This is a genomic window from Vibrio tubiashii, from assembly GCF_028551255.1.
In the GTDB taxonomy this organism is placed as follows: Bacteria; Pseudomonadota; Gammaproteobacteria; order Enterobacterales; family Vibrionaceae; genus Vibrio; species Vibrio tubiashii_B.
The window spans coordinates 2,478,730-3,300,914 of the sequence record NZ_CP117029.1; the positions used below are offsets into that span (position 1 = coordinate 2,478,730).

At 45.5% G+C, this 822,185-nt stretch carries 703 protein-coding genes, 50 tRNA genes, 19 rRNA genes, 2 other RNA genes, 3 pseudogenes, 4 riboswitches and 1 other annotated feature (1 of these 782 running past the window's edge); of the genes and pseudogenes, 228 read left to right on the top strand and 549 right to left on the bottom strand.

What is annotated here, in order from left to right; genetic code table 11:
* A protein-coding gene (locus LYZ37_RS11385; protein ID WP_272785552.1) for a proline--tRNA ligase crosses the window boundary here: on the top strand, positions 1-1,028 show its 3' portion. 688 nt of this gene lie to the left of the window's left edge; only the last 1,028 of its 1,716 coding nucleotides appear in the window; its start codon lies off the left edge, out of view; the stop codon is at positions 1,026-1,028.
* A gap of 48 nt (positions 1,029-1,076) precedes the next feature.
* On the opposite strand, the gene LYZ37_RS11390 is transcribed toward LYZ37_RS11385, so the two are convergent.
* The 3 genes from LYZ37_RS11390 to lpcA form a co-directional block, all read right to left on the bottom strand.
* Positions 1,077-2,474 (bottom strand): serine hydrolase domain-containing protein, encoded by a 1,398-nt coding sequence (locus LYZ37_RS11390; protein ID WP_272785553.1) that lies wholly within the window; start codon positions 2,472-2,474, stop codon positions 1,077-1,079.
* 117 nt (positions 2,475-2,591) lie between these two features.
* On the bottom strand, positions 2,592-3,437 hold the full coding sequence (locus LYZ37_RS11395) for a class II glutamine amidotransferase (RefSeq protein ID WP_239825229.1): 846 nt from the start codon (positions 3,435-3,437) through the stop codon (positions 2,592-2,594).
* Between the two features lie 106 nt (positions 3,438-3,543).
* Positions 3,544-4,125 carry a D-sedoheptulose 7-phosphate isomerase gene (lpcA, locus tag LYZ37_RS11400; protein ID WP_004744815.1) on the bottom strand — a complete coding sequence of 194 codons (582 nt, stop codon included), beginning with the start codon at positions 4,123-4,125 and terminating at the stop codon, positions 3,544-3,546.
* A 307-nt stretch (positions 4,126-4,432) separates the two neighbouring features.
* Here lpcA and fadE point away from each other — a divergent pair, with 307 nt between their 5' ends.
* Positions 4,433-6,886 (top strand): acyl-CoA dehydrogenase FadE, encoded by a 2,454-nt coding sequence (fadE, locus tag LYZ37_RS11405; protein ID WP_272785554.1) that lies wholly within the window; start codon positions 4,433-4,435, stop codon positions 6,884-6,886.
* Between the two features lie 171 nt (positions 6,887-7,057).
* Here fadE and LYZ37_RS11410 read toward each other — a convergent pair whose 3' ends face one another.
* A complete protein-coding gene (locus tag LYZ37_RS11410) occupies positions 7,058-8,308 on the bottom strand; it encodes a TIGR03503 family protein (RefSeq protein ID WP_171322912.1) in 1,251 nt (416 codons plus the stop codon).
* Between the two features lie 8 nt (positions 8,309-8,316).
* The gene (gene dnaQ / locus LYZ37_RS11415) at positions 8,317-9,054 is read right to left on the bottom strand and encodes a DNA polymerase III subunit epsilon (protein WP_272785555.1); all 738 of its coding nucleotides are present in this window, start codon (positions 9,052-9,054) and stop codon (positions 8,317-8,319) included.
* 56 nt (positions 9,055-9,110) lie between these two features.
* On the opposite strand from dnaQ, the gene rnhA reads away from it, so the two are divergent.
* Positions 9,111-9,575, top strand: a complete 465-nt coding sequence (gene rnhA / locus LYZ37_RS11420) for a ribonuclease HI (RefSeq protein ID WP_171322916.1) — start codon at positions 9,111-9,113, stop codon at positions 9,573-9,575.
* Positions 9,576-9,581: 6 nt separating this feature from the next.
* Here rnhA and LYZ37_RS11425 read toward each other — a convergent pair whose 3' ends face one another.
* Entirely contained in the window at positions 9,582-10,319 is a 738-nt protein-coding gene (locus LYZ37_RS11425) for a class I SAM-dependent methyltransferase (RefSeq protein ID WP_272785556.1), read from the bottom strand.
* A gap of 52 nt (positions 10,320-10,371) precedes the next feature.
* Here LYZ37_RS11425 and gloB point away from each other — a divergent pair, with 52 nt between their 5' ends.
* The 3 genes from gloB to LYZ37_RS11440 all read left to right on the top strand — a co-directional run bounded on the left by gloB (position 10,372) and on the right by LYZ37_RS11440 (position 13,446).
* Positions 10,372-11,130 carry a hydroxyacylglutathione hydrolase gene (gene gloB / locus LYZ37_RS11430; RefSeq protein WP_272785557.1) on the top strand — a complete coding sequence of 253 codons (759 nt, stop codon included), beginning with the start codon at positions 10,372-10,374 and terminating at the stop codon, positions 11,128-11,130.
* 70 nt (positions 11,131-11,200) lie between these two features.
* Positions 11,201-12,763, top strand: coding sequence for a LysM peptidoglycan-binding domain-containing protein (locus tag LYZ37_RS11435; protein ID WP_272785558.1), 1,563 nt, complete (start codon positions 11,201-11,203; stop codon positions 12,761-12,763).
* Positions 12,760-13,446: a YIP1 family protein gene (locus LYZ37_RS11440; RefSeq protein ID WP_069667046.1), complete on the top strand. Its 687-nt coding sequence runs from the start codon at positions 12,760-12,762 to the stop codon at positions 13,444-13,446. Before LYZ37_RS11435 ends, LYZ37_RS11440 begins: the two co-directional genes overlap by 4 nt.
* Here the strand turns inward: LYZ37_RS11440 and LYZ37_RS11445 are convergent.
* The 21 genes from LYZ37_RS11445 to rpsB all read right to left on the bottom strand — a co-directional run bounded on the left by LYZ37_RS11445 (position 13,443) and on the right by rpsB (position 35,903).
* Positions 13,443-14,294, bottom strand: coding sequence for an endonuclease/exonuclease/phosphatase family protein (locus LYZ37_RS11445; protein WP_272785559.1), 852 nt, complete (start codon positions 14,292-14,294; stop codon positions 13,443-13,445). The genes LYZ37_RS11440 and LYZ37_RS11445 overlap by 4 nt on opposite strands.
* A 55-nt stretch (positions 14,295-14,349) precedes the next feature.
* Complete coding sequence (gene glnB, locus LYZ37_RS11450) at positions 14,350-14,688, bottom strand: nitrogen regulatory protein P-II (RefSeq protein ID WP_004415234.1); 339 nt, start codon at positions 14,686-14,688, stop codon at positions 14,350-14,352.
* Positions 14,689-14,789: 101 nt separating this feature from the next.
* Positions 14,790-15,104 carry a c-type cytochrome gene (locus LYZ37_RS11455; protein ID WP_171322927.1) on the bottom strand — a complete coding sequence of 105 codons (315 nt, stop codon included), beginning with the start codon at positions 15,102-15,104 and terminating at the stop codon, positions 14,790-14,792.
* A 50-nt stretch (positions 15,105-15,154) separates the two neighbouring features.
* Entirely contained in the window at positions 15,155-16,474 is a 1,320-nt protein-coding gene (gene tilS, locus LYZ37_RS11460; RefSeq protein ID WP_272785560.1) for a tRNA lysidine(34) synthetase TilS, read from the bottom strand.
* 93 nt (positions 16,475-16,567) lie between these two features.
* Positions 16,568-17,527: an acetyl-CoA carboxylase carboxyl transferase subunit alpha gene (accA, locus tag LYZ37_RS11465; protein WP_004744802.1), complete on the bottom strand. Its 960-nt coding sequence runs from the start codon at positions 17,525-17,527 to the stop codon at positions 16,568-16,570.
* A gap of 38 nt (positions 17,528-17,565) precedes the next feature.
* Positions 17,566-21,045, bottom strand: a complete 3,480-nt coding sequence (dnaE, locus tag LYZ37_RS11470; RefSeq protein ID WP_272785561.1) for a DNA polymerase III subunit alpha — start codon at positions 21,043-21,045, stop codon at positions 17,566-17,568.
* A gap of 90 nt (positions 21,046-21,135) precedes the next feature.
* Positions 21,136-21,753 carry a ribonuclease HII gene (gene rnhB / locus LYZ37_RS11475; protein WP_272785563.1) on the bottom strand — a complete coding sequence of 206 codons (618 nt, stop codon included), beginning with the start codon at positions 21,751-21,753 and terminating at the stop codon, positions 21,136-21,138.
* On the bottom strand, positions 21,746-22,900 hold the full coding sequence (gene lpxB, locus LYZ37_RS11480) for a lipid-A-disaccharide synthase (protein ID WP_272785564.1): 1,155 nt from the start codon (positions 22,898-22,900) through the stop codon (positions 21,746-21,748). The genes rnhB and lpxB overlap by 8 nt, the downstream gene beginning before the upstream one ends.
* 92 nt (positions 22,901-22,992) lie before the next feature.
* Positions 22,993-23,781 carry an acyl-ACP--UDP-N-acetylglucosamine O-acyltransferase gene (lpxA, locus tag LYZ37_RS11485; protein ID WP_272785565.1) on the bottom strand — a complete coding sequence of 263 codons (789 nt, stop codon included), beginning with the start codon at positions 23,779-23,781 and terminating at the stop codon, positions 22,993-22,995.
* A gap of 1 nt (position 23,782) precedes the next feature.
* Complete coding sequence (gene fabZ, locus LYZ37_RS11490) at positions 23,783-24,235, bottom strand: 3-hydroxyacyl-ACP dehydratase FabZ (protein ID WP_139152290.1); 453 nt, start codon at positions 24,233-24,235, stop codon at positions 23,783-23,785.
* A 96-nt stretch (positions 24,236-24,331) separates the two neighbouring features.
* The gene (lpxD, locus tag LYZ37_RS11495) at positions 24,332-25,363 is read right to left on the bottom strand and encodes a UDP-3-O-(3-hydroxymyristoyl)glucosamine N-acyltransferase (RefSeq protein WP_272785566.1); all 1,032 of its coding nucleotides are present in this window, start codon (positions 25,361-25,363) and stop codon (positions 24,332-24,334) included.
* Between the two features lie 7 nt (positions 25,364-25,370).
* The gene (locus tag LYZ37_RS11500; RefSeq protein WP_272785567.1) at positions 25,371-25,880 is read right to left on the bottom strand and encodes an OmpH family outer membrane protein; all 510 of its coding nucleotides are present in this window, start codon (positions 25,878-25,880) and stop codon (positions 25,371-25,373) included.
* Positions 25,881-25,897: 17 nt separating this feature from the next.
* Positions 25,898-28,309 carry an outer membrane protein assembly factor BamA gene (gene bamA / locus LYZ37_RS11505; protein ID WP_272785568.1) on the bottom strand — a complete coding sequence of 804 codons (2,412 nt, stop codon included), beginning with the start codon at positions 28,307-28,309 and terminating at the stop codon, positions 25,898-25,900.
* Positions 28,310-28,346: 37 nt separating this feature from the next.
* A complete protein-coding gene (rseP, locus tag LYZ37_RS11510) occupies positions 28,347-29,705 on the bottom strand; it encodes a sigma E protease regulator RseP (protein WP_272785569.1) in 1,359 nt (452 codons plus the stop codon).
* On the bottom strand, positions 29,702-30,910 hold the full coding sequence (ispC, locus tag LYZ37_RS11515; RefSeq protein WP_272785570.1) for a 1-deoxy-D-xylulose-5-phosphate reductoisomerase: 1,209 nt from the start codon (positions 30,908-30,910) through the stop codon (positions 29,702-29,704). Before ispC ends, rseP begins: the two co-directional genes overlap by 4 nt.
* A 41-nt stretch (positions 30,911-30,951) precedes the next feature.
* A complete protein-coding gene (locus LYZ37_RS11520; protein WP_272785571.1) occupies positions 30,952-31,794 on the bottom strand; it encodes a phosphatidate cytidylyltransferase in 843 nt (280 codons plus the stop codon).
* A gap of 11 nt (positions 31,795-31,805) precedes the next feature.
* Positions 31,806-32,561, bottom strand: coding sequence for an isoprenyl transferase (locus tag LYZ37_RS11525; protein ID WP_272785572.1), 756 nt, complete (start codon positions 32,559-32,561; stop codon positions 31,806-31,808).
* A gap of 96 nt (positions 32,562-32,657) precedes the next feature.
* Positions 32,658-33,215, bottom strand: coding sequence for a ribosome recycling factor (gene frr, locus LYZ37_RS11530; RefSeq protein ID WP_004744789.1), 558 nt, complete (start codon positions 33,213-33,215; stop codon positions 32,658-32,660).
* A gap of 101 nt (positions 33,216-33,316) precedes the next feature.
* A complete protein-coding gene (gene pyrH / locus LYZ37_RS11535) occupies positions 33,317-34,048 on the bottom strand; it encodes a UMP kinase (RefSeq protein WP_004744788.1) in 732 nt (243 codons plus the stop codon).
* A gap of 152 nt (positions 34,049-34,200) precedes the next feature.
* Positions 34,201-35,043, bottom strand: a complete 843-nt coding sequence (gene tsf / locus LYZ37_RS11540) for a translation elongation factor Ts (RefSeq protein ID WP_004744787.1) — start codon at positions 35,041-35,043, stop codon at positions 34,201-34,203.
* 131 nt (positions 35,044-35,174) lie between these two features.
* Positions 35,175-35,903 carry a 30S ribosomal protein S2 gene (gene rpsB, locus LYZ37_RS11545; RefSeq protein WP_004744786.1) on the bottom strand — a complete coding sequence of 243 codons (729 nt, stop codon included), beginning with the start codon at positions 35,901-35,903 and terminating at the stop codon, positions 35,175-35,177.
* 350 nt (positions 35,904-36,253) lie between these two features.
* Here rpsB and map point away from each other — a divergent pair, with 350 nt between their 5' ends.
* The 3 genes from map (at position 36,254) to LYZ37_RS11560 (ending at position 40,377) form a co-directional block, all read left to right on the top strand.
* Positions 36,254-37,132, top strand: coding sequence for a type I methionyl aminopeptidase (gene map / locus LYZ37_RS11550; RefSeq protein ID WP_272785573.1), 879 nt, complete (start codon positions 36,254-36,256; stop codon positions 37,130-37,132).
* Positions 37,133-37,230: 98 nt separating this feature from the next.
* Positions 37,231-39,852 carry a bifunctional uridylyltransferase/uridylyl-removing protein GlnD gene (gene glnD, locus LYZ37_RS11555; RefSeq protein WP_272785574.1) on the top strand — a complete coding sequence of 874 codons (2,622 nt, stop codon included), beginning with the start codon at positions 37,231-37,233 and terminating at the stop codon, positions 39,850-39,852.
* Positions 39,853-39,993: 141 nt separating this feature from the next.
* On the top strand, positions 39,994-40,377 hold the full coding sequence (locus LYZ37_RS11560) for a DUF3461 family protein (RefSeq protein ID WP_004744783.1): 384 nt from the start codon (positions 39,994-39,996) through the stop codon (positions 40,375-40,377).
* Positions 40,378-40,732: 355 nt separating this feature from the next.
* Here LYZ37_RS11560 and pgpA read toward each other — a convergent pair whose 3' ends face one another.
* The 14 genes from pgpA to LYZ37_RS11630 form a co-directional block, all read right to left on the bottom strand.
* Positions 40,733-41,239, bottom strand: a complete 507-nt coding sequence (gene pgpA / locus LYZ37_RS11565) for a phosphatidylglycerophosphatase A (RefSeq protein WP_272785575.1) — start codon at positions 41,237-41,239, stop codon at positions 40,733-40,735.
* Between the two features lie 12 nt (positions 41,240-41,251).
* Complete coding sequence (gene thiL / locus LYZ37_RS11570; protein ID WP_272785576.1) at positions 41,252-42,217, bottom strand: thiamine-phosphate kinase; 966 nt, start codon at positions 42,215-42,217, stop codon at positions 41,252-41,254.
* Between the two features lie 74 nt (positions 42,218-42,291).
* Positions 42,292-42,759, bottom strand: a complete 468-nt coding sequence (gene nusB / locus LYZ37_RS11575; RefSeq protein ID WP_005473507.1) for a transcription antitermination factor NusB — start codon at positions 42,757-42,759, stop codon at positions 42,292-42,294.
* Positions 42,759-43,229: a 6,7-dimethyl-8-ribityllumazine synthase gene (gene ribH / locus LYZ37_RS11580; protein ID WP_004415274.1), complete on the bottom strand. Its 471-nt coding sequence runs from the start codon at positions 43,227-43,229 to the stop codon at positions 42,759-42,761. The genes nusB and ribH overlap by 1 nt, the downstream gene beginning before the upstream one ends.
* Before the next feature lie 208 nt (positions 43,230-43,437).
* The gene (ribBA, locus tag LYZ37_RS11585; RefSeq protein ID WP_004744879.1) at positions 43,438-44,547 is read right to left on the bottom strand and encodes a bifunctional 3,4-dihydroxy-2-butanone-4-phosphate synthase/GTP cyclohydrolase II; all 1,110 of its coding nucleotides are present in this window, start codon (positions 44,545-44,547) and stop codon (positions 43,438-43,440) included.
* A gap of 66 nt (positions 44,548-44,613) precedes the next feature.
* A complete protein-coding gene (locus tag LYZ37_RS11590) occupies positions 44,614-45,264 on the bottom strand; it encodes a riboflavin synthase (protein WP_171322962.1) in 651 nt (216 codons plus the stop codon).
* A gap of 2 nt (positions 45,265-45,266) precedes the next feature.
* Positions 45,267-46,373: a bifunctional diaminohydroxyphosphoribosylaminopyrimidine deaminase/5-amino-6-(5-phosphoribosylamino)uracil reductase RibD gene (ribD, locus tag LYZ37_RS11595; protein ID WP_272785577.1), complete on the bottom strand. Its 1,107-nt coding sequence runs from the start codon at positions 46,371-46,373 to the stop codon at positions 45,267-45,269.
* Positions 46,374-46,385: 12 nt separating this feature from the next.
* Entirely contained in the window at positions 46,386-46,835 is a 450-nt protein-coding gene (gene nrdR / locus LYZ37_RS11600) for a transcriptional regulator NrdR (RefSeq protein ID WP_004744882.1), read from the bottom strand.
* A gap of 104 nt (positions 46,836-46,939) precedes the next feature.
* Complete coding sequence (locus tag LYZ37_RS11605; RefSeq protein WP_272785578.1) at positions 46,940-48,190, bottom strand: glutamate-5-semialdehyde dehydrogenase; 1,251 nt, start codon at positions 48,188-48,190, stop codon at positions 46,940-46,942.
* A gap of 11 nt (positions 48,191-48,201) precedes the next feature.
* A complete protein-coding gene (gene proB / locus LYZ37_RS11610) occupies positions 48,202-49,335 on the bottom strand; it encodes a glutamate 5-kinase (protein ID WP_004744884.1) in 1,134 nt (377 codons plus the stop codon).
* A gap of 167 nt (positions 49,336-49,502) precedes the next feature.
* Positions 49,503-49,892, bottom strand: a complete 390-nt coding sequence (crl, locus tag LYZ37_RS11615; protein WP_171322968.1) for a sigma factor-binding protein Crl — start codon at positions 49,890-49,892, stop codon at positions 49,503-49,505.
* 103 nt (positions 49,893-49,995) lie between these two features.
* Positions 49,996-51,243 (bottom strand): esterase FrsA, encoded by a 1,248-nt coding sequence (gene frsA, locus LYZ37_RS11620; RefSeq protein ID WP_272785579.1) that lies wholly within the window; start codon positions 51,241-51,243, stop codon positions 49,996-49,998.
* A 100-nt stretch (positions 51,244-51,343) separates the two neighbouring features.
* Positions 51,344-51,808 (bottom strand): oxytetracycline resistance phosphoribosyltransferase domain-containing protein Tet(34), encoded by a 465-nt coding sequence (tet(34), locus tag LYZ37_RS11625; RefSeq protein WP_004744887.1) that lies wholly within the window; start codon positions 51,806-51,808, stop codon positions 51,344-51,346.
* Positions 51,809-52,045: 237 nt separating this feature from the next.
* Positions 52,046-53,335 (bottom strand): NCS2 family permease, encoded by a 1,290-nt coding sequence (locus LYZ37_RS11630; protein WP_004744888.1) that lies wholly within the window; start codon positions 53,333-53,335, stop codon positions 52,046-52,048.
* Positions 53,336-54,367: 1,032 nt separating this feature from the next.
* On the opposite strand from LYZ37_RS11630, the gene LYZ37_RS11635 reads away from it, so the two are divergent.
* The 4 genes from LYZ37_RS11635 (at position 54,368) to LYZ37_RS11650 (ending at position 58,502) form a co-directional block, all read left to right on the top strand.
* Positions 54,368-55,840, top strand: coding sequence for an aminoacyl-histidine dipeptidase (locus tag LYZ37_RS11635; protein WP_272785580.1), 1,473 nt, complete (start codon positions 54,368-54,370; stop codon positions 55,838-55,840).
* A gap of 265 nt (positions 55,841-56,105) precedes the next feature.
* On the top strand, positions 56,106-56,546 hold the full coding sequence (locus tag LYZ37_RS11640) for an ATP-dependent zinc protease family protein (protein WP_239825204.1): 441 nt from the start codon (positions 56,106-56,108) through the stop codon (positions 56,544-56,546).
* On the top strand, positions 56,546-57,451 hold the full coding sequence (gene rimK, locus LYZ37_RS11645) for a 30S ribosomal protein S6--L-glutamate ligase (protein ID WP_272785581.1): 906 nt from the start codon (positions 56,546-56,548) through the stop codon (positions 57,449-57,451). Before LYZ37_RS11640 ends, rimK begins: the two co-directional genes overlap by 1 nt.
* A complete protein-coding gene (locus LYZ37_RS11650; RefSeq protein WP_272785582.1) occupies positions 57,411-58,502 on the top strand; it encodes a succinylglutamate desuccinylase/aspartoacylase family protein in 1,092 nt (363 codons plus the stop codon). The genes rimK and LYZ37_RS11650 overlap by 41 nt, the downstream gene beginning before the upstream one ends.
* Positions 58,503-58,576: 74 nt before the next feature.
* On the opposite strand, the gene LYZ37_RS11655 is transcribed toward LYZ37_RS11650, so the two are convergent.
* From LYZ37_RS11655 to LYZ37_RS11670, 4 genes are all read right to left on the bottom strand, one after another.
* On the bottom strand, positions 58,577-59,941 hold the full coding sequence (locus LYZ37_RS11655) for a sodium-dependent transporter (protein WP_272785583.1): 1,365 nt from the start codon (positions 59,939-59,941) through the stop codon (positions 58,577-58,579).
* A 111-nt stretch (positions 59,942-60,052) separates the two neighbouring features.
* Positions 60,053-61,606 carry a sensor domain-containing diguanylate cyclase gene (locus LYZ37_RS11660; protein WP_272785584.1) on the bottom strand — a complete coding sequence of 518 codons (1,554 nt, stop codon included), beginning with the start codon at positions 61,604-61,606 and terminating at the stop codon, positions 60,053-60,055.
* A 118-nt stretch (positions 61,607-61,724) separates the two neighbouring features.
* Complete coding sequence (locus LYZ37_RS11665) at positions 61,725-62,468, bottom strand: YggN family protein (protein ID WP_272785585.1); 744 nt, start codon at positions 62,466-62,468, stop codon at positions 61,725-61,727.
* A gap of 55 nt (positions 62,469-62,523) precedes the next feature.
* A complete protein-coding gene (locus tag LYZ37_RS11670) occupies positions 62,524-63,000 on the bottom strand; it encodes a transcription elongation factor (RefSeq protein WP_272787170.1) in 477 nt (158 codons plus the stop codon).
* A gap of 79 nt (positions 63,001-63,079) precedes the next feature.
* On the opposite strand from LYZ37_RS11670, the gene LYZ37_RS11675 reads away from it, so the two are divergent.
* Entirely contained in the window at positions 63,080-65,017 is a 1,938-nt protein-coding gene (locus LYZ37_RS11675; protein ID WP_272785586.1) for a RecQ family ATP-dependent DNA helicase, read from the top strand.
* A gap of 12 nt (positions 65,018-65,029) precedes the next feature.
* Here the strand turns inward: LYZ37_RS11675 and dinB are convergent, their stop codons facing one another.
* Positions 65,030-66,097: a DNA polymerase IV gene (dinB, locus tag LYZ37_RS11680; RefSeq protein WP_272785587.1), complete on the bottom strand. Its 1,068-nt coding sequence runs from the start codon at positions 66,095-66,097 to the stop codon at positions 65,030-65,032.
* Positions 66,098-66,249: 152 nt separating this feature from the next.
* Here dinB and LYZ37_RS11685 point away from each other — a divergent pair, with 152 nt between their 5' ends.
* On the top strand, positions 66,250-67,464 hold the full coding sequence (locus tag LYZ37_RS11685; RefSeq protein WP_272785588.1) for a GGDEF domain-containing response regulator: 1,215 nt from the start codon (positions 66,250-66,252) through the stop codon (positions 67,462-67,464).
* Positions 67,465-67,537: 73 nt separating this feature from the next.
* On the opposite strand, the gene nqrM is transcribed toward LYZ37_RS11685, so the two are convergent.
* The 9 genes from nqrM to bolA form a co-directional block, all read right to left on the bottom strand.
* Positions 67,538-67,771, bottom strand: coding sequence for a (Na+)-NQR maturation NqrM (gene nqrM, locus LYZ37_RS11690; protein WP_004744900.1), 234 nt, complete (start codon positions 67,769-67,771; stop codon positions 67,538-67,540).
* 21 nt (positions 67,772-67,792) lie between these two features.
* Positions 67,793-68,797: an FAD:protein FMN transferase gene (locus tag LYZ37_RS11695; RefSeq protein WP_272785589.1), complete on the bottom strand. Its 1,005-nt coding sequence runs from the start codon at positions 68,795-68,797 to the stop codon at positions 67,793-67,795.
* A gap of 190 nt (positions 68,798-68,987) precedes the next feature.
* Positions 68,988-70,214, bottom strand: a complete 1,227-nt coding sequence (nqrF, locus tag LYZ37_RS11700; RefSeq protein WP_272785590.1) for an NADH:ubiquinone reductase (Na(+)-transporting) subunit F — start codon at positions 70,212-70,214, stop codon at positions 68,988-68,990.
* Positions 70,215-70,247: 33 nt separating this feature from the next.
* Positions 70,248-70,844, bottom strand: a complete 597-nt coding sequence (gene nqrE, locus LYZ37_RS11705) for an NADH:ubiquinone reductase (Na(+)-transporting) subunit E (RefSeq protein ID WP_004744903.1) — start codon at positions 70,842-70,844, stop codon at positions 70,248-70,250.
* A gap of 7 nt (positions 70,845-70,851) precedes the next feature.
* Positions 70,852-71,484, bottom strand: coding sequence for an NADH:ubiquinone reductase (Na(+)-transporting) subunit D (locus tag LYZ37_RS11710; protein WP_004415330.1), 633 nt, complete (start codon positions 71,482-71,484; stop codon positions 70,852-70,854).
* The gene (locus LYZ37_RS11715) at positions 71,484-72,254 is read right to left on the bottom strand and encodes a Na(+)-translocating NADH-quinone reductase subunit C (protein ID WP_272785592.1); all 771 of its coding nucleotides are present in this window, start codon (positions 72,252-72,254) and stop codon (positions 71,484-71,486) included. Before LYZ37_RS11715 ends, LYZ37_RS11710 begins: the two co-directional genes overlap by 1 nt.
* The gene (locus LYZ37_RS11720) at positions 72,244-73,488 is read right to left on the bottom strand and encodes an NADH:ubiquinone reductase (Na(+)-transporting) subunit B (protein WP_171322992.1); all 1,245 of its coding nucleotides are present in this window, start codon (positions 73,486-73,488) and stop codon (positions 72,244-72,246) included. The genes LYZ37_RS11715 and LYZ37_RS11720 overlap by 11 nt, the downstream gene beginning before the upstream one ends.
* A 5-nt stretch (positions 73,489-73,493) precedes the next feature.
* Positions 73,494-74,834: a Na(+)-translocating NADH-quinone reductase subunit A gene (locus LYZ37_RS11725; protein ID WP_272785593.1), complete on the bottom strand. Its 1,341-nt coding sequence runs from the start codon at positions 74,832-74,834 to the stop codon at positions 73,494-73,496.
* 434 nt (positions 74,835-75,268) lie between these two features.
* Positions 75,269-75,577 (bottom strand): transcriptional regulator BolA, encoded by a 309-nt coding sequence (bolA, locus tag LYZ37_RS11730; protein ID WP_272785594.1) that lies wholly within the window; start codon positions 75,575-75,577, stop codon positions 75,269-75,271.
* Between the two features lie 137 nt (positions 75,578-75,714).
* Here bolA and LYZ37_RS11735 point away from each other — a divergent pair, with 137 nt between their 5' ends.
* The 4 genes from LYZ37_RS11735 to LYZ37_RS11750 all read left to right on the top strand — a co-directional run bounded on the left by LYZ37_RS11735 (position 75,715) and on the right by LYZ37_RS11750 (position 79,487).
* On the top strand, positions 75,715-76,845 hold the full coding sequence (locus LYZ37_RS11735) for a methyltransferase (RefSeq protein WP_272785595.1): 1,131 nt from the start codon (positions 75,715-75,717) through the stop codon (positions 76,843-76,845).
* A gap of 62 nt (positions 76,846-76,907) precedes the next feature.
* Positions 76,908-77,477, top strand: a complete 570-nt coding sequence (locus LYZ37_RS11740; RefSeq protein WP_004744909.1) for a YajG family lipoprotein — start codon at positions 76,908-76,910, stop codon at positions 77,475-77,477.
* Positions 77,477-78,022: a peptidylprolyl isomerase gene (locus tag LYZ37_RS11745; protein ID WP_272785596.1), complete on the top strand. Its 546-nt coding sequence runs from the start codon at positions 77,477-77,479 to the stop codon at positions 78,020-78,022. Before LYZ37_RS11740 ends, LYZ37_RS11745 begins: the two co-directional genes overlap by 1 nt.
* A 73-nt stretch (positions 78,023-78,095) precedes the next feature.
* Entirely contained in the window at positions 78,096-79,487 is a 1,392-nt protein-coding gene (locus LYZ37_RS11750) for an AmpG family muropeptide MFS transporter (protein WP_272785597.1), read from the top strand.
* A gap of 51 nt (positions 79,488-79,538) precedes the next feature.
* Here LYZ37_RS11750 and LYZ37_RS11755 read toward each other — a convergent pair whose 3' ends face one another.
* Genes LYZ37_RS11755 through LYZ37_RS11765 form a run of 3 tightly spaced genes read right to left on the bottom strand, consistent with a single transcriptional unit; the run spans position 79,539 to position 81,420 of the window.
* The gene (locus LYZ37_RS11755) at positions 79,539-80,201 is read right to left on the bottom strand and encodes a ChrR family anti-sigma-E factor (protein ID WP_272785598.1); all 663 of its coding nucleotides are present in this window, start codon (positions 80,199-80,201) and stop codon (positions 79,539-79,541) included.
* A 1-nt stretch (position 80,202) separates the two neighbouring features.
* On the bottom strand, positions 80,203-80,781 hold the full coding sequence (locus tag LYZ37_RS11760) for a sigma-70 family RNA polymerase sigma factor (RefSeq protein ID WP_069667092.1): 579 nt from the start codon (positions 80,779-80,781) through the stop codon (positions 80,203-80,205).
* 57 nt (positions 80,782-80,838) lie between these two features.
* Positions 80,839-81,420: an LON peptidase substrate-binding domain-containing protein gene (locus tag LYZ37_RS11765; protein ID WP_272785599.1), complete on the bottom strand. Its 582-nt coding sequence runs from the start codon at positions 81,418-81,420 to the stop codon at positions 80,839-80,841.
* Positions 81,421-81,764: 344 nt separating this feature from the next.
* Between LYZ37_RS11765 and LYZ37_RS11770 the strand changes: the two genes are divergently transcribed.
* From LYZ37_RS11770 to csdA, 4 genes are all read left to right on the top strand, one after another.
* Positions 81,765-82,541: an outer membrane protein OmpK gene (locus tag LYZ37_RS11770; RefSeq protein WP_272785600.1), complete on the top strand. Its 777-nt coding sequence runs from the start codon at positions 81,765-81,767 to the stop codon at positions 82,539-82,541.
* 105 nt (positions 82,542-82,646) lie between these two features.
* Entirely contained in the window at positions 82,647-83,534 is an 888-nt protein-coding gene (gene panE / locus LYZ37_RS11775) for a 2-dehydropantoate 2-reductase (protein ID WP_272787171.1), read from the top strand.
* Positions 83,534-84,133, top strand: coding sequence for a DJ-1 family glyoxalase III (locus LYZ37_RS11780; RefSeq protein WP_272785601.1), 600 nt, complete (start codon positions 83,534-83,536; stop codon positions 84,131-84,133). Before panE ends, LYZ37_RS11780 begins: the two co-directional genes overlap by 1 nt.
* Positions 84,133-85,344 (top strand): cysteine desulfurase CsdA, encoded by a 1,212-nt coding sequence (gene csdA / locus LYZ37_RS11785; RefSeq protein WP_272785602.1) that lies wholly within the window; start codon positions 84,133-84,135, stop codon positions 85,342-85,344. Before LYZ37_RS11780 ends, csdA begins: the two co-directional genes overlap by 1 nt.
* A 176-nt stretch (positions 85,345-85,520) precedes the next feature.
* Here the strand turns inward: csdA and radA are convergent, their stop codons facing one another.
* Positions 85,521-86,900 carry a DNA repair protein RadA gene (gene radA, locus LYZ37_RS11790; protein WP_171323012.1) on the bottom strand — a complete coding sequence of 460 codons (1,380 nt, stop codon included), beginning with the start codon at positions 86,898-86,900 and terminating at the stop codon, positions 85,521-85,523.
* A 154-nt stretch (positions 86,901-87,054) separates the two neighbouring features.
* Here radA and LYZ37_RS11795 point away from each other — a divergent pair, with 154 nt between their 5' ends.
* A complete protein-coding gene (locus tag LYZ37_RS11795; RefSeq protein WP_272785603.1) occupies positions 87,055-89,400 on the top strand; it encodes a PilZ domain-containing protein in 2,346 nt (781 codons plus the stop codon).
* 46 nt (positions 89,401-89,446) lie between these two features.
* On the opposite strand, the gene serB is transcribed toward LYZ37_RS11795, so the two are convergent.
* Complete coding sequence (gene serB / locus LYZ37_RS11800; RefSeq protein WP_272785604.1) at positions 89,447-90,427, bottom strand: phosphoserine phosphatase; 981 nt, start codon at positions 90,425-90,427, stop codon at positions 89,447-89,449.
* Positions 90,428-90,531: 104 nt separating this feature from the next.
* On the opposite strand from serB, the gene LYZ37_RS11805 reads away from it, so the two are divergent.
* Positions 90,532-91,137: a YtjB family periplasmic protein gene (locus LYZ37_RS11805; protein WP_272785605.1), complete on the top strand. Its 606-nt coding sequence runs from the start codon at positions 90,532-90,534 to the stop codon at positions 91,135-91,137.
* A 254-nt stretch (positions 91,138-91,391) separates the two neighbouring features.
* Here LYZ37_RS11805 and deoD read toward each other — a convergent pair whose 3' ends face one another.
* From deoD to LYZ37_RS11855, 10 genes are all read right to left on the bottom strand, one after another.
* Positions 91,392-92,111, bottom strand: coding sequence for a purine-nucleoside phosphorylase (gene deoD, locus LYZ37_RS11810; protein WP_171323020.1), 720 nt, complete (start codon positions 92,109-92,111; stop codon positions 91,392-91,394).
* 89 nt (positions 92,112-92,200) lie between these two features.
* Positions 92,201-93,421, bottom strand: coding sequence for a phosphopentomutase (locus LYZ37_RS11815; RefSeq protein ID WP_272785606.1), 1,221 nt, complete (start codon positions 93,419-93,421; stop codon positions 92,201-92,203).
* 188 nt (positions 93,422-93,609) lie between these two features.
* Positions 93,610-94,938, bottom strand: coding sequence for a thymidine phosphorylase (gene deoA, locus LYZ37_RS11820; protein ID WP_272785607.1), 1,329 nt, complete (start codon positions 94,936-94,938; stop codon positions 93,610-93,612).
* 114 nt (positions 94,939-95,052) lie between these two features.
* Complete coding sequence (gene deoC, locus LYZ37_RS11825) at positions 95,053-95,829, bottom strand: deoxyribose-phosphate aldolase (RefSeq protein ID WP_004744927.1); 777 nt, start codon at positions 95,827-95,829, stop codon at positions 95,053-95,055.
* A gap of 266 nt (positions 95,830-96,095) precedes the next feature.
* Positions 96,096-96,266, bottom strand: coding sequence for a XapX domain-containing protein (locus tag LYZ37_RS11830; protein ID WP_004744928.1), 171 nt, complete (start codon positions 96,264-96,266; stop codon positions 96,096-96,098).
* Positions 96,267-96,690: 424 nt separating this feature from the next.
* Positions 96,691-97,953, bottom strand: a complete 1,263-nt coding sequence (locus LYZ37_RS11835; protein WP_272785608.1) for a NupC/NupG family nucleoside CNT transporter — start codon at positions 97,951-97,953, stop codon at positions 96,691-96,693.
* Positions 97,954-98,157: 204 nt separating this feature from the next.
* Entirely contained in the window at positions 98,158-98,931 is a 774-nt protein-coding gene (locus LYZ37_RS11840; protein ID WP_272785609.1) for a TatD family hydrolase, read from the bottom strand.
* Positions 98,931-99,077 (bottom strand): DUF5363 family protein, encoded by a 147-nt coding sequence (locus LYZ37_RS11845; RefSeq protein WP_161945476.1) that lies wholly within the window; start codon positions 99,075-99,077, stop codon positions 98,931-98,933. Before LYZ37_RS11845 ends, LYZ37_RS11840 begins: the two co-directional genes overlap by 1 nt.
* Positions 99,078-99,093: 16 nt before the next feature.
* Positions 99,094-99,867 (bottom strand): peroxide stress protein YaaA, encoded by a 774-nt coding sequence (yaaA, locus tag LYZ37_RS11850; protein WP_272785610.1) that lies wholly within the window; start codon positions 99,865-99,867, stop codon positions 99,094-99,096.
* A gap of 102 nt (positions 99,868-99,969) precedes the next feature.
* Positions 99,970-101,400, bottom strand: coding sequence for an alanine/glycine:cation symporter family protein (locus LYZ37_RS11855; RefSeq protein ID WP_272785611.1), 1,431 nt, complete (start codon positions 101,398-101,400; stop codon positions 99,970-99,972).
* A 707-nt stretch (positions 101,401-102,107) separates the two neighbouring features.
* Here LYZ37_RS11855 and LYZ37_RS11860 point away from each other — a divergent pair.
* A complete protein-coding gene (locus LYZ37_RS11860; protein ID WP_004744935.1) occupies positions 102,108-102,290 on the top strand; it encodes a DUF3545 family protein in 183 nt (60 codons plus the stop codon).
* A 42-nt stretch (positions 102,291-102,332) separates the two neighbouring features.
* Here LYZ37_RS11860 and LYZ37_RS11865 read toward each other — a convergent pair whose 3' ends face one another.
* From LYZ37_RS11865 to nfo, 3 genes are all read right to left on the bottom strand, one after another.
* Positions 102,333-102,884: a hemerythrin domain-containing protein gene (locus tag LYZ37_RS11865; RefSeq protein WP_272785612.1), complete on the bottom strand. Its 552-nt coding sequence runs from the start codon at positions 102,882-102,884 to the stop codon at positions 102,333-102,335.
* 100 nt (positions 102,885-102,984) lie between these two features.
* Positions 102,985-103,671 (bottom strand): uracil-DNA glycosylase, encoded by a 687-nt coding sequence (ung, locus tag LYZ37_RS11870; protein WP_272785613.1) that lies wholly within the window; start codon positions 103,669-103,671, stop codon positions 102,985-102,987.
* Positions 103,672-103,916: 245 nt separating this feature from the next.
* Positions 103,917-104,810, bottom strand: coding sequence for a deoxyribonuclease IV (gene nfo / locus LYZ37_RS11875; RefSeq protein ID WP_272785614.1), 894 nt, complete (start codon positions 104,808-104,810; stop codon positions 103,917-103,919).
* Positions 104,811-105,133: 323 nt separating this feature from the next.
* Between nfo and grcA the strand changes: the two genes are divergently transcribed.
* The gene (gene grcA, locus LYZ37_RS11880) at positions 105,134-105,511 is read left to right on the top strand and encodes an autonomous glycyl radical cofactor GrcA (protein ID WP_004744938.1); all 378 of its coding nucleotides are present in this window, start codon (positions 105,134-105,136) and stop codon (positions 105,509-105,511) included.
* Positions 105,512-105,607: 96 nt separating this feature from the next.
* Positions 105,608-106,486, top strand: a complete 879-nt coding sequence (locus LYZ37_RS11885) for a LysR family transcriptional regulator (protein ID WP_272785615.1) — start codon at positions 105,608-105,610, stop codon at positions 106,484-106,486.
* On the opposite strand, the gene LYZ37_RS11890 is transcribed toward LYZ37_RS11885, so the two are convergent.
* The 6 genes from LYZ37_RS11890 to secA all read right to left on the bottom strand — a co-directional run bounded on the left by LYZ37_RS11890 (position 106,483) and on the right by secA (position 116,590).
* Complete coding sequence (locus LYZ37_RS11890; RefSeq protein WP_272785616.1) at positions 106,483-107,265, bottom strand: TSUP family transporter; 783 nt, start codon at positions 107,263-107,265, stop codon at positions 106,483-106,485. The two genes, LYZ37_RS11885 and LYZ37_RS11890, sit on opposite strands and share 4 nt — an antisense overlap.
* A 181-nt stretch (positions 107,266-107,446) precedes the next feature.
* Positions 107,447-110,677, bottom strand: a complete 3,231-nt coding sequence (gene carB, locus LYZ37_RS11895) for a carbamoyl-phosphate synthase large subunit (RefSeq protein ID WP_272785617.1) — start codon at positions 110,675-110,677, stop codon at positions 107,447-107,449.
* A 16-nt stretch (positions 110,678-110,693) separates the two neighbouring features.
* Positions 110,694-111,833 (bottom strand): glutamine-hydrolyzing carbamoyl-phosphate synthase small subunit, encoded by a 1,140-nt coding sequence (gene carA / locus LYZ37_RS11900; protein ID WP_272785618.1) that lies wholly within the window; start codon positions 111,831-111,833, stop codon positions 110,694-110,696.
* 482 nt (positions 111,834-112,315) lie between these two features.
* Complete coding sequence (dapB, locus tag LYZ37_RS11905) at positions 112,316-113,125, bottom strand: 4-hydroxy-tetrahydrodipicolinate reductase (RefSeq protein ID WP_171381838.1); 810 nt, start codon at positions 113,123-113,125, stop codon at positions 112,316-112,318.
* 107 nt (positions 113,126-113,232) lie between these two features.
* Positions 113,233-113,631 carry an 8-oxo-dGTP diphosphatase MutT gene (gene mutT / locus LYZ37_RS11910; protein WP_272785620.1) on the bottom strand — a complete coding sequence of 133 codons (399 nt, stop codon included), beginning with the start codon at positions 113,629-113,631 and terminating at the stop codon, positions 113,233-113,235.
* Between the two features lie 229 nt (positions 113,632-113,860).
* Entirely contained in the window at positions 113,861-116,590 is a 2,730-nt protein-coding gene (secA, locus tag LYZ37_RS11915) for a preprotein translocase subunit SecA (protein ID WP_272785621.1), read from the bottom strand.
* A 585-nt stretch (positions 116,591-117,175) separates the two neighbouring features.
* Here secA and LYZ37_RS11920 point away from each other — a divergent pair.
* Positions 117,176-117,634, top strand: a complete 459-nt coding sequence (locus LYZ37_RS11920; RefSeq protein WP_272785622.1) for a DUF721 domain-containing protein — start codon at positions 117,176-117,178, stop codon at positions 117,632-117,634.
* A gap of 91 nt (positions 117,635-117,725) precedes the next feature.
* Here LYZ37_RS11920 and lpxC read toward each other — a convergent pair whose 3' ends face one another.
* The 16 genes from lpxC to rsmI form a co-directional block, all read right to left on the bottom strand.
* The gene (gene lpxC, locus LYZ37_RS11925; RefSeq protein ID WP_171323049.1) at positions 117,726-118,643 is read right to left on the bottom strand and encodes a UDP-3-O-acyl-N-acetylglucosamine deacetylase; all 918 of its coding nucleotides are present in this window, start codon (positions 118,641-118,643) and stop codon (positions 117,726-117,728) included.
* A gap of 97 nt (positions 118,644-118,740) precedes the next feature.
* The gene (gene ftsZ, locus LYZ37_RS11930; protein ID WP_004744949.1) at positions 118,741-119,976 is read right to left on the bottom strand and encodes a cell division protein FtsZ; all 1,236 of its coding nucleotides are present in this window, start codon (positions 119,974-119,976) and stop codon (positions 118,741-118,743) included.
* 30 nt (positions 119,977-120,006) lie between these two features.
* Positions 120,007-121,269, bottom strand: a complete 1,263-nt coding sequence (ftsA, locus tag LYZ37_RS11935) for a cell division protein FtsA (protein WP_069667120.1) — start codon at positions 121,267-121,269, stop codon at positions 120,007-120,009.
* Positions 121,262-122,044: a cell division protein FtsQ/DivIB gene (locus LYZ37_RS11940; RefSeq protein WP_171323051.1), complete on the bottom strand. Its 783-nt coding sequence runs from the start codon at positions 122,042-122,044 to the stop codon at positions 121,262-121,264. The genes ftsA and LYZ37_RS11940 overlap by 8 nt, the downstream gene beginning before the upstream one ends.
* Positions 122,045-122,229: 185 nt before the next feature.
* Positions 122,230-123,690, bottom strand: a complete 1,461-nt coding sequence (murC, locus tag LYZ37_RS11945) for a UDP-N-acetylmuramate--L-alanine ligase (protein WP_004744952.1) — start codon at positions 123,688-123,690, stop codon at positions 122,230-122,232.
* 11 nt (positions 123,691-123,701) lie between these two features.
* Positions 123,702-124,763, bottom strand: coding sequence for an undecaprenyldiphospho-muramoylpentapeptide beta-N-acetylglucosaminyltransferase (gene murG / locus LYZ37_RS11950; protein WP_272785623.1), 1,062 nt, complete (start codon positions 124,761-124,763; stop codon positions 123,702-123,704).
* Positions 124,750-125,946, bottom strand: coding sequence for a cell division protein FtsW (gene ftsW / locus LYZ37_RS11955; protein WP_272785624.1), 1,197 nt, complete (start codon positions 125,944-125,946; stop codon positions 124,750-124,752). Before ftsW ends, murG begins: the two co-directional genes overlap by 14 nt.
* 14 nt (positions 125,947-125,960) lie before the next feature.
* Entirely contained in the window at positions 125,961-127,283 is a 1,323-nt protein-coding gene (gene murD, locus LYZ37_RS11960) for a UDP-N-acetylmuramoyl-L-alanine--D-glutamate ligase (protein ID WP_272785625.1), read from the bottom strand.
* Positions 127,284-127,297: 14 nt separating this feature from the next.
* Positions 127,298-128,380 carry a phospho-N-acetylmuramoyl-pentapeptide-transferase gene (mraY, locus tag LYZ37_RS11965; protein WP_069667126.1) on the bottom strand — a complete coding sequence of 361 codons (1,083 nt, stop codon included), beginning with the start codon at positions 128,378-128,380 and terminating at the stop codon, positions 127,298-127,300.
* The gene (gene murF / locus LYZ37_RS11970) at positions 128,377-129,735 is read right to left on the bottom strand and encodes a UDP-N-acetylmuramoyl-tripeptide--D-alanyl-D-alanine ligase (protein WP_272785627.1); all 1,359 of its coding nucleotides are present in this window, start codon (positions 129,733-129,735) and stop codon (positions 128,377-128,379) included. Before murF ends, mraY begins: the two co-directional genes overlap by 4 nt.
* Positions 129,732-131,216, bottom strand: a complete 1,485-nt coding sequence (murE, locus tag LYZ37_RS11975; RefSeq protein WP_272785628.1) for a UDP-N-acetylmuramoyl-L-alanyl-D-glutamate--2,6-diaminopimelate ligase — start codon at positions 131,214-131,216, stop codon at positions 129,732-129,734. The genes murF and murE overlap by 4 nt, the downstream gene beginning before the upstream one ends.
* An 11-nt stretch (positions 131,217-131,227) precedes the next feature.
* Positions 131,228-132,952 carry a penicillin-binding transpeptidase domain-containing protein gene (locus LYZ37_RS11980; protein ID WP_272785629.1) on the bottom strand — a complete coding sequence of 575 codons (1,725 nt, stop codon included), beginning with the start codon at positions 132,950-132,952 and terminating at the stop codon, positions 131,228-131,230.
* Positions 132,949-133,266: a cell division protein FtsL gene (gene ftsL, locus LYZ37_RS11985; protein WP_239825166.1), complete on the bottom strand. Its 318-nt coding sequence runs from the start codon at positions 133,264-133,266 to the stop codon at positions 132,949-132,951. The genes LYZ37_RS11980 and ftsL overlap by 4 nt, the downstream gene beginning before the upstream one ends.
* Positions 133,267-133,269: 3 nt before the next feature.
* A complete protein-coding gene (gene rsmH / locus LYZ37_RS11990; RefSeq protein ID WP_272785630.1) occupies positions 133,270-134,220 on the bottom strand; it encodes a 16S rRNA (cytosine(1402)-N(4))-methyltransferase RsmH in 951 nt (316 codons plus the stop codon).
* 183 nt (positions 134,221-134,403) lie between these two features.
* Positions 134,404-134,834: RNase P RNA component class A (gene rnpB, locus LYZ37_RS11995), an RNA gene on the bottom strand.
* Positions 134,835-135,085: 251 nt separating this feature from the next.
* Positions 135,086-135,949: a 16S rRNA (cytidine(1402)-2'-O)-methyltransferase gene (gene rsmI / locus LYZ37_RS12000; protein WP_272785631.1), complete on the bottom strand. Its 864-nt coding sequence runs from the start codon at positions 135,947-135,949 to the stop codon at positions 135,086-135,088.
* Positions 135,950-136,012: 63 nt separating this feature from the next.
* Between rsmI and LYZ37_RS12005 the strand changes: the two genes are divergently transcribed.
* The 4 genes from LYZ37_RS12005 to LYZ37_RS12020 are packed head-to-tail and all read left to right on the top strand — an operon-like array spanning position 136,013 to position 139,346.
* Positions 136,013-137,827, top strand: a complete 1,815-nt coding sequence (locus LYZ37_RS12005) for a penicillin-binding protein activator (protein WP_272785632.1) — start codon at positions 136,013-136,015, stop codon at positions 137,825-137,827.
* Positions 137,769-138,179 (top strand): YraN family protein, encoded by a 411-nt coding sequence (locus LYZ37_RS12010; protein ID WP_272785633.1) that lies wholly within the window; start codon positions 137,769-137,771, stop codon positions 138,177-138,179. Before LYZ37_RS12005 ends, LYZ37_RS12010 begins: the two co-directional genes overlap by 59 nt.
* Before the next feature lie 3 nt (positions 138,180-138,182).
* Positions 138,183-138,773 carry a phosphoheptose isomerase gene (locus tag LYZ37_RS12015; RefSeq protein ID WP_004744965.1) on the top strand — a complete coding sequence of 197 codons (591 nt, stop codon included), beginning with the start codon at positions 138,183-138,185 and terminating at the stop codon, positions 138,771-138,773.
* Positions 138,774-138,776: 3 nt separating this feature from the next.
* Positions 138,777-139,346: a BON domain-containing protein gene (locus LYZ37_RS12020; RefSeq protein WP_171323076.1), complete on the top strand. Its 570-nt coding sequence runs from the start codon at positions 138,777-138,779 to the stop codon at positions 139,344-139,346.
* Between the two features lie 45 nt (positions 139,347-139,391).
* On the opposite strand, the gene sspB is transcribed toward LYZ37_RS12020, so the two are convergent.
* From sspB to zapE, 8 genes are all read right to left on the bottom strand, one after another.
* Positions 139,392-139,886, bottom strand: a complete 495-nt coding sequence (gene sspB / locus LYZ37_RS12025; protein WP_004749088.1) for a ClpXP protease specificity-enhancing factor — start codon at positions 139,884-139,886, stop codon at positions 139,392-139,394.
* An 11-nt stretch (positions 139,887-139,897) separates the two neighbouring features.
* Entirely contained in the window at positions 139,898-140,533 is a 636-nt protein-coding gene (gene sspA, locus LYZ37_RS12030) for a stringent starvation protein SspA (protein ID WP_004744968.1), read from the bottom strand.
* Positions 140,534-140,630: 97 nt separating this feature from the next.
* Positions 140,631-141,368: a cytochrome c1 gene (locus LYZ37_RS12035; RefSeq protein WP_272785634.1), complete on the bottom strand. Its 738-nt coding sequence runs from the start codon at positions 141,366-141,368 to the stop codon at positions 140,631-140,633.
* Positions 141,365-142,630, bottom strand: a complete 1,266-nt coding sequence (locus LYZ37_RS12040; RefSeq protein ID WP_004744970.1) for a cytochrome b — start codon at positions 142,628-142,630, stop codon at positions 141,365-141,367. The genes LYZ37_RS12035 and LYZ37_RS12040 overlap by 4 nt, the downstream gene beginning before the upstream one ends.
* Positions 142,630-143,223, bottom strand: coding sequence for a ubiquinol-cytochrome c reductase iron-sulfur subunit (petA, locus tag LYZ37_RS12045; protein WP_004744971.1), 594 nt, complete (start codon positions 143,221-143,223; stop codon positions 142,630-142,632). Before petA ends, LYZ37_RS12040 begins: the two co-directional genes overlap by 1 nt.
* Positions 143,224-143,553: 330 nt before the next feature.
* Positions 143,554-143,946, bottom strand: a complete 393-nt coding sequence (rpsI, locus tag LYZ37_RS12050; RefSeq protein WP_004415472.1) for a 30S ribosomal protein S9 — start codon at positions 143,944-143,946, stop codon at positions 143,554-143,556.
* Between the two features lie 16 nt (positions 143,947-143,962).
* Entirely contained in the window at positions 143,963-144,391 is a 429-nt protein-coding gene (rplM, locus tag LYZ37_RS12055; protein WP_004744972.1) for a 50S ribosomal protein L13, read from the bottom strand.
* Between the two features lie 245 nt (positions 144,392-144,636).
* Positions 144,637-145,743, bottom strand: coding sequence for a cell division protein ZapE (gene zapE, locus LYZ37_RS12060; protein WP_272785635.1), 1,107 nt, complete (start codon positions 145,741-145,743; stop codon positions 144,637-144,639).
* Between the two features lie 152 nt (positions 145,744-145,895).
* On the opposite strand from zapE, the gene zapG reads away from it, so the two are divergent.
* The 3 genes from zapG (at position 145,896) to degS (ending at position 149,038) form a co-directional block, all read left to right on the top strand.
* Entirely contained in the window at positions 145,896-146,354 is a 459-nt protein-coding gene (gene zapG / locus LYZ37_RS12065; RefSeq protein WP_272785636.1) for a Z-ring associated protein ZapG, read from the top strand.
* 123 nt (positions 146,355-146,477) lie between these two features.
* Positions 146,478-147,845 (top strand): DegQ family serine endoprotease, encoded by a 1,368-nt coding sequence (locus LYZ37_RS12070; RefSeq protein ID WP_272785637.1) that lies wholly within the window; start codon positions 146,478-146,480, stop codon positions 147,843-147,845.
* Between the two features lie 128 nt (positions 147,846-147,973).
* Complete coding sequence (degS, locus tag LYZ37_RS12075) at positions 147,974-149,038, top strand: outer membrane-stress sensor serine endopeptidase DegS (RefSeq protein ID WP_171323085.1); 1,065 nt, start codon at positions 147,974-147,976, stop codon at positions 149,036-149,038.
* A 53-nt stretch (positions 149,039-149,091) separates the two neighbouring features.
* Here degS and parC read toward each other — a convergent pair whose 3' ends face one another.
* From parC to nudF, 6 genes are all read right to left on the bottom strand, one after another.
* Positions 149,092-151,374 (bottom strand): DNA topoisomerase IV subunit A, encoded by a 2,283-nt coding sequence (gene parC / locus LYZ37_RS12080; RefSeq protein WP_004744977.1) that lies wholly within the window; start codon positions 151,372-151,374, stop codon positions 149,092-149,094.
* Positions 151,375-151,377: 3 nt separating this feature from the next.
* Positions 151,378-153,258, bottom strand: coding sequence for a DNA topoisomerase IV subunit B (parE, locus tag LYZ37_RS12085; protein WP_004744978.1), 1,881 nt, complete (start codon positions 153,256-153,258; stop codon positions 151,378-151,380).
* Between the two features lie 225 nt (positions 153,259-153,483).
* The gene (gene yqiA / locus LYZ37_RS12090; protein WP_272785638.1) at positions 153,484-154,065 is read right to left on the bottom strand and encodes an esterase YqiA; all 582 of its coding nucleotides are present in this window, start codon (positions 154,063-154,065) and stop codon (positions 153,484-153,486) included.
* A gap of 9 nt (positions 154,066-154,074) precedes the next feature.
* The gene (gene cpdA / locus LYZ37_RS12095) at positions 154,075-154,896 is read right to left on the bottom strand and encodes a 3',5'-cyclic-AMP phosphodiesterase (protein WP_272785639.1); all 822 of its coding nucleotides are present in this window, start codon (positions 154,894-154,896) and stop codon (positions 154,075-154,077) included.
* Positions 154,897-154,906: 10 nt separating this feature from the next.
* Entirely contained in the window at positions 154,907-155,347 is a 441-nt protein-coding gene (locus LYZ37_RS12100; protein WP_004744981.1) for a DUF1249 family protein, read from the bottom strand.
* Entirely contained in the window at positions 155,335-155,964 is a 630-nt protein-coding gene (nudF, locus tag LYZ37_RS12105) for an ADP-ribose diphosphatase (RefSeq protein ID WP_171381856.1), read from the bottom strand. The genes LYZ37_RS12100 and nudF overlap by 13 nt, the downstream gene beginning before the upstream one ends.
* Positions 155,965-156,196: 232 nt before the next feature.
* On the opposite strand from nudF, the gene tolC reads away from it, so the two are divergent.
* Entirely contained in the window at positions 156,197-157,522 is a 1,326-nt protein-coding gene (gene tolC, locus LYZ37_RS12110) for an outer membrane channel protein TolC (protein ID WP_272785640.1), read from the top strand.
* Between the two features lie 76 nt (positions 157,523-157,598).
* On the opposite strand, the gene LYZ37_RS12115 is transcribed toward tolC, so the two are convergent.
* From LYZ37_RS12115 to LYZ37_RS12130, 4 genes are all read right to left on the bottom strand, one after another.
* The gene (locus LYZ37_RS12115) at positions 157,599-158,045 is read right to left on the bottom strand and encodes a hypothetical protein (RefSeq protein ID WP_272785641.1); all 447 of its coding nucleotides are present in this window, start codon (positions 158,043-158,045) and stop codon (positions 157,599-157,601) included.
* 17 nt (positions 158,046-158,062) lie between these two features.
* Positions 158,063-160,408, bottom strand: coding sequence for an aerobic respiration two-component sensor histidine kinase ArcB (gene arcB, locus LYZ37_RS12120; RefSeq protein ID WP_272785642.1), 2,346 nt, complete (start codon positions 160,406-160,408; stop codon positions 158,063-158,065).
* 83 nt (positions 160,409-160,491) lie between these two features.
* Positions 160,492-162,240 carry a diguanylate cyclase domain-containing protein gene (locus LYZ37_RS12125; RefSeq protein ID WP_272785643.1) on the bottom strand — a complete coding sequence of 583 codons (1,749 nt, stop codon included), beginning with the start codon at positions 162,238-162,240 and terminating at the stop codon, positions 160,492-160,494.
* A 63-nt stretch (positions 162,241-162,303) separates the two neighbouring features.
* On the bottom strand, positions 162,304-163,251 hold the full coding sequence (locus tag LYZ37_RS12130) for a TIGR01212 family radical SAM protein (RefSeq protein ID WP_272785644.1): 948 nt from the start codon (positions 163,249-163,251) through the stop codon (positions 162,304-162,306).
* Between the two features lie 532 nt (positions 163,252-163,783).
* Between LYZ37_RS12130 and gltB (LYZ37_RS12135) the strand changes: the two genes are divergently transcribed.
* The 5 genes from gltB (LYZ37_RS12135) (at position 163,784) to LYZ37_RS12155 (ending at position 176,651) form a co-directional block, all read left to right on the top strand.
* Positions 163,784-168,331: a glutamate synthase large subunit gene (gene gltB, locus LYZ37_RS12135; RefSeq protein WP_272785645.1), complete on the top strand. Its 4,548-nt coding sequence runs from the start codon at positions 163,784-163,786 to the stop codon at positions 168,329-168,331.
* Positions 168,331-169,800 carry a glutamate synthase subunit beta gene (locus LYZ37_RS12140; protein WP_272785646.1) on the top strand — a complete coding sequence of 490 codons (1,470 nt, stop codon included), beginning with the start codon at positions 168,331-168,333 and terminating at the stop codon, positions 169,798-169,800. The genes gltB (LYZ37_RS12135) and LYZ37_RS12140 overlap by 1 nt, the downstream gene beginning before the upstream one ends.
* A 429-nt stretch (positions 169,801-170,229) precedes the next feature.
* A complete protein-coding gene (gene gltB, locus LYZ37_RS12145) occupies positions 170,230-174,693 on the top strand; it encodes a glutamate synthase large subunit (protein WP_272785647.1) in 4,464 nt (1,487 codons plus the stop codon).
* A gap of 21 nt (positions 174,694-174,714) precedes the next feature.
* Positions 174,715-176,127 (top strand): FAD-dependent oxidoreductase, encoded by a 1,413-nt coding sequence (locus tag LYZ37_RS12150; RefSeq protein WP_272785648.1) that lies wholly within the window; start codon positions 174,715-174,717, stop codon positions 176,125-176,127.
* Positions 176,128-176,222: 95 nt separating this feature from the next.
* On the top strand, positions 176,223-176,651 hold the full coding sequence (locus tag LYZ37_RS12155) for a DUF1499 domain-containing protein (protein WP_272785649.1): 429 nt from the start codon (positions 176,223-176,225) through the stop codon (positions 176,649-176,651).
* Positions 176,652-176,809: 158 nt separating this feature from the next.
* Here LYZ37_RS12155 and truB read toward each other — a convergent pair whose 3' ends face one another.
* From truB to ubiT, 10 genes are all read right to left on the bottom strand, one after another.
* Positions 176,810-177,757 (bottom strand): tRNA pseudouridine(55) synthase TruB, encoded by a 948-nt coding sequence (truB, locus tag LYZ37_RS12160; RefSeq protein WP_272785650.1) that lies wholly within the window; start codon positions 177,755-177,757, stop codon positions 176,810-176,812.
* The gene (gene rbfA / locus LYZ37_RS12165) at positions 177,757-178,164 is read right to left on the bottom strand and encodes a 30S ribosome-binding factor RbfA (protein ID WP_005472794.1); all 408 of its coding nucleotides are present in this window, start codon (positions 178,162-178,164) and stop codon (positions 177,757-177,759) included. Before rbfA ends, truB begins: the two co-directional genes overlap by 1 nt.
* Before the next feature lie 114 nt (positions 178,165-178,278).
* Positions 178,279-180,966, bottom strand: a complete 2,688-nt coding sequence (gene infB, locus LYZ37_RS12170; protein WP_272785651.1) for a translation initiation factor IF-2 — start codon at positions 180,964-180,966, stop codon at positions 178,279-178,281.
* A gap of 20 nt (positions 180,967-180,986) precedes the next feature.
* Positions 180,987-182,474, bottom strand: coding sequence for a transcription termination factor NusA (gene nusA / locus LYZ37_RS12175; RefSeq protein ID WP_171323121.1), 1,488 nt, complete (start codon positions 182,472-182,474; stop codon positions 180,987-180,989).
* Between the two features lie 24 nt (positions 182,475-182,498).
* Positions 182,499-182,954: a ribosome maturation factor RimP gene (rimP, locus tag LYZ37_RS12180; RefSeq protein ID WP_004744998.1), complete on the bottom strand. Its 456-nt coding sequence runs from the start codon at positions 182,952-182,954 to the stop codon at positions 182,499-182,501.
* 221 nt (positions 182,955-183,175) lie between these two features.
* Positions 183,176-183,252, bottom strand: a tRNA-Met gene (locus LYZ37_RS12185).
* 56 nt (positions 183,253-183,308) lie between these two features.
* A tRNA-Leu gene (locus LYZ37_RS12190) sits at positions 183,309-183,392 on the bottom strand.
* Positions 183,393-183,423: 31 nt separating this feature from the next.
* Positions 183,424-183,756 carry a preprotein translocase subunit SecG gene (secG, locus tag LYZ37_RS12195; protein WP_171323123.1) on the bottom strand — a complete coding sequence of 111 codons (333 nt, stop codon included), beginning with the start codon at positions 183,754-183,756 and terminating at the stop codon, positions 183,424-183,426.
* Positions 183,757-183,979: 223 nt separating this feature from the next.
* On the bottom strand, positions 183,980-184,483 hold the full coding sequence (locus tag LYZ37_RS12200; RefSeq protein WP_272785652.1) for a GNAT family N-acetyltransferase: 504 nt from the start codon (positions 184,481-184,483) through the stop codon (positions 183,980-183,982).
* Positions 184,467-184,994, bottom strand: a complete 528-nt coding sequence (ubiT, locus tag LYZ37_RS12205; protein ID WP_239850910.1) for a ubiquinone anaerobic biosynthesis accessory factor UbiT — start codon at positions 184,992-184,994, stop codon at positions 184,467-184,469. Before ubiT ends, LYZ37_RS12200 begins: the two co-directional genes overlap by 17 nt.
* 195 nt (positions 184,995-185,189) lie before the next feature.
* Here ubiT and LYZ37_RS12210 point away from each other — a divergent pair, with 195 nt between their 5' ends.
* The 3 genes from LYZ37_RS12210 to LYZ37_RS12220 all read left to right on the top strand — a co-directional run bounded on the left by LYZ37_RS12210 (position 185,190) and on the right by LYZ37_RS12220 (position 189,273).
* Positions 185,190-187,229, top strand: coding sequence for a sensor domain-containing protein (locus LYZ37_RS12210; RefSeq protein ID WP_272785653.1), 2,040 nt, complete (start codon positions 185,190-185,192; stop codon positions 187,227-187,229).
* Between the two features lie 117 nt (positions 187,230-187,346).
* Positions 187,347-188,360 (top strand): ubiquinone anaerobic biosynthesis protein UbiU, encoded by a 1,014-nt coding sequence (ubiU, locus tag LYZ37_RS12215; protein WP_171323131.1) that lies wholly within the window; start codon positions 187,347-187,349, stop codon positions 188,358-188,360.
* Positions 188,361-188,394: 34 nt separating this feature from the next.
* On the top strand, positions 188,395-189,273 hold the full coding sequence (locus LYZ37_RS12220) for a U32 family peptidase (protein WP_272785654.1): 879 nt from the start codon (positions 188,395-188,397) through the stop codon (positions 189,271-189,273).
* Positions 189,274-189,322: 49 nt separating this feature from the next.
* Here the strand turns inward: LYZ37_RS12220 and LYZ37_RS12225 are convergent, their stop codons facing one another.
* The 5 genes from LYZ37_RS12225 to rpsO all read right to left on the bottom strand — a co-directional run bounded on the left by LYZ37_RS12225 (position 189,323) and on the right by rpsO (position 195,019).
* On the bottom strand, positions 189,323-190,660 hold the full coding sequence (locus tag LYZ37_RS12225; protein WP_272785655.1) for an MATE family efflux transporter: 1,338 nt from the start codon (positions 190,658-190,660) through the stop codon (positions 189,323-189,325).
* Positions 190,661-190,705: 45 nt separating this feature from the next.
* Positions 190,706-191,116, bottom strand: a complete 411-nt coding sequence (locus LYZ37_RS12230) for a MarR family winged helix-turn-helix transcriptional regulator (RefSeq protein WP_272785656.1) — start codon at positions 191,114-191,116, stop codon at positions 190,706-190,708.
* A gap of 108 nt (positions 191,117-191,224) precedes the next feature.
* On the bottom strand, positions 191,225-192,154 hold the full coding sequence (gene nlpI / locus LYZ37_RS12235) for a lipoprotein NlpI (protein WP_272785657.1): 930 nt from the start codon (positions 192,152-192,154) through the stop codon (positions 191,225-191,227).
* Positions 192,155-192,287: 133 nt separating this feature from the next.
* Positions 192,288-194,420 carry a polyribonucleotide nucleotidyltransferase gene (pnp, locus tag LYZ37_RS12240; protein WP_171323139.1) on the bottom strand — a complete coding sequence of 711 codons (2,133 nt, stop codon included), beginning with the start codon at positions 194,418-194,420 and terminating at the stop codon, positions 192,288-192,290.
* A 329-nt stretch (positions 194,421-194,749) separates the two neighbouring features.
* Positions 194,750-195,019 carry a 30S ribosomal protein S15 gene (gene rpsO / locus LYZ37_RS12245; protein ID WP_004745010.1) on the bottom strand — a complete coding sequence of 90 codons (270 nt, stop codon included), beginning with the start codon at positions 195,017-195,019 and terminating at the stop codon, positions 194,750-194,752.
* A 134-nt stretch (positions 195,020-195,153) separates the two neighbouring features.
* Here rpsO and LYZ37_RS12250 point away from each other — a divergent pair, with 134 nt between their 5' ends.
* The 5 genes from LYZ37_RS12250 (at position 195,154) to LYZ37_RS12270 (ending at position 198,732) form a co-directional block, all read left to right on the top strand.
* Positions 195,154-195,330 carry a hypothetical protein gene (locus LYZ37_RS12250; RefSeq protein WP_272785658.1) on the top strand — a complete coding sequence of 59 codons (177 nt, stop codon included), beginning with the start codon at positions 195,154-195,156 and terminating at the stop codon, positions 195,328-195,330.
* A 221-nt stretch (positions 195,331-195,551) separates the two neighbouring features.
* The gene (gene mtnN / locus LYZ37_RS12255) at positions 195,552-196,247 is read left to right on the top strand and encodes a 5'-methylthioadenosine/S-adenosylhomocysteine nucleosidase (RefSeq protein ID WP_272785660.1); all 696 of its coding nucleotides are present in this window, start codon (positions 195,552-195,554) and stop codon (positions 196,245-196,247) included.
* A gap of 14 nt (positions 196,248-196,261) precedes the next feature.
* Positions 196,262-197,215, top strand: coding sequence for a cobalamin biosynthesis family protein (locus LYZ37_RS12260; protein ID WP_272785661.1), 954 nt, complete (start codon positions 196,262-196,264; stop codon positions 197,213-197,215).
* Complete coding sequence (btuF, locus tag LYZ37_RS12265) at positions 197,216-198,037, top strand: vitamin B12 ABC transporter substrate-binding protein BtuF (protein ID WP_272785662.1); 822 nt, start codon at positions 197,216-197,218, stop codon at positions 198,035-198,037.
* Positions 198,038-198,111: 74 nt separating this feature from the next.
* A complete protein-coding gene (locus LYZ37_RS12270) occupies positions 198,112-198,732 on the top strand; it encodes a TRIC cation channel family protein (protein ID WP_171323147.1) in 621 nt (206 codons plus the stop codon).
* A gap of 224 nt (positions 198,733-198,956) precedes the next feature.
* On the opposite strand, the gene thrC is transcribed toward LYZ37_RS12270, so the two are convergent.
* The 3 genes from thrC to thrA are packed head-to-tail and all read right to left on the bottom strand — an operon-like array spanning position 198,957 to position 203,668.
* Positions 198,957-200,240: a threonine synthase gene (thrC, locus tag LYZ37_RS12275; RefSeq protein ID WP_272785663.1), complete on the bottom strand. Its 1,284-nt coding sequence runs from the start codon at positions 200,238-200,240 to the stop codon at positions 198,957-198,959.
* Positions 200,237-201,193, bottom strand: coding sequence for a homoserine kinase (gene thrB / locus LYZ37_RS12280; protein WP_004743205.1), 957 nt, complete (start codon positions 201,191-201,193; stop codon positions 200,237-200,239). The genes thrC and thrB overlap by 4 nt, the downstream gene beginning before the upstream one ends.
* A gap of 15 nt (positions 201,194-201,208) precedes the next feature.
* Positions 201,209-203,668, bottom strand: a complete 2,460-nt coding sequence (thrA, locus tag LYZ37_RS12285) for a bifunctional aspartate kinase/homoserine dehydrogenase I (RefSeq protein ID WP_272785664.1) — start codon at positions 203,666-203,668, stop codon at positions 201,209-201,211.
* 30 nt (positions 203,669-203,698) lie between these two features.
* Positions 203,699-203,818 (bottom strand) — a sequence feature (Thr leader region).
* Between the two features lie 284 nt (positions 203,819-204,102).
* Between thrA and LYZ37_RS12290 the strand changes: the two genes are divergently transcribed.
* Positions 204,103-204,564, top strand: a complete 462-nt coding sequence (locus tag LYZ37_RS12290; RefSeq protein ID WP_069667178.1) for a hypothetical protein — start codon at positions 204,103-204,105, stop codon at positions 204,562-204,564.
* On the opposite strand, the gene LYZ37_RS12295 is transcribed toward LYZ37_RS12290, so the two are convergent.
* Together LYZ37_RS12295 and LYZ37_RS12300 are read right to left on the bottom strand one after the other, a co-directional pair.
* A complete protein-coding gene (locus LYZ37_RS12295; protein ID WP_272785665.1) occupies positions 204,561-205,046 on the bottom strand; it encodes a putative 4-hydroxy-4-methyl-2-oxoglutarate aldolase in 486 nt (161 codons plus the stop codon). The genes LYZ37_RS12290 and LYZ37_RS12295 overlap by 4 nt on opposite strands.
* Positions 205,047-205,083: 37 nt before the next feature.
* Positions 205,084-205,473, bottom strand: a complete 390-nt coding sequence (locus LYZ37_RS12300; protein WP_272785666.1) for a DUF3293 domain-containing protein — start codon at positions 205,471-205,473, stop codon at positions 205,084-205,086.
* Positions 205,474-205,799: 326 nt separating this feature from the next.
* Here LYZ37_RS12300 and arcA (LYZ37_RS12305) point away from each other — a divergent pair, with 326 nt between their 5' ends.
* The gene (gene arcA / locus LYZ37_RS12305; protein WP_038202903.1) at positions 205,800-206,516 is read left to right on the top strand and encodes a two-component system response regulator ArcA; all 717 of its coding nucleotides are present in this window, start codon (positions 205,800-205,802) and stop codon (positions 206,514-206,516) included.
* Positions 206,517-206,633: 117 nt separating this feature from the next.
* Here arcA (LYZ37_RS12305) and hldE read toward each other — a convergent pair whose 3' ends face one another.
* The 3 genes from hldE to LYZ37_RS12320 form a co-directional block, all read right to left on the bottom strand.
* The gene (hldE, locus tag LYZ37_RS12310) at positions 206,634-208,064 is read right to left on the bottom strand and encodes a bifunctional D-glycero-beta-D-manno-heptose-7-phosphate kinase/D-glycero-beta-D-manno-heptose 1-phosphate adenylyltransferase HldE (RefSeq protein WP_272785667.1); all 1,431 of its coding nucleotides are present in this window, start codon (positions 208,062-208,064) and stop codon (positions 206,634-206,636) included.
* 52 nt (positions 208,065-208,116) lie between these two features.
* The gene (gene glnE / locus LYZ37_RS12315) at positions 208,117-210,957 is read right to left on the bottom strand and encodes a bifunctional [glutamate--ammonia ligase]-adenylyl-L-tyrosine phosphorylase/[glutamate--ammonia-ligase] adenylyltransferase (RefSeq protein WP_272785668.1); all 2,841 of its coding nucleotides are present in this window, start codon (positions 210,955-210,957) and stop codon (positions 208,117-208,119) included.
* A gap of 111 nt (positions 210,958-211,068) precedes the next feature.
* Positions 211,069-212,325: a methyl-accepting chemotaxis protein gene (locus tag LYZ37_RS12320; RefSeq protein WP_272785669.1), complete on the bottom strand. Its 1,257-nt coding sequence runs from the start codon at positions 212,323-212,325 to the stop codon at positions 211,069-211,071.
* Positions 212,326-212,436: 111 nt separating this feature from the next.
* On the opposite strand from LYZ37_RS12320, the gene LYZ37_RS12325 reads away from it, so the two are divergent.
* Entirely contained in the window at positions 212,437-213,204 is a 768-nt protein-coding gene (locus tag LYZ37_RS12325) for a potassium channel family protein (RefSeq protein ID WP_272785670.1), read from the top strand.
* 15 nt (positions 213,205-213,219) lie between these two features.
* Here LYZ37_RS12325 and LYZ37_RS12330 read toward each other — a convergent pair whose 3' ends face one another.
* Positions 213,220-214,737 (bottom strand): CYTH and CHAD domain-containing protein, encoded by a 1,518-nt coding sequence (locus LYZ37_RS12330; protein WP_272785671.1) that lies wholly within the window; start codon positions 214,735-214,737, stop codon positions 213,220-213,222.
* A 206-nt stretch (positions 214,738-214,943) separates the two neighbouring features.
* On the opposite strand from LYZ37_RS12330, the gene LYZ37_RS12335 reads away from it, so the two are divergent.
* The 3 genes from LYZ37_RS12335 to LYZ37_RS12345 all read left to right on the top strand — a co-directional run bounded on the left by LYZ37_RS12335 (position 214,944) and on the right by LYZ37_RS12345 (position 217,802).
* Positions 214,944-215,624 carry a TIGR00153 family protein gene (locus LYZ37_RS12335; protein ID WP_069667294.1) on the top strand — a complete coding sequence of 227 codons (681 nt, stop codon included), beginning with the start codon at positions 214,944-214,946 and terminating at the stop codon, positions 215,622-215,624.
* A 132-nt stretch (positions 215,625-215,756) separates the two neighbouring features.
* Positions 215,757-217,016 (top strand): inorganic phosphate transporter, encoded by a 1,260-nt coding sequence (locus LYZ37_RS12340; protein ID WP_272787172.1) that lies wholly within the window; start codon positions 215,757-215,759, stop codon positions 217,014-217,016.
* A 174-nt stretch (positions 217,017-217,190) separates the two neighbouring features.
* Positions 217,191-217,802, top strand: a complete 612-nt coding sequence (locus LYZ37_RS12345) for a TIGR04211 family SH3 domain-containing protein (RefSeq protein ID WP_272785672.1) — start codon at positions 217,191-217,193, stop codon at positions 217,800-217,802.
* Positions 217,803-217,883: 81 nt separating this feature from the next.
* Here LYZ37_RS12345 and LYZ37_RS12350 read toward each other — a convergent pair whose 3' ends face one another.
* Together LYZ37_RS12350 and LYZ37_RS12355 are read right to left on the bottom strand one after the other, a co-directional pair.
* Positions 217,884-218,687 carry a general secretion pathway protein GspB gene (locus LYZ37_RS12350; RefSeq protein ID WP_272785673.1) on the bottom strand — a complete coding sequence of 268 codons (804 nt, stop codon included), beginning with the start codon at positions 218,685-218,687 and terminating at the stop codon, positions 217,884-217,886.
* The gene (locus LYZ37_RS12355; protein ID WP_272785674.1) at positions 218,680-220,302 is read right to left on the bottom strand and encodes an ExeA family protein; all 1,623 of its coding nucleotides are present in this window, start codon (positions 220,300-220,302) and stop codon (positions 218,680-218,682) included. The genes LYZ37_RS12350 and LYZ37_RS12355 overlap by 8 nt, the downstream gene beginning before the upstream one ends.
* 88 nt (positions 220,303-220,390) lie before the next feature.
* Between LYZ37_RS12355 and LYZ37_RS12360 the strand changes: the two genes are divergently transcribed.
* Positions 220,391-221,599 carry a multifunctional CCA addition/repair protein gene (locus tag LYZ37_RS12360; protein WP_272785675.1) on the top strand — a complete coding sequence of 403 codons (1,209 nt, stop codon included), beginning with the start codon at positions 220,391-220,393 and terminating at the stop codon, positions 221,597-221,599.
* 250 nt (positions 221,600-221,849) lie between these two features.
* Here the strand turns inward: LYZ37_RS12360 and eno are convergent, their stop codons facing one another.
* The 5 genes from eno to rlmD form a co-directional block, all read right to left on the bottom strand.
* Positions 221,850-223,148, bottom strand: coding sequence for a phosphopyruvate hydratase (gene eno / locus LYZ37_RS12365; RefSeq protein ID WP_272785676.1), 1,299 nt, complete (start codon positions 223,146-223,148; stop codon positions 221,850-221,852).
* Between the two features lie 77 nt (positions 223,149-223,225).
* The gene (locus LYZ37_RS12370; protein ID WP_272785677.1) at positions 223,226-224,866 is read right to left on the bottom strand and encodes a CTP synthase; all 1,641 of its coding nucleotides are present in this window, start codon (positions 224,864-224,866) and stop codon (positions 223,226-223,228) included.
* Positions 224,867-225,012: 146 nt separating this feature from the next.
* Entirely contained in the window at positions 225,013-225,825 is an 813-nt protein-coding gene (gene mazG, locus LYZ37_RS12375; protein ID WP_272785678.1) for a nucleoside triphosphate pyrophosphohydrolase, read from the bottom strand.
* 322 nt (positions 225,826-226,147) lie between these two features.
* On the bottom strand, positions 226,148-228,367 hold the full coding sequence (gene relA / locus LYZ37_RS12380; RefSeq protein ID WP_004744749.1) for a GTP diphosphokinase: 2,220 nt from the start codon (positions 228,365-228,367) through the stop codon (positions 226,148-226,150).
* Positions 228,368-228,439: 72 nt separating this feature from the next.
* A complete protein-coding gene (gene rlmD, locus LYZ37_RS12385) occupies positions 228,440-229,759 on the bottom strand; it encodes a 23S rRNA (uracil(1939)-C(5))-methyltransferase RlmD (RefSeq protein WP_272785679.1) in 1,320 nt (439 codons plus the stop codon).
* 183 nt (positions 229,760-229,942) lie between these two features.
* On the opposite strand from rlmD, the gene barA reads away from it, so the two are divergent.
* Positions 229,943-232,735 carry a two-component sensor histidine kinase BarA gene (gene barA, locus LYZ37_RS12390; RefSeq protein WP_272785681.1) on the top strand — a complete coding sequence of 931 codons (2,793 nt, stop codon included), beginning with the start codon at positions 229,943-229,945 and terminating at the stop codon, positions 232,733-232,735.
* A 51-nt stretch (positions 232,736-232,786) separates the two neighbouring features.
* Here the strand turns inward: barA and acpS are convergent, their stop codons facing one another.
* The 11 genes from acpS to rpoE all read right to left on the bottom strand — a co-directional run bounded on the left by acpS (position 232,787) and on the right by rpoE (position 242,122).
* Positions 232,787-233,167 (bottom strand): holo-ACP synthase, encoded by a 381-nt coding sequence (acpS, locus tag LYZ37_RS12395; protein ID WP_272785682.1) that lies wholly within the window; start codon positions 233,165-233,167, stop codon positions 232,787-232,789.
* 2 nt (positions 233,168-233,169) lie between these two features.
* Entirely contained in the window at positions 233,170-233,901 is a 732-nt protein-coding gene (gene pdxJ, locus LYZ37_RS12400) for a pyridoxine 5'-phosphate synthase (RefSeq protein ID WP_272785683.1), read from the bottom strand.
* A complete protein-coding gene (recO, locus tag LYZ37_RS12405) occupies positions 233,898-234,620 on the bottom strand; it encodes a DNA repair protein RecO (RefSeq protein WP_272785684.1) in 723 nt (240 codons plus the stop codon). The genes pdxJ and recO overlap by 4 nt, the downstream gene beginning before the upstream one ends.
* A 112-nt stretch (positions 234,621-234,732) precedes the next feature.
* A complete protein-coding gene (gene era / locus LYZ37_RS12410) occupies positions 234,733-235,710 on the bottom strand; it encodes a GTPase Era (RefSeq protein WP_239825117.1) in 978 nt (325 codons plus the stop codon).
* Positions 235,703-236,380: a ribonuclease III gene (gene rnc, locus LYZ37_RS12415; RefSeq protein WP_272785685.1), complete on the bottom strand. Its 678-nt coding sequence runs from the start codon at positions 236,378-236,380 to the stop codon at positions 235,703-235,705. The genes era and rnc overlap by 8 nt, the downstream gene beginning before the upstream one ends.
* Positions 236,381-236,455: 75 nt before the next feature.
* The gene (lepB, locus tag LYZ37_RS12420; RefSeq protein ID WP_272785686.1) at positions 236,456-237,352 is read right to left on the bottom strand and encodes a signal peptidase I; all 897 of its coding nucleotides are present in this window, start codon (positions 237,350-237,352) and stop codon (positions 236,456-236,458) included.
* A 201-nt stretch (positions 237,353-237,553) separates the two neighbouring features.
* Positions 237,554-239,347 carry a translation elongation factor 4 gene (gene lepA, locus LYZ37_RS12425; RefSeq protein WP_004744758.1) on the bottom strand — a complete coding sequence of 598 codons (1,794 nt, stop codon included), beginning with the start codon at positions 239,345-239,347 and terminating at the stop codon, positions 237,554-237,556.
* A 127-nt stretch (positions 239,348-239,474) separates the two neighbouring features.
* Positions 239,475-239,945, bottom strand: a complete 471-nt coding sequence (locus LYZ37_RS12430; protein ID WP_239850857.1) for a SoxR reducing system RseC family protein — start codon at positions 239,943-239,945, stop codon at positions 239,475-239,477.
* Complete coding sequence (rseB, locus tag LYZ37_RS12435; RefSeq protein WP_272785687.1) at positions 239,942-240,907, bottom strand: sigma-E factor regulatory protein RseB; 966 nt, start codon at positions 240,905-240,907, stop codon at positions 239,942-239,944. The genes LYZ37_RS12430 and rseB overlap by 4 nt, the downstream gene beginning before the upstream one ends.
* A complete protein-coding gene (locus LYZ37_RS12440) occupies positions 240,904-241,518 on the bottom strand; it encodes an RseA family anti-sigma factor (protein ID WP_004744761.1) in 615 nt (204 codons plus the stop codon). The genes rseB and LYZ37_RS12440 overlap by 4 nt, the downstream gene beginning before the upstream one ends.
* A gap of 25 nt (positions 241,519-241,543) precedes the next feature.
* Positions 241,544-242,122, bottom strand: a complete 579-nt coding sequence (gene rpoE / locus LYZ37_RS12445) for an RNA polymerase sigma factor RpoE (RefSeq protein WP_004744762.1) — start codon at positions 242,120-242,122, stop codon at positions 241,544-241,546.
* A gap of 414 nt (positions 242,123-242,536) precedes the next feature.
* Between rpoE and nadB the strand changes: the two genes are divergently transcribed.
* On the top strand, positions 242,537-244,150 hold the full coding sequence (nadB, locus tag LYZ37_RS12450; RefSeq protein ID WP_171323194.1) for an L-aspartate oxidase: 1,614 nt from the start codon (positions 242,537-242,539) through the stop codon (positions 244,148-244,150).
* A 174-nt stretch (positions 244,151-244,324) separates the two neighbouring features.
* On the opposite strand, the gene LYZ37_RS12455 is transcribed toward nadB, so the two are convergent.
* Both LYZ37_RS12455 and LYZ37_RS12460 read right to left on the bottom strand, forming a co-directional pair.
* On the bottom strand, positions 244,325-244,642 hold the full coding sequence (locus tag LYZ37_RS12455) for a protein YgfX (RefSeq protein WP_272785688.1): 318 nt from the start codon (positions 244,640-244,642) through the stop codon (positions 244,325-244,327).
* 49 nt (positions 244,643-244,691) lie between these two features.
* Positions 244,692-244,952, bottom strand: coding sequence for an FAD assembly factor SdhE (locus LYZ37_RS12460; protein WP_004744765.1), 261 nt, complete (start codon positions 244,950-244,952; stop codon positions 244,692-244,694).
* Positions 244,953-245,152: 200 nt separating this feature from the next.
* On the opposite strand from LYZ37_RS12460, the gene ygfZ reads away from it, so the two are divergent.
* The 3 genes from ygfZ to LYZ37_RS12475 all read left to right on the top strand — a co-directional run bounded on the left by ygfZ (position 245,153) and on the right by LYZ37_RS12475 (position 247,439).
* The gene (gene ygfZ, locus LYZ37_RS12465) at positions 245,153-246,121 is read left to right on the top strand and encodes a tRNA-modifying protein YgfZ (protein WP_272785690.1); all 969 of its coding nucleotides are present in this window, start codon (positions 245,153-245,155) and stop codon (positions 246,119-246,121) included.
* Positions 246,114-246,590, top strand: a complete 477-nt coding sequence (locus LYZ37_RS12470) for an aminoacyl-tRNA deacylase (RefSeq protein ID WP_272785691.1) — start codon at positions 246,114-246,116, stop codon at positions 246,588-246,590. Before ygfZ ends, LYZ37_RS12470 begins: the two co-directional genes overlap by 8 nt.
* Before the next feature lie 642 nt (positions 246,591-247,232).
* Positions 247,233-247,439 (top strand): DUF1107 domain-containing protein, encoded by a 207-nt coding sequence (locus LYZ37_RS12475; RefSeq protein ID WP_004744768.1) that lies wholly within the window; start codon positions 247,233-247,235, stop codon positions 247,437-247,439.
* Positions 247,440-247,478: 39 nt separating this feature from the next.
* Here the strand turns inward: LYZ37_RS12475 and LYZ37_RS12480 are convergent, their stop codons facing one another.
* Genes LYZ37_RS12480 through LYZ37_RS12490 form a run of 3 tightly spaced genes read right to left on the bottom strand, consistent with a single transcriptional unit; the run spans position 247,479 to position 250,501 of the window.
* Positions 247,479-248,711 (bottom strand): FAD-dependent 2-octaprenylphenol hydroxylase, encoded by a 1,233-nt coding sequence (locus LYZ37_RS12480; RefSeq protein WP_239850845.1) that lies wholly within the window; start codon positions 248,709-248,711, stop codon positions 247,479-247,481.
* A 24-nt stretch (positions 248,712-248,735) separates the two neighbouring features.
* A complete protein-coding gene (gene ubiH / locus LYZ37_RS12485; RefSeq protein ID WP_272785693.1) occupies positions 248,736-249,911 on the bottom strand; it encodes a 2-octaprenyl-6-methoxyphenyl hydroxylase in 1,176 nt (391 codons plus the stop codon).
* Between the two features lie 11 nt (positions 249,912-249,922).
* Entirely contained in the window at positions 249,923-250,501 is a 579-nt protein-coding gene (locus tag LYZ37_RS12490) for a YecA/YgfB family protein (protein ID WP_272785694.1), read from the bottom strand.
* Between the two features lie 236 nt (positions 250,502-250,737).
* Here LYZ37_RS12490 and zapA point away from each other — a divergent pair, with 236 nt between their 5' ends.
* The 5 genes from zapA to serA all read left to right on the top strand — a co-directional run bounded on the left by zapA (position 250,738) and on the right by serA (position 254,108).
* The gene (gene zapA / locus LYZ37_RS12495; RefSeq protein ID WP_004744772.1) at positions 250,738-251,046 is read left to right on the top strand and encodes a cell division protein ZapA; all 309 of its coding nucleotides are present in this window, start codon (positions 250,738-250,740) and stop codon (positions 251,044-251,046) included.
* A gap of 19 nt (positions 251,047-251,065) precedes the next feature.
* Positions 251,066-251,248: non-coding RNA, 6S RNA (ssrS, locus tag LYZ37_RS12500), on the top strand.
* A 33-nt stretch (positions 251,249-251,281) separates the two neighbouring features.
* Positions 251,282-251,869, top strand: coding sequence for a 5-formyltetrahydrofolate cyclo-ligase (locus LYZ37_RS12505; protein ID WP_272785695.1), 588 nt, complete (start codon positions 251,282-251,284; stop codon positions 251,867-251,869).
* Positions 251,870-251,969: 100 nt separating this feature from the next.
* Positions 251,970-252,626 carry a ribose-5-phosphate isomerase RpiA gene (gene rpiA, locus LYZ37_RS12510; protein ID WP_171323212.1) on the top strand — a complete coding sequence of 219 codons (657 nt, stop codon included), beginning with the start codon at positions 251,970-251,972 and terminating at the stop codon, positions 252,624-252,626.
* Positions 252,627-252,878: 252 nt separating this feature from the next.
* On the top strand, positions 252,879-254,108 hold the full coding sequence (gene serA, locus LYZ37_RS12515) for a phosphoglycerate dehydrogenase (protein ID WP_171323214.1): 1,230 nt from the start codon (positions 252,879-252,881) through the stop codon (positions 254,106-254,108).
* Between the two features lie 65 nt (positions 254,109-254,173).
* Here serA and ilvN read toward each other — a convergent pair whose 3' ends face one another.
* The 6 genes from ilvN to LYZ37_RS12545 all read right to left on the bottom strand — a co-directional run bounded on the left by ilvN (position 254,174) and on the right by LYZ37_RS12545 (position 261,739).
* Positions 254,174-254,668 (bottom strand): acetolactate synthase small subunit, encoded by a 495-nt coding sequence (gene ilvN, locus LYZ37_RS12520; protein ID WP_004744777.1) that lies wholly within the window; start codon positions 254,666-254,668, stop codon positions 254,174-254,176.
* Position 254,669: 1 nt separating this feature from the next.
* The gene (locus tag LYZ37_RS12525) at positions 254,670-256,394 is read right to left on the bottom strand and encodes an acetolactate synthase 3 large subunit (protein WP_239826463.1); all 1,725 of its coding nucleotides are present in this window, start codon (positions 256,392-256,394) and stop codon (positions 254,670-254,672) included.
* Positions 256,395-256,831: 437 nt separating this feature from the next.
* Positions 256,832-258,640, bottom strand: coding sequence for an AMP-dependent synthetase/ligase (locus tag LYZ37_RS12530; RefSeq protein ID WP_272785696.1), 1,809 nt, complete (start codon positions 258,638-258,640; stop codon positions 256,832-256,834).
* A gap of 163 nt (positions 258,641-258,803) precedes the next feature.
* Complete coding sequence (gene leuO / locus LYZ37_RS12535) at positions 258,804-259,763, bottom strand: transcriptional regulator LeuO (RefSeq protein ID WP_069667218.1); 960 nt, start codon at positions 259,761-259,763, stop codon at positions 258,804-258,806.
* 398 nt (positions 259,764-260,161) lie between these two features.
* Positions 260,162-261,208, bottom strand: a complete 1,047-nt coding sequence (locus LYZ37_RS12540; RefSeq protein WP_272785697.1) for an MJ1255/VC2487 family glycosyltransferase — start codon at positions 261,206-261,208, stop codon at positions 260,162-260,164.
* A gap of 3 nt (positions 261,209-261,211) precedes the next feature.
* Positions 261,212-261,739 carry a phosphatase PAP2 family protein gene (locus LYZ37_RS12545; protein ID WP_272785698.1) on the bottom strand — a complete coding sequence of 176 codons (528 nt, stop codon included), beginning with the start codon at positions 261,737-261,739 and terminating at the stop codon, positions 261,212-261,214.
* A 499-nt stretch (positions 261,740-262,238) separates the two neighbouring features.
* Here LYZ37_RS12545 and leuA point away from each other — a divergent pair, with 499 nt between their 5' ends.
* The 5 genes from leuA to LYZ37_RS12570 all read left to right on the top strand — a co-directional run bounded on the left by leuA (position 262,239) and on the right by LYZ37_RS12570 (position 268,229).
* Positions 262,239-263,786, top strand: coding sequence for a 2-isopropylmalate synthase (leuA, locus tag LYZ37_RS12550; RefSeq protein ID WP_272785699.1), 1,548 nt, complete (start codon positions 262,239-262,241; stop codon positions 263,784-263,786).
* A 69-nt stretch (positions 263,787-263,855) separates the two neighbouring features.
* Positions 263,856-264,947, top strand: coding sequence for a 3-isopropylmalate dehydrogenase (leuB, locus tag LYZ37_RS12555; RefSeq protein ID WP_272785700.1), 1,092 nt, complete (start codon positions 263,856-263,858; stop codon positions 264,945-264,947).
* 197 nt (positions 264,948-265,144) lie between these two features.
* Positions 265,145-266,545 carry a 3-isopropylmalate dehydratase large subunit gene (leuC, locus tag LYZ37_RS12560; RefSeq protein ID WP_239825102.1) on the top strand — a complete coding sequence of 467 codons (1,401 nt, stop codon included), beginning with the start codon at positions 265,145-265,147 and terminating at the stop codon, positions 266,543-266,545.
* Between the two features lie 11 nt (positions 266,546-266,556).
* Positions 266,557-267,159: a 3-isopropylmalate dehydratase small subunit gene (gene leuD, locus LYZ37_RS12565; RefSeq protein ID WP_272785701.1), complete on the top strand. Its 603-nt coding sequence runs from the start codon at positions 266,557-266,559 to the stop codon at positions 267,157-267,159.
* A gap of 287 nt (positions 267,160-267,446) precedes the next feature.
* A complete protein-coding gene (locus LYZ37_RS12570) occupies positions 267,447-268,229 on the top strand; it encodes a DUF547 domain-containing protein (protein WP_272785702.1) in 783 nt (260 codons plus the stop codon).
* A gap of 529 nt (positions 268,230-268,758) precedes the next feature.
* Here LYZ37_RS12570 and LYZ37_RS12575 read toward each other — a convergent pair.
* From LYZ37_RS12575 to LYZ37_RS12630, 12 genes are all read right to left on the bottom strand, one after another.
* A tRNA-Asp gene (locus LYZ37_RS12575) sits at positions 268,759-268,835 on the bottom strand.
* Positions 268,836-268,905: 70 nt separating this feature from the next.
* Positions 268,906-269,021, bottom strand: a 5S ribosomal RNA gene (rrf, locus tag LYZ37_RS12580).
* Between the two features lie 57 nt (positions 269,022-269,078).
* Positions 269,079-269,154 (bottom strand) — tRNA-Thr (locus LYZ37_RS12585).
* Between the two features lie 65 nt (positions 269,155-269,219).
* Positions 269,220-269,335 (bottom strand): 5S ribosomal RNA (rrf, locus tag LYZ37_RS12590).
* A 90-nt stretch (positions 269,336-269,425) separates the two neighbouring features.
* Positions 269,426-272,315 (bottom strand): 23S ribosomal RNA (locus tag LYZ37_RS12595).
* A 276-nt stretch (positions 272,316-272,591) separates the two neighbouring features.
* Positions 272,592-272,667, bottom strand: a tRNA-Ala gene (locus LYZ37_RS12600).
* Positions 272,668-272,710: 43 nt separating this feature from the next.
* A tRNA-Ile gene (locus LYZ37_RS12605) sits at positions 272,711-272,787 on the bottom strand.
* Positions 272,788-272,853: 66 nt separating this feature from the next.
* Positions 272,854-274,406: ribosomal RNA gene (locus LYZ37_RS12610) — 16S ribosomal RNA — on the bottom strand.
* The 16S, 23S and 5S rRNA genes sit together here with 4 tRNA genes alongside, the layout of an rRNA operon.
* Before the next feature lie 500 nt (positions 274,407-274,906).
* On the bottom strand, positions 274,907-276,169 hold the full coding sequence (locus LYZ37_RS12615; RefSeq protein ID WP_272785703.1) for an HD-GYP domain-containing protein: 1,263 nt from the start codon (positions 276,167-276,169) through the stop codon (positions 274,907-274,909).
* Between the two features lie 119 nt (positions 276,170-276,288).
* On the bottom strand, positions 276,289-276,696 hold the full coding sequence (locus LYZ37_RS12620; RefSeq protein WP_272785704.1) for a VOC family protein: 408 nt from the start codon (positions 276,694-276,696) through the stop codon (positions 276,289-276,291).
* Positions 276,697-276,900: 204 nt separating this feature from the next.
* Positions 276,901-278,676 (bottom strand): methyl-accepting chemotaxis protein, encoded by a 1,776-nt coding sequence (locus LYZ37_RS12625; protein WP_272785705.1) that lies wholly within the window; start codon positions 278,674-278,676, stop codon positions 276,901-276,903.
* A gap of 629 nt (positions 278,677-279,305) precedes the next feature.
* Positions 279,306-279,390 (bottom strand) — tRNA-Leu (locus tag LYZ37_RS12630).
* 257 nt (positions 279,391-279,647) lie between these two features.
* Here LYZ37_RS12630 and LYZ37_RS12635 point away from each other — a divergent pair.
* Positions 279,648-280,418: a substrate-binding periplasmic protein gene (locus LYZ37_RS12635; protein WP_272785706.1), complete on the top strand. Its 771-nt coding sequence runs from the start codon at positions 279,648-279,650 to the stop codon at positions 280,416-280,418.
* Positions 280,419-280,541: 123 nt separating this feature from the next.
* Positions 280,542-281,018, top strand: a complete 477-nt coding sequence (locus tag LYZ37_RS12640; protein WP_272785707.1) for an RDD family protein — start codon at positions 280,542-280,544, stop codon at positions 281,016-281,018.
* Positions 281,019-281,082: 64 nt separating this feature from the next.
* Here the strand turns inward: LYZ37_RS12640 and luxS are convergent, their stop codons facing one another.
* The 23 genes and pseudogenes from luxS to LYZ37_RS12755 all read right to left on the bottom strand — a co-directional run bounded on the left by luxS (position 281,083) and on the right by LYZ37_RS12755 (position 299,969).
* Complete coding sequence (gene luxS, locus LYZ37_RS12645) at positions 281,083-281,601, bottom strand: S-ribosylhomocysteine lyase (protein WP_272785708.1); 519 nt, start codon at positions 281,599-281,601, stop codon at positions 281,083-281,085.
* A 24-nt stretch (positions 281,602-281,625) separates the two neighbouring features.
* The gene (locus tag LYZ37_RS12650) at positions 281,626-282,225 is read right to left on the bottom strand and encodes a transglycosylase SLT domain-containing protein (protein ID WP_038197165.1); all 600 of its coding nucleotides are present in this window, start codon (positions 282,223-282,225) and stop codon (positions 281,626-281,628) included.
* A 9-nt stretch (positions 282,226-282,234) separates the two neighbouring features.
* The gene (gene gshA, locus LYZ37_RS12655) at positions 282,235-283,803 is read right to left on the bottom strand and encodes a glutamate--cysteine ligase (RefSeq protein WP_272785709.1); all 1,569 of its coding nucleotides are present in this window, start codon (positions 283,801-283,803) and stop codon (positions 282,235-282,237) included.
* A 108-nt stretch (positions 283,804-283,911) separates the two neighbouring features.
* Complete coding sequence (locus tag LYZ37_RS12660; RefSeq protein ID WP_272785710.1) at positions 283,912-286,770, bottom strand: M16 family metallopeptidase; 2,859 nt, start codon at positions 286,768-286,770, stop codon at positions 283,912-283,914.
* Positions 286,771-286,779: 9 nt separating this feature from the next.
* The gene (locus LYZ37_RS12665) at positions 286,780-287,241 is read right to left on the bottom strand and encodes a YqaA family protein (protein ID WP_272785711.1); all 462 of its coding nucleotides are present in this window, start codon (positions 287,239-287,241) and stop codon (positions 286,780-286,782) included.
* Positions 287,235-288,185, bottom strand: a complete 951-nt coding sequence (locus LYZ37_RS12670) for an NADP-dependent oxidoreductase (protein WP_272785712.1) — start codon at positions 288,183-288,185, stop codon at positions 287,235-287,237. Before LYZ37_RS12670 ends, LYZ37_RS12665 begins: the two co-directional genes overlap by 7 nt.
* A gap of 122 nt (positions 288,186-288,307) precedes the next feature.
* Complete coding sequence (locus LYZ37_RS12675) at positions 288,308-289,438, bottom strand: sodium ion-translocating decarboxylase subunit beta (RefSeq protein WP_069667473.1); 1,131 nt, start codon at positions 289,436-289,438, stop codon at positions 288,308-288,310.
* A gap of 9 nt (positions 289,439-289,447) precedes the next feature.
* Positions 289,448-291,232, bottom strand: a complete 1,785-nt coding sequence (gene oadA, locus LYZ37_RS12680) for a sodium-extruding oxaloacetate decarboxylase subunit alpha (protein WP_272785713.1) — start codon at positions 291,230-291,232, stop codon at positions 289,448-289,450.
* Positions 291,233-291,263: 31 nt separating this feature from the next.
* Complete coding sequence (locus LYZ37_RS12685) at positions 291,264-291,521, bottom strand: oxaloacetate decarboxylase subunit gamma (protein WP_272785714.1); 258 nt, start codon at positions 291,519-291,521, stop codon at positions 291,264-291,266.
* Between the two features lie 449 nt (positions 291,522-291,970).
* A tRNA-Arg gene (locus LYZ37_RS12690) sits at positions 291,971-292,047 on the bottom strand.
* Between the two features lie 64 nt (positions 292,048-292,111).
* Positions 292,112-292,188: transfer RNA gene (locus LYZ37_RS12695), tRNA-Arg, on the bottom strand.
* Positions 292,189-292,252: 64 nt separating this feature from the next.
* Positions 292,253-292,329, bottom strand: a tRNA-Arg gene (locus tag LYZ37_RS12700).
* A 64-nt stretch (positions 292,330-292,393) separates the two neighbouring features.
* Positions 292,394-292,470 (bottom strand) — tRNA-Arg (locus tag LYZ37_RS12705).
* Positions 292,471-292,534: 64 nt separating this feature from the next.
* A tRNA-Arg gene (locus LYZ37_RS12710) sits at positions 292,535-292,611 on the bottom strand.
* A gap of 96 nt (positions 292,612-292,707) precedes the next feature.
* A tRNA-Ser gene (locus LYZ37_RS12715) sits at positions 292,708-292,800 on the bottom strand.
* A gap of 25 nt (positions 292,801-292,825) precedes the next feature.
* Positions 292,826-292,902 (bottom strand) — tRNA-Arg (locus tag LYZ37_RS12720).
* A gap of 74 nt (positions 292,903-292,976) precedes the next feature.
* Positions 292,977-293,069, bottom strand: a tRNA-Ser gene (locus LYZ37_RS12725).
* A 183-nt stretch (positions 293,070-293,252) separates the two neighbouring features.
* Positions 293,253-293,450, bottom strand: a complete 198-nt coding sequence (csrA, locus tag LYZ37_RS12730) for a carbon storage regulator CsrA (protein WP_004415691.1) — start codon at positions 293,448-293,450, stop codon at positions 293,253-293,255.
* Positions 293,451-293,542: 92 nt separating this feature from the next.
* Positions 293,543-294,730 (bottom strand): aspartate kinase, encoded by a 1,188-nt coding sequence (locus LYZ37_RS12735; protein ID WP_272785715.1) that lies wholly within the window; start codon positions 294,728-294,730, stop codon positions 293,543-293,545.
* A 196-nt stretch (positions 294,731-294,926) separates the two neighbouring features.
* Complete coding sequence (gene alaS / locus LYZ37_RS12740) at positions 294,927-297,509, bottom strand: alanine--tRNA ligase (protein ID WP_272785716.1); 2,583 nt, start codon at positions 297,507-297,509, stop codon at positions 294,927-294,929.
* Between the two features lie 141 nt (positions 297,510-297,650).
* Positions 297,651-298,115 (bottom strand): recombination regulator RecX, encoded by a 465-nt coding sequence (gene recX, locus LYZ37_RS12745; protein ID WP_272785717.1) that lies wholly within the window; start codon positions 298,113-298,115, stop codon positions 297,651-297,653.
* Between the two features lie 78 nt (positions 298,116-298,193).
* Positions 298,194-298,628: pseudogene (recA, locus tag LYZ37_RS12750) on the bottom strand (recombinase RecA); the annotation flags it as partial.
* 120 nt (positions 298,629-298,748) lie between these two features.
* Complete coding sequence (locus LYZ37_RS12755) at positions 298,749-299,969, bottom strand: hypothetical protein (protein WP_272785718.1); 1,221 nt, start codon at positions 299,967-299,969, stop codon at positions 298,749-298,751.
* A 149-nt stretch (positions 299,970-300,118) separates the two neighbouring features.
* Here LYZ37_RS12755 and LYZ37_RS12760 point away from each other — a divergent pair, with 149 nt between their 5' ends.
* Positions 300,119-301,363, top strand: a complete 1,245-nt coding sequence (locus tag LYZ37_RS12760; protein WP_272785719.1) for a chromosome partitioning protein ParB — start codon at positions 300,119-300,121, stop codon at positions 301,361-301,363.
* A 234-nt stretch (positions 301,364-301,597) separates the two neighbouring features.
* Here the strand turns inward: LYZ37_RS12760 and LYZ37_RS12765 are convergent, their stop codons facing one another.
* From LYZ37_RS12765 to LYZ37_RS12790, 6 genes are all read right to left on the bottom strand, one after another.
* Positions 301,598-302,779, bottom strand: a complete 1,182-nt coding sequence (locus LYZ37_RS12765) for a hypothetical protein (RefSeq protein ID WP_272785720.1) — start codon at positions 302,777-302,779, stop codon at positions 301,598-301,600.
* Positions 302,780-302,847: 68 nt separating this feature from the next.
* A complete protein-coding gene (locus tag LYZ37_RS12770; protein WP_272785721.1) occupies positions 302,848-303,732 on the bottom strand; it encodes a hypothetical protein in 885 nt (294 codons plus the stop codon).
* A gap of 261 nt (positions 303,733-303,993) precedes the next feature.
* A complete protein-coding gene (locus tag LYZ37_RS12775) occupies positions 303,994-307,218 on the bottom strand; it encodes a type I restriction endonuclease subunit R (RefSeq protein ID WP_272785722.1) in 3,225 nt (1,074 codons plus the stop codon).
* A gap of 16 nt (positions 307,219-307,234) precedes the next feature.
* Complete coding sequence (locus LYZ37_RS12780; protein WP_272785723.1) at positions 307,235-308,164, bottom strand: COG2958 family protein; 930 nt, start codon at positions 308,162-308,164, stop codon at positions 307,235-307,237.
* Positions 308,164-309,393 carry a restriction endonuclease subunit S gene (locus LYZ37_RS12785; protein ID WP_272785724.1) on the bottom strand — a complete coding sequence of 410 codons (1,230 nt, stop codon included), beginning with the start codon at positions 309,391-309,393 and terminating at the stop codon, positions 308,164-308,166. Before LYZ37_RS12785 ends, LYZ37_RS12780 begins: the two co-directional genes overlap by 1 nt.
* Positions 309,383-311,083, bottom strand: coding sequence for a type I restriction-modification system subunit M (locus LYZ37_RS12790; RefSeq protein WP_272785725.1), 1,701 nt, complete (start codon positions 311,081-311,083; stop codon positions 309,383-309,385). Before LYZ37_RS12790 ends, LYZ37_RS12785 begins: the two co-directional genes overlap by 11 nt.
* Before the next feature lie 438 nt (positions 311,084-311,521).
* Between LYZ37_RS12790 and LYZ37_RS12795 the strand changes: the two genes are divergently transcribed.
* The 3 genes from LYZ37_RS12795 (at position 311,522) to LYZ37_RS12805 (ending at position 315,048) form a co-directional block, all read left to right on the top strand.
* Positions 311,522-313,129: a hypothetical protein gene (locus LYZ37_RS12795; protein ID WP_272785726.1), complete on the top strand. Its 1,608-nt coding sequence runs from the start codon at positions 311,522-311,524 to the stop codon at positions 313,127-313,129.
* A 192-nt stretch (positions 313,130-313,321) separates the two neighbouring features.
* Entirely contained in the window at positions 313,322-314,203 is an 882-nt protein-coding gene (locus tag LYZ37_RS12800; RefSeq protein WP_272785727.1) for a hypothetical protein, read from the top strand.
* A 53-nt stretch (positions 314,204-314,256) separates the two neighbouring features.
* On the top strand, positions 314,257-315,048 hold the full coding sequence (locus tag LYZ37_RS12805; RefSeq protein ID WP_272785728.1) for a hypothetical protein: 792 nt from the start codon (positions 314,257-314,259) through the stop codon (positions 315,046-315,048).
* 191 nt (positions 315,049-315,239) lie between these two features.
* On the opposite strand, the gene LYZ37_RS12810 is transcribed toward LYZ37_RS12805, so the two are convergent.
* The 12 genes and pseudogenes from LYZ37_RS12810 to pncC form a co-directional block, all read right to left on the bottom strand.
* Positions 315,240-315,710, bottom strand: coding sequence for a hypothetical protein (locus LYZ37_RS12810; protein WP_272785729.1), 471 nt, complete (start codon positions 315,708-315,710; stop codon positions 315,240-315,242).
* Positions 315,711-315,823: 113 nt separating this feature from the next.
* Complete coding sequence (locus LYZ37_RS12815; protein WP_272785730.1) at positions 315,824-316,381, bottom strand: hypothetical protein; 558 nt, start codon at positions 316,379-316,381, stop codon at positions 315,824-315,826.
* Positions 316,382-316,488: 107 nt separating this feature from the next.
* Complete coding sequence (locus LYZ37_RS12820; protein WP_272785731.1) at positions 316,489-316,989, bottom strand: hypothetical protein; 501 nt, start codon at positions 316,987-316,989, stop codon at positions 316,489-316,491.
* Between the two features lie 134 nt (positions 316,990-317,123).
* On the bottom strand, positions 317,124-317,660 hold the full coding sequence (locus tag LYZ37_RS12825; protein ID WP_272785732.1) for an AAA family ATPase: 537 nt from the start codon (positions 317,658-317,660) through the stop codon (positions 317,124-317,126).
* Positions 317,661-318,112: 452 nt separating this feature from the next.
* On the bottom strand, positions 318,113-318,247 hold the full coding sequence (locus tag LYZ37_RS12835; RefSeq protein ID WP_272785733.1) for a class I SAM-dependent methyltransferase: 135 nt from the start codon (positions 318,245-318,247) through the stop codon (positions 318,113-318,115).
* A 294-nt stretch (positions 318,248-318,541) separates the two neighbouring features.
* Complete coding sequence (locus LYZ37_RS12840; RefSeq protein ID WP_272785734.1) at positions 318,542-319,927, bottom strand: hypothetical protein; 1,386 nt, start codon at positions 319,925-319,927, stop codon at positions 318,542-318,544.
* A 12-nt stretch (positions 319,928-319,939) separates the two neighbouring features.
* Complete coding sequence (locus LYZ37_RS12845; protein ID WP_272785735.1) at positions 319,940-320,473, bottom strand: hypothetical protein; 534 nt, start codon at positions 320,471-320,473, stop codon at positions 319,940-319,942.
* Position 320,474: 1 nt separating this feature from the next.
* Positions 320,475-322,778: a tyrosine-type recombinase/integrase gene (locus tag LYZ37_RS12850; protein ID WP_272785737.1), complete on the bottom strand. Its 2,304-nt coding sequence runs from the start codon at positions 322,776-322,778 to the stop codon at positions 320,475-320,477.
* On the bottom strand, positions 322,778-324,814 hold the full coding sequence (locus LYZ37_RS12855; RefSeq protein ID WP_272785738.1) for a hypothetical protein: 2,037 nt from the start codon (positions 324,812-324,814) through the stop codon (positions 322,778-322,780). The genes LYZ37_RS12850 and LYZ37_RS12855 overlap by 1 nt, the downstream gene beginning before the upstream one ends.
* Complete coding sequence (gene recA / locus LYZ37_RS12860; RefSeq protein ID WP_272785739.1) at positions 324,814-325,860, bottom strand: recombinase RecA; 1,047 nt, start codon at positions 325,858-325,860, stop codon at positions 324,814-324,816. The genes LYZ37_RS12855 and recA (LYZ37_RS12860) overlap by 1 nt, the downstream gene beginning before the upstream one ends.
* Before the next feature lie 185 nt (positions 325,861-326,045).
* Positions 326,046-326,663 (bottom strand): annotated as a pseudogene (recA, locus tag LYZ37_RS12865) (recombinase RecA); the annotation flags it as partial.
* Between the two features lie 191 nt (positions 326,664-326,854).
* Positions 326,855-327,349 (bottom strand): nicotinamide-nucleotide amidase, encoded by a 495-nt coding sequence (gene pncC, locus LYZ37_RS12870; protein ID WP_272785740.1) that lies wholly within the window; start codon positions 327,347-327,349, stop codon positions 326,855-326,857.
* A 127-nt stretch (positions 327,350-327,476) separates the two neighbouring features.
* Between pncC and mutS the strand changes: the two genes are divergently transcribed.
* Positions 327,477-330,014, top strand: a complete 2,538-nt coding sequence (gene mutS / locus LYZ37_RS12875; protein ID WP_272787173.1) for a DNA mismatch repair protein MutS — start codon at positions 327,477-327,479, stop codon at positions 330,012-330,014.
* A gap of 90 nt (positions 330,015-330,104) precedes the next feature.
* Here the strand turns inward: mutS and lptG are convergent, their stop codons facing one another.
* Together lptG and lptF are read right to left on the bottom strand one after the other, a co-directional pair.
* Positions 330,105-331,175 (bottom strand): LPS export ABC transporter permease LptG, encoded by a 1,071-nt coding sequence (gene lptG / locus LYZ37_RS12880; protein WP_272785741.1) that lies wholly within the window; start codon positions 331,173-331,175, stop codon positions 330,105-330,107.
* Between the two features lie 3 nt (positions 331,176-331,178).
* Positions 331,179-332,282 carry an LPS export ABC transporter permease LptF gene (gene lptF / locus LYZ37_RS12885; RefSeq protein WP_004747275.1) on the bottom strand — a complete coding sequence of 368 codons (1,104 nt, stop codon included), beginning with the start codon at positions 332,280-332,282 and terminating at the stop codon, positions 331,179-331,181.
* A gap of 190 nt (positions 332,283-332,472) precedes the next feature.
* On the opposite strand from lptF, the gene pepA reads away from it, so the two are divergent.
* From pepA to LYZ37_RS12905, 4 genes are all read left to right on the top strand, one after another.
* On the top strand, positions 332,473-333,981 hold the full coding sequence (gene pepA / locus LYZ37_RS12890) for a leucyl aminopeptidase (RefSeq protein WP_004747273.1): 1,509 nt from the start codon (positions 332,473-332,475) through the stop codon (positions 333,979-333,981).
* A 61-nt stretch (positions 333,982-334,042) separates the two neighbouring features.
* Positions 334,043-334,492: a DNA polymerase III subunit chi gene (locus tag LYZ37_RS12895; RefSeq protein ID WP_272785742.1), complete on the top strand. Its 450-nt coding sequence runs from the start codon at positions 334,043-334,045 to the stop codon at positions 334,490-334,492.
* A gap of 377 nt (positions 334,493-334,869) precedes the next feature.
* Positions 334,870-337,743 carry a valine--tRNA ligase gene (locus LYZ37_RS12900; protein ID WP_272785743.1) on the top strand — a complete coding sequence of 958 codons (2,874 nt, stop codon included), beginning with the start codon at positions 334,870-334,872 and terminating at the stop codon, positions 337,741-337,743.
* A gap of 153 nt (positions 337,744-337,896) precedes the next feature.
* The gene (locus tag LYZ37_RS12905) at positions 337,897-338,634 is read left to right on the top strand and encodes a substrate-binding periplasmic protein (protein WP_272785744.1); all 738 of its coding nucleotides are present in this window, start codon (positions 337,897-337,899) and stop codon (positions 338,632-338,634) included.
* A gap of 12 nt (positions 338,635-338,646) precedes the next feature.
* On the opposite strand, the gene LYZ37_RS12910 is transcribed toward LYZ37_RS12905, so the two are convergent.
* From LYZ37_RS12910 to rapA, 3 genes are all read right to left on the bottom strand, one after another.
* Positions 338,647-339,609 carry a D-2-hydroxyacid dehydrogenase gene (locus tag LYZ37_RS12910; RefSeq protein WP_272785745.1) on the bottom strand — a complete coding sequence of 321 codons (963 nt, stop codon included), beginning with the start codon at positions 339,607-339,609 and terminating at the stop codon, positions 338,647-338,649.
* A gap of 37 nt (positions 339,610-339,646) precedes the next feature.
* Positions 339,647-340,384, bottom strand: a complete 738-nt coding sequence (rluA, locus tag LYZ37_RS12915) for a bifunctional tRNA pseudouridine(32) synthase/23S rRNA pseudouridine(746) synthase RluA (protein WP_272785746.1) — start codon at positions 340,382-340,384, stop codon at positions 339,647-339,649.
* 135 nt (positions 340,385-340,519) lie between these two features.
* Positions 340,520-343,429, bottom strand: a complete 2,910-nt coding sequence (gene rapA, locus LYZ37_RS12920) for an RNA polymerase-associated protein RapA (protein ID WP_272785747.1) — start codon at positions 343,427-343,429, stop codon at positions 340,520-340,522.
* 475 nt (positions 343,430-343,904) lie between these two features.
* On the opposite strand from rapA, the gene LYZ37_RS12925 reads away from it, so the two are divergent.
* From LYZ37_RS12925 to LYZ37_RS12945, 5 genes are all read left to right on the top strand, one after another.
* Entirely contained in the window at positions 343,905-345,281 is a 1,377-nt protein-coding gene (locus LYZ37_RS12925) for a PhoH family protein (protein WP_272785748.1), read from the top strand.
* A gap of 119 nt (positions 345,282-345,400) precedes the next feature.
* Positions 345,401-346,405: an ornithine carbamoyltransferase gene (gene argF / locus LYZ37_RS12930; RefSeq protein WP_272785749.1), complete on the top strand. Its 1,005-nt coding sequence runs from the start codon at positions 345,401-345,403 to the stop codon at positions 346,403-346,405.
* A gap of 251 nt (positions 346,406-346,656) precedes the next feature.
* On the top strand, positions 346,657-347,586 hold the full coding sequence (pyrB, locus tag LYZ37_RS12935; RefSeq protein ID WP_272785750.1) for an aspartate carbamoyltransferase: 930 nt from the start codon (positions 346,657-346,659) through the stop codon (positions 347,584-347,586).
* Between the two features lie 13 nt (positions 347,587-347,599).
* Positions 347,600-348,061, top strand: coding sequence for an aspartate carbamoyltransferase regulatory subunit (pyrI, locus tag LYZ37_RS12940; protein WP_272785751.1), 462 nt, complete (start codon positions 347,600-347,602; stop codon positions 348,059-348,061).
* Positions 348,062-348,201: 140 nt separating this feature from the next.
* Positions 348,202-348,591, top strand: a complete 390-nt coding sequence (locus LYZ37_RS12945; protein ID WP_004747250.1) for a RidA family protein — start codon at positions 348,202-348,204, stop codon at positions 348,589-348,591.
* 62 nt (positions 348,592-348,653) lie between these two features.
* On the opposite strand, the gene LYZ37_RS12950 is transcribed toward LYZ37_RS12945, so the two are convergent.
* Both LYZ37_RS12950 and mdh read right to left on the bottom strand, forming a co-directional pair.
* Entirely contained in the window at positions 348,654-348,845 is a 192-nt protein-coding gene (locus LYZ37_RS12950) for a hypothetical protein (protein ID WP_272785752.1), read from the bottom strand.
* Between the two features lie 115 nt (positions 348,846-348,960).
* Complete coding sequence (gene mdh / locus LYZ37_RS12955; protein WP_004747247.1) at positions 348,961-349,893, bottom strand: malate dehydrogenase; 933 nt, start codon at positions 349,891-349,893, stop codon at positions 348,961-348,963.
* Between the two features lie 333 nt (positions 349,894-350,226).
* On the opposite strand from mdh, the gene argR reads away from it, so the two are divergent.
* From argR to LYZ37_RS12980, 5 genes are all read left to right on the top strand, one after another.
* Positions 350,227-350,697 carry a transcriptional regulator ArgR gene (argR, locus tag LYZ37_RS12960; protein WP_004747246.1) on the top strand — a complete coding sequence of 157 codons (471 nt, stop codon included), beginning with the start codon at positions 350,227-350,229 and terminating at the stop codon, positions 350,695-350,697.
* Positions 350,698-351,027: 330 nt separating this feature from the next.
* Entirely contained in the window at positions 351,028-351,996 is a 969-nt protein-coding gene (locus LYZ37_RS12965) for a TAXI family TRAP transporter solute-binding subunit (protein ID WP_171324963.1), read from the top strand.
* A gap of 233 nt (positions 351,997-352,229) precedes the next feature.
* Positions 352,230-354,809 (top strand): TRAP transporter permease, encoded by a 2,580-nt coding sequence (locus LYZ37_RS12970; protein WP_272785754.1) that lies wholly within the window; start codon positions 352,230-352,232, stop codon positions 354,807-354,809.
* 101 nt (positions 354,810-354,910) lie between these two features.
* Positions 354,911-355,351: a universal stress protein gene (locus tag LYZ37_RS12975; protein ID WP_272785755.1), complete on the top strand. Its 441-nt coding sequence runs from the start codon at positions 354,911-354,913 to the stop codon at positions 355,349-355,351.
* 143 nt (positions 355,352-355,494) lie between these two features.
* Entirely contained in the window at positions 355,495-355,887 is a 393-nt protein-coding gene (locus tag LYZ37_RS12980; RefSeq protein WP_272785756.1) for a DUF2061 domain-containing protein, read from the top strand.
* On the opposite strand, the gene LYZ37_RS12985 is transcribed toward LYZ37_RS12980, so the two are convergent.
* Entirely contained in the window at positions 355,884-356,687 is an 804-nt protein-coding gene (locus LYZ37_RS12985) for a glycosyl hydrolase 2 galactose-binding domain-containing protein (protein ID WP_272785757.1), read from the bottom strand. The genes LYZ37_RS12980 and LYZ37_RS12985 overlap by 4 nt on opposite strands.
* A gap of 136 nt (positions 356,688-356,823) precedes the next feature.
* Entirely contained in the window at positions 356,824-357,234 is a 411-nt protein-coding gene (gene rraB / locus LYZ37_RS12990) for a ribonuclease E inhibitor RraB (RefSeq protein ID WP_004747235.1), read from the bottom strand.
* A 566-nt stretch (positions 357,235-357,800) separates the two neighbouring features.
* Here rraB and arcA (LYZ37_RS12995) point away from each other — a divergent pair.
* Positions 357,801-359,021 carry an arginine deiminase gene (gene arcA, locus LYZ37_RS12995; RefSeq protein ID WP_004747231.1) on the top strand — a complete coding sequence of 407 codons (1,221 nt, stop codon included), beginning with the start codon at positions 357,801-357,803 and terminating at the stop codon, positions 359,019-359,021.
* 307 nt (positions 359,022-359,328) lie between these two features.
* Here the strand turns inward: arcA (LYZ37_RS12995) and tldD are convergent, their stop codons facing one another.
* From tldD to LYZ37_RS13125, 26 genes are all read right to left on the bottom strand, one after another.
* Entirely contained in the window at positions 359,329-360,774 is a 1,446-nt protein-coding gene (gene tldD / locus LYZ37_RS13000; protein ID WP_272785758.1) for a metalloprotease TldD, read from the bottom strand.
* A gap of 9 nt (positions 360,775-360,783) precedes the next feature.
* Positions 360,784-361,602 (bottom strand): carbon-nitrogen hydrolase family protein, encoded by an 819-nt coding sequence (locus tag LYZ37_RS13005; RefSeq protein ID WP_272785759.1) that lies wholly within the window; start codon positions 361,600-361,602, stop codon positions 360,784-360,786.
* A 12-nt stretch (positions 361,603-361,614) separates the two neighbouring features.
* Positions 361,615-365,490, bottom strand: a complete 3,876-nt coding sequence (locus tag LYZ37_RS13010) for a YhdP family protein (protein ID WP_272785760.1) — start codon at positions 365,488-365,490, stop codon at positions 361,615-361,617.
* A gap of 9 nt (positions 365,491-365,499) precedes the next feature.
* Positions 365,500-366,969 (bottom strand): ribonuclease G, encoded by a 1,470-nt coding sequence (gene rng / locus LYZ37_RS13015; protein WP_004747224.1) that lies wholly within the window; start codon positions 366,967-366,969, stop codon positions 365,500-365,502.
* A gap of 20 nt (positions 366,970-366,989) precedes the next feature.
* A complete protein-coding gene (locus tag LYZ37_RS13020) occupies positions 366,990-367,550 on the bottom strand; it encodes a Maf family protein (protein WP_272785761.1) in 561 nt (186 codons plus the stop codon).
* Positions 367,551-367,552: 2 nt separating this feature from the next.
* On the bottom strand, positions 367,553-368,041 hold the full coding sequence (mreD, locus tag LYZ37_RS13025; RefSeq protein ID WP_004747222.1) for a rod shape-determining protein MreD: 489 nt from the start codon (positions 368,039-368,041) through the stop codon (positions 367,553-367,555).
* A 2-nt stretch (positions 368,042-368,043) separates the two neighbouring features.
* Positions 368,044-368,916, bottom strand: coding sequence for a rod shape-determining protein MreC (gene mreC / locus LYZ37_RS13030; protein ID WP_272785763.1), 873 nt, complete (start codon positions 368,914-368,916; stop codon positions 368,044-368,046).
* A gap of 54 nt (positions 368,917-368,970) precedes the next feature.
* Positions 368,971-370,014, bottom strand: coding sequence for a rod shape-determining protein (locus LYZ37_RS13035; protein ID WP_004747218.1), 1,044 nt, complete (start codon positions 370,012-370,014; stop codon positions 368,971-368,973).
* A gap of 152 nt (positions 370,015-370,166) precedes the next feature.
* Positions 370,167-373,460, bottom strand: a complete 3,294-nt coding sequence (locus LYZ37_RS13040) for a DUF6701 domain-containing protein (RefSeq protein WP_272785764.1) — start codon at positions 373,458-373,460, stop codon at positions 370,167-370,169.
* Between the two features lie 3 nt (positions 373,461-373,463).
* Positions 373,464-373,883 carry an MSHA biogenesis protein MshP gene (locus LYZ37_RS13045; RefSeq protein ID WP_272785765.1) on the bottom strand — a complete coding sequence of 140 codons (420 nt, stop codon included), beginning with the start codon at positions 373,881-373,883 and terminating at the stop codon, positions 373,464-373,466.
* The gene (locus LYZ37_RS13050; protein ID WP_239853054.1) at positions 373,873-374,598 is read right to left on the bottom strand and encodes a PilW family protein; all 726 of its coding nucleotides are present in this window, start codon (positions 374,596-374,598) and stop codon (positions 373,873-373,875) included. The genes LYZ37_RS13045 and LYZ37_RS13050 overlap by 11 nt, the downstream gene beginning before the upstream one ends.
* On the bottom strand, positions 374,598-375,143 hold the full coding sequence (locus LYZ37_RS13055; protein ID WP_272785766.1) for a type IV pilus modification PilV family protein: 546 nt from the start codon (positions 375,141-375,143) through the stop codon (positions 374,598-374,600). Before LYZ37_RS13055 ends, LYZ37_RS13050 begins: the two co-directional genes overlap by 1 nt.
* Positions 375,143-375,619 (bottom strand): type II secretion system protein, encoded by a 477-nt coding sequence (locus tag LYZ37_RS13060; protein WP_272785767.1) that lies wholly within the window; start codon positions 375,617-375,619, stop codon positions 375,143-375,145. The genes LYZ37_RS13055 and LYZ37_RS13060 overlap by 1 nt, the downstream gene beginning before the upstream one ends.
* 161 nt (positions 375,620-375,780) lie before the next feature.
* The gene (locus LYZ37_RS13065) at positions 375,781-376,311 is read right to left on the bottom strand and encodes a type II secretion system protein (RefSeq protein ID WP_272281174.1); all 531 of its coding nucleotides are present in this window, start codon (positions 376,309-376,311) and stop codon (positions 375,781-375,783) included.
* 33 nt (positions 376,312-376,344) lie between these two features.
* Positions 376,345-376,911, bottom strand: coding sequence for a prepilin-type N-terminal cleavage/methylation domain-containing protein (locus tag LYZ37_RS13070; protein ID WP_069667435.1), 567 nt, complete (start codon positions 376,909-376,911; stop codon positions 376,345-376,347).
* 78 nt (positions 376,912-376,989) lie between these two features.
* Complete coding sequence (locus LYZ37_RS13075; RefSeq protein WP_272785768.1) at positions 376,990-377,469, bottom strand: MSHA biogenesis protein MshF; 480 nt, start codon at positions 377,467-377,469, stop codon at positions 376,990-376,992.
* Entirely contained in the window at positions 377,453-378,673 is a 1,221-nt protein-coding gene (locus LYZ37_RS13080; protein WP_272785769.1) for a type II secretion system F family protein, read from the bottom strand. The genes LYZ37_RS13075 and LYZ37_RS13080 overlap by 17 nt, the downstream gene beginning before the upstream one ends.
* An 8-nt stretch (positions 378,674-378,681) precedes the next feature.
* A complete protein-coding gene (locus LYZ37_RS13085; RefSeq protein WP_272785770.1) occupies positions 378,682-380,406 on the bottom strand; it encodes a GspE/PulE family protein in 1,725 nt (574 codons plus the stop codon).
* Positions 380,396-381,442, bottom strand: coding sequence for a tetratricopeptide repeat protein (locus LYZ37_RS13090; protein ID WP_272785771.1), 1,047 nt, complete (start codon positions 381,440-381,442; stop codon positions 380,396-380,398). The genes LYZ37_RS13085 and LYZ37_RS13090 overlap by 11 nt, the downstream gene beginning before the upstream one ends.
* A 3-nt stretch (positions 381,443-381,445) precedes the next feature.
* On the bottom strand, positions 381,446-382,285 hold the full coding sequence (locus LYZ37_RS13095; RefSeq protein WP_272785772.1) for an ExeA family protein: 840 nt from the start codon (positions 382,283-382,285) through the stop codon (positions 381,446-381,448).
* A 5-nt stretch (positions 382,286-382,290) separates the two neighbouring features.
* Positions 382,291-383,955: a pilus (MSHA type) biogenesis protein MshL gene (mshL, locus tag LYZ37_RS13100; RefSeq protein ID WP_272785773.1), complete on the bottom strand. Its 1,665-nt coding sequence runs from the start codon at positions 383,953-383,955 to the stop codon at positions 382,291-382,293.
* Positions 383,956-383,970: 15 nt separating this feature from the next.
* Entirely contained in the window at positions 383,971-384,276 is a 306-nt protein-coding gene (locus tag LYZ37_RS13105; RefSeq protein WP_420794631.1) for an MSHA biogenesis protein MshK, read from the bottom strand.
* 10 nt (positions 384,277-384,286) lie between these two features.
* Positions 384,287-384,937: an MSHA biogenesis protein MshJ gene (locus LYZ37_RS13110; RefSeq protein WP_272785775.1), complete on the bottom strand. Its 651-nt coding sequence runs from the start codon at positions 384,935-384,937 to the stop codon at positions 384,287-384,289.
* Positions 384,937-386,379: an MSHA biogenesis protein MshI gene (locus tag LYZ37_RS13115; RefSeq protein WP_272785776.1), complete on the bottom strand. Its 1,443-nt coding sequence runs from the start codon at positions 386,377-386,379 to the stop codon at positions 384,937-384,939. Before LYZ37_RS13115 ends, LYZ37_RS13110 begins: the two co-directional genes overlap by 1 nt.
* An 8-nt stretch (positions 386,380-386,387) precedes the next feature.
* Positions 386,388-388,406, bottom strand: a complete 2,019-nt coding sequence (gene csrD, locus LYZ37_RS13120; protein ID WP_272785777.1) for an RNase E specificity factor CsrD — start codon at positions 388,404-388,406, stop codon at positions 386,388-386,390.
* Between the two features lie 164 nt (positions 388,407-388,570).
* Complete coding sequence (locus LYZ37_RS13125; RefSeq protein WP_069667424.1) at positions 388,571-389,107, bottom strand: single-stranded DNA-binding protein; 537 nt, start codon at positions 389,105-389,107, stop codon at positions 388,571-388,573.
* Between the two features lie 283 nt (positions 389,108-389,390).
* Between LYZ37_RS13125 and LYZ37_RS13130 the strand changes: the two genes are divergently transcribed.
* The 4 genes from LYZ37_RS13130 (at position 389,391) to LYZ37_RS13145 (ending at position 395,841) form a co-directional block, all read left to right on the top strand.
* The gene (locus LYZ37_RS13130) at positions 389,391-390,041 is read left to right on the top strand and encodes a LuxR C-terminal-related transcriptional regulator (protein ID WP_272785778.1); all 651 of its coding nucleotides are present in this window, start codon (positions 389,391-389,393) and stop codon (positions 390,039-390,041) included.
* Positions 390,042-390,158: 117 nt separating this feature from the next.
* The gene (gene galU, locus LYZ37_RS13135; protein WP_272785779.1) at positions 390,159-391,034 is read left to right on the top strand and encodes a UTP--glucose-1-phosphate uridylyltransferase GalU; all 876 of its coding nucleotides are present in this window, start codon (positions 390,159-390,161) and stop codon (positions 391,032-391,034) included.
* A 140-nt stretch (positions 391,035-391,174) separates the two neighbouring features.
* Complete coding sequence (gene uvrA, locus LYZ37_RS13140; protein ID WP_272785780.1) at positions 391,175-393,997, top strand: excinuclease ABC subunit UvrA; 2,823 nt, start codon at positions 391,175-391,177, stop codon at positions 393,995-393,997.
* Between the two features lie 68 nt (positions 393,998-394,065).
* Complete coding sequence (locus LYZ37_RS13145; protein WP_272785781.1) at positions 394,066-395,841, top strand: PglL family O-oligosaccharyltransferase; 1,776 nt, start codon at positions 394,066-394,068, stop codon at positions 395,839-395,841.
* A gap of 64 nt (positions 395,842-395,905) precedes the next feature.
* On the opposite strand, the gene LYZ37_RS13150 is transcribed toward LYZ37_RS13145, so the two are convergent.
* Positions 395,906-397,027, bottom strand: coding sequence for a pyridoxal-phosphate-dependent aminotransferase family protein (locus LYZ37_RS13150; RefSeq protein WP_272785782.1), 1,122 nt, complete (start codon positions 397,025-397,027; stop codon positions 395,906-395,908).
* A gap of 233 nt (positions 397,028-397,260) precedes the next feature.
* Positions 397,261-397,438: riboswitch (Lysine riboswitch) on the top strand.
* Between the two features lie 117 nt (positions 397,439-397,555).
* Here LYZ37_RS13150 and lysC point away from each other — a divergent pair.
* Positions 397,556-398,908: a lysine-sensitive aspartokinase 3 gene (gene lysC, locus LYZ37_RS13155; protein WP_272785783.1), complete on the top strand. Its 1,353-nt coding sequence runs from the start codon at positions 397,556-397,558 to the stop codon at positions 398,906-398,908.
* A gap of 212 nt (positions 398,909-399,120) precedes the next feature.
* On the opposite strand, the gene pmbA is transcribed toward lysC, so the two are convergent.
* On the bottom strand, positions 399,121-400,464 hold the full coding sequence (pmbA, locus tag LYZ37_RS13160; protein WP_272785784.1) for a metalloprotease PmbA: 1,344 nt from the start codon (positions 400,462-400,464) through the stop codon (positions 399,121-399,123).
* Positions 400,465-400,573: 109 nt separating this feature from the next.
* On the opposite strand from pmbA, the gene yjgA reads away from it, so the two are divergent.
* Positions 400,574-401,101, top strand: a complete 528-nt coding sequence (gene yjgA / locus LYZ37_RS13165; RefSeq protein ID WP_272785785.1) for a ribosome biogenesis factor YjgA — start codon at positions 400,574-400,576, stop codon at positions 401,099-401,101.
* A 206-nt stretch (positions 401,102-401,307) separates the two neighbouring features.
* Here the strand turns inward: yjgA and thiQ are convergent, their stop codons facing one another.
* The 5 genes from thiQ to mpl form a co-directional block, all read right to left on the bottom strand.
* Positions 401,308-402,012, bottom strand: a complete 705-nt coding sequence (thiQ, locus tag LYZ37_RS13170) for a thiamine ABC transporter ATP-binding protein (protein WP_272785786.1) — start codon at positions 402,010-402,012, stop codon at positions 401,308-401,310.
* Positions 401,996-403,600, bottom strand: coding sequence for a thiamine/thiamine pyrophosphate ABC transporter permease ThiP (gene thiP / locus LYZ37_RS13175; protein ID WP_272785787.1), 1,605 nt, complete (start codon positions 403,598-403,600; stop codon positions 401,996-401,998). Before thiP ends, thiQ begins: the two co-directional genes overlap by 17 nt.
* Before the next feature lie 9 nt (positions 403,601-403,609).
* Positions 403,610-404,596: a thiamine ABC transporter substrate binding subunit gene (gene thiB, locus LYZ37_RS13180; RefSeq protein WP_420794632.1), complete on the bottom strand. Its 987-nt coding sequence runs from the start codon at positions 404,594-404,596 to the stop codon at positions 403,610-403,612.
* A gap of 67 nt (positions 404,597-404,663) precedes the next feature.
* Positions 404,664-404,785, bottom strand: a riboswitch (TPP riboswitch).
* Between the two features lie 142 nt (positions 404,786-404,927).
* On the bottom strand, positions 404,928-405,554 hold the full coding sequence (locus LYZ37_RS13185; protein WP_272785788.1) for a flavin prenyltransferase UbiX: 627 nt from the start codon (positions 405,552-405,554) through the stop codon (positions 404,928-404,930).
* 14 nt (positions 405,555-405,568) lie between these two features.
* The gene (gene mpl, locus LYZ37_RS13190; RefSeq protein ID WP_272785789.1) at positions 405,569-406,921 is read right to left on the bottom strand and encodes a UDP-N-acetylmuramate:L-alanyl-gamma-D-glutamyl-meso-diaminopimelate ligase; all 1,353 of its coding nucleotides are present in this window, start codon (positions 406,919-406,921) and stop codon (positions 405,569-405,571) included.
* A 305-nt stretch (positions 406,922-407,226) separates the two neighbouring features.
* Between mpl and fbp the strand changes: the two genes are divergently transcribed.
* Positions 407,227-408,243, top strand: coding sequence for a class 1 fructose-bisphosphatase (gene fbp / locus LYZ37_RS13195; protein ID WP_038197930.1), 1,017 nt, complete (start codon positions 407,227-407,229; stop codon positions 408,241-408,243).
* A gap of 50 nt (positions 408,244-408,293) precedes the next feature.
* Here fbp and LYZ37_RS13200 read toward each other — a convergent pair whose 3' ends face one another.
* The 4 genes from LYZ37_RS13200 to tamA are packed head-to-tail and all read right to left on the bottom strand — an operon-like array spanning position 408,294 to position 414,552.
* The gene (locus LYZ37_RS13200; RefSeq protein WP_272785790.1) at positions 408,294-408,653 is read right to left on the bottom strand and encodes a DUF2799 domain-containing protein; all 360 of its coding nucleotides are present in this window, start codon (positions 408,651-408,653) and stop codon (positions 408,294-408,296) included.
* Between the two features lie 43 nt (positions 408,654-408,696).
* Positions 408,697-409,044, bottom strand: a complete 348-nt coding sequence (locus tag LYZ37_RS13205) for a gamma-glutamylcyclotransferase family protein (protein ID WP_272785791.1) — start codon at positions 409,042-409,044, stop codon at positions 408,697-408,699.
* 28 nt (positions 409,045-409,072) lie between these two features.
* A complete protein-coding gene (gene tamB, locus LYZ37_RS13210; protein ID WP_272785792.1) occupies positions 409,073-412,840 on the bottom strand; it encodes an autotransporter assembly complex protein TamB in 3,768 nt (1,255 codons plus the stop codon).
* Positions 412,837-414,552 (bottom strand): autotransporter assembly complex protein TamA, encoded by a 1,716-nt coding sequence (gene tamA, locus LYZ37_RS13215; RefSeq protein WP_272785793.1) that lies wholly within the window; start codon positions 414,550-414,552, stop codon positions 412,837-412,839. The genes tamB and tamA overlap by 4 nt, the downstream gene beginning before the upstream one ends.
* Positions 414,553-414,669: 117 nt before the next feature.
* Between tamA and msrA the strand changes: the two genes are divergently transcribed.
* Positions 414,670-415,296, top strand: coding sequence for a peptide-methionine (S)-S-oxide reductase MsrA (gene msrA / locus LYZ37_RS13220; protein ID WP_272785794.1), 627 nt, complete (start codon positions 414,670-414,672; stop codon positions 415,294-415,296).
* An 80-nt stretch (positions 415,297-415,376) separates the two neighbouring features.
* Here msrA and LYZ37_RS13225 read toward each other — a convergent pair whose 3' ends face one another.
* Positions 415,377-415,577 carry a DUF1107 family protein gene (locus LYZ37_RS13225; protein WP_004747146.1) on the bottom strand — a complete coding sequence of 67 codons (201 nt, stop codon included), beginning with the start codon at positions 415,575-415,577 and terminating at the stop codon, positions 415,377-415,379.
* A 207-nt stretch (positions 415,578-415,784) separates the two neighbouring features.
* On the opposite strand from LYZ37_RS13225, the gene LYZ37_RS13230 reads away from it, so the two are divergent.
* The 7 genes from LYZ37_RS13230 (at position 415,785) to LYZ37_RS13260 (ending at position 421,257) form a co-directional block, all read left to right on the top strand.
* Positions 415,785-416,336: a YtfJ family protein gene (locus tag LYZ37_RS13230; protein WP_272785795.1), complete on the top strand. Its 552-nt coding sequence runs from the start codon at positions 415,785-415,787 to the stop codon at positions 416,334-416,336.
* 77 nt (positions 416,337-416,413) lie between these two features.
* Positions 416,414-416,704: a DUF2607 family protein gene (locus LYZ37_RS13235; protein ID WP_272785796.1), complete on the top strand. Its 291-nt coding sequence runs from the start codon at positions 416,414-416,416 to the stop codon at positions 416,702-416,704.
* Between the two features lie 82 nt (positions 416,705-416,786).
* A complete protein-coding gene (gene zrgA, locus LYZ37_RS13240; protein ID WP_272785797.1) occupies positions 416,787-417,539 on the top strand; it encodes a zinc uptake protein ZrgA in 753 nt (250 codons plus the stop codon).
* A 57-nt stretch (positions 417,540-417,596) separates the two neighbouring features.
* The gene (locus LYZ37_RS13245) at positions 417,597-418,304 is read left to right on the top strand and encodes an ABC transporter ATP-binding protein (RefSeq protein WP_272785798.1); all 708 of its coding nucleotides are present in this window, start codon (positions 417,597-417,599) and stop codon (positions 418,302-418,304) included.
* Positions 418,301-419,560 carry an ABC transporter permease gene (locus tag LYZ37_RS13250; protein ID WP_272785799.1) on the top strand — a complete coding sequence of 420 codons (1,260 nt, stop codon included), beginning with the start codon at positions 418,301-418,303 and terminating at the stop codon, positions 419,558-419,560. Before LYZ37_RS13245 ends, LYZ37_RS13250 begins: the two co-directional genes overlap by 4 nt.
* 27 nt (positions 419,561-419,587) lie before the next feature.
* Positions 419,588-420,061: a DUF3299 domain-containing protein gene (locus tag LYZ37_RS13255; protein ID WP_415668821.1), complete on the top strand. Its 474-nt coding sequence runs from the start codon at positions 419,588-419,590 to the stop codon at positions 420,059-420,061.
* A 299-nt stretch (positions 420,062-420,360) separates the two neighbouring features.
* Entirely contained in the window at positions 420,361-421,257 is an 897-nt protein-coding gene (locus LYZ37_RS13260; protein ID WP_272785801.1) for a TIGR03899 family protein, read from the top strand.
* Positions 421,258-421,748: 491 nt separating this feature from the next.
* Here the strand turns inward: LYZ37_RS13260 and pgi are convergent, their stop codons facing one another.
* Positions 421,749-423,401 carry a glucose-6-phosphate isomerase gene (gene pgi, locus LYZ37_RS13265; RefSeq protein WP_272785802.1) on the bottom strand — a complete coding sequence of 551 codons (1,653 nt, stop codon included), beginning with the start codon at positions 423,399-423,401 and terminating at the stop codon, positions 421,749-421,751.
* Positions 423,402-423,698: 297 nt separating this feature from the next.
* Here pgi and LYZ37_RS13270 point away from each other — a divergent pair, with 297 nt between their 5' ends.
* On the top strand, positions 423,699-424,124 hold the full coding sequence (locus LYZ37_RS13270) for a secondary thiamine-phosphate synthase enzyme YjbQ (RefSeq protein ID WP_272785803.1): 426 nt from the start codon (positions 423,699-423,701) through the stop codon (positions 424,122-424,124).
* A gap of 58 nt (positions 424,125-424,182) precedes the next feature.
* On the opposite strand, the gene LYZ37_RS13275 is transcribed toward LYZ37_RS13270, so the two are convergent.
* Together LYZ37_RS13275 and LYZ37_RS13280 are read right to left on the bottom strand one after the other, a co-directional pair.
* Positions 424,183-424,503 (bottom strand): AzlD domain-containing protein, encoded by a 321-nt coding sequence (locus tag LYZ37_RS13275; RefSeq protein WP_272785804.1) that lies wholly within the window; start codon positions 424,501-424,503, stop codon positions 424,183-424,185.
* A gap of 1 nt (position 424,504) precedes the next feature.
* Positions 424,505-425,237 (bottom strand): annotated as a pseudogene (locus LYZ37_RS13280) (AzlC family ABC transporter permease).
* Between the two features lie 250 nt (positions 425,238-425,487).
* Between LYZ37_RS13280 and LYZ37_RS13285 the strand changes: the two are divergent.
* From LYZ37_RS13285 to LYZ37_RS13295, 3 genes are all read left to right on the top strand, one after another.
* Entirely contained in the window at positions 425,488-425,868 is a 381-nt protein-coding gene (locus tag LYZ37_RS13285) for a Rid family detoxifying hydrolase (protein WP_004747122.1), read from the top strand.
* A gap of 11 nt (positions 425,869-425,879) precedes the next feature.
* A complete protein-coding gene (locus LYZ37_RS13290; RefSeq protein WP_272785806.1) occupies positions 425,880-427,160 on the top strand; it encodes an L-cysteine desulfidase family protein in 1,281 nt (426 codons plus the stop codon).
* 64 nt (positions 427,161-427,224) lie between these two features.
* Complete coding sequence (locus tag LYZ37_RS13295; protein ID WP_272785807.1) at positions 427,225-427,875, top strand: helix-turn-helix transcriptional regulator; 651 nt, start codon at positions 427,225-427,227, stop codon at positions 427,873-427,875.
* A gap of 68 nt (positions 427,876-427,943) precedes the next feature.
* Here LYZ37_RS13295 and LYZ37_RS13300 read toward each other — a convergent pair whose 3' ends face one another.
* Genes LYZ37_RS13300 through LYZ37_RS13310 form a run of 3 tightly spaced genes read right to left on the bottom strand, consistent with a single transcriptional unit; the run spans position 427,944 to position 431,623 of the window.
* A complete protein-coding gene (locus tag LYZ37_RS13300; protein ID WP_272785808.1) occupies positions 427,944-429,119 on the bottom strand; it encodes a BamA/TamA family outer membrane protein in 1,176 nt (391 codons plus the stop codon).
* Between the two features lie 2 nt (positions 429,120-429,121).
* The gene (alr, locus tag LYZ37_RS13305; RefSeq protein WP_272785809.1) at positions 429,122-430,207 is read right to left on the bottom strand and encodes an alanine racemase; all 1,086 of its coding nucleotides are present in this window, start codon (positions 430,205-430,207) and stop codon (positions 429,122-429,124) included.
* A 3-nt stretch (positions 430,208-430,210) separates the two neighbouring features.
* Positions 430,211-431,623: a replicative DNA helicase gene (locus LYZ37_RS13310; protein WP_004747112.1), complete on the bottom strand. Its 1,413-nt coding sequence runs from the start codon at positions 431,621-431,623 to the stop codon at positions 430,211-430,213.
* 215 nt (positions 431,624-431,838) lie between these two features.
* On the opposite strand from LYZ37_RS13310, the gene LYZ37_RS13315 reads away from it, so the two are divergent.
* Positions 431,839-432,561, top strand: a complete 723-nt coding sequence (locus LYZ37_RS13315; protein ID WP_420794633.1) for a DUF481 domain-containing protein — start codon at positions 431,839-431,841, stop codon at positions 432,559-432,561.
* Between the two features lie 84 nt (positions 432,562-432,645).
* Here LYZ37_RS13315 and rplI read toward each other — a convergent pair whose 3' ends face one another.
* Genes rplI through rpsF form a run of 4 tightly spaced genes read right to left on the bottom strand, consistent with a single transcriptional unit; the run spans position 432,646 to position 434,064 of the window.
* Positions 432,646-433,098, bottom strand: coding sequence for a 50S ribosomal protein L9 (gene rplI / locus LYZ37_RS13320; RefSeq protein ID WP_004747108.1), 453 nt, complete (start codon positions 433,096-433,098; stop codon positions 432,646-432,648).
* 30 nt (positions 433,099-433,128) lie between these two features.
* Positions 433,129-433,356 (bottom strand): 30S ribosomal protein S18, encoded by a 228-nt coding sequence (rpsR, locus tag LYZ37_RS13325; protein ID WP_000090472.1) that lies wholly within the window; start codon positions 433,354-433,356, stop codon positions 433,129-433,131.
* A 16-nt stretch (positions 433,357-433,372) separates the two neighbouring features.
* Positions 433,373-433,675 carry a primosomal replication protein N gene (gene priB / locus LYZ37_RS13330; RefSeq protein ID WP_171324820.1) on the bottom strand — a complete coding sequence of 101 codons (303 nt, stop codon included), beginning with the start codon at positions 433,673-433,675 and terminating at the stop codon, positions 433,373-433,375.
* Positions 433,676-433,683: 8 nt separating this feature from the next.
* A complete protein-coding gene (rpsF, locus tag LYZ37_RS13335; RefSeq protein ID WP_005451516.1) occupies positions 433,684-434,064 on the bottom strand; it encodes a 30S ribosomal protein S6 in 381 nt (126 codons plus the stop codon).
* Between the two features lie 394 nt (positions 434,065-434,458).
* Here rpsF and LYZ37_RS13340 point away from each other — a divergent pair, with 394 nt between their 5' ends.
* On the top strand, positions 434,459-436,090 hold the full coding sequence (locus tag LYZ37_RS13340) for a phosphoethanolamine transferase (RefSeq protein WP_272785811.1): 1,632 nt from the start codon (positions 434,459-434,461) through the stop codon (positions 436,088-436,090).
* Positions 436,087-436,446, top strand: coding sequence for a diacylglycerol kinase (locus LYZ37_RS13345; RefSeq protein WP_004747100.1), 360 nt, complete (start codon positions 436,087-436,089; stop codon positions 436,444-436,446). Before LYZ37_RS13340 ends, LYZ37_RS13345 begins: the two co-directional genes overlap by 4 nt.
* A gap of 89 nt (positions 436,447-436,535) precedes the next feature.
* Here LYZ37_RS13345 and bfr read toward each other — a convergent pair whose 3' ends face one another.
* The 11 genes from bfr to fkpA all read right to left on the bottom strand — a co-directional run bounded on the left by bfr (position 436,536) and on the right by fkpA (position 445,038).
* Positions 436,536-437,018 carry a bacterioferritin gene (gene bfr, locus LYZ37_RS13350; protein WP_171324812.1) on the bottom strand — a complete coding sequence of 161 codons (483 nt, stop codon included), beginning with the start codon at positions 437,016-437,018 and terminating at the stop codon, positions 436,536-436,538.
* Between the two features lie 73 nt (positions 437,019-437,091).
* On the bottom strand, positions 437,092-437,280 hold the full coding sequence (locus tag LYZ37_RS13355) for a (2Fe-2S)-binding protein (RefSeq protein WP_272785813.1): 189 nt from the start codon (positions 437,278-437,280) through the stop codon (positions 437,092-437,094).
* A 308-nt stretch (positions 437,281-437,588) separates the two neighbouring features.
* Positions 437,589-438,773: an elongation factor Tu gene (gene tuf / locus LYZ37_RS13360; RefSeq protein ID WP_272785814.1), complete on the bottom strand. Its 1,185-nt coding sequence runs from the start codon at positions 438,771-438,773 to the stop codon at positions 437,589-437,591.
* A 150-nt stretch (positions 438,774-438,923) separates the two neighbouring features.
* Positions 438,924-441,026, bottom strand: a complete 2,103-nt coding sequence (gene fusA, locus LYZ37_RS13365) for an elongation factor G (RefSeq protein ID WP_272785815.1) — start codon at positions 441,024-441,026, stop codon at positions 438,924-438,926.
* A gap of 156 nt (positions 441,027-441,182) precedes the next feature.
* Entirely contained in the window at positions 441,183-441,653 is a 471-nt protein-coding gene (gene rpsG / locus LYZ37_RS13370) for a 30S ribosomal protein S7 (protein WP_004415829.1), read from the bottom strand.
* 97 nt (positions 441,654-441,750) lie between these two features.
* Positions 441,751-442,125, bottom strand: a complete 375-nt coding sequence (gene rpsL, locus LYZ37_RS13375) for a 30S ribosomal protein S12 (RefSeq protein ID WP_004399892.1) — start codon at positions 442,123-442,125, stop codon at positions 441,751-441,753.
* 188 nt (positions 442,126-442,313) lie between these two features.
* A complete protein-coding gene (gene tusB / locus LYZ37_RS13380) occupies positions 442,314-442,589 on the bottom strand; it encodes a sulfurtransferase complex subunit TusB (RefSeq protein ID WP_272785816.1) in 276 nt (91 codons plus the stop codon).
* Between the two features lie 7 nt (positions 442,590-442,596).
* Positions 442,597-442,953, bottom strand: coding sequence for a sulfurtransferase complex subunit TusC (gene tusC / locus LYZ37_RS13385; RefSeq protein ID WP_272785817.1), 357 nt, complete (start codon positions 442,951-442,953; stop codon positions 442,597-442,599).
* Entirely contained in the window at positions 442,950-443,345 is a 396-nt protein-coding gene (tusD, locus tag LYZ37_RS13390; RefSeq protein WP_272785818.1) for a sulfurtransferase complex subunit TusD, read from the bottom strand. The genes tusC and tusD overlap by 4 nt, the downstream gene beginning before the upstream one ends.
* Positions 443,342-444,064, bottom strand: a complete 723-nt coding sequence (locus LYZ37_RS13395) for a helix-turn-helix transcriptional regulator (protein ID WP_004743174.1) — start codon at positions 444,062-444,064, stop codon at positions 443,342-443,344. Before LYZ37_RS13395 ends, tusD begins: the two co-directional genes overlap by 4 nt.
* A gap of 185 nt (positions 444,065-444,249) precedes the next feature.
* Positions 444,250-445,038: an FKBP-type peptidyl-prolyl cis-trans isomerase gene (gene fkpA / locus LYZ37_RS13400; RefSeq protein WP_004743173.1), complete on the bottom strand. Its 789-nt coding sequence runs from the start codon at positions 445,036-445,038 to the stop codon at positions 444,250-444,252.
* Positions 445,039-445,168: 130 nt separating this feature from the next.
* Between fkpA and LYZ37_RS13405 the strand changes: the two genes are divergently transcribed.
* Together LYZ37_RS13405 and LYZ37_RS13410 are read left to right on the top strand one after the other, a co-directional pair.
* The gene (locus LYZ37_RS13405) at positions 445,169-446,149 is read left to right on the top strand and encodes a WD40 repeat domain-containing protein (protein WP_069667380.1); all 981 of its coding nucleotides are present in this window, start codon (positions 445,169-445,171) and stop codon (positions 446,147-446,149) included.
* 19 nt (positions 446,150-446,168) lie between these two features.
* Positions 446,169-446,396, top strand: a complete 228-nt coding sequence (locus LYZ37_RS13410) for a SlyX family protein (protein WP_272785819.1) — start codon at positions 446,169-446,171, stop codon at positions 446,394-446,396.
* 10 nt (positions 446,397-446,406) lie between these two features.
* Here LYZ37_RS13410 and LYZ37_RS13415 read toward each other — a convergent pair whose 3' ends face one another.
* The 9 genes from LYZ37_RS13415 to tsaE form a co-directional block, all read right to left on the bottom strand.
* Positions 446,407-446,592: a DUF2065 domain-containing protein gene (locus tag LYZ37_RS13415; protein ID WP_004743170.1), complete on the bottom strand. Its 186-nt coding sequence runs from the start codon at positions 446,590-446,592 to the stop codon at positions 446,407-446,409.
* A gap of 63 nt (positions 446,593-446,655) precedes the next feature.
* A complete protein-coding gene (gene hflC / locus LYZ37_RS13420; RefSeq protein ID WP_239854663.1) occupies positions 446,656-447,633 on the bottom strand; it encodes a protease modulator HflC in 978 nt (325 codons plus the stop codon).
* A 2-nt stretch (positions 447,634-447,635) separates the two neighbouring features.
* Entirely contained in the window at positions 447,636-448,826 is a 1,191-nt protein-coding gene (hflK, locus tag LYZ37_RS13425; RefSeq protein WP_272785821.1) for an FtsH protease activity modulator HflK, read from the bottom strand.
* Between the two features lie 45 nt (positions 448,827-448,871).
* Positions 448,872-450,161, bottom strand: a complete 1,290-nt coding sequence (hflX, locus tag LYZ37_RS13430; RefSeq protein WP_069667377.1) for a ribosome rescue GTPase HflX — start codon at positions 450,159-450,161, stop codon at positions 448,872-448,874.
* A gap of 40 nt (positions 450,162-450,201) precedes the next feature.
* On the bottom strand, positions 450,202-450,465 hold the full coding sequence (hfq, locus tag LYZ37_RS13435) for an RNA chaperone Hfq (RefSeq protein ID WP_004743153.1): 264 nt from the start codon (positions 450,463-450,465) through the stop codon (positions 450,202-450,204).
* Between the two features lie 189 nt (positions 450,466-450,654).
* The gene (gene miaA / locus LYZ37_RS13440; RefSeq protein ID WP_004743154.1) at positions 450,655-451,605 is read right to left on the bottom strand and encodes a tRNA (adenosine(37)-N6)-dimethylallyltransferase MiaA; all 951 of its coding nucleotides are present in this window, start codon (positions 451,603-451,605) and stop codon (positions 450,655-450,657) included.
* A complete protein-coding gene (gene mutL, locus LYZ37_RS13445) occupies positions 451,602-453,566 on the bottom strand; it encodes a DNA mismatch repair endonuclease MutL (protein ID WP_272785822.1) in 1,965 nt (654 codons plus the stop codon). Before mutL ends, miaA begins: the two co-directional genes overlap by 4 nt.
* Before the next feature lie 14 nt (positions 453,567-453,580).
* Positions 453,581-455,305, bottom strand: coding sequence for a LysM peptidoglycan-binding domain-containing protein (locus LYZ37_RS13450; RefSeq protein ID WP_272785823.1), 1,725 nt, complete (start codon positions 455,303-455,305; stop codon positions 453,581-453,583).
* Positions 455,299-455,763 carry a tRNA (adenosine(37)-N6)-threonylcarbamoyltransferase complex ATPase subunit type 1 TsaE gene (gene tsaE, locus LYZ37_RS13455; RefSeq protein ID WP_004743157.1) on the bottom strand — a complete coding sequence of 155 codons (465 nt, stop codon included), beginning with the start codon at positions 455,761-455,763 and terminating at the stop codon, positions 455,299-455,301. The genes LYZ37_RS13450 and tsaE overlap by 7 nt, the downstream gene beginning before the upstream one ends.
* 198 nt (positions 455,764-455,961) lie before the next feature.
* Between tsaE and queG the strand changes: the two genes are divergently transcribed.
* Positions 455,962-457,074, top strand: a complete 1,113-nt coding sequence (queG, locus tag LYZ37_RS13460) for a tRNA epoxyqueuosine(34) reductase QueG (protein WP_272785824.1) — start codon at positions 455,962-455,964, stop codon at positions 457,072-457,074.
* A gap of 610 nt (positions 457,075-457,684) precedes the next feature.
* On the opposite strand, the gene LYZ37_RS13465 is transcribed toward queG, so the two are convergent.
* The 10 genes from LYZ37_RS13465 to LYZ37_RS13510 all read right to left on the bottom strand — a co-directional run bounded on the left by LYZ37_RS13465 (position 457,685) and on the right by LYZ37_RS13510 (position 458,780).
* Positions 457,685-457,760 (bottom strand) — tRNA-Gly (locus LYZ37_RS13465).
* 38 nt (positions 457,761-457,798) lie between these two features.
* Positions 457,799-457,874 (bottom strand) — tRNA-Gly (locus tag LYZ37_RS13470).
* Positions 457,875-457,876: 2 nt separating this feature from the next.
* Positions 457,877-457,953 (bottom strand) — tRNA-Met (locus tag LYZ37_RS13475).
* A 41-nt stretch (positions 457,954-457,994) separates the two neighbouring features.
* A tRNA-Gly gene (locus LYZ37_RS13480) sits at positions 457,995-458,070 on the bottom strand.
* Positions 458,071-458,088: 18 nt separating this feature from the next.
* A tRNA-Met gene (locus LYZ37_RS13485) sits at positions 458,089-458,165 on the bottom strand.
* A 38-nt stretch (positions 458,166-458,203) separates the two neighbouring features.
* Positions 458,204-458,279 (bottom strand) — tRNA-Gly (locus LYZ37_RS13490).
* Between the two features lie 94 nt (positions 458,280-458,373).
* Positions 458,374-458,450, bottom strand: a tRNA-Met gene (locus LYZ37_RS13495).
* Positions 458,451-458,491: 41 nt separating this feature from the next.
* Positions 458,492-458,567 (bottom strand) — tRNA-Gly (locus LYZ37_RS13500).
* Positions 458,568-458,585: 18 nt separating this feature from the next.
* Positions 458,586-458,662 (bottom strand) — tRNA-Met (locus LYZ37_RS13505).
* A 42-nt stretch (positions 458,663-458,704) separates the two neighbouring features.
* A tRNA-Gly gene (locus LYZ37_RS13510) sits at positions 458,705-458,780 on the bottom strand.
* 318 nt (positions 458,781-459,098) lie between these two features.
* Between LYZ37_RS13510 and LYZ37_RS13515 the strand changes: the two genes are divergently transcribed.
* On the top strand, positions 459,099-459,809 hold the full coding sequence (locus LYZ37_RS13515; RefSeq protein ID WP_239846360.1) for a hypothetical protein: 711 nt from the start codon (positions 459,099-459,101) through the stop codon (positions 459,807-459,809).
* A gap of 40 nt (positions 459,810-459,849) precedes the next feature.
* Here LYZ37_RS13515 and orn read toward each other — a convergent pair whose 3' ends face one another.
* On the bottom strand, positions 459,850-460,395 hold the full coding sequence (orn, locus tag LYZ37_RS13520) for an oligoribonuclease (RefSeq protein ID WP_272785825.1): 546 nt from the start codon (positions 460,393-460,395) through the stop codon (positions 459,850-459,852).
* A 127-nt stretch (positions 460,396-460,522) separates the two neighbouring features.
* Between orn and rsgA the strand changes: the two genes are divergently transcribed.
* The 7 genes from rsgA to LYZ37_RS13555 all read left to right on the top strand — a co-directional run bounded on the left by rsgA (position 460,523) and on the right by LYZ37_RS13555 (position 470,338).
* Positions 460,523-461,578 carry a small ribosomal subunit biogenesis GTPase RsgA gene (gene rsgA / locus LYZ37_RS13525; protein ID WP_171326028.1) on the top strand — a complete coding sequence of 352 codons (1,056 nt, stop codon included), beginning with the start codon at positions 460,523-460,525 and terminating at the stop codon, positions 461,576-461,578.
* Positions 461,579-461,689: 111 nt separating this feature from the next.
* Positions 461,690-462,568: an archaetidylserine decarboxylase gene (gene asd, locus LYZ37_RS13530; RefSeq protein ID WP_272785826.1), complete on the top strand. Its 879-nt coding sequence runs from the start codon at positions 461,690-461,692 to the stop codon at positions 462,566-462,568.
* 170 nt (positions 462,569-462,738) lie between these two features.
* Entirely contained in the window at positions 462,739-464,154 is a 1,416-nt protein-coding gene (locus tag LYZ37_RS13535; RefSeq protein WP_171326032.1) for an SLC13 family permease, read from the top strand.
* Between the two features lie 294 nt (positions 464,155-464,448).
* On the top strand, positions 464,449-466,329 hold the full coding sequence (locus tag LYZ37_RS13540) for a methyl-accepting chemotaxis protein (RefSeq protein WP_272785827.1): 1,881 nt from the start codon (positions 464,449-464,451) through the stop codon (positions 466,327-466,329).
* Between the two features lie 72 nt (positions 466,330-466,401).
* Positions 466,402-467,289: a DMT family transporter gene (locus LYZ37_RS13545; RefSeq protein ID WP_272785828.1), complete on the top strand. Its 888-nt coding sequence runs from the start codon at positions 466,402-466,404 to the stop codon at positions 467,287-467,289.
* Between the two features lie 227 nt (positions 467,290-467,516).
* Positions 467,517-469,049 (top strand): 2,3-bisphosphoglycerate-independent phosphoglycerate mutase, encoded by a 1,533-nt coding sequence (gene gpmM, locus LYZ37_RS13550; RefSeq protein WP_272785829.1) that lies wholly within the window; start codon positions 467,517-467,519, stop codon positions 469,047-469,049.
* Between the two features lie 152 nt (positions 469,050-469,201).
* Entirely contained in the window at positions 469,202-470,338 is a 1,137-nt protein-coding gene (locus LYZ37_RS13555) for a murein hydrolase activator EnvC family protein (protein ID WP_272785830.1), read from the top strand.
* 51 nt (positions 470,339-470,389) lie between these two features.
* On the opposite strand, the gene LYZ37_RS13560 is transcribed toward LYZ37_RS13555, so the two are convergent.
* The 4 genes from LYZ37_RS13560 to nudC form a co-directional block, all read right to left on the bottom strand.
* Positions 470,390-471,349, bottom strand: coding sequence for a DHHA1 domain-containing protein (locus LYZ37_RS13560; protein WP_272785831.1), 960 nt, complete (start codon positions 471,347-471,349; stop codon positions 470,390-470,392).
* 75 nt (positions 471,350-471,424) lie between these two features.
* On the bottom strand, positions 471,425-472,060 hold the full coding sequence (locus LYZ37_RS13565) for a TetR/AcrR family transcriptional regulator (RefSeq protein ID WP_069667361.1): 636 nt from the start codon (positions 472,058-472,060) through the stop codon (positions 471,425-471,427).
* A gap of 107 nt (positions 472,061-472,167) precedes the next feature.
* Complete coding sequence (gene hemE / locus LYZ37_RS13570) at positions 472,168-473,235, bottom strand: uroporphyrinogen decarboxylase (RefSeq protein ID WP_069667360.1); 1,068 nt, start codon at positions 473,233-473,235, stop codon at positions 472,168-472,170.
* A 257-nt stretch (positions 473,236-473,492) separates the two neighbouring features.
* On the bottom strand, positions 473,493-474,278 hold the full coding sequence (gene nudC, locus LYZ37_RS13575) for an NAD(+) diphosphatase (RefSeq protein ID WP_272785832.1): 786 nt from the start codon (positions 474,276-474,278) through the stop codon (positions 473,493-473,495).
* A 178-nt stretch (positions 474,279-474,456) separates the two neighbouring features.
* On the opposite strand from nudC, the gene LYZ37_RS13580 reads away from it, so the two are divergent.
* The gene (locus LYZ37_RS13580) at positions 474,457-474,951 is read left to right on the top strand and encodes an Rsd/AlgQ family anti-sigma factor (RefSeq protein WP_004747616.1); all 495 of its coding nucleotides are present in this window, start codon (positions 474,457-474,459) and stop codon (positions 474,949-474,951) included.
* A 365-nt stretch (positions 474,952-475,316) separates the two neighbouring features.
* Here LYZ37_RS13580 and rpoC read toward each other — a convergent pair whose 3' ends face one another.
* The 13 genes from rpoC to LYZ37_RS13645 all read right to left on the bottom strand — a co-directional run bounded on the left by rpoC (position 475,317) and on the right by LYZ37_RS13645 (position 489,362).
* A complete protein-coding gene (rpoC, locus tag LYZ37_RS13585; RefSeq protein WP_272785833.1) occupies positions 475,317-479,522 on the bottom strand; it encodes a DNA-directed RNA polymerase subunit beta' in 4,206 nt (1,401 codons plus the stop codon).
* 92 nt (positions 479,523-479,614) lie between these two features.
* Positions 479,615-483,643 (bottom strand): DNA-directed RNA polymerase subunit beta, encoded by a 4,029-nt coding sequence (gene rpoB, locus LYZ37_RS13590; protein ID WP_004747613.1) that lies wholly within the window; start codon positions 483,641-483,643, stop codon positions 479,615-479,617.
* Positions 483,644-483,874: 231 nt separating this feature from the next.
* A complete protein-coding gene (rplL, locus tag LYZ37_RS13595; RefSeq protein ID WP_004747612.1) occupies positions 483,875-484,243 on the bottom strand; it encodes a 50S ribosomal protein L7/L12 in 369 nt (122 codons plus the stop codon).
* A gap of 57 nt (positions 484,244-484,300) precedes the next feature.
* Positions 484,301-484,795 (bottom strand): 50S ribosomal protein L10, encoded by a 495-nt coding sequence (gene rplJ, locus LYZ37_RS13600; protein ID WP_006957114.1) that lies wholly within the window; start codon positions 484,793-484,795, stop codon positions 484,301-484,303.
* A gap of 300 nt (positions 484,796-485,095) precedes the next feature.
* Positions 485,096-485,800 carry a 50S ribosomal protein L1 gene (gene rplA, locus LYZ37_RS13605; RefSeq protein ID WP_004747603.1) on the bottom strand — a complete coding sequence of 235 codons (705 nt, stop codon included), beginning with the start codon at positions 485,798-485,800 and terminating at the stop codon, positions 485,096-485,098.
* Between the two features lie 4 nt (positions 485,801-485,804).
* The gene (gene rplK / locus LYZ37_RS13610) at positions 485,805-486,233 is read right to left on the bottom strand and encodes a 50S ribosomal protein L11 (RefSeq protein WP_006957115.1); all 429 of its coding nucleotides are present in this window, start codon (positions 486,231-486,233) and stop codon (positions 485,805-485,807) included.
* Positions 486,234-486,416: 183 nt separating this feature from the next.
* Positions 486,417-486,965, bottom strand: a complete 549-nt coding sequence (nusG, locus tag LYZ37_RS13615) for a transcription termination/antitermination protein NusG (protein WP_004415884.1) — start codon at positions 486,963-486,965, stop codon at positions 486,417-486,419.
* 13 nt (positions 486,966-486,978) lie between these two features.
* On the bottom strand, positions 486,979-487,359 hold the full coding sequence (gene secE, locus LYZ37_RS13620) for a preprotein translocase subunit SecE (protein WP_004747599.1): 381 nt from the start codon (positions 487,357-487,359) through the stop codon (positions 486,979-486,981).
* Positions 487,360-487,633: 274 nt separating this feature from the next.
* On the bottom strand, positions 487,634-488,818 hold the full coding sequence (gene tuf / locus LYZ37_RS13625) for an elongation factor Tu (RefSeq protein ID WP_272785814.1): 1,185 nt from the start codon (positions 488,816-488,818) through the stop codon (positions 487,634-487,636).
* 134 nt (positions 488,819-488,952) lie between these two features.
* A tRNA-Thr gene (locus tag LYZ37_RS13630) sits at positions 488,953-489,028 on the bottom strand.
* A gap of 13 nt (positions 489,029-489,041) precedes the next feature.
* Positions 489,042-489,116 (bottom strand) — tRNA-Gly (locus tag LYZ37_RS13635).
* A gap of 35 nt (positions 489,117-489,151) precedes the next feature.
* Positions 489,152-489,236, bottom strand: a tRNA-Tyr gene (locus tag LYZ37_RS13640).
* Between the two features lie 50 nt (positions 489,237-489,286).
* Positions 489,287-489,362 (bottom strand) — tRNA-Thr (locus LYZ37_RS13645).
* Between the two features lie 206 nt (positions 489,363-489,568).
* Here LYZ37_RS13645 and coaA point away from each other — a divergent pair.
* Complete coding sequence (gene coaA / locus LYZ37_RS13650) at positions 489,569-490,492, top strand: type I pantothenate kinase (protein ID WP_004743326.1); 924 nt, start codon at positions 489,569-489,571, stop codon at positions 490,490-490,492.
* A gap of 253 nt (positions 490,493-490,745) precedes the next feature.
* On the opposite strand, the gene LYZ37_RS13655 is transcribed toward coaA, so the two are convergent.
* Together LYZ37_RS13655 and LYZ37_RS13660 are read right to left on the bottom strand one after the other, a co-directional pair.
* Positions 490,746-491,171: a DUF805 domain-containing protein gene (locus LYZ37_RS13655; protein ID WP_171325662.1), complete on the bottom strand. Its 426-nt coding sequence runs from the start codon at positions 491,169-491,171 to the stop codon at positions 490,746-490,748.
* A 49-nt stretch (positions 491,172-491,220) separates the two neighbouring features.
* Positions 491,221-491,568 carry a 5-carboxymethyl-2-hydroxymuconate Delta-isomerase gene (locus LYZ37_RS13660; RefSeq protein WP_239827293.1) on the bottom strand — a complete coding sequence of 116 codons (348 nt, stop codon included), beginning with the start codon at positions 491,566-491,568 and terminating at the stop codon, positions 491,221-491,223.
* A gap of 271 nt (positions 491,569-491,839) precedes the next feature.
* Here LYZ37_RS13660 and tpiA point away from each other — a divergent pair, with 271 nt between their 5' ends.
* Together tpiA and LYZ37_RS13670 are read left to right on the top strand one after the other, a co-directional pair.
* Positions 491,840-492,610, top strand: coding sequence for a triose-phosphate isomerase (gene tpiA, locus LYZ37_RS13665; RefSeq protein WP_004743323.1), 771 nt, complete (start codon positions 491,840-491,842; stop codon positions 492,608-492,610).
* Positions 492,611-492,724: 114 nt separating this feature from the next.
* Positions 492,725-494,068, top strand: a complete 1,344-nt coding sequence (locus LYZ37_RS13670) for an MATE family efflux transporter (protein ID WP_272785834.1) — start codon at positions 492,725-492,727, stop codon at positions 494,066-494,068.
* A gap of 50 nt (positions 494,069-494,118) precedes the next feature.
* Here LYZ37_RS13670 and rraA read toward each other — a convergent pair whose 3' ends face one another.
* The 3 genes from rraA to efp all read right to left on the bottom strand — a co-directional run bounded on the left by rraA (position 494,119) and on the right by efp (position 496,321).
* Positions 494,119-494,643, bottom strand: coding sequence for a ribonuclease E activity regulator RraA (gene rraA / locus LYZ37_RS13675; RefSeq protein ID WP_004743321.1), 525 nt, complete (start codon positions 494,641-494,643; stop codon positions 494,119-494,121).
* A 76-nt stretch (positions 494,644-494,719) separates the two neighbouring features.
* On the bottom strand, positions 494,720-495,637 hold the full coding sequence (locus tag LYZ37_RS13680; protein WP_004743320.1) for a 1,4-dihydroxy-2-naphthoate polyprenyltransferase: 918 nt from the start codon (positions 495,635-495,637) through the stop codon (positions 494,720-494,722).
* Positions 495,638-495,754: 117 nt separating this feature from the next.
* On the bottom strand, positions 495,755-496,321 hold the full coding sequence (gene efp, locus LYZ37_RS13685; protein WP_004743319.1) for an elongation factor P: 567 nt from the start codon (positions 496,319-496,321) through the stop codon (positions 495,755-495,757).
* Positions 496,322-496,353: 32 nt separating this feature from the next.
* Here efp and epmB point away from each other — a divergent pair, with 32 nt between their 5' ends.
* The 4 genes from epmB (at position 496,354) to LYZ37_RS13705 (ending at position 499,948) form a co-directional block, all read left to right on the top strand.
* Positions 496,354-497,376, top strand: coding sequence for an EF-P beta-lysylation protein EpmB (gene epmB / locus LYZ37_RS13690; RefSeq protein WP_272785835.1), 1,023 nt, complete (start codon positions 496,354-496,356; stop codon positions 497,374-497,376).
* Positions 497,376-497,870, top strand: coding sequence for a type II secretion system protein (locus tag LYZ37_RS13695; protein WP_272785836.1), 495 nt, complete (start codon positions 497,376-497,378; stop codon positions 497,868-497,870). The genes epmB and LYZ37_RS13695 overlap by 1 nt, the downstream gene beginning before the upstream one ends.
* Positions 497,871-497,959: 89 nt before the next feature.
* A complete protein-coding gene (locus LYZ37_RS13700) occupies positions 497,960-498,451 on the top strand; it encodes an MgtC/SapB family protein (protein WP_272787174.1) in 492 nt (163 codons plus the stop codon).
* Positions 498,452-498,622: 171 nt separating this feature from the next.
* Positions 498,623-499,948: an anaerobic C4-dicarboxylate transporter gene (locus LYZ37_RS13705; protein ID WP_004743315.1), complete on the top strand. Its 1,326-nt coding sequence runs from the start codon at positions 498,623-498,625 to the stop codon at positions 499,946-499,948.
* Between the two features lie 68 nt (positions 499,949-500,016).
* Here LYZ37_RS13705 and pfkA read toward each other — a convergent pair whose 3' ends face one another.
* The 3 genes from pfkA to LYZ37_RS13720 form a co-directional block, all read right to left on the bottom strand.
* Positions 500,017-500,979: a 6-phosphofructokinase gene (gene pfkA, locus LYZ37_RS13710; protein ID WP_004743314.1), complete on the bottom strand. Its 963-nt coding sequence runs from the start codon at positions 500,977-500,979 to the stop codon at positions 500,017-500,019.
* A 258-nt stretch (positions 500,980-501,237) separates the two neighbouring features.
* Positions 501,238-502,146: a CDF family cation-efflux transporter FieF gene (fieF, locus tag LYZ37_RS13715; RefSeq protein ID WP_272785837.1), complete on the bottom strand. Its 909-nt coding sequence runs from the start codon at positions 502,144-502,146 to the stop codon at positions 501,238-501,240.
* Between the two features lie 108 nt (positions 502,147-502,254).
* Entirely contained in the window at positions 502,255-502,758 is a 504-nt protein-coding gene (locus LYZ37_RS13720; protein WP_272785838.1) for a CpxP family protein, read from the bottom strand.
* Between the two features lie 184 nt (positions 502,759-502,942).
* Between LYZ37_RS13720 and LYZ37_RS13725 the strand changes: the two genes are divergently transcribed.
* From LYZ37_RS13725 to trmL, 4 genes are all read left to right on the top strand, one after another.
* Positions 502,943-503,638, top strand: a complete 696-nt coding sequence (locus tag LYZ37_RS13725; RefSeq protein WP_272785839.1) for a response regulator — start codon at positions 502,943-502,945, stop codon at positions 503,636-503,638.
* Complete coding sequence (gene cpxA / locus LYZ37_RS13730) at positions 503,638-505,023, top strand: envelope stress sensor histidine kinase CpxA (RefSeq protein WP_272785840.1); 1,386 nt, start codon at positions 503,638-503,640, stop codon at positions 505,021-505,023. Before LYZ37_RS13725 ends, cpxA begins: the two co-directional genes overlap by 1 nt.
* Before the next feature lie 74 nt (positions 505,024-505,097).
* Positions 505,098-505,706 carry a superoxide dismutase gene (locus tag LYZ37_RS13735; protein ID WP_272785841.1) on the top strand — a complete coding sequence of 203 codons (609 nt, stop codon included), beginning with the start codon at positions 505,098-505,100 and terminating at the stop codon, positions 505,704-505,706.
* A gap of 102 nt (positions 505,707-505,808) precedes the next feature.
* Positions 505,809-506,285 carry a tRNA (uridine(34)/cytosine(34)/5-carboxymethylaminomethyluridine(34)-2'-O)-methyltransferase TrmL gene (gene trmL / locus LYZ37_RS13740; RefSeq protein WP_272785842.1) on the top strand — a complete coding sequence of 159 codons (477 nt, stop codon included), beginning with the start codon at positions 505,809-505,811 and terminating at the stop codon, positions 506,283-506,285.
* 409 nt (positions 506,286-506,694) lie between these two features.
* Here trmL and trpS read toward each other — a convergent pair whose 3' ends face one another.
* The 12 genes from trpS to pilM form a co-directional block, all read right to left on the bottom strand.
* On the bottom strand, positions 506,695-507,732 hold the full coding sequence (gene trpS, locus LYZ37_RS13745) for a tryptophan--tRNA ligase (protein ID WP_008077776.1): 1,038 nt from the start codon (positions 507,730-507,732) through the stop codon (positions 506,695-506,697).
* Between the two features lie 116 nt (positions 507,733-507,848).
* Positions 507,849-508,529: a phosphoglycolate phosphatase gene (locus tag LYZ37_RS13750; RefSeq protein WP_272785843.1), complete on the bottom strand. Its 681-nt coding sequence runs from the start codon at positions 508,527-508,529 to the stop codon at positions 507,849-507,851.
* Between the two features lie 4 nt (positions 508,530-508,533).
* On the bottom strand, positions 508,534-509,205 hold the full coding sequence (gene rpe, locus LYZ37_RS13755; RefSeq protein ID WP_171325640.1) for a ribulose-phosphate 3-epimerase: 672 nt from the start codon (positions 509,203-509,205) through the stop codon (positions 508,534-508,536).
* Between the two features lie 106 nt (positions 509,206-509,311).
* Positions 509,312-510,139 carry a Dam family site-specific DNA-(adenine-N6)-methyltransferase gene (locus tag LYZ37_RS13760; protein WP_272785844.1) on the bottom strand — a complete coding sequence of 276 codons (828 nt, stop codon included), beginning with the start codon at positions 510,137-510,139 and terminating at the stop codon, positions 509,312-509,314.
* A 93-nt stretch (positions 510,140-510,232) separates the two neighbouring features.
* Positions 510,233-511,753, bottom strand: coding sequence for an SPOR domain-containing protein (locus tag LYZ37_RS13765; RefSeq protein ID WP_272785845.1), 1,521 nt, complete (start codon positions 511,751-511,753; stop codon positions 510,233-510,235).
* A gap of 92 nt (positions 511,754-511,845) precedes the next feature.
* Positions 511,846-512,934, bottom strand: coding sequence for a 3-dehydroquinate synthase (gene aroB / locus LYZ37_RS13770; RefSeq protein ID WP_272785846.1), 1,089 nt, complete (start codon positions 512,932-512,934; stop codon positions 511,846-511,848).
* 28 nt (positions 512,935-512,962) lie between these two features.
* The gene (gene aroK / locus LYZ37_RS13775; RefSeq protein ID WP_004743301.1) at positions 512,963-513,481 is read right to left on the bottom strand and encodes a shikimate kinase AroK; all 519 of its coding nucleotides are present in this window, start codon (positions 513,479-513,481) and stop codon (positions 512,963-512,965) included.
* 176 nt (positions 513,482-513,657) lie between these two features.
* Positions 513,658-515,352 (bottom strand): type IV pilus secretin PilQ, encoded by a 1,695-nt coding sequence (locus LYZ37_RS13780; protein WP_272785848.1) that lies wholly within the window; start codon positions 515,350-515,352, stop codon positions 513,658-513,660.
* 13 nt (positions 515,353-515,365) lie between these two features.
* The gene (locus LYZ37_RS13785) at positions 515,366-515,869 is read right to left on the bottom strand and encodes a pilus assembly protein PilP (RefSeq protein WP_272785849.1); all 504 of its coding nucleotides are present in this window, start codon (positions 515,867-515,869) and stop codon (positions 515,366-515,368) included.
* Entirely contained in the window at positions 515,859-516,446 is a 588-nt protein-coding gene (locus tag LYZ37_RS13790; protein WP_272785850.1) for a type 4a pilus biogenesis protein PilO, read from the bottom strand. The genes LYZ37_RS13785 and LYZ37_RS13790 overlap by 11 nt, the downstream gene beginning before the upstream one ends.
* On the bottom strand, positions 516,433-516,996 hold the full coding sequence (locus LYZ37_RS13795) for a PilN domain-containing protein (RefSeq protein WP_272785851.1): 564 nt from the start codon (positions 516,994-516,996) through the stop codon (positions 516,433-516,435). The genes LYZ37_RS13790 and LYZ37_RS13795 overlap by 14 nt, the downstream gene beginning before the upstream one ends.
* On the bottom strand, positions 516,986-517,981 hold the full coding sequence (pilM, locus tag LYZ37_RS13800; protein WP_272785852.1) for a type IV pilus assembly protein PilM: 996 nt from the start codon (positions 517,979-517,981) through the stop codon (positions 516,986-516,988). The genes LYZ37_RS13795 and pilM overlap by 11 nt, the downstream gene beginning before the upstream one ends.
* Positions 517,982-518,121: 140 nt before the next feature.
* Between pilM and LYZ37_RS13805 the strand changes: the two genes are divergently transcribed.
* Positions 518,122-520,641, top strand: a complete 2,520-nt coding sequence (locus LYZ37_RS13805; protein WP_272785853.1) for a penicillin-binding protein 1A — start codon at positions 518,122-518,124, stop codon at positions 520,639-520,641.
* Positions 520,642-520,708: 67 nt separating this feature from the next.
* On the opposite strand, the gene oxyR is transcribed toward LYZ37_RS13805, so the two are convergent.
* On the bottom strand, positions 520,709-521,599 hold the full coding sequence (gene oxyR / locus LYZ37_RS13810) for a DNA-binding transcriptional regulator OxyR (RefSeq protein ID WP_272785854.1): 891 nt from the start codon (positions 521,597-521,599) through the stop codon (positions 520,709-520,711).
* Between the two features lie 172 nt (positions 521,600-521,771).
* Between oxyR and LYZ37_RS13815 the strand changes: the two genes are divergently transcribed.
* Positions 521,772-522,503: a glutathione peroxidase gene (locus LYZ37_RS13815; protein ID WP_239827314.1), complete on the top strand. Its 732-nt coding sequence runs from the start codon at positions 521,772-521,774 to the stop codon at positions 522,501-522,503.
* Positions 522,504-522,568: 65 nt separating this feature from the next.
* Here LYZ37_RS13815 and LYZ37_RS13820 read toward each other — a convergent pair whose 3' ends face one another.
* A complete protein-coding gene (locus LYZ37_RS13820) occupies positions 522,569-522,916 on the bottom strand; it encodes a RidA family protein (protein ID WP_004743292.1) in 348 nt (115 codons plus the stop codon).
* A 65-nt stretch (positions 522,917-522,981) separates the two neighbouring features.
* Between LYZ37_RS13820 and LYZ37_RS13825 the strand changes: the two genes are divergently transcribed.
* The gene (locus tag LYZ37_RS13825) at positions 522,982-523,242 is read left to right on the top strand and encodes a DUF3624 domain-containing protein (protein WP_272787175.1); all 261 of its coding nucleotides are present in this window, start codon (positions 522,982-522,984) and stop codon (positions 523,240-523,242) included.
* Between the two features lie 302 nt (positions 523,243-523,544).
* Here LYZ37_RS13825 and argH read toward each other — a convergent pair whose 3' ends face one another.
* From argH to argC, 4 genes are all read right to left on the bottom strand, one after another.
* Positions 523,545-525,419, bottom strand: a complete 1,875-nt coding sequence (argH, locus tag LYZ37_RS13830) for an argininosuccinate lyase (RefSeq protein WP_171325616.1) — start codon at positions 525,417-525,419, stop codon at positions 523,545-523,547.
* 247 nt (positions 525,420-525,666) lie between these two features.
* A complete protein-coding gene (locus tag LYZ37_RS13835; RefSeq protein ID WP_171325614.1) occupies positions 525,667-526,881 on the bottom strand; it encodes an argininosuccinate synthase in 1,215 nt (404 codons plus the stop codon).
* A 117-nt stretch (positions 526,882-526,998) separates the two neighbouring features.
* A complete protein-coding gene (gene argB, locus LYZ37_RS13840) occupies positions 526,999-527,790 on the bottom strand; it encodes an acetylglutamate kinase (protein WP_004743287.1) in 792 nt (263 codons plus the stop codon).
* Positions 527,791-527,811: 21 nt separating this feature from the next.
* Complete coding sequence (gene argC / locus LYZ37_RS13845; protein WP_272785855.1) at positions 527,812-528,816, bottom strand: N-acetyl-gamma-glutamyl-phosphate reductase; 1,005 nt, start codon at positions 528,814-528,816, stop codon at positions 527,812-527,814.
* 153 nt (positions 528,817-528,969) lie between these two features.
* Here argC and argE point away from each other — a divergent pair, with 153 nt between their 5' ends.
* From argE to LYZ37_RS13860, 3 genes are all read left to right on the top strand, one after another.
* Positions 528,970-530,106, top strand: a complete 1,137-nt coding sequence (gene argE / locus LYZ37_RS13850) for an acetylornithine deacetylase (RefSeq protein ID WP_272785856.1) — start codon at positions 528,970-528,972, stop codon at positions 530,104-530,106.
* 511 nt (positions 530,107-530,617) lie between these two features.
* On the top strand, positions 530,618-533,251 hold the full coding sequence (gene ppc / locus LYZ37_RS13855; RefSeq protein WP_272785857.1) for a phosphoenolpyruvate carboxylase: 2,634 nt from the start codon (positions 530,618-530,620) through the stop codon (positions 533,249-533,251).
* Between the two features lie 423 nt (positions 533,252-533,674).
* The gene (locus tag LYZ37_RS13860) at positions 533,675-534,214 is read left to right on the top strand and encodes a PadR family transcriptional regulator (RefSeq protein WP_004743283.1); all 540 of its coding nucleotides are present in this window, start codon (positions 533,675-533,677) and stop codon (positions 534,212-534,214) included.
* Positions 534,215-534,463: 249 nt separating this feature from the next.
* On the opposite strand, the gene cysE is transcribed toward LYZ37_RS13860, so the two are convergent.
* The 5 genes from cysE to epmA form a co-directional block, all read right to left on the bottom strand.
* Positions 534,464-535,285: a serine O-acetyltransferase gene (gene cysE / locus LYZ37_RS13865; RefSeq protein ID WP_004743282.1), complete on the bottom strand. Its 822-nt coding sequence runs from the start codon at positions 535,283-535,285 to the stop codon at positions 534,464-534,466.
* A 61-nt stretch (positions 535,286-535,346) separates the two neighbouring features.
* Entirely contained in the window at positions 535,347-536,378 is a 1,032-nt protein-coding gene (gene gpsA, locus LYZ37_RS13870) for an NAD(P)H-dependent glycerol-3-phosphate dehydrogenase (RefSeq protein WP_004743281.1), read from the bottom strand.
* Between the two features lie 172 nt (positions 536,379-536,550).
* Positions 536,551-537,018 carry a protein-export chaperone SecB gene (secB, locus tag LYZ37_RS13875; RefSeq protein WP_004743280.1) on the bottom strand — a complete coding sequence of 156 codons (468 nt, stop codon included), beginning with the start codon at positions 537,016-537,018 and terminating at the stop codon, positions 536,551-536,553.
* 158 nt (positions 537,019-537,176) lie between these two features.
* The gene (locus LYZ37_RS13880) at positions 537,177-537,611 is read right to left on the bottom strand and encodes a rhodanese-like domain-containing protein (RefSeq protein WP_004743279.1); all 435 of its coding nucleotides are present in this window, start codon (positions 537,609-537,611) and stop codon (positions 537,177-537,179) included.
* A gap of 274 nt (positions 537,612-537,885) precedes the next feature.
* On the bottom strand, positions 537,886-538,857 hold the full coding sequence (epmA, locus tag LYZ37_RS13885; protein WP_272785858.1) for an elongation factor P--(R)-beta-lysine ligase: 972 nt from the start codon (positions 538,855-538,857) through the stop codon (positions 537,886-537,888).
* Positions 538,858-539,261: 404 nt separating this feature from the next.
* Here epmA and frdA point away from each other — a divergent pair, with 404 nt between their 5' ends.
* The 4 genes from frdA to frdD are packed head-to-tail and all read left to right on the top strand — an operon-like array spanning position 539,262 to position 542,619.
* The gene (frdA, locus tag LYZ37_RS13890) at positions 539,262-541,079 is read left to right on the top strand and encodes a fumarate reductase (quinol) flavoprotein subunit (RefSeq protein WP_065740847.1); all 1,818 of its coding nucleotides are present in this window, start codon (positions 539,262-539,264) and stop codon (positions 541,077-541,079) included.
* Positions 541,079-541,843 carry a succinate dehydrogenase/fumarate reductase iron-sulfur subunit gene (locus LYZ37_RS13895; RefSeq protein WP_045975826.1) on the top strand — a complete coding sequence of 255 codons (765 nt, stop codon included), beginning with the start codon at positions 541,079-541,081 and terminating at the stop codon, positions 541,841-541,843. The genes frdA and LYZ37_RS13895 overlap by 1 nt, the downstream gene beginning before the upstream one ends.
* 2 nt (positions 541,844-541,845) lie before the next feature.
* On the top strand, positions 541,846-542,229 hold the full coding sequence (gene frdC / locus LYZ37_RS13900; RefSeq protein WP_004743268.1) for a fumarate reductase subunit FrdC: 384 nt from the start codon (positions 541,846-541,848) through the stop codon (positions 542,227-542,229).
* Positions 542,230-542,241: 12 nt separating this feature from the next.
* Positions 542,242-542,619: a fumarate reductase subunit FrdD gene (gene frdD, locus LYZ37_RS13905; RefSeq protein WP_239866970.1), complete on the top strand. Its 378-nt coding sequence runs from the start codon at positions 542,242-542,244 to the stop codon at positions 542,617-542,619.
* A 69-nt stretch (positions 542,620-542,688) separates the two neighbouring features.
* Here the strand turns inward: frdD and hslU are convergent, their stop codons facing one another.
* The 5 genes from hslU to priA all read right to left on the bottom strand — a co-directional run bounded on the left by hslU (position 542,689) and on the right by priA (position 549,121).
* Positions 542,689-544,023: an HslU--HslV peptidase ATPase subunit gene (gene hslU, locus LYZ37_RS13910; RefSeq protein ID WP_272785860.1), complete on the bottom strand. Its 1,335-nt coding sequence runs from the start codon at positions 544,021-544,023 to the stop codon at positions 542,689-542,691.
* A gap of 50 nt (positions 544,024-544,073) precedes the next feature.
* A complete protein-coding gene (hslV, locus tag LYZ37_RS13915) occupies positions 544,074-544,616 on the bottom strand; it encodes an ATP-dependent protease subunit HslV (RefSeq protein WP_004743263.1) in 543 nt (180 codons plus the stop codon).
* A 270-nt stretch (positions 544,617-544,886) separates the two neighbouring features.
* On the bottom strand, positions 544,887-545,435 hold the full coding sequence (gene ftsN / locus LYZ37_RS13920) for a cell division protein FtsN (RefSeq protein ID WP_272785861.1): 549 nt from the start codon (positions 545,433-545,435) through the stop codon (positions 544,887-544,889).
* 118 nt (positions 545,436-545,553) lie between these two features.
* Complete coding sequence (gene cytR / locus LYZ37_RS13925) at positions 545,554-546,561, bottom strand: DNA-binding transcriptional regulator CytR (RefSeq protein WP_004743261.1); 1,008 nt, start codon at positions 546,559-546,561, stop codon at positions 545,554-545,556.
* Positions 546,562-546,919: 358 nt separating this feature from the next.
* Positions 546,920-549,121: a primosomal protein N' gene (gene priA, locus LYZ37_RS13930; protein WP_272785862.1), complete on the bottom strand. Its 2,202-nt coding sequence runs from the start codon at positions 549,119-549,121 to the stop codon at positions 546,920-546,922.
* Between the two features lie 283 nt (positions 549,122-549,404).
* Here priA and rpmE point away from each other — a divergent pair, with 283 nt between their 5' ends.
* Positions 549,405-549,623, top strand: coding sequence for a 50S ribosomal protein L31 (rpmE, locus tag LYZ37_RS13935; protein ID WP_004743259.1), 219 nt, complete (start codon positions 549,405-549,407; stop codon positions 549,621-549,623).
* 256 nt (positions 549,624-549,879) lie between these two features.
* A complete protein-coding gene (locus LYZ37_RS13940) occupies positions 549,880-551,157 on the top strand; it encodes a malic enzyme-like NAD(P)-binding protein (RefSeq protein WP_272785863.1) in 1,278 nt (425 codons plus the stop codon).
* Positions 551,158-551,261: 104 nt separating this feature from the next.
* Here LYZ37_RS13940 and metJ read toward each other — a convergent pair whose 3' ends face one another.
* Positions 551,262-551,579, bottom strand: a complete 318-nt coding sequence (gene metJ, locus LYZ37_RS13945) for a met regulon transcriptional regulator MetJ (protein ID WP_004743257.1) — start codon at positions 551,577-551,579, stop codon at positions 551,262-551,264.
* A gap of 219 nt (positions 551,580-551,798) precedes the next feature.
* Here metJ and LYZ37_RS13950 point away from each other — a divergent pair, with 219 nt between their 5' ends.
* The 3 genes from LYZ37_RS13950 to metF all read left to right on the top strand — a co-directional run bounded on the left by LYZ37_RS13950 (position 551,799) and on the right by metF (position 556,497).
* Positions 551,799-552,965: an O-succinylhomoserine (thiol)-lyase gene (locus LYZ37_RS13950; RefSeq protein ID WP_272785864.1), complete on the top strand. Its 1,167-nt coding sequence runs from the start codon at positions 551,799-551,801 to the stop codon at positions 552,963-552,965.
* Entirely contained in the window at positions 552,965-555,376 is a 2,412-nt protein-coding gene (locus LYZ37_RS13955) for a bifunctional aspartate kinase/homoserine dehydrogenase II (protein WP_272785865.1), read from the top strand. The genes LYZ37_RS13950 and LYZ37_RS13955 overlap by 1 nt, the downstream gene beginning before the upstream one ends.
* 230 nt (positions 555,377-555,606) lie before the next feature.
* Positions 555,607-556,497, top strand: a complete 891-nt coding sequence (metF, locus tag LYZ37_RS13960; protein ID WP_171325589.1) for a methylenetetrahydrofolate reductase — start codon at positions 555,607-555,609, stop codon at positions 556,495-556,497.
* Between the two features lie 98 nt (positions 556,498-556,595).
* On the opposite strand, the gene zapB is transcribed toward metF, so the two are convergent.
* Positions 556,596-556,838 carry a cell division protein ZapB gene (gene zapB, locus LYZ37_RS13965; RefSeq protein WP_171325587.1) on the bottom strand — a complete coding sequence of 81 codons (243 nt, stop codon included), beginning with the start codon at positions 556,836-556,838 and terminating at the stop codon, positions 556,596-556,598.
* Between the two features lie 313 nt (positions 556,839-557,151).
* Here zapB and glpX point away from each other — a divergent pair, with 313 nt between their 5' ends.
* The gene (glpX, locus tag LYZ37_RS13970; RefSeq protein WP_054963432.1) at positions 557,152-558,159 is read left to right on the top strand and encodes a class II fructose-bisphosphatase; all 1,008 of its coding nucleotides are present in this window, start codon (positions 557,152-557,154) and stop codon (positions 558,157-558,159) included.
* 671 nt (positions 558,160-558,830) lie between these two features.
* On the opposite strand, the gene LYZ37_RS13975 is transcribed toward glpX, so the two are convergent.
* The 10 genes from LYZ37_RS13975 to LYZ37_RS14020 form a co-directional block, all read right to left on the bottom strand.
* Positions 558,831-558,907 (bottom strand) — tRNA-Asp (locus LYZ37_RS13975).
* Between the two features lie 69 nt (positions 558,908-558,976).
* A 5S ribosomal RNA gene (gene rrf, locus LYZ37_RS13980) occupies positions 558,977-559,092 on the bottom strand.
* Positions 559,093-559,182: 90 nt separating this feature from the next.
* Positions 559,183-562,072: ribosomal RNA gene (locus tag LYZ37_RS13985) — 23S ribosomal RNA — on the bottom strand.
* Between the two features lie 309 nt (positions 562,073-562,381).
* Positions 562,382-562,457: transfer RNA gene (locus LYZ37_RS13990), tRNA-Ala, on the bottom strand.
* Between the two features lie 43 nt (positions 562,458-562,500).
* Positions 562,501-562,577: transfer RNA gene (locus tag LYZ37_RS13995), tRNA-Ile, on the bottom strand.
* A gap of 66 nt (positions 562,578-562,643) precedes the next feature.
* Positions 562,644-564,196 (bottom strand): 16S ribosomal RNA (locus LYZ37_RS14000).
* A 316-nt stretch (positions 564,197-564,512) separates the two neighbouring features.
* A 5S ribosomal RNA gene (gene rrf, locus LYZ37_RS14005) occupies positions 564,513-564,628 on the bottom strand.
* Positions 564,629-564,719: 91 nt separating this feature from the next.
* A 23S ribosomal RNA gene (locus LYZ37_RS14010) occupies positions 564,720-567,609 on the bottom strand.
* Positions 567,610-567,886: 277 nt separating this feature from the next.
* Positions 567,887-567,962, bottom strand: a tRNA-Glu gene (locus tag LYZ37_RS14015).
* Positions 567,963-568,026: 64 nt separating this feature from the next.
* Positions 568,027-569,579 (bottom strand): 16S ribosomal RNA (locus LYZ37_RS14020).
* 552 nt (positions 569,580-570,131) lie between these two features.
* Between LYZ37_RS14020 and LYZ37_RS14025 the strand changes: the two genes are divergently transcribed.
* A complete protein-coding gene (locus LYZ37_RS14025; RefSeq protein WP_004745067.1) occupies positions 570,132-570,581 on the top strand; it encodes an RNA recognition motif domain-containing protein in 450 nt (149 codons plus the stop codon).
* Here LYZ37_RS14025 and murI read toward each other — a convergent pair.
* From murI to LYZ37_RS14040, 3 genes are read right to left on the bottom strand one after another with little or no spacing between them, the layout of a single operon-like run.
* Complete coding sequence (murI, locus tag LYZ37_RS14030) at positions 570,547-571,347, bottom strand: glutamate racemase (protein WP_272785866.1); 801 nt, start codon at positions 571,345-571,347, stop codon at positions 570,547-570,549. The two genes, LYZ37_RS14025 and murI, sit on opposite strands and share 35 nt — an antisense overlap.
* A gap of 46 nt (positions 571,348-571,393) precedes the next feature.
* Positions 571,394-572,065 (bottom strand): ATPase, encoded by a 672-nt coding sequence (locus LYZ37_RS14035; protein ID WP_272785867.1) that lies wholly within the window; start codon positions 572,063-572,065, stop codon positions 571,394-571,396.
* A gap of 55 nt (positions 572,066-572,120) precedes the next feature.
* On the bottom strand, positions 572,121-573,944 hold the full coding sequence (locus LYZ37_RS14040; protein ID WP_272785868.1) for a TonB-dependent receptor domain-containing protein: 1,824 nt from the start codon (positions 573,942-573,944) through the stop codon (positions 572,121-572,123).
* Between the two features lie 55 nt (positions 573,945-573,999).
* Positions 574,000-574,201, bottom strand: a riboswitch (cobalamin riboswitch).
* Between the two features lie 199 nt (positions 574,202-574,400).
* On the opposite strand from LYZ37_RS14040, the gene trmA reads away from it, so the two are divergent.
* On the top strand, positions 574,401-575,507 hold the full coding sequence (gene trmA / locus LYZ37_RS14045; protein ID WP_272785869.1) for a tRNA (uridine(54)-C5)-methyltransferase TrmA: 1,107 nt from the start codon (positions 574,401-574,403) through the stop codon (positions 575,505-575,507).
* Positions 575,508-575,797: 290 nt separating this feature from the next.
* Complete coding sequence (locus tag LYZ37_RS14050; protein WP_272785870.1) at positions 575,798-576,685, top strand: LPD25 domain-containing protein; 888 nt, start codon at positions 575,798-575,800, stop codon at positions 576,683-576,685.
* 144 nt (positions 576,686-576,829) lie between these two features.
* On the opposite strand, the gene LYZ37_RS14055 is transcribed toward LYZ37_RS14050, so the two are convergent.
* The 11 genes from LYZ37_RS14055 to LYZ37_RS14105 all read right to left on the bottom strand — a co-directional run bounded on the left by LYZ37_RS14055 (position 576,830) and on the right by LYZ37_RS14105 (position 588,531).
* On the bottom strand, positions 576,830-577,129 hold the full coding sequence (locus tag LYZ37_RS14055) for a hypothetical protein (RefSeq protein WP_272785871.1): 300 nt from the start codon (positions 577,127-577,129) through the stop codon (positions 576,830-576,832).
* Positions 577,130-577,259: 130 nt separating this feature from the next.
* Positions 577,260-578,993 (bottom strand): hypothetical protein, encoded by a 1,734-nt coding sequence (locus LYZ37_RS14060; protein ID WP_272785872.1) that lies wholly within the window; start codon positions 578,991-578,993, stop codon positions 577,260-577,262.
* A gap of 15 nt (positions 578,994-579,008) precedes the next feature.
* Positions 579,009-579,314, bottom strand: a complete 306-nt coding sequence (locus LYZ37_RS14065) for a hypothetical protein (protein ID WP_272785873.1) — start codon at positions 579,312-579,314, stop codon at positions 579,009-579,011.
* A 237-nt stretch (positions 579,315-579,551) separates the two neighbouring features.
* Complete coding sequence (locus LYZ37_RS14070; protein ID WP_272785874.1) at positions 579,552-582,650, bottom strand: type I restriction endonuclease subunit R; 3,099 nt, start codon at positions 582,648-582,650, stop codon at positions 579,552-579,554.
* A 20-nt stretch (positions 582,651-582,670) separates the two neighbouring features.
* Positions 582,671-583,795, bottom strand: a complete 1,125-nt coding sequence (locus tag LYZ37_RS14075) for an AAA family ATPase (protein ID WP_272785875.1) — start codon at positions 583,793-583,795, stop codon at positions 582,671-582,673.
* A 1-nt stretch (position 583,796) separates the two neighbouring features.
* Positions 583,797-585,056 carry a restriction endonuclease subunit S gene (locus LYZ37_RS14080; protein ID WP_272785876.1) on the bottom strand — a complete coding sequence of 420 codons (1,260 nt, stop codon included), beginning with the start codon at positions 585,054-585,056 and terminating at the stop codon, positions 583,797-583,799.
* Positions 585,057-585,070: 14 nt separating this feature from the next.
* A complete protein-coding gene (locus LYZ37_RS14085; RefSeq protein ID WP_272785877.1) occupies positions 585,071-586,636 on the bottom strand; it encodes a type I restriction-modification system subunit M in 1,566 nt (521 codons plus the stop codon).
* Between the two features lie 243 nt (positions 586,637-586,879).
* Positions 586,880-587,047 (bottom strand): helix-turn-helix transcriptional regulator, encoded by a 168-nt coding sequence (locus LYZ37_RS14090; protein WP_272785878.1) that lies wholly within the window; start codon positions 587,045-587,047, stop codon positions 586,880-586,882.
* Between the two features lie 57 nt (positions 587,048-587,104).
* The gene (locus tag LYZ37_RS14095; RefSeq protein ID WP_272785879.1) at positions 587,105-587,605 is read right to left on the bottom strand and encodes a phage N-6-adenine-methyltransferase; all 501 of its coding nucleotides are present in this window, start codon (positions 587,603-587,605) and stop codon (positions 587,105-587,107) included.
* Positions 587,606-587,618: 13 nt separating this feature from the next.
* Positions 587,619-588,272, bottom strand: a complete 654-nt coding sequence (locus LYZ37_RS14100) for a YagK/YfjJ domain-containing protein (protein ID WP_272785880.1) — start codon at positions 588,270-588,272, stop codon at positions 587,619-587,621.
* Complete coding sequence (locus tag LYZ37_RS14105) at positions 588,262-588,531, bottom strand: helix-turn-helix transcriptional regulator (protein WP_272785881.1); 270 nt, start codon at positions 588,529-588,531, stop codon at positions 588,262-588,264. Before LYZ37_RS14105 ends, LYZ37_RS14100 begins: the two co-directional genes overlap by 11 nt.
* 154 nt (positions 588,532-588,685) lie before the next feature.
* Between LYZ37_RS14105 and radC the strand changes: the two genes are divergently transcribed.
* From radC to LYZ37_RS14130, 5 genes are all read left to right on the top strand, one after another.
* Positions 588,686-589,150, top strand: a complete 465-nt coding sequence (radC, locus tag LYZ37_RS14110) for a RadC family protein (protein ID WP_272785882.1) — start codon at positions 588,686-588,688, stop codon at positions 589,148-589,150.
* A complete protein-coding gene (locus LYZ37_RS14115) occupies positions 589,147-589,581 on the top strand; it encodes a DUF2787 family protein (RefSeq protein ID WP_272785883.1) in 435 nt (144 codons plus the stop codon). The genes radC and LYZ37_RS14115 overlap by 4 nt, the downstream gene beginning before the upstream one ends.
* 100 nt (positions 589,582-589,681) lie before the next feature.
* On the top strand, positions 589,682-590,128 hold the full coding sequence (locus LYZ37_RS14120; RefSeq protein ID WP_272785884.1) for a DUF2787 domain-containing protein: 447 nt from the start codon (positions 589,682-589,684) through the stop codon (positions 590,126-590,128).
* Positions 590,129-590,210: 82 nt separating this feature from the next.
* On the top strand, positions 590,211-590,984 hold the full coding sequence (locus LYZ37_RS14125; protein WP_272785885.1) for a hypothetical protein: 774 nt from the start codon (positions 590,211-590,213) through the stop codon (positions 590,982-590,984).
* Positions 590,985-591,365: 381 nt separating this feature from the next.
* Entirely contained in the window at positions 591,366-591,653 is a 288-nt protein-coding gene (locus LYZ37_RS14130; RefSeq protein WP_272785886.1) for a hypothetical protein, read from the top strand.
* 45 nt (positions 591,654-591,698) lie between these two features.
* On the opposite strand, the gene LYZ37_RS14135 is transcribed toward LYZ37_RS14130, so the two are convergent.
* Positions 591,699-591,962 carry a helix-turn-helix transcriptional regulator gene (locus LYZ37_RS14135; RefSeq protein ID WP_272785887.1) on the bottom strand — a complete coding sequence of 88 codons (264 nt, stop codon included), beginning with the start codon at positions 591,960-591,962 and terminating at the stop codon, positions 591,699-591,701.
* 468 nt (positions 591,963-592,430) lie between these two features.
* Positions 592,431-593,879 (bottom strand): hypothetical protein, encoded by a 1,449-nt coding sequence (locus LYZ37_RS14140; protein WP_272785888.1) that lies wholly within the window; start codon positions 593,877-593,879, stop codon positions 592,431-592,433.
* Positions 593,880-594,054: 175 nt separating this feature from the next.
* Between LYZ37_RS14140 and LYZ37_RS14145 the strand changes: the two genes are divergently transcribed.
* Positions 594,055-594,675 carry a hypothetical protein gene (locus LYZ37_RS14145; RefSeq protein WP_272785889.1) on the top strand — a complete coding sequence of 207 codons (621 nt, stop codon included), beginning with the start codon at positions 594,055-594,057 and terminating at the stop codon, positions 594,673-594,675.
* Between the two features lie 6 nt (positions 594,676-594,681).
* Here the strand turns inward: LYZ37_RS14145 and LYZ37_RS14150 are convergent, their stop codons facing one another.
* The 3 genes from LYZ37_RS14150 to fabR form a co-directional block, all read right to left on the bottom strand.
* A complete protein-coding gene (locus LYZ37_RS14150) occupies positions 594,682-595,941 on the bottom strand; it encodes a tyrosine-type recombinase/integrase (RefSeq protein ID WP_272785890.1) in 1,260 nt (419 codons plus the stop codon).
* A 285-nt stretch (positions 595,942-596,226) separates the two neighbouring features.
* On the bottom strand, positions 596,227-596,616 hold the full coding sequence (locus LYZ37_RS14155; protein WP_004745062.1) for a YijD family membrane protein: 390 nt from the start codon (positions 596,614-596,616) through the stop codon (positions 596,227-596,229).
* A complete protein-coding gene (fabR, locus tag LYZ37_RS14160) occupies positions 596,616-597,257 on the bottom strand; it encodes an HTH-type transcriptional repressor FabR (protein WP_004745061.1) in 642 nt (213 codons plus the stop codon). The genes LYZ37_RS14155 and fabR overlap by 1 nt, the downstream gene beginning before the upstream one ends.
* A gap of 288 nt (positions 597,258-597,545) precedes the next feature.
* Here fabR and sthA point away from each other — a divergent pair, with 288 nt between their 5' ends.
* Positions 597,546-598,946 carry a Si-specific NAD(P)(+) transhydrogenase gene (gene sthA, locus LYZ37_RS14165; protein ID WP_004745060.1) on the top strand — a complete coding sequence of 467 codons (1,401 nt, stop codon included), beginning with the start codon at positions 597,546-597,548 and terminating at the stop codon, positions 598,944-598,946.
* Between the two features lie 66 nt (positions 598,947-599,012).
* On the opposite strand, the gene fghA is transcribed toward sthA, so the two are convergent.
* The 6 genes from fghA to LYZ37_RS14195 form a co-directional block, all read right to left on the bottom strand.
* Positions 599,013-599,852, bottom strand: a complete 840-nt coding sequence (fghA, locus tag LYZ37_RS14170) for an S-formylglutathione hydrolase (protein ID WP_272785891.1) — start codon at positions 599,850-599,852, stop codon at positions 599,013-599,015.
* A gap of 75 nt (positions 599,853-599,927) precedes the next feature.
* Complete coding sequence (locus tag LYZ37_RS14175) at positions 599,928-601,076, bottom strand: S-(hydroxymethyl)glutathione dehydrogenase/class III alcohol dehydrogenase (protein ID WP_272785892.1); 1,149 nt, start codon at positions 601,074-601,076, stop codon at positions 599,928-599,930.
* Positions 601,077-601,287: 211 nt separating this feature from the next.
* On the bottom strand, positions 601,288-602,625 hold the full coding sequence (gene dinF / locus LYZ37_RS14180) for an MATE family efflux transporter DinF (protein WP_272785893.1): 1,338 nt from the start codon (positions 602,623-602,625) through the stop codon (positions 601,288-601,290).
* 41 nt (positions 602,626-602,666) lie between these two features.
* The gene (locus tag LYZ37_RS14185) at positions 602,667-603,479 is read right to left on the bottom strand and encodes a class I SAM-dependent methyltransferase (protein WP_171802199.1); all 813 of its coding nucleotides are present in this window, start codon (positions 603,477-603,479) and stop codon (positions 602,667-602,669) included.
* An 89-nt stretch (positions 603,480-603,568) separates the two neighbouring features.
* Positions 603,569-604,189 (bottom strand): transcriptional repressor LexA, encoded by a 621-nt coding sequence (gene lexA, locus LYZ37_RS14190; RefSeq protein ID WP_272785894.1) that lies wholly within the window; start codon positions 604,187-604,189, stop codon positions 603,569-603,571.
* A gap of 109 nt (positions 604,190-604,298) precedes the next feature.
* Positions 604,299-604,661, bottom strand: coding sequence for a diacylglycerol kinase (locus LYZ37_RS14195; protein ID WP_272785895.1), 363 nt, complete (start codon positions 604,659-604,661; stop codon positions 604,299-604,301).
* 204 nt (positions 604,662-604,865) lie between these two features.
* Here LYZ37_RS14195 and plsB point away from each other — a divergent pair, with 204 nt between their 5' ends.
* On the top strand, positions 604,866-607,301 hold the full coding sequence (gene plsB / locus LYZ37_RS14200) for a glycerol-3-phosphate 1-O-acyltransferase PlsB (protein WP_171325751.1): 2,436 nt from the start codon (positions 604,866-604,868) through the stop codon (positions 607,299-607,301).
* Between the two features lie 46 nt (positions 607,302-607,347).
* On the opposite strand, the gene ubiA is transcribed toward plsB, so the two are convergent.
* Positions 607,348-608,202 carry a 4-hydroxybenzoate octaprenyltransferase gene (ubiA, locus tag LYZ37_RS14205; RefSeq protein ID WP_272785896.1) on the bottom strand — a complete coding sequence of 285 codons (855 nt, stop codon included), beginning with the start codon at positions 608,200-608,202 and terminating at the stop codon, positions 607,348-607,350.
* Between the two features lies 1 nt (position 608,203).
* Positions 608,204-608,743 carry a chorismate lyase gene (locus tag LYZ37_RS14210; RefSeq protein ID WP_171325755.1) on the bottom strand — a complete coding sequence of 180 codons (540 nt, stop codon included), beginning with the start codon at positions 608,741-608,743 and terminating at the stop codon, positions 608,204-608,206.
* 165 nt (positions 608,744-608,908) lie between these two features.
* Here LYZ37_RS14210 and LYZ37_RS14215 point away from each other — a divergent pair, with 165 nt between their 5' ends.
* On the top strand, positions 608,909-609,316 hold the full coding sequence (locus LYZ37_RS14215) for a flagellar basal body-associated protein FliL (protein WP_171325757.1): 408 nt from the start codon (positions 608,909-608,911) through the stop codon (positions 609,314-609,316).
* A gap of 45 nt (positions 609,317-609,361) precedes the next feature.
* Here the strand turns inward: LYZ37_RS14215 and glpG are convergent, their stop codons facing one another.
* The 6 genes from glpG to ftsY form a co-directional block, all read right to left on the bottom strand.
* Positions 609,362-610,192 carry a rhomboid family intramembrane serine protease GlpG gene (gene glpG, locus LYZ37_RS14220; protein WP_272785897.1) on the bottom strand — a complete coding sequence of 277 codons (831 nt, stop codon included), beginning with the start codon at positions 610,190-610,192 and terminating at the stop codon, positions 609,362-609,364.
* Positions 610,193-610,196: 4 nt separating this feature from the next.
* Positions 610,197-610,523 (bottom strand): thiosulfate sulfurtransferase GlpE, encoded by a 327-nt coding sequence (gene glpE, locus LYZ37_RS14225; RefSeq protein WP_004745048.1) that lies wholly within the window; start codon positions 610,521-610,523, stop codon positions 610,197-610,199.
* Positions 610,524-610,938: 415 nt separating this feature from the next.
* Positions 610,939-611,796: an RNA polymerase sigma factor RpoH gene (gene rpoH, locus LYZ37_RS14230; RefSeq protein WP_004745047.1), complete on the bottom strand. Its 858-nt coding sequence runs from the start codon at positions 611,794-611,796 to the stop codon at positions 610,939-610,941.
* Positions 611,797-611,979: 183 nt separating this feature from the next.
* Complete coding sequence (ftsX, locus tag LYZ37_RS14235) at positions 611,980-612,948, bottom strand: permease-like cell division protein FtsX (RefSeq protein ID WP_239854326.1); 969 nt, start codon at positions 612,946-612,948, stop codon at positions 611,980-611,982.
* On the bottom strand, positions 612,938-613,612 hold the full coding sequence (gene ftsE, locus LYZ37_RS14240; RefSeq protein ID WP_272785898.1) for a cell division ATP-binding protein FtsE: 675 nt from the start codon (positions 613,610-613,612) through the stop codon (positions 612,938-612,940). Before ftsE ends, ftsX begins: the two co-directional genes overlap by 11 nt.
* Before the next feature lie 161 nt (positions 613,613-613,773).
* Positions 613,774-615,030: a signal recognition particle-docking protein FtsY gene (ftsY, locus tag LYZ37_RS14245; RefSeq protein ID WP_272785899.1), complete on the bottom strand. Its 1,257-nt coding sequence runs from the start codon at positions 615,028-615,030 to the stop codon at positions 613,774-613,776.
* A gap of 210 nt (positions 615,031-615,240) precedes the next feature.
* On the opposite strand from ftsY, the gene rsmD reads away from it, so the two are divergent.
* Positions 615,241-615,840, top strand: coding sequence for a 16S rRNA (guanine(966)-N(2))-methyltransferase RsmD (rsmD, locus tag LYZ37_RS14250; RefSeq protein WP_272785900.1), 600 nt, complete (start codon positions 615,241-615,243; stop codon positions 615,838-615,840).
* A gap of 13 nt (positions 615,841-615,853) precedes the next feature.
* Positions 615,854-616,120 (top strand): DUF1145 domain-containing protein, encoded by a 267-nt coding sequence (locus LYZ37_RS14255; protein WP_004745042.1) that lies wholly within the window; start codon positions 615,854-615,856, stop codon positions 616,118-616,120.
* 51 nt (positions 616,121-616,171) lie between these two features.
* Here the strand turns inward: LYZ37_RS14255 and LYZ37_RS14260 are convergent, their stop codons facing one another.
* From LYZ37_RS14260 to LYZ37_RS14275, 4 genes are all read right to left on the bottom strand, one after another.
* Positions 616,172-616,756 (bottom strand): YhgN family NAAT transporter, encoded by a 585-nt coding sequence (locus LYZ37_RS14260; RefSeq protein WP_004745041.1) that lies wholly within the window; start codon positions 616,754-616,756, stop codon positions 616,172-616,174.
* 149 nt (positions 616,757-616,905) lie between these two features.
* On the bottom strand, positions 616,906-617,142 hold the full coding sequence (locus tag LYZ37_RS14265; protein WP_239854322.1) for a YecH family metal-binding protein: 237 nt from the start codon (positions 617,140-617,142) through the stop codon (positions 616,906-616,908).
* A 62-nt stretch (positions 617,143-617,204) separates the two neighbouring features.
* Positions 617,205-617,828, bottom strand: coding sequence for a lysoplasmalogenase (locus tag LYZ37_RS14270; protein WP_171325772.1), 624 nt, complete (start codon positions 617,826-617,828; stop codon positions 617,205-617,207).
* Positions 617,829-618,751: 923 nt separating this feature from the next.
* Positions 618,752-619,117, bottom strand: coding sequence for a DUF4145 domain-containing protein (locus LYZ37_RS14275; RefSeq protein WP_069668076.1), 366 nt, complete (start codon positions 619,115-619,117; stop codon positions 618,752-618,754).
* A 266-nt stretch (positions 619,118-619,383) separates the two neighbouring features.
* Between LYZ37_RS14275 and LYZ37_RS14280 the strand changes: the two genes are divergently transcribed.
* A complete protein-coding gene (locus tag LYZ37_RS14280; RefSeq protein WP_004745037.1) occupies positions 619,384-619,716 on the top strand; it encodes a DUF2500 domain-containing protein in 333 nt (110 codons plus the stop codon).
* Here LYZ37_RS14280 and LYZ37_RS14285 read toward each other — a convergent pair.
* From LYZ37_RS14285 to rhtB, 7 genes are all read right to left on the bottom strand, one after another.
* Positions 619,713-620,726: an acyltransferase gene (locus LYZ37_RS14285; protein WP_272785902.1), complete on the bottom strand. Its 1,014-nt coding sequence runs from the start codon at positions 620,724-620,726 to the stop codon at positions 619,713-619,715. The two genes, LYZ37_RS14280 and LYZ37_RS14285, sit on opposite strands and share 4 nt — an antisense overlap.
* 100 nt (positions 620,727-620,826) lie before the next feature.
* Entirely contained in the window at positions 620,827-622,047 is a 1,221-nt protein-coding gene (arsJ, locus tag LYZ37_RS14290) for an organoarsenical effux MFS transporter ArsJ (protein ID WP_239854319.1), read from the bottom strand.
* A 71-nt stretch (positions 622,048-622,118) separates the two neighbouring features.
* Complete coding sequence (locus LYZ37_RS14295; RefSeq protein ID WP_272785903.1) at positions 622,119-622,610, bottom strand: cyclin-dependent kinase inhibitor 3 family protein; 492 nt, start codon at positions 622,608-622,610, stop codon at positions 622,119-622,121.
* 74 nt (positions 622,611-622,684) lie between these two features.
* Complete coding sequence (locus LYZ37_RS14300) at positions 622,685-623,686, bottom strand: ArsJ-associated glyceraldehyde-3-phosphate dehydrogenase (protein ID WP_272785904.1); 1,002 nt, start codon at positions 623,684-623,686, stop codon at positions 622,685-622,687.
* A gap of 24 nt (positions 623,687-623,710) precedes the next feature.
* Positions 623,711-624,052, bottom strand: a complete 342-nt coding sequence (locus tag LYZ37_RS14305; protein WP_004745032.1) for a metalloregulator ArsR/SmtB family transcription factor — start codon at positions 624,050-624,052, stop codon at positions 623,711-623,713.
* A gap of 97 nt (positions 624,053-624,149) precedes the next feature.
* Entirely contained in the window at positions 624,150-625,376 is a 1,227-nt protein-coding gene (locus LYZ37_RS14310) for an EAL and HDOD domain-containing protein (protein WP_272787176.1), read from the bottom strand.
* Between the two features lie 21 nt (positions 625,377-625,397).
* Positions 625,398-626,015 (bottom strand): homoserine/homoserine lactone efflux protein, encoded by a 618-nt coding sequence (gene rhtB, locus LYZ37_RS14315; protein WP_272785905.1) that lies wholly within the window; start codon positions 626,013-626,015, stop codon positions 625,398-625,400.
* An 86-nt stretch (positions 626,016-626,101) separates the two neighbouring features.
* Here rhtB and LYZ37_RS14320 point away from each other — a divergent pair, with 86 nt between their 5' ends.
* Both LYZ37_RS14320 and LYZ37_RS14325 read left to right on the top strand, forming a co-directional pair.
* Complete coding sequence (locus LYZ37_RS14320) at positions 626,102-627,088, top strand: alpha/beta fold hydrolase (protein ID WP_272785906.1); 987 nt, start codon at positions 626,102-626,104, stop codon at positions 627,086-627,088.
* A 108-nt stretch (positions 627,089-627,196) separates the two neighbouring features.
* The gene (locus tag LYZ37_RS14325; RefSeq protein WP_272785907.1) at positions 627,197-628,024 is read left to right on the top strand and encodes a Cof-type HAD-IIB family hydrolase; all 828 of its coding nucleotides are present in this window, start codon (positions 627,197-627,199) and stop codon (positions 628,022-628,024) included.
* A gap of 62 nt (positions 628,025-628,086) precedes the next feature.
* Here the strand turns inward: LYZ37_RS14325 and LYZ37_RS14330 are convergent, their stop codons facing one another.
* Positions 628,087-628,557 carry an EVE domain-containing protein gene (locus tag LYZ37_RS14330; RefSeq protein WP_272785908.1) on the bottom strand — a complete coding sequence of 157 codons (471 nt, stop codon included), beginning with the start codon at positions 628,555-628,557 and terminating at the stop codon, positions 628,087-628,089.
* Between the two features lie 38 nt (positions 628,558-628,595).
* Between LYZ37_RS14330 and LYZ37_RS14335 the strand changes: the two genes are divergently transcribed.
* Together LYZ37_RS14335 and LYZ37_RS14340 are read left to right on the top strand one after the other, a co-directional pair.
* Entirely contained in the window at positions 628,596-630,128 is a 1,533-nt protein-coding gene (locus tag LYZ37_RS14335; protein WP_272785909.1) for a COG3650 family protein, read from the top strand.
* On the top strand, positions 630,125-630,742 hold the full coding sequence (locus LYZ37_RS14340; protein WP_272785910.1) for a tRNA-uridine aminocarboxypropyltransferase: 618 nt from the start codon (positions 630,125-630,127) through the stop codon (positions 630,740-630,742). The genes LYZ37_RS14335 and LYZ37_RS14340 overlap by 4 nt, the downstream gene beginning before the upstream one ends.
* Here the strand turns inward: LYZ37_RS14340 and LYZ37_RS14345 are convergent.
* From LYZ37_RS14345 to lptM, 7 genes are all read right to left on the bottom strand, one after another.
* On the bottom strand, positions 630,739-633,213 hold the full coding sequence (locus LYZ37_RS14345; RefSeq protein WP_272785911.1) for a bifunctional diguanylate cyclase/phosphodiesterase: 2,475 nt from the start codon (positions 633,211-633,213) through the stop codon (positions 630,739-630,741). The two genes, LYZ37_RS14340 and LYZ37_RS14345, sit on opposite strands and share 4 nt — an antisense overlap.
* Before the next feature lie 96 nt (positions 633,214-633,309).
* A complete protein-coding gene (gene yigB, locus LYZ37_RS14350) occupies positions 633,310-634,032 on the bottom strand; it encodes a 5-amino-6-(5-phospho-D-ribitylamino)uracil phosphatase YigB (protein WP_272785912.1) in 723 nt (240 codons plus the stop codon).
* Positions 634,032-634,961, bottom strand: a complete 930-nt coding sequence (xerC, locus tag LYZ37_RS14355) for a tyrosine recombinase XerC (RefSeq protein WP_004745022.1) — start codon at positions 634,959-634,961, stop codon at positions 634,032-634,034. Before xerC ends, yigB begins: the two co-directional genes overlap by 1 nt.
* Positions 634,933-635,637 carry a DUF484 family protein gene (locus LYZ37_RS14360; RefSeq protein ID WP_004745021.1) on the bottom strand — a complete coding sequence of 235 codons (705 nt, stop codon included), beginning with the start codon at positions 635,635-635,637 and terminating at the stop codon, positions 634,933-634,935. Before LYZ37_RS14360 ends, xerC begins: the two co-directional genes overlap by 29 nt.
* Before the next feature lie 48 nt (positions 635,638-635,685).
* Positions 635,686-636,516, bottom strand: a complete 831-nt coding sequence (dapF, locus tag LYZ37_RS14365) for a diaminopimelate epimerase (RefSeq protein ID WP_272785913.1) — start codon at positions 636,514-636,516, stop codon at positions 635,686-635,688.
* Between the two features lie 10 nt (positions 636,517-636,526).
* Entirely contained in the window at positions 636,527-637,780 is a 1,254-nt protein-coding gene (gene lysA / locus LYZ37_RS14370; RefSeq protein ID WP_272785914.1) for a diaminopimelate decarboxylase, read from the bottom strand.
* A 30-nt stretch (positions 637,781-637,810) separates the two neighbouring features.
* Positions 637,811-637,930 carry an LPS translocon maturation chaperone LptM gene (gene lptM, locus LYZ37_RS24355; RefSeq protein ID WP_004745018.1) on the bottom strand — a complete coding sequence of 40 codons (120 nt, stop codon included), beginning with the start codon at positions 637,928-637,930 and terminating at the stop codon, positions 637,811-637,813.
* Positions 637,931-638,005: 75 nt separating this feature from the next.
* Here lptM and cyaY point away from each other — a divergent pair, with 75 nt between their 5' ends.
* Positions 638,006-638,320 carry an iron donor protein CyaY gene (gene cyaY / locus LYZ37_RS14380; protein ID WP_004745017.1) on the top strand — a complete coding sequence of 105 codons (315 nt, stop codon included), beginning with the start codon at positions 638,006-638,008 and terminating at the stop codon, positions 638,318-638,320.
* Positions 638,321-638,373: 53 nt separating this feature from the next.
* Here the strand turns inward: cyaY and LYZ37_RS14385 are convergent, their stop codons facing one another.
* Positions 638,374-640,902 (bottom strand): class I adenylate cyclase, encoded by a 2,529-nt coding sequence (locus LYZ37_RS14385; RefSeq protein ID WP_272785915.1) that lies wholly within the window; start codon positions 640,900-640,902, stop codon positions 638,374-638,376.
* 335 nt (positions 640,903-641,237) lie between these two features.
* Here LYZ37_RS14385 and hemC point away from each other — a divergent pair, with 335 nt between their 5' ends.
* The 6 genes from hemC (at position 641,238) to LYZ37_RS14415 (ending at position 646,342) form a co-directional block, all read left to right on the top strand.
* Positions 641,238-642,176 (top strand): hydroxymethylbilane synthase, encoded by a 939-nt coding sequence (gene hemC, locus LYZ37_RS14390; protein WP_171802218.1) that lies wholly within the window; start codon positions 641,238-641,240, stop codon positions 642,174-642,176.
* 6 nt (positions 642,177-642,182) lie between these two features.
* On the top strand, positions 642,183-642,923 hold the full coding sequence (locus LYZ37_RS14395; protein WP_272785916.1) for a uroporphyrinogen-III synthase: 741 nt from the start codon (positions 642,183-642,185) through the stop codon (positions 642,921-642,923).
* A gap of 6 nt (positions 642,924-642,929) precedes the next feature.
* Positions 642,930-644,144 carry a uroporphyrinogen-III C-methyltransferase gene (locus LYZ37_RS14400; protein ID WP_272785917.1) on the top strand — a complete coding sequence of 405 codons (1,215 nt, stop codon included), beginning with the start codon at positions 642,930-642,932 and terminating at the stop codon, positions 644,142-644,144.
* Entirely contained in the window at positions 644,144-645,331 is a 1,188-nt protein-coding gene (locus LYZ37_RS14405) for a heme biosynthesis protein HemY (protein WP_272785918.1), read from the top strand. Before LYZ37_RS14400 ends, LYZ37_RS14405 begins: the two co-directional genes overlap by 1 nt.
* A 158-nt stretch (positions 645,332-645,489) precedes the next feature.
* Positions 645,490-645,822 (top strand): c-type cytochrome, encoded by a 333-nt coding sequence (locus tag LYZ37_RS14410; RefSeq protein WP_272785919.1) that lies wholly within the window; start codon positions 645,490-645,492, stop codon positions 645,820-645,822.
* 73 nt (positions 645,823-645,895) lie between these two features.
* A complete protein-coding gene (locus LYZ37_RS14415; protein WP_272785920.1) occupies positions 645,896-646,342 on the top strand; it encodes a hypothetical protein in 447 nt (148 codons plus the stop codon).
* A 6-nt stretch (positions 646,343-646,348) separates the two neighbouring features.
* Here LYZ37_RS14415 and LYZ37_RS14420 read toward each other — a convergent pair.
* From LYZ37_RS14420 to trxA, 18 genes are all read right to left on the bottom strand, one after another.
* A tRNA-Asp gene (locus LYZ37_RS14420) sits at positions 646,349-646,425 on the bottom strand.
* A gap of 31 nt (positions 646,426-646,456) precedes the next feature.
* Positions 646,457-646,572, bottom strand: a 5S ribosomal RNA gene (gene rrf / locus LYZ37_RS14425).
* An 88-nt stretch (positions 646,573-646,660) separates the two neighbouring features.
* Positions 646,661-649,547: ribosomal RNA gene (locus LYZ37_RS14430) — 23S ribosomal RNA — on the bottom strand.
* 331 nt (positions 649,548-649,878) lie between these two features.
* Positions 649,879-649,954 (bottom strand) — tRNA-Val (locus LYZ37_RS14435).
* 30 nt (positions 649,955-649,984) lie between these two features.
* A tRNA-Lys gene (locus LYZ37_RS14440) sits at positions 649,985-650,060 on the bottom strand.
* 2 nt (positions 650,061-650,062) lie between these two features.
* A tRNA-Glu gene (locus LYZ37_RS14445) sits at positions 650,063-650,138 on the bottom strand.
* 88 nt (positions 650,139-650,226) lie between these two features.
* Positions 650,227-651,779, bottom strand: a 16S ribosomal RNA gene (locus tag LYZ37_RS14450).
* 316 nt (positions 651,780-652,095) lie between these two features.
* A 5S ribosomal RNA gene (gene rrf, locus LYZ37_RS14455) occupies positions 652,096-652,211 on the bottom strand.
* Positions 652,212-652,299: 88 nt separating this feature from the next.
* Positions 652,300-655,197, bottom strand: a 23S ribosomal RNA gene (locus LYZ37_RS14460).
* Between the two features lie 289 nt (positions 655,198-655,486).
* Positions 655,487-655,562, bottom strand: a tRNA-Ala gene (locus LYZ37_RS14465).
* A gap of 43 nt (positions 655,563-655,605) precedes the next feature.
* A tRNA-Ile gene (locus LYZ37_RS14470) sits at positions 655,606-655,682 on the bottom strand.
* 66 nt (positions 655,683-655,748) lie between these two features.
* Positions 655,749-657,310: ribosomal RNA gene (locus LYZ37_RS14475) — 16S ribosomal RNA — on the bottom strand.
* 496 nt (positions 657,311-657,806) lie between these two features.
* Entirely contained in the window at positions 657,807-658,520 is a 714-nt protein-coding gene (gene fre / locus LYZ37_RS14480; RefSeq protein WP_272785921.1) for an NAD(P)H-flavin reductase, read from the bottom strand.
* Between the two features lie 13 nt (positions 658,521-658,533).
* The gene (locus LYZ37_RS14485) at positions 658,534-658,803 is read right to left on the bottom strand and encodes a 2Fe-2S iron-sulfur cluster-binding protein (RefSeq protein WP_004745490.1); all 270 of its coding nucleotides are present in this window, start codon (positions 658,801-658,803) and stop codon (positions 658,534-658,536) included.
* Positions 658,800-660,656 (bottom strand): 4-hydroxy-3-polyprenylbenzoate decarboxylase, encoded by a 1,857-nt coding sequence (ubiD, locus tag LYZ37_RS14490; protein ID WP_272785922.1) that lies wholly within the window; start codon positions 660,654-660,656, stop codon positions 658,800-658,802. The genes LYZ37_RS14485 and ubiD overlap by 4 nt, the downstream gene beginning before the upstream one ends.
* Positions 660,657-660,748: 92 nt before the next feature.
* On the bottom strand, positions 660,749-661,744 hold the full coding sequence (locus tag LYZ37_RS14495) for a hypothetical protein (RefSeq protein WP_272785923.1): 996 nt from the start codon (positions 661,742-661,744) through the stop codon (positions 660,749-660,751).
* Positions 661,745-661,848: 104 nt separating this feature from the next.
* Positions 661,849-663,108 carry a transcription termination factor Rho gene (rho, locus tag LYZ37_RS14500; RefSeq protein WP_004745495.1) on the bottom strand — a complete coding sequence of 420 codons (1,260 nt, stop codon included), beginning with the start codon at positions 663,106-663,108 and terminating at the stop codon, positions 661,849-661,851.
* 200 nt (positions 663,109-663,308) lie between these two features.
* Positions 663,309-663,635 (bottom strand): thioredoxin TrxA, encoded by a 327-nt coding sequence (gene trxA, locus LYZ37_RS14505; RefSeq protein WP_004745500.1) that lies wholly within the window; start codon positions 663,633-663,635, stop codon positions 663,309-663,311.
* A gap of 111 nt (positions 663,636-663,746) precedes the next feature.
* Between trxA and rhlB the strand changes: the two genes are divergently transcribed.
* Both rhlB and gppA read left to right on the top strand, forming a co-directional pair.
* Entirely contained in the window at positions 663,747-665,048 is a 1,302-nt protein-coding gene (gene rhlB, locus LYZ37_RS14510) for an ATP-dependent RNA helicase RhlB (protein WP_171325820.1), read from the top strand.
* 7 nt (positions 665,049-665,055) lie between these two features.
* Positions 665,056-666,546 (top strand): guanosine-5'-triphosphate,3'-diphosphate diphosphatase, encoded by a 1,491-nt coding sequence (gppA, locus tag LYZ37_RS14515; RefSeq protein WP_272785924.1) that lies wholly within the window; start codon positions 665,056-665,058, stop codon positions 666,544-666,546.
* 81 nt (positions 666,547-666,627) lie between these two features.
* Here the strand turns inward: gppA and LYZ37_RS14520 are convergent, their stop codons facing one another.
* The 3 genes from LYZ37_RS14520 to recQ form a co-directional block, all read right to left on the bottom strand.
* Positions 666,628-667,299 (bottom strand): 7-cyano-7-deazaguanine/7-aminomethyl-7-deazaguanine transporter, encoded by a 672-nt coding sequence (locus LYZ37_RS14520; RefSeq protein WP_272785925.1) that lies wholly within the window; start codon positions 667,297-667,299, stop codon positions 666,628-666,630.
* A gap of 201 nt (positions 667,300-667,500) precedes the next feature.
* On the bottom strand, positions 667,501-667,821 hold the full coding sequence (locus LYZ37_RS14525; protein ID WP_171325824.1) for a DUF3630 family protein: 321 nt from the start codon (positions 667,819-667,821) through the stop codon (positions 667,501-667,503).
* A complete protein-coding gene (recQ, locus tag LYZ37_RS14530) occupies positions 667,814-669,652 on the bottom strand; it encodes an ATP-dependent DNA helicase RecQ (RefSeq protein ID WP_272785926.1) in 1,839 nt (612 codons plus the stop codon). Before recQ ends, LYZ37_RS14525 begins: the two co-directional genes overlap by 8 nt.
* 162 nt (positions 669,653-669,814) lie before the next feature.
* Here recQ and rarD point away from each other — a divergent pair, with 162 nt between their 5' ends.
* From rarD to tpx, 5 genes are all read left to right on the top strand, one after another.
* Positions 669,815-670,729: an EamA family transporter RarD gene (rarD, locus tag LYZ37_RS14535; protein ID WP_272785927.1), complete on the top strand. Its 915-nt coding sequence runs from the start codon at positions 669,815-669,817 to the stop codon at positions 670,727-670,729.
* A gap of 73 nt (positions 670,730-670,802) precedes the next feature.
* Positions 670,803-671,597, top strand: a complete 795-nt coding sequence (locus LYZ37_RS14540; RefSeq protein WP_272785929.1) for an AraC family transcriptional regulator — start codon at positions 670,803-670,805, stop codon at positions 671,595-671,597.
* Between the two features lie 73 nt (positions 671,598-671,670).
* Complete coding sequence (locus LYZ37_RS14545) at positions 671,671-672,342, top strand: LysE family translocator (RefSeq protein WP_272785930.1); 672 nt, start codon at positions 671,671-671,673, stop codon at positions 672,340-672,342.
* Between the two features lie 109 nt (positions 672,343-672,451).
* The gene (ggt, locus tag LYZ37_RS14550; RefSeq protein WP_272785931.1) at positions 672,452-674,200 is read left to right on the top strand and encodes a gamma-glutamyltransferase; all 1,749 of its coding nucleotides are present in this window, start codon (positions 672,452-672,454) and stop codon (positions 674,198-674,200) included.
* Between the two features lie 763 nt (positions 674,201-674,963).
* The gene (gene tpx / locus LYZ37_RS14555; RefSeq protein WP_272785932.1) at positions 674,964-675,461 is read left to right on the top strand and encodes a thiol peroxidase; all 498 of its coding nucleotides are present in this window, start codon (positions 674,964-674,966) and stop codon (positions 675,459-675,461) included.
* 74 nt (positions 675,462-675,535) lie between these two features.
* Here the strand turns inward: tpx and uvrD are convergent, their stop codons facing one another.
* Positions 675,536-677,707, bottom strand: coding sequence for a DNA helicase II (uvrD, locus tag LYZ37_RS14560; protein ID WP_272785933.1), 2,172 nt, complete (start codon positions 677,705-677,707; stop codon positions 675,536-675,538).
* Positions 677,708-678,033: 326 nt separating this feature from the next.
* Between uvrD and LYZ37_RS14565 the strand changes: the two genes are divergently transcribed.
* The 4 genes from LYZ37_RS14565 to LYZ37_RS14580 all read left to right on the top strand — a co-directional run bounded on the left by LYZ37_RS14565 (position 678,034) and on the right by LYZ37_RS14580 (position 680,460).
* Positions 678,034-678,294, top strand: coding sequence for a BufA1 family periplasmic bufferin-type metallophore (locus tag LYZ37_RS14565; protein WP_004745517.1), 261 nt, complete (start codon positions 678,034-678,036; stop codon positions 678,292-678,294).
* 72 nt (positions 678,295-678,366) lie between these two features.
* Positions 678,367-679,224 carry an MNIO family bufferin maturase gene (gene bufB, locus LYZ37_RS14570; RefSeq protein WP_272785934.1) on the top strand — a complete coding sequence of 286 codons (858 nt, stop codon included), beginning with the start codon at positions 678,367-678,369 and terminating at the stop codon, positions 679,222-679,224.
* Positions 679,221-680,003 (top strand): HvfC/BufC N-terminal domain-containing protein, encoded by a 783-nt coding sequence (locus LYZ37_RS14575; RefSeq protein WP_272785935.1) that lies wholly within the window; start codon positions 679,221-679,223, stop codon positions 680,001-680,003. The genes bufB and LYZ37_RS14575 overlap by 4 nt, the downstream gene beginning before the upstream one ends.
* Positions 680,004-680,007: 4 nt before the next feature.
* Positions 680,008-680,460: a DoxX family protein gene (locus LYZ37_RS14580; RefSeq protein WP_272785936.1), complete on the top strand. Its 453-nt coding sequence runs from the start codon at positions 680,008-680,010 to the stop codon at positions 680,458-680,460.
* Here LYZ37_RS14580 and LYZ37_RS14585 read toward each other — a convergent pair.
* Together LYZ37_RS14585 and prlC are read right to left on the bottom strand one after the other, a co-directional pair.
* Positions 680,457-680,669, bottom strand: coding sequence for a hypothetical protein (locus LYZ37_RS14585; RefSeq protein ID WP_272785937.1), 213 nt, complete (start codon positions 680,667-680,669; stop codon positions 680,457-680,459). The two genes, LYZ37_RS14580 and LYZ37_RS14585, sit on opposite strands and share 4 nt — an antisense overlap.
* 95 nt (positions 680,670-680,764) lie before the next feature.
* Positions 680,765-682,807, bottom strand: coding sequence for an oligopeptidase A (gene prlC / locus LYZ37_RS14590; RefSeq protein ID WP_272785938.1), 2,043 nt, complete (start codon positions 682,805-682,807; stop codon positions 680,765-680,767).
* Positions 682,808-683,024: 217 nt separating this feature from the next.
* Here prlC and LYZ37_RS14595 point away from each other — a divergent pair, with 217 nt between their 5' ends.
* From LYZ37_RS14595 to LYZ37_RS14635, 9 genes are all read left to right on the top strand, one after another.
* On the top strand, positions 683,025-683,864 hold the full coding sequence (locus LYZ37_RS14595; RefSeq protein WP_272785939.1) for a 23S rRNA (adenine(2030)-N(6))-methyltransferase RlmJ: 840 nt from the start codon (positions 683,025-683,027) through the stop codon (positions 683,862-683,864).
* Between the two features lie 155 nt (positions 683,865-684,019).
* Positions 684,020-684,718 (top strand): glutathione S-transferase family protein, encoded by a 699-nt coding sequence (locus LYZ37_RS14600; protein ID WP_272785940.1) that lies wholly within the window; start codon positions 684,020-684,022, stop codon positions 684,716-684,718.
* Between the two features lie 220 nt (positions 684,719-684,938).
* Positions 684,939-686,297, top strand: coding sequence for a glutathione-disulfide reductase (gorA, locus tag LYZ37_RS14605; protein ID WP_272785941.1), 1,359 nt, complete (start codon positions 684,939-684,941; stop codon positions 686,295-686,297).
* Positions 686,298-686,394: 97 nt separating this feature from the next.
* Positions 686,395-687,720: a tyrosine-type recombinase/integrase gene (locus tag LYZ37_RS14610; protein ID WP_272785942.1), complete on the top strand. Its 1,326-nt coding sequence runs from the start codon at positions 686,395-686,397 to the stop codon at positions 687,718-687,720.
* Positions 687,713-689,458, top strand: coding sequence for a hypothetical protein (locus LYZ37_RS14615; protein ID WP_272785943.1), 1,746 nt, complete (start codon positions 687,713-687,715; stop codon positions 689,456-689,458). Before LYZ37_RS14610 ends, LYZ37_RS14615 begins: the two co-directional genes overlap by 8 nt.
* Positions 689,458-691,506 (top strand): hypothetical protein, encoded by a 2,049-nt coding sequence (locus tag LYZ37_RS14620; protein ID WP_272785944.1) that lies wholly within the window; start codon positions 689,458-689,460, stop codon positions 691,504-691,506. The genes LYZ37_RS14615 and LYZ37_RS14620 overlap by 1 nt, the downstream gene beginning before the upstream one ends.
* Positions 691,507-691,508: 2 nt before the next feature.
* Positions 691,509-691,967 carry a hypothetical protein gene (locus LYZ37_RS14625; protein ID WP_272785945.1) on the top strand — a complete coding sequence of 153 codons (459 nt, stop codon included), beginning with the start codon at positions 691,509-691,511 and terminating at the stop codon, positions 691,965-691,967.
* Positions 691,968-692,624: 657 nt separating this feature from the next.
* Positions 692,625-693,218: a hypothetical protein gene (locus LYZ37_RS14630; RefSeq protein ID WP_272785947.1), complete on the top strand. Its 594-nt coding sequence runs from the start codon at positions 692,625-692,627 to the stop codon at positions 693,216-693,218.
* A 488-nt stretch (positions 693,219-693,706) separates the two neighbouring features.
* Positions 693,707-693,928: a hypothetical protein gene (locus LYZ37_RS14635; RefSeq protein WP_272785948.1), complete on the top strand. Its 222-nt coding sequence runs from the start codon at positions 693,707-693,709 to the stop codon at positions 693,926-693,928.
* Positions 693,929-694,047: 119 nt separating this feature from the next.
* Here LYZ37_RS14635 and LYZ37_RS14640 read toward each other — a convergent pair whose 3' ends face one another.
* The 4 genes from LYZ37_RS14640 to LYZ37_RS14655 all read right to left on the bottom strand — a co-directional run bounded on the left by LYZ37_RS14640 (position 694,048) and on the right by LYZ37_RS14655 (position 698,218).
* The gene (locus LYZ37_RS14640) at positions 694,048-694,686 is read right to left on the bottom strand and encodes a hypothetical protein (protein WP_272785949.1); all 639 of its coding nucleotides are present in this window, start codon (positions 694,684-694,686) and stop codon (positions 694,048-694,050) included.
* 16 nt (positions 694,687-694,702) lie between these two features.
* Positions 694,703-695,824: a hypothetical protein gene (locus tag LYZ37_RS14645; protein ID WP_272785950.1), complete on the bottom strand. Its 1,122-nt coding sequence runs from the start codon at positions 695,822-695,824 to the stop codon at positions 694,703-694,705.
* Positions 695,817-696,887, bottom strand: a complete 1,071-nt coding sequence (locus LYZ37_RS14650; RefSeq protein ID WP_272785951.1) for a hypothetical protein — start codon at positions 696,885-696,887, stop codon at positions 695,817-695,819. The genes LYZ37_RS14645 and LYZ37_RS14650 overlap by 8 nt, the downstream gene beginning before the upstream one ends.
* A 434-nt stretch (positions 696,888-697,321) precedes the next feature.
* Positions 697,322-698,218, bottom strand: a complete 897-nt coding sequence (locus LYZ37_RS14655; RefSeq protein ID WP_272785952.1) for a response regulator — start codon at positions 698,216-698,218, stop codon at positions 697,322-697,324.
* 104 nt (positions 698,219-698,322) lie between these two features.
* Here LYZ37_RS14655 and LYZ37_RS14660 point away from each other — a divergent pair, with 104 nt between their 5' ends.
* Positions 698,323-699,081 (top strand): chromosome partitioning protein ParA, encoded by a 759-nt coding sequence (locus tag LYZ37_RS14660; RefSeq protein ID WP_272785953.1) that lies wholly within the window; start codon positions 698,323-698,325, stop codon positions 699,079-699,081.
* Between the two features lie 23 nt (positions 699,082-699,104).
* Here LYZ37_RS14660 and LYZ37_RS14665 read toward each other — a convergent pair whose 3' ends face one another.
* The 10 genes from LYZ37_RS14665 to LYZ37_RS14710 all read right to left on the bottom strand — a co-directional run bounded on the left by LYZ37_RS14665 (position 699,105) and on the right by LYZ37_RS14710 (position 707,266).
* Entirely contained in the window at positions 699,105-700,025 is a 921-nt protein-coding gene (locus LYZ37_RS14665) for an SPOR domain-containing protein (RefSeq protein WP_272785954.1), read from the bottom strand.
* Between the two features lie 171 nt (positions 700,026-700,196).
* Positions 700,197-701,135, bottom strand: a complete 939-nt coding sequence (locus LYZ37_RS14670) for an ABC transporter permease (protein ID WP_004745529.1) — start codon at positions 701,133-701,135, stop codon at positions 700,197-700,199.
* 2 nt (positions 701,136-701,137) lie between these two features.
* On the bottom strand, positions 701,138-702,115 hold the full coding sequence (locus tag LYZ37_RS14675) for an ABC transporter permease (protein WP_004745530.1): 978 nt from the start codon (positions 702,113-702,115) through the stop codon (positions 701,138-701,140).
* A gap of 165 nt (positions 702,116-702,280) precedes the next feature.
* Positions 702,281-703,834 (bottom strand): ABC transporter substrate-binding protein, encoded by a 1,554-nt coding sequence (locus LYZ37_RS14680; RefSeq protein ID WP_272785955.1) that lies wholly within the window; start codon positions 703,832-703,834, stop codon positions 702,281-702,283.
* An 87-nt stretch (positions 703,835-703,921) separates the two neighbouring features.
* A complete protein-coding gene (locus LYZ37_RS14685) occupies positions 703,922-705,637 on the bottom strand; it encodes a dipeptide ABC transporter ATP-binding protein (RefSeq protein WP_272785956.1) in 1,716 nt (571 codons plus the stop codon).
* A gap of 960 nt (positions 705,638-706,597) precedes the next feature.
* Positions 706,598-706,674, bottom strand: a tRNA-Pro gene (locus tag LYZ37_RS14690).
* A gap of 152 nt (positions 706,675-706,826) precedes the next feature.
* A tRNA-His gene (locus LYZ37_RS14695) sits at positions 706,827-706,902 on the bottom strand.
* 46 nt (positions 706,903-706,948) lie between these two features.
* Positions 706,949-707,025 (bottom strand) — tRNA-Pro (locus tag LYZ37_RS14700).
* Between the two features lie 54 nt (positions 707,026-707,079).
* Positions 707,080-707,155 (bottom strand) — tRNA-His (locus LYZ37_RS14705).
* A gap of 34 nt (positions 707,156-707,189) precedes the next feature.
* Positions 707,190-707,266, bottom strand: a tRNA-Arg gene (locus tag LYZ37_RS14710).
* 307 nt (positions 707,267-707,573) lie between these two features.
* Here LYZ37_RS14710 and LYZ37_RS14715 point away from each other — a divergent pair.
* A complete protein-coding gene (locus LYZ37_RS14715; RefSeq protein WP_171802241.1) occupies positions 707,574-707,987 on the top strand; it encodes a c-type cytochrome in 414 nt (137 codons plus the stop codon).
* A gap of 66 nt (positions 707,988-708,053) precedes the next feature.
* Here the strand turns inward: LYZ37_RS14715 and rep are convergent, their stop codons facing one another.
* On the bottom strand, positions 708,054-710,072 hold the full coding sequence (gene rep / locus LYZ37_RS14720; RefSeq protein WP_272785957.1) for a DNA helicase Rep: 2,019 nt from the start codon (positions 710,070-710,072) through the stop codon (positions 708,054-708,056).
* Positions 710,073-710,301: 229 nt separating this feature from the next.
* Between rep and LYZ37_RS14725 the strand changes: the two genes are divergently transcribed.
* From LYZ37_RS14725 to ubiK, 4 genes are all read left to right on the top strand, one after another.
* Positions 710,302-710,868 (top strand): TetR/AcrR family transcriptional regulator, encoded by a 567-nt coding sequence (locus LYZ37_RS14725; protein WP_272785958.1) that lies wholly within the window; start codon positions 710,302-710,304, stop codon positions 710,866-710,868.
* A gap of 18 nt (positions 710,869-710,886) precedes the next feature.
* Complete coding sequence (locus LYZ37_RS14730) at positions 710,887-711,993, top strand: efflux RND transporter periplasmic adaptor subunit (protein ID WP_272785959.1); 1,107 nt, start codon at positions 710,887-710,889, stop codon at positions 711,991-711,993.
* An 11-nt stretch (positions 711,994-712,004) separates the two neighbouring features.
* The gene (locus LYZ37_RS14735; RefSeq protein WP_239851374.1) at positions 712,005-715,127 is read left to right on the top strand and encodes a multidrug efflux RND transporter permease subunit; all 3,123 of its coding nucleotides are present in this window, start codon (positions 712,005-712,007) and stop codon (positions 715,125-715,127) included.
* A gap of 191 nt (positions 715,128-715,318) precedes the next feature.
* Complete coding sequence (gene ubiK, locus LYZ37_RS14740; RefSeq protein WP_004745538.1) at positions 715,319-715,570, top strand: ubiquinone biosynthesis accessory factor UbiK; 252 nt, start codon at positions 715,319-715,321, stop codon at positions 715,568-715,570.
* A 438-nt stretch (positions 715,571-716,008) separates the two neighbouring features.
* Here the strand turns inward: ubiK and ilvC are convergent, their stop codons facing one another.
* Positions 716,009-717,493, bottom strand: a complete 1,485-nt coding sequence (ilvC, locus tag LYZ37_RS14745) for a ketol-acid reductoisomerase (protein ID WP_004745409.1) — start codon at positions 717,491-717,493, stop codon at positions 716,009-716,011.
* A gap of 145 nt (positions 717,494-717,638) precedes the next feature.
* Here ilvC and ilvY point away from each other — a divergent pair, with 145 nt between their 5' ends.
* Positions 717,639-718,529 carry an HTH-type transcriptional activator IlvY gene (gene ilvY, locus LYZ37_RS14750; protein WP_272785960.1) on the top strand — a complete coding sequence of 297 codons (891 nt, stop codon included), beginning with the start codon at positions 717,639-717,641 and terminating at the stop codon, positions 718,527-718,529.
* A 199-nt stretch (positions 718,530-718,728) separates the two neighbouring features.
* On the opposite strand, the gene hemN is transcribed toward ilvY, so the two are convergent.
* The 5 genes from hemN to LYZ37_RS14775 form a co-directional block, all read right to left on the bottom strand.
* On the bottom strand, positions 718,729-720,117 hold the full coding sequence (gene hemN, locus LYZ37_RS14755; RefSeq protein WP_272785961.1) for an oxygen-independent coproporphyrinogen III oxidase: 1,389 nt from the start codon (positions 720,115-720,117) through the stop codon (positions 718,729-718,731).
* A gap of 184 nt (positions 720,118-720,301) precedes the next feature.
* On the bottom strand, positions 720,302-720,790 hold the full coding sequence (locus LYZ37_RS14760; RefSeq protein WP_272785962.1) for a DUF2489 domain-containing protein: 489 nt from the start codon (positions 720,788-720,790) through the stop codon (positions 720,302-720,304).
* 9 nt (positions 720,791-720,799) lie between these two features.
* Complete coding sequence (gene yihI, locus LYZ37_RS14765) at positions 720,800-721,363, bottom strand: Der GTPase-activating protein YihI (protein WP_272785963.1); 564 nt, start codon at positions 721,361-721,363, stop codon at positions 720,800-720,802.
* Positions 721,363-722,001, bottom strand: coding sequence for a class I SAM-dependent methyltransferase (locus LYZ37_RS14770; protein ID WP_171325942.1), 639 nt, complete (start codon positions 721,999-722,001; stop codon positions 721,363-721,365). The genes yihI and LYZ37_RS14770 overlap by 1 nt, the downstream gene beginning before the upstream one ends.
* A 726-nt stretch (positions 722,002-722,727) precedes the next feature.
* Positions 722,728-723,345: a c-type cytochrome gene (locus LYZ37_RS14775; RefSeq protein WP_171325940.1), complete on the bottom strand. Its 618-nt coding sequence runs from the start codon at positions 723,343-723,345 to the stop codon at positions 722,728-722,730.
* A 148-nt stretch (positions 723,346-723,493) separates the two neighbouring features.
* Here LYZ37_RS14775 and yihA point away from each other — a divergent pair, with 148 nt between their 5' ends.
* On the top strand, positions 723,494-724,159 hold the full coding sequence (gene yihA, locus LYZ37_RS14780; protein ID WP_272785964.1) for a ribosome biogenesis GTP-binding protein YihA/YsxC: 666 nt from the start codon (positions 723,494-723,496) through the stop codon (positions 724,157-724,159).
* A 505-nt stretch (positions 724,160-724,664) separates the two neighbouring features.
* Here yihA and LYZ37_RS24375 read toward each other — a convergent pair.
* The 4 genes from LYZ37_RS24375 to hemB all read right to left on the bottom strand — a co-directional run bounded on the left by LYZ37_RS24375 (position 724,665) and on the right by hemB (position 729,877).
* The gene (locus LYZ37_RS24375; protein WP_438356636.1) at positions 724,665-724,712 is read right to left on the bottom strand and encodes a hypothetical protein; all 48 of its coding nucleotides are present in this window, start codon (positions 724,710-724,712) and stop codon (positions 724,665-724,667) included.
* 193 nt (positions 724,713-724,905) lie between these two features.
* Positions 724,906-727,698: a DNA polymerase I gene (polA, locus tag LYZ37_RS14785; protein WP_272785965.1), complete on the bottom strand. Its 2,793-nt coding sequence runs from the start codon at positions 727,696-727,698 to the stop codon at positions 724,906-724,908.
* Between the two features lie 607 nt (positions 727,699-728,305).
* Entirely contained in the window at positions 728,306-728,761 is a 456-nt protein-coding gene (locus LYZ37_RS14790) for a GNAT family N-acetyltransferase (protein ID WP_272785966.1), read from the bottom strand.
* Between the two features lie 72 nt (positions 728,762-728,833).
* Positions 728,834-729,877, bottom strand: a complete 1,044-nt coding sequence (gene hemB, locus LYZ37_RS14795; RefSeq protein WP_004745392.1) for a porphobilinogen synthase — start codon at positions 729,875-729,877, stop codon at positions 728,834-728,836.
* A gap of 147 nt (positions 729,878-730,024) precedes the next feature.
* Here hemB and LYZ37_RS14800 point away from each other — a divergent pair, with 147 nt between their 5' ends.
* A complete protein-coding gene (locus tag LYZ37_RS14800; protein WP_272785967.1) occupies positions 730,025-730,786 on the top strand; it encodes a TatD family hydrolase in 762 nt (253 codons plus the stop codon).
* Positions 730,787-730,864: 78 nt separating this feature from the next.
* Here the strand turns inward: LYZ37_RS14800 and tatC are convergent, their stop codons facing one another.
* From tatC to rmuC, 7 genes are all read right to left on the bottom strand, one after another.
* Complete coding sequence (tatC, locus tag LYZ37_RS14805; RefSeq protein WP_171325930.1) at positions 730,865-731,614, bottom strand: twin-arginine translocase subunit TatC; 750 nt, start codon at positions 731,612-731,614, stop codon at positions 730,865-730,867.
* A gap of 64 nt (positions 731,615-731,678) precedes the next feature.
* Positions 731,679-732,107: a Sec-independent protein translocase protein TatB gene (gene tatB / locus LYZ37_RS14810; protein ID WP_004745388.1), complete on the bottom strand. Its 429-nt coding sequence runs from the start codon at positions 732,105-732,107 to the stop codon at positions 731,679-731,681.
* 3 nt (positions 732,108-732,110) lie between these two features.
* Positions 732,111-732,353 carry a Sec-independent protein translocase subunit TatA gene (tatA, locus tag LYZ37_RS14815; protein WP_171325926.1) on the bottom strand — a complete coding sequence of 81 codons (243 nt, stop codon included), beginning with the start codon at positions 732,351-732,353 and terminating at the stop codon, positions 732,111-732,113.
* 50 nt (positions 732,354-732,403) lie between these two features.
* On the bottom strand, positions 732,404-734,038 hold the full coding sequence (gene ubiB / locus LYZ37_RS14820) for a ubiquinone biosynthesis regulatory protein kinase UbiB (RefSeq protein ID WP_272785968.1): 1,635 nt from the start codon (positions 734,036-734,038) through the stop codon (positions 732,404-732,406).
* Positions 734,035-734,640 carry a ubiquinone biosynthesis accessory factor UbiJ gene (locus tag LYZ37_RS14825; protein ID WP_272785969.1) on the bottom strand — a complete coding sequence of 202 codons (606 nt, stop codon included), beginning with the start codon at positions 734,638-734,640 and terminating at the stop codon, positions 734,035-734,037. The genes ubiB and LYZ37_RS14825 overlap by 4 nt, the downstream gene beginning before the upstream one ends.
* A gap of 11 nt (positions 734,641-734,651) precedes the next feature.
* A complete protein-coding gene (ubiE, locus tag LYZ37_RS14830; protein ID WP_004745381.1) occupies positions 734,652-735,434 on the bottom strand; it encodes a bifunctional demethylmenaquinone methyltransferase/2-methoxy-6-polyprenyl-1,4-benzoquinol methylase UbiE in 783 nt (260 codons plus the stop codon).
* 56 nt (positions 735,435-735,490) lie between these two features.
* Positions 735,491-737,041 carry a DNA recombination protein RmuC gene (rmuC, locus tag LYZ37_RS14835; RefSeq protein WP_239827144.1) on the bottom strand — a complete coding sequence of 517 codons (1,551 nt, stop codon included), beginning with the start codon at positions 737,039-737,041 and terminating at the stop codon, positions 735,491-735,493.
* A gap of 167 nt (positions 737,042-737,208) precedes the next feature.
* On the opposite strand from rmuC, the gene LYZ37_RS14840 reads away from it, so the two are divergent.
* Positions 737,209-738,114, top strand: coding sequence for a DMT family transporter (locus LYZ37_RS14840; protein ID WP_272785970.1), 906 nt, complete (start codon positions 737,209-737,211; stop codon positions 738,112-738,114).
* Between the two features lie 25 nt (positions 738,115-738,139).
* Here LYZ37_RS14840 and LYZ37_RS14845 read toward each other — a convergent pair whose 3' ends face one another.
* Together LYZ37_RS14845 and LYZ37_RS14850 are read right to left on the bottom strand one after the other, a co-directional pair.
* The gene (locus LYZ37_RS14845) at positions 738,140-738,964 is read right to left on the bottom strand and encodes an HDOD domain-containing protein (RefSeq protein ID WP_272785971.1); all 825 of its coding nucleotides are present in this window, start codon (positions 738,962-738,964) and stop codon (positions 738,140-738,142) included.
* A gap of 88 nt (positions 738,965-739,052) precedes the next feature.
* Positions 739,053-739,877 (bottom strand): AraC family transcriptional regulator, encoded by an 825-nt coding sequence (locus tag LYZ37_RS14850; protein WP_272785972.1) that lies wholly within the window; start codon positions 739,875-739,877, stop codon positions 739,053-739,055.
* Between the two features lie 111 nt (positions 739,878-739,988).
* Here LYZ37_RS14850 and LYZ37_RS14855 point away from each other — a divergent pair, with 111 nt between their 5' ends.
* Positions 739,989-740,465 carry a YHS domain-containing (seleno)protein gene (locus LYZ37_RS14855; protein ID WP_272785973.1) on the top strand — a complete coding sequence of 159 codons (477 nt, stop codon included), beginning with the start codon at positions 739,989-739,991 and terminating at the stop codon, positions 740,463-740,465.
* Between the two features lie 75 nt (positions 740,466-740,540).
* Here LYZ37_RS14855 and LYZ37_RS14860 read toward each other — a convergent pair whose 3' ends face one another.
* From LYZ37_RS14860 to ftnA, 3 genes are all read right to left on the bottom strand, one after another.
* Positions 740,541-741,734: an NAD(P)/FAD-dependent oxidoreductase gene (locus tag LYZ37_RS14860; protein WP_272785974.1), complete on the bottom strand. Its 1,194-nt coding sequence runs from the start codon at positions 741,732-741,734 to the stop codon at positions 740,541-740,543.
* 105 nt (positions 741,735-741,839) lie between these two features.
* On the bottom strand, positions 741,840-742,163 hold the full coding sequence (uspB, locus tag LYZ37_RS14865) for a universal stress protein UspB (protein ID WP_045954504.1): 324 nt from the start codon (positions 742,161-742,163) through the stop codon (positions 741,840-741,842).
* Positions 742,164-742,234: 71 nt separating this feature from the next.
* Positions 742,235-742,762, bottom strand: coding sequence for a non-heme ferritin (ftnA, locus tag LYZ37_RS14870; protein WP_004745366.1), 528 nt, complete (start codon positions 742,760-742,762; stop codon positions 742,235-742,237).
* Between the two features lie 156 nt (positions 742,763-742,918).
* Between ftnA and uspA the strand changes: the two genes are divergently transcribed.
* Positions 742,919-743,344 carry a universal stress protein UspA gene (gene uspA, locus LYZ37_RS14875; protein WP_004745364.1) on the top strand — a complete coding sequence of 142 codons (426 nt, stop codon included), beginning with the start codon at positions 742,919-742,921 and terminating at the stop codon, positions 743,342-743,344.
* Between the two features lie 45 nt (positions 743,345-743,389).
* A complete protein-coding gene (locus LYZ37_RS14880; RefSeq protein ID WP_272785975.1) occupies positions 743,390-744,274 on the top strand; it encodes a carboxylate/amino acid/amine transporter in 885 nt (294 codons plus the stop codon).
* 61 nt (positions 744,275-744,335) lie between these two features.
* Here the strand turns inward: LYZ37_RS14880 and LYZ37_RS14885 are convergent, their stop codons facing one another.
* The 3 genes from LYZ37_RS14885 to LYZ37_RS14895 form a co-directional block, all read right to left on the bottom strand.
* Positions 744,336-744,893, bottom strand: coding sequence for a hypothetical protein (locus tag LYZ37_RS14885; RefSeq protein ID WP_272785976.1), 558 nt, complete (start codon positions 744,891-744,893; stop codon positions 744,336-744,338).
* Positions 744,894-744,993: 100 nt separating this feature from the next.
* Positions 744,994-745,773, bottom strand: a complete 780-nt coding sequence (locus tag LYZ37_RS14890) for a class I SAM-dependent methyltransferase (RefSeq protein ID WP_272785977.1) — start codon at positions 745,771-745,773, stop codon at positions 744,994-744,996.
* Positions 745,774-745,847: 74 nt separating this feature from the next.
* Entirely contained in the window at positions 745,848-748,970 is a 3,123-nt protein-coding gene (locus LYZ37_RS14895; RefSeq protein WP_272785978.1) for an EAL domain-containing protein, read from the bottom strand.
* A 101-nt stretch (positions 748,971-749,071) separates the two neighbouring features.
* On the opposite strand from LYZ37_RS14895, the gene asnC reads away from it, so the two are divergent.
* Positions 749,072-749,536, top strand: coding sequence for a transcriptional regulator AsnC (asnC, locus tag LYZ37_RS14900; protein WP_045954511.1), 465 nt, complete (start codon positions 749,072-749,074; stop codon positions 749,534-749,536).
* Between the two features lie 42 nt (positions 749,537-749,578).
* On the opposite strand, the gene tsrA is transcribed toward asnC, so the two are convergent.
* A complete protein-coding gene (tsrA, locus tag LYZ37_RS14905) occupies positions 749,579-749,863 on the bottom strand; it encodes an H-NS-like global regulator TsrA (RefSeq protein ID WP_004745357.1) in 285 nt (94 codons plus the stop codon).
* An 82-nt stretch (positions 749,864-749,945) separates the two neighbouring features.
* Positions 749,946-751,139 carry a multidrug effflux MFS transporter gene (locus LYZ37_RS14910; RefSeq protein ID WP_272785979.1) on the bottom strand — a complete coding sequence of 398 codons (1,194 nt, stop codon included), beginning with the start codon at positions 751,137-751,139 and terminating at the stop codon, positions 749,946-749,948.
* A 105-nt stretch (positions 751,140-751,244) separates the two neighbouring features.
* Here LYZ37_RS14910 and LYZ37_RS14915 point away from each other — a divergent pair, with 105 nt between their 5' ends.
* Both LYZ37_RS14915 and LYZ37_RS14920 read left to right on the top strand, forming a co-directional pair.
* Positions 751,245-752,186: a LysR family transcriptional regulator gene (locus LYZ37_RS14915; protein WP_272785980.1), complete on the top strand. Its 942-nt coding sequence runs from the start codon at positions 751,245-751,247 to the stop codon at positions 752,184-752,186.
* Between the two features lie 99 nt (positions 752,187-752,285).
* The gene (locus tag LYZ37_RS14920) at positions 752,286-754,076 is read left to right on the top strand and encodes an aminopeptidase P family protein (RefSeq protein WP_272785981.1); all 1,791 of its coding nucleotides are present in this window, start codon (positions 752,286-752,288) and stop codon (positions 754,074-754,076) included.
* Positions 754,077-754,162: 86 nt separating this feature from the next.
* On the opposite strand, the gene thiH is transcribed toward LYZ37_RS14920, so the two are convergent.
* From thiH to LYZ37_RS15020, 20 genes are all read right to left on the bottom strand, one after another.
* Entirely contained in the window at positions 754,163-755,281 is a 1,119-nt protein-coding gene (gene thiH / locus LYZ37_RS14925) for a 2-iminoacetate synthase ThiH (protein WP_272785982.1), read from the bottom strand.
* An 18-nt stretch (positions 755,282-755,299) separates the two neighbouring features.
* Positions 755,300-756,067, bottom strand: coding sequence for a thiazole synthase (locus LYZ37_RS14930; protein ID WP_272785983.1), 768 nt, complete (start codon positions 756,065-756,067; stop codon positions 755,300-755,302).
* 5 nt (positions 756,068-756,072) lie between these two features.
* A complete protein-coding gene (thiS, locus tag LYZ37_RS14935) occupies positions 756,073-756,327 on the bottom strand; it encodes a sulfur carrier protein ThiS (RefSeq protein ID WP_272787177.1) in 255 nt (84 codons plus the stop codon).
* 62 nt (positions 756,328-756,389) lie between these two features.
* The gene (thiF, locus tag LYZ37_RS14940; protein WP_272785984.1) at positions 756,390-757,178 is read right to left on the bottom strand and encodes a thiazole biosynthesis adenylyltransferase ThiF; all 789 of its coding nucleotides are present in this window, start codon (positions 757,176-757,178) and stop codon (positions 756,390-756,392) included.
* A complete protein-coding gene (locus LYZ37_RS14945; RefSeq protein WP_272785985.1) occupies positions 757,168-758,544 on the bottom strand; it encodes a thiamine phosphate synthase in 1,377 nt (458 codons plus the stop codon). The genes thiF and LYZ37_RS14945 overlap by 11 nt, the downstream gene beginning before the upstream one ends.
* Entirely contained in the window at positions 758,544-760,484 is a 1,941-nt protein-coding gene (gene thiC / locus LYZ37_RS14950; RefSeq protein WP_272785986.1) for a phosphomethylpyrimidine synthase ThiC, read from the bottom strand. Before thiC ends, LYZ37_RS14945 begins: the two co-directional genes overlap by 1 nt.
* A gap of 163 nt (positions 760,485-760,647) precedes the next feature.
* Positions 760,648-760,746, bottom strand: a riboswitch (TPP riboswitch).
* 69 nt (positions 760,747-760,815) lie between these two features.
* A complete protein-coding gene (gene crcB, locus LYZ37_RS14955; RefSeq protein ID WP_239827162.1) occupies positions 760,816-761,199 on the bottom strand; it encodes a fluoride efflux transporter CrcB in 384 nt (127 codons plus the stop codon).
* Positions 761,200-761,305: 106 nt separating this feature from the next.
* A complete protein-coding gene (locus tag LYZ37_RS14960) occupies positions 761,306-762,688 on the bottom strand; it encodes a multicopper oxidase family protein (RefSeq protein WP_272785987.1) in 1,383 nt (460 codons plus the stop codon).
* Between the two features lie 285 nt (positions 762,689-762,973).
* Positions 762,974-763,050: transfer RNA gene (locus LYZ37_RS14965), tRNA-Trp, on the bottom strand.
* 170 nt (positions 763,051-763,220) lie between these two features.
* A tRNA-Asp gene (locus LYZ37_RS14970) sits at positions 763,221-763,297 on the bottom strand.
* Between the two features lie 32 nt (positions 763,298-763,329).
* Positions 763,330-763,445, bottom strand: a 5S ribosomal RNA gene (gene rrf, locus LYZ37_RS14975).
* A gap of 91 nt (positions 763,446-763,536) precedes the next feature.
* Positions 763,537-766,426, bottom strand: a 23S ribosomal RNA gene (locus LYZ37_RS14980).
* A 289-nt stretch (positions 766,427-766,715) separates the two neighbouring features.
* Positions 766,716-766,791, bottom strand: a tRNA-Val gene (locus tag LYZ37_RS14985).
* Positions 766,792-766,804: 13 nt separating this feature from the next.
* Positions 766,805-766,880, bottom strand: a tRNA-Ala gene (locus LYZ37_RS14990).
* Between the two features lie 14 nt (positions 766,881-766,894).
* Positions 766,895-766,970, bottom strand: a tRNA-Lys gene (locus LYZ37_RS14995).
* Positions 766,971-766,972: 2 nt separating this feature from the next.
* Positions 766,973-767,048 (bottom strand) — tRNA-Glu (locus LYZ37_RS15000).
* A gap of 88 nt (positions 767,049-767,136) precedes the next feature.
* Positions 767,137-768,689 (bottom strand): 16S ribosomal RNA (locus LYZ37_RS15005).
* A 453-nt stretch (positions 768,690-769,142) separates the two neighbouring features.
* Positions 769,143-769,670, bottom strand: coding sequence for a menaquinone-dependent protoporphyrinogen IX dehydrogenase (hemG, locus tag LYZ37_RS15010; protein ID WP_272785988.1), 528 nt, complete (start codon positions 769,668-769,670; stop codon positions 769,143-769,145).
* 9 nt (positions 769,671-769,679) lie between these two features.
* Positions 769,680-771,137, bottom strand: a complete 1,458-nt coding sequence (locus LYZ37_RS15015; RefSeq protein WP_004743564.1) for a TrkH family potassium uptake protein — start codon at positions 771,135-771,137, stop codon at positions 769,680-769,682.
* 40 nt (positions 771,138-771,177) lie between these two features.
* Complete coding sequence (locus LYZ37_RS15020) at positions 771,178-771,807, bottom strand: YigZ family protein (protein WP_272785989.1); 630 nt, start codon at positions 771,805-771,807, stop codon at positions 771,178-771,180.
* Positions 771,808-772,056: 249 nt separating this feature from the next.
* On the opposite strand from LYZ37_RS15020, the gene fadB reads away from it, so the two are divergent.
* Both fadB and fadA read left to right on the top strand, forming a co-directional pair.
* Complete coding sequence (gene fadB, locus LYZ37_RS15025) at positions 772,057-774,228, top strand: fatty acid oxidation complex subunit alpha FadB (protein WP_272785990.1); 2,172 nt, start codon at positions 772,057-772,059, stop codon at positions 774,226-774,228.
* A gap of 12 nt (positions 774,229-774,240) precedes the next feature.
* Entirely contained in the window at positions 774,241-775,416 is a 1,176-nt protein-coding gene (fadA, locus tag LYZ37_RS15030) for an acetyl-CoA C-acyltransferase FadA (RefSeq protein ID WP_272785991.1), read from the top strand.
* Positions 775,417-775,461: 45 nt separating this feature from the next.
* On the opposite strand, the gene punR is transcribed toward fadA, so the two are convergent.
* The gene (gene punR, locus LYZ37_RS15035) at positions 775,462-776,364 is read right to left on the bottom strand and encodes a DNA-binding transcriptional activator PunR (protein ID WP_272785992.1); all 903 of its coding nucleotides are present in this window, start codon (positions 776,362-776,364) and stop codon (positions 775,462-775,464) included.
* 154 nt (positions 776,365-776,518) lie between these two features.
* Between punR and punC the strand changes: the two genes are divergently transcribed.
* Positions 776,519-777,718, top strand: coding sequence for a purine nucleoside transporter PunC (punC, locus tag LYZ37_RS15040; protein ID WP_272785993.1), 1,200 nt, complete (start codon positions 776,519-776,521; stop codon positions 777,716-777,718).
* A gap of 55 nt (positions 777,719-777,773) precedes the next feature.
* On the opposite strand, the gene LYZ37_RS15045 is transcribed toward punC, so the two are convergent.
* Positions 777,774-778,550 carry a transporter substrate-binding domain-containing protein gene (locus LYZ37_RS15045; RefSeq protein ID WP_272785994.1) on the bottom strand — a complete coding sequence of 259 codons (777 nt, stop codon included), beginning with the start codon at positions 778,548-778,550 and terminating at the stop codon, positions 777,774-777,776.
* 91 nt (positions 778,551-778,641) lie between these two features.
* On the opposite strand from LYZ37_RS15045, the gene LYZ37_RS15050 reads away from it, so the two are divergent.
* Positions 778,642-779,382 carry an amino acid ABC transporter permease gene (locus LYZ37_RS15050; RefSeq protein ID WP_272785995.1) on the top strand — a complete coding sequence of 247 codons (741 nt, stop codon included), beginning with the start codon at positions 778,642-778,644 and terminating at the stop codon, positions 779,380-779,382.
* 80 nt (positions 779,383-779,462) lie between these two features.
* Here the strand turns inward: LYZ37_RS15050 and glmU are convergent, their stop codons facing one another.
* The 16 genes from glmU to LYZ37_RS15130 all read right to left on the bottom strand — a co-directional run bounded on the left by glmU (position 779,463) and on the right by LYZ37_RS15130 (position 794,061).
* A complete protein-coding gene (gene glmU, locus LYZ37_RS15055) occupies positions 779,463-780,824 on the bottom strand; it encodes a bifunctional UDP-N-acetylglucosamine diphosphorylase/glucosamine-1-phosphate N-acetyltransferase GlmU (protein WP_272785996.1) in 1,362 nt (453 codons plus the stop codon).
* A gap of 151 nt (positions 780,825-780,975) precedes the next feature.
* Entirely contained in the window at positions 780,976-781,398 is a 423-nt protein-coding gene (locus tag LYZ37_RS15060) for a F0F1 ATP synthase subunit epsilon (RefSeq protein WP_004743573.1), read from the bottom strand.
* 18 nt (positions 781,399-781,416) lie between these two features.
* Positions 781,417-782,820 carry a F0F1 ATP synthase subunit beta gene (gene atpD, locus LYZ37_RS15065; protein WP_272785997.1) on the bottom strand — a complete coding sequence of 468 codons (1,404 nt, stop codon included), beginning with the start codon at positions 782,818-782,820 and terminating at the stop codon, positions 781,417-781,419.
* Positions 782,821-782,855: 35 nt separating this feature from the next.
* Complete coding sequence (gene atpG, locus LYZ37_RS15070; protein ID WP_272785998.1) at positions 782,856-783,722, bottom strand: F0F1 ATP synthase subunit gamma; 867 nt, start codon at positions 783,720-783,722, stop codon at positions 782,856-782,858.
* A 42-nt stretch (positions 783,723-783,764) separates the two neighbouring features.
* The gene (atpA, locus tag LYZ37_RS15075; protein ID WP_004743576.1) at positions 783,765-785,306 is read right to left on the bottom strand and encodes a F0F1 ATP synthase subunit alpha; all 1,542 of its coding nucleotides are present in this window, start codon (positions 785,304-785,306) and stop codon (positions 783,765-783,767) included.
* A 13-nt stretch (positions 785,307-785,319) separates the two neighbouring features.
* Complete coding sequence (gene atpH, locus LYZ37_RS15080) at positions 785,320-785,853, bottom strand: F0F1 ATP synthase subunit delta (protein WP_272785999.1); 534 nt, start codon at positions 785,851-785,853, stop codon at positions 785,320-785,322.
* 14 nt (positions 785,854-785,867) lie between these two features.
* Entirely contained in the window at positions 785,868-786,338 is a 471-nt protein-coding gene (gene atpF, locus LYZ37_RS15085; RefSeq protein WP_004743578.1) for a F0F1 ATP synthase subunit B, read from the bottom strand.
* A 73-nt stretch (positions 786,339-786,411) separates the two neighbouring features.
* Positions 786,412-786,669, bottom strand: coding sequence for a F0F1 ATP synthase subunit C (gene atpE / locus LYZ37_RS15090; RefSeq protein ID WP_004411110.1), 258 nt, complete (start codon positions 786,667-786,669; stop codon positions 786,412-786,414).
* Between the two features lie 44 nt (positions 786,670-786,713).
* Positions 786,714-787,526: a F0F1 ATP synthase subunit A gene (gene atpB, locus LYZ37_RS15095; RefSeq protein WP_004743579.1), complete on the bottom strand. Its 813-nt coding sequence runs from the start codon at positions 787,524-787,526 to the stop codon at positions 786,714-786,716.
* Positions 787,527-787,534: 8 nt separating this feature from the next.
* Positions 787,535-787,924 (bottom strand): F0F1 ATP synthase subunit I, encoded by a 390-nt coding sequence (locus LYZ37_RS15100; RefSeq protein ID WP_004743580.1) that lies wholly within the window; start codon positions 787,922-787,924, stop codon positions 787,535-787,537.
* 187 nt (positions 787,925-788,111) lie between these two features.
* Positions 788,112-788,993 carry a ParB/RepB/Spo0J family partition protein gene (locus LYZ37_RS15105; RefSeq protein WP_239827208.1) on the bottom strand — a complete coding sequence of 294 codons (882 nt, stop codon included), beginning with the start codon at positions 788,991-788,993 and terminating at the stop codon, positions 788,112-788,114.
* Between the two features lie 24 nt (positions 788,994-789,017).
* Positions 789,018-789,791: a ParA family protein gene (locus LYZ37_RS15110; RefSeq protein WP_004743582.1), complete on the bottom strand. Its 774-nt coding sequence runs from the start codon at positions 789,789-789,791 to the stop codon at positions 789,018-789,020.
* 14 nt (positions 789,792-789,805) lie between these two features.
* The gene (gene rsmG / locus LYZ37_RS15115; RefSeq protein WP_272786001.1) at positions 789,806-790,438 is read right to left on the bottom strand and encodes a 16S rRNA (guanine(527)-N(7))-methyltransferase RsmG; all 633 of its coding nucleotides are present in this window, start codon (positions 790,436-790,438) and stop codon (positions 789,806-789,808) included.
* On the bottom strand, positions 790,438-792,333 hold the full coding sequence (gene mnmG / locus LYZ37_RS15120) for a tRNA uridine-5-carboxymethylaminomethyl(34) synthesis enzyme MnmG (RefSeq protein ID WP_272786002.1): 1,896 nt from the start codon (positions 792,331-792,333) through the stop codon (positions 790,438-790,440). The genes rsmG and mnmG overlap by 1 nt, the downstream gene beginning before the upstream one ends.
* Before the next feature lie 465 nt (positions 792,334-792,798).
* Positions 792,799-793,233 carry an FMN-binding protein MioC gene (gene mioC, locus LYZ37_RS15125; RefSeq protein ID WP_272786003.1) on the bottom strand — a complete coding sequence of 145 codons (435 nt, stop codon included), beginning with the start codon at positions 793,231-793,233 and terminating at the stop codon, positions 792,799-792,801.
* 444 nt (positions 793,234-793,677) lie between these two features.
* Positions 793,678-794,061 (bottom strand): hypothetical protein, encoded by a 384-nt coding sequence (locus LYZ37_RS15130; RefSeq protein WP_272786004.1) that lies wholly within the window; start codon positions 794,059-794,061, stop codon positions 793,678-793,680.
* Positions 794,062-794,164: 103 nt separating this feature from the next.
* Between LYZ37_RS15130 and LYZ37_RS15135 the strand changes: the two genes are divergently transcribed.
* The 3 genes from LYZ37_RS15135 (at position 794,165) to LYZ37_RS15145 (ending at position 796,562) form a co-directional block, all read left to right on the top strand.
* A complete protein-coding gene (locus LYZ37_RS15135) occupies positions 794,165-794,491 on the top strand; it encodes a helix-turn-helix domain-containing protein (protein WP_272786005.1) in 327 nt (108 codons plus the stop codon).
* A gap of 436 nt (positions 794,492-794,927) precedes the next feature.
* Positions 794,928-795,785, top strand: coding sequence for a hypothetical protein (locus tag LYZ37_RS15140; RefSeq protein ID WP_272786006.1), 858 nt, complete (start codon positions 794,928-794,930; stop codon positions 795,783-795,785).
* A 63-nt stretch (positions 795,786-795,848) separates the two neighbouring features.
* Positions 795,849-796,562, top strand: coding sequence for a hypothetical protein (locus LYZ37_RS15145; RefSeq protein WP_030000706.1), 714 nt, complete (start codon positions 795,849-795,851; stop codon positions 796,560-796,562).
* A gap of 190 nt (positions 796,563-796,752) precedes the next feature.
* Here LYZ37_RS15145 and LYZ37_RS15150 read toward each other — a convergent pair whose 3' ends face one another.
* On the bottom strand, positions 796,753-797,190 hold the full coding sequence (locus LYZ37_RS15150) for a hypothetical protein (protein ID WP_108654355.1): 438 nt from the start codon (positions 797,188-797,190) through the stop codon (positions 796,753-796,755).
* Between the two features lie 527 nt (positions 797,191-797,717).
* Between LYZ37_RS15150 and LYZ37_RS15155 the strand changes: the two genes are divergently transcribed.
* The gene (locus LYZ37_RS15155) at positions 797,718-798,023 is read left to right on the top strand and encodes a hypothetical protein (protein ID WP_130197584.1); all 306 of its coding nucleotides are present in this window, start codon (positions 797,718-797,720) and stop codon (positions 798,021-798,023) included.
* A 259-nt stretch (positions 798,024-798,282) separates the two neighbouring features.
* On the opposite strand, the gene LYZ37_RS15160 is transcribed toward LYZ37_RS15155, so the two are convergent.
* From LYZ37_RS15160 to LYZ37_RS15205, 10 genes are all read right to left on the bottom strand, one after another.
* Entirely contained in the window at positions 798,283-798,792 is a 510-nt protein-coding gene (locus LYZ37_RS15160; protein ID WP_272786007.1) for a hypothetical protein, read from the bottom strand.
* Positions 798,785-799,363: a conjugative transfer protein MobI(A/C) gene (gene mobI / locus LYZ37_RS15165; protein WP_272786008.1), complete on the bottom strand. Its 579-nt coding sequence runs from the start codon at positions 799,361-799,363 to the stop codon at positions 798,785-798,787. The genes LYZ37_RS15160 and mobI overlap by 8 nt, the downstream gene beginning before the upstream one ends.
* 561 nt (positions 799,364-799,924) lie before the next feature.
* Complete coding sequence (locus LYZ37_RS15170; RefSeq protein ID WP_272786009.1) at positions 799,925-800,959, bottom strand: virulence RhuM family protein; 1,035 nt, start codon at positions 800,957-800,959, stop codon at positions 799,925-799,927.
* A gap of 17 nt (positions 800,960-800,976) precedes the next feature.
* The gene (locus LYZ37_RS15175) at positions 800,977-802,995 is read right to left on the bottom strand and encodes an ATP-binding protein (protein ID WP_130269883.1); all 2,019 of its coding nucleotides are present in this window, start codon (positions 802,993-802,995) and stop codon (positions 800,977-800,979) included.
* Positions 802,992-804,371 carry a Shedu immune nuclease family protein gene (locus LYZ37_RS15180; RefSeq protein WP_263933705.1) on the bottom strand — a complete coding sequence of 460 codons (1,380 nt, stop codon included), beginning with the start codon at positions 804,369-804,371 and terminating at the stop codon, positions 802,992-802,994. The genes LYZ37_RS15175 and LYZ37_RS15180 overlap by 4 nt, the downstream gene beginning before the upstream one ends.
* Before the next feature lie 9 nt (positions 804,372-804,380).
* On the bottom strand, positions 804,381-805,598 hold the full coding sequence (locus tag LYZ37_RS15185; RefSeq protein ID WP_272786010.1) for a restriction endonuclease subunit S: 1,218 nt from the start codon (positions 805,596-805,598) through the stop codon (positions 804,381-804,383).
* A gap of 2 nt (positions 805,599-805,600) precedes the next feature.
* Positions 805,601-807,079 carry a class I SAM-dependent DNA methyltransferase gene (locus LYZ37_RS15190; RefSeq protein ID WP_272786011.1) on the bottom strand — a complete coding sequence of 493 codons (1,479 nt, stop codon included), beginning with the start codon at positions 807,077-807,079 and terminating at the stop codon, positions 805,601-805,603.
* 3 nt (positions 807,080-807,082) lie between these two features.
* Positions 807,083-808,786 carry an AAA family ATPase gene (locus LYZ37_RS15195; RefSeq protein WP_272786012.1) on the bottom strand — a complete coding sequence of 568 codons (1,704 nt, stop codon included), beginning with the start codon at positions 808,784-808,786 and terminating at the stop codon, positions 807,083-807,085.
* A gap of 73 nt (positions 808,787-808,859) precedes the next feature.
* Complete coding sequence (hsdR, locus tag LYZ37_RS15200; RefSeq protein ID WP_272786013.1) at positions 808,860-811,175, bottom strand: EcoAI/FtnUII family type I restriction enzme subunit R; 2,316 nt, start codon at positions 811,173-811,175, stop codon at positions 808,860-808,862.
* A 21-nt stretch (positions 811,176-811,196) separates the two neighbouring features.
* Positions 811,197-811,412, bottom strand: coding sequence for a helix-turn-helix domain-containing protein (locus LYZ37_RS15205; protein WP_005458449.1), 216 nt, complete (start codon positions 811,410-811,412; stop codon positions 811,197-811,199).
* Positions 811,413-811,815: 403 nt separating this feature from the next.
* Here LYZ37_RS15205 and LYZ37_RS15210 point away from each other — a divergent pair, with 403 nt between their 5' ends.
* The 3 genes from LYZ37_RS15210 to LYZ37_RS15220 are packed head-to-tail and all read left to right on the top strand — an operon-like array spanning position 811,816 to position 814,089.
* Entirely contained in the window at positions 811,816-812,007 is a 192-nt protein-coding gene (locus LYZ37_RS15210; protein ID WP_005458475.1) for a helix-turn-helix transcriptional regulator, read from the top strand.
* Between the two features lie 12 nt (positions 812,008-812,019).
* Positions 812,020-813,693 carry a DUF927 domain-containing protein gene (locus LYZ37_RS15215; protein WP_272786014.1) on the top strand — a complete coding sequence of 558 codons (1,674 nt, stop codon included), beginning with the start codon at positions 812,020-812,022 and terminating at the stop codon, positions 813,691-813,693.
* Positions 813,694-813,753: 60 nt separating this feature from the next.
* On the top strand, positions 813,754-814,089 hold the full coding sequence (locus LYZ37_RS15220) for a helix-turn-helix domain-containing protein (RefSeq protein ID WP_147733236.1): 336 nt from the start codon (positions 813,754-813,756) through the stop codon (positions 814,087-814,089).
* A gap of 22 nt (positions 814,090-814,111) precedes the next feature.
* Here LYZ37_RS15220 and LYZ37_RS15225 read toward each other — a convergent pair whose 3' ends face one another.
* The 9 genes from LYZ37_RS15225 to LYZ37_RS15265 all read right to left on the bottom strand — a co-directional run bounded on the left by LYZ37_RS15225 (position 814,112) and on the right by LYZ37_RS15265 (position 821,782).
* Entirely contained in the window at positions 814,112-815,287 is a 1,176-nt protein-coding gene (locus tag LYZ37_RS15225; RefSeq protein ID WP_272786015.1) for a site-specific integrase, read from the bottom strand.
* A 171-nt stretch (positions 815,288-815,458) separates the two neighbouring features.
* Positions 815,459-816,820: a tRNA uridine-5-carboxymethylaminomethyl(34) synthesis GTPase MnmE gene (gene mnmE, locus LYZ37_RS15230; protein ID WP_272786016.1), complete on the bottom strand. Its 1,362-nt coding sequence runs from the start codon at positions 816,818-816,820 to the stop codon at positions 815,459-815,461.
* 119 nt (positions 816,821-816,939) lie between these two features.
* Complete coding sequence (gene yidC / locus LYZ37_RS15235; protein WP_171325423.1) at positions 816,940-818,559, bottom strand: membrane protein insertase YidC; 1,620 nt, start codon at positions 818,557-818,559, stop codon at positions 816,940-816,942.
* Positions 818,560-818,561: 2 nt separating this feature from the next.
* The gene (yidD, locus tag LYZ37_RS15240; RefSeq protein ID WP_004743588.1) at positions 818,562-818,819 is read right to left on the bottom strand and encodes a membrane protein insertion efficiency factor YidD; all 258 of its coding nucleotides are present in this window, start codon (positions 818,817-818,819) and stop codon (positions 818,562-818,564) included.
* Positions 818,786-819,109 (bottom strand): ribonuclease P protein component, encoded by a 324-nt coding sequence (gene rnpA, locus LYZ37_RS15245; protein ID WP_230300094.1) that lies wholly within the window; start codon positions 819,107-819,109, stop codon positions 818,786-818,788. Before rnpA ends, yidD begins: the two co-directional genes overlap by 34 nt.
* Before the next feature lie 46 nt (positions 819,110-819,155).
* Positions 819,156-819,290 (bottom strand): 50S ribosomal protein L34, encoded by a 135-nt coding sequence (gene rpmH, locus LYZ37_RS15250; RefSeq protein WP_004411068.1) that lies wholly within the window; start codon positions 819,288-819,290, stop codon positions 819,156-819,158.
* A 229-nt stretch (positions 819,291-819,519) separates the two neighbouring features.
* Positions 819,520-820,257: an amino acid ABC transporter ATP-binding protein gene (locus tag LYZ37_RS15255; protein ID WP_239852373.1), complete on the bottom strand. Its 738-nt coding sequence runs from the start codon at positions 820,255-820,257 to the stop codon at positions 819,520-819,522.
* On the bottom strand, positions 820,254-820,925 hold the full coding sequence (locus tag LYZ37_RS15260) for an amino acid ABC transporter permease (RefSeq protein WP_004743592.1): 672 nt from the start codon (positions 820,923-820,925) through the stop codon (positions 820,254-820,256). Before LYZ37_RS15260 ends, LYZ37_RS15255 begins: the two co-directional genes overlap by 4 nt.
* Positions 820,926-821,035: 110 nt before the next feature.
* A complete protein-coding gene (locus tag LYZ37_RS15265) occupies positions 821,036-821,782 on the bottom strand; it encodes an amino acid ABC transporter substrate-binding protein (protein WP_272786017.1) in 747 nt (248 codons plus the stop codon).
* Positions 821,783-822,185 lie beyond the last annotated feature (403 nt).

An 822,185-nucleotide genomic window follows, 5' to 3' on the forward strand; every position in this document is an offset into this window, starting at 1 on the left:
CAGCGAACATCGAAAAAGCCGAAGCACTTGCTCTGGCTGACGAAGCTGCGGCTCCAACTCAAGAGATGACGCTAGTTGACACGCCAAACGCAAAGACAATTGCTGAGCTTGTTGAACAGTTTGAGTTGCCAATCGAGAAGACGGTTAAGACTCTATTTGTTAAAGCATCTGATGAAGTTGACACTGACCTAATCGCACTTATCATTCGTGGCGACCACGAACTGAACGAAGTGAAAGCGGAAAACCTTCCTCAAGTTGCCGCTCCTCTAGAGATGGCAACAGAAGAAGAGATCCGTGCCCTAATCGGCGCTGGCCCTGGCTCACTAGGCCCTGTTGGTCTTAAACTGCCATTCATCGTTGACCGCACTGTTGCTGTAATGAGTGACTTTGGCGCAGGCGCTAACGTAGACGACAAGCACTACTTCGGTATCAACTGGGGTCGTGATGTTGAGCTTGGCCAAGTTGAAGACTTACGTAATGTAGTTGAAGGTGATCCAAGCCCTTGTGGTAAAGGTACCATCGCACTGAAACGTGGTATCGAAGTAGGTCACATCTTCCAACTAGGTAATGTTTACTCTCAAGCAATGAACTGTGGCGTTCTTGGTCCAGACGGTAAAAACGTTATCCTAGAAATGGGTTGTTACGGTATCGGTGTTTCTCGTGTTGTTGCGTCTGCAATTGAACAGAACCACGATAAGTACGGCATCATCTGGCCTGACGCACTTGCACCTTTCCAAGTCGCGATCGTTCCAATGAACATGCACAAGTCAGAAGAAGTGAAAGAAGCGGCTGAGAAACTGTACGCTGAACTGACGGCAATGGGCATCGAAGTGCTATTCGACGACCGTAAAGAGCGCCCTGGCGTAATGTTCTCTGATATGGAGCTAATCGGCGTTCCTCACACTATCGTCATTGGCGACCGTTCAATGAAGGAAGGCAACTTCGAGTACAAGAACCGCCGTTCTGGTGAGAAGACCGCTGTCGCAATGGCTGATATCGTTGAGCATGTTAAAGCTCAGCTAGCGTAAGTTAGCCCCTAGAAAGACAGAAGGCCGATGGAGACATCGGCCTTTTTTCTATTTTACTTTTTTGGCAAAGCCATTATAAAACGGCGCCTCTTGGGTTAGCCCTGTCAGTTTGCCAGTTTTACTGAACCTAAAGTAAAACGTCGATTCAAACTCCAGTGGCTTGAAATGATTTTCTGCTACTTTGTGTAACGCATAGGCGTCTTGCTGGTAACCTTGAATATAGAGCAACCCATTACGAATAAAGACATCAGCATAAAAGTCCTCACTGTATTGATACCTTCCAATCAATGGCTTTAACTCCTCAAGATCCACTTTCAACACTTCGGTTTGATAGAGTGGAAAGTCAACCCAACCTTCTGTAAGCGAAACCGCGCGTAATATCTCTTGCGCAAGCTGATCGCCTCTTTGACCATTGGTCAAAACTACCGCCCCGGTACCAAGCTTCGGATAGAGGACAAAGTGCCCTTCAAAGCCGTGGTTGATGCCGCCGTGGAATACATAGCCTTCTTTGCTACTATGATTACGGAAAAAACCAAGTCCCATAAAGCTTGTCCCAGGGTAATCAATTTGCTGGATACTCTCTTGGCTTAGCCAGGACTCGTCGTCTCCAATGTAGGCTTGGTGAACGGCCAGAAGCATACGAGTCAGATCTGTAGGTGTTGTCCACAAACCAGCCGCACTTTTAGCCGCGTATTTGTGCCACCCTTTTGCAACCCATTCGCCATATCGGTGAGCGTGGGCAAACTTTGTGTTCTCTTGCTTTTCTGTAGGCTGAACAAAACTAGAGTTGACCATTTTTAATGGCTCAAACACTTCCTGATCCGCTATCACTTCGAACGGCTTATCGTAAACCTGTTCAAGAATGTGCTGGACGAGAATGTAACCGCCATTGGAGTAATGATAGTCCCCCACTACAAACTCTTGCTTTAAAACACCAAGCTTGGAATCGCTACGAGTAAAGATAGTCAACTTAGGGAGCGCTTGATCGCTCTCGACCCCCATATAACCAGTATGGTTAAAGCCCGCTTTATGTGACAATAACTGACGCAGCGTAACAGGAGACTTCACGGCTTTTGCAAACTCTGGTGCAAGCAGGGGTTGGATGTACTCATCTAATGTTAGTAAACCTTTCTCTATGGCTCTCAAAGTGATCAAAGTGGTGACAGGCTTACTCATTGAGGCCACTTGATATCGGGTATCAGTGTTAACTAGTTGACCTGATTCATGACTCAAACCATGGCTAAATTGCCACTCTTTTTGACCCTCTTTGAATGTACTAACACTCACACTGGGGATCTGCCAAAAGGCCATTCGTTCATCTAATGAGTAGCGTAACTCGGGATTAGACGCATACTTATAACTGGCGACTAAGTTAGAAAATGCCTCTGGCTGCTGTGCCAGTACCGACGAGCTGAACAGCACAATGGACAGTAAAAAGCCTCTCATAAACACCTACCTTAAATAATAAAAAACCCATTGATATTATTTTGATATCAATGGGTTAAATATAAACTTTCGACTTGTTCTCAATGATTTTAGAAGCACATCTCGAAATTTGGTTTATTACTCTAACGGTTCGGTAGGTGCCTGACTGGCCACTTTTTTGGGCGCATATGCGACATCAGCCAGTTCATCGGCATTACCATCGATCAGCTCACCAAAATGAAAAATGCCAAACTCGCCCGGCTTCATTCGGTGCCATGTTTCATTGCCCGTCAGCGGTTGAGTCACAATAACAGACACGATGTCATTAGGCGTTGTTTCTTCTTGGAAGTTAATTTCCACATCTTCATCAAGTAACGCGGCTTTACCAAATGGCGCACGACGGGTTATCCAATAAAGGTGGTTAGTACAGTAGGTCATGACATACTCACCGTCTGAAAGCAGCATGTTAAACACGCCCTTCTCTCTCAGCTTGTCACAGCACTCGGCAACAAAACGAAACACCCCCACCATATCTTGCGGTGGTTCTGGATACTCATCTTCCATCTGCTTAAGCAACCAGCAAAATGAGAGCTCACTATCTGTTTGCCCAACAGGGCGATGTCTACCCGTTACTAAGTCTTGATAATCGCTCAATTGACCATTGTGAGCAAAGGTCCAATAACGTCCCCACAGTTCACGGGTAAAGGGGTGGGTATTTTCAAGATTCACTGCACCGCGATTCGCCTGACGAATATGGCTTATCACCGCACAGCTTTTAATCGGATAATTCTGTACCAGCTCAGCAATCTTTGAATCGCAACTTGGGTTCGGATCTTTGAAATTACGAAAGCCTTTACCCTCGTAGAAAGTGATTCCCCAACCATCGCGATGCGGACCGGTGTTACCGCCGCGCTGCATCAGCCCGGTAAAACTAAAACAGATATCGGTTGGCACATTGGCGCTCATTCCGAGCAGTTCACACATGGTTTACTAAACTCCCTTAATCCTTGCGTGCGGTTTCTTCTTTAATAGCATAAGCGCCAGCGAATTCGCTAGCGCTTATAGTTATAAGTAAAAACAGTAACGACAATTAAGCGTTTTCCATCTCTTTTTCGATCAGTTGAATCACAATGTGAATGATCTTAATGTGAATCTCTTGAATTCGGTCAGCGTAACCAAAATGAGGAACACGGATTTCGATGTCCGCTAGGCCTGCCATTTTGCCGCCATCTTTACCCGTTAGGGCGATGGTTTTCATGCCTTTAGCTTTCGCTGCATCAATCGCTTTTAAGATGTTACCTGAGTTACCCGAGGTTGATAGGCCAAATAGCACATCACCTTTGGCACCCACGGCTTCAACATAACGAGAAAATACGTGGTCGTAACCAAAGTCATTACTTACACATGATAAGTGGCTTGGATCAGATATAGCGATACCTGGTAAACCCGGACGATTTTCGCGATAGCGACCCGTTAGCTCTTCTGCAAAGTGCATGGCATCACAGTGTGAACCGCCGTTACCACAAGAAAGCACTTTACCACCTTGCTTAAATGAATCAGCCAGCATCTTCGCTGCCGCTTCAATTTGCGCAATGTTGTTTTCATCGCTTAAAAACTTATTCAGAACGTCAGCAGCTTCGGTCAATTCGTTTTTAATTAGGTCCTGGTACATAGGTTAATCTCTAATTTTTGTAATAAATAGTTCTGTGTGAAATACAGAAAACGTTACCTACAGAGTTTACTCAAACAATTCTCACTGTCGATAGCTTGCTGATAACAATTCCCGCTTTGTTGCAAATCTTGGTTCACAAAAACCGCATAGCCCATCATTTTTAGACTTTTCACTCTACTTAGATCACTTTTTAAGCAAATACCGGTTTTACATTTTATTAATATTTTGATTACACTTAACTGGTTAGACCTCTTACATGTTATCGGCATAAAACAGATTAAATTCCGCCGTAATAAGGAACATAAATATGGACATCTTGCTCTCTCTACTTGGCTTTACCGCAGTTCTCGCGATCTGCTTGTACCACCGCAGTTCACTGCTGCTCTCCATCGCTGCATTAACTGCCACAATGGTTGTGCTCTCTATCTTTGGTAGTGCTGGCTCTCTTAGTTGGATCTTATTCGTCGCTGCCATTGCGACCCTAGCAGTCCCATCCATCAGACAGTCACTAATCAGTAAAAAAGCCCTCGCTCTATTTAAGAAAGTGCTTCCTGCTATGTCGCAAACAGAAAAAGAAGCGCTTGATGCCGGTACCGTTTGGTGGGAAGCAGAGCTGTTCAAAGGTAAGCCTGACTGGAAAAAGCTGCACGACATTCAAAAGCCTCAGCTAAGCGCCGAAGAGCAAGCCTTCTTAGATGGCCCAGTGAACGAAGTCTGCGCTATGGTCAATGACTACAAAGTGACTCACGAGCTAGCCGACCTCCCACCTGAAGTTTGGCAATACCTGAAAGACAATAAGTTCTTCGCCATGATCATCAAGAAGAAATACGGTGGCCTTGAGTTTTCTGCTTACGCTCAGTCTCTGGTATTGCAAAAGCTAACAGGTGTCTCTAGCGTGCTTTCTTCGACGGTTGGTGTACCTAACTCATTAGGCCCAGGCGAACTGCTGCAACACTACGGTACAACAGAGCAAAAAGATTACTACCTACCTCGTCTTGCAGAAGGTAAAGAGATTCCATGTTTTGCTTTGACCAGCCCTGAAGCTGGATCAGACGCAGGCTCTATTCCTGACTTCGGTGTGATATGTAAAGGACAATGGGAAGGCAAAGAAGTATTGGGTATGCGCCTGACATGGAACAAGCGATACATTACTTTAGCGCCTGTTGCGACTGTTTTGGGCCTCGCCTTTAAACTGCGTGACCCTGAAGGATTACTAGGCGAGCAACAAGATCTAGGTATCACCTGTGCTTTGATCCCGACCCATCTAAAAGGTGTTGAAATCGGCAATCGTCATTTCCCACTTAACGTTCCATTCCAAAACGGTCCAACACGCGGTGAAGACCTATTTGTGCCACTCGACTTTATCATTGGCGGCCCGAAAATGGCCGGACAAGGCTGGCGTATGCTGGTTGAGTGTCTGTCAGTAGGCCGTGGTATCACTCTACCGTCAAACTCTACCGGTGGGATTAAAACCGCTGCATTAGCAACAGGGGCTTATGCAAGAATTCGTCGTCAGTTCAAACAACCTATTGGCCACATGGAAGGGGTTGAAGAGCCATTAGCACGTTTAGGTGGTAATGCCTACGTAATGGATGCGGCAAGTACTTTGACCGTTGCAGGTATCGACCTTGGCGAAAAACCATCAGTTATCTCAGCGATCGTCAAATATCACTGTACTCACAGAATGCAACGTAGCGTTATTGATGCGATGGACATTGTTGGTGGTAAAGGTATCTGTATGGGGCCAGCAAACTTCCTTGCGCGTGGCTATCAAGGTGCACCAATTGCCGTTACTGTTGAAGGCGCAAACATCTTAACCCGCTCTATGATTATCTATGGTCAAGGCGCGATTCGCTGTCATCCATATGTACTCGAAGAAATGAACGCCGCCTACTCAGATTCTTCCGATGCTCTAGATAAGTTTGATAGTGCTTTGGCAGGCCACGTGAGCTTCACCATGAGTAATCTTGTTCGCAGCCTGTGGTTAGGTCTAACTGATGGTCGTTTCTCTGATGCGCCAGTGAAAGATTCAACCACTCGTTACTACCAGCAATTGAACCGCTACAGCGCTAATATCGCCTTCCTTTCAGATATTTCAATGGCTGTTCTAGGTGGCTCACTGAAACGTAAAGAGCGCTTATCTGCACGCTTAGGCGATATTCTAAGTCAACTGTACTTAAGCTCGGCAACGCTAAAACGCTATGAAAGTGATGGTCGTATTGTCGAAGACCTTCCGCTGGTACATTGGGGTCTACAAGATAGCCTGAAACAGACCGAAATCGCTGTCGATGAGTTCTTAGCTAACTTTCCGAATAAATGGCTGGGCAAAGCACTGCGCGTTTTAATTATGCCATTTGGTCGAGTACGCAAAGCACCGAGCGACAAGCTAGATAGCCAAGTAGCTCAGATCCTACAAACGCCAAGTGAAACTCGCTCTCGCATTGGCCGTTACCAGTACTTTGAAGCGAGTGAATTCAATGCTGTTGGTCGTATCGAGCAAGCGCTTGAAATCATCCTTAAAGCAGAGCCAGTTTTCGATAAGATTTGTAAAGAGACAGGCAAACGCCGCCCATTCTTGCGTCTAGATGAGGTGGCAGCAATCGGGCTAGAAAAAGGGATTATCGATACTAACGAAGCGAAACTGCTGCGTGAAGCTGAAGAGCAACGACTATATGTCATCAATGTTGATGATTTCAGCCCTGAGGAGTTAGCAGCAAAGCCTCAACCGCAGCTTTCTTCAGCAATGGATGAAGTCGCGTAAATCATTAATTAAGACGGAACACATTAGTACGAACAAGGGCTGCATTTGCAGCCCTTTTTAGTGAGTAAACCCTAACGTTTATCATTTTAACTGAACGAGAAACTAGGGTCTGTTGACCTTAACCACGTCAGATTTTACTTATTGAACACGGCGCTTGGGTCGCTAAACAGGTTACTTCTTCGGCATTTCCAATTGCATCTCAGGTATCGCTTGCTTACTCGCCTTAAGCTTACGTCTAACAAACCAGACCACTAAGCCGAGAATAACCACCACAACGTTACCGACGCCAATAACAATCATAGTACGAGTACGCTTTTCTTCGCGCATTTGAATCAGTTGCATTTCTTCTAACAGCTTCTGCTGCTTAAGGCGCTCTTCTTCCTGCAATCGGCGCGTCTCCGCCATATCAACTTCCGCCACCACACTATAGGTGTGATCTGTTAAAGGGAAAATCAGCGGTCGCTCAGACCCCATCTCTGTCGCAAACGCTTCGCCAGTCCATGAGTAAAGGCCAATCGCCTCACTATACGGAATTTCCAGTTCAAGTTTATTGCTTTCCGCTTGTGCCGAACCTTGCACAGACGTTAGTTCACCACTAGGGGAAGTATGCTCAACATGGCCTGCGATTGAACCGGGCAAAATCATCCCCTGCTCGCCAGCCATAACAATACGGTTAGGACTCATTGCGTCGCGAGATTGGATAAAGGTGGTTTGCAAAGGTGTCGGATAAACCAGTACTTCTTGCTCTTGAGCGCGCAAGAACACACCATTACCCGAAGTAATTCTTACTCGATACTTACCCGGAGCACTCGTAATCGGCAAAGAGACCGTGAATATACCGTCACCCGCTACTTCATCAAGCCCTTGCCCATCATCGGCAAATTCACCAATCACTTCTGGGATAGGTTTAGCTTCTTTAATCAGCTCATCTTCATTTTCAATATATTTGGTAAAGGTTACTTTAAGTTTGACCCGGTCAAGGAAGTCACGCAGTACCAAAGGTTGGTCATCTGACGTCAATCTGGCGTTAAACTTAATCGACTCCCCTTGGAAAAGGCGATTAGGGAGTTGGTCGGTAGTCAACTCAAGGTGAGAGATGAGCTTAATTTTATTCTTCGGTGTGACTCGACCAATCGCTTGCCACGGCCCGGGCATTGGGTTATCAATCGAGACGATATCCATTGAGGACTCTTGATACCAACGGACATTATCTGGACTGCGCCACGCGTAATACTTTTTACCATCCGGTCTAACAAGGACCACTGGTTGAGAGCTTTTTGAACGATAGATAACGAAGGTAATCTGTTTGATCGAGGGATCAACTCTAAAACGGTTATCCAATAACGACATTGAGGACTCTTCAGCGCTATAACCTAACGCGCTAAACAACATAGCGACTATGGCAATCCAAATCCTCAACATCCTTTCTCCTATTGACGCCAGAGGCAGCTTCCGCTTTTCTCGACGATATCTAATCTACTTTGATGGGCTTCTATTTCATCGGCGCTTGCACGTAAAACCTTTAGCGCTTTTCGTCCACTTGCTGCACGTTTTATCGCTTCGCCGCCCTCTTCGTTGCCATTTCCGGCATTAAACTGCAAAGAAGTCTGCCCACCTGTCATTAACAGGTATACGTCGGCCAGAATCTCCGCATCGAGCAAAGCCCCGTGGAGCGTACGGTGCGAGTTATCAATGCCGTATCGATCACATAACACATCAAGGTTGTTTCGCTTGCCTGGGAAGATCTTCTTCGCCATGGCGAGCGTATCGGTCACCTTACAGTAGTCGACCGTTTTACCAATCTGCGGATCGAGCATTCCAAACTCATAATCCATAAAACCGACGTCGAAGGGCGCGTTGTGCGCCACCAGCTCAGCATCTTTAATGAATTCAAGAAACTCTGCGTGAACATCTTGGTACTCTGGCTTATCGACCAAGAATTCATCTGTAATACCGTGGACTTCTACTGCATCGGGTTGAATTTCTCGATCTGGCTTAATATACACATGAAAGTGTCGCCCAGTCAGCTTGCGGTCGATAATTTCAACCGCACCGATCTCGATAATGCGATGGTCTTGGTAATGAGGCCCGCCTTCGCGGTTCATACCGGTTGTTTCGGTATCGAGTACCACGATACGGTGTTGCTTAGAATTGTTGCTAGTATTCATAACAAAATGTGTGTCAGACTATGCCAATAATGTGCTTAACCCAATAGTATCAAATCATGACGAAACAGGTGGAAATTTTCACTGATGGTTCCTGCTTAGGCAATCCTGGCCCTGGTGGTTACGGTGTGGTTCTTCGCTACAAACAAACCGAAAAGACATTAGCCAAAGGTTATACGCTCACAACCAATAACCGTATGGAGATGCTTGCGACCATTGTTGCGCTGCAAGCCCTTAAAGAGCCATGCGATGTGATTCTCACCACAGATAGCCAGTATGTTCGCCAAGGCATTACCCAGTGGATTCATAACTGGAAAAAACGCGGCTGGAAAACCGCAGATAAAAAACCCGTCAAGAACGCCGATCTTTGGCAAGCACTCGACAAAGAAACCGAACGTCACAGCGTTGACTGGCGTTGGGTTAAAGGTCACGCTGGCCATCGCGAAAACGAAATGTGTGACGAACTAGCGCGAGCAGCTGCGGAAAACCCGACTGAAGAAGACAGCGGCTACAAGCCCAGCTAGCAAAACTCAATGACTTTGCTTATTCGACACTTTGTAATTGACGCTAACTGGCGTCAATTTTCTTTTTAACTTCCAATGTGGCTTAATCGGCTTAAGTGGATAAGTTCGTTTACGTGCGACAATAAAATACAAACTGCCCATCGGCGACGCCCAATCACCCAGGCTATTCTCAAGCCATGTCCACATCGTCCGATATTTCTGCATCGGGAACAGGGCATAGCTATCGCACTCAATCACTTGATAATTAAGTAACCCTAACCAGTCCTTAATTCGATTTGGCGTAAACATCCTGCCACTCCACGGAAGGTTGTTCCTTCTCCATGGCATCAAGCTCGCCAAGCCCGTCAAGCTGATTGGGTTGAATCCAGTGATAATCAAATAGCCATCATCAATCATCACCCTATCGACTTCGCGTAACATTCGATGCGGGTCATTACAGTAATCGAGCTGGTGTGCCATCAAAACCGCGTCGAAACTTTTTTCTAAAAAGGGCAAATCGTAGCCATCTGCGATGACATTATGCAACGGGTTCTGGATATCTAGATGAACTTGATGTTGAATATTACAATTGAAACTGGTTAACTCGCAGCTCAAGCCTCCCAGCTTTAGCAAATGATAACCGAACAGCTTAGGGCACCATTCGTCAACGCGGGTTTGAATCGATTCATTCACCCACTGACCATTTTTTAGCTGAGACCATGAATGAGGCTTTTCAAGCTTTTTGCTGCTACGTGCTGGCTTCATAGTTACCTGCTTCACCCAAGCGTCTGTTGACCGATATACTGGAGACACAACCATGTTGAATATCAAAAGCATACCTGCATTTAATGATAATTACATCTGGCTGATCGAAAATAGCGATCGCCGTTGTGCTGTTGTCGATCCAGGTGACTGTGCGCCTGTTTTGGCGTATCTCAAAGCGCATAACTTGAGTTTAGAAGCGATTCTAATTACCCACCATCACAATGACCATATCGGCGGTGTACCAGAATTAGTAAGACAGTTTCCAGATGTGGACGTTGTCGGCCCAGCTAATGAGCCCGTACCTACCTTGACGCATGCCGTTGATGCCGGTGACCAGATAGAGCTATTTGATGAGGTCTTCTTTGTGCTTGGCTTGGAAGGTCATACTCGCGGCCATATCGGTTATGTAGGGGATGGTAAACTTTTCTGTGGTGATGTGCTGTTTTCAGCCGGTTGTGGACGTGTCTTTGAAGGTACGATGAAACAGATGCACACTTCCCTCACCAAACTTGCCGCTCTGCCAGAAGAAACCGAGGTCTACTGCGCACACGAATATACTGCAAGTAACCTCGCTTTCGCTCTTGCGGTAGAGCCCGACAATGAGCTTCTACAGCAGTATCGTGACGAGGTTAATCGACTCAGAGCGCAGAACAAGCCCACCTTACCGACCACGATTCGACGCGAGAAATGGATCAACCCTTTTCTGCGTACCGATCAGCAAACTGTCATCCGTTCTGTCGCAAATCGTACAGTTCAAAGCGACTCACTCGCGATTTTTAGCGCATTACGTGAGTGGAAGAACGAATTTTAACGTTTTGCCGCTTGTCACCTACTAATTGAGGCAAGTATTATCAGCAGCCAATTAAAAAAAGGGCTGTGCAATGCGAGTGAAACACAGCTGGGTATTAGCGCTATTATTATCAGGTTGTCAGCTTACCCAGCCGACTGACTCTGGAGAAGCCGTCTCTCCGGAAACAAACAATCCAACAGTTAAGCAAACTGAGCCAAGCGCTCAACCAGCAAAACCTATCGTCAAATCCGAGCCAGTGGTGACTCCACAGACACAACAAGATGTCTGGAAGCGTATCGCTATGCAATTAGAGATGCCTATCCCTGACCACAAGCTCGTTGATTACTACCGTACATGGTATCTGAAACACCCTAACCACCTAAAAACTGTCTCACAACGTGCCGAACCTTTCTTGTATCTTATTACCGAGAAGATCGAGCAGCGTGATATGCCGTTAGAACTCGCGCTTTTGCCTGTGGTAGAAAGCTCTTTTGATGCTTTCGCTTACTCGCATGGCAGTGCTGCGGGTTTATGGCAATTCGTACCGGGAACAGGTAAACAGCAAGGCCTTAAGCAAAACTTTTGGTATGACGGACGTCGTGATGTCGCTGCCTCAACTGATGCCGCGCTAGATTACCTAACCTATCTCAACAAACGTTTTGATGGCGAATGGACTCACGCCATTGCTGCCTACAACAGTGGTGGCGGACGAGTGTCTAGTGCAATTCGCAAAAACACCAAACTTGGCAAGCCTACAGATTTCTTCTCGCTTGATTTGCCTAAAGAAACCAGTGGTTACGTACCAAAGCTGCTTGCTCTAGCAGACGTTGTCGCTAACCAAGAAAAGTATGGTATCAATATTCCAGCGATTGCTAACAAGCCTGTCGTTGAACTTGTTGACCCTAAAGAGCAACTTGACCTCGCCATAGCCGCTAACTACGCGGGTATCAGTGTTAAAGAGCTGCAAGGCCTCAACCCTGCATACAACCAATGGGCGACAGCACCGGACGGGCCTCACCAATTACTTCTTCCAAAAAATAGCGTCGCTAAGTTCAATCAAGCGGTAACAGAAAACCGCGGTAAAGGGATGAAGGTCGTTCGTTATAAGGTGAAGTCCGGCGATAGCCTGAGTGTCTTAGCACAAAAGTACAACACCACTGCCAACGTCATTCGCACTGCGAATAACCTCAGTGGCAACAATATTCGTGTCGGCCAACACTTGATGATCCCAACTTCGACACGAGACGACAAAGCTTATGCCCTTAGCGCGTCAAACCGTTTAGCTAAGACACAAGCTAAGTCTCGTGGTCAATTTAAGCTCACGCACACAGTTCGCTCGGGTGACAGCTTATGGTCGATTGCTCGCGCCAACAAGGTCTCACATCAGTCATTAGCAAAGTGGAATGGTATGGGACCAAGAGACACCTTGCGCGTTGGTCAAAAACTGGTGATTTGGAAAAACAGCTCAGACGGCGCGATCATCCGCACTGTGTTCTACAACGTACGCACTGGTGACACCATCAGTGGTATCGCGAGCAAATTTAAAGTCAAATCGAACGACATCGTTAAATGGAACGATCTCAGCAGACAAAAGTACCTTAAGCCAGGTCAGAAACTTAAGCTGTATGTAGACGTCACTAAGGTAAGTGTATGAACCCGTCAAGTAACCCGTTAATTATGCTAGTCGATATTTTCCGTTCGCCTAGCGCCTGTTTCTTAGCTCTCTACCAACGTGGTGCTTGGGGCTGGCAGCCGTACATTTTCTTAGTGCTCTCGCCATTTCTTTTCTGGGGCGCTTACTTCGACATGGTTGATTTCGAGTGGCTAAGGCAAGGACTTGCAGCGCAACTGGCAGAAACCAACCCAAAACAGTTAGAACTGCTTGATGCCAATACCTTGATGGCGAGTGAAATCATTAGTGATATTGCCGGTAGAACGTTGACCATTCTGATGCTCGCTTTCTGGTTTAACCTTGCGACAAAACCAAGCCAGCATCAGCATGGTTTCTGGAAATGGTTTGCAGCTAGCGCAGTGATCACTTTCCCTGCGATTATCGGTGACTTGGCAAGTTATGTAAGTGCGCTACTAAAACATGGCCAAGTCATGGTGTACGCCGCTGATTTAAATAGCCTTAACGGGTTGTTAAAGCTGCCACTAACTAATGAGTGGTCGCAGTTTGCCAGCTCATTCCCACTATTACTGCCTTGGTACATTGCCTTAGGTTACGCCGCGGTAGGTACTTGGACTGAATTTGAACGCGGTCAGGCACTGGTTATTTCCGCGCTGCCTTGGCTTGCTTACTACCTAATTTGGGCGCTTTATATCCTGATATTCTAGAGTGCTAAGCGAAAGCTAACTAAAATTGGATTATGATCAGAGGCGTCAGAGATTGGCGCCTCTGCTGTTTCCAGCGTTAAGCCACGATAAAAGACATGATCAAGTGGCAAGCCAGTCACAAACTGAGTGCGATTATCTGGTTGATAATCGACTTCTTCTAATCCTAGTGACGTTAGCGCTTTTGACATCACAGCAAAGCGCTCTTCGCTCCAACTATTGAAGTCTCCGGCAACAATTATCGGGCCGTGATGCTGACCCAGCTCTTTAGTCAATGCCGTTAACTGACGATGGTACTCTTTAGTACCGTAGGTGAAGTTAACCGCATGAATGTTGACCACAGCCAACTGCTCCCCAGAAGAAAGTGGATAGAGGGCGTATAGTGCCGATTTAGGTAAACGTAGCCAAGGCTCTAGTTCAGTGTAGGCACAGGCTTTGCTTGGCGTATTCATGGATAGGTTCAATACCCCTGCGGAAGTATCAAACGCTTTAAACGCATCAACCTGACTACCAAACCAACCCTGTTTCGCCACCCAATCGATGAGTTCAGGTGTCATGCTGGCTTCTTGCAACAAGACCAACTGCTTTCCATCCGACAGCTCGGCTAAACTTTGCTGCCAATTTTCTCTATTTTGCTTATAGATATTCCAGACCAGTAGCTTGAGCTCACCACGATTATCCAAAACAGGCGCTTGTTCATTACGATAGCATTGCAAAGATAACGCGACATTATTGCCTGAAATAGACGCGATCTGAGCTTGCTGAGTAAAGCTAAAGATCGATTGATAGCCGACAACGACCACTAAGGATAAGACCAGAGACAAGATGATGAAGTAAGCGCTTTTCTTCATTGCATTACCTAAACAAAAAAGAGCCTTACGGCTCTTTTTAAACAATACTTATGGGTTAGATGGCGTCTTCGTCTTCTTCGCCAGTACGAATACGGACAATACGCTCCACATCAGTGATAAAGATCTTACCGTCACCGATTTTTCCAGTTTGTGCCGTTTCGATGATGGTATCAACACATTGATCAGCCACTTCATCCGTAACTACGATTTCGAGCTTAACCTTAGGTAGAAAATCAACCATATACTCGGCACCACGGTATAGCTCTGTATGACCTTTCTGACGACCAAAGCCTTTAACCTCAGACACTGTCATACCTGTAATGCCCACTTCAGCGAGTGCTTCACGTACGTCGTCTAACTTAAACGGCTTAATGATGGCTTCAATCTTTTTCATGTTCTTCCCTTAAACTATTGTAACTAGCGTCATTATCCCATGTTCAATGGCTAATAAAAAGCCCGAGCTTTGTTGCTCGGGCTCGCAATCTATCTTATCGACTACTTCAAACTAGCGTAATAAGCCGCTAGGTTAGCAACATCGGCATCGCTTAGCATCGCTGCTTGCGCTTGCATTACGGCCGCAAGACCACCGTTACGCTCTTTGTTCTTGTATGCGTTGATCGAGGTAACAAGATACTGCTCATTTTGACCTTTTAGGTTTGGATAACCAGGGATCACAGCGATACCATCTGCACCATGACAAGCCGCGCACACTGCCGCTTTTGCTTGACCTGCTGCAACATCGCCTGCAGCTAGTGCGTTACCACTGAGTAGACCCATTCCAATTACCAGTCCTATAGCGATTTTCTTCATTGCTCTTCCTTATAATTCCATGCTAGTTGTACGTTTTTATGTATACAATTTTACATAAAGCGTGATCCCTTGTCCCAGACAAGTTCACAATCCTGACCTATAAAGTGGCGATCAATAAACATATCCCCTACGGCAACGACCCTATCACCACACATCAAGATAGGGGTTCTACGTCGCAACCAACTTGGCACACCATACTCTTGGAACAGCTTTTTCAGTTTGCGGCTATGCCCACGCTCTGCTGGATGCGCACTTAGTCCCTCTGGATTAAAAGTGACGCGCAGCGGACTTTGAGCTAACGCCTGTTGAGACAATCTCCCCTCACTCGAAGGGACGAGCACCAAGCTTCCTAATCCATCAGGCAAAGGACAAGGCTTATCAATATCGAGTGGTTGCTGCCACTCGGCAAGTGATTGCCAATCTCGAACGATGTAAAGCTTGTTTAAATAGCGGCGTACTTGCACCTCAGGAAGCTGCAGCTGTGGATTGGCATCCGCTTTCGCCTTTGCAACCTCTAACCAAACCTTACTCAATTGCTCACGGGTAGGCATACGCAGGTGATTTTGCTCAAGCCACATACGAATCAATCGTCCACAGATCAGAGTTGAAACGCTTTCCAACATCGTAATAGACAGGCTGCCATCATCACATAAACATTGCTGGTACTTCTCAGCCAAGAGTTCATCCAACAGCTGTTCCTGCTCAGAGCAAAGTTCGGCTGTACGCTGAACCGCTTGCCTAATATGAGGCCAACGCTCCACTAAAGCTGGCGTCAATGAGTGACGAACAAAATTACGCTCAAACCTCTGGTCTAGATTACTTTCGTCTTCTACCCAAGCTAATTGCCTAGCGTGAGCAAACTCTTCAATTTCATGCCGAGAGATAGTCAACAACGGACGCAGCAAATTCGCCTGACCAAATGGCATACTCTGCGCCATTGAGGACAAACCTTTTGGGCCGCTACCGCGCTTGAGAGCAAGGAAAAAGGTTTCGATCTGGTCATCAGCATGCTGACCAGTGAGCAGTAGATAATTCGGCTGCAGATGTTTTTTAAGTGCGGTATATCTGGCTTCACGAGCACTCTCTTCAATACTTCTGCCTTGAGTTGCCAGTTGAACCTTTTCTAACACAAATGGGATACCAAGCTCCTGACACCAATGTTCACATTGCTCAGCCCAACTGTCTGCATTCTCGCTTAGACCATGATGAACATGAACCGCCAGACATTCGAGCTTGCGCGAGTTACAGTAGCTTGCCATCAGTTCAAGCATGACCCGAGAGTCAAGCCCACCGCTTAGGGCAAGGACGATTCGGTTACCGGCTTGATAGTGTTGGTCGAGAGTGTGTTGAAAAATAGATTCGAGCTTCATAGCGAGTAACATTTGGAGTTATTAGTGCTAGTTTATCACTGGCAATAAAAAAGGCTGAACCTAAGTTCAGCCTTTTTCTAACATTTGTGCCGATTAACAGTAACCGTAGCTCATTAGACGCTGGTAACGACGCTCTAGCAAGGTGTCGTTATCAAACGCTTCTAGTTCTTCAAGCTGACGAACTAGGGTCGCTTTCATGTTCTGCGCCATCTGCAGGTGATCACGGTGTGCACCACCTAGAGGCTCGTCGATGATCTCATCGATCAGCTCTAGCTCTTTAAGACGTGGAGCAATCAGACCCATAGCTTCTGCTGCCTGTGGCGCTTTATCTGAATCACGCCATAGAATTGAAGCACAGCCTTCTGGAGAGATAACAGAATAGGTTGAGTATTGCAGCATGTTGACGTAGTCGCCTACACCGATCGCAAGTGCACCACCAGAACCGCCTTCACCGACAACGTTACAGATAACTGGCACTTTAAGACCCGCCATCACTTTTAGGTTAGTCGCGATAGCTTCAGATTGACCACGCTCTTCTGCACCAACACCTGGGTAGGCACCTGCTGTATCGATGAAAGTAATGATTGGCATGTTAAAACGCTCTGCCGTTTGCATCAAACGTAGCGCTTTGCGGTAACCTTCTGGCTTAGGCATGCCGAAGTTACGTTTAACTTTCTCTTTAGTCTCACGACCTTTTTGGTGACCAATGATCATTACTGGACGGCCATTAAGACGTGCCATACCACCTACGATCGCTTTGTCATCTGCGTAGTGACGGTCACCCGCCATCTCATCAAACTCTGTAAATACGTGCTCGATGTAATCAAGCGTGTAAGGACGCTGTGGGTGACGAGCAAGCTGGGCAGTTTCCCAAGCACCAAGATCGCTGAATGTTTTCTTTTTAAGCTCTAGGCTTTTCTTCTCTAGTTGTTCAATCTCTTTTTCAAGATCAACACCAGACTCACCGCCATGACGAGATACGTCACGAAGTGCTTCAATTTTTGCTTCTAGCTCTGCGATTGGCTTTTCAAATTCTAAAAAATTCAGGCTCATCTATAGATCCTTTATGATTCGGTGGCGTTTTACCGAACTTAGTTAAATTCGAGTTCTACCTGGCCTTTCCCAAGTAGTTGTTTTAAATCATCTAATAATGCGTCACTTGGCGTCACTCGCCATTCTGTACCCAACGTCAAACGCGCTCGTGCATCAGAGCGTTGGTAGTATACATGGACAGGAACGCTCCCCGCCCGATGAGGCTCTAGTATTTGACTAAAACGCTCAAAAAATCGGTCATTGATTTGAGATTGATCGATGGAAACTGATAATCCCCGTGCATATTTTTCACGAGCAGTCCCGAGATCCATAACCTCGCGCGCGGACATTTTAAGACCACCATTGAAATCATCAAAGCTGACCTGTCCAGAAACAACCAAAATTTTATCTTTTTCTAACAATTCTGCATATCGATCTAACGCATCGGAGAATAACATCACCTCCATACGCCCGCTTCGATCATCCAGTGTCATAATACCAATGCGCGTTCCACGCTTAGTGGTCATCACACGAGCCGCAATGACCAGACCCGCGACAGTGACACTTTGATCCCGTCTGGTTGGTGTTGCGTCTTTTAGTCGACAACTGGTGTACTTACCAAGTTCCTTTATGTAGGCATTTATTGGGTGCCCGGTCAAATAAAGGCCCAAAGTATCGCGCTCACCTTCAAGCCACACTTTTTCCGGCCAAGGTTCAACTTTGGTATATTTGTGCTCAACTTCTTCAGGTGCTTCGGTCAATACACCAAACAGATCGGTTTGACCAAAGGCTTCTGCTTGGTGATGTTGGCTCGCCGATTTTACCGCATCGTTCAGTGAAGCCATCATTGCTGCGCGGTGTGGACCAAGGCGATCCAGTGCGCCGGCGTAGATGAGTTTCTCAATGACTCGCTTATTAACCTTTTTCAGGTCGATGCGAGCACAGAAATCGAATAGGTCTTTAAAGTGGCCGTCTTTATTACGCGCTTCAAGAATGGCATCGATTGGGCCTTCACCTACCCCTTTGATAGCACCGATACCGTAAACAATCGCCCCATCTTCATCGACATTAAAGCGATACAAACCTGCGTTGATATCTGGCGGCAGAACTTTGAGTTTCATACGGAAACACTCATCGACCAGACCGACGACTTTCTCAGTGTTATCCATATCTGCGGTCATTACCGCAGCCATAAATTCCGCAGGGAAGTGAGTTTTGAGCCACAGCGTTTGATAAGAAACCAGTGCGTATGCTGCCGAGTGCGATTTGTTGAAGCCGTAACCTGCGAATTTTTCTACCAAGTCGAAGATCTTCATCGCCAATTCGCCATCTACGCCGTTGGCGACCGCACCTTCTTCAAACGTCGCACGCTGCTTAGCCATCTCTTCTGGCTTTTTCTTACCCATCGCACGACGAAGCATATCTGCGCCACCAAGCGTATAGCCCGAAAGAACCTGAGCGATCTGCATTACCTGCTCCTGATAGAGGATAATGCCGTAGGTTGGCTCTAGAATCTCTTTCAGTGATTCGTGCTGCCACTGTTCATCTGGGTAAGAAACCGCCTCGCGTCCATGTTTACGGTCGATGAAGTTATCTACCATGCCTGATTGAAGCGGCCCCGGACGGAACAGAGCAACCAATGCGATAATGTCTTCAAAACAGTCTGGTTGAAGGCGTTTGATCAGCTCTTTCATACCACGCGATTCAAGCTGGAATACCGCGGTGGTTTCTGAGTTTTGCAACAAATTGAAAGAAGCTTGGTCTTCCAATGGGATAGACTCAATGGCTACTGGGTCTTTGCCTTCCTTCTCTAAGCGTGGGTTAATCAAGCCCAGCGCCCAGTCAATAATGGTCAGCGTACGTAAGCCCAAGAAGTCAAACTTAACCAGACCCGCGGTTTCAACGTCGTTTTTATCGAACTGAGTCACCGGGAAGTGACCTTCCGCATCAGCATAAATCGGCGCAAAGTCTGTGATAGTGGTTGGCGATATTACAACACCACCCGCGTGCTTACCTGCGTTACGTGTACACCCTTCTAGGATGCGACACATATCAATCAGCTCTTTAATTTCTTCGTCGTTTTCGTACAGCTCAGGCAGTGCAGGTTCTGCTTTGAATGCTTTTTCTAGCGTCATGCCCGGATCTGGCGGAACCAGTTTCGAGATACGATCAACAAAGCCGAAACCATGACCAAGTACGCGGCCTACGTCACGAATTACCGCCTTCGCTGCCATAGTACCGAAAGTAATGATCTGCGATACCGCATCACGACCATACATTTCTGCAACGTGATCAATTACTTGGTCACGTTTATCCATACAGAAGTCGACATCGAAATCGGGCATGGAAACACGTTCTGGGTTAAGGAATCGCTCAAACAGAAGATCGTATTCTAGTGGGTCGAGGTCGGTGATTTTTAACGCGTAAGCCACCAAAGAACCGGCACCTGAACCACGGCCTGGGCCTACAGGGATGGCGTTATCTTTTGACCACTGGATGAACTCCATTACGATCAAGAAGTAACCTGGGAATCCCATGTTATTGATTACTCCCAGTTCAATTTTAAGACGATCATCGTATTCAGGTCGTCTTTCTGCACGTACCGCCGGATCAGGGAACAAGAACTCTAGTCGCTCTTCCAGACCTTCTTCAGACTTTTTAACCAAGAACTCGGTTTCTTCCATCCCTTCGGTTGGGAATGCAGGTAGGAAGTATTCACCCAAACGGACTGTCACGTTACAACGCTTAGCAATCTCTACACTATTTTCTAATGCTTCAGGGATGTCTGAGAATAGCTCGCACATCTCCTCTTCAGTACGAAGATATTGCTGAGCGCTGTAGTTTTTTGGTCGACGAGGATCTTCTAGTGTATAACCATCATGAATCGCAACACGAATCTCGTGCGCATCAAACAGTGTCTCATCAAGAATCACCACATCATTGGTGGCTACAACGGGTAAGTCATGTTGCTCTGCCAGCTCTAACGCAAAGTGAAGGTAAGTTTCTTCATCGGCTCTGCCAGTACGAACCAATTCAAGGTAGAAACGGTCTGGAAAATGGGTTTGGTAGAACTCAACGCACTGCTCGACAACTTTCTGGTTACCTTTCAATAGCGCTTTACCTATTTCACCACTCTTAGCCCCGGAAAGTACAATCACCCCTTCGGAGAGCTCAGCCAGCCACTCTTTATCAATCACTGGTTGATGCTGAACGTGGCCTCGTAGGTAGGCTTTTGAGATCAGTAAAGTCAGGTTCTTATAACCGACGTTATCTGCTGCAATCACGGTCAGCTTAGTCAGCTCATCACCAAACTCAGGTGATTGCATCACGAAGTCAGCACCTATGATCGGCTTGATGCCACAACCGTGGGCGGTGCCATAAAACTTCACTAGACCACATAAGTTAGTAAAGTCAGTCAGCGCCATCGCAGGCATGCCCAACTCGGCCACTTTCTTAACCAAGGGTGGCACTTTTGAAAGGCCATCGACCATGGAAAAGTCACTATGAACTCGAAGGTGGATAAACTTAGGGTCTGACATGGATAGAGTCCGGAACGGTTATAATTGATGGAGATATTTGGGGTATTTTAAGTGAAAAACTTCGACTTATATACCCCTGAAACAGTATTGCTACTCAATGCCAAGCGCACGCTTAACGGGTTTAAAACTCTTACGATGCTGATCAATGACGCCGTGTTGTTCAATCGCTTCAAAGTGCGCCTTGGTTGGGTAGCCTTTGTGCTTAGCGAAACCAAATTCAGGGTGAAGCTTATCAAGCTCCTCCATTTCTTGGTCACGCACCACTTTGGCGATAATCGAAGCAGCACTGATCTCCGCAACACGCAAATCTCCCTTAACCACCGCTTGAGATTCCATGGCTAACTCAGGGCAACGATTGCCATCAATCAATACCAAATCGGGTCGAACTTCTAGGCCTGCTACAGCTCTTTGCATCGCGACCATAGTGGCTTGAAGAATATTCAGTTCATCAATTTCCTCTGGAGAACAACGACCTACCGACCAAGCAAGCGCTTTTTGCTTAATTTCAGGCAATAACGCCAGACGTTTCTTCTCAGACAACTTTTTCGAGTCGTTTAATCCTTCAATCGGATTATTCGGGTCCAAAATGACCGCAGCGGTCACCACATCACCGACTAAAGGACCGCGCCCTACTTCATCAACACCAGCGATACGAAGGTATCCCTCAGGATATTCAAAAGGCGGCAATTCTTTGTTTTGTTTAGTCATCTTGTTTATCTCTGCCGATGAGCTTAAGTACAGCGTTAGCGGCTTGCACATCGGCATCTTTGCGAATCAGTTTGTGCATATCAGTAAAGCGGTCGATAAGTTCTTGGTTATCACTAGTTAGCATCTTATCGACGGCAGGAACTAAGTACTCAGGATCACATTCATCAAGAATAAATTCCTTCACCAACTCTTCTCCTGCCAAGATGTTAGGCAAAGAAACGTATTTGGTAATTGCCAGTTTCTGTACCAACCAACCTGTAAGTCGATTAACTTTATAACCCACCACCATCGGTCGCTTGAGCAACATACATTCTAGTGCCACGGTACCTGAGGCGAGTAACACAGCATCTGAGGCAGTGATAACGTTGCGTGCCGTATCTTGAACAATGACGAAATCGAGCTCTGGCGCCACAGATCGCCATATCTCTTCAAACTGCTGGCGACGCTTATCATTCACTGCAGCCACGACAAAGCCAATGTCTGGATGCTTTTGCTTAATTTCACGACAGGTTTGAATGAAGGGCTCCGCAATCAGGCCCACTTCACCACCACGGCTGCCAGGCAGTACAGCCAACCACTGCTTGTTTTGCTCAATGCCAAGTAAGTCTCGCGCCTGTTGTTGATCCGGTACAAGCGGGATAGCATCCGCTAAGGTATGACCAACAAACTCACACGCCACTTGGTACTTATCGTAGAAGGCTTTTTCAAACGGTAAAAAGGCCAGCACAAGATCGGTCGCCGCATCAATTTTAAAAATACGTTTTGGACGCCATGCCCAGACAGAAGGGCTGACATAATGCACTGTTTTGATGCCGTTTTTCTTCAAATCAAGTTCAAGGCGTAAGTTGAAATCTGGCGCATCAATACCGACAAAGACATCCGGTGGATTGTCGCTAAAATACTTTACCAACTGAGCTTTCACTTTTAACAGCCTTGGTAGTCGCCCCAACACTTCAACCAAGCCCATAACAGCGAGCTCTTCCATATCGAACAGAGACTCACAGCCTTGAGCAATCATCTTCGGACCACCAATGCCAACAAACTCTGCATCTGGATATTGGGCTTTGATCGCTTTGATAAAGCCTTCACCCAAAGTATCTCCTGACAGCTCGCCGGCAATAATGCCAATACGTAGTGGTTTTTCCATTGCTGAATGACCTACCTAATTTGTTGCTTTAAAAAGTAAAAAAAGACCGCAACCGTAAGATTGCGATCTTTTATGCAGCTGCACAAGTGTTATTAGCGAATAATACCGCGCTCAGAAATCTCTAGCATCTCTAGCATAGGTTTGATTGATTCAAACTCTTTCGCCATTTCAACTAGGCTTGCTTTTGCGTCTTCAAGCGTTTTACCCGAACGGTAAATTTCTTTGTACGCTTTCTGCAAAGCACGGATTTCTGGCTTCTCAAAACCGTTACGTTTAAGACCCACTAGGTTTAGGCCAAACGGTGTTGCATGGTTGCCTTGTGCAAGTACGTACGGAAGCACATCTTGAACAACAGCAGAACATCCGCCTGTGTATGAGTAAGCACCGATATTACAGAATGGGTGAATTGCAGAAAGTGCCATAACACCGGCATAGTCACCGACAGTAACGTGACCACCAAGGATAGCATTGTTACCAATGTGAGTATGGTTACCAAGGATAACGTCATGAGCGATGTGCGCGTTAACACACAGCAGGTTATCGTTACCAATCACGGTGGTTGCTTTATCTTGAGTCGTACCACGGTGGATTTGTACCGCTTCACGAATGACGTTGCGATCGCCGATCACTACCGTAGTCTCTTCTCCACCATATTTCTTGTCTTGGTTTTCTTCACCAATTACAGCGTGGGGGAAAATACGGTTCTCTTTACCTATGGTTGTATGACCTTTGATCACAACATGAGACATCACTTCAGTACCTTCACCGATCTCGATCGTTCCCGAGATATAGGTGAATGGACCAACAGTCACATTCGCTGCGATTTTTACATCACCTTCAATGACAGCAGAAGGGTGAATTTGAGCCGTTTCATGAATCATATTAAAACTCTCGACGAGCACATTTTAGTTCAGCAGAACATACTACTTCACCGTCAACTTTTGCTGTGCCTTTGAATGCAGCAATACCACGGCGCTCTTTTAAGAACTCTACTTCAATTACCAGTTGGTCACCTGGAACCACTGGTTTACGGAATTTAGCACCGTCTACACTTGCGAAATAGTATAGCTCGTTGTCTGAAGGGGCACCGAATGATTTGAATGCCAATAGACCAGTTGCCTGTGCCATTGCTTCAAGGATCAGTACACCTGGGAATACAGGTAGTTGAGGGAAATGACCTGTAAACTGAGGCTCATTCACTGAAACATTCTTAATCGCCGTTAGGTATTTCTCTTCTTGGAAATCAATCACGCGATCAATTAGTAAGAATGGGTAGCGATGCGGCAACAATTCCTGAATTTCAGTGATGTTCATCGTTTTGTTTTCAGTAGTCAAAGTCATATTCCTATGTTGAATGCTAATTTTGTATCTGGCGGGCATTATAGATGAAAAAGACCCGCAATACGCGAGCCTTTTTGATCCAACCTAGAGCTAAGCGTCTTTATCGCTCTCAAGCTGCTTTTCTAGCGCCTTAAGACGTTTATTCATGTCATCAATACGATGAACACGTGCAGCTGTTTTGCGCCACTCTTTGTTTGGCTGTAGTGGGATACCAGACGAGTACATGCCTTTCTCTTCAATGCCGCGCATGACCATGCCCATACCAGTAATGGTCACGCCATCGGCAATCTCAATGTGACCATTGATCACAGTACCACCACCAATAATACAGTACTTACCAATCTTAGTACTGCCCGCGACAATCGTACCACCCGCCATAGCCGTACCATATCCGATGTGTACGTTGTGAGCGATTTGCAGCTGGTTATCAAGAATGACGTTATCTTCAATCACAGTATCGTCTAACGCACCGCGATCAATCGTCGTGCATGAACCAATTTCTACGCGATTACCAATGCGCACCGAGCCAAGCTGAGGGATCTTAATCCACTCGCCTTTTTCATTGGCGTAGCCAAAACCGTCAGCACCAATCACTGTATTCGCTTGAACCAGACAGTCTGAGCCAAGTGACACTTGATGGTAAACCGAGACATTTGACCACAGCTTGGTATTACTACCGATCTTAGCATTCTTGCCAATAAAACAGCCCGCGCCAATAACAACGTTATCACCTAGCTCGACACCCGATTCAATCACGGCATTAGCACCGATTGAAACGTTGTTACCCAATTTAGCATCAGCAGCAATGACCGCTGAAGGAGCAATTTCATCGGCTGGCGATGGTGTAGTATCAAGGGCTTGCGCTACTTTAGCAAAAGCAACGTAAGGGTCATCAACCACAAGTACATTACCTGAACAAAGCTCACGTTGTGCTTCTTTCACCATCACAAGTGTCGCTTTACACTCAGCAAGATGTTTGGCGTATTTTGGATTGGACAGGAAAGTCACATGACCTTCCTGCGCAGCGTCCATCGGCGCTACCATAGTGACAACGGCTGTCGCGTCACCATGTAGCTCGCCCCCAGTAATCGTAGCCAATTCGGCCAAAGAAAGAGTTGTCATAAATCGTTTATTTTAGTGAGTCAATTACAGCTTTAGAAATATCGTTTTCTGGCTTAGAGAAGCGTACTGCTTGTTGCTCTAGAACCATATCAAAGCCTTTTTTCTCAGCAACCTTGTTAATTGCATCTTGAATTGTTTTAAACAGTTTTTGCTCTTCTTCTGCTTGGCGACGCTGTCTTAGCTTTTCGAAAGACTGAGCTTTTAGCTTAAGTTCATTCTCTAATTGACCAATTTCTAGACGTAGCTTGTCGATATCATCTTGGCTCATTAGTTCGCCATCACGCTTTAGCTTTTCAACCTTGCTTTTACCTTTAGCTTGAATCGCTTGAAGCTCTGCAGATTTGTCTTTGAACTCATCTTGTAGCTTTTGCGCTACCACTTCACGTTGTGGAAGAGCTTGGAATACTTGAGCAGTGTTTACATAACCAATTTTCTGCGCAGCTTCAGCAGCATTAGCAAAGAAAGAAGACGTCATTACTAGAAGGCCAAGACCAGCCGCTTTAATTGTTTTATTCACTGTATTTTCCTTTAAATTTAGAAGGTTCTGCCGATGGTGAAAGTGAAGAACTCTTCATCATCACCTTCGTAAGATTTAATTGGTTTCGCAATCGAGAAGACTAACGGCCCCATTGGAGACATCCACTGTAGCGCAGCACCGTAAGATGCGCGGTAGTTAGTTGGATCAGAGTAATCTAAGTAGTAACGATCGCCAGCGTATTTAGGATCATAGACAAATTCTGTATCCCAAACACTTGCTGCGTCGACAAACATACTGGTACGAATCTGACTTCTAAAGTCATCCGAAACAAACGGAGTTGGGACAATCAGCTCCATACTTGCCAATGCGATTGCGTTACCACCCACTGAGTCATCAGTTGCGGTCAAACAAGAGTCTGTATTACAACTTCCTGGGTTGCCGTTAACCGTGTAAACCGCTTTCGGGCCTGCACTATTGGAACGGAAACCACGTAGTGTAGTAAAGCCACCTGCGTAGTAGTTTTCATAGAATGGGAACAAGTTATCGTTACCATCTGTTTTGCCATAACCATTACCGTAGCCTAAACGACCACGCATCAGTAAGGTGAATTCATGTTTCTTGGTTAGCGGCACATATTGTCTAACATCATATTGCAGCTTGAAGTACTGCGCATCAGAGCTTGGTACGGTCGCTTTAGCAAAGGCACGTTGATAGTTACCAGCCGTTGGGAAGTAACCACGGTTTAGGTTGTTACGTGTCCATGAGACGTTAACATCAAAATCGTTGGTAATAATATCGCCGTTCGGTTGGCCGATACTTTGTGCAAACAACTGCGCTTGGTCGTATGTTGGTACGTTACCGATCTTGTTATGGGTTAAGCCCACACCAAATTCAAAACGGTTTAGCTCATCGAATGGGAAGCCCCAAGTTAAGCTCGCACCATAACTTTCGTTGGTATAGTCGACAATGTTCGCTTCAGATGCTTCAAACTGATTGTAGAAGATCTTACCACCAAGGCTGACGCCATCGAGGTTCCAGTATGGATCACGGTAGTCTAAGCTGATGTTTTTCTGGTAGTCGTTCATCATCGCGTTAATACCTACGCGGTTACCACTACCGGCAAAGTTATCTTGCTGTAGACCAACTTGGAAGCTGATACCTGATTCGGTACCATAACCAACACCAAAGTTGATACTACCCGAGTTGGCTTCTTTAACGTTGTAAACCAAATCGACTTGGTCTTCGCTACCCGGTACACGCACAGTTTGTACGTCTACGGTTTCGAAGTAACCTAAACGGTTAAGACGGTTCTTACCGGTTTCGATCGATTTAGAGTTTAACCAGCTGCCTTCCATCTGACGCATTTCACGACGCAGAACTTCATCTTTGGTAGCATTGTTACCCACAAAACGAATATCGCGTACATAAATACGTTTACCCGCTTCAACGTTGACCACCAGTGATACCGATTGGTTTTCATCATCGAACTCAGGGATAGTACGTACTTGAGGGTATGCGTAACCCGCTTCGCCTAACAGTCGCTTAACGTTTTCTTCTAGGCTTGTTACCGCTGAGCCGTTGTAGGTTTCACCCGGCTCAAACGTCACTAACTGTTCAAACTCAGCTTCTTTACCCAGCAGCTCACCACGGAATTTCACATCCTCAACGGTGTAAGGCAGTCCTTCGTTCAAGCCAAGCGTGATGTAAACACCTTTTTTGTCTGGCGAGATCGCAACCTGAGTTGAGTCAATTTGAAACTTAAGATAACCGCGGTCTAGGTAGTAGGATTTCAGCGCTTCGATATCACCCGCAAGAACTTGCTTCTGGTACTTGTCGTCAGCAAGGAAGTTCCACCATGCCACATCCACATTTAGCTCAAATCGGCTTAGCAGCTCTTCGTCAGCAAATTTTTCATTGCCGATAAAGTTGATTTGCTTGATCTTGGCAGATACGCCTTCAGTAAAGACAAATTTCAGGTCGCTACGATTACGAGGCAGTGGCGTCACAACCGCTTTAACGGTCGCATTGTACTTACCCACGCTGTAGTAGAAATCTTCTAGACCTTTTTCAATTGTCGACAGCGTTGTACGGTCAAGCGCTTCACCAACACGAATACCGGAAGCATCGAGGTTTTGTTGTAACTGCTCTTCTTTGATTGCCTTGTTGCCCGAAAATGAAATACTGGCAATGGTCGGTCGCTCTTTGACTTGTACAACTAGCACGTCGTTATCACGAAGTACCTTAATGTCTTCAAAGTTACCCGTCGCATACAGGGCTCTAATCACCTCAGAGACATCTTGGCTATCAACAGAGTCACCAATACGTACTGGCATTTTCAATAGCGCTGCACCAAGTGCCACACGCTGTAAGCCTTCAATTTTAATATCTTGAATTACAAAGTTTTCGGCACCGTTTGCGCTCACGCTTGTCGCTAACAGGGTCGCAAACAGAATATTTTTCATCGCCATTTTGTTCTAGTTATTCCTTTCTTCAACCTTTACCCGATTACAGACGGACAAAATCATTGAAAATTGCCACTGCCATAAGAGAGAAGATAATTGCACCGCCTACACGGTAACCCATTTCCTGAATTTTTTCTGGAACTGGACGTCTTATTACAGCCTCAATAGCAAAAAACAATAAATGTCCGCCGTCCAACATTGGCAACGGTACAAGGTTAATAATCCCTAAGTTCACACTGATTAATGCCAGGAACCCTAGGAAGTAAACTAAGCCATAATCGGCTGTTGTCCCGGCTCCTTTCGCGATCGAAATAGGCCCACTTAAATTATTCAGTCCGACATCACCAACAATCAGTTTTTTCAACATGCTGATGGTTAAATCGATGACTTGCCCAGTTTTCTCAACCGCCTTTCCGATTGATTCAATTACACCAAATTGAAGATCGAAGCGATAATTTTCTGGCCATTCTGCGACCTCAGGTGCGATTCCAGCAAAACCAATCACTCGGTCGTTTGATAGCTCACGACTGTCTGGTGTAATCGTTAAGACTAAACGCTCTCCATCACGCTCAATTTCAAGCGCTATTGGCGTGTTAGGGTTGTTCTGAATGCTCTCAACCACTTGCTGCCATTGAGTGATTTCGACACCACCGATCTTAGTCAGTAAGTCACCACTCATCAGCCCTGCTCTTTCACCTGCTCCACCTTCTGAAACATTGGTCAGCTTAGCGGTAATTTGTGGTGTAAAAGGAACAAACCCAAGCGCTGACATAGCAGACTCTTTCTCAGGGTCAAAGTTCCAATTGGTTAAGTCAAAAACCTTGGTTTGCTCGACACCGATACCGTCTGCCGGAGCAACCGTCATGGTTAACTGTTTATCACCAATATGAGAGATCAAACCCATATTGACCGATTCCCAATCCGCAGTTTTGACGCCAGAAACCGCTTTTAGTTCCATCCCAGACTCTAAACCTGCTTCAGCAGCTATTGAATATGGGGTCACTTGGCCAACCACCGGCTTAACCGCAGGCACGCCGATCAAGAAAACTAGCCAGTATGCAAAGATCGCAAACAAGAAGTTAAAGACAGGCCCTGCTGCAACGATAGCAGTGCGTTTCCAAAGTGGCTTACGGTCAAACGCAAACTCATGCTCACCTTGCGCCAAATCATCAACCCGGCCATCGAGCATTTTTACATAGCCGCCTAACGGAATGACTGAAATGCTGTATTCAGTACCGTCTTTCCCGACCTTGCTCCAAATGGATTTACCAAAACCGATCGAGAACTTTTCGACTTTAACTCCGCAGCGGCGGGCCACCCAAAAGTGACCGAACTCATGCACGGCAACTAAGATGCCAAGAGCAATGATAAAAGAAACAAAATTCCAGATGATACCCGTCATAGCTTACGCTCACTTATGGTATTGGCTGCTAACTCTCTTGCCATTCTATCTAGCTCAACAATGCTTTCCAAGTCACGACAGTGTGACGAGCTAACAGAGGCAGTCAGCTTGGTTAACACTTGTTCGTTAACCACTGCGATATCGGTAAATTTAAGTTGGCGTTGTAAGAAAGCTTCAACAGCCACTTCATTCGCCGCGTTGAGCAAGGTGGTCGCATGTTGTCCTTCGTAACAAGCATCAATCGCCAGTTTAAGACAGGGGTAACGAGCGAAATCAGGCTCAAGGAAGGTCAGTTCACCGACTTTAGTGAAATCTAATGGTGCTACACCTGCATTGACACGCTCAGGATAAGAGAGTGTGAGTGCAATAGGTGTGGCCATATCTGGCTCGCCCATTTGAGCGAGTACCGAGCCATCTCGATACTGCACCATAGAGTGAATCACAGACTGAGGATGAATCAAAACTTTAAGCTGCTCACGAGCGGTATTGAATAACCACTTAGCTTCAATGTACTCAAGACCCTTATTCATCATGGTCGCAGAATCTACCGAGATCTTTGGCCCCATTGACCAGTTAGGGTGAGCAATCGCCTGCTCCGGAGTCACACTAGCCAGCGAATCAATATCGCGATAGCGGAATGGCCCACCAGAGCCCGTTAGCAAGATATGAGAGATACCATGTGCGTTTAGATCGCAACGGCCAAGATTGGTTTGAATATCACTAGATAAGCACTGAAAAATAGCATTGTGTTCGCTATCGACAGGGAGAAGCTCAGCGCCATGCTTTTCAACTGCATCGATAAACAGCTTGCCAGACATCACTAGCGCTTCTTTGTTTGCAAGCAGTACACGCTTACCGGCTTCAACTGCCGCCATAGTCGGCAATAAGCCAGCTGCACCAACAATCGCTGCCATAACGGTATCAACCTCATCACAAGATGAAATCTCACACATGGCATCAACACCCGATCTCACTTCGGTGTTAATTTTTAGATCGATTAACTGAGCTTTTAGTTTCAATGCAGCTTGTTCGTCAGCCATCACTGCATACTTAGGTTGCCATTTCTGACACAGCTGACGCATTTTTTCGACGTTCTGCCCAGCAGCAAGCGCTACCACAGAGAACTTTTCAGGGTTTTGCTCGATGACTTTGAATGTGCTTGCTCCAATTGAGCCTGTCGCACCTAAAATCGTTAACTTACGCATAGCAAGAAACCGTTAATGAATAGGGCAAGCCGAAGCTTGCCTTAAAATGTGAAGTAGAGGAATGCGAACACAGGGAAAGCGGCGGTTAAACTGTCTATACGGTCAAGAACGCCACCATGCCCTGGGATAATATTGCTGCTGTCTTTAATACCAGCCACTCGTTTGAACATACTCTCAACCAAGTCTCCAAGCACTGAAATCACGACAGTAACAAGTGTAATACCGACCATGACCCAGCCATTGGCAAACTGAATATCGAACCAATAAGCCGTTCCCCAACCAACGAGAATTGCTGTAATAATCCCGCCGATTAAACCTTCAATGGTTTTATTTGGACTCACATGTGGCGCCATCTTGTTCTTGCCCAAGCTCTTACCGGCAAAATAAGCACCACTGTCTGCTGCCCAAACAATAAAGCAAACGTATAAAACCAGTCTAGCACCGTGATAAGGATCAGCCTCAATCGCTTCTGCACGTAACATGAGTACGCTCCAGAAAAACGGCAATAGAGTCAAAATGCCAAAGCTATAGCGAAGCAAGTTGGAGTTTTGCCATAGGCTCGACGATTTAGGATAAGTAACGGCAAGCGCACTGGCAGCCAACCACCAAATGCAGCCCAAGGCTAAAATGATGTAATGGGGTTGAGTGATAAGATTCAGACTCAGTGCATCTGAGGGCACTAACCAAATTGTCGCAGCACTCACTAATGCGGTTGGAATCAGTGCGATCATTCGAGAAGGAGCATCAACAAATTGAGTCCATTCCCAAAAACCAATCAAGGTCACTGCCGCGATGGCAATCATAAATAGAGGGAGAGAAAGTTTGAATATCCCTAATATTACCAATGGCGCTAAAATAAGTGCCGTTATAATTCTTTGTTTCAAACTTTGATCCTTTATTCGCTTTCCATTAGAGCTTTAACTTGCTCACCAGTACAGCCGAAACGGCGCTCACGGTTAACAAACCAAGTTACAGCTTCTATCAAGCTATTTTCATCGAACTCTGGCCAGTAAATCGGTGTGAAATACATTTCCGCGTAAGCCATCTGCCACAGCATAAAGTTACTGATGCGGCATTCGCCACTGGTTCGAATCATTAAATCAACTTCAGGTAAATCTGCCATTGTGAGGTGCTCTGTGATGAGTTCTTCACTAATCTCATCTTGAGTCAGTTCACCAGCGGCAACCTTAGCTGAAATTGCTTTCGTCGCCTGCATAATATCCCACTTACCACCATAGTTAGCCGCTATATTGATCACCATGCCCGTATTGCCTTCGGTCAAAGCCTCAGCTTGAGCAATCTTGTTTTGCAAGCGCTCATTAAAGCGCGAAGTGTCACCAATAACGCGTAAGCGTAAGTTGTTCTTGTGCAGTTTTTTAACTTCTGTAGAGAGAACTGTAATAAACAGCTCCATCAAGACACCCACTTCCTCTTCTGGACGACGCCAGTTTTCACTACTAAACGCAAACAATGTGATCGCTTTGATACCAAGTTTTGCAGACGTCGAAATCGCTTTACGTACAGCAGCGACACCATTCTTGTGACCAAAGACGCGCGGCTTACCTTGAGCTTTAGCCCAACGACCGTTGCCATCCATGATGATTGCGATATGTTTCGGGAGTAAATCAGGAGAGAGTAGTGAGTTTTGCATAAGACGTTGATTAATAATCAGCAGGGGACAGAGAGTAGCATAAAAAAGCGCTGTGCTGCGAGCACAGCGCTCTATATAGAGAAAGTTTATAGAGAATTAGACTTCCATCAACTCTTTTTCTTTTGCTGCTAACACTTCATCAACTTGTTTCACAGCTGCGTCAGTGATTTTCTGGATTTCGTCTTGACCTTTACGATCTTCGTCTTCAGAAATTTCTTTGTCTTTTAGTAGCGCTTTTAGTTCGCCGTTAGCGTCACGACGGATGTTACGGATAGCAACACGGCCACCTTCAGCTTCGCCACGAACGATTTTAACTAGGTCTTTACGACGCTCTTCCGTTAGCGGTGGAAGTGGAACGCGAATGATAGTACCTGCAGACATAGGGTTTAGACCTAGGTCAGACATCATGATCGCTTTTTCAACTTTAGGCGTTAGCTCTTTATCAAATACTGTGATTGCAAGCGTACGAGCATCTTCAGCAACGACGTTTGCTACCTGGTTTAGAGGCGTTGGTGCACCGTAGTACTCGACTGAAATGCCAGAAAGTAGGCTTGGGTGTGCACGGCCTGTGCGAACTTTAGAAAGGTTGTTTTTTAGCGCTTCAACGCTCTTATCCATGCGCTCTTGAGCGTCTTGTTTGATTTCGTTAATCACAATATCACCTTAATGTGTAAATCTTTCTTCAAGAAAGCTTAATAGGGAGTCTTCAAAAGGCAATACCGCAGCACAATTGATTTATGCTGCGGCGATTAGAATTACTCAGCGTCGCTGATTAGCGTGCCTTCTGCTTCACCCATAACCACGCGACGTAGTGCGCCTGGCTTATTCATATTGAATACACGGATTGGCATTTTGTGGTCACGTGCTAGTGTAAATGCTGCCAAATCCATTACTTTCAGTTCTTTTTCAAGAACAGCATTGAACGAAAGCTTATCATACAGCTCTGCGTCTGGGTTTGCTACTGGGTCAGCAGTAAATACGCCATCTACTTTTGTCGCTTTTAGAACTACGTCCGCTTCGATCTCGATTCCGCGCAAACATGCAGCAGAATCTGTGGTAAAGAATGGGTTACCTGTACCTGCTGAGAAGATAACAACGCGGCCTTGACGCAGTTCACGAATCGCATCTGCCCAGTTGTAGTCATCACAGACACCTTTTAGAGGGATTGCTGACATTACACGCGCGTTTACGTAAGCACGGTGCAGCGCATCACGCATCGCAAGACCGTTCATTACCGTCGCTAGCATACCCATGTGGTCACCAACAACACGGTTCATACCCGCTTCAGCAAGGCCTGCACCACGGAACAAGTTACCACCACCGATAACGACACCAACTTGAACACCAAGCTCAACCAACTCTTTTACTTCTTGGGCCATACGATCAAGGATTGCTGGATCGATGCCAAAACCTTCTTCGCCTTGAAGTGCTTCACCACTTAGTTTTAACAGAATACGTTGATATGCTGGTTTAGGGTTCGTAGTCATGGAGTTTACCTTCCAAAAGAGAGTTGTTGATTAACAGTCATGGATAAAGACTTATCAAAAGTCTGCATCCATCACAGCTAAAGGTGGTGCCTTTAGTCGTAAAAAGACCGCAGCCTTGGCTACGGTCTAAACTTTGTGCGTATCTCTAAGGATTAACCTTTTTGAGCAGCAGCTACTTCTTCAGCGAAGCTCATTTCTTCTGCTTTCTCGATACCTTCACCTACTTCTAGGCGAACGAATGTAGCAACAGAAGCGCCTTTTTCTTTCAGCATTTCGCCAACAGATTTCTTAGGCTCCATGATGAACGCTTGACCAGTTAGAGAGATTTCGCCAGTGAATTTCTTCATGCGGCCAACAACCATCTTCTCAGCGATCTCAGCAGGCTTGCCTTCGTTCATAGCGATTTCAACTTGAACTTCTTTCTCTTTAGCAACTACGTCAGCTGGTACGTCTTCTGGGTTAACGTACTCTGGCTTAGAAGCAGCAACGTGCATTGCAACGTGCTTAAGAGTTTCAGCGTCGCCTTCACCAGCAACAACTACACCGATCTTCTCGCCGTGACGGTAAGAAGCGATAGCAGAACCTTCAACGTATTGAACGCGACGGATGTTGATGTTTTCACCGATCTTAGCAACTAGAGCAACACGCTCTTCTTCGAATTTAGCTACTAGTTCTTCAACAGAAGCTTTAGATGCTAGAGCGTCAGCTGCAACTTTCTCTGCAAATGCAGTGAAGTTACCATCTTTAGCAACGAAGTCAGTTTGGCAGTTAACTTCAAGAAGAACAGCAACACCGTTTTCTTCTTTGATGATGATTGCGCCTTCAGCAGCTACGTTACCTGCTTTCTTAGCAGCTTTAGCAGCACCTGATTTACGCATGTTTTCGATTGCTAGTTCGATGTCAGCGTTTGCTTCAACAAGCGCTTTCTTACATTCCATCATGCCTGCGCCAGTACGTTCGCGCAGTTCTTTAACTAGAGCAGCAGTAACAGCCATTCTCTATTCCTCAGTTGATTCTGTATTTGGTAAAAAACAGGGGCCTACATTTTCGGCCCCTGCTGATAACTATAACTCAGTTTATGCTACAACTGGGTTGCACATAATCTAAGTGTGACTCGGAGCCGCTATTATTCAGCTTCTACGAAACCATCTTTTTCAGCAGCAACAGCTACGTCTTTGTTACGACCTTCAGTTACTGAAGTTGCAGCAGCGTTTAGGTAAAGCTGAACTGCACGGATCGCATCGTCGTTACCTGGGATGATGTAGTCAACGCCGTCTGGGTTAGAGTTAGTATCTACTACAGCGTAAACTGGAATACCTAGGTTGTTTGCTTCTTTAATCGCAATGTGCTCGTGATCAGCGTCGATTACGAATAGAGCGTCTGGTAGGCCGCCCATATCTTTGATACCACCAAGAGACTTCTCTAGCTTCTCCATTTCACGAGTACGCATTAGAGCTTCTTTCTTAGTTAGCTTATCAAAAGTACCGTCTTGAGCTTGAGCTTCAAGATCTTTTAGACGCTTGATTGACTGACGAACAGTTTTGTAGTTTGTAAGCATACCGCCTAACCAGCGGTTGTTTACGTAGAACTGGTTGCTTGCGATTGCAGCTTCTTTAACAGCTTCAGATGCAGCGCGCTTAGTACCAACGAATAGAACTTTACCTTTCTTCTCGCCAACTTTAGCTAGTTCAGCTAGAGCGTCGTTGAACATTGGTACAGTTTTTTCTAGGTTGATGATATGAACCTTGTTACGAGCACCAAAGATGAATGGCTTCATTTTTGGGTTCCAGTAACGAGTCTGGTGACCGAAGTGAACACCAGCTTTTAACATATCGCGCATTGATACAGTTGCCATTTTAAAATCCTCTATGGGGTTAGGCCTCCACATCCCCCATAACTCCGACTAGGCTTCTGCCCAGCACCCCGGAATATGTGACGGAATGTGTGTGATTTAAAGATATAAGTTAGTTGGAAGTAACCAGCTTCGCCACTGAGATGAACTTAGCAGAGAGAACTGACCACATTTCCGGCGCGCTTTATACCATATTTTCACCCATCCTGGCTAGTAAAAACTTTTCCACCTCTATTGAGTGCACTATTGCCAATACAGCACGTATTAGAAGAATCGTTCTCATTATGAGGTGTTCCTGATAGAATGCGCCCATTCGCACCTTAGAGTGCAACTAAATTAAGTAGAGAAAGCCAATGTCAATCAAGATTAAAACAGCTGAAGAAATCGAACGTATGAGACTCGCGGGCGCTTTGGCCGCTGAGATCCTAGAGATGATCGAACCTCACATCAAAGAGGGTGTGACTACAGATGAATTGAACCAGATTTGTCACGATTACGGGATTGAAAAAGGCGCCTACTCTGCCCCACTTGATTACCACGGATTTCCAAAATCAATCTGTACTTCAATCAACCATATCGTCTGCCATGGTATCCCTGCCTCTGAGGACGAAGTGGGTAGCAACGGTCAACTAAAGCCTGCGATCCTTAAGAATGGCGACATCATCAACGTCGACATTACGGTTATCATTCCAGATGATGAAGGTGCAGACCTAAGCGTTCGCCCACAAGGTTACCACGGCGACACGTCAAAAATGTTCTTTGTTGGCGATGTTTCTCCAGCGGATAAGCGCCTATGTATGGTGACTCAAGAGGCACTGTATGTTGGTATGCGTAAGGTGAAACCTGGCGCAACTGTGGGTGATATCGGCACTGCGATTGAAAAATACATCAAAGAAAACAACAAGAAGAACCCACGTAATAAGTTCTCTATTGTTAAAGATTTCTGTGGTCACGGCATTGGTAACGAATTCCATGAAGAGCCGCAAATTGTTCACTACAAGAACAACGACCGCCGCGTTCTAAAAGAAGGCATGTGCTTTACCATTGAACCAATGATTAACGCAGGTAAATTCGGTGTGAGCGTAGATGCTGAAGATGACTGGACAGTCTACACAGGCGACGGTAAGAAATCGGCTCAGTATGAGCACACCATTCTCGTCACCAAGACAGGTTGTGAAGTGTTAACACTGCGTAGCGATGACACTATCCCTCGAATGATGAACAACGCTTAACCTCCTTTCAATATCCCCGCATCGTCGGGGATATTTTTTTATTGATGCCATTTTGTTAGATTAGTTCTCACTAGGACTATTTTGCATGGATTCGCTGTATGCCCTTTCAATCGCCGCTCACACTCGAAGAGCAACAAATTTCCATTGGTGAGTTAAAAAACCAACTCGAAAATTTTGCCAATTATCAGAAGCAAGAGTTTCTCGCTCATCACCCTGTGACCAATTTAGTGCTCGGTCGAGCCGAATATATTGATTTACTGCTCAACCGCCTGTGGGACCACTTTGGTTTTTCTAACCTGCCGAACATCAGTCTTGTTGCAGTTGGTGGCTATGGCCGAGGTGAGTTACACCCTCTTTCAGATATCGACATTCTTGTCGTCTCTCGTAAAGCACTTCCTGACTCCCTTAAAGGCAAGGTTAGTGAGTTCATCACCTTACTGTGGGATTTGCGATTAGAAGTTGGTCACGCCGTTCGTAGTGTTGAAGAGTGTGCCGAGATTGGTAAAGACGACTTAACCGTAGCGACTAACTTACAGGAAGCTCGCCTACTCTGTGGTTGCGAAGATACCTTCCACCAGCTGAGGATGGTTATTCACTCTGAGTCGTTTTGGCCAAGTGAGGTATTTTACAAAGCGAAGGTCAAAGAGCAGCGTGACCGTCACGCGCGATACCATGACACCACCTACAACCTTGAGCCTGATATCAAATCCACGCCGGGCGGCTTGAGAGATATCCATACGCTAAGCTGGGTTGCACGTCGCCATTTTGGGGCCACTTCATTACTTGAGATGAGCCAATACGGTTTTCTCACCGATGCAGAATATCGTGAGCTCGTTGAATGTCAGGACTTCTTGTGGCGAGTCCGTTTTGCACTGCATATTGAGCTTAAACGTTACGACAATCGCCTCACCTTCGCCCACCAAGCACAAGTGGCCGAAAGCTTAGGCTTTGCTGGTGAAGGAAACCGTGGCGTTGAGATGATGATGAAAGAGTTCTATCGCACGTTGCGCCGCGTGGCAGAGCTCAACAAAATGTTGCTAAAGCTATTTGACCAAGCGATCTTAGAAAATGGCGTCGAGGCTGAACCAGTCGTTCTCAGCGAAGATTTCCAACGCCGCGGCCACTTGATTGAAGCGCGTAAACCTGCCTTATTCCAAGCTCGCCCGGAAACAATTTTGGATATGTTCCTACATATTGCCAACGATTCCACCATAGAAGGGGTCGCCCCTCCGACTATGCGCCAGCTGCGTACTGCAAGGCGAAGACTGAATAAGTTCCTGCACACGATTCCTGAAGCGAGAGAGAAGTTTCTCGATTTATGTCGTCACCCTAATGCGCTGCATAAAGCCTTTAGCTTGATGCACAAACTAGGCGTACTAGCTGCTTACCTGCCTCAGTGGAGCCAAATCGTCGGTCAAATGCAGTTCGACCTATTCCATGTTTACACCGTTGATGAACACAGTGTTCGTCTACTCAAGCACATCAATACTTTTAGCGATCCGAACAACCATGGTAAGCACCCAATCTGTTGCGAAGTCTACCCGCGCATTCAGAAAAAAGAATTGCTGATTATCGCCGCTATTTTCCACGATATCGGCAAAGGTCGCGGCGGTGACCACTCGGTGATAGGTGAAGGCGAAGCCTACGATTTCTGTATCGAGCATGGGTTATCTAAACCAGAAGCTAAACTAGTCGCTTGGTTGGTTAGGCATCACTTGTTGATGTCAGTGACCGCTCAACGCCGTGATATCTACGATCCTGAGGTGATTACTGAGTTCGCCAAAAAAGTTCGCGATGAGGAATACTTAGAGTATCTGGTCTGTCTAACTGTTGCCGATATCTGCGCCACCAACCCTGAGCTGTGGAACAGTTGGAAGCGAACCTTGCTTGCTGAGCTCTTTTATTCAACCCAACGTGCGCTGCGCCGCGGCTTAGAAAACCCTGTTGATGTTAGAGAGCGGATTCGTCACAACCAGCACTTGGCGTCAGCGCTCTTACGCAAAGAAGGGTTTAACGCGCGCGAAATTGAAGTGCTGTGGCAAAGGTTTAAAGCAGACTATTTCTTGCGCCATACCCATAAGCAAATTGCTTGGCACTGTTCTCATTTACTGCGTCACGATGATCACTCACAACCTCTGATCTTAATTTCAAAGAAAGCGACCCGTGGCGGTACGGAAGTGTTTGTTTATAGCAAAGATCAGCATGCGCTGTTTGCTACAGTGGTTGCAGAGCTTGACCGAAGAAACTTTAACGTCCATGACGCGCAAGTTATGACTAGTAAAGATGGCTACGTTCTCGATACTTTCATGGTACTCGACCAAAATGGTGATGTGGTTGATGAAAGCCGACATAAAGCGGTTATCAAACACCTTGCTCATGTACTGGAAGATGGCCGACCTACAAAAATCAAGACGCGTCGTGTCCCTCGAAACCTACAGCACTTCAAGGTCAAAACTCAGGTCGACTTCTTACCGACTAAAAGTAAGAAACGTACCCTACTTGAGTTCGTTGCCTTAGATACACCAGGCTTACTGGCCACTGTGGGGGCGACTTTTGCCGACTCGGGCGTTCACCTGCATGCCGCGAAAATCACCACCATAGGCGAACGCGCAGAAGATTTATTCATCATTACTAGTGAGAGTGGCGGTAAATTGAATGAAGAGCAGCAACAAGAGCTTAGAGATAAGCTCATAAAAAACGTCGCAGAACTAGCACCTTAAGCGATCTCGACCACAAGTTGCCAACTTGTTTCAAAAAGCGCTGTCTACCACGATCATAGGCTGCTACATTAATAGTGAATTGTTCATTCCCTGCTCATTTTTGGGGTAGGGATAATTACTGCAACACAATAGAGGTAGCCTATGTATCCACACCTCACTGGTTTAGGTATTCACGATCCTAAACAAATTGAGCGCTATTCCCTTCGTCAAGAAGCGCACAAGGATGTGTTAAAAATCTATTTTCGTAAGCAAAAAGGTGAGCTGTTTGCGAAAAGCGTCAAGTTCAAGTACCCACGACAGGTGAAAAATGTCCTCGTCGACAGCGGCAGTCACAAGTACAAAGAAGTCACGGAAATTAACCGTAACCTCACTCTCGTTATAGATGAGTTAAACAAACTGACGAAACCTGAAAAAGCGGTCGAAGTTGACGTTAAAGAGAAGATACTGTCTGACCTACGTCATCTAGAGAAAGTCGTTTCAAGTAAGATTGCAGAGATTGAAGCGGATTTAGATAAGCTTAAATAGGATGGAAGAACGCTGCGCTACGGGATTCGAGAGCGCTTCGCTTCAAGAAATCTAATTATTTCAGAGGGTTGATGTGAGAGCATCAATCCTTTTTGTTTGCGAACGCTGCGCTATGGATAACTGGATAACTGGATAACTCGATAACTGGATAACTCGATAACTGGATAACTCGATAACTCGATAACTCGATAACTCGATAACTCGATAACTCGATAACTCGATAACTCGATAACTCGATAACTCGATAACTAAAGTTGCTCCGCGATGGCAGAGTAGTCAATCTAGTTTTCCAGCAGGGCGAAGCCCGATCCCGTTCTCCCGAAACGAAGTGTTCCATAGGGCAACGCCCGCTCCCTTACATCAACCAGCCCGCGTATTTGCCGACCAGATAAAGCGCCACACCTGCCATCACGCCTGCGACGATATCATCAAGCATAATACCTAAGCCGCCGTGGACTCGCTTGTCGAGCCAGCCAATAGGCCAAGGTTTTACCATATCGAAGAAACGAAATAGCACAAACCCTGTCAGTAACCACTTCCAATCTGTCGCAGAAAGGTTAAACAGTGGCACCACCAGCATAGTGATCCAAAAACCTGCGAATTCATCCCAGACAATTGAGCCATGGTCATGCACGCCCATGTCATCAGAGGTGATTTGACAAATCTTGATACCAATAAAGCACGAGGCAATAACAGCAATCACATACAGAGGCAGTGGCAGCTGAACAAGTAGTAAATAAAAAGGGATAGCTGCTAAGGTGCCCATTGTGCCCGGGACAATTGGCGATAATCCGCTACCAAAACCGGTTGCCAATAAGTGCCACGGGTTCTTTAGAGAAATAAGAGTTAAGGGGTTATTCATAGTTAATACTGTTTACTTGAAGTGATCATAGCCACTCAGATCCCAATCAATCGGTTGGCCGCTGTTATGGAGTTCAAATGTTCCTTGTGGGCGAATTTGCCCAATACAGGTAACCTTAGCGCCGCAGTGGGCCAAAGCACTCTCAATTGAACCCTTGTTCTGCTCTGGTACGGTAAAACACAGCTCATACTCTTCACCGCTCGACAGAGCATATTGCTGAGCTTGAGAATCCGAACCCAAGAATTGAACAAGTTCATTAGAAATAGGCAAGCTTGAAACGTCAAGACTAACGCCAACCTGAGAGCGTTGCAAAATGTGTTTGATGTCTGAGACAACACCATCAGAAATGTCTATCGCCGAACTTGCTCGATCAAGCAGAGCCTGACCGACCAGCACTCTTGGCTCAGACAGGTAATGACGCTGCTCTAGCTCTTGCGCAAAGGGCTTGCTGCGCAGGTTTGAATCAAGAATAACATCTAGCCCAGCTTGGCTATCGCCTAAATTTCCTGTTACATAAACCCAGTCACCAACTTGCGCCCCATCTCGGCGCAGTGCTTTATCCGCATCAACCAAGCCTTGCACAGTTAAGGTTAAACTCAGTGGACCTTTGGTTGTATCGCCGCCAATCAGCTGGATACCGAAATAATCAGCCAGCGCAAAAAAGGCGTCACAAAATGGCGCTAGCCAAGCTTCGTCGGGTTCAGGCATTGTCAGGGCAAATGAAACCCAAGCAGGCGTCGCTCCCATCGCAGCTAAATCACTAATATTTGAAGCAAGTGCTTTGTGTGCTACCCATGCAGGGTTTGCGTTGGCAAGAAAATGAGTTCCTGCCACCAAAGTATCGGTACTAATAGCGACAGAAAGATTGTGTGGCACTTTAACCAAAGCGCAATCATCACCTGCGGCCAGCAAGACATCTTTACGCTGACTCTGGCGACCAACAAAGTATTTGTCGATTAAATTAAACTCACCTGACATATCTTTCTTTTTCTGAATTAGTTTTGCATATAAAAAAGGTCAGCAAATGCTGACCTTTTCATAATCTGAATCGACTATTTCTTACGTACGTGTGGTGCTGCTTTATCTAGCACACCATTGACGAATTTGTGGCTCTCTTCTGCAGCGAATACTTTTGCAAGTTCAATCGCTTCGTTGATTACCACTTTGTAAGGTACGTCTTCACGACGAGTCATTTCATACATAGCAAGACGAAGCAATGCTAGCTCCATCATGTCCAAGTCTTGCATTGGACGCGCTGTGTATGGACGAATCTTACTATCTAGCTCTGTGTGACTTAGCACAACACCTGTTAGTAGGTCACGGAAGTATGCAACGTCTGTGTCTGGAGTAGAAAGTGCCGGCTCTGAAGCATGATGTTCTTCTTCATCATACTTACCACCTGACAAAAATTGCTCCTCGATAGTAGCAACATTTTCTTTAGTAATTTGCCAAGAGTAGATCGCTTGTAGAGCGAATCGACGTGCATTACGACGTGCGGCTGGTTTCACACTGGCCCCCATTAGGAATCGATTTCTGAAAGAACGTTAATCATCTCAAGTGCGCTTAGTGCAGCCTCTGCACCTTTATTACCAGCCTTGGTTCCTGCGCGCTCAATTGCTTGGTCAATTGTATCAACAGTCAGTACGCCGAAAGCAACTGGAAGCGAGTATTCCAGTGAAACTTGCGCAAGACCTTTGTTACATTCACTACAAACATAGTCGAAATGTGGAGTGCCGCCACGAATAACAGTGCCAAGAGATACGATTGCATCAAATTTGCCTGTTTTAGCTACACGCTGAGCAACAAGTGGAAGTTCAACTGCACCTGGGCAGCGAACAACAGTGATGTTGTCTTCGCTAACTTGGCCATGACGTTTTAAAGTATCGATTGCACCAGACAATAGACTTTCGTTAATAAAACTGTTGAAACGAGAAATAACGATAGCAATTTTTGCGTTTGGCGCTGGGAAGCCACCCTCGATCACTTTCATAAGCCTTCCTTTAACTATGTTCATCAAGTGAGAATCGCCGGATTCTAGCACAAATCTGTGAGCAATATCTAATAGAAATTAGCACAAATGGGGTTGCCGAATAATTCCAAGCGAGAGATTAAGTTTCGCTTCATTGCCTGACAATGAAGCAACAAAATAAGAGCTTCGGCTAAAGTTTTGATTCCGCGAAGCTCCCTTGAGTAAATTGTTATTCGCAAACGTACTCAACAACGTTGAGACCAAAGCCACCCAATGCGTGATACTTCTTATTGGTTGACGAAAGTAGACGCATATCGTGTACACCAAGATCTTGCAGAATCTGCGAACCGACACCGACACGACGTGACGTGCCTTGTTTCTTAGCCAGTGTTGGCGCTTCGCCTTTATCTTGAGCTTCAAACATCTTAACGCGATGAATAAGTAGATCGGTTGACTCTTCATTACCAAGAATGACCAGTACCCCACCCTCTTTGCCAATACGGGTCATGGCTTTATCTAGTGTCCAGCTACGCTCAGCATTGCGGTCACTACGCAGTAAGTCTGTAAAAGTGTCTTGCAGGTGAACACGGACTAATGGCGTTTCATTTTCCACATCACCTTTGCGCAGTGCATAGTGAACTTGGTTATCAATAGTGTCGCGGTAAGTCACAAGATCGAACTCACCATATTCCGTTGGCAGTTTACACTCAGCTACGCGCTCAATGGTTGTCTCAGTATTGTTGCGGTACTCGATAAGGTCAGCAATCGTGCCGAGCTTAATGTCATGCTTTTCTGCAAAGATCTCTAAGTCAGGGCGACGCGCCATAGTGCCGTCATCGTTTAGGATTTCAACAATCACACCTGAAGGCTCCAAACCAGCAAGTTTTGCCAGATCACAGCCCGCTTCAGTGTGACCTGCGCGAGTTAGCACGCCACCTTCTTGCGCTGCTAACGGGAAGATATGGCCCGGCTGTACAAGATCCGAAGCCTTCGCATCTTTAGCCACTGCAGCTTGCACAGTTCGCGCGCGATCGGCAGCAGAAATACCCGTGGTAACACCTTCAGCCGCTTCAATAGATACCGTAAAGTTGGTTGTGTACTGAGCATTGTTGTCTTGCACCATTGGCGGCAAGCCTAAACGCTCACAACGCTCTTTAGTCATGGTTAAACAAATCAAACCACGACCATGGGTCGCCATGAAGTTAATCGCTTCTGGGGTAACATGCTCGGCAGCCATAATCAGATCGCCTTCGTTTTCACGATCTTCATCATCCATTAGGATGACCATTTTCCCTAAGCGGATATCTTCGATAATTTCTTGCGGCGTACTAATTGGCATCTTGGTATTCCTATTGTTATAGCTTGAGCGAATAAGTTTTATTGTCGGCAGCAGTTACACCGACATTTACGCGAAACCGTTTTGTTGTAAGAAGTCCATGGTAATACGGGACTCAGGTTGTTCTTGTTGGCTTGTCAGCAGGCGCTCCATGTAGCGGGCAAGGACATCCACTTCTAGATTAACTTTGCGCCCAACATGGAAGTCCGCAATGGTTGTCTCTTCGCCAGTATGTGGAACAATGGTCAGCTTAAATGCGTTTTTACGTAAATCGTTGACCGTCAGGCTGATACCATCAACAGTGATTGAACCTTTCTCGGCTACGTATTTAGCAATGTCCGCTGGCATCGCAACCCAAAACTCAATTGCGCGGCCTACCATATTACGTTCAACAATTTCACCCACACCATCAACGTGACCAGAGACAATGTGTCCACCAAATCGTGTGGTTGGCAACATGGCTTTTTCAAGGTTCACTTTGTCGCCGGCTTGATAGTCAGTAAAACCTGTTTTTTGCAAGGTTTCGAGCGACAAATCAGCGCTATAACTTGTTGCGTTATAGTCGACCACGGTTAAGCAAACGCCATTGGTTGCGATACTGTCACCCAATTTTACATCTGACATATCCAGTTTGCCGACTTCAACCGTCACACTGATGTCTTCGCCTTTTGGCGTTATCGCAGTTAGAGTGCCTACTGCTTCTACAATACCTGTAAACATGATTACGATTCTTTGTTGTTTAACGTAGCAATGATGCGGATATCTTTCCCCACCTGCCTTACATCTTGAATATTTAGGTCAAGGACATGCGCCATAGACTTTAAGCCTAGAGCACCAAATAGACCACGACCATCGCTTCCCATTATTTTAGGTGCGAGATAAATAACTAGCTCATCAACAAGGTTCTGTTTAATCAAACTGCTTGCCAATGTTGCCCCAGCCTCAACCCATAAGTGGTTGATATTATGCTGCTGAGAAAGTGCTTTAAACGTCGCGCTCAAATCCAACTGCTGATTCGCGTCAAGCTCAGGTGTGAGCTCTCCATTTGGTGCGACCGTGATGATCTCTCCATCCACCTTAAACAGTTTAAGATCGGGAGTCAGAGCTTGCTGTCGATCCAAGATAACACGAACAGGTTGACGTAGGTTTGCTTGGTCATAATGAGATTGGAGAGAAGGAGGTAAATCATCCCAACGAACATTGAGTGAAGCATTATCTTCAATCACTGTTTTGCTTGTCGATAAGATAGCGCCACTTTGGGCACGAAATTTCTGCACATCTTGACGTGCTTGAGGCGATGTAATCCATTGGCTTTGACCATTTTTCAAAGCGGTTTGACCATCTAAGCTAGCAGCCATTTTTAGCTGCACAAATGGCATGCCTGTTTTCATCTTCTTGATAAAAGCTGGGTTAAGCGCCAATGCATCTTGCTCTAAAAGACCAACCTCAACCTCGATACCAGCATCGCGCAACATTTTGATCCCACGCCCCGCCACAACAGGATTAGGGTCTTGCATCGCGCAAATGACTTTCGCCACTTTCGCCTTGATCAAACCTTCAGCACATGGAGGAGTGCGTCCGTAATGAGAACAAGGTTCTAGAGTCACGTAGGCAGTTGCACCAACTGTTTTCTCACCCGCCATTCGCATTGCATGGACTTCGGCGTGAGGTTCACCGGCTCGGAAGTGGAAGCCCTCACCAACAATCTGATCATTATTAACGATCACGCAGCCCACATTAGGGTTAGGTGCAGTGGTATAAATGCCGCCTTTCGCAAGATCAATCGCGCGCGACATCATTTGAATATCTTGGGAAGTAAATTGTGCCATAAGAGTCCGTGTCTAATCTTCGAGTCGGGCGATCTCTTCACCAAATTCGCGGATATCTTCAAAGCTACGATAGACCGATGCAAAACGAATATAAGCAACTTTATCGAGCTCTTTAAGCTGATCCATCACTAAGTTGCCAATCATTTCACTCGGCACTTCACGCTCACCTGTTGCACGTAGCTGAGATTTAATCAGGCTAATGGCAACATCTACGGCATCGGCGCTCACTGGGCGTTTTTCCAAAGCACGCTGCAAACCACCGACCATTTTATCTTCATTAAACGGCTCGCGATTGCCATTAGACTTGATCACTCTTGGCATCACTAATTCAGCCGTTTCAAAAGTCGTAAAGCGCTCACTACACGCTAAGCACTGACGACGACGGCGAACCTGATGGCCGTCAGCCACCAAACGAGAATCGATCACCTTAGTGTCATTCTCGGAACAAAAAGGACAATGCATATCACCTCCATATAAGTGACAGACAGTTTACCGGATTAAACAAAGCTAGCAAAAGCAAAAGGGGCTAGATAGCCCCTTTTTCAATCAATGTGTAGCAAGATTTGTTAACTGCGCGGCAAGTAGTTCGCTTTACCTACCCACTTGTAGCTGGTTAACTCTTCTAAACCCATAGGGCCACGAGCATGAAGCTTCTGAGTAGAGACCGCAACTTCAGCACCTAAACCAAATTGAGCACCATCAGTAAAACGCGTTGATGCATTGACATAAACGGCAGCAGAGCCAACCGAGTTAATAAACAGCTCTGAGTTCTCTAGGCTGTTAGTCATGATCGCATCAGAGTGGCTCGCATTGTGTACGCGCATATGATCAATCGCTTCCTCAACGCCAGAAACGACCTTTACGCCTAAAGTGAAACTTAACCATTCCGTATCGAAGTCACCTTCAGCCGCATCACGCAACTCTTTCGCATCGCCAAGTAGGGTCTTAGCTTTCGGCTCTGCAACCAGTGCCAACTTGTCATTTAAGCGAGCCACTAACATAGGCAAAAACTCTGCCGCAACTTGCTCATGAACAAGTAAGGTATCGAGTGCATTACATGCTGAAGGACGCTGTACTTTCGCGTTCTCGACCACTTCTAAAGATTTAGCGAGATCAGCACTTTCATCAACGAAGATATGACTAATACCAAAACCACCAATAATCACCGGAATCGTGCTGTTTTCCTTACACATCTTGTGCAGGCCAGCTCCGCCACGCGGAATAATCATATCCACGTAGTCATCCAGTTTTAGTAGCTGAGACACCAATTCGCGGTCTGGTTTCTCAATATACTGAACTGAAGCCGCCGGCAGTTCCGCTTTTGCCAAAGCAGATTGAATAACCTTAACCAACTCCATGTTAGAGAAGAAGGTCTCTTTGCCGCCACGAAGAATACTGGCGTTACCAGTTTTCAAACACAGAGCCGCGATATCAATTGTCACATTTGGGCGCGCTTCGTAGATAACACCCACCACGCCAAGTGGTACGCGGCGGCGAGACAAGGACATGCCATTTTCTAGCACTTTACTGTCTAGCTCACTGCCTACTGGGTCATTTAAGCTAATTACATTGCGCACATCATTCGCGATGCCCGTTAAGCGCTCGGTATTTAACAATAGGCGATCAAGTAGCGCTTCTGTCAGCCCTGCTTCGCGGCCTTTCTCAATATCTTTTGCGTTAGCGGCTAAGATAGTCTCAGCATTCGCTTCTAGTTCATCGGCGATAATTGCCAGAGCTTGGTTCTTTTGCGCTGTTGACGCTGTTGCTAGTTGGAAAGCCGCTTCTTTAGCCGCTTTACCCATTGAAATCAGTTCCACTTTCTCTTTCCTTACTCTTGGATTACGACCATATCATCACGGTGAAGCACTTCATTGCCGTAGTCGTATCCTAAAATTCCAATAATATCTTTACTATGCTTACCCACTATCTTCGCCATATCTTGGCTTGAGTAGCTTGCAATACCGCGAGCGATCAAGGTGCCTTTGTTATCGGTCACACGTACAACATCACCGCGAGCAAACTGTCCACTGACTTTGGTTAGGCCTTTGGCAAGTAAACTACTTCCTTTGCCCACCACAGCATTAACCGCACCATCGTCAATCACGATGTCGCCTGAAGCCGCAGGGCCTGCGAGAATCCAGCGTTTACGGTTTTCTAATGCTTCAGCACAAGGTAAGAAGCGTGTGCCTTGCGGATTGTCACCCAGTGAGTCAAACACCACATTTGGTGCACTACCCGCAGCGATAATCACTTCAATCCCCGCACGACGCGCAATGTCTGCCGCCTGTAGTTTGGTCGCCATACCACCCGTACCTAGCGTAGTGCCACTACCACCGGCAATTTTGCGTAAAGTATCGTCGATGGTTTTTACTTCCTTGATCAACTCTGCGTTAGGGTCTTTACGTGGATCCGCAGTGAATAGCCCTTTCTGGTCAGTTAACAGCAAAAGCTTGTCTGCACCGCATAAGATGCCAACCAATGCTGAAAGGTTGTCGTTGTCACCAACCTTGATTTCACTGGTTGCGACCGCATCATTTTCATTAACCACTGGAATAATGTCATTTTCTACCAGTGCATTGATCGTATCGCGTGCATTCAAAAAGCGCTCACGATCTTCAAGATCGGCGCGAGTTAGCAACATTTGGCCGATTTTTAGGCCATAAATAGCAAACAGTGATTCCCAAGTTTGAATAAGCTGGCTTTGGCCAACCGCCGCCAACAACTGTTTACTTGCCATAGAGTTGGGCAGTGCGGGGTATCCTAGATGCTCACGTCCGGCTGCGATTGCACCAGACGAAACCATAACCACTGAGTGGCCTTGTTTTTTCAGCTCAGCACATTGACGAACCAACTCAACCATATGAGCGCGATCCAACTCCAATGTGCCACCAGTTAAAACACTAGTACCTAGTTTAACCACCACAGTCTGAGACTGAGAGGCTTTTCCGCTTTGTTTAGTCATTGCCTTTCTACTATGAAAAAAATAAAAATCGTCACAATCAAGAATCGCATTCATTGGCGAGAAAGATTGATTAGACCTGATGTTTTAGCAATCTACTGATAAATTCACAAGCAGAAAAGGCGCTAAAAAGCGCCTTTTTGGTCAAGAAGAATGATAAGCAAAGAAATTTAGACGAATTCGACAGATTCTTCGTGCATATTGACTGCAATTTCAAACTCGCTGCTTAGTGTATCGACCAGTTTCTGGTGAAACACCTCTTGAGTTCGGGTCACATCTTCAACCGCTTTCTTAGGCAGAGACTTCTCTTGCCACTCACCGGTTGAATCATATAGACCAGAGCGATAACGCGCTTCAAACGCTTCACCATTGCGCTCCAGCTCTAACCACCAGCCCCAAAATTCACGCTGCTCTGGTGATTTCTTGTCATTGACGCATACGGATAAGCAGTCAAATAAATACGCGTCTTCCTTACTTTGTGATTCTCGTAAGTAAGGGCCAATAGCTCTCAGTGTCGACAATAAGCGGTAATGGGTCGGACTTTTCGTCTGTTCAGACATAATGAATCTCCATATTCATTTACTTATTTTTATACAGAGCGACTCCGGACTAGAAAGTCTGGGTAGCTCGTATATTTAAGTGTTGTCTAAATTAGTCGAAATGTCATCTAATTAGCTCCTCCTCCAACCACTTGATCGCTAAATCGAGGGATTGCTCATATCCTTGTGTAATTGTCTTGGAGCTAATTTTCTTCGCTTTACCATAGTCACTAAACAGCGCCACCATTTGGTTATCACTGTAGGGTGACACAGGATCGTTCTCTAAACTCATCGCTAAGATCGGCACGCGCGTCTTACGACTACCAAGAATACCTTGCACCTTGAGTGACCAAGCCATTAACTGCCCAGCCAAGCTATGAATATCAACCGCATTCTTACCTATACGTGATGCCAACATGTCTAAATACATCTTGGGCATTTTCTTCAGTTTTTCTGGTGAAGAGAGCACATCATGAATAGGCGCGCCAAGGGAGACACAGGCTTTAATTTTCTCTTGCTCGATAAACGATAGACGCACCATCGCATTGCCACCAAAGCGAAAACCAATCAAACCTACACGATGATGATCAACCCAAGGAATGTTGTACAACTCATTTAACACCGCTTGATGAAGGCAAGAAGTGTCTTCAGTCATATTCCAATGAGTGTTATGGCCTATTGAGGGCATATCAACCGTCAACATCGCGATATTCTTTTCAGCGAGGTAGTTTTTAAATAGGTTCCATAGATCCGTCTGCAAACTATCTAAACCTGCACTGACCATGACCACAGGTTGAGGCTTATCAGTGCTAGTTAAGTGTAAGTGAGCGACGATGTTTTTTCGCTGGTACGGGATTTCAATGCGCTTAACTATGTACTTGGTTTTGTTTGTCGCTTCGGTGTAAGCGCTGCTTGCTAACACTTGAGCCTGAGTCGCCAAGTTATCGTTCTTTAAGTGTGGGTAACCCGCAATACTAAAGCACAAAGAGGCATTAAACATTTCATCAGCGGCCTCTTCGCCTTTTAGCTGACCAGAGCGCTTTTGGTGCAGCATGCCCAATTTAATCCACTCATAAGTCCAGTTACCGCTGTGGTACCCCATCACGGTATCGAGCCACTCATCATGGGTACGTGAGTGCTTAGAAGCAGCAATTTTAGCTAGCACAGCTTCAATCTCGATAGGATCAAGGCCCTGCCAAGCCCATTGCATACGACGCAAATTGCGATACCACTTGAAGCCATCCTCTTCTCGTTTTTGATCTAAGAAGGTTTCACTGGTTGGCATATATTGCGTGAGCGCCGAAGTCTCTTTGGCTTGTTTATGATTAGCAAACAGAGACTCCGAGAGGTTCTTGCTGACTTCCTCAGACATGGGCGATGACCTAAATAATTACGTTTATTAAATAGTAATAAAAAAAATGACCCAAGAAAGGGTCATTTATCAAGAAAGTGTCGCTATGTTGCTCAATCAGTTACTTTTGCTTGCGATTGATTGGCTCAATGTACTGAATTGACATATCCCATGGCTGCTCGATCCATGTGTCTTGAGCAATATCAACCACGTAGTCGTCAAGTAGCTCAACACCTGCTGGCTTCGCACATACTGCGATCAGTTTTGCTTTCGGGTACATTTCACGCAGTTTACGTGCTGTATCACCGCTATCTACTAGGTCTTCAACGATTAGGAAACCTTCACCGTCACCCTCTGGTGCTTTTACAACAGTCATATCACGTTGGTGGTCATGGTCGTAGCTTGAGATACAGATAGTATCAACATGACGAATACCTAGCTCACGAGCCAAGATTGCGCCCGGTACTAGACCGCCACGGCTAACCGCCCAAATTCCTTTCCATTGCTCTGCTGGCATCTGTTTTTCCGCCAACTCACGACAAAGTGTGTGCATTTGGTCCCAAGTGATAATGAATTTTTTACTCATTGTAATAACCTAATAGTTTTAAAATCTGCATCCCCTCAACACGTCATTGAAGTTTGGACGATTGCAACAGGCAAGTCTGGGGAAAAGCTACGCAAACGTTTATTTTAACGCAGGCGCTATACAATACCAATGGGGAATTTATCTCTGTGGCAAAAATAATCGCCATAACAGAGACTCCGTTATGGCGAAAAATAGTGTGCTGCCGACATTTAGCGAACGAATTCGCTAAGGCGGAAATTAAGCCACTAAATACTTAATGATGAATACTGCTGATAGTACCCATACGCTGATCGACACTTCACGACCGCGGCCACTCAGTAGTTTAATTGCAGCGTATGAGATAAAGCCAAGCGCAATACCTTCTGCAATGGAGTAAGTCAGTGGCATAAGTAGACAAGTTACAACAACCGGTGCCGCTTCTGTTAAGTCACGCCAGTCAACACTAACCAGACCAGACATCATCAGAATAGCTACGTAGAAAAGTGCGCCTGCGGTAGCGTACGCTGGAATCATGCCAGCCAGTGGCGAGAAAAACAGAGCCAGAAGGAATAGCACGCCAACGACAACAGCAGTCAGACCTGTACGACCACCCGCGGCAACGCCTGCCGTAGACTCAACATAAGAAGTGGTGCTAGACGTACCAATCATTGCGCCCACAGAGGTCGCTGTCGAGTCAGCAAGTAGCGCTTTGCTTAGACGAGGCAGTTTGCCATCTTCTTTAATCAGATCCGCTTTTGTCGCAACACCAACTAAAGTACCCGCTGTATCAAATAGGTCGACAAATAGGAAAGCGAATACAACTGAAATCATGCCAACTTCGAAGACGTCAGCAATGTTCATTTGCATAAAGGTCGGAGCAACACTTGGTGGCGCTGACATAATACCGCCCCATTGAACGTCACCAACGATCAAACCCAATGCGGTGATCGCTAGAATCGCAATCATTACCGCGCCACGAACACCACGGTAAACCAAGCCAATTGTTAGGAAGAAGCCTAATGCCGCTAAGGCAGGTTGCAGTCCAGTGATATGACCAAGACCAACTAACGTCGCTGGGTTATCAACCACAATGCCTGAGTTTTGTAGGCCAATAAACGCAAGGAACAAGCCGATACCAGCCGAGATACCCGTACGTAATGACATAGGAATCGAATTAATGATCCACTCACGAACCTTGAAAATACTCAAAGCCATGAAGATGATACCGGAAACAAAAACGGCACCTAAAGCGACTTGCCATGAGTGACCCATACCGAGAACAACGCCATAGGTAAAGAAGGCGTTAAGTCCCATGCCTGGTGCAAGTGCAATTGGGTAGTTAGCAACGAAGCCCATGATGAAACAGCCAATCGCTGCAGCAAGACAGGTTGCAACAAATACAGCGCCTTTATCCATTCCAGCGTCTGCAAGCATCGCAGGGTTGACAAAGATGATGTAAGCCATCGTCAAGAAGGTGGTCACACCTGCAATGATCTCAGTTTTGACGTTTGTGCCGTTTTCACTGAGCTTGAACAGTTTTTCGAACATAATCGAATCCTAAAAGGGTAAAAAGTAAACGGTTGCGTAATCGATTGGCTCGAATTATAAAGTCATCAAATAGTAAATTCCAGATAGAATTAAGACTCTAATCAATATTTCTGCTGTTCATTGCCGCTTTCAAACAAGGGTCAGATGATGACATAAAGAAAAATACTTTATATTTCATAAAGTAAAATCATTGATGATTTGAATTTCAAAAAGGTGTTTTTTTATACCATGTCATAAACTTTCAATGGCATTTGGGATATTTATGCGTAAGGCAATATGTGTTTATGCGAATAAAATAGAGAGATAGGAGTTAGCGACAGGAAACCACAGAGTTTGTGGGCAAATTGTGAGCGCACTTTTGCTTAGATAAAAAAACGCCACTCAAATTGAGTGGCGGTTGAATCATGTCAGCAACTAAAGGCTGTAAAAAAATTCCAATAATAGGGGTGAACAAACTGTTCGAGTGTCACAAGCTAGAGTTTAGTAACCGAAGCTTGTTGGGTAAGTAAAGCTGCCTGTGTAAACAGAGCTGTTTAGCCAGAACGCTGCACTTGGTAAACCTTTCATAACTATCACCTTCTAAATCAATTAAAACAGATTACAAATATTGATTTCTCAGTTCCGTGGAGGCGACAAATCGGACTCATCCTTTGAGCATTTTCTCTTCGCTTTCGAAGTTGGTTACAAATATACCTCAAAGAAATTTAATTACAAGCATAAAAGTGATTAAAGTCACAAAAAGTTTAAAAACTGACTTAGATCAAATGAATATTGTAATTTAATTACATTTGTATCAATTTATTGTTTGGATTTAATACAAACACTACCCATTCAGTTGCACAGGGCGTGTCAACCAGAATCTACAATTTGTGATTGCACCGAAACATTTGCTTGCCGCTTTTACTACACCCTTTAGTCAGGGAGTGCTATTCTGTGCTCCTCTACCCAATAGGTCAGATTTAGGTTTTTGTTCCAGATTAATGGCAAAAACCAAACACATAATCTGGCATTATTCTTTTTAAGGAGTCATCCGTGTCTGAATTCCATTCTGAAATCAGCAGCTTATCACCTGCTCCACTTTGGCAATTTTTCGATAAGATCTGTTCTATCCCTCACCCTTCAAAACACGAAGAAGCCCTAGCACAATACATCGTTGATTGGGCTAAAGAGCAAGGCTTAGATGTTCGCCGTGATCCTACAGGCAACGTTTTCATCAAGAAGCCAGCTACGCCGGGTATGGAAAATAAGAAAGGTGTCGTTCTGCAAGCACACATCGATATGGTGCCACAGAAGAATGAAGACACAGATCATGACTTCACAAAAGATCCGATTCAACCGTACATTGACGGTGAATGGGTAACAGCGAAAGGAACCACACTCGGTGCCGACAATGGTATGGGTATGGCATCTTGTCTTGCGGTACTGGCTTCAACAGAAATCAAGCACGGTCCGATTGAAGTGCTGCTAACGGTAGACGAAGAAGCCGGCATGACAGGTGCATTCGGTCTTGAAGCGGGTTGGTTAGAAGGTGATATTCTTCTTAACACTGACTCAGAGCAAGAAGGCGAAGTCTACATGGGCTGTGCTGGCGGTATTGATGGTGAAATGACTTTCGATATCAAACGCGAAGCGCTTCCAGCAGGCTTTACAACTCGCCAGCTGATCCTAAAAGGTCTAAAAGGTGGTCACTCAGGCTGTGACATTCATACTGGTCGTGGCAATGCCAACAAACTACTTGCTCGATTCCTAGCAGGTCACGCACAAGAGTTAGATCTTCGTCTTGTCGAGTTCCGTGGTGGTAGCCTACGTAACGCTATTCCTCGTGAAGCGTTCGTAACGGTAGCAGTACCAGCAGAAAATGAAGCCAAGCTTGCTGAGTTGTTCGAGTTCTACACTAACCTACTTCGCACTGAACTAGGTAAAGTAGAAACAGACATCGTTTCATTCAACGAAGCGATCGACACAGAGACACAGGTACTAGCGGTTGCCGACCAGCAGCGTTTCATCGCCGCATTAAATGCATGCCCTAACGGCGTGATTCGCATGAGCGATGAAATTGAAGGCGTAGTTGAAACGTCTTTAAATGTGGGTGTCGTGAACACTGAAGCAAACCAAATCCAAGTGTTGTGCTTAGTTCGTTCTTTGATTGACTCTGGCCGTCAACAAGTAGAAGGCATGCTGACTTCTGTTGCTGAACTAGCAGGCGCTCAAATTGAGTTCTCTGGTGCTTACCCAGGTTGGAAACCAGACGCAGACTCAGAGATCATGGCTATCTTCCGTGACATGTACGAAGGCATCTACGGCCATAAGCCAAACATCATGGTTATTCATGCTGGTCTTGAATGTGGTCTGTTCAAAGAACCTTACCCGAATATGGACATGGTATCATTTGGCCCAACTATCAAGTTCCCACACTCACCAGATGAGAAAGTGAAAATTGATACGGTTGCCCTATTCTGGGATCAAATGGTTGCTCTACTAGAAGCGATTCCTGAAAAAGCGTAATTTCCATTACTAAATCTAATCCTAAAAGCCAGCTTGCATAAGCTGGCTTTTTTATTTTTAACCATAAATATTTTTTGTCGTCACGGTGATTTCTTTTCGTTAGTCAGCACGAATTATGGTTGCTACAGTCGCCCTCCTTGAAGCACCTAAGGGTAAATTCTCTGCCCTCTTCAGGCACTACACTCGGCATAAAACGACCGTGTTAAGTTGGGGATGCTCACTTCAATCGAGCATCTTAAATACTCTCTAAATTATTATTACTGCGATGAAAGAAAAACTACTTGTTGGTTGGCGAGAGACCCTCAGCCTACCGAGCCTTGGTATTGACAAAATTAATGCAAAAATCGATACCGGAGCCAAGACCTCGTGTTTACACGCATTCAAAGTAGAGAGCTTTAAGAAGGACGAAGCTCAATGGGTTCGCTTCTGGATCCACCCAATTCAGCATAATACGGACGTAGAAATTATGTGTGAATCTGAAGTCATTGATGAGCGTATCGTTCGCGACTCAGGTGGCCATGAAGAATCGCGTTATGTGATCAGCTCTGATTTGAGCATAGGTGGCGAAACTTGGCCAATTGAAATTACTTTAACCAATCGCGAAAACATGGCTTTTCGTATGTTGTTAGGCCGTACAGCAATGCACAACCGCATCGTTGTTGACCCTGTTGAATCGTTTTTAGTCCCTTTCGAGGAAAGCAAATAATGAAAATTGGTATTTTATCTCGTAACGCTAGCTTGTACTCAACCAAGCGTTTGATTGAAGCGGCAAAAAACCGTGGCCATGAGGTAAAAGTCATCGATGCACTTCGTTGCTACATGAACATCAACTCAGACAAGCCTGAAATTCACTTTAAAGGTGAAGAACTGTCTGGTTTCGATGCCATCATTCCTCGTATTGGCGCTTCTGTCACTTTCTATGGCACAGCGGTACTGCGTCAATTTGAAATGATGGGCGTTTACCCAGTCAACGAGTCGGTAGCCATCACTCGCTCTCGCGATAAGTTACGCTCTATGCAGCTGCTATCTCGCAAGGGTATCGGCATGCCAATCACTGGCTTTGCGAGTAAACCTGATGACGTGAAAGACCTGCTTGAAATGGTTGGCGGTGCGCCTGTTGTAATTAAGCTACTAGAAGGGACTCAAGGCATCGGCGTTGTACTGGCTGAGACTCGTAAGGCGGCAGAAAGTGTAGTTGAAGCATTTATGGGCCTGAAAGCCAACATCATGGTTCAGGAATACATTAAAGAAGCGGGCGGTGCTGATATTCGTTGCTTTGTGATTGGTGACAAAGTGATCGCTGCGATGAAACGTCAAGGTGCAGAGGGCGAGTTTCGCTCTAACCTCCACCGTGGTGGCAGCGCATCGTTAATTAAGATTACTCCAGAAGAGCGACGCACTGCGGTCGCGGCTGCGAAAATAATGGGTCTAAATGTGGCTGGGGTTGATCTACTAAGATCAGATCGTGGTCCATTAGTCATGGAAGTAAACTCATCTCCAGGTCTTGAAGGTATTGAGGCCGCAACTGGTAAAGACATTGCTGGAATGATTGTCGAATTTATTGAGAAAAATGCGGCAAGCAAAAGGACTAAAACTCGTGGCAAAGGCTAAAAAAAATAGCGCATTCGAATTTCTCGGCGAGTCTATCTCGCCGGGAGAGCGTAAGGTGATTGAGTTAGAAGCGGCAAAGCTTTACACCCATTCACCCTTATCGATCCCGGTCGAGATCATAAACGGTAAACAAGCTGGGCCCGTTCTTATGGTCAACGCAGCGATTCATGGTGATGAGCTTAACGGTGTTGAGATTGTGAGACAGTTAATCAACACCCTTGATGCAAACAAGCTCAAAGGCACCATCATTGCTGTACCCATTGTTAATGTGTTCGGCTTTATTCATAAGTCTCGTTACCTGCCAGATAGACGAGACTTAAACCGCTGCTTCCCGGGTAGTGAAAAGGGTTCCCTTGCTTCACGTATGGCAAGTACCTTTTTCTCTCAGGTCGCTAAGCGCTGTGACTACATTTTGGATTTACACACAGGTGCCATTCACCGCACCAACCTGCCACAGATTCGGGCAGATTTAAGTAATCCAGAAACACTTCGTATTGCTCAGGCGTTCGCTACGCCAGTGATCGTTGATGCTCCACTACGAGACGGCTCTCTGCGTAGCGAGGCTGAACGCCTGGGCATTCCGGTTTTAACCTATGAAGCGGGAGAAGCGCTAAGGTTTGAGCCTATTTGTATCAGTGCTGGCTTTATCGGGGTTCAGCGTGTCATGCAGGCAATTGGTATGCTGCGTTCAAGTCGCAAAAAGTTGCCAACACCGATGATCGCTAAGTCCACCAGCTGGTTGCGCGCGGAAAGTGACGGCATTTTGCGAACTGTGGTGACGTTAGGCGAAAAAGTAGAAAAAGGTCAGGTGCTGGCTTACATCAGTGCGCCGTTAGGCCACAGTGAGATAGAACTCACCGCACGTAAAGGCGGGATTGTTATCGGTCAGCAAACTTTACCTTTGGTTAACGAAGGTGACGCCATCTTCCATTTGGCTTACTTTGAACAAGACGATCAAGAAGTTGAGCAGGTAGTTGAAGAGTTTATCGAAGAAGTGATCGATGCTGATCTGGAGCCCTTAACCACAGGCCAGATCAACTCACCGTCTTAATCTGTGTATTGAGTAAAAAAATAGCCCGCATTTTGCGGGCTATCTAGGGTCTGTTGACCTTAATTTCGATTCGTTTAGCCAAAAGAGGCCCAAATCACCGTGGCGACTAAGATAGGACAAACGAACTTCACATAGGCAGGCCACAGTTTGCCAAACCAGCCTTGAGTAAATTCAGGACAACCTTGCTCTAACTCTTTAATCTTAGAGTGACGATTCCATACCCAACCGCCAAATAGGCAGAACAAGAGCGCCGCTGCAGGCTGAAGATATTGGGTTGCGACCATCGCCACCAAGCCAAACATAGCTGCAAAGTTGTAAACAATTACGACACTGAACAATGCAATCAAACCACCTAGCACCCAGCTTGTTGGTGTTCTCTTGGTGTTAAAGCGCTCGCTCACTAACGCAACCGGACACTCCAACATAGAGATAGATGATGTCAGTGCAGCGATGGTCAGTAGTAAGAAAAATACAATCGCAAACAATTGGCCAAGCAAGCCTAAGCTATCGAACATAAGTGGTAATACGGTAAACACTAGGGTATCGGAACTAAGCAGTGAGCCATCCTCAGCGTAAATCTGTACCCCTTTTTGCATCGCGACAAACATGGCAGGCATAACCACAAGGCCAGCAATAAAGGCAACGGCGGTATCGACCAAGGTAACATTCATTGCCATCTTAGGCAGGTTCTCTTTCTTGCTTAGATAAGAACCATAGATCAGCATCGAACAACCACCGATAGTTAGCGAGAAGAAGCCTTGCCCCATCGCCGCTAAGATCAGTTTACGATCCATCACTTTTTCAAAATCTGGAATCAAGTAGTGCTTCAAGCCTTCCATCGCACCATTTTGCGTCATGATGTAGATGAATAGCAGAGCAAACAAAACAAATAGCGCGGGCATCAGTCGAGTTGACCACTTTTCGATCCCCTGCTTAACACCACCTTGTACAATGAGCACAGTGAGAACGTAAAAAGTAATCGTACCGAAAAGGTTGCGCTCAACACTAAAGCCTTTAAACCAAGCGGTCGCAGCTTCCATACCTAAAACATCTGTAATGGCACCAAGTAAGAAACAAATCAACCAACCGCCGACGATGCTGTAGAAAGCAAGCACGGCACTTGGCACACTTAGGCCAATCCAACCAACAGCGGCACCGACGCGTTTTCCTGCTGGATTCGCCGTTAGAGAGCGCATACTGTCAACAGGGTTAGCTTGACCATGACGGCCTATCGCCATTTCAACAACCAACATAGGAAAAGCGACCACTAGGATCATCACGAGATAAACCAGTAAGAAGGCGCCGCCACCGTTACTTGCCGCTTGAGTAGGGAAACCCCATATATTACCTAAACCAACCGCGGCACCTGCTGCGGCAAGAATAAATCCGAGACGAGAACCAAAATGTTCGCGAGATTGAGAATTGTCTACTTGTGCCATACCACTTAAATTGCACCGATGAACTAGTTGACTAGTACATTAATACAAAACGCCAATATTCACAATTAAAATAGCAAATCGTTAGGTAGATAAGGTCAAGTTATAGCCGATTTAACTCGTAACGTTCAGTTTACGCGTTGACTCTACTAAGTAAGGCTTAATCTTCGCCCTATTTCTTCCACTGTGTTTAGCTTCATAGAGCGCACTGTCGGCCACTAGGAAAATATCGTGCTGATTATCGAGAGGTTGACTCGCGCAATCAGCAATCCCCACAGACACAGTGACATATTGCGCAGTAGGCGAATGTTCATGGGTAATGGCGAGGGTATTTATCGCTGAGAGCAACGCATCCGCTTCCTGTTTATTGTTAATCGGTTGCTCGGAGGAAAGGAGGATACAAAATTCTTCACCGCCATACCTAGCAATAAACTTGTCACAGCTCGATTTGGCATTAGATAAATGGGTCGCCACTTCACTTAAGATAAAATCCCCTTCAAGGTGACCATAGTTATCGTTGAAAGATTTAAAGTGGTCGATGTCAATTAAGACGACACTGACATACTGATTTTGAGAGCATGACTTGAGTTGCTGCCAATAGGCTTGGAGTCTACGACGATTACCGACTTTGGTCAGAGCATCATGGGTCGAAAGCCATTCCAGCTCGCTGCGATTTCGTTCTAACTCACCAAATACCTCATTGATTCGGCTAGCAAAATCTCGCATTTCATGAGAGATAAACTGATCTTCTTCGGTAAGAATTTTCCGGTCCTTGTTGAAATGAGATAAAGCAAATCGCGCTTGTTTTATCGGCTTGATCATCACGTGTACAACACATAAGTTAAAACCAAACATAAACACGGCAAACGCGAGAACGGCAGAAAGCTCTCCCCATGTGATAAACGAAGGCATAGTGACCGAGTGGTTAATCACGATGCAAACCGTCGACTTGTTTTGATAATCCAATCGTTCAAGAATGGTAATATTGTCGCGCTTCGCTACTTCAGCCGCCTCAGCTTGCTGCTTGGTGTAAATCTCAACATCGATCCCTGTCGCTTGTTTTAACATCCGACCAAAATTAACGCCAATCGGTTTAATAAACATCATAAAACCGCGGTCGCAATCCACTCCGTCACTGTTACACACTCTCGAAGTGGCAAGAAATGCTGGCTGGTTATTAAATACAAGAAACTTAACCAGCGGCATTATCTTGTCCGTTCTTGATTTCAAGCTATCGGCTAGCAGTGAGCCAAACTTATAACGAATCTCTTCAAAGGGGCGATCCCGCTGAGTTTTTGCATCGAAGTGCCTCCCCCAAATCAGACTCACATTGGGGTCGAAAATGAAGACGCCGCTCAGCTGCTGAGAAGTAAAGGTATGAGGGCTAAGACTACGGTCGGTAAACTCTTGCTCAGGAGACTGGATGAAATCTGTCACACTTTCCCACGCTGCGTAGTTGATTAACGAGCGAGCTAACTCGGATTTTTGTAGATCAATGACGGTTTTAACTCGGTTCACTTCCTCAGCCTGGAGGGACTCAACACGATCAACCGCCTCATCATAAGTCCAAATATAACGGAAGGAGAGATAACAAAATACAAAAACACTCGCCATCATCAATGAGGCGAGAACCGTTAGCTGTTTGAGAGAAAGGTGGGATATCTGCATTTAAACGTCATACCCTAAAAGCAAGAGCCCGAATTAAACACATTATTCACCAAGTTGTCTATAACAAGAGTGCCTAAGCACCCTGTTATGTGATCGCATACCTTGAGCAATCGTTACCTTAGATTGTAAAGAGCTGATAATCCTTAAGCTCAGGTATCTTCTTATGCAGTTGCTGCTCTTGTTCTGCCATCTGATCCAACGAGTCACAAAATTCTTCACTTTGCTGCTCAACCTCAACCGCATGTTGCTTTAAGCGCTCCGCGATACGCTCTTTCAGCTCACTCATAGCATTGGCCATCTCAGTTAAGTTTAAACCGCCTTCCGCCTTCATCTTTGCCGACATTGCGTTGAACGCACTGGTGATAAACTCTTCATTAAACAGCGCTTTCGCTTTTTCAAAATCTTCTGCCCATGTTTCGCGCAGTGAAGCGAAAGTGTCCGCTGGCAGTACGAGATCGCCATCATTGTAGTAACGCGCTTCCATATCTGCATAGAATTGCTTCATAGATTGCTTCACGCTATCGAACGCTTCTGGAGCATCAAAGCTCACCGCCACGTCATCGACGATATCATTGGCAAGCGCTAAACCGTCCTGAGCGATTTTTCTCACGCGCGGTAAGTAGTCATTCAGATTGTCACGGTACTGAGCAATCGCTTGCTGCTGCTCATTGTCTAGCTCTATCTTCTCACCGTGAATAAGTAAGTTGTTGTCAGCATCGACAACCGCTTTCTCACCACTGGTCTGCACGATTTCAATTCGCTCACCATTGAGATGAATCTCATTTTTTAAATCCACTTTACATTGCGCCGCATACGCTTGGCTTGAAAGCAGTATCGGTAAGGCAAGTATTACTTTCTTCATTGTCATCCCACTCAATTGATTGGTCACGAGCATATCAAAAATGGCTCAAAGTTTGTCAGCAGATGGTTTCTATCTCGTAGCTATGCTCGATGTCACCAACTCTATAACTGATTTCATCTTCCACTTGTTTCGCTTTTAGAGCCTGTCCAAGCGGAGAGTCAAACGTTACCAGCACGATTACATGTTGTTGAAACTCGACTTTGAGGCCGCCCGCACAAGGGGAAAGAAAGAACCAGTGGCAATCATCTTCCACATCAAGCAGTGACACTAAGCAACCCAACCCAACGGCTTGCGGTTCCTGCGGTAGTACCAAATTAGTCAGAGCCTGAATTTCTTGTTCACACTCCTGTACCCGCATCGCTTGACCATGCGCTAAATAAGACGCCTCTAGCGCTAATGTATCATATTTGTGCTCAGGGACCGTCTCTTCGTCGGTCGCGGACTCGATCGCTCTTTGTGCTGAGCTCACTGCAATCTCTAACTTACTTTGCAGTTGCGAGAGTATTACTTGCCGCAGCTCTAATTTATTCATACTAAAATCGTGTTCCATTGCTCTGATAGCCATTAGAATACCTGTGACCAACGCAGAAGAGAATAGCAGGAATAGCCCGATGGACAGTTCGCCCCACCAGTCAGCCATAGCACACACGCTTCAACACACATTTGGCTTCGAGAGCCTAAGAGGCGGACAGCAACAAGCGATTGAGACCATTTTGGACGGGCGATCCTGCGCAGCGATTTTTCCTACTGGTTCAGGGAAATCTTTGTGCTATCAATTACCGGCTACCCTGCTGCCAAACCTGACTTTGGTCGTCTCCCCTCTGCTCGCGCTAATGAAAGACCAACTCGCTTTTTTACATAGCAAGCAAATACCCGCAGCTTCGATCGACTCAAGCCAAAGCCGCGAAGAGACGCTCCAAGTGATGGAACAAGTCAGGCGTGGTGAGATTAAAATCCTCATGATCTCTGTTGAGAGACTGAAGAACGAGCGTTTTCGTCAGTTTATCTCTCAAGTACCAATCTCGCTGTTGGTGGTCGATGAAGCGCACTGTATTTCAGAATGGGGACACAACTTTCGTCCAGATTACCTAAAGCTGCCTCAGTACTTAAAAGAGTTTCAGATCCCTCAAGCATTACTGTTAACGGCAACAGCGACTCAGTCGGTGATTGAAGATATGAGAGACAAGTTTTCGATCGCTCAGCAAGATCTTGTTGTGACTGGCTTCTACCGAGCAAACTTAGATATCAGCGTTGTTCCTTGTGAAGAGGACGACAAAACAGAGCAGTTGCTCAACCTTATTGGCCCTGAACCTACCGCGCCGACGGTGGTTTATGTAACGTTACAGCAAAGCGCAGAAACAGTTGCTAAACAGCTGCTCAAGGGTGGTGTCAATGCTCACGCGTATCACGCAGGGATGAAACCCGAAGTTCGTGAATCTATCCAAGACCAGTTTATGCGTGGCGAGATTGACTGCATTGTTGCCACCATAGCGTTCGGCATGGGTGTCGATAAATCGGATATTCGTCGTGTCATCCACTTTGACCTGCCAAAATCCATCGAGAACTATGCTCAAGAAATTGGTCGAGCGGGTCGAGATGGCAAGCCGTCTGAGTGTATTTTACTCGCCAACCAAAACGGTCTCAGTACGCTAGAAAACTTTGTCTACGGTGATACCCCAGAGCTCGGTGATATCAACTCGGTGCTCAAGCAGGCTATAGAGAATACGCCACAGTGGGAAGTGGTCCTTTCGAGATTGTCTTCGGAAACCAATATTCGCCAGTTGCCATTAAAAACCCTGTTGGTTTACATGGAGATGGCGGGGCTTGTACAAGCCAAGTTCAGTTACTTCGCCGATTATCGATTCAAATTCATCAAAGACAAACAATTTATCATCAGTCAGTTTGATCCAGCTCGCCAGCAGTTTGTCTCCGCTCTGTTTGACTGTTCAAGCCAAGCTAAGGTCTGGTGTCAGGTTGATTTTGATGCCTTATGGAATCACTTCCAAGGTGAACGTCATCGCGCGGTTTCTGCCCTCGACTACTTTAACGAAAAAGGGTGGATTGAGCTCGAAAGCAAGCTGATGACCGAGGTCTATACAGTCAATAGCCCCGAGCAGAGTCTCGATGCGCTCTGTCAAAACTTGTGGTCACTGTTTAAAGACAAAGAACGTAGTGATGTAGAGCGAATTCACAATCTGCTTAACTACTTTCAATCTGAGCAATGTTTAAGTGCAGGGCTCGCACACTATTTCGCAGACTACAACGCCCCGACTGAGTGCGGTCACTGTAGTGTTTGTCGTGGCGCTATTGCCACTTTGCCTCAGCCTGTCGTAGCTGAGTACAGCTTTGAACAGGTCTCAACGTGGTTGAAGAACCTCGAAGACAAAGCTAAAGGAAAACTCTCACCTCATCTTAAAACTAAGTTCCTTTGCGGTATCACCACGCCACTTTTCACTAAGATCAAGGCTCGCTCTTTACCTGGGTTTGCCAAACTGGAGTCTACTCCATTTGCTGATGTCCTAGCGCAAGTCCAGAATATAGAAGGTTAGAGGCAGTTAAGACTAAAAGAAGCTGAGTTGTTTCGCCTGCTCTTCCGGTTTAAGCATAACGTTTAAGCCCAACAGGCGGATCTCTCGGCCCTGCTGGCGCTTCAAAATATCACTCAGTAGCTGCTTGAAATACTCCAGTTCAAGCTGCGGGTGAATGTGCTCAATGGTGGTTAATTGAAAATCAGCGAACTTCAGCTTAATACCTTGCTTGATGATGGCTTTGTCAGGCGAGGCTTTTTCTAAACGTTTTTCTAGCTCAGGAAACAGTTTTTCTTCAATAACCTGCCAGCACTCCTGATAGGAAGAAATATTTTGACTGAAGGTTCGCTCGACGCCGACTGATTTACGCTCGCGCTCAACAACCACTTCTCGGTTATCGATACCGTGGCTCTTATTCCACAGTGAAGCGCCCAAACGACCAAACCTAAGCAGCAAATCGCGATAGTTACTGTTTTTAATATCTTCGCCAGTATAAAAGCCAGCTTGGTGTAGCTTTTCCAAACTTACTTTACCGACGCCGGGTATTTTCTCTAGAGGAAGTTTATCGACCACCTCTTGTACCCTGTCTGGCGGGATGACAAATTGCCCATTGGGTTTATTCATGTCAGAGGCGACTTTGGCTAAGAATTTCACTGGAGCAATACCTGCCGAAGCGGTCAACGAAAGTTCATGCCAGATATCACGACGTATTGCTTCAGCTATCAGCGTGGCTGAACCCTGACACTGAGTACTTTCTGTCACGTCGAGAAAGGCTTCATCCAGAGATAATGGTTCGATCAATGAAGTGTAGCGAGAAAAGATTTCGCGGATCTGTTTTGAAACCTCTTTATAGACTTGCATCCTACCAGGCACAACGAGTAACTGTGGGCATAGTTGCAATGCACGAGCCGTTGGCATAGCGCTACGAATACCAAATTTTCTTGCCTCATAATTACAGGTACTTAGTACACCGCGCTGTTTCTCATGCCCACCTACAGCGAGCGGCCGTCCACGATAAGAGGGGTTGTCTCTCATCTCAACCGCGGCGTAAAAGCAATCCATATCAACATGGATGATTTTTCTCACCTTCTCGCTCGTCATTTTCGACAAACACCTAACGAAATAACTGTATATAAATACAGTTTAATTAAAGTTAGTCCGTTTTCCTAGCACAATTTGCCAGTAAATTATCCGCGCAAGTTTGCTAGATGGGTTTATTATTAAAATTATAACTACGACGAAGAGGCACGACTTTGAACAATAAAGTACTGGTTGTGGAAGATAGCCGTGCGTATCAAAACTACCTAAACCAACAGTTAACCGCGATTGGTTGTCAGGTTTATAGCGCAGAAACATTAGCAGAAGCCAAACAGCTACTCCAACAGCATCGTGAGTTTCGATTTGCCGTTTTGGATTATTGCTTACCAGATGCTGAGAATGGCGAAGTTATAGACCTTGTACTTGAACACCAGCATAAAGTCATCGTCCTAACCGCAACCTTCAATGATGAAACACGCGAACGCTTCATTGCTAAAGGTGTTGTCGACTACCTACTGAAAAATAGTATGGCCTCGGTCTCTTACCTTATCCCTCTTGCTAAGCGACTACTCAACAACGATAAGCATCACGCTTTGATCGTTGATGATTCTCCCACCGTTCGTGCACATGTTACCCAGCTACTGGAGCACCAGTACATCAAAACGACGCAAGCGGAAAATGGCCTCATAGGGCTAGAAAAGTTGAAACAAGATCCCACCATCACGTTTGTGATTACTGACCATGATATGCCTGAAAAAGATGGCATCACCATGATCCAAGAAATGCGTCAGTCTCATGACAACAACAGCCTAGGTATCATAGGATTATCGGGCAGTGACTCTAAAACGCTCACCGCTCAGTTTCTAAAAGCGGGTGCCAATGACTTTTTGACGAAACCCTTTAATCAAGAAGAGTTTTATTGCCGAGTGCATCAGCTACTCAATATGCGAGAGGCTACCGAAGAGCTGTATAAGCTCGCGAATCAAGACGCGCTTACCGGGCTTTGGAATCGGCGTTTTCTGTTTGCTCAAGCTTGCTCTACGTGCACAGATCGTAGTATCGCTATGCTGGATATTGACCACTTTAAATCAGTTAATGATACCTATGGCCATGATGGGGGAGATGCTGCACTGAAAGTCATTGCCAATATTCTAAAAATCTACTTCCCAGATGAAGTAGTGGCAAGATTCGGTGGGGAAGAGTTCTGTATTCAATCTCATATCCCCTTTGATGATTTCATTACCCGGATTGAAAATGTGCGGTTACGTATAGAAAAAACGCTCATCAAGCATGATTCGAATAGTATACAACTCACTGTTAGCATTGGGGTTTGTAATAGCCGCGCGAGTTTAAATGAGCAAATAAAATTGGCAGATGATAGGCTTTATGAAGCAAAAGCGGCGGGAAGAAATTGTACTATTTACAGCTAACGATGAGTTCATTCGAGTAGAAACAAAAACACCGACGTTATGTCGGTGTTTAGCTTGGAATAAGGCGCTTACATTAAGCGATACGATCTTTTTCCCATGCAGCCAACTTCTCAGCTCGCGCTGCTTCACGCGCTTCACGCTTTTTACGTGCATCACATGGTTCAGGGCAGTTACATACCTTGTCGATACCAACCGCACCCAGACCGCCACAGCTGCCCTTTACTACTTTCTTTTGGATGATATAGCCGATTGACATAGCGGCAATCACAGCCATAAACACACCAAAGGTAATTAAAAATGTACTCATAATGACATGCTCGTAATTTTATTATTGATTCATAAATGGCTTGTAAGCTTCAGAAGCTAACTCTTTAAAGCCATCTTGGGTTTTAACAATCATAAACGCAGGAATATTGTTTTCATTGGCTACCTGCATACCTAGCTCTTCACCAAGAACCATAAGGCCAGTCGCCAAACCATCTGCCGTCATGGATGACTTGTCTAGTACAGTGACTGACACCACCTTATGACGAATAGGCTTACCCGTTTGTGGGTTGATGATATGCGAGTATCGTACGCCATCACGCTCAAAATAGATACGGTAATCACCCGATGTCGCTACCGCCATGTCGCCTGGTTCAATAATCTCTTGAATTGCACGCTCGTCAGTGGATGGTTTTTCAATGGCGATTCGCCATTTCACGCCTTCACGGTTTAAACCTTTTAGACGCATTTCACCGCCGACTTCAACCATGTAGTTCTCAATACCTTGAGATTGAATGTAGTCTGCAACCACATCTACACCCCACCCTTTTGCAATTGTCGATAGATCAACATAAAGGTTAGGAATATCTTTTCTGAGTGTATTGCCTTCAACAGAAAGATGCTCAATACCTGTCATTGCTTTACGTGCTGCCAGCTCTTCATCACTTGGCACCACCTCTGGGCGAGCTTCTGGACCAAAGCCCCAAAGGTTAACCAATGGACCAACTGTCACATCTAACGCACCTTGAGTAAGACCGTTTAAACGGATTGCTTCTTTCACTACAGTAACTGTTTGTGGAGACACTTCGAATGACTCAGAAGATTGCAGTTGATTAAAGCGACTTAACTCAGAATCTTTGCGATAGGTCGACATCTGGTCATTGACCTCTTCAAGCAGACGATCGACTTCCTGCTGAAGCGTCTGTGGTGAAGGGATACCTTCCGCTGAGATGTATTTAATGTTGTAAGTCGTCCCCATTGTTGGGCCGCTTAGGTGAACCTGCTCTGCGGGCTTTTCACAGCCAGCCAAAACGAGTAGAGAAGCAAATGCAACAAGCCACTTTTTCACTTGTTAGACTCCTTAAATTCGAAACGGGAATAGCACATACGTTTTATATAGAACGCATCGACTATTACCACTCTTTAAAAAATAATGGCTGACTTAAAGCAGTCAGCCATCTTATATACGTAATTTCAAGTAGTTGGAGTTGTAGCTCAGCAGATTAACTCGTCAAGCTACAGCCCCAACTTACTGAAATTTAGCCGCCGAAGTCATCCAGTAGGATGTTTTCGTCTTCAACACCGAGATCTTTCAGCATGCCGATAACAGCCGCATTCATCATCGGTGGACCACACATGTAGTACTCACAATCTTCAGGAGCTTCGTGATCCTTCAGGTAGTTTTCGTACAGTACGTTGTGGATGAAGCCTGTGTAACCATCCCAGTTATCTTCTGGCATAGGGTCAGACAGTGCACAGTGCCACACGAAGTTTTCGTTTTCAGCTTGTAGGCCATCGAAGTCTTCAACGTAGAACATCTCACGCTTAGAACGCGCACCGTACCAGAAAGACATCTTACGAGTAGATTTAAGACGCTTAAGCTGGTCGAAGATGTGCGAACGCATTGGCGCCATACCAGCACCACCACCAACGAAGACCATCTCGTTGTCTGTGTCTTTCGCAAAGAACTCACCAAATGGACCAGAAATAGTACACTTGTCGCCCTCTTTAAGAGACCAGATGAACGAAGACATGATACCTGGTGGTACATCAGGATTATTAGGCGGCGGCGTAGCGATACGCACGTTTAGCATAATAATACCTTCTTCTTCTGGGTAGTTAGCCATAGAGTAAGCGCGGATTGTTTCTTCGTTTACCTTAGACTCGTAGCGGAACAGGTTAAACTTGTCCCAATCTTCACGGTACTCTTCTGGTACATCGAAGTCAGCGTATTTCACGTGGTGAGCAGGCGCTTCAATCTGGATGTAACCACCAGCACGGAAAGGTACTGATTCGCCATCTGGAATTTGTAGCTTAAGCTCTTTGATGAATGTTGCTTTGTTATCGTTAGAGATAACAGAACATTCCCACTTCTTAACGCCGAAGATCTCTTCAGGAAGTTCGATGTCCATGTCAGTTTTCATTGCAACCTGACACGCTAGACGCTCACCTTCACGCGCTTCACCTTTAGTAATGTGGTCAAGCTCGGTAGGTAGGATGTCGCCACCACCTGATTTAACTTTTACGCGACACTGGCCACATGAGCCACCGCCACCACAAGCAGAAGATACGAATACGCCAGCACCAGCTAGAGCACCCAGAAGCTTACTGCCTGGTTGTGTAACGATCGCCAGATTTGGGTCGTTATTCACAGAGATTGTAATGTCACCTGATGGTACTAGTTTAGATTTAGCGAATAGAATCACTAAAACTAGCGCCAAGATAATCAGGGTAAACATCACTACACCAAAAATAATAGTATTCATGACTATTCCTTTAATTGCTGCCGTTTACCCGACTTACAGTTGAACACCAGAGAAAGACATAAAGCCTAACGCCATTAGACCAACTGTGATGAACGTGATACCAAGACCACGTAGACCTGGAGGTACATCAGAGTACTTCATCTTCTCACGAATACCTGCAAGAGCAACGATAGCTAGCATCCAACCCACACCTGAGCCGAAGCCGTATACTACTGACTCTGCGAAGTTGTAGTCACGTTGTACCATGAAAGATACACCACCGAAGATCGCACAGTTTACTGTGATCAGCGGTAGGAAGATGCCTAGTGCGTTGTACAGAGGTGGGAAGAAACGGTCTAAGATCATTTCTAGAATCTGTACAAGAGCCGCGATTACACCGATAAAGGTAATGAAGTTTAGGAAGCTAAGATCCACACCTTCAAGTAACGCATTCTCTTTAAGAACTAGGTTGTAAAGTAGGTTGTTCACAGGTACTGCTACAGTCAGTACGAAAACAACGGCAACGCCAAGACCGAAAGAGGTCTTAACTTTCTTAGATACAGCAAGGAATGTACACATACCTAAGAAGAACGATAGTGCTAAGTTTTCGATGAAAATCGATTTAACTAGCAAGCTAATGTAGTGTTCCATGACGTCCTTACTCCTTCGCTTCTACTTGCTCTGGTTTCAGAATACGGATTGCCCAGATAAGGAAACCGATTAGGAAGAATGCAGATGGTGCTAGTAACATCAAACCGTTTGGCTGATACCAACCACCATTGCTCACTAGAGGTAGAACTTCCATGCCAAATAATTTGCCTGAGCCGAATAGCTCACGGAAGAAACCAACAGTGATAAGAACGAAACCGTAACCAAGACCGTTACCAATACCATCGATAAGTGATGGAAGAGGCTCAGACTTCATTGCGAATGCTTCAGCACGACCCATAACGATACAGTTCGTGATGATTAGACCTACGAATACTGATAGCTGTTTAGAGATATCGTATAGGTAAGCTTTTAGCACTTGGTCTACCACGATTACTAGAGATGCGATGATCGCCATTTGAACGATGATACGCACACTGTTAGGAATGTGGTTACGGATGACTGAAACGAAGAAGTTAGACAGTGCAGTTACAAAGATAACCGCTAGTGTCATTACAAAAGCCGTTTCTAGTTTAGTTGTTACTGCCAATGCAGAACAAACACCAAGAACCTGAAGCGCGATTGGGTTGTTATCCAATACTGGCGCTAATAGACTCTTCTTAACGTTTTGTGCGCTAGACATTAGTTCAGACCTCCGTCACGAACTTTTGCTAGGAATGGACCAAAGCCCATATCGCCTAACCAGAAATCAAATGTACCTTGAACACCGTTACCTGTTAGTGTCGCACCTGATAGGCCATCAACACCGTGTTCAGAACCTGCTGGAGCGCCACCTTTAACAATTTTAATTGCTGGTTTGTGGTTCTCATCAAACAGTTTCTTGCCTTCAAACTGAGCACGCCAAGAAGGGTTCTCAATTTCACCACCAAGTCCAGGAGTTTCACCCTGTTCGTAGTAAGTGATTGCAGAAACAGTGTTACCGTCAGTTTCTACTGCAACAAAAGCGTACATCATTGACCATAGACCCGTACCGTGAACAGGCAGGATGATCTTAGATACTGCATCGCCATCTTTCACTAGGTAAATAACACCCGTGTTTGCGCGACGTAGGATCTTCGCTTTGTCTTGGTCAGCGGTTAGCTTGATAGACTCAGCAGGATCTTTTGCAGCTTTACGTTGGTCGTATGACGCAGCGTCACCTTCAACGAAAGCGCCAGTATCGAAATCAACTAGACGAGGCTCGATGTACTCAGCGAATAGCTCTGGTACTTTCTTACCTGCAGCGTCGATACCTGCAACTTCAACGATCTTAGTTTGCTTATCTAGTACAGCGTTAGCTTTTTGCTTGTCACGTAGACCTACAGCTGCTGTTGATACGATGATTGAACAAACAAGGCTCAACCCGATAACAACACCCAGCGTCTTTTTAATGCTGTCGTTATTACTTGCCATAGCGTGCTAGTCTCCGCTTGATGTTCTTCTCGATAACTACATGGTCGAACAGAGGTGCAAACAGGTTCGCGAATAGAATCGCCAGCATCATACCTTCTGGGTAAGCTGGGTTTACTACACGAATTAGTACACACATCACGCCGATTAGTGCGCCGTACCACCATTTACCTTTGTTAGTAAATGAAGCGGATACAGGGTCTGTTGCCATAAAGAACATACCGAATGCAAAACCACCTAGAACTAGGTGCCAGTGCCATGGCATGTTGAACATTGGGTTAGTGTCAGAACCGATAACATTGAACAGAGTTGCTGTTGCAATCATACCGATCATCACACCTGCAATAATGCGCCATGAAGCAATTCGCATGTACACGATCATTGCTGCACCGATCATTAGAGCCAGTGTAGAAACTTCACCAATAGAACCAGGAATGTTACCGATGAAAGCGTCCATCCAAGTGATAGGAGCGCCTGTCACTGTATTCACTAGTGCACCGTTACCACCTTGTGCCCATTGGCTAAGCGCCGTTGCACCAGAGAAGCCATCAGCTGCAGTCCAAACTACGTCACCTGAGATTTGCGCAGGGTAAGCGAAGAATAGAAATGCACGGCCAGCAAGTGCTGGGTTAAGGAAGTTACGACCCGTACCACCAAAGATCTCTTTAGCAACAACAACACCGAAGGTAATACCTAGCGCCGCTTGCCATAGAGGAAGTGTTGGTGGAACGATAAGTGCAAATAGGATCGAAGTTACAAAGAAACCTTCGTTAACTTCGTGCTTACGCACCATACAGAACAGTACTTCCCAGAAACCACCAACGATAAATACCGTTGCGTAGATAGGTAGGAAGTAAGTTGCACCTAGGATCATCTTACTGCCAACGCCTGCATCGGCAGCTAAAGTGCCCCCAAGCATTTCCGTTAGCCAGTAGTGCCAGTTGCCAGCAACTACAGCTGCTAGCTGATCACCAGCATACATGTGATTAAGTGCTGAGATAGCTTGGCCACCCGCGTTGTACATACCCCAGAACATTGCTGGGAATACCGCGAACCAAACCATGATCATGATACGTTTTAGGTCAACGCTATCACGAACGTGCGAGCTTTTTTTCGTTACCAAGCCTGGCGTGTAGAAAAGTGTTGCTGCTGCTTCATATAAAGCAAACCACTTCTCATGCTTACCACCTGGCTCAAAATGATGCTCGATGTCTTCAATAAACTTTTTAAGAGCCATGAAAATTACCCTTCCTTCTCGATGGTATCTAGGCATTCACGAAGGAGTTCACCGTACTCGTATTTACCAGGACACACAAAGGTACACAATGCTACATCTTCTTCATCTAGCTCTAGCGCACCTAGTGCTGCTGCACTGTCAGTATCACCTGCACATAGATCACGAAGTAGCAGAGTTGGCTCCATATCTAGAGGCATTACGCGTTCGTAGTTGCCGATTGGAACCATTGAACGATCACTACCGTTAGTCGTCGTTGTCATGTTGAACAACTGACCTTTGAATACGTGACCAAGGAATGAGCGAGTAATTGAGAACTTGTTCTTACCTGGCATTGCCCATCCAAACAGTTCTTTTTCACGGCCTTCACGTAATACAGAAACCTGTACGTGGTAACGACCAAGGTATGCGTGAGGACCAGTTGCATGAGTACCAGTCAGTACTGAACCAGAAATCACACGAACTTCACCTGGCATTAGCTCGCTGTCCGTTACGTCATCAAGGCATGCACCTAGAGATGTACGAACTAGACGAGGGTTATTCACTACTGGGCCAGCCAGAGAAATAACACGGTCAGTGTAAAGTTCACCAGTTAGGAACAACTTACCGAACGCGATAACGTCCTGGTAGTTGATACTCCACGCCACATTTTCTGCATTCACTGGGTATAGGAAATGCATGTGGGTGCCAGCAAGACCTGCTGGGTGAGGGCCATCAAATACATGCTCTTCAACATTTGATTGAGAAGAACGAGGAAGACTTGTACCAGATTTACATACGTAAACCTTGCCATCAGTCAGAGTTGAAAGCAGATCTAAACCTGCAACAAACGCTTCTTGTTGTTCATTGATGATCAACTCAGGCTGAGCCGCTAGTGGATTAGTATCCATAGCAGTTACGAAAATAGCCTTAGTAGAAGATTCGATTGCTGGAACCTTGCTGAACGGACGAGTACGTAAAGCGGTCCAAAGACCTGATTCAACTAGTTGAGTTTTCACCGTTTCACGGTCAAGACCTGCTAGTTTATCAGCTTCAAACTTATCGAATGTCACCTGCTCTTCACCTGCCACTTCAATCACTACAGATTGAAGGACACGCTTAGCGCCACGGTTAATCTCGATCACTTTACCAGCTGCTGGTGAAGTAAATTTCACGCCTGGGTTCTTCTTATCTTCAAAAAGAACTTGAGCTTTCTTTACTTCATCGCCTACGCGGACATGCATAGTAGGACGCATGCCGACGTACTCTTCGCCAAGCAAGGCGACTTTTTTGATGGTCTTACCATCATTAATCACCTGGGTAGGAGTTCCTGCAACAGGAAGGTCCAAACCCTTCTTTATTGTAATCATACGCACTTGCACTACTTTTATCGGGAAAAAGATTCTTTGTTTGCGTAACTTTTAGACACGACACTAGTGTCCGGTTTTGGTGAAGTTTTAAACACCAAAATCGCAACATCCTATTAAAAATCTCGCTACAGGAATTAAGCGAGATTTATCAGGTGCGATAGTCTATCATCTTTTTGGAAGCCGATGCCATGATGAATACTATGATTAACAGAGATATTTCGTAGGAATAGGCGTCAAAAGGCTAAGGAATAGTCATAACTTTGAGCCACCGCACAAACATAAATCGGCATGCTATTTCCCATTCTTCTGATTCATTCACATCATGAAACATTCTGTTTTAAAACTAACCATCACGTTAATTTGTTTCCACATTGTTAATATCTAACTAGTCGCAACCATTAAAAAGGGTAGCAAACGCTACCCTTTTATGTTGTTTATTTTGAGCCGCCTAAGCACATTGGGCTATCTGGCGCGAGCTGATTCTGTTCTTTCCATTCATCAGCTGTATAGGTGTGCATAGACAGAGCATGGATTTGGTTCGCTAACTCTTCTGCAAGCACTTGATTTACTTGACGGTGACGTGCAATCAAGCGCGCCCCCTCAAACTTCGCACTCACAACAACCACTTTGAAGTGGCTTTCCGAGCCTGGCGGAACGTTATGCATGTAACTTTCGTTAATCACGCTTAAGTGGTCTGGATTGAAGGCCTCTTTGAGCTTGCTTTCAATGACTTCTTGGATCATCTGTTTCACCATCAGATATGAACAACACTTTAAGCCTAGATAATAATCACCTCTGCCATAAAGCTAAAGGTTTTAGTTTCCACAACCTTCAGCTTTTGCGACAATTTAGCAATTAATGACTCTCTAGCATTCCAAATATGAAAACTGATCTTACTTTACATGATCGTACCCTATCTTTGTTCCGGTACCCGAAAAGAAACAATGAAACCCTGCAAGCATGGGATGCTGGAGACGAGTACCTCATCAATCATCTTGAAGAAATGGCGTTACCAGCGGGTCAGAATATTCTGATTATTAACGATCACTTTGGTGCTCTGAGCTGTTGGTTTAGTCAGCAGCACAAAGTCACCTTGATGAGTGATTCATTTATCTCTCATCAAGGGGCAAACGCCAACCTCAAAGCAAACAACTGCCCGACGATCACTTACTTGACCACCATGGACAAGATTCCAAGTGATATCGATTTGGTGCTGTTTCAGTTACCTAAGAGTAATCGCCACTTAGTCTGGCTACTCAGTCAGTTGCGCGATTCGCTAGATAGCTCTGTCCCTGTGATTGCGGTCAACAAGGCCAAAGAGATCCACACTTCGACACTCAAACTGTTCGAAAAACACCTTGGCGAAACCAAAACATCGCTGGCGTGGAAAAAACACCGCCTTGTCTTTAGCTATGCCAACAGTTCAACACCAATCGAGGTTTCACCCGACACGCGTTGGTCCGTTGATAAAGAACAGATTGAACTTAACAATCTACCTAATGTTTATTCTGGAGAGAGCTTAGATCTTGGCGCTCGCTTTATGCTTGAGCACTTACCGCAAAACCCAGATCTTAAACACGTACTCGATTTAGGCTGTGGCAATGGTGTGTTATCAGTAAAAATGGGCCAACTGAATCCGCAGATCAAACTGACCTGCGTCGACGAGAGCTTTATGGCGGTGGAATCGGCGCAACAAAACCTTATCGCAAACTTAGGAAAACAGAGAGAATTCGACTGTATCGCCAATAACTGCCTCGATGGAATGCCGGCGAAAGATGTCGATCTGGTAATGTGTAATCCCCCTTTTCATCAGCAACAAGCGATTACGGATCACATTGCATGGCAGATGTTCTGTGATGCAAAGCAAATTCTTAGTGTCGGTGGACAATTATTAGTTATCGGTAACCGTCACCTCGGCTACGATGGAAAGCTATCTAGACTGTTTGGCAAGTCGAACGTAAAAGTTGTCGCTTCCAATAAGAAATTTGTTATTTTACAAGCGACTAAATAGTCCACTATTATCTGTCTATACGTTTCAGTAGGCTCGCAGAGTTAACAAGAAAGGAAATTACAATGAGAAAACTGGTTCTAGCCGCGTCAATGGCATTACTCACTGCGTGTTCAGCTCCGCAGCAAGAGCAAATCAACTTCATGCCTAAAGCGGTATTGAGCAACAGTGATATTGTTCAAGACGCAAGTTTTACTCTGACCAGTAAAGACATGCGTTCCGCGCAATATGTTGCTTTGGTAGACAGTGGACGTTCAAACATTGAACCGATTCACTCTAAGCAAAACGTTCGCATCTCAATCGAAAACGCACTGTTGGATCAGTTTAAGTCACAAGGTTTCCGTAGCACAGTTAACAGCGAAAACTCCGTGGAAGTGGAAGTTCAAGAAGCGCTAGTGTCTGTTAAGCACACCGTAATGGAAAACCAGATGGATGGAAAAGTGGTTCTGGAAATTACCGCAGAAACACCACAGGGCAAGCTTGTTAAGACTTACACGGGTACAGCAAAACGCACAGGTGCGCTTAGCGCTTCAAACGAAGAGATCGAAGAAGTACTTAATGATGTCATCAATCTTGTGCTGCAAGAAGTGTCTAACGATCGTGAACTTCAAAACTACATGCAGGAGCGATTCTAATGTGGAAAACAGCAATTGCCTCACTTGCGTTAGTTAGCAGTCTAGCATTTGCAGGTCCAAAGGTAGAATTCGAAACCAATCTTGGTTCTTTCACTGTTGAGCTAAACCAAGAGAAAGCCCCTATTACCGTGGCTAACTTTTTAAAGTATGTCGATGATGGCAGTTATGTTGGCTCTCAATTTCATCGCGTGATCCCTAACTTTATGGCTCAGGGTGGTGGTTTTGATCAAGAGATGAAGCCGCTCGCGACTTACTCACCGATCAAGAATGAAGCGTCGAATGGGTTGAAGAACAATACGGCAACGATTGCAATGGCGCGTACCAACAACCCAAATTCTGCAACTCGTCAGTTTTTTATCAACTTCGTCGACAATAACTTCCTTGACTATGACCAACGCCCACCAGGTTACGCAGTGTTTGGTAAAGTAACGCAAGGTTTTGACGTAATTAAAAAAATGGGTAAAAAACCGACCCACTCAGTAGGACGCTACCGCGATGTTCCTGTTGAGCCAATCATAATTACAAAAGCGACTCTTCTAAAATAATCCTCTTAGGCTCTAATCTCCACGGTTAGAGCCTTTCTTCTTGCATACCGGAAACTCAAACAAGGAATAGTGTATGTCTTCTGACTCCCCTTCACTGTCTTGGCGAGAAACAATTCAAAGCTACATGGATAGACGCCTGATGTGGGTGTTCATGCTCGGCTGCTCAAGTGGTTTTCCCTGGGTATTGATTGGTTCGAATATGTCTGGCTGGCTCAAAGATGCCGGGCTGACTCGCGCAGCAATTGGCTACTTTGGTAGTGTTTTCGCTGTTTACGCAATTAACTTTCTCTGGGCACCACTGGTCGACAGGGTTCGTCTGCCACTATTGCACGCCATGCTAGGTCAACGCCGAAGTTGGATATTCCTCTGTCAGTCAGTGGTTCTTGTTTGCACCTTATTTATTGCGGGGGTCGACCCGTCGCAAAATCTGATGCTCACTTCGATGTTAGCTCTGGGGATTGCTATCTCGTCAGCGACGCAAGACATCGCTATCGATGCCTTTCGTATCGATACTTTCCCTAAATCAGAACCTTCAAAACTGCCGCAAGCTTCTGCGATGGCAGTGATTGGTTGGTGGACGGGCTACTCAGTGCCTGGTTACCTTGCCTTTATCAATGCAGATTCTGTTGGTTGGAATGGCGTTTACTACGGTATGGCCGCCATTGTCGCCATTCTTATGGTCTTCACCTTACTCGTCGGTGAGCCAAAAACGCAGCGTGATTCATTGCAAGCGCAAGCGGAACAACGCCATAGCAAGGTGGTCGGCAATCGAGCCGTTGCATGGCTAACGGTAACTGTGGTGGAACCCTTCTTAGATTTCTTCAAACGTAATGGCTTTCGCGTCGCACTGACACTACTACTGTTCGTTTTCCTATTTAAGATTGGTGAGGCTTTCCTTGGCCGAATGTCGATTACCTTTTACAAAGAGATTGGCTTTAGTAACGAACAGATCGGTTATTACTCTAAGTTAATCGGCTGGGGACTAACAATTCTGTTCACTCTAGTTGGCAGTATGGTCAATGTGAAGTTTGGTATCGTACGCGGCCTGATGATCGGCGGCATTGCCATGGCGTCAAGTAACCTGATGTTTGCATGGATCGCTAAGGTTGGTCCAAATGAGCAACTGTTCTTAGCCACACTCGTGGTCGATAACTTTACCTCAGCGTTTTCGACCGTCGCCTTTGTCTCTTTCTTAACCGTAGTGACAGGGCAAGCTTTCTCGGCAACTCAATACGCCCTGCTCGCTTCACTAGGCAATTTCGGTCGAACGACACTTGCTTCATTCTCGGGCGAGTTGGTCGATTACCTCAACGACTGGTCTACTTTCTTTATCTTGACCGCAGTGATGGTGATTCCAAGCCTGATTATGCTCTACTCACTCAGGCACTATTTCTCCGATATGTTGGATAAGGCACGGGAGCGAGATAAGCAGGAATTGCAACAACAAAGCACAGAAAATAGTTGATAAAAAAAGGCTTGGTTCAAAAAAACCAAGCCTTTTTCATTCTATCTGTGTTTAAGGATACATGCCTTTACCAAACAGGTTAAACACTCTTGCCACACCTTGGGTAAAGAGCATCGGCTCTGTAAGAACAGTAAGGCATAAACAATCTTCACCGACTCTGGTGAACGGGCTGTGTTTCACCGAACCATCTTTAAGTAAGTAATCACCCACTTCATAATGTCCATCCTCATCACTAAACCCACCATGCAGCACTAGCGTTGATTCTAAACCTTTGTGCGTATGCTGTGGAATGGTGACATCTTCCGAGATGTACATCAGATTGATTCGCGCTTGCTCGGAAATATCTATTGAAGCGCTGTAGACCTTACCTCCATAGCTTTTCCACTCGCCTATTTTGTCTCTAAAGCGTGATAACGAAAGAGGAAGCCTGAATGTTTTGTCGTTTACTTCGATAAAAGTCGGTAGTCGCGGCGGTCTCAGTGGCTCGCTGTTTTGCTCTAAACAAACAATCTGATCAAACATTGAATCCAAATCTAGATTTGAATCGACACTTTCACTGACTAGCTCTTCTCCGCACTCGGCTTCAAACTGCTGAACTAGCTGCCTACATTTAGGGCAACTCTCAATATGAGTGGCAATTGTAAAGGCACTCACATCATCAAGAATGCCTTGAGCGTAAGCCTGCAACATTGATGTTTGTGGATGGAAACTCATACTACTCTGCCTCAATTGAATTGCGTAATTTCTCTACCGCCAATCGCAATCTCGATTTAACGGTGCCTAAAGGTATGTCGAACATATCAGCGACTTGCTGATGAGGAAGTTCTTCAAGGTAAACAGCTTTGACCACCTTCTTCTGAGCTTCGGGCAAAATATCGAGATACTTGATAATCTGCTGCTTCAAACGCTCCGTTTCAGGAGAATAGTGTTCAACCAAATCAGGTGGACAGTAGTCGTTGGGCCAAATATCTTCCGAGTGGATATGCGCTTCTCTCCCCTTCTGTTTACGCAGGGTGTCGAAACAGAGGTTACGAGCAATGGTGTAGATCCAAGTAGAAAGCGAGCTTTTACTACCATCAAACAATGCACTTTTTTGCCACACGGTTGCCATCGCTTCTTGAACGATTTCTAAAGCCACCTGCTCATTGCCCATATGCCTAAATGTAAACTGTTTTAAACGTGGGGAGAAATGAGAAAACACCAGAGCAAAGGCTTGTTTGTCTTGTTGTTTCACCTTCTCCATACACGACGCCCAGTCATTCTTTTTAAAAGCTTGGGTATCTATGTTGGCCATTTCGATATCCTTAATAACGCCCCTGAACTTTTTTATACGTCTGACAAACTATTTGGATCACTGTGTCAGCTCATCTCCTAAGGTTTTTGTTAGAAAGCTAACAGCACCTGCGCAATCTTTTTGACCAACTAAACGATCAAATTGCTGATTGGTCAGAGGGAGTATTTCTAACCAACGTTGACTAACCCAACTGGCATCATCAAAAAACTTTTGCTCGTAGAGATTACCAATATCAGGGAACTGCTGATAAACCCGATTTAAATAATGACAGATTGGCTCAATTTCTTTATCAACTGAAGAATACTCCCAACTTGGTAGCCATTTTACTCTGGCATATCGCAAACCATCGTATTCAACTCTGACATGCTTGATCTCGAACTTAGTTAAACCAGTAACTGAGATCCCAAGCAAACCGTCGTCAAGCTGTTCAAAATCAATCACCTTAACGAGAGTTCCGATTTTAGACAACTCACTATCATTTGGCTCCTCACGCTTTTCAAATAGACACAAACCAAAGGTTCCATCGCCTTTCATCGCTTGAGAAACCAACCTTTTATATCGTGGCTCAAAAATCCTTAGGCGCATTTTCCCTTCTGGCAACACAAATGAGCTCAAAGGAAAAAGCATAATCTCTGGCATAAATGTAACTCCTAATCTTTTTATTAACAGTTACGTTACAACACACCAACCCGATCATTCACCGAATATGTTGAATACATGATAAGCATAAAAATTTAGGCCAACGTTTGCGTAATCGATACCTATATCACTTTCTGTGCAATGCAATGAAAGTTCCGTTACATTTAAAATTTTAGTCTGTTAATGAGATCCCGATCACCAGTTTTATGTTTTTTTACATTAGTTGCACATGGCTTTTGAGATTTTTATCGATATTATTCCATCCCATAAAGCACAGCTAAGATTGTGCAACCAAGTAAATATCTACTGAATATTTAAATTAACAAACATAGAGAGTTCCCATTATGCGTAAATCACTTTTAGCTCTAGGTGTTGTTGCAGCGGTATCAGCTGCACAAGCACAAGCAGAATACTTATTCGGTTTCGGTGGTATGTATGTTGACTACCAAGCATGGAACCACGGTATCGGTAACGATAAAGACAACTTTGGCGGCGAAATCGAAGATCGTAACCAAGCGGTAATCGGTATTGAAGGTGGTGCGGTATTCGATTGGGGCCAAATCTACGGCTTCTACGATTACGAAGGTGTAGATCGTGCAGGTGATGACCGTGGTGCATCTACTAAAGGTACAATCCACTACAACCTAACTGACTCAGGTATCTCTCTATACGCTCAAGTATACAACACAGATACAGACAAAGGTTTCCACGAGCAAAACCGCGTGTTAGGTCTAGGTTACACAGGCCTTAAAGGCGATGGTTGGGGCTTCACTCCATTCATTGGTGTACACCAAATCAATTCTGGTGATATCAAAGGCAGCAACGGCGGTATGTTTGGCTACGTTGGTTACTACAACACAGATATTGCAGGTCAAAACTTTACCTTCTCTACTTGGAATGAGCTAGAATTTGCACGTAACGATGCGTACTCTACTCTTCAAAGCACAACTGCTGGCTCTAATGAAAGCTCAGAAAGCTGGGGTCTAAACGGCAGCCTAAATGCAATGTGGAATGTCACACAAAACTGGTCAACAGGTATCCTATACCGTTACACAGTGAACAAACTTGCACGTAAAGATTACCAAGATCTTGTAATCTATCGCGTACAATACAACTTCTAATTGTTGATGTATTGACTAAAAATGGCACCTTGGGGTGCCATTTTTATTGCTTTCCCCTTCACTGACATTATCCTTGGTGCAAAGTTATCTACTTGCGAGCGTTCAGTGAATATTCTTATCCTAGGCCCGGGAGCAATTGGCTCTTTATGGGCATCCAAGTTTCAAGCAGCAGGGCACAATGTATCTTTCTGGTCGACCTCTATCGAACCAAGAGTCACCCTTCAACTGGAACAGCAACCGCCGCAAACCTTTTCTAACCGCGACACCTACAGTGTTGAGCAAGCCGACCTGATTCTAATTACGGTAAAAGCGTGGCAAGTTGACGCGGCATTGACCCCGCTAATGCCACACATAAGCCCAGAGACCATTCTAGCGCTAATGCATAACGGTATGGGAACAGCTGAAGCCGTAGTGCGTAAAATGCCTAACAACCCGTTGGTACTGGCTACAACCACCCACGGCGCGTATAAACCAAGTAAGCAACAAGTTCTCCATACAGGCATAGGGCAAACACAGCTCGGCGGTTTCAATCCACTCGGCAACAAGTGTGCATTTCTGGAGGAAGTTTTTACTCATGCACTTCCTGTCGCAACTTGGAGTAACAATATTCACCACGCGCTATGGACTAAACTCGCGATAAATTGTGCAATAAACCCTCTCACGGCCATTCATCAAGTCAAAAATGGTCAGCTTGCCGCCCAAGATCACCAGCTTGAAGTGAATGGGCTACTGGATGAAATCCATCTAGTATTAGCCGCTGAACAGATCCCGCTTTCACGTGAGCAACTGTCGCAAACAGTCAATCAAGTGATAGAGGCAACCGCTGCAAATCACTCTTCTATGCAGCAAGATATTTTCCATCGACGCCCAAGCGAGATAGACTTTATTACTGGATACTTACTTGAGCGTGCGCAGCACCATGGCATCTCGACGCCCAAAAACCACAAACTGTATCAAGCCATCAAAAACATAGAACAAAGTTGGAATTCATAATGACTAAAAAAGTACTCGTCCCAATCGCTCCCGGTAGTGAAGAAATGGAAGCTATTACCATCATAGATATGATGGTTCGTGCGGGCTATGAAGTTGTTGTGGCTAGCGCAGACTTTGATGGCAATCTCACGATGAAAGCATCACGAGGTGTCACCCTTAGCGCTGATTGCAAGTTAGTCGACATAGCGGATGATGAGTTTGATGCCGTCATTCTACCGGGGGGTGTTGGCGGTGCAGAGGTATTCCGTGACAGTACCGTTTTGGTTGAGATTGTACGTCAGCAAATGTACGAAGGTAAGCTTGTCGCGGCAATCTGCGCTGCACCTGCGTTAGTGTTAGCGCACCATGGCCTGTACCCAGAAGCTTTAATGACTTGTCACCCTAGCTTCGAAAGTCATATTGAAAAGAAAAACTGGCGAGTAAAACGCGTCACTTATGATGTAAACCATAATTTGCTGACTAGCCAAGGGCCGGGCACTGCGCTCGAATTTGCGATGGAGATTATCATTAATCTATCAGGCAAAGCACACGCGTGGACAGTCGCAGAGCCTATGGTCACCATCCCTACCCTGCAATACCATAAACTGGGTGATGAATAATGTTCGACGCCAAGCTTATTGCTGATCAGTTCCCCGCTTTAAAGCAACAAATTAATGACCAGAGACTTGTTTACCTTGATAGCGCTGCGACAAGTCAAAAGCCTAACAGTGTCATCAAGGCGATTTCTGATTACTACAGCCAGCAAAATGCCAATGTCCATCGTGGCAGCCATAGCTTGACCGCCAAAGCGACCAGTGAATTTGAGAGCGCACGCGAAACGGTCGCTAACTTTGTTGGCGCAGCATCGGCTAGCGAGATTGTTTGGACTCGCGGTGCAACTGAAGCCCTAAACCTGATTGCTCAGACTTATGCTCGTTCAATGTTAAAACCAGGGGACGAGATACTAGTCAGTGAGATGGAGCACCACGCTAACATAGTGCCGTGGCAAATTGTTGCTGAGCAGACCGGAGCAAAAGTAGTCAGAATACCGATGACCCATGAATGTCGCTTTGACTTTGCCGCTTATCAACAGCTGATCACGAATAAAACCAAAATCGTCGCACTCGCACATATCACCAATGTGACTGGAACAAGGCAGCCTATCGAACAAGTCATAGAGCTTGCCCACCAGCACGATGCCATTGTGGTTGTTGACGGTGCTCAAGGTGTCGTACATGAGAAAGTCGATGTGCAAACGCTTGGAGCGGATTTCTATGTCTTCTCTGGGCACAAACTGTTTGCCCCTGCGGGGATTGGCGTGCTCTGCGGTAAACTTAGCTTACTAGAGTCCATGCCGCCTTGGCATGGTGGCGGGAAGATGGTTGAGAAAGTCTCTTTCAGTGGCACAACCTTCACTGGCGTTCCGGGTAAGTTTGAAGCAGGAACCCCTAACGTAGCGGGAGCAATCGCTTTAGCTACCGCGATCAATTGGTATTCATCATTGGATCAGCTTCAAGTTGAGCAACATATCCACCAGCTTGTCGAACAAGCTCACCAAAAACTCAGCCAACTCGAAGATGTGCAAATCTTAGGCTTTCAGCAAGGCGCATCGGTCATCTCTTTCGTCATTGACGGTGTGCATCATCAAGATGTCGCCACTCTACTTGATCAACAAGGCATCGCTGTACGAGCGGGCAACCACTGCGCCCACCCGCTAATGGATGCGTTAGGTGTGAAAGGCACTATCCGCGCCTCTTTTGCGGTTTACAACACCATGGAAGACGTTGATAGGTTAGTGGCTGCGGTTGAGAAAGCGGTGGATATGCTTTAGGCAAGAGCGGGAACGTTTTGCTATGGATGCGGGATTTGGGATTTTGGAACGGACTGCGTCCTACGGAGTGCTGGATAACTGGATAACTGGATAACTCTAGTTTTCCAGCAGGGCGAAGCCCGATCCAGTTCTCCCGCAACGAAGTGTTCCATAGGGCAACGCCCGTTCCCGCTTCCCTATAGCTCATCAAACGCTTCAATCGCTTCAGAAAGCTTTTTCACGCCGTGGATCTGCATACCTGGGATTCCGCCTTTTGGCATGTTGGCGGCCGGGACAATGGCCTTTTTAAAGCCATGCTTGAAGGCTTCATTTAAACGCTCTTGTCCACTCGGTACAGGGCGAATCTCACCTGCTAGACCAACTTCTCCAAACACCACCACATCCTTAGGTAGTGGTCTGTCTCTAAAGCTTGATAGTAGCGCCATCACTAGGGCTAAGTCTGCACTGGTTTCTGTTACTTTTACCCCACCGACGACATTAACAAATACATCTTGATCGGCCATTTGCAGACCACCATGTTTGTGTAGAACGGCAAGAAGTAACGACAGTCGGTTCTGCTCTAGACCAACTGCGACTCGGCGCGGGTTAGCCAATTGCGAATAATCGACCAAGGCTTGGATCTCTACCAAGAGTGGGCGCGTACCTTCCCATACCACCATAACCGAGCTGCCGGAGGTTTCTTCCTCGCCGCGCGATAAGAAAATCGCCGAAGGGTTGCTGACCTCTTTTAACCCTTGGCCCGTCATGGCAAATACGCCCAGTTCATTCACTGCACCAAAACGGTTTTTATGGCTGCGAAGGGTTCGAAAACGGCTATCTGTACCACCGTCGAGCAACACCGAACAGTCAATGATGTGTTCAAGTACCTTAGGGCCTGCCAAGGTGCCGTCCTTAGTAACGTGGCCAACAATAAACACCGAGACATTATTTTGCTTGGCATAACGAGTCAAAGCCGTTGCCGCTTCCCTTACTTGAGCCACACTGCCCGGTGAGGATTGAACATCCGAGACGTGCATAACCTGAATCGAGTCAATCACCATAATCTTAGGCTGTTCTTTTTCAGCAATTTGACAGATGCGATCGACATTGGTTTCTGACAACATCTTCAAATTGTCTTTGGGTAATCCTAAGCGAGAGGCACGCATTGCAACCTGCTGAAGAGATTCCTCGCCCGTGACATAAAGCGTCGGCATTTGCGATGCCAAGTAGCACATGGTTTGCAGCAAGAGCGTCGATTTACCTGCGCCCGGGTTACCACCGATGAGAATCGCAGCACCGGGAACCACACCTCCACCAAGTACTCGGTCGAGCTCTTTGAATCCACTCGTAAAACGGGGAACCTCTTGCAGATCGATCTCAGAAAGCGTTTGAACCTTCGCTTCTGTACTTGCCCCTGCATAACCTGCAAGACGCTCGTTGCGCGCGACTGTCGGTGATGCCGCTAAACGAACCTCACTGATGGTATTCCACGCTCCACACGCATTACACTGCCCTTGCCAACGGGGAAAATCTGCTCCGCAGTCATTACAAACGTATGCTCTCTTCGCTTTTGCCATGTAACCTCAGGCCTCTTAAAATATTGTATTTGTGACGCAAACATCGTCTACGCTTGCGTATCTCACCATCTCTACTTGATTCGCAGTAACATATCACTAAAGATCTTTATATCAAGGTCGATATTTTGAGTAAGGGATACTCTAACAAAAAAATATGCAGCAGCCAGAAATACTCTCTCTTGCGGAACGTTTGATTCCTGCTTACAACTCGGAAGATTTCGAATTTCTTCTTGGTCAAATGACTGAGGGAGACCCACCGTCTGTCAAAATCTTAGTTAAGATGGAACTTAACAGAGTTATGGCACCGTGCACTAAACCTATCGACCTTCGCGGACGAGTCAAAGGTGAATGTAGAGAATACGAACTCGATGGCCTTAAACATTGGCTCGATGACGTTGCATTCAATGCCTACCACAAGAACACGCGCAAATTTGGTGGTTACACCGAAGGGGTTTGGGAAGCGCTTTGCAATACTCATAATAATTTTAGAGTGATGCAAAAACGTGGCAAGCCACTAGGAACCGAGATCACCACCGATATCAATGGTATTGATGTTGAAGCGGTAGTGATGGGTTACGATCTGAAACGCAAAGAGAATCGCCTTAAAGTCTCTTCCCAGATCGAGATTGAATTGCTTAACGGACAGATTGTCCATGCTGTGACTGTCGATCTCTCGCCTTCGGGTGCTAAGTTTAAAGTGCCCTCTGCATTCAATTACAAACTTGGGGAAGTCATTGACGTTCGTCTGGTTGAACTGAGCAAAACCGTTGAAGTGGAAGGGATACACTCCGTCATTCCTTATCGCATTGTTGGTATTGATGAGTCTTACGAGAACGATGCCGTTAAGTATCTAAGGCTACTCAAGCTTGATACCACCAATATTATCGAAGAGGTGATTGAGCAACTGCTAAAAAGTGAAGGGCAAAAGACTCGCCACGATAACCAAGACAAGATTATTCGTGCTCGTTCACGCGGCTTTGAGCACACCTACTTAAAACACACCTGTAATCTACCGGTCTTCTTTAGCGGCAATGAGTTAAAACTTGCCCTAATGACAGAAAATAACCAGAAGATATGGCAGTACTGGCACGATGAGCGCAATCAGCAGAGTTTAACCAACTTATTCAACAACCAACGCATGTCTTTGCTCACCACTGAAGGCATGAAAGGCAGTAGTAACGTCATCTACTCCTTCACTCATGAGCATCAAGACAAAACCTTATTCTTTTCCATGATGATGCCTGAAGCGACTCGCGAACTGCGTCAGCTGTTTTGGCACATTGGTGCCAAGAAAGAGAGTTGGAAAGTATTTAGATTATCGGTGTTTGAGCTGTCTGCAGAAGAGAGAAACGAACTCTCAGCGCATACCAACGAACTTGGGCTTGAAACCTCTTCTTTGACGCATTGTGGCATCTTGCAAGAAATCGCCGATGACACCAGCCGTCAAGACTATCTATTGGCTGAGAAACCTCGCTTAGCGAGCAGTGAACTCAACCAATTTAGGCATGCCAGAAACCCAGAAAACAACCCGGTATGTATCTATTTTGATGCTCAGTCGCGTCGTAAAGAGCCGCGATACCAATTTAAATCGCCGATAATGCTCTCTGAGCCCGACACATCGACTTATGAAGGCATCAGCGTAGATATCTCCAAACATGGTGTTAGCGTCGCTCTGACAGCGCCGTGTAAACTGAAAGCGGGCGAAACTTGCTCAGTCAATTTCAAAGAACTTCAGCTCTATGACAAGAAGTTACCGCTTGGTGAAGTCCCTTACCGCGTGATTAGAGTGAGTCCCGGTGGGAAGCAGTTACAACTGGCTATCATTGAAGACAGCCAAATCATGCGCACCATCGCCTTCTTTGGCACTCTGATCGATCACAACCAAGATAAATTGATCGCCAAAAAAGAGCTGCTGCCAAGCAACGAGCTGCTCGAAGGTTTGCATGATATCTTGCTCGATAAAATGGTCAGTTCACCACTGTTTATCGAGAAGAAAGGCGGCAGCCTAAGACCAAAAGCAATTGGTATTAACTACCCGCTTAAACCTTACCTAACCATTTTGGCCAAATTGGGTGATGAGAAAAACTTCTCTCTTGGTCCAATATACAAAGGCCGCACCAATACGCTCCTTGCTCAACCGATGAAGCGAATTGAAGGTGCTCAGCCTCAATATCACGAGCTCTATCTCACTGCGGTTAAATTCGGAACACGTATCCAATCGGTTGATTCGAAACTAAGCAGCGACTTCGATAGCCTGAAAGAGCGGATGAACTTTGTCAAAAATGCCCAAGCAATGGGAGAGTTCTACGCGATTAGAATCTGTGGCGCACCCGTGTTTGATCCTATTACTGCCTTGGTACGCAAAGACCTCGACGAGCTAACTCATATCAGTTTGCACCATGCGCGCAATCTAGAAAAAGATATCCACAACATTGTTGGTTATGGCGAACTGACTGACATAACCGAAGAAGTGTTAATCCGTTTGGGCTTAACTCAATAAAAAAGCGAGGCATTGGTTGCCTCGCTTTGAATGCTTATGTTTATGGTTATGGTTGAGGCTTAAAGCTGACCCGCTTTTGCTTCACCAGCAGTGCCGATAGAATACATACGATGCCACCTAAGCCAGCATAGCGAACGGCACTCTTAGCTTGCTGCTCAACTTTCGGTTTCGCATGATAAGCAATGCCTAAGCCCGCCGCTTCCATCATCACCAAATCATTGGCCCCATCACCGACCGCTATCGTGTTGTGAGACTCAATATCGTATTGCTCTGCCAACTCTACAAGTATATCCGCTTTCGTTTGCGCCGAGACTACGTCACCAAGCACCTTACCAGTCAATTTACCTTTAACAATTTCCAGTTGGTTGGACTGAGCATGGTCAAGCGCTAACATCTGCTTGAGGTGGTCTGAAAAATAGGTAAAGCCGCCCGATGCAATCGCCGTTTTCCAGCCATACTGCTTTAGCGTGCCAATCAGCTCGGGTAAATCAGGCATCAGGGGTAACTCGGCGCGGACTTCACTCAAAATTGACTCATCAGCACCTGCAAGCTTGCCAACACGTTGACGTAAGCTCTGCTCAAAATCGAGCTCTCCTTGCATCGCACGTTCAGTAACTTCCGCTACTTCTTCACCCACACCCGCGAGTTTAGCGATTTCATCAATACACTCGATTTGAATCGCGGTCGAATCCATATCCAACACAATCAAGCCCGGTTTAGACAGATCTGGCATATCGACCAATGTTGAGTAATCTAGCTCTAAGCCTTGTAAAATCTCTTCATGCTCAGCAGTTAGTTCGCCAGCCATTAAGGCCACTTCATAACGACCAACCTTCCAAACGTCGACCACAGCATTGTAGTAACCAACGAAGAAGTCGATGTCTTCAAACTGACTTGGGCAGAGGTACTCACCAAAAACAACCCAACCTGCATTGGCTTTATCAAACTGGGTAGCAAGTCGAGATTCTGGTAGGCGGTTAATGAGGGGGATGTGTTTACGTATAGAGAGAGTCTTTAACGTGTCCATGTCTACTATTCCTAAAAAATCTCTCAACACGTTAACCTATTGCAATTTGGGTGCGCAAGTCTCAATATGCTCTAAAATATAATTAAGCTCTATTTAGGTGAAAAATGGACTCATCTCTGTTTTCTTTTCGTACTGCAATGAAAGTACTCGCGATTATCTCTTTGATTGCTATGGTGGCAACCATTGGGATTAATAGCGTCAAAATTACGAAGGGTAACGAAGAGATTCAGGCCAACCAACTAGAGACGCTAACCAATATTCTGATCTCACAGGCATCGCTTTCAGCCAGTGATATGATCATCAATCAAGACCAAGAACGCTTACTCAAACTATCGAATCAACTGGCTAAAGATGAGCTGGTAGTCGATGCCACCATCTATGACTCTGAAGGGGTAAAACTGGCTGCCAGTCAGGAAGCAAAGTCTGTACGAGAGATGCTTGGTCTAGATACTCCGCTACAAACTGCACGTATTGGCAAACAACAATTGGTAGAGCCCGTGTTACACGATGGCTCAGTGATTGGCTTTGTCCGCATCACCTTTGAAACCGGTAAACTGACTGCCTTCTCTGATCACTATTACCGTAAAAGCGATCGATACATGTACACCATGGTTGGCCTGAGTTTTATCGCCGGCCTGCTGCTTACTCTGATTGTTCGCCGTAAGCCAAACAAGCGTAAAGGTGAGAATTTGTTGCTTAAGGATATGTAGAGATTTTTAGAACGCTTCGCTCCTAGATGCGGGAACGGACTTCGTCCTACAGATAACTGGATAAAATAAAAAGGGTTGACGTGAATGCGTCAACCCTTTTTATTTATGAACGCTTTGCTATGGATTCGGGAAGCGGGAACGAAAACTCTAGAAAGGCGAAGTCATATCTCGACTCTCGGAACGCAGTGTTCTCGAAGGGCGAAGCCCGATCCCGTTTTCTCGCAGCGGAGCGATCTCAAGGACGTAGTCCGCCCCTACTCTGCGTCACCTAAAAGAACAGAGTCTAGAGCAACGATCATCATATCGTTGAACGTTGTTTGGCGCTCATCAGATGTCGTTTGCTCACCTGTCTTAATATGGTCAGACACAGTACAGATAGTTAGTGCTTTTGCACCGTACTCAGCACATACGCCGTAGATGCCTGCCGCTTCCATTTCAACACCTACGATGCCGTATTTGTCCATTACGTCGAACATCTCTGGATCTGGCGTGTAGAACAGTTCTGCCGAGAATAGATTACCGACTTTCACTTCGATACCGCGTGCTTTTGCTGCATCTTCTGCTGCGCGAACCATTTTGTAGTCAGCGATAGCCGCAAAGTCATGGCCTTTGAAACGAATACGGTTCACTTTCGAATCGGTACATGCGCCCATACCGATAACCACATCTCGCACTTTGATATCTTCACTTACCGCACCACAGCTACCGACACGAATGATCTTCTTCACGCCGAAGTCTTTGATTAGCTCTGTTGCGTAAATAGAACATGATGGGATACCCATACCATGACCCATTACCGATACTTTGCGGCCTTTGTAAGTGCCCGTGAAGCCGTACATATTGCGTACATCACATACCTGTACAACATCTTCCAAGAAGGTTTCTGCAATGTATTTTGCGCGTAGCGGGTCACCCGGCATGAGTACGACGTCTGCAAATGCACCCATTTCTGCGTTGATATGTGGAGTTGCCATGATTCAATTTCCTTTTATTAATCGGATATTAGTGAGAATGGACAAAATAATAGAGGGCTTAGCCCTCTATCTAATTTAGTCGATTTTGATTACAAGAAGTTTTTGCCGTAATCCATTGGTGAAGTACCAAAGTAGCTAGCCAAAGTTTGGCCGATATCAGCAAAGGATTCACGAAGGCCCAACGAACCTGCTGGCACTTTCTGACCGTAAACAATTACTGGAATATGCTCACGAGTATGGTCAGTACCTGGCCAAGTAGGATCACAGCCATGGTCAGCAGTTAGGATTAGCACATCGTCCTCTTCCATCATCTCCATCACTTCGTGGATACGGCCATCAAAGTACTCTAGCGCTGCTGCATAGCCCGCAACGTCACGGCGGTGACCATAAGCAGAATCGAAGTCAACAAAGTTGGTGAATACGATAGTGTTGTCACCCGCTTCTTTAATTGCCTCTTTTGTTGCTTCAAATAGAGCAGGAATACCTGTTGCTTTAGTCTTCTTAGTGATACCGCAGCCAGCGTAAATATCAGAGATCTTACCAATCGAGTGAACTTCACCGCCCTTCTCATCAACTAGCTTCTGAAGAATCGTTGCTGAAGGTGGTTCAACAGATAGGTCACGACGGTTACCCGTGCGTTCAAATTGACCTTTACCTGGACCAACAAACGGACGAGCGATAACGCGACCGATGTTGTAATCTTCAAGTTCTTCACGCGCGATCTGACAAAGTTCAAGTAGACGATCAAGACCAAACGTCTCTTCGTGACAAGCAATTTGGAATACAGAGTCAGCAGAGGTGTAGAAGATTGGCTGGCCAGTCTTCATATGCTCTTCACCCAAATCATCAAGAACTTGAGTACCCGATGCGTGACAGTTACCTAGGAAGCCTTCAAGACCTGCACGCTCAAGGATGCGGTCAGTTAGCTCTTTCGGGAAACTGTTCTCTTTGTCAGTGAAGTAGCCCCAATCAAACAGTACAGGTACACCTGCAATTTCCCAGTGACCTGATGGAGTATCTTTACCAGAAGAAAGCTCAGCCGCGTGGCCATAAGCACCGATGATTTCTGCGTCTGCATCAAGACCTGGTGCAAAACTACCTGTCGACTCTTTGTGTGCCATTGCTAGGCCAAGCTTAGATAAGTTAGGTAGCTTTAGTGCGCCGCTACGATCAGCGTTATCCGCTAAGCCCTTATCACACTGCTCAGCAATATGACCTAGGGTATCTGAACCAACGTCACCAAAGTCTTTCGCATCAGCTGTCGCACCGATCCCAAATGAGTCTAAGACTAAAATAAATGCTCTTTTCATTGCTCTCTTCCTTTGATTGGTCAAGAACAACAGCTCAATCGACCAATCTAATTAATATTATGTTAATCCCTAAATAATTGGAGTTGCAGCTAGGCGACAAGCAAATTCAGCCCTATGAGCATAGAGGCTCTATGTGATTAGGGTGAATTTGCGCCGTCAACAACGCTGCAGCTTCAAGTATGACGGGATTAAAGATCTTCAGCGCGAATCTGACGATACACCTCTGGTGTTGGTGTGTACTCACCACCAATCGTGATCGCGGCTTTCAGTGCTTGCGCTGCTTCTTGCCACTGCTCTTCATTGCGAGCGTGGATAACCGCTAGAGGCTTGTCACTTGATGCCTCTTCACCTAAGCGGATGAAGCTGTCAAAGCCCACTGCATAGTCAATAACGTCTGTTGCAACACGGCGACCACCGCCCATAGACACAACGGCCATACCAATTGCACGAGTATCCATCGCTGAGACAGTACCGCTTTGATCAGCGTATACTGGCTTGATGATGTCCGCTTTTTCAAGGTAGTTATCGTAGTTTTCAACAAAATCAGCAGGGCCACCAAGGCCAGCAACCATTTTACCGAAGCACTCTGCCGCTTTACCGTTGTCGAGTACTTCCATCAACTTGGCACGCGCATCTTCAGTGTTATCAGCAAGCTTGCCTAGAACCAACATCTCGGCACATGACGCCATCGTCACTTCAAGTAGACGAGGGTTACGGTACTCACCCGTTAAGAACTGAACGGCTTCACGTACTTCAACCGCATTACCTGCCGAAGAAGCCAGTACTTGGTTCATATCGGTTAGGATAGCCGTTGTCTTAGTGCCTGCACCATTTGCTACGGCAACAATAGATTTTGCTAGCTCTTCAGACGCTTCGTAAGTTGGCATAAATGCACCAGAGCCGACTTTTACATCCATCACTAGTGACTCAAGACCTGCTGCCAGTTTCTTAGAAAGAATTGAAGCGGTGATCAACGAGATGTTATCAACCGTCGCGGTAATATCACGTGTCGCGTATACGCGCTTATCGGCTGGTGCCAAGTCGCCGGTTTGACCGATAATTGCCACGCCCGCTTCTTTGGTTACATCACCAAACACTTCGTTAGTTGGGGTAATGTTGTAGCCAGGAATAGACTCAAGCTTGTCTAGCGTACCGCCAGTATGACCAAGACCACGACCAGAGATCATAGGTACAAAGCCACCACATGCAGCAACCATAGGGCCAAGCATTAGAGAGGTAACGTCGCCGACACCACCCGTTGAGTGTTTATCAACAATAGGACCGCCAAACTCTTTGTGGCTCCAATCTATAACCATACCAGAGTCACGCATGGCACAAGTGAGTGCAATGCGCTCAGGCATCGTCATTTCATTGAAAAAGATAGTCATAGCAAACGCTGCAATCTGACCTTCAGATACAGTGTTTTTCGCTACGCCTTGGATAAAGAAGTTAATTTCTTCCGCGGTAAGCACTTCGCCATCGCGTTTTTTACGAATGATTTCTTGAGGTAAGTACATTAGATCCTCCCATGCTTTAGCAAGCGATGGTTATAAGGTAAAGAGGTAATGTGGAGCAGCAGCTCGCTACTCCACCAAACAGACTTTGTTTTGATCTACTCTCGAACGAGAGAATTAGTAAGCTGCTGGATCAGCAGTTTCGTCTGTCACTTCTAATGTATTTAGTAGGTTTGTTAGCAGGCTTGACGCTCCGAAACGGTAGTGACGAGCATCAACCCAGTTATCACCTAGGATTTCATCAGCCATTGCTAGGTAGTCCGCTGCATCTTCAGCAGTACGAACGCCACCAGCTGGTTTGAAACCAACTGTTTGTGCAACACCCATATCACGAATCACTTCTAGCATCATGCGAGCGTATTCAGGTGTTGCGTTTACTGGCACTTTACCCGTTGAAGTTTTAATGAAGTCTGCGCCAGCTTTGATACAGATTTCAGATGCTTTCTTGATTAGTGCTTCTTCTTTTAGTTCACCCGTTTCGATGATTACTTTTAGAAGAATATCACCACAAGCTTCTTTACATTGCTTAACTAGCTCGAAGCCCACTTCTTCGTTACCTGCCATAAGAGCACGGTAAGGGAATACTACGTCTACTTCATCTGCACCGTAAGCTACTGCCGCTTTAGTTTCAGCAACCGCGATCTCGATATCGTCGTTACCGTGTGGGAAGTTAGTTACAGTTGCGATGCGAACTTCTGGCGTACCTTGCTCACGAAGTGTCTTCTTAGCAATAGGAATAAAGCGAGGGTAAATACAAATTGCAGCTGTGTTACCTACTGCTGATTTTGCGTCATGACATAGTGAAATAACTTTCGCATCAGTGTCATCATCATTCAGCGTAGTTAGGTCCATTAGTTTAAGTGCACGTAGTGCTGCTGCTTTTAAATCGCTCATTTCTATCTCCGATCAATATTCAAAAAAGTTACTGTTCTAAAAACGTTTTTTAGAACTGCAGTCATTTATGAACGGACTTGGTTCCCTGAAGACTCGGCATATACAGCGAGTTTTAATATGCCAATTGCTATCCTTGTCACCGCACAGTACCAGTTTGGTCTATGGCACAACAATCTGCGATTGCGGTGTCTAACGTATATGGGCAAACGCCCAAGCAACGGTATCGTTGCTGCCAGCGCCAATCATACTCCTTGTATTAATTATCGCTAGCTAAAAAACTTCTCAATAATCCATTGATAAGTTACGCCACCAAGATAAACACCAACGATGCCCATAACACCTGCTAATACAGGCGGGGCCGGTATCGGTAACTTGATAGCGGAAAACAGGACTCCAACGACAAAACCGGCTAAGGTTGCGAGGAAAACTTCATTCATGAGTTTTACCCTACTTTCTATAGATACCTACATTATAGATATTTGTCGCAGAACTGTAGTGGCTCATAGAGCGCAAACGGTTTGTATCTCAAAAAAGATTCTGCTTAACGTTTGCTCAATCTAATCGACGGCACAAACGTTATGAATCTTGTTGTCCGAACTCATTCCAGACCTTCGCACAATCCAACGAAAGCTCTCGTTGTCTTATGCTGATGTTTTTTCGAAATAGTCAGTGTGAGAGCAAGGCAACGAGGATTTGAATCCCTGGGAGCTTAGCTCGCTAAGTGACTAGGGTGAAAACCGCAGTTAACGCAGCTATCGCACTTACTATGCTGAAAAAACGAAAAAGCCCCGTAGTACATAGCAAGCTATGCAACTACGGGGCTTTATAAAACGGCGTCTATATAATCTTTCGCTTAATCTATTAGAAAGATAGGAAGAAGCCAGCGATTGTCGCCGCCATTAGGTTAGACAGTGTACCTGCACAAACCGCTTTCACACCCATACGAGCGATGTCGTGACGACGGTTTGGAGCTAGACCACCTAGACCACCTAGTAGAATCGCAATAGAAGAAAGGTTTGCGAAACCACATAGAGCGAATGCGATGATTGCTTGAGTCTTCTCAGACATTACTTGACCTGTTGCAGCAACAACTTGAGCGTTCTCACCAACGTAAGGTACAAAGTTTAGGTAAGCTACGAATTCGTTAACAACCAGTTTCTGACCGATGAACGAGCCAGCTACTGTTGCTTCTGCCCATGGCACACCGATTAGGAATGCTAGAGGTGAGAATAGGTAACCTAGTAGAATTTCTAGAGTTAGCTCTGGCATACCGAACCAACCGCCAACGCCACCTAGGATACCGTTGATTAGCGCGATTAGACCGATGAACGCTAGAAGCATTGCACCAACGTTTAGAGCTAGTTGTAGACCAACTGAAGCACCGCCAGCTGCTGCGTCAATAACGTTAGCAGGCTTGTCGTCACCACCGTCGATGTCTGCGCCTAGATCTTCGTTAGCCTGTTCTGTTTCAGGCTTGATGATTTTAGCGAACAGTAGACCACCTGGTGCTGCCATGAATGATGCTGCTACAAGGTACTCTAGAGGTACACCCATAGATGCGTAACCTGCTAGTACACCACCAGCAACAGACGCTAGACCACCACACATTACTGCAAATAGCTCAGATTGAGTCATTTTAGGAACAAACGGACGAACCACTAGAGGTGCTTCTGTTTGACCTACGAAAATGTTAGCTGCTGCAGACATAGACTCGGCACGTGAAGTACCTAGTGCTTTTTGTAGACCGCCACCAAGAATCTTGATAACCCACTGCATTAAACCAATGTAGTAAAGTACAGAGATAAGTGCAGAGAAGAAGATTAGCGTTGGAAGTACTTGGAACGCAAAGATGAAACCAATACCGTCAACTGAGAAGTTAACTAGGCTTCCGAATAGAAAACCAGTACCGTCTTTACCGTAGTCGATAACGTTTTGTACACCAGCTGAGAAACCAGCTAGAAGGTCACGACCCCATGGTACGTAAAGAACGAAACCACCGATGATGAATTGGATAGCAAATGCGCCACCCACAGTTCTTAGATTGATAGCTTTGCGGTTATCAGACAGTAGTAATGCAATTCCTAGCAATACTGCCATACCGACTAGGCTCATAAACAGGCTCATAGTTTATGATTTCCTTATATGTTATTTGTTGGCGTGTTACAAAATGGAGCTCAAAAGCGGAGGCAATTATACTCATCCGTCCATTGATAAAGTAATGCCGTCCTCACAGTTTCTAATAAGATTCATCATGTGTTCACTCATTAACGTGAAGCCGATCACCATTCACCATCTTCATAATCATTAAAAGAACAATTTATTTAGAATTTATTCACAAATACCGAACGCTGAATTGCTATTTTTCCAAACGTTTTCAGCAATCGTTTGCTTTGACATTCCTTTCAAGGATGCGAGACAGGACAATATTTGAGCTAACATCTTTGGCTGATTCATCTTGCCTTGATACCCATTTAGTGGCATGTCTGGCGAATCGGTTTCCAAGACGATGTACTCAAGCGGCAACTGAGTGATCGCTTGACGTGTCTTATTCGCTCTTGGATAGGTGATTCCTCCACCAACGCCAATGTAAAAACCCAAGTCTGTAAACTGTTTCGCTTGTTGAAAGCTGCCAGAAAAAGCGTGTAACACACCTCCATACGAGAAACGATTCTGTTTAAGCAATTGTAGTAGGCGATTGTGAGTTTTCCGAGAATGAAGGATAAGTGGCAGTTGGTAAGTTTGCGCCACCTCAAGCTGCTGAATAAAAACACGCTCTTGAATCTGGCTATCAACATCAACCATCGCATCTAGCCCACACTCCCCTACCGCAACACATTGTCCAGAGCGCTGACTGAGCAGTGCATCTAACTGATCGCGATGAGTGTGGCTGTCGGGACTAAGAAAATAAGGATGTATTCCCAATGCGTAGTAAATAGAGGAGTACTGCTTTGCAAGGGCCTCAACCCTGTTCCAGTTTGATGGGCCAATAGCGGGAATCAAAAAGCGTTCAACCCCAACTTGATTCGCTGACTTGATATGGTTCTCTAATCCGTTTGCGAATACGTCAAAGTCGAGATGGCAGTGGGTATCAAAAAGGCGCATTAACGCTGCGCCTTGTTGTTATTGCTTGTTGATGAAGTAGAGTCACTACGATAGGGTACACAACTGCGTTTATTTTCTGGCGTTAGCCCCATTGACTGACACCAAGCGTCATACTTCGCTAACCATTGCTTAAACCACTTGAGCATCAGCTACTCCTATCAATTATTGCTCTTCGCGCTTAAAGACCAATTCTGTCGGTGTCGATTCATCTTCAACAAAGTAATATCCCGCAGTATCAAACTTCGTCAGTTCAGCGACGCTCGAAATGCGATTTTCGATAATGTAGCGCGCCATCATGCCGCGGGCTTTCTTGGCATAAAAGCTGATCACCTTATATTGGCCATTTTTGCAGTCTTTAAATACCGGCGTAATCACTTGGGCATCGAGATTTTTCGGCTTAACCGCTTTAAAGTACTCATTAGACGCTAGGTTAACTAATACGTTATCACCTTGATTAGCAATCGCCTCGTTAAGCTTATCGGTGATCACATTGCCCCAAAAATGATAGAGATTGCTGCCTTTATCGTTAGCAAGCTTAGTCCCCATTTCAAGACGGTAAGGCTGCATTAAATCGAGTGGCTTAAGTAAACCGTACAAACCAGACAGCATGCGCAGATGGTTCTGCGCGTAATCAAAGTCTTGCTCAGATAATGACTGCGCATCTAACCCTGTGTAGACATCGCCCTTAAAAGCTAAGATCGCTTGGCGAGAGTTGTCTAGGGTAAATGTCTCGCTCCACTCTTGAAAACGACCAACGTTCAGGTCGGCGATTTTATCGCTAACCTTCATTAAGCTCGCAACATCAGCCGGTGTCAGTTTACGGCAAACATCAATAAGCTGCTTAGAGTACTCAATTAAATCCGGTTGAGTAGACTTCTCTGTTGCCAGTGGCGATTCATAATCTAAGGTTTTCGCAGGTGAAACGACGATTAGCATGACTTAACTCTATCTGTTTAATTATGTTGTTAGATATAGGTTACAAAAAAAGCCATGCAATGTCTGCATGGCTTTTTGAATCGTTTTAATAGAGGCTAACTATTAATCTTTTTTGCTCTGATCCCAAATACCATCCTCAAGCTGAGACTTCAGCTCTGGGAAGTCGTTTGAATCAAACGTCGGCACTTTACCTTCGTCTAGCTGGCGGTTGTAGTCTTTCGCTAGTTTAATAACGATGCCTGATAGCAGAATAATCGCCACCAAGTTAACAATCGCCATTAGACCCATAGAAACGTCTGCTAGAGCCCATACAACTGGTAGAGAAGCCACGGCACCAAACATCACCATACCCAAAACGATGATACGGAAGATACCAAGACCCGCTTTGTGGTTGTGCTCTAAGAAGATTAGGTTGGTTTCTGCATAAGAGTAGTTGGCAATGATTGAAGTAAAGGCAAAGAAGAAGATCGCCACAGCAACAAAGATGCCGCCCCACTCGCCGACTTGAGAACTCAAAGCCGTTTGCGTTAGTTCGATACCTGTTACTTCACCGTGTGGTACATATTCACCTGACATTAGGATAATAGCCACGGTTGCTGAACAGATAACGATAGTATCCATAAACACACCTAACATCTGCACGTAACCTTGTGATGCTGGGTGTGGAGGATATGGCGTCGCAGAAGCTGCTGCGTTTGGTGCTGAACCCATACCGGCTTCGTTTGAGAATAGACCGCGCTTAATACCGTTGATCATCGCCTGTGCGATTGCGTAGCCAAGGCCACCAGCAGCCGCTTCTTGCAAGCCAAACGCACTCTTAAAGATCAGAGTAAGAACGGCAGGAAGCTTCTCTAGGTTAGTCAGCATAACGAACATTGCTAGTAGTAAGTAAGCCAGCGCCATTAGTGGAACAACCAGCTCAGCCACTCTAGCAATACGCTTGATACCACCAAAAATAACAATCGATGAAATCAACACGACTGCGATACCTACGTAGGTATCTTCCCAACCGAAGGCATTGTTCATTGCATTAGCAATTGAGTTAGCTTGTACTGCATTGAAAACAAGGCCAAAAGCGATAATTAGGAATACTGAGAACAGTACACCCATCCAACGCATACCTAGACCTTTCTCCATGTAGTACGCTGGGCCACCACGGTAGTTGCCATCATCATCTTTGGTTTTGTACAACTGCGCTAAGGTACTTTCGGCGAATGATGTTGCCATACCTAACATAGCAATGAGCCACATCCAAAAAATGGCGCCTGGGCCACCCGCAGTCAGAGCGACAGCAACACCTGCCATGTTACCAGTACCGACACGTGCAGCTAAGCTTGTACAAAGTGCTTGGAAAGAAGAGATACCAGCTTTATCTGCTTTGCGGCTGTTTTTTAGAACAGAGAACATATGGCCAAAGTGGCGGAACTGAATAAAGCCCAGACGGACTGTAAAGTAGATTCCCACACCGACCAGAAGGTAAACAAGAATAGAACCCCATAGAAGGTCATTCATTAAATTGATTAAGTCTGTCATAACATCCTCATAGTGAGTTTTCGCTGACCTCTGCGTCCAAGCCATCCATCTAACTGCTCGACTAAGTGTCAAGATTGCTTAGCATTGATTTTGTTGTTTTATGCAGTTTAGACCTGTAAAACTCGCTTCGTGCTTCCATTTTACGTGTCAGCGTATTTTTTGACGGGCGGATAATGCAGTGAAGATGTGGAAAAATCAATATGAAAATAACTGCGTATAATTGTTATTTTTCACCATATCATCACCACCAATTAACACACAACAACACAAAAAACCAACAAACCACAAACAAACAATAAAAGAGATTACAACATCACGCATATTACGAAACATAATTTCATATGCGTCGCTAACCAATCGAATCCCCTTGCTAGATAAGGCGTCAAACCTCAATTACAAAATGAATGCCCGTAAAATAAGCTAACTTGGTGACTAAGGATGCTCACCTGATTGAATATCCACAATAGTGATAGTGATGTGCACACCGAGTTAACATTCTCAAATGTTCAATTTAATCGTTTTCGTCAGTTTAAGTGTTCAAAAAAACGCCAATATGATGGCCAAAATTTGTGACTTGCTCGCACAATATGCGTAAAAACTTCATTGAAACGTAACAAATGAGAAACGAATCAAGGTTACTGTTGTTTTGAATATGGTATTAAAAACCTGCCCCATTTAGAGGGATAAAAATCATAAAGAGGTAGCTTATGGAAGGCTTAAACTTTGAAGAACTATTGGAACAGGACTTTCCCAAAGGACGCACGGCTCGTTCTAAACCCGTAAAGCGCAAATGGCGTGAAATTGAGGCGATAAAAGACCGTCAGCGTCTACAAAAAGAGCTGATGGACATGGATATCGGCTTTGATGATCTAGATAAACTTGAGTATTAGAATTTAGAAAAGAGGCGATTGTTCGCCTCTTTTTTGTTTACGCTAGATACATTCATGCTCAGTTTGGTGGACTCGCTCCGCTAGCTGGGCGTATTGCTCTGCGATCGTTGCCCCGAACACTGGGTCGTCTTCACAAACGCTCCATTGCTCTTCGACTGCTTGCCAATCTTTGACCGTAAACGTCTCAATCAAATAGGGGAAGATACGCTTCTCTTCGGTTTCTAAATGCTGTTTTTGAGCATCGAGAAATGACTCCAACTGTTCGATAAACATATCCTGCGGGATCACCGCATCTTGCAGCACCATATCAACCACGTTTAAGAAAGCATGGGTCTTTTCCGATAATGTCTGATGCTCCAACTCTAGGTTGTCAATCTCATGGTGATGGCCATAGTGCTCAAGATAGTAACGGTAAAGGATGTCTTCTTTAGGGTGGTGAACTTTCTCTGAATGGTTAGCAAGGTAATCAACCAACTCTTTCAGAACCGCGTAGTTTACCTGACGCTCACTCTTTAGCATCGCCAACTTATGGCGAAGAAGCGCCAGTAAACGCACCATATAACCATGTTCGCGCCTAATCCTTTCAATCATCATAGCGTTTCTCCTTAACACCTACTTTTTATAAGTGTATAAGAGAAGCTACTGGCGTGCTTTGAACTTGTTCGAAAATTAGGCAAACATCATAGAAACCGAGTTACCCTTCTATATGTAAAGGTAGTCGCCATTCAATCATTGATTTACCTTGTTGCTGCAAAATTTGATTGGTCTGCGAAAAATGACGACAACCGAAAAAGCCTCTGTGAGCAGAGAGTGGAGAAGGATGCGGCCCCGCAAGCACAAAGTGTTTGTCGCGATCGATAAAGCGCCCTTTTTTCTGTGCATGCGCTCCCCAAAGTAAAAACACCACGCCCGATTGGTGCTGATTAAGCGCTTCAATCACTTTATCCGTAAAGGTTTCCCAGCCAGTTTTAGAATGTGAGTGCGCTTTACCCTGTTCTACGGTCAAGACAGTATTGAGTAGCAGAACCCCTTGCTCAGCCCAACTTTGTAAATAGCCGTGCTGCGGAATTTGAAAGCCTTCAATATCTTGTGCGAGTTCTTTGTACATATTGACCAAAGATGGTGGCGTCTTAACACCAGGTAGAACCGAGAAACAGAGTCCATGCGCTTGGTTTGGGCCGTGATAAGGATCTTGGCCGATGATTACGACCTTTACGTCTCCAAACTCAGTGGCGCGAAAGGCGTTAAAGACATCTGGCGCAGGCGGATAAACGACCTTACCTGCCGCTCTTTCTTGCTCAACAAACGCCAGAGTCTGCTGAAAGTACTCCTGCTGTTTTTCCGCTCCAATAACATCTTGCCAAGTTAAAGACGCACCCATGTTCTGTTCCTCTTACTGTATGCCTGCCTCGATTTTGGCAGAATATGTAAAAGGAACAAGGTATTTAGAGCTAAATTAGCTAGTTTCTCTGCGGGGTTCGATAGTGACCTTGACCGGTAATGTGGCGATTCGGCGCAGGTAAGCGCGCTGGGCGTACACTAATATTTCGGTATGAATATGGCATAGTGGCATCCTCATATTATCAATTTCATTAATGACTATGAAAAATTGATGCCACCTTTTACTTAGTTAGTTATTTCTGCTTGTACTTGTGCGTGAAAAGCACGTAATTGATCGATCTCATCAGGCCAAACCTCGGGCTCAATCGTTTCTAAGATCAATGGGATAGAATCAAAACGAGGATCTTTTGCTATGTATTCAAAACAGTCCCAACCAATTTCTCCTTTGCCTAGTGCGTGATGCCTATCGACCTTGCCGCCTAAGGCAATCTTTGAGTCGTTAATGTGCATTGCCCTTAAATAATGCATACCGACAACGCGGTCGAACTCAGCAAACGTTGCCTCGCAGGCATCAAAGCTGCTCAAGTCATAGCCTGCGGCAAAGGTATGGCAAGTATCAATGCAAACACCAACGCGAGACTTATCCTCTACCTGCTCGATAATCTCGGCTAGATGTTCAAATCGCCAACCAAGGTTCGTTCCCTGTCCTGCGGTGTTCTCAATCACAGCAATAACATTAGGCACCGTTTGATGGGCAAGATTAATCGACTCCGCTATTCGCGCTAAGCACTCTCTCTCAGATATCTTCTTTAAATGACTCCCAGGATGAAAATTGAGCAGGGTTAAACCCAACTGATTACACCTTTCCATTTCATCTATAAAAGCCGCGCGAGATTTGGCTAGTTTCTCTTCTTCTGGAGCACCAAGGTTGATGAGGTAGGAATCGTGAGGAAGTATCTGCTCACTACTGAAACCTAACATTTGGCAATTTGCCCGAAACGCTCGGATGGTTTTTTCTTCTAACGGTTTTGCCACCCATTGGCGTTGATTCTTAGTAAATAGAGCAAACGCATTCGCGCCAATTTCTCTCGCTCTTAGCGGCGCTTGATCGACACCACCAGCAGCAGAAACATGGGCACCAATATACTTATTACCAAACGGATTTTTACGCATTGTCATTTAATCACTTTATACTTTCAGACTATGAACCTATTTACAGCCACTTAGATGACCAAGTTCAATTTTTAGCCTCATTTTGTAGTAATATTACAACAAAATGAGTTATTAAATATTTTTTATATTATCAAATATATTGTAACCATATTGTTTTCAAAGATTTTATTGATTTAGAACAAGAAAATAACCTTTAGAAAAATGATGTTTTTGGTTGTTTTTTGACTTAAATCAATATTATCATAAGGGATATTCGCTATATAATACGTAGCTCAATAAAATTCGAAAATTAACACCAATAAACCACTAAAGTGGACTAGGAGATAGTGATGATCCAAGGTATTCAAATTACAAAAGCAGCTAACGACGATCTACTGAACTCAATCTGGCTTCTAGACAGCGAGAAGAACGAAGCGCGTTGTGTAGCAGCGAACTCTGGCTTCGAAGCTGATCAAGTTGTTGCGATCAACGAGCTAGGCGAATACGAAAGCCGTGAAGTTGCTATCGAAACAGCACCACGTATCGAGGGCGGTCAGCACCTAAACGTGAACGTTCTTAAGCGTGAAACTCTAGAAGACGCAGTGGCTAACCCAGAAAACTACCCTCAGCTAACTATCCGCGTTTCTGGCTACGCAGTACGTTTCAACTCTCTAACTCAAGAGCAGCAGCGCGACGTAATCGCACGTACTTTTACTGAGTCTCTATAATTCTCAGATAATCGATTTTAAAAGCGGCGCTCATTGAGCGCCGCTTTTTTATTGGGTACAGTATCACACCTGTTCGACTCTTTGGGATACGACGACATGCTGTTAGAAGGTATAGAAACACTGTTAGCGCTCAGTAAGGCCAAGACCATGAGCCGTACTGGTAGCCAACTCTATATCAGCCAATCAGCGGTCAGCAAACGCATTGCCAACCTTGAGAAGAAACTAGGTAAAAAGCTGATTGTTCCAGATGGAAGAAATGTTCAGCTGACACAAGATGCGCTCAATCTTATCGAGAGTATTGGCCCCACCTTCAATGAACTGAGAGGGCGTATCTATGAGCAACAATCGATGGAGGAGCAGAGCACAATAAGCGTCGATTGCTCTGAAACGTTAGTCGCCAGTTACCTTGCAGATATCCTTGGTGAGCACTTTAAAACTGATCCTTACATTCGCATCACCACCAATCATACACCGCGTATCGTTGAGCATGTTCAGTCTGGCAAAGCGCACTTAGGTATATGCGCGGGTTTGCTTCCTCCCCAGCATGGACTCAAAACATTTCACCTCGTCGACGAGCCGTTTTTTATAGTCGCCGATACTCCTCTTAAGCAGCTGCCGAGCACGATCATTACCAATGATCTTGCCAATACCGCTAACACCTATCAGCTAAAGATCCTCAACAATCTGGCTATGACACCAGTGATGGAGATGGACTCTTATGCTGCCGCAGCTCAGCTTGCCCTTTCTGGTATTGCCCCAGCTTTAGTGCCGTTATCCGTCATCCAAACGCTAAAAATCAAGCGACAGCATTGCCATCACTTCGAGCAGCTACAACCACTCTATCGCCCGCTGCATGTGTGCCTACGTGCTTCTTCGTATAAAAATCAACGAATTAAAATCCTAGTTGATAAAGTGGTCGCTTCGGTAGCCAAGTCAGCAAACACGTCACTTAATCCCAACTCACTAAAACCCTAAGCAATTAAAGAGAGTAACCACTGCGAATGCTCTTGCCACAATAACTTAGCTGCCATCAACATCGACATTGTTATCACTAATGGGCGAATCCATTGTTGTCCTTTTGTCACCACCACTTTAGCGCCGAGCCGCGCCCCAATGAATCCGCCAACAGCCATCACAAGCCCTAACTCCCAAATCGGCAAACCGGCAAAAATAAAGAACAGCAGCGCCGCAATATTGGAGGTGAAGTTAAGCACTTTAGTACGCGCCGTCGCATCCACTAGCGAGAAGTGACCTAGTGCAACAAAGCAAACTGTGAATATCGACCCTGTACCCGGGCCAAAGAAGCCATCATAAAAGCCGACGCCTCCGCCAACCGAGAAAGCAAACATGGCTTCAGATAATTTGGCCTCACCTTTGTGCTGTTTCGCTTTCGGCATCATGAGGAAGTAGAGCGAGATCGCAACCAACAAAATCGGAATTAGACTCGTCAGTACCCCGGCGTCTATGTACTGGACGGCTTCTGCCCCCACTGCCGAGCCAACAAAAGTACAAACAATCGCAAGGCGCATCTCTTTAATGCTGACAATCCCGTTGCGCACGAAATACCAACTGGCAGAAAAGCTGCCAAATGAACTCTGAAGCTTGTTTGTCGCGAGCGCTTGAGTCGGAGGGACACCCGCCGCCAGTAGCGCAGGCAGAGTAAGCAGTCCTCCGCCCCCTGCCATGGCGTCAATGAAGCCTGCAGCGGTCGCCACAAAGAAGAGTATCGTCAGTATTTCAAGTGTCAGTTCCATTCTCAATCAATCGGTTATCAGTTTCTATCAACCAAAATATCACCAAGTTAACAATTCTCTTAGAGAAAGATTAGACTTTAATTCATTCCAATTATTCATTAATGAGGACAAAAAAAGCCCACTCAAATGAGTGGGCTATGAGGTTGTCATATAAGCTCTCAGTTGAGCTTACTGATTTTTATTACGCTTCGTTCGCTTTCACTTTTGCGTGTAGCTCTTGAACCGATGCTACAGATGCACACGCGTCAGCAGTATGAGCCATAGAAGCTGCAAATGCTGCATTTAACGTTGTGGTGTAGTTCACTTTCTCTGCTAGTGCGCCACGGCGAAGTACTTTTGAGTCTTCAATCGCTTGACGACCTGCCGCCGTGTTAACGATGTAGGTGTACTCATTGTTCTTGATACGGTCAAGAATGTGCGGACGACCTTCGTGTACCTTGTTAACTAGACGTGGGTTGATACCCGCTTCACCTAGAATAACCGCTGTACCGTGAGTCGCATCCAGCTGGTAACCAAGCTTAGACAGCTTAGACGCTAGGTCTACAACACGCTCTTTATCGCCTTCACGAACAGACAGTAGCGCGCGGCCACCTTCTGGGTATACCTTGCCACAACCTAGCTCTGCTTTTGCGTAAGCTTCTGCGAATGTTGCACCGACACCCATTACTTCACCTGTTGAGCGCATTTCTGGGCCTAACAGAGGGTCAACACCTGGGAACTTGTTGAACGGTAGCACCACTTCTTTTACAGAGTAGTATGGTGGGATGATTTCTTTAGTGAAGCCTTGAGTTTCTAGAGATTGGCCCGCCATAACACGTGCCGCAATCTTAGCGATTGGTGCGCCTGTTGCTTTCGATACGAACGGTACAGTACGCGCTGCACGAGGATTCACCTCGATTAGGTATACTTTGTTGTTCTTAACCGCAAACTGCGTGTTCATCAGACCACGAACACCCAACTCGAACGCTAGCTTTTCAACTTGCTCACGCATTACGTCTTGGATTTCTTGGCTTAGCGTGTATGCAGGAAGAGAACATGCTGAGTCACCTGAGTGAACACCTGCTTGCTCGATGTGCTCCATGATACCGCCAATCACTACGCGCTCACCGTCACAGATAGCATCGATATCCACTTCAACAGCGTCGTCTAGGAAACTATCAAGAAGAACTGGAGATTCGTTCGATACGCTGACTGCTTCGTTGAAGTAGCGACGTAGATCTTGCTCGTCGTATACGATTTCCATCGCACGACCACCCAGTACGTATGAAGGACGTACAACTAATGGGTAACCAATTTCACGCGCTTTCTCTACCGCTTGTTCCATTGTTGTTACCGTCGCGTTCTCTGGCTGTAAAAGACCTAAACGGTCAACAGCAACTTGGAAGCGCTCACGGTCTTCTGCACGGTCGATAGCATCTGGGCTAGTACCGATGATAGGCACGCCTGCTGCTTCAAGTGCGCGAGCCAGTTTCAGTGGCGTTTGACCACCGTACTGAACGATAACGCCTTTTGGTTTCTCAACGCGAGCGATTGCTAGTACGTCTTCCAGTGTTACTGGTTCGAAGTACAGACGGTCAGAAGTATCATAGTCTGTTGAAACTGTCTCAGGGTTACAGTTAACCATGATGGTTTCGTAGCCATCTTCACGTAGTGCAAGTGATGCGTGTACACAACAGTAGTCGAATTCAATACCTTGGCCGATACGGTTAGGACCACCGCCAAGAATCATGATCTTCTCTTTGTCCGTTGGGTTCGCTTCACACTCGTCATCGTAAGATGAGTACATGTAAGCGGTATCAGAAGAGAACTCAGCCGCACAGGTATCTACACGCTTGTAAACTGGGTGGATATCGTACTGGTCACGTAGGCGACGGATTTCGCTTTCAGACACACCTAGAATCTTAGATAGGCGAGCATCTGCGAAACCTTTACGCTTCAGTTTTTGTAGTTCTTCTTTGTTCAGACCAGCAAAGCCTTTTGCTTTAAGCTCTTGCTCAAGCTTCACTAGGTCTTCGATTTGAACTAGGAACCAACGGTCGATTTGCGTTAGGTTGAATACACCATCAACAGACATACCTGCACGGAATGCGTCAGCGATGTACCAAATACGCTCAGCGCCCGCTTCTTTTAGTTCGTGACGAATAGTAGTTAGAGCATCTGGCGCATCTAGGTCAACCATTTCATCAAAGCCAGTCGCGCCAACTTCTAGGCCGCGAAGTGCTTTTTGTAGCGATTCTTGTTGGTTACGACCAATTGCCATAACCTCACCTACTGACTTCATCTGAGTCGTTAGACGGTCGTTAGCGCCAGCAAATTTCTCGAAGTTAAAGCGAGGAATCTTAGTCACTACGTAGTCGATAGTAGGTTCGAATGATGCAGGAGTTGCACCACCCGTGATATCGTTTTGTAGCTCATCAAGCGTAAAGCCAACAGCCAGTTTCGCTGCAATCTTAGCGATTGGGAAACCTGTCGCTTTAGATGCTAGTGCAGAAGAGCGAGATACACGAGGGTTCATCTCGATGATAACCATACGGCCATCTTTCGGGTTGATACCAAACTGTACGTTTGAACCACCTGTTTCTACACCGATCTCACGTAGTACCGCTAGAGAGGCATTACGCATCAACTGGTACTCTTTATCCGTTAGAGTCTGAGCTGGCGCTACTGTGATTGAGTCACCTGTGTGGATACCCATTGGGTCGAAGTTTTCAATCGCACATACGATGATACAGTTGTCCGCTTTGTCGCGAACCACTTCCATCTCGTACTCTTTCCAACCGATGAGTGATTCATCGATTAAAAGCTCGTTAGTTGGCGAAAGGTCTAGACCGCGACGACAAATCTCTTCGAACTCTTCTTTGTTATAAGCGATACCACCACCGGTACCACCCATAGTAAATGAAGGACGAATGATACAAGGGAAGCCAACCATCTCTAGGACGCCGTAAGCTTCTTCCATTGTTTTCGCCGTATCGGCACGTGGACACTCAAGGCCGATAGACTTCATCGCTTTATCGAAGCGAGAACGGTCTTCTGCTTTATCGATAGCATCAGCCGTTGCACCAATCATCTCTACGCCGAACTCTTCAAGTACGCCGTGCTTTTCTAGGTCTAGAGCACAGTTAAGCGCAGTCTGACCACCCATAGTTGGTAAAACCGCATCTGGGCGCTCTTTCTCGATGATCTTGCGAACCACTTCCCACTGGATTGGTTCAATGTAAGTTGCATCCGCCATGTCTGGGTCAGTCATGATGGTTGCAGGGTTAGAGTTTACAAGGATAACTCGGTAACCCTCTTCACGCAGTGCTTTACATGCTTGAGCACCAGAGTAGTCAAACTCACATGCCTGACCGATAACAATCGGGCCTGCACCTAGAATTAGAATACTTTTTAAGTCAGTACGTTTTGGCATTCTCTACTACTCCGAATTAAGCGCTGTGTTGTTTAATGAGTTCGATAAAGTGGTCAAATAGCGGTGCCGCATCTTCTGGACCTGGGCTCGCCTCTGGGTGACCTTGGAAGCTAAACGCTGGCTTGTCTGTACGGTGAATACCTTGCAGTGAGCCATCAAATAGCGATACGTGAGTGGCACGTAGATTCTCAGGCAGTGTTGCTTCATCCGCAGCAAAACCGTGGTTCTGAGAAGTAATCATTACAACGTTACGGTCTAGGTCTTTAACTGGGTGGTTTGCACCGTGGTGACCAAACTTCATCTTCACCGTTTGAGCGCCAGAAGCAAGCGCTAGGATTTGGTGACCAAGACAGATACCGAAAATTGGTAGGCCTTTTTCAAGGAATACTTTTGTCGCCTCAATCGCGTAAGTACATGGTTCTGGGTCACCCGGGCCGTTTGATAAGAACACACCGTCTGGGTTAAGAGCCAATACTTCTTCTGCTGAAGTTTCAGCAGGAACAACCGTTAGGCGGCAGCCGCGATCAACAAGCATACGCAGGATGTTGCGTTTTGCACCGAAGTCGTAGGCAACAACGTGATATGGCAGTTCGCTGTCGTCTTTCGCCTCAGGAAGTCCACCCTCAAGCGTCCACGAACCTTGTTTCCATTGATACGCTTCTTTTGTTGTAACTTCTTTCGCAAGGTCCATACCTTTTAGGCCAGGGAATTCTTTCGCTTTAGCTAGCGCTAGAGCCTCGTCTAGGTTGTTACCTGCTATGATACAACCGTTCTGTGCACCTTTCTCACGCAGAATGCGCGTGAGCTTACGCGTATCGATATCAGCAATGCCGACGATGTTTTGCGATTTAAGGTAGTCTGAAAGGGATTGTTCGTTACGGAAGTTAGAAGCGATAAGAGGAAGGTCGCGAATCACAAGGCCTTGTGCGTGGATTGAAGAGGATTCTTCATCTTCGGAATTGGTTCCGGTATTGCCAATGTGAGGGTAAGTAAGAGTAACAATTTGTTGAGAATAGGAAGGATCAGTGAGGATTTCTTGGTACCCCGTCATCGAGGTGTTAAAAACGACTTCACCGACAGCAGAACCATCTGCGCCAATGGATTCACCGTGAAATACTGTCCCATCTTCTAGGACTAGCAGTGCTGACTTGCTCAAGACAACCTCCGGAATAAAAATGCATTTAAATTGATTTAATTTGCAAATCTACCTTCCTGCAACACTCAAAAGTGCGTGTTTATGGAAATTAGACAAATTGGCGGTATTCTAATGATGGTTGTGATTTGTGTCAACAGAGTCGTGAAAATAAGTTAGACATTTAGGGCAGTTAAATCAAAAAAGGGTTTTAGATGGCTAAAAAACAAAGTTTAGTCAGAGCATTGGGAGGGTGAGATGAAAAATTTATGAATTGTGTCATTTTTCACTCATTACAGATCACAGTTTTGTTTTCACTTTTTGCGCAAACGTTGAACAAACTAAGTTAACCGGGATTTTTAAGAAGTTAAAACAAAAAATACATCAGAACAGCCAAAATAGGCACTAAAAATCCATATAACCAGCGTACTCCACCTGGTTTATTAAGCGAGCGTTACTGGCTAGATACAAAAAGCGCCGGGCAAGCCCAGCGCATAATTATTGATTTACAGTTCATTGAGCCCTAACACATCGGTCATGGTATAGAAGCCTGCTGGCTTCTCATTTAGCCAAACGGCGGCTTTAACAGCACCATTAGCAAAGGTCATACGGTCAGTCGCTTTATGGGTCACCTCAACACGCTCACCGATATCAGCAAACATTGCCGTGTGCTCACCAATAATGTCACCCGCTCGAATCGTAGCAAAGCCTATCTCATCTTTAGTACGCTCACCGGTAATACCTTCACGAGCATAGACAGCGACATCATTGAGCTTGTTACCCATCGCATCGGCAATCGCTTCACCCATGCCAATAGCCGTACCAGAAGGCGCATCTACTTTATGACGGTGGTGTGCTTCGACAATTTCAATATCGCAGTAATCACCCATCACCTTGGCCGCTTTCTCAAGAAGCTTAAAGACCAAGTTAACGCCAACCGAGTAGTTCGGTGCCATCACTACAGGTACTTCTTTGGCAATCGTATCGATGAGCTCTCGCTCTTGATCGGTGAACCCCGTCGTGCCAATAACAATGCTCTTACCGTGTTGACGACACAGCTCCAAGTTAACAAGCGTGCTTGCTGGCGCCGTGAAGTCGATGATGACATCAAAGTTTTCAATCTCTTTTGCTAGGTCGTCAGTCAGAACAACATCAAACTTACCTTCGCCGCACAGTTCACCGACATCCACACCCACGAGTGAAGATTCTGGTCGCTCTGAACCCGCGCCAACATGCGCCTGCTGATTTAGGTAAGTTGCTTTAACTAGGTTACGGCCCATTCGGCCTGCTGCTCCTGCAACTGCAATACGTACCATTGCATATCTCCGTTTCGAATAATCGTTTTTTTAGCCAATCCATTAAAACTAACAGTATTCACTACCGCTGGCTAGGGGGCTTTGATCGTTTAAGAAAATTTGATCGTTTAGGAAAACTCTTTAATCACGCGCTCTAGGATCGGGACATTGGCTTCAGGAAATGCATAGTTAGAGAGATCAGCGATCGCCGCCCACTCGCCTTGTTGCCCTTCTTTGCCATAAGGCTGACCTTCAAACTGTGTCACCGTCATAAAATCAAACTTCAACGACTTGTCAGGGTAGTCAAACTCAAGGTGTTCAAACAGCGCTTGCTCAGTCGTGATAATGCCAATCTCTTCTTCAAGTTCGCGAACCATGGCTTGCTCGATCGTTTCGCCCTGCTCGACCTTACCACCAGGAAACTCCCAAAAGCCGCCTTTATGTTTGTCATCAGAGCGCTTAGTAATAAACACCTGAGATTTATCTTGATTGAAGATAATTCCGGCGACGATATGAATTCGTTTCATCAGACTTCCTATTTACTTTCCATTGTCATGCCCTACATTGCGGCTGACTATTTTTGAGATAACCATTAGATATAAAAAGAGCCGCCTAAGCGACTCTAATTTAGTTGTATAAGTTTGCATGAAGCTAAGCTGTAACGCTATGAATGCAAGGCGATGGCACGGAGCTTACGCCAGTAAGTGAGTACCATCAACGCAGCAGTCATGAGTTACAGCAACGATTCATCAAACCTTATCCGATTTTGCCGTGACACTGCTTATACTTCTTACCGCTACCGCATGGGCAAGGCTCGTTACGACCAACTTTACGCTCTTCGCGAACCATAGGTTGGTGCGCGCCTTCGGCCTCTTCTCCACCATCTGCAAGCTGGCTTTGCGCTGATGCATGTTGCGCTTGGGCACGGCGAGCCGCCTCTTCAGCTTGAGCACGGCGCTGCTCTTCCATGCGCTCTACTTCTTCTTGCTGCTGTACGCGAACTTTAGACAGAATAGTAATCACATCTGACTTCAACGCATCAAGTAGACCTTCAAACAGTTCAAACGACTCGCGCTTGTACTCTTGTTTCGGGTTCTTCTGTGCGTAACCACGTAGGTGAATACCTTGGCGAAGGTGGTCCATTGCAGCTAGGTGCTCTTTCCAAAGCGTATCTAGCGTTTGTAGCATCACAGATTTCTCGAAGTTGCGCAGCACTTGCTCGCCAACCACTTCTTCTTTCTGTTTGTAAACAGTGATCGCTGTTTCGATGATCTTCTCACGCAGTGCTTCTTCGTAAAGTTTGTCATCTTCTTCAAGCCACTGTTTCACCGGCGCATCAAGATCGAAGTCATTCTTCAAGCGCTCTTGGAGACCTTCCACATCCCACATGTCTTCTAGAGATTGCGGTGGAATGTATTCATCGATAACTGAAGTTAGAACATCTTGACGGTTCTGCTCGATCATCTCACTGATGTCTTCAACTACCATCAATTCATCACGTAGCTCGTACACCACTTTACGTTGGTCGTTGGCAACATCATCGTATTCAAGTAGCTGTTTACGAATGTCGAAGTTACGACCTTCCACTTTACGTTGTGCTTTTTCGATTGAGCGAGACAGCATCTTAGATTCGATTGCCTCACCTTCATCCATACCGCTTTGAATCAAGCTTGCCATACGATCAGAGGTGAATATACGCAGTAGTGAGTCTTCCATCGATAGGTAGAAACGAGATGAACCCGCATCACCTTGACGACCAGAACGACCGCGTAGCTGGTTATCGATACGGCGAGATTCGTGACGCTCTGTACCAATAATGTGCAGACCGCCCGCTTCTAGCACTTGGTCATGGACCACTTTCCAGTCAGCTTTAATCTTGTCGATTTGTTCTTGAGTTGGGTTGTCTAGCTTCTCAACTTGAGCCTGCCAGCTACCACCCAACACGATATCGGTACCACGACCGGCCATGTTGGTTGCAATCGTTACTGCGCCAGGTGTACCTGCTTCTGCAACGATCTCCGCTTCTTTCTCGTGGAACTTAGCATTAAGTACGTTGTGCTTAATCTTAGCTTTCTTCAGGGCATTAGAAAGAAGCTCAGATTTCTCGATAGACACGGTACCCACAAGAGATGGCTGGCCTTTAGCAACGCGATCTTTGATATCTTCGATAATCGCATTGAACTTGTCCGCTTCGGTACGATAAACCACATCTGGCATATCGTTACGAATCATTGGTTTGTTGGTTGGGATAACAACCGTTTCCAATCCGTAGATAGACTGGAATTCGAACGCTTCTGTATCTGCCGTACCTGTCATACCTGACAGTTTTTCGTATAGACGGAAGAAGTTCTGGAAGGTAATCGATGCCAATGTTTGGTTTTCGTTTTGGATCTTAACGCCTTCTTTCGCTTCTACCGCTTGGTGAAGACCTTCAGACCAACGACGACCAGGCATAGTACGGCCCGTGTGTTCATCAACGATAACGACTTCGCCGTCTTCATTAACGATATAGTCTACGTTCTTTTCAAACAGTACATGGGCGCGAAGTGCTGCATTCACGTGATGCAGTAGGCTGATGTTGGCTGGAGAGTAAAGCGTATCGCCCTCTTCCATCAGACCATTTTTGATCATTAGCTCTTCAACAAACTCTTGACCAGTTTCTGTCAGGTGAACTTGCTTCGATTTTTCATCTACCGTGTAGTGACCATCACCGCGGTACTCTTCTGAGTCTTCCTGATCTTGCTTTTGCAGATGAGGAATCAAAGTATTGATACGAATGTATAGCTCAGAGCTGTCTTCGGCAGGGCCAGAGATAATAAGCGGTGTACGCGCTTCATCGATAAGAATCGAGTCCACTTCATCGACTACGGCGAAGAAACGTTCGCGTTGTACACGGTCTTCAGCGCGGAATGCCATGTTGTCACGTAGGTAGTCGAAACCAAATTCGTTGTTTGTACCGTAAAGAATATCCGCTAGGTAAGCTTCTTTTTTCTCTTGAGGAGGCATGTTCGGTACGTTTACACCAACAGACATACCTAAGAATTCGAATAGGGGGCGGTTGGTTTCCGCGTCACGCTTTGCTAGGTAGTCGTTGACGGTAACCACATGCACGCCTTTACCAGGCAGCGCATTGAGATAAGCAGGAAGTGTTGCAGTTAGCGTTTTACCTTCACCTGTACGCATCTCTGCAATTTGACCAGCGTTCAGTACCATACCACCGATAAGCTGAACGTCGAAATGACGCATGCCGTAAACACGCTTAGACGCTTCACGCACTGTCGCAAACGCTTCTGGTAGTAGTTTATCTAGAGTTTCACCCTGTTCTAAACGCTGACGGAACTCAACAGTTTTCGCTTTTAGCTCTTCATCTGAAAGTGCTTCAAATGTTGGTTCGTAGTTATTAATCTCTTTTACAATCTTTCTCAGACGGCGCAGTGTTCGGTCATTGCGACTACCAATCACTTTTGTCAGTAGCTTAGTTATCATTTGCTATGAATCTCTCTTTATCCAGATCGGGCCCGATCTACTTTTAATGCCTTCAGTCTCTAACAGTTTTGAACATAGGGCGAACTTACCTTTCGAGGTAAAATTTTGTTCGAGCTAAAAACGTTTTAGTCGCGGCGCAAGAAACGCAGTTTAGTACTCTAAATTAGTTTTTTGCAACAAAGAATAAAACGCTTTTAGCCGAACCCTTTGGGCAGTGTTTGTAACTTCATTCTGCTACGTTATCGCTTGCTTATGTAGGCTAGCTACTATGCGCAAGCTCTGCCTTGCATAATAAAGTTACAAACTACTGCAAAAATCATCTCGAAAGGTAAGTTCGCCCTGCAATACTGAGATAAATCACTTTCCTCAGATATTGTGATGACAACTATAGATTTCAAGGCTTATATCACTATAAGTGGCGCATAGTTTATGAAATTTTGCCTCTTACAACCAATAACAAGGTGATTTGTTTGAAGCATTCTTTATTTTTTCTCGTTATATGATGGAAGTTTATTCGCATTAAGCTCTATCTTCGCTCTAGAGCATTGACTAAAATAGAGTTGTCGATTTGATTAGAGGCTCAACATGAGAGATCACCGCCCGACGTTAGGGGATGAGATAATTGGGGATTCACGACTATCTCAATTGCAACAACATGCCAAAGAGATCATGTTGATCAACAAAGAATTAAAATCGATCCTACCAAGAGGTACGGAAGATCATTGCCGGGTGGCAAATATTCGCGATAACCAATTGATCCTCGAAGTGGCAAGTGCCGGGATCAAGATGAAAATTGATTACGAGCGATTAAGTATCTTGAATCAGCTAAGATCAAAAGGGTTTGCTCGCTTGATTGCGGTAAGCGTTCAGATCAACCCTGAACTGTATCGAAGTAAGAATCGCAGTGAAGATAAAGCAAAACCTCGTGACCCAATATCCGGTACCGCAGCGCAGTATTTAGAAATGATCGCAACAGGCGCCTCGCCTAAAGTCAAAGCGAGATTAGAGAGCTTGGCAAAACTGGCTAAAAAAGATCAAGATTAGCCGAGACAGGCAAGCAAAGCCTAAAGCTTATTTTGGAAAGGCCAGAAAACAAAAAAGCCAGACTTTCGTCTGGCTTTCTTAATCAATCTTGTTATGCCATAACCATGTTTGGTTCTGCAAATGCAACTGGAGAGGTTGCTTCTTCTTCGAAGGTTACCCATTCCCATGCTTCTTGGTCTGCAAGCACTGAACGAAGTAGTTGGTTGTTCAAACCGTGACCTGATTTAAACGCACGGAATTCACCAATAATTGGGTGACCACACATATAAAGGTCACCGATAGCATCCAACACTTTGTGAGTAACAAACTCATTGTCAAAGCGCAGACCTTCTTCGTTAAGAATGCGGTATTCATCCAGTACGATTGCACAATCGAAGCTACCACCTAGACATAGGTTTTGTGACTGTAAGTACTCAATATCGCGCATGAAACCAAAAGTACGTGCACGAGAGATGTCTTTAACAAAGCCTTGCGATGAGAAATCAAACAGTAGGTGCTGTTCATCAGATTCAATAGCTGGGTGGTTGAACTCAATTTCGAAATCCATACGGAAACCGTTGAATGGCACAAACTCTGCCCACTTATCGTCATCTTCAAAGCGCACTGGCTTTTTGATTCGAATAAAGCGTTTCGGTGCATTTTGCTCTTCGATGCCTGCTTGTTGGAGCAAGAATACGAACGGGCTAGCACTGCCATCCATAATTGGAATTTCTGGTGCATCAACTTCTACGACGATGTTATCGATACCCATTCCCGCTAGAGCTGCATTTAAGTGCTCAACAGTAGAGATACGTACACCTTCGTCGTTAACCAGTGCTGTACATAGCATTGTATCGCGTACAGACTCAGGGTCCGCAGGAAAATCAACTGGAGGATTCACATCGGTACGGCGATAAACGATGCCAGTATTTGCAGCAGCAGGGCGCAGAGTAAGCGTGACTTTACGACCAGAGTGGAGACCCACACCAGTTGTTTTCACTATTTCTTTCAGAGTACGTTGTCTGATCATCTACTTTGCCTCAGTAAAAATGCTACAAATCACGGTCAATTGCGACATTGACCGTGCATGCTACCACAAAATTGAACAGTGTCAAATTGTAGTTTTTTTAGTCAGCTTGACGACGTAAGAACGCAGGGATATCAAGATAGCCGCTTTCTTTATCTGCCTTAGGCGCTGCTGCACTTTGACCCGCACCCGAACCAGACGGTGTTGATGTCGTTGGCTGAGGAGTTACCTGAGGTTTCTCTTGCAAAGTTGGTGCCGCTTTTTCTTCCACTTTATTGACAGTCTGCTGAGCAGGTGCCGTTTGTGGTTGAGTCTGCGGTTGAGCAACAGGAGCGACTTTCGCTTTGCCACCCGCAACTAAAGTAATGTCAGGTTTCTTCTCGTTACCAATACCAGTAGCAACAACGGTCACACGGATTTCATCAGCCATATCAGGATCTAATGAAGTACCGATTACGACTGTTGCATTATCTGAAGCAAACGCTTTAACTGTGTTACCTACGGTTTCGAACTCATCTAGACGCATGTCTAGACCTGCCGTGATGTTAACCAACACACCGCGTGCTCCAGCAAGATCGATATCTTCTAGAAGTGGGCTAGAAATTGCCATTTCTGCCGCTTCTTCAGCGCGATCTTCGCCTTTAGCAACACCGCTACCCATCATGGCATGACCCATTTCTGACATCACTGTTCTTACGTCAGCAAAGTCGACGTTAATCATGCCTGGACGAGTAATCAGTTCTGCAATACCTTGTACTGCATTCTTTAATACATCGTTCGCGCTAGCAAAGGCTTCAAGTAGTGTAATACCACGGCCAAGTACCTTAAGAAGCTTCTCGTTAGGAATCGTAATTAACGAGTCCACGTGCTTAGAAAGCTCTTCGATACCTTGCTCAGCAAAAGCTAAACGCTTTTTGCCTTCGAAGCTAAATGGCTTAGTAACTACAGCAACCGTTAGGATGCCTAGCTCTTTTGCCACTTCTGCAATAACAGGAGCTGCACCTGTACCAGTACCACCGCCCATACCAGCTGCGATAAATACCATATCGGCACCGTTTAGCTCTTCTTTAATGCGATCGCGATCTTCGAGAGCTGCGTCACGTCCTACTTGAGGATTCGCACCAGCACCAAGACCTTTGGTCATATCACCACCAATCTGAATAACACTATTCACACTGGTTTTACGAAGCGCCTGAGCATCAGTATTAATACTAATGAACTCAACACCTTCGATGGATTCACGTACCATGTGTTCAACGGCGTTACCGCCACCGCCACCAACCCCAACGACCTTAATAACTGCGTCGTCAGACATTTCCATCATCGGTTCAAACATGTGTTATCTCCGTTTTTCCTGCCGCTCAGGTTAAAACTCTTTTTGTATCCAATTACGCAAACGACCAAACAACCCCGTTACTGACGAACGCGCTGGCTCGTTGTACTCAGTATCGTCGTTAATTTGACTGTCTCTTGCATAATGAAGTAAACCAACTGCCGTAGAATGATACGGCTCTTTTACATAATCCGTTAAGCCGCTTACCTCTAGAGGTTTGCCGACTCTGACTTGGTTGCGGAAAACGCGTTCCGCACACTCGACCAGTCCTTCAATCTGTGCCGCTCCACCAGTGAGCACCACACCTGCTGCTAGGTGATGTTTAATCCCTTCTTCGCGCAGCTTTTCTTGAACTGTATCGATGGTTTGATTAACCAGCCCCATAAGCTCAGTATAACGGGGCTCAATCACTTCAGACAGTGTCTGTCTTTGCAAACTGCGTGATGGACGCCCGCCAACGCTAGGAACGTTAACCGTGTCATCTTTACTGACTAGCTCACTAAGAGCACAGCCATATTTTACTTTTATCTCTTCCGCATCACTCACTGGTGTACCGAAAGCAAAGGCGATATCGCTTGTCACTGCGTTACCAGCATAAGAGAACACTTCAGTATGACGTAGCGCGCCGCCAGTCCAAATGGAAACATCCATAGTACCAGCACCAATATCAACTACACATACACCGAGCTCACGCTCATCTTCGGTAATCACAGCATTGCTTGCTGCTAAACCGGAATAGACTAGGTGTTCAACTTTAAGCCCGCAGCGCTCAACCGCTTTAATAATATTTCTTGCCATATCATTGTGACAAGAAATTAGGTGTACGCTGACTTCCATGCGCACTCCTGATAAACCTAGCGGATTTTTAATCCCTTCTTGGTAATCAATCGTAAATTCTTGAGGAATTACATGCAGAATGCGCTGTTCGTCACCAATTTTGATCGATTTTGCCGTATGGATTGCACGATCCATATCTTCTTGAGAAACCTCTTCATCAGAGATAGTTCCCATACCTTTTTCAATACGGCTCGCAATGTGGCGCCCTGAAAGCGAAATAAAAACATTGCTAATTTGGCACTCGGCCATCAATTCAGCTTGGTCAACGGCGCGCTGAACCGATTTTACTACCGATTCAAGGTCGTTAACGCCGCCCTTGTCCATCCCGCGAGACGGACTACTGCCTGCGCCAATAATGTTAATTTGACCATCAGGCAATACTTCGCCTACGAGAGCCGATACGGTAGCAGTGCCTATATCAAGACCAACAATAATGTTGTCATCAGCGGTCTTAGTCATCTGTAGTCTCTTGTGCTAACTCTTGTTCTGGGAACCATCCTATTGATGCTCCCGTATCATACCTGAGGTCTATGTAGCTCACTCGCTGAGTGTCACTACCCAAATTCTTGTAAAGAGAGATAAAGCGCTCTATTCGCTCTTCTAACGACTCTTTGCCAAGCTCTAAACGAATGCCATTATCGAGGATGATTTGCCACGCTCGACGATCATTTAAAACTAACGATGTGATCATTAGGTTAAGTGCTTCAAATCGCGGACTAATGTCTCGCCATACCTGAAGAACTTCTTCACTGGTGCCTTGCGGCCCGTATAGCTTGACGCGTTCTTCTTCCAGTTTGCCAATATCACCATCAAATACCTGACCGTAATCATTGAGCAAAGCATTCCCATTCCAGATCGCCTCTGCATGGTGCTCTGTCAGAAAAACTTTAACCGTGTCTGGCCACTGCTTACGAATAGAAGCATGAGAAACCCAAGGGATCGACTCCGCCATGTTCTGCAACACATCCACATCCTGAGACATAAATGTACCGACATGCTCAAGCCGAGCAAAAGCTCGTTGAACATCTAAAGCAGATACATAGTGTAATTCGCCCTGAAGCACGATTTTTGAAAGGGGTAGACGTTGATCGTCCCACATCCAAGTAATCGTTGAGTAGAGGAGGGAGCCAATTAACAACAAGACCACCAGCAAGAAACTACCACCGAGGGCATGCTCTTTTACTAGTGGCATAGCGGTTAAACGACGGCCTTCATTAAAAGCACTTTTAATCAAAGTCCATAGTCCTTGCCATTAGCTCGCTTATTTTTTCCCTATCCCAATTCGTATAATAGAGGCAAAAGCACTTACTTTAACCTTCGGATTATACTGGCGTCCTAGAAAGTATCAAACACTGAAAGTGATAAATCGCTACTTAAAATGCAATAAGTGACGCAAATACCCAAAATTCGATGTTTTAACTAGGCCTGAGTCATCTTATCGATACTTAACTCAAAAGCAGCAAGCTGTTTAGCTACTTTACCGACATCACCCGCGCCCTGAGTTAGTACTAAGTCACCATCTTGTAAAACATTAGCGAGAACTGAAGGTAACGCCTTGCTTTCAGGGACAAAAATTGGATCAAGCTTGCCACGACTGCGAATCGTACGGCATAGAGCCCGACCATCTGCCCCGGCAATTGGTTTCTCACCTGCCGAATAAACATCGAGCATGATCAGAACATCCACTTGCTCTAGAACATTGGCGAAATCATCGTAAAGATCGCGCGTTCGGCTATAGCGGTGAGGTTGGAAGATCATCACTAGACGCTTATCTTTCCAACCATTGCGTGCTGCTTGAATGGTCACATCGACTTCTGTCGGGTGGTGTCCGTAGTCATCAACCAACATTGCCTGACCATTACCCGTGTCAAACTCACCCAGATGGTCAAATCGACGGCCTGTGCCTTGTGTGCCCGCCATCGCATTCAAAATCGCTTCGTCTGCAATATCATCTTCGGTCGCAACCGCAATCGCAGCTGAAGCATTCAAGGCATTGTGGCGACCCGGAATATTGAGCGTAATATCGAGGTCTGCTTTGCCTTGACGGATAACCGTGAACTTACCTTGCTGACCTTCTTGACGGTAGTTATCAATGCGTACATCCGCGTCTTCAGAGAAACCATAGGTAATCACTTGGCGACTGATCTTCGGCACCAATTCTCGTACAACAGGATCGTCAATACAAACAATCGCTTGGCCGTAAAATGGCAGATTATGTAAGAAATCGATGAAAGTTTGCTTTAAGGTCTCGAAATCCCCACCATAAGTATCCATATGATCCGCTTCGATATTAGTTACGATGCTCACCATAGGTTGAAGGTGTAAGAAGGACGCGTCGCTCTCGTCTGCTTCCGCAATCAAGATACGGCTAGAACCTAAGCGCGCATTGGTACCTGCACTCTTAACCAATCCGCCGTTGACGAAGGTTGGATCGAGACCAGCTTCTGAGTAGATCTGAGTAACTAGCGCTGTGGTCGTTGTTTTACCATGCGTACCCGCAACGGCAATGCCGTGGCGGAATCGCATCAACTCTGCCAACATCTCTGCACGGCGCACCACCGGAATACGCGCTGCTCGCGCGGCAATAATCTCAGGGTTCTCTTCATTAATCGCGGTGGAAACCACCACTACGCTCGCTTTAGCAACGTTCTCTTCTGCGTGGCCGATATAGACAGTGGCACCTTTTTGCGTTAAACGCTCTGTCACTGGGTTTTCAGCGATATCTGAACCTGAGATTTGGTAGCCTTCGTTAAGCAGCACTTCGGCAATACCACTCATCCCTGCCCCACCAATGCCGATAAAGTGAATACATTTCACGCGGCGCATCTCTGGCACCATAGCGCGAATTTGAGCTAAATCTTGAGTATGTTGAATTGTCATAAATCTTCTCGTTATTTCGTCAATGCAACAATGGCTTCAGCCACCACTTTATCTGCATCTAACTTAGCAGCCCTACGAGCCTCGCTCGCCATAGCCTTTAGTTTGCTTCGATCCAGTGCCTTAATCTCAGACACTAGCTTGTCAACCGTCAGTTCAGGCTGCTCAATCATTTTTGCTGCGCCACATTCTACTAAGTGGTCAGCATTTAAAGCTTGTTGTCGGTCTTTATGCATAAATGGGATAAAGATTGCACCTACCCCAGCAGCAGAGACCTCTGATACCGTTAACGCACCTGAGCGGCAAACCAGTAAATCTGCCCAGTCATACGCCTTGGCGACATCGTCAATAAACTCTGTTACTTGTGCATTTTGCACATTATTTGCTTGGTATGCCTGCGTCACTTCATCGCGGTTGTTCTTACCCGCTTGGTGGCGAATCTCAAACTCATCGCCTAGCTTAGCCATTACATCAGGTAAGGTGCGGTTAAGTATTTGTGCGCCTTGGCTGCCACCCATGACTAGAATACGAACTTTGCCATCACGCTCAGCCATGCGTTGCTCAGGCTCGCTAATTGCAACCACATCTTCTCTCACTGGATTGCCAACAACCTCAGCATTAGGAAATGCGCCTGGGAACGCTTGAAAAACCTTCTTGGCAATCTTAGACAACCACTGATTAGTTAAACCCGCGACAGCATTCTGCTCATGCAACACCACAGGAATACCCAGTAGCCAAGCAGCAATGCCACCCGGCCCGCTAACGTAGCCGCCCATTCCTAGCACAGCATCTGGCTGCCAACGCTTCATATGCGCCCTAGCCTGCATAATTGCATTTAGGATCTGAAAGGGTGCTTTAATCAAGCGAGCAATACCTTGACCTCGTAGACCTTTTACCTTGATAAAGTCGATCTCAATGCCATGTTTGGGCACTAGGTCGGCTTCCATTCTGTCTGCGGTGCCTAACCAGCGGATCTCCCACCCTTGAGATTGAAGTTGTTTAGCAACCGCAAGACCTGGGAATACGTGACCGCCTGTACCACCAGCCATCACCATTAATCGTTTATTCTTTTTCATCGTTATCTGTGTTTTGTTGTGTTTCTGCACTGGCTATACGGCATTCATAATCAATGCGCAGCAATATCGATACAGCGACTGACATAATGATCAAACTTGAACCACCATAACTGATCAGTGGTAGTGTTAAACCTTTGGTTGGCACCATACCTGCCGCAGCGCCTACATTCACTAAGGTTTGAAAAGCAAACCAAATACCTATACCAAATGCCAAGTAACCGCCAAACAACTGGTTGTTATCAAAAGCTTTGCGACCAATAAATATCGCTTTCAGCACCAAGCTAAAAATCAGCATCAAGACTAAAACCACACCCACATAGCCCAACTCTTCGGCCAAAACAGCGAATACAAAGTCAGTATGTGCTTCAGGAAGATACTCTAGTTTTTGGATTGAGTTACCAAGACCTTGACCAAACCACTCACCGCGACCAAACGCCATTAAAGATTGGGTTAGCTGGTAGCCACTGCCGAACGGGTCTTCCCACGGGTCGAGGAATGAGGTGACGCGGCGCATACGATAAGGCTCGATGTAAATCAGAGTGGCAACCGAGAGTAGCCCAACCACCATCAAAGCCAGAAACTGAGTGAGTTTAGCGCCGGCAATAAACAGCATGCCAAACAGAGTCACCAACATTACGACCACTGTACCTAAGTCTGGTTGCAGTAGCAGTAAACTGGCTAAGGTAGCAAAAACAATAATAGGTTTAATAAAGCCACCGAAAAAGCTCGACCTCACTTCTTCATTTTTACGTACCAGATAACCGGACATAAAGATAAACAGTGATAGTTTGGCCACTTCAGCGGGTTGTAAGTTAAACAAGCCAAGGGGTATCCAACGTGACGCCCCATTTACTGACTTACCCGCCACCAGCACGACGAAGAGCAGAAATATCGATAGCAGCAACAACCAAGTGCTGTATTGCGCCCACCGCTTAGTCGGCACTTGTAGAATTACCGCAGACGTCGACAATGCCAAAACCAGAAAGATGGCGTGGCGGAACATAAAGTGGAACGGTTGCTCCGTTAGCCGTGAGCTAATTGGGAAAGAAGCAGAAGTCACCATCACTAAGCCTGTTAGCATTAGGCCTAATGAAATCCATACCAATTGACGGTCATACAAAGCCTCAGGTGAAGCTGAAGTCACCCAACGTTTAATACTGCCAAAGACGTTTTGAATCTGCATATATCTCGGTGAATTTAAGCGTAAGCTTTTGCAAGCTCGGTGAAGGCATCTCCGCGAGCCATAAAGTTATTAAACTGATCAAAGCTCGCACAAGCAGGTGATAATAGCACCATATCACCGGATGAAACTTGAGTGGCAACCCATTTGATGATTTCGTGCATGGTATCAAAACGTTTCGCACTACTGTGTAGCGGCATAAACTGTTCGCCATCTTCACCAAAGCAGCACAGCTGTACGTTGAGCGACTTTAAAATCGGGGCAAGTTCAGAGAAATCAGCACCTTTACCGACACCACCAACCAGCAAGTAGAGTTTACCTTCAAGCTCTAATCCTGCTAACGCTGCCATAGTGCTAGCAACATTGGTCGCCTTAGAATCATTGACCCACTTAACACCTTGATTATCGGCAACAACCTGGCATCTGTGTGTCAAACCGTTGTAAGACTTAAGTGCAGATAGCCCTTTCGCCACATCGACTCCAGCTTCGGTCAATAGGGCTAATACCACTAAAGCATTGGCGACGTTATGTCGACCAACTAAGGAAAGATCACCACTCGCACAAATAGGCTTGCCATCGATGGCTAAATATTCCGTATTGTCTTGATCGAGTAGCGAGAAGCGCGTCGCTTGGTTAAGACTAAACTCGACTAAATTACTGGCCTGTTCAGGATAGGTTGCTCGGTCATCAGCATTCACAATACAAGCACTAGCATGCTCGAAAATACGCAGCTTAGCTTGACGGTAATCCTCCATCCCTTGGTAGCGATCCATGTGGTCTTCGGAAAGATTAAGGAAAGCCGCCGCTTTCGGAGCGAGAGATGAGGTGGTTTCAAGTTGGAAGCTCGAAAGCTCCAATACATAAAGGTCAGCGTCTTGCCTTAGCAAATCTAAAGCAGGCACACCAATATTGCCGCCAACTCCAACCTTTAAACCTGTCGCTTGAGCCACTTGACCTGTCCAATCAGTCACGGTGCTTTTACCGTTTGATCCAGTAATCGCAATCACTGGCTTGTTGACTTGCCAAGCAAACAGTTCGATATCACCAACAACTGGAATCTTGGCATTAATGACTTGCTCAATCTCAGGTAGCGCAAGCGCTATACCTGGATTAGTCACTACCAAATCCGCCGCCATCAACCACGCTTGATTCCAGCCCCCTGAGTGCAGTTCAACACCATCAGGTAGAGCGTCACTGCCCGGAGGATTATCTCGGGTGTCGATAACGCGAATATCAAGTGTTTTAGGTAATTCTTGCAAGTGTTTAACGACAGAGAGCCCGGTAATACCGAGCCCTACAACCACCACTTTATCAATACCTTGCCAGCGGTCAATGGTCATTGTGTATGATTTCCTTATCGAACTTTAAGAGTCGCTAGACCAATAAGAACGAGAACAATAGAGATGATCCAAAAACGTACAATCACTCGTGGTTCCGGCCAGCCTTTTAGCTCATAGTGGTGATGGATCGGCGCCATACGGAAGATACGTTGACCACGTAGTTTGTATGAACCAACCTGAAGAATCACAGACAGAGTTTCCATAACAAAAACACCGCCCATAATAACCAAGACAAACTCTTGACGAACCAGTACCGCAATAGTGCCTAGTGCACCGCCTAAGGCTAGTGAACCCACATCGCCCATAAACACTTGAGCTGGGTAGGTGTTAAACCATAAGAACCCTAATCCGGCGCCAACAATTGCGGTACAAACGACCACCAATTCAGAGGCTTGCGGAATGTGTGGAATATGCAGGTAGTTAGCAAAGTTCACGTTACCTGTCGCCCACGCAATAGCGGCGAAACCTGCGGAAACCAGTACAGTCGGCATAATCGCCAGCCCGTCGAGACCATCGGTTAAGTTTACTGCGTTACTGGTACCCACGATAACAAAATAGGTAAGAACGATGTACATCAGCCCAAGTTGAGGCATCACTTCTTTAAAGAAAGGCACCACTAACTGTGTCGCGGCGGTATCTTTACCGTGAGCGTATAGAGCAAAGGCTACCACTAGCGCAATCGCCGATTGCCAAAAATACTTCCAACGGGCAATCAATCCATCGGTATTCTTGCGCACCACTTTGCGATAATCATCGACAAAACCAATCGCCCCATAGCCAAGCAGTACCGCAAGCACAGCCCAAACATAAGGGTTCGACAAATCAGCCCAAAGTAGTACCGTCGTCACGATGGCAGTCAAAATCATGATACCGCCCATAGTCGGTGTACCACGTTTGCTGAAGTGAGACTCTGGCCCTTCGTTACGCACAACCTGACCAATTTGCAGCAGTTGCAAACGCCTGATCATAATCGGGCCCATCCAGAGTGAAATGCCTAGTGCAGTTAACACACTGACAATCGCACGGAACGACAGGTATTCGAATAATCGGAAGAATGAAAAATATGGCTGTAGCAGCTCAGCAAGCCAAATAATCATGTATACATCTCCTTGACAGCAGTAGCAATTTTGCTCATTCCTGCACTATTAGCCCCTTTGACTAACAGTGTTTGAGCTTGTTGACTCTGTTCAATCTGCTGTTTTATATAATCAATCATGCTTTGGTGATCTTCAAAATGAATCCCACCACACTCTTCACTGATCGCTTTTGCGTCAGCGCCATAAGTAAGCACGTGTTCAAATTTGAATGGGGCAGCATGTTCCCCGACTTGACGATGAAGTGCAAGACTTTCATCACCTAACTCGGCCATATTACCCAAAATTAACCAACGTTCTCCGCTAAAGCCTGAAAGGAGGTCCGCAGCCGCTTTCATAGCAGGTACGCTGGCATTGTAGCTATCGTCGATAAGCTTGACCGTCTCACTTAACTCAACTAACTCGACACGGCCTTTGACTTTGCCAAGTTGAGCCAATCCGCTTTTAACCATCTCAAGTGATGCACCTAACTCTAACGCGAGTGCGGTTGCAGATAGCGCATTGGATACATTGTGCTGACCAATGATGCCCAGCTTAACTTCAACACTGCCAATCGGGGCCACAAGCGTAAACTTCGCTTCACCCATTTCATTGAGTAAGATGTTGCTGGCAAAGTAGTCCGCAGAAGCGTCATTAACCGAGAAAGTCTTAATGGTTTTGTCTGCTAATACAGCTTGCCAATAGTCACCACCGTGACTATCAAGGTTAACAATCGCAACAGAACCCGCTTTTAAACCTTGGTAGATTTCACCTTTAGCTTGCTTTACCCCATCCATCGAGCCAAAGCCCTCAAGGTGAGCAGCGGCAACATTATTAACCAGTGCGACATCAGGCTGAACCAGTTGGGTGGTGTAGGCAATTTCACCAATATGATTTGCCCCCATCTCAATCACAGCAAAATCATCTTCTGGCGTTGAGCGTAGCAAGGTCAGCGGAACACCAATATCGTTATTGAAGTTTCCAGCCGTGAATAACACGCGGCCTTTCTGCTCCATAATACTGGCAACCATCTCTTTTACTGTGGTCTTGCCGCAGCTCCCTGTAATCGCAACGGTAGGTGTTGAGCAAGTGTGGTGCACCAAAGAACCAAGCTGACCAAGAGCAAGCTTAGTATCTTTAACTAACAGTTGAGGGACATCAGCTTCAACAACGCGACTCACCAATAGAGCTCCCGCACCTGATTCCACTGCCTGATCAGCAAAATCGTGTGCATCAAATCGCTCGCCAACTAACGCAATAAACAATGCGCCAGTTTCGATGGCGCGTGTATCGGTTGATACTGAATTTATCACTAAATCATTACCGATCAGTTCAGCGCCTAGCGATTCAGCAATCTGGCTTAACATTAAAGAAATCATGCATTGTTCTCCAACAGTTGCTGTGCTGATTCACGATCCGAGTAGTGAACCGTTTCGTTAGCCATTACTTGATAATCTTCATGACCCTTACCCGCAAGTAAAATGATGTCGTCAGACAGACTATTCTCTAAAGCGTGTTTCAGCGCATCAAACCGGCTGTGCTGTACGATTGCGCTGTCAGGATTAGTCATGCCTGCGAGCATATCTTGGACAATCTTTTGCGGTGATTCACTGCGAGGGTTGTCATCGGTAAGAATGACATGATCCGCCAAGCGCTCACCAATTTCCGCCATCATCGGGCGCTTACCGGTATCGCGATCACCGCCACAACCAAAGATAGCCCAAAGCTTACCTTGGCAGTGAACTCGAAGTGCTTGCAGGGCTTTTTCTAGTGCATCTGGTGTGTGAGCGTAATCGACCACAACCTTAGCTTTTTCCTTGGCCGCAAACAGCTCCATACGACCAATTACAGGCTTTAGCGAACTTGCCGTTGCAATCAGCTCTTGCTTATCAATACCAAGACAAAGCAAAGTCACCATAGCGAGTAAGACATTATTGGCATTGAATTCCCCAATAAGAGGAACGCTAATCGTACCCGGGCCAAATGCGCCGGCAAAATCGAGGGTAATACCCGATTCAGAGTAACTCACCTGCTCCGCCCACACTGCACGTGAGTGCTCACTCGGCTTAAGGGTAACCGCAATCGCATTATCTAGGCGATTGAACCACTCCGCCCCAACCGCATCATCAATATTGAGCACCGCTTGCTTGCAGATATGTTGGCTAAATAGCGAGAACTTGGCTTCTGCGTACTCTTCCATCGTACCGTGATAATCTAAGTGATCACGGCTTAAGTTAGAAAAAGCACCAACCTCAAATTCCACGGCTCTAACACGCCCTTGAACCAAACCATGAGAAGAAACTTCTAAAGCGGTATAGTCAGCGCCTTGTTGCTCCAACGAATGTAAGGTTTGAAGAATCTCAATCGCGCTGCCCGTGGTGTTTTTCGCCACTTGAAGATCAGCAAGAAAACCGTTGCCTGTGGTACCCATCACCGCCGCTTTTTTCGCGACAAGATCAAGCCACTGAGCAATTAACTGTGTAATGGTGGTTTTACCATTTGTGCCCGTGACACCAATAAGCTTGTTGTGAGTTAATGGGTATAGACGCTTGGCAAGCGCAGATAAATGCTGCCCTAAGTTGCCAAGATAGATCACTGGAACATCTTCTTGCAGTTCAACCTGACCATGTGGGTGAGACTCACACGCCTCAGCAATAACCGCATTTGCGCCTTGTTCGATAGCGACAGGAATAAAACGTCGCCCATCGACTGTATGCCCTTTTACCGCCACAAAGATTGAACCCTGGGAAACGTTTCGGCTATCAAGTTCTAGGCTTTGAACAATCACACTTGCGCTTGAGTGGTCATAGATATCCAACCACGGAGAAAGTAACACGGCTAAGGTCAGTTCCTTCGACATAGTAAACTCACTTAATCTTGTTTAAATCTGTTCTCATCAGGGGCTACGTTGAGAATTTGCAACGTGCCCTTCAAAATTTCAGCAAAGACAGGTCCTGCCACTGAACCACCATAGTAGTTATCACCTTGTGGCTCATTGACTACCACCACTAGCGCGACCCTTGGGTCGCTCGCCGGAGCAACACCTGCGGTATAGGCGAAGTACTCGTCACCATAGCCACCAGCAATCGCTTTACGCGATGTACCCGTTTTCGCCGCAACTCGGTAGCCCGGTACTGCAGCCTTAGTCGCAGTACCACCCGGTTGCGTTACTGTCTCAAGCATGTTGAGCACTTTTTGCGCGTTGTCGTGGTCAATAACCTGCTTAGATAAATCTTGCTGATTGTTTTCGATGATATGAATCGGCTGATACTCACCAAGGTTACCTAGTGTCGCGTAGGCGTGAGCAAGCTGAAGAGGAGTAATGGTCAATCCGTAGCCGAACGACAGTGTGGCTATTTCAAACTTCGACCAACGGCGACGGTTAGGGAAAATACCCTGTGTTTCACCGACGAGGTTCAGACCGGAAACTTCACCAAAGCCGACAGAGCTATACATACCTAGCAAAGCTTCAAGCGGCATATCGAGGGCAAGTTTCGCCACCCCAATGTTACTCGACTTCTTCAAAATGGTTGTTAGATCAGCTTTGCCAACTTTGGACGTGTCACGTACGCGGCTTCCGCCAATTTGCATAATGCCGTTGCCAGTATCAATCACCGTCGCATCATCAGCAACACCATTTTCTAACGCAGCTAAAACAACAAAAGGTTTCACCGTTGAACCCGGCTCAAATGCATCGGTAATCACTCGGTTACGCATTTTTGCTGATTGAAGATCTGAGCGGTTGTTGGGGTTGTATGAAGGAGCATTGACCATCGCGAGCACTGCGCCTGTTTTTACATCCAGAATTACCGCAGAGCCTGACGTCGCTCGATAGTCCGCCACCGCTTGCTTTATCGCGCGGTAAGCAATCGCCTGAATACGCTGGTCAATGGTCAGCTCTAATGGTTTGCCTTCTTCACGCTCTTCAAGAGAGATGTTTTCCACCACGCGACCATAGCGATCTTTACGTATAATTCGTTTACCCGCTTCGCCCGTGAGCCACTTATCGTAACTGCGCTCAACACCTTCAAGGCCGTGGCCATCAATTCCTGTCACCCCAACTAAGTGAGCACTAACTTCACCGGCTGGATAGTAACGTCTCGATTCAGCTTTAAGACCAACGCCAGATAGCTTTAACTCGCGAATATAGTGCGCCATAGCAGGGCTTACTTGACGCTGTAGATAGATAAATCGCTTGCTCTTGTTGCGGTTTATTTTATCGATTAGGCCTTGGCGCTTAAGACCAAGAACATCAGCAAGAGCATGCCAACGGTCGACGTCGACTAGCCCACCCGCTTTAAAGATAGCAACCGGGTCAGCCCAAACCGCTTCGACCGGAACACTGACTGCTAGAGGCTCGCCATTACGATCAGAAATAATGCCGCGCGCAGAGTGAAGCGTCTTTGCTCGGATTGAGCGCAGATCACCCTGCTTGATTAAGTTGTCTGGTTCAACGATTTGGATGTAAGCAATACGGCCAGCAAGAGCCGCAAAAGCACAGAAAACAAAAAACAGCACCAAGTAGAAGCGCCAGCGGATTAATGTCGCTGGCGGCTGCTCGGTTTTAGGCTCGACAGGTTTGACTTTTTTGCTCATGGAAGGTTGATGATGACTTCTTTGTCTGAATCTGGGCGCTTCATTTCTAGCTCTGTCTTAGCAACAGCTTGTACGCGGCTATGCTCCGCTAAAGCTGTTTCTTCGATAAGCAAGTTACGCCATTCATTGTCCAATCTTTCACGCTCAACCAGTGCCTGATCTTTTTCGGTTATTGCCTGACGAGTGTGGTGGGTAGTAAAAACCACTCCCATCGCGCTACTAAAGATCAGCACCAAAAGAATCAGTGGCACTCGACCTACACTCAAAAGGTCGAGTGCTATCAGTTTAGCGAGATTAGGAGCAGGCTTACTCATGGGTTATAGTTTTTCGGCTAAGCGAAGTACAGAGCTACGTGAGCGAGCATTCACTTCTACTTCTTGTTTAGAAGGCTTGATCGCTTTACCAACAGGTTTCAAGTTGGCGCTGCCTAACGCTTTAATTTGATCTTCCGTCATAGGAATGCCATGAGGTACTTCTGGCCCTTTACTCTCTTTGCGAATAAAGCGCTTAACCATACGATCTTCTAGCGAGTGGAAGCTGATCACAGATAGGCGACCTTGAGGAGCCAAGATGCTTGCAGCCCCTTTTAGCGCCGTATCAATCTCTTCTAACTCACTATTGATGTAGATTCGGAATGCTTGGAACGCGCGAGTCGCTGGGTGCTTTTTCTCTTTAAAGCTCTTTGGCGCCGCTTCAGAGATTAATTTAGCCAGTTGACCAGTGCGAGTTAGCGGTTTGTTCTCTTCGTTTTCACGGTAAGCCACAATCGCTTTCGCAATACGGCGAGCATGTTTATCTTCACCAAACTCACGAATCACCCAAGTAATATCATCAAGGTCAGCTTCCAATAGCCATTGAGACACAGGAATGCCTGAGGTCGGGTCCATACGCATATCGAGCGGGCCGTCTTTCATAAAGCTAAAACCGCGCTCTGCATCATCTAACTGAGGTGATGACACACCAAGATCAAGCAATACGCCGTCAACTTTACCCACCAAATCGTACTCAGCGGCATATTCAGCCATACCCGAAAACGGGCCATGAATAATGGTAAAACGTGGGTCGTCAATTTTGTTCGCTTCAGCGATGGCTTGTGGATCGCGATCAATACTGTAAAGGCGACCGTTTTCACCGAGCTTAGAGAGAATTGTACGGCTGTGACCACCGCGACCGAATGTACCGTCAATGTAAATGCCGTCTGGTTTTATCGCTAAACCATCGATCGATTCATGAAGGAGTACAGATATGTGTTTGAATGCTTCGGTCATAGTTATCTCATGTGGCTGACGCATTGACGAATTCAGATTCTCCAGTGTACTGATTTAATGGCTTATCGCCACCACTAGCGAGTGAGAACACGTGATTTTGCGCTAAGTTTAATAGTTCGAAAATAAATTTGGTCAATAAAAAGCAAAAAACCCATCATAACAAAGTTACGATGGGTCTCGAATAGGTGGAGCCGACACATAAGCCGGGTTCTGTTCCGCTTGCGCGGCGGTAGCCATTCGTCTAGGCCAGCAATCACTCACTGGCTCAAGCAACCTACCCGCCTCCTTACGCGAGCAACGCAATGTGGAGGCCTATTTGGTCTTGCTTCAGGTGGAGTTTACCCTGCTACGAACTATTACTAGTCGTCCGGTGCGCTCTTACCGCACCCTTTCACCCTTACCTGTTCCCTTACGGGCCATCGGCGGTCTTCTCTCTGCTGCACTTGTCGTGGGCTTGCGCCCCCCAGGCGTTACCTGGCACCTTGCTCTATGAAGCCCGGACTTTCCTCCCCTTTGTCAGTCTCCCGAAGGACGTCAACGTCAGTCTCCTAAAAGGACCTCAACGTCAGTCTCCCGAAGGACATCAACAAAGCAGCGACTACCCAGTCGACTCCGAGGGCGGATTGTATAGAGTTCAGAGAGCAGTGTCTAGCGAGATCACAGATTTGCTGACATGAGGGTGTTAACTGAGTAAAAAGCGTGCAGTTAATTGTCAATAATTGGTCATTCCATAGAGCGACGAAGGAGTGAGTAGGGAATCTCCAACCAAAATAGAGATCCCCAACTCGTTCGTGCCTCACTCTTGAGGATGACGATATGAAGTGACAACTAGTTATCAAACTCGATTGTCATTTCCTGGAGCGACTTAGTCTAGATTCTCCAACCCCCACTTATACAGGGCGTTCTTTTTCAGGTTGTAGATTTCTGCTGCCATAGCTGCCGCTTTCTTTAATGGCAACTCTTTGGTCAAAATGGTCACCGTGCGCTTAACTTCTTCAGGGATAGAATCATCTTCTGCTGCTCGGTAGCCATGGATCAGTAGTGCCATCTCGCCACGTTGCTGGTTAGAGTCCGATTTGACCCATTCAACCAGTTCACCTAGCGGCATACCTTGGATGGTTTCGAAGGTTTTGGTTAGCTCCCGAGCCAATACCACTTCTCTGTCTGGGCCCAAGATTTCAAGCATGTCATCAAGCGAGTCTAAGATACGGTGCGGAGACTCATAGAAGACACAAGTACGCTCAACCTTGGCTATTTCAAGGAATTTATCCTTACGACCTTTGCTTTTAGCCGGTAAGAAACCTTCAAAGCTAAAGCGGTCAGAAGGTAGACCTGAAGCACTTAGTGCGGTGATGACCGCGCAAGCGCCAGGTAACGGAACAACTTTGACTCCCGCCTGACGACATTGAGTCACAAGATGGTAACCTGGATCACTAATTAATGGTGTACCTGCATCAGAAACTAATGCGATCGAGTGCCCAGCTAACAATTTATCGACTAACACTTGCGCTTTTTGCTGTTCATTATGATCATGAAGGGCAAAAGTTTTAGTTTGAATACTGAAGTGAGACAATAGTTTACCAGTATGACGAGTATCTTCAGCAGCAACGAGGTCTACATTGGATAAAACTTCAATCGCTCGTTGAGTTATATCGCCTAAATTACCAATCGGCGTAGGCACGATATAGAGAGTTGGAACCTCAGTTGGTAAGGTTTTGTTATCTGTCATTTGTTTACCATCACTTCAACGATTAATATAGACACAATCTTATACGGAATTAATAAAGAACTCATGGCCATGAATAACCACAAGCGTCTAAGTGTAACACGCTTACTGACTCCTGTAGCACTTGCTGTCACATTGGCAGCGTGTTCTTCTGCTCCTAAGACGCCGCGAAGTGTCGATATTACCCTAGATCCGAATCAATCGGTGCAAACCTACTTAATGCGCGCCGACAGCAGCCAGGGTAGCTTACAAAATGACTGGTTAATCATGGCACTAAAAGCCTCTATTGACTCAGGTGACCTTGTTCAATCTGAACTATTGATCAAGCGTTTAGCTCGCCAGTCTTTAAACGACATGCAGCAAGCCGAATGGCAACTCGCACGTGCCGAACTGCTCGTGACTCAAGGTAACCATGCCGAAGCATTGCAAATTCTCAACTTCAGACCGTCTTGGCAGTTAGGCGAAGACCAATGGCTTAACTACCACCAGTTACGCGCTTCACTGTTTACCAAGCAGGGTGACTTCTTCAACGCGACACGCGAACTCTCTTTGAGTAGTCGATACCTTCCAGAAAGTGAGCAAGCCTTTGTCGCACAGGGGATTTGGAATAACCTAAGTCAGTACTCAGCTTCGCAAATCGAAACGTTAAAACAGCAAGAGTCCGATCCAGTCATCTCTGGTTGGCTTGAGTTAACCGGTCTAACTAAGAGTCTGGCAAGCAATCTTCCACAGCTAAAATCTGGCCTTGAGCAATGGCTTGTAGATAACCCAACTCACCCCGGCGCTATCTACACCCCTCAAGCCGTAACTGACATTATCGCTTTAGAAATCACCAAGCCAGTGAACACGGCCTTGCTGCTACCACTGTCAGGCCAGTTTGCTAAGCAAGCTCAGTTGATTCGTGATGGGTTTATCCTTGAAATGATGAACGATGGTGAGCGCGATGAAAATGCCACACTAACGGTCATTGATACCAACGCTACTTCTATCGAAGAGCTTGAAGCAACATTGGTAGAAAAACAGATTGATTCAGTGGTCGGCCCGCTATTAAAAAGCAACATAGAGAAACTACAGCAAGCGCAAGCTAGCTTTGCCAACCCACTCCCAACGCTGGCACTTAACATTCCAGATGAAGTCGAAGCCGGTAACAACACTTGCTACTTAGCTCTGTCGCCTGAGCAAGAAGTGGCACAAGCGGCTAAGCATTTAGCGCAGCAAGGCTACCAGTATCCGTTAATCCTTGCGCCACAAGGTCGTTTGGGGTCACGAGTTGTCGAAGCGTTCGAGCAAGAGTGGCATAAGCACAGTGAGAATAAGGTTGCAGTAAACCTCTTCGGTGACAAGCGTCAACTCCAACGCGATATCAACAAAGTATTTGGGCTACAAAGTAGCCAACAACACATAGCCCAGATGGAATCACTACTCAACATTCCGTTAGAAAGCCAACCGCGTAGCCGCCGTGATATCGATGCAGTTTACATTGTCGCAAACGGCTCTGAACTTACGTTGATTAAGCCATTTATTGAAGTGGCGATTAACCCTGATACAGTGCCACCTAAACTCTACTCGAACTCACGCAGTAACAGTGGTCGCCAGCAATACGAAGATCTTTCGGGTGTGATGTACAGCGACATTCCACTACTAAATCAACCTGATGCGGCACTCAAAGCTCAAATGGACCAACTTTGGCCAAAAGATTCCAATGCTGAGAAGCGTCTTCAAGCATTGGGAATGGATGCTTACCGTTTAATGGAGCACCTGCCACAAATGAAAGTCGTGCATGATTACACGGTTGATGGCAACACGGGTGTGTTGAGCATTAATGAAGATTGTATCGTGCAACGTGAAATCAGCTGGGCGGAGCACAGTGCTACTCAGTAAACGCGCACAAGGGCAACATTACGAAGCTGCAGCTGAAAAGCATCTTATCAGTTGCGGCTTATCGCCAATTGAGAGAAACTTCCTTATCAAAGGAGGCGAACTCGACCTAATTATGAAAGATGGCGAGACGATCGTTTTTGTCGAAGTTCGCTACCGTAAAAGCCAAACTTATGGACATGCTGCGGAAACAGTGACCGCCAGCAAAATGAACAAGCTCATCAAAACCGCCACGCTGTGGCTGAGCAAAAATGGCTTATCTATCTATTCAACCGATTTTCGCTTTGACTTAGTGGCTATCCATCAGCAAGGCGCGCAAATCGAGTGGATCAAAAACGCAATTACTCAAGGATAATCAATGCTAGATAGCATTAAAGACAGCTTTACTGAAAGTATTCAAATTCAAATCGCAGCAGCCGAAGCGCTCCCTGATGCCATTACCCATGCAGCGCAAGCTATGGTAGCGAGCCTGCTCAACGGCAATAAAATTCTTTGCTGCGGCAACGGTGGCTCATCTTCAAACGCGCAACAGTTTGTTTCTTGTCTTCTCAACCGTTTTGAAACTGAGCGACCAAGCTTACCCGCGATGGCACTGACAGCTGATAACACCACCTTAACCGCAGTGGCAAATGACTACCACTACGAAGAGATATTCTCTAAACAGGTACGCGCTTTTGGTCAAACGGGTGACATCCTACTTGCTATCTCTACCAGTGGTAACAGTAAGAACATCATCAAAGCGATGGAAGCAGCGGTAACCCGAGATATGACCATTATTGCCCTAACTGGTAAAGATGGTGGCGAAATGGCTGGCTTGTTGGGTGAGAATGATGTTGAGATTCGTATTCCATCTCACAGAACCGCAAGAATTCACGAAGTTCATATGGTGACGCTACACTGCTTATGCGATCTTATCGACCAAGTATTGTTCCCAGCGCACGAAGAGTAAGTTATGAAGATGTTTAAAGGCTTATTGCTGTCATTTTTCGCCCTCAGCTTGACCGGTTGTGCAGGTCTGTTTGTCGCAGGTGCGGCAACAACAGCCAGTATTGTGATTGATCCAAGAACAACTCAAGAGATCTGGGACGACAATAACATTGAGTTTGAAATTGCAGGTATCGGCAACAAAGCACCGTTCAGAGGTAACGCACGTATTACTGCTAGCTCTTACAATGGCAGCGTAGTTTTAATGGGGCAAGCGAATACCGAGCAGCTTAAGCGTGAGATTGAAAGTCGCGCCCGTGATATAAAAGGCGTCGAGAACATATATAACCAACTGCGCGTTAAAGCGCCACTCTCTGTTGGCGAGATCAGTCACGACAGTTGGATCACCACTAAGGTTAAATCCGCTTTAATTGCCAACTCTGAATTAAGTGGAACCAAAATTAAGGTCATCACTGAAGATAAAGAAGTCTTCCTACTTGGCTACGTTTCAGATGAACATGCTGAAATAGCGATAGATATCGCCCGCAATACCTCAGGGGTAAAACAGGTGGTAAAAGCATTCCATCAGGGAAGCTAAGCGAATCGCAGATACAAAAAAGCAGCGCTAGGCGCTGCTTTTTTATTATTTAACGACTCTAAGACTCGGTCGACCTTTAGGTCTTGGCGGCTCGTCATCACCCACTGTCGCATCTGCGGTTTCTGGTTCTGGCTCCACCTCTGTCGCAACTGACAATGGTTGAGGCTCGTCAGATACCTCTTCAATGCCTTCTTCCTCGTACTCAGCCATGTAAGCCTCTTCAGGCTCAAACATCGTACCTGCGCCGTTTTCACGTGCGTAGATAGCTTGTACTGCATATAAAGGAACAATCACTGAGTGAGGGCGACCACTAAAGCGAGCATTGAAGGTAATCGCTTCGTTGCCTAACTCTAGATTACCCACCGCTCTCGGAGCGATATTAAGGATAATCTGACCGTCTTGAACAAACTCCAAAGGTACACGTACACCAGGTAGTTCTGCTGCCACGACCAAGTGTGGAGTTAAATCGTTATCCACCAGCCAATCATAGAATGCACGAAGCATGTATGGTCGGCGTGGTGTCATGTTTGCTATATCCATCTTCTCGCCAATTAACGAGCTAGACGCATTTCACGTTCAGCTTCAGTTAGAGAAGCTAGGAATGAATCACGTTCAAATACGCGGTTCATGTAAACTTTTAGTTCTTTAGAACCTGGGCCTACTAACTCGATACCAAGTTGAGGTAGACGCCATAGTAACGGTGCTAAGTAACAGTCAATTAGGCTGAACTCTTCGCTCATGAAATATTCGTACTCAGCAAAAACTGGGCCTAGAGTTAGCAGGTCATTACGTAGTTTGTTACGTGCTGCTTCTGCTTCCTCTGCGTTGCCTTTTACGATTTTCTCAGCAAGCGTGTACCAGTTTTTCTCAATACGGAAGATCATTAGACGGCTGTTACCACGAGCAACTGGGTAAACTGGCATCAATGGTGGATGAGGGAAACGCTCATCTAGGTATTCCATGATGATCTTTGAATCGTAAAGCGCTAGTTCACGGTCTACTAACGTTGGTACTGTCTTGTACGGGTTAAGTTCAATAAGCTCCGCAGGTAGATTTGCTTCATCTACGAGTTCTACTTCAACGCTTACACCTTTCTCTGCTAGAACAATACGTACCTGATGGCTATACATATCAGATGCACTTGAAAATAGAGTCATCACAGAACGTTTATTGGCAGCTACAGCCATGGAGCCCTCCAGCACACTTACAAATATAAAAACAATGGAGGCTAAGCCTCCATTGTTAAGTTCAAAAATTGGGAATTAGCACAGTATGATAGCACAATTAGTGCACATCACGCCAATACTCTTTCTTCAGTAGCACAACAACAATCGTGAAGATGACTAGGAAAGCCATTACCCACCAACCTAGCGCATGACGCTCTAGTTTCACTGGGTCACCTGAGTACTCTAAGAAGTTAACCAAATCGCGTACTGCTTGGTCGTACTCTTCATTGTTTAGCTCACCGGTACCATCAGCTTCAATGCCAACCACTTTTGTCACTTCTTTGTCATCTACGACATGAGTTTCAAAAACTGGCTTAGGAATGCCTTGCAGCTCTTCTAGTACATGAGGCATACCAACGCTTGGGAAAACAATGTTGTTAACGCCAAACGGACGGCTTGGGTCCTCATAGAATGAACGTAGGTATGTGTATAGCCAATCCGTACCACGAACACGAGCAACCAGTGTTAGATCTGGCGGTGGAGCACCAAACCATTTCGCTGCTGACTTCTCAGGAATCGAGTTTTCCATCAAGTCACCCACTTTCGCTTCTGGGTCAAAGATTAGATTTTCTTTAAGCAGTTCAACTGGGATACCAATGTCACGAGCGACACGCTCATAACGTTGGTATTGAGCTGAGTGACAGCCGAAACAGTAGTTCATAAACAGTTTCGCACCGTTTTGCAGTGAAGCTTGGTCACTCAGATCATTGTTTGCTTTATCAAGTGGTACGTTCGCACCCGCTGCCATCGCCAATGAAGGCAGCATTGCAAATAAAATTACAATCCATTTTTTCATTTGAATGTCACCCTTTCTGGTAGTGGCTTAGTCGCTTCGTTCTTACTGTAGAAGTACAGCAGTACGAAGAACATGAAGTAAGCTAAGCTGAAGATCTGAGCTAATAGCGTGTATGTTGGTGTTGCTGGTAGCGCACCAAGAATACCCAACGCGATAAAGCTGATCGTGAACTGGATGATATTGAATAAATGGAACTTACTGCGGTAGCGGTAAGAACGTACACGACAACGGTCTAACCAAGGTAGTACAAATAGAACCGCAATCGATGCACCCATCGCGATAACACCTAGTAGCTTATCCGGAACCGCACGTAGAATCGCGTAGAACGGAGTGAAGTACCATACAGGAGCAATGTGCTCAGGTGTTTTCAGTGGGTTTGCTGCTTCAAAGTTAGGTGGCTCAAGGAAGTAACCGCCCATCTCTGGGTTGAAGAACAGCACATAACAGAAGAAGAATAGGAAACCGGCTACACCAACCATATCTTTCACAGTCCCGTACGGGTGGAAAGGAATAGAATCGATGATGTCGTATTTCTTAGTGTAATCGTTATGGAATGGGAACTGAGTCTTGTAGTCATCGCCCATAGTACCTTTAGGTAGCTTAGTTTCGATACCATCAGGGTTGTTTGAACCTACTTCGTGCAGTGCTAGTACGTGAAGAACGATTAGCAGTAATAGAACGATAGGCAGAGCAATTACGTGTAGTGCAAAGAAGCGGTTTAGCGTTGCACCAGAGATAACGTAGTCACCACGAATCCATAGCGTTAGGTCATCACCAATAACAGGAATCGCACCAAATAGAGAAATGATTACCTGTGCACCCCAGTAAGACATCTGTCCCCAAGGAAGCAAGTAGCCCATGAACGCTTCTGCCATCAGCACTAGGAAGATAAGCATACCGAAGATCCACAGTAGCTCACGAGGCTTCTGATATGAACCGTAGATAAGACCGCGGAACATGTGCAGGTAGACAACAACGAAGAAGGCTGACGCACCTGTAGAGTGCATATAACGCAGCAACCAACCGTATTCAACATCACGCATGATGTATTCGATTGAGGCAAAAGCTCCGTCACCAGAAGGAACGTAGTTCATTGTTAACCAGATACCGGTTAGGATTTGGTTAACCAAGACAAGCATCGCTAGCGAGCCAAATAGATACCAGAAGTTAAAGTTCTTTGGCATCGGGTACTCAGAAAGGTGCTTCTTGTACGCATTCATTGCGGGTATGCGTTTTTCTACCCAATCAAGTAGAGCTTGCATTATGCCTCCCCTTCTTCGTCAACACCGATAATAATCTTGGTATCACTTAAGTATTGGTGTTTTGGAACAACTAGGTTTAATGGCGCTGGTACGCCTTGGAAAACACGACCTGCCATGTCGAACTTAGAGCCGTGACACGGACAGAAGAAACCTGATTTAACACCCTGAACTTGCTCATTAAAACTGTCAGGTAAATACGTTGGAGAACAACCAAGGTGTGTACAGATACCTACCGCAACAAAATACTCTGGCTTGATTGAGCGATAAGCATTCTGAGCATAAGTTGGTTGTTGTTCTTCTGCTGAAGATGGGTCACGTAGCTGACCATCGATAGCTTTTAATCCTTCAACTACAGACTGTGCACGACGGACAACCCATACAGGTTTACCACGCCATTCAACACGTACCATTTGCCCTTCTTCAAGTTTACCGATATCAACTTCAACAGGGGCACCTGCAGCTTTGGCTTTTTCACTTGGGTTCCAAGATTTAATAAAAGGAACGGCGACAGCAGCTGCTCCTAAACCACCCACAACGGCTGTTGTAGCGGTTAAGAAACGTCTGCGACCGTTATTTAAAGGCGCATTGCTCATCCAAACATTCTCCCATTTGCTCCTTGTGGATTTATTGTTATTCCGCTTAAAGAGCATGGCTAACAAAATACGAATTTAGTTGTATTTATTTGATGGCAAATGATAAATAAAACCCTACTTTTTGACAAGATAAAGCTACCTTTTTGTAACATTTGTGAAGCGAATCGCCAGTGAGGTCACAAAAGGAGGATAAGTAAGAGAAATCAAATGATAAGTGGCGCTAGGAAAGGATTTTTTTAACGGACAAAAACAAAAAAGCCTGGCGAGAAGCCAGGCTTTTGGTACCACGTTCCAATGTAAACATTGGAAGCGAATCTTTTCGAAAAAAGATTAACGCTTAGAGAACTGTGGACGACGACGTGCTTTACGTAGACCAACTTTCTTACGTTCAACGCAACGAGCGTCACGAGTAACGTAACCCGCAGCACGTAGAGTAGGACGTAGAGACTCATCGTATTCCATTAGAGCGCGAGTGATACCGTGACGGATAGCACCTGCTTGACCAGAAATACCGCCACCTTTAACAGTAACGTATAGGTCTAGTTTCTCAGTTAGTTCAACTAGCTCTAGAGGCTGTTTAACAACCATGCGAGAAGTTGGACGACCGAAGTACTCATCAAGGCTACGCTTGTTGATTACGATGTTGCCGCTGCCTGGTTTAACAAAAACACGTGCAGCTGAGCTTTTGCGACGGCCAGTACCGTAGTATTGATTATCTGCCATTGTTCGAAATCCCCGATTAGATGTCTAGTACTTGAGGTTGTTGAGCAACATGGTTGTGCTCAGCGCCAGCGTAAACTTTCAGCTTACGGTACATAGCACGGCCAAGAGGACCACGTGGTAGCATACCTTTAACTGCTAGCTCAAGAGCCATCTCTGGCTTGCGATCAATTAGCTTCTCGAAGCTGATTGATTTTAGGCCGCCAGGGAATTCAGTGTGACGGTAGTAAATCTTACCTTTAGCCTTGTTACCAGTTACAGTAACTTTCTCCGCGTTAACAACGATGATGTAATCACCAGTGTCACAGTGTGGAGTGTATTCAGCTTTGTGTTTGCCACGTAGGCGAGATGCAATTTCACTTGCTAGACGGCCAAGAGTTTTACCTTCAGCGTCTACAACGTACCAGTCGCGTTTTACAGTTTCTGGTTTAGCAACGAAAGTTTTCATGCTAATAATAACCCGTTCAATAATTAAATTTACACTTAAGGAGCTTTCGCTCCCACTGACTAAGAGTCCAGTTAACACCCCTTCGAGTGATTGGCACTCTCGACCCGTTATGTCGAAATACCTTCGATAATAAGGTCTGCAGTAACGGTGGGTCGCAGGATTATAGAGAAGTCAGTAGAAAAAATCACCTCTTTTCGCGTGAAAATTTCATTTTTTTTCAATTGAGCACAGTTCGCTTGCGCCAGCTATGCTAAATGTTCTTTCGCCAAGTAATCATGGCTTTGCATTTCAATCAAACGCGACTGACAGCGTTTAAATTCAAACTCCAATTGACCACCCGCATAAAGCGCTTCCAAAGGCACTTCCGCAGATATAATTAGTTTGACATGACGTTCATAGAACTCATCGACCAAAGCAATGAAACGTCTGGCAGCGTCATCTATGGTGCGATCCATAATTTGAACATCCGCCAGCAGTACGGTGTGGTAGATGCGCGACATCTCTATGTAGTCATTTTGGCTGCGCGCAGATTGGCATAGCTGTGCAAAGCTAGCATGTAACACATCTTCAGAAGCTTGAATAACATCAATCTCTCGATGGTTGATTTCGATACTCTGAGCCCCTTTCTTCCCTTCTCCAACGAGCTGTTCATAATAGTGGCGCAGGTTTTTATCGGCTTGCGCATCTAGCGGAGAGTGGTAGATCTCGGCTTGTTCTAGAGTTCTCAAGCGGTAGTCAATCCCACTATCAACATTCAACACGCGGCAGTTTTTCTCGATCAATTCAATCGCAGGAAGAAAACGAGCACGTTGCAATCCATTGCGATACAAATCTTGCGGTGGAATATTCGAGGTCGCAACTAAGATAACACCACGTTTAAACAGAGCTTGGAACAGAGTGCCCAGAATCATGGCATCGGTAATGTCGGAAACAAAAAACTCATCGAAGCATATGATCTCAGCCTCAGACTTAAATTTGTCAGCCACCAACTCTAGTGGGTCATTCACATCACCTAATGCATTTAATTCATCGTGGACACGATACATAAAGCGGTGAAAATGGACGCGCATTTTCTTTTCTGTCGGTAGAGCCTCAAAGAAGGTATCAACCAGATAGGTTTTACCACGCCCTACTCCACCCCAAAAATAGATCCCTTGGGGCGCTTGAGGTAGCTCAGGCGCTTTTTTACTAAACCAAGTTTTCCATCCACTCGGCTTTTCTACCGGCGTGTTAACGTAGTCGATGAATTCATGGTAGAGATTATCTAAGGCTGTAACCGCTTGAAGCTGTGCGGCATCCTTTTGAAAACCATGTTGTTTTATATCGTTGTTATAGATTTCTAATGGCGTCATTGCTTCTTTACCTACTCAAGAAGACTGTCAAACTGCTATGTAGAGCACATGCATTTTTCTTTATTGGCTTAAGTTCTCATAGTACCATGTCATTTGAACATGTGTAACTAACCAGTAAAAAACATGTTAAATAACAATGATAAGGAGCAATTATGCCTTGGATTTATGCCCTCGTAGGTTTGCTTGTTGGTATGGTTTTGGGTGTTGTGATTTCTCGCCTGACAACACCAGGATACAAGAAGCAAAAGAGCGTTCAAAAAGATCTCGACAACGCAAAATTTGAATTAGAGCAGCAAAAACAAGATCTTGCAGATCACTTTGCACAAACAGCGGAAATGTTGGATTCACTAGGTAAAGAGTACACTAAGCTGTATCAACATATGGCGAAGACGTCTTCAGAGCTTTTACCAAACATTCCCGAGCAAGATAACCCATTCGTGAAGAAGATCGCTCAGCAGTCTGATTCAGAATCAGTTGAAAATAACGATGTTGATATTCAACCGTTAAGCGAAGCACCTAAAGATTATGCGTCAGGTTCAACGGGTTTATTAAAAGAGCAGAAGAAAGAAATTTTAGATTCTCAAGACGTTGTTTCAGCTAAAGCGTCATAATTGAAATCTATCTTTGATGAACTTTGCAAAGGTTTTTAAGTCATAACTCCTACAAGTGACCATTGAAATCTGATTTTTCGCACAAATGTCAGTATTAGGTCCTTAACCAACTAGGAGTATCCGATGAAAAAACCTTTGCTTGCTTTAACCGTCCTGTCATTAAGCCTAAGTTCAATCATCACACCAATGCAGGCTACGGCCGCTTTGCCGTTTACGGTTGATGGCGAACAGTTACCAAGCTTGGCTCCGATGCTTGAAAAAGTGACCCCTGCTGTCGTCAGTATCTCAGTGGAAGGCACCCAAGTATCCAAACAACAAATTCCTGATCAGTTCCGTTTTTTCTTTGGACCTGATTTCCCAACCGAACAGCTCCAAGAACGCCCATTCCGTGGGTTAGGCTCGGGTGTCATTATTGACGCCAAGAAAGGCCACATCGTCACTAACTATCACGTCATCAACGGCGCAGAGAAAATCCGCGTTAAACTTCGAGATGGTCGCGAGTACGATGCTGAACTCGTCGGCGGCGACCAGATGTCAGACGTGGCACTGCTCAAGCTAGAAGAAGCGAAGAACCTGACCGAAATTAAGATCGCTGACTCAGACAAGTTGCGCGTCGGTGATTTCACCGTAGCCATTGGTAACCCATTTGGTCTAGGACAAACCGTAACTTCGGGGATTGTGTCTGCGCTAGGTCGTAGTGGTCTAAACCTAGAGAACTTTGAAAACTTCATCCAAACCGACGCAGCGATCAACAGCGGCAATTCTGGTGGCGCACTGGTTAACCTAAATGGTGAACTGATTGGTATTAACACCGCCATCTTAGGCCCTAACGGCGGAAACGTGGGTATCGGCTTTGCGATCCCATCCAACATGATGACCAATTTGACCGCGCAAATCCTAGAGTTTGGAGAAGTTAAGCGCGGCATGCTTGGCGTACAAGGTGGCGAAATCACCTCTGAATTAGCCGAGGCCCTAGGGTACGAATCGAGCAAAGGTGCTTTTGTTAGCCAAGTCGTGCCTGACAGTGCAGCGGATAAAGCAGGTCTTGAAGCAGGCGATGTCATTGTTTCTGTCAACGGCAAAGCAATTAATTCATTTAGTGAGTTAAGAGCTAAAGTCGCTACCTTAGGTGCGGGTAAAGAGGTCTCTCTCGGCGTCGTGCGCGACGGTAAGAAGAAATCATTCGATGTCACCTTAGGTGAACAGACTAACATCAAGACGACTGCTGATAAGTTACATGAAGGCTTATCTGGTGCGCAGCTAACCAACACCAATGCAAGCGACTCTGTACAAGGTGTTAAAGTCACCTCAGTAGAAAAAGGCTCTAATGCTGAAGCTTATCAGCTGCAAAAAGATGACATCATTATTGGCGTTAACCGTCAACGAGTGAAAAACCTTGCTGAGTTTAGAAAAGTGGTAGAGAAGCAATCAGGAGTACTTGCGCTCAATATCCAACGAGGAGAGCGTAGTATCTATCTTGTTATTCGATAAACACCATTGATAAAAAACGCGATATTGGCTTGAAAGGGCAGCGGTAGTACCCGCTGTCCTTTTGTTATTTTCTCATCTAGTGCTATTCTTCACCAACTTATCCATTTTATGACCTTGACGAGGAAAGCATGCTGCAATTTTTGTTGCGTTCTATTGGCTTAGGCTTAGCAACTGCTGCTCTGTTATTAATCGCTGTACCGTCTTTGCGGTCCAACATCCTTCCTCAAACCAATCAATCCACTGTAACTGACTATTCACAGGTTCAGGTGTCATTCAATCAAGCCGTTCGAAAAGCCGCTCCTGCTGTGGTGAATATTTATAGCCGTAAGTACCAAGAGAGCGATCGTTCCAAACTGCTTACCCAAGGGCTAGGCTCTGGTGTCATCGTCAGTGATAAAGGCTATATCATTACCAACTACCATGTCGTTGCACAGGCCGATCAAATTATCGTTGCGCTGCAAGATGGCCGAGTGGCTGCCGCTCAATTAGTTGGTAAAGACCGTAGAACCGATATCGCCATTCTGAGGGTTGAAGGCGATAACTTACCTGTTATTCCACTTAATCCTGAATACTCGCCGAAAGTCGGTGATATTGTTCTGGCAATTGGTAACCCGTACAACCTTGGTCAAACCACCACTTTCGGTATTATCTCTGCCACTGGCCGCTCCTCCATCAGTGCCGATGGTCACCAAGCGTTTATCCAAACCGATGCCGCAATCAATGAAGGTAATTCTGGTGGCGCCTTGGTCAATACGCGTGGCGAGCTAGTCGGAATTAACACTGCATCATTCCAACAAGCCACTGAGCTGGAAACTTACGGTATTTCGTTTGCCATTCCATACGCACTTGCTAATAAAATCATGCAGAAAATCATTGCCGATGGTCGAGTGATTCGCGGCTATATCGGAATTGATGGACAAGACATTAACTCCGTTACCTCACGACTATTAGGTAACGAACATCTCGGTGGTATTGTAGTATTAGGTATTGATCCCAACGGCCCTGCGGCAGATGCTGGATTTGAAGCTCAAGACATTATCTTGAAAATTGATGGTCAGAAGATCAATGGTCGTCAAAGCGTGATGGACATAGTGACCGAGTTAAGACCAGGTACAACGGTTGATGTGCTAGTACTGCGTAAAGGAGTCGAAAAAATCCTTAAAGTCACCATTGAAGAAGATACACGCGAATAATCTTTAATACGATGAACAATAAAAAACCCATGCTAGGCATGGGTTTTTTTGTTCTATTCAGACGCTTCGTTTTCCGGCTCTGGGGTTGAACCAGACTCCACCTCAATACGAGTTACGCGCTGAAGACCTCTAGGTAACAAGCCGCCTCGACGTCCACGCTCTCCGCGGAAGTTCTCTAGGTCAGCAGGTTTAAGACCAAGCTTACGTTTACCCGCATACAGAGTTACCGAGCTTCCTTGAGGCAATGCAATGAGGTGAGAAACAAGCTCTTCACGCTCTTTCGCTTTCGCCGCTGGAATGTTGATGATCTTATTACCCTTACCTTTACCAAGCTGCGGCAGATCCTTGATTGGGAACAGCAACATACGACCTTGGTTAGTAATCGCTAAGATTTCATCTGCATCTAAATTGCCCACTGTTTGTGGTGAAAGCACTTCAGAGTTCTGCGGCAGTGTCACCAGAGCTTTACCACTGCGGTTTTTCGACAGTAAGTCACTTCCCTTACAAACGAAACCATAACCCGCGTCAGAACCAACTAGCCACAATTGCTCTTCTTCACCCATAACAACATGGCGAATATTAGTGCCTGCGCTAATGTTCAAGCGGCCTGTAATTGGTTCACCTTGGCTACGTGCAGAGGGTAATGAGTGCGACTCTAACGAGTAGCTGCGGCCATCACTGCCAAGGAATACAGCTTGCTGATTGCTCTTACCACGAGCATGGGCAAGGTATTTATCGCCTGACTTATAGTTCAAGCCATCAGCATCAACCTCATGCCCTTTAGCATGACGAATCCAACCTTTCTCAGAAAGCACAACAGTGATAGGTTCGCTAGGAACTAAGTCACGCTCTGTTAGCGCCTTAGCTTCTGCACGCTCAACCATTGGTGAACGGCGATCATCTCCGTATTTGTCAGCATCCGCTTTGATTTCTTTCTTCAGAAGAGTATTAAGACGACGCTCGGAGCCTAATAGTTGCTCTAGCTTTTCACGCTCTTTCTCTAACTCATCCTGCTCACCGCGAATCTTCATCTCTTCCAATTTCGCTAAGTGGCGAAGTTTGGTATCGAGAATCGCATCAGCTTGAATATCGGTAATACCAAAACGTTCCATAAGCACCGCTTTAGGATCGTCTTCAGTACGAATGATCTCAATCACCTCATCAAGGTTAAGGTATGCAACCAACAAACCTTCCAAGATGTGCAAGCGAGCCATAACCTTATCTAAACGGTGTTGCAAACGACGTCGTACAGTTGCACGGCGGAATTCGATCCATTCAGAGAGAATTTGAACGAGTCCTTTGACCTGAGGACGATTGTCCAAACCAATCATGTTTAGGTTTACACGGAAGTTCTTTTCAAGATCGGTCGAGGCAAATAGATGATTCATCAACTGGTCACAGTCAACGCGGTTTGAGCGCGGTACAACAACGATACGAGTTGGGTTCTCGTGATCGGATTCATCACGCAGATCGTCAACCATAGGCAGCTTTTTAGCGCGCATTTGGTTAGCGATTTGCTCTAGCAGCTTAGCGCCAGACACTTGGTGTGGCAGAGCGGTAATGACGATCTCTGAACCTTCTTTGTGCCATACAGCACGCATTTTAATGCTGCCACGGCCAGTACGATAAATCTTCTCTAAATCGGCTTTAGGCGAAATGATCTCTGCTTCGGTTGGGTAATCTGGCCCTTGAACAAAGTTCATTACATCCGCAAGTTCAGACTTTGGATTATCGATCAGATGAATCGTTGCTTCTGCCACTTCACGTACGTTGTGTGGTGGGATATCCGTTGCCATACCTACCGCGATACCTGTCACACCATTAAGCAAGATATGAGGTAAACGCGCTGGTAACATTTGCGGCTCTTTCATCGTGCCGTCAAAGTTAGGCTGCCACTCTACGGTACCTTGACCTAGTTCGCCAAGCAAAACTTCGGCAAACTTAGAGAGTTTTGCTTCAGTATAACGCATTGCCGCGAATGATTTAGGATCATCAGGCGCACCCCAGTTTCCTTGACCATCTACGAGTGGATAACGGTAAGAAAATGGCTGAGCCATCAATACCATTGCTTCGTAACAAGCCGAGTCCCCATGCGGGTGGTACTTACCTAACACGTCACCAACAGTACGTGCCGATTTTTTGTATTTTGCCGCTGCCGAAAGACCAAGCTCCGACATCGCGTAGATAATACGACGCTGAACCGGTTTTAAACCGTCACCAATATATGGCAACGCACGGTCCATAATGACGTACATCGAATAGTTAAGATAAGCGTCTTCGGTGAACTTGCGCATTGGCAACTGTTCAACGCCATCAAATGTAATTTCAGTAGACATCCGTTAAACCTCTGCCATGTCGCCGTTGTTTTGTAACCAAGAGCGACGATCATCAGCACGCTTCTTACCAAGCAGCATATCCATCATTTCCATGGTCGCTTGGTTGTCATCAATGGTTAGCTGAACTAAGCGACGAGTATTTGGATCCATCGTCGTTTCGCGAAGTTGCAGTGGGTTCATCTCACCCAAACCTTTGAATCGCTGTACGTTGATTTTTGCTTTCTTCTTCGATAAACGCTCTAAAATGCCCTCCTTCTCATCGTCATCAAGGGCATAGAATACTTCCTTACCGCAGTCGATACGGTAGAGAGGAGGCATAGCGACATAGATATGACCCGCTTCCACCAGAGAGCGGAAGTGACGCGTAAATAGCGCACAAAGTAGCGTTGCGATATGCAGACCATCCGAGTCCGCATCGGCAAGGATACAGATCTTACCGTAGCGAAGGCCTTCAAGATTCTCGCTATCTGGGTCAATACCTAGTGCCACTGAGATATCATGGACTTCTTGAGAGGCGAGCACCTGATCAGGAGAGACTTCCCAAGTATTAAGGATCTTACCGCGCAGTGGCATTACCGCTTGGAACTCACGGTCACGAGCCTGCTTGGCTGAGCCACCCGCCGAGTCACCCTCGACGAAGAAGATTTCAGTGCGGTTTAAGTCTTGAACAGAACAGTCCGTCAGTTTGCCTGGTAGAGCTGGGCCTGAAGCCACTTTTTTACGCACCACCTTTTTGCTTGCGCGCATTCGGCGGTGTGCGTTTGCAATACACACTTCAGCCAGTTGCTCTGCTAATTGTGGTTTTTCATTTAGCCAAAGACTGAAGGCATCTTTAACCACACCAGAAACAAAAGCAGCGGTTTGGCGAGAAGACAAACGCTCTTTCGTCTGACCAGCAAACTGAGGGTCTTGCATCTTAACCGATAAAACGTAAGAACAGCGGTCGAAGACATCGTCACCGGTTAACTTAACACCACGTGGCAGCAGGTTGCGGAATTCACAGAACTCTCGCATCGCATCAAGCAAACCTTGGCGCAGACCATTAACGTGGGTACCACCTTGCGCGGTTGGGATCAGGTTAACGTAGCTTTCGGTGATCATCTCACCGCCTTCTGGCTGCCAGATAACCGCCCAGTTAGCCGCTTCGGTTTCCGCCGAGAATTCGCCCGTAAATGGTTCTTCAGGGAGAACGGTATAACCTTTAACGCCTTCCGCTAGGTAATCTTTTAAACCGTCTTCATACAGCCATTTATAGTCATTGCCATTTACTTTATCAGTAAAGGTAATTTCTAAGCCCGGACAAAGGACAGCTTTCGCGCGTAGGTTATTAACTAAACGAGTAACCGAGAAGTTTGCCGAGTCAAAATACTTCGCCTCAGGCCAGAAATGAACACTGGTGCCTTTATTGCGGCGGCCGCATGTCCCGGTAACCGTTAAGTCTGACACTTTATCGCCGTGTTCAAATGCAATTTCGTACACTTGACCATCACGACGTACCGTCACTTCGACACGCTTAGACAGGGCGTTTACCACCGAGATACCTACCCCGTGTAAGCCACCAGAGAACTGATAGTTTTTATTCGAGAACTTACCCCCTGCGTGAAGCTTACATAGAATAAGCTCCACACCAGAGACTTTCTCTTCTGGGTGGATGTCTACAGGCATACCACGACCATCATCGATCACTTCGAGTGATTGGTCAGCATGCAAAATTACTTGAACCTTTGAAGCGTGTCCGGCGAGCGCTTCATCGACACTGTTATCGATGACTTCTTGGCCCAAATGGTTTGGGCGCGCTGTATCCGTATACATCCCTGGTCGGCGACGTACTGGCTCCAAACCATTAAGAACCTCAATGGCTCCAGCATTATATTGTTCAGTCATAATACGGAATATCGTTATAAAGAATAAAAAGGTTACTTGTTGGGTGATGGATAAGGCGTTGGCTCACAATGGAGGCAGTGACTGTTGGCAGTCGTCCACGCGGCCACTATCTAATTGCGTCAAACCCACACAAGTACTGGTGAGACATAGTCTGGAACAGACCCAATTATGTCAAGAGAGATAACTAAGTAACAAGCAAAATTATGACTCTTCCCTCAATGAGGGTCAGAGTTGTAAGAATTCTATGATTTGAGCAGGATAGCGTTCGAAATCAACAAAGCTATGATCACCGCCCTGTTCGACGTTCTGTTTCGCCCCACAAAAGTGCTCAACCGCTTGCTTATAATCTAACACTTCATCTTCGGTTTGTTGCAACAACCAAAAATCAGACGGTGTGGCTATTTTGGGCGTATCAAGTGTTTTTAACTCTTCGATGTGTTTCGCCTCAAGCACATAGCGCTCTTTGGTGTATGGGTTTTCTTGCTCACCTAAGTAGTCGGCAAGCAGTTCATAGGGCTTCACCGCGGGGTTCACCACCACGGCCTTAAAGCCAAACTGTGCATTGAGCCACATTGACATGTAACCGCCTAAAGAACTGCCAACCAAGCCAATGGTATAGTCATCTTTATACTGGTTAACAATATCGAGTAGGTGCTGGGCAGCTTGCTGTGGAAAGCAAGGTAAACGCGGCGTCACTAATTTAATATCAGGTCGATTTTCTAGGCAATACTCCTTCATCACATTGGCTTTATGCGATAAAGGTGAGCTGTTAAAACCATGAATATAAAGTAGTAATGACGGCTTCATTGCGCTCCCTTAATAACCCGCTGAGTTAAAATCCGGTTGAAAACTGCCATAAGGCAGACGTTTGACTTGCGTGGTTAACTGGCCATCATTATGCAGCTCTAGCTCTCTCCAACCAGGGGAAAGCGTATCCAGAGCAAAATCATCGCTATTTGGCTTGAACTGCACACATGTTGAAGGGGTCGCCATAACACGTACTCCCTGATACAACACATTCATATCTTGATGAACGTGGCCACACAGTACCGCCTTAACGTTGCTGTGCTTTTCAACCACCTCCCAGAAATGATGAGCATCTTTTAGTGTGTGCTGATCTAACCAGCGACTGCCTACCAAGATTGGATGGTGATGAAGCAGTACCAAGGTATGTCTTTGTGGATATTGAGAAAGTTTATCTTCAAGCAGAGCGAGCTGTTGATCACTTAGGCGCCCATGCGGCACACCAACGACTTGCGAGTCTAGCAGTACCATTTGCCAATGTTCACCAAGTAAAACATGCTCAACTTGTTTAATTTGAGTCGATGGCAATACCGAGTTCATGCTTGGTTTAAAGTCATGATTGCCCGGTAACCAGAAACAGGTGTTCTTCAGCGGAGCAATGCCTTGCTCAAAACGCTGGTATGACTCAGCAGTGTGATCCTGAGAGATATCTCCGGTCGAAATAACCGCATCAAAGCTTTGATTTTCTTCGACGATCGCCGCTACCACAGCATTAAAACTGTCTAATGTATTTACGCTGAGCAGACTACCATCCACTGGCTCAAACAAATGAGTGTCAGTAATCTGAAGTAGCTTAATACTGTCGCTATTTGATGAACTTGACGTTACTTTCAAAACAAAAAACCTAAATATTCAATGGAGTGCGGCTAATACCCTGCTTTAAACAAAATGAAAGCCAATCGCCTAAAAAGCGGTTAAGTTGCACCTTCTCATCTTGTTGTAGCATTTTATCGTTCGGGTAATCATATCGGGCATTGACACGTTTCAAATGGTCACAAGCAGAGACTTCTGCTACGCGAGCATCGTGGTAGAGCCTGACAGACATTGTCGGCAATGGAAACACTGGAACGTCATCGCTTTGACAAATATCGACCAAAGTTGTGTACTTTGTGACTTCAACCACTTGAATCTGATAGGTCAAATAAGCAGCTTGATAGCAGCGTACATCACCCACACTCGGTTGATTGGGCAACAAAGCGTTAAGCTTGGCGTAATTTGTTTCGTAAGTCCGCATCAAATCAGCAAGATCAACATGATACGGTTTCTTTAATGCTACTTGTGCCATTGTTCCTGTAATCTGTGATGGTTTAACTCTAGCCACTGCAACGCAATGATAGAGGCACCATTTTCAAATTTTCCTTCTACTACCCATTGATACGCTTGTTGGCGGGAAATAACGTGTACACGAATATCTTCCCCTTCATAGTCTAAACCATGAACGCCATACGCTGTACTCGCATCCACTTGACCAACAAAAACATCTAATTTTTCAGAGCAGCCGCCCGAAGATGGGTAGTAAGAGGTCACTTTTTCTAGTTTCCCTACTTCAATGCCCGCTTCTTCTACGGCTTCGCGCCTTACAACGTCCTCGGCCTCTTCGCCTTTATCTATCATGCCTGCGACAATTTCTAACTGCCATGGGCTGCGGTGCTCTAAAGCACCAACACGAATTTGTTCAATAATGACAACCTGATCCCGAATGGGATCATAAGGCAACATTGCAGCAGCATGTCCACGCTCGAACATTTCGCGCTCTATCGGCTCACTCCACCCGCCTTCAAACAGCTTATGCTTGAAGCGATACTTAATCATTCTAAAAAAACCCTGAAACAGTGTTTCTTTTGAGATTATTTCCACATCTTGGGGAGTAAACTGCTGATGTTGGTTGTCAGACTGTTGCATTTGGCACCTCTCTGAGTGAATCTTATAGTTTACGCAGACAAAAGCTTAACTTCCAAGGACATGGCTCAACTTTTTATACAATTTTTATAGTTTAAGTTAAATTGATGAATTATTTTTATTGCACAACTGGACAGTTAAGTGTAAAACTTTGCAAAGTTTTTGAGTGAATTGCCATCAATTGAGTTAAACTCTTGAAGACAAATATTTTTCGCATTTGGCAGGAATAGGACCTATGAAAAAACTGCTTCCACTTATTATCAGTGCAGCACTAGGCAGCCTAAGCACAAGCGCTTTCGCTGACACTCTGACGGACATCTACAATCAAGCAAAAGAGAACGATCCAACGCTCCTAAGCGCTGCGGCAAAGCGTGATGAAGCCTTTGAAGCAGTGACTTCTAGTCGTGCAGCTCTATTGCCACAAATTAATTTAACTGCTGGCTACAACGTTACCCGCGGTGAAACAGAGCAATCAACCAGTACAATTGATAATGACAACGAAGCGCTATCTGCTGGTGTGACATTCTCTCAAGCTTTGTATGACCGCAGTAGCTGGATTACGCTAGATACAGCAGAAAAAAGTGCTCGTCAGAGCGATGCTTCTTATGCAGCAGCGCAGCAAGCACTCATTCTACGTGTTTCGACAGCCTACTTTGACGTACTACGCGCACAAGATAACCTAGTCTTTGTGCAAGCAGAAAAAGCAGCGGTTGGCCGTCAGCTAGAGCAAACTAAGCAGCGTTTTGAAGTAGGTCTATCTGCAATTACCGACGTACACGACGCGCAAGCTCAATACGATTCTGTGTTAGCCGATGAAGTTCTAGCACAAAACAGCCTAGTCAATAGCTACGAAGGTCTACGTGAAATCACAGGTCAAGAGCACTCTAACCTAGATATCCTTGATACGGCACGTTTCTCAGCACAGAAAACATCTGCAGCTATCGATGAACTAGTAAGAGAAGCAGAAGAAAAAAACCTAAGTCTTCTATCAGCGCGTATTACTCAAGATATCGCTAAAGATAAGATCTCTAACGCAAGTTCAGGTCACTTACCGAAATTAACTCTCGATGGTGGTTACAACTATAGCGATGTATCGAACGCGACTTCTTCAGATCCAACGACGAATGATTTCAAAGTAGGCGTAAACCTAAATGTTCCGCTATACACTGGTGGTGCAACAACCTCGCTAACCAAACAGGCTGAGTTTAACTATGTCTCTGCAAGCCAAGACCTAGAAAAAACTTACCGCAGCGTTGTTAAAGATGTTCGCGCATTCAACAACAACATCAGCGCTTCAATCGGTGCACTTCGCGCTTACGAGCAAACTGTGGTTTCTGCGCAGTCAGCTCTTGAAGCTACGGAAGCAGGTTTTGATGTAGGTACTCGTACTATCGTTGACGTTCTAGACTCAACTCGTCGTCTATACGATGCGAACAAAAACCTATCGAACGCTCGTTACGATTACATCCTAAGCGTACTGCAGCTACGTCAAGCCGTAGGTACTCTGAGCGAGCAAGATGTACTAGATGTGAATGCGGGTCTAAAGACAGCAAGCAACTAATCTAGCTGATTGAATGAAAAAGGCTTGTTCCGATGTGGATCAAGCCTTTTTTATTTATCTGTGGGCAGGTTAATCGCTAATAAACCGTATCAATCGTGACGTTCTTCTCTACCAACCATTCCACTTGACCGTTATTGTTGAGCATTAAAGCAACATTCACTGGTTTCGCTGCATCAATAGGGAACTGCCATACAAAGGCGACTTCCCACTGATTTTGATTGTGTGTACGTAGCTCAAGTAAATCACCATCAATCTGCCACGTTTCTTCACCCTGTTGAATAGAGATGCTTTCTACATCAAGCTCAGCCGGAAGGGTTTTATCAGACTCAAGATACAGAGCCCCATGTAGGGTGTTGTCTTGAACCTCACCGATAGTTGGCATTTTATTCAGCCAAAGGTTACTTTTCAGCGATACAGTCGCCTCAGAAATAACAACTTGATTGTCTTGTTCCCACCCAACTGGCTCTGAAGCACAACCTGCTAGTAGAGCGGCACTTAATGACACCAATGCTAATTTTTTCATCTCTTTCACCTCTGACGTTACGACTGTTGTCCTAACCATTCTTTAAGTATTTGAATATCATTTTTATATTCATTCTTCATTTCTTCAACCCAATCATCAATATTTTCCCACCAAGCAGGTAAATCTGGTGATTGTGCTTTCTGAGCGACGCTTTGAATGTGCTTTAATCCAATAGAGCCTGCCGCACCTTTAATCTTATGCGCTTCAGACACAATGCCTTCTTGATGCTTAGCGATCATGTTTGAGTCGAGAACTTGCAGATAGTCAGGCATCATCTCTTCAAACATAGTGATGCTATCCAGTACAGGCAGAGAACCGACAATGCCGACATACGACTCAAGCATATCAAGGTCAAGTACGCGAGAGTAGATCTCGCCTCCCTCAATAACAGGCTCTTCAATCACAACTTCAGCGACCTTATCTGCCACCTCTTGCTGAGTAAATTTGGCTAACACGTCCTGAACCGCAGTCACCGAAAGCGGCTTACTGATAGCATCGTCCATTCCTCTATCAAGGTATTCTCGTTTGTTTTTCAGCACATTGGCCGTTAGAGCAACCAGTGGCGGTAAATCAGAATAGGTACGTCTGAAGTACTCAGCAATATCGAAACCTGTCATATCTGGTAGCTGAATATCAAGGAACACTAAGTCATAGATTTCAGGGTCGAACATCTCCATCGCTTCAGCGCCATTCATCGCCACGGAAACTTCATGCCCCATACTCTCAAGTAATGAGCGAGCAACGGTAATATTGAGTTCAATATCCTCGACCATAAAGATATTCAGCTCTTGCGACTGATTGACGACATCCACAGTAGGTTGTTCGCTTTCTGCCAGTGGCACTCGAATCGTGACGGTGAAGGTACTGCCAAAGCCTTCTTCACTTGAAACGGTAATGTCACCATTCATCATATTGATAAGCTGTTTCGAAACCGCTAAACCAATCCCCGTTCCAACCGCATGAAGATTATCTTTGCCTGATTTCACCTGATAGTACATCGCGAAGATCTTATCCAGTTCAGCATCTGGGATACCAATCCCACTGTCCTCGATTTCCATCGTGATATGGGCATACTCTTCATCCACTTCAGAGCTGACCGTCATCACAACGCCACCTTCTTTAGTAAATTTCATCGCGTTGCTGATCAAGTTCCATAGCACCTGGCGCAAACGGGTCGCATCAACCTCAATCGCGGTCGGCAGTTCGCTCAAGCGCTCAAGATCAAATCGCAGCCCTTTTTGCGACGCCATAAGTGCGGAAATACTCTCCATTTCAGCGACAAACTCTTCGAAGTTCAGCGCCGCAGGGAAAAGCTCTAGCTTACGGCGATCGAATTTATCCATATCGATAATGTCATTGAAAATGTTACCTAGCGTAATCGCACTGACATTGATCGTTTGCATATGATTGCGCTGCTCGGCAGTCAACTGAGTATCAAGTAGCATGCGGCTTAAACCAACAATGCCGTTGAGCGGCGTTCTTAGCTCGTGACTGATTGTAGAAATAAAGGTTGTCTTATCACGGCTCGCCTTTTCAAGCGACTCTTCATGACGCTTACGCTCGGTAATATCACGACCAAAACCAACTAGCCCTAAGTGTCGACCATCTTTGCTGTAAAACGGCACCTTACGCAACTCGAAGTAGTTACGGCGACCATCTGGATACTCAAGCCACTGTTCATACGTAAGGGCTTGGTTGTCGGAGAAGACCTTTTGGTCAGTATCGACAATTTGCTGCGCGACCTCTTTGCTGTAGACATCCCAAGGAGTTAAGCCCACCAGCTGACTCTCTTTCTTGCCGGTCAACTCTTCCATTGCGCGGTTACAACCGGAGAAAACACCCTCAGCATTACGGTAGTAAATAAGATCGGGAGAGGCATCAATAAATGAGCGCAGCAGTGCGGTTCTTTCTGCAAGCTCGACTTGAGTTTTTTCACGCTGATAGACCTCATTCTCAAGATCTTTCATCGCTTCTTCGCGAGCTTCTTCCGCCTTGATCCTTTCTTCGATCTCTTGATTGAGCTTAGTGATATTTTGCTGCAGCTTATTGTTGAGCTCTTGGTCACGCGAGCGCATGTCTTTGAGCTTAGACACTAACTTTGAAAGTCGTTGACGTGACTCTTCCAGTTGATCAACGACCACAGATAAGAAATAAACCGCCCAAGGGGTAATCAGAAGGCCGAAGAATACTGAGCGAACAATATCAATATCATCGACATGACCACTCAAGACTAGGGTAATACCAACCTGCACCACAACAGCGAGAGCAACGAGAGCAAGAGCGAGAAGAATAGAGAAACGGAGGATGCCCAACTTAACCAGTAGATCGACATAGTATTGGGCAAGATTTTTAATCGGCTTCATTGAGAGCTCCGCACGAAAACATATGACTAAATACTACCTGTTTTCATAAACGACAGCTAAAAGAATCCTTAAATAAGAAAAACTTAATTCTCGGATGTGTGATGCACACAGGTTTGGTTACGGCCATCCGCTTTCGCTTGATACAATGCGCTGTCAGCCAAAGCGACGATTGAGTCACTATGATCCAAACGTTGAGGAATGATGGATACCAAGCCAATACTTATCGTCACTAAATCTGAAACTTTGGAAGAGTGATGTTCAAGCACTAAGCTTTTCACTTCCTCATGAACTTTTTCAGCCACCAGCAGCGCCCCTTCAACGGTTGTGTTTGGCAAAATAAAACCAAACTCTTCTCCTCCATATCGCGCCACACAATCACTGGAGCGGGTCAGTACTTTTCTAAACACTTCAGCCACTTTGATCAAAGCCTCATCACCACTTTGGTGTCCGTACGCATCGTTATACTCTTTAAAATAGTCGATATCACATAACATCACGCTTAAAGGCTGCTGCTCACGAATATGCAGGTACCACAATGTTTCTAGCTGCTCATCAAATCGACGTCGATTAGAGATTTGGGTTAAGCCATCAACAAAACTTAGCCTTTCAAGCTCTTGGTTCGCCTCTTCTAGTTTTTGCTCGGCAAGGTAACGCTCGGAGACGTCACGCGCCATAACCAGCACACCATTGGTTCCCGATGCGGGATCTCTAAAAGGTGATTTCACGACGTCATACCAAATGCATTGCCCTGTACTACTAATTACTTGGTCGATATAACGTAGTGACTTACCTTCATACAACACTTTCTTATCTGTCTCAGAGAGGCGAGCATAAGTTTCATTGGGAATCACATCTTGCAATCGCTTACCGATTAACTCATCAACATCGGCGATGCCTAACGCTTTAACAAAAGGTGGGTTACACGCTTGATAAACCATATTCTCATTAAAAATCCCGATTGAGTCTGGGCTCGATTCTAGGATGTTCTGCAATATGGTATCTCTTTGTGCAAGCGCCACTTCTGTGTCTTTACGCTTCTCCATTTCATCGCGTAAATTTTGCTGCATATCGTGCCAATCCGTAACATCATGGCTAATTCCCAAGGTACCTATCTTCTCCCCATCTGAAGAGATCAATACCCTTTGGTAGCTTTCTAACAGGCAGCTTCTTCCATCAGGATTGGTTGTCCAACGGCGTTTGCTGGCCCTGCCTTTAATGACACTCTGGATATCTGCCGCCCCTTCCTCTTCCCTGTTGTTCCAGAAACGTTGAAAGGCGCGATTACTAGAAATAATTTCACCTTGGTTATTTTTGATAAACACCAATTCCGACAAATTATCGAATGCGCTTTTGATCATTGAAAGTGAGTCGACCTCGCGCTTCAGTTCAAGATCCGTCACTTGAGAGGGAGTAAAGTAGAGTAACCACATAGTTCGTCGACGGTAAGTGGTTTTACGACCGCTGACTTTTAACTTAATGATACGGCTTTGTGAAATCGGCCAACTTAGTTTTTGCTCTTTGAAAGCATTTTCAGTGATAGGAGAAAAGATGGACAGGACGAATTGAGGTGTCACCATTTCAGGCAACATATAACTCTTACCCACCTTACGTACGCCCAAGACTTTATTTGCAGCTACGTTGGCTAACTTAAGTTCGCCAGTTTTACTGTCGACAATAATTAAGGCGGTAGGATTGTCTTTTAAAAGCTGGACTAAATGTATTTGGCTGCGGGTATAAAAAAACACGACCGCAACAATTGAGAGCAGAATGACAACAAGATCAAATCCATGCCCATGGGAGGTGTCCCACAACCAAACTAATACTTGCTCCATTCAGCTTCTCGAACCTATCTTTGACACGCTTTTGTAAGTGTATAAAAGATATCAGCTTATTGCTTAATTATCAGCCTTTAATATTGGTTTTGTATATATAAAGGGTTGATTTAACAAAGACCCTTGTGCACCTTGACGATTAAGTGCTCGGCCAATTTCTGTCATTGCTAGCCAGCGATTCTCACACCAAAGCGGGGCGAGTAAAGTCGGCCTACGAGCAGCAGAAGAGACTCGATGGTAAACCACCTCTGGAGGAGTCATGCGGATCATTTCACTCGCGATAGCGACATACTCTTCAAGTTCTGGCGCATCCAATTTACCCGCTTTCCACGCTTTAGCCATGGTGCTACCTTCAACGATGTGCAGCCCATGGAGCTTGATTCCATCGGTTCCCACGTCAAGCACCTTGTTCAGCGTCTCGATATTGTCTTCACGCGTTTCTTTGGGCAATCCAACAATAAGGTGAGTACAAACTTTAATACCAAGCTCGCGCGCACGCTGAGTAATTTCAGCATAACACTTAAAATCATGACCGCGATTAATGCGTTTTAAGGTTTGGTTGTTGGCGGTTTGCAGTCCAAGCTCAAGCCATATCTCATACCCCTGCTCTACGTAGCTAGATAGTAATTCCAACACAGCATCTGGCACACAGTCAGGTCGAGTACCGACACAAAGTCCGACAATATCAGCCGCTTTAAGTGCTTCTTCGTACATGTTCTTAAGCACCTGAACTTCAGCGTATGTACTGGTATAGGCTTGGAAATAGGCGAGATAGCGCTTGGCACGAACAATTTCTCCCGCTCTATCGGTTAACTGTTCATGAATGCTTTTGATCTGCGCTTCTTCATCTGCAAAAGAAGCAACATTACAGAAAGTACAGCCGCCACGACCAATCGTTCCATCTCGATTTGGGCAACTAAATCCACCATGTAACGTAAGCTTATGGACTTTTTCTCCATAACGGCGCTGAAGGTCTTGCCCTATGGTGTTGACCAACTCGTGAAGCTGCATGACTAACCTCTTATTAGATCGAAATGAATCTCATTAAGATCTATGTAATTAAATTACAATTCTGAAAAAAATAGAGGAGGAAAGGTAGCGATTTCAAACAGGCGAAGCATTAATCAATATCAATAAACATGCAAAAATAACGTGCCTCAGCCAGATTGTTACGCAAAAGTTAAACATAATATTCATTTATAACCCAAAAAAAGTGGGCAACAGCATCGAGTTTTGATTGCATTTCATCCTTACTAAATTGTAGGATACTTACAGATTTCGCTGTTTTTTGTGATTTTACTTACATAAAAACTCGGTGAAACGTCGGTGTTATCCCACTCCCACCTATATAAATCACTAGATTGTGATACTAAAAAACGGGATTCCACCAAGGATTGTTTTTCTCGCAATATTTTTCTGCGAGATACGGAAAGGAATCAAAGTCGCCAACCTAGGCTGACTTCGAATCAAAACTATAAAGGACAGGACGTAGAACTAGTTTCGACTAGCACATTTGCGCCTACTGAACTGGAAGGATGTATCTATGGTAGATAGAGAGCAAAATGCCCAAGGTCTATATACTCCGGAACTGGAGCATGACGCTTGTGGTATCGGTTTTGTTGCTCACCTTAAAAACCGTAAATCACACGAAGTAGTTACTCAGGCACTGGATATGCTAGCCCGTATGGAACACCGCGGTGGTCAAGGTTGTGACCCATGTAGTGGTGACGGTGCAGGTATCTTATTGCAAAAGCCCCATGAATTTCTGTTAGAAGAAGCAGTAAAGCTTGGTATCAAGCTGCCTTCTTTTGAGAAATACGGTGTCGGTGTTGTACTTTTCCCTAAAGATGAACACAAACGCGCACAATGTCGCGATATTTTAGAACGTAATGCAAAGCGTCTAGAGCTAGACGTTATTGGCTACCGCGTTCTACCTACTGACAACTCAATGATCGGCGCGGACCCTCTAAGCACCGAGCCTCAGTTTGAGCATGTGTTTGTCTCTGGCGGTCCAGGTATCACACCTGAAGAACTAGAGCGTAAGCTTTACGTACTGCGAAACTACACAGTTCGCGTATGTCTAGAAAGCGTTTCTAACATTGGCGATGACTTCTACATCAACTCTATGTCATACAAGACAGTGGTGTACAAGGGTCAGCTAACCACGGAACAAGTACCTCAGTACTTCCTAGATCTACAGAACCCAACCATGGTCAGCGCACTGGCACTGGTTCACTCTCGTTTCTCTACCAATACATTCCCGAAATGGCGTCTAGCACAGCCTTTCCGTTACATTGCTCACAACGGTGAAATCAACACAGTTCGCGGTAACCTGAACTGGATGAAAGCTCGTGAAGCAATCATTGAATCTGACCTGTTCACTCAGGCCGAGATCGACATGCTACTGCCTATCTGTCAGGAAGGTAGCTCGGATTCATCTAACTTCGATATGGCACTTGAGCTCCTAGTTCTATCTGGTCGCAGCCTGCCACATGCGCTAATGATGATGATCCCTGAAGCATGGCAAGAAAACAAAAACATGGATCCAACACGTCGCGCGTTCTATCAATATCACGCTAACGTGATGGAACCTTGGGATGGCCCAGCTTCAGTCTGTTTCACCGATGGTGTACAAGTTGGTGCAACACTGGACCGTAACGGTCTGCGCCCATCTCGCTACACTGTGACTAAAGATGACTTCCTAGTGATGGCTTCTGAGTCTGGCGTGGTTGAGATTGAGCCAGAGAACGTTGAGTTCCGTGGTCGTCTTCAGCCAGGTCGTATCTTCGTTGCTGACCTAGAACAAGGTCGCATCATTTCTGATGAAGAAGTGAAAGATGGTATTGCGTCGGCACAGCCTTACGAAAAGTGGGTTGAAGAAAACCTACTGAGCTTGAAGAAGCTGCCTGATGCAAGCAACGAATTCAACCAACCATCGCCAGAGAAGCTACTGCACAAGCAACAAGCATTTGGCGTGAGTTCTGAAGAAGTTAACGAGATCATCGTACCGATGGCGAAAGATGGCAAAGAGCCACTTTCTGCAATGGGTGCCGACTGGCCGTTAGCGATTCTTTCGCACCAGTCACAACATCTATCAAACTACTTTAAACAACTATTTGCTCAGGTAACTAACCCGCCAATCGACCCGATTCGTGAGCGTATGGTTATGTCTTTGAACACTTACCTAGGTAAAGATCAGAACCTACTTGCTGAGTCACCAGAGCACTGTCAAAAAGTAGAGCTTGAGTCTCCAGTTCTCTCTAACTCTGAGCTAGAGAAACTACGTGCAATCGATAACGAGCACCTGCAAGCCAAGACGCTAGACATCGTATTCCAAGCAAGCGAAGACGAAGGCAAGCTAGAGCGCGCACTTAAGCGTATCTGTCAGTATGCAGAAGATGCCGTCATCGATGGTTACTCAATCATCCTTCTGACAGACCGTGCAGTTAACTCTAACCATGCCGCAATTCCAGCTATGCTGGCGGTTGGCGCTGTTCACCACCACCTGATCCGTAAAGGTCTACGTGCCAAGTGTGACATCGTGGTTGAGACAGGTGACGCACGTGAAACGCACCACTTTGCAACATTAGTTGGTTACGGTGCAAACGCAGTCAACCCATACCTAGTTATCGAAACTATGGTTGAACTGCAGCGTACTAAGAAGCTTGATCCTGAAACCAATATTCGTGACCTATTTGAGAACTACCGTAAGTCTATCAACGGCGGTCTACTGAAGATCTTCTCGAAGATGGGTATCTCAACGCTGCAGTCTTACCATGGTGCACAGATTTTCGAAGCGCTAGGTATCAGCAAGTCTGTTGTCGATAAGTACTTCACAGGTACAGTTTCGCGTATCCAAGGTCTAACGATTGACGATATCGCGAAAGAAGTACTAGTGCGTCACCGTATCGGTTTCCCAACGCGTGAAATCCCAGTACAAGTGCTTGATGTGGGTGGTGTTTATCAGTGGAAGCAGCGTGGTGAAAAACACCTGTTTAACCCTGAGACTATTTCATTACTACAACAATCGACACGTAATAAAGATTACGCACAGTTCAAGCAGTATGCGAAAGCGGTCGATGACCAAGGTGATAACGCAGCAACACTGCGTAGCCAGCTAGACTTTGTTAAAAACCCAGCAGGTTCTATCCCGCTAGAAGAAGTCGAGCCAATCGAAAACATCCTTAAGCGTTTCGCAACAGGTGCAATGTCATTCGGCTCTATCTCGTACGAAGCACACTCAACGCTGGCTGTTGCGATGAACCGCATTGGCGCGAAATCGAACTCGGGTGAAGGTGGTGAAGATCCAACACGTTTCGAACGCAAAGAGAACGGTGATTGGGAACGCTCAGCAATCAAACAGGTTGCTTCAGGCCGCTTCGGTGTAACTTCTTACTACCTCACTAACGCAGATGAGCTACAGATCAAGATGGCTCAAGGCGCGAAACCAGGTGAAGGTGGCCAGCTACCAGGTGATAAGGTTGATGACTGGATCGGTGCAACACGTCACTCGACTCCGGGTGTCGGTCTAATCTCACCACCGCCACACCACGATATCTACTCAATCGAAGATTTGGCTCAGCTAATCTACGACTTGAAGAACGCGAACCGCTCAGGTCGTGTCAACGTTAAGCTCGTTTCGGAAGCCGGTGTCGGTACCATCGCCTCAGGTGTAGCGAAAGCGAAAGCAGACGTTGTCCTTATCGCTGGTTTCGATGGCGGTACTGGTGCATCACCAATGTCGTCTATCCGTCACACAGGTCTGCCTTGGGAACTTGGTCTAGCAGAAACGCACCAAACTCTCATCAAGAATGGTCTACGTAACCGTATCGTAGTTCAGTCTGATGGTCAGATGAAAACACCTCGTGACCTTGCAGTCGCAACGCTACTAGGTGCTGAAGAATGGGGCGTGGCAACAGCGGCATTGGTTGTTGAAGGTTGTATCATGATGCGTAAGTGTCACAAGAACACCTGTCCTGTTGGTATCGCAACCCAGAACAAGACTCTACGTGAGCGCTTTGATGGCCGCGTAGAAGACGTAGTGACATTCTTCCAGTACATGGCTGAAGGTCTACGTGAATTGATGGCTGAACTTGGCTACCGCACTATCGATGAGATGGTTGGTCAGTCGCACAAACTCAAAGTTCGTGAAGACATCAAACACTGGAAATACAAGAACCTAGACCTATCACCTGTGCTTCACATTGAGCAAGCACGTGAAGGCGATGGCATCTACAACCAAACAGAGCAAAACCACAACCTAGAAGAAGTTCTAGACCGTAAGTTGATTCAAGCGGCTATCCCAGCCCTTGAAAAAGGCGAAGCAGTTAACGCTGAATTCCCTATCATCAATACGGATCGCTCTGCAGGTACCATGCTGTCGAACGAAATCTCTAAGGTTTACAAAGACACAGGTCTACCACAACCGATGAACGTCAAGTTCACAGGTTCTGCTGGTCAGTCATTCGGAGCCTTCCTAGCTAAGGGCGTGAAGTTCGAAGTGGAAGGTGATGCGAACGACTACTGGGGTAAAGGTTTATCAGGCGGTACGCTTGTGCTTTACCCTGACGCGAAATCAACCATCGTTGCTGAAGACAACATCGTAGTGGGTAACGTTTGTTTCTACGGTGCAACATCAGGCGAGTCTTACATTCGCGGTATGGCAGGTGAACGTTTCTGTGTTCGTAACTCGGGTGCAAAAGTGGTTGTTGAAGGTGTCGGTGACCACGGCTGTGAATACATGACTGGTGGTGTCGCCGTTATCCTTGGCTCAACAGGTCGTAACTTTGCAGCAGGTATGAGTGGCGGTGTTGCTTATGTTTGGGACAAGTCTGAAGACTTTGAAACTAAGCTCAACCCAGAACTTGTCGACCTCGATCCAATCGAAGATGAAGATCGTGCATTACTGAAGGAGATGCTTACTAAGCATGTTGAGTTCACAGGAAGTGAAGTTGCTCAGTCTTTCCTAGACAACTTTGAAGCAAGCCTAGCCTCTATGGTTAAGGTCATGCCGCGTGACTACAAAGCGGTACTTCAAAAGCGTAAGGCTGAAGCAGAGCAAGCACAAACGGAACAGGCGGAGGCAGTATAATGGGTAAGCCTACTGGATTTTTAGAACATGGTCGCGAGCTTCCAAAGAAGCTCGACCCATCGGTTCGTATTGAAGACAACAAAGAGTTCGTTTTAAACGAAGAGTTTGGCGACAAGATCAATACTCAGGCTTCTCGTTGTATGGACTGTGGTGTTCCTTTCTGTCACAGCGGGTGTCCGATTGGCAACATCATTCCAGAATTTAACGATGCCGTTTATCGTGATAGCTGGGAAGAAGCGTGGAACATTCTAAGTTCTACTAATAACTTCCCTGAGTTTACAGGTCGTGTCTGCCCTGCTCCATGTGAAAGTGCATGTGTACTTGGTATCAACCAAGACCCAATCACTATCTGTAACATCGAGAAAACTATTGTCGAAACTGCGTATCGTGAAGGGTACGCAAAACCTAAAACACCTCGTTCTCGCACAGGTAAAACTATTGCAATCATAGGTTCTGGGCCAGCGGGTCTTGCGGCTGCCGAGCAGCTCAATAGTGCCGGTCACTCAGTGACAGTATTTGAACGTGACGAGAAAGTCGGTGGTCTACTACGCTTCGGTATCCCTGATTTCAAATTGGGCATGGATGTGATTGATCGCAAGATCAATTTAATGGCTGAAGCAGGCGTTGAGTTCAAAGTAAACCAACACATCGGTGTTGATGTCAATGCTCAGCAATTGCGTCAGGAATATGATGTCGTGCTACTAACAGGTGGTTCAACGGTTCCACGCGATCTCCCGGTTCCTGGGCGTGAGCTGAAAGGCGTTCATTTCGCAATGGAATTCCTAGGCCAAAACAACCGCCGTGCCAACGAGATGGATCTTAAAGGTGAAGAAATTCACGCCAAAGACAAACATGTTGTGGTTATCGGTGGTGGTGATACGGGTTCTGACTGTGTTGGAACCTCTAATCGCCATAAAGCCGCGAGCGTTACTCAGGTTGAGATCATGCCGATCCCACCAGAAAAGCGCCCAGCGAACATGCCTTGGCCTCAATACCCAATGATCATGAAAACAACCACTTCTCACGAAGAAGGTTGTGATCGTCACTGGAACATTCTGACTAAAGAGTTCATCGGTAACGATGACGGTCAGGTAACAGGTCTACGCATCGCTGATATCGTATGGAAAGATGCAGCACCAGGTGAGCGCCCTACTTTTGAAGAAGTAGCAAACTCGGAGCGTGTTATCCCATGTGATATGGCCTTCCTAGCCATGGGCTTCTTACACCCAGAACCAACAGGTGTACTTGCTCAACTTGATATCAAACTTGATGAGCGCGGTAACGTAGCAACTGAAGGCTTTGCAACCAACCAGAAAGGTGTCTTTGCAGCCGGTGATATGCGTACAGGCCAGTCTCTGGTAGTACGTTGCATCAATGAGGGACGTGAATGTGCAATTGCGATTGATGATTACCTAATGGGTAATTCGAATCTTGAAGCAAAAGCAGACTCACTGATGCTCTCAGCATAATGATTAGCCACCTAAGAAGCTCATTTAGTAGATTCTAGGTGGTTAAGCATAAACAATCATTCCTTCCAAACTTTTCCGATTGACCAGTACATTGTGCTGGTCTTTTTTATTTTCCCAAAACACCCTTTGTTGCAAAATTGTAACAATAAAAACCTTAAGCTTCTGAATTATATAGGTTATTACAGCGCATTCAGTGGTAAATCGCATATTGACGTGATATTCCACCAAGAACTTGACCTTTTTTACAATAACCTATACGTTGTGAAGTCGATGAAAATGAATTCGTCCAATTTTGTTAAATATTTTAAGAATATTTACTGCATATCTATCCGATATATAACAATTAGAACGCATAGTTAGTCATACATACCAACCCTTTTGATGTTGGTAGTTCTGTCGGGATGACAGAGAAGCAAAGGGAGAATTGCAATGGCTTTATATGATCCTCGTCTTGAAAAAGACAACTGTGGATTTGGCTTGATTGCACATATGGAAGGTGAGCCAAGCCATAAACTGGTACGCACCGCAATTTCAGCACTTGACCGCATGACCCACCGTGGTGGTATCGCCGCTGACGGTAAAACGGGTGATGGCTGTGGTCTTTTATTACAAAAGCCCGACTCATATCTTCGTCTTATCGCTGAAGAAAATGGTTTCAACCTCGGCAAACAATATGCCGTGGGTATGATTTTTTTCAATCAAGACCCTCTTAAAGCTCAACAAGCTAAAGACATTATTAATCAAGAACTTGCAAAAGAGACATTGACCGTCTCTGGTTGGCGAGAAGTGCCAACCAACTCGGCAGTGTTAGGCCCAATTGCGGCTGATTCACTGCCCAATATTCAGCAAGTTTTTATCTCAGCGCCTGCCGGGTGGCGTGAGCGCGACATTGAACGACGCCTGTATATCGCTCGCCGCCGAATTGAAAAACAGATCGTTGACGATAACGAGTTTTATATTTGTAGCTTGTCGACTCAAGTCATGGTGTACAAAGGTCTATGTATGCCAGCAGATTTACCGAGGTTCTATTTAGACCTCGCTGACCTACGCATGGAATCAGCTATCTGCTTGTTCCACCAGCGTTTTTCTACTAACACTCAACCGCGTTGGCCACTAGCACAGCCATTCAGGTATCTCGCCCATAATGGTGAGATCAATACGATTCAAGGCAATAGGCAGTGGGCGCGAGCGCGTGCTTATAAATTTGCTTCGCCGCTCCTACCCGACCTGCAAACGGCGGCTCCTTTCGTCAATGAAACGGGATCAGATTCATCAAGCTTAGATAATATGCTTGATCTGTTCTTAGCGGGTGGTATGGATATCTTCCGCGCTATGCGTATGCTTGTTCCACCAGCGTGGCAAAACCACCCAGATATGGATCCTGATTTACGCGCCTTCTACGATTTCAACTCGAAACATATGGAACCGTGGGATGGTCCGGCTGGTATCGTACTTTCCGATGGCCGATATGCAGCATGTAACTTAGATAGAAATGGCCTACGCCCTGCTCGTTATGTAATCACCAAAGATAAGCTGATCACTCTTGCATCAGAGGTTGGTATTTGGGATTACGCACCGGATGAAGTGGCGGAAAAAGGCCGTGTTGGTCCCGGTGAACTGCTCGTGGTAGATACTCGCCAAGGCAAGCTATGGCAATCAAGCGAAATTGATAATGATCTTAAAGGTCGCCACCCATACAAAGAGTGGATGGATAGTAATGTTCATAAACTTACACCATTCTCGCAGTTAGCCGAAGATCAAGTAGGTGAACGTAGCTTTGACGATGACCAACTTAAGACCTACCAAAAACAGTTTGCGATGAGCAACGAAGAAGTTGATCAGGTCCTTCGCGTTCTTGGTGATATGGGACAAGAAGCCGTTGGTTCAATGGGTGATGACACGCCAATGGCAGTGCTCTCTTCCAAAGAACGCCTTGTGACTGACTACTTCCGTCAAAAATTCGCTCAAGTGACTAACCCACCTATCGACCCATTGCGTGAAAAACACGTGATGTCGCTTGCAACCAGTATTGGTCAGGAGATGAATGTCTTCTGTGAAACCGATGGTCACGCCCACCGAGTTACCTTTGATTCGCCTGTTCTGCTTTATTCAGATATGAAGCAGTTGCTTGAGCTAAACGATCAACACTATGGCAACTCAGTACTGGATATTAACTACGATCCTCAAGAGAAAGATCTCGAAAAGGCCATCTTAGATCTTTGTGATCAGGCTGAGCAGGCGGTAAAAGATGGCTCTGTGCTCGTGGTTCTTTCTGACCGAGCATTACGCAAAGGCATGTTACCTATTCCAGCCGCGATGGCAGTAGGCGCAGTGCAAAGCCGCTTGATAGAGGCTAACTTACGCTGTGACGCTAACATCATTGCCGAAACAGGAACGGTGCGCGATCCGCATCAATTTGCGGTTCTACTTGGCTTTGGTGCAACCGCGGTTTACCCGTATCTCGCCTATGAAGCCTTAGGCAAAGTGATTGATGATGGTGCGATCGATAAGAGCTATCGCGAAGTGATGCAGAACTACCAGTACGGCATCAACAAAGGCCTGTACAAGATTATGTCTAAAATGGGCATTTCAACGGTCGCTTCATACCGTTGTTCGCAGTTGTTTGAAGCTGTCGGCCTAAGTCAGGAAGTTGTCGAGCTGTGCTTTAATGGTGTTACAACCCGAATTCAAGGTGCAAACTTTGAAGACTTTGAGCAAGACCTTTACAACCTTTCTCGCAAAGCTTGGGCGAAGCGCAAACCTATCGAACATGGTGGATTGCTCAAATATGTCCATGGTGGCGAGTACCACGCCTACAACCCAGATGTTGTAGGAACCTTGCAAACCGCAGTTAAGTCCGGTGACTCTTCCGACTATAAGAGTTTTGCCAAACAGGTCAATGATCGCCCTGTCGCGATGCTGCGTGACCTCATGCAGTTGAAAAAGTCTGATTCCCCGCTACCACTGGAACAGATCGAACCAAGCACTGAACTGTTCAAACGATTTGATTCCGCAGCGATGTCTATCGGTGCTTTAAGCCCTGAGGCTCATGAAGCTCTGGCAGCCGCCATGAACCGACTGGGTGGCTACTCAAACTCAGGTGAAGGTGGTGAAGATCCACGCCGTTTTGGTACTGAACGTAACTCTCGTATCAAGCAGATTGCCTCAGGACGTTTTGGCGTAACACCTCACTACTTAACTAATGCTGATGTCTTGCAAATCAAGGTTGCACAAGGGGCGAAGCCTGGTGAAGGCGGTCAGTTACCGGGGCATAAGGTCACGGCTGAAATCGCTAAACTGCGCTATTCAGTGCAAGGGGTAACCCTTATCTCCCCTCCTCCTCATCACGATATCTATTCGATTGAGGATTTGGCTCAGCTTATCTTCGACCTTAAGCAGGTCAATCCGAGTGCACTGGTATCGGTGAAATTGGTTTCTGAACCTGGTGTCGGTACGATCGCAACAGGGGTTGCCAAGGCTTACGCCGATTTGATTACCATTTCTGGCTATGACGGCGGTACGGCGGCAAGCCCACTCACCTCAGTAAAATATGCAGGTAGCCCATGGGAACTTGGCCTAGCAGAAACTCAGCAAGCTCTAGTTGCCAACGGTCTTCGCCACAAGATTCGCCTCCAAGTTGATGGCGGCTTGAAAACTGGCTTAGATGTCGTCAAAGCAGCAATTCTTGGCGCAGAAAGCTTCGGTTTTGGTACCGCGCCAATGGTCGCGATGGGTTGTAAGTTCCTACGTATTTGTCACTTAAACAACTGTGCGACAGGCGTTGCTACACAAGATGACACCTTACGTAAAGAATACTTCAAGGGTCTACCTGAGATGGTGATGAACTACTTTGTCGGTCTTGCTGATGAAGTGCGCGAGCTATTAGCCGAACTCGGTGTTGAAAAGCTCACCGATCTCATTGGTCGTACCGATCTACTGGAAGCAGTAGAAGGGATGACAGCCAAACAGAGCAAGCTCGATCTATCTAGTATTCTAGAAGCACCAGTGTCACCACAAAACCATCCGCTTTATTGGACCGAGCCAAACGCTCCATTTGATAAAGCAGAACTCAACCAAAAGATCGTTGAAGATACTTTAGCGGCTGTAGAAGCCAAGCAAGGGGCAGACCTCTTCTATAACGTCATTAACACTGACCGTTCAATTGGCGCTCGCCTTTCTGGTGAAATCGCCAAACGCTACGGTAACCAAGGTATGGCTGCCATACCGATTAAACTCCATTTAGATGGTACGGCAGGTCAGTCGTTTGGTGTCTGGAATGCGGGCGGTGTTGAACTCTATCTGACGGGTGATGCTAATGACTATGTCGGTAAAGGCATGGCTGGCGGTAAGATTGTTATCAAGCCGCACCAAGGTACCGCCTTTAGATGTAATGAGGCGACCATCATAGGCAACACTTGTTTGTATGGCGCAACAGGCGGCAAGCTATTTGCGGCAGGTACTGCAGGCGAGCGCTTCGGGGTGCGTAATTCTGGCACCATCTCTGTGATTGAAGGCGCTGGCGATAATGCTTGTGAATACATGACAGGCGGTATTGTTGCCATTCTTGGTGCGACTGGTGTGAACTTTGGTGCTGGTATGACAGGCGGCTTTGCTTACGTCTTGGATGAAAACGACGACTTCCAAGGTCGCGTGAACCAAGAATCGGTAGAGGCGGTTGCCCTATCTGAACTCTATATTCATCAGGAACATTTACGTGGCTTAATTGCAGAACACTTAGAAGAGACAGGATCTGCTCACGCAGAAAATATCTTAGCGAACTTTGATGAATGGATTCCAAAGTTCTACTTAGTGAAACCTCAAGCAGCAGACTTAAACACCCTGCTAGGCCATCAAAGCCGCAGTGCCGCAGAACTGCGCGTTCAAGTCCAATAATTCATGGAGGATGTTTGAATCATGAGTCAGAACGTATACCAATTTATCGACGTACAACGCGTAGATCCTGCGAAAAAGCCGATTAAAACTCGTAAGATTGAGTTCGTCGAAATTTATGAACCCTTTACTAAGCAGCAAGCCACTGCGCAAGCGGATCGCTGCCTAGATTGTGGTAACCCTTACTGTGAATGGAAATGTCCTGTTCACAACTATATCCCTCAATGGCTAAAGCTCGCCAATGAAGGACGCATCTTAGAAGCCGTTGAGCTCTCTCACCAAACTAACAGCTTGCCTGAAGTGTGTGGTCGAGTATGTCCTCAAGATAGGCTGTGTGAAGGCTCTTGTACCCTAAATGACGACTTTGGTGCCGTAACGATTGGTAATATTGAAAAGTACATTACCGATAAAGCGTTTGAGATGGGCTGGAAACCAGACATGTCCAAAGTCGAGTGGACAGATAAGAAGGTTGCCATTATCGGTGCAGGGCCAGCGGGCCTTGCAGCGGCAGACATCTTAGTTCGTAACGGCGTCAAGCCAGTTGTTTTCGACCGCTACCCTGAAATCGGTGGTCTACTCACTTTCGGTATTCCATCGTTTAAGTTGGAAAAAGGGGTAATGGAGAATCGTCGTCGAGTCTTTAGCGAAATGGGCGTCGAGTTCAAGCTCAACATTGAGGTGGGGAAAGACATCCAAATGCAGGAGCTTGTCGATGAGTATGACGCTGTTTTCCTTGGTGTCGGCACCTACAAGAATATGCGTGCGGGTCTAGACAACGAGGATGCTCCGGGTGTGTATGACGCTCTACCTTTCTTAGTATCAAATACCTATAAGGTAATGAGCTTAGAAGATGACCAGCCATTTATTGATATGGCAGGGAAAAAGGTTGTCGTCCTTGGTGGTGGTGATACGGCAATGGACTGTGTACGTACATCGATTCGTCAAGGTGCTGATAACGTCATTTGTGCTTACCGCCGTGATGAAGCCAACATGCCGGGCTCACGCCGCGAAGTGAAAAATGCCAAAGAAGAAGGGGTTAACTTTATGTTTAACCTTCAGCCACTAGGACTTGAAGTCGACAGTTCAGGCAAAGTCAGCGGTGTTAAAGTGGTCAAAACGGCACTAGGTGAACCAGATGAAGCGGGGCGCCGTCGCCCTGAGCCTGTAGAAGGCAGTGAACATGTATTGGAAGCCGATGCCGTTATCATGGCATTTGGTTTCCAGCCTCATCAAATGAGCTGGTTAGAGCCGTATGGCGTAGAACTCGATCAGTGGGGACGTATTAAAGCGCCGTCTGATCAAGAGTTTATGTTCCAGACGAGCAACAAGAAAATCTTTGCCGGAGGAGATGCCGTGCGCGGGTCTGATCTTGTTGTTACTGCGATTGATGAAGGGCGTAAAGCTGCTGAAGGCATACTTGATTACCTTGACGTATAGCCTTAACTCAACTCACAAAAGGATCCATTAATTGGATCCTTTTTTCATTTAAAACATATAATTGAATTCGATAAAAACAAGACAAGGTATTCAAAATGAAGAACGCCGCTCTCCTTTCAATCACCCTATTGGGTTTAACCGCTTGTAGCCAAGGAGTTCAAGAGATGCAAGATCGTACAGCTTCCCCTTGTGGTGACAAACCTAACTGCGTTTCAACACAAGATACTCGACCAGAGCATAACCTCGCGCCGTTTGAACTCAATGATGGCGTGACCTTAGATCAGATAGAAGCTGTGGTACTAAAAGAGCCAAGAACCAAAACTGCGGAAAAAAGCGCTGATTATTTACGAGTAGAATTTACCAGTAAGATCATGCGTTTCGTCGATGATTTAGAATTAAGAATAGAAGGGAACAGTCTGATTGTTCGCTCTGAATCTCGCACCGGTCACTCTGATTTTGGGGTTAACCGCAAACGCGCTGATGCACTGAGAGCCGCTCTGAGTGAGGCTAAGCTAATTAAATAGCCTCTTACACAAGAGTCCGGACGCCTTGGCAAACTTCGCAGCTTGAGTAACGACTGCTTGTTGCTATTGCATCAAGTATTCGTAGACATTACGCCACGCAGCTATAAAAAAACCGAAGCATTAAGCTTCGGTTTTAGGTTTTCACTAGCGGTAGCCTGTTACTCAGCTTCTTCGCGGAAGACAACTAGGCGCTTTGGTGCTACCTTGCCATCATCGTTCACTTCAGCAACACCAATGAACAACTTCTCTTCACCGGAAGTCATACGCAGCGGTGTGCCTTCTGGTGCGCCGAATACTTGCACTGGCATACCGTGTTGAACCAAATTGGTCAGTTCTGCATTAAGGTTTACTTCTGGTAAATCTTCTACCGCGGTATCCATAGGTAACAGCAGAGGATCAAGTAGCTCTTTCGGTGCAACTTCGTCACGATGTGCTTGCTCTAAAAGCTCATTAAGTTGCTCTAGAGTCACCATTTTCTCGTATGGATATTTGGCAACCCCAGTACGACGTAGCATAGTGACATGAGCACCACAGCCGAGCATCTCACCAAGATCATCAACGATGGTGCGGATGTAAGTGCCTTTAGAACAGTGGACTTCCATCTCGACTTCATCACCTTCAAAGCGATGCAGTACAATTTCATAAACCGTAATTTTGCGTGATTCACGCGGTACTTCAATACCTTTTCGTGCATACTCATACAAAGGCTTACCTTGGTATTTCAATGCCGAAAACATTGAAGGCACTTGATCAGATTCACCACGGAAGTTATCAATGCAGGCTTCAAGCTTGTCGAGAGACACGTCTATCGGACGAGTCTCAACCACTTCACCATCAGAATCTGAAGTATCCGTGCGCTCCCCTAACTTGGCGATCACTCGGTAGCGTTTATCAGAATCCAACAAGAACTGAGAAAACTTGGTGGCTTCACCAAGACAGATTGGCAGCATACCTGTCGCTAGGGGATCCAGAGCACCGGTATGACCTGCTTTCTCTGCAAAGTAAATGCGTTTTACTTTCTGCAGTGCATCATTAGATGAAATGCCTGTTGGCTTGTCTAAAAGGACAACACCATTAATTGGACGACCTTTACGACGACGAGCCATTACTCTTCACCTGCCTGATCTTCTTCACGACCAGCGTCATGCTGTTTACGCTTATCTTCGTTAACTACCTCTGACACTAGGTTTGACATACGCATACCCTCGACAAGTGTATTGTCGTAGTGGAAACGTACTTCAGGTGTTAGACGTAGGCGAATGCGTTTGCCTAGCATCATACGGATATGAACTTCATGCTCACGTAGTGCTTCTAGGCAAGATTCTGGCGTTTGCTCACCAACACATAGGAAAGTAACGAAAACTTTCGCGTATGCTAAATCACGTGACACTTCCACATCAGAAATCGTCACCATGCCTAGGCGAGAATCACGAACTTCGCGTTGAAGGATCATTGCGAGTTCTTTTTGCAGCTGCTGTGCAACACGCTGCGTGCGGCTAAATTCTTTTGACATATCTTTTCTCTTATTAGAAAGAATGGGGGGATGGATAAATTCCAGCCCCCCATGGCGTATTCAACAACCAATTACTGCTTATCTATCAATAAGTAAGCCAGCAATGTTAGTCAATTAGTCTAGAGTACGTTTAACTTCAACGATTTCGAAGACTTCGATTTGGTCACCAACGCGAACATCGTTGTAGTTCTTAACGCCGATACCACATTCGTAGCCGTTCTTAACTTCTTGTACGTCATCTTTAAAGCGACGTAGTGACTCTAGTTCACCTTCGTAGATAACAACGTTATCACGTAGTACGCGGATAGGGTTGTTACGCTTGATGGTACCTTCAGTAACCATACAACCTGCGATTGCGCCCAGTTTCGGTGACTTAAATACGTCACGAACTTCAGCAAGACCAATGATCTCTTGCTTGAATTCTGGAGCAAGCATACCGCCCATTGCTTGTTTCACTTCATCAATCAATTGGTAAATGATTGAGTAGTAACGAAGGTCTAGGTTTTCGTTTTCAACAGTACGACGAGCAGTTGCATCAGCACGTACGTTGAAGCCTAGGATGATAGCGTTAGAAGCTGCTGCTAGTACGGCATCAGTTTCAGTAATACCACCAACACCAGAACCTACGATGTTCACTTTCACTTCATCAGTTGAAAGCTTGATTAGTGAGTCAGAGATTGCTTCCACAGAGCCCTGTACGTCAGCCTTAAGAACAACGTTTAGTTCAGCAACTTCACCAGCAGCCATGTTAGAGAACATGTTCTCTAGTTTCGCTTTCTGCTGACGAGCCAGTTTCACTTCACGGAATTTACCTTGACGGTAGTTCGCTACTTCACGTGCTTTACGCTCATCACGTACTACTGTTGCTTCATCACCAGAAGCAGGTACACCAGAAAGACCTAGGATCTCTACTGGGATAGAAGGACCAGCAGTAGTGACTTCTTTACCGTTCTCATCGCGCATTGCACGAACACGGCCGTACTCTTGACCACAAAGAACGATATCGCCTTTGTTTAGCGTACCAGACTGAACAAGTACAGTTGCAACTGGACCGCGGCCTTTATCTAGGCGAGATTCAACAACCACACCAGACGCCATGCCTTCTTCAACTGCAGTTAGTTCAAGAACTTCAGATTGTAGAAGGATAGTTTCTAGAAGACCGTCGATGTTTGTACCCTGTTTCGCAGAGATGTGAACGAACATGTTCTCACCGCCCCACTCTTCAGGAATAACGTCGTACTGAGCTAGCTCGTTCTTAACGTTATCTGGGTTCGCATCTTCTTTATCGATCTTGTTCACAGCAACAATCAGAGGAACGCCTGCCGCTTTCGCGTGCTGGATCGCTTCGATTGTTTGTGGCATTACTCCATCGTCTGCTGCTACTACTAGAACAACGATATCTGTCGCTTGAGCACCACGAGCACGCATTGCAGTAAACGCTGCGTGTCCAGGAGTATCAAGGAAAGTGATCATGCCGTTGTCAGTTTCAACGTGGTAAGCACCAATGTGCTGTGTAATACCACCCGCTTCACCCGATGCAACGTGTGCTTTACGGATGTAGTCAAGCGTAGACGTTTTACCGTGGTCAACGTGACCCATGATAGTAACAACAGGAGCACGAGGAACTGCTTCAGCGTTGTTATCACGATCTGATAGTACCGCTTCTTCTAGCTCGTTCTCTTTACGCAGGATTACCTTGTGACCCATCTCTTCAGCAACAAGCTGTGCTGTTTCTTGGTCGATAACCTGGTTGATAGTCGCCATTGCGCCCATCTTCATCATTACTTTGATAACTTCCGTGCCTTTCACTGACATTTTGCTTGCCAGTTCAGAAACCACGATAGTTTCGCCGATTACAACATCAGCTTTAGCAACTGTTGCTGTCTTATCGAAACCTTGCTGCATTGAAGTTGGTTTAGCTAGCTTACCTTTGTTGCGGTTTCTGCCGCCACGCTGGTTACGGCCACCACGATTTTGGTCATCGTTGTTAGAAGCTTTTTTCTTCTTCTTACGACGGCCACCTTCTTCTTTACGGTCAGCCGCATCTTCAGCTTCACGAGCGTAAGTAGAAGTCGTTACATGGTAGTCAGAGTTTTCGAGCTCTTTCTTCTTCTTCTCTTCTTCAGTCCAACGAGCTTCATTTTCTTCAGCAAGTTTACGAGCTTCTTCAACAAGCTTAGCTGCTTCTTGTTCCGCTTTACGTTGGGCTTCTTCTTCCTGACGACGCTTCAGCTCGTCAGCTTCTTTCTTCGCTTGCGTATTAGCTTCCGCATTTTTTGCATTCATGTCTTTCTTAGCCTTATCAGCTTGGGCGCGTTTAGCCTTTTCTTCAGCGTCGCGTTTTGCATCCGCTTCTTGCTTCGCTTTCTCTTCGGCCTCGCGTTTTGCTTTCTCTGCAGCTTCACGTTTCGCTTGCTCTTCAGCCTCACGCTTCGCAAGCTCTTCAGCTTCACGCTTTGCTGCTTCCTCAGCCTCACGTTTCGCGTCGTCTTCGATAATGCTGCGCTTCACATAAGTGCGCTTCTTACGCACCTCTACTTGAACATCCTTACTCTTGCCACCACCAGCGTTAACGCTTAGTGTGCTGCGAGTTTTACGCTGTAGCGTTAAGCGAGTTGGCTCCGCGTCACCTGAAGTGTCACCGTGCTCTTTCTTAAGGTGAGTCAAAAGTTTCTGCTTTTCTTCATCAGTAACTTGATCACTACTCGCTTTCTTCATACCAGCGTCAGCAAGTTGTTCAATCAAGCGGTCCACTGGTGTACCAATTTCTTCACTCAGTGCCTTAACAGTAATTTGTGTCATCCGCTTCCTCCTTGCTGAAATTATTCGTCGTCGCCGAACCAACAAATGTTACGAGCAGCCATGATAAGCTCACCCGCACGTTCTTCGGTTAGACCTTCAATACCTTCGATATCATCGATACCCTGATCAGCTAGGTCTTCTAGTGTTGCAACACCTTTAGCTGCCAGTTTAAATGCCATCTCGCGCTCTAGACCTTCTAGACCAAGTAGGTCTTCTGCAGGCTCTACACCTTCGAAAGATTCTTCTTGTGCAAGAGCAAGAGTCGTTAGTGCATTCTTAGCACGATTACGTAGTTCTTCGACTAGATCTTCATCTAGACCGTCAACTTCAAGAAGCTCGTTTACAGGTACGTAAGCTACTTCTTCTAGAGTAGAGAAACCTTCTTCAACAAGCAGTTGAGCAAAGTCTTCTTCGATGTCTAGGTGCTTCATGAAGCTTTCGATTGCAGCTTGAGATTCTTCAGCGTGTTTCTTGTGAAGATCTTCAACTGTCATTACGTTTAGTTCCCAACCCGTTAGTTGAGATGCAAGACGTACGTTTTGACCGTTACGGCCGATAGCTTGTGCTAGGTTGTCTGCTTCAACCGCGATGTCCATTGCGTTTGCATCTTCATCAACGATGATAGAAGCAACATCAGCAGGTGCCATTGCGTTGATAACAAATTGCGCTGGGTTATCGTCCCAAAGAACGATATCGATACGCTCACCACCAAGCTCGCCAGAAACAGCTTGTACACGTGCACCACGCATACCAACACACGCACCAACTGGGTCGATACGCTTGTCGTTAGTTTTAACTGCAATTTTCGCGCGAGAACCAGGATCGCGAGCTGCACCTTTAAGTTCGATGATCTCTTCAGCGATTTCAGGTACTTCTACACGGAATAGCTCTGCTAGCATTTCAGGCTTAGAGCGAGTCACGAATAGCTGGAAGCCACGTGCTTCTGGTGCCACTTTGTAAAGTAGGCCACGCACACGGTCGCCTGGACGGAAGTTTTCACGAGGAAGTTGGTCGTCACGTAGGATAACCGCTTCTGCATTGTTACCTAGGTCTAGTACCACTGTTTCACGGTTAACTTTCTTAACCACGCCAGTCACTAGCTCACCTTCGTTGTCGATGAACTGCTCTACGATTTGCGCGCGCTCAGCTTCACGTACTTTCTGTACGATAACTTGCTTAGCCGTTTGAGTCGTAATACGGTCAAACGTTACTGATTCGATGTCGTCTTCAACGTAATCACCTAGTTCCAGCTCTTCGTTTTCGAATTTCGCTGCTTCTAGAGAGATTTCTTTGGTTGGGCTCTCAACTTCTTCAACAATCAACCAACGGCGGAATGTTTCAAACTCGCCAGTTTTACGGTCAATTTCAACACGAACATCAATTTCCATTTCGTGCTTCTTCTTGGTAGAAGTAGCTAGAGCAATTTCTAGGGCTTCAAAGATACGCTCACGAGGTACCGCTTTCTCGTTCGATACCGCTTCTACTACCGCTAAAATTTCTTTACTCATTTTAAATAGCCTCTAAGACTTTAATTAAAATTTAGGGATCAGGTTAGCTTTTGAAATGTTGCTTAGGGCAAACTCTTCTTCGTTACCTTCAACAGTAACTGAGATAGTTTCACCATCTACTGAGTGGATTACACCTTTCCACTTGCGACGGTTGCCTACAGCCATCTTCAAAACGATGCTTACCTCGTGACCAATAAACTGTTCATAGTGTGCAGCTTTGAATAGTGGTCTTTCTAAACCTGGTGAAGACACTTCAAGGTTGTAAGCCACTGTGATTGGATCTTCAACGTCCATTACCGCGCTAACCTGGCGGCTAACTTCAGCACAATCTTCAACATTAATACCGTTCTCGTGATCGATGAAGATACGTAATGTTGAGTGTTCACCTGCGCGAACAAATTCTAATCCAACTAACTCATAACCTGATGCCGCTACAGGAGCTTCAAGCATTTCAGTAAGTTGTCTTTCTAAACCAGTCATTTAAACCACTCCAGAAACAAAAAAAGGGCTCAGAGCCCAATTTAAATTCCAAGCAAAGCTCTAAATTCTCAATGAGAAAATTTAGATAACAAAAAACCCCGAAAAGTCGGGGTTTTTTGTTGCTGGACCCTGATACGTTAAGTGATATCGATGCCACTTAACTCGCAATATCTCTATTGCGCAAACTTGCCACATCTACTCTCTATAAAAGAGAAGAGATTTGGTTGCGGGGGCCGGATTTGAACCGACGACCTTCGGGTTATGAGCCCGACGAGCTACCAAGCTGCTCCACCCCGCGTCCGACTTGTCGAGCATTATACGCTCTCCAAGGTGTTTTACAAGTTTGTAAATCAATGGTGCCGAGAGAGGGACTCGAACCCTCACACCTAAGGCACTAGCACCTCATGCTAGCGTGTCTACCAATTTCACCATCTCGGCAGCTAATTCTATTTATCAGCTAGAAAATAGCTTATTGAGGAATTTCGTCGCCTTGAGGGGCTGGAATTTCACTCGCATCATCCGCTTGCTGAATCACTTGACCTTGCGAAGGGTCAACCCATTGAGATTCAGTTTTGTGTGTAGACATGTTGCCTAGCACTAAGCTGACGATGAAAAATACTGTTGCAAAAATTGCAGTCATTCGGGTTAGGAAGTTACCTGAGCCGCTTGCGCCAAACACTGTGTTTGATGCGCCTGCACCGAATGAGGCTCCCATATCTGCGCCTTTACCTTGTTGAATCAGCACTAGGCCGATTACACCAACCGCTGCCAACAGGTAAATCACAAGTAGAACTGTAAACATGATTTCCACCTATGTTCCAAATTGTTGAGCCAGCGCCGCTCGAAAACTTTTTATTGATGTTTTTGAACAAGGCTAGCGACCTCCTTATCGAAGGCCGAGCAATACTAGCGAAAGCCGATTACGCTGACAAGTAGATTTTTTCAAAAAAGTACACCTTGAGAGCTAAGCGGTCAAAAAAAGGACAAAACCACACATTAAGCACTCTATATTGGTGAATTTGAAATTAAAGCTCTGAAAATTCAGGACTGTACTCAATCAAACCGGAGCGTCCGTCAAACTCGCTACCTTCTAGCGCTAGGACTTGGAATGCCCCTTGAGGGACTTCCCATTGGCAATGCATTTGCTGATTTGCGCTATCCGCAAATCCAAAACGGCCATAATAAGCAGGATCACCTAACACAACACAAGCTGGGTAACCAAACTCACGTAATGAAGCTAGCCCTTCCTTAACCATGTCAGCCGCGAGACCTTGTCTGCGATACTTTTCATCGACAGCTAGCGGTGCAAGCCCCTGCCAATTATAGTCATTGCCGTCTAATGTCACTGGACTAAACAGAACGTAGCCAACCACCTCTCCTTCGTCATTACAAGCAACCAGAGATAAGGTACGACGACCGTTTTCTCTTAGCTTCATAACCAAGTCAGCTTCCGCTTCAGTTTCAAACGTTGATTTCAGTAATCGATCAATGGCAAGTATGTCTGCCGGCGCTTCAGTTCGAATAAGCATTTACAACCTCATTATGTGTTGCAGGCGATTGTAATCCTTTTTGCACAAAATCGGCTAGTTGATTTAACAAGGTTTGTAGAGGCTTAGGTAAAGACTCCAGATCGACACTGTCCATCAAGTTCTTCACTTCAAGGCCTAGTTCGGTATCCCCTTCGATGGTCAAACGGCGCTGAAAGAATAAAGTGTCTGGATCTTCTTTGCGTCCGGCAATCAATACCAGATCATTGAGGTTACCGCTAAACAAGACATCTTCTTTAACTGGTTTATCCGCGACAACAATTTGGTCATCCTGATAACTTATCAGCCAACTTAATTGCAGATCTTTTACCTCAACTTTTAACCACTTATCTTCGAGAAATTCAAAGTCGCCATCCTCAAGTGCTTCTTTAAAAACAGTTTTAAGCCCTTCAAGCAAGGCTTTTTTTTGAACAGTTTGAGGTAAGAAGTGGACTGGAGATCGCAAAATTGATGCGGCATTTTGAACTAGTTGAGTGCGAATCTTGTTAATCACGCGAGATATCCGTTACTTTGTTAGCTAGAATTACTCATCATAAAGGATGTTTAACTAGAGATTCCTGTTATTTATCAAAGAATCTACGCTAAGCCTTAACTCTTTAAAGTCTGGGCAAGGACAGTTATAGTTAATACATCACTCAAATTCACTACTTCGTGGATAGTTGCTCTTTGGAGAGTCGGAAAAAACTTGATGCTATCGCAACAATTACAGCACTGGTTTACAAAAATTACGGCCAATAGTCCGTTTTTTTTCGCCATTTTGGATAACCAGCATAACTATGCAATGGTTAATGGCCGCTATTGCGATATCGCAGGGCTAACTCCGACTGAACTTGTTGGTATGTGCGACAGCCAGATCATGGGGCAGCAGTTTTATGACCACCTCAAGCCCTACTACGATAGAGCCTTTAAAGGCGAATCCATCGAAGCGGAAATGAGCATGGGCGATCTCGACCTAGAGACGAGCCTCCATTTCAACATCTCGCCTATCGAAAACGAAGGCAAGATTGAACATGTCATTTTCCACGCTCTTGATACCTCTGAAAAACAAATTCTGATTCGCTCTCTTGAGGAATCGGAAGGCAAATTTTCAACACTGACTAGCTTATTGCCAGAAGGAATCTTTCTGGTTGAAGATGATTGTATTCTGTCAGCTAACCCATCCGCCTTGCGATTACTGGGCTTTGATTCGATTCAAGATGTGTTAGGTGAAAGCCTATCGCGCTTGTTTGTTGACGAGAAAACCAAGACCGTCTTTTCTGAATCGTTAGCCAGTATGCTTGGAGAAACGCCACTGACTTGTTTAACGAGTCCTCGCTGTGGCTTTGAGCGTAAGGTTCAACTTCAAGCAGATGCTGCCATGATTCTGGGTAGCGATTCACAGTTGATATTGATTCATGATGCGGAAGCAACGCCGACTACGCTTGCAACCAATAAACAGGAAGATATCCACCTTGATTCGTTAACAGGGTTGTACAACCGATTTGGCTTTACCAAGCGTTTGGAACAACTGATCCACAACGAAACCCCTTTAATCATGCTCTACCTCGACATTGATAACTTCAAAAATATCAATGACTCATTAGGTCACCATATTGGCGACAAAGTGATTAAAGAAGTCTCTTCGCGCTTGAAACGTTTGCTACCACAACAAGCGGTGTTAGGACATTTAGGTGGCGATGAGTTCGGCATTATCTTGCCTGAGCCTGAAAACAATCGCATGGCAGAAATGCTGTCTGAGCGAATTATCTCTCTGATTAATCAGCCCTTTGATCTACACCACTTTAGCAAACGCTTAGCGTGTTCAATTGGTAGTGTGGCTTATCCGGGAGATGGCAATGACGCACGCATTTTGCTGCAGAATGCCGACACGGCCATGTATGAAGCGAAAGATCGCGGTCGTAACCGTCTGATTAAATTCAATGATCAGATGAACAAAGAAGCACGCATGCGTCTGTGGCTGGAAATCGAGCTGCAAAAAGCATTGCAGCAAAATGGCCTTGAAGTTTGGTATCAACCAAAAGTTAATGCTCGTGATTTTAGCATCAACGGCGCTGAAGCCCTGATCCGTTGGAAGCACCCAGTCGAAGGCTATATCAGCCCTGGCGCTTTCATTCCGGTAGCTGAACGAGCAGGCTTGATTGAGCACTTAGGTCGCGTGGTAATGCGTGATGTATTTAGCACGGTTAAGCGCTGGAAGCTACAAGGTATCTTACCTGGGCGTGTGGCAATCAACTTGTCTCCAGAACAGTTCGGTAACCCAAAGCTTATCGACTATATGGAAAAGCTGCTACGTACCACCGAACTTGACCCAAGTTGCATCACTTTCGAACTGACAGAAAGTGCGGTCATGAGTGACAGCGAACATACCGTTCAAATGCTAAACGCAATTAAGAAGCTCGGCTTTGCATTGTCAATCGATGACTTCGGGACAGGCTACTCCTCGCTTTCCTACTTAGCTCGCTTCCCTATTGATGAGCTTAAAATCGACCGTGCGTTTATCTCTGATATTGATACGCTTCCTAAACAGATCACTGTTATCGAGAACATCATCAACCTTGGTAAGTCACTCGACCTTACAGTGGTTGCTGAAGGTGTCGAAACTCAGCAGCAAGCCACCCTACTGTCTAACCTTAACTGTAACTCTATTCAGGGTTTCCATTTCTACCGTCCTCAGCCTAGACAAGAGGTTGAAGAGTTGTTTGCGCAAAATCGCCGCCACAAAAACTAACCCTATTTGAGTAATTAGGCCAGAAAGTCACGCAAACCTGCTGTATATCAAATTTGCCGTTCATATTTCTTCATAAAATGCTCAGCAAATATAGAACAGACAGTCATGGTGCGAGCAATGGAACTCCTATGCCCAGCAGGTAACTTACCTGCCTTAAAAACGGCGATTGATTGTGGTGCTGATGCGGTGTACATCGGATTTAAAGATGACACCAATGCCCGCCACTTCGCTGGTTTGAACTTCACGGGTAAGAAACTCGAAAAAGCCGTTCAATACGTTCACGACAACAACAAGAAAATTCACGTTGCCTTAAACACCTTTGCTCATCCTGATGGATTCGAACGCTGGACAGAAGCAGTCGACCGCGCGGCGCAAAGTGGTGTAGATGCTTTGATCGTGGCAGACATTGCCGTACTGGAATATGCCGCGCGAAAATACCCACAGCTTGAACTTCATTTATCAGTGCAAGCCTCAGCAACCAATGTCGCCGCCATTGATTTCTACAAACAGAATTTCAATGTAAAGCGTGTTGTGCTGCCGCGTGTTCTTTCCATTCATCAGGTAAAGCAGCTATCACGCAACATCACCAGTGACGTTGAGCTAGAAGTATTCGCTTTTGGCAGCCTGTGTATCATGTCGGAAGGCCGCTGTTATCTGTCATCGTACATGACAGGTGAATCCCCTAATACCGTAGGTGCTTGCTCTCCGGCTAAATACGTTCGCTGGCAAGAAACGGAAAATGGCCTCGAATCTCGTCTTAATGACATCCTGATTGATCGCTACAGTGAAGGTGAAAATGCGGGCTACCCTACTTTATGTAAAGGGCGATTCACGGCGGACTTGGATGAGCAAACTAAGGCTTATCATGCACTGGAAGAGCCGACCAGCTTGAATACGCTATCTATGCTGCCCGAACTCTTTGCCGCTAATGTTGCCTCCGTCAAGATTGAAGGTCGCCAACGCAGCCCAGCTTACGTTGAGCAAGTGACCCGCACTTGGCGAGCCGCAATCGACCGTTACTTGGCAAACCCAGAGGGCTATCAAGTAGAGCCAAGCTGGAATGCAACACTCGCTAATGTATCAGAAGGTACGCAAACCACACTTGGCGCATACCACCGTAAATGGCAGTAGAGCTTTACTTGTAGAAAGAACAATGGAAAACAACATGAAATATGCACTCGGCCCGCTACTCTACTTCTGGCCAAAGCAAGATGTCGAAGCGTTTTATGAGCAAGCGAAAACCAGCTCGGCAGATATTATCTATCTGGGTGAGAGTGTCTGTTCAAAACGCCGCGAGATGAAACCAGCGCACTGGTTTGAGATAGCAAAGGAGCTCAGCAAGACTGGTAAGCAAGTCGTGTTGTCGACAATGGCATTGCTCGAAGCACCAAGTGAAGTCAACGTAATGAAGAAGTACATCGACAATGGTGACTTCGCTATTGAAGCCAACGATGTCTCTGCGATTCAACTTGCCTCTGAGCGTAAAGTGCCTTTCGTTGTCGGCCCTGCCGTGAATACCTACAATGCGCACACCTTAAACTTGTTCTTAAAACAAGGCATGACTCGTTGGTGTATGCCGGTAGAGCTATCTCGTGAGTGGCTAGGTAATGTGCTTAACCAATGTGATGAGATCGGTATTAAAGGTAAGTTTGAAGTCGAGGTATTCAGCCACGGTTATCTCCCCCTTGCCTACTCTGCGCGCTGCTTCACTGCCCGTGCAGAAAATAAGGCCAAGGATGATTGCGAGACTTGCTGTATCAAATATCCAACGGGCATTCAGGTAAGCAGCCAAGAAGGACAAGAGGTGTTTAATCTCAATGGTATCCAGACTCAGTCAGGCTACTGTTACAACCTCATTAATGATTTACCAAGCATGCAAGGATTGGTTGATGTAGTTCGCTTAAGCCCACTGGGTCTTGATACTTTCTCACAAGTAGATAAATTCCGAGCGAATGAGCAAGGAGCCAGCCCTAGCCAAATAGAAAGCAGACAGTGTAATGGCTACTGGCACCAACTAGCCGGTTTAGAAGTGAAAACTCTCTAGTTCTCTGTTGTCACAAATACTACAAAGGGCTCAACTGAGCCCTTTTCTATTAAGCAATCGCTTGTTCCGTTTGGTGAGTCCGATAACGACGTAGGTCTCTCATCAGAATCACAATAACGACCACACTCAGTGCAATATTGGACAGTGGGAAAGCAAGCCAGATACCGGGAACACCAAAAAACTTCGGCATGATGTAAAGGAAAGGCAATTGCACTAACATGTTTCCGATGGTAACAAACAAGGCTTTGCTTCCCTTATCAACAGCTTGGTAATACGCAGCAGCCACCACTAAGAAACCATCCAAGAATAGCGAGAAAATATGTAAGCGAATACCCAACACAGTATTCTCGATGAGTTGCGTATCGGTCGCATTAAACACCGACACAAACTCGCGTGGGAATAAGTTGAGTACAGCGACAAATGCTATCCCGACAACAATAGCGGTAGTCATTGCAACTTTAAGCAACTTGCTAATATTCTCTTGATTATTAGCTCCATGGTTATAACTGACTAACGGCTGCATGCCATTAGCAATACCTTCCGCAGTAAGATAGTAGACCGTAATGATGTAACCCAAGATTGCGTAAGCACCAATGATCAGCACGTCACCATACTGAGCAAATAGGTTGTTGTGCAGTGCCACCATCACAGAGCCATACGCATACATAAAGAAGCTCGGTAGACCGATCGCAAAGATTTTCGGCACAACCGTTATTTTTAAACGTAGATCTCTAACTGTTAGCTTTAGCTTCGCCCTATTGGAAAAGAAATAAGCCAAACCAAGCAAAGTAACTACTGCCTGCGCAATTGCAGTCGCCAAAGCCGCTCCGGTTAATTCCCAATCCCAGACTGCAATCATCAAGTAATCGAGAGCGATATTAATTACCGCACCGATCACCATTAGCAGCGTGGCAATATTGGGGCTGTCATCGTTACGCAGCAAAAACGGCATCGCAATTGAGCCTAAAGTAAATACGCTCGCACCTATCAAAATATCAAGGTACTGCATGCCAAGATCAAAGACTCGCCCTTCCGCTCCTTGCCAAATCAGAAAGTACTCTGAGAAGAAATAGAGCACACCAGAGACTACTGGGGTCAAAACCAATAGCAACATTAACCCAGTAGCCAAGATATGCTTAGCCGCAAGGTTGTCTTTCGCCCCTTGGCGTATTGAAGCGAGTGCACCAGTGCCAACTCCCAATAGCATACCAATGCCAAGAATCGAACCGATAACTGGCCAAGCGACATTAATACCCGCTAAACCATCGGCTCCTACATAGCGTCCAATAAATATTCCATCCACCACTTGATACAAACCATTGACTAGCATCGCTGCCACGGTTGGGATGGTATACTTCCAAAACTGTTTATAAATGGATGTTTGCATGTATTGTTACTCTAGTTAGCAAGGCTAACTAAATAGTTAAATGTATTACGACAGTGTTTTGTTTAACAAGCTAATTAGCTGTGCCGCTTCTTGATCGGATAACTTTGCATGCATCGTCTGCGCAACTTCTTTATAGACGACCTTTTCTAGCGACATAGCATTCATCGCATTTTCTGTTAGCACCACTTTCTTTGAACGCGCATCTTCATTACACGAGATGCGTTCTACCAATCCTTTCTTCTCTAGTCGTACGACCATATTTGAAGCAGAAGGCTTGGTCACTTTCATTTCGCTGGCTAAGTCCGTGATCCGTACCCCTTCAGGAAACGCTTGGACGACTCGTAAATAATCAAACTCATTAAAGCTCAACAGCGACAAGGGATCTTCTTTCGCATAGACGCGCCATGCTTTGGAACAAAAGCGCTCTAACTCTATTAAGCTGGTTTCTAAATTCATAGGTAAACTCATTTAGTTAGCCAAGCTAACAATATTAGCGACAGATTGGTTAACAAGCAATAAAAAAGCGCTGAAATCAGCGCTTTTCTGTACCAAGGAGTGTCGGCCCTATTGAGTTGGACTTGCGGCTTGCTTTGCTTTTGCCCTTGCAATGACCTGCGCTTGCAGGTCTTCATAGATATTAGTCAGCTCTAGTATTGCGTATCTGTGCTCGACATACTCAAAAACGTTGAACGAGATAGCAAGACGGTAGAATGAAATCGCTTTAGCAATATCTTGCTCTGAGTCGCTTTCTTGGTAACGCTTGCCTAGATAGAAGTAAGCTTCCGTCAGGTGTTGGGCAAGTACGACTTTATCGCGTGTGCTTTCGACAATCGCTTTGAATGCTTGCTTTTCAGAAATCTCACCCAAAGTAATCGCGACCATAATCCAACCCCACTTGTCATTGCGGTTTTGGTAACTCTGCTCAAGCTCTTGCCTAGCGATTTCCGGTGATATCTCTGACTTAATAATGTAGAGCCACAACGCGCTGAATGGATCACTCGGTTCTTGATTATAATGCTGCTGCATCTCTTCTAAAGCGAGATCAAAACGACCACCATAATAGAGCGCAATGGCTCTGTTACGTGCCGCATAACTATTATCTGGTGCCAACTCTAAAGCCGAATCAAAGGCATCGTAAGCTGCATCGAAATTGCGCTTTTCAGTAAAGTAGACACCCAGTAAGTTGAACAGATCCGCTTGCGCTGGATAAATAGCAAGAGACTGTTCGTAGTCTAATCTCGCTAGATTGCGTAAACCTACGCTGTCATAGTAGTTGCCACGTTCGTAGAGTATTTTCGCGCGTGTTTCATTGGGTAGATCTGTTCTGCCAAGAAGTTGGCTTAAACGTGCGATCTGAACCTCTTGCTGCAAGCTAGGTTGAAGCGCTTCTACCATAGGCGGCAGCACCCACTCAGCTTGTTGGTTCGATGTTGATGCACAGCCTGCTGTCACTAACAAGGCCAGGCTAAGCGTTGCGGTTTGAAACCATTTCACAAATAAATACTCCTGTTGCTAGGCTGCTACCTAGCGTCTTCCGCATAAAAAAAGGGAGCCTAATGCTCCCTTTATAACATGCTTTTAGCAAAATAGGCTAATTCGCAGAACCTGCCTATTTACTTAAATCGCATTATGCGTCAGTTGCTGGCTTCTCTTCTGAAGCTGCTTCTTCAGTCTTTTCAACTGCTTCTTTCATGCTTAGACGTACGCGGCCTTGACGGTCAATCTCAAGAACTTTTACTTGAACTTCTTGACCTTCAGCTAGGTAGTCAGACACTTTCTCAACACGCTTGTCAGCGATTTGTGAGATGTGTACTAGACCATCTTTACCTGGCAGGATAGTTACGAATGCACCGAAGTCTGCTAGACGCGCTACTTTACCTGTGTAGATGCGACCTACTTCAACTTCTGCAGTGATCTCTTCGATACGACGAATTGCTTCTTTCGCAGCTGTACCTTCAGTTGCAGCAATCTTGATTGTACCGTCGTCTTCGATTTCGATAGTAGTACCTGTCTCTTCAGTTAGAGCACGGATAACTGCACCACCTTTACCGATAACGTCTTTGATCTTCTCAGCGCTGATCTTCATTGTATGAATACGCGGAGCGAACTCAGAGATATCTTCACGAGCACCAGAGATAGCTTCATCCATTACAGATAGGATGTGCTTACGTGCACCTTGCGCTTGGTTAAGAGCAATTTGCATGATCTCTTTAGTGATGCCTTCGATCTTGATATCCATCTGAAGTGCAGTGATACCAGTGTTAGTACCTGCTACTTTAAAGTCCATGTCACCTAGGTGGTCTTCGTCACCAAGGATGTCAGAAAGAACAACGAAATCGTCGCCTTCTTTAACAAGACCCATTGCGATACCCGCAACAGAAGACTTGATTGGCACGCCAGCGTCCATAAGTGCTAGAGAAGTACCACATACAGAAGCCATTGAAGAAGAACCGTTAGATTCTGTGATTTCCGATACAACACGTACTGTGTATGGGAACTCATCAACAGAAGGCATTACTGCAGCAATACCACGCTTAGCGAGTTTACCGTGGCCGATTTCACGGCGCTTAGGAGAACCAACAAAACCTGTTTCACCAACACAGTATGGAGGGAAGTTGTAGTGTAGTAGGAAGTGATCTTTACGCTCACCTGTTAGCTCATCGATGATTTGAGCATCGCGCTGCGTACCTAGAGTCGCAGTTACTAGAGCCTGAGTTTCACCACGAGTAAATAGTGATGAACCGTGAGTACGTGGAAGAACACCAGTACGTACGTCTAGCGCACGAACCATATCTTTTTCACGACCATCGATACGTGGGTTACCAGCGATGATGCTGCGACGTACCACTGTCTTCTCTAGATCGTGGAAGATAGTGTGGATTTCTTTGGTGTTTGCTTCTGGATCTTCAGCAAGCAGTACTTCGTTTACTTCACCAGCGATCTCGTGGATGCGGTCGTAACGAGCCATCTTCTCAGTGATTTGGTAAGCTTCAACAAGTTTCGCTTCTGCTAGCTCAGCAATCTTGTTTACAAGCGCAGTGTTCTCTTCAGGAGCAACCCAATCCCAAGCAGGAGTAGCAACTTCAGCTTTGAATTCGTTGATTGCATTGATAACAGCTTGCTGTTGATCGTGACCAAATACTACCGCAGATAGCATCTCTTCTTCAGTTAGGTTGTCCGCTTCTGACTCAACCATAAGTACTGCTGATTCAGTACCTGCAACAACTAGGTCTAGCTTAGATGTTTCTAGCTCAGTGTTGCTTGGGTTAAGAACAAGTTGACCGTCAATGTGACCAACGCGCGCTGCACCGATAGGACCGTTGAACGGGATACCAGAGATAGCAAGTGCTGCTGAAGTACCGATCATTGTTGGGATATCTGGCTGTACGTCTGGGTTCACAGATACTACAGTTGCGATAACTTGTACTTCGTTTTTGAATGCATCTGGGAATAGAGGACGGATTGGACGGTCGATTAGACGAGCCGTTAGCGTCTCACCTTCAGAAGGACGGCCTTCACGCTTGAAGAAACCACCAGGGATTTTACCCGCTGCGTAAGTACGCTCTTGGTAGTTAACCGTTAGAGGGAAGAAGTCTTGACCTTCTACCGCTTCTTTTTTACCCACTACAGAAACGAATACTGCTGTATCGTCCATAGTAACCATTACTGCAGCCGTAGCTTGACGTGCGATAACGCCAGTCTCTAGAGTAACTGTGTGGTTACCGTACTGGAACGTTTTAACAACTGGTTTTTCGAACATTGTTATTCCTTTTGGGATAGCTCTGTTTAATAAGAGCAATTGTGTTAGCCCAAGGCATTACATGCTTAAACAGTCTAGAGTTTAGTTTGTAGCTCCCAATCGACCACTTACGACCGGAATCAAACGAGAAGCTAGAAACTAAATTCTATAACTGCATACGATGTAATTGTAATGCAATGAGCAAATAGAAAATGCCGATAGATATCGGCCGCCGTAGTATAGCGGGATTAATTCGGTTTGGCTAAGCTATAGCAACCAAAATAACTAACGGGCAACAAAAAAGGGGCTAAAAGCCCCTTTTTCGACAAACTGTTCTATGCAGCCGCTGATTAGCGACGTAGGCCTAGACGCTTGATTAGGTCTTGGTAACGAGAAAGGTTTTTGCCTTTCAGGTAGTCAAGAAGCTTACGACGGCTAGAAACCATGCGTAGAAGACCACGACGGCTGTGGTGATCGCCTTTGTGAGCTTTGAAGTGACCTTGTAGGTGGTTGATAGAAGCAGTCAGTAGAGCTACTTGTACTTCTGGTGAACCAGTATCGCCTTCAGAGCGCGCGTATTCTGCAACGATTGCTGCTTTAGTTTCTGCATTCAGAGACATAATTCTCTCCTAAATAAGAGTAGGTTGATATTTGTGCCAGCCAATCTCTGATTCAGCCGACACGAGAAGCGCGAATTATAGGGGATGTACACAGGTTAAGCAATAGGTATTTGTGCGCTTCGCTTGAGAAGCGGATGCAGGAGTTGGGAGGCGGGAACGGACTGCGTCCTACGGAGAACTGGAAAACTGGAAAACTGGAAAACTGGAAAACTGGAAAACTGGAAAACTGGAAAACTGGAAAACTGGAAAACTGGAAAACTGGAAAACTGGAAAACTGGAAAACTGGAAAACTGGAGGATTGTATTTTCTAGGAGAGAAGTTCTGTCAACACCTTCTAAGCCATCGGCTCTATCAACTTAGCCTCAACAGTCACCTCTCGTAGGGCGAAGCCCGATCCCGTTTTCCCGAAACGAAGTGTTCCATAGGACAAAGTCCGTTCCCTATTCCGTAGGGCGTAGCCCGTTCCCATCCTTCCCTTTTCTGTTACACTTAGCCTATCCAAACCTACCTATTTGAATTAACAGGATTCCTTATGAAAATCGGCATCATCGGTGCAATGGAGCAAGAAGTCTCTATTCTTAAGCAAGCTATTGAAAACTGCCAAGAAGTCTCTAAAGCAGGTTGTACTTTCTACGCGGGTCAGCTTAATGGTGTAGAGGTTGTACTCCTTCAATCAGGTATCGGTAAAGTTGCTGCTGCGGTAGGCACGACAATTCTTCTTGACGAATACAAGCCTGATGCCGTGATTAACACAGGTTCTGCAGGTGGCTTTGACTCTAGCCTAAACCTTGGCGACGTTGTTGTTTCAACTGAAGTTCGTCACCACGATGCAGACGTCACAGCATTTGGTTACGAAATGGGACAGATGGCACAGCAACCAGCGGCTTTCATGGCAGATGAAAAACTGATGGATGTGGCTGAAAAAGCACTGGCGCAAATGGAAGACAAACACGCGGTACGTGGACTAATCTGTACTGGTGATGCATTTGTAGCAAGCGCGGAGCGCCAAGCCTTCATTCGCAAACACTTCCCTTCGGTTATCGCCGTTGAAATGGAAGCTTCAGCTATCGCTCAAACCTGTCACCAATTCAAGGTCCCATTCGTTGTCGTACGTGCTATCTCTGACGTAGCCGACAAAGAAGCAGGCATGAGCTTTGATGAGTTCCTACCGCTAGCTGCTAAGAGTTCATCAGAGATGGTGGTAAAAATGGTTGACCTGCTGAAGTAAGCTAAAGCGATATCATGGAAGATATTTTCAATCAACTTTACTCAAATGGCGCGCTCCTCGTATTATGGGGTGCGCTTTTATTTCATCTAATCCTGCCCTTCCCACGTGAGGCACATCCCGCCATCTTGTGGCATAAGTTTGCTGAGCAATTAGCGGACAAGGTCAACGTTAATTCCAATTACTCGCAAAGCATTATCTCTGGCACTCTAGCTTGGTTATTAATGCTATTTCCAATGCTCGCTGTCTTGATTGCACTAAAACCACTAGTTTGGCAGCCAGAGTTGTTCGAATTGGCCTTTTTGCTGCTCGCGATTGATTGGCGTAATACTGATAAGTTTACCGCCCAATTTGTCGCTGCGATGGCACGCGAAGATAAAGAGCATGCCAAAATGCTCATCAAGCCACTCATCAATCGCTCGACCGCGCCTTTATCAATACTAGGGCTCGGCAAAGCGGGCGCAGAAACTCTGATCATGTCCTACGGCCGTAATGTCGTCGGCGTGCTTTTCTGGTATGCCATTGGCGGTGGTATCGGAGCGTTCATGTATCGCATGAGTGTAGAGTTGGCTCGGGCATGGTCACCAAGCAGACAACGCTTTTCACCATTTGGTATTCCCGCAGTTCGTGCAGTGGCAGTATTAGACTTTATCCCACTGAGGCTGTTTGCCATCATGATCACCTTAGGTCATAGGGCACAAGCAACCGCCCAACTACTTCAAGAACAAGCCAAATCGTGGCCTCTTCCTGGACCTGCCTGGCTATTGGTTTCCGTCGGTGCCAAGCTTGAACTCTCACTCGGCGGTCCGGCGATTTATGACGGGCACAAAGCGGTACGCGCTAAACTTGGTGGTCGCATTGCTCCATCAGCCATTCATATTGCTCAGGTACAAAAAACTCTGGCGTGGCGAATGTTGGCTTGGATTATTATCCAAAGCCTTATCATGGGCTTAATCTATCAAGGAATCTAAATGCGTTTCACCTTATTGCTCCTGACGGCTTTTGTTTCTCACTTTGCAGTATCAGCTCCTGCCGAGCGCGTTATCAGCTTGGCACCACACGCAACAGAACTTGCGTTTGCCGCAGGGCTTGGAGACAAACTTGTCGCCGTCAGTGAACGAAGTGATTACCCGGAACAAACGCAAAAAATAGAAAAAGTCGCGAACTATAAAGGGATCAAGATCGAGCGTATCATCGCCCTACAACCGGATCTCATTATCGCGTGGCCTTCTGGTAACCCGAATGGAGAGCTCGACAAGCTTAAGCAATTTGGCCTCAATATTTACTACTCTCAAACCCATTCACTAGAAGATATTGCTGCCAACATTGAGCAACTAAGCGAATATGCAGAAGATCCGAATGTCGGAAGAAAAAATGCGCAGGACTTCAGAGATCAGCTAGCAGAACTCAAAAATCGTTATGATACAGAGTCTAAAGTTCGTTACTTCTACCAACTGAGTGAGCAACCTATTATCACTTTGGCGCAAGGCAAATGGCCTAGTGAAGTATTTTCATTCTGTGGCGGTGAAAATATCTTTGAGAGCAGTGCTGCTCCTTACCCGCAAGTAGGGAAAGAGCAAGTCATCTTGCTGAACCCAGAAGTGATGTTTACTTCTCAGCATGCTATCGCCAATGGCAATATTTGGGCGCAGTGGAGTGAGCAACTTTCGGCGGTAAAGAACAACTATATCTGGTCTTTAAATTCAGACTGGATAAATCGCCCAACGCCAAGAACGCTCAAAGCTATCGAGCAAGTTTGTGAGCATTTCGAAACAGTAAGGCGAAATCGCTAACGGTTAAACGATGAGATCTCGTACAATCCCTCTTCGTTTTCTGTCCCCTTTCTTAAGTAAGAGATTTTAGTGTCATGGATTCCATGCTGCTTTATGTCGTCGACTTGTTCGGTACGGCTATTTTTGCAATTTCAGGTGTTCTATTAGCGGGTCGATTAAAAATGGACCCTTTTGGTGTTGCTGTACTTGGTAGTGTCACCGCGATTGGCGGAGGCACCATCCGTGATATGGCCTTGGGCGCGACGCCGGTTTTCTGGATCACCGATACCAACTATTTGTGGACCATCCTGATTACTTGCTTGCTCACCATGCTTATCGTCAGAAGACCTAAACGTCTCGCATGGTGGATCTTACCTGTCTGTGATGCCATTGGTCTCGCGGTGTTTGTCGGCATTGGTGTTGAAAAAACCATGGCTTACCAAGACTCTGCGCTAGTTGCGATCATTATGGGTGTGATAACAGGCTGTGGCGGCGGTATTATTCGTGACGTACTTGCCCGTGAAGTACCTATGGTTCTTAGAAGTGAAGTGTATGCGACCGCATGTATCATTGGCGGCGCATTCCACACCACCGCTTTAGCCATGGGACAAGACAGTGACACAGCCTTCCTAGCAGGCGTATTCTCAACGCTTCTGATTCGTCTCGGAGCAATTCGCTGGCACTTGTCACTGCCGACGTTTGCTTTGAATCGGTAGCGGGATTATTTCCAAAGGTTTACTTTAATTGTCATTCCTTAGAACGAAGAATGAGTGAGTAAGGAATCTCCAAATCCAATTCGACTTGCTTTAAGAGATCCCCAACTCGTTCGTTCCTCACTCTTGAGGATGACAGTAATAACACGTCTAGGAATGACAAGTAGGTAACGACCCAAATAAAAAAGGTCACCGAAGTGACCTTTTTCGTATTCAATAAGCGCGGATTACTTCTGCACTCGACGCAGTACTTGTTTTAGCAAGTCAAAGTCGTTCGCTAGGTCTTCAGATAGAAGCTCCATGGCTGCGTGCTTAGCAAGTGGCCCTGGAAGTTCGATATCTGAACCTAGTATATCATCGACCACTTCTTTGAACTTAGCTGGGTGTGCAGTACATAGGAACAGACCCGTCTCACCTTCTTGAAGCTGCTCGTCTAGAACGCGGTAAGCGATCGCACCGTGTGGCTCACATAGGTAGCCTTGCTCATGCAGCTCTTTAACTGATTCAGCACTTTGCGCATCAGTGACCGCACCCTTACCAAGCGTCTCTAAGCCCCACTCTTTTACGCGGCATAGCTCTTCGATACGTGGCCAGTTGTTTGGTTGACTAACATCCATCGCATTCGATGTTGTCGCCACTGTTGGCTTAGGATCCCACTCACCCGTTTCTAGGTAGCGTGGCACTGTATCATTAGCGTTAGTCGCGGCAATGAAACGTTTGATTGGCAAACCCAGTGCTTTAGCCAGTAGACCCGCCGTTAAGTTACCAAAGTTACCACTTGGCACAGACACAACTAGGTTTTCACGCTGCTCTTTGCTTAGCTGCGAAGCGGCTTCAAAGTAGTAACAAATTTGCGCCATTAGGCGTGAGATATTGATTGAGTTTGCTGAGTTTAGGCCAATCTCTTCACGCAATGCTGCATCATCAAATGCTTGCTTAACCAAAGCCTGACAAGCGTCGAAGTCGCCATCAATGGCTACTGTATGAATGTTCTTACCTAGGGTACAGAACAGCTTTTCTTGTAGTGGGCTGATCTTACCTTTTGGATATAGGATAACGACATTGATGTCTTCCATTCCATAGAAGGCATGAGCCACTGCTGCACCTGTGTCACCCGAAGTTGCAGTTAGGATGGTGATTTTACCGCCATCAGAAACAGCCGCGAGTGACTGCGCCATAAAGCGACCACCAAAGTCTTTAAACGCTAATGTTGGACCATGGAATAACTCTAGCGCGTATACGCCTTCTTTGACTTTGTTAATTGGCGCTGGGAATTGGAAAGCCGCATCCACTAGAGAGTTCACTTTCTCTTCCGCAAGCTCATCACCAATTAGCGCCGAAAGAATCTTTGTACTACGTGAAACAAAATCTTCTGCTAACAGGGCATCGATATCATCGAACTTAGGCAACTCTTGTGGGAAAAAAAGGCCTTGGTTACGACCTAACCCTTGGCGAACGGCTTGGCCAAAGGATACTTGTTCATCATTTTCTTTTATGTTGTACAGCTTCATAGCTCACTTCCTGTTACGTTCGAACCCTGTTTGTTGAGGCGACAAACATGGACGAATCCTTCTTCATTTTGTACGTAGTTCTGTTCAAGCCAGCGAGCAACTCGCTCAGCGACATCTTTATCTTTACAAATACTAAATAGTGTTGGGCCACTACCAGAAATGCCAGTAGCTAGAGCCCCGGCTGTAGCTGCATATTTACGTGCATCAGCAAAGCCTGGTAGCAGTTTCTCACGATACGGTTCAGCGATCACGTCTTTGATCATCTTCGCTGCCAATTCAGGTTGATTTGAATGACATGCATGGATAAAGCCAGCAAGGTGGCGACCGTGAGCAATGATATCTTGACGGCGATATTGAGAAGGCAAGATCTCGCGCGCTTCAGCGGTTGAAACCTTTATCCCTGGGTAAGCCATTACCCAGTACCAATCGTCAAAGCATGGCACTTCTTGGCTAATAATCCCAAGCTCTTCTAGCATAAGCTGCACGCCACCTAAGTAACATGGCGCAACGTTATCATAGTGGATGCCACCAGAAATTTGGCCTTCCATTTCACCCATGAGTGCGAGCAGTTCTGTCTCATTTAACGGCTCACCATGAAAACGGTTTAGTGCATCAAGCGCGGCAACAATCGAACAGGCACTAGAACCTAATCCAGAGCCGATTGGCATGTTCTTTTCTAACGTCATTTCCAACGCTAGCAGCGCTTCACCTTTTTTGTCTAGCTCTCTGGCAAATACTCGCCAACAGTCATAAACGATATTTTCTTTTGGATCCGCAGGCAGCTTAGAAACAAAGTTACCTGCTGTTTTCAAACTGAATGGTTCGCTACCTGATTTCACTAAAACTCGATCACCGAGCAAAGTGCCATCAATTGGGGACACAGCCGCCCCCAACACGTCGAAACCGACACTAACATTACCAATTGATGCTGGAGCGTAAACTGCTACATCCATACCACGGCTCATATTCTAAACTCCTAGCTTCCAACCTAATGTGCGCATCACGTCTGAGAAAACGCCTGCCGCTGTTACTTCAGTACCCGCACCGTAACCGCGTAATACAAGCGGAATTGGTTGGTAGTAGCGGCTGTAGAATGCCAGTGCGTTCTCACCATCTTTAATCTTAAACATTGGATCATTTTCATCTACTGCGGCAATGCTTACGCGGCATTGGCCATCTGCAATTTCACCCACATAACGCAGTACTTTGCCCTCTTCAGCGGCTTGAGCGGATTGCTGTTTAAAGTAAGCGTCCGCTTCTGGAAGGCGAGCCATAAACTCTTCTACGCTGCCTGAATCATCAAAGCCAGGTGGCAGTGCTTGATCGACGATCACATCTTCAAGCTCAAGGTTCATACCCGCTTCACGAGCAAGAATAAGTAGCTTACGCGCTACATCCATACCTGAAAGGTCATCACGTGGGTCAGGCTCTGTAAAGCCATTGTCTTTGGCAATGTTGGTCGCTTGGCTTAGCGTCATACCTTCATCAAGCTTGCCGAAGATGTAAGAAAGTGAACCAGATAAAATGCCACTAAAGCGTTCAAGTTCGTCACCTGCAGAAATAAGGTTCTGTAGGTTTTCGATAACTGGCAGGCCAGCACCTACCGTTGTTTCGTACATCAATTTGCGGCGAGAGCTACGCGCAACATCGCGCAATTGGTGGTAGTAAGCCATGCTCGACGTATTGGCTTTCTTGTTTGGTGTGACAACGTGGAAGCCTGCTGCCAAGAAATCTGCGTACTGATTGGCGATAGATTCACTTGAAGTACAATCCACCAGCACAGGGTTGATGATGTGGTTACGTTGAACAAGAGAGATCAAGCGAGCCAAAGTAAACTCTTCGGAAGCATCTTTCATGCGATCGCGCCAATGATCGAGCGGTAGCCCTTCGCTATCTAGCAATAAACCCTTGCTGTTTGCTAGGCCACATACTCGTAGGATAATGCCTTTTTCTGCCAATTTAGCTTGCTGACGCTGAATCTGATCCACCAGCTCACCGCCGACACCACCGACACCAACCACAAAGACATCGAGGAAGTGTTTCGAGTTAAATAGATTCTCATGACACGCTTTGATCGCTTCAGAGATCTTATCTTCCGGAATCACCGCTGAGATAGCACGCTCAGAAGAACCTTGTGCAATAGCGACAATGTTGACGTTCACTTCAGCTAGGGAAGAGAAGAATTGCGAAGCCACACCACGTGATGTGCGCATGCCGTCACCCACTAGCGTTACGATAGCCACGTCACTGATAAATTCGACAGGCTCTAGTAGACCGTCTTTAAGCTCAAGCTCGAAAGTCTCGCTCAGTGCTTGCTCAGCAATTTCTTTGTCTTGTGCTTCAATACAGAAACTGATGCTGTATTCAGAAGAAGACTGAGTAATCAGCACAATAGAGACACCTGCTGAGGACATTGCACCGAACACTCGGCTCGCCATGCCAACCATGCCTTTCATACCTGGGCCAGATACGTTAACCATTGTTAAGTCGCTAAGCGTCGTGATCCCTTTAATGGCTAGGTTGTCTTCACCTGTATCTTGACCGATTAAAGTCCCCGCTCCTTGTGGGTTAAAGCTGTTTTTAATCAAACAAGGAATGTGGAACTGAGCGATAGGCGCAATGGTTTTAGGGTGCAGAACGGAAGCACCAAAGTAAGAGAGTTCCATTGCTTCTTGGTAGCTGAGCGATTTAAGTAAACGCGCGTCATCTACTAGGCGAGGGTCACAGTTGTAGACGCCATCTACGTCGGTCCATATCTCACAGCAATCCGCGCGCAGACATGCAGCCAATACTGCCGCTGAGTAATCTGAGCCGTTTCGACCTAGCGTGACCAATTCGCCATCTTCATTACCCGCAGTAAAACCAGGCATGATGTTAACGTGACCTTGAGGAAGAGGATTTTGGCGGAAGTTTTGCGTTGAAACTTCAACATCAACCATAGCTTCTAAATGCTCACCGCGAGCAAATAGGTATTGAACAGGATCAATCAGACTCGCCGCTTGTCCTTTCGCTTCTAATACCGCCTTCATTAGTTGGATAGAAACGCGCTCACCTTTACTGATAATGCGAGCATTAACGTTGTCTGGGCACATGCCTAACAGGTTGATGCCATGAACGAATTGACGTAACTGGGTTAGAGAAGTTTTAACTTGGTTGTCGTAACCACTGCCATCAATGTTTGGCAGCACTTGTTTGATATCTTGGAAAAGGTCGCGGAAAGAATCTTCGAGCTCGGCAATTTGCAGCTCAGCCTCTCCATTTTTTAACGCGCCTTCAATCACAGAAACTAACTTATTGGTGGTTTTACCCGGTGCTGAAAGCACAACCGCCACTTCTTCTTGCTGGGCATTATTAGCAATGATATCTGCCGCTCTTAAAAAACGATCAGCATCCGCTAATGATGAACCTCCAAACTTTAAAACTCGCATCCCTTCCTCCAAATAGGTCATAAATTGGCATAAAAAAAGGCCTGTATCTGGTGGGATACAGGCCTTTTTTTAAAATTTCTTTCGCTTAGCAGCCTGCCCCAACAATAGCGATGTCGGTAATAATAATGGTTGTGGTCATTACTAGGCGTTGGTGCTGCATATTCTTAATTATCTTTACGATGTGTGTTTGCTTACCTATACGTTTACCTTATTTTTCCTGCTCTCGTCAACGAAAAGTTACTATTTTTTGTTCACACTCAGGCTCACTCGCATTCACAACATCTCATCATGTTAATCATCGATTGCAACAATCAATGAAACCATTAGCACATATCATAATAACTAATTGCTATATAAAACTTGCAACTAGTTCGTTCGTTTTATGCTTTAATTAGTTTTGCAGTGGAAAGCAGACAATAACAAAGGAGTGGCATATGAAAATAATCCTAAGCCTATCAGCGCTACTATGCGCCTGCCCGTTGTTTGCAACCGAACTGCCTCCCTTACCTTCTCAGCAATCCACTTCGCCACATAAGATCTTTTTATCGACTGAAAACGATCAGTATGATTTTGATTCTTGGAAAATTGATGGTGGCTACTCTTACAATCTGTTCGACAAAGTCGATCTTTATGTCGGTGCGCGACTTAACAATAACGATAAGATCAATGAGACAGGTTTCCTTAGTGGTGTGAGTTACCAATTGACACCAAGAGTTTCAGTACAAAGTACCTTGCACTCCTACAGCGATGAGACCTTATCAGAAGGGAAAGAATCCAGTATAGCGGCCGAAGTATCGAGCCGGATGAAACTCACAGACAACTTAGATGTGCATGCCACTCTCGACTACCAAGAGTGGCAAAAAGGAGTTGAAGTAGGGCTAGGCTTTAGGTTCTAGCTCCAATCTAGCAGTTCGGTAGACATTAAAACGCCATTCCAATCCGCATAGATATAATCGCCAGGTTGAATCATCTGGTTATGTATTGTCAGTGTGACATTCACTTCCCCAGCACCACGTTTCTCTGTCTTAAATGGACAAGTCCCCAAGGCTTTAATACCTAACTCCATTTCAGCCATCATGCCAACATCTCGAACGGCACCATTGACGATCACACCTTCCCAGTTGTTATCGATAGCCAAGATCGCCAGTTGATCGCCTAACAAGGCTTTCTGGCAAGAACCATGTCCATCAACAACCAGTACTTTTCCCGTACCATCTTGGCTCAGCATTTCTCTAACTTTTGAATTATCGTGATAGCAGCGCACCGTGACAATTTCGCCGTAAAAAGCAAATTTTTGACCAAAGCTGTGCAGAGGTAACTCTAGCAGAGTGACCTTTTCTTCATGCTTATCACAAATATCAGGGGTTATATCTTTCATTTTTCCTCCATGAACTTCCAAAATTAAAAATCGAATCCTATCGACAGCGGCTGCGCCAATTGCCTAGCGCGATCTTGCTTTGATCTTCTAAGCAGGAAAGGAGAAATAGCCTCTCTCCTTCGACATAATAGATGGCGTTTTGTTGGTATTTTCGCCCTAACTCTAACGCCTCGTATTGGCTAATCTGAACAGCAAAACTCTCTTCAAACCAAGAAAAATCCTCATTGCCCACTTGGACGCTACACCAACAAGTATGGCTCACTTCTTGAGCTAAGTGTTGATTATTTCTGTCATTATCACTTTTTGACAGCCAAATACTTTTCGGGTTCCAAGCTGTAACAATAGCAAACTGGCTGCACATTAGATGTCGCTCAAAACGAAAGTAAGGATCGCAGTAGGCCTGCCAGAGGTCAGAATCAATTGCCATAAAATCACAAGTTATACATTTAATAGATACTATTAATATTTGTTACATTCTAACTCTTGATATAAATCAACAAAGTGATTGGAATTAACATTTCTACGTTGTTAGCATGCTGTTAACATTATAGAATCCGCCTCAAAGACTAGTAGAATGTAGAGGATTAGGGACCTCTTCAGCGTAGAAAAGCAGCACCAAGGATGGCGGGCGATCAAAGAGAGTGTATTTTTACAGTCTTTGGTTTATTATCAACATCACATTACCTGTATGTTATGTTTTTGCCTAGAATTTATTCTATTAGCACAAATTTTTCACAAGTTTAGGTACCGCCAATGCAAACCCCGCACATTCTTATTGTTGAAGATGAGCAAGTAACTCGTAACACTCTAAAGAGTATTTTTGAAGCAGAGGGATACGCTGTTTTTGAGGCCAGTGACGGTGAAGAGATGCACCAGGTGCTGTCTGATAACCAAGTGAACTTGGTCATTATGGACATCAACCTACCAGGCAAGAATGGTCTACTGCTCGCTCGCGAACTGCGTGAGCAAGCTAACGTTGCACTAATGTTCTTAACAGGCCGTGACAATGAAGTTGATAAGATTCTTGGTCTAGAAATCGGTGCTGACGATTACATCACTAAACCGTTTAACCCACGTGAACTGACTATCCGTGCTCGCAACCTACTGAATCGCTCGATGAATTCAAGCGCAGTTAGCGAAGAAAAGCGCAGCGTAGAGAAATACGAGTTCAATGGTTGGGTACTTGATATCAACAGTCGCTCACTGGTTAGCCCAAGCGGCGATGGCTACAAGCTACCGCGTTCTGAGTTCCGTGCTCTACTTCACTTCTGTGAAAACCCTGGCAAGATTCAGACACGTGCAGACCTGCTGAAGAAAATGACAGGTCGCGAACTTAAGCCTCACGACCGTACTGTTGACGTAACGATTCGTCGTATTCGTAAGCACTTTGAATCAGTTTCTGGTACACCAGAAATCATTGCAACGATTCACGGTGAAGGCTACCGCTTCTGTGGTGATCTAGAAGAGTAATCAACTCTTTATCAAAAAATGGAGCCAATCGGCTCCATTTTTGTATATATTGGATATAAAAATGCTCGCTATTTAGCGAGCATTTTTTCATTCGTTGTTAGGGTCTGTTGACCTAGGTTAGCCGCGGCCACCTTTGATAGCATCGATGATCTCAGTCGTCGAACAACCATCTTCAAAGTTAAGCACTTTAACTTCACCACCATTAGCGATCACTTCTTTACCACCCGCAATCTCTTCAGGTTTGTAGTCACCGCCTTTTACTAGCAAGTCAGGTAGAACCTCAGAGATCAAACGCTGCGGTGTGTCTTCACCAAAAGGCACCACCCAATCAACCGCACCAAGACCTGCTAATACTGCCATACGACGATCAGTAGGGTTCACCGGACGGCCTGGGCCTTTAAGGCGTTTCACCGATTCATCGGTATTAACAGCAACAATCAAGCGATCGCCTAGCTCAGCAGCGTGGTTTAGGTAAGAGACATGACCTGCGTGAAGAATATCAAAACAGCCATTAGTCATGACAACCTTCTCGCCTTTTGACTGTGCTTTCTTAACCGCTTCAATCAGCGCCTGCTCACCAATCACACCAAAGTCGGTATCTTGGCTACCATGTACCGCTTCAGCAAGTTCAATAGTTGAAACGGTTGATGTACCGAGCTTACCAACAACAACGCCAGCTGCAGCATTGGCAAGTGCGCAAGCTTGATCCAACGGTTTACCCGCTGCGACAGAAGCTGCCAGTACAGAGATTACCGTATCACCCGCACCCGTTACGTCGTAGACTTCTTTCGCTTGAGTTGGAAGGTGGAAAGGTTCTTGATCACGGCGTAGTAGTGTCATGCCATGCTCACTGCGAGTCACCAGTAGTGCTTCGAAGTCAAATTCTTCAATCAGTGCTAAACCTTTCTCGACTAGCTCTTCATCCGTTTTTACCTTACCAACCACATGCTCAAATTCCGCCATGTTTGGCGTCAGTAGCGTCGCACCACGGTAACGTTCAAAGTCCGCACCTTTCGGGTCGATAAATACTGGCACTTTAGCGGCGCGTGCTTTTTGGATGAACTGCTGAACATGCTCTAGTGCGCCTTTAGCGTAATCAGATAGCACCACTGACTTCACTTTTGGTAGCGCTTGTTCCATACGATCGAGAATCAGCTCAGCATCAACGTTTTCAAATTTGTCTTCAAAGTCTAAACGAATCAGTTGCTGACCGCGGCTTAATACGCGCAGCTTAGTAATCGTTGGGTAGTTTGGCAATCCAACAAAATCACATTTCACTTTTAGAGCTGAAAGCGTCTCGTTAAGTACTTTGGCAGGTTCATCAATCCCTGTTAAACCAACAATATGAGCATGACCACCAAGTGAGGCGATATTCATCGCAACGTTGGCAGCACCACCAGGACGCTCTTCATTGTTTTCTACTTTTACTACAGGCACTGGTGCTTCAGGTGAAATGCGCCCTGTTGGCCCATACCAATAGCGATCTAACATCACGTCGCCGATAATAAGCACGCCAGAATCACTGTAGTTCGGTAGGATTGGCTTCATTGTGGTTCTCCAAATTCTAATTCGGGCAAGAGTTTAGCATAAAGGCTCGACGTTATTCTAACCACTCGTGCCATAGCTTAGTCACAAGCTCACGCTCTTTGACTAATTTTTCGTCTGCCACATCGGCATCGAGGTTTAATAAGTTGCGATGATGGATCTGATCTCGCATTGTCGTGTAGGCATAAGTGAGCGCCATAGCAGCCCCTTCATCCATAATGCCTTGTGCCATCATGCTTTCAAATATACGTACATTGTCACTCCAGCGAGTAAGCTTAGGCTTTTGATGACTGTAGCGTAAGACAAGGTATTGAGCTAAAAATTCAACGTCGGTGATACCGCCCGGATCTTGTTTGAGCATAAAGCGCCCTGCTTTCTTGCCGCCCAAGTGATCACGCATTTTGACCCGCATTTCAGAGACATCTTTAACCAGTTTAGCTTCATCACGCTCTAGGCAAAGAATATCGTGGCGTGTTTGTGCAAAAGCTTGCTGCAGAGGCGCATCCCCGTAAATCATCCGCGCCCGGACGAGTGCCTGATGCTCCCAAGTCCAAGCCTCATCACGCTGATACTCATCAAACGCGTCAGTAGGGCTTACCAATAAGCCAGAAGCGCCAGAAGGGCGTAAGCGAGTGTCGACTTCATACAGTATCCCTGATGCGGTTCGCGTAGAGAAGATATGAATCACGCGTTGCGCTAAGCGTAAGTAGAACTGGCGGCCATCAATCTCTTTTTTACCATCGGTATAAACGTGGACCGGGCAGTCATGCATAAAGACGATATCTAAGTCCGAGTTATAGCCAAGCTCCCAGCCCCCTACTTTACCGTAGCCAACCACTGCAAAGCCTTTGCCATCGCGTTCTTTAATATGAGTCGGCTCACCATATTTCTCGGTCATCTGTAGCCATGCTTGGTTGACTACCGACTCAACGATCGCTTCTGCAAGGTAAGTTAAGTGATCACTCACTTTCATCACAGGTAAAACACCCGCAATATCTGCTGCTGCAATTCTTAAGATACAGATCTGCTTAAACTGACGCAGCGCCTCCATCTGCTGCTCCATATCATCTTCTGGGATGCGAGCCAGGAAGTCGCGGAGTTCAGTGCGATAGCTTTCAAGTGGGACTGGGTTGTATAGCTGCTGTGGGTCAATAAGCTCATCAAGCAAGATAGGATAACGACCCAGTTGCTCAGAAATCATCGGGCTTGCGGTACACAAACGAACGAGCTGGACTAGAGCCGCTTGGTGCTCATCGAGTAGCTCTAAATAGGTTGTTCGAGTGACAATCTTATGCAGTAAATGCAACACGCGCGGCAGGCCAAACTTGGCATCTTGATGGCTATAGATGGCCGAGAAAATCTTCGGCATCAGCTTGTTGAGCACTTCACGGCCACGCGGACCAAGCGTTTTCTTAGCCAAATCTTGCTTAAATTGGATAATGGTTTGCGCCATTTGCTGCGGATCATCGGCTTGAATATCATGCTCTAAGATATGCTCAATCACATCTTGCTTAGCCGCCATATCCCACAGCTCGGTAAAGTGCTTGGCAATATCTTGCTGCTCTTCCTCTTCTTCACCAATCAAAGTGGCAAAAACGGCATGAACATTGGCCATATGCTGTTGCACATCAGCAATAAGATCTTGCCACTGGCTATAGCCCATCGCTACCGCTAGCTGAAGCTGTTCAGTGTCCGATTCTGGCAAGGTCTGCGTTTGCTTATCTGCCATTGCCTGCAGTAAGTTTTCTAAGCGACGTAAAAACTTATACGCATTGCGTAAATGATCGGTTTCTTTGGCACTCAGCTGTTCTAACTCTTCAATCGCATCAAGTGTATCTAACAAGCCACGTTGACGTAAGCTTGGTTCGCGGCCACCGCGGATAAGCTGAAACACTTGAGCAATAAATTCAATTTCACGTATGCCGCCCGCACCAAGCTTAATATTGTTGCTCAGCCCGCGGCGACGCACTTCGCTACTAATCATCGATTTCATACGGCGCAATGATTGAATCGCACTAAAATCAATGTAGCGACGGAAAACGAATGGGCGCAGCATCTGACGTAACTCTTGGTATTCAGGGTACATCTCGCGCCCCATCACACGCGCCTTGATCATCGCGTAACGTTCCCAATCGCGCCCTTGCTCTTGGTAGTAATCTTCTAGTGCTGCGTAACTCATCACTAGTGGTCCACTATCTCCAAACGGACGCAGGCGCATATCAACTCGGTAACAGAAACCATCGAAAGTCTGCTGATCGAGCGCTTTAATGATCCGTTGACCTAAACGAGTAAAAAATTGAGCATTGGCGATACTGCGACGAGCACCTTGAGTTTCACCGTTTTCTGGATAGGTAAAGATCAGATCGATATCCGATGAGAAATTAAGCTCCCCACCGCCAAGTTTACCCATACCAATAATCAGCATCGGCTGCGCTTCACCTTGCGCATTGGTCGGCGTTCCCCACAACTCACAACACGCTTTGTACTGCCATTGGTAGGTTTCGAAAATCATCGCTTCCGCAAGCTGCGATAGGTGCTCTAGGCTCTGCTCTAATGGCCATGACGCTGTAAAGTCTCGCCACGCAATATAAGTCATCTCTCGGTTACGAAACTGCCTTAACACCCGGTGACCTTGCATTTCATCACTACAAGGTTCAAGTAACTGTGATAAACGTTGTCGGTACTGCTCGCAGCGCGACTCTTCGGCTAACATGGCAGGAAGTGCCTGAACTAACTCTTCGTCGCTACTTAAAGTTTGGCTAATAAACTTACTCAAGCCAGTCACGTAGCCAAGCTGTTCTTTTAGAACCATTGGCCAACTATTTAACGCTTGAGAGGTAGAGAGTGATTCGAGAGCAGAGTGAGAAATTGCAGTAAGACTTTCGGGCAGTTGCATGATTCTTCCTTGTAGAGAAATACCAATCGAGAGAAGGGTAATCCCTTATTTATACCAATAAAAAACGCCCACTAGTAGCCAGTGAGCGTTTATAAGGAGTAAGTTGAGAAGCTAGACTTTAAATGAAGTGATCTTCTTATCTAACTCTTCCGCGTTTTGCTGCATAATTTCAGACGTTTCAAGTAGCTCAGAAACCACAGTAACCGAGGCCTCAACCAGTTCACGAACATTGGTTAGGTTCTGATTCATCTCTTCCGCTACGCTGCTTTGTTGACCGGCTGCCGTTGCAATTTGGAAGTTCATGTCGTTGATCTGGTGAACTTGACCAACAATGCCATCCAACTCGCTGCCCGCATTAGTTACAAGCTCTACCCCTTCTGCCGCTTCAACAACGCTCTTCTCCATCAATTCAACCGCCGAGTTGGCACTTGATTGCAATTGAGTGATCATCTCTTGAATTTCAACGGTCGCTTGTTGGGTACGCTGTGCTAGGTTACGTACTTCATCGGCAACCACAGCAAAGCCACGACCGGCTTCACCCGCACGGGCAGCCTCAATAGCAGCATTCAAAGCCAATAGGTTAGTCTGCTCTGAAATACCTTGAATGGTACCGACCACGCTACCGATAGAGTCAACGCTCTCTTCGACTTGGTTCACCGCTTGAGCAGAAGCAGAAATATCTTGTGACAGCTCACTAATCTTAACCACTGTATCTTGTACAAAACGCTGACCGGTTGCTGCCTGCCCTGACGCACTTTCCGTCAATGTTGACGCGTTTTGTGCATGATCCGCGACGGTTTGCACTGTCGAGGTCATCTCACTCATCGCCGTTGCCAGTTGGTCGATCTCATTGAATTCTTCCTGTGCCGACTCTTTGGTCTCGGACATACTAAGCGTCATCACCTCAGTTAGTCCCGCAAGCTCTTGAGAAGCACCAACCTGCAATTTGATCATCTCTTGCAGCTGTACTCGCGTTTTTTCTAGCTCACGTGCAACGTCACCGTACTCGTCTTTACATTCCATTTCGATTGGCACTGACAAGTCTTTCTCTGCCATGGTTCTAATCGAGTCGCTAAGGTATTGGGTCTGGCGCAGCATCACACGTGCAGCAAATAACAGAAGGATAACGAAGACCACGATCATGATGACGGTTTGCCATACAACCTGGACTAAATAGGCTTCATAGTGCTGTTGTGCTACTTGCGCATTTTGTGTCGCTGCTAGCAGTGCATCGTAAAATGTACTCGCATCCCACAACTGCTTGCCGATGATCAATAACGTACTGAACACCATCAGCATTACCATTTTAGGAACAAGGCGAATATCCGTGATCACGCGTTCCCATGGCTTAAATGCCATCTTGGTCATTGTCCATTCTCCATTTCGTCAATTTTATCTTTGCAGCGCTTTGTACTAGAGTGAGCGTAACTGAGACCCAATCCTCTGGTTTCACTGCAATTTATTTATTTCGAGCCTCGTATGAATAAAGATAATATCAAAGACGATACAAAACCGATGAGCTTGCTATCACTAATCCTGTCTTTTATGGCTCTAATTGTGATCTCTGGCTTATTGTTTTTTCCATTACGCCCAGAAACTCGACAAGTACTTATCGGCCTCGACTTTATAATCTGTAGCATATTCCTCCTACAACTCAGCGTAGATTTGATCCGTGCTCCAAATCGGATGCAATTTATGAAACGCCATTGGATAGACTTTGTGGCAAGTATCCCGATGATCGAACCACTACGCTACGCACGATTATTTTCAATTTTACGAGTGATCTTGGTTATTCGATCGAGTCGCAGCGTGATCAAGCAACTGCTCAAGAACAAGCATGAAACGACATTAGCGTCGATCTTATTGCTTATGGTGATCTTACTCACCGCGGGATCAAGCATGATGCTGTTTATTGAAGGCCACTCACCGGATGCCAATATTCATGATGGTGGCGATGCAATGTGGTGGGCGCTAGTGACAATTTCAACGGTCGGTTATGGGGACCACTACCCCGTCACCAACGCAGGACGAATTTTAGCGGCGGGGTTGATCATTTGTGGTGTAGGTTTGTTTGGTATGATTTCTGGCCTAGTTACCTCGATGATTACTTCCCCGTCAAAAGTACAGACCACGCGTTCAGAAAATAAAGAACGCTTGCTGCTTGAGTTAGTCGAAAAACAAAACCAAATACTTGAACGCTTAGATCAGTTGGAAAGAAATCAAGACAGACAAAAACGGGAACCCTGAGGTTCCCGTTATCAATTAATCTTGCCAGTATGGCTCGGCTTCGATGCAGATGACTCGCGTCTGCTCCATCGCATGTAAGATTGAGCTTTCTTGTCTTGCTAACCAGCGCTCTAATTGCTCACGCTCTTCACCTTCAAGCTTCTCAACCAGTTGTTCTAAGGTTTTTAGTTTAAGCAGGTCATCAGTACCATGCAGCAAATCACTCCACGGTAAGCGGAAGCTATCGCGCTCATCAAAATCGAACAGGCTCGCAAAACTTACCCCTGTATAGAGGTTACGCATCAAGCGGTATTGCTGCTCTATATAGTCGGCACTCGTTAGGCTTCTTTCTGGTGGAAAAGCTTCCATCAACTCAGCCCAAGTCCGGTCCAATTGCTGAACGGAAAAGTGCTCAATATTAAGTGACATCTTCTCACGGGATTTTTCATCTAAGAAAGGCTGCCAACCGCGCGTCAGGATCCAACGACTCAGATCGAGCAACAGACCTGTGTAGCGCGCAGAGTTGAGCAGCTCTAAAATCTGATCGCGACTTGGTAGCTGCTCTTGCATCAGTTTGAGCTCACCAACAAGGAATTTACGTGCGTCCAATTTACGCAGCGCATGGCCTTTGTCATCGAGAAGGTCATCTAAATAGTCGTAGTCATGCAACCATTCGAGGTCTTGCTCTAGCCATTTCAACTCTTGACGTAAGATAGCGCTCGCTCGACGAGGGACGACGCCACCATAAACGGTCAAGATCTGACGAATAAAGCTGATCGAGTTTTTGATTTCATGAACCGCTTCAATAGAATCACGCTCTGAAAAAATCTGCTCGTGGTAATGCCAATGAGACAGCGCATGCTCTAGAGAATTGATAAAGCAAGATTCAACCGTATCGCTTTTGTCAGTCTTAACCAAAGGCAGTGGCTTAACTTCATCACCTTGGTAATCCATCGCCAAACGGTAGCCTTTAGCCGCTTTACTTAAGTTACCAAGACGCATCCCACCTTGCTCAGAGAAACTTCTTGCCAACGTAAACAAGGCATCGGTTTGACCCGACTTCAACTCAAGCTCCACTTCACAAATAGGATCTTCTTTACCATTTGCTTCTACTTTACCTTGGTCAAAGGCCACTTCGACTTGGCTACCGTCAGGCATCCCAATCAACCATTGTTCACGGGTAAAGTTAGTGGCAAACAGTGGCTGTAGCTCAGCTTGTAACGTCGCTACATCTTTGCCTGCAGGCCAAATATCTAGTGGATGAAGGGTAAGCTCTGGGTCGTTGCTGTCGTGTTCAGCGTTGAATTCCGGTCTTTGATGTAGACCCGCAACCACGCGTCCGGCAGTTTTCACCGTTTGCACATAAACATCGTCAAAACGACGAATACGAAGGCCAATATCGTGTTGACGCAACCATTGGTCAGGCGTATCGAAATAGGTGTTACCTAACTCTCGACAACTGTGCTGAAGTACCTTGGTTTCTGATATTTTCTGACGCAAAGTCTCTGAAAATTCGGGAGAAACAAAAAACTTCAGTTCTATCTCGGTTTCCATAGCTATACCTTTCAAAGCAGATAGAGACAGGATATTGCCAATTTTCTTACTCGGCAAGAAAGAAATATCGCGCTAATGATGATCTAAAACAGTTTTAATGAGTGATTTAATGGGTTAACATGCGCGCCTTTATAGCCATCGTTCAACATTTCGCCATGAAATGGTGTATGTTAGTTTTTAGGTTATATTAATTGGGTTGAATGACCATGCCAGTAAATACAATTATGGGGTTATTTGCAAAGTCCCCTATTAAACCTTTGCAGCGCCACGTTGTGTGTGTAAACGAATGTTGCTCGCATCTCGTTAACTTCTTTGAAGTAAGTTCAAAGGGTGACTGGGAAAAAGCATCTGAAATTCGTGCACAGATTTCTCACCTAGAGAAAGAAGCAGACGTACTAAAGCGCGAAATTCGTCTTAAACTTCCTCGCGGTTTGTTTATGCCAGTAGATCGTAGCGATATGCTTGAACTACTTACTCAGCAAGACAAACTAGCAAACCTTGCAAAAGACATTGCTGGCCGAGTATATGGCCGTCAATTGACTATCCCTGCACCTCTTCAAGAAAACTTCATTGCGTACGTAAAGCGTTGTTTAGACGCAGCAGAACAAGCGCAGAAAGTTATCAATGAGCTTGATGAGTTATTGGAAACTGGATTTAAAGGCCGTGAAGTAACACTTGTGGCTGAAATGATCCACCAACTGGATGTGATTGAGGACGACACTGACGCGATGCAGATTCAACTTCGCCAAGACCTAATGGCGATTGAAGCGGATCTGAATCCGATTGATGTGATGTTCCTTTACAAAATTCTAGAGTGGGTAGGTGGTATTGCTGATCAGGCGCAACGTGTTGGTGCGCGTCTGGAAGTGATGCTATCTCGCTCATAAACATAAGTTAACCAAATAACGAAGAGCATCTAACTAGTTCACACCCCTGCTAGGCGATAAATACTGACGCGCTGAAGGGGTTTTGTCGTGCTGAATTTTTGCTCCGCTTGTTATCAACAACTAGGTATTACGATGGATATCCTTGCGAACTACGGCACTGTCCTGATTATTATTGCAGCAGCTTTCGGTTTTCTGATGGCGATTGGTATTGGCGCGAATGACGTTGCCAATGCGATGGGTACATCAGTAGGTTCAAAAGCATTAACCGTGAAACAAGCGATCATTATCGCGATGATCTTTGAATTTGCGGGTGCATATCTTGCAGGCGGTGAAGTAACCGACACTATCCGTAAAGGCGTAATTGAAACGTCCCTATTTGCTCATCAACCTGACGTACTTGTCTACGGTATGATGTCAGCACTTCTTGCAGCGGGTACTTGGCTACTGCTTGCCTCTTACATGGGGTGGCCTGTATCAACAACTCACTCAATCATCGGTGCGATCATCGGTTTTGCGTGTGTATCTGTTGGTACCGAAGCTGTGGACTGGGGCTCAGTACAAGGCATCGTCGGTAGCTGGATTATTACCCCGGTTATCTCAGGTTTCTTTGCTTACGTAATCTTTGTCAGCGCACAACGTTTGATTTTCGATACTGAAAAGCCGCTATTTAATGCTAAACGCTTTGTACCTGTATACATGTTTATCACCACTATGGTTATCGCTCTGGTAACCATCAAGAAAGGCCTTAAGCACGTTGGTCTGCACCTTTCAAACGGTGAAGCTTGGATGTGGGCAGCTGGTGTTTCTGCACTCGTTATGGCTGGTGGTTACTTCTACATTCAGAAGAAATTCGCTAGCCGCGAAGATGATCACGGCTTTGCTGGTGTAGAAGGTATCTTCAGCGTACTTATGGTTATCACAGCGTGTGCGATGGCTTTTGCACACGGCTCGAACGACGTAGCAAACGCGATTGGTCCACTATCAGCTGTTGTTTCAACAGTTGAACACATGGGTGAAATCACAGGTAAGAGCACAATCGCTTGGTGGATTCTACCTCTAGGTGGTTTCGGTATTGTTGTTGGTCTTGCGACTCTAGGTCATAAAGTAATGGCTACCGTAGGTACGGGTATCACTGAACTTACGCCAAGCCGTGGTTTTGCTGCACAGCTAGCAACGGCATGTACTGTGGTTCTAGCTTCTGGTACTGGTCTTCCTATCTCGACCACACAAACTCTAGTTGGTGCGGTGCTTGGTGTTGGTTTTGCTCGCGGTATCGCAGCGCTAAACCTAGGCGTAGTACGTAACATTGTCGCTTCATGGATTGTTACGCTACCGGCAGGTGCACTACTTGCGGTTGTGTTCTTCTACGCGATTCAAGCAATGTTCGTTTAATCAATAAGGTCAGTGATGTGTTAACTCACTGTCATTATTGACTCAAAACCGCATAAAGGGAGGCTCAGCCTCCCTTCTTTGTTGCAGTCAACCTAGAAACTACTTACTATTTGGCGTTAGCAAAGAAATAGATTTTGGGTTTGCAGACCCTCATAGACTGTTAAAGGATTTACCGTGAAAAAACTGGTTTGCTTCGTTCTGGCATCAATGCTTGCTGTCCCTGCAGCAATGGCTCAAGACCGCTACATCTCTGATAAGCTATTTACCTACATGCACTCTGGTCCTAGCAACCAATTCCGTATCATCGGCAGTGTCGATGCTGGTGACAAGGTGAAGCAAGTTTCAACCAACCGTGATACTGGCTACACACAAATTGAAGATGCGAAAGGTCGTAAAGGCTGGGTAGAGAGCCGTTTCGTTACTCGTCAAGAGAGCATGGCACTTCGTCTACCTAAGCTAGAAAAAGAGCTCGCTGATGTAAAAGAGAAACTTGCTAATGCTCGCTCAAATGCAGACCAAGAGAAAGCGGGCCTGATTGATTCTCTAGAGTCACGTAACACGCAAATAAACGAACTAGAGCAAGGCTACAGCGACATGAGTAAGCAGCTGTCAGCTTCGCAAGAAGAAGTTCGTAAACTGCGCGCTAAACTTGATACGCAAAAAGATGACCTACTGCTTAAATACTTTATGTACGGTGGCGGCGTTGCCGGCCTAGGTCTACTATTTGGTTTGATTCTTCCTCATATCATTCCACGTAGAAAGCGTTCACCGTCTGGCTGGGCATAAACGCTGCAACAAACAATAGATACTAAAAAAGGTCACCGAGGTGACCTTTTTTGATCCTCTGAATCGGCTCAACCTGGCCTGCTAGCCTTTCCAATCATACAGTGCAGGCACTTCGATTAACTCGCCATTAAAGCGTATCAAACAAGATTGCTGCTCAATGGCCACCAGCTCAATATTGTCACTCACCCAATCACCTTGGTTATACTCAACACCGTTGATCTTGACCCATCGTTTGCTTGGTTTGCTCGAATAGACGTGAGTTTGGAAATTTAAGGCGGGCAGCTTGCCATACCAACGTTCCGCTTGTTGAGACAGGTTCGAAGCTTCACTGTTTTGTCTGTTCGATTCTGGTTTAGCATTGCTACTCAGCGCAGACTCAAAACGCTGCGCTAACTCTGGCGATAGCTGCGACAAATCAAGCCCAGACAGCAGGTCATCACTGCCTTCAGAGATATGACTCTCTGTTGCATTGCTATCAACCTGACTGCCAACCGTGCTCGCCTGCTCTAAAACTTCTTGAGGTAATGAACTGTTATCCTGCTCAATTTGGTTCAACCAATCACTCTGCGCCGAACTGCTATTGTCACGATAAGTGACAGCCAAAGGGCCAAAATCAGGAGCTTGGCTAGCCGTGTATTCAAAAGGGACTTCAACTAGAACGGTTTCGGCAACATTATGCTCCAACCAACGCTGTTTCTCTGCTTGATAGGTTTGAAATGCCATTACCCCTGCAACCAATACAGGCGGAAGTAGCGCGAATGCGATGTTGCGTCCTCGGCGAGATTCTTTCTGCTGCTCGACAGCATGAGCAGGTGCTTGCTGTAGAGATGAAAGGTTTTGATGACTGCGCTCAGAGTGCTCTAAGGCTTGCATGACTTTAGACATTAGAACTGACCTCACGAGACGTTAATGTAGGCGCTTGTGGCTGAGAAAGCTTCTCCAAAAGACGTAGTGTTTTTCGCCCCGCAATACCATCCACCGTTAACCCTTGCCAACGTTGGAACAACTCAACTTTATGTTTAAGCTGCTCATTAAACTGACTTTTTCCAGAAGGCTGTTCCCCTAATACTTGGGAAAGGTGCTGATCTAACACCGCGATAGCCTCGCCGCTCATACCCGGTTTTAAGGTTTGGTTCCAATAGCCCTGCCATATCTCGCGATATTCGCCCTGCCAAATACTGCTTAGCCATTCACGCTCAAACTCGAAAACTTGATCGTTAGCTAACAGCTGAACATGGGAATCAGATAGCCCTAACAACACAGCGAAACGAGGTTGCTGGTCAATATTCAATGTCAGCACAACAGGCGCATTTTTCTCGGCAAGCTGTTCCAGAGAGCCGTTTTCAAGTGCACAGCGAAACAGCGCTTCGCCATTATCAAGACACAACTGATCCAATACTGAAGCTCGATATCCCCACACTTTATATAAAGCGGCAATCGCCGCTTCTTGATTGTTGGCTTGATTAAGTTGCGCCTTCAAAGCCTGGGGGAAGACATTTTTTTGCTGCTGTACGTTTTCAACCGCTGGGAATTGCTGTTGTAGATGATTAACGACAACGGGTGCTACAAGTGTCGGCGTCGCGTAGTATGCGCCAATCGACAAGATACTCCCGACGAGAATAGAAAGTACGCTCGGAGAAAGGGAAACTTTTTTACTAGAAACCCTACTCGCAGCAGGCGGCACTGAGCCAGTTTGAAAGCTCATTACATCATCGCAGGCTGCCACAACGGTATTATGTGTCGGCTGCGGTTCCCCAATGCTATAAGCTTGCTTAAGGCTCGCATCACACACCAAGTTAATCAGACGTGGAATGCCCTGCGTTTGCCGAGCAATATACTTAATTGATTGAACCGAGAAGAGTTCAGGATTACCACCAGCCAAAGCGAGACGAAACTTAATATAGTCTCTGGTCTCGTCTTGATTAAGAGGCAACAAATGATATCGGGCGGTAATTCGCTGTGCTAACTGCCTTAATTGCGGCATTTGCAGTTTCTGCTGTAACTCGGGCTGACCAATCAACAGCACCTTAAGTAGCTTTTGGCTTTCCGTTTCAAGGTTGGTCAGTAAGCGTAGTTGTTCGAGAACATCTGCCGATAAATGCTGAGCTTCATCAATCACCAATAGGGCTTGAACCCGATTAGCATGGTTATCCAATAGAAACTGGTGAATCAACTGATTAAGCTGCTTTAGAGACGCGTTTTCCTGATAATGGATATCGAACTCATCGCACACTGCTTCTAACAACTCAATATTTGAGAAAGTCGGATTTAAGATCAGCCCTGCGCGCGTGTTGTCTGCTAGAGTTTTAAGTATCGATTTTGCAATGGTCGTTTTACCGGTTCCCACTTCACCCGTCAGCATAGCGAAACCGCCACCTTCACCTAGCCCAGCTTGGATTTGAAAGATAGCTTCTTTATGGCGCCGACTCTGATAGAGGAAACGAGAATTAGGCACAATAGAAAATGGCAATTCTGTCAGTGCAAAATGTTGTTGATACATAACTCTCTTCTCTGGGAATTTAGTGCTAAGAAAAGTACCATTGCTGGCACAATTAGCCAATGCCAAACTGATGAAAAGGGAGAGCTAGGTGCAAAGATACCTTGTTGGCGGCGCAGTTCGCGATCAACTGCTAGATATTGATGTCTATGATAGAGACTGGGTTGTTGTTGGTTCAACCCCTGAAGAGCTACTTAACAAAGGCTATACCGCGGTTGGTAAAGACTTCCCTGTATTTCTTCACCCAGAGAGTAAAGAAGAACATGCACTTGCAAGAACTGAACGTAAAGTCGGCTCTGGCTATACCGGGTTTGAATGTTACTTTGCCGCCGATGTCACCTTAGAAGAAGACCTGCTCAGACGCGATCTGACCATCAATGCGATGGCGCAAGATCCTGATGGCAATATCATCGATCCCTTTAATGGTCAGCGAGATCTCAACGATCGGATCTTACGCCATGTTTCTCAAGCGTTTACCGAAGATCCTCTCCGCGTACTGCGAGTCGCGCGCTTTGCCGCTAAGCTTCATCACCTAGGTTTTAGCGTTGCCGATGAAACTATTGAGCTAATGCGCCACATTGCCAACTCTGGTGAGCTAGAACACTTAACCGCTGAACGAGTTTGGCAAGAGTGGCATAAGTCGTTATCAACCCAAGACCCGCAAGTATTTCTCTCCGTCTTAAAGCAGTGTGGTGCTCTAAAAGTTGTCTTGCCTGAGCTTGATGCCCTGTTCGGGGTTCCACAACCTGAAAAGTGGCACCCTGAGATTGATACAGGTATCCACACGCTGATGGTCGCTAAACAAGCCGCACTACTTAGCGAGTCTCTTCCAGTAAGGTTTGCCTCTCAAGTCCATGATCTTGGCAAAGGCATTACGCCTGAGTTTGAATGGCCGAGTCATAAGATGCACTGTCATACTGGACTGAAGCTGATTAAAGCGCTGTGCGAGCGAGTAAGAGTCCCTAATGAATATCGTCACCTCGCCTTGATGGTCTGTGAGCAGCACTCCAATATTCATCGAGCTGCCGAGCTTCGCCCAGAAACTAAACTCAAAGTACTGAACAAGTTCGATGTATGGCGCAAGCCGGAACGCTTACAAGACATTCTGATTTGTTGTATGGCTGATAGCCGTGGGCGCACTGGATTTGAAGATATCGACTACCCGCAAAAAGCCATTTTTGAACAGGCTTACAAAGCCGCACTTTCCGTCAACGTGCAAGACATTATTAAAGATGGGTTTAAGGGCGCTGATATTCGCACTGAGATGGAAAAGCGTCGGGTTGATGCGATAAAGGGCTAGAGAACTGGAGAACTGGAGAACTGGAGAACTGGAGAACTGGAGAACTGGAGAACTGGAGAACTGGAGAACTGGAGAACTAAATTACTGCGCTGTTATTGAGGGAGCAACTCTAGTTTTCTAGCAGGGCGAAGCCCGATCCCGTTTTCCCGAAACGAAGTGTTCTATAGGACGAAGTCCGTTCCCGTCTCCCAATAAAAAATGCCCCGCTATTGCGAGGCATTCAAAGCTTAGATTAATAATCTACGAGAGATTATTGACCTTTAACTTCTTTTAGACCGTTGTAAGGAGCTTTAGCACCTAGAGCTTCTTCGATACGGATTAGCTGGTTGTACTTAGCAACACGGTCAGAACGGCTCATAGAACCAGTCTTGATTTGACCTGCAGCAGTACCTACCGCTAGGTCAGCGATAGTTGCATCTTCAGTTTCGCCAGAACGGTGAGAGATTACTGCTGTGTAACCTGCATCTTTAGCCATCTTGATTGCTGCTAGAGTCTCAGTTAGAGAACCGATTTGGTTGAACTTGATAAGGATAGAGTTAGCTACGCCTTTCTCGATACCTTCAGCAAGGATCTTAGTGTTAGTAACGAATAGATCGTCACCTACTAGTTGAAGCTTGTCACCTAGTAGTTCAGTTTGGTGCTTGAAGCCAGCCCAATCAGACTCGTCTAGACCGTCTTCGATAGAAACGATTGGGAACTGGTTAGCTAGCTCAGCTAGGTAGTGGTTGAACTCTTCAGAAGAGAAAGTCTTACCTTCGCCCTTCATGTTGTAGATGCCTGCTTCTTTGTCGAAGAACTCAGATGCAGCACAGTCCATAGCTAGAGTTACGTCTTTACCTAGTTCGTAACCTGCAGCAGCAACAGCTTCTGCGATAACTTCTAGAGCTTCAGCGTTAGACTTAAGGTTAGGAGCGAAACCACCTTCGTCACCAACTGCAGTGCTGTAGCCTTTAGACTTAAGAACTTTAGCTAGGTTGTGGAATACTTCAGCACCGATACGTAGACCTTCTTTAAGAGTCTTAGCGCCAACTGGTTGGATCATGAACTCTTGGATGTCAACGTTGTTGTCTGCGTGCTCACCACCGTTGATGATGTTCATCATTGGTAGAGGCATAGAGAACTGACCAGCAGTACCGTTTAGTTCTGCAATGTGCTCGTATAGAGGCATGCCTTTAGCCGCTGCAGCAGCTTTAGCGTTAGCTAGAGAAACAGCTAGGATTGCGTTAGCACCGAACTTAGATTTGTTTTCAGTACCGTCTAGCTCGATCATTACTGCGTCGATTGCAGCTTGGTCTTTAGCGTCTTTACCAACTAGAGCTTCAGCGATTGCACCGTTTACAGCTTCAACAGCTTTAAGAACACCTTTACCTAGGAAACGAGCTTTGTCGCCGTCACGTAGCTCAAGAGCTTCACGTGAACCAGTTGATGCGCCAGATGGAGCAGCAGCCATACCTACGAAACCGCCTTCTAGGTGTACTTCAGCTTCTACAGTTGGGTTACCACGTGAATCGATGATTTCACGACCTAGAACTTTAACGATCTTAGACATTGAATGTTTCCTTCTCGTTGAATATATAATGTCAAAATTAAGGGCAGCAGCACTACTAACGCTACTGCCCGTATCCTTTACTTCTCTAATTCGTCGCGTTGGTATTCACCAGCCGCTTTCACGAAACCTGCAAACAGTGGGTGACCATCGCGAGGTGTTGAAGTGAACTCTGGGTGGAATTGAGCCGCTACAAACCATGGGTGAGCTGGGTTCTCAATGACTTCAACCAGTTTCTTGTCAGCAGACAGACCAGAAACTTTCAGGCCTGCTTTTTCAATCTGTGGACGAAGATTGTTGTTCACTTCGTAACGGTGGCGGTGACGTTCGTGGATTGTCGCGCTACCGTATAGTTCACGCGCTTTTGTCCCTTTCTCAAGGTGACATAGCTGTGAACCAAGACGCATTGTACCGCCTAGGTCAGACTTCTCAGTACGCTCTTCAACGTTACCATCACCGTCTACCCACTCAGTAATCAGACCAACTACAGGGTATTTAGTCTCTTTGTTAAATTCTGTTGAGTGTGCACCTTCCATACCCGCAACGTTGCGCGCGTATTCGATTAATGCCACTTGCATACCTAGACAAATACCTAGGTAAGGTACTTTGTTTTCACGCGCGTATTTAGCCGCAAGGATCTTACCTTCCACACCACGGTCACCGAAGCCACCTGGTACTAGGATCGCGTCTAGACCTTCTAGCGCTTCATTACCTTTGCTTTCTACGTCTTGTGAATCAACGTACTTAATCTTAACGCTTAGACGATTCTTAAGACCTGCGTGCTTAAGTGCTTCGTTTACTGATTTGTAAGCATCTGGTAGTTCGATGTACTTACCAACCATACCGATAGTCACTTCACCCGTTGGGTTCGCTTCTTCGTAGATTACCTGTTCCCATTCTGACAGATCTGCTTCAGGAGCAGTAATGCCGAATCGAGTACATACTAGGTCGTCTAAACCTTGAGATTTGATTAGTTGAGGGATCTTGTAGATTGAATCTACGTCCTTCATAGAGATAACCGCTTTCTCTGAAACGTTACAGAAAAGAGCGATCTTCTTACGTTCATTCGCAGGGATCATACGATCAGAGCGACAAACAAGAATATCTGGCTGGATACCGATAGAAAGCAGCTCTTTTACAGAGTGCTGAGTCGGTTTAGTTTTCACTTCGCCCGCTGCTGCTAGGTAAGGAACCAGTGTTAGGTGCATGAACATTGCACGTTCACGGCCTAGCTCTACTGCTAGCTGACGAATAGCTTCCATAAATGGCAGAGACTCGATATCACCTACCGTACCGCCCACTTCAACGATAGCAACATCATGACCTTCAGAACCTGCGATTACGCGGTCTTTGATAGAGTTAGTGATGTGAGGGATAACCTGAATCGTTGCACCTAGGTAATCACCACGACGCTCTTTAGCTAGAACGTCTGAGTAAACACGACCTGCAGTGAAGTTGTTACGCTTAGTCATTTTGGTGCGGATGAAACGCTCGTAGTGACCAAGGTCTAGGTCAGTTTCAGCGCCATCTTCAGTGACGAACACCTCACCGTGTTGAGTCGGGCTCATTGTGCCTGGATCAACGTTGATGTAAGGGTCAAGCTTCATCATAGTCACTTTAAGACCACGAGCTTCTAAAATAGCTGCAAGCGATGCTGCTGCAATACCTTTACCTAGAGAGGATACAACCCCGCCAGTAACAAAAATGTAATTTGTCGTCATGTTTAACCTGAAATTGGTTGAATGAGGGAAAATGGATTTCTTCTGGACGGGATATAAATATACCAGAAGCCCTTAACCGCCACAACGTGAAATCTATCACACTGCAATTTTTTATTTTTTGCTTCAAATCAAATTCGAGTAACGGATTAGTTGCCACTACCTTTATCTACTTCTAGCGCTTTTACTCTGTCCCAAAACGCATCTAACTGATCTAAATCGTAATCTATTAGTCGTTTACCTTGCTTGGCGACTATGGTTTCGACACCTTTAAATCGCTTAGCAAATTTAAGGTTGGCTTTACTCAGCGCGACCTCTGGGTCTTTACCTAAATGACGCGATAAGTTGACCGTTGCAAACAGCAGGTCTCCGAGCTCAAGTTCAATTTTTTCTTCATCAGGAGAGACTTGCAGGGCCTCTTCCATCACCTCTTCTATCTCTTCCTTAACCTTACCGACTACCGGGCCAAGCGAGTCCCAATCAAATCCGTGTTTCGCCACTTTCTTTTGTATTTTTGTGGCACGAGATAACGCAGGTAGAGAATTTGGTATTGAGTCTAGAATACTTTGTTCTTTTTTGCCTACCTGAGCTTTTTCTTTTGCTTTTTCCGCTTCCCAGTTGGCATTGATCTGCTCATCCGATTCAAACTCGACATCAGAGAAAACATGCGGATGACGACGGGTCAGCTTCTCATTGACGGTTTCGACCACTTCCGAGAAATCAAACAGTTGCTGCTCTTTAGCCAGTTGGCTGTAGAAGATAACTTGAAAGAGAAGATCACCCAGTTCCTCTTTTAGGTTCGACCAATCGCGATTCTGAATCGCATCAACAACTTCATAGGTCTCTTCAATGGTGTGAGGAACAATAGTGTCAAAGCTTTGTTTTAGATCCCAAGGGCAACCGCTTTCTGGGTCACGAAGCTGCGCCATAATCTGTTCTAACTGTTCAATCGGGTGACTCATATTCCTTCTTCCTTTAAATCTGCTATCTAAAGAACATTCATTTAAATAAAAAGGTGAGCAGCCAAAACCACTCACCTTTAAAATCATTATTGTCATCCTCAAGAGCGAATTATAAGCGAGTTGAGGATCTCTAAGCGTTTTAAGAGATTCCCTATCACGTTCGTTCCTCACTGTAGGGAATGACAATGTTTGCTTTTTTACTAAGTAGTTGGTTATTCTAGCAAGGCAGTAAACTTATGAGACTCCTGAGCATAGCTTGCCTATGTGATGGAGCGATATAAGTGCAACTAACGCCGCTAGAAAGCCAAATACAACGTAAAAATTAGCCTAGGCGCTTGACCGACATAACATCTTTAATCTGCTCAACTCGTTTAGAAACGCGTTGCAGAATCTCAACGTTGGTCACTTCCAAGTCAAAGTCCATGATCGACATTTGAGTACGATAATCAACACGACTCTTCATACTGGTCACTTTGATCTTCTCGTTAGCAAACAGAGTCGTGATGTCTTTAAGCAGTCCACCGCGCTCCATCGCTTCAACGCGAACGGTTAGGATGTAAGAGCCAACAAAGCCACTGCCCCACACCGTGTCGATAATACGCTCTGGTGCATGGTGGCGCAGTTCTTCAAGTTGTTCACAGTCTGCTCGGTGCACTGAAATGCCGCGACCTTGCGTGATGTAACCGGCGATCTCATCACCAGGGATCGGCTGACAACAACGGGCAAGGTGGGTCATTAAGTTATCGACACCTTCCACCACAACGGCATCTTTCTTCGGACGACTTTGCGCTGGTGCTTTGCTTTCTGCCTCTTGAAGCTTCTCAAGGGCCTGCTGATCTTCTTCTTCTGCGGTTGGCTTATTGACCAAGGCATTGATGTGGTTGATCACTTGGTTGATACGTAAATCACCGCTTCCGATGCCAACGTACAGCTCATCAGTGCTGTTGACGTTAAAACGCTTCAACGCATACTGCTCAGCATCTTTTAAAGTCGCACCAATTTTCTGCAATTCTACTTCGAGAATATCGCGACCAGCTTCGACGTTTTTCTCACGGCTTTGCTTACGGAACCACGCATTGATTTTCGCGCGTGCTCGGCCTGAAGTCACAAAGCCCATAGAAGGGTTTAGCCAATCACGAGATGGATTGGGCTCTTTAGAGGTGATGATCTCAACTTGATCACCCATTGCCAGTTTGTGGGTAAACGGAACAATACGCCCAGCGACCTTGGCACCAATACAGCGGTGACCGACTTCAGAGTGAATATGGTAAGCAAAATCGAGTGGTGTTGCTCCCATTGGTAGGTCGACCACATCACCACGCGGGGTAAAGGCATACACACGGTCATCAAATACCTGACTACGTAGTTCATCAAGCATTTCACCCGAGTCAGACATCTCTTCTTGCCAATCCAGTAGCTTACGCAGCCAAGTAATTTTCTCGTCGTAACCACTGCGGCCGCCGCCACCTTCTTTGTATTTCCAGTGCGCGGCAACACCTAGCTCAGAATCTTCGTGCATGTCTTTAGTGCGAATCTGAATCTCAATCGTCTTACCTTCTGGGCCAAGAATCACTGTATGAATTGACTGGTAACCGTTAGGTTTAGGGTTAGCCACGTAGTCATCAAATTCACTTGGCAGGTGCTTATACTTGGTATGCACAGTCCCGAGTGCCGCGTAACAATCTTGCAGCTTGTCGGCGATAATACGCACCGCTCGAACATCGAATAGTTCGTCAAACGCGAGGCCTTTCTTCTGCATTTTGCGCCAGATGCTGTAGATGTGCTTAGGACGCCCACTCACCTCTGCATTAATAGAAGAGCCTTTCATTTCAGACGTTAGGTCATCAACAAAGTCTTTGATGTACTGCTCACGGACAATGCGACGCTCAGAAAGCTGCTTAGCGATCTGTTTGTAGGTATCAGGTTGTTGGTAACGGAAAGCGTAATCTTCGATTTCCCACTTTAGCTGACCGATACCAAGGCGGTTCGCTAGTGGTGCATAGATGTTAGTACATTCTTGAGCGGCTGCTCGGCGTACCTCATCTGGCGCTTTTTTCACTTCAATTAGGTTACAGATGCGCTCGGCAAGTTTGATAACGACGCAGCGGAAATCATCCACCATAGCCAGTAGCATGCGACGTACGTTATCGACCTGAGAAGAGGCAGCACTGCCTTCAAGAGTCACGTTCAATTGACCAAGTGCGGCCATCTCTTCAACGCCATCAATCAGCTTAATGGTCTCTTTACCGAAATCTTCTTCGAACTGCTCTCGGCTATACGCGCCGCTCGACACCAGCGGAAACAACAATGCAGCGACAAGGGTCGCTTTGTCCATCGACAGAGTGATAAGAATTTCGATCATTTCACGCCCGCGCCACAAGAGTAGCTGGCCTTGATCGTTATCTTGTAAAATCGCCTCACCCTGGAGGTAAACTTCTTTTAAGCGCTTAGCCACTTTAGGGTCTTGCCCTAAGCTAGAAATCCACTTATCTAGCTCAAACTGTTCGTCTTGATTTAAATGTGCGCTTCTTACCGCAACCATTATTTTCGTCCTGTTATTTTTCTATTTTCGAACTGCCCCTGTTCAGACTGCCGACTAGTAGGGAAGTTCGTTTTAATCCTTTACAAAGAGCGCCATAGATTCTAAATGGCTTGTATGCGGAAACATATCGAGCATACCTAATTTTTGTAATTTGTAGCCTTGATTGAGCAAGCTTTGTGAATCTCTGGCAAGCGTCGCTGGATTACACGACACATATACCACTCGACTCGCACCCAAAACAGAAATCTGTTCGATGATACCACTCGCCCCTGCTCTTGCTGGATCAAGCAGTATTTTATCAAAATTTTCCGTTGCCCAGGGCTGACCAGACACATCTTGTTCCAAATTGGCCTGGTAGAAAGCGGTGTTATTGATACCGTTAACTTGGGCATTGTTGGCGGCTTTTTCAACCATGACATCGACGCCTTCCACCCCGACAACACTTGCCACTTGTTTTGCCATTGGCAAACTAAAATTACCCAAACCACAAAACAGGTCTAATACTCTGTCTTGCTCACTCAACTCAAGCCAAGACAGCGCTTGCTCAACCATGGCTTGATTGACGTTCTGGTTTACTTGAATAAAGTTGTTTGGCTCAAACGGTATTGTCACGCCCGCTTCTAGATAATGAGCCGATTCACCCACAACTCGATTAAGCAGATCGCTTTCCGGCATCAGATATAAGCTCGCCTGATTTTCTGCCGCGAACTGCTCCAGCAGTTTTTGCTCACTCTCTTTGAGAGCTTTTAGATGGCGCAGAACAATCACTTTAGTATTGTCGCCTTTAACTAGCTCCACATGGCCGATGTTCTCTTGGTTGGAGAAGCCACTGAGCAGCTCATAAAGTGGCGCTAATAAATTATCCAGTTCGATATCTAAAACAGGACAATGGGTCACAGTGACAATGTCTTTGCTCTGTTTCTTACGAAAGCCAAACTCAAGCTGGCGTGTCTTCTTGTTCAGCTTGATGCTGACGCGGGCACGACGACGATAGCCACGCTCATCTCCCACAACAGGGGCGCTTAGTGCAACGCTTTGCCCTGCAAATTTACTCATCAACTGACTCAGTGTCTGCTGCTTGTACTCTTGCTGCGCCTCTACAGATAAATGCTGCATATTACAGCCGCCACACTCTGCATAATGTTGGCAAAATGGCGCTATGCGTTGTTCGCTAGCTTTTTGAATCTTAATTAACTTGGCACGGGCAAACTTGCTCTTACTTTCTGTCAGCTGAGCGAGAACTTGCTCACCTGGCAAAGCACCTTCTATAAAAATGGGCTTTTTATTCTGGTAGGCCATGCCTGCGCCGTGATGATCCAACTTTTCAACCGTCAGCGATTGATGTTTGGTATTCAGTTGAGTTTTCTTCTTTGGTTGGAAAAAACGCGCCATGCTTTGTGCCTACTATTTATGACCTTACGGCCTATTGCTCGAATTGCTGCTTGTGTCCCAAGCTTTTACGCTTGAATCATTGTCTGAGCCGACTGAGTTGATTATGCTTAGGTGATTACTTCGACGGCTTCTTTTATTTTGGAAGTTATTTTCCCATATCCACACCACGATGTTTAGACAATAATGACAAGATATGGCTTACGCGCCCGCGTTATTACTCTTACCTTAGCGCCGACGTTAATTATCGGACTGCTTCTGAGTGCTTTTTTCTCTTTCAACCGCTATCACGACTTAGAAAAGCAGGTTATCAATTCAGGATTAAGTATTATCGAACCGCTGGCGATCGCCAGTGAAGATGGATTAAAGAATAACAGCCGCGAATCGGTGCGCCGTATCATCAGCTACGCCCATCGTAAGAATTCTAAATTTGTTCGCAGTATCGCGGTGTTTGACTACAACCACGAACTGTTTGTTACCTCTAACTTCCATCCCAACTTTGAATTACTGACGTTTCCGCGCAATGCGCCTATTCCGTTGTTAGTCAGTTCAGATTTACAAGAAAACACTCTCATTCTTCGCGCCCCTGTCATTGCTGAATCTGGACTTGTCGCGACGATGAAAGGGCCAAACGCTAACCCGGCTCTCGGCTATGTAGCTATTGAGCTCGATTTATCCTCGCTGCGTTTACAACAGTATCAAGAAATTTTCTCTGCGTTTTTAGTCTTGCTGATTGGCTTAGGCTTATCTGCCGTCTTTGCTTATCGCTTGATGTACGACGTGACAAGGCCAATCTCGCACATGAAAAACATGGTTGACCGGATTCGTCGTGGTCACCTCGATGTACGTATCGAAGGCAAGATGCACGGTGAGCTAGACTCGCTGAAAAACGGTATCAACGCGATGGCAGTGTCGCTGTCAGAGTACCATGTAGAAATGCAGCACAGTATTGACCAAGCGACTTCCGACTTGCGAGAAACCTTAGAGCAGTTGGAAATTCAAAACGTCGAGCTAGATATCGCGAAAAAACGCGCCCAAGAAGCGGCACGGGTTAAATCAGAGTTCTTAGCTAACATGTCCCATGAGCTGCGCACGCCACTTAATGGTGTAATTGGTTTCACTCGTCAAATGCTGAAAACGACCTTAACCAATAGCCAAACAGATTACCTACAAACGATCGAAAAATCGGCCAATAACCTGCTTAATATCATCAATGATATTCTCGACTTTTCGAAGCTTGAGGCGGGTAAACTGGCTCTGGAAAATATTCCATTTGATTTCCAAGGCTCGCTTGAAGAAGTGGTTAGCCTCCAAGCCACCAGCGCCCACGAAAAAGGGCTCGAACTGACACTGAAAGTTGATCCTAAGATCCCAACCGGACTGGTTGGCGACCCATTACGTATTCAACAGGTTCTGACTAACCTTGTCGGTAACTCGATTAAATTTACTGAACGCGGCAACATCGATATTAGCGTCGAGCTGCGCTCGCAACGAGATGATTCGGTTGAACTGCAATTTATGGTGCGCGATACAGGTATCGGTATTTCTGAGCGCCAGCAATCGCAGCTATTCCAAGCCTTTAGCCAAGCTGACGCCAGCATTTCAAGACGTTATGGCGGTACAGGATTAGGCCTTGTTATCACCCAAAAACTAGTCAGCCAGATGGGCGGTGAAATCAGCCTAACAAGCCGATTGCACCAAGGTTCGACGTTCTGGTTTACGCTGCGACTCTCTTCTACAGATATGCCAGTCAGCGACCTGATTGAAACCCAAGTGCTGCGCCAACGCACCTTGCTGTTAGTCGAGCCAAATATGCAAGCGGCGTCTGTTATTCAGCAAACCTTGGTTCAAGAGGGCTTGGTGGTGACCTATCGCTCATCCTTGCCAGAGGAAGCTGAAAGCTTTGACTATGTGCTTCTCAACCTTTCACCAAACAAAGACAACGACACCACCTCAGTTCAATTGATGGTTGAGCAAGCGATGCGCTGCGCACCTCATGTGGTCGTGGGCACACCAAGTACTGCGCTAGCGCTGTCAGATCACTTGATTCAGAAATACCATATTCACTGTATTACCAAGCCGTTATCGCGTCGTAAACTTCTGCAAACCTTAGCGGCAAACCAAGAGAGTATTCCTCTGCTTGAAAGCCCAGCAGAAAACCGCGAAACATTGCCGCTGCGAGTGATGGCTGTTGACGATAACCCAGCTAACTTGAAGCTGATCAGCGCCTTACTCCAAGAGCGAGTGGAAAGTGTGATTACTTGCACTAACGGCGTCGATGCAGTCAAGCAAGCGGAAGTTCAGCACTTTGATATCATCTTGATGGACATCCAAATGCCGCATATGGACGGTGTGACCGCATGTGGCAAGATCAAACAAACTGAGCTCAACGCGAACACGCCTGTCATAGCGGTAACCGCCCATGCGATGAGCGGTGAACGCGACCGCTTACTTCAGGCAGGCATGGATGATTATCTCACCAAACCAATCGAGGAACATGTGTTGCAACAAGTCCTGATGCATTGGAACCCGCACACCAACGAGCAAGAGTTAGAGAAACTCGAAATTACTTCAAGCCCTGTGACTATCGAAGCTCAAGAGGAAGAAGCGACTCCAATTGAACACAGCAATATGATCATTGACTGGCAAGCCGCCCTTAAACAGTCTGCCAATAAAGAAGATCTAGCACGCGACATGCTCAAGATGTTGGTCGATTACATTCCTGAAGTGAACGCGATTGTTGAAGGCGCTCTTGAAGATGATCATTTTGATACTGAACAACTCATTCATCACGTACACAAGCTCCATGGCAGCAGCTCTTATTGTGGTGTTCCGCGCTTGAAAAGTGTCTGCGCGACGATAGAGAAAACCCTTCGTTCAGGTGCTGCGATTGAGGATATTGAGCCCGAATTATTCGAACTGCAAGATGAGATGGAAAAAGTGGTGGCGAGCGCTCAGCCCTACTTATTAGGGAATTAGGGTACTGGAGAGCTAGAGAGCTAGAGAGCTAGAGAGCTAGAGAGCTAGATTTTAGCTCTCTAGAATAACCGTTGCGACTGCGTAGTGTCGCTCATCGGAAATAGACAGGTGGATATGATCCACCTGTTTTTGTTTGGCAATTTCCAGTGCCTTGCCTGTAAGGTTTAACACTGGTTTTCCCAACTCGTCGTTGGTTATTTCAAAGTCGTGGAAACTCACGCCCAACGCAATCCCAGTGCCTAGCGCTTTAGATGCGGCCTCTTTCGCGGCAAAGCGTTTTGCAAGAAATCTTCCTTGCTGCTTAAGCGTCAAAAACTTCTCTAATTCCGCTTGGGTCAAGATACGCTTAGCAAAAGGCTCACCACTTCGACCCAGAGCCTTTTCAACTCGTTCAATCTCCGCGATGTCTGTTCCTAGACCTACAATTGCCATGTTTAGCGACGCGCTTCAACCATGATGGCTTTCATGTCCGCAACCGCTTTATGTAAACCGTCGAACACTGCTCGGCCAATAATCGAGTGGCCGATGTTAAGCTCAAAAATTTCTGGAATCGCCGCAATTGGCGCCACGTTGTGGTAAGTCAAGCCGTGTCCTGCATTCACTGTGATACCTAGATCATCAGCATAGCTTGCGCCTGCTGCGATCTTCTTCAGCTCATCTTGCTGATCTTCTTCAGTTTCCGCGTCTGCATAGTGACCAGTGTGAAGTTCAATAAACGGCGCGCCACACGCTTTTGCTGCATCAATTTGCTCGCGGTCTGCATCAATGAACAGAGACACTTTAATGCCCGCTTCAGTAAGTGTTTGAGTTGCCGCTTTTACTTTCTCAAGATGCCCAGCAACATCCAAACCACCTTCTGTCGTTAGCTCTTCACGTTTTTCTGGCACAAGACATACGTATTCAGGCTTAGTCTTTAGAGCAATCTCAACCATTTCGTCAGTTACTGCCATTTCGAGATTCATACACGTTTGTAGCGTTTCACGCAGAATACGAACATCGCGATCAACAATATGACGACGGTCTTCACGCAGGTGAATCGTAATACCATCCGCGCCAGCACGCTCTGCAATTTCAGCGGCATGGACAGGATCTGGATACTTAGTACCACGTGCGTTACGTAACGTCGCGATGTGGTCGATATTAACACCTAGGTAGATTGAGCTCATTTTCCAATACTCCGTTTGGGAACCATGCTAAGAAAGAGTTCCCTGCTTTTTAATGGTTTGCCGCCAAGATACGGCTTTAATGCTATACGTGTAAAGCGTTTTGCCGCTTTAAGTTGTTCTTTTGTGGTAAATCTACGTTCACTGATTGCAATCAGTTCACTGCCATAGAAGGTAAGGTTGTCCTTGCGCACAGAAGCGATAAAACCTTTTTGCTCGCGATACCGATAAGTCATGTTGGCTTCTACCGGTTCTCCCGTCCCAGCACAGTGCATGAAATCAACGCCATAGCCCATCGCAGAGAGCAGTGCGAGTTCAAATCTTCTCAGGGCGGGTTCAGGATTTTCACACTGCGCGAGTTCCGTCAAAGCATGTAGATAATCATGAAATAACTCAGGCATGGCCACTTCAACCATCAGCACTCGCCCAACCAACTCATTCACATACATACCTGAATAGAGGTTGATGCCTGTCAGAGGTAACCCAAGGCTTATTGGCTCAGCTTGGCGCAAGGTCTTCATTGAACCATTCCCTGACCATTTAAGTAACAAGGGGGTAAAAGGTTGTAACGCACCTTTGAGGTTCGAGCGTTTGCTACGAGCCCCCTTGGACATTAAAGTCACACGTCCATACTCCTCACTAAATACATCGAGAATTAAGCTCGATTCGCTGTAAGGGCGGCGGTGTAACACAAAGCAGCGCTGTAAACCTTCAGAGGACATAAAATCTGCCAGAGAATTATTAAACCAATATGAATCGTTATAATAAAAAATAAGGAGCCAGATGGCTCCTTATTTCGTCATTTGCGGAGCGAAGCCTTTAGCCTCGCACGACTTATAGATCGTCAATGTAGCCAAGAGAGCGTAGTGCTCGCTCGTCATCCGCCCAACCTGATTTCACTTTTACCCAAGTCTCTAGGTAAACCTTACGGCCGAACAGTTCTTCCATATCTAGGCGTGCTTCACGACCAATCGTTTTGATCTTCTCGCCGCCTTTACCAATCACCATCTTCTTCTGGCCAAGGCGCTCAACCAAAATTAGGGCATTGATGTGGAAGCCGTCAGTCTCTGGGTTGTAATCGAAACGCTCAATTTCAACCGTCACAGAGTAAGGCAGCTCTTCACCAGTAAAACGCATCAGCTTTTCACGCACAATCTCTGAAGCCATAAAGCGCTGAGAACGGTCAGTCACGTACTCTTCAGGGAAGTGGTGCGTCGCTTTAGGTAGATGGTCACGTACATGCTTACGCAAAACGTCAATGTTCTTGCCGTGTTTAGCCGAGATAGGCACAACATCAACAAAGTCCATTTTGCTCGACATCTCTTGCATGTGCATCATGACTTCATTGCGGTCTTGAACAACATCGACCTTATTGACACAAAGTACGACAGGGAAGTTGGACTTCTGCAGCTTAGTCAGAACCATTTCATCATCAGCAGTCCAATGCGTACCGTCCACTAGGAAGAACACAAGGTTTACATCGCTGAGTGATGAGTTAGCCGCACGGTTCATCAAGCGGTTAATCGCACGCTTTTCTTCAATGTGCAGGCCTGGAGTATCAACAAAAATCGCTTGGTAATCCCCTTCCGTATCAACACCCATAATACGGTGACGAGTTGTCTGAGGTTTACGAGAAGTAATCGAAATCTTCTGGCCAAGGATACGGTTAAGAAGCGTTGATTTACCTACGTTCGGACGACCAACGATCGCCACAAAACCACAGTGTTGGTTTTCTGGCGAACTTGTTTGCTCGTCGCTCGATGAGAAAAACGCATCGATATCAAATTCGTTGTTGTCAGTTGAATCAGTCATTGGTCAATTGCTCTAGTGCTAATTCAGCAGCCGCTTGTTCTGCCTTGCGGCGGCTGGTGCCCTTACCAATAACAGGCTGTCCAATACCTGCCACTTCGCACGAAACCGTAAACTCTTGGTTGTGTGCTTCACCTTTAATATTAGTCACTGTGTAAGCAGGTAGCGGTTTTCTTCGCCCTTGAAGGAACTCTTGAAGACGCGTTTTCGGGTCTTTTTGTGAAACACCCGGCTTGATGGCATCAAGACGCGCTTTGTACCAGCTAAGAATAATGCCGCGCACTACTTCGATATCGCTATCAAGGTAGATGGCACCAATAATCGCTTCCACAGCATCGGCAAGAATTGAATCACGACGGAAACCGCCACTTTTTAATTCACCTGGACCTAATTTTAAGTGATCTCCTAGTTCGAATTCACGACCTAGTTCCGCCAGTGTATTCCCACGTACTAATGTGGCACGCATGCGGCTCATGTCCCCTTCATTCACTTTAGGGAAACGGTGATAAAGATCATCAGCAATGACAAAACTTAAAATTGAATCGCCCAGAAACTCAAGACGCTCGTTGTGTTTTCCATTAGCACTGCGGTGAGTCAGCGCTAAACTGATTAGCTCAGCATCGATAAATTGATAGCCGAGTTTTTTCTCTAGTTTTGCAGTAGGAGAATTCATGCTCTCTCAATAATTTAATTACAACTCTCAGAATAATTGGAGTAGCAGCTAGGCTACTCCAAACATTACAAGAATTTAGTTAATACCACCGATGCGGTTAAATCGCACACCAGTTGGAATCCAAGAAGGTAAAACGCTATCTGCACCACGCTCAAATTCAAAGCTGATCCAAATACCTACCGCCTTACCCACTAGGTTTGCTTCTGGAACAAAGCCCCAGTAGCGACTGTCAGCACTATTGTCACGGTTATCACCCATCACAAAGTACTGGCCTTCTGGTACTACCCACTCATTAACGCCGTTACGTGGTTGATACAGTTCAACGCGATCGCGACGTAGTGGGTTAACCAAAATTTGGTGACCTTTTTCACTCAATTGCTCATCCAACTGAATCAGTGGGATGCCATTTTGAATGAACTGGCTCTCTTCTACATTGGATAGTTTCACTGGCTTACAACTGGTATCGCCTTGAGACTGAATGCAGATTTCTTTTTTACTGTTGTAACGCACAGTGTCGCCCGGAAGACCAACGACACGCTTAATGTAATCAATGCTTGGCTGAGGCGGGTATTTAAACACCACGACATCACCGCGCTCTGGCTTACCGGTTTCAACTAGTTGAGTGCGCCATACCGGATCTTTCAAACCATAGGCATACTTTTCAACAAGGATGAAGTCACCGACCAGCAGCGTTGGCATCATAGAACCCGATGGGATCTGAAATGGTTCATAGATGAATGAACGTAGTACAAGTACTGCGGCAATCACAGGAAAAATAGAAACACTATTTTCAATCCACCATGGTTGCGTCTTCACTTTTTCTAGTACTGCGGTATCTAAGCCATTTGTTTGAGCTTCAACTTCAGCCAGTTTTTCTTGACGCTTTTTCGCAAAAACTAGCTTTTCTAGAACCCAGACAACACCCGTTACCAAGGTAACGATCACTAGGATGAGTGAAAATGTATTCGCCATTGACTTCCCTTATCTCAAAAATACGAAAGTGAAAGAGCCGAAACCCTTCCACTTACCAATTTAATTTGTTTCAGTAATCCCATAAATAGTTGGCGTTACAGCTAGGCGGCAAGCAAACTCAGCCCTATGAGCATAGAGGGTCTATGTAATTAGGGTGAGTTTGCGCTGGCAACAACGCTGTAGCGTCAAATATGACTGGGATTAGTCTTTGCCTACATGCAGAATAGCTAAGAACGCTTCTTGAGGCAGCTCTACATTACCGATCTGCTTCATACGTTTCTTACCTTCTTTCTGCTTCTTCAGTAGCTTCTTCTTACGGCTCACGTCACCACCGTAACACTTCGCGATTACGTTCTTACGTAACTGCTTAACTGTTGAGCGCGCGATGATGTGGTTACCAATCGCAGCCTGAATCGCGATATCAAACATTTGACGAGGGATGAACTCTTTCATCTTCTCTACTAACTGACGACCACGAGTTTGCGATTGATCTTTATGAGTGATCATTGCAAGCGCATCAACCGTGTCACCGTTTAGTAGAACATCAACACGCACCATGTTCGATGCTTCAAAACGCTGGAAGTTGTAATCTAGCGACGCATAACCGCGAGAAGTTGATTTTAGACGGTCAAAGAAGTCGAGTACCACTTCAGCCATCGGAATATCGTAAGTCACCGCGACTTGATTGCCGTGGTAAACCATATCAACCTGAACACCACGCTTTTCAACACAAAGCGTGATTACATTACCTAGGTACTCAGAAGGCACAAGAATGTTACAACGAGCAATGGGTTCGCGAATTTCTTCAATGTCGTTAACCGCAGGAAGCTTCGCTGGGCTATCAACATAAAGTAGGTTGCCGTTTGTTTCTTCAACTTCGTAAACTACTGTTGGTGCTGTTGTGATCAGATCTAAATCGTATTCACGCTCTAGACGTTCTTGGATGATCTCCATGTGCAGCATGCCAAGGAAGCCACAGCGGAAACCAAAGCCAAGAGCCGCTGAGTTTTCTGGCTCGTAGAACAGAGAAGCATCGTTAAGGCTAAGCTTACCAAGTGCATCACGGAAGTTTTCGTAATCATCAGATGATACTGGGAATAGGCCAGCGTAAACCTGTGGTTTCACTTTCTTAAAACCTGGTAGCGCTTGTTCACAGCCATGTTTCGCTAGTGTTAGCGTATCACCTACTGGTGCGCCTAGAATGTCTTTGATACCACAAACAACCCAACCTACTTCACCTGTACGTAGAATTTCAGTATCAACTTGCTTAGGTGTGAAGATACCAAGACGGTCAACACCCCAAACCTGACCTGTGCTCATTACCTTGATCTTGTCGTTCTTCTTCAGTTCGCCATTTTTGATACGAACCAATGAAACAACACCTAGGTAGTTATCGAACCAAGAGTCAATAATCAGTGCTTGTAGTGGCGCTTCTGGATCACCTTCTGGTGCAGGAATCGCAGATACAATGTTCTCTAGAACATCATCAACACCGATACCAGTTTTCGCACTACAACGAGTCGCTTCCATCGCGTCGATACCAACGATTTCTTCGATCTCTTCTGCGACACGCTCTGGATCGGCTGCTGGAAGGTCAATCTTGTTCAAGATTGGCACTACCTCTAGATCCATTTCGATCGCGGTATAACAGTTAGCAAGAGTTTGCGCTTCTACACCTTGGCCTGCATCAACCACCAGCAGTGCACCTTCACAAGCTGCGAGAGAACGTGATACTTCATAGGCGAAGTCAACGTGTCCTGGGGTATCGATGAAGTTAAGCTGGTACGTTTCACCATCTTTAGCGGTGTAGTTTAGAGTCACACTCTGAGATTTAATGGTGATACCACGCTCACGCTCTAGATCCATGGAGTCCAGAACCTGTGCGGCCATTTCACGGTCGCTCAATCCACCACATACTTGGATCAAACGGTCTGATAGGGTCGACTTACCATGGTCGATGTGGGCGATAATCGAAAAGTTACGAATGTGCTTCATGATTTGGTGTGACTAAACTCTTTAAAATAAGGACAAGAAAGCCGCTCCAACCATTGATTCAATTCAACGGTAACGACGGCATTTCAATCAAGTTGGCAGATTCTACCCAATTTCTAGCCACTTCGCACTAGCTAATTGGTTCGCCCAACACCCTTAATAGTATGACTTGTTGCGAAGATTGCTGCTCTAATTTCGCAGATAATCGTTTTGCGAGGAAAATGCCTGCAGTGGTTGCGAGCGCAGAGAACAAAATAACTAGCCCTTCCCCCAATGAAAGGAGTGGTGCCAACCACCACTGAGCCACCAATGCGCCCACTATCATGGCAAACAAAGGCACCAAATAAACCACAGCGGCAGATTGCAGTAAGCTCTTTTCAGGCAGACCAATTTCAACTACTTGGCCTGTTTTAACCAGCTTTTGGGTAATCAAATGCCAGTGTAAAGATTTGTTACCTACCGCTTTAGATACAATGCCGGTACCACAGCTCTTTTGTGAAGAGCAACTGCTACAACTGGTTTGTTGTTCGCAGCTCAGCTCAACGTCAAAGCCTGAAGCAACAGGCTTAACGCTCGATACTGTGGCTAATGCAGTCATCATTGTGTGGCACTCTCACTAGTATTAAAAGTGACTGACTGAGCGATACGCTTTGCGGTTGCTGGCGGAATATCACCAATCACAGAAATCTCCCTGTCTCCACGGACGAAGCTATGTAAGGTACGGCGACCTTGACGAACAAGCTGTCCTTTGAGAGACAAGTTATCACTGTCTGATACATATACCGAGAAACTGAACAGTCCATCGCTGTACATTTGGCTCTCAACCATACGCTCTGTATTGGTCATACGATAGCGATTAAGCTCTTTAGGTTCGAACCCATTAGGGATCCAACCCACAGTCCAGAAAGGGTTAGTAATCTGGCCTTTTGGCAGAGATAGGACTTCAGGCAATTTAACCTGATTCAGTCCACCGAGGATCTGAGTAATTCGATCATTTACGCTGTAAGAGATCGTTCTGTACTGCTCTAAGATCTCACCGTCACGATCGACAAGATCGGCACGTAAAGGTAATTTGCTCTTCTCGTCTACCCAAAGCACGTAAGAGTATCGCTGACCATCTTTTGGTACGACACGCAGAACCTGACAAGCTGCCCCTGCTTCACGAGCACGACCTACTTGGATAAAATCATAGAAATCACTTAGTTGGCCTACATCAGAGTTAAGTAGCGGTATCGTCGGTGCAACCATATTACCCGACTCAATGGTAAAAGGCTCAACTCCAGGTTCAATGTAACTCACTTCGTCGCCACGACGAATCACTTCACGTATTGGACCACTTAGATAGACAAGATGTGCGAGTTGTTGATCGTCTGCTTTGGCGTGACGATACAGCAGAGGTTCAATACTGTTTTTCTTTATCAGTATGTAAGACAGTTCGTAACTAAGTTGCTGACTGGCCTCGTTCATTTGATGCAACAAAGCCTCTGCAGCGTTGTCTTCTGCAAAGGCTATTGGTGTATTCAAACTGAACAGTGTCAGCGCACTGATCAGAAATTTTTTCATTCAACTACCGTTTCAGGATTATCGCTATATTCAATGGTTTTCTCACTGTTTAAGCGTAGTTGTAATTCGTAATCTTGTAACATCGCATTAATGCGGCGACGTTGCTCCTGAACATTAATCTCACTTGCTGGTTGTTCAACCGAAGAGCGCGTCAAGCTTACAGGCTCTGCGCTACCAGAAAATGGAATAGTTTGGAGAACAGGTAATGTTTCTGTTTCAGGTGAAGTCGTCGCATCAGAGCCGCCATACTGCTGAACACCTAAAATTACTGCTAAAGAAACACAGGCAGCCATTGCAACTTGACCAAATTGGTTCAACCAAGCAGGTAGTTGTCGGCGAGCTTGCGAAGGCGTCGGTTGAGACTCTTGCAAACGGTGTTGTTCCAACTGAGTTACCGTAGAGTGCGCAGGTTCATTATCGAGCGCTAACGCTACGCTTTCAGCTATATTCCACTCCGGTTTTTCCGGTGCTTCACCTCGCATTACATCACCAATTAAATGGTAATTTTGCCAAGTCTGTAGGCTATCTTGGTCTTTCTCTAATTCAGTAATTAGAGCTTTATCAACCAACTCTCCATCCATGAGTGCTGAAAGTTTCTCTTTGTCAGCCATTATTTTCACCATTAATGTTACTGGTCTAGCGTTGCAGAAGGGGTTGAATTTTCTTTTCAACCGCTTCACGAGCACGGAAGATACGCGAACGTACCGTTCCTACAGGGCAATCCATAACCGCTGCTATTTCTTCGTAGCTTAAGCCATCGAGCTCGCGCAACGTCATCGCGGTTTTTAAATCATCAGGCAGTGCTTCGATTGCACTGAAAACAACACGTTTCAATTCATTGGACAACGTTAAGTTCTCAGGGTTCGAAATTTCTTTTAATGCACTTCCTGTTTCGTAATATTCAGCATCATCAGTATCCACATCTTGTGCAGGCGGTCTGCGCCCTTGGGCAACAAGGTGGTTTTTTGCAGTATTAACGGCAATCCGATATAACCAAGTATAGAAGGCACTTTCACCACGAAAGCTTGGTATCGCTCGGTACGCCTTTATAAATGCTTCTTGCGCTACATCGGGAACATCACCAGGATTATTCACATAGCGAGAAATAAGATTGCAGACTTTGTTTTGGTACTTAGTGACCAACAAATTGAATGCTTGCTTATCCCCATTCTGAACTCGCTCAATTAATACTTGATCGGTCAGCTGCTCGTTCATTCGAGCGGGTACTCCTATCGTTATTCGCCCTTACCTTCTCAGACATGAGCATTAATTATGCAAAATGTAGTCTTGACACCACTGCTTACTTGAGCACTATTGTGACCTAGCAAATAAATATAAGTTCAAAAATTCTTCAAACTATTTTTGCGCAATGAAGCACCAATCTACTTCTTGTCACAGATTGTGAGGATCAAGGTAGAGAAAAGCAATGCTATTTACGAAGAATTGCATTTATGCAAAGCCACTCTCACAGTGGTACTATAGTGAGTTGACTCTTTTGTTTTCAGAGTCAACGTTGCAATTCATTGAAATATTTTAGAGCGGGATCGCTCTGCTACCGTGCCAAGCCAAGACGGTTTTTCGGGATGAAAATGGCACAGGTACAAATTAACTCGGGAATTTAAAAGTTTTATGAACGCAAACCGTGAACATCAATGTGATGTGTTAGTGGTGGGTAGTGGCGCAGCTGGACTCTCGTTAGCGTTACGTGTTGCAGAGTATGGTAAAGTGATCGTACTGAGTAAAGGTCCGCGTAGCGAAGGGGCCACTTACTATGCGCAAGGTGGTATCGCCGCTGTTTTCGACGAGTCGGACAGTATTGAATCTCATGTTCAAGATACCTTAGTAGCCGGTGCGGGCATCTGTGAACAAGATACTGTCGAGTTCATTGCTAAAAATGCCAAAGAATGTGTCCAATGGCTTATCGATGGCGGGGTTCCATTCGATCGCGAAGAAAACGACACTGATGAAGCACCTCGCTATCACTTAACTCGCGAAGGTGGGCACAGTCATCGTCGTATTCTGCATGCGGCTGATGCAACAGGTATGGCAATGCAAACCTCGCTGCAAGACAATGTTCATAATCACCCCAATATTACCGTTTTAGAGCGTCATAATGCGCTCGATCTAATTACTGAAGATAAAGTCGGTGGCGACGAGAAAAAAATCGTTGGTGCCTACATCTGGAACCGTAATCAAGAGCATGTAGAAACCGTTAGAGCTAAGTTTGTTGTTCTTGCTACTGGCGGAGCTTCTAAAGTCTATCAATACACGTCAAATCCAGATGTATCTTCTGGTGATGGTATTGCTATGGCTTGGCGCGCAGGCTGTCGCGTAGCCAACCTAGAATTTAACCAGTTCCACCCGACCTGTTTGTACCATCCTGAAGCGCGTAACTTCTTACTGACTGAAGCACTGCGTGGTGAAGGTGCCTATTTGCGTCGTCCTGACGGTTCTCGCTTTATGCCAGATTTTGATGAGCGTGAAGAGCTTGCACCACGTGATGTTGTAGCACGCGCGATTGACTTCGAAATGAAGCGTTTAGGTGCAGACTGCATGTACCTCGACATCAGCCATAAGCCGGCTGACTTTATCGAAAAGCACTTCCCAACAATTAATATGCGTCTACTCGATCTTGGCATCGATATGACCAAAGAACCTATCCCTGTTGTTCCGGCTGCACACTATACCTGTGGTGGCGTTATGGTTGATCAAACAGGGCAAACCGATCTATCACAGCTTTACGCTATTGGTGAGGTGAGCTATACCGGCCTGCACGGGGCGAACCGTATGGCGTCAAACTCACTATTAGAGTGTGTTGTTTACGCTTGGGCAGCAGCCAATGACATCATTGCCAACATAGACCAAGCAACGCTTCCACCAGCACTTCCAGCTTGGGATGAGAGCCAAGTTAGCTGCTCAGATGAAGAAGTCGTTATCCAACATAACTGGCACGAGTTACGTCTGTTTATGTGGGATTACATGGGTATCGTAAGAACCGATAAGCGCCTTGAGCGAGCACTACGTCGTATCCAACTACTCCAGCAAGAGACTCACGAGTACTACAGCAACTTTAAGGTTTCCAACAACCTGCTTGAGCTGCGTAACCTACTGCAAGTGGCAGAATTAATGGTTCGCTGTGCAATGGAGCGTAAGGAAAGCCGTGGTCTGCACTACACGCTAGACTACCCAGAGCTTGCTGAAGATAGCGGTCCAACCATACTGCTACCGGAAAAACAAAAATAGTAGAGGAAGCTTATACCAATCGGGATAAATAGATGCTCAGATAATTGCGCAGAAAAAATCGCTTAGAGCAAGGCATAGATTGCAGCTAGCTAGTTGTTCTACCTACAAAATCTATAACGATGCTATCAGCGATTTTAGCCAGCAAGAATGACCAGATATTTGTTCCGGTTGGTATCAATGCTCCCTTTTTAGTATCACGACTAAATGCCGATAGTCTTCTTCAGGCATGCTATCACGCCATAAAATAAATCGCTTCTTATCTTGGCGGGTAATAAGTAAACCAAAAGCCACACCGATAAAATTAACACTGCGAATTCGCTCTGTCCCTTGCGCCGTTTTATAAGTCGTGGGTGAGGTAAATTCTACTTCGCCCTGCATTGACGGCAGCAAGATGTCATTGGTTAATGCGCTCTTGATAAGCACAACTATCAAGACGAGAGAGGCGACGAGTGGAATAGATGATAAGACCACAATCAAAAAGACCAGCATCATAACTAAGATGCTGGTCATCGTTGCAGTATAAGAGGGGCTTAGGTAGAACCTAGCGCACTTTACTGAGGTTGTGTGCGACAATCTTATCCACCATAGACGCATGACCTAGATTCTCACTACGGCCATGACCCATAATCCATGTGAACAAGTCTGGATCATCACATTCTAACAAAGACACAAAGTCCTGTTGCTCATTATCTTTTAGGGCGTCAAAACATTCCTCAAAAAAAGGCATGATAACAACATCGAGTTCTAGCATTCCTCGACGACATGCCCATTTGATACGCGCTTTTTCTTCTGCGGTATACATTCTAATTCCTCACCTAATCGGTTGTTTGCGCCGAGTGTAACAAGCAATTTCGCTCACAACTAGGGCGCTAGTCACACTCCCGAGCAAGGTCATGATTTTCCATACCAAGACATGAAAAATTCGCCTACAACTCTAAAGGTTGTTTATCACTAGGATTCAGCGCTAACATACAGTTATTAAGTTTCTATTAGGTATCAATCATGGACTGGCAGAAAGAGTTTGCTCCCCTACAACTAGCGTCAAGCGATGCACTTCCTCAACTTTCAGTTGCGTTACTCCCATCATGGAGTGCGATCACAATGTTTGGCGATGACAAAAAATCCTACCTTCAAGGCCAAGTGACTTGTGACGTAGTGACATTAGATGAGCAAGACTCTACCTTTGGCGCCCACTGTGATGCTAAAGGTAAGGTATGGAGTGCATTTCGACTGTTTCACCACAACGGCGGCTACGCCATGTTTCAGCCTGCCTCTATTATCGATAAAGAGCTGACCGAGCTGAAAAAGTATGCGATTTTTTCTAAGGTAGAAATCAAGCAAACAGAAGATATCGCGCTAGGGCTAATGGGCGATTCTGCAACAAGCTTTATTGACTCTCTTTCATCCCAAACTGGTGATGTGCGCTCTATTGACGGTGGCACTGCGGTTAAAATTGACCAACAGCGTTGGCTACTCTTAATGGAACAATCTAGCGCCGAGCAATTGGTCGCGACTCTTCAAGCAGAGAAAGTGTCCGAAGAGCTTTGGACGTTACACGACATTCAAGCGGGCTTACCACTACTCAATGCCGAGCAGCAAAATGAACACATTCCACAAGCTCTAAACATTCAAGCGCTTGGGGGAATTAGCTTTACCAAAGGTTGTTATACAGGCCAAGAGACTGTCGCTCGCGCTAAATATCGCGGTATCAACAAGCGTGCACTGTTTATCGTTAAAGGCGATGCTGAAGCGGCGATTGACGCTAACGCAGAGCTAGAGCGAGCAGTCGGTGAAAACTGGCGTAGCGCGGGCAAAATTATTGCTAGCTACCGCTACAGCGACAATAAAGCGTTGGCTCTGGTTGTCTTGCCTAACAACCTAGAAGCAGATACTCAACTGCGCTTAAAAGAGCAACCTAACAGCGAATGGGCATTTTCGGCACTGCCATACTCGCTAGAAGATAATGACTGATCCTATCTCAACCCATATTACGCAATATCTAGAAGCGCAGCAGGTTCAGTTTCGCCTGCTGCCGCACCAGACTCCTGCGACAACCATAGAAGATGCGGCAAAGCAGCGAGGGATTAGACCAGAACAGATGGTTAAATCTATTGTGCTGCGTGATATGAGTAACCGCTACGCGATTGCCTGCGCCCCAGGAAACAAAGCGGTCGACCCGAAGAAAGTCCGTGCGCTGTTAGAATGGCGCCGGATGACCTGTGTATCTATGGAAGAGGTGGCGAGCCTGACTGGGTACAAGATTGGCACCGTTGTCCCTTTGCTACTGCGCACACCAATGGTAATTGTATTCGACCAGCAACTTTTGGCAGAGCCTGAAGTCACGATAAGCAGTGGCTCAAATATGGCTGGCATCGCCTTGAGTTGTGACGATCTTATTCAACTCAGCCAGCCTATTATTGGCAATATCTGCCGCGACTAAACGGTTTCTACCCATTAGTGGGTAGAAACCAGTTCCTCTTGTTGCAATCGATTTCATCAAACCATGACCGTTATCGCATCATTAGCCTTTTCTTAATTAAATTATTATTCACCAATAGAGCATAAGTAGTCATAATGAGTTTTTTGAAGTATGCTGTCTCTGTTGGTTAAAGTTCGCTCAGTTGCTTATACATGCTAAGCGACACAATCTTTCAATGAGTTGGTATGTGGCTCGAAAGGTATGTGAATCCTTCTCCAACTAAAAAAGTGAATCCACTGATTGTTTCAGGACATCCACTTTTTGTGTAATGCATCTGTGACTATTCGCCCGCCATGAAGCGGGCTTTTTTTTGATAAAATTTTACAATTCTTTTACACCCACTCTGAAAGTTAAACTATTCTTAAATGTGTCATATAACTAAGGCTTAATATTTCGCGATGGAACTCTTATACGAGTTCCGCTGTCAGAAGATAAGTGAGGTAATTATCACAATAAATTGGATATTTATCCGTGGTTTTGTCTACAGCAACACAAATATCCAAACACACCAGTTTCATCTGCATTTTCCACCATCATAATCACAATTTTCAGGGTGGGAAAAACGTATAATTTGCAGTGCTTGCTAAACATAAGGATAACTGTATGAGACTGTTTAAGCGCTATACACCAGGTATGATTGCTAAACACATTAGTCGGCTATTTAAGGGAAGGATCTACATTTACGGGGTTGGTAAGTTTGAATTTGATAATGGCAAGCTGATCTTGCCAGAAAAGGCTGAACGTAAGCACTTTCAAGCGGTAAAAGAAATTAATCAGGAAGTGATGAAACTCCGCTGCGCTTACGCATAATAGAATCAAGAAGGGTTGGCGATTGCCAACCCTTTGCATTTATACCGTTTGAGATTTGTGCCTTGATTGCTGGGCCAATTGAGGTAAATTCCCTTTCAAACCAAGTGCTCGCTTCATGATCTCATCTTTGGCTCCCGGTAATTGACCGGCAAGTTTCATCCCAATACCACGGATCAGTTTCTTCGCTGGGTTACTTCCTTCAAAAAGATCTTTAAACCCTTGCATTGCGGCAATCATTTTGGCCGCTTCAGACTTACGCCAACGCTCATAACTACGTAGATTGCGCTTAGAGCCAATATCTTCTCCCGCTTGCCAAAGCTGGAGCACTTCTTGGGCTAAACTTGCTGCATCCAGCAAACCGAGATTTACCCCTTGTCCCGCAAGAGGGTGAATGGTGTGCGCCGCATCGCCAACTAAAGCCACACGCTCTGCAACAAAATCACGCGCATAACGCATCTTCAGTGGGAAAGCAAAACGCTCCCCTTCGACTTTACACAGCCCCAAGCGATTATCGAATTCAGCCGTCAGCGCTTTGTTGAACTCCCCTGAAGACATGCTCACCAGTCGTTCAGCTCGACTTGGATCCGTCGACCAGACTATCGAACTGAGATTATCTTCACCTAATGGCAAAAAGGCTAATGGCCCTTGCGGGGTAAAAATTTGTCTTGCGACGCGTTGATGATCTTCTTTAGTACGGATATTGGCGACGATGGCACTGTGGCCGTAATCCCAATGGGTTAACGGAATATCTTGCTGCTTGCGAACCCAAGAGTTGGCCCCATCAGCACCTACCACCAGCTTAGCGGTTAAAGCCTGGCCGCTTTCCAAAGTTAACCAAGCTTCGCTCTCCCCTATCGCCATCGAAGCGCATTTCTCGGGCATAAACAGAGTCACATTGCTTTGCTGCTTAACTTGCTCAAGTAGCGCAAGCTGAATAACTCGGTTTTCAACGATATGACCGAGATCGGGCTGAGCTAACTGCTGAGCTTCAAATTCGATTCGAGCAAAGCTGTCTTGCTCCCACACTTCCATCGCCTGATAAGGTGCTGCTCTACGTTGAGTAATACCTTGCCATGCACCTAGGTTTCTTAACACCGTTTCACTCGAACGGCTCAGCGCTGACACTCGCACATCTGGCAAATCATTCAGCTCGCTCTCAGGCGCACGACTTTCAATCACAGCAATACGTAATTCAGTGTCTTTAAACGCTGCTGCGAGCGCCAAACCCACCATTCCACCGCCAACGATGGCGATATCTACACTTTGCATCATAATTTTGTATCCTTTTTAGCGTCTCTAGCGAGCCACTAAACCTAATGTTCTTCTTAACAAAGGAGTCTTAAGCATGGGCAGGTTATCCATACCGAACAACCCAAGATTTCGACCAACACGCAGTGATAGGTAATCGTTAGAGAAAATATGCACTAAGGCTGAGGTCATTGCGATGGTTGCATGACGATCATCACGACGAGCGTTCTTAAACTGTTTCAGAGTGCAATAGCTTCCAGGATCGTCACTGGATTGAGCAATGCTTTCTGCTAACGTCGCGACGTCACGAATTCCCAAGTTAAACCCTTGGCCAGCAATCGGATGTAGAGTTTGAGCTGCATTGCCAACAATGGCAAAGCGGTGCGAGACATTTTGCTCTCTGTAACGCAATAGCAAAGGGTAACTCGCTCGTTGACCCACTTTTTGTAATTTGCCGAGTCGCCAACCAAAAGCCTGTTGCAGTTCTGACAGAAACTGCTCGTCGCTATAGTTGATGATCTGTTGCGCTTTGTCAGGTCTTACACACCATACCAAGGACATCCGCCCTTGTGACATAGGCAATAACGCCACAGGCCCTGACTCAGTAAAACGCTCAAATGCTCGCCCATTATGAGGTGCCTGAGCACTAATATTGGCGATCACAGCAATCTGTTCAAAGTCATGCTCGTTAAGCTCTATACCGATTTGCTCACAACAAGTGGAGATCGCACCATCAGCGGCAACCAAAAGCTTTCCTTCAACAAGATTGCTATCACTTAACGTAATTGAGACCTTCTCTTCACTGCGCTCGACTTGCTCAACCGCGGCGTGTAGGACTGTAACATTGTTATCTTGCTCGACTTGCTGATGGTAAATACGCCCCACATCGGCAAGTTCAACGACGTAACCCAAAGCATCAACGCCCACTTCTTCAGTAGTAATGTCCGTCATACCCGCGTGAGAGCGATCAGAAACATGAATATGTTCAATGGGCGTTGCCACCTTCGCAATCTCTGGCCACAAGCCAAGCTGCTTTAAAATCGCAACCGTACCGTAGGACAGTGCAATCGAGCGTGAGTCAAAACCCGGATGAGCCGCGTGATCGACTTGAAACGGCTCAATGACAGCAACAGACAAAGGTTGCGGAGCAAGCTTATTGATTGCAAGGGCCAGCGTCATTCCCGCCATCGCACCACCAGCAATCACCACATCAAACTGCTTCATGGAGAATCCTTTTAGTGAATCGTTGGTGCTTGCTGAGGGTCAGCTTTTTTTTGCCCAAATTCAGCATGGATAGTTAATACACATGCTTTAACATGCTCAATGACTTGCTCTAGTAGTTGAGCCTGCTCTTCTAGATCGTCATCTTCGTCAATGCCGAGCTTAGCGATTTCTTCTAAATCAGCGAGCGCCTCTTTAACATCGCTTGACGCTTTCTTAAGTTCAGCATTCACCAAGCCTAAGCCTGAAATAAAATGGTTCACCCAATCAGCAAGACCATCGGCAATATCAAACAACGAAGCGCTAGCTTCTTCGTCTGGTAGTAGCATTTCGATATCCATACCAGAGCCCGTTAATTCAGCAATGCTTGCATCCAACGTAGCTTGTGCCAGTTGCAATACTTTACTTGGCCAGCCCATACCTTCGCTTACATAATCAAAAACCATCGGTTGCCAGCTTTTATCAGTCAAGCTTAAGCCACCACTTAACATTCCAGTTAATAATCCGTGCAACTCGGCAGGGTTCACTGCAAGCCCAGCAGACTGAAGCTCAGTGGCAAATGCTAAGTAATCAGGTAGTTTTGTTTCGCTCATTGGATTAGCCTAAATATGTCTAAATATCCTCAATCGTATCACTTACCATCGCGAGCGAAAACGAGCGATTAGCAATTGTGGGCAGCTTTTACACAAATTGCCCAATTACTGTGTTATTGCGCCCTGATTTGCTTATCGCTGTTCTGAAAAGCTTGAATCTTAATGGGCGTTTTCCTATAGTTTCTTCCTCGGTGATTATCTGCTTTATCACCTTAGGCAACAGATATAGAGTCGATATGAGTAATCAAGCGGTAGAAGTTGAAATCTTAGGCAAACTCACTCGGGTAAATTGTCCGGCAGGGCAAGAAGAGTCATTGATTAAAGCCGCAGAGCGTCTTGAAGAACGTTTACAAGACATGTCAGCCAAAACCAAGATTACTAATGAAGTTCAACTTTTGACCTTTGTTGCGTTAAACTTTTGTCATGAGCTTGAAGCTCGTGATAGTAATTCTAAGCAGGAACAAGATGCCATGTTTGAGCGAATGGAACTCCTTTCGGCATCACTAGACAGCGCGATTAGTAAAGTAAAGCCAGGACAGCAATAAACCTTTACACCGTCAAGAATTTACCCTGGAGTGTTCGTTAGGGGATTAAGTCCCTGAGCCGATAAGCAATACCTAAGGGTTAGTACTTGATAGCTATTGAGCAAGCTCGGCTTGTACCGAGAAGCCTACGGTTATCTCTGCTGATCCGCCTTGAACCAGCTGGTTCAAGGGTCCATTTCTCCAACGGCACTCTGGGGTATCCCTTTCACGATACCCTGCAACCATGGGTAACGTCATGACGCTTTCCAGACAAGACTTCCGTAAAAGCATCCGCCAAAAACGCAACCAATTATCCAGTGATGTGCAACATCTCGCCGGTTTAGACTTGGTGCGACAATTTTCACAGCTACCTGAGCTCGCGCAAGCACAACATATTGCCTTGTACCTTACGACTGACGGTGAACTTGAAACCATGCCCCTCATTGAGTGGCTATGGCAGCAAGGTAAAAAGACTTACCTGCCCGTCATTCATCCTTTTTCCAAAGGTCACCTGTTGTTTCTACACTATGACAGCTCAACCCCTATGGTGCTCAATCGCTATTCAATTGCTGAACCTAAGCTTGATCAAACCACAATCCTGCCGGCAAAGTCTCTCGACATCATTTGCACGCCATTGGTCGGTTTTGACTCGACAGGCCATCGCCTTGGCATGGGTGGCGGGTATTACGACCGCACTTTAGAACCTTGGTTTAAGACAGGTCAAGGCCCTATGCCTATTGGCCTAGCGCATGATTGCCAACACGTCGAGAAACTACCTATCGAGTCTTGGGATGTCCCTTTACCTAAAATTGTGACTCCAACCAAGATTTGGCAATGGGATTAACCCTGCTCGCTAGAATCCGCTAGCTTGGCTTCAAGTCTGCTAGAGATAGGGCTATAATCGCGCCGCAATCATTTTTATTACCGCCTTTAGGAGATGAGCAATGACTCAAGATGAAATGAAGAAAGAAGCTGGTTGGGCAGCACTTAAGTATGTCGAAAAAGGCAGCATTGTAGGTGTTGGTACGGGCTCGACGGTAAATCACTTCATCGATGCACTAGCAACCATGAAAGAAGAGATTAAAGGTGCGGTTTCAAGCTCTGAAGCGTCAACGAAGAAACTTGAAGAGTTAGAGATTAAGGTTTTCGACTGTAATGAAGTCGCGGGCCTAGATATCTATGTTGACGGTGCTGACGAAATCAACGCGACTCGCGATATGATCAAAGGCGGCGGCGCTGCCCTAACGCGTGAGAAAATCGTTGCTGCTATTTCAGACAAATTTGTTTGTATCGTCGACAACACGAAAGCGGTTGATGTACTGGGTAACTTCCCTCTACCTGTTGAAGTGATTCCAATGGCACGCTCATACGTGGCTCGCGAGTTAGTTAAGCTAGGTGGTGATCCTGCATACCGTGAAGGTGTTATCACAGACAACGGCAATGTGATTCTTGATGTTTACGGCATGCAGATTACTGATCCAAAAGATCTTGAAGATAAAATCAATGCCATCGCTGGCGTAGTTACCGTTGGTCTATTTGCCCACCGTGGTGCAGACGTAGTAATTACTGGCACGCCAGAAGGTGCAAAAATCGAAGAATAAGCGCTTCATTTTTGTCATTTCATTACAAACGGTGCCTATTGGCGCCGTTTTTTCATTTTACTCTATAAAAATTATGCCTTATTCCGTAATTTTCTTACCCAAAGTGTATTTTTTTTGTTAACTTAATGGTCAGAAGACGCACAAGGAAAACGTTTGCGTGCCACATAACGTCTACAAAAACGTTTGCTTTACCTGCTTTTGCTTAATGTGCGCCCGTTAAGCCCAAATTTCCCCACTTTAAGGAAGAAGACAATGGCCAAAGTTTCACTGGAAAAAGATAAAATTAAAATCCTCTTGCTTGAAGGTCTACACCCATCATCTGTAGAAGTTCTTCAGGCTGCTGGCTACACCAATATTGAATACCACAAAGGCTCGCTTCCAGAGGAAGAGTTACTTGAAGCGGTGAAAGACGTTCACTTTATCGGTATTCGCTCGCGCACTAATCTATCTCAGCAAGTGATTGACGCAGCAGAGAAACTGGTTGCGATTGGCTGTTTCTGTATTGGTACCAACCAAGTTGATCTTAAAGCAGCGGCGACTCGCGGCATTCCAGTGTTTAACGCACCATTCTCAAACACGCGCAGTGTGGCAGAGCTGGTTCTTGGACAAGTCCTACTGCTGCTACGTGGTATCCCAGAGAAGAACGCTTTAGCGCACCGTGGCATTTGGAAGAAAAGTGCCGACAACTCATACGAAGCTCGCGGCAAGCGCTTAGGTATTATTGGTTACGGCCATATCGGTACTCAGCTAGGCATTATCGCTGAAAACCTTGGTATGCGTGTTTACTTCTACGATATTGAAAACAAGTTATCACTCGGTAACGCTACTCAAGTTCATACTATGAGTGAACTGCTGAATAAGTGTGATGTTATTTCGCTTCATGTTCCGGAAACGGCTGGAACCAAGAACATGATGGGCGCGGAAGAGTTTGCTCGAATGAAGCCAGGTTCAATCTTCATCAACGCTGCTCGCGGTACTGTGGTAGATATTGAAGCGCTATGCCACAGCCTAGAAGCAGGTCACCTTGCTGGCGCGGCAATTGACGTGTTCCCAACAGAGCCAAAAACAAACGCAGACCCATTTGAGTCACCACTGCAGAAGTTTGACAATGTTATCTTAACGCCTCACGTTGGCGGCTCAACTCAAGAAGCGCAAGAAAACATTGGTGTTGAAGTGGCTGGCAAGCTAGCTAAGTACTCAGATAACGGTTCTACCCTATCAAGTGTTAACTTCCCTGAAGTGTCACTGCCAGAGCACCGCGACTGTTCACGCTTACTACACATTCACCAAAACCGTCCGGGTATCCTGACGCAAATTAACACCATTTTTGCTGAAGAAGGGATTAACATCGCCGGTCAGTACCTGCAAACGGCCGCAGATTTCGGTTATGTGGTTATTGATGTGGAAACAGAGCGCTCAGAAGAAGCACTTAAGAAACTTAAGAGCATCGAAGGGACTATCCGCGCACGTATCCTGCACTAATCCCGCTGTTAAGATCGAAAAAACCACCGACTTGTCGGTGGTTTTTTTGTTGGATTGTTAACAAGTTAAGGTTTTAGAGCACGCTCACCACGAGCAATGCCCACAACGCCGCTTCGCGCTACTTCAATCACTTCTGTCACTTCCGACAGTGCCTGAATAAAGGCATCAAGTTTCTCGCTAGTACCCGCCATTTGTACTGTGTACTGAGAGGCTGTGACATCAACAATCTGTCCACGGAAAATATCGGCTGTACGCTTAACTTCCGCGCGAGAGAATCCACTCGCCTTTACTTTTACCATCATCAATTCGCGTTCAATATGGTCAAGCTCAGAGACCTCTTGAACTTTAAGCACATCAATCAGCTTGTTTAATTGCTTCTGGATCTGCTCTAGCTCCATATCGTCTGAAATAGTGGTAATGTTCAGGCGCGATAAGGTTTCATCATCGGTTGGTGAAACGGTCAGAGATTCAATGTTGTAAGCGCGCTGAGAGAAAAGGCCAACCACGCGAGAAAGTGCACCGGGTTGGTTTTCCATTAGTAGTGAAATAATGTGTCTCATATTAAGTTCTCTCCGTCTTGCTTAACCACATTTTGTCCATGCCTTCGCCTTTGATCTGCATTGGGTATACATGCTCTGTTTCATCAACATTGATATCTACAAACACCAATCTATCTTTCATATCTAGCGCTTGCTTCAAACCAGCCTCAAGCTGATCTGGTGACTCAATGCGAATCCCCACATGTCCATATGCTTCTGCGATAGCTGCAAAATCAGGAACAGAACTCATGTAAGAGTTAGAGTGTCGACCTTGGTAAATAATGTCTTGCCACTGCTTTACCATGCCTAAGAATCGGTTGTTGAGGTTAATAATCTTAACCGGAATATCGTATTGCATTGCCGTCGATAGCTCCTGAATGTTCATCTGGATACTACCGTCACCGGTAACAACAACAACTTCTTCGTCTGGTTTAGCGAATTTCACACCCATTCCCGCAGGTAGGCCAAAGCCCATAGTGCCAAGACCACCAGAATTGATCCAACGACGCGGTTTGTTGAATGGATAGTACAGCGCAGCAAACATCTGGTGCTGACCTACATCAGAGGCAACGTAAGCATCACCATTGGTCAGTTTGTGCAGTGTTTCAATAACTTGTTGCGGTTTAATACGCTCCGGAGACGTTTCGTAAGACAAGCATTGACGTTCACGCCACACTTGAATCTCATCCCACCAGCGATTCAATGCTTCTTGATCATTGGTGCTGCCCTGCTCTTCTAGCAAGTTAACCATGCTCTCAAGGACTTTCTCAGCCGAACCTACGATGGGAAGATCGGCTTTTACGTTCTTTGAAATCGAAGAAGGATCGATATCAATATGCATCACTTTAGCATCAGGACAGTACTTTTCTAGGTTGTTAGTGGTTCGGTCATCAAAACGAACACCGACACCAAAAATCAGATCTGCATTGTGCATAGCCATGTTAGCTTCATACACACCGTGCATACCTAACATGCCTAAAGAATTCTTATGTGTGCCTGGAAACGCGCCAAGCCCCATTAAGGTACTGACCACTGGCAAGTTTAGCGCTTCGGCCAGTTTAGTAAGATGCTGCTCAGCTTCAGAAATGACCGCACCACCACCAACATAAAGTACTGGCTTCTTCGCTTCTAAAAGCGTCTTAAGACCTTTTTTGATCTGGCCTTTATGACCAGTAGTTGTCGGTTTGTATGAGCGCATCGACAATGATTGCGGGTATTCATATGGCAATTTTACCTGAGGATTCATGACATCTTTAGGTAAGTCGATCAAAACTGGGCCAGGTCTACCGGTAGTGGCAATATAGAAAGCTTTCTTCACTGTTTCAGGAATATCTTCTGCTTTCTTAACAAGGAAACTGTGTTTAACCACTGGGCGAGATACACCAACGATGTCACACTCTTGGAAGGCGTCGTTACCAATCATGTTGTTTGGCACGTTACCTGAGATAACGATCATTGGGATTGAGTCCATGTATGCGGTCGCAATACCTGTGATGGTATTAGTTGCACCAGGACCTGAACAGACTAGCACCACGCCAGGGTTGCCAGTCGCACGTGCATAACCATCAGCCATATGCGTAGCGGCTTGCTCATGACGTACTAGAACGTGTTTGATTTGGTCGGTTTTAGCGTGAAGCGCATCGTAAATATCAAGAACAGAGCCTCCTGGGTAACCAAAGATCTGTTCAACGTTTTCTTCGATCAGAGATTGCACAACCATCTCTGCACCGGACAACATTGCTGCCATATTATTCTCCTTAACCAGTTTTCCGCCACATAAGGTCAATGTGATGGACTGGTTTTTCATAGTTAGGTCTTATTCGTAGCCTAAATCGAAATACTTCCACTTTTTCGGCTATGTCTTGCTCACAGGTAACATAAAGCAAGGTCACGCAACAAATGTAACGTTTTATTATCAATGGGTCTAATGCGATTTCCATCTCACTTTAAACAATATGCTATTTATCAACATCAAGTTACAGAAACCGGCTAATAAGAAAACCAAAACTAGATAGTTAAACCATAAATACAAATAAATTCGGTTAATAATTTTAGACTAACTTTTCAATATTCAGCGAATCGTCGTGGTAAGTAAGCTGAAAAGCAGGATAAAAAAATCCCTCAGAAAGCAAATAATCTCTCTGAGGGATTTTTAAACAGTTGCGAAATTTACTAGCGAGAAAGTTACTTCTTCTCTACCTTATCGTTGTACATTTCTTCAATTTCATCCTGATATTTGTCGTTAATCACTTTGCGACGCAGTTTCTGTGTCGGTGTTAACTCACCAGCATCCATTGAGAAAGCCTTTGGTAGCAGTTTAAATTTCTTCACCTGCTCAAATTTAGCCAGTTCTTGCTGTAATTCGTTGACGCGTTTTTCTAGCATCTCCACCACTTGGTGGTGCTTAATTAGCTCAACGCGATCGTGGTATTTGATGTTTAGTTCTTTGGCATACTCTTCCAAAGAGTCGTAGCAAGGAACAATAAGAGCCGAAACAAACTTGCGCGTGTCTGCAATAACAGCGATCTGTTCGATAAAGTGATCTTTACCAATCGCACCTTCAATCATCTGCGGCGCGATGTATTTACCACCCGATGTCTTCATCAGCTCTTTAATTCGATCGGTAATAAACAGGTTACCATTTTCATCGATATGACCTGCATCACCGGTTTTTAAGAAGCCATGCTCATCGAACGTCTTAGCTGTCTCTTCCGGCATCTTGTAGTAGCCACGCATTACCATAGGGCCACGAACTAAGATCTCATTGTTTTCACCAATCTTAACCTGAGCACCTGGCATCGCCATACCAATCGAGTCTGGGTTAAAGCACTTATCATCCCAACACGATACGGTCGCAGTGGTTTCTGTCATGCCATAACCAAGCTTGACGTTGATCCCGATAGCATGGAAAAAACGACCTATGGTTTCGTCTAGCTTTGCGCCCCCACAAGGCATAAAGTTGATTTGTCCACCGAGTAGTGCTCGTAATTTCGATAGCACTAACTTATCCGCCAAAGCATGAGACTTCTTGAGTACGATTGAAGGTTTACGTCCTTCTTGATGACACACAGCCATCTTAGCGCCCATGTTGACTGCCCAAGTAAACAAGACTTTGCGAATAAATGGTGCTTTGGCGACTTTTTCATGAATGGCAGAGAAAATCTTTTCGTAAAAGCGCGGAACCGCACACATCACGGTTGGGCGTACTTCACTCAAGGCGTCACGAACCTGCATGGTATCTTGCAGATAGCAGTTGGTCGCCCCTCTATACAAAACGTAGAAAGTCCAAGCACGTTCAAATACATGAGAAAGAGGTAAGAAGCTAAGAGAAACATCGCTCTGCGATAAGCTTAAACGCTGATCATGTCCTTCAAGCTGAGCACCAATGTTGGCGTAATCTAGCATCACGCCTTTCGGTTGACCTGTAGTACCTGAGGTGTAAATCAAAGTAAGAAGATCATCAAGATTCGCTTGTTCTAAAAGGATATCAAGCTCTTGCTGATGCACTTTATCTACATTGGCAATCAGTCGCTGCCAACTAATGGCAAACTCATGTTCACCCACATCGATGTCATCAGACATCGCGACGATAAGTTCAAGCTGCTCACATTGGTCAAAAATAGACACGGCAGCGTCAAATTGAGGCTGCTCACCAACAAACAGCACTCGGACGTCAGCATCTTGCAAGATGTAAGCAGATTGAGCCGCCGTGTTGGTTGGGTAAATCGGTACGGTCACCGCACGAACTTGCAGAGCGGCAAAGTCTGCGATTGTCCACTGCGGCATATTGTTAGAGAAGATACCGATCTTGTCTTGAATTCGGATACCGTGAGCCAATAGAGCAAGTGACAAACCGTCCACTTGCTGACCAAACTGCTTCCAGCTAATGCCATTCCAAACATTGCCTACTTTATGCTTAAGCGCAATGCGATCATTGCCTTTTGCAATCTGGTCTCGAATACGTTTTACGATATGAAAATCTAGGTTGGCCATCTTTACTACCTTTAGCTTACACCTGTAAGCTTTAATCAGCGCACAAGTGTACATTTCGCTTTAGAAAAGGCAACTGATGAGCGTCAAAGTTATCAATATAAATAGTAAAAAACCTTGAATGGCGGGACCATTCAAGGTTTTAAATTGCAGTAAAATGTGACGATTAATCTAGTGCGACAACTTCGCCACAAATCATCATCAGTTGGTCACGAAGCCAAATGTGGCCTTTGTCTTTTTCGCTTGATTCGTGCCAGCTTAAGTAGCCGCTGATCTTGCCATTTTCGAATGGGAAGTCGATCACTTGTAGCTGCTCTTTGTTTGCTGCGTTCTCAACCATCCAACGAGGAGCAATCGTTACCAGTTCAGATTGACCAACAACGTAAAGGACGTTGCTCAGGCTTGTACCTTCATAGTATGCCTGAACGTCTAGGTCGCGGTATGCCTGCTCAGAGAAGCTACGCTGACCATGAACTTTAGAGAGCTTAGCATGACGCTCACGAACCAATAGGTCAGGTGTCACGACACCTTGAATACGAGGGTGAGCTTTAGAAGCAACAACAACTAACTCGTCTTGGAAGATTTCTGTGCTTGAGAAGCCTTGCTCATCAAAACGTGCGTAATCAATAACAAAGTCGATCTCTTGGTAACGCATACGCTCAGCTAGCTGACGATCAAACTCAGCATCAAGGTGAAGCTGAACATTTGGCGCTAGTTCATGAATAGTCGACATGATCTTTGGAGCAAAACGCATATCACATGGGCTACAGATCGCCAGTTTAAATAGACGCGTTGATGTTTCTGGAGAGAACACTGAGCTAGGTAGCTCGTTACGGATTAGTTGTAACGCTTGACGAACAGGACCAAACAATTGGCGAGCACGCTGAGTTGGCTGAATACCACGACCCTGACGCATAAATAGCTCATCGTTAAACATGACTTTTAGGCGAGCAACTGCATTACTAACTGCTGGTTGAGACATACCTAAGTTATGTGCAGCACGAGTGATATTTTGCTCTTGCATAACCGCATCAAACACAGTTAAAAGGTTTAGATCTACTCCACGTAAAGTACTTTCCATGCGGTAGCTAGCGATAGCACTCATAGACTCTTTCTTATCAATCATTGGGGATGCCTCTTTAAATTCTTCAGCGTATATGGTCGTTAAATTGAAATTTGAGTTAGGAATAGAAAACCCATTTCTCGCGTCATCTGTTGTATTTATTTGTTAGATGTTTGTCGGCGAACCATTACTATCAACGAATCATTCAGCGATTAGCAATAAGATTGACAATTAATCAGTATTTTTTACCTATAATCCTGAATAGTTATTAAATTACAAATAGTTAAATAGATTATAAAAAGTTATAAAGCACACTGTTTTATAGATATATATAGAAATTTGATATTAATTCCCCCTGTTAAAACTCAGTATCAGACATGAGCCAAAGCTATAATTCGAATAGTGGAAACAAAAACAGCATCAATAATTGATGCTGTTATTCGATATGAGTAAAACGTTTGCTATAGATTGGTGACGTAACTAGGAAAGTCGACTTTCTCCCATAAACTCTCCGTCAAGACAGATTTGTCTTCCCAATCACCCTGTTTAATCCAAGCGACAATGGCTTCTGCTACGTCTGGATAATTGACACTCTCAGCGCTCGATTCATCTAGCCAATTTCGTACCACAGCCGCATCTAAGATTTCCATACAAGTCGCTAAGCCCAAGTCTTCCAGAGTTGCCACGTTGCTCACTTGTTCAAACTGCCCCGTCAATGGCTTGAGTAACAGCTTCTTACCAAGAGTGAGTGCCTCAGAAGGAAGTTCAAAACCACCATTCGCAATCACCCCTTTGCAGCGCTGAAGGTGAAGTTGAAACGAGTATAAACTTAACGGCATAAACTCTATGTTGTCGATTGTCTTCGGTTCAATGACTTCGGGGTGATAACAGACAAAATGTTGACTGGTAAATCTCAGTAATAACTCAGTGATATCAGAAATACTCTCAAACGGTAAGTAGACCAGAACAAAGGCTTCCTCCACCGTATCACCGCTTGGAGTGTGAATAATGGGCGGCAAGATAGGCTGATCGAAATGATACCAATGCAAACCAATATGATGCTGCGCGGGAGCAAAGTGCTTTATCACCTTTTTATCCAACCAACTGGCCCCTTTTAGTGGCACTGAGTATCGGAACGCATTCTGATGACTAATACTGATCGATGGAACACCCTGTTTTTTCGCCGCCCATGCAGAGACAGGTTCAAAATCGTTGAGAACCAGATCGTAGCGAGATAAATCAAGTTCACTGACATCACGCCAGAACTGCCATAAGCTGTTAGAAATACAGGTTTTAAAGTAATTCACTCTGCCTTTGTCTGTTGCAAAGGTTAAACCTCGTCGAGTTTGATAATCACCAAACTGCTCCATACAGAAGTACTTACTCTCTTCTCGGCCAGTAAACAGATAATCGACCTGCATACCGGCTTCAGCCAAGCATTTCGACATTGCTCTAGCACGCGCAATATGCCCGTTGCCCGTCCCTTGCACTCCGTATAAGATTTTCATTGTTCAACTCCCGATTATGGTTAATGCTAATTGAGCACAACCAATACCAAGCAAAGCCCCTAACAAAACATCCGTCAGAAAGTGCACGCCAAGCAAAATACGTGAACTGGCTATCAAGGTTGCCCAGATAAGCGTGACGACTTCCAGATCAACGAAGTAATGACCTGTGATTGAAGCCATAAGAAAAGCAGCAGCAGTATGGCCAGAAGGAAGACTGTAACGATCTGAAGGAGTGATAAACGAGGTCACTAAGTCGCACAACTCTTGCGGGCGGCGACGTTTAAACGAGTTCTTAGCTAACCAATAGATTGGCAACTCCATTGCAAATGCCAGCAACCCAGCCAACAAAAACAACTTGCCTTCAATTCCTGCAAACAAGTACGCGAACACGCCAAAGGCAATGTATAGATGCCCATCACCAGTATGTGAAACAGCTTTACTGATACGCGAGACAGGATAATTAAATCTGTGCTGGAGACAGAACAGAGAGAACGCCAGATCAAACTTGGCAATAGGTTCGATTGAACGCATTACCGACTCCTTTTATTGACGGTGTTGCGATCACACTAAGTGGATTTAGTGACAGCTCGGTGAATGTTTTGCGGTAGTTCGGTTACACGGACTTAATATGGTTAGCCAAGCAAGACATTCACCTTTTCAATATAAAGAGGGCTTAAAAGCACCGATTTTGCGTGTTTTTAGGTTGAACTGATCTGACTTGAATAAAAAAACAACTTTAGGGTTGACGTTGACTCTTGAGTGCGGTACTAATTTGTTAACTTAAATTTGTGGATTATTTAACGCCCTTAAAGGAACCGTTAACAATGATGAACCGTTTTTCTATCCTGCTGAGCCTCCTCCTTATCGTGACACAATCGCGCGGGTAGGCTGTGGAAGAAAAATAACCACACAGAATTACACAAAACCCGCACTTAGATGCGGGTTTTTTTATACCTAGCTTTTTATTGCTAAGTAACGGAAGTAAACGATTAACAGATGTGAAAAACATCGAATCACTAAGGAAGCAAACATGAACGATCAAGTCATTATTTTCGACACCACTTTGCGTGATGGCGAACAAGCGTTGTCAGCAAGCTTGACGGTTAAAGAAAAACTGCAAATTGCCTACGCACTTGAAAGGCTCGGCGTTGATGTGATTGAAGCAGGTTTTCCTGTTTCATCGCCTGGTGATTTTGAATCTGTCCAGACCATTGCGCGCAACATCAAAAACAGCCGAATCTGTGGTCTTTCGCGTGCCGTTGCGAAAGATATTGATGCCGCAGCTGAAGCGCTAAAAGTTGCTGAACAGTTCCGTATCCATACCTTTATTTCTACTTCCACAGTTCATGTCCAAGACAAGCTTCGCCGTAGCTACGATGACGTAGTTGAAATGGGCGTTAAAGCGGTTAAGCATGCTCGCCAATACACCGACGACGTTGAGTTTTCGTGTGAAGATGCAGGTCGTACACCAATCGACAATTTGTGTCGTATGGTTGAAGCTGCGATTGACGCTGGCGCAAACACCATCAATATTCCTGATACTGTTGGCTACACAGTCCCTAACGAATTTGGCGGTATCATCCATACTCTATTTAACCGCGTACCGAACATCGACAAAGCGATCATCTCAGTACACTGTCATGATGACTTAGGTATGTCTGTTGCTAACTCAATTGCCGCAGTACAAGCAGGTGCGCGACAAATCGAAGGAACCATTAACGGAATCGGTGAACGTGCTGGTAACTGTTCTTTGGAAGAGATCGCGATGATCATCAAGACTCGCCAAGAGCTATTAGGTGTTCATACCGGCCTTAAACACGATGAAATCCATCGTACCAGTAAGTTGGTCAGCCAACTTTGTAATATGCCGATTCAGGACAACAAGGCTATCGTAGGTGCTAACGCATTCAGCCACTCTTCAGGTATTCACCAAGATGGCATGCTAAAGAACAAGAACACCTACGAAATCATGACGCCTGAGTCTATCGGCCTTAAGAACCAAGCACTAAACCTAACCAGTCGTAGTGGTCGCGCAGCTGTGAAAAGCCACATGGATACCATGGGCTACAAAGAAGATGAGTACAACCTAGATGCCTTGTATGAAGACTTCTTGAAGCTAGCCGACCGTAAGGGCCAAGTTTTCGATTACGATTTAGAAGCCTTGATGCATTTCTCAAATCTTCGCGAAGAAGATGATTTCTACAAACTTAACTACCTAAGCGTTCAGTCAGGTAGTGTCATGGCGACAACCAGTATCAAACTGCAGTGTGGTGATGAAGAACAATCAGAAGCCGCTGTGGGTAATGGTCCGGTCGATGCGCTTTACCAGTGTATCTATCGAGTAACCGGATATGATATTGTGCTAGATAAGTTTGATTTAACGGCAAAAGGGGAAGGTGAAGACGGTCTAGGTCAAGCCGATATCATCGCCAACTATAAAGGCCGTAAGTACCATGGTACAGGTGTTTCAACCGATATTGTTGAAGCATCAGGTCAAGCACTACTGCACGTAATCAATAGCATCCATCGTGCAGATAAGATTGCTGAAATCAAACAGAAAAAAATCGAAACCGTATAGATTTAAAAGACTCCAGGGACGCGAGTCGTCCCTTGAGCTTAAAAGAAATAAAAATACTCAAGGACTAACATGACAGACAAAACTTACAAAATTGCCGTTTTACCAGGAGATGGCATTGGCCCAGAAGTAATGGCTCAGGCACATAAAGTACTGGATGCGATCGAGAAGAAGCACGCTATCGAATTCGCTCGTGATGAACACGACGTAGGTGGCATCGCGATTGATAATCATGGCTGCCCGTTACCAGAATCGACAGTGAAAGCATGTGAAGAATCTGATGCTGTGCTTTTTGGCTCTGTAGGCGGTCCGAAATGGGAACACCTGCCACCAAACGATCAGCCTGAGCGTGGTGCCCTACTTCCGCTACGTAAGCACTTCCAACTGTTCTGTAATCTACGTCCTGCTCAAATCCACCAAGGCCTAGAAGCTTTCTCACCACTACGCGCAGATATCTCTGGTAACGGTTTTGATATTGTCGTGGTTCGTGAACTGACTGGCGGTATCTATTTCGGTCAGCCAAAAGGTCGTGAAGGTGAAGGTCCAAACGAGAAAGCGTTCGATACTGAGGTCTACCATCGTTTTGAGATTGAGCGCATTGCTAAGATAGCATTCGAATCAGCGCGTTTACGTCGCAAGAAAGTGTGCTCTATCGATAAAGCGAACGTACTTCAGAGCTCAATTCTATGGCGTGAAGTGGTCGAAGAGATCGCTAAAGATTACCCAGATGTAGAGCTATCACATATGTATATCGATAACGCAACTATGCAGCTAATCAAAGATCCTGCACAGTTTGACGTTATGCTTTGTTCAAACATCTTCGGCGATATCATCTCTGACGAGTGTGCGATGATCACAGGCTCTATGGGCATGTTGCCATCAGCGTCGCTAAACGAAAGTAAGTTCGGCCTCTACGAACCAGCGGGCGGCAGTGCTCCAGATATTGCAGGAAAGAACATTGCAAACCCAGTAGCGCAGATCCTATCAGCAGCGCTTATGTTGCGTTACAGCCTAGGTGAAGAAGCTGCAGCGCAAGACATTGAAGCGGCAGTGTCTAAAGCACTATCGGCGGGCGAGCTAACCGGTGACCTATCAGGTGACAAACCAGCACTATCGACCTCAGAAATGGGCCATAAGATCGCAGAGTACATCCTGAACTCATAATTACTAAATACACAAACACAACAGATTAAAGTCGTCATTAATAATACCAACCCAATGGCAGAGGTACTTCCTTTAAGTCATTGGTGCTGCAACAAGGCAGCGATATCAATCAGACTTGGGAGTTTAGCCCGCTAAATGACCAAGCTGATTGAGAGAAGCTAACGTAGTTGTGGTGACAAGGACGACGAGGAAGAGCAATGGGCAAAACATTATACGAGAAAGTCTACGACGCACACGTTGCCGTAGCCGCCGAGGGTGAAAACCCAATTTTATACATCGACCGCCACTTGGTTCATGAAGTAACCTCTCCACAGGCGTTCGATGGCTTGCGTGAAAAAGGTCGTCAGGTTCGTCAGGTAAGCAAGACGTTTGCAACCATGGACCACAACGTTTCAACGCAAACTAAAGACATCAATGCATCCGGAGAGATGGCGCGTATCCAGATGGAAACGCTATCTAAAAACTGTGAAGAGTTTGGTGTCACCCTTTACGACATCAACCACAAATACCAAGGTATTGTGCATGTTATGGGCCCTGAGTTAGGTATCACTCTACCAGGCATGACGATTGTTTGTGGTGACTCACACACAGCGACTCACGGTGCATTCGGTTCTTTAGCTTTTGGTATTGGTACATCAGAAGTTGAGCACGTTCTAGCAACTCAAACGCTAAAACAAGCGCGCGCAAAAACCATGAAGATCGAAGTGAAAGGCAAGGTAGCAGCGGGCATCACTGCGAAAGATATCGTCCTAGCTATCATCGGTGAAACAACCGCAGCGGGTGGTACTGGCTACGTAGTTGAGTTCTGTGGTGAAGCAATTACTGATCTTACGATGGAAGGTCGTATGACAGTGTGTAACATGGCTATCGAGTTAGGTGCTAAAGCAGGTCTGATCGCGCCAGATGAAACCACGTTCGAATACATCAAAGGCCGCAAGTTCGCGCCTCAGGGTCAAGACCTAGATGCGGCAATTGAATACTGGTCGTCTCTAAAAACTGACGATGATGCTGAGTTTGACGCAGTCGTAACGCTAAACGCAGCGGATATCAAACCTCAAGTCACTTGGGGGACAAACCCAGGCCAAGTGATCGCGGTAGATGAGCCAATTCCAGCACCAGAAAGCTTCGCAGATCCTGTAGAAAAAGCATCGGCAGAAAAAGCGCTGGCTTACATGGGTCTAGAAGCAGGCAAAGCACTATCTGACTACAAAGTAGACAAAGTTTTCGTAGGCTCTTGTACTAACTCTCGTATCGAAGACATGCGCGCTGCAGCTGAAGTAGCTAAAGGTCGCAAGGTCGCCGATAACGTACAAGCACTTATTGTTCCTGGCTCAGAGCAAGTAAAAGCTCAAGCAGAAGCAGAAGGATTAGACGTGATCTTTAAAGACGCAGGCTTTGAATGGCGTCTGCCGGGTTGCTCTATGTGTCTAGCAATGAACAATGACCGCTTAGGTCCGCACGAGCGCTGTGCGTCTACTTCAAACCGTAACTTTGAAGGTCGCCAAGGCCGTGATGGTCGTACCCACCTAGTGAGCCCTGCGATGGCGGCGGCAGCAGCAATTGCTGGTCACTTTGTTGATATTCGTGAACTAGATTAAGGAGCAAATACATGTCAGGTTTTAAACAACACACAGGCTTAGTTGTTCCTCTAGATGCAGCGAACGTAGATACCGATGCAATCATTCCTAAGCAGTTCCTGCAAAAGGTGTCCCGTCTAGGCTTTGGTAAACACTTATTCCATGATTGGCGTTTCCTTGATGACGCAGGTGAGCAGCCAAACCCAGAGTTTGTAATGAACGCACCTCGCTATCAAGGGGCTTCTATTCTGCTAGCTCGTGAAAACTTTGGTTGTGGTTCATCACGTGAACACGCGCCATGGGCATTAGCAGATTACGGCATCAAAGCGATGATCGCGCCAAGCTTTGCCGATATTTTTTACGGTAACTCGATCAACAACCAGATGGTTCCTGTACGACTAACTGAGCAAGAAGTCGATGAAATTTTCCAGTTCGTCGAAGCAAACCAAGGCGCAGAAGTTGAGGTCGACCTCGAAGCGAACCTAGTTCGTGCAAACGGTAAAGAGTACTCATTTGAAATTGATGAGTTCCGTCGCCACTGTCTACTAAACGGTTTAGACAACATTGGCCTGACTCTTCAGCACGAAGACAAAATTGCCGCTTATGAAGCAAATATTCCAAGCTTCCTGAAATAAGCAAAGTGAGCACTCTGATAAACAAAAGGTTGGCCTCGGCTAACCTTTTTTGTTGGGCCCTGAAACAAACTTGCTTTTCACTAGGTCTAGTAGTTATACCAATCACATTAATTAGATGTTCAGAAAATTGCGTAGGGAAAACCGCTTAGAACAAGGCAAAGATTGCAGCTAGCTAGTTGTTCTACCTACAAAAGCTTTAACGCAGTTATCAGCGGTTTTAACAAGCAAGAGTGATCAGATAATTGGTGTGATTGGTATCAAAACACTTTTACAAAGGACTTAACCTGATGATGCGTATTATTACTTTGCTACTGACTCTTATCTCTTTTCATTCACTTGCCGCACCAAAATCAGAGCTCTGGTCTTTTTGGCAGCAATCAAACCAAAGTAATACCACCGCGATTTCTCACCAGGAGTGGCAATCTTTTCTAGATAGCTACTTAGTCGAAGATGGAGACAATACCTTAGTCAAATACGGTTCTGTCTCACCTCAAGATAAGCAAAAGTTAAATCAGTATATCGCGACACTCGCTGCGGTTGATCCTAGAGAGTACTCCTCAAATGAGCAGTACGCCTACTGGGTTAACCTTTACAATGCGATTACGGTCGACTTGATCCTTGATGACTACCCTGTGAAGTCAATCACTAAGCTAGGTGGACTATTTAGTTTTGGTCCATGGGGGGATGAAGTGGTTACAATCGCCGGTAAGAAGCTCACTCTCAATGATATTGAACACCGCATTCTTCGCCCAATTTGGAATGACCCTCGTACTCACTATGCAGTTAACTGTGCCAGTCTAGGTTGCCCAAACCTCCAAACCCAAGCTTTTACTGCTGATAATACCGAGCAACTCTTAGAGCAAGCGGCTAAAGAGTTTATTAATAGTGATAAAGGTGTTCTTCAATTAAAAGGCAAGACTCAGCTTTCTTCCATTTACGACTGGTTTGCAGAGGACTTTGGTAACAAACAAGAGTTGATCCAACATCTAGTTAAGTATCGCCCAGAGTTAGCAAACCTAAACGGTAAGTTTAGTTATGAGTACGACTGGGATTTGAATGAGAAGAAATAGCGGAAGAGGATAAGGGGTGCGAGAACGGGCTTCGCCCTACGGAAAACTGGAAAACTGGAAAACTGGAAAACTGGAAAACTGGAAAACTGGAAAGTTTTTGAGGGTTGGCATATCATGCCAACCTTTTTTCAATGCATTACGTTGTCATCCTCAAGAGCGAGGAACGAGTGAGTTGGGGATCTCTAAAAGCGAGTCGAATACACTATGGGATTCCCTACTCCTTCCTTCGTCAGTCTATGGAATGACAGTTTACCTCTCAAAGGACGCTGTCTACCTTAGATTTTCAACGCGTAGCACTCCAGCAGGGCGAAGTCCGATCCCGTTTTCCCGAAACGAAGTGTTCCATAGGACGAAGTCCGTTCCTGCTCTCCAATACGCAGATACAAAAAGACCTCAGCATTTCTGCTGAGGTCTGGAATAAGTGGCGGACGGCCGGGCTTGCGCTCAAGCGGGACTCGTTCCCTGGAAGGGAAAATTACCTCGTTTTTAAACGACAAAGCCCAGTCCGAAGACTGGGCTTTTAAATAAGTGGCGGAGCGGACGGGACTCGAACCCGCGACCCCCGGCGTGACAGGCCGGTATTCTAACCAACTGAACTACCGCTCCGCACTGGTTAGACTCTTGAGTCTAAGTTTTTTGCCTTTAGATTTTTCTAAAATCTAAAAACAGAAAGGGAACCTGGCGATGTCCTACTCTCACATGGGGAAGCCCCACACTACCATCGGCGCTAATTCGTTTCACTTCTGAGTTCGGCATGGAATCAGGTGGGTCCAAATCGCTATGGTCGCCAAGTAAAATTCTTTACGTTTTGCTTTAGGCTCTTAAATAAAGCATAAAACAAACAGTAAATGGTGCTGATACCCAGACTCGAACTGGGGACCTCATCCTTACCAAGGATGCGCTCTACCACCTGAGCTATATCAGCATCAAGATGTCCCTTTAGGACTAAAAAAGCCCGTTTTTGCAAACGGGCTCTTTTATAAATTTAAAGCCTGGCGATGTCCTACTCTCACATGGGGAAGCCCCACACTACCATCGGCGCTAATTCGTTTCACTTCTGAGTTCGGCATGGAATCAGGTGGGTCCAAATCGCTATGGTCGCCAAGCAAATTCTTAAATTCGGAAAGCTGTTATTCTGTTCTCTACACATTCAATCTGTTCTTGCTTTGAGTCCATCAAAACCCTTTGGGTGTTGTATGGTTAAGCCTCACGGGCAATTAGTACAGGTTAGCTCAACGCCTCACAACGCTTACACACCCTGCCTATCAACGTTCTAGTCTCGAACAACCCTTTAGGACCCTCAAGGGGTCAGGGAAGACTCATCTCAGGGCTCGCTTCCCGCTTAGATGCTTTCAGCGGTTATCGATTCCGAACTTAGCTACCGGGCAATGCGTCTGGCGACACAACCCGAACACCAGAGGTTCGTCCACTCCGGTCCTCTCGTACTAGGAGCAGCCCCCTTCAATCTTCCAACGCCCACGGCAGATAGGGACCGAACTGTCTCACGACGTTCTAAACCCAGCTCGCGTACCACTTTAAATGGCGAACAGCCATACCCTTGGGACCGACTTCAGCCCCAGGATGTGATGAGCCGACATCGAGGTGCCAAACACCGCCGTCGATATGAACTCTTGGGCGGTATCAGCCTGTTATCCCCGGAGTACCTTTTATCCGTTGAGCGATGGCCCTTCCATACAGAACCACCGGATCACTATGACCTGCTTTCGCACCTGCTCGAATTGTCATTCTCGCAGTCAAGCGGGCTTATGCCATTGCACTAACCTCACGATGTCCAACCGTGATTAGCCCACCTTCGTGCTCCTCCGTTACTCTTTGGGAGGAGACCGCCCCAGTCAAACTACCCACCAGGCACTGTCCTCAACCCGGATAACGGGTCTAAGTTAGAACATCAACACTACAAGGGTGGTATTTCAAGGACGGCTCCACCGATACTGGCGTACCGGTTTCAAAGCCTCCCACCTATCCTACACATGTAGGGTCAATGTTCAGTGCCAAGCTGTAGTAAAGGTTCACGGGGTCTTTCCGTCTAGCCGCGGGTACACTGCATCTTCACAGCGATTTCAATTTCACTGAGTCTCGGGTGGAGACAGCGTGGCCATCATTACGCCATTCGTGCAGGTCGGAACTTACCCGACAAGGAATTTCGCTACCTTAGGACCGTTATAGTTACGGCCGCCGTTTACCGGGGCTTCGATCAAGAGCTTCGACTTACGTCTAACCCCATCAATTAACCTTCCGGCACCGGGCAGGCGTCACACCGTATACGTCATCTTACGATTTTGCACAGTGCTGTGTTTTTAATAAACAGTTGCAGCCACCTGGTATCTGCGACTCTCAATAGCTCCATCCGCAAGGGACTTCACCGTCAAGAGCGTACCTTCTCCCGAAGTTACGGTACCATTTTGCCTAGTTCCTTCACCCGAGTTCTCTCAAGCGCCTTGGTATTCTCTACCCGACCACCTGTGTCGGTTTGGGGTACGATTCCTTACAATCTGAAGCTTAGAGGCTTTTCCTGGAAGCATGGCATCAATGACTTCACATCCGTAGATGCTCGACATCGTGTCTCAGCCTTAAAGAGAGCCGGATTTACCTAACTCTCAAGCCTACGCACTTGAACCTGGACAACCGTCGCCAGGCCCACCTAGCCTTCTCCGTCCCCCCATCGCAATTGTAAGAAGTACGGGAATATTAACCCGTTTCCCATCGACTACGCCTTTCGGCCTCGCCTTAGGGGTCGACTTACCCTGCCCCGATTAACGTTGGACAGGAACCCTTGGTCTTCCGGCGAGGAGGTTTTTCACCCCCTTTATCGTTACTCATGTCAGCATTCGCACTTCTGATACCTCCAGCAAGCTTTACAACTCACCTTCAACGGCTTACAGAACGCTCCCCTACCCAATACAATAAATTGCATTGCCGCAGCTTCGGTTTATAGCTTAGCCCCGTTACATCTTCCGCGCAGGCCGACTCGACTAGTGAGCTATTACGCTTTCTTTAAATGATGGCTGCTTCTAAGCCAACATCCTAGCTGTCTAAGCCTTCCCACATCGTTTCCCACTTAGCTATAATTTGGGACCTTAGCTGGCGGTCTGGGTTGTTTCCCTCTCCACGACGGACGTTAGCACCCGCCGTGTGTCTCCCGGATAGTACTTACTGGTATTCGGAGTTTGCAAAGGGTTGGTAAGTCGGGATGACCCCCTAGCCTTAACAGTGCTCTACCCCCAGTAGTATTCGTCCGAGGCTCTACCTAAATAGATTTCGGGGAGAACCAGCTATCTCCAGGTTTGATTGGCCTTTCACCCCTAGCCACAAGTCATCCGCTAATTTTTCAACATTAGTCGGTTCGGTCCTCCAGTTGATGTTACTCAACCTTCAACCTGCCCATGGCTAGATCACCTGGTTTCGGGTCTATATCCAGCAACTCGACGCCCAGTTAAGACTCGATTTCTCTACGGCTCCCCTAGATGGTTAACCTTGCTACTGAATATAAGTCGCTGACCCATTATACAAAAGGTACGCAGTCACACCACGAAGGTGCTCCTACTGCTTGTACGTACACGGTTTCAGGTTCTATTTCACTCCCCTCACAGGGGTTCTTTTCGCCTTTCCCTCACGGTACTGGTTCACTATCGGTCAGTCAGTAGTATTTAGCCTTGGAGGATGGTCCCCCCATATTCAGACAGGATATCACGTGTCCCGCCCTACTCGATTTCACTGATGATGAGATGTCGGTTACGGGGCTATCACCCTGTATCGCGGCACTTTCCAGAGCCTTCACCTGTCTCATTAAAAGCTTAAGGGCTAGTCCAATTTCGCTCGCCGCTACTTTCGGAATCTCGGTTGATTTCTTTTCCTCGGGGTACTTAGATGTTTCAGTTCCCCCGGTTCGCCCTGTTAACCTATGTATTCAGTTAACAGTAACTGCTTATGCAGTTGGGTTTCCCCATTCAGAAATCCCAGACTCAAATGGTTGTTACTACCTAATCTGGGCTTATCGCAAGTTACTACGTCTTTCATCGCCTCTGACTGCCAAGGCATCCACCGTGTACGCTTAGTCACTTAACCATACAACCCCAAAGGGTCTTCTGTTTAAACAACCAAAGTTGTCTGCATTTTTATACATGTGCAGACACGATTTTGCCGGACTCAAATTTCCAAGAACACTTGAATGTGTGTTGGTACCTAATTCAAAGAATTAGGATTTGAGAACTTTTAATTGAATAACAACGCATCTCATAGAGATGGGGATTGTTGTTATTCGTCAGCTTTCCAAATTGTTAAAGAGCTAGATTCATTTAAGAACCATTTTTAAATATTCTCTATCGAGAAAACACTTAAAGATGGTGGAGCTAAGCAGGATCGAACTGCTGACCTCCTGCGTGCAAGGCAGGCGCTCTCCCAGCTGAGCTATAGCCCCATCAGGTGTTGATACTGTGTGCCAATTCTTCTGGGAGGAAGATTGGTGGGTCTGAGTGGACTTGAACCACCGACCTCTCGCTTATCAGGCGAACGCTCTAACCACCTGAGCTACAGACCCAGTATCGTCTCTTAACGTGTATAAACATATCAATCTGTGTGAACACTCATCGCAATAATCATCGTATAAGGAGGTGATCCAGCCCCAGGTTCCCCTAGGGCTACCTTGTTACGACTTCACCCCAGTCATGAACCACAAAGTGGTGAGCGTCCTCCCGAAGGTTAAACTACCCACTTCTTTTGCAGCCCACTCCCATGGTGTGACGGGCGGTGTGTACAAGGCCCGGGAACGTATTCACCGTGGCATTCTGATCCACGATTACTAGCGATTCCGACTTCACGGAGTCGAGTTGCAGACTCCGATCCGGACTACGACGCACTTTTTGGGATTCGCTCACTTTCGCAAGTTGGCCGCCCTCTGTATGCGCCATTGTAGCACGTGTGTAGCCCTACTCGTAAGGGCCATGATGACTTGACGTCGTCCCCACCTTCCTCCGGTTTATCACCGGCAGTCTCCCTGGAGTTCCCGACATTACTCGCTGGCAAACAAGGATAAGGGTTGCGCTCGTTGCGGGACTTAACCCAACATTTCACAACACGAGCTGACGACAGCCATGCAGCACCTGTCTCAGAGTTCCCGAAGGCACCAATCCATCTCTGGAAAGTTCTCTGGATGTCAAGAGTAGGTAAGGTTCTTCGCGTTGCATCGAATTAAACCACATGCTCCACCGCTTGTGCGGGCCCCCGTCAATTCATTTGAGTTTTAATCTTGCGACCGTACTCCCCAGGCGGTCTACTTAACGCGTTAGCTCCGAAAGCCACGGCTCAAGGCCACAACCTCCAAGTAGACATCGTTTACGGCGTGGACTACCAGGGTATCTAATCCTGTTTGCTCCCCACGCTTTCGCATCTGAGTGTCAGTATCTGTCCAGGGGGCCGCCTTCGCCACCGGTATTCCTTCAGATCTCTACGCATTTCACCGCTACACCTGAAATTCTACCCCCCTCTACAGTACTCTAGTCTGCCAGTTTCAAATGCAATTCCGAGGTTGAGCCCCGGGCTTTCACATCTGACTTAACAAACCACCTGCATGCGCTTTACGCCCAGTAATTCCGATTAACGCTCGCACCCTCCGTATTACCGCGGCTGCTGGCACGGAGTTAGCCGGTGCTTCTTCTGCAGCTAACGTCAAATGATAGTGCTATTAACACTACCACCTTCCTCACTGCTGAAAGTACTTTACAACCCGAAGGCCTTCTTCATACACGCGGCATGGCTGCATCAGGCTTGCGCCCATTGTGCAATATTCCCCACTGCTGCCTCCCGTAGGAGTCTGGACCGTGTCTCAGTTCCAGTGTGGCTGATCATCCTCTCAGACCAGCTAGGGATCGTCGCCTTGGTGAGCCCTTACCTCACCAACTAGCTAATCCCACCTGGGCATATCCTGACGCGAGAGGCCCGAAGGTCCCCCTCTTTGAGCCGAAGCTATTATGCGGTATTAGCCATCGTTTCCAATGGTTATCCCCCACATCAGGGCAATTTCCCAGGCATTACTCACCCGTCCGCCGCTCGACGCCGTTAACGTTCCCCGAAGGTTCAGTTAACTCGTTTCCGCTCGACTTGCATGTGTTAGGCCTGCCGCCAGCGTTCAATCTGAGCCATGATCAAACTCTTCAATTTAAGATTTTGTCGGCTCAATGAATACTGAACATTACATAAAGTAATGTTTGAATTGACTGTGCTGAATCCGAAGATTCAATGGTCACTTCGTATCATTGAAACCTAAATTGATACCCCTCTTTATTTAGAGAAATATCTATTTGGATTATCATCAACGAGTGCCCACACAGATTGATAGGTTTATATTGTTAAAGAGCTTTGCTTTGTGAGATGTTTTTCTCTCAAAGCGGAGGTGCATTCTAGCGAGTTAATTTGAAGAGTCAAACACTTTTTCAAATTTATTTCTCAGAAGCTTTTCACCTCTCTGACTATCGCTGAAGCCTTGTGGCGTCTGCCGTGTCAGTGGGAGCGCATTATAGGGAGTTCCATTTTTAAGGCAAGCAAAAAAGTGCATTTTTTTCATAAAAAAAGCCTGACTGAACACTTATCAATCAGGCTTTGATTTACACCCATTTTACACTCAACTTAACCAAGTGTTATCCACAAAATCCTGTGTATAACTAGTCATCTGAGTCGAAGAAATAAGAAATTCGCGAGCGCGGGTTTAAGTACTCTCTCACTTTATCTGGCAACTTGGTCGGTAGAATGGCATTAACTATCTTTATATCTTTCTCTGCCAAGTCGATAATCGGGGCTTGTGTTCTAGGAACTGACGGATCATAGATCAGTACATTAGGGTGAAGGATGTTTTGCGCATTTACTGAAATCACCAAACCAACCATATCATTCGATAACTGGACCACCGTTCCTGGCGGATAGATTCCCATAAACTTGATTAAGAGACTCAGGTTCTCATTGTTATAATGATGCTTACAGTTCTTATATAAGTGGGAAAGCGCAACATATGGAATCTTTTGCTCTGAAGGGATATTGCTATGACACAAATTATCATAAGCATTAGCCACAGAGACAATTTGAGTCAGTTCATCTATTTGTTCTTCTTTAAGACCTTCAGGATAACCTGACCCATCGTTTAGCTCATGGTGCTGAGCAATCACGGTTCTGGCACTCTCGGGAAAGCTATCCATATTAGCCGCGATTTCCAAACCATACTTGGTATGTAACTTAAGATAGTTTTTCTCAGGTTCCGTTAAAGGTGTCGGCTTACGTAATATTGCAGTGGGTACTTTTACTTTCCCCATGTCATGAAATAGAGAGGCAAAGGCTACCTCTTTAATCTGGTCCGCACTTAACTGCTTTGCCTTCGCGATCATCATTGCAACGACAGATACATTGAGAGAATGGAAATAGATGTCTTCAAACTCGCTCTTGCCATTCATAAGATGAAGCGTGACGTTATCATCACTCAACAGTTTATCGACTATATCGTTGACTAACTGGCTTGCTTCATCAACGGCTTGTTCAGGACGGTTACGAATCTTGTTCATCACCGCTCGCATTCTCGATAGAGAACGCTCAAACTCTTTTTCACAATTTATGACACGTCTACGATAAGCGCTGAGCTTTTCAATTCTATCTTGCTTTTCTTTCCACAGTTTTTGCGCCTCAAGATCGATTTCTTCATGCAGAACCAGCTCTACCCCCTCACTCACTTGTTCTTCAGCCACAGGCAGTGGCTGAGTATCACTCTGAGAAGGGTTAATAAAGACGTGTTTAATCCCCAAATGGCGAATCATGCGAATCTGGTCTTCGTCTTTTATCTTGAAACTATTAAATAAGAAGGGATGCTCATTCCATTTGACCGGAAGTCGAATATGCAACCCTGGCTGTAATCTATCTACTGTTATCTTGATGCTGGCCACGATCTATATACAACTTATCTTTTACTAACCAATTTATAATTTTAGATGATTGAAAACCTGAATTCATCACGAATAAATGTTAATGAGAGATCAATAACGCGTCAGTTTGTGTCTTTTTGTTACCTGACTAGGTCACAGTTAAGTATCCAACGAACTCCAAATTTATCTTCAACTTTGCCAAAGCGAGCTCCCCAGGGCGCATCGGCTAGTGGCATCATGATGTGTCCACCGTGGGACAACTTGTCAAAAACACGCGCCTGCTCGTCAAGGTCGCTCATCACAATAGCGAGCGCGATATTATTCCCACTACGCTCTTGAGCTAATATTCCGTCAGAGAGCATCAACTTCATGCCAAACGCTTCAAATTCCGCATGCATTACCCAGTTAGGGTCTGCTCCTTCTATTTGTTGAGGAGCATCTTTAAATAACTGCTTAGTAACTACGACACCAGCAAAGCACTTGTGGTAAAAATCGAGCGCTTCTTCACAACGACCAGCAAAAAATAAGTAAGGGGTAAGTTGGTACATTCTCTATCTCCATGTTGTTACTTTAAAGATAGACAAACTTTTTCTAACTAGCAGAAAATTTTAGCTTTTTCAGTAAAAGCCGTTACTCAATGCCAAGAAATCAAATCCCGAACCTTTTAGCCACAAACGTAAAAAAGACCGTACATTGACGGCCTTCATTAGAGATTTACTGGGCTTAGCCTATTTACCTAAATATAAATCTAATTATTGCAGTTTAAATTTACGAACGATTGCTGATAACTGTTGATTACTTTGTGCTAAATCGACAGTGCTTGCCATCGTTTGAGAACTATTTGACGTCAGTTCATCAACCATCCCTTGGATTGTGGTCATATTTCGGCTTACTTCTTCAGTGACAGAGTTTTGCTGTTCAGCAGCTGTTGCGATCTCTAAGCCTAAATCATTGATACGTACAATTGAGCTCACCATCAAGTCTAGGCTTTCATTCACGTTTTCTGTGGTTTCAGCAGTTTTGTGGCATCGTTGCTTGGTTTCATCCATCGCTTTAACAACCGTTCTAGTCCCTTCATTAAGGTTGGCAAGCATGTTATTGATCTCAGATGTGCTTTGCTGAGTTCTGGCCGCCAGTGCTCTTACTTCATCAGCAACCACTGCAAATCCACGTCCTTGCTCACCTGCTCTTGCCGCTTCAATGGCAGCATTGAGCGCTAATAAGTTAGTCTGATCCGCGATTTCACCAATAACAGTAAGTACAGAGCCAATCTTCTGAGAGTCTTCGTTCATTGATTGAATACTGTTAGCCATGGCCTCAACTTCTTCAATCAAATCCGCCACGCTGCGCACTGCACTTGCAACCACCAGCTTTGACTGCTCGGCTTCGTCGTTAGTCACTTTGGTAAATTCCGCTGTCTGCGAAGCACTTTGCGCCACGCTTTCCGCAGTCGAACTCATCTCGTTCATTGCAGTGACAACTTGAGTCGTTTCCATCGCATGGGAAGTCAGGACTTGATCATTACTTTCTGTCTGAGCATTCAGCAATTCAATATTGTCAGATATATGTTTAGAAGATTGAGACACTTCTATCATCATTGTTTGAAGGTTGCCTATGAAAGTATTCACAGCCTGAGCGATCTGACCCAAGTCATCTTGAGTATTCACATCTAAGCGACGAGTTAAATCTCCGTTGCCTTGTGAGAGATCTAATACGGTACTTTTCAGAGCGAGTATTGGTCTATATGCGTAGCTTAGGATGGCAAAGAAAATGACGAAAGAAACGACCAATAAAGTCAGAGCAGTATAGAGGGATGTTTTAAGTGCCTCATCAACTTCTGCATAAGCAATAGACTTGTTAACACCAACTAGTAGGTGCCAACTAACTCCATCATCTAGTGGCAGAGTCTGGAAGAAGGCAACTTTTTCGACACCACCTAAGCTGTAATCCATCATACCTGAACTTTGTGACAACAAAGCATCAGTTAAAGGATTGAGGTCAGAGAAATCATACAACTGAGTTTCACCTGGTACATCGACTTCACCATTCGATGCGATGGTAAGACTCGTCTGATCATACAATCCCATCATTGCCCCTGGGAATGGTGCCTTCCTTACTAGCTCATCAAGCAAACCTAATTCAATATCAGCTAACAGGACTCCTTTCAATTGACCTTGTGAGTAAAAAGGTTCAGCGACGCTCACCATTAAGCTCTTCGTTAAGGCATCACTATAAATGTCGGTAACAATTGTCGAACCTTTCTGCTTGGCCTTTTTGTACCAGTCACGAACCCTTGGATCATATTTTGTAAGATCCCTTTTACCACTGTTATTACCGTAGGAACGTCCATCTTCATAGCCAACTAGTATGTCAGATGCTGGAGATGTATTAGCAATCTGCCTAATCATCAACAGAATCTGGGCATCATTGTAATCGGGAACAAAGTCAGGTGCGTTCGACACCAAGCCAGATTTAATGGTATCTATCCAAGTCAAAATTGTGTCACTGGTCGTGCTAATTTTTAGCATCGAGTACTCATTCACTCGTTCATGGATGGACGAAGAGATTTGTCGATAAGAGAGGAAGCTGGATACTGTCAAAGACACCGTCAGTAATAGTATAACGACGGCAATGATTCTTCCTTTAAAGCTATGCAGAACATTCATATCATTTACCACTGTTTTATAAATGAGACGAATGTAACACCATGATTAAGTAATGCTCGCTATTTGCATTCAACTTTTAATATTGATCACACTATTAACAAACCTAACAACATACTGATAAGTTATTGTAAATATTGATTATTAAGCACTAGATAGTGTGGGAGTTTGAATTTTTGGCCCCGTAGATTGCAATGAGCCTGAATACTCCATCAATAGTGGGAATGTCACCCCTATATTTGACAGACCAGCAGAGCGGTAAAAAGCTTGTTTTGTTTCGGTATTTCGTTAGTTGGACTAGAGTTAAATAGGCTAGCCCTTTGGAATTAGCTAGTTTGCGAAAGAGCCGAAGAAAATTATAAAGCTCTCAAGAAGTCGGTCGAAGGAAAGTAGATTCAGCAACGATAGTTCAACAAGGGTGCTTGAACAACGCTGCTCAGTAGATATAAGCCCCAAAACGACGAAAGCCCTGCTAAAGCAGAGCTTTCTAAATATGGTACCGGTGGGCGGACTTGAACCGCCACGCCCGAAGGCAACGGATTTTGAATCCGTCGTGTATACCAATTTCACCACACCGGCATCTTAGGACTTTGTCCTTTGATGCTTCGCATTATACGTATGCATTTAAGCTCTGCAAGGAGAAAAACCTTAGATAACCGTTGTTTGCTGATAATTTCGCCACGTTTCTGCGATTTTTGTCTTGTTCGTTGAGTTTGTAGGTGTTTTGAGGCGTCTCTTTAGGACAGCAATATGACCGAAGGTAAGTGTTATTGAGCTTCTGTAAAAGGAGAAAAGCTCAGTAACCTTAAGTATGATTCTCACAAGAGGCGTAACTCATGAGATTGTTGAATGCCCAACTATTTGTTTTTAGTTTGCTCTACTCTACTTTCATTTCCGCTACCACGATAACCCTTGCTTATTCCGACATCGAGTCTTATCCGTATCAACTTGGTAACGGCAACTATACTCCAGAGCCTCCTGGTTTATCTTTAGATATCCTCAATCAAGTCGCCGCGCAATTAAACATAAAGATAAAGTACTTTCGATTACCAGGGAAAAGAGTACTAGAGTACATCGAGAGCGGTGAAGTCGATGGTGGATTTATATTTTCCTACAACCCGACTAGAGCCCAATACGCACAATACCCGATGAAAGGCGCACTTCCAGATGGTGAAAAGCGTATCGCAACACTGGGATACTATTTTTATAAGCTCAAAGGACAACCTCTTGAGTGGGACGGTGCAAATTTCTCAAAACTTGAAAACAATTTCATCGCGGCACATCTTGGATTTTCAATCACGAGTAAACTAAAACAAAATAATATCAAAGTGCATGAAGCAAAAACCACAGAGCAGCTTTTTGCGATGCTCAGATCACGTAGAATAGAAGCCATTGCAATCCAAAACACCATCGCTCAAGAATACCTTAGAGATAAACCATGGTCTGATGAAATCGAACAAGTTCTTCCCGCGATTACGACTAAAGATTACTTCCTTATTTTTAACCAGAGTTTTGCTAATTCTAGTCCGGACTTAGTGAATCAAATATGGCTAGTCATCAGTGAAATCAGAGATAAAGTGGTATCAGAGAAAAATGACAAATACTGATGTTATGATGATTATCCATTGCTCTCACTTCACGAATTGAAAAGTCTGTGGGCAAACTCTCTTTTCAGCGCTTTAGGGACACTATATTCTGTCGGCTTATTTTGTTTTAAGTAAGTGAGAGTTATGTCTGCAACAGAGGCATTGCCACCAGCAGGGCTTTTTCGCCGCCTTGGTGCGCTGTTATATGATGGATTAATTATCATTGCCGTAGAAATGATGGCGGCGGGTGTTGTCGTCGCAATTTTACATGCATTGATGGCAGTGGGACTATTTGGCCTTGGTGGTTTTGAGGATGTCAGTGATTTCCTAACTAATCATCCAATTTGGAGCCCTGTTTATACTGCTTACTTAGCCTTTGTTTGGATCTACTTCTTTGTCTTTTTCTGGACTCGCGCAGGCCAAACGTTGGGGATGCGAGCATGGAAACTGCACATGCGCAGTAATGATGGTTCTCCGGTGACTGTGACTCAGGCGCTGATTCGCATTGGCACTTCCGGTTTTGGCCTAGCGAATTTAACTGTACCAATCGACCCTAAAAAACGCGGTTTTCACGATATTTGGGCCAAAACCCAAGTCGTCGTACTACCAAAAGCCAACTAGCGTCTGGTTAAGTACATACAAAAAGGGAAAGCTAAACGCTTTCCCTTTCGCTTTAAATCGATCGCTAGTCTATTTTAAGCTCTTTTAGCATCTCTTCAGGCAGCGCTAGCTCATCATTTCTGTTAACTGAAACTCCGGCAGCAAGAATAGCTTCAGCAATCTGTTTCGCTTCATCTAGCGAGTGCATAGCCGCCGTACCACATTGGTACTCATTCAGCTCTGGGATTTTGTTCTGGCTTTCAACTTTTAACACATCTTGCATTGCAGATAGCCAAGCATCGGCAACTTGCTGCTCTTGCGGCGTACCAATCAGGCTCATGTAAAAACCTGTACGACAGCCCATTGGAGAAATATCGATAATTTCTACAGCATCACCATTCAAGTGATTACGCATAAAGCCCGCGTAAAGGTGCTCTAGAGTGTGAATACCTCTTTCTGACAGGATATCTTTATTTGGTGCGGTAAAGCGTAGATCAAACACCGTAATGGTGTCACCTTTTGGTGTCGTCATGGTCTTTGCCACACGAACGGCAGGTGCATTCATACGTGTGTGGTCTACGGTAAAACTATCTAGTAACGGCATTATACTTCTCCATGTTTACTGCTCTTAAAAGAACCAGCTTCTGTTATCTTCTAATTCTTGTCGGCACTGCTTAAGCTGCCAACCATAATCCTTTGCTTGCTGCTCCACTTTACGAGCAACTTTCACCAATGAGGGCTTACTTTGGTAGCTTTTTCTTTTAAAGCCTCCCCGCCCTTCATGATAAGCGAGATACTGATTGTAAGCATCCCACTTAGATACGCCCAACTGCTTTTGGGTGGCATCCGTATACCAACCAACGAACATCATTGCGTCTGAAAAATCGGTTCTCGAACCACCATGATTGGTCGCCTTCTGAAAATCTTCCCATGCAGGGTCTTGAGCCTGCGCATAACCATAAGCACTGCTCACACGGCCCCAAGGAATGATGCCTAGAATATAGTCTTTCGGCGGTCTGGCATCATGGCGATAGCTGCTTTCTTGCTTGATAAACGCCATGGCGACCTGAATAGGGGTTCCCCACTCTTCTTGCATGTCTAGCGCATCATCATACCAATCTGGTTTTTCACGAAATATTTCGCACAGGTTGGTCTGATTTTTTGGTGGCGCAGTGGCACAACCACCTAACACCACCAAACTAAGGATGACAACTAACGTCCTTATCACTTTGCTACCTTAAGCTTTTAAGTAAGCGAAATACTCTTCGAGGAACTCATCAAAGCTCTGTTTGTCTGCCGCTTCTACTTCTGTCTGGGCAACACGAGAACGCTCTACTTCTTGCTCCATCTCAGACTCACTATAGAGACGATACTGATGCCCTAGATGCTGCTGACGGTACTCTTTACCAAATTCACAGCCAACTTTACCTAAACCACCAAAGCGCTTGGTATCTTCAAGTAACTGACCAGAAATAGTTTGCTCTGGATTATCAATCCACGAAAGCAGTTTATAACAAACCGCCTGATATTCGTTACCACCATTCGCCGCATCCATTTTCTCAGCGATTTGGGCCAACTCCACAAACACACGTTTTGCCCAATCTTGTAGCGTTAGAATCTCACCTTTACAACCGATTTGCAGCTCTAAGCCATGTTTACGGCCTTCTACGATCACTTTATTCCAGTTCTCGCGCCAGCAAGCCTGTTCGCAGTGATCCATCGGCTCTGATTCTGTTAACGCTGCCCATGTTAAAAATAGATCTAAGAAGCGAACTTGATCCTCATTGATACCAATTGAGCTATATGGGTTTACATCAAGAGAGCGAACTTCGATATATTCCACACCACCACGAGCTAACGCTTCTGATGGTTTTTCGCCTGACTTAGCCACACGCTTAGGACGAATTGGTGCATAAAGCTCATTTTCGATCTGGAGTACATTGCTATTAAGCTGACGATACTCACCTTCAACCTTAACGCCGATTTCCGCAAACTCTGGCGACGGGGTACGAATCGCTTTGTTCAACCCTTCCAAATATTCGTCGAGGCTATTGAAGCCAATCTTGAGGGCACTTTGCGCACTGTTGGTGTAACCCAGATCGCTCAAGCGTAATGAGGTCGCATGAGGTAGGTACAGCGTGCCGCCAATACTTTCAAATGGTAATTTGGTTTCACGCCCTTGAATAAATGAACCACACAGAGCCGGAGAAGCGCCAAAGAAGTAAGGAATTAACCAGCCGAAACGGTAGTAGTTTCGGATCAGACCGAAATAAGCCTCAGACTTGCTATCTTGTCTGTCTTCATCGCTTTGCTCACCAAACAACTGATCCCAAAAAGACTCAGGGAATGAAAAATTAAAATGAACACCAGAGATAATTTGCATCAAGCTGCCGTAGCGATGCTTGAGACCTTCTCGATACAGGGTTTTCATTTTTCCAGAGTTAGAAGAACCGTACTGCGCTAGATTGATGTCATCTTCACTGCCAACGTAACAAGGCATAGAAAGTGGCCACATTTTCTCTTCACCCAATTTAGTTTGAGTAAAGTGATGAATGTCCTCTAGCTGAGCAGTTAGGGTGGAAATGTTGCTTGATACAGGCGTAATAAACTCCAGCAGCGACTCAGAAAAGTCAGTGGTGATCCAGTTATTGGCGTAAGCCGAGCCTAGCTCCACCGGATGAGGGGTTGTTGCGAGGTGACCATCTTGGTGGTATCGCAGCGTCTCACGCTCCACACCACGTCCAAAACTCTTAAATACTTCTTGGTTTTGTGCAACTCGCTCCAGTCGCGCAGCAAATTCAGTCAAAATGAGGTTCGCTTATATCTGTAGTTCGGTTGTGATACCAAACTGGCTAAACAAATTATAAAGGGTGACCAAAATCACCCTTTAGCTATGCACTATGTTATGTGTACTCTAGCGGATGATTTCAAGCTCTTCTATCGGAATCTGTAAACTTTCTAGCTGAGGCTTTAACGTTTTCGCATCACCAACGACAATAATCTGGTACTCATCAGGGGCAAACCATTTGCTTGCTAGCCCATCTAAGGTCTTCTTATTAACGGTTTCTACGATCTCGTTTCTCTGCTTTAGGTAATCTTCATCTAAGCTGTACGCCAGAATACTATTAAGTAGTCCTGTTTTCTGTGAAGGCGTTTCATACTTTAACGCATCTTGTTGACCGACTGCTAAGCGCAAAAATTTCATTTCATCATCGGTCATGCCATTTTTACTGTACTCTTCGAGCTCTTTTTGCATTTCGACAATTGAGGGCACCGTTGAGTCTGCACGAACTTGCGCTGAGAAAATTATCGCACCGACTTCTCGGTTTGCTGCGAGATAACCGCTTGCACCATAAGTGTAGCCTTTATCTTCACGCAAATTCTGGTTAATACGACTATTGAAGTTACCCGCCAAGTTGAAGTTAGCTAACTGAGTTAAATACACTTCGCCTGTCGCATCAAACGGTAACCCTTGACGAACCATACGTACCACACTTTGCGGAGCGCTCGGCTTATCGATGAGATAGATCTTCTGCTGATCGAGTGGTTTCACCAATTGCGGTCTTAACAAGGGAGCAAATTCACCTTGCCAGTTGTCGATAAAGGCCAGCTCTTTTTTCACTTGGCGCTTATTGATGTCGCCGACCACCACAATTTGCGCACCTTGTGGCGTGTAATGCTGTTTATAGAATTCTTTAACATCATCTAAGGTTAAGCTAGATACAGAAGCTTCTGTACCATCATTGGAACGTTGATAAATCGAACCAGCGAAAAGGACTTGTCGCGTCGCCTGAGAAGCCATCCAACTTGGTTTTTGATGCTGATAAACCAAACCTTCTAACATCTGTTTCTTCAAGCGGTCAAAGTCCTCTTGACGGAAAGCCGGTTTGAATAACACTTCCTCGACTATCTTTAGCGTTTCGGTAAGGTTCTTTTCCAGACTTGAAACAGAAATGCCAGTGGTATAGTTACCCGCATCAATCGAAACTGTACTACCTAAGGTATCTAACCGAGCTTGCAGCTCTTCCAAGCTAGAGTCGAGTGTCGCCTCTTGCATCATTGCAGCAGTTAGATTCGCCAGCCCTTCTTTCCCTTTCACCACATAACGCTCTCCGGCAGGGAAGCTAATATCCAATTGAACGGTTGGCGTTTCGGAGCTGACCGTACCAAGTAGCTCAGCGCCATTGTCGAAGTAAAGGTGATACAACTCTGGCATTTGAGCTTTCACCCCTTGAGCGACTTCAGGCATCACTGAGCGGTCAAAGGTATCTGTCGCACGACGATAAGCTAACTGCTCTTCGGTCACTTTTTGATACTCTGGTAGAGTTCTCGGTGGCGTAACAAAGGTAGCCGGTTTAGCCGCTAATTCAGTTTTTCCACGCGGAACGACACTGAGTGCCACTTTATGGTGACCGTTAACATAAGTTTTGTATGCTGCCATGACAGACTCTGGTGTCACCGCTCGGATTTGCTCTAGTTGGGTTTGAATCCGATCAGGCGTATCGAAGAAGGTTTCGTTGGAAGCAAGTTGAGTTACCTTGCCACGAACGCTTTGCAGTGCAAATACTGCGTTAGCTTCCGCCATACCGGTAATCTGCTCTAATCGTGCATCATCGACACCTTTCGCTTCAAATTCATTTAAGGTCTGCATCAACTCGTTATAAAGCGGCTTGAGCGCTCCTTTTTCTCCAGATGGTGCCATCGCATATACATAGAAAGTACAAGCCAGCTCTGCACAATCTTGGAAAGCCCCAGCATCTACAGCTTTTTGGGTCTTTACTAGCTTTTGATAAAGCAGACTGTTTGCCCCACTACCTAACACGTTAGCCAAAGCATTGATTGACGCCTGCTCTTCAGCCCCGTTGTATTTGGTTGGCCAACCAATCATCAACATCGGTTGTTGAATACGATCTTCTAATGTGATGTAACGATCTTCGCTCAGCTTGGCAGGCTGCTTAGGTGCGCGCTCAACTTCAGGCCCGGCAGGAATAGAACCAAAATATTTGTTTACCCACTCTAAGGTCTGCTCAACGTCAATGTCACCGCCTATGGTCAGTACCGCGTTGTTTGGTCCATACCAACGAAGAAAGAAGGCTTTAAGGTCATTCACATCGACCCTATCGAGATCTTCAACATATCCAATAGTTTGCCAAGAGTATGGGTGGCCTTCTGGATACATGGCTTCACCCATTCGCTCCCACATCAATCCATAAGGGCGGTTGTCATAGTTCTGTGCACGTTCGTTTTTAACCGTATCGCGCTGAATTTCAAACTTACGTTGTGAGACAGCATCAAGCAAAAAGCCCATTCGATCAGACTCAAGCCAGAGCATTTTCTCTAGCTGATTCGATGGCACAGTTTCAAAGTAGTTAGTGCGATCTCGGTTCGTCGTCCCATTAAGCGTTCCGCCTGCTTCGGTAATGATCTTAAAGTGCTGTTGGTCACCAACATTCTCACTACCTTGGAACATCATGTGCTCAAAAAAGTGAGCAAAGCCTGATTTACCAATCTCTTCACGCGCCGAGCCAACATGATAAGTCACGTCAAGGTGAACAAGTGGATCGGAATTGTCTGGTGATAGGATCACCGTCAGACCATTATCTAGCTGATATTTTGAGTATGGGATTGTTGCCTTACCAGGTTGAGCAGGTACTTCTTCAACGAGAGTAACGCCTTGTGGCAATGAAGATAAAAATGAAACAGAAGAGAGGTTGTTGGAGCTACAACCATAAAGTGCGACAAGAGAAATAGCACCAAGCCAAATCTTTCTCATGACATCCCCTTAGAAAAATCCGTAAAAAATTGCTGCAAGTAATGAGTATCGCAGCGCTTTGCCAATCAATATAAGCCAGAAACATGGCCAAAAGTGCATTCGAAGCCAACCTGCGGCTAAACATAAAGGGTCACCGATTATCGGTAACCAACTAAAAAGAAGCGACCAATAGCCGTATTTATTGAGCCATAATAAAGCTTTATGACCATGTTTTTCATTTTGAGTTCGGTTTGGTAACCATAAACCTAACCAAAAGTTGGTCAAGCCACCGAGCGTATTACCTAAAGTAGCGACAAGAATGATTAGGGGAGTTGAAAACTGATTGAGACTTAATGTGGCAATCAAGCCAGCTTCTGAACCACCAGGCAATAAAGTGGCACTGAGGAAGCCGCTTAAAAACAGAACCCACAGTGCCGAGTCAGAAAACCAAAGTGCGAAAGATTCAAAAGCGCTGTTAAACGCTTCTAGCATTGCATATCAAGTAAAACCTTGCCTCTCGTGTGCCCTGTTTCGATCTGTTTATGCGCTTCGACCACTTCAATCATTGGATAAACCTGTTGGATCTCTGTTTTCACTAAGCCAACGCTGACCATATACAATAAGGCATCGAGTTGCTCTGGGTTTGGATCAACCAGCATACCTGTTGCTTCAAAGCCAAGTAGTTTCGCTTTCTCACAGATAAGCTCGGCGGTAAGTGTTGGAACTGTCACGACTTTAGCACCATCTTTTAGGCATTTCAGTGCATCAAGCGCTGCATCACCACCAACCAGATCGATCAATACATCGGCTTCCTCTACACGCTCTGAAACAGGTGCAAATTGGTAGTTGACGGCATGGGCACCTAATGTCGCCATATAATCTAAGTTAGCTTCACTACAGGTGGTAAACACCTCCGCTTTTGCCGCCACAGCGACTTGGATCGCAATATGACCAACGCCACCTGCCCCAGCTAAAATCAGTACTCGATCCCCCTCATGTACACCTGCCTTATCCAAGGCTTGAACCGCTGTTTGACCAGCCAAAGGTAAAGCTGCCGCCGCTTCTAAAGTGACAGAATCAGGCACTAGGCTAAGTGCGCTCTCAGGCACACAAATATATTGGCTATAGCCACCACCAGTAAGAGGAAAGCCAACAAAACCCGCGACATTATCACCCACGGAGAATCGCTCACTGTTTTCGCCCAAAGAGGCTATTTGACCAGAGATGTCATAACCCGGAACCCAAGGCAAGTTATCTTTGTTTTCAGACGCGGCCCAGCCTAGCCCAGCTCGTGTTTTCACGTCGATAGGGTTTACGCCAGAAAAATGTACTTTAACCAGTACTTCACCTGCTTGTGGCTTTGGGATCGGTGAGGTCTGAGTAACGAGAACGTCTGGGTCACCAAATTGAGAGATTGCGATTTGTTTGTTTTCCATTTCTTCATTTCCCTATCGGTACAAAAAAGGAATGCGAAAGCATCCCTTTGAATATATACCATTTATTGGCAGCAAGTTAACCACTTGCTCTCAAATTAACCAATTACTAACGCTAAAGGCGATTAACCAACCAGTGCTAGCAGGATACCCGCGGCAACAGCAGAACCAAGTACACCTGCTACGTTAGGGCCCATTGCGTGCATCAGTAGGAAGTTTTGCGGGTTGGAATCCAAGCCGACTTTATTCACCACTCGCGCCGCCATTGGTACCGCAGAGACCCCCGCTGCACCAATAAGAGGGTTAATATCCTCTTTAGAGAACTTGTTCAGTAGCTTAGCCATAAGTACACCGCCAGCAGTACCAATACTGAACGCTACCGCACCTAAAGCCAAAATACCTAACGTCTCGACGTTAAGGAACTCTTCTGCTTGAAGTTTAGAACCAACACCTAGACCAAGGAAGATGGTTACGATATTGATCAACTCGTTCTGCGCTGTTTTTGATAAACGATCGACCACACCAGCTTCACGCATCAAGTTACCAAGACAGAACATACCAACCAGAGGAGTTGCCGCTGGCAAGAACAGAATCGTCATCAGCAATACCGCGAGTGGGAACAGAATCTTCTCAGCTTTACCCACGTGACGCAGCTGCGCCATCTGAATCTTACGCTCTTCTGGAGATGTTAACGCCTTCATAATTGGTGGCTGGATGATTGGCACCAATGCCATGTAGCTGTATGCAGCAACAGCTATCGCACCCAAAAGATCCGGTGACAATTGGCTCGCCAAGAAGATAGCAGTTGGTCCGTCTGCACCACCAATGATGGCGATTGAAGCCGCATCTGGCATGCTAAACTCCATGCCCGGCACATAGTTAAGCAAGATCGCACCGAATAGGGTGGCGAAAATACCAAACTGCGCTGCGGCACCTAACCAAAGCGTTTTTGGGTTAGCGATCAAAGCACCGAAATCGGTCATTGCACCTACACCCATAAAGATCAATAGCGGGAAGATCCCTGACTCGATCCCCACGTAGTAGACGTAGTAAAGCAAGCCGCCTTCATCGGTAAAACCCGCATTAGGAATATTGGCTAAAATAGCACCAAAACCAATGGGCAGCAGAAGTAGTGGCTCGAAGCCTTTACGAATAGCCAAAAACAGCAGAGCACAACCAACCAAGATCATACAGATCTGGCCAAACTCAAAGTTAGCGATGCCTGTTTCTGACCATAAGATCATTAATCCTTCCATGGTACTCCCTTACGCTAAGCTCAGTAGCGGAGCGCCAACGGTCACAGAGTCACCCTCTTTGACATGCAGATCTTGAATGATACCACCACGCGCTGCGCGCACTTCCGTTTCCATCTTCATCGCTTCAAGGATCAGTAACACGTCTCCTTCAGCCACTTGCGCACCACTTTGGACATGGACCTTAAAGATGTTACCGGCAAGAGGAGCAGGCACCGTTTCCGAGTTACCCGTTGGCGCAGCTGCAGGCGCTGCCGCTTGTTGCGGAGCTGCGGCTGAAGGAGCAACCGAAGTTAACTGACCCTGTGGGCCAACTTCAACATCGTAGACCTGACCATCAACTTTAACGCTGTAAGTTTCGATGCCACCTTGAGCAGGCTGAGCTTGAGGAGCAGCAGGCGATTCTTCTAGCCATGGCGCTGGTTCAAAGGCTTCTGGGTTACGGCGGTTCTTAAGGAATTTCAGACCTACTTGTGGGAAGAGCGCGTAGGTCAACACGTCATCAACCGTGTCTTCTGCGAGAGAGATGCCATCTTGTTTCGCTTTAGTCAGCAGCTCTTCAGTCAACGAGTTCATCTCTGACTCAAGCAAATCAGCCGGGCGACAAGTAATCGGCTCTGCGCCTTCCAGTACTTTGGCTTGCAGCTCTGCATTCACTTCTGCTGGCGCTGCACCGTACTCACCTTTCAGCAAACCCGCAGTTTCTTTGGTAATGCTCTTATAGCGTTCACCCGTCAGTACGTTGATCACCGCTTGGGTACCGACGATTTGAGAGGTTGGAGTCACGAGCGGAATATAGCCAAGATCCTGACGTACGCGTGGGATCTCTTCGAGAACTTCATCGAGCTTATCAGCTGCGCCCTGCTCTTTGAGCTGACCTTCCATATTGGTCAACATGCCACCTGGCACTTGAGCAATCAGGATACGAGAGTCAACACCCTTAAGTTGACCTTCAAACTTGGCATACTTCTTACGAACATCACGGAAGTAAGCAGCAATCGGCTCGATTTGATCGAGCTTAAGGTTGGTGTCACGCTCAGTGCCTTGCAGCATAGCGACCACTGTCTCTGTTGGTGTATGACCATAAGTACAGCTCATTGATGAGATAGCGGTATCAAGGATATCGACTCCAGCTTCTACCGCTTTTACAGCAGTCGCTGTTGATAGACCCGTTGTTGCATGACAATGAAGCGCTAAAGGAATATCAGTAGAAGATTTGATGCGAGTAATTAACTCTTCCGCTTCATATGGCTTAAGCAACCCTGACATATCTTTGATACACAATGAGTGACAGCCAAGGTCTTCAAGACGTTTAGCAAGATCCACCCAAGTATCTGTATTGTGTACTGGGCTAGTAGTATAAGAAAGCGTACCTTGAGCATGCGCGCCGACATCGACCGCTGCTTTTACTGCCTTCTCAAAGTTGCGCACGTCGTTCATCGCATCGAAGATACGGAAGACATCCATACCATTGGCATGGGCGCGTTCAACAAATTTTTCGACCACATCATCTGCGTAGTGGCGGTAACCCAGTAAGTTCTGGCCGCGCAGCAGCATTTGCATTGGTGTATTTGGCATCGCTTTTTTCAATGCACGCAAACGCTCCCAAGGGTCTTCCCCTAAGAATCGAATACAGGCATCAAACGTCGCACCGCCCCATGTTTCTAGAGACCAGTAACCGACTTTATCCAGTTCCTCTGCGATAGGTAACATATCCTCTAGACGCATACGAGTCGCAAACAGCGATTGATGGGCGTCACGAAGGACCACGTCCGTTAAAGCTAGTGGTTTAGACATGCTCATTAACTCCTTTTAATCCTGTCAAATGCTACTTAGCGGTAGAGGTACGATACTGATGTACCGCTGCGGAGATCGCCGCAACTACCTTCGGGCTAACAGCAGAAGATGGTGATTGAACTTTGTTATTTTGAATAGGTGTCACGATCGGCTCAGGTACTTCTTGTGGTACCAGTTTTGACATCAACCGAACGAGATAGACGAGAATAGTGAGGAATATAAATACTACAGCCATCCCTGTAAGCATCAGGGTTGCAGCATCTAATAGCAGGCTTCCAATATTATCCATTTTTGCATCCTTTCTTTGTCATCCTGACAACAGCATTAGGTATATCGCTAAAAACATCGTGTTTTATCATCGCTCAACGCTAAATTTAGCCAGCATCTTGCTAGCACTCTTGTTGCCAGAACATGCAGTAAAATCCTGACAAGAGGTCTAGGATTATCTCGATTGGTTAAACTTTGTCAATTTTGTTTAAGGTGCTATTGAGGATATTGCACAAATCTAGGGAATTATTCGTCACACAAATCACATAAATCTGCAATACATCTTCATATAAGCATAAATAACTGCGTGTTTTATGACGTTATGCCAAAACATGGTGCATTACTGCGATAGGCTTAAAAGAAATAGGAAAAGAGTCGTAGAAACAATAACTTGTAAATTCATTGTTTCAATAATGTTGCAAGAGTGTTAACAAAAAAGCCCTGCTATTTCTAGCAGGGCTTTAAAATAAGTGGCGCGTCCTGGAGGATTCGAACCTCCGACCGCCTGGTTCGTAGCCAGGTACTCTATCCAGCTGAGCTAAGGACGCACAGTTTTGATATCAACTCAAGGTCAATATCAGGATGACTTTGATAAAAAGAAACCCTAAAGAGTGGCGCGTCCTGGAGGATTCGAACCTCCGACCGCCTGGTTCGTAGCCAGGTACTCTATCCAGCTGAGCTAAGGACGCGCAGTTTTGATATCGACTCTAGATCAATATCAGGATGACTTTGATAAAAAGAAACCCTAAAGAGTGGCGCGTCCTGGAGGATTCGAACCTCCGACCGCCTGGTTCGTAGCCAGGTACTCTATCCAGCTGAGCTAAGGACGCGCAGTTTTGATATCAACTCTAGGTCAATATCAGGATGACTTTGATAAAAAGAAACCCTAAAGAGTGGCGCGTCCTGGAGGATTCGAACCTCCGACCGCCTGGTTCGTAGCCAGGTACTCTATCCAGCTGAGCTAAGGACGCGCAGTTTTGATATCGACTCTAGGTCAATATCAGGATTGCTTTGGTAAAAAGAAACCCTAAAGAGTGGCGCGTCCTGGAGGATTCGAACCTCCGACCGCCTGGTTCGTAGCCAGGTACTCTATCCAGCTGAGCTAAGGACGCGCAATGTTCTCTAAAACAAGAGATGTGAAGTATATCACACTAGTTCTTTGAAACAACAGGGCTTTAAAACAAAAAAATTGGCCATAAGCCAATTAATGGCGGTGAGGGAGGGATTCGAACCCTCGATACGGCTACAAACCGTATACTCCCTTAGCAGGGGAGCGCCTTCAGCCTCTCGGCCACCTCACCGTTTTATTCCCTGGTAAGGAAATTATGGCGCGTCCTGGAGGATTCGAACCTCCGACCGCCTGGTTCGTAGCCAGGTACTCTATCCAGCTGAGCTAAGGACGCGCTATGCTTTCTTGCTAAAGAAAGTTGTTTTAAAGCTGTTCCGAAGAACAATTCTTCCGAGGAAGAAGCAAGAATGGCGGTGAGGGAGGGATTCGAACCCTCGATACGGCTACAAACCGTATACTCCCTTAGCAGGGGAGCGCCTTCAGCCTCTCGGCCACCTCACCGTCTTGCGGAGGCACATATTACGATTTACCAAAAATATGTCAAACATTTTCTTGGCAAAAATAGCAAAAAGTCATTCAACCGTTGGCTATTTAATCAAAGCGATGTTAATTCGCTCTTTTTCCTATGTTTAGTTGCCTTTGTCGCACAAAAAAGGCTGACAAAATGTCAGCCTCTTCGTGTAATTAGTAGTTGCCTGATGCAACGTTACCATTACCTTTTTCTGCCTGAATGCGCATGTAGATTTCTTCACGGTGAACAGACACTTCTTTCGGTGCATTTACACCGATACGTACTTGGTTACCTTTAACACCTAGTACAGTTACTGTTACTTCATCACCGATCATGAGAGTTTCGCCAACGCGGCGAGTTAAAATTAGCATTCTGTGCTCCTTGAGTAATCTCTGATTTATCTTGCTACGCGGCTATTATCCAACAAAAGTTATATTTTCGTAAACTCTATTGTGGCTCGAATCTAGCCTAAAAAGGCATGTTTTTGTCGGCAGTCGACTGCCTCCGCAGAAGTTATGTAAGCATCATGCAGTATGTTAGCCGCTTTGTCGACACATTCTGGTAACAGGACAAGCATCAAAGATTGTGGATTGACTGTGTAGTGCTCAACCTTAATCCCCTGCTCCGTCAACAACGCGTAAGATCTTTCAACCAGTCCTTCGACATGTAGACCAACTGCTGTTAGTAAGCTTACTGACTCACTATTACGGATTTTGTCACCGAAAACCAGTTCCAGTTTTGCATAAGCGTCGTGTTTTATCACTACACCTATCCATTCTGCATGCTCGATCACATTCCAAATTGTGACGCCTAACATCTGACACTGCTTTTTCATACTAGCTAAGGCATCTTTTTCAATTCTGATCAAACACATATCGCGTTGAATGGCGACGCCACACACCGCAGACTGGCACTCTTCACCTTTGACCAAGCTGCCAGCGTTGACATCGAATGTTGATAATACCCGCAAAGGTACATTGTGTTTCCATGCATACTGGACTGAAGGTAGATGCAGAACTTTAGCCCCTTTACGAGCCATCTCCTCCATCGAAGGGAAATCGATGACATCTAATTTTTGAGCATTGGCGACCACGCGCGGATCGCAAGTATAAATACCGTCAACGTCAGTAAAAATCTGGCACTCATCCGCTTCAAGCGCTCCAGCAAGTGTTACCGCACTGGTATCTGAGCCACCTCGACCAAGAGTTGTGATATCCCCGTTATCATTAACACCTTGAAAACCGGCGACGATTACAACTTGGTCCTGTTCAAGGAGTTGAGTTATCGCGGTCGTGTCAATTTGTTTAATCGTTGCGTCATTGTGCTGATTGTCAGTCACAATACACGCTTGTGCTCCGGTAAGTGAACGTGCTGCATAGCCTAGTTTATTTAGAGCCATTGCAAGCAGTGCCATCGACACCTGTTCACCAGCAGAGAGCAAAACATCAAGTTCTCTCGCGGTAGGCACACTGTCTACCTGTTTAGCCAAGTCCATCAATCTGTTTGTTTCACCAGACATTGCCGATACGACTACGACAACTTGATTACCATCATTTTTCGCCTTTATGATGTGTTCAGCGACCTTATGAATTCTTTCTATTGAACCCACAGAAGTTCCACCAAACTTTTGCACGATAAGGGGCTTTTTCACCAGTCTTCACCTTCCCAAGACCAAAGTCTCATTCGAACCACACTCAACATGTTGAATATTGCTTGCAGTAGTTATAACAAAAACCAAGTGACTTACTTGATGTTCATAGTGAGCACCAATTAAAGCACTTGGTTGTCAGAAAAAAATTACGCTCAATCAAATAACTGATTGAGCGTAAGAATCGTTTAATTTTTAATTAAAGACGTTCTTCTAGCCATGGCTGAACTGTCTTCATTGCTTCAGGCAGAGCAGCAACGTCCGTACCACCCGCTTGAGCCATATCAGGACGACCGCCACCTTTACCACCAACTTGCTCAGCAACCATCTTCACTAGCTCACCGGCTTTTACTTTGCCGATAAGATCTTTAGTCACACCAGCGATTAAACCAATCTTGTCGCCGTTAACGTTGGCAATCATTACAACGCCGCTGCCCATTTGGTTCTTAGCATTGTCGACCATAGTACGAAGGTTCTTAGGATCCGCTCCTTCCATACCTGCGATAAGTACTTTAACGCCGTTGATCTCTTGAGCTTTCGCCATGATGTTGGCACTTTCAGCTGCTGCCATCTTGTCTTTAAGCTTCTGAATCTCTTTCTCTAGAGATTTTGCTTTCGATGCTGACTCTGCAAGTTTCTCTTCGAACTTAGCTTGTTGAGCTTCGATCGCGTCTAGTGCCGCTTCACCTGTTACAGCTTCGATACGGCGAATACCTGCTGCGATACCACCTTCAGAAGTGATCTTGAATAGGCCAATATCCCCCGTTTTTGATGCGTGGATACCACCACAAAGCTCGGTAGAGAACTCACCCATTGAGAGAACGCGAACCTCATCATCATACTTTTCGCCGAATAGTGCCATTGCACCTTTCTGCTTCGCTGACTCGATGTCCATTACGTTAGTTTCAATAACGTGGTTACGACGAACTTGAGCATTCACTAGGCGCTCAACTTCTTTTAGCTCTGCTGGCGTTACCGCTTCTAGGTGTGAGAAGTCAAAACGTAGGTTTTCAGGTTTAACAAGTGAGCCTTTCTGCGTAACGTGTTCACCAAGTACTGAACGTAGCGCTGCGTGTAATAGGTGAGTCGCAGAGTGGTTAAGAGAAATCGATGCACGACGCTCAGCATCAACAGTCGCTTCTACTTCATCACCCTTCGCTAGAACGCCTTCCGCAAGAACACCGTGGTGCGCAATTGCGTTACCTAACTTCTGAGTATCTTCAACTTTAAACAGACCAGATTCAGTCTTCAGCACACCAGCGTCACCACATTGACCGCCTGACTCAGCGTAGAATGGCGTTTCACCAAGGATGATGATCGCTTTGTCGCCTGCTGATAGAGACTCTACTACTTCACCCTCAACGAAGATTTCAGCAACATTACTCTTACCTTCGGTACCTGTGTAGCCACAGAACTCAGACTCTGCTTCCGTTTTGATTGTTGCGTTGTAGTCAGTACCAAACTGGCCTGCTTCGCGAGCACGTTGACGCTGCTCTTCCATCGCTTTCTCAAAACCCGCTTCGTCAATTGTAAAGTCACGCTCGCGAGCTACATCGTTAGTTAAGTCAGCAGGGAAACCGTAAGTATCGTAAAGCTTGAAGACTGTTTCACCGTCTAGCTCTTTGCCTTCAAGTGCGTCTAGTGCTTCATTAAGAATCACCATGCCGCGCTCTAGTGTGCGACCAAAGTTCTCTTCTTCGATGCGAAGTACTTTCTCAACAAGCTCTTGCTGTTTCTTCAGTTCTTCTGCAGCGCTACCCATCACTTCAGCTAGTACACCAACAAGTTTGTGGAAGAATACGCCTTGCGCACCCAACTTGTTACCGTGACGAACCGCACGACGAATAATGCGACGTAGGACGTAACCACGACCTTCGTTTGAAGGCATAACGCCGTCAGCGATTAGGAATGAACAAGAACGGATGTGGTCAGCAATAACGCGTAGAGACTGGTTTGATAGATCGTCGTGACCGACAACCTCAGCCGTCGCTTTAATTAGCTTTTGGAATACATCGATTTCGTAGTTTGAGTGAACGCCTTGCATGATTGCAGAAATACGCTCAATACCCATACCTGTATCAACAGCAGGCTTAGGTAGTGGCTCCATCGTGCCATCTGCATGACGGTTAAACTGCATGAATACGTTGTTCCAGATCTCGATGAAACGGTCACCGTCTTCTTCTGGAGTACCAGGACGACCGCCCCAGATATGCTCACCGTGATCGTAAAAGATTTCAGTACATGGACCACAAGGACCTGTATCACCCATCGTCCAGAAGTTGTCAGACTCGAACTTCTTACCGCCTTCTTTGTCGCCAATACGCACGATCTTGTCAGCAGGTACGCCTACTTTCTTGTTCCAGATCTCGAATGCTTCGTCATCTGTTTCGTATACCGTAACCAGTAGCTTCTCTTCTGGTAGACCAAGAGTCTTAGTCAGGAACTCCCAAGCAAACGCAATCGCGTCTTCTTTGAAGTAATCACCAAAGCTGAAGTTACCGAGCATTTCGAAGAAAGTGTGGTGACGAGCTGTGAAACCAACGTTCTCTAGGTCGTTGTGTTTACCACCCGCACGTACACAACGCTGAGCCGTAGTTGCTCGTGTGTAGGCACGCTTTTCGGCGCCTAAGAAGCAATCTTTAAATTGGTTCATACCTGCGTTTGTAAATAGCAGGGTTGGATCGTTATGCGGAACCAACGATGAACTGTCTACGATTTGGTGTCCTTTGCTTTCAAAGAACTTAAGGAACGCGTTACGAACCTCATCAGTGCTCATGTACATGCAGCTCTTCCTGAAAATAGTCGAGTTAGAATTTTGCGCTATTGTAGATCATGGTTAAGGCTACGACTAGTTTTCTCGCAGAAAAGAGCAGATTGATGTGTTAATTCATCGCAAATCTTTAAATTGATGAGTTATTTGACTTCAGTCCTCATCATTAGCGCTAAGCGCATAACTAATTTGTTCAAAGCTGTAGCCACGATATTGAAGAAAACGCACCTGTTTGGCGTACTCTTTTTGGTCTTTCGCTTTAATCCCTTTAAATTTCTTCTCTGCGGCTTGTTTTGCTAACTCGAACCAATCTTGCGGTTCTTCTTCCATTGCTTTGTCCACCACCGAGTCCGCGACTCTTTTCTGCTGCAATTCTTGTCGGATGCGCCTCTCTCCGTGGCCTTTGTAGACATGTTGGCGAACTTGGCTTTTGGCATAACGCAGATCATCAAGATAGTTGTGATCGATACAAAAGTTCACGGCCTCTTGAATAGCGTCTTCTTCATAACCTTTCAGGCTCAATTTCTGGTATAGCTCGTATTCGCCATGATCTCGGCGACTTAGCAATTGAATAGCGGCTTCTTTGCTCGATAATGTCGGTGGCTTTCTTTGAAACATCTGAAATAAATATCTAGATTCTAAATACAACAAAGCCCCGCACATAGGCAGGGCTTAAATTACTAATAATGAGGTAGCTTATAGCTCTTGCTCTGGCATCTCACCTAACTCAGCGTCATCTGGCTGAACTTCCGCTGGTGACAGTAGCATTTCACGTAGCTTAGCATCGATCGCTTGGGCAGCTTGTGGGTTCTCACGTAGGAATTTACCAGCGTTTGCTTTACCTTGACCAATCTTATCGCCATTGTAGCTGTACCAAGCACCGGCTTTTTCAACTAGCTTGTGCTTAACACCTAGGTCGATTAGCTCACCTTCACGGTTAAAGCCAGCGCCATATAGGATTTGCGTTTCCGCTTGCTTAAATGGTGCCGCAATCTTGTTCTTAACAACCTTGATACGAGTTTCGTTACCAACCACTTCGTCGCCTTCTTTGATAGAACCAGTACGACGAATATCAAGACGAACAGATGCGTAGAACTTAAGCGCGTTACCACCTGTGGTTGTTTCTGGGTTGAATGTACTATTAACTAAACAGCACTACAATGTCCGAATCGGCAGTTGAAAGCCTAAAGCAATTGAACGAGAAAATCCACAAGGGAAACTAACAAACGCAAAACAAACTCATTAACACTATTAGTTTGCTTTTTTATGTTCCCCTTTAAAAGAGTTTTTAAGAAGCTCCCCAAAATACTCAAACAACCCTACCCTAAACTGACGAGTCGAGTTTGCGGAGTTCTTGTAAATTCGACCTTTAGAGTCCAACTCCATAACCGAGCAGTCAGACCAATGTTTTGCATTTTTACTATAATCTAATTGCCCAAGAGCCTTACCCGCAGCTTTCAGCTTTTCACCTGAAGCACCATTCAATACTAGTTGGTGGATGGTTAACCCTAATGCTTGCCAAACTTGAGGGGATAATTGATAGCCTGAGCGGTTAGTAGTAAATGCCTCTCGCTGAGCTTCAAGCCACTCTCTCAAAAAAACAGTAATAAAATCAAGGTACCCATCTGAGAGTACAGAAGAGATTGTTTTTCCATTGGATAAAGTGATGTCCTTTGACATTTTACTGTATTCTTGCGTTCCAACTCCCGCAACGGCACCAACTATCGTTTTAAATAGAACATACGGAGTTGTTATGTAGCGCTCTGAGACTTTCACATGCTTTGAGTCAGTTTTAATGCCACCGAATGACTCCATATCTGAATCAGCAATGAGCTTATCCACAAAAGGCTTCAATGGATAATATTCATCTGATATCAGACCTTTGCTATCAACAACATGAGGTAAACTCATTGAAGAGTCGAAAAGTAGACTCTGTTTAAATAGCCCAATAACATCAGCACTATCTAAGCCACGTTGATCATCAAAAACCACCCGGACTTCTACATTTTCCATCGCTAAACGCTGCCTGAGTTCACTCTTAGAGTTCGCTTCTTTAACACTAAGTCTTGAGCTAAAGAGAAATGTTTTGAGTCCCAAGTTTTTGCATATAGCAACCAAGCCTAGAAGGTTACCAACGATAAAAGCATTCGAAGAATCATATTTTAAAAATGGGCTTCGACCCGAAGAATCTACGTAACTAGGCTTCCCCAAAATAGCGAATGTTAACGTCAATGGCGCGCTGATCGACTCATTCAACACTCCACTCTCTAGACTTGCTTGAATTGCTTGCACCCTTTCAACATTTGTTGCGTTCACAGCAGCGTCTGGAACCCATGCGAGGTCAGGCAGAAGCTTGCTCACACAGAAATAGGCTTCAAGTTCTATCATTGGCATAGTTGTAATCAGCGTTTTTAAAGTCCGCGTCTGTGAAGAGAGCAGCATTCCACTGATTTTTTTTTCTGAAAGTTTCAAGTCTTTTCATCCAGTTAACTAACTAGCAAAGTCTAAAGTAAAATTAAAATTTGATCCGACATGATTGTCGGATCAATAATTAGAAACAACATTGCTAGACATTCAAATTTAAATGTCTGTTTTTTAGCCGTAATACAGAGAACTGCCATATGACAAATAAAGCTAAGGACAACTTGAACGAAATCTCGGATGAGGCTTTAGAAATATCTATCGTTGATAGTCTTGTTGAGCGATACGAGGATAAAGAATGCACCAGTTATCTCGCTAGCTCGAAGAAGCTGGTCGAAACTGCAACAACAGTCCTCTCTTCAATACAAGTTGAAGACATCTTCAAATCCAAAGCGCGTTACTACTCAGGCGTCAGAGCTGTCAAGACAACCCTTAAACACCTCGTAATCTACATTTCACCTCAACTCGCCAGAGATATGCTGAAGTTTTCCCAAAGAGGTGCAATCAATGCAAAAAACAAAAATCGCAAACTGAATAAAGCGAAGGTCAAGAAATACGCCGAGGACATGAAAAACAATCAATGGTGCTTAACAGGGGAGCCCATTATCATTTCTGCCGACGGAGAAATTTTAAATGGACATCATAGATTAGAAGCATCATATCAAGCTGGAGTGGGGTTTATTGCCCCTATAACTTATGGCGTAACAGATGAGCTATCCTTCGCTCATATCGATGTCGGGAACATGCGCTCAAGGTCTCAAGTTCTGGAGATGGCCGGAGTCAAAGTAAATGCTAGTGTACTATCCCGTGTGGCTATGCTATCGAAAGCTTTTGAAATTACTTCTAACCCTTACGCATTTAGAGGAACTCAAGGAACTTCTTTCCAACCCGCAGAAATACTAGCTTACGTAGAAGAAAACGAAGAGCTTGCTTTGTCTGTCGACTTTGTAGCAAAAATCATTAAACGCCATAAACTGGAAAGCCAAGCATCAGAAGCTATCTATGCTTTTGCGCACTGTTTAATAAAACAAAAACTCAAAGATTATCCTCAAAATAAAGCTCTGCCTCTCTCCCCAGAGGCCTATCTAACACGAATCATTTCATCACTTGGATTAGAATCCGAAGATGATATTGAGTTTCAAGTTCGAAACTATCTTCAGTCACTCGTCACTGAATCTAGCTCTTACTCCTTGCTCTGTAAACTCTCAGCAATTTTCAAAGGATGGAACATGCATCTAGGGATTCCAGTCGTAGGAAATAAGGTTACTGTACGAAGAGTTGCGCGCTTTAGGAAAGATGAGGATGGAAACAAAATACCAGTTCCATCAGCAGGTAATATAAATGAAGCATTTACCATCCCATGCTTAGAAAAAGGCGTCACACCAAAGCGAATTTTGCAGCAAGCTAACATGAAAAACATAGGAAACGCTTCCCAATCAAACTAGTGCCACGAACACCTATTATTGAGATTTACCGAAGATTTGTGACTCTGATGCTGGCTGTGAAGTTTATCAAAGGTTGTGTCGTTATACATCAAACGAGCGATGCCCCTCGATGAAAGACAGATAATCCAAATCAATCGAGTGCTCAGATTCCTCTCTCGATGTCCACAAAAAAGCACCTACGATAGGTGCTTTGACAGTTTAATATGGGCTACTAAAATCTCACGTTTGCACTTATCAGTCGAGGTCTGCACGTGAGTAAACATTTTTTTGGTATAGTGTATTCCGCTTATTTGTATCGATATTGAAGTATGATATCGCTACACCAAAATTAAAACGAGAGCCTACGCTTTCAACATCAACGTACCTGTCTGAATTGTAATAGCGAGGGTATTTGTAAGCATCATAAACATCAAACTGATCGCGGAGGCTTTTCGAACTTATAGCTTGGGGAGGGATAGACAACTCCAAGTCCTTGATCGTATCAGCATTTTCACCCCAATAAACAGTAAAAGATTCTATGTTAATGAAGTTGTTCGTTTTATTTGTAACTTTAAGAACACCATTATCAATTACTGCTTGGATATTTTGATCTTTTGCTTCAAACACAACTGGTAACATGTCATACACGGCTGACTTAACTTGAACATCAACTTGATATTCGTCTCCGGCAGTTAGGCGATATGGCGAGTAATCATACTTAATGTTTTTAATTCGTTGATAGCTCGGTGGCAATTGAATTGACACCTCTATATAAGGCTCAACTAACTCAAGTCCTGCACCTTTAGAGTATTTAAGCTCACCCGAAACCATATTCAATCGAAGACCATCCTTAATCTGTTTACTTAGCTGCGCTGGATAAACTGATGAAGCATGAACATCAACGTTTATACGCTCAAGCGCAGAAGTTAACTCTGCCTCCATTATTTTTTTCTGTTGAACGGCTGAATCAGGCTGGGTAAGTACTTTGTTGTAAGTTTTCACAGACTCTTCGAGCAGTTCATCCACATACTCATTGAAACCATTGTCCAAGCATAGTAAACAGTCTCTGATTCTCTCTTGCTTGCCATGCCATTCTCTGCTCATAATTTCACGAACAACCTGATTATCATTGTTGATAGTAAAATCGTACTGATAATCCATATTGGTTCCCCCTAGGTAAGCAATACGACTTCCCGAATTATGCGATGAGCGCTCACTGCGACGTTGTGGGTGAGGGCTTGCCACAAATGGAGATGAATCATGAATTGCTTCGAAAATTATGGAAAACAGTTCATTTTTCTCTTCCAGAGCTAAGGGGGCTTCTGCAAGTTTTAGTGTTTCAATTTCTTTAAACTCTTCATTCGTAGTGCTTCCAGAGTTTGATGCACACCCTAGTAGTACAGTGGACAGCAACAATAATATTGTAATTTTTCCCATGAGAATCTTTATACTCCTATCGTTATATTCTCGCACACGAGCATTAATCGTTTCATACCCAGATGAAATTAATCTGGGACTTCAAACTTGTAAGCTTTTCCTTCAACCAAAACATATGGTGGCTGATTGTAAGTCGCGGTTTTATATTGAACAGCCCAATCAGGAAACTTATCTTTTAATGGTAAATTAAAACTGGCCTGAATCGCTTTTTCATTCTCTGTTATCCTGCTTAAGTTGAACGTCGCAAGGTCGGAAAAGTTTGCTACATCATATATCGAGACAGAAGGTGAGTTTCTTGACGCAATACTCCAAACCCAAGCCTTATAGCCCCCCAATATTTCAGGAGCGTAAGCAATTACAGGTTCCTTTACGCGAATTAGATAACGACATTGTGTATCAACTCGCTCACAGGTTGGATGTGTGAAGGGCTGTCCCACACCATAGTTATATTCGGAATCGATATCTTCTAGTTCCAACCCCATATTTTGCATTAAAGCGATAAAATGATTGAAAACGTATTTCCTAGCCTCTTCGGAACTATCTGCAAGCTCGTAAGGCAGGTAAAATGCCAAATTATCGTAGTCTCTTGCTGTTTTCTTTTCTGTAGAACCTGCCCCCAGAACAAAACTCGTCTGAGCGCTATCCGTTGCTAGATCGTGAGAGATTGAAGTTGGTAAGCCTAAAGACTTTGCGAGGGCAAAAGAGACCACATATCCCGCTAAACTACTATTAAGTCCTGCTTCAATCATCGCAGTTTCTCGACGTTTCAGCAGCTTCTCCGCTTCGCCTTTGGGAAGGTCAAAAGTATCATTGATTCCCATCGCTTGAGCGTAGTTTTGTGCAATAGAGTGCTCTGGGTTATACGTATAGGGGTGCTGAGGTAACTGGGTTGGTTTAACTGTACAACCAAGAATCAAGCTAGCCGATAGACTTACAGTTATTATATTTTTCAATTTTGTTCTTATCTGAAATGTTCAAAGAAGCAATCTTATGCAACCACTCAAATCATACAATTAAATTGTTTAGAAACAGTGATATAAAATACGAAATAAACTATAGATTGAGCACAAAACATTCAAGCAACATTGGTATTTCAACTAGTCTAAAACGAGCGTAAAACTCAAACTTTCACTCTAAAATTGCATTGATAATGAGGGGAGCATTCCGCCCTGAGACGAATAATCCATGCGTCTCAGGGGGTAAAGTTGGCGAAGCTATTGATACCATCCATCAGCCAGCACTTCAGCTTGCTCTAGCACAAGCTTGATTGCTTCTTCAGCCGCATCAGGTGGGTATTTCCAACGGCGCAATAAGCGACGTACAAGGTTACGCATCCTTGCTCGAACACTCTCACGTTTTTGCCAATCAACAGTCGCTGATTTACGTAGTTGCTGAGTAAGTTCGATAGCTAGTTGACGTAGGTTATCGTCGCCTAATGTCCTCACAGAGGCTTCATTTGCAACCAACGCTCGGTAAAACGCAATTTCATCGGTAGACAGGTTGAGCTTATCCATCATCTCGCTATCTGCCTGCATTTCTTTAGCCCATTGGATTAGCTCTTCAATTACCTGTGCTGTTTCGATATTGCGGTTATGGTATTTTTGCAGTGTTGACATGATACGGTCAGAATACTTTTTCTCCTGTACCACGTCGTTTTTCATCCGCGCTTTGACTTCATCACGCAGCAGCTTCTCAAGCAGCTCAACGGCAAGGTTCTTCTCTTTCATGTTCTTCACGTCTTCCAAGAACTCTTCAGAGAGCAAGCCAATATTGGGCTTATCTAAACCAACGGTTTTGAAGATGTCATCGACTCCATCCGCCACAATTGCGTTATTGAGGATCTGCCTCAAAGCAGAGTTTCGTAGCTCGTCATTACGTTTTTTATCGACTGTCGAATGCTTTAAGAATGCGGTCTTGATCGCTCCGTAAAAGGCGATTTCACTCTTATAACCATCAACCTCATCCAAGGTATTACACAGTGAGAAGGCTTTCATAAGCGCTGCCATAACATCAAGAAAACGGCGTTTTCCATCACGAACGTCTTCGCCTTTGCTGTTGCGGTGTGAAAGACCTGATATATGGTTCACGGCTCCCGGAAGCAGTTGCAGCGGTTTGGTTTCAAAATCTGGACGATAGTTGAAGATGTGCCCATCAACAGGCGTAGCAAACATGCCACGAATCACGTCTATTTTTTCCATGAAGACAGCGAAAGCTTCAGCAGTATCGACGGTAGGCTTGCCTTTCCCTTGGCTGTTGGTATAGGTCTTCAGTGCGTTTTTAAGCTCATTGGCGATACCAATATAGTCAACCACCAAACCTCCGGGCTTATCCTTAAACACACGATTCACACGCGCTATCGCCTGCATCAGGTTATGGCCTTTCATTGGCTTGTCGATATACATGGTATGGCAGCAAGGCGCATCAAAACCCGTTAGCCACATATCACGGACAATGACCAATTGCAGATCATCACTGGTGTCTTTATAGCGTTTCTCGAACAGCTTCTTGGTCTTCTTATCATGGATATGAGGCTGCATTTTTACTTTATCAGCGGCGCTGCCTGTCATGACGATTTTAATCGCGCCTTTATTTGGATCATCGCTATGCCATTCGGGTTTGATAGCCACAATAGCATCGTATAAATCCACACAAATCTCGCGGCTCATGGCAACGATCATAGCCTTGCCCGGAAAGGTTTCACAGCGAGTGGTAAAGTGCTCGACCAAATCTTGGGCAACTTGTTTGATTCGCGGCTCTGCACCAACCAGTTTCTCAAGTGCAGACCATTGTGATTTAATTTTCTCACGACTTTCCGTTTCTTCGTCTTCGCCTATTTCTTCTTCGACCTGATCGTTAAGCGCTTCGATTTCATCTTGGTTAATATCGAGCTTGGCTAAGCGAGATTCGTAATAAATCGGCACGGTTGCGCCATCATCGACCGCGTCTTGAATATCGTAGATAGAAACATAATCACCAAAGACACCGCGAGTATCTTTATCGTCCATCGATATCGGTGTACCTGTAAAACCAATAAAAGCGGCATTCGGCAACGCGTCACGCATGTATTTGGAATAACCATAAACATAACGCTGATCAACCACATTGCCATCTTCGTCTTTAACATCTACTAGGCGAGCTTTATTGCCATACTGGCTGCGGTGAGCCTCATCGGAAACCACCACGATATTCGAGCGTTCAGAAAGAATCGGATGTGCCATTTCTTCATCGAGCAGCGCAAACTTTTGTACGGTTGTGAAGATGATGCCACCGGATTGACGATTAAGAAGTAAATCGCGTAATGAATCACGATCTTCAGCCTGTTGAGGGATTTGCTTCAACGTTTCCTGCGCCATCGTAAAGGTGTTAAATAGCTGGCCATCTAGGTCATTACGGTCAGTCACCACTACTAAGGTTGGGTTATTCATTTCTGGTTGTTGCAGCAATTTACTTGCGTAACAGACCATCGAAATGCTTTTCCCGCTGCCTTGGGTATGCCAAACCACGCCAGCTTTTTTGCTTCCGGGCACCACCGTATTGGCATAGTTTGCTCGTGGCTCGGTGACTTGGTCAGAGGTTGTAGCCGCGATAACAGTCGCTTTCACCGCAGCACGCACGGCATGGAATTGGTGATAACCTGCGATTTTTTTGATGATCTTGTCGCCATCATTTTCGAACAACACAAAGTAACGAATATAATCGAGCAATAGTTCAGGCTTAAAGAAGCCACGTACCATGGTCTCTAATTGTAATTCGAGTAGTGGCTTATCGTCTTCATCCTCGATGGTTTTCCATGGCAAGAAACGTTCTTTATTAGCCGTTAACGAGCCGACTCGCGCCGTCCAGCCATCAGAAATGACCAGCGCTTCATTGAACACAAAGAGATCAGCGATTTCTTCTTTGTAAGTTTGGATTTGATTGTAAGCATTCCAAATATCGGCGTGATCATCGGCTGGGTTTTTCAGTTCAATGACCGCCATTGGCAAGCCATTGATAAAGACAATCACATCTGGCCTGCGGTTGACTTTGGTGCCCGTTATTGTGAACTGATTGACTACTAAGAATTCGTTATTCTCGCGGTTGTCAAAATCAATTAATCGAACATGGGTGTGTTTAGTTACCCATTGATCGTGCTCCATCACCGAGTATTCAACGGGCACACCTTCGATTAAATATTGGTGAAAAGCTTTGTTATTTTTGATCAGGACTGGCGTTTGCGGTGTGGCAACGATTTTCGCTACTTCGATTAAGGTGTCACTGGGCACATTTGGGTTTAAGGTTTCCAATGCCGACACTAAACGTGCTTGTAGCGTGACCTGCTGATAGTTTTCACGTTCAGGCGTATCACCATCTGGTGCGATGTCATAGCCATTTTGGTATTGGTAACCTAGCTCTTTAAACCAATCGAGGCATTGTTGTTCTAGTTGGTCTTCAGTAATCATTAAGCCTTTATCCTTATTATTTATTCCATGCGCTCTTAATCAACCGTCCGGTTTGGTTATAAATGCCAACCTGTTCAATGTAATGGTGGAAATCCCTATTTTCAGAGACGATTCGGTTTGCAGATTGCCAATCCACGTTGACTCTCTCTTGAGCTGGAATGAGTATTTGGCTATCAAACAAAGATTCAGTATCCAGAATCAGCACGCCAATCCCGTGCAAGCTCGACAACATTTGCAGCTCACCTTCAACGTCGCTATTTAAGCCTGTGGCAACAAGGTAGCCAAAATTGGCCCAACTCGAATTCGATACGGCTTGGAAAAAGTATTTTCGTACATTGCCTTTGGTAAGATGTTTCTTTACTTCAAAAGACCAAAGTCGAACCGAGCTGTGATTCCCACTGCGCACACAGCTTCTCACAATTTCATCCCAACCTTGGTCGAGCGGCTCTAGCGCCACCACATCAGGATGTAACCAGTGATTGCCACCGTTGCCATGAGAGTTTTTAGATTTACGCTCGTCAATGCGCTGACAGTAAAGACCCAAATCCTTGCTGAGGTACTCAATCAACATTGGGTAGAGATCGTGCTCGCTTAAGCTTTGCGGCACGAGAGGCGTATCGATGTCTGATTCATCTGCATCGCTAAGATCATCTTCCTGATGAGCAGATGTAAGCTTCTGCTCCCAGTAATAAACCCGAGGTCTTGGTTTGTCACGAGTGGCGACATTAGGACAAACGATTTTCGCTCTTTCAGTGCGTTCCCCACCAATTTCTGCCGCGAGCTGGGCGATAAGCTTTTCTTCGGTGTTGTATCGCGGGTTTGCTTGCTTCTCAGCGATTTCTTCTGGATAGCGACGCACAAATTCTTTGGCTAAATCCCGAGCAGTAAACTTCTTGTCGGGGTTCGCCTTGAGCGTTTCGATAATCATTTCTACTCGGGTTGCCATTATTCGACCTCTGCTAATTCTTGAGCTTGGCCTAACTCGATTTCGCCGGAAAGCAATTTAGGAAGCAACGTTTCACGAAGACTTTCTAAGTTATGATTCTCTTCAATATTGTGTGTCATTTTATCGAGCATTGTAGCGAGCAATTCTCCATACCTTTCCAGCACTGCATTAGATGGAATTGGTACTTCTAGACTATTTAGAACTTTCTGATTCAACAGTGGTTGTGCAGCTCCGCCAGCATGCTGATTTAGGTCAAGGAACTTCAACAAGTACAGCACAAATGGTAGCTGTGCTTTACCGCCTTTCGCTGTCGCAACTATAGTGTTATCTGATGCCCAGAACTGTGAATTGCAATATTCAATAGCCCCACAGTAAGCTCCTACACGACCAATGATGACAGCATCTTCAAACTTAGCTTCTTCGCTAAAACCAATTATTCCATTAGCTCCGTACAGAGGAAACTGACCGCTATCTGACTTCGTGCCTGACTTACCATTAGCAAACTTAATCAACTCTGATAGCTTACCGACAGGCCAACCTTCAGGAATCAAACCCAACTCAGACTCAACAAGCTTTTCGGGGAATAGCGAGGCAGTAGCAGCATCCATTCCCTCAGGCTGCTCACCATTCATCTTGGCTTTTACGGGGTCGAAATCGACAAACCACGATTTGAAGATGGCTTTCGCCATTTCTTCTAGGGTTTGGTTGGTAGCTTTATTTAGCTGCAACTTACGATCGATGGCGAGTAAAAAATTACCTATTGCTTGTTGATGTTCTCGGTTCTCGACAAATGAGACTTCCATTTCTTTGATTGAATCACGAGAAAGTTCCGTTTGACCAGTTGTTCCCGTGGCAAAGCTTTCAATCAAACGTTGCTTTGACTTCATCAAATAACCAAAAAATAATGGATCAATTACGTCCTTGTCTGGTCTTACAATAGTTACATGAGTATCTACCGTAAGATTAGCTTCATTACCTAAAAATTGACCTACACGCCCTAATGTTCCAACGCCTGTCGAATTTACAAGTACATCATATTTTTGCACTAATTTTTCTGTAGGCACCTTTCTCTTAGATAGATCATTTAAACGGGCGAGTTCGAGATTGACTTGATAATCTCGAATACACTTTTGATTAACTACAATAGCCGCCCCATCGATGATATCTGTGTACTTCGGGGCAATACCTCTCGAAACATAAGTTGTTAGCTCATCAGTTTTAAAGCGCATAACCCAACCCCGCTAGGTTCTTCTTGATCTCAGCTTCTAGCGTTGCTGATTCCGCAAACTGCTCGCTCAACTTGGCGGTTAGCGTTGCCATCTTCTCACCAAATGGAATGCCGTCATCCAGCTCTTCTGCGGCACCAACATAACGCCCCGGAGTGAGCACAAAATCGTGTTTTTTAATCTCTTCCAAAGTTGCTGATTTGCAGAAGCCCGCTTGGTCTTCATACGCTACGCCATTAACTTCTTCACCTGTTTTCCAAGCGTGGTACAGGTCAGCGACTTTCTGGATATCATCACGAGTGAAATCACGTAGTACACGGTCTTTCATATAGCCAAGGTTGCGCGCATCAATAAATAACACCTCACCTTTGCGATCACGCAGCTTACGACCTGATTTATCGGTACGTGCTTTTTTGTTTTTGGTTAAGAACCAGATACAAGCAGGGATCTGGGTGTTGGTAAACAGTTGCCCCGGAAGCACCACCATACACTCGACCAAATCGTTCTCGACTAAGGCCGCACGAATTTCACCTTCGTTGTTAGTGGTTGAACTCATCGAACCATTGGCAAGTAACAAGGCTTGAGAACCATCCGGTGCAAGGTGGTAAAGCATATGCTGCATCCAAGCAAAGTTAGCGTTGCCTGAAGGAGGTGTGCCATATACCCAGCGCGGATCGTTATCATCGACACCTGTATTCCACTCTTTCATGTTGAAAGGCGGGTTCGCCATGATGAAATCGGCACGTAAATCAGGGTGTTGGTCATTGGTGTAGGTACTGGCAGGCTCACCAAATTGACATTCTAGTCCCCGAATAGCCATATTCATCCCAGCAAGCTGCCAAGTGGTGTAGTTGTATTCCTGACCGTAAATCGAGATTCTTTGCTTTTGCGTGAGCGGGTCAATCTCTTTTTGGTTAGCGCGACGTTCAATAAATTTCTCTGATTGCACAAAGAAACCACCGGAACCCATTGCGGGGTCATACACACGGCCTTCAAACGGTTCAATCATCTCAACAATCAGCGAAACGATTGATGCAGGCGTATAGAACTGGCCGCCTTTCTTACCTTCAGCAAGCGCAAATTGGCCTAAGAAGTATTCGTAAATATGACCAAGAATATCTTTGCTGTTAAGCGACTTATGATTGAATGGAATGGTCGCGATTAGGTTAATCAGTTCATTAAGTTTTGACTGATCAATTTTTAGAGCGGCGTAGTGCTTGTTGAGCACACCTTTTAGCTTCTGGTTATCGCGCTCAATGCCTTCCAGCGCGTTATCAATCAGATGTCCAACAGACGTGATTTTTTTCGTCTTACCATCAATGACCAAATCGGCACCACCAATGACCATCGGGCCATTGTCTTGCAGGAACTTCCAACGAGATTCTGTCGGCAGCCAAAACACATTTTTCTCTTTGTAGTAATCGCGCTGTTCCAGCTCAATCGCGATTTCTTGTTCAAGTTCTTCTGCCGAGTAACCTTCAGGATCGAGGAAATACTCGTGGTCAGGGTTAGCGAAGTCTTGTTTTAGTTCTTCTTGGCGAAGCGTGAAGGCGTCAGACACGTACTTAACGAATATTAAGCCAAGCACCGCATGTTTGTATTGAGAGGCATCGAGTGACGCACGGAGTTTGTCTGCGGCTGTCCAGAGCTTGCTTTCCAGCTCTTTCAGGAATAGTTGTTCTTGTTCGTTCATTACGGGTTTCTTGAGTTCCAAAAATTGGCCTTATGATACCAGTAACTAAGTAAATAACCTCGATTTCTGGCTTACTTAGACATGTTTTTATGAAGTCAGGAGCACACAATGATAACTTAAAAAGAGCGAGAGTCGCCTAATCATCCCCTAAAAACTTCGTGTCGCCAAAATGCAGGTAGTGACAAACTAATAGCACCGTTACGCTGCTCTCTGAAATCACATAGTGTGGTTCTAAACAAACTGTTATGCCTGATTTTTAAGGAGACATAGAACATGGCAAAAGGTAAAAGCGGACGTGGTCCATCAAGTCATCCGGGTAATGGCGGAAACTGGCCCTCAACAACAGGAAATAAATCTGGGGGAGGTCGCGGAAACGCACCTTCGAAGAAAGGCTAAGCGAGTGAAGAACGGGCCTGTTTTCAGGCCCATAAAAATATCATGACAGTTAAACAATATCGTTTCCCCACTATCGGTGAAGTCGTTAAAGAGCTCTTTAATGCAACAGGAATTCTTCCACAAAAACACGCTCAGACTTCGGTTGTTATGGATGAAAAACACAAAAAAACCATCCAAAAAAGTCTAGAAAGACTAGCTAAAGAAGATTCAAAAATTGACTCGCAACTCGATGACGCACTCGATATTTTTTCTAATATTCTTTATGAGTTAGTAGAAGATGAGAAACTGACTTTAGCGTTTATGGCATCGGTACAAGATACACTTGCGCAATATAAGGACTTGGTTCGTGGTGAAGGGACGTATCTTTCTCTCGCAGACACTATCAGATGGGTCATTCCAAATAGGCTAATTGATCGTGTCCTAACCTGCCTATTTAAAAATAGTCTTGCCTTCCAAGTAAACCATTTTAATAGTGAGTTGCCTGATAACACATTTTGGTGGCTCCCTGAGTATGATCATCGGCGCGATAATTGGTGTTTTCCTCTAACCAAGACATGGCAATGGATATATACCACTCAAGGTATGTCTCAAACTAGATTTCATAATCCTATGAGAGATGACTCTTCTTATCAATTTGATAATGAGCTTATTGAGAAGTATAAGAAATATGAACGTAACCTTGAAAATGCACAACGATGGACGAGTGGTAAACAGTTACCTAACATCCATGCACTAGTCAAAAACTTAGATGAATCGTTGGCCGCTTCATCTTATTGTTTCGATGAAAACATGATGCAGTACAAGTGCTATAAAATGATGCTTTTAATCAGTAGGCTGACTACATCTATCACCAAATCAATTCAAAAAAGCTACGGTAATGATTTTCTGGTTCAATTGATTCGAGATATTAAAAAACAGCATCGCCGTTACAAAATAGAAACATTGAGCTTTGAAGTCGACATCCACAAGGCGCTCACCTCGGTCTCAACTCAACACACAGAATATCTACAAGCATGGCGTGACCTAACTCAATATTTTTGGGGGTTGCGTGCCGATAACCTCATAAAAAACCTATCAAAAGTTGAAAGATATTTAAAGCAGCATGGCTCTCAACTCAGTAAACATAGACGGACCAAAGTTTTAATCAATAATTTAGGTGCATCGAATGTTTACGCCCTAGTTAATCAAACCAAACATAGTCCGAAAGCGTCGATTCCGACAATGTTCCCGAATCTCTTTACACATGGGCTCAATTTAAAAAGCAAAGCAGTATCCTTACAAGAGATCCAAGGTTACAAGCAAGAGGTTGAATCTGCCAAGCTGCATGACAGGCTTGGCTGGATAGTAGAGTGGGCAACCGCCACTTACTACTACAGAAAGGAAGCTTATAACGATGCTCACTTACACTACTCACAGGCTTTTAAACTTGCGCGTTATGTGGCGGGGAACCAGCAACACCTTCTAGTGAATCAGTACATTGAGAGCTGCGCTAAAGTACAGGATTATCGGGAATTTAAGAAAGCGGTCGCATGGGCAAACTACCTTGACATTAAAGTTCGTTGGTTGCGATCTTTTAAGAACCCCGAAACAGAAGAGAACCTTCGTTTTTTATACCGTTTTATGGGAATAACTAGATATTGGAGGCTTTGACAGAGAACAATTGAGTAAAAATCTTTCGAACAAAATTTTGTTACATCAACTTAGTGTTCAAGTAAGTTGATGTAGAGTGATTTACTGATCTTGAGCCTCACATAACGACTTGAGTTTTCGTCAAAAACGTCAGATTTTTCTCAGAAGTGGGTATATATTAGTGCAACAAAATGCACTACTAGGATGGACACTATGTCATATACGGGTTACCAAGAAATATCCATAGAACAACTCGAAGAGCTTGAAAACGAAAGGCTAGAGCTTATTGAAGGCTTCAAAGAGCATCTTGCCTTGTTTTGTAAACTCCTAAACGTCGATTTAGACCAACAAGCAGCTGTAGATTCGATAAGTAGATCAACACAGGTGCGTCTTTCTTCTCATAAACATATTCCAGAGAAGAAAGATGGCATGCCTATCGCAGGCCAAGGTTACTTAAGCGTAAAAATGAGGGAAAAGGTCAAATCTGAGGCTTCAGCTATTGTTACCAACCTTGCCCGCGACATTGCAAACTCATCACAAAAGCTACTAGTCAACGATATCATCTTGCGAGGTTCACCTGAATCAATCGCCGAAAAGCTTACTCTTCATTGCCAGTTCGGCCATAAACGATTCTACGATGTAGACCCAATCCCCAACGTCCCATCTGTTCATCATTATGAGGTAGATGCTTTTTCTAAGCGCCATCTTCTGGATAAAGTAAAAGAGCACTATGTAAGCCGATATCACCGATATAGACTTTGGGATGGAAAGGCGATCGCCCACTTAACCAGCTATCTTTTTACCGAAAAAAGCCAAGCTCACCCTTTCCATCAAAGTCCTAACTTGATTCACCTGTTAGACGACGACCCGAATCCAATTCAAAAAGAATGGTTCAAACGTGAGTGTCTTGATTGCTGGTTAGAGTTTCAGGAAGCACCGCCTTCACATGCCTATACCGAGCTCGCGTACCCAGACGATAACGGTGTTATTTTCGACGAATATATACCTTTAACTATGGTTGGCGAAGACGTTTGGAATGCACTGTATGAGCGCTATCAAAACAAACTTGAAGAGCACATCAAGTATTCTGTTTAGTGCGCAATTACATACCCTATCAAGTGCTTTGAAGAGACTAAAAAGGACAATCAATGACAGCAACTATTTCTGTAACCAAAAGTGCAGTATTCGAATTAATCATGGCGGGCATAGAGGCATACGCAGTCAAACACCAAGGTAGCAAACATGTCTCTGTTGAAACGGGAGCTCTTCTATGGGGCTACGTTAATAAAACCCATCCATTTAAGTGTACGGTGAAGCATGTCTCTGTTGAGACTTCAGCGAAGCGCACAAGATCGTCAGTTGAATTCAGTAATGATTCACTGAGACTTAAAAAAGATATTGCCAAAGTGTTCGGAGAGCAACATCAATACATAGGCACAGCCCATTCTCATCCTTATCTACGGGAAGAGTTCGTTGATGCAGCAAAGATCAGGAAAGAAAAGAGATATCAGTTGTCTGCCCCTGACCATAACTGTGAGTACGGTAATCCAGAAATCGAAATCGGCGGCAAATCCTATAGCGTATCTCTTATACTCACTCTTCACGCGATGATGAAAGCGAACGATAAGAAAGATCAGTCTTCTATTGGAGAACCAATGATTGAGTTTTCCCTTGGTAATATCAAGTGCTGGCTCTATGGAAGAGTTTTCGAGCATAAAGTGAAATCGTCGCTTAGTGACGAAGAGCGCAAATCTTTTGGATGCTATGACCTCCCCCTAAGCAAATTCAGTGACGATGATATTGTTCCAGTGCCTATCAACACTGAGCTGAAAAGTGATGTTTTTATCGACACATTGTGGAAGGACTTTGGTAGATTGACCTTCTCCGGAAACAAGTCTGAATATGATGTAGCTGCTGTTTCAGAACGACGATGGAGATGAAAGCTATAGTATTGGATTCTGATTAAGTTCGAGAATAACGCTAGTTAAGGTGGCCTGAAATGTAGAGGTCGGGCGCCTTAATCAGCAAAGCAAGGGAGATTTACGGAGTAACAAAGGGGAGGCGGTTCAATGGTGTAAAAACACTACTTAGACAAAAAGAAACAACTCCGCTCCATTTATCTCAACAATAACTAGCAAATAGAACTCAAGGATCTGACTTTAGATATAAGCTCATCAGTGACACCAAGGCCCCAATTTGAAACCAGATAGCGTTCATCTACTAAATCGGGACCACAGTCCCCACAAGCATACCAAGACGCATTCAACGTAAACGCATGAGATAGCATTCTTCTCACAGGGTCACTATCATCCAAACGGCTTCTTATAGTTACATCTGGAGCCAATTCATCGGCATTAAACAACCCAGCCTCAATAAGCAGGGTTCGACTGTACTTGGTACCAAGGGGGTAGAGCTTAAATCCTGACTCTACAGCAGCCCTACGAAGCCTTTCAATACCTGCTAGGTCAGGTGTTACCGCATTGAGTAAGTTGACTGGAGAGCCACAACGCCACCTTTCATAGGCATGTAAAATGCTTTTGTCACTTCGTAAGTACTGTTGAGAATAGAAAAGGCTGAATGTATCAAAGTACAAAATTTTCATTGGTTAACTTTCTATAAACAGAGCATAGCCTTATCGTACACTCAACTTTGATAAGTAATACTAGATATTATACATCTACAGATTAGCCCGATTAGAGTTAACTGTATGTATTGTCACTTTAGTTCTTTACGAACCCAAGGAGCTTTCGCATGCTTGCCGTCACCTTTTGGTAGATCCTTTCGTGCAATCAGCTTCGCTTCAAACGTAAAGTCTGTAGATATTTTTACTATTAATAGCTTGTTGAAATTCCCTGCGCGTTTAACCCTAACTTCATCTTTGCTTTTCTCAGGAGATATAGTTTTTATCTCGATGAAGTCATTCCCTAGCTTTCCGTCAGAGCCTTTAGTGTGCGGTTTATGCCGCTTAATACCATACTCAATTTCAGCATATAACTCACCCAACTCACCCCAAATCTGTAAATAACGATTTGTAAGCTTGTAAAATGCTTCGGCACTGTCAACTAATTCTTCAAAAATCGACGCTAACTCAGGGTTAATTTCAGGTTTATCCAGACTGAAATTGCTATCTATGACTTCCCAATCATCAGAAGAATACCCAAAATCATCTGGGTCGAACTCATAAGGGTTATATCCACAGGCTGCTGCTTCTGCTATTTGATCAGCACTATAACCTTTGTTGTACATATCATGTAAATGCTCCCAGTCTCCCATATTCTCTCCTTTAGCTAAACCTGAACGTAAATCCCTAACGCCCTGTTAAGGTATGAGCAACGCATGGCAAAAATGCCAAGTGTTGCGAATCACTCTTAAAATGTTTGTCATGTTTTATTTACTACGAGTAAATCAAATGAGTACCGAGCAAAAATAGATAGTATTACGGCGACCCCAAGGAAATAAATGCTAGAAAGCAACCTTTCATAAGCCCCCTCCAATCCAAATTCTGGATAAAACTGTACTAGCCACAATCCGAATAGTAAGCCTGAAATTGTTCGAATTGCATTGAGCGGTTGATTGACAATAAACACATAGACTTTACGAAGCCTAGAACGCTCGATACGCTTGAACTTGTATGCTTTTGCGACAAACCAAACTACTATACTCAATGGTGCAGACAATACAAACCACATGTTGATACTATCCATATCAACGAGAACTTCAGACAAGAACCACTCAATCATAGTTGGAACAGTAGTCTCTAGCGTGATGTAACCGACTTGATAAGAAGCTAGAAAAATGCACACAAATGCTGGAAATGGCAACCATGTATACGTCATTTTAATCAGTTCTTTCTTCAGTTGTAGCTTTATGATTTTTCGCACTTTTCTCTCCTTAAAACATAACGTCAATTTAAGGTATGAACAACGCTAACATCTTATCTAACGAATTGTTTCCTAAATACTAAACCAACTTGAAATGAATGCGTCAAGCCTGTAAATCACTCTTAAATTTATTGTCAGCCATCGCTCATTTTGCTGATGATGAACTGTGCTCTTGCTTTGACTGAAATCTTAGGGACTTCAATTAAGTCATAGCCAAATTTAATATATGCACTCACTATTTCATGATATGTCGCTATTGCTTCAGCAAAGTCCTGCTTTCGCTCAGCGTCATTCTTGTAGATTTCTTCCCAAGGCGGAAAAATGAAAATTTTACGGCAATAAGTCAGTTCACCACATTTCGCTAACAAAAGATCCGATATAGGTATACGCTCAAACTTACTGTATCCATACGAGTCGATAATACTTCGGTCGAAAAACGTAATTTCAGTACCACCATAGTTTTCGTAATTGTCGATTTCTTCAATGACCATTTCGTCGCGGAATGCGGCCTTGTCCAACCAAGGTAATGCTGTGCCTTGCAATTCTACTTGGGCTTGGATAACTTTTCGCCCAACTTCAGGTGCACAGGCGTAACCCATTTGGCTCAGAAACTCGATAACTGAAGTCTTCCCTGACCCCGGACCACCTGTAAAAACTACTCGATTATTCAAACAAAACTCCATAGACGTATAACGGCCTGTTAAAAGATGAGCAACGTAATACCGAAGCAGCCGCAAACCACCTTAATCACAAAAACCAACGCATAGTGAAAATGTCACGCGTAGCGCCCACCCTGTTGAACAGTTTGTTAACTGCACTTTTTTGCAATAACTAAACCATGGTTGCTACTACCAAGCAATGATGGCTCTACATACGTAACAAGGTGATACTTCAACCAAGCTTGATACTGCAGCTCGCTAAGTTTGTTCATCTCTTGACCAACAAAACGAGCATAACCATCTGTTGCAACGTGATTTTCGACACTAAACCCAGTGTGAACGGCTAGAGATTCAATTTAAGTCGGTTTAGCAAAGTAACCAGTTCTAAAAATGGGCCTACGTCAGGTGACCTAACTAAGCTACTTGCATTTTAATCACTTCAAACAGTTGGAGGAGCTAAATCGTTAGACATTTTTGCGAGCAAACCTGAAACAAAGAAACGGCTGGTAGAGAGCCCCATTTGGTTTTAAAACTCGATGAGCTTCTCTCAGCACTGCCTCTCGGTCTGATTTTGATTGTATATGATAAAGCGGTCCCAATATTAATACGATATCGTGACTGTAACTCTCGATAAAGCCGACGTCTGCCCCATATTACGCTGAGTGGAAGTGTGTTGAATCAGTCTAAGCAAGTAATTAGCCAAGAACAATCTAGGGCTACCGTCAGATCTAGTGCATTGAGATTACGAAGCTGAACTAATATCAGGTTAACTAATAATAGTTCTACAAGAAATATTAACTTGCAATTCAATGAGTTAATAGTTTGGGTAAGAAGTGGTAAATTACTTACCAATTCTTACCCAAACTCTTCTCATCGCTTTCGAAAACAATAAACTAGTTAGTTGTCGAGTGAGAAAGAAGCCTAGATCTTAACTCTTCATTCTCTCTTTTAAGTTTCTCTATCTCACTCTCAGCTTCGTTAAGCTCACATTTCAACGTAACTGGGTTTTCCATTGTTGAAACTTCTAACTCTCGAAGAGCGTCTAGGTAATGCCTACGAAGTGTTGAACCATTCGTCTTATCGGAGTGGCCCGCATGCTCTGAAACTAACAATAAAATATCCCCTTCTCCAAGACCTTGTTTATGCAGACTTTGCACCATCTCCGATAACGAAAGTTTTCTACCGAGATGAGGAGAGATACCGTATTCTTTGAATATTCCATTTACTGAAGTCCTATTGAGCGCCTTACCCGTTTTTGCTGATGGAAATACAGGATCTGAAGGAGATGCTTCTCCGCCTTGCATTGCTTTAGGAAGAAGTTGCTTTCTAAACATCTTTATGAACTTTCTAATCTGCTTATCAAGCATCGCAGGAATTTCTACGTATCTGCTGACTTTGTGTTTACCCTTTGTCTTAGATGTTTTTATCCAAACCTTATTGCCAGATGTGTCATACTCTGGGTCACCTTGAAATTGAGATAACTCCAAGGTTATGTCTTCAGTATTTCGCAGGGAGCCTTCCCTTATTACCCTCAGTATCAACAAATTTCGGTAGTGTAAGGCCATATCCTTTGGAGTAGCTGATGAGTCCTTTTTAACCTGTAACTTTGTGTATGCCTCATCAATCCGCTTTTTTGCACCGTAAACTTTTCTACGACCTTTATCTTCAACCGTTAACTGATGAGGATTACTGTACTGGTAATGCTTGCTTTTTGTTGGTTCGAGGGCAACAGAAAACTCGTTATCACCATGTTCAGTTCGATCATTAATCCCCGTTAGCCAATAACTGTAATGGTTTTTCTCCGCCCACCATAGGAAACTAATGAAGTCACCCATTTTTCGGTTGATAGTCGAGTTCTGATTAGGGCTTATCTTCTCGCTATTGCTTAACATTAGCGAGAGCAGGGCATCGGTCGCTGATAGCCATGTCTGGTGAAAACTATCGCCATAAAGATTAAAACCAGAATCTAAATCTCGATCATGATTCATGTAGGAAGATGCATTATTATCCCGTGCTTCTTTCTCCACCTTCTTATCTTTCGCGTTGTCAGATATGTAAGTTTGGTCGAGTTGATTGAACAAACTCACAATATTCCTAGCAGCAGGCAGAATTGTAGACTCCGAGTCGTTCTTTTTTTTGAATGCGTGGTATTCACATAGAAATCTGTTGATTATCACATGAGGGTTGCCGTACTTATCCATAACAAATGGAAACTTTGGCAGCTTTTTTCCATCTAATTCAAATTCAGATGATAGCGTCTTTACAACCAACTTATTCATATGACCCACCACTTACCTAGGCTTATTGAAAGGGACAACATCAGCCTTTCTATTTAACTGCTCTTGCAGGCGTCTATTGGCTTCTTTACTGGCTTCAAGCTGCTTTTTAAGATGCTTAACTTCGCGGCTTAGCTTCCGGTCTAGACGCAGGTTGGCTTCCATCAAGTTCATATTTTCACGTTCAAGCTGTCCAAGCCTATCATTTAGCTCGTTAACTTCATCATCCACCTTCTTGGGGTTTTTGATGCGTTCAAAGAGGTCGTTGAGCCTTTTCTCAAACTTATCTTTGTTCCACTTCTGGTAATAGGTTCCCCGACCAAATGTCATCGATTCCAGATCAACATCACCTACAATCCAATCGTTACTATCTGTGAACTCTTTGAGCTTCTTCGGGAGACCTTCCATGCTAGCAAAGCTAGCCACCCTTTCGCTGACGATGTCTTCAAGAATGCTGATACGCCTCTCGATACGAGCTGAGGCAGCCGCCTTCTTTTCTTCTGAAGTATCGACATTCTTATGACCTTTGTTTGGTTTTTTGTTTGACATCTTAACCTGCCCGCTGTGTTAAATTTTTCAATATTGCCGACTCGCCGAATTCCTTCATTGGTTTCATCTCGCCTTTGGCGATTTCAGGAACAGTAATTTGTGCCGGGCAACCGCTGCACATCTTACTTGAAGCATCATGCTGCATCACAAAGCCATCTCTGTAGCAATTGCAGCCCTCAGAGAGCCAAGGAGTATTGCCAAGGCACAGGCCACTTGGGATGAAGTCGAAGACAAAATTGTTCTCTTCAACAGTCTCGATGGCAATTTCACGCATCATTTCAGGCACTGAAGCGACAGAACCTTCGAGTTTTTCTTTTAGTAGAGGAAAGCCCTCACCGCCTAAGTCGTCTCTAAGTGAATAGTCAACTAACCTATTTGAACGAGCCTTATTGTATTGTTGGTGTAGTTTCCTTAGGGCAGCGCCTGTCTCTTTCTCTGTGAGATAATGGGCAGTCATACTCCAATCAACGTGGGCTAGCTCATGCATGAGGGCATCAGCTTCACCTTTCTCGTAACGGTAATAGAACATGATTGCGAAGAACCTTCGAAACTGGTGCTCTGATAGCTTCCAGTGTTTGCCATTGTCGTCACGTTCAATGCCAATAAAATCAAAGAAGTCATCTGCAATTCTGTTAATCGACTTCATTGTTGTAGGTGGACGATCAAAGGTGTCATCAAATACGAAAATAGAGTTCGTGTTCTTTTTTTTACGGCCCTTTTCACTCAATCTTTCAAGTATTGATACCGCCTTTTCGACTAAAGATACCGCTGTGAAGTCAGCGTGTTTCTGCAAGGTTTTTGCGACAAAACTATTCAGCCACAAAAAACCATCAAGGTCTTTACTAACACACCCAACCTGCAAACCAAAAACTTCTGATTCTCGCCTTGCTGTTAAAGCGAAAATGATTACTACGCAGCAAAAAGGTAGGTACTGATACAAGGCTTTATGCAGAGAAACTTTCTTAGTCTGATTCGCCAAAATTGACAACCTTATTGAGTTGTATTGCCCACGAGTCAATTCACAAGCCTCCATAGACTTCATCCGCGAAACTCCGGCAGCCATGTTTTTTGCTATAGCTTCATAGACTTCGTTTGAGTGCTTTCGATTCCCTGAGCGATCCATAGCATGTTTATAGGCAGTCATAGGGAAGGGAGAGTGTAACCTCGTGTCATTGGCCTTATAGAGCCTGACCTTTTTATTCGTTTGTTTCCCAGCCTGATAAACATCACCGTTAAGTAACTTAAGCTCACGTGCATATATAGCTGAGAAGTGCTTTTCAGCCTCAAATAAGTCGTCGGCATAATCCAACACAAAGCGAGCGGCGGCGTCCATCATATCTATGAATATCAAGGGAGGTATGTCTCGTGTACGCTCGGACAAGTCAACCATCTCATTGAAGTCAGGGTATTCATACTCTGTAGCTACGCAAACTTCATCGACATCAAACGGAATTAGGTTGTAATTAAACAGCCCCCCGTAAACTGAATTAGCTTGCGAATAGGCACTTAGTGTTGCTAGGTAGTCTTTGTAAGATCTCTCATGCACCATCTTCTTTTCACTTATATCAGTCAAAGTTTCAGGGTATAAAACCTTAAATGTCTCTGCGCTATAGTGCCTTTCCAGCTCAAGGCTTTTTAATGCAACGATTCTTTTGGCAGCAGCACACTCCCTGAAGGCATACTGATTTATACCCAACTCATTAAAAATTCTAGTTGTATCTATTTTGGTTGATTGTTTCTTGTCTTCGCATCTAAGTATCGGAATTTCATGTAATTCCAAGCCATCAAAGTAATCTTCTAGTACCTTTACATAGTTCAGGTTGTAACCAAGTTTGTTACCTCCATTTTGGATTAGAAGGAAGAATTCACCATATGACAAGTTTTCTAGATTGGTAATATAAGGAGTTGCAAGCCCTTCTGCTACATAACGTTTCAGAGAGTCTACGAAGGCTTTAACTCGGCTGTTAGAACTGAGTTTTATCGCATTCTTAAAGTTGGCTGTGATTGTGATGGCAACAAACAATTTCATATCTTCGATAACCCTTGGGTTATCGGATATACGTCCGCCACCAAGAACGACCGTATCAAAGTGGATGTTGATGGGCTTTTTCAACTGCTTTGACGAAGAGTCCTTACTCGGCATAGATACGCGCCAAGTATTTTCCTTGTAGTCATTGAGCAGCCAAGGATAGTCATGCTCAATTAGATCAGATGGTTTTGTAAATTCATCTTTTCTGTTTAATGACTCCTTATCTTGGGGGCTGAGTGAAAGGTAGTCGATCAGCGAGATTTGGCTTGCAAGCATCAACTAATCTCTTTGAAATCAATTAATAGATATGGATTGTTGTGTTTCGACATTTGAATTTTGGCATCTGCTACAAGTGCTTTCTTATTCTCAACAGGTGAGTCAGTCAATCGACTCAATATTGTCTTAATAAAACTTAACCAGAAGTACCAGTTCAAGTCAGTGCCATCAATCTTATCCTCTTCAATAGCTTGATTTAATGCTTCTCGCCACATGAGCAGGTGCATAACGTTTTCAACCGATTCAATAAACACATGTTCTTTGTTCTTACAGGTTAGGCAACGAGCAACCTTATTACATACCTCACCATCTTCTACATCTTCTTGCGCTCCACCTCTAGGTTCAGAGCAAACTAAACCACCAAAGCCAGAGTCAATCATTTGCTCCATACGATCTTTGTACTCAGATGGGTCTACACCTAATTTTTCTGCGGCATTATCGATACGCATAGTAATCAAGGTTTGCAGCCACTCTTTGAACTCTCGCATGATTACATCATGCTTGGCTTTCATGGGGGCTCGATCAGCGTAGGCTGTGGAAGTTCTACCTCCCTTATGCTGCGCTTCATCTTTAAGTTTTGCTACTCCACCATTCATAGCTGATAGAAGTAGAACACTCTTCCTCACCATTTCTGCGGTAGCAAACCAGTTTCCATTGCTTATTTCGGTAATAGTAGCTTTCATCTGTAGAGTAAAGGTTGCGCCATCAGGTTTCCGAGGACGCATTACCTCGAATCTCTTGTCTTTGGTGTTTGCAAATGACAAGAACAAATTTTCTTTATCATCAGGAGAGATATCCATCTCCCTGTAAGGTTGAGTTACTCTTTTGACATGCCGTACAACATCAAAGCTAGAGACTTTGAGGCTACTGCTTATAGCTTTAAATAGCGTGCTTTTCGCACGATGTTTGTACCACTCGATGACAGGAGTGTCGCCAAGATCGTTTATGCAATCTATAGGAAGGTTAGTTGCTGGCGTAACGTTCATACAGTTGTCAAAGATCAACAATAATGCAGCAGGGGAATATAGCCGTGATGTACAGCCTAGACGATCAGCAAACCATAAGTCATTCCAGCCATAGACTTTAACATCCAAGCCTTCTTTTCTTCGAACCTCATTCAACTGCTTAGTCGCTGTGCGATAAGTTTTACCGTCTCTTTCCTTTAACTGAATCTTGCCATTGCAATACCAGAACCAAGCTAAAAGACCATATCGGAGTTCTTCATAAGTAAGCGCCCTAATGTCCTCTAACATTGGGTTGGTTTTACCGCTGCCACCGTTGAAATTTAGAAACTCATCAAGAAGAGGGCATATATGGCGGTGAGCACGAATGGCTACAAGCCCTTCTGCTCGAATCTTTCTGGCCTCAATAAACTTATCTTCTAGGCCTAGCCTCAAATCCGACAATCGCTTTGTTAGCAACCACTCGGCCTTTTTATCAAGATTCAGCTCTGCGAAACTGTCAGGAAGCTCATATTCTCCCATTACCTCTACAGCCTTTAAATTTGCAATCAAGCGACTCATTTCTGAATGATTATCACTCTCCAAGCCACCGATAGATTCTAGGATGTGAGGAGGGAGTGTTGCGTCAGCAACTGTGGCAGGTTTGAGATCACCAGTAGAATTACCAAATGAACTTAATTTATATAATCGAGGAATTTTGTTTTTGTGTGCTAACAAGTCTGTCCAAAAATGCATCCCACCTAAATAATTATTTTTGTTCGATGATGATTTGTACTTTTGGTCTACATGTTCTCGGAAAGAGATTAATGCCGACTGCCACTGTTCAAAGGAGCCGTAATCATCTAAAGAGGAGTGAATATGAATGCGCTCAAAAAGAGCATGATTGATATCTCGAATATAACCTAGAAACTCTCTTAAAGATAACCAGTGGCTATTGAAAGATTTTTTTGAAGCGTCAGTGAATCGTGGTAACCAACAGAGTGTATCAATAAATTCAGGGTGGAAATGGGCGGTGAACCCATATTTTTCAAAACAAAATTCACCGCCTTCTACCAAGAAATTAGTGCGCATCATTAAAATGCATCATCCTCGGCAACGTCTTTATTTTCAGTTTCTTCAAGCTGTTCTACTGCCGGAGTAAGAAGCAATTCTCGTAGCTTAATATCAAGTTCTTCAGCGATATGACTCTTTTCTTCAATAAACTTACATGCATTAGCCTTACCTTGACCAATCTTATCGCCTTGATAACTATACCAAGCACCAGCTTTCTCAACTAACTTGTGCTTTACACCTAGGTCAATCAGCTCACCATAACGGTTGAAGCCCTTGCCATACAAAATTTGAGTCTCAGCCTGCTTGAACGGCGCTGCAATTTTATTCTTAACAACTTTGATGCGAGTTTCATTGCCAACGACCTCATCACCTTCCTTGATGGATCCTGTACGGCGAATATCTAAGCGTACTGAAGCGTAGAATTTTAATGCGTTCCCACCTGTTGTAGTTTCAGGATTCCCGAACATTACGCCTATTTTCATGCGAATTTGGTTAATAAAAATGCACATGCAATTTGATTGTTTTAAGTTACCTGTAAGCTTACGCATCGCTTGAGAAAGCATGCGGGCTTGAAGCCCCATATGGCTATCACCCATCTCTCCTTCAATTTCTGCCTTAGGCGTTAACGCAGCCACAGAATCAACAACCAAAACATCAATAGCACCAGAGCGAGCTAGCGCATCACAGATCTCTAAAGCCTGCTCACCAGTATCAGGTTGAGAAACTAGAAGGCTATCAATATCAACACCAAGCTTTCGAGCATAAATTGGGTCCAGCGCATGCTCGGCATCAATGAACGCACAAGTTTTGCCTTGTTTTTGAGCGGCAGCAATCACTTCCAAAGTTAATGTGGTTTTACCTGAAGATTCTGGACCATAGATTTCAACGATACGCCCCATCGGGAGACCACCAGCGCCTAAAGCGACATCTAAAGATAGGGAACCTGTAGAGATAGTTTCTACGTCCATCGTGCGATTGTCGCCTAGCTTCATGATTGAACCCTTACCAAATTGTTTTTCAATTTGGCCTAGCGCAGCAGCTAATGCTTTTTGCTTATTATCGTCCATCGATCAAGTACCTTTAATTTGTTTCAAACTTGTAAAGTGATTAATAGGTTTTTTGCCTACCCTTTGTCAAATTTGATTCAAACTTGGCAAAAAGCACCGACTCAAACTGTATGCATCGGTATTATTACTAATAACACCTTATATATCAATATAAATACCGATACAAACAACTATGCAATAGCACATTCTGGGTTACCAAACATCACACCAATCTTCATACGAATTTGGTTAATGAAGATACACATACAGTTAGACTGCTTCAGGTTACCCGTTAGCTTACGCATTGCTTGAGAAAGCATACGTGCTTGAAGACCCATGTGGCTGTCGCCCATTTCACCTTCGATTTCAGCTTTAGGAGTTAGTGCTGCAACTGAGTCAACAACCATTACGTCGATAGCGCCTGAACGTGCTAGCGCATCACAAATCTCTAGAGCTTGTTCACCTGTATCTGGCTGAGAAACCAATAGCGCGTCGATATCAACACCTAGCTTCTTAGCATAAACAGGATCAAGAGCGTGCTCAGCATCGATAAAGGCACAAGTTTTACCTTGCTTTTGCGCTGCTGCAATACACTCAAGTGTTAGCGTCGTTTTACCTGAAGATTCTGGACCGTAGATTTCTACGATACGACCCATAGGTAGGCCACCAGCACCCAAAGCGATATCCAAAGAAAGTGAACCTGTAGAGATAGTTTCTACGTCCATTGCGCGGTTGTCACCAAGGCGCATGATTGAACCTTTACCGAATTGCTTTTCAATCTGACCTAGCGCAGCGGCGAGCGCTTTCTGTTTGTTCTCGTCCATCACTTTCTCCAAATGATTCATCTATTTCGTGCTGATGATTATCAATCTAATTCTTCCGTTCAGCTCAGTGACTGAACAATCAATGCAAGTCATTATACTGTTGATTCATACAGTGTCCATACCTGTATGGTTTTTTTTTAGCTTTTGGTGATATCCACCTAATTTTAAAAGCATTTAAATTATTGGGCAGATTATTTATTCCTTGTCGACAGTTCCACGTACAGTACTTTTAACGCGTGTTCGACTGCCTGTAGGCGAACTTGCGCACGGTCGCCTGAAAAGCACACTGTATCTACTTTTTTCCAATCGCTAGAATCAGCCCAAGCAAAACAAACGGTTCCTACCGGTTTTAGCTCAGTACCGCCTCCTGGCCCTGCGATACCGCTGATTGAAACGCCAATATTGGCATTTGAGTTCTGTATCGCCCCTTCAACCATCTCCACAACAGTTTGTTCACTCACCGCGCCAAATTGTTCGAGTGTTGCCGCTGACACCCCGAGCATCTCCATCTTGGCTTCATTGCTATAGGTGATAAACGCGCGATCAAACCAAGCTGAGCTTCCTGCAATATCAGTAATTGCCGCAGAAACACCGCCACCAGTGCAAGATTCAGCAGTGGTCATGACTAATTTATGATGATTTAGCAACTCACCTAACTGTTGAGAGAGATTTTGCTGTGATTCCATATCTAAAACCCTTTATTACACCTTTTCGCTCTTAGGCTATTCACGTATCCTAAGCCGCAATAGGAATAAACAAAAGATCTATACCGTGAAAGCGTTACCTGAAAAAGAAAAGCAAAAACACACGCCTATGATGCAGCAATATCTCAAGCTCAAAGCTGAGAACCCAGATATCTTGCTGTTTTATCGGATGGGAGATTTCTATGAGCTTTTCTACGATGATGCGAAGCGAGCATCTCAATTGCTCGATATTTCTCTAACTAAGAGAGGCGCTTCTGCTGGCGAACCTATTCCAATGGCAGGAGTACCATTTCATGCCGTGGAAGGTTATTTGGCAAAACTGGTTCAACTTGGTGAGTCTGTAGCGATTTGTGAACAGATTGGCGATCCTGCAACCAGTAAGGGACCAGTTGAGCGCGCTGTTGTTCGCATTGTTACACCGGGTACCGTCACCGACGAGGCACTGCTCTCTGAAAGGCTAGATAACCTGATTGCTGCCATCTATTACCACGATGACAAATTCGGCTATGCGACATTGGATGTCACGTCAGGTCGATTCCAATTAATGGAACCTGAAAGCGAAGAAGCGATGGCGGCAGAGTTGCAACGCACTTCGCCACGTGAACTGCTTTTCCCGGAAGATTTTGAACCTGTTCACCTGATGTCTTCGCGCAACGGTAATCGTCGCCGCCCTGTTTGGGAGTTTGAGCTCGATACCGCTAAGCAGCAATTAAACCAGCAATTTGGTACACGTGACTTAGTGGGCTTCGGAGTGGAACACGCGAAGCTCGGACTCTGCGCGGCAGGTTGTTTGATTCAATATGTCAAAGATACTCAGCGCACGGCACTACCACACATTCGCTCGTTGACATTTGACAGACAAGATCACTCTGTCATTTTGGATGCCGCGACGCGACGCAACCTAGAAATTACTCACAATCTGGCTGGCGGCACAGATAACACCTTAGCTGAGGTGCTAGATCATACTGCGACAGCTATGGGTAGCCGTATGCTCAAACGTTGGCTGCATCAGCCGATGCGCGACATCGACACGCTGAATCATCGTTTAGATGCCATTTCTGAATTAAAAGAAGTGTCACTGTTTGCTGATCTTCACCCTGTGCTAAAGCAGATCGGGGATATCGAACGTATTCTTGCTCGCTTGGCTCTACGCAGTGCAAGGCCTCGTGATATGGCTCGCCTTCGTTTTGCCATGCAGCAACTGCCTGAGCTAGCAGAATCGATGAATTCGTTGGCTCACCCATACTTATCCAAACTGGCTCAATACGCTGCGCCAATGGACGAAGTATGTGAGCTACTAGAGCACGCAATCAAAGATAACCCACCTGTGGTGATTCGTGATGGGGGGGTGATTGCTGAAGGCTATAACGCTGAACTCGACGAATGGCGTAAGCTAGCGGATGGGGCAACAGAATACCTTGAGCAAATGGAGCAGGATGAACGCGAACGTCACGGTATCGATAGCCTAAAAGTGGGCTACAACAACGTGCATGGTTTCTTTATCCAAGTCAGCCGTGGTCAAAGCCATTTAGTTCCTCCTCATTATGTCCGTCGTCAGACATTAAAAAATGCTGAGCGTTACATTATCCCAGAGCTCAAAGAGCATGAAGATAAAGTGCTTAACTCTAAATCGAAAGCACTCGCTCTGGAGAAGCAGCTTTGGGAAGAGCTATTTGATCTCTTATTGCCACATCTGGAACAGATGCAAAACGTTGCTTCAGCGGTATCACAAATCGATGTACTGCAAAACTTGGCAGAACGTGCAGACAGCCTAGATTACTGTCGTCCTACTTTGACTAAAGAAGTGGGCATTCATATTCAAGCAGGCCGTCACCCAGTGGTTGAACAAGTAATGGATGACCCATTTATTGCCAACCCTATTGAGCTAAACCCACAGCGTAAAATGTTGATCATTACTGGTCCGAATATGGGTGGTAAATCGACTTACATGCGCCAAACCGCATTGATTGCGCTGATGGCCCACATTGGTTCTTATGTACCTGCTGAGTCTGCTCAGATTGGCTCTATTGATCGCATATTTACCCGTATTGGCGCTTCTGACGATCTCGCCTCTGGTCGCTCAACCTTTATGGTTGAGATGACGGAGACAGCAAACATCCTCCACAACGCTACCGCCAATAGTTTAGTTTTGATGGACGAAATCGGTCGCGGTACCAGCACCTATGACGGGCTGTCTCTTGCTTGGGCTAGTGCCGAGTGGCTAGCTAAAGAGCTAGGCTCAATGACCCTGTTTGCGACTCATTATTTCGAGTTAACTGAGCTGCCAAATCAGATCCCACACTTAGCCAACGTTCATCTAGATGCAGTGGAACATGGCGACAGTATCGCCTTTATGCACGCAGTCCAAGAAGGGGCTGCAAGTAAATCTTATGGTCTAGCGGTAGCGGGTTTGGCTGGCGTACCTAAGAGTGTGATTAAAAACGCACGCGCTAAGCTGACACAGCTAGAACAGTTAGGCCAAGAAGGGGAAGGTGTACCTCGTTCAAGTGCTGTAGACATCGCCAACCAACTTAGTCTGATTCCAGAGCCAAGTGAGGTTGAAGAAGCACTATCTGCAATTGACCCTGATGACCTAACACCAAGGCAAGCATTAGAAGAGCTTTATCGACTGAAAAAGTTGATGTGACAACTAAGGTCTGTTGACTTAATGCCATAGAAAACAAAAACGGCAGCCAATTGGATTGGCTGCCGTTTCTTTATTGCGAAAACATTTAGCTTAGAGCTTCCTACGCAGTAGCAACAAGGCGACCGTTAAGAACACAATACTAGGCATCACTGCGCCAAATACTGGCGGGATGTTGTAAACCAAACTCAGTGGGCCAAAGAATTCACTCGATATATAGAAAGTAAATCCAGCAATCACACCCGATAGAATACGGGCACCCATAGTTACACTACGCAGTGGACCAAAGATAAATGACAGTGCCATTAACATCATCACCGCAATGGAGAATGGCTGTGTCACCTTACGCCAGAAGGCCAATTCATAACGAGATGGATCTTGCTCAGACGCTTTTAAATAAGTGACATAATCATACAGGCCACCTAGAGATAACTCTTCTGGTTTGACCGTCACTACCGCTAACTTATCCGGTGCCAGAGAAGTCGTCCAACTATACTCAGCGAGACTCTGCTTGGAGATTTCTACCTCGTCCACCATTTCAGTTAGCTGAACGTCTTTCATCATCCAAGTATTGTCTGACACATACTCGACTTCGGCAGCATAAACAACGCTTTCCAAGCGCTTGTCATCATCGTAGCGCCACATGTTCATGCCATAGATTTTGCTGTCCTCAACTTTACCAATAAAGATAAAGTCATTGGCGTCACGTGCCCAAACTCCGGTCCGTACTGACATAATTGCACCGCCCGAAGTGGCAAAAGCACGCAAATCACGCGCCGCTTTTTGCGCTTGAGGCGCACCCCATTGACCAAGCAAAGTAACCATAATCATCAGGGGTACAGCGGTTTTCAGTACCGATAAGCCAATATCTAGTTTCGAAAAGCCCGCCGCCTGCATAACCACTAGCTCAGAGCTAGAGGCCAACATACCAAGACCAATCAGAGCACCAAGCAATGCCGCCATTGGAAAGAACATTTCAATATCACGTGGAATACTGAGCAAAACGAACAGTAAAGCTTGCAAAAGGTCGTACGTCCCCTCGCCCACTTTACGCAACTGCTCAACGTATTTGATGATCGCAGAAAGGCCGACAAAGGTTGCCAATACCAAAGATGAGGTGGCAATAATGGTTCTACCTATGTAGAGATCGAGAATCTTAAACACGACTTACGCTGCCTTTTTTCTTTGTCTTAGTTTGTCTTTGAAGCGGCGAACAGGAATGCTGTCCATCGAGTTAATACCAATCGCGGTCAAGAGTAGCGCAGCATTTATTGGCCACATACCAACGAAGGTAGGAATAGAACCATCTTCAATCGCTGACTTAGTGGCACTTATTGCCAAGAAGTAAGCCAGATAGATCAAAATAGCCGGCCCCATTTTGGCAAAGCGCCCCTGACGTGGGTTAACCGCAGAAAGAGGCACAACCAACATCGTAAGCAAAGGAATACAAACAACCAGTGAGATACGCCATTGAACTTCTGCTTGTGCGCGAGGGTCTGGGTTCTTCATCAATTCAAGAGTAGGAATCGCTTCCCAGTCACGACCTTGAGGCTTTACATCACGCTGACCAATCAAACCTTCGTACTGATCGAAATCCGTCACCATGTAATCAACACGAGTCGGAACACCTTCATAACGAACACCATCGTACATACGAATCACTTGTCGTCCGTCGCTAAGCTCTTTCACTTCTCCTGATTGAGAAAAAGAGACACTCGGAAGAATGGAATCACGCGGGCGCATTTGGGCAACAAACACGTGCTTGAGTTTCTTGCCATCAATATCGTCAATGAAAACCACTGAAGAACCATCTGGCGTGCCTTGGAAGTGGCCTTTCTTCAGCAAATCGACACTGTTCTCTGCCGCTGTTTCTTCTTGCAGCTTAACCAGTTGGTCTTGGCTATAAGGAGCAAAAACGAAAGAGTTAAAACCCGCAATCGCACCGGTAATAACGGCTAGGTATAAAGCTGCTCGGATCAAGAACTTATTACCAATCCCCGTCGCATTCATCACGGTAATTTCACTTTCTGCGTATAAACGGCCAAAAGTGAGCAAGATCCCCAAGAAAAGACTCAACGGCAACATCAAAAGTCCCATTGAAGGCATGCTTAAAGCCACATAGTGCATGACCAAGCTGGCGGGAATATCACCATCCGACGCATCGGCCAAAACTTTGATCAATTTTTGGCTAAGGAACACTAAAAACAGGATAAAAAATATCGCTAATTGGCTTTTGAGTGTCTCGCGGATCAAATATCTAACAATAATCACGCTGAAATTACCTATACAAAACTTGTTTTTTTAATTGAATCACTATAATTTCCCGTTGAACCTTTTATTTTTAAATTTTTGGCTAACTGTTAATGCGCTTATTTAAGAATAGTTCCGAGTAAGGAATCAACAAGTAAGACGGCATTATCTAACATTTAGTTCTATTTGTCTTCAGGATGTAGGAGTACGCATGGAGTTCAGTGTAAAAAGTGGCAGTCCAGAGAAACAGCGCAGCGCATGTATCGTTGTGGGCGTGTTCGAGCCACGTCGCCTTTCTCCAGTTGCCGAGCAGCTAGATAAAATCAGCGATGGCTATATTAGTTCACTACTTCGCCGTGGTGACCTAGAAGGAAAACCGGGGCAGATGCTACTGCTTCATCAAGTACCAGGTGTACTGTCTGAGCGCGTTTTACTGGTTGGTTGTGGTAAAGAACGTGAACTGGGTGAGCGTCAATACAAAGAGATCATCCAAAAGACTATCAACACTCTTAACGAAACAGGTTCAATGGAAGCGGTATGTTTCCTAACAGAACTGCACGTTAAAGGCCGTGATACTTACTGGAAAGTTCGCCAAGCGGTTGAAGCAACAAAAGATGGTCTATACACCTTCGATCAGTTCAAGAGCCAAAAGCCAGAAACTCGTCGACCACTACGTAAACTGGTATTTAACGTACCAACACGTCGTGAGCTAAACCTAGGTGAGAAAGCGATCGCACACGGTCTTGCTATCTCTTCTGGTGTAAAAGCATCCAAAGATCTTGGCAACATGCCACCAAACATCGCTAACCCTGCTTACCTTGCTTCTCAAGCGCGTCGCCTAGCTGACGATTACGAGACAGTGACAACCAAGATCATTGGTGAGCAAGAGATGGAAAAACTGGGCATGACTTCATACCTAGCGGTAGGTCGTGGCTCTAAGAATGAATCTATGATGTCTATCATGGAGTACAAGGGCAACCCAGATCCAGAAGCGAAACCAATTGTCCTTGTTGGTAAAGGTCTTACTTTCGATTCAGGCGGTATCTCACTGAAACCTGGCGAAGGTATGGATGAGATGAAGTACGACATGTGTGGTGCGGCATCTGTATTCGGTACAATGAAAGCACTGGCAAAACTGAACCTACCAATCAATGTGGTTGCTGTTCTTGCTGGCTGTGAAAACATGCCGGGTAGCAACGCTTACCGTCCAGGTGACATTCTAACTACGATGTCAGGCCAAACCGTTGAAGTACTCAACACTGATGCTGAAGGTCGCCTAGTATTGTGTGACGCGCTGACTTACGTAGAACGCTACGAGCCAGAGTGTGTTGTAGACGTTGCAACGTTAACGGGTGCTTGTGTTATCGCACTTGGTCACCATATCAGTGGTGTTATCTCTAACCACAACCCACTGTCTCACGAGCTAGTGAATGCTTCTGAGCAAGCAAGTGACCGTGCATGGCGTCTACCTATGGCAGACGAATACCACGAGCAACTTAAGAGCCCATTTGCTGATATGGCAAACATTGGTGGTCGCCCTGGCGGTACTATCACTGCAGGTTGCTTCCTATCTAAGTTCGCCAAGAAATACCACTGGGCGCATGTTGATATCGCAGGTACTGCGTGGAAATCAGGTGCAGCGAAAGGCTCAACTGGCCGTCCGGTCTCAATGCTTGTCCAATTCCTGCTTAACCGCAGTGGCCAAGAGACAGAGGAATAATCCTCACAATCTTAAAAAGGGCCGCAAGGCCCTTTTTTGTATCTACTAACAGCGAGCAGATATGGCGAATGCAACCTTTTACATTATCAATCCAGACTCTCCTCAGGCTGAAGCTCAGGGGTTTGGTTTGTATGTATTGTTTCTTGCGCATCATTTCGCCAAGCAAGGTGCTAAGGTTTATCTCAATTGCAACGATAAATCTCACGCTGAACAAATCGCTGAATTTTTCTGGCAAGTCGATGCCAAACAATTTGTTGCCCATAATCTAGTGGGTGAAGGGCCAAGATACGGCACCAACATCGAGATTGGTTACCAAGGGGTTAAACCTTCTTGGAACCGACAATTGGTAATAAATTTGGCGGAAAATGAGACAACCTTTGCGAACAAGTTTGCTGAGGTGGTAGACTTCGTCCCTTGCGAAGAAAAAGCCAAGCAACTGGCGCGAGAAAGATATAAAATCTACCGCCAAGCGGGCTATCAGCTACAAACGATTGAGATCGAACACAAATAGGGTCTGTTGACCTTTCGAGCTGATTTTTGCAGCTGTTTGTGGAAAATTTATACAAGGCAGAGGCTTTGAAATGTAGCTTGCCTACATGAAAAGCCGATAACGCAGTAGAAATGAACCACAAACGCTGCCCGAAGGGTTCGGCTAAAATCGTTTTATGCTTTGTTAAGGGGTATTTACTTAGAATGCTAGGCTACACACCCCTTGCCGCGCCTAAAACGATTTTATCTCGAACAAAATTTAACCGCGAAAGGTCAACAGGCCCTAGCAACAAACACAACCGGTCAATCCTTATAGCTAAGGCGATCTTGTTAGAGATCCCTCACTTATAAAGATTGACTTAGAATTAAACCAGACCTATCAGCAGAATATCTATAGCTATGGAAAAGACATACAACCCAACTTCAATTGAACAAGCTTTATACCAAGCTTGGGAAGAGAAAGGCTACTTTAAGCCACACGGTGACACGACGAAAGAATCATACAGCATCATGATCCCGCCACCGAACGTCACTGGTAGCCTACACATGGGCCACGCGTTCCAAGACACCATCATGGATACTCTGATCCGTGCTGAACGTATGAAGGGCAAAAACACCCTTTGGCAAGTAGGTACTGACCACGCTGGTATCGCAACTCAAATGGTTGTTGAGCGTAAGATCGCGGCTGAAGAAGGCAAGACTAAACACGATTACGGTCGTGATGCTTTCATCGACAAAATCTGGGAATGGAAGAACGAATCTGGTGGCACAATCACTAAGCAGCTCCGTCGCCTAGGCGCATCTGTAGACTGGGACCGCGAGCGTTTCACTATGGATGATGGCCTATCAAACGCTGTTCAAGAAGTATTTGTTCGCCTGTACGAAGAAGACTTAATCTATCGTGGTAAGCGTCTAGTAAACTGGGATCCTAAACTGCACACAGCGATTTCTGATCTTGAAGTTGAAAACAAAGACAAAAAAGGTCACATGTGGCACTTCCGCTACCCACTAGCAAATGGTGTGAAAACAGCGGAAGGTAAAGACTACATTGTTGTTGCGACAACACGTCCTGAAACCATGCTTGGTGATACTGGTGTCGCTGTTAACCCAGAAGACCCACGTTACAAAGATCTTATCGGTAAAGAGATCCTACTTCCTGTCGTTAACCGTCTGATCCCTATCGTAGGCGATGAGCATGCAGATATGGAAAAAGGCACAGGTTGTGTGAAGATCACGCCTGCGCACGACTTCAATGACTACGAAGTTGGTAAGCGCCACCAGCTACCAATGATCAACATCCTAACTTTCAACGCAGACATCCGTGATGCGGCTGAAGTCTTCACTACTAACGGTGAAGCAAGCGATGTTTACTCAACTGAGCTACCTGCTAAATACCACGGTATGGAGCGCTTTGCTGCACGTAAAGCGATCGTTGCGGAATTTGAAGAACTTGGTCTACTAGACGAGATCAAAGATCACGACCTAACGGTTCCTTACGGAGACCGTGGTGGCGTGGTTATTGAGCCAATGCTAACTGACCAATGGTACGTACGTGCTGCACCTCTTGCTGAGCCTGCAGTTAAAGCGGTTGAAGATGGTGAAATCCAATTCGTTCCTAAACAGTACGAAAACATGTACTTCTCTTGGATGCGTGACATTCAAGACTGGTGTATCTCTCGTCAGCTTTGGTGGGGTCACCGTATCCCAGCTTGGTACGACAACGACGGCAATGTTTATGTAGGTCGTACTGAAGAAGAAGTACGTGCAAACAACAACCTTGCACCTGTTGTTGTTCTTCGCCAAGACGACGACGTACTTGATACATGGTTCTCTTCTGCGCTATGGACGTTCGGTACTCAAGGCTGGCCTGAGCAAACTGAAGACCTGAAGACATTCCACCCTTCAGACGTGCTAGTAACGGGCTTCGACATCATCTTCTTCTGGGTTGCACGTATGATCATGATGACCATGCACTTCAACAAAGATGAAAACGGTAAATCTCAAGTACCATTTAAGACTGTTTACGTAACGGGCCTAATCCGTGACGAAAACGGCGACAAGATGTCTAAGTCTAAAGGTAACGTTCTTGACCCGATCGACATGATCGATGGTATCGACCTTGAGTCTTTAGTAGAGAAGCGTTGTGGCAACATGATGCAGCCTCAGCTAGCGAAGAAGATCGAGAAGAACACACGTAAGACGTTCGAAAACGGTATCGAACCATACGGTACTGACGCACTGCGTTTTACTCTTGCTGCTATGGCTTCTACTGGCCGTGACATCAACTGGGATATGAAGCGTCTTGAAGGTTACCGTAACTTCTGTAACAAGCTATGGAACGCAAGCCGTTACGTACTAATGAATACAGAAGAGCACGATTGTGGCATGTCACTATCAGCTGAAGAGCGTGCAAACATGGAATTCTCTCTAGCGGACAAATGGATCGAGTCTCAGTTTGAACTAGCAGCGAAAGAGTTTAACGCTCACCTAGACAATTACCGTCTAGACATGGCAGCGAACACACTTTACGAATTCATCTGGAACCAATTCTGTGACTGGTACCTAGAGCTAACTAAGCCAGTTCTTTGGAAAGGTACTGAAGCTCAGCAACAAGCGACTCGCTACATGCTGATCACTGTGTTAGAGAAGACACTACGTCTTGCTCACCCAGTGCTACCTTACATCACTGAATCTATCTGGCAGAGCGTTAAGCCGCTAGTAGACGGTGTTGAAGGCGACACTATCATGACTCAAGCGCTTCCTCAGTTTAATGAAGAGAACTTCAACGCTGAGATCGTAGAAGACATCGAGTGGGTTAAGACTTTCATCACGGCTATCCGTAACCTACGTGCAGAGTACGACATTGCACCTAGCAAAGGTCTAGAAGTAATGATCAAGGTTGCGAACGAGAAAGACGCTGCACGTATCGAAGCAAACAAAGTTGTTCTGAACTCTCTTGCTAAGCTAGATAGCCTCACAGTGCTAGCTCAAGACGCTGAGACTCCTGCATGTGCGACTAAGCTAGTGGGTCAATCTGAACTGATGATCCCTATGGCAGGTCTTATCGACAAAGATGCAGAACTTGCTCGTCTTGATAAAGAAGTGCAAAAAACGCACGGCGAAATCAAGCGTATCGAAGGTAAACTAGGTAACGAAGGTTTCGTTGCTAAAGCACCTGAAGCGGTTATCGCGAAAGAGCGTGAAAAACTAGTGGGTTACCAAGAAACACTAGCCAAGCTTGAAGAGCAGAAAGCGACAATTGCTGCGCTTTAAGATAAGCAAATAAATGCTTAAAAGATACAAAGGCCAGTCATCATGACTGGCCTTTTTTGTTTACTTAAGCGTCGGGATGTTTTTGAACCTTGGCTTGGTCACTGGTAAATTATCTTCTAACTTTAATAGAGGACGAATGAAGCAGGAGCCTATATGCCGTACTACTTGCTATTATCAAGCGCTCTGCTTCTGTTGCTCTCTCCCTTTTCGTTTGCAAATGAACCTCCTAAAGTCATCAAAATTGCAGCTGGTAACTGGGCTCCCTTTATCGGCGAGAAGCTTGAAAACTACGGTTATGTTGGTCAAACCATCCAGCAAGTTTTTGCCAATAAGGGCTACCAGGTTGAGTTCCACTTTTACCCTTGGAAAAGAGCTTACAAAAAGGCGAGCGAAGGTGAGTACGTCGCGACTGCAGTTTGGATGTATGCCGAAGAGCGTACCGAATTCTTCATGTACAGCGATCCTGTTGCCCAAGAGCAGTTTGTCTTTTTTCATCTGCGCGAAAAGCCTTTCGATTGGCAAACTTTGGCTGACTTAGAAGGAAAGCTGCTTGGAGGCGGACTGGGCTACAGTTATGGCGCTGAGCTCGATCAGTTGCTAGAGAGCCAATCCATCAAAATGAATCGAGTTGAAAGCCCAACCAAAGCCTTTCAACTGCTTAAATATCGTCGAGTTGAACTTGTCCCAGAAGAGAAACATATTGGCATGTTCTCACTAAGTAAACTGCCGATAGAAACACAGCAGTTGATCACCTATAACCCAAAACCTTTCCTGACCAATGACAGCTATTTAATGTTTTCCAAAGCTCACCCCGAAGCGATGGCATTAATGGAGATATTTAATCAGGGCTTAACAGAGTTAAAAGCCGCTAAGGGAGAACTAGAGAACTAGAGAACTAGAGAACTAGACTACGCGGTTTTGCTCTCTGCCCTCAGTAAACGCAACAATGTTATCGATCAGAATATCGGCAAGCTTTTGAATCGAAGAGTCACTGCCCCACGCAACATGCGGGGTAAGAAGTAAGTTCGGTAGGTGCATGTTAGCAATCAAAGAGTTGGACTCATCCGCAGGCTCATCGGTAAACACATCAAACCCAGCGCCTCTTATCACACCATGCTTAAGTGCATCAATTAGGGCTTCTTCATCGACTAAGCCGCCACGTCCGGTATTGATGACAATACTTGAAGGTTTCATTGATGACAGCTCTTGGCGACCAATAAGGTGTTTTGTCTGCTCGTTCAATGGACAGTGCAATGTCAGGACATCAGAAACAGCTAACACCTGCTCGAAAGGTAAATAGCCCTCACGACACGCCTTCGTACCTTTGTGCTCAGCAAACAATACGTGCATGCCCAATGCCTTAGCTAACGCTGCTGTTGCTTGGCCTAACGCACCGCCGCCAATCACACCCATTGTCGAGCCCGCCGTATCACTGATTGGGTGAGTAAAAAAGCAAAACTGTTTATTGCGCTGCCACTCTCCGGCAGCGATATCGTTATGATAGCCTTTTAAGTTGCGCTTTAATGCGAACATCATTGCGATGACATGCTCTGGAACGGACTGTGTCGCATAACCTTGAACATTAGCCACCGCGATGCCGCGCTCTTTACAGCAAAGCGTATCAACATTGTTGAAACCTGTAGCCGAGACAGCGACAAGCTTTAGGTTAGGTAACTGAGCTAAGACACCTCGATCCAAAACGACTTTATTAGTAATGACGATTTGGGCATCTTTGGCTCTCTCGACAACTAATTCTGGTGCAGTGAAATCATACTCGATCCACTGATGATCGAAAGGTAGGTGAGGCAATTCAATTTGAGTTGGGATCGTAGCACGATCCAGAAAAACAACAGTAGACAGCGACATAAGATCTCCTTGCGCTGCCGAATCTATCCTTGAATTATTATGGGCGTGGCAGCAATTTATAATCTGGTAATTCTCGCACAAGTGGAAAATAGTTAAAGATCATCGCTTCTGCTTCAAGATAGAAATCACATGGAACAAAGCGAGTTTGCAATAACTCAGTATCCGGATGATAAAAACTAAGTTCAGCGGCATGAAGTTCTAAGCGCGAAGAAAACTCAAAGGCCTCTCCTTGTGAGTAAAACTCATCACCGACGATCGGGTAGCCCAATGCCTGCATATGTACCCGAAGCTGGTGGGAGCGACCCGTAATCGGTAGCAATCTAACAATCGTGGTTTTCTCTTCGTGTTTGACCACCTGATACAAAGTTTTTGAAGGCTTGCCGTGTTCAAAGCAAACTTTCTGCCTTGGACGGTTTTCCCAATCGCAAATCAAAGGCAGGTCAACTTCTCCCTCAGGCTGCTCAACATGCCCCCAGACACGCGCGTAGTAGACTTTGTGCGTCAAGCGATATTGAAACTGCTTCTTAAGCGAGCGTTCCGCTTGTTTATGTTTAGCCAACAGCATCAAGCCCGATGTATCCATATCGAGGCGATGTACCACTTGGATCTCAGGGTAGAGTTCAACTAAGCGCGACCACAAACTATCGTAATGCTCTGCTAAACGACCCGGCACAGACAAGAGTCCCGATGGTTTATTAGCCACCAAGATATGTTCATCTTCAAACACCACATCAACCCAAGGCTCTTGCGGCGGGTTGTATTCAGTCATTGCCATGACAGGCTCTCTTTCCCATAAGAACAGAAACGTCATTCCCGATAGCGACGAAGGAGTGTAGTCGGGAATCTCTGACGATTGGAGAGATTCCTGACATTTCGTTCCTCAATTCAGGAATGACGCGGACGACGAAAATCAGTTGTGACTGACGACTATCATACGTAACGAATCCAACTGATACTGAGCTTGGCCGATGTAGCCCGTAAGCTCTTTGATTTGCCCATCAATCGCTTCAATCTCTTCATCACGAATGTTTGGGTTAACCGCTTTCAAAGCTTGTAGACGTTCTAGCTCACTGTTCAAGCTCGCTTGCATCTCTTGCTGAGCCTGATTACGGATCGCATCAACTTTTTCAACAATCAGCTTTTCGCCAGCTTCAACCAATTGGTGGACTTGCGCCTGAACCGAAGCGACTAGCTTAGTTGCGATATGACGACCCACTGGGCTTAGCTGACGGTTGAAGCTCTCGAACTCAACCTGTGAGGATAAGTCGTTACCTTTACCATCAAGCATAATGCGGATAGGTGTTGTCGGTAAGAAACGGCTAATACCACTGCGCTTAGGTGCCTGAGCATCGACTTTGTAAACAAGCTCTAACAGCATGGTACCAACAGGCAGTGCTTTGTTCTTAAGTAGAGAAACCGCCGTCGTCCCCACACCTTCACTCATCAGTAAGTCGATGCCACCCTGAATCATCGGGTGCTCCCAGCTGATGAAGTTCATATCTTCACGAGAGAGTGCTGTTTCGCGGTCAAAGGTAATGGTGGCACCTTCGTACGGCAAACCAGGATAACTTGGCACTAGCATATGCTCAGATGGAGTCACCACGAGCGCGTTCTCACCTTTGTCATCTTGGTCTAAGCCAATCGTATCAAACAAGCTTAAAGCAAAGGTGACTAGGTTAGTATCACCATCGATCGCTGCAATCTTATCGACAATCGCTTGCGCTTTTTCGCCACCATTTGAGTGCATCTCAAGCAGACGGTCACGACCTTGCTCAAGTTGCGCTTTAAGATCTTTATTCAACGCCGCAGATTCTGCAATAACTTCATTAAGATCACTGGTATCACCGGATGCCAGCATCTCAATTAAACGCTCAGAGTACTTGTCGTAAACGGTACGTCCCGTTGGACACGTTTCCGCAAACGCATTTAATCCCTCTTCGAACCAACGCGCCAAAATAGCCTGCGACGTCCCTTCTAAGTAAGGCACATGGATATCAATATCTCGGTTCTGACCAATACGGTCTAGGCGACCAATACGTTGCTCAAGCAAGTCAGGGTTAAAGGGTAAATCGAACATCACCAGTTGGTTAGCAAACTGGAAGTTACGACCTTCTGAACCGATTTCACTACAGATAAGAACTTGTGCACCACCTTCTTCTTGTGCGAAGTAAGCTGCAGCTTTATCACGCTCAAGAATCGACATACCTTCGTGGAAAACTGTTGCTCGAATGCCTTCACGTTCACGTAACGCTTGTTCAAGTTGTAACGCGGTACTTGCGCGAGAAGCGATCACCAAGATTTTCTCGCTACGCTTCTCTTTAATCTTCTCTAGCAGCCAGTTCACACGACTATCAAACTGCCACCAGCTTGCATCATCGCCTTCAAACTCTTGGAAGATCTCCTCTGGGTAAAGGTTTTTCAAGGCGCGAGCTTCAGGACTAATCTTGCCACCAATCATGCCAGATACACGCATAGAGGTGGTGTACTGCTGTGGGATTGGCATTGGAAGTAGATGAACGTTACGCTGCGGGAAGCCTTTAATTGCCGCACGTGTGTTCCTAAACAAAACACGACCTGTGCCGTGACGATCCATCAGATTGTCGATTAACTCCTGACGCGCGGCCGCTTTGGATTCTTCATCTGAGTCGCTTTCGATGATGCGGAACAGTGGCTCGACGTCCTGCTCTGAAAGTAGCTCTGTAATTTGGTTCTTTGCTTCATTCTCTAGTGATTGACCTGAGAACAAGGCACTCACTGAATCGGCAACTGGTGCGTATTGCTCTTCTTCTTTGACAAACTCTTGATAATCAAAGAAACGGTCTGAGTCTAATAGACGTAGACGGGCAAAGTGACTTTCACGACCTAGCTGCTCTGGTGTAGCGGTTAGCAGCAAAACACCAGGAGTACGCTCAGCGAGTCCTTCAACCACTTGGTATTCACGACTAGGCTGTTCTGGGCTCCATTCAAGGTGATGCGCTTCATCCACAACAAGGAGATCCCATTCACCTTCTAAAGCTTGCTCGAAACGCTTACGACTCTTACGTAAGAAATCAAGGGAACACAGCACATATTGCTGAGTATCAAAAGGGTTGTCAGAGTCGGCAAATGCTTCGATACAGCGTTCTTCATCAAAGATAGAGAAATGCAGATTAAAACGACGCATCATCTCAACCAACCATTGGTGCTGTAGTGTTTCTGGTACCACGATTAGGATACGCTCGGCACGACCTGCTAGCACTTGCTGGTGAATGATCATCCCCGCTTCAATAGTTTTACCTAGACCCACTTCGTCGGCTAATAGAACGCGAGGTGCATGGCGGCGACCGACTTCATGAGCAATATAAAGCTGATGAGGAATTAAGCCTGCACGCATACCACACAAGCCACGCATTGGGCTTCTGTGCTGTTCATATTGGTTCATCAATGCACGATAACGAAGCACAAAGTTATCCATGCGGTCGATCTGACCGGCATACAGCTTATCTTGTGGCTTGTTAAAACGAATCTGGTTACTCAGCATAATTTCACGCAGAATGACACCTTCTTCACCGCTGTCTTCGCGTACACCAACATAGCTAAATAGCCCTTGGTCTTCGACCACTTGCTCAACTTTAAGAGACCATCCTTCTTGGCTATCAATTACATCGCCAACATTAAAGGTTACTCTGGTTACGGGCGCCTCATTTCGAGCGTAAACTCGGTTCTCTTCAGAAGCTGCAAACATTAGTGTCACAGTACGAGCATCCAATGCTACAACGGTTCCTAAACCTAGGTCGCTTTCCGTATCGCTGATCCAGCGCTGGCCCAAAGCAAATGTCATGAATCGACTACCTCATCTATTAATTCAAAAATGGGTCTATTTATTTTAGTAACTCTTACGCAACTTGAAAGGCAACTGACGAAGAAATAAAGGTGTCAGCCGTTGCGCAGAAAAAGGTCGCTAATCTTACTCGAAGCTGTGACATTGGTCACGTACAAAGGCCTCAAAAACCAACAATTTTTTGTCCAACATGAGGATGACATCAAAGTGTAAGAAATCAGTGGCACTTCTAAACAAGAGTGTTGAAAAACGTGCTTATACTTATTGATGAAAGTGCATCATTTAGCGTCAAGTTTCTGGCTGGCACGAGAGATGCATTTGATAGGATGACGATCAACACGGGTTTGCAGTTTTTGTAGTCAAACCATCAGCGTACTCTGATTGCCAGGCTACATTACTGCAAGCAACCGCAGGTAGACCACTTCATGCAAAAGTATGAGGGGTAAGCAAGCCGCAGCGCGGCAAGGAGACGCTTATGGGTGACACAGACCGGAAGCTTTTTGTCCTAGACACCAATATTCTGCTACACGAACCACTAGCCATCTACTCATTTCAAGAACACGATGTAGTCATCCCGATGACTGTCCTCGAAGAGCTCGACAGGATTAAAGACAGTAAACGCGACGTTGCTCGTGATGCCCGTGTGGCAATACGTGCACTCGAAGCTATGTTTAAAGACGCCACGCCAGACGAGATTTCGGAAGGCATTCCTATCAACAAAGACAAAGAGGCCACAGGTCATATCGCGATTTTGGCTGACTTTGAACTGCAAGAAACCGTTAAAGCCTTTGCCGATAAAGCCGGTGACAATCGCATTCTTAACGGAGTGCTATACCTACAAAATAAACGCGCTCCACGTGAAGTCATTTTGGTCACCAAAGACATCAATATGCGCCTACGCGCCAAAGGCGCAGGGGTGCGTTTTGTTGAAGATTATCGTACCGACCAACTGATTGATGATGTTCAGTATCTCACCAAGGGCTTTCAACAGATCGAAGGTGAGTTCTGGAGCAACATTGACAATGTAGAGAGCAAGAATCTGGCAGGCCGAACCTATCACACCTTAGATAGAGAGCCGTTCGAGCCCACTTATATCAATCAATATGTCATTGATGAAGAGAGTGACTTTGCCGGGCGAGTTGAAGAGATCGAAGCGGATAAAATCACCATCAAGGATCTTAGCCGTGAACGTATGATGCATCGCCGAGCTTGGGATATCACACCGAAAAATATCTACCAAGGTATGGCTCTGGATGCTCTCCTTGATCCTGATATCGATTTAGTGATCTTAACTGGTGCCGCTGGTAGTGGTAAAACCCTACTCGCTATGGCTTCTGCCCTAGAGCAAACCATAGAGAAAGGTATTTTTGATAAGATCATTGTTACCCGCAACACGCCTGATATTGGTGAAGCGATAGGTTTCTTACCCGGCAGTGAAGAGGAAAAAATGATGCCTTGGCTGGCGGCGGTGACCGATACCTTAGAGGCGCTACATAAGAATGATCATTGTACTGAAGGCTCGCTTAAATATATCTGCGATAAAGCCAATATTCAGTTTAAGTCGATCAACTTTATGCGCGGACGCTCAATCCAAAATGCCTTTGTTCTGCTCGATGAATGTCAAAACCTCACTGCATCACAGATCAAAACCATCATCACTCGCTGTGGTGAAGGCACCAAGATCGTCTGTTCAGGTAACTTAGCTCAGATAGATTCACATTACCTAACCCCTGTGACATCGGGTCTGACTTACATGGTCGAACGCTTCAAAAACTTTGAAGGCAGTGCCAACATTCACCTTAACGGTGTGGTTCGCAGTCGCTTAGCAGAGTTTGCCGAAGAGAATTTATAGTCACATTTGCCGAGATATAATTCATATCTCGGCACTTTATTAAAATAATTATTCACAAGCAGTGGTTAAATATGATTAACTAAAGCCATAATAATGAATGAACATTCAAGGACTGGAGCATGGCCTTTAATCTACGTAACCGAAACTTCCTTAAGCTACTCGATTTCTCCCCTAAAGAGATCCAGTTTTTACTCGATCTATCGGCTGACTTAAAAAAGGCCAAATACGCTGGGACTGAGCAAAAGAAACTGGTCGGCAAAAACATCGCTTTGATCTTCGAGAAAGCCTCTACACGTACGCGCTGTGCTTTTGAGGTCGCGGCATTTGATCAAGGAGCACAGGTCTCTTATATCGGCCCATCGGGTTCTCAGATCGGACATAAAGAGTCAATGAAAGACACTGCGCGTGTTTTAGGTCGTATGTACGATGGAATAGAGTATCGCGGCTTCGGCCAGCCAATCGTTGAAGAGCTTGGCGCTCATGCAGGCGTACCCGTATGGAATGGCCTCACCGACGAATTCCACCCAACCCAGATCCTAGCGGATTTCCTCACTATGCTTGAACACGGTCGTGGCAAGCAACTGCATGAGATTAAATTCGCCTACTTAGGTGATGCGCGCAACAACATGGGTAATTCCTTGTTAGTCGGTGCAGCTAAGATGGGAATGGACATTCGCCTCGTCGCACCAAAAGATTTTTGGCCAGAACAAGAATTGGTTACCACCTGCCAACAGATCGCACAGCATACTGGCGCCAAAATCACCCTTACTGAAAATGTCGAAGAAGGCGTCAAAGGTTGTGATTACCTCTATACCGATGTTTGGGTCTCAATGGGCGAAGCGCCGGAAGCCTGGGATGAACGTGTCGCCAAAATGACACCGTATCAGGTCAACATGGATGTGATTGCAAAGACAGGTAACCCACAGGTTAAGTTCATGCATTGCTTACCTGCCTTCCACAATGACGAGACCGTAATAGGTAAACAAGTCGCGGATAAATATGGCATGAATGGCTTAGAAGTTAGCGAAGAGGTATTTGAGTCAGAACACTCCATTGTTTTCGACGAGGCAGAGAATCGCATGCATACGATTAAAGCTGTGATGGTTGCCACACTTGGTGCTTAAGAGGCGGGACTAAACGACACTAAAACCCTCGATGTAATCGCTTGCGTTAACAAATCTTCAGCGTATAATGCTCGGCAATTTGTCTGGAGGTAGTAAAAACAATGCCACGTAATTCGTGCTCTACAAAGCGTCTTACATTGGGTAAGCCAACGTGCTTATCTGGACTGTTGTTTTCTATTTCCACCGATTTCTAAAGCCTCCCGTAATGGGGGGCTTTTTTGTGCCTAAAATTCATGACTGGGAAGATGATTATGACAAACACGCTTTATAACAAGCATATTATCTCAATTCCTGAGCTTTCTCGTGAAGAGCTGGAATTGATTGTCAAAACGGCGGGAGAATTAAAAGCCAATCCGCAGCCAGAGCTGATTAAAAACAAAGTCGTTGCAAGCTGCTTTTTTGAGCCATCTACCCGCACCCGTTTATCTTTCGAAACCGCTATTCAGCGAATCGGTGGTGATGTGATTGGCTTTGATAACGGCGGCAACACTTCTCTGGCTAAGAAAGGAGAAACGCTTGCAGACTCTGTACAAGTAATCTCTTCTTATGTTGATGCATTTGTAATGCGCCACCCTCAAGAAGGTGCTGCGCGATTGGCTTCTGAGTTCTCTAATGGTGTTCCAGTAATCAATGGTGGCGATGGCGCTAACCAGCATCCAACCCAAACGCTACTCGATTTGTTCTCTATCGCTGAAACGCAAGGTCGTCTTGATAACCTCAATGTTGCTTTCGTTGGTGACCTGAAATATGGCCGCACCGTTCACTCTCTGACTCAGGCACTGGCGAAATTTAGTAATGTTCGCTTTTTCTTTATCGCGCCAGAAGCACTCGCAATGCCAGATTACATCTGCGAAGAGCTAGATGAGTCAGGTATCGAATACAGCCTGCACACGGACATGGAGAGTGTGATTCCACAACTAGATGTGCTGTATATGACTCGCGTCCAGAAAGAGCGCTTCGACGAATCTGAGTATGCGCATATTAAGTCTGCGTACATTCTAAATGCAGCTCTACTGAAAGATGCGCGTGAGAACTTGAAAGTCCTTCACCCGCTACCACGTGTTGATGAAATTACGGTTGATGTCGATAAAACACCACACGCTTACTACTTTGAACAAGCAGAGAATGGGGTTTACGCCCGTCAAGCTCTACTCGCCCTTGTCTTAAACGAAACACTGTAATGAGGTAATCACCATGGCTAAAGAAACTCAATTGCAGGTTGAAGCAATTAAAAACGGTACTGTTATCGACCACATCCCGGCACAGATTGGTATCAAGGTGCTTAAGCTGTTTTCAATGCATAAGTCACAGCAGCGTGTCACTGTCGGTTTGAACCTGCCTTCATCAGCACTGGGGCACAAAGATCTGCTTAAGATTGAAAACGTGTTTATTAGCGAAGAGCAAGCGAGCAAACTCGCCCTGTATGCCCCGCATGCAACAGTCAATCAGATCGAAGATTACCAAGTGGTAAAGAAACTGCCTCTTGAGTTACCAGAGCAAGTTAACAACGTGTTTGAATGTCCAAACACCAACTGTATTACTCACGGTGAGCCGGTAGAAAGCAGCTTTAAGGTATTTGAGAAGAAAGAAGATATTCGTTTGAAATGTAAATACTGCGAGAAAGTCTTCTCACGTGAAATCGTCACTGAGCGTTAAACGAACTCGGGTTACTCAATAAGCATAAATTAACTCTCCTCGCTCGATTTGGGCGAGGATTTTTACTTTACCCAACCGCTATTTCGCGGCACACTGAATCCCCTAAATTCTGTTCACCCCTTAATAGATGGAACATAATAATGACTAAAGTACTTCACACAGAATCAGCTCCAGCAGCAATCGGCCCATACGTACAAGGTGTTGACCTAGGCAACATGGTACTGACTTCTGGCCAAATCCCAGTAAACCCAGCTACTGGTGAAGTATCTGCAGATATCGCAGAGCAAGCACGCCAATCTCTAGACAACGTGAAAGCAGTCGTAGAAGCGTCTGGCCTGTCTGTTACAGATATCGTAAAAATGACGGTTTTCGTTAAAGACCTAAACGACTTCGGTACTGTAAACGAAGTTTACGGTAAGTTCTTTGATGAGCACAATGTGGCAAACTACCCAGCACGTTCATGTGTTGAAGTCGCTCGTCTACCTAAAGATGTGGGTATCGAAATCGAAGCGATTGCAGTACGCAAATAAGCTTTCGCTATAGATTGAAAAAGCGAGCTGATTAGCTCGCTTTTTTGTTGGTGCTTTCAGCGCTAGTAGTACTTGTCGCACCCCTGATGAAGTTGAGGGTCTTCCATCAAATCCTTGATATCTACCTCGAATTTTTGGTGAGAATTCCGCTCTTCAATCACCACGGCTTCATGTTCCTGATCAACTTCAAGCACAGTTCCGATCCCTTGCTGGCACTCAACCAGCATGCCTTTCTCGATTTGACTGATCTCCATTGCGCACTCCTTGGCTAGAATCTATTGCCTCTCATTAAGTGTACATCTCGATAGGCAAAAAGGATCAAAAAAGCCGACTTAGAAAAGTCGGCTCTCAAATTAAGCTTCAGTTTGATTACTTAACGAAATCAACACCTGTTTGGATATCACCATTCAGTGTTTCTAGCATGCCATCTAGTGCAGACTTTTCAAAGTCACTTAGCTCACCGTAGCTTAGCACTTCTTCAACACCTTCTTTACCTAGCTTCACTGGCTGAGCGAAGAATGGTGCGTGCTCACCGTCACCTTCAACGTAAGCGTACTCAATCACGTCTTCACCTTGAAGCGCTTTAACAAGAGCAAGACCGAAACGACAAGCCGCTTGGCCCATAGATAGTGTTGCACTACCACCGCCAGCTTTCGCTTCAACAACTTCAGTGCCCGCGTTTTGAATACGCTTAGTCAGTGCTGCAACTTCTTCATCAGTGAACTCAACACCTTCAACTTGAGAAAGTAGAGGCAGGATAGTTACGCCCGAGTGGCCACCGATAACAGGAACGCGAACGTCACCTGGATCTTTGTCTTTTAGGTCAGCAACGAAAGTTTCAGAACGAATAACGTCTAGAGTGGTTACACCGAATAGACGACGCTTGTCATAAACACCCGCTTGCTTAAGAACTTCAGCAGCAATTGGCACAGTCGTGTTTACAGGGTTAGTGATGATTCCTACTAACGCTTTAGGACATACATCGGCAATTCTTTGCGCAAGAGATTTAACGATACCCGCATTCACATTGAACAGATCAGCGCGATCCATACCTGGTTTACGAGCAACACCCGCAGAGATAAGTACAACGTCAGCACCTTCTAGTGCTGGTGTTGGATCTTCACCTGCGTAACCTTTGATTGATACTGGCGTTGGGATGTGGCTTAGATCAGCAGCAACACCTGGAGTCACAGGTGCGATGTCATACAGTGCTAGATCTGAACCAGCTGGAAGACGGTTTTTTAGTAAAAGGGCTAGGGCTTGACCGATGCCACCAGCGGCACCAATAACGGCTACTTTCATCGTAGTTCTCCTTGAGACGATTCTCTTATATATGTTTTGTAGAGCGATTTGTAATCAACTAGGTCAAACTATAGTAATCACAACCTGATTACAATCAATTAACGTCAGCTTTGCGACCTTGCGCAATCCGACAAAAACGTGCCACACACAAGGGCGCCATTATGATCTCCTTCGCCAGTAATGACAAAGGTTTAAGCAAGATTTCTGTCAATAATTTCTGCCAGATTTACAGTGATATGCTAGACAGAAATCAGGCTTCACATTGGCACTATTTGCATAGCTATGCGAGAATATTCACTTGCTTTTTATAAAAACCAACATAGAAAGAGAACCATGCGCCATTCTGAAAAACAAGATAACCTCGTTCGCGCTTTCAAAGCCCTGCTAAAAGAAGAACGTTTTGGCTCCCAAGGCGATATTGTGGAAGCTCTTAAAAACGAAGGGTTTGAGAACATCAACCAATCGAAAGTATCACGCATGCTGACCAAGTTCGGTGCGGTACGTACTCGCAACGCAAAAATGGAGATGGTTTACTGTCTTCCTGCTGAGTTGGGCGTGCCAACTGTTTCGAGTTCACTTCGTGAACTTGTTTTAGACATCGACCACAACAACGCGTTAGTCGTGATTCATACCGGCCCGGGTGCTGCACAGCTAATCGCGCGTCTGCTCGACTCACTGGGTAAGGCGGAAGGCATTTTAGGTGTGGTTGCTGGTGACGATACCATCTTCATCACCCCGACTCTGTCGATCACCACAGAGCAGCTATTTGCCTCGGTTTGTGACCTATTTGAGTACACAGGTTAGTTTCATATAAAGGCCAGAATACAAATCACGCCGCCAAATTCGCGGCGTGATTGAGATCACATCTTAAAAAAATCATACCTTAGTCAAACCCTCAGTATAACCCAATGATTTTAAAGAACTTTAACCTCGAAACATTCCAACCATATTAGGTTAATAATCAGGTTTATTGTCTATATTCTTTAACATCCGTGTAATTATTTGCCAATTTTTTGCTATTATTCAGCCACTTTTTCAACATACGGATTGAAAAAGATGCCGTTTCCAGTAATAGGAAACGCCCAAAGCAACTACACTTGCTAGGGGTTAATAATGAATAAGGAAGGGAAATTCATGGCATTGAACAAACTTATTAAAGTTGGTGCGATTGCAGCTGCTGTAATGGGCGCTGGCGCAGTTAACGCTCAAGAGTTCATCACTATTGGTACTGGTTCTGTAACTGGTGTTTACTACCCAACTGGTGGTGCAATTTGTAAGCTAGTTAACAAAGGCCGTAAAGAACACAATATTCGTTGTTCTGTAGAGTCGACTGGTGGTTCGATCTACAACGTGAACACTATCCGTGCAGGTGAACTAGACTTCGGTATCGTTCAGTCTGATTGGCAGTACCACGGTTACAACGGTACAAGTAAGTTTGCTGAGCAAGGCCCGTACAAAGAGCTACGTGCAATGTTCTCTCTACACACAGAACCGTTCAACATCATCGCGCGCAGCGACGCTGGTATTGAAAACGTTTCTGACCTAAAAGGTAAACGTGTAAACATCGGTAACCCAGGTTCTGGTGACCGCGCAACAATGGGCGTTGTGATGGAAGCTATGGGTTGGACGAACGACGACTTCAAACTGGCTTCTGAGCTGAAAGGTTCTGAGCGTTCTCAAGCACTTTGTGACAACAAGATTGATGCGTTTGTTTACGTAGTTGGCCATCCGAATGGATCTATCAAAGAAGCAACAACTTCATGTGATGCGAAGCTAGTTTCTGCAACTGGTGCGAAGATCGATGAAATCGTTGCTAACAACCCTTACTACGCATACAGCACAGTACCTGCAGGCATGTACCGTGGTACAGACAAAGACGTAAACAGCTTTGGTGTTGCTGCAACTATGGTAACAACAACAGACGTTTCTGACGAAGTTGCTTACAACGTTGCTAAATCTGTATTTGAAAACTTCGATACGTTCAAGCGCCTACACCCAGCGTTTGCAAACTTGAAGAAAGAAGACATGGTGAAAGCTGGTCTTTCTATCCCTCTACACCCAGGTGCAGAGAAGTACTACAAAGAGATCGGTCTACTTAAGTAAGTTAAGTAAGCGCTCTTTACCAAGGAGGCAGATGCCTCCTTGGTTCGTAGTCGCAGCGACTAAACCGCTGCATTCAAATTTTGAGTTTCACACTCTTGAAACTCACCCTCGTTTTATACCTAAGAAAACCACACAACTGAGCAATATTTCATCTTTTCGCTACACTAAAAGATGCTAAATAAAGGTTCTCATAATCATAAATATACGGACCATTTATAATAAGGATTAAGTACATGTCGAAGACAACAGCTCCGTCTCAAGATGTGCAAGAAATGGTAGCTCAATCCGATACAGGTGCACGTGCCCCGCTAGGGCTTTCTGGTCGCATCTTATGGTTTGTGCCGCTATGTTGGTCACTGTTCCAACTTTGGTACGCATCCCCTCTGCCGTTCATTTTTAATTTTGGCGTACTCAACGATACTGAAGCGCGTTCAATTCACCTGATGTTTGCAGTGTTCCTTGCGTTTACAGCGTACCCTGCGATGAAAACCTCTCCTAGAGATCGCATTCCAGCGATAGATTGGTTGCTTGCTTTGGCAGGTAGTTTTTCTGCTGCTTATATCTACATTTTCTATACCGAGCTTGCGGGTCGTTCAGGCGCGCCAACAACGCTCGATATTGTTGTTGCCGTAATAGGCATGGTGTTACTCCTTGAAGCGACTCGTCGTGCTCTTGGGCCACCGTTAATGGTTGTCGCTGCAGTCTTCCTACTGTACACCTTTGGCGGTCCATACATGCCAGACGTGATTGCTCACAAAGGTGCTAGCCTTAACAAGGCGATGTCTCACCTGTGGCTAACTACCGAAGGTGTTTTCGGTGTTGCACTAGGCGTATCAACCTCATTTGTTTTCTTGTTTGTACTCTTTGGTGCCATGCTAGAGCGTGCCGGTGCGGGTGCTTACTTTATTAAAGTGGCGTTCTCGCTTCTTGGACATATGAAAGGCGGCCCTGCGAAAGCTGCCGTAGTCGCATCTGGCCTATCAGGGCTCGTGTCAGGATCTTCAATCGCTAACGTTGTAACGACGGGTACTTTCACTATTCCCCTAATGAAACGCGTTGGTTTCCCGGGAACAAAAGCAGGCGCGGTAGAAGTTGCCGCTTCAACCAACGGTCAGCTAACGCCACCTATCATGGGCGCAGCCGCTTTCCTTATGGTGGAATATGTCGGTATCTCGTATGTCGAGGTCATTAAGGCTGCGATTCTTCCTGCTCTAATCTCGTACATCGCTCTGATCTACATTGTTCACTTAGAAGCATGTAAAGCAGGGATGACTGGTCTTCCTCGTCGTCATAACCCAACACTGCTTGCTAGCTTACTTTCATTTACAGGCACCATTCTTGGTCTGTGCGTGATCAGTGCCGTGGTTTACTATGGTGTCGGCTGGACTAAAGACGTTTTCGGTGACGCAGCCACTCCAATTGTGACTGTCGCGCTGCTATTAGCTTATGTTGGCCTAGTCAATATCTCCGCTAGATACGCCAAAGAAGGCGCAATCGAGATCGATGCTGAACTGACCGAAGTACCAGATCCAGGTCCAACGATTAAGTCAGGCCTGCACTACCTACTGCCAATCGTCGTTCTAGTGTGGTGTTTGACAGTAGAGCGTTTCTCTCCTGGCTTATCCGCTTTCTGGGCAACGGTATTCATGATCTTTATCTTGATCACTCAACGCCCTCTAATGGCAGTCATGTCAAAGCAAGGCTCTATTGCCGAGCAAACAAAAGAAGGCTTTGTTGATCTGCTAGAAAGCCTTGTCTCAGGCGCACGTAACATGATTGGTATCGGTGTCGCGACTGCGGCGGCTGGTACAGTTGTAGGTGTTGTGACGCTAACGGGTATCGGTTTAGTGATGACGGACTTCGTCGAGTTTATCTCTGGCGGTAACATCATCCTAATGCTTCTGTTCACAGCCGTGATCAGTCTTATCTTAGGTATGGGTCTACCTACAACAGCAAACTATATTGTTGTATCGACTCTAATGGCTCCAGTTATCGTTACCCTAGGTGCACAAAGTGGTTTGATCATCCCTCTCATTGCCGTTCACCTATTTGTGTTCTACTTCGGTATCCTTGCGGATGATACTCCGCCTGTAGGTCTTGCTGCCTTTGCGGCTGCGGCAATTGCTAAGTCAGATCCAATCCGAACCGGTATTCAGGGCTTTACCTACGATATTCGAACCGCGATCTTACCATTTATGTTCATCTTCAATACTCAGCTCCTGTTGATGGGTATCGATTCATGGTGGCATTTGTTGCTCACGATCATATCTTCCGTGATTGCAATGCTGATATTCTCTGCTGCAACACAAGGCTGGTGGTTTACTAAAAACAAATGGTGGGAGACTGTCCTACTACTTGCTTTGACCTTTACCTTCTTCCGTCCTGGGTTCTGGTGGGATCAAATCTACCCAGCCAAAGTACTTTACCCGGGTACAGAGATCGCACAGATCACTGAAGGGCTCAAAGTCGGTGAAGAGATTGAGCTGCTTGTTGCCGGTGAAAACCTAGAAGGTGATTACATCTCTAAAACGGTTCGCCTACCGTTTGAAGATAAAGCAACAACAGCCGAAGATCGTATTGCTTCGATGGGCCTAATGCTAAACAATTCCAATGGCCGTATGTTGGTCGACATGGTTGAATTTGGTAGCCCTGCAGAGTCAGCCGGTGTTGATTTTGACTGGGAGATTCGTTCAGTCGTTGTTGAAGCGGATCGACCAATGAAAGAGTGGGTGTTTGTCCCAGCTCTACTCATCTTAATTGGCCTTGGTCTCAACCAAAAACGACGAGCTCGAAAGGAACAGATGAGCGCGTAACTTAGTCAGCCCTGCATTGTATGTGGGGCTACACTTAAACTAAGGATGCATTAACATCGCCTGTTGTCTGTAGCAACAGGTGACGAAATAGAGAAATAACAATGTATAAGCAAATTCTTGTTCCAGTCGATCTCAATGACAAAGGTTTCTCAGATAAAGCGGTCGAGCTGGCCGTTTGGCATGCTAAGCATTCCAATGCTGAAGTACACTTACTTAATGTGCTGCCTGGTATTCATATGTCGATGGTCGCGACCTATTTCCCAAAAGACGCGGCACTAAAAATGAAAGCTGATGTCGAAAGTCAGTTGAAAGACTTTGCGGTTAGGCATATCGATGAAGATGTGGTGTACAAAGTTCATGTTGCGGAAGGTAAACCTTACTCGACCATTTTAGACTTCGCCGAAAAACTAGGCGCGGATCTAATTGTGATGCCAAGCCATAAGCGCTCTAAGATTGATAAAGTCGTACTTGGTTCGGTTGCCAGTAAAGTGGTACAGAATTCACCGATTAATGTCTTGGTCGTCAAGCCACAAGGCTCATAAAATAGTAAACTTAACAAAAAGGCGCTCGGTGAGCGCCTTTTTAATAGGTATTGACTATTAATTGTATTGAAACAAGCCATTTCACTTAGTGCGAATAATTCTCAATAATAACCCTATCGCAAGACATTACACGGGTTATCAAGATGAAGAAAACAATCACATTCGCAACCATTCACTTTACGATTGCATTTACAGTCGCCTACTTACTGACTGGTGATATTCTGATTGGTAGCCTTATCGCTATGATTGAACCGTCAGTCAACACAGTCGCTTTCTACATCCATGAGCGCGTGTGGTCAAAGAGTAAGTTACTGTCCAATTTATCTCGCTCGACAAAAATCAAAACCACTAGCTTTGCCGTTGTTCACTTCAGTGTCGCGTTTGGTGTAGTTTATCTGATGACTGGCGATGCGTTTGTCGGTGGCATCATGGCAGCCATCGAGCCTTCAATTAATACCGTTGCCTACTATTTTCACGAAAAAGTTTGGCTACGCAAGCAGCAGGAGACTCAGTACTGGGGCTGTGCTCACGCTTAAAGCGGATAGTGAGAGACACACATATCTTTACTTAGCCCAATGTGAAAACGTTGGGTTTGACCATCGAGAGTCACCTCAAGCAAGTACAAGTCTTCGAGCTTGGGGTTTTCGTTATCGGCATAGATAGGCGCTTCAATCTGAAACAGTGCACTCGCATGAGTGTCTCGTACATCAATGGGCAGGTGGTAAGTCATACCATTAAACTTGACCGATGCGGAAACTAAGCCGGGAGAGTATGTCTTGTAGTGCAGATCGACCAAAAACTCACAGCCACCACCATGGTGCCAAATTTGCTCAGTGGTCACATGCTCTAGGCGGACGTTACGAATGAACTGAAGTCGTGGAGTATGCCAGATGCCTAGGCGTTCATCATGCTTGTGATATTCAGGCGCGCCAAGTTGGCAGAGGTCTTGGCCCTCTTCTTCACCGAGTAACCAATCCTCATCTTCCTGTAAAAAGAGAACTTCAAAACGATTTCGCCCCATCTGCAGATATGGGCGGATATCTTTCTTGTATTCTGCTTGAGTCTGATCGCAATCGAAGACCGCAACACCGTTAATACGGACTTCAGCGTGATAATCGACACCAGACATGATCAAATCAACGGATGGAAAAGCCAGCATGGCTTCATCGACCTCAATGTCATGCATGAGGTGCCATTCTTGTGCAACAATGTCAGATTCAGATAAGGAATCAGGCAGTACCTGACTTAGCGGTGCAGGAAAAGTAATATCATCCTGAGGGATAGATAAATCGGTCAAAGGTGACACTTGCCAAAGGCCTGCAAGGGAGAGTTCCATATATCTAAATCTTGTCCTAGATCAAAGTTGCCTGATTATAATGCCAACTCGATAAGAAAAGATATAAGTGGTTTAAGACAAAATAAAAATACCAGCCGATTGGCTGGTATTAAAAAAAACGGATTAAAAGAAGAGATTACTCTTCGTCATCTTCTTCTGGGTAAAGGGCATCTTCACCTTCATAGTAGGTGCCCCAACCGTCATAAATAATGTCGAACTTTTCAGCAAGGTGGACAAGCTTTTCAACTTGAGCGTCAATTGCTTCAGGGTTTAGAGCAGATTCCATCGTTGCATCACAGCAAAGTAGCTTCTTGCCGTCTTCATCTTCTGTCTCTTCTGCTTCAAGCACTTCGAAACCCATCTTGAAGGCTTCAACAACGGCTTTCTCTAGCGTGTTAAAATCTTCAGCGAACAGATGGTGCTCAATTTCGTACAGTGCATCTGGATCACTGCCGTCTTCTAATAAGGCTTGGATGATTTCGCGAGTCTCTTCCTTTTGAATCTCAATTAATTCTTCAACAGATAGATATTCATCTTCGTGAGACATATGTTGTGCTCCAGATAGTGACAAAGTTGATCATAATTTACCGCGACGAAATATCGCATGGATCCAAGCAAATTACTACCCAGAATGTAGTTCGATCCTGATCTTTCTTTGTCACTTCAACTTAGATCAAGTCAGATCCGCCGCTCAAGTAGAGAAATTAACAATTTTTTATCATGGGAGCGATTCAGCATTTTCTCTCAATTGATACATCTTCTCTTTAATCAAGGTAAGTGCGTTTTTATCTTAAGGCTGTGCATAGAGCCCTAAAGAGGGCAATTGCATAAAACCCATACTAATTTCATCCAAAGCGCTAAAATTCTGCATAGCTATGCTTTTCATGATTAAAAATTGGCAAATGAGCAGCAAAAACTGACCGCATAGCAACGCAACTTAGTCAGCAATCAATGATAAATACAAAATATCAAAAACGCTCACAAAAAACACAAAACACAGAAATTTAAGCCAATTTAACTTCAATTACTAGATAACTCATCCAATTAATCGACTTGCATCTTTATAACAAACTTGTCATAAATACGCTCTGGAACTAATTGTAAGGATACAAAATGAGTAAGTTGTACGTAGGCTCAGAAGTTGGTCAACTAAGACGAGTACTATTAAATCGTCCAGAGCGAGCACTCACCCACTTAACCCCATCGAACTGTCATGAACTCTTATTTGACGACGTGTTAGCGGTTGAAGCCGCGGGTGAAGAGCACGACAAGTTTGCCGAAACTTTACGTAGCCAAGACGTTGAAGTTTTACTGCTTCACGACCTACTTGTTGAAACTCTTGCTGTTGATGAGGCGAAAACTTGGCTCCTCAACACTCAGATTTCAGATTTCCGTTACGGTCCTACCTTTGCTAAAGACTTACGTCATTACCTGTCTGAAATGGACAACGAGCACCTAGCAACCGTATTGCTTGGCGGTTTGGCCTATTCAGAGCTACCGATTCAATCATCTTCAATGCTGCCGCGTATGCATCGCCCATTGGATTTCGTGATTGAGCCTCTTCCTAACCATCTGTTTACTCGTGATACATCTTGTTGGGTCTATGGTGGTGTGTCACTCAATCCAATGATGAAACCTGCTCGTCAGCGTGAAACTAACCATTTGCGCGCCATCTATCGTTGGCACCCAGTATTTGCAGGCCAAGATTTCATTAAGTACTTCGGTGATGAAGACTTGCACTACGACAACGCCAATATTGAAGGCGGTGACGTACTAGTGATTGGTAAAGGCGCAGTTCTTGTCGGTATGTCAGAACGTACTACAGCGCAAGGTGTTGAGAACTTGGCCGCTAGCCTGTTTAAACATGGTCAAGCTAAGCAAGTTATCGCTATCGAATTGCCTAAGCACCGTTCATGCATGCATTTAGACACCGTTATGACTCATATGGATATTGATACTTTCTCGGTGTATCCAGAGATCATGCGTAAAGACCTCAACACTTGGCGCCTGACTCCGAAAGATGACGGCGATATGAAAGTTGAGAAAGTACCAAGCTTTATCCATGCGATTGAAGAAGCGCTAGGCTTGGATTACCTTAAGATCATTACTACAGGCGGTGACAGCTACGAAGCTGAGCGTGAGCAATGGAATGATGCCAACAACGTATTAACCGTGAAACCAGGCGTTGTAATTGGTTATGAACGTAACGTCTACACCAACGAAAAGTACGATAAAGCGGGTATCAAGGTACTTACCATTCCAGGTAATGAACTCGGCCGCGGCCGTGGTGGCGCGCGCTGTATGAGTTGTCCGATTGAAAGGGATGGCATCTAGGGAAGCTGGATTCTGGAACGGGCTTCGCCCTACGTAGAGCTAGAGAGCTAGAGAGCTAGAGAGCTAGAGAGCTAGAGAGCTAGAGAGCTAGAGAGCTAGAGAGCTAGAGAGCTAGAGAGCTAGAGAGCTAGAGAGCTAGAGAGCTAGAGAAACTTTAAAGGGTTGGTACTATGTGCCAACCCTTTTTACTTCGGAACGCTTCGCTATGGATTCGGGATGCGGGAACGAAAACTCTCGAAGGACGAAGTCCGTTCCCGACTCTCGCGGGCAAGGCCCGATCTCGAAGCGGAAGCGTTCCCTCCTTCCCCTACTCCGTACCACCTACAGTGATAGAATCAAGCTTGAGCGTTGGCTGACCAACACCGACAGGGACACTCTGGCCTGCTTTACCACATACACCGACACCGCGGTCGATGCTGAGGTCATTACCGACCATAGACACTTGCTGCATGGCTTCAATACCTGAGCCAATCAGTGTTGCGCCTTTGACTGGGCGAGTAATTTTGCCATCTTCAATCAAGTAAGCTTCAGAAGCTGAGAACACAAACTTACCTGACGTAATATCAACCTGACCACCACCAAAGTTAGGCGCATACAGGCCTTTCTTAACCGTTGAGATGATCTCTTCTGGCGTGTGCTGACCTGGCAACATGTAGGTGTTAGTCATACGAGGCATAGGTAAATGCGCGTAAGACTCGCGGCGACCATTACCCGTTGGGTTCACGCCCATCAAACGGGCATTGAGCTTGTCCTGCATGTACCCTTTGAGTACACCATTTTCAATCAAGGTGTTGTATTGACCATTCACGCCTTCATCATCAACGTTTAACGAACCACGCAGATCTTTCAATGTACCGTCATCAACAATAGTACAAAGCTCAGACGTTACTTTCTCGCCGACCTTGCCACTAAATACCGAAGACTCTTTACGGTTAAAGTCACCTTCAAGTCCGTGACCAACGGCTTCATGCAGTAACACACCCGGCCAACCAGAGCCGAGCACCACAGGCATCATGCCCGCAGGGGCGGCATCCGCTTCAAGATTAACGAGCGCCATGCGGATCGCTTCGTCTGCGTAGTGATACGCGACCTTGGCACCCTCTTCTTCAGTGAGGAAAAAGTCGTAACCAAATCGACCACCACCACCAGAGCTGCCACGTTCACGGCGGTCACCTTTTTGAGCCAGCACGCTAATCGACAAGCGCACAAGTGGGCGCACATCGCCGGCATAAGTGCCATCAGTTGCTGCAACCAGCATTTGCTCATGCACACCGCTTAAGCTGATGGAAACTTCTTTGATCAATGGTTCCTTAGTACGAATATACGCATCAAGCTCTTTAAGCAACTGAGTCTTCTGCTCTTTCTCCCAGCTCTCTAGTGGGTTAGCAGCCGCATAGTAACTTTGATTATCGCTGCGCTTAAACGCCTGTACTTGACCGTTCTGACCTTGTTGGGCAATACCGCGAGCTGCAATAGCGCTTTGGGTCAAACCTTCAAGTTGGATTTGGTCTGAATAGGCAAAACCGGTTTTCTCGCCAGTGACAGCGCGAACACCGACACCACGATCAATGTTGAAAGAGCCATCTTTGATAATGCTATCTTCTAGCACGAGAGATTCATGCCAGCTCGATTGGAAATAGATATCAGCGTAATCAATTTGGCGAGTCGCAATACTCGCTAACGTATCTGCAATATCTTGTTCACTAAGTCCGGCTGGCTTTAGCAACGCATCTTCTACATGATTTATTGTCATAGTTTGCTCTTAATTTTGTAACTGGTTGCTGAATCGAGCATGCTGACCCACTGGCATCGCAGCTCTCAATTCTTGTACTTGGCTGAGGTCGATATCGACCAATAAATTACTTGCTTGATCGGCAAGAGTCGCGATCACTTCTCCCCATGGAGAGATAACCATAGAGTGTCCCCACGTTTCTCTTCCGCAAGGGTGAGTCCCGACTTGGTTAACAGCAATCAGCCAAGATTGAGTTTCAATCGCACGGGCACGAAGTAAGGTTTCCCAATGCGCCTTGCCCGTTACCGCCGTGAAAGCAGCAGGTACGAGTATCACGTTAGCGCCTAAGCGAGCTAACTCACTATACAAACTCGGAAAACGTACATCATAGCAGATACTCAGGCCAATATGGGCGAATGGAGTAGGATAAGAAACCACGCTCGATCCCGGCGTAAAGGTTTCTGACTCTCGATAACGTTTATGACCGTCTGCAACATCAACGTCAAACATATGCAGCTTGTCATATTCAGCCACTAACTTGCCTTCAGGAGAATAGAGTAAGCTGGTTGTCGTAACACCTTGCTCTCGCTGAATAGGCAGACTACCTATGACCAACCAAACCGCATGCTCGCGCGCGATTTCAGAGAGTGCAGTTTGCAATTCTCCACCTTCAATCGGCTCTGCTGATTGGTGGTAGTCTTTACGACTACCAAACACTAATGCGTTTTCAGGTGTCACGATAAACTTCGCCCCCTGCTCGGCTAAGGTCGTCACTTGTTGACGGATATAGGCCAAATTCTCACTTGGATTTGGCCCTGAGGTCATTTGAATTAACCCAACTCGTTCCATGAGTTCTATTCCTTACTTAGTCGATTCGCGTAGAGATTCCGGTAGTTTAAACTCCCCTTTACTACGTGAGAGCTCTTTAACCACCGGTGAATCAAGCGGTCCTTTTACTTCGTAGTTAACCTGAGTAAAGACTTCAACTACAGGCGAAATAACCGTAGTAATTGCCAACACATACAGTGCGGTTTGAGGAGTCACCGCAAAGGCGGTTAATACCGGAATACCAGAGGTAATATCTGGCGTAAACTTCACTTCTGCATCAACAGTACGAGAATTAAGGTTAGCTAGCCCTTTGATATTCATCTCACCGGCAACCGCATCCATCTTGATATCGTTAGTTAAGAAAATACCATTACGGATTGAGCCACTACCTGTAATTGAATTGAACGCCATCCCTTTATCAAATACGTCACTGAAATCGAGCTGCATCTTACGGATAATCGAATCTAGGCTAAAGATCCCAAGCAAGCGCGCTGCACCGCTGACATCAGAAATCATCCCCTTACCTAGCTTAGTCGACACTTCACCATTGAGCGTATCTACCTTGCCAGACCACGGAGAGCCGTCCCATTCAAGCTGAGTGCTAATTTCAAACGGGGCTCGTTGAATACCTGATGTAATACCGAAGCGTTCCATTACATCACTGTTATTTTCACCGGACATTTCAACATCGAATTTAGTGTGGCTTTCAGTTTCATTCATCCGCCACCAGCCTTTCATATCGACTTTGTTTGCACCGCTCTCAAAGGTCAGCTTCTTCCATTCCAACTTCTCGCCCTGACGTTGTAAATCAAGGTGAGTTTTGCCTACTTTGTATCCTTGTAACCAAAAGTCATTGATCGCTAAAGTGATATTTGGAATCTGCTCATGGAAAGTCCGTTCAAAATGACTGATAAGAGGCGCGTCGTTGTTTTCCGGCTCAAACATGCCCTTGTCTTTGTATTCTTTATCTAGCGCGGGAATGTAGACGTGTAAACGCTCTAAAGAAACCGATAAGTCATAAGGCTCAATGTAGCTGGCTTCACCTTTTGCTTCTTGGCTATCTAAGCTCATATACCAGCCGAGCCCTTTACGCTTGGCACTAAAATCGACATCGTTCCAGTCTATCGTGCCGAGAGTGAGCTCTTTAGCATCAAGGTCGACTCGGGTTGGCAATGGGATCTGTGGGGTATTCATCTGCGCGACAAGGGCTTCAGAAGGCCCTTCTTCAACAGCGAAACGTTCGAACCACTGATCCAAGTCGAGATCATCGACCACCACTTTTGCCTGATGGCCGGCTACTGGGCTGATCTTAAAGCTGCCTTTGCCTAATAATAAATAAGTATCAGTTAAGACAGGGACATCAGGTCGAATATCTATTTCAGTTTGATATTTAAAATTCGGTAGCTGGACTCGGGCAGTAATGCTCTCTTGGTTACCGGATGCTTCTAGGCGAGCCTTACCTGAGACGCCAGACGATTTATTTAGCGGTGCGGGGAAGTCACTTGCCAAAAACTTGAGATCTGCTTCAGTATTGATTTGATAGGTGAATCCAACATCGTTGAGCTGAATGTCCACATCCATACTCCACGGGGCGTGACCATTCAGTGGTTCAAGCCATTGCTTACCTAAATAGGGAACCAGAGGTTCAACTTCCCAATCACCAACAACATCTATCGCAACACCATAGCCTTGGTCGATATTTTCACCTTGGAAATCGATCGACACAGGTTGGTTAAGCAGTCCTGCGGACAAGCCCGCAGCACTGACAACATCATTATCAAATTCAACTCGACCTGAGACTTTCTCTAGTGTCATTGGCGGAGCATCAATAGTGACATGGTTGTCCTTAAGATCCGCATATCCCCACGCACGTGCTTCTTTGTCTTCGCTAAATGGAATATTAAGCTGGAAGCTGGACTCAACTCGTCCATCGACTTGCACTGCCGTTAGAGCAGCACCAACAGAGTCAACCAAAGGAGAGGCAGTCATGTAGTCACGCACTGCATTGCCTTGTGCAACGGCCTGCGCTTCTATCTCAATGTGCCCGCCTTCCGCTAATTCTGGAATACGACCAGTAATACGCTTGGCTTTTACATCCATCAGTGTCGCACTGCGCGAATCAAGATGCATGGCGTCATTTTGGAACAGCAGATCCAGTTGCAGGTCTGTGATCGGAGGCCAAGCGGTATCAAAACTAAACTTGGCCTGCTTTAAACCTACCCATGCTTGGAACATACCGTCATTATTATGATATGGAAAATCACCTAACTCGCCATACCAAAGCAGTTTCGCCGTATTAACTTTACCACCTTGAATCGCAGTGCTTAGGTAATCAGTAAGGTCACGGCCGAGCGCCAAGGTTGGCAAATAACGCCATGTCTCAGCGGCATTATATAAATCGGCTTCTGCGTAAAAGGATAAGAATGGGCTTTTGTCTTTAGGAAAGTCTAACTTAAAAGCGCCCAAAACTTGCAAATCTGGAGTCGCTGCGGTGACTTTATCTGCCCACAAGCTCCAACCTGATTCACTATTTTGCCAAACAATATCCACTTGCCCTTGCTTGATATTGAGCGGGGCTTGGAATACATCGCCATAAGGAAGCACATCGTCAATTAAGGTCACTTTGGCTTTGGCTTGTTGCAGATCGCCAGACACAGAAGCCGATAGATGATTTAGACCCGGTAGTAACTCCCATTGCGTCATCGAGGCACTGGAAAGCTGTGCTGAGTATTGCAAGCTATCTAACTCAGAGCCCATAGATACTCTGACATCTTCAATCGAACCACCAATAGCGAGCGATTTAAGGAAATCCGTCGTTGCTTTGGAGTTTGGCGCTAACTTAACTAAAGGCGTAATCGCTTCAATGTCGAGTTGCGAAACATTTAAACGCCATTCATCAGGCTGCCAGTCAAAGGCGATATCAAGGTCAGGCCATTTAGTCTCATCCGTCGTAAAGCTAAGTGAGTGAGCATTTACTTGCCAGCCATTTTTATAAGGCTCTAGCTCAACAACACCTGAATCTAACCATAACTCGTGCTGTTGCCCCTCCTGCCAACTGAGCTCTGAAGAATCAAACTCTAAGTAGGCGCTGGTAGGTTGGCTATGCTTTAACGTTAACCAGCTACTAAAGCTGATTTGGCCTTTATCTATACCCGATTCAGTTTTTACAAACTTAGTCAGCCAAGGCGTAATCAGGACGTTTTGCACTGAGAGATAAAACTCACCGCTCACCTCTTTTAGCGAGCCGTGATCAATGAAGTTCGCTTTGACTTGCGCCGAATTCAAGTTGCTATGGGCAAGACTAACTTCACCATCTGCAAGGTGATGGCGACCGTTGTTTTGCCAACGTAATTTTTTAATATCGAGTTCGCGGTTGGTGCCATCAATACCTAAGAAATGTATTTTCGACTCCGCTAAAGAAAAACCATCAAGCTGACGCAGTAACAGCTGATCAAGCTGCTGCATTACATCCTTCTGATCGCCCTGAGGCTGAAGCATAGGGGTTTCATCACTGCCAGTATTGATCCACTCAACCGATGAGATATCTAGATTGAGTTGATAGATATTGAGGTCTGCTACAACAGGCTGTTGTTGCAGTAAAGATTGAATAAGGTCGAGTTCAACTTCAACTTTATCGGCTGAAAAATGAATACCACTACTTGCAGGCGTCTTGGCTTTTACCTGTTGCAGTGAAAGTGAGGGGTGCGTATTGCGCCAAAAACCCTTAATTTCAGCAACCTCAAATTCAAGCCCTGTCCCTTGGTTAATCCAACTTTGAATTTGGGGCTGAAAGTGGTTGAGTTGAGGTAACGCAATACGCATCGCCGTCACCGCGATAGCCAGAATGACCAAAGCAGTAACGGTGAGCCAAAGTAGTAATCGAATAAGCCGAGTCGCTGTTGAAATCACAAACAACCTTTACATCATAACAACATCAAATTGCTCTTGAATATAGAGTGGCTCAGCTTGAATTTTCACCTGCTTGCCAATAAACACTTCAAGTTCAGCTAGGGCATGAGATTCGTCCCCTTGTAGCGTCTCTGCGACAGCAGGAGATGCATAGACCACGAACTTATCAGCGTCATAAGCGCGATTAACACGTGTAATCTCACGCAAGATCTCGTAGCAGACTGATTCCACCGTTTTGACACTGCCTCGCCCTTCACAAGTTGGACAAGTCGAACAAAGAATATGTTCAATGCTTTCACGGGTACGCTTACGTGTCATCTCGACTAAACCAAGTTGAGTAAAGCCATTGATGTTGGTTTTGACTCTATCTTTGTCCAATGCAGCTGCCAATGAAGTAAGTACACGCTCACGGTGCTCATCAGAAGCCATATCGATAAAGTCGATGATGATAATACCGCCAAGGTTACGTAGCCTTAATTGGCGAGCAATCGCTTGAGTCGCTTCAATGTTGGTATTAAAGATCGTCTCTTCTAGGTTACGTCTGCCAACAAACGCTCCAGTGTTAATATCAACCGTCGTCATTGCTTCGGTTTGGTCGATGATCAAATACCCACCAGATTTAAGCTCTACTTTACGCTCTAGAGAACGTTGGATTTCGTTCTCAGTGTCGTACATATCGAAGATAGGTTTATCACCTTCATAAAGCTCAAGCTTTTCTGTTAGTTCAGGAACATATTCAGAGGTGAACTCTTTGAGATTTTCAAATTCGGTACGTGAGTCAACTAGGATCTTGTTTAGCTCGGTACCAACAAAGTCACGTAGGATACGTTGCGACAGGCCTAGCTCACCATACAAAGTCGCGCGGGTTTTATACTTACTGCGGCGTTCAATCACCTTTGACCACAAGCGTTTCAAGAAAGCGGCATCTTGCGACAATTCTTTCTCGTCAGCACCCTCAGCGGCGGTACGAATAATGAAGCCACCATTCTCGTCACAATACTCACCCACCACCTTTTTAAGACGGTTGCGTTCTTGCTCACTTTCAATTCGTTGTGATACGCCGACATGGCTCGCGCCAGGCATAAACACGAGGTAGCGAGAAGGTAGAGTGATATCGGTTGTCAGGCGTGCGCCCTTTGTGCCAAGCGGATCTTTAACCACCTGAACAACAATATCTTGCCCCTGACGAACGAGCTCAGAGATATCGCGCACCTGAAACTGCTGTTTTTCATTTTCAGCCACACACTCAGTATGAGGAACAATATCTGACGCGTGAAGAAACGCAGCTTTTTCTAGTCCGATATCGACAAAAGCAGCCTGCATACCTGGTAAGACTCGACTGACCTTACCTTTATAAATATTCCCGACAATTCCGCGTTTTGCTTCACGTTCAACATGGATCTCTTGTAGGGTTCCCCCTTCAATCATGGCCACGCGAGTTTCACTCGGGGTCACGTTGATAATCAACTCTGCACTCATAAGAGTACCTCAAATTTTAATTATAAGAATTTGTGCAAGAGCTGGTCAGTTTCATACAGAGGCAAGCCAACGACTGCGTAATAACTGCCTTCAATGCGAGTTACAAATCGTCCGCCCAATCCTTGAATTCCATAACTACCAGCCTTATCGCAAGGTTCACCCGTGTGCCAGTATTGTTCTATTTCTTGCTCTGACAGGTTCTTGAACCATACGTCTGTAGATACCACTACAGTTTCTTGAATTTCTTTTGTGGCGACAGTCACTGCTGTCATCACTTGATGCGCTCTGCCCGAGAGGGCCATTAGCATTTGTTTAGCATGCGCTAAATCATCTGGCTTTTCCAATACCTGTTGATCGCAAACCACAATCGTATCAGAACCGATTACCACTGAATTTGGCTCAAGCTCTACTGCTGCCATCGCTTTATCTTTAGCAAGGCGAGAAACATAGTCAAATGCGCTCTCACCAGATTGGCGGCACTCTTCAACATCGGTTTTCACCACCAAAAAGGTATAGCCAAGTTGAGAAAGCAGCTCTTTACGTCTTGGCGAGCCTGAAGCCAAAATCAATGGTTTAGTCATTTTTACCGTATATGCCAGTGACGTCTTACACGACGCATTAATAGGAACATCCAAGGCCATAGAATGCAGTTAATCAAACCACTCCATAACGAGACCGGATTAAAGGTCACATCTTGGATTAAGTACTCGCCACAGAAGATCAGCACGTCGAGCAACATCGACATCACACCAATCAAAATGGCTTGTTGCCACAAGGCCATGTTGCGGATTACGAGGAAGTTGAGCGCAACGAGGTAAATCACTATCGACATCATCATGCCGCGGATACCCAGTGTTGAGCCAAGCAGTAGATCCCATAGCAAGCCCAAGATCAATGCCGAGCCAACATTCACTCTGTGTGGCAGTGCAAGCACCCAGTAGCAGGTCACTAACAGCAACCATGATGGGCGGAGCAGATCGAGCATTCCCGGCCAAGGTATTGTCTGTAACGTCAAAGCGATTAAGAACGAACAAGCAATGACAAACTTTCCTTTAAGTACGCTATTTGCCATTTCTATTGTTCCTCTAGATTCTCTGGTATCACTTGCTGGATTTTCTCCTGACGAGAATCATTCGGCCAGATAAGTAGTAGATAACGTAAGCGTTCAAAGTCGACCACAGGTTCTGCCTCAATAACGGCAAACTCTCGTGCGGTATCACGCTCTACTTCTGAAACGTGTGCAACTGGGAAACCTTCTGGATAGATACCACCGAGACCAGATGTCACCAGTAGGTCGCCTTCCTCGATATCTAAGCTGATTGGGATATGATCAAGGTTAATACGATCTGATTTACCTGTACCGGAAGCGATGATTCGAATATCGTTGCGGATCACTTGTACTGGGATAGCACTTAAGCTGTCGGTAAGCAGCAACACTCGACTATTGTGCGCCGAAACAAAGGTAACTTGCCCAACAATGCCCTTCTCGTTTGCAACAGGTTGACCGACATAAACGCCATCAATCTGACCTTTATCGATCACCACTTGATGACGATAAGGTGACGTATCTACCGCCATCACTTCGGTTACGACTTTGCGCTCATCGCGAATAAATGAAGAGCCGAGCAACTTACGCAATCTTTGGTTTTCTTCGCGATATTGATCAAGCAGTAGCAGGTCGTTTTTAAGACGCAGCACTTCACGTTTAAGTTTGCGAGTGCTTTCCATATAGTCTTGACGAATATTGAAACGCTCATAAGCGCCATCAAACATCACGCGAGGGACATCCGCCAAATACTGAATAGGTGCCACCATACTGTTAAGTAGGTAACGAACTTGAGCAAACGCACCTAAACGACTATCAGCCAGCATAAGGCTGGCTGATAGAATAACGGCAAAAAACAGGCGTAACTGTAGTGAAGGTCCTCGGCCAAAAATAGGCTTCATGGAATATGAGATCCTTATCTTGCCAATCTTGGCACTAGGCCAAGATCATTCAAATTACTCTTCGCTAAATAGATCGCCGCCATGCATGTCGATCATCTCTAACGCTTTACCACCACCACGAGCAACACACGTGAGTGGATCTTCAGCAATAACGACAGGAATACCTGTTTCTTCTGTTAGTAGACGATCAAGATCTTTAAGTAGAGCACCACCACCTGTCAGTACCATACCATTTTCTGAAATATCCGACGCTAGCTCTGGTGGACATTGCTCTAATGCAACCATTACCGCAGATACGATACCTGTTAGTGGCTCTTGCAACGCTTCTAGGATTTCGTTTGAGTTTAGGCTAAAGCTACGCGGCACACCTTCTGCTAGGTTACGACCACGCACTTCGATCTCTTCTACTTCATCACCTGGATAAGCAGAACCAATCTCGTGTTTGATCTTTTCAGCTGTCGCTTCACCAATCAAGCTGCCGTAGTTACGACGAACATAGTTGATGATCGCTTCATCAAAGCGGTCACCGCCGATACGAACTGAAGATGAGTAAACCACGCCGTTTAGTGAGATAACCGCGACTTCAGTAGTACCACCACCAATATCGACCACCATAGAACCAGTCGGCTCTGATACGCGTAAGCCTGCACCAATAGCCGCCGCCATAGGCTCATCAATTAGGTAAACTTCACGCGCGCCTGCACCCAATGCAGATTCACGAATTGCGCGGCGCTCAACTTGAGTAGAACCACAAGGAACACAAACCAATACGCGAGGGCTTGGTTTTAGCACGCTGTTGTCATGTACTTGCTTGATGAAATGCTGCAGCATTTTTTCAGTCACGTAGAAGTCAGCGATAACGCCATCTTTCATTGGACGGATAGCAGAGATGTTCCCCGGTGTACGACCCAACATTTGTTTAGCAGCATGACCAACAGCGGCTACGCTTTTACCTGCGCGGTTACGGTCTTGGCGGATGGCTACTACTGAAGGCTCGTCAAGAACGATACCCTGTCCTTTAACGTAGATAAGTGTGTTGGCAGTACCTAAATCGATTGATAGGTCATTAGAAAATATGCCACGAAGTTTTTTGAACATATTCTTCGCTCGTCCTGAAAGAATTAGAAGATAGAAAATTGCACTAAATGTACCAATGCCTTGCCGTCACAGCAAGGCATTGAAGTGTAAACATGGGCTGAAACACGCAATTTCTAACAGATTCCTAACGATAGGCAAAAAAATGACAAAAATTACTGGCCGGTTAATCCAGATTCACCACGGAAAATTACACGATCATTACCGCGGAAAATACCAAAGGTAACAACGGTAGAAGGATCTTCCTCCCCATTGACTTCAGTTCGATTAGCGTCTTGCCAACGGTATCGAAGCCAAGGGGCTATGTTTGCCCCTCTGTGCAAGTCTAACCACACTTGTGTTTGTTGTCTGACAGCAGCTGACTGTGAAACCGTAATGGTATTGGATGCGCCATTAGTAACCACACCGCCAGCCGCTAAGTTAACATTCGCCGCTGTAGCGCCGTTATCGACCCAGATAGTACGGTTATCACTAACCACATTGACGCCTGCTATGTTAGTCGTATCATCACCACTATGGGTAACAAAGCCTGAACCATTCCAAAACTCAATTCTGAGTGGAATGTTCATAGTACTGCTTGTCACTCCACCGATACTATCAAGCACAGCGCGACCAAAATAAATAGCAGGTTGGCTTGTCAGCAGTCTTGGCTGCCCACTTGATTGATAATCAATAGGGTCGGCGTTAACGTTGCCACTCACGGCATCAATAGAAATAGTTGAAGCAGTTCCGCCAGATGTATTGAATGGGCCATCTTCATAGCCATCAGCAGGTGTCGCTTTGGCCCAGCACAACTCATTAGCGCAAGTAGTAGAAGGCGAGTTTTCTTCTAGTTTAAAGGTACCAATACTCTTGCTCGAACTCACCGCCCAAGCCTTACTAGGCGTCCCTGAATGAAAACGACTGGTGTAGCTAGGGTTAGCTTCATACAAGGCAAAGCCCGCGGTATTACTAGCAACAAAGTTACCGTAGTTTTGTACCGAGTTACCCTGCAGGTTCAAAGCTTCTACATAAAACTCAACCCCATTAAACGGTTGATTCATATAAGCAAAGTTTTGCTCACTCGCTCCAACCCCAGGGTAATTCCAGATTGGCGTATTAATCACTTGGAAATACTTCGGATAGAAGCGGCCAACGTTCTGCGTATCAGGATCAACACTCATTGTGAGGTACGAGGCACTCGTTTGAAGGCTCAATGTCCCAACCTCGGTCCATGAATGATTGATCGTCTGCGTCTCACTATTGGTGCCAAAATTAGGTATAACACTTGGTGTGACAGTTCCGATTTGTGGGTTAGTCGTTGGATAACTCACGCTATAGGCTAGGTTGAGAGGACCATTATCAAGACTATAATTGCCTGTTAACGGATAATTACACTCATCACTCACTCCCCCATTGGAATCGCTATGCACAATGGGTTTGTATGTCGCAGAGAATCCCGTTCCTCCTGGCACAAAGCCCGGTGAACCGGTAGTCGTTGCAGGGTTAGCTTTATTACTGCCACCAGTTTCAGCCACATTACAGATGGCAATTTTCCATGGCCTAGAGTAGACATCAAACTGCCCTTTTAGTGCCCCACCTTCTACGGGGCAACGAACATCATCACAGACAAAGTTATTATCGGTAATGGTGACACGTATCTGACCAGATTCTTTGAAGTTGATGTCAGCCTGTCGATTTGAATTGGTCAGATTAGCACTAAAGCTCAAATCACCAGAAACAACCGCAGCGGATGTCGGCCTTTGATAGTTGAAGGTCGCGGTTGGGCTGCCTGTATAACCCAAGGTAATAAGCTGGTCGGTGATACTGCATGCTTTCACACTGACCGTAACCTGCTCATTTTTCCCAGCAACTAGATATTTATCGGTAACCTCAAATTTGTACGGCACATACTTAATTTGGTCGGTATCAGTAAAGGTTTGCCCGCCTGTGGTTAGGCTCGCTTTTAGGTCGTAGTTTCCAATACTTGAAGTCGTATTAGTCGTAACTCTGAACTTAGCTATACCATTCGCTTCAGAGATATAACTGATATTAAGATTCGAACCGTTTTCTTGCACTAGCGTTGGCGTCAGTCCAGCAACAGGAGCGCCATTGCTATCTAGCATATGGACTTCAACAATATTATTCGGCGTTGTTTCACAGGTCAGGTGATAGTTAAACGGCTTAATTACGATTGACGCAACTTCAGGAGCAGGTTGCGGATCACAGCTTAATGGGTAAATTTTGTTTTTTGCTCCACTTATCGCAATGCTATGCGCTGTAATCCCACCACGGATCTGGTTATTACTACCATTAATGATAAAGCCGTTGCTGTAGTTGTCTGCACTCGGGTCAACGTAGAAAAACGCATTGATGATGTAATTGCTATCCTCGGCTCCAAAACTGGGAATTTCAATCTCTGAATCATCCCCATGTCCAATAAATAGCAGGTCGTGACTACTTCCAGATTGATTGATTCGTACGTTCTGTTTAGAGAACGTTAGCTCTTTATAGTGAATAATACTGGGAGAGAGTACTTCAAGCTGCGCGTTCTCTTTGTCAAAATCAAGCTCATCAATCCAATACTCCCCACCAGTTAGCTGGAGCCTAGCATTTTTCTTGATTTTGACCTCATCATACGCACCACTTTCTAGCTGACATATCCGATTATTGTTACATGTTCTATCCGTGTTTCCTTCTACAAAGGTTGGCAGTGGTCGAGGTAAGGATGTGTGCTTTTTAGTTGCGTCGTAACTACATGGACCGATTAATCCATTGGGATGTTCACATAAGTCAGGCAACACTGTAATAGACTGAAATGAATATTGAGGATCGTTGTTGGATGGATATATTCTATTTTGAGCACCCGGCGTCACTTGCATTGCACCAAACGGGGCCTGCGGCGTACCCGCATAAATATTAGTTTGTAACCCATTTGGTACATATGGACATACATCGATTTCATCCGGAAATAGATCGATACAGTTGCCCGATGCAATACAATACTTACTTGAATCTCCAAACTCGTTACCAACTACATTCAAGCGTAACCATGGATTAAACTTATCAATCCCCATAAGGGTTGATAAGTTAAAGTTATTTATGGTTTGTTGTAAAACGCCATCAACATAGTAAGTCAATGTGCCCCAAATCCAACGCGAATTGTTTGATGCGCGGACAAACTTGACGCGGAACGTTCGTTCCTTTCGTTCGTTAATGTAGTTACGCTCATAAAACGCAGGGTTGTAGCCAAGGTATGCTATGTCATCTGTCCAAATTGGGTAATAGTAATAGCTTTCTAGTCGCACACGATTGGAACCATCAGAATCCATTTTAAATGTAATACAGAATCCCTTAGTTGCATCAACCCAACTACCGGCCGCTAAACACTGAGAAGCTAGCGCAGAGCTTGGCAACCAAGCAGCTATAGTTAGACTAAAAACCATTAACAGCTTAAATAACGCCTTCATCTGCTACTCCCTAATCCAAACTTCTTGGTTGCGCTGCATTTGGTTAATACCAGTGCCACATATCGCGGTTGAACTGACCACGTACATTTGCGTTCCGTCCGCCAATTGCCCTCCACGCGCCTGACAGCTCACCTGTACATCTTGGCAGTTAACCGTGGTATCAAACGTATTTACACTTACCCCATTAATAGCTGCACATTCAGTGCTGACTGGGTTGGTACTTGTAATTCCATAGATACGTTCTAGCGCCCACTCATTCCCCGAGTGTGCTAACAGCGCAGCCTGAGTACCGACAACATCTTTGGCATGACTGTCACTGTTCGACCAACTAATCTGGCTCAGTGTGGAGGCTAGAAAACCCATCACTACCAATACAAAGATAATGACTATGTATAAACTACCCTGCTGTTTATTACGGGACATTTAACACCTGTATCTCTTGTATAAAGTTAGTTGATTCATCACCAGCTGCATTGTTGAAGGTCATATTTACCTGGACGATACCATTGTTCTGCACGGTTGCAGGCGTATAAGTCAGCGCTCCTGTTATACCAGAATCCGATAGTGGTAACGCGCTAGCCCCACTCACACTACGGCGTAACTGACCCGCAACCAAACAATAGTTGACCATTCCATTGGGGTTATAGATGTAATGGCGATTGGATATTGAGCCACCAGCGATTGAAGCGGCTGCATCTGGCAAGATAAAAGTATTACTCGCACTGCTAACATTGGTTAACGCAAACACATTGGTAGTGGGGTTAGCCTGAGTTGGGTTAATCACCATGTTGAGTGTATTAATGTTAGCGACAGTCACACCATTGCGCCCTACTACAAAGTTGATATCCGCCCCTGAGACGGCGTAAAAACCTGACTCGACAATAGGAAAGAAGGAGATACAGCTAGTTGCCTGAGGAATCGCTAAGTCACTATTAAGCATATTCGGCACCGCATGGCGCACTTCACGAGACATCTTCTCCAGAATAAATTTGGCTTGAGTCTGTAGCCGCTGTCTATCAACCGTATCACTATAACCGCGAGCACCGAGCTCAACAAAACCGGCGATACCGAGCACTAAGATCGCCCCGACAATCAAGGTCACGACCATTTCGATTAAAGTAAAACCTTTCACTTTCATCAGTAGTTCCCTCGGTAAGCATTAAGCACGGTTGGGGTTTGATTAGAGGCACTCACTGTAAGCTGGATTCGTTTAAGTCGATTAAGCTCGGCGTATGTAACTTCAACATCAACTCGAAAGTTAAGGTAGCTATTCCCACCTACAAGCAAGTTAAGATCACGACAGCCATTGGTTGCCAAAGGCTCCCAGCAACCATGAAAGTCATCGACATCATTGTAAGTATCAGGGTTACTGTTTGTTTCACCTTGATCTGCATCTATACCAAAAGCCCTAGGGCCTGTAGGACCAGAACAAACTAGAGCACCAGCGTCACTTGATGAGCAACGCGGTATACCACCTTGATCGCCACTATTTTCGTCAAACTTGCGCGCCAATATCTGTGTCATTACGCTTTGCCCCAAAGCGGCAGCTCGCGTTTGGTAATGAGGATCTGCACTGCGTGATACTTGGGGGACCAAAAAGCTAGTAATGGTCAGCATGGCAATACCCATCACAACAATGACAACAATGCTTTCGATTAGTGTAAACCCGCGCGCTTGAGTCATTAGCAGCCCCCCGCAGGTGAAACGTAACCCACTGCATTGATTTGTACAGCAACACAAGTGCCGTCAGTCGAGGTCATTTGTATATTAACAGGAGTTGCGACACCATCAGGATTGCCTAGCAAATCAAAATTAACCAGTGCGCCAACATTGGAAGTGAAAGATACATCATTGAGAGACACCCAATCACTACGCCCATCGTCACGCGTAGCACAGGCCGCTTGAGAACCAATACAGTTACCTAACAGGCTAAGGGTAAAATTGGTACTACCGCTAATTGCATCCATATCAACATTCGACTGCATGCGATTCACTTGAACTTGGCGAATAACCGAGATCACTTGCTCTTGCGCAGCAAAAGGAGAGAAACCAGAACGCCCAGAATAACGGCTGGCAGCATAAACCGACACTATCGACACTAATAATATAACGACGATCAGTTCAATCAATGTAAAACCAAAGACTCTTGGCCTAGCCATAACCAGTTACCATGGGACGTATACTTAAAGTCAGTATATAACAGATCAGGTTAGGGCTGTTGTTTTTTAAGGATTTTTGAGAAGGGCTTAGAGGTGTCTTTTAGAAAAGAAAAAGGCCAGCTTTATGGGGTCACTTCACTTTTGCTGGCCTTTGTTCCTTATTATGGCGTCGGTAATCCACAAGCAGTACCAGCAGCACCATCAATCAAAGCAACTGTAGCTGGCGTAGTGGCATTCGTAGCGGCAGTGTACCTCACGCATCGCGTGTTAAAACCAGCAAGGCCTAGATCAATCGTTGTATTGGTTTGATCAGTGTTAGTACCAGATGATGATTGCAACACTACAAAATCTTGTGACAAATCAAGAGCTTGAACAATTCCTCCTTGGTTTGCTGTTGTATCACTTACAGCCGTTGGATAACCAAAATGATGTGCGATACCACCTACAACAGTTCCTGGATTAGCAGCATTCGTAAATGCTGTATATGTTGTTGCCTCAATACCATTAATTGCAGCACGACCATATGAAATTCCCATAGCACTGGCAACCGCTCCACGTAAACCTTCAAGTGAAGCCTCACGCGCATCACCCTGCAGGTTTAAAAATCTCGGCGCTGCAGTCACTGCAAGAATACCTAGAATAACAATTACCACCACTAGTTCAATTAGGGTGAAACCGCCTTGTCTTTTCATAGTAAAAATCTCTCTATGTTGTGGGCTGCAGAATTACTGCAAAGTTACGGTCACACGACCAGTTTCAATTTCATAAACAAACTGATGTTCACTGTTACCTTCTCGCTGAATATAAGTGCAAGTAGATTGAGCGTTATCAGCTTGTGCTGAATACTTAATATTAGAATCCGCTTGAGCCTGAGTTACCGTGCCCACTTTAGGTGGGTTTTGCAGTAAGTTCTCCATCAGCTCAACACAAATTGTGTCAGTTAATGCGGTAGGGAAATTCGTATCATTGGTGTTAATTGCAAATGGGTAACCATCTCTAAAGTTACCGCCAGATTGACTGGTACTGGTCAGCCAAAACTTAACACCATCATAATTTACCGTATTTCGTACAACGGAATCAATGGTCACAGAAGGTCTTGCTTCCGCTTCCCACTGTGCACGTGCAGAGAGTACCCCTGTTGCGTAGCCACCTGCTACTCCTTCAACACTGGCTTTTTTCGCTTCATCCGTCACATCCAAGAAGCGCGGTAAGGCAGCAACAGCGAGTAGGCCAACCACCACGATAACCACAACGAGCTCAACTAGTGAGAAACCAGACTGTTTGTTTGACATATATTTATCACCTACCGTTATGTACAGTGCATTATACGGAAATTGTACTAATTCGCTATATTGAGAGTGTCAATAACTCTACTGAGCTAAGAAACCCGTCTTAGCTATAAACCTATTATCCATCAAAGTGATAGAAATCAATCTGTCGTTGCTATACAGATAATCACAGTGATAATTGTTCGCTATCGTTTTGTTTTCAATCGCAACCGGCTGATTACCTAGAACTTCATGTTGCGGGTATAAGGTGTCTAGCCACATTAAGCAATCTACTTGCTGCGAATCACCCAAAGGTTTGGTCCACCCCATACTAGTATAGTTCAACGTACGACCTTCAATGGTTATCTCATTTTGTTGATCAGATAACAACCACTGCTGTTTATAGTAGCTTGCTCGCTCAACAATACTTTGACTCGCGAGCAAAAAAGCCGATTGATTGGCCTCTTTCACCACGTTCTGCCATACCAACATAAAGCTCATGATCAAACAGACAATAACCAGTAACCAAATCGCTAGCCGTGAGCGCTCTATGTAACTGATCAAATTAGCCTTTAATGGCATCTAACATTCCCCACATTGGTAGGAAGATACCTAGAGCCAGAATCAAAACCATACCCGCCACAATTACAAGCAAGATAGGTTCGATCCGTGCGGTTAGCGTCTTTAAATCATAATCGACTTCACGATCGTAAAAATCCGCCACTTCTAATAGCAGTTCATCGATACGCCCCGTCTCTTCACCGACACTAATCATCTGAATCACCAACGGGGTAAACACACCACTGTTTATCGCTGTTGAAGAGATGGTTCCGCCCGCTTCAATCGAGGATTTCATCTCTATCAGCCTGTTCTCTAGAAATTTATTGCCGAGAGCTTCCGCTGAGAGGGCTAAAGATTGGTTTAGTGGAACCCCCGCCTTAAGCATCAGAGCAAAGGTACGAGAAAAGCGTGACAGCAGGGCGCGATTTATCAGCTCGCCCACTACAGGCATTCTTAAGCGAAACTTATCCCACTTTTCTCTCCCATTGGCGGTACTTAACCAAGCTCTAAATCCAAACAGAGCCGCCACAATTCCTGCCACCATCATCACCCAGTAATTAACAAAAAACTCTGACGTCGTAATCAATATGCGAGTCGGCAAAGGAAGATCGACGCCAAAACGAGAGAACATACTGGAAAACTGCGGAATCACTTTGACGTTAAGAATAAACAGTGCAATGACAATAAAGCAGATAACAAAGGTCGGATAACGCATTGCAGTTTTGATTCGTTTACGCGTCTCTACTTCCTGTTCATAATAGTTCGCTAACTGCAGTAGCGCTTGATCCAAACGACCGGTATTTTCACCAACGTGGATCATAGAAACAAACAGCGGGCTAAACACCTTAGGGAATAGCTGCATAGAGGCCGACAAGCTGCGACCATTAGTCAGTTCTTGAGTCACATCTTCGAGCGCAGCTTGCAGCTGTTTATTGGCGCTATTTTGGCTCAAGCCTTTCATAGAACGCAGCAGAGGAACGCCTGCTTTGGTCAAGCTATACAGCTGACGACAGAAAATCACCAACACCTCTAAAGGAATCGCTGGCGTGAATAGCGCCTTAAGATCAAGATTCAACGGGCTTTTGCCACTATGGGCCGAGATATTAATTGGAATAATACCTTTGCCCATAAGCTGCTCTGCTGCGGCTTCTTGAGTGGGGGCTTCTACCAGCCCTGAAACTGCACTGCCATCAAGATTACGTCCTTGGTATCGAAAACTCTTCATCGCTTACCTTAGATATAAATCGCTTGTATGTGACCAGATGAATCACCTTCACCGAGACTCATCACTTCACTTAAGCTCACCGTCCCCTGCAGAGCTAACTCCATCGCTGATGCCAGCAGAGGTTTATAGTTTGGTGACTGACGCGCTACCTGAGAAAAGCCAACCGCATCATTGGCTCGCAGCATGTCCATCATCTCTTGTTCAAGCTCAAGCATCTCAAACACACCGATTCGACCTCGGTATCCGGTTAGATTACAGTTCTGACAACCGCGGCCTTTAACAAAGCTCGCCCCGACTTGATTTGGGAAACGTTGGGCAAGCCACTGCACTCTTGCATCGTCAAGCTGCTCTTCAGTTTTACAATCAGGACAAACTTTACGTACCAGTCGCTGCGCAACCACTGCTCGTACCGCACTCGCCACCAGATAACCTGGCGCCCCCATATCCATCATGCGCAGTGCGCTATCTATCGCGTCATTGGTGTGCAAAGTACTTAATACTAAGTGACCTGTAAGCGCCGCTCGCAAACCAATTTCGACCGTCTCTTGATCACGCATCTCACCAACAAGAATAATATCCGGATCTTGGCGAAGAAAGGTTCTCAGTACCGTCGAGAAATCAAGGTCGATCTTAGGGTTAACTTGCACTTGGTTAACGCGTGGTAGTCGATATTCGACCGGATCTTCTGCGGTAATAATCTTTTTGCCTGGCTCATTAAGCTCACTCAATGCACCATAGAGTGTGGTGGTTTTACCTGAGCCCGTTGGCCCAGTCACCAAAATCATGCCGTGTGGACGACGCAACTGACGTCTTAATTTATCAAGTAGGTGAGGCGGAATGCCCGACTCTTCTAATTTACGTACGCCTGAAGATTGGTTGAGCAGACGCATTACGACCGATTCGCCATACTGAACAGGCATAGTCGACATACGAATATCAACCGACTGACCTTTCGAGCGAATATTGAAGCGCCCATCTTGCGGCAAACGCTTTTCGGAAATATCCAGATTAGCCATCAACTTCAAGCGCAATACCAATGCAGAGGCAATATTAACCTCGTTAAGCAGTGTCTCGTGCAAAACACCATCGATACGCTGACGTAAGCGCAACACGTTCGAATCAGGTTCAATATGAATATCGGATGCTCCAACTTGAATCGCATCCTCAAACAACGAGTTGATCAGTTTTACAACCGTCACTTCTTCGCTATCGTCATCTTCAATACTGAAGTCAAATGCTTCGGTGACCTGGTGCTCAGCCTGTAGCTGCTCGGCAAAAGAGGCGATTTCCTTGGTGCGGCGATAATAGCGATCGAACCCTTCCACTAGTTGGCTTTCAGGTGCGATTACAAATTCAATACCATATTGAGCAAGCTGACCTAACAAGGCTTCTTGCGCGAAGAGATCAGCCGGGTCACTCATTGCAACACGCAATGTGTCCATATGACGGCCAATAACTAGCGCTCTCAGTCGTCTAGCATGTACTTCTGGAAGAAGCTGCACAGCTTCGACATCGACATCCGCACGACTAAGATCAATCAATGGAATATCGAGCTGCTGAGACAAAAATGACAACATCTGATGCTCAGTCAAAGCCCCAAGTTCTATCAGCGCTGCACCTAGTTTTCTACCTGTTGATTTTTGCGCACTCAGCGCCTGCTCAACCTGCTGCTCGGTAATAATACCTTCTTCAACCAGTAAGTCGCCGAGACGTTTTCTTAGTTTAATTTTCACTCGGCTGCTCCTCTAAGCTCTCAATCAAAGAAATTCGGTCACGTATAAACTGTTGCGATTGACTAGATAGACCCAGCTTCGTCAAGGCTTGTGAGTATGATGACTTGGCATCCGCTAGTTGGAATGCTCGCTCTTGTTGAATACCTAAGCCCATCCACCAGCGACCACTTTCCGGCTCTCGTTGAACGAGCTGTTGGTAGCTTTGTAATGCCAACTGATCTTGTTTCTCTTTTTGGGCTAATGCTGCGCGGAGAGAAAGGTATTCAACAGGAACTGATGCTGGGAGCGTACTTAATACAGTGAGTGCTACCGCGTTTTGTTGCTCTTTCATCAACATTTTGGCTAAAGAGAGGCGCAAGGTAGAATCATTGCTGTCTAATGCAATTCCCTTTTGCAGGATATCTGCCGCCTTGCGTACTTCACCCTTTCCATAGTAAAGGGCGGCGAGGCGTTTTCTTACCTGTTTATTCGCTGGCGTATAACGCAGTGAATCGGCGTAGTGATTAAGCGCATCGTTGAGGTTATTGCTGTCGAGCGCCTTTTTCGCCCGCTCTTGGGCTTTGGCTGAAAGCTGCTCTGGTGTCAGCTCAACTTGCTCTATCACCACTTCACCTTGAGTGGGAACAGGCTTTGAAGCCGAAACCTGCGTACTTGTAGCCGCTTTAGCAATCGCAACCGGTTTGGTTGGTTGCTTAGCTTGAGGTTGAACCGATGACGCGGGTTTCGAGCGAGGGGAAACGTCCTCTTCGACTAATGTTTGATAAACAGGTTGGTCTACAACAGCTACCTTTGTCGTAGGAGACTCCACAGTTTGTTGCTGGCTGTCAGTAGGAGTGATAGAGCTAACAACCACCTCTGGTGGCGATTGTTGCGAGAGCGCCCAGCCACCAACTGCCAAGCTTAGCGTGAAGCTCCCAACCACCCATGGCAATACGGCTCTTTGCTTTACTGGCTGCACATTCGCTTTGCAGATACCCTTGGCCAAAGTGGACTTGTCATCGGCTAGTTGGGACAGCGCATTATTAATCGCACTCATTGTTTAACTCCACCCCCATAACAGCGGGCTCTTAAATTTCGGTTTACTACTGTCGTAAGTGTCATGAATCGCATCGAACAAATGACCATTCGCTACCTGATCTTGTTTGTCGCTACTCGCCAGTAACAGAGCTTTATGGCAAATCTGATTAATCAGTCGTGGATAGCCCTTACTTGCCCGCCATATTGCCTTTTTGTGCGAGAGCAAAAATAGATTCTCGCTGCCGCCCGCTTTTTTCAAGCGACTCTCAATATAGGCGACGCACTCATCTAAAGTTAACCCACGCAGTTTGGCACTGAAGGTAATACGCTGACGAAACTGCCTTAGGTGATGACTGGCTAAACGCTCATCGAGTTCAGGCTGACCAAGCAAAATGGTCTGCAACAGCTTTTCTTGTTCTGTTTCTAAATTACCAAACAATCTGAGCACTTCTAACGCATCATCACTCAACGCCTGCGCTTCATCGACTAAAACCACCACCTGTTTTTGCTCTCTTTTGAGTTCAATCAGGCGCTTTTGAATTTCATCAACAATCGTCGCTTCATTGTCAGTGTTAAGACCCAGTTCACTTGCCACAGCTAAGCGCAACTGGCTACCATTCAAAGCAGGATTCGGCACAAAAACCAGTTGTACGCTCGGTTTAAAGTACTTAACCAGTACGCGGCAAATCATGGTTTTGCCTGTGCCCACCTCCCCAGTCACTTTGATCACACCTTCGCCCATTTCTAGCGCCGAGTTGACCATTTGAATCGCCTCATAATGTGGCGCTAACCCCAAAAACATCTCCGTATCTGGGGTGAGATGAAAAGGTAAACTTTCAAGGCCAAAGTGCTCAAGGTACATAGTGACTACTGCTCGTCAGGGAACCACTCTTGTAATAGATCTCGCGAGCGCTCAAGCTCTTTCTGCCATGTGTTAACGCCGACCACTGAAGGCTTAAGCAAAATAACCAGTTCTGTTTTTTGAGTTAACTTAGTCGTGTTACGGAATAAATGCCCCAGTGCTGGTACATCACCTAAAAATGGCACTTTCGATACTTGATCAAAGGTGTTGGATTTCATCAAGCCACCAATCACAACCACATCGCCATCTTGAGCGCGAATCACTGAGTCCGACTCACGGATCGAGCTAGTTGCTAGTGGTAGCGTTAGGTTGGTATTGCCATAGCTGATCTCTTTACGCTCTTCATTTACATCAATTACTGCAGGGTGAACATGCAGTAAGACATTGCCTTGATCATCAATTTGCGGCGTAACGTCTAGCGAGATGCCGGAAAAGAAAGGAGTCAGTTCAACATCTGTCGAGGTATTGGTCGATGAAGTACTGGTATCGGTATTGGATGAAAAATCAGTCACAAAGTAGCTGTCTGTACCTACCTTTATGACCGCTTTTTGGTTGTTTGAAGCCGTCACACGAGGGCTTGAAAGTACATTCAAATCACCTTGCGTTGCCATAAAGCTCAGTACCGCTTCGAAGCTACCACTAGAAATCACCAAGTTCGACTGACCGCCTAAAAGAGTGCCAATTGAGTCTAGCCCTGGAAGCGTAGCAGGCACAATCGCACCAGCGGCATTCTTAACAATCGAGCCCTGACCAAGTGAGTAGTTGGTGCCGTTAGAAGAGAATGCTTTTGACCAGTTGATCCCTTGCTGATAGCCGTCACTTAACGTCACTTCTAATATTTTCGCTTCCAAAATCACTTGGCGATGCATACGTTGCTGAGAGACACCTAAGAAGTTACGTACTTCTCGAATTTCATCGGGGAAAGCTCGCACTGTAATTACACTGGCTTGCGGAGTGACAACCACGCTTTGACCGTCACCTGAGCCAATCAGCTGCGCGACCGCTGTTTCTAGCTGAGGCCAAAAATCACTTTCACTGGTTGTTTCAATCTCAGTGCCACCCTTGACGTTGTTGCTACTGCGATTATTCGAGTTAGAGTTCGACGATGATGTGGTACTTGACGAGCTTGAGCTCGACGAATTGTTATCTGTGTTAGTGATTGTCCCCGTCGAGATAGAAGTGAGGGAGCGCCCCGCGCGTTTAAACTGTAGGTAGTCGACTGGAATGGTCACTGTTCTAAGACCCGCAGGATAAATCTGAATGACATTGCCTACTTTGTCGATGTCATAGCCATACATATCTTGTACAACTGACAACACTTCATCTAAAGAGACGTCATTTAGATTAACGGTAATATTGCCACTGACATTGGGGTGGATGGCCGCGCTGTACTGAGTGCCTTTGACTAAGCTGGCGAAAAAGGCTTTAGCATCAACACCGTTGGCTTTAATCCTAAAACGCTTAATGGTCTTAGATACCGCAGTCTCATCACTGCTAAGTTCAGGCATAAGATCAGCTTCAACCGAAGGTGGCAGCGTCTCTAGAGTACGGCTATTGTTTTCGTTAATCGCTTGATTAATTGCACCTTTCGCCTCGACAGGATCTCGATGTCCCATCGCACAACCGGCTAATAAGCTTGTAATCGTAATTGCTATCGCGAGTTTACGCATACGTTTCCACTGACCTTACTGTTTCACTTCCAGAGAGAAGAGATTTAATTTCCACTGCTTGCCACCTCTAACCAAGGTCACAACTTCTGGTTTTATTTGACTCACTTTGTAGCCGCTCACTTGCTCCCCAGCAAGTACAACCTGACCATTGATAATGGCGCTACACCCCCCCGCTTCCTCGCAGACGATACTTTGTAGCTTAGGCACTGGCTTACGCTTTACTATTGTTGCCTTGCTCTGCTGAGGGCTCTGCCACCCCAGGGGGGCGGTTGGGTCTTGCGATGCCATGACATTTAGAGAGAGCCCAACGGTAAGTAACATAACGATTGTTCTAACCACCAATAAACTCCTGCCTTGTTCCTAAGGTATACACCTCAAGCACTAAACGTGCTGTTGGGTACTCTTCTACTGAGTAATGAAAGCTGCGCCAATAATATTTTACTGGTAACGCTTCGAGCGCCTCTAAATAATCAACAATGGCAAAATACTTACCCGTCAGCTCTAATCTGACAGGGTGTACGTAGTAACTGGCCAAATTTGAATTGCTTTCATTGCTGGCGATAGGCTCTGCCGTTTGAGACTCTAAAGAGACTAAGTGCAAACCTTTAGAGTCTGCCAGTACTTGTTCCAATAGCTGAGCCATTTGACTCGGCGCAATCAGGTTTTCGACAATCGCAGCCAATTGAGTTGACAGTTCTTGGCTCTCTACCATCAGCTGTTTGTACTCTTGATTCAGCTCTTGGTCTGGATCTTTTTGCAACTTTGCGGTCATCAGCAAGATATCTGCTTCTAAGCGCTGCACATTAAGCTTAGTCGAGGTAATGCGCTGTGAGGTTGCTCGATTTTGATCAAAAGCAGGTTCAATCAGCAATGTCAGCAACCCAAGGATAATAATCACAAAACCACACACTGTGATTAAGCCCTTTTCTCTCGCGCTTAGTTGGACAAATCGATCACACCACTGCTGCCAGTACTGCTGCATTATTTACTCTCCTGCTCAGTAGTCTTAAGCTCAAAGGTAATGATGTTCTGCTCATTGCGGCCAATTTTTAGCTTTTCAAACGTTCGCCCAACAAGGTTCAACTCGGTTTTGAACTGATTGACCCAGTTTGGTATGGCTTTCGCTTCACGCGCTAAGCCATGCAAGTCCAACTGAGTGGCATTAATGGTGATGGAGTTTAATGAAATATCATTACGACCAAGTTGAGCTAACGAGCGCATCACCCCTGAGTAACCCAATTGTTGTGAGTCATCGAACTCGCCAACCGCTTGCAATGAATTACGCTTAGCCTCTATCTCTAGCTTAAGTCTAGCGACTGCGGCGACTTTTGCGGGTGTCGGTTTATGCTGAGCGACACGTTGAGTCAAGCTCTCTGCCTGCTGCTTAAACTCGGCTTCTTGCGACAAATAGGTTTTAAGCTCAGAGTCCATTTGACTGTGCTGATATTTTAGTCCGGCATAACCTAGCCCTAACATTAGCGCCGTAACAAGCCAACCTAGCGCAACGTTTTGCAAAGTGAAATACTCTTTGCTCGGCTTTAAGTCATCAGGAAATAAGTTAATTTCCGCTTGCTCTAGCTTATTAGCACTTTCCGCTAGCACAGCACCGGATTCTTGTTCCACATCGGCAAGCGCAGCGACTTTTACACTTAGGCTATCGCCCAAGTTCTGTATTAGTTGCTGCTGCTCTTCTTCATCACAGCATACTTGTAACTGATGAAGTGAAGCCCCCCGCATCTGAGAGGAGAGATAATCAATGGAACGTTGCAGCTCTAGGGCAAGACTATCAAGTTGTAGCGCGCTAGCCGCCATACCCGTCAAGGGGGCTACAACACCACGAATCGTCCTTTGAAAAGCGCATTGGGAGTCAACAAACGCGCTAATACGAAATGACCCTTGCTTACTTCTTTGCAGTAGCAAGAAGGTGGTCATATCCCCTGCGGAGTGTCCCCATACTTCGTCTTCAACCAATACTTCTGACAACTCAATCTTGAGTGCTTGCAAAGACTCATAAAGCCCAACAACCACTGCGCGTTGTAAGACGTAAACCTGAAGCTTGTTATTGACAGTAGTAGGGGCAGAATCGGCAACGATCTCTGTGACCTTTTCACTGATCAGATCTTTAACCAGGAACGGTAATGCACTTTTCAGTTCTTCAGGAGGAATGTTGGGCTTATCAAGCTGGAAGGTTTGATAAATATTGGCGTGCAAAACCACTTTTAGCGAGATGTTGGCAATATTCGCATCACGTAAGGTTTTCAGTAACGTCTCTTGCCATGATATGCCTTCGATTGCCACTTGGGTCGGTAAGGAGAAGTCTGCTGAAGCAGAGAAAAAAAGCGCACTAGGTTGCACCACGACACAAACACCTGCCGTAGCCTGATTGCTGCTTTTAAACTTTCCTATCAAAGATTGAATCTTCATCTTTATATCTACGCTTTGCGCCAACGGTTGCGGCGTCCAATTTGTACTTTGTTCTGCTTAACCTGCATAGGTTCTTTGCGCTCAACCACTTTTGGCTTAGGCAACATCTGCTGCTCCGCCGCCAAAAATCGCCCTTGAATGCCGTGAACACCAAGTTCAAGCATGGTTCTGTGCTCTTGTTTATTATCGACACCTACGGCGATAACCTGAGTTTTTAGTCCCGCACATGCCCCGAGTAAACTGCGAACAAACAACTGGTTTTCATGACGTTGGTCGATTTTCTTGATTAAACTTCGGTGTAGCTTCAGGTAGCTAACAGGGAACTCTTTTAGGTAGTGAGTACTCACAATAGAACGCCCAGCTTGACCAACAACAACGCTACTGCCTAAACCTGTAATCATTTTTGCAACCGGGCGAATATAATCTAAATGTTTAACCAAACGAGCTTCAGCAAATTCAAAAGATAGCCTAGCTCTTTGCTCGCTAGTCAGTTGCAGCAGCTCATCACGAAACCATTTAAAGAAACTCCGTTCGGCAAAAGGTATCACATGCAGGTTAATAGAGTAACTGTTTGAATCATTTGAATGTCTTATATGGCGAATTATTGTTTTCACCACAGCTTTATCTAGTGTTGCTTCATAGCCGATGGACTCAACCGCTGAGTTAAACCGAGAGGCCTTTATGACCCCTTTTTCAGGATCATTAATGCGCGCAAACAGTTCAAAATGTTCGACGGAGGGCTCATTCCGTTTATCTAACAAGTAACAAGGTTGGGAAAAGATATAGAGTTGATCTGGTTGTAGCGCAACATCCAATAGCGTGCGCCAACGAACACTGCCGCGCTCCTCATCCTGATTAACGTGTTTTTGAAAACGGCTCCATGTGTTGATTCTTTGCAGCTGAGCACTCTTCAATGCAGTCTCAGCTTCATCAAGAACCCGACCTTGGCTTTCGCCTTCGCGGTACATACTGACACCAATATGCACCCAATTGTCACTTTCTAATGGCGAAGGAGGCGCTAACTTAGCAAGTTGCTTAAGACATTGGGCAGCCACATTGGAGACTTCTTTACTCGAAAGATTTGGCGCAAAGATTGCGAAATCAGAGCTGTAATAACGCGACAAAATCACATCCGGGTAACGCTGTATCACATTACTCAACCCTTCACCGACACTGATGAGAAAATCATTGGCGACCTGTTTATCGTGCTCTTCTTCAATTTGCTCCCAATCATCTACTCTTAGGATCAATATCCCACCGCGAGAACCGTGTTCAGATAGTGCCGCTTCTAACTTGCTATCAAACAACACTCGGTTTGCCGCCCCGGTTAGCTGATCAAGAAACGTCTGGCTACGAATAAAGGTATCGAAACGGCTGCGCTCCTGGCGAGCATCTTGCAACTCTTCAATAAGTCGGTCTAGTGCCTGACTTGCGGTAAACGGCCACTCTTTTTCATCGCCAACCGAATGATCTTCTACTCTTCCAGCGAGAATCATCCTCCCGCGCTCTTCAAGTAGCTCGGACCCATGTAACTGCTCTTTTAGCCATTTGAGCCCTCTCACCAAGCAAAATACGATAAACGCAACCGCTAGGGTGATAGACCACAGAGCTTGGATTGAATAGCCATAACCGATATAAGGCGGTACCGCTTTGAAATGTATCCGATAACCTTGATTGCGCTCCAACGTATACTCAGCTTCGTAGAGTAATGCGGCGTCAACTTTTGACGACGTATCTTTAAAACGGTAAATCACACCAAACTCAGACAGCAGCTCCATCTCAACGATATTGGACGCTTGAAGCATTTTAGGCATCCATCTTTGCAGCGAGTAGGCGGCATCAGGGTCTTCCATCTCTTTATCCAGCACTTCCACAATGCCTTTGAGAGATTGATCTAGATATTCTTGACCAAGACGTTTAAACGATAAGGTGCCACCTAAGAAAAGGATAAACATTGCACTAATAACGATCATGGTTACAAAAGCAACCAGTCGAGTACTGAGCTTTAAGGTAGGGGTATACCTCATGAATCGAGAATTCCTTTTCTAAACAGACAATCGGTTTATTTATATTGAAGAGGCTAACAATCAACTTGGTAACAAATAGAAGCTGATGACGACAATAGCCTTAGCCCTCTATTTACTATATAAAAAAGCCGCGACTTGCGCGGCTTTTTTTCAATAACAGACACTTAGAATGGGATGTCGTCATCAAAATCCATTGGCGGCTCATTGTACTGAGGCTGAGCTTGTTGTGGTTGTGACTGCGGCTGTTGAGCAGGTTGATGCTGCATTGCAGGCTGCTGAGGTTGTCCCCATCCACCTTGCTGAGGTTGCTGCTGTTGGCCCATACCTTGACCTGGAGCACCACCTTGAGCACGGCCACCAAGCATTTGCATTACGCCGTTAAAGCCTTGAACGACAACTTCTGTTGTGTAGCGGTCTTGACCACTTTGATCTTGCCACTTACGAGTTTGAAGTTGGCCTTCAACGTAAACTTGAGAGCCCTTACGTAGATATTCACCAGCAACTTCAGCTAACTTGCCGAATAGTGCCACACGGTGCCATTCCGTTTTTTCACGCTGTTCACCAGTAGCTTTATCACGCCACGATTCAGACGTTGCGATAGTAATATTGGCTACAGCACCGCCACTTGGCATGTAACGTACTTCTGGGTCAGAACCCAGATTACCGACTAAAATAACTTTGTTAACTCCACGGCTAGCCATGTTTCGCTCCGTCTAACTTTGGTATTGATTAAGAAATAGCGCAATAGGATAACACGCTTTGCGCTCGGTACAAATCTCTGTCGCTACAATGTCTAGAATCGGGATCTTGCTATAACCTGCGCGGTGTAATTTTAGAGAAAACTCAAAACTTATCGAGATTGAGAAATCAGTTAATTACCGAATCACATGAAATAAAACGCAAAGCCTGCACCTCAATTCGCACATAGTTCCCCTTTAAGTCACTCTAAATAAAAACATAATCAATGTCAGTAACGAGGGACTTATGGCTAAAAACATCTATGCGCGAACTATTTACTTTCTCACAGAAAACAAGTCTGTAAATCCAATCATTGAACGCTTAGAGAGACGAATGGAGATCGCCATTCCGACAATGGCACCCAACGATTTGTTACTCGCCCTACAGCAGTATAAACATCGAATCTTAATCATTGATTATCAAGAATATACCCAACTGAAAAACGTGATTAGTGAACTCCCTTTGGCAGACAAGTCATTTGAAACCATCATTTTTAATGTCTCTCATCGCTTGACCACAGACGAACTATTGGCATTTGGTCATTTGAAAGCGGTCTTCTACCAAGATATAGACATAGAGCAGCTCGTCAAAGGGTATGAAGGGGTTATCAATGGTGAAACCTGGTTGCCAAGAAAAGTCACGGCACAATTACTGTTCCACTATCGTAATGTTGTTGACACCCATACCACGCCCGCAACCGTCGACTTAACTACTAGAGAAATGCAGATACTGCGTTGTTTAATGTCCGGGGCTTCCAATACCCAAATCGCCGACGATATGTTTATCAGTGAGTTCACCGTTAAATCTCATTTGCAGAAGGTTTTTAAGAAATTAAGCGTCAAAAATCGTGTTCAGGCTGCCGCTTGGGCCAAACAACATATGCGGCCAATGTCTTAATTCTAAAACCAAGTTATATTTGGTTGTTTTTCTAGATACTCGTTCATCAACAATTCACCTACCTTGTGGTATTGTTGCGCCAATTAAAGAATAAGTATCTATAGCAAAGGGTGAACCATGATTAAAAAATGCCTGTTTCCGGCAGCGGGTTACGGCACGCGTTTCCTACCAGCGACCAAATCAATGCCAAAAGAGATGATGCCGGTAGTCAACAAGCCGCTTATTGAATATGGTGTTGAGGAAGCAATCCAAGCAGGCATGAATGGGATGTGTATTGTGACCGGCCGTGGCAAGCACTCAATCATGGATCACTTCGACAAGAACTATGAGCTTGAGCACCAGATCAGTGGCACCAACAAAGAAGAACTGTTGGTCGATATTCGCGATATTATCGAAAGTGCTAACTTCACCTACATTCGTCAGCGCGAGATGAAAGGCTTAGGCCATGCAATTTTGACCGGCAAAGAGCTAGTCGGCGATGAGCCTTTTGCTGTCGTACTTGCAGACGACTTGTGTGTCAACGAACAAGAAGGTGTTTTGGCGCAAATGGTGGCACTGTTCAAGCAGTTCCGTTGTTCCATTGTCGCAGTGCAAGAAGTACCACAAGATGAGACCCATAAATACGGCGTCATCTCAGGTGAAATGATCAAAGACGACATCTTCCGTGTCGATGACATGGTTGAAAAACCAGAGCCTGGTACAGCACCAAGTAACTTAGCCATCATTGGCCGCTATATTCTTACTCCAGATATTTTTGAACTGATCGAAAACACTGAACCGGGTAAAGGTGGTGAGATTCAAATTACAGATGCGTTGCTTAAACAAGCCAAAGCAGGCTGCGTATTAGCATACAAGTTCAAAGGTAAACGCTTTGACTGTGGTAGCGTCGAAGGTTATATCGAAGCGACGAACTACTGTTTTGAAAACATGTATTTAAAAGACGCACATAAATCTGAGTTAGGTAAACAAAAGACAACCAAAGAAAGCGCTTAGTTCACTTAGATGTAGTCATCACTTATCAAGGCAGCCTAATCGCTGCCTTTTCTTTTACTGTTTTTTTATCCAGTATTTCTTTGCACAATTCTCACACTATGTAATACTTAGCCAACTTGTTGTTACCTAGAGTGTTGAGAATGGATCAGATAGAAGTCCGCGGTGCCCGCACCCATAACCTGAAAAATATTAACGTAACCATACCTCGTGATAAGTTGATCGTGATTACAGGTCTATCTGGTTCAGGTAAGTCATCACTCGCTTTTGATACCTTGTATGCTGAAGGACAACGTCGCTACGTCGAATCATTATCCGCTTACGCTCGCCAATTCCTCTCTTTAATGGAAAAACCTGATGTTGACCATATTGAAGGCCTGTCTCCAGCGATCTCAATCGAGCAGAAATCAACCTCGCATAACCCACGCTCAACCGTCGGTACCATTACTGAAGTCTACGATTATCTAAGACTACTCTATGCTCGTGTTGGTGAGCCACGCTGCCCTGACCACAAGGTTCCACTAGCTGCACAAACCGTATCTCAGATGGTGGATAAAGTACTTGAGCTGCCAGAAGGTGCCAAGATGATGCTACTGGCTCCCATCGTTAAGGAGCGTAAAGGTGAGCACGTCAAAACCCTAGAAAATCTTGCAGCTCAAGGTTTCATTCGTGCGCGAATTGATGGTGAAACCTGTGATCTTTCCGATCCACCGACGCTAGAACTGCATAAAAAGCACACCATTGAAGTGGTTGTCGACCGCTTTAAGGTGCGCGGTGATCTTCAACAGCGTCTTGCTGAATCGTTTGAGACCGCACTGGAGCTATCTGGCGGTATTGCTGTTGCTGCTGCTATGGACGGTGACGGAGAGGAAATCGTTTTCTCTGCAAACTTCGCTTGCCCACACTGTGGCTATAGCATGCAAGAACTAGAGCCTCGCCTATTTTCTTTCAATAACCCCGCTGGTGCTTGTCACACTTGTGATGGACTTGGCGTTCAGCAGTACTTTGACCCTGCGCGAGTGATCGTCGACGATTCATTGAGCCTAGCAGAAGGGGCAATCCGAGGCTGGGATCAGAAAAACTATTACTACTTTCAGATGCTCTCTTCTCTGGCCGAGCATTATAATTTCGATCTGAAAGCACCATTTAATTCACTACCAAAGAAAATCCGTGATGTCATTCTGACTGGCTCTGGACGTACTGAAGTTGAGTTTAAATACATCAATGACCGTGGTGATATTCGGGTTAAACGCCACCCATTTGAAGGGATATTAAATACCCTCGAACGCCGCTATCGTGATACTGAATCCAATGCTGTGCGTGAAGATTTAGCCAAATATATCTCGACCAAAACCTGTTCTAGCTGTGATGGCAGTCGCCTTCGTCTAGAAGCGCGCAATGTGTTTATTGGTAATACAACACTGCCCGAAATTGTTGAACTAAGCATTGCTGACGCATTAGGCTTCTTTGCTTCTTTGCAACTTGAAGGACAACGCGCTCAGATCGCCGAAAAAGTAATGAAGGAGATCAATGATCGCCTGCAGTTCCTGGTTAACGTCGGTTTGAACTACCTTAACCTCTCTCGCAGTGCAGAGACTTTGTCCGGTGGTGAAGCTCAACGTATTCGTCTTGCGAGCCAGATAGGTGCAGGGCTGGTTGGTGTGATGTACGTTCTCGATGAGCCTTCAATCGGCCTACATCAGCGAGATAACGAACGCCTACTTAAAACTCTGACTCACCTACGTGACCTAGGCAATACAGTGTTAGTAGTTGAGCATGATGAAGATGCCATTCGCATCGCTGATCATGTGATTGATATTGGCCCTGGTGCTGGCGTCCACGGTGGCAACGTGGTTGCAGAAGGGACAATGGATGAGATTATTACCAACCCGAATTCAGTAACCGGACAGTACCTCAGCGGCAAAAAAGAAATCTCTATCCCAAGCAATCGTACGCCTAAAGATAGCAAGAAGGTGGTCGAGCTGGTTGGCGCTTCAGGCAACAACTTAAAAGATGTCACCTTAGAGATTCCTGTTGGTTTATTTAGCTGTATTACCGGTGTGTCTGGTTCAGGTAAATCAACCCTTATCAACGACACTTTCTTTAAGATTGCCCATACCCAGCTAAACGGAGCAACGACAGCTATGCCGGCGCCATACAAGAAGATCAAAGGGCTAGAGCATTTTGATAAAGTGATCGATATCGACCAGAGCCCAATTGGTCGTACACCTCGTTCAAACCCGGCTACCTACACAGGTATTTTTACGCCAATTCGTGAATTATTTGCTGGAACTCAAGAGTCTCGCTCTCGTGGCTATAAGCCGGGTCGCTTTAGTTTCAATGTACGCGGTGGTCGTTGTGAGGCATGCCAAGGCGATGGCGTGATTAAAGTCGAAATGCACTTCCTGCCAGACGTTTATGTGCCATGTGATGTGTGTAAGGGCAAGCGTTACAATCGCGAAACCTTAGAGGTACGCTACAAAGGCAAGACAATCGATGAAGTACTGGAAATGACAGTCGAAGATGCACGCGAGTTCTTTGACCCAGTACCCGTGATTGCTCGCAAGTTACAAACCTTGATGGATGTGGGCTTATCCTACATTCGCTTAGGCCAAGCCGCGACGACCCTATCCGGTGGTGAAGCGCAGCGTGTCAAGTTAGCTCGTGAACTGTCTAAACGAGACACAGGTAAAACCCTATACATTTTGGATGAGCCAACTACTGGCTTACACTTCCACGATATTCAGCAATTACTCACGGTACTGCATCGTCTACGTGACCATGGTAATACGGTAGTGGTGATTGAACACAACCTAGATGTGATCAAAACCGCGGACTGGATTGTGGACTTAGGACCAGAAGGTGGCCAAGGAGGCGGTGAAATTATCGCTCAAGGCACGCCGGAAGATGTGTCACTCATCGAAGGCTCTCATACTGCCCGATTCCTCAAGCCTATGTTAAAATAGCAATTAATAGTAAAATTTACAGACCAGTGAGTATTTCGCTGGTCTGTTTGTTTGAGGTATCAAGATTTATGGCGACCACACATGTAGCAGGGACAGAGCTTGAATTAAAGGCGCCAAAGATCCCTTTAACCAGACCTTTCTTAGTCACCATCGGGATACTCTTCCTGTTAGCGATGCACTTTTTTATGCCCAATCCGGGGGGAGCTGGTCTTGCATTAGCCTTTAACCCCACGACTTGGTTTGTGGTGAGTTTCTCTATTGCGATCGGTTTATATCAGCTCGGTAGCTACGGCAGCTTAAGATACAACAAGCTCACAATAGGTTTGTTTATATGCTGCATTATGCTCACCTTACCCGCGATCTATTCAGGTTCGAATCTTGAGTTATCGCTAGGGAAACTTACTGGACTTTGGGCTGGTTATATTCTGTTTGTTGTCTTGCAGCAATTTCGCTTCAGCAACAAACAAAAGCAGCGTCTACTCTGGTTTATCACCATAGCAGTCTTTATCGAAGCTATTTTCGGTTGGGTACAGTATTTGGTCTTAGAGCCCAGTAACATATTCGGCTACAACACCGAATCAAACCGACCTTACGGCATCTTTCAGCAACCCAATGTAATGGCAAGTTTTCTCGCGACTGGATTAGCGCTATCTGGCTACTTGCTCACCCGTCATCCGACTAAGTACCAACGTAAAGTCAGTGAAGTCGCATTGCTGTATCTAATGCCCGTTGCGACTGTCCCACTGCTGGTTGTATTGGCTTCGCGCACGGGTTGGTTGGCCGCAGTTCTTTCTGTTGCCCTTTTGATTCCGTATGTATTTAGATTTGCAACCAAAAAGCGCTTTGTCGGTTGGATAGTGGCAATAATTGTGGGAACTGGGCTAGGCTTTTCAACCCCATTAATGACTGGGCAAGATGACTCTTTAGTGGAACAGAAGAGCAATCTAGAAAGCCCGAGAAGGTATACCTTTCCTCAGGCACTCGACATGCTGATCGAAAAGCCGTTTACAGGCTATGGTTATGGTCGATTTGAGCCAGAGTACATGGTGTACACAGCGAGACAACATCAGTTAAATCAGAGTTATAAGCCTGGTTTAGCGGCAATGGACCATCCACATAACGAATTGCTCTACTGGGGAGTGGAAGGTGGCTTACTACCACTACTCGCCATCATACTCGCAGCGCTATTTGTTCTTGCTAGGCTTTATCAAGCGAAGAAAGGTACACGCTTGGCAATGTTTGCCCTGTTTGTACCCATCGTACTGCACAGTCAGCTTGAGTATCCGTTTTATCACTCAGCGATTCACTGGATAACCTTTGTCATTCTGCTCTACTGGGTTGATCAAAGAGCGAGCAGTTATCGTCAAGCACCATTTAGTGTCATCTCCAAAACGGCACTACGAGTGTTCAGCTTAGTCATACCAATAGTGACAAGCTTCTATATGCTGACCACTTTGCATACCAATTATGTACTTACCCAGTTTGAGCGCTCACAGCCTAAAGATCCTGACATACTTAACCAAGTAACTAACCCTGTGGTTTGGAAAGACAGATACGATTGGGATATCTATAGCACCTATCTCAACATTGGCTTATACAAGCAAGATCCCCAGTTTATCCAGCCATACATAGATTGGTCACTGAAGATTATTAAAGATAAGCCTCGACCTGCTTTCTATAACAATCTGATCTTGGCCTATCAAGGATTGGGAGACAGTGTTAGAGCGGAGCAAATTCGCAGCGAAGCGCAGTTCCTATTCCCTGAGCAGGATTTCTCTGAGGTGCAGTACATCCCACCGAATATCGATGCTTTAAAGGCGGACAGTGAAAAAGAGACTAACTAGAGTCTACAGATATAATTAAGGCGACCACCTGGTCGCCTTATTAATTGATATGTTATGGAGACTGCTATTGCGTTAATGCCTCTTCGAGCGCTCTAAGACATAATGCGACATTCTCCGCGCGAGCACCGTAACCCATCAAGCCAATACGCCACGCTTTACCAGCTAACGCGCCTAAGCCCGCGCCAATTTCTAGGTTGTAAGTCTCTAGTAGGTGAGTTCTCACTTTAGCTTCATCAATGCCTTGCGGAACATAAATGGCGTTGAGCTGAGGTAAGCGAGAGTCCTGTTCAACAACGAACTCAAATCCTAGTTTCTCCAAGCCTTGTTTAAGTTTCTCATGCATATCTCTATGTCTCTGCCATGCGTTTTCAAGCCCTTCATTTTTTAGAATCAACAGAGACTCATGCAGAGCATATAAACTGTTGACCGGCGCAGTGTGGTGATAACTACGTTTTCCTTCACCGCTCCAATAGCCAAGCACTAAACTCTGATCTAGGAACCAACTTTGCACTGGTGTAGTTCGTGCTTGAATTTTCTCAATCGCAGCAGGAGAAAAGGTCACCGGAGAAAGACCCGGAACACAAGAAAGACACTTCTGACTGCCTGAATAAACCGCATCTAGTTGCCATTCATCGACCTTAAGCGGTACTCCACCTAACGAGGTCACAGCATCTACAATGGTCAGCAAGCCATATTGCTTCGCCAACTTACCCAAAGCCTCTGCATCACTGCATGCACCCGACGACGTTTCAGCGTGAACAAAAGCTAGGATTTTCGCATCAGGGTTGTCTTTTAACGCTTGCTCGACTTTATCGATAGAGACTGGCGCGCCCCACTCATCATCGACAACTGCGGCAATGCCGCCTGCACGTACAACATTTTCACGCATACGCTCGCCAAACACGCCATTGCGACAAACAATCACCTTTTCACCCGGCTCAATCAAGTTAACGAAACAAGTCTCCATCCCTGCACTACCCGGGGCAGAAACGGCAATCGTAAACTCATTGTCGGTTTGGAATGCGTACTTGAGCAGCGATTTAAGCTCATCCATCATGCCCACAAATAATGGGTCTAAATGACCAACTGTCGGGCGACTCAAAGCTTGTAACACTTGAGGAGATATATCTGAAGGCCCTGGCCCCATAAGAATACGGTGAGGGGGGATAAAACTTTGAATCGTCATTGGCAGCTCCTTTTTAATTATCACTATAGTTTTTGTATTATCTTTTACTTCCTTAAACCCACCTTAATTCAATTCTTTGTTGGCAGCAATTAGCCCAAAGTATTGAGGTCAAACCAGTGTCACAAGTTTGTTAATTATAAAAAGGCATAAAGTTACAAATTCTCATTGACATAGTTCACAGAAAAACGTTCAATGCGGATATGTGGCGAATATTTATGCCACATAGCAAATTATTTTGCAGAAGAGGAGCACTGCCCAGGTAGACGTGTTGTGGAGCCACAAATCCGATACAGCACATTGAGGGGGAGCAGTGCCGAGGTAGATCCGAAATGTCGGTTTGGATCTGTCGGTTGCTAGGGTTGAATCCCTACAACTGTCATCAGCCCAGTCTGATGATGAGCTTCTGAGGAAAGTCATACATATAAAAGACCCCCTCTCTTTCGCTCAACTCTCTTCATCAAAGCAAAACACTGGATGTTGGTATAGCTACCAAAAGTTTTTATTTTAGGAAGTCGTGGGAGAAATGCTGTGAGCAGTTTTAATGTAGCTAAATTTGGTGGAACAAGCGTTGCTAACTTTGAGGCAATGAGCCGTTGTGCTGCAATTATTGAAAGCAATCCAAATACAAAACTCGTTGTGAGTAGCGCTTGCTCAGGTGTCACTAATCTTCTGGTCGAGCTCGCAAATGGCGTACAAGACCAAGTTCGTCGCAGTGAGATTCTGACTAAACTGGCGCAAATTCATGATGCGGTACTCGAACAGCTTGAAGATGGAACCCAAGCTGCAAGCGATGTCTACGAGATTCTCGACACAGTGACTAGCCTTGCAGAAGCGGCATCGATCCAAGCAAGCCACAAACTGACAGACCACCTAGTCGCGTGTGGTGAACTGATGTCGACCCACCTACTTACTCAATTGATGAAAGAGCGCGGTATCAGCGCAGTACGTTTTGATATTCGTGACATTCTGCGCACCGACAGCAATTTCGGTAAAGCAGAGCCACAACTAGACCAGATCAGCGAGCTTGCTCAGCAGTCGCTAGTGCCGTTATGCCAAGATGCAGTAGTGATTACTCAAGGCTTTATCGGTTCTGACGCCGAAGGCAACACCACTACTTTAGGTCGTGGTGGTAGTGATTACAGTGCAGCCCTAATCGCCGAAGCCGTTGAAGCTTCTGGACTTGAGATTTGGACAGACGTTCCTGGTATTTACACCACAGATCCACGCATTGCGCCCAAAGCATCTCCAATTCCTGAAATTAGTTTTAGTGAAGCGTCAGAAATGGCTAATTTTGGCGCTAAAATTCTCCACCCATCGACGCTTCTTCCTGCACTACGCCACGATATTCCTGTGTTTGTCGGCTCATCGAAAGAGCCGCAGAAGGGCGGTACTTGGATTCGCCATCAGGTAGAAAGCTCACCGCTATTCCGTGCCCTAGCTCTGCGTTGTAACCAAACCATGGTAACACTGCGCAGCGCTAACATGTTCCATGCCTACGGCTTCCTCGCAAAAGTGTTTGAGATCCTTGCTAAACACAAAATCTCGGTAGACTTGATTACCACTTCAGAGATCAGTGTGTCGCTCACTCTAGACCAAACAGACACTGCTGGCGGCGCACCGCAACTTCCAGAAGCCGCACGAATTGAGCTCGAAGAGTTATGTACTGTCGAGGTAGAACACAACCTATGTTTAGTGGCTCTGATTGGTAACAATATGAGTGAGAGTAAAGGCTATGCCAAACAAGTTTTCAGCACTTTAGAAGATTTCAACCTGCGTATGATTTGCTACGGCGCGAGCCCACACAATCTGTGTTTCTTAGTTGATGAGTCTGTTTCAAAACAAGCGATTCAGAAACTGCATACAGAGTTGTTTGAGGAATAAAAGGGATTCGGGATTCGGGATTCGGGATTCGGGATTCGACGGATATTTTAAAGGGTTGGCATTTTTGCCAACCCTTTCGTTTTGGAGAGCTGGAGAGCTGGAGAGCTGGAGAGCTGGAGAGCTAAAGCTTCAAGACCTTGATAAATGAGTCAAGTCTAGTTCTCCAGCAGCGAAGCGGTCTAGCTATCCTTAGGACGTAGTCCGCTCCTTGTTTACTCCCCCGCAACCTTCATTGACTCAAGTAGGATCGAGCCAGTTTGGATCTGCGAGCGAGTCTCTACATCGTTGCCTACGGCAACAATCTGATTAAACATATCTTTGAGGTTGCTTGCGATGGTGATTTCAGACACTGGGAACTGAATTTCACCGTTCTCTACCCAAAAACCTGCTGCGCCACGAGAGTAATCGCCAGTCACGATATTAACGCCTTGGCCCATCACTTCTGTCACTAGTAAACCAGTACCTAGCTCTTTCAGCATTTGCTCAAAGTTCTGACCTGTCGATTGTACAAACCAGTTATGGATCCCACCCGCGTGACCAGTTGGCGTCATATCCATTTTACGCGCCGCGTAGCTAGTAAGCAGGTAAGTAGCAAGAACACCATCAGTAATGATCTCGCGATCTTGGGTAAACACCCCTTCACTATCAAATGGGCTTGATGCAAGACCACGCAACACATGCGGGCGTTCAGAGACATTAAACCACTCAGGCAGAACTTGTTTACCTAAGTGATCAAGCAAGAAAGAAGATTTACGGTAAAGGTTACCACCACTGATCGCCATCACTAGGTGACCAAGTAGGCCAGTGGCTACATCAGCCGCAAACATCACTGGATATTGGCCTGTTTTTAGCTTTTGTGCATCAAGACGGCTAACGGTCTTTTCCGCAGCTTTCTGACCGACAGTTTCTGGCGTCCAAAGCTCATCTTTATGGCGCGCCACTGTGTAGCTGTAATCACGCTCCATTTCACCGTTATTGCCCTGACCAATCACACAGCAGCTCGTGCTATGGCGGCTAGAAGCATAGCTAGCGAGCAGTCCATGGCTATTACCATAGACCTTCAAACCATAGTGGCTATCGTAGCTAGCGCCATCACTTTGCTTGATCTTATCGCTGTAAGAAAGAGCCTGTTGCTCGGCTGCAATCGCTACTTTCGCAGCATAGTCTGGATCTGGCGTATCAGGATGGAATAGATCAAGATCAGGCACCTCTTGCACCATTAGCTCTTTTGGAGCAGGGCCGGCATAAGGATCTTCAGAGGTGTATTGCGCAATATCGAGTGCCGCAAGAACAGTTTGTTGGATCGCTTTGTCACTCAGATCGGAAGTGGATGCGCTGCCTTTACGCTGATTACGGTAAACGGTAATCCCAAGCGCGCCATCACTGTTAAATTCAACGTTCTCCACTTCGCACATACGAGTCGAAACACTCAGACCCGTGGTCTTGCTGATCGCGACTTCGGCGGCATCTGACTTCTCTGCTGCCATCTCAAGAGCTTTGGCTACTGCCTCTTCTAACTCAACTCGCTGTTGAGCAACTTGCTGTCTTACGTCCATATTTTCTTTATTTCTTAAGATCAATTGCCTTTAGAATAACAAGAATTTCGCTTTCTCCCCACGATTCTTGTTAAAATAGAGAAATAGATGTTCAAATTAAGGCAGAAAAATGGCACGTAAGAATCAAAAAGCGCCATGGGAAGAGGAAGAAGAGATCATTTGGGTCAGTAAGACCGAATTGAAACGCGACATGGAAGAGCTACAAAAGCTGGGTGAAGAACTCGCAAGCTTGAAGCCGTCCGTGCTAGAAAAATTTCCCTTAAGCGAAGACCTTGCAGAGGCAATTAAAGACGCTCAGCGTTTCAAGAACGAAGCTCGTCGCCGTCAACTTCAGTACATCGGCAAGCTGATGCGTTTTGAAGATCCTGAGCCACTACAAGCGGCACTGGATAAAGTGCGTAACAAACACTCACAAGCTACTGCGGCACTGCATAAGCTTGAGCAGCTTCGTGACCGCGTGGTAGAAGAAGGCGATAGCGCAATCGGTGATGTTATGGAGCTTTACCCAGCGGCCGATCGTCAACGCTTACGCCAGCTTGCTCGTCAGGCAGCAAAAGAGAAAAAAGCAGGTAAGCCTGCAAAAGCATTCCGCGAAATCTTCCAAGTGTTAAAAGAGTTAAACGAAGAAGAGATTTAAGCTGGAGAGCTGGAGAGCTGGAGAGCTGGAGAGCTGGAGAGCTGGAGAGCTGGAGAGCTGGAGAGCTGGAAAATTTTGAGGGTTGACGTACAGCATCAACCCTTTTTTGTGGATACGGGATTTGGGAACGGGCTACGCCCTATGGATAACAAAATAGCTCTAGTTTTCCAGCGCAACGTTCCGTAGGACGAAGTCCGTTCCGCCCTTCACTCCCCCGCGCGCACAAAATCACTTAGCGCTTGATTAGCGTGACTCGATGACAGCTGTTCAATGTTATCCGCGACTTCAACTCGGCCATTGGCGACAAAGATAAAATCAGAAGCAATCGCCTTGGCGTCGCTGATATGGTGCGTCACCATAACCACTGTAATGTTTCTCTCTTTGGCTAACTTACTTACCAAGTTGAGCATCTCTTCTCGCAGGATGGGATCAAGGGCAGAGAAAGGCTCATCAAGCAGCCATATCTTGTGCGGTTGGACAAAACAGCGTGCTAACGCAACACGCTGACGCTGACCACCGGAAAGCTGCTCTGGTAAACGGTCGAGATAAGCTTCAACCCCAACTTGCTGCGCGGCTTGCTCAACTTGCGTTTGCTGCTCGGAAGTAAGTTTTAAGCCCGGGTGCAAGCCAAGCCCAATATTCTGGCGCACGGTTAAATGTGAAAATAGGTTATGCTCTTGAAACAGCATGGCGAATGGGCGTTGATGTGGCTCTTTACCAACAATATTGCTGCCTTCTACCTCAATAGTTCCCTCGGTCGGCTCAATAAAACCCGCAACCAAAGCCAATAGGGTCGATTTACCCGCACCACTTGGCCCCATCAAGGCAACAATCGACTGTGGTGAAATCGAAGTCTCAAAGTGAAACAATTCATTGTGATAGTAGTAATCGACATTACTTAAGGTCAGCATGATTCACCTTCGAGTTGGCGTTTAACAAGGTTTCAATGAGCGTAAAACAGCCGACGCTCAATAGTAATAGAGTTACAGATACTACGGCAGCAGATTCCATTTGATAGCTACCAAGCAGTTGGAATAGGTAAAGCGGTAAAGTGCGAAATTCTTGGCTACCAAACAAAGCAATCGCACTTAGATCACCAATTGCAAACATAAAGCTGATCGCAAAGGCATGAGCCATCGGTTTTTTCAGTGCCTTCCACTCAACCACTTTAAAACGATTCCAACCTTTCATGCCCAAACTGGCACAAACATATTGATACTGCTGCTCAACATGCAGCATTGGCTGAGAGAGCGTTTTAATCACATATGGCAGACCCATTAACGCATTCACGGCTACGACAACCACTAGCGCTAAGCTAAATACATCCGTCAATGAGCGCAGCAATAGAAACAGTCCGGTGGAAATCACGAGACCGGGTGTGACAAGAATAATGGTGCCAATCAACTCAATATGATCCGCACTCTTCTCGCGATAGTTAAGGCGCAATCTCCGGCTGGTTAACAAGATAGCAATGCCAGCAATCACTGCAATCACGCTTGCCATGGTCGCCACTTTCACTGACGCCCATAGCGCCTGCCAAAAGCGTTCATCAATGAAAACATCAACCGCATGGCTATTAAGGCCACTGAGCAGTACCATAAGTAGCGGTGGTAGCACCAACAGCATAGAAAAGGCTATCCATCCCCAATCCCAACACTTAGAAACAAACGAGTCTTTAGATAAGTAAATAATCTGTGTCTGAGAGCCAGAGGAAACTGAGATCGGTTTCGCTAGTCGCTGAATAGTCAACGCCATAACACCACACAGCATCATCTGCCAGATAGCCAATAACGCACCAGCTTGGAGATCGAAATCAAACTTAATTGCTTGATAGATGGCTAGCTCAATCGTGGTTGACTTAGGCCCACCACCGAGTGCCATCACGGTAGCAAAACTGGTAAAGCAGAGCATGAACACCAAGCCACTGACATGAGGTAATTGCTGTCGTAGACGCGGCCACTCAATCCAGCGAAATTTATCCCAGTGTCCCATGCCGAGATGGGCGCACAGTTTGTGCTGCTCCTGTGGAATAGAGTCTAATGCCTGCAACAGCAATCGGGTCGCATAAGGAAGATTAAAAAACACATGCGCCAGTAAAATGCCATTGAGCCCATAAATTGAGAACGGCAACTTGCTGTCTAGACTTTTGAACAAATCAGCAATCAAACCACTATTGCCATAAATGGCAAGCAGACCAAACACCCCGACTAAGACAGGCAACACCAGTGTTGTAGCAAACAGTTTGAGTAACAGGGATTTCCCCCTAAATCGACGGCGAGATAACGCATGCGCGACTGGGATGGCAAAACCAACACTGAGCAAGGTAGAGAGAAAAGACTGATAGAAACTGAATTTGGTGACATGTCGATAGTATGGATCACTCCATACCTGACTGATGTTTAACGATGGCGCGTTAACCAGTAAAGCACCGAGGGCAGAAACGACAAAGGTCGCGATGAATATCGCGACCCATAAGCCAATTTTTGGGGTATTACGCAAAAGAGCCTCTTAGAATGTCAGCGCACTTTGCCATTCGCGAATCCAAGACTTACGATTTTCGGCCACTTCGTCGGCGCTAAAGGTCAGTGCTTTGCTTGGTAGAGTCAGGCTTTCAAAACCTTCAGGCAGTGCAACGTCTGTGACTGGGTACATCCAGTTACCTGTTGGCATCGCTGATTGGAACTCATCACTAAGAATAAAATTCATAAACTCATCGGCTAGCTTTTGATTTTTAGACGCTTTTACCTTCGCAGCCACTTCCACTTGAGTGTAGTGACCTTCGGCAAAATCAGCGGCAGCATACTTGTTGTCACTCTCAGCAATCAAGTGATAGGCAGGCGATGTGGTGTAAGAGAGAACTAGATCAGACTCACCTTCGAGGAACATTGAATACGCTTCAGACCAACCTTTAGTGACGGTTACGGTTTTCTTGGCTAGATTTTGCCAAGCCTGAGTCACGTCATCACCGTAAACAGACTTCATCCACAGCATCAGACCTTGCCCAGGCGTTGAAGTTCGTGGATCTTGATAGATCACTTTCAGATCATCGCGAGATTCCACCAGCTCTTTCAAGCTTTTTGGTGGGTTAGCTAGCTTCTCTTTGTTGTAAACAAACGCAAAGTAGCCGAAATCATAAGGAACGAACGTTTTGTCTGCCCACCCATTTGGCAATGCAACCTTGCTAGTGTCTACGCTATGTTCAGCCAACAAACCTGTCTTTTTCGCTTCCGCCATCAGGTTGTTGTCTAAGCCTAAAATGATATCCGCTTTGCTGTTATCGCCTTCTAATCGCAGACGGTTAAGGATAGAGACACCATCGTCTAGCGCGACGAAATTAACATCACAACCACAATGCGCTTCAAACGCTTTTTCTACAACAGGACCTGGGCCCCAATCGGCGGCAAAAGAGTCGTAGGTATAAACGGTTAAACTGTTTTCTGCGGCTGTCGCTGAGAATGTCGCCAGCGTTGCTAACGCTAGGGTACTAATTGAAATGGTGCTTAGAGTGTTTTTCACTGCTCGCTCTCTCCTTGTCTGAGCGGCACAGGCTTGAGAAGCGGAGTTCAAATCCAAACTCAATTCCTACGCCAGCATTATCTGGTTCAGGTACACGGGTCCCAAGCGATAGCTCGATCTCAGCTGACGCTAACATAAGTTAGGTCAATAGCTCCCCGATGAGTAACGGTCGAATTGTAATATTAATAAACTGCAATATCTATCCCCTAAATAGTTGGAGTTGCAGCTAGGCGACAAGCAAATTCATCCCAATGAACATAGGTGTTCTATTTGATTTGGGTGAATTTGAGCAGTCAACAACGCTGCGGCTTCAAATATGACGGGGATCGTAGCCCCAGCGAGGAACCAATCCTTGCTCTATTCCTAAGTGGTCAAGAATACGCGCGACCATAAAATCAACCAGATCCTCTATCGATTTGGGTTGATGATAAAAACCTGGCGCAGCAGGCATGATGGTTACGCCCATTTGTGACAACTTGTGCATGTTCTCTAGATGCAGAGTAGAAAATGGGGTCTCACGAACCACTAGCAGCAGTTGGCCGCGCTCTTTCATCACCACGTCTGCGGCACGTTCAATCAGGTTATCCGACATGCCGTGCGCAATCGCTGCAACGCTTCCTGCTGAGCATGGACAGACGATCATCTGTTTCGGCGCTGCAGATCCAGACGCCACCGGAGAGAACCAATCATCTTTGCCGCATACAACCAGCTTGTCTGGGTCACAATTAAGGTGCTCGACCAAAGTTTGCTTAGCCGAATCAGGATTGGCAGGCAGTTTAAGGTCATGTTCAGTTGCTAGCACCACTCTCGCCGCGGACGAAACAAGCAGATAAACTTGATAATCAGCAGCCAGTAGGCACTCTAACAGGCGTAAACCATAAGGAGCGCCGGAGGCCCCAGTAAAGGCTAAGGTGATGGCTTTTTGTTGCTTGGTCATATTTAAAAACTACACTATTGAGCTAGCTTTGCCAGAAGCTTATTGTGAATACCTTCGAACCCGCCATTGCTCATGACCAGAATCTGATCACCTGAGCTAGCACTAGCAACAATTTGCTCCACAAGCTCATCGACATTATTGGAGGTTTGAGCAGGTTGGGCACATTGAGCGGCGATCTCTTCCACCGACCAATCAATCGAATCAGGTTGATACAAAAACACCTGATCGGCTTTTTGTAACGAAGCGACCAAAGTATCCTTGTGAACACCTCGCTTCATCGTAGCGCTGCGTGGTTCGAGTACAGCGATAATTTTGCTATCGCCGACCTTGTTACGTAATCCACCGAGCGTCAGTTCAATCGCGGTCGGGTGATGGGCAAAATCGTCGTAAACCGTGATGCCATTGACCTCACCCTTAAGCTCAAGTCGACGTTTGGTATTGATGAATTTAGCTAACGATTCGCAAGCTAGATCTGGGGTGACTCCGACATGACGCGCTGCAGCTATCGCCATCAAAGCGTTATCTACATTGTGATCACCAACGAGGTTCCAACTCACAATACCCACTTGCTCGCCTTGGAACAGTACTTTGAACTGCGAACCATCAATGTTTATTTTCTCCGCCTGCCAGTCAGCTTGCTCACCACTAAACTCGGTTTCGCTCCAACAGCCGCGCTCAAGTACATCTTGTAGTGCGCTATCTTGTTTTGGTGCAAAAATGCGCCCATTACCCGGAACTGTGCGAACAAGATGATGAAACTGACGTTTAATCGCTTCAAGATCGTCAAAGATGTCAGCATGATCGAACTCTAGGTTGTTCATGACTAAGGTGCGAGGATGGTAGTGGACAAACTTAGAACGCTTATCGAAAAAAGCACTGTCATATTCGTCGGCTTCAACGACAAAAAACATGCTTTCACCAAGACGGGCTGAGATACCGAAATTACCCAGTACACCACCGACTAAGAAGCCCGGTTTGTAACCACAGTCTTCTAAGATCCACGCCAACATACTGGAAGTGGTGGTTTTTCCATGAGTACCAGACACCGCTAATACCCAACGGTCATGAAGTAAGAACTCTTGTAACCACTGCGGGCCAGAGGTGTAACGCAGGTTATTATTCAGTACATATTCGACACATGGATTGCCGCGGCTCATCGCATTACCAATCACCACCAAATCTGGCGCAGGGTCGAGTTGTGACGGGTCAAAGCCTTCTATAATTTCAATACCTTGAGATTCGAGTAAAGTACTCATGGGCGGATAAACATTGGCATCACATCCTGTGACTTTATGTCCCAGCTGACGCGCTAATACAGCTGCACCACCCATAAAAGTGCCACAGATCCCCAGTATATGAATATGCATAGAAAAGCCTTGTTCTAAGCGGAAAATATTGCCCTCATTATGGCGACAATACCGCAAAAAGCGAACTACTTTAGCCACCTTAATACAGAGAATTGACTCACTGATTACGCTTTGTTCACTCTCTGATCTCTCATCGCTGTGAAAACTGTTGAAAGTTTACTAAAAAATTTGAGATCTAAGACAGTTAGTTCATTACCAATAAAAAGATCTAACTTTTACACTTATCTCGGGTAGTCATTAAAGCTCCGTTAGAGAACGAGACATCCCATTCCCCCTATCTATGAGCGACTTTTAAAGGAAAAACCATGTCTGGAATGCGCACCCTTGGCGAGTTCATTGTTGAAAAGCAAGCGGACTTCCCCCACGCTAGCGGTGATCTATCATCCCTACTCTCTTCAATTCGCCTTGCTGCAAAAATTGTTAACCGCGAAATTAACGCGGCCGGTCTAGGTGATATTACTGGTGCCGTAGGTACTGCAAACGTTCAAGGTGAAGATCAGCAAAAGCTCGATGTCTACGCGAACGACAAGTTTAAGGCCGCTCTTGAAGCCCGAGATCAAGTATGTGGTGTTGCCAGTGAAGAAGAAGACGAGGCGGTAGCGTTTAATAAAGAACTCAACAAAAACGCAAAATACGTGGTGTTAATGGATCCATTGGATGGCTCTTCTAACATCGACGTTAACGTTTCTGTGGGTACTATTTTCTCCATCTATCGCCGTGTATCACCAATCGGTACGCCACCAACAGAAGAAGATTTTCTTCAGCCTGGTCACAAGCAAGTTGCCGCTGGCTATGTCATTTACGGCTCTTCAACCATGTTGGTTTATACAACTGGTAATGGTGTTAACGGCTTCACTTACGATCCTTCATTAGGCACCTTCTGCCTATCACATGAAAATATGATGATTCCAGAAGATGGTAGTATCTACTCAATCAACGAAGGTAACTACATTCGCTTCCCTATGGGTGTGAAGAAGTACATTAAGTACTGTCAGGAAAGTGCACCAAGTGACAATCGTCCATACACTTCACGTTACATTGGTTCTTTGGTGGCTGACTTTCACCGCAACCTGCTGAAAGGTGGTATCTACCTCTACCCAAGCACAGAAAGCCATCCAAACGGTAAGCTGCGTCTGCTATACGAATGTAACCCTATGGCTTACATCATCGAACAAGCAGGTGGTGTCGCATCTGATGGTGTTCAGCGTATTATGGATATCAAACCAACAGAATTACACCAACGTGTGCCGTTCTTTGTTGGTTCGAAAAACATGGTTAAACAAGTCGAAGAGTTTTTAGAGCTGAATCGCGAAGAAAACTAACCTTCAAACGCTGAAAACAAAAGAGTCGCTTAATCGCGACTCTTTTACGTTTAAAAGGCTGAACCTGCGGTTGAATGACGCCCTGACATATAATCTTGCTGGAAGAAAGGATCGATGCGTTGGCAGATCCCTAAGTAAGGCTTACCTTTAACCCCTAGCATATAAGCACTTTGGTTGCAGTACTCGACTCTGCCTTGCTCATAGCCATCAGAGTATGCGAGATACAGCTCTGGGCTGAAGACGCCACCTTGATCTAGCTCGGCGAGTTTCGCTTCTGACTGTTTCAAAAAGCCTTGCTCGGCACGTTGCTTACCATAATCTGACCAGTCACCTTCGATATTGCTTAATGGAGGTGGTTGCGTGGCACATCCAGCTAACATTAATGCCACTAGAACAAATTGTAATTTCATCGCTCTCTCCTTAGTCAAGTTACCCATTCGCTATCGATAAGTATTACACTTTTTGACACCAATCACCGGAGGAAATTAACGACTCTAGTTGGTGGGCTTGCTGATAAATGTACATCCAAGCTAAGCCAAAAGGTGTGTCGATTTGCTCACGGCGATAGGTTATCGGCACATCTTCCAGTCGATCTAACTGGCGCAACGTCTGTTCATCGACCCGATAGACTTCACCATAAATCACGCTATGCCCATCTACTACGGCTGGATACGCGCCAAGATCATAAAGGCTGTAAATGGGAGGCGTCGCATGCTTGCCTAACCATTCTGAATGCGCCAACAAATGATGATTACTTTGCCCCTGACGCAATGTGCCATATACAAATACTAACTGCTGCATGACATCGACTCCCTTCGATGTTTACCGACTAATTAAATTCAAATTGATACAGAAGATCGACGGCGTTGGTCGCACCAGACAGTGCCTCAACATAGAGATCTTGCATCAAACGATAACGTACGGTGAACTCACCAACAGACTCAAAAATACCAACGCCATACTTAACTTTTAAGCCGGGTAAAATATAACCGCTTACTGTCACTTGAGAATCATTACCAGAGCCTGCGGTATCAACCTGAAGATCTTGCACCCCAAAGGCCTCGCCAATTTCCCCAACAACACGACCACTTTTCGCCAGACTTAAACCGATCAAGGTTGTTGTCATGGCATTGCCGCCCGTTTCGCCATCAATATCTTGGCCACGTAACAAATAAGATAAAGCGTTCGCCTGCGCCATCGCTGGCTCAGAGAAAATGGTCACTGTTGGCTCACTGACAGGCCCGGTCACTTTTACCCCAGCCGTCACATCATCTTTGGTGTTATCTGGGTTGCGAATAGCGGTAATTTGCAGGTACGGCTGATCCACCGGACCATTCATTAGCACCTTACCTTCTTTAATTAGCAGGTCTTGGCCAAACGAGCGGTATGAACCATCAACGATATTGACCTCACCAGTAACAAAAGGTCCCTTGTCTCTCTGGGCTACATTGAGATTACCAACTAACTCCCCCTCTAGACCAAACGCAGAGAGCTTAAAATCATCACCAATCTTAATATTGATATTGGATTGCACCGTGAAAGGCACTTGGTTCTTCTTATCAACAGGTTGCAGTTGATCGTTAAGAATGACCTGATCTTTGGAGACGCTAATCGCACTTGGCGGCAACTCTTCGACCACGACACGCCCCCATGGCAAAGCAATAGTGCCATCGATACGCGCCAATTTAGGTGAAGCAGAGATGGTCATATCCGGTTGTACTTTGATTTTCACCATAGGCGGCACATTGACTAGCAACTCCTCGGCAAAAACGCGTACATTGGTACTCCAATCATTCAAATCCTGCCAATCAGCGTCGCCCGCTAGCTCTAGTTTTCCATCTGGAGTGTGAATAGAGGCCGCTAAGGTCGCATCATAACCAGCAAAGTTAATGGTCAAACGCCCTGAGTCCACTTCTACCGGAGATATTTCACCTTTAAGCAAAATATCATCGACAACAAACTGGCCATTTACTTTAGGCTGCATCGCCGGGCCACTAATTGCGAGATCGGTGGTAATGTTCGATTTGAGCTTGCTGAACTCCCCGACAAGTGGTGCTAAGAAGTCTAAATTGAACGTTGTGAGCTTCAAACGACCATCGATTTGCTTGTCGTCACTGAGCACATCCGGAATAGTGGCATTACCAGAAACATCACCATTATCGGTGACATCAAGTAACCACTCTGCACTCAGCTTATTGTCTGCAAGTTGCGCCGTCAGTGTCGCGCTCTCCCAGCCCAACTCTAGCGGTTGTTCGAGCTTTTGAACCACTTCACCTTTGGCTAATTCAATCTTAGCCTTAACTTGAGGTGGCTGGCTGTCACCCCACTTGGCCCATACATTGGCGTCTGCTTGCCCTTGGAGTTGCGTTGCCTGAGGAATAAAGGTTTTGACCTGCTCAAAATCAAACTGACTTAACGCGAGCGCAGCTTCACCACTTTGTCCTACCTTGATGTCTTTCTCTAAACAGAGTGAAGAGTCGGCTTGCAGCCAACAATGGGCAGCAACAGAAACCTGCTCAGTTGCCATTTCAAAACCTAATGCGGTTGGCTGATTCAGTCGCCATTCACCTTGCTGCGAAGAGAGTCGCATTCGCTCAAGATTACCTTGCCAAACGAGTTCAGGCTTATCCGTCAGTGAGCCTGTTAGAGCCAAACTCGTCGACACGATATTCGAATTCACATCGAGATTAAGTTGGTGCTTTTGCTGAGAGCCAGTAAAGTTCAAGCTCACATCATCGATCACCTTGTCTTGATACTTAGCCTGATTAACCTTAAGTGCTAATTGACCACTTGGCGTTGGCAGTGGCGTGATATTCCCTTTTACACTGAGCTTGGCAATCTGCGCTTGCTGTTGCCAATCAACCCCTTTAGCGACAAGGTTTAGACCCACATCTGGCGCTTTCAAATCTCCGCGCAGGGCTACGTCACCAACAACACGTCCTTTTAAGTCAGGGATCGATTTGATTAAGTCAGGCAAATTGAGTTCAAGATCCATCCGCCACTGTTTATCTAGCTCCCCGCTAGCTTTAATACTGTTGGGGCCATGAGAAAGCACTAACTGCGGCGTTTTAACACTAAGCTCATTGTTGCCAGCCACATCAGCAGCGCTAACGCTACCCGCTATATTCAGTGGGTACTCTCGCAGAACACCATCAATATCGAGTTTCGGGACATCGACTTGCCAGCCACCCTGCTCTGTCAAACTGCCGGAGGTTGACACTTGCCCACTGATATCGCCTTCAGCTTCAGGCCACTGTAAGCCGGGCTGAATGTGAGCCAGTGTCAAGTTTGCCGCCCAGTTAATCGGCGCTTGCCAATCCGCCATCACATCACCGGAGATCGTTCCTCCTAGTGTGGCAATGTCCACTTGACTCAACTGGATATGGGAGAGATCGCCTTTACCCTGCAACGAGAGAGACAAATCAGGAAGTTGTGACCCTTTAAGAGCGGTATCTAGATTGAGGTTATAGCCCTTAAGAGAACCTTGAACTCGAAGCTTATCTATCGAGGCAAAGTAATCGCCCTTACCTTTCAATGGCCACTGGAGATCACCTTGAATTAAGCTCAAGTCAAAAGGCAATTCAGGTTTGAGTGGTTGCAGTTCGCCAGTCAGGAACGCTTTGGCTAACCCTGATAATTGAGCCGAGAGCTGCAACTTGGCCACACTGCCACCTGCTTTTAGGGAGAGCGTTTGTCCTGCAGCCATCTCTTCTTTGATTGTCGCATCTAGCTGCAAGTCGATTGGATAATCACCTTGCAGGTCAATGTCTGTTTTTAACTGCGCAGTCACCTGCGGCATATCTAGTTCAAGCGTTTTGACCACCACTCTAGAATCTTTAGCCTTGGCCGCTAATCCTAAATGGTTGACGATAACAGGCGTCGCTTGCTCTAGCTTAAAGTCGTGAACATCAAGGCGTACAAGATCAATTTGCAGCGGCAAAACGATATTGGGTAGGACAATTTCTGTTGGCGTTGACGCTTGATTCTCTGGCGCAGCAGCTTGCTCATTTTCAGCCGGACTTGCCGCTAACTTAACCACTGGCGTTTTAAGTTCGGTGGTATTGAGACGCAGGCGATTACCTTGAAATGACGCCCCAGAGGTCAATGAGTCCCACGTTATCTGATTACCTAAAATATCCAGCTGAATATCGCTTAGCGCCAATCGACTTAACTTGATAGGAATTGGAGAGGTAACTTTAGCTGACGATGACGCCTCATCTTGCTCTTGAGCCGGCGACGAACTTGGCGGTAACTCTGGCATAGCGAATGACAAACCATCAATCGCAAGTTCATCAATACAAACACCCGGCTCGGTAAAGCATGTCGCATTGACGGCAAGCGTTAGTGACCTTGCCTGGGTATCGACGTGCAAGTTGTCATCTTTAAAAACAACATTGCTAAGGGTAAATCGAGGAAAAATCGCCCCTTGACTCGATCCAACTTTAAGCTGAGGAACAAACTTCTCCGCCCCCCACAAAACAAGGTTCAAGCCCGGATTGGTAAACAGTAATCCGCCCAGCGCCACCAAAACGCTGAGGAGTAAAACGAGTAAAGTGAGTGAAAGCCATTTTGACCACTTAATCACAACACGGGTCATAGCTCAGGTCCTAAAGTAAAGTGGATTTTGAATTCGTCGCCTTTGTTCGCATCAAGCCCCCAAGCAAAATCAAGACGAATCGGGCCGACAGGGGAAGCCCAGCGCACACCAACACCCGTACCACGTTTAATATCTGGCTTATCATTAAACGCATCACCGACATCGTAAAAAGCCGCACCCCACCAATCACCATACACGCGATATTGATACTCGATGGAGCTAGTCAGCATATATTTGGCACCGGTTAATTTATCGTCGGAGTCTTTGGGCGAGATAGACTCATAACCATAACCACGCAGATTGTTATCACCACCCACAAAGAAACGTAATGATGGCGAGAGCTTACTAAACTCTTCAGAAAAGTTGGCGCCACCGTTAAGTTTGAAGATACCGCGGTGGTTTTGCCCTGCACTACGGATCCACGTTGTCGCACCAATCAAACGAGTTACTCTAGTTTCTGACAGCGCATTAGGATCGCCATACTCTAACGTAAAGCTCTGTCGATCACCCCAAGTAGGCATCGCGCCGCCTCGGACTCGGCTACGAGAAAAGGTTATCCCTGGTAACATAAACTGAGCCCTATCCTCTTGGTTACCTTGGGTGTAGTTCTCTAGCAAGTAACGAACATACAAGGTGCGGTGCCAACCGTTATCGAGCACCCAGTGCCTTTCTAGCGCTAAGTTGGATTCCAAACTTTCTGTATCACGCTGGTTGACGTTTTTCATGCCATATTGGATGCGATAGTACTCATTGAGTGCGTCTTCGAGTGGAATTCGGTAACCAGCAGTAATGGTTTGTTCAGGCTTTGAAATAGACAAACTACTATCAAAACTGTGACCGCGACTATTCACCCAAGGTTTCTTCCATTTGAGTGAACCTCTAACGCCAACATCCGTTGCATAACCGATACCGGTTTCAAGTTTATTTCTTGCTTGTGGCGCGAGGGAGACTTTCATCGGTAACTCGCGCCCTTCACCTATTTTACTCAGGTCTGGCTCGACAAAGACAGATGAAAACCAGTCGGTATTAGAGAGGTTCTGGTTGTATTCGCCAACTTGAGACGCCTGATAAGGGTCATTGGCCTGATACGGCGACAAAGACGCGACCCTATCTTGATCAATTTGGCTGCCTGTTATGGTATTGGCACCAAAGTGGTAACGCATCCCGCTGTCATAATGAAGATGGATAAAGGCTTGGTTGAGATCGGGAGCAACCTCCAATCGACTCACGGTAAAGTCCCCTTCAAAGTAGCCCTTTTGCAAAGCGAGGTTGCGAATCGAAGATTTCAAAGTGTCATACAAACTATGATTGAGTCGATCGCCCTGTTTTAAGCCACTATTTTCAACCAGTGCGGTGAACTGAGGGTCACTTTTCGCTTCACCTTCAATTTTAATGTCGATCTGCTGCAATATAACCGCAGGTCCAGGATTCACATTGACGATCAACTCTAATTCATCTGGTGTGACAGTAAAATCAATCTCCGGGTGGTAGTAACCTAAGGCGTTAAGCGCTTCGGTGATATTTTTCTCTACTCGCGCTTGGAAACGTAAACTGGTTTTATACTCAGTTTCAGGAATAGATGATAAGTAGGCTTCAACATTATCATTCAGCTCACCCTCTAGCCCTTCTATCGAGAGATCAACACTTTGTGCCCATACCGAAGGGGCAAAGGAAACAAGTGCGATTAGAACTGGTAAAGGTTTGCTGATCATGCTTAATTATCTGTCTACATCAAGTAAGGGAATAATACCGCCACTAAAATAATAAGTCTGTACGAAAACAGTTAATTAGGCGGTCTATATAAAAAATACTCCAACAAGGAAATCACGATGCTCGACAAACAAACCATGATTACCGCCCAACAAGCTCTCCCAGGACGAGAGACGCCACTTGCACTCGATGACACTCATTTCGTCAATCAAACCAGTTTGACTGCAGAACCCGCACAAGGTTGCGAGAAAATTCTGCTTGGAATGGGCTGCTTTTGGGGAGCCGAGCGCCTATTCTGGCAACTTGATGGGGTGGTAAGCACCTCAGTTGGCTACGCAGGAGGTTATACGCCTAACCCAACCTATGAAGAGGTATGCAGCGGACAAACTGGCCACACAGAGATTGTACGAGTCGTTTTCGATCCAAGTATCATTAGCCTAGAGCAACTCTTGCAGGCATTTTGGGAAAAGCACGATCCGACTCAGGGTATGAGACAAGGCAATGACCGCGGAACTCAATACCGCTCGGCCATCTATGTATACAGCGACGAGCAATACCAAGCAGCACTAGCATCTAAGCAGGCCTATCAAGCGCTACTCGGTGACGGTAATGGCGCCATCACCACAGAGATTTTACCCGCAGGTAAATACTACTACGCCGAGAACTACCACCAGCAATACCTCGCTAAAAACCCTAACGGCTACTGTGGCCTGGGGGGAACGGGGGTGTGTTTTCCACCTCAATAACCTATAAAACATAGGTAAACAAAAAGTCGCCAAATAGGCGACTTTTTAGAAACTCGATTGTTGAGACCAAATACTAAGATTTAGACTGGCAATAAAGCAATCGCCTGGTTGATCTCTTTATAGGTGGTTAGTTTTTGTGGGTCTTTTACATCTGGCAGTAACACTTTTCCGTTGTCGAAAGTAAACTTGCCAACCCCTGAGATAACAAACTGTCCTTTAAACAAAGTTTTAACAAAACGTGCAACTTGACGAGGACGATAAATAGTAAATTCACGCAGCATAACGACTCCAATATCCTTTTGTGATGCAATTCGAACTGATTGCTTGGTTCTATTCCTTAGAACTCGTAGGTATTATACCGGATGCGTATTTGATGTATAGCATTTTGTTAACAATGTGACATCAGACCAGTGTTATCTGAGAGAGTTTTCTCCGCTTCTTAAAATTGGGTATATACTTTTTGCGCACATTCAAAAGGAAATAACATAATGAAAAATAAAACCCTTCTAACTCTGGCAATCGCGTGCTCTCCAGCTTTCGCTTTTGCTCACAACATCACTGTCGGGCAAGCCGTGCCTGAGGTGGCGGTAGCAAGCCACGGTGAAATCGTACTGCAAGGCGACAAAACGGCCTTCCAAGCTTGGGCAACGACTGATATGCAAGGTAAAGTCCGCGTCATTCAAGCCATTGCTGGACGCAGCAGTTCAAAAGAGCTCAATGCGCCGTTAATGGCAGCGATCACCGAAGCGAAGTTCCCAGAGCAAAGCTATCAAACCACATCGATCATCAACCAAGATGATGCAATTTGGGGAACGGGATCATTTGTAAAATCTTCGGCGGAAGACAGCAAGAAAGAGTTCCCTTGGTCTTCAATGGTGCTGGATGAGGACGGGACGGTAGCCAGCGCTTGGCAACTGACTGAAGAGTCATCTGCCATCATAGTGCAGGATAAACAAGGTAAAGTACTGTTTGTAAAAGAAGGCGCGCTAGATGAAAGCGAGATTCAACAAGTACTTACACTAGTCAAAGAAAACCTTTAAACCCAGTTTGGTTTACTTCCCCCAGAAGTGGAGTTGTTATAGTATAACAACTCCGCTTTCTTTATTGTGCTTTCATCGTGCTTCAAAATCGCTTTCTTCTCCAACGCATTTCAGCGCTTGCATTTTTGGCAATCGCCCTTGTGCTATGGCTAAATTTTGCGTTTATTGATCATCAGTACGATCTTTCTTCTGCGCATCACAAAGAGCACCACTGCCAACTGTTTGCTAGTGGACTGCATGGTGCTACTCCTGCGCCCCTTGTCATCGCTCCACCAATAGTCAGTGAATATTTTGCTCCACTAGCGGCCTATCACTATACCGAGGCATTGAGTTTTGCCTACCTGCCGCGTTCACCGCCACTGTCCTGATATTGATTCATCATTTGCAATAAATCGTATTCACATTGGGTGGATAGCACAGCATTACTCAAATTTAAAATCAGGACTTAAAATGAAAAACGTAACTCCAATCGCTCTAGGAATCACACTGGCAATTAGCTCAATGGCACATGCAGAAGAAGGCTACCGTCAACACGGCGCTCATGTGCACGGTCAAGTGGAAATTAATATTGCCCAAGATGGCAAAGAGCTGCTGATGGAGATCACTGCTCCAGGCGCCGATGTGGTTGGTTTTGAGCACGCTCCAAAAACGGATGAGCAGAAACATCAGCTTGAAGATGCTGTCGCTAAGTTAGAGCAAGCTTCTAACATTTTCACGCTTGCTAAAGCAGCAGGTTGTAAAGTTGAACATCAATCGGTTAGCCACACTCTAGGTGGTGATGACCATGACGATCACAAAGGTCACGATCACCATGATGACCACGACCACGACCACGACCACGACCACGACCACGACCACGACCACGACCACCATGATGAGCATGCTCATGATAAACACAAGCATGAAGATGGCCATAATCACGACAGTCATGAGGGCCACGATCATCACGAAGGTCACGATCATGACCACGATGACCATAAAGGCCATGACCACCACGAAGGTCACGATCATGACCATGGCGGCCATGGAGAGTTCACTATTGAATACCACTTCGATTGCAGCGACGTGACGAAACTAAGCAGCATTGAAACTCAGTGGTTCTCACAGTTCCCAAGTACAGAGTCATTAAAAATCAACGTGCTAACTGATACCAAACAAGCTGCTCTTGAGCTTGGTAAAGGCGAGACTAAGATTTCTCTTTAATAGATAAAGCGGCTTAGCCATGCTGAGCCGCTCCTCTCTCACGATTGGAAACAAATAATGGATACTAAATGCCATCGACCAGTGGTTGAGCTCAATCAAGTCCAATTTACTTGGCCAGGTAATGAGTCTACCACACTAGAGATCCCCTCTCTAACGATTCAACAGGGCGAACACCTATTCATTAAAGGACCTAGTGGATGTGGTAAATCAACGCTGCTTGGCTTACTCACAGGGATAAACACCGCAACTTCCGGACAAGTGGCTGTACTAGGCGAAAACCTGACGCAAATGTCGGGTAGTCGACGAGACAAATTTCGCGCCAACCATATCGGTTATATCTTCCAGCAGTTTAACTTGCTACCTTATTTAAGCGTGATTGAAAACGTCACCTTGCCTTGTCAATTTTCCTCGTTACGTCGCCAACAAGTCGACGGAGACTTAGTGGCGAATGCTCGACAATTATTAGCGAAGCTACGTTTACCTTCGGCCTTGCTTGATAAGCCAGTGATCGAGTTAAGTATCGGTCAGCAGCAACGTGTGGCTGCCGCTCGCGCTCTAATCGGAAAACCTAAAATCATCATTGCGGACGAACCTACTTCATCACTTGATTATGACAACCGAACCGCCTTTATCGAACTGTTACTTGACCAAGTGAACCAAGCGGACTCAACGCTACTTTTTGTCAGTCATGACCCGACATTAGAGCCCTTGTTTGATCGCACCATCAATCTTCAGCAACTCAACCAAGCGGGAGGTAACCTATGACAGCCACACTTACCTTAGCTTGGAAAAGTGTTCGTAACCGTAAGGTAACCGCGATACTGACTATTCTGACGGTCGCCATTTCCGTCGTTTTGCTGCTTGGTGTCGAACGAATTCGCACACAGGCTAAAGAGAGTTTCGCCAATACGATTTCAGGCACAGACTTGATTGTTGGTGGCCGTTCTGGCCAAGTGAATCTGTTGCTTTATTCGGTATTTCGCATCGGTAATGCCACCAACAATATTGATTGGAAAAGTTACCAAGAATTTAGCCAGCATCGCGCAGTCAAGTGGGCAATACCCATTTCACTAGGCGACTCCCACAAAGGCTTTCGAGTCATGGGGACCAATCAGAGCTACTTTGAGCATTATCGTTATGGTCAGAAGCAAAATCTCGCGTTTAGCCAAGGCAAACCTTTTGAAGGACTTTTTGACGCTGTGATTGGTGCTGAGGTCGCACGCTCTTTGGATTACACCATAGGCAGCGAAATGATCATTGCCCATGGCATCAGTGATGTGGGCTTTAGCCGTCATGACAACACCCCATTTAGAGTGGTTGGCATCTTGGCTCCAACAGGGACCCCCGTCGATAAAACCGTGCACGTTTCATTGGAAGCGATTGAAGCAATTCACGTGGGCTGGGAGTCAGGCGCAAACTTAGGTAACAACCCAAGCGCAGAACAATTGGAAGCGATGAACTTCCAGCCCAAGCAGATCACCGCTATGTTGCTTGGCTTAAAGTCTAAGATTCAAACATTCGCCTTGCAGAGACAGATCAATACTTACCCTAAAGAGCCGCTCAGTGCGATTCTCCCCGGGGTCGCCCTCCACGAACTCTGGGGCATGATGTCCGTAGCAGAACAAGCACTTATGGCTATATCCGTCTTTGTTGTGATAGCAGGTCTGTTAGGTATGCTGTCTAGCCTGCTCACTAGTTTGCAAGAACGTCGCCGTGAAATGGCGATTCTTCGCGCGATGGGTGCAAGACCTAGGCATGTCTTTAGCTTACTGATTCTTGAAGCCAGTGTGCTGACTTTTATTGGCTTATTTGTCGGTATCGTCGGACTCTATGCGATGCTCTCTATTGCAGCTCCAATAATTCAACAGAGTTATGGCATTAACTTACAGATGAGCGCTTTATCCCACTATGAGTGGATACTGTTGGCGGCAGTACAACTGGCAGGTACTATTATCGGCTTTATTCCCGCATTTAGAGCATATCGCCAATCGCTCAGCGACGGTATGACAATAAGAGTTTAGATTATGAAAAGACTACTCATGATACTGATGACTGTGATGACCTTAGGTCTCGCAAGCGTCAGTAGTCACGCAGAAGATACACTTACCTTAGAATGGATTGATCTCATCCCAGAAAGTGAGCGCAACCAGTTTGATTCTTATGGTATGCCTGCCATCGATCACTCCGGCGGTAGCATGGAACAATCCATGGTCGGTAGTGTAAGACAGGAGCTAAACGGCAGTAAGGTAAAGATCCCGGGCTTTGTTATTCCTCTTGAAGGGGATGCAAATATGGTGACGGAATTTCTGCTCGTCCCGTATTTCGGGGCATGTATTCACGTGCCACCACCACCACCAAACCAAATTATCTACGTTAACTTCCCTAAAGGCGCACCGGTGCAGCAGCTTTGGGATGTGGTTTACGTGATAGGAACGTTAAAAACAGAAACGGTTAGCCATGAATTGGCGCAAACAGGATACGTCATACAAGGCACAGAGATCGCCGAGTACGATGACTACTAATTGTTAAAAAATTAAGCAGCCTGTTAATTGCCAATATTAGGACAAATAGCTAGAGAGATAGCTTAGTACACCTAGGTAAACTAGTAACAGTAGGGCAATTGACAGGTGCTTTTTCAGTTTATTCTCATTGAAATACTTCATAAGCCCCTCAAAATTAACGATAACAATTTTAACAACTTGTTATCATTTATGGTAGCGATATTTTTATAAACTGGCTCACAGTCTTTTTCTGGCAGGCTTACGCGTTCCGAGGTACAGTTAATACTTAACGTTAAGCATCTGATGGCTAAGGAAATAGCATGTCTGAGACGAGCAAGCCGGTGATCATTGAGCACCAATCGGAACAAACTAACCGACACGAAAAAAAGTCGAGTTACATCAAAGACAGCGCCAGTCGCGTGCTTAACATTGCCCAAACCTATGGTTTAGATGCCCTGCTGCAGAGTGATAAACCTGAAAAAAGTATGCTTGAGCGTGCTTTGATTCGCGAACGTAAGCGCAAAGAGCTAAGGCAGAAAAATCTCGAACAAATTCTTAAGCTTGCTCATATCTCATGTAAAGATGAAACCGCAGGTGATCCTGACCAAGATTGGCTGTACCGCTTTTTCGATATGGCGCAAGAAGTCCACAATCACTCCATGCAGCGCCTATGGGCTCAGGTGTTAAAACGTGAAGTAACCAACCCCGGTTCAACGTCAATGAAAGCGTTGAAAGTCCTGCAAGACATGACGCCAAAAGAAGCGCAAATCCTCCAACGTGCCGCTGCACTTGCCTGTAGTTTTGGCGGTGATAACAGCCGCAAGTTACTTGTCGGTTATCGCGCCCAAGGCGGCATTTTCAGTTTTGGTAAGCGCAATATCACCGGCAATATCAACGTCGGTAACTTCCAACTGCCCTACTCTAGTCTGCTTGTGTTATTTGAACTCGGTTTAATGCACGGCACAGAACTCGAATCGGGTGAAATTGAGCTCGACTCTCCACTTCCGTTAACCTACCAAGGCAAAAAGCTGTCACTTCAAGCCCATAGCAAGGGCGTACGCTTGCTTTACTATCGTTTCAGCCCAACTGGTAATGAGCTATGTAAATTGCTTGGCAACAAACCCAACATGCAATACTACGATCAAATGGTTGCCCTACTGAGCCAGAAATTTACTGCCAGCACAGATGCTCAGCCAAGTGTGGATACGACGGTTTAGGGGAGCTGGAGAGCTGGAGAGCTAGAGAGCTGGAGAGTCATCATTGCTTGAGGTTAGCAGGAAATCAATTCTCGTTTTCTAGCAGGACGAAGTCCGCTCCCGTTACCAGAAGCGCAGCGTTCGCGCTTCCCAAATCTTATTTAAATCTATTGATTTGTCATCCCCGAGAATGAGGAACGAGTGAGTTGGGGATCTCTTAAAGCAAGTCGAATACTCTATGAGATTCCCTACTCCTTCCTTCGTCAGTCTATGGAATGACAGCTTTTCTCTCGAAGGACGAAGTCCGACCCCGTTATCCAGAAGCGCAGCGTTCCCGCTTTCCAAAACAAAAAACGCCAACCCTAAGGTTGGCGTTATAAGATTTGGATAGCCTAAATAATTGGAGTGGCAGCTAGGCGACAAGTAAGTTCAGCCCAATGAGCATAGGGGCTCTATTCGATTTGGGTGAACTTACGCAATCAACAACGCTGCCGCTTCAAGTATGACGGCTATTAAGCTTTGAACGCTTTAAATGCGTTAATCAGGCCATTCGTCGAGCTATCGTGCGAGCTAATTGCCGACTCATCAGCAAGCTCAGGCAGGATTTGGTTAGCTAGCTGTTTACCTAGCTCAACACCCCACTGGTCGAAGCTGAAAATATTCCAGATAACGCCTTGAGCAAAAATCTTGTGCTCGTACATCGCAATCAAGTTACCTAGCGTACGCGGAGTAATTTGCTTCACTAGGATAGAGTTCGTTGGGCGGTTCCCTTCAAATATTTTGAATGGTGCTAGTGTCGCCGCTTCTTCTTCGCTCTTGCCTGCTTTGGCAAACTCCGCTTTCACTGTTGCTTCATCTTTACCAAATGCTAGTGCTTCTGTTTGAGCAAAGAAGTTAGACATTAGCTTCTGGTGGTGATCGCCTGCAGGGTTGTGGCTGATTGCTGGTGCAATGAAATCACATGGGATCAGCTTAGTACCTTGGTGAATTAGCTGGTAGAACGCGTGCTGACCGTTAGTACCTGGCTCACCCCAAATGATTGGGCCAGTTTGGTAAGTCACTGCGTTACCGTCACGGTCTACATACTTACCATTAGATTCCATGTTGCCTTGCTGGAAGTAAGCAGCAAAACGGTGCATGTACTGATCGTAAGGCAAGATTGCTTCAGACTCAGCGCCGTGGAAGTTGTTGTACCATAGACCAACAAGAGCAAGGATAACTGGAATGTTACTTTCTAGTTCAGTCGATGCAAAGTGGTTATCCATTTCATGAGCGCCATCAAGTAGCTCAATGAAGTTGTCGTAACCAACCGCTAGTGCAATTGACAGACCGATCGCTGACCATAGTGAGTAACGGCCACCAACCCAGTCCCAGAACTCAAACATATTGTCTGTATCGATACCAAATTCAGATACCGCTGATGCATTCGTTGATAGTGCAGCGAAGTGCTTAGCAACGTGCGCTTCATCGCCTGCCGACTCAAGGAACCAGTCACGAGCACTGTGCGCGTTGGTCATGGTTTCTTGCGTAGTAAATGTCTTAGAGGCAACCAAGAAGAGCGTCGTTTCTGGGTTTACTTTCTTTAGTGTCTCAACGATGTGAGTACCATCAACGTTAGACACGAAGTGCAGATTTAGGTGGTTTGTGTATGGTGCAAGCGCTTCCGTCACCATGTAAGGACCTAAGTCAGAACCACCGATACCGATGTTCACTACGTCAGTAATCGCTTTACCTGTGTAGCCTTTCCACTCACCGCCGATAACACGCTCAGTGAACGATTTCATTTTTTCTAGCACTGCATTGACCGCTGGCATCACATCTTCGCCACCAACCATTACAGGCTTGTTGCTACGGTTACGTAGTGCAGTATGAAGCACTGCGCGCCCTTCTGTTTGGTTGATCGCTTCACCACTGAACATCGCTTCGATTGCAGCTTTAAGCTCAGTCTCGTTTGCTAACGCGAACAGGTGTTTCATGGTCTCTTCATTGATTAGGTTTTTAGAGTAATCAACTAGAATGTCATTGCCGAAACGCGTAGAGAATTTATCAAAACGTGCTGCATCTTGTGCAAACAGATCTTTTAGATCCATATCTTGTGCAGATTCGAAGTGCGCCGTTAGCGCGTTCCAAGCTTGTGTTTGCGTTGGATTGATATTTTTCAACATGGTTACTATCCCGATGTTACAGTAGGTTTTATTCCATACAGCCTAGCGAAAACTGGTGGAATCCCCGATTAAGCAAAATAATAATATTAGGTATGTTAGGGCAAAATGCCACAAAACAAGACTTTGTAATTTTTTTTCAAGCGCACATTATGACGTAGGCGACTCTCACTCACATTGAGTTAGGTCACGTTCCCTGCTTCAAAACTAAACAAACGTCATATGAGCGCTTAGGATTGTATCACTAACCTAGAGCAAGCTTAACGAGAGCTCAAGTTCAAATTGTAAGCAGACATCCATATGTGGACTCAAAAAATCATTCAAATCCCAGCTAAGCAGCGCGGTTTTCATCTTATTACCGATGAAATTGAACAACAATTACCTCAAATATCTGATTATTCTGTCGGTTTATTACAGTTATTTATTCAGCATACCTCGGCAAGCTTAACCATCAATGAAAACGCTGATCCAACCGTGAGACACGATATGGAAAATCATTTCAATCACTCAGTTCCAGAGCGTGCACCTTATTACAAGCACACCTATGAAGGGGATGACGATATGCCCGCTCATATTAAAGCCTCGACATTAGGCTGTAGTGTGCTGATTCCGATTAGTCAGGGCAGACTGGCACTCGGGACTTGGCAGGGAGTCTATTTGGGAGAGCATCGCGATTATGGCGGCAGCCGGACAATTATTGCGACCTTACAAGGTGAGTTGTACTAACAAGAAAAACGGAGCCATTGGCTCCGTTTTCAGTGTAGGGTTAATAATTAGAAGTAAGTTATAGAATCGCTTGGAAGAAAAGTAGTGAGGCGACGCCACTCACCACGACCCAAACAAGGTCGAATCTTAGGCTAACTAGAGTACATACTATGGCAGCCAACACTTTAGGGTTTTCCAAGTTAAAGGCAATTTCGGATCCTGTACCCAGAATCTCTAGCGCAATAATGGCAGGTAACACGGTGACAGGAACAAAACGCAGCGTTTTCTTTAAACGTGGAGACATTTCAAATGACCCCGCAAAAGCAATCACACTAAAACGAATCGCGACAGTCACAATCGCCATAGACACAGTCAGTAGAATGAAGGTTGATGTTTCCATGTTATGCGCCCTCAGTTTGTGCTTTCAATGTAGTTTCAGATTCAAGTTGTTGCTTTTCAGTAGATAAATCCATTTGATAGCCAGCGAATACACCTAAAGCGGCAGCGATTACAAGACCTAATGAGTGAGGCAAACCAGAAAGCAAGATGCCCGCAAACGTCGCAACAAGCGCGGCGACAATACATTCGCGGCTTTTCACTTGTGGAATAACAATCGCGATAAAGGCTGCAACCATCGCAAACTCTAATCCGTAGTTGGTAATATCAGGGAAAGAGGCACCAATGAGTGCACCTGCACAGTTCGCTAGCACCCAGTTAGCCCAAAAGCCTCCCATCACCGCTAGGTAAAACCAATGTCGACCTTCTTTCTCTTTTTTCATTTCGGTGATGCTTGATGCATACACTTCATCCGTTAAGCCATAAGACATTAAGAAACGGATATGGAGTGGGTATTGTTTGACATGCTCAGACAAAGAAGCGCTATAGAGCACATGGCGTAAAATTGATAATAAAAGTGGTTAAAGCAATCACGGCAATACTCGCGCCATTTTGCAATAGCCCTAACGCCACCATTTGGGCAGAACCCGCAAATACAGTAAAAGACCAAAGAGTACTTTGTACGACATCCATTCCAGACTGAATACTCAGTGCGCCAACGATAAATGAAAATGGGAATGCCCCTAAGCAAAGTGGAGCAATCGCGGTTAAGCCCGCTTTGATTAATTTACCTTTCATAACAGTGTCTCTGTGTAAGTTTTGAGCGAATATATTCCACATCAAATAATTTTTCAATATAAAATATGCAAAATTATTTGAAAAGACAATCAAGATCAAAAAACACAACCAACCCTTTAAATAAAAGGAACTTAAAGAAACAGCATTGACTTAAATCAATTTCCAAGACTTGTTAAATGCAACTAAATTTGCAATATTACTTGAACACACAAGAAAAAGGTATTGTGTAATACCAAAATTAGGAACAAGTATGAAATCATTAGTAACCGCACCAAGTGCACCTGAAGCCATCGGCCCTTACTCACACGGTACGACATTTGAAAACCTCATTTTCACCTCGGGTCAATTACCAGTATGTAAAGCACTTGGTGGTGTAGTGGAAGGTGGTATTACTGAGCAATCGAAAAAGTCTCTTGAAAACTTAGTGGCCGTTCTAGAAGCAGCAGGTGGTAGTGCTGAAACAGTTCTAAAAACAACCTGTTACCTAGCTAACATTGAAGATTTCGCTGCGTTTAATGCTGTGTACGCAGAGGTATTCAAAACCGATTGCCCAGCACGCAGCTGCTTCGCAGTTAAAGATCTTCCTATGGGCGTCTTAGTCGAAGTTGAAGCAATCGCTCATAAAAAATAAGGGTTAAAACTATGTCAGAGCAATGGAACAAATACATCGAGATCATCAAGTCTGTAGTAAAGCCAGCTCTTGGCTGTACTGAACCAATTTCAGCGGCCTACGCTGCTGCTGTTGCAAGCGCTCGACTTGACAACCAACCACTTGAATCTCTTGAAATCAGTGTTTCCGACAACCTTTACAAAAACTCGATGGGCGTATTTGTCCCGCGTACGGGTAAGATAGGCCTACACATTGCGGCGGCTTGTGGCTATGTTGCAGGGGATGCAAATGCAGACTTACAAGTATTAGCCAATATCACTCCAAAAGATGTCGATAAAGCTCAGCGTCTTATTGATCAAGAGCTGATTAGGGTTAATCGCGTTGAAGCCGATGATTTTATTTTCTGCCGTGCGGTTGCTACTGCCGCTGGGAACACGTCAGAAATTATTATCAGTGGTGGTCACACTCGTATTATCGAAGAGCGTCTGAATGGTGAAATCACTTTTGCGATGCAAGTTGATAACGACGCTAGCTGCGCTGGAACCGCTTCTATCTGTGAAGGTGTCGATATCTCAATGAAACAAATTTATGATTTCGCAGTCAATGTTCCATTCTCTGATATTAGTTTTATGCTTGAGGCGAAAAACCTCAATATGGCGCTGTCCCAAGAAGGCATGGTCAACCAATATGGCCTTCAAGTTGGTCGTTCTATGGATGGCGATGACTTGATGTGTGGCACATCGCTAACAGAAAACATCGTCAAATACACTTCAGCGGCAAGCGATGCTCGTATGGGGGGCGCCTCACTGCCTGCGATGAGTAACTATGGCTCAGGCAACCAAGGTATTGCTGCGACCGTACCTGTGGTTTTTATGGCTGAGCACAAAAATGCGGATGATGAAAAGACCTGCCGTGCATTGGTGATGAGCCACTTAGGTGCCATCTACATGAAGTCATTTTACCCACCGTTGTCAGCATTTTGTGGTAACACAGTGACCAGTTCTGCAGCCGCTATGGCGATGGTCTATCTCGCGGGGGGGACATATGAACAATGCTGCTACGCAATTCAGAATGTACTTAGTGATACTTCAGGTATGGTTTGTGATGGGGCAAAAGCGACCTGTGCAATGAAAGTTGGAAGCTCCACAACCGCCGCGGTGAAATCTGTGATGATGGCAATGCGCAATCATGCAGCAGCTAACCAAGGTGTTATTTCTGACAACATTGAAACCACGATTCGCAACGTGGGTCGAATGATTAGCCTAGGAATGAACGTTACTGACAATCAGATCATTGAAATTATGTCTGCATAATACGATGATAAACCATCACTAAGTTAAGCCATCACTTTTTGTGATGGCTTTTTTTGAGGACATAATGTTAGTTAATCTTTCCGATTCAGATAAGGCAATTATCCGCTCTACCTACAATATTGTTGATGGTATTGCTGTAATGTATGGTGAGCACACTGAAGTGGCTCTGCATTCACTAGATATCGACAACCCATCGATAGTCAAAATAGCCAATGGCCATGTAACTGGACGTTCTGTTGGTGCTCCAATCACTAACCTCGCGATAGAAAAACTTAAAGATGGCAAGCAAGTCACAAAGCCTTACTTTACTCGCTCAATTTGCGGAAAGATGATTCGCTCTGTCACTACCATTATTTCTAACGACAAGGGGACTCCCATCGCAATGCTGTGCATCAACACTGACATGGATGCTCCAATGCATGCTGTGATCAGTGCCATGCTGCCAGCCGGAGTGTCTTTTGATGCCATTACTGAATCACCGGAAGTCTTTTCTCCGAGTGCCAATGATATGTTGGCTACTTCGATTGCTAAGTTTACATCGCAAGTCGACAGTATGGGGCTCACTAAGGCAAAGCGTACCAAAGAAATCGTTCGTAAAATGTATAGTGAAGGGTTGTTTAACGTTAAAGATGCCGTCTCGATAGCAGCACAAGAGATTGGAATCTCCCCTGATACTGTTTATCGCTACCTACGACAGTTTAAGAAAGAAGCGTAACTAAGCGAAGAAAATAGAAAGGGGCAGTCAGTTAACCGCCCCTTGCCTGAAAGTGGTGAATGAGTCGACTAGAAGGGCTGATTGATCATCACTCTGAAAGTGCCTTCATCGGCGCCTTGTGCGTACTCTGCACGTACAACGATCCCTTCTACTTGGAAGCGAACCGCCCCACCTAAGTTCCATTTCATATCTTTATGCAGCGTCTTAAGATCGTATTGATCGGCCACTCGACCTGCTTCGGCAAAAAACACCCATTGCCACCACGGTAAGTCGTAGTAATTGATCAGTGGGATCTCATCGAGAGGTTGCCATTCAGGGATCACTCGATACTCAGCAGAATAATGCACCGCACTTCGTCCGTGGAATCGCCCGCTGGTATAGCCGCGTAATCGATACAGCCCACCTAGACTCACCTGCTCTTGCTCTGGTGGTCTTTCGTTATTCCAGTTGGGTGTATCCGCAGTGTAAAAATCAAACGCTAGAACTTGTTGATCAAATAACTCACCAAGCGGGCCCAACGCAAAGTATTGGCTGTTCTGAAACTCAACCTTAGTCCAACGGTCTTCGCTTTGCCAGCTATGCGCCCCGACTGTTGTCGTCAACGCCGTGTGTGAGCCCTTAGTTGGATTACGCACACTGTCGCGGTTATCCCAATCAAGGATCAGTTCAAATCCAGTCGATTTTTCAGTGGTGTTATTGATGTCCAATCGGCGCGAGGAATAGAAAGGAGTCAGGCTAATTGAGCTCACACCAGATTCAAGTGGTGAGGCAAAACTGACATCACGAATAGGCTGAAAGACACCTAGCAAACCATTTTGTGCAACATTACCCCATGGCAATAGATACTTAAACTCTACCTCGTAGTTCTGCTCTAAGCCATTAGTGGTCGTCTTATCACTTGCTACGGAATCGTTGTTACCTTGATCACCGATGTAGTAAGGGTTTTGATTAAATTGCGCTTTATACAGCTGGGAGCTAACTAGTAGCTGATCAGTCAGTGCGTAGTTGAAAGCCGAAAGAAACGTGACATAGCTTTTTTTGTCTGTGTACAAGGCAGCCCCAAACAAGGCCGCTTGCGGTTGCCCTACCCCTTTGGCAACCCCTGCAATACCAACGGTATTACCTAAAGTTTCAGTACTGAAGTAAAACGGCAGAAAAGCCGAATCTTTCTCTTCACTTAATGCAGGGCTTGAGACAAAAAGGCTGGCACTTAAGGCCAGCACTGTCGTGATTTTTTGGTACATAGTCAGTTGGAATATTCCATATCAACACGTGACGTTAGCTTAGTCACCAGTTCGTAGGCAATAGTACCTATATGGCAAGCCACCTCTTCTGCGGGGAGGTCTTTACCCCACAGGATCGCTTCATCGCCCACTTTATCTTGTGCATCAGCCCCTAAATCAACGGTGAGCATGTCCATTGAGACTCGACCTGCAATCGGCACTTTACGTCCATTGACCAACACGGGTGTGCCATTTGGTGCCGTTCTTGGGTAACCATCACCGTAGCCAATCGCAATCACACCAACTTTAGTATCGCGCTGGCTAGTCCAAATTCCGCCATAACCGACGCTTTCACCGGCTTTTACATCACGCACCGCTATGAGATGCGACTTGAGTGTCATTACCGGTTGATAGCCCATCTGCTCAGCGGTTTTGTCATTAAACGGCGATACGCCATACATGATGATTCCAGGGCGAACCCAATCCAACTGGCTATCAGGCCAAGCAAGCAGTCCAGCCGATGCGGCTAATGAACGCTCGCCTTCACACCCTTCGGTCAAAGTTAGGAACAGTTCGGTTTGCTCATTGGTGGTCGCTCTATCTAGCTCATCAGCACAACCAAAATGGCTCATGTAACGTAGCGGCTTAGCGACATTGCGACACGCTTTTAAACGAGTGACAAACTCTGTGTACTGCTCTGGTCTGACACCCAGACGATGCATTCCGCTGTCAATTTTGAGCCAAACAACCACTGGCGTCTCAAGCTCAGCTTGTTCAAGCGCTTGTAACTGCTCTTCACAGTGAACCACAGTTTGAATGTTGTTAGTAACTAGAACGGGTAGATCGCCTTGAGAGTAAAAGCCCTCAAGCAATAAAATGGGCTTAACCACACCACACGCTCTTAGCTGTAGCGCTTCTTCAATGCGAGCAACACCAAAAGCATCCGCACCTTTGGCGTTCTTAGCAATGTGGCGCAGGCCATGACCGTAGCTATTGGCCTTTACAACCGCCATCACTTTGCTGTTTGGAGCTTGCTGTTTAATCTGTTTTAGGTTGTGCTCTAACGCTTCGAGATTAATAAACGCCGTCGCTGCTTTCATGTAGCTCATGCGTTATTCGTCATCCATATCAAACGCAGGACCTGCGTAGTTATCAAAGCGTGACCATTGGCCTTGGAAAGTTAAGCGAACCGAACCAATAGGACCGTTACGTTGCTTACCAAGAATAATCTCTGCCGTGCCTTTCATTGAACTATCTGGGTTATATACCTCGTCACGATAGATAAACATGATCAAGTCGGCATCCTGCTCGATAGAGCCTGATTCACGAAGGTCCGAGTTAACCGGGCGTTTGTCAGCACGTTGCTCTAGGGAACGGTTCAACTGCGAAAGTGCCACTACAGGGACATTCAATTCTTTTGCTAGCGCTTTAAGTGAGCGAGAAATCTCGGCGATTTCCAAGGTACGGTTATCAGATAGAGCAGGTACACGCATGAGCTGAAGGTAGTCGACCATGATCATTGATAGGCCACCATGATCACGTGCAATACGGCGAGCACGAGAGCGCACTTCCGTTGGCGTTAGGCCCGAGCTGTCATCGATGTACATGTTCTTCTTCTCCATCAGGATACCCATGGTAGAAGAGATACGCGCCCAATCCTCGTCATCAAGTTGACCGGTACGAATCTTGGTTTGGTCAACGCGAGAAAGCGATGCCAGCATACGCATCATGATCTGTTCCGCAGGCATCTCCAGCGAGAAAATCAGCACGGGCTTTTCTTGCACCATGGCCGCGTTTTCACACAAGTTCATCGCAAAAGTGGTTTTACCCATAGATGGACGCGCGGCAACAATCACTAAGTCAGAACCTTGCAGACCAGCAGTCTTCTTGTTGAGGTCAGTAAAACCTGTATCAACACCTGTTACCCCATCTTGTGGCGTTTTGTATAGCAGTTCGATACGTTCGAGGGTTTTTTCAAGAATATTATCGACGTTTTGCGGGCCTTCGTTCTCGTTAGTTCGAGACTCAGCAATAGCGAAGACTTTACTTTCAGCAAGATCAAGTAAGTCTTCAGAACCACGCCCTTGAGGGTCATAACCGGCATCCGCAATTTCGTTGGCCACACCAATCAGATCGCGAACCAAAGCACGCTCGGCAACAATCTCAGCATAAGCATTGATATTCGCCGCACTTGGCGTGTTTTTAACTAGGTCAGCAAGGTAAGCAAAACCACCTACGTCTTCAAGCTGCTCGCGCAGTTCGAGAAACTCTGAAAGGGTAATCAGGTCGAGCGGTTTGTTGTCTTCAAGAATCGCTTTCACGCCCTCAAAGATTAGGCGATGCGGACGACTATAGAAATCTTTTGCAACGACACGTTCTGCTACAGTATCCCAACGCTCATTATCTAGAAGAAGGCCGCCAATGACAGACTGCTCTGCTTCTAACGAATGGGGAGGAACTTTTATCGCATCAACTTGTGCATCGTTAAACTTTTTGTTTCGATTATCTACTTTCGCTTCGGCCATGGGTCTGCTCAACAACTTGCTATAGATCGCTAATTATAACGAGAATGAAGCACTTGTCTGTACTTATGCATTACTTTGTCGAGTTCTAATGTAGAATTAACCTCTTGTTGACGGGATTCAATCAATTTGAATCTACTATTGCGTCGTTGGTTTCATCAATATAGAGGTAGTGAGTGTCTAAATTTTGGCTAATGAGTGCAGGTCTAATGAGCTCTATGCTCGCCTATGCCGATGATGAAGGACATAACAACACGGATATTGAACTTCCTTCCCCTTGGAGCTCTGAAGTTGAATTTGGCTACCAGTCACACAGTGGAAACTCAGACTCTCGCTCGCTCAATTCTCGCCTCAGTGCTGAATATGTCAAAGGTCGCCACCGGACTAACGGTGAGTGGAAGTACTATCTTTTATACAAAGATGGTGAAGAGGATAAGCGCCAATCAAGCTACAGTGCACAAAGCGACTATAAGTTGGGCCCTAAGTCCTACCTCTATGGCAGTTTCAAAGGTGTTGACTCGCGCTACAGCGCTTACTTTAAGGATTACACTTTATCTGGTGGTTTGGGTTATCAATTTGCCAACACGGAAACCTTCTTACTGGAGTTCGAATTTGGTCCCGGTTTTCGCTATCAAGAGCCCAACAAAGATGAGATAGACGATGACGACATCATCTTCCCGGATATCGTTCAGGAAGGGATATTTCGTGGCAATCTCAATACAAAATGGCAAGCGTTAGACAACCTAGCGGTGACTGCATCCGTGACTGTCGTTTCAGGGCGAAGTAATACCCGAACAGATACGGACTTAAGTATCTCTAATGACATTACAGAAACTATTGCTCTTAAATTAGCCTACTCGCGTCAATACCACGATAAAGTCCCAGAAGGGCTGTTTAAAGCAGACAGCATGTTTTCAGTCAATCTGCTGTTTGCCTTCTAACCTCAAAGACCCTGACTTTCCTATCCTACAGATATAAAAAAAGCACCTCTAAGAGGTGCTTTTAAAATACGTCTTGATACTGAATTACTCAGCAGCAACAACTTGTAGGTTAACTGACGCGAAAACTTCAGAGTGAAGTTGAACGCTGATCTCGAACTCACCGATGTTACGTAGTGCGCCTTCAGGAAGACGAACTTCGCTCTTAACCACTTCAACGCCAGCTGCAGTGATTGCATCAGCGATGTCGCGAGTACCGATAGAACCGAATAGTTTACCTTCGTCACCAGCTTTAGACGCTAGAACAACAGCTTCAAGAGCGTTGATCTTTTCAGCGCGTGCTTCTGCAGCAGCTAGTTGCTCAGCAGCTTTAGCTTCTAGTTCAGCACGACGTGCTTCGAACATTTCAACGTTAGCTTTAGTAGCCATAACTGCTTTACCTTGAGGGATAAGGAAGTTACGAGCGTAGCCAGATTTAACGTTTACAGTTTCGCCTAGAGCACCTAGTTTACCGATTTTATCAAGTAGAATAACTTGCATTGTTTAATTCCTCTTTATAAAACGAACCGATTACTGATGCTTGTCAGTGTACGGAAGTAGAGCTAGGTAGCGTGAACGCTTGATAGCGCGAGCTAGTTGACGTTGGTACTTAGCGCTTGTACCAGTGATACGGCTAGGTACGATTTTACCAGCTTCAGTGATGTAGTTTTTAAGAGTTGCTACGTCTTTGTAATCAATCTCTTGTACGCCTTCTGCAGTGAAACGGCAGAATTTACGACGACGGAAGAAACGAGCCATGGGCTATCTCCTGATCTTAAATTTGAGTAATGTTGTCGGCATGAAGCACTAATTTACCAACGCCATTTCGGCCGGTTTGATAAGTGACAAAGCCACCTACCTTAATGCTACTGCCTTGTACTAAATTCTGAGTTAATGCTTGTGACCTTTGCCCGCTAACAACAACCGGCATACGACAATAAACTTGTCTCGGTAAGTCAGCTTCGATAACAGTAGAGCGATGCTCTAGCCAAAATCGACAGTGTTCTATGCCACCTGGGCTTTTACTACGAATGGGCGGCTTGGCAATGGTGCCAGAGAGCTCCATTCGATTGGTCATAAGATTGATTACTCAGCAGCTGCTTCTGGCTTAGCTTCAGCACGCTCTTCGCGACGAGGAGCACGCTCTTCTTTCTGCTTAAGCATGATAGATTGCTCAGTGATAGCCGCTTTAGTACGCATGATCATGTTACGTAGAACTGCATCGTTGAAACGGAAAGCAGTTTCTAGCTCATCGATTACAGCTTGGTCAGCTTCAACGTTCATTAGAACGTAGTGAGCTTTGTGAAGCTTGTTGATTGGGTAAGCCAGTTGACGACGGCCCCAGTCTTCTAGACGGTGGATTTTACCGCCAGCTTCAGTGATTGAACCAGTGTAACGCTCGATCATGCCAGCAACTTGCTCGCTTTGATCTGGGTGCACCATGAATACGATTTCGTAATGACGCATTGGTTGCTCCTTACGGATTATTCAGCTTCCACAAATGGCCCGGTCGTCCAGAGGAAGCAAGGAACTAAAGAAAATTGACCGAGTTTTAAGGAGCACGAATAGTACAGAAAGAAAGCAGTTTAAGCAAGAGAAAAAGAAGGTCGCGAGTTTAACTCACCAATCTCAACAGCTTAGCCTAACTAGCCAATGTCAAATCAACGCCTCAAGAACCGAGATGACTCAACCTGACAACCATTAAGATAAAGTACCTATCTAGATAAAAGTATCATTAGTTCTTTTATCTACTAACCAATTGGCATAAATTTGACACCAAACCACCTTCACTTTTCATCACTAATATGGATAATGGCGACAAATTTCATTTGGTATGACTTCTTACCTATTGGTGATAATAATGAAGATACGCATGAACAGTGTTACCTACACTCTAGTAATCGCCCTATTTTTTACTCTGTTCCAAAACATTGCACTTTGGGAAAGAGTCAATTCAATCTTTGCCACTATGCCCGAGGCCTCATGGGGGCTAAAGCTCACACTGCCAATTGTTGTCTTGGCGATCATGAATGTCCTCTTTACTCTACTGACCTGGCCTTTGATCCATCGCCTTATCGTTAGCGTCATTATACTTATCTCCGCTGCTGCCACTTACGCGATGCATCAGTACGGGATCGTACTCAGCTATGGGATGATTGTCAGTGTTATAGAAACAGACACTCATGAAGCAACCAGTTACCTTTCTATGTCAGCCTTCATTTGGTACTTCGCTCTCGCGATCTTACCGCTACTGCTGCTTAGCCGAGTTAAGGTTGAATTCCGCCACATAGGAAAAGAGCTACTGCTAAAATTCGCAAGCTTAATGGTATCTGTTTTAATTGTTGCTTGTATCGCTTCGGTCTACTTTAAAGACTATGCATCGCTGCTACGCAACAACAGCGAGCTTGGATCGGCTTTAAACCCAACCAACTATATAACAGCCACAGCGCGCGTTGTGAACAAGCGCTGGTACGAAGCAAATCTACCTTATGTTCAAATAGGCACTGACGCTGTAAACCGCAACCAAGATAATCCGCGCAAAAACCTAGTCGTGTTAGTGATCGGAGAGACCTCCCGTGCAGAAAACTCCTCTTTTAATGGCTATGAAAAAGAAACCAATGCGTTTTTAGCCAAGCAAGAAGGTGTGATCAATTACCCTAACGTCACCTCTTGCGGTACCTGCACTGCGGTATCTGTGCCATGCATGTTCTCGAACATGACCAAATCCTCTTACAACGCTTCTAAAGCACGCCGACAAGATAGTGTCGTTGATATCCTCGATCATGCGGGTGTCGACGTGTTATGGAAGAACAACAATAGTGGTTGTAAAGGTACGTGCGACCGTATTACTTATATTAATGGCCACGAACAAGTAAAAGTGCAAGAGAAGTATTGTCAGTGGGGAACTTGCTTTGACGGGATTCTGCTTGAAGGGTTAGATGAGCACATTAACTCACTGGATACCGACGGAGTTATTGTCCTGCACCTACTTGGTAGTCACGGGCCAACCTACTATAAGCGCTACCCTGAAGAATTTAGAAAGTTTACTCCAACCTGTGATACGGCGGACATCCAAAATTGTAGCCTAGAAGAGTTGATGAACACATATGACAACTCTCTGCTTTACACCGATTACCTACTTAGCCAGTTAATCGACAAGCTAAAATCACATGACGACAAGTTCAACACTGCGATGCTGTACGTCTCTGACCACGGTGAGTCTTTAGGTGAGAATGGTGTCTATCTCCATGGTATGCCGGCATCTATTGCACCCAAACATCAAACTCATGTTCCTATGATTACCTGGATGTCAGACAAATTTGTCACTAAACACCAGCTTGATGAACAATGTATGCAGAAAGTATCGAATGAAAAGCTATCTCATGATAACTTCTTCCACTCTGTATTGGGCTTGATGGATATTACGACCAGCGAGTACAACGCAGAGCTTGATATATTTGCCACTTGTTTAACCCAAGGAGAAAACCAATGAAGCCAGGTGCAACCGGTATCAAACGAATTATTGACGCTACTGGTTACTCAATAAAAGGGTTAACGGCAGCATGGCGTTACGAAGCTGCATTTCGCCAAGAGGTGATATTGCTGATCATCATGGCAACGGCGACCTTTTTCCTGCCTGTGACAAAACTTGAACAAGTGGTCATGATCGCAACGCTGTTTATTGTGGTTTTGGTTGAATTGCTTAACTCGGCGATAGAAGCGGTTGTTGACCGCGTAGGCTCTGAGTATCACGAGCTCAGCGGACGCGCGAAGGATATCGGCTCTGCTGCTGTATTTGTTGCTCTCTCTTTGGTGGTAGTCACTTGGGGTCTGATATTATTTGGCTAACCAAAGTATAAAATCCCTGACTAAATGAAGTGACCCCCAATAGTTGGACAGCAACTATTGGGGATCTTTTTATCTCTGCAAAGATGTAATCAATCTTCATCCTCATCGACATATTGCGCTTGTAGGTAGTTCTGAATACCTGTCATATCAATCAAGCCAAGTTGTGTCTCAAGCCAATCAACATGCTCTTCTTCGTCTTCTAGGATATCTTGGAACAGATCGCGAGAGACGTAATCGTGAATGTCTTCCGCATAAGCAATAGCGTTTTTCAGATCTGGAATTGCTGCCATCTCTAGTTTTAAATCGCACTCAAGCATCTCTTTGGCATCTTCACCAATCATCAGCTTCCCGAGATCTTGCATATTCGGTAGCCCTTCAAGGAACAGAATTCGTTCGATCAAATGATCCGCATGTTTCATTTCATCAATTGATTCGTGATATTCCTTGTCAGCTAAATGCTTAAGACCCCAGTCTTTATACATTCGTGCGTGGAGAAAGTATTGGTTGATAGCGATGAGCTCATTACCGAGCACTTTATTGAGATGTTGGATTATGATTGGATCGCCTTTCATGACATAAGCCCTCCTCTTTGGCTCTTATAAATCTAGTTCCAAATGAGAAGGTGTCAAAAAGCTCAGCGATAAATTAGCTGGCTTGTTTCACTTGTAAGTACGCTGTTTCGGCTAAAATTTCTTTGGTCATCTTAATGCACTTACCACATTGGCTACCCAATGCCGTACATTTTTTAATTCCTTTGATATCAGTTACGCCTTCATCAATCGCTAACTTCCTAATTTTCTTGTCTGAAATCCCATGACAAAGACATACGAACATAAAAATACTTCCACTTACTACTTGCGAGAATAAATATAAACAAGAATTGTTATCGTTACTAGTTGTATTGAAGAAATAACCAGAACATTTTGTTATATCGTTTTAGTGTGAGATGACGAGTTTCAAAGACTTAAACTGTAGAGAAACAAGTGTAGAAAAATGAAGACGTCTTTTCAGTGAGTTAGAGAAGTTAAAGCGAATCAAGCCTTATAACCAAAAACGATAAAGGGAAGCCGAAGCTTCCCTTTCTCTAATGCGCGTTCTTCAAAAAAGAAGAAGTGTGCAAGATTTCAAATAATTCCGAAGAATTAGTCGAAGATCTTAGCAACAACACCAGCACCAACTGTACGGCCACCTTCGCGGATTGCGAAACGTAGACCTTCGTCCATCGCGATTGGAGCGATTAGTTCAACAGTCATCTTGATGTTATCGCCTGGCATTACCATTTCTACGCCTTCTGGTAGCTCGATGTTACCAGTTACGTCAGTTGTACGGAAGTAGAACTGTGGACGGTAGCCTTTGAAGAATGGAGTGTGACGACCACCTTCATCTTTAGACAGTACGTATACTTCTGACTCAAACTTAGTGTGTGGGTTGATTGACTTAGGAGCAGCTAGTACTTGACCACGCTCTACTTCGTCACGCTTAGTACCACGTAGAAGTGCACCAACGTTCTCACCCGCACGACCTTCGTCTAGAAGCTTACGGAACATTTCAACACCAGTACATGTTGTTACTGTTGTCTCTTTGATACCAACGATTTCTACTTCGTCACCTACAGTTAGGATACCGCGCTCGATACGACCAGTTACTACTGTACCACGACCTTGGATAGAGAATACGTCTTCGATAGGCATTAGGAATGGCTGATCGATTGCACGCTCTGGCTCTGGGATGTAAGAATCTAGTGCTTCTGCAAGCTCAACGATCTTGTCTTCCCACTGCTTCTCGCCGTTTAGTGCGCCAAGTGCAGAACCTTGGATAACTGGTAGGTCATCACCTGGGAAGTCGTACTCAGATAGAAGTTCACGAACTTCCATTTCTACTAGTTCTAGTAGCTCTTCATCGTCAACCATGTCACATTTGTTCATGAATACGATGATGTATGGGATACCAACCTGACGGCCTAGTAGGATGTGCTCACGAGTTTGTGGCATTGGGCCATCTGTCGCAGCAACAACTAGGATACCACCGTCCATCTGTGCAGCACCTGTGATCATGTTTTTAACATAATCCGCGTGTCCTGGACAGTCTACGTGTGCGTAGTGACGAGTTGGAGTGTCGTACTCAACGTGAGAAGTTGCGATTGTGATACCGCGCTCACGCTCTTCTGGAGCGTTATCGATAGATGCGAAGTCTTTCGCTTCACCGCCGTACACTTTAGCTAGAGTAGTACAGATTGCAGCAGTTAGAGTTGTTTTACCGTGGTCAACGTGGCCGATAGTACCAACGTTAACGTGCGGTTTAGTACGTTCAAATTTTTCTTTAGACACGATCGTGTTCCTTCCTAGTTATGATTCGCCACGATCCGAATTGATCGAGACGCGCCAGAATTTGCTATTTTATGCGCCAACGCATGTCAGCGCAATATTTGGACGCATTGATCTTTAAAAAAAGCTAGACTTTTTTTCAGTTCAAGGCGTTTATACGTAACCACGGTCCGCCATGATTTTATCTGCAAAGTTTTTCGGTACTTCAGCGTACTCGTTAAACTCCATAGAGTAAGACGCACGGCCCTGAGTTGCAGAGCGAAGATCCGTTGCGTAACCAAACATCTCAGATAGTGGTACTTGAGCGCGGATGATCTTAATACCAGCCACACCATCGTCCATACCTTCGATCATACCGCGACGGCGGTTAAGGTCACCAACAACATCACCCATCCAATCTTCAGGAGTGGTTACTTCAACATTCATCATTGGCTCAAGAAGAACAGGCTGTGCTTCTAATGAACCCTTCTTGAATGCCATCGAGCCAGCGATCTTAAACGCCATCTCGTTAGAGTCAACATCGTGGTAAGAACCATCAAACAGAGTGGCTTTAATATCTAGCACAGGATAACCCGCTAGAACACCGCTGTTCATTTGCTCTTCGATACCTTTCGCTACCGAGCTGATGTATTCCTTAGGAACAACACCACCCACAATTTCGTCAACAAAGACAAAACCTTCGCCAGGTTCAGATGGCTCCAGTTTGATCCATACGTGACCATACTGACCACGACCACCAGATTGACGTACAAATTTACCTTCAACTTCCGCGCTGCCACGGATTGTTTCACGGTACGCAACCTGAGGTTTACCAACATTACAGTCAACGCTGAATTCACGTTTCATACGATCAACGATGATATCTAGGTGAAGCTCACCCATACCTGAGATCAGTGTCTGACCTGTTTCGTCGTCCGTTTCTACGCGGAATGATGGATCTTCTGCCGCTAGTTTACCTAGAGCAATACCCATCTTCTCTTGATCGGCAACAGAGCGAGGCTCTACCGCGATCTGAATTACCGGATCAGGGAACTCCATGCGTTCCAGAATCACTTTGTGGTTCTGGTCACATAGCGTGTCACCTGTTGTCACGTCTTTAAGGCCGATTGCTGCTGCAATATCGCCCGCGCGAACTTCTTTAATTTCGTCACGCTTGTTTGAGTGCATCTGTACGATACGACCAAAGCGTTCTTTCTTCTGCTTCACAGAGTTGTAGACTGCGTCGCCAGAGTTCACCACACCAGAGTAAACACGCATAAAGGTCAGCGTACCTACGAATGGGTCAGTTGCGATCTTGAATGCTAATGCTGAGAACGGTTCGTTGTCGTCTGCATGACGCTCAACTTCTTTCTCGTTGTCATCCACACCTTTAATCGCTGGAACGTCGATTGGTGATGGCAAGAATTCAACCACTGCATCGAGTACCGCTTGAACACCTTTGTTCTTGAACGCACTACCACAAGTGGCCAGTACGATTTCGTTATTTAGTGTGCGTGTACGCAGTGCTTGCTTGATTTCAGCTTCCGTTAGTTCGCCTTCTTCAAGATACTTGTCCATTAGCTCTTCGCTAGCTTCTGCCGCTGACTCAACTAGGTTGTTGTGCCACTCTTCAGCAAGCTCTTGCATGTCTGCTGGAATCTCTTCGTAAGTGAAGGTTGTACCTTGGTCAGCTTCACTCCAGTTGATCATCTTCATCTTGATTAGGTCAATCACACCCTTGAAGTCATCTTCCGCACCAACGTTAAGTTGGATAGGAACAGGGTTCGCACCAAGACGGTTTTTGATTTGATCAACAACGCGTAGGAAGTCAGCACCTGCACGGTCCATTTTGTTAACAAATACCATACGAGGAACGTGGTACTTGTCAGCTTGACGCCATACAGTTTCAGATTGAGGTTCAACACCCGATGAACCACAGAACACAACAACAGCACCATCAAGTACGCGCAGTGAACGCTCTACTTCGATCGTGAAATCAACGTGTCCAGGAGTATCGATAATGTTGATGCGGTGGTCTTGGAATTGTGCATCCATACCACGCCAGAAAGTAGTGGTTGCCGCAGAGGTGATTGTGATACCACGCTCTTGCTCCTGCTCCATCCAGTCCATGGTAGCAGCGCCATCGTGAACTTCACCGATTTTATGAGAAAGACCAGTATAGAACAGAATACGTTCACTTGTGGTTGTTTTACCTGCGTCTACGTGAGCGACGATACCAATATTACGGTAGCGCTCAATAGGTGTTTTACGAGCCACGATTGAATCCTCTTGAATTAGGGACTATTGCTATTTCTAGGCAGTTTTTATCCATAATAGACCAATTTTCACAGGCCCTAGATATAGCAATAGTTCCTAGGCTTGCGCATAGGAACTAGAGTAGCGCCGCGAGGGTTCCCGCGGCACTGAAAGGTATTACCAACGGTAATGTGCGAACGCTTTGTTTGCGTCAGCCATGCGGTGAACGTCTTCACGTTTCTTAACCGCAGTACCTTTGTTCTCAGACGCGTCTAGCATTTCAGCAGCTAGGCGTTGAGCCATAGATTTTTCACCACGCTTGCGCGCAGCTTCAACCAACCAACGCATAGCAAGTGCGTTACGGCGAACCGGACGTACTTCTACAGGTACTTGGTAAGTTGAACCACCTACACGGCGAGATTTAACCTCTACCGCTGGGCGAACATTTTCAAGAGCTTCTTCAAATACAGCTAAGTGATCTTTACCAGATTTCTCAGCCATTGCATCTAGTGCAGTGTAAACAATTTTCTCTGCAGTAGATTTCTTACCGTCAACCATTAGGATGTTAACGAATTTTGCCAGCAGTTCAGATTTGAACTTTGGATCTGGAAGGATCTTACGCTGACCGATGACGCGACGACGTGGCATGGATTTTCTCCGTTGTCTTCTTCAGGTTATCCAAAACTTTTCAGTTTCTTCAAAAATTAAAAATAATTTAGTGTTTGGCCTTACTTAACGGATACCATTAAGATTTTGGACGCTTAACACCGTACTTAGAACGACCTTGCTTACGGTCGTTAACGCCAGCACAGTCTAGTGCGCCGCGAACTGTGTGGTAACGTACACCCGGAAGGTCTTTTACACGACCGCCACGGATTAGAACAACTGAGTGCTCTTGAAGGTTGTGACCTTCACCACCGATGTACGAAGTCACTTCGAAGCCGTTCGTTAGACGAACACGACATACTTTACGAAGTGCTGAGTTAGGTTTTTTAGGTGTAGTAGTGTAAACACGAGTACATACACCACGTTTTTGTGGACACGCTTCTAGTGCAGGCACGTTGCTTTTAACAACTTGCTTTGCACGAGGCTTACGTACCAACTGGTTAATAGTTGCCATTAACTAGCTCCTGATTTACTTGAAAGTAAGCTTTGTGAAAAATCTATCCCTAACTGCCAGTGGCACTTAGGGACGCAAAATTCTATTCAGAGGTGAGAGGTGTGTCAAGAAATATACGGATCTTTTTTGCTCAATTTTGGCGAAATAAGTGTAAAAGGAAAACGACACGGGATAGTGGGGAAATGAAACTATTCCCACGTAACAGAATTGGGCTGTTCAACGGTCAGTTCAACAAAGCCTTCAAAGTCCACTCGAACAATAGAAGGACTGATTCGATTGGCAATACCACGTGCCTCAATATCAGCCTCTAGCACAGAGGTCTTGAGCCCTTTCACACGAGGAAAAGCAAGGTGCTGCGGGTTTGCGGCATAGACGGCTTGCTCCACCAGCAGCACTTTATCTGTTTCAGTAGCCACTCGGCTCACTTCTTCTAGTGCTTGAACCGTTTTAACGATATGTAACATAGAACACCTAAAAGGTAAGGACTTTATCTGCTTGATGTAGTTGAGCACTCAGCGCTAATGGATCAAGTGGCTGAGCCGCAATGACTAAGTCAGCTTGTGCTAGCCCTCTTTCTGATAACGAGGTCTCGCATACATAGACCTGCTCGATGTCATAAAGGTCAAATAGCTTCATCATTGGTGAATAGTCTTTACTGAGAATTTCAGCGGTTTGCTGGCCAAGCAACAATTGATAAACGCCATCGCCCATAAATACGACGCTAATGTCTTCACAGTACGCCGAAGCCGCAAGCAGTGCATCAACCCCTTCACGTCCTGCTGACGAACTATGAGGCGCACTACGGAATAGATAAGTTAGTTGACTCAAAACTGTACCACTCGATCTTGAACTAACATCGCCTCAGCCAAACTGCCAAGCCCAGCTTGATGAAAGCCTTCTGCTAAGTTGCTTTGTACCAAGCCATGCTGATTCGCTTCATCTTGGCTTACCACACCTCGACGCAGGGCTGCCGCAACACAGGTTTCCAAACGCACATCGTGCTCAGTTGCGAGTGTTTGCCATGCCTTTACTAAATCGAACTCATCATTGGCTGGCACTGTGAGCGCACTGCCATTGGTGACACCATCTTGATAGAAAAACACGCTGACCAATGAATGCCCTTTCGCAATCAGCGCCTTCGCGAACTGATATGCGCTTCTCGCGGACTGACTGCCGTAAACGGGACCATTCACCACCAAGGTGTAAGTCAAACCACTCACTTTTCGTCATCCTCAGTTTTGCGCTGACGAATATAAAGGTAAACGGTGTGCTTAGAGATATTAAGGCGATCAGCAACACGGTTAATCGCATCTTTAATGTCAAAGATACCCTTGTCGTATAGCTCCATCACAATCTGACGATTCTTAGTATTGTTCGAGACGGATTTGTCAGCATTGATTTCTTCAATGGTGCGTTCAACGGTTTGGTCAACGAGTTCTTCAACATCGCTAGCGAAGTTAACCGATGATGCCGCTTGTTTTGCTTCTTCAGTCGGCATAAAAGACTGGAGCACTTGGGAGAATGGTGCGTCAAGATTGACGTTCACACATAGCAGACCAATCACGCGATTTTCCCCATTACGGATGGCTACCGTAATAGATTTCATCAGCACTCCACCCTTCGCGCGAGTAAAGTAAGAACGAGAGAAGTTTCTTTCCGAGCCTTCAATATCACGCAGCATTTTCAATGCTAAGTCTGTGATCGGAGAACCGACCTGACGACCCGTGTTTTCACCATTGGCAATTTTAATCGCCGAAGTATTAAGATCTTCAAGTGAGTGGAGAACGATTTCACAAAACGGGCCAATTAGGCTCGCAATGCCATCGACGACTGCTTCATAAGATCTCAGAATGATTTTGTCATGCTCACTAAATGGCATCACATTGACAGATTCCATTTCGAGCAACATATCCGTGTTTACTGTTTCTGTAGTTGTCACTTCTTTAAGCCTTAGCGCGAAAAATCAACAAATTGGTGTAAGTTTATCAGAAATTTTGATAAGCACACCTAGCTAACCCACTATCTAGTGATTTAGGACAAAAAATTGCTTTATTACATTGTGCAATTTCTCGCAATAAAAAAGGTCTGGCAAAAACCAGACCTTTTAGAATCAGTGATTAAGGCTTACTGAACCGCTTCTTCACCGTTATCGATTTTTAGTAGCTCAACTTCAAATACTAGTGTTGAGTTAGCTGGAATCGTTGGCGTATCTTGTTCACCGTACGCAAGCTCTGGCGGGATGACAAACTTGAACTTAGAACCAACAGGCATTAGTTGAACGCCTTCTGTCCAACCAGGGATAACGCGGTTTAGTGGGAAAGTCGCTGGTTCACCACGGTCGTATGAGCTATCGAACTGAGTACCGTCGATCAACGTACCTTTGTAGTGTACTTGAACCGTATCGGTATCTTTTGGCTGCTCACCTTCAGCAGGGGTCATTACTTGGTAAAGTAGACCAGTGTCAGTCTTCTTAACACCTTCTTGCTTTTCAAACTCAGCGCGGAAATCAGCACCTTCTTGCTTAGCAGCCGCTGCTTTTTCAGCCGCTTGCTTTTGCATTGTTTCAGCAACACGCTTGTCTAGTGCTTCTAGTGCAGCGCGAGTTTCTTCTTCGTTAAGCTCTGGGTTACCAGCAAATACGTGCTCAATACCTTTAAGAACAAGATCTTTATTTAGCGTGATGCCAATTTCGTTTGGCTTGTCTAGGCTAGTGCTTAGGTAGTTAGCAAAAGAGACACCAATCGCGTATGCCGCTTTGTCATCTTCTGTTGCAAAAGAAACCGTCTTAGCTGTTTCTGCTTGCACTTGCTCTGCCGCTGGCGCTGTTTCTGCTTTTGGTTCTTCTTCTTTTTGACAGCCAACAGCGAGTGCAACAGTTGCAGCAAGCAGTGACACTTTAAAAATCGATTTCATTTAACTCTCCAATTGAGACTTTTGTCTTTGTGCACAAATCTTTAAGAAACACTGGTACACATTTGAATGTTGTACCAATATAACCAATATGCGTCTTAATTAAACGTAAACAAGCGGATATTTGGACTTAATGCGTATAATTTTTAACTCAATAATCATCACTATTGTCATTACAGCGTTAAATGGGTGTTTTTTCTCCGCTCAAGACAGCCAGCGATGGACTATCGAACCTAAAGGCACCACCAGCTTTGCATTAAGCCGCGATGCTCGTTTCGCCCTTCTTTACTCTAAAGAACACCAACTTGTTTTATGGGATCTGGATGAAAGCCAAGAGCTCGCTTCATTGGGCGCTCAAGATCCCCAATCTAGTACCGTTTCACGTATCCGAATTTCAGATAATGGCCGTTTCGCGGTAACCGCAACACAAATCAACTTCGCAGTCTGGGACTTGGCTTGGACACAAGCTGAAGGACTTTGGTCAATTTCCGACGGCTTGATCCGCGATGTTGATATTGCCAGTAATGGCGATCAAGTACTGCTTGGTCTATCCAATGGCAAAGCCATCTACGTCAACTTAGTCACCGGTCGCCGCTTAGAGTTCCTTGCCCACAATGAAAAAGTCAATTCGGTTGCCCTTTCTCCCAACGGGCGGTTTGCTCTCTCAGGCGGCAATGACTACAAAGCGCATCTGTGGGATACCAATACTGGACAGATATTAAAAACCTTTGAACATGAACAGCGGGTGAACCGAGTCGCCCTGCAGCGCGACGGCAAATACGCTTTCACTTCTGACGGGGGGAACCAAGCGATTATCTGGGATCTCACCACTGGAGAAGAAATGTCTCGACTACGTAGCTTCTCTCGCCAGCTGATTTTCTCAACTGCTCGCTTTTCTGATGATGGTCAATACCTTGTTACCGGAACCCCATCGAGCCGTATCATGGTTTGGGATACTCACACAGGTAAGCGAGTTGATGGATTTGAAGCTGAACCACTAAAAGATACTCGCCCTCCACGCGCAGTGGTGTATGATGCAGCCTTTGATAGCCAAAACCGAGTGATCTCGGGGACATCGGCTGGTATCGCCCAAGCTTGGGATGTGGATTATTAACAGCAAAGATCAGTGAGCCATGACAGAAAAGCGAGTTGAACAATTAGAAAGCCGCGTGAATGACCTAGAGTGTCAATTGGCTTTCCAAGAGCAGACCATTGAAGAGTTGAACGATGCGCTTAGTCAGCAGCAATTGTTGATCTCAAAAATGCAGGACCAGATGAAATACGTGGTAGGTAAAATGAAAAACATGGATGCCTCAAACGTGGAAAACCCTGCCAATGAGCCGCCACCACCTCACTACTAAGCTCTACAAACTAGCCAAATACATAAGCAATTACGGCTCCAGCGACCACTAAACAGCCACCAATTCGACGTAGCTGATTGTCCGGCTGTTGACTGAGTTGAGCGACCATATTGCGCCAACCGTTGGGAGCGATCAGTGGGCCAAGTCCTTCAACAATAAGTACTAGGCCAAAGGCGAGCCATAAAGAGTTCGACATAGATTTCCTACCATAAAAAAAATAAAGGCTCCATTAAGGAGCCTTTATACTATCAGAGTTTATTTACTTCGCTTCTGCGCCAGTTGCGTTATTCATGTACTGGAAGAAGTCACTCTTCGGATCCAGTACTAGGATATCGCTCTTATCGCTGAATGATTTCTCGTAAGCTTTAAGAGAACGCATAAAGCTAAAGAATTCTGGGTCTTTGTTGTAAGCATCTGAGTAGATTTTCGCAGATTTCGCATCCGCTTCACCTCGTGTTACACGTGCAGTCTTGTCTGCTTCTGCTAGAACTGTTGCCACTTCTAGATCAGCTTGTGCTCGGATAACTTCTGCCTTCTCACGACCTTGAGAACGGTGCTTACGCGCAACAGATTCACGCTCAGCTCTCATTCGGCGGTAGATAGACTCACTGATTTCGTCAGGTAGGTTGATTTTCTTCATACGGAAATCAACGATCTCAACACCCAAGTCTTTCATTGCACTATCTGTAGTGCCGACAAGAACGTTCTCCATAATTTGGTCACGCTCACCGTCCACTTCTAGCGCTTCTAAAGCTGCTTCAGTTGTCACTTCTTCGCTGTCTGCACTGTCAGGAAGTACATCTTTGTTACGCGGGCCAGAAACAATCTGCTTGATCTCACGAGCACCAATTTCAGAACGTAGTACGTCGGTGACTTTACGTTCAAGTAGCGCTTCCGCTGTCAACGTATTACCACCACCAGTGGTTAGGTAGTAACGACCGAAGTCTGAAATACGCCACTTAACGTAAGTATCGATCAGCACGTCTTTTTTCTCAGACGTTACGAAACGGTCAGAACGGCTATCCATTGTTTGGATACGCGCATCTAGCGTTTTCACACGATCGAATAGCGGCATCTTAAAATGCAAGCCTGGCTCGTAGATTCTTGATACGCCGTTATCATCAAGAACACGACCAAATCGAATCACCAATCCACGCTCGCCTTCTTGAATGACAAAGACTGACATTAGCAGTAGAACAATGGTAACGACTAATACAGGGATCATTAACTTACGCATTCTTAATATCTCCCTTGACGTGAACCAGTTGAACGAGATTGCGAGTCTGAAGTTGTCTCATTTGCCTGAGTCTCTAGCTCAATTTGATCGTATGCAGAAGAAGACTTCGTGCTACGTTTAGTTTGAGTCTTACCTTCACCAGCCAACTTATCGATTGGCAAGTAAAGCAGGTTGCCACTTGATTCAGAATCAATCAGAACCTTAGAAGTGCTACTGTAGACTTCTTCCATCGTGTCTAGGTATAGACGGTTACGAGTAACTTCAGGAGCTGCTTGGTATTCAGGAAGTAGCTTCTCAAACTGCGCTACTTGACCAAGTGCTTCATTCACTACGCGCTCCGAGTAACCCAATGCTTCTTTCTTCAAACGCTCAGCTCGACCTGTCGCTTTTGGAAGAATGTCGTTACGGTAAGCTTCTGCTTCACGCTCAAAACGCTCTTCATCCTCACGCGCTGCGATAGCATCATCGAATGCGTCTTTAACTTGCTCAGGTGGACGTGCAGACTGGAAGTTGACATCAACAATGACGACACCCATATCGTAGCTGTCTACGATTTCATTTAACGTTTCCTGAGTACTTTGACGAATTTGCTGACGACCAGTCGTCAGGATGCTATCCATCAGAGAGTCACCAATCACTGCACGAAGCGCAGAGTCGGTCGCTTGGCGTAAGCTGTCGTCTGCGTTGGTTACGCGGAATAGGTATTTGTACGGGTCAGCAACACGGTACTGAACATCCATCGCAACCGTAACTACGTTTTCATCTTTAGTCAGCATTAGACCTGATGAACGCAGTGAGCGAATCGCCTGTACGTTAACCGGTGACACTTCATCAATGAAGCGCGGACGCCAGTTTAGACCAGGATCGACAACGCGATCATATTTACCGAGACGTAGCACTACACCACGCTCTGCTTCGCCGATAGTGTAAAAGCCAGCGAAGAACCAAATTGCTATTGCGATTGCTGCGATAACACCAAAACCTAGTGCTCCGCCGCCGCCAATAGACGATCCTTTACCGCCTTTGCCACCACCAAACTTTCCACCCAGTTTCTGACTCAGTTTATTAAACACTTCGTCTAAGTCTGGCGGTCCTTGATCACGGCCACCTTTGTTACCACGATTGTTATTACCCCAAGGGTCATTATCGCGGCCATTGTTGCCGTTGTTATTACCAGGCTCATTCCACGCCATTAGAAAGCTCCATCATTTGATATGACGTTATACTGTAGCAGTCATTTAAGTAACTATAAAGTCACGTAAAACTGCCCCTTCTCTTTTTTCAAGTCTAGACCAATCCACTTGTTGCATGCGAACATTAATCAACAAGTTACCTTCCTGGTCATATTCTTCTCGTTGAATACATTTCATCTGGAAGAATGTACTACGAATTCGCCCTTGATGTTGTGGCGGGATTCGCAATTGATACTGAACCATTTGACTCGCGAGACGCTCCGTCAACGCATCAAACAGCAGCTCAATACCTATGCCTTCCATTGCAGAAACCCAAACTGCGCGAGGAATTCCTTCCTCATCACGTTCTATACGAGGTTTCTGGTCTTCTAGATTATCAATCTTGTTCATGACAACCAGAGACGGTACCTCGTGGGCATCGATCTCTTCTAGTACTTCATGAACAGCTTGAATATTCTCACGAAAACGGTCGTCGCTGGCATCTACAACATGTAACAAAATGTCAGCTTCTTGAGTTTCTTGCAGTGTTGCTTTAAATGCAGCAACAAGATCGTGCGGAAGATGACGAATAAACCCTACCGTATCGGCTAAGATCGCCGGGCCAACATCTGCTAGCTCAATTTTACGTAAAGTTGGGTCTAGCGTGGCAAACAGCTGGTCTGCGGCGTAAACACCTGCTTCAGTAATACGGTTAAATAGGGTCGACTTACCTGCGTTGGTATAACCAACTAAAGAAACAGTCGGGATTTCCGCTCGATTTCGAGCACGGCGACCTTGTTCACGCTGTTTAGCCACTTTCCCTAAACGGCGCAGTATCGCTTTAATACGATCACGCAATAGACGTCGGTCAGTTTCTAACTGAGTTTCACCTGGACCACGTAAACCGATACCACCTTTCTGTCTTTCAAGGTGCGTCCAGCCGCGGATCAATCGGGTTGAGATATGGCGAAGCTGAGCAAGCTCAACCTGCAATTTACCTTCATGAGTTCGGGCGCGTTGAGCAAAAATATCAAGGATCAGACCTGTACGGTCAACCACACGACACTTACACAACTGTTCGAGGTTACGTTCTTGGGCAGGAGAGAGGGCGTGATTAAAAATCACAATATCAGCGCCAGATAACTGCACAGCCTGTGCAATCTCTTGAGCCTTACCCTCTCCGACATAGTATTTAGGGTGTGGAGACTGGCGACTTCCAGTTACAACTTGTAACGCAGAAACGCCAGCTGAAGAGACCAACATCTCAAACTCGCTGAGATCTTCCCACTCCCCTTCTTGCGTGAAGTTGATATGAACAAGTACGGCTCGCTCACCGGCTTCATAACGGTCAAACAAGCAATCAACTCCTTACAAACAAATATGGTAATTCAGAGAATTAATCTTCTGATTTCTCTTGCTGACGATCACCTTGTGGACGATCACCGCTGTGGTGGCTCACTGGACGAGCAGGAACTACCGTAGAAATAGCGTGCTTGTACACCATCTGGTTAACAGTGTTTTTCAGCAAGATAACAAACTGATCAAATGATTCGATCTGACCTTGTAGTTTAATTCCGTTTACAAGGTAGATAGATACTGGAATACGTTCGCGACGTAATGCATTTAAGAATGGGTCTTGTAGAGATTGCCCCTTAGCCATTTTTATTTTCCTTATTTTGTAATTTTGTTTTAGTTATTTAGCTAGTGGTGCGCTGCATTAAAAGATGCGGCCTTTGCTCTGAGCTAAACGAATAAAATAACACCCTGTCGCTACTTGTTATGACGACTTTGAAGCGAAATTTCAAGTAACAGATCCTTTACAGGGCACATTCACGCAAAAGCGATCACATTATACACAGCTAAAACCTTCAGATGCTATGGCATTTGAGACAGTTTCTAGCGCGTGTTCAATGTTTTCACTATCTAACCAAGTTAAATCATCCCAGCTGCGTAACCAGGTGATTTGTCGCTTGGCCAATTGACGGGTTGCACAGACGCCCTTAAAAATGGCTTCATCTAACGTGCAGTTCCCATCCAAATAGTCCCACATCTGCCTATAACCTACACAACGAATCGAAGGTAGATCTGGGTGAAGATCGTCGCGAGCATATAGCGCACGCATTTCATCTTCAAAACCCGCTTCGATCATCTTCTCGTAGCGCAGCTCAATTCGGCGATGGAGCTCTGCCCTTTCCTTGGGAGCTATTGCAAACTGTTTAACTCGGTACGGCAGGCTTTCGCCCTTAGTTTGAGTTAACTCAGTAAGAGTTTTACCTGAAATTCGATAAACTTCCAATGCCCTAGACAATCTTTGTGGATCATTCGGGTGGATTCGCTCTGCTGAGACAGGATCAATCTCTTTTAACTGATCGTGTAATTTATCCCAACCCAAAGCTAATGCTTCTTGCTCTATCTGTTGGCGAATTTCAGTATCTGCGGCTGGTAGTGGCGATAGCCCTTCCAGTAACGCTTTGTAGTAAAGCATGGTGCCACCGACGAGTAGTGGGATCTTGCCTTGCTCTACAATTTTATTCATTTCATTCAGCGCATCACGACGAAAATCAGCAGCAGAATAGGCTTCACTAGGATCAAGAATATCGATCAAGCGATGCGGCGCTTGGGCTTGTTCCTCGGCATCAGGTTTTGCCGTACCAATATCCATTCCTTTGTAGATCAGTGCTGAATCAACTGAAATGATCTCTACCGGGAATTTCTGGCGTAAACGAATCGCAAGATCCGTTTTTCCTGACGCTGTTGGCCCCATTAAAAATAGAGCTAAAGGTAATTCTGTGTTGTTCATAATTCTAACGCTGCAATCGTTGCAGAAAAGTCTACTGGCTTAACAAAGGTTTGGTCACTAAGTGGAAGTCTTCCTTGCCACAATTGCTCTACATCAGCAATGATCTGGATGGCTTCCGACAAAGTGTAGTCACTTTTTACCTGAGTAATATGATCACTAAGCCATTTTGCTAACTGGGTATGTGACAGCGGCTGTGAAGCGGCTTGACACGAGACCGCGTAAGATAGCAGATCTGGCACCAGTTGTTGCAAGTTTTGTTGCCTCAAAGGTTGGGGCACGCCCATAACCATCAGCGCCTTATTACCGCGTGCTTTTAGCTCAATGCCAAATGTATCTAGCGTTGGCTGAAGCGCTTGCGCAACTTCGAGCAGAGCATCATCTAACTTAACCGACAAAGGAACCAATAACGGTTGGCTTTTTAAATTACGTTCGCGAGTCGACAATTGACCATTGATCCGAAGCCACTCCGCTTTAGCAAGGTTGACCAAACGCGTACCTTGCTTATCTGCCATCACAAGATACCGACCTTGTACGACATGGATTGCTTTTCCTAACGATTCGACAACCTGAACATCAACTTGTTCATTCGAAATCGTCTTTGCCGCTGGGATTTGCGCTTTTTCCGCTTCTGCGATCTCCGGAGTTTGGAGTAATTCCTGATAGGCTTTTACTTCCTGCTTACTCGGTGCAGGTTCGCTATAGCGCTCAGTGACTCTTGGCTTGTTTAGCGGGCGAGATTCTTGCCATTCATGTCTTGGCTGCGCTTCACGCACACTCTCTCGACTTTCGCCATAATCGGCTTTACCGGGATAAGAAGGCACTGACTCAATTGCGCGATATTCTTGCTGAGAAGTACGATTTGCCACTTCACGAGGTGCAGAAATTGGCTCTGGCTCATCCGATGGATTTGATGGCTGCTCTACATGGAATGCAGACGCGGTTTGTTCTGGCTTATCAATATGGGCACTTTGAGCCAAGGCATCACTCAACGCTTGATAGATAAAGTCATGCACAAGACGCGCTTGATGGAAGCGAACTTCATGCTTGGCAGGATGTACATTGACATCGACTTGATGTGGGTCGAGTTCGATAAAGAGCACATATGTCGCAAACTGATCGGGGCGCAGGCTAGTCTCATAGCTTTGGCGAATCGCGTGATTGATCAGTTTGTCACGCATCATACGGCCATTAACGTAACAGTATTGCAGATCGCTTTGCTGACGAGCACCCTCTGGCGTGGTGATCCAACCATGCAGCTTGAGCCCCTGATGCTCTAGCTCTATTTTGAGCATGTTACGCACAAAGGCATTACCACACACTGCTGCAATACGCTTTTCTGCCTGTGCCTCAGTTTTCGCCGCGCGATACTGTTTAATGAGTTTACCGTTGTGTCTGAGATTGATCGTAACGTCGAAGCGGCTAAGCGCAATCCGTTTCAATAACTCATCTATATGGGTAAATTCGGTTTTCTCTGTACGCAGAAACTTGCGCCTCGCTGGCGTATTGAAGAACAGATCAAGCACTTCAACCGTGGTACCAATAGGATGGGCAGCAGGCTGAAGCTTAACCTGCATCTCGCGGCCTTCACTGTACGCTGACCAAGCTTGCTCTTGTGTCGCGGGTCGTGAGGTCATGGTTAAACGGGCAACAGAACTGATACTCGCTAAGGCTTCACCACGAAAGCCTAAGCTAATGATCGCTTCCAGATCGTCAAGGGTGTGAATCTTCGACGTGGCATGTCGACTTAGCGCCAGACCTAACTCATCTTTGACGATCCCTTTGCCATTGTCGCGCACACGGATCAGCTTAGCGCCGCCCTTCTCGATATCAATATCGATGCGTGTTGCGCCAGAATCTAAGCTATTTTCCACCAACTCTTTGACTACAGAAGCGGGTCTTTCTACCACTTCACCCGCCGCGATTTGGTTGGCAAGGCGCGCAGGAAGGATCTTAATCGTCACGTCTGGCACTCACTTTAGTTGTGGGGAATGATCAACACCTGACCAACCGCCAACTGATCAGAACGCAAGTTGTTGGCTTTGCGAATGTTGTTCACACTGACCTGATACTTGCTGGCAATTTTGCCCAAGAACTCACCACGCTTAACTGTGTGCTTACGTAGTGGTTGATCTTTCATACTCACAGTAATCTTTAACTTTTGCCCAAGCTTTAATGTATCGGACTTGAGCTTGTTTTCTTTCTTAATCGCAGCAACTGAAACTTTGTACTTCTCTGCGATTTTTCCTAGATACTCACCACGCTGTACTACGTGAGTCAAAGTCTTAGTTTCGACTGGATTCTTAATTTGTGGCACCGAGATAGACTTACTTGAACCCGGAATCGTCAGCATCTGACCAATGGCTAAGCTTGTGCTCTTGAGCTTATTGGTCTGCATAATCGCTTTCGTCGACGTACCATACTTACTGGCTATCAACGACAGCGACTCACCGCGTGCCACTTTGTGCTTGATGGTTTTACCGCGATTAGCAAACAGAGTGCCTTCTGGAGGGTTTGCCTCAAAATACTGGACAATCGCCTTAGCAAGCGAGCGCGCCAGTTTGTCTTGGTGGCTGCGCTGGAACAACAATCTTTCTTCGGTCGGGTTAGTAATGAAGCCCGTCTCAACGAGTACAGAAGGAATATCTGGTGACTTCAATACCGCTAAGCTTGCGTTAACCGGATCTTTCTTGTGCAGCTTGATGCCAGCTCGCGTCATTTCTCGCAGGATCTTCGTTGCCAGTTTATAACCTTCTTTTTGTGAGTGGCTAAACTGTAGATCGAGCAGAGTCTGACTGACATTCCTATCGTTATTGTTCTTTGAAAGGACTTCTCCAGCCCCTCCTAGTAGTTGAGATTGTTCCTCATGATTCTCTACCCAACGCGCTATCTCCGAGTTTGCTCGACGAGTATTCAAGACAAATACTGAACCACCGCGCGGTTGAGGCGTATGGAAGCCATCGGCGTGAATCGAAACCAGCAAGTGTGCTTTGTTACGGCGAGCTATCTCTGAACGTTTGTTTAAATTGACAAAGTAGTCACCGCCTCGGGTCAGTACCGCTTTCATTCCCGGCACAGCATTGATTTGGGCAACGATCTTCTTAGAAATTGCTAAGGTCGCATGCTTTTCATATTTTTTGCTCGGACCAATTGAACCAGGGTCTTCGCCACCATGACCAGGGTCAATCGCCACTACGATATCTGCCGTTCCGGCCAACTGAGAAGCATCACGGCTCACTGTTGTCGAGCTGCTTGATTTTGCAGGAGTTGAGGTTGCTTTCTTCTGACTGCCATGAGGCATATCGATCACAAGACGGTGACCATATTGCCCACCCGGAGTGGGTGCAAGCTTAAACAGTTGAGGAGTCACTTTTCGTTTTAGCTCAAACACCAAACGATAAGTGCCTTTATTGGGCGGAGAGCTTTTACGGATCTTTTTCAAGACTGGACTATCGGTGATGTTGATAGGCAGCTTAGTGCTCAGAGACGTTTTCTTTAAATCAACGACTAAACGCTCTGGACTAGAGAGCGTAAAATAGCTGTAGTCAGCTTCTGATGAAAGATCGATGACAACACGTGTCTCATCAGGAGAAGGCCAAACACGAATCCCTTCTAGCGCGTTTGCAAATGCAAAACCGGGCGCAAGAGTAAGAGCAAGAAGAAATGGAAAGAAAACAGCTCTTATAAAAGTACTCTTCAACATAACTCCAACTGTTCTAATAATTGACATCCGTACTGATTATTTGCCGTCAGTACAACAACACGTGCCTCTCCGTCGTAACGAAGATCAATATCCAGATCGGCTTCTGGCAGCAGACCTTGTCCTTTCTCAGGCCACTCCACCAAACAGATAGCATCGGAAGTGAAGTAATCACGGATCCCCATAAACTCAAGTTCTTCAGGATCCGCTAAACGGTAAAGATCAAAATGGTAAACCTGCCACTGATCCAATTGATAAGGTTCAACGAGAGTGTAGGTTGGGCTTTTTACATTGCCTTCATGACCAAGCGCGCGAACAAAACCACGACTAAATGTCGTTTTACCTGCACCCAAATCACCGTGTAAGTAGATGGTGGTTTGCTGAGAGCACAAGTGTGCCAATGCTGTCCCTAATTGAATCGTTGCTTGTTCATCTTTAAGGGCGAATTGTTTGGTGGTCATGAAGATCAATCTCTACGCTGTGACTATATAAAAATCAAAAGAACAGGAATAGTAAACTGGGTTGGAATTGAGAGACAAGAGATCTTGTGTAAGTAAAACGAAAAATCAGCGATTTCTTGCCATTTTTCGCTTTTCCTTGGCTAGATCCTGCATATAAGATCCGTTAAGATCCTGCCCCCTTTACCCGGAGCAATCAGAATGAACTACCAAGAGCTCGCAGACAAGATCAAAATTTGGGGCCAAGAACTTGGCTTCCAAAAAGTTGGCATCTGCGATGTAGATCTCTCTGAGCATGAAGCTGAGCTACAAAAATGGCTTGATGCAGGCTATCACGGGGAAATGGACTGGATGGCTCGTCACGGGATGATGAGAGCGCGTCCCGCTGAATTGCTGCCGGGGACTGTCCGTGTCATTAGCGTACGTATGAACTACCTGCCTCCTGAAGCGCAATTTGCTGCCAATCTATCAGATCCGACTCAAGCCTATATAAGCCGCTACTCTCTTGGGCGTGATTATCACAAGTTAATCCGCAACCAGTTAAAAAAGCTCGGGCAAAAAATAGAACAAGAAGTTGGCAGCTTTGGCCACCGACCTTTTGTTGATTCCGCACCGATACTTGAAAGGCCTTTGGCGCAGAAAGCCGGATTGGGCTGGACTGGAAAACATTCACTTATTCTAGATAAAGAGTGTGGCTCATGGTTTTTCCTTGGTGAGTTACTGATAGATCTTCCTCTTCCAGTCGACGAACCCAGCGTTGATGAATGTGGCAAATGCAAAGCTTGTATTACCTCATGCCCGACACAAGCCATCGTAGATAATGGTATTGTCGATGCAAGACGCTGTATCTCCTACTTAACCATTGAGTTTGACGGTGTCATCCCTGAAGAGTTTCGCAAAGCCATGGGCAACAGAATCTATGGCTGTGACGACTGCCAACTTGTTTGTCCTTGGAACCGTTTCTCAGATTTAACCGATCAGCAAGACTTTCACCGTAGAGAGGCATTGACCAATGCGAATCTCGTTGAGCTATTTAAATGGGATGAAGCGACTTTCTTAAAAAATATGGAAGGTTCAGCTATTCGCCGTATTGGACATTTACAATGGTTAAGAAATCTGTCGGTCGCAATGGGAAATGCTCCCTACTCCATCAACATCATTGAAGCGCTAGAAAGTCGCCTCGGCCTGAGTGAGACTTTAGATGTACATATTCAATGGGCTCTAGAACAACAACAAGCTCAAACCCCAACACAATCCACTAAGCTAAATAGGTTGATTAGAATTGTCGAAAAAGGCTTACCACGCGATGCATAATGCTTGCCGAACTTAGTCACTCAGAGTTTGACCTAGCTCCAAAAACCAAAATGTGGAAAAAAGAAAGAACGATTACTCATTTTCTTACAGATGGAGAAGTTAATCACAGTGGCAAGAAATGACTAGGATCAAAAAACAGTGACTTAATGATCGTAAATACCTACTAACCCAAGCTAGGAAAAACATAAAAATAACTTGAAATTCAACTGGTTAGGTTAAATTTAGAGTTAGGTAGGAAAGTTTCAAAAACAAAAAGATCGTTTTAGTCAAGCGTTATACATGAATAAAAATCAGGTTACCCACCAAGTTATCCACAATTAGACATCTGTGGATAAGTCTGTTGACTAACATGCCAAACCCTAGCTCACATAATGCTTGCTATTGATTCTGACTGAGCACATCTCGTGCTGAGATTTAATATTGAGACATAAAAATGCCCACCTAAAAACTAGGAGGACTTTTTACTGATTTGGGGTTCATGCTTCGCAGCATTAGCTAAAGAGCGGTGACCGTAAGGTCTATTCAAATGAAAATCATCTGAAGGAGATTTGGATCGTCTCGGCTGGATTCAGTCACGAGGTTCCTCGTGTACGCCAAGCTTCCTAAAATTTGGAGCGACACACGAGGTTCGAACTCGTGACCTCAACCTTGGCAAGGTTGCGCTCTACCAACTGAGCTAGTGTCGCATCTTTGTCACCGTTAAGCACGATGAAGGCTATTAAATTGGAGCGACACACGAGGTTCGAACTCGTGACCTCAACCTTGGCAAGGTTGCGCTCTACCAACTGAGCTAGTGTCGCTTTGGTTGCGGGGGCCGGATTTGAACCGACGACCTTCGGGTTATGAGCCCGACGAGCTACCAAGCTGCTCCACCCCGCGTCCGTATTCACCATTTAAGGCATGATGAAAGCCTTTAAACTTGGAGCGACACACGAGGTTCGAACTCGTGACCTCAACCTTGGCAAGGTTGCGCTCTACCAACTGAGCTAGTGTCGCATATTCTCATAAGAGAATTGGTTGCGGGAGCCGGATTTGAACCGACGACCTTCGGGTTATGAGCCCGACGAGCTACCAGGCTGCTCCATCCCGCGTCCATAATCATTGTTAAGCACAACGAAAGCTTTAAATTTGGAGCGACACACGAGGTTCGAACTCGTGACCTCAACCTTGGCAAGGTTGCGCTCTACCAACTGAGCTAGTGTCGCTTTGGTTGCGAGGCCGGATATAAATCGATGACCTTCGCGAGGTTTTATGAATAGCTGAGCCCGACGAGCTAGCGAATCACAACACCTAAAAATTTGGTTGCGGGGGCCGGATTTGAACCGACGACCTTCGGGTTATGAGCCCGACGAGCTACCAAGCTGCTCCACCCCGCGTCCGTATTCACCATTTAAGGCATGATGAAAGCCTTCAAATTTGGAGCGACACACGAGGTTCGAACTCGTGACCTCAACCTTGGCAAGGTTGCGCTCTACCAACTGAGCTAGTGTCGCATATTCTCATAAGAGAATTGGTTGCGGGGGCCGGATTTGAACCGACGACCTTCGGGTTATGAGCCCGACGAGCTACCAAGCTGCTCCACCCCGCGTCCGTATTGTGTCACCGTTAAGTACGATGAAGACTTTTTAACTGGAGCGACACACGAGGTTCGAACTCGTGACCTCAACCTTGGCAAGGTTGCGCTCTACCAACTGAGCTAGTGTCGCATCAACAACGTTTCCGTCGTTCAGGGCTGCGAATTATAAGAGCATTTTTTTGTGATGCAAGTCCTTCATGCAAAAAAAATCCATTTTTTTCCTGTTTGGATGAAAAGCGCACATCAATCATCAAAACAGCTTGAAATTTAAACGAAATGCATTTCGTTAAATAACATAAAAGTAACCTCACCTATGCTCAAATTGGGATATTGACCTGCATTTTGGTGACTTAATGTCGCTGATGAATGCAATTTTTAATATAACTATTGGCTATAAAAGCCTCGTTCCAATGGTTACAAGATTTCTCCTAGTTAAGGTTCAGTGTCCATGTCGTTGCAAAGGATTGTTTTTCGAACGCTCATACCCTTATTTGTCGCTACGCTAATTGTTGGTTGTGGCTCTATGCCTAAACCCATGCGTAATCTCGGCAAAAGTGACGTTGATTTTGTTATGGATGTCCATGCGAGACAGCTAAAGATACAGATGGTGGAGCTGACACGAAAACTCTACGTCCGCAATCCAATTCAACTACATAAGAACCCGCAAGCGACCATAGAAAGTCGCATTACCCAGATTTTTGGTTCTGAAGAGAGTATCGAACTTCCCTCTTTAGTTTTTGATGAGCTTAATGGCGTCACTGGAATTGATGCAATCTTGCTAAGTTTTGATGAGAATTTTCAGGGAGACCGAGTATTTGCCGCTATCGTCGGCCTATCAGAGATGCTGCGCCGTTCATACAACCACCAGCAAGAGTTTTTTATCATCGATTCATTAGATGAGCAGTCTTTATATAACAGTGCGCGAAACATAGAGATCTTCGTGTGGCGACTCTATCATCGCAAAGACCAGTATGGGAACCCGCTGATTTACAGTAATGATACCGATGAAGATGGCGGTGATATCAGCTTTGACCGCCGATTTACTAAGATGGTTATGATTCAAGATATGATGGCACTCATCGTTGCAGACAAAACAAATCGAGGGATTACCAAGGTAGTCCATGGCGTTGCTCAGTTTGCTTTCCTCCCCGTGCCATAAACAAAAACGCCAGCGAATGCGCTGGCGTTATTAAAGTCAATTAAATTGAGATAATCGTTTCACGATAGTACTGAAGTTCGGCTATCGACTCTCGAATATCGTCTAACGCAAGGTGACTGCCTGTTTTGGAAAAGCCATCAAGTACTTCAGGCTTCCAACGACGAGTAAGTTCCTTCAATGTACTCACGTCAATGTAGCGGTAGTGGAAATACTGCTCAAGCTCGGCCATGTGCTTGTATAAGAAACGTCTGTCTTGACCAACACTGTTACCACAAATTGGCGATTTACCTTTAGGTACCCATTTTTCTAAAAACTCAATCGTTTGACGAATAGCTTCTTGCTCATCGATTTTACTTTCGCGTACACGCTTAACCAAACCACTGCCCGTATGCGTGGTTGTGCACCACTCATCCATTTTAGCCAGTTCTTCTTCTGGCTGATGAATGGCAAGTACAGGTCCTTCAGCTAAAATATTCAATTCACTATCAGTCACTATGGTGGCGATTTCGATAACTTTGTGGGTTTCTGGGTCCAGTCCTGTCATCTCAAGATCAATCCAAATTAAATTTTGATCGCTAAAGGACATAAATCGTTGCCTATTGGTTTTGTGCTAAAAGAGGTACTATACCCAAATTCCGATACCCAAGATAGATTGAGATACTCGCTGTCAGACAGGTATCACCCGATAAATTAATCAACTGAAGTAGAGAAACGTGGCTAAAAAGAAAAAGCTAACCAAAGGTCAGGTGAGGCGTGTACGCCATAACCAAAAACGCAAACTTAAGCAGGAAGAGACCATCCAGTGGGATGAATCTATGCTTGGAGGGAGTAAATCAGGCCTGGTTATCACTCGTTTTGGACAACACGCAGATATAGAAGATCTCGAAAGCGGAGAAGTCCAGCGCTGTAATCTTCGTCGCGGTATCGAATCTCTGGTTTCTGGGGACAAAGTTATTTGGCGCCCTGGCCTAGAGTCGATGGAAGGCATCAATGGTGTGGTTGAAGCCGTCGAGCCAAGAACTTCAGTCTTAACACGCCCTGATTACTACGACGGTTTAAAACCTGTCGCTGCGAACGTAGACCAAATGGTCATCGTTTCTTCAGTTCTACCTGAGCTGTCGCTCAACATCATTGATCGCTACTTGGTCGCCTCTGAAACCTTGAGCATTGCTCCACTGCTGGTACTGAACAAAATTGATCTTCTTGAACAAGAACAACTGGCTGAATACAAATCTTGGCTAAACGAATACGAGCGCATTGGCTACAAAGTGCTGTTTGTCAGTAAACAAACCGGGGAAGGTATTGCTGAGCTCGAAGCCGAGCTGAAAGATCGCATCAATATTTTCGTCGGTCAGTCTGGCGTCGGCAAATCAAGTCTAGTCAATGCGCTTATGCCTCAATTTAATGTTGAGGAAGGCGAGATCTCAGAAAACTCCGGCCTAGGCCAACACACCACTACCGCATCTCGCCTTTACCATATCCCAACAGGGGGCGACCTAATTGACTCACCGGGAGTTCGTGAGTTTGGTCTGTGGCACTTAGAGGCCGAAGAAGTGACTAAAGCCTTTGTTGAATTTAGGCCTTATCTAGGTGGCTGTAAGTTCCGTGATTGTAAACACAATGACGACCCAGGATGTGTACTGCGTCAGGCCGTTGAAGATGGTGAGATCAACGAAATACGCTTTGAAAACTATCACCGTATCCTCGAAAGCATGGCGGAAAACAAAGCCAATCGACAATACTCTCGTAGCAAAAAAGCGGATTTGTAACCGCAATTTTGTAAGCAAACTCTCGCAACTGCTGACTTTTGGGCGCATTTTGAGTAACATCTCGCGCCCAGAATATAGTCAATCATCAAAATAGCATTGGAATTGAACACAATGGATAAGATTAAAGTTGGACTGCAATATTGGATCCCTCAGCACGGCTTAACGCGCTTAGTGGGCAAGCTAGCTTCAGCAAAAGCTGGCGGTCTAACAACAGCAATCATCAAGTGGTTTATTAAGCAATATAACGTCAACATGGATGAAGCACTTCATTCTGATCCTAAACACTTTAAGACGTTTAACGAATTTTTTGTTCGTGAGCTAAAAGATGGCGCACGCCCAATCACCGAAGAAGCCACTGTTATCACGCATCCAGCAGACGCTTGTGTAAGCCAGTTTGGTCCTATCACTGATGGCAAACTGATTCAGGCAAAAGGCCATGACTTTACAGCACAAGAGCTACTAGGCGGAGATGCAGAGTTAGCTCAAGAATTTGCCGACGGCGAATTCGCGACACTGTACCTTTCACCGCGTGATTACCACCGAGTACACATGCCATGTGACGGCACACTTCGTCAGATGATTTATGTACCAGGTGATCTATTCTCAGTTAACCCGCTGACTGCTGAGAACGTGCCAAACCTGTTCGCACGTAACGAACGTGTAGTATGTATTTTTGATACTGAGTTTGGACCAATGGCACAGGTGCTTGTTGGTGCAACAATTGTTGGTAGCATTGAACAAGTTTGGGCTGGCACAGTAACCCCACCACGCGGCAATACCGTTTACAAATGGGACTACCCTGCAAAAGGTGATAAAGCGGTAATCCTTAAGAAAGGTGAAGAAATGGGTCGCTTTAAGCTAGGCTCGACAGTTATCAACCTATTCGCCAAAGATGCGGTGAAATTTGATGACACGATGCAAAATGGTCAACCTACGGTAATGGGTACACCTTACGCTCATACCGCTCAAGCTGAACAAGCAGCGGAATAATCACCAACACTCAACTCTGAAGCCTCGCAATCGCGGGGCTTTTTTTGACCCAAAGCAAACCTCCCTCAACAATTTCAACTGTTTATCAAAATTCTAGACTTGGTCTAAGACCTTTCATTCATTGTGAACTAATCTGTGGCTTCACTAATACTTTTGAGGTAAAGGATTGTATGCCAAAGGTAGAATCGGGAATTATCATTAAGCTATTGATCAGTTTTGGTCTGCCAATCGGTGTGCTGTTTATGCCCATTGACTGGATCCCTATTGATGATCTGACCCTGATTCAGCATCGACTGTTGGCAATCTTTCTTCTCGCAGCACTACTTTGGGTACTAGAGCCCGTCCCAGTGTTTGCGACTTCGATTTTGATCATCGCCTTAGAGCTGGTGATGATTTCAGACAAAGGACTACATTTATTCCGCAACCCTCCTGCTGGACATGATTTGGGGGAGCTGATGAACTACACGGACATCTTCAGCGCCTTTTCCTCGCCGATCATTATTCTGTTTATGGGTGGGTTTGCCCTGGCGATCGCCGCCTCTAAGTATGAACTCGACAACAACTTAGCGCGTGTACTACTCAAGCCTTTTGGCCACCAGCCTAAGTTCATCATGCTTGGCTTGATGTTGATTACTGCCGTGTTCTCAATGTTTATGTCCAACACCGCGACAACGGTAATGATGCTCGCTTTACTTGGCCCGATTGTCGCTTCGGCACCTAAAGGCGATATTGGTATCAAAGCCTTAGTACTGTGTATCCCGATCGCCGCTAACACAGGCGGTATTGCGACTCCAATCGGTACGCCACCGAACGCCATCGCACTTCAGTACCTCACTGGCGAGAACAGTATCGATTTCTTGAGTTGGATGATGATGGGATTACCTTTTGTGATTGTGCAACTGACTATCGCTTGGTTCCTGCTGCAAAAGCTGTTCCCTTCTTCCCAACCAACCATGAAACTTAAATTAGATGGGCAATTCCAAAAGAACTGGCGCGCTATGGTGGTTTACGCCACGTTTGCCTCAACCATCCTACTGTGGATGACGACCAAACTGCATGGCATGAACACCTATGTTGTTTCCATTATTCCACTGGCTGTTTTCACGCTCACTGGCATTATGGGCAAAGCTGAGCTCAAGCTGATTAACTGGGATGTACTGTGGCTAGTTGCCGGTGGTATTGCAATTGGTATCGGTTTGGATAAAACCGGATTAGCCGCAGCCCTAGCGCATGCGATTGATTACGAATCGCTATCACCAATCGCCGTGGTTCTTACTCTGTCGATTGTCTGCTGGCTCATGGCAAACTTCATGTCCAACACCGCGACTGCTAACCTGCTGATGCCGATTGCAGCTGCCATTGGGGCTTCAATGGAGAGTTTAGCTAGCGTCGGTGGACTGCAAGGATTATTGGTCGTTGTCGCCTTCTCCGCATCGCTTGGCATGATTTTACCAGTATCAACACCGCCAAACTCTCTGGCTTACTCTACTGGTCTTATCGAGAGTAAAGATATGGCCAAAACCGGGCTAATTATCGGTGTGATTGGCTTAGCAATTGTTTATGCCGGAGCACTGCTACTTACTTAATTACCGTATGGCATTTAATATTTATTGACTGAAGGTCACAGTTCAATCAATATTCGCCCTAAATAGGTAAGTTAGTCGGTGTTCCTGTACATAGATCAAGCAAATTAGTCGCGCGGGATTATAAAATCAGTTCAATAATAACAAGAACATCCATTTCACTTTCAATGTGAGATTTCTATCCGGCGGTAGTGCCCACGAGGTTCGGTTGATGCTCTCCACATGGCAAACACCTTCTCCCAGTGTCTCTCCACTCCGCTTTTCTCAATCTATTGTCTCGTATATGAAGGAAAGGCAATGAGAAATACAATAAAACTAAAAATGCAGATTGCGATTGCAATCGTTATCGCAGTGGTCAGCGGGGTTCAAGCTTGGATCTCGGTAAGCCAATTAAAACAAGAAACCACCTCAGCCCTAAACAGTGAAATGGCCAATGTCAGCCACGCCACTACTCGCTACATTAGTGATTGGTTAGCCATACGCAGCGATATGATGCTTGCTAACGAGAAAACCATCGTCCAGTCAGATAACTCTGACCGTGAAATGCTGATTACCAAGCGAGCGGGGGACTTTCTTTCCGTTTATGCTGGCTTCGATGACGGCTCCATTGCCTACGGCGATAAAACTGAAGACTGGCCTGCCGATTACGATCCAAGAACTCGACCGTGGTATCAAGATGCCATGAAAGCCTCTGGGCTGATCCTGACCGAACCTTACCAGGATTTTGATGGCAGCATTGTTGTCAGTTTTGCCAAAGCCTTTTCCGGTGAAAGAAACGGGGTTCTTGCCGCCGATTTAACCGTCACTAACATTATCAGTGAAGTGCTCAATGTCACACTAGATAACGATGGCTTTACCTTCTTAGTGGATGGTAATAACAACATCGTGGCCTATCAGGATGAAAAGCTAAGCCAACAGCCTTTAACCGTTCTTAACCCAGTACTGAGCCATAACATGGTTAATGAACTTGTCAGCAAATCAGCCCTATCAACCATTAGTTGGCCGGATCAAGGTGACAAACTTATCTATGTTACCAATGTCCCGACGACAGACTGGTCTTTAGGTATCGTGGTCGATAAGGATCTCGCCTTCGCTTCCGTCACTGAACAAATCCAGTTTACTGCGCTCGCTTCTATCATCCTGTATTTAGTGATTGCCACATTCAGTACCTACACGATCACTAAACTGCTTAAACCGCTGCAAGACTTGTCAGCATCCCTTTCTCAACTGTCTAAAGGTGAAGGCGATTTAACCCAACGAGTCGAGATTAAGCGCCGAGACGAAATCGGTGAAGTTGCGGAGCATGTCAACCAGTTCTTGAGTCAAATGCAGGCAATGATCAGTGGCATCATCAACCACAGTGAAAAACTTGCCAACCAAGCTGTTCAGGCAAATGAACTATCACAGCAGGCGTCTCATCAAGTTGAGGCGCAACAAAATGATGTTAACCAGATAGCGACAGCCATCCATGAAATGTCGGCTACAGCGGCAGAAGTCGCAAGCCATGCTGAGCTCACAGCGGCCGCTTCTCAAACTTCATCAACCGCTTGTCAGGATGGCCAACAAGTGATTCAGAAAAACCGCCAAGCGATCGTTGATCTAGCCGATCAGGTCATGGCTGCCGCGGGCGTGATCTCTGAGTTAGAAAGTAACACTCAAAGCATTAATCAGATCCTCTCGACCATTCAAGAGATTGCTGAACAGACCAACCTATTGGCGCTTAACGCAGCGATTGAAGCGGCACGCGCTGGTGAGCAAGGGCGCGGTTTTGCCGTGGTTGCGGATGAGGTTCGCGTACTGAGTCAACGAACTCACGGCTCGACCGAAGAGATCCGCAATATGATCGAGACGCTGCAAAACAATACTCAGTTAGCGGTTAACAGCATGCAGAGCAGTACCTCGCTTGCCGATACAAGTGTCGACTATGCTCAGCAAGCAGCCGATAGCTTGGGTCATATCACTGACGCGATCACTGAAATCAACGATATGGCGCTACAGATTGCGAGTGCAGCCGAAGAGCAACGAGCGGTGAGTGAAGATATCAGTCGCAATACACAAGGGATTAAAGATGCTTCTGATGTCCTTGCTTCACAAGCGCTTCAAAGCAGTGAAAGTGCCGATAACATGCGTGATTCGGCTGAAACGATGCGCCGCGAGGTCGGGCGCTTTAAGGTTTGATCTTTGATTTAACGCTGTTTTAATGCATATTGTCAGCCATTACTCTTCCAAATTCACAAGGAATTCGTGTCAATGGGATATGAATGGCTGGCATTGGCAGCGGCATTTCTCTGGGCGGTAGCCAGTCTACTTTCGGTTGTTCCGGCGCAACATTTAGGAACCTTTGCCTATAGTCGTTGGCGTATGGGTTGTACCTCTGTGATTTTAGGGGGTATGGCACTGATTACTGGCGGTTGGGCCAGCGTAGAAACCAGCGCCATTTCTGCCATGATGTTATCTGGCGTGATCGGTATCTTCATCGGAGATACTGCCCTATTCGCCTGCCTCAATCGCATGGGACCAAGACAAGCTGGTCTGCTTTTTTCTTGCCACGCCGTTTTCTCCGCTGTACTCGGCTACTTCCTGTTTAGTGAAACCATGACCTCTCTAGAATTGTTGGGATCAGCATTGGTTTTTTCTGGCGTGTTAACCGCGATATTTTTTGGTCGTAAAGGGCAAGCCAATAATCAACTTGAGTCAATCAGGGGGAGTATTTGGGTTGGGGTCGGCTTAGGTTTACTAGCAGCACTTTGCCAAGCACTCGGTGGAATTATTGCTAAACCTGTTATGCAAACAGCAATCGATCCAGTTGCGGCATCGGCCATGCGTATGATGACAGCATTTGCTGCTCACTGTCTGTTTTTCCTCACTGGTGCCAAACTTGCGCGAGCTACGCTACCCATGAACCTGCGAATTTTCTCCATTACCGCAATCAATGGTTTCCTCGCCATGGCAGTCGGAATGACCTTGATCCTATATGCCCTTCAGGAAGGAAATGTCGGTATGGTGGCACTACTGTCTTCCACAACTCCTATTATGTTGCTGCCTATACTTTGGATTTACTCAGGTAGGCGCCCTAACCGTTTTGCATGGATTGGGGCCATCGTTGCCGTTGTAGGAACAGGAATTTTGGTCGCATAGGCTATTAGAGTAATAGGTATTTCCCACTGTCAATTTCCGCCTTACGCGAGAAAATAAGGACTAGTACAAGTGGTTGGGAAAAATACCTACTGGAAGTAAGGTGAAAGATAACAACAATATTTCACAAACAATATTTGATCTTAACCTACAGTTTTGGTTAAAAAGTGTAGTAAAATTACGCTAATTTAGTTTCCAAAGTTACTTTGAAATTTGACGAGGTCATCACTATGACAGCTAAGAAGCCTATGGCTCTAGTTATTCTTGACGGTTACGGACACCGTGAAGATACAGCAAGCAACGCGATCGCGAACGCAAAAACTCCATTCCTTGATAGCCTGTTTGCTAATAAACCAAACACTCTAATCTCTGCTTCTGGCATGGATGTTGGCCTACCTGACGGTCAAATGGGTAACTCTGAAGTAGGTCACACAAACATCGGCGCTGGCCGCGTTGTATACCAAGACCTAACTCGCATCACTAAATCTATCGCTGACGGTGAATTTGCACAGACTCCTGCTCTAGTTGAAGCAATCGACTCTGCTGTTAAAGCAGAAAAAGCAGTACACATCATGGGCCTAATGTCTCCAGGTGGCGTACACTCTCACGAAGATCACATCTATGCAGCGGTTGAAATGGCAGCAGCACGTGGCGCTGAGAAGATTTACCTACACTGCTTCCTAGACGGTCGTGACACGCCACCACGCAGCGCAGAGAACTCTCTAAAACGTTTTGACGAGCTATTCGCTAAACTAGGTAAAGGCCGCGTGGCATCGCTAGTAGGTCGCTACTACGCAATGGACCGTGATAACAACTGGGATCGCGTACAAGTTGCTTACGATCTTCTCACTCAAGCGAAAGCAGAATTTACTTTTGACTCAGCAGTGGCTGGTCTTGAAGCAGCTTACGCTCGTGAAGAGAACGATGAGTTCGTTAAAGCGACAGCGATCAAAGCTGAAGGTCAAGAAGACGCAGTTATCGCAGATGGCGATGCTGTAATCTTCATGAACTACCGTGCTGATCGTGCTCGTCAAATCACACGTACTTTCGTACCTGCATTCGACGGCTTCGAGCGCGCTGTATTCCCAGCAATCAACTTTGTAATGCTAACGCAGTACGCAGCTGACATCCCGCTAGCAATCGCATTCCCACCAGCATCTCTAGAGAACACTTACGGTGAGTGGCTATCTAAGCAAGGTCAAACTCAGCTTCGTATCTCTGAAACAGAAAAATACGCACACGTAACTTTCTTCTTCAACGGTGGTGTTGAGAGCGAATTCGACGGCGAAGAGCGTCAACTTGTTGCTTCTCCAAAAGTAGCAACTTACGACCTACAGCCAGAAATGAGTTCAGAAGAGCTAACAGAGAAGATGGTTGCGGCGATCAAATCTGGTAAGTACGACACAATCATCTGTAACTACCCTAACCCAGATATGGTTGGTCACACTGGCGTTTACGAAGCAGCAGAGCAAGCGATCGAAGCGATCGATGCATGTGTTGCTAAAGTAACGGCTGCTATCGAAGAAGCTGGCGGCCAAATGCTGATCACAGCAGACCACGGTAACGCGGAAATGATGGTAGACCCAGAGACAGGTGGCACGCACACTGCTCACACTAACCTACCAGTTCCTCTAATCTACGTTGGTGAGAAAGAGGTTGAGTTCAAAGAAGGCGGTAAACTGTCTGACCTAGCTCCAACTATGCTTTCTCTAGTCGGTCTGGAAATTCCAGCAGAGATGACAGGTGAAGTTCTAGTTAAGTAATTAACAATGAGCTAAGAATCTTCAAGCCCGAGCCATTGCTCGGGCTTTTTGTTTTCAGAGGCTCAGTAACAAGTTTTGACATTGCGCTTTCTTCTGATCAAAAGGTTTGGGTATACTGGAAGCTTCTCAAATAGTTAGGGCAAATTTGTAACATGGCTAGCACCCCACTAAAGACTCTGTTTACCAACAAGGTTTGGCTTACGCTCGGGTTAATGCTTTGTTCTTTCTCAATCACTCCTAGCTATGCAGCAAACAACTCCGAGCTAAAAGGCGTCAGCGGTGAGATCTCTCGCCAAAAGCAGTCACTGTCTTCTCAGCAAAAGAAACTCGACTCACTGCAAAAATCACTCAAATCCCAAGAAATCACGATCACTCGTTTAGAAAAAGAGATCAAAGAATCCAAAGCCTCTTTAGCCAATACGAATAAAAATATCCGTAATCTTGAGTCTAAAGTCGAGCAGCTCGAACAGCAAAAGAAAGCTCAAAGCGATAAGTTGGCTGAGCTTATTCAAACTTACTACGTCACTCAACGTGCTAAAACCTCCTCTAACATTCTTAACCAAGGCGTCGAAGAAGATAGAATTAGCCAGTATTTCCAGCACCTTGCTAAGGAGCGAGCAACTACGATTGCCGAATTGGAGAAAACGGTTGATGAGCTAGGTGATAGCCGCGAACAGCTCAAGCTAGAGAAACAGCAAATCACCAACCTGCTTAAACAGCAGACCAACAAACGCGATCAACTGGCAAGTACTCAGTCTAAACGTAAAGGGACTGTCTCGCAGATACGTAAGAGCATTTCCAATGACAAAGTTTACCTCTCTGAGTTGCAACGCAACGAAACTCGACTGAAAGCAGAAATAGCTAAAGCCGCTAAGCGCAACGCCGTCCCTATGGATGGTTTAGCTCGTCAAAAGGGCAAACTGCCATGGCCGGTCAAAGGTAAGATTCTGCACAACTATGGCTCTCGTCAAACCGGGCAGATCAATTGGAAGGGTATGGTAATTAATGCCAACTACGGCCAATCAGTGAAAGCGGTTTATTCAGGAACTGTTGTCTTTGCTGACTACCTGCGCGGCTACGGCTTGGTGGTTTTACTCGACCACGGTAAGGGTGACATGACTCTGTATGGCTTTAACCAGAGCCTACTTAAGAAGGAAGGTGATAAAGTCATTGCAGGTGAAAGTATTGCTTTAGCTGGCGATACCGGAGGCCAACCACGCCCATCACTCTACTTTGAAATTCGCCGTAACAGTAAAACTCAGAACCCTAAGAGCTGGCTAACTCGCTAGTAGCAACCAATGTGGCGTTCAATTAGCGTTGAACGCCCAATCCAAGCAACTTTACGCGCGATAGTATTGCTCAACCGCCTCGATAAATGCATTTAACTGCTCTTTAGGTAATGCATTAATACCTGCAGCGGCTGCTCGTCCACCGCCACTAGGAAACTGAGTACAAATATCCCCTGCCCCTTGTTTATTGTTCAGCGGCGCACGTAGCGAAACAGTATAGGTTCCATCACTGTTTTCAGTTAATACCGCATGTGCAGAATTTGGCGTTTGATTTGCCAAGTGATTACCATAAACACCACTAATCCTGCGAGATGACGCCTGATTGGGTAATTCAAAGACAGATAACTTAGCGCTGCGATATTTAGCTTTTACCGCCAGTGCACCATCCATATCTGCCTGATAAGCCGCCCGCAAAACTAAAAATGGAGAGTTGTGATCAGCTATAACAGCAAAAGGATCATCGTAGGCCAAAAGCTCTTGGAACAGTGCGGCAGGATGGAAATGCAGATCTTCTAACTCTGCACCGTAACCATTGTAGTTGATGAGTGTCCCTAGCTGTTTGAGTTGTTGTTTTTGCTCATCACTCAAACCTGCCTTATCAGCTAGCTCATCCGCTTTAGCAATTAGATTGTCACCGTAGGCAGCCGTAATCGCCCAAGCGTGATATCGTCCATCCAGTAACTCATCAATGATTAAAGCGGTACAGGTATTTGCATCTAGGTCGATATGGGCGTCTAAATTGGCATTACGCGGAATATCTCCAGACTTATGGTGATCGGCATAAAAGACATTGGATCCGGTAGCTAGCGCTTTCTCCAGACCGGCTTTGTTCTTCTCCATCGAGATATCTAAAACCGTTAGTGTATCGTCAGCACTGAGCGATATCTTTTCGAGCAACTGGATGTCGCGTTTAACACCAGTGACTAAAGTGGATGGCTTAGGATCGGCTAAACGGAGTTGAAGCAGTGCAATCACTCCATCGGCATCACCATTAAAAACATCGAAGTGCATAAAACAAAACCCATTAAAATATCTCTCGATACTCTAATGGGTTCTCACTGATTGAACAATTTCAATTAGTTATGACTAAGCATGAATTGCTTTAACGCCATCTTCCAATAATTGAAGCTGCTCTAAGCCTTGTGCTGTGGCTTTCGGTTTTACTACAGAAATCATTTGCAGCATGCCCTGATGGATAACCTGCTCGGTGATCTTTGTTTTCGGTGACATTGCCGCTTGGTAGCCCAACCAACTTGAAGCAATCATATGCAGTGTGGTCACCAGTGACTTCATCTCACTATCTTCCACAGACACAAGATCAAGGTCGACAAACGCACGCATGATATTGATGAGGTTGGTTTGCAGCTTTTCTTGAACCTGGATGTATTCTTCATGTAGCTGTTCATCGCGCTGAAGAATCTCCGGCAAGTTAGCGTAGAAGAAGCGATACTTCCACATCAAAGTAAAGATCGAATCCAAATAGTGCTTGAGTAGAACTAAGCTCTCTTGCTGACCTTGAATAGGCGTGAAACGCTCAAGAAGTTCATTAGAGTATAAAGCGAAGATCTCGCGCACGATTTCTTGCTTGTTACGGAAGTGGTAATACAGGTTACCCGGACTAATATCGATATGTGCGGCAATATGATTGGTTGTGATATTACGCTCACCATGCTGGTTAAATTGTTCCAGTGCAGCTAGCACTATCTTGTCACGAGTTTTCATGAATTATCCGTATTCCTTTCTATATGTCTAACGGCAGTATAGCGGCTAGTGTAACCTATAACAAAAAAGCGCCTGGTCGTATCAGGCGCTTTTCATAAATTACTCAGTTATTTGTGGTACGGCTTGGATAACTCATGCACCGCTTCAACAAATACGCCCGCGTTTTCTGGCGGCACATCTAGGTGGATACCGTGACCAAGGTTAAACACGTGACCTGTGCCTGCATCGCCGAAGCCTTCAAGGATAGTTGAGACCTCTTCACGGATACGCTCTGGAGATGCGTAAAGCATAGATGGATCCATGTTACCTTGCAGAGCAACCTTATCGCCCACACGTTTCACCGCGTCTTGGATGTTGATTGTCCAGTCTAGACCTACTGCATCACAACCTGTTGCTGCGATTTGCTCTAGCCACATACCACCATTCTTAGTAAATAGGGTCACAGGTACACGGCGACCATCGTTTTCACGGATTAGACCGTCTACGATTTTGTGCATGTATTGCAGTGAGAATAGGTTGTAGTCACGCGGTGTCAGCACACCACCCCAAGTATCAAACACCATAACAGATTGAGCACCTGCTTTAATCTGCGCATTTAAGTACTCGATAACACTGTCTGCTAGCTTATCCAGTAGCAGGTGTAGCGTTTGTGGTTCTGCGTACATCATCTTCTTGATCTTAGTGAAAGCTTTAGAGCTACCACCTTCAACCATGTAAGTAGCCAGCGTCCATGGGCTGCCTGAGAAACCGATTAGCGGTACATCACCATTAAGATCTTTACGGATCTGACGTACTGCATTCATTACGTATTTAAGCTCACCTTCTGGATCTGGGATACCGATCTTTTCGACGTCCGCTTTACAGGTAATTGGCTTGTCAAATACAGGACCTTCACCTGCCGCGAAACGTAGCTCAAGGCCCATTGCGTCAGGAATAGTTAGGATATCAGAGAACAGAATCGCGGCATCAAGAGGAAAACGGCGCAAAGGTTGAAGCGTAACTTCTGATGCTAGCTCTGCATTCTTGCACAAAGACATGAAATCACCCGCTTCTGCGCGAGTTGCTTTGTACTCTGGAAGGTATCGACCTGCCTGACGCATCATCCATACTGGAGTGTAATCTACTGGCTCTTTTAGTAGCGCACGAAGATAGCGGTCATTCTTTAATTCAGTCATTCCGTTTTTCCAATTTTTAGGCTCATTTTTGTTGCGGCTATTCTAACACTGTTTGACTCGCAAAAGCTGTGTGCTTTGCAACCTAGATCAAGTTATTAACTTTTAAATCAGTGCTTAATTTGCACCCACTAAGTATCGGTGTTAAAAATTTGTTTGCTAGCGAAAACTACAATTATAAACCGAGCACACAGTGCTTGGCATCTCATAACGACATCTTACTTACCCCCTCCTTCTGGAGGGTTTTTTTTATCTATATTTCAGCTAGATAGCTTAATCTCATCCAGCGTATATTCAATCAATTGTCGAGCAATGGTTCCGACTGGAGCAACGGGCGGCAACTCTTCGATCCCAAACCAGCGCGCGTCGCTAAGCTCACTGTAATCGGGCTTTAGCTCACCCGATTGATAGTCGGCGACAAAGCCCATCATCATGCTCGACGGAAATGCCCAAGGCTGACTGCCAAAGTAACGAATGTTAGTGACCTCTATTCCGGTTTCTTCCTTGACCTCTCGCGCAACGCACTGCTCTAAAGTCTCACCGACTTCGAGGAAACCCGCGATGACGGTGTACATACCATTACGATGCCTTGGGTGTTGCGCTAGTAAGATTTGCTGCTTGTTACGCACAGCCACAATGATACAAGGAAAGATACGCGGATAATGTAAGGTTCGGCAATCACCACACTGCATGGCTAATTGATTGTGATTGAGGTGATTTCGACCACCACACTGAGGGCAAAAGCGTAGACTTTGACTCATATGTCCGTACTGAATTGCCTTGCTCATCAGCAGAAATAGCGGCTCAGGAAAATGCAAACAATCACGTAAAGAGGTCAGCTCAAGCTCCTCTGACACATCCGCTTCATTAAGCCACATCAGCGGGCAATTCTCCCACTGTCCGACTTCAATTGCCTGCTCATAGGGTAAGTTCAAACTCTCAGCACTTCCCTGAGGCAACTGGCCGTTTTGCAGCCAAATATCGCTTCCTGATACAACACACCAATAAGCATTCTTCGTACGGTTTGTGTCACTTTTATTCAACATTGACTCACCTCTTCGCTTGCAGTTCGTCTATTTTACTGGCAATCTAAATTCATACCAGAGTTTGTAGTCAGTCAATTTTGAGACTATAAATTCTAGTAAGGACAAGAGGTTGTACTCTGTACGTGCTTTGGGAGTCAAAGCGTAATGATCACCGGAGAAGTGATCCGATCATGAGGATATGGTCATGCTGAATAAATTCAAACAAACACAAGAACAATGGGGTGGCTCAAGCGAAGTCATCGACCACTGGCTCGAAACAAGACAATCACTGATTGTCGAATATTGTCAGCTGGGCTCCCTTCAACCTGCAAACGGCCACTCTAACGTCGTCGAACTTCCTTCCCCAAAACAGATCAGCTCATTCTGCGATCATGTGGTTGATTATATTTCTGAAGGCCATTTCAAAATCTACGATATGGTGATGAAGAAATGGCAAGCAACGGGCTTTAAGACTAACAACGAAATCGACGCGACCTATGCCAAGATCGTCTTAACCACAGAACCTTTGCTTGAGTTCAACGATAAGTATGTCAGTGTCAGTGCTGATGATGAGCTACCCAGCTTTGAGGCAGATATGTCAAAAGTGGGCGAACTGCTCGAAGTACGCTTTGAAGTAGAAGATCAGTTGATTCAACTTATCGCAGATAGCTTGGCGATTCCGCCAGGGGCTTAAAGAGCTAGAGAGCTAGAGAGCTAGAGAGCTAGAGAGCTAGAGAGCTAGAGAGCTAGAGAGCTAGAGAGCTAGAGAGCTAGAGAGCTAGAGAGCTAGAGAATCTAGGAGGGTTGGCGTTTTGCGTCAACCCTTTTTACTTAGGAACGCTACGCTATGGATACGGGAATGGGCATATCTCAAAGGACGAAGTCCGGTCTCGATTCTCGGAACGCAGTGTTCTCGGAGGGCGAAGCCCGTTCTATTTTTCCATAGGACGGAGTCCGTTCCCGTAGCAACGCGTTCCCGCCTCCCACTCTCCAAAAACAAAAAAGGCACCCGAAGGTGCCTTTTATCATTTCTTAGCTAGCGATTACTCGTCTGCAGCCTTATTCTTCTGAAGAAAAGCCTGCGTTTAGTAGTGCTGCAAGGTTGTCAGTCGCTTGTTCAGCTGAAGGACCTTCTTGCTCTTCTACACGCTTAGCTTGACGATCTTGGTGGTAAGCGAAACCTGTACCTGCTGGGATTAGACGACCAACAATTACGTTTTCTTTCAGACCACGTAGCTCATCACGCTTACCAGAAACCGCAGCTTCTGTTAGTACGCGAGTTGTTTCCTGGAACGATGCCGCAGAGATGAACGATTCAGTCGCTAGAGATGCCTTAGTAATACCAAGCAGCTCACGCTCGAAACGAACTAGCTCTTTGCCTTCAGCTTCTAGCTGACGGTTAGCAATCTTAACGTTCGCGTATTCAACCTGCTCACCCACTAGGAACTCTGTAGAGTCACCAGCGTGCGTGATTGTACACTTACGTAGCATCTGACGAACGATAGTTTCGATGTGCTTATCGTTAATCTTAACGCCTTGTAGACGGTATACTTCTTGAACTTCGTTCGCGATGTATTGAGTCACAGCGTGGATACCACGTAGACGTAGAATGTCATGTGGAGACTCTGGACCATCTGCGATCACGTCACCACGTTCAACTTTCTCGCCTTCGAATACGTTAAGCTGACGATGCTTAGGAATCATCTCTTCGTAAGCGTCACCGCCTTCACGAGTGATTACTAGACGACGCTTACCTTTCGTTTCTTTACCGAAGCTTACAGTACCTGTGTGCTCAGCAAGAATCGCAGGCTCTTTCGGCTTACGAGCTTCGAATAGGTCAGCTACGCGTGGTAGACCACCGGTGATATCTTTGTTACCGCCAGATTTCTGAGGGATACGAGATAGAGTATCACCCACGCCTACTTCAGCGCCGTCTTCGATGTTTACAATCGCTTTACCAGGTAGGAAGTAGTGAGCTGGCATTTCAGTACCAGGGATCATTACGTCGTTACCTTGCTCATCAACAAGTTTGATAGCTGGACGCATATCTTTACCTGCTGCTGGGCGAGCTGCTGCTTCAGTTACTTCGCTTGAAGATAGACCTGTTAGGTCATCAGTTTGACGAGAAACTGTAACGCCATCGATCATGTCCACAAACTGGATGCGACCTGCCACTTCAGTGATGATTGGCATAGTGTGCGCTTCCCAGTTCGCTACTGTTTCACCAGCTTCAACTGCGTCGTTGTCGCCTTTAGATAGTAGAGAACCGTAAGGTAGTTTGTGTTTCTCTTTAGTACGACCAAATTCGTCGATGATAGTCAGCTCTGAAGCACGAGAAGTGATTACAAGCTTCTTATCTTTGTTGATAACGAATTTAGCGTTGTGTAGCTTAACTGTACCAGTCGTCTTAGCTTGGATGCTGTTCTCTGCTGCTGCAGTAGATGCCGCACCACCGATGTGGAACGTACGCATCGTAAGCTGTGTACCCGGCTCACCGATAGACTGAGCAGCGATAACGCCCACTGCTTCACCTTGGTTCACTAGGTGACCACGTGCTAGGTCACGACCGTAACACTGAGCACAACAACCGAAGTCTGCATCACAGGTAACTACAGAGCGCACTTTCATGCGGTCAACTGAGTTCTCTTCCATGATCTGACACCACTTCTCATCAATTAGAGTGTTACGTGGGATCAGTACATCTTCAGTACCTGGCTTCAGTACGTCTTCTGCAACTACACGACCAAGAGCCAGCTCAGAAAGTGCAACTTTAACGTCACCACCTTCGATATGCGGCATCATGTCAACACCTTCATGGGTGCCACAGTCATGCTCGTGTACAACAACGTCTTGAGCAACGTCTACTAGACGACGAGTTAGGTAACCCGAGTTCGCTGTTTTCAGTGCTGTATCCGCAAGACCCTTACGAGCACCGTGCGTTGAGATAAAGTACTGAAGTACGTTTAGACCTTCTTTAAAGTTCGCAGTGATCGGCGTTTCGATGATTGAACCATCTGGACGCGCCATCAGACCACGCATACCTGCAAGCTGACGAATCTGAGCTGCAGAACCACGTGCGCCCGAGTCGGCCATCATGTAGATGCTGTTGAATGATTCTTGCTGCTCTTCTTCACCGTCGCGGTTAACAACCGTTTCAGAAGATAGGTTTTCCATCATCAACTTAGCTACGCGATCGTTGGTCGATGCCCAAATATCGATCACTTTGTTGTAGCGCTCACCCGCAGTTACAAGACCAGATTGGTACTGCTCTTGGATTTCGCGAACTTCTGCTTCCGCTTCTTCGATCTCAGTGTACTTAGCTGCTGGAACAACCATGTCGTCGATACCAACAGATACACCAGAAAGTGCCGCGTAAGCGAAACCTGTGTACATGATTTGGTCAGCGAAGATTACAGTGTCTTTTAGACCTAGCTTACGGTAAGCCTCGTTAAGTAGGTGAGAGATCTGCTTCTTACCTAGCTTTTGGTTAACGATGCTGTACGGAAGACCTGCTGGCACGATTTGCCATAGCATTGCACGACCGATAGTTGTATCAACCATCTTAGTCTCAGTTGTGCTGTTGCCATCTTCGTCTTTAACAGTCTCAGTGATACGAACTTTAACGCGAGCGTGTAGCTCAGCTGTCTTAGTACGGTATGCCTTCTCAGCCTCAGCTGGGCTAGCAAGGTACATACCTTCGCCTTTCACGTTGATCTTGTCACGAGTCATGTAGTAAAGACCCAATACAACGTCCTGAGAAGGTACGATGATCGGATCACCTGACGCTGGCGACAGAATGTTGTTTGTCGACATCATCAGAGTACGAGCTTCAAGCTGTGCTTCTAGAGTTAGAGGCACGTGTACCGCCATTTGGTCACCATCGAAGTCCGCGTTGTACGCCGCACACACAAGTGGGTGTAGCTGGATCGCTTTACCTTCGATTAGTACTGGTTCGAACGCCTGGATACCTAGACGGTGAAGTGTAGGTGCACGGTTCAATAGTACTGGGTGTTCGCGGATTACTTCGTCTAGGATATCCCAAACGATCGCTTCTTCGCGCTCTACCATCTTCTTAGCAGCTTTGATTGTCGTCGCAAGACCACGAGTCTCTAGCTTGCTGTAGATGAATGGTTTGAATAGCTCAAGTGCCATCTTCTTAGGAAGACCACACTGGTGTAGACGAAGGTATGGACCTACTGTGATTACAGAACGGCCAGAGTAGTCTACACGCTTACCTAGAAGGTTCTGACGGAAACGACCTTGCTTACCCTTGATCATATCAGCAAGAGATTTCAGAGGACGCTTGTTCGAACCAGTGATCGCGCGACCGCGACGACCGTTATCTAGAAGTGCATCAACAGACTCTTGTAGCATACGCTTTTCGTTACGTACGATGATATCCGGAGCAGCAAGCTCTAGTAGACGCTTCAAACGGTTGTTACGGTTGATTACGCGACGGTATAGATCGTTCAGATCAGAAGTCGCGAAGCGACCGCCATCTAGTGGTACTAGAGGACGTAGATCTGGCGGAAGTACCGGAAGCACAGTTAGGATCATCCACTCTGGGTTGTTACCAGATTGAACGAACGCTTCAACTAGCTTCAGACGCTTAGTGATTTTCTTACGCTTAGTCTCTGAGTTAGTAGACTGAAGCTCTTCACGCATTTCTTCGATTTCAGCAGGCAGATCCATAGACGCAAGTAGGTCTTTGATCGCTTCTGCACCCATCTTAGCCGTGAACTCATCACCCCACTCTTCTAGACGATCCAGATACTCTTCTTCGGTAAGCATCTGAGATTTTTCTAGGTCAGTCATACCCGGTTCAGTTACTACGTACATTTCGAAGTAAAGAACACGTTCGATATCACGTAGAGGGATATCCATTAGTAGACCGATACGAGACGGCAGTGATTTTAGGAACCAGATGTGAGCAACTGGTGAAGCAAGCTCGATGTGGCCCATACGGTCACGACGAACTTTAGTTTGTGTAACTTCAACGCCACACTTCTCACAGATAACACCACGGTGTTTCAGACGCTTATATTTACCACAAAGACATTCGTAGTCTTTTACTGGACCAAAAATACGCGCACAGAACAGACCATCACGCTCAGGCTTGAACGTACGATAGTTGATCGTTTCAGGTTTTTTAACTTCACCGAAAGACCATGAACGGATCATGTCTGGTGAAGATAGACCGATTTTGATTGCATCAAATTCTTCGGTCTTATGCTGCGCTTTTAGAAAGTTTAATAAGTCTTTCACAATCAGCTCCTGTAAGGAGTTAAAAGGGGCTCACCCGCAAAAGTGAGCACCTTCTACCAAATAATCGCTTTTCTCAATTAAGAAAGAAGGGATTACTCTTCGTCTTCTAGCTCGATGTTGATACCTAGCGAGCGAATCTCTTTCAACAGTACGTTGAACGATTCTGGCATGCCAGGTTCCATGCTGTGGTTGCCATCTACGATGTTCTTGTACATCTTAGTACGGCCGTTAACGTCATCCGACTTAACTGTTAGCATTTCTTGAAGCGTGTAAGCAGCACCGTATGCTTCTAGTGCCCATACTTCCATCTCACCGAAACGCTGACCACCGAACTGAGCTTTACCACCAAGTGGTTGCTGAGTTACTAGGCTGTACGAACCAGTTGAACGAGCGTGCATCTTGTCATCAACAAGGTGGTTCAGTTTCAGCATGTACATGTAACCAACCGTTACAGGACGCTCAAACGCATCACCTGTGCGACCATCAAACAGCGTTAGCTGACCAGATTCTGGTAGGTCACCTAGTTTCAATAGCTCTTTGATTGACTGCTCAGAAGCACCGTCAAATACTGGAGTCGCGATCGGTAGACCACCACGTAGGTTCTTGATCAACGTACGAACTTCGTCATCAGATAGAGACGCAACGTCTACTTTCTGACGAGTATCACCAAGGTCGTAAACTTTCTGTAGGAAGTCACGGAACTTAGCGAGCTCTTGCTGCTCTTTCACCATCTGGTTGATCTTGTCACCGATACCTTTCGCTGCCAGACCTAAGTGTACTTCTAGGATCTGACCGATGTTCATACGCGAAGGTACACCCAGTGGGTTAAGTACGATGTCAACCGGCTGACCTTTCTCATCGTAAGGCATGTCTTCAACAGGGTTGATCTTAGAGATTACACCCTTGTTACCGTGACGACCCGCCATCTTATCACCAGGCTGGATACGACGTTTAACCGCTAGGTAAACCTTAACGATCTTCAGTACGCCAGGTGCTAGATCATCACCTTGTGTGATCTTACGACGCTTAGTTTCAAACTTCTTATCGAAGTCAGCACGTAGCTCGTCGTACTGCTCTGCTAGCTGTTCAAGCTGAGTCTGTTGAGCATCATCTTCAAGCGTTAGCTCTAGCCACTTCTTACGATCGATAGCGTCTAGTTTCGCTTCAGTGTAACCACCGTCTAGAAGTACAGCTTTAACACGGTTTAGAAGGCCACCCTCAAGAATCTGGAATTCTTCAGTAAGGTCTTTCTTCGCTTCTTTAAGCTGCATCTGTTCAATTTCAAGTGCACGTTTGTCTTTTTCAACACCGTCACGAGTAAATACTTGAACGTCGATGATTGTACCTGAAACAGAGTTTGGTACGCGTAGAGACGTGTCTTTAACGTCTGACGCTTTCTCACCAAAGATAGCACGTAGTAGCTTCTCTTCAGGAGTTAGCTGAGTTTCACCTTTAGGCGTTACTTTACCTACAAGGATGTCACCGCCTTTCACTTCCGCACCGATGTAAACGATACCTGACTCGTCTAGTTTAGACAGAGCAGACTCACCTACGTTTGGAATGTCAGCTGTGATTTCTTCAGCACCAAGCTTAGTATCACGCGCCACACAAGATAGTTCTTGAATGTGGATCGTAGTGAAACGGTCTTCTTGAACTACGCGCTCAGATACTAAGATCGAGTCTTCGAAGTTGTAGCCGTTCCAAGGCATGAATGCGATACGCATGTTCTGACCAAGTGCTAGCTCACCAAGGTCTGTTGAAGGACCATCAGCAAGAACGTCACCACGTGCAACAGGTTCACCCGGCATCACACATGGACGCTGGTTGATACACGTGTTTTGGTTAGAACGAGTGTATTTAGTTAGGTTGTAGATATCGATACCTGCTTCACCAGGGATCAGCTCGTCTTCGTTTACTTTAACAACGATACGAGAAGCATCTACAGACTGGATTACACCACCACGTTTCGCTACCGCTGTAACACCAGAGTCAACTGCGATGTTACGCTCGATACCAGTACCAACTAGAGGCTTATCAGCCTTAAGTGTTGGAACTGCCTGACGTTGCATGTTCGCACCCATCAATGCACGGTTCGCATCATCGTGTTCTAGGAACGGGATAAGCGATGCAGCGATAGATACAACCTGGTTAGTTGCAACGTCCATGTAGTCAACATGTTCGCGTGGGTGTAGGCCAGATTCACCTTTCTGACGAGCAGTGATTAGCTCTTCAGAGAATGTGCCTTGTTCAGTAAGAACAGTGTTCGCCTGAGCGATAACGTACTGACCTTCCTGAATAGCGGATAGGTAATCTACTTCGTCTGTTACTACGCCATCTACTACGCGACGGTATGGAGTCTCTAGGAAACCGTACTCGTTACAACGCGCAAACGCAGAAAGAGAGTTGATCAGACCGATGTTTGGACCTTCAGGCGTTTCGATAGGACATAGACGACCGTAGTGAGTTACGTGTACGTCACGTACTTCGAAGCCAGCACGTTCACGAGTTAGACCGCCAGGACCCAATGCAGAGATACGACGCTTGTGCGTTACTTCTGATAGAGGGTTGTTTTGGTCCATGAACTGTGACAGCTGTGAAGAGCCAAAGAATTCTTTAACCGCAGCAGAGATAGGCTTAGCGTTGATTAGGTCTTGAGGCATGATTGCATCAAGATCACCAAGGCTTAGACGCTCTTTAACAGCACGTTCAACACGTACTAGACCAACGCGGAATTGGTTTTCTGCCATTTCGCCAACAGAACGGATACGACGGTTACCTAGGTGGTCGATATCGTCCACTTCACCGATGCCGTTACGGATAGCGATAAGCTTCTTCATCACTTCAACGATATCAGTTTCGTCAAGTGTGCCTTGCTCTTGAGCATCTTCACGTTCGATAGAGCTGTTAAACTTCATACGACCAACAGTCGATAGATCGTAACGCTCTTCTGAGAAGAATAGGCTTTCGAATAGTGCTTCAGCAGCTTCTTTCGTTGGCGGCTCACCAGGGCGCATCATGCGGTAGATTTCTACCAATGCAGAAATACGATCAACAGTGCTGTCGATGCGTAGAGTTTCTGACATGAACGGACCGTGGTCTAGATCGTTGGTAAATAACGTCTGTAGCGCTTTGTGGCCTGCTTGAGAAAGGTTAGCTAGAGCTTCTAGGCTGATTTCTTGGTTTGCACCAACAATGATCTCGCCAGTCGCTTCGTTGATGTAATCTTTCGATGCAACTTTGCCTACGATGTACTCTACAGGTACTTCGATGTGCTCAACGCCATCTTTTTCAAGCTGACGGATGTGGCGTGCAGTTACACGACGACCAGTTTCAACGTAAGTTTTGCCGTTTGCTTCGATATCGAATGACGCAGTTTCACCACGTAGACGATCAGGAACAAGCTCCATTAATAGAGTTTGATCTTTCACTTCGAAGTTCACCTTCTCAAAGAAGATGTCCAGGATCTCTTCTGTCGTCTTACCTAGTGCGCGAAGAATGATTGATGCTGGTAGCTTACGACGGCGGTCAATACGTACGTATAGGTTATCCTTAGGATCAAACTCGAAATCAAGCCATGAACCACGGTAAGGAATTACGCGTGCATTATATAGAACTTTACCTGAAGAGTGGGTCTTACCCTTATCGCTGTCGAAGAATACACCTGGGCTTCTGTGCAGCTGGGATACGATAACCCTCTCGGTACCATTGATTACGAAGGTACCATTGTCTGTCATAAGCGGAATTTCGCCCATGTAGACTTCTTGTTCTTTAATGTCTTTTACAGTACCTGCTGGCGCGTCTTTATCAAAGATAACTAGGCGTAGTTTAACGCGTAGTGGTTTTGAATAAGTTACGCCGCGGATTTGACATTCTTTAACGTCAAAAACTGGCTCACCAAGACGGTAGCTAACGTATTGCAGCTCGGAATTGCCGTTGTAGCTCTGAATTGGAAATACAGAACGGAAAGCAGCTTCAAGACCGTATTGACCTTCAGGATCCTGTTCGATGAATTTTTCGAACGAATCGAGCTGGATCGATAGCAGGTATGGAATGTCCAACACTTGTGGACGAGTACCAAAGTCCTTACGGATGCGCTTTTTCTCGGTATAAGAGTAAACCATGGGGTTCCTCAGCTCGCTGATAAGTGACCCAAACTGTCTCCAATAGTTATGAGACAGTGACTAACATCTGTTTGATTGTAGTGACATTTCATTAAGAGCTAATGAAATGTTTTTTGCTAGGAATCTGGGTGCTCAAACAGCGGAAAAATCACCCAACCCCTACAGCGCAAAAAGGCCGGTGGTTATAAAACCACCAGCCATTAGCCGTTAGGCTAAGAAACTAAGCAATAATTACTTAACAGTAACACTTGCACCAGCTTCTTCTAGCTGAGCTTTAAGAGCTTCAGCTTCGTCTTTCTCTACGCCTTCTTTAAGAGGTGCAGGAGCGCCGTCTACTAGAGCTTTAGCTTCTTTAAGACCTAGGCCAGTTGCGCCACGTACTGCTTTGATTACAGCAACTTTGTTGCCGCCAGCAGATTCTAGGATTACGTCGAACTCAGTTTGCTCAGCAGCAGCTTCGCCACCAGCAGCGCCGCCAGCTACAACAGCAGCAGCAGCAGAAACGCCGAATTTCTCTTCCATCGCTTCGATTAGTTCAACAACTTGCATTACAGACATTTCTGCAACTGCGTCTAGGATTTGCTCGTTAGTAATAGACATAACAATTCTCTTTTAAATCAACAATAAGTTTATTAAGCAACCAGAAAAAAGCAAGGCTTATGCCGCAGCTTCTTCTTTTTGATCGCGTAGTGCAGCGATAGTACGTACCAGCTTGCCTGCAGAAGCTTCTTTCATGCACATCATTAGGCGTGCGATTGCTTCGTCGTAAGTTGGTAGTGTCGCTAGTACTTCAGCATCAGTAACTGCGCCTTCGAATGCAGCAGCTTTGATCTCGAACTTGTCGTTCTCTTTAGCGAAGTCTTTGAAAAGACGCGCTGCGGCACCTGGGTGCTCGTTAGAGAATGCGATTAGAGTAGGACCAGTGAAAGTGTCAGTTAGACACTCGTAGTCTGTACCTTCAACCGCACGACGCGCTAGAGTATTACGAACAACTTTCAGGTAAACGCCCGCTTCACGAGCTTGTTTACGTAGAGAAGTCATCGCGCCTACTTCAACGCCACGAGAGTCAGCTACAACTGCAGAAAGTGCACCACTGGCAGCTTCGTTGACTTCAGCAACAATTGCTTTTTTGTCTTGAAGGTTTAAAGCCATCTTGGATTTACTCCTGGTTGTCGTTACACCACTCACTATTATCACAACAGTGAGAGCTATTGAGGTGCTTCCCAGAAGAAAGTTAACTATTTACATAGAGCTTTCTGTCAGTTCGGGCACCATCTACGTAGGATGATTAAGTCTTTATTTGTCAAACAAACTCAGACACCTACGGTCTTGGACGGAGACTGGGTCATAATTCACAGCAAATTCTAGAAGAATTTAATGAACCAAAGTTCAGCCCCAACCACAAATATTAGGCGCAGGATTATACACTAATTCTACGCCTAAGCAAATTTATTAGTTTGCTAGAGTGTTCAGGCTAGCCTGATCAACAGCAACACCAGCACCCATTGTAGTAGAGATGCTAACCTTCTGTAGGAATGTACCCTTAGCAGAAGACGGCTTAGCTTTCTTCAGAGCAACTAGAAGAGCTTCTAGGTTCTCTTTGATCTGCTCAGCAGAGAAGTTTGCTTTACCGATAGTAGTGTGGATGATGCCGTTCTTGTCGTTACGGTAACGAACCTGACCAGCTTTAGCGTTCTTAACCGCTTCAGCAACGTTAGGAGTTACAGTACCAACTTTAGGGTTTGGCATAAGACCGCGAGGACCTAGGATAGTACCTAGTTGACCTACAACGCGCATTGCATCTGGAGAAGCAACAACTACGTCGAAGTTCATTTCGCCTTTCTTAACTTGCTCAGCAAGATCTTCCATACCAACGATGTCTGCGCCAGCTTCTTTAGCTGCTTCAGCGTTTGCACCTTGAGTGAACACTGCAACGCGGATTTCGCGGCCAGTACCGTGAGGTAGTACAGTTGCACCACGTACGTTCTGGTCAGATTTACGAGCATCGATGCCTAGGTTAACAGCAACGTCTACAGACTCAACGAATTTAGCAGTAGCTAGTTCTTGAAGAAGAGCAACAGCTTCGTTGATTTCGTATTCTTTAGTTACGTCAACTTTTTCGCGGATTACGCGCATGCGCTTAGTTAGTTTAGCCATCTTATTAACCCTCTACCACTAGGCCCATTGAACGAGCAGTACCAGCGATTGAACGCTTCATTGCTTCGATGTCAGCACCAGTCATATCAGCAGCTTTAGTTTCTGCGATTTCTTGGATTTGAGCGTCAGTTACAGTACCCACTTTTTCAGTGTTTGGACGACCAGAACCAGACTTAACGCCAGCAGCTTTCTTAAGAAGAACAGCAGCAGGTGGAGTCTTAGTGATGAACGTGAAAGAACGGTCGTTGTATACTGTGATAACAACTGGAGTTGGTAGACCTTTCTCAATAGATTCTGTTTTCGCGTTGAACGCTTTACAGAATTCCATGATGTTTACACCGTGTTGACCTAGTGCAGGACCAACCGGTGGACTTGGGTTTGCCATACCAGCAGCAACTTGCAGCTTGATGTAAGCTTCAACTTTCTTAGCCATGATAATTCCTAATTTTGGGTACAAACGCTAATCGACTGACCAGCTCCCCGTTGATATAAAAACTTGTTATTTTGGATGGAGACTTTTGCTTCAGCCAAAATAATAAGGCGCGAAATTATAGTCATAATCCGCGCCTTATACAACCCTAAAAAGGTGATTTTTTATACTCTGAAAAACAGAGTCTTAGTCTAGTTTTTCAACCTGACCAAATTCAAGCTCAACTGGTGTTGCACGACCAAAGATCGATACAGACACTTTCACTCGGCTCTTATCGTAATCCACTTCTTCAACAGTACCGTTGAAGTCAGCAAATGGACCGTCAGTAACGCGTACCACTTCACCCGCTTCGTACATAGTACGTGGACGAGGTGCTTCGCTCGCTTTCTCAAGACGGTTCAGAATCGCATCAGCTTCTTTATCAGTGATAGGAGCTGGACGATCAGAGGTACCACCAATGAAGCCCATGACACGCGGCACACTGCGTACTAAGTGCCATGATTCATCGTTCATGATCATCTGAACTAGGACGTAACCAGGGAAGAACTTACGCTCAGACTTACGACGCTGACCTGCACGCATTTCCACTACTTCTTCAGTAGGAACTAGAACTTCACCAAACAGCTCTTCCATGCTGTGCATTTTGATATGCTCACGAAGAGATTGGGCTACACGACCTTCGAATCCAGAGAAGGCTTGAACCACATACCAGCGTTTTTTTGGAGCTTCACTCATGAATTAAAACCCTCTATACCCCAGTTGCTAGAGCAACAAGACGAACCATAATGCCGTCGATGCCCCAAAGCACTAGAGCCATTACAATACTTACAGCTAAAACGATCAAAGTCGTTTGCATTGTTTCTTGGCGTGTAGGCCAAACAACTTTACGTACTTCCATACGCGATTCTTTTGCAAACTCGATCGCAGCTTTACCCTTAGTTGTTGTAGCAGCAACACCAAGTGCCGCAGCGATTAGTACAACAACACCTGCAGCGCGAATCACTACAGACATTTCACCATACAGGTAATTACCCACAACAGCGGCAGCTAGCAGAGCAAAAGTGACAATCCACTTGAAGATATCTGCGCCATTTGAGCTATCAGGAGTTTCAGCATTATTTGCTTTCATAAAACCAACCTGTCTAAGTCTTAATATAGACGACAACAACCCCGCTGTTGCAGGGCAAATCCATGAAACGACAATTTAAATAAATTGACGTACTCTTTTATTGATTGAGACGCAACACCTCAACCAAAAAATCCTGCTCAATGCCATGCTGAATAAGAAAACAACAGACATTTTGTATAGTGCAGAAAAAGGGCATCAAATGATGCCCTTTTTGCTACTGGTTCGTCAAATCTTATTCAAAGATTTTCCGAAGTCTTTAGCTAATTCCGAAGAATTAGTCGAAGATCTTAGCAACAACACCAGCACCAACTGTACGGCCACCTTCGCGGATTGCGAAACGTAGACCTTCGTCCATCGCGATTGGAGCGATTAGTTCAACAGTCATCTTGATGTTATCGCCTGGCATTACCATTTCTACGCCTTCTGGTAGCTCGATGTTACCAGTTACGTCAGTTGTACGGAAGTAGAACTGTGGACGGTAGCCTTTGAAGAATGGAGTGTGACGACCACCTTCATCTTTAGACAGTACGTATACTTCTGACTCAAACTTAGTGTGTGGGTTGATTGACTTAGGAGCAGCTAGTACTTGACCACGCTCTACTTCGTCACGCTTAGTACCACGTAGAAGTGCACCAACGTTCTCACCCGCACGACCTTCGTCTAGAAGCTTACGGAACATTTCAACACCAGTACATGTTGTTACTGTTGTCTCTTTGATACCAACGATTTCTACTTCGTCACCTACAGTTAGGATACCGCGCTCGATACGACCAGTTACTACTGTACCACGACCTTGGATAGAGAATACGTCTTCGATAGGCATTAGGAATGGCTGATCGATTGCACGCTCTGGCTCTGGGATGTAAGAATCTAGTGCTTCTGCAAGCTCAACGATCTTGTCTTCCCACTGCTTCTCGCCGTTTAGTGCGCCAAGTGCAGAACCTTGGATAACTGGTAGGTCATCACCTGGGAAGTCGTACTCAGATAGAAGTTCACGAACTTCCATTTCTACTAGTTCTAGTAGCTCTTCATCGTCAACCATGTCACATTTGTTCATGAATACGATGATGTATGGGATACCAACCTGACGGCCTAGTAGGATGTGCTCACGAGTTTGTGGCATTGGGCCATCTGTCGCAGCAACAACTAGGATACCACCGTCCATCTGTGCAGCACCTGTGATCATGTTTTTAACATAATCCGCGTGTCCTGGACAGTCTACGTGTGCGTAGTGACGAGTTGGAGTGTCGTACTCAACGTGAGAAGTTGCGATTGTGATACCGCGCTCACGCTCTTCTGGAGCGTTATCGATAGATGCGAAGTCTTTCGCTTCACCGCCGTACACTTTTGCAAGTGTTGTACAGATCGCTGCAGTTAGAGTTGTTTTACCGTGGTCAACGTGGCCGATAGTACCAACGTTTACGTGCGGTTTCGTACGTTCAAATTTTTCTTTAGACATGAGTTGTCCCTCTAGGTACGGATTTAGGTGGCTTGAATGACCACGCAACCAAAAAGTCTTGGTGATAAACTTCTCTCAATCACTAAACGTAGTTTAGTAAAGAGAAACTATCAAAAGGAAACATTGCTTAGAGCTGGTGCTGATAGGCAGACTCGAACTGCCGACCTCATCCTTACCAAGGATGCGCTCTACCACCTGAGCTATATCAGCACTCAAATTAGAGTGGAGCGGGCAGCGGGAATCGAACCCGCATCATCAGCTTGGAAGGCTGAGGTAATAGCCATTATACGATGCCCGCAACACGTAACTCTGTGAGCTATTTCCTTAAGAATATGGTGGAGGGGGACGGATTCGAACCATCGAAGGCAGTGCCAGCAGATTTACAGTCTGATCCCTTTGGCCACTCGGGAACCCCTCCAAATTTTTAATCCATTTTTCTCGTGCTCTAAAAAGAGATAAGCGGAAAAATGGTGCCGACTACCGGAATCGAACTGGTGACCTACTGATTACAAGTCAGTTGCTCTACCTACTGAGCTAAGTCGGCATAAGTGGTGCGCATTCTATTGAATGATTTTCTGCCTTGCAATAGTAAATTTAAAAAAAAACTTCTTTTTCTACTGATTGGGCTTATTTGTTGAAATTTCGCCCAATTTATCGGCAAAAAATACGCGAATGTCGACGATGTCGTTTGCAATCTTGTTCGGTTGTTGTATTTTCGCTGCTCTATCGTGAAACCAAGTTAGGATGACTATGACTCCATATCTCTCATTTAATCGTCAACAATGGGCTGAATTACGCAATTCAGTGCCAATGACATTATCCGAGACCGATCTGGTTGAACTTCAGGGTGTGAATGAAAGCCTCACGATGGAAGAAGTAGAAGAGATCTACTTGCCTTTAGCCCGTCTGCTTAACTTATATGTTGCTGCCAGACAGAGCCGTAATTCAGTGCTCAATAACTTCCTCGGTAATCAAGGCACTGCGCCGCCTTTTATTATTGGTATTGCTGGTAGTGTAGCGGTCGGTAAAAGTACCACGGCTCGTTTGCTTAAAGCCTTACTATCACGCTGGGATAACCACCCTAAAGTTGAACTCGTGACTACTGATGGGTTTCTTTACCCGAAAAAGGTGCTCGATGAACGCGGTATTCTTCATCGCAAGGGCTTCCCTGAATCTTATGATATTAAGCGTCTAGTCGAGTTCGTTTCTGATGTTAAGGCTGGCAAACCACACCTCGAAGTTCCTGTTTACTCGCACATCACCTATGACATTACCGAAGAGCTGAAAACCGTTGACCGGCCTGACGTGCTGATCATTGAAGGATTAAACGTCTTGCAAAGCGGGATGGATTATCCACATGACCCACATCGCGTCTTTGTCTCAGATTTCTTAGATTTTTCGCTTTATGTCGACGCAGAAAGTGAAGTGATCGAACAGTGGTATGTCGAACGTTTCTTAAAGTTCCGCCAAGGCGCTTTTACCAAACCAGGGTCTTACTTCAGTCACTACACACAGTTGACCGAACCAAAAGCGATCGAGAAAGCACACAGTATTTGGCAGTCGATCAATGGGGTTAACCTAGACGCCAATATCCTGCCAACCAAAGGCCGCGCCCACTTAATCTTGAAGAAAGGTCAGGATCATCAAGTGGAAGAAGTTTTTCTTAGGAAGTAGCGAGGAGCGGGATTCGGGACTTGGGAACAGGCTTCGCCCTACGGAGAGCTGGAGAGCGTTTAGGGTTGGCGGATAAACGTCAACCCTTTTCGTTTGGAACGCCTTGCTACGGAAACGGGATTCGGGATGCAAATAACTGGATAAGCTGGCTTGTCAGACTAGTTTTCCAGCAGCGAAGCGATCCATAGGGCGCAGCCCGTTCTCGCATCTCGGCGCGAAGCATTCCCGAGGACGAAGTCCGTTCTCTGTTTAATTATTTACTTTCCGGCCCATATTGATTTTCGCCGTCCGTGCCTTTTAAAAAGCCACATTCAACTAAAATCCATAGACCACAGACTAGAGCAGCAAATGACGTCGCGGCTTGCAACATAGACGGCTGACCGGCTAGTGAAGGATCGCCGACTGGTACTGTCATGCGTCCGATAACGAGTGGGATATTAAGCAGCAGCCACCAGCTTGATTTACCCCGGTCATGCCAACGTTTAGCGGTAATCGCTAGATCAGGCACCAGAATGACGATCAGGAACACAGGTAGAATCAGATGTGCGATCGAGGGTGCGAGTACATTCATCCCCATCGCAAAGCCAACAATCATCAAATAGTAAACCACGTTCCAAATCCAATAGGTTTTACGCCCTATTCGGCCTTGAAACGAAAACAGTAATTCTTTCATCGACATCATTTATACCTAAAAAATAAAAAGTTAGAGCCTGTTTGCTCCAAAAATACTAGTTAATTACTTTCTGAAAACACGCTTTATCCATATCTCGAATGTTAACCGTTAAGCTATGCACATGACTCGCTTGCTCTTGTAACACAGTCATCAACTGGCGAGATAACTCTCTTTTCTGCTCTTCGGTTCTGCCATCAAGCAATTCAAAGCTGATATGAATAAAGTCAACACTATCTCCCGCTTCGCCTACCAGCCAGTTATGGCAACGCAAAGAGCGGGATTTTACCGAATCCACATCGAACAACCCGCAAGTTAACGCGACATGATGTAAGTCTTCAAGTAAGCCTTGAACATTAACGCGTTCGTCAACAGAGTTGGAGTATTCCATTACTAGGTTCGGCATAGTATTCCTCAAATGTAAGAGAGTTTCACAATAAACAAAAAGTGCACAACACTATTACCAATTTCTATGCTGAATTCCGAGTGGGTTTCCACCAATCTGTTCAATGGATCACTGATAGAAAGCAGATTAAGGTGAGATATGAGCGATCACAGCTCCAACCAATGGGTGATATCCAAATAAGACATGACGGTAATCATGATCTCCCCTATTTTATCTGTTATATTCTTACGAAGATTTTTTACATTAATTGATTAAATACGGAGATATTCCTATGCGTCGTCCTGTAGTGATGGGTAACTGGAAGCTTAACGGCAGCAAAGCAATGGTTAAAGAGCTGCTAACTGGTCTTAACGCTGAACTTGAAGGCGTTGAAGGTGTTGACGTAGCTGTCGCTCCACCAGCACTTTACCTAGATCTAGCTGAACAGCTAATCGCAAAAGGCGGTAACAAGATCATCCTAGGTGCTCAAAACACTGACCTAAACAACAGCGGTGCATTCACTGGTGATATGTCTCCAGAGATGCTAAAAGATTTCGGTGCTACTCACATCATCATCGGTCACTCTGAGCGTCGTGAATACCACAACGAATCTGACGAGTTCATCGCTAAGAAATTCAACTTCCTAAAAGAGAACGGTCTAAAACCTGTTTTCTGTATCGGTGAATCTGAAGCTCAAAACGAAGCGGGCGAAACTGAAGCAGTATGTGCACGTCAAATCAACGCAGTGATTGACGCTTACGGTGTTGAAGCGCTAAACGGTGCAATCATCGCATACGAACCAATCTGGGCTATCGGTACTGGTAAAGCAGCTACAGCTGAAGATGCACAACGCATCCACGCTTCTATCCGTGCACTAATCGCAGAGAAAGATGCAGCAGTTGCTGAGCAAGTAATCATCCAATACGGTGGTTCTGTTAAGCCTGAAAACGCAGAAGCTTACTTCTCACAACCAGACATCGATGGTGCTCTAGTTGGTGGTGCATCTCTAGATGCTAAGAGCTTCGCAGCAATTGCTAAAGCAGCGGCAGCAGCTAAAGCTTAATTTTTCTTCTTATTTGAAAAATTCTCATGGAGGTCAGCGCAAGCTGGCCTTTTTTGTGTCTGGCACATCAATCAAGTATCCTACGCTTTTCCTCACTAACGATAGTTGTACCGAATGCAGGATAAGCATGGCCTTCTCACAGGTTCGATTCCCCTAGTACTTAGGCAGATGACCGTTCCCATGACCTTTGGCATGGTGGCGATCTTGATGTTTAACTTGGTGGATACGTTTTTTATCTCGCTGCTAGGTACCCAAGCTCTCGCTGCGATTAGCTATACCTTCCCCGTCACCTTTGCGGTCAACTGCATCACCATGGGTATAGGTATGGGGCTCTCGACCAATATAGGTCGCTTGCTCGGACAAGGTCAATCGATCGTCGCTGCGCGCTTTTCTTCTCATGGCTTACTGTTAGCCGTATTGCTGGTCGCACTCGCCTCTACACTTGGCCTGTTTACCATCGAGCCACTGTTTCTATTTCTTGGTGCAGAGCAATCGCTACTGCCACTTATTCATCAATACATGGATATTTGGTACCTGACGATTCCACTCTTAGTCGTTCCTATGGCTGGCAACAGTGCCATTCGCGCAACTGGGGATACTAAAACACCCGCCAAAATCATGATGCTCGCCGGACTTATTAATGGGGTACTCGATCCGCTACTGATTTTTGGTTACGGGCCTTTCCCAGTATTGGGCATTCAAGGAGCGGCCATTGCCAGTGCAATGAGTTGGTTCGGCGCCTTAATTGGCTCGCTTTACGTGCTGATTAAACGAGAGAAACTACTTGCCCTACCTTGCTTTAAAACACTCTGGCTCGACTGGCAACAAATCCTAAAAATCGGCACACCGGCAGCTTTGTCGAATGCTCTCACGCCCTTATCGGGGGCTATTTTGATGATGATGCTGTCAACTCATGGCACCGCAGCCGTCGCTGCCTATGGTGCAGCGCAGCGGGTCGAATCGATTCTTATCTTGGTTTTGATGTCTTTAACTTCAGCCCTAACGCCATTTATTGCCCAAAATATGGGCGCCAACAACCCTGCACGTAGTTTTGCCGGCTTGTTTATCAGCATGCGTTTCTCGATGGTGTTTCAGGCCGGCATTTTTATCATGATGGTGCCGCTGAGCATCCCACTGGCGGCTTTGTTTTCACAGGAACAAACAGTAAAAGATCTACTTTGGCACTATTTATTAGTCGTGCCTTTTAGCTATGGTTTCCAAGGCGTGATGATGATGTTGGTCTCAGGGTTAAACGCCCTGCATGAACCGCTTAAGGCATTCCAATGGAGCTTTATGCGTCTGTTTCTCTTTACCCTGCCTTGCGCTTGGTTGGGTGGTCAGCTGTATGATATTGAAGGGTTATTCATTGGTATTGCGGTAGGCAACATTATTGGTGGCACAAGTGGTTACTTGTACGCACTAAAACTCAGATCTCAGCACCTTTCCCCAGCGGCATAAAATAAAACACCGACTCTTGGAGTCGGTGTAGTCTGTCTGAAAGGTAGAGATTAATCGACAATGGCTATCTCTTCTTCCTCTTCCACTTCTAAATCTACATCTAATGGTTCTTGAGAAAGAATCACACCGGTATTGTCAGCGTAGAGGTAATCTTCAGGAAGGAAGGTCACGCCACCAAAGTTGACTGGCACATCCACTTCACCAATGCCTTGGGAAATAGCACCGACAGGAATAGAAGCAATCGCTTGGATACCGATACTCATGTCTTCCAGCTCATCGACCTCACGAACACAGCCATAAACCACAATACCTTCCCATTCGTTTTCTTCCGCAAGCGATGCGAGCTCAGCATCAATCAGTGCGCGACGCAATGAACCGCCACCATCAATAAGCAGCACACGGCCTAAACCGTCTTGCTCTAGGATTTCACGAATCAAGCCATTATCTTCAAAACACTTTACTGTCGTGATTTGCCCCGCGAACGATGCACAACCACCAAAGTTACTGAACATAGGCTCTACAACATCTACTTGCTCTAAATAAATGTCGCACAAGGCAGAGGTATTGTATTCCATAGTATTCCTTCCCATACCGTTCGTTATCTCCATCGAGTATATAAGGTCATTAAGTCATTGCAATGACATGTATCATTTAACTGACCAGAGTTTGAGCTATAACCACTCCAGCAAACAATAAGTTAGTCACCATAGAGCACTTGACTATCACCGGCATCATTGGGGCGATCTGCGCTGGCTTTTCGGCCTGCCATACTGCTTTACCGTGTTTAAAGGTAACAAGCAGGCTAAGTAGAAATGGCAAGCTAATCCAAATTGGGCTCGGTTGATGGATTAAGTAAGCGGCAAAAGCCACCACAGCGCCGCTGAGCAGAGCAAAGTGATATTGCTTAGCGCGCTTTTGCCCTAGACGGACAGCAACCGTTCTTTTGCCACACACCTCATCATTCTCAATATCGCGCATATTGTTGATATTAAGTACAGCGACAGCCAGTAGCCCACAACCAACCGCAGGCAAGATAAGCAGAGGCGCGACAATGCCGGTATGAAGGAAATAGGTACCCGCCACGCCCAATAAACCAAAGAAGATAAATACGGAAATATCGCCTAGGCCAACATAACCATAAGGTTTGTTACCCACGGTATATGCGATCGCTGCGACAATCGCTAAGACTCCTAGCCCGATGAAAGCTAAGATGCTCTGTAGACTCTCTAATGCATACATCACCAAGGTGAGACCCGCGATCACAGTCAAGACCACATTAATGATCATTGCCTGCTTCATGTCTTTCTGCGTGACAGCTCCAGACTGGATCGCACGCATAGGCCCGAGACGATTTTCGTTATCGGTTCCTTTGACAGCATCGCCATAGTCGTTGGCTAAGTTAGAAAGGATTTGCAGCAGCGTTGCGGTCAGAAAAGCCAGCAAAGCAACCACAGGTGAAAACTGATGTGTGGAATACGCCAATACACTACCCGTTAAGATAGAGACCAAAGCCAAAGGCAAGGTTTTAGGGCGAGCGGCGTCAAGCCATATTGTTAGAGACTGTTTCATGGATACCAGTTTAGCCACAGTTACTTGAACTAGAATTGTGGCACATCAATCCTATCGGTGAAAAACAAAAAAAGGTCACCGAAGTGACCTTTTTCCAAAACTTGACCTAAGTTAGGCTTATTTAACGCGACCTACGTACTCACCAGAGCGAGTATCAACTTTTATCACTTCGCCAATCGCGATAAATAGAGGAACGCGAACAACAGCACCTGTTGATAGTGTTGCTGGCTTACCACCTGTACCTTGAGTATCACCTTTCAGACCTGGATCAGTATCTGTTACTTCAAGCTCAACGAAGTTTGGTGGCGTTACTACGATTGGGTTACCGTTCCATAGTGTTAGCATACAAGTGTTGTTTTCTACCAACCACTTAGCGTTTTCGCCAACCGCTTTTACATCCGCAGCGATCTGCTCAAATGTTTCGTTGTTCATAAAGTGGTAGAATTCGCCGTCGTTATATAGATAATCTAGGTCGATATCCATTACGTCTGCAACTTCACAAGTTTCACCAGACTTAAAGGTTTTCTCTAGCACTTTACCAGAAAGAAGCTTACGAATTTTTACACGGTTGAACGCTTGACCTTTACCTGGCTTAACGTATTCGTTTTCCAAGATAACGCAAGGCTCGTTATCAAGCATTAGTTTCAAGCCGCCTTTAAATTCATTGGTGCTAACAGTAGCCATTTTTTCCTCTTACATTCTTAGAGCTAAATTCAATGCCGCACATCATAACCCGAAAAGTTGTTTCTGTTGAGCAAAACTGGCTCAAACAGCTAGCGAATGGGATCTCTGATCCTGCAAAACTGCTTGAGCAGCTCGAAATAGATCCTAAGCCATGGCAAGACGGATTTGCTGCTCGCAAGCTTTTTGCGCAGCGTGTTCCGCAAAGTTTTGTTGATAGAATGGAAAAAGGCAATCCTTACGACCCGCTTTTACGTCAGGTTTTACCGCTCAGCGAAGAGTTTGAAGTCCACCCTGGTTACTCCAATGATCCACTGGAAGAGCAAAACAATGCTATACCAGGTTTATTGCACAAGTACCGCAACCGCGCGTTAATGATCGTCAAAGGTGGCTGTGCAGTTAACTGTCGCTACTGTTTTCGTCGTCACTTCCCCTATGACGAAAACAAGGGATCCAAATCAGTTTGGCAGCAAAGCCTAGAGTATGTAGCCCAGCACCCAGAGATTAATGAGATCATCCTTTCTGGTGGGGACCCGCTAATGGCAAAGGATGAAGAACTGTTGTGGCTTATTGATCATATTGCCGACATCAAGCACATCAAGCGCCTGCGCATTCATTCCAGACTACCTGTAGTCATTCCTGATCGTATCACTCAAGCGCTGATTCAGATGCTGGGCGAAACACGACTACAAGTGGTGTTAGTCACGCATATCAACCACGCTCAAGAGATAAATCAAGAACTGAGAGATAGATTAAGCCACCTTAAGCAAGCAGGTGTTACTCTTTTAAACCAAGGTGTTATGCTAAAAGGTGTCAATGACAGCGTTGAGTCTCAGGTAGACCTCAGCAACGCTTTATTTGATGCTGGCATTTTACCTTACTACATTCACGTGCTAGATAAAGTACAGGGCGCTGCACACTTTTACATCTCTGACCAAGAGGCGAAAGCCATCATGGCAGGGCTGATGGAGCGAGTCTCTGGATATCTAGTACCAAAGTTAACGCGAGAGATTGGTGGGCGTACCAGTAAAACCCCACTCGACCTACATTTAGAATAATGATGAAAAACACACGCGGCTTTACGCTAATAGAATTGGTCATTGTCATCGTCGTACTCGGCATTCTTGCTGTTACTGCCCTGCCTCGTTTACTCGACCTACAAAGCGACGCCCGAACCTCAGCCTTGCAAGGCTTAAAAGGGGCAATGCAAGGCGCTAATGATCAGTTAATTGGCGCTTCTGCTATAGCTGGTCTCGACACTGCCGCTAGCGGCTCTGTCACCGTAGAGGGCGAAAGCGTCAGCATCGTTTACGGTTATGCTAAAGCAGACAATGCCAATGCTTGGGCAAAGATCATTGATGCTAATATTGCAGATGCCACTTTCGGCGCTGATGGTGCCGATTGGTATTTCAGTAATACCAACGCCAATGATGGAATTATCTTGTATATGCCAAGGAGTCGTCGTCAGTCTTCTCTCAATTGTTACCTGCAATATAACGAAGCAACCTCAAACGCCTCACCCAGTATTAACTTGACCACCACTGGTTGTTAATTTTGTCCTTAAGATAAAAATCTTTTGTTCGATAGGCAGGTCTAATCTATGCATACTCCGACGTTTTGGAGGTCACGATGCAACCAGACATGCAACCCACTATCGAACAATTTCTCGACCTAGGCCCATTCAGTTGGTGGGCTCTACTCTGTTGTGCCGTTAACGGTATTCTTATTGGCGTTGAACGACAAACACGCGGCAAACCTGTTGGTATTCGCACCTCGATTTTGGTGATTTCTGGCACCTACTTGTTTATGTCGATGGCGGTTTCACTCTCACCCAATACATTAGATCAAGCGCGAGTGCTCGGTCAGATCATTACTGGAGTAGGATTTCTTGGCGCAGGGGTAATGATGACCCTAGATGGCAAAATACATGGTGTCACCTCCGCTGCCGTCATATGGGTATTGGCGGCCATCGGCATGATGATTGGTCTCGGTTATATGCAGCAATCCGTGCTCCTCACCGTACTGGCACTTACCGTACTACTTGGCGTCGATAAAGCCGAGAACCGGATCAAAGCCCTACGCCGTGGCGTTCACCAAAAATTTCAAAAGCGTAGAAACAAACTAAACTCGTGATCTCTACGAGCAAACCAATACAAAGCCATTGTTTAAAGTGCAATTTTTGATTCGAAACAAGGAATAGCTCGATAGTTAATCGCTGTGACTAGAGAAGCAAATAGGCTCACGTTTCCACCTACCACTTTTGGGTAGCATAGCTCTATGTTTATACCAATGTAGGGTTTGATTATGTTTTACGTGCATATGCTCCTGCTTCTGACGGTTATATTTATCGGTATCCGCCATGGAGGCATAGCTTTCGGTTTGCTCGGGGGCTTGGGTGTTTCGGTTCTCGCGTTTGTATTTGGTGTCGCGCCGGGTTCGCCACCGATCAGTGTTATGCTGATCATTCTCGCCGTGGTCGCTGCCTCTGCGACGCTAGAAGCAACGGGCGGCCTCAAGCTGTTAGTGAAGTTTGCTGAGCGATTGTTGCGTAAGCATCCAAGCCAAATCGTGTTTCTTGGTCCACTTTGTACCTATTCGTTGACGGTATTAGTCGGAACGGGTCACTCTGTCTACCCACTTCTGCCTGTTATCTATGATGTGGCCTACAAGAAAGGCATTCGTCCTGAGCGTCCTATGGCGATGGCAACCGTTGCATCACAAATGGGGATTACGGCTAGCCCGATCGCCGCTGCCGCTGCGGTAGTAATGGCAACCGCAGCCGATAACCACTTGGACATCAGTCTGGTTAACGTGTTACTGGTGACCATACCTGCGACGTTAATTGGTGTGTTAGTTGGCTGTTTGTGGAGCCTGAAACGCGGTAAGGAATTGGATCAAGATCCAGCCTTTATCGAGCGCTGCCAAGATCCCGAGTTTAAAGCTCAGCTGATTGATGAAGTCCAGCAAGATGAAAGCGAGCCTGCCAGTCAGCAAGTGGCTAAACGCGGATTAGGCATCTTCTTAGCCGGTATCGCTACGGTTATCTTTGTCGCCATGTTTGGTAAAGATCTCGGCCTGCTACCAGACGGCGTTAAAATGTCGGTCGCGATTCAGTTCTTGATGTTGTCCGTCGGTGCTTTGATTCTGTTAACGACTAAGGTAGAGCCGAAGAAGATCGTCCATAGTAATGTGTTTATCGCCGGTATGACCGCGGTGATCATTATCTTCGGTATCGCGTGGATGAGTGACACCATTATCGGTTTCCACAAGCCTTACTTGATCAGCTTAGTGAGTGATATTGTTGCTGCGCACCCTTGGACGTTTGCCATTGCCATGTTCGTGGTGTCGGTATTCTTGAAGAGCCAAGCAGCTGTACTGACCATTATGCTGCCACTGGGTTTTGCGATGGGCATTCCAGCACCTGTGCTAATCGGTGTTCTGCCTGCGTGTTATGCGTATTTCTTCTTCCCATTCTATCCAAGTGATCTTGCGGCGATTACCTTTGACCGCTCAGGCACCACAGAGATTGGTAAGTACGTTCTTAACCACAGCTTCCTGCTACCCGGTTTTATCGGTGTGATTACCGCAACAACAGTGGGTTACGTGCTATCGACCATGCTAGTCAACTAGTCTTGCTCGAATAAACAAAAAGCCAGTTGGTCTCCCAACTGGCTTTTTTAGTTCAATATGAAGCTGGCTTAGAATAGCTCTTCAGCAACCTTGAATAGGTCTTCGCGTACTGGACGTTTCATGTTCTCGATAGCGTCGATGATATCGTGGTGAACAAGTTGCTCTTTTTGAATACCTACACAACGACCACCTTGACCTTCCATCAATAGGTGTACTGCGTAGTTACCCATGCGAGATGCAAGAACGCGGTCAAATGCAGTAGGGCGACCACCACGTTGGATGTGACCAAGAACGGTAGCACGAGTTTCACGACCCGTCGCCGCTTCAATCTCTTTCGCTAGTTCGTTAGCATCCATCATTAGCTCAGTCAGAGCAATGATCGCGTGCTTCTTACCTTTAGCGATACCATCTTGGATATTGCCAATCAGCTTTTCTTTATCCAAACCCGTTTCAGGAGTGATGATGTATTCACAGCCACCTGCGATTGCAGACATTAGCGTTAGATCACCACAGTGACGACCCATGATCTCAACGATCGAGATACGCTGGTGAGAAGATGAAGTATCACGTAGACGGTCAATTGCGTCGATAACAGTGTTCAGTGCCGTTAGGTAACCAATTGTGTAATCCGTACCTGCGATATCGTTATCGATAGTGCCCGGTAGACCGATACATGGGTAACCCATTTCTGTTAGCTTTTTCGCACCCATGTAAGAGCCGTCACCACCAACAACAACTAAAGCTTCGATACCATGCTTCTGCAGGTTTTCGATCGCTTTCTGACGCACTTCCACTTCTTTGAACTCAGGGAAACGCGCAGAGCCTAGGAACGTGCCGCCTTTGTTGATTACATCAGAAACGCTTGAACGATCTAGCTTTTCGATACGATCTTCGTAAAGACCTAAGTAACCATCGAATACACCGTAAACTTCTAGTCCTTCAGATAACGCAGTGCGAACCACGCCGCGAACTGCAGCGTTCATACCTGGTGCGTCACCGCCACTCGTCAAGACACCGATCTTCTTAATCATGCTCACCCTCGATTTTTGGGAATCTTATTTCAATTTTTACGTTAGCCGCTTTCAATAAGCCACCAACTTAATTCCTTTAACTGCGCAATATGTTACCTTTCCTAATTAGGATTACTACATTTATTTGCGTCAAATTATGTAACTTTTCTACTTATGTAAGAGTATTACAGCTTTGCTCATTGACATCATTGATACATATCAGGATCACAGTTAAAACTAGCATCGCTGAAAAGATAGCCAATAAGTGGCACTTTTGCGTTACCAATCTTGCGACTTCTGTCCTTTTTCTGCCCCTAACACCACAGAATAAGGATCCTGATGGATCAGTACATCTGAATGTGGATAGAGCTCAAGCAGTTTATCTTCCACTTCGTCAGAGATTCGATGCGCTTCAATTAATCGGATATTGTCTTCCATCTCTAAGTGCAGTTGGATAAATCGAGTTGGCCCTGACATTCTGGTTCTTAGCTGATGAACTCCGAGCACCCCTTCCACTTTCACACAGCATTCTCGAATTGCTTTCAATTCTTCGTCGGGCAGTTTGCGGTCGAGTAAGGTTTGAATCGCCTCTTGCACCATTTTGAACGCGCTATAGAGGATGTAGACACCAATTGCGACTGCAAAAACTGAGTCTGCTTGAGTAATCCCAAACCAGCTCAAACCTAGCGCGAGCATAATCGCCGCATTCATATAAAGGTCAGATTGATAGTGCAGTGAATCTGCGGCTATTGCTTGGCTACCGGTTTTCTTCACCACATGCTTTTGGAAACGAACTAATGCAAACGTGACTAAGATGGCAAACAAACTGACGTAAACACCGTATTCAGGGGACTGCAACTCGTGTGGTCTAAAGAAGCGTTCGATACCATTTAAGATCAGAAATACCGCAGAGCCAGAAATAAACATCGCCTGTGCCAAAGCCGCCAGAGATTCGGCTTTGCCGTGGCCAAAAGTATGTTCTCGGTCAGCAGGCTGAAGGGAGTAACGCACCACAACGAGGTTAACCAGAGATGCCGCGATATCGAGCATTGAGTCAATCAATGAGGCGAGTAAGCTGACGGAACCCGTTACCCACCAAGCCCCGACTTTGACCACCAATAGCAGTGTCGCAACAATCGTGGCCGTCCATGCAGCCATGGTGACTAAGCGAGCATATTCTTGTTTCATAGTGCTTTGATTATTAAACAAACATCTTCTAAGTATAACCTTACAATTGTTGAATAAAAATGGCATAAAAAAGGCGGCTAAAAAACCGCCTATGAATAGTCATTGATTCTAAGCCTTGTTCAAACGCTGTTGCATTTTCTCTTGGCATTTTGCTGAACGCTCTTGTTGCAGCTCAACAAATTTTGTTTTCTGCTCAGGAGTTAAGATGCTCAACATCTGATGCTGTTTCTCTAGCATTTTCACTTTACGTTCCGTTTGCTTTTCAACCATAGTCTTAGCTAGCTCGTTTGCCGCCGCTTGGTCAAAGTTATCCGCTAGAACCAATGCCTGAACTTTCTCTTTTTGCGCTTGCATCTCTGCATGGCGAGCTTCAAAGTTCTCTTTAAAGGCCGCTTTCATTTCTTGTTTGCTTGCCTCACGCATCTCTTTCATCTGGTCTTTTTGCGCATCGGTTAAATCAAGTTGACGCATGATTCCGCGGTCAAAGCCACCGCCACACTCGCCGTGACCACCTTTCTTACCATCTTTGCCACCGAAAGCGAACGCACTCGCTGTGCCAAGAGTTAGAGGAAGAACAACTGCCGCTACTACTAGTTTCTTTGCCATTTTCATAATCGTACCTTTCACTTTGTCTATTGGATTGAGCTGTTCTCACAGCGCTTGAGTGTAGAATACGACTTGCTGCGTAAAGCAACGTATTGAGAGAGTAAAGAATCGTAAAGAGCGATAATGACCCTAAATCAATTGGTCATTTAACAGTAATATATAGATATCCAACTTATGTAGAGACCTTGTTATGCCAAATATCTTATTGATTGACGACGATACCGAGCTAACCAGCTTACTTAAAGAAGTCCTATCCTTTGAAGGCTTTGATGTGTCTGAGGCAAATAATGGCGAAGAAGGACTGGCACTACTCAATGACAAGATTGACCTTATCTTGCTCGATGTCATGATGCCTAAGCTCAACGGAATGGAAACCCTCAAAAGACTGCGAGAAAATTGGGAAACGCCAGTGTTAATGCTGACTGCTAAAGGCGAAGAAATCGACCGAGTGATTGGCTTAGAGCTGGGCGCAGATGATTATCTGCCAAAACCCTTTAGCGACAGAGAGCTGCTGGCTCGCATTCGCGCAATCCTACGTCGTACGCAAAGCACTGCTGTAAGCAAAAGCTCAAAAAACTCTGACTGCATTGAGTATCAAGACATCCAAGTCTATCCCGGTAAACAGGAAGCTTACTGTCAGGGAGAACAAATGGAGCTCACTACCACAGAATTCGCTCTGTTAAGCCACTTTATCCAAAATCCTGGGCAAACCCTAACCAAAGAAGCGCTGAGTTTGGATGTTTTAGGTAAGCGTCTCGCCGCTTTCGATCGTGCTATCGATATGCACGTCTCCAACCTGCGTAAGAAACTGCCAGAACGTGAAGATGGCAAATCACGCATCAAAACCTTACGTGGACGCGGCTACTTACTGGTTGAGGAGGACTAATGCGCCTACCTAAGATCACTAGCTTGTATGGGCGTATCTTCGCCATATTCTGGTTTACCATGTTTTTGGTGCTGATGGCGGTGCTGTCGCTGCCACATCTCGATCCACGCAAAGCACGAGATATTCCGGTTGAGCATTACGATCGCATGATCGAACTGAAGCAAAATATCGAAAAACGCTATGCCAAAGATACCAACCTTGCCCGCATTCTGTTTAAGCTCGAAGGTGGAAAACGCTCTTCAAGAGATCCTCGTCCGCGCTTCTTTGTCACCGACTTAGAAGGCAACTTGCTCACAACCCAAAACCACAAAGACTTTAAGTATCGCGCGCTACAGAACTTTATCACTAGCGTCGAAGTCGACAGCGAGCCCAAGCAAAAACTTTATGGTCACTACATGCTTGCCGGCCCACTGCCTGTCACGTTAGCCAAACAAGACTTACTGCTCTACATCGGTGTGAAATGGAATCAACCACCGCCCTTCTTGCTGCGCATGTTTGATAGACCATTTCAGTTATTGTTTGCAGTAATGCTGGTCAGCACTCCTTTGCTACTGTGGCTTGCATGGGCACTCAGCCAACCGGCACGTAAACTGGAACGTGCAGCCAAACGTGTCGCCAAAGGGGAGTTCGTGGTTGACCCTGAACTTGAAAAAGGCACCAGTGAATTCCGCCAAGCGGGGACAAGCTTTAACCAGATGGTGGAAGCGGTTAATCAAATGATCTCAGGCCAACAGCGCTTATTGTCAGATATTTCCCATGAGCTGCGCTCTCCACTGACTCGACTGCGGATGGCAAATGCCCTCGCGACTCGCAAACAGGGAGAGAGCCCTGAACTGGTCCGTATTGATACCGAAGCTCAGCGCTTGGAGCAGATGATTGGTGAGCTACTTGAGTTGTCTCGTATGCAGGTCGACAGCCATCTAACCCGAGAACCTCAGCCGATGGGTAGTTTGTGGGAAGCAATCCTTAGTGATGCTCAATTTGAAGCAGAACAAATGGATAAAACCCTCACCTTCAATGAGATTCCAGAGCGCATCATTTCAGGTAATCCAAAGCTCTTGATGAGCGCCTTGGACAATATTGTTCGCAATGCTATCTATTACGGTACAGACCGCATCGAAGTCACTTTCACTGAATCTAGTCAGCAAATCATGATTGCGGTTGATGACAACGGCGAAGGTGTACCGGATCAGGAACTCGATGCGATATTCAGACCGTTTTATCGTGTTTCAACCGCGCGTGATAGGCACAGTGGCGGAACAGGTTTAGGCCTTACCATCACCGAAAGTGCGATACGTCAGCATAGCGGAACCATCGAAGCGAAACGGAGCAAACTTGGCGGGTTAAGAGTCGAAATCACTCTCCCACTCGGTGCGGAGCAATAACCCTACAAAAGAGGCAGTTGATAATAGATCTCATTATCATTTAAAGTAAATCCTTCAATTATGGAGGATTTACTATGTCTCACACTTTCCCTGAACTTCCTTACGCTTACGACTCACTTGAGCCATACATCGACGCAAAGACGATGGAAGTGCATTACAGCAAGCACCATCGCACCTATTTTGATAAATTCATCGCCGCAGTTTCCGGTACCGAGTTAGAGTCCACCACACTCAAAGATATCTTTGCCAACATTTCTCAGCAGCCACCAGCAGTGCGTAACAATGGTGGCGGTTACTACAATCACATCCTCTACTGGAACTGTATGAAACCAAATGGTGGCGGTGTTCCTCAAGGAAAACTCGGCGAGGATATTGTGTCTACCTTTGGTAGCTTTGAAGCATTCCAACAGCAATTCACAGATGCAGCGATTAATACTTTCGGCTCTGGTTTTGCTTGGCTGATCGTCAAAGACGGACAACTCGTCATTACTTCAACCAACAATCAAGACAACCCACTAATGGACGTGGCAGGAGCTCAAGGTGAGCCTATTTTGGCGCTCGATGTTTGGGAGCACGCCTACTACATTAGCTACCAAAACCGCCGCCCTGACTACATTGAGGCTTGGTGGAATGTCGTAAACTGGGATGCCGTGAGCGATAACTACGCAGCAGCTTTAGCCTAGTCACCGTAATTACAATATAAAACTAATAACGTCAGACTTGGCGGCTTTCACGAGTCGCCTTATACTTTCTAACCTTTGAACAATCAGCGTTAAGAGTTAGTCATGTTTGATATCGCCCTCTACGAACCAGAAATTGCCCCAAATACGGGTAACATTATTCGTTTATGTGCCAACTGCGGTGCCAACCTTCACCTTATCGAGCCGCTAGGTTTTGATCTAGAAGAGAAGAAAGTTCGTCGAGCGGGACTGGATTATCACGACCTAGCGCGCGTCACGCGCCATAAAGACTATCAAGCATTTGTTGAGTACCTAGAGAAAGAACGCGGTGAGTACCGAATTTTTGCCTGTACAACCAAAACAACAGGTCATCACGTCGACGCTAATTTCCAGAAAGGTGACGTATTACTGTTCGGCCCAGAAACCCGCGGCTTACCTGCTGAGCTTATTGAAAGTATGCCAATGGAGCAGCGTATTCGTATTCCAATGATGCCAGACGCACGTAGCCTCAACCTTTCCAATGCCGTCGCTATCATCGCCTTTGAAGCTTGGCGCCAAATGGACTTTGAAGGGGCGCAGTAGCGAGAAGCGAACGCTTCGCTAGGGATGCGGGACGCGGGATTAGGGAACGGACTTCGTCCTACGGAGAGCTGGAGAGCTGGAGAGCTGGAGAGCTGGAGAGCTGGAGAGCTGGAGAGCTGGAGAGCTGGAGAGCTGGAGAGCTGGAGAGCTGGAGAGCTAACTTTATTTTTATCGAGCTCCCAAAGAAATCAACTATTTATTTTTTATAACAGTCATCCTCAAGAGGGAGGGACGACCGAGTTGGGGATCGCTTCAAAATCTCGCTTTCCCGAAGCAAAGCGTTCCATAGGGCGCAGCCCGTTCCGTTATTCAAAACAAAGCATTTCAAATCGATCAAAAAAGCCGATGCTCTTGCATCGGCTTTTACAACTCTAGCTATCTAGTTATCTAGCAGCGCAGCGTTCCAACCCTACGGGCGAGCAACAAAACCAACCGCTTCGTATGCTTTCTTCAATGTCTCAGCTGCGCGAGCTGATGCTTTCTCAGCACCTTGCTTCATCACCTGATCCATATAAGCACGGTCAGCGCGAATGCGGTGGTATTCGGCTTGAATAGGCTCAAGCATAGCTACAAGTGCTTCACCGACATCTTTCTTGAATGGACCGTACATCTCTACACCTTGGTACTTAGCTTCAATCTCTTCAAAGCTCATACCAGTCGCAGCCGAGTAAAGACCCATTAGGTTTGAAATACCTGCTTTGTTGTCCCAGTCATGAGCAATGCGCGGCGGCGTTTCTGCATCTGTCTGAGCTTTGTTAATCTTCTTGATGATTGACTTAGGCTCTTCAAGCAGAGTGATCACGTTCTTACGGTTATCATCCGACTTAGACATCTTCTTAGTTGCATCTTGCAGGCTCATCACACGCGCATTCACGGTTGGAATGTACGGCTCTGGCACTTGGAAGATTGGCTGCTCTGGCGAGTAGATATTGTTGAAGCGGTTAGCAATATCACGTGCTAGCTCAAGGTGCTGCTTCTGGTCACTACCTACAGGCACTTGGTGCGCGCCGTAGAGAAGAATATCTGCTGCCATCAATACTGGGTAGTCAAACAAACCAACGTTCACATCACCAAATTGGCTAGATGAGTCTTTCGAATAACGTGCAGACTTGTCTTTAAACTGAGTCATTCGGCCCAGTTCGCCCATCTGGGTGTAACAGTTAAGAAGCCAACCAAGTTGAGCATGCTCTGGTACATGTGACTGAACAAATAGCGTGCTCTTTTGCGGATCAACACCAACTGCAAGACAGATTGCTAGTGCGTCTAGAGTCGCTTCGTGCAACGCTTTCGGATCTTGGCGAACCGTAATTGCGTGAAGGTCGACAACACAGTATTGGCAATCGTAATCATCTTGCATCTGCTGCCATTGACGTAGAGCACCCAAGTAGTTACCGATACTTAGTTCACCTGATGGTTGAACACCACTCAATACGATGGGTTTGCTCATGGGAATAATTCCTTTGACTTCTTATGCTAAATAATGAAAAAAACCGCGTGGTTTCTATCCACACGGTTTACTCAGTGTACTCATTAACGAGTATTTTAAAAGATCTTTTGTCGCTATTAAGCTGAAACCGTTAAGAGTTCTGCTAAATCTGCGATGGTATCTGCGACATAATCCGGTTGAGAGGCAGAAATAGGCTCACCGTGGTTGTAGCCATAGGTCAAACCAAACGAATGACAGCCTGCGTTTTTCGCTGCTTTGATATCGTTACTTGAATCACCTACCATCAACATTTCTTGTGGCTGACAGCCATGTTTCTCAAGCAGCCAGTTCAATGCCATTGGGTTAGGTTTTTTCTCTGGGAACGTATCGCCACCAATCACATCAACAAAGTACTTATCAATGCCGTGCTTCGCTAGAACCTCAGGGACAAACTTCGATGGCTTATTAGTCACAAGCGCCATGGTAAAGCCCGCTTTGTGCAGCTCTACCAAGGTTTCCTTTACCGCTGGGTAGAGGTGGCTGAGCTTGTGTCCGCTTTGCTCATAGTAGTCATCAAACAGAACGCGCGCTTTGGCATGCAGTTCTGGATCTAAATCTGGTGAGACTGTTAGGCTGCGGCTCAGTGAACGACCAATAAGAACATCAGCGCCGTTACCTACATAGTCACGCACTTGCTCTTCTGTCACCGCTGGGTAGCCTAATGCTTGTACCGCTTGGTCAGCAGCAACCGCCAAATCAGGCACACTATCAAGTAGCGTCCCGTCTAAATCGAATGCGATTAACTTAATGTTGCTCATTGAATTAGTTAACCTTAGCCAGTTCTGCACGCATTTCATCGATCACTTGTTTGTAATCTGGCTGGTTGAAGATAGCCGAACCTGCGACGAACATATCCGCGCCTGCTTCTGCGATCTCTTTGATGTTTTCAACCTTCACACCACCATCAATTTCCAAGCGAATATCGCGACCAGATTCATCAATCATTTTGCGTACTGCGCGTAGCTTATCGAGTGTTTTTGGAATGAAGGATTGACCACCAAAGCCAGGGTTCACTGACATCAGAAGAATCATGTCTACTTTGTCGATGATGTACTCAAGGTGAGACAGCGGCGTCGCTGGGTTGAGTACCACACCCGCTTTACAGCCATGCTCTTTGATAAGCTGAAGTGTGCGATCAACGTGCTCAGAGGCTTCAATATGGAAAGTGATCATAGACGCACCTGCTTTAGCGAAGTCAGGAATAATGCGATCCACTGGCTTCACCATTAGGTGTACATCGATTGGTGCAGTAATACCATAGTCACGCAGTGCCTGACAGATAGGCGCACCAAAGGTTAGGTTAGGTACGTAGTGATTGTCCATCACATCAAAATGAACCACATCTGCCCCTGCTGCGAGTACTTTTTCTACGTCTTCGCCTAAGCGAGCCATATCCGCAGACAGAATTGATGGAGCGATAAGGAAATCTTTCATACCTGACCTCTAGTATTGATTGGGCATCATTGCACACTGAAGAAACTTTGCGCGCAATTCTACCTAAGCTAGAGGTGAGATGATAGAGAAGTGTGATGAAATGTGATTATTTGCATTCAACAGGTTTGAATAGCGCAAGAAGTTCATCAACTTTGTTACGCCCTGCTCCATTGCGGCTAATCGTGCGTTTCACCTTAACGACATTGAGCTCAGCGCCATGATAGAGACGACGAGTCAAAGTGGTATCGTGGTTCGAAATCAGCACTGGAATACCACGCTCAACCGCCGCTCTCTCAGCCACATCGGCCAAAGCCGCTTGGTCATCAAGAGTGAAACCATTACCTGCATACGAGGTGAAATTAGCTGTCGTCGACAGCGGCGCATACGGCGGATCACAGTAGACAACACTGCCTTTGCGCGCACGCTTAAAAGTCTCGTGGTAGCCTTCACAGACAAACGTCGCTTTCTTGGCTTTTTCGGCAAAGAACTCTAATTCAGCTTCCGGGAAATAAGGCTTTTTGTACGAACCAAACGGGACATTAAAGCCACCTTTTTTGTTGTAACGGCACAAGCCATTAAAACCAAAGCGGTTCATATACAGGAACGCCAAAGAACGATACATCACATCATCTGTGGCATTGAACTGGCTGCGAATATCGAGGTAAGCCTCTTTGCGATTATTCTCAGGGCAGAACCAACGCTTCGCCTCAGTAATGTACTCTTGCGGGTTTTCTTTGAGGAGGTTGTACAGGTTTATCAGATCTGGGTTGATGTCTGCGAGCAAGTACTGATCATAGTCAGTGTTTAGAAATACAGACCCAGCACCTACGAACGGTTCTACCAGCTTACGAGCTTCTGGCAAGTGACGCTGAATATCTTCGACAAGTCCGTATTTTCCACCTGCCCATTTCAGGAAGGCTCGCTGCTTCTTCATCTACTGCTCTATCTATCAACCACAAATTAAGGCTGCGGAATGTAACATATTTTGTAATTAATCTCAGACAATTTTCTGGATTACACCCAGTTTCTAATTATCTTGATTGCCACGGTCAATCTCTCGTTGCACTTGACTGAGAGACTTGGCCCAAGGCTCTACGTTTTGCAGCTCAGTAGACAACCCTTGTACCGCATCACGCGCCACTTGAATGGTTGGATAGTTTTGGTACGTCACTATGTACCAATCCACCCCATTGCGTTGAGTTGGATAGATAAAGACCTGATTGGCGAGCTGGTGACGATCAATAAAATTCTGCACTTCCTCAAGTGAGTTCACTGCCGCTAACTGGAGAGTGTAACTACGTGGAGAAAAGCTTTTCAGCTCATCTTTAGTGAAAGAAAACTTAATCACGGTAGGACTTGGCGCCGCTTCCTCTTCAGCAGCGCTTTCTGCTACGGCTTCGGAATCTGAAGTCACTGCCGCTTGAGGCTCGGTAACCTGCTCAGTTTTCGATTGCTCGACAACTTGTTCGATTTTGCTGGTATCCGCCTGCTCAGGTTTGCCTTCCATCAGAGCATCAACCACATCAGAGGTAATCACTACGCGCTGATGATCTTCATCGGTATCACCAACACTCGATATTTGTTCAGTCACATCCTGTGGTAGCGAGAGCGAATCATCTTCAGCATTCGCCATGGTTGGATCAACCACAGGTTCAGGTTCAATCGTTGCAGCTGTGCTTTCTGCGCTCGTGCTCTTTTCCGATAGTGTCGGTATTGCCGTCTGTTCGATAGATTCTGTGATTTGCTGAGCTTTGTCATCTGGTGATGGTTGCGACATCATCCACCAGTAACCACCGCCGATTAACACCAACAGCGTGATAACCAACAGTGCAATGTTGATTGGTGAACCCACAATTGAGCGGATAATGATCCTTTTTTCCACTTTTTGATCCCCTAAAGCCATGATTTCGCCAGGATGATGAGCAACCGTTCGATACGCGTTTCGAACGCGCTTTTCCATGTCATCTTCGACAAACCGAATCACCAATTGTTCAAAGAATCGATCCGCTTCCTCTTGGCTAAGTGGTTCAATTTCAAGATCAATCGGCTTGTGTTCTTGACCATAACTCAATCGGGTCAGTAATGCATCTAGACTGTTCGATTGAGCGAACAACAGCACATTCACCGTCCAGCCTGGATTAACCTGAGCTTCAAGTACCAACATCCACAGTTCAGAAACGAAGGACTCGGTCAGCAGATGCGCATCATCGATCGCTATCACTACATCACAGGTCTCGCCCTGCATGATACGTGTGAAAGACTCGACGAGAGAATCAGCCGGATTAAAAAGAGGTTCGGAAATAAGTTGAGAGAGGATAGTTGAGCGACGTTGAGATTCATCTTGATTGGGGTAGCACATCAGCAACGACTGGTTTTTATCTTGCGCCCAAGCTTCTAGATAATATTGTGCCAGCCAAGTCTTACCCGCACCTGATGCACCACCAAGTGTGACCAAATTCGAGCCAAAATTAGTCAACAGCTGCAAACGTTCTAGCAGTTCTGTTTGTGAATCTAACTCCAACACACGTGGATCATGCGCCAAGCTCATTACGTTATCCCAATGAAAATACGAGTAATACCAAGCCAACGCTTTAACCTCGTAAGGGCAAAGGTCAGATTGGTACTACAAAACAAAAAGATTTAAACAGTGCGCGCGAAGTCGATAGCTTGTTCAATGATCGATTCTGGAACACCTTTAACTACTTCAGCAGTCCCTATGCTGGTAGGGAGTACAAGGCGAAGCTCACCAGAAAGTACTTTCTTATCACGCATCATATGCTTCATGAAATCAGCAAATGACATCGTTTCTGGAGTATGTACTGGTAGCTGGGCTCTTTTCAGTATAGAAATAATTCGCTCAATTTGCTGCTCATTGATAAGGCCTTGAAGTTGAGCGGTTTTTGCAGCCATCACTGTGCCTGCAGAAACAGCTTCACCATGTAGCCAATTACCATAACCTAACTCAGCTTCGATCGCATGACCAAATGTATGACCTAGGTTCAGCAATGCGCGAATTCCTGACTCTTTTTCGTCCTGAGCAACCACTTCCGCTTTAATCTCACAGCAGCGAGCAATGGCGTAAGTAAGAGCTTGTTCATCAAGTTGATACAGCTTATCGAGGTTTTCTTCTAACCAAACAAAGAAGTCTTGATCGTAGATGATGCCGTACTTGATGACTTCGGAAATACCGGCAGCAAACTCTCTTTGCGGTAAGGTTTTTAGACAATCTGTATCGATAACCACCGCTTTAGGTTGGTAGAAGGCACCAATCATGTTCTTGCCGAGTTTGTGGTTAACCGCCGTTTTACCACCCACAGATGAGTCAACTTGAGACAGCAACGTCGTCGGGATCTGGATAAAGTCGACACCGCGCTGGTAACAGGCCGCAGCGAAACCCACTAAATCACCAATCACGCCACCACCGAGCGCAACCACCACCACATCACGGGCGTAATTGCCTTCAAGTAGGAAGCTCATAATGGTGTTAAAGGTGTCTAATGATTTGTACTGTTCGCCATCAGGCAGCTCAAGAACCGTTGCTTCACAGCCTTGTTGCTCGATAAGAGAGAGGATTTTATCCGCATACAGTGGCGCTACAGTGACATTAGAAATCACCACCACTTTTTGTTTTGCCGATAAGAAAGAAAGGTGGGCCGGATCATTAAATAATCCGGCACCAATTGAGATTGGATAGCTACGCTCATCTAAGCTGACCGTAATCCGTTCCATGGGTATTCTCCAGTTGCTAAAAAAAGTCTTAACGTTCTTCTAGCATTTTTACGATCTGGTTGGCTACCACTTTTGCACTTTGATCGTCTGTACGTACTGTGTAATCCGCAATTTCTTCGTAAAGTGGGTTGCGTTCGCCAGCTAGCGATTCAAGCACGTCACGTGGATTATCAGTTTGTAATAATGGTCGCTTCTTGTCGCGGTTAGTGCGCGCAAGCTGCTTTTCAATCGTTGTTTCAAGGTAAACAACAATACCGCGTGCAGAAAGACGATTGCGGTTTTCTTTGCTCTTGATTGAACCACCACCGGTCGCAAGTACAATACCTTGCTCTTCCGTTAGGTCGTTAATCACTTTTTCCTCGCGATCGCGGAAGCCTTCTTCACCTTCTACGTCAAATACCCAAGCGATATCTGCGCCAGTACGTTCTTCAATAACGGTATCAGAATCAACAAACTCCATATGAAGCTGTTGAGCTAGGTGTCTACCAATTGTGCTTTTGCCGGCACCCATAGGGCCAACAAGGAAAATATTGCGTTTCTCAGCCATGTTTAGCAGTAATTTACAACGTTAATTCAATGACATCGCCACAAGAAAAGCCAGTGTGATACTAGCGATGGAGATGCTTGTGGCACCGATTCCTCACAGATAATTCGTGATAAGACCCGAAATTATCTAGATAAGGTGCCATTAATGCAAATTTATTTTCGTCCCTAACCAAAATCTTACTCAATCACGACCTTTGGGGTGACAAAAATTAACAGTTCACTTTTGCCCATTTGTTGGTAAGTACGACGAAATAGCGCCCCTAGCAGAGGCAAATCACCAAAGAAAGGTACTTTGTCGACTGCATCTGTCACGCTGTGTTGGAAAATGCCTCCGAGCACCACGGTTTCTCCATTCTCCACCAGCACTTGGGTGCCAATTCTTTGGGTGTTGATCGCCACCGCTTCTCCTGTACCGGTTTTCACCACATCACCTGGCCTATCTTGGGTCACGCTCAAATCCAGAATTAGCCGATTATCTGGGGTAATCTGTGGCGTAACTTTTAAACTGAGCACTGCCTTCTTAAACGAAACGCTGGTTGCCCCACTTGAAGATGACTCTAGATAAGGAATCTCGCTGCCCTGCTCAATATAGGCAGGCTTTTTATTAGTGGTGATCAAACGCGGGCTTGAGATGACTTCTGCTTTCGACTCTCTTTGTAATGCCGATAGCTCAAGGTCAAGCAACATGTCGGAGCCAAGCTTAGCGACTTGAAATGCAACGGTCGAAGCATTAGCTGAGGTGGCGCCAAGATTCACGTTTAGCATGTCATCGATTGGCACCACATCGAATACGTTATCTTCAATGCTGGCACCAATAGAAGTACTGCCGTTGGTGTTACTAAATCCCCAACGTACCCCAAGCTCATCCAAGTTGCCTTCATTAACCGTAACAATCCTTGCTTCGATTTGCACCTGCTTAACTGGGATATCGAGTGATTCGACAATAGAACGAATGACATCAACATTTTGCTCTAAGTCTCGAATCAATAGGGCGTTGGTGCGCTCGTCCACACTCAAAGACCCCCTCGGAGACAGCATACTAAACTCTCCGCCACCATCGATTAAGTCAGCAATATCGGCCGCCTTGGCAAACTTAATTTGGATGATATCCGACAACAGTTCCCCTAGCTGTTCCTTTAAACGCGCTTTCTCCAGCATCTGCTGCTCACGGGCATCCAGTTCCGCTTTTGGCGCGACCAAAACAATGCTTCCTTCGACACGTTTATCTAACCCTTTGACCTGAAGGATGATATCGAGCACCTTCTGCCATGACACCTCCTCAAGGCGTAAAGTCAGATTGCCCGTCACCGAATCGGAAACAACCAAGTTGAAATCATTGTAATCGGCGATCAATTGCAGCACATTTCTAACCGGAATATCTTGAAAGTTAAGTGATAATTTCTTGCCTGGCTTATCGAGAAGACTTGTTTTGTCTACCTGCTGACCATCACGACTGCTCACCACGGTCACTTGTAATCGAGTCCCTTCAAGTTGGTCTTGGTAACGAAAGTCCCCATTAATTACTGCTATCAACTCGACCTTGTCTGGATGGCGAAAGACTTCAATATCACGCACCGCAGTGCCAAACTCGGTCACGTCAAATACCTTGATTAACGCTTCTGTCACTTGGGTTTGTGGCAAGGTAATACTTAACCCCTGCGCCACTTTTTGTATATCGACCACAGCACGAGAGTCAGACAAGGTTAGAACAATTTGCGCGTTGCGCTGCTCATCAAGTTTAAAATCCAAGCCTTGCAGCAGATTGTCCTTTTGCTCTTGGGCATAAACAACACAGGGGAGGAACACCACAAACAAGGTGAACCATTGCAAACAGCTTCTAGCAAAAGCCACCAATCCTTTTATCCTATTCATCTCAATCTATTCTCTACTTAAGTGCTAATTTGGTATTACGTAACTGCCAACATCCGAGACCGTCTGCGATGGCTTCTCGCACCAACACATAGCCATCAGTAACCTTAGTCACCTTGCCATGATTCAGCCCCAGATAACTGCCCGAGTTAACCTGTACTAAGTGACCGGTTGGCGCCTCAATAAGCGCTGACTTGCTTCCACCTCGACTCATCACACCTTTTAGTCGTAGTTGGCTCAACGGAAAAGTCGCCAACTGACTCGCGTTGCGTTTAGGTTGCCAACAATCTTTTGCTAACTTTTGCTGGTTAATGGACAGTGCAGCTTGGGGTAGCTCGAATGGCTGCCTAATTTGATGGGAAGTGTAGTGAGAGCTTTGAACATCAATGACAGGGGCAAGCTCATACACCTCTACTTCAACCCCACGCTTAAGTTGCGCTAGGTATTCCTCAAGAGGAGCTTGGTTTGCCTTGCAGCCAGAAACCAAAGCAATCAAAGGCAATAGCCAGTTAACTTTCATCTTTGACCTCTGCTTTAAGCTGATAGGTGTAAGCTCGGACGCGAAAATGCAGTGTGCTGCTTTCTAAACTGACGCGATGCCAATAGACGTCATCAAAATTTATAATTCGCGGTAACGAGGCAATTGCCGCAGAAAAATCGCCGATATCGTGATAATCGCCAGTCAATTCAATGTTGAGTGGCAGCTTGTAAAGAAACGCTTGGTTGTGTTTGTGCCCCCAATCAATTCGAGTAAAGGTCAGGGAGTTTTGTAAGCCGACCTGATTGACTGACGCCAACATAGAAGCGAGCTCTTTTTGCGCCGGCAATTGACGCGATAGATAGTCATAGCGCTGTGACAGCTCATCAAGCTGAGCCTTCATTGTAGGTAACAACACCACTTTTTTCGTTTTCAATGCTATTGAGGTTTTGTGCTGCTGCTCTTGCTGTTTAAGAACATCGAGTTGTTCAAGCTTAGGCTGAACAAACAACCAATAACCGCCTCCTTGTAAAATCACCATCAACACGGCCATTAAAACTAGCTGATAAGTAAGTGGCCACTCGCCTATCTCTTCAATATCAAGGTTAAAGCGATTCACTCTGACCTCCTAAAAGAGAAAAAGAGACGCGATATGATTGGTACGTACTGGCAAATCGAGCCGTACCATGAACAATGGAATGCATCTCGACGTTAGTTACTGCGGGTGATTTTTCGAGATTATCTAGCATGGTGGCAAGATGAGAAGTTGAATCGCTGATCCCAGCAAGTTCAACCTGCAGACCATTGATCTTTAGCTTGTCGATGTAAACACCAGCTGGAATCAGCTCGGGCAATAAATTCATAAAGTCTGTGGTTTTATTGCGCTGTTTCTGCAAACCCTCAATAACCGACAAGCGGGTAAGTAGAGCTTGATGCTCTCTTTCAACGACTTTCAGTTGGTTAAGCTGCTGGTCCAATTGCTCTCCATGACGAACGAGGTAATCATTGCGCTCAGATTGCCGATTCTGTTGCTGCACTATATAACTGCCGATGCCCCACTGGATAATCACAGCAATGACTAACGTAACCATCATCAGCACTCCAAAGCGCTTTTGGCGATAATCTCGCAGCTCTTCACGCCACGGCAATAGATTGATGCTATGCAGCATGACGACTCTCCAACCAAGTGAGCGCGCGCAGAGCAATCCCAGCCGCCGATGTGAACCTATGCCCATTGGTCAACAGATTATCGGATAGCTGTTGGTTCGTTGTTGAAAAAAGAGTCAGCGGGTTGAGAAGCTCACATTCAATGGCAAAGTGCGCGCTGATGTCATTTGCAAGAACAGGCATGGCAGCCCCAACACCAGACAGCCAAATCCCTTTAACACTCTTACCGTGCATAGAAGCAATAAGCTGTAAATTGCGTTGGATTTTATCTAGTAACTCAGCAGTGAACTCTTCACGGCTTTGCGCCAGACTTAAGCAAAGGTTTGAATCCACCTCTTTTTCATGGGTTGCGAAAACGATGTCTTTGCAAAAAGGCGCTTTATCAGCAAGGTCCATACATAACGAAGCGTGGTCAAAACCAACATCGATCAGAAGCCAGTCGGTTTTCACCTGTTGTCGCGCAGCAAGTTGCCAAATATGCACTAAAGCATGGGCACGTAAATCAACCACAACGGGTTGGAAGGAAGCGCTTTTGAACACTTCAACTCTAGGGTCAACCAGCTCTTTTTTCGTCGCGTATACTTGGTAGTGAGTTTGCGGTGACTGTCCATCAGTGGTCAGGGGAACATAATCTAAGTAGAGATCGTCAATTGGAAACGGAGTTTGGTGAGAAAATGCATCGGAAATAGCATACTCAATTTCATTGTCGCTAAGCCCGCTATCTATCTGTAATACCTTACTTATTACCGCATTATCTGGTATCGCTAATGCAACTTTCGTACTAAATCGCGGCAAACTCTTCCTTAGTTCTTTGAGTTTCTTTACAATTTTCTGATAATTTGACATATGGTTATCAGAGAAAATGCCCGCTTCGATTGGCAATTCTCGATAGTCGACAAGAGCAAATGTGCCCTTGTTTGGCTTGAGAACCACCGCTTTAATACTGTGGTGTCCAATTTCAATGCCTGTAACTAATGATTTACCCATGCAGCTTAGCTCCGTACTTTTTGCTTAGCTCATTTGCTTAAATTGATGGTTAAATAAGCACATAGACAAAATGAGCTAGATTTTTAGCTTAAAGTACAAGGGTTTACACTTAGTGAACCCAATCAATCAGGGAATCTCCGGTGAAGTTCATAAAGCGACTACTTATATTCACATTGATTTGCATAATTCTTGGGGTCGGTACGATATTCGGCTTCTACTTGTATGTGAAGCCAGAGCTACCAGACGTAGCAACATTGAAAGACGTAAAACTGCAAACTCCAATGCAGGTGTTTAGCCAAGACGGTAAACTGATCTCCCAGTTCGGCGAGAAACGTCGTATCCCTGTCGCTTATGACGATATTCCACAGCATCTGATCGAAGCGCTAATCGCAACAGAAGATAGCCGCTTTTACGATCACCCTGGTATCGACCCGATTGGTATTACTCGCGCGGCCGTCGTGGTTGCACTTTCAGGCTCGGCCAAGCAAGGTGCAAGTACCATTACTCAGCAGCTAGCTCGTAACTTCTTCCTTTCCAATGAAAAGAAGATCATGCGCAAAATCAAAGAGATCTTTATTGCTATCCATATCGAACAACTTCTTAGCAAAGAAGAGATCATGGAGCTGTACGTCAATAAGATCTTCTTAGGTTATCGCTCTTATGGCTTTGGTGCCGCGGCGCAAACCTATTTTGGTAAAGAGCTTCAAAAACTCACACTCAGTGAGATCGCTACGCTTGCCGGTATGCCAAAAGCGCCTTCAACCATGAACCCTATTTACTCGCTTGAGCGTGCGACGAACCGTCGCAATGTCGTACTACTGCGTATGCTCGACGAGAAATACATTACTCAGGCTGAGTATGAAGAGGCTCGCGGTGAAGAGATCGTTGCACGCTATCATGGTGCAGAAATCGAGCTAAGTGCCCCATACGTTGCAGAGCTAGCGCGCGCTTGGATGGTTGCTCGCTACGGTCAAGAAGAAGCGTACACATCAGGCATGAACATCTACACCACGGTAGATTCAAAGCTTCAAGCAGCAGCAAACAAATCGGCGATCGACAACTTGCTGGCTTACGATGAGCGTCACGGCTACCGCGGTGCGGAAAAGGTTCTTTGGCAGCCAGGCAAACCAGCCCTTGATGAGCAGAAAATAGATAAAACGCTCGACAACGTTCCAACTTATGGTCAGCTCGTTCCTGCTGTTGTCACTAAGGTAGATAACAAACAAGCAACCATTTGGGTTAAGGACCAAGGGATCAACACCTTAGAGTGGGATGGCATCAAGTGGGCTCGTAAATTCCTCACTGATGATCGCCAAGGTCCACCGCCAAGCAGTGCCAAAGATGTCTTAGCTGAAGGTGAGCAAATTTGGGTGCGTGAAGTTGAAAGCACAGTTGAAGGCCAAGCTCCAAGCTTCGCTTGGCACCTAAGCCAAGTGCCGAATGCGAACACTGCATTTGTTGCCATGAACCCTGAAAATGGCGCCGTCTTGTCGTTGGTTGGTGGTTTTAACTTTGTTCATAACAAGTTTAACCGTGCCACTCAGTCAGTACGTCAAGTTGGTTCAAGTATTAAACCCTTTATTTATGCCGCTGCGATCGATAAGGGGCTAACACTTGCGACCCTGATCAATGACGCTCCGATTAACCAATGGGATAAGAGTCAAGGTACAGCTTGGCGACCAAAGAACTCGCCACCAACTTACATTGGCCCTACTCGCTTACGTATTGGTTTAGCACAATCGAAAAACGTAATGGCTGTGCGCGTATTGCGTGAAGTCGGCCTTGATGAAACGCGCCAATACTTAACACGCTTTGGTTTCGATATAGACCAAGTGCCGCGTTCAGAAACCATTGCTCTTGGTGCGGGTAGCTTAACACCAATGAAAATGGCTCAAGGCTACTCAGTGTTCGCTAATGGTGGCTACTATGTAGAACCCTTCTATATCAGCCGAGTGGAAGGCCCATTTGGTGACCTAGAATTTGAAGCATCACCAAAAGTGGTCTGTCATAAAGACTGCACCCAAGCAGCCACAAGTGACAATGAATTTGCCGAGCAAGATGTGACAACTGAGGTCACTGAAGAGCCTCAATATGCTCCACAAGTGATCTCAGAGCAAACTGCATTCTTGATGCGTGAAATGATGTACAGCAACGTCTGGGGTGGCGGTAACTGGCGTGACGGCACAGGTTGGAACGGTACCGGTTGGCGTGCTCAGAAGCTGCAACGTCGCGACATTGGTGGTAAAACCGGTACGACTAACGACTCTAAAGATGCTTGGTATAACGGTTATGGCCCAGGAATGGTCGCTATCGCTTGGGTCGGTTTCGATGATCACACGCGTAAGCTAGGTCGAACCAAAACTAACAGTAATCTCGGCAAAGATCAGATTACTGGTGCTGAAGCAGGGGCAAAAACAGCTCAACCGGCATGGGTCGACTTTATGCGTACAGCGCTTGCGGGAGTTCCTCAACAAAGCAAAACGATTCCGCAAAATATCGTACGAGTTCGAATTGATCGAGACTCTGGTCTCTTGACCAATAAGTTCGACTCTAGCTCTATGTTTGAATACTTCTTAGAAGGTACTGAACCTACCGAGTACGTCACCAGTGAGATTACTGACAGTATCTACACTTCTGATGGCGGCGAAGAGCTGTTCTAACGCATTACAGCACGAAAAGAAAAGAGGTTGATGTTTTCGCATCAACCTCTTTTTTATCTGTAACTTATCAGTTGTCTTCAAGCTGGGTTTTGATTGCTTGAGCTAACTGTTCAAAGCGAGATCTTAGCGGAGAGCCCGGTCGATACGCCAACACGATACTGCGTGAAGGCACCGGATTGGTAGCTGGGACATAACATACCCCATCTTTCTCTTTTTCTTTCGGTAACGACAGCTCTGGCAACAAAGTAATGCCCGCACCTGCGGCCACCATATTGCGCAGGGTTTCTAAGCTGGTCGCTTTAAATCGTTCATCGTCTTGCGCGCCCGCAGCAAAACAGAAGCCTAATGCTTGATCGCGTAAACAGTGCCCATCACCAAGCGCAAGAACGGTTTTACCATTGAGGTCGAGCATATCAACTTGGTCTAGCTTGGCCCATTCATGGTCACAAGGCACTGCGATGCTCAGTGGCTCATTGTAAACTTCAATCTCTTTGAACTGCGCGGTTTCCGAAACCGACGCCAACACCAAACAATCTAACTTACCATCTTCTAACTGGCGAACCAGTTGATGAGTTTGCGCTTCATGCAAAAACAGCTCTAGATCAGGGAAAGCTTCTTTGAGCATAGGAATGATTTTCGGCAGTAGATAAGGGCCGACGGTTGGAATAAAGCCAATATGCATAGGACCAACCATTTCACCTGCTTGACCGCTTGCCATATCCTTGAAGGTCTTCACTTCTGACAGAATACGCTTAGCTTGATCAACCAGCTGTAAGCCCGCATCGGTGAACAGTACTCGGCGACTACTACGCTCTAAAAGTGCCGTGCCTAGCTCATCTTCCAATTTACGAATTTGACCACTTAGTGTTGGCTGGCTGACAAAGCAAGCTTCTGCGGCTTTACGGAAATGTTTGTGCTCAGCAAGCGCGACCAAATACTCAAAATCACGAATATTCATTATCTCTACTCCCCACCTTTAAGATAGAAATCATCTATCAAAACCATAACATTAAACGATTAGAGCTATCAAAGAATTTCTTCAATAATAAACCCATTGAGACAGAGCACAGTCACTACACTGATAAGACTCCATAATAAAATTAAAATAATCCGCTATTAAGGAAACCAATATGTTTGCATCTAAAGAAGGTCAAAACGTACCACAAGTTACATTCCCTATTCGTCAGGGTGACGCATGGGTTAACGTCACCAGTGATGAGCTATTCAAAGATAAAACAGTGATTGTGTTTAGCTTACCGGGCGCTTTCACTCCGACTTGTTCATCTAGCCATCTGCCACGTTACAACGAGTTGTTCTCAGTTTTTAAAGACCACGGCGTTGATGAAATCATCTGTATGTCTGTTAACGATACTTTCGTAATGAATGCTTGGAAGTCAGACCAAGAAGCAGAAAACATCACTTTTATTCCAGATGGTAATGGCGAGTTTACTGACGGTATGGGTATGTTGGTTGACAAGAATGACCTAGGCTTTGGAAAACGCTCATGGCGGTACAGCATGCTAGTAAAAAATGGCGTGGTGGAGAAGATGTTCATTGAGCCAAACGAGCCGGGCGACCCGTTCAAAGTATCTGATGCGGATACAATGCTTAAACACGTAGCACCAGAATTCAAAACGCAAGAATCGATTACCGTATTTAGTAAGCCGGGCTGTCCGTTCTGTGTCAAAGCTAAACAAGCACTGATTGACAACGACCTTCAATATGAAGAGATCATTCTAGGTAAAGATGCGACAACAGTAAGTTTGCGCGCTATTTCTGGCCGCACCACTGTGCCACAAGTCTTTATCGGTGGTAAGCACATTGGTGGCAGTGAAGAGCTAGATGCTTATTTGGCTCAATAGTAACTGAGCGATAAATACTCAAGAAAAAACGAGCTAAATAGCTCGTTTTTTTCGTCGTTCTTGGGTTACTTTTCTGCAGCAATCACAGAAATTTCAACCAATAAAGCTTCACGTGCCATATCTGCGGTTACACATGCGCGAGCAGGTGCATGACCTTCCGGAACCCAAGCATCCCAAACAGCATTCATTTCTTGGAAATCTTTCATATCCTTGATGTAGATAGTCGCTGAAAGCATATGCTCTTTATCACTGCCCGCTTCTAGCAGTAACTCTTCAACCTTATCTAGCATGGTTTGAGTCTGTTCAGTAATGCCTTTAGTTGCGTCTGCGCAAACTTGGCCACAAAGGTAGATAGTTCCATTGTGCTTTACAATACGGCTCATTCGTTGTTTGGTTTGTTGACGTTCGATCATTTTTATCACTTTGAGGTTAATTGAGATATGCTAAGACCTCGTATGTTACCGAATTAACCGCAATCATGACATGTAAATACTGCAAAAATAGTGACTGGTTCTGGAAGAAAATAGGCCGATGCCAACGCTGCATGGATCAGCTCACTGTCTTATCCGTGTTATGTTGGATCATCTGGTGGTTCGTTTTTCGTGACAACCCTCAGAGCATCGAGTCTATCGCGCTCATTATGGCAGGCTTTGCTTTCAACGGTTTGCTGTTCCTTCACCTCTGGATGCGATTTATCATCTTGCCTTGGCGAAAGCGCAAAAAAAGAAACAATAGTTAAAACGGACTTGCTCAAAATAATCGGTGTCAAGGCAAGGAGGATAAAAAACGAATTCTATGAGCATAGCTTGCCTATTTGATAGCTGGGCTGGCATTCCAGTAAGTTTTTTTGACAACGAAGCTATGGCATCGATTATGAAGAGCAAAAAAGAAAAAAGCCCCAAAACCAATGATGGTTTGGGGCCTTCTTAGATTCTTCTAAGAAAAAGCAGTGGTACTTTAATAGACCGGGCTTTTTCTTAATAGTTCCCAAAAACTTCGATCTTTTTTGATCTTTTATTTAGATCTTTCTGAATCAGTTAGTTAGGCAACGTTAACCCGTGCTATTGCTTGCTCTGCAAGGTTCACTTCCAAGGCCACCTCATCACATGCATGTTGTCTTGGGCACTGGTCGCAATCTTTAAGCACTTTCTCAGGTAACAAGGACTTCGATGTTGGCAAGAAGGATTGCTTCATAAAGAACTCAGGGGTACGAGTCAGAACGAATACTTTCTTAATCGCCATCTGACGCGCCTTCTCAACCAGATACTGAACTATTGCACTGCCCTGTCCTTGACCTTGCCAGCCTGCTTCGACACCTAGCGAGCGAACTTCTGCTAACCCTGAATCATAGACATACAAAGAGGCGCAGCCAGTAATTTCACCATTGTGTTCAGCTACAGCAAAAGAGCCGATATCACGCACTAGCTCACTACGTGAACGTGGTAGGTTTTCACCCATGTTCGCCCAATAAGCGACCATACCTTCTAATGATTCGATATCGGTTAAACGAGCAGGACGCACATTCACTGCTGAAGAGTCGCGCTTAATCAGTCGGCCTTCGGCCTGTTCTACTGCGTAAGCAACCTGTTTTGGCGATACACCACCAAGCGCACTACGTTTCTCTAGGCAAGACTCAATGGTTAATATGTCGTAGACATCCTCTTCAATCACTGGCGAGAACTCTTTTAGCTCAGCAATCGAAAGTTCTTCTAGTGCACAACCTTTAGCTATCGCACCAACAACCGCTACACCCACAATATGGTGCGCTTCGCGGAACGGAATCTTTTTCGCGACTAGGTAATCTGCTAATTCAGTAGCATTAGCATAGCCTTGCTTAGCCGCTTCTAGAGTACGCTCGCCGTTGACCTTGATACCATCGAAACATAACGCTGCCATTTCCATACAGTCGTTCCAAGTATCTAGGGCATCAAACAGGCCTTCTTTGTCTTCTTGCATATCCTTGTTGTATGCAAGCGGCAAAGCCTTCACTGTCATCATCATGCCAGCTAGAGAGCCATAAACGCGCCCCGTTTTACCACGGATAAGCTCAAGAGCATCTGGGTTTTTCTTCTGCGGCATCAGTGAAGAACCCGACGTTACTGTATCGGCTAACTCTATAAAGTTGGACTCACCCGAATTGTAGAAGATCATATCTTCAGCAAGACGAGATAGATGCAACATTGAGATTGACGCCACTGACATCAGTTCCATCACATGATCACGATCTGACACGGAATCAAGAGAGTTACGAGTCGCGCGGCGGAAGCCAAGGTTATGGGCTACTTTTTCACGGTCGATTGGATACGCAGTTCCCGCCAAGGCTCCAGAGCCTAAAGGACACGTATCAAGACGAGTAATGGCATCTTCTAAACGTGAGTAGTCACGCTCAAACATTTCTACATAGGCAAGACACCAATGGGCAAATGTAACCGGCTGAGCACGCTGCAAGTGGGTATAGCCCGGTAAAACCGTATCTTGATGCACTTTTGCCACTGACACCATTTGTGCTTGAAGACGATCAAGCGCCATCAATAACTGCTGACCTTGCTGACGACACCAGAGTTTTAGGTCGGTTGCCACCTGATCATTACGTGAACGCCCAGTGTGAAGCTTTTTTCCAAGATCGCCCACTTTGCCAATTAACTGCTGCTCGACCCAGGAGTGGATGTCTTCTGCATCTGAACGCAGGATTTGGTGAGGGTCTTCCATCACTTCGAGCTTAAGCTCATTCAAAGCAAGCTCTAGTTTTTGCTGTTCTTGTTCCGTTAAAACATCAACAGAGAGTAAAGCCTTTGACCAAGCGATTGAACCCACGATATCTTGTTCAGCTAATCGGTAATCGAAGCGCAATGAGTCGTTAAAATCTTTGAATCTCGTATCTGCTGCTTGGGTAAATCTTCCGCCCCATAATGCCATCGCGTTTCTCCTGATTACCTGTGCTCACTAGTCGTGCTGGTTAGTAAAATTGCTTTCGTTTACTCTGAATTAGATTCAGTATTGTTTGATGGTTCAAAGTTACGGCAAATCAGATCAAAAATAAAGTATTAATTCACTTTTTCAACATATTTATTCAAAACTAATTTCTTGAGCTAACTCCCTTCTCTGAAAAGCAAAAAGCCCACTTGTCTAACCAAGTGGGCTCTAGATTTCTAACCGTCAGTGGTTATTTCTTCTGACTATTCAGTGCACGGATACGGCTTGATAGCGAGTAAAGGCGGATAAAGCCTTCAGCGTGGCTTTGGTCATAAACTTCATCTTCACCAAAGGTTGCAAACTCTTCGCAGTAAAGGCTGTTGTCTGAACGCTTCTGAGTCACTGTCGCTTGGCCTTTGTATAGCTTAACCACGACTTCACCATTCACGTCTTGAGCAAGCTCTTCTGATGCCGCCAGAATTGACTTACATAACGGAGTAAACCAACGACCGTCATAAACTAGGTGAGAGGCTTTCACACCAAGCTCTTCACGGAACTCAAATGCAGTTTTATCTAGCACAAGTTGCTCTACTGCGCGAAGCGCTTCCATCATGATAGTGCCTCCCGGAGTTTCGTAACAACCACGAGACTTCATCCCTACTAGGCGGTTTTCAACGATATCGATACGTCCAACACCATGCTTCACACCTTTGTCATTCAGGTACACAAGTGCGTTGTACGGTGTCATGTTTTCACCATCAACACCTACCACTTCGCCTTTTTCAACTTTTAGCGTTACGTATTCAGCTTCATTAGGTGCTTGCTCTGGATCGACTGTCCATGCCCAGCAATCATCGTTTGGTGCATTCCAAGTGTCTTCTAACACACCACCTTCTGTCGAGATGTGCCAAGCGTTCGCATCACGTGAATAAATTTTCGTTAGAGAGGCAGTACAAGGGATATTACGCTCAGCTAGGTAATCAAGACACTCTTCACGGCTGACAAGATCCCATTCACGCCAAGGGGCAATAACATGCAGGTCCGGTGCGAGTGCCGCAAATGCACCTTCAAAACGAACTTGGTCATTACCTTTACCGGTACAGCCATGACAAAGCGCATCCGCACCAACTTTACGTGCCACTTCCACTTGCGCTTTAGCAATGATTGGACGAGCCATTGAAGTACCTAGTAAGTACTTACCTTCGTAGTAGGCACCTGTTTTTAGAGTTGGGTAGATGTAGTCTGCCACCATCTCTTCTTTAAGGTCAGCAATGTAGCACTCCGATGCACCAGAGGCTTTGGCTTTTTCTTCAATGCCTTCTAGCTCTTCCGCGCCTTGACCGACATCAGCGACGAAAGCAACCACTTCACAATCGTAATTCTCTTTTAGCCATGGAATGATCACTGATGTATCCAGACCGCCAGAATATGCGACAACTACTTTATTTACTTGAACTTTGCTCATTTTTCTTTCTCCAAATCCCGGCGCTGCGCGTGGCGGTCAGTGCTGCGGGTTACTTCCTGTTTAATCTATTTTTATCGCTCAACGCCTATGCATTCAGCTCTAATTCTTTACTACCAACTACTGCGGTAAAAACTGGGTTCCAATGCTCTGTCCGGCAAATAGCTCGGCGAGCTTTTCTGGATAACGCCAAGTTGCAACTTCAATTGGTCGACCTAAGTCATTAGCCGCTTCGAGTGCTGCGTTCACTTTGACAATCATGCCGTCAGTAATCACATGACCATTGATGAGGTTCTGCGCTTCTTTTTCATCAAGGCTTTTGATTAGATGACCTTTGCCATCCAGTACACCGCTAACATCCGACAGTAGAACCAGTTCAGCATCTAAGGCTCCAGCCACAGCTACCGCCGCTTGGTCTGCATTGACATTCATCATCTGGCCTTGCTCTGTTAGGCCGATAGAGCTGATGATAGGTAGAGCGCCCGTTTGCAAAATCGCTTGCAGCACGGTTGAGTCTCCCGGTGTCGCCTTACCTACTGCGCCTAATTCTGGGTCTAGCTCTTTGACGTGACATAAGCCGCCATCCGCTAAACTCAAACCGACTGCATTAAGTCCATCTTTAATTGCTTGGCCTTGCAGCATCTTGTTGGCTGTTCCGGCTAGCGCGCCTGCAATCACAGGGATTTGCTCATAAGGGGTTACGCGAAGACCTTCTTTCTTGATTGTCTCAAGTTGCAGTTTCGCCATTAGATCGTCCACCAGATAACCTCCACCGTGAACGATCACAATTCGTCGCTGAGCTTGCTTTTGGTATTGGGCAATCGCGCCGAATACCTGGCTTAAAGTCTCAGAACACGACAGTGCAGCACCGCCTAATTTGATCACTAATGGAGTAAGTTTGTTATCTGTCATTACTTTTCCTTCTCTGCTCAATTAAACAAGAGCAGTCAGCTCTGGAAATCCGTAGTGGATGTTTAAACATTGCATCGCTTGACTTGATGCACCTTTGAGCAAGTTATCTATCGCTGAAACAACGATGACGTGCTCGCCTTGAACCTTCCAACCTAAATCGCAGAAAGGTGTATTTTCTACATTTTGAATGTTCGGCAACGCTGACTCTAAAAGGCGCACTGCCGATTTGTTTTCATAAGCTACTTTAAACGCAGTGTTAACTTGTTGTTCAGATGCGCCAGCCACCAGTTTGAGCGTAATAGTGGCGAGAATGCCACGCTTAAAATTGCCAAGATGCGGGGTAAAAATCACATCTGTACCTAAGTGGCTGGCGATTTCCGGCTGATGACGATGATTAAAGACACCGTATGGCTGTAAGCTGACCTCACAAAAACTATTGGTCATCGATGCTTTTCTGCCTGCACCGGAAACACCGCTAGTGGCATTAATCACAGGCCATTGAGCCGTATCCACCAAACCCGCTTCGAGTAAAGGCTTAACCGCTAACTGTGAAGCTGTTGGGTAGCAGCCTGGCACCGCTATAAGCTGACTCTGTTTAATCGCTTGTGCATTCCATTCAGCCAATCCGTAGGCTGAGTTGTCTAACCAAGCATCATGCTGGTGTTCAAAACCATAAAACTCGCTGTAGAAGCCTTCTTTTTTAACGCGAAAGGCGCCAGACAAATCAAAGACCTGACAACCTTGCGCTAAAAACTGCGGCGCTAGGTCATGGCTTACTTCATGCGCAGTGGCAAGGAAAACCACATCCGTTTGATTAGCCACAGCTTCAACATCTTTGAGAGGAAGTACGGGTTGACTAATAATTCCGGCCAGCTTGCCGTGAAGCTGTGCGATGTCTTTACCTGCATCAAGGCTATTGGCGGAGACATATAAACCTGATAGCGTAAGTTCAGGGTGTTTATGTACCATCAAAGCAAGCTCTGCTCCGGTATAACCGCTTGCGCCTATGATTGTGGTTTTGAGCATCTCAGACATCCATTTCGAGTAAAAAACGTCATTTCGATAATGACTATAAATTTAAATTATTTAGCTTTTATTGGTTTTTTATTCAATAAAAGTGATTTAATATGTGTTTTACCTTCTTAGCCGAACTCTGTCAACAGGGAATGTAAACTAAATATGCAATTACCAAGTTTTATTGAGGTCTACAGCGGCCTGATTTCTACCTCTTCTATAAGCTCAACGGACTCCAGTTGGGATGAAGGCAACGCAAAAGTGATTGAAAAGTTAGCGACTTGGCTGAAAGACGTAGGCTTTGAAGTAAACTTAACTGAAGTAGAAGCGGGCAAATTTAACCTAATCGCCAAAAAAGGCTCTGGTGAAGGCGGACTGCTTTTGGCAGGGCACAGTGATACCGTACCGTTCGATGAAGGGAGTTGGAATTTCGAGCCACACGCGTTGACGGAAGCGAACAATCGATTTTATGGCTTGGGTACTGCGGATATGAAAGGCTTTTTTGCCTTTATTATAGAAGCGGTTAAAAAAGTTGATTGGAGCAAACAGACCAAACCTCTCTATGTACTTGCAACATGTGATGAAGAGACAACCATGCTCGGCGCACGCCACTTCACTGAGACCGCCCCATTTAAACCGGATTACTGCATCATCGGCGAACCAACTAGCCTAGTGCCGATTCGAGGCCATAAAGGTCATGTCGCCAATGCGGTGCGAGTGACGGGTAAATCGGGCCACTCATCTGATCCTGCTTTAGGGGTCAATGCGATTGAAATCATGCATGAGGTTTTATTTGCCTTAATGCAACTGCGCGACAAGCTGATTAAAGAGTATCATCATCCCGGATTTGCTATTCCTAGCCCGACGTTAAATCTAGGCCACATTCATGGTGGTGACAGTGCGAACCGCATCTGCGGCTGTTGTGAACTGCATTACGATGTTCGTCCTTTGCCGGGCATTAGCCTAGATGGGCTAGATAACATGCTGCGCGGCGCACTCAAAGAAATCGAAGCCAAGTGGCCGGGTAGAATTTCGATCACGCCACTTCACGAGCCTATCCCCGGCTACGAGTGTCAGCATGACCATCCATTTATCGGTGGCGTTGAAGAGATCTGTGGTACTAGTTCTGAAACAGTAAACTACTGTACGGAAGCCCCATTCTTGCAGCAGCTATGCCCAACACTGGTTCTAGGCCCTGGCTCCATTGACCAAGCCCACCAGCCAGACGAGTTCCTCGCGTTTGAATTTATCGATCCAACCATAGATGTGTTGTCGAAAGCGATGCATAAGTATTGTTTTTAAATACAGAGCGAGAACGCTTCGCTGCGGGATAAAGGAAGCGGGAACGGGCTACGCCCTATGGATAGCTGGGAATTTTCGGAGGGTTGGCGTATTACGCCAACCCTTTGTGTTTCAATAAGCTGTCATCCTCAAGAACGAGGGACGAGTGAGTTGGGGATCTCCCAAAGCAAACCGAGAATCCAAAGAGATTCCCTACTCGCTCCTTCGTCACTCTATGGAATGACAAATTCTCCCGAACTCAAATGGCAAAATCGTGCCCACGTTCCAAGAGCACAGCGTTCTATAGGGCGCAGCCCGTTCTCGATTTCCATAGGACGGAGTCCGTTCCCTTCCCATTCTGTAAGAAAATTTCAACATATTTAGTCATTATCATCACATGCAAAGCGTTACATTAGCTTGCACAATTATTGCAAACTTAGCCTACAGTATTTGACTCGAAGCGATATTTTTCGCTAGATTGTCTACCTAACAAGGAACATTGGATGTAATTTTTTTACAAGGCAGGATGACAATGAACGAGAAATACTCTGCGCTCAGAAGCAATGTGAGCATGCTAGGACACTTGCTCGGTAACACCATCAAGGATGCACATGGTGACGTACTTCTAGAGAAAGTAGAAACCATTCGTAAACTTTCTAAGTCCGCCCTCGCAGGCAATCAACAAGACAGAGACAGCTTGATTGATGAGATTAAAAGCCTGCCAAATGAGCAATTAACCCCTGTTGCTCACGCATTCAACCAATTTCTAAACCTGACTAACATGGCAGAGCAGTACCATACCATCTCTCGCCACTGTGATGCTCATGTTTGCGAACCAGACGCGATTAACTCCCTATTCTCTAAACTTGCTCAAAATGACATTAGTAAGTTAGATACAGCGCAAGCAGTGCGCGACCTTAATATTGAGCTGGTGCTGACAGCGCACCCGACCGAAATTACTCGTCGCACCATGATCCACAAACTCGTGAAGATCAATAAGTGCTTATCCAAGTTAGAACTTGGTGATCTTTCAGCGAAAGAGCGTCAGAAAACAGAACGCCGTCTAGAGCAGCTGATTGCCCAAAGCTGGCACTCAGACACCATTCGTAAGCAACGACCAACGCCGCTTGATGAAGCGAAATGGGGCTTTGCTGTCGTCGAGAACTCACTTTGGGAAGCAGTACCTGACTTTTTGCGCGAACTTGATCAGCGCCTAGAAGGTTACCTTGGCGAAGGTCTGCCGATTGACGCGCGACCAGTGCACTTCTCCTCTTGGATGGGCGGTGACCGCGATGGCAACCCATTCGTAACGCACACCATTACTCGTGAGGTTCTGCTCCTTTCGCGTTGGAAGGCGGCTGACCTTTACCTAAATGACATCAATGAGCTAGTTAGCGAACTGTCAATGACTCAGTGTAATGCTGCAGTGCGTGCCCTAGCTGGTGAAGATGAACATGAACCTTACCGCGCTGTACTGAAAGAACTTCGCGCTCTGCTCAATGAAACCAAAGAGATCCTTGATGCGAAGATCCACGGTCAGAAGCTAGCGGTAAAAGCGCCACTGCAACGCGTCGAGCAGCTTTGGGAACCGCTATACGCATGTTACCAATCTCTGCACGAGTGTGGCATGGGCATTATTGCTGACGGCTCACTGTTGGATACATTGCGCCGTATTAAAGCGTTCGGTGTCCACCTAGTTCGTCTCGATGTTCGCCAAGAAAGTACTCGTCATTCAGATGTTCTATCTGAGCTAACTCGCTACCTAGGCATTGGCGATTACGACCAGTGGAGTGAGCAAGACAAAGTTGCTTTCTTAACGAATGAACTAGCATCGAAGCGCCCACTGCTACCAAGAGACTGGCAGCCGTCAGAAGCGGTTAAAGAAGTGCTCGATACTTGTAAAATCGTTGCTGCGCAGCCGCGTGAAGCGTTTGGTGCTTATGTTATCTCAATGGCCCGTACAGCTTCTGATGTCCTTGCAGTACACCTACTATTGCAAGAATCAGGTTGCCCTTACCGCATGGACGTATGTCCTCTGTTCGAAACACTCGATGACTTGAACAATGCTGAGTCCGTTATCAAACAGCTGATGGGCATCGACCTATACCGTGGCTTTATCCAAAACCATCAAATGGTCATGATCGGCTACTCTGATTCAGCCAAAGATGCGGGCGTTATGTCGGCAGGTTGGGCTCAGTACCACGCAATGGAATCACTAGTTAAGGTAGCCGAAGAAGAAGGCGTTGAACTGACTCTATTCCACGGCCGTGGCGGTACTATCGGTCGTGGTGGTGCTCCTGCACACGCAGCACTGCTTTCTCAGCCACCAAAAAGCTTAAAAGGTGGTCTACGTGTTACTGAACAAGGTGAGATGATCCGCTTTAAACTTGGCCTTCCTGAAGTGGCGGTCAACAGCTTTAGCTTATACGCAAGTGCGATCCTAGAAGCGAACCTGCTACCACCACCAGAGCCAAAGCAAGAATGGCGTGATCTGATGAACGTGCTGTCTGAAGTCAGCTGTGAAGCTTATCGCAATGTGGTACGTGGTGAAGCAGACTTTGTTCCTTATTTCCGTCAAACGACACCAGAGCTAGAACTTGGCAAACTGCCGCTAGGTTCAAGACCTGCAAAACGTAACCCGAAAGGCGGCGTAGAAAGCTTACGTGCAATCCCTTGGATCTTCTCATGGAGCCAAAACCGACTAGTACTTCCAGCTTGGCTTGGTGCCGGTGAAGCCATTCAGTATTCAGTAGATAAAGGCCATCAAGCACTACTAGAAGAGATGTGTCGTGAGTGGCCATTCTTCTCAACTCGCCTAGGTATGCTAGAAATGGTTTACACCAAGTGTAATCTAGAGATTTCTCGTTACTACGATGAGCGCTTGGTCGACAGCAACTTACTGCCTCTTGGTGACCGCCTACGCCAGCAATTGCAAAAAGATATCAAGTCTGTGCTGAACGTAGAAAACAACGAAAACTTGATGCAAAGCGACCCATGGGGTCAAGAGTCTATTCGTCTGCGTAACATCTATGTTGAGCCATTGAACATGCTTCAAGCTGAACTGCTCTATCGTACTCGCCAAGATGAACAGGCAGCGCCAGAATTGGAAGAAGCCTTGATGGTTACCATTGCCGGCATTGCGGCAGGTATGCGTAATACAGGCTAATTCTCCTCTGAATATAACGAAGGTTGGTGTGAACTCACCAACCTTTTTTTATATCTTCCGGAGCATTTCTTATAGGAAGTAGAACCGGAGGTGAGACATTTATGCTCAATCTGCAAAATAATTATCTAAATGTGACGCACTATTGAGATTTTTGTCAGTTTTTTGGGATATTTTGTCCTTCTATTCTACTTTATGCTTATTATTTAGATATACTACTTCACCGCTGTGGCGACTTATATAAAATCTACATGCTACAGCTCTTCGATACCTTAACTATCGATCCTAGGTGATAAACGGCTTTTTTAGGTGACATGACCAACATTGTTGGTGCCACTTTTTCTACTGATGATCAGTGCCATTAAGAAGCACGACAGAAATTAAGTGGTTGTATTTAGTAGTTTATTGACCATTTGGATTGAAGACATGTCATTACCACACGTTATCTTAACCGTACTAAGCACACGCGATGCGACTGGATACGATATCACTAAAGAATTTTCAGCCACTATCGGCTATTTCTGGAAAGCGAGCCACCAGCAAGTTTATCGCGAGTTAAACAAGATGGCTCAAAACAACCTAGTAACCTGTGTACTAGAGCCTCAAGAAGGCAAACCAGATCGTAAAGTTTACTCAATTACTGATTCTGGGCGTACTGCACTAGGTGAATGGTTTGACCAACCAACCTCTCACCCAACCGTCCGTGACGAGTTTTCAGCCAAGCTTATGGCTTGTGCCGTACAGCCATCTGCGCCGTACCGCGCTCAATTGGCCGAGCTAGTTGAAGAGTCACGAAAACTGGTTGCTCACTACCAAGAAATCGAAAACGCGTACTACTCAACAACTGCGACGCTAGATAAGCAGCAACGTTTAGAGCGCCTAACGCTACGTAGAAACCTGCTTATCCGCCAAGCGTGGATTGAATGGGCTGAAGAAGTTCTTACTGAACTTGATGCTCTAGGTTAATAGAAGCGAAAAATATAGAGGGTTGGCACTTAGTGCCAACCCTCTTTGTTTTGGATAACTGGATAACTGGATAACTGGATAACTGGATAACTGGATAACTGGATAACTGGATAACTGGATAACTGGATAACTGGATAACTAAGGTTGATTGATTTCCTTAGAAGGTCAACCTTGTTTTTCCAGAAGGGCGAAGCCCGATCCCGCTATCCATTAGCGAAGCGTTCTATAGGACGAAGTCCGTTCTAGCTCTTAAATCCCATCCCCGCCAATAAAGCTTTGTGAACGACCATTAAATTGTTGATCCATATCCAAAGATGGCTTATCAGTCTTAGGTCTACCGACAATCTTGGCTGGAACCCCAGCCACTGTGGTATGAGCGGGAACAGCCTGAAGTACCACCGAGCAAGAGCCAATCTTAGCCCCCTCTCCGACTTCAATATTGCCGAGAATTTTCGCACCAGCGCCTATCATGACACCTTCACGGATTTTCGGGTGACGATCGCCGCACTCTTTACCGGTACCGCCTAATGTCACGTCCTGTAGGATAGATACATCATTCTCTACAATGGCCGTTTCACCAATCACAATACCTGTCGCATGGTCTAACATGATACCGCGACCAATCTTAGCCGCCGGGTGAATATCCACCTGACACGCGACTGAGATTTGGTTTTGTAGGTAAGTAGCGAGCGCAATACGCCCCTGCTTCCACAGCCAGTTTGCTACTCGATAACCTTGCAAGGCGTGATAGCCTTTCAGGTACAATAGTGGCATTGAATACATTGCAACAGCAGGATCTCGGTTAACCGTGGCACATATGTCACAAGCGGCAGCAGCGCTGATGCTTGGGTCAGAGTTTAAGGCTTCTTCAACCACTTCCCTGACCGCCATCGCTGGCATTGATGCAGTATTGAGCTTATTCGCTAAAATATAGCTTAACGCCGCGCTCAAACTATCGTGCTTAATAATCGTGGCATGATAGAAGCTTGCTAACATTGGCTCTTGCTCAGAAAGCTCTCTTGCTTCCTTAACAATGGTTTGCCAAACCTTCTGTTTCTCACAATGTTTCATGAATTTTCCTAGTACTGAATCCCTAGTATCTAGATACAAAGTCCAGTGTTACTGTTGTTCTTTATGCTTCCGCTTTCTTATCGCGAGCGAGTAAATCTTTCGCCGCTAAGTTTGCATCCTTCCCTTGATACAATACTTGATATATTTGGTCAACAATTGGCATCTCAACACCCATACGCTCGGCTAATAGGTAAACCTCTTTGGTGTTGCGATATCCTTCAACAACTTGACCAATTTCATCTTGTGCAGTATCGACATCTTTACCTTGACCTAGTGCTAAGCCAAAGCGACGGTTACGAGATTGGTTGTCGGTACAGGTGAGTACCAAATCACCCAACCCTGCCATGCCCATAAAGGTTTCTGGCTGCGCACCTAGCGCAGCTCCCAAGCGGGTCATTTCAGCTAAACCACGAGTGATCAAAGCCGTACGCGCATTGGCACCAAAACCAATACCATCAGACATACCTGCACCAATCGCAATCACGTTCTTCACCGCACCGCCTAACTGCATACCGATGAAGTCACTGTTTGCATAAACACGGAAGGTTTTGCTGCAATGGATTTTCTCTTGTAAATCCGCCACAAAGTCATTGTCTGGTGACGCGACAGAAATCGCTGTCGGCATTCCCATTGCTAGTTCTTTCGCAAATGTAGGTCCAGATAAAACCGCCAGAGAGTAACCTTCACCTAGCGCTTCATTGGCGACTTCTTTCAGTAGACGACCAGTTTCTGGCTCTAGCCCTTTAGTTGCCCAACAAATGCGAGAATCGTCTCTCAAGTGCGGCTTAACATTGTTTAGCACAATGCCAAACACATGACTTGGCACAACAACAAGCAAATCACGACTTGCTTGCACTGCCTTCTCAAGATCAGACTCCACAATCAATGATTGAGGAAACTCAATTCCAGGTAGAAACTCGTGATTGGCACGATCTGCTTCCAGACGAGCCATATGCTCAGGTTCATGGCCCCAAATTACTACATTGGCACCATTGCGTGCTAAAGAGATGGCAAGCGAAGTACCGTAGGAACCGGCACCAAGTACGGTCATTGCAATTTCTTTCCCGTAGGCATTGTTGGTCTTATCTTTCATTATTCCGCCTGATTGTCATTAGGGTGACTAGAATCTTGCCGTTAACTACTAGTATTGCTACTAAATATCAGTGGTAAGAACCCAATCCTATAAACAAAAAATGCACATCGCATCAAATAGAGATGCTCTGTGCATTTTATACCGCACCTCTGTTACACAGAGGAATCAGTCATTACGCTTCAGCTTCACCTTCTTGCTGAGCTTGCTGCTGTAGGTAGTTCATAAACAGAGCATCAAAGTTTACTGGTGCTAGGTTTAGTTGTGGGAACGTACCTTTAACCACTAGGCTTGAGATAGTTTCGCGAGCGTAAGGGAATAGGATGTTCGGGCAGAATGCACCTAGGCAATGTGCTAGTTGACCAGCTTCCATCTTATCTGCAGTAAAGATACCACCTTGTTGCACTTCACATAGGAACGCAGTCTCTTCAGCGTTCTTAACCGTTACAGTCAGACGTAGAACAACTTCGTATACACCTTCACCTAGTTCACGGCTTTGAGTGTCTAGGTCTAGCTTAACATCTGGGTTCCACTCTTTTTGGAACATGTCTGGTGAGTTTGGCGCTTCGAAAGATACGTCTTTAAGGAAGATACGTTGAATTGCGAAGTTTTGTGCTTCTTGTTGTGGTGCTGCTTCAGCCATTTTAAAAATCCTTTAATCCTGCGATAAATAGTCTGATTGGAGACTAACTGAGAGAGCTTGCTATGACTAGGGTTCCAATGAATTTCGTGGAACTCTTCACATCTCTCTAAAACAAACGCCGATTTTTCAATCAGCGTTTAAGGCATTCGGTGTTTGAATTACTTCTTACCTTTCACTAAAGGCATGTTTGCTTCACTCCAAGCAATCAAACCATTTTTAAGCAGACTTACATTTTCAAAGCCCGCTTTAGCAAGAAGGTTAGCGCTCTCTTGAGCCGTTTGACCTGTCTTACACACTACAATGATTGGGTCTGATTTGTGGTTTTCAAGGCTTCCGAAGTTACCCGCTTTGATATCAGACGGCAAAATGTGAAGTGCATCGGTAATGTGACCTTTACGGAACTCATCTTTACTGCGGATATCAACAACAACACCACTTTCACGGTTCATTAGCTGAGTGGTTTGTGCTGCAGTGATTTCTTTATATGCAGCTGTCGTTGATTTAAAGATATTCATGATAAGGGCGACTAGTAAACCAACCCATACCAGAGAAAGAATCATGTTCTCTTGAAAAAATGCGATGTACTCTTGCATGTCCTGTGCTCTTTGATGATAGAGCTGCCACTTCAACAATGAAGGGATGTATTCCCAAAATAGTTGGAGTTGCAGCTAGGCGACAAGCCAGTTCAGCCCTATGAGCATAGTCGTCCTATGTGATTAGGGTGAATTGGCGTAGTCAACAACGCTGCGGCTTCAAAAATGAAGGGATTAGCAGCTCTAGACTAAAAATTCAGATTGGAAGTATAGCGAGGTTAAGATGCCTACGCGAGTCAATTACACTCAGAATAAGAATCTGTTGCACATTTCCTTACGCTATCGGAAACGGAAACGCCGTGATCTGATCAATATGATCACAGCCGATCGCGAGCATGATTAAGCGATCGACTCCTAGCGCCACGCCGGCACATTCAGGTAAACCTGACTTGAGTGCTGCAATTAAATGGTGATCGATCGGTTGAGGGCTTAGCCCCATCTCAATACGCTTGGCGTTGTCTTGCTCAAATCGCTTCAGCTGCTCTTGCGCATCATCTAGCTCATGGAAGCCGTTTGCCAGCTCTATGCCTTTAAAGTAAACCTCAAAACGATCGGCAACACGTGAATCTTGCTGATTGATCTTCGCCAATGCCGCTTGAGAGGCGGGGAAGTCATAAACAAAAGCCGGAGCGCTTTGGCCTATCTTACCTTCGACACCAATGCTAAACAGTAGTTGAAGCAAGGTATCACGATCTTCCTCTGGCTGCGCAATATCACTTAAGCCTAGCTTCTCGGCTGCTAGCTTTAGCTCAGCCATTGTGCTTTCTAATGGGCAAACGCTAAGCACATCAATAAAGGCTTGTTGGTAGGTCATTCGCTCCGCTTGACCACATTCGAGTACGACTTGCAGTAAAGCATCCATCTCATCCATCAGTTTATGGTGATCAAAACCGACTCGGTACCATTCAAGCATGGTGAACTCTGGGTTATGGAAACGGCCATTCTCTTCGTTGCGAAACGCTTTGTTAATCTGATAGATACAACCACTACCCGCTGCCAGCAATCGCTTCATATGAAATTCAGGACTAGTCATTAAGTAGAGTTTGCTGCCATCCGCATATCCCGGGCCTATAAACTCTGTCTGAAAAGTATGTAGGTGAATATCCGTCACTGTCGCATGGCTCATTGCCGGAGTATCAACCTCCAACACGTTTCGCTCAGCAAAGAACCGCCGTATTTGCGCAAGCACGTTCGCACGCTGTCTAAGTTGCTCTATCGACGCTGTTGGCTGCCACTGATCACTCATAACTAAAATCTCACTGCTTTATCTGGCTGAGAAAATATCAAGTTTACTGCCCTTTGCCTAGCATAATACTCCGTCTAAAAATGGCTTCTAACTGAAGCAAGATTTCAACGTATTACAGAACAAAATATCACCGACCACCTGTTAGATATTGCCCAAGCTAATGTCATGTAACAGCACCTTAACAAACCGCTACTGTCTACTGTTCTATCAATCATTTCTTGCCGTGATAGCAATCACATAACCTATATTTTTTATGCTCTTGAATGCATTACTGGAGCAAAAACCTAAATACATCAATTTTTCTGCAAATTAGCTCTTCTACACTAACCCTACCACTTTTGGGGAATTACCCCATTTAACTATAACAAGCGGAACACTCCGCAAATTCACACTGGAGGATAACTGTGCAAACTATCACCACAGATATCGCAGTCATCGGCGCAGGCGGCGCTGGTCTTCGCACTGCTATTGCAGCAGCTGAAGCAAACCCTGATTTAGAAGTCGCACTGATTTCTAAAGTTTATCCAATGCGTTCTCACACGGTCGCAGCGGAGGGTGGCTCAGCAGCAGTTATCAAGGATGAAGATAGCCTAGACAACCACTTCAACGACACTGTTGGCGGTGGCGACTGGCTATGTGAACAGGACGTTGTTGAATATTTTGTAGAAAACGCGACTCGCGAAATGATCCAAATGGAGCAATGGGGCTGCCCATGGAGTCGTAAAGAGAACGGTGAAGTCAACGTACGCCGATTCGGTGGTATGAAGGTTGAGCGCACATGGTTTGCGGCTGATAAAACTGGCTTCCATATGCTTCACACCCTATTCCAGACATCAATGAAGTACGACAACATCAAACGCTTTGATGAGTACTTTGTGGTAGATCTGCTTGTCGATGAAGGCGAAGTGCAAGGTCTGATCGCTATCCATATGTCAGAAGGTGAACTCGTTACGATTAAAGCCAAATCTGTTGTTTTAGCAACAGGTGGCGCAGGTCGTGTTTACCACTGTAATACTAACGGTGGTATCGTAACTGGTGATGGTATGGCAATGGCTTACCGTCATGGCGTACCTCTACGTGATATGGAATTCGTTCAGTACCACCCAACCGGTCTTCCAGGTACAGGTATCCTGATGACCGAAGGTTGTCGTGGTGAAGGCGGTATCATCGTAAACAAGAATGGCTACCGTTACCTACAAGATTACGGCATGGGTCCTGAAACTCCAGTTGGCCAGCCAAAGAACAAATACATGGAACTTGGTCCTCGCGACAAGGTTTCACAGGCTTTCTGGCACGAACAACAGAAAGGCAACACCATCAAACATCCTCTAGGTGATGTGGTTCATCTAGACCTTCGCCACCTTGGTGAAGAGTACCTGCAAGAGCGTCTACCGTTTATCTGTGAGCTAGCGAAAGCTTACGTCAACGTAGATCCAGCGAAAGAGCCGATTCCAATTCGTCCTACTGTTCACTACACCATGGGTGGTATTGAAACCAACGGCGAATGTGAAACTCGCATTAAGGGTCTATTTGCCGTCGGTGAGTGTGCGTCAGTTGGTCTACACGGTGCAAACCGTCTAGGCTCTAACTCGCTGGCTGAGTTTGTGGTATTCGGCCGCGTTGCTGGTGAGCAGGCAGTGAAACGTGCTGCAGAGTTCAAGGGCTGGAACGAAGAGTCTATCGCGGCTCAAGTCAAAGATGTTGAGCAGCGTATCGCCGCATTAATGAACCAAGAAGGCGATGAAAACTGGGCTGACATCCGTACTGAAATGGGTCACACCATGGAAGCGGGCTGTGGTATCTACCGCCAAGAAGATTTGATGCAAGCGACGATCGATAAGATTACTGAATTGAAAGCTCGCTATAAAAACATCAGCATCAAAGACAAAGGCAAAGTGTTCAACACTGACCTTCTTTACGCTATCGAAGTCGGTTACGGCCTAGAAGTGGCAGAAGCTATGGTTCACTCTGCCATCCTACGAAAAGAGTCTCGTGGTGCCCACCAGCGTCTAGACGATGGTTGTACTGAGCGTGATGACGTAGAGTTCCTCAAACACTCACTGGCTTTCTTCCAACCAGATGCAGCGCCAACTATCGACTACAGCAAAGTGACTATCACTAAGTCACAGCCTAAAGCTCGTCTATACGGTGAAGCCGCAGAGAAAGCAGCCGCTGAAGAAGCAGCAAAAGCGGCACAGAAGAACGCAGAGGAGCAAGCATAATGTCAGCAAATCGCATCCAAAAAGTAGAGATTCTGCGTTATGACCCTGAGAAAGACGCAGAACCGCATTTTCAGACCTTTGAAGTACCATTCGACGAAACTATGTCGACCCTTGATGCACTTGGCTACATCAAAGATAACCTAGATAAAGACCTGTCTTACCGTTGGTCTTGTCGTATGGCGATCTGTGGTTCATGCGGCATCATGGTTAACGGCGTGCCAAAGCTAGCGTGTAAAAGCTTCCTGCGCGATTACCCAAACGGCGTGAAGATCGAACCATTAGCAAACTTCCCAATCGAGAAGGACTTGATTGTCGACATGACGCCGTTCATAGAGCGCCTTGAAGCCATCAAGCCTTACATCATCGGTAACGATCGTAAACCTGAAGATGGCACTAACCTGCAAACGCCAGAGCAAATGGCTAAGTACAAGCAGTTCGCAGGTTGTATCAACTGTGGTCTATGTTACGCAGCATGTCCGCAGTTTGGTCTAAACCCTGAGTTTATCGGCCCTGCTGCACTGACTCTTGCCCATCGTTACAACCTCGATAGTCGTGACAATGGTAAAGCAGAGCGTATGGCGATGATCAATGGTGAAAACGGCGCTTGGGGCTGTACCTTCGTCGGTTACTGTTCTGAAGTGTGTCCGAAGAACGTCGATCCGGCGGCCGCAGTAAACCAAGGTAAAGTCGAGTCTTCTATGGACTTCGTGATTGCTATGCTGAAGCCTGACGGCACACCAGCAAAAACAGCAGAGGAGGCATAAGAATGAGTAACCGTAAACCTTACGTTCGTGAAGTAAAGCGTACTTGGTGGAAAGATCATCCTTTTTACCGCTTCTACATGCTTCGCGAAGCGACTGTACTGCCTCTGATTCTATTTACTGTCTTCCTGACATTCGGTTTAGGTTCACTAGTGAAAGGTCCCGAAGCTTGGCAAGGTTGGCTTGAGTTTATGGCAAATCCAGTGGTCGTAGCGATTAACATCGTTGCGCTAGCGGGTAGCCTACTGCACGCTCAAACGTTCTTCAGCATGATGCCGCAGGTAATGCCGATTCGCTTAAAAGGTAAGCCAGTGGATAAGAAGATCATTGTGCTTACTCAATGGGCAGCCGTGGCATTTATTTCTCTGATCGTGCTGGTAATCGTTTAAGGAGCGATGACTATGAAACCTAATTTTTCTGTAGATAGAGCCCCTAAGCGTTCTGATGAGCCAATTTGGTGGGGATTGTTTGGCGCTGGCGGTACTTGGTTTGCCATGATTACCCCTGTGACAATTTTGGTTCTTGGTGTACTTGCGCCACTAGGCATCATCAATGCAGAAGCTCTAAGCTACGAGCGAGTGGTTGATTTTGCAACAAGCATCATTGGCGCTCTATTTATCATTGGTACGCTAGCGCTACCGATGTGGCATGCAATGCACCGTGTCCATCATGGTATGCATGATCTTAAGTTCCATACTGGTTTGGTCGGCAAGATCGCTTGTTATGCATTTGCAGGTCTTATCTCTGCACTGGCTGTTATTTTCATCTTCATGATTTAATTAGCAATAGATAAAACAAAGCCCGCTGTTAAGCGGGCTTTTTCGTTTCTGTTGATTTCCCGATTGGGATTACAGGATGAAGCGGCTTAGATCTTCATCTTCAATAGTATCGCCTAGTTTGCCTTTAACGTATGCAGCATCAATGGTTAACTTAGAACCAGACTTGTCTGTCGCTTCGAATGAAATCTCATCCATCAAGCGCTCCATTACTGTGTGTAAGCGGCGAGCTCCGATGTTTTCTGTTGTCTCATTCACTGTCCAAGCGGCTTCTGCGATTTGAGTGATACCATCTTCAGTAAACTCAACATCGACATCTTCTGTCTTCATTAGCGCAACGTATTGCTCTGTCAGTGATGCTTTAGGCTCAGTCAGGATACGTTTAAAGTCATGACTTGAAAGCGCTTCTAGTTCGACACGAATCGGTAGACGACCTTGCAGTTCTGGAATTAGGTCCGATGGCTTAGCCACTTGGAATGCACCTGACGCAACAAATAGAATGTGGTCTGTTTTCACCATGCCGTGCTTAGTTGAAACTGTGCTACCTTCAATCAGAGGTAGTAGGTCACGTTGCACACCTTCACGAGAGACATCAGGACCAGAACTTTCGCCACGCTTACAAATCTTATCAATCTCATCGATAAACACGATACCGTTGTTCTCAACGTTAAAGATCGCTTGCTCTTTCAGCTCTTCTTGATTGACAAGCTTAGCCGCTTCTTCTTCGGTCAGTGCTTTGAAGGCATCTTTGATCTTCAGTTTGCGCTTCTTCTTAGTATCACCCGCTAGGTTTTGGAACATACCTTGAAGCTGGTTAGTCATCTCTTCCATGCCCGGAGGAGCCATGATCTCGACACCCATTTGCGGAGCCGCAACATCGATTTCGATCTCTTTGTCGTCTAACTTGCCTTCACGAAGCTTCTTGCGGAAGATTTGACGTGTATTAGAAGCGCTATCATCTTGCTGCTCGTTTTGACCCCAAGCATCGCGAGCTGGCGGTAGTAGAGCATCAAGAATACGTTCTTCAGCTTGCTCTTCAGCGCGGAACTTTACTTTTTCCATCGCTTGTTGATGAGTCATCTTAATTGCAACATCAGTAAGGTCACGGATAATCGTTTCAACTTCCTTACCAACGTAGCCTACTTCGGTAAACTTCGTCGCTTCAACCTTGATAAACGGTGCATTCGCCAGTTTCGCTAGACGGCGAGCAATTTCAGTTTTACCCACACCAGTAGGACCAATCATAAGAATGTTTTTTGGTGTTACTTCAACACGCAAGCTCTCTTCAAGCTGCATACGGCGCCAGCGGTTACGCAGCGCAATCGCGACTGAGCGCTTTGCATTATCTTGGCCGATAATATGGCGGTTAAGCTCATGGACAATTTCGCGAGGGGTCATTTCAGACATAGTCAGTTTCCTTAAATTCTTATAGCCACTATCTTTGCTTGTTCAGCCGTTTACTCAGCTTGAGAGGCTGGGATTTCTAGTTCTTCGATAGTGTGGTGATGGTTGGTGAACACACAGATATCACCGGCAATTTTGAGTGATTTTTCTGCAACTTCACGTGCATCTAATTCGGTATTTTCTAATAGTGCAGTAGCAGCGGCTTGGGCAAAGTTACCACCAGAGCCAATGGCAATCAGATCGTTTTCAGGCTGTACCACATCACCGTTACCAGTAATGATCAATGATGCAGTTTCATCAGCCACGGCCAATAGTGCTTCTAACTTGCGTAAAGCACGGTCACTACGCCAGTCTTTAGCTAACTCTACTGCCGCCTTAGTCAGGTGACCTTGGTGCATTTGCAGTTTGCTTTCAAACTTTTCAAACAGCGTGAAGGCATCTGCCGTGCCACCAGCAAAGCCAGCGAGCACCTTATTGTTGTACAGGCGACGCACTTTACGAGCATTACCCTTCATTACTGTGTTACCCAGAGATACTTGTCCATCACCAGCGATGACGACTTTGTTGTTACGACGTACAGATACAATGGTAGTCACGAGTAGGGCCTCATAGTTGTTTTAATATCAGTGTTAAAGATTATATGAGGTTATAGCGAGAGGAATTCAAGGGGAGATAAAAGGTTACAATTGACGAGAAGCCTATTTATCCGGTCATCCTCAAGAGCGAGGGACGAGTGAGTTGGGGATCTCTTCAACTTGTGTCGCTAACTTAAGAGATTCCCTACTCCTTCCTTCGTCAGTCTATGGAATGACAACTGGGAAGGAGCCAATAAAAAACGAACCCATCAGGGTTCGCTTTTAATATCTTTACTGCGCTTCTTTCCAGATTGCACAAGGCTCGATTTTGGCACGCTGAAGTTTGTGCTTATCGCGTTCAGCATCACGCTTAAACTTGTATGGGCCAAGTACCACACGATACCAACTGCTGCCTTCCTTCTTACGAATTTTGCTGTTGATACCTTGGAAAGCGATATCCAGCTTACGCGCTTCAGCCTGCTGAGCAGTCTTATAGGCGCCACACTGCATTATGTATGGAATCTCCGACACCACCTGCTCTTTTGCTTTTACCTCAACTTCACGACTTGGCAAGGTATCGACGTAATCCCATTTCTCTTCCGGTGGAGGTGGTAACTTCGCTTGAGGTTTTGGTTTAGGCTTAGGTTTTACCGGTTCTGCTACAGGTGCAGGCGGTTCTGGATCGTTACTCAGAACATACAATCCATAGCCAAATACACTCGCCAATAGAATGGCAAGTAAACCACTTCGCCAAGGTTTGCGTCGTGGGGCAGACTTTTTCTTTGCAGGCTTGCGGCTACTTCCGCCACGGCCTCTTTTTACGTAATCTCGATTCGCCACTAGTAAACATCAATACCATCAATTACCACTGCCGATATGTTAAAGCAGATTGTGCAGTTATGACAGAGTAGAAATGGAAGCGGCGCATCAAAAATACGCCGCTTGCTAAGGTTGGACTCTAAAGCACTCTTGGTGGCGCAGCGCTTTCACGTACCACCAGCTTGGTTTCAAGCAATCTCGACCCTGCGCGAACATCATGTCCACGTAGCAACTCAAGCATCATAAGCATTGCTTGGCGGCCAATTTCATAGCGAGGCTGAGAAATGGTCGTTAATGGTGGATCGCAGTATTGAGCAAAGTGAATATCATCAAACCCTACAATGGAGAGGTCTTGCGGAACACGCAAACCTAGCTTCTTCGCCTCTTGAATCGCACCAATCGCCATTGCATCGTTATGACAGAACACCGCAGTCGGCGCATCTGGTAAAGCTAGCAACTGGCGAATCGCTTTTGCTCCAGCTTCAAAGGTGAAATCACCTGAAGTGCAGTAGTTCGGGTTCATGGTGATCCCAGCGCGTCTAAGTGCCTGCTGATAACCTTGGTGGCGGAACTGACATAGAACCGCTGTTTCAGGGCCTGAGATTTGTGCAATTCGCTTGTGACCCATCTGCGTTAGGTAGTTAACCGCTTCAAAGGCAGAAGTTAGGTTGTCGATATGTACAGTAGGTAATTCTAGTTCGGGGGCAAACTCACAAGCCATAACCATAGGCGGTAAGTTCTTTTGTTCAGGTTTACTGACGTCAAAAGGAAGATCGGTACCTAGCAGCAACATACCATCTGCTTGCTTAGTAAATACTAGGTTTACAAATGAGCTTTCACGCTTCTTCTGCTGCCCACTATCGCCAAGCAAAACGATGTATCCGTGCTCCATTGCCGCATCTTCAATTCCCCGAATGATCTCGGTGTAGTAGGGATCACAAATATCTGGAATGATTGCGATGATTGTTTTTGATTCGTTACGACGCAAGTTGCGCGCCAACGAGTTTGGTGAATAACCAGCTTCTAAAACAGCATCTTCGACTCTTTTCCTTGTCGCTGACGATACCTTTTCTGGATTCATTAGCGCTCTAGATACTGTCGCTGTTGAAACTCCCGCAAGCTGGGCAACATCCTTCATTGTCGCCATATTTAATTAACCCTCTTCATTTCCAAATTGGCAGCTCAAACGCCACCTAAGCCTCTAGTTGAAATGCATCTCATCGGTTGAACGGCCAAATTGATGTCGACTTGTAGGCTAAAATACCTATCTTCTCATTTATTTGCACTGAGCAAACGTTTAACTCACACACTATGGCCTGAGAGCAACATATTGCACAAGACCTAGTTTATTCATTTCAAAACACAAAGTTACGGGAGATTTAACAAAATCGGCAGCTAATAGGAGATCTGAATCACAAATAAATGAAAAAGGTGTGAATATGAAGAAACTCAATAGCTACCCGCCGCAGGAAGTCGCAAAAAATTGAAGATAAACTGCCACGTCATTAACTCAGATCTTGTGGCTCAATATCTAAGCTCCAACGCACTTTCTTCGCATTTGGCAACATTTGGATTGCAGGCTTAGCGCTTGCGAGTAGCTTTTGCATTAGGGGCCGACTTTGGGTTTGCAGCAGAAGTTGCCAACGATACTTACCCGCGCGTTTTGCTAGCGGTGCAGGTGTCGGCCCAAGCACTTGGCAATAGTCATCAAATAGAGGATGCGCCTCTAGTGTATGGCGAACCTGACGAAGAAATTCCTCGACAGGCTGAGAGTGATTTGCTTCTGCTTTAAACAGGGTCAGAAACGAATACGGTGGTAACTGCGCTAGCTTTCTCTCTTGTAAAGCCGTTTCAGCGAAGTGGCGATAACTCTTAGTTAATAACGCTTGCAGTAGGCTATGTTCTGGGTGGTGGGTTTGCAGCACTACCTCACCCGGCTTGCTTGCACGCCCTGCCCGTCCAGCTACCTGTATAAACAATTGTGCCAGACGCTCAGACGCTCGGAAATCACTGCTGTAAAGAGAGCCATCCACATCTAATAGTGCTACCAGAGTAACGTCTGGGAAGTGATGACCTTTAGCCAACATTTGCGTACCAATCAAGATCTGATACTCACCATTACGGATCGCCCCCAATGCACTCTCTAAGCTGCCTTTTCGGCGAGTGCTGTCTCGATCAATTCGAATGGTTTTAAATTCAGGAAAGAGTTCAGCAAGCTGTTTTTCTAACTGCTCGGTTCCAACGCCTACTGTCACCAAGTGCGTCGAACCACAGCCCTGACATTGATGAATAATCGGCTGCTGTGAGCCACAGTGGTGGCAGCGAATTTCATTGCTGTTCTGGTGATAGGTATAGTAAGCATCACAACGTTTACATTCCGCAATCCAACCACATTCATGACACATCAACGCTGGAGAAAAGCCGCGTCGGTTTAAAAAAAGCATCACTTGGTTGCCTGCCTTTAAATGGCGGCGCATTTCGGCGATGAGTGGCGCAGAAAGACCACTCTCAAGGTATAGCCCTTTCACATCTAGCACTTTGTTGGTCGTTGGCGTCGCCGCTCCCGCTCGGGAAGAAAGCACTAAATGATGGTACTTACCACTCAAGGCGTTATGTAGAGTTTCTAAAGCTGGCGTGGCTGAGCCAAGTACAATGGGGATCTGCTCTTTGTTGGCACGCATCACTGCCACATCACGCGCATGGTAGCGCAGACTATCTTGCTGCTTATACGAAGCATCATGCTCTTCATCAACAATGATAATGCCAAGGTTGGCAAAAGGCGTGAGCAGTGCAGAGCGAGTACCAATCACAATGCCAGCGGCGTTATCACGCGCGCTAAGCCAAGCGTTAAGTCGCTCTGTATCATTTAAACCAGAGTGCACTACCTCAACTGGAACATTAAAACGTTTTCTAAACCGGTTAATGGTTTGTGGCGTTAACCCTATCTCGGGCACAAGAACTAGCGCTTGCCTGCCTTGCTCAAGCACAGGCTTAATCAGGTTGAGGTACACTTCCGTTTTACCAGATCCCGTTACCCCCTCTAACAGGTAACAAGCGAAACCTTCATTACTATTCACTGTCGCAATCGCCACCGCCTGCTCAGAATTTAGCTTTGGCTTATCGACATCAGCTTCAACGTCATGTTTCCACTCACGAATCACTGGTCTTTTTTCTATCGATTCAATCCAGCCTTTTTCCGCCAAGGTCTTTAGCACAGATGAACTGATCTCTTCATCGACAAAACGTTGATGCGGAATCGAGCCTGACTCCAACATATGCATCACTTTAGCTTGTTTCACCGCGCGGCCGAAACCCGCCATCAGTTGATCGCGACCACTCGCGGTGAGCTGCCATTCCACCAGCGTCGCGAAATCAGCGTCTTTACCTTTTCGCAGCGCACTTGGCATGGCATTAAACAAAGTATCACCAAGCGGATACTGGTAAAACTGACTACACCAAAAGAGTAAAGAGTAGAGCTTTTCAGGCCACACAGGCTGGTTATCCAACACATGCTTAATCGGCTTAAGCTTATCAAGACTGAACTCTGACTCATTCACCAACGCGGTGACAATGCCAACAAGAGTTTGACGACCAAAAGGGACAGAGACACGCCCACCAATGATAGGAAATAGGTGGTTAGGGATCTGATAATCAAACTGTTTGTCGAGAGGCACAGGCAATGCCACGCGCGCAATTGTTGGTCGCATAATAGGCTATACAGCTAAGTGAGAGGTTACGTAAGCTAGTCTAAGGGAAAAGGCTAGCAGTGGAAAGAGAGCGCGATTCAAGCATCAAGAATAACTTAGGCTAAAAAAGTAGCGATTTCGGGTCTAAACTGGTTGATCCTAAGTCAGGTATTCATTACTATATCGCGCCTTAGTGATATGGCTAGCTTTACAGCAGCGGTATCCGAAAAGGTTTTTTATTAACTACGTGTGGTGTCCGGCTTAGAATCGGATAGCGACACGGCCTATATTTAGAGGTTCTCCCATGAAAGCTGGTATCCACCCAGAATACAAAGCAGTAAAAGCGACTTGTTCTTGCGGTAACTCTTTTGAGTTCAACTCAACTCTAGCTAAAGAGTCTATCCACCTAGACGTATGTGACAAATGTCACCCATTCTACACTGGTAAGCAACGTATCGTTGATACAGGTGGCCGTGTTGATCGCTTCAACAAGCGTTTCGGTGCTCTATCAAGCAAGAAGTAATTTCTTCTTAGCCGAATCTAAAAAGGACGCTCACGCGTCCTTTTTTGTTATCTGTCACTTACGCAATATCCATTTTGCAGAGTAATCTATTATTAATTTTAATATTCGCTAGCCATATCTCTGTTCATCTGGTCTTATCTCCAGTCATTTACTACTTTTTATTGCTTCGGCTCGCATTCTGACCTAGGCAGCTTGACTTAGTTACTCTAGAATGGATTTCCCCATTCCATATAATTATTAATGAGTACCTACACCTATGTCAGACGACAATCGCCAAGAAGTATCCCCAGAAGAACAGTTTCGTCAGCAAGCTTTGGATTATCATGCTTACCCAACTCCAGGTAAAATTGCAGTCGCACTAACAACACCAGCAGAAACGGCAAAAGATCTTGCTCTAGCCTATAGTCCTGGTGTGGCAGAGCCTGTACGTGAAATCGCACAAAACGCTGACAACGTCTACAAGTACACATCAAAAGGCAACATGGTTGCTGTTATCTCAAATGGTACGGCGATTCTTGGTCTTGGCAATTTAGGTCCTCTAGCATCTAAACCTGTAATGGAAGGTAAGTCTCTGCTTTTCAAACGCTTTGCGGGTTTAGATTCAATTGATATTGAAGTAAAGCACCGTACTATCGAAGAGTTTGTCGATACCGTTGCTAACATCGCCGATACTTTTGGCGGTATTAACCTAGAAGACATCAAAGCGCCAGACTGTTTCGAAATCGAAAAGCAGTTGATTGAGCGTTGTGATGTACCTGTTTTCCACGATGACCAGCACGGTACGGCGATTGTTACCGCAGCAGGTATGCTTAATGCCATTGAACTTCAAGGGAAGAAGTTAGAAGACGCAACAATTGTGTGTCTCGGTGCAGGTGCAGCAGCAGTAGCATGTATGGAGCTACTGATTAAGTGTGGCGCGATGCGTGAGAAAATCTACATGCTTGACCGTAAAGGTGTTATCCACACTCGTCGTGACGATCTTAACGAATACAAACAGCTATTCGCAAACAACACCGATAAGCGCACACTAGAAGACGTTATCGAAGGTGCTGACCTGTTCCTTGGTGTATCAGGCCCTAACCTACTCTCTCCAGAAGCTCTTCAGTTAATGGCAGACAAACCTGTGGTCTTTGCGTGTTCTAACCCAGATCCAGAGATCAAGCCTGAACTTGCTCACGAAGTACGTAACGATCTGATCATGGGTACTGGGCGCAGTGATTACCCTAACCAAGTAAATAACGTATTGTGCTTCCCATTCATCTTCCGCGGTGCGTTAGACGTGCGCGCAAGTGAAATTAACGATGAAATGAAACTGGCAGCGGTAGACGCTATTCGCCAACTAGCGAAAGAAGAAGTGCCAGCCGAAGTACTATCAGCTGCTGGCGTTGATGCACTGTCATTTGGTCCTGGTTACATCATTCCAAAGCCAATGGATCCACGTCTATTGCCTCGTGTTGCTAAAGCCGTTGCTCAGGCCGCTGTTGACTCAGGTGTTGCTCGCATTGAAATGCCAGAAAATTATATGGCCGAGTAGGTTAGCTAAGAAATCTCTTCGAGAACGAAAAAACCGCTGTTAAGACAGCGGTTTTTTTTATTTCAATATCGTCAGCGTGCGAAAATTAGGTGCGACTATTTTTATTATTCGTCGAAAGATTCGAACTCAATTCCCATCTCTGTCATCAGTTTTTTCACTTCAGCAGGGAGATCGTCTGGGCGGTCTTTACGTAAATCTTCATCGGTCGGCAGTGGCTGCCCGGTATATGCATGCAAAAAAGCTTCACACAATAGCTCGCTATTTGTTGCGTGGCGCAGGTTATTAATCTGGCGGCGGGTACGCTCATCAGTCAAAACCTTTAATACTTTCAATGGAATAGAAACTGTAATCTTCTTTACTTGTTCGCTTTTCTTTCCATGCTCAGCATATGGGCTAATGTATTCGCCATTCCAATCTGCCATTGCGCACCTTTCGTTATTTATTATGGTTAAAAATAGAATCCCTAATTTTAGCGGTATTTATAGCCACAAGCAAAGACATATAGACGTCTAGAAGTGTTGACGTCCACAAAAATGATAAGTAAAGTGGAAAGGCATGGGATTGGAATAACATATATCTAACAAGATAAAGGTATAGCGTATTCCCAAATAGAAGTCACTAAAGTTCGAAAGGAAACACTTATGAGCACCCGCAAACCAGCCACAATCGCGGTACGTACTGGTATCGAGTCCGACACTCAACATCACGCAGTTGTTCCACCTATTTACCTCTCGACGAATTATGGCTTCCCAGCCTTTGGTGATGTACCAAAGTACGATTACACCCGCTCAGGCAACCCAAACCGCGGGCTACTCGAAACTGCTCTATTTGAACTTGAGTCAGGTAAAGGCGCGGTCGTGACCAACTGTGGTACTTCAGCGCTGAATCTATGGGTATCCGCTTTCCTTGGCCCAGATGACCTTATCATCGCACCTCACGATTGCTACGGTGGTACTTACCGTCTATTCAATACCCGTGCAAATAAAGGTGATTTCAAAGTTCTATTTGTTGATCAATCTAACGAACAAGCCTTTGCTGAAGCCCTAGCTAAAAAGCCCAAACTGATCCTATTGGAAACACCATCGAACCCGCTAGTTCGTGTCGTCGACATCGCAGACGTATGTGAGAAGGCCAAACAAGTTGGTGCTCTAGTAGCTGTAGACAATACCTTTTTGACACCCGTGTTCCAAAAGCCTTTAGACCTTGGCGCCGACTTTGTTGTTCACTCAACCACTAAGTATATCAATGGTCACTCTGATGTTATTGGCGGTGTTGTCATTACCAAAACTGAAGAACACGCTGAAGAGCTCGCTTGGTGGGGTAACTGTATTGGTGCAACAGGCACACCATTTGATAGCTACATGACATTGCGCGGCATCCGAACTCTGGGGGCGCGAATGAAGGTACATGAAGAAAGCTCTCGCCAAATTTTAGGCTTCTTACAGACCCAAGATTTAGTCGGTAATATCTATCACCCTAGCCTGCCTGAGCATCCAGGCCATGAGATTGCTAAAAAGCAGCAAACTGGCTTTGGTTCTATGCTCAGCTTCGAATTCGCGGGTAGCTTTGAACAACTTAAATTCTTTGTTGGTGAACTAGAGCTTTTCTCACTTGCTGAATCTCTCGGCGGTGTAGAGAGCCTAATCTGTCACCCTGCGTCAATGACACATAGGGCAATGGGAGAGGAAGCACTTGCAGAGGCTGGTGTTTCCCAACAACTGCTGCGCCTGTCGGTTGGACTTGAAGATGCAGAAGATTTAATTGCTGACCTTGAACAAGCTTTCGCAAAAGCTAAGGAAGCCTTCTAATGTCTACTCAACGTCAACTCCATAAGTTTGGTGGAAGCAGCCTAGCCGATCCTGAATGCTACCGCCGCGTCGTCGGTATCTTAAAAGAATATTCACAATCAGAAGATCTGATTGTTGTTTCAGCAGCAGATAAAACGACCAACCGTTTGATTGCATTTCTCGAAGCCCTCAATAAAGATGGCCGTATTGCTCATGAAGAACTCCAAGCACTACGCCAGTTTCAAACTGAACTGATTGAAACGCTTATTGAAGGAGAAATAAAACAGCAGCTACTCGCTACTTTAAATGATGAGTTCAGCACCTTGGGCGAGTTGACTTATCCGCTCAACGAAGCCGAGAAAGCAGCTGTTTTAGGTCATGGCGAAGTGTGGTCTTCACGCCTATTGGCAGCACTGCTCAATCAACACTCCCTACCTGCTGTGGCTCAGGATGCTCGCGCATTTTTACGTGCTGAAGCGGGCACTCAGCCTGAAGTCGACTTTGGTGCTTCTTACCCGCTCACTAAAGAAGTATTAGTGCAACACGCTCATCATAGAGTGGTGATAACTGGCTTTATGGCTCAAGATAGCCAAGGGCATACGGTGTTACTAGGGCGTAATGGTTCTGACTATTCAGCAACCGTTATCGGCGCGCTGGCAGAAGCGAAACGCGTAACGATTTGGAGTGATGTAGCAGGTGTATACAGCGCGGACCCAAGGTTAGTATCAGATGCCTGTCTTCTACCGTTATTACGCTTAGATGAAGCCAGTGAGCTTGCTAGACTTGCTGCCCCTGTACTGCATAGCCGTACGTTACAACCCGTCGCTCAAAGTGCGATGGATCTACATCTTCGTTGCAGCTACCAACCAGAATCTGGTTCTACACGCATAGAACGTGTGCTTGCCTCTGGTCGCGGTGCAAAAATCATCTCATCACTAGATGAAGTGCTATTAATTCAACTCAATTTCACCTCTGGTCATGATTTCCAACGAGTCGAAAATGAGGTACTTGCAAGCCTCAAGCGAGCACAGCTTGAACCACTGACTTATGAAGCTCAAGCCGACCAACATTGCTTACGTCTCGCTTATACAAGTGAAATAGTAGGCGGCGCTTTAGAGTATCTACAAGACGCAGCAATTGAAGCAGAGATTAAGCTTAAAGAAGGTTATTCGATGGTAGCCGCGGTAGGAGCTGGCGTAACCAAGAATGCCAACCACTGCTATGGTTTCTACCAGCAACTAAAATCTTCACCTGTCGAGTTTATTTCAGAATCGCTGTCTGGGCTCAGCTTAGTTGCCGTTTTACGCACCACCGATACTAAACCCTTGGTTAAAGCTATTCATAGCCAATTGTTCCAAGCCCAGAAACGTGTCGCTATTGCCCTGTGTGGTAAAGGCAATATCGGCTCAAGCTGGTTAGAACTGTTCACCGAGCAAAAGAGCGAACTTGAAAAGCGTCATGGTATGAACTTTGAGTTAGTGGCTGTGATTGATAGCCAAACTTATTGGTTCGACCCGAAAGGGATTGATGCCAGCCAAGTTAGCGCTCATTTCGATGACGAGGCGATTAGCCACGAAGGAAGCGACTGGATTGAAAAACTCGGGGCTATTCAAGGCTATGATGATCTTGTTGTGTTGGATGTGACTGCCAGTCAAACCTTAGCCCAGCGCTACTTAGAAATTGCAGAGCAAGGCATGCACCTAATCTCGGCAAATAAAGTGGCGGGGTCAGCTTCTAGCCAATACTACCATCAGGTTCAAGACGCCTTCGCAAAGATAAATCGTCATTGGCTTTACAATGCCACCGTTGGCGCAGGGCTGCCAATAAACCACACAGTTCGAGACCTGCGTGAAAGTGGCGATGACATTATCGCATTATCAGGTATTTTCTCAGGCACCCTCTCGTGGCTATTCCAACAATACGATGGCAGTGTTCCTTTTGCTGAGCTGGTAGACCTAGCGTGGCAACAAGGTTTAACTGAGCCCGACCCGCGCAGTGACTTAGACGGTTCAGACGTTATGCGCAAACTCGTCATCCTCGCGCGCGAGTCAGGCCTTGCACTGGAGCCAGAAGCAGTAAAAGTTGAAAGCTTAGTGCCTACAGAGCTCGCTGAGCTATCTCTAGATGAATTCCTTGATAAGAGTGCGCTATTAAGCGAACTGCTCGCAGAGCGCCTTGAGAAAGCTCAGCGCGAAGACAAAGTGCTTCGTTATGTCGCAAGATTAGAGAAAAATGGTACTGCAACGGTAGGTGTTGAAGCGCTAAGCAAAGAGCATGCTCTCGCGAACTTACTGCCATGTGACAATATATTCGCTATCGAGAGTAAGTGGTACAAAGACAATCCACTTGTTATCAGAGGCCCTGGCGCAGGCAGAGAAGTCACCGCAGGTGCGATTCAATCTGATTTGAACCTCCTCTCAAGTTTACTCTAACTCACAAAGGCGCTGATCTCCTCAGCGTCTTTTTACTTTATTCTCTTTCAATCCCATATCAATTTACTTCAACTAAACTTGAAGTCAGCTCATGATTAAGTTGAAAAATATTCATAATCACATTATTGACATTAAATCGTATTCAATACATTCTGTAGACATATAGACGTCTAAACGTCGATTTGAAATTTTAGAGTTTTATGGCACGGAGTGGCCACAGGGAGAGTAAGATGGGATACACGCACGCAGGTCATATCGACGCCTTAAATCAGAATATCGCCGAACTGTCTGACAATATCAATGTGTCATTTGAGTTTTTTCCACCTAGTAGCGAAAAGATGGAAGAAACACTTTGGAACTCTGTGCACCGCCTTAAGACTCTACAACCAAAATTTGTTTCGGTTACCTATGGTGCGAACTCCGGTGAGCGAGATAGAACCCACTCGATTATCAAAGAGATCAAAGATCAAACCGGTCTGGTTGCCGCGCCGCACTTAACCTGTATTGATGCATCACGTGAAGAGCTTATCCAAATCGCTGATGACTACTGGGCAAATGGTATTCAAAGTATTGTCGCGCTGCGTGGTGATATTCCCCCAGGTGGTGGTAAGCCTGAAATGTACGCTTCTGACCTCGTCACTTTGCTAAAAGAGCGTCATGACTTCGATATCTCAGTAGCCGCTTTCCCTGAAGTTCACCCAGAAGCCAAAAGCGCTCAAGCAGACCTACTTAACCTAAAACGTAAGGTAGATGCAGGTGCGAGCCGAGCTATCACTCAGTTCTTCTTTGACGTAGAGAGTTACTTGCGATTCCGTGACCGCTGCGTGGCGGCAGGCATTGATGTAGAAATCGTTCCAGGTATTTTACCAGTTTCGAACTTCAAGCAAGCTTCTCGCTTTGCAGCGCAGAACAACGTTAAAGTTCCGGGATGGATGGCTAAACAGTTTGAAGGCTTGGATGATGACCCAACGACAAGGCAGCTAGTTGGAGCAAGCCAAGCAATTGACATGGTGCGTACATTGAGCCGTGAAGGGGTTAAGGATTTCCATTTCTACACCCTCAACCGTGCGGAAATGACTTACGCCCTGTGCCACACTTTGGGCGTTCGCCCTAAAGCATAAGTAATATTGAAAAATGACTAAGTATTGCTTGGTCATTTTTGCCCGCTGAAAGCAAAAAGGCTGAACCTGAGTTCAGCCTTTTTTAATGCGAGTAGTGATTACTCTACTTCATCCATTTTGCCAAGTAGGCTACGGATGCGCTCTTGCCAAGCAGAGTGCTCTTGCTGCATTTGCTGAGCTTTTTGTTCTAGCTCTTCACGGTTGCTACGTAGTTCGTTTGCTTCAGTTGCTAGCTTTTCTTTCTCTTCTTTCAGTTCTTCAACTTCCATTTGTAGAAGAGCAATTGTATCTACTGCAGTTTGGATTTTTGCTTCTAGTTGTTCTAATACTTCAAAAGACATCTTAGCCTACCTATCTATTATTCGGAGAAGGTTTTGGTCACCTATGTTCCAAAACCATTTGCAACCATTCTACTCAGCCGAGAGCGGATAAACACGCCCTATATTGTAGTTTTTTTGCCATTCGATTAAAAAAACAGCGTAAATTGACAATGGTCTTACATCCCTCAAGCGAGCGACATCTATTTGTTAATTTAACCTGTTAGATTGATCCAGTTCAATGGCTGTTCGAGCAAAAAGGCAAACGTTTCCTTTCTGATATGATAAGATCCTGCCGTTTTTGTTTTTCTCTCTTTCCTAATACTTTGGAGTCTTCATGAAACGCGATTTAGCAATGTCATTTTCTCGAGTTACCGAGGGTGCAGCTTTAGCAGGTTACAAGTGGCTTGGCCGCGGCGATAAGAACGCAGCAGATGGAGCTGCGGTTGAGGTCATGCGCAGCTTACTTAATAAAACCGAGATCAGTGGAGAGATCGTGATCGGTGAGGGCGAAATCGACGATGCGCCAATGCTGTATATTGGTGAGAACGTAGGTATTGGTGGAGATGAAGTAGACATCGCGGTTGATCCTATTGAAGGCACACGTATGACTGCAATGGGTCAATCTAATGCTTTAGCAGTACTTGCAGCCGGTGAAAAAGGCAGTTTCCTTAAAGCTCCAGATATGTACATGGAGAAGTTAGTTGTTGGCCCTGGTGCAAAAGGCTGTATTGACCTCAATAAACCCCTCAAAGAAAACCTAGAGAACATCGCCCAAGCGCTGAACAAGACTTTAGATACACTAGTGGTCATTACTTTAGCAAAGCCTCGTCACGATGCGGTTATCGCAGAAATGCAGGCAATGGGTGTTCGCGTCTTTGCTGTGCCAGATGGCGATGTTGCTGCGTCTATTCTAACTTGTATGCCTGATAGCGAAGTCGACGTTATGTACTGTATCGGTGGTGCTCCTGAAGGTGTTGTTTCAGCGGCTGTCATTCGTGCATTGGATGGTGATATGCATGGTCAACTACTGCCTCGCCATGAAGTGAAAGGTGATAGTGAAGAAAACCGCATCTATGGCGCTGCAGAACTTAAACGCTGCGAAGAAATGGGCGTAAAAGCTAATGTCGTACTTAAGATGGAAGACATGGCACGCAGCGATAACGTTGTATTCTCTGCAACTGGCATTACTAAAGGAGACCTACTAGAGGGTATCTCTCGCCAAGGTAATATCGCAACAACAGAGACCTTACTTATCCGTGGTCGATGCCGCACTATTCGTCGTATTAAATCGACTCACTACCTAGAGCGTAAAGATCCTGAAGTAAGAGATATCATTCTTTAATAGGTAAACGTCAAAATGATAGAAGGTCAGCAGCTGCTGGCCTTTTTTGTTTGTTAAAGAGGCGGGAACGGACTTCGTCCTACGGAGAACTGGAAAACTGGAAAACTGGAAAACTGGAAAACTGGAAAACTGGAAAACTGGAAAACTGGAAAACTTTGAGGGTTGGCTTATCGTGTCAACCCTTTTTTTTCAATACATTACGTTGTCATCCTCACGAGCGAGGGACGAGTGAGTTGGGGATCTTTTGTAGCGAGTCGAAAACTAAAATAGATTCCCTGCTCACTCCTTCGTCGCTCCATGGAATGACCGAAGCTATTGAAGTATGCGAATCTTTTTGATCTGTCCCCTTAGGCTCTACCAACTTAGTATCCACACTCACCTCTCGTAGGGCGAAGCCCGAATCCGTTTGTCCCGAAGGACGAAGTCCGTTCCAGCAGCGCAACGATCCCGATTTTCATAGGGCGTAGTCGTTCCCTTCCCCTTAAACGCGAGAAGCCTGTTGCGTCAGCAACGGGCTTCTAAAACGACGAAAGCCTAGTCGTAAGACTAGGCTTTCTAAATAAGTGGCGGGTCGGCCGGGCTTGCGCTCAAGCGGGACTCGTTGGTCGTAGACCAAAATAATACCGCAGATACAAAAAGACCCCAGCATTGCTGCTGAGGTCTGGAATAAGTGGCGGAGCGGACGGGACTCGAACCCGCGACCCCCGGCGTGACAGGCCGGTATTCTAACCAACTGAACTACCGCTCCGCACTGGTTAGACTCTTAAGTCTAAGTTTTTGCCTTTAGATTTTTCTAAAATCTAAAAACTAAATGTAAGCCTGGCGATGTCCTACTCTCACATGGGGAAGCCCCACACTACCATCGGCGCTAATTCGTTTCACTTCTGAGTTCGGCATGGAATCAGGTGGGTCCAAATCGCTATGGTCGCCAAGCAAATTCTTAAATTCGGAAAGCTGTTATTCTGTTCTCTACACATTCAATCTGTTCTTGCTTTGAGTCCATCAAAACCCTTTGGGTGTTGTATGGTTAAGCCTCACGGGCAATTAGTACAGGTTAGCTCAACGCCTCACAACGCTTACACACCCTGCCTATCAACGTTCTAGTCTCGAACAACCCTTTAGGACCCTCAAGGGGTCAGGGAAGACTCATCTCAGGGCTCGCTTCCCGCTTAGATGCTTTCAGCGGTTATCGATTCCGAACTTAGCTACCGGGCAATGCGTCTGGCGACACAACCCGAACACCAGAGGTTCGTCCACTCCGGTCCTCTCGTACTAGGAGCAGCCCCCTTCAATCTTCCAACGCCCACGGCAGATAGGGACCGAACTGTCTCACGACGTTCTAAACCCAGCTCGCGTACCACTTTAAATGGCGAACAGCCATACCCTTGGGACCGACTTCAGCCCCAGGATGTGATGAGCCGACATCGAGGTGCCAAACACCGCCGTCGATATGAACTCTTGGGCGGTATCAGCCTGTTATCCCCGGAGTACCTTTTATCCGTTGAGCGATGGCCCTTCCATACAGAACCACCGGATCACTATGACCTGCTTTCGCACCTGCTCGAATTGTCATTCTCGCAGTCAAGCGGGCTTATGCCATTGCACTAACCTCACGATGTCCAACCGTGATTAGCCCACCTTCGTGCTCCTCCGTTACTCTTTGGGAGGAGACCGCCCCAGTCAAACTACCCACCAGGCACTGTCCTCAACCCGGATAACGGGTCTAAGTTAGAACATCAACACTACAAGGGTGGTATTTCAAGGACGGCTCCACCGATACTGGCGTACCGGTTTCAAAGCCTCCCACCTATCCTACACATGTAGGGTCAATGTTCAGTGCCAAGCTGTAGTAAAGGTTCACGGGGTCTTTCCGTCTAGCCGCGGGTACACTGCATCTTCACAGCGATTTCAATTTCACTGAGTCTCGGGTGGAGACAGCGTGGCCATCATTACGCCATTCGTGCAGGTCGGAACTTACCCGACAAGGAATTTCGCTACCTTAGGACCGTTATAGTTACGGCCGCCGTTTACCGGGGCTTCGATCAAGAGCTTCGACTTACGTCTAACCCCATCAATTAACCTTCCGGCACCGGGCAGGCGTCACACCGTATACGTCATCTTACGATTTTGCACAGTGCTGTGTTTTTAATAAACAGTTGCAGCCACCTGGTATCTGCGACTCTCAATAGCTCCATCCGCAAGGGACTTCACCGTCAAGAGCGTACCTTCTCCCGAAGTTACGGTACCATTTTGCCTAGTTCCTTCACCCGAGTTCTCTCAAGCGCCTTGGTATTCTCTACCCGACCACCTGTGTCGGTTTGGGGTACGATTCCTTACAATCTGAAGCTTAGAGGCTTTTCCTGGAAGCATGGCATCAATGACTTCACATCCGTAGATGCTCGACATCGTGTCTCAGCCTTAAAGAGAGCCGGATTTACCTAACTCTCAAGCCTACGCACTTGAACCTGGACAACCGTCGCCAGGCCCACCTAGCCTTCTCCGTCCCCCCATCGCAATTGTAAGAAGTACGGGAATATTAACCCGTTTCCCATCGACTACGCCTTTCGGCCTCGCCTTAGGGGTCGACTTACCCTGCCCCGATTAACGTTGGACAGGAACCCTTGGTCTTCCGGCGAGGAGGTTTTTCACCCCCTTTATCGTTACTCATGTCAGCATTCGCACTTCTGATACCTCCAGCAAGCTTTACAACTCACCTTCAACGGCTTACAGAACGCTCCCCTACCCAATACAATAAATTGCATTGCCGCAGCTTCGGTTTATAGCTTAGCCCCGTTACATCTTCCGCGCAGGCCGACTCGACTAGTGAGCTATTACGCTTTCTTTAAATGATGGCTGCTTCTAAGCCAACATCCTAGCTGTCTAAGCCTTCCCACATCGTTTCCCACTTAGCTATAATTTGGGACCTTAGCTGGCGGTCTGGGTTGTTTCCCTCTCCACGACGGACGTTAGCACCCGCCGTGTGTCTCCCGGATAGTACTTACTGGTATTCGGAGTTTGCAAAGGGTTGGTAAGTCGGGATGACCCCCTAGCCTTAACAGTGCTCTACCCCCAGTAGTATTCGTCCGAGGCTCTACCTAAATAGATTTCGGGGAGAACCAGCTATCTCCAGGTTTGATTGGCCTTTCACCCCTAGCCACAAGTCATCCGCTAATTTTTCAACATTAGTCGGTTCGGTCCTCCAGTTGATGTTACTCAACCTTCAACCTGCCCATGGCTAGATCACCTGGTTTCGGGTCTATATCCAGCAACTCGACGCCCAGTTAAGACTCGATTTCTCTACGGCTCCCCTAGATGGTTAACCTTGCTACTGAATATAAGTCGCTGACCCATTATACAAAAGGTACGCAGTCACACCACGAAGGTGCTCCTACTGCTTGTACGTACACGGTTTCAGGTTCTATTTCACTCCCCTCACAGGGGTTCTTTTCGCCTTTCCCTCACGGTACTGGTTCACTATCGGTCAGTCAGTAGTATTTAGCCTTGGAGGATGGTCCCCCCATATTCAGACAGGATATCACGTGTCCCGCCCTACTCGATTTCACTGATGATGAGATGTCGGTTACGGGGCTATCACCCTGTATCGCGGCACTTTCCAGAGCCTTCACCTGTCTCATTAAAAGCTTAAGGGCTAGTCCAATTTCGCTCGCCGCTACTTTCGGAATCTCGGTTGATTTCTTTTCCTCGGGGTACTTAGATGTTTCAGTTCCCCCGGTTCGCCCTGTTAACCTATGTATTCAGTTAACAGTAACTGCTTATGCAGTTGGGTTTCCCCATTCAGAAATCCCAGACTCAAATGGTTGTTACTACCTAATCTGGGCTTATCGCAAGTTACTACGTCTTTCATCGCCTCTGACTGCCAAGGCATCCACCGTGTACGCTTAGTCACTTAACCATACAACCCCAAAGGGTCTCTGTTTAAACAACCAAAGTTGTCTGCATTTTTCTATTTATTTTCACTTTTAAAAAGTGAAGACAAATCATGAGTGCAGACACGATTTTGCCGGACTCAAATTTCCAAGAACACTTGAATGTGTGTTGGTACCTAATTCATAGAATTAGGATTTGAGAACTTTTAATTGAATAACAACGCATCTCAAAGAGATGGGGATTGTTGTTATTCGTCAGCTTTCCAAATTGTTAAAGAGCTAGATTCATTTAAGAACCATTTTTAAATATTCTCTATCGAGAAAACACTTAAAGATGGTGGAGCTAAGCAGGATCGAACTGCTGACCTCCTGCGTGCAAGGCAGGCGCTCTCCCAGCTGAGCTATAGCCCCATCAGGTGTTGATACTGTGTGCCAATTCTTCTGGGAGGAAGATTGGTGGGTCTGAGTGGACTTGAACCACCGACCTCTCGCTTATCAGGCGAACGCTCTAACCACCTGAGCTACAGACCCAGTATCGTCTCTTAACGTGTATAAACATATCAATCTGTGTGAACACTCATCGCAATAATCATCGTATAAGGAGGTGATCCAGCCCCAGGTTCCCCTAGGGCTACCTTGTTACGACTTCACCCCAGTCATGAACCACAAAGTGGTGAGCGTCCTCCCGAAGGTTAAACTACCCACTTCTTTTGCAGCCCACTCCCATGGTGTGACGGGCGGTGTGTACAAGGCCCGGGAACGTATTCACCGTGGCATTCTGATCCACGATTACTAGCGATTCCGACTTCACGGAGTCGAGTTGCAGACTCCGATCCGGACTACGACGCACTTTTTGGGATTCGCTCACTTTCGCAAGTTGGCCGCCCTCTGTATGCGCCATTGTAGCACGTGTGTAGCCCTACTCGTAAGGGCCATGATGACTTGACGTCGTCCCCACCTTCCTCCGGTTTATCACCGGCAGTCTCCCTGGAGTTCCCACCATTACGTGCTGGCAAACAAGGATAAGGGTTGCGCTCGTTGCGGGACTTAACCCAACATTTCACAACACGAGCTGACGACAGCCATGCAGCACCTGTCTCAGAGTTCCCGAAGGCACCAATCCATCTCTGGAAAGTTCTCTGGATGTCAAGAGTAGGTAAGGTTCTTCGCGTTGCATCGAATTAAACCACATGCTCCACCGCTTGTGCGGGCCCCCGTCAATTCATTTGAGTTTTAATCTTGCGACCGTACTCCCCAGGCGGTCTACTTAACGCGTTAGCTCCGAAAGCCACGGCTCAAGGCCACAACCTCCAAGTAGACATCGTTTACGGCGTGGACTACCAGGGTATCTAATCCTGTTTGCTCCCCACGCTTTCGCATCTGAGTGTCAGTATCTGTCCAGGGGGCCGCCTTCGCCACCGGTATTCCTTCAGATCTCTACGCATTTCACCGCTACACCTGAAATTCTACCCCCCTCTACAGTACTCTAGTCTGCCAGTTTCAAATGCAATTCCGAGGTTGAGCCCCGGGCTTTCACATCTGACTTAACAAACCACCTGCATGCGCTTTACGCCCAGTAATTCCGATTAACGCTCGCACCCTCCGTATTACCGCGGCTGCTGGCACGGAGTTAGCCGGTGCTTCTTCTGCAGCTAACGTCAAATGATAGTGCTATTAACACTACCACCTTCCTCACTGCTGAAAGTACTTTACAACCCGAAGGCCTTCTTCATACACGCGGCATGGCTGCATCAGGCTTGCGCCCATTGTGCAATATTCCCCACTGCTGCCTCCCGTAGGAGTCTGGACCGTGTCTCAGTTCCAGTGTGGCTGATCATCCTCTCAGACCAGCTAGGGATCGTCGCCTTGGTGAGCCCTTACCTCACCAACTAGCTAATCCCACCTGGGCATATCCTGACGCGAGAGGCCCGAAGGTCCCCCTCTTTGAGCCGAAGCTATTATGCGGTATTAGCCATCGTTTCCAATGGTTATCCCCCACATCAGGGCAATTTCCCAGGCATTACTCACCCGTCCGCCGCTCGACGCCGTTAACGTTCCCCGAAGGTTCAGTTAACTCGTTTCCGCTCGACTTGCATGTGTTAGGCCTGCCGCCAGCGTTCAATCTGAGCCATGATCAAACTCTTCAATTTAAGATTTTGTCGGCTCAATGAATACTGAACATTACATAAGTAATGTTTGAATTGACTGTGCTGAATCCGAAGATTCAATGGTCACTTCGTTTCATTGAAACCTAAATTGTTTCCGAAGAAACTATTTGGATTATCATCAACGAGTGCCCACACAGATTGATAGGTTTATATTGTTAAAGAGCTTTGCTTTCAGTGCCTTAGCACTTAAGCAGGACGCGTATAATACGCTATTGACTCGGTAAGTCAACATAAGACTCTAAACTTTTTTAGAATCTTATGGTGACTTGTCTACAAAGTAGACAAAGTCGAAATTAAAGCCTGGCGATGTCCTACTCTCACATGGGGAAGCCCCACACTACCATCGGCGCTAATTCGTTTCACTTCTGAGTTCGGCATGGAATCAGGTGGGTCCAAATCGCTATGGTCGCCAAGCAAATTCTTTAATTCGGAAAGCTGTTATTGTGTTCTCTACACATTCAATTCTGTTCTTGCTTTGAGTCCATCAAAACCCTTTGGGTGTTGTATGGTTAAGCCTCACGGGCAATTAGTACAGGTTAGCTCAACGCCTCACAACGCTTACACACCCTGCCTATCAACGTTCTAGTCTCGAACAACCCTTTAGGACCCTCAAGGGGTCAGGGAAGACTCATCTCAGGGCTCGCTTCCCGCTTAGATGCTTTCAGCGGTTATCGATTCCGAACTTAGCTACCGGGCAATGCGTCTGGCGACACAACCCGAACACCAGAGGTTCGTCCACTCCGGTCCTCTCGTACTAGGAGCAGCCCCCTTCAATCTTCCAACGCCCACGGCAGATAGGGACCGAACTGTCTCACGACGTTCTAAACCCAGCTCGCGTACCACTTTAAATGGCGAACAGCCATACCCTTGGGACCGACTTCAGCCCCAGGATGTGATGAGCCGACATCGAGGTGCCAAACACCGCCGTCGATATGAACTCTTGGGCGGTATCAGCCTGTTATCCCCGGAGTACCTTTTATCCGTTGAGCGATGGCCCTTCCATACAGAACCACCGGATCACTATGACCTGCTTTCGCACCTGCTCGAATTGTCATTCTCGCAGTCAAGCGGGCTTATGCCATTGCACTAACCTCACGATGTCCAACCGTGATTAGCCCACCTTCGTGCTCCTCCGTTACTCTTTGGGAGGAGACCGCCCCAGTCAAACTACCCACCAGGCACTGTCCTCAACCCGGATAACGGGTCTAAGTTAGAACATCAACACTACAAGGGTGGTATTTCAAGGACGGCTCCACCGATACTGGCGTACCGGTTTCAAAGCCTCCCACCTATCCTACACATGTAGGGTCAATGTTCAGTGCCAAGCTGTAGTAAAGGTTCACGGGGTCTTTCCGTCTAGCCGCGGGTACACTGCATCTTCACAGCGATTTCAATTTCACTGAGTCTCGGGTGGAGACAGCGTGGCCATCATTACGCCATTCGTGCAGGTCGGAACTTACCCGACAAGGAATTTCGCTACCTTAGGACCGTTATAGTTACGGCCGCCGTTTACCGGGGCTTCGATCAAGAGCTTCGACTTACGTCTAACCCCATCAATTAACCTTCCGGCACCGGGCAGGCGTCACACCGTATACGTCATCTTACGATTTTGCACAGTGCTGTGTTTTTAATAAACAGTTGCAGCCACCTGGTATCTGCGACTCTCAATAGCTCCATCCGCAAGGGACTTCACCGTCAAGAGCGTACCTTCTCCCGAAGTTACGGTACCATTTTGCCTAGTTCCTTCACCCGAGTTCTCTCAAGCGCCTTGGTATTCTCTACCCGACCACCTGTGTCGGTTTGGGGTACGATTCCTTACAATCTGAAGCTTAGAGGCTTTTCCTGGAAGCATGGCATCAATGACTTCACATCCGTAGATGCTCGACATCGTGTCTCAGCCTTAAAGAGAGCCGGATTTACCTAACTCTCAAGCCTACGCACTTGAACCTGGACAACCGTCGCCAGGCCCACCTAGCCTTCTCCGTCCCCCCATCGCAATTGTAAGAAGTACGGGAATATTAACCCGTTTCCCATCGACTACGCCTTTCGGCCTCGCCTTAGGGGTCGACTTACCCTGCCCCGATTAACGTTGGACAGGAACCCTTGGTCTTCCGGCGAGGAGGTTTTTCACCCCCTTTATCGTTACTCATGTCAGCATTCGCACTTCTGATACCTCCAGCAAGCTTTACAACTCACCTTCAACGGCTTACAGAACGCTCCCCTACCCAATACAATAAATTGCATTGCCGCAGCTTCGGTTTATAGCTTAGCCCCGTTACATCTTCCGCGCAGGCCGACTCGACTAGTGAGCTATTACGCTTTCTTTAAATGATGGCTGCTTCTAAGCCAACATCCTAGCTGTCTAAGCCTTCCCACATCGTTTCCCACTTAGCTATAATTTGGGACCTTAGCTGGCGGTCTGGGTTGTTTCCCTCTCCACGACGGACGTTAGCACCCGCCGTGTGTCTCCCGGATAGTACTTACTGGTATTCGGAGTTTGCAAAGGGTTGGTAAGTCGGGATGACCCCCTAGCCTTAACAGTGCTCTACCCCCAGTAGTATTCGTCCGAGGCTCTACCTAAATAGATTTCGGGGAGAACCAGCTATCTCCAGGTTTGATTGGCCTTTCACCCCTAGCCACAAGTCATCCGCTAATTTTTCAACATTAGTCGGTTCGGTCCTCCAGTTGATGTTACTCAACCTTCAACCTGCCCATGGCTAGATCACCTGGTTTCGGGTCTATATCCAGCAACTCGACGCCCAGTTAAGACTCGATTTCTCTACGGCTCCCCTAGATGGTTAACCTTGCTACTGAATATAAGTCGCTGACCCATTATACAAAAGGTACGCAGTCACACCACGAAGGTGCTCCTACTGCTTGTACGTACACGGTTTCAGGTTCTATTTCACTCCCCTCACAGGGGTTCTTTTCGCCTTTCCCTCACGGTACTGGTTCACTATCGGTCAGTCAGTAGTATTTAGCCTTGGAGGATGGTCCCCCCATATTCAGACAGGATATCACGTGTCCCGCCCTACTCGATTTCACTGATGATGAGATGTCGGTTACGGGGCTATCACCCTGTATCGCGGCACTTTCCAGAGCCTTCACCTGTCTCATTAAAAGCTTAAGGGCTAGTCCAATTTCGCTCGCCGCTACTTTCGGAATCTCGGTTGATTTCTTTTCCTCGGGGTACTTAGATGTTTCAGTTCCCCCGGTTCGCCCTGTTAACCTATGTATTCAGTTAACAGTAACTGCTTATGCAGTTGGGTTTCCCCATTCAGAAATCCCAGACTCAAATGGTTGTTACTACCTAATCTGGGCTTATCGCAAGTTACTACGTCTTTCATCGCCTCTGACTGCCAAGGCATCCACCGTGTACGCTTAGTCACTTAACCATACAACCCCAAAGGGTCTCTGTTTAAACAACCAAAGTTGTCTGCATTTTTATACATGTGCAGACACGATTTTGCCGGACTCAAATTTCCAAGAACACTTGAATGTGTGTTGGTACCTAAAACATAGTTTTAGGATTTGAGAACTTTTAATTGAATAACAACGCATCTCATAGAGATGGGGATTGTTGTTATTCGTCAGCTTTCCAAATTGTTAAAGAGCAAATCACCTCAATGAGGTAACCATTTTTAAAAGTACTTAACTAAGTACGCTTAAAGATGGTATCCCGTAGGGGAGTCGAACCCCTGTTACCGCCGTGAAAGGGCGGTGTCCTAGGCCTCTAGACGAACGGGACACTAATAAGGGCTCTTAATAAGACATATCAATCTGTGTGGACACTCATCGCAATAATCATCGTATAAGGAGGTGATCCAGCCCCAGGTTCCCCTAGGGCTACCTTGTTACGACTTCACCCCAGTCATGAACCACAAAGTGGTGAGCGTCCTCCCGAAGGTTAAACTACCCACTTCTTTTGCAGCCCACTCCCATGGTGTGACGGGCGGTGTGTACAAGGCCCGGGAACGTATTCACCGTGGCATTCTGATCCACGATTACTAGCGATTCCGACTTCACGGAGTCGAGTTGCAGACTCCGATCCGGACTACGACGCACTTTTTGGGATTCGCTCACTTTCGCAAGTTGGCCGCCCTCTGTATGCGCCATTGTAGCACGTGTGTAGCCCTACTCGTAAGGGCCATGATGACTTGACGTCGTCCCCACCTTCCTCCGGTTTATCACCGGCAGTCTCCCTGGAGTTCCCGACATTACTCGCTGGCAAACAAGGATAAGGGTTGCGCTCGTTGCGGGACTTAACCCAACATTTCACAACACGAGCTGACGACAGCCATGCAGCACCTGTCTCAGAGTTCCCGAAGGCACCAATCCATCTCTGGAAAGTTCTCTGGATGTCAAGAGTAGGTAAGGTTCTTCGCGTTGCATCGAATTAAACCACATGCTCCACCGCTTGTGCGGGCCCCCGTCAATTCATTTGAGTTTTAATCTTGCGACCGTACTCCCCAGGCGGTCTACTTAACGCGTTAGCTCCGAAAGCCACGGCTCAAGGCCACAACCTCCAAGTAGACATCGTTTACGGCGTGGACTACCAGGGTATCTAATCCTGTTTGCTCCCCACGCTTTCGCATCTGAGTGTCAGTATCTGTCCAGGGGGCCGCCTTCGCCACCGGTATTCCTTCAGATCTCTACGCATTTCACCGCTACACCTGAAATTCTACCCCCCTCTACAGTACTCTAGTCTGCCAGTTTCAAATGCAATTCCGAGGTTGAGCCCCGGGCTTTCACATCTGACTTAACAAACCACCTGCATGCGCTTTACGCCCAGTAATTCCGATTAACGCTCGCACCCTCCGTATTACCGCGGCTGCTGGCACGGAGTTAGCCGGTGCTTCTTCTGCAGCTAACGTCAAATGATAGTGCTATTAACACTACCACCTTCCTCACTGCTGAAAGTACTTTACAACCCGAAGGCCTTCTTCATACACGCGGCATGGCTGCATCAGGCTTGCGCCCATTGTGCAATATTCCCCACTGCTGCCTCCCGTAGGAGTCTGGACCGTGTCTCAGTTCCAGTGTGGCTGATCATCCTCTCAGACCAGCTAGGGATCGTCGCCTTGGTGAGCCCTTACCTCACCAACTAGCTAATCCCACCTGGGCATATCCTGACGCGAGAGGCCCGAAGGTCCCCCTCTTTGAGCCGAAGCTATTATGCGGTATTAGCCATCGTTTCCAATGGTTATCCCCCACATCAGGGCAATTTCCCAGGCATTACTCACCCGTCCGCCGCTCGACGCCGTTAACGTTCCCCGAAGGTTCAGTTAACTCGTTTCCGCTCGACTTGCATGTGTTAGGCCTGCCGCCAGCGTTCAATCTGAGCCATGATCAAACTCTTCAATTTAAGATTTTGTCGGCTCAATGAATACTGAACATTACATAAGTAATGTTTGAATTGACTGTGCTGAATCCGAAGATTCAATGGTCACTTCGTTTCATTGAAACCTAATTTGATACAGAAGTATCTAATTGGATTATCATCAACGAGTGCCCACACAGATTGATAGGTCTATATTTTTAAAGAGCTTTTTCTAACTTCCGTTGCGCTCAGCGCCGCGTCGTTAGGGGTGCGTATCTTACGCTTCCCGTATTGAGAGTCAAGCATTTTTTCAAACTTTCTTTTCTCTCTTTCCAACTCGGTGTGTGATATTCGTCTCACTCCGTGTCGGTGAGGCGGCATTATAGGGAGGTCTGAGAGGAAGACAAGTGTTTTTTTGAAATTAATTTCTGTTTGGTTAAAAACAAATCAAAACCCTGAAAATAGAATAAAATTTCAACATTTGAGTCATGTCACACCAATACGTTGGAAAAACTACAACCATATACGTAAGATCCATGTGTCTATTTTGTTAACGGTAGACCTATTTTTTCTTAAACCTAAAAGTTGTATTCCAATATGAGTTCAAACAAATCGACCTTAATGATTGTCGCCTTAGCTGTTTTGGGCGGAATCATCTTTTCGCAGGTAGCAATCTCTCCTGCTTTAAGTTTTGTTCTGGGTGTTTTTGCTTCCGCTTTTATTCTTAAACTTTCCAACACCAATATTGAGCAAGACCAATCAAACGATCCATCAACTAAAACACTTTATGTAGGTAACTTGCCTTATAAGGCTAACGAATCTCACGTGAAAGAGCTGTTTGCCAAACACGGTGAAGTTTTTGCTGTTCGCTTAATGAAAGATAAACGAACAGGTAAAAGAAGAGGCTTTGGTTTTGTTGTGATGGCCGCTGCGGACGCGCAACCTGCAATAGAGGCACTTAATGAAAAGGATTATATGCAGCGCACATTGAAAGTTCGTATCGCTAACGATCCTAAATCTCAATCGGATAATATTGAACAGGGCTAAAACCAAGTTCATGTAATGCGATATTCAGCGCTCCCTCTTCCCAAGGGGGAGCACTTGAGAAAATCTCTCTTGTTCCGCTCCCATCTAACTCTGCACTCACTTTATCTTTCAACAAATCCATCACTCGACGGGCGATCGCCTCTCCAGAATCCACCAGCGCCACATTGCCAGAAAGCACTTGCTGTATTTCTTGTTTAATCAGGGGGAAGTGGGTACAGCCTAATACAGCGACATCAACCTTGTTGTCGATTGGAATAAGAATTTGCTTTAATTCCACGAGATCGATCGGTTTACCACGCAGCTTTTCTTCAGCCATATCCACCAAACGAGTAGAACCTAGTAGCTCTACAGGTTTGCTTTGCGAGAAATCACGGATCAAGTCATGGGTATAAGGACGAGTTATCGTCGCCGGAGTGGCAATCAGCCCAACGGCTTTGTTAGCAAGACTCGACGCGGGCTTAATGGCAGGTACCACTCCAACAACGGGAACGGATAGCTTGGCACGCAGCGTGGGTAGAACAATGGTACTGGCAGTATTGCAGGCAATTACAACCAAATCGATTTGATGCTCTTCAACTAAAGAGGAAACCAACGTATTAACTCGAGCAATAAGCGTCTCATGTTCTAGCTCACCATAAGGATAAGCAGCATTGTCAAAGATATAGAGGTAATCAAGCTTAGGTAATTTTGCCTGTATCTCTTTATATACAGATAGACCTCCGACACCAGAATCAAAGATTAAGATTTTTGCTTGTTGCTGGGACACTTGATTTGCTCATTACTTTACGACTTGGCAATGATACTCGCTGTGGCTATTTTGGCAAACATTGCGCTTGATAACGTTGATGAGTAAAACGCTCTCCTCGCTCCTGATGAGTTAGCTTTAGTTCAATCTTACCTTTATAGCTGCGCGTCTCTGTTACCAGTGTATGGAACTCTCCATCTTCACCACAAGGGTCAACACCGTTTGGTAAACTATCGAGGAAAGCTTGGCTATACCACTGGCCACAGTAGTCAGACGTTAATGCGTTACCATCTGTTGTCACAACCAAGGTTTTGATCCCTCGTTTTAGAATCTCTTGCGCTAAGTCTTCGCTTCGCTGCCCTAGTAGAGGAAACACACACTCCCATCCGGCAGGCTCGATAAAGCTACGACGATAGGCTTCAATGCCGTTACAGAACATATCGCCAAACGCGACGCCATCAATCGCAAGGCCGCTCTCTTTTAACGCCTTAATAATCATCGATTGATAAACTTCATTGGGTGGAAAAGCTTGCGGCATTTCTATCTTAACTAACGGCAACCCAAGCAGCTCCGCCTGCATATCAAGCACAGGAACAGGGGTCGCTTGGAAAGGGACTTCATCTTTTACATAGGTCGTGTAAAGCCCTACCACTTGATACTCTTCGCTTTCAATCAACTTTTCTAGGGTCAAAGTCGAATCTTTGCCGCTCGACCAACTAATAATGATGTTCTTTTTCATAGTTTGATTATATAGATAAATAAAAACCGCCCGAAGGCGGTTTTTAGAGTTTTCGTTAGAATTGGTAAGATACGTTTAGGTACCACTCACGCTCTGCAGCAGGGTAACCTTTGGCCGTTTCGTAGCCTTTATCGAACATATTGCTAACACGTAAGCCCGTTGTAAACTTGTCCGTCACGCGGTAAGTAACCGCAGCATCAGCAGTTGAGTACGCCTCTAACTCATATAGAGAAGAGTCATAACGCTTACCTACGTAGTTAGCGATAAGTGAAACATCAACGGCATCAGCGCTGTAAGTTCCAACCCACTTATAGTTTTCTTTCGCACGGCGAATCAGCTGAGTATTTTTCTTTGTGTCTTTCGGATCTTTCCAGTCACCAATCAACTTATGGTTGATTGGGCCAGTCTCAAACCCAAGCTCCAGTTCAATACCTTTGATCTGGGCATTTTCAACATTCGATGGTTTCCAGACGCTGCTACCTGGAGCAATAGGAGCCCAAGCAATCATATCCTCGATATCGGTACGGTATGTTGTCACACTCCAATCAATAACCTCATGGTAGCCTTTTACACCAAACTCAAGAGATTTTGATGTCTCTGGTTTTAAGTCCGGATTCCCACTGGTTGGGTAGTAAAGGTCATTAAATGTCGGCGCTTTAAATGCCGTGCCATAGCTACCGACTAGTTCAATTACCTCAGTAAGCGCATAGCCTGCACCTAGATTCCAAGTAGTATGGTTACCAAATGCGCTGTCTCTATCGTTGCGTAAGCTCGCTTCTAACGTTAGATCTGAAAGCTGGGTAAAGCCTGTGATAAACACGCCAGTATTGGTTTTCTTGTTATCACTGTAGTCACTGGTGTTTGTGCCACCACGTTGCGCTTTTTCTTGGTAATAGTCGACACCTAAGTTAATTGCGCTATTTTCTAGCCCAGTATAAGTATTGACCCAAGATGCACTGTTACGTTTAGTCGTAATTGACGCTTTGCCTGATGCGCCGCCATCAGCCTTACCATCAGCAGAATAACCTTTGTCAGTACTTAACTGAAGCTGAGACAACCAATTCTCTGACGAGTAATTTACCCCACCAGCAAAGGTGTAGTTTTCTCGGTCTGATTCAGACTTGCTGCTAAACCCAGCATACTCAACCAAGCCTTGCTGATAATAACCAGTAAAGAATAGTTCAACAGAAGAAGAATAAGTATGGGTCAGGCTACCAAGAATAGTCTGAGCATCAAAACCATGTCTATCACTATCAGGGGCCGAGCTCGATACCTTGTAGCCTTTACTCTTTTCATTATTTACAAAGAAGCTACCTTTCGTCTTCTCAGAGATATCACCAACTGATCGCCAGCTTTGTTGAGCGTAGCTATTTGAACCAAATGTTGCTTTCGCTTCGTGCACGCTGCCTGACTTAGGCTTAGTGGTGATGCTAATTACGCCACCAAGTGCGTCAGAACCATAGACTGCAGCACGAGGTCCGCGTACCACTTCAATTTTCTCGATGGCATTGGCAGGAATAAGACCAACTGAGGCGCCACCTGCAGTCGCAGAGTTAATACGCACTCCATCAACCAGAACTAAGGTATGACGAGAAGAAGTACCACGGATAAAGATAGAGTTAGTGTTCGCTTTAGTCCCTTGGTAGCTCAGCTCAACACCTGGAAGAGTCTTAAGTACATCGAGCGCGCTTTGCGCCTGCATCTTCTCAATATCTTCCCGTGTCACAACACTCATTGGTGCAAGTACTGAGTCTACTGACTGCTCAAAGCGGTTTGCAGTGACCACCATAGTTTCATCAGAAGATGCTTCTTGGGCGTAAGAAAGGGAGGCGTGCGGAAGTAGCGATGCCACGGCAATCGCTAGAATAGATCGGTTCATTTTTATAATCCTAAATCGCGTAAGTCCTACCGAGCATGGAGCGCTTGCTTCCAGTACCACTGCTCAGCTGCTGGCAGGTCTTCGGACTTAAGAGCTCGGCATTGCCACCTACTCACTCGACTTCCCACATAGTCCTCTATGCAGTGTCATTTGAGTTTTCGTTCTCTTTTACCGCTGCGCGTCAGTTCTGGATTTACACCAGATTCCCTTTTCAGCCATCTATACATCTAGAAAGCACCAGCTAGGCGCAGATGTTATTAAGCTATGGATTATTTGTCCAGAGCAGATTTGGGATTTATATCTATATGATATAGCGAGTTGCACCACCAAAGTGCGATTTACACACTATCTTTAAGGCATTGGTGGGACAAGACTGGACATAGCGCTGAGATTGAATAAAATCTGCGCTCTTAAATTAAATACAACTTCGACAGGTACCAACCTAAGGCAATAATCATGGCGACTCTTGATGTAAACCCGCAACGCTACCAAGAACAACTGGCTGAGAAGATCGACCGTCTCAATGAGATGTTCGCGCCTTACCAAGTACCTGAGTTGGAAGTATTTGAATCTCCTGAGCAACATTACCGTATGCGTGCAGAGTTTCGCGTTTGGCATGAAGGTGAAGACCTTTATTACATCATGTTCAACCAAGAGACTCGCGAGAAGTACCGTGTCGATCAGTTCCCTGCGGCAAGCCGTTTAATTAATGACTTGATGCCATTGCTTGTTGATGCAATGAAAGACAATGACTCATTGCGCCGTAAGCTGTTCCAAGTTGACTTCCTTTCAACACTAAGCGGAGAAATCTTAGTTTCGCTGCTTTACCATCGCCAGCTTGATGAGGAATGGACTGACAATGCGAAAGCGTTAAAGCAACGTTTGAATGATGAAGGCTTTAACCTAAACATCATCGGACGCGCACGCAAGATGAAGATTGTTCTCGATCGCGACTACGTGATTGAAAAGCTCGATGTTAACGGTAAGCCATACATTTACCAGCAAGTAGAAAACAGCTTTACCCAACCAAATGGTAAGGTTGCCGAGAAGATGCTTGAGTGGGCAGTAGACTGCACTCAAGACAGCACGGGCGATCTACTTGAGCTTTATTGTGGTAACGGAAACTTCTCGCTTGCTCTGGCACAAAACTTTGATCGCGTACTCGCAACAGAGCTGGCTAAACCTTCTGTTGTATCAGCGCAATACAATATTGCAGCCAACAAGATTGATAACGTGCAGATCCTACGCCTTTCAGCAGAGGAGTTTACTGAAGCGATTGAAGGCAAGCGCGAGTTCCGTCGCCTGCAGGATGCGGGTGTCGACCTTAAGAGCTACAACTGCAATACCATTTTCGTTGACCCACCACGTGCAGGTATGGATATCGATACCTGTAAGATGGTGCAAGGCTACGAGCGCATTATGTACATTTCGTGCAACCCAGAGACACTGAAAGAAAACTTAGATGTGCTGTGCGAGACTCACAAAGTGACGCGCTTTGCTCTATTCGATCAGTTCCCATACACCCACCACATGGAAGCTGGTGTATTCTTAGAGCTTAAATAACAACAACTTAACCACAATAGAGCGATAGATAAAAACACAAAAGGTACGGCTCAGGGTACGGGGCATTAGATTATTCACTAATTTCAATTCCTCTTTCCCTGAGCAAAAACTAGGTTAAATACCTTATGCCAATGATATCGATTCACATTCTCACCCATCAATTATATTAAGACAACTCCCCGAGCAATTAAACAGTACAAATATCCGTTTAATTGTTATCCATCCAAAACAATTTCACACCTATATCACTCTAGGGAATATCCAATCTAATTTATTCAAAGGAGAATAAAATGGAATCCCTAGTAAGTAACATCACCCCTGCATTTGTAGAAGTGACAGCTTCTGAGTCACGTTTATTTCAAAAAGAGCACCAATACCCATTCGCTGAGTTTGAAGCCTTAGCCTTGTCTGTTGCATTGACCAACCCAGTAGGTGGTTATGACAAGACTTATGTACGTGTCCATTTCTCAAATCAGGATGTCTATGAGTGCCGTCTTGATCTAGGTTGTGGTGGTAATGACTTAGGTTTTGCTGAGCATTGCCTATCTATAGTTGAATATGACGAAAGACAGCAATACAAAGCTCATCTGGAAAAGCGACCACCAGCTAACCACTACCAGAAAATCGTTGAACAGTTAAAGCAATACCACCTTGACGAACAACAAATATTGATTGCACGGCATAAAGCAAAAGAAGCCACAGCAAACGCTAAGGCTGAAGAACAAAAGCAAGAGGAGCTTAAACGAATAGAACAGCAAAAAGCCTTCGAGCTTCACCGTCAAAAAGAACAGGAGTTTCAAGATAATCTCGTTGTACCTGATTGGGCGAAAGCGGTGATTGTTGCCACCCTTACAGAATACGACTCTGACAACAGCGACCCTTTTAGTGGTTACCATCAAACCAAAACTGTGAGAACCGTTATCCTTGCTTGGTCAAAGCATACTCGTAATCTGTTCCCTGAACTGAGGAAGGCTTGTTTAAACCATTCCGATATTCAATTTTTACATGATAAAAGTCAGGGCTTAGAGCATAGACAAACTCATTGGTCGGGAGATGGTTACTTCCTGTCTGATAATGATTTTATTCGCCATGGTTGGCAAGTGAGGAAAGTTGTCTTGAGAAGCAAGCGAAAGGCTTATGATGTTCCATTCGGTGAGTGGGCTATTACTGAATGGTAGTTAGTGGTAGGAAAAAGTAATTGAGGTAAGTGAAAGGTCAATCTGTCAGACTAGCTATGATGTTGCTTAGCTTAGTTCTGACAAATTGAATGTCGGATAATTGGCCGAAGGCATGTTATTGTTCCCAACGGAGTATTGAACTGACTACTTATTAGAATCTGCTATTTGCTTCTTTAAACTTTGAATTAGCTGATTTTGTAAATCAATCACTGCCTGATTTGAAGTGACACGTTGTTCATATGACTCAATGACGGGTTCAAATTGCTTTACTGCCACAGTATAGCCGTAGGCTTGTTGTTTAGAGTCTTGTTGAACCCTTCCCCCAGCTAGCTTGTCTCGATAGCTCATTGCTGACGCTCCAGCAATTCGGTTTCCAGTTTCGTGATGATATATTGGGGTCGTATAACCTGCTTCATATTCAGGCGACGGTTTATTCTTACTCATTGCACAGCTCTCTTTTTGTACGGTTGGATATAAAAGATAGCGTTGGCTAGCTGGAAGTGTCAATCTATTTAATAGACTGATGGGTTAGCGTTTTTACAGATGAGTAGTTTAGCTTAGAGAGAAAATGAACTTATTCCTCGTTCAGAAATGTACCAGCTATACGGGCGTTTCTAAAAGACTGTAATTTGCTGAGTTTGTCGATGAGCACGATACCTCTCAACAGGTAGGTTTGCCGTTCAAACTGGACGTAAGATTCTGAAACATATGATGCCTTCTTGTTATCCACGACTCGAGATTGTACAAACTCCTCGAGACTACGGTATCTACCATCTGCTGTAGTGCTACTACCATAGAATTCAGCTTTTAAGCTACGAGTTAGCTCCCTATCAACGTGGTAGGTATGCTGCTCCCGGTAAAAGACGAAATTAAAAATCCCTCGTTCGTTTTTCAAAAAGTTAAACGTGGCCTCATCGACCTGCATTATGTTTGCTTTGTTTAAAGCTACATCACGCTTAAAAGAGTCGATTTGGCAGTTCTGTTTTATTTCATGATAAGGCATACAAAGGAGCTTAAGGAAACTGTCGTCTGAAATACCTAAATCTCTATAGATCAGATACATAGTCAGCATTTTTACCTTATTTAGATATAAGTAGACTTGTTGTGTCGATAGAGTTTCCATTTCTCCATGTGCAGCTCGATCACGTATCTCTTTAATCTGATAGAAGTCTTTGTCATTGATGAACACATCTGACACCGTTTTGCCGATATAACGTAAGTAAGACTTGGCTTTCTTGTTAAGAGTCGTAGCATTGCGGTTTGGTATGATGTTTTTTAGAGTTGCTTCATTTGTTATGTCGACAATTTTGTCTTCATCGATAGCGCCTACTATTAATGGATCATGCTTTACAAGGGAGGTTATTCTTAAAATTAAATCACCGTAGTCGTTTTGCGGCATAGTAGGACTCAGACCAAGCAGATCAACTCTATAGCTAAAGTACTTATCAAGAACCGATGCATATAACATCAACTCATACTCGAGAACATTTTTTATGTAGAACAACGGTATTGTCTTTGACCAAATGCTATCGAAAAGAAATGTGTTATCAACAAAGTAACTCTGACAAATCTTTTGGAATGCTACCCTTAGTTGGTCTGCTGGCATGAATTGGTTTGGACTAGCTACCTTGCCCGTATCTTGAATTTTGCGAGTCGGGACATATAGGTATCCCTTGTTTGACTCATCATCAAACAAGTCAATCCTTGTGACATAGCTAGGGGTTCCAAATAACCAAGTAAACAGGTTCGTCACCTTGACCATCAAGTTGGTGATCTCTTCCATTGAGATAGGGGTATCGTAAGTGAAAGTGATATCAAGGGTGTTAATAAATATAAAACCATCACCTTTGTCATTATCCTTCAATCTCTTAGATTGAAAAATATCAACTTGTTTCAAGTGATGGCTATCTACGAGCTCAGCATGTAGTGTCTCAATATTGGTTTGAGCTGATATGTCACCGCCTTTCTCAAACTTTCTTTTGATCTCATGGTTAAAGTAGGCTGAAAGCTGAGGCATGACAAATGAGACTTTTTTTATTTGAGCTCTATCAGCAGCACCAACATATACGTGATTAAATAGTTCACTGTCATATGAAAAACCGTGGCGTCCTGAAAGGTAGTATGATAATTGACCACCACTAATATAATCAGATACCAGAATCTCGTCAGTATCTTGAGGAAAGAGTGGCTCAAACATGCTTGCACGCTTGAGCGTGGGACAATGCCCTTTCTCTAAAGATAAAACTGCGTAACTGCCGTCATCCAGTTTTACATTTATTGTTTTTTCACAATCTAGTGTCAGTTCCATAGTTACGCACAAAGCTTATTCAAAGTGTTCGAGCAACTCTTCTGCGATAGCTTTAACCTGTGCTTCTTTGCCTCTTGGAATGGCAGGGCTTTCTATCGATGAATCGTTAAAATGCACGACTCCATCTTCATCTTCAGTATAAGCGCCTGTTGAGAACGCCTCTTGCTGCGCTGCGATTCTTTTTTCAGCGGCTTCTATGGATGAGGTTCGGCTATTACCGTTGACAATATCTACAGCTGCATCTTGCGCCATTTCTTGGCGTAACGCTTCTTCATGTTCTTGTTGTGCTACTTCCACATAGTATTTGGAACCGATACCCATAAGTCCTCTCAAGAAATGTTAATGCTTGTAGTAAGCTGTCTATAGTGCAACCTTTTTCATTTACCTTCAACCACAAATCAGTTGTTTAGCTGCATATTGAGGAGGGGGGCAGGTAGCTTTTGCTTACGCGCAGAGTGAGTTAGTGTTAATAGTGATTGAGTGAGCGGCATAAAAAAGTGGCGCTATATACTGCGCCACATGAAGTACTTTTACGAGTTACGAAAACCGAAGGTTTGGTTATAGCTGTCCACCGATACCTTTAAATTTCTCGACAAAAGCAGCGACTTTTTCAAACACGGTTTGCTTCTTAGTCAGATACTGCGGATGTAATGGACTCATCTTAGGTAAAGCTTCATTGAGTTCAGTACCGTTCTGGCTAGCGTATTCGCGTTTTAAAGATGTAAGGATGTACCGTTTTGCTGCTTCTGGGTTTAGCCCTTCCTCTTCAATAAGGCTATTTGCTTCTTTTCTTTGCTCTTTTTGGGCAAAGGCAAAAAAGGCATCGATAATGCTAGGTTTGTCCAAGATGTCATCTAAATTAGTATTGGTGATGAAGTCCACTAACAGGCTTTCTTTTGCACGGTTACCAAGGCTGGTTCGTATTAATCGACGAACTTCTTCAACCAATGCGGCCTTATCTTTGGTCTTCTTATTGTGGTCAAATATCAGCTCCAGAATGTAGTCAAGGTTAATTTCTTGAGATTTTAATAAATCAACCTCAAAGGTGATGTCGTCCCAATCTAGAGTAGACTTGTCTTGGTCATTTGCTGCTTTCTCTTTCCTAATCCAATCTCGAATATCGTTGTAAGTAGAGCGATAATCTTGATCTGCTCTCTCGGTCGGTACGTTAACCACTAGCATTTTGGCTAAGTCTTCATCACTGAGATAATTAGCAGTCTTGAACTCTTCAACTGCACCATCATTTGTGATGTCAATATTTTGTAGAGCCTTCAGGCTGGTAAACTCATCATAGTTTTGCAGCACATTTTCAAGACGTAGGTACTCGCCAAAAAGCTTTGTAAAGGCTCTTTTTTCTTTTTCTGTAACAATGTCTTCAGGATTTGGGAAACGCTCTTGTAGTTCTGTTACAACTTCCAAATAACCACGTTTGGCTTTACCTGTCAGAACGTCAATAAAGCCTTCCATGTACTCTTGGTAACTTTTCTCTAACACCATGTTCTTGGTGTTTTTGTCTCCAAATACTTTAAGGGCATCAATCGTCGCTTCTTCCAGATTTCTAAAGGTTACAATATTGCCAAATGTTTTAGTTGCGTCATAAATCCGGTTAGTTCGAGAGAACGCCTGGATCAAGCCGTGATAACGTAAGTTCTTATCAACAAACAATGTATTGAGGCGTGGAGCATCAAAGCCTGTTAAAAACATACCTACAACAATCAATAGATCAACTTCTTGTTTTTGTACTCGTAGTGCAAGGTCACGATAGTAGTTCTGAAACTGCTTACTATCGACGCTGAAGTTCGTTTTAAACTGAGAGTTATAGTCATTGATAGCGGTTGTTAAAAACTCCTTGGCACTGCTATCCATCGCAGAAGGTTCAAAGGACTCATCAAGAATTTCACCGATAGAACTTTGCTCTTCATTAGCGGCAAAGGAGAAAATGGTTGCAACCTTTAATGGTCTATGGCTATCTTTTTGCAGTTGCTTGAAAGATTCATAGTAAGCTTTCGCTGCATCAACACTGCTCACTGCAAACATGGCATTAAATCCCTTACCATTGGCAAGCAGTCGGTGCGTCTTCTTTCTGAAGTTTTTCAGAATATAGCTAGTGATCTCATTGATTCGCTCTGGATGAAGTAGCGCTTTTTTGTTTTCGGCAGCTGTTAGCTTTTTCTCATCTTGCTCATTTTCAATAGCATTGAACTTCGGACGAACATCGTTGTAATCGACCTTAAACTTCAAGACTTTCTCATCTCGAATAGCATCTGTAATTATGTAAGAGTGTAGCTCTTTCCCAAATACACTTGCAGTGGTCTCAGAGCCTAATGCGTTGTCTGGAAAGATAGGAGTACCTGTAAAGCCAAATTGATAGAACTTCTTGAACTTCTTCTTTAAGTTTTTCTGTGCTTCACCAAATTGAGAGCGGTGCGCTTCGTCAAATATGAAAACAACGTGTTTATTATAGATAGATAGGTCACTTTCACCTTTCATCAAAATGTTGAGTTTTTGAATCGTAGTAACAATGATCTTGTTGTCTTCTTTATCAATGTTGCGTTTTAGTCCTGCGGTGTTTGCTGAGCCATTCACGCTATCAGGAGAGAAACGCTGGTATTCTTTCATGGTTTGGTAGTCCAAATCTTTTCGATCAACCACGAAGAAGACTTTATCGACAAACTCTATTTCTTCAGCTAGACGAGCTGCCTTAAAGCTGGTTAACGTTTTGCCTGAACCAGTGGTGTGCCAAATGTAACCACCGCCTTCTGGTTTACTCCATTTCTTCAGCTCGAAAGCGCCTCTTATTTTCCACAATATGCGCTCAGTAGCTGCAATTTGGTATGGACGCATGATTAGTAACGTATCATTGGAATCAAAGACCGAGTAACTGAGCAGGACTTTTAACAGCGTATTTTTCTGAAAGAGTGTTGCTGTTACGTCTTTCAAATCTTTGATCGGTTCGTTGTCTGAGCCAGCCCAGTTCATCGTAAAATCAAAACTATTTTTGTTTCGCTTAGTCGTATTGGCAAAGTAGCGAGAGTCTGTACCGTTAGAGATAACAAATACTTGTAGGTACTTATAGAGAGAGTTTTCAGAGTTAAAGCTTTCTTTGCTGTAACGGTGGACTTGATTGAAAGCCTCACGAATGGCAACCCCGCGTTTTTTAAGCTCAACCTGAACTAGCGGTAGACCATTTACCAAGATCGTTACATCATAACGGTTTGCTTGTGAGCCAGTTTGCTCAAACTGCTTGATTACTTGAACTTTATTCCTAGTAACCTGCTTTTTATCAAACAAGTAAATATTTTGAATCCGACCATTATCAAAAATAAAATCGTAAACGTGGTTATCGTGGATCTTGCGAGTTTTATCGACAACGTTTTCGCTAGGCTTATCTAGGTATTCTTCTGTGAATCGACGCCACTCACTATCTAAGAAAGTAACTTTGTTGAGTTCTTGAAGCTGCGCACGAACGTTGTCGAGCATCGCTTTAGGGGTCTTTATATCGTTTTTAAACTCATAGCCTTGGTTAACTAAATCCGCAATGAACTCGTTTTCTAACTCATGCTCCGTCTGATGGCCCTCACCTGACTTTGAACATCTCGTAAACTGGTCGAGGATAATGTAGTTATTGGATTCAGCTATTGTGTTGTATTCTTCCATTGATTGACCTTAGGTAATCATTAACGCCCAACGTGGTATATCTTCTTCACTTCTTCAACAAGAAACTTGAATACGAGCTTGTGCTGCTCTTGAACTTCGGCAATTTCTTCACCGGAATGCTTAGCATGGTTGTAAAAGTTTATCACTCGCGCATAGGGGTTTTTTTGGTTGTCTCCCATCTCAGACTCATTTTGAGGAAGTAACTCGCCCCACTCCTTATAGCCTAAGAAGGTAGATGTTTTCTCCAAAACATTACGTAAGAAATTAAAGTGATATTTGTGTATATTTCCCGTTTCATAAGCTTTTTCTAGCTCTTGCTTTAGTAGCAAATGATAAGAAAATGGTGAGTCATTCTCTTGAGTCTCTAAGTCGTATGTCCCATCTTCATGCTTTCTCAAGACGTATTTGGGGGCTCGGCTAAACTCGTTCCATAACACGTTGTAAAAAAGAGGATTATGCGTTGTGATTATGAATCTAAGATTTTGGTCTTCACTGCTTTTGATCAACTTGGCAAGATCGATAGCAAGTTCAATTAAATGATTCTCATCCAAAGAGCTCACAGGATCATCAATAAATATGTACTCGAGCTTATCAAACTTATTCGTACTTCTGTTTTCTGGGTCGGGCTCATTACGCTCACTGATAATTTGCTCAAAAAGAGTATAAAAGAGGCTCCAGATGAAGTTGCTCTCTTCTCCCTTTGAAATTTTCAAATTATCAATACTAACTCCATCGTCAAGAGCCAGAGAAAAATTCACCTCACTGAAGCTCTCGTTAAATTGAGGTGTTATTTTAGAGCTTGAGTAATGCTTAAAAGTATCAATTACATCACTTTCTTTCCCTTCTTCCTCTAACACCCACTGGGTAAAAGAATTAGGGTGAATTTTTAGCTTTAGCTCAGCGTTACCTGCTAAATCATTGTCCCAGTAAAACAAATCTTCTGTGAATGCATTGTAATAGAGGAACTTCTTCTGAGCTAAATCAGACTCACCGACTTCACTATTATCTTCTCCTTGAGGGGCTAGCAAGTGCTTAAACTCTCTTGATAAACGAGTTTTACCAGTACCATTAAAAGCATAGATAAGTTGAAGCTTTTTGTTCTTACCTTTTAGCTCTTGGGCTATATCAGTTAGTGAGTTGCTCATCTTATACCTCTGCTCCTTCAGACTTAGGGAAGCTCAACAGCAAGTCACGATAGTACTCATATTGCTTTTGGCGCAATTCAATCTCGCGACTGAGATTTTCTTTAATGGTACTCACTGAACTCTCAAGTTTGTCGAGAATAGTAACAATTCTTTCCTGTTCAATTAATGATTGCTTAGTATCATTAGAGTAAGGAATTGGTAATCTGATTTGCTTCAGAGCATTGGCATTAAATTGTGGTTGCCCCCCTCCTGAGACTAATTTATTCGCCTGCTCCCAAAACAGACTACTTTGTGCAAAGTGCCAATAGTATTTGGGGTTAATGATTTCTTGGTCTAAGTTAAGCTTAATCAAGAACCCTGCATAGATAGCTGGATAATCTTGCTCAAAAATCATCGTTTTCCCATAAGTAGCTCCAGTTCGAGCCATCAATAAATCATTTTTCCTTAATAAATATTTTTCATTTTCACCCAATATATCCACATACTTGGGTTCAAAGGGCTTTAACTTTCCATCGTTATTAATATCAGTAATTCTGACGAATCGAGCATCACCAGTTTCTTGGGCTTTGGCTGCATAACCATAGGTAAAACTCCCAATATCTCCTAAACTTTTTACCTCTACTTCTTTACCATCAAATCTAAGCAACCTTTCTCGGTAGTAATTACATTGTTTTTGGCGTGAAGTAAGCTCCTGAGTAAGTTCTCGAGTAGACTCTTGAGCAAGCTTACTGAATGTGTCTAGAACACGAACGATCTCTGCTTGTATTTCTAGCGACCTATTAGGGTCTTTAGGGCTAGGAATAGGAACGAACATTTTTGCTAAGCTGTCTTTTGAAACTCTGCGAACCTTAGCTCCGCTGATGTACTTTTTTTTCTGAGTTTGGAATGCTGTAGTTTGAAAATAATATGCTAAATACTTTACGTTCTGGCAGTGTCTAAATAGCATCATATCCCCAGAAATAGCAGTTTCTTCGCCAAGCCATGCTAACGGTTTCACCACGTCCTCATCGTTTTCAGAAGTAGTAGCTAACAGTAGGTCGTTCTTATTCGCCTTCTTTAGTTTCTTTGCTAGCTGTTCTGGCACACAAGTGAACGTAGTATCAGCGGATAGACCATATCGCGTGAATATTTGACCATAATGGATCGCAGGAAAGCCCTCGTCAGAAAAATCTTTCTTTTGCATTCCATTACCGCGAATAAATTCTCCAACATCCCCAAGAGTCATCCATTCAACGTCTGCATCACCAAGCAATTGCTTCATGCAACTTATCTCATTCATACGTTGCTCTCCGCTGTCTCTATTTCAGCGACAATCGCACCAATCTCAGCACGTAATTTATCAATGTTCTCTACTGTTGTTTTTAGCTCTTCATTCAGTTTATTGATATCAATAACTTCACGAGTGTCTTGAGGGTCAACATAAGCACTTACGGATAGGTTGTACTCATTCTTTTCAATATCATCAAGAGCGATAGAACTAGCAACGTATTCAATATCCCGTTTGTTATCGAACATTTCCATGATCTTATCGATATGCTCACTCGTGAGCACATTATTGTTGGTAGCTTTTTTGAAGAACTCTTCACCACTAGCATCAATGAATTGAATGGTATTTTCTGTTTTGCTTTTTGATAGTACTAAGATATTTACGGCAATTGATGTGCCATAGAACAGGTTGGGTGCAAGTGAGATCACCGTTTCAATATAGTTGTTGTCTACAAGGTATTTACGGATTTTCTTTTCTGCACCGCCACGATAGAAAATTCCCGGAAAGCAAACAATAGCAGCTCGGCCTCTAGATGATAGGTAATTTAAAGCGTGTAGTACAAATGCAAAATCGGCCTTAGATTTTGGCGCCAAAATACCTGCGGGAGCAAAACGTTCATCGTTAATGAGTGTAGGATCATCACTACCAACCCATTTTACAGAATACGGAGGGTTAGAAACGATCGCATCAAACGGCTTCTCATTGCCAAAATGTGGAGCGGTAAGTGTGTTACCCAGAGCAATATCAAACTTGTCGTAGTTGATGTTGTGTAAGAACATGTTCATACGAGCAAGGTTGTATGTAGTGTGGTTGATTTCCTGACCAAAGAACCCTTCTTCAATTATATGGTCATCAAAGTGCTTTTTCGCTTGAAGAAGCAGAGAACCTGAGCCTGCTGCTGGATCATAAATCTTGTTCACTTTATCTTGCTTATGCATAGCAAGTTTGGCGATTAAATTTGATACGGTTTGAGGAGTGAAAAACTCACCACCAGACTTGCCCGCATTAGCTGCATAATTAGAGATCAGAAACTCATAAGCATCACCAAACAAATCAATTTGGTTGTCTTGGAAATTACCTAGCTTTAACTCCGCTACGCCTTTTAAAACTGCACTTAATCGAGTGTTTTTATCTGCAACCGTGTTACCTAAGCGATTACTGGTAGTGTCAAAGTCAGTAAAGAGGCCTTTAATATCCTCTTCAGAAGCGTAACCATTCGCGGAGTTTTCTATATCAAAGAAAATATTTGCTAAATCTATGTTTAGGTTGTGGTTTTTGCTGGCTGTTTTTGCCACGTTACAAAAAAGCTGGCTTGGATAAATGAAGTATCCTTTAGTCTTGATTGCATCATCTTTGATCAACTCAATTTGCGGGGCTTTGTCATCAAAGCCAGCGTAATTGATGCTTGAATCACCGCCCTCAATGTAGTTAGTGAAGTTTTCACTGATAAAGCGATAAAACAGCGCACCCAAAACGTACTGTTTAAAATCCCAACCATCGACAGAACCTCTTACCTCATTGGCGATTTTCCATATTTGATTGTGTAAGTCTTTGCGTTGTTGGGAGCTTGTCATTGTGTTGAATCCTATTGTCAGCGTATGCTGAATCCCCCTTTGTATAGTGAATATTAGTTAAGGAGCACTCAGGTTAACGTCTACGCTAACAGCTGATATTGAGTATGATAAATAATCCTGAAATTCTACCATGCATCCCACAAAAGTCAGAGTAGATAAGTACTCAGTTTAAAGGTTATCAGTTTTCTGATTTTTCCCTAAGGGCATAAAGCCAGCAGCTTTCGCTACTGGCCTATGTCATTGTTATGCTCGATTTTCAATCCATTGTTCCAATTCATGTTCAACCCACGCGGAGGCTCGCTCACCGAGCGATACATTGTGTGGGAACTCCCCATTAGCCATCATTTTATAGATGGTCGATTTACTAAGCTGAACCCTTTCTAGTACTTCTTTTAAACGAATTAATCTCATGAGAATTTCCTCGTGTTGTTATCTCTCATGAAATAAAGGTGCCGTGTAAAAAAAGACTTACGTAGACCTCAGCTTGAGCTCATCTTGGGTGGTGACTCCTATTTTTTGCCCTACTTCTTTTCCCATGACACATACCATGCTTGGAAATGGTGCCGCATCTTGCTCTTCTCCTTCTTGTAGAAACTTAAGCCTACCTCTGATAAGGCGCACCTCTCCATGACTTAAATAGTCATGGAAAGCTTTTGTGTCCGTCCTAGCTGGAACCAACATTACAACAGTTGCCCCTTTGCTCGCTTCTTCTTGTGCTTTCTGAGCAAAGTCTTTTAGCTTGGAATATGGCGGATTGCAGTAGACCGTTTGATTACTCCAGTCTTGAGTGAGCGCATCATCATCCATCGTGAAGTAATGGTCGCACAGCGCAGTTTCAGGCTCAGCCGTTGCATCAAGTGTGAAGCAAAACTCCTCATTAAGCTTTTCAAAGACCGCTGGTGGTGTTTGCCACTTATCTCGCTTTGCACTCCCAGTACGTGCACTAGAGAAAAAGAGTTTCTTGTTCATACATGCCTCTCCTTTACTTCCTTTTCCTATTGTTCTGCTTTCTTGAGTGAGACTTACTTATAAATGCTCCGAGCGTACTGCTTGCATTCGTCACTTCCGTATTGGAATGAGCTTGTCTACTTAAAACGTAAAACAGATACCCCCGTTGGAATTGATAATCCTCATCCGATTTATTCAATACAAAAAGGGGTTGGTTTAGGAAAATGCAAAGCTCATTTGCATCCTGCTTGTGTATCTGTGTCGTCTTAGCCCATGAGTGTTTAATGTCTTTGGCGAGTCGTTTTCTTACCTTCATGTCATTAATGGCTGGCGGGTAGTTAGAAGCATCGAGGAAAAGTGTTATCCGATAGCTGATGCTGCCAGATTGAATCACCTCCCTTTTCCAAATGACATTCAGGTTATCATTTCTTCGATAATGGCAGAGACGATAGAACCACTGATTAAGAATAGTCCTCTCCTGCTGCCTTTGCTTGTTGGGTATCCGCACTCTGAATCGAAAGACATAGCAATGACCAAAACGCATTAAGGCGTCTGTGTAGGCGCGATATAAAACATCCAGTAACTCAAGAGAAGGAGAGCCGTGGTCTATGTCTATTTGATAGTCTCGATAAAAGCCATCCTCTAGCCGCTTCAACGTGGCAAGATGGCTTTGCGTGTTATCTTCCATAACCCTGCTCCTGTTTTGCTTTCAATTCAGCCAGCTTAGCTAACTTCTCATTTCGCTCTTTTATCTTTTCCTCTATCCAGTTTTGAACGTCTTGATAACGCCAACCGATGGCTCTCGTACTCAATGATACAGATTGAGGAAAAGTGCCTTCTTCCATAAAACTGTATATCGACGCCCTTGAAAGGCCACAGGTATGAATCACCTCTTTAAGTCTCATCAAGCGATTCGGTTGTTCAGTATTTGATTGGTTTAAGCTCATGATTAATGCCTTTGTTGGATTCACTCAAACAAAGACGTAGGTCTGTATTTTTTTCTCAACAAGTCTCAGTCGGCCTCATTCAAATTCGATTGAACACTTTTTCACATACATATCATCCCCTTGAGTATTCCGTTTATTGATACAAGGAGAAGATATGGAAACGCTATATACCTTCAGCGCTCCCGTTACTGAGCATCAGATATTAGAGAAAGCCGTCGAGATACTAGAAAACCGCTTAGTGAGTGGCAGTGCTTTTACTCGTCCGAATGACACGAAAGCCTTTCTACGTTGCAAGTTGGGAGAATATGAGAGAGAAGTCTTTGGGGTGATGCTGCTTAATAACCAGCATCAATTGATTGAGTTCAATGAGCTGTTCTTTGGCACGATAGACAATGCTTCAGTGTATCCACGAGAGGTTGTGAAGCTGGTGCTTGAGAAAAACGCCTCAGCGGTAATTTTTGCCCACAACCATCCATCCGGAGATGCAACCCCATCACAAGCAGATCGACGCATTACAGAGCGCTTAAAAGAGGCTTTAGCACTGATTGATGTGCGAGTACTCGACCACATTGTGGTGGGCAGCGACTGCGTGTCTTTTGCTGAGAGAGGCTGGTTATGAATAGTGATGTTAAACGTAACTTCAAGCTAGACCAATTCCACCAGCTTGTTGAGCTCTTGATTGATCAATATGACATTCCCACAGAAACAAAACGCCTTGCACTTAATCTTAAGGTCACAAGCTTCTACAGCAACCGATGCGGGATACAACCCATAGAGGTACAGCTTGAGCGAGCTAACCCTAATGAACCTTGGGAGGTGCGATTCATCGCCTCTTTTGATTACCCTACACCGGAAGCTGAGAGCGTTGAAGTATCTCTATATTTCAACTTCAAACATCAATGGTTCTATCAACCAGATATCCAACGATGCGAGCTCAACCGACCTGAAGTACAGTCGCTCTTCATTAGTTGGCTCAAAGTATTCGCCCATCACCTAAAGGCATCACAGTTCGATACACAGACACTCACTATCGTCAGTCGATTCCGGTAGTTGATTTTTCCTTACTTCAACCATCCTAACCACATTCGATTCAAACTAATCTCAGATACATATCATCCAACCGAATAGTCAACTATTGAAAGGAAAAACCATGAAACAACAAGCATTAACCATCACATCATCATACTCGCCAATATCTCAGAAGCTTAAAAGTTTACTGAAAAGTAAAGTCGAGAAATTCTGGGAACAGAACCCAACCAAGGTGGACGGTGAAAGCCTAACCATTAACTTTCGAGATACGAGTTACAGTGCCGAGGCTGGTGGGTACCACCCAGTAGAAATCATGCTGTCAAAAGAAAATGAGGGACGGTACCGAATCCACTACCTCACAGACTTTGCTTACATGGGTAATGTTTATCCTGAGCTAGAGCGTAATGTGGATTTTGATATTGAGAATGGACAAGCTTTTATTGCGCCATTGGGTTGGCAAAGTTGCCACAGTGAGCAAATGGTTGGTTTCTATGCGCTTTGGGAGCGAAACTTTCTTGCTTACTTGCAAATGGAAGCCTACGACGAAGTCAAAATATCGATGAGTTAAATACGCTATCGGCCAGATAGTGACGCACCCATCGATAGGATGATTGCCATTCTATCAATCAGCCATCAGCAGTGACCGAACCATGACAACAAGGGATAAAGCTAATACCACAGAGCAATTATCATTGGTGTTTGAGTTGTATCAACGGATACCACAAGGTCGAAAGGTGACAGCTAAGCAGCTTCAGGCTGAGTTAGCGGATGCAGGGATGTATCGTGGTATCAGAAGCGTACAGCGCAATCTTGACGTCATCGTCGATTACTTTGATGTCGACAAAGACACTCGAAGTAAACCTTTTGGTTACAGCCGAGGAATATACAGCCAACCAACTCTAGGTGCGAGAGAGCTTGTCTTACTACAGCTTGCTAAAGCAACCATTAGTCAGCAACTTCCACCGTCCTTAGAGTACGCGATTGACTTTGCATTCAGCCTGTTACGAGCACAACCTCGCACTCATACAGGAATGAGACCACCACAAGGAGATACAAGAAAGGCACATACATTCATTAATGAACTAAACGCATCAAAGGTGCTAGGGGAGTTTTTCGAGCCCATATCAGTTGCATTGGTGCATCAAAAACAAATCACTCTTACCCTTAAATCGGGTAAACAAATAGAACAAGTCTCGCCTGTTGGTATCGCGACCACCGCAAGTGAACTTTATTTAATTTATCAAAGCACACTCAACGAGTACGACGACCTTCCTTTAACGTGTATTGCTGAGCTGAAAGTACTGACCTTCTACTTCGATTACCCGTCAGACTTTCAATTGCACCAATATCAACTCAAATCAGAGCCTCAGTGCTTAACACTGCAAACAAACAATATCACTCCGTTGATTGCATCGGACAGATAGTGACGCAAGCAGTGATATCTTACCTCTGTTTCAAAAATTCAATGGAATACACAGGGCTCTTACTCCCTTTCATGCTCCATTGAGCCATAGCGCAATCAAAGTAAAGCATGGGGCACTAACCGTACTTCAACTCCACTAGGTTAGTGTGCAAGGCAGAACTGTGTTTTTACGGCTGGCTGCGCCATTAATTGTCTACAGCTAAGACAAGCAGTGTTAAGGGGGACGGCCGCCCCCTTAGTATGGCCGAATCGAAACAACCTTATCTGAAATGCATATTATTATAGAAAAAGCCTATTTTTCGACCATTTGCATTTACCCCACCTGTCGTCACTTCGTTGAGTTCTACTTAATTAATACACACATCTCAATTGGAGAATTATCATGAAATCAATCATTACTAAAGTCATTACACTCGCTGCTTTAACCCTTTCAATGAACGTAAGTGCTGCCAGCGCTATTGATGCACTCAGTGTCGAATCGATTAAAGCCACTCTTACACCAGAGCAGATTCAACAATCTCTCAACCAATGGAAAGAGAACCAACTAAAACAGGTTGAATCACGCGCTCAGAACATCTCTGATAGAGCACCTATTGAAGCAAGACGAGAGTTAGTGAAATCTCAAATCGAACAAGAATACAAACAGACAGCTCAAGCCTTAGGCTTGTAGTCTGTTGATTATCAGAAAGGAGCGTCATGCTCCTTTTTTTTTGCTTTAGTATCGCAAGAAGGGATTCACTCTTCTCTCGGATGGAACGTGATGAGGGCTTTTCTTCATTTCAGCTTGCTCTCGCTTGAGGTGGCTTAAACTAACCTTCTTTATTAAGAACTCATCCACCTGCGACTCTTCCCAACCCACAGCACGAGAAGATATTTGGATGCTCGCAGGAAACTCACCAGCGGCAATCAAGCGATAAAGCGTTGCTTTACTCAGACCTGTTTTATCTAATACTTCTTTTAATCGAATCAATCTCATCATCACCTCACTATCTACTGTTGCAAAATCACGACTCCTTTACACACCAAGATATCTAGCACCATAGGGAATCACTTAGTCTCATACAATAAGTCATGATATAAGAGCTTATGAGCACTCTGTATGCTAACGATTAAGCTGTGATTTCCTTCTAAGCAAGGTTACTCACACGCTATAGACTGAATTCAATATTGAAGTAATTTGATTTGTAATGAATTGTTCTAGATGAACATTAGAGTCTTAAGGACTCTAGTTGATTAGAATGGATTTGAAAGAAAAAGAGAAAAAAAGATTTATAATGATGTCGCATTACATGCTCCCCTATGCATTATAAATCCCACCCAGTTTTCTCCGCTCTCTTAATCTAACAGACACAACCGAATCACTTCAGTCATGCCTGTTAGGTCAAGCCCCTTGTCGAAACAGAAGCTCTCTATACAATAGGGATGAAAATGTATTTTTTTATTTGACTCAGCTTCTAGTTGGGTTTGACCTGAAAGCTCGATGTATCTCTTGAATTGGTAGCTGAGCCTCTTGTCGCTCACCAGAAATCATCAAGGACACCTCTTCTTTGGCATTCACTGTCATCTGGATAGTACGTTGCGGCTCTTCTGGTTGGGTAAATCGAATCTCATATTGAAAACAAAAGTCTCCCTCCCTCTTCAAAGGGATGATGGCACACTGCCTCGCATTCATGCCCTTGATGCCTCCCAACGCGAGTAGCTTTTGGTAATGAGAAGCCATGTTCAAGCCCAGCTTCATGATTAAACGGGTCAGCAAGACGTAATGCCAATAGCTTTGGGAAGCGTCCTTAGGCTCATCCATACTGAACACATCCGCTAAATAATAGGTAGAATTAAACTTTAGACGTACTTGCTGATAGGTCGAGAATATACTCAACACCGTCCGCCGCCTTGTCATAGGCACAACCTTAGAGAAAGAGAGCAACTTTGCCAACCTATCGCTGCATTGGTTCACGGTAAGGTCAGTTAGGTTAGATGCAGGCTTTAGAATGAACGCTGACGCCACCTGGCACACCCACTGGTGCATTTGGTCTTGCAATGCTCTATTACGAAAGAAATGAATCACACACTGAGTTGGGAAGTCCTCCATCACACCTCCCATGACCTCAGGCCATCGATAGTGCTCAAGTTTTCTCAAATCCGTCCTCTGCTCTCGAACACACCAAGTATGAGCATAGGCATCAAAGAGGCACTTAACTTCAGTGCTTTCATTGTAGAGATAGAGAACGCGATTAAAGTCCAATAGTAGTGAACTAACGCCTTCAAAACTGCTCTTCAAAAAAGGATGCTCAATGTTTAAGTAGTAACTTCCTTTGGTTCGACCAAATAACGCTTTTCCAGTCAAGCCTGAAACATGCGCCTTTATCAAACCCATGGCTTTCAGCGTGTTCAGTTGAGACTTAAAGCGTGCCGCACTGATGTCTCCCATCATTTTACGAATGCGCGTTGAACTCACCTCTTCAATCACACCCAGTTCATCGGCATGTAAAAGCAAGACCACTAAAAATAAACGATTTGCAGCTCTAAAGGATTGGCGTCTTTTAATGTGAGTGTTTTCTGACGACTCTACCTCAATCAGCTCGCTCACATCATTTTTCAGCAATCGAATAACGGCTGGATTCTCTGTCCGGATTATCTTGTCTAACAGCCCAAACTCATCATGATTCAACAGAGTATTTTTCGTCAATGTATACGCATATTGACCACGACCTCTTAATGAATACTGCTCTTTCACAATGAGACTTTGTGTCTTTTTTAATGTCGAAAACAGAGCAGTAACTGTACTGAGCGTTACCCCGTATTGCTTAGAGAACTCTCGAGATTGATGGCTAAATTCAATATCAACACCTTGGTTTTTCAGTAGGCATGATAGTAGGTATATTGCTTCTGATTTCATTGCTAATCCAAGTGCCTAGAGTAGGATTTAAAACGCATTTATAGTGTATATACAAGGAATAGTAACATGATGTCATTGATGTTTGTAATTATGATTACATTGTTGTTATCGATTTTGTTTGGATAAAATAAGAAAGGCGATTATTCTGATAATCGATTAGAGGACTGGTAAGAACATGATCGTTGAAATAACACCAAATTCTAAGATGAAGAAACGCTTAGAGTGGATAGATAAAAATGATGCTTTGATGGCTCAGTGGTTGGTAGGTTACATATCGCAACATGAATGGATATTTCCATTAAACAGTGGAAATGAAACACCATCCGACTACATTGACCGCTTTTTGAAAAATGCTCACAGTTGGGAAGAGAATGCTCAAACTAGAGAGCAGTGCCGCAACATGAAATCGGCTTGGAAGAGCTGGAAAAAGCGAGAAGACAATCGCAAGAATGCAACCATTGCAGAGGGAAGTTACACCATATCAATAACCGCAAGAAAAGAGCTAGAACGTTTAGCCAAACAGCACAATTGCAGCTTTAGCAAAGTGATTGAAAGTCTGCTTCTCAACGCCAAAGAAATCGAGCATCTACAAAAAGCCATCAAGAAACCACTAGAAAAAGCCAATCATGGCTACCGAGTCAATACGGACTTTCTGGCTACTTTCTTTACTGATGACAAAGCGCACCAGCAAGCTGAAATCATAACGCAAACCCTAAGACAGGAAATTGAAAACAATAAGAAACAACATCGAAAAGATCTTGAAAAGCTCAAGCAAGATCTCAAATCCAAGCACTAGATGGGACTACGCTAACTTAGTTGTATCGAAAGGGACTACATTCTCCACAGCCAGTGATTGCAACTTATATCCCCATGCCTGCAACACCGCTAGTTGCTCATCTAGATAGTCATGGTGGTTATAAACTCTTAGCATTCCCGGCAACTGGTGACCGACCGTTTTTTCGATGGCAACAATATCGAGCCCCATCTCGCTACAGCGGCTGATAAAGGTTCGACGTAAATCATGTGGTGAAAAACGCTCAAAGTCTTCAGGAATATTGCGTTTTATCAACGCTCTTACTGCTGCTGGCTCTTGTAATTTATCATTACTCAGTTGCGGCCAAACTAGCTTCCACTTGTTCGGAACATTTTCACGCTGTTCCACTAACAAATCTAAGAGATAATCGCTCAGTGGCACTTTGCGACTTTCTTGGCTTTTTGTGTGCCGCTCTTCTGAGCTGGCTGGTAATGTCCAAACCTTGTTATCTAAATCAATCTCAGTCCAACGCATTTCAAGTACAGCACTTATCCGTTGACCACACCCTAGCAAGAATCGTATCAATCGGAGATTAGCACGATCTGTATTCCAATCATCCAAGCTTGTTAACAGACTCTTCAGCTCAGAAAAACTAAGATTTCGTTTAGTAACACGGGAGCCACCGCCAACATCTTTTGCTTTTAGTTGTGGAGCCGGATGAGAATTAAGCATGTTGAGTGCCAAGGCATGGTTAATCACTTGATTGATGACTTTATGGCAGACACCAATTGCTCCAGCCATGCGCTTTCCATCGCTATCTACCTTTGCATCAAAGACTTTATTAAAGTGATAGATACTTAAGTCTGCCAACTTAATGTTACCGATAATTGGTTTGATATCTCGATTGTAGATGGTTCTCGATTGCTCACCTCGGAGTTGCTTAGATAGACGCTTATCATCAAAGCTCACAAAAGCATCGTCAAAAGTCTTAGCCTCATCACGCTCACGCTTTTCTTTATCAAGCTCAAACTTAGGGTTTTTGTTATTTTCCAGCCAGCTTCGATAACGACCAGCTTCTTTCCTTGCCTGTTCTAGAGTCATACCCGTTTCAGGCTTAGCCTTAACATATCGCCCCATTGATATCTTGTCGTGCTTCTTCCCTATTTGAAAACGAAATGTCCAAGTCATCGTCCCTGTGGGTCTAACTCGAATATTAAGACCTTCAATTTTTTTATCAGGAATCAAATACTCTTTATCTTGAGGTTTCAGTGCTTGTAACGTGGCATTACTACTAATTCGCTTGGTCATTGCTAAGCAACTCACTTTAATTCTGGGTACGGCTTGGGGTACGGCATAGGTTGAGTTTTCATTGTACCCAGAAAGACAACACTGGACAACAGAATGAAGAGATGCGCTATATATCAAGCACTTAAGAGGTAAAAATAGCTCTTAATGGACTCCAATAGAACCGTAACTCCATATACCCACCACATGGAAGCCGGTGTGCTACTGGAACGCAAAGCTTAACCGCAGGTACGAAATAAAAAAACGAGCCAATAGGCTCGTTTTTTGTATCCATTAACTAGGCTGATATCACGACTCAGTTTTTGGCTTCGCTGGCGCAGTTAGGAAACCAAGCTTCTTCGCTACCCAAAGCAGCAAACCAAGCGTAATAAAGATTGCTAGCATGTTAGAGCCAGAATCTGGGTATTGAGCTTTAACAAATGCTGAGTGACCAAATGCGCCGACGAAGAAACACGCTAGACCGACTAGCGGGATATCTTCAGACACAGGGTTACTTAAGTACTCTCGGTAAAGTGCTTGCACTGACAGCACAAGCGCAATCAGTGGAAAAATTGAGAAAGGCACATCACTCATGGTTAGCCATGACAACATAGCATCACCACACATACCCGCAATTAGAGCCAGTACCAGTGTTTTCTTCTCAGAACCATGATTAACTTGGTTTGTTTCATTCGACATTAATCTATCCCACCTTTTAATCGGTTACGTTCACGTTCTTTGCGATACCAGAAAGCCCCTTTGGCTATCATTCGCAATTGCATAATTAGACGTTCGGCAAGTTCATCGCGTTCACGTCGATTTAAATCTAAAGCTTCCGCGCCAGAGCTGAATACCAATGTGACCGACGCCTCTGCTTGAGTGAAAGCTTCATCTCGGGCCATACCAGTACTGATCAAGTATTCTGTCATCTCGGCGACAAAGTGTTGCATCTCACGAGCAACGGCAGTACGAAATTCAAATGAGGTTCCCGAACGTTCACGTAATAATAGTCGGAAAACGTTGGGGCTACTTTCGATAAACTCCATAAAGGTCTCTACCGAAGTGCGAATCACACTGCCCTCTTTGACGATGCGTTGGCGAGCTTGACGCATTAGCTGTCGCAGCAACAAGCCCCCTTCATCAACCATGGTCAAACCTAGCTCATCCATATCTTTAAAGTGACGATAGAATGAAGTTGGAGCGATACCCGCCTCTCGTGCGACTTCACGCAAGCTCAGGTTGGAAAAGCTTCGGTCAGCACTTAACTGACTGAATGCAGCGTCAATCAAAGAGCGACGCGTTTTCTCTTTCTGCTGAGCACGGATTCCCATGGATTTCATAGTTATTTTTCTATTTTTCTAACTTCGATAGCCATTAATATACAACGATTGCCTTAGAGAGATAAGCCATAATCTTGTGCTTTGCTGACCGAGTGGCAATTAAACCGAGTTGAGTTGAGAATTCAATCTTTTCCCCCCTAATAAGAGACATACGACATACCCTTTAATCTAATTGCTTGATTCTCCGTGATCTCACCGACTGTCTAGTATGCTTTAGGTGTACGCCCTAACGGAATCAGTTAAAATCTCGCTAAAGCAATGTTAAGAATCTATAACAAGGAAGAAACTATGGCCCAGAGCAACCACTTTGATGTAATCGTTATTGGTAGTGGCCCCGGAGGCGAAGGGGCAGCGATGGGATTAACCAAAGCGGGCTTAAATGTTGCCATTGTAGAAAAGGAAAGTAGTGTCGGTGGTGGCTGTACTCACTGGGGCACGATCCCTTCAAAGGCTTTACGTCATGCAGTAAGCCGAATCATTGAGTTCAATAACAACCCCCTATTTTGTCACAACAACACTAGCCTACATTCGACGTTTTCCAACATTCTCGGTCATGCCAAGTCAGTAATCGATAAGCAGACGAGACTTCGTCAAGGCTTCTATGATCGTAACCAGTGCTCGTTGATTTTTGGTACGGCTCGCTTTATCGATAAATATACCATTGCCGTGATGCAAAGTGATGGCACAGAAGAGACCTACAGCGCCGACCGCTTTGTTATCGCGACGGGCTCTCGCCCATACCAACCAGACAATGTCGACTTTATGCACGAGCGTATTTATGACAGTGACTCGATACTGAGTCTTAAGCACGACCCTCGTCATATCATCATTTACGGCGCAGGTGTTATCGGCTGTGAGTATGCATCGATTTTCCGTGGTTTAGGTGTCAAAACAGACCTAATCAATACCCGAGATCGCCTACTTGCCTTCTTAGATAATGAAGTGTCAGACGCTTTGTCTTACCACTTCTGGAACAGTGGCGTTGTGATTCGCAACGATGAAACGTTTGAGAAAATTGAAGGAACAGAAGATGGTGTCATTGTTCATCTTGAATCCGGTAAGAAAATGCGCGCCGACTGTATCCTTTACGCTAATGGGCGAACTGGTAACACAGACAAACTGAACCTCACTGCAGTTGGGTTAGAGGCTGACTCTCGCGGACAGCTAAAGGTCGATGGTAACTATCAAACCGAAGTTGAACATGTTTATGCTGTCGGCGACGTAATTGGCTACCCAAGCCTAGCAAGTGCCGCTTACGACCAAGGACGCTTTGTTGCTCAGGCGATCACCAAAGGCAAAGCGGACGGCAATCTTATTGAAGATATTCCAACTGGCATCTACACCATTCCAGAGATCAGTTCTGTGGGTAAAACAGAGCAAGAGCTAACAGCCGCAAAAGTGCCGTATGAAGTTGGGCGTTCTTCTTTCAAACACTTAGCTCGCGCTCAGATCGCGGGTAAAGATATTGGTAGTTTGAAGATTCTCTTCCACCGCGAAACGAAAGAGATCCTTGGTATTCATTGTTTTGGTGAGCGCGCGGCGGAAATCATCCACATCGGCCAAGCCATTATGGAACAGAAAGGGGAAGCGAATACCATCGAGTATTTCGTCAACACCACTTTCAATTACCCAACTATGGCAGAGGCTTATCGCGTAGCAGCACTTAATGGTCTTAACCGTTTGTTTTAATTAAGCCACTAGCTAAATAGAGAAAAGCCGCAACTCAATTAAGTTGCGGCTTTTTAGTTTCATCAATTATTGATTCAGGTAAGTAGCATGAAACTCAAGATGCTGATCAATAAAGCTCGAAATGAAAAAGTAGCTGTGGTCATAACCTGACTGCATTCTCACTTCAACGTCAGAATCATGGGTTTGCGCTGCGGCAATCAATGCTTGTGGTTTGAGTTGCTCAACCAGAAAGTTATCCGCATCGCCTTGGTCGACTAAAATTGGCAGCTTTGCTTGCGCCTGCTTTAATAACTCACTGGCGTCGTACTCTCGCCAAGCCTCAAAGTCATTACCTAGGTAGGCATTAAACGCCTTTTGCCCCCATGGACACTGCATAGGATTAGTGATCGGACTAAAGGCAGAAATCGAACGATACTGCTGCGAATTTTTCAGCCCTATAGTCAGCGCGCCGTGTCCACCCATACTATGCCCTGCAATGGACTTGATCGACGAAACTGGGAAGTTAGCTTCAATCAAAGATGGCAGCTCTTGAGTGACATAGTCATACATATGATAGTGACGAGACCAAGGCTCTTGGGTGGCATTAAGATAAAACCCCGCACCTTGTCCTAGATCGTAACCTTCATCATCTGCGACATCTTCACCTCTAGGGCTAGTATCTGGCGCAACGATGGCAATACCTAACTCAGCAGCCCGGCGAAACGCCCCTGCCTTTTGCATAAAGTTTTCGTCGGTGCAGGTTAGGCCAGATAACCAGTACAGCACAGGAACGGGTTTGGCTTTGGTTGCGTTAGGTGGCAAAAAGATTGCGAAACGCATGTTGCAGTTTAGAACGTTAGAATCATGCGTGTACTGTTTGTGCCATCCACCAAATACTTTGGCTTGGCTTACGTTTTCAATGGTCATAACCACCCCAGATTAAAAATTCACAAGACAACAACGCCCTTGTATCAGGGCGTTGTCTTTATCTATTTAACTCAGTTACTTATCCATATGAAGAACAGTACGGATTGATTCACCTTTGTGCATCAACTCAAACGCTTCATTTACATCTTGCAGACCCATAGTATGAGTAATGAATTCTTGCAGACCGAATTCACCCGCCATGTAACGGTTTACGATTTCTGGTAGCTCAGAACGACCTTTAACACCACCGAAAGCGCTACCACGCCATACACGACCAGTTACGAGTTGGAATGGACGAGTTGAGATCTCTTGGCCAGCACCGGCAACACCGATGATCACTGATTCACCCCAACCTTTGTGACAACACTCAAGTGCTTGACGCATTACATTAACGTTACCGATACACTCAAATGAGTAATCTACACCGCCGTCTGTCATTTCAACGATAACTTCTTGGATTGGCTTATCGAATTTCTGTGGGTTGATAACATCTGTAGCGCCCAGTTGTTTGGCTAGGTCAAATTTACTCTCGTTGATATCAATACCAATGATACGGCTTGCACCCGCCATACGCGCACCAATGATGGCAGATAGGCCAATCCCACCTAGACCAAATACCGCAACGGTGTCGCCTTGTTCTACTTTTGCCGTGTTAAGCACTGCGCCCATGCCTGTTGTAACACCACAACCTAGAAGACAAACTTCTTCAAGCGGAGCTTCTTTATTTACTTTCGCTAGTGAGATCTCTGGAAGAACCGTGTACTCAGAGAAAGTAGAACAGCCCATGTAGTGGAAGATGGTCTCACCGTTAATAGAGAAGCGGCTTGTGCCGTCTGGCATTAGACCTTTACCTTGGGTTTCGCGAACGGCCTGACATAGGTTAGTCTTACCCGACTTACAGAACTTACATTCGCCACACTCTGCCGTGTAAAGTGGGATCACGTGATCGCCAACTTCAACGCTAGTGACACCTTCGCCAACCATTTCGACAATACCGCCACCTTCATGACCTAGGATTGAAGGGAAGATACCTTCTGGATCATCACCAGATAGGGTGAATGCGTCAGTGTGACAGACACCAGTTGCTACGATGCGTACTAGTACTTCCCCAGCTTTAGGAAGTTGTACATCAACTTCTTCCATTTTCAGCGGTTCACCAGCAGCCCACGCCACCATTGCTTTTGATTTTATGTGAGTTTGACCAGGATTGATTTCAAACGCCATTGGATGCTTCCTTTATATTTTATGTATATAGGGACGTCATAAGCGTAGTTGAAGAACTCTCACTACGCTGCGTCGTTTTGTTGCTGAGTATTTTAGGTGCTAATATAAATTTGATAATCCCACCATTTTGAAAATCATTTTTACACATACGTAATAATGTAAATGAAGATATAAAAAAGCCGAGTGCATTGACTCGGCTGGTATCTTTTACTTAGGCGAGAAAAGTGTTTCTCCGCCACTGGAGAGTTAAGATTATCGCTAGGGTTAAACCGCGCATGGCCATGAAACTCAACATAGCTAGCCACAGAGCGTGATTACCTAAATCCATCGATAAATAGAAAATCGCAAAAAAGGCACAGGTTGATAAGAACATGCTGTTACGCATCTCTTTACCTTTTGTTGCACCAACAAAGATGCCATCAAATAGAAAGCACCACATCGACACTAGCGGCATGGCAATCAACCAAGGCAAATACTCCATCGCCAATGCATGAACGGCTGAAATATCAGTGATCAATCCGATCAGATTCGATCCCATCAGACCAAATGCTAAGGTCAGTAATCCACAGATGACCAAGCTCCAGAAAAAGGTGCCTATGAGCGATTGATTGAGCTGTTCTCGGTCTTTCGCACCAATAGCTTTACCCACCATGGCTTCCATCGCATAGGCGAATCCATCCATGCCGTAAGAAATCATCATCAGAAAACTCATCAGCACGGCATTCGCAGCAACGATTTCATCGCCGAAACTCGCTCCTTGAAAGGTCATAAAGGTAAAGGTGGCTTGCAAGCAGAGTGAACGTAAAAAGATATCTCGATTGAGCTTAACAAAGCGATTTAAGCCATTGGTGGTGTCTCTAATCAAGTTCAACACTGGCGGTAGGCTGTCCCGGGTCCATTTACGCCATACGCAAATCAGACCAAAGCTCATTCCGGTGTAGTCCGCAATCACAGAAGCCAATGCCGCGCCCTCGACTTTCCAACCTAATCCGATCACAAATAGTACGTCGAGAACAATGTTGGTCATGTTTGCGATGATCACCATCCACATTGGTGCTTTTGCGTTTTGCGTACCTAACAACCAACCGAGCAAGACGAAATTGGCCAAAGCGGCAGGCGCACTCCAAGCTCGGATAGCGAAGTACTGCGCGCCATAGTGCTTTACCTGTTCACTGGCGTCACTAAAGCTAAATACCCATTGCGCAATAGATTGATGGAAGAGGAGAAAAACGGCGGCAAACCCAAGCGTCATTGTCATGCCTTGGGTGAAGACTAATCCAAGCTGATGTTTGCTCTTTGCGCCATAAGATTGGGCGGCAAGCCCCGTGGTCGACATACGCAAAAAGCCCAACAGCCAAAACGTCACGCTGATCATAGTGCTGCCCAGCGCAACACCGCCGAGATACCATGCATGTTCGAGGTGCCCGATGACTGCTGCATCCACCAGACCAAGTAATGGCACTGTGATGTTGGAAAGCACCATAGGAATAGCAAGTAACAAGACTTGCTTATGCACAGTGCGGTTAGAAAGGGTTTGAAGAATTTGCACGTTGTCACTCTGACTAGAATTGAGTGACAAGTGTAACGAGATTACCAGCGAAGCTGAACCAATACCGGCGTTAATCTTTGCTTTAAAAAGTTCATCTTAGTCAGCAAGCGTTGCCATAGTTTCCAGCGACCACAATCACGATCAAGCGGTGAATAGGTTTTCGCCCAGCGTGCCCAAGGTAAATAGCCTAACATAGCATCGCCCGGTGCACTGTAACCGTGAGCGTACTGCCCTGCCCCCATCTTCTGCCCTAGCTTGGAATGGCTGAGATCGCCCGCTAATACAACGCAAGCACGTGCTGAGTCAAAGTGGCAACCTAGAGCTTGAATAAACTTGGCCACTTGCTGCTGACTGCAATCAAGCAAAGCGTGTTCACACACAATCATCACAGGTGTTTTTTCTGGAATAGGTAGCTGTTCTAACCAACTGACATCATCAACGCTACCGCAAACGTGGTGATAACGTTCACTACTGTGAAACAGTTTCTGACGCCACAATAAGTTTTCTGTTACATCGAGCTCTAACCAGTTGCATCGGCCATTATCAACACGATAAAAACGCGTATCCAACCCTGCACCAACATTGACGATCCAACCGTCTGGATTACGTTTGATAAAAGCGGAGACCTGCTGATCGCACAGCTGAGTAAGTGTAACGTGAAGGAGTTGTTTTTGGTCAATATCACCAGAAAGGCATTCCGGTGCTAAATGGCAGCGCTGACAGGCACGCGCTGCAATTGGGTCGTAGACTAATCCATTATCAACTAAACTTTCTCGGCTACGAAGCCATAACGGTTGCAATAAATTAGCAGGGATTTGATAGCGATGTTTAGCTGATGTGTGATCGACGGCCATTATCATCTTCCTTCCGTAGCCAGAGTAAAGATGATAATGAATATCAGTTACAAAATCAACAAGTGAGAATGAATCTCAAACAGAGTCGGTTACATCCAATCTGTGTTGCGAATAATGCCTACCGCTAGACCTTCAATCGCTAGGTGCTGACTAGTCAGATCCACTTTAATTGGCTCAAATTCTTCGTTCTCAGCATGAAGCAGTACTGTCGAGCCTTTGCGCTCTAAACGTTTAACCGTTACGTCATCGTCAACACGAGCAACGACAACCTGACCATCACGTACATCTTGAGTTTTATGCACCGCAAGCAAGTCGCCATCCATAATACCGATGTCTTTCATACTTTCGCCGTTTACACGCAGTAAGAAGTCAGCTTGAGGCTTGAACATACCTGGGTCAACTTGGTAATGAGTCTCGACATGCTCCTGAGCAAGAATCGGCTCACCCGCCGCTACTTGGCCAATTAGAGGCAGTCCTTCATCATCGTTGGCGGCATCTTCAAGTAGAATACGAATTCCACGAGACGCACCTGGAATAATTTCAATCGCTTGCTTACGCGCAAGGGCTTTGAGGTGTTCTTCAGCAGCATTTGCTGAACGGAAGCCAAGTTCGCGTGCAATTTCAGCACGTGTTGGTGGCATACCAGTTTCTTCGATTTTGCTTTTGATCAGATCAAAAACTTGTTGTTGGCGGGGCGTTAACGGCTTCATAAGTCACCTGTCTTTTTATACAGTTAACTGTGAGTATATCCAGTAATTGTTCAAATGAAAAGCCAATTGCTTGTTTTTTAGCGAGTTAGCAATTTACCCGTCGATCGCGTTAAAAAAACAGGATCTCTAGCCAGACATAACCGGTTAATAGCATGGTCACCATCACAGCAGCCGAGCCAATATCTTTCGCCCGTCCGGCAAGCTCATGGTGCTCTGTTCCAACTCGGTCAACGACCGCTTCAATGGCACTATTAAACAGTTCAGCAATCAATACCAATACCACTGTCGCGATAAGCAATATCCTCTCCCACTGGCTGTCACCAATAAATAAAGCCGCCGGAATCATGAGTGCGGCTAACACGACTTCTTCTTGGAAGGCAGGTTCGTGTTTAAATGCAGCCTTGAGACCTTGGCAGGAGTACTGTGTCGCGTTTTTAATCCGTTTAAATCCGTGGAGTGTTTTGTCTGGCAAGTTAATTTCTCTTTATTAATTATCTCGATAGCTTGATGACTTAAAAATTGACGTTTTCCTAATCAATAATAAGTAAAAGGTTCGACCAGTTTCTGTTATCCTTGCCCGCTATAAAAATACACGCTTGGGCGCATTCCCAGTTCTATAGTTAGAGAAATGGAAATGTGCTTATGCAAACCATCTATTTTTGAGGCTAAGAACCTTATGTCTTCTGGACGAATGTTATCGCGCACCTTACTAAAACTGCCTATGTCAGTGTTAGTTAAAGGGACCACAATTCCTTCAAATCCTATTGAAGATCATAGCATTGATATAAACAAGCCCATTATTTACGCTCTGCCATATCGCTCAGCTGTTGATCTCCTCGCGCTGCAAAAACAAGTCATTGCACTTGGTTTACCCGACCCGCTAGAGCCAGTCGAAATCAACGGCAAAGCATTTAACCGCTACGTCTTTACTTCTGCTCGCCAAACCGTAATGGACAGCGATCAAGATGTACCTAGCACATCAGTGACGCTTTTCTCTGATCTGCTTGAACTGCACAAGTTTGATTCAGAACTCGATGTGCAAATGATCCCTGCAACGGTCCTTTGGGGACGTAAGCCAGGTAAAGAGTCTCAGCAAAAGCCTTACCTACAGTCTTTAAACGGCCCACAAAAAGCCAAAGCTGTTTTGCTATCTGGTCGTGACTGTTTAGTGCGTATTAGCCCTGTGGTTTCTCTGCGTTATATGGCGGATTCACATGGCACAGATGCTTCGATTGCTCATAAGTTGGCACGCGTGGCACGTATCCACTTCTCTCGTCAGAAGCTAGCCGCTTCAGGACCTAACTTGCCAAGTCGACAAGCACTATTTAATCGTCTGATGAAATCAAAAGCGATTGAAAAAGTTATCGAAGACGAAGCCAAGTCTAAAGGTGTGCCTATTGAGAAAGTACGCAAAGAAGCGCATGCCATCATGGATGAGATTGCCGCAAACTTCTCTTACTCCTTGATAAAAAATGGCGAACGCCTACTCGGCTGGTTGTGGAATCGTATTTACCAAGGCTTGAACATCACCAATGCCGCTACGGTACGTAAACTCGCGCAAGATGGCCACGAGATCGTCTACGTGCCTTGTCACCGTAGCCATATGGACTATTTGCTGCTTTCTTACGTGCTTTACCGAGAAGGGATGGTTCCTCCACACATTGCGGCAGGCATTAACCTTAACTTCTTCCCGGCGGGACCTATCTTCCGTCGTGGTGGCGCGTTCTTTATTCGCCGTAGCTTTAAAGGCAATAAACTGTACTCGACTATCTTCCGTGAGTACTTAGCGGAGCTGTTTGCTAAAGGCTACTCAGTAGAGTACTTCAGTGAAGGTGGGCGTTCGCGCACCGGCCGCTTGCTACAAGCGAAAACCGGTATGCTAGCTATGACAGTCCAAGCTATGCTACGTGGTCTAAATCGCCCAGTGACACTGGTTCCGGTTTACATCGGCTATGAGCATGTTATGGAGGTAGGGACTTACGCTAAAGAGCTACGTGGTAAGCGCAAAGAAAAAGAAAATGCCGGCCTAGTGCTGCGCACGATTCGCAAGCTACGCAACTTCGGCCAAGGGTACGTTAACTTCGGTGAGCCGATTCCGCTTAACCAATATCTGAACGAGCATGCGCCGGAGTGGACTAAGGATATCGATCCTATGGGTGCAACCAAACCACAGTGGCTCAACCCAGTTGTGAATGGTTTAGCCACCAAGATGATGACACACATTAACGATGCGGCTGCGACTAACGCACTCACATTATGTGCGACCGCCCTGCTCGCTTCACGTCAACGTGCATTGTCTCGTGATAGCTTAGTCAATCAGATCGATTGTTACTTATCGATCCTTAAGAATGTGCCTTACTCTTCAACCTACACGGTGCCTGAAGATGATGCCCAAGCGTTAGTTAAACATGCCGAGACACTGGATAAGTTCCTTATCGAGACAGACAGCATGGGTGAAATCGTATCGCTGGATCGCAATCAGTCGATTCTGATGACTTACTACCGCAACAACATCATCCATTTATTGGCGCTGCCGTCGTTAATCGCTCAAATGTTGGTACGCCATCAGCAGTTGTCCTTAGAGCAGATCAAGCAGAATGTAGCACTGGTTTACCCATTCTTAAAACAAGAGCTGTTCTTAAGTATTGAGGAAGAGAAGCTCGGTGAACTGACTGAGGCGTACATTGAAGAGATCGCTCACCAAGGCCTAGTGACCATCGATAGCGAACAAAATGTGGCGATTAACCAAGCCAACAACCAAGTCTTGGTTCTGCTTGGTCGCACCATTACCGAAACACTGCAACGCTATGCGATCGCACTTAACCTGCTAGTAGCAAACCCAGAACTAGGTAAGGCCGATTTAGAGCTTAAGAGCCAAGATATAGCACAACGCTTAGGTCGTTTACATGGCATTAATGCCCCAGAGTTTTTTGATAAGGGCGTTTTCTCTGCACTGTTTACGACATTGAAACAACAAGCTTACCTCGACAATGACGGTAACTGCGATAGTGATAAGAGCACAGAATTAGCCAACCTGCTTTACTCTATGCTCTACCCTGAAGTTCGCCTCACCATCAAAGAAAGTATCTGTCAGGCAACAGGGACTAAATAAAAACAGCTAAGTACGAAAAAGGGCATCCAGTGGATGCCCTTTTTGTTTACCAGAAAGCGATAAACAAGCCTATGGTGACTATCATGCCGACATAGTTGTTATTGAGAAATGCTCTGAAGCACAAGTCTCGCTCGCGATGACGGATAAGATGCTGCTGAAACACAAATAAAGCGCCAGCAATCAGTAAGCTCCAGTAGTAGCTTGCACCAAGCTCAAAGCAAATCCCGACATACATCAGCATGGCAAGAGTGATGAGCTGCAATGCACCAATCACCATTTTATCTAATCGACCAAACAAAATAGCCGTCGACTTAATACCAATTTTCAGGTCATCATCCCTATCTACCATGGCATATTGGGTATCGTAGGCGATCGTCCACAGGGCGTTAATAGTAAAGATAAACCATGTCATCATGGTGACTTCATTTGCCTCAGCAGCCCAAGCCATAGGAATTGACCAACTGAAAGCGAGACCAAGAAACAGCTGTGGCAGATGGGTATAGCGCTTCATAAATGGGTAGATGAAAGCGAGGAAGATGCCAACAAATGAGAGCTGAATGGTTAACGCATTCATACTCAGCACAAGTAGAAACGAGCTGATCGCTAAGACCAAAAACAACCCGATTGCTTCTTTAGAGGTAACTCGACCTGAGGGTAACGGGCGTTGCTTAGTGCGTTTTACATGGCCATCAACTTTGCGGTCAGCAAAATCATTAATTACGCATCCAGCCGCTCGCATAAAGATCACACCAAGAACAAAGACAAATAGAACCTTTAGACTCGGCACACCCTCTGCGGCAATGATCAACGCCCATAATGTCGGCCAAAGCAATAACAAGGTGCCAATCGGCTTATCCATACGCATTAACTGCCAGTAAGCGACTGCTTTATCTGCCGTCATTCTAAACACTCTCCTTTGCATAAATAGGCGCGGTCGGCAGAAACAACTCTGCCACTAACATAGGTTTATGATTCATCCATAGTCGCGAACGGCGAGCAAGTAGCTGTTTGCCATCCAACTCAACCAGACCAACTTGCAAAGCATCACGCTTAACATCATTGGCACTAAACACCGTCAAGCCTAACGGGATTTCACCTTGGCGAGCTAAATCATACTCTTGACCTTGCATCGAAGAGTGCGGAATTAAGGTGCGGCCCAATACCCACGGCTCTTCATCTCCTTTTAGCACCACCTTTCTCAGCAAGCATTCTTCTAGTGCTAGCAGTTCTATTTCCTGCGTATTTAGCTTTTCAGCTCGAATCACTTTATTATGCAGAAGGTCGACACTTAACGTTTGGCAATAAGACTCTAATAAACGTGACAACGAGCCCTGTTCTAGCAGCCATTTTTTTGCACTTTGCGTAGGAAAGCTAAAATGCTCTGGTTGTTGCCATTCAACTTGGCGAAGAGCAGATAAATAAAGCGCAGTTGGTTGATTCATACTAGTATTCAATAAGCAGCCTTATCAACGTACAATAAAGCTTCAATCTCAAAAGTTAACCACTACAATGAGTGCTTAACGCATTTTTATTACAAATAGATGCTCTATTGTAACAAGACTCAGGCGATTCGAGTATCGTGATTGGAAGAAAGAAAAGTTATAAATATGATTAAACGTTACCTAGCCCAAATATTTATCGCTTTGGGTTTACTTATCAGCCTACCTGTTTTAGCCCAAGAAGAAGGCGCTCCGAAACTTGCTTACTTTACGCTAGAGCCAGATCTCACCACCAACTTCTACACCAAAGGCAAAAAACTTGGCTATATCCAAGTTCGAATCGATATTATGGTTGCCAATGAAGCGGACCTTGGCGTGATCGAACTTCACCAGCCATTAATTCGCGACGCTGTGATTGAACTGCTGGGTAAACAGTCAGAAGATACCATTACCTCTCTGGCAGGGCGTGAAGATTTACGTAAGACCTTAGTTGAGCAGCTCAACGCAACGCTGTTACCCGAAACAGGCAAAACCATCATCGCTGACTTACTGTTTACCAAATACCTGTATCAGTAATCCAGCTAGCTAATCAAACGGCGCATAGAGCGCCGTTTTTTATTGCTATTTTTTCGCTCGACTCGCATCGAACAAACCCAGAGCCACACCGGATAACAGGCCAACTAAATGGGCGGTATTGGCAATCGCCATATACGGCTGAACAAAACCAAGCACCAACCACACCAGCATAAAACCTATCATAGGTTTAGGCATACTGAGTCCAAGTTGTGGCGCTTTGTAGCCCAACATCCATAAGTAGCCAACCAGTGCATAAACCACACCAGATAAGCCGCCAAAGTTAGCGCCTTCAACCCAGTATTGCCCCGCTCCTGAGAGCGCAGCAGATACTACAAACAACTGCAGTAGTTTGCCCGAGCCGAGCCTTTGCTCAATATCACCACCAAGCTGCCACCACCAGAGTAAGTTAAAGGCGATATGCATGACAGAAAAGTGAAGAACGGCATGACTTACCCAGCGCCAAAGTTGCCATTCTTGTCCTGCAAATGCTGGGAAGTGCAAAGCGGCAAAGACCCCTTCACCAGAGCCAAGTTGCTGCATGGTAAAAATAACCAAACAGATCACCATAACAGATAATGTTATCGGCCCGGCTTTGGCCTTAATCATGGCTAACATACTTGGCGATTGATAGGTAAAGTGATTCTTGCGGCTTTCGGCCATATCCCATGACGCCGCTTGATATTTGTTGGCATTAGGATCGGATAAAAACTGCTGCAGCTCTGACTCCACCTCTATTTGATGCTGACTATCGGTCAACCACAATGCAAACTGCCCTTCCCCCTCCGGCATCATCTGAATATCTATCTGGCGCGAGGCCATATAGTCGATAAATGCTTGTGCCATACGTGGATTATTGAGGGAGATGAGTCGATACATAAAGCTATCCTAAGTTGGATTCTGTCGGAAGTTCGGCTCTTTGCCATGCTTCAAAGCCGCCATCAACACTATACACCTGCTCAAAGCCTTGGTTAACCAAATACTGAGCCGCACCTTGGCTGCTGATGCCGTGATAACACATCACCAACACAGGTTGCTCGAACTCTACATCGTCCATAAAGGTCACAATCGTATCGTTGGTTAAATGGAAGGCATCTTTGGCGTGAGACACGGCAAAAGATTGAGGGTCACGAATATCCACCATACGTGCTTCTCCTTGCTCAAGAAGACTTTGCGCACTACCCACATCAATATGCTTAAACTGATCCATGAACTTTCTCTTTTATATCGTAATTATCTAACGCCATTGTAACCTATCCAGTGGTCAACAAGTACACGAGGGCAGTAAGGTTATCCACCAGCGATCATAAATTCATCAACTGTGGATAAATCTGTGGATTGCGTTGATAAAGTATCTCGATGATTTTTGATCCACTATATGTAGTGATGATCATTATTTTATTGTGTGTAAAAGTAAAACTATCCCCACGAGATAATGGGTCGAGATGCCTTTATCTACCCCGCTTTCTGACAGATAGCAAAGAAATTTATCACAGAGTTACCCACAGGCAAGATGAGACAAACTCGATCTATAATCATCCAAATAACTCAATAAATGATCAGCAATAAAAAAAGCCGAGATCATATGATCTCGGCTTTCTAAATTCTTTTTGAAAAGTCAGAGGTTAGAATTCACCAACCGCCGCTTTCAATTTCTTCATCGCGTTCTTTTCTAGCTGACGAATTCGCTCTGCAGATACACTATACGTTTCTGCCAATTCTTGCAGCGTCGACTTGTTATCATCTAACCAACGTGAACGTACAATATGTTGGCTACGCTCATCTAAGCTCTTTAGTGCTAAGCTCAAACGATTGTTAGTGTGCGCTTCCCAGTTTGCTGCTTCAACATTGTCGGCAACATCAGAAGACTTGTCTTCTAAATACACCATAGGTGCAGTGTAAGAAGCATTTGAGTCATCATCATCGGTTGGCATTTCAAATGTCGCATCTTGCGCAGCCAAGCGAGATTCCATTTCACGAACTTCTGAAGGCTCTACACCTAACTCACGCGCTACAGTTTCAACTTCACCATTGTTAAACCAACCTAGGCGCTTTTTCGACTTACGCAGATTGAAGAACAATTTACGTTGCGCTTTAGTAGTCGCAATTTTCACAATACGCCAGTTACGCAAAACGTACTCGTGAATCTCAGCTTTGATCCAGTGCACCGCGAATGAAACCAAGCGAACACCGACTTCAGGGTTAAAGCGTTTTACTGCTTTCATCAGGCCAATGTTACCTTCTTGGACAAGGTCAGCCATTGGTAGACCGTAACCTGAATAACCACGAGCCACGTGTACAACGAAGCGCAGGTGCGAAAGGATTAAGCCTTTTGCTGCCTCGATTTCACCGTCGTAATGCAGGCGCTCTGCAAGTCCACGCTCCTCTTCAGGAGTTAGCATTGGATAGCTGTTCACTGAACGAATATAGCTGTCTAAGCTATCTTGTGTCACTACAGCCATTGGGTATGCTTGGTTAGTCATTCAAGTCCTCATCAGTCTCTGATCTGGAGTATGTTTTAGCCCAACAATCTTGAACCTAAAATGAACAGGTTTCAAGCAGGGGAAGGTTATTATGCATAAACAATTCGTCTATACAAGAGAAAAAGTATACGGTAGCGTCTACTTTTTTCAATAGTATGACAACAACAAAATAATCCGGTTCAATTAAACAGGTTCAATTTCTTTGAGATGACGCTGCGCTGAAACCTTTGCCGCTAAACAGCCAAGAAAGGTTCCTAGCATCACTAGCAGTAAAGACTCATCCCAGCTTAAACCGACTAATCTGAAGTGGCTATCATACAGAAGCGCTAACTTTTCTACGCTGCTATTAAGTAGAACTGTGATTACCGCTGTTAAAACCCAGGCTGTAATCGCACCTAGCAGACCAAACCACATACCAGAGTACAAATATGGGCGAAGAATATAGCTATTAGTTGCCCCGATCAGCTTCATGGTTTGAATCTCTTCTTTATTGGCTAACACGTTAAAGCGTAATGTGTTGCCAACAATTAAGAACACAGAGCCAAGCATCAACACTGATAAAGTAATCACGATGCCACTGACGAGATTTTTGATCGCGTCGAGTCGTGTTAACCAATCTTCATCCAAGCGAACATCGGTAATACCGTCTTCATTAGCGACGCGCTCAGCGAGACGTTTAATCGCTTGTTTATCATCTTTACTCGGTGTAATCACCAACACACCAGGTAATGCGTAGTCGTCTAACAAGCTCAGTGCCTGTTCAAAACCGGAGTATTGGCTGAGGTCGTCTAGCCCTTGCTGCGGGGAGATGTATTCAACCTTAGCCACATCAAGCGATGTTTCTAGTTCATCTTTGAGGACCATGATCCGTGCTTCAGGTGTGCGCTCTTCTATGTAAGCACTTACTTGCGACGGACTAGTGACATTGGTTGAAGCCGCAGAAATATTCTTACCCAATAGGTACAAAGCAGAAGGCATGGCTAATGCCATCGAGATAACCGCTAAAGTAAGGATATTACCCAGCGGTCGCTGCCAAAATTCGGCCAGAGAAAGTCTAGCTTGCTTAAAGTGAACGGTAAAAAAGCTGTCTTTCTTTACTCGATTCTTAGCGCGTGAGGCGTTGGCGTTTTTATTGCGCTTATTAGTGCCCATAATCTTCCACCTCACTTAAAAAACCTTGGTTTAGCTCTAGATGGCGATATTGTGGGCGAGTGTTCACTAACCCAATATCATGCGTTGCTAAAAGGATGGTGACACCAGCACGGTTAAACTCTTCAAATAGCTTCAGTACTCGGCTAGAGAGTTCAGGGTCTAAGTTACCGGTAGGTTCATCAGCTAATAGTAAGGTTGGTCGATTCACCACAGCACGTGCGATTCCGACACGCTGCTGCTCACCACCAGACAGTTGACTTGGCAAGCATCTCGCTTTGTCCAACAGACCCGTCTTATCCAGAGCAGCAGATACACGACGCTTAATTTCGTTCTCAGAGATTGACTCTATTCGCATTGGCAAAGCGACGTTATCAAACACGCTTCGATCCATCAGCAAACGATGGTCCTGAAACACAATGCCAATATTGCGACGTAGGAAGGGAATATCCTTGTTAGGAATTCGAGTGATATCGTGGTCATTAAAACTGATTTTGCCATCCGTAGGTCGTTCAATGGCACAGATTAACTTAAGCAGGGTACTTTTCCCGGCACCTGAATGTCCGCCAAGAAAAGCCATTTCACCGCGACGAAGATGAAAATCGACCTTCTGTAAGGCTTGTCGTCCACCACGATAAGCCTTACTCACTTGCTGAAATTTTATCACCCGAAATCCCTCTTATGAACTTCTCTATTGTATTTATCCCCTAAATAGTTGGAGTTGCAGCTAGGCGACAAATCCATTCAGCCCTATGAGCATAGGTGCTCTATTTGATTAGGGCGGAATTGATGCCGTCAACAACGCTGCAGCTTCAAATATGACGGGGATTAGTCTTCGCGGCTAAACAGCGCATCTATAAACTCTTGAGTTTCAAATGGGCGCAGATCATCAATCCCTTCACCCACACCAATGTATCGAATTGGAATTTGGAACTGATCGGCAAGTGCGAAGATCACACCACCTTTCGCGGTGCCATCTAGCTTAGTGAGGGTAATACCCGTTAGCGGCGCGACATCACTAAACAGTTTGGCTTGGCTGATAGCGTTTTGACCGGTACCTGCATCCAAAGTCAGCATAATTTCATGCGGTGCAGAACCATCGACCTTCTGCATTACACGCACGATCTTACGCAGCTCTTCCATCAGGTTCGCTTTGTTCTGCAGGCGGCCCGCGGTATCAGCGATAACCACATCAACGCCTTTCGCTTTGGCTGATTCAATTGCATCATAGATAACGGAAGCACTATCTGCGCCAGTATGCTGCGCGACAACAGGGACATTGTTTCGCTCACCCCAAACTTGTAGCTGTTCAACCGCCGCGGCACGGAACGTATCACCCGCAGCAAGCATGACTTTTTTACCTTCAGCTTGGAACTGTTTCGCTAGCTTACCAATGGTTGTCGTTTTACCAACCCCGTTAACACCGACCATAAGAATCACGTAAGGGGTTTTAGAAGTGTCGACTTCCAGTGGCTTCTCAACATTGGATAGGATCTCTGCCATCTCTTCTTTGAGCAATCCGTATAGAGCTTCTCCATCTTTAAGCTCTTGACGGGACGCTTTCTCGGTCAGGTTATCGATGATCTTGAGCGTAGTATCCATACCCACATCAGCAATAAGTAGCTGCTCTTCTAGCTCTTCAAATAGGTCATCGTCGATTTGCTTGTCTTTAAACAAGCCGAAGAAACCTGCGCCAATATTGGCTTTAGTACGAGCCAAGCTGCGTTTTAAGCGAGCGAAGAAGCTTTCTGTCGGTTTTTCTTGTTCAACGACACGTGGCTCAGCTGGCTGCTCGACAACTTCAACAACCTCTTCTGCTTCTGCTTCTGCTTCTGCTTCTGCTTCTGCTTCTGCTTCTGCTTCTGCTTCTGCTTCTGCTTCTGCTTCTGCTTCTGCTTCTGCTTCTGCTTCTGCTTCTGCTTCTGCTAGTTCAGTTTTAGGTTGCTCAACTTGCTCGTCAACAACTGGTGTCTCTTCGACAGCATCTTCAATGGTATTTTGTTGTTCTTCAGCGGGTTGCTTGGTTTGCTCTTCATCGCCGAAACCAAGCCAAGAAAGTAATCCGCGCTTCTTTTTTTCCGTCATCTGGGGCTATCCTAGATCGTCTTATTTTAACTCAGACTCTTTTCCGCACGGATTATCCACGCACAGAAAAGAAAAATGACAACACAGTGAAAAGTTTTTAACTACCTATGGGATGGTATACACTTTGTCATCAACAAATTTGGGCTGTATGTTAGCGCTCACAGCAGAGCGACTGGCTATAGTATCACTTTATTAGCGGTCAAAAAATCTATGGTAAGACGTCGCCAGCAAAACACATCACAAAAAAAGCCTTCAACTGGCTTTGTTCGTATTATTAGCGGTTTATGGAGGGGACGTAAACTCCCTGTTCATGATGCTGAAGGATTAAGACCGACAACCGATCGCGTAAAAGAAACACTATTTAACTGGCTAGCACAGGACGTTCCTCGTGCTAAATGCTTAGATTTGTTTGCGGGGTCAGGTGGGCTTGGTTTTGAAGCCGCCTCTCGCCAAGCTGAAATGGTGACTTTAATTGAACTCAATGCCAATGCGTTCAATCAGATTAAAAAGAACATCGCGGCATTGAAAGCAACCAACCTTCAGGTCCACAACACCGATGCGCTAAGCTATCTAAAGCAACCTGGAACGCCGCATCATGTCGTGTTCATTGATCCCCCTTTTCGTAAAGGGTTACTTAACGAAACAATTTCCCTACTTGAGAAAAATGGCTGGTTAGCCGAAGATGCGATGATCTATGTTGAAACAGAAAAAGAGCTGAGCCTTGACGGAATCCCTGCCCACTGGCATCTGCATAGAGAAAAGCACGCAGGCCAGGTCAGCTTCAGACTGTTTGAAAGACAACAAAGCTAATAAGGAACCTTAAATGAAAGCACTTATTATGTTAGCCAAAGCCGCAATTGGTTTTGTTTGGTTTATTCTTATTCTTAATTTTTTCATGCCTTTCCCAGGTAAAGCAGCCATTGCACTCTACATCATGACGGCATTCCTATTTATCATGCACGGCATACAAATGGCTATTTTCATTGGTGCCTTTGGCGACAAGATTAAGATGACTCGATGGGAGAAGTGGTCAATTCTGATCTTCGGTATTTTCGCCCTACTCGATATCCGTCGTAAGTACATGACTTAAGAAAATAAAAAATGCCGCTGTTGAAAGCGGCATTTTTGTCTCTGTCAGTCCTTAGGCTAAATAACCCTTCACACCATCTAGGAACATCTGGGTGGAGATCATAATCAGTAGTAATCCCATCAAACGCTCTACCGCTTTTAGACCTCGCTCGCCCAATATACGGTGGAAAAAGTTATAGAACATTAAGATAAAGAAGGTCACGCCCCAAGCCAGAAGAACCGCCGCTGATAACTCGACTAGGTTATCTGGGTGTTGGCTAGAAAGTAGCAGCAGCGCAGCAATCACTGACGGACCGGCAATCATAGGAATCGCCATGGGAACGATAAACGGCTCTTCACCTGCTGCTAGGCCAGTAATACTACCGCCGCTTGGGAAAATCATCTTAATGGCGATGATAAACAGGATAATACCACCCGAGATACTTAACGTTTCTGGCTGGACATGTAAGAAATTGAGAATGCTCTTACCTGCGAACAAGAACAGCAACAAGATACCCAGCGCAAAGAATAGTTCACGAACCAGGACTTTACGTCTACGTTTAGGATCTAAGTGTTTCAGGATAGATAGGACAATAGGAAGATTGCCAAGCGGATCCATGATTAAGAACAACATGGTCGCAGCGGAAAGTATGTCCATAAAAAGCCTCCAAAAAACGAGATAAATCTAAGCGCATAAAAAGTCGGCGAAGTATAGCAATCTCGTTCAAGGATTTGGAGGCATCAATGCAATTTATCTTGCCAATAAAATGAGTATCGACACAAGCAAGGAGTTGGCTAACCTATAACCTAGTGGCTGCACACTCGCTCAGCATTAACACTCCAAATTCCATCCTCAACGATCACTTTTTCACGCTCAATGAAGAACTCAAGCAAGGTATCAAGGTTGAAGCCATTGCACTTACAAGTACGAAAACGCGCTTGCTCACCAAATGCTTCACTTACCGCCTGTTCGAGCTCTGGCTTAGACATCGGACGTTCTCTTAGCAAGTTTAGAACGTTATGGGCATGAATTTCAGTTGACATGAACCATCCTCAATAATGTGTTTGCATTGAGGATACCTTCAATTAGATAAGTTTCTTTGATTTTAGATAATCAGTGACGCAGTAATTAAAGAGTGCGCGAGTAGGTAGCTACCAGATATAAGATAACGGCCTTTAGCTATAGAGTGTCGGTAATCATGAATGGCTAACAAAGCGGCTGAGAACGTTAAGGTAATAGAACCAATAAACCCAGCAAGGCTAGCAAGACCACCATTAATTAACCACACTTCCCCTGCCGCCCAGTTTAGTTGCAGCAAGACAATGCCCATCATTACCACAGGAAAAATCAATCGGTCTATTTTAGGCAACAGTAAGAAAAAACTCACCACGCCTATACCGAGCAACATAGCTGGCAGCCACCAAACAATCTCGCCAGAAAGCTTGAACCAAAACGATGCGCTGTAGCAAAGCTGCGCAGCAATAAAACCAGCAAAGCAGAGCTTAAGGTGTTTTTTAAAGATGTAGAGCCCATCAGCAAACATTGAAATGATAAGACCGAGTGATACCCACCAAGCGGCCGCTCCTACAAGCCCTTGTTGGCTCCAGAGCATCACGAGTAGCATCAGTAGCGACATCGTTTTAAACATCGCTGCTTGTCTTATGTGATTACTTTCATTAGCGGAAATACTGATATACCCAGAAAGGGCAACAGATAGCCAGCTCCACATTCGAACACCTCAATAAAAATGAGCTGCTAGTGTAGGCAGAGAGTCATAGATGTCTACCGCCAAAAGGCAAAACTTGGATCTCGATAATACTAATACCTCTCTAGAGCTAGCCCTAAGATATTATAGCCAAGCACCAACTTGGACCAACCTGCTCATAATGATTTATTGTTTAGAACCTAGCTCATTCCTAGCTAACCAAACTGGCAAAATGCCCACAATTCTATGTACCACCACTCAACAAAAGAATATAAACCAATACAAACAATGATTTACAATCAAAAACGCGATGAGAAAAGTTTCACTTTGTATTTTAAGAGTTGAACTAAGAGCACTCAGGGCATTTTTCAGCACCTCTTTATTTAAAATGACGCCAGAATTAAGTCATAAAACTGTAAATTGACACTCATCCAAGCCTAGAAGACCCAAGCATTCAAAACCGACAAAATTAGCAGAGCAACAACTTTGAAACACAAGAAAATGAATTTAAAAACAATAACTTACAATCACAATCGAGTGACTAAAGTCTAGTTTTTACACAGAAATCCACTCATTAAAAATCAAAATAGTCACGACAAAAAGCCCCAATCAAAGTAAGAAAAGTTACTTTTTTAAGGCTTAGTCATTAAATTACTTGATCTAACCATCAAAAAGCTGCTATTCTTTAAAACATATCGTAAAACATCAAATTTAAGGAGCAGTGCTATGATTTCTTCTTCACAAAAACAAGGACTTGTAATGATCGCAGTAGTCGTTGGTCTAATGACACTGCCGATGATGTACTAAGAAAAATAGACAAAATAAAAAAGGGACGCAATTGCGTCCCTTTTTACTTTCTGGTGATTTAGCACTCATTTATCTACCAAAAGTTAGCCAATTGGTTAAACAAATGGCACTTGTGAAAAGTGCCATTTTTAAAGCTTAAGCTATAAATGCTTCGATAAAATATCCCAATGCGCATAATAAAAGAGTAATGCCGCCAAGGTTATTAGCGTCATCAAGGTAATTGCTGCTCTCCAAATAAATCGACTACTTCTTGGTGTGAGCTCTTTTTCACATTCATCGCACACAGTAAGAAAGTCTCTACGGCTATCGAGCTTAAAATCTTCTTCGTGCACCACTTTGTTACGAATGGTCGCGATATATCTCAGCTTATCAATCACATCATGAGGCAAGCGCTCTTCACAACTGGTAATAAGCTGATGCATTCCCTTACCGTCAGCATGATATTGCGTTCGGAGGAGCTTCTCGATTCTACGTGTTCGAGTGACCACTTTTTCAATATCAGACATAGTTTCCCTCCATCGCTATTAAGTTTAGGGGGTGTTTGATCTTTCTTCTATCTACTGTCCCACTTTTTGTGCAAGTTTCAAGTAAATTTGTGTAAAAGAATCAATAGCTAACCAGAAATGCGTCGTCACGCCACTTATTAGTGTGTGATATGCCTCGAAGATTCTAACGCTATTGATCACTTTGTTTTTATAGCAAGAGCCGTGCCCAACACATTGTATAGAATGTCGATAAACTATAAGGAGATGAGAGAAAGAGAGACCCCACCATGTCACTACCATTACTGTTTGCTTTTATCGTAATCTTCGCCTTGGCGAGTGGTTGGGCGTTCGTTCATTTCTATCGTAAACACATTCAAGGTGAAAACGCGCCTGAACAGACCGCAGAAGTTACCGTCCTCGACAAGCAGTCTATTGCGGTCGAAGATGCCGAGCCAGGTCAAGATGACCAAGAGTATTGGATTTATGTCCAGAAAGGTCGTATTGGGCCAAAGCGTGAGTTTCAGGTAGGCATCCACTATTTCCACGCTCTAAACCCAGGCGATCAAGGTACTTTAACCTACCAAGGAGACAAGTTTCTTCACTTCGCCATGAAGCGCTAAGGCAATAACCAGCGCGTACGAGAAGACCGAGAAAGCAACCAACTTAAGGCCAATGCCCCCGCACCGCTTAACACTATCCATAGCGGAATGACCCAAGCCGGATGGCCTTGATGCCAGCCAAGCTCTTTCATTGGCCAGAGAAAAATCGGATGCAGAATATAGATACCTAAGCTGTTTTTGCTGATAAATCCAATCACCTGATTAGACTTGTGTGAAAGCCCTTCGCCAAAGTAACGACAAAGCATAAAAATCATACTTGCCGCAAGAATAACATTGAGTGTCTTATACGAAAGCCATCGACCGACTGTGTACTCCTGCGCAGCGATACTGTCAGTGATCACCATATAGCCGGTAGTAAATAGTGCCGCAGCCCCAAGTAACGTGAATAGAGCAACATAAGACTTAGTGAGTGGCACTCGCTGATACAGCAAGTATCCAAGCGGGAGATAACCACTGTATAGCCATAGTTCATGACTCCAAGGCCCATCAACTCTTAGTAAAAACAGTAAGCTCGTCGCTAACCAAATAGTGACAAAGGCATATAGAGCGCTATCGCCATATTGCCTAACCACATATTGGAAAAACGGAATCACAAAATAGAGTGGGATGAAATAATAGAAGAACCCTAGGTGATAATAAGTCGCATGGGTAGCGCTATCAGCGAGTACCTGTTTAGCCTCTAAAGCATCAAAGCCGTTGATGCTCCAACCTGATAGATAAGCGTAGAACAATGACCAAACTAAGAATGGAACAAGGACTTTGCCCAAGCGCCTTTTGACATAATATTTGCCATCGAAGGGGCGTGTATCACTGAGCATCAAAGCGCCTGTAATAAGGATAAAGACTGGCACCGCCCAACGGCTGACGCTATTCACGCCGACAGCAGTGGCCCACTCTCCAAAAGGGATCTGCCCAAGTTCGTGGCGGTACGGAGCAAGAACGTGAATCGCAATCACCGCAACCGCAGCTACGCATCGCAGTAAGTCAAAAAACAGAACTCTTTCTCTCATGCCACTCCCCTTGTACTAATAACCTATTGAATATAGCAATAAAAAAGCTGACCTAAGTATTACCTTGGTCAGCTTTTAGTCATGAAACAGTGGGAAATTTCTACGCTGTTGCGATTTGTTTAATCTTAGGTAGCTTAATCGAAATGACGGTCGTCAAAGCAAGGAAAGCAAAAGAGACCCACAAGCACGCAGCTAAACCGGCCATCTGGAACACAAACCCTGAAAGGATAGTACCAATCAAACGCCCCATCGCATTAGCCATATAGTAGAAACCGACATCGAGTGACACACCATCGCCTTTTGCATAGCTGACGATCAGATAAGAGTGCAGTGAAGAATTGACGGCAAAAATAGCACCGAAAACCATCAAGCCTCCAACAATCACCAATTGTGGCTGCCAACCAACTTGTACAGCATAGGCGATACCCGCCGTGACGATAGCAAGCCCACCCGCCCACAACATAGCAGCATGGCCATCCGGCACTTTACCTTGAGCCTTACCCGTGATCTTAGGGGCGATACCTTGGACAAAACCGTAGGCAATCGTCCAAACAGCAAGGAAACCACCTACCCATGAGTGATCCCAACCAAATACACTGCCAAGGTAGATAGGCAGAGCAATCACAAACCACACATCACGAGCACCAAATAGGAACATTCGTGCAGCGGAAAGGATATTGATCGACTCCGATTTGGAGAATATCTGCTTAAACTTAGGTTTGCTTTTCGCTTTACCTAAATCAGCTTCTAAGCTCAACACGCTGCCGATAAACACTAACGTCAGCACCCCAGCCATAGTCAACACTGCATATTTGAATCCAATGGTGGAAAGCAGAAAACCACCGACAAAGAAGCCTGCACCTTTAAGAGCATTCTTAGAGCCCGTTAAGATCGCTATCCATTTGTACAACGCTCCCTGCTGCTCATCCGGAACTAAGGTTTTGATTGAGCTCTTGGCACTCATCTTGTTGAGATCTTTAGCGATACCAGACAAAGCTTGAGCTGCCATGACCCAAGGTATAGTCAGCCAAGCATGTGGCACTGCTAACATAGTCAACGCCACGATCTGCATTCCTAAACCGAGGTTCATGGTCTTATTGAGACCCAACCTTGCGCCAAGCCAGCCACCAATCAAATTGGTCACGACACCAAAAAATTCATAGAAAAGGAACAGTGAAGCGATCTCTAGCGAGCTATAACCTAAGTCATAGAAATACAGCACCACCAGCATACGCAGAGCACCGTCAGTAATAGTGAAGTTCCAGTAATTGAACGTCACCAGCATGTACTGACGGACACTTTTGCTGAGATTAGAGAACATAGGTGAAATCCTCGACTAGTTACAGCGGATAGAGCTTTTGGACACCTATGATCCAAAAGCTCTCGACCCAACTATTTGGCCGCTACTGCGGTGATGTACTCAACTTGGACTGGTTTAGTAAAGGCACCTGGGCGCAGCGCTTGAACTTCACGCACAATATCTTCCAATTTCCAGTGCTTCTCTAGCAATAGGTGAGCCGCAAAAAGCCCCGTACGACCTGAGCCGCCCATACAGTGCATGGCTACTTTACCGCCGTTATCAAGGATTTTGTGTAGCTCCGGGCTAGCGGCTTGCCACTTAGCGGCAAACTCAGCACCTGGAGCGCAATCATCTTCAATCTCAATTTGGAACCACTGCATACCAAGTTGCTGCGCTTTAGCCCCAAGCTCAGAGACATCTTTACTTGCAAGCTCTGCATCGTCTAAAGCGGTTACAATCGCTTCTACGCCTTGCTCTTTTAACTGCGCAAGAGAAGCCTCTAGTTCAACGCCTTTAGTGCCAGGACAAGGAGTAAGTACTAACGCACCATTTTCAACATCGAGTTGCCAGGTTGGATGTGTCATCGTCATCAATCTCTTAAAAATTTTTAAAACCAATCTTCAAAATAACTGGAGTTGCCGCTTCAGTATGAGGAGTATTATGCCAAGCCAACGGTACGGACTAACTCAGCCGTACGGGTTGCATAACCCATCTCGTTGTCGTACCAAGCGTAGATTTTCACCATACGCTTACCCACCAACATGGTTGATAACGCGTCTACAATCGTAGAGCGTTGATCACCTTTGTAGTCAATCGACACCAGTGGACGCTCTTCAAAACCCAGAATGCCCTTCAGTTCACCTTGTGATGCTTCTTTAAGTAACGCGTTCACCTCTTCTGCGGTGGTATCTTGCTTCACTTCAAAGATGATGTCGGTAAGAGAAGCGTTCGCCAGAGGTACACGTACAGCATGGCCGTTAATACGATTTTCGAGTTCTGGGAAAATCTCAACAATCGCTTTCGCACTGCCCGTCGTGGTTGGAATTAAGCTCATACCGCAAGCACGCGCACGACGCGGATCTTTATGCGGCGCATCAAGAATGGTTTGTGTGTTAGTTAAATCATGAATGGTAGTGAACGAAGCGTTCTCAATACCTAGCTTCTCATTGATGACTTTAACCACCGGAGCGATACAGTTAGTGGTACAAGAGGCAGCAGTAACAATCTGGTGTACCGCTGGGTCGAATATCTCGTCATTTACGCCAACGACAATATTCGCAATGCCTTGTTCTTTGACGGGTGCCGATACGACAACACGCTTAACACCTTGAGCTAGGTACTTGTTTAGGAATGAAGTTTTACGATGCACACCTGTCGCTTCAATCACTACGTCACAGCCAGACCAGTCAATCGCATCGATATCTTTCTCTTGCGTAGTATTGATAACCTGACCATTGATTAAGATTTGGTTGCCTTCGGCTTTCACTTCATGGTGCCAGCGACCTTGGACTGAGTCGAACTCTAACAGGTGCGCGAGCGTCGCAGCATCACCCGCTACGTCATTAATCTGGACAAACTCTAGCTCTTGCCAATCAAAAGCCGCGCGAAGCGCTAAACGTCCGATGCGACCGAAACCGTTAATACCTACTTTAATTGCCATAACTCTATCTCTTTTGTTACTTAATTACTGACAGCAAACAGGTCGAGCCTGAATTGCATGAAGTCGTTCAATATCTTGTTGGTACTCTGTTTTAAGGCAGTTAGAAGCAACAAGATCATCAATCAATTTTTTCATCCATCCCGGTAAATCAGCAGCTAAACGGTAGAACACCCATTGCCCCTGACGGACATCAACCAAAATGCCATTTGAGCGTAGCTGAGCCAGATGACGAGAAATTTTCGGTTGGCTCTCTTGTAGCGCTTCGGTCAATTCACCTACACACAAACACTCTTCGCGCATAATCAACATCAAGCAACGAACTCGGGTTTCATCAGACAACAACTTAAAGAACTGGTGAGGTAACATAAAACATACTCATATATGGATATGCGTATATATTTATTTAAAAATGAGCTGAAATCAAGCCTGACATATGCATTGTCATAAAAGCTTAATAAAGGAACTAAACGATGGTGTTGAGATCTTGGCTCCAGCGCTGAGCCTGAGAGATACGCGGCATAACTTCATTGAGTGATAGATTCAACTGATCACACGCGGCTTCCATCCCCTGCCAGTCTGCGCTTTCGTAGCACTCTTCCAATCTGAGAAGGTCGCCAAAAGGACCTTGCCTCTCTAACAAAGCGACCTTGATTGCCGCCGCTAAAGGGAGTTGCTCCACTAAGTCTTTAAGGGACATATCCAACATAGAATCCAGCAGAGACAGCAATCCAATCAGGAAGGCTTGTTCGCGGAATTGGTTGAAAGGATTGTCATTGGCCATCAGCAAGAAAAACTGGGCTCGCTGCAGACATAAAGTATAGATTTCTTTCGGCTTGTTGGCGGAAACGAACGAGGCCACCGCTAAAGAGACGAAGATTTTAAGCTTATCTTGACCAAGGTATACCAAGGCCTGACGGAAAGAAGAGATAGGCACTTCAATGCGATTCGACATGGTATTAACGAAACGCAGTAGCTTGTACGACAGCGCAACATCACGAGCGACAATTCGCTCAACCTTTTCAAAATCCACTTCCGGCTGACACACCTCTTTAAACAACTCCATCGCGATGGCGTGTTGAGGGCTGACGTAGCGTTGACGGACGATTTGTGGCTTGCTAAAAAAATAGCCCTGAAAAAAACTAAACCCCGCTGAGCGCGTGGCAATAAACTCTTCCTCAGTTTCGACTCGCTCTGCGAGAAACTTACGCTTTACTCCCTTGGCTAAACGTTCCTTAACCAAAGCACAAGACTCTTCCAGCCCCGTCGCCATAATATCGATTTTGACTATTTGCACATAGGGCAGAAATCGTTCCCACTCTGGCTTATAAACAAAATCATCCAATGCAATTAAGTAGCCATTAGCGTGGATCTGCTTGATTGCTGCAAACAACTCGTCATTTGGTGTGCAGGTTTCCAACACTTCAACGACGATTTGTTCTTTAGGCAAAGAGAGAGGTAACAGGCGCACTAAGCTAGAGTGAGGAAAGTTGATAAAACAGCGTGAGGTCGCCAAGGCTGGATTGGTGCCTATGGAAAGAAAGTTCTCAACAATCAGGCGGTATGTCGCCCGATTGGATTCAACATGTGCAGGGTATGCGTTGTTCTCACCGTCGCGAAAAAGCAACTCATACCCTAAGGTTTGCCGCTTGGCATTAAGTATAGGTTGGCGAGCCACATAGGTGTCTCTCATCCGTTTTTGCATGATGGTGAATTACGCCTTCGCTGCTGCCAATAGAGCACCACAACCCATAAACATAGAGCCAAAAACTTTGTTGATACGCGACATAATCTTATCTGAACGAATAAAACGTCCCATCTGCGCTGCGAGACTGGTGTAACCCAACATAACAAACGCATCAATGATCACGGTAGTCACTCCAAGCACGAGAAGCTGAGTTAACTGATCTTTTGCTGGGTCCAGAAACTGAGGGAACAGCGCGACCAAAAACACAATCGATTTAGGGTTGGTCAGATTAATCAGTACCGCTTTACGCATCAAACTCATGCTCGATAGGTGCTGAGTCGCTTCCGTGGCTGCTAAGCTAGAGTGATCGCGCCACTTCTGAATACCAAGCCATACTAAGTAAACGGCACCCACCCACTTAATCACACTAAAGGCGAATGCAGACTGAGCAACCAGAGCGCCAATACCCGCGCCAACGAGCATAATATGGATAGTCAGACCTATCTGTAGACCGGCAATCGCTGCCAACGAACGTCGCGTACCATAACTCAAGCCATTACTGATTGAGTTCACCGTACCAGACCCCGGAGCTAAGCTAAAAACAATCGCTGTGACTACATAAGCAAGCCAAACATGCATATCCATCGTATTTCCCCTCGACTAAATGCAGCTAGAGACACATAATCTAAATCTGTCGCAAAAATGAAATCGTAATCAGGCGCTTAACAACCATGAATGATTCAAGCTTCAACATTACTCCTTCTTATACTCAAGAGTCCAATTTTGAGCAAGCAATCAATAGTAATATTGCTAAATTATGGGAGTCTAGAGAGGAAGGCTATATAAAATCGTTCGACAAAACCGCTCTGTACTGGATTAAACTCAGCGCACCAGAACACACCAAAGCGATCGTGGTGGTCAACGGACGCATTGAGTGCTGCGCAAAGTATCAAGAGCTGTTTTACGACCTATTCCGTCAAGGTTACGATATTTATTCTTACGATCATCGCGGCCAAGGTTTGTCTGACCGCCTGATTGAAGACAAGCAGATGGGCTATGTGGAAGAGTTTGATGACTACGTCAAAGACTTAGACAAGGTGCTGCACCATTTCAATTTGGACCAATACCAAAAGCGTTATCTGTTGGGTCACTCCATGGGCGGCAATATTGCCACGCGCTACCTTCAAAGTTATGACTACCCATTTGATGCGGTTTCGCTCAGTGCGCCTATGTATGGCGTCGATCTCCCTTGGCACCTAAAACCGATTGCGACAATTTTAGGCCAGTTGTTAACGGCTATTTATCCCAAACCGACATTTGCTCCCGGCCAAGTGGCTTATTTTCCTAAACCGTTTGAAGGTAACTTTCTCAGCCAAAGTGATGTTCGCTATCATTGGTTCCGTGATCTCTATGAGCAACAACCTGAGCTCAAAATTGGCGGCGCAAGTACGCGTTGGGTATGGCAAGGGCTGATGGCCTGTAAGCAATGTTATCTAATGACTCGCCATTTAAAAGTCCCTTTATTGGTCATGCAGGCAGGCGAAGATCAAATCGTGTCTAATCAAGCGCAAATCCAATTTATCAAGAAACTTGCTCGGACCAACACTCAGTGTGCCTTTAAAATAGTACATGGCGCGAAACATGAACTGTTGTTTGAAAAAGATGAGTATCGCAACCAAGCCCTAGATACCGCCCTGACCTTTTTCGAGCAGTACTAAAATAGGAAATACTAGAGGGTGATCTTTACCCTCTTTTTCCCCTTTATGTTCAAGTAAACTGAGCCCTCTACCTTATTAGGTAATTCATGTTGTACATATGAGGGTGATATGACCGAAGCACGCAAAGATACTCCTTTTCACATTGTAGCCTCCGATCTCGATGGCACTTTACTCGCACCAAACCACCAGCTGAGCGAGTTTTCAAAACAAACCCTGAAAGCGCTGCATGAAAAAGGCTTCACCTTTGTCTTTGCGACGGGTCGTCACCATGTCGATGTTGCGGGTATCCGTGAGATCGCCGGTATTCCTGCTTACATGATTACCTCTAATGGTGCGCGTGTTCATGACCAAAATGATCAACTGATGTACAGCAAGAATGTCCCTGAAGAATTAGTCCAACCAGTGATCGATGTGATCAGCGAAGATCCAGGCATTTTTATCCACATGTATCAAAACGAAGATTGGTTACTCGATCGAGAAGATGAAATGCTCGCTAAATTCCACAGTGAATCTGGCTTTAGCTATAAACGCTTTAACGCAGCGTCAGCGCCAAATGATGGCATTGCGAAAATCTTCTTCACTCACCCAGATCAAGACCACGACCATCTTGTGACGTTCGAAAACAAACTACGTGAAAAGTTTGGTGCTCACCTCAACATTGCTTTCTCAACACCTTGGTGCCTTGAAGTCATGGCTGCTGAAGTGTCAAAAGGCCACGCGCTTGAAGCCGTCGCAAAATCTTTAGATCTGAACCTAGAGAACTGTATCGCCTTTGGTGACGGGATGAATGATGCAGAGATGCTAGAAATGGCAGGAAAAGGTTTGGTGATGGGCACCTCGCACCATAAAGTGAAAGAGGCGCTACCAAACAATGAAGTGATTGGCAGCAATGAAGATGATGCTGTGGCTCACTACCTGCACGATAATCTTTTTTAATTAGCGGCTGTCGCTATCAATTCAATACAGGCTGCATTGTGCAGCCTGTTTTGTTATCGCAGTTATCTTTGGCTAGGTAGCTTCTCTTTACCTAAAATAGCAGCCCATTCTTGCTCAGTGACTGGCATGATGGACAGCCTATTACCTCTTTTCACCAACGGCATATTTTCTAGTTCTGGCATCGCTTTCATCACGGATAATGGGATCAAACGATCTGTCTTACGCACAAATTCGATATCAACCATAAACCAGCGCGGGTTATCCGGCGTTGATTTCGGGTCGTAATAGTCACTTTCAGGATCAAATGAGAAATGGTCGGGGTATGACTCCTTGACCACTTTCGCAATCCCTGCCACTCCTACCTTCTTACAAGATGAGTGATAGATCAGCACCAAGTCACCGAGTTTGACCTGATCACGCATCATGTTACGTGCCTGATAATTACGTACTCCTTCCCAGCATGAGGTATTTTGTGTTCGGAGTGTGTCAATAGAAAAGGTGTCTGGTTCAGTTTTGAATAGCCAATATGCCATAATAGGCTCCGCCAGTTTCTTAATAGGGAAGATATAGCATGAAGGCGCTCCGAAACCCAGCGGCTGTGATCATTTTACTCGCATTGCAAGCCTGTTCGACGTCAACGACCATCAAAGACAGCGAATCTAAATCCGTCGTGCAAGCGAGCTTAGACAAGCCTGATACCATAAAGCCTCAAACTTTTGTTATGCGTGGTGAAGTCGTGCTTGGCCATGAAGTGCGCTCTATTACCCCCTGTGGTAGTAATCAACAGTATTGGCTCGATATCTCTGACGATCGCTTCCATCAAGCGCTAAAGTTAGTTCGCTCTCCTTATGCTCCTCTTTATGGTGAAGTTATCGGCCACCTTGAAACTGGCCAAGCAGATGGTTTTGTTGCTGACTACAGTGCACGCTTCGTTGTCGACTCGATTAACCTGCTTAGTGCAGAGAACCCAAAGCGTTGCGATCAAGCGCTTAAACCGACTAGAGCTTTTGGCAATGAACCCTTCTGGTCGATTGATTTCGCCCGCAACGCGCCGACCTTTCAGAAAATCGGTGAAGATAAACGCCAGTTAGCGCTCTCAGGTAGCCGTATTGAATCTGATCGACGTCGTTATCAATTCGAAGGCGGGTCACTAGAGCTCAACCAACATAGCTGTGTTGATGGGATGAGCGATTCACTTTATGGCTGGAGTGCAACACTTGAGCTTGAAGGCAACAACTACCAAGGGTGTGCCACCCTATCTAATCAAGATGCCACTCAGGATTGGACTGGTCTCTATCAAGCGGCCTCAACCAAATCGAGCAACTTTAGCGTCGCATTAAAAATCTTTCCGGATCACTCAGCGACAACCACCTACAGCTACACAACAGGAGAAGCGGATTCCGTTGAGAGTGGCTACTGGCAGCAGCTTAACAAAGACCAGATTCAAGTAGTGATGACTCGTCATCAACAGCAAGCATTATTGTCAGAGCGAATCTTCACTCGTGATGGCTACCAACTCAGTGCTAGCCAAGAGAAGGTAGGCAGTCTTATCTATCCGATTGCCGATGGTGGATTGACTTTGTTTAAAGCTCAGCAAGAGACGCAAAGCACCACTTCGAAAGCGAATTCAAATCCGCAAGCCATCCCTTCTAGCGCCGAGTTCAACCCTAAGGTCGACAATGCCATACGTGAGTATTTTAAATCGGATAACATCGACCCCGCTGATACCAAGTACCGTTGGTTGGAGTACGATTTAAATGGTGATGGCAATAAAGAACTCTTGGTTCAACTGAACTGGTGTGGTTCTGGTGGCTGTACCTTGCTGATGTTTGAGAATCAGCAACAGCAATGGCAGTTTAACTCTCGCATTACTCTAGTAAGAACGCCGATTAACTTAGGTCTAGAGCAAACCAATGGGTGGCAAGATTTAATCCTATTTGTTAGCGGTGGGGGCGCGACACCGAACCAACACGTCTTAAAGTATCAAGGGGACAGCTATCCGCTTAACCCAAGCTCTGCGCCAGTCGCTAACTACGATCAGATTAGCCCTGTCCAGTTGTTTTCTGACGGTCAAACACCTCACCAGCAAGGCGTAGTAATGTGAGCCAAGCTAAATCAACTGAGGGCAATTGCTGCCCTCAGTGCAAGTTGCAGCATCAGTGCGTATGCCACTACCTACCAAGCATCAAGACTCGCTTCCACCTTGCACTGTTAACTCATGAAAATGAAATTAACCGCGAGACCAATACTGGCCAGTGGTTAGTGAAAAGCCTGTCCGCGACCAGCGTGCATATTTGGCAACGCACTCAGCCTTGTGACAAGTTAATGACCTTAATACAAAGTGAGGACTATCAAGCCTACTTGCTGTTTCCTGATGACGGAAGTATTCCAGTGTCGCAGGCAATAGGTGAGACAGCTGCGAGCGAGAAACGACCTTTGTTTATCATCCTTGACGGGACATGGCAGGAAGCGAAAAAGATGCTGCGTAAGAGCCCGTGGCTCAGGCAGCTACCTTTAGTGCATATTAACCCGACTCAAGCGTCACGTTATCAATTACGTCGCAACCAAGAGCAAGGTCATTTATGTACGTTAGAAGTTGGCTGCGAAGTGCTAAAGCAAGCTGAGCAAGTACAACAAGCAGAGCAACTCTTGCAGTTTTTTGACCGCTATATGCTGGCTTTCAAGGCCGACAAAAGCGGTCACGTTTTTAAAGACTAAAACAAGCGACTAGGCTCTGCGAGGTAAAATCCTTGCAGATAGTCGACACCGATACTTTCCGCGATGTTGCACACCTCTTGATTGTGAACAAACTCGGCGACAGTTTTTGCATTAAGCACTTGGCATAACTTGACCAACTGACCGGTAATCTGACGCTGTTTCTGATCCTTATCGATAGTCTTAATTAAGCTCCCATCAAGCTTGATTACATCCGGTTCTAAGCGAATAATTTCATCAATATTGGAGTAACCAGAGCCAAAATCATCCACCAGCAAACGAACGCCAAGCTGCTTAAAGTGACCACAAATCTCAGCCATACGGCCAAAATCCTTAATCCGTTCAGACTCCAACACCTCAATGCCTAAGCGATATGGGTCATTCATCTTCGCAACCGACTGCTCAAGGAGGTAAAGTGTCTTGTCACTGAGCATATCCTGTGGAGATAAATTGACTGAGAATGACGCTTTCTTGTCTGCCATATGCGCTATGGTTGATGTCAGCATATGACGACTTAAACGAGTATAGAGATGCGTGCCCTCTACGATGGGTAAGAAACGCCCTGGTGCAATAATCTCCCCATCATCTTCAATACGAACTAAGCACTCTTGGGAAACCTGCTCGCGGGTATGTGCGGCAAAAATCGGTTGGCTATAGGTAATAATCCGCTTATTAAGGATGGCGCGGCTGACTACCCCCATCAAATCGAGCTTGTCCCTTTGCTCTAACTCACTGATAGAATAATCTTTGGCGTTAATAAAGTGGGTATTACGCGCTTTACCAATCCGACGTGCATCGATCGACTTCAGTAAAAGTTCATCACCAGAGATCGTGGGGAAATCGCGCTTACTGGCGATGCCACCAGAAATAGACACCGACAGATAATCGACCTCAGGTAATCCATAAGGCTCAAAGTTAATATGTTCTACCTTATCAGCAAACTGAGATAGCTCTTGTTGGAGCTCATTGGTGGCGATATCCGATGAAAACACCAAAGCCCACTCTGCTGTGCCAATATAGTAGAGCTGCTGAACAAATGGGGCCCAATGCAGATCGGAGAGGTTATCCGTAAAGTAATCACTTAAGTCGCGGATAAGCTCATCCGCAACTTGATAACCATACTTTTCATTAATCTGATGAAAATTAGACAGTTTCAATGTCGCCACATGCTCATCCGTATTGACGACTTTAAGCCTTTCTTGCAAAGCAACGCGATTTTTTAGCCCGGTATGCTTATCCAGACGGTAACTATTGATCAGCTTCTCAGTTTGCTCAGCAAGTTTTAGCTCCATACTCTTCTGCGTTTGATTCAGGTTATCAATCGTATAGCTAATTAGATGAAACAAAGGAGAGACCGGAAACTCGGCTTTTTCGTTAAAAGTCAGCGCCGGACGAGCAGAGTCCTCACTGTAAGCAACATAAGTCATGCTGTGATGAAGCGATTGCTGAGAGTCACCTCGGTAAAACTCGCCCAAACAGAAAGAGCCACAACAACTTTCAAATTCATCGAACAGTTGGATTTCACTGACACCTTCAATAAATTCCAAACGCGACTCGCAGTTATAGATGAATATAGACTCTGGGTTATGCTGGGCTAAACCAATCACATCATGCCTAACTTGCTCTAAGGTCAACGACGGGTGGTTATAGCAAATACGCACTTCATCACCAATAGTCACCGCATTATCGACTTCAATACTGCCATCGGGATAGAGCTCTCTAGGGCAGCTGACCACGCCAGAGCTACTTTTAAGAGGGAAACTCAGCATCTGCTCTAAAGCCAGAGTCCGTCCCTCTGATAAACGAGTCTGATAAATGGCATAAGCTGGCTCATAATCTAACGAACGCAATTGAGTGCCATCTGCATCAGTGACCCGAAGCGGTCCACCTATCGGCGTCCACTCAGAGAAAGCGCTACGCCAAACCTGTAACTTGTCCCCATGCAGCGCAGCTGACACCGTCATTTTCTGAAATGTTTGGTTGCCACATAACACCCACTCATCTCTGTCATCAACATTGGCTGCAACGCCACCACTGATCGGTACATCAGTGAGAGAACCTAACGCTTGGTAGAGATTAAAATCGAGCGAGCTGACATGCTGTGAGAAGCTAATAATTGACTTAGTTTGGTGGTTTAGTGCTAAGCCATTAACGATCTCTTTCGCTTCAGAGAGCGGATTATTGGTAATCGGGACACAAGTAGAAGTAATGGAAGAGTGTTCAAAGCAGGAAATGGCGACCAAGCTACCTCGATGGACAATCTGACCATCAAAAATAGTATGGCGAGTACTATGACCTATGATGTGGCATCCAGGAATATGCTCTAGAATTTGGTCCGCATAATCACATGCGACCTGTTCCGGATCCGTAGACAGAAGCTGAACAAGAAACGAAGAGTATTTCTCCGTCGGTATATCCCTTAGATGCGCTTGTAATTGCTGATTGTTGTTAACCAGCGCTGAATATGTGCGCATTCAAAAGCCTAAGACGTTGTTTAATTAGATTTATGTTTTGCTATACCGTAATCCAACTAAACCAATATGAAAAGTGTTGTTTTGGTCAGATGTTATTTACATCTCACTCAATAGCAATAAGTCATGTAAACGATTCACTTCAACATCTGGTAGCATGCGAGCTTTATTGACGCGGTAAATGTTCACCCCTTGATCATTATACCAACAGGCTTGAAAGCCACTTTTCTTCGCCCCTACCACATCAGAAATTAAGTGATCTCCGACATGCAAAATATTCTCTTTAGGCACAGATAAGAAAGATTGAGCTTTATTGAACAACTGGGAGTGAGGTTTTGCGTAGCCATCCGGCCCAGCCTTCAATACTAAAGAAAAGTAATCAGATAAGCCGATCTTCTCAACATCAACATTACCATTGGTTATCGCAACTAATGGTAAGCGCTTAGCGAGTTCTGCCATTACCTCATGTGACTCCTGCGGGACAGTAAAGTCACTACGCAGGCGAAGCACCTCATCAATAGCCTCGTTCGCCGCCTGCTCTGCCTGCTGCGGCTGATAGCCAAGAATATATAAACCCTTTTCAATCTGCTTAAAGCGCCACAGCGTGACGTCATTGAGCAGCCAAGGATCGTCCTCCGCCAATGAGCGCTTTAAGTCATACCACCAGCGCAACGTCTTCGTTGCAGAGATTGGGTGATACTTATGCAGCCAAGCCACCATTTTTGCCTCTACTTGACGAATGACCGGGCGATTATCATAAAGGGTATCGTCAAGGTCGAAAGTCATCGCTTGGATCGGTTTCAAATGGCGGAAAAACTGCATTACTCGCTATCCTTCTTCTTCGCTCTTGGATGGGCCTGGTCGTACACTTCGGCAAGATGCTGAAAATCTAGGTGAGTATAGATTTGCGTGGTCGAGATATTCTCATGCCCGAGCAATTCCTGCACCGCACGCAGATTGTTACTCGATTCCAGCATGTGCGTGGCGAAAGAGTGGCGCAATTTATGCGGGCTGATATGACTGGCGACCGACTGTTTTTGTCCCCACTCAGCCATTCGTTTCTGCACATTGCGATGCGAGATTCTTACGCCTAGTTTAGAGACAAATAAACCATTCTCATCGCTATTGGCTACGCTAGCTCTGAGCTTCAACCATTTGGCAACCCACTCTGCCGCCATACCGGAAAAAGGCACTTTTCGCTCTTTGTCACCTTTACCGACAACCCTAAGTTCGCCAGCGGAGAAGTTGACATCTTTAACATTGATACTGACCAATTCAGCCAAGCGTAAACCCGCCCCATACATCAGTTCCATCATGGCTCTATCGCGTACCGCCAATGGATCGTCTTCGTTCACTTCAAGTAGTTGACCCACTTCATCCACATCTAGGTTTTTAGGCAGTGGGCGTTTCTTACGTGGCGCAGAAACACCTTTAGCAGGATTTGCCGTCATTTCTCCACGCAAGATCAGAAAATCAAAGAAGCTACGCAGCGAAGATAAGCGAGTCGCCAAGCTGCTGGCTTTCATACCTTCTCGCATACCTTTACTGGCTAACTGACGCACCCAACCCGCATCAACCTGTTGCCACTCTTTAAGCCCCAAATGAGCCAGATGCTGCGCCATGGTTTCAAGTTGTTGTTTGTAGTTACGTTGAGTATGTAAGCTCAGCCCCTTTTCACTACGCAAATATTCGTAGAAACGTTCAAGGGGCCGTTGGAGACCATTAGGCAGAGGTGCTAGTGATTCGCTCATGGTCTTCGCTTTGCCAAGGTAGGCTGTCGACTAGGTGGGAAAGAACTAAGGCTAGATGGCGCAAGAATAAAGTATCCATATGCGGTTGGAAGTGTCCGCCATCGCTGCTCGAAAAGACCAGAACACCTTGCAGGGATTTCTTCTGTAGTGGTAACACCACGTAGGAGCCCATTTCCGGAGCACGTTGATTGTCACCAAACAACAATTCGCGATCCACTTTACGCATACGGCCTAGGTAAGCGCCCTTGCCATTGAGATGATTAGTCGCAAAGCGTTGGTAATTTTCTTTGCTTAATGAATAGTAACTTGATTCGTTATCCAACAGACGAACATAAGCAATGAGATCGAGTGATTTAGCCATTTCTTCAATCGCTTTTACCACCGAAAGCAATGAATCGCACTTAAGGATTTGCTCCTGCAGCTGCATAAACTCATGGAACGTACGATCATTACTCTTTGCCAATGACATTAAAGCGGTGATCTCTTCTTCCAACTCTTCAATACGCTGACGTTGGCGGTTCATTTGTACATGCACTAATGAAACAGCACCTTGCTCTTGATGAGGTAACGCCAGTCTATCGACTAAATCTCGACGATGATGAAAAAAGTCCGGATTGTCACGTAAGTATTCGGCAACCACTTCTGCCGTAAGCGCATCCGCTTCAATTTGAGACACGTCTGTTCCTTATTGTTTCTTATTATCTACCCAAAATAGTTGGGGCTATTAGCAGCTTAGTTGACCGTCAAACACATGGGTAGCAGGCCCTGTCATATAGAGAGGTTTTCCCTCGCCCTGCCACGCTATTTTAAGCGAGCCACCCGGCAAGTTAACCGTGACTTTCTCATCCAGTAATCCCTGAACAACGCCAACGGCAACCGCACCACATGCACCACTGCCACAAGCCTGAGTTTCTCCTGCGCCGCGCTCGTACACTCGTAAGTTCACTTCATTGCGACTGACGATCTGCATAAAGCCAGCGTTAACGCGTTCAGGGAAACGTTCATGAGATTCCAATAGCGGTCCCAATGTATCGACATCCGCCGACGCGACATCATCAACCACAGTCACTACATGAGGGTTCCCCATGCTGACCGCGCCGCAGAAAAGCGTCTTATCTTCTGCACGAAGGATGTAGGTCTTCTCCGTTTGCTTAGCTTTAAATGGAATCTTACTCGGTTCGAATTCAGGCACACCCATATTAACCGTGACCTGATCATCTTCCTCGATGTTAAGAACCATTTTGCCTTTCTTAGTGCTGACACTGATGCTGTACTTATTAGTCAGCCCTTTCATGCGCACAAAACGAGCAAAACAGCGCGCGCCATTTCCACATTGTTCTACTTCACTGCCATCAGCATTAAAAATCCGATAGTGGAAGTCTGTTTCTGGATCATATGGCGCTTCAACCACGAGTAGTTGGTCAAAACCCACCCCAGTATGACGATCCGCTAAGCGGCGGATCAGATCAGGGGAAAAGAAAATATTCTGGGTAATGCAATCAACGACCATGAAGTCATTACCCAGACCGTGCATTTTAGAAAAATGGAAATGCATAAGACTCCAATTACTCCGGAAGTACGTTTTCAAGCGCCCACAGGCTAGATAGTTCTTCACGCTGGCGAACTAGGTGTGCTTGCTTACCATCAACCATCACTTCTGCCGCTCGGCAGCGCGTGTTGTAGTTCGATGACATCACAAAACCATAGGCTCCAGCAGAGCGCACTGCCAAGAGATCGTTCTCTTGCAGCACTAATGCGCGGTCTTTACCTAGGAAGTCGCCCGTCTCACAGATAGGTCCTACTAGGTCATAAGTCACGGCTTCGCCTTCACGCGGCACAACTGGCACAATATCTTGCCAAGCTTGGTACAAAGCAGGACGCATCAAGTCATTCATCGCAGCATCAATGATGGCGAAGTTTTTATGCTCGGTATGCTTAAGGAATTCAACCTTAGTCAGCAGCAGCCCGGCATTTGCGGCGATGGCTCGACCTGGCTCAAAAATCAGTTCAAGGTCTTGATGGTTATCCAAACGGCCAAGCAGTGCTTTAGCATAATCTGAAGGCTCTGGAGGCAGTTCATCTCGATAGACAACGCCTAAGCCACCACCCACATCAAGGTGCTTAATAGTAATGCCTTGTGCTTTAAGATCGTCAATTAGTGCAAGCAGTCGATCGGTCGCATCAATGAATGGCTCAATATCGGTCAACTGAGAACCAATATGGCAATCAATACCTTGAACATTGAGGTTTTCTAGACTTTGCGCAAACTTGTAAACCGCAGGCGCACGGTCAAACGCGATACCAAATTTGTTATCACGTAAACCTGTCGAAATATAAGGGTGAGTATTCGCATCAACGTCTGGGTTAATACGCAGTGAAATTGGCGCTTTCACACCAAGCTCGCCAGCTACTTTGTTCAGGCGCTCTAACTCTGGCTCAGACTCAACATTGAAGCACTTAATGCCTAGCTCTAGCGCGCGCTTCATTTCAGCTGCGGTTTTACCGACACCTGAGAACACCACTTTGCCTGGCTCACCACCAGCAGCAATCACACGCTCTAACTCGCCACCTGAGACGATATCAAAGCCAGAACCCAAACGTGCTAAAGCGTTTAATACACCAATGTTAGAGTTCGCTTTGACTGCGTAACAGACAAGATGCGGGTGTTCGCCGACTGACTTATCAAAAGCATGCCAATGACGCTCTAGAGTCGCGCGTGAGTATACGTAAAGTGGCGTACCAAACTGCTGCGCCAGTTCAGTTAATGAGACGTCTTCGGCCCATAGCTGGCCATCATCCTGATAGTTGAAGTAATCCAAAGTACTTTCCCTTATATTCTGATTATCGTTTTATTGTGAAGGTTGCTCTTTTTGTGGAGCGTCTTCAGGCATGTATAGAGGTCCAGTTTGACCACAGCCAGCTAAGCCAAGGACTGAAAAGATAAATAGCGCTAAGATTGATTTTTTCATGGGTTCTATCGTGATTATTCTGTCAATGCCCCCTATAATCGCACCACACTCAAGAAAAGCAATAGGATAGATTAGATGAACGATACTGAATTTCATCAGTTAGTAGATGTTCAAATGCAAATCATCGAGGAAATGATTGATGATTCAGGTGCGGACATCGACTACGAGACTTCTGGAAACGTAATGACACTGGAGTTTGAAGACCGTAGTCAAATCATTATCAACCGCCAAGAGCCAATGAAAGAGATCTGGCTAGCCTCTAAATCTGGTGGTTTCCACTTTGCGCTCGTTGAAGAGCAGTGGACTTGCTCGAAAACAGGTCTTGAGTTGATTGCCATGGTTAAGCAAGAGTGTGAAAAGCACTGCGATGAAGACATTGAGTGGGAATAGCCACCCACTAAGAACAATAAAAAAGAGCATCTGTGGATGCTCTTTTTTTGTATCTAGGCGTTAACGATTTTGCTCGGTCTTGAGTAACTTGCTCCATCATTACGATACGGAACAATGTAAGACTCATCATCTTCAGGGTGAACAATCTGATAATACTGCGGTAAGTTGAAGTTAATCAGCTTAGAAGACAATGGATTCTCATCTTGTACCGAGGTGTAGAAACTATTCACACTCGCGATCATCTCGTCTTTCTCACCTTTGAACTGATGGTAGACTTCAACGCGATTCGCTTCATCCAGTACATAGATATTAAAGCCTTGCTCACTGTCTTCGAAGAAGAACTGGATCAGGCCCTCACTGGCAAACCCATCAACAATTTCTGGTAACTGGTAATCTTGCTCTTTATCAAGCATTAGCAGCGGTGAACCCTTCAACTTATTGGTTGAGATACTGCGATAGAAGTCGACTGAGTTTTCCAGCATTTGTACCGAAACACCGCGACGCTCAAAGAACAAACCATATGTTTGCTGACCAATACGCAAAGCTTTAAAGCGGCGGCGCTTTTCTTGCTCAACAGGTTTTAAGCGTAAATCAATACACTCAGCAAGAAGCTGATACACCATATTACGCATCACACCACGCAGGTTTTTGCTGTAACAGAACACATCAACTGACTCTGGCGGAATCGCATCTTGGTGCATTTTACCTAGCACCGTTTTCAAGGCATCCAGCATTGCGGTTTCGCCTTTAAAATGCAGAGTACGCACTTCATGCCAAGAGTTACGATAAACCAAGTCGACACTACCGACTAAACACTTCTGCTCTGAACCAAAACTAAAAATATCGGTCGTTTTAGGATCAAGCTTAAGTGACTTGCCGCTCAACTCCGACGTTGGATCATTCTCGAAGTTGATAAACATCGCTAACTGGCTAATCTCACACGGGCTAGCTAGTGCCTGCATCGTCGGTCGACGCTTACGCAGTGAGAAGGTATTACGCAAATCACTCACCATCTGATAGAACTTGTCGATATCAAGATGCGCATCGCGGATAACAGAATGCAATCGAGTCGATTCAGTGATTAGGCCGTTAAAGAAAGACCAAGCAACAAGCTTACTGAGATATTCGTTGTGCTCTAATGGCGCCTGACCAAGAATACGGTGTGGCGTAAGAGGTTGCTTATACAGATACCAGCCAGACTGGTTAGTACGCCCGGGTCTCACTTCAATAAATGTTAAATCTGACTCGTGCAAATCAGGTGAAATCTGCGGGTTGAGCAGTGTCACCTTACCGGGCAGGACTTCAAATGCTGCATATAACTTACGCGCTAAAATACTGATGTCTTGCGGGCTGATCGCCGAAGTAATGTCATTACGACGTGCAAACTGAATCAAGTTACGGTAGCTCTGCATCAAGGCATCAAGTAACGCATGATGTACCACTTTTACTTGTTCCACTTTCCAATTACGGCGGTCATCAAGTTCAGCGATCACTGAGCTATCCCAATCCCACTTCTGCACCATGTCAGAGAGTGCTTCACGTCGCCAAGCAACAGAGCCGACACTTGGCTCACGAGAGAGCTTTTCGTGCGTTTTAAGATAAAAACAACGACGCACAAGATCTAAGCGAGTGGTGTCACCAATACGCTCTAAATAACGAGTGACTTTTTCAAGCATCAGATAATACGCATCCATACCATAAAGGTCTGGCTCATGCGCAAAGAAGCGGCGCTTAGTATCTAGGCTGAGAAGTTGAGTGTTAGGGTACTCCCACGAATAAGCTTCAAGTAGGATGGCTTTTAAAACTGACTTATAGGGCGAGTCAATACTCTTGTATAGCTGCCATAAGTTAGAGCCAAAATATTCCTCTGCAGGGATTCGATTAAGCTGACCGAAATCGATCCATTTAGAACAATCGATATAACCTTTGCCACAGAGGTCTTTCACGTATTCGTCGTAGCACTCTTCCATTTCAGGAGGAACAATTTGCCACAGTAGACGTTGACCGGCGAGACGCACTGCGCTGCGATAGAACTCGTCGAGCAGCAGTAAGTGTTGAGATGAACCACAATTATCACCCGTCATCTCTTCTGAGTGATTTGAACGGAATCGCTCTTCATCCATTAAGAAGAAATTAGCTTCCACACCCTGCGTTTGAGCCCAATCGGTGATCAACAAACATTTGTTAGTAAGACTTTCACGTTCGTCACAACTCATGCTTGGCGAAACGCACACCCAGATATCTAGATCACTGGAAGTACTTTGACCAATCGAAGAAGTACTGCCCATAGTGTACAGACCCAAGATCGCTGGGTTGTCACTGGTAGTAAGCGGCTGACCAATCGTTAGCTCAGTATCTTCAACAAACTGTTGCTGGATGTCATTCAATTCAAACTCGCGAACACCGAATGGTACTTGCGCGTCGAAATAACCAGGGATAACTGGATGATTGAAATGAAGCAGTGTTGGGATTAGATGGAACACACGCTGACTTGGCAAATCCATAAGAGCCAGCGCACGCTCAACACGTTGCTGGTTTAGGTTATCAAGTCTTTTAATTAGCGTCTTGGTGTAAGCCTGCAAGGGGGTTTCCTTGGTTCATATCCTAGATGGCACTTTGACTATTAATTGTTCTAAAGCACCAACAAAACGTGATCAATCTATCACTTTTCTTTGAGTTGGTAAAGAAATGTACGATCGATTCGACACAATTTTGCCCATCCGAAGTTGTCGCTCTTAGTGTGGTACGTAACTTCTATTAATAATAATAGCCTATTTTACAAACGAGACCTTAGTCACACTCTTTTAATCATTTTGTGCTAGCAAACACCTAAGCCTCATGCGGGCGAATAAGCAATAATACTTTTCTAGCTGACAATGGTAGGATTAAGCCATTATTTTGTTATCTGCAGAACACTATGACTCAACAAACTCCAATTCGAATTGCGACGCGCAAAAGCCCTCTTGCCCTTTGGCAAGCTCACTATGTTAAAGACGCTTTAATGGCTGCTCACCCTGGTTTAGAAGTTGAGCTAGTGACGATGGTAACCAAAGGCGACATCATCCTAGATACACCTTTAGCAAAGGTGGGTGGTAAAGGCTTGTTCGTTAAAGAACTAGAAGTGGCTATGTTAGAAGGACGCGCCGACCTTGCCGTTCATTCAATGAAAGATGTCCCTGTCGATTTCCCTGAAGGTCTTGGTCTGGTGACGATCTGTGAACGTGAAGATCCTCGCGACGCTTTCGTTTCAAATACCTATAACAATATTGATCAGCTGCCTCAGGGTGCCGTAGTAGGTACTTGCAGCTTACGCCGTCAATGTCAGATAAAAGAATCTCGCCCAGACTTAGTGATCAAAGAGCTACGCGGCAATGTAGGCACTCGACTAGGTAAACTAGACGCAGGCGAATACGATGCCATTATTCTTGCTGCCGCTGGCTTGAAGCGCCTTGAGCTAGAAGAGCGCATCAAGAGCTTTATCGAACCAGAACAATCTCTACCGGCTGTAGGACAAGGGGCTGTAGGTATTGAATGTCGTCTTGATGACGAACGCCTAATTAAGTTACTAGAACCACTCAACCACAAAGAAACCGCCGATCGCGTACTGTGTGAGCGTGCAATGAACCTCACTCTAGAGGGCGGCTGTCAGGTACCGATTGGTAGTTACTCTCTAATTGATGGCGACAACATATGGTTACGTGCTCTAGTCGGCGAACCTGATGGTTCAAAGATCGTTCGTGGTGAGATTCGTGGCTCTCGTACTGATGCTGAAGCTCTAGGTATTGAGCTTGCCAACCAGCTACTCGACCAAGGTGCGAAAGAGATCTTAACCAAGCTATACGCTGAGCACGAGTAACACCTTATGGCAGTACTGGTCACTCGGCCGGGACAACAAGGCCGCTCGCTATGTAACAAGCTGTCAGAGGTTGGTATAGAAAGCTATCACCAACCTTTGATCGACATTCAGCCCGGAGAGCAACTCGAAGGGCTGGAAACGTCCATTTCTCATTTCGATATTATCATCGCCGTCAGTCAGCATGCGGTGACATCTACCGATAGATACCTGCAAAAACTTGAGCAAAGTTGGCCCAATGGCACGACCTATCTTGCCGTTGGTCAAAAAACTGCACACGTTTTAAGCAAAGCAACCCGACAAACAGTACACTACCCAGAAGTCAGTGATAGTGAACATCTGCTACTACAGGACTCCTTACTCTCTATCGCCAACAAAAAGATCCTGATTCTGCGTGGCAATGGAGGGCGAGAGTTGATATTCGATACTCTAGTCGCCCGTGGCGCTCAAGTTGAATATCGCGAGGTGTACAAACGAGAAAACCTAGCTTTCCGCTCAGATTTGCTCGTACCTATCTGGCAAAATGAAAAAATAACTCAATTAGTCATCACCAGTTCAGGTCAGCTTAGTTACTTTGTTTCTCAACTAACTGAAGAGCATAAGGCCTGGCTGTTTACGCTCCATCTGTATGTACCCAGTGAGCGGATAGCGCAACAAGCACGAGAAGTCGGTTTTAAAGTTGTTACCAACACCTTCAGTGCCTCTAATAAAGTATTACTGGCTGCTCTCCGGCCAAGTGAAACAGGATAATAAGTAATGACCAAAAAAAATAACAACGATAACAATACCCCTGACCAAGAAAAAAAATCGGCAGAGGAAGTAAGCAAAGCAACAAACGCGTCTGATACTACTGAAACAAAAGCGGAACAACCGGCCGTTGAGCAAGCCTCTCAGCCTGAAACCAAACCCACTACAAACAAACAACCCGAGTTTGAAGAGAAGCAAGGCAAACGCGGTGTAAAACTTGGCACTATCGCCATTGTCATCTCTTTGTTGATAGGTGGTGGTCTCACTTTCCAAATGCAGCAAAAGAATGCTCAATATCAAGCGCAGATAGATGCTCTTCAAGCTCAGCTAAAGCAAACTCAAACCAGTGTTCAGTCAGAACTCGATTCGACCAAGCAGCAAGCTATTGCCAAAGCAACAGAAATTACCCACCGTGCTGAAACCGTTCTTGAGCAGCAGCAGAAAAGCATCGAGAGCCTACAAGTCGCGGTAGCTGACGTGAAAGGTCGCCGACCAAATGACTGGCTGCTCGCTGAAGCCGATTACTTAGTCAAGCTAGCGGGTAGAAAACTGTTCTTAGAGCACGATGCCGTTAGTGCGACCAAACTGATGGAAAGTGCAGACCAAAGAATTGCGGCGCTTAATGACCCAAGCCTAGTGCCTTTGCGTAAATCTATGGCTAACGACATCACTAAACTAAAAACGGTTCCCCTGATCGACAGAGAAGGCTTAGTGCTGCGCATCACTTCACTGCAACAGCAAGTGGATAGCCTGCCATTAGCCAATGCACTATTACCAGAAGCACAGCAAATTGAAAAACAGGTTGTTTCTGAAGATGTAAACGACTGGCAAAATAACTTAATGACGTCTCTAAAAGATTTCTCAGAGAACTTCATTACGTTTAGAACTCGTGATGGCAATGTCATCCCACTACTTTCTCCGCAGCAACACTTTTACCTGAAAGAGAACATTAAAGCTAAGCTAGAGACTGCAATTAAAGCTGTTTACGTCGAGCAGCAAGATATCTATAGCACGGCATTAACGACTGCGGATAAATGGTCAGCGACCTTCTTTAACCAAGATTCTAATGAAGTGAAAGAGTTCAATAAGGCGCTTGAACTGTTAAGCAAACAGAAGGTGCAAGTTGAGTATCCAGTTAAGCTGGAAACACAGCAGCAGCTCTCTGATGTGATTCGTGACCGCTTACGCCGAGAAGTCACCACCCTAGTGACGGAGGAAAACTAATGTTTCGAATTATTTTCCTCTTTGTCGTTCTTGGCTTAGGTCTGTTTGCCGGGACTCAATACGCAGGCCAACAAGGCTATGTATTAATCTCGGTGGCAAATAAAACCATTGAGATGAGCGTTACGACTCTGGTTATCTTTGTTATCGCCGCACTCGCCGCTCTATTTGGTCTAGAGTTCTTGATTAAACGAGCACTTAGCGCGAGTTCAGCAACATGGAACTGGTTCAGCGTGCGTAAAATGCGCCGCTCACGCCGTTATACTAATGAAGGCATCATCAAGTTGTTAGAAGGTGACTTCAAACTGGCAGAGAAAAAAGTCACTCGCTGGGCAAACCATCACGACATGCCACTACTCTGTTACCTAGTCGCATCGGAGGCGGCGCAAGGTATGGGTAACAACCAACAGCGTGACCATTACCTAGAATTAGCTTCTCAGCAAGAAAATTCACAGTTAGCCGTAGAGCTTACCCGCGCTAAACAGCAGATCCGTGATGCTAACTACAACGATGCGTTCGATACGCTCTCGAACATAAAGGGCAGCTATCCCAATAACGCCATTGTCTTGAACCTTCTTAAGCAAGTGTATATTGAGCTAAAGCTATGGCAGCCACTGTTAGATCTTCTGCCTAAGTTAGTCAAAAACAAAATTGTCTCTAAAGAAGAGCAAGAGCCACTGATGCAACGCGCACAATGCGGTCTGCTAAGCGATGTAGCAGAGCAGAAAGGCAGTGAAGGTCTCATTGCCCACTGGAATGCATTACCACGTAAGGCGAAAGTAGATGCTCACCTTGTTGAGTGTTTTGCTAAACAGCTGATCTCGCGCCAAGCAGATAATGAAGCGTTTACTTTAATCAAAGAAACACTTAAAAAGCACCCTAACTCTGATCTCTACGCCCTATTGCCAGAACTTAAGCTTGCCGATAATCACCCAGTAGTGACTTTCCTAGAAGGCGCTCTACGTAAAGACGCGAATAATGCAGAAGCACACAGCGCCATCGCTCAGTTCCATTTACGCAATGAAGAATGGAGTGAGGCTCAGCAGCACCTAGAGAAGGCACTATCTGTACGCTCTAATGTTTCCGACTACGGTTACCTGTCTGACGCACTAGAGAAGCAGAACCTAACTAAAGCAGCTCATGAGGTGTCTAAGAAAGCACTTACGCTTATCAAAGAACCTGCTGCTTAGTGGGTGAATAAGAGCTAAGTAAGCTTTGAAATAACAACGACCCTCAATTATCGCATCAGCCGATATTGAGGGTCTTTTTTTATCTGTACTATTTGTTCAGCTTGAGTTAATAAGGAATGCCATACCATTAAGCCATCATAATTATGAGGTTTAATCATATGAACAAATTAGCTCTTATTCCGCTGCTATCAATCTCTGCCATTTCTTTCGCACACGCTAACACCATCGATATAGAGAAAGGCGAGAATAACTATAAAACCCTGTGTATCTCATGCCATGGTGAAAAAGGACATGGTGAAGGTATAGCTGGAAAAGCATTAGCAGAGCAGCCTTCCAACATCTATGCAGGCCTGAATTCATGGTTTGAAACAGAGGCCGAGCTGATTGACACCGTTCTGAATGGTAATGAAGGCATGCCAGCATGGAGCGCAGTTTTGACAGAGCAAGATGTAAAAGGGATCTTCGCCTACATCAATAAGGTCAACGAGTAAGCGAGTTCGGTAGCGAGTCTCGAATGCTGTGTAGAAGCACGAGCAGATTGTCGAGGCTTGGCAACATCTTTCTATGGATGATGGATACGGGAACGGACTTCGTCCTACGGAAAACTGGAAAACTGGAAAACTGGAAAACTGGAAAACTGGAAAACTGGAAAACTGGAAAACTGGAAAACTGGAAAACTGGAAAACTGGAAAACTGGAAAACTGGAAAACTGGAAAACTGGACTGGAAAACTGGAAAACTGGAAAACTGGAAAACTGGAAAACTGGAAAACTGGAAAACTGGAAAACTGGAAAACTGGAAAACTGGAAAACTGGAAAACTGGATGATGGATGTGTGTCTTCTAGGGGGCAAGGTCTGTCAACACCTTCTAAACTATATCGGCTCTATCAACTTAATTTCAACCCTCACCTCTCGTAGGGCGAAGCCCGATCCCGATTCTAGAGGACGAAGTCCGTTCCAGTTCTCCTATACGCAGATACAAAAAGACCCCAGCATTTCTGCTGAGGTCTAGAATAAGTGGCGGAGCGGACGGGACTCGAACCCGCGACCCCCGGCGTGACAGGCCGGTATTCTAACCAACTGAACTACCGCTCCGCACTGGTTAGACTCTAAGTCTAAATTTAAAGCCTGGCGATGTCCTACTCTCACATGGGGAAGCCCCACACTACCATCGGCGCTAATTCGTTTCACTTCTGAGTTCGGCATGGAATCAGGTGGGTCCAAATCGCTATGGTCGCCAAGCAAATTCTTAATTCGGAAAACTGATTAAAAGTCTAAATACACATTCAAAGTTCTTGCTTTGAGTCCATCAAAACCCTTTGGGTGTTGTATGGTTAAGCCTCACGGGCAATTAGTACAGGTTAGCTCAACGCCTCACAACGCTTACACACCCTGCCTATCAACGTTCTAGTCTCGAACAACCCTTTAGGACCCTCAAGGGGTCAGGGAAGACTCATCTCAGGGCTCGCTTCCCGCTTAGATGCTTTCAGCGGTTATCGATTCCGAACTTAGCTACCGGGCAATGCGTCTGGCGACACAACCCGAACACCAGAGGTTCGTCCACTCCGGTCCTCTCGTACTAGGAGCAGCCCCCTTCAATCTTCCAACGCCCACGGCAGATAGGGACCGAACTGTCTCACGACGTTCTAAACCCAGCTCGCGTACCACTTTAAATGGCGAACAGCCATACCCTGACCGACTTCAGCCCCAGGATGTGATGAGCCGACATCGAGGTGCCAAACACCGCCGTCGATATGAACTCTTGGGCGGTATCAGCCTGTTATCCCCGGAGTACCTTTTATCCGTTGAGCGATGGCCCTTCCATACAGAACCACCGGATCACTATGACCTGCTTTCGCACCTGCTCGAATTGTCATTCTCGCAGTCAAGCGGGCTTATGCCATTGCACTAACCTCACGATGTCCAACCGTGATTAGCCCACCTTCGTGCTCCTCCGTTACTCTTTGGGAGGAGACCGCCCCAGTCAAACTACCCACCAGGCACTGTCCTCAACCCGGATAACGGGTCTAAGTTAGAACATCAACACTACAAGGGTGGTATTTCAAGGACGGCTCCACCGATACTGGCGTACCGGTTTCAAAGCCTCCCACCTATCCTACACATGTAGGGTCAATGTTCAGTGCCAAGCTGTAGTAAAGGTTCACGGGGTCTTTCCGTCTAGCCGCGGGTACACTGCATCTTCACAGCGATTTCAATTTCACTGAGTCTCGGGTGGAGACAGCGTGGCCATCATTACGCCATTCGTGCAGGTCGGAACTTACCCGACAAGGAATTTCGCTACCTTAGGACCGTTATAGTTACGGCCGCCGTTTACCGGGGCTTCGATCAAGAGCTTCGACTTACGTCTAACCCCATCAATTAACCTTCCGGCACCGGGCAGGCGTCACACCGTATACGTCATCTTACGATTTTGCACAGTGCTGTGTTTTTAATAAACAGTTGCAGCCACCTGGTATCTGCGACTCTCAATAGCTCCATCCGCAAGGGACTTCACCGTCAAGAGCGTACCTTCTCCCGAAGTTACGGTACCATTTTGCCTAGTTCCTTCACCCGAGTTCTCTCAAGCGCCTTGGTATTCTCTACCCGACCACCTGTGTCGGTTTGGGGTACGATTCCTTACAATCTGAAGCTTAGAGGCTTTTCCTGGAAGCATGGCATCAATGACTTCACTACCGTAGTAGCTCGACATCGTGTCTCAGCCTTAGAGAGAGCCGGATTTACCTAACTCTCAAGCCTACGCACTTGAACCTGGACAACCGTCGCCAGGCCCACCTAGCCTTCTCCGTCCCCCCATCGCAATTGTAAGAAGTACGGGAATATTAACCCGTTTCCCATCGACTACGCCTTTCGGCCTCGCCTTAGGGGTCGACTTACCCTGCCCCGATTAACGTTGGACAGGAACCCTTGGTCTTCCGGCGAGGAGGTTTTTCACCCCCTTTATCGTTACTCATGTCAGCATTCGCACTTCTGATACCTCCAGCAGACTTTACAATCCACCTTCAACGGCTTACAGAACGCTCCCCTACCCAATACAATAAATTGCATTGCCGCAGCTTCGGTTTATAGCTTAGCCCCGTTACATCTTCCGCGCAGGCCGACTCGACTAGTGAGCTATTACGCTTTCTTTAAATGATGGCTGCTTCTAAGCCAACATCCTAGCTGTCTAAGCCTTCCCACATCGTTTCCCACTTAGCTATAATTTGGGACCTTAGCTGGCGGTCTGGGTTGTTTCCCTCTCCACGACGGACGTTAGCACCCGCCGTGTGTCTCCCGGATAGTACTTACTGGTATTCGGAGTTTGCAAAGGGTTGGTAAGTCGGGATGACCCCCTAGCCTTAACAGTGCTCTACCCCCAGTAGTATTCGTCCGAGGCTCTACCTAAATAGATTTCGGGGAGAACCAGCTATCTCCAGGTTTGATTGGCCTTTCACCCCTAGCCACAAGTCATCCGCTAATTTTTCAACATTAGTCGGTTCGGTCCTCCAGTTGATGTTACTCAACCTTCAACCTGCCCATGGCTAGATCACCTGGTTTCGGGTCTATATCCAGCAACTCGACGCCCAGTTAAGACTCGATTTCTCTACGGCTCCCCTAGATGGTTAACCTTGCTACTGAATATAAGTCGCTGACCCATTATACAAAAGGTACGCAGTCACACCACGAAGGTGCTCCTACTGCTTGTACGTACACGGTTTCAGGTTCTATTTCACTCCCCTCACAGGGGTTCTTTTCGCCTTTCCCTCACGGTACTGGTTCACTATCGGTCAGTCAGTAGTATTTAGCCTTGGAGGATGGTCCCCCCATATTCAGACAGGATATCACGTGTCCCGCCCTACTCGATTTCACTGATGATGAGATGTCGGTTACGGGGCTATCACCCTGTATCGCGGCACTTTCCAGAGCCTTCACCTGTCTCATTAAAAGCTTAAGGGCTAGTCCAATTTCGCTCGCCGCTACTTTCGGAATCTCGGTTGATTTCTTTTCCTCGGGGTACTTAGATGTTTCAGTTCCCCCGGTTCGCCCTGTTAACCTATGTATTCAGTTAACAGTATCTGCTTATGCAGATGGGTTTCCCCATTCAGAAATCCCAGACTCAAATGGTTGTTACTACCTAATCTGGGCTTATCGCAAGTTACTACGTCTTTCATCGCCTCTGACTGCCAAGGCATCCACCGTGTACGCTTAGTCACTTAACCATACAACCCCAAAGGGTCTTTGTTAAACAACCAAAGTTGTCTGCATTTTTATACATGTGCAGACACGATTTTGCCGGACTCAAATTTCCAAGAACACTTGAATGTGTGTTGGTACCTAAAACATAGTTTTAGGATTTGAGAACTTTTAATTGAATAACAACGCATCTCAAAGAGATGGGGATTGTTGTTATTCGTCAGCTTTCCAAATTGTTAAAGAGCATGTTTCTTCACAAGGAAGTACATTTTCTAAAGACTTTCGGCGTCGAAAATACCAACCACATACTCGTTACTGAAGTGGTTTGGAAATCCTAATCCAAAAATACTTAGAGAATGGTGGGCGATACCGGGCTCGAACCAGTGACCCCCTGCTTGTAAGGCAGGTGCTCTCCCAACTGAGCTAATCGCCCACATAAGTTTTAATTCTTCGTGGAGAAGAATGGTGGGTCGTGCAGGATTCGAACCTGCGACCAATTGATTAAAAGTCAACTGCTCTACCAACTGAGCTAACGACCCAATGGTATCCCGTAGGGGAGTCGAACCCCTGTTACCGCCGTGAAAGGGCGGTGTCCTAGGCCTCTAGACGAACGGGACACTAAGTTGAACACCTTGGGGGGTGTTCCATCTCTTAAACTACATAAACCATCAATCTGTGTGGACACTCATCGCAATAATCATCGTATAAGGAGGTGATCCAGCCCCAGGTTCCCCTAGGGCTACCTTGTTACGACTTCACCCCAGTCATGAACCACAAAGTGGTGAGCGTCCTCCCGAAGGTTAAACTACCCACTTCTTTTGCAGCCCACTCCCATGGTGTGACGGGCGGTGTGTACAAGGCCCGGGAACGTATTCACCGTGGCATTCTGATCCACGATTACTAGCGATTCCGACTTCACGGAGTCGAGTTGCAGACTCCGATCCGGACTACGACGCACTTTTTGGGATTCGCTCACTTTCGCAAGTTGGCCGCCCTCTGTATGCGCCATTGTAGCACGTGTGTAGCCCTACTCGTAAGGGCCATGATGACTTGACGTCGTCCCCACCTTCCTCCGGTTTATCACCGGCAGTCTCCCTGGAGTTCCCACCATTACGTGCTGGCAAACAAGGATAAGGGTTGCGCTCGTTGCGGGACTTAACCCAACATTTCACAACACGAGCTGACGACAGCCATGCAGCACCTGTCTCAGAGTTCCCGAAGGCACCAATCCATCTCTGGAAAGTTCTCTGGATGTCAAGAGTAGGTAAGGTTCTTCGCGTTGCATCGAATTAAACCACATGCTCCACCGCTTGTGCGGGCCCCCGTCAATTCATTTGAGTTTTAATCTTGCGACCGTACTCCCCAGGCGGTCTACTTAACGCGTTAGCTCCGAAAGCCACGGCTCAAGGCCACAACCTCCAAGTAGACATCGTTTACGGCGTGGACTACCAGGGTATCTAATCCTGTTTGCTCCCCACGCTTTCGCATCTGAGTGTCAGTATCTGTCCAGGGGGCCGCCTTCGCCACCGGTATTCCTTCAGATCTCTACGCATTTCACCGCTACACCTGAAATTCTACCCCCCTCTACAGTACTCTAGTCTGCCAGTTTCAAATGCAATTCCGAGGTTGAGCCCCGGGCTTTCACATCTGACTTAACAAACCACCTGCATGCGCTTTACGCCCAGTAATTCCGATTAACGCTCGCACCCTCCGTATTACCGCGGCTGCTGGCACGGAGTTAGCCGGTGCTTCTTCTGCAGCTAACGTCAAATGATAGTGCTATTAACACTACCACCTTCCTCACTGCTGAAAGTACTTTACAACCCGAAGGCCTTCTTCATACACGCGGCATGGCTGCATCAGGCTTGCGCCCATTGTGCAATATTCCCCACTGCTGCCTCCCGTAGGAGTCTGGACCGTGTCTCAGTTCCAGTGTGGCTGATCATCCTCTCAGACCAGCTAGGGATCGTCGCCTTGGTGAGCCCTTACCTCACCAACTAGCTAATCCCACCTGGGCATATCCTGACGCGAGAGGCCCGAAGGTCCCCCTCTTTGAGCCGAAGCTATTATGCGGTATTAGCCATCGTTTCCAATGGTTATCCCCCACATCAGGGCAATTTCCCAGGCATTACTCACCCGTCCGCCGCTCGACGCCGTTAACGTTCCCCGAAGGTTCAGTTAACTCGTTTCCGCTCGACTTGCATGTGTTAGGCCTGCCGCCAGCGTTCAATCTGAGCCATGATCAAACTCTTCAATTTAAGATTTTGTCGGCTCAATGAATACTGAACATTACATAAGTAATGTTTGAATTGACTGTGCTGAATCCGAAGATTCAATGGTCACTTCGTATCATTGAAACCTAATTTGAAACCGAAGTTTCTAATTGGATTATCATCAACGAGTGCCCACACAGATTGATAGGTTTATATTGTTAAAGAGCTTTGCTTTCAGTGCCTTAGCACTTAAGCAGGACGCGTATAATACGCTATTGACTCGGTAAGTCAACATAAAACTCTAAGAAAACTTAAAGATTTATGGTGACTTGTCTACATAGTAGACAAAGTCGAAATTAAAGCCTGGCGATGTCCTACTCTCACATGGGGAAGCCCCACACTACCATCGGCGCTAATTCGTTTCACTTCTGAGTTCGGCATGGAATCAGGTGGGTCCAAATCGCTATGGTCGCCAAGCAAATTCTTAATTCGGAAAACTGATTAAAAGTCTAAATACACATTCAAAGTTCTTGCTTTGAGTCCATCAAAACCCTTTGGGTGTTGTATGGTTAAGCCTCACGGGCAATTAGTACAGGTTAGCTCAACGCCTCACAACGCTTACACACCCTGCCTATCAACGTTCTAGTCTCGAACAACCCTTTAGGACCCTCAAGGGGTCAGGGAAGACTCATCTCAGGGCTCGCTTCCCGCTTAGATGCTTTCAGCGGTTATCGATTCCGAACTTAGCTACCGGGCAATGCGTCTGGCGACACAACCCGAACACCAGAGGTTCGTCCACTCCGGTCCTCTCGTACTAGGAGCAGCCCCCCTTCAATCTTCCAACGCCCACGGCAGATAGGGACCGAACTGTCTCACGACGTTCTAAACCCAGCTCGCGTACCACTTTAAATGGCGAACAGCCATACCCTTGGGACCGACTTCAGCCCCAGGATGTGATGAGCCCATCGAGGTGCCAAACACCGCCGTCGATATGAACTCTTGGGCGGTATCAGCCTGTTATCCCCGGAGTACCTTTTATCCGTTGAGCGATGGCCCTTCCATACAGAACCACCGGATCACTATGACCTGCTTTCGCACCTGCTCGAATTGTCATTCTCGCAGTCAAGCGGGCTTATGCCATTGCACTAACCTCACGATGTCCAACCGTGATTAGCCCACCTTCGTGCTCCTCCGTTACTCTTTGGGAGGAGACCGCCCCAGTCAAACTACCCACCAGGCACTGTCCTCAACCCGGATAACGGGTCTAAGTTAGAACATCAACACTACAAGGGTGGTATTTCAAGGACGGCTCCACCGATACTGGCGTACCGGTTTCAAAGCCTCCCACCTATCCTACACATGTAGGATCAATGTTCAGTGCCAAGCTGTAGTAAAGGTTCACGGGGTCTTTCCGTCTAGCCGCGGGTACACTGCATCTTCACAGCGATTTCAATTTCACTGAGTCTCGGGTGGAGACAGCGTGGCCATCATTACGCCATTCGTGCAGGTCGGAACTTACCCGACAAGGAATTTCGCTACCTTAGGACCGTTATAGTTACGGCCGCCGTTTACCGGGGCTTCGATCAAGAGCTTCGACTTACGTCTAACCCCATCAATTAACCTTCCGGCACCGGGCAGGCGTCACACCGTATACGTCATCTTACGATTTTGCACAGTGCTGTGTTTTTAATAAACAGTTGCAGCCACCTGGTATCTGCGACTCTCAATAGCTCCATCCGCGAGGGACTTCACCGTCAAGAGCGTACCTTCTCCCGAAGTTACGGTACCATTTTGCCTAGTTCCTTCCTTCACCCGAGTTCTCTCAAGCGCCTTGGTATTCTCTACCCGACCACCTGTGTCGGTTTGGGGTACGATTCCTTACAATCTGAAGCTTAGAGGCTTTTCCTGGAAGCATGGCATCAATGACTTCACATCCGTAGATGCTCGACATCGTGTCTCAGCCTTAAAGAGAGCCGGATTTACCTAACTCTCAAGCCTACGCACTTGAACCTGGACAACCGTCGCCAGGCCCACCTAGCCTTCTCCGTCCCCCCATCGCAATTGTAAGAAGTACGGGAATATTAAACCCGTTTCCCATCGACTACGCCTTTCGGCCTCGCCTTAGGGGTCGACTTACCCTGCCCCGATTAACGTTGGACAGGAACCCTTGGTCTTCCGGCGAGGAGGTTTTTCACCCCCTTTATCGTTACTCATGTCAGCATTCGCACTTCTGATACCTCCAGCAAGCTTTACAACTCACCTTCAACGGCTTACAGAACGCTCCCCTACCCAATACAATAAATTGCATTGCCGCAGCTTCGGTTTATAGCTTAGCCCCGTTACATCTTCCGCGCAGGCCGACTCGACTAGTGAGCTATTACGCTTTCTTTAAATGATGGCTGCTTCTAAGCCAACATCCTAGCTGTCTAAGCCTTCCCACATCGTTTCCCACTTAGCTATAATTTGGGACCTTAGCTGGCGGTCTGGGTTGTTTCCCTCTCCACGACGGACGTTAGCACCCGCCGTGTGTCTCCCGGATAGTACTTACTGGTATTCGGAGTTTGCAAAGGGTTGGTAAGTCGGGATGACCCCCTAGCCTTAACAGTGCTCTACCCCCAGTAGTATTCGTCCGAGGCTCTACCTAAATAGATTTCGGGGAGAACCAGCTATCTCCAGGTTTGATTGGCCTTTCACCCCTAGCCACAAGTCATCCGCTAATTTTTCAACATTAGTCGGTTCGGTCCTCCAGTTGATGTTACTCAACCTTCAACCTGCCCATGGCTAGATCACCTGGTTTCGGGTCTATATCCAGCAACTCGACGCCCAGTTAAGACTCGATTTCTCTACGGCTCCCCTAGATGGTTAACCTTGCTACTGAATATAAGTCGCTGACCCATTATACAAAAGGTACGCAGTCACACCACGAAGGTGCTCCTACTGCTTGTACGTACACGGTTTCAGGTTCTATTTCACTCCCCTCACAGGGGTTCTTTTCGCCTTTCCCTCACGGTACTGGTTCACTATCGGTCAGTCAGTAGTATTTAGCCTTGGAGGATGGTCCCCCCATATTCAGACAGGATATCACGTGTCCCGCCCTACTCGATTTCACTGATGATGAGATGTCGGTTACGGGGCTATCACCCTGTATCGCGGCACTTTCCAGAGCCTTCACCTGTCTCATTAAAAGCTTAAGGGCTAGTCCAATTTCGCTCGCCGCTACTTTCGGAATCTCGGTTGATTTCTTTTCCTCGGGGTACTTAGATGTTTTTCAGTTCCCCCGGTTCGCCCTGTTAACCTATGTATTCAGTTAACAGTATTCTGCTTATGCAGATGGGTTTTCCCCATTCAGAAATCCCAGACTCAAATGGTTGTTACTACCTAATCTGGGCTTATCGCAAGTTACTACGTCTTTCATCGCCTCTGACTGCCAAGGCATCCACCGTGTACGCTTAGTCACTTAACCATACAACCCCAAAGGGTCTTCTGTTTAAACAACCAAAGTTGTCTGCATTTTTATACATGTGCAGACACGATTTTGCCGGACTCAAATTTCCAAGAACACTTGAATGTGTGTTGGTACCTAGTTCTTAGTAACAAATAGCTAAGAATTAGGATTTGAGAACTTTTAATTGAATAACAACGCATCTCAAAGAGATGGGGATTGTTGTTATTCGTCAGCTTTCCAAATTGTTAAAGAGCTAGATTCATTTAAGAACCATTTTTAAGAACACTTACGCAAATGCGCTTAAAGATGGTGGAGCTAAGCAGGATCGAACTGCTGACCTCCTGCGTGCAAGGCAGGCGCTCTCCCAGCTGAGCTATAGCCCCATCAGGTGTTGATACTGTGTGCCAATTCTTCTGGGAGGAAGATTGGTGGGTCTGAGTGGACTTGAACCACCGACCTCTCGCTTATCAGGCGAACGCTCTAACCACCTGAGCTACAGACCCAGTATCGTCTCTTAACGTGTATAAACATATCAATCTGTGTGAACACTCATCGCAATAATCATCGTATAAGGAGGTGATCCAGCCCCAGGTTCCCCTAGGGCTACCTTGTTACGACTTCACCCCAGTCATGAACCACAAAGTGGTGAGCGTCCTCCCGAAGGTTAAACTACCCACTTCTTTTGCAGCCCACTCCCATGGTGTGACGGGCGGTGTGTACAAGGCCCGGGAACGTATTCACCGTGGCATTCTGATCCACGATTACTAGCGATTCCGACTTCACGGAGTCGAGTTGCAGACTCCGATCCGGACTACGACGCACTTTTTGGGATTCGCTCACTTTCGCAAGTTGGCCGCCCTCTGTATGCGCCATTGTAGCACGTGTGTAGCCCTACTCGTAAGGGCCATGATGACTTGACGTCGTCCCCACCTTCCTCCGGTTTATCACCGGCAGTCTCCCTCCCTGGAGTTCCCGACATTACTCGCTGGCAAACAAGGATAAGGGTTGCGCTCGTTGCGGGACTTAACCCAACATTTCACAACACGAGCTGACGACAGCCATGCAGCACCTGTCTCAGAGTTCCCGAAGGCACCAATCCATCTCTGGAAAGTTCTCTGGATGTCAAGAGTAGGTAAGGTTCTTCGCGTTGCATCGAATTAAACCACATGCTCCACCGCTTGTGCGGGCCCCCGTCAATTCATTTGAGTTTTAATCTTGCGACCGTACTCCCCAGGCGGTCTACTTAACGCGTTAGCTCCGAAAGCCACGGCTCAAGGCCACAACCTCCAAGTAGACATCGTTTACGGCGTGGACTACCAGGGTATCTAATCCTGTTTGCTCCCCACGCTTTCGCATCTGAGTGTCAGTATCTGTCCAGGGGGGCCGCCTTCGCCACCGGTATTCCTTCAGATCTCTACGCATTTCACCGCTACACCTGAAAATTCTACCCCCCTCTACAGTACTCTAGTCTGCCAGTTTCAAATGCAATTCCGAGGTTGAGCCCCGGGCTTTCACATCTGACTTAACAAACCACCTGCATGCGCTTTACGCCCAGTAATTCCGATTAACGCTCGCACCCTCCGTATTACCGCGGCTGCTGGCACGGAGTTAGCCGGTGCTTCTTCTGCAGCTAACGTCAAATGATAGTGCTATTAACACTACCACCTTCCTCACTGCTGAAAGTACTTTACAACCCGAAGGCCTTCTTCATACACGCGGCATGGCTGCATCAGGCTTGCGCCCATTGTGCAATATTCCCCACTGCTGCCTCCCGTAGGAGTCTGGACCGTGTCTCAGTTCCAGTGTGGCTGATCATCCTCTCAGACCAGCTAGGGATCGTCGCCTTGGTGAGCCCTTACCTCCTCACAACTAGCTAATCCCACCTGGGCATATCCTGACGCGAGAGGCCCGAAGGTCCCCCTCTTTGAGCCGAAGCTATTATGCGGTATATAGCCATCGTTTCCAATGGTTATCCCCCACATCAGGGCAATTTCCCAGGCATTACTCACCCGTCCGCCGCTCGACGCCGTTAACGTTCCCCGAAGGTTCAGTTAACTCGTTTCCGCTCGACTTGCATGTGTTAGGCCTGCCGCCAGCGTTCAATCTGAGCCATGATCAAACTCTCTCAATTTAAGATTTTGTCGGCTCAATGAATACTGAACATTACATAAAGTAATGTTTGAATTGACTGTGCTGAATCCGAAGATTCAATGGTCACTTCGTTTCATTGAAACCTAATTTGAAACCGAAGTTTCTAATTGGATTATCATCAACGAGTGCCCACACAGATTGATAGGTTTATATTGTTAAAGAGCTTTCTTCTTTGTGACTCACATCACTTCGGAAGAGGCAGCCATTCTAGCGTTTCAATTTGAAGTGTCAAACACTTTTTTGAATTTTTTGTTTCACTCGATTTGAGTTGAAACTTAGCTAGTTGGCTTTACTGACTTTCCGCTGAAGCCTTGTGGCGTCTGCCGTGTCAGTGGAAGCGCATTATAGGGAGTTGAGATTTAAGCGCAAGCCCTTTTTCAAATAAAATTGAAAAAAATGACCGTTCGTTGAATTTGTATGCAAAAGCACAAAAAAAGGGAGCAAAACGCTCCCTTTTTAACCTGAATTCTTAAGCTTTATATAAAAGCATAAGCATCGGCATACATTCTTTCTGCTTGAGCTTGCTTATTTAGGGTAAATTTCTCACGCGCAGCACCTGCCATTTCAAAGCGTCCAGCGATATAGATGTCATACTCTGCTAGCGAATCGAAATCTTGCTCTACAGCTTGAAGAACATTACCTACTTTTCCTTGCCATTCAGCAGGAGCATCTTCTATTACAGGTACAAACTGAACATTACGATTATTCGCCGCAATCTCTTCGAGCTCTGGTTTTGCGTACAGCTGGCATTCGTCACGCCCACCCCAATATAAGTAGATAGGGTTAGTTTTGTTTTGCGCGATGCAATGATCGAGGATAGAACGCACATAACTAAAGCCAGTACCACCGGCGATCAGCAAAATAGGACGCTCACTCTCTTCTTGGATACAAGCATCGCCGTGTGGCGCGTCGATAGTAATCTCACCGTCTTGCTCTAGTGCAGTTTTCATCGCTTCTACTACTTCGTGAGCGTAAGCATTGTGTTCTGCAGCACCGATATGCAGTTCCAGTTCACCTTCATGACGGCATGGGCTGCTCGCAATAGAAAATGGTCTTTTATCTTTTTCACCCATAACAACCATTAGGTACTGGCCAGCTTTAAAACTTACTGGGCTTTCTGGGTGCAATAGAATTTGGTAAGTATTGCAAGCCAACGGCTGGATTGACTTTACTTTACATTGAATAGTCATGGTTTCCTCTTACTTACTCTTCAAAAGTAAGCACTAATTTACTTTCTGCGAAGGCTTGGCAAGCAAATATCCATCCTTGTTGTTGCTCTTTCTCTGTGAGCATAGGTTCAAGGTGATAAGAGACTGTTCCTTCTAGTTTACGACACAAACAGGCAGCGCAAGCACCAACCTGGCATCGGTGAGGAAAGCGGATATTATTGTTGAGCGCCGCTTCCAACACCGTTTGTCCATCTTGTACTTCGAATTCTATGTTATCTGGCAACAAGATGACGGAATGATTCATAGAATACCCAACTTATCCCACATCGCATCAATTTTTGCCACAAGTTGAGGATCTTTCTTGATAGGTGTGCCCCATTCTCTGACAACCTCCTCTCCTTCCACTTTATTAGTGGCATCCAACACAAGGCGAGAGCAAGACAGATTAGTGCCCGCTTCCTGCTTGGTATCTCGCGCTGGGTCCATGCGAGTAGTCACAGCCCAGATAATGTCATTCCAATCTTTAGCATTCACATCACTATCACAGACAACGATGAATTTAGGTGTGCCACGCTCGATCAAGAACTGCTCTACCTTTTGCGCCAGCTGCTTAGATTGACCAGCGTGCTGCTTATCCATGGTGACAATAGCAAAACTATTATTCTTAGCTGTCGATGGGATATAGATATCGATAACTTCTGGGTTATGCTCAATAAAGCTCTTAAGCGCAGCCTCACTCAATTGGGTATGTTGTTTTACGGATTGCTCCGAGCCAACCAACTCTGCATCCCATTTGACGGTTGCGTCTAACCCCATTTTCGAGCCGAGGCCAACGACCGGAGAAGCGAAGTCCAATGAATCAATTGGGGTATTCTCGATAAACAATGTATCTCTGACCGGATCCATATGTTCGGTCATCGCTGCTATCACTTGATCCCAATCGCGTGCATTGACCTTTTCATCGCACACAATTACAAACTTGGTATACATGAACTGACGCAAGAAGGACCAGACTCCCATCATGACTCTTTTAGCATGACCCGGATATTGTTTCTTCATTGTCACTACCGCCATTCGGTAGGAGCAACCCTCTGGTGGTAGATAGAAGTCCTCTATCTCAGGAAACTGCTTTTGCAGAATCGGCACAAACACTTCATTGAGCGCTACGCCCAGTACTGCTGGTTCATCAGGTGGGCGACCAGTATAAGTACTGTGATAGATAGGCTCGTTACGCATTGTGATGTGGGTAATAGTAAAGACGTGGTGCTTTTCTTTTTCGTTGTAGTACCCGGTGTGATCACCGTAAGGTCCTTCGTCAGCGAACTCATTAGGATCAATATAGCCTTCCATAACGATTTCAGCGCTAGCGGGAACTTCTAAGTCATTGCTAACCGATTTGACGACTTCGGTTTTTTTGCCGCGCAGCAAACCCGCAAATGCGTACTCAGATAATGTATCTGGCACTGGTGTTACTGCGCCGAGAATGGTTGCAGGGTCTGCACCAAAAGCGACGGAAACAGGAAAGGGTTTACCTGGGTTGGTTTCCATCCAGTCACGGAGATCTAATGCACCGCCACGGTGAGCTAGCCAACGCATGATGATTTTGTTCTTAGCGATTTTTTGCTGGCGGTAAATACCTAGGTTCTGTCGCTTCTTATTCGGCCCTTTGGTAACGGTCAGTCCCCAAGTCAATAACGGTGCAACATCACCTTGCCAGCAACTCATGACTGGTACTTTGTCCAAATCAACTTCTTCACCTTGCCAGATAACCTCTTGGCAAGGGGCTTTGCGTAGACGCTTAGCAGGCATGTTCAATACTTGCTTGAACACTGGCAACTTATCTAATGCGTCTTTAAAACCTTTTGGGGGCTCAGGCTCTTTTAGATAAGCGAGTAACTTGCCGACTTCACGTAATTCTTTGACATCTTGTCGCCCCATACCTATCGCAACACGCTCCGGAGTACCAAACAGGTTGGTCAGTACAGGCATGTCGTAACCGATTGGGTTTTCAAACAGCAGAGCTGGTCCGCCAGCCCTTAAGGTACGGTCACTGATTTCCGTCATTTCATAGTCGGGATCAACGGGATGAGAGATGCGTTTTAGCTTCCCTTCTTTTTCTAGATGAGCGACAAAGTCGCGTAAATCCTTAAAACTCATAGACCTATTTGTGGGCTGGTTAATCTGCACGCAGTATAACAAAAAGAGGAATCATTCGATCCCTCTTTTTCGTGTGGTTATATGTCTTAGCCTTACTGTCCGATCACACTGAGGATCGCGCGGCTATTTACTTTTTGATTGCTACTGGCTAATTCTTCGAGCCACGATGAGTAACCTTGGCGTGCGAGCTCACCTGCAATGAACCTTGCATCATCGGATGCCGCCATTCGCGCGATAAGAAACTCTTTTACATCGCTCGACATTGGCCTAACTTTGGCCAGTTCGGTAATCGCTCGCTCTTTGAGGCTTGGGTTATTCGAGGCTTGCATCACTTGCTCTAAAGAAAAGCTATCTGCCACTTTAGCCAGTCGCACCAGTTCGGACTCACTGTTAAAGTCAGCTTTCATCAGCCACAGCAGTTTATAGACATCTGGATTTTCACTGACTTGAGCTAATCGCACCATGACTTGAGATGAAGGTAACCAACTGACTACCGGAGCTTTGGTCAACTGTTCAGCGAGGTTATTCACCGCTTCAGGTGAGAGGCTATCGAGTTCACGGATCAGCAAAGCTTCACGAGTCTGTACTTGGTAATCGCTGCCAGTCAGCCAATCTTTCAAATCCAGCTCACCACGCTCAGCATCTAAAACAAAGGCGAGTGTCGACTGATCTTGACGCCACTGTTTGAGTAAGCGGTTGGCAATCGCTGGGTAATTAAAAGCAGGGACTGAAAACTCATAGCCATCCCCTCTTTCTAACACTTGGTAGGTTGGCACCATTGACTGTTGCTGCTCAACAAACAGCGCCATCTTAGGTGTCAGAATCAGGTTTTGGCCTTCAATTTTCTTTAGCAGTAGATAGCGGGAAACTTCTTGTACGGGAAGAGAAAGCCTTTGCAACGCAAAGTTAAGGCCATCAGTATCATCTTCAACCACATACTGAAGGAGTTCAGCGACTTTATCGTGAACTTGAGATTCTTGTAACCATTGCTCAACACGCTGAGGTTCCATCTCAGTTGCAGCGACGGTAGGTACTCCGGTAAGAAGTGCGATAGACAGGAGTACCGACGACAACATTCCTTGTTGCATGTTAACCTCCTTGTAACATATTGCACCATTGTGCTCGCTATCAATAGATAATGCAAACAAAAACGCCACCAAATATGGTGGCGTTTGATAATTCAATCTATCGACTATTGACGACGCATCGCGTCAAAGAATTCATCGTTAGTCTTAGTCATTGCTAGCTTGTCGATCAGGAACTCCATTGCGTCGATCTCACCCATTGGATGAACAATCTTACGTAGAATCCACATCTTCTGTAGTTCTTCATTCTTAGTTAGAAGCTCTTCACGACGAGTACCTGAGCGATTGAAGTCGATTGCAGGGAAGACACGCTTCTCGGCGATCTTACGGTTCAGGTGAATTTCCATGTTACCTGTACCTTTAAACTCTTCGTAGATAACTTCATCCATCTTAGAACCAGTATCTACTAGCGCTGTTGCTAGAATTGTCAGGCTACCACCTTCTTCTACATTACGTGCAGCACCGAAGAAGCGCTTAGGACGGTGTAGAGCGTTAGCATCGACACCACCAGTCAGAACTTTACCTGATGATGGAACAACTGTGTTGTATGCACGAGCTAGACGAGTGATAGAATCAAGCAGGATTACTACGTCTTTCTTGTGTTCAACAAGACGTTTTGCTTTCTCGATAACCATCTCAGCAACTTGTACGTGGCGAGATGCAGGCTCATCAAACGTAGACGCAACCACTTCACCTTTCACTAGGCGTTGCATCTCGGTTACTTCTTCTGGACGTTCATCGATAAGAAGTACCATTAGCTCACACTCTGGGTGGTTGTAAGCAATGCTCTGTGCAATGTTTTGCAGCAGCATTGTTTTACCCGCTTTAGGTGGAGCAACGATCAGACCACGCTGACCTTTACCAATTGGTGAAGCTAAATCTAGAACACGTGCTGTGATATCTTCTGTCGAGCCGTTACCACGCTCCATCACCATACGCTCGTTTGCGTGTAGTGGCGTCAAGTTTTCAAATAGAATCTTATTACGCGCGTTGTCTGGTTTGTCATCGTTAACTGTATTGACTTTTAGTAGAGCAAAGTATCGCTCACCGTCTTTTGGTGGACGAATCTTACCGGCAATCGAGTCACCTGTACGAAGGTTGAAGCGGCGGATCTGACTTGGAGATACATAGATGTCATCTGGGCCTGCCAAGTAAGAGCTGTCTGCACTGCGCAAGAAGCCAAAACCGTCTTGAAGTATTTCCAGAACCCCGTCGCCAAAAATGTCTTCGCCGCTTTTCGCGTGAGCTTTTAGGATGGCGAAGATAATGTCTTGCTTTCTTAGACGAGCTAGGTTTTCAAGGCCCAAGCTTTCGCCAAGTTTAACAAGATCAGACACAGGTCTGTTCTTCAGTTCTGTTAGATTCATGGTGGTGGATACTTTTTTAGTCAAAATAGGATCTGTTATTTAGTTAAGATGAATTTGGTCACAGGATCGACCAAGAAGAGAAACTTGTTTATTTAACGTGCGATAAATTAGCACTAAATACTAGCCTAGTCTAGATTTTGTTAGGCAGCAAAAACAAAACCGTGCATTTCTTCAAATCGCACGGTTTGCTCAGTAACTACTTATAGATTTGCGTCTAGGAACTCTTTAAGTTGAGTCTTCGACAGCGCACCAACTTTGGTTGCTGCGACATTACCGTCTTTAAAAAGAAGCAATGTTGGAATACCGCGGATACCAAACTTAGGTGGAGTACCTGCGTTATGGTCGATATTTAGTTTACCGATAGTGAGCTTGCCTTCGTACTCATCTGCGATTTCGTCCAGGATAGGAGCAATCATCTTACAAGGACCACACCATTCTGCCCAAAAATCCACTAGTACAGGGCCTGCAGCATTGATTACGTCGTTTTCAAAACCGTCATCCGTAAGCTGCAAAATCTTATCACTCATCTTCCACTCCAATGTGTTTTTTGAAACTGGTTGGATGATAACCAGTAAATAGATGCCCTATTGGAATGTATTTACTTTCTTATTGCAAGCTTTAGCTGATATTCTATCACCATGAAAAAGACGCATATCACAGAGCAAAAGTTCGCCGATTTGGGTTTACACCCTCAAATTACTGAAGGTTTGGAGAAGAAAGGGTTTGAATTTTGTACCCCTATCCAAGCTTTGGCGTTGCCGGTACTGCTCACCGGCCAAGACATCGCAGGCCAAGCCCAAACGGGTACAGGTAAGACACTCGCTTTCCTGACTGCTACTTTTAACCACCTACTGACGACTTCAGAACATGAAGGTCGTAAGCCAAATCAGCCGCGTGCCATCATCATGGCACCAACACGCGAGTTGGCAATTCAGATTTACAATGATGCTGAGCCGCTAATTGCGAGCACTGGTATTAAAGCTGCGCTTGCCTACGGCGGCGAAAGCTACGACAAGCAGCTAGCTAAGCTTGAAGATGGTGTGGATATTCTGATCGGTACTACCGGTCGTATTATCGATTTCTACAAGCAACGCGTATTTAACCTAAACAACATTCAAGCGGTTGTTCTTGATGAAGCAGATCGCATGTTCGATCTTGGCTTTATTAAAGACATTCGTTTCTTGTTCCGTCGCATGCCTGAACCAAAAGAGCGTTTGAACATGCTGTTCTCAGCGACGCTTTCTTACCGCGTTCAAGAGTTGGCATTCGAGCACATGCATAATCCAGAGCATGTTGTGGTTGAGCCAGAAGTTAAAACGGGTCATCGCATCCAAGAAGAGCTGTTCTACCCTTCAAATGAACATAAAATGGCTCTGCTGCAAACCTTAATTGAAGAAGAATGGCCTGAGCGCGCGATCATCTTTGCTAACACTAAACATAAGTGTGAATCGGTTTGGGGCCACTTGGCTGCTGACGGCCATCGTGTTGGTTTGTTAACAGGCGATGTACCGCAGAAGAAACGCGAGCGTATCTTAGAGCAGTTTACTAAAGGTGAAGTTGATCTATTAGTGGCAACAGACGTTGCAGCACGTGGTCTACATATTCCTCAAGTAACGCACGTGTTTAACTTTGACCTACCAGATGACTGCGAAGATTACGTTCACCGCATAGGCCGTACTGGTCGTGCAGGTGCAAGCGGTCATTCTATTAGCTTTGCTTGTGAAGACTACGCGATTAACCTTCCTCCGATTGAAGAGTACATCGAGCACGCGATTCCCGTGTCAGACTACGACCCAAGTGCATTGATTGAAGATTTACCTGCACCGCTACGTATGCGTTCAAACCGTCCGCAGCAACGTCGCACCAATACAGGTGGTTCTCGTTCAGGCAACCGTCGTAACAACAATCGCTCTCGTCAACGTCAACAAAAGGATTCTTAAGTCGTCTATGAGCCAAGCAGTTTCATCTCCGCTTTACGCAGCCATCGACCTCGGGTCGAACAGTTTTCATATGCTCGTTGTGCGTCACATTGATGGCAGCGTACAAACGATGGCTAAAATCAAACGCAAAGTTCGCCTTGCCGCAGGCTTAGACGAAAACAACGCGCTAAGCCTAGAAGCCATGCAACGCGGCTGGGACTGCTTGAGTCTATTTGCAGAACGACTGCAAGATATTCCTAAAGAGAACATTCGCATCGTGGGTACAGCAACTCTGCGTACCGCAACTAACGTGGACGTTTTTCTCGAAAAGGCCAATCAGATACTTGGTCATAAGATTGAAGTGATCTGCGGCGAAGTGGAAGCGGCGACCATCTATAAAGGGGTCGCACATACCTCTGGTGGTAGTGGTCGACGCTTAGTGGTTGATATTGGTGGTGCAAGTACCGAGCTTATTATTGGTGAAGGTTTTGAAGCTAAGGCACTGACTAGTCTGAAAATGGGTTGTGTCACTTGGCTGGAGCGCCACTTTAAAGATCGTCAGTTAACGGTCAGCAACTTCAACAATGCGATTCAAGCAGCTAAAGAGACACTGCAACCTATCTTGGAGCAGTACACTCAAATTGGCTGGGATGTATGTGTCGGCGCATCAGGTACTGTTCAGGCGTTGCAAGAAATCATGCTGGCGCAAGGGATGGATGAGGTTATTACTCACGCCAAACTGAAACGCCTGCAAAAACAAGCCATGTTAGCCGATCACCTTGAAGAGCTTGAGATAGAAGGACTGACCCTAGAGCGTGCATTAGTCTTCCCTAGCGGCCTTTCTATTCTCATCGCTATTTTTGAGCTACTTGAGATTGACTCGATGACACTCGCCGGTGGCGCACTTCGTGAAGGCCTAGTGTATGAAATGGTTGATGAACTTAAGCAAGACGACATTCGTGCGCGCACTATCTGTAGCGTTCAGAGCCGCTACCAAATTGACGTCGCCTACGGTCAGCAAGTTGCCAACATGGCGGCTAAACTGCTCGCTGAATGTCAGTCTGATTGGGTTGCAGAGTCGCACGGTAGTGTACTGCTTGAAACCGCAGCCAAGCTACATGAGATCGGTTTGACTATCGATTTCAAAAAAGGCGGCGAGCATAGTGCTTACCTGCTGCAAAACTTGGATTTACCTGGTTACACGCGAGCACAAAAGCATCTCTTAGGTGAACTCACGCGCCGCTATCGTGATCAGCTAACATCACTCCCGGAGCAGCATGCTTTATCCAGCAACAGTGCAAAACGTGTGTTGCGCCTGCTGCGTTTAGCAGTGTTATTAACTCATCGTCGTAACCCTGAGCTTGAGCCTAACATTACCCTAAGCTCTAACGATGATAAGCTGACCCTAACGCTAAAAGCGCAGTGGCTTAAAGACAACCCTTTGACCGCTGCTGAACTCGAAATAGAAGCAAACCGTCAAAGTGATATTGGTTGGCCACTCTCGATTGTTGAGTACTAATCTCAACTGAGCAATGTTCGAAAGATACAAAAAAGCCCGAGGAATAGTATTCCTCGGGCTTTTTCTTGTTGGTCATTTCAATTAAGACTTAGCGCCAACCACTTTAAAGTCAGGGTTCACTGCGGTGAGTTTCTTGACCAAGTAATTCAGCAATACGCCATACATAGGAACAAACAGACCCAAGCTGATGACTAATTTGAAGCCGTAGTCCACCAGCGCAATCTCAGTCCAATGCTCGGCCATAAACGGATCTGGGCTTTGATAGAAGGCAATCGCAAAGAAAGCGATAGTATCTAACGCATTACCAAATAGCGTTGAACATGTTGGTGCAACCCACCACTGTTTTAGCTGACGCAGACGGTTAAAGACATGAACATCCAGAATCTGACCCAGCAAATAAGCCATAAAGCTTGCGATCGCTATGCGCGCAACAAACAGGTTAAATTCCCCAAGCTGATTCAAACCTTGGAATGAACCTTCATAGAACAGAACAGATAAGCCGTATGAAACCGCCAGTGCTGGCAACATCACTAAGAAGATGATATGACGAGCAAGCTGAGCACCAAAAATACGAACGGTTAAGTCAGTCGCTAGAAAAATAAATGGAAAAGTAAATGCGCCCCACGTGGTGTGGAAACCGAAAACGGTAAAGGGCAGCTGAACTAAGTAATTGCTCGATGCAATAATGATCAGGTGGAACAGAACTAATAGAAAAAGGGCTTTGCGCTGCTGCGCAGGGGTAAAGTTACTCATGAGATACCTTTTTAGTTTGGTTTGGGGGTGAGGGAACCCAAATCGAATCCATTCCAAGCCAAGGAAAGACTCTTACCAACAATGTTAAAAGAAACTAGCCGCGATATGTTTGTGATAACGATCGCGGCGGGCGATTATACATTAACCAATTTGAGCTGCAACTGGCTAAGGCTACGCAATCGTTAGCGTATAAAAATCAGCTTAGAAACCTTTACTAAATAGTGAAGCCAGAAAATCGAGCTCTGGTTTGGATTCTTCAATAGCCAGTGCTTCAAACCAGATACTCTCACTGTAGTGCTCTGATTTTAAAAATAGCTGACAACCTTCAAAATCAATCAACCAAGAGTGGATATCTGCATCCCACTGCTTTTCGACCACTGAAGCCGATAGCAGTTTGACCAGTTTGTCAGCTAACTGAGGAAAGCTATCAAAATCAAACCGCGGAGCACGAATGATGATGCGCCCCTCTTCTACCTGATAATCAAGAAGACCAAATTCCGTTTGTGGTGTGACATCAGCCATGATTTGTTAAGTGCTCCTGAATAAGATCTAAGAATGGGTCGGCGTATTTTTCTAACTTGCGCTGCCCCACTCCGTTTACGGCAAGCATTTCACCGTAAGAGGTCGGTAGTATCTCTGCCATATCAATTAATGTCGCGTCACTGAACACTACGTATGGTGGTAGGCCATCTTCATCAGCAATGGCTTTGCGAAGCTTGCGCAACTTAGCAAATAACTTCTTATCGTAGTTTTTGCTCGACAGCTTGTCTGATTTAGCGGCGCGAGCGGCAGTATCAAGGCGTGGTACAGCAAGCTCTAACGACATATCACCACGCAACAGCGGCCTTGCCTCTTCCGTCAACTGCAAGGTGGAATTACGAGTAATATTTTGGAATAACAAACCTTTATGAATCAACTGACGAAAAACACTGACCCAGTAGTCATGGCTATTTTCACGTCCTAGCCCATAAGTCGACAGTTTGTCATGGCCATTTTCACGAATACGGATATTCTGCATGCCACGTAAAACTTCAACCACATAACCCATACCAAAGCTTTGATTAACCCTATACACGCAAGAGAGCGCTTTTTGAGCTTGCTCTGTGGCATCAAAGTGCTTAGGAGGATCGAGGCAGATATCGCAGTTGCCACATGGTTTCTCACGGTACTCGCCAAAATAATTAAGCAGTACTTGGCGGCGACAGGTTTGCGCTTCAGCAAAAGCACTCATTGCGTTTAGCTTGTGCGCTTCAACTTGCTTCTGCGGACCATCGTCTTTTTCATCCAACATGCGGCGCAACCAACTGATATCGGCAGGGTCGTAAAGCATCATCGCTTCGGCAGGCAATCCATCTCGCCCGGCTCGACCTGTCTCCTGATAATAGGATTCGATATTGCGTGGAATATCAAAGTGCACCACAAAGCGAACGTTGGGCTTGTTAATCCCCATGCCAAAGGCGACAGTGGCAACAACGATCTGAATATCATCACGTTGAAACGCCTCTTGGACGTAAGCACGCTCATCCGCTTCAAGACCTGCGTGGTAACTTGCAGCACGTAAGCCGTTGTTACACAGTTTTTCGGTTACCATCTCTACTTTCTTGCGGCTACCACAATAGATAATGCCGCAGCTGCCACGTTGGCCTTCAAGAAAACGAACTACCTGAGAAACTGGCTTATGTTTCTCGACTAGGGTGTAACGAATGTTAGGGCGATCAAAACTGCCAAGATAAGTATGCGGCTCGTCGAGTTGCAGGCGCTGCATAATGTCTTTGCGCGTCGCGTCATCTGCGGTTGCCGTCAGCGCCATGACTGGGATATGAGGAAAGTGCTGTTTGAGCTGGCCTAACGAAGCATATTCAGGTCTGAAATCATGCCCCCACTGAGAAATACAGTGCGCTTCATCAACCGCTATCATCGACAATGAGATGTTTTCCAGACGCTCAATAAAATCGCGCATCAGTACACGTTCTGGAGAAACATAAACCAACTTTAACGCACCAGAATGCATGCGATTATAAACGGAGATCAGCTCTTCTCGTGGCATGGTGGAGTTGACACACTCAGCGGCCACACCATTCGCTTTCAGTTGGTCTACTTGATCTTTCATCAATGAAATCAGCGGTGAAATAACTAAAGTTAGCCCCTCACGTGCTAAGGCAGGGATCTGATAACACAAAGATTTACCGCCACCCGTTGGCATTATCACTAAGCTATCTTGCCCAGCAACCGCCGACTCAATCACTTCTTGCTGACCATCACGAAAGCTCTGATAACCAAAAACATCCTCTAAGATGCTTTGCGGCGTCGGCAAATCGGCTGAAGGTGACTGGGCTAAAAGTGTCGAGGTCATGAACTATCTCAATAGAGTTGCAGGATGAGTGCGCGTCGAACGCAAGAGGCACATTGTAGTGGGGTTTAAAGGTGAATAAAACCGCAAATTGTTAGGTGAATCGGATTATGCTCCTTATACTGCTTGTTTCAATTTGTAAAAATTATGATCGAGTAAAGATAAATGACTCCAGAAGAACAACAGCGAGCGAAACAGGGTGTCTTTCTTGCCATTGGGGCATACACCATGTGGGGCATCGCACCTATCTACTTCAAGGCTTTGGCCGAAGTCTCCCCATTAGAGATTTTAAGTCACCGCGTTGTATGGTCTTTCTTCTTACTCGCTGCCCTGCTTCACTTTGGTCGTCGTTGGCGAAATGTACGCGACGTGATCAAGTCGAAACAAAAGCTGCTTTATTTAGTGACTACGGCGGTTTTAGTTGGTGCTAACTGGCTGATATTCATCTGGGCGGTGAATTCCGATCATATGCTCGATGCCAGTCTGGGTTACTACATCAACCCATTGATTAACGTACTGTTGGGGATGCTCTTTTTGGGAGAAAGGTTACGTAAACTACAGTGGTTTGCCGTCGCACTCGCCGCTTGTGGAGTGTTGGTCCAACTATTTGTGTTTGGCTCAATCCCGATTGTTGCGATCACTTTGGCGCTGACTTTTGGTTTCTACGGCCTATTGCGTAAAAAAGTCAGCCTTGAAGCGCAAACTGGCCTGTTTATAGAAACTTTGGTGCTACTGCCAGCCGCGGCTATCTACTTGCTGTGGATTGCTGACAGCCCAACGTCACACTTGACCGAGAACTCGCTCGACCTGAACTTACTACTCATTTCAGCAGGTATCGTGACTACCTTGCCGCTCCTTTGTTTTACTGGTGCAGCCACTCGCTTAAAGCTATCAACCTTAGGCTTCTTCCAATACATAGGCCCTAGCTTGATGTTTTTGCTTGCCGTACTTGTATATGGCGAAGCTTTCACTCTCGACAAAGCGATTACCTTCGCCTTTATTTGGGGCGCCTTAGTTATCTTCAGTTTTGACGGTCTAAGAAATAACAGGCAGTCGAAGAAAGCGACAAAAGCGCACTGATCGTTTTTTACAAGACAAATCGCTTACCCACATATAAGCTTGATGAAATACTCATCAAACTTTGTTTAGTTTTATGGATAAGGTCAACTACCACAGTACTGAGAACAAAGAGATCAGCCTGATTGAAGCAAACTATCAGTCGTTCGCTTTTTCACGCCACTATCATCTTGATTTTCATATTGGTCTTATCACGGGCGGACAACAAAAGTTCCACTATAAAGGTGCTAGCCATCACGTTGGTGAAGGGCAATTGGTCATCATGCCTCCTGATGAGCTGCATGATGGTAAATCCATGTTGGAGTCCGGTTATCAAACCCGAGTGTTTGCACTTGACCCTGCGTGGTTTAGTGACCTTGCTCAACTAAAACAACCGAGTGACTTACTGCACTTCAAGCAACTGATAATTTCCGATCAGAAAGTGTTTCAGCCCCTTTCTCAACTGCACCAATTGCTAACAGACAACAACGTCAGCCAACTGGCAAAAGATTGCTTACCTTACGAAGGTTTTGAACGCCTGTTTAGCCACTACGGCAGTTTAGAGCAAAAACGCGCGGTCCCTTTGGGTAACCAATCTATGGCTACCTTAAAAGAGTATTTGTTAGACAATCTCGATCAGCCAGTACGATTAGAGCAACTGTCACAGCTGTGTGAGCTGAGCCCAACCCAGTTTCAACGCCATTTTAAAGCCAAAATCGGCTTAACTCCCTACGCATGGTTGAGTCGTCTGCGTATGGAACAAGGAATGAAACTGCTTAAATCCGGAGTGAGCGGTACTGAAGTAGCACATCAGGTGGGTTTCTATGATCAGGCCCATTTTAGCAAAGCGTTTAAGTCCACTTACGGCGTTAACCCTTCTCAAATCAGCTAGTGTCAGTTTTTTACAATCTTTCACTGGCAATCCATAGCACACTAAAGCTATCTAAAATCATCAATCGAGTCCGATGAACGAAATAACTATCCTCACCACCTTAGCCGTGGTTCACTTTGTTGCTCTTATGAGCCCAGGCCCTGATTTTGCCTTAGTGGTACAGAATGCGACACGCTATGGTCGTCAAACTGGGCTGTATATTGCTTTGGGTCTTTCGTGTGGCATCTTACTGCATTCCATTCTAAGCCTAACTGGCATCAGCTATCTGGTTCACCAACAGCCAACTCTATTTGCTTTGCTTCAGCTCGCTGGCGGTAGCTACCTTTTCTATCTTGGCTATGGCGCCCTTAAAGCGAGTTGGACGAGCTTGCGTAACGCGAAAGCAAATGAAAGCGCTTCTGCAGAGCAGCCAAGCCTGCTCCTCGGCAGCAAACGCGAAGCTTTTTCGCGCGGCTTTGCAACCAACATCCTTAACCCAAAAGCATTGGTGTTTTTTGTCAGCCTTATGTCGAGCCTTGTACCAGCCAGCATGTCATTAACCGGAAAAGGGCTAGCACTGATGATCTTATGGAGTATCTCATTGCTGTGGTTTTCCTTTCTCGCTTGGGCTCTCTCCACCCAACGTATGCAGCGTAAGATCAAAGCAATGGCCCACTACGTCGATGGGTTATGCGGTATTCTGTTTACCGTGCTTGGACTTGGTATTCTTTGGCAATCTACCACGGCGATCACTGCTCTGCTTTAATCCATTGGTGTCTAAAATTTGATTCAAGATTACAATTTGATAACAAACCCTTAGACCTAAACCTCTTCCACTGTCACTCTTGGTCTGCATAAATAAAAAGGAGAACAAGATGCAGTGGAAACTCAAATTTCTAACCACATGTTTGCTTGCAACGTCAGCGACAACCTGGGCCAACCAAGCAGCCGACTCTGTAGCGCCCGAGCACAGTAGTGGTCTAGAGAACAAACAACTGGTTACCGCCAAAGAATGGATGGTGACAGCAGCGAACCCAATCGCTACCCAAGCGGGCGCAGATATTCTTGCCAAAGGGGGTAACGCGATTGATACCATGGTCACCACCCAGCTAATGCTAGGTTTGGTTGAACCACAATCTTCAGGTATTGGTGGTGGCGCGTTCCTTGTCTATTGGGACGCCAAAAGTCAGCAACTTACCACGTATGACGGCCGAGAAACGGCTCCACTCGATGCGACACCTCGTCTATTCCAAGACGACAATGGCGAACCACTGAAGTTTTACGATGCAGTGGTAGGCGGACGCTCAGTAGGTACGCCGGGTACCGTCAAGTTGATGTGGGATACACACCAAAAATACGGCAAACTAGCATGGTCAGACCTTATCCAACCTGTTGTCGACGTTGCCAAACAGGGCTTTGAGATCAGTCCACGCCTAGCGACACTGATAGAAAAAGATGCCGAGCGTCTAAGCCGTTTTGCCACCACGAAAGCCTACTTCTTCAATTCTGATGGCTCACCTAAAACGGCGGGTACCTTACTCAAAAACCCGGAGTATGCAGCAACACTCGCTGCAATTGCTAAAGGTGGCGCGCAAGCTTTCTACCAAGGTAAAATCGCGGAAGATATTATCGAAACGGTACAAAGTGCCCCGGGTAACCCAGGGGTACTCGCACAGAAAGACTTTAATGCGTACTCAATAAAGCAAAGAGACGCAGTATGTTCGGTTTACCAAAGCTTTGATGTCTGTGGAATGGGGCCGCCAAGTTCAGGCGCTCTGACTGTTGGCCAAATCTTAGCGATTACTGAGAACTTCGACCTCAAGGCTTGGGGGCCGGATAATGCAAAATCATGGCAAGTGATTGCAGATGCCTCTCGCTTAGCCTTTGCCGATCGCGGTATGTATATGGCAGATGAAGACTTTGTGCCGATGCCAACCCAAGGTCTGCTTGATAAAGAGTATCTAAAACAGCGCGCACAACTCATTCAACCGGGTAAAGCTCTAGAGTCTGTGAGTGCAGGTAGCCCACCTTGGAGCTATGCACTGCGTCAAAGCATGGATGAATCCATCGAACTGCCTTCAACCAGCCACTTCAATGTGGTCGATAAACAAGGCAACGTGGTGTCCATCACCACAACAATTGAGAATGCATTTGGCTCACGTTTGATGACCAATGGCTTCCTACTCAACAATGAGCTGACCGATTTCTCTTTCCGCTCCCATAAAGAAGGTAAGCCAATTGCGAACCGTTTAGAACCAGGAAAGCGTCCACGTTCATCAATGGCACCAACCATCATCATGCAAGATGACAAACCATATATGGCTATTGGCTCACCAGGTGGCAGTCGTATTATTGGTTATGTCGCACAAGCCATTATTGCCCACACTCAATGGGGAATGGATATTCAGCAAGCAACCAACCAACCTCACCTGTTAAACCGTTTCGGCACTTTAGACGTAGAGCAAGGTACTAGCGCGGAAAAATTCAAACCTCAACTAGAGGAAATGGGCTTTAAGGTCAATGTTCGCGATCTGAATTCAGGATTACACGCTATTTTACTGCAAGATAACCAATTGCAAGGCGCCGCTGATCCACGACGAGAAGGTACAGCAATCGGTAAATAGAGTAGATCGACTCACTTGCTTGTGCGAGATCTCTCACAAGCAAGTGAGTAAAAATAGCTTTTTGGCTGAGAAAAATGTAAACAACAATATCTAAGCCACTGTTTTATAAAGATACGCATAAAACATAAACGAATTTTTATGTAGAAAAACGTTTACCTTATATTGCTGAAATTCGTTAGACGAGTAATATGAATGGTGTCGGAAGGATGCTGACACGGAACAGGAAATTACCACGGATTAGGTAATCTTCAGGAAGAAGATACGGTTGCTTAGGATGAGTAATCGGCATGGAAAGCGAATTGGACATTGAACGGACGCAATAGTAACTAGGATGGTTGCTACTAAGGATGGGAAATGGACACCTCTGGACGAGGAAAGGACTTATCATCAGGATGATGAAAAGGACACCGCTCAAGGAACAAGCGAAGTGAGCTAACGAGGATGATTGTTAGCAGACCAGGATAGGGTCAAGGACACCGCTAGGATGGCGATGAATGGACTAAGCTGAAGGACGTCAGCATACTATCAAGGATTAGATGCATGGAGCACCTATAGTAGCCGGATTGCTGCGAGTAAGACTATAACCCCGACGGGCTCACGCCCTCGGGGTTTTTCTTAATCTAAGCCAACCTGATTTGAACCAATCCCCTACTTACATAAAAATTCACACTTTGAAAGTTCACTTTTTCACCACTTGTACGTAATGTGTTTAGCATGGAACTCACTTAGTTTCATAACCACACGTAAAACAAGGACTATTTTCATGTCACAAGTTACTTTTCAAGGCGCTGCTGTACCTGTTTCTGGCTCTTTTCCTGCGAAGGGATCTCAAGCCAGTGCATTTTCTCTCACCGCAGGCGATCTTTCTGAACTGACTCTTGGTTCACTGAAAGGCAAAAAAGTCATTCTGAATATCTTTCCTAGCATTGATACTCCAGTATGCGCGCAAAGCGTTCGTGCGTTTAATGAAAAAGCGGCAAGCAAAGACAATACGGTTGTACTGTGTATCTCAGCTGACCTGCCGTTTGCCGCAGCTCGCTTCTGTGAATTGGAAGGCATTGAAGGCGTGCAACACGCTTCAACATTTCGCTCTCCGGAATTTGCTCAAGATTATGGTGTCGCCATCTCAGAAGGTGCACTTGCAAGCTTAACAGCCCGTGCCGTAGTGTGCGTAAATGAAGAAGGCCTGATTACTCACAGTGAGCTCGTTGCAGAGATCACTGAAGAACCAAACTATGATGCCGCACTAGCATCACTGTAAGTTGTTACTCAAAAAAAGAGCTGCCCTGTGGCAGCTCTTTTTGTAGGAAATTGAACATGTAGGAAGTAATGTACTTACAGCGTTTCTAGCTTCGCATAAGCAGTGACTAACCATTTGATGCCTTCACCGTTAAAGGCGACTTGTACACGACTTTGTGGACCACTGCCTTCAAAGTTGATAATGGTACCCTCACCAAACTTAGGGTGCATAACTCGCGAGCCCAAACTAAAGCCAGTTTCATTGAAACTCTCTTTAACCACAGTCTGACTAAAGCGACCTGAGCTTGCCGGACGACTCACCTGCGCTTTCATACGCACTTCATCAAGACACGTCTCTGGCAATTCACGAATAAAACGGGATGGCTTATGGTACTTATCCTGACCGTATAAACGGCGCATCTCTGCATACGTGATGTAGAGCTTTTCCATTGCTCGCGTCATGCCGACGTAGCAAAGGCGGCGCTCCTCTTCCAAACGCCCTGCTTCTTCCGCAGACATCTGGCTTGGGAACATGCCTTCTTCAACACCGACCATAAACACAAGTGGGAACTCTAGACCTTTTGCACTATGCAGTGTCATGAGCTGAACGGCATCTTCAAACTCGTCAGCCTGACCTTCACCCGCTTCCAACGCGGCATGAGTCAAGAAAGCCGTCAGTAGGGTCATTTCTTCCGCTTCTTCTGGCTTTTCAAACTGTCGGGTCGCCGTTACCAGCTCTTCCAAGTTCTCAATGCGAGCTTTAGACTTCTCGCCTTTTTCTTGCTCGTACATAGCGAACAAGCCTGAGTACTTGATGACGTGGTCGGTTTGCTCATGCAATGACAACTCACATGTGTCATCTTCTAAGGCGTTAACCAATTCAACGAAGCGGCTTAAAGCTCCAGCAGCACGACCAGCTAAGACTTTCTCATCAAGGAGCGCAACGCTAGCTTCCCACATAGTGCAACCGCGATCGCGCGCAGCAAAACGAATCGTCTCTAGCGTTTTATCCCCTAAGCCACGAGTTGGCGTATTCACCACTCGCTCAAAAGCCGCGTCATCGTTACGATTGGCCATTAAGCGCAGATAGCTAAGTGCATCTTTGATTTCTTGGCGTTCGAAGAATCGCATACCGCCATAAATACGATAAGGTAAGCCTGCCTGAATCAACGCTTCCTCGAGTACACGTGACTGGGCGTTATTTCGATACAGCATAGCGGCATCATTCAGCGCTCCGCCTTTGTCTTGCCATTCCTTTATCTTATTCACGGCAAAGCGAGCTTCATCCAACTCGTTATAGGCAGAGTAAACAGAAATTGGCTCACCTTCCGCGCCGTCCGTCCACAGCTCTTTACCCATTCGCTCAGTATTATTGGCAATCAGGGTGTTCGACGCCTCTAGGATGGTTTTTGTTGAGCGATAGTTTTGCTCAAGACGAATGGTGTTAACGCTTGGGAACTCTCGGGTGAATTTCTCAATGTTCTCGATTTTTGCTCCGCGCCAACCATAGATAGACTGATCGTCATCACCCACAATCATGACATGAGACTCGGGCCCCGCCATCATGCGTAACCAAGCATACTGAATATTGTTGGTATCTTGGAATTCGTCGACCAAGATATGCTTGAATCGAGCTTGATAGTGCTCTCGAACAAACTTGTTATCACGCAATAACTCATGGGCACGAAGCAGGATTTCAGCAAAATCGACCAGACCAGCTCGATCACAAGCTTCTTGATAAGCCGTATAAAGCTGCAAGTAAGTTTTAGTAACGGGATCGTGATAAGCATCAATATGATTCGGGCGTAGACCTTCATCTTTTTTGCCATTGATCCACCAGCTAACCTGACGCGCTGGCCACTGTTTTTCATCAAGGTTTTGCGCTTTTATCAAGCGACGCAATAGGCGCTGCTGATCGTCTGTATCAATGATCTGAAAATCTTCAGGTAACTTGGCATCCAGATAGTGAGCACGAAGGATACGATGACAGATACCATGGAATGTACCGTTCCACATGCCCGAAGCACTACCCATCATTAGCTCTTCAATACGCCCGCGCATTTCCGCCGCCGCTTTGTTAGTGAAGGTCACCGACATAATAGAGAACGGCGAAGCTTGCTCAACAGACATCAACCACGCAATACGATGCACTAGCACACGTGTTTTACCACTGCCTGCGCCAGCCAATACGAGTAAGTTTTCTAGTGGTGCAGCCACGGCTTCACGCTGCTTGTCATTCAGACCATCGAGAAGTAAGGAAGGATCCATTGTGTGCTCAGTTACTGGTTATCTATACATGAAATGGCATTATACCCGAGTGACCTCAAGATGCTAGGTGCAGGGATAAGCAACTGAATTTGCCGCTATTGGTACTTTTTAGGCTTCCAACACAAAAAAATAGAAAAAAAACCAACTGTTAAAAGTCTGTTAAATCAATAAATTAAATAACCAAAACTAATAATAACGTCATTTTCTATAATTTATTTGAAAGTTTTTAGGCGAGTTTTCTATCCTTTTAATTAAGCAAGTTGATGAATTACTTCATGATTCGCTTGCCCACATAAAGTAAAGGAATAAAGTCTGAGGAAATTACTATGAAAAAGTCTAATCTTGCTGTTACTGCCGCTGTTACTGGTTTAATTGCTCTTGGTGGCACAATGTTAACGGCTGCTCCAGCGGTCGCAGCAGAGAAAGAAAAATGCTACGGCGTGGCAAAAGCAGGTAAAAATGACTGTGCAACTAAAACCAGCTCATGTGCAGGTACATCAAAAGAAGACAACCAAACGGATGCTTTCGTAGTCGTACCAAAAGGTCTATGTGGCAAGCTAACAGGCGGCAGCACTCAATCTTCATAATAAAAATTTTAGGCGGCCTGAGGCTCAATCGGCCGCCTTACTTCTGCCGCTTCTACTTTCAAGGAACGCCCAGTGAATGCAGATCATTTTCATAATAAAGTCGGGGTGGGATTACGTTCACCGCACCTAGATTATTTCAGCCAAGAGAAACCATCACTGTCATGGCTAGAAATCCATAGTGAAAACTACTTCCAACCCTATTCGGCACCACGTCAAACTCTACGTAAGCTTGCTAATGACTATCAAATTAGCTGTCACGGTATAGGACTATCATTAGGCAGTGTTGAACGCGTTAACCGTCGTCACCTCAAACAGCTGCAAGATCTAATCAGTGAGATAAACCCTTTTCTGGTTTCTGATCATTTAAGCTGGAGTGAAAATGGTGGCCATTACTTCAATGACTTGCTGCCATTGCCTTACACTGAAGAAGCCTTAGCAATCTTTTGCCGCAACGTGCTTGAGGTTCAAGATGCGATGCAACAGCCAATGCTGATTGAAAACCCATCCAGCTATGTGAAGTTCAATCACTCGACGATTAGTGAATGGGACTTTTTAACTGAAGTCCAAAAGCGCACTGATTGTCGGCTACTGTTGGACCTAAACAATATTCATGTCTCTGCATTCAACCATGGCTTTGATAGCCATCATTATTTAGCTTCAATTCCGGCCGAGGCTGTGGATGAAATTCACTTGGCAGGTTTTACTGTCAAGCAGCTCGATAAGGGAGAAGTGTGGATCGATACCCATAGCCGTCCTGTCAGTGATGAAGTGTGGCAACTGTATCAATTCTGGTTAGAACACTATGGCGAAAGACATACCTTGATTGAGTGGGATCTCGATATTCCACAGCCAGAAGTCTTGCTCGCGGAAGCAGCCAAAGCGAGCGAGCAACTCAATCAGTGGCAAGCCGCGAAGAGGAAAGTGTCATGACATCAAATGCTTCACCTTCCCTTAGCGAATTACAAAGCACCTTTGCCAAAGCGCTGCACTACCAAGCCTCTGGTGAAGATTGCAATATTTGCAGCGATGTTTTCAGTGCCGATGAGAGAATGCAGATTTATCGCAATAACTTCATCATCAGCCTTAGTGAAGTCCTACAAGCAACCTACCCAATGCTGCACGCCCTGTGGGGGGAAGAGTGCTTTGAGCAAGTTGCCCGCCAACACGTACTCAACTACCCGTTGCAAGCCGGGGATGTCAGTCACTATGGGGAACATTTCGAACAAACTATCGAACGCTTTCCGCCGGTGATTGAAGCCGCGCCTTATAGCTTAGAAGTGGCTCGTTTCGAATGGCATATAGACCTTGCTCAACAGTTGGGGAATCAGATAAGTCTCGCTGACGATTTACGGCCATTGGCTCACCTTGCTCATGTTGCAGAAGATCAGCAACCCCAGATTCAATTGCACTTGAAACCCGGAGTGATTGCGTTTCAGTCATCTTACGCGCTGTTCTCACTCCAGCAAGCCATCAACAGTAACAACTTTGATGGTTTAAGTTTAGAGCAAGCAGAACAAGGGATTATTGCCTACTCAGCAGAAAGCGAAGTGTGGACTTTGGCTCTCGCCGCTGAACCTTATGAACTGCTCAACTATTTGTTGTCTGGCTGCATGCTCACTGAAGTCCCACCAGCGCTGCTGGCCCATTTGGACTTCCTCACTCAACATGACCTACTGGCAGGTTTCTCGCTCGCCACATTAGAAGGATAATAATATGTCTAGCGCCATTAAGAATATGCTCGAGAGCTATGATAACTGGGTCGCCAAATTTCAAGCTGGCTTTGTCCCGCTACTGCTACTGTTTTGTCGACTTTGGGTCGCTTGGGTATTCTTTAATTCTGGGCTAACTAAGATAGCCTCATGGGACAGCACCCTATTCCTATTTGAATACGAGTATCAAGTTCCGATTTTACCTTGGGAATTGGCTGCCTATATGGGTACAGCCGCTGAACTGATATTGCCTGTTTTTCTTGCGTTAGGGCTTCTCTCACGCCCAATGGCAGCGATCCTGTTTGTGTTTAACATTATCGCTGTGGTGTCTTATCCCGTACTTTGGGACAAAGGCTTTTATGATCACCAGCTATGGGGCTTAATGATCTTGAATGTCGTGGTTTGGGGGCCTGGTGTTATCTCAGCCGATAAAGTACTACGTAGTAAGCTTGGCTAATCTTCTGAAGATAAGTCTTCTTTGACAGAGTTAACCGCATCTCGTGATGCATGGCCGATCGCCTTGGTTGTATCACGGGTTGCATGACCTATCGCTGTAGTGGTGTCACGAGTCGCGTGACCAATCGCTGTTCCCGCCTCTTTTAGCTCAGCACATCCTGACATAACCACTACTAAACCAGCCCCTAACAAAACTTTGTTCAACAACATAAAACCTCCATGCAATTAATGGGAGGTATAATAACAAAAACCGCCGCTCTGTATCAGAGGGGCGGTTTCGAATTGATTAAATTCTTACTTTCAAGTTAGGCAGCAATACCTGAATGACGCAGTAACGCATCAATCTGAGGCTCACGACCACGGAAGCGTTTAAACAGCTCCATTGGTTCTTCACTTCCGCCCATTTCAAGAATGTTGTTCAAGAAGCTTTGACCGGTTTCGGTATTGAAAATGCCTTCTTCCTCAAAACGTGAGAACGCATCAGAAGATAGCACTTCTGCCCATAGGTAGCTGTAGTAACCGGCACTGTAACCACCAGCAAAGATGTGACTAAAGCTGTGCGAGAAACGGTTCCACTCTAAGCTCGGCAACACCGCGACTTTTGATTTCACTTCTGCCAGTGTATCTAAGACACGTGGGCCAACTTCTGGGTCAAACTCCGTGTGCAGAGTAAAGTCAAACAGACCAAACTCTAGCTGACGAAGAATGAACATCGCCGACTGGAAGTTTTTCGCTGCTAGCATCTTCTCTAACATTTCTTTCGGCAGTGGTTCGCCTGTTTCAAAGTGACCAGAGATAAACGCTAATGCATCCTCTTCCCAGCACCAGTTCTCAAGGAACTGACTTGGCAGCTCTACCGCATCCCAAGGCACGCCATTGATACCAGATACTGCTCCCGTCTCTACTTGAGTCAGCATATGGTGAATACCATGACCAAACTCGTGGAACAGAGTCACAACTTCATCATGGGTAAACAGTGCTGGCTTATCTCCGACAGGACGGTTGAAATTACAGGTTAGGTACGCCACTGGTGTTTGCAGCTCGCCATTTTCATTGTTACGGCGCACGCGGCACTCATCCATCCAAGCACCACCACGCTTATGTTCACGAGCATACAAATCAAGATAGAAGCTACCGCGTAGGTTGTTATCTGCATCAAAGATATCAAAGAAGCGTACCGATTCATGCCAAGTATCAACCCCTTCACGTTCAGTGACCGTCATACCGAAGACACGATTTAGCACTTCAAATAGACCACTGACCGCTTTTGCTTCAGGGAAGTAAGGGCGCAACTCTTCGTCAGAAATCTGGAACAGATGCTGTTTTTGCTTCTCGCTGTAGTAAGCAATATCCCAAAGGTTAAGTGCTTCAACGCCAAACTCACTCTTAGCAAACTGACGCAGCTCTTCTACTTCACGCTCACCTTGAGGCTTAGCCTTACTCGCCAAATCATTTAAAAAGCTAAGAACCTGAGAAGGGTTTTCCGCCATCTTGGTCGCAAGCGATTTTTCACTGTAGGTATTGAAACCCAACATACGTGCAATTTCATGACGCAGTTTCAGTTGCTCATTGATGATCTCACTGTTATCCCACTCGCCCGCTTTAGGACCTCGATCCGAGGCGCGAGTGACATACGCTTCATATAACTCTTTGCGCAGTTCTTGATTATCACAGTAGGTCATTACTGGCAGGTAAGAAGGGATATCTAAAGTCAGCAGGTAACCATCAAGCTCTTTTGCTTCGGCTGCCGCTTTTGCTGCCGCCAACGCAGATTCTGGCATGCCAGCTAGTTGCGTTTCATCTTCAACATGCTTAGTCCAACCCATAGTGGCATCGAGCACATTGTTAGAGAACTTAGAGCCTAGCTCCGACATACGCTTGCTGATTTCACCATAGCGATGCTGCTCATCAGCAGGCAGACCAATGCCTGATAGTTCAAAGTCACGCAGTGAGTCAGTGATGGTTTTCTTTTGTGCTTGAGTCAATGCTGCAAACTCTTCGCTCGCTTTGATTGCCTTGTAGGCTTCAAACAAGCCCTTATGCTGCCCAACCCAAGTACCATACTCAGATAACAGAGGCAGACAACTTTCGTAAGCTTCGCGTAGCTCATCACTGTTGACCACCGAGTTCATATGGCTCACTGGTGACCAAATACGGCTTAAGCGGTCATCCACTTCTTCTATTGGCGCTACCACACTGTTCCAAGTCGGTTGAGTGTTACCCTCTAGTACGCTGTCGATTTTAGCGCGGCAATCTGCAATCGCTTGTTCAACAGCTGGCTTAACGTGTTCCGGTTTGATCTGAGAAAATGGAGGCAAATCGGTAAAGCTAAGAAGTGGATTAGACATAAATCATTCCTTTTATTGGCAAGCGAACTGACGGGTTCGTCTATTAAGTATATTCAACGTCTTATAGATTAAATATAGGTGGCGTCGTCATTTTTCAATAGAAGGGATACGCTAAGTTGTTGCTAAATGCGAGCATCCCAAAGCCACTGAGTATATAATCGGCGAATCGTTCGTACTAACTTCAATATGGTTTAAAGACCATTTCGAGAGTGTCATTTTGTTAAGTTATCGCCACAGTTTTCACGCCGGCAACCACGCAGACGTGATTAAACATATCGTTCAGAGTCTTATTCTTAACTCACTGAAGCAGAAAGAAAAGCCGTTTGTTTATCACGATACTCACTCAGGTGTTGGTCGTTATGACTTAACCCACGAGTGGTCAGAGAAAACCAGTGAATACAAACAAGGTATCGCCCGAGTTTGGCAACAGAATGATATTCCAGAAGATATTCAGAGCTATCTAGAGGCGATTAAAACGCTTAACAATGGTGACTCACTGCGTTACTACCCTGGCTCACCACGCGTCGCTCGTGCTCACCTGCGCCAGCAAGATCGCATGGTACTGACTGAGTTGCACCCAGCCGATCACCCGTTACTTGAACAAGAATTTCATCGTGACCGCCAAGTAAGCATCTATAAAGAAGATGGTTTTAAGCGTCTGAAAGCGAGTTTACCGCCAAAAGAACGTCGTGGCTTAGTCTTGATTGACCCGCCCTACGAGCTAGCAAAAGAGTATCGCGACGTGGTACAGGCGATTTACCAAAGCCATAAACGTTGGGCGACCGGTATTTACGCGATTTGGTACCCAGTGGTCAATCGCTGCGATATCGAAGATATGATTGAAGGCCTAGAAGGTCTTGGCATTCGCAAGATACTGCAAATAGAACTAGGCGTAACCCCTGATACCAACGAGCGTGGTATGACTGCATCAGGCATGATAGTTATCAACCCTCCGTGGAAACTAGAAAGCCAAATGAACGAGATTCTACCTTTCTTGAAAGAGGCAATTGCTCCTGCAACTGGGCACTTTAAAGTCGAATGGATAGTGCCAGAGTAAATCGGACCAAATTATTTAAGGGCGTAACCTATTGAGGTTACGCCTTTTTTATTGAACGAAGAAAATATTTCAATATTTTTAAAATTAAATGTCGTCTTTTGTTTTTCTCTATCGTCTTAGTAAGTGTAAATACTCCACTACTTTAGGAAAACACCATGCTTAAGATCGTTAGCTTTATAATTTGTCCATTTGTTCAACGTGTCACTGCTGCTCTTGAAGCAAAGAAAATTCCATACGAGATTGAATACATCGATTTGAAAAACAAACCTCAGTGGTTTTTAGATATCTCTCCGAATGGTCAGGTTCCAATCTTAGTAACAGAATCAGGCACGACACTATTCGAATCAGACGCCATCATTGAATACATTGAAGATGAGTTCGGTCCTCTAGAGCAAGGTGTCACCAATGAACAACGCGCTCTTGATCGTGCATGGAGCTACTTAGGTTCGAAAAACTACCTCGCTCAATGCGGCACAATGAGCAGCAAAGACCAAGAGACTTTTAAGCAGCGCGCTGAAAAGCTCATCACTGCATTCAAAAAAGTGGAAAAGCAATTATCTGGCGACACTCAGTTCTTTAAATCAGATAACTTAAGCAACGTAGATATGGCTTGGTTACCACTGCTACACCGCGCAGCGCTAGTCAAGGCACACTCTGGTTACGACTTTTTCTGTGGTCTGCCAAAAATGCAGGCGTGGCAAAAAAACCTACTCGAAACAGGCTTGGCAGAGAAAACTGTCTCTGAAGACTTCAATGAGAAATTCTCAAACTTCTATCTAACCAACACCTATGTCGGTGAAGGTAGAGATATTCAAACTCAGGGAGGTTGTGGGTCAACAAGTTGCTGCGGTTAATCCTTTCAAATATAAAGCGGAATAGCACCTTATTCCGCTTTACTACCTATTCATCGTTATTTGTCATAAGAAATGTCACTTTTTCCCATTTAGGAAAAGGCTAGACTCGATTTATGATAGAGGGTGGGATAAATAACAAATCATTTTGGTGATATTGAGTTCGTTCACTTTCACCCCAATGTAATTGTTATCAGAAAAATTAATAATCTTGGAGAAAGTAATGGCGACTCATTTTGATTACATCTGTATCGGTGGTGGCTCTGGCGGTATCGCATCAGCAAACCGCGCAGCTATGTACGGCGCTAAAGTTGCACTTATCGAAGCTCAAGACCTAGGTGGCACCTGTGTAAACGTAGGCTGTGTACCGAAGAAGGTTATGTGGCACGGCGCTCAAGTTGCAGATGCAATGAACCTATACGCTGAAGATTACGGCTTTGACATTGACGTTAAAGGCTTTGATTGGAGCAAACTCGTAGAGAGTCGTCAGGCTTACATTGGTCGTATTCACCAGTCTTACGATCGTGTACTGGGCAACAACAAGGTTAATGTCATCAAAGGCTTTGCGAAGTTTGTTGACGAGAAAACGGTTGAAGTGAATGGTGAACATTACACCGCTGACCATATCCTGATTGCAGTAGGTGGACGCCCGACGATTCCTAACATTCCAGGTGCAGAATACGGCATCGACTCAAATGGCTTTTTCGACCTACAAGAGCAGCCAAAGCGCGTCGCGGTTATCGGTGCAGGCTACATCGCGGTAGAGATCGCAGGCGTTCTGAATGCACTTGGCACTGAAACGCACCTATACGTACGTAAAGAATCGCCACTACGTAGCTTTGATCCAATGATCATCGAAACGTTGGTTGAAGTAATGGAAGCTGAAGGGCCTAAACTGCATACTCACTCTATTCCAAAAGAAGTGGTGAAAGAAGCAGACGGTAGCCTGACTCTGCACCTAGAGAACGGCAACACACAAAACGTTGACCAACTCATCTGGGCTATCGGTCGTCACCCAGCAACCGATGCCATCAATCTAGCTTCAACAGGTGTAGAAACCAACGACCGCGGTTACATCAAGGTCGATGAATTCCAAGCGACTAACGTGCCAGGTATCTACTGTGTTGGCGACATCATGGAAGGTGGTATCGAGCTAACTCCAGTTGCAGTTAAAGCAGGTCGTCAATTATCTGAGCGCCTGTTTAACAACAAGCCAAACGCGAAGATGGACTACAACCTAGTGCCTACCGTGGTATTTAGCCACCCACCAATCGGCACCATTGGTCTAACGACACAAGAAGCGGAAGAGAAGTACGGCAAAGACAATGTGAAAGTTTACACCTCTGGCTTTACCGCAATGTACACCGCCGTAACTAAGCACCGTCAGCCATGTAAGATGAAATTAGTCTGCGCGGGTGAAGAAGAAACCGTTGTGGGCCTACATGGCATCGGCTTCACAGTCGATGAGATGATTCAAGGCTTCGGTGTCGCGATGAAGATGGGCGCAACTAAAGCAGACTTCGATTCTGTGGTTGCCATCCACCCGACTGGTTCAGAAGAGTTCGTTACTATGAGGGGTTAGTGTAGGAAAAGCATCTTACACACGTAAATAAGTCTGGAAAATAATCAATCACTGTCCATATTGTATATGTGGACAGTGATATTTTTCAGGATGATTTATGACATACCTTGTACACTCTAGCGATGTTTTCAAAGAGACTAAGCTAGAAAAATTGGATAATGGGTCATTCCATTGCCAACCATACAATGACAATATCGGATCGCTTCCAACCCTCTTTTCGCAAGACGGTGTATTCAATCACGAAGCCAACAGCTACCTGTTTTATCTCAAGGCTGTAAAAAAGGCTGAAGACCTATCTCCCTGCGCACAGGCCCTGCGTGCCTACTACCAGTTTCTTGAGGACAAGGGGTTACATTGGGGTAAATTCCCCCCCGTCAAACGTCTCAAGCCTACTTACCTGTTCCGCTCTCACCTGCTCAAGCAAATAAATCAAGGCGAGCTTGCCTACAGCACAGCCAGCGTTCGTATGAACCAAATCGTCAATTACTATAAGTGGTTGATGCACGATGGTTATTTACACATTAGAAATGAGAAGGAAACCCCTTTCAAAGTGGAGTTTGTCTCTGTTAAGAGTACTGGGATGCTTACTCATCTATCCCCAACCTTTATTGTTGAGGCCAGTGATCTACGCATAAAGGTACCCAGAGATGCGGATAGCAAAAACATCAGACCGCTATCCCCGTTAAGCCTTGATGCCCTGAATATTTTGACCCGAAACCTCTTACAAACATCTGAAGAACTACGTTTACAAGCCTTGCTTGCAATTGATACCGGCATGCGAGTAGAGGAAATAGCAACCCTAACGCTCGATGTACTAGATACCGCAACTCCACTTGCTGAGAGCGAGCATCGCTTTGAGGTTCTGTTATGCCCCCGAACCACAGGGATACAAACCAAGTTCCTAAAGACTCGGGCTGTCGAGATTTCATCGGATTTGCTCCAGTCATTGAATGAGTATCGAACGTCAGAACGCCGCCTGAAGCGTGTCGCCAAACTGAGAGAGAAAATTGAGCAGTTGGATAGCGACGCCCCTCCTTTCGCCCAGAAGACCATTGAATTACTAGAGCGCTGTGAACGTCACGAACCACTATTTGTTAGCCAGCAAGGCAACCCTGCCACAGGGAAATCCATTGAAGCTCGGTGGATTGAGTTCAGGGCTGAAATAAAACAAGCAGAGCCATCATTTACCCATCGCTTCCATGATTTGCGCGCCACTTATGGCACCTACCGCCTCAGTGACTTACTAGAGGCCAAACTGCCCGTTGTCGAATGTATGGAGTTGCTGATGGGGTGGATGGGACATAACAACGAATCCACCACTTGGAAGTATTTGCGTTTCTTGAAACGCAAAGAAGTATTCAAAGTCAAATTTGGCATTCTCGATAGCATAATGCACGAAGCGTTGGGATCTGATGATGGGTAACGTTTTCTATAGTAGCGGCTGGAAACCTGAACTATGCATTCAGTTAGATACTGACCATAGCAATAAAGCAGACTTTAATCGCTTTATGGTCAAGCATTTCCCATCCACAAAGTCATTACTGCAAGGCGGTCAGTTTGAAAATGCAGACCGCACAGGGTTTATCCTTCAGCTTAAAGCCCGATTTGACGAAGCTATCAAAGAAGGAGGCAGTCACGACACTCTCCATGGCAAATTCGCAGAAACTTCTCAATACCTGCGATGGTGCGACAAACAAGGCGAAGCGGCATTCACAAAAACTTCAATAGAGGGTTACATGAATCACCTTAATAATCAGGTGATGTTAGGCTCACTAAAAAGCTCAACCTATGTAGGTAAACTCTCTAAATTAACCATTCTTTTCAATCAATACCTTGAGCTGCCAAATCATTACTTTGATAACGTAGTGGTCAGGGACAAAAAAGATACAGAGCCTTATGAGGCTTATACTAAAAGCGATAAAAAGCAGCTCCTCCCTTTTCTAAGAGCCCTGTTCAAGCAAACCCACCAACAGTTTATGGCTGAACCGGAGAAGCATATAAACGCTCATAAAACCACGCCCACCATGACGTTTCAATGGCAAGGCGAAGAATATCGATTGTGCGCTGGTATCTCTAAAATGATGTGCGCAGGTACTTTTCTACTTGCCTATTACACCTATGCGAATACAGGCGATTTATTCAAATTAAAACAACCTGAGAATGCATCAACGACCGTTGGGGAAGCTTGGTACACCATGCCAGCTTTCAAACGTCGAGCATTTAAAACTATCCGTGTCGAAATGGGTGAGCATGAGTTAGATATCCCTAAATACTCTATCGATTTTTTTAATAAGTTGCTGGAAGCCTCAAGGCGCATTTCAAGCGGTGAGAATGCCACACTACTGCAAACTATCGCTTCAAATAAAGTACAGCGAATTAAATCCTCTAGGCTTCAAAACTTTCTTAAAACGTGGTTAGAAAAGCACTTCTTTTTCACCGACTCGACAGGTCGCAGGTTACGCCCTGTGATTAGCCGTTTTCGAGAGTCTGGTGCACAACTGACGACTTACCACCAGGGTGAACTGGCTAACGATATCATGTTAGGTAACACTCCGAATGTTCGTAAAAAGCATTATAGCGAAGGTAATCGAGTTGCTAATAACGGGATGATTCAGGATGCCATGGCAATTCGTGAAGAGCAGGTTAAGAGTGGGGTTAACACCAAGCAAGCAAAAGACAATCTAGGTATCGACGTACTTGTCATTGAGCGAGAAAATAAAGTGAACATCCCCAATTTAAGTCGAACTTCCAATGGGGGAAGCTGCGCTGACCCCTTTGGTGAGAACTCTGAAAAATACACCAAGAAAGCTCAAACCCAAGGATTAACTAAAGAGGGTGAGCGATTAGCATGTGCTAATCTGCTGGAGTGCTTTGGTTGCCCACACCAAGTTATCGTCCAATCCATTGCTGATGTATGGTGTTTACTGTCATTTCGGGCATGTATTGAGGAATCGCTTTACTTGCATTTGGATGCCCATCATTACCGCAAAAACTTTGAGCAAACCATTGGGTTTATTGACACTAAAATCCTGCCAAACATCAATACCAAAATACGCAAACAAGCAAAAGCGAAGTTAAATGATGAGGGACTTCACCCTTTATGGGATGAGCCTGAGTCTATCCTTCATTTTATTCCCAAAAGCTTGGAGGTAAGTAAATAGTGCCAGTTAATCACCTTTACCTAAATGATTTTCCAGAAAAGCACAAAGTTGAAGAAGTAGATATTGTTACTCTCTATCATGAAGAGCGTTTTGAAGAGTTAGATGATGTAATTGTCTGCAAAGATAACAGTGGAAACGTCACTGCAACCTTTGTGCAAAATGATTGGAATTGTAAACCTTTTTCTCGAAGAAAATCTAAGAACAACCTAGCAACCAACGAGTTTGATAATGTACCTGAACTACAAAGAGAACTAAAACTTCTCACCTATGGTTGGCTATTTAATAAAAACCCGAAACGGCGAAAAGCCGCTTCATTTTCAAGCGTTGAATCAAGATTAAAAGACATAAAAATCGCTTATCGCTTTTTGGCTGCCCATAAACACACCTCGCTTCAAGCGCTATCAAAGCCTACTGTATGGCAAGCCTTTAAAGAGGACTTGGTAAATAACGAATATGTTATTAGCACAATAGAGAAGTGCTTTGCTGGCATCAACAGTGCCATCGATTACGCCGCGTGGCACAAGATAAACCTTGGCTTTGCAAAGAAGGTTGAAAGCAAGAAATTAGCCCGCGAACTTAATACTATTGGAAAGCAGCAAACTCTCGTGATTCCAGAGCGCCTATGTGATGCCATTTACGGCAAAGCCATTGAACTTATTGAAAAAGCACACCCACACCGAGAGCTTATAGAGAACACGAAAAATGCATTGCAAAACAACTATCTAGAAGGTAAGTGTATACTTGATAACAAGGTAGAAAATGGCCAAACCTTTACCTTCATGCTGGATGAACGGAATATTGATACCAATAAATACTCACTTGCTATTGCCGATAATCAACCGCAAGAATCTAGCGACATTATTGCACCTTTGGCGCAAAAACTCCCTGGCATCCCACTTAAACATGGAATTGATTTTAAGCGATATTTGGGGCAGTTAATTGCTGCTAGCTACATTGTCTGCGGAGGGTTTAGCGGTATGCGGGACTCTGAACTCGATAAGCTTACCCCTAACAGTTACTACAAAGACAGCTTTGAGGGGCGTGACTATCACATGCTTCAATCTCACTCCTTTAAGTTTGGTGAAAAGCGAGAAACATGGGTGACAGCTAGGTCTTCAAAAATTGCAGTTGAACTAATGAGTTCCCTCACCCAAAAATGGCGTAAAGAAGCACAGTATCCAGATGAAAAATACACCAACTCACTTTGGGTGAGTCAATCTATCCGTTCAAGAACACCTGTTTTGATCACTGATTGGAATAAACGCCTAAAGCGCTTTTGTAAACACTTTAATTTCATTGTGATGCAGGAAGATTATCAGGAATGCCTAGACTCTAATCCAAGGTCTCAAGAGAAAATAAAAAAAGCTATCAAGGTAGGTAAGCCTTGGCCTCTGGCTACGCATCAATTTAGACGCACTCTTGCATTTTATTGTATTAAAAACCGATTAGGGACACTTGTTTCGCTAAAACAGCAGTTTAAGCACTTATATCTGGCTATGACCGAGTGGTACACCAATGGTGGAAAACTGGCAAGCCGAAGAGACTTAAAAGTAGATGAGCAAATACAAAAGGCACTACATGAAATAAATGCAGAAACCACCGCAAATAAAATCTTTAAGCAATGGCATTCTGATGAAACACTATCAGGAACTCATGGCAAAACGATCATGAAAATGCGGGGGGAGGTTCCGACCATCTATAGCTCTTGGGATGTGATATACAAGGCTGTCAAAGATGGCAAGCTGACACTTCATGGCTCAATGCACAGTTATTGCAAATCCGGCTATGACTGCGATATGGACGGTGTGGTCGCGCCCCAGTTCTGTGTGGACTGTGGTTCAGGTAGTAGCATCATTGATGAACAACAGGCCAAGTGGTGGCAAAAAAAGCACCGCAGCTTGGTTGCTTACATGGGATCTGGTGAAGAAATATCGGTGAGTGAGCATGGCCACTATGTCACTCAGGTAAGGGCCGCCGAAAAGGTCATGAAGGACTTCGATATGAAATTTACGCCATTTGAAGCTGAATTAAGAGTTGTGGGTGTTTAATTATGGGAAAAAGTGAAAATACACTTCTCGTCCTTGAAGCTGCTTTACAGCGTATTGCAGAAGGTAAACCCAAACATATACCGACGACCAGGAAGCTAAGTGTCAGGGCCGTAGAGGAAGAGGCAAACTTAGGCAACGGCAGTGGTTATTACTACCCTGAGTTTGTTGAAAAGGTTAAGCAAGTCAAAGCTGAAATCGCAGCCGGAAAAGGTGAGCATGTTCAGCCAGAAATTCAGACGGTACGTGCAAAGCTCAATGAGCAAAAAAGAATAAAGAGTAACTATAAAGAAAAGTACAACGAAACTCGGGAGCAATTGGCCTTATTTGTGGCCTCTCAGCACCACCTGAATGACAAGTTGGTTAAAGCCTTAGCAAGAATTGACGAGCTTGAATTTGAGAATGCAGAGCTTCGAGAAGAGCTTGCCAACCTTAAAAGAAGCAAGGTCGTGCCAATTAAGTAATGCTAGCATTGCCCACTTGGAGCATACTCGAGTGGGCTTGCCTACCGCACATCGATAACTCACATCTGGACAAAAATCAGTTTCGGAAAATCAAATATTAGCAGTTACTGAATAACTATATGCATGGCAAAGCGAGTTTTGAAAAGCTAAAGCGATGAATAAAGTCGCATCGCACTAGCCAAAAAGGTTCATCTGGGTGCGGATTGAATGATATATGTTAAGTAGATGCAATGATGCGCAAGTTCTTCAAGGCTGATATATCTGTACTCTCCCATTTACCATATTGCCTCATTCCCCTTAAAAATTGCTCAATAAATAATCGCTTTTTTAAGTAAAATACTCTCCCAATTACCATGTTGGTATGTATGTTAACCATTATCAGTGCAACTTAAATTATTGAATTTTATTGATTTAATTTAATTTTTTTATTAATTTGCTCTATCGCTCTATCTAGATATATAGGAATTGATGATCAAAAATACATCCATACGAACAACAACAGGCTTTCAAAATGGATACAGTACTTACGATTTTCAATCAAATAACGCAAGCATCAACCGAATCATTAATTGTGATTGTGGTTCTATGCTCAATGGGATTTTCATACTTGATCATAAAAATGGTGCTCAAGACCATTTCAGGTAAAGGGGGTGATGAATGAGAAATAATAGGTTTGGAAGCTTACCGAACTGGTGGTTTCGTAATGGGACACTATTCTCTGAACTTAAAGCAAATCAAACAGGTGAAGGAATAGCAGCAATGAAATGCCTACTAGCTTTGTCTGTATTGATTGATTTCTATACTAAAGATGTAAATGCATCGATAACAGATCTAGAAACAGTGACAGGGTTGAGCCGCCCAATGGTAATCAAAGGGATAGCGAAGCTAGAAAGTCTTGAGATTATCGATGTAGATAAAAAGGGCTATAGAAACAGCTATAAATTTATGGTGAAAGATGATGATACCCGTTGGGCAAAAGTGCCATTAGATATGACCAGAAAACACCTAAAATCGATATCTAATCGCGGTATAGCTCCATTCGTAGCACTTAAGATATACATTACATTGCTAAGTCTTCGATGGAAGGACGATGTGAACGTAAAGTTGTCACACGAAAAGATAAGAGAGTATACAAGGGTGCAACCCAAACAAATAAGAACTGGTCTTGATGTACTATTCTCATGTTCATTGATACATCTGACAGTCAAAGAAGAACAGACAGCAAATGAGTACAAACTGATAGGGCTATAAGAAAAGACCGATACCCCTAAAAGGGGCATTTTCGTGTTACATACCCCTCCAACAAACCTCTGGACACTTCTAAGTTACGAAGCTCCACCCGTGATATGTGATTGCTCGCACTAAGTAATTTGTCCCAAAGTAACACTGGTGGCGCTGAAAAAGTTCTGTGGTTGAGTTGTTCCAACATCAGAGCTTCTAGTCTAATCAAGCTTATCTCGGAAAATCCGTAAACTCTCTACAAAAGCGGTTTTACCAACGCCTCTTTCGATTACAACAAGAGCAATATGTCACCAAGAAATCATAAGCGACTGATATTTAGTTAATTTAAATTATTTCCCGGAATTTAAATTCCAAAGTTCGTTTTGCTTTAATGAATTAATCACGTGAACAGCAGGTTTTAGAGATTTAAGTACATTTTCCCCGAACCAATCAGTAGTATGGTAGGTAAAAATGTGTATATACACATCAATAGACTAGGCTTAGAAGGAGTATTCACTATGGAAACCAAAGTCATTAACAACGATGAGCAACACGCTACCACTGAAGCAATACGAGGCTTTATTGAGGGTTCTGTAGCAACCATCAGCCTGGGTCCTGATGGCATCGTAATTACACAATTTGGTTCGAAGACAAAAGTGCTTAGTGGAAAGCAGGCTGCTCATATCGCATCTGAGATGCTCGCTCTTATTAGAGACACATATAACGATGAAGCGAGCTAAATATTTTTTAACACTGCCAGTGTTCTATTATCCTCTGATTGATGGACAACTATCATTGGAATAGATGACAACCCAACTGATTTTTAAATCAACTGGGTTATCTTTACTTTATTGATCAGCTATTGGTTTATGAGCGTACTTTTGATTGATGGCAGAATATAACCCAGATGCTCATCCCGAGCCCTTAAGCTACATGTTTTCGATAGCTCAAAATCAACGGTATGCCCATCAACGTAAATTGAGCTACTAAGTTTATCTAGCTTATATTCCTTGCCCTCTATAAGCTTTTCTAGTGACTCAAACGCATCTTTTATGCTCGTTATTTCAATACTAGCTTTCGCGGCTTTGTCTATAACTATGCGACTAACTTTTACTTTTCCAGTACCTTCAAGTTTAGCGTTGAGGTCACTTTCAAGTACGCCTTTAAACGTTTTCAAATTCAGTTCTGGATTGCTGAAGCCAACCTGAAAATCAAATAGCCTTGTAAAGCAATCCAAAAACGTCCTCGTCGACTTAGGCGAATTGTAAATCACCATCAGTAGCTTATTTGTATCAAGAGCCTCTATATGAAAGCTAATATTCCTATAGGTAACGTATGATATTTCATCGATAACATTACCAAATTGGTCATAAGTTTCATCGCTAAGCTCTACTTTTTCAGAGTACGTAGCGTGAAGAGCTTCCGACTCACTCAGTGACACGCCGTGAAATGTAAAGTCATGCTGCTCATCAGATTGCTGCCTTAATTTAGACAGCATTTCTGAAACGCTCTTTTTACTGTTTATTAGTAGTAACTTCAGCCTCTGACGACTCATTTTCGTCCTCCCCTAGAGTTTCTGCTACAATTTCATCGACTATTCCACGTGCAGTGTCTTCGATAAGCCTAGATATCCGTAGCTCTTCTTCCTTGTCCAATTTGGACGGGTTTTTGTTGTATTCACCCTTGGTTTTATACTTGAATTTCCCTCTCGTTATGTAAGAGAAATCCTCAAAGGTCTCTGGTTCACCGAACATCGCTTCCATTACATAGATATCCGAACCTACAAGTTTCTCTTCAAATTTCCATCTAATTTTGGAAATGTAAAAACCGCGATTATAGAATTCTTGAAGCTCATCGGACTGCAGTACGCCCTCACCTTTTAGTGAAGCTCTGCTTATATGTATACCAGAATCCCCAGATTTGTCTTTCTCATCATCTGTTGGCTTCGGGTGGAACACATAAACGTCCGTTACATCTATTGGCTCAAACCCGTCCATTCGATAAAGCAGCTTTTGAAAGAACCTAGTACGAGCGCCAGGGTCTTCTACAGAAGCCAGATTGATACGAGTTGAGTCAAAGCCCTGACCAGCCTCTTCTGCCGTCAGTGCGACAGACTCTCGAATCGTTTTCTCGTATCCTTTTACTTTTGGATTGTCTGGATATCTTACTGTGTAACCAGAGTCCGTTTTCTCAATCGTAATTGTCGCTTCTTTCTTAACAATCTGTTTGAAGTCAGATTTGGTGTAGTCAGGTGTTTCATAAGTTATATCAACGACATAGTTACCATGCTTATCTTCATGCCAAATACACAAATCCTTTTCTTCAGTGACTTGCTTCTTAAGGACATTCAGCGTCGTCTCCAAAGATTCTTTATCTACGTCAGTGGTGTAGTCACTCGTCGTCGTTTTCTCTTTGCGCTGTACCACGCCCATCGCTGACGCTATCTTTTGATGGTCATAGTAGTCGTGGTTGTATTTGGAGAACTCACGAGCAAGTTCTTCTCTCTTGGTTTCGGTCGATATGATAACGCCTCGCGAAAGGAATAAGTCCCTCAGTTCAGAGTTGTTAATCTTCGATGTGTTTAGTGCGTCAAATAAAGCTTTATCAGTAACGCTATAAAGGTAATTTTTATGCATGAACACCCTTCCAACCGATATCTTCTGAGTTATAGAACTCTATTTTGTAAGTAATTAACTCCAGTTTAATATCGAGTCTTTTCTTCATTTGTTCGTCATACCCCCACTCATGTGCGTATTTTTCCAGTGCTCTGTTAAAGTGAGAGCGAGCTGAACCGCTAGTTTCAGTGTGAGGCACTTTTAATCGAATCTTATTTCCAGCATTTAATAGCTGGTACTTTGAAAGTAAATCCAAGAGGTAGAGGAACTCATTGTCTGTATTTGCCTCTCGGTTGTAATAAACAACGTAACCAGGATCGTATACGGTTTTAATTTCGCCATCCACAATGTCTTTTACCTCGTCATGCTTGATGATGATAAAAGGCGATGACAGCATTTCGATAGTCGCAGGCAGGTATTTCTGGGAAGAAACTACCTTATGAAACGTCAATTCAGGGTAATAAAAACCAAATTCTTTTTTCGGAAATGTGCTCAGACGAATCATATCGCTAATATCAGAGGCGATAGTCATCCAATAGTTAATCTGAAGCGGTTCAACGAAGTGCAGTTTTTTATCTTTGGGGACTGGTATTTTTGAAAGCTGCACAGGCTTAGGAGCTCTACCTTTTTGACCTTTTTCGCGCTTCGGCGGATAGAAGAAATCGAAAAAGCCTTTTTGAAACTCATTGTCGTGGTTGTAAACGAATAGTAGACCTCGAACCTCAAAATCGCCTGCGGGAATCAGGTACTTATCTCGCCAGTGCGTACTATTTTCGGCGCAATCAATTGTCTTCGCCAAAGAAGTTAAAGCTTCTTCTATTTTAGTAGGGCTTATAGAACCTTTACCGTAACTTTTTAAATCGGTATTAAATAGCACGTTCTTGTTGCTGTACGGATCTTTATAGCCAAAGACGACATCAACAGGATGTGTGTGCTTTTGGTCTTTTTCTTTGTCTACGTGTTTTTCCTGCTTTCTGCATGGAAAGTCTTGGTCATATGGACCATATTGCTCCCATTTAAAAATGCTTAGCAAATTGGAAGATACAACTTTTGCGATCTCCTCGCGAGGCCCATTTTCAGCCATTAACTCTACCTCTACTATAGAAAATTAAGCTTGTTCCAAACTTAGCCTCATGATATGCCAATGATTGCTTACCTTCTAGTGGCTAACTCAATGTACCATCAAGTTTTTCTCTTGATTGTGATTTGTCTTATCTAAAGTGGCAGCGTTAAGTTGGTCAAACTAACTTTGGGGCATAAATGATTTAGGAACAGGTCAAAATCGAGTTCTTGGCTGTAGTGGATTTTCTGGAAAGTGATATAGTGGATATATCGTTTTTAGGAAAAATCGCTCCAAAAGTCGATTTTTCTGGAAAAGGCTCACATGCCTTTTCCCTTGTACCTTTCCAGATTTATTTCAGAAACCGCCTGTGTTGGTATCTTGTGACTATGCGTTAATCGCTGATGCACGACGTTAAACATAAAAAGCAGACCTTGTGTCTGCTTTTTCTTTGCCAGTTAAAAGCCGACTAAGGTGACTTTCCCTTGTAGAGCTCCATCAAGCTGGCAGGTGAAATCCACCCGCTTATCCGCGTCTTTATCGTATAAAGTTTTCAACTTATCAAACTCACTAGGAACAAAACTGATATTTTTTAGACGTAAGCTCTTACGAGTTTGGCTGTCTAAAAATGCCAAAGCTGAACGGTCAAGAACTTGATGGCAAGCATCCAATACCCCCTTGCTCGCGAGCTTGCTCTGAATAACTTGCTGGATGTCCCCCTTCGAGATAGCAGCGCTTGCCTGGGCAAACACGCAGATCGCATGCAGGTCGAGCATTGCTACAGCACGAGGGCGTTGGGTGGCGGTATCTTCATATACAGCTAACAGACAGGGGATCTTACTTTCATCAAACAGTTGCGGGGCGATATTATTAAGAGTTAAGCCATTGCCGAGCTCTCTCTGAAGTAATTTCTCCAGTTGCGATAGCTTTGGCAAAGCTAACTCTTTTTGCACTTCAGTGATCGAATCGAGTGTTTTCTTACTTTCTTCCACGCCTTGCACTAAAGGAAGCAAGTAACGATGCAACTCACTGTCTTCGAAAGGCTTGGTTAAAACAAAGCTGGCACCAGCCGCTTGAGCTTGCTTGATTTGGCTATCATCATCAACCGTAGTAATCATGCCTACCTTTATCCCAACCCCAAGCTTCATAAGCTCTTCAGTGAGTGTTAGACCTGTCATATCCGGCATGTACCAATCTGTTAGCACAATATCTGGATGCCATTCTTTTGCCAGCTCTAATGCTTGAGTCGCACTGCAGGTTTTCTCGATCGATAAACGACAATAACCAAAGCTCTCTAAGCCCCGCCTAACTATCTCCAAAGTTGCCTTACTGTCGTCCACAATCAAAATTTTCACAGGTCGCCGTCACCTCCCACATTGAACTGTCTAAATTATAGGCATATTTTCCACTGACAACTAAACTTACAGTCGATGAATGTCCCAACTTACGTATTTGATAGATGGATTTATTACCGAGATTAACTCTAGAAAACCTAATTGCCCTCGCGGTCGACTTTGGACTACTGATACTTTTGGTGTGGTTTATCATATTGCTTTTGATTTTGCGCGAGTTCCGTCAGTTTGCCCGCCAGGTCGTCAGTGGCCGTGATATGGACAGAAACACTTACGAACTGTGTCAGCAGTCTGTCGATAAGGCGCTCAGCTACACAGCCGACAATGGCGATACACTCAATGACTTAATTCTGATTCAACAGGCTCTGGAAAGTCAGGTATCCCAAATCAAAGCGGCTAAGGGTGAGCTTAGCGCACAAGAGAAAGAGTCTATTGATGAGTTAAACCAGAAACTCAATAAGTCACACCGTCTCATTAAGAAACTAAAAGGGGATTTGGATAAAAGCGTTAAAGGCTTGCGAAACGCCAAACGGCGACTGCTAAAGCAAACAGATACGGTAGAAAGCTTACAACTGGAAAATGAACAGTTAGAAAAGCAATTTGAACAGCTTGAGCAAGAGTACATTCAAATCAGTGAATCGGGTGGGTCGGCAAACTTAGCCAAAGAGTTCCAACAAGAGAAGCAGCAACTGCTCGATCAGCTTGAAGAGTACAAACAGCAAGCAGGCTCACAAGACGACATAGCCAGTTTAGCGGCTGAGCTCGAAGCCTCTAAGCAGCAACTGCACCATATGAGCAAAGAGAAAGATTTTGTTGAGAAGAAATATTTAGAGCTGTTGCAAGAAGCAGAACAAAAAAATCAGTAGCACGAGGCTACTGATTTCTTAGCTTATTTCACACACATAACATTCAACAGTGAAGTACCTTTTAGCTTGTTGGTTTTGCCACTGGTAAATAACCCTGACTTCTCAGCGCCCCAATAAGGTAAATGCATTGGCCATTTGTCTTTCTGCATCACGTTTGAAGTAAGCAGTGCTTGCCACTCCGTTGGTGTTGCTAAGCGCATGCCTAAGCGATAACAGGTTTTATAGGCCCCTTCGTAGTCGAGTCGATTCCACGGCAGCTCGTGTTCCATATAAAACTGGTCATTGCTGAACATGGTGTATGGCACCTTGTACTCAATACCAGAAACCGTCGCTGCTAAACGAATAGAAACATCAGATTGACGCGGCTTAGGCTCTTGAGCCAAAGGTTTAATCGGTTCTGGCTTGGCTTTCACTGGCGCAGGTATCACAGTAGTAGACTGCTGTGATTTTACGACAGGCTTAGGTGTTGCGGGTTTAGGTGCCGGTTTAGCTTTTACCTGCTTTACAGGAGCCCCCTTGACCACTTCTCGCACAAATGCTTCTTTATAACCTGGCTCAGTTTTCACTTTCGCCAGATCCGCATTTGCTTGAGCAAAGTCTGTATATGGGCCAATCAAGCAACGGTAAGCTTTGGCTTCTGGCTTTGCCCACACATCGGTAGAGATATGTTGGTAGAGCTTTTTCGCCTTTGGAAGAGACAGTGGTTTACTAAATACACCACACTGAATCCAGAAGGTTGACTCTTGGCCACGCGGCTGAGATTTACCCCATAATCCTTTACCTATTGGGCACGACTTATCTAACAATGGCAACTCATTGGTTGATGCCTGAGTTGCATCGCATAAAAATTCTTCAGCAAGCGTTGGGGCTGACAAAGCGGGCAAGGCTAATGCTGCAACAAGACTCCAACACTTCAAAAAAGTTTGTTTAGGCTTTGAGGCCATATTGATATCCATACTCTATAAACTTAACTTCGAGTTTATCCATCTACGTGAATCACTATAGTGACTTTCTTGACGGTTCACTGCCCTGAAAATGAGAATGCAAAAAAAGAGCCGTAATTAATTACGGCTCTTAGTGTAGATAGGTTTTTATAATCAAATCTTAGGCTTGGATCACCCTTTGTAGATTTTTGGGTTAAATACGTCACGTAACCAGTCACCAAGTAAATTGATAACCAAGACTAAAGTGACCAGTACGATACCCGGGAATGCCGTAATCCACCATGCACCAGAGAAAATGTAGTTAAATCCAATGCTAATCAGTGCGCCCAAAGAAGGTTGGTCTACCGGTAGACCTAAACCTAGGAAAGAAAGTGCCGCCTCCGACATGATGGCATTTGCCACCTGTACCGTCGAAATCACCAAGATTGGCGATAAACAGTTTGGCAGGATGTGACGGAACATGATGCGCGGAGCTTTAAAGCCCATCACACGTGCTGCCTCTACGTATTCTTTCTTCTTCTCAGCCAATACTGAAGCACGAATAGTACGTGCATACTGAGGCCATTCAGCCACACCAATGATCACCACTAGCATGACGACCGCATACTGGCTGTAGAAATCACTACCAAAGCTGGCTTTAAAGATAGCCGAGACAATGATTGCCACCATCATGGTTGAAAACGATAACTGGACATCCGCGAAACGCATTAAGAAGCTATCAATACGGCCGCCGAAGTAACCCGCCGAAAGACCAATCACAATCCCTAGCACAAGCTGTAAACCTACCGCTAGGAAACCAATGGTCAGAGATAGACGCGAGCCATAAAGAATCGTTGAAAGGATATCTCGACCTTGCTCATCGGTCCCTAGCAGAAACTTCTCATCGCCATCTTCCATCCAAGCTGGAGGAAGCTCTGAATCCATAATATCAATTGACGACAAGTCATACGGGTCAGTCGGTGACAGAATTGGTGCGGCCAAAGCCATCACCAAGAACAACATAAACACGGTAAAGCTGGCCATCGCCACTTTGTCGCGCTTGAAGTAGTACAAGAAATCCGATTGTTTAAATCGCTCCCAGCGTGAAGGAGCTGCTGCAGTTTGACTCATGATTAAGCTCCTTTACCTGTTAGATTTACGGTCGGGTTGATGATGCCGTATAGCAAGTCAACAATGGTGTTGGTGACAACGAAAATCAGACCAACGAAAATTACGTAAGCGGTGATTAACGGTGTATCTACACGGTTGATTGCTTCAAGGAAAAGAAAGCCCGTTCCAGGCCACTGGAAAACAGTTTCGGTTAGGATGGTATACGCAACCATGGTACCAATTTGAACACCACCAACGGTAAGCACAGGTAGCATGGTGTTTTTCAATGCGTGCTGGTAGTAGATTTTATTAAGAGCCAGACCTTTTGCTTTACCGAACTTGATGTACTCAGAGCTCAGTACCTCTAGCATTTCAGAACGTACAAGACGAATAAAGAGTGGCAACATAATGGAAGCTAGAGCAATACAAGGTAAAACCAAGTGCGCTAAACCATCAAGAGTAAAGTAGCCCGATTCCCAGCCAAGCAGATTGGCGGTTTCGCCTCGGCCATAAGATGGTAACCAACCGAGCTCAATAGAGAATACATACATCAACATGATTGCGGTTAAGAAAACCGGAATCGAAATCCCGATGCTACTGCCAGCCATGACAATTTTGGTAAATATACTTTTTGGGTGAATGGCTGAGTAAACACCAAGAGGGATTGAACAGAATACAATGATTAGCGTAGCGCCGAACACGAGCTCTAGCGTTGCCACTAACTTATCCAGAATCACTTCAACCGCAGGGCGCTTGAAGAAGTAAGAAGTACCGAGATCACCTTGTAGCGCATTACCAACAAAGCGAGTGTATTTTGTAATGAAGGGATCATTCAAACCTAGTTCGTCACGCAAAGCTTGGCGCTCTGATTCGGAAACCGACTGACCAACAAGCTCACGCAATGGGTCGCCGAGGTTATCCTGAATGGCAAACGCCACTAGACTGATCACAAACATCACTATCAGTGCCTGAAACAGGCGCTTGACCAGAAACGAAAACATTCCTTGCCCCTTTAACTTTCCATAGATTTCAGTCTGCAGAACCAGACAAAACTGGCTGCAACTTTCAGTCTTAAAAATGGCACTTAACCCGACTGAAACAAAGCTAAACACCAAAAGTCGACCAAGCGCTCACTTCATTGAGCACTTGGTCTAGCTCACTAGCAATTATTTAACTACTAGGTCACCAAAGTATGGGAAGTTCATGCCGTTGATGATTGGACCAATCTCAACGTTGCCTTTCGCTGCCCATGAAGGATCTTGCCAGTGTAGAGGTACGAATGCCGCTTCGTTGTATAGAATCTCTTCCACTTTCTTCAGTGCTTCACTACGCTTAGCTAGGTCAGTCATCTTGTTGGTCTCTTCGATCAACTTATCAACTTCAGCGTTTGAGTAGTGGCCACAGTTGTACTGGCCTTTACCGGTTTCAGCGTTACGCGTCATTGCTAGGAACTCAGTGAAGTTACCTGAATCTTCTGTATCTGGGTGCCAGCCGATCATGAGCATGTCTGCTGCACACTTATCGAATTCAGGCCAGTATTGAGCTTTAGGCATTGTCTTCAGATCAACCTTGATACCGATCTTAGACAGCATTGCTGCCGACGCTTGAGCGATCTTGTCATCGTTCACGTAACGGTTGTTTGGCGCCATCATAGTCAGTGAGAAGCCGTTCTCATAACCCGCTTCTTTCATCAGCTCTTTTGCTTTCTTAAGGTCGTAGCGAGGTTTTAGGTCTGCGTTGTAACCAACGAAGCCAACTGGGCTCTGTTGACCTGCCGCAGTAGCTGCACCCTTCATGACTTTCTTAGTGATGCCTTCGTTGTTGATTGCGTAAGTAATCGCTTGACGAACACGTACATCTTTCAGTGCTGGGTTGCTGTTTTGGTTCATTTGGAACGTAATAACACGCGTACCAGGCATAGTGTATAGATCTACGCTGTCAGCTTTCTTGATACGCTTGTAGTCATTTGGCGCTACCGGCGCAATCATATCTACGTCACCAGATAGAAGTGCTGCAACACGAGTTGCATCTTCTTTGATTGGCACTAGCGTTAGCTTATCAACGTTACCGCCTGAACCATTATCCCAGTAATCATTGAAGCGTTCGAAAGTCACTTTTACACCCTGCTCACGTTGAGTGATGATGAAAGGACCAGTACCAGATACGTTAGTCGATGCGAAAGAGTTACCGTGCTTAACTAGCTCAGCTTTATCTTTGCCGTCTTCCGTTTTACCTGAGTAGAACTTGCTATCCATTGGGAATAGGTAAGTCATGACGTTTTCTACTAGTGGGTAAACGCCGTCAGTTTTTACTTCCACTTCGTATTCGCCAACTTTTGAAATCGAAACGATTGGGCCAAAGATACCTTTAAAGTCTGGTGAGCTCTTCAGACGGTCAAACGTCCAAACTACATCGTCAGCAGTTAGCGTGTTACCTGAGTGGAACTTAACGCCTTGGCGAATGTTGAAATGCATTGTTTCGCCGTCAATACGCTCCCAAGACTCCGCTAGACGAGGTTCAAATTCCATCTTCTGGTTAAAGCGGATAAGCGGATCAAATACCATGTGAGACATTTGCAGTGTACCGCCAGATAGCTGCTCATGCGGGTCAAGTGACACAGGGTCAGCGTCATAAGCGACGGTAATATCTGCTGCCGCTGCACCAAAGCTAAGGCCAGCTGCCATTAAAGCCACTGCTAGTTTGCTTTTCATGGTTTTCATTGCATAACTCCTTATGCGGGATTTTCTATCCCTAGTTGTTGTGTTTGCTTCTGTTTATTGCCCGTCAAAACGGGAAAGATTCACGACTTACGCCGTTTTTACTTCTTCTCTTAAGCCCGTAAATTCAGGCATTAAAGAAATCAGTTGCTTACTATATTCGTGCTGAGGTGATCTAAAGAGCTGCTCGGTAGGCGCCACTTCCAGTAGCGTACCCATTTGCATCACACCCACTCGGTCGCACATCTGGCGAATAACGGGTAAATCGTGACTGATAAACAGCATGGTTAGATTTAACTCATCTTGTAAATCTTTTAGCAGGTTAAGAATTTGCGCTTGTACCGACACATCCAATGCTGAAGTCGGCTCATCACAAATCAGTAGACGCGGGCGCGTCGCAAGTGCACGTGCAATCGAAATACGCTGACGCTGACCACCAGAAAATTCGTGCGGGTATTTCACCCCTGCCATTTTGCCCAGACCAACGTGATCAAGTAGATCGTTGACGATCTGACGTGTTTCCGTTTCGCTATTGGTCAGCTTATGGAATCGGATAGGCTCCGCGATGATGTCGAAAATCTTCATGCGCGGGTTCATTGAAGTATAAGGGTTTTGGAACACCATCTGCATTTGACGGCGCAGTGGACGACGTTCTTTCTCTGACTTCAATGACGTTAGGTCGATCCCTTCAAAGGTTACCTTGCCCGAGTTCGGCGCATAAAGGCCTGCGATCACTCGTGCAATGGTCGATTTACCAGAGCCCGACTCACCAACCAGACCGAAAGTTTCACCCTCAAAGACTTCAAAGCTGACATTGTTAGAAGCTTGGACATACTCACGACGACTTTCGAACAGGGAATCTTTGGTCACAAAACGTAGGTTAACGTTCTCAACATTGAGCAACGAACCTGTGTAATCGCGGTGGTCTTGGCTTTGACCTAGCCAGTGGTTTTTAACATCGAGCGGCTCCATCTCGTGCGCTTCTTCGATGAAGCTAACCAACGGGAAGCGATCAAGCTTCATATCAGAGCGAGGTACTGCTGAAATCAGACTGCGTGTGTAGGAATGATCTGGATCACCGAGTACTTTTGCCGTTGGGCCAAACTCAACCAAATCACCACGGTACATCACCGCAACGCGATCCGTTACGTTGGAAACTACCCCCATATCATGGGTAACCAACATACAACCAACGTTGTTCTTGATACACAACTCGCGGATCAAACTCAGAATCTGGTCTTGAATAGATACGTCCAATGCAGTCGTCGGTTCATCGGCAATAATCAGATCAGGCTCACCCGCCAAAGCAATCGCGATAACCACACGTTGACGCATACCACCAGAAAACTGGTGTGGGTACTGCTTTAAGCGGTTCTCTGGTTGAGGAATACCAACTTGCTGCATTAATGAGAGCGCACGCTGATACGCCTCTTCATCAGAAACCTTCATATTGGCATGGATGGTTTCTTTGAGTTGCTGCTCAACGGTAAAAAGTGGGTTTAGAGAAGTCATTGGATCTTGGAAGATGAATCCAATTTTAGAACCTCGAACGCTGCGCATCTGTTCTGGGGATAAACCAGAGATCTGCTCACCGTCTAAGTAAACATCGCCACTAGCGATACGACCAGGTGGGCTCAGCAAATCGATGACCGCATTACCAACGGTCGACTTACCGGCACCAGACTCGCCAACAACGCCGACGATCTCTCCACGTTCAATATTAAAGGAGAGTGATTTAACTGCGGCATGAACACCATGACGCGAAGGGTACTCTATTCGAAGATTTTTAACTTCTAAAAGTGACATTACCAGACCTCTACTGCTTCGGCAGCTTTCTGCCCTGTCTGAAAAGTGAATCCATTCGTACCAGAATATCATTCTGGCAAATTACAAGGTCATCAATTTGGCAAAAAATTCACAGAAAAGCAACAAAGATAGGATAAAAAGTCGAGTTCGAACAAAAACCAAGCAGCATAGCAAAATAAATATGCAATAGAGCTATATCTTCCATTGGTCATACCTGCGCCACAAATACATCCCAGACCAATAAAAACGTAACTTTTGGTTATTTCACATCGCATTTAGTTATAACTAAAATAGAATAACCATTCACTCATTCAAACCCCACCACCATTAACAAATTTAAAACATAACTCCAAATTTAATATCAAATTAGGTCGTTTAGTCCATCTATTTTTATTTATACAGAATTAAATCAAACCAAAAACCCTAAATGGCAAATCTATTATCTACGATTGTTATTGCCTTACTGAAGCTAGTTAATGCTTAAGTATGAGGGATGTTGGAGAACTGGAGAACTGGAGAACTGGAGAACTGGAGAACTGGAGAACGTTTGCAGAATTAGAACCAAGTGACAACTCTTGTTCATTAAATTATCTTGTCATCCTCAAGAGCGAGGAACGAGAGAATTGGGGATCTCTTGAAGCAAGTCGAATACTCGAAGAAGTTCCCTATAATTTCCTTCGTCAGTCTATTGGGTGACGCTAGACTGGATAGCTATTTGTAGATTCAACGCTCATTTTCTCGCAGAGCGAAGCTCGATCCCGTTTTCCAGAAGCGCAGCGCTCTATAGGGCGTAGCCCGTTCCCAAGTGCAAAAAAGCCTCATCATTTCTGACGAGGCTTTCTAATAGTAATTCGGTGAAGAGCATATTTTGAACATCAGGCGAACCCCACTTTGGGTTAAAACTAAAGCTCAAACGCTAGAAAGTAAAAAGCCCTAGTCTTTCGACTAGGGCTTCAATAGTGGTCGGTGAAGAGGGATTCGAACCCCCGACCCTCTGGTCCCAAACCAGATGCGCTACCAAGCTGCGCTATTCACCGACGATGTATTTTTTTACTTGGTTTACGCTATAGAGGGTCAACCCTCTGGTCCCGCTTATTCCAAGAGCCGAGATGCGCTACAAACACGCTATTCACCGACTTGTGTTTTGTTCTGATTTATCAGAACAGGAAACCTAAGTTACCTAAATAAATGGGGTGGCTAACGGGACTTGAACCCGCGACAACTGGAATCACAATCCAGGGCTCTACCAACTGAGCTATAGCCACCACTGGCTTTGCCTTTGTTTACCGCTATTCGCGTTAAACTAAATAGTGGTCGGTGAAGAGGGATTCGAACCCCCGACCCTCTGGTCCCAAACCAGATGCGCTACCAAGCTGCGCTATTCACCGACTTATGTTTTATCTCGAACTTCATCAAGAATGGAAGCAATGCTACCAGAATAATGGGGTGGCTAACGGGACTTGAACCCGCGACAACTGGAATCACAATCCAGGGCTCTACCAACTGAGCTATAGCCACCACTGAAATTTTTACCGATATACCTTTAGGCGAATGGCACGCCCGAAAGGATTCGAACCTTCGACCTTTGGCTCCGGAGGCCAACGCTCTATCCAACTGAGCTACGGGCGCATGCCCTATCGGCGGAGTGGAATAATACGTATATCACACTATGCCGTCTAGTACTTTTTCAACTTTTTTTATCGTTTGGTGCCTTTTTCGGCAATTAAAGTGTGATAAACCCCTATTTCCCATTAGATACCCCCCTGAAAGCGGGTAACTTGTTGTTTATTGCAACAACTTAACAGGATATAATCACCCATTATTTACATTGATTTAACAGCCAACCACGCTTTTTGGCAAGGTCTAACTGTTGGTCAAGCCACACTCTAATAATGGGTAAGCACGAACTTACCTTCAGGAATGTAAAGTGAGTTTAATGGATATGTCTCGAAAAATGTTAACCGCTTTGGTCGCTGCGATCACTTTTTCTAGCGCCACTTTTGCAGCAAATGTAAGCCAAGAAGAATATGATGCAATTGCAGAACGTATTAAGCCTGTTGGTGATGTTTACCTAGCAGGTGCAGAGCCAGTTAAAGCTGAACCAACTGGTCCGCGCGATGGTGCGACTGTTTACGGTACTTTCTGTATTGCTTGTCACGCATCTGGTGTCAGCGGCGCACCAAAAACTGGTGATGCTGGTGACTGGTCACCAAGGATTGCTCAAGGCCGAGATGTGCTAAACAACCACGCTATTAACGGCTTTAATGCAATGCCAGCGAAAGGCTCATGTATGGATTGTTCAGATGATGAAATCATCGCGGCAATTGACCATATGATTGAAGGGCTATAAGTTCCCTCTATATATAAAGAGAAAAGGCTTGATTTAGACCAAGCCTTTTTCGTATCTGCTACTCTATTACTTCTTGTTGAACATCGATCTCAAGTTAGCAATATGTGCTTGGCCTTTCGCCATACGCTCTTCCTGCGTAACCGGCTTCTTAACTTGCTCCCATTCCACATCATCAAAAGGTAGCTCATCAAGGAAACGACTTTGTGTCGGCTTAATTAGTTCACCAAACTGACGACGCTCTTTACACATAGTAAAGGTCAGTTCTCGCTGCGCACGCGTGATGCCAACGTACATTAAACGGCGCTCTTCTTCGACATTATCTTCATCGATACTGGTTTGGTGCGGTAAGATCCCTTCTTCTGTTCCTATCAGATAGACGTAAGGAAACTCTAGACCTTTAGAGGCATGTAACGTCATCAATTGAACCGCGTCGCTATCTTCGTCCTCTTCGCCTCGCTCCATCATATCGCGTAACGTCAGGCGCTGAACCACCTCTTTAATGCTCTTCTCTTCTTGGTCATAGTTATCCCCTTCAAGGTCTGCCACAATCCAAGAGTAGAGATCTGAGACGTTTTTCATCCGCATCTCAGCCGCTTTAGGGCTAGAGGATGTTTCGTATAGCCAGTCTTCGTAATTGATATCTCGTACTAACGAGCGCACCGCTTCCACGGTATCACCACGCTCTGCTTGATCGGCAATTTTAACTAACCAAGCGGTGAAGCGACGTAAGTTCTCTAGCCCACGCCCACTCAACGACTGCTCCAAGCCTAACTCAAAACTGGCTTCAAATAGGCTTTTGCCACGCATATTGGCGTAACTGCCCAGTTTTTCTAATGTTACTGGGCCAATTTCACGTCTTGGCGTGTTAACAATACGTAGAAATGCGTTGTCATCATCTGGATTAACCAAGACACGCAAATAAGCCATGATGTCTTTGATCTCAGCGCGAGCAAAGAACGAGGTGCCCCCTGATAACTTGTAAGGCACCCGGTTCTGCATCAAGGACTTTTCAATCAGACGCGATTGGTGGTTACCACGATACAAAACCGCATAATCTTTATAGTCCGTGCGATTAAGGAATTTGTGCGCAATAAGCTCACCTGTAACTCGCTCTGCTTCATGCTCTTCATTTTTTGCTAGCAGGACTTTGAGCTTTTCACCATCAGGAATTTCCGAAAACAGAGATTTTTCATACACGTGTGGGTTGTTCGCGATAAGGATATTGGCAGCGCGCAAGATTCGACTGGTTGAACGATAGTTTTGCTCCAGCTTTATCAAGCGCAGATTTGGGTAATCCTCACCCAACAGCACCAAGTTTTGCGGCTTTGCCCCACGCCATGAGTAGATTGACTGGTCATCATCCCCTACTACGGTTAATCGACCTCGTTCGCCGACAATCAGTTTAACCAGATCGTATTGACTGGTATTAGTATCTTGATATTCATCGACCAACAGGTAGCGAATACGATTTTGCCAGCGCTGACGAACTTCCTCATTAGTACGCAATAGAAGCACAGGTAATGAGATTAAATCGTCGAAGTCGAGCGCGTTGTAGGCTTTCATCTGTTTCTGATACATCTCAAAACAGAAGGCAAACAACTGTTGCTGCTCGCCCTTCGCCTGCGCCTTAGCTTGCTCAGGCGTAAGCATGTCGTTTTTCCAGTTGGAAATGGTGCTGAGCAATTGACGTAATAAGTCTTTATCACCATCAAGCTGTTTTTCTGTCAGCTCTTTAAGTAGCGCCATTTGGTCTTGGTCATCAAACAGTGAAAAGCCAGCTTTTAGACCTAATGACTTGTATTCGCGCTTAATAATATTGAGGCCCAAAGTATGAAACGTTGAGACCATTAAACCTTTCGATTCATTTTTGCCTAGCGTCTGACCGACACGCTCTTTCATTTCGCGAGCGGCTTTATTGGTAAAAGTCACCGCTGCGATATTACGAGCTTTGTAACCACACTGCTGAACCAGATAAGCAATTTTGTTGGTAATAACACGCGTTTTCCCTGAACCAGCACCAGCTAGCACCAAGCATGGACCTGACACGTATTTAACGGCTTCATCTTGATTGGGGTTTAGCTTCATTATCATCTCAGCAGTATGAAAAGGTGGCGCATATAATAATAGTGCAACAAGCAGATTGCTATGTTTATACCAGAGGCTGTTAAAGCTAAATGTTTCTCAACAAGTGTGAATAACAACTTTTTTCATAAATCATGCGATAGTTTGTTGCATATTTGGTGGCTTCTTAGGCTATAATGAATGAACGTTCATTCATCAACCCACTATATGTAAACTGTCTGGTTCTCAATCCATGGTAGATAAAAGACAACAAATCATAGATGCCGCTGAAAAGCTGATTGCAGAATCAGGCTTTCAGGGACTCTCGATGCATAAGTTGGCCAAAGAAGCTGGGGTCGCAGCAGGAACGATTTATCGCTACTTCTCTGACAAAGAAGATTTACTGGAACAGGTGCGATTAGCGGTCATTCAACGTAATGCTGAAGTCATTCAGGATGGTGTTGAAGATAACATGACGTTAAAAGAACGATTTCGCAAAATGTGGTTAAACATTTTCGATCTCTCGGGGTCAAACATCGGCAACTTAAAGAATCGTGCCCAATACGACTCTTTGCCTTGCGTCCGAAGCCATGAAACGAAAGAGATCGAACGCAAAATGTTTAGCAAAGTAGATCAACTCTTCACTGAAGGGCGAGAACAAGGGGTATTTAAACCCTTAGATAACCCAGTGTTGGCTGCACTTAGTTTAGAAGTCAGTGTCACTCTGGCACGTAAGCAATCTCTCGGATATTACCAACTTGACCAAGACGCCATTGAATCGGCTATCGAAGCAAGTTGGGATGCGATTATAAAACACTAATTTGGAGTTCTAATCAGAATGAAAAAGTGGACTTTCTTTATGTTACTTATCGCAATACTGCTGTTTGGCAGTGTGATAGGTTTCAATCTATTCAAACAACAGAAGATCGCTGAATACATGGCGAACCGCCCTGAGCCAGAGTTTCCTGTCACGGTAACAGAAGTAAGCCCTGTCGATTGGGTGCCTGTGATTGAAGCGATCGGTTTCATCGAGCCTAATCAAGGTGTGACCATTGCTAACGAAACAAGCGGTGTGATCGACAAGATTGCTTTTGAATCTGGTACCCAGGTTGAAGAAGGTCAACCTTTAGTATTGCTTGATTCAGATGTAGAAAAAGCAAACCTGAAGAGCTCACAAGCACGCCTACCTGCTGCCGAAGCTAAGTACAAACGCTACCAAGGCCTTTACAAAAAAGGTTCTATTTCAAAAGAAGCTTATGACGAAGCGGAAGCGAACTACTTCTCGCTTAAAGCAGATATTGAAAGCCTAAAAGCTTCAATTGACCGCCGTGAAATCAAAGCACCCTTTGCTGGTGTGGTTGGTATCCGTAATGTTTACCTAGGTCAATACCTACAGTCAGGTACCGACATTGTTCGTCTAGAAGACACAAGTGTTATGCGCCTGCGCTTCACAGTGCCACAAACGGATATTTCACGTATCTCTCTTGATCAAGAAGTGGATATCTTCGTTGATGCTTTCCCAGAGAAACCATTTAAAGGTTCTATTGCAGCGATCGAGCCTGCAGTAAACATTCAAAGTGGTCTGATTCAGGTACAAGCCGATATCCCGAACAGCGACGCTAAGCTACGTAGTGGCATGTTCGCTCGCGCAAACATCATCCTACCTAAGCTAGAAAACCAAGTAACGCTACCTCAGACAGCCATTACTTTCACGCTATACGGTGACAACGTGTACATCATTAGCGAAGAGAATGGTGAGAAGCGCGTTAAGCAACAGGTGGTTAAAGTAGGTGAACGTACTAAAGATATCGCTCACATCCTTGAAGGTGTTAAAGCCGGTGATGTGGTGGTGACTTCTGGTCAGGTTCGTCTAAGTAACGACGCTAAAGTTCGTGTAGTAGAAAGCGATGCGACTACTCCACCAGCTGAAACACCAATGCTGTAATTGGAGGCCTCATGCGCTTTACTGATGTTTTTATTAAACGTCCAGTTTTAGCGGTATCGATCAGTTTCTTGATCGCCCTGCTTGGCCTCCAAGCGGTGTTCAAGATGCAGGTTCGCGAATACCCTGAAATGACAAATACTGTTGTCACCGTAGATACCAGTTACTACGGTGCGAGTGCTGACTTGATCCAAGGCTTTATTACTCAGCCACTGGAGCAAGCGGTCGCTCAGGCAGACAACATAGACTATATGACTTCTTCTTCGGTACTAGGTAAATCAACCATTACCGTCAACATGAAGCTCAATACCGACCCGAATGCGGCGCTGTCTGACATTCTGGCCAAGACTAACTCGGTTCGCTCTCAACTTCCAAAAGAAGCGGAAGACCCAACCGTAACCATGTCGACAGGTTCAACAACGGCGGTACTCTACATTGGTTTCACCAGTGACGAGCTATCATCAAGCCAAATTACCGATTACCTAGAGCGTGTAATCAACCCACAGCTATTCACTGTTAACGGTGTGTCTAAGGTTGACCTCTACGGTGGTATGAAATACGCGCTGCGTATTTGGCTAGATCCTGCCAAGATGGCGGCGCTAGGCTTAACCGCAACCGACGTAATGAATGTGCTTAATGCCAACAACTACCAGTCAGCGACCGGTCAGGCAATTGGTGAGTTCGTACTTTACAACGGTAGCGCAGATACTCAGGTATCTAACGTAGAAGAGCTCTCTAACCTAGTTGTGAGCACTGACGAAGGTAACGTTACTCGTCTAAGTGATATTGCCAAAGTATCGCTTGAGAAGAGCCACGATGTTTACCGTGCAAGTGCTAACGGACAAGAGGCAGTTGTTGCGGCTATTAACGCAGCGCCAAGTGCCAACCCAATCAACATCGCAGCCGATGTACTTGATTTGCTACCTCAATTAGAGCGTAACCTGCCAAGTACCATCAAGATGAACGTGATGTACGACTCAACGATTGCGATCAACGAGTCGATTAACGAAGTAATCAAAACGATTGTTGAAGCAGCACTTATCGTACTAGTGGTTATTACCCTGTTCCTAGGTTCATTCCGCGCGGTAATCATCCCTATCGTTACTATCCCACTCTCTCTGATTGGTGTGGCAATGGTAATGCAAGCGATGGGCTTCTCATGGAACCTGATGACGCTACTGGCAATGGTACTCGCCATCGGTCTGGTAGTAGATGATGCGATCGTTGTACTGGAAAACGTCGACCGTCACATCAAACTGGGTGAGTCACCATTCCGCGCTGCGATTATTGGTACTCGTGAAATTGCCGTCCCTGTTATCGCAATGACACTCACGTTGGGTGCGGTATATGCACCAATTGCCTTGATGGGTGGTATTACGGGCTCGCTATTTAAGGAGTTTGCGCTGACCCTTGCCGGCTCCGTATTTGTATCCGGTATCGTCGCACTGACCCTTTCACCTATGATGTGTTCAAAGATGCTTAAGGCTAATGAAGAGCCAAGCAAATTTGAGACAAAAGTACATAGCGTGCTTGATGGTATGACTAACCGCTACGCGAAGATGCTTGGCGCAGTTATGCAGCATCGCCCAGTAGTGATTGCTTTCGCTATCATCGTATTTGCCAGTCTGCCAATGCTGTTTAAGTTCATCCCAAGTGAACTTGCACCATCGGAAGATAAAGGCGTAGTGATGCTGATGGGTACAGCACCATCAAACGCGAACTTGGACTTCATGCAAAACACCATGAATGACGTCAACAAGATTCTGTCTGATCAGCCAGAAGTTGCGTTTGCACAGGTGTTCACTGGTGTACCAAACTCAAACCAAGCATTTGGTATTGCCTCTATGGTGCCTTGGAGTGAGCGTGAAGCCAGTCAGTCTGAAGTGGCAAACCGAGTAGGTGGATTAGTATCGAACGTACCTGGTATGGCAGTAACTGCATTCCAGATGCCAGAGCTACCAGGTGCAGGTTCAGGTCTGCCAATTCAGTTTGTTATCACAACGCCAAATGCGTTTGAAAGCTTGTTTGCAGTCACCACTGACATTCTGACTGAAGTACAAACTAACCCGCTTTTCGTTTATTCAGATCTCGACCTGAACTACGACTCTGCGACGATGAAAATCAGCATCGACAAAGATAAAGCAGGTGCGTACGGCGTGACCATGCAAGATATCGGTATTACGCTAAGTACAATGATGGCAGATGGCTACGTAAACCGTATCGACCTTAACGGCCGTTCGTACGAAGTTATTCCTCAGGTAGAGCGTAAGTGGCGTCTAAACCCAGAGTCGATGAACAACTTCTACGTTAAAGCGGCTGATGGTAAAGCGGTACCTCTAGGTAGCTTGATTACGATTGATGTTGTCGCAGAGCCTCGTTCACTGCCTCACTTCAACCAGCTAAACTCAGCAACCATTGGTGCGGTTCCAGCTCCTGGTGCGGCTATGGGTGATGCAATTGCATGGTTTGAAGACATTGCAGCGAGCAAACTACCAAGCGGTTACAACCATGACTACATGGGTGAAGCACGTCAGTACGTAACAGAAGGTAGCGCACTATACGCAACATTCGGTCTGGCACTAGCAATCATCTTCTTGGTACTGGCAATTCAGTTCGAGTCGGTGAAAGATCCACTGGTTATCATGGTGTCTGTACCATTGGCTATCTGTGGTGCCTTGATTGCTCTGGCATGGGGTGCGGCTTCGATGAACATCTACTCTCAGGTAGGTCTGATTACTCTGGTTGGTCTTATCACCAAGCACGGTATCTTGATCTGTGAGGTAGCGAAAGAAGAGCAGCTACACAACAAACTGAGCAAGACAGAAGCGGTAATGGAAGCGGCAAAAGTTCGTCTACGCCCAATCCTGATGACGACAGCAGCGATGATTGCTGGTCTTATCCCGCTAATGTACGCAACTGGTGCAGGTGCAGCTCAACGCTTTAGTATCGGTATCGTAATTGTTGCAGGTCTAGCGATTGGTACTATCTTTACACTATTCGTACTGCCTGTAATTTACAGCTACCTAGCTGAAAAACATAAGCCTCTACCAGTGTTTGTTGAAGACAAAGACTTGGAAAAGCTAGCACGAATTGATGAAGCAAAAGCTGCTCATCGTGAACTGGCAGAGAACAAATAATCTGTCACTTCTGTAAAAGGCCACTTCGGTGGCCTTTTTTGTACCTGTCATTTAGGTAACTATCCCGCTCAATAGCTGAGCAACTATTTATTCTAATTGGTATAACAGCTTCGAATTTTTACTATCGAAGTAGCGACTTTCACCTATCAATTACATAGAATGAGCACAAATAGAAAGGAGTTTTAGTCACCATGTTTGACCCAAAGAAACTAGAGCAAATCGCTAAACAAATTCACGATTCAATGCCAGCACCAGTCAAAGAGCTTGGTGCAGATGTTGACCAAAAAGTTCGCCAAGTAATCCAAGGCCAGCTTAACAAGCTAGATGTAGTCAGCCGCGAAGAGTTTGATGTTCAGACTCAAGTCCTTCTACGCACTCGTCAAAAGCTGACTGAGATGGAAAAGAAGCTCGCAGATTTAGAAGAGAAGCTAGCGGATAAGTAAGCTGAAAGGCTAGAGAATCCTGAGGGCTGACGTGAGAACGTCAGCCCTTTTTGTTTGTGAATGTCTTGCTACGGAGTTTGGATGCGGGAACGGACTTCGTCCTACGGAGAGCTGGAGAGCTGGAGAGCTGAAAATACCCACTACTCAGACATTGAGGCAAATCTAGTTTTCCACCAGCGCAGCGTTCCCGTTTTCCATAGGGCGAAGCCCGTTCCAAGCGCTAAGCGCAAAACAAAAAGGCTTGGTCAACGGAGACCAAGCCTTTTAATTAGATGTTGTGTTTTATTTTGTATTTATCACCCCAGTCTGCCTGGAGTTCTTTACTAACCTAGGTTAGTGCATTACGAAGAATTAAGGTTTTATTTCTAGGAGAAGGCGCGGAGTTTGCGATAGCAAATGAGCACCTTCGACACCGAAATTAAGCCTTAAGGCAAGTAATTAGCCACCTACCGCGATGTTCTTCATATCTGTCATGTAACCACGTAGCTCTTCACCGATGTACTCTACTGGGTGGTTACGAATAGTATCGTTAACTGCGATTAGCGTCGCGTTATCTACTTGGTTAGACGTCTCCCCTAGACCTTTACCGATTACGTCCGTACCTACTGAAGGCATGAACTTCTCACGTAGTAGCGGAGTTGCTACGTTAGCGAATAGGTAGTTACCGTATTCCGCTGTGTCTGAGATTACTACGTTCATTTCGTATAGGCGCTTACGTGCTACTGTGTTTGCGATTAGTGGTAGCTCGTGTAGAGATTCGTAGTACGCAGACTCATCGATGATGCCTGATGCTGTCATTGCTTCGAATGCGAGTTCAACACCTGCACGAACCATTGCCACTAGTAGGATACCGTTGTCGAAGTACTCTTGCTCAGAGATTTCGATATCGCCTGCTGGGTAGTTTTCAAATGCTGTTTCGCCTGTCTCTTCACGCCAACCTAGTAGGTTTGCGTCATCGTTAGCCCAGTCAGCCATCATAGTGCTTGAGAACTCACCAGTGATGATGTCATCCATGTGCTTGTTGTAAAGCGGACGCATTAGCTCTTTTAGCTCTTCAGAAAGCTCAAATGCTTTGATTTTCGCTGGGTTAGATAGACGGTCCATCATGTGAGTGATGCCACCGAACTTCAGTGCTTCCGTGATGGTCTCCCAACCGTATTGTAGAAGTTTACCTGCGTAGCTTGGGTCGATACCGTCAGCAACCATCTTCTCGTAAGAAACGATAGAACCTGCTTGTAGCATGCCACATAGGATAGTTTGCTCACCCATTAAGTCAGATTTAACTTCCGCTACGAATGAAGACTCTAGACAACCTGCGCGGTGACCGCCTGTACCTGCTGCCCATGCTTTCGCGATATCCCAACCTTCACCTTTTGGATCGTTCTCTGGGTGAACAGCGATTAGCGTTGGTACACCGAAGCCACGCTTGTACTCTTCACGTACTTCTGTACCTGGACATTTAGGCGCAACCATGACAACGGTTAGGTCTTTACGAATTTGCATACCTTCTTCAACAACGTTGAAGCCGTGTGAATAACCTAGCGCAGCGCCTTCTTTCATTAGTGGCATTACCGTTTCTACAACGTTAGTGTGCTGCTTGTCTGGCGTAAGGTTGATTACTAGGTCTGCTTCAGGGATTAGCGTTTCGTAGCTTGCTACTTCAAAACCGTTCTCTTTTGCGTTCTTGTAAGATTGACGCTGCTCGTCAATTGCTGCCTGACGTAGTGCGTACGCTACGTTTAGGCCTGAGTCACGCATGTTTAGACCTTGGTTTAGGCCTTGAGCACCACAACCAACAATCACCACTTTCTTACCTTTCAGGTAATCAGCTTCAGTTGCGAACTCGCTGCGATCCATAAAACGACAACGACCTAGTTGGTCCAGCTGCTCGCGTAGGTTTAAAGTGTTGAAATAGTTAGCCATCAGGGCGCTCCTTTAAAGAATTTTTCCGTTGAGGTCGGTAGCTTGGGTACCGAATGAGTCCATACTAAAACAGGTATTTAGTTGCTTAAAGTGATATATTCACAATTAGTAATTGCAATTAATGCAACAAGGATGTGACCATTTCATGAACATTAAGTGTCTGCAGTTGTTCATTCATCTGTGTGATAGTAAGAGCTTCGCTAAGACGGCTTCGGCGATGCATATCAGCCCGTCAGCCCTAAGCCGACAGATACAAAAACTGGAAAACGACACTGCTCAAGTGCTGTTCGTGCGAGACAATCGCAGCGTTGAGCTGACCCCAGCAGCGAAAAAACTTTTGCCTGTCGCGTTAAACATTCTTGGCGAATGGCAAAACTACAATGCCCAACTCAAAGGCCATGAAGAGGAACTGAAAGGAGAAATTCGTCTATTTTGCTCGGTAACGGCCAGTTACAGCCACCTGCCTGAACTCTTGTCCGAGTTTCGTCTTCAGCACCCGTTTATTGAGTTTAAGCTTTCAACCGGAGACCCCGCTCAGGCCATTGATAAGGTACTGAGTGATGAAGTGGATATCGCAATTTCCGCCCAGCCCGAACAACTGCCCGCTCGAATTGAGTTTGAGACCATCAGCGAAATTCCCCTTTCCGTAATAGCTCCAGTCGGAGTCAGTAATTTTGCCAAGGAGCTGCAAAAAGAAAAGCCGGATTGGTCGACCATTCCGTTTATCGTTCCTGAATCAGGTACCGCCCGAGACCGCGCCAACGCTTGGTTCAAGGCAATGAAGATTAAGCCTAACATCTACGCCCAAGTCTCTGGTCATGAAGCGATCGTCAGTATGGTTGCCCTTGGCTGCGGTATGGGAATCGCTCCCGATGTGGTGATTAATAACAGCCCTGTTAAGGAAAAAATCGAGCGCTTAAAGGTCGCTTCAATAAAACCCTTTAAACTCGGCGTGTGCTGCAAACGCTCGCAGCTTGATAACCCACTAGTCAAAGCACTGTGGGAAATGGCTCACGATACCTATATCGCCCCATAACTCATTAATATTACTCCAGATACAACAAAGCCACCGCTTCTTCAGATCGAAAGAATAACGGTGGCTTTTATACTTCAACTTGTTTTCCAAAATTAAGCTGTCATTTCCGAGAAGGAGGAACGACTGAGTTGGAAATCTCTGATCGTTTGATGAGATTCCCGACTACACGACTTCGTCGCTATCGGGAATGACTATAAGACTAGATTACACGGGAAAACTGCTGCTGACGCGCCTTAGCTCTTAAATACTTATCAAAGCACATACAGATGTTACGGATTAGTAGGCGGCCACGCAGTGTAACGCGAATTTCTTCGTCATCTACTTCCACCAATTCATCATTAATAAACGTCTGTAGTAGCTGCAAGTCTTCTTTAAAGTAGTCATTAAACGCCACCTTAAACTCAGACTCAATCATGGTCTTATCAAGTTTAAAGTTACAGATAAGCTGTTTAATGACTTCACGTCGAAGTAAGTCATCACTATCAAGAGCTACCCCTTTCCATAGAGCATGACGTAAGTCGTTCACTTGCGCGTAGTACTTCTTGAGCTCTTTTTGGTTTTGCGCGTACGCATCGCCAATCATGGAAATTGCTGACACACCAAAGCCTACTAAGTCTGCTTCGCCTTGAGTGGTGTAACCTTGGAAGTTGCGGTGGAGCACACCATTACGTTGAGCAACCGCAAGCTCATCATCTGGCTGAGCAAAGTGATCCATACCGATAAACTGATACCCTGCACCAGTCAGTGTCGAGATAGTATCTTGCAGAATCGCCATCTTCTCTTCTGCTACTGGTAGGTCTTCATCTTTAATCTTGCGCTGCGCGGCAAATAGCTGAGGCATGTGCGCATAGTTAAAGATCGACAAGCGGCCTGGCTGCATTTGTAATACCTGAGCTAAAGTCTCAGCAAAGCGCGCTTGGGTCTGCTTTGGCAAGCCATAGATCAAGTCTAGGTTAGTCGAACGGAAACCCAGTTGTTTGGCACGTTCAACCATGGCAAAGATAAATTCCTCATCCTGCTCACGGTTAACCAGTTTTTGCACTTCCTTATTGAAGTCTTGTACACCAATACTAAGTCGATTAAAGCCCTCACCGCGTAAGTGATCAAGCATATCAAGTTCGATTTCACGCGGGTCCACTTCGATACTGATTTCAGCGTCACCTTCGAAGTTAAACTCATCACGCAGAATATTCATCACTCGGCTGATTTGTGCCTTGGTCAGAAATGTAGGTGTACCACCACCGAAGTGCAGTTGGGTCACTTTACGCCCTTGCAGCAATGCCGCACGAGTACGAACCTCAAGCTCTAATACATCCAAGTACTCATCTGCTTTATGGGCATGACGGGTGATCACCTTATTACAACCACAGTAGTAACAAAGCTTGTGGCAGAAAGGGATATGGATATAAAGAGACAGCGGTCTGTCTGGGTACTGAGTGCACGCCATATCGTAGTCCGCTACCGTGAACGCTTCATGAAACTCCAAAGCAGTTGGGTATGAAGTGTAACGAGGACCCGAATAGTTGTACTTATCAAGGATGGCTTGGTCCCAGACTATTTGCTGGCTTGCGACGACATGCTGCGACATGATGGTATTTCCGTTTGGGCTATAATGCTTCGTTTGGCTACACGAGCCATTATTGTTAGCAGGCTATTTTGCCACACCTCGATATCACTGGTTGTGGGACAGGCTGCTTTTTGAGTAGCAATACTCAGAATTGATAACTCGATCACTCCCTCTAAAGGGTAGTCGATCGAGTTATAAAGCCAATCTAGATCATTTGGATGTTGATCTGATTGTTGAGAGGTTGAACCTTTTTCTGCAGAAGCTTCAGCTCTTTAACAATAGCATCTTGAAGACGAGATTCTGCTTTATGGCGCTCAAGGTTTTGCTTCATGCGCTCTTTTTTCGCTAGCGCCTGACGCTCTTCGCCACGAGCCATATCTTTAACGATGTGGAATAGCTCTGACGTCGCTGGAAATTCTTTTTCAAAATCAACGCGCTCTTCACCTTGAACATAGTCCATGATGTTATAAAGACGAATGCTGATTTCTGACAGATCACACTGCTCTTGAATACCCGCTAAGCAAAGAACATGCACGCTTTCAAAGATGTTGGCATTGCGTTTTTCAATGGCTAACTTTTGATGCTGCAGTTGCAATTCCTTTTGCTTCTTGAGCTTGAGCAGAAGGTAACCTGCATATGACGCTAGACCGAGGATGATGGCTCCGCCCGCAATGGCTAACAAGGTTACATTCATAATGCTCGATTATCCTTTAAATTGGTTCAAGTCTAAGTCTTCGAACTGAGAAAGTAACTCATCATCTGAGCCTGCTTTCTTGCTGGTTTTCTTCTGCGCAACAGGTTGTTCTACGATCTCTTCCTCAAGTTCTTCTTCAGGCTCCTCTTCGTAGATACCTAGCTGCTTCATCAGCACTTCGATACGTGCTAATTTTTCGTCAACGTATTTCTGTAGACCAGCGCCTAGGCTATCACCATTGTCTAGACGATCGAGCAACACATTCAGTTGTGCATCGCTCTCTAGCATTTCTAGCTCTTTCTCTGCATTAATACGACGCTCAGCCTTAGTTGGCTTCTTGGCAGCTTCAACCACAAGAGGAATTTTCTTCTTGCTGCCTAAACGCGGATCGCGCTTTTGCGCGGCAGTCTGTTGTTTCTGATCTTTTGCTTCAGAGTTACGACCGCCAGTCTTTAGACCTTTGCGCTTTTTGTCTTTCTTACGTAGACGTCCTTCAACGTCTGATTGAGTTCGGTTGCGAACAACAACTACGTCGCCATTGCCACCCGATCTTGCTTTCTTACTACGGCTCATTACTGGGCTTTCCTCAGTAAAATTACATCATTACCAATAAATTCAAGCTTGAGCTGATCCCGCTCTGCCAAATACTGAAACGTTTTACGACTAAAGAACACCACATGGGTCTGATCGTTTTTATAGTGCCATGAGGCAAACGCTTCAACATCGATGACCATCTTAGTCATAAGACCAATCCAGCCACCTGGCTTAACTAAATTCAACCATTGCTGCCACACCTTATTCGGTTCATAGAGGTGTTCTATAACCTCTGTAGCAGTAATAAAGTCATACGAATTTTCTAACACCGAAGGGTTCGGGTGATAGTAGATATCGTAAAGACTCATGGTGTGTCCCTGCTCTTCCAACATCAGTGACAATGTTGGGCCAGGACCACAGCCAAAATCTAACCCGTGAGAATTGGCCTCAATACGCTCTAATATGGGGTCTGCAACCCGAGATAAAAAGCGTCGGTACCCTTGATCATTTGGGTCATTCTCATGCAAATCGTAGTGGGCTTTTTCCTGTTTTGCATCCAAACGCTGATCTGGATTAACAAACACAAGTTCACATTGCAGGCACTGTAAATACTCTCGACGTTTGTCTTGGTAGTAGTGCTGAGTCTCCAAGCTTTGACAAAGGGGGCAACTATGCATATTGGGTGCGTTTAACATATCCTCAAACGGGATGCGAAACATACCAGAAACTGGCGTTAGAGTGGAGCACTATTGTGCAAATAATCATCACTTCATAAAAAATAGCAATAAAAAAAGCGATAGAGTTATCTATCGCTTTCTAAATGCCTTACGGCAAAACTGTGTTGCACTTACTTCAGTGCACCAATATTCCATTTGTTTTTAGTGCTTTCCCTGCCAAAAGTGTTGTTTGCCACCATCCTGGTGAGTTTTGGCTTTCCATTTACTTCCTGATGTCTGGGCTAGTCCTTAGCCTGATCCGTTTCACTGTCTTAAACCATTAGACAAGTCGACCATCCTTATCAAGTAGGTTTCCTACCTACCCTTGCATCCTTTGTATAACTACCAAGTTTCCATTACTTGCATCCGTGGAGACTTCCTAGTCTTAAATCCGTTATCAGCGCCCTGCCGATGAGTACACTTTATCGCTTTGGTCATTTTGAACAATCCACTCAAGCTAAAAAAGTGCACTTTTTTACTCCCACAATTTCAGCACCCTATTTTTCAATAAGTTACAAATAACCGATAGAAACTTGCACATTCAAGTATGGACGATCTCTTACAAGCAACAAGGAAAGATGACTCATCAAAGCCACGTGAGTCATGTGATCACGCTCAAACGAAAAAGCCCAAGCAACTGCTTGGGCTTTTTCAATACAACTTTATGCTCGAACGAATAAGTAGGGCTTAGTGTAGGCCACCAACATATTTAGAAAGTGTATCGATATCTTCATCCGTTAGTTTTTTCGCAATATCACGCATCATAGCGTTCATATCGTTACCACGAGAACCATCACGGAATTTTTCAAGCTGGGCTTTAATGTAATCAGCATGCTGGCCAGAAATTTTCGGGAAGCCAGAAAGTTCTGTACCGTTACCACGTGGACCATGACAAGCGATACATGCCGTTAGGCCACGCTCTGCATCACCAGCGGTGTAAAGAACTTTACCTGCATCAACTACATTCTCAGGCGTTGTGTTGTGAGCAATTGGTAGAGACGCATAGTAAGCCGCTAGGTCTTTCATATCTTCCTCAGACAGTGGCATAGCCATACCACTCATCACAGGATCCATACGACCTTGCTTACCATTACTAGTCATACCCAACTTGAACTCTTTCAGCTGCTTTTCAATATATTTAGCATGCTGACCTGCAATTTTCGGGTACATAGCGAGTTGACTGTTGCCGTCAGCACCATGGCAGGCAACACAGGTTTGGGATTTTGCTTTACCAGCTTCAATGTTACCTTGGGCCCACACGGAGCAGCTGGCTAAAAGACTCAAGATTAGCGCTAATTTCTTCATGACATTCCATTATAATTATCAAGCTTCCGGTACCACTCTGCGTTGCCACTCATGGTACAATAGGCGACCTTATGCCGAGCACGGTTATTTTACACAATTTCACAAAAAAGTAATCAATCGACTACACAAAGTCGAGATGGAGTTAACAGTGAGCGTAAAAATTCATTATCAAAACACCCATTTCATCACAAGTGCGCCGGATATCCGCGCCTTGCCAGAAGATGAAGGTATCGAAGTTGCGTTTGCAGGACGCTCCAATGCGGGTAAGTCGAGTTCTCTAAACCGCCTGACAAACCAGCGTAGTTTAGCGAAAACCAGTAAAACGCCAGGCCGTACACAACTTATTAACCTTTTTAAGGTTACCGATGGCTGTCATATTGTCGATCTTCCGGGGTACGGCTTTGCTCAAGTACCACTAGAAATGAAGAAGAAGTGGCAAAAATCGTTGGGTGAGTACCTACAAAAACGCCAATGTCTAAAAGGCTTAGTGGTTCTGATGGACATTCGTCACCCAATGAAAGACCTCGACCAGCAGTTAATTTTTTGGGCAGTAGACAGTGGTATTCCTGTTCAGGTGCTGCTAACTAAAGCAGACAAACTAAAGAGCGGTGCGCGCAAAGCACAAGTTCTGAAGATCAAAAAAGACGCGGTAGGTTTTGGTGGCGATGTCAGCGTCGCCGCTTTTTCATCGCTAAAAAGCATCGGTGTAGATACACTGCGTAGCAAGCTCGATGAGTGGTTCGCTCCAGCGCTGGCGGAATCAGTTGTTGAAGAAATCATCGAAGAAGAGAATCTTGATAGCGAGTCAGAGTAAACACCAGGTCAGACAATGATTGCTAAAGCCCTGCCGCTAAAAATGGTAGGGCTTTTTATCGTCATAGAAAAATAAAAGCCCCACCTTCCTGGCGGGGCAACGGGAGAGAAATAGTAGTTATTATTAATTATGCGCTTAGGATTATGTATCTAAAGACGTAAATCAACACTCCCAACAGAGGGGTACCCGCTCAGGCAAACCACACCCAAACACAATCCATCTAATTGAAAAATAAAAATAAAAACCGAAATTAAAGCTATCTTTTCTGGCCTATTTTGGTTTTGGTTTTTCTATCAAAATAACCAAACTGTGACTGGTATAAATTTACAAACTTTGGCCAAATTACACCAAGGTCAATAACCATAATTATTTTAATGGCTTTTAGATGGCATCAGGGAAAATATCAGGGAAAGGACTCGCTTGGTATGTAGCTTTTTGATAAGTAGGGATTTTTCTTTGGCGCAATAAAAAACGCCCCAGTCAAAAACTGACTGGGGCGGCTGAATCAGCCTAATCCAATAACGTGAAACAAAAGGTCTGAAAGATAGAACATCTTACCTCTGTACCCTACGCAGATTAATGTACAACAATTGGTCAGAAATGAAAACTCTTTTCGTAAGTTTTTTTCATTAAAATTTTATTAAACTACATTTAAGCCAAATGCCAGTTAACTTTTTTAGAGATAAAAAAAAGCCAGCGTTTGTGCGCTGGCTCATACAAAATAGGTGTTTTAGGCGATTTTTTGCCTAGTGTGCCTGATCCCAGTTGTCTCCATGCCCTGCCTCAGCAACCAGAGGGACATTTAGCTGTGCTGCGGATTCCATCAATTGTTGTACTTTACTTTCAATTTCGGCTAAAGCTGACTCTTGAACTTCAAATACCAATTCATCGTGAACCTGCATAAGCAGTTTCACTCGCCCGTCGCCTTCAGTTTGAATCCACTCGTCGACTAACAGCATTGCCTTCTTAATAATGTCAGCTGCCGTTCCTTGCATTGGTGCATTGATCGCTGCACGTTCTGCCGCTTTACGACGCATACCGTTACGTGACTTAATTTCAGGAAGGTGCAAACGACGACCAAAGATAGTTTCGACATAGCCCTGCTCTGCTGCAGCGCTGCGTGTATCTTCCATATACTGCATCACACCAGGGTAACGCTCGAAGTACTTGTTCATATAGTCTTGCGCTTCGCCTCGAGGAATACCTAGCTGCTTGGCCAAACCAAAGGCACTCATACCATAGATAAGGCCGAAGTTAACTGCCTTCGCACGGCGGCGCTGCTCTGTGCTCACTTGGTCAATAGTGGTACCCATAATTTCTGCGGCGGTCGCAGAGTGGATATCTTTACCTTGTTGGAAAGCATCCAATAGGGCTTTATCACCAGATAAATGCGCCATAATACGCAGTTCAATCTGCGAGTAATCGACAGCCATAATTTTATAGCCATGTGGCGCGATGAATGCCTGTCGAATACGGCGACCTTCGTCATTACGAATTGGGATGTTCTGTAAGTTAGGATCGGTCGACGAGAGACGACCTGTTGCGGTTACCGCTTGATGATACGAAGTATGCACACGCCCAGTTTCTGGGTTAATCATCTTAGGTAGCTTATCTGTGTAAGTAGACTTAAGTTTAGCTAGACCACGGTATTCAAGGATCAGCTTGGGTAATGGGTAATCCAACGCCAGCTCTTGCAGCACTTCTTCGTTAGTCGAAGGCGTACCAGAAGGTGTCTTCTTGATTACTGGTAGACCCATCTTTTCAAACAGAATAGCTTGAAGCTGCTTTGGCGAGTTCATGTTGAATTCCTGCTCAGCAATTTCAAACGCTTTCTGCTCTAACTCATCCAGGCGTTGGGCAATCTCTTGAGACTGTGCAGACAACTTCATGTCATCGATCAGAACACCAGTACGTTCGATACGAGAAAGCACAGGCACTAAAGGAACCTCGATATCTTGGTAGATACCTTTCAGCTTTTCATCCTGCTCAATATTGCTCATTAAGCGGTTATGAAGACGTAGCGTAACATCGGCGTCTTCTGCCGCGTAAGGTGACGCTTCATCAAGGTCGATTTGATTGAAGGTTAGCTGGTTCTTGCCTTTACCTGCAATCTGCTCGAATGAAATACAGCTATGCTGAAGGAAACGCAGCGCCAAACTGTCCATATCATGTTTGCCACCCACGCTGTTATAGACGTAAGAGGCCAACATGGTGTCATGCTTAATACCTTTCATCTCAACGCCATAACGCGCTAACACGCTCGCATCGTACTTAAGGTTTTGACCCACCTTCGCTTGGGCATCATCTTCTAAGATAGGTTTCAGTTGCGCCAACACCCAATCACGCTCTAGCTGCGCAGGGGCGTCTAGGTAATCGTGGGCAACAGGAACATAGGCAGCAATACCTTCTTCGGTCGCAAAAGAGAGGCCAACAAGGTTTGCAACCATGTAATCCAAGCTATCGGTTTCAGTATCAAAGGCGAATACCTCAGCAGCTTTTAGCTTCTCTAGCCAAGCATTGAATGAAGACTCATCTAGGATGGTTTCATACTGACTACGGTCGATAGTCACTGCCGAAGTGTCGATATCTGTCGCAGCACTGGCCGATGCACCATTCTGGTTGCCCGACTTCTCATCAGCCTCAACAACACCAGTACCACCATCAAGAAGCTCGTTTAGCCACGATTTAAACACCAACTGACCATACAGTTTGATCAGCTCATCTTTGTTAGGCTCATTTTTAAGCAGAGATTCCGGCGTCTCTTCTAACTCAACATCTAGCTTGATCGTCGCAAGTTCATACGACAGGCGTGCATTTTCTTCGTTGTCGAGTAGCTTTTTCGCCATGATTTTCGAACCACGGAAACCTAGCGGAGCAATGTCGTCGAGGTTTTCATACAGTTTGTTAATACCGCCAATACCTTGCAGCAAAGCCGTTGCGGTTTTATCACCAACACCCGGTACACCAGGAATGTTATCGACCTTATCGCCCATTAATGCGAGGTAATCAATAATCAGCTCTGGTGGGATACCAAACTTCTCAACCACACCTTCACGATCCATCACCACATTGGTCATGGTGTTGATCAAGGTAACATTATCATCCACCAGCTGAGCCATATCTTTATCACCGGTACTGATCAACACAGGCATACCCGCTTGAGATGCTTGGTAAGCGAGCGTACCAATCACATCATCGGCTTCTACGCCCGGGGTACAGATCAATGGCAAACCCATCGCACGAATTACATTGTGCAAAGGCTCAATCTGACAACGCAGATCATCGGGCATTGGAGGACGATTAGCTTTGTACTCTGGGTACATATCATCACGGAAGGTTTTTCCTTTTGCATCAAAGACAACCGCAATACGATCTGAAGAGAACTGACGCATCATGCTACGCAGCATGTTAACCACACCATAAACGGCATTGGTTGGGATCTCGCCATTACTCATCGTTTCTGGATAAGCGTGGAATGCGCGGTATAAATAAGAAGAACCGTCAATCAAAATCAACGGATTATCAGGAATGTTGGCCATAGTCTTTACGTATCCAAAGAAAATGCAAAAAAGATCTGCTTAGGATGCCATGACTGGTTCAGCGAATCCATTTTAACTCTTTGAACTCTACTCACACATTTGGTTATTCCTTTATCACCCCACCCACCATTCTGTGGATAACTCTGTTTATATTATTTACCCACAGGATATAAAACAGTGCGCAAAAAACTCAAAATAGACCACAAGCCTTTGTAAATAATAAATAAATTATCATATCGATCGTTTAAAGATCGATCCTGAGATGATCTTGCGTTGTGGAAAAGACTACTGTTGTCCTTTTGTTCGGAGCGAAATAGCAGGCATAAAAAAAGCGACATCTTTCGATGTCGCCTAGCAAAAAGGGGTCAAAGCAATTCAGGTGAATGAGGTGCTTTGCCATAAAGCTATAAATTACACTGGAAGCAATGTGAGCAATGTCGTGTCAAAAAGAACTCGTGCAAGTTCGATTAAGTTCAGTGTCATCACCGTCTCCAATTGTGAATCTGGTAACTCAACGTCCTTGTGAACTTCTCTCATTCCCTAAGACGAGATAAATAATAACCATTCTCATTTAATGCGTCAACACCTAAATGAGAAAAAATCTCATTTAATTTTTATGACACTCGCCTAACTGCTTTACAAAGTGAATTCGGCTCTCTAACAATGGATCTTTTAGTTCATAATTTTCAATAAGATAACCATTCTTTATCAACAGTCTGAGCATGGCAGGAAATTGGTTACGTGATTTCACTTTAAGCTGTTTATAGCCTTGTTCTGTTACCCATTGCTCCTGAATATCTAATAATTTTTGCGCTACCCCTTTGTTTCTCGCTAAAGAAGACACGCCACCAAACCAGCTGTAGAAAGTCGTTTCGTCGATCTGGTAACCAATCTTGAACCCTAGGATGTCGTCACCTTGTTGCGCCACCTGAATCAAAGAGCGCGACTTCCCTTCCAAACGTGCAGACAAACTTTCGACACTCTCTTTATGGGCAAACTCCGCGATCTGCTCAACGACTTGAACACACTCTTCTAGCGTTCCTAAACGATAAATAATACTCATCGATATTCTCCAAAATTAAAAAAGGCTGACAAACGCCAGCCTTTGATATTCTTTATTTAGCTTGCGCTATGCTTAGTCTTCTTTTAAGAACGTCGCTGCTTGCGCATTTTCTTCCGCTAGCCACTCTGCGACGTCTTTAGCAAAATAGGTAAGGATGCCGTCCGCTCCTGCACGCTTAAAGCACAGTAGCGATTCCATCACGGTATCACGCTCTTTTAACCAACCATTGGCAAATGCCGCTTTGTGCATCGCGTACTCACCAGAGACTTGATAAGCAAAGGTTGGTACTTCAAGTTCCGACTTAACGCGGCGGACAATATCAAGGTAAGGCATACCAGGTTTCACCATGACCATGTCTGCGCCTTCATTCACATCCATGGCTACTTCATGAATCGCTTCATCGCTATTAGCAGGATCCATTTGGTAATTTTTCTTATTACCACCTTTAAGGTTACTTGCACTACCGACCGCATCGCGGAAAGGCCCATAGTAACAAGAGGCGTATTTAGCAGAATAAGCCATTATCTGGGTATTGATGTGACCCGCTTGCTCAAGCGCTTTACGAATTTCACCAATACGTCCATCCATCATGTCTGAAGGGGCAACAACATCAGCGCCGGCTTCGGCATGAGATAGAGCCTGTTTAACCAAGACTTTGGTTGTCTCATCGTTTAGCACGTAACCTTCTTCATCAATGATGCCGTCTTGGCCATGAGTCGTGAACGGGTCAAGCGCGACATCCGTGATCACACCGATTTCTGGCACATGCTCTTTCAGAGAACGAACCGCACGCTGCACCAAACCTTCAGGGTTGTAGGCCTCAGCAGCACATAGGCTTTTTGCATCTTGGTTGACCACAGGGAATAGAGCGATCGCAGGAACACCTAGCTGAGCTAAGTACTGCGCCTCTTCTAGCATTAGATCAATCGACAAACGTTCGATACCCGGCATTGACTCCACGGTTTCGCGGCGATCTTTACCCATAAGAATAAACATTGGATAAATCAGATCGTTAACAGACAATTGGTTTTCAGCCATCAAGCGGCGGCTAAAGTCATGCTTGCGCAGGCGGCGCATACGACGGCCAGGGAATTGACCTTGAATCGAAACTGACACTCTATTCTCCTTGTGTGGTGAAAGTGCTTGAATTGCATAATATCACTCCAAGCCGACGACGCCAGAGAGAGTCGAGAAAAATGCAAAAAATGACCAAATGCTCACACTGCCGTATACTCTCAGCTCTGATAAAGAGTGAGATAAGCAATGATTGATACCCACGCACATATTTATGCCACTGAGTTTGATTCTGACCGCGACCAAGTCGTCCAGCGTGCGTTGGCACAAGGCATTGATAAGATATTACTGCCAAACATTGATTTAGAATCAATTGAGCCGATGTTGCGCACGGAGGCTGAGTATCCAGACGTTTGCCGCTCGATGATGGGATTGCACCCATGCTACGTCGACGCCAATGTTAAACAGAGCCTAGACATCATTCACTCTTGGTTTGATAAGCACAACTTTATTGCTGTGGGTGAAATTGGTATCGATCTGTACTGGGATAAAACCTTCAAAGCCGAACAAGAGATGGCGTTTATTACTCAGCTCAATTGGGCAAAAGAGATGAAACTGCCAGTGGTCATTCATACGCGAGACTCAATAGAAGAGACCCTCACACTACTTCGCCAAGAACAAGATGGTTCATTAAGCGGAGTATTCCACTGTTTTGGTGGCAGTGTTGAAGAAGCCAAAGCGATCAATGATCTCGGCTTTCATCTTGGGCTTGGTGGCGTTTCAACATTTAAAAATGGTGGTATGGATAAAGTGATTCCACATCTAGATATGGATTACGTTATCTTAGAAACCGACTGCCCTTACCTCGCTCCGGTTCCTCATCGTGGCAAACGCAATGAACCTGCGTATACCTCACTTGTTGCTCAGCGCGTCGCTGACCTAAGAGAAATCAGTATCGAACAAGTGGATGGCCTGACCACTCACAACGCCAAGACGCTGTTTAACCTTTAGTTCTCCAGTTCTCTATATACAAAACGGGGTTGATAGTTAGCTATCAACCCCGTTGCTCTATATGGCCTAGTGGAGAATCTACTCTTCCACCTGTTCCTCACTGTCGCCTTTACGCACATAAAAGCGCGCAAAGAACAAACCAACCTCAAACAGTAGGCACATAGGAATTGCCAATAGCGTTTGCGAGATCATATCTGGCGGTGTCAGCATCATCCCGACCACAAACGCACCAACAATAATATACGGGCGCTTCTGGCTTAAACTCTGAGGGTTAGTCGCCCCAGTCCAACATAGCAAGATGATGGCCACTGGCACTTCAAAGGCAATACCAAAGGCTAAGAACAGCGCGAGAACAAAATCGAGGTAACTCGATATGTCCGTGGCGAACTCTACTCCACCCAGTGAAATAGCGGTAAAGAAACCAAACACCAATGGAAACACCACAAAATACGCAAACGCGACACCGCAATAAAACAGCAGTGAACTAGAGAACATTAGCGGCATGATTAAACGGCGTTCATGTTTATATAAGCCAGGTGCGACAAATGCCCATACCTGATAGAGAATAAACGGAACGGCGATAAAGATAGACGCAATTAAGGTCAACTTTAACGGGGTAAAGAAGGGTGATGCCACATCAGTAGCAATCATGGTTGCCCCTTCAGGTAGACGCTCTACCAAAGGTGCAGAGACAAACTCATAGATGTCATTGGCAAAATAGATCAGCCCGATGAAAACCACCAATACCGCTACAATTGCTCGTAGCAGGCGATTTCTCAGCTCTAGTAAATGGCTGATCAAAGGTTGTGTCTGCTCAACAGAAGACATGGAAACCTCTACTCATAAAGATCGAAAAGGAGCTACTCCATAGCAGCTCCTCCTATATGCGAGACTATTCGGCTTTTTTATCTGCCTGTGGCGCTGATTGAGTGTTTAGACTCTCAACCACCCCTACTGAGTCATTGGCGTTCTGAGCAGGCTCAACTTCGTTGGCCGCTTCAGCACTGTTCGTCGCTGATTCGCTTTTGCTCGCGTATGGGCGTTGAACATCTTGCGCAGCTTGCTTTAATTGCTCCACCGAAGATTTTAGCTCTGGAGATAAATCTTCCATGCCCATCTTCTCGGCTTTGCGCAAGTTTTCTTGTAGCTCTTGAACCTTAAGCTCATGTGAAAGCTCATCTTTCACACTGTTTGCCATGTTTTTCGCAGCGCCAACAAATTTGGAAACACTACGAATGGCATGAGGCAAACGCTCCGGACCAAGAACCACCAGCCCAACGACAGATATTAATACCAGTTCCCAAAAACCGATATCAAACACGATCTACGCCTGCTCTTTGTCTTTCTTAGTTTCAGCAGTTGCGTCTGTTTTCTGCTGATCAATCGCTTTCTGTTCGAAGTCTGCGTCTTTCTTATCTTTGTCCGACTCATCTTCGCTCATTGCTTTCTTGAAGCCTTTAACTGCTCCACCTAGATCGCCACCGATACCACGTAGCTTCTTAGTACCAAATAGTAGAACGACGATGACAGCAATAATCAGAAGTTGCCAAATACTAATACCACCCATTCTTTTTACCTCGGGTCTTATTAAACAAATTTATTTCAAGAGTTTAACGTCTATTGACGGTAAGCTCGCCAACTAAGCAACCAAAATGTGACCCCACCTAGGGCGCTGGTCAGTGAAAGTTGCTCATAAGTGCTGTTGACCAATATTGCCGAGCATACGACTAATGTGGCTCCAACACCAAATAAAAATTTACCTGTCGCCTGTTGGCGCTTGCTTGAACGATAACCTTGGTAAAGCTGATCCATTCGCTGGTTCATCATTTTACCTTGGCGCAAACTATCGTAGAGAAGCTCTGGCAACTCGGGTAGTTTCTCAGCCCAAAACGGCGCACGATCTTTAACCGCATTAATTACCGCTTGTGGACCAACTTGGTTCATCATCCACTCTTCTAAGAATGGCTTAGCCGTCTCCCACAAATCAAGTTGCGGGTAGAGTTGGCGGCCCAAACCTTCAACATAAAGCAGCGTCTTTTGCAGCAATACGAGCTGCGGCTGTACTTCCATATTGAAGCGGCGCGCTGTGTTAAACAGGTTTAGCAAAACATGACCAAACGAAATTTCACACAACGGCTTAGCAAATATCGGCTCACATACAATGCGTATTGCGAATTCAAACTCATCAATGTTGGTTTCACGTGGAACCCAACCTGACTCAACATGCAATTCCGCCACACGTCGGTAGTCGCGATTAAAGAAAGCTAAAAAGTTTTCCGCTAGATAGCGTTTATCTTCACTGTTTAGCGTTCCGACGATGCCACAATCTAAGCCAATCCAACGCGGGTTTTCTGGATGCTCCGGCTCAACAAATACATTGCCCGGATGCATATCTGCGTGGAAGAAACTGTCTCGAAATACCTGGGTAAAGAACACGCTTACGCCGCGCTCCGCCAACAGCTTCATATTAGTGCCGTTAGCCTTCAACCCTTCAATATCAGAAACTTGGATGCCGTATATTCGCTCAGAAACCATGACAGTTTCATTACTGAAGTCGGTAATAACTTCAGGAACGTACAATTCTTCACTTCCTTCGAAGTTACGTCTTAGCTGAATCGCGTTGGCCGCTTCTCGGCGCAAGTCCAATTCATCAAGCAAGGTCTTCTCATATTCGCGCACCACTTCAACAGGTTTCAAACGACGTGCTTCAGGAAGTGCTTTGGCGACTATACGCGCCATTCGGTACATCAGTTTTAGATCTGCATCAATGACCGGGCGAATATCTGGTCGAATGACCTTCAATACCACTTCTTGGTTAGTCGATTTTAGCTTGGCGGTATGCACCTGAGCGATCGAGGCAGACGCAAGCGGTTCAATCGCGAAATCATCAAACCATGTTTCTAGTGAACCACCGAGAGCTTGTTCGATTTGCTGTTTTGCAAGCTGGCCATCAAATGGGGAGACTTGATCTTGAAGCAAGGCCAGTGGATCAGCAATTTGCGGAGGGAAAAGATCTCGACGAGTCGACATCATCTGACCAAACTTAATCCATACAGGGCCAAGCTCTTGCAGTGCTAAACGCAGCCTGTCACCGAGTGGCTTCTCTGGATGTTTGTTCTTAATCCAAAACAGGCTTTTTCTTGCTAACAGTGGCGCTTTGGTCAACTGGTGTGTTGGCAGTAGCTCATCCAAGCCATACTCTAGCTGAACACGGATGATCTGGTATAAACGACGCATCTCTGTCGGGGTCATGCGCGCTCCAACAGTTGGTTCAATTTAGCCTCGATACGTGACGCTTGGCTTTTCACTTCATCCACTTGGTCACAAAAATGCGCCACCTCTAACGGTGCGGGCGCAATTTTCCACTCTTCTGTTAGGACTTGAGCAAGGTGATCTTGATGCTTTGCCGCTTGCGACTTGAAGAATTGACCGACATTGGCAGCACCCTGAACCACAGTGTGCGCGACAACATCTCCAGTCACACGTGACAACCACTCTTCAATATCGGGCTTGCAGTCCGTCATCAGCTGAGAAAACTTTTGCGCCAACTGAATATCACCTTCTAAGACCAACTTATCTTGCTTGATCAGCTTAGTGATATTGGCCTGCTCACGCAGTTCTGGCAGAACCGAGAGGTTCAAGGATAAGTAGCAATCCGGCTCACCTCCATAATTGGCCAAAACATCAATTTGCTGACTAAAGATAAAAGTCAAAGTCTTGTTCAGCTCTTTAAGGTGAACTTGAATCACTTGCCCTTTTAGGCGAGCAAGACGACGACCCAGCTCAGGGTCATCGTTAATAAGCGTATTGAGTGACGTTTCAATCACTGCAGTAACAAGAGGCTCAAATGGCATAGCAACCGACCTTAGAACTTATAACCACGGTGAAGGGCAACGATACCCCCCGTCAGGTTGTAGTAACTGGTTTGATCGAAACCAGCTTCATTCATCATGCCTTTCAGTGTCTCTTGATCTGGGTGCATACGGATAGACTCCGCTAGGTAACGGTAGCTTTCGGCATCATTAGCCACTAACTCGCCCATCTTAGGCAGTAAATGGAATGAGTAAGTATCATAAATCTTTGATAGCGGCTCTAAGATCGGCTTAGAGAACTCTAGAACTAGTAGACGTCCACCCGGCTTGAGCACACGGTACATAGAGCGTAGCGCTTTATCTTTATCCGTTACGTTACGTAGACAGAAGCTAATCGTAATCGCATCAAAATAGTCATCGGGAAACGGCAACTCTTCAGCGTTCGCCTGCACGTAATGAACATTACCGACAATGCCATTGTCACGTAACTTATCTCGGCCTACGTTAAGCATAGAGTTATTGATATCGGCCAGTACCACATGACCTTTTTCGCCAACAATTCGCGAAAATTTTGCGGTTAGGTCCCCCGTACCACCACCAAGGTCAAGCACGCGCTGACCAGGACGAACACCACTGCAGTCGATAGTAAAGCGCTTCCATAGGCGATGAATACCACCCGACATTAAGTCATTCATAATGTCGTACTTCGCTGCTACTGAGTGGAAGACCTGAGCAACTTTAGCCACTTTCTCTTCTTTGGCTACGGTACTGAAACCAAAGTGCGTGGTTTCATTTGTTTCTAAAGCTGTATTCGATTGCACGCTTGTATCCGTCATGATGATTCCTCTTCGAGCAGCGCATTGAATTAATACGACCTAAGCACTGCGGGCGATTAGTTTACTTTATCCTCATCCGGATGTCTTTGTACGAAAGAGTCATTTTTATCCAAGGCAGCATTTTCTGTGAAATGGTCATGCTGAGCGAGTTGCGCCAAATCATTGGAAATCGGTTTTTTCACTTCAACGCCCAGTTGTTTAAAGCTTTCCGCTTGGCGAATCACATTCCCGCGCCCTGTCGCGAGCTTGTTCATTGCCCCTTGGTAATTTTGGTTGGCTTTATCTAATGCGCCGCCAAGACTCTCCATATCATCCACAAACAGGCGCAATTTGTCGTAAAGTTTGCTGGCACGCTCAGCAATAACCTGAGCATTCTGGTTTTGCCGCTCGTTACGCCACAAGTTATCAATCGTACGTAGCGCGACAAGCAAAGTCGTTGGGCTCACCAAGATGATGTTTTGCTCCATGGCATCTTTGACCAAACTCGGGTCTGCTTGAATAGCGACCTGAAATGCAGGCTCCACAGGAATAAACATCAGTACATAGTCTAGGCTCTGAATGCCTTTTAGCTGATGGTAATCTTTTTGAGATAGCCCTTTAATATGTGCTCGCAATGCAAGTAAGTGGTCACTTAGTGCCCGCTCTCGTTCGTTATCAGTTTCGGCATTAAAGTACCTTTCGTAGGCCACCAAGGCCATTTTCGAATCCACCACCACTTGTTTATCTTGCGGTAAGTGAACGATGACATCGGGCTGATAGCGTTTACCCGCTTCATTTTGCAAACTGACTTGGGTTTGATATTCATGCCCTTCACGTAAGCCAGACTCAGCGAGTACGCGCGCCAGTACCACTTCGCCCCAGTTACCCTGCTGCTTGTTGTCGCCCTTTAGCGCTTGAGTTAGGTTAAGCGCTTCTTTGGTCATCTGTTCATTTAAGCGTTGGAGGTTTTTTAACTCATGAACTAAGGTGTGACGCTCTTTGGCTTCCTGATTAAAGCTGTCGTTCACTTGTTTCTTGAACCCTTCCAACTGCTCTTTTAGAGGAGAAAGCAAACCATCCAAGCTTTGGCGGTTTTGCTGGTCCACTTTGGCCGTTTTGGCTTCAAATAACTGGTTGGCAAGCTGTTCAAACTGCTGCTTAAGGCGTTCTTCTGCCTGCTCTAACAGTTGTAGCTTTTCTTGGCTGGCTTTGTTTTGTTGTTCATGTCGCGCTTCTTGCTCACGTAACTGTGCCTCTAGCTGTGACTTTTGCTCACGAATTTGGTTGAGGTCATCGGCATACTGCTGACGTTCCTGCTTCACTGCCTCGAAATAGCGTAGCTTCTCCAATACTGCCATCAACTTACCGTGAGACTGTTTTAACTCGTAGGCTGACTTGTCACGTTCACTATCCAGCTCGTCGAGTTCTTGCTGTGCCTCGCGGAGTTCTTTTTCTAGCTGCGCAATCTGGCTACTGGCAAGGTGCTGATTCGATTCTAATTGTTGTTCAAGAAGCTGATTGTCAAAGCGCATTTTCTGTTTGACCCACCAGCCAACTACCACGCCACTTGCGACGGCACCGGATAGGCCACTGATCAACATAGCTTGATGCTCAAGAATCCATTGCATAATAAAGATTTAACTGTTCAGAATGAGATACTTTCAATGGTATTTTACCACTGGATAAATGTCCAGTTTGTCGGCTAGATATCGAACAGCTAGACTAGGCGCTCACTACCCTGTCCCACACTTGTCGCCAGTAAATCTTAACTGGTTGGTTTTATTGAAGGAACATCATGAACGAGCGCCGTGCTTTAGGCTTAGGTTTATCAGCAGTACTACTCTGGTCAACGGTTGCCACCGCATTCAAACTCACCTTAGCTGAGTTTTCTCCGATCCAAATGCTAACTGTCGCCAGTATCGTTTCCGCGCTGGCATTAATGGCGATTTGTGCCGTGCAAGGTAAGCTGAAAACACTACCGAGCACGTTTCTCTCCAACCCTTGGTATTACCTACTGTTAGGCCTGATTAACCCACTCGCTTACTACGTCATATTGTTTAAAGCTTATGAGTTGCTTCCTGCCTCACAAGCGCAGGCAATCAATTACAGTTGGGCGATTACACTTACTCTGATGGCGGCGGTGTTTTTAGGTCAGAAAATCCGTAAGCAAGACTGGATCGCATGTACTTTCAGCTACTTGGGGGTAATTGTGATTGCCACTCAGGGTGATGTGCTTGGCTTAAACTTTGAAAGTCCACTCGGGGTTGGGCTGGCGCTGTTTTCTACCCTACTTTGGGCAAGTTACTGGATTTTAAACACCAAGAACAAGGCAGATCCGATTGTCGGAGTTTTACTCGGCTTTCTGGTTGCGATTCCATTCGCAATTGGTTTAACGCTGTATGAAGGGCTGAGCTTTAGCCATATATCAACACAAGGATGGCTTGCCGTCAGCTATGTCGGCCTGTTTGAAATGGGGATTACTTTTGTTCTATGGCTGAGCGCACTTAAGTTAACTCAAAACACATCCCGTTTGAGCAACCTTATCTTTGCTTCCCCTTTTATCTCGCTGATGCTACTCGCGACGATTATTGGTGAACAAATTCACCCATCGACTTTGGTCGGATTGGTGATGATTATTACTGGCTTAGTGATCCAGCAGATCAAATTTGGCAAAAAAGATCACGCCAAACAGCCTGTATAACAACACGTTAACACCTCTAGCCTATCTAGAATAGTTGATAGGCTAGCTCACTTCCTTGCCCGCGCACCTCATCAATCTTAGCGGCTAACTCAGGTGATACATGTAGTGCTTTAGCAGCTTTGCTGTTTTCTAAGTAATTCAACTTTTCACTCTCTTCCAACATCATATCCCAACGTTGATGCGCATCTCGCGCCAGATACATCAGGCAAGCCAGGCGTTTAGACTCTACCGCTTTAGCTGGGTGGTTAACATTGGCAATGGCATCTACGAGCTGATTAGGGAACTTCCAGCTTTCAGCAAGCACAGCTCCGAGTTCTTGAGCATCAACGCCAAGTACTTCTTTTTGCACCTGAGCGGCATTTTCCCCACTTGCCACACGCTGACTGATCGCGACTGCTTTTTCAGGCTCTAGGGTATGAATCATCAACTCACCAATGTTGTGTAACACACCTGTAGTAAAGGCCTCATTCGGGTCAAGTTTAATATCTTTGGCTATGGTGCTAGCAATCGTCGCCACTTCAAAAGTGGCTGCCCAATAATCTTTAATATTTAGGGTTTCAATCTTGGGAAATGTCGACGCAAGGATCGAGGAAGAAATTAGGTTACGAATGGCACCAATACCGATGCGAACAATGGCATCATTAATGTTAGATACCCCTTTAACGCCGCCAAATTGAGCGGAGTTTGCCATCCTCAACACCCTTGCCAACAATACCTGATCCATTGCCATCTTATGGGCGAGTTCACCGAAGTCGATCGAATCTCGGTTGACCATCTCCAACAGCTCTTGCAGTACACTTTCGATTCGCGGCAACTCGTTAATACGAGAAATCAGTGCTTGTTGACTCATAGAGGTTACTCCTTGCTCTCTTCTCCCCATTTAATATAGGACAGAAATGAACCAGTAGGTCGATAAGCCTTTCACAAAAAGAGCTCTGCTATTCCTTGGAATCCTGCAACCATTGGCGTGGAGAAGTACCCGAAACATGTTGAAAAGCGCGAGAAAATCCAGAATAGCTACCATAGCCGACTTCATCCGCAACCCAGTTAAGCGGTTTGTTTTTTAGCAATAAAGATTGAGCAACCGACACTCGCCACTTCTGCACATAATCCCCCGGAGTGTCACCGACAACCTGCTTAAAGGTTTCAATAAACTGAGTTCGTGACATAGCCGCTAACGAAGCCATTTCAGCAATAGTGTAATGACGGGCTGGTAGTTGGTGAATTACCGATACAACTGCCGCCAAACGTGGATGCGCTAAAGCGGCGAAGAGTCCCTGCTCTATCTTTTTCTCATCAATTAAGTAGCGAAAGATCAGTGCCATCAATGTATCGCTCAACTTATCCATCATAAATTGCTGCCCTGCAGACTCGCTATGCGACTCTTGAAACAACAGCTCAATCACTGGCGTTAAGTTAGGGGCGACTTCAAACGGGATGACCACGACGTCTGGTAATGCGGATAACAGAGGGTTCACCCGCCCTGCGCGATACTCAACATTAGCGCAAACGAGATCAGCCCCCTCAGCAACGCCTTCTATCACATGCGGCGTACTACTAGGTAGATAAATGATGCTGGGTTGATTTAGGTGATGCGCACTCTCCAATGAACTTGCCAACTTCAAATGACCTGATTTCAGCACATGAAGATGCCCTTGGTTATGCGGACTCTGCTTGAACGAAGAGACGCCGCATAATTGACCAGAATAGAAAACACCAGTGCGGACAGAGAAATGCCCCATCAATTGTGACAGCAGATCCATGTTACCTCCGAACGATTCGCGTACTTTTTAGACTTATAGTCCCTCTATAGACCGGGAGAGTCGGCTAATTTATTTCATACAAGATAACCAAACATAGGCAAGGAGCTTGTTATGGCACGTATTAAATCAACCGGTAAAAAGCTGACTCTGATGGCAGCGCTACTCGGAACCAGTTTCTCACTAATGGCAGCCGATATAGGTATGAGTGTGGATGAGAATGATCTGGCAATCAAAGGCTATGATCCAGTCGCGTACTTTACTGATGCAGGTGCCGTACAGGGCAACCCACAGTTTTCCGCCACCTATAAGAATGCCATTTATCACTTCGCGAGCAGTGAAAACCGTGATCAATTCAAAGCGGATCCCCAAGCTTTCGCCCCTCAGTATGGCGGCTACTGTGCGTTTGGGGTGGCAATGGGTAAGAAGTTTGAAACAGACCCACAAGCGTGGAAAATTGAAGACGGTAAGCTTTATCTCAATCTAGACAAAACGGTACAACAGCGCTGGCTAGAAGATACTCAAGGTTTCATTCAAGATGCAAACACCAACTGGACCAGTATCAAAACCGTTGCTGCGGATAAATTATAACCCCTTCCATTCTGCTTTTTTCCCTTCAATGGAAAACGGAAGAGTCTAGACTCTTCCGCTTTTTTATCCGTTTATCTAGACCCATTGTCCGGCAACAAAACCGGAACTCCAGCACCATTGGAAATTGTAGCCACCAAGCCAACCAGTGACATCCATAACCTCACCAATAAAGTACAGGCCTTGAATCTGTTTGCACTCCATGGTTTTTGAGGAGAGGTGGTCAGTATCTACGCCACCGAGAGTAACCTCTGCTGTGCGATACCCTTCTGTTCCATTGGGCGCAATCTGCCAGTTCTCTAATTGAGCGGTGACCGCTTCTAGCTGGTTAGCATTGAACTGCTTAAGCGGTTTGTCTGTAAATACCTTACGCTCTATCAGGACCTCGACAAGGCGCTTAGGGAGTACTTTAGCCAAGGTATTTTTCAGGCTCTGGTTTGGGTGCTTCTCTAGTGAGCGTTGCAGTAGTTCATTAACGTCAACTTCCGGAACCAGGTTGATCGTGACTTTTTGCCCCGCTTTCCAGAACGACGAGATTTGCAACACAGAAGGCCCTGATAAACCACGGTGAGTAAACAGCAGTGCCTCTTTAAACACAGTTCCGTCTTGAGCGGTAATTTCAGCCGGAATGGCAATACCAGACAGCTCAGCAAACGCTTCTTTATCTTCTTTGTGCAAAGTGAATGGCACAAGAGCCGCACTTGTGGGTACTACGCTAAGGTTAAATTGCTCTGCCACCTTATAGCCAAATGGCGTTGCGCCCAGTTTCGGCATGGAGAGACCACCTGTCGCCACGACTAGCGACTCACACTCGATCACACTGGTATTGGCATGCAGCTCGAAGCCCGCCTCAGTCTTCTCGATATGATGGACATCTTGCTGATAACGTTGAGTCACACTTGGTAAGTCACACTCAGCCAATAACATTTTAACAATGTCTTTTGAGTTGTAGTCACCGACACAAAATAGCTGGCCATGATCTCGCTCTTCAAACTCAATCCCATGTTTACTGACCATAGAGATGAAATCCCAGTTGGTGTATTGAGACAGCGCAGATTTAACGAAATGAGGGTTCTGGCACAGGAAGTTGTTGGCTGACACATCGTAATTAGTGAAGTTACAACGACCGCCACCAGCAATTAAGATTTTACGTCCAGGCTTTTTGGCATGATCAAGCACCAACACTTTACGACCGCGTTTGCCAGCTTCTGCTGCACACATCAGCCCCGCTGCACCTGCGCCTATGATGACGACATCAAACTTCTCTGTCATGAACTACTACTCAAATAAAAACCAATAAAAAAGGATGTGCCTGATGCACATCCTTCGCAATTTGCGCGGCTATTTTAACGGCATTTTGAGCGAATGCCAATTGACCTAAAGAATCATCGCAGCCAACAAGGTTACCGCGAGTAAAGAGGTCGAAAGAATAAATAGCTCACGAACTCTATCGCATTTTCCGGTAAACACTTCATCATGATGATGGTGATACTCTTTGCTCTTGATGTAGTGGAACAAGCGAACTTGCTTAGTGACATTACCGTGAGTGGTAAAGAAACCGTTACCATCAACTTGTTGGTAAAGTAATGGATGGGCTTCGCGCATGATGTATATCAGAGAGCGCAGCGCCGTAAGGTAACGAGCCATATTCACTAGAGTTACCATCATTAGCGCAAATAGAATTGTGTCAGCATTGATCATCTTTTCCTCCCTACATCTTCTTGTATGCCCGGAGAAAAAGACGATCTGCTTAGAGTGTCTTACGCTGAAGTTTATTCAGCAGGGGCATCCATAATTGAAGATGAACCTTCTTTTGCCAAAGCTGCTAAATCTTTGTCGATAAAGAACAGCGCTTTGCCGTCTTCTCCAACTAGATCTAACTTATCTAAGATCCCTTTAAATAACTTCTCTTCCTCGTGCTGCTCTGCAACGTACCACTGTAAGAAGTTGAACGTAGAATAGTCTTGTGATGTAAACGCAACATGAGCAAGTTTGTTGATTTTTTCCGTAATCATCTGCTCGTGTTCAAACGTCTCACGGAAGACATCACCTAGGCTATTAAACTCGTGCTTTGGTGCTTCAATTGCACCTAGAATAGGCATCGCACCTGTCTCACTCACGTATGTGAAAAGACGCTGCATGTGCTCCATTTCTTCTACGGCGTGTGCACGTAAAAATTCAGCTGCACCTTCGAATCCTTTGTCTTCACACCAAGCACTCATTTGTAAGTATAGATTGGATGAGAAAAATTCGAGATTAATTTGCTCATTCAATTGATCGACCATTGCTTGAGAAAGCATCTACCACTCCTACTAAGTCTATGAAGTTAAATTGACTATATCATGTTCACCACAATAACACTTTGTATGCCAAATGTGGATCTGAGATCACTTCAGCAAAATTTATTAATTCAAGGTGCTAATCTTTAATTAAGACTCTTACAAGGAGATAGCACTATGAGTTATCAACATATTTTGGTTGCCATCGACCTCTCTGAGGACAGCAAACTCTTGGTCGAAAGAGCCGTGTCCTTGGCAAAACCACTCAACGCGTCGGTGTCATTTGTCCATATCGACGTCAACTACGCCGAACTCTATACAGGCCTAATTGATATTAATCTGGCTGAAACCCAGCATCAGGCTATCGAAGCCTCACAAAAGCAGTTACAAAATTTGGCGGATCATGCCGATTTCCCAATCAAGCACACGCTAGTCGGCAGTGGTGATCTGAACAATGAACTGTGCGACACCATTAAAGAGTTCAATATCGACCTTGTGGTATGCGGCCACCACCAAGACTTTTGGAGTAAACTGCTCTCTTCAACTCGCCAGCTAATTAATTGCTCGCCAGTTGATATGTTGGTAGTACCACTCAAAGACTAAATAGAGTTACACTGCACCCATAGTTTTTGCGAATGAGTCTTAATCATGGGTTATTTATCTGCGGTCACTTTATTGTGGGCGTTTTCATTCAGCCTGATCGGTGTTTATCTCGCTGGTCAGGTTGATTCTTGGTTCTCGGTGTTAATGCGTGTGGCATTAGCGAGTTTGGTTTTCCTGCCATTTCTTAAGTTCAAGGGTGTCGATAAAGGGCTGATTGCCAAACTAATGGTGGTCGGTGGCTTCCAACTCGGCTTAATGTACTGCTTCTACTACCAATCTTTCTTATTGCTTTCTGTACCAGAAGTACTGCTGTTTACCGTCTTTACGCCAATTTACGTCACGCTTATTTACGACCTACTTAAACGTCGCTTCTCGCCGTGGTACTTAGTCACTGCGGTTATTGCCGTCGCTGGCGCTGCCTTTATTAAATTCGCTGGAATCAATGAAAACTTCATCGTCGGCTTCTTAGTGGTTCAGGGCGCTAATATCTGTTTCGCGATCGGTCAGGTTGGCTACAAATACCTGATGGAAAAATACGATGTCGACCTGCCACAGCACGCGATTTTTGGCTACTTCTACTTAGGCGCTTTGTGTGTGGCAACGGTCGCGTTCGCCTTGATGGGCAACCTAGACAAGATGCCAACCACGACGACCCAGTGGAGTGTTCTGATTTATCTAGGCCTGATTGCTTCTGGCCTCGGTTACTTTGCTTGGAACAAAGGCGCGACCATGGTCAATGCAGGAGCGCTAGCGGTGATGAACAATGCGCTAGTGCCTGCCGGTCTTATCGTTAATATTGTGATTTGGAATCGAGATGTGGATATCACTCAATTGAGTATCGGCGGAGCCATTATCTTGCTTTCGTTATGGGTCAACGAAACCTGGGTTAAGCGTAAAGTTGAGCAGAGCTATCAAGCCAATCCACAGTAAATAGAATCATTAGATGCAAAAAAGCTCTCCATTGATGGAGAGCTTTTTACTATTTGGAGCATTAGTGAAGGTTTGAACTAGCTTGAGCTTCTGACCTTTGCGCGATTAAACGCGACAAGCTCGCCTTACTTTCCAATTTCTTCTGTTTCTTTAGCAGCTTACGTTGCTTATCGGCAATCTTGAGCAACTTCTTCTGTTGCTTGTAGTGTTTCTTTATCGCTTTCTTAGCTTTTTTAAGCGCTTTTTTATCTTCTAAATCAAACATTTCACTGGCTACAGTTTCTGCTTGGCTAGTTTGCAGTTGTGCTTTTTGCAGCAAGGCTTTCTCTTTAACCTTCTCAACCACTCTTCTAACCGCTTGGGCTTTTTGCTCTGAAGTTTGATTGACTGGATCAGCAGGCAAAGCTTCTGCAAGTAAAGCGCAGCTCTGTTGTTGCTCTAACGGTTTGTTTTGACATGCTTGAGGGGGAATAGCAGCTGGCTTGCAAAGAGAGTCTTTAGAAGCAGACGAACGAGCACAGGAACGGCAAAGGTATTTAGGTTCAACCACCAAACGATGGATATCACCCAAATTTTCCGCAATTTGCTTGCGGTTCATCTTACAGAAACGTTTAGCCACGCTACAACTCCAGCTAAGAATACGAATAGTTCTTAGTAAGATATACCTGCTTGATAACGAATTAGCAAGGACAAAAATCGCACTATTGATACAGTGTTCGCTAAGTCATTGATGCATTAACATAAACATCAAAACGATTTTTTTTGGTCTCGATAGCCATCATAGGTTTTTGTTGATTGAGCCAGTCTGCATAATCAGGTCTTTTCACCACCACCCTTTTAGTTGCAAGGGCTAAGGCGGGTTCCAACAGTCCATCAGCGTCGTGATCGGCACCGACTAAAGACTGAAAGACGCGCATCTCTTTTTTCACTAACGCGCTCTTTTTCTTGTTTTCAGGGTGCGGGTACATAGGGTCGAGATAAACCACATCTGGTTTAATAAACTCAGGATCTTCAGCAAGTTGGCTCAGTGCATTATGGCTAGACGCGTGAATCAATGACATCCGCTCGCTCACCCACGAGCCGATTTCAGGGTCGCTTTTGGCTCGGGTTAGTCCGTCATCCAATAACGCTGCAACAACAGGATGACGCTCAACCATTTGAACTTTACAGCCTAATGAAGCCAATACAAAAGCGTCACGCCCAAGACCAGCCGTACCATCAAGTATCGTTGGTGTGGCACCTTTATTTAAGCCAGCCGCTTTGGCGATCGCCTGACCTTTGCCACCACCAAACTTACGCCTGTGTGCAGCTGCACCACTTGCTAAATCAACAAAGATAGCGCCTAGTTTTGGCTCATCCAACTTGCGTAACTCCAAACGCTGTTCAGTGAGCACAAGAGCAAATGGGCTGTCATCGCTATGAGTTAACTCCCAGCGTTGGGTTATCTGTTGAAAGCGTTCAGATTGTGTTTGGTCTTCACATAGCAGTTGTAGTTGCACGCAATGTTCCTAGGATAGTATCTCTCACTCGTGCGCAGTTTACTGGATCTTGAACCATTTCACTAAGTATTCTGTTATGGCGTTAGCTCTGATACTAGCTCAGCAAGTGGTTTCGGTTTACCAATCACGTAGCCCTGAGCATAATCAACCCCGAGCTCCATCAATTGCTCAATAATCTGAGCGTTTTCGACAAACTCAGCGACGGTTTGTTTGCCCATTTGACGAGCCAGATCGTTAATTGAACGCACCATTAAGTGATCCATCTCATTGGTGTCCATATCGCGGACAAAAATGCCGTCAATTTTTACGATATCGACCGGAAGTTTTTTCAGGTAGCCAAATGAAGACAGACCCGAGCCAAAATCGTCTAGCGCGATGCAACATCCTAACGCTTTCAGTTGTCCAAAGAACTCAATCGCCTGATTCATGTTGCTCATAGCTGCCGTCTCGGTAATCTCAAGACAAATTTTCTCGCACGGCACTGAGCTCGATTTCAGTTTATCAAGTAAGTAAGCCGTAAACTCTTTATTGCCCATTGAGTGGCCAGATAGGTTTATCGAACACAGCCCCAGTTGCTCTAGCGCATGTGGGTGCTGCTCAAACCATTCCAAGGCCTGACTCACAACCTGTTTATCGATTAAATGGGCAATGTTGTAGCGTTCAGAGGCCGGCATAAAGATACCCGGTGAGATGTACTCACCATCCACGTTTCTGATTCGAACCAAGATTTCGAAATGCATGCCCTGTTCTTCGCCCGTTAAATCAAGGATTTGCTGAGCGAACAGCTCTAGTCTGTTATTGGCAAGGGCGTTATGCACAAGGTTAACGCTTTCCATCTCTTGCTCACGACGACGTAGCTCTTGGTCATCAAGACAATACATACTGTAGCGATTTCGCCCCTCTTCCTTAGCCACATGACAAGCCGTATCTGCTTGAGCATGGACCATTTGTGGCGAAGAAGCGGTATGGTCGATTAAACGAATGCCAATCGAGCAATTTAGGTTGAGCCTGATGTCTTCCCAGATAAAGGCATGTTCGCTTAAGGTATTAATGATGGTTGTTGCCAGTTTCTTGGCATCGATTTCGGTACAGTCTTTGAGAAGGATTGCGAATTCATCTCCCCCCATGCGCGCCAATATCGTGTTGTAAGGCAACGTTTCCTCTAGCATGCTGGCACAAAACTGAATCGCTGCGTCGCCCGCTTCATGACCCGCAGTGTCATTAAGTACCTTAAGCTGGTCGAGGTCGATATAAAGCATGGCATGCGTTCGAGTGTAGCTTTCTACTTCCTTCAGAGCTTTATCTAATTCCGCTTCGAAGTAGTTTCGGCTGTAGGTGCCAGTAAGTAGATCATGCCGCGCTTGATATTGAAGCTGCTCCGAAAGCGCTTTAGTCTCGGTGACATCTTCACCAACAATCAGCAGGTGACCAGACTCCGCCAAAGGACGAATGTTCTCTCGTACCCAAACGGTGTGCCCACTTGCGTGACGATATTCCACCTCGCGTCGCCAAACCCCCTTTATGGCTTGTTTGGGTTGCAGCAGCACCTGCCGTGGGACAAGAGTGGCGTCGTGCAGGTAAAACTCTCTTAGCCGATGACCCAACACCTCATCAGCTCCATACCCTAACAACTGCTCGGCAAACTGATTCACTTGTTGAATGCGGTTTTGCTCATCAAGAGTCAGCATCATCACGGGTTGCTGATCATAGTAGTGACTAAGGTTAGCTTCACGTTGAAACAGGCGCTCCTCGGTAATCTTACGTGAGGTAATATCGCGAGCTTCCAGTAAGTATTGAGTGCCCTTATCAGGGATTGGAATGGGCTTCAGCGAAAGCTCTAGAACTATTGAGCCTTGATCTGAATGCCAAATTTCGGCTTCAAACTGAGCCAGCGTATCGTGCTCAGTGGTAAAGAACTGCTTCAACTGCTGTGATGCTTCCTGCTCCCAATGCCTATGCTGCCAGATGGGTCTATCTACACTAAAATTCTGGTCATAGAGCAAATCCTGCAGCTTGCTGTTGCTAGAAGTAATATGCCCATTGCCATCAAGAACACCAATAAAGTGATAACTTTGGTCAAACACCATCTCTATTAGTGTCTGGCTGTCTTTTGCCAATTGCTCGCTGCGCTTGATACGGCTGAGATAGTAAATCAGTCCCATAATTATCAAGGAAAGGAAAAGAACCACGCTTCCTACAATCTTAATTTCTTGTTGATAACGCTCGGTAAAAGGTTGTGGTTTGTTAAAAATGACCGACGTCGCCTCCCCCTCGATACCTAAACCCCATTTGAGCACAGCTTGGTAGTCGAGTTTGATCTCCGGAATACCCACTTCAACCCTAGGCAATGGTTTAGATTCTTCTTCCAGAACTTTCATTAGCAGCTCAGCCGTCTGTTGACCATGTTGGCGACCACTTTGAATCACTCCTCCAACCGTTCCAGCTCCCAAGCCTAAATCATGCACCATGTAAATTGGTGCAAGAGATAGTTGGTTCAGTTTCTCCCACTGAGCTTTGGTTGCGACAACAGAGCCATCTCGCTCTCGGTAGTAAATCCAGAAGAGTACACTAGAATGACTATCCAACTGCTGAACCATCTCTAATAGCTGGTCAAATGTGTCTGGAATGAAAGAGATGATTTTGCTGTAGTAGTTTGGGTAATCTGATAAGAACTGGCCAACTTGAGCTCGAACAGCGGCGCCTGTCACCGAGTGGTCACTAATAATGTAGATTGATTTAACTTCGGGTTGAATGCGTTCTATCAGCGAAATATTGCTGTAGAGGTCGATATCTTCAATAACTCCAGTCGCGTTTAAATCTCGGTGCATGTAAGGGGTGTAGTTATTGATGCCACCAAAGATAACTGGCGTATCACCAATCACATCAGCCAGCCTGTTCATTAGTATTAACGCATTATTATCACTGACGACAATGGCTTTGAATTTTTCTTGTTCAAATTTGGTTTTATACAGCGAGTAAAGCTGATCCAAATAAGCCTCACTCTGCATTCGTTTGGTATCTAGATAAAGTACCCGAGTAGAGATATGGGTGTTGCTAAGCTGATGCTCTAGACCACTCTGAAAGGAATCAGTCCAAAAGAAGCCTTGATGATAAGAGTGGACCACTAACACATCTTTTTCATTTGCTCGCGCAACAAAGCTGACAACTAGCGCTAGTAGGAGGAGGCACAAACGCACTAAAATAGTCTCAAAATCAAAGGAATATAGATATAATTGTATCACCACTGGTGATAATTTGTACTTATTCCACTAAGTTAGGCTGATTTACAAGGACTTACATGCAGGCACACGGTATTAAACTTGATGACTTAGACAAAGCGATCTTAAAGACTTTAATGGAAGATGCTCGAACCCCTTACGCCGAAATGGCCAAACAGTTTGAAGTCAGCCCGGCGACGATTCACGTCCGGATCGAGAAAATGAAGTCAGCAGATATTATTCAAGGCACAGAGGTTATCGTTGATACCAAGAAACTGGGCTATGACGTATGCTGCTTTATCGGTATTAACCTCAATGCCGCACGAGACTATCATTCTGCACTGGAGAAGCTCAACGCTTTAGAAGAAGTTGTCGAAGCTTATTACACCACTGGAGCATACAATATTTTCGTTAAGTTAATGTGCCGCTCCATTGAAGAGCTGCAATACGTTCTTATCGATAAGCTACAAGCGATTGATGAAGTGCAATCGACGGAAACCCTTATCTCTTTGCAAAACCCGATCAATCGTAACGTTAACCCATAAAAAAACTCGCCGTAGCGAGTTTTAGTATTTGTAAAAGCCTGACTATTTCGAGCTTAGGTAGTGCTTAAGATCATCAACTGAAATACCTTGCTCGGCGATCTCTTTCGCCAGCGACTCAATCTGCTCACCTTTACGTGAGTCAATCACTTGCTGAAACTGGTAAACCATATCGCGCAGAATTGGCAATGGCACCTGTTTTGCGGCGCTGCGAATACGTTCACCACTTTGATTGCCTAATTCACTCAAAAGTTTACCAAACATGACCTTTTCTGGAGCCTCTTCTAGTTGCTCCAATAAACGAGCCATCTCGTATGTTGTCATTGACATCGTTGTGATTTATCCACAGAACTCGAAATAAGAAGCTCAAATATACATCGTTTGGTTAGATTATCAAGGCTTGTCAGTGCCTCTAAGTCATTGCGTGATGCCAGGTTTTCCCTGTTTTCGACCAAAGAATTGCTAGCGCCGGAACAACGATCAGCATCAGCGTCGCAATCATCACTTGTGGCTCCATACCAATTCGCTGAACGGTGCCAACCACTAAGCCTGAACCACTCATCTGAAACAGTCCTAATAGTGCTGCTGCTGTACCTGCTTTATCACCAAAAGGCGCTAGAGCTTTGCCTGCAGCGGCACCCAGTATCCACGCAAAACCAATAGAAGACATAAAGATTGGTAACATAAAAGCAAAGGCCGTTGCTTGGTCTTTCATTGCCAACATAGTGATACCAGCAATCGCCAAAGTAATAATACCCACAGATAAAGCCTTGTGAGTACCAAACTTATCCATGAACTTAGGCGCACTCATACAGGCCACGATGTTAATAGCTGCATTGATACCAAACCACATAGTAAATTGATTCATCGACAAGCCTAAATTTTCCATCAACACAACAGGCGCAGAAGTGACATAGCCGAGTATGACAGCCATTGCCAGCATGCATAACGTCGCATGGAAAAGGAAGGTCGGTGTTTTTACAACATCAAGATAACGGTTGAGCTTGAAAACGGGTTCTTTGCTCAGTTGCGGATTGGTCTCTTTTAGTCCCATCCAAAGCATGACTAAAACCACAGCAGCAAATCCGGCCATAAAACTAAAGTTAGAGCGCCAGCCGAATTGCTGTGTTAACCAACTGCCTAAAATAGGAGCCAAGGCAGGAATGAAACAAATAGCACCATTGAGGTAGCTGATCATTTTGCCACTTTTCTGCGGACCAAAGATATCGCGAACTGTTGCAAAGGCCGCTACCGATGTCGCGCACGCACCTAAGCCTTGTAGCAGTCGAGACATGAGCATCCATTCAATATTCTGAGCACTCCACGCCAATAAAGCGCTCACGGCATAGATACTCACACCTCCCAATGCAACAGTTCGACGTCCTAGTTTGTCTGCAAATGGGCCAGCAAACAGTTGCCCTACACCCATTGCAAACAAGAACCATGTAATTGTGTCTTGAGCTAGTGCATGTTCCACGTGGAACGTAGAAGAGATCATTGGTAGTGCTGGCAAGTAGATATCTATCGCTAATGGGCTAAATAGAACCAGTAGTGTTAACAACACTAACTGTGATTTACGTGGGGAACTTTCACTTACCGCTTGCACTTTGAACTCCGATGCACTTGATGAATTTGTCGATATTCTAAGCTAAACTAGATATGCCAACCAATGACGTATAGTCATCAATGTTATTCCCTTTGAGAATTTCTAATGAATATAGAAAAGCTAGCTCGCATCGATCTCAACTTATTGGTTTGTTTGCGTGTTTTAATAGAAGAGCTCAACGTCACTCGCGCTGCGCACCGACTTTGCTTAAGCCAGTCCGCTGTGAGCAAGAGTTTAGCCAAGCTAAGAACCCAGTTTGACGACCCTTTGTTTGTTCGCCATGCTCATGGCCTTAAACCTACGCCTAAAGCGCTGTTTTTAAAACCTAAGCTTGAGGTGCTGATAAACCAGCTAGAACAACTGACTCAACCGGAACAGTTCTCGCCTAGCTCAAGTGACTATCGCTATCAGATTGCTGCGGTGGAGAGCGTTTACCCACTGATTCTCCCACATTTTTTGCCGGAGATATTTAAGCGCGCTCCAGGGGTGACCATAAGTACTCACGCTTGGGCAGAAGAGACATTTAGGCAAATACAGCGTGGGGAAATTGATTTAGGCATTACTGGCAAAGACATTGATATTAATGACGCAAAGTTAACTATGTTACCCCCTAGTGATATTTGTGAGCAAGAAATCTATCGCGATAACCAAATGTGCTTAGTGCGTAAACAACACCCTGCACTAAACCAAAACTGGAACCTCGAAAACTATCTAACTCAACGTCACGTACAAGTTAGGTGTGACGGCAATGAACGCTGGCTGCTAGATTATCGTTTGGCGGACATCGGCAAAGAGCGTGATATCGCGATTACAGTGCCTGACTTCAACAGTGCGGCGAGCCTGTGCTCATACACCGACTTTGTCTTTACCGCACCGAGTCACTTCGTCAAACTCGCATCAAAACAACTCGATTTAACTGTGCTACCACTACCAATGGAATTTCCTCCTATGGCTTACACTTTGTTCTGGCATAGAGATAGAGAAAATGATCCTGCCTTGTCTTGGTTACGACAAATTATCCGCGATAAAACCGCTGCTCTTAGATAATTTGCAGGCTGACGGTAAAAAGAGTAGCTTATTCGCATCGTCCAATTTTAGTCACTCTCGTCGATATGGACGCCATAATAATATGAAGGATTAACATAGATGCTTACAACAACAGAACAGCGCCTAACCGCGATTCGTCACTGGATAGCGCAGAACAATATTGACGCCCTACTTATCCCACATGAAGACGAATATTTGGGCGAATACGTACCTGCACATAATGAACGTTTACATTGGCTAACAGGTTTTACCGGTTCGGCTGGTGCTGCGGTAATCACCAAAGATAAAGCCGCTATTTTTGTTGATGGTCGCTACACAGTACAAGTGACTAAACAGGTACCTGCTGATCTGTTCGAATATCGTCACCTGATTGAAGAGCCTGCGCTAGATTGGATTAAAGGCCAACTAGTTAATGGCGCATCTGTAGCCATCGACCCACGCATGCACAACTCTGCTTGGTTAGACATGGCACAAGCAAAACTTGCCGACACACTTGAGTTAAAGATCCTCGACAGCAACCCAATTGATGAGCTTTGGCAAGACCGCCCTGCTGCTGTGGTTTCTGATGTTCGCCTAATGGCGACGGAAGCGGTCGGTCAATCAAGCCAAAGCAAACGCCAAGAAATCGCACAACTAGTTAAAAAGTCGGGCGCAGACAGCGCCGTGGTTACCGCTCTTGATTCAGTTTGCTGGTTGCTTAACGTCCGCGGCCTTGACGTTTCACGACTACCCGTTTTGCTTTCTCACGCGATTCTTCATTCAGACTCAAGCGTAGAATTCTTCCTCGACCCTGCTCGCCTACCTGCCGAATTTGACGCACACGTAGGGACAGGCGTAACGGTTCATCACCCTGAAGCTTTACAAGCGCGTTTAGAAACTTTAAATGGAAAGAAAGTACTGGTGGATCCGGCAACAAGTAATGCATGGTTTAAGCTAGTTCTACAAAATACAGGCGCAACTGTAGTTAGCAAAGCTGATCCATGCTTGATGCCAAAAGCGGCGAAGAACGCGATTGAAATCGCTGGAATGAAAGCTTGTCATATCCGTGATGGCGTTGCGATGAGCAAATTCCTCTGCTGGCTCGATGCTGAAGTAGCCGCAGGTAGCCTACATGACGAAGCAACCTTATCAGATAAGCTAGAAGCCTTTCGTAGTGAAGACCCAACTCTGATGGATCTTAGCTTCGATACGATTTCAGCAGCAGGTGGCAACGCAGCGATGTGCCACTACAACCACGAGAATCAACCAGAGCCTGGTCAGCTTGAATTGAACACGCTTTACCTTGTCGATTCGGGTGGTCAGTACCTAGATGGCACCACAGACATCACGCGCACAATCGCAATCGGTCAACCTTCACAAGAGATGATAAAACAGTTCACACTTGCGCTAAAAGGTCATATCGGTGTCGCTCGCGCACGTTTCCCTAAAGGTACACGAGGTTACCAAATTGATACGCTCGCTCGTCAGCATCTATGGGCAGAAGGCTATGATTACGATCATGGTACCGGTCATGGTGTTGGTCACTTCCTCAGTGTTCACGAAGGACCGGCGAGTATTTCAAAGCGACAAATCGATGTTCCTTTAACTGAAGGCATGGTGTTATCGAACGAGCCAGGTTATTACCGCGCTGACGCATTTGGTATCCGTATCGAGAACCTAGAACTTGTTGTCGAAACGCCTACCAACGGCGACTTCCCAGTCCTGTCTTTTGAGTCTCTAACACGCTGCCCAATCGACAAGCGTAACATCAATGTAGATATGCTGACTCGACCTGAGCTGGCTTGGCTGAATGACTATCATCAAAAAGTCTGGCATGAAATCAGCCCTCTAGTAGAAGGTGAAGTGAAGGATTGGCTGCGTCAGGCAACCTTACCACTTGCTCATGGCTAGAAACTGGATAACTGGATAAGAAGAGAGGGTTGATGTAATGCATCAACCCTCTTTTTATTGCGTGTGTTTCACGTGAAACACTATTTTCAAGACAAGCCTGAATAAGCCGAGTGCCAATCTCGCCAAACAGGATCAAACCCTCTTGCGCGAATCATATCTTCGACCGAAGCTGCGCTTCGCTCATCACTTATCTCAAACTGCTCCAATTCAACGTCATCCATCGCATAACCACCAGGCTGAGTTTTTGATGCAGCAGACATGGTTGTAATGCCCAAGGGTAAAACATTATCTCTAAACTTTGGAGACTCACGAGTCGAAAGAGACAACTCAACTTCCGGATTCAGCAAGCGATAGGCACAAATGAGTTGGACCAATTGCTTATCAGTCATCACCGACTTTGGCTGAAGCGCTCCCTCACAAGGACGCAATCGCGGGAACGAAATCGAGTAACGAGTTTGCCAATAGGTGCGCTCTAGATAATCCAGGTGCGCCGCAACGTAAAAGCAATCGGTCCGCCACTCTTCCAAACCTATTAAGGCACCAATACCAATCTTATCAATGCCCGCTTTTGCCAATCGATCCGCGGTATCTAGTCGATATTCAAAATCCATCTTGTTGCCACGCAAGTGGTGCTCAGCATAGGTAGAAGGATGATAAGTTTCTTGATACACCATCACGGCGTCCAAGCCTAAGGTCTTAAGTTCTGCATATTGGTCTTGATCGAGCGGCTGAACCTCCATCGCCAAATAGTTAAAGCGCTGCTTAATCATCGGCACCATCTCGCGGAAATAGTTCATGCCAACTTTAGTTTCGTGTTCACCTGTTACCAGCAAAACGCTATCAAACTTCATTCGCTTAATCGCTTCCACTTCCGCAGATACTTCATCTTTGTTTAGGGTGCGACGCTTAATACGATTCTCCATTGAAAATCCACAATAAGTACAAGCATTGGCGCACAGGTTAGACAAGTACAGTGGAATATAGAGTGACATAGTATTGCCAAACCGTTTACGAGTTGCCGTGTAAGACAACTGAGCCATCTGCTCTAAATAGGGCTCGGCAGCAGGCGAAATCAATGCCTTAAAATCTTCCAGATCACGCTTGGGCTTATTCAATGCACGTTCAACATCTTGTGCTGTCTTGGCATAAATCGACATCGAAATGTCATCCCAATTGAGCTGCTTAAATTGTTCAACAAAGCTCATGTTATTCTCGCTTAGAACCTATAGCTCATCTAAAAATGAAGTCAGTGGACTCGATGCGACTGCGTGAGACACCTTACCAGCTAGGCCCGCTTCATAAGCCATTCGCCCAGATTCAACTGCCATTCTAAATGCCTGTGCCATTGCAACAGGATCGCTCGATGCGGCGATAGCCGTATTAACAAGTACCGCATCGGCGCCCATTTCCATTGCACGCGCGGCATGTGAAGGCGCTCCAATACCTGCGTCCACAACTACAGGAACATTGGCCTGGTCGATGATGATCTCTAGGAAGTCGTGAGAAACGATGCCTTTGTTTGAACCTATCGGCGCGCCTAATGGCATAACTGCTGCACAGCCCGCTTCTTCCAACCGCTTACACAACACAGGGTCTGCATGGCAGTAAGGAAGTACAATAAACCCTTCTCGAACCAACTGCTCAGCAGCAGCTAATGTTTCAATTGGGTCCGGCATTAGGTACTTAGGATCAGGGTGGATTTCTAATTTCAACCAGTTAGTTCCCAACGCTTCACGCGCGAGTTGCGCGGCAAACACAGCGTCTTTCGCGTTCTTCGCACCAGAAGTATTCGGTAAGAGGTTAACGCCCGATTGCACTAACGGCTTCAAAATATCATCTTGCTGATCGTTTACGTCGACACGCTTTAACGCCATAGTCGCTAATTGAGAGCCTGAGGCTTGAATCGCTTGCGCCATTAATTGGCTGTTAGCAAACTTGCCGGTTCCTGTGAACAGTCGTGATTCAAACTGTTTATCACCAATTTTAAGCATCGACTTTAACCCCCTGCGATAGCTTGAAACAAAGAGATACTATCTCCCTGCGAAAGTAGTGTGCTCGCCCACTCACTGCGCGGCACAACATTGTTGTTAATTGCAAAAACACACCCCATTTCAGGCAGCTCAAACTGGTGAATGATTTGCTGTAGATTTGACGCACTAGCAACTTGATGTGATTGGTCGTTAATGACAATAGTGATCACATCGAGTTCTTCAGCAAGTGCTTGTGTTGTTTGCTGTTCTGATAACGCCATTGCTTCTAACTCTCTTTTTCCAACCGTTACTTCAATTAGACCTATTGGTTGTTTTGCTCTCATTAATTTGCACTCTGATCTTGAGCGCAAACTTGGCACTGTTGGTCTTTGCTAATCTCCATGGTTTGCCACTGCATTTTTAAGCCATCAAAAAGATGCAGCTTGGCGGTCTCGACATAAAACTGGCCAGTAGCAAGTTTTTGTATCGCCGCTAGTGCTTGGTAATTACCAAGTGTGCCCACCACAGGGCCAACCACACCACTCTCACTACATTTCTGCGTTTGTGGCAGTTCATCGAATGGATACAAACAGCGATAACAAGCCTTACCTTCTTCTCCGCCAGCACGACTATTCGCTTGATAGTCAAAGACAGCAAACTGCCCTTGCCAGCCAATCGCGGCTGCAGAAATCAGTGGCGTTGCTTGTTCAAAACAAACTTGGTTTATTAGCTGACGAGTTGGCATATTGTCAGTGCAGTCCAACACGACATCCGCCAGCATAACTTCAAGCTGCAACTGTGCCTTGTCGAGCCGCTTGTGAAGCGCTCGAACTTGGATCATGGAGTTAAGTTCAGAAAGCTGTTTAACCGTCGCTTCCGTTTTAGCAAGCTGGAGATCACCTTCACGATAGATGATTTGACGCTGTAAGTTACTACTATCGACCTCATCATCATCAACGACCACTAACTTACCGACCCCCGCCGACGCCAAATAGAGACTCGCAGCACTTCCAAGTCCGCCACAGCCAATAATCAACACGTGCGACTTGATCAATCTCTCCTGACCACTTTCAGCAATTTCTGGTAGAGCGACTTGACGCTGATAGCGGAGGAACTGCTGATCAGTGAGCATGTTGTTCTCTCTCTTCACTAGTTGCTATCGAGATTGAATCAGTAAAGGTTGACTGCCTGTCCTTCATCAAGTGGTTGAAAAACTCAATCACAGGCTTAGGTGACTGCGCCAATGTAATCGCTCTAACAACCGCCAAGCTCGAAACGCCAGTTTGCCAAACTTGGTCTGCGTTCGATTGGTCAATACCGCCGATTGCAACCGTCGGATAACCAAGAGTCGAAGTACTAGCGCCCTCATGCGTGCAACCATAAGGAATACTATCAATCAATTTTTGATATAGAGCTAAGCGCACTAGACCTTGTGGTTTCGATGGCATCTGCTTAGTGGTGGTTGGGTAGATATGTCCCAGCGCAATGTAGCTAGGGTGGATTTGCACAATACGAAGCAGCTCATAATAACCATGAGTAGAAAGGCCTAAACGAATACCCGCTTTGGTTAGCTGAGCCAAGTTTGACTCTTCTATATCTTCTTGCCCAAGATGAACACCAAAGGCACCATGTTTGATCGCTAACTGCCAGTAGTCATTGATAAACACTTGCGCTTGGTACTGGCGACCGAGTTCAATTGCTCGAATGATCTGTTGTTCTAAATCGGCTTGATACGGGTTCTTAATTCGCAGTTGAATAGTGTTGATACCTAACGGCAGTAAGCGCTCAATCCAAGCAACATCATCGACCACTGGGTAAAGCCCTAAGCTTTGTTTAGTTAAGTTAGCAAAGCTTACACTCTCCCCTTGCGCAGACCAGCCAACTTGAATACCCAGTCGGCTATCTTCCAGTACGGGGGTTGGGAATTCATTGAATTGCTCAGCCCACTGAGTCAATGATTTCTCATTCAACACTGTTTCACGTGAAACATTCGCTTGTTGAGATGTCATTCCTCGTGCAAGTGTTAACGCATCTTCGATAGGAAAATCGAGTACGGTCAACACGATTATCCAAGCAAAGTGATACTCAGGCTCAAATACAGAATTGAGTTTAGACTTAACGGAAAGCGCTCTCACTTCATCGTTAATGGGATGACGCCAGACATCGAGCTGAAGCACTTCATCCTTTTTATCACAAGCCAAACCATCAGCAATGCTAATATAAATGGCATTAGATGGTTGCTCTGCACAGGCTTCTACCGACAACCCTGAACGATAATAAAGTGCAAATGTGTATTCTGACTCATAGTCGTACCCATCAATGAGATCGGTAGCGACATGTGTAATTTGTTGGTCGCGAACAAGCTGAACAGACTGAGTTGGGCTTACACCCAACTCAACCTCTTCGATGCAAAAACCCTGTTCTTTCGCCAACAACAAACATTGCTGAACTAAGCCTGTTAGCTCAATCAATGATGACGGAATTAGGATTTTGCTCATTAGTCATTTACCTCTGCATGAGCTGCTGGGTGGTATAGCTCAGAACCTGTCTCTCGGAATTCTTGCGATTTTTGACGCATACCTTCGAGTGGATCGTCGAGCATTTTGATCGAGATAGCTTGGTCCGCCGCTACTTGTTCAGTATCTTTCGCGTACTCTCGAACCTCTTGTGAAATCTTCATTGAACAGAACTTAGGTCCGCACATTGAGCAGAAGTGTGCAACCTTTCCAGACTCTTGAGGTAGAGTTTCATCGTGGTAAGCTCGTGCGGTGTCAGGGTCTAGCGATAGGTTAAATTGGTCTTCCCAACGGAATTCAAAACGCGCTTTAGAAAGTGCATTATCACGGACCTGAGCACCAGGGTGACCTTTGGCTAAGTCGGCCGCATGTGCTGCGAGCTTATAGGTGATCATACCTACCTTAACGTCTTCTTTGTTCGGTAAGCCAAGGTGCTCTTTTGGAGTAACGTAACAAAGCATCGCACAGCCATACCAACCAATCATCGCGGCACCAATACCTGAAGTGATATGATCATAGCCCGGCGCAACATCGGTCGTCAGTGGGCCAAGGGTATAAAACGGCGCTTCATGGCAGTGCTCTAGCTGCTCTTCCATGTTCTCTTTGATCATATGCATCGGAATATGGCCTGGACCTTCAATAATGACCTGAACGTCATATTCCCAAGCAATCTTAGTTAGCTCACCTAGAGTACGAAGCTCAGCAAACTGCGCTTCGTCGTTCGCATCGGCTACTGAGCCAGGACGTAAGCCATCACCAAGAGAAAGCGCCACGTCATACTTGGCACAGATTTCACAAATCTCGCGGAAGTGAGTATATAGGAAGCTTTCCTGATGATGCGCTAAACACCATTTCGCGATAATAGAACCACCACGAGAAACAATGCCAGTAACACGTTTTGCTGTCATAGGTACATAGCGAAGCAATAACCCTGCGTGAATAGTGAAGTAATCGACGCCCTGCTCTGCTTGCTCAATCAGAGTATCGCGCATCACTTCCCAGTTGAGGTTTTCCGCAATGCCGTTCACTTTTTCAAGCGCTTGGTACATTGGCACAGTACCGATCGGCACTGGACTGTTACGTAGAATCCACTCACGAGTTTCGTGAATATTACGGCCAGTAGACAGATCCATAACAGTATCACCACCCCAGCGAGTCGCCCATACTAGCTTCTCAACTTCTTCCTCAATTGAAGATGTCACTGATGAATTACCGATATTAGCGTTTACTTTAACTAAGAAGTTACGCCCAATAATCATTGGTTCAGATTCTGGATGGTTAATATTGGAAGGGATAATCGCTCGACCTTCTGCGACTTCTTTACGAACAAATTCTGCAGTAATGTCTTTGGGTAAGTTGGCGCCGAAACTTTGACCAGGGTGCTGTTGATTCAACACCTCATCGCGATATTGAGCGCGACCCATGTTTTCACGTAGGGCGATGTATTCCATCTCAGGGGTAACAATACCCTTGCGCGCATAGTGCAGCTGAGTGACACACTGACCATCTTTAGCACGTCTGATTCGTGGCAAATTGCCATAACGTAGCTCATCAAGCGTCTCGTCTTCTAAACGCTCCTTGGTGTATACCGAGCTAACATCGTCGAGTAATTCAGTATCGGCACGTTCTTCAATCCACCCTTCTCTTAGCTTTGGTAGACCGCTGTAAAGGTCAATAGTGTGTTCTGGGTCAGTGTATACACCAGAAGTATCGTAAACACGTACAGGCTCATTAGGTTCGAAAATAGGCGCTTCTTTTGTGCCTCCGATAAGACTATCCGAGAGTGAGATTTCTCGCATAGGCACACGAATATCTGGGCGTGAACCCTCTACATAGACTTTGCATGAATTTGGGTACGGCTGTACCGAAAGTGTATCAATGAACTGTTTTGCTTCCAGTCTCGCTTGTTTGCGACTCGACATAGCATTTTTCCTTGCTTTGTTATTCTTAGATAAAAAGTAATGGGATAAAAATGCTTGGCGGAAAGATGCGACAAGAGGAATCGAACTATGACCGTATTAGTGTGCACTAATGGTATATAACAACATTCGACTATTTGATAGGTAACCAGACAGAACTCTGGTGTAGATATCTTCTCTTGTTCCCTTCGCAGATTTTAATCTGATCAGGTTCAACGGATCCCGAATTAACGGTCTCAGCCTTATGGCACTCCGACAAGTAATTGCAGTATATAAAAACGGCTTGGGTAAACCAAGCCGTGATGAACAATAATTAGCTAAATTTTAACCAACATTAGCTCTTGATTAGTATTTGAAAACCAATCCATGCAGCAGAAATACTTAAAAAGACATTCAACAACACATTCAAACCCATCTTAAAAAAAGCGCCTTGTTGCATTAGAAGCACATTATCCATAGAGAACGTAGAGAAGGTGGTGAGTGCCCCAAGAAAGCCTAGTCCGATAATTTGGCGCCATGGTTCGGTAGCAAGCATCTCATTTTCAAAAGCAGCAATAAGCAAGCCCATAATGAAAGAACCGACCACGTTAACAGTTAGCGTACCGTATGGAAAACCACGCCCAAGAAGCGCAACACAAAGCTCTGAAACAAGATAACGAGAGCATGCTCCAAATGCACCACCGAGTGCGATAAAACCCAATATTGAAAACTGACCCATAATTCCTCCGATTGACTGGGTGTATTGTAGCCAAAATACACGCTCACGGAAGATCATAAATTAAGTTAGCCATTGCTAACTGCAAACATTTTAAAAGTTACAGGAGTCACTTTACTTCAATATACCCCATTAGTCCGGTTTTCATATGCTCGATCACATGACAGTGATACATCCAGCGCCCTGGATTATCCGCCACGAACGCTGCGATAGCCGTGCCGTTTTTGCCTAGTAAAACAGTGTCAGTGTGGAAAGGCTCGTCGACCTTTTTACCATTGAGCTCTAATACTGTGAATGTATGGCCATGGATATGAATTGGGTGATGATACTGAGTGACATTCTTGAGATAGAAAATATAAGTTTTGCCCAGTTGTAACGAAGCGAGTGGCGCGGGGATATTATCTTTCGACATCCCTTCCCAAGCCCGTTTGTTGGTTAACCAAAACTTAGGAACTGACTTACCATCTTTTCCAACCGGTGAAATTGCTCCTTCCCATTCAAATACGAAATCAATTTTCTCCGCATTGGCTAAATCAAGATCAGGCACTGGATTAAGAGGAAGTTGAGGGATCGGTCTGTGATCAGAAAGATCAGACCTGATCGCTTCAAACTCACACAGAGGAAACGGAAATCTGCCTTTCATGTATCGGACGTAAACGGACTCTCCTTGCTTTGGAGCTCTTAAGGCAAGGTCAACCCTCATACCTGGACCAATTTTATGTTGAGAGAGCTTATAGGGAGTTTTAATCGGGTTACCATCGATGGCTATCACCCATGCTTCCGCTCCTTCAATAGCAATCGGATAGGTAATGGTATTATCGACGTTTGCGATACGCAGCCGAGTAGCGGCATTTTCCTTTAATTGATACTTAGGCTCATGTACACCATTGACACTACTCCACTCTCCGGGGGTTCCCATTCTCGCGTTAAGACGAGGGAGCATTAACTCTTTCCACTGCCCCTGCTTATCAAGGTGCCAGTGCTTAAGCATCAACTCGTGTTCTTCATCAAACTCTACTGGAACCGCTTCTTCGACGATGATCAGCCCTACTAACCCCATACCGAGTTGTTTGACGCTATTCATATGCGGGTGATACCAGAAGGTACCCGCATCAGGTGGGGTAAAACGATACTCGAAAGTTTCGCCCGGCATGATTGGTGCCTGACTTAAGAATGGTACACCATCCATTTCTATTGGAATTCTTAGCCCATGCCAGTGAATCGTGGTTGGCTCTGAAAGCTTATTGGTAAATCTGATCGTAACTTCTTGTCCTTGACGACAACGAATAGTTGGGGCTGGAATCTTACCATTAAATCCGAGTACATTCGTTGTATAACCAGGTACTAGTTCAGCCGTTGCTGGCTCTGCGGTTAGCTCATAAACGAACTCATCCTTATCATTCTTAGCACGAGTTAAAGTGCATGCAGGCAAAACGCTTAATGCAGAAACAGCTAATCCTGTTTTAATAAAGTGGCGACGAGAAATATCCATAAACTAATGACAATTGAGTAAACAAGTTACCAAATGTAACAGATTAGTAAGAATAATTCTCAACAAGGAAGCGAGTTTGAGAGCTAGGGGTGAAGTACTCGCCTTTAGAAAAACAAAAAGGCCCTAGCATTTCTGCTAGAGCCTTGAATATGGCAGGGTGGAAAGATTCGACTGGGCTGGCACTCCAGCTCCTAGCACGTTCGTCTTTGGTAGTGGCGGTATCAGCTGTTTTGGTTTGACACGCATACGAAAAAGCCTCAGCATTTCTGCTGAGGCTTTCGAAGATGGCAGGGGTGGAGAGATTCGAACTCCCAACACGCGGATTTGGAATCCGCTGCTCTGCCAATTGGAGCTACACCCCTAAATTTTTCTACAATCAGGTTCGAATAGATTCGAACTCCCAACACTCCCTATCACAAGGTATTTGGGGAATCCGCTGCTCTTTGTTCTTTCGAATTGTAGCTACACCCCTGTAGAATCTTTCAAATTGTAGATTCGAAAAAACCTCGCCATAGCGAGGTTTCGAAATAAGTGGCGGAGCGGACGGGACTCGAACCCGCGACCCCCGGCGTGACAGGCCGGTATTCTAACCAACTGAACTACCGCTCCGCACTGGTTAGACTCTTGAGTCTAAATTTAAAGCCTGGCGATGTCCTACTCTCACATGGGGAAGCCCCACACTACCATCGGCGCTAATTCGTTTCACTTCTGAGTTCGGCATGGAATCAGGTGGGTCCAAATCGCTATGGTCGCCAAGCAAATTCTTTAATTCGGAAAGCTGTTTTAAGTTCTGTAGTGACACATTCAAAGTTCTTGCTTTGAGTCCATCAAAACCCTTTGGGTGTTGTATGGTTAAGCCTCACGGGCAATTAGTACAGGTTAGCTCAACGCCTCACAACGCTTACACACCCTGCCTATCAACGTTCTAGTCTCGAACAACCCTTTAGGACCCTCAAGGGGTCAGGGAAGACTCATCTCAGGGCTCGCTTCCCGCTTAGATGCTTTCAGCGGTTATCGATTCCGAACTTAGCTACCGGGCAATGCGTCTGGCGACACAACCCGAACACCAGAGGTTCGTCCACTCCGGTCCTCTCGTACTAGGAGCAGCCCCCTTCAATCTTCCAACGCCCACGGCAGATAGGGACCGAACTGTCTCACGACGTTCTAAACCCAGCTCGCGTACCACTTTAAATGGCGAACAGCCATACCCTTGGGACCGACTTCAGCCCCAGGATGTGATGAGCCGACATCGAGGTGCCAAACACCGCCGTCGATATGAACTCTTGGGCGGTATCAGCCTGTTATCCCCGGAGTACCTTTTATCCGTTGAGCGATGGCCCTTCCATACAGAACCACCGGATCACTATGACCTGCTTTCGCACCTGCTCGAATTGTCATTCTCGCAGTCAAGCGGGCTTATGCCATTGCACTAACCTCACGATGTCCAACCGTGATTAGCCCACCTTCGTGCTCCTCCGTTACTCTTTGGGAGGAGACCGCCCCAGTCAAACTACCCACCAGGCACTGTCCTCAACCCGGATAACGGGTCTAAGTTAGAACATCAACACTACAAGGGTGGTATTTCAAGGACGGCTCCACCGATACTGGCGTACCGGTTTCAAAGCCTCCCACCTATCCTACACATGTAGGGTCAATGTTCAGTGCCAAGCTGTAGTAAAGGTTCACGGGGTCTTTCCGTCTAGCCGCGGGTACACTGCATCTTCACAGCGATTTCAATTTCACTGAGTCTCGGGTGGAGACAGCGTGGCCATCATTACGCCATTCGTGCAGGTCGGAACTTACCCGACAAGGAATTTCGCTACCTTAGGACCGTTATAGTTACGGCCGCCGTTTACCGGGGCTTCGATCAAGAGCTTCGACTTACGTCTAACCCCATCAATTAACCTTCCGGCACCGGGCAGGCGTCACACCGTATACGTCATCTTACGATTTTGCACAGTGCTGTGTTTTTAATAAACAGTTGCAGCCACCTGGTATCTGCGACTCTCAATAGCTCCATCCGCAAGGGACTTCACCGTCAAGAGCGTACCTTCTCCCGAAGTTACGGTACCATTTTGCCTAGTTCCTTCACCCGAGTTCTCTCAAGCGCCTTGGTATTCTCTACCCGACCACCTGTGTCGGTTTGGGGTACGATTCCTTACAATCTGAAGCTTAGAGGCTTTTCCTGGAAGCATGGCATCAATGACTTCACATCCGTAGATGCTCGACATCGTGTCTCAGCCTTAAAGAGAGCCGGATTTACCTAACTCTCAAGCCTACGCACTTGAACCTGGACAACCGTCGCCAGGCCCACCTAGCCTTCTCCGTCCCCCCATCGCAATTGTAAGAAGTACGGGAATATTAACCCGTTTCCCATCGACTACGCCTTTCGGCCTCGCCTTAGGGGTCGACTTACCCTGCCCCGATTAACGTTGGACAGGAACCCTTGGTCTTCCGGCGAGGAGGTTTTTCACCCCCTTTATCGTTACTCATGTCAGCATTCGCACTTCTGATACCTCCAGCAAGCTTTACAACTCACCTTCAACGGCTTACAGAACGCTCCCCTACCCAATACAATAAATTGCATTGCCGCAGCTTCGGTTTATAGCTTAGCCCCGTTACATCTTCCGCGCAGGCCGACTCGACTAGTGAGCTATTACGCTTTCTTTAAATGATGGCTGCTTCTAAGCCAACATCCTAGCTGTCTAAGCCTTCCCACATCGTTTCCCACTTAGCTATAATTTGGGACCTTAGCTGGCGGTCTGGGTTGTTTCCCTCTCCACGACGGACGTTAGCACCCGCCGTGTGTCTCCCGGATAGTACTTACTGGTATTCGGAGTTTGCAAAGGGTTGGTAAGTCGGGATGACCCCCTAGCCTTAACAGTGCTCTACCCCCAGTAGTATTCGTCCGAGGCTCTACCTAAATAGATTTCGGGGAGAACCAGCTATCTCCAGGTTTGATTGGCCTTTCACCCCTAGCCACAAGTCATCCGCTAATTTTTCAACATTAGTCGGTTCGGTCCTCCAGTTGATGTTACTCAACCTTCAACCTGCCCATGGCTAGATCACCTGGTTTCGGGTCTATATCCAGCAACTCGACGCCCAGTTAAGACTCGATTTCTCTACGGCTCCCCTAGATGGTTAACCTTGCTACTGAATATAAGTCGCTGACCCATTATACAAAAGGTACGCAGTCACACCACGAAGGTGCTCCTACTGCTTGTACGTACACGGTTTCAGGTTCTATTTCACTCCCCTCACAGGGGTTCTTTTCGCCTTTCCCTCACGGTACTGGTTCACTATCGGTCAGTCAGTAGTATTTAGCCTTGGAGGATGGTCCCCCCATATTCAGACAGGATATCACGTGTCCCGCCCTACTCGATTTCACTGATGATGAGATGTCGGTTACGGGGCTATCACCCTGTATCGCGGCACTTTCCAGAGCCTTCACCTGTCTCATTAAAAGCTTAAGGGCTAGTCCAATTTCGCTCGCCGCTACTTTCGGAATCTCGGTTGATTTCTTTTCCTCGGGGTACTTAGATGTTTCAGTTCCCCCGGTTCGCCCTGTTAACCTATGTATTCAGTTAACAGTAACTGCTTATGCAGTTGGGTTTCCCCATTCAGAAATCCCAGACTCAAATGGTTGTTACTACCTAATCTGGGCTTATCGCAAGTTACTACGTCTTTCATCGCCTCTGACTGCCAAGGCATCCACCGTGTACGCTTAGTCACTTAACCATACAACCCCAAAGGGTCTCTGTTTAAACAACCAAAGTTGTCTGCATTTTTATACATGTGCAGACACGATTTTGCCGGACTCAAATTTCCAAGAACACTTGAATGTGTGTTGGTACCTAATTCATAGAATTAGGATTTGAGAACTTTTAATTTGAATAACAACGCATCTCAAAGAGATGGGGATTGTTGTTATTCGTCAGCTTTCCAAATTGTTAAAGAGCTAGTTTTTCAAGCAATAAAGCTTTTGAAACCATTTTTAAATATTCTCTATCGAGAAAACACTTAAAGATGGTGGGCGATACCGGGCTCGAACCAGTGACCCCCTGCTTGTAAGGCAGGTGCTCTCCCAACTGAGCTAATCGCCCATCGAATCAAGAATGGTGGAGCTAAGCAGGATCGAACTGCTGACCTCCTGCGTGCAAGGCAGGCGCTCTCCCAGCTGAGCTATAGCCCCATATCTTGAGAAAATGGTGGGTCGTGCAGGATTCGAACCTGCGACCAATTGATTAAAAGTCAACTGCTCTACCAACTGAGCTAACGACCCAATGGTATCCCGTAGGGGAGTCGAACCCCTGTTACCGCCGTGAAAGGGCGGTGTCCTAGGCCTCTAGACGAACGGGACACTAAGTTGAACATCTTGGGGGATGTTCTATCTCTTAAACTACATAAACCATCAATCTGTGTGAACACTCATCGCAATAATCATCGTATAAGGAGGTGATCCAGCCCCAGGTTCCCCTAGGGCTACCTTGTTACGACTTCACCCCAGTCATGAACCACAAAGTGGTGAGCGTCCTCCCGAAGGTTAAACTACCCACTTCTTTTGCAGCCCACTCCCATGGTGTGACGGGCGGTGTGTACAAGGCCCGGGAACGTATTCACCGTGGCATTCTGATCCACGATTACTAGCGATTCCGACTTCACGGAGTCGAGTTGCAGACTCCGATCCGGACTACGACGCACTTTTTGGGATTCGCTCACTTTCGCAAGTTGGCCGCCCTCTGTATGCGCCATTGTAGCACGTGTGTAGCCCTACTCGTAAGGGCCATGATGACTTGACGTCGTCCCCACCTTCCTCCGGTTTATCACCGGCAGTCTCCCTGGAGTTCCCGACATTACTCGCTGGCAAACAAGGATAAGGGTTGCGCTCGTTGCGGGACTTAACCCAACATTTCACAACACGAGCTGACGACAGCCATGCAGCACCTGTCTCAGAGTTCCCGAAGGCACCAATCCATCTCTGGAAAGTTCTCTGGATGTCAAGAGTAGGTAAGGTTCTTCGCGTTGCATCGAATTAAACCACATGCTCCACCGCTTGTGCGGGCCCCCGTCAATTCATTTGAGTTTTAATCTTGCGACCGTACTCCCCAGGCGGTCTACTTAACGCGTTAGCTCCGAAAGCCACGGCTCAAGGCCACAACCTCCAAGTAGACATCGTTTACGGCGTGGACTACCAGGGTATCTAATCCTGTTTGCTCCCCACGCTTTCGCATCTGAGTGTCAGTATCTGTCCAGGGGGCCGCCTTCGCCACCGGTATTCCTTCAGATCTCTACGCATTTCACCGCTACACCTGAAATTCTACCCCCCTCTACAGTACTCTAGTCTGCCAGTTTCAAATGCAATTCCGAGGTTGAGCCCCGGGCTTTCACATCTGACTTAACAAACCACCTGCATGCGCTTTACGCCCAGTAATTCCGATTAACGCTCGCACCCTCCGTATTACCGCGGCTGCTGGCACGGAGTTAGCCGGTGCTTCTTCTGCAGCTAACGTCAAATGATAGTGCTATTAACACTACCACCTTCCTCACTGCTGAAAGTACTTTACAACCCGAAGGCCTTCTTCATACACGCGGCATGGCTGCATCAGGCTTGCGCCCATTGTGCAATATTCCCCACTGCTGCCTCCCGTAGGAGTCTGGACCGTGTCTCAGTTCCAGTGTGGCTGATCATCCTCTCAGACCAGCTAGGGATCGTCGCCTTGGTGAGCCCTTACCTCACCAACTAGCTAATCCCACCTGGGCATATCCTGACGCGAGAGGCCCGAAGGTCCCCCTCTTTGAGCCGAAGCTATTATGCGGTATTAGCCATCGTTTCCAATGGTTATCCCCCACATCAGGGCAATTTCCCAGGCATTACTCACCCGTCCGCCGCTCGACGCCGTTAACGTTCCCCGAAGGTTCAGTTAACTCGTTTCCGCTCGACTTGCATGTGTTAGGCCTGCCGCCAGCGTTCAATCTGAGCCATGATCAAACTCTTCAATTTAAGATTTTGTTCGGCTCAATGAATACTGAACATTACATAAAGTAATGTTTGAATTGACTGTGCTGAGTCTTTCGACTCGTTGGTCACTTCGTTTCATTGAAACCTAAATTGATACCGAAGTATCTATTTGGATTATCATCAACGAGTGCCCACACAGATTGATAGGTTTATATTGTTAAAGAACTTTCCGACTGAGCTTCGCTCAAATCGGACGGCCATTTTAGCGAGATAAAGTTTAGTGTCAACCACTTTTTTCAAACTTTTTTCAAGCGTTTCCGCTTGGCTAATTGACTTTGCTAACTGGGCTCTCGTTTCTTTCGAAGCGTTGCCGTGTCAGCGAGGGGGAATTATAGAGATCGAAAGATTCTTGGCAAGCCCTTTTTTCAGTTTTTTCTAACTTTTTTATTGTTCGATTAAATTTCGATCTAAAAGCCTTATAAGTGAGCCTTTTCTTTACATATCTTTAAACTTATTGGCGAATAGAGTCACTTTTTCCCAGTTGGTGTACTCTACCTCTTTACTTGTATCTGTCTCTCCTCCCGTCATACTCATAATGAATTTAATCATTGTTCTATCGAACCAGTTATAACGTGGGTAATAGAGAGCACCAGCAAAGACACCGATTAGTTGTGGCTGCCAAGGCGACTTTTTGAGAAATGTCTTTATATAAGCACTACCTTCAGGCGTATCCTTTCCTTGGTCTTCTTTACGTGCCGTCAAGTTCACACAGAAGAAGGCTACTTTACTCTGCTGTAATGAAGACAGGTTACGCTCAATAAACTGATAGAGCTTTTTGTTAAGGTGACCATAACGAATAGAGGCGCCAATAAGCACTCGCTCATATTGGCTGAAATCCACCGTGTCTATGGCGTGCAGGTCGAGCAGTTCACAATCATATTCAGGCAGCTCTGTCTGAATATGGCTAAATATCTTTTTAGTTTGACCTTCACGGCTTGAATAGAGAAATAGCGCCTTTGCCACATCGTCTCCTTAGCTACGCCAGAACGTCGGCGTAAGTAGTATAAGTAGAGTAAAGATTTCCAGTCGTCCAAATAGCATCGAAACAATCAGAACCCATTTCGCCTTGTCATTCACATCACCAAAGTGAAGTGCCACTTCACCAAGACCCGGACCTAAGTTGTTGAGTGTCGCCGCAACGGCAGAGAAAGCACTTAGCTCATCCATTCCAGTCGCAATCAGACCTAACATGCAGACAACAAAAACCAGAGCATAGGCAGAGAAGAATCCCCACACCGCATCGACAACTCGCTGAGGAAGAGAACTTCCGCCGACTTTGATCGTATACACAGCACGCGGGTGTACCAAGCGCTTAAGTTCACGCACACCTTGCAGTGTCAGTAATAAAATACGGATGACTTTCATACCACCACCGGTAGAACCCGCACATCCACCAATAAAGGAGGAGAAAAGCAATAGCACGGGTAAGAATAGTGGCCACTCAGCAAAGCCTGTCGTTGTGAAGCCTGCTGTGGTCGAAATAGAAACCGTTTGGAAAAGAGCCTGATCAAAGGCGTCATATACCGAGTTATATGAGTGGTGGTTTAATAAAACTAGGAAACAAACCACAAACAGTAAGACCTGAATAAAGATAAAGGCTCTAAACTCAGGGTCCTTCCAATAGTACTTAGGATGCACACCACCAGAGGCAAAGGCTGCAAAGTGAAGTGAGTAGTTACATGCCGAGATCAAAAGGAACACAACAGTAATCATATTGATCGCGTAACTGTCGAAATGTCCCATACTCGCATCATGGGTAGAGAAACCACCGATGGCGATTGTCGAGAAGCTATGGCTTATTGCATCAAACGGTGTCATCCCCGCAAGCCAAAAAGAAGCAGCACAAGCAATGGTTAGACTTAAATAGATATACCACAGCGCTTTCGCTGTTTCGGCGATACGCGGCGTCATCTTGGTGTCTTTTACTGGCCCCGGAATTTCAGCTCGATAAAGCTGCATACCACCGATACCTAATACCGGTAAGATCGCAACGGCAAGTACGATGATACCCATACCGCCAAACCATTGTAGGAACTGACGATAAAACAAGATTGCTTTGGGCAAGTCATCAAGACCAACAATGACCGTAGCTCCGGTCGTGGTTAAAGCAGAAAAAGACTCAAAGAAAGCGTCTGTGACAGAAACATTGGGATTGTCAGCGATGAGAAATGGCAGTGAACCTGCACTTCCGAGTACCGTCCAAAACAAAACGACAATCAGAAAACCATCACGAGCTTTTAATTCATGTTTATGGCGTCGGTTTGGAAACCAACACACGGTTCCGCAAAACAGCAGAACGAAAAAGGTGGTGACAAAAGGAACACCTGCACCGTCTCGATAGATAAGCGCCACTAAAGCAGGAGCTAGCATAGAGAGACTAAAAAGAGCGAGCAAAAGCCCGACGATGCGAATAATGGATCGAAATTGCATGGTTAGATTGATTTATGAAGCGTAGCTTCCGACTTCCTAATTATCTTTGTTGTTTGTCCAACGAGGTAACCTGTACCTTGGCGCCACTCTTATTAATAATGGTTTGAGTAAAGTCACTCACTTGACGAAGTTCAATCTCGATAACCATTTTAACCAACTCACTATACTCAGCACTGACTTCTTGAGCTCCGAACTGAGGAAATAGAGACTGTGCAATTGGCATAAACCCATAGTCTAACTCTAGTAGTAGTTTTGTGGTTATTTTTTTCTCAATTGTTTGAAGCGACTTGAGAGCTTGCTGTACCCCACCACCATATGCTTTAACCAATCCACCGGTTCCCAGCTTGATACCACCAGAGTAGCGAGTCACCACAGCAGTAATTTCACCCACTCCCGAACCTGATAATTGCGCCAATATAGGTTTCCCAGCGGTTCCTGATGGCTCACCATCATCGCTAAAGCCCCATTGCATTGAATCTTCAGGTCTACCAGCAACAAATCCCCAGCAATTATGTCGCGCATCTGAGTGTTTGTTTTTTATCTGCTCAACAAACGCTTTAGCTAAGTCAATTGATGGAGTATGCGCAAGGTAAGTAATAAAGACGCTTTTCTTTATTTCCTCTTCAAACTGAGTGGGTTGTGCGGGTATTAAATACGGCAGGTCATTCATGGCTGTGGTTCGTGTTATGTCTTGCTCGCAGTGTATCACGAGAGCGAATTTAACGTCGCCTAAGATCTGTTCGAGCGCACAATGTTAAACACTTGTTTAAAAAATGTATTGAATTTAACCAACAGCAAGTCCAAACTAAAACTACTGGTCTAACCAGAATAACTATAACACCACTTTCCTTTACAGCGGTTGTAACTCAACCAACCGCTGTACACGCAATCCGAAGATTGTATGTCATGGAGATAGACAATGATTTACCAAGCCGAAACCCTACAGGTAAAGGAATTACAAGACGGAATCGCTGAGCTCAGCTTCTGTGCACCAGCGTCTGTTAACAAGCTCGACCTCGCTACTCTTGAGTCTCTGGATAAGGCTCTTGACGCGCTAAAAGCTCACAGCTCTCTCAAAGGCTTACTGCTTACTTCAGATAAAGAGGCGTTTATTGTTGGCGCTGACATTACTGAGTTTCTGGGCCTATTTGCCAAATCAGAGCAAGAGCTAGATCAATGGCTTCAATTTGCTAACAGCATCTTTAATAAGCTTGAGGACCTACCCGTACCGACACTTTCTGTTTTAAAAGGCCACACTCTAGGTGGTGGATGTGAGTGTGTACTTGCTACTGACATGCGTATTGGTGACAAAACCACCAGCATAGGCTTACCAGAGACTAAACTCGGAATCATGCCAGGCTTTGGGGGTTGTGTTCGCTTACCGCGTGTTATCGGTGCCGACAGCGCGATGGAAGTCATTACACAAGGCAAAGCTTGCCGAGCGGATGAAGCACTTAAAATCGGTCTACTAGACGCTATTGTCGAGACAGATGCTCTGTACGAGTCAGCGATTAAGACTCTAACCCAAGCGATCAATGAGAAGCTGGATTGGAAAGAACGACGTAAACAAAAAACATCGCCACTTTCACTTAGCAAGCTTGAATCTATGATGAGCTTTACGATGGCAAAAGGCTTGGTCGCTCAGAAGGCTGGCCCTCACTATCCTGCGCCAATGACAGCAGTAGTGACTATCGAGGAAGGTGCTCGTTTTGCTCGCAATGAAGCGCTTGATGTTGAACGCAAACATTTTGTTAAGCTAGCGAAATCAGAAGAAGCCAAGTCTCTAGTTGGTCTATTCCTTAATGATCAATATATTAAAGGGCTAGCTAAAAAAGCGGCTAAGTCTGCCAGCAAAGACACTCAACGCGCCGCAGTGTTAGGTGCAGGTATCATGGGTGGCGGTATTGCTTACCAGTCAGCACTTAAAGGTGTGCCTGTCTTAATGAAAGATATCGCCCAAGCGTCGCTAGATTTAGGTATGACTGAAGCCTCAAAACTGCTTAACAAGCGACTATCTCGCGGTCGCATTGATGGCTTTAAGATGGCGGGTATCCTAGCCTCTATCACTCCAAGTCTTCATTACGCAGGCATCGAAGAGACCGATGTTATCGTTGAAGCAGTAGTTGAAAACCCGAAAGTGAAAGCGGCAGTACTCAGTGAAGTCGAGCAACAAGTGGGTGACGAAACCGTCATTACCTCAAATACATCGACTATCCCGATCAATCTGCTGGCTAAATCACTCAAGCGACCAGAAAATTTCTGTGGTATGCATTTCTTCAACCCAGTACACCGCATGCCTTTAGTCGAGATCATCCGTGGTGAACACACCTCAGATGAAACCATCAACCGCGTTGTCGCTTACGCTGCGAAAATGGGTAAATCACCAATCGTCGTGAATGACTGTCCGGGATTCTTCGTCAACCGCGTACTCTTCCCTTACTTTGGTGGCTTCAGCATGTTGCTACGTGACGGTGCTGATTTCACTAAGATCGACAAAGTAATGGAACGTAAGTTTGGCTGGCCAATGGGACCTGCCTATCTGCTAGATGTAGTCGGCATTGATACCGCTCACCATGCCCAAGCGGTAATGGCTCAAGGCTTCCCGGAGCGTATGGGCAAACAAGGTCGTGATGCGATTGATGCCCTATTTGAAGCAGACAAATATGGTCAGAAGAATGGTAGCGGCTTCTATAGCTACGCTTTGGATAGAAAAGGCAAACCTAAGAAGACATTCAGTGAAGATATTCTGCCAGTACTCGCCGACGTGTGTGCTGAGAAACAAGAGTTCGATGATCAAACCATCATCCAACGAATGATGATTCCGATGATCAATGAAGTTGTCTTGTGTCTGCAAGAAAACATCATCGCTTCTCCTCAAGAAGCCGATATGGCTTTAGTTTATGGTCTGGGCTTCCCTCCATTCCGAGGTGGCGTTTTCCGTTACTTAGATAGCGTAGGTATTGCCGAGTTTGTCGCAATGGCGAACCAATACTCAGATCTAGGTGCTACGTACCAAGTTCCACAATTGCTGATTGATATGGCTGAAAAAGGCCAAACCTTTTACGGTGCTCAGCAACAAGGTTCTATCTAAGGAGATTCCCAAATGACTAATCAAACTAAAAACGTTGTCGTAGTAGATTGTCTACGTACACCGATGGGACGCTCTAAAGGTGGAGCTTTCCGTCATACTCGCGCAGAAGATCTTTCTGCTCACTTAATGAAAGGCATTCTTGCGCGTAACCCTCAGGTTAACCCAAGCGAGATTGAAGATATCTACTGGGGCTGTGTACAGCAAACGTTAGAACAAGGCTTTAACGTTGCGCGTAATGCAGCACTGCTTGCAGGCTTGCCAATTGAAATTGGAGCAGTAACTGTCAACCGCCTATGTGGTTCATCAATGCAGGCGCTGCATGATGGCACACGCGCAATCATGACTGGTGATGCGGAGATTTGCCTCATTGGTGGTGTTGAGCACATGGGACATGTTCCTATGAACCACGGTGTGGATTTCCACCCAGGCATGTCGAAAAACGTTGCTAAAGCCGCAGGTATGATGGGCTTAACTGCAGAAATGCTTGGTAAACTGCACGGTATCAGCCGTGAGCAACAAGATGAATTTGCTGCGCGTTCCCATGCTCGTGCTCATGCCGCTACCATTGAAGGCCGCTTTAAAAACGAGATTCTTCCAATTGAGGGCCACGCAGCGGACGGCACCCTATTCACACTAGATCACGATGAAGTGATTCGTCCGGAAACTTCAGTAGAAGGTCTATCTCAGCTTCGTCCGGTATTTGACCCAGCAAACGGAACCGTCACCGCGGGTACATCTTCTGCGCTATCTGATGGTGCATCAGCCATGCTGATCATGAGCGAAGACAAAGCCAATGAACTTGGTTTGCCAATCCGCGCGCGCATCAAAGGTATGGCTATTGCGGGTTGCGATCCATCTATCATGGGTTACGGCCCTGTACCAGCAACGCAGAAAGCACTCAAACGCGCAGGTCTCTCTATCGAAGATATGGATGTGGTAGAGCTAAATGAAGCCTTTGCGGCTCAATCTTTACCTTGTGCTAAAGATCTAGGTTTGCTGGAAGTAATGGATGAGAAGGTTAACCTTAACGGTGGTGCCATCGCTCTTGGTCACCCACTGGGTTGCTCTGGTTCTCGTATCTCGACCACACTGATTAACCTGATGGAAGCCAAAGATGCCAAATATGGTCTAGCCACCATGTGTATCGGTTTAGGTCAGGGGATCGCAACCGTCTTTGAACGCCCTTAAGCGGTTATCAAGTAAAGCAACGCCAGCATTATGCTGGCGTTTTCTTTAGTGCTTTAACCAGTCGTGATGGAGCTGATTGGAAGAGCCTAAGTAATCCACCATCCACTGAATGAGCTTGTGGTTATCATCTTTGCGCCAGACTAAACAACATTGGCTGATCGGCTTTTCATCTGGCAGCATCTTCTCCACCAGCACCCCATCAAGAATTAACGGCATCGCAATGTGCCTAGGCATATAGCCAACCCCGACGCCATTTTTGAGACACTCAATTGCACTGTACCAATTGGGCAGCAACAAACGCCGCTGCTGCGGATAATGCCCTGTATGACGCTTGGGCAACACGCTAGAGGTATCATCCAAGCAGATTGCCGGATACTGACTGACAAACTCTTCAGTTAGATTTTGTTGGCGGACACAAGGATGCGCTGGCGACATCACAAATGCCCAGTCTAAAACCCCCATATCTCTCACTTCAAAATCACCGCCAACAGGAATCGCAGACGTCGCTCCAATCACAATATCCGCTCGCTCTTGTGCTATCGCCTCCCACGAGCCGTTAAACACTTCCATATTGATCTGCAGCTCAGCGAACTCAAATTCACGGTAAAAGTCTTCCACTAGCGGCTTAAGCTTATCTAGCTTGACCACATTGTCTAATGTCAGCTTGAGTGTTGATTGCCAGCCTTGAGCAGCACGTTTGGTTTGCGCCTTAAGATCTTCCATCTGTCTCAGCAGTAATCGAGCTTCAGCAATAAACAGTTCGCCTGCGGGTGTCAGCTCTACTTTCCTTGGCAGACGGCGAAACAAGATCACGTCCAACTCTTGCTCGACCTGACGTACGCCATAACTGATTGCTGAAGGGACTTTATGCAGCACCTCAGCCGCAGCGGTAAAACTTCCCAAGCGGGCAACGGTATCTAACATCTCAAGCGATGATTTTGAATACATAACGTACAACCGTTCAATTTTTTTGATTGATAACCAATAATTTTAACGTTTTATTTTCGGAAAATCGAAAAATAGAATGGCGGGGTAAATAAATCAGGGTTGGCGCCAACTGATACTGAGTAAATAATGATTAAATAATTTGATTGGTTGAATCATGAAAATTTCAAAACTACAGCTTGTTTATCTCGCAGCCCTTTCGATGCTCGGCTTTATTGCCACCGACATGTACTTACCTGCATTCAAAGCGATGGAAGTCGACTTTGCGACAGGCCCTGAACAAATTGCTCTTTCTCTGACTGTCTTTCTTGTGGGGATGGCTTTTGGTCAGTTGATGTGGGGCTTAGCCTCCGATAAGTTTGGCCACCGCAATACCTTAGCGGCCGGCTTGGTGACTTTCACCATCGCATCATTTGGCTTGGCGTTTAGCGATCAAGTCTGGCAGCTACTGACTCTGCGCTTTGTGCAAGCGATCGGTGTTTGTGCACCTGCAGTGATCTGGCAAGCAATGGTGATCAAACGCCACTCCAGTAATAGCCAACAGATCTTTGCTACGATCATGCCTTTAGTAGCATTGTCTCCGGCACTTGCGCCACAACTAGGTGTGCTATTGGCAGATAACTTTGGCTGGCACAGTATTTTTGTCGCTCTGACACTAATAGGGGTGCTACTCGTTATCGCCACCATGACACAGAAGAATGAAAAGGCCGAGGTCAAGCAAACCAGCATGTCGGCAGATATTAAGGCACTGCTAGGTTCTAAAACCTACTTAGGTAATGTGTTTATGTTCGCCACGGCATCAGCGGCATTCTTTGCTTACCTAACCGGCATGCCAGAGATCATGTCGCAGCTAGGATATCAAGCGAAAGATATTGGTTTGAGCTTTATTCCACAGACTATCGCCTTTATGGCAGGTGGCTACTTAGGTAAAGTCGGCGTGCGTAAATATGGTGATGAGAAAGTTCTGCGCCAGCTGATCGGGCTATTCAGTGTCGCTTCTCTACTGATATTTATCGCCTCTCAGTGGCAGCTAACGTCAATCTGGCCAATTCTTGCTCCGTTCTGTTTGATTGCGGTAGCCAACGGTGCCCTTTACCCAATCGTTGTTAACCGCGCATTAGCCAGTGCACAGCAAAGTCCAGCAACTGCAGCAGGATTACAGAATAGCCTACAGATCTGTGTCAGCAGCCTAGCCAGTGCGTTAGTCGCCGCGATGGCAAGTCAGGCTCAACTGGTGACAGGTATTGCGATTGTGATTTGTATGGGCGGAATGTGGATTGGCTACGTAGTGTCTAATCGTGAGTTGTCTCAACACTTCACAGCACCAGACAATTCAAGAGTCGTCGGTGATGAATAAATAGACAAAGAGCCGCATTTGCGGCTCTTCTAGTTTCAGTCAGATAAGTAAGCAGTTACAAACTTTTCAGACCCCATTTTTCAGCGGTCTTTTTAAAGAAGCCTTGAGTTTTCTTCAGCTCCACCCAGTGATTCAGGTAATTAATCCAAACCTGATCATCTTGTGGTAGTAGCATCGCGATTGGCGTCGGCTTACGTGGCTCTTTAACCGGAACAATGGCCAATTGCTTAAACTTCTCCACCAGCGTTGCCGCCTCTACGTTTGAAGTCACCGAGACATCGGCTCTGCGTGCCAGTAACTCTTGGAAGTCACGCGCTGGCGCTTCAATAACCACATGTTGCGCTGATGGGAAAAACTCTTTGACCATCTTTTCTTGTACCGTACCTAACGTTGCCGCCACTTTTACTTCCGCTTTATCAAAGTCACTCCAGTCAGAAAACTTGTCTAAATCCTTTTTCTGCACCACAGGAACAAATGCTAAATAGAAGTAAGGCTGACTGTAGCCCGCTACCTTAGCGCGTGACATGTTAAGCGAAGCGCTGCCAGTAATGTCGTACTTATTGGCCGTCACCCCATTGACCAGTGTTTTCCAATCGGTTGCGACGTATTCGACTTTCACCCCAAGATCTTTAGCTAACTCAGTTGTTACATCAATATCAAAACCCCGGTAGCTATTGGTAGCCGGATCCTTCATTGTCATCGGGTTCCAATCCCCAGTTGTACCTACACGTAGCACCCCTTTATCGAGGATTTGATGTAAACGACTGGTTTCAGCCATCACCTGACCTACTGACAATAAGCACAATCCAAGTGCTAAAATATACTTGTTCATTATATCTTCCCTAAAGTTATTACGAATTAAGCCCGTTCATTGCTAACATAGCAGCATCAAATGGATTTTTTTAGTCAATACAAGGTGTAATGTGACTTCTCGTTATCTATTGCTTGGTTCACTGTTACTTCTCACTGGCTGTTCGGATTACCAGTGGGGTTGGTACGTACTCGACCCAACAACCGATCAAGGCCGAACCAACGTAATCTTTCTACTTGCCGGGTTTAGCGACACAATTCAAGTCTCTCTGCTGAGTATGTTGTTTGCCATGACGCTCGGGCTCATTATCGCGTTGCCTGCGCTTTCACCGCTGAAGTATCTGCGTGCTATCAACCGAACCTATGTAGAAAGTGTGCGTTCTGTGCCAGTGCTCGTGTTACTTCTGTGGGTTTATTATGGAATGCCTACTTTATTGGATATCTCGCTCGATCATTTCTGGGCGGGGGTCATTGCACTGACCATCGCGGAAAGTGCCTTTATGGCAGAAGTATTTCGCGGTGGGATTCAAGCTATCAGTCGCGGCCAACATGAAGCAGCAGAGTCGCTAGGTTTGAACTATTGGCAGAAGATGCGCTTAGTAATTTTACCGCAAGCATTTCGACAAATCTTACCGCCATTGGGTAACCAATTCGTCTATATTCTCAAAATGAGTTCACTGGTCAGTGTGATTGGATTGAGTGACCTAACCCGTCGTGCCAACGAGCTAGTGGTTAATGAGTACTTACCTTTAGAGATCTATACCTTCTTAGTTTTAGAATATTTAGTGCTGATTCTTTTCGTCTCTCAAGCCGTTCGTTGGTTAGAAAAGCGTATCGCGATTCCTAGCCATTAAATCGCTTTGCAACTAACTAGAGACAACAAAGCCGCTCATCATGAGCGGCTTTGTTACGTTATTATTGGTAGTAAAAGCGATTACTTTTGTTTTACTGGGCGCTGCCAACCTGAAATCTTACGCTCTTTAGCGCGAGTGATGACTAACTCACCTTCAGCGACATCTTTGGTCAAAGTCGTTCCTGCACCAATTGTCGCACCATCAGCGATAGTCACTGGCGCCACCAGCTGACTGTCAGAGCCAACAAAAACATCGTTGCCGATGGTTGTTTTAAACTTGTTTGCGCCATCATAGTTACAAGTGATTACACCCGCCCCTACATTGGTGCGCTGACCGATCTCGGCATCACCTAAATAAGTCAGGTGATTGGCTTTAGAACCCTCACCAAGGCGAGCATTTTTCACTTCAACGAAGTTACCGACGTGAGAGTCATTACGCATCTCTGCACCAGGGCGCAGACGAGTAAATGGACCCACGGTACACTCTTCACCGACCGTCGCACCTTCAATCACACTGTACGGACGAATAACCGTATTATCGTCTATTTCACAATCTTTAAGTACACAACCAGTACCAATCACGACGTTATCACCGAGCGATACTTTACCTTCGATAATAACATTGGCGTCAATTTCACAATCCATTCCGCACTGCAATTCACCACGTAGATCGAAACGTGCAGGATCGCGCAGCATTACGCCTTGCTCTAGTAGCTTTTGTGCTTGCATTGACTGGAACGCACGCTCTAGACGCGCCAACTGAGCGCGGTCGTTAACCCCTTCCACCTCAATTGGGTTTACTGGATGAACTGCCTCTACCGCTCGGCCTTCATCATGGGCAGCAGCGATAACATCGGTTAAGTAGTACTCACCTTGAGCATTGTCGTTGTTTAGACCAGACAACCAACGTTTCAGATCACCGCCAGTGGCAACCATTACACCTGTATTGATCTCTTTAATCAGCTTCTGCTCTTCTGTCGCGTCTTTTTGCTCAACAATCGCAACAACAGGGCCGTTCTTACGCACGATACGTCCGTAGCCCATAGGGTTATCTAGCACCACGGTAAGCAGCGCGATACCGCCTGTTGGCTGGGCATCGAGTAAGCTTTCAATCGTCTCTTCAGAGATCAGTGGTACATCGCCATAAAGCACTAAGATCTTTTCATCATCTTCAAATTGTGGTGCAGCTTGATCCACTGCGTGACCCGTACCAAGCTGATCCGCTTGCAACACCCAACTTACCGACTCACTGCTTAGTTCAGCTTGCATTTGATCGCCACCATGGCCGTACACCAAATGGATGTTCTGCGCGCCTAATCCATTACATGTATCAATCACATGTTTCACCATCGGCTTACCCGCAAGCGTATGCAGAACCTTAGGTTTATTGGAGTACATGCGAGTCCCTTTGCCCGCCGCCAGAATCACTGCGCTAAACTTCATTGAGTTACCCATTTGAACTTGTATTAAAACTGAGAGGTATTCTAGACACTAATCGTTGATTAGTTAATTGACTAAGAAAAATTTCCGTTAAAAATTAAGCAAAAAGGCGGTCTTACGACCGCCTTTATCACTTTTAAAACAGTGTCGCGAATTAGCGACGCTGTTTCGTCAGCTCGATAACTCGTAGCTGAGCAATGGCTTTAGCCAGTTCACTGGCCGCTTGAGCGAAGTCCATATCGCCGTGCTGATTGTGGATACTCTCCTCAGCGCGACGTTTAGCTTCCTCTGCCTTAGCTGCGTCTAGCTCTTCACCACGGATAGCCGTATCAGCCAGTACAGTCGCTGTACCCGGCTGAACTTCTATCATACCACCAGAAACATAGATAATTTCTTCGTGGCCGTGCTGTTTAACAATACGCACCATACCAGGCTTGATAGCGGTCAGCAGCGGTGTGTGGCCATGGAAAATACCAAGCTCACCTTCGCTACCGGTCACCTGGAACGTTTCAACTAGGCCTGAGAAGATTTTCTTCTCCGCACTAACAACGTCTAGGTGAAAGGTTATTGCTGCCATATCGCCTCCTAGTTAGCCTTATAGCTTCTTCGCATTCTCTATAGCATCGTCAATCGTACCGCAGTACATGAACGCTTGCTCTGGAATGTCATCGTAATCACCAGCTAGTAGACCTTTGAAGCCACGTAGAGTCTCTTTAAGAGGTACGTAAACACCTGGGTCGCCAGTAAATACTTCCGCTACGTGGTAAGGCTGAGTTAGGAAACGCTCAATCTTACGTGCACGAGATACAACTTGCTTATCTTCTTCAGATAGCTCGTCCATACCTAGAATCGCAATGATATCTTTCAGCTCTTTGTAGCGCTGAAGTGTCTGCTGAACGCCACGAGCGATGTCGTAGTGCTCTTGACCTACTACTAGTGGGTCTAGCTGACGAGAAGTCGAATCTAGCGGGTCGATCGCTGGGTATAGACCCATAGCTGCGATGTTACGGTTAAGTACAACCGTTGCATCTAAGTGCGCGAACGTTGTTGCTGGAGAAGGGTCAGTCAAGTCATCCGCTGGTACGTATACCGCCTGTACAGACGTGATAGAACCTGCTTTAGTTGACGTGATACGCTCCTGAAGAACACCCATCTCTTCTGCTAGTGTAGGCTGGTAACCTACCGCAGAAGGCATACGGCCTAGAAGTGCTGATACCTCAGTACCTGCTAGCGTGTAACGGTAGATGTTATCAACGAACAGTAGAACGTCACGACCTTCGTCACGGAAGCGCTCTGCCATTGTTAGACCAGTCAGTGCAACACGTAGACGGTTGCCTGGTGGCTCGTTCATCTGACCGTAAACCATTGCTACTTTCGATTCTTCTGGTTTCTCAACGTTTACAACGCCAGCTTCCTGCATTTCGAAGTAGAAGTCGTTACCCTCACGAGTACGCTCACCAACACCTGCGAATACTGAAAGACCAGAGTGTTGTAGTGCGATGTTGTTGATAAGTTCCATCATGTTAACGGTCTTACCTACACCTGCACCACCGAATAGACCGATTTTACCACCCTTAGCGAATGGACAAACTAGGTCGATTACTTTAACACCAGTTTCTAGTAGAGCAGTTTCGTTTGATTGCTCTTCGTAGCTTGGTGCTTCACGGTGGATAGAGTAAGTCTCTTCCGCACCGATTTCACCACACTCATCAATCGCATCACCAAGTACGTTCATGATACGACCAAGGGTCTTAGTACCTACTGGTACTGAAATTGGAGCGCCAGTATTTACAACTTCAACTCCACGACGTAAACCATCAGAGCTACCCATAACGATACAACGAACTACGCCACCGCCTAGCTGTTGTTGAACCTCAAGAACTAGACGCTCTTTTGATTCAGTAACGTTTAGAGCGTCATATACACTAGGTACTTCGCTCTGTGGGAACTCTACGTCGACTACCGCACCGATGATCTGTACGATCTTACCTGTAGCCATCGTTAATCCTCTAAACTATTTCGTTTTACCTAAGCTTAAACCGCTGCTGCACCTGAAACGATTTCTGATAGTTCTTGTGTAATCGCTGCCTGACGGGCTTTGTTGTACACAAGTTCTAAGTCATCAATCAGGTTGCTCGCATTATCAGTTGCAGCTTTCATTGCAATCATTCGAGCCGCTTGCTCACAAGCAAGGTTCTCAACCACACCTTGGTATACTTGAGATTCCACATAACGCACTAGAAGTGTATCTAGTAGCGCTTTTGGTTCTGGCTCGTAGATGTAGTCCCACTGGTGGGTACGCTGCATCTCTTCGCTGTCCGATTTAGGCAAAGGTAGTAATTGATCGATCGTTGGTTGTTGAACCATAGTGTTCACAAACTTGTTGCTCACCACATATAGGCGGTCCAATTCACCTTCATCGTATTTCTTCAGCATAACGCTGACAGAACCGATTAGGTCTTCAAGGCTTGGCTTATCGCCTAGACCTGAAACCTGAGCAGCCACTTTTGCACCGCTGTTGTTAAAGAAAGCTGTTGCTTTTGAACCGATCAACGCCAGTTCAACTTCAGCACCTTTCTCTTTCCAGCTTTGCATGTCTGTCACAGCTTTTTTGAACACGTTAATGTTCAAGCCGCCACAGAGGCCACGGTCTGTTGAAACGATGATGTAACCAACACGCTTAGCTTCACGCTCTTCTAGGTATGGATGACGATACTCTAGACTTGCGTTTGCTACGTGACCGATCACTTTACGTATTGTTTCAGCGTATGGACGAGAAGCTTCCATTGCGTCTTGAGAGCGACGCATTTTTGAAGCTGCTACCATTTCCATTGCTTTCGTAATCTTCTGAGTGCTTTTAACACTACCGATTTTATTACGTATCTCTTTTGCGCCGGCCATCGTTACTCTCCATTAGTTGGTGACATTACTGCCACCGACCTATTACCAAGTTTGGGTTGCTACGAAGTCGTCAGTCAGCTTCTTCAGCTGTGCTTCAACTTCATCGTTGTATGCACCCGTCTTGTCGATCTCAGCTGCAAATTCAGCGTATTGACCGCGAGCATACGATAGTAGAGCCGCTTCGAAATCTAGCAGTTTGCTTAATTCAACATCTGCTAGGTAGCCGCGCTCTGCCGCAAAGATAACTAGAGCTTGGTCAAATACAGACATTGGAGCGTACTGCTTCTGCTTCATTAGTTCTGTAACTTTCTGACCGTGGTCTAGCTGTTTCTTTGTCGCTTCATCAAGGTCAGACGAGAACTGTGCGAAAGCCGCTAGTTCACGGTACTGAGCTAGTGCAGTACGGATACCGCCTGATAGCTTCTTGATGATTTTCGTCTGTGCAGAACCACCAACACGAGATACTGAGATACCTGGGTCAACCGCTGGGCGAACACCCGCGTTGAATAGCTCAGTCTGTAGGAAGATCTGACCGTCAGTAATCGAGATTACGTTTGTCGGTACGAATGCTGAAACGTCACCAGCTTGAGTTTCGATGATAGGTAGTGCAGTCAAAGAACCTGTCTTACCTTTCACTTCACCATTAGTGAACTTCTCTACGTACTCTTCGCTTACACGAGCTGCACGCTCTAGTAGACGTGAGTGGAGGTAGAAAACATCACCTGGGAATGCTTCACGACCTGGTGGACGTTTTAGTAGTAGAGAGATCTGACGGTAAGCTACCGCTTGCTTAGATAGATCATCATAAACAATCAGTGCGTCTTCACCGCGATCACGGAAGTATTCACCCATCGCACAACCTGCGTATGGCGCTAGGTATTGTAGCGCTGCAGATTCAGAAGCAGATGCAACAACAACGATAGTGTTAGCTAGCGCGCCGTGCTCTTCTAGTTTGCGAACTACGTTAGCGATAGTCGATGCTTTCTGACCGATAGCTACGTAGATTGAGAAAATACCAGAGTCTTTCTGGTTGATGATTGCATCGATCGCCATTGCTGTTTTACCAGTCTGACGGTCACCGATTACAAGCTCACGCTGACCACGACCGATTGGGATCATTGAGTCAACAGATTTGTAACCAGTTTGCACAGGTTGATCTACCGATTTACGGTCGATTACACCTGGTGCAATCACTTCTACAGGCGAAGACAGTTTCGCTTCGATTGGACCTTTACCATCAATTGGCTCACCTAGTGTGTTTACAACACGACCAAGCATTTCAGGACCAACTGGTACTTCAAGAATACGACCAGTACCTGTAACTTTCATGCCTTCCTTAAGGTCAGCATATGGGCCCATTACAACCGCACCAACCGAGTCACGCTCAAGGTTAAGTGCTAGTGCATAACGGCCACCCGGTAATTCAATCATTTCACCTTGCATCACGTCCGCTAGGCCGTGAATGCGAATGATACCATCGCTTACCGATACGATAGTACCTTCGTTGCGAGCTTCACTAACAACTTCGAAAGATTCGATACGTTGTTTGATTAGATCGCTAATTTCCGTGGAATTAAGTTGCATGCTCCAATCCCCATTAAGACTGCAATGCATCGCTCAGGCGGCTTAAACGGCCACGTGCTGAGTTATCGATGACTAAGTCTCCGGCTCTAATAATAACCCCACCAAGTAGGGCCTCATCTACGCTGCAATTCAGCTGGACTTTGCGTTCAAGACGCGTTTCAAGTTTGCTGCTGATGTCTGCTTTTTGCTGTTCTGAAAGTTCAGTCGCTGAAGTCACTTCAACGCTGATTTCCTTCTCATGTTCTTGTTTAAGAAGCAAGAACTCAGCACATACATCAGGAAGAGCCAATAATCGGCCATTCTCCGCCATCACCTTAATCAGGTTTTGGCCAAACTCATCAACTTGTTCGCCACAAACCGCAACAAATACTTCTGCAAGTTTGTCTGCAGACATTGAGCTAGTTAATAACTCATGTACTTGTTCGTTGTTGGCGACTTCCGCGGCAAAAGACAACATTTGACCCCATTGGTCTAGTTGGCCTTTTTCTACAGCAAAGTCGAATGCTGCTTTAGCATAGGGGCGTGCGATAGTAGTCATATCAGCCATGTGCGCCCCCAGACTTAAAGTTTTGCAGTAATGTTGTCGAGAAGATCTTTGTGCGCGTCTTTATCGATAGAGCGCTCTAGGATTTTCTCAGCACCAGCTAAAGCCAGAGTTGCAACTTGTTTGCGCAGTTCATCGCGCGCACGGTTGCGTTCTGCTTCAAGTTCAGCTTCTGCTTGCGCAAGGATTTTCTGGCGTTCTGCCTGAGCTTCCTCACGAGCTTCGTCTAGAATTTGAGCCTTACGCTTGTTCGCTTGCTCAATGACCTCAGTTGCTGTGCGCTTCGCTTCTTTCAATTGAGAAGAAGCGTTAGCTTGAGCTAGATTCAAGTCTTTCTCAGCACGTTCTGCCGCATGAAGGCCGTCAGCAATTTTCTTCTGACGTTCTTCGATTGCGTTCATGATTGGCGGCCATACATACTTCATGCAGAACCACACAAACAGAGCGAACGAGATTGCTTGACCCAGCAGAGTTGCGTTCATATTCACAACAGCTACCCCTCTTTAATTGGACTTAGTGTTAATCAATGACAAACCAATGTTTGTCTCTGAAAAGCAATGATTAACCAGCTAGTTGACCAACGAATGGGTTTGCGAAAGTAAATAGTAGAGCGATTACGATACCGATCATTGGAACCGCATCTAGTAGACCAGCGATGATGAACATCTTAACTTGTAGCATAGGAGCCATTTCTGGTTGACGCGCAGCACCTTCTAGGAACTTACCACCTAGGATTGCGAAGCCGATTGCAGTACCTACTGCACATAGACCAACGATGATTGCTACTGCGATTGCTGAAAAGCTCAGTACAGTTTCCATTACTATCTCCAAATATACTTTTTGACTAATAAGAGTTTAAAAAATTAGTGATCACTGTCTTCGTGTGCCATCGACATATAAACAATCGTAAGCATCATAAACACGAAGGCCTGAATCGTAATAACCAAGATATGGAAGATTGCCCACGGTAGTGAACCCATCCATTGTAAATACCATGGTAACATTGCCGCACAAAGAATGAATACAACCTCACCCGCGAACATGTTACCAAATAGACGCATACCAAGTGATAGAGGCTTCGCAAGTAGCGATACCACTTCAATCAGTAGGTTAAACGGAATCATGATTGGGTGATTAAATGGATGTAAAGCAAGTTCTTTGGCGAATCCACCTAGACCTTTTACTTTGATGCTGTAGTAAATCATCAGAGCAAACACGCCTAGAGCCATAGCCATGGTGATATTAACATCAGCTGACGGTACAACCTTAAGGTAAGGAATACCAAGCCAATGCTCTGCTGGGTAAGGTAAGAAATCGATAGGAACTAAGTCCATCACGTTCATCAAAAATACCCAACAAAAGATAGTTAGTGCTAGAGGGGCAATCAATGGGTTGCGTCCATGGAACGTATCTTTGACGTTTTCCGCGACAAATTCTACGATCATTTCAACAGCACACTGAAGCTTACCTGGTACACCCGCTGTTGTTCTCTTCGCTACTTTGTAGAAAATTCCTAAGAAAATTAAACCAGTAAACCAAGAAAAAAACAGGCTATCGATATGTACGTTCCAGAAACTTGTCTCCTCCGCTACCAAGCCTAGCTTTGCTAAAGATAGGTTTGATAAGTGGTGGGCAATGTATCCGGACGATGTTAGCGCTTCACCTGGCGCAGCCATAACTCATCCTATTTTTTGTTGTTAATGAATAGCGCTGGCGCAAAGATATTAATCCCTAATACCAGCAAATAGGTTAGTTTGAGGGGAACGAGTTCCACCTGCATATACATGTAAGCAACAGAGAAGAGAGCCACAGTAATGAGGATCTTTAGTGCCACTCCGGTGTAGAAAGACGCAGCAACCATTTTTGCTGCACGAGCCCCTACAAACAGAAAAGCACACAAGGCAAATACAGCATTGGCGACAACAAATATGCTCCCTCCAATTAGTGCTGAGATTCCCCATTCAGTATTGACGGCTATCGCCATACCCGCTGCCACTAACGCAACCGCGCTCGCCTCGATCATTAACAATTGCTTTGCAAGCGCTCGTCCTGGTCTAGCTAACGCAGCTACCATGTATTCGTACCTCTAGTAAAATCCACAGCTTTACTACCTCAGGGCTGGGAAATTGGCGAAAATTATACGGTGAGTCGAACTGATTGCAATTAAAACACCGCAAAAAGTTACAATTTTGTTTACAAGCCGACAACTTCCGCACAAAAATTCGATTTTTACATATATTGATTGAGATCAATTATCTCATTTAGCTCTCAAGCTTGGCAATTAACTGCTCTAATTTGTGAGGCTCATCAAGACTAATCGTCACTTTCGACTTGCCGTTGTCAGCGCGCACAATTGCAACTTTAGCCCCAAGCATTTCACTCAATTTTTGTGACATTTGTTGTGCTTCAGCGTCTTGAACCTCATTTTTGGGTTCAGATTGTGGCTGGAGACACTTTTTCACTAACTGCTCGGTCTGACGAACGGTCATTTTCTTTTTGGCGACCTGCTGAGCAATCTCAACCTGTTGCTCACCTTCAAGAGCCAACAGAGCTCTAGCATGCCCCATATCAAGCAGATTGCCGGAAACTAAACTTTTCACGTCATCTTCTAGCTGATTTAGACGCAATAAGTTACTTACCGCCGCGCGAGACTTACCAATCACATCAGCAACCTGCTGATGAGTCAGACTAAACTCTTCTTGCAGACGATCGAGAGCAACCGCTTCTTCGATCACATTAAGATCTTCGCGCTGAATGTTCTCGATCAATGCCATAGCGATCGCTGCACGATCTTCGACATTCTTCACCACGCATGGCACTTGCTTAAGACCCGCTTTACGAGCCGCACGCCAGCGACGCTCACCGGCGATGATTTCAAATTTGTCACCATCAACCTGTCTCACTACGATAGGCTGAATAATCCCTTGAGATTCAATCGAAGCGGCAAGCTCTTCTAGCGCTTCAGGTTCCATCTCTTTGCGCGGCTGGTAAACACCCGGCTTTAAGCTGTTAATATTTAAATCGGTGAGACTACCATCCGATGACAGTTCTTGGCTGTGCAGTGCACTTTGCTGTTTTTCACGCGCTAGTGAACTGGTTGAAAGCAGGGCATCAAGCCCTTTACCTAAACCACGCTTAGACATGAGACGGAATTCCTTTGGTTGTCGTTATGCAGGGACTTCTTCGCGGCGAAGCATCTCACCAGCTAGCGCTAAATAAGCCTTAGCACCTGCAGAGTATTTATCGTAATACATTGCCGGTTTACCATGACTAGGCGCTTCAGCGAGACGCACATTGCGCGGAATAACGGTGCGGTACACCTTGTTGCCAAAGTGCTTTTTAAGTTGATCGGATACTTCGTTCGACAGTCTGTTGCGAGGGTCATACATAGTGCGTAGTAACCCTTCAATTTTTAGATTTTCGTTTACAACAGCAGCAAGCTTACTGATTGTATCCATTAACGCGGTTAAACCTTCAAGTGCAAAATACTCACACTGCATTGGAACCAAAACCGAATCGGCTGCGGCCATAGCGTTGATTGTAAGAAGGTTTAGAGAAGGAGGACAATCGATAAAGATGAAATCATAGTTATCGCGAACTGATGCTAAAGCGTGCTTAAGGCGAACTTCACGGGCAAAAACTTCCATCAGTTTGATTTCAGCCGCCGTCACATCTCCATTGGCCGCCACTAAATCATAGTTGCCGGATGTCTTACGACACACCACTTCATCAAACGGCACATCTTCTACAAGCAGTTCATAAGCGGTGGCATCGACTTGGTATTTATCTACACCACTGGCCATCGTTGCATTGCCTTGTGGGTCGAGGTCTATCACCAATACCTTACGCTTAGTCGCAGCCATAGATGCGGCTAAGTTGATGCATGTCGTTGTTTTTCCAACCCCGCCTTTCTGGTTGGCGATCGCTACGATTTTTCCCACAATGAACCTCGCTTTTATTCCTTGCGCGATAAGATTACTAGATGACGCTCACCTTCCAATTGAGGAACATTCAAAGCTTTGACGTCGGTCACAGAACACCACTCAGGTAATTGCTCAATCTCATCCTGTGGTAATTGACCTTTCAGCGCCAAGAAATGCCCACCTGGTGATTTTGGTAGATGGTGGCACCACTCAACCATATCAGTCATTGAAGCAAATGCACGACTTAATACGCCATCGAATTTATCTTCAGGCTGGTATTCTTCGACTCGACTTTGAATCGGTGTCACATTTTCTATTTTGAGTTCATGAAGAACTTGTTTGATAAAGCGAATGCGTTTGCCCAAGCTATCTAGCAACACAAACGCTTTGTCAGGATTCATAATGGACAAAGGAATACCTGGTAGTCCTGGTCCTGTACCGACATCAATAAAACGCTCACCCTGTAAGTGAGTGCTAACAATGATGCTGTCCATAATGTGCTTCACCAGCATCTCTTGTGGATCACGTACCGATGTCAGGTTGTACGCCTTGTTCCATTTGTTGAGCATTTCGACATAGCCAACCAGCTGTTCACGCTGACGAGGTGATACCTCTAGATCGGTCTGAGCAATCAGTTCATCCAGTTGAGTGCGTAGTTGAGACATTATGCTTCCTCGCCTTTTTTCAGCAGGCCATGTTTTTTCAAGTGAACTAAAAGAATCGAAATCGCAGCCGGTGTAATGCCTGAAATGCGCGAAGCGATACCGATAGACTCTGGTTTTGCTTCTGTCAGTTTCGCCACCACTTCATTCGATAAACCGCTGACCTTAGCGTAATCTAAATCGACTGGGATCTTTGTGTGCTCATGGCGCAACGACTTTTCGATCTCATCTTGCTGGCGCTTGATATAACCTTCGTATTTGACTTGGATTTCAACCTGCTCAGCGGCTTGTTGATCTTCGATGGCTGGGGCGAATGCCTCTAGCTGAGTCAATTGATCGTAAGACATTTCTGGACGACGCAGTAAGTCTTCACCACTCGCTTCACGTGCCATCGGTGTTTTTAGCAATTCATTTAGTGCATCAACCCCTTGTGATTTAGGGTTCATCCAGATCTCTTTCAAGCGTTGGCGTTCAGCTTCGATATTGTCGATTTTTTGATTAAATCGAGCCCAACGAACATCATCAACCAAGCCAAGCTGACGAGCTTGCTCAGTCAAACGCAAGTCCGCGTTGTCTTCACGCAATAACAAGCGGTATTCCGCGCGTGAAGTAAACATACGGTAAGGTTCTTTAGTGCCCATGGTCGATAGGTCATCAATCAACACGCCCATGTAAGCTTGATCACGACGTGGGCTCCAGCCTTCTTTGTCTTGGCTAAACAGACTGGCGTTAAGGCCCGCCATCAAGCCTTGTGCCGCAGCTTCCTCGTAACCCGTGGTACCGTTAATTTGCCCCGCAAAGAACAAACCACTAATAAATTTAGTCTCATAGGTTTGCTTTAAGTCACGTGGATCGAAGAAATCATACTCAATCGCATAACCTGGTCGCACGATATGCGCGTTTTCGAACCCTTTCATTGAGCGTACGATCTGAACTTGAACATCAAACGGCAAGCTGGTGGAAATACCATTTGGATACAGCTCATGCGTATCAAGCCCTTCTGGCTCAATAAAGATCTGATGGCTGTTCTTGTCAGCAAAACGCATCACCTTGTCTTCGATTGATGGACAGTAGCGCGGGCCAATACCTTCAATCACACCCGCGTACATAGGGCTGCGATCAAGGTTGTTACGAATTACATCGTGAGTCTGCTCGTTGGTATGAGTGATAAAACATGGGATTTGACGCGGATGCTGTTCACGCTTTCCAATAAACGAAAATACGGGGGCAGGGTTATCACCATGTTGAGCTTCTAACTCAGAAAAATCGACACTGCGCGCATCAATGCGTGGAGGTGTGCCTGTTTTTAAACGATCAACTCTAAACGGCAGTTCACGCAGACGATCAGCCAGCGCGATCGATGGCGGATCCCCCGCACGACCACCTGACGAGCTCTCCATACCAATATGGATCTTACCGCCGAGGAAAGTCCCCACCGTCAGCACAACGGCTTTTGCGTAGAAACGCAGTCCCATCTGGGTAACAACACCCAAGACACGATCTTGCTCAACAATAAGATCATCAACAGATTGTTGGAACAGAGTGAGATTAGGGGCGTTTTCTAGCGCGTTGCGAACATAAGCTTTGTACAACGCACGATCAGCTTGAGCACGGGTTGCTCGTACAGCTGGGCCTTTCGAGGCGTTGAGTGTTCTAAATTGAATACCGGAATGATCAATCGCTTGAGCCATTAAACCGCCCATCGCGTCGACTTCTTTGACTAAGTGACCTTTACCGATACCACCAATTGCTGGGTTACACGACATCTGACCTAGGGTGTCAATGTTGTGAGTGAGTAACAGGGTTTTTTGTCCTGTACGAGCAGATGCGAGTGCGGCTTCCGTTCCTGCGTGACCGCCACCAACGACGATGACATCAAATTTTTCGTGATAAAGCATGAACCGACCTCAGGTATTCAATAGAGAGTTGGATAGAGAAAAAGAGCGTTATTCTACCTTCTTTCACGGGCTGAGAAAATGCTTTTGGCTCTTTTCCTTCAAGCAGTGAAATCCTTATATATATAAGATCTATATATATGATCTTTTATTAGATCTACTATTAAGATCGACCGTTTCTGTGGATAAGTGGAAAATGATCAACAAGATCATGGATCTTATTTGGATCATATCATGTGATCTTGCCTTGATCAGATCGAGGATTAACTGGGATCAAAATGGGTAGTTATACACAGGGGTAAAAAAGGATCTAAGTTGTTATTTGGATAACTATAGGTTAATCACCGGAAAGATCGTAGTTTATCCACAGATAAAATGATTGAAAAATGAGCGAACAGTGTTTGGGGAGTAAGGAAAGTTATTCACAAAAGGGGGAAGTGGCCAAGAAATTGACCACTTAGAAGGGGATTAGAAAAGCTCAATATGGTCATTTAACCAGTTTTCTGCGGCATCTTCTGGTACATCATGGCTGAGAACATCGATAGTAAAACACTCTGTCAGTGCTGTAGCGCCGATATCGGCAAGTAGGTCATGGGCATGCTGACCCGCTGCACAGAACGTATCGTAACTCGAATCACCAATGGCGATCGTCGCGTATTTTACTTCATTCATTTTCGGTGGCGTGTCTTGTAGAGCTTGAATAAACGGCTGAATATTATCTGGGTATTCACCAGCGCCGTGAGTTGAAGTAATGATTAACCAAGTACCCTTATTGTCAACTTGTGCCAAATCAGGTTGGTTATGGATGGTAGTCTCAAAGCCTTTTTCGATTAGTAGATCACTGAGGTGGTCTCCCACATACTCAGCACCACCCAGTGTGCTACCTGTAATAATGTGGATCATAGGTGTTCCTTTATACACAATGAAAAAACGCGACCCGAGGCCGCGTTATAGATTATTTTCCGATACAGAAAGTAAAGTTTCCCATAATAGCTGGCCTCGCGCGACGTCTTGGGGACCGATTGGGGATCAAATTGCAATTTATGGTCAAATTCTTACTTCCCAAGATGACTTCCATCATAGATCAGGATGGGAAAAGTGGGAATGGTGGGAAAAGGCTTTCCAGCTGACAATCTATAGTAAGCAAATCCTGTCCAGAAGAGTAGAGCGAGAAGACGAACCCTGTGAATAAGCAGAAGATATCTTTTGATCCACCAGATAATGGGGAAGGAGATCGCTGCGAGTTGCCAAAAAGGATCCGAGAGCATCAACCCCTATAGGATCATCAATAGTCCTAGTTGGTTGATCAAATTCTTTGCTAATCCAATAAGCCCATTAATGTTTATATCAGAAACAGCCATCAACGTTCCCATCCATGTCAACGTCCATACCACCATGGCCCATCATGGCTGAACCAGTCGCAGAGTTGAATTGCGGTTGTTTTTTCTTTTTACGGACTCTTCTGGGGTGTTCGTACTGACAGTGCAAACTCCAAACGTGCGTAGCAAAATAAGTTAGCGCGGTAGCTAGCCCAAGAAGCCAATGGAAGTAGATAAGTACCAACCAAAATAGCACCGCAGCCAAGCGTTTTTTGTGAAAAAAGTTCAGCGGAGTTTGAAACCAGACAACAAGTGGGATGGCCGTTAGCGCCAATCCCCATGAATGGTATGTTGCGATTAAACAACCAAGGGAAAATAAACAAAAGAGCGCAAAATTTATCAATTTCTTCATGCCGTTCTCTCCGCTAACCAAATGTATACTTAGTTATCCTAAGTATACAGGTATAATAAAAACTTAGAAAATCTAAGTATCAAAGGTTGATGATGATTCTCACTTGTCTAAAACAAACGTATTCCCGCAGCGCCTTAAACAGGCTAGAAATCGAGTTGGCATCAGCCAAAGAGAGCTCGGTATCCGTTTGGGTATGGATCCAAGTTCTGCGAGTGGCCGAATGAATCATTATGAAAGAGGCCGCCACATGCCTGATGTCAGTACACTCAAGAAGCTGGCAGAAGAGTTGGGTGTGCCTGTTGCGTTTTTCTTCTCTGACTCTGATAGTTCAGCTGAGCTGGCTTGCCTAATAGAACAGCTTAATGAAAAGGAAAAACAAGCACTCATCACTCACCTTAAGCAAGAGCTGGATAAGTCAGATAGCGCTTAGTTCTACTTCTCCCGCCCAGCGTACCAGAAGACGCCTCCTACAGCCGCTACAGTCAATAGTAAGCCACACAACCATATCCAAAGTTCCATAAGATCTCCTCGATAATTTCTTAATGTTTAGCTTAGCCTTCCTAAGCTCTTAAATCTGTAAATGAGTGGCTGAGTTTTGAAAAAACGGTCACCAGTAGCAAGTGCTTTTCAGACTTAATTAACTGAAAATACAGGTTTCCTGTAGGATTGCTCCATACTTGCGAGTCGTCTTCCCCATAACGGAGCAGCTTCTGAAAGCGCATTTTGGGAGAAATCGGGCTTAACTTTAAATTGTTCTGTCGTAACAGGTTAAAAACATTTGAAAAAGCCACGTTCTTAGACTTGCGTTTATGGTTTTCCATGAGATGTTATATATGAAACAAATCTCATCAAATGGAGAATGACGAATGAACCACAAATTGACACTGTTATTATCAACTATCATTTGCATCCTCTTTTTACACGGCTGCGCTGTATCACCAAAGCAATACGATGCACAACAGAGTAGAGCACTAAACATTGCTAGAGCTGGCGGGATTTACGATCAAGATTTACAAGACTCTTCAGATGGTACTAACTCCTACAAAAAATCACTTTTGCTTCGTGCACTAAATGCAACAGCCCTACTAACTTCACTCGATGTGCCATTGTCTGGGATGACTGGCGCTCAGACCCTAGCATTCAATGCAGGAAATATCATGGCGACGCCTGATAACCCGTCCGCTCGCCCATCATTAATGGCCTGGATGCCCAAAACAGAAGCTACTAATAAAGATGATGCTCGCATCAAATTCGAGGAACTTGTGGATACAAGCCTAATAAATACAGCCCAGAATATGGGAATAATCGTTGAAAAACTGGCCGACAAAGGTATTACGATGCCAAAACTGAATGGCTGGGATATAAATATATGGACAGTAGATGCGCCTCAGTTCGGCTGCAAACCTGAGCATTGCGTAATTGCAACTCACGTTGCTCGGATAAGTGATTGGCAAACACCTGAATTTATCACTTCTGGGCCAGATGCAAGTTTTATTCTAGATTCTAATCACCCTAGTCAATACAGCCGAATTATTTTCCAGCAGGCAACTGAAAAGGTTTCCTTTCCGGTAGATGAATTCTATCGGCAGTTAAGTGCCAGCCTCCCTGCATGGTCAGCTATGTATTTTCCTCCCAATACCGTCTTTAAGGATGGGCAAACACTACCTTACCCGGTGCTTTATGAACATGGTCAACAGCTTATGTTCGTAACTCCTCAAAGCTAACTGAAGCCATATAAGAGCGGAACTGGCGACGCTGCATACCAGTTCCTCAATGGAAACAAAATTATGATGACATTAACGACCGTATCAGAACAACTCAGTAGCATCCAGAGCCGAGTATTTTGGCGTGTGGGTACACAACGAAAAGGCATACTCAATGTCACCCTCGATTTTGAAAGCAACGATAGCGTCCTACTCTGCGAGTTATGCGCCATTCGCTACCTACTGCTCGAAAAACAAGTTTTTGGTCGAGTTCCAGGAACAGGAAGAGGCTACAAACTGGTTGTATCAAAAGGTGCCATCAAGAAACTCGTACGGGGAAGATCTGACAAAAAGTGCGCCAAAAAGTTTGCAGCCTTCCTACAATCTCGTTTGGCAGGAGTACAGATCGAGGTCTCCACTAAAACAGAGTACATGGCCAACATTGAGGAAGAGGCTACAGAACTACTGCTGGCTGAACGAAAGCAATACGCAGGCACCTTTGATGCTATCGAAACTCCTGCAATGGGCACGGTCTTGGTAACAGCTCACGCTGTATCACGATACAGCGAGCGGATAACCTCAGGTAAGCCCAAAGCCCCGTGGCTGTCATTAGTCAAACGTATCCAGAACCCAGAGCTTCGCATTTACCCTCTTGCGGAACGAGAGCGTCGTCGCAAAGCCCAAAAGTACGGCACCGCTGACAATATAGAGGAATGGGGCCATCCGAGCAGTGAGCTCTACTTCCTAGTACTAAATGATCAGGGCATTAGAACACTTGTCACCACCTACGAACGCTAGATCAGAAACGGAAAAAGCCGGGAAACCCGGCTTTTTTCACGATCAACGAACAGCTTAATCGACACTTAAAACTTTCTCCCAAGATTCACCGCTTTCAGCAGCATCTAAGGCGATAACAAATTCCAGCTAGATTCGATCCAGTTCCAGCGATCGCATTTCACATTGTTCAGCGGTCAAACTAAAGTAGTGATTACAACAAACGTTGTATAGCGTCCTCTAGCACCCGTTTAGCTTCTTGGATATTACCTACCACTAAGCTTGGTACATTCTCCAAATCAACATTGGTAAAATTGTTAACAAGGGCGAGGATTGTGTCTTGTTGAACCTGGTAATCAGAACGATGTTCCAGCTGGGCTGGGTTATCTATAAGCGACAGCAGGAAAGCATCTGCTTCATTTAGCGCCGCAGCGACCAAAGTAGCGTCATCCTTAGAGGTGTAGACATCAAACGGCAAGCCATTACCAATGCCAGGATTTCCGTTTTTATCAACAATGACACCAATATCAATCACATTTTCCGATTCAAGTGCTTGAACAACCTGTTCATCAATATCAGCATCAATTGCGCGTTCCAATGCTTGAACAGCTTTCTGCATGTTTTCAATATTAACATGATCACATTTAGTCATTTTCATTCTCCTTTCGTGGGGGGATTAAATTAGATAAATAATATCAATCCAATTTGCTCTGCAAAGACTCTGGATCTGCCCATTTTGGACAATCCAAGCTTTCTGGTAGAGTTTTTACCGAGCCGCGTATCCACCGCATTGATCCGAACCTCGTTCCAGCCGATACGTTCTAGAGGCTGTTACCCCACGCCTTTGATGAACATGTGCATCATTAAGTGTAATCAGACCGTTAACTGGAAAATCCCCTGTTAAGGGAAGGATTTAAGTTTGCTGTTTTTTTGGCTGCCAGCTATCGCACTTATCAGCTACAAGAGCTTCTAAGATAACAACTTATCCTGCTTAGACAAATAGCTCCAATTGCCTTTTCTAGGCGCACTTTCACATGTGAAAGTGAGCAGTAAAACATATGTGCACAGTTGCATTATCTGATTCTGTGATACACTAGATATATGAAATTCATTGAGTTCGTAAGTATGAAGCATGTGGTTAATGTTTTCGGTTTATTTCTTTTGTTGCTGGGGTTCGCTATGGCTACCGATACGGCTTGGGGCTGGGCCTTGATGTCAGTTCCAATTGTCTATTGGGCTATGAGTTTTATCGTATTAGTACATAGAAGCCATTTTTCAGCTATAGTTTTTTGGGCTGCGATAGCTTATATGAATTGGCAAATTGCAGTGATTTCAATATCGGCATATTTATTATTCTCTATTGTGAAAGCTGTTATTGTTCATCAACGATCACCAATTAGTAAGCGCTATCCTACTAAAAAGAAAAGTAGGACATTAGGTCTAGGCTTAGACATAAAAGAAGACCTGTATCGCATTGGCGATTAGCAAATCAAAAGGAACCCGAAGGTTCGCAATAAAGCTATCGCTCTCGTCCTGAATACCAAAATACCCCACCGACTGCGGCGACTGTCAGTAATAAACCACCCAGCCAAATCCAAAGCTCCATAAAACATCCATTAATTTTGTTTCTCTTTAGCTTAGTATTCCTAAGTCTCTACTTCCTTAATTTTACCACCTATTTTCAAACTACAAGTCCATGACTAAGTGGAGCTCCACACCGGCAAGTATGGAGCAAGCCAGTACGTTAAGTGTTGTATTTCTTAGTGGCTTTAGTGAGTTCTTTAATGGCTTCGGCCAGTGTGCTGATACGGATAACACGTTGATTGAGCTTTTCTAACTCATCGAGCAAATGCAAATACAGCGGGATCTCCCAGCTCATTGCGTTTGAAAAACGTCGCAAAACGGCATCGGATACTTCTTTTTCTTCAAGCTCTTCGTCTGGATAGCGATGAAGAATTAGGCGATACCATGTGATCTCTGGTAAGCCTTTTGATTTTTTGACTTTGAATTTGTAGCGTATTGGATATTTCACTTTGTACTCAGCTGTCAGTGCTTTGCACAGCTTTTCCAATCGTGCTTCAAGATCTTTAGCCGCAACCGTTAGTATCTTCGATTCATCGGCGACAAACAGAGGTAAATCTTTGATTAATTCTGGCAATGGAGATTGTTCTGGCAGTGCAATATCAAAATCTGATAGATCTAGTTCTCCGCAATAGTCGGTAATACCGACGTTTGGTATGGTTTTCTTAGCCATTTTGCTTCTCCATTTTTTGAAAGTGTTCACGAAGCTTGTTAAGTCGTTTTGTACAGATTTGCGATTTTTGTTTGATGGTGAGGATTTCATGGCGTACTTCACGGATCAGTGCGAAGGCATCTTCTGTATACTCAATAAGATCGGATTCCCATTCCGAATTTGCTTTCGAAAAGCGACAAGGTGGGTAACGAAAGCCTTTGCCTTTGGCTAAATGCTTTGAGCGAACACGCTGTTCTTTGTTGTTTCGCTGTGACATTTGGTTAGCACTGAGATACCAGTTGTAGTACCAAGCTGCTTCAAAGCGATGGTTGCGAATCCGAACCCGGCAGCCGTAGCGGCCAGGTGCGGTTTCCTTATGTGTTCGATGGATTCGCCAAAATTGGTTAGCGTAGCAACTGGCTAAAAACTCAAGCAGGTAGGGCTCCTGCATTGCAAAGTTCTCGATATCGGCAATGGCTTTTAGTGATTGGGAAAGCGCGAGTTCAAAGCATTCTGGTTCATTTTCGGGATATCGCTGCTGGGCTCGTTGATGCCATTGATAGGCGGCGGAATGTTCATTTAATACAGTCATGGTGGCTCCTTGATTGTTTTGCTCAAGGTAGCGCAAACACATTCTTACTTACGCATCTGTAATTGCCCTTTTGGGGTGAATAATTTTCCTTGTGTCCCACCGCTGATTGGCAAGCGTGGCATCGATTCCTCTCCTGGGACCTATCCTTGTGCTTTCCAGATACCTATCTTTGTGGGATGTTGCTACGGATTATTTTTGTCGCTTTATTGTTTTGGTGGGGATGTAGGGATTTTTGCTCCAATCATTGTGGGACCTGAGCGTCGATAATTTCTTCTGATGGGATTGTGACGGTAAATTTCTAGATTATTGTGGGATTTGGTCTGTTTGAAGCGCTTGAGGGCTGATGTACTTTCACATGTGAAAGCCCATGGGGCAGCACGCGGTGGGCTGTGAGTAAGAGCGCTTTTGGGTTGCTTTTCGATACGCCAGTTGTATTAGACAGCAAGTCGAAATCTCAAAGTGGTTTTTAGATGATGTTTTGGCAGGATAAATGACAGGCCGGAGAACGATGGTACCGACATCAATGTCGGTACCATAGCTGGTTCAATTGAGTTAGTAACGCTATTTGTCTTTTTTGAGTATTGCCTTGAGGGCTGCAATATTAGCAAGTGCGCCTTCGGCTTCTTTTAAACGGCGGCGTTGCTGGGCAAAGCGGTCAAACTCCAGTTTCGCCTTATCATCTGCGTCTTTCTTGGTGATTTTTCCCGCTCCGCTTAATATGTCCCGATCATTAAAACTTAGAAACTGGTCTAGCTTATCGGCCCAGTCTTGTAAGAACACTTGTTTGCGACGCAGCGCTTGGTCTTCGGCAAAGTCGAGCCACATATTGACGATGCGATTAAGCTCTTTGATTTCGTCTTCACGCAGATAGTTTTTGGCGATGGTGACATCGGTCTTACGCACTTCATCGCCTTTATAGCTGGTTAGCCCCATATCTGGCTTACTGGCATCCACACGGCTAGCAATCAGCTCAGCAGCCGTCATGTGCGTACAGGCATAATGCAGCTTGTTCTGAATGGTTTGAAAGAAGCGATTAGTTTCTTGGTTGGATGGCTCGTAATCGGCTGCCATGGTAAAGATTTCTTTAACTCGCAGATAAACACGACGCTCACTGGCTCGGATATCGCGAATGCGTTCAAGCATCTCGTCAAAGTAGTCAGGCACCGCAGAGTGACCAACGGGTGGATTTTTGAGGCGCTCGTCATCCATGGCAAATCCCTTGATCAGGTATTCTTTCAGGATTTTCGTTGCCCATTGGCGGAACTGTGTTCCACGTTGCGAACGAACTCTGTAGCCAACAGACAGAATGGCATCGAGATTGTAGTGGTCGATCTCGCGAGATACTTGGCGAGTACCTTCCAATCGAACTATCCGGAATTTCCGGATGGTTGCGTTTTGTACAAGCTCACCTTCGTTGTAGATATTGATTAGATGCTCATTGATTGTGCGAACGTCTTTATCATAAAGCTCAGCCATTGCAGCCTGAGAAAGCCACAACGTGTCCGACTCAAAACGACACTCAACGCGGGTTTGACCGTCAGCACTGGTGAAAAGAACAAACTCACCATGAGGAGCTTGAGGGATATTATCTGTCATGCAATCAACCTTTTTACTTACATAGAGGGAAGTCCAAGCTTGTCAAAGAATGCACGGTTACGTTCCTTTGCAGCCCTCACAAGCTGATTAAAACTTATGACCTCGATATAAGCTTTGTAATTGGGGTTGTACCCGAAGAATCCCATGCCATCCGCAGTCATGGTTAAACTAAAGTTTTTGCAGCGCGTTACCATTGTTGAGGTCAGGTCGCACACAATATAGCAGTATGCGGGGATATCATGATTTCTAGGGATAAGTAGTCCTGATTTTGTTTTCGCTTGCCCCTCACGAATTCTCTCTACATAACCGAGGGCTTGAGCTATTGGGTCTTTATCTTCACCTTCGCGCATATCGTTGCGCATTGGCCGTTTGATCTCGACCACAGTGATAGATGCTAAGGGAAAGCTATTTTGATCATTAACCAGCAGTGGGTTATCGAACACTCTTAGGCTGAGTAAATCCGGTTCCTTTGTTGAATCATTACCAGTAATCGGCATGGCATTCAGCGTTTTGTCGGAAGCCAAATAGTTGTGGAATGCTAAACGTTCATCGATCAGCCAAAGATTGCAAGAATCCAGTAAAACCTCGCTGGAATCTTTACGCATAGGCATGATTAACTCATGAATCATATCCTCACGAGCATACTTGCCATCATCCAGTCGCTCGATAGATTTTTGAAGCAGATCAATAATGACCTTTCGATGGGATACGTAATTAGCGAGGTCTGATTGTTTAAGGTCTTCAGCTTTTTGCAGATACTCGCTCAGTCGTTCCTTGTACTGCTCTATATGCTCCTCATTTTGAGGTTGCATGATGTCATGACCCTCACTGACTAATTGTCTCTCGACCTCATACCACTGAGCATGTAGGTGTAACTCTATCTCTTTGTCCGACTTTTCTGGGTCAACAATGAGCTGTTCTTCTGCAACATAGTGAGCAATAGGCCGGTATCGGGGTGCATGGCTATTAATAAAATCATCTACGCGTTTACGACCGGCAGAGACATTTTCTGTTAGGACATCTTGTAAATACTCTTTAGTACGCTCTAACACCGCGTCGCGAATATCTTTAAAGCTTACTTCATTGAGCATGTCCTCTACGTTTTCGGCAATATCAAAAGAGGTTCGTTCGCTGCGTACGCGATCATCCAGGTATCCAGAAGACACGTAACAGGTATAGGTAAACTCCCCTGATGCGTCAGATATTTTGCCGTACAAGCCGGGAATTTTTCCTTGAATGGATTCTTCTTTAACCAATCGATTAGCTGCACATAAAGCTAACTGATGCTTTTTATTTACCGATGCACGAAACTTGATATGAGTTAGGTCGAACGCATAATCGCGTATTTTTATCGTTTCTAGAAGTGCACTTTCGTGCATATGCTCTTCGAGCAAGGAATCCAGTTCGAAAATCTCACCAGCGTCTTCGACTTGTATATTGGGTGCACTGCCTTGACGAACAAAGTACCAGAGCACATGTTCAAGTAGCTGATTAGCCACTGTTAGCCCTTTGGTTGGTACCTGCTTTCGATAACTTTCATCAAATCCCACCAGTTTGATTTGAGTACCTGACTGTTGTTCGGTAGCAACCTGAACATTTTCACTGTGGACTCCTGATTTATCGTTAAAGCGAAATACACGCTTTTTAAGCTGGCTATCAACATCGATAAAATGGCTTTCCACTTCGACTAAGTCAAACACCTTCAACCACATCAAGCGACCGACACCTCGGCAGCCTTTGTCAATTTTGTGGTCGGAATCCAGTGTTTCAAATGACTTAAAGTTGGTTTCATCAAAACCACAACCATTATCAGTTATGGTGAAACCCAAAATAGGTGGTAGCGATTTGGCATCGAAATCTAAACTCTCCTGAGTAGCGCGATTGATCCGAAGAACAACCTTACCGTTATCGCTATTACCTTTTTCTTCAATCGAGTGAATAGAGTTTACTACCGCCTCAAAAACAGGCATCAGGCCGTGGCTCTTGGGTAGAGAAGTGTTGCGTAAGCGACCTTTTAAGTTAGTTTGTAGGCTCACAATGTAGCCTCCGTTTGTTCATCATGATTACTGAGAAACTCGTGTAGTTGCTTTAGCTTGAGTAAGAGCTCGTCAAAAGTAATGATTTGCACGTTCTTAGAGTTGCGACGATATATCTCAAAAGACTTTTTTTTGTCTTCATCATCAGGGATTGTTCCGATGATCAAAATACAGTGGACAGCATATGACTCAATGTCATAAAGGCGATTGTTATTTTTTATCGTGGCAATGTTCTGTTGTAGCTGATAAGACTGATCCAGTACTTGTGTTACGGAACCTGTAAGTTCTGTTGATGCGCAGTAAACACTACCCCTATAGGCGGTTTTGTTTAATAAGACAGAAGAGGGCTTCTTTATTTCAATCAAAGCTAGGTTATTTGTAATACTATTTTTAATTAGGTAATCAGTGATTTTTTCGCCGTCACCACTAAGACGTTTCCCGCCAACACTGGCTTGATCCGATATTTTTATTGCGGGGTAACCAAAAGCAAGGCTCAAGATAAATGGGTTTTGATTAAAGAGTTCCTGCCAAGTATCCTCTTTAGTCTTTTTAATTAATAAGTCTTCATATGAACTAATCAAACGCTCAAGAGAGACTAACTCTATATCACTTTTTAGTTTGGCCAAAGTAACAGGATCTGTTTGTTTAACAGTAGCTTTATCACCAGCAATCAGATCCATGGCAACTTGCTTATCGGTGTTCGTGATTTTAATCCGAAGCATTTTGCTAATAGCATCATTGTCGGTTGGTAATGGTCTTTGATTATTTCCCAATTGATATGCAATATGGTTGTAAGCCGTTACTTCTTTCGTAATACGAGCAACCTTCCTTGCTCTTTCTGTAATACGATTGCAGGAACGGCGCATTTCTTCAAAATCATTAAAGTTTAGATGAAAGTAACCATAATCTGTATCGCCGGTTTTTTCATCACCGATGGCAATGCATTGGTGCTCAGTTTGTTCTTCGATCGCTGATATTATTGCTCTGTATTCTTTTTTTAATCCTAATCCATAACGAATGTCTTTAATAAATCCAGAAGGTAATTGTTGCAAGCATTCATATACATCCTCTTTACTATAAGGTGCTGAGTCGAGTGCGACCTCAATACTAATCTCATCTATGCCCTTGTATTTGTTTTTTAAGTAATCTGGATGAGTTGGTAAGGTAACTATTGGAAAAATAGAAACGAAATGGTCTTGGCCACAAAATAGTGCAATCTTTCTTTTATGCTGGCTAGGCTTTTCCATCCCTCTTCCTGCATCTTCAAGCTCCCCCTTACTCGGAACATAAAAAACTTCCGTACAGTTAGGGTATACTTCTTCAATCTCAATATTCAGATCTTCAGGGCTGAAGTCTTCAGGTAGTAGCCTAGCCATCCTGCCTCCCTATAGCTCGCCTTTAAAGGCAGAATCGAGAATTGATGCTTTTAATTGCTGCATCATTGTTATTTTTTCAGAAATTTCAGCTTTTGCCTTTACAGCTAGTCGGTCAATTTCGTTGATTTGTCTAACAATACTCTTTTGTTCGTCTAGAGACGGAACTGGGATTTTTATTTCAGAGAGAATTTTCAGATTAATATTTTTCTGAGCGGCCGCATTCGCTTTGCTATCAAGCTGTTGCTGTAGCGTTGTCAGAAAATAATAAAGGTAATCGGTCTCTAATTCCGAGGAAGATATACCAACAACACTGTCTGGGAAACAGGCATCCATCCCCAAAATAGCCACATCACCAATGTTTGCTGCGATTGTTAAGCAGATGGTATCCTTTGGCCATAGCTTGCTCTGCTGTAAGCCTTTTTCATTGTATGTTGCTGAATAGTTCGTGATGTACTTTTGTGCATTACGTACATCCCCAGTTTGAATAAAAGGGTACTCACCGCCAAATAAAGACTTATCGTTTCTAGGTCGGTGTTTGGACTTGCCTCGTGCTACTTCAGCAACTTCATTTAGCTCTCTTAATGGCCATTTATCTTGGCCTGAACTAAACACGCTGGCTAATTCACTTGCATACAACGCATCAGCCAGTGTGACGCTCTGTTGCAAATGCTCGATGGCGGTATCGATGCGGGTTAGCAGTGCATCAAGTTTTTCAACGATGCGTTTTTGTTCCGGCAAGCTTGGAAGAGGAATGTTCAACTCTTCAACCATAGCTTTAGTTAGGGCCTGTCTAGTAGCACCGCCAGCCCCCTGCCATAGCAGTTGTGCCTTAAATTTGGGGTTTATGATCAAATAGTTCAGGAATTTACTATCGACATACTCCGTTGGTCTAATAATTGCGACATGCTGATTTACACGTGCAGGCAAGAACTCATTAGGAACAATACAGCATCTTGCAATTGATGCCCCTGTAATATTGAGTAGTACGTCTCCACTCTCCACGACTACATTTTTGAGGCCATTAGCTTGCTCATCATCAATAAATGCAAGCTTTTCCTCTTTAAAGAAACAGTCGTGAACATTTAGGCTTCTAATTAGCGAAATACCGCTAGATTTATAAGCTTTTTCGCCTCCCTTCGGAGTTGCCCCACTTCCAATCTTGGTTGTGAGAGCTTTCAACTTGTGCCACTTCCACCCGTCTGGCAATGAATACAAAACCTGCTCCATGCTTATTTCTCCGCCAACAGGTCTTCAATTTCATCCAACAGGCCTGATACCAGTTTTTCTTTGGTGCGGATCTGCTTAAGAATATCGCTTGGCGCTAAATGCTCGGATTCTTTCTGTTTGGCCGGATTTTTAGCGGATAGGTCATAGTCTTCAGCCAATTTACTGGCTGAAACTGTCCAGGAACGCTCAGTGGTTTCGCGGCTGTTATATAGCTCAACAAACTCTTTTAGGTGGTCATCGGTGATCGGTTTGTTTTTGGTGAGCTTTTGCTCGGGTTCACATTCGTAGTACCACACATCGCTGGTGCCGCCGCTACGCTCAAAAAACAGCACGTTGGTTTTTACGCCAGAGTAGGGCAAAAATACCCCAGCGGGCAGGCTTAAAATAGTGTGCAGGTTAAAGTTTTCCAACAGTTCTTGTTTGACTTGTTTAAACGCACTGTTGGTTTGGAACAGCACGCCTTCTGGCACAACAATCGCAGCTTTACCGCCACTTTTCAGGGTTTTCATAAAGTGTTGCAAAAACAGCAGTTCGGTGGCGTTACTCTGAATAGGGAAGTTTTGCTGAATTTGCGACTTCTCTTTACCACCAAACGGTGGATTAGCCAGAATAATATCGTAACGGTCTTTTTCCTGAATATCGCGGATATTCTGAGTAAGGGTATTGCCTCGGAACAAATTGGGGGACTCGATGCCATGTAAAATCATGTTCATCATACCCATCACATAAGCCAGTGAGGTTTTTTCAAAACCAAAGAAAGTATCGCGTTGGATAAAATCCCATTGTTCGGTAGAGAGTTGGTTCTTTTTGCCCTTTAGATGCTCAAAGGCTTCCACTAAAAATCCGCACGAGCCAGCCGCTGCATCGTAAATGGTTTGCCCGTCTTGTGGGTCAATGGCCTTGATCATGGCACGCACTACTGGGCGCGGGGTGTAAAATTCACCGGCATAGCCACCAGCATCGCCCATGTTTTGCAATAAGCCTTCATAAACTAACGAGAGCTCAAACATTTCATCACTGGATTGAAAGTTCAGCGTATCGATAATATCCAACACCTCACGCAAGGTATGGCCAGAAGCCACTTTGTTGTCTAAATACTGGAAGATGGCACCAATTTTATAGGCGAAGGATTTAGGGTCGGAACCCGTAACGGCGGTGTTGGCAAAGCTTTTCAAGTAAGGGAATAACTCGTTATTAACGTAATCGGTTAAGTCATCGCCCGTGCGAACTTTGTTTATATCTAGCTTGCCATCTGCATTTTTCGGGCAGGCCCAATTTGACCAACGGTGCGCTTCATCCAATACAGGTTGATAGTCTTTGCCAGACAGCACGGCTTCATCTTCTTTTTCAGACTCGTAATCATCCAAAAACTTTAAGAAAAGTACCCACGAGGTTTGCTCGGTATAGTGCATAGCACCACTAATGCCATCGTCGCGGCGCAGTATGTCGGTAATTCGGTCAATCTTTTGTTGTAGTGACATGGCTTATAGTTTTCCGATAATAAAATTGTACATATTGGTGATGTCTTCGCTGATTTCTGCTGGCGGAATCAGAACGATATAGTCTTGGAGCCTTTCAATGTCGAGCCCTACTCCCTCGGTATTGATCAGAGGGTCGATGACATCTTTTGCGTTTAAACGGCGAATATCGTCGTTGTCACCTGGGTTATTTGGTTGTAAATAACATGGTGTCCTTAATAGTTCAGCGTTGTTGATTTGATCTAACACATTATGGTGCAATAGAGCTGAGTGTGAGAGCAGATAGTTTTTGATTTCGCGGCGTTTCCAAGTTAGTAGGTGAAAGTTTATTCTTTCTGGACAAGGTAAACCTATGTTGAATTTGTCTGGGCAATCGACACCAATCACCTTGACACCGCTTTGTGTGTGAATGTTAGCTTCTGGCAGTTCATCACGATCACATACTGAAAATACGTTGGTTACTTTATGGTCATGCAACGCAAGTGTTTTGCCATATCTCTCTGCTTTACACGCCCTGATATAGTCTTTCATATCTCTCAATTCATGCAGCCACTTGATCTTAGACGCTCCGAAGCTATCGCCTGCCGCACTGTAACCAGATGACTTTGCTATAGGATTGATTGAGGACAGCGGTGTCCAATCAAGTCCTTTCTGCTTTGCTAATAACTCAAAAATCTTCCAATCGTTGTAGTAATCAATCAAGCAAATGTTGTTCAATTTGGAGGCTATTTCTAACTCGACGACTTTACTTTTGGATAAAACTTTCAATCTTTCCAAGAGCTTTTGAGATTTCTGATCATTTTTTATCTGCCCATTTTCAACCAAAAACAATGATTCGAAGTCATTCTCAGCGATTGAGTCGACTAAATGAGTTGTGGTTATGACCTTACCCTTAGTTTTGCTTAGTATGTCCCAAAGGAGCTCAACGTTTTTATGGTGCAGGTGTGAGTCAACTTCATCAAACATGAAAAGAGAAGAAGTGCTATCAAATAGATCAATTAGTGAAGCAACGAATAGGAACTGATACTCACCATCACTGATCAATGAAAATTCAATATTATCAGTTAGGTAAAGCAGAATTTCAGAAGCTGAAAAGAAATATTCGTTGTATGAGCCTTCGATTAGAAATTTTGTGGCATCAACTCTAGAGCCATCAAAAACATCAAAAAATTGTTCATTAGTTACTTCTACTTCGGTTGACTTTAGGCCTTTACCTGTTTCTAGCAGAGCATCAAGGTCAGGAAGTGTTTCTATCTTTTCAAGAAAGGCGTCAAGTCGCTGATTAAAAGGTCTTTTTCTTATCGACGGGTGTTCATGGTCTTTCGCTTCAGCTATCTGGTCTTGTTGTACATTCTTTATGTAAGTCTCAGGAACAGATATTTTCAGTTTCAATTTAACTGAAACTTGATCCTTGAATGCCTTGTGGTTGTTAATAAAATTAAAAACTAAGCCGTTACTCTTGAATGTGTAGGCGAGAAACGTAAGGAATCGAACATCTTTCTGAGTAAAGAAAAGGCTAGAAAAATCAATGTCACTTATATCTTTCTTTTTTCGAAAAGAGGTTAGTCTTTGCTCAAAAAAGGAAGAGAAGTTTTCATTTTGTCCTGAAGTAGCACAGATCAGTTGAAGCGTTTCACTAGGTTCTTCAATCTGCTTTCTAAAGATTGAATGTAAGATACTGGATTTACCGCTGCCATTTTCACCAATCAAGGTCGCTACTTTGTTGATATGTAGGGTTTGCGACTGATCGTGCAGCGGGTTAGGTGCGAGTGTTAATTGCATTTTAGTTCACATTGTATAGCTGTTGCTGTAATTGTTTAAAAGCAGCCAGTAAATAGGCTGGTTTTCCACCGAATGCTGTTGAAGCGTCTTTCACTGTACCCAAGCCTGATAGCTCGATGAGAGCAGGCAAGCGCTCGCGTGATAACTCCGAGCTGCCAGTTTGCTCATAACGATTGAGCACAAAGTGCAAAAACTGCTGTGCCTTTTCTTGTTGGTACTGATTAAAGAAGGTGCTGTTAGTGCGTACTTGATTGGCACGAACTTTACGGGTTGCCATTGGCTGTTCAAAGGCTAAAAAAGCCAGCAGATCGAAGATATCGCACTCTTCTGCTTCAAACATGCGTCGCAGTGTGGCGAGTTGTTCTTTATCAAAACCTGCTTGTACAAGTTTACCGAGCAAGGTTTCGCGCTCATCTGGGTCTGACCATATCCGCCGCAATTCCTCAACTGATTTAAACAACCCTGGTAATTGGGTGATCAAACGTTCAACAAATTCTTGCACAGTGAGAGGTTTGCCGTTTTCATCGATATAACGAGTTTCAACGTCAATGACCTTCAGTTCTCGGTGTTTGCCAAGCTTTACTTTCAACCGAGGTTTTGTCTCACCCGGTTCAGGTTCTGGGCCATCTGTTCCTCCGGGTGGTTCTGGTGTGTATGGCGGTGGTTTAGGCTCCCCTGTGCCACCGGGCTCTGGTGTTTCAGGCTCGCCATCCCAATCTTTGTCATAAAACTTATTGGTTGCACCACGAAAATCGACAATCGTGAAATAGTCTTTGCCATCAAAAACGCGGGTGCCGCGACCGACAATTTGTTTAAATTCCACCATTGAGCCGACGGTTCTATCCAGCACTACGTTACGTACATTACGGGCATCTACCCCCGTGGTTAACATTTGCGATGAGGTAATAATGGTGGGGATATCTTTGTCATTATCTTGGAATTTTTCCAGTAGCTCGCGGCCAACTTTACCTTCGTCACTGGTTACACGAACGCAGTAGTGCGGGTCTTTAACTTTTTTATGTTTATTGATCATGTCGCGCATGGTGAGAGCATGATTTTGGTTTTCGCAAAAGACGATGGTTTTTTCTAGTGGATTGATATTGTCCAAAATGGCTTTTGCGACCAGCTCGGTACGTTCATCAACAATGATCTTCTTGTCGTAATCTTCTACCTGATAGACGTCTTGCCATGATTCACCTTCGATCACTTGGTCATCTTTGGTCAGCACGAGCTCGTCTAAGTTGGTACGTACCCGCTTAACACGATATGGCGTTAAAAAGCCATCGTTGATACCGTCTTTTAATGAGTATTCAAATGCAGGAGTTCCAAAGTAGTCGTAGGTATCCACGTTGGCTTTACGTTTTGGTGTAGCTGTTAGGCCGACATGCACCGCACTGCCAAAATGATCGAGTATGGCTCGCCAAGAGCCCGTCTCATTAGCACTGCCACGGTGACACTCGTCAATCATTACAAGGTCAAAGAAATCACTTGGATACGCTTTGTAGTAGCCTTCAATATTTTCACGCTCAGCAATGGCTTGGTAGATAGCAAAAAAGATATGCGCATTGGTTGGCACTACACCGCCACGTTTGCGTACCTCTTCCCCATTTATCTTAATAAGGTCTTTTTCATAGGGGTTAAAAGTATTGATAGCTTGGTCGGCTAAAATATTACGATCAGCCAAAAACAATATTCGTGGTCGTCGACTACCTGGTGTTTCTTTGTTCCAACGGGACTGAAACAGTTTATGGACGATTTGAAAGGCAATAAAGGTTTTACCTGTACCAGTCGCCAGCGTTAATAGCACTCGTGGCTTACCTTTGCCAATGGCATCTGTGGCGGCATGGACCGCTAATTCTTGGTAATAACGTGGCTGCATTGCGCCTTCTAAATGAAAAGGCACATTACGAAGCTGCTGGCCTAGATCCGAATTAACACCCGCGTAGCGGTTTTCAAGCTCTTGTGGTGTTGGATAAAACTCGATGTAGTCGCCTTTACCCGTTTCTAAATCGAACTCATAGGTTTGTTTGCCGTTGCTTGAATAGACAAAACGAACGAGTAGCTTCTTAGCATAGTCTATGGCTTGTTGAAGACCTTTGGTTGGATGCTCAGATTCTTTTTTTGCTTCAACAACTGCAAGGTAACGATTGTCTTTGTGGAGCAGATAATCGACGAAGCAACGACGACCACGGACACCGCCAGCAAGCTTACGGCCATCGGTAAAGTAATGTTCCCGAATGATGTTGCCCGGTTGCCAATGTGCGGCTTTTAACGCTGGATCGATGTAGTTTGCTCTGGTATCTGCTTCTGACGACATGTCGTCACTCCTTGATAATTTTTAGCCCTGTCTATCGCTTGGCATTTTTTCCAATATGTCGCTCAATGGGCAGTTAAATAAATCGCATAGCTTATCGAGCGCTTCTAAGTCCACCTTGAGCGCGGTTTCTTTGTAAAGTAGCGTGACGGTGGTACGGCTTAGGCCGGTTTCTCGCATCACGTCGCTAATGCGCATTTTTCTCTCGCCCATTAAACGGGCTAGATGGCAGCGAATCATGCTTTCTCCACGGTATTTTTTAACCCTAAAATTTGGGGAATTATCACAGTTGCATACCCTATCACTATTATGATTTTTCTCAACTTATTTGAGTTGAAACCAAATTTTTAGAATGGTGGACAGTGGCTTAATAATTTAAAAATGTGGTTTACTACGCAATAAGCGTCTCACTTTCACATGTGAAAATGGGGCAGTTAATCGATACTTGTGCAGAATGTTAACGTAGCCTACGAAAAAAGGACTGCATTACCGCCTCATTATCTGCATCTGTAATACTAAACCACGAATTTGATAGGCATATTTTCTGCTAAATCTGCCCATTTTGGGCCTGAGCACCGCGCGCCTTTGCGTTGCTCACCCTGCAAACTATTTCTTGATTATCCATTAACTGTCAGGAGTAGTTATGACCGAACAAAATCAATCAAATCAGCTATTAAGCTATCAAGAAGTTTGCAAACTAACGCAACTATCTCAAGCGACGATTCGCCGCTATGTAAAAAATGGTTCCTTTCCTACACCAGTCACACTTTCACCTGGCGCTAGAAGTGTGAGATTTCGCCTTGAAGATGTGCAGAAGTGGCTTCTGAGCCTATGATAGGGAGGTCATATGAAGTATCGTCATCACCATGATCAACTACAGTATTTCTGCCGTGAGCGAGGTTGGCGTTCGTTGAGCTCTTCGGTCAAGGTTATTGCTAGAACGCGTTCACCTGATCGGAAGTCAGGTTTCAGTGCTTGTATTGAAATCATCAATATGGACAAGCAGACGATTCGAATGATAGTGCCTGCCAGAAAGATCATGGGAGGGACCAACTATCAATTAAGAGATGAATTATTCGATACCGGTTTTTGGCTGGAGCCTGAGCAAACTGCATGGAATATGGTCCAGCGCTATTTGCGGGAAGAGCTCAAAGCGGCGGAAACGGCCTTTTGTGTTACAAGAACAGGTTGGCATGACAAGGTGTTCGTCACTCCGGAGAAAAGTTTCGGACGGTCAGATGAGTCTTACTACTTTTCAGGTGGTATGGCTGATTCACTCTGCTTGGCAGAAGGCAGCTTAGCGGAATGGCAAAGTGAAGTTGGTTCTTTGTTGGTCGGCAACCCATTGCTCATTTTTTCTGTTGGTGTTGCGTTGGCCGCACCGCTTCTCAAGCCGGTAGGGATGGAAAGTGCGGCATTCCATATTATGGGGCCATCTTCGTCGGGGAAGTCTGTCACATCGTTTGTTGCAGCGTCTGTTTATGCTGATAAGTCATATATCAAGTCGTGGAAAACGACGGCAAACGGTATTGAAGCGGTTGCATCGGAACATCATGACATGTTGCTTGTGTTAGATGAGCTTGGGTTGTGCTCGGCGGAAGAAGCCAGTTCTGCGGCTTATCAAATCGTCAACGGATGTGGAAAGTTGCGAGCAACGGAAACAGGCGGTCTGGCGAATATAGCTAATTGGCGTACGTTGACCTTGAGTAATGGAGAGATTGGCCTGACAGAGCTGATGGAGTCCTCTGGTTATCAAGTGAAAGCAGGTCAGCTCATTCGAGTTATCGAAATTCCTGCGGAAGAGCGTTTCGGTTGTTTTGCGGATCTACACCGATTTTCCTCACCATCTCAGTTTGCTGAGCACTTGGAAAAGCAGACTCAAAAGTACTTTGGCACCTTGTTCACGGCTTGGATGACGCTTATTTCAGATAAGCCCGATCTGGAAGTCGTTTTACAGCGTGACATCGAAACGCTGAGGCAGCATTGGTCTAAAAGCAATTATTCCGGCCAGGTTCATCGGGTATTGAAGCGCTTTGTCTTGGTTGGTGTCGCGTTGTCTGTTGCGTCACGAAACCAGTTAGTGCCATGGACTGAAGAAGAGTCGCTCTATTCCGTATATAGCGTTTTTAGTCGCTGGTTATCTCACAGAGGGCACCAGCACAATCAAGAAACGTATGAGGTGTTGAGTGCTTTGAAACAAGCGATTAGCCATTGGGAAAATAAGCTTCCTGAATTCTGTACAAGCAGACCGTCAAAGTTTGGTTACTGGCGGCAGGATGGTGATGACGTCCAGTGGCTTATCCACAAACAAGAATTTGTTAAGCAGCTACGACTGCGGCGTCAGTATAAGAGTCAATTGAGCCCTTTGATTCATAAAGGGTGGTTTGAAACCAATGAAGATCGTAGGGGAACACTTCGGGTTATCGAAAAGAAGAACGGTACTGAGTTTGATCATCGTTTTTTCGCCTTCTGGCCGGAAAAGATCCTCTCTGAGTTGAAGGAGATGGGTATTGATGAATAGTGTACTTCCCAGTTTTCCCACTCTTCCCAGAGACATTCTAATGGGTGAGGAGGGGATACGATGACAACCAACGAGCAAGTTCTTCTTCAATCCATTCTCGCCAAAATAGATCGTGTTGAGCGCGCTGTTCTGGAGCAGCGTTTGCAGCAACAAAAGGTGGAGCTCCTTGGAAAGGACATTCTAACCGTTGATGAATGTGCAGCCTTGCTGGGTTTATCAACCAACCAGCTTTATAAGCTAACGAGCTCGGCAGAGATCCCTTACTTTAAGCTTGGCAAACACCTCCGATTTGAGCGTCAAGCCATCATGAGTTGGGTTGAGGAGCAGCGTGTTTCATCTCGCCATGAGATAGAAAAAAGGGCAGCAAACTATGTCGCCACCACTTCTCGTAAGTAGTACCTTCATAGCAGCGGCCTCATCAGGCCGCTGAATCCTTTCCAGAAGCAAAAATATCAGGGAATGTGAGCATGGCTTCCATCCTGCGTTGTTCAATGATGTCAGCGTAGATCTCTGTTGTCTTAAGTTCGCTATGACCGAGCAATCGAGACACCGAGTAAATATCTACACCTCTGCTCAATTGGATCACGGCAAAGGTATGGCGGCCACTGTGGAATGTAACGTGCTTACTGATTCCAGCAGCTAGGCTCCATCTAAGCAGTTCTACATTCATATAAGAAGAGTATTTTAATCCCTTGAATACGCGCTCGTGTGCCGCTTTGACTGGGCCTAAGAGTGATTCCGCGAACTTTGGTAGGTCTAGGTACTGAAGGCTCTTAGCATCGCCGTGAGAGAGTTTGACTTGGTCGAAGATAATGCGTTTGTGATTATTGAATGTCTCTATTTCTGACCAGGTAAGTCGGTGGATGTCGCACCAACGCATCCCCGTTGCACATGAGAACAAAAACGCCCTTTTGAGGACTTGATAGCGACACTCCGTTTGGGCTAACGCGTTGACCTCATCCAGTGTTAAATAAACCCGCTTCGTTGTTTTCGCTTTGATGCTGGTTACTTGTGACAGTGGATTATCACGAATAATGCCTTCACGATGTGCTTCGTTGATTGCCGCGCGAATTTTATTGAAGTAGGAGCTTTGTGTGTTGCGAGATAAAGGCTCATCACTTTTGGTCTTCGCCTCATTGGTCAGATAATACTTAAACCCGTCTAACCAGTCTTTATCCAGCTCATCAAAGCTAAGATCATGTTTCCCGCAGTAGAACAGCAGGTGTTTACGAGCTGACAGCCATATCGAGTGGTTGGAGGTTGAGGTGGTTTGTTCTTTGATATCAACTTGCCGTTGAAAGTAATCAATGAAGCTAGCTGAACGCTTAGTTCGATCCTCAAAACCATGCTTTTTGGATTGCCACTCAACCAGTCGTTTGCTCTTAATAGTTTCGGCTAGGAGAAGGTGCTCTTTGTTGTGTTGGCGCTGGGTGGGTGTTTTAGGTTTGTCGTAGACAAACAGATCTAGCACTTCGTGTTCACGTTTTCGCTGACGAGATCCGTTTGATTTAATGGTATAACCGTGGTCATAAATGAGACGCAATGTTCGCGTTCCATCTGCTTTAAGTGCCCGTTTTTCAATGAAAATTTTCATGTTTGTCCCCAATTGGTCCCCAATACGGCATTTATCATGTCATTGGGGACCAACTGGGGACTAGATTTGGCAATTAACGGCAACGGATGGAAACAAACGGCAAATGACGATCTAATAAAATCAGTGTGTTATCTACCGTTGCTTGCTGTTGTTTTCCGTTATTTGCCCACTTTACTTCCCGATACAGAAAGAAGAGAAGATGCGCCCTAGAAGGTCATCTGAGCTAAACTCGCCGGTTATCTCACTTAAGTGCTGCTGAGTGATACGCAGTTCCTCAGCCAAGATTTCTCCTGCCATATAGCCTTCGAGTTGCTGCTGACCTATATCTAGGTGCTCTGCGGCGCGATCGAGTGCTTCCAAGTGGCGTCGTCGGGCCATAAAGCCGCCTTCATTACCACCAGCGAACCCCATGCACTCTTTGAGGTGAGTTCGTAGCGCTTCAACACCATCGCCTGTTTTCGCTGAGAGCCTGATTAAGGTTGGATCGTTGACATGACAGATACCGAGATCTTCACCTGTTTGATCGGCCTTGTTACGGATCACTGTCATACCGATATTATCGGGCAAGCGATCAACGAAGTCTGGCCAAATCTCTTTCGGATCGGTAGCGTCTGTCGTCGTGCCATCCACCATAAACAGAACTCGGTCTGCTTGAGCAATTTCATCCCAAGCGCGTTCGATACCGATTTTTTCAACTTCATCAGAGGCGTCACGCAAACCTGCGGTATCAATAATATGCAGTGGCATCCCATCAATATGAATGTGTTCGCGCAGTACATCACGAGTTGTGCCGGCAATATCCGTCACAATCGCAGATTCTTTACCTGACAAAGCATTGAGAAGGCTTGATTTACCCGCATTCGGACGACCTGCGATGACCACTTTCATCCCTTCGCGCATGATAGCGCCTTGTGTCGCTTCTTTGCGTACCGCTGCTAGGTTATCGATGATGGTTTGCAGGTCAGCAGCGACCTTACCATCGGCAAGAAAGTCGATCTCTTCTTCTGGGAAATCAATCGCCGCTTCGACATAGATACGTAAGTGGATCAGTGATTCTACAAGCGTATTAATTCGGCCTGAAAATGCGCCTTGCAGTGACTGGAGTGCAGATTTGGCCGCTTCTTCAGAACTAGCATCAATTAAGTCAGCAATCGCTTCTGCTTGAGCCAGATCGAGCTTATCGTTTAGGAAAGCACGCTCTGAGAACTCACCAGGTCGTGCGGTACGTATCCCAGGGATCTGGAGGATGCGCTTAATCAGCATATCCATCACAACTGGACCGCCATGCCCTTGAAGCTCAAGAACATCCTCACCAGTAAATGAATGTGGGTTAGGGAAGTAGAGTGCGATACCTTGGTCGATCTGATGGCCATCTTGCGAGTTAAATGGCAGATACTCAGCGTAACGTGGACGTAACTCTTTGCCTGTCACTTCAGCCGCGACTTGCGCTGCCAAAGGGCCGGATACGCGAATAATCCCGACGCCACCACGACCGGGCGCTGTTGCTTGAGCAACGATGGTATCTGTTGTCATAAATGTGCCTGTGCTATCTAAATGCCGCGCTGGGCAAAAATTCTGTTAGCTGAATTGTAATCAGCTCAAATAAAAAAGGCGACCTTTTGGCCGCCTTTCGTTGTTAATTCCACTAAAGGTTACTTGCTGTGTAAGCCTTTTTTCTCCAGTGCTTTGTAAATAAGCGTTTGCTGGATAAGGGTTACGATGTTCGATACTAGCCAGTAAAGAACTAGACCTGATGGGAAGAACAGGAAGAAGAAAGTAAACATAACCGGCATAAAGGTCATGATCTTCTGCTGCATTGGATCCGTTACGGTTGTTGGGCTCATCTTCTGGATTAAGAACATAGAAGCACCCATCAGTAGTGGCAAGATATAGTATGGGTCTTGCGCTGAAAGGTCATGAATCCAACCAAAGAATGGTGAGTGACGTAGCTCTACCGATTCCATTAGTGCCCAGTAAAGAGCGATGAAAATAGGCATCTGTAGAATCAGAGGTAAACAGCCACCAAGTGGGTTTACTTTCTCTTTCTTATACAGTTCCATCATTTCTTGGCTCATGCGTTGACGGTCATCGCCAATACGCTCACGCATCGCTTGCAGCTTAGGCTGAAGCATACGCATTTTCGCCATTGAGGTGTACTGTGCCTTAGTCAGTGGGTACATCGCACCACGGACAATGAAGGTCAAACAGATGATTGCCACACCCCAGTTGCTAACAAAGCCTTGAATGAACGAAAGCAGTGAGTGCAGAGGTTTTGCAATAAACCATAACCAACCGTAGTCAACTACTAGGTCTAGGTTTGGTGCCACTTCAGCCATTTGGTCTTGCAGTTTAGGACCAACCCAAAGTGTTGCTTTGAAGTTTGCGCTATCGCCATCCGCAATGGTTTTGTTTGGCATGCGAACACCGATATCACCTAGGTTACCGATCACACGAGTGTAAAGGTTAGTACCTGGTTCATCACGTGGAATCCACGCAGTCGCGAAGTAGTGTTGGATCATCGCTGCCCAACCCTGACCATTAGTTAGTGGTAGAGATAGGTTACGATCTTGCATGTCTTCGAAGCTGTACTTCTTGTAGCGAGTATCTTCAGTAGAGTATGCACCACCGCGGTAAGTTGGCATTGTGATGCTACCACCAGCGTCAAGTAGGTTTTGACGTAGGTGAGCGTACATACCAAATGTCGCGTTGTTGCCAGATTTGTTTACGATGTCATATTCAACGTCAAGTGCGTAGCTTCCACGCTTAACAATGAATGTTTTTGTGTACTCAAGGCCATTGGCAGTGAATGTCATTGGAATACGCAGTTCATCTTGACCATCAGCTAGAGTAAAGCTGTCTGCGCTTACTGAGTAAGCAGGGCGGTTTGAGCTGCTAAGGTCGATACCTTGAGGGCCTACAAGACCACTTTGCGCGATAAACTGATGGCCGGCTTCGTTCTTAAGCAGAACAAATGGGTCAGATGAATCTAGCTCGTTTGAGTATTGGTTTAGGTCTGCATGAATAACATCACCACCCACCGTATCAATCGACAGAGTCAATACATCAGTGGTCACAGTAACCGTTTTAGCAGAAGCTTGCTGCATTGGAGCTGGATCTAGCTCGTCGGCAAAAGATGGTGCAGGTAGAGTACTGCTTGATTGAGCCTGCTCAACCGGCTGAGGCGTTGGATTCTTTGCAACTTGCCATTGCTGGAACAATAGGAAAGAAACCAGTGCTAGCGCGATTAACAGGATATTACGTTGAGAATCCATCGTTATTTATCTCTGTCTTGTTTTTGGACTGGTGGAACGGGGTCATACCCCCCTTCATTCAAAGGATGGCATTTTAATAGACGTTTGCTCGATAACCAACACCCTTTTACAAAACCGTGAGCTTTTAACGCTTCAATGGCATAAGTAGAGCAGGTTGGAGTAAAACGACAACGTGGTCCGATAAGCGGACTAATAAAACCTTGATAGAGACGGACGAATCCGATTGCTAACCACGCGAAGGGCGAGACAGGCGCTGCCATAATTTATCAAACAGTTTGAAAATATCTTCATTGCTTAAATCTTGCGCGCTTTTCTTGGCAATAACAACAAAATCTTTGTTAGCAAGCTGATGTTGATTGTTACGAAAGCTTTCACGTGCAAGGCGCTTAAAACGGTTACGACCTACAGCGGTTTTGATCTGTTTCTTGGGAACGGCTAAACCTAGTCGAGGATGAGATAGGCTATTTTTACGAGCAATGATGGTGAAATGAGGTGAGCCAGCTCTGTGAGCTTGCTGAAAGACATTTTGATAATGCTCGGGAGTTAACAAGCGTAACTCCCGATTGAACGCGTACGTTTTCAAAATAATCTAACGATTACTTAGAAAGACGCTTACGGCCTTTTGCACGACGTGCATTGATAGTAGCACGACCGTTCTTAGTAGCCATACGTGCACGGAAACCGTGAGTACGCTTGCGCTTTAGAACTGAAGGTTGAAAAGTGCGTTTCATGATAATTACCTTTACTGATCAGTAGTTTTAGGTCAATGTTAACCCGGCGTGGGCAATAACGTCTTCTTTATATATAAAGAGGACAAACCGACGCCTCTCAACAAAGAGGCGGAATTGTAATCACAGTCACACAAAGTGTCAATCTTTGTGCAAGCGCTAAATTCCGACCGGGCGATTATACGTAGTGTGAGCAAAATCTCAAGGATCGTTCGATCCTATCCGTTGATCTTTACTCAGCACCGACTTGTCGAAGAAATTTTTGCAAGCGAGGATCTTGTGGATTGCCAAAGATATCCTGTGGAGAACCTTGCTCAACAATGTTTCCTTCCGCCATAAAGATCACTCTGTCGGCGACCTCTCTGGCAAATTGCATTTCGTGAGTCACCACCAGCATCGTCTGATGCTTAGTTGCTAAGTCCTTCATTAAATTAAGAACTTCTCCAACCCACTCGGGATCAAGCGCTGATGTCGGCTCATCAAATAGCAGTAGCTCAGGTTGCAGCGCCATCGCTCTGCCGATACCCACACGCTGCTGCTGGCCCCCAGACAGTGCCGCTGGATAACTATCCCCTTTGTCACCTAAACCAATGTCATCAAGAATCTCTTGAGCACGGCGCAATGCGTCGGCTTTTTTCCAACCGCGCACCGTGACTAAGCCTTCGGCGATATTTTGTCTCGCTGTCATATGAGCGAAAAGAGCGTAGTTTTGAAACACAAAACCGGTTTTACGCCGCAGAGCTAACACTTCCGCTTTGGTGTGTTTTTCTGTATCAACGCTGACATCATCGATTGTTATGACGCCTTTATCCGCATTTTCGAGAAAGTTAACTGTGCGCAGTAAGGTCGATTTACCTGTGCCACTTGAGCCTATGATAACGATGATTTCACCTTGGTTAATCTCTAGGTCGATGCCTTTGAGAACCTCGGTATCGCCAAAGCGCTTATGGATATTGTTGAGTTTAATCATCGTACATACGCCTTATTCAGTTTCGCTTCCGCCCAAATTTGTACTCTAGTCAGAATGACCACCACACCCCAGTAGATTAATGCAACCGCTAAGAATGCTTCAAAAAAGCGGAAGCTGGATGATGCTTCCATCTGCGCTTTCGCCATGATTTCCGCCACACCGAGTGTAAACGCTAGTGAGGTAGATTTGATCATATCAATGAAGTAGTTCATTAGTGATGGCAGTGCGACGCGAGTGGCTTGTGGCAGAATGACTCGACGCATTGCCTGAGAGGTCGTCATGCCTACAGATAAACTGGCTTCCATTTGGCTGCGATCAATACCAATAATTGCCGCGCGAATACTTTCGGCCATGTATGCTGCGAAGTGAAGAGTCAAACCAATCACAGCTGCGCTGAAAGCATCCAGTCCAACTAACCATGGAAAGATCTGCGGCAGGCCGTAGTAAAGTAGGAATAACTGTACTAACAGTGGCGTACCACGGAAAAAGCTGATGTATAGCTGGCTGAGTTGATCAAGAACTGGGACGCGAAATACACGGATATTGGCCAAAATGACGGATAAAATCAGTGAAAATAGCAAACCCCAAGTTGCCATCTCCATCGTGGTGCCAAGATACTTGAGCAGTATCGGCATCAGATCCAGCATGTAGTTAAAATCGAATCCCATAGCCTATTCCAATGATTAAATAACGACGTAAAAAAGCAAAACCCACTGCAAAGGAAGGGAAGCAGTGGGTTTAAGAGTTCTATCTAAATCAGATAGAAATGTCTAATGGTTTACTCGGTGATGTCTACGCCGAACCACTTCTCAGAGATTGTCTTCAGCGTACCGTCTGCACGCATGGCTGCGAGTGCTTGGTTCACTTCCGCTTGAAGTTTTTTACCATTTTCGTTGTCAACAAATGGCCAAGCGTTTTGGATGGTTTCAAATGGCTGACCTGCAAGTTGTAGCGGAAGACCCGTTTTCTTGATCAGCTCTAGTGCTGACAAACGATCCATCACGAATGCATCTGCACGGCCTAGTGCGACATCGTGCTCAATACCTGTGTCGTAAGTCTTGATATTGATCTTGCCATCTTTGTCGTAGTTACGCAGTAGCTGCTCGAAGTTAGAGCCTAAGTTTACTGCGACTGTTTTACCTTCAAGATCTTCAATGCCTTGAATGCTGTCATTGCCTTTACGAACTGTGATTTGCGCGCCGTCGACCACATATGGGTCAGCAAATAGGTACTTCGCCTTACGTGCATCCGTCATCGTGATCTGGTTAGAGATAGTGTCGATACGACCCGTTTCTAATAGACCAAATAGACCAGAGAAGTTAGCCGTGACGTACTCTACTTTGTAATCGTTGCGTTTACCGATCTCATCCCACAGGTCTACTTCGAAACCTTGTAGCTTATCTTGCTGAACGAAAGTAAACGGGAAGTAGCGACCCGACATTCCGACTTTAACTTCAGTCGCTGCTTGGACAGTAGCAGCAGAAAGCGCGATAGCTGCAACTGCAGCCTTAATCCAGTTTTTCATAGTACAACTCCATATAATTATGGGGATAAATACTACTGTCACTTTACTTAATTAGATAAATAACCAAGTGCAATAACCTAGACAGTAGAGTAATAAGGTGAGGTGATTTGCTGATATTCAACCTGTTAGACGAGGCTCGCTGAGAAAAGACGAATTTTGGGTGATGAAAAATTTTCATTCACAGACTTATCACCAGAACAAAGATCTCGCTAAAAATGCCTTAATGTGGATCAAAGTGTGAGTAAAAATGGGGCAGAATGTGAGGATCTAACGAATAATGTCGAAAATATTGTGAATAACTTAGATCTTATTCACTGGATCGTCGATCATTTACTGGCGATCTTGGTTATCAACAGGTAAAATTGCCAATCTTTTCAGATCAATTACTTCGAGTGGGGGCACT

Coding starts and splice junctions, on each gene's coding strand:
- LYZ37_RS11390 (WP_272785553.1), bottom strand. CDS start 2,474: ATGAGAGGCTTTTTACTGTCCATTGTGCTGTTCAGCTCGTCGGTACTG.
- LYZ37_RS11395 (WP_239825229.1), bottom strand. CDS start 3,437: ATGTGTGAACTGCTCGGAATGAGCGCCAATGTGCCAACCGATATCTGT.
- lpcA (WP_004744815.1), bottom strand. CDS start 4,125: ATGTACCAGGACCTAATTAAAAACGAATTGACCGAAGCTGCTGACGTT.
- fadE (WP_272785554.1), top strand. CDS start 4,433: ATGGACATCTTGCTCTCTCTACTTGGCTTTACCGCAGTTCTCGCGATC.
- LYZ37_RS11410 (WP_171322912.1), bottom strand. CDS start 8,308: ATGTTGAGGATTTGGATTGCCATAGTCGCTATGTTGTTTAGCGCGTTA.
- dnaQ (WP_272785555.1), bottom strand. CDS start 9,054: ATGAATACTAGCAACAATTCTAAGCAACACCGTATCGTGGTACTCGAT.
- rnhA (WP_171322916.1), top strand. CDS start 9,111: ATGACGAAACAGGTGGAAATTTTCACTGATGGTTCCTGCTTAGGCAAT.
- LYZ37_RS11425 (WP_272785556.1), bottom strand. CDS start 10,319: ATGAAGCCAGCACGTAGCAGCAAAAAGCTTGAAAAGCCTCATTCATGG.
- gloB (WP_272785557.1), top strand. CDS start 10,372: ATGTTGAATATCAAAAGCATACCTGCATTTAATGATAATTACATCTGG.
- LYZ37_RS11435 (WP_272785558.1), top strand. CDS start 11,201: ATGCGAGTGAAACACAGCTGGGTATTAGCGCTATTATTATCAGGTTGT.
- LYZ37_RS11440 (WP_069667046.1), top strand. CDS start 12,760: ATGAACCCGTCAAGTAACCCGTTAATTATGCTAGTCGATATTTTCCGT.
- LYZ37_RS11445 (WP_272785559.1), bottom strand. CDS start 14,294: ATGAAGAAAAGCGCTTACTTCATCATCTTGTCTCTGGTCTTATCCTTA.
- glnB (WP_004415234.1), bottom strand. CDS start 14,688: ATGAAAAAGATTGAAGCCATCATTAAGCCGTTTAAGTTAGACGACGTA.
- LYZ37_RS11455 (WP_171322927.1), bottom strand. CDS start 15,104: ATGAAGAAAATCGCTATAGGACTGGTAATTGGAATGGGTCTACTCAGT.
- tilS (WP_272785560.1), bottom strand. CDS start 16,474: ATGAAGCTCGAATCTATTTTTCAACACACTCTCGACCAACACTATCAA.
- accA (WP_004744802.1), bottom strand. CDS start 17,527: ATGAGCCTGAATTTTTTAGAATTTGAAAAGCCAATCGCAGAGCTAGAA.
- dnaE (WP_272785561.1), bottom strand. CDS start 21,045: ATGTCAGACCCTAAGTTTATCCACCTTCGAGTTCATAGTGACTTTTCC.
- rnhB (WP_272785563.1), bottom strand. CDS start 21,753: ATGACTAAACAAAACAAAGAATTGCCGCCTTTTGAATATCCTGAGGGA.
- lpxB (WP_272785564.1), bottom strand. CDS start 22,900: ATGGAAAAACCACTACGTATTGGCATTATTGCCGGCGAGCTGTCAGGA.
- lpxA (WP_272785565.1), bottom strand. CDS start 23,781: ATGATTCATGAAACGGCTCAAATTCACCCTTCTGCTGTCATTGAAGGT.
- lpxD (WP_272785566.1), bottom strand. CDS start 25,363: ATGACAACTCTTTCTTTGGCCGAATTGGCTACGATTACTGGGGGCGAG.
- bamA (WP_272785568.1), bottom strand. CDS start 28,309: ATGGCGATGAAAAATATTCTGTTTGCGACCCTGTTAGCGACAAGCGTG.
- rseP (WP_272785569.1), bottom strand. CDS start 29,705: ATGACGGGTATCATCTGGAATTTTGTTTCTTTTATCATTGCTCTTGGC.
- ispC (WP_272785570.1), bottom strand. CDS start 30,910: ATGCGTAAGTTAACGATTTTAGGTGCGACAGGCTCAATTGGAGCAAGC.
- LYZ37_RS11525 (WP_272785572.1), bottom strand. CDS start 32,561: ATGCAAAACTCACTACTCTCTCCTGATTTACTCCCGAAACATATCGCA.
- pyrH (WP_004744788.1), bottom strand. CDS start 34,048: ATGACTACGAACCCTAAACCAGCATATCAACGTATTCTGTTAAAACTA.
- tsf (WP_004744787.1), bottom strand. CDS start 35,043: ATGGCTGTTACTGCTGCTCTAGTTAAAGAACTGCGCGAACGTACTGGC.
- rpsB (WP_004744786.1), bottom strand. CDS start 35,903: ATGGCAACTGTATCAATGCGCGATATGTTAAAAGCTGGTGTTCACTTC.
- map (WP_272785573.1), top strand. CDS start 36,254: ATGTCAATCAAGATTAAAACAGCTGAAGAAATCGAACGTATGAGACTC.
- glnD (WP_272785574.1), top strand. CDS start 37,231: ATGCCCTTTCAATCGCCGCTCACACTCGAAGAGCAACAAATTTCCATT.
- LYZ37_RS11560 (WP_004744783.1), top strand. CDS start 39,994: ATGTATCCACACCTCACTGGTTTAGGTATTCACGATCCTAAACAAATT.
- pgpA (WP_272785575.1), bottom strand. CDS start 41,239: ATGAATAACCCCTTAACTCTTATTTCTCTAAAGAACCCGTGGCACTTA.
- thiL (WP_272785576.1), bottom strand. CDS start 42,217: ATGTCAGGTGAGTTTAATTTAATCGACAAATACTTTGTTGGTCGCCAG.
- nusB (WP_005473507.1), bottom strand. CDS start 42,759: ATGGGGGCCAGTGTGAAACCAGCCGCACGTCGTAATGCACGTCGATTC.
- ribH (WP_004415274.1), bottom strand. CDS start 43,229: ATGAAAGTGATCGAGGGTGGCTTCCCAGCGCCAAACGCAAAAATTGCT.
- ribBA (WP_004744879.1), bottom strand. CDS start 44,547: ATGCCAATTAGTACGCCGCAAGAAATTATCGAAGATATCCGCTTAGGG.
- LYZ37_RS11590 (WP_171322962.1), bottom strand. CDS start 45,264: ATGTTTACAGGTATTGTAGAAGCAGTAGGCACTCTAACTGCGATAACG.
- ribD (WP_272785577.1), bottom strand. CDS start 46,373: ATGGCACAATTTACTTCCCAAGATATTCAAATGATGTCGCGCGCGATT.
- nrdR (WP_004744882.1), bottom strand. CDS start 46,835: ATGCATTGTCCTTTTTGTTCCGAGAATGACACTAAGGTGATCGATTCT.
- proB (WP_004744884.1), bottom strand. CDS start 49,335: ATGACTAAACAAAGCGGAAAAGCCTCTCAGTCTCAGACTGTGGTGGTT.
- crl (WP_171322968.1), bottom strand. CDS start 49,892: ATGTCTGAACAGACGAAAAGTCCGACCCATTACCGCTTATTGTCGACA.
- frsA (WP_272785579.1), bottom strand. CDS start 51,243: ATGTCTGAGGAAGTCAGCAAGAACCTCTCGGAGTCTCTGTTTGCTAAT.
- LYZ37_RS11630 (WP_004744888.1), bottom strand. CDS start 53,335: ATGTTCGAAAAACTGTTCAAGCTCAGTGAAAACGGCACAAACGTCAAA.
- LYZ37_RS11640 (WP_239825204.1), top strand. CDS start 56,106: ATGAAAGAAAAACTACTTGTTGGTTGGCGAGAGACCCTCAGCCTACCG.
- rimK (WP_272785581.1), top strand. CDS start 56,546: ATGAAAATTGGTATTTTATCTCGTAACGCTAGCTTGTACTCAACCAAG.
- LYZ37_RS11650 (WP_272785582.1), top strand. CDS start 57,411: ATGCGGCAAGCAAAAGGACTAAAACTCGTGGCAAAGGCTAAAAAAAAT.
- LYZ37_RS11655 (WP_272785583.1), bottom strand. CDS start 59,941: ATGGCACAAGTAGACAATTCTCAATCTCGCGAACATTTTGGTTCTCGT.
- LYZ37_RS11660 (WP_272785584.1), bottom strand. CDS start 61,606: ATGCAGATATCCCACCTTTCTCTCAAACAGCTAACGGTTCTCGCCTCA.
- LYZ37_RS11665 (WP_272785585.1), bottom strand. CDS start 62,468: ATGAAGAAAGTAATACTTGCCTTACCGATACTGCTTTCAAGCCAAGCG.
- LYZ37_RS11670 (WP_272787170.1), bottom strand. CDS start 63,000: ATGAATAAATTAGAGCTGCGGCAAGTAATACTCTCGCAACTGCAAAGT.
- LYZ37_RS11675 (WP_272785586.1), top strand. CDS start 63,080: ATGGACAGTTCGCCCCACCAGTCAGCCATAGCACACACGCTTCAACAC.
- dinB (WP_272785587.1), bottom strand. CDS start 66,097: ATGACGAGCGAGAAGGTGAGAAAAATCATCCATGTTGATATGGATTGC.
- nqrM (WP_004744900.1), bottom strand. CDS start 67,771: ATGAGTACATTTTTAATTACCTTTGGTGTGTTTATGGCTGTGATTGCC.
- nqrF (WP_272785590.1), bottom strand. CDS start 70,214: ATGAATACTATTATTTTTGGTGTAGTGATGTTTACCCTGATTATCTTG.
- nqrE (WP_004744903.1), bottom strand. CDS start 70,844: ATGGAACACTACATTAGCTTGCTAGTTAAATCGATTTTCATCGAAAAC.
- LYZ37_RS11710 (WP_004415330.1), bottom strand. CDS start 71,484: ATGTCTAGCGCACAAAACGTTAAGAAGAGTCTATTAGCGCCAGTATTG.
- LYZ37_RS11715 (WP_272785592.1), bottom strand. CDS start 72,254: ATGGCAAGTAATAACGACAGCATTAAAAAGACGCTGGGTGTTGTTATC.
- LYZ37_RS11720 (WP_171322992.1), bottom strand. CDS start 73,488: ATGGCTCTTAAAAAGTTTATTGAAGACATCGAGCATCATTTTGAGCCA.
- LYZ37_RS11725 (WP_272785593.1), bottom strand. CDS start 74,834: ATGATTACAATAAAGAAGGGTTTGGACCTTCCTGTTGCAGGAACTCCT.
- bolA (WP_272785594.1), bottom strand. CDS start 75,577: ATGATCCAAGAAGTCATTGAAAGCAAGCTCAAAGAGGCCTTCAATCCA.
- LYZ37_RS11735 (WP_272785595.1), top strand. CDS start 75,715: ATGAAAACTGATCTTACTTTACATGATCGTACCCTATCTTTGTTCCGG.
- LYZ37_RS11740 (WP_004744909.1), top strand. CDS start 76,908: ATGAGAAAACTGGTTCTAGCCGCGTCAATGGCATTACTCACTGCGTGT.
- LYZ37_RS11745 (WP_272785596.1), top strand. CDS start 77,477: ATGTGGAAAACAGCAATTGCCTCACTTGCGTTAGTTAGCAGTCTAGCA.
- LYZ37_RS11750 (WP_272785597.1), top strand. CDS start 78,096: ATGTCTTCTGACTCCCCTTCACTGTCTTGGCGAGAAACAATTCAAAGC.
- LYZ37_RS11755 (WP_272785598.1), bottom strand. CDS start 80,201: ATGAGTTTCCATCCACAAACATCAATGTTGCAGGCTTACGCTCAAGGC.
- LYZ37_RS11760 (WP_069667092.1), bottom strand. CDS start 80,781: ATGGCCAACATAGATACCCAAGCTTTTAAAAAGAATGACTGGGCGTCG.
- LYZ37_RS11765 (WP_272785599.1), bottom strand. CDS start 81,420: ATGCCAGAGATTATGCTTTTTCCTTTGAGCTCATTTGTGTTGCCAGAA.
- LYZ37_RS11770 (WP_272785600.1), top strand. CDS start 81,765: ATGCGTAAATCACTTTTAGCTCTAGGTGTTGTTGCAGCGGTATCAGCT.
- LYZ37_RS11780 (WP_272785601.1), top strand. CDS start 83,534: ATGACTAAAAAAGTACTCGTCCCAATCGCTCCCGGTAGTGAAGAAATG.
- csdA (WP_272785602.1), top strand. CDS start 84,133: ATGTTCGACGCCAAGCTTATTGCTGATCAGTTCCCCGCTTTAAAGCAA.
- radA (WP_171323012.1), bottom strand. CDS start 86,900: ATGGCAAAAGCGAAGAGAGCATACGTTTGTAATGACTGCGGAGCAGAT.
- LYZ37_RS11795 (WP_272785603.1), top strand. CDS start 87,055: ATGCAGCAGCCAGAAATACTCTCTCTTGCGGAACGTTTGATTCCTGCT.
- serB (WP_272785604.1), bottom strand. CDS start 90,427: ATGGACACGTTAAAGACTCTCTCTATACGTAAACACATCCCCCTCATT.
- LYZ37_RS11805 (WP_272785605.1), top strand. CDS start 90,532: ATGGACTCATCTCTGTTTTCTTTTCGTACTGCAATGAAAGTACTCGCG.
- deoD (WP_171323020.1), bottom strand. CDS start 92,111: ATGGCAACTCCACATATCAACGCAGAAATGGGTGCATTTGCAGACGTC.
- LYZ37_RS11815 (WP_272785606.1), bottom strand. CDS start 93,421: ATGAAAAGAGCATTTATTTTAGTCTTAGACTCATTTGGGATCGGTGCG.
- deoA (WP_272785607.1), bottom strand. CDS start 94,938: ATGTACTTACCTCAAGAAATCATTCGTAAAAAACGCGATGGCGAAGTG.
- deoC (WP_004744927.1), bottom strand. CDS start 95,829: ATGAGCGATTTAAAAGCAGCAGCACTACGTGCACTTAAACTAATGGAC.
- LYZ37_RS11830 (WP_004744928.1), bottom strand. CDS start 96,266: ATGAATGAAGTTTTCCTCGCAACCTTAGCCGGTTTTGTCGTTGGAGTC.
- LYZ37_RS11835 (WP_272785608.1), bottom strand. CDS start 97,953: ATGAGCCTGTTTATGAGCCTAGTCGGTATGGCAGTATTGCTAGGAATT.
- LYZ37_RS11840 (WP_272785609.1), bottom strand. CDS start 98,931: ATGCGCCTTTTTGATACCCACTGCCATCTCGACTTTGACGTATTCGCA.
- LYZ37_RS11845 (WP_161945476.1), bottom strand. CDS start 99,077: ATGCTCAAGTGGTTTAAGCAATGGTTAGCGAAGTATGACGCTTGGTGT.
- yaaA (WP_272785610.1), bottom strand. CDS start 99,867: ATGCTAATCGTCGTTTCACCTGCGAAAACCTTAGATTATGAATCGCCA.
- LYZ37_RS11855 (WP_272785611.1), bottom strand. CDS start 101,400: ATGACAGACTTAATCAATTTAATGAATGACCTTCTATGGGGTTCTATT.
- LYZ37_RS11860 (WP_004744935.1), top strand. CDS start 102,108: ATGGAAGGCTTAAACTTTGAAGAACTATTGGAACAGGACTTTCCCAAA.
- LYZ37_RS11865 (WP_272785612.1), bottom strand. CDS start 102,884: ATGATGATTGAAAGGATTAGGCGCGAACATGGTTATATGGTGCGTTTA.
- ung (WP_272785613.1), bottom strand. CDS start 103,671: ATGGGTGCGTCTTTAACTTGGCAAGATGTTATTGGAGCGGAAAAACAG.
- nfo (WP_272785614.1), bottom strand. CDS start 104,810: ATGACAATGCGTAAAAATCCGTTTGGTAATAAGTATATTGGTGCCCAT.
- grcA (WP_004744938.1), top strand. CDS start 105,134: ATGATCCAAGGTATTCAAATTACAAAAGCAGCTAACGACGATCTACTG.
- LYZ37_RS11885 (WP_272785615.1), top strand. CDS start 105,608: ATGCTGTTAGAAGGTATAGAAACACTGTTAGCGCTCAGTAAGGCCAAG.
- LYZ37_RS11890 (WP_272785616.1), bottom strand. CDS start 107,265: ATGGAACTGACACTTGAAATACTGACGATACTCTTCTTTGTGGCGACC.
- carB (WP_272785617.1), bottom strand. CDS start 110,677: ATGCCAAAACGTACTGACTTAAAAAGTATTCTAATTCTAGGTGCAGGC.
- dapB (WP_171381838.1), bottom strand. CDS start 113,125: ATGGTACGTATTGCAGTTGCAGGAGCAGCAGGCCGAATGGGCCGTAAC.
- mutT (WP_272785620.1), bottom strand. CDS start 113,631: ATGAAACGAATTCATATCGTCGCCGGAATTATCTTCAATCAAGATAAA.
- secA (WP_272785621.1), bottom strand. CDS start 116,590: ATGATAACTAAGCTACTGACAAAAGTGATTGGTAGTCGCAATGACCGA.
- LYZ37_RS11920 (WP_272785622.1), top strand. CDS start 117,176: ATGAGAGATCACCGCCCGACGTTAGGGGATGAGATAATTGGGGATTCA.
- lpxC (WP_171323049.1), bottom strand. CDS start 118,643: ATGATCAGACAACGTACTCTGAAAGAAATAGTGAAAACAACTGGTGTG.
- ftsZ (WP_004744949.1), bottom strand. CDS start 119,976: ATGTTTGAACCGATGATGGAAATGTCTGACGACGCAGTTATTAAGGTC.
- ftsA (WP_069667120.1), bottom strand. CDS start 121,269: ATGACTAAGACCGCTGATGACAACATTATTGTTGGTCTTGATATAGGC.
- murC (WP_004744952.1), bottom strand. CDS start 123,690: ATGACAATTCAACATACTCAAGATTTAGCTCAAATTCGCGCTATGGTG.
- murG (WP_272785623.1), bottom strand. CDS start 124,763: ATGAAAAAGAATAAACGATTAATGGTGATGGCTGGTGGTACAGGCGGT.
- ftsW (WP_272785624.1), bottom strand. CDS start 125,946: ATGCAGATTCAAAACGTCTTTGGCAGTATTAAACGTTGGGTGACTTCA.
- murD (WP_272785625.1), bottom strand. CDS start 127,283: ATGACCATTGACCGCTGGCAAGGTATTGATAAAGTGGTGGTTGTAGGG.
- mraY (WP_069667126.1), bottom strand. CDS start 128,380: ATGATTATTTGGCTTGCTGAGCTGCTACAGCCATATTTTTCATTCTTC.
- murF (WP_272785627.1), bottom strand. CDS start 129,735: ATGATTTCTTTAATGTTAAGCCAGATTGCTGAATCGCTAGGCGCTGAA.
- murE (WP_272785628.1), bottom strand. CDS start 131,216: ATGTCGAAGGAACTGACCTTAGCCGTGTTACTTTCTCCGTGGTTGGAT.
- LYZ37_RS11980 (WP_272785629.1), bottom strand. CDS start 132,952: ATGAGCAAAAAAGTCAAACCTGTCGAGCCTAAAACCGAGCAGCCGCCA.
- ftsL (WP_239825166.1), bottom strand. CDS start 133,266: ATGAGTAAGCCTGCTCCTAATCTCGCTAAACTGATAGCACTCGACCTT.
- rsmH (WP_272785630.1), bottom strand. CDS start 134,220: ATGACCGAAGCATTCAAACACATATCTGTACTCCTTCATGAATCGATC.
- rsmI (WP_272785631.1), bottom strand. CDS start 135,949: ATGACAGATAACAAAACCTTACCAACTGAGGTTCCAACTCTCTATATC.
- LYZ37_RS12005 (WP_272785632.1), top strand. CDS start 136,013: ATGGCCATGAATAACCACAAGCGTCTAAGTGTAACACGCTTACTGACT.
- LYZ37_RS12010 (WP_272785633.1), top strand. CDS start 137,769: ATGAAGATTGTATCGTGCAACGTGAAATCAGCTGGGCGGAGCACAGTG.
- LYZ37_RS12015 (WP_004744965.1), top strand. CDS start 138,183: ATGCTAGATAGCATTAAAGACAGCTTTACTGAAAGTATTCAAATTCAA.
- LYZ37_RS12020 (WP_171323076.1), top strand. CDS start 138,777: ATGAAGATGTTTAAAGGCTTATTGCTGTCATTTTTCGCCCTCAGCTTG.
- sspB (WP_004749088.1), bottom strand. CDS start 139,886: ATGGATATAGCAAACATGACACCACGCCGACCATACATGCTTCGTGCA.
- sspA (WP_004744968.1), bottom strand. CDS start 140,533: ATGGCTGTAGCTGCCAATAAACGTTCTGTGATGACTCTATTTTCAAGT.
- LYZ37_RS12035 (WP_272785634.1), bottom strand. CDS start 141,368: ATGAAAAAATGGATTGTAATTTTATTTGCAATGCTGCCTTCATTGGCG.
- LYZ37_RS12040 (WP_004744970.1), bottom strand. CDS start 142,630: ATGCAAGCTCTACTTGATTGGGTAGAAAAACGCATACCCGCAATGAAT.
- petA (WP_004744971.1), bottom strand. CDS start 143,223: ATGAGCAATGCGCCTTTAAATAACGGTCGCAGACGTTTCTTAACCGCT.
- rpsI (WP_004415472.1), bottom strand. CDS start 143,946: ATGGCAGATAATCAATACTACGGTACTGGCCGTCGCAAAAGCTCAGCT.
- rplM (WP_004744972.1), bottom strand. CDS start 144,391: ATGAAAACTTTCGTTGCTAAACCAGAAACTGTAAAACGCGACTGGTAC.
- zapE (WP_272785635.1), bottom strand. CDS start 145,743: ATGACGCCATTAGAAATCTATAACAACGATATAAAACAACATGGTTTT.
- zapG (WP_272785636.1), top strand. CDS start 145,896: ATGCCTTGGATTTATGCCCTCGTAGGTTTGCTTGTTGGTATGGTTTTG.
- LYZ37_RS12070 (WP_272785637.1), top strand. CDS start 146,478: ATGAAAAAACCTTTGCTTGCTTTAACCGTCCTGTCATTAAGCCTAAGT.
- degS (WP_171323085.1), top strand. CDS start 147,974: ATGCTGCAATTTTTGTTGCGTTCTATTGGCTTAGGCTTAGCAACTGCT.
- parC (WP_004744977.1), bottom strand. CDS start 151,374: ATGTCTACTGAAATTACATTTGATGGCGTTGAACAGTTGCCAATGCGC.
- parE (WP_004744978.1), bottom strand. CDS start 153,258: ATGACTGAACAATATAATGCTGGAGCCATTGAGGTTCTTAATGGTTTG.
- yqiA (WP_272785638.1), bottom strand. CDS start 154,065: ATGAAGCCGTCATTACTACTTTATATTCATGGTTTTAACAGCTCACCT.
- LYZ37_RS12100 (WP_004744981.1), bottom strand. CDS start 155,347: ATGGCACAAGTAGCATTAAAGAAACCGTATCATGTTGATCTTGCTGAT.
- nudF (WP_171381856.1), bottom strand. CDS start 155,964: ATGCAACAGTCTGACAACCAACATCAGCAGTTTACTCCCCAAGATGTG.
- tolC (WP_272785640.1), top strand. CDS start 156,197: ATGAAAAAACTGCTTCCACTTATTATCAGTGCAGCACTAGGCAGCCTA.
- LYZ37_RS12115 (WP_272785641.1), bottom strand. CDS start 158,045: ATGAAAAAATTAGCATTGGTGTCATTAAGTGCCGCTCTACTAGCAGGT.
- arcB (WP_272785642.1), bottom strand. CDS start 160,408: ATGAAGCCGATTAAAAATCTTGCCCAATACTATGTCGATCTACTGGTT.
- LYZ37_RS12125 (WP_272785643.1), bottom strand. CDS start 162,240: ATGGAGCAAGTATTAGTTTGGTTGTGGGACACCTCCCATGGGCATGGA.
- LYZ37_RS12130 (WP_272785644.1), bottom strand. CDS start 163,251: ATGCAGCTTCACGAGTTGGTCAACACCATAGGGCAAGACCTTCAGCGC.
- gltB (WP_272785645.1), top strand. CDS start 163,784: ATGGTAGATAGAGAGCAAAATGCCCAAGGTCTATATACTCCGGAACTG.
- LYZ37_RS12140 (WP_272785646.1), top strand. CDS start 168,331: ATGGGTAAGCCTACTGGATTTTTAGAACATGGTCGCGAGCTTCCAAAG.
- gltB (WP_272785647.1), top strand. CDS start 170,230: ATGGCTTTATATGATCCTCGTCTTGAAAAAGACAACTGTGGATTTGGC.
- LYZ37_RS12150 (WP_272785648.1), top strand. CDS start 174,715: ATGAGTCAGAACGTATACCAATTTATCGACGTACAACGCGTAGATCCT.
- LYZ37_RS12155 (WP_272785649.1), top strand. CDS start 176,223: ATGAAGAACGCCGCTCTCCTTTCAATCACCCTATTGGGTTTAACCGCT.
- truB (WP_272785650.1), bottom strand. CDS start 177,757: ATGGCTCGTCGTCGTAAAGGTCGTCCAATTAATGGTGTTGTCCTTTTA.
- rbfA (WP_005472794.1), bottom strand. CDS start 178,164: ATGTCAAAAGAATTTAGCCGCACGCAGCGTGTTGCACAGCAGCTGCAA.
- infB (WP_272785651.1), bottom strand. CDS start 180,966: ATGACACAAATTACTGTTAAGGCACTGAGTGAAGAAATTGGTACACCA.
- nusA (WP_171323121.1), bottom strand. CDS start 182,474: ATGAGTAAAGAAATTTTAGCGGTAGTAGAAGCGGTATCGAACGAGAAA.
- rimP (WP_004744998.1), bottom strand. CDS start 182,954: ATGACTGGTTTAGAAAGACAACTTACTGAAATGCTTGAAGCTCCTGTA.
- secG (WP_171323123.1), bottom strand. CDS start 183,756: ATGTTTACAGTTCTACTTGTGATTTACCTGTTGGCAGCGGTTGGTGTA.
- LYZ37_RS12200 (WP_272785652.1), bottom strand. CDS start 184,483: ATGCTTATTCGAACTGAAGCGCCGGCAGACATACTTGCCATTGATCGA.
- LYZ37_RS12210 (WP_272785653.1), top strand. CDS start 185,190: ATGCTATCGCAACAATTACAGCACTGGTTTACAAAAATTACGGCCAAT.
- ubiU (WP_171323131.1), top strand. CDS start 187,347: ATGGAACTCCTATGCCCAGCAGGTAACTTACCTGCCTTAAAAACGGCG.
- LYZ37_RS12220 (WP_272785654.1), top strand. CDS start 188,395: ATGAAATATGCACTCGGCCCGCTACTCTACTTCTGGCCAAAGCAAGAT.
- LYZ37_RS12225 (WP_272785655.1), bottom strand. CDS start 190,660: ATGCAAACATCCATTTATAAACAGTTTTGGAAGTATACCATCCCAACC.
- LYZ37_RS12230 (WP_272785656.1), bottom strand. CDS start 191,116: ATGAATTTAGAAACCAGCTTAATAGAGTTAGAGCGCTTTTGTTCCAAA.
- pnp (WP_171323139.1), bottom strand. CDS start 194,420: ATGTTCGAAAAACCAGTTGTTAAAACGTTCCAGTACGGTAACCACACA.
- rpsO (WP_004745010.1), bottom strand. CDS start 195,019: ATGTCTCTGAATGCAGAAACTAAAGCAGCAATCGTTGCAGAATACGCG.
- LYZ37_RS12250 (WP_272785658.1), top strand. CDS start 195,154: ATGCAGGAGTTGGGAGGCGGGAACGGACTGCGTCCTACGGAGAACTGG.
- mtnN (WP_272785660.1), top strand. CDS start 195,552: ATGAAAATCGGCATCATCGGTGCAATGGAGCAAGAAGTCTCTATTCTT.
- LYZ37_RS12260 (WP_272785661.1), top strand. CDS start 196,262: ATGGAAGATATTTTCAATCAACTTTACTCAAATGGCGCGCTCCTCGTA.
- btuF (WP_272785662.1), top strand. CDS start 197,216: ATGCGTTTCACCTTATTGCTCCTGACGGCTTTTGTTTCTCACTTTGCA.
- LYZ37_RS12270 (WP_171323147.1), top strand. CDS start 198,112: ATGGATTCCATGCTGCTTTATGTCGTCGACTTGTTCGGTACGGCTATT.
- thrC (WP_272785663.1), bottom strand. CDS start 200,240: ATGAAGCTGTACAACATAAAAGAAAATGATGAACAAGTATCCTTTGGC.
- thrB (WP_004743205.1), bottom strand. CDS start 201,193: ATGGATGTAGCAGTTTACGCTCCAGCATCAATTGGTAATGTTAGTGTC.
- thrA (WP_272785664.1), bottom strand. CDS start 203,668: ATGCGAGTTTTAAAGTTTGGAGGTTCATCATTAGCGGATGCTGATCGT.
- LYZ37_RS12290 (WP_069667178.1), top strand. CDS start 204,103: ATGAAAATAATCCTAAGCCTATCAGCGCTACTATGCGCCTGCCCGTTG.
- LYZ37_RS12295 (WP_272785665.1), bottom strand. CDS start 205,046: ATGAAAGATATAACCCCTGATATTTGTGATAAGCATGAAGAAAAGGTC.
- LYZ37_RS12300 (WP_272785666.1), bottom strand. CDS start 205,473: ATGGCAATTGATTCTGACCTCTGGCAGGCCTACTGCGATCCTTACTTT.
- arcA (WP_038202903.1), top strand. CDS start 205,800: ATGCAAACCCCGCACATTCTTATTGTTGAAGATGAGCAAGTAACTCGT.
- hldE (WP_272785667.1), bottom strand. CDS start 208,064: ATGAAGCCAATCCTACCGAACTACAGTGATTCTGGCGTGCTTATTATC.
- glnE (WP_272785668.1), bottom strand. CDS start 210,957: ATGCAACTGCCCGAAAGTCTTACTGCAATTTCTCACTCTGCTCTCGAA.
- LYZ37_RS12320 (WP_272785669.1), bottom strand. CDS start 212,325: ATGACCAAGATGGCATTTAAGCCATGGGAACGCGTGATCACGGATATT.
- LYZ37_RS12325 (WP_272785670.1), top strand. CDS start 212,437: ATGAATAAAGATAATATCAAAGACGATACAAAACCGATGAGCTTGCTA.
- LYZ37_RS12330 (WP_272785671.1), bottom strand. CDS start 214,737: ATGGAAACCGAGATAGAACTGAAGTTTTTTGTTTCTCCCGAATTTTCA.
- LYZ37_RS12335 (WP_069667294.1), top strand. CDS start 214,944: ATGCCAGTAAATACAATTATGGGGTTATTTGCAAAGTCCCCTATTAAA.
- LYZ37_RS12340 (WP_272787172.1), top strand. CDS start 215,757: ATGGATATCCTTGCGAACTACGGCACTGTCCTGATTATTATTGCAGCA.
- LYZ37_RS12350 (WP_272785673.1), bottom strand. CDS start 218,687: ATGTCTAAAGTCATGCAAGCCTTAGAGCACTCTGAGCGCAGTCATCAA.
- LYZ37_RS12355 (WP_272785674.1), bottom strand. CDS start 220,302: ATGTATCAACAACATTTTGCACTGACAGAATTGCCATTTTCTATTGTG.
- eno (WP_272785676.1), bottom strand. CDS start 223,148: ATGTCTAAGATCGTTAAAGTTCTAGGTCGTGAAATCATCGATTCACGT.
- LYZ37_RS12370 (WP_272785677.1), bottom strand. CDS start 224,866: ATGACGACAAATTACATTTTTGTTACTGGCGGGGTTGTATCCTCTCTA.
- mazG (WP_272785678.1), bottom strand. CDS start 225,825: ATGAGTCACCCGATTGAACAGTTAGAACAGATTATGGCGCAGCTTCGT.
- relA (WP_004744749.1), bottom strand. CDS start 228,367: ATGGTTGCGGTAAGAAGCGCACATTTAAATCAAGACGAACAGTTTGAG.
- rlmD (WP_272785679.1), bottom strand. CDS start 229,759: ATGGCGCGTTTTTTCCAACCAAAGAAGAAAACTCAACTGAATACCAAA.
- barA (WP_272785681.1), top strand. CDS start 229,943: ATGACAAGATATGGCTTACGCGCCCGCGTTATTACTCTTACCTTAGCG.
- acpS (WP_272785682.1), bottom strand. CDS start 233,167: ATGGCAATTGTAGGTCTAGGAACAGACATCGCGGAGATTGAACGAGTT.
- pdxJ (WP_272785683.1), bottom strand. CDS start 233,901: ATGAGCTCAATCTACCTAGGTGTTAATATCGACCACATCGCGACGTTA.
- recO (WP_272785684.1), bottom strand. CDS start 234,620: ATGTCCTCTGAAGGTTTACAGCGCTGCTTTGTGTTACACCGCCGCCCT.
- era (WP_239825117.1), bottom strand. CDS start 235,710: ATGACTGATTCAACTGACAACAACGAATTTGATATCGATGCGTTTTTC.
- rnc (WP_272785685.1), bottom strand. CDS start 236,380: ATGAATTCTCCTACTGCAAAACTAGAGAAAAAACTCGGCTATCAATTT.
- lepB (WP_272785686.1), bottom strand. CDS start 237,352: ATGGCGAATACATTTTCACTCATCCTAGTGATCGTTACCTTGGTAACG.
- lepA (WP_004744758.1), bottom strand. CDS start 239,347: ATGAAGCACATTCGTAACTTTTCGATTATCGCCCACATCGACCATGGT.
- LYZ37_RS12430 (WP_239850857.1), bottom strand. CDS start 239,945: ATGATGACTGCATTAGCCACAGTATCGAGCGTTAAGCCTGTTGCTTCA.
- rseB (WP_272785687.1), bottom strand. CDS start 240,907: ATGAAAAAATTTCTGATCAGTGCGCTGACACTGTTCAGTTTGAATACA.
- LYZ37_RS12440 (WP_004744761.1), bottom strand. CDS start 241,518: ATGGCTGACAAAGAGAAACTTTCAGCACTCATGGATGGAGAGTTGGTT.
- rpoE (WP_004744762.1), bottom strand. CDS start 242,122: ATGAACGAGCAGCTGACCGATCAAGTATTAATTGAGCGAGTTCAGAAT.
- nadB (WP_171323194.1), top strand. CDS start 242,537: ATGAACGCAAACCGTGAACATCAATGTGATGTGTTAGTGGTGGGTAGT.
- LYZ37_RS12455 (WP_272785688.1), bottom strand. CDS start 244,642: ATGATGCTGGTCTTTTTGATTGTGGTCTTATCATCTATTCCACTCGTC.
- LYZ37_RS12460 (WP_004744765.1), bottom strand. CDS start 244,952: ATGTATACCGCAGAAGAAAAAGCGCGTATCAAATGGGCATGTCGTCGA.
- ygfZ (WP_272785690.1), top strand. CDS start 245,153: ATGGACTGGCAGAAAGAGTTTGCTCCCCTACAACTAGCGTCAAGCGAT.
- LYZ37_RS12470 (WP_272785691.1), top strand. CDS start 246,114: ATGACTGATCCTATCTCAACCCATATTACGCAATATCTAGAAGCGCAG.
- LYZ37_RS12475 (WP_004744768.1), top strand. CDS start 247,233: ATGAGACTGTTTAAGCGCTATACACCAGGTATGATTGCTAAACACATT.
- LYZ37_RS12480 (WP_239850845.1), bottom strand. CDS start 248,711: ATGATGCAAAGTGTAGATATCGCCATCGTTGGCGGTGGAATGGTGGGT.
- ubiH (WP_272785693.1), bottom strand. CDS start 249,911: ATGAAGCAGTTTGATGTGGTGATTGCTGGTGGTGCGATGGCGGGAATG.
- LYZ37_RS12490 (WP_272785694.1), bottom strand. CDS start 250,501: ATGAGCGAAACAAAACTACCTGATTACTTAGCATTTGCCACTGAGCTT.
- zapA (WP_004744772.1), top strand. CDS start 250,738: ATGAGTAATCAAGCGGTAGAAGTTGAAATCTTAGGCAAACTCACTCGG.
- LYZ37_RS12505 (WP_272785695.1), top strand. CDS start 251,282: ATGACGCTTTCCAGACAAGACTTCCGTAAAAGCATCCGCCAAAAACGC.
- rpiA (WP_171323212.1), top strand. CDS start 251,970: ATGACTCAAGATGAAATGAAGAAAGAAGCTGGTTGGGCAGCACTTAAG.
- serA (WP_171323214.1), top strand. CDS start 252,879: ATGGCCAAAGTTTCACTGGAAAAAGATAAAATTAAAATCCTCTTGCTT.
- ilvN (WP_004744777.1), bottom strand. CDS start 254,668: ATGAGACACATTATTTCACTACTAATGGAAAACCAACCCGGTGCACTT.
- LYZ37_RS12525 (WP_239826463.1), bottom strand. CDS start 256,394: ATGGCAGCAATGTTGTCCGGTGCAGAGATGGTTGTGCAATCTCTGATC.
- LYZ37_RS12530 (WP_272785696.1), bottom strand. CDS start 258,640: ATGGCCAACCTAGATTTTCATATCGTAAAACGTATTCGAGACCAGATT.
- leuO (WP_069667218.1), bottom strand. CDS start 259,763: ATGATTGATAAGAAAGAGTCTATGAGTGCTATCGCTAGCTACCGCATG.
- LYZ37_RS12540 (WP_272785697.1), bottom strand. CDS start 261,208: ATGAAAATCTTATACGGAGTGCAAGGGACGGGCAACGGGCATATTGCG.
- LYZ37_RS12545 (WP_272785698.1), bottom strand. CDS start 261,739: ATGCGTTCAATCGAACCTATTGCCAAGTTTGATCTGGCGTTCTCTCTG.
- leuA (WP_272785699.1), top strand. CDS start 262,239: ATGAACGATCAAGTCATTATTTTCGACACCACTTTGCGTGATGGCGAA.
- leuB (WP_272785700.1), top strand. CDS start 263,856: ATGACAGACAAAACTTACAAAATTGCCGTTTTACCAGGAGATGGCATT.
- leuC (WP_239825102.1), top strand. CDS start 265,145: ATGGGCAAAACATTATACGAGAAAGTCTACGACGCACACGTTGCCGTA.
- leuD (WP_272785701.1), top strand. CDS start 266,557: ATGTCAGGTTTTAAACAACACACAGGCTTAGTTGTTCCTCTAGATGCA.
- LYZ37_RS12570 (WP_272785702.1), top strand. CDS start 267,447: ATGATGCGTATTATTACTTTGCTACTGACTCTTATCTCTTTTCATTCA.
- LYZ37_RS12620 (WP_272785704.1), bottom strand. CDS start 276,696: ATGTACCAACTTACCCCTTACTTATTTTTTGCTGGTCGTTGTGAAGAA.
- LYZ37_RS12625 (WP_272785705.1), bottom strand. CDS start 278,676: ATGCTAAAAATTAGCACGACCAGTGACACAATTTTGACTTGGATAGAT.
- LYZ37_RS12635 (WP_272785706.1), top strand. CDS start 279,648: ATGAGATTGTTGAATGCCCAACTATTTGTTTTTAGTTTGCTCTACTCT.
- LYZ37_RS12640 (WP_272785707.1), top strand. CDS start 280,542: ATGTCTGCAACAGAGGCATTGCCACCAGCAGGGCTTTTTCGCCGCCTT.
- luxS (WP_272785708.1), bottom strand. CDS start 281,601: ATGCCGTTACTAGATAGTTTTACCGTAGACCACACACGTATGAATGCA.
- LYZ37_RS12660 (WP_272785710.1), bottom strand. CDS start 286,770: ATGAGAAAGATTTGGCTTGGTGCTATTTCTCTTGTCGCACTTTATGGT.
- LYZ37_RS12665 (WP_272785711.1), bottom strand. CDS start 287,241: ATGCTAGAAGCGTTTAACAGCGCTTTTGAATCTTTCGCACTTTGGTTT.
- LYZ37_RS12670 (WP_272785712.1), bottom strand. CDS start 288,185: ATGGAAAACAAACAAATCGCAATCTCTCAATTTGGTGACCCAGACGTT.
- LYZ37_RS12675 (WP_069667473.1), bottom strand. CDS start 289,438: ATGGAAGGATTAATGATCTTATGGTCAGAAACAGGCATCGCTAACTTT.
- oadA (WP_272785713.1), bottom strand. CDS start 291,232: ATGTCTAAACCACTAGCTTTAACGGACGTGGTCCTTCGTGACGCCCAT.
- LYZ37_RS12685 (WP_272785714.1), bottom strand. CDS start 291,521: ATGGATAATATTGGAAGCCTGCTATTAGATGCTGCAACCCTGATGCTT.
- csrA (WP_004415691.1), bottom strand. CDS start 293,450: ATGCTAATTTTAACTCGCCGCGTTGGCGAAACTCTCATGATCGGTGAT.
- alaS (WP_272785716.1), bottom strand. CDS start 297,509: ATGTACATGAGCACTGATGAGGTTCGTAACGCGTTCCTTAAGTTCTTT.
- recX (WP_272785717.1), bottom strand. CDS start 298,115: ATGTTTCAAAGAAAGCCACCGACATTATCGAGCAAAGAAGCCGCTATT.
- LYZ37_RS12760 (WP_272785719.1), top strand. CDS start 300,119: ATGACAAATAAAGCTAAGGACAACTTGAACGAAATCTCGGATGAGGCT.
- LYZ37_RS12765 (WP_272785720.1), bottom strand. CDS start 302,779: ATGGGAAAAATTACAATATTATTGTTGCTGTCCACTGTACTACTAGGG.
- LYZ37_RS12775 (WP_272785722.1), bottom strand. CDS start 307,218: ATGATTACTGAAGACCAACTAGAACAACAATGCCTCGATTGGTTTAAA.
- LYZ37_RS12780 (WP_272785723.1), bottom strand. CDS start 308,164: ATGGCAACCCGAGTAGAAATGATTATCGAAACGCTCAAGGCGAACCCC.
- LYZ37_RS12785 (WP_272785724.1), bottom strand. CDS start 309,393: ATGCGCTTTAAAACTGATGAGCTAACAACTTATGTTTCGAGAGGTATT.
- LYZ37_RS12790 (WP_272785725.1), bottom strand. CDS start 311,083: ATGAACGAACAAGAACAACTATTCCTGAAAGAGCTGGAAAGCAAGCTC.
- LYZ37_RS12795 (WP_272785726.1), top strand. CDS start 311,522: ATGACAGTTAAACAATATCGTTTCCCCACTATCGGTGAAGTCGTTAAA.
- LYZ37_RS12800 (WP_272785727.1), top strand. CDS start 313,322: ATGTCATATACGGGTTACCAAGAAATATCCATAGAACAACTCGAAGAG.
- LYZ37_RS12805 (WP_272785728.1), top strand. CDS start 314,257: ATGACAGCAACTATTTCTGTAACCAAAAGTGCAGTATTCGAATTAATC.
- LYZ37_RS12810 (WP_272785729.1), bottom strand. CDS start 315,710: ATGAAAATTTTGTACTTTGATACATTCAGCCTTTTCTATTCTCAACAG.
- LYZ37_RS12815 (WP_272785730.1), bottom strand. CDS start 316,381: ATGGGAGACTGGGAGCATTTACATGATATGTACAACAAAGGTTATAGT.
- LYZ37_RS12840 (WP_272785734.1), bottom strand. CDS start 319,927: ATGAATAAGTTGGTTGTAAAGACGCTATCATCTGAATTTGAATTAGAT.
- LYZ37_RS12845 (WP_272785735.1), bottom strand. CDS start 320,473: ATGTCAAACAAAAAACCAAACAAAGGTCATAAGAATGTCGATACTTCA.
- LYZ37_RS12850 (WP_272785737.1), bottom strand. CDS start 322,778: ATGCTTGCAAGCCAAATCTCGCTGATCGACTACCTTTCACTCAGCCCC.
- LYZ37_RS12855 (WP_272785738.1), bottom strand. CDS start 324,814: ATGATGCGCACTAATTTCTTGGTAGAAGGCGGTGAATTTTGTTTTGAA.
- recA (WP_272785739.1), bottom strand. CDS start 325,860: ATGGACGATAATAAGCAAAAAGCATTAGCTGCTGCGCTAGGCCAAATT.
- pncC (WP_272785740.1), bottom strand. CDS start 327,349: ATGGAATCACAGCAAAATCTCTCTCAACAGTTAGGTGAGTTGCTAAAT.
- mutS (WP_272787173.1), top strand. CDS start 327,477: ATGATGCAGCAATATCTCAAGCTCAAAGCTGAGAACCCAGATATCTTG.
- pepA (WP_004747273.1), top strand. CDS start 332,473: ATGGAGTTCAGTGTAAAAAGTGGCAGTCCAGAGAAACAGCGCAGCGCA.
- LYZ37_RS12895 (WP_272785742.1), top strand. CDS start 334,043: ATGGCGAATGCAACCTTTTACATTATCAATCCAGACTCTCCTCAGGCT.
- LYZ37_RS12900 (WP_272785743.1), top strand. CDS start 334,870: ATGGAAAAGACATACAACCCAACTTCAATTGAACAAGCTTTATACCAA.
- LYZ37_RS12905 (WP_272785744.1), top strand. CDS start 337,897: ATGCCGTACTACTTGCTATTATCAAGCGCTCTGCTTCTGTTGCTCTCT.
- LYZ37_RS12910 (WP_272785745.1), bottom strand. CDS start 339,609: ATGTCGCTGTCTACTGTTGTTTTTCTGGATCGTGCTACGATCCCAACT.
- rluA (WP_272785746.1), bottom strand. CDS start 340,384: ATGGCAATGACTGAATACAACCCGCCGCAAGAGCCTTGGGTTGATGTG.
- rapA (WP_272785747.1), bottom strand. CDS start 343,429: ATGACATTTGCTTTGGGCCAGCGCTGGATCAGCGATACGGAAAGCGAC.
- LYZ37_RS12925 (WP_272785748.1), top strand. CDS start 343,905: ATGGGTGACACAGACCGGAAGCTTTTTGTCCTAGACACCAATATTCTG.
- argF (WP_272785749.1), top strand. CDS start 345,401: ATGGCCTTTAATCTACGTAACCGAAACTTCCTTAAGCTACTCGATTTC.
- pyrB (WP_272785750.1), top strand. CDS start 346,657: ATGACAAACACGCTTTATAACAAGCATATTATCTCAATTCCTGAGCTT.
- pyrI (WP_272785751.1), top strand. CDS start 347,600: ATGGCTAAAGAAACTCAATTGCAGGTTGAAGCAATTAAAAACGGTACT.
- LYZ37_RS12945 (WP_004747250.1), top strand. CDS start 348,202: ATGACTAAAGTACTTCACACAGAATCAGCTCCAGCAGCAATCGGCCCA.
- LYZ37_RS12950 (WP_272785752.1), bottom strand. CDS start 348,845: ATGGAGATCAGTCAAATCGAGAAAGGCATGCTGGTTGAGTGCCAGCAA.
- mdh (WP_004747247.1), bottom strand. CDS start 349,893: ATGAAAGTAGCCGTTATTGGTGCCGCTGGTGGCATCGGTCAAGCCCTA.
- argR (WP_004747246.1), top strand. CDS start 350,227: ATGCGCCATTCTGAAAAACAAGATAACCTCGTTCGCGCTTTCAAAGCC.
- LYZ37_RS12965 (WP_171324963.1), top strand. CDS start 351,028: ATGGCATTGAACAAACTTATTAAAGTTGGTGCGATTGCAGCTGCTGTA.
- LYZ37_RS12970 (WP_272785754.1), top strand. CDS start 352,230: ATGTCGAAGACAACAGCTCCGTCTCAAGATGTGCAAGAAATGGTAGCT.
- LYZ37_RS12975 (WP_272785755.1), top strand. CDS start 354,911: ATGTATAAGCAAATTCTTGTTCCAGTCGATCTCAATGACAAAGGTTTC.
- LYZ37_RS12980 (WP_272785756.1), top strand. CDS start 355,495: ATGAAGAAAACAATCACATTCGCAACCATTCACTTTACGATTGCATTT.
- LYZ37_RS12985 (WP_272785757.1), bottom strand. CDS start 356,687: ATGGAACTCTCCCTTGCAGGCCTTTGGCAAGTGTCACCTTTGACCGAT.
- rraB (WP_004747235.1), bottom strand. CDS start 357,234: ATGTCTCACGAAGATGAATATCTATCTGTTGAAGAATTAATTGAGATT.
- arcA (WP_004747231.1), top strand. CDS start 357,801: ATGAGTAAGTTGTACGTAGGCTCAGAAGTTGGTCAACTAAGACGAGTA.
- tldD (WP_272785758.1), bottom strand. CDS start 360,774: ATGACAATAAATCATGTAGAAGATGCGTTGCTAAAGCCAGCCGGACTT.
- LYZ37_RS13005 (WP_272785759.1), bottom strand. CDS start 361,602: ATGGAACGAGTTGGGTTAATTCAAATGACCTCAGGGCCAAATCCAAGT.
- rng (WP_004747224.1), bottom strand. CDS start 366,969: ATGAGTGCAGAGTTGATTATCAACGTGACCCCGAGTGAAACTCGCGTG.
- LYZ37_RS13020 (WP_272785761.1), bottom strand. CDS start 367,550: ATGACTAAACCATTGATTTTGGCTTCAGGCTCGCCAAGACGTAAAGAG.
- mreD (WP_004747222.1), bottom strand. CDS start 368,041: ATGGCAAATAGCGTACTTAAAGGAAAGTTTGTCATTGCTTGTTCGTTC.
- mreC (WP_272785763.1), bottom strand. CDS start 368,916: ATGAAGCCTATTTTTGGCCGAGGACCTTCACTACAGTTACGCCTGTTT.
- LYZ37_RS13035 (WP_004747218.1), bottom strand. CDS start 370,014: ATGTTCAAAAAACTTCGTGGCATATTTTCTAATGACCTATCAATCGAT.
- LYZ37_RS13040 (WP_272785764.1), bottom strand. CDS start 373,460: ATGAAGGCGTTATTTAAGCTGTTAATGGTTTTTAGTCTAACTATAGCT.
- LYZ37_RS13045 (WP_272785765.1), bottom strand. CDS start 373,883: ATGTCCCGTAATAAACAGCAGGGTAGTTTATACATAGTCATTATCTTT.
- LYZ37_RS13050 (WP_239853054.1), bottom strand. CDS start 374,598: ATGAAAGTGAAAGGTTTTACTTTAATCGAAATGGTCGTGACCTTGATT.
- LYZ37_RS13055 (WP_272785766.1), bottom strand. CDS start 375,143: ATGACTCAAGCGCGCGGGTTTACACTAATCGAAAGCATTGTTGTCATT.
- LYZ37_RS13060 (WP_272785767.1), bottom strand. CDS start 375,619: ATGGCTAGGCCAAGAGTCTTTGGTTTTACATTGATTGAACTGATCGTC.
- LYZ37_RS13065 (WP_272281174.1), bottom strand. CDS start 376,311: ATGAAAAGACAAGGCGGTTTCACCCTAATTGAACTAGTGGTGGTAATT.
- LYZ37_RS13070 (WP_069667435.1), bottom strand. CDS start 376,911: ATGTCAAACAAACAGTCTGGTTTCTCACTAGTTGAGCTCGTTGTGGTT.
- LYZ37_RS13075 (WP_272785768.1), bottom strand. CDS start 377,469: ATGCCATTAAAGGCTAATTTGATCAGTTACATAGAGCGCTCACGGCTA.
- LYZ37_RS13080 (WP_272785769.1), bottom strand. CDS start 378,673: ATGAAGAGTTTTCGATACCAAGGACGTAATCTTGATGGCAGTGCAGTT.
- LYZ37_RS13090 (WP_272785771.1), bottom strand. CDS start 381,442: ATGAGTGCGATTAATAATGCGCTGTCCCAACTAGCCGATGACAAGTCC.
- LYZ37_RS13095 (WP_272785772.1), bottom strand. CDS start 382,285: ATGTACCTTGAGCACTTTGGCCTTGAAAGTTTACCTTTTCATCTCACC.
- mshL (WP_272785773.1), bottom strand. CDS start 383,955: ATGCGTAAACTCGCGATAGCAATTACGATTACAAGCTTATTAGCCGGT.
- LYZ37_RS13105 (WP_420794631.1), bottom strand. CDS start 384,276: ATGTTACTTACCGTTGGGCTCTCTCTAAATGTCATGGCATCGCAAGAC.
- LYZ37_RS13110 (WP_272785775.1), bottom strand. CDS start 384,937: ATGCAGCAGTACTGGCAGCAGTGGTGTGATCGATTTGTCCAACTAAGC.
- LYZ37_RS13115 (WP_272785776.1), bottom strand. CDS start 386,379: ATGAAGATTCAATCTTTGATAGGAAAGTTTAAAAGCAGCAATCAGGCT.
- csrD (WP_272785777.1), bottom strand. CDS start 388,406: ATGAGGTATACCCCTACCTTAAAGCTCAGTACTCGACTGGTTGCTTTT.
- LYZ37_RS13125 (WP_069667424.1), bottom strand. CDS start 389,107: ATGGCTAGCCGTGGAGTTAACAAAGTTATTTTAGTCGGTAATCTGGGT.
- LYZ37_RS13130 (WP_272785778.1), top strand. CDS start 389,391: ATGGCTAAAAACATCTATGCGCGAACTATTTACTTTCTCACAGAAAAC.
- galU (WP_272785779.1), top strand. CDS start 390,159: ATGATTAAAAAATGCCTGTTTCCGGCAGCGGGTTACGGCACGCGTTTC.
- uvrA (WP_272785780.1), top strand. CDS start 391,175: ATGGATCAGATAGAAGTCCGCGGTGCCCGCACCCATAACCTGAAAAAT.
- LYZ37_RS13145 (WP_272785781.1), top strand. CDS start 394,066: ATGGCGACCACACATGTAGCAGGGACAGAGCTTGAATTAAAGGCGCCA.
- LYZ37_RS13150 (WP_272785782.1), bottom strand. CDS start 397,027: ATGACGATTCAAAGTTTTATCCCCCCTCACCGTATTCTTATGGGGCCA.
- pmbA (WP_272785784.1), bottom strand. CDS start 400,464: ATGGACGTAAGACAGCAAGTTGCTCAACAGCGAGTTGAGTTAGAAGAG.
- yjgA (WP_272785785.1), top strand. CDS start 400,574: ATGGCACGTAAGAATCAAAAAGCGCCATGGGAAGAGGAAGAAGAGATC.
- thiQ (WP_272785786.1), bottom strand. CDS start 402,012: ATGCTGACCTTAAGTAATGTCGATTACTACTATCACAATGAATTGTTT.
- LYZ37_RS13185 (WP_272785788.1), bottom strand. CDS start 405,554: ATGACCAAGCAACAAAAAGCCATCACCTTAGCCTTTACTGGGGCCTCC.
- mpl (WP_272785789.1), bottom strand. CDS start 406,921: ATGCATATTCATATACTGGGGATCTGTGGCACTTTTATGGGTGGTGCA.
- fbp (WP_038197930.1), top strand. CDS start 407,227: ATGTCTGGAATGCGCACCCTTGGCGAGTTCATTGTTGAAAAGCAAGCG.
- LYZ37_RS13200 (WP_272785790.1), bottom strand. CDS start 408,653: ATGAAATTACAATTTGTTCTAGTGGCATTAATGTTAGCTGGATGTGCC.
- LYZ37_RS13205 (WP_272785791.1), bottom strand. CDS start 409,044: ATGCAGCAGTTAGTATTTGTATATGGCACATTGCGTCAGGGGCAAAGT.
- tamB (WP_272785792.1), bottom strand. CDS start 412,840: ATGACCCGTGTTGTGATTAAGTGGTCAAAATGGCTTTCACTCACTTTA.
- tamA (WP_272785793.1), bottom strand. CDS start 414,552: ATGATCAGCAAACCTTTACCAGTTCTAATCGCACTTGTTTCCTTTGCC.
- msrA (WP_272785794.1), top strand. CDS start 414,670: ATGCTCGACAAACAAACCATGATTACCGCCCAACAAGCTCTCCCAGGA.
- LYZ37_RS13225 (WP_004747146.1), bottom strand. CDS start 415,577: ATGCTGCGTGAATTTACTATTTATCGTCCTCGTCAAGTTGCACGTTTT.
- LYZ37_RS13230 (WP_272785795.1), top strand. CDS start 415,785: ATGAAAAATAAAACCCTTCTAACTCTGGCAATCGCGTGCTCTCCAGCT.
- zrgA (WP_272785797.1), top strand. CDS start 416,787: ATGAAAAACGTAACTCCAATCGCTCTAGGAATCACACTGGCAATTAGC.
- LYZ37_RS13245 (WP_272785798.1), top strand. CDS start 417,597: ATGGATACTAAATGCCATCGACCAGTGGTTGAGCTCAATCAAGTCCAA.
- LYZ37_RS13250 (WP_272785799.1), top strand. CDS start 418,301: ATGACAGCCACACTTACCTTAGCTTGGAAAAGTGTTCGTAACCGTAAG.
- LYZ37_RS13255 (WP_415668821.1), top strand. CDS start 419,588: ATGACTGTGATGACCTTAGGTCTCGCAAGCGTCAGTAGTCACGCAGAA.
- LYZ37_RS13260 (WP_272785801.1), top strand. CDS start 420,361: ATGTCTGAGACGAGCAAGCCGGTGATCATTGAGCACCAATCGGAACAA.
- pgi (WP_272785802.1), bottom strand. CDS start 423,401: ATGTTGAAAAATATCAATCCAACGCAAACACAAGCTTGGAACGCGCTA.
- LYZ37_RS13270 (WP_272785803.1), top strand. CDS start 423,699: ATGTGGACTCAAAAAATCATTCAAATCCCAGCTAAGCAGCGCGGTTTT.
- LYZ37_RS13275 (WP_272785804.1), bottom strand. CDS start 424,503: ATGGAAACATCAACCTTCATTCTACTGACTGTGTCTATGGCGATTGTG.
- LYZ37_RS13285 (WP_004747122.1), top strand. CDS start 425,488: ATGAAATCATTAGTAACCGCACCAAGTGCACCTGAAGCCATCGGCCCT.
- LYZ37_RS13290 (WP_272785806.1), top strand. CDS start 425,880: ATGTCAGAGCAATGGAACAAATACATCGAGATCATCAAGTCTGTAGTA.
- LYZ37_RS13295 (WP_272785807.1), top strand. CDS start 427,225: ATGTTAGTTAATCTTTCCGATTCAGATAAGGCAATTATCCGCTCTACC.
- LYZ37_RS13300 (WP_272785808.1), bottom strand. CDS start 429,119: ATGTACCAAAAAATCACGACAGTGCTGGCCTTAAGTGCCAGCCTTTTT.
- alr (WP_272785809.1), bottom strand. CDS start 430,207: ATGAGCTACATGAAAGCAGCGACGGCGTTTATTAATCTCGAAGCGTTA.
- LYZ37_RS13310 (WP_004747112.1), bottom strand. CDS start 431,623: ATGGCCGAAGCGAAAGTAGATAATCGAAACAAAAAGTTTAACGATGCA.
- LYZ37_RS13315 (WP_420794633.1), top strand. CDS start 431,839: ATGCTCGCCTATGCCGATGATGAAGGACATAACAACACGGATATTGAA.
- rplI (WP_004747108.1), bottom strand. CDS start 433,098: ATGCAAGTTATTCTACTTGATAAAATCGGTAAACTAGGTGCTCTAGGC.
- rpsR (WP_000090472.1), bottom strand. CDS start 433,356: ATGGCTCGTTTCTTCCGTCGTCGTAAATTCTGCCGTTTCACTGCAGAA.
- priB (WP_171324820.1), bottom strand. CDS start 433,675: ATGACCAATCGAATGGAGCTCTCTGGCACCATTGCCAAGCCGCCCATT.
- rpsF (WP_005451516.1), bottom strand. CDS start 434,064: ATGCGTCATTACGAAATCGTATTCATGGTGCACCCAGATCAAAGCGAG.
- LYZ37_RS13340 (WP_272785811.1), top strand. CDS start 434,459: ATGAAGATACGCATGAACAGTGTTACCTACACTCTAGTAATCGCCCTA.
- LYZ37_RS13345 (WP_004747100.1), top strand. CDS start 436,087: ATGAAGCCAGGTGCAACCGGTATCAAACGAATTATTGACGCTACTGGT.
- bfr (WP_171324812.1), bottom strand. CDS start 437,018: ATGAAAGGCGATCCAATCATAATCCAACATCTCAATAAAGTGCTCGGT.
- LYZ37_RS13355 (WP_272785813.1), bottom strand. CDS start 437,280: ATGTTCGTATGTCTTTGTCATGGGATTTCAGACAAGAAAATTAGGAAG.
- rpsG (WP_004415829.1), bottom strand. CDS start 441,653: ATGCCACGTCGTCGCGTCATCGGTCAGCGTAAGATCCTTCCAGATCCA.
- rpsL (WP_004399892.1), bottom strand. CDS start 442,125: ATGGCAACTATTAACCAGTTGGTACGTAAGCCTCGTGCAAAGCAAGTT.
- tusB (WP_272785816.1), bottom strand. CDS start 442,589: ATGTTACATATCGTTAAAACGGTTCAAGCACTAGAAGAAGTGAGCCGA.
- fkpA (WP_004743173.1), bottom strand. CDS start 445,038: ATGAAATCGATTTTTAAAGTGTCACTGCTTGCTGCAACTGTTGCACTC.
- LYZ37_RS13405 (WP_069667380.1), top strand. CDS start 445,169: ATGCGTATAATTTTTAACTCAATAATCATCACTATTGTCATTACAGCG.
- LYZ37_RS13410 (WP_272785819.1), top strand. CDS start 446,169: ATGACAGAAAAGCGAGTTGAACAATTAGAAAGCCGCGTGAATGACCTA.
- LYZ37_RS13415 (WP_004743170.1), bottom strand. CDS start 446,592: ATGTCGAACTCTTTATGGCTCGCCTTTGGCCTAGTACTTATTGTTGAA.
- hflC (WP_239854663.1), bottom strand. CDS start 447,633: ATGCGTAAGTTAATGATCCCTGTATTAGTCGTTACCATTGTTCTACTG.
- hflK (WP_272785821.1), bottom strand. CDS start 448,826: ATGGCGTGGAATGAGCCTGGTAATAACAACGGCAACAATGGCCGCGAT.
- hfq (WP_004743153.1), bottom strand. CDS start 450,465: ATGGCTAAGGGGCAATCTCTACAAGACCCATTCTTAAATGCATTACGT.
- miaA (WP_004743154.1), bottom strand. CDS start 451,605: ATGAACAACACAGAATTACCTTTAGCTCTATTTTTAATGGGGCCAACA.
- LYZ37_RS13450 (WP_272785823.1), bottom strand. CDS start 455,305: ATGTTGAAGAGTACTTTTATAAGAGCTGTTTTCTTTCCATTTCTTCTT.
- tsaE (WP_004743157.1), bottom strand. CDS start 455,763: ATGACCACCAAACAATTCGCCCTTAAAGATGAACAAGCAACGATTCAA.
- queG (WP_272785824.1), top strand. CDS start 455,962: ATGAACTACCAAGAGCTCGCAGACAAGATCAAAATTTGGGGCCAAGAA.
- LYZ37_RS13515 (WP_239846360.1), top strand. CDS start 459,099: ATGTCGTTGCAAAGGATTGTTTTTCGAACGCTCATACCCTTATTTGTC.
- orn (WP_272785825.1), bottom strand. CDS start 460,395: ATGTCCTTTAGCGATCAAAATTTAATTTGGATTGATCTTGAGATGACA.
- asd (WP_272785826.1), top strand. CDS start 461,690: ATGGATAAGATTAAAGTTGGACTGCAATATTGGATCCCTCAGCACGGC.
- LYZ37_RS13535 (WP_171326032.1), top strand. CDS start 462,739: ATGCCAAAGGTAGAATCGGGAATTATCATTAAGCTATTGATCAGTTTT.
- LYZ37_RS13540 (WP_272785827.1), top strand. CDS start 464,449: ATGAGAAATACAATAAAACTAAAAATGCAGATTGCGATTGCAATCGTT.
- LYZ37_RS13545 (WP_272785828.1), top strand. CDS start 466,402: ATGGGATATGAATGGCTGGCATTGGCAGCGGCATTTCTCTGGGCGGTA.
- gpmM (WP_272785829.1), top strand. CDS start 467,517: ATGACAGCTAAGAAGCCTATGGCTCTAGTTATTCTTGACGGTTACGGA.
- LYZ37_RS13555 (WP_272785830.1), top strand. CDS start 469,202: ATGGCTAGCACCCCACTAAAGACTCTGTTTACCAACAAGGTTTGGCTT.
- LYZ37_RS13560 (WP_272785831.1), bottom strand. CDS start 471,349: ATGCACTTCGATGTTTTTAATGGTGATGCCGATGGAGTGATTGCACTG.
- LYZ37_RS13565 (WP_069667361.1), bottom strand. CDS start 472,060: ATGAAAACTCGTGACAAGATAGTGCTAGCTGCACTGGAACAATTTAAC.
- hemE (WP_069667360.1), bottom strand. CDS start 473,235: ATGACTGAATTAAAGAATGACCGCTATCTTCGTGCGCTACTAAAAGAG.
- nudC (WP_272785832.1), bottom strand. CDS start 474,278: ATGTTGAATAAAAGTGACACAAACCGTACGAAGAATGCTTATTGGTGT.
- LYZ37_RS13580 (WP_004747616.1), top strand. CDS start 474,457: ATGGTCATGCTGAATAAATTCAAACAAACACAAGAACAATGGGGTGGC.
- rpoB (WP_004747613.1), bottom strand. CDS start 483,643: ATGGTTTACTCTTATACCGAGAAAAAGCGCATCCGTAAGGACTTTGGT.
- rplL (WP_004747612.1), bottom strand. CDS start 484,243: ATGTCTATTACTAACGAGCAAATCCTAGACGCAGTTGCAGAAATGTCT.
- rplJ (WP_006957114.1), bottom strand. CDS start 484,795: ATGGCTTTAAACCTTCAAGACAAAAAAGCAATTGTTGCTGAAGTCAAC.
- rplA (WP_004747603.1), bottom strand. CDS start 485,800: ATGGCTAAACTAACTAAGCGCATGCGCGTAATCCGCGAAAAAGTTGAC.
- rplK (WP_006957115.1), bottom strand. CDS start 486,233: ATGGCTAAGAAAGTTGAAGCTTACATCAAGCTGCAAGTTGCTGCTGGT.
- nusG (WP_004415884.1), bottom strand. CDS start 486,965: ATGAGTGAAGCTCCAAAAAAACGCTGGTATGTGGTTCAAGCCTTCTCT.
- secE (WP_004747599.1), bottom strand. CDS start 487,359: ATGAAAGCAAATAATGCTGAAACTCCTGATAGCTCAAATGGCGCAGAT.
- tuf (WP_272785814.1), bottom strand. CDS start 488,818: ATGTCTAAAGAAAAATTTGAACGTACGAAACCGCACGTAAACGTTGGT.
- coaA (WP_004743326.1), top strand. CDS start 489,569: ATGACTCCATATCTCTCATTTAATCGTCAACAATGGGCTGAATTACGC.
- LYZ37_RS13655 (WP_171325662.1), bottom strand. CDS start 491,171: ATGTCGATGAAAGAATTACTGTTTTCGTTTCAAGGCCGAATAGGGCGT.
- LYZ37_RS13660 (WP_239827293.1), bottom strand. CDS start 491,568: ATGCCGAACCTAGTAATGGAATACTCCAACTCTGTTGACGAACGCGTT.
- tpiA (WP_004743323.1), top strand. CDS start 491,840: ATGCGTCGTCCTGTAGTGATGGGTAACTGGAAGCTTAACGGCAGCAAA.
- LYZ37_RS13670 (WP_272785834.1), top strand. CDS start 492,725: ATGCAGGATAAGCATGGCCTTCTCACAGGTTCGATTCCCCTAGTACTT.
- rraA (WP_004743321.1), bottom strand. CDS start 494,643: ATGGAATACAATACCTCTGCCTTGTGCGACATTTATTTAGAGCAAGTA.
- LYZ37_RS13680 (WP_004743320.1), bottom strand. CDS start 495,637: ATGAAACAGTCTCTAACAATATGGCTTGACGCCGCTCGCCCTAAAACC.
- efp (WP_004743319.1), bottom strand. CDS start 496,321: ATGGCTACTGTTAGCACCAATGAATTTAAAGGCGGCTTGAAACTAATG.
- epmB (WP_272785835.1), top strand. CDS start 496,354: ATGCCGCACATCATAACCCGAAAAGTTGTTTCTGTTGAGCAAAACTGG.
- LYZ37_RS13695 (WP_272785836.1), top strand. CDS start 497,376: ATGATGAAAAACACACGCGGCTTTACGCTAATAGAATTGGTCATTGTC.
- LYZ37_RS13700 (WP_272787174.1), top strand. CDS start 497,960: ATGCAACCCACTATCGAACAATTTCTCGACCTAGGCCCATTCAGTTGG.
- LYZ37_RS13705 (WP_004743315.1), top strand. CDS start 498,623: ATGTTTTACGTGCATATGCTCCTGCTTCTGACGGTTATATTTATCGGT.
- pfkA (WP_004743314.1), bottom strand. CDS start 500,979: ATGATTAAGAAGATCGGTGTCTTGACGAGTGGCGGTGACGCACCAGGT.
- fieF (WP_272785837.1), bottom strand. CDS start 502,146: ATGAAACAAGAATATGCTCGCTTAGTCACCATGGCTGCATGGACGGCC.
- LYZ37_RS13720 (WP_272785838.1), bottom strand. CDS start 502,758: ATGAAAATGGCAAAGAAACTAGTAGTAGCGGCAGTTGTTCTTCCTCTA.
- LYZ37_RS13725 (WP_272785839.1), top strand. CDS start 502,943: ATGCCAAATATCTTATTGATTGACGACGATACCGAGCTAACCAGCTTA.
- cpxA (WP_272785840.1), top strand. CDS start 503,638: ATGCGCCTACCTAAGATCACTAGCTTGTATGGGCGTATCTTCGCCATA.
- LYZ37_RS13735 (WP_272785841.1), top strand. CDS start 505,098: ATGTCTCACACTTTCCCTGAACTTCCTTACGCTTACGACTCACTTGAG.
- trmL (WP_272785842.1), top strand. CDS start 505,809: ATGTTTGATATCGCCCTCTACGAACCAGAAATTGCCCCAAATACGGGT.
- trpS (WP_008077776.1), bottom strand. CDS start 507,732: ATGAGCAAACCCATCGTATTGAGTGGTGTTCAACCATCAGGTGAACTA.
- LYZ37_RS13750 (WP_272785843.1), bottom strand. CDS start 508,529: ATGAGCAACATTAAGTTAATCGCATTCGATTTAGACGGGACGCTACTT.
- rpe (WP_171325640.1), bottom strand. CDS start 509,205: ATGAAAGATTTCCTTATCGCTCCATCAATTCTGTCTGCGGATATGGCT.
- LYZ37_RS13760 (WP_272785844.1), bottom strand. CDS start 510,139: ATGAAGAAGCAGCGAGCCTTCCTGAAATGGGCAGGTGGAAAATACGGA.
- LYZ37_RS13765 (WP_272785845.1), bottom strand. CDS start 511,753: ATGAGCTTGGCGCATGATCCACGTGTGTTGGAGTTAGATTCACAAACA.
- aroB (WP_272785846.1), bottom strand. CDS start 512,934: ATGGAACGGATTACGGTCAGCTTAGATGAGCGTAGCTATCCAATCTCA.
- aroK (WP_004743301.1), bottom strand. CDS start 513,481: ATGGCTGAGAAACGCAATATTTTCCTTGTTGGCCCTATGGGTGCCGGC.
- LYZ37_RS13780 (WP_272785848.1), bottom strand. CDS start 515,352: ATGAATAGGATAAAAGGATTGGTGGCTTTTGCTAGAAGCTGTTTGCAA.
- LYZ37_RS13785 (WP_272785849.1), bottom strand. CDS start 515,869: ATGAAAGTTAACTGGCTATTGCCTTTGATTGCTTTGGTTTCTGGCTGC.
- LYZ37_RS13795 (WP_272785851.1), bottom strand. CDS start 516,996: ATGCTGCATAGCATCAATCTATTGCCGTGGCGTGAAGAGCTGCGAGAT.
- pilM (WP_272785852.1), bottom strand. CDS start 517,981: ATGGGTAAATCATTAGTTACAGGCATTGAAATTGGACACCACAGTATT.
- oxyR (WP_272785854.1), bottom strand. CDS start 521,599: ATGAATATTCGTGATTTTGAGTATTTGGTCGCGCTTGCTGAGCACAAA.
- LYZ37_RS13815 (WP_239827314.1), top strand. CDS start 521,772: ATGTTTGCATCTAAAGAAGGTCAAAACGTACCACAAGTTACATTCCCT.
- LYZ37_RS13820 (WP_004743292.1), bottom strand. CDS start 522,916: ATGATCGAACGTCAACAAACCAAACAACGAATGAGCCGTATTGTAAAG.
- LYZ37_RS13825 (WP_272787175.1), top strand. CDS start 522,982: ATGACATGTAAATACTGCAAAAATAGTGACTGGTTCTGGAAGAAAATA.
- argH (WP_171325616.1), bottom strand. CDS start 525,419: ATGGCATTATGGGGCGGAAGATTTACCCAAGCAGCAGATACGAGATTC.
- LYZ37_RS13835 (WP_171325614.1), bottom strand. CDS start 526,881: ATGAGCAAAGTTCAAGTAAATAAAGTAGTTGTCGCATATTCTGGCGGT.
- argB (WP_004743287.1), bottom strand. CDS start 527,790: ATGACAGATAACAAACTTACTCCATTAGTGATCAAATTAGGCGGTGCT.
- argC (WP_272785855.1), bottom strand. CDS start 528,816: ATGCTCAAAACCACAATCATAGGCGCAAGCGGTTATACCGGAGCAGAG.
- argE (WP_272785856.1), top strand. CDS start 528,970: ATGCAATTACCAAGTTTTATTGAGGTCTACAGCGGCCTGATTTCTACC.
- ppc (WP_272785857.1), top strand. CDS start 530,618: ATGAACGAGAAATACTCTGCGCTCAGAAGCAATGTGAGCATGCTAGGA.
- LYZ37_RS13860 (WP_004743283.1), top strand. CDS start 533,675: ATGTCATTACCACACGTTATCTTAACCGTACTAAGCACACGCGATGCG.
- cysE (WP_004743282.1), bottom strand. CDS start 535,285: ATGAAACATTGTGAGAAACAGAAGGTTTGGCAAACCATTGTTAAGGAA.
- gpsA (WP_004743281.1), bottom strand. CDS start 536,378: ATGAAAGATAAGACCAACAATGCCTACGGGAAAGAAATTGCAATGACC.
- secB (WP_004743280.1), bottom strand. CDS start 537,018: ATGGCTGAAGCAGCACCACAACAAGAAGCACAAAACTTCGCAATTCAA.
- LYZ37_RS13880 (WP_004743279.1), bottom strand. CDS start 537,611: ATGCAAGAGTACATCGCATTTTTTCAAGAGAACATGATTCTTTCTCTG.
- epmA (WP_272785858.1), bottom strand. CDS start 538,857: ATGAGTGATCAGTGGCAGCCAACAGCGTCGATAGAGCAACTTAGACAG.
- LYZ37_RS13895 (WP_045975826.1), top strand. CDS start 541,079: ATGTCAGCAAATCGCATCCAAAAAGTAGAGATTCTGCGTTATGACCCT.
- frdC (WP_004743268.1), top strand. CDS start 541,846: ATGAGTAACCGTAAACCTTACGTTCGTGAAGTAAAGCGTACTTGGTGG.
- frdD (WP_239866970.1), top strand. CDS start 542,242: ATGAAACCTAATTTTTCTGTAGATAGAGCCCCTAAGCGTTCTGATGAG.
- hslU (WP_272785860.1), bottom strand. CDS start 544,023: ATGTCTGAAATGACCCCTCGCGAAATTGTCCATGAGCTTAACCGCCAT.
- cytR (WP_004743261.1), bottom strand. CDS start 546,561: ATGGCGACAATGAAGGATGTTGCCCAGCTTGCGGGAGTTTCAACAGCG.
- priA (WP_272785862.1), bottom strand. CDS start 549,121: ATGCGACCAACAATTGCGCGCGTGGCATTGCCTGTGCCTCTCGACAAA.
- rpmE (WP_004743259.1), top strand. CDS start 549,405: ATGAAAGCTGGTATCCACCCAGAATACAAAGCAGTAAAAGCGACTTGT.
- LYZ37_RS13940 (WP_272785863.1), top strand. CDS start 549,880: ATGTCAGACGACAATCGCCAAGAAGTATCCCCAGAAGAACAGTTTCGT.
- metJ (WP_004743257.1), bottom strand. CDS start 551,579: ATGGCAGATTGGAATGGCGAATACATTAGCCCATATGCTGAGCATGGA.
- LYZ37_RS13950 (WP_272785864.1), top strand. CDS start 551,799: ATGAGCACCCGCAAACCAGCCACAATCGCGGTACGTACTGGTATCGAG.
- LYZ37_RS13955 (WP_272785865.1), top strand. CDS start 552,965: ATGTCTACTCAACGTCAACTCCATAAGTTTGGTGGAAGCAGCCTAGCC.
- metF (WP_171325589.1), top strand. CDS start 555,607: ATGGGATACACGCACGCAGGTCATATCGACGCCTTAAATCAGAATATC.
- zapB (WP_171325587.1), bottom strand. CDS start 556,838: ATGTCTTTTGAAGTATTAGAACAACTAGAAGCAAAAATCCAAACTGCA.
- glpX (WP_054963432.1), top strand. CDS start 557,152: ATGAAACGCGATTTAGCAATGTCATTTTCTCGAGTTACCGAGGGTGCA.
- LYZ37_RS14025 (WP_004745067.1), top strand. CDS start 570,132: ATGAGTTCAAACAAATCGACCTTAATGATTGTCGCCTTAGCTGTTTTG.
- LYZ37_RS14035 (WP_272785867.1), bottom strand. CDS start 572,065: ATGAAAAAGAACATCATTATTAGTTGGTCGAGCGGCAAAGATTCGACT.
- LYZ37_RS14040 (WP_272785868.1), bottom strand. CDS start 573,944: ATGAACCGATCTATTCTAGCGATTGCCGTGGCATCGCTACTTCCGCAC.
- trmA (WP_272785869.1), top strand. CDS start 574,401: ATGGCGACTCTTGATGTAAACCCGCAACGCTACCAAGAACAACTGGCT.
- LYZ37_RS14050 (WP_272785870.1), top strand. CDS start 575,798: ATGGAATCCCTAGTAAGTAACATCACCCCTGCATTTGTAGAAGTGACA.
- LYZ37_RS14055 (WP_272785871.1), bottom strand. CDS start 577,129: ATGAGTAAGAATAAACCGTCGCCTGAATATGAAGCAGGTTATACGACC.
- LYZ37_RS14060 (WP_272785872.1), bottom strand. CDS start 578,993: ATGGAACTGACACTAGATTGTGAAAAAACAATAAATGTAAAACTGGAT.
- LYZ37_RS14065 (WP_272785873.1), bottom strand. CDS start 579,314: ATGGGTATCGGTTCCAAATACTATGTGGAAGTAGCACAACAAGAACAT.
- LYZ37_RS14070 (WP_272785874.1), bottom strand. CDS start 582,650: ATGGAAGAATACAACACAATAGCTGAATCCAATAACTACATTATCCTC.
- LYZ37_RS14075 (WP_272785875.1), bottom strand. CDS start 583,795: ATGAGCAACTCACTAACTGATATAGCCCAAGAGCTAAAAGGTAAGAAC.
- LYZ37_RS14080 (WP_272785876.1), bottom strand. CDS start 585,056: ATGAAGCAATTGCTTGGTGATGCAGACGTTGAATGGATGACTCTTGGG.
- LYZ37_RS14085 (WP_272785877.1), bottom strand. CDS start 586,636: ATGACAAGCTCCCAACAACGCAAAGACTTACACAATCAAATATGGAAA.
- LYZ37_RS14090 (WP_272785878.1), bottom strand. CDS start 587,047: ATGAGATTAATTCGTTTAAAAGAAGTACTAGAAAGGGTTCAGCTTAGT.
- LYZ37_RS14095 (WP_272785879.1), bottom strand. CDS start 587,605: ATGAACAAGAAACTCTTTTTCTCTAGTGCACGTACTGGGAGTGCAAAG.
- LYZ37_RS14100 (WP_272785880.1), bottom strand. CDS start 588,272: ATGGAAGATAACACGCAAAGCCATCTTGCCACGTTGAAGCGGCTAGAG.
- LYZ37_RS14105 (WP_272785881.1), bottom strand. CDS start 588,531: ATGAGCTTAAACCAATCAAATACTGAACAACCGAATCGCTTGATGAGA.
- radC (WP_272785882.1), top strand. CDS start 588,686: ATGGAAACGCTATATACCTTCAGCGCTCCCGTTACTGAGCATCAGATA.
- LYZ37_RS14115 (WP_272785883.1), top strand. CDS start 589,147: ATGAATAGTGATGTTAAACGTAACTTCAAGCTAGACCAATTCCACCAG.
- LYZ37_RS14120 (WP_272785884.1), top strand. CDS start 589,682: ATGAAACAACAAGCATTAACCATCACATCATCATACTCGCCAATATCT.
- LYZ37_RS14125 (WP_272785885.1), top strand. CDS start 590,211: ATGACAACAAGGGATAAAGCTAATACCACAGAGCAATTATCATTGGTG.
- LYZ37_RS14130 (WP_272785886.1), top strand. CDS start 591,366: ATGAAATCAATCATTACTAAAGTCATTACACTCGCTGCTTTAACCCTT.
- LYZ37_RS14135 (WP_272785887.1), bottom strand. CDS start 591,962: ATGATGAGATTGATTCGATTAAAAGAAGTATTAGATAAAACAGGTCTG.
- LYZ37_RS14140 (WP_272785888.1), bottom strand. CDS start 593,879: ATGAAATCAGAAGCAATATACCTACTATCATGCCTACTGAAAAACCAA.
- LYZ37_RS14145 (WP_272785889.1), top strand. CDS start 594,055: ATGATCGTTGAAATAACACCAAATTCTAAGATGAAGAAACGCTTAGAG.
- LYZ37_RS14150 (WP_272785890.1), bottom strand. CDS start 595,941: ATGACCAAGCGAATTAGTAGTAATGCCACGTTACAAGCACTGAAACCT.
- LYZ37_RS14155 (WP_004745062.1), bottom strand. CDS start 596,616: ATGTCGAATGAAACAAACCAAGTTAATCATGGTTCTGAGAAGAAAACA.
- fabR (WP_004745061.1), bottom strand. CDS start 597,257: ATGAAATCCATGGGAATCCGTGCTCAGCAGAAAGAGAAAACGCGTCGC.
- sthA (WP_004745060.1), top strand. CDS start 597,546: ATGGCCCAGAGCAACCACTTTGATGTAATCGTTATTGGTAGTGGCCCC.
- fghA (WP_272785891.1), bottom strand. CDS start 599,852: ATGACCATTGAAAACGTAAGCCAAGCCAAAGTATTTGGTGGATGGCAC.
- LYZ37_RS14175 (WP_272785892.1), bottom strand. CDS start 601,076: ATGGCGTTTGAAATCAATCCTGGTCAAACTCACATAAAATCAAAAGCA.
- LYZ37_RS14185 (WP_171802199.1), bottom strand. CDS start 603,479: ATGGCCGTCGATCACACATCAGCTAAACATCGCTATCAAATCCCTGCT.
- lexA (WP_272785894.1), bottom strand. CDS start 604,189: ATGAAGCCGTTAACGCCCCGCCAACAACAAGTTTTTGATCTGATCAAA.
- plsB (WP_171325751.1), top strand. CDS start 604,866: ATGTCTTCTGGACGAATGTTATCGCGCACCTTACTAAAACTGCCTATG.
- ubiA (WP_272785896.1), bottom strand. CDS start 608,202: ATGACGGCAGATAAAGCAGTCGCTTACTGGCAGTTAATGCGTATGGAT.
- LYZ37_RS14210 (WP_171325755.1), bottom strand. CDS start 608,743: ATGAATCAACCAACTGCGCTTTATTTATCTGCTCTTCGCCAAGTTGAA.
- LYZ37_RS14215 (WP_171325757.1), top strand. CDS start 608,909: ATGATTAAACGTTACCTAGCCCAAATATTTATCGCTTTGGGTTTACTT.
- glpG (WP_272785897.1), bottom strand. CDS start 610,192: ATGTATCGACTCATCTCCCTCAATAATCCACGTATGGCACAAGCATTT.
- glpE (WP_004745048.1), bottom strand. CDS start 610,523: ATGGATCAGTTTAAGCATATTGATGTGGGTAGTGCGCAAAGTCTTCTT.
- rpoH (WP_004745047.1), bottom strand. CDS start 611,796: ATGACTAACCAAGCATACCCAATGGCTGTAGTGACACAAGATAGCTTA.
- ftsX (WP_239854326.1), bottom strand. CDS start 612,948: ATGGGCACTAATAAGCGCAATAAAAACGCCAACGCCTCACGCGCTAAG.
- ftsY (WP_272785899.1), bottom strand. CDS start 615,030: ATGACGGAAAAAAAGAAGCGCGGATTACTTTCTTGGCTTGGTTTCGGC.
- rsmD (WP_272785900.1), top strand. CDS start 615,241: ATGGTAAGACGTCGCCAGCAAAACACATCACAAAAAAAGCCTTCAACT.
- LYZ37_RS14255 (WP_004745042.1), top strand. CDS start 615,854: ATGAAAGCACTTATTATGTTAGCCAAAGCCGCAATTGGTTTTGTTTGG.
- LYZ37_RS14260 (WP_004745041.1), bottom strand. CDS start 616,756: ATGGACATACTTTCCGCTGCGACCATGTTGTTCTTAATCATGGATCCG.
- LYZ37_RS14265 (WP_239854322.1), bottom strand. CDS start 617,142: ATGTCAACTGAAATTCATGCCCATAACGTTCTAAACTTGCTAAGAGAA.
- LYZ37_RS14270 (WP_171325772.1), bottom strand. CDS start 617,828: ATGTGGAGCTGGCTATCTGTTGCCCTTTCTGGGTATATCAGTATTTCC.
- LYZ37_RS14275 (WP_069668076.1), bottom strand. CDS start 619,117: ATGTCTGATATTGAAAAAGTGGTCACTCGAACACGTAGAATCGAGAAG.
- LYZ37_RS14280 (WP_004745037.1), top strand. CDS start 619,384: ATGTCACTACCATTACTGTTTGCTTTTATCGTAATCTTCGCCTTGGCG.
- LYZ37_RS14285 (WP_272785902.1), bottom strand. CDS start 620,726: ATGAGAGAAAGAGTTCTGTTTTTTGACTTACTGCGATGCGTAGCTGCG.
- arsJ (WP_239854319.1), bottom strand. CDS start 622,047: ATGTTCTCTAATCTCAGCAAAAGTGTCCGTCAGTACATGCTGGTGACG.
- LYZ37_RS14295 (WP_272785903.1), bottom strand. CDS start 622,610: ATGACACATCCAACCTGGCAACTCGATGTTGAAAATGGTGCGTTAGTA.
- LYZ37_RS14300 (WP_272785904.1), bottom strand. CDS start 623,686: ATGGCAATTAAAGTAGGTATTAACGGTTTCGGTCGCATCGGACGTTTA.
- LYZ37_RS14305 (WP_004745032.1), bottom strand. CDS start 624,052: ATGTTACCTCACCAGTTCTTTAAGTTGTTGTCTGATGAAACCCGAGTT.
- LYZ37_RS14310 (WP_272787176.1), bottom strand. CDS start 625,376: ATGAGAGACACCTATGTGGCTCGCCAACCTATACTTAATGCCAAGCGG.
- rhtB (WP_272785905.1), bottom strand. CDS start 626,015: ATGGATATGCATGTTTGGCTTGCTTATGTAGTCACAGCGATTGTTTTT.
- LYZ37_RS14320 (WP_272785906.1), top strand. CDS start 626,102: ATGAATGATTCAAGCTTCAACATTACTCCTTCTTATACTCAAGAGTCC.
- LYZ37_RS14325 (WP_272785907.1), top strand. CDS start 627,197: ATGACCGAAGCACGCAAAGATACTCCTTTTCACATTGTAGCCTCCGAT.
- LYZ37_RS14330 (WP_272785908.1), bottom strand. CDS start 628,557: ATGGCATATTGGCTATTCAAAACTGAACCAGACACCTTTTCTATTGAC.
- LYZ37_RS14335 (WP_272785909.1), top strand. CDS start 628,596: ATGAAGGCGCTCCGAAACCCAGCGGCTGTGATCATTTTACTCGCATTG.
- LYZ37_RS14345 (WP_272785911.1), bottom strand. CDS start 633,213: ATGCGCACATATTCAGCGCTGGTTAACAACAATCAGCAATTACAAGCG.
- yigB (WP_272785912.1), bottom strand. CDS start 634,032: ATGCAGTTTTTCCGCCATTTGAAACCGATCCAAGCGATGACTTTCGAC.
- xerC (WP_004745022.1), bottom strand. CDS start 634,961: ATGAGCGAATCACTAGCACCTCTGCCTAATGGTCTCCAACGGCCCCTT.
- dapF (WP_272785913.1), bottom strand. CDS start 636,516: ATGCATTTCCATTTTTCTAAAATGCACGGTCTGGGTAATGACTTCATG.
- lptM (WP_004745018.1), bottom strand. CDS start 637,930: ATGAAAAAATCAATCTTAGCGCTATTTATCTTTTCAGTCCTTGGCTTA.
- cyaY (WP_004745017.1), top strand. CDS start 638,006: ATGAACGATACTGAATTTCATCAGTTAGTAGATGTTCAAATGCAAATC.
- hemC (WP_171802218.1), top strand. CDS start 641,238: ATGACTCAACAAACTCCAATTCGAATTGCGACGCGCAAAAGCCCTCTT.
- LYZ37_RS14395 (WP_272785916.1), top strand. CDS start 642,183: ATGGCAGTACTGGTCACTCGGCCGGGACAACAAGGCCGCTCGCTATGT.
- LYZ37_RS14400 (WP_272785917.1), top strand. CDS start 642,930: ATGACCAAAAAAAATAACAACGATAACAATACCCCTGACCAAGAAAAA.
- LYZ37_RS14405 (WP_272785918.1), top strand. CDS start 644,144: ATGTTTCGAATTATTTTCCTCTTTGTCGTTCTTGGCTTAGGTCTGTTT.
- LYZ37_RS14410 (WP_272785919.1), top strand. CDS start 645,490: ATGAACAAATTAGCTCTTATTCCGCTGCTATCAATCTCTGCCATTTCT.
- LYZ37_RS14415 (WP_272785920.1), top strand. CDS start 645,896: ATGGATGATGGATACGGGAACGGACTTCGTCCTACGGAAAACTGGAAA.
- fre (WP_272785921.1), bottom strand. CDS start 658,520: ATGACTATTCAATGTAAAGTAAAGTCAATCCAGCCGTTGGCTTGCAAT.
- LYZ37_RS14485 (WP_004745490.1), bottom strand. CDS start 658,803: ATGAATCATTCCGTCATCTTGTTGCCAGATAACATAGAATTCGAAGTA.
- ubiD (WP_272785922.1), bottom strand. CDS start 660,656: ATGAGTTTTAAGGATTTACGCGACTTTGTCGCTCATCTAGAAAAAGAA.
- LYZ37_RS14495 (WP_272785923.1), bottom strand. CDS start 661,744: ATGCAACAAGGAATGTTGTCGTCGGTACTCCTGTCTATCGCACTTCTT.
- rho (WP_004745495.1), bottom strand. CDS start 663,108: ATGAATCTAACAGAACTGAAGAACAGACCTGTGTCTGATCTTGTTAAA.
- trxA (WP_004745500.1), bottom strand. CDS start 663,635: ATGAGTGATAAGATTTTGCAGCTTACGGATGACGGTTTTGAAAACGAC.
- rhlB (WP_171325820.1), top strand. CDS start 663,747: ATGAAAAAGACGCATATCACAGAGCAAAAGTTCGCCGATTTGGGTTTA.
- gppA (WP_272785924.1), top strand. CDS start 665,056: ATGAGCCAAGCAGTTTCATCTCCGCTTTACGCAGCCATCGACCTCGGG.
- LYZ37_RS14520 (WP_272785925.1), bottom strand. CDS start 667,299: ATGAGTAACTTTACCCCTGCGCAGCAGCGCAAAGCCCTTTTTCTATTA.
- LYZ37_RS14525 (WP_171325824.1), bottom strand. CDS start 667,821: ATGGCTGATGTCACACCACAAACGGAATTTGGTCTTCTTGATTATCAG.
- recQ (WP_272785926.1), bottom strand. CDS start 669,652: ATGACCTCGACACTTTTAGCCCAGTCACCTTCAGCCGATTTGCCGACG.
- rarD (WP_272785927.1), top strand. CDS start 669,815: ATGACTCCAGAAGAACAACAGCGAGCGAAACAGGGTGTCTTTCTTGCC.
- LYZ37_RS14540 (WP_272785929.1), top strand. CDS start 670,803: ATGGATAAGGTCAACTACCACAGTACTGAGAACAAAGAGATCAGCCTG.
- LYZ37_RS14545 (WP_272785930.1), top strand. CDS start 671,671: ATGAACGAAATAACTATCCTCACCACCTTAGCCGTGGTTCACTTTGTT.
- ggt (WP_272785931.1), top strand. CDS start 672,452: ATGCAGTGGAAACTCAAATTTCTAACCACATGTTTGCTTGCAACGTCA.
- tpx (WP_272785932.1), top strand. CDS start 674,964: ATGTCACAAGTTACTTTTCAAGGCGCTGCTGTACCTGTTTCTGGCTCT.
- uvrD (WP_272785933.1), bottom strand. CDS start 677,707: ATGGATCCTTCCTTACTTCTCGATGGTCTGAATGACAAGCAGCGTGAA.
- LYZ37_RS14565 (WP_004745517.1), top strand. CDS start 678,034: ATGAAAAAGTCTAATCTTGCTGTTACTGCCGCTGTTACTGGTTTAATT.
- LYZ37_RS14575 (WP_272785935.1), top strand. CDS start 679,221: ATGACATCAAATGCTTCACCTTCCCTTAGCGAATTACAAAGCACCTTT.
- LYZ37_RS14580 (WP_272785936.1), top strand. CDS start 680,008: ATGTCTAGCGCCATTAAGAATATGCTCGAGAGCTATGATAACTGGGTC.
- LYZ37_RS14585 (WP_272785937.1), bottom strand. CDS start 680,669: ATGTTGTTGAACAAAGTTTTGTTAGGGGCTGGTTTAGTAGTGGTTATG.
- prlC (WP_272785938.1), bottom strand. CDS start 682,807: ATGTCTAATCCACTTCTTAGCTTTACCGATTTGCCTCCATTTTCTCAG.
- LYZ37_RS14600 (WP_272785940.1), top strand. CDS start 684,020: ATGCTTAAGATCGTTAGCTTTATAATTTGTCCATTTGTTCAACGTGTC.
- gorA (WP_272785941.1), top strand. CDS start 684,939: ATGGCGACTCATTTTGATTACATCTGTATCGGTGGTGGCTCTGGCGGT.
- LYZ37_RS14610 (WP_272785942.1), top strand. CDS start 686,395: ATGACATACCTTGTACACTCTAGCGATGTTTTCAAAGAGACTAAGCTA.
- LYZ37_RS14615 (WP_272785943.1), top strand. CDS start 687,713: ATGGGTAACGTTTTCTATAGTAGCGGCTGGAAACCTGAACTATGCATT.
- LYZ37_RS14625 (WP_272785945.1), top strand. CDS start 691,509: ATGGGAAAAAGTGAAAATACACTTCTCGTCCTTGAAGCTGCTTTACAG.
- LYZ37_RS14630 (WP_272785947.1), top strand. CDS start 692,625: ATGAGAAATAATAGGTTTGGAAGCTTACCGAACTGGTGGTTTCGTAAT.
- LYZ37_RS14635 (WP_272785948.1), top strand. CDS start 693,707: ATGGAAACCAAAGTCATTAACAACGATGAGCAACACGCTACCACTGAA.
- LYZ37_RS14640 (WP_272785949.1), bottom strand. CDS start 694,686: ATGCTGTCTAAATTAAGGCAGCAATCTGATGAGCAGCATGACTTTACA.
- LYZ37_RS14645 (WP_272785950.1), bottom strand. CDS start 695,824: ATGCATAAAAATTACCTTTATAGCGTTACTGATAAAGCTTTATTTGAC.
- LYZ37_RS14650 (WP_272785951.1), bottom strand. CDS start 696,887: ATGGCTGAAAATGGGCCTCGCGAGGAGATCGCAAAAGTTGTATCTTCC.
- LYZ37_RS14660 (WP_272785953.1), top strand. CDS start 698,323: ATGGATTTATTACCGAGATTAACTCTAGAAAACCTAATTGCCCTCGCG.
- LYZ37_RS14665 (WP_272785954.1), bottom strand. CDS start 700,025: ATGGCCTCAAAGCCTAAACAAACTTTTTTGAAGTGTTGGAGTCTTGTT.
- LYZ37_RS14670 (WP_004745529.1), bottom strand. CDS start 701,135: ATGAGTCAAACTGCAGCAGCTCCTTCACGCTGGGAGCGATTTAAACAA.
- LYZ37_RS14675 (WP_004745530.1), bottom strand. CDS start 702,115: ATGTTTTCGTTTCTGGTCAAGCGCCTGTTTCAGGCACTGATAGTGATG.
- LYZ37_RS14680 (WP_272785955.1), bottom strand. CDS start 703,834: ATGAAAACCATGAAAAGCAAACTAGCAGTGGCTTTAATGGCAGCTGGC.
- LYZ37_RS14685 (WP_272785956.1), bottom strand. CDS start 705,637: ATGTCACTTTTAGAAGTTAAAAATCTTCGAATAGAGTACCCTTCGCGT.
- LYZ37_RS14715 (WP_171802241.1), top strand. CDS start 707,574: ATGGATATGTCTCGAAAAATGTTAACCGCTTTGGTCGCTGCGATCACT.
- rep (WP_272785957.1), bottom strand. CDS start 710,072: ATGAAGCTAAACCCCAATCAAGATGAAGCCGTTAAATACGTGTCAGGT.
- LYZ37_RS14725 (WP_272785958.1), top strand. CDS start 710,302: ATGGTAGATAAAAGACAACAAATCATAGATGCCGCTGAAAAGCTGATT.
- LYZ37_RS14730 (WP_272785959.1), top strand. CDS start 710,887: ATGAAAAAGTGGACTTTCTTTATGTTACTTATCGCAATACTGCTGTTT.
- LYZ37_RS14735 (WP_239851374.1), top strand. CDS start 712,005: ATGCGCTTTACTGATGTTTTTATTAAACGTCCAGTTTTAGCGGTATCG.
- ubiK (WP_004745538.1), top strand. CDS start 715,319: ATGTTTGACCCAAAGAAACTAGAGCAAATCGCTAAACAAATTCACGAT.
- ilvC (WP_004745409.1), bottom strand. CDS start 717,493: ATGGCTAACTATTTCAACACTTTAAACCTACGCGAGCAGCTGGACCAA.
- ilvY (WP_272785960.1), top strand. CDS start 717,639: ATGAACATTAAGTGTCTGCAGTTGTTCATTCATCTGTGTGATAGTAAG.
- hemN (WP_272785961.1), bottom strand. CDS start 720,117: ATGTCGCAGCATGTCGTCGCAAGCCAGCAAATAGTCTGGGACCAAGCC.
- LYZ37_RS14760 (WP_272785962.1), bottom strand. CDS start 720,790: ATGAATGTAACCTTGTTAGCCATTGCGGGCGGAGCCATCATCCTCGGT.
- yihI (WP_272785963.1), bottom strand. CDS start 721,363: ATGAGCCGTAGTAAGAAAGCAAGATCGGGTGGCAATGGCGACGTAGTT.
- LYZ37_RS14770 (WP_171325942.1), bottom strand. CDS start 722,001: ATGCATAGTTGCCCCCTTTGTCAAAGCTTGGAGACTCAGCACTACTAC.
- LYZ37_RS14775 (WP_171325940.1), bottom strand. CDS start 723,345: ATGAAGAAATTAGCGCTAATCTTGAGTCTTTTAGCCAGCTGCTCCGTG.
- polA (WP_272785965.1), bottom strand. CDS start 727,698: ATGGCCAACATTCCTGATAATCCGTTGATTTTGATTGACGGTTCTTCT.
- LYZ37_RS14790 (WP_272785966.1), bottom strand. CDS start 728,761: ATGAGTATTATTTATCGTTTAGGAACGCTAGAAGAGTGTGTTCAAGTC.
- LYZ37_RS14800 (WP_272785967.1), top strand. CDS start 730,025: ATGATTGATACCCACGCACATATTTATGCCACTGAGTTTGATTCTGAC.
- tatC (WP_171325930.1), bottom strand. CDS start 731,614: ATGTCTTCTGTTGAGCAGACACAACCTTTGATCAGCCATTTACTAGAG.
- tatA (WP_171325926.1), bottom strand. CDS start 732,353: ATGGGTGGTATTAGTATTTGGCAACTTCTGATTATTGCTGTCATCGTC.
- ubiB (WP_272785968.1), bottom strand. CDS start 734,038: ATGACCCCGACAGAGATGCGTCGTTTATACCAGATCATCCGTGTTCAG.
- LYZ37_RS14825 (WP_272785969.1), bottom strand. CDS start 734,640: ATGCCATTTGAGCCTCTTGTTACTGCAGTGATTGAAACGTCACTCAAT.
- ubiE (WP_004745381.1), bottom strand. CDS start 735,434: ATGACGGATACAAGCGTGCAATCGAATACAGCTTTAGAAACAAATGAA.
- rmuC (WP_239827144.1), bottom strand. CDS start 737,041: ATGCAATGGATTCTTGAGCATCAAGCTATGTTGATCAGTGGCCTATCC.
- LYZ37_RS14840 (WP_272785970.1), top strand. CDS start 737,209: ATGAACGAGCGCCGTGCTTTAGGCTTAGGTTTATCAGCAGTACTACTC.
- LYZ37_RS14845 (WP_272785971.1), bottom strand. CDS start 738,964: ATGAGTCAACAAGCACTGATTTCTCGTATTAACGAGTTGCCGCGAATC.
- LYZ37_RS14850 (WP_272785972.1), bottom strand. CDS start 739,877: ATGGATCTGCTGTCACAATTGATGGGGCATTTCTCTGTCCGCACTGGT.
- LYZ37_RS14855 (WP_272785973.1), top strand. CDS start 739,989: ATGGCACGTATTAAATCAACCGGTAAAAAGCTGACTCTGATGGCAGCG.
- LYZ37_RS14860 (WP_272785974.1), bottom strand. CDS start 741,734: ATGACAGAGAAGTTTGATGTCGTCATCATAGGCGCAGGTGCAGCGGGG.
- uspB (WP_045954504.1), bottom strand. CDS start 742,163: ATGATCAATGCTGACACAATTCTATTTGCGCTAATGATGGTAACTCTA.
- ftnA (WP_004745366.1), bottom strand. CDS start 742,762: ATGCTTTCTCAAGCAATGGTCGATCAATTGAATGAGCAAATTAATCTC.
- uspA (WP_004745364.1), top strand. CDS start 742,919: ATGAGTTATCAACATATTTTGGTTGCCATCGACCTCTCTGAGGACAGC.
- LYZ37_RS14880 (WP_272785975.1), top strand. CDS start 743,390: ATGGGTTATTTATCTGCGGTCACTTTATTGTGGGCGTTTTCATTCAGC.
- asnC (WP_045954511.1), top strand. CDS start 749,072: ATGCAGGCACACGGTATTAAACTTGATGACTTAGACAAAGCGATCTTA.
- tsrA (WP_004745357.1), bottom strand. CDS start 749,863: ATGTCAATGACAACATACGAGATGGCTCGTTTATTGGAGCAACTAGAA.
- LYZ37_RS14915 (WP_272785980.1), top strand. CDS start 751,245: ATGAATATAGAAAAGCTAGCTCGCATCGATCTCAACTTATTGGTTTGT.
- LYZ37_RS14920 (WP_272785981.1), top strand. CDS start 752,286: ATGCTTACAACAACAGAACAGCGCCTAACCGCGATTCGTCACTGGATA.
- thiH (WP_272785982.1), bottom strand. CDS start 755,281: ATGAGCTTTGTTGAACAATTTAAGCAGCTCAATTGGGATGACATTTCG.
- LYZ37_RS14930 (WP_272785983.1), bottom strand. CDS start 756,067: ATGCTTAAAATTGGTGATAAACAGTTTGAATCACGACTGTTCACAGGA.
- thiS (WP_272787177.1), bottom strand. CDS start 756,327: ATGGCGTTATCAGAACAGCAAACAACACAAGCACTTGCTGAAGAACTC.
- thiF (WP_272785984.1), bottom strand. CDS start 757,178: ATGCTCACTGATCAGCAGTTCCTCCGCTATCAGCGTCAAGTCGCTCTA.
- LYZ37_RS14945 (WP_272785985.1), bottom strand. CDS start 758,544: ATGAGCAAAATCCTAATTCCGTCATCATTGATTGAGCTAACAGGCTTA.
- thiC (WP_272785986.1), bottom strand. CDS start 760,484: ATGTCGAGTCGCAAACAAGCGAGACTGGAAGCAAAACAGTTCATTGAT.
- crcB (WP_239827162.1), bottom strand. CDS start 761,199: ATGGGTCAGTTTTCAATATTGGGTTTTATCGCACTCGGTGGTGCATTT.
- LYZ37_RS14960 (WP_272785987.1), bottom strand. CDS start 762,688: ATGGATATTTCTCGTCGCCACTTTATTAAAACAGGATTAGCTGTTTCT.
- LYZ37_RS15015 (WP_004743564.1), bottom strand. CDS start 771,137: ATGCAATTTCGATCCATTATTCGCATCGTCGGGCTTTTGCTCGCTCTT.
- LYZ37_RS15020 (WP_272785989.1), bottom strand. CDS start 771,807: ATGAATGACCTGCCGTATTTAATACCCGCACAACCCACTCAGTTTGAA.
- fadB (WP_272785990.1), top strand. CDS start 772,057: ATGATTTACCAAGCCGAAACCCTACAGGTAAAGGAATTACAAGACGGA.
- fadA (WP_272785991.1), top strand. CDS start 774,241: ATGACTAATCAAACTAAAAACGTTGTCGTAGTAGATTGTCTACGTACA.
- punR (WP_272785992.1), bottom strand. CDS start 776,364: ATGTATTCAAAATCATCGCTTGAGATGTTAGATACCGTTGCCCGCTTG.
- punC (WP_272785993.1), top strand. CDS start 776,519: ATGAAAATTTCAAAACTACAGCTTGTTTATCTCGCAGCCCTTTCGATG.
- LYZ37_RS15045 (WP_272785994.1), bottom strand. CDS start 778,550: ATGAACAAGTATATTTTAGCACTTGGATTGTGCTTATTGTCAGTAGGT.
- glmU (WP_272785996.1), bottom strand. CDS start 780,824: ATGAAGTTTAGCGCAGTGATTCTGGCGGCGGGCAAAGGGACTCGCATG.
- LYZ37_RS15060 (WP_004743573.1), bottom strand. CDS start 781,398: ATGGCAGCAATAACCTTTCACCTAGACGTTGTTAGTGCGGAGAAGAAA.
- atpD (WP_272785997.1), bottom strand. CDS start 782,820: ATGGCTACAGGTAAGATCGTACAGATCATCGGTGCGGTAGTCGACGTA.
- atpG (WP_272785998.1), bottom strand. CDS start 783,722: ATGGCCGGCGCAAAAGAGATACGTAATAAAATCGGTAGTGTTAAAAGC.
- atpA (WP_004743576.1), bottom strand. CDS start 785,306: ATGCAACTTAATTCCACGGAAATTAGCGATCTAATCAAACAACGTATC.
- atpH (WP_272785999.1), bottom strand. CDS start 785,853: ATGGCTGATATGACTACTATCGCACGCCCCTATGCTAAAGCAGCATTC.
- atpE (WP_004411110.1), bottom strand. CDS start 786,669: ATGGAAACTGTACTGAGCTTTTCAGCAATCGCAGTAGCAATCATCGTT.
- atpB (WP_004743579.1), bottom strand. CDS start 787,526: ATGGCTGCGCCAGGTGAAGCGCTAACATCGTCCGGATACATTGCCCAC.
- LYZ37_RS15100 (WP_004743580.1), bottom strand. CDS start 787,924: ATGGTAGCTGCGTTAGCTAGACCAGGACGAGCGCTTGCAAAGCAATTG.
- LYZ37_RS15105 (WP_239827208.1), bottom strand. CDS start 788,993: ATGTCTAAGCGTGGTTTAGGTAAAGGGCTTGATGCCCTGCTTTCAACC.
- rsmG (WP_272786001.1), bottom strand. CDS start 790,438: ATGTCTCAACTACGCACTCAACTGGATGAACTGATTGCTCAGACCGAT.
- mnmG (WP_272786002.1), bottom strand. CDS start 792,333: ATGCTTTATCACGAAAAATTTGATGTCATCGTCGTTGGTGGCGGTCAC.
- mioC (WP_272786003.1), bottom strand. CDS start 793,233: ATGATCCACATTATTACAGGTAGCACACTGGGTGGTGCTGAGTATGTG.
- LYZ37_RS15130 (WP_272786004.1), bottom strand. CDS start 794,061: ATGAAGAAATTGATAAATTTTGCGCTCTTTTGTTTATTTTCCCTTGGT.
- LYZ37_RS15140 (WP_272786006.1), top strand. CDS start 794,928: ATGAACCACAAATTGACACTGTTATTATCAACTATCATTTGCATCCTC.
- LYZ37_RS15145 (WP_030000706.1), top strand. CDS start 795,849: ATGATGACATTAACGACCGTATCAGAACAACTCAGTAGCATCCAGAGC.
- LYZ37_RS15150 (WP_108654355.1), bottom strand. CDS start 797,190: ATGACTAAATGTGATCATGTTAATATTGAAAACATGCAGAAAGCTGTT.
- LYZ37_RS15155 (WP_130197584.1), top strand. CDS start 797,718: ATGGCTACCGATACGGCTTGGGGCTGGGCCTTGATGTCAGTTCCAATT.
- LYZ37_RS15160 (WP_272786007.1), bottom strand. CDS start 798,792: ATGGCTAAGAAAACCATACCAAACGTCGGTATTACCGACTATTGCGGA.
- mobI (WP_272786008.1), bottom strand. CDS start 799,363: ATGACTGTATTAAATGAACATTCCGCCGCCTATCAATGGCATCAACGA.
- LYZ37_RS15170 (WP_272786009.1), bottom strand. CDS start 800,959: ATGACAGATAATATCCCTCAAGCTCCTCATGGTGAGTTTGTTCTTTTC.
- LYZ37_RS15180 (WP_263933705.1), bottom strand. CDS start 804,371: ATGGCTAGGCTACTACCTGAAGACTTCAGCCCTGAAGATCTGAATATT.
- LYZ37_RS15185 (WP_272786010.1), bottom strand. CDS start 805,598: ATGGAGCAGGTTTTGTATTCATTGCCAGACGGGTGGAAGTGGCACAAG.
- LYZ37_RS15190 (WP_272786011.1), bottom strand. CDS start 807,079: ATGTCACTACAACAAAAGATTGACCGAATTACCGACATACTGCGCCGC.
- hsdR (WP_272786013.1), bottom strand. CDS start 811,175: ATGTCGTCAGAAGCAGATACCAGAGCAAACTACATCGATCCAGCGTTA.
- LYZ37_RS15205 (WP_005458449.1), bottom strand. CDS start 811,412: ATGATTCGCTGCCATCTAGCCCGTTTAATGGGCGAGAGAAAAATGCGC.
- LYZ37_RS15210 (WP_005458475.1), top strand. CDS start 811,816: ATGACCGAACAAAATCAATCAAATCAGCTATTAAGCTATCAAGAAGTT.
- LYZ37_RS15215 (WP_272786014.1), top strand. CDS start 812,020: ATGAAGTATCGTCATCACCATGATCAACTACAGTATTTCTGCCGTGAG.
- LYZ37_RS15220 (WP_147733236.1), top strand. CDS start 813,754: ATGACAACCAACGAGCAAGTTCTTCTTCAATCCATTCTCGCCAAAATA.
- LYZ37_RS15225 (WP_272786015.1), bottom strand. CDS start 815,287: ATGAAAATTTTCATTGAAAAACGGGCACTTAAAGCAGATGGAACGCGA.
- mnmE (WP_272786016.1), bottom strand. CDS start 816,820: ATGACAACAGATACCATCGTTGCTCAAGCAACAGCGCCCGGTCGTGGT.
- yidC (WP_171325423.1), bottom strand. CDS start 818,559: ATGGATTCTCAACGTAATATCCTGTTAATCGCGCTAGCACTGGTTTCT.
- yidD (WP_004743588.1), bottom strand. CDS start 818,819: ATGGCAGCGCCTGTCTCGCCCTTCGCGTGGTTAGCAATCGGATTCGTC.
- rpmH (WP_004411068.1), bottom strand. CDS start 819,290: ATGAAACGCACTTTTCAACCTTCAGTTCTAAAGCGCAAGCGTACTCAC.
- LYZ37_RS15255 (WP_239852373.1), bottom strand. CDS start 820,257: ATGATTAAACTCAACAATATCCATAAGCGCTTTGGCGATACCGAGGTT.
- LYZ37_RS15260 (WP_004743592.1), bottom strand. CDS start 820,925: ATGGGATTCGATTTTAACTACATGCTGGATCTGATGCCGATACTGCTC.
- LYZ37_RS15265 (WP_272786017.1), bottom strand. CDS start 821,782: ATGAAAAACTGGATTAAGGCTGCAGTTGCAGCTATCGCGCTTTCTGCT.